The sequence below is a fragment of the Vannielia sp. ABF1_015 genome, assembly GCF_056160745.1.
Map to the genome: position 1 here is coordinate 1,799,386 of NZ_JBSWXT010000001.1, position 663,665 is coordinate 2,463,050.

Annotated in this window: 662 protein-coding genes, 10 tRNA genes and 1 riboswitch; of the genes, 388 read left to right on the forward strand and 284 right to left on the reverse strand. The window is 64.5% G+C overall.

Features of this window, described 5'->3' with window-relative positions; translation table 11 throughout:
* Window positions 1-72 precede the first annotated feature (72 nt).
* Window positions 73-1,353 (reverse strand): O-acetylhomoserine aminocarboxypropyltransferase/cysteine synthase family protein, encoded by a 1,281-nt coding sequence (locus ACXAG6_RS09045; protein ID WP_475337104.1) that lies wholly within the window; start codon window positions 1,351-1,353, stop codon window positions 73-75.
* A 250-nt stretch (window positions 1,354-1,603) separates the two neighbouring features.
* Between ACXAG6_RS09045 and ACXAG6_RS09050 the strand changes: the two genes are divergently transcribed.
* Window positions 1,604-1,942: a hypothetical protein gene (locus ACXAG6_RS09050; protein WP_475337105.1), complete on the forward strand. Its 339-nt coding sequence runs from the start codon at window positions 1,604-1,606 to the stop codon at window positions 1,940-1,942.
* An 11-nt stretch (window positions 1,943-1,953) separates the two neighbouring features.
* On the opposite strand, the gene ACXAG6_RS09055 is transcribed toward ACXAG6_RS09050, so the two are convergent.
* On the reverse strand, window positions 1,954-2,472 hold the full coding sequence (locus ACXAG6_RS09055; protein ID WP_475337106.1) for a DUF2239 family protein: 519 nt from the start codon (window positions 2,470-2,472) through the stop codon (window positions 1,954-1,956).
* A gap of 60 nt (window positions 2,473-2,532) precedes the next feature.
* Here ACXAG6_RS09055 and ACXAG6_RS09060 point away from each other — a divergent pair, with 60 nt between their 5' ends.
* Entirely contained in the window at window positions 2,533-2,850 is a 318-nt protein-coding gene (locus tag ACXAG6_RS09060) for a GIY-YIG nuclease family protein (protein WP_475337108.1), read from the forward strand.
* A gap of 37 nt (window positions 2,851-2,887) precedes the next feature.
* Here the strand turns inward: ACXAG6_RS09060 and ACXAG6_RS09065 are convergent, their stop codons facing one another.
* Window positions 2,888-3,895, reverse strand: coding sequence for a hypothetical protein (locus tag ACXAG6_RS09065; RefSeq protein WP_475337109.1), 1,008 nt, complete (start codon window positions 3,893-3,895; stop codon window positions 2,888-2,890).
* Window positions 3,896-3,982: 87 nt separating this feature from the next.
* On the opposite strand from ACXAG6_RS09065, the gene ACXAG6_RS09070 reads away from it, so the two are divergent.
* The 3 genes from ACXAG6_RS09070 to ACXAG6_RS09080 all read left to right on the forward strand — a co-directional run bounded on the left by ACXAG6_RS09070 (window position 3,983) and on the right by ACXAG6_RS09080 (window position 6,314).
* Window positions 3,983-4,402 (forward strand): hypothetical protein, encoded by a 420-nt coding sequence (locus ACXAG6_RS09070; protein ID WP_140013597.1) that lies wholly within the window; start codon window positions 3,983-3,985, stop codon window positions 4,400-4,402.
* A 66-nt stretch (window positions 4,403-4,468) separates the two neighbouring features.
* A complete protein-coding gene (locus ACXAG6_RS09075; RefSeq protein ID WP_140013598.1) occupies window positions 4,469-4,912 on the forward strand; it encodes a VOC family protein in 444 nt (147 codons plus the stop codon).
* 7 nt (window positions 4,913-4,919) lie between these two features.
* Window positions 4,920-6,314, forward strand: coding sequence for a coniferyl aldehyde dehydrogenase (locus ACXAG6_RS09080; protein ID WP_475337111.1), 1,395 nt, complete (start codon window positions 4,920-4,922; stop codon window positions 6,312-6,314).
* 136 nt (window positions 6,315-6,450) lie between these two features.
* Here ACXAG6_RS09080 and ACXAG6_RS09085 read toward each other — a convergent pair whose 3' ends face one another.
* From ACXAG6_RS09085 to ACXAG6_RS09110, 6 genes are all read right to left on the reverse strand, one after another.
* Window positions 6,451-7,299: a class III extradiol dioxygenase family protein gene (locus tag ACXAG6_RS09085; RefSeq protein WP_475337112.1), complete on the reverse strand. Its 849-nt coding sequence runs from the start codon at window positions 7,297-7,299 to the stop codon at window positions 6,451-6,453.
* Between the two features lie 11 nt (window positions 7,300-7,310).
* Window positions 7,311-7,667, reverse strand: coding sequence for a protocatechuate 4,5-dioxygenase subunit alpha (locus ACXAG6_RS09090; protein ID WP_475337114.1), 357 nt, complete (start codon window positions 7,665-7,667; stop codon window positions 7,311-7,313).
* Between the two features lie 195 nt (window positions 7,668-7,862).
* On the reverse strand, window positions 7,863-8,753 hold the full coding sequence (locus ACXAG6_RS09095) for an amidohydrolase family protein (RefSeq protein ID WP_475337115.1): 891 nt from the start codon (window positions 8,751-8,753) through the stop codon (window positions 7,863-7,865).
* Window positions 8,750-9,790 carry a 4-oxalomesaconate tautomerase gene (locus tag ACXAG6_RS09100; RefSeq protein ID WP_475337117.1) on the reverse strand — a complete coding sequence of 347 codons (1,041 nt, stop codon included), beginning with the start codon at window positions 9,788-9,790 and terminating at the stop codon, window positions 8,750-8,752. Before ACXAG6_RS09100 ends, ACXAG6_RS09095 begins: the two co-directional genes overlap by 4 nt.
* Before the next feature lie 152 nt (window positions 9,791-9,942).
* Complete coding sequence (gene ligK, locus ACXAG6_RS09105; protein WP_475337118.1) at window positions 9,943-10,635, reverse strand: 4-carboxy-4-hydroxy-2-oxoadipate aldolase/oxaloacetate decarboxylase; 693 nt, start codon at window positions 10,633-10,635, stop codon at window positions 9,943-9,945.
* On the reverse strand, window positions 10,632-11,369 hold the full coding sequence (locus ACXAG6_RS09110; protein WP_475337119.1) for a PIG-L deacetylase family protein: 738 nt from the start codon (window positions 11,367-11,369) through the stop codon (window positions 10,632-10,634). The genes ligK and ACXAG6_RS09110 overlap by 4 nt, the downstream gene beginning before the upstream one ends.
* 157 nt (window positions 11,370-11,526) lie before the next feature.
* On the opposite strand from ACXAG6_RS09110, the gene ACXAG6_RS09115 reads away from it, so the two are divergent.
* The 5 genes from ACXAG6_RS09115 to ACXAG6_RS09135 all read left to right on the forward strand — a co-directional run bounded on the left by ACXAG6_RS09115 (window position 11,527) and on the right by ACXAG6_RS09135 (window position 15,996).
* Window positions 11,527-12,762 (forward strand): LysR family transcriptional regulator, encoded by a 1,236-nt coding sequence (locus tag ACXAG6_RS09115; RefSeq protein ID WP_475337120.1) that lies wholly within the window; start codon window positions 11,527-11,529, stop codon window positions 12,760-12,762.
* A 94-nt stretch (window positions 12,763-12,856) separates the two neighbouring features.
* Window positions 12,857-13,771, forward strand: a complete 915-nt coding sequence (locus ACXAG6_RS09120) for an NAD(P)-dependent oxidoreductase (protein WP_475337122.1) — start codon at window positions 12,857-12,859, stop codon at window positions 13,769-13,771.
* Window positions 13,772-13,781: 10 nt separating this feature from the next.
* Complete coding sequence (ligA, locus tag ACXAG6_RS09125) at window positions 13,782-14,177, forward strand: protocatechuate 4,5-dioxygenase subunit alpha (protein WP_140013607.1); 396 nt, start codon at window positions 13,782-13,784, stop codon at window positions 14,175-14,177.
* Window positions 14,177-15,028 (forward strand): class III extradiol dioxygenase subunit beta, encoded by an 852-nt coding sequence (locus tag ACXAG6_RS09130; RefSeq protein ID WP_140013608.1) that lies wholly within the window; start codon window positions 14,177-14,179, stop codon window positions 15,026-15,028. The genes ligA and ACXAG6_RS09130 overlap by 1 nt, the downstream gene beginning before the upstream one ends.
* Before the next feature lie 20 nt (window positions 15,029-15,048).
* Window positions 15,049-15,996, forward strand: a complete 948-nt coding sequence (locus ACXAG6_RS09135) for a Gfo/Idh/MocA family oxidoreductase (protein WP_475337123.1) — start codon at window positions 15,049-15,051, stop codon at window positions 15,994-15,996.
* A 75-nt stretch (window positions 15,997-16,071) separates the two neighbouring features.
* On the opposite strand, the gene ACXAG6_RS09140 is transcribed toward ACXAG6_RS09135, so the two are convergent.
* Window positions 16,072-18,189 carry a polysaccharide biosynthesis tyrosine autokinase gene (locus ACXAG6_RS09140; protein WP_475337125.1) on the reverse strand — a complete coding sequence of 706 codons (2,118 nt, stop codon included), beginning with the start codon at window positions 18,187-18,189 and terminating at the stop codon, window positions 16,072-16,074.
* 294 nt (window positions 18,190-18,483) lie between these two features.
* On the opposite strand from ACXAG6_RS09140, the gene ACXAG6_RS09145 reads away from it, so the two are divergent.
* The 7 genes from ACXAG6_RS09145 to ACXAG6_RS09175 all read left to right on the forward strand — a co-directional run bounded on the left by ACXAG6_RS09145 (window position 18,484) and on the right by ACXAG6_RS09175 (window position 26,333).
* Window positions 18,484-18,759: a hypothetical protein gene (locus ACXAG6_RS09145; RefSeq protein WP_475337126.1), complete on the forward strand. Its 276-nt coding sequence runs from the start codon at window positions 18,484-18,486 to the stop codon at window positions 18,757-18,759.
* 194 nt (window positions 18,760-18,953) lie between these two features.
* Window positions 18,954-19,475: a hypothetical protein gene (locus ACXAG6_RS09150; RefSeq protein ID WP_475337128.1), complete on the forward strand. Its 522-nt coding sequence runs from the start codon at window positions 18,954-18,956 to the stop codon at window positions 19,473-19,475.
* 332 nt (window positions 19,476-19,807) lie between these two features.
* On the forward strand, window positions 19,808-20,488 hold the full coding sequence (locus ACXAG6_RS09155; protein WP_475337129.1) for a sugar transferase: 681 nt from the start codon (window positions 19,808-19,810) through the stop codon (window positions 20,486-20,488).
* Between the two features lie 91 nt (window positions 20,489-20,579).
* Window positions 20,580-22,016 (forward strand): mannose-1-phosphate guanylyltransferase/mannose-6-phosphate isomerase, encoded by a 1,437-nt coding sequence (locus ACXAG6_RS09160; RefSeq protein WP_475337130.1) that lies wholly within the window; start codon window positions 20,580-20,582, stop codon window positions 22,014-22,016.
* A 214-nt stretch (window positions 22,017-22,230) separates the two neighbouring features.
* Window positions 22,231-24,303 (forward strand): YjbH domain-containing protein, encoded by a 2,073-nt coding sequence (locus tag ACXAG6_RS09165; protein ID WP_475337131.1) that lies wholly within the window; start codon window positions 22,231-22,233, stop codon window positions 24,301-24,303.
* Complete coding sequence (locus tag ACXAG6_RS09170) at window positions 24,300-24,941, forward strand: YjbF family lipoprotein (protein WP_475337132.1); 642 nt, start codon at window positions 24,300-24,302, stop codon at window positions 24,939-24,941. The genes ACXAG6_RS09165 and ACXAG6_RS09170 overlap by 4 nt, the downstream gene beginning before the upstream one ends.
* A 30-nt stretch (window positions 24,942-24,971) precedes the next feature.
* Complete coding sequence (locus tag ACXAG6_RS09175) at window positions 24,972-26,333, forward strand: polysaccharide biosynthesis/export family protein (RefSeq protein WP_475337134.1); 1,362 nt, start codon at window positions 24,972-24,974, stop codon at window positions 26,331-26,333.
* Between the two features lie 60 nt (window positions 26,334-26,393).
* On the opposite strand, the gene ACXAG6_RS09180 is transcribed toward ACXAG6_RS09175, so the two are convergent.
* Window positions 26,394-26,477, reverse strand: a tRNA-Tyr gene (locus tag ACXAG6_RS09180).
* 75 nt (window positions 26,478-26,552) lie between these two features.
* Between ACXAG6_RS09180 and rlmB the strand changes: the two genes are divergently transcribed.
* The 6 genes from rlmB (at window position 26,553) to ACXAG6_RS09210 (ending at window position 29,855) form a co-directional block, all read left to right on the forward strand.
* Entirely contained in the window at window positions 26,553-27,377 is an 825-nt protein-coding gene (gene rlmB / locus ACXAG6_RS09185; protein WP_475337945.1) for a 23S rRNA (guanosine(2251)-2'-O)-methyltransferase RlmB, read from the forward strand.
* Window positions 27,378-27,453: 76 nt separating this feature from the next.
* A complete protein-coding gene (locus ACXAG6_RS09190) occupies window positions 27,454-27,897 on the forward strand; it encodes a YHS domain-containing (seleno)protein (protein WP_475337135.1) in 444 nt (147 codons plus the stop codon).
* A 218-nt stretch (window positions 27,898-28,115) separates the two neighbouring features.
* A complete protein-coding gene (locus tag ACXAG6_RS09195; RefSeq protein WP_475337136.1) occupies window positions 28,116-28,583 on the forward strand; it encodes a CoA-binding protein in 468 nt (155 codons plus the stop codon).
* A 52-nt stretch (window positions 28,584-28,635) separates the two neighbouring features.
* Window positions 28,636-29,019, forward strand: coding sequence for an NADH:ubiquinone oxidoreductase subunit NDUFA12 (locus ACXAG6_RS09200; protein ID WP_475337138.1), 384 nt, complete (start codon window positions 28,636-28,638; stop codon window positions 29,017-29,019).
* A gap of 30 nt (window positions 29,020-29,049) precedes the next feature.
* Complete coding sequence (gene mlaD / locus ACXAG6_RS09205; protein WP_140013618.1) at window positions 29,050-29,499, forward strand: outer membrane lipid asymmetry maintenance protein MlaD; 450 nt, start codon at window positions 29,050-29,052, stop codon at window positions 29,497-29,499.
* The gene (locus ACXAG6_RS09210; RefSeq protein ID WP_475337139.1) at window positions 29,496-29,855 is read left to right on the forward strand and encodes a DUF2155 domain-containing protein; all 360 of its coding nucleotides are present in this window, start codon (window positions 29,496-29,498) and stop codon (window positions 29,853-29,855) included. The genes mlaD and ACXAG6_RS09210 overlap by 4 nt, the downstream gene beginning before the upstream one ends.
* Here the strand turns inward: ACXAG6_RS09210 and aat are convergent.
* The 3 genes from aat to accB are packed head-to-tail and all read right to left on the reverse strand — an operon-like array spanning window position 29,819 to window position 32,322.
* On the reverse strand, window positions 29,819-30,430 hold the full coding sequence (aat, locus tag ACXAG6_RS09215) for a leucyl/phenylalanyl-tRNA--protein transferase (protein ID WP_475337946.1): 612 nt from the start codon (window positions 30,428-30,430) through the stop codon (window positions 29,819-29,821). The two genes, ACXAG6_RS09210 and aat, sit on opposite strands and share 37 nt — an antisense overlap.
* 37 nt (window positions 30,431-30,467) lie before the next feature.
* Window positions 30,468-31,817 carry an acetyl-CoA carboxylase biotin carboxylase subunit gene (gene accC, locus ACXAG6_RS09220; RefSeq protein WP_475337141.1) on the reverse strand — a complete coding sequence of 450 codons (1,350 nt, stop codon included), beginning with the start codon at window positions 31,815-31,817 and terminating at the stop codon, window positions 30,468-30,470.
* Between the two features lie 10 nt (window positions 31,818-31,827).
* Complete coding sequence (gene accB / locus ACXAG6_RS09225) at window positions 31,828-32,322, reverse strand: acetyl-CoA carboxylase biotin carboxyl carrier protein (RefSeq protein ID WP_475337142.1); 495 nt, start codon at window positions 32,320-32,322, stop codon at window positions 31,828-31,830.
* A gap of 195 nt (window positions 32,323-32,517) precedes the next feature.
* Here accB and ACXAG6_RS09230 point away from each other — a divergent pair, with 195 nt between their 5' ends.
* The 3 genes from ACXAG6_RS09230 to ACXAG6_RS09240 all read left to right on the forward strand — a co-directional run bounded on the left by ACXAG6_RS09230 (window position 32,518) and on the right by ACXAG6_RS09240 (window position 35,871).
* Entirely contained in the window at window positions 32,518-33,855 is a 1,338-nt protein-coding gene (locus ACXAG6_RS09230) for an NAD(P)-dependent oxidoreductase (protein ID WP_475337143.1), read from the forward strand.
* A 3-nt stretch (window positions 33,856-33,858) separates the two neighbouring features.
* Window positions 33,859-35,163, forward strand: a complete 1,305-nt coding sequence (preA, locus tag ACXAG6_RS09235) for an NAD-dependent dihydropyrimidine dehydrogenase subunit PreA (RefSeq protein WP_475337144.1) — start codon at window positions 33,859-33,861, stop codon at window positions 35,161-35,163.
* A 156-nt stretch (window positions 35,164-35,319) separates the two neighbouring features.
* Window positions 35,320-35,871 (forward strand): hypothetical protein, encoded by a 552-nt coding sequence (locus ACXAG6_RS09240; RefSeq protein ID WP_475337146.1) that lies wholly within the window; start codon window positions 35,320-35,322, stop codon window positions 35,869-35,871.
* 9 nt (window positions 35,872-35,880) lie between these two features.
* On the opposite strand, the gene ACXAG6_RS09245 is transcribed toward ACXAG6_RS09240, so the two are convergent.
* A complete protein-coding gene (locus ACXAG6_RS09245) occupies window positions 35,881-36,504 on the reverse strand; it encodes a TetR family transcriptional regulator C-terminal domain-containing protein (RefSeq protein WP_475337147.1) in 624 nt (207 codons plus the stop codon).
* Between the two features lie 221 nt (window positions 36,505-36,725).
* On the opposite strand from ACXAG6_RS09245, the gene ACXAG6_RS09250 reads away from it, so the two are divergent.
* From ACXAG6_RS09250 to ACXAG6_RS09285, 8 genes are all read left to right on the forward strand, one after another.
* Window positions 36,726-37,976 carry a Zn-dependent hydrolase gene (locus ACXAG6_RS09250; RefSeq protein WP_475337148.1) on the forward strand — a complete coding sequence of 417 codons (1,251 nt, stop codon included), beginning with the start codon at window positions 36,726-36,728 and terminating at the stop codon, window positions 37,974-37,976.
* The gene (locus tag ACXAG6_RS09255) at window positions 37,973-38,230 is read left to right on the forward strand and encodes a hypothetical protein (RefSeq protein WP_475337149.1); all 258 of its coding nucleotides are present in this window, start codon (window positions 37,973-37,975) and stop codon (window positions 38,228-38,230) included. Before ACXAG6_RS09250 ends, ACXAG6_RS09255 begins: the two co-directional genes overlap by 4 nt.
* A gap of 9 nt (window positions 38,231-38,239) precedes the next feature.
* Entirely contained in the window at window positions 38,240-38,986 is a 747-nt protein-coding gene (locus tag ACXAG6_RS09260; RefSeq protein ID WP_475337151.1) for an endo alpha-1,4 polygalactosaminidase, read from the forward strand.
* A gap of 16 nt (window positions 38,987-39,002) precedes the next feature.
* Window positions 39,003-40,457, forward strand: coding sequence for a dihydropyrimidinase (hydA, locus tag ACXAG6_RS09265; RefSeq protein WP_475337152.1), 1,455 nt, complete (start codon window positions 39,003-39,005; stop codon window positions 40,455-40,457).
* A complete protein-coding gene (locus tag ACXAG6_RS09270; RefSeq protein ID WP_475337153.1) occupies window positions 40,457-41,278 on the forward strand; it encodes an ABC transporter ATP-binding protein in 822 nt (273 codons plus the stop codon). The genes hydA and ACXAG6_RS09270 overlap by 1 nt, the downstream gene beginning before the upstream one ends.
* A gap of 84 nt (window positions 41,279-41,362) precedes the next feature.
* Entirely contained in the window at window positions 41,363-42,241 is an 879-nt protein-coding gene (locus ACXAG6_RS09275; RefSeq protein ID WP_140013631.1) for an ABC transporter permease, read from the forward strand.
* On the forward strand, window positions 42,238-43,086 hold the full coding sequence (locus tag ACXAG6_RS09280; RefSeq protein WP_475337154.1) for an ABC transporter permease: 849 nt from the start codon (window positions 42,238-42,240) through the stop codon (window positions 43,084-43,086). The genes ACXAG6_RS09275 and ACXAG6_RS09280 overlap by 4 nt, the downstream gene beginning before the upstream one ends.
* Before the next feature lie 56 nt (window positions 43,087-43,142).
* The gene (locus ACXAG6_RS09285) at window positions 43,143-44,132 is read left to right on the forward strand and encodes an ABC transporter substrate-binding protein (protein WP_140013633.1); all 990 of its coding nucleotides are present in this window, start codon (window positions 43,143-43,145) and stop codon (window positions 44,130-44,132) included.
* A gap of 78 nt (window positions 44,133-44,210) precedes the next feature.
* Here the strand turns inward: ACXAG6_RS09285 and ACXAG6_RS09290 are convergent, their stop codons facing one another.
* Both ACXAG6_RS09290 and ACXAG6_RS09295 read right to left on the reverse strand, forming a co-directional pair.
* Window positions 44,211-44,699: a hypothetical protein gene (locus ACXAG6_RS09290; protein ID WP_475337156.1), complete on the reverse strand. Its 489-nt coding sequence runs from the start codon at window positions 44,697-44,699 to the stop codon at window positions 44,211-44,213.
* A 160-nt stretch (window positions 44,700-44,859) separates the two neighbouring features.
* The gene (locus ACXAG6_RS09295; protein WP_475337157.1) at window positions 44,860-45,393 is read right to left on the reverse strand and encodes a hypothetical protein; all 534 of its coding nucleotides are present in this window, start codon (window positions 45,391-45,393) and stop codon (window positions 44,860-44,862) included.
* 306 nt (window positions 45,394-45,699) lie between these two features.
* Here ACXAG6_RS09295 and ACXAG6_RS09300 point away from each other — a divergent pair, with 306 nt between their 5' ends.
* The 4 genes from ACXAG6_RS09300 to ACXAG6_RS09315 all read left to right on the forward strand — a co-directional run bounded on the left by ACXAG6_RS09300 (window position 45,700) and on the right by ACXAG6_RS09315 (window position 49,097).
* A complete protein-coding gene (locus ACXAG6_RS09300; protein ID WP_475337159.1) occupies window positions 45,700-46,113 on the forward strand; it encodes an NUDIX hydrolase in 414 nt (137 codons plus the stop codon).
* A gap of 77 nt (window positions 46,114-46,190) precedes the next feature.
* Entirely contained in the window at window positions 46,191-47,675 is a 1,485-nt protein-coding gene (locus tag ACXAG6_RS09305; protein ID WP_475337160.1) for an inorganic phosphate transporter, read from the forward strand.
* An 85-nt stretch (window positions 47,676-47,760) separates the two neighbouring features.
* Entirely contained in the window at window positions 47,761-48,552 is a 792-nt protein-coding gene (locus ACXAG6_RS09310; RefSeq protein ID WP_475337161.1) for a sulfotransferase family 2 domain-containing protein, read from the forward strand.
* 95 nt (window positions 48,553-48,647) lie between these two features.
* A complete protein-coding gene (locus tag ACXAG6_RS09315; RefSeq protein WP_475337162.1) occupies window positions 48,648-49,097 on the forward strand; it encodes a YtoQ family protein in 450 nt (149 codons plus the stop codon).
* A gap of 746 nt (window positions 49,098-49,843) precedes the next feature.
* Here ACXAG6_RS09315 and acs read toward each other — a convergent pair.
* The 6 genes from acs to ACXAG6_RS09345 form a co-directional block, all read right to left on the reverse strand.
* Entirely contained in the window at window positions 49,844-51,793 is a 1,950-nt protein-coding gene (acs, locus tag ACXAG6_RS09320) for an acetate--CoA ligase (RefSeq protein ID WP_475337164.1), read from the reverse strand.
* A 109-nt stretch (window positions 51,794-51,902) separates the two neighbouring features.
* Window positions 51,903-52,658: an ABC transporter ATP-binding protein gene (locus tag ACXAG6_RS09325; protein WP_475337165.1), complete on the reverse strand. Its 756-nt coding sequence runs from the start codon at window positions 52,656-52,658 to the stop codon at window positions 51,903-51,905.
* Window positions 52,659-52,675: 17 nt separating this feature from the next.
* The gene (locus ACXAG6_RS09330) at window positions 52,676-53,431 is read right to left on the reverse strand and encodes an ABC transporter ATP-binding protein (protein ID WP_140013644.1); all 756 of its coding nucleotides are present in this window, start codon (window positions 53,429-53,431) and stop codon (window positions 52,676-52,678) included.
* 12 nt (window positions 53,432-53,443) lie between these two features.
* Window positions 53,444-54,655 (reverse strand): branched-chain amino acid ABC transporter permease, encoded by a 1,212-nt coding sequence (locus ACXAG6_RS09335; protein WP_140013645.1) that lies wholly within the window; start codon window positions 54,653-54,655, stop codon window positions 53,444-53,446.
* A gap of 4 nt (window positions 54,656-54,659) precedes the next feature.
* Complete coding sequence (locus ACXAG6_RS09340) at window positions 54,660-55,670, reverse strand: branched-chain amino acid ABC transporter permease (protein WP_475337167.1); 1,011 nt, start codon at window positions 55,668-55,670, stop codon at window positions 54,660-54,662.
* Between the two features lie 196 nt (window positions 55,671-55,866).
* Window positions 55,867-57,255, reverse strand: coding sequence for a substrate-binding protein (locus ACXAG6_RS09345; RefSeq protein WP_475337168.1), 1,389 nt, complete (start codon window positions 57,253-57,255; stop codon window positions 55,867-55,869).
* 225 nt (window positions 57,256-57,480) lie between these two features.
* Here ACXAG6_RS09345 and ACXAG6_RS09350 point away from each other — a divergent pair, with 225 nt between their 5' ends.
* Window positions 57,481-58,830 (forward strand): helix-turn-helix domain-containing protein, encoded by a 1,350-nt coding sequence (locus ACXAG6_RS09350; RefSeq protein WP_475337169.1) that lies wholly within the window; start codon window positions 57,481-57,483, stop codon window positions 58,828-58,830.
* A gap of 81 nt (window positions 58,831-58,911) precedes the next feature.
* Here the strand turns inward: ACXAG6_RS09350 and ACXAG6_RS09355 are convergent, their stop codons facing one another.
* Window positions 58,912-60,810 carry a PhoX family protein gene (locus tag ACXAG6_RS09355; RefSeq protein ID WP_475337171.1) on the reverse strand — a complete coding sequence of 633 codons (1,899 nt, stop codon included), beginning with the start codon at window positions 60,808-60,810 and terminating at the stop codon, window positions 58,912-58,914.
* Between the two features lie 393 nt (window positions 60,811-61,203).
* On the opposite strand from ACXAG6_RS09355, the gene ACXAG6_RS09360 reads away from it, so the two are divergent.
* Window positions 61,204-61,731, forward strand: a complete 528-nt coding sequence (locus ACXAG6_RS09360) for a hypothetical protein (RefSeq protein WP_475337172.1) — start codon at window positions 61,204-61,206, stop codon at window positions 61,729-61,731.
* A gap of 4 nt (window positions 61,732-61,735) precedes the next feature.
* On the opposite strand, the gene lipB is transcribed toward ACXAG6_RS09360, so the two are convergent.
* Window positions 61,736-62,386: a lipoyl(octanoyl) transferase LipB gene (lipB, locus tag ACXAG6_RS09365; protein WP_475337173.1), complete on the reverse strand. Its 651-nt coding sequence runs from the start codon at window positions 62,384-62,386 to the stop codon at window positions 61,736-61,738.
* A gap of 122 nt (window positions 62,387-62,508) precedes the next feature.
* Between lipB and ACXAG6_RS09370 the strand changes: the two genes are divergently transcribed.
* Window positions 62,509-62,595 (forward strand) — tRNA-Leu (locus tag ACXAG6_RS09370).
* 147 nt (window positions 62,596-62,742) lie between these two features.
* Here the strand turns inward: ACXAG6_RS09370 and ACXAG6_RS09375 are convergent.
* Window positions 62,743-63,816, reverse strand: a complete 1,074-nt coding sequence (locus tag ACXAG6_RS09375; RefSeq protein WP_475337174.1) for a DUF475 domain-containing protein — start codon at window positions 63,814-63,816, stop codon at window positions 62,743-62,745.
* 242 nt (window positions 63,817-64,058) lie between these two features.
* Between ACXAG6_RS09375 and ACXAG6_RS09380 the strand changes: the two genes are divergently transcribed.
* Window positions 64,059-64,232 (forward strand): hypothetical protein, encoded by a 174-nt coding sequence (locus ACXAG6_RS09380; protein WP_475337176.1) that lies wholly within the window; start codon window positions 64,059-64,061, stop codon window positions 64,230-64,232.
* A gap of 123 nt (window positions 64,233-64,355) precedes the next feature.
* On the opposite strand, the gene ACXAG6_RS09385 is transcribed toward ACXAG6_RS09380, so the two are convergent.
* From ACXAG6_RS09385 to ACXAG6_RS09400, 4 genes are all read right to left on the reverse strand, one after another.
* A complete protein-coding gene (locus tag ACXAG6_RS09385; protein WP_475337177.1) occupies window positions 64,356-64,787 on the reverse strand; it encodes a universal stress protein in 432 nt (143 codons plus the stop codon).
* Window positions 64,784-67,390 (reverse strand): TRAP transporter permease, encoded by a 2,607-nt coding sequence (locus ACXAG6_RS09390; RefSeq protein ID WP_475337178.1) that lies wholly within the window; start codon window positions 67,388-67,390, stop codon window positions 64,784-64,786. Before ACXAG6_RS09390 ends, ACXAG6_RS09385 begins: the two co-directional genes overlap by 4 nt.
* Window positions 67,391-67,491: 101 nt before the next feature.
* Complete coding sequence (locus tag ACXAG6_RS09395; protein ID WP_475337180.1) at window positions 67,492-68,457, reverse strand: TAXI family TRAP transporter solute-binding subunit; 966 nt, start codon at window positions 68,455-68,457, stop codon at window positions 67,492-67,494.
* A gap of 34 nt (window positions 68,458-68,491) precedes the next feature.
* Window positions 68,492-69,337, reverse strand: a complete 846-nt coding sequence (locus tag ACXAG6_RS09400) for a MurR/RpiR family transcriptional regulator (RefSeq protein WP_475337181.1) — start codon at window positions 69,335-69,337, stop codon at window positions 68,492-68,494.
* 124 nt (window positions 69,338-69,461) lie between these two features.
* Between ACXAG6_RS09400 and ACXAG6_RS09405 the strand changes: the two genes are divergently transcribed.
* Window positions 69,462-70,784: an aspartate aminotransferase family protein gene (locus ACXAG6_RS09405; RefSeq protein ID WP_475337182.1), complete on the forward strand. Its 1,323-nt coding sequence runs from the start codon at window positions 69,462-69,464 to the stop codon at window positions 70,782-70,784.
* A 62-nt stretch (window positions 70,785-70,846) separates the two neighbouring features.
* Here ACXAG6_RS09405 and ACXAG6_RS09410 read toward each other — a convergent pair whose 3' ends face one another.
* Genes ACXAG6_RS09410 through ectA form a run of 4 tightly spaced genes read right to left on the reverse strand, consistent with a single transcriptional unit; the run spans window position 70,847 to window position 74,566 of the window.
* Window positions 70,847-72,280: an aspartate kinase gene (locus ACXAG6_RS09410; protein ID WP_475337184.1), complete on the reverse strand. Its 1,434-nt coding sequence runs from the start codon at window positions 72,278-72,280 to the stop codon at window positions 70,847-70,849.
* A gap of 1 nt (window position 72,281) precedes the next feature.
* Entirely contained in the window at window positions 72,282-72,686 is a 405-nt protein-coding gene (locus ACXAG6_RS09415; RefSeq protein WP_475337185.1) for an ectoine synthase, read from the reverse strand.
* A gap of 4 nt (window positions 72,687-72,690) precedes the next feature.
* Window positions 72,691-73,983 carry a diaminobutyrate--2-oxoglutarate transaminase gene (gene ectB / locus ACXAG6_RS09420; RefSeq protein ID WP_475337186.1) on the reverse strand — a complete coding sequence of 431 codons (1,293 nt, stop codon included), beginning with the start codon at window positions 73,981-73,983 and terminating at the stop codon, window positions 72,691-72,693.
* 49 nt (window positions 73,984-74,032) lie between these two features.
* On the reverse strand, window positions 74,033-74,566 hold the full coding sequence (gene ectA / locus ACXAG6_RS09425) for a diaminobutyrate acetyltransferase (RefSeq protein ID WP_140013660.1): 534 nt from the start codon (window positions 74,564-74,566) through the stop codon (window positions 74,033-74,035).
* Between the two features lie 226 nt (window positions 74,567-74,792).
* Here ectA and ACXAG6_RS09430 point away from each other — a divergent pair, with 226 nt between their 5' ends.
* The 11 genes from ACXAG6_RS09430 to ACXAG6_RS09480 all read left to right on the forward strand — a co-directional run bounded on the left by ACXAG6_RS09430 (window position 74,793) and on the right by ACXAG6_RS09480 (window position 86,833).
* The gene (locus tag ACXAG6_RS09430) at window positions 74,793-75,299 is read left to right on the forward strand and encodes a MarR family winged helix-turn-helix transcriptional regulator (RefSeq protein WP_140013661.1); all 507 of its coding nucleotides are present in this window, start codon (window positions 74,793-74,795) and stop codon (window positions 75,297-75,299) included.
* Window positions 75,300-75,362: 63 nt separating this feature from the next.
* Window positions 75,363-76,721, forward strand: coding sequence for an aminotransferase (locus ACXAG6_RS09435; RefSeq protein WP_475337188.1), 1,359 nt, complete (start codon window positions 75,363-75,365; stop codon window positions 76,719-76,721).
* Entirely contained in the window at window positions 76,718-77,626 is a 909-nt protein-coding gene (locus tag ACXAG6_RS09440; RefSeq protein ID WP_475337189.1) for an AEC family transporter, read from the forward strand. The genes ACXAG6_RS09435 and ACXAG6_RS09440 overlap by 4 nt, the downstream gene beginning before the upstream one ends.
* 63 nt (window positions 77,627-77,689) lie before the next feature.
* Complete coding sequence (gene aptA / locus ACXAG6_RS09445) at window positions 77,690-79,009, forward strand: omega-aminotransferase AptA (RefSeq protein WP_475337190.1); 1,320 nt, start codon at window positions 77,690-77,692, stop codon at window positions 79,007-79,009.
* A 299-nt stretch (window positions 79,010-79,308) separates the two neighbouring features.
* Complete coding sequence (locus ACXAG6_RS09450; RefSeq protein WP_475337192.1) at window positions 79,309-79,980, forward strand: HAD family hydrolase; 672 nt, start codon at window positions 79,309-79,311, stop codon at window positions 79,978-79,980.
* Window positions 79,981-79,992: 12 nt separating this feature from the next.
* Window positions 79,993-80,949 carry a sugar-binding transcriptional regulator gene (locus ACXAG6_RS09455; protein WP_140013666.1) on the forward strand — a complete coding sequence of 319 codons (957 nt, stop codon included), beginning with the start codon at window positions 79,993-79,995 and terminating at the stop codon, window positions 80,947-80,949.
* 162 nt (window positions 80,950-81,111) lie between these two features.
* On the forward strand, window positions 81,112-82,416 hold the full coding sequence (locus tag ACXAG6_RS09460; RefSeq protein WP_475337193.1) for an ABC transporter substrate-binding protein: 1,305 nt from the start codon (window positions 81,112-81,114) through the stop codon (window positions 82,414-82,416).
* Between the two features lie 207 nt (window positions 82,417-82,623).
* Complete coding sequence (locus ACXAG6_RS09465; RefSeq protein ID WP_475337194.1) at window positions 82,624-83,490, forward strand: carbohydrate ABC transporter permease; 867 nt, start codon at window positions 82,624-82,626, stop codon at window positions 83,488-83,490.
* Between the two features lie 15 nt (window positions 83,491-83,505).
* Complete coding sequence (locus ACXAG6_RS09470) at window positions 83,506-84,336, forward strand: carbohydrate ABC transporter permease (RefSeq protein ID WP_475337196.1); 831 nt, start codon at window positions 83,506-83,508, stop codon at window positions 84,334-84,336.
* Window positions 84,337-84,348: 12 nt separating this feature from the next.
* Window positions 84,349-85,362 carry an ABC transporter ATP-binding protein gene (locus ACXAG6_RS09475; protein WP_475337197.1) on the forward strand — a complete coding sequence of 338 codons (1,014 nt, stop codon included), beginning with the start codon at window positions 84,349-84,351 and terminating at the stop codon, window positions 85,360-85,362.
* 1 nt (window position 85,363) lies between these two features.
* A complete protein-coding gene (locus ACXAG6_RS09480; RefSeq protein WP_475337198.1) occupies window positions 85,364-86,833 on the forward strand; it encodes a mannitol dehydrogenase family protein in 1,470 nt (489 codons plus the stop codon).
* 12 nt (window positions 86,834-86,845) lie between these two features.
* Here ACXAG6_RS09480 and ACXAG6_RS09485 read toward each other — a convergent pair whose 3' ends face one another.
* The 6 genes from ACXAG6_RS09485 to ACXAG6_RS09510 all read right to left on the reverse strand — a co-directional run bounded on the left by ACXAG6_RS09485 (window position 86,846) and on the right by ACXAG6_RS09510 (window position 91,408).
* The gene (locus ACXAG6_RS09485) at window positions 86,846-88,540 is read right to left on the reverse strand and encodes a hypothetical protein (protein ID WP_475337199.1); all 1,695 of its coding nucleotides are present in this window, start codon (window positions 88,538-88,540) and stop codon (window positions 86,846-86,848) included.
* On the reverse strand, window positions 88,537-88,953 hold the full coding sequence (locus ACXAG6_RS09490) for a biopolymer transporter ExbD (RefSeq protein ID WP_475337201.1): 417 nt from the start codon (window positions 88,951-88,953) through the stop codon (window positions 88,537-88,539). Before ACXAG6_RS09490 ends, ACXAG6_RS09485 begins: the two co-directional genes overlap by 4 nt.
* Before the next feature lie 49 nt (window positions 88,954-89,002).
* Window positions 89,003-89,545, reverse strand: coding sequence for an ExbD/TolR family protein (locus tag ACXAG6_RS09495; RefSeq protein ID WP_140013674.1), 543 nt, complete (start codon window positions 89,543-89,545; stop codon window positions 89,003-89,005).
* Window positions 89,546-89,561: 16 nt separating this feature from the next.
* A complete protein-coding gene (locus ACXAG6_RS09500; RefSeq protein WP_140013675.1) occupies window positions 89,562-90,212 on the reverse strand; it encodes a MotA/TolQ/ExbB proton channel family protein in 651 nt (216 codons plus the stop codon).
* Between the two features lie 33 nt (window positions 90,213-90,245).
* Complete coding sequence (locus ACXAG6_RS09505) at window positions 90,246-90,689, reverse strand: hypothetical protein (protein WP_475337202.1); 444 nt, start codon at window positions 90,687-90,689, stop codon at window positions 90,246-90,248.
* 194 nt (window positions 90,690-90,883) lie between these two features.
* A complete protein-coding gene (locus ACXAG6_RS09510) occupies window positions 90,884-91,408 on the reverse strand; it encodes a hypothetical protein (RefSeq protein ID WP_475337204.1) in 525 nt (174 codons plus the stop codon).
* Between the two features lie 112 nt (window positions 91,409-91,520).
* On the opposite strand from ACXAG6_RS09510, the gene ACXAG6_RS09515 reads away from it, so the two are divergent.
* The 10 genes from ACXAG6_RS09515 (at window position 91,521) to ACXAG6_RS09560 (ending at window position 104,878) form a co-directional block, all read left to right on the forward strand.
* Window positions 91,521-91,955, forward strand: coding sequence for a DUF1036 domain-containing protein (locus ACXAG6_RS09515; protein WP_475337205.1), 435 nt, complete (start codon window positions 91,521-91,523; stop codon window positions 91,953-91,955).
* A 129-nt stretch (window positions 91,956-92,084) separates the two neighbouring features.
* Complete coding sequence (locus tag ACXAG6_RS09520) at window positions 92,085-94,145, forward strand: caspase family protein (RefSeq protein WP_475337206.1); 2,061 nt, start codon at window positions 92,085-92,087, stop codon at window positions 94,143-94,145.
* Window positions 94,146-94,200: 55 nt separating this feature from the next.
* Entirely contained in the window at window positions 94,201-95,823 is a 1,623-nt protein-coding gene (locus ACXAG6_RS09525; RefSeq protein ID WP_475337208.1) for a caspase family protein, read from the forward strand.
* A 50-nt stretch (window positions 95,824-95,873) separates the two neighbouring features.
* Window positions 95,874-98,297, forward strand: coding sequence for a peptidoglycan DD-metalloendopeptidase family protein (locus ACXAG6_RS09530; RefSeq protein WP_475337209.1), 2,424 nt, complete (start codon window positions 95,874-95,876; stop codon window positions 98,295-98,297).
* Window positions 98,298-98,551: 254 nt separating this feature from the next.
* Window positions 98,552-99,937, forward strand: coding sequence for a bifunctional enoyl-CoA hydratase/phosphate acetyltransferase (locus ACXAG6_RS09535; RefSeq protein ID WP_475337210.1), 1,386 nt, complete (start codon window positions 98,552-98,554; stop codon window positions 99,935-99,937).
* Entirely contained in the window at window positions 99,934-101,079 is a 1,146-nt protein-coding gene (locus ACXAG6_RS09540; RefSeq protein ID WP_475337211.1) for an acetate/propionate family kinase, read from the forward strand. The genes ACXAG6_RS09535 and ACXAG6_RS09540 overlap by 4 nt, the downstream gene beginning before the upstream one ends.
* 192 nt (window positions 101,080-101,271) lie before the next feature.
* Complete coding sequence (locus tag ACXAG6_RS09545) at window positions 101,272-103,356, forward strand: type VI secretion system Vgr family protein (RefSeq protein WP_475337213.1); 2,085 nt, start codon at window positions 101,272-101,274, stop codon at window positions 103,354-103,356.
* Window positions 103,353-103,661 (forward strand): hypothetical protein, encoded by a 309-nt coding sequence (locus ACXAG6_RS09550; protein WP_475337215.1) that lies wholly within the window; start codon window positions 103,353-103,355, stop codon window positions 103,659-103,661. The genes ACXAG6_RS09545 and ACXAG6_RS09550 overlap by 4 nt, the downstream gene beginning before the upstream one ends.
* A 3-nt stretch (window positions 103,662-103,664) precedes the next feature.
* Window positions 103,665-103,940, forward strand: a complete 276-nt coding sequence (locus ACXAG6_RS09555) for a PAAR domain-containing protein (protein ID WP_475337216.1) — start codon at window positions 103,665-103,667, stop codon at window positions 103,938-103,940.
* Window positions 103,937-104,878 carry a DUF4123 domain-containing protein gene (locus tag ACXAG6_RS09560; RefSeq protein WP_475337217.1) on the forward strand — a complete coding sequence of 314 codons (942 nt, stop codon included), beginning with the start codon at window positions 103,937-103,939 and terminating at the stop codon, window positions 104,876-104,878. The genes ACXAG6_RS09555 and ACXAG6_RS09560 overlap by 4 nt, the downstream gene beginning before the upstream one ends.
* Window positions 104,879-104,901: 23 nt before the next feature.
* On the opposite strand, the gene ACXAG6_RS09565 is transcribed toward ACXAG6_RS09560, so the two are convergent.
* On the reverse strand, window positions 104,902-105,555 hold the full coding sequence (locus ACXAG6_RS09565; RefSeq protein ID WP_140013686.1) for a GntR family transcriptional regulator: 654 nt from the start codon (window positions 105,553-105,555) through the stop codon (window positions 104,902-104,904).
* Window positions 105,556-105,693: 138 nt separating this feature from the next.
* Here ACXAG6_RS09565 and dctP point away from each other — a divergent pair, with 138 nt between their 5' ends.
* The 6 genes from dctP to dusA all read left to right on the forward strand — a co-directional run bounded on the left by dctP (window position 105,694) and on the right by dusA (window position 112,541).
* Window positions 105,694-106,677, forward strand: coding sequence for a TRAP transporter substrate-binding protein DctP (dctP, locus tag ACXAG6_RS09570; protein ID WP_475337218.1), 984 nt, complete (start codon window positions 105,694-105,696; stop codon window positions 106,675-106,677).
* A gap of 72 nt (window positions 106,678-106,749) precedes the next feature.
* Entirely contained in the window at window positions 106,750-107,340 is a 591-nt protein-coding gene (locus tag ACXAG6_RS09575; protein ID WP_475337219.1) for a TRAP transporter small permease subunit, read from the forward strand.
* Window positions 107,340-108,656 carry a TRAP transporter large permease gene (locus tag ACXAG6_RS09580; RefSeq protein ID WP_475337221.1) on the forward strand — a complete coding sequence of 439 codons (1,317 nt, stop codon included), beginning with the start codon at window positions 107,340-107,342 and terminating at the stop codon, window positions 108,654-108,656. The genes ACXAG6_RS09575 and ACXAG6_RS09580 overlap by 1 nt, the downstream gene beginning before the upstream one ends.
* The gene (locus ACXAG6_RS09585; protein WP_475337222.1) at window positions 108,653-109,900 is read left to right on the forward strand and encodes a malonyl-CoA decarboxylase; all 1,248 of its coding nucleotides are present in this window, start codon (window positions 108,653-108,655) and stop codon (window positions 109,898-109,900) included. The genes ACXAG6_RS09580 and ACXAG6_RS09585 overlap by 4 nt, the downstream gene beginning before the upstream one ends.
* Before the next feature lie 14 nt (window positions 109,901-109,914).
* Window positions 109,915-111,432 carry a malonate--CoA ligase gene (locus tag ACXAG6_RS09590; RefSeq protein WP_475337223.1) on the forward strand — a complete coding sequence of 506 codons (1,518 nt, stop codon included), beginning with the start codon at window positions 109,915-109,917 and terminating at the stop codon, window positions 111,430-111,432.
* Window positions 111,433-111,518: 86 nt separating this feature from the next.
* A complete protein-coding gene (gene dusA, locus ACXAG6_RS09595) occupies window positions 111,519-112,541 on the forward strand; it encodes a tRNA dihydrouridine(20/20a) synthase DusA (RefSeq protein ID WP_475337225.1) in 1,023 nt (340 codons plus the stop codon).
* A gap of 143 nt (window positions 112,542-112,684) precedes the next feature.
* Here dusA and ACXAG6_RS09600 read toward each other — a convergent pair whose 3' ends face one another.
* From ACXAG6_RS09600 to ccmI, 3 genes are read right to left on the reverse strand one after another with little or no spacing between them, the layout of a single operon-like run.
* Window positions 112,685-112,921: a DUF1289 domain-containing protein gene (locus ACXAG6_RS09600; protein ID WP_140013693.1), complete on the reverse strand. Its 237-nt coding sequence runs from the start codon at window positions 112,919-112,921 to the stop codon at window positions 112,685-112,687.
* Window positions 112,921-113,394, reverse strand: a complete 474-nt coding sequence (gene ruvX, locus ACXAG6_RS09605) for a Holliday junction resolvase RuvX (RefSeq protein WP_475337226.1) — start codon at window positions 113,392-113,394, stop codon at window positions 112,921-112,923. Before ruvX ends, ACXAG6_RS09600 begins: the two co-directional genes overlap by 1 nt.
* A complete protein-coding gene (gene ccmI / locus ACXAG6_RS09610; RefSeq protein ID WP_475337227.1) occupies window positions 113,391-114,683 on the reverse strand; it encodes a c-type cytochrome biogenesis protein CcmI in 1,293 nt (430 codons plus the stop codon). Before ccmI ends, ruvX begins: the two co-directional genes overlap by 4 nt.
* A 142-nt stretch (window positions 114,684-114,825) precedes the next feature.
* On the opposite strand from ccmI, the gene ACXAG6_RS09615 reads away from it, so the two are divergent.
* The 5 genes from ACXAG6_RS09615 to ACXAG6_RS09635 all read left to right on the forward strand — a co-directional run bounded on the left by ACXAG6_RS09615 (window position 114,826) and on the right by ACXAG6_RS09635 (window position 120,751).
* A complete protein-coding gene (locus tag ACXAG6_RS09615; protein WP_475337229.1) occupies window positions 114,826-116,070 on the forward strand; it encodes a sarcosine oxidase subunit beta family protein in 1,245 nt (414 codons plus the stop codon).
* A 130-nt stretch (window positions 116,071-116,200) separates the two neighbouring features.
* Window positions 116,201-116,539: a hypothetical protein gene (locus ACXAG6_RS09620; protein ID WP_475337230.1), complete on the forward strand. Its 339-nt coding sequence runs from the start codon at window positions 116,201-116,203 to the stop codon at window positions 116,537-116,539.
* A 258-nt stretch (window positions 116,540-116,797) separates the two neighbouring features.
* The gene (locus ACXAG6_RS09625; protein WP_140013698.1) at window positions 116,798-117,115 is read left to right on the forward strand and encodes a sarcosine oxidase subunit delta; all 318 of its coding nucleotides are present in this window, start codon (window positions 116,798-116,800) and stop codon (window positions 117,113-117,115) included.
* Window positions 117,112-120,123, forward strand: a complete 3,012-nt coding sequence (locus tag ACXAG6_RS09630) for a sarcosine oxidase subunit alpha family protein (RefSeq protein WP_475337231.1) — start codon at window positions 117,112-117,114, stop codon at window positions 120,121-120,123. The genes ACXAG6_RS09625 and ACXAG6_RS09630 overlap by 4 nt, the downstream gene beginning before the upstream one ends.
* A complete protein-coding gene (locus ACXAG6_RS09635) occupies window positions 120,116-120,751 on the forward strand; it encodes a sarcosine oxidase subunit gamma (RefSeq protein ID WP_475337233.1) in 636 nt (211 codons plus the stop codon). Before ACXAG6_RS09630 ends, ACXAG6_RS09635 begins: the two co-directional genes overlap by 8 nt.
* Here the strand turns inward: ACXAG6_RS09635 and ACXAG6_RS09640 are convergent.
* Genes ACXAG6_RS09640 through ACXAG6_RS09650 form a run of 3 tightly spaced genes read right to left on the reverse strand, consistent with a single transcriptional unit; the run spans window position 120,667 to window position 124,114 of the window.
* Complete coding sequence (locus tag ACXAG6_RS09640) at window positions 120,667-121,497, reverse strand: hypothetical protein (RefSeq protein WP_475337234.1); 831 nt, start codon at window positions 121,495-121,497, stop codon at window positions 120,667-120,669. The genes ACXAG6_RS09635 and ACXAG6_RS09640 overlap by 85 nt on opposite strands.
* Window positions 121,494-122,573 carry a glycosyltransferase family 2 protein gene (locus tag ACXAG6_RS09645; RefSeq protein ID WP_475337235.1) on the reverse strand — a complete coding sequence of 360 codons (1,080 nt, stop codon included), beginning with the start codon at window positions 122,571-122,573 and terminating at the stop codon, window positions 121,494-121,496. Before ACXAG6_RS09645 ends, ACXAG6_RS09640 begins: the two co-directional genes overlap by 4 nt.
* Before the next feature lie 20 nt (window positions 122,574-122,593).
* Window positions 122,594-124,114, reverse strand: a complete 1,521-nt coding sequence (locus tag ACXAG6_RS09650; RefSeq protein ID WP_475337237.1) for a glycosyltransferase family 2 protein — start codon at window positions 124,112-124,114, stop codon at window positions 122,594-122,596.
* A gap of 301 nt (window positions 124,115-124,415) precedes the next feature.
* Between ACXAG6_RS09650 and ACXAG6_RS09655 the strand changes: the two genes are divergently transcribed.
* The 3 genes from ACXAG6_RS09655 to ACXAG6_RS09665 all read left to right on the forward strand — a co-directional run bounded on the left by ACXAG6_RS09655 (window position 124,416) and on the right by ACXAG6_RS09665 (window position 125,811).
* The gene (locus ACXAG6_RS09655) at window positions 124,416-125,015 is read left to right on the forward strand and encodes a superoxide dismutase (protein ID WP_140013703.1); all 600 of its coding nucleotides are present in this window, start codon (window positions 124,416-124,418) and stop codon (window positions 125,013-125,015) included.
* A 137-nt stretch (window positions 125,016-125,152) separates the two neighbouring features.
* Window positions 125,153-125,359, forward strand: a complete 207-nt coding sequence (locus ACXAG6_RS09660) for a hypothetical protein (protein ID WP_475337238.1) — start codon at window positions 125,153-125,155, stop codon at window positions 125,357-125,359.
* Entirely contained in the window at window positions 125,356-125,811 is a 456-nt protein-coding gene (locus tag ACXAG6_RS09665; RefSeq protein ID WP_475337239.1) for a host attachment family protein, read from the forward strand. The genes ACXAG6_RS09660 and ACXAG6_RS09665 overlap by 4 nt, the downstream gene beginning before the upstream one ends.
* Here the strand turns inward: ACXAG6_RS09665 and ACXAG6_RS09670 are convergent.
* Complete coding sequence (locus tag ACXAG6_RS09670) at window positions 125,808-126,356, reverse strand: LOG family protein (protein ID WP_475337241.1); 549 nt, start codon at window positions 126,354-126,356, stop codon at window positions 125,808-125,810. The two genes, ACXAG6_RS09665 and ACXAG6_RS09670, sit on opposite strands and share 4 nt — an antisense overlap.
* A 134-nt stretch (window positions 126,357-126,490) precedes the next feature.
* On the opposite strand from ACXAG6_RS09670, the gene ACXAG6_RS09675 reads away from it, so the two are divergent.
* The gene (locus ACXAG6_RS09675; RefSeq protein WP_475337243.1) at window positions 126,491-128,155 is read left to right on the forward strand and encodes a LysM peptidoglycan-binding domain-containing protein; all 1,665 of its coding nucleotides are present in this window, start codon (window positions 126,491-126,493) and stop codon (window positions 128,153-128,155) included.
* Window positions 128,156-128,247: 92 nt separating this feature from the next.
* The gene (locus ACXAG6_RS09680) at window positions 128,248-130,050 is read left to right on the forward strand and encodes an ABCB family ABC transporter ATP-binding protein/permease (protein WP_475337244.1); all 1,803 of its coding nucleotides are present in this window, start codon (window positions 128,248-128,250) and stop codon (window positions 130,048-130,050) included.
* 95 nt (window positions 130,051-130,145) lie between these two features.
* Here the strand turns inward: ACXAG6_RS09680 and ACXAG6_RS09685 are convergent, their stop codons facing one another.
* Window positions 130,146-133,952, reverse strand: a complete 3,807-nt coding sequence (locus ACXAG6_RS09685) for an efflux RND transporter permease subunit (RefSeq protein WP_475337246.1) — start codon at window positions 133,950-133,952, stop codon at window positions 130,146-130,148.
* Entirely contained in the window at window positions 133,949-135,205 is a 1,257-nt protein-coding gene (locus ACXAG6_RS09690; protein WP_475337247.1) for an efflux RND transporter periplasmic adaptor subunit, read from the reverse strand. The genes ACXAG6_RS09685 and ACXAG6_RS09690 overlap by 4 nt, the downstream gene beginning before the upstream one ends.
* Before the next feature lie 293 nt (window positions 135,206-135,498).
* Here ACXAG6_RS09690 and ACXAG6_RS09695 point away from each other — a divergent pair, with 293 nt between their 5' ends.
* The 10 genes from ACXAG6_RS09695 (at window position 135,499) to ACXAG6_RS09740 (ending at window position 147,835) form a co-directional block, all read left to right on the forward strand.
* The gene (locus tag ACXAG6_RS09695) at window positions 135,499-136,152 is read left to right on the forward strand and encodes a hypothetical protein (protein ID WP_475337248.1); all 654 of its coding nucleotides are present in this window, start codon (window positions 135,499-135,501) and stop codon (window positions 136,150-136,152) included.
* Between the two features lie 70 nt (window positions 136,153-136,222).
* Window positions 136,223-137,554 carry a PQQ-like beta-propeller repeat protein gene (locus ACXAG6_RS09700; RefSeq protein WP_475337249.1) on the forward strand — a complete coding sequence of 444 codons (1,332 nt, stop codon included), beginning with the start codon at window positions 136,223-136,225 and terminating at the stop codon, window positions 137,552-137,554.
* A 51-nt stretch (window positions 137,555-137,605) separates the two neighbouring features.
* A complete protein-coding gene (gene der / locus ACXAG6_RS09705) occupies window positions 137,606-139,063 on the forward strand; it encodes a ribosome biogenesis GTPase Der (RefSeq protein WP_475337250.1) in 1,458 nt (485 codons plus the stop codon).
* Window positions 139,064-139,269: 206 nt separating this feature from the next.
* Window positions 139,270-140,502, forward strand: coding sequence for an N-acetylmuramoyl-L-alanine amidase (locus ACXAG6_RS09710; RefSeq protein WP_475337252.1), 1,233 nt, complete (start codon window positions 139,270-139,272; stop codon window positions 140,500-140,502).
* A gap of 209 nt (window positions 140,503-140,711) precedes the next feature.
* Window positions 140,712-143,231 carry a penicillin-binding protein 1A gene (locus tag ACXAG6_RS09715; protein WP_475337253.1) on the forward strand — a complete coding sequence of 840 codons (2,520 nt, stop codon included), beginning with the start codon at window positions 140,712-140,714 and terminating at the stop codon, window positions 143,229-143,231.
* Between the two features lie 35 nt (window positions 143,232-143,266).
* Window positions 143,267-143,602, forward strand: coding sequence for a glyoxalase superfamily protein (locus tag ACXAG6_RS09720; RefSeq protein WP_475337254.1), 336 nt, complete (start codon window positions 143,267-143,269; stop codon window positions 143,600-143,602).
* Between the two features lie 156 nt (window positions 143,603-143,758).
* Window positions 143,759-144,883, forward strand: a complete 1,125-nt coding sequence (prfB, locus tag ACXAG6_RS09725; RefSeq protein ID WP_475337256.1) for a peptide chain release factor 2 — start codon at window positions 143,759-143,761, stop codon at window positions 144,881-144,883.
* Complete coding sequence (locus ACXAG6_RS09730) at window positions 144,883-146,280, forward strand: amidase (protein WP_475337257.1); 1,398 nt, start codon at window positions 144,883-144,885, stop codon at window positions 146,278-146,280. Before prfB ends, ACXAG6_RS09730 begins: the two co-directional genes overlap by 1 nt.
* Before the next feature lie 56 nt (window positions 146,281-146,336).
* Window positions 146,337-146,930, forward strand: a complete 594-nt coding sequence (locus tag ACXAG6_RS09735) for a hypothetical protein (protein ID WP_475337259.1) — start codon at window positions 146,337-146,339, stop codon at window positions 146,928-146,930.
* 80 nt (window positions 146,931-147,010) lie between these two features.
* Window positions 147,011-147,835 (forward strand): DUF2189 domain-containing protein, encoded by an 825-nt coding sequence (locus ACXAG6_RS09740; RefSeq protein ID WP_475337260.1) that lies wholly within the window; start codon window positions 147,011-147,013, stop codon window positions 147,833-147,835.
* On the opposite strand, the gene ACXAG6_RS09745 is transcribed toward ACXAG6_RS09740, so the two are convergent.
* The 5 genes from ACXAG6_RS09745 to ACXAG6_RS09765 form a co-directional block, all read right to left on the reverse strand.
* On the reverse strand, window positions 147,783-148,754 hold the full coding sequence (locus ACXAG6_RS09745) for an AEC family transporter (RefSeq protein WP_140013718.1): 972 nt from the start codon (window positions 148,752-148,754) through the stop codon (window positions 147,783-147,785). The genes ACXAG6_RS09740 and ACXAG6_RS09745 overlap by 53 nt on opposite strands.
* Window positions 148,755-148,997: 243 nt before the next feature.
* Window positions 148,998-149,543, reverse strand: a complete 546-nt coding sequence (locus ACXAG6_RS09750; RefSeq protein WP_475337261.1) for a bactofilin family protein — start codon at window positions 149,541-149,543, stop codon at window positions 148,998-149,000.
* Window positions 149,533-150,855, reverse strand: a complete 1,323-nt coding sequence (locus tag ACXAG6_RS09755; protein ID WP_475337263.1) for a DUF5930 domain-containing protein — start codon at window positions 150,853-150,855, stop codon at window positions 149,533-149,535. Before ACXAG6_RS09755 ends, ACXAG6_RS09750 begins: the two co-directional genes overlap by 11 nt.
* A 232-nt stretch (window positions 150,856-151,087) precedes the next feature.
* The gene (locus ACXAG6_RS09760; protein ID WP_475337264.1) at window positions 151,088-151,894 is read right to left on the reverse strand and encodes a ferritin-like domain-containing protein; all 807 of its coding nucleotides are present in this window, start codon (window positions 151,892-151,894) and stop codon (window positions 151,088-151,090) included.
* A 186-nt stretch (window positions 151,895-152,080) separates the two neighbouring features.
* Complete coding sequence (locus tag ACXAG6_RS09765) at window positions 152,081-152,542, reverse strand: peroxiredoxin (RefSeq protein ID WP_475337265.1); 462 nt, start codon at window positions 152,540-152,542, stop codon at window positions 152,081-152,083.
* Window positions 152,543-152,651: 109 nt separating this feature from the next.
* Between ACXAG6_RS09765 and ACXAG6_RS09770 the strand changes: the two genes are divergently transcribed.
* From ACXAG6_RS09770 to ACXAG6_RS09820, 11 genes are all read left to right on the forward strand, one after another.
* Window positions 152,652-156,341 carry a hypothetical protein gene (locus ACXAG6_RS09770; RefSeq protein ID WP_475337266.1) on the forward strand — a complete coding sequence of 1,230 codons (3,690 nt, stop codon included), beginning with the start codon at window positions 152,652-152,654 and terminating at the stop codon, window positions 156,339-156,341.
* Window positions 156,342-156,493: 152 nt separating this feature from the next.
* The gene (gene queA, locus ACXAG6_RS09775; protein WP_475337268.1) at window positions 156,494-157,549 is read left to right on the forward strand and encodes a tRNA preQ1(34) S-adenosylmethionine ribosyltransferase-isomerase QueA; all 1,056 of its coding nucleotides are present in this window, start codon (window positions 156,494-156,496) and stop codon (window positions 157,547-157,549) included.
* Window positions 157,550-157,627: 78 nt separating this feature from the next.
* On the forward strand, window positions 157,628-158,917 hold the full coding sequence (locus tag ACXAG6_RS09780; protein ID WP_475337269.1) for an MFS transporter: 1,290 nt from the start codon (window positions 157,628-157,630) through the stop codon (window positions 158,915-158,917).
* A 51-nt stretch (window positions 158,918-158,968) separates the two neighbouring features.
* Window positions 158,969-159,565: a DUF924 family protein gene (locus ACXAG6_RS09785; protein WP_475337270.1), complete on the forward strand. Its 597-nt coding sequence runs from the start codon at window positions 158,969-158,971 to the stop codon at window positions 159,563-159,565.
* A 123-nt stretch (window positions 159,566-159,688) separates the two neighbouring features.
* Window positions 159,689-161,083, forward strand: coding sequence for a dihydrolipoyl dehydrogenase (gene lpdA / locus ACXAG6_RS09790; protein WP_140013727.1), 1,395 nt, complete (start codon window positions 159,689-159,691; stop codon window positions 161,081-161,083).
* Window positions 161,084-161,583: 500 nt separating this feature from the next.
* A complete protein-coding gene (gene pcaF / locus ACXAG6_RS09795) occupies window positions 161,584-162,792 on the forward strand; it encodes a 3-oxoadipyl-CoA thiolase (protein WP_475337271.1) in 1,209 nt (402 codons plus the stop codon).
* A gap of 3 nt (window positions 162,793-162,795) precedes the next feature.
* Entirely contained in the window at window positions 162,796-163,782 is a 987-nt protein-coding gene (paaA, locus tag ACXAG6_RS09800) for a 1,2-phenylacetyl-CoA epoxidase subunit PaaA (RefSeq protein ID WP_475337272.1), read from the forward strand.
* A gap of 84 nt (window positions 163,783-163,866) precedes the next feature.
* Window positions 163,867-164,151 (forward strand): 1,2-phenylacetyl-CoA epoxidase subunit PaaB, encoded by a 285-nt coding sequence (paaB, locus tag ACXAG6_RS09805; RefSeq protein ID WP_475337273.1) that lies wholly within the window; start codon window positions 163,867-163,869, stop codon window positions 164,149-164,151.
* Entirely contained in the window at window positions 164,151-164,912 is a 762-nt protein-coding gene (gene paaC / locus ACXAG6_RS09810) for a 1,2-phenylacetyl-CoA epoxidase subunit PaaC (RefSeq protein ID WP_475337275.1), read from the forward strand. The genes paaB and paaC overlap by 1 nt, the downstream gene beginning before the upstream one ends.
* A 23-nt stretch (window positions 164,913-164,935) precedes the next feature.
* The gene (gene paaD, locus ACXAG6_RS09815) at window positions 164,936-165,466 is read left to right on the forward strand and encodes a 1,2-phenylacetyl-CoA epoxidase subunit PaaD (RefSeq protein ID WP_475337276.1); all 531 of its coding nucleotides are present in this window, start codon (window positions 164,936-164,938) and stop codon (window positions 165,464-165,466) included.
* A gap of 13 nt (window positions 165,467-165,479) precedes the next feature.
* Window positions 165,480-166,538 (forward strand): 2Fe-2S iron-sulfur cluster-binding protein, encoded by a 1,059-nt coding sequence (locus ACXAG6_RS09820; protein WP_475337278.1) that lies wholly within the window; start codon window positions 165,480-165,482, stop codon window positions 166,536-166,538.
* A gap of 51 nt (window positions 166,539-166,589) precedes the next feature.
* On the opposite strand, the gene ACXAG6_RS09825 is transcribed toward ACXAG6_RS09820, so the two are convergent.
* Entirely contained in the window at window positions 166,590-167,903 is a 1,314-nt protein-coding gene (locus ACXAG6_RS09825; protein WP_475337279.1) for a cytochrome-c peroxidase, read from the reverse strand.
* Complete coding sequence (locus tag ACXAG6_RS09830) at window positions 167,896-168,486, reverse strand: DUF6151 family protein (RefSeq protein WP_475337281.1); 591 nt, start codon at window positions 168,484-168,486, stop codon at window positions 167,896-167,898. Before ACXAG6_RS09830 ends, ACXAG6_RS09825 begins: the two co-directional genes overlap by 8 nt.
* A gap of 185 nt (window positions 168,487-168,671) precedes the next feature.
* On the opposite strand from ACXAG6_RS09830, the gene ftsW reads away from it, so the two are divergent.
* The 14 genes from ftsW to recN all read left to right on the forward strand — a co-directional run bounded on the left by ftsW (window position 168,672) and on the right by recN (window position 183,503).
* Window positions 168,672-169,838 carry a putative lipid II flippase FtsW gene (gene ftsW, locus ACXAG6_RS09835; RefSeq protein WP_475337283.1) on the forward strand — a complete coding sequence of 389 codons (1,167 nt, stop codon included), beginning with the start codon at window positions 168,672-168,674 and terminating at the stop codon, window positions 169,836-169,838.
* A gap of 76 nt (window positions 169,839-169,914) precedes the next feature.
* On the forward strand, window positions 169,915-171,045 hold the full coding sequence (locus ACXAG6_RS09840; RefSeq protein ID WP_475337285.1) for a UDP-N-acetylglucosamine--N-acetylmuramyl-(pentapeptide) pyrophosphoryl-undecaprenol N-acetylglucosamine transferase: 1,131 nt from the start codon (window positions 169,915-169,917) through the stop codon (window positions 171,043-171,045).
* Window positions 171,046-171,072: 27 nt separating this feature from the next.
* Window positions 171,073-172,470, forward strand: coding sequence for a UDP-N-acetylmuramate--L-alanine ligase (murC, locus tag ACXAG6_RS09845; protein WP_475337947.1), 1,398 nt, complete (start codon window positions 171,073-171,075; stop codon window positions 172,468-172,470).
* A gap of 159 nt (window positions 172,471-172,629) precedes the next feature.
* Window positions 172,630-172,875, forward strand: a complete 246-nt coding sequence (locus tag ACXAG6_RS09850) for a DUF2484 family protein (protein WP_475337286.1) — start codon at window positions 172,630-172,632, stop codon at window positions 172,873-172,875.
* Window positions 172,872-173,129 carry a DUF2484 family protein gene (locus ACXAG6_RS09855; RefSeq protein ID WP_475337288.1) on the forward strand — a complete coding sequence of 86 codons (258 nt, stop codon included), beginning with the start codon at window positions 172,872-172,874 and terminating at the stop codon, window positions 173,127-173,129. Before ACXAG6_RS09850 ends, ACXAG6_RS09855 begins: the two co-directional genes overlap by 4 nt.
* Window positions 173,130-173,178: 49 nt before the next feature.
* On the forward strand, window positions 173,179-173,448 hold the full coding sequence (locus ACXAG6_RS09860; protein ID WP_475337289.1) for a hypothetical protein: 270 nt from the start codon (window positions 173,179-173,181) through the stop codon (window positions 173,446-173,448).
* A 105-nt stretch (window positions 173,449-173,553) separates the two neighbouring features.
* Complete coding sequence (gene murB / locus ACXAG6_RS09865; RefSeq protein WP_475337291.1) at window positions 173,554-174,492, forward strand: UDP-N-acetylmuramate dehydrogenase; 939 nt, start codon at window positions 173,554-173,556, stop codon at window positions 174,490-174,492.
* A gap of 126 nt (window positions 174,493-174,618) precedes the next feature.
* Window positions 174,619-175,497, forward strand: coding sequence for a D-alanine--D-alanine ligase (locus tag ACXAG6_RS09870; RefSeq protein WP_475337292.1), 879 nt, complete (start codon window positions 174,619-174,621; stop codon window positions 175,495-175,497).
* Entirely contained in the window at window positions 175,485-176,384 is a 900-nt protein-coding gene (locus tag ACXAG6_RS09875; RefSeq protein WP_140013745.1) for a cell division protein FtsQ/DivIB, read from the forward strand. The genes ACXAG6_RS09870 and ACXAG6_RS09875 overlap by 13 nt, the downstream gene beginning before the upstream one ends.
* Window positions 176,384-177,718: a cell division protein FtsA gene (gene ftsA, locus ACXAG6_RS09880; protein ID WP_475337293.1), complete on the forward strand. Its 1,335-nt coding sequence runs from the start codon at window positions 176,384-176,386 to the stop codon at window positions 177,716-177,718. The genes ACXAG6_RS09875 and ftsA overlap by 1 nt, the downstream gene beginning before the upstream one ends.
* A 202-nt stretch (window positions 177,719-177,920) precedes the next feature.
* A complete protein-coding gene (gene ftsZ / locus ACXAG6_RS09885; protein ID WP_475337294.1) occupies window positions 177,921-179,669 on the forward strand; it encodes a cell division protein FtsZ in 1,749 nt (582 codons plus the stop codon).
* Window positions 179,670-179,910: 241 nt separating this feature from the next.
* Complete coding sequence (lpxC, locus tag ACXAG6_RS09890) at window positions 179,911-180,834, forward strand: UDP-3-O-acyl-N-acetylglucosamine deacetylase (protein ID WP_475337296.1); 924 nt, start codon at window positions 179,911-179,913, stop codon at window positions 180,832-180,834.
* Window positions 180,835-180,990: 156 nt separating this feature from the next.
* On the forward strand, window positions 180,991-181,833 hold the full coding sequence (locus tag ACXAG6_RS09895) for an outer membrane protein assembly factor BamD (protein ID WP_475337297.1): 843 nt from the start codon (window positions 180,991-180,993) through the stop codon (window positions 181,831-181,833).
* Between the two features lie 26 nt (window positions 181,834-181,859).
* On the forward strand, window positions 181,860-183,503 hold the full coding sequence (gene recN / locus ACXAG6_RS09900) for a DNA repair protein RecN (protein ID WP_475337298.1): 1,644 nt from the start codon (window positions 181,860-181,862) through the stop codon (window positions 183,501-183,503).
* A 40-nt stretch (window positions 183,504-183,543) separates the two neighbouring features.
* On the opposite strand, the gene ACXAG6_RS09905 is transcribed toward recN, so the two are convergent.
* The 3 genes from ACXAG6_RS09905 to ACXAG6_RS09915 form a co-directional block, all read right to left on the reverse strand.
* A complete protein-coding gene (locus ACXAG6_RS09905; protein WP_475337300.1) occupies window positions 183,544-183,834 on the reverse strand; it encodes a hypothetical protein in 291 nt (96 codons plus the stop codon).
* A gap of 167 nt (window positions 183,835-184,001) precedes the next feature.
* Entirely contained in the window at window positions 184,002-184,298 is a 297-nt protein-coding gene (locus ACXAG6_RS09910; RefSeq protein WP_475337301.1) for a hypothetical protein, read from the reverse strand.
* Window positions 184,299-184,381: 83 nt separating this feature from the next.
* Window positions 184,382-185,785, reverse strand: a complete 1,404-nt coding sequence (locus ACXAG6_RS09915) for an FAD-binding oxidoreductase (RefSeq protein ID WP_475337302.1) — start codon at window positions 185,783-185,785, stop codon at window positions 184,382-184,384.
* Window positions 185,786-185,935: 150 nt separating this feature from the next.
* On the opposite strand from ACXAG6_RS09915, the gene ACXAG6_RS09920 reads away from it, so the two are divergent.
* Complete coding sequence (locus ACXAG6_RS09920; protein ID WP_475337948.1) at window positions 185,936-187,600, forward strand: chloride channel protein; 1,665 nt, start codon at window positions 185,936-185,938, stop codon at window positions 187,598-187,600.
* Window positions 187,601-187,764: 164 nt separating this feature from the next.
* On the opposite strand, the gene ACXAG6_RS09925 is transcribed toward ACXAG6_RS09920, so the two are convergent.
* From ACXAG6_RS09925 to cobT, 3 genes are all read right to left on the reverse strand, one after another.
* Window positions 187,765-188,106 carry a DUF427 domain-containing protein gene (locus ACXAG6_RS09925; protein WP_475337304.1) on the reverse strand — a complete coding sequence of 114 codons (342 nt, stop codon included), beginning with the start codon at window positions 188,104-188,106 and terminating at the stop codon, window positions 187,765-187,767.
* Window positions 188,107-188,188: 82 nt separating this feature from the next.
* Window positions 188,189-189,985, reverse strand: a complete 1,797-nt coding sequence (locus tag ACXAG6_RS09930; RefSeq protein ID WP_475337305.1) for an aminopeptidase P family protein — start codon at window positions 189,983-189,985, stop codon at window positions 188,189-188,191.
* 68 nt (window positions 189,986-190,053) lie between these two features.
* Complete coding sequence (gene cobT, locus ACXAG6_RS09935) at window positions 190,054-191,928, reverse strand: cobaltochelatase subunit CobT (RefSeq protein WP_475337307.1); 1,875 nt, start codon at window positions 191,926-191,928, stop codon at window positions 190,054-190,056.
* A 157-nt stretch (window positions 191,929-192,085) separates the two neighbouring features.
* Between cobT and ACXAG6_RS09940 the strand changes: the two genes are divergently transcribed.
* A complete protein-coding gene (locus ACXAG6_RS09940; protein ID WP_475337308.1) occupies window positions 192,086-192,670 on the forward strand; it encodes an NADPH-dependent FMN reductase in 585 nt (194 codons plus the stop codon).
* Window positions 192,671-192,804: 134 nt separating this feature from the next.
* Here the strand turns inward: ACXAG6_RS09940 and ACXAG6_RS09945 are convergent, their stop codons facing one another.
* From ACXAG6_RS09945 to cobS, 4 genes are all read right to left on the reverse strand, one after another.
* Window positions 192,805-193,173 (reverse strand): hypothetical protein, encoded by a 369-nt coding sequence (locus ACXAG6_RS09945; protein ID WP_475337309.1) that lies wholly within the window; start codon window positions 193,171-193,173, stop codon window positions 192,805-192,807.
* 24 nt (window positions 193,174-193,197) lie between these two features.
* Window positions 193,198-193,572 (reverse strand): hypothetical protein, encoded by a 375-nt coding sequence (locus tag ACXAG6_RS09950; protein WP_475337310.1) that lies wholly within the window; start codon window positions 193,570-193,572, stop codon window positions 193,198-193,200.
* A 119-nt stretch (window positions 193,573-193,691) separates the two neighbouring features.
* Window positions 193,692-193,970, reverse strand: coding sequence for a hypothetical protein (locus ACXAG6_RS09955; protein ID WP_475337311.1), 279 nt, complete (start codon window positions 193,968-193,970; stop codon window positions 193,692-193,694).
* Complete coding sequence (cobS, locus tag ACXAG6_RS09960) at window positions 193,967-194,938, reverse strand: cobaltochelatase subunit CobS (RefSeq protein ID WP_475337312.1); 972 nt, start codon at window positions 194,936-194,938, stop codon at window positions 193,967-193,969. Before cobS ends, ACXAG6_RS09955 begins: the two co-directional genes overlap by 4 nt.
* Before the next feature lie 288 nt (window positions 194,939-195,226).
* Here cobS and ACXAG6_RS09965 point away from each other — a divergent pair, with 288 nt between their 5' ends.
* Window positions 195,227-195,727, forward strand: coding sequence for a hypothetical protein (locus tag ACXAG6_RS09965; protein WP_475337314.1), 501 nt, complete (start codon window positions 195,227-195,229; stop codon window positions 195,725-195,727).
* A gap of 61 nt (window positions 195,728-195,788) precedes the next feature.
* Here ACXAG6_RS09965 and ACXAG6_RS09970 read toward each other — a convergent pair whose 3' ends face one another.
* Complete coding sequence (locus ACXAG6_RS09970) at window positions 195,789-196,418, reverse strand: J domain-containing protein (RefSeq protein WP_475337315.1); 630 nt, start codon at window positions 196,416-196,418, stop codon at window positions 195,789-195,791.
* A 92-nt stretch (window positions 196,419-196,510) separates the two neighbouring features.
* Here ACXAG6_RS09970 and ACXAG6_RS09975 point away from each other — a divergent pair, with 92 nt between their 5' ends.
* Window positions 196,511-196,756, forward strand: coding sequence for a BolA family protein (locus tag ACXAG6_RS09975; RefSeq protein WP_475337316.1), 246 nt, complete (start codon window positions 196,511-196,513; stop codon window positions 196,754-196,756).
* A 97-nt stretch (window positions 196,757-196,853) separates the two neighbouring features.
* Here the strand turns inward: ACXAG6_RS09975 and ACXAG6_RS09980 are convergent, their stop codons facing one another.
* The gene (locus ACXAG6_RS09980) at window positions 196,854-197,351 is read right to left on the reverse strand and encodes a DUF4177 domain-containing protein (RefSeq protein ID WP_475337318.1); all 498 of its coding nucleotides are present in this window, start codon (window positions 197,349-197,351) and stop codon (window positions 196,854-196,856) included.
* A 217-nt stretch (window positions 197,352-197,568) separates the two neighbouring features.
* Window positions 197,569-199,080: an Asp-tRNA(Asn)/Glu-tRNA(Gln) amidotransferase subunit GatB gene (gene gatB / locus ACXAG6_RS09985; RefSeq protein WP_475337319.1), complete on the reverse strand. Its 1,512-nt coding sequence runs from the start codon at window positions 199,078-199,080 to the stop codon at window positions 197,569-197,571.
* Window positions 199,081-199,331: 251 nt separating this feature from the next.
* On the opposite strand from gatB, the gene ACXAG6_RS09990 reads away from it, so the two are divergent.
* Entirely contained in the window at window positions 199,332-200,057 is a 726-nt protein-coding gene (locus ACXAG6_RS09990; RefSeq protein WP_475337320.1) for a transglycosylase SLT domain-containing protein, read from the forward strand.
* 35 nt (window positions 200,058-200,092) lie between these two features.
* Here ACXAG6_RS09990 and pepN read toward each other — a convergent pair whose 3' ends face one another.
* Window positions 200,093-202,633 (reverse strand): aminopeptidase N, encoded by a 2,541-nt coding sequence (gene pepN, locus ACXAG6_RS09995; RefSeq protein ID WP_475337322.1) that lies wholly within the window; start codon window positions 202,631-202,633, stop codon window positions 200,093-200,095.
* A 135-nt stretch (window positions 202,634-202,768) separates the two neighbouring features.
* Between pepN and ACXAG6_RS10000 the strand changes: the two genes are divergently transcribed.
* Together ACXAG6_RS10000 and ACXAG6_RS10005 are read left to right on the forward strand one after the other, a co-directional pair.
* Window positions 202,769-202,957 (forward strand): hypothetical protein, encoded by a 189-nt coding sequence (locus ACXAG6_RS10000; RefSeq protein WP_475337324.1) that lies wholly within the window; start codon window positions 202,769-202,771, stop codon window positions 202,955-202,957.
* Between the two features lie 128 nt (window positions 202,958-203,085).
* On the forward strand, window positions 203,086-205,260 hold the full coding sequence (locus ACXAG6_RS10005) for a malate synthase G (RefSeq protein WP_475337325.1): 2,175 nt from the start codon (window positions 203,086-203,088) through the stop codon (window positions 205,258-205,260).
* 378 nt (window positions 205,261-205,638) lie between these two features.
* Here ACXAG6_RS10005 and ACXAG6_RS10010 read toward each other — a convergent pair whose 3' ends face one another.
* Window positions 205,639-206,199 (reverse strand): hypothetical protein, encoded by a 561-nt coding sequence (locus ACXAG6_RS10010; RefSeq protein WP_475337326.1) that lies wholly within the window; start codon window positions 206,197-206,199, stop codon window positions 205,639-205,641.
* Between the two features lie 593 nt (window positions 206,200-206,792).
* Here ACXAG6_RS10010 and ACXAG6_RS10015 point away from each other — a divergent pair.
* The 4 genes from ACXAG6_RS10015 to ACXAG6_RS10030 all read left to right on the forward strand — a co-directional run bounded on the left by ACXAG6_RS10015 (window position 206,793) and on the right by ACXAG6_RS10030 (window position 211,261).
* Window positions 206,793-207,572, forward strand: a complete 780-nt coding sequence (locus ACXAG6_RS10015) for a gamma-glutamyl-gamma-aminobutyrate hydrolase family protein (protein ID WP_475337328.1) — start codon at window positions 206,793-206,795, stop codon at window positions 207,570-207,572.
* A gap of 71 nt (window positions 207,573-207,643) precedes the next feature.
* Window positions 207,644-208,132, forward strand: coding sequence for a methyltransferase family protein (locus tag ACXAG6_RS10020; RefSeq protein ID WP_475337329.1), 489 nt, complete (start codon window positions 207,644-207,646; stop codon window positions 208,130-208,132).
* A gap of 116 nt (window positions 208,133-208,248) precedes the next feature.
* Window positions 208,249-209,820, forward strand: a complete 1,572-nt coding sequence (locus tag ACXAG6_RS10025) for a Re/Si-specific NAD(P)(+) transhydrogenase subunit alpha (protein WP_475337330.1) — start codon at window positions 208,249-208,251, stop codon at window positions 209,818-209,820.
* Between the two features lie 13 nt (window positions 209,821-209,833).
* Window positions 209,834-211,261 carry an NAD(P)(+) transhydrogenase (Re/Si-specific) subunit beta gene (locus tag ACXAG6_RS10030; RefSeq protein ID WP_475337331.1) on the forward strand — a complete coding sequence of 476 codons (1,428 nt, stop codon included), beginning with the start codon at window positions 209,834-209,836 and terminating at the stop codon, window positions 211,259-211,261.
* Window positions 211,262-211,355: 94 nt separating this feature from the next.
* On the opposite strand, the gene ACXAG6_RS10035 is transcribed toward ACXAG6_RS10030, so the two are convergent.
* The gene (locus tag ACXAG6_RS10035; protein WP_475337332.1) at window positions 211,356-211,865 is read right to left on the reverse strand and encodes a pyridoxamine 5'-phosphate oxidase family protein; all 510 of its coding nucleotides are present in this window, start codon (window positions 211,863-211,865) and stop codon (window positions 211,356-211,358) included.
* Window positions 211,866-211,994: 129 nt separating this feature from the next.
* Here ACXAG6_RS10035 and ACXAG6_RS10040 point away from each other — a divergent pair, with 129 nt between their 5' ends.
* The 3 genes from ACXAG6_RS10040 to ACXAG6_RS10050 all read left to right on the forward strand — a co-directional run bounded on the left by ACXAG6_RS10040 (window position 211,995) and on the right by ACXAG6_RS10050 (window position 214,414).
* Complete coding sequence (locus ACXAG6_RS10040) at window positions 211,995-212,177, forward strand: hypothetical protein (RefSeq protein ID WP_140013776.1); 183 nt, start codon at window positions 211,995-211,997, stop codon at window positions 212,175-212,177.
* A 130-nt stretch (window positions 212,178-212,307) separates the two neighbouring features.
* Window positions 212,308-213,015: a helix-hairpin-helix domain-containing protein gene (locus ACXAG6_RS10045; RefSeq protein ID WP_475337334.1), complete on the forward strand. Its 708-nt coding sequence runs from the start codon at window positions 212,308-212,310 to the stop codon at window positions 213,013-213,015.
* Window positions 213,016-213,244: 229 nt separating this feature from the next.
* Window positions 213,245-214,414 carry a type III PLP-dependent enzyme gene (locus tag ACXAG6_RS10050; RefSeq protein WP_475337336.1) on the forward strand — a complete coding sequence of 390 codons (1,170 nt, stop codon included), beginning with the start codon at window positions 213,245-213,247 and terminating at the stop codon, window positions 214,412-214,414.
* Between the two features lie 5 nt (window positions 214,415-214,419).
* Here ACXAG6_RS10050 and ACXAG6_RS10055 read toward each other — a convergent pair whose 3' ends face one another.
* The 5 genes from ACXAG6_RS10055 to ACXAG6_RS10075 all read right to left on the reverse strand — a co-directional run bounded on the left by ACXAG6_RS10055 (window position 214,420) and on the right by ACXAG6_RS10075 (window position 216,455).
* Entirely contained in the window at window positions 214,420-214,809 is a 390-nt protein-coding gene (locus ACXAG6_RS10055; protein WP_475337337.1) for a periplasmic heavy metal sensor, read from the reverse strand.
* Complete coding sequence (locus ACXAG6_RS10060; protein ID WP_475337339.1) at window positions 214,809-215,084, reverse strand: hypothetical protein; 276 nt, start codon at window positions 215,082-215,084, stop codon at window positions 214,809-214,811. Before ACXAG6_RS10060 ends, ACXAG6_RS10055 begins: the two co-directional genes overlap by 1 nt.
* Window positions 215,077-215,634 (reverse strand): RNA polymerase sigma factor, encoded by a 558-nt coding sequence (locus tag ACXAG6_RS10065; RefSeq protein ID WP_475337341.1) that lies wholly within the window; start codon window positions 215,632-215,634, stop codon window positions 215,077-215,079. Before ACXAG6_RS10065 ends, ACXAG6_RS10060 begins: the two co-directional genes overlap by 8 nt.
* A gap of 83 nt (window positions 215,635-215,717) precedes the next feature.
* Window positions 215,718-216,005, reverse strand: a complete 288-nt coding sequence (locus tag ACXAG6_RS10070) for a hypothetical protein (RefSeq protein ID WP_475337343.1) — start codon at window positions 216,003-216,005, stop codon at window positions 215,718-215,720.
* A gap of 39 nt (window positions 216,006-216,044) precedes the next feature.
* On the reverse strand, window positions 216,045-216,455 hold the full coding sequence (locus ACXAG6_RS10075; RefSeq protein ID WP_475337344.1) for an EF-hand domain-containing protein: 411 nt from the start codon (window positions 216,453-216,455) through the stop codon (window positions 216,045-216,047).
* A 184-nt stretch (window positions 216,456-216,639) separates the two neighbouring features.
* Between ACXAG6_RS10075 and ACXAG6_RS10080 the strand changes: the two genes are divergently transcribed.
* Window positions 216,640-217,926, forward strand: a complete 1,287-nt coding sequence (locus ACXAG6_RS10080) for a DUF3422 family protein (RefSeq protein ID WP_475337346.1) — start codon at window positions 216,640-216,642, stop codon at window positions 217,924-217,926.
* Here ACXAG6_RS10080 and ACXAG6_RS10085 read toward each other — a convergent pair.
* From ACXAG6_RS10085 to ACXAG6_RS10100, 4 genes are all read right to left on the reverse strand, one after another.
* A complete protein-coding gene (locus ACXAG6_RS10085) occupies window positions 217,874-218,950 on the reverse strand; it encodes a YeeE/YedE family protein (protein WP_475337347.1) in 1,077 nt (358 codons plus the stop codon). The genes ACXAG6_RS10080 and ACXAG6_RS10085 overlap by 53 nt on opposite strands.
* A 194-nt stretch (window positions 218,951-219,144) precedes the next feature.
* A complete protein-coding gene (locus tag ACXAG6_RS10090) occupies window positions 219,145-220,146 on the reverse strand; it encodes an ABC transporter permease (protein ID WP_475337348.1) in 1,002 nt (333 codons plus the stop codon).
* Window positions 220,139-221,146 carry an ABC transporter permease gene (locus tag ACXAG6_RS10095; RefSeq protein ID WP_140013787.1) on the reverse strand — a complete coding sequence of 336 codons (1,008 nt, stop codon included), beginning with the start codon at window positions 221,144-221,146 and terminating at the stop codon, window positions 220,139-220,141. The genes ACXAG6_RS10090 and ACXAG6_RS10095 overlap by 8 nt, the downstream gene beginning before the upstream one ends.
* 71 nt (window positions 221,147-221,217) lie before the next feature.
* The gene (locus ACXAG6_RS10100) at window positions 221,218-222,936 is read right to left on the reverse strand and encodes a peptide ABC transporter substrate-binding protein (RefSeq protein ID WP_475337349.1); all 1,719 of its coding nucleotides are present in this window, start codon (window positions 222,934-222,936) and stop codon (window positions 221,218-221,220) included.
* A 406-nt stretch (window positions 222,937-223,342) separates the two neighbouring features.
* On the opposite strand from ACXAG6_RS10100, the gene argE reads away from it, so the two are divergent.
* A complete protein-coding gene (gene argE / locus ACXAG6_RS10105) occupies window positions 223,343-224,506 on the forward strand; it encodes an acetylornithine deacetylase (protein WP_475337350.1) in 1,164 nt (387 codons plus the stop codon).
* Between the two features lie 6 nt (window positions 224,507-224,512).
* Entirely contained in the window at window positions 224,513-225,676 is a 1,164-nt protein-coding gene (locus ACXAG6_RS10110) for a M20 aminoacylase family protein (protein WP_475337351.1), read from the forward strand.
* Between the two features lie 263 nt (window positions 225,677-225,939).
* Here the strand turns inward: ACXAG6_RS10110 and ACXAG6_RS10115 are convergent, their stop codons facing one another.
* The 3 genes from ACXAG6_RS10115 to gap (ACXAG6_RS10125) all read right to left on the reverse strand — a co-directional run bounded on the left by ACXAG6_RS10115 (window position 225,940) and on the right by gap (ACXAG6_RS10125) (window position 228,027).
* A complete protein-coding gene (locus tag ACXAG6_RS10115; RefSeq protein ID WP_168222959.1) occupies window positions 225,940-226,098 on the reverse strand; it encodes a hypothetical protein in 159 nt (52 codons plus the stop codon).
* 179 nt (window positions 226,099-226,277) lie between these two features.
* The gene (locus ACXAG6_RS10120) at window positions 226,278-226,907 is read right to left on the reverse strand and encodes a MarC family protein (protein WP_475337353.1); all 630 of its coding nucleotides are present in this window, start codon (window positions 226,905-226,907) and stop codon (window positions 226,278-226,280) included.
* Window positions 226,908-227,025: 118 nt separating this feature from the next.
* Window positions 227,026-228,027, reverse strand: coding sequence for a type I glyceraldehyde-3-phosphate dehydrogenase (gene gap / locus ACXAG6_RS10125; RefSeq protein ID WP_475337354.1), 1,002 nt, complete (start codon window positions 228,025-228,027; stop codon window positions 227,026-227,028).
* 273 nt (window positions 228,028-228,300) lie between these two features.
* Here gap (ACXAG6_RS10125) and ACXAG6_RS10130 point away from each other — a divergent pair, with 273 nt between their 5' ends.
* On the forward strand, window positions 228,301-228,759 hold the full coding sequence (locus tag ACXAG6_RS10130) for a hypothetical protein (protein ID WP_475337355.1): 459 nt from the start codon (window positions 228,301-228,303) through the stop codon (window positions 228,757-228,759).
* Between the two features lie 70 nt (window positions 228,760-228,829).
* On the opposite strand, the gene ACXAG6_RS10135 is transcribed toward ACXAG6_RS10130, so the two are convergent.
* From ACXAG6_RS10135 to gap (ACXAG6_RS10145), 3 genes are all read right to left on the reverse strand, one after another.
* Entirely contained in the window at window positions 228,830-228,973 is a 144-nt protein-coding gene (locus ACXAG6_RS10135) for a glyceraldehyde-3-phosphate dehydrogenase (RefSeq protein WP_140013794.1), read from the reverse strand.
* Between the two features lie 42 nt (window positions 228,974-229,015).
* A complete protein-coding gene (locus ACXAG6_RS10140) occupies window positions 229,016-229,609 on the reverse strand; it encodes a hypothetical protein (protein ID WP_475337356.1) in 594 nt (197 codons plus the stop codon).
* Window positions 229,610-229,853: 244 nt separating this feature from the next.
* A complete protein-coding gene (gap, locus tag ACXAG6_RS10145) occupies window positions 229,854-230,852 on the reverse strand; it encodes a type I glyceraldehyde-3-phosphate dehydrogenase (protein ID WP_475337358.1) in 999 nt (332 codons plus the stop codon).
* Window positions 230,853-231,049: 197 nt separating this feature from the next.
* On the opposite strand from gap (ACXAG6_RS10145), the gene ACXAG6_RS10150 reads away from it, so the two are divergent.
* Together ACXAG6_RS10150 and ACXAG6_RS10155 are read left to right on the forward strand one after the other, a co-directional pair.
* Window positions 231,050-232,003, forward strand: a complete 954-nt coding sequence (locus ACXAG6_RS10150; protein WP_475337359.1) for a DUF808 domain-containing protein — start codon at window positions 231,050-231,052, stop codon at window positions 232,001-232,003.
* Between the two features lie 64 nt (window positions 232,004-232,067).
* Window positions 232,068-232,430: a DoxX family protein gene (locus ACXAG6_RS10155; protein ID WP_475337360.1), complete on the forward strand. Its 363-nt coding sequence runs from the start codon at window positions 232,068-232,070 to the stop codon at window positions 232,428-232,430.
* 106 nt (window positions 232,431-232,536) lie between these two features.
* Here ACXAG6_RS10155 and tkt read toward each other — a convergent pair whose 3' ends face one another.
* Complete coding sequence (tkt, locus tag ACXAG6_RS10160; RefSeq protein ID WP_475337361.1) at window positions 232,537-234,552, reverse strand: transketolase; 2,016 nt, start codon at window positions 234,550-234,552, stop codon at window positions 232,537-232,539.
* Between the two features lie 231 nt (window positions 234,553-234,783).
* Between tkt and ACXAG6_RS10165 the strand changes: the two genes are divergently transcribed.
* The 7 genes from ACXAG6_RS10165 to ACXAG6_RS10195 all read left to right on the forward strand — a co-directional run bounded on the left by ACXAG6_RS10165 (window position 234,784) and on the right by ACXAG6_RS10195 (window position 237,588).
* Window positions 234,784-235,146, forward strand: a complete 363-nt coding sequence (locus ACXAG6_RS10165; protein WP_140013802.1) for a hypothetical protein — start codon at window positions 234,784-234,786, stop codon at window positions 235,144-235,146.
* Window positions 235,139-235,531 carry a cell division protein ZapA gene (locus tag ACXAG6_RS10170; RefSeq protein ID WP_475337362.1) on the forward strand — a complete coding sequence of 131 codons (393 nt, stop codon included), beginning with the start codon at window positions 235,139-235,141 and terminating at the stop codon, window positions 235,529-235,531. Before ACXAG6_RS10165 ends, ACXAG6_RS10170 begins: the two co-directional genes overlap by 8 nt.
* A 135-nt stretch (window positions 235,532-235,666) precedes the next feature.
* Window positions 235,667-236,278: a holin-associated N-acetylmuramidase gene (locus ACXAG6_RS10175; RefSeq protein ID WP_475337363.1), complete on the forward strand. Its 612-nt coding sequence runs from the start codon at window positions 235,667-235,669 to the stop codon at window positions 236,276-236,278.
* Window positions 236,269-236,835 carry a holin family protein gene (locus ACXAG6_RS10180; RefSeq protein WP_475337364.1) on the forward strand — a complete coding sequence of 189 codons (567 nt, stop codon included), beginning with the start codon at window positions 236,269-236,271 and terminating at the stop codon, window positions 236,833-236,835. Before ACXAG6_RS10175 ends, ACXAG6_RS10180 begins: the two co-directional genes overlap by 10 nt.
* Window positions 236,835-237,044, forward strand: a complete 210-nt coding sequence (locus ACXAG6_RS10185) for a hypothetical protein (protein WP_140013806.1) — start codon at window positions 236,835-236,837, stop codon at window positions 237,042-237,044. The genes ACXAG6_RS10180 and ACXAG6_RS10185 overlap by 1 nt, the downstream gene beginning before the upstream one ends.
* Window positions 237,041-237,166 (forward strand): hypothetical protein, encoded by a 126-nt coding sequence (locus ACXAG6_RS10190; RefSeq protein ID WP_256377578.1) that lies wholly within the window; start codon window positions 237,041-237,043, stop codon window positions 237,164-237,166. Before ACXAG6_RS10185 ends, ACXAG6_RS10190 begins: the two co-directional genes overlap by 4 nt.
* On the forward strand, window positions 237,163-237,588 hold the full coding sequence (locus ACXAG6_RS10195) for a hypothetical protein (protein ID WP_475337365.1): 426 nt from the start codon (window positions 237,163-237,165) through the stop codon (window positions 237,586-237,588). The genes ACXAG6_RS10190 and ACXAG6_RS10195 overlap by 4 nt, the downstream gene beginning before the upstream one ends.
* Window positions 237,589-237,597: 9 nt before the next feature.
* Here ACXAG6_RS10195 and ACXAG6_RS10200 read toward each other — a convergent pair whose 3' ends face one another.
* Window positions 237,598-237,855, reverse strand: a complete 258-nt coding sequence (locus tag ACXAG6_RS10200) for a DUF6525 family protein (protein WP_475337367.1) — start codon at window positions 237,853-237,855, stop codon at window positions 237,598-237,600.
* Window positions 237,852-239,066, reverse strand: a complete 1,215-nt coding sequence (locus ACXAG6_RS10205; protein WP_475337368.1) for a GTP-binding protein — start codon at window positions 239,064-239,066, stop codon at window positions 237,852-237,854. The genes ACXAG6_RS10200 and ACXAG6_RS10205 overlap by 4 nt, the downstream gene beginning before the upstream one ends.
* A 151-nt stretch (window positions 239,067-239,217) precedes the next feature.
* Between ACXAG6_RS10205 and ACXAG6_RS10210 the strand changes: the two genes are divergently transcribed.
* From ACXAG6_RS10210 to ACXAG6_RS10220, 3 genes are all read left to right on the forward strand, one after another.
* Entirely contained in the window at window positions 239,218-241,194 is a 1,977-nt protein-coding gene (locus ACXAG6_RS10210; protein WP_475337370.1) for a heme lyase CcmF/NrfE family subunit, read from the forward strand.
* On the forward strand, window positions 241,191-241,679 hold the full coding sequence (locus ACXAG6_RS10215; protein WP_475337372.1) for a cytochrome c-type biogenesis protein: 489 nt from the start codon (window positions 241,191-241,193) through the stop codon (window positions 241,677-241,679). Before ACXAG6_RS10210 ends, ACXAG6_RS10215 begins: the two co-directional genes overlap by 4 nt.
* Window positions 241,680-241,750: 71 nt before the next feature.
* A complete protein-coding gene (locus tag ACXAG6_RS10220) occupies window positions 241,751-242,527 on the forward strand; it encodes an enoyl-CoA hydratase-related protein (RefSeq protein WP_475337373.1) in 777 nt (258 codons plus the stop codon).
* A 107-nt stretch (window positions 242,528-242,634) separates the two neighbouring features.
* Here ACXAG6_RS10220 and ACXAG6_RS10225 read toward each other — a convergent pair whose 3' ends face one another.
* The 3 genes from ACXAG6_RS10225 to gltX all read right to left on the reverse strand — a co-directional run bounded on the left by ACXAG6_RS10225 (window position 242,635) and on the right by gltX (window position 247,101).
* Window positions 242,635-244,098: a calcium-binding protein gene (locus tag ACXAG6_RS10225; protein WP_475337375.1), complete on the reverse strand. Its 1,464-nt coding sequence runs from the start codon at window positions 244,096-244,098 to the stop codon at window positions 242,635-242,637.
* A gap of 197 nt (window positions 244,099-244,295) precedes the next feature.
* A complete protein-coding gene (gltA, locus tag ACXAG6_RS10230; protein ID WP_475337376.1) occupies window positions 244,296-245,591 on the reverse strand; it encodes a citrate synthase in 1,296 nt (431 codons plus the stop codon).
* 109 nt (window positions 245,592-245,700) lie between these two features.
* Entirely contained in the window at window positions 245,701-247,101 is a 1,401-nt protein-coding gene (gltX, locus tag ACXAG6_RS10235; RefSeq protein WP_475337377.1) for a glutamate--tRNA ligase, read from the reverse strand.
* A 60-nt stretch (window positions 247,102-247,161) separates the two neighbouring features.
* Here gltX and ACXAG6_RS10240 point away from each other — a divergent pair, with 60 nt between their 5' ends.
* Window positions 247,162-249,228 carry a ComEC/Rec2 family competence protein gene (locus ACXAG6_RS10240; RefSeq protein WP_475337379.1) on the forward strand — a complete coding sequence of 689 codons (2,067 nt, stop codon included), beginning with the start codon at window positions 247,162-247,164 and terminating at the stop codon, window positions 249,226-249,228.
* Between the two features lie 62 nt (window positions 249,229-249,290).
* On the opposite strand, the gene lexA is transcribed toward ACXAG6_RS10240, so the two are convergent.
* The 7 genes from lexA to ACXAG6_RS10275 form a co-directional block, all read right to left on the reverse strand.
* A complete protein-coding gene (lexA, locus tag ACXAG6_RS10245) occupies window positions 249,291-249,986 on the reverse strand; it encodes a transcriptional repressor LexA (protein ID WP_475337380.1) in 696 nt (231 codons plus the stop codon).
* A 96-nt stretch (window positions 249,987-250,082) separates the two neighbouring features.
* Window positions 250,083-251,252, reverse strand: coding sequence for a molybdopterin molybdotransferase MoeA (locus tag ACXAG6_RS10250; protein ID WP_475337381.1), 1,170 nt, complete (start codon window positions 251,250-251,252; stop codon window positions 250,083-250,085).
* Window positions 251,249-251,722 carry a cyclic pyranopterin monophosphate synthase MoaC gene (gene moaC, locus ACXAG6_RS10255; protein ID WP_475337383.1) on the reverse strand — a complete coding sequence of 158 codons (474 nt, stop codon included), beginning with the start codon at window positions 251,720-251,722 and terminating at the stop codon, window positions 251,249-251,251. Before moaC ends, ACXAG6_RS10250 begins: the two co-directional genes overlap by 4 nt.
* 3 nt (window positions 251,723-251,725) lie before the next feature.
* On the reverse strand, window positions 251,726-252,529 hold the full coding sequence (gene trpC / locus ACXAG6_RS10260; protein WP_475337385.1) for an indole-3-glycerol phosphate synthase TrpC: 804 nt from the start codon (window positions 252,527-252,529) through the stop codon (window positions 251,726-251,728).
* A gap of 42 nt (window positions 252,530-252,571) precedes the next feature.
* Entirely contained in the window at window positions 252,572-253,273 is a 702-nt protein-coding gene (locus tag ACXAG6_RS10265) for a hypothetical protein (RefSeq protein ID WP_475337386.1), read from the reverse strand.
* A 137-nt stretch (window positions 253,274-253,410) separates the two neighbouring features.
* Window positions 253,411-254,430, reverse strand: coding sequence for an anthranilate phosphoribosyltransferase (gene trpD, locus ACXAG6_RS10270; RefSeq protein WP_475337387.1), 1,020 nt, complete (start codon window positions 254,428-254,430; stop codon window positions 253,411-253,413).
* Window positions 254,427-255,011, reverse strand: a complete 585-nt coding sequence (locus ACXAG6_RS10275) for an anthranilate synthase component II (RefSeq protein ID WP_140013824.1) — start codon at window positions 255,009-255,011, stop codon at window positions 254,427-254,429. Before ACXAG6_RS10275 ends, trpD begins: the two co-directional genes overlap by 4 nt.
* 182 nt (window positions 255,012-255,193) lie before the next feature.
* Here ACXAG6_RS10275 and ACXAG6_RS10280 point away from each other — a divergent pair, with 182 nt between their 5' ends.
* Window positions 255,194-257,488: a divergent polysaccharide deacetylase family protein gene (locus ACXAG6_RS10280; RefSeq protein ID WP_475337389.1), complete on the forward strand. Its 2,295-nt coding sequence runs from the start codon at window positions 255,194-255,196 to the stop codon at window positions 257,486-257,488.
* Between the two features lie 65 nt (window positions 257,489-257,553).
* Here the strand turns inward: ACXAG6_RS10280 and trpE are convergent, their stop codons facing one another.
* The 4 genes from trpE to gpt form a co-directional block, all read right to left on the reverse strand.
* Window positions 257,554-259,068 (reverse strand): anthranilate synthase component I, encoded by a 1,515-nt coding sequence (gene trpE, locus ACXAG6_RS10285; protein WP_475337390.1) that lies wholly within the window; start codon window positions 259,066-259,068, stop codon window positions 257,554-257,556.
* A gap of 5 nt (window positions 259,069-259,073) precedes the next feature.
* Complete coding sequence (locus ACXAG6_RS10290; protein WP_475337391.1) at window positions 259,074-260,933, reverse strand: SurA N-terminal domain-containing protein; 1,860 nt, start codon at window positions 260,931-260,933, stop codon at window positions 259,074-259,076.
* Window positions 260,934-261,008: 75 nt separating this feature from the next.
* A complete protein-coding gene (locus ACXAG6_RS10295) occupies window positions 261,009-262,214 on the reverse strand; it encodes an aminotransferase (RefSeq protein ID WP_475337393.1) in 1,206 nt (401 codons plus the stop codon).
* A complete protein-coding gene (gene gpt, locus ACXAG6_RS10300; protein ID WP_475337394.1) occupies window positions 262,186-262,704 on the reverse strand; it encodes a xanthine phosphoribosyltransferase in 519 nt (172 codons plus the stop codon). The genes ACXAG6_RS10295 and gpt overlap by 29 nt, the downstream gene beginning before the upstream one ends.
* Before the next feature lie 137 nt (window positions 262,705-262,841).
* Between gpt and ACXAG6_RS10305 the strand changes: the two genes are divergently transcribed.
* A complete protein-coding gene (locus ACXAG6_RS10305) occupies window positions 262,842-263,504 on the forward strand; it encodes a potassium channel family protein (protein WP_475337395.1) in 663 nt (220 codons plus the stop codon).
* Window positions 263,501-264,856, forward strand: coding sequence for a TrkH family potassium uptake protein (locus ACXAG6_RS10310; RefSeq protein ID WP_475337397.1), 1,356 nt, complete (start codon window positions 263,501-263,503; stop codon window positions 264,854-264,856). The genes ACXAG6_RS10305 and ACXAG6_RS10310 overlap by 4 nt, the downstream gene beginning before the upstream one ends.
* 21 nt (window positions 264,857-264,877) lie before the next feature.
* Here ACXAG6_RS10310 and ACXAG6_RS10315 read toward each other — a convergent pair whose 3' ends face one another.
* Entirely contained in the window at window positions 264,878-265,294 is a 417-nt protein-coding gene (locus ACXAG6_RS10315; RefSeq protein ID WP_475337398.1) for a hypothetical protein, read from the reverse strand.
* Between the two features lie 9 nt (window positions 265,295-265,303).
* The gene (gene fabI, locus ACXAG6_RS10320; RefSeq protein WP_475337399.1) at window positions 265,304-266,128 is read right to left on the reverse strand and encodes an enoyl-ACP reductase FabI; all 825 of its coding nucleotides are present in this window, start codon (window positions 266,126-266,128) and stop codon (window positions 265,304-265,306) included.
* 205 nt (window positions 266,129-266,333) lie between these two features.
* Here fabI and pdxH point away from each other — a divergent pair, with 205 nt between their 5' ends.
* The 10 genes from pdxH (at window position 266,334) to ACXAG6_RS10370 (ending at window position 274,136) form a co-directional block, all read left to right on the forward strand.
* Window positions 266,334-266,942 carry a pyridoxamine 5'-phosphate oxidase gene (gene pdxH, locus ACXAG6_RS10325; protein ID WP_475337400.1) on the forward strand — a complete coding sequence of 203 codons (609 nt, stop codon included), beginning with the start codon at window positions 266,334-266,336 and terminating at the stop codon, window positions 266,940-266,942.
* Window positions 266,943-267,057: 115 nt separating this feature from the next.
* Window positions 267,058-267,600 carry a cold-shock protein gene (locus ACXAG6_RS10330; RefSeq protein ID WP_475337401.1) on the forward strand — a complete coding sequence of 181 codons (543 nt, stop codon included), beginning with the start codon at window positions 267,058-267,060 and terminating at the stop codon, window positions 267,598-267,600.
* 149 nt (window positions 267,601-267,749) lie between these two features.
* On the forward strand, window positions 267,750-268,208 hold the full coding sequence (locus tag ACXAG6_RS10335; protein WP_475337949.1) for a DUF192 domain-containing protein: 459 nt from the start codon (window positions 267,750-267,752) through the stop codon (window positions 268,206-268,208).
* A gap of 48 nt (window positions 268,209-268,256) precedes the next feature.
* Window positions 268,257-268,333 (forward strand) — tRNA-Pro (locus ACXAG6_RS10340).
* 89 nt (window positions 268,334-268,422) lie between these two features.
* Entirely contained in the window at window positions 268,423-269,988 is a 1,566-nt protein-coding gene (locus tag ACXAG6_RS10345; RefSeq protein ID WP_475337402.1) for a DUF6538 domain-containing protein, read from the forward strand.
* A 121-nt stretch (window positions 269,989-270,109) separates the two neighbouring features.
* On the forward strand, window positions 270,110-271,285 hold the full coding sequence (locus tag ACXAG6_RS10350) for a phage portal protein (RefSeq protein ID WP_475337404.1): 1,176 nt from the start codon (window positions 270,110-270,112) through the stop codon (window positions 271,283-271,285).
* Window positions 271,282-271,605 carry a gene transfer agent family protein gene (locus tag ACXAG6_RS10355; protein ID WP_475337405.1) on the forward strand — a complete coding sequence of 108 codons (324 nt, stop codon included), beginning with the start codon at window positions 271,282-271,284 and terminating at the stop codon, window positions 271,603-271,605. The genes ACXAG6_RS10350 and ACXAG6_RS10355 overlap by 4 nt, the downstream gene beginning before the upstream one ends.
* Entirely contained in the window at window positions 271,602-273,164 is a 1,563-nt protein-coding gene (locus ACXAG6_RS10360) for a phage major capsid protein (RefSeq protein ID WP_475337406.1), read from the forward strand. The genes ACXAG6_RS10355 and ACXAG6_RS10360 overlap by 4 nt, the downstream gene beginning before the upstream one ends.
* 4 nt (window positions 273,165-273,168) lie before the next feature.
* Window positions 273,169-273,792 carry a hypothetical protein gene (locus ACXAG6_RS10365; protein ID WP_475337408.1) on the forward strand — a complete coding sequence of 208 codons (624 nt, stop codon included), beginning with the start codon at window positions 273,169-273,171 and terminating at the stop codon, window positions 273,790-273,792.
* A complete protein-coding gene (locus tag ACXAG6_RS10370; protein WP_475337409.1) occupies window positions 273,789-274,136 on the forward strand; it encodes an HNH endonuclease signature motif containing protein in 348 nt (115 codons plus the stop codon). Before ACXAG6_RS10365 ends, ACXAG6_RS10370 begins: the two co-directional genes overlap by 4 nt.
* 25 nt (window positions 274,137-274,161) lie before the next feature.
* Here the strand turns inward: ACXAG6_RS10370 and ACXAG6_RS10375 are convergent, their stop codons facing one another.
* Complete coding sequence (locus ACXAG6_RS10375) at window positions 274,162-274,671, reverse strand: hypothetical protein (RefSeq protein WP_475337410.1); 510 nt, start codon at window positions 274,669-274,671, stop codon at window positions 274,162-274,164.
* A gap of 71 nt (window positions 274,672-274,742) precedes the next feature.
* Between ACXAG6_RS10375 and ACXAG6_RS10380 the strand changes: the two genes are divergently transcribed.
* From ACXAG6_RS10380 to ACXAG6_RS10455, 16 genes are all read left to right on the forward strand, one after another.
* A complete protein-coding gene (locus ACXAG6_RS10380; protein WP_475337411.1) occupies window positions 274,743-275,129 on the forward strand; it encodes a hypothetical protein in 387 nt (128 codons plus the stop codon).
* Between the two features lie 4 nt (window positions 275,130-275,133).
* Window positions 275,134-275,430 carry a head-tail connector protein gene (locus tag ACXAG6_RS10385; protein ID WP_475337412.1) on the forward strand — a complete coding sequence of 99 codons (297 nt, stop codon included), beginning with the start codon at window positions 275,134-275,136 and terminating at the stop codon, window positions 275,428-275,430.
* Window positions 275,414-275,827, forward strand: a complete 414-nt coding sequence (locus ACXAG6_RS10390) for an HK97-gp10 family putative phage morphogenesis protein (protein WP_475337413.1) — start codon at window positions 275,414-275,416, stop codon at window positions 275,825-275,827. The genes ACXAG6_RS10385 and ACXAG6_RS10390 overlap by 17 nt, the downstream gene beginning before the upstream one ends.
* Window positions 275,827-276,252: a tail completion protein gp17 gene (gene gp17, locus ACXAG6_RS10395; protein ID WP_475337415.1), complete on the forward strand. Its 426-nt coding sequence runs from the start codon at window positions 275,827-275,829 to the stop codon at window positions 276,250-276,252. The genes ACXAG6_RS10390 and gp17 overlap by 1 nt, the downstream gene beginning before the upstream one ends.
* Window position 276,253: 1 nt before the next feature.
* Complete coding sequence (locus ACXAG6_RS10400) at window positions 276,254-276,580, forward strand: head-tail adaptor protein (RefSeq protein ID WP_475337416.1); 327 nt, start codon at window positions 276,254-276,256, stop codon at window positions 276,578-276,580.
* Complete coding sequence (locus tag ACXAG6_RS10405; protein WP_475337417.1) at window positions 276,577-276,966, forward strand: P27 family phage terminase small subunit; 390 nt, start codon at window positions 276,577-276,579, stop codon at window positions 276,964-276,966. The genes ACXAG6_RS10400 and ACXAG6_RS10405 overlap by 4 nt, the downstream gene beginning before the upstream one ends.
* A gap of 5 nt (window positions 276,967-276,971) precedes the next feature.
* Window positions 276,972-278,585, forward strand: coding sequence for a terminase large subunit (locus tag ACXAG6_RS10410; RefSeq protein ID WP_475337419.1), 1,614 nt, complete (start codon window positions 276,972-276,974; stop codon window positions 278,583-278,585).
* A gap of 38 nt (window positions 278,586-278,623) precedes the next feature.
* Window positions 278,624-280,975, forward strand: a complete 2,352-nt coding sequence (locus tag ACXAG6_RS10415; protein WP_475337420.1) for a phage tail tape measure protein — start codon at window positions 278,624-278,626, stop codon at window positions 280,973-280,975.
* A 669-nt stretch (window positions 280,976-281,644) separates the two neighbouring features.
* Window positions 281,645-282,106: a hypothetical protein gene (locus tag ACXAG6_RS10420; protein ID WP_475337421.1), complete on the forward strand. Its 462-nt coding sequence runs from the start codon at window positions 281,645-281,647 to the stop codon at window positions 282,104-282,106.
* A 190-nt stretch (window positions 282,107-282,296) separates the two neighbouring features.
* Complete coding sequence (locus tag ACXAG6_RS10425; RefSeq protein ID WP_475337422.1) at window positions 282,297-282,851, forward strand: hypothetical protein; 555 nt, start codon at window positions 282,297-282,299, stop codon at window positions 282,849-282,851.
* Window positions 282,852-283,063: 212 nt separating this feature from the next.
* Window positions 283,064-283,264, forward strand: coding sequence for a hypothetical protein (locus tag ACXAG6_RS10430; RefSeq protein WP_475337424.1), 201 nt, complete (start codon window positions 283,064-283,066; stop codon window positions 283,262-283,264).
* On the forward strand, window positions 283,261-283,434 hold the full coding sequence (locus ACXAG6_RS10435; RefSeq protein ID WP_475337425.1) for a hypothetical protein: 174 nt from the start codon (window positions 283,261-283,263) through the stop codon (window positions 283,432-283,434). Before ACXAG6_RS10430 ends, ACXAG6_RS10435 begins: the two co-directional genes overlap by 4 nt.
* Before the next feature lie 220 nt (window positions 283,435-283,654).
* Entirely contained in the window at window positions 283,655-284,695 is a 1,041-nt protein-coding gene (locus tag ACXAG6_RS10440; RefSeq protein WP_475337426.1) for an adenine-specific methyltransferase EcoRI family protein, read from the forward strand.
* Window positions 284,692-285,804 carry an HNH endonuclease family protein gene (locus ACXAG6_RS10445; protein ID WP_475337428.1) on the forward strand — a complete coding sequence of 371 codons (1,113 nt, stop codon included), beginning with the start codon at window positions 284,692-284,694 and terminating at the stop codon, window positions 285,802-285,804. Before ACXAG6_RS10440 ends, ACXAG6_RS10445 begins: the two co-directional genes overlap by 4 nt.
* Before the next feature lie 951 nt (window positions 285,805-286,755).
* Entirely contained in the window at window positions 286,756-290,424 is a 3,669-nt protein-coding gene (locus ACXAG6_RS10450) for a vitamin B12-dependent ribonucleotide reductase (protein ID WP_475337429.1), read from the forward strand.
* A gap of 16 nt (window positions 290,425-290,440) precedes the next feature.
* Complete coding sequence (locus ACXAG6_RS10455; protein ID WP_475337431.1) at window positions 290,441-290,722, forward strand: hypothetical protein; 282 nt, start codon at window positions 290,441-290,443, stop codon at window positions 290,720-290,722.
* Between the two features lie 452 nt (window positions 290,723-291,174).
* Here the strand turns inward: ACXAG6_RS10455 and ACXAG6_RS10460 are convergent, their stop codons facing one another.
* Both ACXAG6_RS10460 and ACXAG6_RS10465 read right to left on the reverse strand, forming a co-directional pair.
* Window positions 291,175-293,454: a GmrSD restriction endonuclease domain-containing protein gene (locus ACXAG6_RS10460; protein WP_475337432.1), complete on the reverse strand. Its 2,280-nt coding sequence runs from the start codon at window positions 293,452-293,454 to the stop codon at window positions 291,175-291,177.
* Window positions 293,455-293,801: 347 nt separating this feature from the next.
* Window positions 293,802-294,656 carry an alpha/beta hydrolase fold domain-containing protein gene (locus ACXAG6_RS10465; RefSeq protein ID WP_475337433.1) on the reverse strand — a complete coding sequence of 285 codons (855 nt, stop codon included), beginning with the start codon at window positions 294,654-294,656 and terminating at the stop codon, window positions 293,802-293,804.
* Window positions 294,657-294,790: 134 nt separating this feature from the next.
* Window positions 294,791-294,921, forward strand: a riboswitch (FMN riboswitch).
* Between the two features lie 71 nt (window positions 294,922-294,992).
* Here ACXAG6_RS10465 and ACXAG6_RS10470 point away from each other — a divergent pair.
* Complete coding sequence (locus ACXAG6_RS10470; protein WP_475337435.1) at window positions 294,993-295,463, forward strand: 6,7-dimethyl-8-ribityllumazine synthase; 471 nt, start codon at window positions 294,993-294,995, stop codon at window positions 295,461-295,463.
* Between the two features lie 43 nt (window positions 295,464-295,506).
* Here the strand turns inward: ACXAG6_RS10470 and ACXAG6_RS10475 are convergent, their stop codons facing one another.
* The 4 genes from ACXAG6_RS10475 to ACXAG6_RS10490 form a co-directional block, all read right to left on the reverse strand.
* Window positions 295,507-296,460 (reverse strand): sugar-binding transcriptional regulator, encoded by a 954-nt coding sequence (locus ACXAG6_RS10475; RefSeq protein ID WP_475337436.1) that lies wholly within the window; start codon window positions 296,458-296,460, stop codon window positions 295,507-295,509.
* Window positions 296,461-296,521: 61 nt separating this feature from the next.
* Window positions 296,522-297,985 carry an FGGY family carbohydrate kinase gene (locus ACXAG6_RS10480; protein WP_475337437.1) on the reverse strand — a complete coding sequence of 488 codons (1,464 nt, stop codon included), beginning with the start codon at window positions 297,983-297,985 and terminating at the stop codon, window positions 296,522-296,524.
* Between the two features lie 4 nt (window positions 297,986-297,989).
* A complete protein-coding gene (locus tag ACXAG6_RS10485) occupies window positions 297,990-298,949 on the reverse strand; it encodes a transketolase family protein (RefSeq protein ID WP_475337439.1) in 960 nt (319 codons plus the stop codon).
* Window positions 298,946-299,767 carry a transketolase gene (locus ACXAG6_RS10490; protein WP_140013843.1) on the reverse strand — a complete coding sequence of 274 codons (822 nt, stop codon included), beginning with the start codon at window positions 299,765-299,767 and terminating at the stop codon, window positions 298,946-298,948. Before ACXAG6_RS10490 ends, ACXAG6_RS10485 begins: the two co-directional genes overlap by 4 nt.
* Before the next feature lie 203 nt (window positions 299,768-299,970).
* Here ACXAG6_RS10490 and ACXAG6_RS10495 point away from each other — a divergent pair, with 203 nt between their 5' ends.
* From ACXAG6_RS10495 to tpiA, 6 genes are all read left to right on the forward strand, one after another.
* The gene (locus tag ACXAG6_RS10495; RefSeq protein WP_140013844.1) at window positions 299,971-300,945 is read left to right on the forward strand and encodes an ABC transporter permease; all 975 of its coding nucleotides are present in this window, start codon (window positions 299,971-299,973) and stop codon (window positions 300,943-300,945) included.
* Between the two features lie 111 nt (window positions 300,946-301,056).
* The gene (locus tag ACXAG6_RS10500; RefSeq protein WP_140013845.1) at window positions 301,057-301,989 is read left to right on the forward strand and encodes a substrate-binding domain-containing protein; all 933 of its coding nucleotides are present in this window, start codon (window positions 301,057-301,059) and stop codon (window positions 301,987-301,989) included.
* Between the two features lie 38 nt (window positions 301,990-302,027).
* Window positions 302,028-303,521 (forward strand): sugar ABC transporter ATP-binding protein, encoded by a 1,494-nt coding sequence (locus ACXAG6_RS10505; protein ID WP_475337442.1) that lies wholly within the window; start codon window positions 302,028-302,030, stop codon window positions 303,519-303,521.
* Between the two features lie 31 nt (window positions 303,522-303,552).
* Window positions 303,553-304,335, forward strand: coding sequence for a glucose 1-dehydrogenase (locus ACXAG6_RS10510; protein WP_475337443.1), 783 nt, complete (start codon window positions 303,553-303,555; stop codon window positions 304,333-304,335).
* Window positions 304,336-304,382: 47 nt separating this feature from the next.
* On the forward strand, window positions 304,383-305,174 hold the full coding sequence (locus ACXAG6_RS10515) for an SDR family oxidoreductase (protein WP_475337445.1): 792 nt from the start codon (window positions 304,383-304,385) through the stop codon (window positions 305,172-305,174).
* 10 nt (window positions 305,175-305,184) lie between these two features.
* On the forward strand, window positions 305,185-305,934 hold the full coding sequence (gene tpiA / locus ACXAG6_RS10520; RefSeq protein WP_475337446.1) for a triose-phosphate isomerase: 750 nt from the start codon (window positions 305,185-305,187) through the stop codon (window positions 305,932-305,934).
* A gap of 69 nt (window positions 305,935-306,003) precedes the next feature.
* Here tpiA and ACXAG6_RS10525 read toward each other — a convergent pair whose 3' ends face one another.
* Complete coding sequence (locus tag ACXAG6_RS10525) at window positions 306,004-306,723, reverse strand: L,D-transpeptidase (protein WP_475337447.1); 720 nt, start codon at window positions 306,721-306,723, stop codon at window positions 306,004-306,006.
* Window positions 306,724-306,905: 182 nt separating this feature from the next.
* On the opposite strand from ACXAG6_RS10525, the gene ACXAG6_RS10530 reads away from it, so the two are divergent.
* Together ACXAG6_RS10530 and ACXAG6_RS10535 are read left to right on the forward strand one after the other, a co-directional pair.
* Window positions 306,906-307,721 carry a hypothetical protein gene (locus ACXAG6_RS10530; protein WP_475337448.1) on the forward strand — a complete coding sequence of 272 codons (816 nt, stop codon included), beginning with the start codon at window positions 306,906-306,908 and terminating at the stop codon, window positions 307,719-307,721.
* Complete coding sequence (locus ACXAG6_RS10535; protein ID WP_475337449.1) at window positions 307,718-308,902, forward strand: hypothetical protein; 1,185 nt, start codon at window positions 307,718-307,720, stop codon at window positions 308,900-308,902. Before ACXAG6_RS10530 ends, ACXAG6_RS10535 begins: the two co-directional genes overlap by 4 nt.
* A 54-nt stretch (window positions 308,903-308,956) precedes the next feature.
* Here ACXAG6_RS10535 and ACXAG6_RS10540 read toward each other — a convergent pair whose 3' ends face one another.
* Both ACXAG6_RS10540 and ACXAG6_RS10545 read right to left on the reverse strand, forming a co-directional pair.
* On the reverse strand, window positions 308,957-309,385 hold the full coding sequence (locus ACXAG6_RS10540; protein ID WP_140013853.1) for an FKBP-type peptidyl-prolyl cis-trans isomerase: 429 nt from the start codon (window positions 309,383-309,385) through the stop codon (window positions 308,957-308,959).
* 161 nt (window positions 309,386-309,546) lie between these two features.
* Entirely contained in the window at window positions 309,547-310,122 is a 576-nt protein-coding gene (locus tag ACXAG6_RS10545; RefSeq protein WP_475337450.1) for a TetR/AcrR family transcriptional regulator, read from the reverse strand.
* Between the two features lie 100 nt (window positions 310,123-310,222).
* Between ACXAG6_RS10545 and ACXAG6_RS10550 the strand changes: the two genes are divergently transcribed.
* Window positions 310,223-311,431 carry a multidrug effflux MFS transporter gene (locus ACXAG6_RS10550; protein WP_475337452.1) on the forward strand — a complete coding sequence of 403 codons (1,209 nt, stop codon included), beginning with the start codon at window positions 310,223-310,225 and terminating at the stop codon, window positions 311,429-311,431.
* 123 nt (window positions 311,432-311,554) lie between these two features.
* On the opposite strand, the gene ACXAG6_RS10555 is transcribed toward ACXAG6_RS10550, so the two are convergent.
* The 9 genes from ACXAG6_RS10555 to ACXAG6_RS10595 all read right to left on the reverse strand — a co-directional run bounded on the left by ACXAG6_RS10555 (window position 311,555) and on the right by ACXAG6_RS10595 (window position 318,488).
* Complete coding sequence (locus tag ACXAG6_RS10555) at window positions 311,555-312,550, reverse strand: Fe(3+) ABC transporter substrate-binding protein (RefSeq protein WP_475337453.1); 996 nt, start codon at window positions 312,548-312,550, stop codon at window positions 311,555-311,557.
* 105 nt (window positions 312,551-312,655) lie between these two features.
* Window positions 312,656-313,267, reverse strand: coding sequence for a DedA family protein (locus ACXAG6_RS10560; RefSeq protein ID WP_475337454.1), 612 nt, complete (start codon window positions 313,265-313,267; stop codon window positions 312,656-312,658).
* A gap of 7 nt (window positions 313,268-313,274) precedes the next feature.
* On the reverse strand, window positions 313,275-313,616 hold the full coding sequence (locus tag ACXAG6_RS10565) for a hypothetical protein (protein WP_475337456.1): 342 nt from the start codon (window positions 313,614-313,616) through the stop codon (window positions 313,275-313,277).
* Between the two features lie 100 nt (window positions 313,617-313,716).
* The gene (locus ACXAG6_RS10570; RefSeq protein WP_475337458.1) at window positions 313,717-314,901 is read right to left on the reverse strand and encodes a vWA domain-containing protein; all 1,185 of its coding nucleotides are present in this window, start codon (window positions 314,899-314,901) and stop codon (window positions 313,717-313,719) included.
* Between the two features lie 42 nt (window positions 314,902-314,943).
* Window positions 314,944-315,294 (reverse strand): HesB/IscA family protein, encoded by a 351-nt coding sequence (locus tag ACXAG6_RS10575; RefSeq protein ID WP_475337459.1) that lies wholly within the window; start codon window positions 315,292-315,294, stop codon window positions 314,944-314,946.
* A 95-nt stretch (window positions 315,295-315,389) separates the two neighbouring features.
* Window positions 315,390-316,592, reverse strand: coding sequence for a glycerophosphodiester phosphodiesterase family protein (locus ACXAG6_RS10580; RefSeq protein WP_475337460.1), 1,203 nt, complete (start codon window positions 316,590-316,592; stop codon window positions 315,390-315,392).
* Between the two features lie 93 nt (window positions 316,593-316,685).
* A complete protein-coding gene (locus tag ACXAG6_RS10585) occupies window positions 316,686-317,390 on the reverse strand; it encodes a DUF3307 domain-containing protein (RefSeq protein ID WP_475337462.1) in 705 nt (234 codons plus the stop codon).
* Window positions 317,387-318,040: a MarR family transcriptional regulator gene (locus ACXAG6_RS10590; protein WP_475337463.1), complete on the reverse strand. Its 654-nt coding sequence runs from the start codon at window positions 318,038-318,040 to the stop codon at window positions 317,387-317,389. Before ACXAG6_RS10590 ends, ACXAG6_RS10585 begins: the two co-directional genes overlap by 4 nt.
* 85 nt (window positions 318,041-318,125) lie before the next feature.
* Window positions 318,126-318,488, reverse strand: a complete 363-nt coding sequence (locus ACXAG6_RS10595; protein WP_140013862.1) for an SUF system Fe-S cluster assembly protein — start codon at window positions 318,486-318,488, stop codon at window positions 318,126-318,128.
* A 320-nt stretch (window positions 318,489-318,808) separates the two neighbouring features.
* Here ACXAG6_RS10595 and tgt point away from each other — a divergent pair, with 320 nt between their 5' ends.
* Window positions 318,809-319,939, forward strand: coding sequence for a tRNA guanosine(34) transglycosylase Tgt (gene tgt / locus ACXAG6_RS10600; RefSeq protein WP_475337465.1), 1,131 nt, complete (start codon window positions 318,809-318,811; stop codon window positions 319,937-319,939).
* Between the two features lie 190 nt (window positions 319,940-320,129).
* Here tgt and ACXAG6_RS10605 read toward each other — a convergent pair whose 3' ends face one another.
* Both ACXAG6_RS10605 and mazG read right to left on the reverse strand, forming a co-directional pair.
* Window positions 320,130-320,654 carry a tetratricopeptide repeat protein gene (locus ACXAG6_RS10605; protein ID WP_475337467.1) on the reverse strand — a complete coding sequence of 175 codons (525 nt, stop codon included), beginning with the start codon at window positions 320,652-320,654 and terminating at the stop codon, window positions 320,130-320,132.
* 3 nt (window positions 320,655-320,657) lie between these two features.
* A complete protein-coding gene (gene mazG / locus ACXAG6_RS10610; protein ID WP_475337468.1) occupies window positions 320,658-321,485 on the reverse strand; it encodes a nucleoside triphosphate pyrophosphohydrolase in 828 nt (275 codons plus the stop codon).
* A gap of 60 nt (window positions 321,486-321,545) precedes the next feature.
* Between mazG and ACXAG6_RS10615 the strand changes: the two genes are divergently transcribed.
* From ACXAG6_RS10615 to ACXAG6_RS10625, 3 genes are read left to right on the forward strand one after another with little or no spacing between them, the layout of a single operon-like run.
* Window positions 321,546-322,715, forward strand: coding sequence for a M20 aminoacylase family protein (locus ACXAG6_RS10615; protein ID WP_475337470.1), 1,170 nt, complete (start codon window positions 321,546-321,548; stop codon window positions 322,713-322,715).
* On the forward strand, window positions 322,716-323,693 hold the full coding sequence (gene speB / locus ACXAG6_RS10620; RefSeq protein ID WP_475337471.1) for an agmatinase: 978 nt from the start codon (window positions 322,716-322,718) through the stop codon (window positions 323,691-323,693). It abuts the gene before it with no gap.
* A 34-nt stretch (window positions 323,694-323,727) separates the two neighbouring features.
* A complete protein-coding gene (locus ACXAG6_RS10625; RefSeq protein WP_475337472.1) occupies window positions 323,728-324,147 on the forward strand; it encodes a DUF1499 domain-containing protein in 420 nt (139 codons plus the stop codon).
* On the opposite strand, the gene ACXAG6_RS10630 is transcribed toward ACXAG6_RS10625, so the two are convergent.
* Window positions 324,080-324,367: a hypothetical protein gene (locus ACXAG6_RS10630; RefSeq protein WP_475337473.1), complete on the reverse strand. Its 288-nt coding sequence runs from the start codon at window positions 324,365-324,367 to the stop codon at window positions 324,080-324,082. The genes ACXAG6_RS10625 and ACXAG6_RS10630 overlap by 68 nt on opposite strands.
* A gap of 61 nt (window positions 324,368-324,428) precedes the next feature.
* On the opposite strand from ACXAG6_RS10630, the gene prfA reads away from it, so the two are divergent.
* The 3 genes from prfA to ACXAG6_RS10645 all read left to right on the forward strand — a co-directional run bounded on the left by prfA (window position 324,429) and on the right by ACXAG6_RS10645 (window position 327,194).
* On the forward strand, window positions 324,429-325,484 hold the full coding sequence (gene prfA / locus ACXAG6_RS10635; RefSeq protein WP_475337475.1) for a peptide chain release factor 1: 1,056 nt from the start codon (window positions 324,429-324,431) through the stop codon (window positions 325,482-325,484).
* On the forward strand, window positions 325,481-326,329 hold the full coding sequence (prmC, locus tag ACXAG6_RS10640; RefSeq protein ID WP_475337476.1) for a peptide chain release factor N(5)-glutamine methyltransferase: 849 nt from the start codon (window positions 325,481-325,483) through the stop codon (window positions 326,327-326,329). The genes prfA and prmC overlap by 4 nt, the downstream gene beginning before the upstream one ends.
* Before the next feature lie 226 nt (window positions 326,330-326,555).
* The gene (locus ACXAG6_RS10645) at window positions 326,556-327,194 is read left to right on the forward strand and encodes a DUF4167 domain-containing protein (RefSeq protein WP_475337477.1); all 639 of its coding nucleotides are present in this window, start codon (window positions 326,556-326,558) and stop codon (window positions 327,192-327,194) included.
* A 69-nt stretch (window positions 327,195-327,263) separates the two neighbouring features.
* Here the strand turns inward: ACXAG6_RS10645 and rsmA are convergent, their stop codons facing one another.
* From rsmA to lptF, 7 genes are all read right to left on the reverse strand, one after another.
* Window positions 327,264-328,100, reverse strand: a complete 837-nt coding sequence (gene rsmA / locus ACXAG6_RS10650; protein ID WP_140013872.1) for a 16S rRNA (adenine(1518)-N(6)/adenine(1519)-N(6))-dimethyltransferase RsmA — start codon at window positions 328,098-328,100, stop codon at window positions 327,264-327,266.
* Window positions 328,087-329,100 (reverse strand): 4-hydroxythreonine-4-phosphate dehydrogenase PdxA, encoded by a 1,014-nt coding sequence (pdxA, locus tag ACXAG6_RS10655; RefSeq protein ID WP_475337479.1) that lies wholly within the window; start codon window positions 329,098-329,100, stop codon window positions 328,087-328,089. Before pdxA ends, rsmA begins: the two co-directional genes overlap by 14 nt.
* A complete protein-coding gene (locus ACXAG6_RS10660) occupies window positions 329,078-330,445 on the reverse strand; it encodes a peptidylprolyl isomerase (RefSeq protein ID WP_475337480.1) in 1,368 nt (455 codons plus the stop codon). The genes pdxA and ACXAG6_RS10660 overlap by 23 nt, the downstream gene beginning before the upstream one ends.
* 95 nt (window positions 330,446-330,540) lie before the next feature.
* Window positions 330,541-330,921 carry a DUF6794 domain-containing protein gene (locus ACXAG6_RS10665; RefSeq protein WP_475337482.1) on the reverse strand — a complete coding sequence of 127 codons (381 nt, stop codon included), beginning with the start codon at window positions 330,919-330,921 and terminating at the stop codon, window positions 330,541-330,543.
* A 4-nt stretch (window positions 330,922-330,925) separates the two neighbouring features.
* Complete coding sequence (locus tag ACXAG6_RS10670; RefSeq protein ID WP_475337484.1) at window positions 330,926-333,088, reverse strand: LPS-assembly protein LptD; 2,163 nt, start codon at window positions 333,086-333,088, stop codon at window positions 330,926-330,928.
* Window positions 333,088-334,197: an LPS export ABC transporter permease LptG gene (gene lptG / locus ACXAG6_RS10675; RefSeq protein ID WP_475337485.1), complete on the reverse strand. Its 1,110-nt coding sequence runs from the start codon at window positions 334,195-334,197 to the stop codon at window positions 333,088-333,090. The genes ACXAG6_RS10670 and lptG overlap by 1 nt, the downstream gene beginning before the upstream one ends.
* Window positions 334,198-334,249: 52 nt before the next feature.
* A complete protein-coding gene (gene lptF, locus ACXAG6_RS10680) occupies window positions 334,250-335,380 on the reverse strand; it encodes an LPS export ABC transporter permease LptF (RefSeq protein ID WP_140013878.1) in 1,131 nt (376 codons plus the stop codon).
* Between the two features lie 94 nt (window positions 335,381-335,474).
* On the opposite strand from lptF, the gene ACXAG6_RS10685 reads away from it, so the two are divergent.
* The 4 genes from ACXAG6_RS10685 (at window position 335,475) to ACXAG6_RS10700 (ending at window position 339,193) form a co-directional block, all read left to right on the forward strand.
* A complete protein-coding gene (locus ACXAG6_RS10685; RefSeq protein ID WP_475337487.1) occupies window positions 335,475-336,785 on the forward strand; it encodes an FAD-dependent oxidoreductase in 1,311 nt (436 codons plus the stop codon).
* A 77-nt stretch (window positions 336,786-336,862) separates the two neighbouring features.
* Window positions 336,863-338,323, forward strand: a complete 1,461-nt coding sequence (locus tag ACXAG6_RS10690) for a leucyl aminopeptidase (RefSeq protein ID WP_475337488.1) — start codon at window positions 336,863-336,865, stop codon at window positions 338,321-338,323.
* A 6-nt stretch (window positions 338,324-338,329) separates the two neighbouring features.
* Complete coding sequence (locus ACXAG6_RS10695) at window positions 338,330-338,794, forward strand: DNA polymerase III subunit chi (protein ID WP_475337489.1); 465 nt, start codon at window positions 338,330-338,332, stop codon at window positions 338,792-338,794.
* A gap of 186 nt (window positions 338,795-338,980) precedes the next feature.
* Window positions 338,981-339,193: a hypothetical protein gene (locus tag ACXAG6_RS10700; RefSeq protein ID WP_475337491.1), complete on the forward strand. Its 213-nt coding sequence runs from the start codon at window positions 338,981-338,983 to the stop codon at window positions 339,191-339,193.
* A gap of 191 nt (window positions 339,194-339,384) precedes the next feature.
* Here the strand turns inward: ACXAG6_RS10700 and ACXAG6_RS10705 are convergent, their stop codons facing one another.
* The 9 genes from ACXAG6_RS10705 to cysG form a co-directional block, all read right to left on the reverse strand.
* Window positions 339,385-340,977 carry a tannase/feruloyl esterase family alpha/beta hydrolase gene (locus tag ACXAG6_RS10705; RefSeq protein ID WP_475337492.1) on the reverse strand — a complete coding sequence of 531 codons (1,593 nt, stop codon included), beginning with the start codon at window positions 340,975-340,977 and terminating at the stop codon, window positions 339,385-339,387.
* Window positions 340,978-341,088: 111 nt separating this feature from the next.
* The gene (locus tag ACXAG6_RS10710; RefSeq protein ID WP_140013882.1) at window positions 341,089-341,670 is read right to left on the reverse strand and encodes a retropepsin-like aspartic protease family protein; all 582 of its coding nucleotides are present in this window, start codon (window positions 341,668-341,670) and stop codon (window positions 341,089-341,091) included.
* A gap of 32 nt (window positions 341,671-341,702) precedes the next feature.
* Window positions 341,703-342,317: a MarC family protein gene (locus tag ACXAG6_RS10715; RefSeq protein WP_140013883.1), complete on the reverse strand. Its 615-nt coding sequence runs from the start codon at window positions 342,315-342,317 to the stop codon at window positions 341,703-341,705.
* A gap of 55 nt (window positions 342,318-342,372) precedes the next feature.
* On the reverse strand, window positions 342,373-343,230 hold the full coding sequence (locus tag ACXAG6_RS10720; RefSeq protein WP_140013884.1) for a ferredoxin--NADP reductase: 858 nt from the start codon (window positions 343,228-343,230) through the stop codon (window positions 342,373-342,375).
* An 84-nt stretch (window positions 343,231-343,314) separates the two neighbouring features.
* Complete coding sequence (locus ACXAG6_RS10725; protein WP_475337494.1) at window positions 343,315-343,740, reverse strand: DUF934 domain-containing protein; 426 nt, start codon at window positions 343,738-343,740, stop codon at window positions 343,315-343,317.
* Window position 343,741: 1 nt separating this feature from the next.
* On the reverse strand, window positions 343,742-344,536 hold the full coding sequence (locus tag ACXAG6_RS10730) for a phosphoadenylyl-sulfate reductase (RefSeq protein WP_475337496.1): 795 nt from the start codon (window positions 344,534-344,536) through the stop codon (window positions 343,742-343,744).
* The gene (locus tag ACXAG6_RS10735; RefSeq protein ID WP_475337498.1) at window positions 344,526-346,193 is read right to left on the reverse strand and encodes a nitrite/sulfite reductase; all 1,668 of its coding nucleotides are present in this window, start codon (window positions 346,191-346,193) and stop codon (window positions 344,526-344,528) included. Before ACXAG6_RS10735 ends, ACXAG6_RS10730 begins: the two co-directional genes overlap by 11 nt.
* A complete protein-coding gene (locus ACXAG6_RS10740; RefSeq protein ID WP_140013888.1) occupies window positions 346,193-346,492 on the reverse strand; it encodes a DUF2849 domain-containing protein in 300 nt (99 codons plus the stop codon). The genes ACXAG6_RS10735 and ACXAG6_RS10740 overlap by 1 nt, the downstream gene beginning before the upstream one ends.
* A complete protein-coding gene (cysG, locus tag ACXAG6_RS10745; protein ID WP_475337500.1) occupies window positions 346,492-347,871 on the reverse strand; it encodes a siroheme synthase CysG in 1,380 nt (459 codons plus the stop codon). The genes ACXAG6_RS10740 and cysG overlap by 1 nt, the downstream gene beginning before the upstream one ends.
* A gap of 136 nt (window positions 347,872-348,007) precedes the next feature.
* Here cysG and ACXAG6_RS10750 point away from each other — a divergent pair, with 136 nt between their 5' ends.
* Window positions 348,008-348,478: an Lrp/AsnC family transcriptional regulator gene (locus tag ACXAG6_RS10750; protein WP_140013890.1), complete on the forward strand. Its 471-nt coding sequence runs from the start codon at window positions 348,008-348,010 to the stop codon at window positions 348,476-348,478.
* Between the two features lie 73 nt (window positions 348,479-348,551).
* Here ACXAG6_RS10750 and ACXAG6_RS10755 read toward each other — a convergent pair whose 3' ends face one another.
* Both ACXAG6_RS10755 and ACXAG6_RS10760 read right to left on the reverse strand, forming a co-directional pair.
* Window positions 348,552-349,046: a hypothetical protein gene (locus ACXAG6_RS10755; protein WP_475337502.1), complete on the reverse strand. Its 495-nt coding sequence runs from the start codon at window positions 349,044-349,046 to the stop codon at window positions 348,552-348,554.
* A gap of 29 nt (window positions 349,047-349,075) precedes the next feature.
* On the reverse strand, window positions 349,076-350,257 hold the full coding sequence (locus ACXAG6_RS10760; protein WP_475337504.1) for a cytochrome P450: 1,182 nt from the start codon (window positions 350,255-350,257) through the stop codon (window positions 349,076-349,078).
* 45 nt (window positions 350,258-350,302) lie between these two features.
* Here ACXAG6_RS10760 and ACXAG6_RS10765 point away from each other — a divergent pair, with 45 nt between their 5' ends.
* Both ACXAG6_RS10765 and ACXAG6_RS10770 read left to right on the forward strand, forming a co-directional pair.
* The gene (locus tag ACXAG6_RS10765; RefSeq protein WP_475337506.1) at window positions 350,303-352,078 is read left to right on the forward strand and encodes an ATP-binding protein; all 1,776 of its coding nucleotides are present in this window, start codon (window positions 350,303-350,305) and stop codon (window positions 352,076-352,078) included.
* The gene (locus ACXAG6_RS10770) at window positions 352,075-353,310 is read left to right on the forward strand and encodes a sigma-54-dependent transcriptional regulator (RefSeq protein ID WP_475337507.1); all 1,236 of its coding nucleotides are present in this window, start codon (window positions 352,075-352,077) and stop codon (window positions 353,308-353,310) included. Before ACXAG6_RS10765 ends, ACXAG6_RS10770 begins: the two co-directional genes overlap by 4 nt.
* Window positions 353,311-353,453: 143 nt before the next feature.
* Here ACXAG6_RS10770 and purF read toward each other — a convergent pair whose 3' ends face one another.
* The 3 genes from purF to radA form a co-directional block, all read right to left on the reverse strand.
* Window positions 353,454-354,911 carry an amidophosphoribosyltransferase gene (gene purF / locus ACXAG6_RS10775; RefSeq protein ID WP_254695502.1) on the reverse strand — a complete coding sequence of 486 codons (1,458 nt, stop codon included), beginning with the start codon at window positions 354,909-354,911 and terminating at the stop codon, window positions 353,454-353,456.
* Between the two features lie 194 nt (window positions 354,912-355,105).
* Window positions 355,106-355,726 carry a CvpA family protein gene (locus ACXAG6_RS10780; protein WP_140013896.1) on the reverse strand — a complete coding sequence of 207 codons (621 nt, stop codon included), beginning with the start codon at window positions 355,724-355,726 and terminating at the stop codon, window positions 355,106-355,108.
* 27 nt (window positions 355,727-355,753) lie between these two features.
* On the reverse strand, window positions 355,754-357,118 hold the full coding sequence (gene radA, locus ACXAG6_RS10785; protein ID WP_475337509.1) for a DNA repair protein RadA: 1,365 nt from the start codon (window positions 357,116-357,118) through the stop codon (window positions 355,754-355,756).
* A gap of 279 nt (window positions 357,119-357,397) precedes the next feature.
* Between radA and ACXAG6_RS10790 the strand changes: the two genes are divergently transcribed.
* Window positions 357,398-358,483: a lytic murein transglycosylase gene (locus tag ACXAG6_RS10790; protein WP_475337510.1), complete on the forward strand. Its 1,086-nt coding sequence runs from the start codon at window positions 357,398-357,400 to the stop codon at window positions 358,481-358,483.
* Between the two features lie 157 nt (window positions 358,484-358,640).
* Here ACXAG6_RS10790 and ACXAG6_RS10795 read toward each other — a convergent pair whose 3' ends face one another.
* Window positions 358,641-358,943, reverse strand: coding sequence for a hypothetical protein (locus ACXAG6_RS10795; protein ID WP_475337512.1), 303 nt, complete (start codon window positions 358,941-358,943; stop codon window positions 358,641-358,643).
* Between the two features lie 112 nt (window positions 358,944-359,055).
* Between ACXAG6_RS10795 and ACXAG6_RS10800 the strand changes: the two genes are divergently transcribed.
* The 29 genes from ACXAG6_RS10800 to ACXAG6_RS10940 all read left to right on the forward strand — a co-directional run bounded on the left by ACXAG6_RS10800 (window position 359,056) and on the right by ACXAG6_RS10940 (window position 383,322).
* Complete coding sequence (locus ACXAG6_RS10800) at window positions 359,056-359,946, forward strand: LysR family transcriptional regulator (RefSeq protein ID WP_140013900.1); 891 nt, start codon at window positions 359,056-359,058, stop codon at window positions 359,944-359,946.
* A gap of 141 nt (window positions 359,947-360,087) precedes the next feature.
* Window positions 360,088-360,453, forward strand: coding sequence for an NADH-quinone oxidoreductase subunit A (locus ACXAG6_RS10805; RefSeq protein ID WP_140013901.1), 366 nt, complete (start codon window positions 360,088-360,090; stop codon window positions 360,451-360,453).
* Complete coding sequence (locus ACXAG6_RS10810; RefSeq protein WP_254695464.1) at window positions 360,444-361,037, forward strand: NuoB/complex I 20 kDa subunit family protein; 594 nt, start codon at window positions 360,444-360,446, stop codon at window positions 361,035-361,037. Before ACXAG6_RS10805 ends, ACXAG6_RS10810 begins: the two co-directional genes overlap by 10 nt.
* A gap of 19 nt (window positions 361,038-361,056) precedes the next feature.
* A complete protein-coding gene (locus ACXAG6_RS10815) occupies window positions 361,057-361,668 on the forward strand; it encodes an NADH-quinone oxidoreductase subunit C (RefSeq protein ID WP_140013902.1) in 612 nt (203 codons plus the stop codon).
* A gap of 3 nt (window positions 361,669-361,671) precedes the next feature.
* Complete coding sequence (locus ACXAG6_RS10820) at window positions 361,672-362,568, forward strand: sulfotransferase family protein (protein ID WP_475337514.1); 897 nt, start codon at window positions 361,672-361,674, stop codon at window positions 362,566-362,568.
* A 4-nt stretch (window positions 362,569-362,572) separates the two neighbouring features.
* Window positions 362,573-363,790, forward strand: coding sequence for an NADH-quinone oxidoreductase subunit D (locus ACXAG6_RS10825; RefSeq protein ID WP_475337515.1), 1,218 nt, complete (start codon window positions 362,573-362,575; stop codon window positions 363,788-363,790).
* 4 nt (window positions 363,791-363,794) lie between these two features.
* Window positions 363,795-364,004 (forward strand): hypothetical protein, encoded by a 210-nt coding sequence (locus ACXAG6_RS10830; protein ID WP_475337517.1) that lies wholly within the window; start codon window positions 363,795-363,797, stop codon window positions 364,002-364,004.
* A gap of 3 nt (window positions 364,005-364,007) precedes the next feature.
* Window positions 364,008-365,429: an NADH-quinone oxidoreductase subunit NuoE gene (gene nuoE, locus ACXAG6_RS10835; protein ID WP_475337518.1), complete on the forward strand. Its 1,422-nt coding sequence runs from the start codon at window positions 364,008-364,010 to the stop codon at window positions 365,427-365,429.
* 10 nt (window positions 365,430-365,439) lie between these two features.
* Window positions 365,440-365,652: a DUF5337 family protein gene (locus ACXAG6_RS10840; RefSeq protein ID WP_140013907.1), complete on the forward strand. Its 213-nt coding sequence runs from the start codon at window positions 365,440-365,442 to the stop codon at window positions 365,650-365,652.
* Window positions 365,653-365,778: 126 nt separating this feature from the next.
* Window positions 365,779-367,065, forward strand: coding sequence for an NADH-quinone oxidoreductase subunit NuoF (gene nuoF / locus ACXAG6_RS10845; RefSeq protein WP_475337520.1), 1,287 nt, complete (start codon window positions 365,779-365,781; stop codon window positions 367,063-367,065).
* Window positions 367,062-367,355, forward strand: coding sequence for a hypothetical protein (locus ACXAG6_RS10850; protein ID WP_475337522.1), 294 nt, complete (start codon window positions 367,062-367,064; stop codon window positions 367,353-367,355). Before nuoF ends, ACXAG6_RS10850 begins: the two co-directional genes overlap by 4 nt.
* Before the next feature lie 156 nt (window positions 367,356-367,511).
* Window positions 367,512-367,928 (forward strand): DUF5333 domain-containing protein, encoded by a 417-nt coding sequence (locus tag ACXAG6_RS10855; RefSeq protein WP_475337524.1) that lies wholly within the window; start codon window positions 367,512-367,514, stop codon window positions 367,926-367,928.
* A 185-nt stretch (window positions 367,929-368,113) separates the two neighbouring features.
* Entirely contained in the window at window positions 368,114-370,111 is a 1,998-nt protein-coding gene (gene nuoG / locus ACXAG6_RS10860; RefSeq protein WP_475337526.1) for an NADH-quinone oxidoreductase subunit NuoG, read from the forward strand.
* A gap of 110 nt (window positions 370,112-370,221) precedes the next feature.
* Window positions 370,222-370,566 (forward strand): hypothetical protein, encoded by a 345-nt coding sequence (locus ACXAG6_RS10865; protein ID WP_475337951.1) that lies wholly within the window; start codon window positions 370,222-370,224, stop codon window positions 370,564-370,566.
* Between the two features lie 14 nt (window positions 370,567-370,580).
* Window positions 370,581-371,621 (forward strand): NADH-quinone oxidoreductase subunit NuoH, encoded by a 1,041-nt coding sequence (gene nuoH / locus ACXAG6_RS10870; RefSeq protein ID WP_475337528.1) that lies wholly within the window; start codon window positions 370,581-370,583, stop codon window positions 371,619-371,621.
* 3 nt (window positions 371,622-371,624) lie between these two features.
* A complete protein-coding gene (locus tag ACXAG6_RS10875) occupies window positions 371,625-372,074 on the forward strand; it encodes a hypothetical protein (RefSeq protein WP_475337529.1) in 450 nt (149 codons plus the stop codon).
* A 10-nt stretch (window positions 372,075-372,084) separates the two neighbouring features.
* On the forward strand, window positions 372,085-372,579 hold the full coding sequence (nuoI, locus tag ACXAG6_RS10880) for an NADH-quinone oxidoreductase subunit NuoI (protein ID WP_140013915.1): 495 nt from the start codon (window positions 372,085-372,087) through the stop codon (window positions 372,577-372,579).
* Window positions 372,576-372,986: a carboxymuconolactone decarboxylase family protein gene (locus ACXAG6_RS10885; protein WP_475337531.1), complete on the forward strand. Its 411-nt coding sequence runs from the start codon at window positions 372,576-372,578 to the stop codon at window positions 372,984-372,986. The genes nuoI and ACXAG6_RS10885 overlap by 4 nt, the downstream gene beginning before the upstream one ends.
* Window positions 372,983-373,393 carry a carboxymuconolactone decarboxylase family protein gene (locus ACXAG6_RS10890; protein WP_475337532.1) on the forward strand — a complete coding sequence of 137 codons (411 nt, stop codon included), beginning with the start codon at window positions 372,983-372,985 and terminating at the stop codon, window positions 373,391-373,393. The genes ACXAG6_RS10885 and ACXAG6_RS10890 overlap by 4 nt, the downstream gene beginning before the upstream one ends.
* The gene (locus ACXAG6_RS10895; RefSeq protein ID WP_475337534.1) at window positions 373,390-374,004 is read left to right on the forward strand and encodes an NADH-quinone oxidoreductase subunit J; all 615 of its coding nucleotides are present in this window, start codon (window positions 373,390-373,392) and stop codon (window positions 374,002-374,004) included. The genes ACXAG6_RS10890 and ACXAG6_RS10895 overlap by 4 nt, the downstream gene beginning before the upstream one ends.
* A complete protein-coding gene (locus ACXAG6_RS10900; RefSeq protein ID WP_475337535.1) occupies window positions 374,004-374,156 on the forward strand; it encodes a hypothetical protein in 153 nt (50 codons plus the stop codon). Before ACXAG6_RS10895 ends, ACXAG6_RS10900 begins: the two co-directional genes overlap by 1 nt.
* A 5-nt stretch (window positions 374,157-374,161) precedes the next feature.
* Window positions 374,162-374,653, forward strand: a complete 492-nt coding sequence (locus ACXAG6_RS10905) for a hypothetical protein (RefSeq protein WP_475337536.1) — start codon at window positions 374,162-374,164, stop codon at window positions 374,651-374,653.
* Window positions 374,653-374,958: an NADH-quinone oxidoreductase subunit NuoK gene (nuoK, locus tag ACXAG6_RS10910; RefSeq protein WP_140013919.1), complete on the forward strand. Its 306-nt coding sequence runs from the start codon at window positions 374,653-374,655 to the stop codon at window positions 374,956-374,958. Before ACXAG6_RS10905 ends, nuoK begins: the two co-directional genes overlap by 1 nt.
* Before the next feature lie 6 nt (window positions 374,959-374,964).
* Window positions 374,965-377,142, forward strand: coding sequence for an NADH-quinone oxidoreductase subunit L (gene nuoL, locus ACXAG6_RS10915; protein ID WP_475337538.1), 2,178 nt, complete (start codon window positions 374,965-374,967; stop codon window positions 377,140-377,142).
* Window positions 377,142-378,692 (forward strand): NADH-quinone oxidoreductase subunit M, encoded by a 1,551-nt coding sequence (locus tag ACXAG6_RS10920; RefSeq protein WP_140013921.1) that lies wholly within the window; start codon window positions 377,142-377,144, stop codon window positions 378,690-378,692. The genes nuoL and ACXAG6_RS10920 overlap by 1 nt, the downstream gene beginning before the upstream one ends.
* Window positions 378,692-380,134: an NADH-quinone oxidoreductase subunit NuoN gene (gene nuoN / locus ACXAG6_RS10925; protein ID WP_475337540.1), complete on the forward strand. Its 1,443-nt coding sequence runs from the start codon at window positions 378,692-378,694 to the stop codon at window positions 380,132-380,134. The genes ACXAG6_RS10920 and nuoN overlap by 1 nt, the downstream gene beginning before the upstream one ends.
* Window positions 380,124-380,870, forward strand: a complete 747-nt coding sequence (locus ACXAG6_RS10930) for a biotin--[acetyl-CoA-carboxylase] ligase (protein WP_475337541.1) — start codon at window positions 380,124-380,126, stop codon at window positions 380,868-380,870. The genes nuoN and ACXAG6_RS10930 overlap by 11 nt, the downstream gene beginning before the upstream one ends.
* Window positions 380,871-380,881: 11 nt before the next feature.
* Entirely contained in the window at window positions 380,882-381,658 is a 777-nt protein-coding gene (locus tag ACXAG6_RS10935; protein WP_140013924.1) for a type III pantothenate kinase, read from the forward strand.
* Entirely contained in the window at window positions 381,655-383,322 is a 1,668-nt protein-coding gene (locus tag ACXAG6_RS10940) for a ribonuclease J (protein WP_475337543.1), read from the forward strand. Before ACXAG6_RS10935 ends, ACXAG6_RS10940 begins: the two co-directional genes overlap by 4 nt.
* Before the next feature lie 182 nt (window positions 383,323-383,504).
* Here ACXAG6_RS10940 and ACXAG6_RS10945 read toward each other — a convergent pair whose 3' ends face one another.
* The 4 genes from ACXAG6_RS10945 to ACXAG6_RS10960 all read right to left on the reverse strand — a co-directional run bounded on the left by ACXAG6_RS10945 (window position 383,505) and on the right by ACXAG6_RS10960 (window position 388,683).
* On the reverse strand, window positions 383,505-384,995 hold the full coding sequence (locus ACXAG6_RS10945; protein ID WP_475337545.1) for a DEAD/DEAH box helicase: 1,491 nt from the start codon (window positions 384,993-384,995) through the stop codon (window positions 383,505-383,507).
* A gap of 126 nt (window positions 384,996-385,121) precedes the next feature.
* Entirely contained in the window at window positions 385,122-385,961 is an 840-nt protein-coding gene (locus ACXAG6_RS10950) for an alpha/beta hydrolase (RefSeq protein ID WP_475337546.1), read from the reverse strand.
* 365 nt (window positions 385,962-386,326) lie between these two features.
* The gene (locus tag ACXAG6_RS10955; protein ID WP_475337548.1) at window positions 386,327-386,881 is read right to left on the reverse strand and encodes a hypothetical protein; all 555 of its coding nucleotides are present in this window, start codon (window positions 386,879-386,881) and stop codon (window positions 386,327-386,329) included.
* A gap of 203 nt (window positions 386,882-387,084) precedes the next feature.
* Window positions 387,085-388,683 (reverse strand): peptide chain release factor 3, encoded by a 1,599-nt coding sequence (locus tag ACXAG6_RS10960; RefSeq protein WP_475337549.1) that lies wholly within the window; start codon window positions 388,681-388,683, stop codon window positions 387,085-387,087.
* Window positions 388,684-388,753: 70 nt separating this feature from the next.
* On the opposite strand from ACXAG6_RS10960, the gene ACXAG6_RS10965 reads away from it, so the two are divergent.
* Window positions 388,754-389,020, forward strand: a complete 267-nt coding sequence (locus ACXAG6_RS10965; RefSeq protein WP_475337551.1) for a DUF7218 family protein — start codon at window positions 388,754-388,756, stop codon at window positions 389,018-389,020.
* Here the strand turns inward: ACXAG6_RS10965 and ACXAG6_RS10970 are convergent, their stop codons facing one another.
* The 3 genes from ACXAG6_RS10970 to ACXAG6_RS10980 form a co-directional block, all read right to left on the reverse strand.
* Window positions 389,021-389,536, reverse strand: coding sequence for a hypothetical protein (locus ACXAG6_RS10970; RefSeq protein ID WP_475337552.1), 516 nt, complete (start codon window positions 389,534-389,536; stop codon window positions 389,021-389,023). It lies immediately after the preceding gene.
* A gap of 333 nt (window positions 389,537-389,869) precedes the next feature.
* Entirely contained in the window at window positions 389,870-390,502 is a 633-nt protein-coding gene (locus tag ACXAG6_RS10975) for a TetR/AcrR family transcriptional regulator (protein ID WP_475337553.1), read from the reverse strand.
* Between the two features lie 76 nt (window positions 390,503-390,578).
* The gene (locus tag ACXAG6_RS10980) at window positions 390,579-391,628 is read right to left on the reverse strand and encodes a Hint domain-containing protein (RefSeq protein ID WP_475337555.1); all 1,050 of its coding nucleotides are present in this window, start codon (window positions 391,626-391,628) and stop codon (window positions 390,579-390,581) included.
* Between the two features lie 256 nt (window positions 391,629-391,884).
* On the opposite strand from ACXAG6_RS10980, the gene ACXAG6_RS10985 reads away from it, so the two are divergent.
* The 6 genes from ACXAG6_RS10985 (at window position 391,885) to ACXAG6_RS11010 (ending at window position 396,493) form a co-directional block, all read left to right on the forward strand.
* Window positions 391,885-392,667 (forward strand): SDR family oxidoreductase, encoded by a 783-nt coding sequence (locus ACXAG6_RS10985; protein WP_475337556.1) that lies wholly within the window; start codon window positions 391,885-391,887, stop codon window positions 392,665-392,667.
* A gap of 84 nt (window positions 392,668-392,751) precedes the next feature.
* Window positions 392,752-393,831: an ABC transporter ATP-binding protein gene (locus tag ACXAG6_RS10990; protein ID WP_475337557.1), complete on the forward strand. Its 1,080-nt coding sequence runs from the start codon at window positions 392,752-392,754 to the stop codon at window positions 393,829-393,831.
* 160 nt (window positions 393,832-393,991) lie between these two features.
* Window positions 393,992-394,207, forward strand: coding sequence for a twin-arginine translocase TatA/TatE family subunit (tatA, locus tag ACXAG6_RS10995; protein ID WP_140016062.1), 216 nt, complete (start codon window positions 393,992-393,994; stop codon window positions 394,205-394,207).
* Window positions 394,208-394,228: 21 nt separating this feature from the next.
* Window positions 394,229-394,789 (forward strand): Sec-independent protein translocase protein TatB, encoded by a 561-nt coding sequence (gene tatB, locus ACXAG6_RS11000; protein WP_140013936.1) that lies wholly within the window; start codon window positions 394,229-394,231, stop codon window positions 394,787-394,789.
* Between the two features lie 4 nt (window positions 394,790-394,793).
* Window positions 394,794-395,654, forward strand: coding sequence for a twin-arginine translocase subunit TatC (gene tatC / locus ACXAG6_RS11005; protein ID WP_475337559.1), 861 nt, complete (start codon window positions 394,794-394,796; stop codon window positions 395,652-395,654).
* Between the two features lie 2 nt (window positions 395,655-395,656).
* Window positions 395,657-396,493, forward strand: coding sequence for an ATP-binding protein (locus ACXAG6_RS11010; RefSeq protein WP_475337560.1), 837 nt, complete (start codon window positions 395,657-395,659; stop codon window positions 396,491-396,493).
* 155 nt (window positions 396,494-396,648) lie between these two features.
* Here the strand turns inward: ACXAG6_RS11010 and ACXAG6_RS11015 are convergent, their stop codons facing one another.
* From ACXAG6_RS11015 to ACXAG6_RS11045, 7 genes are all read right to left on the reverse strand, one after another.
* Entirely contained in the window at window positions 396,649-397,824 is a 1,176-nt protein-coding gene (locus ACXAG6_RS11015) for a LysM peptidoglycan-binding domain-containing protein (RefSeq protein ID WP_475337561.1), read from the reverse strand.
* A 52-nt stretch (window positions 397,825-397,876) separates the two neighbouring features.
* Window positions 397,877-398,524 carry a protein-L-isoaspartate(D-aspartate) O-methyltransferase gene (locus tag ACXAG6_RS11020; protein WP_140013939.1) on the reverse strand — a complete coding sequence of 216 codons (648 nt, stop codon included), beginning with the start codon at window positions 398,522-398,524 and terminating at the stop codon, window positions 397,877-397,879.
* A complete protein-coding gene (gene surE, locus ACXAG6_RS11025; protein WP_475337563.1) occupies window positions 398,521-399,306 on the reverse strand; it encodes a 5'/3'-nucleotidase SurE in 786 nt (261 codons plus the stop codon). The genes ACXAG6_RS11020 and surE overlap by 4 nt, the downstream gene beginning before the upstream one ends.
* Before the next feature lie 127 nt (window positions 399,307-399,433).
* Window positions 399,434-400,090 carry an SDR family NAD(P)-dependent oxidoreductase gene (locus ACXAG6_RS11030; protein ID WP_475337564.1) on the reverse strand — a complete coding sequence of 219 codons (657 nt, stop codon included), beginning with the start codon at window positions 400,088-400,090 and terminating at the stop codon, window positions 399,434-399,436.
* Between the two features lie 131 nt (window positions 400,091-400,221).
* Entirely contained in the window at window positions 400,222-400,482 is a 261-nt protein-coding gene (locus ACXAG6_RS11035; RefSeq protein WP_140013942.1) for a hypothetical protein, read from the reverse strand.
* Between the two features lie 139 nt (window positions 400,483-400,621).
* Window positions 400,622-401,284 (reverse strand): DUF2199 domain-containing protein, encoded by a 663-nt coding sequence (locus tag ACXAG6_RS11040; RefSeq protein ID WP_475337566.1) that lies wholly within the window; start codon window positions 401,282-401,284, stop codon window positions 400,622-400,624.
* Window positions 401,285-401,608: 324 nt separating this feature from the next.
* Complete coding sequence (locus tag ACXAG6_RS11045) at window positions 401,609-401,902, reverse strand: DUF6958 family protein (protein ID WP_475337567.1); 294 nt, start codon at window positions 401,900-401,902, stop codon at window positions 401,609-401,611.
* Between the two features lie 130 nt (window positions 401,903-402,032).
* Here ACXAG6_RS11045 and ACXAG6_RS11050 point away from each other — a divergent pair, with 130 nt between their 5' ends.
* Window positions 402,033-402,326: an NINE protein gene (locus tag ACXAG6_RS11050; RefSeq protein WP_475337568.1), complete on the forward strand. Its 294-nt coding sequence runs from the start codon at window positions 402,033-402,035 to the stop codon at window positions 402,324-402,326.
* Between the two features lie 40 nt (window positions 402,327-402,366).
* Here ACXAG6_RS11050 and ACXAG6_RS11055 read toward each other — a convergent pair whose 3' ends face one another.
* Entirely contained in the window at window positions 402,367-403,398 is a 1,032-nt protein-coding gene (locus tag ACXAG6_RS11055; protein WP_475337570.1) for a fatty acid desaturase, read from the reverse strand.
* A gap of 98 nt (window positions 403,399-403,496) precedes the next feature.
* Between ACXAG6_RS11055 and ACXAG6_RS11060 the strand changes: the two genes are divergently transcribed.
* Entirely contained in the window at window positions 403,497-404,744 is a 1,248-nt protein-coding gene (locus tag ACXAG6_RS11060; protein ID WP_475337571.1) for an NAD(P)/FAD-dependent oxidoreductase, read from the forward strand.
* A gap of 78 nt (window positions 404,745-404,822) precedes the next feature.
* Here ACXAG6_RS11060 and acnA read toward each other — a convergent pair whose 3' ends face one another.
* Window positions 404,823-407,597, reverse strand: a complete 2,775-nt coding sequence (gene acnA, locus ACXAG6_RS11065; RefSeq protein WP_475337573.1) for an aconitate hydratase AcnA — start codon at window positions 407,595-407,597, stop codon at window positions 404,823-404,825.
* 245 nt (window positions 407,598-407,842) lie between these two features.
* Between acnA and ACXAG6_RS11070 the strand changes: the two genes are divergently transcribed.
* The 4 genes from ACXAG6_RS11070 to ACXAG6_RS11085 all read left to right on the forward strand — a co-directional run bounded on the left by ACXAG6_RS11070 (window position 407,843) and on the right by ACXAG6_RS11085 (window position 412,092).
* Window positions 407,843-408,535, forward strand: coding sequence for a DUF1223 domain-containing protein (locus tag ACXAG6_RS11070; protein ID WP_475337574.1), 693 nt, complete (start codon window positions 407,843-407,845; stop codon window positions 408,533-408,535).
* 297 nt (window positions 408,536-408,832) lie between these two features.
* A complete protein-coding gene (locus tag ACXAG6_RS11075) occupies window positions 408,833-409,834 on the forward strand; it encodes a TRAP transporter substrate-binding protein (protein WP_475337575.1) in 1,002 nt (333 codons plus the stop codon).
* 102 nt (window positions 409,835-409,936) lie between these two features.
* Window positions 409,937-410,647 carry a TRAP transporter small permease gene (locus ACXAG6_RS11080; RefSeq protein WP_475337576.1) on the forward strand — a complete coding sequence of 237 codons (711 nt, stop codon included), beginning with the start codon at window positions 409,937-409,939 and terminating at the stop codon, window positions 410,645-410,647.
* Window positions 410,647-412,092 (forward strand): TRAP transporter large permease, encoded by a 1,446-nt coding sequence (locus tag ACXAG6_RS11085; protein ID WP_475337578.1) that lies wholly within the window; start codon window positions 410,647-410,649, stop codon window positions 412,090-412,092. The genes ACXAG6_RS11080 and ACXAG6_RS11085 overlap by 1 nt, the downstream gene beginning before the upstream one ends.
* 392 nt (window positions 412,093-412,484) lie before the next feature.
* On the opposite strand, the gene ACXAG6_RS11090 is transcribed toward ACXAG6_RS11085, so the two are convergent.
* From ACXAG6_RS11090 to ACXAG6_RS11100, 3 genes are all read right to left on the reverse strand, one after another.
* Window positions 412,485-413,618 (reverse strand): carboxylate-amine ligase, encoded by a 1,134-nt coding sequence (locus tag ACXAG6_RS11090; protein ID WP_475337579.1) that lies wholly within the window; start codon window positions 413,616-413,618, stop codon window positions 412,485-412,487.
* A 245-nt stretch (window positions 413,619-413,863) separates the two neighbouring features.
* Complete coding sequence (locus ACXAG6_RS11095; protein ID WP_475337580.1) at window positions 413,864-414,181, reverse strand: hypothetical protein; 318 nt, start codon at window positions 414,179-414,181, stop codon at window positions 413,864-413,866.
* Window positions 414,182-414,246: 65 nt separating this feature from the next.
* Entirely contained in the window at window positions 414,247-414,663 is a 417-nt protein-coding gene (locus tag ACXAG6_RS11100; protein ID WP_475337581.1) for a hypothetical protein, read from the reverse strand.
* Window positions 414,664-414,913: 250 nt separating this feature from the next.
* Between ACXAG6_RS11100 and ACXAG6_RS11105 the strand changes: the two genes are divergently transcribed.
* Together ACXAG6_RS11105 and ACXAG6_RS11110 are read left to right on the forward strand one after the other, a co-directional pair.
* Window positions 414,914-415,918, forward strand: coding sequence for a glycosyltransferase family 2 protein (locus ACXAG6_RS11105; RefSeq protein ID WP_475337582.1), 1,005 nt, complete (start codon window positions 414,914-414,916; stop codon window positions 415,916-415,918).
* Between the two features lie 48 nt (window positions 415,919-415,966).
* Window positions 415,967-416,743, forward strand: a complete 777-nt coding sequence (locus ACXAG6_RS11110; protein ID WP_475337583.1) for a glycosyltransferase family 32 protein — start codon at window positions 415,967-415,969, stop codon at window positions 416,741-416,743.
* A 68-nt stretch (window positions 416,744-416,811) separates the two neighbouring features.
* Here ACXAG6_RS11110 and ACXAG6_RS11115 read toward each other — a convergent pair whose 3' ends face one another.
* Window positions 416,812-418,314 carry a CoA-acylating methylmalonate-semialdehyde dehydrogenase gene (locus tag ACXAG6_RS11115; protein WP_475337584.1) on the reverse strand — a complete coding sequence of 501 codons (1,503 nt, stop codon included), beginning with the start codon at window positions 418,312-418,314 and terminating at the stop codon, window positions 416,812-416,814.
* A gap of 109 nt (window positions 418,315-418,423) precedes the next feature.
* Here ACXAG6_RS11115 and ACXAG6_RS11120 point away from each other — a divergent pair, with 109 nt between their 5' ends.
* The 5 genes from ACXAG6_RS11120 to ACXAG6_RS11140 all read left to right on the forward strand — a co-directional run bounded on the left by ACXAG6_RS11120 (window position 418,424) and on the right by ACXAG6_RS11140 (window position 421,845).
* On the forward strand, window positions 418,424-419,317 hold the full coding sequence (locus ACXAG6_RS11120) for a LysR family transcriptional regulator (RefSeq protein WP_140014663.1): 894 nt from the start codon (window positions 418,424-418,426) through the stop codon (window positions 419,315-419,317).
* Window positions 419,318-419,374: 57 nt separating this feature from the next.
* Complete coding sequence (locus ACXAG6_RS11125; RefSeq protein WP_140014662.1) at window positions 419,375-419,809, forward strand: CBS domain-containing protein; 435 nt, start codon at window positions 419,375-419,377, stop codon at window positions 419,807-419,809.
* Between the two features lie 178 nt (window positions 419,810-419,987).
* The gene (gene coaD, locus ACXAG6_RS11130; RefSeq protein ID WP_475337586.1) at window positions 419,988-420,479 is read left to right on the forward strand and encodes a pantetheine-phosphate adenylyltransferase; all 492 of its coding nucleotides are present in this window, start codon (window positions 419,988-419,990) and stop codon (window positions 420,477-420,479) included.
* An 18-nt stretch (window positions 420,480-420,497) separates the two neighbouring features.
* On the forward strand, window positions 420,498-421,295 hold the full coding sequence (locus ACXAG6_RS11135) for a glycosyl transferase (RefSeq protein WP_475337588.1): 798 nt from the start codon (window positions 420,498-420,500) through the stop codon (window positions 421,293-421,295).
* A 205-nt stretch (window positions 421,296-421,500) separates the two neighbouring features.
* Window positions 421,501-421,845, forward strand: coding sequence for a hypothetical protein (locus ACXAG6_RS11140; protein WP_475337590.1), 345 nt, complete (start codon window positions 421,501-421,503; stop codon window positions 421,843-421,845).
* 33 nt (window positions 421,846-421,878) lie between these two features.
* Here the strand turns inward: ACXAG6_RS11140 and moaA are convergent, their stop codons facing one another.
* The gene (gene moaA, locus ACXAG6_RS11145) at window positions 421,879-422,883 is read right to left on the reverse strand and encodes a GTP 3',8-cyclase MoaA (protein ID WP_475337591.1); all 1,005 of its coding nucleotides are present in this window, start codon (window positions 422,881-422,883) and stop codon (window positions 421,879-421,881) included.
* Window positions 422,884-422,981: 98 nt separating this feature from the next.
* Here moaA and ACXAG6_RS11150 point away from each other — a divergent pair, with 98 nt between their 5' ends.
* Window positions 422,982-423,476 (forward strand): hypothetical protein, encoded by a 495-nt coding sequence (locus ACXAG6_RS11150; RefSeq protein WP_475337593.1) that lies wholly within the window; start codon window positions 422,982-422,984, stop codon window positions 423,474-423,476.
* Between the two features lie 51 nt (window positions 423,477-423,527).
* Here the strand turns inward: ACXAG6_RS11150 and ACXAG6_RS11155 are convergent, their stop codons facing one another.
* From ACXAG6_RS11155 to glmU, 3 genes are read right to left on the reverse strand one after another with little or no spacing between them, the layout of a single operon-like run.
* On the reverse strand, window positions 423,528-424,202 hold the full coding sequence (locus ACXAG6_RS11155) for a DNA alkylation repair protein (RefSeq protein ID WP_475337594.1): 675 nt from the start codon (window positions 424,200-424,202) through the stop codon (window positions 423,528-423,530).
* A gap of 12 nt (window positions 424,203-424,214) precedes the next feature.
* Complete coding sequence (gene glmS, locus ACXAG6_RS11160; protein WP_475337596.1) at window positions 424,215-426,029, reverse strand: glutamine--fructose-6-phosphate transaminase (isomerizing); 1,815 nt, start codon at window positions 426,027-426,029, stop codon at window positions 424,215-424,217.
* Window positions 426,030-427,382: a bifunctional UDP-N-acetylglucosamine diphosphorylase/glucosamine-1-phosphate N-acetyltransferase GlmU gene (gene glmU / locus ACXAG6_RS11165; RefSeq protein WP_475337597.1), complete on the reverse strand. Its 1,353-nt coding sequence runs from the start codon at window positions 427,380-427,382 to the stop codon at window positions 426,030-426,032.
* Window positions 427,383-427,514: 132 nt separating this feature from the next.
* Between glmU and ACXAG6_RS11170 the strand changes: the two genes are divergently transcribed.
* The 16 genes from ACXAG6_RS11170 to ACXAG6_RS11245 all read left to right on the forward strand — a co-directional run bounded on the left by ACXAG6_RS11170 (window position 427,515) and on the right by ACXAG6_RS11245 (window position 442,391).
* Window positions 427,515-428,171, forward strand: a complete 657-nt coding sequence (locus ACXAG6_RS11170; RefSeq protein ID WP_475337599.1) for an HAD-IA family hydrolase — start codon at window positions 427,515-427,517, stop codon at window positions 428,169-428,171.
* A 31-nt stretch (window positions 428,172-428,202) separates the two neighbouring features.
* On the forward strand, window positions 428,203-429,396 hold the full coding sequence (locus ACXAG6_RS11175) for a DegT/DnrJ/EryC1/StrS family aminotransferase (protein WP_475337600.1): 1,194 nt from the start codon (window positions 428,203-428,205) through the stop codon (window positions 429,394-429,396).
* A 201-nt stretch (window positions 429,397-429,597) separates the two neighbouring features.
* Window positions 429,598-430,239, forward strand: a complete 642-nt coding sequence (locus ACXAG6_RS11180) for an SH3 domain-containing protein (protein ID WP_475337601.1) — start codon at window positions 429,598-429,600, stop codon at window positions 430,237-430,239.
* 153 nt (window positions 430,240-430,392) lie between these two features.
* The gene (locus ACXAG6_RS11185; protein ID WP_475337602.1) at window positions 430,393-430,989 is read left to right on the forward strand and encodes an SH3 domain-containing protein; all 597 of its coding nucleotides are present in this window, start codon (window positions 430,393-430,395) and stop codon (window positions 430,987-430,989) included.
* A gap of 163 nt (window positions 430,990-431,152) precedes the next feature.
* Complete coding sequence (locus ACXAG6_RS11190) at window positions 431,153-432,313, forward strand: isovaleryl-CoA dehydrogenase (protein ID WP_475337952.1); 1,161 nt, start codon at window positions 431,153-431,155, stop codon at window positions 432,311-432,313.
* Window positions 432,310-432,630 carry a hypothetical protein gene (locus ACXAG6_RS11195; protein ID WP_475337603.1) on the forward strand — a complete coding sequence of 107 codons (321 nt, stop codon included), beginning with the start codon at window positions 432,310-432,312 and terminating at the stop codon, window positions 432,628-432,630. Before ACXAG6_RS11190 ends, ACXAG6_RS11195 begins: the two co-directional genes overlap by 4 nt.
* On the forward strand, window positions 432,627-433,121 hold the full coding sequence (locus ACXAG6_RS11200; RefSeq protein ID WP_475337604.1) for a lysozyme inhibitor LprI family protein: 495 nt from the start codon (window positions 432,627-432,629) through the stop codon (window positions 433,119-433,121). The genes ACXAG6_RS11195 and ACXAG6_RS11200 overlap by 4 nt, the downstream gene beginning before the upstream one ends.
* Complete coding sequence (locus ACXAG6_RS11205) at window positions 433,118-433,936, forward strand: EcsC family protein (RefSeq protein ID WP_475337605.1); 819 nt, start codon at window positions 433,118-433,120, stop codon at window positions 433,934-433,936. Before ACXAG6_RS11200 ends, ACXAG6_RS11205 begins: the two co-directional genes overlap by 4 nt.
* Window positions 433,933-435,537 (forward strand): carboxyl transferase domain-containing protein, encoded by a 1,605-nt coding sequence (locus tag ACXAG6_RS11210; RefSeq protein ID WP_475337607.1) that lies wholly within the window; start codon window positions 433,933-433,935, stop codon window positions 435,535-435,537. Before ACXAG6_RS11205 ends, ACXAG6_RS11210 begins: the two co-directional genes overlap by 4 nt.
* A 10-nt stretch (window positions 435,538-435,547) precedes the next feature.
* A complete protein-coding gene (locus tag ACXAG6_RS11215) occupies window positions 435,548-436,027 on the forward strand; it encodes a hypothetical protein (protein ID WP_140014646.1) in 480 nt (159 codons plus the stop codon).
* The gene (locus tag ACXAG6_RS11220) at window positions 436,020-437,948 is read left to right on the forward strand and encodes an acetyl/propionyl/methylcrotonyl-CoA carboxylase subunit alpha (RefSeq protein ID WP_475337609.1); all 1,929 of its coding nucleotides are present in this window, start codon (window positions 436,020-436,022) and stop codon (window positions 437,946-437,948) included. The genes ACXAG6_RS11215 and ACXAG6_RS11220 overlap by 8 nt, the downstream gene beginning before the upstream one ends.
* Window positions 437,949-437,997: 49 nt before the next feature.
* Window positions 437,998-438,648, forward strand: coding sequence for a glutathione S-transferase family protein (locus ACXAG6_RS11225; protein WP_475337610.1), 651 nt, complete (start codon window positions 437,998-438,000; stop codon window positions 438,646-438,648).
* Window positions 438,642-439,499: a hydroxymethylglutaryl-CoA lyase gene (locus tag ACXAG6_RS11230; RefSeq protein ID WP_475337611.1), complete on the forward strand. Its 858-nt coding sequence runs from the start codon at window positions 438,642-438,644 to the stop codon at window positions 439,497-439,499. Before ACXAG6_RS11225 ends, ACXAG6_RS11230 begins: the two co-directional genes overlap by 7 nt.
* Window positions 439,496-440,275, forward strand: coding sequence for a crotonase/enoyl-CoA hydratase family protein (locus ACXAG6_RS11235; RefSeq protein WP_475337613.1), 780 nt, complete (start codon window positions 439,496-439,498; stop codon window positions 440,273-440,275). Before ACXAG6_RS11230 ends, ACXAG6_RS11235 begins: the two co-directional genes overlap by 4 nt.
* Window positions 440,276-440,415: 140 nt before the next feature.
* Window positions 440,416-441,390, forward strand: coding sequence for an XdhC family protein (locus tag ACXAG6_RS11240; protein ID WP_475337615.1), 975 nt, complete (start codon window positions 440,416-440,418; stop codon window positions 441,388-441,390).
* Window positions 441,387-442,391 carry a molybdopterin-binding protein gene (locus ACXAG6_RS11245; protein WP_475337616.1) on the forward strand — a complete coding sequence of 335 codons (1,005 nt, stop codon included), beginning with the start codon at window positions 441,387-441,389 and terminating at the stop codon, window positions 442,389-442,391. The genes ACXAG6_RS11240 and ACXAG6_RS11245 overlap by 4 nt, the downstream gene beginning before the upstream one ends.
* A gap of 180 nt (window positions 442,392-442,571) precedes the next feature.
* Here the strand turns inward: ACXAG6_RS11245 and infC are convergent, their stop codons facing one another.
* A complete protein-coding gene (gene infC, locus ACXAG6_RS11250) occupies window positions 442,572-443,066 on the reverse strand; it encodes a translation initiation factor IF-3 (protein WP_475337617.1) in 495 nt (164 codons plus the stop codon).
* A 283-nt stretch (window positions 443,067-443,349) separates the two neighbouring features.
* Between infC and ACXAG6_RS11255 the strand changes: the two genes are divergently transcribed.
* Window positions 443,350-444,288: a translation initiation factor 3 gene (locus ACXAG6_RS11255; protein WP_475337619.1), complete on the forward strand. Its 939-nt coding sequence runs from the start codon at window positions 443,350-443,352 to the stop codon at window positions 444,286-444,288.
* Between the two features lie 273 nt (window positions 444,289-444,561).
* The gene (locus tag ACXAG6_RS11260; RefSeq protein WP_475337620.1) at window positions 444,562-444,768 is read left to right on the forward strand and encodes a cold-shock protein; all 207 of its coding nucleotides are present in this window, start codon (window positions 444,562-444,564) and stop codon (window positions 444,766-444,768) included.
* A gap of 122 nt (window positions 444,769-444,890) precedes the next feature.
* Here the strand turns inward: ACXAG6_RS11260 and ACXAG6_RS11265 are convergent, their stop codons facing one another.
* A complete protein-coding gene (locus ACXAG6_RS11265; RefSeq protein ID WP_140014635.1) occupies window positions 444,891-446,741 on the reverse strand; it encodes an ABC-F family ATP-binding cassette domain-containing protein in 1,851 nt (616 codons plus the stop codon).
* Between the two features lie 74 nt (window positions 446,742-446,815).
* Window positions 446,816-447,511, reverse strand: coding sequence for an SDR family oxidoreductase (locus ACXAG6_RS11270; protein WP_475337622.1), 696 nt, complete (start codon window positions 447,509-447,511; stop codon window positions 446,816-446,818).
* 123 nt (window positions 447,512-447,634) lie between these two features.
* Between ACXAG6_RS11270 and ndk the strand changes: the two genes are divergently transcribed.
* Complete coding sequence (gene ndk, locus ACXAG6_RS11275) at window positions 447,635-448,057, forward strand: nucleoside-diphosphate kinase (RefSeq protein ID WP_140014633.1); 423 nt, start codon at window positions 447,635-447,637, stop codon at window positions 448,055-448,057.
* Window positions 448,058-448,136: 79 nt separating this feature from the next.
* Here the strand turns inward: ndk and ACXAG6_RS11280 are convergent, their stop codons facing one another.
* The 4 genes from ACXAG6_RS11280 to ACXAG6_RS11295 all read right to left on the reverse strand — a co-directional run bounded on the left by ACXAG6_RS11280 (window position 448,137) and on the right by ACXAG6_RS11295 (window position 449,783).
* Complete coding sequence (locus ACXAG6_RS11280) at window positions 448,137-448,658, reverse strand: hypothetical protein (protein ID WP_475337623.1); 522 nt, start codon at window positions 448,656-448,658, stop codon at window positions 448,137-448,139.
* Between the two features lie 85 nt (window positions 448,659-448,743).
* The gene (locus tag ACXAG6_RS11285) at window positions 448,744-449,154 is read right to left on the reverse strand and encodes a DUF4112 domain-containing protein (RefSeq protein WP_475337624.1); all 411 of its coding nucleotides are present in this window, start codon (window positions 449,152-449,154) and stop codon (window positions 448,744-448,746) included.
* Between the two features lie 59 nt (window positions 449,155-449,213).
* Window positions 449,214-449,549, reverse strand: a complete 336-nt coding sequence (locus ACXAG6_RS11290) for a TfoX/Sxy family protein (protein ID WP_475337625.1) — start codon at window positions 449,547-449,549, stop codon at window positions 449,214-449,216.
* A gap of 78 nt (window positions 449,550-449,627) precedes the next feature.
* A complete protein-coding gene (locus ACXAG6_RS11295) occupies window positions 449,628-449,783 on the reverse strand; it encodes a hypothetical protein (RefSeq protein WP_168223005.1) in 156 nt (51 codons plus the stop codon).
* A gap of 239 nt (window positions 449,784-450,022) precedes the next feature.
* Between ACXAG6_RS11295 and ACXAG6_RS11300 the strand changes: the two genes are divergently transcribed.
* From ACXAG6_RS11300 to ACXAG6_RS11315, 4 genes are all read left to right on the forward strand, one after another.
* On the forward strand, window positions 450,023-451,675 hold the full coding sequence (locus ACXAG6_RS11300) for a thiamine pyrophosphate-dependent enzyme (protein WP_475337627.1): 1,653 nt from the start codon (window positions 450,023-450,025) through the stop codon (window positions 451,673-451,675).
* Between the two features lie 42 nt (window positions 451,676-451,717).
* Window positions 451,718-452,437, forward strand: coding sequence for a 3-oxoacid CoA-transferase subunit A (locus ACXAG6_RS11305; RefSeq protein WP_475337628.1), 720 nt, complete (start codon window positions 451,718-451,720; stop codon window positions 452,435-452,437).
* On the forward strand, window positions 452,437-453,108 hold the full coding sequence (locus ACXAG6_RS11310) for a 3-oxoacid CoA-transferase subunit B (protein WP_475337629.1): 672 nt from the start codon (window positions 452,437-452,439) through the stop codon (window positions 453,106-453,108). Before ACXAG6_RS11305 ends, ACXAG6_RS11310 begins: the two co-directional genes overlap by 1 nt.
* Window positions 453,109-453,323: 215 nt before the next feature.
* Window positions 453,324-453,710 carry a Rieske (2Fe-2S) protein gene (locus ACXAG6_RS11315; RefSeq protein WP_475337630.1) on the forward strand — a complete coding sequence of 129 codons (387 nt, stop codon included), beginning with the start codon at window positions 453,324-453,326 and terminating at the stop codon, window positions 453,708-453,710.
* A gap of 21 nt (window positions 453,711-453,731) precedes the next feature.
* On the opposite strand, the gene ACXAG6_RS11320 is transcribed toward ACXAG6_RS11315, so the two are convergent.
* The gene (locus tag ACXAG6_RS11320) at window positions 453,732-454,982 is read right to left on the reverse strand and encodes an amidohydrolase/deacetylase family metallohydrolase (protein ID WP_475337631.1); all 1,251 of its coding nucleotides are present in this window, start codon (window positions 454,980-454,982) and stop codon (window positions 453,732-453,734) included.
* Between the two features lie 175 nt (window positions 454,983-455,157).
* Between ACXAG6_RS11320 and ACXAG6_RS11325 the strand changes: the two genes are divergently transcribed.
* From ACXAG6_RS11325 to ACXAG6_RS11335, 3 genes are read left to right on the forward strand one after another with little or no spacing between them, the layout of a single operon-like run.
* On the forward strand, window positions 455,158-456,309 hold the full coding sequence (locus tag ACXAG6_RS11325; protein ID WP_475337632.1) for an amidase: 1,152 nt from the start codon (window positions 455,158-455,160) through the stop codon (window positions 456,307-456,309).
* Window positions 456,309-456,701, forward strand: coding sequence for an oxalurate catabolism protein HpxZ (gene hpxZ / locus ACXAG6_RS11330; RefSeq protein ID WP_475337634.1), 393 nt, complete (start codon window positions 456,309-456,311; stop codon window positions 456,699-456,701). Before ACXAG6_RS11325 ends, hpxZ begins: the two co-directional genes overlap by 1 nt.
* On the forward strand, window positions 456,698-457,780 hold the full coding sequence (locus tag ACXAG6_RS11335) for an oxamate carbamoyltransferase subunit AllG family protein (protein ID WP_475337635.1): 1,083 nt from the start codon (window positions 456,698-456,700) through the stop codon (window positions 457,778-457,780). Before hpxZ ends, ACXAG6_RS11335 begins: the two co-directional genes overlap by 4 nt.
* 2 nt (window positions 457,781-457,782) lie before the next feature.
* Here the strand turns inward: ACXAG6_RS11335 and ACXAG6_RS11340 are convergent, their stop codons facing one another.
* Genes ACXAG6_RS11340 through atzF form a run of 5 tightly spaced genes read right to left on the reverse strand, consistent with a single transcriptional unit; the run spans window position 457,783 to window position 464,816 of the window.
* The gene (locus ACXAG6_RS11340; protein ID WP_475337636.1) at window positions 457,783-459,456 is read right to left on the reverse strand and encodes a dipeptide ABC transporter ATP-binding protein; all 1,674 of its coding nucleotides are present in this window, start codon (window positions 459,454-459,456) and stop codon (window positions 457,783-457,785) included.
* Between the two features lie 8 nt (window positions 459,457-459,464).
* A complete protein-coding gene (locus ACXAG6_RS11345) occupies window positions 459,465-460,334 on the reverse strand; it encodes an ABC transporter permease (RefSeq protein ID WP_475337637.1) in 870 nt (289 codons plus the stop codon).
* Between the two features lies 1 nt (window position 460,335).
* On the reverse strand, window positions 460,336-461,355 hold the full coding sequence (locus ACXAG6_RS11350; protein ID WP_475337639.1) for an ABC transporter permease: 1,020 nt from the start codon (window positions 461,353-461,355) through the stop codon (window positions 460,336-460,338).
* 3 nt (window positions 461,356-461,358) lie between these two features.
* On the reverse strand, window positions 461,359-462,978 hold the full coding sequence (locus ACXAG6_RS11355) for an ABC transporter substrate-binding protein (RefSeq protein ID WP_475337640.1): 1,620 nt from the start codon (window positions 462,976-462,978) through the stop codon (window positions 461,359-461,361).
* A gap of 20 nt (window positions 462,979-462,998) precedes the next feature.
* Complete coding sequence (atzF, locus tag ACXAG6_RS11360) at window positions 462,999-464,816, reverse strand: allophanate hydrolase (protein ID WP_475337641.1); 1,818 nt, start codon at window positions 464,814-464,816, stop codon at window positions 462,999-463,001.
* Between the two features lie 110 nt (window positions 464,817-464,926).
* Here atzF and ACXAG6_RS11365 point away from each other — a divergent pair, with 110 nt between their 5' ends.
* The 5 genes from ACXAG6_RS11365 (at window position 464,927) to ACXAG6_RS11385 (ending at window position 470,790) form a co-directional block, all read left to right on the forward strand.
* Window positions 464,927-465,829: a LysR family transcriptional regulator gene (locus tag ACXAG6_RS11365; protein WP_475337642.1), complete on the forward strand. Its 903-nt coding sequence runs from the start codon at window positions 464,927-464,929 to the stop codon at window positions 465,827-465,829.
* Window positions 465,830-465,958: 129 nt separating this feature from the next.
* Complete coding sequence (locus ACXAG6_RS11370) at window positions 465,959-468,298, forward strand: xanthine dehydrogenase family protein molybdopterin-binding subunit (RefSeq protein ID WP_475337643.1); 2,340 nt, start codon at window positions 465,959-465,961, stop codon at window positions 468,296-468,298.
* A complete protein-coding gene (locus tag ACXAG6_RS11375) occupies window positions 468,295-469,110 on the forward strand; it encodes an FAD binding domain-containing protein (protein WP_475337645.1) in 816 nt (271 codons plus the stop codon). The genes ACXAG6_RS11370 and ACXAG6_RS11375 overlap by 4 nt, the downstream gene beginning before the upstream one ends.
* Window positions 469,107-470,228 carry a 2Fe-2S iron-sulfur cluster-binding protein gene (locus ACXAG6_RS11380; protein ID WP_475337646.1) on the forward strand — a complete coding sequence of 374 codons (1,122 nt, stop codon included), beginning with the start codon at window positions 469,107-469,109 and terminating at the stop codon, window positions 470,226-470,228. Before ACXAG6_RS11375 ends, ACXAG6_RS11380 begins: the two co-directional genes overlap by 4 nt.
* A 16-nt stretch (window positions 470,229-470,244) precedes the next feature.
* Window positions 470,245-470,790 (forward strand): MarR family winged helix-turn-helix transcriptional regulator, encoded by a 546-nt coding sequence (locus ACXAG6_RS11385; protein WP_475337647.1) that lies wholly within the window; start codon window positions 470,245-470,247, stop codon window positions 470,788-470,790.
* Between the two features lie 33 nt (window positions 470,791-470,823).
* Here the strand turns inward: ACXAG6_RS11385 and ACXAG6_RS11390 are convergent, their stop codons facing one another.
* The 5 genes from ACXAG6_RS11390 to ACXAG6_RS11410 form a co-directional block, all read right to left on the reverse strand.
* On the reverse strand, window positions 470,824-471,540 hold the full coding sequence (locus tag ACXAG6_RS11390; RefSeq protein ID WP_475337648.1) for an ABC transporter ATP-binding protein: 717 nt from the start codon (window positions 471,538-471,540) through the stop codon (window positions 470,824-470,826).
* A complete protein-coding gene (locus ACXAG6_RS11395; protein WP_222468384.1) occupies window positions 471,533-472,291 on the reverse strand; it encodes an ABC transporter ATP-binding protein in 759 nt (252 codons plus the stop codon). The genes ACXAG6_RS11390 and ACXAG6_RS11395 overlap by 8 nt, the downstream gene beginning before the upstream one ends.
* Window positions 472,288-473,271 (reverse strand): branched-chain amino acid ABC transporter permease, encoded by a 984-nt coding sequence (locus ACXAG6_RS11400; RefSeq protein WP_475337649.1) that lies wholly within the window; start codon window positions 473,269-473,271, stop codon window positions 472,288-472,290. The genes ACXAG6_RS11395 and ACXAG6_RS11400 overlap by 4 nt, the downstream gene beginning before the upstream one ends.
* A complete protein-coding gene (locus ACXAG6_RS11405; RefSeq protein ID WP_222468386.1) occupies window positions 473,271-474,131 on the reverse strand; it encodes a branched-chain amino acid ABC transporter permease in 861 nt (286 codons plus the stop codon). Before ACXAG6_RS11405 ends, ACXAG6_RS11400 begins: the two co-directional genes overlap by 1 nt.
* A 69-nt stretch (window positions 474,132-474,200) precedes the next feature.
* Window positions 474,201-475,421, reverse strand: a complete 1,221-nt coding sequence (locus tag ACXAG6_RS11410) for an amino acid ABC transporter substrate-binding protein (protein ID WP_475337650.1) — start codon at window positions 475,419-475,421, stop codon at window positions 474,201-474,203.
* A 472-nt stretch (window positions 475,422-475,893) separates the two neighbouring features.
* On the opposite strand from ACXAG6_RS11410, the gene ACXAG6_RS11415 reads away from it, so the two are divergent.
* The 9 genes from ACXAG6_RS11415 to ACXAG6_RS11455 all read left to right on the forward strand — a co-directional run bounded on the left by ACXAG6_RS11415 (window position 475,894) and on the right by ACXAG6_RS11455 (window position 486,158).
* The gene (locus tag ACXAG6_RS11415; RefSeq protein ID WP_475337651.1) at window positions 475,894-477,462 is read left to right on the forward strand and encodes a gamma-glutamyltransferase family protein; all 1,569 of its coding nucleotides are present in this window, start codon (window positions 475,894-475,896) and stop codon (window positions 477,460-477,462) included.
* A complete protein-coding gene (locus ACXAG6_RS11420) occupies window positions 477,459-478,154 on the forward strand; it encodes a phosphoribosyltransferase (RefSeq protein WP_475337652.1) in 696 nt (231 codons plus the stop codon). The genes ACXAG6_RS11415 and ACXAG6_RS11420 overlap by 4 nt, the downstream gene beginning before the upstream one ends.
* Before the next feature lie 966 nt (window positions 478,155-479,120).
* The gene (locus ACXAG6_RS11425; RefSeq protein WP_475337654.1) at window positions 479,121-480,596 is read left to right on the forward strand and encodes a reverse transcriptase domain-containing protein; all 1,476 of its coding nucleotides are present in this window, start codon (window positions 479,121-479,123) and stop codon (window positions 480,594-480,596) included.
* Between the two features lie 308 nt (window positions 480,597-480,904).
* Window positions 480,905-481,720 carry a hypothetical protein gene (locus tag ACXAG6_RS11430; RefSeq protein WP_475337655.1) on the forward strand — a complete coding sequence of 272 codons (816 nt, stop codon included), beginning with the start codon at window positions 480,905-480,907 and terminating at the stop codon, window positions 481,718-481,720.
* A 317-nt stretch (window positions 481,721-482,037) separates the two neighbouring features.
* Complete coding sequence (locus tag ACXAG6_RS11435; protein ID WP_475337656.1) at window positions 482,038-482,628, forward strand: recombinase family protein; 591 nt, start codon at window positions 482,038-482,040, stop codon at window positions 482,626-482,628.
* A gap of 368 nt (window positions 482,629-482,996) precedes the next feature.
* Entirely contained in the window at window positions 482,997-483,320 is a 324-nt protein-coding gene (locus ACXAG6_RS11440) for a hypothetical protein (RefSeq protein WP_475337658.1), read from the forward strand.
* Window positions 483,321-483,893: 573 nt separating this feature from the next.
* Window positions 483,894-484,859, forward strand: coding sequence for a hypothetical protein (locus tag ACXAG6_RS11445; protein WP_475337659.1), 966 nt, complete (start codon window positions 483,894-483,896; stop codon window positions 484,857-484,859).
* Window positions 484,860-485,049: 190 nt separating this feature from the next.
* The gene (locus ACXAG6_RS11450; protein WP_475337660.1) at window positions 485,050-485,328 is read left to right on the forward strand and encodes a hypothetical protein; all 279 of its coding nucleotides are present in this window, start codon (window positions 485,050-485,052) and stop codon (window positions 485,326-485,328) included.
* 248 nt (window positions 485,329-485,576) lie between these two features.
* Window positions 485,577-486,158: a hypothetical protein gene (locus ACXAG6_RS11455; RefSeq protein ID WP_475337662.1), complete on the forward strand. Its 582-nt coding sequence runs from the start codon at window positions 485,577-485,579 to the stop codon at window positions 486,156-486,158.
* 4 nt (window positions 486,159-486,162) lie between these two features.
* Here ACXAG6_RS11455 and ACXAG6_RS11460 read toward each other — a convergent pair whose 3' ends face one another.
* The 3 genes from ACXAG6_RS11460 to ACXAG6_RS11470 all read right to left on the reverse strand — a co-directional run bounded on the left by ACXAG6_RS11460 (window position 486,163) and on the right by ACXAG6_RS11470 (window position 488,699).
* Window positions 486,163-487,551: a tyrosine-type recombinase/integrase gene (locus ACXAG6_RS11460; RefSeq protein ID WP_475337663.1), complete on the reverse strand. Its 1,389-nt coding sequence runs from the start codon at window positions 487,549-487,551 to the stop codon at window positions 486,163-486,165.
* A 98-nt stretch (window positions 487,552-487,649) separates the two neighbouring features.
* Window positions 487,650-487,724, reverse strand: a tRNA-Asn gene (locus ACXAG6_RS11465).
* A 69-nt stretch (window positions 487,725-487,793) separates the two neighbouring features.
* Complete coding sequence (locus ACXAG6_RS11470) at window positions 487,794-488,699, reverse strand: MBL fold metallo-hydrolase (RefSeq protein WP_475337664.1); 906 nt, start codon at window positions 488,697-488,699, stop codon at window positions 487,794-487,796.
* Window positions 488,700-488,735: 36 nt separating this feature from the next.
* On the opposite strand from ACXAG6_RS11470, the gene ACXAG6_RS11475 reads away from it, so the two are divergent.
* The gene (locus ACXAG6_RS11475; protein ID WP_475337665.1) at window positions 488,736-490,061 is read left to right on the forward strand and encodes an ATP-binding protein; all 1,326 of its coding nucleotides are present in this window, start codon (window positions 488,736-488,738) and stop codon (window positions 490,059-490,061) included.
* Between the two features lie 193 nt (window positions 490,062-490,254).
* On the opposite strand, the gene ACXAG6_RS11480 is transcribed toward ACXAG6_RS11475, so the two are convergent.
* From ACXAG6_RS11480 to ACXAG6_RS11500, 5 genes are all read right to left on the reverse strand, one after another.
* Window positions 490,255-491,463 (reverse strand): class I SAM-dependent DNA methyltransferase, encoded by a 1,209-nt coding sequence (locus ACXAG6_RS11480; RefSeq protein ID WP_475337667.1) that lies wholly within the window; start codon window positions 491,461-491,463, stop codon window positions 490,255-490,257.
* A gap of 50 nt (window positions 491,464-491,513) precedes the next feature.
* Window positions 491,514-492,269, reverse strand: coding sequence for a hypothetical protein (locus ACXAG6_RS11485; protein WP_475337668.1), 756 nt, complete (start codon window positions 492,267-492,269; stop codon window positions 491,514-491,516).
* Window positions 492,262-493,704 (reverse strand): hypothetical protein, encoded by a 1,443-nt coding sequence (locus ACXAG6_RS11490; RefSeq protein WP_475337669.1) that lies wholly within the window; start codon window positions 493,702-493,704, stop codon window positions 492,262-492,264. The genes ACXAG6_RS11485 and ACXAG6_RS11490 overlap by 8 nt, the downstream gene beginning before the upstream one ends.
* Complete coding sequence (locus ACXAG6_RS11495) at window positions 493,701-494,801, reverse strand: DUF4123 domain-containing protein (protein ID WP_475337671.1); 1,101 nt, start codon at window positions 494,799-494,801, stop codon at window positions 493,701-493,703. Before ACXAG6_RS11495 ends, ACXAG6_RS11490 begins: the two co-directional genes overlap by 4 nt.
* A 112-nt stretch (window positions 494,802-494,913) precedes the next feature.
* Window positions 494,914-494,990 (reverse strand) — tRNA-Ile (locus tag ACXAG6_RS11500).
* A 103-nt stretch (window positions 494,991-495,093) separates the two neighbouring features.
* On the opposite strand from ACXAG6_RS11500, the gene purM reads away from it, so the two are divergent.
* The 3 genes from purM (at window position 495,094) to rnd (ending at window position 498,002) form a co-directional block, all read left to right on the forward strand.
* A complete protein-coding gene (gene purM / locus ACXAG6_RS11505; protein WP_475337672.1) occupies window positions 495,094-496,140 on the forward strand; it encodes a phosphoribosylformylglycinamidine cyclo-ligase in 1,047 nt (348 codons plus the stop codon).
* The gene (gene purN / locus ACXAG6_RS11510; RefSeq protein ID WP_475337673.1) at window positions 496,140-496,733 is read left to right on the forward strand and encodes a phosphoribosylglycinamide formyltransferase; all 594 of its coding nucleotides are present in this window, start codon (window positions 496,140-496,142) and stop codon (window positions 496,731-496,733) included. The genes purM and purN overlap by 1 nt, the downstream gene beginning before the upstream one ends.
* Before the next feature lie 114 nt (window positions 496,734-496,847).
* A complete protein-coding gene (gene rnd, locus ACXAG6_RS11515; protein WP_475337674.1) occupies window positions 496,848-498,002 on the forward strand; it encodes a ribonuclease D in 1,155 nt (384 codons plus the stop codon).
* Window positions 498,003-498,164: 162 nt separating this feature from the next.
* Here the strand turns inward: rnd and ACXAG6_RS11520 are convergent, their stop codons facing one another.
* Window positions 498,165-498,638 carry a hypothetical protein gene (locus ACXAG6_RS11520; protein ID WP_140014617.1) on the reverse strand — a complete coding sequence of 158 codons (474 nt, stop codon included), beginning with the start codon at window positions 498,636-498,638 and terminating at the stop codon, window positions 498,165-498,167.
* Window positions 498,639-498,761: 123 nt separating this feature from the next.
* Here ACXAG6_RS11520 and ACXAG6_RS11525 point away from each other — a divergent pair, with 123 nt between their 5' ends.
* The 15 genes from ACXAG6_RS11525 to ACXAG6_RS11595 all read left to right on the forward strand — a co-directional run bounded on the left by ACXAG6_RS11525 (window position 498,762) and on the right by ACXAG6_RS11595 (window position 514,626).
* A complete protein-coding gene (locus tag ACXAG6_RS11525) occupies window positions 498,762-499,190 on the forward strand; it encodes a SufE family protein (RefSeq protein ID WP_140014616.1) in 429 nt (142 codons plus the stop codon).
* 14 nt (window positions 499,191-499,204) lie between these two features.
* Entirely contained in the window at window positions 499,205-500,191 is a 987-nt protein-coding gene (gene acuI, locus ACXAG6_RS11530) for an acrylyl-CoA reductase (NADPH) (RefSeq protein ID WP_475337676.1), read from the forward strand.
* Window positions 500,192-500,410: 219 nt separating this feature from the next.
* A complete protein-coding gene (locus ACXAG6_RS11535) occupies window positions 500,411-502,174 on the forward strand; it encodes a BCCT family transporter (protein WP_475337677.1) in 1,764 nt (587 codons plus the stop codon).
* 124 nt (window positions 502,175-502,298) lie between these two features.
* Entirely contained in the window at window positions 502,299-503,432 is a 1,134-nt protein-coding gene (locus ACXAG6_RS11540) for a vWA domain-containing protein (RefSeq protein ID WP_475337679.1), read from the forward strand.
* Between the two features lie 116 nt (window positions 503,433-503,548).
* Entirely contained in the window at window positions 503,549-504,931 is a 1,383-nt protein-coding gene (locus ACXAG6_RS11545; protein ID WP_475337680.1) for a cryptochrome/photolyase family protein, read from the forward strand.
* A gap of 136 nt (window positions 504,932-505,067) precedes the next feature.
* Entirely contained in the window at window positions 505,068-505,574 is a 507-nt protein-coding gene (locus tag ACXAG6_RS11550; protein WP_475337681.1) for a TrgA family protein, read from the forward strand.
* 45 nt (window positions 505,575-505,619) lie between these two features.
* Window positions 505,620-506,753, forward strand: coding sequence for an NUDIX domain-containing protein (locus tag ACXAG6_RS11555; protein ID WP_475337683.1), 1,134 nt, complete (start codon window positions 505,620-505,622; stop codon window positions 506,751-506,753).
* Between the two features lie 216 nt (window positions 506,754-506,969).
* Window positions 506,970-508,007, forward strand: a complete 1,038-nt coding sequence (locus ACXAG6_RS11560) for a cysteine synthase A (RefSeq protein ID WP_475337684.1) — start codon at window positions 506,970-506,972, stop codon at window positions 508,005-508,007.
* 35 nt (window positions 508,008-508,042) lie between these two features.
* Entirely contained in the window at window positions 508,043-510,673 is a 2,631-nt protein-coding gene (locus ACXAG6_RS11565) for a DUF3772 domain-containing protein (RefSeq protein ID WP_475337685.1), read from the forward strand.
* Window positions 510,670-511,386 (forward strand): alanyl-tRNA editing protein, encoded by a 717-nt coding sequence (locus tag ACXAG6_RS11570; RefSeq protein WP_475337686.1) that lies wholly within the window; start codon window positions 510,670-510,672, stop codon window positions 511,384-511,386. The genes ACXAG6_RS11565 and ACXAG6_RS11570 overlap by 4 nt, the downstream gene beginning before the upstream one ends.
* 122 nt (window positions 511,387-511,508) lie before the next feature.
* A complete protein-coding gene (locus tag ACXAG6_RS11575) occupies window positions 511,509-511,982 on the forward strand; it encodes a hypothetical protein (RefSeq protein ID WP_475337688.1) in 474 nt (157 codons plus the stop codon).
* 81 nt (window positions 511,983-512,063) lie between these two features.
* Window positions 512,064-512,402 (forward strand): hypothetical protein, encoded by a 339-nt coding sequence (locus ACXAG6_RS11580; protein WP_475337689.1) that lies wholly within the window; start codon window positions 512,064-512,066, stop codon window positions 512,400-512,402.
* 165 nt (window positions 512,403-512,567) lie between these two features.
* Window positions 512,568-512,999 carry a hypothetical protein gene (locus ACXAG6_RS11585; RefSeq protein ID WP_475337691.1) on the forward strand — a complete coding sequence of 144 codons (432 nt, stop codon included), beginning with the start codon at window positions 512,568-512,570 and terminating at the stop codon, window positions 512,997-512,999.
* A gap of 137 nt (window positions 513,000-513,136) precedes the next feature.
* Window positions 513,137-513,226: transfer RNA gene (locus ACXAG6_RS11590), tRNA-Ser, on the forward strand.
* 350 nt (window positions 513,227-513,576) lie between these two features.
* Window positions 513,577-514,626, forward strand: a complete 1,050-nt coding sequence (locus tag ACXAG6_RS11595; RefSeq protein WP_475337692.1) for a response regulator — start codon at window positions 513,577-513,579, stop codon at window positions 514,624-514,626.
* Here the strand turns inward: ACXAG6_RS11595 and ACXAG6_RS11600 are convergent, their stop codons facing one another.
* Entirely contained in the window at window positions 514,627-514,992 is a 366-nt protein-coding gene (locus tag ACXAG6_RS11600) for a response regulator (protein ID WP_254695299.1), read from the reverse strand. It lies immediately after the preceding gene.
* Window positions 514,993-515,124: 132 nt separating this feature from the next.
* Window positions 515,125-515,718, reverse strand: coding sequence for an acyl-homoserine-lactone synthase (locus tag ACXAG6_RS11605; protein ID WP_475337693.1), 594 nt, complete (start codon window positions 515,716-515,718; stop codon window positions 515,125-515,127).
* A gap of 333 nt (window positions 515,719-516,051) precedes the next feature.
* Between ACXAG6_RS11605 and ACXAG6_RS11610 the strand changes: the two genes are divergently transcribed.
* The 10 genes from ACXAG6_RS11610 to ACXAG6_RS11655 all read left to right on the forward strand — a co-directional run bounded on the left by ACXAG6_RS11610 (window position 516,052) and on the right by ACXAG6_RS11655 (window position 526,225).
* On the forward strand, window positions 516,052-517,503 hold the full coding sequence (locus ACXAG6_RS11610) for a sensor histidine kinase (protein ID WP_475337694.1): 1,452 nt from the start codon (window positions 516,052-516,054) through the stop codon (window positions 517,501-517,503).
* A 133-nt stretch (window positions 517,504-517,636) separates the two neighbouring features.
* Entirely contained in the window at window positions 517,637-518,581 is a 945-nt protein-coding gene (locus ACXAG6_RS11615) for a response regulator (RefSeq protein WP_475337696.1), read from the forward strand.
* Window positions 518,581-518,928 carry an Hpt domain-containing protein gene (locus ACXAG6_RS11620; RefSeq protein WP_475337697.1) on the forward strand — a complete coding sequence of 116 codons (348 nt, stop codon included), beginning with the start codon at window positions 518,581-518,583 and terminating at the stop codon, window positions 518,926-518,928. Before ACXAG6_RS11615 ends, ACXAG6_RS11620 begins: the two co-directional genes overlap by 1 nt.
* 211 nt (window positions 518,929-519,139) lie before the next feature.
* A complete protein-coding gene (locus ACXAG6_RS11625) occupies window positions 519,140-520,738 on the forward strand; it encodes an ATP-binding protein (protein WP_475337698.1) in 1,599 nt (532 codons plus the stop codon).
* Window positions 520,739-520,983: 245 nt separating this feature from the next.
* On the forward strand, window positions 520,984-521,949 hold the full coding sequence (locus ACXAG6_RS11630) for a response regulator (protein WP_475337700.1): 966 nt from the start codon (window positions 520,984-520,986) through the stop codon (window positions 521,947-521,949).
* 298 nt (window positions 521,950-522,247) lie between these two features.
* Window positions 522,248-522,565, forward strand: a complete 318-nt coding sequence (locus ACXAG6_RS11635) for a hypothetical protein (protein WP_475337701.1) — start codon at window positions 522,248-522,250, stop codon at window positions 522,563-522,565.
* A gap of 24 nt (window positions 522,566-522,589) precedes the next feature.
* Window positions 522,590-522,907, forward strand: a complete 318-nt coding sequence (locus ACXAG6_RS11640; protein ID WP_475337702.1) for a 2Fe-2S iron-sulfur cluster-binding protein — start codon at window positions 522,590-522,592, stop codon at window positions 522,905-522,907.
* Between the two features lie 182 nt (window positions 522,908-523,089).
* Entirely contained in the window at window positions 523,090-524,415 is a 1,326-nt protein-coding gene (locus ACXAG6_RS11645) for a Rieske 2Fe-2S domain-containing protein (RefSeq protein WP_475337704.1), read from the forward strand.
* Window positions 524,412-525,869 carry a glutamine synthetase family protein gene (locus ACXAG6_RS11650; RefSeq protein WP_475337705.1) on the forward strand — a complete coding sequence of 486 codons (1,458 nt, stop codon included), beginning with the start codon at window positions 524,412-524,414 and terminating at the stop codon, window positions 525,867-525,869. Before ACXAG6_RS11645 ends, ACXAG6_RS11650 begins: the two co-directional genes overlap by 4 nt.
* Window positions 525,869-526,225, forward strand: a complete 357-nt coding sequence (locus tag ACXAG6_RS11655) for a hypothetical protein (RefSeq protein WP_475337706.1) — start codon at window positions 525,869-525,871, stop codon at window positions 526,223-526,225. The genes ACXAG6_RS11650 and ACXAG6_RS11655 overlap by 1 nt, the downstream gene beginning before the upstream one ends.
* A gap of 86 nt (window positions 526,226-526,311) precedes the next feature.
* Here the strand turns inward: ACXAG6_RS11655 and ACXAG6_RS11660 are convergent, their stop codons facing one another.
* The 7 genes from ACXAG6_RS11660 to ACXAG6_RS11690 all read right to left on the reverse strand — a co-directional run bounded on the left by ACXAG6_RS11660 (window position 526,312) and on the right by ACXAG6_RS11690 (window position 533,431).
* On the reverse strand, window positions 526,312-527,682 hold the full coding sequence (locus ACXAG6_RS11660) for an FGGY-family carbohydrate kinase (protein ID WP_475337708.1): 1,371 nt from the start codon (window positions 527,680-527,682) through the stop codon (window positions 526,312-526,314).
* Entirely contained in the window at window positions 527,679-527,993 is a 315-nt protein-coding gene (gene rhaM, locus ACXAG6_RS11665) for an L-rhamnose mutarotase (RefSeq protein WP_475337709.1), read from the reverse strand. Before rhaM ends, ACXAG6_RS11660 begins: the two co-directional genes overlap by 4 nt.
* The gene (locus ACXAG6_RS11670; protein WP_475337710.1) at window positions 527,993-528,979 is read right to left on the reverse strand and encodes an ABC transporter permease; all 987 of its coding nucleotides are present in this window, start codon (window positions 528,977-528,979) and stop codon (window positions 527,993-527,995) included. Before ACXAG6_RS11670 ends, rhaM begins: the two co-directional genes overlap by 1 nt.
* A complete protein-coding gene (locus tag ACXAG6_RS11675; protein ID WP_210410479.1) occupies window positions 528,976-529,959 on the reverse strand; it encodes an ABC transporter permease in 984 nt (327 codons plus the stop codon). The genes ACXAG6_RS11670 and ACXAG6_RS11675 overlap by 4 nt, the downstream gene beginning before the upstream one ends.
* Before the next feature lie 7 nt (window positions 529,960-529,966).
* Entirely contained in the window at window positions 529,967-531,493 is a 1,527-nt protein-coding gene (locus ACXAG6_RS11680; RefSeq protein ID WP_475337712.1) for a sugar ABC transporter ATP-binding protein, read from the reverse strand.
* A gap of 92 nt (window positions 531,494-531,585) precedes the next feature.
* Entirely contained in the window at window positions 531,586-532,587 is a 1,002-nt protein-coding gene (gene rhaS, locus ACXAG6_RS11685; protein ID WP_475337713.1) for a rhamnose ABC transporter substrate-binding protein, read from the reverse strand.
* Between the two features lie 37 nt (window positions 532,588-532,624).
* On the reverse strand, window positions 532,625-533,431 hold the full coding sequence (locus ACXAG6_RS11690; RefSeq protein ID WP_475337715.1) for a DeoR/GlpR family DNA-binding transcription regulator: 807 nt from the start codon (window positions 533,429-533,431) through the stop codon (window positions 532,625-532,627).
* Window positions 533,432-533,621: 190 nt separating this feature from the next.
* Here ACXAG6_RS11690 and ACXAG6_RS11695 point away from each other — a divergent pair, with 190 nt between their 5' ends.
* Both ACXAG6_RS11695 and ACXAG6_RS11700 read left to right on the forward strand, forming a co-directional pair.
* Window positions 533,622-535,724 (forward strand): bifunctional rhamnulose-1-phosphate aldolase/short-chain dehydrogenase, encoded by a 2,103-nt coding sequence (locus ACXAG6_RS11695; protein ID WP_475337716.1) that lies wholly within the window; start codon window positions 533,622-533,624, stop codon window positions 535,722-535,724.
* Window positions 535,725-535,747: 23 nt separating this feature from the next.
* A complete protein-coding gene (locus ACXAG6_RS11700; protein WP_475337718.1) occupies window positions 535,748-536,986 on the forward strand; it encodes an L-rhamnose isomerase in 1,239 nt (412 codons plus the stop codon).
* Between the two features lie 9 nt (window positions 536,987-536,995).
* On the opposite strand, the gene xylB is transcribed toward ACXAG6_RS11700, so the two are convergent.
* The 8 genes from xylB to ACXAG6_RS11740 all read right to left on the reverse strand — a co-directional run bounded on the left by xylB (window position 536,996) and on the right by ACXAG6_RS11740 (window position 544,828).
* A complete protein-coding gene (gene xylB / locus ACXAG6_RS11705; RefSeq protein ID WP_475337719.1) occupies window positions 536,996-538,447 on the reverse strand; it encodes a xylulokinase in 1,452 nt (483 codons plus the stop codon).
* Between the two features lie 4 nt (window positions 538,448-538,451).
* Window positions 538,452-539,159 carry an HAD family hydrolase gene (locus ACXAG6_RS11710; protein ID WP_475337721.1) on the reverse strand — a complete coding sequence of 236 codons (708 nt, stop codon included), beginning with the start codon at window positions 539,157-539,159 and terminating at the stop codon, window positions 538,452-538,454.
* Window positions 539,156-540,217, reverse strand: a complete 1,062-nt coding sequence (locus ACXAG6_RS11715) for an ABC transporter ATP-binding protein (RefSeq protein ID WP_475337722.1) — start codon at window positions 540,215-540,217, stop codon at window positions 539,156-539,158. Before ACXAG6_RS11715 ends, ACXAG6_RS11710 begins: the two co-directional genes overlap by 4 nt.
* Before the next feature lie 18 nt (window positions 540,218-540,235).
* Entirely contained in the window at window positions 540,236-541,288 is a 1,053-nt protein-coding gene (locus tag ACXAG6_RS11720; RefSeq protein WP_475337724.1) for an NAD(P)-dependent alcohol dehydrogenase, read from the reverse strand.
* 4 nt (window positions 541,289-541,292) lie between these two features.
* Complete coding sequence (locus tag ACXAG6_RS11725; RefSeq protein WP_475337726.1) at window positions 541,293-541,535, reverse strand: DUF2160 family membrane protein; 243 nt, start codon at window positions 541,533-541,535, stop codon at window positions 541,293-541,295.
* A 4-nt stretch (window positions 541,536-541,539) separates the two neighbouring features.
* Window positions 541,540-542,376 carry a carbohydrate ABC transporter permease gene (locus ACXAG6_RS11730; protein ID WP_140014519.1) on the reverse strand — a complete coding sequence of 279 codons (837 nt, stop codon included), beginning with the start codon at window positions 542,374-542,376 and terminating at the stop codon, window positions 541,540-541,542.
* Window positions 542,377-542,386: 10 nt separating this feature from the next.
* Window positions 542,387-543,259 carry a carbohydrate ABC transporter permease gene (locus ACXAG6_RS11735; RefSeq protein WP_140014518.1) on the reverse strand — a complete coding sequence of 291 codons (873 nt, stop codon included), beginning with the start codon at window positions 543,257-543,259 and terminating at the stop codon, window positions 542,387-542,389.
* 117 nt (window positions 543,260-543,376) lie between these two features.
* On the reverse strand, window positions 543,377-544,828 hold the full coding sequence (locus ACXAG6_RS11740; RefSeq protein WP_475337727.1) for an extracellular solute-binding protein: 1,452 nt from the start codon (window positions 544,826-544,828) through the stop codon (window positions 543,377-543,379).
* 218 nt (window positions 544,829-545,046) lie between these two features.
* Between ACXAG6_RS11740 and ACXAG6_RS11745 the strand changes: the two genes are divergently transcribed.
* From ACXAG6_RS11745 to ACXAG6_RS11760, 4 genes are all read left to right on the forward strand, one after another.
* Window positions 545,047-546,015 carry a sugar-binding transcriptional regulator gene (locus tag ACXAG6_RS11745; RefSeq protein WP_475337729.1) on the forward strand — a complete coding sequence of 323 codons (969 nt, stop codon included), beginning with the start codon at window positions 545,047-545,049 and terminating at the stop codon, window positions 546,013-546,015.
* On the forward strand, window positions 546,012-546,743 hold the full coding sequence (locus ACXAG6_RS11750) for an SDR family oxidoreductase (RefSeq protein ID WP_475337730.1): 732 nt from the start codon (window positions 546,012-546,014) through the stop codon (window positions 546,741-546,743). The genes ACXAG6_RS11745 and ACXAG6_RS11750 overlap by 4 nt, the downstream gene beginning before the upstream one ends.
* A 23-nt stretch (window positions 546,744-546,766) precedes the next feature.
* Entirely contained in the window at window positions 546,767-547,495 is a 729-nt protein-coding gene (locus tag ACXAG6_RS11755; protein WP_475337732.1) for an SDR family oxidoreductase, read from the forward strand.
* An 87-nt stretch (window positions 547,496-547,582) separates the two neighbouring features.
* Window positions 547,583-548,350 (forward strand): NHL repeat-containing protein, encoded by a 768-nt coding sequence (locus ACXAG6_RS11760; protein ID WP_475337734.1) that lies wholly within the window; start codon window positions 547,583-547,585, stop codon window positions 548,348-548,350.
* A gap of 39 nt (window positions 548,351-548,389) precedes the next feature.
* Here ACXAG6_RS11760 and ACXAG6_RS11765 read toward each other — a convergent pair whose 3' ends face one another.
* Entirely contained in the window at window positions 548,390-549,406 is a 1,017-nt protein-coding gene (locus tag ACXAG6_RS11765; RefSeq protein ID WP_475337735.1) for a Gfo/Idh/MocA family protein, read from the reverse strand.
* Window positions 549,407-549,510: 104 nt separating this feature from the next.
* On the opposite strand from ACXAG6_RS11765, the gene ACXAG6_RS11770 reads away from it, so the two are divergent.
* Window positions 549,511-550,533: an SIS domain-containing protein gene (locus ACXAG6_RS11770; protein WP_475337737.1), complete on the forward strand. Its 1,023-nt coding sequence runs from the start codon at window positions 549,511-549,513 to the stop codon at window positions 550,531-550,533.
* A gap of 74 nt (window positions 550,534-550,607) precedes the next feature.
* Here the strand turns inward: ACXAG6_RS11770 and ACXAG6_RS11775 are convergent, their stop codons facing one another.
* The 8 genes from ACXAG6_RS11775 to ACXAG6_RS11810 all read right to left on the reverse strand — a co-directional run bounded on the left by ACXAG6_RS11775 (window position 550,608) and on the right by ACXAG6_RS11810 (window position 559,041).
* On the reverse strand, window positions 550,608-551,672 hold the full coding sequence (locus ACXAG6_RS11775) for a Gfo/Idh/MocA family protein (RefSeq protein ID WP_475337739.1): 1,065 nt from the start codon (window positions 551,670-551,672) through the stop codon (window positions 550,608-550,610).
* A 4-nt stretch (window positions 551,673-551,676) separates the two neighbouring features.
* Window positions 551,677-552,624 (reverse strand): ABC transporter permease, encoded by a 948-nt coding sequence (locus ACXAG6_RS11780; protein ID WP_475337740.1) that lies wholly within the window; start codon window positions 552,622-552,624, stop codon window positions 551,677-551,679.
* Window positions 552,624-553,577, reverse strand: coding sequence for an ABC transporter permease (locus ACXAG6_RS11785; RefSeq protein WP_475337741.1), 954 nt, complete (start codon window positions 553,575-553,577; stop codon window positions 552,624-552,626). Before ACXAG6_RS11785 ends, ACXAG6_RS11780 begins: the two co-directional genes overlap by 1 nt.
* Entirely contained in the window at window positions 553,574-555,055 is a 1,482-nt protein-coding gene (locus ACXAG6_RS11790) for a sugar ABC transporter ATP-binding protein (protein ID WP_475337742.1), read from the reverse strand. The genes ACXAG6_RS11785 and ACXAG6_RS11790 overlap by 4 nt, the downstream gene beginning before the upstream one ends.
* 66 nt (window positions 555,056-555,121) lie before the next feature.
* Complete coding sequence (locus tag ACXAG6_RS11795; RefSeq protein WP_475337744.1) at window positions 555,122-556,147, reverse strand: substrate-binding domain-containing protein; 1,026 nt, start codon at window positions 556,145-556,147, stop codon at window positions 555,122-555,124.
* Window positions 556,148-556,193: 46 nt separating this feature from the next.
* Window positions 556,194-557,108, reverse strand: a complete 915-nt coding sequence (locus ACXAG6_RS11800) for a sugar phosphate isomerase/epimerase family protein (RefSeq protein WP_475337745.1) — start codon at window positions 557,106-557,108, stop codon at window positions 556,194-556,196.
* A gap of 16 nt (window positions 557,109-557,124) precedes the next feature.
* Window positions 557,125-558,273: a Gfo/Idh/MocA family protein gene (locus ACXAG6_RS11805; RefSeq protein WP_475337747.1), complete on the reverse strand. Its 1,149-nt coding sequence runs from the start codon at window positions 558,271-558,273 to the stop codon at window positions 557,125-557,127.
* 42 nt (window positions 558,274-558,315) lie between these two features.
* On the reverse strand, window positions 558,316-559,041 hold the full coding sequence (locus ACXAG6_RS11810) for an SDR family NAD(P)-dependent oxidoreductase (RefSeq protein ID WP_475337749.1): 726 nt from the start codon (window positions 559,039-559,041) through the stop codon (window positions 558,316-558,318).
* Between the two features lie 205 nt (window positions 559,042-559,246).
* On the opposite strand from ACXAG6_RS11810, the gene ACXAG6_RS11815 reads away from it, so the two are divergent.
* Complete coding sequence (locus tag ACXAG6_RS11815) at window positions 559,247-560,374, forward strand: zinc-dependent alcohol dehydrogenase family protein (RefSeq protein ID WP_475337750.1); 1,128 nt, start codon at window positions 559,247-559,249, stop codon at window positions 560,372-560,374.
* Between the two features lie 16 nt (window positions 560,375-560,390).
* On the opposite strand, the gene ACXAG6_RS11820 is transcribed toward ACXAG6_RS11815, so the two are convergent.
* Window positions 560,391-561,524 (reverse strand): NAD(P)/FAD-dependent oxidoreductase, encoded by a 1,134-nt coding sequence (locus ACXAG6_RS11820; RefSeq protein WP_475337752.1) that lies wholly within the window; start codon window positions 561,522-561,524, stop codon window positions 560,391-560,393.
* Between the two features lie 61 nt (window positions 561,525-561,585).
* Complete coding sequence (locus tag ACXAG6_RS11825) at window positions 561,586-562,347, reverse strand: DeoR/GlpR family DNA-binding transcription regulator (RefSeq protein WP_475337753.1); 762 nt, start codon at window positions 562,345-562,347, stop codon at window positions 561,586-561,588.
* Between the two features lie 275 nt (window positions 562,348-562,622).
* On the opposite strand from ACXAG6_RS11825, the gene glpD reads away from it, so the two are divergent.
* The 9 genes from glpD (at window position 562,623) to glpK (ending at window position 572,444) form a co-directional block, all read left to right on the forward strand.
* The gene (gene glpD, locus ACXAG6_RS11830; protein WP_475337755.1) at window positions 562,623-564,236 is read left to right on the forward strand and encodes a glycerol-3-phosphate dehydrogenase; all 1,614 of its coding nucleotides are present in this window, start codon (window positions 562,623-562,625) and stop codon (window positions 564,234-564,236) included.
* A 9-nt stretch (window positions 564,237-564,245) separates the two neighbouring features.
* On the forward strand, window positions 564,246-565,334 hold the full coding sequence (locus ACXAG6_RS11835; RefSeq protein ID WP_475337756.1) for an ABC transporter ATP-binding protein: 1,089 nt from the start codon (window positions 564,246-564,248) through the stop codon (window positions 565,332-565,334).
* A gap of 9 nt (window positions 565,335-565,343) precedes the next feature.
* The gene (locus ACXAG6_RS11840; RefSeq protein WP_475337757.1) at window positions 565,344-566,426 is read left to right on the forward strand and encodes an ABC transporter ATP-binding protein; all 1,083 of its coding nucleotides are present in this window, start codon (window positions 565,344-565,346) and stop codon (window positions 566,424-566,426) included.
* A complete protein-coding gene (locus ACXAG6_RS11845) occupies window positions 566,426-567,298 on the forward strand; it encodes a carbohydrate ABC transporter permease (protein ID WP_140014496.1) in 873 nt (290 codons plus the stop codon). Before ACXAG6_RS11840 ends, ACXAG6_RS11845 begins: the two co-directional genes overlap by 1 nt.
* A complete protein-coding gene (locus tag ACXAG6_RS11850; RefSeq protein ID WP_475337759.1) occupies window positions 567,295-568,140 on the forward strand; it encodes a carbohydrate ABC transporter permease in 846 nt (281 codons plus the stop codon). The genes ACXAG6_RS11845 and ACXAG6_RS11850 overlap by 4 nt, the downstream gene beginning before the upstream one ends.
* 12 nt (window positions 568,141-568,152) lie before the next feature.
* Window positions 568,153-568,425: a DUF2160 domain-containing protein gene (locus ACXAG6_RS11855; RefSeq protein ID WP_475337760.1), complete on the forward strand. Its 273-nt coding sequence runs from the start codon at window positions 568,153-568,155 to the stop codon at window positions 568,423-568,425.
* A gap of 59 nt (window positions 568,426-568,484) precedes the next feature.
* Window positions 568,485-570,221: an ABC transporter substrate-binding protein gene (locus ACXAG6_RS11860; RefSeq protein ID WP_475337761.1), complete on the forward strand. Its 1,737-nt coding sequence runs from the start codon at window positions 568,485-568,487 to the stop codon at window positions 570,219-570,221.
* A gap of 120 nt (window positions 570,222-570,341) precedes the next feature.
* Window positions 570,342-570,827, forward strand: coding sequence for a hypothetical protein (locus ACXAG6_RS11865; protein ID WP_475337763.1), 486 nt, complete (start codon window positions 570,342-570,344; stop codon window positions 570,825-570,827).
* 129 nt (window positions 570,828-570,956) lie between these two features.
* Complete coding sequence (gene glpK, locus ACXAG6_RS11870; RefSeq protein ID WP_475337764.1) at window positions 570,957-572,444, forward strand: glycerol kinase GlpK; 1,488 nt, start codon at window positions 570,957-570,959, stop codon at window positions 572,442-572,444.
* A gap of 92 nt (window positions 572,445-572,536) precedes the next feature.
* On the opposite strand, the gene ACXAG6_RS11875 is transcribed toward glpK, so the two are convergent.
* The gene (locus tag ACXAG6_RS11875) at window positions 572,537-572,983 is read right to left on the reverse strand and encodes a MarR family winged helix-turn-helix transcriptional regulator (protein WP_475337765.1); all 447 of its coding nucleotides are present in this window, start codon (window positions 572,981-572,983) and stop codon (window positions 572,537-572,539) included.
* Between the two features lie 319 nt (window positions 572,984-573,302).
* On the opposite strand from ACXAG6_RS11875, the gene ACXAG6_RS11880 reads away from it, so the two are divergent.
* A complete protein-coding gene (locus tag ACXAG6_RS11880) occupies window positions 573,303-573,764 on the forward strand; it encodes a PaaI family thioesterase (RefSeq protein ID WP_475337767.1) in 462 nt (153 codons plus the stop codon).
* Between the two features lie 38 nt (window positions 573,765-573,802).
* Here the strand turns inward: ACXAG6_RS11880 and ACXAG6_RS11885 are convergent, their stop codons facing one another.
* Window positions 573,803-574,618: a response regulator gene (locus ACXAG6_RS11885; RefSeq protein ID WP_140014487.1), complete on the reverse strand. Its 816-nt coding sequence runs from the start codon at window positions 574,616-574,618 to the stop codon at window positions 573,803-573,805.
* Window positions 574,619-574,774: 156 nt separating this feature from the next.
* Between ACXAG6_RS11885 and ACXAG6_RS11890 the strand changes: the two genes are divergently transcribed.
* Genes ACXAG6_RS11890 through ACXAG6_RS11905 form a run of 4 tightly spaced genes read left to right on the forward strand, consistent with a single transcriptional unit; the run spans window position 574,775 to window position 579,096 of the window.
* On the forward strand, window positions 574,775-574,966 hold the full coding sequence (locus ACXAG6_RS11890; RefSeq protein WP_475337768.1) for a NepR family anti-sigma factor: 192 nt from the start codon (window positions 574,775-574,777) through the stop codon (window positions 574,964-574,966).
* Window positions 574,963-575,541 (forward strand): RNA polymerase sigma factor, encoded by a 579-nt coding sequence (locus ACXAG6_RS11895; protein WP_475337770.1) that lies wholly within the window; start codon window positions 574,963-574,965, stop codon window positions 575,539-575,541. Before ACXAG6_RS11890 ends, ACXAG6_RS11895 begins: the two co-directional genes overlap by 4 nt.
* Before the next feature lie 16 nt (window positions 575,542-575,557).
* The gene (locus ACXAG6_RS11900) at window positions 575,558-577,411 is read left to right on the forward strand and encodes a sensor histidine kinase (RefSeq protein ID WP_475337771.1); all 1,854 of its coding nucleotides are present in this window, start codon (window positions 575,558-575,560) and stop codon (window positions 577,409-577,411) included.
* Entirely contained in the window at window positions 577,408-579,096 is a 1,689-nt protein-coding gene (locus ACXAG6_RS11905) for a hypothetical protein (protein WP_475337772.1), read from the forward strand. Before ACXAG6_RS11900 ends, ACXAG6_RS11905 begins: the two co-directional genes overlap by 4 nt.
* Window positions 579,097-579,107: 11 nt before the next feature.
* On the opposite strand, the gene ACXAG6_RS11910 is transcribed toward ACXAG6_RS11905, so the two are convergent.
* The 3 genes from ACXAG6_RS11910 to ACXAG6_RS11920 form a co-directional block, all read right to left on the reverse strand.
* Window positions 579,108-580,220 carry an AI-2E family transporter gene (locus tag ACXAG6_RS11910; RefSeq protein WP_475337774.1) on the reverse strand — a complete coding sequence of 371 codons (1,113 nt, stop codon included), beginning with the start codon at window positions 580,218-580,220 and terminating at the stop codon, window positions 579,108-579,110.
* A gap of 143 nt (window positions 580,221-580,363) precedes the next feature.
* Complete coding sequence (locus tag ACXAG6_RS11915; protein ID WP_475337775.1) at window positions 580,364-581,632, reverse strand: PRC-barrel domain-containing protein; 1,269 nt, start codon at window positions 581,630-581,632, stop codon at window positions 580,364-580,366.
* A gap of 251 nt (window positions 581,633-581,883) precedes the next feature.
* Window positions 581,884-582,054, reverse strand: coding sequence for a DUF1328 domain-containing protein (locus ACXAG6_RS11920; protein WP_140014480.1), 171 nt, complete (start codon window positions 582,052-582,054; stop codon window positions 581,884-581,886).
* 177 nt (window positions 582,055-582,231) lie between these two features.
* Here ACXAG6_RS11920 and ACXAG6_RS11925 point away from each other — a divergent pair, with 177 nt between their 5' ends.
* The 3 genes from ACXAG6_RS11925 to ACXAG6_RS11935 are packed head-to-tail and all read left to right on the forward strand — an operon-like array spanning window position 582,232 to window position 583,627.
* On the forward strand, window positions 582,232-582,564 hold the full coding sequence (locus ACXAG6_RS11925) for an ElaB/YgaM/YqjD family protein (RefSeq protein ID WP_140014479.1): 333 nt from the start codon (window positions 582,232-582,234) through the stop codon (window positions 582,562-582,564).
* A 1-nt stretch (window position 582,565) separates the two neighbouring features.
* On the forward strand, window positions 582,566-582,895 hold the full coding sequence (locus tag ACXAG6_RS11930; RefSeq protein WP_475337777.1) for a hypothetical protein: 330 nt from the start codon (window positions 582,566-582,568) through the stop codon (window positions 582,893-582,895).
* Between the two features lie 3 nt (window positions 582,896-582,898).
* On the forward strand, window positions 582,899-583,627 hold the full coding sequence (locus ACXAG6_RS11935; RefSeq protein ID WP_475337778.1) for a Crp/Fnr family transcriptional regulator: 729 nt from the start codon (window positions 582,899-582,901) through the stop codon (window positions 583,625-583,627).
* A gap of 6 nt (window positions 583,628-583,633) precedes the next feature.
* Here the strand turns inward: ACXAG6_RS11935 and ACXAG6_RS11940 are convergent, their stop codons facing one another.
* Genes ACXAG6_RS11940 through ACXAG6_RS11950 form a run of 3 tightly spaced genes read right to left on the reverse strand, consistent with a single transcriptional unit; the run spans window position 583,634 to window position 586,425 of the window.
* Window positions 583,634-583,825, reverse strand: coding sequence for a DUF2783 domain-containing protein (locus ACXAG6_RS11940; RefSeq protein ID WP_140014476.1), 192 nt, complete (start codon window positions 583,823-583,825; stop codon window positions 583,634-583,636).
* 4 nt (window positions 583,826-583,829) lie between these two features.
* Window positions 583,830-585,452: an FAD-dependent oxidoreductase gene (locus ACXAG6_RS11945; protein ID WP_475337780.1), complete on the reverse strand. Its 1,623-nt coding sequence runs from the start codon at window positions 585,450-585,452 to the stop codon at window positions 583,830-583,832.
* A 22-nt stretch (window positions 585,453-585,474) separates the two neighbouring features.
* Window positions 585,475-586,425: an MBL fold metallo-hydrolase gene (locus tag ACXAG6_RS11950; protein ID WP_475337782.1), complete on the reverse strand. Its 951-nt coding sequence runs from the start codon at window positions 586,423-586,425 to the stop codon at window positions 585,475-585,477.
* 118 nt (window positions 586,426-586,543) lie between these two features.
* Between ACXAG6_RS11950 and ACXAG6_RS11955 the strand changes: the two genes are divergently transcribed.
* Window positions 586,544-587,104: a DUF2585 domain-containing protein gene (locus ACXAG6_RS11955; RefSeq protein WP_475337783.1), complete on the forward strand. Its 561-nt coding sequence runs from the start codon at window positions 586,544-586,546 to the stop codon at window positions 587,102-587,104.
* Here ACXAG6_RS11955 and fahA read toward each other — a convergent pair.
* Window positions 587,101-588,357 (reverse strand): fumarylacetoacetase, encoded by a 1,257-nt coding sequence (gene fahA / locus ACXAG6_RS11960; protein WP_475337784.1) that lies wholly within the window; start codon window positions 588,355-588,357, stop codon window positions 587,101-587,103. The two genes, ACXAG6_RS11955 and fahA, sit on opposite strands and share 4 nt — an antisense overlap.
* 41 nt (window positions 588,358-588,398) lie before the next feature.
* Window positions 588,399-589,787 (reverse strand): homogentisate 1,2-dioxygenase, encoded by a 1,389-nt coding sequence (gene hmgA / locus ACXAG6_RS11965; protein WP_475337785.1) that lies wholly within the window; start codon window positions 589,785-589,787, stop codon window positions 588,399-588,401.
* Between the two features lie 66 nt (window positions 589,788-589,853).
* On the opposite strand from hmgA, the gene ACXAG6_RS11970 reads away from it, so the two are divergent.
* Window positions 589,854-590,276: a MarR family winged helix-turn-helix transcriptional regulator gene (locus tag ACXAG6_RS11970; RefSeq protein WP_140014470.1), complete on the forward strand. Its 423-nt coding sequence runs from the start codon at window positions 589,854-589,856 to the stop codon at window positions 590,274-590,276.
* 18 nt (window positions 590,277-590,294) lie between these two features.
* Here the strand turns inward: ACXAG6_RS11970 and ACXAG6_RS11975 are convergent, their stop codons facing one another.
* The 5 genes from ACXAG6_RS11975 to tyrS all read right to left on the reverse strand — a co-directional run bounded on the left by ACXAG6_RS11975 (window position 590,295) and on the right by tyrS (window position 595,514).
* Window positions 590,295-591,680: a 3-hydroxyacyl-CoA dehydrogenase NAD-binding domain-containing protein gene (locus tag ACXAG6_RS11975; protein ID WP_475337786.1), complete on the reverse strand. Its 1,386-nt coding sequence runs from the start codon at window positions 591,678-591,680 to the stop codon at window positions 590,295-590,297.
* Entirely contained in the window at window positions 591,671-592,018 is a 348-nt protein-coding gene (locus tag ACXAG6_RS11980) for a hypothetical protein (RefSeq protein ID WP_475337787.1), read from the reverse strand. Before ACXAG6_RS11980 ends, ACXAG6_RS11975 begins: the two co-directional genes overlap by 10 nt.
* A gap of 32 nt (window positions 592,019-592,050) precedes the next feature.
* Complete coding sequence (locus ACXAG6_RS11985; RefSeq protein WP_475337789.1) at window positions 592,051-592,959, reverse strand: beta-keto acid cleavage family enzyme; 909 nt, start codon at window positions 592,957-592,959, stop codon at window positions 592,051-592,053.
* 51 nt (window positions 592,960-593,010) lie between these two features.
* Complete coding sequence (locus ACXAG6_RS11990) at window positions 593,011-594,144, reverse strand: zinc ABC transporter substrate-binding protein (protein WP_475337790.1); 1,134 nt, start codon at window positions 594,142-594,144, stop codon at window positions 593,011-593,013.
* A 116-nt stretch (window positions 594,145-594,260) separates the two neighbouring features.
* Window positions 594,261-595,514, reverse strand: a complete 1,254-nt coding sequence (tyrS, locus tag ACXAG6_RS11995; RefSeq protein WP_475337792.1) for a tyrosine--tRNA ligase — start codon at window positions 595,512-595,514, stop codon at window positions 594,261-594,263.
* Between the two features lie 70 nt (window positions 595,515-595,584).
* Here tyrS and ACXAG6_RS12000 point away from each other — a divergent pair, with 70 nt between their 5' ends.
* Both ACXAG6_RS12000 and ACXAG6_RS12005 read left to right on the forward strand, forming a co-directional pair.
* The gene (locus ACXAG6_RS12000; protein ID WP_475337793.1) at window positions 595,585-596,697 is read left to right on the forward strand and encodes an anhydro-N-acetylmuramic acid kinase; all 1,113 of its coding nucleotides are present in this window, start codon (window positions 595,585-595,587) and stop codon (window positions 596,695-596,697) included.
* A 219-nt stretch (window positions 596,698-596,916) separates the two neighbouring features.
* Entirely contained in the window at window positions 596,917-597,288 is a 372-nt protein-coding gene (locus ACXAG6_RS12005) for a hypothetical protein (RefSeq protein WP_475337794.1), read from the forward strand.
* Between the two features lie 4 nt (window positions 597,289-597,292).
* Here the strand turns inward: ACXAG6_RS12005 and ACXAG6_RS12010 are convergent, their stop codons facing one another.
* On the reverse strand, window positions 597,293-598,174 hold the full coding sequence (locus ACXAG6_RS12010; protein ID WP_475337795.1) for a fatty acid desaturase: 882 nt from the start codon (window positions 598,172-598,174) through the stop codon (window positions 597,293-597,295).
* Window positions 598,175-598,183: 9 nt separating this feature from the next.
* Entirely contained in the window at window positions 598,184-598,609 is a 426-nt protein-coding gene (locus ACXAG6_RS12015) for a cupin domain-containing protein (protein WP_475337797.1), read from the reverse strand.
* A gap of 43 nt (window positions 598,610-598,652) precedes the next feature.
* Here ACXAG6_RS12015 and ACXAG6_RS12020 point away from each other — a divergent pair, with 43 nt between their 5' ends.
* Window positions 598,653-599,696: an NAD(P)/FAD-dependent oxidoreductase gene (locus ACXAG6_RS12020; RefSeq protein ID WP_475337798.1), complete on the forward strand. Its 1,044-nt coding sequence runs from the start codon at window positions 598,653-598,655 to the stop codon at window positions 599,694-599,696.
* A gap of 50 nt (window positions 599,697-599,746) precedes the next feature.
* Window positions 599,747-599,962: a hypervirulence associated TUDOR domain-containing protein gene (locus ACXAG6_RS12025; protein ID WP_475337800.1), complete on the forward strand. Its 216-nt coding sequence runs from the start codon at window positions 599,747-599,749 to the stop codon at window positions 599,960-599,962.
* 13 nt (window positions 599,963-599,975) lie between these two features.
* Here ACXAG6_RS12025 and ACXAG6_RS12030 read toward each other — a convergent pair whose 3' ends face one another.
* The 8 genes from ACXAG6_RS12030 to ACXAG6_RS12065 all read right to left on the reverse strand — a co-directional run bounded on the left by ACXAG6_RS12030 (window position 599,976) and on the right by ACXAG6_RS12065 (window position 606,308).
* On the reverse strand, window positions 599,976-600,701 hold the full coding sequence (locus ACXAG6_RS12030) for a hypothetical protein (RefSeq protein ID WP_475337801.1): 726 nt from the start codon (window positions 600,699-600,701) through the stop codon (window positions 599,976-599,978).
* A 416-nt stretch (window positions 600,702-601,117) separates the two neighbouring features.
* Window positions 601,118-601,600 (reverse strand): hypothetical protein, encoded by a 483-nt coding sequence (locus ACXAG6_RS12035; protein WP_475337802.1) that lies wholly within the window; start codon window positions 601,598-601,600, stop codon window positions 601,118-601,120.
* A gap of 69 nt (window positions 601,601-601,669) precedes the next feature.
* Window positions 601,670-601,930: a hypothetical protein gene (locus ACXAG6_RS12040; protein WP_475337804.1), complete on the reverse strand. Its 261-nt coding sequence runs from the start codon at window positions 601,928-601,930 to the stop codon at window positions 601,670-601,672.
* Between the two features lie 332 nt (window positions 601,931-602,262).
* A complete protein-coding gene (locus ACXAG6_RS12045; RefSeq protein WP_475337805.1) occupies window positions 602,263-602,904 on the reverse strand; it encodes a DUF7002 family protein in 642 nt (213 codons plus the stop codon).
* Between the two features lie 121 nt (window positions 602,905-603,025).
* Window positions 603,026-603,667 (reverse strand): SMI1/KNR4 family protein, encoded by a 642-nt coding sequence (locus ACXAG6_RS12050; protein ID WP_475337806.1) that lies wholly within the window; start codon window positions 603,665-603,667, stop codon window positions 603,026-603,028.
* Between the two features lie 88 nt (window positions 603,668-603,755).
* The gene (gene eno, locus ACXAG6_RS12055; RefSeq protein WP_475337808.1) at window positions 603,756-605,033 is read right to left on the reverse strand and encodes a phosphopyruvate hydratase; all 1,278 of its coding nucleotides are present in this window, start codon (window positions 605,031-605,033) and stop codon (window positions 603,756-603,758) included.
* A 69-nt stretch (window positions 605,034-605,102) separates the two neighbouring features.
* Entirely contained in the window at window positions 605,103-605,996 is an 894-nt protein-coding gene (locus ACXAG6_RS12060) for a DMT family transporter (protein ID WP_475337810.1), read from the reverse strand.
* Window positions 605,997-606,059: 63 nt separating this feature from the next.
* Window positions 606,060-606,308: a hypothetical protein gene (locus tag ACXAG6_RS12065; protein WP_475337812.1), complete on the reverse strand. Its 249-nt coding sequence runs from the start codon at window positions 606,306-606,308 to the stop codon at window positions 606,060-606,062.
* Window positions 606,309-606,533: 225 nt separating this feature from the next.
* Here ACXAG6_RS12065 and ACXAG6_RS12070 point away from each other — a divergent pair, with 225 nt between their 5' ends.
* Window positions 606,534-606,917 carry an ANTAR domain-containing protein gene (locus tag ACXAG6_RS12070; RefSeq protein WP_475337814.1) on the forward strand — a complete coding sequence of 128 codons (384 nt, stop codon included), beginning with the start codon at window positions 606,534-606,536 and terminating at the stop codon, window positions 606,915-606,917.
* Here ACXAG6_RS12070 and ACXAG6_RS12075 read toward each other — a convergent pair.
* The 4 genes from ACXAG6_RS12075 to ACXAG6_RS12090 form a co-directional block, all read right to left on the reverse strand.
* A complete protein-coding gene (locus ACXAG6_RS12075) occupies window positions 606,914-607,330 on the reverse strand; it encodes a Fur family transcriptional regulator (protein ID WP_140014450.1) in 417 nt (138 codons plus the stop codon). The two genes, ACXAG6_RS12070 and ACXAG6_RS12075, sit on opposite strands and share 4 nt — an antisense overlap.
* 66 nt (window positions 607,331-607,396) lie before the next feature.
* Complete coding sequence (locus tag ACXAG6_RS12080) at window positions 607,397-608,230, reverse strand: PhzF family phenazine biosynthesis protein (protein ID WP_475337815.1); 834 nt, start codon at window positions 608,228-608,230, stop codon at window positions 607,397-607,399.
* Window positions 608,231-608,356: 126 nt separating this feature from the next.
* The gene (locus ACXAG6_RS12085) at window positions 608,357-609,244 is read right to left on the reverse strand and encodes a PhzF family phenazine biosynthesis protein (protein WP_475337816.1); all 888 of its coding nucleotides are present in this window, start codon (window positions 609,242-609,244) and stop codon (window positions 608,357-608,359) included.
* Window positions 609,245-609,569: 325 nt separating this feature from the next.
* On the reverse strand, window positions 609,570-610,409 hold the full coding sequence (locus ACXAG6_RS12090; RefSeq protein ID WP_475337818.1) for an AAA family ATPase: 840 nt from the start codon (window positions 610,407-610,409) through the stop codon (window positions 609,570-609,572).
* Window positions 610,410-610,586: 177 nt separating this feature from the next.
* Here ACXAG6_RS12090 and dksA point away from each other — a divergent pair, with 177 nt between their 5' ends.
* The gene (dksA, locus tag ACXAG6_RS12095; protein WP_140014446.1) at window positions 610,587-611,009 is read left to right on the forward strand and encodes an RNA polymerase-binding protein DksA; all 423 of its coding nucleotides are present in this window, start codon (window positions 610,587-610,589) and stop codon (window positions 611,007-611,009) included.
* A gap of 63 nt (window positions 611,010-611,072) precedes the next feature.
* Window positions 611,073-612,230, forward strand: coding sequence for an FAD-dependent monooxygenase (locus tag ACXAG6_RS12100; protein ID WP_475337819.1), 1,158 nt, complete (start codon window positions 611,073-611,075; stop codon window positions 612,228-612,230).
* Window positions 612,231-612,288: 58 nt separating this feature from the next.
* Here ACXAG6_RS12100 and ACXAG6_RS12105 read toward each other — a convergent pair whose 3' ends face one another.
* Together ACXAG6_RS12105 and xth are read right to left on the reverse strand one after the other, a co-directional pair.
* The gene (locus tag ACXAG6_RS12105) at window positions 612,289-613,062 is read right to left on the reverse strand and encodes a DUF6630 family protein (protein WP_475337821.1); all 774 of its coding nucleotides are present in this window, start codon (window positions 613,060-613,062) and stop codon (window positions 612,289-612,291) included.
* On the reverse strand, window positions 613,055-613,846 hold the full coding sequence (gene xth, locus ACXAG6_RS12110) for an exodeoxyribonuclease III (RefSeq protein WP_475337822.1): 792 nt from the start codon (window positions 613,844-613,846) through the stop codon (window positions 613,055-613,057). The genes ACXAG6_RS12105 and xth overlap by 8 nt, the downstream gene beginning before the upstream one ends.
* A 138-nt stretch (window positions 613,847-613,984) precedes the next feature.
* Here xth and ACXAG6_RS12115 point away from each other — a divergent pair, with 138 nt between their 5' ends.
* Complete coding sequence (locus ACXAG6_RS12115; protein ID WP_140014442.1) at window positions 613,985-614,191, forward strand: hypothetical protein; 207 nt, start codon at window positions 613,985-613,987, stop codon at window positions 614,189-614,191.
* 67 nt (window positions 614,192-614,258) lie between these two features.
* Here the strand turns inward: ACXAG6_RS12115 and ACXAG6_RS12120 are convergent, their stop codons facing one another.
* On the reverse strand, window positions 614,259-614,576 hold the full coding sequence (locus tag ACXAG6_RS12120; protein ID WP_140016101.1) for a HesB/IscA family protein: 318 nt from the start codon (window positions 614,574-614,576) through the stop codon (window positions 614,259-614,261).
* Window positions 614,577-614,677: 101 nt separating this feature from the next.
* Here ACXAG6_RS12120 and ACXAG6_RS12125 point away from each other — a divergent pair, with 101 nt between their 5' ends.
* Entirely contained in the window at window positions 614,678-615,814 is a 1,137-nt protein-coding gene (locus tag ACXAG6_RS12125) for a deoxyguanosinetriphosphate triphosphohydrolase (RefSeq protein ID WP_475337823.1), read from the forward strand.
* Between the two features lie 3 nt (window positions 615,815-615,817).
* On the opposite strand, the gene ACXAG6_RS12130 is transcribed toward ACXAG6_RS12125, so the two are convergent.
* The gene (locus ACXAG6_RS12130) at window positions 615,818-616,900 is read right to left on the reverse strand and encodes a hypothetical protein (protein WP_475337824.1); all 1,083 of its coding nucleotides are present in this window, start codon (window positions 616,898-616,900) and stop codon (window positions 615,818-615,820) included.
* Window positions 616,897-617,811, reverse strand: coding sequence for a hypothetical protein (locus ACXAG6_RS12135; RefSeq protein ID WP_475337826.1), 915 nt, complete (start codon window positions 617,809-617,811; stop codon window positions 616,897-616,899). Before ACXAG6_RS12135 ends, ACXAG6_RS12130 begins: the two co-directional genes overlap by 4 nt.
* Before the next feature lie 96 nt (window positions 617,812-617,907).
* On the opposite strand from ACXAG6_RS12135, the gene argS reads away from it, so the two are divergent.
* The 8 genes from argS to ACXAG6_RS12175 all read left to right on the forward strand — a co-directional run bounded on the left by argS (window position 617,908) and on the right by ACXAG6_RS12175 (window position 625,473).
* Window positions 617,908-619,650 (forward strand): arginine--tRNA ligase, encoded by a 1,743-nt coding sequence (gene argS, locus ACXAG6_RS12140; protein ID WP_475337827.1) that lies wholly within the window; start codon window positions 617,908-617,910, stop codon window positions 619,648-619,650.
* Window positions 619,651-619,751: 101 nt separating this feature from the next.
* The gene (locus tag ACXAG6_RS12145; RefSeq protein ID WP_475337828.1) at window positions 619,752-620,795 is read left to right on the forward strand and encodes an SPOR domain-containing protein; all 1,044 of its coding nucleotides are present in this window, start codon (window positions 619,752-619,754) and stop codon (window positions 620,793-620,795) included.
* Complete coding sequence (locus ACXAG6_RS12150) at window positions 620,792-621,814, forward strand: glycoside hydrolase family 3 N-terminal domain-containing protein (protein ID WP_475337830.1); 1,023 nt, start codon at window positions 620,792-620,794, stop codon at window positions 621,812-621,814. Before ACXAG6_RS12145 ends, ACXAG6_RS12150 begins: the two co-directional genes overlap by 4 nt.
* Window positions 621,807-622,598, forward strand: a complete 792-nt coding sequence (locus tag ACXAG6_RS12155; protein ID WP_475337831.1) for a segregation and condensation protein A — start codon at window positions 621,807-621,809, stop codon at window positions 622,596-622,598. Before ACXAG6_RS12150 ends, ACXAG6_RS12155 begins: the two co-directional genes overlap by 8 nt.
* A gap of 64 nt (window positions 622,599-622,662) precedes the next feature.
* Entirely contained in the window at window positions 622,663-623,268 is a 606-nt protein-coding gene (gene scpB / locus ACXAG6_RS12160; protein WP_475337954.1) for an SMC-Scp complex subunit ScpB, read from the forward strand.
* A 3-nt stretch (window positions 623,269-623,271) separates the two neighbouring features.
* Window positions 623,272-623,418 (forward strand): hypothetical protein, encoded by a 147-nt coding sequence (locus ACXAG6_RS12165; RefSeq protein ID WP_475337832.1) that lies wholly within the window; start codon window positions 623,272-623,274, stop codon window positions 623,416-623,418.
* The gene (locus ACXAG6_RS12170) at window positions 623,415-623,591 is read left to right on the forward strand and encodes a hypothetical protein (protein ID WP_475337833.1); all 177 of its coding nucleotides are present in this window, start codon (window positions 623,415-623,417) and stop codon (window positions 623,589-623,591) included. The genes ACXAG6_RS12165 and ACXAG6_RS12170 overlap by 4 nt, the downstream gene beginning before the upstream one ends.
* A 67-nt stretch (window positions 623,592-623,658) precedes the next feature.
* Complete coding sequence (locus tag ACXAG6_RS12175; protein WP_475337834.1) at window positions 623,659-625,473, forward strand: ABC-F family ATP-binding cassette domain-containing protein; 1,815 nt, start codon at window positions 623,659-623,661, stop codon at window positions 625,471-625,473.
* A gap of 110 nt (window positions 625,474-625,583) precedes the next feature.
* On the opposite strand, the gene ACXAG6_RS12180 is transcribed toward ACXAG6_RS12175, so the two are convergent.
* From ACXAG6_RS12180 to ACXAG6_RS12210, 7 genes are all read right to left on the reverse strand, one after another.
* Window positions 625,584-626,234: an ATP-binding cassette domain-containing protein gene (locus ACXAG6_RS12180; protein ID WP_475337836.1), complete on the reverse strand. Its 651-nt coding sequence runs from the start codon at window positions 626,232-626,234 to the stop codon at window positions 625,584-625,586.
* The gene (locus ACXAG6_RS12185; RefSeq protein WP_475337837.1) at window positions 626,227-627,921 is read right to left on the reverse strand and encodes an ABC transporter permease; all 1,695 of its coding nucleotides are present in this window, start codon (window positions 627,919-627,921) and stop codon (window positions 626,227-626,229) included. The genes ACXAG6_RS12180 and ACXAG6_RS12185 overlap by 8 nt, the downstream gene beginning before the upstream one ends.
* 64 nt (window positions 627,922-627,985) lie before the next feature.
* The gene (locus ACXAG6_RS12190) at window positions 627,986-629,221 is read right to left on the reverse strand and encodes an ABC transporter substrate-binding protein (protein WP_475337839.1); all 1,236 of its coding nucleotides are present in this window, start codon (window positions 629,219-629,221) and stop codon (window positions 627,986-627,988) included.
* A complete protein-coding gene (locus ACXAG6_RS12195) occupies window positions 629,218-629,838 on the reverse strand; it encodes a CDP-alcohol phosphatidyltransferase family protein (RefSeq protein WP_475337841.1) in 621 nt (206 codons plus the stop codon). The genes ACXAG6_RS12190 and ACXAG6_RS12195 overlap by 4 nt, the downstream gene beginning before the upstream one ends.
* Window positions 629,839-629,947: 109 nt before the next feature.
* The gene (locus tag ACXAG6_RS12200) at window positions 629,948-630,853 is read right to left on the reverse strand and encodes a TPM domain-containing protein (protein ID WP_475337842.1); all 906 of its coding nucleotides are present in this window, start codon (window positions 630,851-630,853) and stop codon (window positions 629,948-629,950) included.
* A 42-nt stretch (window positions 630,854-630,895) separates the two neighbouring features.
* On the reverse strand, window positions 630,896-631,246 hold the full coding sequence (locus ACXAG6_RS12205; RefSeq protein WP_475337843.1) for an MmcQ/YjbR family DNA-binding protein: 351 nt from the start codon (window positions 631,244-631,246) through the stop codon (window positions 630,896-630,898).
* A gap of 73 nt (window positions 631,247-631,319) precedes the next feature.
* Window positions 631,320-632,144, reverse strand: coding sequence for an isocitrate lyase/PEP mutase family protein (locus tag ACXAG6_RS12210; RefSeq protein ID WP_475337845.1), 825 nt, complete (start codon window positions 632,142-632,144; stop codon window positions 631,320-631,322).
* A gap of 211 nt (window positions 632,145-632,355) precedes the next feature.
* On the opposite strand from ACXAG6_RS12210, the gene cysS reads away from it, so the two are divergent.
* The 4 genes from cysS to ACXAG6_RS12230 all read left to right on the forward strand — a co-directional run bounded on the left by cysS (window position 632,356) and on the right by ACXAG6_RS12230 (window position 637,082).
* Window positions 632,356-633,777 (forward strand): cysteine--tRNA ligase, encoded by a 1,422-nt coding sequence (gene cysS / locus ACXAG6_RS12215; protein ID WP_475337846.1) that lies wholly within the window; start codon window positions 632,356-632,358, stop codon window positions 633,775-633,777.
* 184 nt (window positions 633,778-633,961) lie between these two features.
* Window positions 633,962-635,593 (forward strand): citramalate synthase, encoded by a 1,632-nt coding sequence (gene cimA / locus ACXAG6_RS12220; RefSeq protein ID WP_475337847.1) that lies wholly within the window; start codon window positions 633,962-633,964, stop codon window positions 635,591-635,593.
* Entirely contained in the window at window positions 635,590-636,309 is a 720-nt protein-coding gene (locus ACXAG6_RS12225; RefSeq protein WP_475337849.1) for a class I SAM-dependent methyltransferase, read from the forward strand. The genes cimA and ACXAG6_RS12225 overlap by 4 nt, the downstream gene beginning before the upstream one ends.
* On the forward strand, window positions 636,306-637,082 hold the full coding sequence (locus tag ACXAG6_RS12230) for a squalene/phytoene synthase family protein (protein ID WP_475337850.1): 777 nt from the start codon (window positions 636,306-636,308) through the stop codon (window positions 637,080-637,082). The genes ACXAG6_RS12225 and ACXAG6_RS12230 overlap by 4 nt, the downstream gene beginning before the upstream one ends.
* A gap of 35 nt (window positions 637,083-637,117) precedes the next feature.
* On the opposite strand, the gene grxD is transcribed toward ACXAG6_RS12230, so the two are convergent.
* From grxD to ACXAG6_RS12260, 6 genes are all read right to left on the reverse strand, one after another.
* Window positions 637,118-637,477 carry a Grx4 family monothiol glutaredoxin gene (gene grxD / locus ACXAG6_RS12235; protein WP_140014424.1) on the reverse strand — a complete coding sequence of 120 codons (360 nt, stop codon included), beginning with the start codon at window positions 637,475-637,477 and terminating at the stop codon, window positions 637,118-637,120.
* A gap of 87 nt (window positions 637,478-637,564) precedes the next feature.
* Window positions 637,565-637,846: a hypothetical protein gene (locus tag ACXAG6_RS12240; protein WP_475337851.1), complete on the reverse strand. Its 282-nt coding sequence runs from the start codon at window positions 637,844-637,846 to the stop codon at window positions 637,565-637,567.
* A 39-nt stretch (window positions 637,847-637,885) separates the two neighbouring features.
* Entirely contained in the window at window positions 637,886-638,041 is a 156-nt protein-coding gene (locus tag ACXAG6_RS12245) for a hypothetical protein (protein ID WP_475337852.1), read from the reverse strand.
* Window positions 638,042-638,091: 50 nt separating this feature from the next.
* Window positions 638,092-638,325 (reverse strand): BolA/IbaG family iron-sulfur metabolism protein, encoded by a 234-nt coding sequence (locus ACXAG6_RS12250; protein ID WP_140014421.1) that lies wholly within the window; start codon window positions 638,323-638,325, stop codon window positions 638,092-638,094.
* A gap of 61 nt (window positions 638,326-638,386) precedes the next feature.
* Window positions 638,387-639,679 carry a serine--tRNA ligase gene (serS, locus tag ACXAG6_RS12255; RefSeq protein ID WP_140014420.1) on the reverse strand — a complete coding sequence of 431 codons (1,293 nt, stop codon included), beginning with the start codon at window positions 639,677-639,679 and terminating at the stop codon, window positions 638,387-638,389.
* A gap of 445 nt (window positions 639,680-640,124) precedes the next feature.
* Window positions 640,125-640,478 carry a hypothetical protein gene (locus ACXAG6_RS12260; RefSeq protein WP_475337853.1) on the reverse strand — a complete coding sequence of 118 codons (354 nt, stop codon included), beginning with the start codon at window positions 640,476-640,478 and terminating at the stop codon, window positions 640,125-640,127.
* Between the two features lie 435 nt (window positions 640,479-640,913).
* On the opposite strand from ACXAG6_RS12260, the gene yajC reads away from it, so the two are divergent.
* The 11 genes from yajC to ACXAG6_RS12315 all read left to right on the forward strand — a co-directional run bounded on the left by yajC (window position 640,914) and on the right by ACXAG6_RS12315 (window position 648,672).
* Window positions 640,914-641,204: a preprotein translocase subunit YajC gene (gene yajC / locus ACXAG6_RS12265; protein WP_140014419.1), complete on the forward strand. Its 291-nt coding sequence runs from the start codon at window positions 640,914-640,916 to the stop codon at window positions 641,202-641,204.
* Between the two features lie 33 nt (window positions 641,205-641,237).
* On the forward strand, window positions 641,238-642,905 hold the full coding sequence (gene secD, locus ACXAG6_RS12270) for a protein translocase subunit SecD (RefSeq protein ID WP_475337855.1): 1,668 nt from the start codon (window positions 641,238-641,240) through the stop codon (window positions 642,903-642,905).
* 4 nt (window positions 642,906-642,909) lie between these two features.
* Window positions 642,910-643,881 (forward strand): protein translocase subunit SecF, encoded by a 972-nt coding sequence (gene secF, locus ACXAG6_RS12275; protein ID WP_475337856.1) that lies wholly within the window; start codon window positions 642,910-642,912, stop codon window positions 643,879-643,881.
* On the forward strand, window positions 643,874-644,623 hold the full coding sequence (locus ACXAG6_RS12280) for a TSUP family transporter (RefSeq protein ID WP_475337858.1): 750 nt from the start codon (window positions 643,874-643,876) through the stop codon (window positions 644,621-644,623). Before secF ends, ACXAG6_RS12280 begins: the two co-directional genes overlap by 8 nt.
* 48 nt (window positions 644,624-644,671) lie before the next feature.
* Window positions 644,672-645,427, forward strand: coding sequence for a sulfite exporter TauE/SafE family protein (locus ACXAG6_RS12285; protein WP_475337859.1), 756 nt, complete (start codon window positions 644,672-644,674; stop codon window positions 645,425-645,427).
* A gap of 6 nt (window positions 645,428-645,433) precedes the next feature.
* The gene (locus ACXAG6_RS12290) at window positions 645,434-645,796 is read left to right on the forward strand and encodes an Mth938-like domain-containing protein (RefSeq protein WP_475337860.1); all 363 of its coding nucleotides are present in this window, start codon (window positions 645,434-645,436) and stop codon (window positions 645,794-645,796) included.
* Window positions 645,793-646,407 (forward strand): heme ABC exporter ATP-binding protein CcmA, encoded by a 615-nt coding sequence (ccmA, locus tag ACXAG6_RS12295; protein WP_475337862.1) that lies wholly within the window; start codon window positions 645,793-645,795, stop codon window positions 646,405-646,407. The genes ACXAG6_RS12290 and ccmA overlap by 4 nt, the downstream gene beginning before the upstream one ends.
* Before the next feature lie 115 nt (window positions 646,408-646,522).
* Entirely contained in the window at window positions 646,523-647,179 is a 657-nt protein-coding gene (gene ccmB / locus ACXAG6_RS12300; RefSeq protein WP_475337863.1) for a heme exporter protein CcmB, read from the forward strand.
* 56 nt (window positions 647,180-647,235) lie between these two features.
* Window positions 647,236-647,991: a heme ABC transporter permease gene (locus ACXAG6_RS12305; RefSeq protein WP_140014411.1), complete on the forward strand. Its 756-nt coding sequence runs from the start codon at window positions 647,236-647,238 to the stop codon at window positions 647,989-647,991.
* On the forward strand, window positions 647,984-648,130 hold the full coding sequence (ccmD, locus tag ACXAG6_RS12310; RefSeq protein WP_140014410.1) for a heme exporter protein CcmD: 147 nt from the start codon (window positions 647,984-647,986) through the stop codon (window positions 648,128-648,130). Before ACXAG6_RS12305 ends, ccmD begins: the two co-directional genes overlap by 8 nt.
* Window positions 648,127-648,672 (forward strand): DsbE family thiol:disulfide interchange protein, encoded by a 546-nt coding sequence (locus ACXAG6_RS12315; protein WP_475337865.1) that lies wholly within the window; start codon window positions 648,127-648,129, stop codon window positions 648,670-648,672. Before ccmD ends, ACXAG6_RS12315 begins: the two co-directional genes overlap by 4 nt.
* Here the strand turns inward: ACXAG6_RS12315 and ACXAG6_RS12320 are convergent.
* Window positions 648,669-650,069, reverse strand: a complete 1,401-nt coding sequence (locus ACXAG6_RS12320; RefSeq protein ID WP_475337867.1) for an MFS transporter — start codon at window positions 650,067-650,069, stop codon at window positions 648,669-648,671. The genes ACXAG6_RS12315 and ACXAG6_RS12320 overlap by 4 nt on opposite strands.
* A gap of 67 nt (window positions 650,070-650,136) precedes the next feature.
* The gene (locus ACXAG6_RS12325; RefSeq protein WP_475337868.1) at window positions 650,137-650,406 is read right to left on the reverse strand and encodes a hypothetical protein; all 270 of its coding nucleotides are present in this window, start codon (window positions 650,404-650,406) and stop codon (window positions 650,137-650,139) included.
* A 1-nt stretch (window position 650,407) separates the two neighbouring features.
* Here ACXAG6_RS12325 and ACXAG6_RS12330 point away from each other — a divergent pair, with 1 nt between their 5' ends.
* From ACXAG6_RS12330 to ACXAG6_RS12340, 3 genes are all read left to right on the forward strand, one after another.
* Complete coding sequence (locus tag ACXAG6_RS12330) at window positions 650,408-650,662, forward strand: HU family DNA-binding protein (RefSeq protein WP_475337870.1); 255 nt, start codon at window positions 650,408-650,410, stop codon at window positions 650,660-650,662.
* A gap of 12 nt (window positions 650,663-650,674) precedes the next feature.
* Window positions 650,675-650,749 (forward strand) — tRNA-Val (locus ACXAG6_RS12335).
* Between the two features lie 121 nt (window positions 650,750-650,870).
* Window positions 650,871-650,946 (forward strand) — tRNA-Val (locus ACXAG6_RS12340).
* 158 nt (window positions 650,947-651,104) lie between these two features.
* Here the strand turns inward: ACXAG6_RS12340 and ACXAG6_RS12345 are convergent.
* On the reverse strand, window positions 651,105-652,475 hold the full coding sequence (locus ACXAG6_RS12345) for a gamma-glutamyl-gamma-aminobutyrate hydrolase family protein (protein ID WP_475337871.1): 1,371 nt from the start codon (window positions 652,473-652,475) through the stop codon (window positions 651,105-651,107).
* Between the two features lie 283 nt (window positions 652,476-652,758).
* Between ACXAG6_RS12345 and ACXAG6_RS12350 the strand changes: the two genes are divergently transcribed.
* From ACXAG6_RS12350 to ACXAG6_RS12360, 3 genes are all read left to right on the forward strand, one after another.
* Complete coding sequence (locus ACXAG6_RS12350) at window positions 652,759-653,574, forward strand: hypothetical protein (protein ID WP_475337873.1); 816 nt, start codon at window positions 652,759-652,761, stop codon at window positions 653,572-653,574.
* A gap of 64 nt (window positions 653,575-653,638) precedes the next feature.
* Window positions 653,639-653,715 (forward strand) — tRNA-Asp (locus ACXAG6_RS12355).
* 28 nt (window positions 653,716-653,743) lie between these two features.
* Window positions 653,744-653,820 (forward strand) — tRNA-Asp (locus ACXAG6_RS12360).
* A gap of 237 nt (window positions 653,821-654,057) precedes the next feature.
* Here ACXAG6_RS12360 and ACXAG6_RS12365 read toward each other — a convergent pair.
* Together ACXAG6_RS12365 and ACXAG6_RS12370 are read right to left on the reverse strand one after the other, a co-directional pair.
* Entirely contained in the window at window positions 654,058-654,927 is an 870-nt protein-coding gene (locus tag ACXAG6_RS12365; RefSeq protein WP_475337874.1) for an alpha/beta fold hydrolase, read from the reverse strand.
* An 84-nt stretch (window positions 654,928-655,011) separates the two neighbouring features.
* Window positions 655,012-656,391, reverse strand: coding sequence for a dipeptidase (locus ACXAG6_RS12370; RefSeq protein WP_475337876.1), 1,380 nt, complete (start codon window positions 656,389-656,391; stop codon window positions 655,012-655,014).
* Between the two features lie 217 nt (window positions 656,392-656,608).
* On the opposite strand from ACXAG6_RS12370, the gene hemA reads away from it, so the two are divergent.
* From hemA to ispG, 3 genes are all read left to right on the forward strand, one after another.
* On the forward strand, window positions 656,609-657,844 hold the full coding sequence (gene hemA, locus ACXAG6_RS12375; protein ID WP_475337878.1) for a 5-aminolevulinate synthase: 1,236 nt from the start codon (window positions 656,609-656,611) through the stop codon (window positions 657,842-657,844).
* A 197-nt stretch (window positions 657,845-658,041) separates the two neighbouring features.
* Complete coding sequence (locus ACXAG6_RS12380; protein ID WP_475337879.1) at window positions 658,042-659,745, forward strand: helix-turn-helix domain-containing protein; 1,704 nt, start codon at window positions 658,042-658,044, stop codon at window positions 659,743-659,745.
* Window positions 659,746-659,841: 96 nt separating this feature from the next.
* On the forward strand, window positions 659,842-660,963 hold the full coding sequence (gene ispG / locus ACXAG6_RS12385) for a flavodoxin-dependent (E)-4-hydroxy-3-methylbut-2-enyl-diphosphate synthase (RefSeq protein ID WP_475337881.1): 1,122 nt from the start codon (window positions 659,842-659,844) through the stop codon (window positions 660,961-660,963).
* 67 nt (window positions 660,964-661,030) lie between these two features.
* Here ispG and ACXAG6_RS12390 read toward each other — a convergent pair whose 3' ends face one another.
* Window positions 661,031-661,780, reverse strand: a complete 750-nt coding sequence (locus tag ACXAG6_RS12390; protein ID WP_475337882.1) for a DsbA family protein — start codon at window positions 661,778-661,780, stop codon at window positions 661,031-661,033.
* Window positions 661,781-661,905: 125 nt separating this feature from the next.
* On the opposite strand from ACXAG6_RS12390, the gene ACXAG6_RS12395 reads away from it, so the two are divergent.
* Window positions 661,906-663,045, forward strand: a complete 1,140-nt coding sequence (locus tag ACXAG6_RS12395) for a pyridoxal phosphate-dependent aminotransferase (RefSeq protein WP_475337884.1) — start codon at window positions 661,906-661,908, stop codon at window positions 663,043-663,045.
* 23 nt (window positions 663,046-663,068) lie between these two features.
* On the opposite strand, the gene ACXAG6_RS12400 is transcribed toward ACXAG6_RS12395, so the two are convergent.
* Entirely contained in the window at window positions 663,069-663,569 is a 501-nt protein-coding gene (locus tag ACXAG6_RS12400) for a hypothetical protein (protein WP_475337885.1), read from the reverse strand.
* Window positions 663,570-663,665: the final 96 nt, after the last annotated feature.

The following is a 663,665-nucleotide window of genomic DNA, read 5'->3' on the forward strand; positions in this document are numbered from 1 at the left end:
GGCCGGATTTGTGGCAGGGCGGGGCTGACAATGTCGTGAAACTGCAAGCCCGCTCTGCGCGGTTTTCCGCCGTTAGCCGTGGGCCTTTTGCAGCGCCTGCTCCAGATCGGCGATCAGATCGTCGGCATCCTCGATCCCGATCGACAGACGCAGCACATCCGGCGCCGCGCCCGCCGCCACCTGCTGCTCTTCGGTGAGCTGGCGGTGCGTGGTGGAGGCGGAGTGGATCACGAGGCTGCGGGTGTCGCCGAGGTTGGCCACGTGGGAGAACAGTTCAAGGCTGTCCACCGCCTTCACACAGGCCTCGTAGCCGCCCTTCAGCGCAACCGTGAAGAGGCCGCCCGCGCCCTTGGGGCACACGGTTTTCACCCGGTCGGCATAGGGCGAGGAGGGCAGCCCGGCGTAGGTCACTTCCTTGACGTTCGGATTGGTCTCCAGCCAGGCCGCGACCTTCTTGGCGTTTTCGACGTGGCGCTCCATCCGAAGGCTCAGCGTCTCGATCCCCATCAAGGTGTAATGGGCGGCCTGCGGGTTCAGCGTCATCCCGAGGTCACGCAGCCCGATGGCGATGCCGTGGAAGGTGAAGGCAAGCGGGCCGAAGGTTTCGGCAAACTTGAGGCCGTGGTAGGCAGGCTCCGGCTCGCTGAGCGAGGGGAACTTGCCGCTCGCCGCCCAGTCGAACTTGCCGGAATCCACCACCACGCCGCCTGTTACCGTGCCGTTGCCGGTGAGGTATTTGGTCATCGAATGCACAACCAGCGTGGCGCCATGCTCGATCGGGCGGCAGAGGTAGGGGGTGGCCGAGGTGTTATCCACGATCAGCGGCAGGCCCGCCTTGTCGGAGATCTTGGCAATCGCCGGCAGGTCGGTGATGTAGCCGCCCGGGTTGGCGATGGACTCGCAGAAGACGGCGCGGGTGTCGTCGTCAATCGCCGCTTCCACCGCGTCGAGATCGTCGAAGTCCACAAACTTGGCTGACCAGCCGAAGCGCTTGATCGTCTGGCTGAACTGGGTGATCGAGCCGCCGTAAAGCCGGGTCGAGACCACCACGTTCAGCCCCGGTCCCATCAGCGGGAACAGCGCCATAATCTGCGCGGCATGGCCGGAGGAGCAGCACACCGCCCCCGCGCCACCTTCCAGCGTGGCAACACGCTCCTGCAGAACGGCCACCGTCGGGTTGGTCAGCCGCGAGTAGATGTAGCCGACCTCCTGAAGGTTGAAGAGCGCGGCGGCATGGTCGGCATCGCGGAACACGTAGGCGGTGCTCTGGTAGATCGGCGTCTGACGTGCGCCTGTTGCCGGATCTGGCCGTGCACCTGCGTGAATTTGAAGCGTATCGAAGCCGTGGCTCATGGATTGTCCTCCCTTGGGGCTGGTTTTGCGCGTGACCCTAGGCAAAGCGCGTGGCGGGGGCAACGCCAACACGGGGCGGCATGGTGTGAAAACGCTGCATCATCATCATGCGCGCAATCACCAGTGGCGGCCGCCACACCACCCCGGCGCAACCGCCCGCGTTTGACACGACGCCCCGATCCGGGTGACGCTACGTCACTACCATTATTCTTACGCCGTCATCGGCGGCAACGAATGTTTTTCGAAAGGTATGATGATGACAGAGTCTTTAAGGTTTTTAGGGCTACTGGGGGCAGCATCGATCCTAGCCGCCTGCTCCGACGGGACCGGCCTCGGCATTGCGCCCAAATACGGTATCGAGCGCCCGGTGAAGATTGAAAAGCTGCCCGACGGCGAGGTGACGATCGGCGCGCGCTCCTTCAAGACCCGCCGCGAACGGGCGATCTACGAGGGTGGAAAGAGCGAGGAGATCTGGGAACTGAATGCAACCGGCCAGTGGATCAAATGCTTCTCGCCTACGCCGGAAGGCTGCGAAAAGGCCTACAACATATGGCTCCGCGGCTCCGAAAGTGGCGGGGACTACGGCTAGGCCCTCACGATTCAGCCTTCACCGGCCAACCCTAGCGCGTGGGTGCGAATGTCTTCCGGCCAGCTCGCTATCGCCTTGGCAAAACCCTCGTCCGCGTAGAGTGCACGTATCGCCTCTTCAAAGCCCGGCAGGTCGCCCGCGATGGCGGTGCAAAAGCGATAGGCCGCATCGCGCCGTGCGGCCGGGTCCGGCTTGCGCATTTCGCTTTCCACCAGTCGCCGCAGCGTAGCCGAGGCTCCGCCGCGCTGGCTGGCCAGCCAATCCCAATGGCGCGGCAGCAGGGTGACCTCGCGGGGCACCACCCCCAGCTTTGGGCGGCCCCTTCCGCGCGGGGCAGGGGTGTAGCGCGCCGCCACCGCCTCCGGCCCGCCTGACAGATCAAGGTCGGTCTCCCGGCCCGTGAGGTCGGAGAAGATGAGCAGCGCGGCACCCGGCCCGTGGCCCTGCTCGGCGAGCAGGGTGGCAAGCTCTGGGCGCGGGGCGCTGGCGATGCGGGTGTGGCCGTTGAAGGCGGTATATGTCTCTTCCATGTCTCCCTATTTACACCCGGGTAAAAATATGTCAATCCGCCCCGCGAAAGAGGATATCCCATGATCGACAAACGCACCGCCCGCGCCGCCTACAAACAAACCCCGGATCGCTGGGTGATTTACGCCGCCCGCACCGGCGGCCAGTGCTGGGTGGGGGCAACGCCCAACCTGCACGCCGCCGAAAACCGGCTGAGTTTTCAGCTGAAGATGAAGAGCTGCACCGTGCCCGGCATGCAGACGGCCCATGACGGCAGCCTGACAGTGGAGGCGCTGGAAGAGCTGGACGCCACGCTTGGCCCGCTCGCCCGGCAGGACGCGGTGAAGAGCCTGCGCGCGGCTTGGGCCGAACGGCTGGGCGCGACGGCGATGACGCGGTAAGCCGCGCACCCCCGCAGGGCGCGCGCGGCGTCTCCGGCTATCGCATCCAGAGGTTCTCGCGCTTCAGCCGGTTGCGAATTGCCTGTTCCTTTCGGGGCAGGTTCTCGCGGTCAAACAGCGCCCGCGCCTTATCGCCCTTGTTCTGAAAGATCAGCCGCTTGAAGGGCTCATACTCCTTCAGCACCTTCTTGATCTTGTTCGGCGCGGCGACCTCGGCCAACGCCTCCACCGCGTGATCGCTCTCGCGGGCATAAAGCAGCGACAGCACCCGCCAATGGCAGGTCACATCGCCATCCAGCCCGTCCAGCTCCGGCCCGGGCCGCCCGCCGCCAAAGCTGTGGATCACCAGCGGCAGCGCCACCTGATCCAGCCAAGGGTCCAGCTCCTGACACGCCAGCTCGTCGGGCGCATCATCGCTGATCGCCAGCGCAAATTCCTCGAACCGCGCCCCAAAGCTCGGCCCGCAGGGGCCAAAGAACCAACCGGCGTTGAAGTACAGATACCGCTGCCAGTACTCATCCGGCTGGCTGGTATCGAGCGTGCTCTCAAACTCCAGCCCGAACTTGTCATAAAGGCTTTTCCAGATTGCCGCGTAGCCGGGGCCATAAAGCGGCACCTCCGGCCATGTGCCCTCGCGTTTCATCGAGGCGGCAGGGCGGGAGAAATCGAAGGGCAGGGCAGAGAGCGCGCCGGTGATGAGCGTGTCACTGTCAAAAAACATGAACGGCTCGCCCTCTGGCAATTCGCGCAATGCCTCGATCTTGTTGCCATAGGGGTAAGCCTCGCCAAAATGGCGGCTCTCGAAGGGCATGATCTCGGCGCCCAGTTCCTCCTCCAAGAGCCTGCGCACGGCGGCAGAGCCCATCCGCGGGTCATTGCTCCAGCGCGGCCCCGGCTGGGGCTCGGCCACGATGAGCCGGCCTTTGAAGCTCCCGTCGAAATGCCTCAGCGACGCGGCAAACAGCGCCGCCTCATACTGAAGTCTACCGTCCTGGCCTACCACGACGATGTTGAAAGGCTTTGATTTCTTGCGCGTCGCGGCCATACTGCTCCTGACCGTTATTATTGATCGGGCCTCGCATTTTCGGGGCCACTATAGCCAAAGTCCATTTGCCGAAAAGGAAAATCCCCGATGCCTTTGCGCAGCCTTGTCACACTTACGCTGCTGGCCACCGCACCGCTCACCGCGCAGGCCGAAAACTTCACCACCGCCGCCGAGGTTCGCCCGATTCTCGAGTCGATCAAGGATCAATGGATCGCCATCCGGGTGGAGGGCGATGAAGACTATGTTTTCTTCACCCCCATCGTCTCGTGGCGCTGCGGCGTGCAGGCGGTGCAATTCGGCTTCAATGATGAAGATCCGACGCGCGAGCTGGAGATGGCCGCGTGCCACACCGAATTTTCCAACCCCAATGTGATGGTGGACGGAGACCCGATCCCGCTTGTCACCGCGCCCGCCAACTCGGTGCAATCGGTGACGATCCGGATGATGTATGACGATGGCTCGCTGTCGGAATCGGTCATCACCCGCAAGCAGGTGCTCATTCCCTGACCTTTCGCCCTAGTCGCCGGGCCATCGCGCGCTATCCTCTGGTCAAACGCCATAGGAGGAGCACAGATGCGCTACGTACACACAATGATCCGGATCACCGATGTCGACGAGAGTCTCGATTTTTGGTGCACGAAGTTCGGGCTTGAAGAAATCCGCCGGACCGAAAACCCCGACGGCAAGTTCACGCTGATCTTTCTCGCCGCGCCCAAGGACAAGGAGAGCGCTGAAGAAACCCGCGCCCCAGAGCTTGAGCTGACCTACAATTGGGACAGCGACGAAAAATACGAGACCGCCCGCGCCTGGGGCCACCTCGCCTACCGGGTCGATGATATCTACGCCACCTGCCAGCAGTTGATGGACAAGGGCGTCACCATCAACCGCCCGCCGAGGGATGGCCGTATGGCATTTGTCAAATCGCCCGACAATATCTCGATCGAGCTGATTCAGGAGGGCGAGGCCCTGCCGCCGAAAGAGCCTTGGGCCTCGATGGAAAACACCGGAAGCTGGTGAGCAAAGCATGAACGCATCCCCGCCCCCCGCCGCTGCCCTCAAGGCCCTGCTCGATACCCAGCGCAGCGCCTTTCTTGCCGCGCCGGCCCCCGGCCTTGCCACCCGGCGGGCCGACCTTTCGAGGCTGGCCAAGGCGGTGAAGGGGCGGGCCGATGCGCTGGCCGCAGCAGCAGCGGAAGACTTTGGCCGCCGCGCGGTTGAGGAAACAAAGCTGCTCGACCTCGTGCCAAGCCTCAACACCATCAGCTATCTCGACCGCCACTTGCGCCGCTTCATGGCGCCCGAGCGCCGCTCGGTGCATGTGGCGCTCTGGCCCGGCAAGGCGCGGGTGCACTACCAGCCCAAGGGCGTGGTGGGCATCATCTCGCCGTGGAACTACCCGTTTCAACTGGCCCTCGCGCCGCTCGCCACCGCGATTGCGGCGGGCAACCGGGTGATGCTGAAGCCGTCCGAATTTACCCCCGCCTGCAACGCCGCCCTGCTCGCCCTGCTTGAAGATATCTTCCGCCCCGATCAGGTGGCGGTGGTTGAAGGCGGCGCCGAGGTGGGCGCGGACTTTGCCGCGCTGCCTTTCGATCATCTCTTCTTCACCGGCGGCACCGAAGTGGGCCGCAAGGTGATGCAGGCCGCCGCCGCCAATCTGACGCCGGTGACGCTGGAACTCGGCGGCAAGAGCCCCGCCGTGCTGGCCCCCGGGGCCGATCTGGAGAAGGCCACCGGCTCGATCGCCTACGCAAAGCTGGTGAACGGCGGGCAAACCTGCATCGCCCCCGATTACGCCCTCGTGCCCCGCGAGCAGGTTGATGCCTTCTGCGTGGGCATGAAGACGGCTGCAAAAGCGCTCTACCCTGATGGGCTGGCCGACTCCAACTTCACCCTCCCGATCCACAGCCGCCACGCCGACCGCCTTAAGGCACTGGCTGAAAAGGCAGAAGGGCAGGGCGCTCGCCGCCTTCCGCTGCTCGATGGCGAGAATGCGCCCGCGATGCTGCTGGATGTGACGGATGAAATGGAGGTGATGCAGGAAGAAATCTTCGGCCCCCACCTGCCCGTCATCCCCTATGACAGTATCGAAGAGGCGGTGGCCTATATCAACGCCCGCCCGCGTCCGCTCGCGCTTTACCACTTCGGCCCCGATGATGCCGCCCGCGAGGCGGTGCTGACCCGCACCACCTCGGGTGGGGTCACGGTGAACGATACGCTGCTGCACATCGCGGTGGACGACATGCCCTTCGGCGGCATCGGCGCGTCAGGGATCGGCAGCTACCACGGCCCTGAGGGCTTCCGCGCGATGAGCCACGCCAAGTCGGTCTTCACCCAGCGCACCCCCAACGGCGCCCACCTCATCCGCCCGCCCTATGGCAAATGGACAAAGCGGATCATAAAGCACTTCCTCGGCTGAACGTTTGTTCAATTTCGAGGTTGCTCCCAAAAAGATATGAGGCCTCCGGCGGGGATATTTTCCGGACCAATGAGGAGGCAGGACGCTCTGTCCTCATTGGTCCGGAAAATATCCCCGCCGGAGGCCCAAAATCTCTTCAGGCGGCGCATTCCAACAAGAGCGTGCCGGCGGCGGTGTTTGAGATCGGGATGTGGTAGTTCCGGGTGATCTCCGTCACCTCATCCCCCAGCGCCCCGCGCATCATCATCCACATCAAAAACTCGGTGCCCTGCGCCCCCGCCTTTTCCACCAGTTCCATCCGGCTGATCTTCGTCAGCTCCTCCGGGTTGTTGACGATATTCTCAAGGCAATACTGGTCGAACTCCTTGTTGATGAAGCCCGCCCTCTCGCCGTCGAGCTGATGGCTCAACCCGCCGGTGCCGAGGATCACCACCTTGGCCTCTTCGGGGAAGCTCCGCAGCGCCTTGCCCAAAGCCTTGCCGAAATTCAGCGCGCGCTTCAGCGTCGGGATCGGGTGCTGCACCGTGTTGGCGCTGATCGGCACCGCGCGGGGCATGTCGGGGTTGTTCGGCGCGCCCGGCCAGAACAGCTGCATCGGCACCACGAAACCATGGTCCACCGCCAGCTCCTGGCAACTCGTGATGTCGAACTCATCCTCCACCATGCTCTCGATGATGTGCCAGCTCAGCTCCGGCGCGCCGGGGAAGGGCGGCAGCGAGGGCAGGCCCCAGCCTTCATCTTCATTCTGGTATTCATGCGCCGCGCCAATCGCGAAGGTCGGCATCCGGTCGAGGAAGAAGCCGAGGCCGTGGTCGTTGTAGATGTTCACCACGTAGTCCGGCTTATGTTCCTTTATCCAGGCGTGAACCTTGGGATAGCCGTCAAAGAACGGCTTCCAATAGGGGTCATCCTGCATCCCCTTGTCGATCGCGTTGCCCACGGCGGGGATGTGCGAGGTGGTGATGCCTCCGAGAATTTGTGCCATGTCTGCCTCCCTTATGCCTGGCTTGCGAGGAATTGCTGAAATTCCTCCCGCGTGCGCCCCGTCTGCATGCCGCCCACGTCCTGCACGCTCAGCTTGAAGATCCCGGCCAGCTTGGCGAGGTAGTAGATGTTTCCGCCTTCCTCGATCATCGCCAGGATGTCATTGTCGCGGATCGCTTGGCGCTGCTCTTCCCGCAGGCCATACTTCTCCATCCACGTCTCCGGGTCGGCCTTGAAGGCCTCGCGGTTCTCGGCGCGGTTGAAGTCGTAGCACATCTTGTTGAGCGCATAGCCCTTCATGGCCATCCGCCCGTCGAAGACCGTCGTGCCGGGGATGTCTATATGATAGTCGTGGCTGTGCTGCGCCATGCTGTCCTCCATTGTCCTGCTCGGGTATCACATGGCCCGCCCCGGCCCGAATTTGACCTGAATCAAGCCGAGGCCCCGGGCGGCACCCTTCGAATTGTGGAGACAGAAAATGAATGGCCGCCGCATGGCAGTGGCCCGCGCCCAAACGCAAACGGGCGCCGCAATGCGGCGCCCGTTATAGCGGAAATCAAGCGATCAGCGCGCCCAGTAGAGCCGCATCGGATTGTCGACCAAGAGCTTTTGCTGCTGTTCCGGCGTGCGCGCGATTTTGGGGATATAATCCACCAGCGCCCCGTCATCGGGCATGTGGCTCTTCATGTTCGGATGTGGCCAGTCGGTGCCCCATAGCACCCTGTCGGGGAAGCGCTCGACGATAGCCTGATAGAAGGGGATCACATCATCATAGGGCGGGCCTTGGGGGCTCAGCCGCTCGGGGCAGGTGACCTTGCTCCAGATGTTCTCGTTGCGCGCCATCAGGTCGATGAAGCGCCGAAAATCCGGGTGATCGACGCCCTTGCTCACATCGGGCCGCCCCATGTGATCGACCACAAGCACGGTGGGCAGGCGTTCGAGGAAGAGGATAAGCTCTTCCAGATCGGCGGCCTCGAAATACACCACGATATGCCAGCCCAGCTTGGCGATCCGCTCGGCGATGCCGATAAACACCTCCTTGGGCGTCGCATCCACCAGCCGTTTGACGAAGTTGAAGCGCACGCCGCGCACGCCGGCGGCATCCATCTCGGCCAGCTCTTCGTCGGTCACATCGGGGCCGACAGAGGCAATCCCGCGCGCGAGGTCTCCGGCGGCGCGGCAGGCATCCACCATTGCCCGGTTGTCCTTGCCGTGGCAGGTGGCCTGCACGATCACGTTGCGGCTGAACCCCAGATAATCGCGCAATTCAAAAAGCTTGTCCTTGCCCGCGTTGCAGGGCGTATATTTGCGCTCCGGCGCAAAGGGGAACTCGGGGGAGGGGCCGAACACGTGGCAATGCGCATCCACTGCCCCCTCGGGCAGCTTGAAATCGGGTTTCTTCGGGCTGGGGTGAAACTCCAGCCAATCCGCGTCCATCACCTGTGTCTCGCTCATGCGAAAACCTCCCCGTCCATCAATTTGCGCGCCGTCCGCAGGATCGCCGCCTCTGTCACTTCGCCGTTTTCCAGCGTTGCCACCACCGTCATCTCGCCGGTCGGATGCTCCACCGAAAGCGCCCGCTCGTCGCCCTCGCCGCGCTCTGCCAGGTCATAGACGGGCGAGCCCTCCGTCAGGCAGGCGGTTGCTACGCTCACCGCGCCGAGCACGCCGATTGTCTTGTGGCAGCGGTGCGGGATGAAGGTGCGGGTAGCGATCGCCCCCGCCTTCGGGGCGCTCACCATCGTCATCTTGGGCACCGACTTCTCGGCCACATCGCCAAGGTTCATCATCGGCCCCGCCTTCAGCCGGATCGCCTCCAGTTTCTTGCGCAGGCCCTCGTTGGCCTCAAGCTCTTCCGGCGTTTCCTCTCCGGTGATCCCCATGTCGGCGGCCCGCATCACCACGCAGGGCATCCCGTTGTCGATCAGGGTGCAGGCGACGCCCTCGATCTCGTCCATCGCATTGCCGGTTGGCAGCAGCGCCCCACAGCTCGATCCGGCGGTGTCCTTGAAGGCAATCGGCACGGCGGCGGAGCCACCGGGCACGCCGTCAATCTTGGCCTCGCCCACGTAGCTCACCTTGCCGCCCGGCGTGCTCACCCGCGCCACGGCCACTTGCCCGGTGTTCTCCATGAAGATCGTCACCGGTGTCTCGCCCTCCTGCGCCGCCACCAGCCCGCGCTCGATGGCGAAGGGGCCGACCCCGGCGAGGATGTTGCCGCAATTCTGTGCGTCGGTGACGATGGGCTGGTCGACGAAGACCTGAAGAAAGAGATAATCGACATCCACGCCGTCGCGCTCGGATTTGCGAACCACCGCAACCTTGGAGGTCAGCGGATCGGCCCCGCCCATCCCGTCAATCTGGCGAATGTCCGGCGAGCCCATGACCCGGAGCAAGAAGGCATCCCGCGCGTCGGGCAGATCATCGGCGAGGAAGTAGCCCCCCTTGGAGGTGCCGCCGCGCATCCACATGCATTTCACGCCGTCGCTCATCTGGCCTCTTTTCTGCATCCGCACAACGTGCGGTGCGGGTCATCATGTCTTTACGTTTCTGCACCTGCGATATGCACGGGTTGTGCATAGGATGTGCACGGGATGTGGCGGTGGTAAAGCGTTACCACGCGGCGCCGCAGAAAGCGCGGTGCTCAAACATATTTCAATCCGGCCTTCTCCAGCCGTTCGCGCATGTTGTAGATGTCGAGCCCCAGCTCGCCAGCCTCGAACTTCGCCCGCTTGGCCGCTTCGTTGGCCTCCCGTGCGCGCGCCTTTTCGAGCACCTCGGCGGCCTCTTCGCGGCGCACGACGACAACGCCATCATCATCGGCCACCAGCACGTCACCAGCGTTGACCAGCTCGTCGGCACAGACGACGGGCACGTTGACCGAGCCCAGCGTTTCCTTGATCGTGCCCTGCGCAAACACCGCCTTGGACCAGACCGGAAAACCCATTTCCGTCAGGTCTTTGATGTCGCGCACGCCCGCGTCGATCACCAGCCCCCGGCATCCCCGCGCCATAGCGGAGGTGGCCAGCAGGTCGCCGAAATAGCCCGCGTTGGAGGGGGTGATCGTGCCGAGGCACAGGATATCGCCCGGCTTGATCTGCTCGATGGCCACGTGGATCATCCAATTGTCGCAGGGCGGGGCGAGGATGGTCACGGCAGAGCCCGCCACCCGTGCGCCGCCGTAGATCGGCCGCATATGCGCCGCCAGCAGGCCCTTGCGGCCCTGCGCCTCATGCACCGTGGCCACGCCGCATTCGGCCAGCCCGTCGATCACGCTCTGCTCGGCCCTATCGACATTCTGAATGACGAGGCCCGTGGTTCCCGGTTGCACGCTCATTCCAGCTCATCCACGGTGCGCGGGAAGATCGACTGAAAGCCTTCCGCATATTTGCAGTTGCGCCCGCCGGCCATGCCGCCGGAGTTGCGGCGGAAGTGGTTGCCGCGGTTTTCTGCAACGTTTTCATAGAAGTGCCACAGGTGCTCCTGCCCCTGCATGCACTGGATCGCCGCCCATTTCTTGTCCCAGACATCGGTGATGTCGAGAAACACGTTGGGTTTCCACTCCATCTGCTCGGTCTGATGCGGCTCGAAGAGGTAAAGCTGCGGCGCCCCCAGCACCTTCTGCCCCGGGTTGTGCCCCCAGGCCTGCGCCACCATCCGCGCCTCAAGTGCAAAGTCGGTGGTGCGCATGTGGTCGGTGTTATAGGGATCCCATTTCGAGTGGGAAAACATGAAGTTAGGCTGCACTTCGCGGATGATGTCCACCATCTGCTCCAGCGTCTCGCGGCCCAGATCGAGCGGGTAATCGCCCCGATCAAGGAAGCGAATATCGGTCACGCCGAGCGCGGCAGCGGCCTTTTCGGCCTCGTCCTGCCGGGCGGCCTTCACCTTCTCCAGCGTCATGTCTTCCTGCTTCCACAGCTTGGCGCTTTCGCCGCGTTCACCATAACTTAAGCAGACGACGGTAACATCGTAGCCCTTGGACTGGTGCAGGGCGATGGCCCCGCCTGCGCGCCAGACAAAATCTGCCGAATGGGCGCTGATGACGAGGGCGGTTTTCTTGTCGCTCATGGGTCGCTTTCCTCCGCTTGCACGGCAGATCATAGCCGAGCCTTCCGCGCGGTCATACGCATTTGCGCTGTGGTGCGGAAATTCCAACCTTTGCGGCCCCAATTGATTTTTGCTATAGAGTGGCACCCTCACTCTCCGCAATCGGCGGTGCTGCCTTATGGAATTTCCGAACATCCGCCACCTTCAGGCCGTGGTTGAAACCGCCCGCCTGAAGCGCGTTGCCCTCGCCGCAGACGTGGTTCACCTGAGCCAACCTGCGGTGACCCATGCAATTGCGAAGATAGAGAAAAACCTAGGGGTAAAGCTCTTCGACCGGCGCCCGGACGGGATGTATTGCACCCAGGCGGGGCAGCTCTTTCAGGCGCGGGCCAAGCGGATGATCGAACTGCTGCGCGAGGGGGCTTCAGAGGCGGTGCGGCGTGCGAGCCGCGATGAGAAATCCGGCGGAGTCGGGCCGGTGCGCAAGGATTTTCATGGCGCGCTGACGCCGGTGCACCTGCGCACGCTCCTCGCTATGGCCAGTGCGGGCAACTACTCGCAGGCCGCCCGAGCGCTGGGCGTGTCGCAACCCTCCGTGCACCGGGCTGCGAAAGACCTGCAACGTCTCGCGGGCATTCGGCTCTTCGAATCCGATCGCCGCGGCGTGGCCCTGACACTCCCCGGAGAGCTATTGGCCCGGCAGGCCCGTTTGGCCGCGGCCGAATTGCGGCAGGCGGTGTATGAGATTGCCGAGGAGCAGGGCCGGGAGGCCACCACCATCGTGATCGGGGCCTTGCCGCTGGCCCGCTCGTCGATTTTGCCGCAAGTCATTGATGACGTTATAACTTCCGATCAGGGAGCGCCGCAGATACGCAGTGTGGAAGGCCCCTATCCCGAGTTGCTCCGCGCGCTGCGCTTTGGCGAGATCGACTTCATAATCGGCGCCTTGCGCGACCCGGCGCCTGCCGATGACGTCGTGCAGGAGCCGCTGTTTGATGATGCCCTCTCGGTCGTGGCCAGCCAAAACCATCCGCTTGCATCGAAACCGCAGGCCCTGCTCGCGGATGCGTTGGAATACCCGTGGATTGCCCCGCCCAAGGCCACGCCCGCCGGCTCTTATCTGTTTGATACGCTCAAGATCGACAGCCTGCCCGGCACGCCTGTCAAAATCGTGTCGTCCTCGCTTGTGCTGGTGCGCGGGCTGATGATGCGCGGGCCCTACCTCACCATCATGTCGCGCCGTCAGATCGAGATGGAGGAGGAGTTGGGGGTGCTCACCGCGCTGCCAATTCCGCTGGAGCGCAACGAGCGAAGCATTGGCCTGACTTTTCGCAAGGCATGGCATCCGACGCCCGCGCAGGGGAGGCTGCTGGTGCGGCTGCGCGAGGTGTGCTGTGCCCTATCCGATGGTTGAACTATCCAATAATTGAATGGCTTGTCCCGCCTTTCGATTTTTCGTTCCTCTGCAAAATTGGTAATCAGTTGCCCGTCACAGGGAGGTGGCGCAAATGTCTGATAATGAAGATCTTTCAAACCGTGTGGCAGTTGCCTTGCTTGGCTTCGGCGAGGCGGGGCAGGCCTTTGCCAAGGGCTGGGGAGCATCTGGCGCGCCTGCCGATCTCTTCGCTTTCGACATTAAAACAAATTCGCCCGAGACGTCTGAGGCCAAGTGGCAGGACTATCAGCGTTGCGGTGTGACGGGGCTTGAACGACTCACGTCTGCCAGTGCCGTGTTCTCGCTTGTCACCGCCGACCAGGCCGAGCGTGCGGCGCAGGATGCGGCTGAGGCATTGGTGCCGGGCACGATCTACTTTGATTGCAACTCCTGCGCGCCAGGGGCCAAACGCCGAAGCGCGGAAGCGCTGGAGGCGAAGGGCATTCGCTATGTCGATGTGGCCGTCATGGCCCCGGTTCACCCAAAGCTGCACCGCACCCCGCTGCTGATTTCCGGCCCGAACGCGCAGGAGGCCAAGACCCTGCTGGATACGCTGGATATGGCCGCGAAAGTTGCAGGGCCAGAGGTGGGAACGGCGAGCGCAACAAAGATGGTGCGCTCGGTTATGATCAAGGGAATCGAAGCCTTGACGCTGGAGTGCCTGCTTGCCGGTCGTCGCGCCGGGGTGGACGAGGCGGTTTTGGCCTCGCTCGATGCCTCCATGCCGGGCTGGAACTGGCCCGAGCGGGCGGCCTACAACATGGAGCGTGCCACCACGCACGGGCTGCGCCGTGCTGCCGAGATGCGTGAAGTGGTGACCACGGTTGAAGAGCTTGGATTGCCCTCCGACATGGCCCGCGCCATCGTGGAGTGGCAGCAAAGGGCAGGGGATATGCGGCTGGATCTTGCCGCTGGCCCCGAAGATTACGCCGGTCGCGCGGACCGGATCAGCAACGCCATGGCGGGCGCACACCGCGCTGCCGAATAGGGAGGATGCCATGTCTGACGACAAGGAATATGAAGATATCCCGGGGACTTACGTCTTCGACGCGGATCGCTCGCGGGAGGGGTATCACCTCAACCAGTTCTGTATCTCGCTGAGAACGCAGAAGGCGCGAGACGCATTCAAGTCGGACCCGGAAGAGTATCTGAGCCGCTTTCCGATGAGCGAAGATCAGAAGCAGGCCATCCGTGACCGGGCCTGGAACCGGCTGCTCGAACTGGGCGGCAACATCTATTACACCAGCAAGCTCGCGGCCTTCGACGGGATCACCTTTCAGGATCTGGCCGCAATGATGACGGGGGTCAGCCGGGATGAATACCGCGACATGATGCTCCACGGCGGCAGGCCCATCGAGGGCAACCGCAGCAAATCTGAATGGGAGAAGAAATAATGGCGCGGATTACCGCAGGCGTGGGATGCAGCCACGTGCCCGCCATCGGCGTGGCAATGGACACCGGCATCACCGAACAGCCCTATTGGAAGCCGCTCTTCGAAGGGTTCACCAAGAGCCGGGAGTGGATGAAGGAAAACAAGCCTGATGTGATTTTTCTCGTCTACAACGATCACTGCACGGCCTTTGACGCCTCCTGCATCCCGACTTTCGCGCTCGGCTGCGCGGCAGAGTACAAACCCGCCGACGAGGGCTGGGGGCCGCGCCCGGTGCCGGTGGTGAAGGGCCATCAGAAGCTGGCCTCCCATATTGCGCAAAGCGTAATTCTCGACGAGTTCGACCTGACCATCATGAATGAGATGGAGGTGGATCACGGGCTGACGGTGCCGATGTCTGTTATGTTCGGAGAGCATGGTGTGGACGACGAATGGCCCTGCCTCGTGGTGCCGCTGGCGGTGAACGTGGTGCAATATCCGGCCCCGACCGGGCGGCGCTGCTACAACCTCGGCAAGGCCATTCGTCGCGCCATCGACAGCTACCCCGAAGACCTCAACGTGATGATCTTCGGCACAGGCGGCATGAGCCACCAGTTGCAGGCGGAGCGGGCCGGGCTGATCAACCCCGAGTGGGACAACCGCTTTCTCGACTATATGGCGACCGACCCCGAGGCGGCGGCCAATATCACCCACCTCGAATACCTGCGTGAGACGGGCTCGGAAGGCATCGAAATGGTAATGTGGCTGGTCATGCGCGGGGCGCTGGACGAGAAGGTCACAGAGGTGCACCGGCACTATCACGTGCCCGCGTCCAACACGGCCGTTGGCCATATCATCTTGGAAAATCACGCTTAACTTCAGCGGAAGGAAAGACAATGCGCGTATGTGTAGCGGGGGCCTACGGGGCCTTCGGGATCAAACATCTGGACGCTCTGGCGGCCATTGACGATGTCGAGGTGACGTCGGTCATGGGGCCGACCAAGGCCAAGATCGAGGCACTGGCCGCCGAGCGCGGTATCCCCCATGCGGCGGATAATCTGGAAGAGTGCATCGCGCGGGATGACGTGGACGCGGTGATCCTCGCCACGCCGACGCAGGTGCATGTGGAGCAGGGCATCGCCTGCATGGAAGCCGGCAAGCATGTCCTTATCGAAATCCCGATGGCCGATTCCATCGAGGGTGCAGAGGCGCTGGTGGAAAAGCAGAAAGAAACCGGCGTTGTGGCCATGGCCGGGCAGGTGCGGCGCTTCAACCCGAGCCACCAGTGGATTCACAACAAAATCGAAGCGGGTGAGTTGAAGGTCCAGCAGATGGACGTGCAAACCTACTTCTTCCGCCGCTCCAACATGAACGCCAAGGGCGAGCCGAGGAGCTGGACGGATCACCTGCTGTGGCACCACGCCTGCCATACTGTGGACCTGTTCCAGTATCAGACCGGCGAGACCTGCTCAGAGGCCTTTGGCATTCAGGGGCCGCATCACCCGGAGCTTGGCATCGCCATGGATATGTCCATCGGGATGAAGGTGCCTTCCGGTGCGATTTGCACGCTGTCGCTGTCGTTCAACAACGACGGGCCGCTGGGCACCTTCTTCCGCTATATCTGCGACAACGGCACTTACATTGCGCGTTACGACGACCTGTTTGACGGCAAGGAAAACCCGATCGACCTGTCGGATGTGGCCGTGTCGAACAACGGGATCGAGCTGATCGACCGCGAGTTTTTTGCGGCGATCCGCGAGGGGCGCGAGCCCAACGGCTCGGTTGCGCAGACCCTCTCTGCAATGCAAACTCTGGACAAGATCGAAAAGTCTTTCCAGAGCTGATGTGCCAGAAAGATTGCGGGGCAGGGCGCTTGTGGCGCTCTGCCCCGTTTGCTGTCTGGCCTTAGGCGGTTTGCCTTAGTTGTCGTAGTAGCCAGATCCATAGGCGGAATAGGCCCCGTATTTTCCGCCGTAGCCGTAGCGCTTCATGCCCTTGGGGTTGATCTGCGAGAGCACGAGGCCGGTGACCTTTTGGTCCGACTGGCGGAAGAGCCTCAGCCCTTCTTTCACTTGCGCTTGGGATGTGGCGTCCCACTTCACCGTGAAGAGCACCGCATCGGAGTGCATGGCGATGATCCGGGCGTCAGGCACGATCAGCACCGGCGGGGTGTCGAGTATGATCGCATCATATTTTCCACGCAGATCCGCGATCAGGTCACGGAACTTGTCGGAGGTGAACAGGTCTGCCGCATTGGCGCTGGTCTGTTCGCCCGCGAGCAGATCAATGCCTGAGCCTTCGGTCTGGGTGATGACATCATCAAGCGACGCATCGCCGCTCAGTACGGAGACAAGGCCGCGTTTGGGCAGGTCGTCGAAATACTGCGAAAGCGTGCGGCGGCGAATGTCGCCTTCCATCAGCAGCACCTTCTTGCCCATGCCGATGAGGTTTTGGGCAATGGCGATGGAGTTGGTTGTCTTGCCTTCGCCGGGCAGGGCCGAGGTGGAAACAATGACCTTCGGCGGGTTGTCGACGTTGGACAACATCAGCGAGGTGCGCAGGTTTCGATAGGCCTCTGCGGTGTTGGAGGTGGGCTTGTCGCGCAGGTACTGGATTGTCTTGCGGCGGTTGCGGGCCGGGATGCGGGGGATCTGACCAATCACGTTGATGCCGGTTGCGGCTTCCAACTCGTCGGAGGTGCGGAAGCTGCTGTTGCGCGCCTCTTTCAACAGCACCAGCCCGGCGCCGATCATCAGGCCAAGCATCCCGGACATCGCGAGGATGAGCGAGCGCCGGGGTTCGGATGCGTTGATCGGGATGACGGCGTTTGAGAGAACGCGGCTATCGGCTTGCTGGATGCCCTGCTGCGCGGAGGTCTCCTTGAGCCGGCCCAGGAAGTATTCGTAAAGCGCGCGGCTTGCTTCAACCTCACGCTGAAGCTGCTGAAGCTCGACCAGATCGTCGCCCTGCTGGTCGATCCGTGTGCGCAGGTCGCTTTCGGATGTCCGCAGGCCCTCAAGCTGCTGGCTGGTGCGTGCCACGTCGAGCCTTGCGCGCTCTGCCAGCTGTGTGAAGCGGGTGTCGAAGGCCGTGGCCATGGCTGGCTCGTTTTGAGCGCGAGGCAGCATTCTGGTCAGCTGCATGTCATTGGCCGCCGCTGCTTGTTCTTCGCGCGTGCTCGCCGCTTCAAAAACCGCTAGGCGGGCCTTTTGCGTTTCCAGGTTGTCGGCTGTCTGGGTGACCCGATCACGGATCTCTTTCAGCTGCCGCTCCAGCGCCTGCAGCGCCTCAACCGAGACGAGATCATTGTCGGCGCTGAGTTCGGCAAGACGGCTTTCGCCCGATTCCAGTTCAACCCGCAATTCGCCGACCTGTTCGGTCAGCCAACTGGTGGCCTCCTGTGTCGCTTCAAACTTCACTTCAAGCTGGTTGAGAATGTAGAGTTCGGCGATCGTATCGGCGATCAGCGCGGCTTTTTCCGGCTCCAGCGACGTTACACGGATGTTGAAGACGAGGCTGTTGGGAACGGCAGCGACTGTCATGTTCTCGAGAACAGCATCGATAGCGTCGTTCCGTTGGCGCGCTACCGTAATTTCTTCGGGCAAAACTTGCTCGGCGGGCGCACCAAACAAAGCACTCTGAACCGAAGACTTAAGCTCTGACAGTGCGCTAGGATCGCGCAGGGCAGGATTGAACTCGGGATCCCCCGTCAGATCGAGCCGGTCGACGACCTTGCCGACCAAACCGCGGGATTTGAGCACTTCAGCTTCCGAATTCACGATTTGCGAGTCTGACGAGAGGCCCCCCATGACACTTTCGATATCTACGACCGAACGCTCCTGAGTTTCCAGGATCACCACGGAGGTTGCCGTGTACCTCGGCGTGGCGATGCCATAGGCGTAGTAGCCGCCGATAACGGTTGCTAGCACCGCGATAACCGCGATGATCCACTTTCCTCGCCAGAGCGTGCCCAGCAGTGCTCCGAGGTCGATGACATCGTCACCATCGCCGTGAACGGCGGGCTTAGCGTCCTGCACAGCTCCGCTACCAGAAATACTTGTCATTTGTTGCATTCAGTTACCCATACCCAGACGATAATTGGAGCATATGCCAATGCTCTGTGCAATTGCATCGGCGATCCGACGCTGACCCCAAGGATGCGCGCTCCATGCGACAACAGCAGGCTATTGTCGAGGCTTAGGCGGCGACTGCGCCCAAGAAATGCGCATATGCGCAAGCTTCCGCCAATTTTTGCGTGTTGAATGTGAAGTCCCTATTCTGCTTTGCAGCGAGGCATGTTAGGGAGGCCTCAGCAACGGAAGGAACCAGTTATGTCAGTACGCACACTCATCGCCGCTGCGGCTATTGCCGCCGTCACGGCCCCGGCCTTCGCCCAGACCGTTGAAGTCATCGACTGCGACGAACCGGCGAATCGTGAACTCGACGAATGCAAGCCCGAAGAGCTTGGCATTCCGAGCTCTGCGACCAACGCAGGCCCACTCGCTGCTCTACCTCTCGGCCTGCTCCTCCTCGGCGGACTTGGCGGTGGCGGTGGCGGCGGCACTACGGGTACGACCGGCACCACCGGAACGACCGGGACCAACTGATCCAGATCACCGGGCAGCTCAGGCGAGCTGCCCGGTATCGCTAAAAACGCGTTGAGTTTTCATCATTTCTTGGATGATGTTCGACGGACCTAAACCCGAAATTAATCTGCATACGCTCTTGTCCTCCCTGCAAAGGGTGGCCGCTGATCTGCGCATTCGCGTTTGGCTGGCGGCGAGGAAAAGGGTGTATCGCCATGGAATGGTCAATTCTCTCCGGTTTCCGGAGTGCTTTTCGTATGTTTAAACGTCAGTTGCGGGCAGTTGCGCTGACGGTGTGTGTCGGCATATCAACGCTGGCTCCCAGTTTCGCGCAGGCGCAGAGCGCGGGTGCTGTTATCGTCGGGAGTGATAGGGGCGGTTTTATTCGCGTCCGGCTAGCGGAGATTAAGGAACTGAAGGCAGAGAGGCGGCGCGTTGAGATTCGCGGCAAGGTCTGCTTTTCGACCTGCACTATGTACCTTGGCGTCGAGGATGTGTGCGTTTCTCCCATGACGACCTTCGGGTTCCATGGCCCGGCGATGGCTGTTGGGCGCATGTCGCCGGCGCAATTCGACTATGTCTCTCGTGTCATTGCCAGCCATTATCCGGAGCCGATTGCAAACTGGTATCTCGCCGAGGGTCGAACAAGAAAGTCAGGCCTTTACCGAATGAGCGGCCAGAATCTGATTCGGCTCGGTGTTCCGGCCTGCCCAACGCTCGCCTCAGGAAATCGTTGAATACCGGTAAAACGGATCAGGAGTGGCCATCGGAGTGGGTGGCTGCTCCTTTCCGTGTCGCTGCCGTACCTAACTTTGAGTTGGGTGGCAGTCTCTGCGCTGCAGCATTTATCGGCCCATTCCTGCTGATTTTGGCGGGGTTTTTCGCTCAGATTAAAGTCGATCTTTCGCCTGTCGCCTCAAATTTCACCAAAATGTCGTAGATTTTGCCGCATCCTTGGATTATGCCTCCGCTCGATACTGTAGTGCAGCGAAAGTAGAGGCCCTCGTGGCCTGTGGGGACTAGTCTCCAATCAGTCCGACGAGAATGCCACCACCGGGGGAATTAAAAAGTGAAGTACGTCAAGATGACGGGTGCCGAGCCTGTGGGTGTGATGTCGCGCCGAGATGCGGGTGTTGCGTGGTACCGTAAATTTGGCAAGCGGGCTTTCGATGTATCTCTCGCCTTGTTGCTCCTCCCTCTGGTGGCGCCTGTGCTTTTTGTTCTCTGGGCGCTCACACGCCTAGACGGCGGGCCAGGCTTTTATGTGCAGGAGCGGGTCGGCAAGGACGGCAAGCTGTTTGGCTGTCTGAAGATTCGTTCAATGGTCGTGGATGCTGACGAACGGCTTAGTGCGCTGTGCGCGAGCGATCCCGAGATTGCCCGGGAATGGCATGTGAATCAGAAGCTCGATAACGACCCTCGAATCACGGCCATTGGTCGTTTTGTCAGGGCGACGAGCCTGGATGAGTTGCCGCAGCTGCTGAACATCCTGAAGGGTGACATGAGCTTCGTGGGCCCGCGCCCCTTTACAGGGGATCAAGAAGCGCTGTACCGCAACGGGGGGGGCTCTGCCTACTTTCAGCTTCGACCGGGCATAACCGGGCCATGGCAGGTTTTCGGCCGGAGCCAGACGACCTTTCTGGATCGTGTCCGCTACGACGAAGCCTACTTTGGCTCTCTCTCCCTGTGGCGCGATCTGGTGCTGATCGTGCGGACTGCGGGCGTCGTATTTGCTTCGACGGGTAAGTGACGTTCTTCTTGAGAGCCTCTACTAATTGACCCTGCAGGGCTGCCGGCTTGGGTAGAAAAAACAAACCAGAATTTCCTCGCGGAGGTCTGAAGTGAAGATTACCCCGGTCATCCTCTGCGGAGGCTCTGGAACCCGGCTTTGGCCGCTGTCGCGCAAGTCCTATCCCAAGCAGTTCTCTGCGATCATCGACGGGGAGACGCTGTTTCAGCGGTCTGCGCGGCGCTTGAGCGGGCCCGAGTTTGCCGTGCCCATCGTGCTGACCGGGTCTGACTTTCGTTTCATCGTGACGGAGCAGCTCTTTCAGGCCGGGATAGAGCCCGGTGCTGTTATGATTGAGCCAGAGCCGCGCAACACGGCGCCAGCTGTTCTTGCTGCGGCGATCCACGCCATGGCCGACGACCCGGACGCGGTGCTGCTGGTCGCGCCCTCCGACCATCTCATTCCGGATACCGAAAGTTTCGTGGCCACAGTGCAGGCCGGGTTGCCGGCGGTGGCGGAGGGTCGCCTTGTAACGCTCGGCATCAAGCCGACCCATGCCGAAACGGCATATGGGTATCTGGAATTGGCTGCGTCGCCTCAGGCTGAGCCGGCCCCGATTGTGCTGAAGCAGTTCGTTGAAAAGCCCGATGCAGCGCGTGCGGCCGAGCTGTTGGCGGCAGGCAACTTCCTGTGGAATGCCGGTATTTTCCTGTTCCGGGCCGCAGATATGGTGAAGGCCTTCGAGGCGCATGCCCCAACGCTGCTTGCCCCGGTTCGGGCCTCAGTTGAGCGGGCTCAACCTGACCTTGGATTTCTGCGGCTTGATCCGGACTCTTGGGCCGCGGTGGAAGATATCTCTATCGACTACGCCGTTATGGAGCGCGCCGACAACCTTTCGGTTGTTCCTTTCGATGGGGCTTGGTCTGACCTTGGGGGCTGGGATGCTGTCTGGCGTGAAACCGAACCTGACGAGCGCGGTGTGGTTGCGCGCGGCAGCGCGACAGCAATCGACTGTGACGACACCTTGCTCCGCTCTGATAGCGACCGGCTGGAGCTGGTGGGGATCGGCTTGAAGAACGTGATGGCCATCGCCATGAATGATGCCGTGCTGGTGGCAGACACTTCTCGCGCGCAAGACGTGAAGCTGGCCGTGACGGCGCTGAAAAAGAAGCAGGCACCGCAGGCGACAACCTTCCCGAAAGATCACCGCCCGTGGGGGTGGTTTGAGAGCCTCGTTGTTGGGGATCGCTTTCAAGTGAAGCGCATTCTGGTTCACCCGGGTGCATCGCTGTCGCTGCAAAGTCACTTTCATCGCTCTGAGCATTGGATCGTTGTCGAAGGCACCGCGAAGGTGACGATTGATGACGAGGTAAAGCTGGTGACTGAAAACGAGTCTGTCTATATTCCGCTCGGCTCGAAGCACCGGATGGAGAACCCGGGAAAGGTGCCAATGGTGCTGATCGAGGTGCAGACGGGCACCTATGTTGGAGAAGATGACATCGTGCGTTACGAGGACGTTTACGCGCGGGGGCAGGGGGCGAAAGGGTAATTTGCCGCCCTGTCGGCGGGATCACGCCTGTTGGGCTTTCTGCGCAGAGGCATCCGTAAAAGAGGTGGCAGAGCCACGGTATTTGCGGCAAAAGAGACGCGCTCGGACATTGGCCACGCGCCTCGTTCTGCGCAGGCCGCCGTAGAGGTGGCACGGGATGATTGGGGTGAAGTTACCGGAGATGTGGGTGCGAGCTACGACTAGAATTTTAGGCGTGGCCGCTTTGCTTTCTGCCCATTGCGCACCGCAGGCCAAAGCGGAGCAACTCTCGTTCTTTGGCACGCCCGGTCTGGTGGATATGCCAACGGCAGGCGCCCTGGGCGACGGGAACCTTGCCCTGACGACCGCCAACTACGGGCCGATCTGGCGAAATACGGTCGCCTTTCAGGTAACTCCGCGTATCACTGGTGCATTTCGATACTCGGCACAGGGGTACCTGGTAAACCCGAACACTTTGTTCTACGATCGTAGCTTCGATTTGCACTTTCTCTTGCGCGAGGAGAGTGGTGTTTGGCCCGCCATCGCGCTTGGTCTCCGCGATTTTGGCGGAACCGGCATTTATAGTGGCGAGTATATCGTTGCCAGCAAGTATGTAACGCCGAGGCTTCAGTTCACGGGCGGCTTGGGGTGGGGCCGGTTTGCAGGCCGTGGCGGATACGCGAACCCCTTGGGCGTTCTTGATGATCGCTTTGAGACCCGCCCCAATCGGGACACGCGGACCGGGGAGTTTGGCTTTGACCAGTGGTTTCGGGGGGACGCTGCCCTGTTCGGGGGCATCAAATGGCACGCCACCGACAGGCTGACATTTGTTGCCGAGTACTCCAGCGACACTTACCGGCGCGAGAGCCGCATCTCCATTGATCCGCAGTCGTCGCCCTACAACTTCGGCGTCAGCTACAAGTTTCGCAATGGTCTCGATTTTGGTGCCTACTATCTCTACGGAAACGAAGTTGGCTTCCGCTTCTCTTATGTGATCGACCCCGCCAACCCACGCGCGCCGGGGGGGCAGGAGACCGCGCCGCCAGCGCTTTTGCCTCGCTCCAGCGTGGCTGCGAAGAGCTGGAACCTTGCAGATCCGGCCAAGCGGGTCGCCTCGTCGCGTGACACGTTGCAGGCCCGTCTGTCGGAGCAAGGCCTGCGGCTTGTGGGCTATTGGCTGGATGGTGGCGCGGCGAAGGTGCAGATCGAGAACCAACGCTTTGACGCCACTGCGCAGGCCGCCGGGCGCACGGCCCGGGTCATGGCCAACACGCTTGCCCCCGGCATCGAACGCTTTGAGGTGACCTTTGTGGAAGGCGGCATGGCGCAAACCACTGTTGCCGTGAACAGAACCGATTTGGAAGAGCTGGAGAACCACCTTGAAGGCGAATGGCACAGTCTTGCGAGGGCTGATATTTCGGATGCATTCGGCGTCGGAAAGCCGGCAGGGGTGGCGGGAACCTATCCGCGCTTTTCTTGGGGAATTTCGCCCTACACGGCGTTTTCGCTTTTCGATCCTGACGAGCCGCTGCGTTATGAGCTCGGGGTCCAGCTCAACGCCGCGTGGGAGCCGAGCCCGGGGCTGATCTTCTCTGGTCAGCTGCGCAAGCCGTTCACCAGCACCATCGACGATGCAACCCGCAAATCCGACAGTGTGCTTCCGCACGTCCGCTCTGACTCGGTGCTTTATGCACAGCAATCCGACTTCGAGATTTCTCATCTGACCGCGGAGTATTTCTTTCGCCCGCGCGAAGACATGTTTGGACGGCTGACCTTTGGCTACCTCGAGCCGATGTTTGGCGGTGTCTCTGCGGAGTTGCTCTGGTATCCGCTCAACAGCCGCCTCGCCCTTGGGGCCGAGCTGAACTACGCGGTGCAACGCGACTTTGATCAGCTGTTCGGCTTTCAGGATTATGACGTCGTGACAGGCCACGTTTCGGCCTATTACGATTTGGGGCGCGGCTTCCATGGTCAGCTCGATGTCGGCCGTTACCTCGCAGGCGATTGGGGCGCCACGATAACGCTTGATCGCCGTTTCAAGAATGGCTTCAAGATCGGTGCCTTCGCCACCTTTACTGACGTTTCCTACGATGATTTCGGTGAAGGGTCGTTTGACAAGGGCCTGTTCGTCGAGGTGCCGATGTCGTGGATACTGGGCCAGCCCAATCGCAGCAGCATCGGCCAGACAATTCGCCCGATCGTGCGGGATGGCGGCGCGCGGCTTTCGGTCCGCAACCGTCTCTACGGCGTTGTTGAACCCTATCGCGGGCGTGAGATTGCCGACAGTTGGGGGAAGTACCTGCGATGAAGCCTGCGCTTGCCTTGCTTTCAACGCTTGTTCTCGCGGCCTGTGGCGGGCTCGGTGTTGGGAGTGACAGCCCTCCCTCGCCCAACCAGCTTCGCACCGCGTCGGTGGCTCGTTTTGCGCAATTGCTAGAGGCGGGCACCCCGGCGATTCAGGTGGCCGTGGAGAAGGACGAGAGCTCTACGATCGTGCTCCGCGAAGTCAGCCGTGACGGGGTGGAGAGTTATGTTAGTACGGATGGGGTTTCGCTAAAGCTGCGGCGTGGGTTTCTTGTTGGAACGGCGGGCTTTGGCGGCGATATGACCGGCTCCAATGTGGACGATAGCATGGCCGCCGTCTTCGGCAGGCGCGCTGGCGTGACGGAGCGGTTTCATACCTTTTTGAATGGCGAAAACGAGGCGGTGACACGCGGTTATGTCTGCGTTGTATCCAGCCGAGGGGCGCGCCAGATTCAGGTTGGCACGCGCGACAGCCAGCTGCGCAGTGTGAACACCACCCTGTTCGAAGAAGCCTGTAAAAGCCTGGATCAAGAATACACCAATCTCTACTGGCTTGCCGCCGGGTCTGGCCGAATGGTGCAATCGCGCCAATGGGCGGGCGATTTCACCGGTCCGCTGGTGATGCGCGTGGTGATGGAGTAAGCGTTGAGAGAAGTCGAGGGACCAAGAATAATGCAAAAACTGGCACTGATCTGCCTTGTGGCCAGCCTTGCCGCATGTGGTGCAGCCTACCAAAGCCCAAAGGTGCGGAGCGGCGCGAGCGATGGCACGCGTGTGCGGGTTGTGCCGGTCAACGCGGAGACGACGCTTCTCGCCAATCGCGGGGCTTACCGGCCCAAAACCCTGCCCGCCATCTTCTCGGCCAACGCCGGAACGGGCGGTGGGCTGCGTGGCGGTGGAGCCGTGCCGGATGCGGTGGTGGAGCCCACAACGCGGCCCGGAAGCCTGCAAACCCGCCTGCCGCCACCGGCACAACCCGGCCCATACACCATCGGCGTGGGCGATGTGCTGCTTTTGGCAACACCGCAAGGGGGCGGAACGGTTGAAGAGCTCTCTGGCCTTCTGGCGGCGCAGAACTCCCGCCAAGGCTATACGGTGCAAGATGACGGCTCGATCAACGTGCCCAATGTCGGCCGCGTGCGGATTGCAGGGATGACGGTGGAAGAGGCCGAGGCGGCTATGTTCCAACGGTTGGTTGAAACCCAGATCGACCCGACTTTCTCGCTTGAGATCGCCGAATTCAATTCTCAGAAGGTGTCGGTCGGTGGCGCAGTTGCAAACCCGGCTGTCGCTCCGGTGACGCTGACACCGCTCTACCTTGATCAGGTGCTTGCTGCCGCTGGCGGTGTGACGGCCAAGGACGATGACTACGCGTCGATCCGCATTTACCGCGACGGCACGCTTTACCAGATTCCGCTGCGTGAATTTTATGCCCGCTCCGGCCTGAAGCGCATCCGTCTGATCGACGGGGATTCGGTGTTTGTTGATACCGAGTTTGAGCTCGACAGGGCGCAGGCTTACTTTGAGCAGCAGATCACCCTTGCCGGCTTCCGCAGCCAGCAGCGCCGTGACGCGTTGAGCGAGCTTTCCACCGAAATCTCGATCCGCAGGAATGCGCTGAACGAAGCGCGGCAGAACTATCTGACCCGTACCGAGTTGGGCGCGGTTGACCGAGACTATGTGTACATCACCGGCGAAGTCGCCAAACAGGCGCGCTTCGCGCTGCCGTTTGAGCAGCAGGCCAGCTTGGCCGATGCCCTCTTTGAAGGCGGCGGGGGCATCCCAACGGACACCGGCAATGTGAAAGAAATCTACGTGCTGCGGGCATCGGCGGACCCGCGCGAGTTTGGTGCGGTAACAGCTTGGCATCTCGACGCGCGCAATGCAGCCAACTTTACGCTGGCCGCCAAGTTCCAGTTGCGCCCCGATGACGTGATCTTCGTTGCCGAGCAGCCGGTTACGCGTTGGAACCGTGTTGTGCGCCAGATCACGCCGTCTCTTATCACAACGGGTGCGCGGGCCGTGGCCAACTGAGCCACGGGCGCGAGGGCTGCCACCAGCAAACCCCGGCTCATCATTTCCGAAGTAGGGGAGTGGTGGGCGACCCTGGAATCGAACCAGGCATGGGTCTCCCCGGCGGAGTTACAGTCCGCTGCCGCACCTTGCAGCTCGTCGCCCAACGCTGGAGCGGAATACAAAGCCCGCCCCGGGGCGTCAAGGCGAAAAACCTTGCGATTTGCCCACAGCATCCCCATGCAGGGGCGCGACATCAGGAGAGGTGTGGACGTGGCAAAAAAACCGACGTGGGTGGTCGATAAAGAGCGCGCAAAGCGAGCAAGCGCGGCGGAGACCTTGTGGCTCTTCGGGCTGCATGCCGTGCGCGATGCGCTCGCAAATCCGGCACGCGAAAAGCTGCGGCTGGTGCTGACGCGCAATGCCGCCGACCGGCTGGGAGAGGCCTGCTGGCAGGATGCGGGAATTGAGCCCGAACTCGCCGATCCGCGCCGGTTTCCGGTGCCGCTTGATCCGGGCTCGGTGCATCAGGGCGCCGCGCTTGAGGTGAAGCCGCTGGATTGGGGCAGCGTGGAGAGCCGGTGCATTGCCGGGCCGGGCCGCCCACTTGTGGTGCTGCTTGATAGGGTGACCGACCCACATAATGTTGGCGCGATCCTCAGATCTGCCGAGGTGTTCGGGGCGCGTGCGGTGGTGGCAACGGCGCGCCATTCGGCCCCCGAAACCGGGGCTCTCGCCAAGACGGCCTCCGGCGCGCTTGAGCGGCAGCCCTACCTGCGGGTGCGCAATCTTGCCGATACGATGGAAGAGCTGCGTGCTGCTGGCTTCACCATTCTCGGGCTTGCGGGCGAGGCCGACAGTGAACTGGAGCCCGCCCTTGAGGCGCTGCCCGAGGGGCAGGCCGTTGCGTTGGTTTTGGGGGCTGAAGGCCCGGGCCTGCGCGAGCGCACGCGCGATACCTGCGACCAGCTTGTGAAGATCCCCTTTGCAGGTGAGTTCGGCTCGCTCAATGTTTCCAACGCTGCAGCGGTTTCTCTCTATGCCGCGGCGCGAAAGTTTTCATGATATCACCTTTGCGCGAAGGGGCTGGCCAAGGTGGAGGGTGCGGCCCCATCCTCTGAGCACACCAAGGAGGATGCCCATGCTCACCCGCCGCCTGTTGCTCGCCTCGGCTCTTGCCTGCCTCGCCATGCCTGCGCTTGCCGAAGAGCCGCCGATTTTTGCCACCTCATCGCTTGCGATTCAGGGATACGACCCGGTTGCCTACTTCAAAGAGGGCAAACCCGTGGAGGGAACGGCGGCGCATCAGCTCATGTGGATGGGCGCAACCTGGCGCTTTGCGAGCACGGCGAATCGCGATGCTTTTGAGCGGGAGCCGCAGCGCTATGCGCCGCAATATGGAGGCTATTGCGCCTATGCAGCCTCGCAAGGCTATGTTGCCCCAACAGACCCATCGGCCTTTACGGTTCATGAAGGCAAGCTCTACCTGAACTACTCCAAATCCGTGCGCGGCTTATGGGAGCGGGATATCCCGGGCCATGTTTCGGCGGCAGATGCCAACTGGCCCAAGCCGCTGAAAAAATAGTGTTGAACCTGCCCGGCAGCGCGTCAGGATCACCTCGCGGCCGTTAACCTCGCGTTCACAGGTATATTACATGCTCTTGGAAAGATCGTTCTCGTGACTACCTCGATGAACAGGAGCGTTGGTTCGGAACACCAGCGTTTCACTTCACTGTCCCTCGTTCCGCGACTTGCGCTCGGGCCTATTGGTTCGGGCGCTTTTTTCTCTGGCAGGGCCCGCCGATGAGTTACGTTGACAGTCTGCTTCGCCGCATCCTGACCGAAACCAAGGTGATCGCCTGCGTTGGCGTGTCCATGAACGAGGTGCGCCCGAGCTACTACGTGGCCCGCTATCTTTCGCTCAAGGGATACCGGGTGATTCCGGTCAACCCGGGCCACGCGGGCAAGGTGCTGTTCGGCGAAACCATCATGCCCGACCTCAGCTCGATTGATGCGCCTGTCGATATGGTTGATATCTTTCGCCGCTCCGAGCACGTGCCGCCCATCGTGGAAGAGGCCTTGGCGGCCTTCCCTGATCTGAAAACCGTCTGGATGCAGATTGGCGTTGAAAATGCCGAAGCTGCCGCGATGGCCGAGGCACGGGGTGTGACAGTGATTCAGAACCTCTGCCCGAAGATGGAGTATCAGCGGCTCTTTGGCGAGTTGCGCATGGGCGGGTTCAACACCGGGGTGATTTCTTCGAAACTCTAGACCTTTCCGCCGCGCTCAGGCATATCAGGCGAGACCAAAAGGAGCCGAGCCAATGGGTATACTGAACACTCTTCTGCGTGCCGTCACATGGTGGAACGGCTCCACGCTTGGCACTCAGCTGTTTACGTGGCGCAAGGGAACCCGCGTTGGCGAGGATGACGCCGGCAACGTGTTTTACCGCAATGCCGATGACAGCAAGCGCTGGGTGATCTTCAATGGTGAGGTGGAGGCGTCGCGGATCAGCCCCGATTGGCATGGCTGGCTGCACAAGACCTTTAAGGAACCGCCGACAGACCGCCCGCTGCCCCACAAGTCGTGGGAGAAGCCGCACCTCGAGAATATGACCGGCACACCGCTGGCCTATGCGCCATCTGGCTCCATCCGCCGCGCCCAGCCGGCCAAGCGGCAAGATTATGAGGCCTGGAGCCCCGAGTAAGGGCGAAACCGGGCGGCGGCCGGAGGGGCAATGTCGGAAAACACCACCGAAGCGATTGTGGGGGCCTGCGTTTTGGCCGCGGCTGCGGGGTTTCTGTGGTATGCCGCAGGGCTGACGGATGCGGGCGGCCCCTCGGGGGCCAGCTATCCTTTGCAAGCCAGCTTCCGCTCTGCCGAGGGCATTTCGGTAGGCACCGATGTGCGACTCGCGGGGGTGAAGATCGGCTCGGTGCGAGGGCTTGAGCTGAATGCCCAGAGCTTTCGGGCCGAGGCCACCTTCGCAATTTCCGATGGCATCGAACTGCCCGAAGACAGCTCTGCTGCGATCTCGTCGGAAGGGCTGCTCGGCGGGAATTTCATCGAGATCATTCCCGGCGGATCGCCCTTCAACCTCGAAGCTGGCGGCGAAATCCTCGACACCCAAGGCGCGATCAGCCTGATCGGCTTGCTGACCAAGTTTGTTTCAGGATCTGACGAATGAAGATGGCCCTGAAAGCCCTTGGCGCCACGGTGCTTTTTGCCACGTCGGCCTCGGGGCAGGCAGTGCTGGAAGGGCAGGGCGCCGTTCTGCGCGGGTTGGACAAGCTCTCCAGCGTCACCTCTGACTTGGAAGTGGGCAAGGGCGGCACGGTGCGCTATGGGCCGCTTCAGGTAACATTGTCAGATTGTCGCTACCCCGAAGGAACACCGGCGCGGGCCACAGCCTACCTCGTGATCGAGGATGACAGCGCCGAAGCGCCGATTTTTGCCGGCTGGATGCTCGCCGCGGCGCCCGCGCTCAATGCGATGGATCACCAGCGCTATGATATCTGGGTGTTGCGCTGCACCACCGAGTGACCGCTCGGAACCTCGGTCAAGCTCCTGAAATCGCAGTCGAGTTTTCGCGCCCTGGCCAAGCGTTTGCGATAGTCTTCGCGTGATATCTCGATCGCGCCGAGGCTGGCGAGGTGAGGTGTGATGAACTGCGTGTCAAAGAGGGTAAACCCGCAGCGACGCAGGTGATCGACAAGGTAGGCCAGCGCCACTTTGGAGGCGTCCCTGCGACGCGAGAACATGCTCTCTCCGCAAAAGCAGCCCCCCAGCGCCACCCCGTAGACCCCGCCCACCAAGGCCTTACCATCCCACACCTCCAGCGAGTGCGCATGGCCCTCGGCATGGAGCGTGCGGTAGAGCCGGTGGATCTCTGCGTTGATCCATGTGGTCTCCCGGTCTGCGCAGGCATCCATGACGCCGCCAAAATCGGCGTTTGTTGTAATAGTGAAAGCCTCGCGCCGGATCAGCCGCGCGAGGGAGCGTGAAATGTGGAAATTCTCCAAGGGGAAGATGCCCCTCAAGCGCGGTTCGACCCAGTAGATCTCATCTGCCTCGGCATCGTCGGCCATGGGAAACAGGCCCATTCGATAGGCCCGCATCAGAAGATCGGTTGTGAGCGGCTCCACCCGCTAGGCCTCAACCTTGCAGGTTGGTTTCGAGCCAGCCTTCGAGCCAGTGGATATCATAGTTACCGCTCTGCACGTCTGCCTCTTCCAGCAGGGCGCGGAACAGCGGAACGGTGGTATCCACCCCATCCACGATCAGCTCACCCAGTGCCCGGTTGAGCCGCGCCAGCGCCTCGGGGCGATCCCGGCCATGGACGATCAGCTTGCCGATCAGGCTGTCGTAATACGGCGGGATCGAATAGCCGTCATAGAGCGCCGAATCCATCCGCACGCCCAGCCCGCCGGGCGAGTGAAACTGCGTGATCCGACCGGGGCAGGGGGAGAAGTTTGGCAACTTCTCCGCGTTGATCCGCACCTCGATGGCATGGCCGTTGAGCTTGAGGTCTTCCTGGCTGAACGACAGCGGAAGCCCGGCGGCGACGCGGATCTGCTCGCGCACGAGATCCTGACCGAAGACCAGCTCTGTCACCGGATGCTCAACCTGAAGACGGGTGTTCATCTCAATGAAGAAAAACTCGCCGTCCTCATAAAGAAACTCGATGGTCCCGGCACCGGCATAGTTAATCGACGCTACGGCTTCTGCGCAGGTCTTGCCGATTTTTGCCCGAAGTTCCGGGGTGATGGCGGGGCCGGGGGCCTCTTCAAACACCTTCTGGTGCCGCCGCTGCAAAGAGCAGTCGCGCTCACCGAGGTGCACCGCACCGCCCTTGCCATCGCCAAAGACCTGCACCTCGATATGCCGGGGCTTGCCGAGATATTTCTCGATATAAACCTCGTCATTGCCGAAGGCGCTCTTGCCTTCTGAACGTGCGGTGCGGAAGGCGTTTTCAAGCTCTTTGGCGGACTTCGCCAGTTTCATGCCGCGCCCGCCGCCGCCCGCGGTGGCCTTGATGATGACCGGATAGCCGATCTCTTCGGCCACCTTCTGCGCGGTCTCGTAATCGGGCACGCCGCCATCGGAGCCGGGCACGCAGGGCACGCCGAGCTTTTTCATCGTGTCCTTGGCGGTGATCTTGTCACCCATCACCCGGATATGCTCGGCGGTGGGGCCGATGAAGGTGAGGCCGTGGTCTTCGACGATCTGCACGAAGTTGGCGTTTTCCGACAGGAAGCCATAGCCGGGGTGAATCGCGTTGGCGCCGGAAATTTCACAGGCCGAGATGATCGCCGGAAAGCTCAGGTAGCTTTGGGCCGAGGAGGGCGGGCCGATGCAGATTGCCTCATCGGCCATGCGCACATGCATGGCGTCGCTGTCGGCGGTGGAGTGCACGGCAACCGAGGGGATGCCCATTTCGCGGCAGGCACGCACCACACGCAGGGCGATTTCGCCGCGGTTTGCGATGAGGATCTTATCGAACATTGCCAGCGCCTTACTCGACGATCATCAGGGGGGCACCAAACTCAACCGGCGCACCGTCTTCGACGAGGATGCGCTTGACCGTGCCGCCACGGGGGCTTGGGATCTGGTTCATTGTCTTCATCGCCTCGACGATGAGGAGCGTCTGGCCTTCTTCAACCTTGTCGCCAACCTTGACGAAGGCGGGCGAGCCGGGCTCGGCCTGAAGGTAGGCGGTGCCCACCATCGGCGAGGTCACCGCGCCGGGGGCCTGTGCCGGATCGTCGGCCTCACCTGCCGCAGCAGCGGCGGGCGCCGGGGCCGCAGCGGGCGCGGGTGCGGCAACCGCGGGAGCGGCGGAGGGGGCGACTTGCACCACCTGCTGCTCCATCTTGCGGCTTACCCGCACATTCAGGCTGTCGTCCTGCCCGTAATCCCGCTTTACCTGAAGCTCGGTCAGATCATTGGATCGCAACAATTCTGCCAGCGCCTGAATAAAGGCGACGTCTGCATCGTGGGTCTTACTCATGCCGTCCTCTTTCTCGCCTGCCCCGGTTCGTGCCGGGCACAAATTATGGGCAGCGTTATACGCCCAATGCCACGTAAGTGAAAGCGCAAGCGCTTTGAACCCCCTGAATGTCACAAGTAAGAAATTTACCGTTTGATAAAAAATTTACCCTGTGCCAGCCTTCTCTCAACCGATCATTGCAGCAGGGAAGCCACGATGACCGATATACGCTATGCCTCGGGAGTGCGGCCGGGGCGACTTTCGGGTGAAGAAATCGCGCAAAACTTCACAGATATGCACCCGCCGCTAGGGGCGCATGAGGCTGCCGTTGCAGCGGATCGTTGCTACTTTTGCTATGATGCGCCCTGCGTAACGGCCTGCCCCACAACGATTGATATTCCGTTGTTCATCCGCCAGATCCAGGGCGGCAAGCCCGGAGACGCGGGGCGCACGATCTTCGATCAGAACATTCTGGGCGGTATGTGTGCCCGCGTCTGCCCCACGGAGACGCTGTGCGAAGAGGCCTGCGTGCGCAACACGGCGGAGGAAGACCCGGTGGAGATCGGGCGGCTGCAACGCTATGCGACCGACAAGGTGATGGCGGGCAACACACACCCTTACACCCGCGCCGCGCCCACGGGTAAGCGGGTGGCCGTGGTTGGGGCAGGGCCTGCCGGACTGGCTTGCGCACACCGGCTCGCAATGCATGGCCATGAGGTCACCCTCTATGACGCTCGCAAAAAGCCGGGTGGGCTCAACGAATACGGTATTGCCGCCTACAAGACGGTTGATGACTTTGCCGCCCGTGAGGCGGATTGGCTGCTGGGGATCGGCGGCATCAAGCTAGAAACCGGCGTGAAGCTGGGCGAGGCCTTCACCATCCGCGAGCTTCAGGAAGATTTTGACGCCGTGTTCATCGGTGTCGGCCTTGGCGGGGTGAACCGCCCGGGGCTGCCCGGCGAGACGCTCGACAACGTGGAGGACGCGGTGGATTTCATCGCGCGTCTGCGGCAGGCAGATGATGCCACAGCCCTGCCCGTCGGGCGCAAGGTGGTGGTTGTCGGTGGCGGGATGACGGCTGTGGATGCCGCGGTGCAGGCCAAGATGCTGGGGGCCGAGAGCGTTTCGATGGTGTATCGGCGCGGGCGCGATGCGATGGGGGCCAGCGTGATGGAGCAGGACCACGCGGCCAAGCACGGGGTGACGATTGTCACCAATGCCAGTCCTGCTTCGATCACCGGAGAGGGCGCGGTGGAGGCGATCACCTTTGAGCGCACCGAAACGGGGCCCGATGGCAAGCTGGCGAGCACCGGCGAAGCGTTGGTGCTGGAGGCCGATCAGGTGCTTCTGGCCATCGGGCAGCGGCTCGATATTGCTTCGCCCCGGATCGAGATCGAGAGCGGCAAGATCAAGGTCACCGGGCCGGGCCGCACCAATCTGGAGCGGGTCTGGGCGGGCGGCGATTGCACCGCCGGAGAAGACCTGACGGTGGTGGCCGTGGCCGAGGGCCGTGATGCCGCAGAAGATATGCACAAGATGCTGACGGAGGGCTGAGACATGGCTGACCTGACGACCGATTTTCTGGGTATCAAAAGCCCCAACCCCTTCTGGCTCGCCTCCGCGCCGCCGACCGACAAGGAATACAACGTGCGCCGCGCCTTCGAGGCCGGATGGGGCGGGGTTGTCTGGAAGACGCTGGGGGAGGAAGGCCCGCCGGTGGTGAATGTGAACGGGCCGCGTTACGGCGCGATCTACGGCGCCGACCGGCGGCTGTTGGGCCTCAACAACATCGAGCTCATCACCGATCGCGACCTTTACACCAACCTCGAAGAGATCAAGCGGGTGAAGGCCGATTACCCGGACCGCGCGGTGATTGTCTCCATCATGGTGCCCTGCGAGGAGGAGAGCTGGAAGGCGATCCTGCCGCTGGTTGAAGAGACCGGGGCCGACGGTATCGAGCTGAACTTCGGCTGCCCGCATGGGATGAGCGAGCGCGGCATGGGCTCGGCGGTGGGGCAGGTGCCGGAATACATTCAGATGGTCGCGGAGTGGTGCAAAAAGTACTACTCCAAGCCCGTGATCGTGAAGCTGACGCCCAACATCACTGATATCCGCAAGCCGGCGACGGCGGCCAAGCTGGGCGGCGCTGATGCCGTAAGCCTCATCAACACGATCAATTCCATCACCTCGGTCGATCTTGATCAGATGTGCCCCCAGCCGACGATTGACGGCAAGGGCAGCCACGGCGGCTACTGTGGCCCGGCGGTGAAGCCGATTGCGCTGTCGATGGTCAGCGAGATCGCCCGCAACCCCGAAACCCAAGGCCTGCCGATCAGCGGCATTGGCGGGGTCACCACCTGGCGCGATGCGGCCGAGTTCATGGCGCTGGGCTGTGGCAACGTGCAGGTGTGCACTGCTGCGATGACCTATGGCTTCAAGGTGGTGCAGGAGATGTGCTCGGGCCTGTCATCCTGGATGGACGAAAAGGGCTTTGCCTCCACCGCCGATTTCATCGGCATGGCGGTGCCCAATGTCACCGATTGGCAGCACCTCAACCTCAACTACGTCACCAAGGCGCGCATCAGCCAGGACGACTGCATCAAATGCGGGCGCTGCTATGCCGCCTGCGAGGATACCTCGCACCAAGCGATCAGCATGAGCGCGGACCGGACTTTTGAGGTGATCGACGAAGAATGCGTGGCCTGTAATCTTTGCGTCAACGTCTGCCCGGTGGAAGATTGCATCACAATGGAGCAACTGCCCAAGGGCGCGACCGACCCACGTACCGGACGGACGGTTGGAGACTACGCCAACTGGACGACCCATCCGAACAACCCCGGCGCCGTGAAGGCCGCAGAGTAGCTGTCAATCGCGCCGGGCCTATTGATCCGCTCGCGCCGCGCTATTACCTAAGCCGCAGGGCTGCACCACTTTATTTCCGGTCGCGGCCCATTTCCTGACGGGCAGATTTTTCCTGCCCGACGTTTTTTGATAATCAGATCATTGGAGATCGAACAGATGACCGTAAAGAACTCTGTCACCAACGTCCTCGTTACCGTTACCTCCGAAGGTGTTACACGCGCGCTCGGCAGTGGCGTCCGGGGCGGCGTAGCCGGCCTTGTTGTGCAGCCCGCCGTCTGGATTGCCACCGGCTCTGGCCCGGATGCGGGGGATACCGTCATCTACGGCGCTGGCGTTGCCGGTGTTGTGGCCGGGGCCATCCTGGCCGTGCCCGCCATGGTCACCGGCGTGGTCAAGGCCGCCGTTGATGACCACACGGCGACGCTGGTGGACGAGGTGCGCAAGGAAGAGCCGGAGAAGTATCGTCAGGCGATCCTTGGCACGGACGACTATAGCTACTGGGCCTCCAACAACCACATCACCGCGATGACCATCGCCGCCGCCGGCGGGGTGGCGTGGAAGGCGAAGAATGGCGTTTACTGCTTTATCCGCGATGCAAAGGGCCACCTTGTCTGTGACTATCGGCCCAAGTCCTACGAGTCGCTCTACTTCCCGATGCTGCCGCTGAAGAAGGTCGGCAACGGCTTTCAGTGGAGCTATTCCGGCTAGCGGTTTTGGCTACACCGCAAGCAGCTTGCGGAACATCATATCAATATGGCGGGTGGCTTCTTCAAAGGGGTCACCCGCTTCGCTTTCTGGCAGGATTGTGCGGACCTGAACATCGAAGTCGGCGTAATGCTGTGTGAGAGCCCAGATCGAGAAGATCAGGTGATAGGGATGCACCTGCGCCAGTTTGCCCTCCGCGACCCAGCCGGCGATGATCTCGGCCTTCTCATCCACGAGCGGCTTCAACTCGCCTTTCAGCACGGTTTCAAGGTTGGACGCGCCCTGCAAAACCTCATTGGCAAAGAGGCGGCTTTCGCGCGGCATCTCGCGGCTCATCTCCAACTTTCGGCGGGCGTAGGCGAGGATTTCTTCGGTCGGGTTGCCGTGCGGATCGATCGCGCGAAGGGGGGCAAGCCACGTGTCGAGTAGGCCCGCCAAAAGGGTTTGGTGGATCGCCTCCTTGGAGGGGAAGTAGTAGAGCAGATTGGGCTTTGAGAGCCCGGCGGCTGTTGCGATCTGGTCGACCGTGGCGCCGCGAAACCCCTTGGCCGAGAAGACATCGAGCGCGGCTTCGAGGATGGCGATTGTGTTTTTCTGCTGTATCCGCGTGAGCGGCCGCGTGCCGTTTGCTGCCAAATCCGTATCCTCTCTCGCGCCAGTTTTCCGAGCGCTCAAAATGCAGCCGCTTTTGGCAGGCTGCGCCTAAAATCTCATGGGGCCGAAGGGCCGATCAGGCGCATTTTCTTGACCCGTGTTGCGAGAGTGGTAGCGTCTTCCTGACCAATTGGTCAAACAACAACGTCTGGGCGCCGAGCTGAAAGGCCACGCCGTCCGACAGGAAGACCCGAGGAGAGCCCATGGCCGCCCCAGGAGAAAATCTCAGGATCAATGGTGACAGGCTGTGGGACAGCCTGATGGAAATGGCCAAGATCGGCCCCGGCATAGCGGGCGGCAACAACCGCCAGACGCTGACCGATGAGGATGCCGAGGGGCGCGCGCTGTTTCAGAACTGGTGCGAGGCCGCGGGGATGACCATGGGGGTCGACGAGATCGGCAACATGTTCGCCCGCCGGGAGGGCGCCGACCCGGAGGCGCTGCCGGTTTACGTTGGGAGCCACCTCGATACCCAGCCCACGGGCGGCAAGTATGACGGCGTGCTGGGCGTGCTTGGCGGGCTCGAAATTATCCGCTCGCTCAACGACATGGATATCAAGACCAAGCACCCCATCGTGGTGGTCAATTGGACAAACGAGGAGGGCACCCGCTTTGCCCCGGCGATGCTGGCCTCGGGCGTTTTTGCCGGCAAGCATGACCTTGAATGGGCCAATGACCGGGTGGATGCCAAAGGATTGCGTTTTGGCGACGAGTTGGAGCGGATTGGCTGGAAGGGTGAAGAGAAGGTGGGCGACCGCAAGATGCACGCGCTCTTCGAGCTGCACATCGAGCAGGGGCCGATCCTTGAAGCCGAGGGTAAGGATATTGGCGTTGTGACCCATGGGCAGGGGCTGCGCTGGATCGAATGCACGGTGACGGGCAAGGAGAGCCACACTGGCTCCACCCCGATGCACATGCGCAAGAACGCTGGGCGCGGGTTGGCGCTGATCACCGAGCTTGTGCATGAAATCGCGATGAAAAATCAGCCCAACGCTGTGGGCGCGATCGGGCATATCGACATCTACCCCAACTCGCGCAACATCATCCCGGGCAAGGCGGTGTTCACCGTCGATATGCGCACCCATCTGCTCGACAAGCTGAACGCCATGGTCGGCGAGTTGATGGAGAAGGCGCCCAAGCTCTGCGAGGAGATCGGGGTGGAATTCTCTGCCGAGATCGTCGGCCAGTTTGACCCGCCCGCCTTTGACGAGGGCTGCGTGAATGCGGTGCGCAATGCGGCGGAGCGGCTGGGATATTCTCACATGGATATCGTGTCCGGCGCCGGGCATGACGCTTGCTGGATCAATGATCTCTACCCAACGGCGATGGTCATGTGCCCCTGCGTGGACGGCCTCAGCCACAATGAGGCGGAGGAGATCAGCAAGGAATGGGCCACCGCCGGGGCGGATGTGCTGTTTCATGCGGTGGTCGATACGGCGGGGATCGTGGAATGAGGAAGGCGCTGATATTACTGCCGTTTCTCGCGGCCTGCCAACCGACGCCAAGCGCTGTGCCTGCGGGCTACGCGGTGGCGGATGGGCCAATTCCGGAAGAGGTGATGGCGGCGGTGCCTGCAGATGTGCGGCTTGATCAGATCGTGGTGCGGGATGCGTGCTATTACATCTTCTACGAGGGCGCGATCTATCCGGTCACGACGCAAGACATGCGCGACGCGGGCTTTGATAGGCAGCCCTATTGCATCGGCTAGGAGGACGCGATGACACTCACGGCGGGACTGACGGCCCTTGGCATCTTCATCATCGGCGGCGGCGAAACGGCCTATTGGGATTGGCAGCTCACCCACCCCTATGATCTTGATATCAATGTCAAAGTCCTCGCGCTCGACAAGGATGACCACGACCGCGAAACGGTGATGGCCCTGCGTGAGCGCGGCGTGAAGCCGGTGTGCTACGTTTCGATCGGAAGCTGGGAAGAATACCGCGACGACAAGGACAGCTTTCCCCAAGACACGCTGGGCAAGCCGCTCGGGAACTGGCCGGATGAGCGCTATGTCGATATTCGGCAGCCCGCTGTCGGGCAGATCATGAAGGCGCGGATCGAGGATTGTGCGGCGCGGGGGTTCATGGCTGTCGAGATGGACAACATGGATGTCTACGACAATGACTCCGGCTTCGAGCTGACGCGCGAGGATGCGCTTGGTTACATCCGCGACCTGGCCATGTTTGCCAGTGAACAAGGGCTGGAAGTTGCGCAGAAGAACGCGCCAGAGCTGGTGCCTGATCTGGTTGGGCAGATGGATTTCATCATGGTCGAGGAGTGCTTTGCCTACGACTTCTGTGATGAGCTGAAGCCCTACACCGACGCCGGAAAGGACGTTCTGGCGGTTGAATATGACGATGCCGGTTTGGATTGGGATGCGGTTTGTGAAGAGAGCAAGACGCTGGGGATCAAGCTGCTCTTGAAGAGCCACGAAATTACAGCAGGCGGGAAGTCCTGCAATTAAAACGGGGAGTTAGACCATGAGCACAGTTATCAAGGGCGGCACGGTTGTGACCGCCGACCTGAGCTATGAGGCCGATGTTCTGGTCGAAGGCGGGCAGATTGTGGAGATCGGGAAAGACCTCAAGGGCGACGAGGTGCTGGACGCTGCGGGCTGCTATGTGATGCCGGGCGGGATTGATCCACATACGCACCTCGAGATGCCCTTCATGGGCACCTATTCCAGCGATGATTTTGAAAGCGGCACCCGTGCGGCGCTGGCGGGGGGCACCACGATGGTGGTGGATTTTGCCCTGCCGAACCCGGGCGAGAGCCTGCTGGATGCGCTGAAGCGGTGGGACAACAAGAGCACCCGCGCGAACTGTGATTTTTCCTTCCACATGGCGGTGACATGGTGGGGGGAACAGGTGTTCAACGAGATGGAGACGGTTGTAAGAGACCGTGGAATCAACACCTTCAAGCACTTCATGGCCTATAAGGGCGCGCTGATGGTGAACGATGACGAGATGTATTCATCGTTCCAGCGGCTGGCCGAACTGGGGGCCACGGCGATGGTCCATGCCGAGAACGGCGATGTGGTGGCCGAGCTGACAGCCAAGCTGCTGGCCGAGGGCAACACCGGGCCGGAAGGCCATGCCTACTCACGCCCCTCTCAGGTGGAGGGCGAGGCGACCAACCGGGCGATCATGATTGCCGATATGGCGGGCGTGCCGCTCTACGTGGTGCATACCTCTTGTGAGGAGGCGCATGAGGCGATCCGCCGGGCCAAGCAGAACGGCAAACGCGTTTGGGGCGAGCCGCTGATCCAGCATCTGACGCTGGATGAGAGCGAGTATTTCAACGCCGATTGGGACCATGCCGCGCGGCGGGTGATGTCTCCTCCCTTCCGCAACAAGAAGCACCAAGACAGCCTATGGGCGGGCCTGCAAAGTGGCTCGCTCTCGGTCGTGGCGACCGATCACTGTGCCTTCACCACGGAGCAGAAACGCTACGGGGTGGGTGACTTCTCGAAAATCCCGAATGGCACCGGGGGCCTAGAGGACCGGATGCCGATGCTCTGGACCCACGGCGTGGAAACCGGGCGGCTGACGCCGAACGAGTTTGTGGCCGTTACATCAACCAACATCGCCAAGATCCTGAATTGCTACCCGAAAAAGGGTGCGATCCTTGTTGGCGCCGATGCCGACATCGTGGTGTGGGATCCGAAAAAGGAAAAGACGATTACTGCGGGTTCTCAACAATCCTCCATTGATTACAACGTGTTCGAAGGCCAGCACGTGAAGGGCTTGCCCCGGTTTACCCTGACGCGCGGCCATGTGGCGGTGCATGACGGCGAGATCCGCACCAAGGAAGGCCACGGGCAGTTTGTAGCACGAGAGCCTAACGCAACCGTTAACAAGGCGCTTTCGACCTGGAAGGCCCTCACGGCGCCGCGCCCGGTGGAACGTTCCGGCATTCCGGCGACGGGGGTTTGATGCAGGTCGAAGCCGCTGGAAAGCCGGAAGAAAACGACATGAGCGAAACGGTCATCCGCGCCGAAAATCTTGACCTGACCTTCAAGACGAATGACGGGCCGGTGCATGCGCTGAAGGGCGTTTCGCTCGATATCGGCAAGGGCGAGTTCGTCAGCTTTATCGGGCCCTCGGGCTGCGGGAAGACAACCTTTCTGCGTTGTATCGCGGCGCTGGAGACGCCAACGGGCGGCAGCCTGAGCGTGAACGGGATGACCCCCGAGCAGGCTCGCAAATCAAGGGCTTACGGCTATGTCTTTCAGGCCGCCGGGCTCTATCCGTGGCGGACCATCGCGGGCAACATCAAGCTGCCGCTGGAGATCATGGGGTTTGATAAGGCCGAGCAGGAGGAGCGCGTGAGAAACGTGCTGCAACTGGTTGATCTGGAAGGGTTTGGCGGCAAATACCCGTGGCAGCTTTCGGGCGGGATGCAACAGCGGGCCTCGATTGCGCGGGCATTGGCCTTTGATGCCGAGATCCTGCTGATGGATGAACCCTTTGGCGCGCTTGACGAGATTGTCCGCGACCATCTGAACGAGCAATTGCTGGCGCTTTGGGCCCGGACGGGCAAGACGATTGGCTTTGTTACCCATTCCATACCCGAAGCGGTCTATCTCTCAACCAAGATTGTCGTCATGTCGCCGCGCCCGGGGCGGATCTCGGACGTTATCGACAGCCCGCTTCCGGCTGAAAGGCCGTTGGATATCAGGGACTCGCGGGAGTTTATTGAAGTGGCGCACAGGGTGCGTGAGGGGCTGAGAGCGGGGCATTCGGATGAGGATTAACCCTAAAATGCAAAGGGGGCACAACCCATGCACACCCCATGCACAACCCATAGGCATGCGTAGAGCGCATGGCTTGGTAAATTAATGCACCGCGCGCTCCCCGTCCTTGCGGTGCTCGCCGTGCTCACCGCCGTCTGGTACCTCGGCGCATGGCGGATGAACACGCCCTGGGCACTGGCGCAGGCCGAGCGGGCCGGGCAGGAACTTTCTGCCGGCGAGCTCTTTACTGCGACGATGAACCAGGACCGGCCCCGGCTTCCGGCGCCGCATCAGGTGGCCACCGAGCTGTGGAAGACCACGGGCGACATGGCGCTGCGGGGCAAGGCCCTTTCCAAGCGTTCGCTCATCTACCACGGTGCGATCACCCTTGGCTCCACGCTCACCGGCTTTGCACTGGGGGTGGCGCTGGGCATTCTCGGCGCGGTGGCGATCACTTACAGCCGGGTGGCGGAGATGAGCCTGATGCCTTGGGCCATCGTCAGCCAGACCATCCCGATTGTGGCGCTGGCCCCGATGATCGTTGTCCTTTCCAACGCGGTGGGGATCGAGGGGCGGGGGGTGCCCAAGGCGATTATCTCGGCCTACCTGTGCTACTTTCCGGTGATGGTGGGCATGGTGAAGGGGTTGAACTCGCCCTCGCATCAACAGCTCGACCTGCTCAAAACCTACAACGCCAGCGGCGCGGAGAGCTTCTTCAAGCTGCGGCTGCCGGCCTCGATGCCGTATTTCTTTACCTCGATGAAGGTGGCTATCGCTGCTGCATTGGTGGGCACCATCATCGGCGAATTGCCGACCGGGGCGATCAGCGGGCTGGGTGCACGCATCTTGATTGGTGACCAGTTCGGCACGCCGCTGGCGATCTGGGCGGCGCTCTTTGCCGCCGCGATCCTTGCGGGCGTGCTGGTGACGGTGATCGGCGGGGTGCAGGCCGTGGTGCTGAAGCGGATGGGGATGGCGCGATGATGGCGGTGGGCGCAGCTCTGGCCTTCTGGCTGGCGACATGGGCGTTGAACGTGGCTCTGGCCCGCTCGCGCTGGCGCAAGGCCCGCGCGGTGCGGATCGCCGTGCCGGTGATCTTTGGCCTCGCGGTGCTGGTGTTGTGGCAAGGGCTGGTGCGGGGGCTGGAGGTGAGCCCGGTGATCCTGCCCGCCCCAACCGACATTGCCGTGACCTTCGCAAATTCGACCGAGACGCTCTGGGAAGACTTTGTGCAAACAGTGCTGAAGGGTGCGCTTTCGGGCTACCTGATCGGCTGCGGGGTGGCCTTTGTGACCGCCATCCTGATCGACCGGAGCGCCTTTTTGACAGCCGGGCTGCTGCCCATCGGCAATTTCGTTGCCGCCCTGCCGATTGTGGGGATCGCGCCCATTCTCGTCAGCTGGTTTGGCTTTGACTGGCATTCCAAGGCCGCGGTGGTGGTGGCGATGGTGTTCTTTCCGGTGCTGGTGAACGTGGTGCAGGGGCTGAAGGAGACCGAGGCCATGCAGCGCGACCTGATGCGCACCTATGCGGCGAGCTATTGGCAGACGATGCTGAGACTGCGGCTGCCCGCCGCCATGCCTTTTGTGTTCAACGGGCTGAAGATTGCCACCACGCTGGCGTTGATCGGGGCGATTGTGGCCGAGTATTTCGGCTCGCCGGTGAAGGGCATGGGCTTTCGCATCTCCACTGGCGTGGGGCGGCTGGCGATTGATCTGGTCTGGGCCGAGATCGCCGTGGCCGCGCTTGTGGGAACAGCCTTTTATGGCATCGTGGCGATGATCGAGAAGTTCGTCACTTTCTGGCATCCGAGCCAGAGGGTTGGCTGATTGGGAGGAAAACCGCGCCGGGGAGCGCATAACGAAGACCAACAAGGAGAGTGAAGATGAAGAAGTTTGTATTGGGCGCCGGGCTGGCGCTGGCGGCGGGGGCCGCGCAGGCCGCGGATGACGTTACGCTGCAACTCAAGTGGGTTACCCAGGCGCAATTCGCGGGCTACTACGTGGCGCAGGAGAAGGGCTTTTATGAAGAGGAAGACCTGAACGTCACCATCAAGCCCGGCGGGCCGGATATTGCGCCCGAGCAGGTGATTGCGGGCGGCGGCGCCGATGTGATCGTAACGTGGATGGCCGCGGGCCTTGCGGCGCGTGAGCGCGGCGTGCCGCTGGTGAACATCGCCCAGCCTTTCAAGAGCGGTGGCTTGCAGCTGACCTGCCTGAAGGAAACGGGAATCTCCAGCCCCGAGGACTTTGCCGGCAAGACGCTTGGCGTTTGGTTCTTCGGCAATGAGTATCCGTTCTATGCGTGGATGGCCAAGCTGGGCCTGCCGACCGAGGGCGGCGAAGATGGTGTGGAAGTGCTGAAGCAGGCCTTCAACGTGGATCCGCTGTTGCAAAAGCAGGCCGATTGCATCTCGGTGATGACCTACAACGAATACGGCCAGGTGCTGGATGCGGGCATTTCCGAAGATGAGCTGGTGACCTTCAACTACCTTGAGCAAGGCGTCGGCATGATGGAAGACGGCCTTTACGTGATGGAAGAAAACCTGAGCGACGATGCCTTCAAGGAGAAGATGGTGCGCTTTGTGCGGGCCTCGATGAAGGGCTGGAAATACGCTGAGGAAAACCCGGACGAAGCCGCGGAGATCGTGGTGGACAACGACGAGACCGGCGCGCAGACGCTTGATCATCAGAAATACATGATGAGCGAAGTGGCCAAGCTGACGGCGGGCTCGAACGGCGCGCTCGCCCCTGCCGATTATGAGCAGACGGTGGCCACGCTGCTTTCGGCGGTGTCGGAAGACAACCCGGCGATCACCAAGGAGCCGGAAGGCATGGCCTATACGCTGGAGATCACCGACGAGGCGCTGCAGTAAGCTGGCCCGAGTGGTGGGCAGATTGCCCACCCTACAAGACTTGGCCCGCCGGGGAGACCGGGCGGGCCTTTTGCGTGGTCAGATGGTTTCGAGGTCGATGTCTTTCTTCATCTGCCGCTTGTTGTACCAGGCTTGGTAGTACTGCATCAGCCCGGTTTCGACCGCTTGCCTCTGCTTCTTGTCGCTCTCCCAGCCGGACCATCGCAGGTAAATGCGGCTGTCATTGGTCGGTTTGGCGAGATGTGAGATTTTGCCCCAAGGCTCTGTGAGCGCATCCGGCCCGAGGCTGTCTTTGATGCGGTGCCAATGGATCCAGAGCGCGCCGGAGTGGTCTTCTTTGCTTTTGGTCGGGTCAGCCGGAAGGTAGCTGCGCAGGCGTGCGCGCAACCCGCCAGTACGCTCGGTTTCGCCGATGTAGAGCACGCGGCCGATCTGCAGCGGGCCGGGATCGAGGTTGAAGGCGTAGAAACCTTCGAAGGTCGGGATCTTCTTGGGGTCTGCGATAAGTTCGGAGAGCCGGTAGGGGGCGCTCCATTGGATTTTTTGCAGCCAGTCAGGGGCGGACATAGGCGTTCCTTGCGATTGAATCAGGTTTTAGGTGCTCAAATGCAGGACGAGCCTATCAGGAGGCCGGGGCCGGGCAAAGTGAATGTAGCGTAACAGCGGCCCACGCCGCCCCTGTGGGGGGCGTTGGCGGCTGGGTGGGGGCAGGCCGGGCGCGGGAGCGTCAGGCCTGATGGTCCAGCTGGCTGGCGGCGCTGCCGGTGTCGTTCAGCGCGGTGATATCCGCCGCAAAGCTGGTGGCAGGCGTCTGCGCCGATGGTGACGCGGCTGCGCCCGGGGCGCTTGCGCTTTCAACCTGCGCGGCGGAGGCTTCGGCGGCGCGTGCGGCCTCTTCGGCCTTTTCGGCCTGAGCAGCGGCGGCACGCGCGGTTTCGGCCTGGCCTTCAGCCTCGGTGGCCTCCTGCGCCTTTTCCAGCGCCTCCTCCTGCAGCCGGAGGATCTCTGCCGTCATCGCGGTGGGGATGCGGGCATATTCCTTTAGCGGCGGGGGTGGGCGGCGCTCCCCATCCGGGCCAAGGGCCTCTTCGCGCGCGGTGTCGAGCCCCGGCTTTGCGGCGGCTTCGGCCTGTTCGGGTGGCCGGATATCGGTTGATTGTGCAGACACCGTATTTTGCCGGTGCCGTGCCGCCAGCACCTGCGCCGGGAGGGCGAGGGACTGCGACGATTGACCCTGTGTATCGAGCCTCACCATAGTCATTGTTTTCAAGCTCCTGCGTTAACGGACCCCATATCTGACACGATATATTCATAGGGGTGGGCAAGACGTTAACGCCGCCAGCAAAAGTGACGGGATGGTTAATGCACTATGCGCCGGTGCTTAACATGTGACACAAAAGAAGCCGGCTCGCCCCCCTGTCAAGCCAGAGGAGCGGTGGGAACCCGGCGAAACTTTGCAATTTGTTAACGAATGCCCTATTTAAACACCTTAAGGAAAAAGAAGACTATCGGCAGGTTCACGATGATCAGACACGTCCGTCTCGCTTGGGACGAATTTTTGCGCCCTATGCTGCAGCGCCCGCCGCGTTTGCAGGTTGCGGCGCTGTGCTATCGTCGGACCGAGGGCGAGAAAGAGGTTTTGCTCGTCACCAGCCGGGGCACGGGCCGCTGGATCATCCCCAAGGGCTGGCCGATGCGCGGCAAGGACTCTGCCGGGGCGGCGCTTCAGGAAGCCTGGGAAGAGGCCGGGGTGCGCAGCCGGAAGGTGTCCAAGAAGGCGATTGGCAGCTACACCTACGAAAAGACCCATGATGACGGCTGGGGCGTGCCGGTGGAAACGCTGGTTTACCCCGTTGCGGTGGAAGAGCTCGCGGCTGACTTCCCCGAGGCCAGCGAACGCAAGCGCATGTGGGTGAGCCCCGATGAGGCAGCAAACATGGTGCGCGAACCGGAGTTGCAGGAGATTTTGCGCGCCCTTTAAAGCGCTTGTCTGGTTGACAGTGCGCGCGCCTGCGGGGAACTTCACCCCTCACTGCAACTGGGGGAGAGGGGCCGCTTGTGTCTGAATCCGACTATGACGCCAGCCATCTGGACACGTTGGACCGTGACCTAGGCCGCATCTCCAACCTCGAGCTTGCCACGGGCTATGTGGCGCGGCCGATGGTGGGCTATGGCATCGCCTTTGTCTTCGTGGTGCTCGCGGGCCTCGTGGCCGCGCTCATTTTCGGACAGACCACCAGCAGTTTCATCGTGATCATCGCCGCCGTCTTTGGCGCTTACATGGCGTTGAACATCGGTGCCAACGATGTGGCCAACAACATGGGCCCGGCGGTGGGGGCGAATGCGCTGACCATGGGCGGGGCGATTGCCATTGCCGCCGTGTTCGAGAGCGCGGGTGCGCTGATTGCGGGCGGCGATGTGGTGAGCACCATTGCCAAGGGGATCATCGCGCCGCAGAGCATGGGCTCTGCCAACACCTTCGTCTGGGCGATGATGGCGGCGCTGCTCTCTTCCGCGCTCTGGGTGAACCTTGCCACATGGGTCGGCGCGCCGGTTTCGACCACCCACAGCGTTGTGGGCGGGGTGATGGGCGCGGGCATTGCCGCTGCGGGCTTTGCCGCTGTAAGCTGGGGCACCATGGGCGCGATTGCCGCGAGCTGGGTGATTTCGCCGGTTCTGGGCGGCATCATCGCGGCGGGCTTCCTGTGGTTCATCAAATCCAACATCATCTACGTCGATGACAAGATCACCGCCGCGCGGCGGTGGGTGCCGGTGCTGGTGGGCATCATGGGCGGGGCCTTTGCCAGCTATATCGCGCTGAAGGGCATCAAGAAGCTGGTGAAGATCGACATGCTGACCGCGCTGGGCGCGGGCGTTGCCGTGGCGGTGCTGATCTGGCTGGTGATGATCCCGGTGATCCGCCGCCAATCGGAAGGGCTGGAAAACCGCAACCGATCGCTGAAGGTGCTCTTTGGCATTCCACTCATCGTCTCTGCGGCGCTGCTCAGCTTTGCCCACGGGGCCAATGACGTGGCCAATGCGGTGGGCCCGCTGGCGGCGATTGTGCAGGCGCTGGGCACCGGGGATTTCACCCATGCGGTGGCCATTCCCTATTGGGTGATGGTGATCGGCGCGCTGGGCATCAGCTTTGGCCTCTTCCTCTTTGGCCCCAAGCTGATCCGGATGGTGGGCAGCCAGATCACCAAGCTGAACCCGATGCGGGCCTATTGCGTGGCGCTCTCGGCGGCCATCACGGTGATCGTGGCCAGCTGGCTGGGGCTGCCGGTGTCGTCGACCCATATCGCGGTGGGCGGGGTCTTTGGCGTGGGGTTCTTCCGCGAGTGGGATTATGACCGCCGGATGCGGCGAGCCCGGGGCAGCCTGCCCGCGCGGCCCGAGCACGGCGCCGAGGAGCGGCGGCGACGCAAGCTGGTGCGGCGGAGCCATTTCATGACCATCGTGGCCGCATGGATCATCACCGTGCCAGCCGCCGCGCTGCTGTCGGCGGTGCTGTTCTGGGGCATGGTCACGCTGGCAGGCTAGTTTCGGCACTTGGACCTCGCTCAGGGTTGCGCAAGCCCTTCGCTGCGATAGTTTGGGGCTTCTGTCACTGGTTTCAGGGGGGCCAATGCCGCGCTACCGTCCGTCTTTCGATTCCGGGGAATACCGCTGCAGGGGAGCGCACTTTCGCCTCGATACCGAGCGCGGTCCGCTGCTCTATACCTATATCCGGAAGAATGCCTCGACGGCCTTCAAGATGCACCTTTCGAGTGATCCGCCCTTCCTGGTTCGGCTCCGGCGGAGGTTTGTTGCGAAGGACTACTACCGGCTGGCCGATATGAAGCACCGGCGGATTGCCCCCTCTGACAATCGCGAGGGGTTTGCCGGTGGTCTCTTTGTCTACCGCGATCCGATGGAGCGCATCGTATCGTTCTACCTCAACAAGTTCGTCCAGCCCTTGGTGCGGGGCTATCGGCCCGGCAGCGAGGGGCTGATCCGGGGGAAGCGCGCCGCCGATGCCCGGTTTTCCGACCTGTTGACTTACCTGGAAGCCCCCTTCGACGCGCTCGACGTGCATTGCATTCCGCAGAAAGCGCATTTGCTTGAGATGGACTACACCCATCCGGTGCGGATCGACCGGCTCGAACAGGTCATGGCGGAGCTGATCGGTCCGTCCGCCGCCGCAGCCGGTTTCGGCAAGAAGTGGAATGCCTCGGGCCGTGCGGGTGAAACAGTGGAAGACGACCTGTCAGACAGGACGGCGGAAGAGCTGGCAGCCGGCGGGTTAAAGTTGCGACCGGCAAACTTCTTGGGGCCGGATGCGCGGGCTTTTCTGGCGGAGAGATACGCCCACGACATGGCGATGGTGGCTGAAATCGAGGGCACAGAGGCGCGCACCCCGTCCTCGACGACTGCTTGACCGCACAGGTCCGGGGTTTCGCCGCACGGTCCACTCTGGCATTGGCTCGACAGAAAGACGCGGCATGAGTTCGCGCTGCAAAGAAAGGATTGGTCATGACGCTCAAGGTCTATCTCTCGGGTGAGATCCACACCGATTGGCGCGAGGAGATCATCGAGGGCTGCAAGGGGCTTGATGTGGCCTTCAGCGCGCCGGTGACCGACCACGCGGCGAGCGACGATTGCGGTGTGGCCATTCTGGGCGCAGAGCCGGACAAGTTCTGGCACGACCACAAGGGTGCGAAGCTGAACGCGATCCGCACGCGGCGAGGCATCGAGCAGGCCGATGTGGTGGTGGTGCGCTTTGGCGAGAAATACAAGCAGTGGAACGCGGCCTTTGACGCCGGGATGGCCGCCGCCCTGGGCAAGTCGCTGATCGTGTTGCACGGGGCGGAGCATCAGCATGCCTTGAAAGAGGTGGATGCGGCGGCGCTGGCGGTGGCGGAGCGGCCTGAGCAGGTGGCTCAGATGCTGCGCTATGTGCTTGAGGGGCGGCTGCCGGGGTAGGGAGCGCGGTGGGCAGACTACCCATCCTACGCGGTTGCGAAACCACATTTAAAGCAACCATCACTGCTTGGATAAGCAGCCTTATGGGGGATAGCTAATTACATGAAGATACAATTGGGGTCACTGGCAGGAAACGGTAAGTTACATCTCATCGCCCTCGTGCTTTTGGTTGTTTTATCCTTTGGCAGCCTGGGGCTCCTTGTAGGGCCTAGCCTAACGGCCGGGATTTGGAATCCTAGAAGCGGTGATAACAAACATTGCGGATCAGCTGGACCTATTAGCGTTACTGTTTGGAATTGGACACCAAGAAGAGTTGCGCGAATTACCTTCGATATTGAAGTCTGGTTCAATGGTCATTCTAGAAACCTATTGGAAAAGAAAGGATATTGGACCTTTGATCAGGTAGTGCCGCCGTATTCAGTTAGAACTTTGTGCTACACAGACTTACTATTCACGACCATGCGTCCCAATACAATAAACCAATCTTCTGAGAAATTCTCAGACAACATTGATTGGGGAGAAGTGATACGAAGTTCAAATACATTCCTTGAGCGACTGTCCGCCTTCTCATCAGATGCAACAGTTTCAGTGCAGATAATATCTGTAAACTACAGGTAGTTTGAGCGAGCACGCAAAGGCAAAAATTGAAGACAGGTCGGAGAAAATTTCATTGAGAAAAAGGCCGGGCGCTGAGGGCCCGGCCTTTCGATTGGTGGGTTTCACCCACCCTACAGCCCGTTCGACCGTTATTTATTGGCGCGGTTCTCGATGAGGTCGTCGACCACCGAGGGGTCGGCGAGGGTGGAGGTGTCGCCCAGCGCGCCGTAGTCGTTCTCGGCGATCTTGCGCAGGATGCGGCGCATGATCTTGCCGGAGCGGGTTTTCGGCAGGCCGGGGGCCCATTGGATCACGTCGGGAGAGGCGATGGGGCCGATTTCGGTGCGGACCCAGGTGCGCAGTTCCTTCTTGAGCTCCTCGGAAGGCTCCTCGCCGTTCATCAAGGTGACGTAGCAGTAGATGCCCTGACCCTTGATCTCATGCGGGTAGCCCACAACGGCGGCCTCGGCGACCTTGGCGTGGGCCACCAGTGCGCTCTCGACCTCGGCGGTGCCCATCCGGTGACCGGAGACGTTGATGACGTCATCCACCCGCCCGGTGATCCAGTAGTCGCCATCCTCGTCGCGGCGGCAGCCGTCGCCGGAGAAGTAGTAGCCCTTGTAGTCGGAAAAGTAGGTTTTCTCGAAGCGCTCATGGTCGCCCCAGACGGTGCGCATCTGGCCGGGCCAGCTGTCCTTGATCGCCAGTACGCCCTCGGTAGGGGTCTCTTCGATCACCTCGCCGGTGGTGGGTTCGAGCACCACGGGTTGCACCCCGAAGAAGGGCTTCATCGCCGCGCCCGGTTTGGTGGCGTGGGCACCGGGCAGGGGGGTCATCATGTGGCCGCCGGTCTCGGTCTGCCACCATGTGTCGACGATCGGGGTTTTGCCGCCGCCGACCACGTTGTGATACCAGTTCCACGCCTCGGGGTTGATCGGCTCGCCGACGGTGCCGAGCACCTTGAGCGAGGAGAGGTCGGCGCCCTTCACGTAGTCGTCGCCCTGGCCCATCAGCGCGCGCAGGGCGGTGGGGGCGGTGTAGAACTGGGCGACCTTGTGCTTTTCGACCACCTGCCAGAAGCGCGAGGCGTTGGGGTAGGTCGGCACGCCTTCAAACATCAGCGTGGTCGCGCCATTCGCCAGCGGGCCGTATACGATATATGTGTGGCCGGTGACCCAGCCGACATCGGCGGTGCACCAATACACATCGCCCTCGTGGTAGTCGAAGCTCACTTCGTGGGTCAGGGCAGCGTAGGTGAGGTAGCCGCCGGTGGTGTGGACCACGCCCTTGGGTTTGCCGGTGCTCCCCGAGGTGTAGAGGATGAAGAGCGGATCCTCGGCGTTCATCGGGCGGGGCGGGCACTCGGGGGCGGCGGTTTCCATCAGCGCCTTCACGTCCACGTCGCGATCTTCGATCCATGTGGTCTGGTCGCCGGTGTGCTTGACGACGAGGCAGCGGACCTTGTCGGAGCAGTGCAGCAGGGCCGCATCGGTGTTGCTCTTCAGCGCGGTCACCCGGCCACCGCGGGGGGCGGTGTCGGCGGTGATGACGCATTTGGCGCCGCTGTCGTTGATCCGGTTGGCCAGCGCGTCGGGCGAGAAGCCGGCAAAGACGATGGAGTGGATCGCGCCGATGCGGGCACAGGCCAGCATGGCATAGGCGGCCTCGGGGATCATCGGCAGGTAGATCACCACGCGGTCGCCGCGCATGACGCCCTGCGAGAGCAGCACGTTGGCCATGCGGCAGACCTTTTCGTGCAGCTCGCGGTAGGTGATGTGCTGCGCGGGCGTCTCGGAATCGTCGGGCTCGAAGATGATCGCCGTCTGGTCGGCGCGCTTTTCAAGGTGGCGGTCGATGCAGTTGGCGGCGACGTTGAGCACGCCATCCTCATACCACTTGATCGACACGTCATCGGACTTGAAGGAGGTGTTCTTGATGGTTTCGGGGAAGGTGAACCAATCGAGGCGCTTGGCCTGATCGCGCCAGAAGCCCTCCGGGTCATTCACCGATGCGGCGTACATCTCTTCATACTTGGCGGCATCGACATTGGCATTGGCCGCAAACTCGGCGCTGGGCGGATAGGTTTTGGCTTCGGTCATCATGTCCTCCTCTGGACCGGGGCATCTGCTGCGCCGCGCGGTCCGGTCTTCCTCTGTGCAAAGTGGTAGGGGCGGCCCCGGAGAAGGGCCAGCCCCCGAAAGGTCGCACTCAGATGGCGAGATACTCGGCGCGCAGGCTCTCGTTCTCAAGCACTTCTGCGGCGGTGCCGTCAAATACGATTTTGCCGGTGTCGAGGATCACCGCCCGATCGGCCAGTTCAAGCGCACGCACCGCGTTTTGCTCGACGATGATCGTGGTGATGCCCTGCTCCTTGATGATGCGCAGGGTCTTTTCGATCTCGTCAACGATCACCGGGGCGAGGCCCTCGTAGGGTTCGTCGAGCAGGAGCACCTTGATGTCACGCGAGAGGGCCCGGGCGATGGCGAGCATCTGCTGTTCGCCGCCCGAGAGGGTCACGCCCTCTTGGTTCTTGCGCTCGCCGAGGCGCGGGAACAACTCGTAGAGGCGCGAGAGCGACCAGCCGATGGGCGGGGCGATCTGTGCCAGCTTGATGTTCTCTTCCACGGTCAGGCCGGGGATGATGCGGCGATCTTCGGGCACGAGGCCCATGCCGAGTTGGCTGGCCTCATGCGCCTTTTTTAGGTGCAGCGCCTCGTGGTCGAGCCAGATTTCGCCGTGGGTCACCTGCGGATCATCCAGCCGGGCGATGGCGCGCAGCGTGGAGGTTTTGCCCGCGCCGTTGCGGCCCAGCAGCGCAAGGATCTCGCCTTCGTGAACGTTGAAGGAGATGCCCTGCACGATGTAGCTCTCGCCATAATAGGCCTCCAGATCCCAGACCGAAAAGAAGGCCGGGGCGGTGGCGGCGTGGTTGGCGTTTTTGGAAAAGTCGGGTTTGACGTTCATGTCTTTCTCCTCCGGCCTCAGCCGTGGCCTCCGAGATAGGCTTCCTGCACCTTGGGGTGGCCCTTGATGTTTTCGGGCGTGTCCTCGACCAGCGGGGTGCCCTGCGCCAGCACGGTGATGCGCTCGGCCAGCGAGAAGACCACGTGCATGTCATGCTCGATGATGGCGATGGTGATGTCGCGCTTTTCCTTGATTTCGCGCAGCAGGTCGATGGTGTTGTTGGTGTCGGCCCGCGCCATGCCCGCCGTTGGCTCGTCGAGCAGCAGCATCTTGGGCTCCTGCGCGAGACACATCGCCATTTCGAGCCGCCGCTTGTCGCCGCGCGAGAGCGAGGCGGCATGGACATCGGCCTTGTCGGCCATGTTCACGTCTTCAAGCATTGTCATGGCCATGTCGCGCATGTCGCGCTGGCTCAGCACTGATCCGATGGCGTTGAGCCTGAAGGTGCCGTCACGCTTGGCGAAGCAGGGGATCATGGTGTTTTCGAACACCGTCAGATCGCCAAAGATCTCGGGGGTCTGAAACACCCGGGAAATGCCCATCTGGTTGATTTCATGCGGGGAGCGGCCCAGCACCGACTTGCCGTCGAAGCTGACCGAGCCGCTATCGGGGATCAGCTTGCCGACGAGGCAGTTGAGCAGGGTCGATTTGCCCGCGCCGTTGGGGCCGATGATGGCGTGGACGGTGTTTTCTTCCACGCTCAGGTTCACATCGCCCAGCGCCTGGAGACCGCCGAAGCGCTTGTTGACGCCTTTGACTTCGAGAATTCCCATGGGTCTCTCTCCTTATTCGCCGGGTTGCTGTTTTGCGGCTTCGGCCTCGGCACCCGAGGCCTTGGCCCCGCGGCGCCGGAACATCCGGCCAATCCGCTGCCCGCCCTCGACGAGGCCGCCGGGCAGGAAGATCACGACGAGCATGAAGAGGATGCCCAGCGTGAGGTGCCAGCCCTTGCCGACGAACGGGTAGACGATGGAGACGAAGAAATCTTCCATCCCGTCCGGCATGAAGCCGAACCATGTGTGCAGGACGCTTTCGTTGATCTTCGAGAGGATGTTCTCGAAATACTTGATCATGCCGGCGCCCAGCACCGGGCCGATCAGCGTGCCCGCGCCGCCGAGGATGGTCATCAGCACCACCTCGCCCGAGGCGGTCCACTGCATCCGCTCGGCCCCGGCCAGCGGGTCCATCGCTGCCATCAGGCCACCGGCGAGGCCGGCATACATGCCGGAGATCACGAAGGCCGCCAGCGTGTAGGGCTTGGGGTTGAGGCCGGTGTAGTTCATCCGGGTCTGGTTGGACTTGATCGCCCGCAACATCATGCCGAAGGGCGAGCGGAAGATGCGGATGGCGAGGTAGAAGGCCAGCAGCAGCATCACGGCGCAGAAGTAGTAGCCCGCCGAGAAGGTGAAGGTCCACGGGCCGACGGCCAGATCGTAGGCGGCGCGCATTTCCAGCCCGAAGAGGTTGGTCACCGGGATCGAGCCGTCAGCGGCAGCGGAGGAGCCGAGGATGCGCGGATCGCTCAGTGTGAGCTGCAGGCCGGTTTCACCGTTGGTGATGGGGGTGAGCACCGAGTAGGCCAGCGCGAAGGACATCTGCGCGAAGGCCAGCGTGAGGATCGAGAAGTAGATCCCCGAGCGCCGCAGCGAGACGAAGCCGATCACGAGGGCAAAGAGGCCCGCGATGATCACCGACAGGATGATCGCCGGGATGATGTTCATCGACAACAGCTTGAACATCCAGACCGCCGAGTAGCTGCCCACCCCGAGGAAGGCCGCGTGGCCGAAGGAGAGGTAGCCTGTGAGGCCGAAGAGGATGTTGAAGCCGATGGCGAAGATCCCGAAGATCACGAAACGCTGCATCAGGTCGGGGTAGCCCGCGTTGAACTGCGCCATCGCGCTGCCCGTCGGGAAGGGGTTGAGGATGAAGGGGGCCAGCATGGTGAGTGCGAGGACCACCAGCAGCAGGTTGGTATCTTTCTTGTTCAATCCGAGCATGTTCTTAGTCCTCCATCACGCCTTTGCGCCCCATCAGGCCGCGCGGACGCGTCAGCAGGACGATGATGGCAACGAGGTAGATGATGATCTGGTTGATCCCGGGCAGGGTGGTGGTGGCCCAGGTGGTGGAGGCGAAGCTTTCGAGGATGCCGAGCAGGAAGCCGGCGAGAACGGCGCCGGGCAGGCTGCCCATACCGCCGACAACGACCACGACGAAGCTGAGCACAAGGAAATCCATACCCATATGATAATTGGGCGCGTTGATCGGCCCGTACATCACCCCCGCAAGGCCCGCCACGGAGGCGGCGAGGCCGAACATGAAGGTAAAGCGCTTGTCGATGTCGATGCCCAGCAGCCCCACGGTTTCGCGGTCGGCCATGCCGGCGCGGACTACCATGCCGAAGGTGGTGAACTGGAGAAAGGCGAAGACGCCGGTGATGATCAGCGCAGCAAAGCAGAAGTAGACGATCCGCCAGACCGGGTAGACTACGCCGGGCAGCACCTGAGCGACGCCGGAGAGGGCATCTGGCGCGGGGGTCTGGATCGGGTTGGCGCCGTAGTAGAACTTGACGATCTCCTGAAGCACGATGGCGAGGCCGAAGGTCACAAGGATCTGGTCGGCGTGGGGGCGCTTGTAGAAGTGTTTGATGAGGCCGCGTTCCATCACGTAGCCAACGAGGAGCATGACCGGGATCGTCAGCAGGATGGCCAGCGGCACCGACCAGTCGATGATGGCGTTGCCCGTGGCCTCACCGAACCAGTCGGTGACGTAGGGCACATCGGCCATCAGCGGGTTGCCGAGAAAGTCGACCTGCCCGGGCACCTCCACCTCATGGCTGAGCGAGAGCAGGCGTTGCAGGGTGACGGCGCAGAAGGCGCCGATCATGAAGAGGGCACCATGCGCGAAGTTGACCACGCCGAGCGTGCCGAAGATGAGCGTCAGACCGAGGGCGATCAGCGCATAGGCGCTGCCCTTGTCGAGCCCGTTCAGGATTTGAAGTAGGATTGCGTCCATCGTCCCCACCTTGAGAGCGGCTTGTGTTTTAATGCGACCGTTCGCGCGGTGGCGTTGCCCCGCGCGTTTGGCCTCGACTGGTCCCTGTTTGGGAGGTCTCTAAGTTTCTAGGTCTTGCCGGGCTGTGCCCCGGGCCCCGTGGAGCGGGGGAGGTGGGAGGCGGCGCGTGGCCGCCCCCCGGTGGTGCGTGGCGCGATCAGGCGCCGTTGTTGCACTGGCCGAGATCGCCACCGGCGAACATCGGGTGATCGGGCTCGTAGTAGACCTGATCGACGGGCGTGACTTCGACAACTTCCAGCAGGTCGAACTCGGAGGTCGGGTTCTCTTTGCCTTTGGTGACGAGCACGTCCTTGAAGCACTGGTGGTCGGCGGAGCGGTACAGCGTCTTGCCGTTGCCCAGACCGTCGAAGACGAGGCCCGAGTTGCTCTCGCTGTCGATGCCGTCCAGCGAGGAGCCATCGCCCTCGAGCGCGGCCACGACGGCGCAGGGCTCGAAGGTGCCGGCACGCTCCACGGCGTCGGCATAGAGCAGGGTCTGCACGTAGCAGGTGTGCGCAGCCTGGCTCGGCGGGAAGCCGTATTTGGTGCCGAAGCTCTTGACGAAGGCCTTGGTGCCCTCGTCCTGCAGCGACCACTGCCAGTTGCACGAGCCGAGGATGCCCTTGATGTTTTCGCCGGCACCCTTGGCCATCAGCTCGGAGTAGAGCGGCACGACGATCTCGAACTGCTTGCCGTTGACCATCTTGTCGCGCAGGCCGAACTGCACGGCGTTGGTGAGCGAGTTCACCATGTTGCCGCCGTAGTGGTTGAGCACCAGCACATCGGCGCCGGAGTTCAGCACCGGGGCGATGTAGGAGGAGAAGTCGGTGGCCGCCAGCGGGGTCAGCACGTTTTCGACGGTTTCCCAGCCGAGCGCTTCGGTGGAGGCCTGGATCGACTCCTGCTGGGTCCAGCCCCAAGTGTAGTCGGCGGTCAGGTGGTAGGCACGGCGCTCGTTGCCATATTCGTTGGAGAGCACCGGGGCCAGTGCGGCGCCGGACATGTAGGCATCGAAGAAGTGGCGGAAGCCGTTGGCCTTCTTGTCCTTGCCGGTGGTGTCGTTGGAGTGGGTCAGACCGGCCATGAAGATGACGCCTGCCTCTTGGCAGAGGCCCTGAACGGCCACGGCCACACCGGAGGACGAGCCGCCGGAGATCATCACTGCGCCGTCTTTTTCGATCATCGACTTGGCGGAAGCGCGGGCGGCGTCAGACTTGGTCTGGGTGTCGCCGGTGACATAGGCCACTTTCTTGCCGAGGATGCCGTTGCCCTTCAGCGCCTTGGACGAGAAGGTGTTGAGCATGCCGCCGTCGCCTTCACCGTTCAGGTGCTCGACGGCCAGTTCGAAGGCGCGCAGCTCGTCGGCGCCCTCATCGGCGTAGGGGCCGGACTGTGGCACGTTGAAGCCGAGGGTGACGGTGTCGCCGGTGGGCTCGTTGACGTAGGCGTTGGCCCGGCTGGTAAACATGGTGGGCAGGGCGAGGCCCGCACCGGCAACGGCGCCGGTTTTCAGCACGCCACGGCGTGTGAACTTGGATGTCGACATGGAAGTCCTCCCGTTGAGTTTATGTGGGGCAAAGGGGCTCCTCCCCCGATATGCGCCACGGCCCATTTAAGGGCTGCCTCATTATCAGGGGTTTCGGGCAAAGGTGGCAACAAGCGCCTTGCCATAAACGATTTTTCTGTAAAGATTTTGTCAGGCAGTGTAGCCAAGTTGTAAAGTTCTTGTCACGCAGATGCAGAATCGCGTTGAAAACACGGGAGAAATACCTTGGCCAAGAGCGTGCTCACCGGCAGCCGGATACGCGCAAGGCGGGCGGATCTTGGGCTCAAGCAGAGCGAGCTGGCTGAGCGGGTCGGAATTTCGCCCTCATACCTCAACCTGATCGAGCACAACCGGCGCAGAATCGGCGGCAAATTGCTTGTCAGCCTTGCCCGCGCGCTCGACACCGAGCCGGTAGCGCTATCAGAGGGCGCGGAAACGGCGCTGGTGGATGCGCTGCGCGAAGCGGCGGTGGAGGGCCCGCGCGAGGGGCTGGCGGCGCAGCCTGCGATGACGGCGGAAGAGCTGGACCGGGTGGAAGAATTTGCGGGCCGCTTTCCCGGTTGGGCCGCGCTGCTGGCGGAAACCCGCGCAAGGGTGCGGGAGGCCGAGCGCAGCGTGGAGGCGCTCTCGGACCGGCTCAGCCATGACCCGCACCTCAGCGCCAGCCTGCACGAGATGCTCTCGTCGGTCACCGCGATCCGCTCGACGGCCGCGATCCTCGCCGACACGCCCGACCTCGACCGCGACTGGCTGAACCGCTTTCACCGCAACATCAATGACGACAGCGCCCGGCTGGCCGAAAGCGCCGAGGGGCTGGTGCGCTACCTTGATGACGGCGGCAGCGCCGATGCGGGCGCGGGCACGCCGCAGGAGGAGGTGGAAGGGTGGCTGGCGGGGCAGGGCTTTCACATCGAGGCGCTGGAAGCGGGCGGCGCGGGGCGCACCGAGAGGCTGGTGCAAGAGGCGCATGCCGCCGGGCAGCTGAGGGGGGAGGCCTCGCAGGCGATGGCGACAGCGCAGCTGGAGCGCTACCGCGCCGATGCCGAGGCCATGCCGCTGGGCACCTTCGCCGCGGCGGCGCATGAGTTGGGCTATGATCCGGGGCCGCTGGCCGCCCGTTTTCAGCAGCCGGTGGAGGCCGTGCTGCGGCGGCTCGCCAGCCTGCCGCGCGACGGCCTGCCCGGCGAGATCGGGCTGGTGGGCTGCGACGGCTCGGGCACGCTCACCTTTCGCAAGCCGGTGTCGGGCTTTCCGATGCCGCGCTTTGGCGCAGCCTGCGCGCTCTGGCCGCTCTATGCCGCGCTCACCCGCCCCACGCTGCCGGTGCGCGCGGTGGTGGAGATGGCCGGGCGCAGCCCGCGCAGGTTTACCGCCTTCGCAATCTGCCGCCCGGTGGGGGAAACCGCCTTTGACGCCCCGCAGGTGTTTGAGGCGCATATGCTGCTGCTGGATGAGGGCTTTGGCGGCGCGCGGGAGGCGCAGCAGGTGCTGGAGCTGGGCACCTCCTGCCGGATTTGCCCGCGTGAGGCCTGCCCGGCCCGGCGGGAGCCCTCGATCATCGGGCGGCAGGGGTAGGGCTAAAGGAAAGGGGCCGCACAGTTGCGCGGCCCCCCGGGGAGGGGGCGGGACATGTCCCGCCCGGAGTATGCGCCAGCCTCAGCCGATCAGCGCGCCGTCGTCGCGGGTGACCTGGATCACCGAAGAGCGCGGCAGGCCCTCGCCGGTGGGCCAGCTGCCGCCGGGGTGCTGGATGCCGACGAACATTGTGCGGCGGTCCGCCGACCAGCAGACGCCGGTGACTTCGGAGCCGTTCGGGCCGGTCAGGAAGCGGGCGATTTCGCCGGTCACCGGATCACCAACCAGCATCTGGTTGTTGCCGTGGCCCTCGAACTCGCCTTCGTTGCTGTAGTCACCGTCGGTCTGGATCCAGAGCAGGCCGTTGCTGTCAAACGCCATGCCGTCGGGCGAGTTGAACATGTTGCCGGGCGTCACGTTGTCGGACCCGCCATACTCGTTGTTCGGGTAGACCTCGGGGTTGCCCGCCATGACGTAGAGATCCCACTCGAAGGTATCGGCGGCGTGGTCGTCCTCGGAGGGACGCCAGCGGACGATCTGACCAAAGTTGTTGGTTTCGCGCGGGTTGGGGCCGTTGACCGGGGTTTCGTCGCCCCCGGCATTGGCTTTCACGCCGCGGTTCTTGTTGTTGGTCAGGCAGCAGTAGGCCTCGATGGCGTGGGGGTTCACGGCGATCCACTCGGGGCGGTCCATCGTGGTGGCACCTACGGCGGAGGCACCCATGCGGGCGAAGATCAGCACTTCGGCCAGAGTGGCCATGCCGGTGCTCTCGGGCGTCAGCGCCAGCCATTCGCCGGTGCCATCTTCGTTGAACTTGGCGGCGTAGAGCGTGCCGTCATCGAGCAGGCCCTCGGTGGAGGCACCGGGCGCCCAGGTGCCGTTGGAGACGAACTTGTACATGTACTCGCCGCGCTCGTCGTCGCCCATATACACCACCACGCGGCCATCGGGGGCCACGGCGCAGGCGGCGTTCTCGTGCTTGAAGCGGCCAAGGCCGGTGTGCTTGATGGGCGTGCTCTCGGGATCGGTCGGGTCGATCTCTACGATCCAGCCCACGCGATGCGGCTCGTTGGGGTTTTTCGAGTAGTCAAAGCGCGCATCGTGCTTGTGGTAGTCGTAGCCCCAGCCATCGGCGCCAATGCCGTAGCGGTCGTAGCCATCGGGGCGGGGAGCGTCGGCATCGGTGGAGCCGAAGTAGCCGTTGAAGTTTTCTTCGCAGGTCAGGTAGGTGCCCCAAGGCGTGCGACCCGAGCCACAGTTGTTCATGGTGCCGAGGCTCTCGGTGCCGGTCGGGTCGGCCTCGGTTTTCATCAGGTCATGCCCGGCGGCGGGGCCGGCGATGGTCATCGGGGTGTTGTGGGTGATCCGGCGGTTGAAGGGGCTGTCGACCACGACCGAGTAGCCATCGTCGCCCGGGGCCACTTCCATCACTGTCACGCCCTGCAGGTTTTGCAGCTTCAGCACGTCATCGGCATTGGCCGGGGTGCCTTCCTGCTCGGCGGGCAGGTTTTCGTCACGGTTCACGTATTCGGAGTTTACCGCGATGATCTCGTGGCCTTCGAAGGAGAACAGCTCCATGCCGTCGGTGTTTTCGCCAAACACCCGGTCGGAGCCTTCAACGGCGCCGCCACCGGCGTTCACGTCATAGCCCTCGGCGTCGGAAAAGAGCGGATCGCCCCAGCTCACCAGCACCTTGGAGGTGTAGCCCTCGGGCACATGCACCTCGTGGTCGGTGGCAATGTCGATGGGGGTGAAGGGGAAGCGGTTTTTCATCGCGTGGGCTTCGGCCAGCGCGGTGGTGCCTTTGAGTAGGCCGGTGCCCATGACAGCAGCGCCGGAGCCGAAGGCCAGCACGGAGCCGAGGAAGCCGCGGCGGGACACGGCGCGCTCGACCACGCGGTCAAAGTCGTTTTCTTCGGGGCGGGGGAAGTTGACCTCGTCCCAGTCGTCAAAGGAGAGGTTGTGTTTCTGGTCGTTCATCGCGTGGGGGCTCCCTGGCTGTGGTGTGACTTCGAGGCGTGGTTAAGCCGACGCTCTCGCTCCGGGCCGGAGGTAACCGGGGCCGGAATCGGTTTTGTGACAGGGATGTTACGGGCAGATGACAAGCCCCCTGCTGCCGGGTTGTGTGAATACACGTTTTAGGCGAAAAAGCGCCAAGTAAAGCGTGCTATGGGTGAGTGGCGCTATTGCACCGCGCCAAATGAGATGGCCAGCCTTGCCGCCGCGATGGGTTTTGCGGATGCTGCTCGGAGCCGCAGGAGCCCGCTGGCCGCGCGACCGGGGGGCACATAGGGCGGTGTCGGGCCGGATTGTCTGAAGCGCCGCGCCGCCCGACGCGGGGAAAGTTATTTAATTTCTAATGGAGATACCGAAATGATTTATCTGTGTGAACGCGAGATCGGATTTGACGACACCGAAATCGGATTCCCCTCGGTGCTGGGGTGTCGAGCCGTCGTGGCGGTAACGGCGGGTGGCCTGTTTGGTTTTCATCTCAACGGCAGCCTCAACGCGGGCAAGAAGGCGGCCCTTGTCGGGTTTATCAACGGCCACGCCCGAGGGGGCGCTCTGCGTGCGCTCTACGCGGCGTCCACAGGGGCCGGGCTTCCTGCGGATTACGCGGAGCTGCGCGATATTGCCGCCGATCTTAACTACACTGGCCCGATTTATTGGGCGAGCCTGCCACAAGCCGGGTCGTCCTACGTGAACTTCCACAGCATCAACAACACGACCTGCGCGATCACGGCGCGCGCTTGGGATGATGCGGTTGACGCGGATGACGCCAACCGGGTGGCCAATGTCGTAGGGGCCAATCGTGCGATGGCGAACGGGGCCGCGAATGCGCGGGTTTACAACCTCGTGGACCCTGCCGGGCTTACAGCGGTGTATCCCAACGCAATCTAGTCGGTTACGCGCTGAAGGTGGCGGTGAAGGCGCGCTTTAGCGCGAGGTCGAGATCGTCCATCGTGACCGGCAGGCCGAGATCGACGAGGCTGGTGACGCCGTGGCCGGAGATGCCGCAGGGCGTGATGCCGGAGAAGTGCTCGAGCTCGGGTTCGAGGTTGATCGAAATGCCGTGAAAGCTAACCCAGCGGCGCAGGCGGATGCCGATGGCGGCGATCTTGTCTTCGCGGGGCGTGCCGTCGGGCAGTGGGGGCTTGTCGGGGCGCGGGATCCAGATGCCCACGCGCCCCTCTCGGCGCTCGCCGGAAAGGCCGAACTCGGCCAGCGTGGCGATGATCCAGGCCTCCAGCTTGTGGACGAAGGCGCGCACATCACGGCCCCGCTCGGTCAGATCGAGCATGACATAGGCCACGCGCTGCCCCGGCCCGTGATAGGTGTATTGCCCGCCGCGCCCGGTGGCGTGCACAGGAAAGCGGTTGGGGGTGAGCAGATCGGCCTCTTGCGCAGAGGTGCCGGCGGTGTAAAGCGGCGGGTGCTCGACCAGCCAGATCGCCTCGGAGGCCGTGCCAGCACGGATCGCCGCCGCCCGTTCCTCCATTCGGGAAACGGCCTCTTCATAGGGCGTGAGCCCCGGCGATGTGATCCATTCGACCATGGCGTCAGATATGCCGTTGGGGCCGAAAGAATCCAGCCCCCGGCTGCAAAAGACAAAGGTTGAAAAAACCGCTTTTCATCGGCCCGGGCTTTCGCTAGAAGCCCTGCACCAAGCCAAGATGTGCGGTCGTGGCGGAATTGGTAGACGCGCAGCGTTGAGGTCGCTGTGGGGTAACACCCGTGGAAGTTCGAGTCTTCTCGACCGCACCATTCTCACAAGTTCGAACGGCGCAGTCGATTCCTGATTTGAGTTCGAGCTCCGTTCGACCGGGCGCGCCATCCTTCCCGCAGCTCACCTTTTTTTGCACCCTTCGCGCCGATCGCGCTTGCGCCTTGGGCGGGAAATACTATTCGCGCTCAGCGGTTTGCGCGGTTCCAGCGCATGGACGACCAGAGCGATATGCCGATCAGGGCCGCGCCGCCGAGGCCGGTGATGACTTCGGGGATGTGGATGACGGATTGGGCAAACATCACCACCGAGAGCGCGATGATCGCATAGAAGGCCCCGTGTTCGAGAAAGCGGTATTCGTTGAGCGTGCCCTTCTCCACCAGCATGATCGTCATCGAGCGCACATACATCGCGCCGATGCCGAGGCCGATAGCGATGATCAGCAGGTTCTGGGTGAGTGCGAAGGCGCCGATCACCCCGTCGAAGCTGAAGGAGGCGTCCAAAACCTCAAGGTAGAGAAACGCGCCGATGCCGCCCTTTGCGGCGGTGTTCGCCGATTTCTGGTTGCTGTCGAGCAAGCCGCCGACCACCTCGACCAGCAGAAAGGTGAGCAGGCCCCAGATCGCGGCGGAGAAGAACACCTGCACATCCGCACCTTTGAGCAGCCGTGAAAAACCGATGGTAAAGAGCAAAACCACGGCCACCTCGATGCCGCGGATGGTGGCGTAATCGGCCATGCGGCGCTCCAGCCAGCGCACCCAGTGAATGTCTTTCTCCCGGTCGAAGAAGAAGCTGAGGCCGACCATCATCAGGAAAGCGCCGCCGAAGGCCGCGATGGGCAGGTGCGCATCCTGCATGATGGTGGCGTAGTCCTCGGGCCGGGCGGCGGCGAGCACGATGGCCTGCCACGGGCCGATCTTGGCCGCCACGACCACGATCAGCAGCGGAAAGACGATCCGCATGCCGAAGACCGCGATCAGGATGCCCCACGTCAGGAAGCGCCGCTGCCATTCAGGGCGCATGTCCTTGAGCTTGTTGGCGTTGACGATTGCGTTGTCGAAGCTCAGTGAAATTTCCAGCACCGCGAGCACCGAGCAGATGAAGACGATGCCGAGGGTGCCGGCAAGGGTGCCCGTCGTGACCCAGCCGAGCCATGCACCAAGGAGGACGCCAAGGGCCGTTACGATGAAAGCCCATTTGAAATAGGAGAGCAGGCCGCGTGCTGATGCAGCCTTGCCGGGGCGGAGGGTCTCTTGTGCCATGGTCTCGTCTTTGCGGGCGGCTGGAATATCTGGATGCCGACATCACGGAAGCGCCGTCACTTCCGCCAGAGGGGCCCGGTCACCGGTTTATCGCGCAGGGGCGCGTTGGAATGAAGGTAAGGGTGAGCGTTGATCTTTCACAGGGTCATCGAGGTGTCTTTCGCTGTTTTTCCGGCTTGGTCCGGCAGGCGTGTCTTCGGTTAAGCCACGGGGGGGGGGACCGGGCGCAGCTTTATGAGATCATGTCGACCGGCCCCTCCAACTCGCCCTTCATGGGGTTCTGTAAGAACTACGCGGTGGATGGTGTCAGCGACCTTGGCGCCCGCGCCGAGATTGCCGAGGGCCGACCGCAAAACCTCATGGCCGCCGTGGAGGCGGGGATGGGTGATGGCAATGTGCCGGAGATCTTTGATTAGTTCGTCACGTTGAAGGCCTAGCCAATCGGCCCCGTCCTTGGGCGACCGGGCCGGTGGGCGGCGCCGCACTGGCCAAGGTGCAAGCGCCCCTGTTGCAAGGGCGCTGGTTCGTTTTGGTGGCCTCTAGCGGACGACCAGCACCGAGCACTTGGAGTGGCGCACCACGCGGGCGGCATTGGGGCCGAGGAGGTAATCCTTGAAGTCCTCCCCGTGGGCTCCGATCACGATCAGATCGGCACCGGTGACCTGTGCGGCCTTCAGCACCTCTTCATAAACCGTGCCAACAGCAACAACGTGGCGGACGTGCTTGTTGGCCTCATCCCCGATGACGCCCTCTACCATCTTGTTGAGCAAGGTAGCCGCGCCATCCCGGGCGGTTTTGACGTGGTGTGCCTCAAAGTAGGAGCCGACAACCGAGGCGCCGAAATCGGGCACAACGGTGATGACATCGAGCGTGGCACCGTAGAAGGCGGCCAGATTCTGGGCTTCGCGCAGAACAGAGGCCTCTTCTTCGGGGCGGTTGATGTCGACGGCGCAGAGAACGACTTCGGTCATGCCGGGGCTCCTTCCATTTCGGGCTCTTTGCGGCGGTGTTGCAGGAAGGCGATCAGCCCCAGCAGCAGCAGCGCGGGGATAAAGATCAGCTCCTTGGGCAGGCCGTGCACCGGTGCCCGCACTGCGGTGATCTCGACCCGGTCGTCGCCGTAGAAGTCGAAGCTGGAGAGGTCTTCGGCGATCGGCGAGCCAAAGGCGGGCTCGTCAAGATACATCCGGCCCTCCTCGGGCACCATCAGGAAGCCCATCGCCTCGACACGCGCGGCGGCGTCATCGCCCTCGGGCACCTGAAGCACCAGCGTGGTATCCTTCATCTCCAGCGTGTCGAAGTCCGGCCCCGATACCACGACTCGGAGCGTATCGCCTGGCGTTGCCTCGCCCACCGCCTGCTCGAAGCCCGCAGGCTCGATATCGGCAAAGGGTGGCTGGATCTGATCCATGAAGAAGCCGGGGCGGAACAGCGCGAAGGCGATCACCAGCAGGGCCACGGTTTCATAGATCCGGTTTTTGACCAGAAAGAAGTTCATCGTGGCCGCCGTGAACACGAGGATGCCGATGGTGGCGACGATGAAGACGATGATGCCCTGCATCCATGTCACGTCGATCAGCAGCAGGTCGGTGTTGAAGATGAAGACGAAGGGCAAGGCCACCGTGCGCAGGCTGTAGAAGAAGGCGGTGAAGCCAGTGCGGATGGCATCGCCCCCCGAAACAGCCGCCGCCGCAAAGCTCGCAAGCCCCACGGGTGGCGTTACATCTGCCATGATCCCGAAGTAGAAGACGAAGAGGTGCACCGCGATCAGCGGCACCACGAGGCCCGACTGCGCGCCAAGCTCCACCACCACGGCGACCATCAGCGAGCTGACCACGATGTAGTTGGCCGTGGTTGGCAGGCCCATGCCGAGGATCAGCGACAGGATCGCCACGAAGATCAGCATCAGGATCAGGTTGCCGCCGGAGAGGAACTCGACAAAGTCGGCCATCACCTGACCGATGCCGGTGAGCGAGACGGTGCCTACGATGATACCGGCGGTGGCCGTTGCAAGGCCGATGCCGATCATATTGCGGGCGCCGTCGATCATGCCCTCATAGAGGTCCACCAGCCCGTCCTTCAGCTTGTTCATTGCCGCGCTTTCGCCCCGGAACATCGCCTTGAGCGCCTTTTGCGTCAGCAGAATGCCGAAGAGCAGGAAGGTGGCCCAGAAGGCCGAGAGGCCGGGCGACTTGCGCTCGATCATCAGGAAGTAGACCAGCACGATGATCGGCAGCAGGTAGTAGAGGCCCGATTTGTAGATTTTGGGGATGTCCGGCAGTTCCACCACTTCGGCGTTGGGATCGTCTGGCTCAAGGTCCGGCACGGTGGAGGCGAGGTAGATCAGGCCGAGGTAGACGAGGCCGAGCAGCGCCGCGAGGATCAGCCCCGAGCCTTCGGGGAACATCGAGGTGATCGCCTGCACCGGAAACTTGGTGGCGTAGCAGAGGATGGCAAAACCGGCGAAGAAGGCGAACATGCCAAGGATGGTGTTGAAGAGGTTCACCACCTTGTTGCCGATGGTCGGCATCTTGTTCTTCACCGCTTCGAGGTGAACGATGTAGACCAGCGCGATGTAGCTGATGATTGCAGGCAGGAAGGCGTGGGTGATGACCTCGACGTAGGAGATGCCCACGTATTCGACCATCAGGAAGGCCGCCGCGCCCATCACTGGGGGCATGATCTGCCCGTTCACCGAGCTTGCCACCTCGACCGAGCCGGCCTTTTCGGCGGAGAAGCCGACGCGCTTCATCAGCGGGATGGTAAAGGTGCCGGTGGTCACCACGTTGGCGATGGAAGAGCCGGAGATGAGGCCGGTGGCCGCCGAGCCCACAACGGCGGCCTTGGCAGGCCCGCCGCGCAGGTGGCCAAGCGCGCCAAAGGCCATCTTGATGAAGTAGTTGCCCGCGCCCGCCTTATCCAGCAGCGCCCCAAAGAGCACGAAGAGGAAGACGAACTTGGTGGACACGCCGAGCGCGATGCCGAACACGCCCTCTGAGGTGATCCACATATGCGACATGGCCTTGCGCAGCGAGGCACCGGCCCAGCGGATCTGGTCGGGCACCACTTCGGACGAGCCGAAGAAGACATAGAGCAAAAACACAACCGCGAGGGCCACCATGACGGGGCCCAGCGTGCGGTAGGCGGCGATGAAGAGCAGGATCAGGCCGAGCAGCGCCGCGATGGCGTCGGTGTCATCTGCGAGGCCACCGTTGCTGACGATCTTGTCGTAAAAGATATAGCCATACATCGCCAGCGCGGCACCGCCGAGCGCCAGCACCCAATCATACCAGGGCACCGAGGTTTTCGATGCGCCTTTCCAGAGCGGGTAGGCCATGGCGGAGAGGAAAATGGCGAAGGCGAGGTGAATCTGACGGGAATTGTTGATCAGATCGCCGGGCAGGATGTAGGGCGCCCATGGCGAGGCGAGCAGCACCTGAAAGATCGACCAGACAAGGGCGACAACAGCAATCGCCGTGCCCAATGTGCCCGGAACCGAGCGTGCGCCACTGTCGGAGGCGGCAACGAGTTCCTGTAGCTCTTCTTCACTGAGCGCGCGATTTTCCTTGGACATGGTCCACCCCCGTGTCGGCCATTCTGGCCTGTTGTCATTCTTGGTCCCCGTTGTCCGGAGGGCGGCGCGCCGCCCCCCGGGATCGTGTCAGTGCCGGTCGATTACTCGATCAGGCCCTTTTCCTTGTAGTAGGCCTCAGCGCCCGGGTGCAGCGGGGCGGAGAGCGACTGCGTGGCCATCTCTTCCATCGTCAGGTTGGCGAAAGCGGGGTGCAGACCCTTGAAGTCTTCGAAATTGTCGAAGACCGCAGCGGTGAGCGCCTTCACGGCATCTTCCGACACGGCGTCGGAGGTCACCAGCGTGGCACGCACACCGAAGGTGGTCGTGTCGCCGTCATTGCCGCGATACATGCCGCCCGGGATGGTGGCCACGGAGTAGAAGGGGAACTCTTCGACGAGTGCGTTCACCGCGTCGCCGGAGACTTCCACCAGCACCGAGTCACAGGCCGTGGTGGCTTCCTGAATGGAGCCGGAGGGGTGGCCGACGGTGTAAACCATCGCGTCGATCTGGTTGTCGCAGAGCGCGGCGGATTGCTCGGCAGCCTTCAGTTCGGAGGCGAGGGCAAAGTCGCCCGCGGTCCAGCCCATCTTTTCCATCAGCACTTCCATCGTCGCCCGCTGGCCGGAGCCGGGGTTGCCGATGTTCACGCGCTTGCCTTTGAGGTCTTCAAAGGTGGAAATCCCGGAATCGGCGCGGGCCACAACGGTGAAGGGCTCGGGGTGCACGGAGAACACCGCGCGCAGGCCTTCAAAGGCACCGTCCTCGAACTGCACCACGCCGTTGAAGGCGTTGTACTGGATGTCGGACTGGGCAACGCCGAATTCCAGCTCGCCTTCCTTGATGGTGTTCACGTTGTAGACCGAGCCACCGGTGGATTCGACCGAGCAGCGGATGCCGTGGTCGCGGCGACCCTTGTTCACCAGACGGCAGATCGCGCCGCCGGTGGGGTAATACACGCCGGTCACGCCGCCGGTGCCGATGGTGATGAACTCCTCGGCCTGCGCGGCCGGGGCCATCAGCGCGGTAGTGGCCGCGGCAATAGCCGTGAGTTTCAGTTTGTTGAACATTATCATCTCCCTTTGGTTCGATGTTCGATGTTTTTTATAGATCCCAGACTTCTGCCAAGACCCGGTTTGCCCCCTCCACCTCAGCGATTCTTGCGCGGGCTGCTGGCCCGGAACGGCTTACCAATATCCCGATAAGCGTCTCCACAAGGAACATCGTGACGACGTAGGAGGAATAGAAATGCGGACTGTTGGTTGCGACGATGAAGCCTGCGTCGGCATGTTTCAAGGCCGGACATTTGTGGGTGTCGGTGATGAGCACCACATGAACGCCCTTGCTCTGCGCCAGCTCTGCCGCGCGGATCGCCCTGTCGGAGAAGGGCGGCTTGGTGACGACAATGAGCACATCGCGTGCATCCAGCCCGGTGAGCCCGCCCCCGAGGGAGGCGCCCATGCGCCCAGCCATGACCCAGTTGTCGGCACAGAAATTGGCCATGTAAGACAGGTATTCCACCACGCCCGTTGAGCCGAGCGCACCCAGCAGCAGCACCTTGCGGGCCGCCGCGATCTTGTCGACCGCAGCATCCAATGCTGCGCGGTCAACGCTTTCGGCAAACTCCTTGAGGTTGGCCTGACAGGCGGCAAGGTGGGCATCCAGAAAGCTTGCGCGGTTTTCGCTATGGGCCTGCTGAAGCTGTTCGGCGCGGCCTGCAAAATCGTTGACGCGGCGGTTGATCTTGCGGCGCATCTCCTCGCGCAGCTCTTCGAATCCGCCATAATCGAGCGCACGGGCAAGCCGGGAGAAGGAGGCCGGAGATACGCCGCTGTCGCGCGATACGGTGCGCAGGGTGCGGGTGGCCGCATTCACCGGGTTGGCTGAGAGATAGTCGGCCGCCTGCCGCAGGGTGCCGCTCAGCTCCCCGTATTTCTCGCTCAGGCGCATCTCGAATGTTGGCAAAACATTCCCCCGCTGCAGTTGGATTGACCGTCCGCATTGTTTCAGCCGTTGTCAATGTTTGAATCAGCTGTTTCAGTGGGGGCAGGTTCTCTGACAATCTGGAAAGCACATGACTCACGTGTTTGGACGGCAGACCAAGGGCAAGCTGCCCATGGCAGTGCGCGGTGAAGGTATCTACCTGTATGATTCGGAAGGAAAATCCTATCTAGACGGCTCAGGCGGTGCGGCGGTGTCCTGCTTGGGGCATGGCGACAAAGACGTTATCGCGGCGATCCGGGCGCAGCTTGAGTCGCTGGAGTTTGCGCATACGGGTTTCCTTACGTCACCCCCGGCGGAGGCGCTGGCCGATGCGCTAATTGCCCATGCGCCGGAAGGAACCGAGCGGGTTTATCTGGTTTCGGGCGGCTCGGAGGCGGTGGAATCAGCGCTCAAGCTGGCGCGGCAGTACATGCTGGAAATCGGCCAGCCCGAGCGCACCCGCTTCATCGCTCGCCGCCAAAGCTATCACGGCAACACGCTTGGCGCGCTGGGCACCGGGGGCAACCTGTGGCGGCGCGCGCCCTTCGATCCGGTGATGGTTTCGGCCAGCCACATTGCGCCCTGCTACGAATACCGGGGCCGCGAGGCGGGGGAGAGTGCGGAGCAATACGGCCAGCGCGTGGCCGATGAGCTGGAGGCCGAGCTGCTGCGCGTCGACCCGGAAACGGTGATCGGCTTTCTGGCCGAGCCGGTGGTGGGGGCCACGGCGGGGGCGGTGCCGGCGGTGCCGGGCTACTTCCGCCGCATCCGCGAGATTTGCGACAAGTACGGCGTGCTGCTGATCCTTGACGAGGTGATGTGCGGCATGGGGCGCACCGGCAGCTTCTTTGCCTGCGAGCAGGACGGCGTGCGCCCCGATATCATAACCATCGCCAAGGGCTTGGGCGCGGGCTATCAGCCGATTGGCGCAATGCTCTGTTCGGGCGAGATCTACCGCGCCATCGAGGAGGGCAGCGGGTTTTTCCAGCATGGCCACACCTACCTTGGCCATCCGGTGGCCTGCGCTGCGGCACTCGCGGTGGTGACCAAGCTGACAACAGGCGGGATGACCGCGCGGGCCGCCGAGATGGGGCACTATCTGGGCGAGGCGCTGGAGGCGGAGTTTGGCCAGCATCCGCATGTGGGCGACATTCGCGGGCGCGGCATGTTTCGCGGGCTGGAATTTGTGGCCGATCGCGGCACCAAAGCGCCGTTCGACCCAAGCCGCAAACTCGCGGCCCGGCTAAAGGCGACAGCCATGGAGAACGGGCTGATCTGCTATCCGATGAATGGCACGATTGACGGGCAGTCAGGCGACCACGTGCTGCTCGCCCCGCCGTTCATTTGCTCCAAAGCGCAGATAGATGAGTTGGTGGGCAAGCTCTCGGCCAGCGTGAAGGCCGTATTGGCTTGAATCGGTGGGGGTAGGGTAGGGCACCCCGGCGCGAACTGCGGCGCCGGGGTGAAAAAGTGTGCTCAGGCCGCGCGGACCAGCGAGGGGCGGGTTTTGCCCTCTACCAGTGCTGCATGAAGCGCGGCTGTTGCGGGCTTCAGCGCGTCTCGGTCGAGGATGAACTGCACATCCACGTTGCGCGGGCCCTGACTGGCGCCGATGGCCTCAAGCCCGGCAGAGGCGATGGCCTGCAAGCCGCGCGTGAGCACCGAAAGCCCCGAAAGGTCACGCCCGATCACCGAGGCCATGGCTATGGCACGGGCGCTGATCTCGGCGGAGGGGTAGAGCTTGGTCAGGTCATTCTCGACCCGTCGCAGCGCCTTCATCGAGCTATCGACGTAATGGGTGATCGTGTTGGCGTTGGAGACCTTCGACACGATCCGCACGTTATGGCGCTTGAGCACGTCGAGAATGGCCGCGTCATAGCCCTTCACGCCCACCATGTCTTGCTCAAAGACTTCCAGGGCGAAGAGATCGAGCCCGGTGACGATTTCCACCGCCGGGGTGTCGGCAGGGCGGTCGTCGATGAGGGTGCCCGGATCTTCGGGTTCAAAGGCGTTGGTCACCCGCAGCGGCACTTCGGCCTGACGCAGGGTTTTGGCGGCCTTGGGGTGGATCGCCTCCATCCCGAGGTTCGAGAGCTGATCGGCCACGTCGTAGTTGGTGCGGCCGAGCTTGCGCACCGCCCCGTCGCCCACCAGCTTGGGATCGGCGGAAGAGAGGTGAAACTCCTTGTGGATGATCGCTTCGCGCGCGCCGGTGAGGGCTGCAAGCCGCGAGAAGGTGACCTCGGAATAGCCGCGGTCAAATTCACCCATCAGCCCTTCGACGCATTGCGCGTAGCCGGTGACGATGGGCATTTCTGTCATCATATCAATGCCATCCAGCGCGGCGGTGATGCGCTCGCCCAGCGAGAGACCGCCTTCGTCACGCCAGCCTGAAAGATCGACAAAGCGCGCCTTTACGCCCGCCCGCTTCAGCATCAGGGTGGTGACATAGGCCGAATGTGCCTCGCCCATGCCGGCGAGAAGCTCGCGGGTGTGGGCCAGGTTTTCGGACAGGCGGAAGTGGCCGTGGCGGCACAGGCGGCGCAGGTTCAGCAGGCTGGTGCGGGCGCCTTGAATGCGCTCTTCCACGAAGGTCTCGGCCTTTTCGAGATCTTCCGGCGCCTCCAGCACCCGGCTGTTGGCCGCGCGCATGGCCTCGGCCACGCGGTTCAGCCGGGCTTCCCAGCCCTCGCCTTCGGCATCGTCGCCCATGGCATAGGCCGCATAGACCCCGGGTTCGCCGGTTTTCTTGTGCTCCAGCAGCAGGTTGGTGATGCCGCCGAAAGCCGACACCACGAACACCCGGCCGTAAAGCTCCTCCGCGCCGCGCCCACCAAGGATGAGCGTGTCGCGCAGGTCATGAATGCGGTCCATCGAGGTGCCGCCGATCTTTTCAACCGTATGGGTCATCTCAGGCCTCCACGGCCTCGTCGGCGGCGGCATAGGAGCCATCTTCACGGTGCACCTCGGTGCCGGTCACGGGCGGGTTGAAGACGCAGGCCATCACCAGCTCTTCTTCGGCCCGCAGCACGTGGCGGTCATGCTCGTTCAGCGCATACATGACGCCGGGCTTGATTGCATGGGTCTCGCCGGTGGCCAGATCGGTGATCGAGCCCTTGCCTTCCATGCAATAGACGCTCTCGAAGTGGTTCTTGTATTCGAAGGTGTGCTCAGAACCGGCTTCAAGGAAGGTGATGTGGAACGAAAAGCCCATGCCATCCTGCGCCAGCAGCATCCGCACGGAGCTCCACTGGGCATCGCTGACCACACGGTCGCGCTCGTTTTTGACGATCTCGTTGAAATCTCTGACAATCATCGGGTTACTCCGCTGCAATCTTGGCTTGGCTGTCCAGCACGCCACGGGCGGCGGTCAGCAGGATATCGAACCCCTTCGAGAAGGTCTCGACGGGGGTTGTGAGGGGGGCGAGCACCTTGACCACCTGGTCTTCGTTGCCCGAGGTCTCGATGACGAGGCCCAGCTCGTAGGCGCGGGCGCAGATGGCACCGGCCAGCTCGCCAGAGCCGACATCGACGCCTTGCATCAGGCCACGGCCCTTGAGGTGTGCGCCGGGCACGAGGGCGGCAACATCGGCCAGCCGGTCGTGAATGAGCTGCTGCTTCTCGGCCAGTTCCTTCTGGAAGGCATCATCGGCCCAGAACTTCTCGATCGCCACGCGGGCGGTCACGAAGGCATGGGTGTTGCCGCGGAAGGTGCCGTTGTGCTCGGCGGGGCCGAACACGTCATGCTCGGGGCGCACCAGCAGCATGGCGAAGGGCAGGCCAAAGCCCGAAAGGCTCTTGGCCATCGTCACGATATCCGGGGTCACGCCCATCTCCTCGAAGGAGAAGAAGGTGCCGCAGCGCCCGCAACCGGCTTGGATGTCGTCGATGATGAGCAGCGCGCCGTGTTTCTTGGCAATCGCCGCGATGTGGCGCACCCATTCGGGCCGCGCGGCATTGAGGCCGCCTTCGCCCTGCACGGTCTCCAGAATGATCGCGGCAGGGGCATCCACGCCGCCGGAGGCATCCGAGAGCATCTGCTCAAGCTGCGCGGCGGTATCGACATCTTCACTGAAGTAAGCGTCATAGGGCATGCGGGTCACGCCCGAGGTCGCCATTGCGGCGCCGCCCCGGTGGTAGCCGTTGCCGGTGGCCGCCAATGCGCCCATGGTGACGCCGTGAAAGCCGTTGGTGAAGGCGATGATATTGGTGCGGCCAGTGACCTTGCGGGCAATCTTCATCGCCGCTTCAACGGCATTTGCGCCGGTCGGGCCCGTGAACATCAGCCGGTGATCCATGTCGCGGGGCGCGAGGATGTGGCGCTCGAAGGCGTCGATGAAGGCGCCTTTGGCATCGGTATGCAGGTCGAGCCCGTGCGCAATGCCGTCACCCGTGATGTGCTCGACCAATGCGGTCTTCATATCGGGGTCGTTGTGGCCGTAGTTCAGCGAGGAGCAGCCGGCGAGAAAGTCGATCCAGGCGTTGCCATCGGCGTCGATCAGCTCGGAGCCGCGCCCCTTGGAAAACATCGCGGGCATGCCACGGCAATAGGAGCGGGCCTCGCTCTCGCGACGGGTAAAGATATCAGCGGTATCGGTCATGTCCTTGGGCATGAGGAATCCTTTCAGGATTGAATCCGGTCTGTTGGGGGTCAGAGGTCGATCAGGCCGCGCGCGCCAGCGCACCGGGGGAGGGCAGGCTGATCGTCACCATGTGTTCGGTGTCGTGTTGACCGCCAAAATGGGCATCGCTCTCGAAGTGCGGCTCATCGCTCAACTCGCCGCCGATAGAGCGGGCGAAGCTGCGGAAGAGGCCCCAAGAGGCGGCGTTATCCTTGGTGATCGTGGTCTTCAGGTGATCTGCCTCATCACAGGCGTCACGCTCGATGAGTTCGGCCAGCATCAGCTTGCCGAGGCCGAGGCCCCGCGCTTTGGCGCTAACGGCGACCTGCCAGACGAAGAGCTCGTTTTTGGCGGGGATGATGTGGCCAGAGATCCAGCCGACGATTTCGCCATCAAGCTCGGCCACCACGCAGGTATCGCGAAAGTGGTCGGCCTGAATGAGGTTGGCATACATGGAGTTCTCGTCGAGTGGCTTGCAGCTTTTGACAAGCGCCCAGATGTCAGCCCCGTCCGTCGCATCAGGTTTGCGCAGAAGGGGCGTGCGCGATCGGGGTTCGGCGAGATCTCTTGGCATGGTCATCTATCCTCATTTGCTTCGTAAAGCTAACTAATCGGGTTGGGGGAGTAATTCAACACGCGAAGGAAAGTTTCATTGTCATTTCACAAAAATGCTGAAATCTGGCGGAGAAATGCTTAAGAACCGTGTAGGTTCCGCAACAAATGCCCTTTGTTTTGTGAAGTATCCGCCCTGGATGCTTTGGGGATTGAAGAGATTTTCGACCTCGTGCAACAGTTTGAGCATGACAGGAACATCCGCCGATCGTGTTGACGAAAGCCTGATTGCGCTGCGGCGCATTCTTCGGGCAACGGCGCTATATGACCGCGACCTTGCCCACACCGTCGGCGTCACCCCGGTGCAGCTGCGGGTGTTGCAGATCCTGCATGGCAAGCCCGGCGGCACCAGCACACCCAAGGCGCTGGCCAACCAGATGGGCGTTGTTCAGGCCACGGTGACGGCGCTGATCGACAAGTTGCAAGCCACCGGCCACGTGGCCCGCGAGCGCTCCGAAACCGACCGGCGGCAGACCAATGTTGTCATCACCGCCAGTGGCCGGGAGGTGGTGAAGGATGCGCCAGATGCGCTTCAGCAGCGCTTTGTGCGTGCCTTCGATCAGATGGCCGATTGGGAGCAGGCCCAGCTCGTGGCCTCGCTGGAGCGTGTGGCGGCGATGCTGGATGCCGAAGAGATAGACGCGTCTCCGCTGCTGACGGCAGGCGCGATTCATGCGCCGCACAAGCCACGCTAGGGCAGGCGAGGTGGCGGCGAAGGCCTCTGCCCCCCGGCTGCGCGCAGGTCTACACTCCGCCGCATGACTGATTCCCCAAGCACCCGCGACATTCATCAGGCCGACCGTCACTTCCTGCACCCGTGGGAGGATGTGACCGCCATTGGCGAGACGCCCCGCACGGTGCTGACCGACAGCGACGGCATCTATGTGACCGACAGCAACGGCAAGCGGACGATCGACGGCCCCGGTGGCATGTGGTGCGTGAACGTGGGCCACGGGCGCGAGGAGATCGTGGAGGCCTGCGCCGACCAGATGCGCCGCCTATCGTATTTCTCTCCCTGGTCGATGGCCTCAGATGTGGCTGCTGCGCTGGCAAAACGCCTCGCGGCCCTCGCGCCGGGTGACTTGAACAACGTGTTCTTCACCACCGGCGGCTCGACGGCGGTGGATAGTGCCCTGCGCTTTGCCTTCTTCTACAACAACTGCCTCGGGCGGCCTGAGAAAAAGCACATCATATCAAGGGTCAACGCCTATCACGGCTCCACTTATCTTACCGGCTCCTGTTCGGGGAAGATGCGGGAGAAGGCGGAGATGGACATGATCGAGGATCACATCCACTTCCTCTCCTGTCCCAAGCCGAAGGACCGGCCCGCAGGGCAATCGCTGGAGGATTTCACCGCCGAGAAGGTGGCTGAGCTGGAGGCGATGATCCTGCACGTCGGCCCCGATAAGGTCGCCGCCTTCATCGCAGAGCCGGTCATGGCCTCTGGCGGGGTGATCGTGCAGCCGGAGGGCTACCTTGCGGGCTGCGCCGAGGTTTGCCGCAAGCATGACGTGCTTTTCGTCGCCGACGAGGTCGTCACCTCCTTCGGGCGGCTCGGGCATTACTTTGCCTCCGAAAGCGTGTTCGGCGTGCAGCCCGACATGCTGACCACCGCCAAGGGCCTCACCTCGGGCTACCAGCCACTGGGCGCACTCTTCATCTCCGACCGGCTCATTGCCGAGATCACCGCAGCCACCAACGGGGGCAAGGGCTTTACATCGGGCTTCACCTACTCCGGCCACCCGGTCGCCTGTGCCGCCGCGATGGCCAACCTCGACATCTTCGAGCGCGATGGCCTGCTGGAACATGTTCAGCGCATTGCGCCCCACTTCGAGGCTGCACTGCGCTCGCTCTCCGACATCCCGGCGATATCCGACATCCGAGTGAAGGGGCTGATGGCGGGCATCGAATGCGAGCTGGACCCGGCAAACCCGGATGAAGACAGGGACATGGCTTTCGCCACCAAGGTCGACGAAATTTGCCAGCGCCACGGGCTGCTTCTGCGCCCGGTCTACAATGCCTGCGTGATGTCTCCGCCGCTCACCATAACCGAAAGCCAGATTGACGAGATGGTACGCATCCTGCGGCTGGGCTTTGAAGAAGCGCTTGCCGCGTGAGCTTTTTCACCGTTCTCGTCAATCCGATCCTGCCCGTTTTCGCCATCCTCGCGCTGGGCTGGGGGCTGGGCAAGGGCGGGCAGCTAAGCGAAGAGTCGGCCCGCACGATCAACCGCTTCGCCATGACAGTGCTGGTGCCCATCGTGGTGCTGGACCTGCTATGGAACGCCCCCTTCGAGACCTTCCGCCTCACGCCCATCTTGCTCTACTCGGCAGCGCAGATCGTGCTCTTCGCGCTGGGCTATCAACTGGCGCGGCGGCTCTTTGGGGCGGGGCCGGGGGAGTCGGTTGTGCTCGGCTACGCAGGCATTTTTGCCAATAACGTGTTCTACGGGCTGCCCATCGGCGTGCTGCTCTATGGAGAGGGCGGGGTGCTGCCGATCACCATGGTTGTGGTGCTCGACTCCACCATCAGCTTTGGCGGCACGATGTTTGTGTTGCAGGCGATCAAGCTGGGCAAGGTGTCTCCCGGCTCGGTACTGGCCATCTTCGCCCGCACGCCCACGCTGCTGGCGATCTTCGGCGGCACGGCGCTGGGCCTCGCGGGCGTGCCGGTGCCAGCCCCGCTTCAGACCTTTCTGGACTTCAACGGCGTGGCCGCCGCGCCGGTGGCGCTCTTTTCGCTTGGCGTGGTGCTGAGCGCGGTGGCCTTCCGCTTTGATACGGCGGTGGCGGTGGTGAGTGCCATCAAGCTTGTGCTCTTTCCCGCGCTCGTTGCGCTTTTGCTCACCCTGTTCGCAGGCGGGTGGGAGGCCAACCGGCTTTTCGTCTTTGCCGCCGCGCCGCCCACGGGCGCGATGGCGATGAGCCTTGCCCTGCTCTACGACGTGCCCGCCGCGCGGGTGGCGCAGGTGATGGTCTGGACCGCCTTCCTCAGCCTGTTTGCGCTCGCGGTGCTGGCCTAGTCTTGACCTTGCCCGGCACCGGGCGCAGGCTCGCCGCGCAATTCCCATCCTTCGGAGACAGCCATGAACGTCCAGTCCCCCAATGATCTCAGAGCCTTCTGGATGCCCTTCACGGCCAACCGCCAGTTTAAGGACAACCCGCGCATGTTCGTGGGTGCGAAGGACATGCATTACACCACCGCCGATGGGCGCGAGGTGCTTGATGGCACGGCAGGGCTATGGTGCTGCAACGCGGGCCATGCGCGCCCGAACATCGTGGAGGCGGTGCAGGCGCAGGTGGCGGAGATGGACTATGCCCCCGCCTTCCAGATGGGCCACCCCAAGGCCTTTGAGCTGGCCAACCGGCTGGTGGATATGGCGCCCGAGGGGATGGACCATGTGTTTTACACCAACTCCGGATCGGAGAGCGTGGATACCGCTCTGAAGATCGCGCTGGCCTACCACCGGGCGCGGGGCGAGGGGCAGCGCACCCGGCTGATCGGGCGCGAGCGTGGCTATCACGGTGTCGGCTTCGGTGGCATCTCGGTGGGCGGGATCGTCAACAACCGCAAGTTCTTCGGCTCGCTGCTGAACGGGGTCGATCACCTGCCGCACACCCATCTGCCGGAACAGAACAGCTATTCCCGCGGCGTGCCCGAGCACGGCGCAGAGCTGGCGGACGAGCTGGAGCGCATCGTGGCGCTGCATGGGCCGGAGACGATTGCCGCCGTGATCGTGGAGCCGCTTGCAGGCTCTACGGGCGTGATCCTGCCGCCGAAAGGCTACCTTGAGCGGTTGCGGGCGATCACTGAAAAGCACGGCATCCTGCTGATCTTCGACGAGGTCATCACCGGCTTCGGCCGCCTCGGCGCGCCATTCGGGGCCGACTACTTCGGCGTCACGCCCGACCTGATGACAACCGCCAAGGGCATCACCAACGGGGTGATCCCGATGGGCGCGGTGTTCTGCTCCGGCGCGATCCACGATGCCTTCATGCATGGGCCGGAAAACGCCATCGAACTCTTCCACGGCTACACCTACTCGGGCCATCCCATTGCCGCCGCCGCCGGGCTTGCAACGCTGGAGACCTACCGCGAGGAGGGCCTCTTTGAGCGGGCCGCCGAGCTGGCGCCCTACTTCGAAGACATGCTGCACGGGCTCAAGGGCCTGCCCCACGTGATCGACATCCGCAATCTTGGGCTGGTCGGCGCGGTGGAACTGGAGCCCATCGCGGGCGCACCCACCAAACGTGCTTTCGAGGCGTTCCTTGCGGCCTACGAGGAGGGTGTGCTGATCCGCACCACGGGCGACATCATCGCCCTCTCGCCGCCGCTCATCATCGACAAGGACCAGATCGACCGGATTGGTGAGGTGTTGGCCAAGGTGTTGAAAACGCTTGCATAGATTGTGAGGTGCGGCCGGGCATGACGAGGCTCCCGCCCGCCCACCCCGCCTCGCCATGCCCGGCCTGCGCGGGGTGGCTGGCGGGGAGAGACAGCTCCGGGTTCACCAAAGCAGGAGCTGCTTGCGGCACCAGCCATCACCTGACCCCGGACTGGCCGATGCACGTCTCCGCATCAACGAAAATAGCCGTATCCCCAGAGGGGCCCCTCGGCGATTTTCATTGACCCGGAGCCGCGCCTCGTCCTTTGGGGGGACAGGCGAAGGGTGGCTCCGAAGCAGGAACAGGGACCGGAATGGGGATGCAACACATCGAACTGGTGATCTTCGACTGCGACGGGGTGCTGGCCGATAGCGAGGTGATCTCGGCCCGGGTGCTGGTGGAGGCGCTGGCCCATCACGGGCTTTCGGTGACGATGGAGCATGTGTTTCGCAACTTCGTGGGCCAGAGCTTTCCGAAGGTGGCGCAGAAGATCCGGCGCGATTTTGCGCTCGACCTGCCCGATAGCTTCGAGACGGAGTATCGCAGTCGGCTGGTGGAGGAGTTCGCCACAGGGCTGCTCGAGACCGAAGGCGTCAGCGCGATGCTCGAGGCGCTGGGGCGGCGGGCCTGCGTGGCCACCTCCTCCTCTCCGCAAAGGGTGGGGCGCACGCTGGGGCTGCTGAAGATGGAGCGGTTTTTTGAACGGGTGTTCACCGCTTCGGAGGTGGCCCGGGGCAAGCCTGCGCCCGATCTCTTCCTCCATGCGGCCAAGTGCCTGAACGTGCAGCCAAAATCCTGCCTTGTGATCGAAGACAGCAAGGCCGGTCTGCGCGCGGCGCAGGCGGCGGAGATGGAGGTTTGGCGCTACACCGGCGGTGCGCATTTTGCCGGGTTCACGCCGAAAGATATCGACACGCCCCCCGGAATTCCCGCCTTTGACAACTGGTCCGCTTTCTATCAAATGGCCCCCGAGTTTAAAAAAGACGCATAGCGGGGAGAGCGGATGGCGCGGGCTGCGGGCGAGACGGCGAGGCTGGACGATGCGGCCCGAGCGGGCTGGCTCTACTACGTGGCTGGCAATACGCAGGATGAGATCGCCCGCAAGCTGGGGGTGTCGCGCCAGTCGGCGCAGCGGCTTGTCAGCCTTGCGGTGGCCGAGAAGCTGGTGAAGTTTCGGCTCGATCACCCGATAGCCCGCTGCATGGACCTTGCCGCCGCCCTGACCGAGCGGTTCGACCTGCAGTTTTGCGACGTGGTGCCCACCGATCCGGCCGCGCCCGAGCTGGCCACCGGCGTGGCAGCGGCGGGGGCGGCAGAGATGGAGCGCTGGCTGGCCGACCCTGAGCCGCGGGTGATCGGGCTGGGCACCGGGCGGATGCTTCGGGCTTGCGTTGAGCAGCTGCCGCGGATGGATTGCCCGCAGCATCACCTTGTTTCGCTCGTGGGCAACATGAGCCCTGATGGCTCGGCCACCGCCTATAACGTGGTGGTGCGGCTGGCCGAAAAGGTTGGCGCGCCGCATAATCCGATGCCGCTCATTGCCGTGGTGCGCTGCGCCGATGACCTCAAGCTGATGCACGCGCAGGAGCCGGTGGAGAACACGCTGGCGCTGGCGGCGCGGGCCGATGTCACCTTTGTCGGCCTCGGCCATATTGATGAAACCTCGCCGCTGGCTGTTGATGGGTTTATCAGCCCCGAAGAGAGCGCCGAGCTGATCGCGCAGGGCGCGGTGGGCGAGATGGTGGCCTGGGCTTTTGACGGAGAAGGCCGCCCGATCGAGGGGCTGACCAACGCGCGGGTGTCCTCGGCACCGCTCGATCCGGGCACCTCCCGGCGGGTCTGCGGGCTGGCGCTGGGCCATGCAAAGCAGAAGGCGATTCTCGGTGCGTTGCGCGGCAAGCTCATCAACGCGCTCATCACCGATGAGGCCACGGCCGAGGCAGTCCTCTCCATCGCCTGACCGGCAACTCCTTAAACTTTAAGTGAAATCCCCTGCCTCACAGGCGGGGCGGCGCGCATTTGTGCAGCCGCAGGATGAGGGTGTTGACAGACTCCTCTCCTCAGTGTGAGTATTTGCCCACTACGATAGCATTTGCCCGTTAGGGGCATTGGGAGGACATCAATGACTTGCACGCTTCGCGCCCTTCTGGGCGCCTCGGCCCTTTGCGCGGTTGGCTCCGTCGCCGCCGCCGAAACCCTGACCATCGCCACCGTGAACAACGGCGACATGATCCGGATGCAGGGCTACACCGACGATTTTACCGCCAAGACCGGCCACGAAGTTGAGTGGGTGACGCTTGAAGAGAACGTGCTGCGCCAGCGCGTGACCACCGACATCTCCACCAAGGGTGGCCAGTTCGACATCATGACCATCGGCATGTACGAAACGCCGATCTGGGGCAAACAGGGCTGGCTTGTGCCGCTCGACGACCTCAGCGCCGAGTATGACACCGACGATCTGCTGCCTGCCATGGCCGGTGGCCTTTCGGTTGACGGCACGCTCTATGCCGCCCCGTTCTACGGCGAAAGCTCGATGGTGATGTATCGCACCGACCTGATGGAAGCCGCCGGCATGGAAATGCCCGAAGCGCCCACATGGGACGATATCAAGGCCGCCGCCGAAGCGATGACCGACAAGGACGCCGAAGTTTATGGCATCTGCCTGCGCGGCAAGGCCGGCTGGGGCGAGAACATGGCCTTCCTCACCGCCATGTCCAACTCCTTCGGCGCCCGCTGGTTTGACGAAGATTGGAACCCGCAGTTCGACAGCGCAGCGTGGAAAGAGACGCTGACCTTCTACCTCGACCTGATGAACAACTACGGCCCTCCCGGTGCAGCCAACAACGGCTTCAACGAGAACCTCGCGCTGTTCCAGCAGGGCAAGTGCGGCATGTGGATCGACGCCACCGTGGCGGCCTCCTTCGTGACCAACCCCGACGACAGCACCGTTGCTGACAAGGTTGGCTTTGCGCTCGCCCCCGACACCGGCAAAGGCCCGCGCGGCAACTGGCTCTGGGCCTGGGCCCTCGGCATCCCGGCTGGCACCCAGAAAGAGGACGCGGCCAAGCAGTTCATCGAATGGGCCACCTCGAAAGAGTACATCGAGATGGTTGCCGAAAAGGAAGGCTGGGCCAACGTGCCTCCGGGCGCACGCAAGTCGCTCTACGAGAACCCCGAGTACCAAAAGGTGCCCTTTGCCGAGATGACGCTGAAGAGCATCGAAACGGCCAACCCGAACCAGCCGACGGTTGATCCGGTTCCCTACATCGGTGTGCAGTTTGCCGCGATCCCCGAGTTCGCCGGTTTCGCCACCCAGGTTGGGCAGGAGTTCTCTGCCGCTCTGGCGGGCCAGCAGTCGGCTGACGGTGCGCTGGCAAAGGCCCAAGACCTCGTGAACGAGGAAATGGAAGCCGCTGGCTACAAGTAAGCCGCTACGGAATGCGGGCCCTCCCGCAACCGTCGGGCGCCCTTGCCAAGGGGGCGCCCGGAACCCGGCCCCGGCGGCCCGCGCTGCTTTACGCGATCTTGCCGGACGCCAATCTTCGCGGGCGAGTCCGAGCCCACCCGAGACCTTAAGCGCAGAAGAGCCTGCCGCGCCTGACCCCGACCCGCGGCACCAGAGGAGGAGACACCCATGGCGACCCAGCACGCCCGCGCTGCAGCCCGGTTGATGAACGCACCCGCCGTCTTTGTGCTGCTGGTGTGGATGCTCATCCCGCTGTGCATGACGGTCTACTTTTCTTTCACCGATTACCGACCGTTGCGCGGCGTCTTCGATTGCTGCGTCGGCTTTCAGAACTACGAACGCTTCGTCAGCTCATCCTCCTTCCTCAGCTCGGTGGCCACCACGCTCATCATGGTTGGCGGCATCCTTGCCATCACCGTGATCGGAGGCGTGTTGCTGGCGCTGCTGCTCGACCAGCCGATCTGGGGGCAGGGGATTGTGCGCATCCTCGTCATCGCGCCCTTCTTCGTCATGCCCACCGTCTCGGCGCTGGTCTGGAAGAACATGTTCATGAACCCGGTCAACGGGCTCTTCGCCTACCTTTGGAAGTTCTTCGGAGCCACGCCGATAGATTGGCTCTCCGAGCTGCCGCTGTTCTCGATCATCTGGATCGTCAGCTGGCAGTGGCTGCCCTTCGCCACGCTCATCCTGCTTACCGCCGTGCAATCGCTCAGCTCCGAGCAGCTTGAGGCCGCCGAGATGGACGGGGCCAGCGCACTCAGCCGCTTCTATTACATCATCCTGCCGCACCTTGGCCGGGCAATCACCGTGGTGATCCTGATCCAGACGATCTTCCTCCTGTCGATCTTCGCGGAAATCTTCGTCACCACCAACGGCGCCTTCGGCACCCGAACGCTCACCTACCTCGTGTACCAGCGGGTTCTGGAGAGCCAGAACATCGGGCTCGGCTCCGCCGGCGGCATCCTCGCCGTCATACTCGCCAACATCGTCGCGATCTTCTTGATGCGGATCGTCGGCAAGAACCTGGACAACTGAGGGAGGGCTGAACACATGGCACGCGCCGTTACAACACAACGCAAGGTCATCGCCACTGCCGCCGCATGGACCATCGGCATCGCGATTTTCTTCCCGATCCTCTGGACGGTTCTGACCAGCTTCAAGACGGAGGCCCAGGCCATTGCCGATCCGCCGATCTGGCTCGGCTTTGACTGGACGCTGGAAAACTACTCGGTGGTGCAGGAGCGCTCCAACTACTTCCGCTTCCTGATGAACTCGGTGATCATCGCCGTGGGCTCCACCGTGCTGGGCCTCGCCATCGCCATCCCCTCGGCGTGGTCCATGGCCTTCGTGCCCGGCAAGCGCACCAAGGATGTGCTGATGTGGATGCTCTCCACCAAGATGCTGCCTGCGGTCGGCGTGCTCTTCCCGATCGTGCTGATCGCCCGGTTCCTCGACCTCTACGATACCCACATTCTGCTGATCGTGGTGCTGATGCTGATGAACCTGCCGATCATCATCTGGATGCTCTACACCTACTTCAAGGAAATCCCGGTGGATATTCTTGAGGCCGCGCGGATGGACGGCGCTTCGCTGAAATCCGAGATCATCTACGTGCTCACCCCCATGGCGCTGCCCGGCATCGCCTCGACCATGCTGCTTAACATCATTCTGGCGTGGAACGAGGCGTTCTGGACGCTCAACCTCACCACCACCAAGGCCGCGCCACTCACCGCCTTCATCGCCAGCTATTCCAGCCCCGAGGGGCTCTTCTACGCCAAGCTCAGCGCGGCCTCGACCATGGCCATCGCGCCCATCCTCATCATGGGGTGGTTCAGCCAGAAGCAACTGGTGCGTGGCCTCACCTTCGGCGCCGTCAAGTAAAGGAACAGGATTATGGGACGCATTACTCTGGACAAGGTCGCCAAGAGCTTTGGCGAGGTCAACGTGATCCCGCCGCTGGATCTGACCATCGAAGACGGCGAGTTTGTGGTGTTCGTCGGGCCTTCGGGTTGCGGCAAATCCACCCTGCTGCGGCTGATCGCCGGGCTCGAGGACGTGTCGGGCGGGCAGATCCGCATCGACAGCAAGGACGCCACCACCACGCCCCCCGCCAAGCGCGGGCTGGCGATGGTGTTCCAGTCCTATGCGCTCTATCCGCATATGTCGGTGAGGAAGAACATCGCCTTCCCGCTGAAGATGGCGGGGATGGATCAGGCCGAGCAGGAAAAGCGCGTTGATTATGCCGCCAAGGTGCTGAACCTCGCCGATTACATCGACCGCCGCCCCGGCCAGCTTTCGGGCGGTCAGCGCCAGCGGGTTGCCATTGGCCGCGCCATCGTGCGCGAGCCCTCGGCCTTCCTCTTCGACGAACCGCTCTCCAACCTCGATGCGGCGCTCAGGGTGAACATGCGGCTCGAAATCAGCGAGCTGCACAACAACCTGAAAACCACGATGATCTACGTTACCCACGATCAGGTGGAGGCCATGACGATGGCCGACAAGATCGTGGTGCTTCAGGCCGGTGTCATCGAGCAGGTCGGCTCGCCGCTGGAGCTGTATCAGACCCCGCGCAACATGTTCGTCGCCGGGTTCATCGGCTCGCCCAAGATGAACTTCTTCAAGGGTGCCGATGCCGCCGGGCACGATGCCGCCACCATCGGCGTGCGCCCCGAGCACCTGAACGTCTCCACCACCGAGGGCCTATGGAAAGGCACCGTTGGCGTGGCCGAGCACCTGGGTTCCGACACCTTCCTCTATGTCCACCCCGAGACGGCGGACACGGTGGAAGAGGCAATTACCGTGCGGGTGGGTGGCGAGCTGACCCTACGTCACGGTGATACCGTCTGGCTGACGCCGCAGGATGGCAAGACGCACCGCTTTGACGGCGCCGGGCTGCGGATTGGTTGAGATGGCGATCAAACTGGATAACGCGGCCCTGTCGTCGCTGCCCGAGGGCATTGCCGCGCCGGAATATGACCGCGCTGGCCTGACACCCGGCATCCTGCACATCGGTGTGGGCAACTTTCACCGCGCGCATATGGCCTGGTATCTCGACCGGCTGTTCGGGCAGGGCGAGGGGCATGATTGGGCCATTGTCGGCGCCGGGATCAAGCAGTTCGACGCCGCCCGCCGCGAGGCGCTGAAGGCGCAGGATTGGCTGACAACCGTGGTCGAGCTGGACCCGGCGGCCCTGACTGCCCGCGTCACCGGCGCAATGGTAGGCTTCTGCGAGATCGACGGCGCGGCGCTGGTGGCCCGCATGGTCGATCCGGCCATCCGCATCGTCTCGCTGACCATCACCGAGGGCGGCTACTTCGTGGATGCCGAAACGGGCGGCTTTGACAAATCGAACACTGAGATAGCCGCAGACGCGCAAAACCCGGATGACCCTGAAACGGTTTTTGGGCTTCTTGTCAAAGGCTTGAAGGCGCGGCGCGATGCAGGGCTTGAGCCCTTCACCGTGATGTCTTGCGACAATCTGCCGGAAAATGGCCATGTGGCCAAAGCGGCCGTTGTCGGCATGGCCGAGATGATCGAGCCCGAGCTGGCCGCGTGGATCGGGGCCAACGTCGCCTTCCCCTCCGGCATGGTCGATTGCATCACCCCCGCCACCGGCCCGCGCGAGATTGCACTGGTGCAAGACAAGTTCGGCGTGGACGACAAGGCCCCGGTGGTCTGCGAACCGTTCCGCCAATGGGTGCTGGAAGATACCTTCCCCCAAGGCCGCCCGGCGCTGGAAAAGGTGGGCGTGGAGTTCGTGCCCGATGTGGCCCCCTACGAGACCATGAAGCTGCGCATCCTCAATGCGGGCCACGCCGCCATTGCCTACCCCTCGGCGTTGCTCGGGCACCACTTTGTTCATGAGGGCATGCAAGACCCGGATATCACCGCATGGCTCAAGGCGCTGATGCGCTCCGAGGTCATCCCGGTGCTGCCCGAGATCGCGGGCGTCGACTTTGACGCCTACCTCGAAAAATCCGCCGAGCGTTTTGCCAACCCCGAAGTGGGCGACACCATCGCCCGGCTTTGTCTCGATGGCTCCAACCGCCAGCCCAAATTCGTGCTGCCAACGGTGCGCGAAGCGCTGGAGGCGGGCTCTGCGGTGCAGGGGCTTGCGCTGGAGGTCGCGCTCTGGTGCCGCTACTGCGCCGAAACCACCAAGGGCGAGATCACGCTGGAGGACGAGCGGGCCGAAGCCTTGCAGGCCGCCGCGCTGAAGGCGCAAACAGATCCGTCTGCCTTTCTGGCGCTCAGCGATATATTCGGTCGTTTGGGCGAGGCTCCGCGCTTTGTGGAAGCCTTCGCCGCCGCTCTGGCCGACCTCGACGAGAAGGGCCCCCGCGCGGTGTTGCAGGAGTATGTGGCCGCACAGGCCTGAGCCTGCGCCGGGTTACTCCACCGAGAAGGCCACCATCGAAAGGTCTGCGCTGATGCCGCGCGCCTCCAGCTCCGCGGCAAGTGCTGCAAAGAAGCTGGCAGCCTCGGTGTCGTTTTCATCCTTCACCACGTCGAGCCGGGCAGGCGTGCCCACGGCGAGCAGGAGCTGCTGGGTAACGACCGGCCCGGCGGTGAGGTTCATCGGGATCGAAAAGCTGGCCCCGCCCCGGGTAAACTGCAGGAAGCTGTCGAGCGCCTGCACCGTGCCCTCATCGTCGATCAGCAGGAAGTGCACCACTTGCCCGGAGACGTTGAGAATGCGGCCCTCAAGGTAGTCGCCCGAGGCGATCACCCGGTTTTCCATATCGAAGTAGAGGTTGAAGGCGGGGTAGGCCTTGGCCTCGCGGATGAAGGTGAGGGTCGCGCATTGGGCCTCGCTCACCGGCTTGAGAAAGGTGTTGGGGATCTCGCCGGTTTCGGCCTCCATCCCGGCGCGAAAGCCGTCAAGCGAGGCGGAGCTGGGGCCGAAGGCATCAAGCGTGAGCTGGGCGGTCTCTTCCCCCAGCGCGGGCAGCGCGGCAAAGCAGGCACCGCCATCATAGGTTTTGAGGTAGTCGAGAATGGCGGTATAGCGGGTGCGGTCGGCCTCAGAAATATCGCTTTCGGGGGCAGGGGCCGCCGTGCCGCCCTCTGTTGCCGGGCCGGGCAAATCGCTGTCGCGCTCGGGCTTGGGCGCAGGCGCAGGCTCAGCGGGCGTCGGATTGGAGGGGATGGCCGGCATGCCAGCCCCGGCCACGGGTGACACCGGGGTGACGCGTTCGGGCATCATGTCATCGGGGATCTCGGGGCGGGCGGCGATGGTATCAGGGGCGGTGGGCGTGGCGGCAGGCGCGGTGGGGGTGGCAGCGGCCAGCGTATCTGCCGGGGGCTGCGCGCTCAGGTCTGCGCTGGGCTCCGGCGCGGGCTCTGGCGCGGCGGCAGCCTGAGCCTCGCCAGTGTCGCGCACCGCCTCTTGCGCCTCCACCTCGGCCTCGCTGCGCAAACGCTCGCGGCCTTCATCCTGGCCCGCCCTGATGCGGTCATCGGCCACGCGGGCGGTGGCTGTTTCAGGCACCTCCTCGGGCGGGCGCTCGGCGCTGGCAACCTCGGCGCGGCTGGCCTCTTCGGCCACCACCGGCGCGGCGGTGATCCGGGCGGGGGCGGCCTCGCGGGCCTCTCTCACCTCCTCGGCGCGTGCGGTTTGCGCGGCCTCCGCGCGCTCTGCCGGGGCGGCACCGGATTGGGCGGCAACCGGCGCACCGGTGATCCGGGTCGCCCCCTCGCTCACCGGCTCGGTGGCGGGCGGGTTGGGCGCGGTTTCCACCCGTTCGGCGGGCGCGAGTTTTTCAGGGGTCGAGGCGGGCTCGGCGCGGTCTGCCGCCGCCACCGAAGCGGCGGGCTCAGGCGGGGCAGGGGGCGCGGCGGCCTCTACCGCCTCAGCCTCGGCCACGCTTGGCTGGGCCGCCTGCGTGGCCATTTCGATCATCTCGACAGTCACTTCGGTTTCCACTGGGGCCTGATCCGGCGCCGGTTCGGGCATTTGCTCGCGGGCCCAATTCAGCGCCGCAAGATGAGCGGCGACGGCGATGAGCAGAGCGGCGAGCCAGAGCACCACCTCGGCCTGCCCGCGCGGCTCGATGTAGCGAACGGGGCCGGCGGTGTCGCTCATTCGTTGTCCCCGGCCTTCAGCGTCACCAGCTTCACCGTGCGGCCCGCGGGCAGCAGCACCTGCATGGCGCGCAGCAGCCGGTCGGCGGGCATGTCGCGCGGGGCGAGGATATACACCGCGTTGGGCTGGCCCTCGGGCGGCGGCGCGCTCAGGGCCTCAACCACGGCCTCCTCCTCCATCCGTGCCCCATCAAGCGACCATCCCCCTTCGCCGTCGATCAGCAGCAGGGGGCGGGGGAGGCGCTCCAGCGGCAGATCGGTGGTTTCCGAAAGGTCGACGGCGAGTTCGTCATTCTCGACGATGGTGCCGACCACGAGGAAGAACAGCACGAGCAGCAGCACGATGTTCACCTGTGCCAGCCCAAAGTCGGCGCGGCGGCGGTGGCGTTGGGCGGCGAGCTTGGAGGCCAGCATCAGCCGCGCCTCCGGGCAAGGCGGGCGCGCGTGGCGATCAGCGCAGCGCTCATAGCCCCGGCCTTCCGATGAGGCGCAGCTTGGCCACTTCGCCCACGCGGATGGCCTCGATCACGGTGGCCACATCCTGCGTGGTGGCGACAGGGGTGGTGAAGAGCAGGATTTCTTCCAGCCCCTTCTCCTTCAGCGCCGGGATAACCTGCGGCAGCGCCTCCAGCGGCAGGGTGGCCGCCCCGGCGCGCAACTCGCCCCGGCCCACGTGCCAGATGACAATGCTCTGCGCCCCGCCGCCAGGGGCTTCGGGCTCGGCGGTGCTCTGGCCGGTGGGCGCAGCGGGCGCACCAAGGGTGATGAGCGAGTAGGGTGCCAACGTGGTGGAGAGCATGAAAAAGATCAGCAGCTGAAACATGACGTCAGCCAGCGGCGTCAGGGCAAAGGGGGCCTTGCGGTCGCCGCGCGGGTCGGGGAGGTGCACATCGCCGGGCCGGGTGCCGGCGGCGGGCATTGCCGCCCCGATAACCGTGTGGCCCGCGCCGCCCGATAGGCCCGCCGCGTGGGGCATTGGCCCGCTGATGACGGTTTTGCCCGACACCGGCGCGCCCGCCCGATCAAACGATCGTCTTGCCCGGCCGGGTCTCCACCCGCCCGTGCAACACGGTCGAAATCAGCCGCTCCAGCGCCTCGCGCTCACGGGCAATGCGCCCTTCGAGCCAGAGCGAGATGAAATAGAAGAAGATGGCGATGGCGAGGCCCACGGCGGTGGTGATCAGCGCCGTCCAGATGCCGCCCGCAAGAACGCTTGGATCCACTGCGCCCTCGGCCTGGCTGAGCTTGCCGAAGGCTTCGATCATGCCCACCACGGTGCCGAGCAGGCCCAGCATGGGCGCGGCCTGCACCACGGCCTCCAGCGCATTCATCCGGCGGCCCATCAGCGCCAGCTCATCAAGCGCCACCTGCGTGGCGAGCTCGCGGGCAATCTCGCGGTCGCCCCGGTTCTGGCGCAGGGCCGAGAGGGCGGCAAAGAGCACGCGGACGGCGGAAGTGTTGCGCTTGTCGGCCATCGCCAGCGCCCCGTCGCCATCCCCGCGCAGGTATTTTTCAACGATCTGGCCGGGCAGTTTGCGCCGCCCGACCCCAAGCCGCATGAACTGGAAGATCTTGAACAGCGCTACCGTGAGCGCCACCAGTGAGGCACCCGCCAGCACGGCCAAAATCGCCCAGGCGTAGCCGTTCAGCCCTTCGGGCAAATAGGCGTCCATCCGTTACTCCCGTTGCCGGGCCCGAGCCCGCGCTCAGAGCCCGAACTGGATCTCCGCGCGCGAAGAGGTGGTGAGGCCTTCCATGCAGTCGGGCGAGGTGCCCTCAGCGCCCACGCATTCGCTGACCGAGTTGACGAGCAGGCGCGAGATGTTCGAGCAGGCCATGTCGGAAAGGTCGAATTGCACCACCTTGGTCTTATCGGCCTGAAGCTGGCCGAACTCGAGGATCAGCAGCCGCGAAACCACCCCGTCCTGATCGAAAACGGCCACCTCGTAAGAGGCTTTTTCCAGCCCCTCGCCGGTGTTGTTGGTGGCCACATAGGTCAGCCGGCAGCCTTCGCCGACATCGCGGGCGGCGTTGAGCTCGAGGCCAAAGTTGCCCGATTGGGCAAAGGCCGGAAGCGCGAGGCCAGTGGCCATCACACCGGCAGCGGCCGTTGCGATCAGCGTGGAATAAAAGGTTTTCAGAACAGGCACGTCACGCCTCCCCCCGTTACGGTTAATTCTTGTGTGAAAAGTGCTAACACGCCCCTGCGCGGGCGCAAAGCCTTCGCTTGGGAAAATCGTGTGACCCGAAGGAGGAAGGCTGTGGGCCGGGCATGAAAAAGCCCGGCAGGCGTGGAGCCTCCGGGCTGATCCTGTCTGCTATCTGCGGCGCGGTGCCGCCGGGCTCAGCGGAACTGGCCGACGCTCCACATTGCGCCCGAATTGATCTTTGCACCGCCGCGGGGGCTGCTGGCGCGGGTTCTCACGATCACCGGACGCTCGATCTCGGGGCGGCTGACGATCGGAATGTCATTGTGCTCATCGTTGGACGATTCCTGCGCAACGGGCTGCGAAGGCCGCGTAGGCGTCTCTTCGTTGTCGTTGCCGCCGTCAAAGGCCTGAGCCAACTGCTCAAGCGTGCCGGTTCCCTCTTCATCGTCGCGCTCGATCACCTGACCGGTGCCGGCAATGATGCTCTCTGCTGCGCGCATGTCGCCAAGCGAGGCCGATTTTTGCCCGGCCATCTGCCCGGTGGAGCCAACGAAATCCGCCAGCGCGTCATCGCCTGCAGAGATCTTGTCGACCTTCAGCATGCCCGGCACGGTCGGGGTCATTACGTGGAATTTTGCGATTTGGGCGGTTGCGGGGGCGGCAAGACCCATCGACATGGCAGCCACAGCCACAAACGGCTTCACGAACTTCACAGTCATGGTCTTTCTCCAACTTTGGTACGAATATAAGTTCTCACCGGATTGTTTTCAATCTGCGGCACAATAAAGGCGATTTCTTGCCCCTCTGCTCAAAAGCGGCTTAAGTCACGCCATGACAGGCAGATTATCGTTGATTAACACCAGTTTCGCGGCGGCAATATGTGTCGCCGGCGCAACGATTTCGGCGCCCGCAAGGGCTGAATTCGCTGTTTGCAACCAGAGTTTTGACGTCATCAACGTCGCGATCGCCCAATCGGTCGGGGGGCAGTTCCACACCGAGGGCTGGTGGACGATCGGCACCAACCAATGCGCGAACGTCATCAAGAACGAGCTCAGTAACCGCTACATCTATGTCTATGCCACCGATGTTTTTGGCCAGCCGATCCTAGATGGCACCGTGTCGATGTGCATCGGCGCGAAGGCCTTCGAGATCGACGGGATCGAAAACTGCTGGGAGCGCGGCCACAAGGCGGCGATGTTTCATGAGGTCGACACACAGGCCACCGTGCGCTGGACGCTCTTCGTAACGCCCCCGGGTGGGGGGTAAGCAGGGGTTGACGTGGCGGCGATGCAGTCACATCTACTTGAACATAAAGAATTGAACGGCGCGGGGTCGCATTTCTGGCCCCCTTCGGCTAGAGTGCAGCAAAGTTTTTGACCCATAGATGATTGGCGGATGACCATGGCGACAACGCCCACCCCCCAGAGCTTTACCCGCAGGATCGCACGTGCAGGCATGGGGCTGCGCTCGGCCTCTGCACTTGTCGGCGGCGCGGCCCGAAGCGCCGGGCTGGGGCGGGCCGCCCGAACGGCACCGCTGGCGCTGATCTTTGTCACCGCCGCCACGCTGACGGCAGAGGCCAAGCGGGTGGCGCTGGTTGTGGGCAACGCGGCCTATGACAACGTCTATGCCCTGAAGAACGCCACCAATGACGCCACAGATCTCGCCTCCGCGCTGGAGCGGCTCGACTTTGAAGTCACCCTGCTGACCGATGCCACCGAGGCCGATTTCTGGACCCGGCTCGATACATTCGCCGCCGAGGCCGAGGGTGCCGAGAGCGCGATGTTCTTCTTCTCCGGCCATGCCTTCCAGCTTGGCGGCGCAAACTACCTTGTGCCCAAGGACGCCACGCTGGCCTCACGCGAAGCCATCGAGAACGAAACCTGGCGCCTCGACGAGATCGTCAAGCGCCTCTCCGACAAGAACCGCCAGACGCTGATCTTCCTCGACGCCTGCCGCAACAATCCGCTGCCGGAGTCGATGCGCTCCGAGGGCACCCAGGGCCTTGCGCAGATGGAAAAGGGCTCGGGCACCTTCGTGGCCTTCGCCACCCAGCCGAACAATGTCACCAGTGACGGCGCGGGCGACAACTCTCCTTTCACGCAGGCGCTTCTGGGGCACATCGAAGAGCCGGGCATTTCGGTCTCCGACCTGATGATCCGCGTGCGTAATGACGTTGAGAGCGAAACCTTCGGGCGGCAAACCCCGTGGGATCAGTCCTCTCTGCGCGCGCAGTTCTACTTCAACCCGCAGGTCGAAAAGACCGCCGAGCTGACCGATGCCGATTATGAGCTGATCGCCGCGCTCGACCCTGAAACCCGCAAGCGCCTGCTGGCGGCTCTGGGCAACTCCGGCACGAATATCGTGATCGAAGAGGTCGAGGAGGAGGTTGAAGAGATCGTCGTGGCAGTGGCCCGCGTCGATATCATTGACGTGCCAGATGAGGACACGCCGGTTGAAACGCCGGGAACCGCGGGCGGCGAAACAGTTGCTGCCGCCAACGAGGCCGAGAAGGCCACGGGCGGCGAAAGCGCCGTTGTGGTGATCGGTGGCGAACAAGCCCCCGAGCGCGTGACAGCAGGCGAAAGCGGCGAAAAGGCCGGGGCCGCCGGTGCCGAAACGGTGGTGGCCTCCAACGAGGCGCAGCGCACCGAGGGCACCACGGGTGCCGAGCGTGTGACCGGCACCGAGGTTGCGGGCGCTGAGCGCGTGACGGGCTCTGAAGTCACAGGCACAGAGGTGGCAAGCGCCGAGCGTGTTACCGGCACCGAAGTTACGGGCACCGAAGTCACCGGCGCTGAGCCTGCGACCGGCACCGAAGTGGCCGGCGTTGTGCCCGCTGATCCCAACGCGAGCCGCACCAAGGTGATTGGCCCGGATGGTGAAGAGCGTGAAGCCGTGATCCTCGCCGGTCTGGCCCCCACACGTTCGCTGGCCCCCTCTACCGAAGTGCCGCGCAGCCGCGTGGTTGGCCAAGAGATCGACCGCGACAGCGATGAAGCCCGTCAGGCCGGGGTTGCCCCAGCCGCGCCCGAGCTGGAAGGCAAAGAGCTTGCCTCTGCCGTGCAAACCGAGTTGAGCCGCCTTGGCTGCTACCGGATGCGGATTGACGGCGACTGGGGCAAGGGCTCCCGCGTGTCGCTCTTCCGCTACTTCGCCGCCCGCAAGATTGCCACAGACCAGCTGGAGCCCAGCAACTCGCTTCTGCGCCGGTTGAAGTCCGATAACGAAGTGGCCTGTAAGGCGGTGCAGCAGGTGGCCTCCAAGAAGGCCTCCAAGGCGATTTCCAAAGTGCGGACGGCTTCGGCCAAGAAGAAGTCGGTCGCCCCCACCAAGGCTTCGGCGCGCAAATCCAGCAAGCCGCGGATCAAGGGGAACACGACCACCAAGCGCACGTCTTCGGGTGGCACCAAGAAGACCGTGACCAAGAAGCTGCGGGCCGGCGTGTTCCGTTGATCCGCCGCCCCGGCCCATGATGGGCAGGGGCCAGACCATCATGGGGGAGAACGCCATGTTCTCAGCAACCGGCGTGTTTCTCGCTTTCCGCGCACATAGGAGGCGTCGCCTGTCTGGTGCGCTTATCGCCGTGTTCATGGCATGGGCTCCGGGCGGCGCCGCGCTGGCTGAGGGAAAGGTGGCGCTGGTGATTGGCAACGCCGCCTATACCGGGCTGCAACCCCTGGCCAATCCGGTGAACGATGCCGAGGGGATCTCTCAGGCGCTGGAGCGTGTGGGCTTCGAGGTGACCCTGCTCACCGACGCCCCGCAAGATCGCCTCTCCCCGGTGCTCGATGCTTTTATTGCCCGCGCCGAAAGCGCCGATACGGTGTTGTTTTACTATTCCGGCCATGCGTTTCAGCAAGACGGGCAAAACCGGCTGGTGCCTGCCGATGCCGCGCTGAAATCTTCCGCAGCATTGGCCAGCGAAACATGGTCGTTCAGCGATGATATCGTGGCGCGGCTGGCGGGGGAGGGGCGGCAGACGCTCTTTTTCCTCGATGCCTGCCGCAACGCGCCGCTGCCGCTTTCGCTGCGCGGTGAGGCGGGCGACGGGCTGACCAAGCCCGACACGGGCGCCGGCCTCGGATCGGGCAGCTTCGTGGCCTTCGCCACCCAGCCCGGCGCGGTGGCCCGCGATGGGATCGGCGGCAACAGCCCCTTCACGCTGGCCCTGCTCAAACATATGGAAACGCCGGGCATTTCGATCTCCGACCTGATGATTGCCGTGCGCAACGATGTGGTCGAGGCCACCCATGAAACGCAGGTGCCGTGGGATCAGTCGAGCCTGCGTGCGCAGTTCTACTTTGTGCCCGTCGAAGAGGATGGCGCGACCATCACCGACGCCGACCTTGATGCCATCGGCGGGCTCGATGAGGAGAGCATCCGCAATGTCGTGGGTGCGCTGGCCGACAACGGGGTTACGCTGGAGATCCTCGTGGTGGAGGAAGAGGAGCCGGTGGATATCGCCAGCGTCGAAGCCAAGCCGATCGTCGCCATTGAGGATGTCCCCGACGCGGGCGAGCCCGCGGAACCGGTTGAGGAGGGCGAGGAGGTGGCCATGCTGGATGACACCCGCTCGGTCACCGAGGGAGAGGACGGCGAGACCAAGGAGCCGACCCTTGCCGATAAGGTCGCCGCCGCCGAGGCTATCGTTGCCGCCGCCGAAGCCCGCGCCGAAGATGGCCCGGGCGAGCAAGAGCTGGCCGCCGTCGATCTGCCCGAAAACCTTGCGCTCGGCGTGCAGCAGGAGCTGACACGCGTGGGCTGCCACCGCGCCGCCGTGGATGGGCTCTGGGGCCGGGTCAGCCGCATTTCGCTGCTGCGTTATTACACCGCCAAGGGCAAGGTCACCGCCGAAGAGGCCAAGGCCGAGCCCTCCGAGGCCGCCTATCGCCGCCTCGCGCTGGAGCCCGGTGTTGTGTGCGAAGGCGTCGTGGCGCCCCCGGCCCGGGTTGCCGCGAAATCGGCCACCTCCAAGACCCGCGTGATCCGCAAAACCTCGGCCCCCGCACCCCGCACCCAGCCCAAGACACCCACCAAACCCAAAATCTCGACCCAGCCCAAGACCAACAACAATGGTCGCAAGGTGCCCGCCAAGATCAACCGCTTCTCGCCCGGCTCCATTCGTGGATGAGGCGGGCCAGATGTGCTTGATCTGAAACCCGAAGCTGTCATCCTGACCCCGTGCTGAAAGATCAGATCGACCCTCGCTTTACCCAGGCCGCCGGCGCCGCCAAACGGCGAAAGCGGGCGGCGTTTCGCGGGCGTGTGTTGCTGTCTTTGGCAACGCTGGTGCCGGTGGTGCTCCTAGGCCTCGGAGTCTGGCTGACGTGGGACAAGTGGACATTCAACTCCGGCGGTGGCGGGGGCGCTGACGGCGGCGAAGACGTGGCCACCAGCGATGTTGAAGAGCAATTCGCCGTCTCTTCCGATGAAGACACCGCCGCCGCCTCCTCGGCTTTCGTTGCCGCCTTCGTCGACCTTGCAGGCGATCCGCTCATCATCCGCTTTGCCGATAGCGGCGAAGACACCAAGAAAAAGCTCAAGGCTCCCTCGACCATCGGAAACGCCCGTGCGCCGGGGGGCGACCTGCTGCTGGTGAGCGATGTGATGGTCTCGACCGAGGCCCGCTTTGTCACCACGCTGCCCTCCAGCCAAGAAGACTTCGCCTTTTTCCAGCTGCAAAAGAGCGCCCCGCAAAAGGCCGAGGCCGCTACGGCGGAAGAGACCCGCGAAGTGGCCGATGCGCTGGAGGACGAAGGCGCAGAGGCGCTGGCCGAGGAATTGGGCGAAGCCGCCGAGACCGAGGGCTACCAAGAGGCCGCGCTTGATGATGAAACCGGCGGCTGGGGCGAAGCCGTGGGCGAGGAGGGGCAAGAGGCTGGCGTGCCGGGCTTTACCGAGACGGTGATCGAGAACACCACATCGGTCGTCTACACCCGCCCACAGGATCTGCGCGACAAGCTCGACCGCGATATCTTCGTGAAGATCCAGCACGACAGGGCGCTTGATGAGCTGCTCGTCGACAACGGCTTTTATGAGACCGAAGCCAAGAAGGTGGCCGAGGCGGCCAAGGAATACTTCGAGATGGAGGGGCTGAAGGCCGGGCAGGTGGTGGCCATGCGCGGCCAGCCCCAGTTGGGCGGCACCCTGAGCTTTCGGCAGATGTCGATATACGACAACGAGGTCTACTTTGGCACGCTCGCGCTGACCGATGAGGGAGACATCGGGCCGGGCTCTGACCCGTGGGTGTTTGACGAGCTCTTCGATTACGCGGGCGATGACGAAGAAGAGCAGGTAACAGAGCAGCGCTACCGGATGCTCGATGCCTTCTACTCGGCGGCCATCCGCAACGGGATCCCCTCGGTGATCGTGGGCGAGGCCATTGCCCTGCTCTCCAAGGAGCACGATCTTTCTGCCTTCGCCAATCCTGGCGACAAGATGCGCTTTCTCTACGCGCCACCCGCTGAGGGCCATGAGGGCGGCGACGGGGCGGCGCGGATCCTCTACATCTCCATTCAGGGCGCCTCGGTGGATATCGAGTGCTTCGTCTATGCCACCAACCCTGAAGGCGACATGGGCTGCTTTGGCCTCAAGCCCAAGGCTGGCACCGGCGGCGGGCTGGTGGGCGGGATGGTGACGCCAGTGAAGGGCGTGCTTACCTCGCGCTTCGGCCCGCGCCACCACCCCATTCTGAAGACAGTGCGGGTGCATAAGGGCGTCGACTGGGCCGCGCCGACAGGCACCCCGATCTATGCCGCCTTCGATGGCACCATCGCCTATGCCGGCCCGGGCGGCGGCTATGGCAATCTGCTGAAGGTGAGCCATGCGGGCGGGATGGAAACCCGCTACGCCCACCTTTCAAAGTTCGGCTCCGAGCCCGGCCAGCGGGTGCGGGCGGGTGATGTGATTGGCTATGTCGGCACCACGGGCCGCTCCACCGGGCCGCACCTGCACTTTGAGCTCTACCTCAACGGCACCGCGATTGACCCGCTTGGTGCCTCGGTGCCCTCTGGGGGCGGCGGGGCGATTGCGGGCGATGGCTCGGGCGCGGTTGAGCAACTGGTGAACCAGATCATCCGGGTGGAATCGGGGGGCAACGCGACGGCCAAAAACCCGCTCTCCACCGCCACCGGCCTTGGTCAGTTCATCGAGAGCACTTGGATCCGGATGATGAAGACCTATCGCCCCGATCTGGCCTCCACCCTGTCGCGCGCCGAGCTGCTGGCACTGCGCAATGACCCGACGATCAGCCGTGAGATGGTGAAACGCCTCGCGATGGAGGGCGAAAGCTACCTGCGGGCGCGCGGCCACGGCATCACCGCCGGGCGGCTCTACCTTTGCCACTTCCTCGGGGCGCAGGGCGCGGCTGTCGTACTCTCCAACCCGGACGACCGGCTGCTGATTGACGTGCTCGGCGCTGGCGTGATCCGCGCCAACCCCTTCCTCACCGGCAAGACGGTGGGCTACGTGAAGGCCTGGGCAGAGCGCAAGATGTCGGGCCGCAAGGGCGCTGTCGCGGTGGTCAACGCCCCGCCGGTCGTGCGCGAGCCCGGCGGACTGCCCGACTATCGCAAAACCATAAACACCCTGCTCACCCGCATCTGACCGGTGCAAAATTGCGCGGCTTGCGCCGCATTTCCTTTTATTGTCCGCCTGTTGCACGGCCTGCGCCCGGGTTTCGGTAGCTGTGCTTGGGGAGAGGGCGGGGTGAGGTACTTTCAGCAAGAAAATGGGGCAGGGGGCCGATTACCCGGCGCGGGGCACGTCATGGCGGCGTTACCTGTCCATGGCAGGCCGGGAAGGCTGGCCAAGGGGCGCGGCATAGGCCAATCTGATGCGGCATTTCGAGGGAGCCATTGATGATTCAGGAATTTCACAACACGCCCTATGACCAGCTTGAGGTGGGCATGGAGGCCGAGCGCACCCGGTTGGTGCTGGCCGATGATCTTTATGTCTTTGCCAACAGTTCGGGCAATCTCAACCCGATGCATCTGCCCCGCGAGGATGGCGATGGCGACGGGCTGCCGGAGGCGGTGACGCCTTCGATGTGGTTGGCGGCGCAAATTTCGGCGGTGTTTGGCAACCAGTTGCCCGGGCCGGGCACGCTCTATCGCTCGCAAGACTTGGAGTTTGTCGGCCGCGCCTTTGCCGGCGATGAAGTGGTGACAAAGGTGGTGCTGGTGGCCAAGGAGGCCGACCGGGTGGCGCGGTTTCATACCACGGTCACGCGGGTGAGTGACGGCGCGGTGATTGTGCGAGGCGAGGCCACGGTGTTTGCACCCGAGAGCCCGCAGAGCTTCCGCGCCGATGATGTTCCGGGCCTAACGGTGCGCCGCCACAAGCACTTCGATGCGTTGATCGACCGCGCCGGGCCTTTGCCTGCGATCCCCACCGCGGTTGTTGCGCCGGAAGAGGCCAACAGCCTTGGCGGGGCGTTGCTGGGCTTTGATCACACGCTGATCGTGCCGATCCTGATTGGCGATCCGGTGAAGATCATGGCCGCTGCCGAGGAGATCGGGCGCGACATTTCGGGCTTCGAGATCATCGCCGAGCCGGACCATGCCAAGGCGGCGAAGCTGGGCGTGGCACTGGTGCATGAGGGCCGGGCGCAGGCGGTGATGAAGGGGCATTTGCACACCGGGCAGCTTCTTGGCGCGGTCTTTGCCCGCGAGGGCGGGTTGCGCACAGGGCGGCAGATTTCTCATGTGTTCGTGATGGATGTGCCGGGGCTGGAGCACCTGCTGCTGATCACCGATGCGGCGATCAACATCATGCCCGATCTCGAGACCAAGGTGGATATCGTGCAGAACGCCATCGACCTTGCCCATACGCTGGGGATCGCCGAGCCGAAGGTGGGCATCCTGAGCGCGGTCGAGACGGTGAACCCGAAGATCCCGAGCACCATCGACGCCGCCGTGCTGAGCAAGATGGCGGACCGGGGCCAGATCAAGGGCGGGCTGGTGGATGGCCCGCTGGCGATGGACAACGCGATTGATGTGGACGCGGCCAAGACCAAGGGGATCAAGAGCCTCGTCGCGGGGCGGGCCGAGATCCTCGTGGCGCCCAACATGGAGGCGGGCAACATGCTCGCCAAGGAGCTGACCTTCGTGGCCCATGCCGAGGCCGGGGGCATCGTGATCGGGGCGCAGGTGCCGGTGATCCTGACCAGCCGGGCGGACGATGACGCCGCGCGCCTGGCCTCCTGCGCGGTGGCGGCGCTCTATCAGAACGGGCGGCAGGCATGAGTGCAATCCTGACGCTGAACGCGGGGAGCAGCTCGATCAAGTTTGGCCTGTTCGATTCCGAGAGCCTTGAAGAAGAGGCGGGCGGGCAGGTGGAGCGGATCGGCGGCGAGGCCGAGCTCGACCTCGAAATCCCGGGCCGCGCGAAGGTGGAAACCCGACTGCCGGTGGCCAACCACCACGAGGCGGTTACCGCGATTCTGGCCGCCGTAGCGCCTTATCTCGATGGCCGCGCCGTGGTTGGCGTGGGGCACCGGGTTGTGCATGGCGGGCCAGACAATGGCGCGCCGCTGGTGCTGGATGATGCCGCGATTGACGCACTCACCCAGTTGGAGCCGCTCGCGCCCCTGCATCAGCCCCACAACCTCGCCGCTGTCCGCGCCGCGCGCGAGGCCTTTCCGGGCACGGTGCAGGTGGCCTGCTTTGACACCGCCTTTCACCGTGGCCACCCGTTTGTGAATGATACCTACGGGCTGCCGCGCCGGTTTTATGACATGGGCATAAGGCGGTACGGCTTTCATGGCCTGAGTTACGATTACATCTCAAGCAAGCTGGCAGAGGCCTATCCCGCGCTGCACGAGGGCCGCGTGGTGGTGGCGCATCTGGGCAACGGGGCTTCGCTCTGCGCCATGGAGGGCGGCAAATCCATTGCCACGACCATGGGGTTTTCGGCGCTTTCGGGCCTTTGCATGGGCACCCGCCCGGGCCAGTTGGATGCCGGCGTGCTGCTCTGGATGCTGGACGACCAGAACATGAGCGCGGCGGAGATCACCCGCGTGCTCTACAAGGAAAGCGGGCTCAAAGGCCTGTCTGGCCTGACCAATGACATGCGCAGATTGCTGGAGTCTGATGCGCCCGAAGCGGCGGAGGCGGTGGATTATTTCGTGTCCCGCGTGGCGCAGGAGGTGGCGGCCATGGCAGCGGCGATGAAAGGGATCGACGCGCTCGTCTTCACCGGCGGGATCGGAGAAAACGCCGCGCCGATCCGCAGCCGGGTGCTTTCGGCGCTGGCCTTCCTCGGGTTCAGCCTCGATGAAAGCGCCAATGAGGCGGGCAATGAGCGCATCAGCTCGGGCCTTGCGGCACTGGTGCTGCCCACCAACGAAGAGCTGGTGATTGCCCGGGCGGTGAAGGGCGCGCTTTGAGCGGGTTCTTCACCGCTGGGCCGTGGCTGCGCCACGTCGCTGCTTTGACGCAGGGCCCGGATATTCCACGTTTTTCCCTGCTTCCGTCTTGAACCTGCCCAGAAATCATGCATCCTCTCGGTTGCATTGATTAACATGATTTCGGTCACTTTTTTTCGGCAATTTCTGCCGTGAGTATCAAAGGCTTGCAGCATGGACGGCGCTTACACGCAGGACAGAAATCTCGGTTGGGTTGAGACCGATCTCGGGAAAGATCAACTGCTTCTCCGCAAATTCACGGGCACCGACCGGCTGAATGAGCTCTTCGAGTATACCGTCCGCGTGTTCGCGCCGGATGGGCTGGATCCCGATGCGCTGATGGGCACCCATTGCGGCGTTTTCCTCAACTCCAACAACCATGGCGAAATCCCCTTTGACGGGATCGTCACCGAGGTGGAATGGCGCCAGCATCAGGAAGAGGGCGACGAATATGATCTGACCCTGCGGCCCTGGTTCTGGCTGGCCGGGCTGCGGCGTCAGCAGCGGATCTTCCATGAGAAGAGCGTGGATGAGATCCTTGAAGAGGTGTTCTCGGCCTGGTCCGGCACCGGCCCGCAGACCCACCGGATCGACCTGACCCGCAGCTATCCCAAGCTGGAATACACCGTGCAATACGGCGAGTCCGACCTCGCCTTCGCGCGGCGCATGATGGAGCGCTTCGGCATCTCCTTTCACTTCTCGCACGCGCGCGGCAATCACTGCATGGTGCTGACCGACGCCCATGAAAGCATGGATGAGCTGCCCGGCCTCAGCCGCGAGTATCGCCCGGTGGGCGAGGTATATCAGAAGGACGAGGAGCACTTCTGGGAGTGGCGCGAGGCGCGGGGCGTGACCACCGGCAAGGTCAAGCTCACCGATTACAACTTCAAGACCCCGGTCGCCTCGATGCTGACCGAGCAGGTGGGCGAGGCGGCCCATGCCCATGCCGATATCGAGAGCTACGATTACCCCGGCGTCTACCCCGATGCGGGCGAAGGGCGGGACGTGGTCGGGCTGCGCACCACGCAGGAGCGCGCCGGCGATTACCGCACCCATGCCAAGGGCGATGTGCTCAGCCTGAAGGCGGGCATGCGCTGCGTGGCGACCGGCCATTATGCCCAGTTTACGAAGGGCGAGGAGCACCTGTGCCTTGAGGCGCAGCACAGCTTTACCGCCGAGGCCTACCGCTCTGGCAGCGATGGCGGTGCTGACAAGGAGCGCGCCTATGAGGGCCGCTACACGCTGATCCCCATCTCCCGCCCGTTTGCGCCGCAACGGATCACCGCCGCGCCGGTGATCTACGGCCCGCAAACCGCCCGGGTGGTGGGTGAAGGCGAGATCGACTGCGACGAATACGGCCGCATCCTCGTGCGCTTCCACTGGGACCTCGCGGATGCCTACTCCATGCGCTGCCGGGTCAGCCAGAACTGGGCCTCCAAGGGCTGGGGCGGCATGGTGATCCCCCGCATCGGCATGGAAGTGGTGGTGGAGTTCCTCGAGGGCGACCCCGACAAGCCGCTGGTGACGGGGTGCGTGTATAATGGGCGCAACACCGTGCCTTACCCGCTGCCCGCCAACAAGACGGTCTCCACCTTCAAATCCGATACCCATCAGGGCTCTGGTTACAACGAGTTTCGCTTTGAAGACGAGAAGGACCGTGAAGAGGTCTGGATGCATGCGCAGAAAGACCACAACACCGTTATCGAAAACGACGAGAGCCACCGGATCGGGCATGACCGCTCCAAGACCGTTGGCAACAATCAGGTTGAAAACATCGGGGTGAACAAGACGATCGGCGTGGGCAAGGACCACACCGAAAGCATTGGTCAGGACGCACGCCACACCATTGCGCGTGATGTCTATTATTCCGTTGGGCAAAACCAGTTCACCACCTTTGGCAAGGACCACATAGAGAAGGTCGGGAATATCCTCAAGCAGAGCGTGTTTGCCGACCATCTGGAAACCGTGGGGCGCAACTACACCGGCGAGATCGCCGGGAAGATGACGCTGGATGTGGGCCAGTCGATCACCACCAACACCACCAAGCACACGCTGATGGCGGGGCAGAAGTTTGTGATCGCCGGGCCGGGGGGCAAGATCACCATCGACGGGTCGGGGATTACGCTGGAAGCGCCTGTGATCAACCTCAAGGGCGCGGTCAACATGGGCGGGTCCGGCTCGGCTCAGGTGCCCACCTTGCAGTTGGCGGCCAACGAGGCTTTGCCCCTCGCCGAGGAATGCCCAGAGAAGGACAAGTGAGCCAGATGCTTCGGCGCACCCTCACTGGCCCGCGCCTTTGCGCCCTCGCCGTGATGGTAGCAACCGGGCTGGTCTTTGGCGGCGTTGCACTGGTGGCGGCGGCCACGGCACCCGGGCTTGCGAGTGAAATCTGCGAGGCTGGCCAGATGGTGGCCGCCACGCCGCACTGCGAGGTGATCCCATCCGCCGTTTTGACGCTTTTTGCGATGTGGTTTGCACTCGGGGCGCTCTTCGCCGCAGCCATCTGCGGCGTGGTTTGGTCCATGGCCCGCGCGGGCGGCGATGACAGGAAAAGGAGGGCCTGACCCATGATGAAACCCGTAGCCCGGATGGGCGATCAGCACATCTGCGGCAATCCCAACCACCCGCCCAACGTGATCGTTTCAGGCGGGCAAGCCATCGTTGACGGGCGTCCCATCGCCCGGGTGGGAGACGCCTGCGCCTGCGGGGCCGTCATCACCCAAGGCTCCTCGATCTCGAAAGACAATCACATACCCGTCGCCTACCTTGGCTCGGCCACCCAATGCGGCCCCTTCGTGGGCAAGATCGTTTCGGGCTCACCAAAGGCCAAGGTTCAGCCGTGAGCGAAGCGGCGGCACCGGCCCCATGGCTCGGTCATTGCCACTTCGTGACCACATCGGGCGTGCCGGCCCAATGCCTCGTTGCCGTATATTGCACCGATGCCGAGGGCTTCCGCACCGCGCTCGACGCCGCCGCGCCCTTGCAAGGGCTCACCGTGAAGGGCACCGACAAGCTCATTTCCGCCGATCAGCTTCAGCCGGGTGATTTTGGCGAATGGGATCCGGGCAGCCTTGCCGAGTCGGTGGGGGAGGCGCGGCCCGTGGCCTTTGGCGAACTCACCGCCAGCGACGGTGAAGGAACGGGCGATGATGCCCTGCTGGAGTTGCAGGATTTCGGAGAGATCGAGCCTCTCAGCATGATGATGGACGAAGACCCGCCACCCACCGTGCCGAAGGCGCTGAAGGCGGCGCTCTTCGGGCCGATGCACCCGCCCTCGGATGCCGAGGTTGCCCGCCACGGCAGCGCCGCCAAGGTGCCCGCCGCCCGCACCTTTGCCATCCTCGATGCCGCCAAGGTGCCGATGATGCAGCTCTATCTGGAGCAATCCGGGCTGCCGCATCGTTGCCTCTACAAGGGCGAAGCGCTGGAGCGGTTTGGCGATGTCGCGCCTTGGGTGATTGAGCTGGAAGAGGAGGCGACCTTTACCCGCCGCCTGTTCTCGCGCTCCAAGCTGCCGGCCGATCTCTGGGACAAGGCCCCGGGCATGCTGCTGCGCGGGCGCGCCGAGTTGGAGGATGTGTGGAAACACTTTCGCAAGTTCACCAAGGTTGGCACCCATGATGGAAAGTCGCTGTTCCTGCGGTTTTGGGAGCCGAGCGTTCTGCGCGCCCTGCCGCACATCCTCGTGGCCGAAAACGCTGCGCGGTTCTTTCCGGACTGGGCGCAGCTGATCTGGGTTGATCCGGCCGAGGGCCGGGCAGGCGGCATTCGCCGGGTCTGAGGGCGCGGCCCCTGCGGGGCCTGCTACTCAGCCGCCTTCAGGCTCGCCATGAGGTGATGAAACTTCTCGCCCTGCACCGCCACGTGCCGCCGGATCTCATCCGCAGCCGCCGCCGCATCGCCGCGCTCAAGGGCCGCAACCACCGCCTCATGCTCACCCATCGACTGCGCCAGCCGCCCCCGAAGGCGCAGCTGTCGCCGCCGGAACGGCGTGAGCCTGCGGTGCAGGCGCCGGCATTCCTGCTCCAGAAACCCATTGCCCGACTGCCGGTAGAGGATCGCGTGGAAGCGTTCGTTTTCAACGTAGTAGCCGTCGGTATCCTGCGCCTCTACGGCCTGGTGGCACTTCGCATTGGCCGCGCGCATGTCATCCAGCGCGGCATCGCTGATGCGGCTTGCAGCAAGCCGCGCGCAGGCGGCTTCCAGCTCTGCCATCACCTCGAACATCTCCATCAGCTCCACCGGCCCGGGTTGGCGCACAAAGACACCCCGGCGGGGGATCTGCTCGACAAGCCCCGAGAGCGCGAGGCGCTGAAACGCCTCGCGCAGCGGCGTGCGCGACACGGCGAATCGCTCGGCAAGCTGCACCTCGTCCAGCCGGTCGCCATCGGCAAAGGCGCCCTCGAGGATCAACGCCTCAAGCTGTTCTGCAATGCCATCTGCCCGCTTCTGGTTCATAGGCCCAGCCTACAGCCGAAATCGCTGCCAAACAAGAATGAGATTGTTGTATACAAGAATGTTGACCTGCGGGACAAAGACTGCGACCATCCGACTCGGTCGCCCCAAATGTGGTGACCGCTACGGGAGGAGAAAACCATGAAGTTCACCACAACCGTCGCCGCTGCGGCGCTGGCCTCTTGGGCTGGCCTCGCTCAGGCCCAAGATACACTGCGCCTGTCGCACCAATGGTCCGAGGGCGATGTTCGCCATCAGGTCGCGCAGATGGTCGCCGATGAGGTCGCCGCCGCAGATGTGGGCTTCGAAATCCAGATTTTCCCCAGCCAGTCGCTGTTCAAGGCGCGCGAGCAGTATAAGCCGCTCTCGCGTGGGCAGGTCGACATGATCGTCTTTCCGCTTTCCTACGCGGGCGGGCTGCGCAATGCCTATAACCTCACGCTGATGCCGGGGCTGGTGAAAAACCATGACCACGCCGCGCGCCTCAACGACTCTGCGTTCATGGGCGAGATCGAAAAGATCATGGCCGAGGATGACGTGATGGTGCTGGTGCACGGCTACCTCGCAGGTGGCTTTGCGGGCACCGAAAAGTGCATCACCGCGCCGGAGGATGTGCAGGGGCTGCAAACCCGCGCCGCGGGCAAGGCCTTTGAGCAGATGCTGGCCGGGGCAGGGGCCTCGATCGCCTCGATGTCTTCGGCGGAAATCTACAACGCCATGCAAACCGGCGTTCTGGACGCGGCCAACACCTCGTCCTCGTCCTTCGTCAGCTACCGGATCTACGAGCAGGTCGCCTGCTTCACCCCGGCGGGCGAATATGCGCTGTGGTTCATGTATCAGCCGCTGATGATGAACAAATCGGTCTATGACGGTCTCAGCGACGAGCAGCGCGCCGCGCTGGATGCCGCCGCCGAGAAGGCAGAGGCCTTCTACCTCGAAGAAGCCAAAAAGCAGGACGGCGCAGCCCGTGACACCTTCGCCGAGAACGGCGTGGAGATCGCGGAGATGACGCAGGAGCAGTTCGACGCTTGGCGCGCCATCGCGCAGGAAACCTCCTACGCCGCCTTCCTCGAAGGCTCGCCCGAAGGGCAGAAGCTGCTGGATCTCGCCCTCGAGGTCGAGTGACGCCATCGCCACCGGGAGCGTGCCGCGCGCGCTCCCGGTGCCACTTTTGACCCCAAGCCTCATGAGGACACCATGTCCGGTTCGCCCCATGCCGTGGCCTCAGCGCGCCACGGCGGCAATATCTTCCTTCGCGCCGTCGGGATGCTGTCGCAAATCTCAGGCGTCGTCGCTGCCCTTCTGATCCTCGCCTCCATCGGGGTGACCTGTCAGATGATCTTCATCCGCTTCGTGCTCAACGGCAGCACCGTCTGGCAGACCGAGGGCGTCACCTACATGATGGTCGCCGCCACCATGCTGGGCCTGCCCTACGTGCAATTCCTGCGCGGCCACGTAAACGTGGACCTGTTGCCACTCATGCTGCCGCCGGGCGCGCGCAAGCTGCTGGCCCTCGGCGTGCTGGCGCTGACGCTGGCCGTCGTTGGGGTGATGCTCTGGCACGGGTATCACTTCTGGCACGAGGCCTGGGACTGGGGCGAAACCTCGAACAGCCCGTGGAATCCGCGGCTCTGGGTGCCCTACCTCGCACTGCCGCTGGGCTTTGGGCTCTACGCGCTGCAACTCACCGCCGACACCGTCGCAATGTTGACCGGCATCGAGCCGCCCTTTGGCCTTGAGCCTGAGGCGGAGCTGGTGCCCGACCCGATCACCGAAAGGGCCGACTGATGGATCCGCTCACACTTGGCCTGCTGGTCGCCGTCTTCACCATCGGCGTGCTGCTCTCGGGCATCTCCGTGGCCGCCGGTTTGCTCGTCGTCTCCGCTGGCTTCCTCATCGTCTTCGACGGCATGTCAGCGCTCAGCCTCATGCCCGAAATCTTCTTCGGCAAGCTCGACAACTTCGCGCTGCTGTCGATCCCGATGTTCATTATCATGGGCGCCGCCATAGCCTCCACCCGCGCGGGCGCCGATCTTTACGAGGCGCTGGAGCGCTGGCTCACCCGCATGCCGGGCGGGCTGGTTGTGTCCAACCTCGGGGCCTGTGCGCTGTTTTCGGCGATGAGCGGCTCCAGCCCGGCCACCTGCGCCGCCATCGGCAAGATGGGCATCCCCGAGATGCGCAAGCGCGGCTATCCCGATGCGGTGGCAGCAGGCTCTATTGCGGCGGGCGGCACGCTGGGCATTCTCATCCCGCCCTCCGTCACCATGATCGTCTACGGCATCGCCACCGAAACCTCGATCGGGCGGCTGTTCCTCGCAGGGGTGATCCCGGGCTTGCTGCTCGTGCTGCTCTTCATGGGCTGGTCGCTCTATTCCACATGGGCTTCGGGTGATGCGCGGGTGCTGCGGGCCACGTCCTATACATGGCGCCAGAAGCTGGAGATCCTGCCCCGCGTCCTGCCCTTCATCGCCATCATCATCGGCGTGCTCTACGCCATGTACGGCGGCATCGCCACGCCGTCTGAGACCGCAGCCGTTGGCGCGCTGCTCTGCCTCGTGATCGCGATGGTGATCTACAAGCTCTGGGATCCGCGCCAGCTTTGGGTGGTGCTGCGCGACAGCACGCGGGAATCGGTGATGATCCTCTTCATCATCGCGGCGGCAGGGGTGTTCAGCTACATGCTCTCCTCGCTCTTCATCACCCAGTCCATCGCCGCATGGATCGGTGAGCTGGAGGTGAACCGCTGGGTGCTGATGGCGCTGATCAACCTCTTCCTTCTGGTCGCAGGCTTCTTCCTGCCGCCGGTCGCGGTGATCCTGATGGCCGCGCCGATCCTGCTGCCGATCATCACCACCGCCGGGTTCGATCCGATCTGGTTTGCCGTGGTGCTGACGATCAACATGGAAATCGGGCTCATCTCGCCGCCCGTGGGCCTCAACCTCTACGTCATCAACGGCATCGCGCCCGACATCAAGCTGAAGACAATCCTCATGGGCTCGCTGCCCTACGTCGCCTGCATGGTGATCGCAATCGTGCTGCTCTGCCTCTTCCCGGGGCTGGCCGTGTGGCTGCCCGACTTCGTGATGGGGGCCGAGATATGACCCTTCTGGCCGATGTGCTCTCCACCGTCTTCGAGCGCCGCCACGCGCCTTGGCGCGGCACGCGGCCCGATGACCGCCCGCTGCCCGAACAGGCCGCCGAGTTGATCGGCGCGCGCGGCGAGGTCTCGGGCATCGCGCTGGCCCGCACCATCCTCGAGCGCTACGCCGGGCTGGACGACGACGGCAAACTGGCGTTCTTTCAGCATCTCGCGCAAGAAATGGCGGTGGACGCAGATGCCGTGCGCCATGCCCTGGCGGGCTATGACGAGGGACAGACCAAGGCCAGCTACCGCGCCTTCGTGCAGGCAAGCGAGCCCCCCCGGCAAGAACTGATCCGCCGTCTTAACCAAGTGCCAGGCGCCACCCATGCGCTGGTGCAGATGCGCGCCGACTTGCTGCGGCTGGGCCGGGGCGATGACAGCCTGATGGCGCTCGATCTCGATTTCCGCCACCTCTTTGCCTCGTGGTTCAACCGTGGTTTTCTGGTGCTGCGCCCGATCAACTGGAACAGCCCGGCCACGATCCTCGAAAAGATCATCGCCTATGAGGCGGTGCACGCGATCTACAGCTGGGAAGACCTGCGCCGCCGGGTCGAGCCGCCTGACAGGCGCTGCTTCGCCTTCTTCCACCCGGCCATGCCCGAAGAGCCGCTGATTTTCGTCGAAGTCGCCCTCACACGCGGCGCCCCCGGCTCGGTGCAGGCGCTGCTGGCAGAAGACAGGGAAGAGCTCGATGAGGCAGAGGCCGACACGGCGGTGTTCTACTCCATCTCCAACTGCCAGAACGGGCTGGCGGGCATCAGCTTTGGCAATTCGCTGATCAAACAGGTGGCCGCCGATCTCTCTATCGAGCTGCCGGGGGTGAAAACCTTCATCACCCTCTCCCCGATCCCCGGGCTGATGCGCTGGATGCAGCAGGCCGCGCCCGAGCAGGACTTGTCGGACGACGCCCAGATGCGTGCGCTTGCCGCGTGGTATCTGACGCGGGCCAAACGCGACGATGATCAGCCGCTGGACCCTGTGGCCCGCTTCCACCTCGGCAACGGCGCCTCGGTGCACGGGCTGCACGCGGGGGCGGACCTATCTGAAAACGGGCTGGCGCAATCGGGCGGGGTGATGGTCAACTACCTTTACGATCTCTCCCGCGTGTCGCAAAACCACGAACGCTTCGCCGCAACGCAAGAGATCGCCGCCTCATCCGAGATCCGGTCTCTCGCCAGCGCCGGCGAAAAGGCCCTTGGCTGACGGAGGACATGCGCATGACCAACACACTCTACGACGCCCTCTTCGGCCAGCACGCGGGCCGCGACGCGCCCTTTCTGCTGCTGCCCGAGGACGGCACCATCACCTACGCCGGCTTCCTCGCCCGCGCCGCTCAACTGGCCCATGCGCTGACTGGGGCAGGGCTGCAACCGGGCGACCGGCTGGCCGCGCAGGTGGAAAAGTCGCCCGAGGCGCTGATGCTCTATGCCGCCTGCGTGCAGTCCGGCGTGATCTTCCTGCCGCTCAACACCGCCTACACGGCCGACGAGCTGAGCTATTTCATCGAGAACTCCGGTGCCAAGCTGGTGGTCTGCGACCCGGCCAAGGCCGATACCCTGCGCGCGCTGACCGAGGCGCAGGGGGCCGCGATGCACACCCTTGCCGCCGATGGCAGCGGCAGCCTAACCGAGGCCGCCGCAGGCTGCCCCGACAGCTTCCAGACCGTGCCGCGCGGCGCGGATGACCTCGCCGCCTTCCTCTACACCTCCGGCACCACCGGGCGCTCCAAGGGCGCGATGCTGAGCCATGGCAACCTGCTGTCCAACGCCCGTACGCTGGCCGAGCACTGGCGCTTCACCGGCGAGGATGTGCTGCTGCACGCGCTGCCGATCTTCCACACCCACGGGCTCTTCGTGGCCACCAATGTGACGCTGGCAGCGGGCGGGGCGATGATTTTCCTGCCCAAGTTCGACCCGGATGTGATCCTTGCGCGGATGCCGCAGGCCACTACCATGATGGGCGTGCCCACCTTCTACACCCGCCTGCTGGACGATGCCCGCCTCACCCGCGAGGCCACCGCGCATATGCGCCTCTTCGTGTCGGGGTCTGCGCCGCTGCTGGCGGAAACCCACAAGGCCTTCAAAGCCCGCACCGGCCACGTCATCCTTGAGCGCTACGGGATGACCGAAACCAACATGAACACCTCCAACCCCTACGATGGCGAGCGCCGCCCCGGCACCGTGGGCTTCCCGCTGCCCGGCGTCGAGCTGAAGATCACCGACCCGGAGACCGGCGCAACCCTGCCAGACGGCGAGGTTGGCCACATCGAGGTGCGCGGGCCCAACGTGTTTCAAGGCTACTGGCAGATGCCAGAAAAGACCGCCGCCGAACTGCGCGAAGATGGCTTCTTCATTACCGGCGATCTCGGCATGATCGACGCAGACGGCTACGTGCATATCGTCGGGCGCGGCAAAGACCTGATCATCTCGGGGGGCTTCAACATCTACCCCAAGGAGATCGAGCTGATGCTCGATGACCAGCCCGGCGTGCTGGAATCCGCCGTGATCGGCGTGCCCCATGCGGATTTCGGCGAAACCCCCGTGGCCGTGATCGTGCCAGAGCCCGGCGCAACCCCCGACACCGCCGCCATCGACACCGAACTGCGCGAAAAGCTGGCCCGGTTCAAACATCCGCGCGCCATCAAGCTGGTGGAGGCGCTGCCGCGCAATACGATGGGCAAGGTGCAAAAGAACCTGCTTCGCGATCAGTACAAGGGCCTGTTCACCACCGCTTGACCCGGCTCCAGCGCAACAGCCTGTTGCACTCGCACCGGGATCGTGGCGAAAAGGCCGCATACCCCCGTCCGGCCCCCAAGGTGACCATGAGCACAGAGCCAAGAGAAACAGAGGTGCCAAACCCGCTGCCCGCCGCGCGGTTGAGCGTGGCCCCCATGATGGATTGGACAGACCGCCACTGCCGGTTCTTCCACCGCCAGCTCACCGGGCAGGCGCTGCTCTATACAGAAATGGTCACAGCCCCGGCTCTGGTGCGGGGTGGGGCGGTGCACCTGTTGGAGTTTGACGCGGCCGAACATCCGGTGGCGGTGCAGCTTGGCGGCTCGGAGCCGGAGGAACTGGCGCAGGCGGCAAGGCTTGCGCAAGAGGCGGGCTATTGCGAGGTGAACCTGAACATCGGCTGCCCGTCCGACCGGGTGAAATCGGGCTGTTTCGGCGCGGTGCTGATGAAATCCCCCGAGCTGGTCTCCGACTGCCTCGCAGCCATGCGCGAGGCGGTGTCGGTTCCGGTGACGGCCAAGTGCCGGATCGGCGTGGATGAGCAGGAGCCGCGAGAGGTGCTGCCGCAGTTTCTTGAGATGCTTGAGAATACCGGCATCACCCGGGTCACGGTTCACGCCCGGAAGGCTTGGCTCCAAGGCCTCAGCCCCAAGGAAAACCGCGAGGTTCCGCCGCTTGATTATCCGCTGGTCCATGACATGAAACGCGCCTTTCCGGGGCTGCACCTGTCGATCAACGGCGGGGTGACGAGCCTGGCCGAGGCAGAGGCACATCTGGCGGCGGGGATGGACGGGGTGATGATCGGCCGCGCGGCCTACCATGATCCGGGCCTGCTGCTCGCGGCGGATGCGCAGATCTTTCACGCCCCACCATCGGGGCGAACCCGGCGCGATGTTGTCGACGCCATGCGCCCCTATATCGCCGGGCATCTCGACGCGGGCGGCAAGCTGGCCCAAATCACCCGCCACATGCTGGGGCTGTTTCAGGGCCGCCCCGGCGCCCGCGCTTGGCGCCGTATCCTCTCCGAGCATGCCCACCGCGAAGGCGCTGGCCTTGAGGTGTTCGACCAAGCCCTCGCCGCGCTCCCCGAAGCTACCCTCGCCGCCTGAGCGGAAGGGCGCGCCAAAAGAGATTCAGTGGATATTTCCCCGCAAGAAAATGGGCAAATTTGATTCAAATTCGCCGCAGTTTCTGTGGACTTTCTGGCTGCGCGTAGCCCGTATGCAGTGGGGGGCTGGCCCCCGCGCCCGTTCTATCCGCCGCGTCGTGCAACCCGGCCCGCGCGCCCGCCGCGCCGTTTGCGGTGAAGGCCCTCCCGCTCGGGCAGTTCCTCGATTAGCGCGTGGCGTTCTTCGGGGCTCATCCGGCCCCAAGCGGCGATTTCATCAATCGAGCGCAGGCAGCCGGTGCACAGCCGGGTTTCGGGGTGGATGACGCAGATCTTGATGCAGGGGCTTTCGATTTCGTCGCGGCGCCAGAGCTCGTCCATCAGGCCCTCCCGATATAGGCGAGCCGGTCGAGCGCGCCCTGCAGGATGTATCCGGCGGCCACGTGGTCGATCACTTCGGCCCGGCGGGCGCGGGAGGTATCGGCCTCCAGCAACGCACGCTCGGCGGCGACGGTTGAAAGGCGCTCGTCCCAAAAGCCGATCGGCCCTTCCCAGAGGCGCGAGAAGTTGCGGGCAAAGGCGCGGGTGCTTTGGGCGCGGGGGCCTTCGGAGCCGTCCATGTTGCGCGGCAGGCCAAGCACGAGGCCGGTAATTGAACGCGCGTTCAGAATGGCCAGAAGCGCCTCTGCATCCGGGGTGAACTTCTTGCGCTTCACCGTTTCCAGCGGCGTGGCGACAGAGCGCAGCCCATCGGAAACCGCCACGCCGATGGTCTTGGTGCCAAGGTCGAGGCCAGCCAATGCGCCGGCGCGGGGCAGGGCGGCGGCGTAGTCTTCGAAGACGTCAAGGATCATTCGCCCCCTCCGGCCGCGGCTTCGATCATCGCGATGGCTCCCGCATTGCCCGCAAACACCTCGCGCGCCTCGCTCAGGATCTCTTGCTGACGCTCGCGCTGGCCAAGCACGCCAAGCGCGCGCACCAGCTGCGCCCATTTCTCCGGCGGCCCGCCCTCGGTGGCCAGCTCTTCGGCCAGCCCTTCGACCATGCCTTGCACCATGGCGGCGCGATCTTCTTCGCTCATCTCCTGCGCGGCCTCCATATCGGCGGCGCTTGGGCCTCGCACCTCGGCCTTCGGGGTGTAGTCCACCCCCGCCGCCTGCGCCGCTGCCGCCAACTGCCGGGGCAGGTCCTCGGCCCAGAGCGCGCCCTCGGGCACATTCCCCTCTACCGAGCGCCAGACGTTGAAGGCAAGGTCGCCCCGGCCTGTCTGCGCCCGCATCAGGCCCCAGTAATACCGGGCGCTCATGTTTTCGCCGTCGCGCCGCAGAGCCTCGGCCAGCACCGCCTCCGCCTCGGGCGACACATAGCCCCCGGCGTCGCTGATCCAGAGCTCGGCCAGCAACACGAAATCCTGCGATGTTGCCTCTGCCCCCTTGATCCGCAGCACCGCCTCCTGCGCCTCCGCCGCCGCGCCAAGGTTGCCCATCGCGGCCTCGTTGCGCACCAGCAGCACATGGCCTTCAAGATCGTCAGGGCGGCTTGCCACTGCCTCGCGCAGCTTTGCCATCAGCGCCTTGAACTCTTCCGACACCTGCGGATCGGGCGTGTTTGGCAGGCTCTCGGCATAGCGCGCCGCAGCCTCCTCTTGTCGCGGGCGATTGACGCGATAGGCCTCTGCCGCTTCCAGCCGGGCGGCGATGGGGGCATCGGGGTAGCCCGGCGCTCCGAGCACCACGTAGAGCCCAAAGCTGAGCGCAATCACCAGCAGCGCAAGCCCCGCCGCCAGCCCAAGGCTCACCCCGTGCGGCGCTCTTGCCGCATCCGCAGTGCCGGCGGCGGCCCTGTCCGCCTCAAGGATCCGGCGCTTGATCTCCAGCTCCAGCCGCTCGGCCTCGCCCGCGTCGATCCGGCCCGCCTCGGCATCGGCGGCCACGGCGGCCAGTTGCTCGCGATAAAGCCCGATCGCAGGCACCGCGCCAGCCTCTGCCACGGCCCGTCGCGCCAGCAGCGCCCGCGCCAAAAGGCCAACCGCCACCAGCGCCAGCCCGACCGATATCACCCAGAACCCCATGGCCCCTCCAAGCTCGTCAGCCCCTGCCTTACCGCCCCGCGCCGCGCCCTGCCACCCCTCGAAGCGTCGCACCCGGTCACATGGTTGCGGGGCAGGGCGGTAAAGATTGGGCGAGGGTCGCAATCCGGGGGCAGGGCGTCGTTTCGACGCGTTTGCACCGGCCCGCCGAGTTGCATTAACTCAAAGGTGGATTCCACGCCCGAAAGGCCCCCCGATGCGCCGCTACTCCGCCTTTGCCATCGCTCGTGAAGCGCTCCGCCACCACACCGGCTGGGGCCGCGCATGGGGCAAACCGGAGCCAAAGAAAAGCTATGATGTGGTGATCGTTGGCGCAGGGGGCCACGGCCTCGCCACTGCCTATTACCTCGGCAAGAACCACGGGATCACCAATGTCGCGGTGATCGAAAAGGGCTGGCTCGGCGGCGGCAACACCGGGCGCAACACCACCATCATCCGCTCCAACTACCTGCAGGATCCTTCGGCGGCGATCTACGAGAAGGCGCGCAGCCTCTACGAGACCATGAGCCAGGATCTCAACTACAACGTCATGTTCTCCCCCCGCGGCGTGATGATGCTGGCCCAGACCGAGCATGAGAAGCGCGGCTACCTGCGCACCGCCCACGCCAACGCGCTGCAAGGCGTGAGCACCGAGTTCATCGGGCCGGAGCGGGTGAAGCAGATCGCCCCGATCATCAACATCGACGGCCCGCGCTACCCGGTGCTCGGCGCGCTCTGGCAGGCCCGCGCCGGCACCGCGCGGCACGATGCCGTGGCCTGGGGCTACGCCCGCGCCTGCTCCGACATGGGGATGGACATCATCCAGACCTGCGAGGTCACCGGCGTCACCCGCGAGGGCGGCAAGGTGACGGGCGTGGAAACCTCCAAGGGCCACATCGGCTGCAAACAGCTCGGCATCGTCGTTGCGGGCCACTCCGGCCAACTCGCCGAAATGGCGGGCTTCCGCCTGCCCATCGAGGCTGTGGCGCTGCAAGCCTATGTCTCCGAGCCGATCAAGCCCGCGCTCGACTGCGTCATCATGGCCAACACCGTGCATGGCTACCTCAGCCAGTCCGACAAGGGCGAGATGGTCATCGGCGGCGGCGCGGACAACCACAACAACTTTACCCAGCGCGGTAGCTTCTCGCATATCGAAGAAACCACCCGCGCCCTCATCGAAACCTTCCCCATGCTCTCCCGCCTCAAGATGCTGCGCCAATGGGGCGGCATCGTGGATATGACCGGCGATCGTTCCCCGATCCTGTCGAAAACCCCGGTGGATGGCGTCTTCATCAACTGCGGCTGGGGCACCGGCGGCTTCAAGGCCATCCCCGGCTCCGGCTGGGGGTTTGCCGAGCTGATGGCAAAGGGCCACTCGCCCCTCACCTCCGCCTTCGGTCTGGAGCGCTTCCGCGAAGGCCGCTTCATCGACGAAAGCGTTGCTGCCGGGGTGGCACATTGATGACCCTCGGCAATCTCCCGCTCACCCACAACGCCGCCCGGAACAACCGGCCCTCCTGTCACGTTCTCTCCCCAATCACGGCGGGCATTGGTGCCTGCCGCTTGGACAGAGACCGCACAGGAGACATCAAATGGCCCAGTACGAAGATCATTCGACCCACACCTCCGCTCACACCCCGCCGCCGCGCGAAAGCTCCGGCACTGGCACAATGGCCTTCATCATCGGCGGCCTCGTCGTTGCCGTTGCCGTCATCGCGTGGTTCCTCTCGGGCGGCGATGTTGAAAACAGCAACGCGACCGTTCCGGCGGATGGCGGTGACGCAAGCGTCACCATCGAATCCACTCCGGCCCCCGCTGACGATGGCGCAGCAATGGAAAGCGCTCCGGCCAATGATGGCGACGCTGCTGCCCCGGCCACTGAAGCCGCTCCGGCTGAAGAGCCTGCCCCGGCGGACGAACCCGCAAACTGATAGAACCCACCGGCCCACCCTCCAGAGGGTGGATGCCACCACTCATGTCATGGCCGTGCTCCGCTTTCGGAGTGCGGCCATGGCTGTTTTCGGAGGGGCAGCGCACGGCGCGTTTACACCTCCGATTTCGGCCAGATCCGTGAATTTTCGTATGCATAGGTTGTGCATGGGTTGTGCACGGGATGTGGCTGTCCCGATTTTCGCCCTCAAACCGGCGATTAACCTTTCCAACCATCTCCGCAATCAGGGTTAACGCCGATGCTGAAATTCACCTGCCCCTACTGCGGTATCGAGGCCAGCGAAACCGAGCTGACTGCTGGCGGCGAAGCCCATCTCAAGCGCTACGGCCCCGGGGCCTCTGACGAGGATTTCGAGGGCTACCTCTTCCTGCGCAAAAACCCCAAGGGCGTGCACCTTGAGCGCTGGCGTCATGCAATGGGGTGCGGCAAGTGGTTTCTTGCTGCGCGCCATACCGCCACGCTGGAAGTGTTCGGCACCTACCCGGCGCAAACCCAAGAGCCGCCCGCAGAGATCATCGAGAAAATTCGCGCCAAGTTTCCGGAGTGGCAGGCATGAGCACCCGTCTTTCCACCGGCGGTCGCCTGATCGACCGCTCCAAGCCCGTCTCCTTCCGCTTCAATGGGCGAAACATGCAAGGGTTCCAAGGGGATAGCCTTGCCGCAGCCCTGCTGGCCAATGGTCAGGTGGTGATGGGCCGCAGCTTCAAATACCACCGCCCGCGCGGCGTGGTGGCTTCCGGCGCAGAGGAGCCCAACGCGCTCGTCGGGCTGGGCGAGGGCGGGCGGTTTGAGCCCAACCAACGCGCCACCACCACCGAGCTTTTCGACGGGCTCACCGCGATCAGCCAAAACCACTGGCCCTCGCTGGATTACGATGTTGGCGCGGTCAACGCTGCCCTCTCCCGCTTCCTGCCCGCAGGCTTTTACTACAAGACCTTCATTCATCCCCGCGCCGCGTGGAAGCACCTGTTCGAGCCCTTCATTCGCAAGTCCGCAGGCCTCGGCAAACCCTCCAACCCGGGCGATCCGGACCGGTATGAGCACGCCTTCGTCCATACCGATCTGCTGATCGTTGGTGGTGGCATCGCCGGGCTTCAGGCCGCGCTGACAGCGGCCAAGACCGGGGCCAAGGTTCTGCTGCTGGAGCAGGAGGTCCATTGGGGCGGGCGTGCCCCCGTTGATGGGGCAGAGATCGAGGGCGAACCAGCGCAGGCGTGGGTCAACCGCGCGGTCGAAACCCTTGAGGCCGCGCCCAATGTCACCCTGCGCAACCGCTGCATGGGCTCCGGCGTCTACGACCATGGCTATGCGCTCGCCTATGAGCGCTGCACCGATCACACCCCCGGTGCGGCTGGCCCCCGCCACCGCCTCTGGCGCATCCGCGCGGGCCAGATCATCACCGCCACCGGCGCGTTGGAGCGGCCCCTCAGCTTCTCCGGCAATGACCGCCCCGGCGTGATGCTCGCCTCCGCCCTGCGCGACTACATCGTCAACTACGGCGTCTCTCCCGGCGACCGGGTGGTTGTTGTCACCAACAATGACGACGCCTATCGCACCGCTCTGGCGGTTAACGACTCCGGCCTCACCGTGCCCTGCGTCATCGACGCCCGCCCCACCGCAGATGGCCCGCTGCCGCAAGCCTGCCGCGAGGCGGGAATCAGGGTAGAAACCGGCAAGGCCATCGCCGGGGTCGGGATGAAGGGCAAGGCTCTGAAATCCGTAGATATTTGCGCCCAAGCGGGCGAGGGCGCCGTGCTGGAGACCATCCCCTGCGAAGCTGTCGCCATGTCCGGCGGCTGGTCCCCCGTGGTGCACCTCTGGAGCCACTGCGGCGGTAAGCTGTTGTGGTCAGAGGATAATTTTCACTTCTATCCCGATGTGGCCCGCTTCCCGACCAGTGATGACGGCGCGCAATACGTTCGCACCGCCGGCATAGCCTCCGGCATCATGCTCACCGAGCAAGTTCTTGAAGACGCATCGAAAAACGCAGTTTCCGCCCTTGCTGATCTTGGCCATTCGGTAGAGGCCTGGCGCCCGTCTGCCACCGGGGTCGAAGAAGCCAAGATGGCCCCTGTCTGGGTCATGCCGCAGGGCGCGAGCCGGGCAAAAAAATCCAAGATGTGGTTGGACTTCCAGAACGATGTTAAAGTCTCCGATGTCGAGCTTGCGGCGCAAGAGGGCTACCAATCCGTCGAGCACACCAAGCGCTACACCACCCTCGGGATGGCGACGGATCAGGGAAAATTGAGCAACATCAACGGCCTCGCCGTGCTCTCCGGCGCGCTGAACCAGCCGATCCCGCAGACCGGCACCACCACCTTCCGCCCGCCCTACACGCCCATATCCATGGGTGTTATCGCCGGGCCGGGCACCGGTAACACCTTCCAACCGCTCAGAAAAACGCCGATGCACAGCTGGCACGAGGCCAACGGCGCCGATTGGGAGCCGGTCGGCCAATGGCGGCGGCCCTATTGCTACATGAAGCCGGGCGAGAGCCGCGAGGCTGCCGTCTCAAGAGAGATCCGTAACACCCGGGATTCGCTGGGGCTTCTGGACGCCAGCACGCTGGGCAAGATCCTCGTCACCGGCCCTGATGCGGGCAAGTTCCTCGACATGCTCTACACCAACATGATGAGCACGCTGAAGCCCGGCAAATGCCGCTACGGTCTGATGTGCAACGAAAACGGCTTTCTGATGGACGATGGCGTGGTGGCCCGGCTGGATGAAAACAGCTTCCTCGTCCACACCACCTCTGGCGGCGCCGATCACATCCACGCCCATATGGAAGACTGGCTGCAATGCGAGTGGTGGGATTGGAAGGTTTATACCGCCAACCTCACCGAGCAATACGCACAGATTGCGGTGGTCGGCCCCAACGCTCGGAAACTGCTGGAAAAACTCGGCGGCATGGATGTCTCCAAAGAGGCGCTGGCCTTCATGGAGCACGCCGATGGCGAGCTCGCCGGGCTGCCGGTGCGGGTCCATCGCATCAGCTTCTCAGGTGAACTCAGCTATGAGATCGCCGTGCCGGCCAACCGGGGGCTGGAGCTTTGGGAAAAGATCGTCGAGGTCGGGGCGGAGTGGAACATCACGCCCTATGGCACCGAGGCGCTGCATGTGATGCGGGCCGAGAAGGGCTTCATCATGATTGGCGACGAGACGGATGGCACCGTCATTCCACAGGATCTTAACCTTTCGTGGGCAATCTCGAAGAAGAAAGAGGATTTCCTCGGCAAACGGGCACAAGAGCGCGTGCACATGGCAAGCGCCGAGCGGTGGAAGCTCGTGGGGCTTGAAACCATCGACGGCTCGGTGCTGCCCGATGGCGCATATGCGCTGGCTGAGGGCACCAACGACAACGGCCAGCGCAACACGCAGGGCCGCGTCACCTCGACCTACCACTCGCCCACGCTGGGCCGTGGCATCGCCATGGGGCTGGTTCTGCACGGGCCTGACCGGATGGGCGAGGTGCTGAAGTTCAACAAGGTTGATGGCAGCAGCGTGGAGGCGAAAATCGTCGATCCGGTGTTCTACGACAAGGACGGGGAGAAGCAGAATGTCTGACCCGCGAAGCGCCCTCGGCGGCGCTGTTTACCAAGGTTACGTCACCGTTAAGGATGCGGGCGCACATGGCATGCTCACCCTGCGCGGCGACCATGCCGAGCTTGCCGACGGGGTGAAGGCCGCCGTTGGGCAGGGGGTGCCCGCCCAACGTCGCACCGAGGGCGGGCTTGGCGGCGGTGCAGCCTGGGCCTCCCCGGATGAGCTGTTGCTGTTCTGCGAATACCCGCAGAGTGGCGAAGCCCTCCAAGCGGTGCGCAAGGCGTTGGCGGGCAAGCACTTTCTCGCCGCAGACGTCTCCGATGCGCGGGCGGTGTTCACGCTGGAAGGGCCGGGCATCCGCGACCTTCTCGCCAAACTTTGCCCCGCCAACCTCTCGCCCGAGGCTCTCCCCCATGGCGAGTTTCGCCGCAGCCATATCGGGCAGGTCGCCGCGGCCTTCTGGCTGGAAAGCGAAAGCCGCGCCACGGTGGTCTGTTTCCGGTCCGTGGCGGGCTACATGTTTGACCTGTTGAGCAAGGCCGCCGAGCCGGGCAGCGAGCTGGGTTATTTCGCGCCCACGTCTTCCTGGGCTTCGGCCAGCGCCTCATCTTCGGGGCATAGATCAACCCAGCTGTCGTCTTCCGCGTAGCCAAGTTTGGCCAGCGCGTCGCTGTAGCGTTCGGCGTAGATCTTGGCGATCGACCGGGGCAGGGCGTTTTGCCATTGCTTCTTGCTGCCCGTGCCCGAGGTGACATGCAGGGCGACCCTGTCGGTGCGGTCCTCTTCCTTCTTCAGCCCGCCAAAAAGGCTTTTGTCCCAAAAGCTCTTGACGGCCCGGTCAACATCAATGCCCGCCACGCCCATCCGCTCCATCGCGGCGCGGAAGATCACGCAGTCCTCATCGCTGATCAGGTCTTCGTAGCGCAGATCGACCACATTGGGATGATCGTATGGCCAGTCCAGCATCTCCTGCAACGTCCGGTGGTGCCGGTTTTCCATCTCGAAGATCAGCCGCTCGTGGTCACTGTCCAACGAATTCAGCTTATCCTGATAATTCATCCCACCCCACTTGGGCCGGGGGATGCGCAGAAATTTCTCGCGCGCAAGCGGTGCAATCCGATGGTAGCGCATCCCCGAGAGCAGAACGTCGCGCGGGTCGCGGATGATGTGCAAAAACCGCGCTTCCTCCATGTCAAAAAGCTCCTGCGGAAAGCTGGAGTTCCAGTTGACGATAATCTGCGGCCCCTCGGGCACAATGTCTGCCAGCCGCTCGGCGCGGTAGCAAAGCAGAAAGGGGATATTCTGGTCATCGCGGATCGCCTTTGAGACGCCGCGCATCCAGATGGTGCCGGTCTTGTGGTGGCTGCCGAAGCAGAGAATGCGAGGTTGGGTCATTCGGCGGCCTCCGGCGGATTGTCCTTTTTTTCCAGATCGGTAGCCGCTTCAGCCTCGGCCTTTTCGCGGGCCTTACGGGCCTTGCGCTCTTCTCTGGTTTCCTCTTCCGGCTCTTCGGGCATTTCGCCGGTTTCCACGAACTTGGCGAGCCTTTCGTCCTGCATCTGGTAGGCGATGGCGCGGCGACAGGTTTCAAGGCAGGCGCGGTGCAGCGCGGCCAGATCATCGTCGGCCAGCATCTCGTTTACAATCTCGCGGACGCCCTCGGTGACAATCGACTTGTCCTCATGGGCATTCAGATCGAGCCGGGTAAAGTAATCAAGGTCGATCCGGTCCTTGTTCTTGGAATTTGCCGTGCCGCGCAGGCGTTTGAGCAAGAATTCCTGACGGCTCTTCACCGCGTAGTGGTTGATCTGCGCAAGTTGGTAGCCAACGGTGTGCTTGTTGGAGCGCCACCCTTTGTGAAGGATGTCATCGGGCATCCGCTGTCCGTTGCCGTTGGACCAGCAGCGCATGCCGGGCAACACCTCGGTGCGTTTGTCGAACTTGGGGCGGTGGACGCCGAAAAAGTCGAAACGGTCGGGTTTGCACAGTGTCTTGAAGCCCCAAACGAGGCCGCTCTCGGGCTCGTCGATGCTGCACGCCCGGTCAAACCGCTCCGTCACTAGCGCCTCGGGATCCCACTCGGCAAGGCCTGCGGAGCCCATGAACCGCCAGTTGAGGCTGATCGCGTCGGCCCCCGGTGTGCAGGCCTCGATCAGCGCGTCGACGCTGCGGTCGCCGCAGTGAATATTCAAGAATTCATCGGCGTCGATCACCAGCACCCAATCGGCGGTTTTCACCTCTTTCTGCTTGTTCGCGCGGGAGTAGGCGGCGCGTTGCGGGTCCATCCTTGGCCCGAGCGGATTGTCGAAGTGGCGCACCAGCCCCATCTGATCGAGCCGATTGAGCATCAGGTTGGTGCCATCGGTGCAATCGTTGGAGAAAATGGTGAACTCGTTGAAGCCGATCAGCCGGTGATAGGCGATCCACTCCAGCAAGTAGGGGCCTTCGTTCTTCATGGTCGTGAGGACCATTTTGCGTTTGGGCGCGTATCTCATTCGGCGGATGACCTGATCTTCTGCGGCACGTTCCCCGCGATTTTTATCCGAATCTTCTTGCGTTTCTGGCTGGCTGGTGGTGTCGCCCCGGCCTCGGCGCTCTTGGTCGCCGACCCGGGGCGGTGGGGCTTTGGGGGCGCATTTCCTTTCAGCAGGGGCGGGGCGGCTTTTTTGAGCGCGGCCATTTCGGCGTAGCCCTCCGCGATCTTCTGTTCGATCACCGCTGCGATGTCGGCGGGCATCACCTCTTCATCGCCGAGCCGGTCATCAACATCCTCACCAGCATCGGTGGTCTTGCCCTCGGCGGCGGCCATCGCGGCGGCCCGCTCTGTCTTGGCGCGCAGCTTGGCCTGTTTGGAGCCGGCGACGATCTTGGCGATCTCGCGGTCGGGCACGCCGGCCTCCTGCATCTCGCGGACTTTCTGCTGCCAGAGCTTGGGCAGGTGCTGGGTAAAGAGCACCTCGTCGAGCTTGTCGATCGGCTGGGCAGAGGCGCGTTTGAGCTCTTCGAGCCATGCCTCGTATTCGCCGGTTGCGCGAAGTGCCTCAACCCGTTGGGCGTGATATTCCAGCGCCTTCTCCTGCAACGCGCGCAGCGTGTCGTCCTGCAGGAACTCGTTCATCAGCCGCCGGGTGGCGCGGGCGTGGCGGGTGGCGTTGGTGGCCTCTATCTCGTTGCGGTCGAAGATGGAGAAATAGGCGGCGTTATACTTGTCGGCCTTGTTGTTCACATTGCCGCGCATCCGCCGCAGCAGATAGGCCTCGTAGCTCTTGACGCCGTAGTGATTGAGCTCAACCAGATTATAGCCCAGCGTCGGGCCGGAGCTGCGCCAACCGGCAAGGTTGAACTCGCTTGGCACGTATTCGCCAGAGCCGTTAACCCACTTGTATTTCAGCATTTCCTGCGCCCGCTCGGGCAGGCGCTTGGCCCCCTTCATATGCGGGCGATGAATGCCAAACTTCATCTCCTCGAAGGGCTTGAACATGGTTTTCAGGCCCCAGCCCTTGCGGAACCGGTCAGGCGCCGCGCGGGTGTAGCTCTCGGTAACGAGGCCGGGGTTCCAGTCGGTGATGTCGTTGCAGCCGAAGAACCGCCAGGTGATGTTGATGGCGTCGGCGTCCTCGGGAATGTTCTCGATCAGGTCCGAGACCTTGCCTCGTCCGCATTTGATAGAAACGAACTCATCGGCATCCATCACCATGATCCACTCGGAATTGAGGATCTGGGGGTTTTTCTGGGCCAGCGAGAGTGCGTTGGGCTGGGGTTTCTTGCCCTCGGGCACGACGTTTTCGAAGTGATGGCAATAGCCCATCTCTTCCAGCCGCATAAGGATTTCGTCTGTGCCGTCGTTGCAGTTGTTGGTGTAGACGCAGATGTTATCGAAGCCGATATGGTGGTGGTAGGCCACCCATTCGAGCACGCAATGGCCCTCGTCCTTCATCATCGACAGGATGGTGTAGGTTGCCTTTGTCGCTGTCTGGTCCGCCTCACCGGCGGGAGCGCTCTCGTCGTTCATGATCTGCCTTGTATCTGCCTCGCACCCGAAGCCCCTGGCGGGAGCCTAGCGGTGGCGGGTTAACGCCCGTTCAATGGCCGGGTGCTGCTCTGCTCCGGCACGCCCGGCCGGTTCGGTGCCACCATACGCAACCGGGCAATGAAGTCACCCCTCTGGGCCGCTTTGTTGCCTGATCGGCGACAATAATTGCGCAGCCGCCACAGCGTTTTGCCGCCGGTATGCTCTTTGCCACCCTTGACCTCGCCTGCCTGCGCACTCTTTATCCCGGTAACGAAATCAAACAGACAGAGAGGAACCTCCCATGGCTTTCGAACTCCCCGATCTTCCCTATGCCCACGATGCGCTCGCCGATCTTGGCATGTCCAAGGAAACGCTCGAATATCACCACGACATTCACCACAAGGCCTATGTCGACAACGGCAACAAGGCGATTGCCGGCACCGAATGGGAAGGCAAATCGGTCGAAGAGATCATCAAGGGCACCTATGATGCCTCCGCCGTCGCCCAGAACGGCATCTTCAACAACGCCTCGCAGTTTTGGAATCACAACCAGTTCTGGGAGATGATGGGCCCCGGCGAGAGCGCCATGCCCGGCGAACTGGAAAAGGCGATCACCGAGAGCTTCGGCTCGGTCGACAAGTTCAAAGAAGAATTCTCCGCCGCTGGTGCGGGCCAGTTCGGCTCGGGCTGGTGCTGGCTGGTGAAAGACACCGATGGCGGCCTGAAGGTGACCAAAACCGAAAACGGCGTGAACCCGCTCTGCTTCGGCCAGACCGCACTGCTCGGCTGCGACGTCTGGGAGCACAGCTATTACATCGACTTCCGCAACAAGCGCCCGGCCTACCTCAGCAACTTCCTCGACAAGCTGGTGAACTGGGAAAACGTCGCCTCGCGGATGTGATCCCGGCGGGCGGCGCACCCCGCGCCGCCATGTGACAAAGCCAATAGGCGCGATGCTCTAACCGGGTGTCGCGCCTTTCTTTTTGCCGGAACCCGCGCGGCCACCCATCCGTTGATCTTTCAAAGGAGGACCACAGGATGGCAGAACGTAAACGATCCAACGACATGAGCCGCGACACCGACAAGATCATGGGTGCCGAAGGCGAAATTTCTCACGGTGGCCGTGAGGGCGGCAGGCTGGCCCGTCAGGTCGGCAGCGAGGACGAGCTCAAGCGAGCAAACGAGCGCCCAGCCGGTGCAACACGTGTCACCAAATCCATGGAAGAAGAGGAGGCCGACCAATGAGCGGGCTGAGCCAAGGCACATGGGTGATGGTCGCCGACAGCGAGAAGGCACTGTTCTTGCACAATATTACCGACGGGGAAGATCCGTATCTGGTGGTGTCGGGCAAGGAAAGCCAAGATAACCCCTCCGACCGCGAACAGGGGGCAAATCGCCCCGGCCGGATGCCCGACACCGGGCAGGGCCAGCGCTCGGCGCTTGATGATACCGACTGGCACGAGTTGGCGAAGGAGCGCTTTGCCCACGACCTCGCTGAATTGCTCTACCAGAAAGCGCACAAGGGCGAGTTTGATCGCATCGTGCTGGCCTGTGCGCCGCAGGTGCTTGGTGCGCTGCGCAAGGAGTTGCACATGGAGGTGGCCGACAAGGTGATCTTCGAGGTGCCCAAGACCCTTACGAACCACCCGGTCGAAGAGATCGAGCAGATCGTGAAGGGCGAGATGGAAGCGGCTTAGATCGCTTCCAGCGCCTCGGTCAGTTCTTCAACCGTGTCCACCGTCTTGAAGAAGCCCAAAATGTCGTCGCCGGCGAAACCGCTGGCGACGACATGCTCGATCAGATCGGTCAGTTTGGACCAGTAACCATTGGTGTTGAGCAAAAAGATCGGTTTGGCGTGCAGCCCGAGTTGCCGCCATGTCAGCACCTCGAAAAGCTCATCCAGCGAGCCTGCGCCACCGGGTAAAACCGCCACCGCATCGGCGTTCATGAACATCACCTTTTTGCGCTCATGCATGGTTTCGGTGACGATGAAGCTGGTCAGGTCGCGCTTGCCCACCTCGCGCTGCAGCAGGTGGGTGGGGATCACCCCGAAGGTTTCGGCCCCGCCAGCCTGCGCCTTTCGCGCGACGCGCCCCATCAGCCCAACATCGCCCGCGCCGTAGACCAGCCGCCAGCCGTGGTTTGCAATCGCCGTTCCAAGCGCTTCGGCGGCTTCGGCATAGGCCGGGTCTGCGCCATCGCGCGAGCCGCAGTAGACACAGAGGGAGAGGGTGGCTGTCATGGCGGGGCTCCGGAGGTTGATGCTGAAAAGAGCCGTCATCTCGGCGGCTTGCTTTGACCGGTGATAGCGGCATGGCTATGCTTGCTCAACCCGGGCAGAGAGATGGCGCGGTGAGGCATTATCGAGGAAGGGCAATGTCGGCTTGGAATTCCCTCTCCCCCGTGCTGCGGGGCGGCTTGACGGCGAGCGCGCTCGCGCTGGCCGGTGCGGGCCTGTGGCTGTGGCAGGGCGGGCTTGCGCCCGAGGCGGAGCCGGGTGCCGAAGTGTCCTCTGGTGAGGCCGCGAGCGAGGCTGTGGAGGCTGAAGCGGGCAGCACCGAAGAGAAGGGTGGAACCGTTGCTGGCAGCGGAGCGGCAGAGGAGCGGCAAGCCGCATCAGAGCCGCGCGCTGCCGACGAACCGGAGCAAGCAGCAGAGACGCCCGCGCCCGCAAGCGCACCAGACCCGGCAGCCAGCGATGCCACGGACGAGGCCCAAGCGGCGCAGAGCACAACGGCTGGCGACGCGCCACAGCAGGGCGAGGCGCGCCTGCCCAGCTTTGATCTGGTCCGCATCGAACCCGGTGGCGCGGCGGTCATTGCGGGCAATGCCGCGCCGGGCGATGCCGTTTCGCTCCTGCTCGACGGCGCGCCCATCGCAGATGCAACAGCCGACGCCTCGGGGGCCTTCGTAGCACTCACCAACATCCAGCCCGGCGATGTGCCGCGTGTGCTAACGCTTCTCGCCAAGGGCGAGACGGGCGAGCGGCGATCGAAAGCCAGTGTGATCGTTGCGCCTGCCGTCACCGTGGCAAATGCCGACGAACAGCCTAGCGACCCGCCGCTTGAAACTGCCTCTCTCGGAGAAGATAGCGCACCCGCGTCACGGGCCGAAACTACGCCCGCAGAGACCGAGGCCCAGCCATCCTCGCCCGAAACCCCCACGCCGCCGGACATGGACGACGCGCCTGCTACGGCCTCTACCGCGGCCAGCCCGGCAGGTGAGGAAAACGAAGCGGCAGCGCAGTTGTCTTCTGAGCCGGGCGAAGCCGATGCGCCGCAGGCGGCCGAGGCTGCGCCGGAAGGCCTCGCAGAGGGCCCCGCGACATCCGATGCGCCCGCCACCACGGCTGCCAACACAGGCAATGCGCCCGTCACCGGCCCCGGCGAGACCGCGACAGAGCCGCAACTCCCCCCGGCTGAAACTCCGGAAACCGCCGCAGCCGACCCGCTGCCTGCCACAAAAACCGCCCGCGCTGCTGCCCCCGCTGTCTCCGGCGAGGGCGCACAGCTTCTGGTGGCCAGTGGCGAGGGGCTGCGGGTGCTTCAACCCAGCGCCACGGCGGCAGAGGTGCCACTGCGGGTTGAGACCATCGGCTACCGTGAAGGCGCGGTCACCCTTTCGGGCCGTGGCACCGGCGGACCGTCAGACCTGCGGATCTACCTCGATAACGACCCGGTCGCCGTGGCGCCGCTTGATACCGATGGCACATGGACAGCCGAGCTGAGCGGCGTGACCCCGGGCACCTACACGCTGCGGGTCGACCAACTGGCGCAAAACGGCAAGGTAACAGGACGGTTTGAAACGCCCTTCCTGCGGGAAAGCGAGGCGGCACTTGCCCGCAGCGCGCCCGCGCCGACCGATGCAGAGGGGCTCGCCGTTTCGGTCATCACCGTGCAGCCGGGCTATTCGCTCTGGGCCATCGCCTCTGACCGCTACGGCGACGGCATGGACTATCACAAGGTGCTCGAAGCAAACCGGGGCCAGATCCGCGACCCGGACCTGATTTATCCGGGCCAGATCTTCGATCTGCCGGATTGAAAGCTGCCCTGCGGCGTGATCGCACTGGACGCCGCCGCACAGCGCCTTAGGTTCGCCGCAACATTCACGATCCTGAGAGGTGCGCCAGGCCCATGGCCGAGCCAACCCGGAAAGACCCCGGCTCCAACTGGGGCATCATCCAACGCGTTCTGCCCTATCTCTGGCCAGATGGGCATCCGGGCCTGAAGGCACAGGTGGTGCTCTCGCTCGCCGCGCTGCTGGTGTCCAAGCTGATTTCGGTGGCCACGCCCTTCTTTTACAAGGCGGCGGTGGACCAACTGGCGGGCGATACGCCCTCCACCGGCCTGCTGATCGGGCTGACGGCGGTTACGCTGACGGTGGCCTATGGCATGGCCCGGCTGCTCACCGTGGGCTTCCAACAGCTGCGCGATGCGTTCTTTGCCCGCGTCGGCCAGCGGGCGCTGCGGCGGCTGGCGCTGGAAACCTTCAACCACATCCATGCGCTCTCGATGCGCTACCACATCACCCGCCGCACGGGCGGGCTGAGCCGGATCATCGAGCGCGGCGTGAAGGGCGTGGAATTTTTGCTCCGGTTCATGCTGTTTTCCATCGGGCCGCTGATCCTTGAGCTGTTGATGGTCTGCGTGGTGCTGGCCTGGGTGTTTGACATGCGCTACCTCGGCGTGCTGGTCGTCACCATCGCGCTCTACGTCGCCTTCACCTTCAAGGTCACCGAATGGCGCGTGCGGATCCGCAAGCAGATGAACGACAGCGACACCGACGCCAATCAGAAGGCGATCGACAGCCTGCTGAACTTCGAAACCGTCAAATATTTCGGGGCCGAGCGGCGGGAGGCATCGCGCTATGATGCGGCGATGGCGGGCTATGAGGATGCGGCGATCCGCACCAACTATTCGCTCGGCTTCCTCAACTTCGGCCAGTCGGTTCTGATCACCGGCGGTCTGGTGGCGGTGATGGTGATGGCGGCCATGGGCGTGCAGAACGGCAGCCTGACGGTGGGCGATTTCGTCATGGTCAACGCCTATATGATCCAGATCACCGTGCCGCTGAACTTCCTCGGTTCGGTCTACCGCGAGATCCGGCAGGCGCTGACCGATATGGGCGAGATGTTCACCCTGTTGGGCCAGCCCGCCGAGGTGACGGATGCAGAAGGGGCAGGGGCCCTTCAGGTGGCGGGGGCGGAGGTGCGCTTTGATGATGTGCGCTTTGGCTACGATTCCGAGCGGGGTATCCTGAAGGGCGTCAGCTTTGCGGTGCCTGCGGGCGGCAGCCTTGCCATCGTCGGGGCCTCCGGGGCGGGCAAGAGCACCATCGGGCGGCTCCTGTTCCGGTTCTATGATGTGACGGGCGGCGCGATCAGGATCGACGGTCAGGACATTCGGGAGGTGACGCAGGAAAGTCTGCACGATGCCATCGGCGTGGTGCCGCAGGATACCGTGCTGTTTAACGACTCGATCCGCTACAACATCGCCTACGGGCGGCCTGAAGCGAGCTTTGAAGAGGTCGTCGAAGTCGCCAAATCGGCGCGTATCCACGCCTTCATCGAGAGCCTGCCGCAGGGCTATGACACGGCAGTGGGCGAGCGCGGGCTGAAGCTATCGGGCGGTGAGAAGCAGCGGGTCGGGATTGCCCGAACGATGCTGAAGAACCCGCCGATCCTGCTGCTGGACGAGGCGACCTCGGCGCTGGATACCGAGACCGAGCAGCAGATTCAGGGCGCGCTGGCTCGGGCGGCGGAGGGGCGCACGGTGCTGACCATCGCGCATAGGCTCTCGACCGTGGCCGGAGCCGATGAGATCATCGTGCTGGATGCGGGCGAGGTGGTGGAGCGCGGAAGCCACTCCGAGCTTCTGGCGCGGGGCGGAAAATACGCCGCCCTCTGGTCACAACAACAACGCGAAGAGGCCGCCTGAGGGCGGCTCATTCGCCACGCTCGCCTCCGGCTCGGCCCCTCTTCGCAGGGACAGAGCCGAAGGCGACACATTCGAGTGGCAGCCGTGAGTGGGGCCTACTCCGCCGCGCGGATGTGGGATCCGCCGGGCTTGCCCTCATCCTTCTCGGCACCGTCGCCCGTGTCCTCGGCCTTGCCCTCGGCCTTGTCGGCGGCCACCGGATCCGCCTTGTCAGCCTCCGGCGCTCTTTCCTCAGGGACCACTTGAGCCTCCGGCACCGCCTCGGCTTCGACAGCCTCTTCCGGCATTTCCTCTTCCGACCAGATGATCTCGGGGCGTTTCACCTTCTTCGCCGCACGGCTCAGTGCTGCGTCACGCGCTACCCGGCTGGAGCGCCCAAGGGCGACCTTGCCAATGCTGCGCAGGCCCACGTAGGCCCCCTTGGAGGCCCAGATACGCAGGGCCAGCATGGACGGCGTGAAGACCAGCGTCAGCACGGTGGCCGTGCCGAGGCCAAACACAACCGCCGTGGCGAGCTGCTTCCACCAAAGCGCGGTGGGGCTGTCGAGCGAGTAGCCGCCGTTGATGAAATCCAGCGAAAGGCCAAGCATCATCGGGGTCAGGCCCGCCATTGTGGTGATGGTCGTCAGCAGCACCGGGCGCAGCCGCGCCTCGGCGGTGCGGATCACCGCTTCGAGCCGGGGCATGTAGGCGGAATACTCCTGATAGGTGTCGATCAAGACGATGTTGTTGTTCACCACGATCCCCGCCAGCGCGACGATGCCGGTGCCGGTCATGATGATCGAGAACGGCTGGCCAAGCAGCAGCATGCCCCAAAGCACACCGGCGGTTGAAAGAACCACGGCCAGAAGCACCAGCACCGCGTTGTAGAAGCTGTTGAACTGCGCCAGCAGGATGATGAACATCATGCCAAGCGCCATGCCGAAGGCGCTCATCAGAAACTGGCCGCTCTCTTCCTGGTCTTCCTGATCGCCGGTCCATTCCCAGTCGATGCCGGTGGGCAGGGGGCTTTGCTCGCCGGTGAGCCACTCGGTGATCACGCCGATGCGCTCGTTGGCGTTGACGGCCACAACCGATGCACCGCTGAACTCACCGCTGCCTTCTGCGGCGGCGCGGGCCTCTTCGGTGGGCATGATGGCGAGAAGGGCACCATCCTCCCCCACGAGTTTGGACAGGCCCGGGGCTACATCGGCTTTCACGTCGTAGATGCGGCGCTGGTCCACCCGGTCGATCCGCCCGATCTTGGGCACCGGCTTGCGGGTGATGAAATTGGAGAGCGGCACCTGCCCGTCCGAAGTGCGGACCTTCAGCTCGTCCAGCGTGGAAAGCACCCGGTCTTCGTAGGGAAGCCGCACGCGGATTTCGATTTCCTCATCCGAGCTGTCCACGCGCATTGTGTCAAGCAGGATGCCGCGGGTGACAAGCTGCACCATCGCGCCCACTGTGGCCACATCTGCGCCGTAGCGCCCGGCCTTTTCCACGTCCACGTCGATCTGCCAGTCGATGCCGGGCAGGGGAGTGGTGTCTTCAAGGTCGATGACGCCGGGCATGTCGCCAAGATAGCTGCGCACCGTGGCAACAGACTCTTCCAGCGCCGCAAAGTTATCGCCCGAGAGCCGCAGGTGAATCGGCTTGCCCGCGCCCGGGCCCATGGCGAGGTTGAGAATTTCCGGCTGGATGCCGGGAATTTCCAGCACCGCCTCTTCGATCTTCTCAAGGATCACGTCGCCATCCAACTCGGCCAACGGCACATCATGGGTGCGGGCGTATTCAGGCCGGTCTTCCCAGGGGATCAGCTCCAGCTGGATCTGGCCGACGGTATCCAGCGGCGACTGGCTGCCGCCGGTGTTGGAGTTTAACCCACCCTCACCGGCAAAGGCAAAGGCGCTTTCGATGCCGGGGATATGCGCCATGGCCTCTTCGACCTCGCGCACCATCTCGTCCTTCTCTTCTAGCGAGAGGTTGCCGCGCGCTCGGACATAGACAATGGCCTGCTCCGGCTCGCTCTCGACAAAGAAGTCGACGCCGTTGTTGTTGGCTCCGTAGTAGCCGAAGGTGAAGACCACGAAGAAGCCCACCACGCCCACCGTCACCAGAGGCATGATCGGGTTGCCTGCAATCGCGGTGATGACCCAGCCAAAGAGCGAGCGCCGGTGCCCGGCCCGCACACGTTTGGCGCGGCGCTCCAGCCGTGCCGCGTCGAGCGTGATGGTCGACAGGAATGCTGCGGTGATGAAGAGCAAGAGCCCCGGCACCACGGCTGCCGCGCCGGGCAGGGGCGAGGTGCCGCCGAAGAGATAGCCCGGGTTGATGCATTGCAGTGCGGCAATGAAGAGCAGGTAGAGCGATGGCACCACCAGCAGCGCCCGCACCCACCACGGGAAGCGGCGCAGCGCCTCGGAGGCGTTGTGGAACGTCCGGCTCATCCGGCCCGAGACGCCGCCGAGAACCGGCAGGTAGACCAGCGCCACCAGCAGCGAGGCGGACAAAACGAAGATCAGGGTGACGGGCAGCATCCCCATGAACTGCCCGGCCACACCGGGCCAGAAAAGCATGGGCAGGAAAGCGCAGAGCGTGGTCGCGGTGGAGCTGACGATGGGCCAGAACATCCGCTTGGCGGCCTCGACATAGGCGTGCATCGGCCCCACGCCGTCGGATATGCGTTTGTCGGCGTATTCCACCACCACAATCGCCCCGTCCACCAGCATCCCCACCGCGAGGATCAGGCCGAACATCACGATGTTGGACACGGTGATGCCCATGATCGACAGGAAGATGAAGCACAGCAAAAAGCTGATCGGTATCGCGATGCCGACAAGGATGGCTGGGCGGATGCCGAGCGCGGCCAGCACGACAATGGCCACCAGCGCGATTGCCGTCATCACCGAGCCCTCAAGCTGGCTGACCATCGACTTCACCACCCGGCTCTGGTCGTTGGAGGTGCCCACTTGAATCGCATCGCGCAGCTCGGGCGGCCATTTGGCGCGCTCGGCCTCCACCACATCACGGATCGCGGCGGCGGTGTCGATGATGTTGTAGCCCTTCTTCTTGGAAACCTGCAGCGCCACCGTGTTGACCCCGTTGAAGCGGGCGGTGCCGGAGCGGTCTTCGAAGGTCAGGCGAATGTCGGCAAGGTCGCCTAGGGTAACGATGCTGTCGCCGTTCACCTTGACCGGCAGTTGCAGCACGTCCTGGCTGCTCTCGAAGCTGGCCGGAATCTTCACCGAGAAGGTGCCGCCGGGGGTTTCCACCTCGCCCGCAGCGATAAGCTGGTTGTTGTTGACCACCACGTTGATCAGCTCGGCGGCGGTGACGTTGTAGCTTTCAAGCTTCAGCGGGTCGATCACCACTTCGAGCATCTCGTCGCGGTGACCGGCGAGCGTGGCCTCCAGCACCGGCTCCAGCCCTTCGAGGCTGTCCTGCAAGTCTTTCGCCACCTTCACCAGCGTGCGCTCTGGCAGGGCGCCGGTGAGGTTGACGATGATGATCGGGAACTCGGAAAAGTTGATCTCGCCGATGGTGTAATTGTCTGCCCCATCGGGGAAATTCGCCCCGGCCGTGTTCATTGCGGCGCGCACATCCGCCAGCGTGGCAGACTTGTCCCAGCCAAACTCGAACTCCAGCACCACATTGGCATAGCCCTCGGTGGCCACGCCCGTCATGGTCTTCAGCCCGTCGAGGTCTGAAAGCTCGGTTTCCATCGGTTTCACGAGCATCTTTTCGGCATCCGCCGCCGAAATCCCGGGGAAGGGGACGGATACAAAAACAGCCGGAATCTCGATATCCGGCTCACCCTCCTTTGGCAGGCTCAGATAGGTCGCCCAACCCACGAGGATCGACATCGCCACGAAGGCGAGGATCATCCGGGCGCGGGCGGCGGCCCAGTCGACAATGCCTGTCATTGGGTCAGCTCCTCGAGGGTGACCTTCACTGGCACACCGTCAACAACATATTCCTGCCCGCGGGTGATCACCTTTACCTGGTCGGGCAGGCCGGTGACCCAAACCCCGTCCACCGTATCACGCAGCACGATCACGGGGGCAAAACGGGCGGTGCTTTCGTCATCCACCCAACGCACCCCAAGCGCACCGTCGTCATCCAGCGTCAGCGAGGATTGCGGTAGCAGATGCGCCTTGGCCCCATCGGCGGAAACGGCAATCTCCACCGTCTGGCCATCGCGGATTGCAAGGTCGGGATTGGGCACCTGCACTTCGATGCGGAAGGTGCGGGTGGAGGCATCGGCGGAGCGGGACAGGAAAGTGACCTTGCCCGTGACCTCCTCGCCAGTGGCCAGCCGTGCCCCGGCCTGCGCGCCGGTTTCAACCCGATCCACCTCATTTTCGGGGAGGAAGCCGACCAGCTTGATCGGATCGAGCTGCAGGATGGTGGCACAGTCGGACCCGGCCTGAAGCAACATGCCAAGCTCGGCGCTGTCACTTTCCAGCAGGCCGGAGAAGGGGGCGGTGATGGTGAGCCGCTCGATCTCTTTTTCGGCGGCGGCCACTGCGGCTTCGGCGGTTTGCACCTGGCTCTTGGCCCCTTCCACGCCCGATTGCGCGGCCTGCACGGCGGCCTTGGCCGAGGAGACGCCGGCGCGCGTGGCTGCCACGCGGGTGTCAGAAGCATAGCCGCCTTCCGAAAGCTGGCTGGCGGCTCGGTCGTTGATCTCGGCTTCTTCCAGCGCGGCCCGTGCCTCGGCCACGCGGGCTTCGGCTTCCGGAATCCCGGCCCGGGCAGAGGCAAGCTGGGCGCGGGCCTGGGCAAGCTGAGTTTCGCGGGTGCCCGGGTCGATCTCGCAGAGCATCTGCCCGGCTTCGACGAAGGCCCCTTTGCGCAGCGGCTCCGAGATGATCTGGCCCGAAGTTTCGGCCCGCACAACCACCTGCCGCGCCGCTTCGGTGCGGCCCCGGATGACAACGGCGCTGTCGATCTCGCGCGCCTCGCTTTCGATCGCCAAGACAGACACCACCCGCGCTTCGCCCGCGCCGGTGCCATCGGCCTCGACCGAGCGCGGCTCTGCTTCTGCCCCGGTCTGCTCAACCGGGGGCGCGTCATCTCCGCCGCCGGCGAAAGACAGCAGCAGGTCGCGCTGCATGATCACGAGGTAGAGCACCGCTGCAACGCAGAGCGCAATGAGGATCGAAAACAGCCGCATGGCCGAGCTTCCTTGCAACAATGGGGCGCATTGCGCCCCAACCAACACTTCGCTGGTGCAGAACAGTGGTGGCCAATTCGGGGCCGATAAGTCCTGAACCGTTTGGTTTAGTTTAGAGGCAATGCCCCACCCGTGCAAGCCAGAGTTGCTGCCTCCCAAGGCCTTGCTGACAAACCCCGGCCCGCGCCGGAGCGGCGCTGCTGCAATGCCCTTGGCATCTGGCCGCATTTCCGGGTAAGAAGCACCGATCTTGCGGGGCGTGAGACCCCGCTGGCACGACAGAAGGCAGGCAGATGAGCGAGAGCGAGAGCTTCATCGAGGAAGTCACCGAAGAGCTGCGGCGCGACAGGCTGTTTGCGCTGATGCGCCGCTATGGCTGGATCCCGGTTGTGGTCATCGTGGTGCTGGTGGGCGGCGCGGCCTGGTTTGAGTGGCAGCGCTCCTCCGAGCGGGCAGCAGCCGAAGCGCGGGGCGATGCCGTGCTGACGGCGCTGGAGGCCGAAGAGGGCGAAGCGCGTTTGGCCGCGCTGGGCGATGTGGAGGCCACGGGTGAATTTGCCGCCGTTATCGAGCTGCTTCAGGCCGCAGAGGCACAGGCCGGGGAAGACCCGCAGGCCGCTGCCGACATGCTGCTGACCGTTGCCGATGACGCCAGCCTGCCGCAGCCATGGCGTGACCTGGCGGCGCTCAAGGCAGTGATGCTGGGCCCGGATGCAATGGACGCCGAGACCCGCAGCGCACAGCTTGAGCGGCTTGCCGGTTCGGCCTCGCCGCTGGCCCGACTGGCCCGCGAGCAGCAGGTTTATGTGCTGATCGAGGCCGACGACCGGGCAGGGGCACTGGCGGTCGCAGAGGCGCTGGTGGAGGAGGACGGCTTGAGCCGGGGCTTGCAAGAGCGCCTCCTGCAAGTGATTGTGGCATTGGGAGGAAAGCCCGGAGAGGGCTGATCTGCCCCGCGCCAAACGGGCCAGCCCCGCGCGGCGTGAGGAAGGGAAGACCGGGCAAGGAAGGCAGGCCGTGAGAGCAGCAGCAACAAAGTGGATCGCCACGGGTGCCATCGTGGCCATGCTTGCCGCCTGTGGGGGAGGCGACCAACCTCTGCCGGGCAAGCGGATTGGCGTGCGCGAGGCGGTGGGCGTTGATGACCTTGGCGGCACCACGGCCCCGATCTATCGCGGCGCGGCCCCGATCTCGCTGCCCCGCCCGGTGAACCACGGCGCGTGGACCCATCGCAATGGCACCCCGCAACACCGCATTCAGCATCCGGCGCTGGCGCGCAGCGTGCAGGCGATCTGGCGCACCGACATCGGCCAGGGTGACAGCCGCAAGGCCCGGATCACCGCCGACCCGGTGGCCGCAGGCGGGCGCATCTTCACGATGGATAGCAGGGCGCAGGTTTCTGCAGTCTCGACGCAGGGCGAGCTGATCTGGGCAACCGATGTGACCCCGGCGCGCGACCGCACGCAGGATGCCTCGGGTGGCGGCCTCGCGCTTGCTGGAAATACGCTTTACGTGACAACAGGTTACGGCGAGTTGCTGGCCCTCGACACCGCCACGGGCGGGCTGCGCTGGCGGCAAAAGTTTGACGGGCCGGTGCAGGGCACGCCCACTGTTTCGAACGGCACGGTTTATGTTGTCAGCCGCGACAGCCGCGCGGTGGCCGTCGATGCCTCCAACGGGCGGCTCAAGTGGGAAATGCCGGGCACGCCGACGCCCTCGGTGATGGTCGGCGGAGCCGGGCCTGCGCTTTCTGCGCGGCATGTGATCTTCCCCTTCGGCTCGGCCGAGGTGATGGGCGCGCTGAAGCAATCGGGCCTGCGCACATGGTCCGAGAACATCGCCGGCGAGCGGCGCGGGCGGGCCTACACCGGCTATACTGACGTAACTGGTGATCCGGTTGTGGCGGGCGATACGGTGTATATCGGCACGCAGTCCGGGCGCACAGTGGCGCTGGATATCAACAGCGGTGAGCGGCGCTGGACCTCGCTCAACGGGGCCTATTCGCCGGTCTGGCCTGCGGGCGGATCGGTGTTCATGGTGTCGGACGCCAGCCAGTTGCTGCGGCTCGATGCTGCCACCGGCAAAACGATCTGGTCGGTCAAGCTGCCAGCCTACACCAAGAAAAAGTCACGTCGTCGCAAGGCGGTGTTTGCCCATTACGGACCGGTTTTGGCCGGGGGGCTGCTGCGGGTGGCCTCCGATGACGGGCTGCTGCGGAGCTTTGAGCCGACGTCGGGCGCGCTTGTTTCTGCCGTCGAGCTGCCCGGTGGGGCCAGTTCCAACCCGATCGTGGTGGCGGGCACGCTCTATGTGGTCAACTCCCGGGGCCAACTGGTGGCTTTCCGTTGAGCTGAAAGCGGTGTATGAGGCGCTCTTATCGCTTCGGACCGGACCATTAACATGAGCTTCACACTCGCCATCGTTGGACGCCCCAACGTTGGAAAATCCACTCTTTTCAACCGCTTGGTCGGCAAGCGGCTGGCGCTAGTCGATGACCAGCCAGGGGTGACGCGTGACCTGCGCGAGGGCGAGGCACGGTTGGGCGACCTGCGCTTTACCGTCATCGACACCGCCGGGCTGGAAGAAGCGACCGACGAGAGCCTGCAGGGCCGGATGCGCCGCCTCACCGAGCGCGCGGTGGAAATGGCCGACGTTTGCCTGTTTCTGATCGACGCGCGCACCGGGGTGACGCCGACCGACGAAGTCTTTGCCGACATCCTGCGCCGCAAGAACGCCCATGTGCTCCTCGGCTGCAACAAGGCCGAAGGCCGCGCGGGCGAGGGCGGCATGATCGAGGCCTGGGGCCTCGGGCTGGGCGACCCCATCGGGCTGAGTGCCGAACACGGTGAAGGCATGTCAGACCTTCTGGCCGCCTTGATGCCAGTTGTTGATGAAATTTCGCTTAACAAGCCGGATGAGAGCCCCGAAACCGAAGTGTCGGTGGAAGAGGGCGAAGAGGCAGAGGCTTGGGCACCTACCAAGAAAAAGCCGCTTCAGGTTGCCGTTGTCGGTCGCCCGAATGCGGGGAAATCGACGCTGATCAATGCGATCATCGGCGAGGACCGCCTGCTCACCGGCCCCGAAGCCGGGATCACCCGCGACTCGATTTCACTGGCGCTGGATTGGGACGGAACCCCGACCCGGCTGTTTGACACCGCTGGGATGCGCAAACGCGCCAAGGTGCAGGAAAAGCTGGAAAAACTCTCGGTTTCCGATGGGCTCCGAGCGGTGAAATTTGCCGAGGTGGTGGTGGTTCTGCTCGATGCAGCCATCCCCTTCGAACAGCAGGATCTGCGCATTGCCGACCTCGCCGAGCGCGAGGGCCGCGCCGTGGTGGTGGCCGTCAACAAGTGGGACTTGGAGCCGGAAAAACAGGCCAAGCTCAAGGGCTTGCGGGTGGCGTTTGAAAAGCTGCTGCCACAGCTCAAGGGCGCCCCTCTGGTGACGGTTTCGGCCAAGACGGGCCGGGGGCTGGACCGGCTGCAACAGGCGGTGGTGAAGGCCCATAAGGTTTGGAACCGCCGGATCACCACGGCCAAGCTAAATGACTGGCTTATCAATATGTTGGAGCAGCATCCGCCGCCCGCTCCGGGGGGGCGGCGCATTCGGCTGCGCTACATGACACAGGCCAAGACGCGGCCGCCGGGGTTTGTGGTGATGTGCTCGCATCCCGACAAGCTGCCGGAGAGCTACAAACGCTATCTTGTCAACGGGTTGCGGGAAGACTTTGACATGCCGGGCACGCCGATCCGGCTGTATTTCCGCGGTCAGGGCGATGCGAACCCCTATAAGAACAAGACCAAATCCACGCCGTCACGGCTTCGGAAGCACTTGGGCAAGAAATCGTTTGGGGACTGAGGGTTAGAGGGTTAACGCGGCATATGATACCGCGACCCACAACCCATGCACATCCTATGCACAGCCCATACATAGGCTTATTTGCACAGAATGGGCGGTTAACCCGCCGCACTCTCTCATGTTGCGCGGCCTCCCCGAGCCGTGAGCGGGCAGGCCTTGGTTGGCCATGGTGGCTCGTGTAGAACGGGGCAAAACAGGCAGGGCGGATGCGGGCAGCACTCCTTTTCATGATTTTCGCGCTCTGGGGCGCGGTGATGGCTTCTGGCCCGGCGCGGGCGCAGGACTTCTCGGCGCTGGCGCGGATTGATCCTGCGCGCTCGGGCGTGGAGGAAAGCGGGCAGGGGGTGCGGCTGAAGCTGACGATCAGCCAGCCGGTGCCCTACCGCGTGCGGCTGCTGGCCGATCCGCCCCGGCTGGTGGTGGACTTCCGCGAGGTGGATTTTGCGCCGCTGGGCCAGCCAGACCTTTCGTCGCTGGAGCAGGTGGTGGCCCTGCGCAGCGGACGCGTTGGCCCTGGATGGACCCGGCTCGTGGCCGAACTTTCGCGCCCGCTCGGCTTTGGCTCGGTGCATATGGTAACGGGCGCTGACGATGGCTCGGCCCGCGTGGAGGTGGCGCTGGAGCCGGTCAGCGAGGCGCAGTTTGCCGGGCAGGTGAAGCGCGGCGAGCGGCCGAGTGATGTGTTCCCCAGCCCCTCGGCCAGCGCGCCGCCCAAGAGACGCCCAGAGGCAGGCGGCCCCATGGTGGTGGTGCTCGATCCCGGCCACGGCGGGGTGGACCCGGGCGCCACGCGCGGCGGGGTAACAGAGGCCGATCTGATGCTCGTCTTTGCCCGCGATGTACGCGAAAGCCTTTTGCGGTCAGGTGATTACGAGGTGGTATTGACGCGGGAGGACGACAGTTTTGTCTCCCTTGAAACCCGCCTTACCATCGCCCGCCGCGCCGGGGCGCATCTGTTCATCTCGCTCCACGCTGATGCGGTGGAAGAGGGAATCGCGCGGGGTGCGCAGGTCTATACCCTGTCGGATGAGGCAAGCTCGGAGGCGCTGGCCAAGCTGGCGTATCGGCACGACCGGGAGGACATTCTTGGCGGGGCCGACCTGAGCGGTACCGATGATCAGGTGGCACAGGCGCTGATGGAGATCGCCCGCCGCGAAACCGCCCCCCGCACCGAGGCGCTGGCCGAGGCGGTGGTGGCCGGGCTCAGGGCGCAGGGCGTGCGGCTGCACCGGCATGCGCGGGGGCAGGCGGACTTCTCGGTGCTGAAGCTGCCCGACATTCCGGCGGTGCTGCTGGAGGCGGCCTTCCTTTCGACCGAGAGTGAGCTGGAGAAGCTGCAAAGTGCCGCGTGGCGCAAGCAGGCGGCCGACGGGATTGCCGCAGCGGTGGCGAATTGGGCCGCCGAAGACGCGCGGCTGAGGGCACTGATCCGGCAGTAGCGCGGGCGCATTGCCGGGGCTGCGGCCGCTTTGCCGGGGGCGGCCCGCTGATCGTTCGCCACGAAAGCGCCTTGCAGGGCGGAGGCGCAGGCTCGCAAAACCGTGACCGGCTGCGCGGCAAATGGCCGAATTTGTCATGCAATCTCTTTTGCTTCGCTGGCCCCCATGCCCTATACACTTGGCCTCGGAGCAGACATGGAGCAGGGCACGTGCTCAGATTCTTTACCGGCATCATCGGCGGGCTTTTCGCGCTGATCACCACAGGCGCCGCCTTTGGCGCGCTGATGCTTGGCGCGATTTTCTGGATTTATGGGCGTGACCTGCCCAACCATGAGCAGCTTGCGCAATACACACCGCCGACCATCAGCCGCATCTACTCGGGTGAAGGCCGGATCATGGATGAATTTGCCCATGAGCGCCGGCTGTATGCCCCCTCCAGCGAAATCCCCGATCTGGTAAAACAGGCCTTCATCTCGGCGGAAGACAAGAACTTCTATACCCACAAGGGCTATGACCCGATGGGCATGGTCGCTGCCGCCGTCGACGCCGCCAAGGGCGGGCGTTTGCGTGGGGCTTCGACGATCACCCAGCAGGTGATGAAGAACTTTTTGCTGTCGTCCGACCGCTCCGCCGAGCGCAAAATCAAGGAAATCATCCTCGCCTCCCGGGTCGAGACCGCGCTGAGCAAGGAAAAGATCCTAGAGCTCTACATGAACGAGATCTTCCTCGGGCAGAACAGCTTTGGTGTGGCCGCCGCCGCGCAGACCTACTTCAACAAGACGCTGGCCGAGTTGGAGCCCCATGAGGCGGCCTATCTGGCGGTGCTGCCCAAAGCGCCCTCCAACTACCACCCGGTGCGCGACAAGGAGCTGGCGACCAACCGGCGCAACTTCGTGCTCAAGGAGATGTATGAGAACGGCTACATCTCGTACGAGACCTATCAGTCCGAGCGGCTTCTGCCGCTGAAGTCGGTGCAGAACGGCGACTATGACAGCTTCAAGAAGGCGCTTCCGCCGCGCGACTACTTCACCGATGAAATCCGCCGCCAGCTGAGCCGCAACTTTGGTGAGGACGAGTTTTTTGGCGGTGGCCTGACGATCCGTGCCACGGTGGACCCGGAGTTGCAGAAGAAGGCGGCGATGGAGCTTCAGCGGGCGCTGGAACGCTATGACCGTGGCCTTGGCCGCTGGCGTGGCACAGGCCAAACCATCGACACCGCGCTGCTGGAGGATGAGGCCAAGTGGCGCGAGGCGCTGGCTTCGGTTGAAGTTGCGCGTGATGTTGAGCTGGAAAGCGAGTGGCTGCCCGCCGTGGTGCTCAGCGTGGGCGACAATGAGCTTGGCCTCGGGATCGAAGGCGTGGCGATGGACGGGCCGGAGCCGCCGGTTGTTCCGCGTAAGGACATCGCCTGGATGCGGGGCAACTTCCACGAGAACTTCGAGGTCGGCGACGTGGTCCATGTGCGCCGGATGACGCAGGACGGCGCCTTCATCCGCTGGACGCTCCGGCAGGTGCCTGCAGTGCAGGGCGCCTTCATGGCGATGGACGTTGAAAACGGCCGCGTGCTCGCCATGCAGGGCGGGTTCTCCTACCAGCATTCGGTGTTCAACCGCGCCACGCAGGCCACGCGCCAGCCCGGCTCGTCGTTCAAGCCCTTCGTCTATGCTGCTGCGCTGGATTCGGGTTACACCCCGGCCACCATCGTTGTGGACGCGCCGATCGAGATCAACACGCCGCAGGGCGTGTGGCGGCCCAAGAACGCCAGCCACAAGTTTTATGGCCCCACACCGCTGCGCACCGGCATTGAGCAATCGCGCAACCTGATGACCATCCGCCTTGCGCAGGAAGTCGGGATGGAAACCGTGGCGAGCTATGCCGAGAGCTTCGGCGTCTATGACCGGCTCGATCCCTTCCTTGCCAATGCGCTGGGCGCGCAGGAGACGACGCTGTTCAAGATGGTGTCGGCCTATTCGATGTTCGCCAATGGCGGCGAGCGGGTGGAGCCGACGCTGGTGGACCGGGTGCAGGACCGTTGGGGCCGCACCATCTATCGCCACGATCAGCGCATCTGCGATGGCTGCCAAACGGCCTCACTTGCAGCGGGCGAGCTGCCCAAGATCACCGCCAACCGCAAGCAGGCGATTGATGCGATCACCGCCTATCAGCTCACCTCGATGATGCGCGGCGTGGTCGAGCGCGGCACCGCGCGGCGTGCGGTGAGCCTTGGCGTGCCGGTGGCGGGCAAGACCGGCACCACCAACGACGCCAAGGACGTGTGGTTTGTAGGCTTCACCAACACCATCGCGGCGGGCTGCTACATCGGCTACGACCGGCCCCGCACCATGCCGGGTGCTTCGGGTGGCGGCATGTGCGCGCCAGTGTTCAACGCCTTCATGAAGAGTGCCATCGCCAAGTACGGTGCCGGCAAGTTTCAGGTGCCGCCGGGCGGCTATTTTGTGAAGATCGACCGCTTCACCGGCGCCCGCCTGTCTGACGGTGCGTCTGGCCCCAACGTGGTGGCAGAGTACTTCCGCGAGGGCGAAGAGCCGATCTTCGGCATGGCCGCCATGCTCGACGGGGGCTTTGCGATGGGGGCCAACCTGCCGATGTTCGCGCAGGGCGAGGAAGACAGCGGCGAGGCCCGCACGGTGACAACCTCCACCGGCAAGAAGGCCCGGATCGCGCCCAAGGCCAGCTTTGGCTCGCTGAGTTCCGGGGGCCTGTATTGAGGTGCGCCATGAATGCGCACCCTACGGAGTAAGCTGTGGAGCTTGACGCCGCCGTGCCCGCGCTGCCTGTGCGCAACGTGGCGGCGGCGCAGGCGTTTTACGTCGAAAGGCTGGGTTTTACTGCCAATTGGCACCATGAAGAGGGCCGGATCGGGGCGGTGAGCCACGGGCGCTGCTCGATTTTCCTGCGCGAAGTCGATGGCCCCTTCACCCCCGGCGTGGCCTGGATCTTCGCGCAGGACGTGGACGCTGCCCATGCCGCCATGTCCGCCGCTGCGCCGAGCAAGCCGCGCAACATGCCCTATGGCCTTCGCCAGTTCACCGTGGCCGACCCGGATGGCAACCAGCTGCACATCCACCACGATCTTTGACCCCGTCTTGCTCATTTTCTTGCTGTAAATACCTCCGGGGGTGCGGGGGCTGGCCCCCGCTGCGCAACGGTTCATCCCGGCGATGCACGCCACTATTCTTGCCCCTCACCGCGCCACGCGGTATCAGGCAGATCGAACCAGAAGAAAGGACACCCCATGCGGGCCGAGGCGCAAAACGCGGTAGAGGCGGTAAAGAAATCGCTGGAGCTTCTGGGCCAGCGGATGGACCTTGAAACGGCCCAGCACCGGCTGGAAGAGTTCAACGCCCGCACCGAAGACCCGGACCTGTGGAATGACCCGGCCAAGGCGCAAAAGCTGATGCGTGAGCGGCAGATGCTGGTGGACGCGATGGACACCTACAACGGCATCTCTCAGGAGCTGGAAGATAACGTCGAGCTGGTCGAGATGGGCGAGGCCGAAGAGGACGCCGAGGTTGTGACCGAGGCCGAGAATGCCCTGATCGCACTGGAAAAGCGCGCCGCCGCCAAGGAGTTGGAGGCGCTGCTGAACGGCGAGGCCGATGGCAACGATACTTTCCTCGAGATCAACGCGGGCGCGGGCGGCACCGAGGCCTGCGACTGGGCGCAGATGCTCCAACGGATGTATGTGCGCTGGGCCGAGAAGCGCGGCTTCAAGGTGGAGCTGCAATCCGAGGAAGCAGGCAGCGAGGCGGGGATCAAATCGGTCTCCTACAAGATCAGCGGCACCAATGCCTATGGTTGGCTGAAATCGGAGAGCGGTGTGCATCGTCTGGTGCGGATCAGCCCCTTCGGCAAGGGCACGCGGGAGACGAGCTTTGCCTCCGTCTGGGTTTACCCGGTGGTGGATGACAACATCGAGATCGAGGTGAACCCGGCCGACATTCGGATCGACACCTACCGCTCCTCCGGCGCGGGCGGCCAGCACGTGAACACCACCGACTCCGCCGTGCGGATCACCCACGCGCCGACCGGCATCGTCGTCACCAGCTCGGAAAAATCGCAGCACCAGAACCGCGACATCGCCATGAAGGCGCTGAAGAGCCGCCTCTACCAGATGGAGCTCGACAAGCGGAACGAGGCGATCAACGCCGCCCATGAGAGCAAGGGCAGCGCCGGTTGGGGCAACCAGATCCGCAGCTACGTGCTCCAGCCCTACCAGATGGTGAAGGATCTGCGCACCAACCACGAAACCTCCGACACCTCCGGCGTGCTTGATGGCGATCTGGACGAGTTCATGGCTGCGACGCTGGCGATGGATGTGTCCGGCAAGAGCCGGAGCGAGGCGCAGGCCGAGGGCTGATGGCGCTCACCGACCTCTCCGCTGTCGCGCTCGCAGGGGCGCTCGCACGGCGCGAGGTGGGGCCGGTGGAGGTGATGGAGGCCACGCTGGCCCGCGTGGCCGAGGTGAACCCTTCGATCAATGCGATTGTCTCCCTGCGAGACGAGGATGCGCTGCTGGCCGAGGCGCGGGCGGCGGAGGCGGCGGGGCCGGGTGGCGCGCTTTGGGGCCTGCCGATGGCGGTGAAAGACCTCGTGGCAACGAAGGGCCTGCGCACCACATGGGGCAGCCCGGTTTTTGCCGATCACCTGCCCAAGGCCGATGACCTGATCGCCGCGCGGATGCGGGCGGCGGGGGCAATCTTTATCGGCAAAACCAATGTGCCCGAGTTCGGGCTTGGCTCGCACAGCTACAACCCGGTCTTCGGGGTGACCCGCAACCCCTATGATGCCTCGCGCACGGCGGGCGGCTCCTCGGGCGGGGCGGCGGCTGCGCTGGCGTGCCGGATGGTGGCGCTGGCTGATGGCTCCGACATGATGGGAAGCCTGCGCAACCCGGCGGCCTGGTGCAATGTCTATGGCATGCGGCCCAGCCACGGGCTGGTGCCGGGCGATCCGGTGGGGGAGATGCTGCTGCATCCGCTCTCCACCCTCGGCCCGATGGCCCGCACGCCCCAAGACCTCGCCATGCTGCTCGGCGTCATCGCTGGGCCGGACCCATTGCAGCCGGCGGGCGCGGAGTTCACCCCCGGCGGCGAAGGCCCGCGCGGCAAGCGCATCGGCTGGCTGGGCGACTGGGGCGGCGCATGGCCGATGGAGCCGGGGCTGCTGGAGCGCGGGGAGGCGGCGGCAGCGGTGTTTGAGGGCTTGGGGGCTTTGGTGGAGCCGGTGGCCCCGCCGTTCCCCGCCGCGAAGCTCTGGGAGAGCTGGGTGGCGCTGCGGGCCTGGGCAGTAGCGGACAAGCAGGGCGCGCTGCTGGACGATGCGGCGAATGCAGGCAAGCTGAAGCCCGCGCTGATCTGGGAGATCGAGCAGGGCAGGGCGCTCTCTGCGGCGGAGGTGCTGGCGGCCAGCGCCATCCGCTCGGAGTGGTATCGCGCAGCCGCGCGGATGTTTGCCCGCTATGACGCGGTGATCCTGCCCTCCACACAGGTCTGGCCCTTCGACGCCGGGATCGACTGGCCCCGCGAGGTGGCGGGCGTGGCCACAGACACCTACCACCGCTGGATGGAATGCGTGGTGCCCGCCTCGCTCATCGGCCTGCCGGTGGTGAACCTGCCCGCCGGCTTCGGCGCAGCGGGCCTGCCCGCAGGCGTGCAGCTGATGGGGCCGCGCGGAGCCGATGGGGCGCTGCTGGCGCTGGCCGAGGCCTATCACGCCGCTACCGATTGGCCAGCGAAGGCTCCGGGCCAATCTTGACTTAAGGTCAACTGCACCTCACCCTGCCGCAATTGAAATGCCTAGGGGGGACTTCCATGCCATACGCGCGACGGACCTGGACCATCAATGAACTGGTCCGCTTGCTCTCAAACCCGGTGAGCGCGCCAAGCGGCCCTGCGGCTCATTCGGCCAAACATGGGGTTGAGGGCGAGCTGGCTTCGCACCCGCTGTTTCAGAAAGCGCGGGTAGAGGCGCATGTTTACGACGGCAGGAAGAGCGACCTCAACGCCAACTATCATGAGAAAAACCCCGATGGCTCATGGGTCTACAGCAACAATCAGCGCAAGCAGCATCCGCTGCCCTCGCCTGAGGTGGGCCGCCACTCGACGATGTCTGCCCTCGACATGGCAACAGCTCTCATGCGCGCCTTCAACACGGCCCAGATGCAGCCTCATCTCGCCACGCTCGATAGCGGATCGGACATGAAGGTGAACGTCAATTTTAACCTGCCCATCGGTAACGGCCTCGCCCATCGCACCGGCCATGGCACGGCAAACGTTGGGGTGCGGTCGCTCTTTGTCTACTGCAAGCCCAACCCGGGCAACGCCGACCTGCCGATCTTCCAGACGGTCGTGCCGAAGGATCAGCTGGCGGGCCCGGGGGGCAGCACGCCTCTCGTCACCGTCTGAAGCCTGAGCCTGCCCCTTGAACCGGGCCGGGGTTTGGGGCCAAATACCGGCGGAAACGCGCGAGCATGGATGGAGGATACATGCTTGACGCCACATATGCCGAAGCCGCCCCAAAGCCAGAGGTTGCCCGGCTGAGCTTTGCCGACCTGCGCGCCGCCCTCGCCGCCGGCTGGCGGGACTTTACTCGTGCACCGCAGTTTGGCCTGTTCTTCGCGCTGGTCTACGCGCTCGGCGGCTTTGCCATGGTCAAGCTCTCGCTCGGCCATGTCGCCACGGTGCTGATCCTCTCGCTCGGCTTTCCGCTCATCGCGCCCTTTGCCGCTGTCGGGCTCTACGTGGTGTCCCGCCGCCTTGCGCGGGGCGAGCGGCTGGCCTTTGGGGGGCGCAACGGGGTGCTGCTCAGGGTCTGGCGCGAGCGGGCGCGGCAGATTCCGTGGATTGGGGCGATCATCGTGATCTACTTCCTGTTCTACACCTTCTTCGCCCATATGCTCTTTGCGGTCTTCCTTGGCCCGCGGGCCCTGATCAACATCACCGATGGTTTGAGCGCGTTGATGACGCCGGAAGGCTACCGGCTGATCGCGGTGCAGATCCTCTTTGGCGCGGTGGTGGCGCTGCTGCTCTATGCGCTCACCGTCGTCTCCATCCCCTTCGCGCTCGACCGGGAAGTCGATTTTATCACCGCCATGTTGGTGAGCCTTGCCGTGGTGCGCGAAAACAAGCTGGTGATGCTCGCCTGGGCGGCGCTTCTGGCGGGGCTGCTCTTTGCGGCCATGCTGCCGTGGTTCCTTGGCTTACTCATCGCTTTGCCGGTGCTGGGGCACGCCACCTGGCACCTTTACGAGCGGGCGCTCATCCACCCGCCGGGGTCTGTGGCAAGCCCAGGAGCGCCAGAAGGGCCGTAAGCGTGACGAAGCTGACCAGCGTTTGCAGCAGCAGCACAGCGGCGGGAGTTGTGACCTCTCCGTAGCGGCGGGCGAGCACGGGGTAGATCGACATCGCGGGCAGGGCTGTCATCACCAGTAGGGCCGGGCCGAGGGCGGCGGGCTGCGGGGTGAGGCCAAGCGCGGCGAGGGCGGCGAGCAAGGCGTAGGCGAGCGCGGGCATCACCAGCAGCTTGGCGGCGGTGATCGTCCAGGCCAGTGCGCCGAGGTCGCGCAGGGTGAGGGCGGCCAGCCCGCCGCCGATCACCACCAGCGAGACGGCGGCCGAAGAGTTGGCGACGATGTTCACTGGCCCGGTCACCACCTGCGGCAGGGGAAGGCGCAGCGCGGCCACGGCGAGCCCGGCAAAGAGCGCGAGGATCACCGGCGAGGTGGCAAGGCGGCGGGCGATGAGCGGGGCAATCGCGGTGCCGCTGCCCCCGGCGCGGGCCTTCTCGGCCTCGGCCAGCGCCAGCACCAGCGGGATCATCACGAGGTTTTCGAAGCTCATGTTCAGCGCCAGCGCATGCTCGGCCAAATCGGGCAGGGCAAGGCCCAGCATCGGGTAGCCGACGAAGCCGGAATTGGCGCAGCTCATGCCCATCGCCCCGAAGGTCGCCGCAGTGGGCGAGCAGCCAAAGGCCCGCCGCAAGAGCCAGTATCCGCCGCCAAAGAGGCCCAGCGAGGTGAGGAGCAGCACCAGCAGGTAGGCCGCGTCAAAGGTCTCCCCCACGGGGCGGGAGGAGACCGCGCGGAAGATCAGCGCGGGCAGGGCGCAGGTGACCACATAGGCCCCCAGCACATCGAGGGCGGAGGTGTTGAACACGCCGCGCCGCACCAGCAGCCAGCCAAGGGCGATCAGGGCAAAGATGGTGCCGGAGATGGAGAGAACCTGAACCATGTCGCCGAGGTATGAGCGCAGAACCCCGCCGCTGCAAGTCGCTACACATGTTCATTTTCTCGCTGGAAATATCCAAGACCATCGGCACAACGGGCGCTGCAGCCGATCAAGAGGCGCTGCCGTCGCAAGGCTGTGGACTCCCGAGCGCAGCGAGGCCACCGAAGGCCCCGAGCGTGGCGAGGCCCCTGAACGCAAAAAAAAGGGCGCTCGAAGGCGCCCTTTCGATCTTGGGGTTCAAACCACTCAGCCCTGAGTTTTGGCCTCCGGGGTGGGGAGCGGCTTGGGGGCGGCGCTGGTGCCGGAGGCGAGCGGGTCGTCCTGCCGTTGCACCGAGCCCTCGAAGTGGGCGCCGCTCTCTATAGCGATGGTCTTGTGAATGATGTCCCCCTCGACGCGGGCGGTGGAGGTGAGGCGCACCTTCAGGCCGCGCACACGGCCTACGACGCGACCGTTGACCACAACGTCATCGGCGAGGCATTCGCCGCGCACGGTGGCACCTTCGCCGACGGTCAGCAGGTGGGCGCGGATGTCGCCCTCCACGGTGCCCTCGATCTGGATGTCGCCGGTGGTCTTGATATTGCCGACGATGGTGAGATCGGACGACAGGGTCGACGCGGGCGGCTTGGCCTTGGGCGTGCTGGAGCCAGCGCTGCTGCTGCCCGATGCGGACGCGCTGCTGGGCGGCGTGGTGGGCTGCTTGCTGCTGCCCGAGCTATCGGCTGTGGTGGATTTTCCGGGCTCGGCACTTGCGCCGGAGCCAGGCTCGTTGATCCTGGATTTAGAAAACATCTTGTCCTGCCTTGATGTAGGTCATCGGGTTCACCGGCTTGCCGCCGACCCGGACTTCGTAGTGGAGGTGGACGCCGGTGGACCGTCCGGTCGTTCCCATATCACCGATGCGATCCCCGCGCGAGACCCTTTGACCAACTTTCACGCGCGCCTTGCTCAGGTGGGCGTAGCGGGTTTCGATGCCGAACTCGTGCTGGATCTTGACCAGAATGCCATAGCCCGACTGCCGGCCTGCGTGAATCACCACGCCGTCGCCGGTGGCATAGATCGGGGTGCCGTGGGAGGCGGCGAAATCGGTGCCGTTGTGCATCCGGCCCCAGCGCGGCCCGAAGCCGGAGGTGAAGCGGAAGGCCGATTTCACTGGGATCGCGAAGGGCGCCTTTTGCGCGGCGATCCGGTAGTAATCCATCCGCTCCAGCCCCTTGAGGATGTTGTTGGCGCGGTTCTGCCCCATGTCGAGCGGCAGGCCCTTGGTCGAGAAGGTCAGCGGGGTCAGCGGGCCGCCCTGGCCGGAATAGCCGCGCTTGACGGTGTTGATCAGCTGGTCCGGCGGCAGGCCGGCGTCGCGAAACATCTTGTCGAGCGGAGCGACGGAGACGGTGAGCGCTTCTTCGAGCTGAGAGAAGATCTGGTCGTTGCGGTCCAGAATAAGCTCGCGCTCGAAGGCGAGGGCTTGTGCTTCTTCGCGGGCGGCGGCGGCGGTGTCGGCCATCGCGTCGCGCTCGCGTGCGGTGCTTTGCAGGGCCTCGGTGAGGAAGTCGACGGTGCCTTCCACATCAGTCAGGCGACCGTCGGTGGTTTTGGCAGAGCCGGTGGCGCCTTCGAGCGTGGCGATGGCTTCTGCCTGCCCCTCAAGCGCGGCGTCCCGCTCTTTCATGGTGCGGCGCAGGGTGGCCTGCACCACGCCGATGCCGGTTTCCAATTCGCGGCGGCGATCTTCGGAGGCGAGCAGTTGCGACTGCATCACCGAGATCTGCGCCAGCGCGGCGTTGAAACGCTCCTGCGCGGCGGCGGCCTCTTCGGCGCGGGCGTCGCGTTGGGTGGAGAGGGCGTTGAGGCGCATCTCGTAGCTGCGCTGTTCGCGCTTGGCCTGCTCGCGGAACGAGCCGGAGCCGATCGAATCCATCAACAGAACTGCGGTGGCGATGATCGCCCAGCCGACAACCAGCGCGGAGCCGGCGAGCGCAATCAGCTGCGTCTCGGGCTTCAGCCGGATGAACCGGGTTTCGGTGTCCGAGCGCAGAAAGAGCCGCTGCTCGGGCAAGTGGCGCTCAAGGGCGCTGTGCAGGCGATGCAAGACGCGTGCTTTCAATGATCCGTTCCTGTTCCCGTACCCCAAATACGTCCGCCGGGCCCCCAGCCGCCCAAACGAATTGCAGCCCTGTTACCCCACCCGGCTTGCTGATGGCAAGTTTTGCTGCCCCCACAAGAGGGTTAACGCCGGAGAGGAGGGTGTGATTCGGCGAATTCTTGCCGATTAGTTGCCCTGTGAAATATCATCTGCGGCAGACTGAGGCGGAGCGGCGCCGTGCAGGGCGCGCGGGTTACTCGACCAGCGGCCAGTAAAAGTCTGGTGGCATCCCGGCCTCGGCGCGCTTTTCCTCGTTGAAGGGCGGCTTGGGCCCGCCGGGAAAGTAGCGGCGCACAAGGGTGTGAAACGCCTCTTTCGGGTCCAGCCCGTCGCGACCGCAGAGCCAGTTGAACCACTTGGCCCCATAGGCCACGTGGCTGACCTCTTCGGCGTAGATCACCTTCAGCGCCGCGACGGCGGATGTGGCCCCGGCCTTGGAGAAAAGCTCGATCATTCCAGGGGTTACATCAAGCCCACGGGCCTCCAGCACCATCGGCACCACGGCAAGGCGGGCAGGCAGATCATGGGCGGTGTCGGCGGCGGCGCGCCACATGCCAGCGTGGGCATCAAGTTCGCCGTAGCCCATGCCCAGCTCGCGCAAACAATCGTCCATCAGCATGAAATGGCGGCTCTCGTCATCGGCGGCGCGCACCCAGTCGTCGTAAAAGCCGAGCGGCATCGGCGTGTCGGTAAAGCGGGCGACGACATCCCAGTGCAGGTCGATGGCGTTCAGCTCGATATGGGCGACGGCGTGGAGAATGGCCTTGCGGCCCGCCTCGGTGCCGGGGCGGCGGCGGGGCACGTCGCGCGGGTCGAGCAGGGCGGGCTTGGCGGGGCGGGCAGGGGCATCGGGCGGCGTGCCCTTGCCGAGGGGGAGCGGCGCATCGGCGTCGCGGGAGGCCAGCCAGAGGGCGGCGTTGCGGCGCGACAGCTCGGCCTTGCCGCGCCCCTCGGGGCAGGTGAGAACTTCGGTGGCGAGGGCAGCGAGGGTCTGTGTCATGCGGGGGTTCTAGGGGAGGCGGGCGGCGGGGGGAAGCCGTGCCGCGCCGTCCCGCCCCCCGGGGCGGCGCTTAGATGAGGCTGCTTGCTGCCATTGAGGGAAGATGACCACGGCATCATAAAGTGGCACCGACAAAGGGTGCATGCGCCACCCCGCGGGACGGCGCTGCACGGCTTGCGGCGACGCTCAGAGCGCCTTCGCCGCCCCCAGCACCTCTTCGACGTGGCCTTTGACCTTCACCTTGCGCCACTCGCGCACCACCGTGCCTTCGCCGTCGATCAGGAAGGTGGAGCGCTCGATGCCCATGCTTTTCTTGCCATACATGTTTTTCTCGACCCATGTGCCATAGGCCTCGCAAACCGCGCCGTCTTCATCGGCCACCAGCGGAATGCCGAGCCCGTGCTTGGTGATGAACTTTTCGTGCTTGGCCACGGTGTCGCGGCTGACGCCGACGATCTTGGCCCCTGCCGCCTCGAACTCTTCCAGCGCGGCGGTGAACTCGATCGCCTCGGTGGTGCAGCCCGGCGTATCGTCACGCGGGTAGAAATAAAGCACCACGGCAGAGGGCCGCAGCGCAGAAAGGGCAAGCTCGCCGCCGCCGTCGCGGGGCATGGTGAAATCGGGGGCTGTCTGGCCAGTGAGGTCCATTGCGTCTTCTCTCCTGTTCAAGGCGCTTCTCAAACCGCGCCGCTCCTGCGAATATGGGCCATAAGAGCAGACAGGCCAGAGCGCCGGGACACAAGGACAAAGAAGGCCGATGAGCCCGCCGAAGGACATGCCCGAAAAGGCACCGCTCGAAGAGCGCGCGCGGTGGTTTGATGCCGCCGCCGAGGCCGAGCGGCTGGCAGCGGCGCAGCAGGCCGCCATGCGGCTGGGGCCTGCGGCACCCTGCGAGGGCACGCCGTTGCAGCCACTGGGCGCGGCGGACCCGGCGGAGGGCACGCCATGCGGGCCGCTCCTGCTGACGCCGGAGAAGATCGGTCTGGAGGCAGAGCTGCCCGCCGAAAGTGCCGCTCCTGCCCTTGGGGCGGCAGAGGTGCCGGTAACGGGCGGGGCCGAGGTGGTGGCCGCGTTGCGCCGGGACGGGGCGCTAGACCGGCCCGACGACACCGGCGAAGACAGCCACGATGCCCCCATTCGCCCGCGGCGCCGCATCCGCAAACGCCGCCTGCTGGCTAAGCCGCTGATCTGGGCCTTCGACGTAGCCGTGCTCTGCGTGGTTGCCGTGATCCTCGCCATTCTGCTCACCGCTGGCCGGGAACTGCCCGCGCCGGAGTGGCTGGCCGAGCGGGTGGAGGCACGGCTGAACGAGGGGCTCGGCGGGGCCACTGTGGAGATGGGCGGGCTCTACGTGATCTTCCAGCGCACCGCGCTGCCCCGTGTCACCTTCCGCGAGGTGGATATTCGCGCCGCCGATGGCAGCCATATTGCCCATGTTCCCGCGCTGGGCGCGACGCTTGACAAGGGCGCCCTGCTGAAGGGGCAGGTGCAGCCGCGTGCGGTGATCATCAGCGGCGCGGCGATGCAGGCCTCGCGCGACCGGGAGGGCAACTTTGATCTGCGGCTCGGCAGTGCGGAGTTGAACTGGCAGGGCGCGGGCAACCTTGCCGAACTGCTGGACCGGGTGGATGCGATGCTGGCCCTGCCCAGCTTTCAGCCGATTGAGGAAATCCGCGCCGATCAGCTGGTGCTGGAGTTTGCCGATGCCCGCTCGGGGCGGGAGTGGGTGCTTTACAACGGCGAGCTGGTGATTGCGCAGGATGCCGAGAAGGTGTCGGCCCGGCTTGCGCTGCAACTGGCGGGCGAGGAGGTGCCGGAGGGGGCCGAGGAGCGGGCCGAGTTTGAGGTCGCCCCGGCCACGGTTGCGCTCACCTTCAGCTCGCAGAAGGGCTCCACCGCTGCCGAGCTGGGCGCGAACATCGAGGGCGTTGGTGCGCAGGACGTGGGCACGCTGAGCCCCGCCACTGCGTTCCTCGCGCTGCTCGATGCGCCGATCTCGGGGGCGATGCGGGCGAAGGTGGATGAGGCCGGAACGCTGGCCGAGCTGGCCGGGCAGCTTGAGATCGGGGCGGGCAGCATCGAGCCGGGGCAGGGGCAGGCGGCCATCGCGCTGGATGGCGGGCGCAGCTACTTTCGCTACCAGCCAGACGCCGCCCGGCTGGTGTTTGACGAACTGCGCCTCGCGGCACCTGACGGGGCCTTTACCGCCAGCGGGCAGGCCTATCTTGAGGGCATGGAGGCCACCGGTTGGCCGACCGACCTTGTGGGCCAGCTGGCCTTCTCGGAGGTGCGGCTGGACCCGACAGGCGTTTTTGCCGAGGGCCTCAGCTTTCCCTCTGGCGCGCTTGATCTGAAGCTCTCGCTCGACCCGTTCAACCTGCGGATCGGCCAGATGGTGCTGGAGGGCGAGGATGTGACAATCCGCGCTCGGGGCCGTGCCCGCCCGGTGCCAGAAGGCTGGGAGGCGGCGGTGGATGTGGAGGTGGACCGGATCGGCCATGAGCGGCTGCTTTCGCTCTGGCCGCTGGGGCTGGCCACCAAGACCCGCGACTGGATTTCCGAGCGGGTGCAGGCGGGCGAACTCTTCAACGTGAAGGGCGCGCTCAGGGCCAAGCCGGGCGAGGTGCGCCCGGTTGTGAGCCTTGTCTATGAGTTCAAGGGCGGCGAGGTGCTGGTGCTGCCCACGCTGCCGCCGGTGCAGGGCGCGACGGGCTATTCATCGATCTCCGAGGATGCCTATACGATGTCGCTGGACGCGGGCCATATCGACGCGCCGGAGGGCGGGCGGATCGACGTGGCGGGCACGGTGCTGCGGGTGCCGGATGTGCACAAGGAGCCGGCTGATATGGAGGTGCACCTGCTCTCGGAAAGCAGCGCCACGGCGGTGCTCTCGATCCTCGATCAGGAGCCGTGGCGGTTTATTTCCAAGGCCGATCAGCCGGTGGACATGGCCGAGGGCCGCGCCGCGCTGGATGGGGTGATCCGCTTTCCGCTGATCAAGGATGTGCCGCAGCAGCTGATCGACTTTCGCGTTGGCGGCGAGCTGACAGGGGTGCGCTCGACCAAGGTGGTGCCCGGGCGCACGCTCACCGCCGAGCGGCTGGAGGTGCTGGCCCATGGCGAGGAGATCGTGATCGAGGGGCCGGGGCGGATCGAGGGCCTGCCGATCACCGCCGCCTGGGTGCAACCGATCGACAAGCCGGGGCCGCAGCCGAGCCGGGTGGAGGGCACGATCGAGCTCAGCCAGGCCTTTGTGGACAGGTTCAACATCGGGTTGCCCAAGGGGATGGTGTCGGGCGCGGGCACCGGGCAGTTCACCATTGATCTGGAGCGCGGCCGCGCGCCGCGTTTCAGCCTGCGCTCCGATCTCAACCGGATGGGGCTGACGATCCGCGAGCTGGCGTGGAGCAAGGGGCGGGCGACGAAGGGCTCGCTTCAGGTGGCAGGCCAGCTTGGCGAGCCGCCCTCGATTGACAGCCTGTCGATCTCGGCACCCGGCCTCTCAGCAGAGGGGCGGGTGCGGCTGAACCCGGGCGGCGGGCTGCGCACGGCAGAATTTTCGCGGGTGAAGGCGGGCCGCTGGATTGACGCGCCGGTAACTCTGACCGGGCGCGGCAAGGGCGTGACCCCGGCTGTGACGGTGCGCGGCGGCTGGGTCGACATCCGCCGCACCTCCTTTGCCCAGGGCGGCGGCGGGGGCACGGCGGGCGCACCGATGAACCTTTCGCTCGACCGGCTGATCATTTCTGACGGCATCTCGCTGCGCGGCTTTCGCGCCGAGCTGAAGACACGGGGCGGGCTGAACGGCAAGTTCACCGGCACCGTCAACGGCGCGGCGCCGGTTTCGGGCACGCTGGTGCCCTCGCGCGGAAAGACGGCGGTGCGTATCTCTTCGCAGGATGCGGGGCGGGTGTTTCGGGCCGCCGGGCTATTCAGGAAAGGCCGGGGCGGGGCGATGCAGCTGACCTTGGTGCCCCGCGCCGAACCGGGGCAGTACAATGGCGAGCTGAAGGTGCAGAACGTACGGGTGCAGAGCGCCCCCGGCCTCGCGGCGCTGCTCAACGCGATCTCGGTGGTCGGCCTGCTGGAGCAGCTCAACGGCGCGGGCCTGCTTTTGTCGAATACGGTCGTCAACTTCCGGCTCACCCCCAATGCGGTGCAGATCAATCACGGCTCCGCCGTTGGCCCCTCGGTGGGGATTTCGATGGCGGGGGTGTACGACATGAACCGCGATTACATGTCGGTGCAGGGGGTATTTTCGCCGATCTACGTGGTCAACGGGATTGGGCGGATCATCTCGAAGCGGGGCGAAGGGTTCTTTGGCTTCAACTACAAGATGACCGGCCCGGCGGCGGGTCCGAAGGTGAGCGTGAACCCGCTGTCGGTGCTGACCCCGGGGATCTTCCGCGAGATCTTCCGCCAGCCGCCGCCGAGGCTGGCGAATTAGGCGCTTTCGGATGGCGCTGGGATGGGGGCAGCAACATCCCACGGTTTGGGTTGAGCGTTCTAAGCGGAGCGGGGCGCGGTCACCGCACTTTTGCTGATCGGGTGCGGTGTTGGGGCTTGTGTCGGGGGGGCTGGCGCTTGTAGGGCGCGGGCATGAAGCTGGATGATTTTGATTTTGACCTGCCCGAAGAGCTGATCGCCGTGCGCCCCGCCTATCCGCGCGGGGCCTCGCGGCTGTTGGTGGCAGGGGCCAATTGGATTGATGATCGGGGGGTCGGCGATATTTGCGACTACCTGCGGCCCGGCGACCGGCTGGTGCTGAACAACACCAAGGTGATCCCGGCGCGGCTTTCGGGTGTGCGGAGGCGCGACTCGGCGCAAGGCATGGTTGACGCGCGGGTGGAGGTGACGCTGCTGGAGCCGGGCACGGGCGGCGAGTGGCTGGCGCTGGCGCGGCCCGCCCGCAAGGTGAAGCCGGGCGAGGTGGTGGAGTTTGGCGCTGGCTTGAAGGCCGAGGTGCTGAGCCGCGACGGGGGCGAGGTGCAGCTGCGGTTTTCTGCCGAGGGCGAGGCCTTTGACGCGGCGCTGGAGCAGGTCGGCGCGATGCCGCTGCCGCCCTATATCGCCGCTCGGCGGGCCGCCGATGAAGCCGACCGCGAAGATTATCAGACGGTCTTTGCCAAACATACCGGCGCCGTGGCCGCGCCGACCGCCTCGCTGCATTTCGATGCCGCATTGCTGGCGCGGATCAAGGCGATGGGCGTGGGGCTGACGGAGGTGACGCTGCACGTGGGGGCGGGCACCTTTTTGCCAGTGACGGTGGAGGATGTGACAACCCACCGTATGCATGCCGAGCGTGGCGAGGTTACGGCGCAGGCGGCTGATGAGATCAACGCCACCAAGGCGGCGGGCGGGCGGATCATCCCCGTGGGCACCACCGCGCTGCGGCTGATCGAGAGCGCGGCCGCGGGCCCGGGCCGGATTGCGCCGTGGCAGGGGGAGACCGATATCTTCATCTACCCCGGCTTTCAGTTTGCGCTGACAGACGCGCTGATGACCAATTTCCACCTGCCCAAGAGCACGCTGATGATGCTGGTCTCGGCGCTGATGGGGCAGGATCGGATAGGCGAAATTTACCGCCATGCCATAGAAGCGCGATACCGCTTCTTCAGCTATGGTGACAGCTCGCTGCTGTTGCCGGGCGAATAACGACAGGGCGTGTCGCTGTGAAGCGGTTACCCCCGGAGCCGATGGGCGATCTGGGGCGAAGCAAGGAAAGGCCGGATAATGATTAAGGTGATCGCAAGTACCTGGGCGCTGCTGATCGGCGTGATGCTGCTGATGGTGGGCAACGGTGTGCAGGGCACGCTGCTGGGTATCCGCGGCTCGCTGGAGGGGTTTTCGACCCTGCAGATGTCATTCGTGATGTCGGCCTATTTCGTGGGCTTTCTTGGCGGCAGCCGGATGGCACCGGAGATGATCCGCCGGGTTGGGCATGTGCGGGTGTTTGCGGCGCTGGGCAGCTTTATCAGCGCGGTGCTGATCCTTTATCCGACAGTGGCCAACCCCTGGGCCTGGATGGTGGGGCGGGTGATCATCGGTTTTTGCTTCTCGGGCGTTTACGTGACCGCCGAAAGCTGGCTGAACAATTCGGTAACCAACGACATCCGCGGCAAGGCGCTTTCGCTCTACATGATCGTGCAGATGGTGGGGATCGTGGCGGCGCAATTCCTGCTGGTGGCAGGCGACCCGACGGGCTTTGTGCTCTTCGTGATCCCGAGCGTGCTGGTTTCGATCTCCTTCGCACCGATTTTGCTGAGCGTGCAGCCCACGCCTGCCTTTGACACCACCAAGCCGCTCTCGCTGATCGAGCTGTACCACGTGTCGCCGCTGGGCATGGTGGGGGCCTTCCTGCTTGGCGGGGTCTATGCCGCCATGTTCGGCATGTCGGCGGTCTTTGCCACGCAGGCTGGCTTTTCTGTGGTGGAAACTTCCACCTTCGTGGCCTCGATCTACGTTGGCGGGCTGCTCATGCAATATCCCATCGGCTGGGTCAGCGACCGGATGGACAGGCGGTTGCTGATTGCCATGCTCGGCATTGGCGGCGCGCTCGCCGGGGCATTCGGGCTGGTGTTTGGCGGGGCCTTCGTTGCCGTGCTCGTTGCAGGCTTCATGATCGGGGGCATGAGCAACCCGCTCTATGCGCTGCTCATCGCCTATACCAACGACTTTCTGGAGGTTGATGACATGGCCGCCGCCTCGGGCGGGCTGATCTTCATCAACGGGGTGGGGGCGATTGCGGGGCCAATCGTGACCGGTTGGTTCATGGGGCTGATCGGGCCTCTTGGCTTTTTCGTCTACATCGCCCTCCTGATGACGGCGGTGGCGGGCTATGCGTTTTGGCGGATGACCCGGCGTCCGGGTGTTTCGGTGGAAGACACAGGCTCTTACGCGCCGGTCTTGCCCTCGTCCACGGCAGTGGCTGTGGATATGGCGCAGGAATACTTCGTGGAAGGGCTTGAGGAGGACGCCGAGGGGGAGGCATCTGCCGAAGAGGGCGCAGAAGCCCGCCCCTGACAGTTGTGCGACCCGCCGTCGCATGCAAGTCTGGAGGTGGGAGGATTGTGCATGGTCGAGCCGGAAGAGATTTGCCGGTTCTGGGTCGATGAGATTGGCCCGGACGGCTGGTATGTTCAGGATGAGGCGCTGGATGCGGATATCCGCGCGCGCTTTCTGGAAAGCTGGGAAGCAGTGGCCGCCGGTGCGCGGTTGCCTTGGGGCTGGACGGCGCGCGAGGTGCTGGCCCGGCTGATCCTTGTGGATCAGTTCCCGCGCAACATGTTTCGTGGGGACGGGCGCAGCTTTGACACCGATGGGATGGCGCGCGAATGGTCCAAATGGGCCGTGGCCGAACGCAAGGATGCCCGGGTGACGGGCCCGGCGCAGCAGTTTTTCTACCTGCCGCTGATGCACTCGGAGGTGCTGGCCGATCAGGATGCGGCGGTGCGGCTGTTTCTGACCCGGATGCCGGGGACCGACAATCTGCGCCACGCGCGGGCGCATCGGCAGGTGATCCGCGATTTTGGCCGGTTTCCCTATCGCAACGCGGCGCTTGGGCGGCCCTCAAGCGCGCGCGAGTTGGCCTATCTGGAGGCAGGGGGCTATCGGTGGTCGCTCAACCACGTCGATGACGCGGGCGGCGGAAGCTGGGGCTCACACGAGTAAGGTGCTGTTTGCGCTTGTCTTTCGCGTGGCCGCGCAGGTGCGGCATATCTGTGCGGGGCAGGGGCTATCGCCGGGTGGCGAAAATAGTTTAATACCAAACTAGTTTTAGAACGGGAGAGAATCATGGCCTCGCAAAGCTTCGACCTGATCGTCATCGGCGCCGGCCCCGGCGGCTATGTGGCCGCGATCCGCGCCGCCCAGCTCGGGCTGAAGGTGGTGTGTGTGGAGCGCGAGAACCTTGGCGGCATTTGCCTCAACTGGGGCTGCATCCCGACCAAGGCACTGCTGCGCTCTTCCGAAGTGTTTCACCTCATGCACCGGGCCAAGGATTTTGGCCTGAAGGTCGAGAAGGCCGACTATGACCTCGACGCCGTGGTGAAGCGCTCGCGCGGCGTGGCGGCGCAGATGGAAGGCGGCATCAAGCACCTGTTCAAGAAGAACAAGGTGACCTCGATCATGGGTGAGGCCAAGATCACCGGGAAGGGCAAGGTTTCGGTCAAGACCGAGAAGGGCACCGAGGAACTGACCGCCAAGAATATCGTGGTGGCCACCGGCGCGCGCGCCCGCGAGCTGCCCGGGCTGGAGGCCGATGGCGATCTGGTCTGGACCTACCGCCACGCGCTGACCCCCAAGCGGATGCCCAAGAAGCTGCTTGTGATCGGCTCTGGCGCGATCGGCATCGAGTTTGCAAGCTTCTACAACACGCTCGGCTCTGACACGACCGTGGTGGAAGTGATGGACCGGGTGCTGCCGGTGGAAGACAAAGACATTTCTGCCTTCGCCAAGAAGCAGTTTACCAAGCAGGGCATGAAGATCATGGAGAAGGCCATGGTCAAGCAGCTCGACCGCGCCAAGGGCAAGGTCACGGCCCATATCGAGGTGGGCGGCAAGGTGGAGAAGCATGAGTTTGACACCGTGATCTCCGCCGTGGGGATCGTTGGCAATGTCGAAGGCCTCGGGCTGGAAGAGCTGGGCGTGAAGATCGACCGGACTCACGTGGTGACCGATGAATACTGCCAGACCGGGGTGGAGGGTGTGTATGCCATTGGCGACATCGCCGGGGCCCCGTGGCTGGCGCATAAGGCGAGCCATGAGGGCGTGATGGTGGCTGAGAAGATCGCCGGGCAGCACGTGCATCCGATCAAGCCGGGCAGCATCGCGGGCTGCACCTATTGTCACCCGCAAGTGGCGAGCGTCGGCATGACCGAGGAAAAGGCCAAGGAGGCCGGATACGAGCTGAAAGTGGGGCGCTTCCCCTTTATCGGCAACGGCAAGGCTGTGGCGCTGGGCGAGCCGGAGGGCATGGTGAAGACCGTGTTCGACGCCAAGACCGGCGAACTCTTGGGCGCCCACATGGTCGGCGCAGAAGTGACCGAGCTGATCCAGGGCTACGTGGTGGGCCGACAGTTGGAGACCACCGAAGAAGACCTGATGCACACGGTCTTCCCGCATCCGACGCTTAGCGAAATGATGCATGAGTCCGTGCTGGAGGCCTACGGGCGGGCTATTCACATTTAACGCGGAAAGCGCGAGCTTTCTGCGACGGTGGGCGGCAGTGGATCGCGAAGCGATCTGCGAGAGCCCACACCGTGGATAACAGGGCGCCTTCCGGGGCGCCCTTTTTTGTTGAGGTGCGGCCGGGCATGGCACAGCTCCCGCCCGCCCACCCCGCTGCGCCATGCCCGGACTGCTCTGGGTGGATAGGGGGGAGAAAGCTCCGGGTTCACCAAAGCAGGAGCCTGCTTGCGGGGCCTCCCATCACCTGACCCCGGCTTGGCCGACGGTCCAGCTCGCATCAACAGGAATAGCCGTATCCCCGCGAGCGGGGCCCCTCGGCGATTCATGTTGACCCGAGCCATCCCGCCGTCCTTTGGGGGTTCAGGCGATGGGTGGCTCCGAAGCAGGAATTTCGGTTTGGTTACGAAAATCTCGATTGCGTTGATATTTGGTAACGTATTGCTTGCGCCGAATCCTCTCCGGGCGTAGTTTCGGCGCAAGCGAGCAGGGAGGAGCAAGCCATGGCCGGAGAGGCTTTCATTTGTGACGGGGTGCGCACGGCGATTGGCCGCTATGGCGGGGCGCTGTCTTCGGTGCGGGCGGATGACCTTGCCGCAGTTCCGATCAAGGCACTGATGGCGCGCAACACCGGGCTGGACCCTGCGGCGATTGAAGATGTGATCTATGGCTGCGCCAACCAAGCGGGGGAAGACAACCGCAACGTGGCGCGGATGGCGCTGCTGCTGGCGGGCCTGCCCGAGACGGTGCCGGGCGCCACCATCAACCGGCTCTGCGCGAGCGGTATGGATGCGATTGGCACCGTGTCCCGCGCGATCAAGGCGGGCGACTATGACCTCGGGATTGCGGGTGGTGTGGAGAGCATGAGCCGCGCGCCATTTGTCATGGGCAAGGCGACGAGCGCCTTTTCCCGCGCGGCGGAAGTGTATGACACCACCATCGGCTGGCGCTTCGTGAACAAGGCGATGAAAGCGGCTTATGGCGTGGATTCCATGCCCGAGACCGCCGACAACGTGGCCGCTGATTGGGGGGTTTCCCGCGAGGATCAGGATGCCTTTGCGGCGCGGTCTCAGGCCCGTTGGGCCGGGGCGGATGCGGCGGGGGTGTTTGCCGAGGAGATCGTGCCGGTGGAGATCCCGCAGCGAAAGGGTGATCCGGTTGTTTTGACGCAGGACGAGCATCCGCGGCCCGGCACAACGGCAGAGCAGCTGGGGCGCTTGCGCGGCGTGAATGGGCCGGAGCTGACCGTCACGGCGGGGAATGCCTCGGGCGTCAACGATGGGGCGGCGGCCCTGCTGGTGGCGAGTGAGGGGGCGGCGCATGTGCATGGGCTGAAGCCGCTGGCGCGGATCGTGACGATGCAATCGGCAGGCGTGGCACCTCGGGTGATGGGCATCGGCCCGGTGCCTGCGGTCCGCAAGGCTCTGGCGAAGGCCGGGCTGACCATCGAGCAGATGGATGTGATCGAGCTGAACGAGGCATTTGCCGCGCAGGGCATCGCAGTGCTGCGCGATCTGGGCGTCGCGGAGGATGCGGCCCATGTGAACCCCAATGGCGGGGCGATTGCGATTGGCCACCCGCTCGGCATGAGCGGCGCGCGGATCGTGCTGACAGCGGCGTGGGAGCTTCAGCGGCGCGGCGGGAAATATGCACTCTGCACCATGTGCGTGGGCGTGGGGCAGGGGGTTGCACTCATCATCGAAAGGGTCTGAGCCATGTATGCACAGATGATCAAATCCGAGGGCGGGAAGCGCCGCGAAGAGATGTCGCCCGAGGAGGCGGCGTTTCAGGATCGGATCGACGCGGGTGAGACCATCGAGCCGCAGGACTGGATGCCGGAGGGGTATCGCAAAACGCTCATTCGCCAGATCGGGCAGCATGCGCATTCGGAGATCGTGGGGCAGCTGCCGGAGGGCAACTGGATCACCCGGGCGCCGACGCTGGAGCGCAAGGCGATCTTGCTGGCGAAGGTGCAGGATGAGGCGGGGCATGGGCTCTACTTGTATTGCGCGGCGGAGACGCTGGGGATCAGCCGCGATGACATGACGGAGCAGCTGCTCAGCGGGCGGATGAAGTATTCGTCGATCTTCAATTATCCGACGCTGAGCTGGGCCGATATCGGCGCGGTGGGCTGGCTGGTGGATGGTGCGGCGATCATGAACCAGGTGCCTTTGCAACGCACGAGTTATGGCCCCTATTCCCGCGCGATGATCCGGATCTGCAAGGAAGAGTCGTTTCACCAGCGGCAGGGCTTCGACATCATGATGAAGATGGCGAAGGGCACCGAGGCGCAGCGGCGGATGGCGCAGGATGCGCTGGATCGTTTCTGGTATCCCTCGCTGATGATGTTCGGCCCGAGTGACGCAGAGAGCGTGCATTCGGCGCAGAACATGGCCTGGCGGATCAAGATCAACGGCAATGACGAGCTGCGCCAGAAGTTCGTAGACCAGACGGTGCCGCAGGCGGAGTTCCTTGGGCTGAAGGTGCCGGATGAGCATCTGAAGTGGAACGAGGAGAAGGGCGGCTATGACTTTTCCGAACCCGATTGGGAGGAGTTCTTTGCCGTGCTGAAGGGCGCGGGGCCGGAGAGCGCCGAGCGGATGAAGGCACGGCGGGATGCCTGGGATGAGGGGCGATGGGTGCGCGATGCGATGAGCGCCCATGCGGCGAAGAAGGCGGCGCGGCGGGAAGCGGCGGAGTAGTTGCGTCATCCTCGGGCCTGACTCGAGGATCTCTTGGAAGGAGGTTGGGTCAGGCCCGAGGATGACGGTGAAAGGGAGAAAGCGATGAGCAGGGAATGGCCGTTGTGGGAAGTGTTCATCCGGGGGAGCCACGGGATGAGCCATCGGCATGTGGGGAGCCTGCACGCGGCGGATGCCGAGCACGCGCTGCTTTCGGCGCGGGATGTCTACACGCGGCGCAACGAGGGGGTTTCGATCTGGGTCGTGCCCACGGTGCAGATCACCGCGTCGAACCCCGATGACAAGGGGCCGTTCTACGAGCCGTCGCAGAGCAAGGTCTATCGGCATCCCAGCTTCTTCGACATTCCCGATGACGTGGGGGCGATGTGATGCTGGATGGCGGGATGGACCCGGTCGGCGCGCTGGCGCTGCGGATGGGAGACAATGCGCTGATCCTCGGCCATCGCGTCTCCGAGTGGTGCGGCCATGCGCCGGTGCTGGAGGAAGATATCGCGCTGGCCAATATCGCGCTCGACCTGATCGGGCAGGCGCAGCTGTGGCTGGGGCTGGCGGGGGAGGCTGACGGGCGCAGCGCCGATGAGCTGGCGTTTCTGCGCGATGCTTGGGACTTTCGCTGCCTGTTGCTGGTGGAGCAGCCGAACGGGGATTTCGGGCGCACGGTGATGCGGCAGTTTCTGTTTGACGCCTGGCATGTGGAGATGCTGCGGGGGTTGTGCGGGTCATCCGAGCCGCGGGTTTCGGAGATTGCGCAGAAGGCGGTGCGGGAGGTGGAGTATCACCTTGAGCGGTCCTCGGCGCAGGTGATTGCGCTGGGCGATGGCACCGAGGAGAGCCACGCCCGGATGCAGGCGGCGCTTGATTGGCTCTGGCCCTGGGCGGGTGAGGCTTTGGCCGCCGATCCGGTGGATGCGGCGCTGGCGGAGGCCGGCATTGCGCCCGCGCCCGAGGCCCTGCGCCCCGCGTGGGAGGCAACGCTTCGGCGGGTGTTGGGCGAGGCGACGCTTACGCTGCCGGAGAGCGATTTCGCCCATCGCGGCGGCAAGAATGGCAAGCGGCATTCGGAGGCCTTGGGGCATTTGCTGTGCGAGATGCAATGGCTCCAGCGCGCCTATCCGGGGGCGGCGTGGTGAGCGCTGCGAGGAATGGCGAGGCCGTGAGGGCGAGCCTTGACGAGCGGCCCGGCGGGGCGGCTCATCGGGGTCTTGCCTCGCGGCGCGACTCCTCTTCGCCTTTGCCGCTGGCGGCGGTCTGGGAGGTGCTGGACGGCGTGCCGGACCCGGAGATTCCGGTGATTTCGCTGGTCGATCTGGGCGTGATCCGGGGGGTGGGCTATGAGGGCGACAGGCTGGTTGTGACTGTGACGCCAACCTATTCGGGCTGCCCGGCCACCGCCGTTATCAACATGGATATCGAAACCGCACTGCGGGCGGCAGGGGTGGAACACCTCGAACTGCGCCGCCAACTCGCTCCGCCGTGGACGACCGATTGGCTATCAGATGAGGGCCGCGCCAAGCTGGAAACCTACGGCATCGCGCCGCCCCGGCCCGCGGGTGGGCCGGAGCGCTGCCCGCGCTGTGCCTCCAAAAACCTCCACAAGATCAGCCAGTTCGGCTCGACGCCCTGCAAGGCGCAGTGGCGGTGTGGCGACTGCCTCGAACCCTTCGACTACTTCAAGTGCATCTGAAAGGGCATCCGACATGGCCCAGTTTCTCCCCCTCACTGTGACCGACGTGCGCCCCACCACCCGCGAGGCCGTGGTGGTGACGCTCCAGCCCGACGACCCGGAGGCCTTTGCCTTCACCCAAGGGCAATACCTGACCTTCCGCCAAGAGATCGACGGCACCGAGATCCGGCGCAGCTATTCGATCTGCTGCGGCGTGGGCGAGGGGTTGCAGGTGGGGATCAAGCGGGTCGAGGGCGGGGCGTTTTCGAGCTGGGCGAATGACAATCTGAAGCCGGGGATGCGGCTGGAGGCGATGCCGCCCGCGGGGCGGTTCTTTGTGCCGCTCGGGGACGCGCCGAAGCAGTACCTCGCCTTCGCGGGTGGCTCGGGGATCACGCCGGTTCTGTCGCTCATCCGCACCGCGCTGGCTGCCGAGCCTGGGAGCCGCTTCACGCTGGTCTATGCCAACCGGGCGGCGGCGACGGTGATGTTCAGGGAAGAGCTGGAAGACCTGAAGAACCGGCATATGGGGCGCTTTCGGGTGATCCACGTGCTGGAGCACGACGGGCAAGAGGTGCCGCTGTTTTCGGGCCGGGTGGACGGCGAGAAGGTGGCGGCGCTGTTCGGCGGGTTGATCGAGCCGGAGGGGGTCGATGTGGCCTTCATCTGCGGGCCGGAGCCGATGATGCTGGCGATCTCCGAGGCGTTGAGGGCGGCGGGGCTTTCGGGCGATCAGATCAGGTTTGAACTGTTCAAATCTGACCAGCCGGGGCGCCTGCCGCAACGCGCGGCGGCGGCTGTTGCTGCGGGCGCCAGCGGAGCGGAAGCGAAGGTGACGCTGGATGGCGTAACGCGGACGCTGACGGTGGAGCCGGGGCAGACGGTGCTGGAAGCCGGGCTTGCGGCCTCAATGGAGGTGCCGTTCGCCTGCCGCGCGGGGGTGTGTTCCACCTGCCGCTGCCGGGTGCTGGAGGGCGAGGTGGAGATGGCGGCGAATTACGCGCTGGAGGATGACGAGGTGGCAAAGGGCTATGTGCTGAGCTGCCAGAGCCATGTGATCTCGGATCGTGTGGTGGTGAGTTACGACGCCTAGGGCACGGCGCGGCGTGGGGCAGCGCGCCGGGCGGTGGACAGATTGCCCACCCTACTTGTCGACAGGCAAACCGCTGGGAACGGCATCGGGCACGCCGAGGCGGCCATCAATGGCGGGCTGGTCGGTGAGGCTTTCGAGGAAGGCCATGATCGCATCGGTGTCGGCGTCTGAAAGCGGTGCGTCTTTCACCTCAATCGCGGCTTCCAGCGCGGCGCGGTCGGCGGCGTCTTGCAGCGGGGCGAGGGCGTCATGCTCCAGCGCGGCGAGCCTTGCGGGGGTGCCGTCATAAGCCGCCAGCGCGGCGCTTGGGGCGGCGTGGGCCTGCAAAAATTCGCGCAGATCGGCATAGGCACCGGAGTGGCCATAGGGCGCGGTGGCAACCACGTTGCGCAGGGAGGGCGTGCGGAAGGCATAGGCATCTTCGGCATGGCCCGTTACCCCCATGCGGCCCGTGTCGCGGTGGTGGGTTTCAAAAGCCAGCCGCTTGCCGGGGCCGATCTGGGGCACGCCCATGGCGTGAAATCCGTGGTCGGTTTGCAGCGCGCCCGCGTGGCAGGTGGCGCAGCCCGCCTCGCCGTAAAACAGCCGCGCGCCTTCCAACGCCTCTGCCGAGAGTGCGGCTTCGTCGCCGCGCAGGAAGGCATCAAACGGCGCATTGTCGGCCCGCCATTCGAAGGCCATGAAGGCGGCGATGGCGTTAGAGATATCGGTGAAATGCAGCGGGCGGCCTGCGGCAACCTCGGGGTAGACCGCCTCGAACCGCGCCTGGTAGTCACCCGCGCCCTCAACCCGGCGGGCGATGATATCCCACGCGCCACCCGGCCCGGTGATCCGCCCCGAGCGGGTGGCCTTGGCGATGTCATTCTCCTTCACATGGCCCGCCATCTCATCCGCCGAGAGCACCGGGAACATGGTTTGCGCCGAAAGGATGCCCGAAAACCCCACCTCCATGTCTTCGCCCATCGGCGTGCGAAAGCCGGATTTGCGGGCCGGGTCCACTTCGATCCGGCCATCATGGAAGAGCACGGTGAACTGGTGCGCACCGAGGTTGAAGAGGGCCGGGGCGTTGCGGGGGATGAACTCGTCGGGGTAATTCGCCGGGTCCGCCAAGCGATCGGGGCCGAGGCCGGTGCCCCCCTCGCCCATGCCAAGGCTGAGCCCGTCGGAGGTGGCAAAGCGCGGGTGGTGGCATGTGGCGCAGGCGATGTTGCGGTTGCCCGAAAGGATCGGGTCATAAAACAGCAGCTGCCCGAGCCGCGCCTCGGCCTCGTCCACCGCGATGAAATCGGCATCGGTGAGCGGCGCGGGGAAGTCTTGCGCCGTGGCGGCCATCGGCAGCAGGAGGGCGAGCGCAAGGCTACGCATAGGCCTTGGCCTTCTCCTCCAGCGAAATCACCCGTGGTTCCACGAGCGGCTCGCCTCCGGGAAACAGCGGATGGCGCTTGTGTGCGCCCTTCAGCCAGCCGCCAAACATGATGCGCCCGATGGAAAGGAACACGCCAAGCGCACTGCCGCTTGTGGATGGCAAATCGTCGGGCAGTGTGCGTTTCTTGGGGATGTTGACCCGCGCCTTCACCGGCCCGAGCGCCTCCTTGTCGGCGATGCCATGAGTGAGCGCGCCGAAGAACGGGTAGGCCGGGGAGGGGCCGGTGTTGCCCAGCGGGGTGTTGCAGCAGGCGGCATACCAGCGGGCAAGGCCCTTGGGGCTCAGGCGCAGCGCGGCGATATGCTCGCGCCCCTCCACGATCGAGAGCCGGTCACAGCGGATTTGCAGAATGTCCGCGCCGTCGCCCGGCCCCAGCACATCCGCCCGCCCGAGAGCGCGGGGGAAGGCGCGGCAGCTGTCGCAATGGCAGATCACCCGGTTGCCCTGCGGCGGGGCGGGGCGGGCGGCAATGGCGAGCTTCAGCTTGCCGCAGTCGCAACTCAGCAGGATCGGGTTGGGCATGGGGGCAATCTCCTTTGAGCTGGAAGGTAAGACAGGCAGGGTGGCGGGGGAAGGGGCAGGGTGCACGGCTGCAAATTGGCCCGGCGCAAAAGTGATTCGAAAATGCCTTCCCATGCGAATCACCTTGCGTTACTGTGGCGACAGACCCGGAAAACCGGGCGATTTGAGGCAGATCAGGCAGTCTGATGACAGAGATGGTTTTTGGCACGGCCCCCGTTCGTACGGGCGAGCCGGTGCTTCCCCGGTGGTGGCGGACGATCGACAAGTGGTCGATGTCCTGCATCCTGCTGCTCTTCGGCGTGGGGCTGTTGCTTGGCCTTGCGGCCTCGCCGCCGCTCGCGGCGCGCAACGGGCTCGATCCCTTCTATTACGTGCAGCGTCAGGCCTTCTTTGGCGGGCTCTCGCTGGTGGTGATGTTCGCCTTCTCGATGATGAACCCCTCGCTGGTGCGCCGCCTCGCGGTGCTTGGCTTCTTCGTCAGCTTCGTGGCGATCCTGCTGCTGCCGTTCTTCGGAACCGACTTCGGCAAGGGGGCGACCCGCTGGTTCTCGCTTGGCTTTGCCTCGCTTCAGCCGTCGGAATTTCTCAAGCCGGGCTTCGTGGTGCTCGCCGCATGGCTGATGGCCGCCTCCCAGCAGGTGGCGGGGCCTCCGGGCAAGAGCTTCTCCTTCATCCTCGCGGTCACCATCGTGATGCTGCTCGCGCTCCAGCCCGATTTTGGCCAGGCCTGCCTGATCCTCTTTGCATGGGCGGTGATGTATTTCGTGGCCGGTGCGCCGATCACCATCCTCGTGGTCGTGGCCGGGCTCGTCGTGGTGGGCGGCCTCACGGCCTATGAGGGCTCCGAGCACTTTGCCCGCCGGATTGACGGCTTCCTCTCCCCCGATCTCGATCCGCGCACCCAGCTTGGCTATGCCACCAATGCCATCATCGAAGGCGGGTTCTTTGGCGTGGGCGTGGGCGAGGGGCAGGTGAAATGGTCGCTCCCCGATGCGCATACCGACTTCATCATCGCCGTTGCGGCGGAGGAATACGGGCTGGTGCTCGTGCTCTTCATCATCCTGCTCTATTCCACCATCGTCGTGCGCTCGCTGCTGCGGCTGATGCGCGAGCGTGATCCCTTCATCCGCCTTGCCGGCACCGGGCTGGCCTGCATGTTCGGCGTGCAGGCGATGATCAACATGGGCGTTGCGGTGCGGCTCTTGCCCGCAAAGGGCATGACGCTGCCGTTTGTCTCTTACGGCGGCTCCTCGATGATTGCCGGGGGCATTCTCGTTGGCATGCTGCTGGCCTTCACCCGCACCCGCCCGCAAGGGCAGATCGGCGATATCCTGCTGCGGAGGTCGGCGTGACGCGAAACCTGCTTCATTTTCTTGCTGAAAATACTCAATCCCCCGGCTCCACCCAAAGCAACGCCGGAGCAGACAAATGACGCAGCCCCTTCTCATCATCGCCGCCGGAGGCACGGGCGGGCATATGTTTCCGGCACAGGCGCTGGCCGAGGCGATGCTGGCGCGGGGCTGGCGCGTGAAACTTTCGACCGATGCGCGCGGCGCGCGTTACACCGGGGGCTTTCCCGAGGCGGTGGAGATCGAGGTGCTTTCCTCGGCCACCTTCGCGCGCGGCGGGCTGCTGGCCAAGCTGGCCGTGCCCTTCCGCATCGCGGGCGGCACGATTTCGGCGGCGGTGAAGATGATGCGCGACAAGCCCGCCGTGGTTGTGGGCTTTGGCGGCTACCCCTCGATCCCGGCGCTGGCGGCGGCCACGCTGCTGAAGCGCCCGCGGGCGATCCATGAGCAAAACGGTGTGCTGGGCCGGGTGAACGAGCTCTTCGCCAAGCGCGTTCACGCCATCGCCTGCGGCACATGGCCCACCGAACTGCCCGAGGGCACAGAGGGGCATGACATTGGCAACCCAGTGCGTGCCGCCATTCTGGAGCGGGCCGCTGCGCCCTATATCCCGCCGGGCGATTACCCGATGTCGGTGCTGGTCATGGGCGGCAGCCAGGGCGCGCGCATCCTTTCGGATGTGGTGCCCGCCGCCATTGCCGCGCTGCCCGAGGCGCATCGCCAGCACATCCGCGTGAGCCATCAGGCGCGGCCCGAAGATGAGGCGCGTGTCACCGAGTTTTACGCAAACGCCGGAATCGACGCCACGGTGCAGCCGTTCTTTTCGGACGTGCCCGAGCGCATGGCCGAGGCGCAGCTGGTGATCACCCGCGCCGGGGCCTCCAGCGTGGCCGACCTCTCGGTTATCGGGCGCCCGGCCATTCTGATCCCCTTTGCCGCCGCAACCGGCGACCACCAGACGGCCAATGCACGCGGGCTGGTTGACGCGGGGGCGGCCATTCTGATCCCCGAGAAACGGCTTGACCCGGAAGCCCTCGCGGCGCAAATGCGCACAATTCTCGACAGCCCCGAAGGGGCAACGCAGATGTCTGTCGCGGCGCTCTCCACGGGCAAGCCGGATGCGACGGAGCGGCTGGTGGCGCTAGTGGATGCACTGGCGCAGCAAGGAACGGTGAAACCGACCGGAGACAACTCTGGCGAGCAGGTATGAGGCAGTGACATGGACGGAAGCAATATCATGCAGGGTGTAACCAAACTCCCGACACAGCTTGGGGCAATCCATTTTGTCGGCATCGGCGGCATCGGCATGTCGGGCATTGCCGAGGTGCTGCTGAATTTCGGCTATCAGGTGCAGGGCTCTGACCTGAAGAAAAGCAAGATCACCGCGCGGCTGGAAAGCCTTGGCGCGACGGTCTTTGAGGGGCAGGCCGCCGAAAACCTCGAAAGCGCCGAGGTCATCGTGATCTCATCGGCCATCAAGCCGGGCAACCCAGAGCTTGACGCCGCCCGCGCGCGTGGCCTGCCGGTGGTGCGCCGCGCCGAGATGCTGGCCGAGCTGATGCGGCTGAAGTCCAACATCGCCGTCGCCGGAACCCACGGCAAGACGACGACCACAACCATGGTCGCCGCCCTGCTCGACGAGGGCGGGATTGACCCGACCGTCATCAACGGCGGCATCATCCACGCCTATGGCTCCAACGCCCGGATGGGGCAGGGCGAGTGGATGGTGGTAGAGGCCGACGAGAGCGACGGCACCTTCAACCGCCTCCCCGCCACCATTGCCATCGTCACCAACATCGACCCCGAGCACATGGAGCATTGGGGCACCGAGGAGGCGCTGCATCAGGGCTTTCTCGATTTCGTGTCGAACATCCCGTTCTACGGCCTTGCCGTCTGCTGCACCGATGACGCCGATGTGCAGGCGCTGGTGGGTCGCGTCACCGACCGCCGCGTTGTGACCTATGGCTTCAACGCCCAGGCCGACGTGCGCGCGGTGAACCTCACCTACAAGGCGGGCGTGGCGCATTTTGACATCAAGCTGCAAGCCGAGGATGCGGTGATCGAGGGCTGCACCCTGCCGATGCCGGGCGACCATAACGTGTCCAACGCGCTTTCGGCGGTGGCCGTGGCCCGCCACCTCGGCATGAAGGCCGAAGAGATCAAATCCGCCCTGGCCAATTTCGGCGGGGTGAACCGCCGCTTCACCCGCGTGGGCGTGGTCGATGGCGTGACCATCATCGACGATTACGGCCACCACCCCGTAGAGATCGCCGCCGTGCTCAAGGCCGCGCGTCAGGCGACCGAGGGCCGGGTGATCGCCGTGCACCAGCCGCACCGCTACTCGCGCCTGTCGGGCCTGTTCGACGATTTCTGCGCCTGCTTCAACGAGGCCGATGTGGTGGCGATTGCCGAGGTCTATGCCGCTGGCGAAGATCCGATCCCCGGGGCCTCCCGCGATGACCTTGTGAACGGGCTCATCGCCCACGGCCACCGCCACGCCCGCGCGATCCTCTCCGAGGATGACCTTGTGCGCCTCGTGCGCGAGCAGGGCCGCGAGGGCGACATGGTTGTCTGCCTCGGGGCGGGCACGATCTCGGCCTGGGCGAACAACCTGCCTGAGAGGCTCAAGGGCTAAGGGCGGAGCATTGAAGCTGTGCCGCCCTCCCCGGAGCTTTCGCAGCGCCGTTAACACTTTTCGGCGTGCGCCTGTGCTAGGCTGCGCGCTGGGGCGTTTCGGGCGTGGTGCCGGAGGTGGTGCCGCGCTCCCGAGGGGACGGGCCGAAAGGGATGCTCCGTGAGCCTGCTTTTGATCGCTGCGATCCTCTGGGTGTTTGCCGCCAGCGCCACGGCCTTCCTGCCGATGCGCTGGCAACTCGTGCCCGGATTGGCGCTGATCGCCGGGGCCTTCGTGCTGATCGGCCTGCTGTTCGCCGAATACGGCCCGGTTCCGGGCGTCGTCGCGATTGCTGTTTTTGTGTCTTTCTTCCGCCGCCCGTTGGGGCACCTGATCCGCAAATTCACCGGGAAAGCCCGCGCATGACCCCCTCGCTCATCTGCTTCTTCGCCTGGGCCCTGGCCGCCAACCTCGCCGCCATGATCCCCTCGAAGGACAACCACTGGACCCGCGCCTATGTGCTCATCGCCCTCGGCATCCCGCTGCTCGGCTGGGTGACCTATGAGAACGGCCCGTTCATCGGGCTGGCTTGCATGGCGGCAGGCGTCTCGGTGCTGCGCTGGCCAGTGGTGTATCTCTGGCGCTGGCTCAAGGGCGCACGGCGCAAGGCAGACGGCTGAGCGGCACCCCCCTTGCCAGAAGGGCGGTGCGCAGGGAAGAGTGGCGCCCATGTTTCATGAACTCCACGCCGTCGCCGCCGGATCGGCCCTGATTTTCGGCCTGCTCGGCTTCTGGTTGCGCTGGATGAGCCCGCTCGGCGGCGCGATTTACCTTGGCGGCATGCTGGCCATTTGCATCGGATTGAAGCTCTGGCTCGGCCGCGGCCCGGTGGGTTGGGACAACGTAGGCCACGCGTTTCTGCTGCTCTGGGTGCTGTTGCCGGGGCTGGTTGGGGCCGTGGCGGGGGTGGCGATTGCGTGGTGGCGCGTTCGGGGGTAGCGCTTCGGCTCCTCTGGCCCCCCATCGCAGCTGCGAAGAAAGGCCGAACGGCCATGATGCGCCGCCCGGCTTGCGCCCGTCGCGCCGCCCGGCAATAACGCCTCCATGACAGAGCTTCCCCAAGTGCGTGGCACCCTCACGCCCGACCGTCCCCTGAACGATCTCACATGGCTGCGCGTGGGCGGGCCTGCCGATTGGTTGTTTCAGCCTGCCGATCTCGACGACCTCCAAGCCTTCCTCGCGGCGCTCGACCCGGCGATCCCGGTCTTTCCGATGGGCGTTGGCTCCAACCTGATCGTGCGCGATGGCGGCATCCGGGCTGTGGTGATCCGGCTTGGGCGCGGGTTCAACGGGATCGAGGTTGAGGGCCGCCGGGTGACGGCGGGGGCGGCGGCGCTGGATGCGCATGTGGCGCGCAAGGCGGCGGCGGCGGGCGTCGACCTGACCTTTCTGCGCACCATTCCCGGCGCCATCGGCGGGGCCGTGCGGATGAACGCGGGCTGCTATGGCTCTTATGTCGCTGACTACCTGCAATCGGTGGATGTGGTGCTGCGCGACGGCAGCCGCGCCACGCTTTCGCCGGAGGAGCTGAACCTGCGCTATCGCCAGTCTGACCTGCCCGAGGGCGCGGTGATTGTCTCGGCCACTTTCGAGGGGGCAGAGCGCGCGCCCGCCACGCTGGAGGAGCGGATGGAGGAGCAACTGGCCAAGCGCGATGCCTCCCAGCCCACGAAGGACCGCACGGCAGGCTCGACCTTCCGCAACCCCGCCGGATTTTCCTCGACGGGCAAGGCCGATGACACTCACGAGTTGAAGGCCTGGAAGCTCATCGACGACGCCGGGATGCGGGGCGCGCGCGAGGGCGGGGCGGTGATGAGCGAGAAGCATTCCAACTTCCTCACCAACGCCGACAACGCCAGTGCCGCCGACCTTGAAAATCTCGGCGAGCAGATCCGAAAAAAGGTTTACGAAACCAGCGGTGTAACGCTAGAGTGGGAAATCATGAGGGTCGGTGAACCGGCCCCGGAAAAGGCAGGCGGCTGAGCGGTCAACGAACCGGCTCAAGCATCAACAAAACAAGGGCGAAGCGCGAATACCACGCGCAAAAACCATCGCCCGATGGCAGAGGCGGACATGTCGAGCAGGACAGTCCAGAATGTTGCTGTCCTTATGGGCGGCCCATCTGCGGAACGTGAGGTTTCGCTCTCCACCGGCAGGGAATGCGCAAAGGCGCTCCGGTCGGAAGGCTTTGACGTGACCGAAATCGACGCAGGGGATGACGTGGCCGAGCGGCTGAAGGCGCTGGCGCCCGACGTGGTGTTCAACGCGCTGCATGGCCGCTGGGGCGAGGATGGCTGTATTCAGGGCCTGCTCGAATGGCTCGGCATTCCTTACACCCACTCCGGCGTGCTGGCCTCCTCCACCGCCATCGACAAGGAGCGCACCAAGGCGCTCTACCGGGCTCACGGCCTGCCGGTGGTGGCGAGCAAGCTGGCGGGCCGCGACGAGATCGAGGCGGCGCATGTGCTGCCCCCGCCCTATGTGGTGAAGCCCTATAACGAGGGCTCCTCGGTGGGCATCTATATCGTCCATGAGGATGCCAACAGCCCGCCCAAGCTGGCCGACGATGCCGCTGCGGTGCTGATGGTCGAGGCCTTCGCGCCGGGCCGGGAACTGACCTGCACCGTGATGGGCGATGAGGCGCTGGGCGTGACCGAGATCCTCACCGACGGCTGGTATGACTACGAGGCGAAATACGCCGAGGGCGGCTCGCGCCACATCTGCCCCGCCGATGTGCCCGGAGAGATCACCGAGGCCTGTCGCGCCCACGCGCTGACGGCGCATCGGGCGCTGGGCTGCCGGGGCATTTCGCGCACCGATTTTCGTTGGGATGAGGCCAAGGGCGTCGCCGGTCTCGTGCTGCTGGAAACCAACACTCAGCCCGGGATGACGCCCACCTCGCTCAGCCCCGAACATGCCGAGCACGCCGGATACTCCTTTGGCGCCTTCTGTCGCTGGATCGTGGAGGATGCCTCATGCGGTCGCTGAAACGCCCTGCCGATGCCCCCCGGCGTGACCCCGCGCCCTCGCGCGTGGCCTACCGGCTGGAGCGGCTCTGGCTGACGCCCTTCTACCGCCGCCTGCTGCGCGTGGGCCTGCCGCTGGCTGCCGTGGCGCTGGCGGTGACGTGGTATTTCTCCGATGAGGGTCGCCGTACGCAGGTGACAGACCTGATCAGCGATGCCCGCCGCTCGGTGGAGGAACGCCCCGAGTTCATGGTGAAGATGCTCGCCGTCGAAGGTGCCTCCGAAGAGCTTGCGGGCGATATTCGCGCGCTGGTGCCTTATGAATTTCCGCTCTCCAGCTTTGATATGGATCTTGATGCCACCCGCGAGACGGTTGAGGCGCTCGATGCGGTGGCTGGCGTCCATGTGCGCATCCGTCCCGGCGGTGTGCTGCTGGTGGAGGTCGAAGAGCGCATTCCGGCGCTGGTCTGGCGCAAGCGCGATGGTTCGCTGCTGCTGCTCGATGAAACCGGCCACCGTGTTGCGCCGCTGATCTCGCGCGGGCTGCGCCCCGATCTGCCGCTGGTGGTAGGCCGGGGGGCCGATACGCCCGCCGCCGTGGCTGAGGCCCGTGCCATTTATGCCGCAGCCCTGCCGCTGGCGGGCCGGTTGCGCGGGTTGATCCGCCGGGGCGAGCGCCGCTGGGATGTGGTGCTGGACCGGGATCAGGTGATTCAACTGCCCGAGGCTGGCCCCGTTGCCGCGCTGGAGCGGGTGATTGCCCTTGATGAGGCCGAAGACATGCTGGGCCGCGACCTTGCTGTCATCGACATGCGCATTCCTGGCCGTCCGACCCTTCGGATGGCCCCCGGAGCGGTGGAAGAGTTCCGCCGGATCAAATCGCTCGAAATCGGAGGCTCGAACGGCTGATGACCGATCTCTATGACAATCAGCGCGCCATGCGGCGGATGCGCAAACAGGCGATGGACCGTGGGGTCATTGCCATTCTCGACGTGGGCACCAGCAAAATCGCCTGCCTCGTGCTCCGCTTTGACGGGCCGGGCCGTTTTCGCGAAAGCGACGGGGTGGGCAGCCTCGCCGGGCAATCCAGCTTCCGGGTGATCGGCGCGGCCACCACGCGCTCGCGCGGTGTGAGCTTTGGTGAGATCGACGCCATGCAAGAGACCGAACGCGCCATCCGCACGGCGGTGCAGGCGGCGCAGAAAATGGCCGGGGTACGGGTGGATCACGTGATTGCCGCCTTCGCCGGGGCGCGTCCGCGCAGCTATGGGCTGGACGGCGCGATTGAGCTGGCCGATAGCGTGGTGAGCGAGCAGGATGTGGCGCGTGTGCTGGCCTCCTGCGTGGTGCCCGATTTCGGGGCGGGGCGGCAGGCGCTGCATGCCCATCCGGTGAACTTCGCCATCGACCACCGCTCCGGCCTGATCGACCCGCGCGGGCAGATCGGCAACCGGCTGGCCGCTGACATGCATTTGCTGACCATCGAGACGAGCGTTGTGCAGAACCTGCTCTATTGCATCAAACGCTGCGACCTTGAGCTGGCGGGGCTGGCCTCCAGCGCCTATGTCAGCGGCCTTTCGGCGCTGGTGGAAGACGAGCAAGAGCTTGGCTCGGCCTGTATCGACATGGGCGGCGGGGCGACGACGCTCTCGGTTTTCATCAAGAAACACATGATCTACGCCGATAGCGTGCGTCTGGGCGGCGATCACATCACTCGCGACATCAGCCAAGGGCTCCAGGTGAGCCCGCAGAAGGCCGAATGGATCAAAACCCGCCACGGCGGCGTGGTGGCCACCGGTATGGATGACCGCGAGATGATCCCGCTGGGCGGCGATACCGGCGATTGGGACCACGACCAGCGCGCCGTATCCCGCAGCGAGCTGATCGGCATCATGCGGCCCCGGGTGGAGGAAATTCTGGAGGAGGTGCGCGTGCGCCTCGATGCGGCGGGATTTGACCATCTGCCGAGCCAGAACATCGTGCTGACCGGCGGTGGCTCTCAGATCCTCGGCCTCGATGAGCTGGCCTCGCGCATTCTTGGCCAGCAGGTGCGCCTTGGCCGCCCGCTGAGGGTGCAGGGCCTGCCTCAGGCCGCCACCGGCTCGGCCTTCTCGGCGGCGGTAGGGCTTTGCCTCTATTCGGCACACCCGCAAGACGAGTGGTGGGACTTCGACATACCCGCCGAAACCTACCCGGCCCGGTCGCTAAAACGGGCAATGAAATGGTTCCGCGATAACTGGTGACCCCAATATGAAGTGGCATACGCAAAATCCCGCCGAAGGGCCGGAGGAAATCCACTACAAATTGTGGCATTTTTGCGTTTTTCGGGTGACGCATCGCGGCCAAAGCGATAAAGTGCCTTAAATTTCGAGTCATTTTAGGCGGTGGGGCGCCGTCAGTGGCTCGCCCGGGGACTTGAACAAAAAAGAGACAGGCGGAAATCAGATGACTTTGAATCTCACCATGCCGACCGAATTGGACCTCAAGCCGCGGATCACCGTGTTCGGTGTCGGCGGGGCAGGGGGCAACGCGGTCAACAACATGATCGAAAAAGAGCTCGACGGTGTCGAGTTCGTAGTGGCCAACACCGACGCGCAGGCGCTTCAGCAATCTGCCGCGGCGGCCCGTATCCAGATGGGCGTGAAGGCCACCGAAGGCCTCGGCGCGGGCGCACGGCCCACGGTTGGCGCCGCCGCTGCGGAAGAGACCATTGAAGAAATCATCGACCATCTTGCAGGCGCACACATGTGCTTCATCACCGCCGGCATGGGCGGCGGCACCGGCACCGGCGCTGCTCCGATCATCGCACAGGCCGCCCGCGAGCTGGGCGTGCTCACCGTGGGCGTTGTCACCAAGCCGTTCCAGTTTGAAGGCGGCAAGCGGATGCGTCAGGCCGAGGAGGGCGTTGAGGCCCTGCAAAAGGTCGTCGACACGCTGATCATCATCCCCAACCAGAACCTGTTCCGGCTGGCGAACGAGAAAACCACCTTCACCGAAGCCTTCGCGCTGGCCGATGACGTGCTCTACCAGGGCGTCAAAGGCGTGACCGACCTGATGGTGCGCCCCGGCCTGATCAACCTCGACTTCGCCGACGTCCGTGCGGTGATGGACGAGATGGGCAAAGCGATGATGGGCACCGGCGAGGCCGAGGGCGAAGATCGCGCCAAGCAGGCCGCGCAGAAGGCCATCGCCAACCCGCTGCTCGACGAAATCAGCCTGAACGGCGCCAAGGGCGTGCTGATCAACATCACCGGCGGGCATGACCTCACCCTGTTTGAACTCGACGAGGCCGCCAACGAGATCCGCGAGAAGGTGGACAGCGACGCCAACATCATCGTCGGCTCCACGCTCGATACCTCGCTGGAAGGCTTCATGCGTGTGTCGGTCGTTGCCACCGGCATCGACGTGATGGACGAAGAGCGCGAAATTCCGGTGCCGCGCCGCTCATTGGCCGCCCCACTCGCTCAGCCCTCCGCGCAGGAAGAGGCCGAAGCCCCCGCCGCCGCGCCGCGCCCGGTGGAAGAGGCCCCCGTGGCCGCCGCGCCCGCCGCTGCGCCGCAGGTTTCGATCACCGGGGCCCGCCCGGCCTCTGTCGAGCGCCAGCCGCAACCGGCCCCCGCGCCGCAGGCCGAGGCCGAAGAGCCTTCGCTCTTCCCCGCCTTCCGCGCCCCGGCCCGTGAAGAGGCGGAAGCCCCCGCCAGCGACGATCTTCCGCCGCCGGCCTACCGCCCCGCCGCTGAAGCCGAGCCGCTGGAAGCCGCCGAGCCTGCCGCCGACTACGCGCCGCAGCCCGAGGTTGCCCGCGCGCCCGGCACGCCTTCGGCCGAGGCTCTTGCCCGTCTGCATCAGGCCGTGCGCAAGGTGCCCGGTGCCGGTCAGCCCGCCGCCGAGGCCCAGCCCCAGCAGCGCCCTGCCGCCGCCGCACCGGCGCCCGAGCCGCAGGGTCAGCAGCCCGCCGCTGCCGCCGATCACAAGGCCCGCTTCGGCATCGGCTCTCTGATCACCCGGATGGCCGGACATGGCAGTGAAGGCCAGCCCCAGCAGCCCGCACACCGCGAGCCGCCGGTCAGCTCTGCCGCTGCCCAACAGCAGCGCCCGGCCTACCGCCAGCCGCAGCTCGACCACGAGGAAGAGGTTGATCCCGAGCAGGAGCGGATCGAAATTCCGGCCTTCCTGCGGCGTCAGGCCAACTGACCCGGGTCACGATATACAGTCAGAAAAAGGGCCGGGAGACCGGCCCTTTTTTTGTTGTGGGGCAGGAGGTTGTGGGCAGGGCTTCATGCTGTCGGCACAGTCTCGCCACACCCTCCGCCGCCCATGTTACAGACCGTTGCAAAGATTGAGTTGAGGCTCACGGCCCAGCCGCCTATCTCCCTTGCAACCGGGCCGATTGTGCCTGGGGACAGGAATTGAGGCAGTCTCAAAGAGGCATTTGGTGCAAACGACGCTGAACAAGAACGTGACGCTTTCGGGCGTGGGCCTGCATTCAGGCCGCCCCGCGCGGATCACGCTGAAGCCGGCGATGGCTGACCAGGGGATCTGGTTCCGCCGCACCGACGCTGTGAAGGGCGACGCCTTTCTGCCTGCCCGCTGGGACGCGGTGGTGGAAAGCCCGCTCTGCACCCTTCTGACCAATGACGACGGCGTATCTCTCTCGACGGTAGAGCACGTGATGGCCGCCCTCGCGGGCTGCGGCGTGCACAACGCGCTGATCGAGGTTTCCGGCCCCGAAGTGCCGATCCTCGATGGTTCTGCTGCGCCCTTCGTCGGCGCCATTCTAAAGGCTGGCCTGCGCGTGCTGGACGCCCCGATCCGCGCGATCCGCGTACTCAAGCCCGTTGAAGTGCGCCGCGGCGACGCGGTGGCCCGGCTCGAGCCTTCGGACGACAGCCTGCACATCGACTTTGGGATCGACTTTGAAGATGCCGCGATCGGCGCGCAGACCCGCTCGATGAACATGGCCAACGGTGCCTTCGTTCGCGAACTCTGCGATAGCCGCACCTTCTGCCGCGCCGCCGATGTCGAGGCGATGCGCGCGGAGGGCAAGGCGCTTGGCGGCACCTATGAGAACGCGGTTGTGGTCGAAGGCGAAAAGGTCTTGTCGCCCGGTGGCCTGCGCCACAGCGATGAGCCGGTGCGCCACAAGATGCTCGACGCGCTTGGCGATCTGGCCCTTGCCGGCCATCCGCTGCTGGCCCGCTACACCGGCCGCCGCGCGGGCCACGCGCTGACCAATGCCCTGCTTCACGCGCTCTTTGCCGACCCTTCGGCCTATGAGATCGTGACCTGCGACAGCGATATGGCCCGCCAACTGCCCGGCACCGGCCTCAAAAGCCGCGACCTGCGGCTCGTCGCCTGAGCCTCTGCCACGCCGTTGCAACCCGGCCCCTCCGAGGCTTTTGAACATCCGATGTGCGCCAAAGCCATTTTGCACCGCAATTTCTTGTGCTACACCCCTCGTAATCTCCGCAGGCCACGGGCTATGCGGGCAATAAAGTCACGGGGTTAGGCAAGAATGGCGGCGCAGAAAGGGCGAGCAGGGCTGGCAGGGACGGTAGCGCTTGTGCTTCTGCTGTCGAGCTGTGGCGCGTTTCAGGCCAGGACCGAGAAGAGTCTTGAAGACCTGACCCCCGAACAGATTTACAAGCAGGGCGAATACACGCTTGAGACCGGCAAGCCCGAGGATGCCGCCGAGACCTTCTCTGAGGTCGAGCGGCTCTATCCCTATTCGGTCTGGGCCAAGCGTGCGCTGATCATGCAGGCCTTCGCCTTCCACCGTGCCCGCGACTATGAAAACAGTCGCGCCACCGCGCAGCGCTACCTTGATTTTTACCCCGCCGAGGATGATGCCGCCTACGCGCAGTATCTCCTCGCGCTGTCCTACTATGACCAGATCGACGAGGTTGGCCGCGATCAGGGCCTCACCTTCCAAGCGCTTCAGGCGCTGCGCGAAGTGATCGAGAAGTATCCTGACAGCGAATATGCCTCTTCCGCGATCCTCAAGTTCGATCTCGCCTTCGACCACCTTGCGGCGAAGGAAATGGAGATTGGCCGGTACTACCTGCGGCGCGGCCACCATCTTGCGGCCATCAACCGCTTCCGGGTGGTGGTGGAAGAGTTCCAGACCACCACGCAAACCCCCGAGGCGCTGCACCGTCTGGTGGAGGCCTATCTTTCGCTTGGGCTGACTGCCGAGGCGCAGACGGCGGGGGCGATCCTTGCCTATAACTACCGCTCGTCGGAGTGGTATGACGATACCTACACTCTGCTGGCCCGCCGCAACCTTCAGGCCCAGGCCAAGGGCGACAACTGGCTGCGGAAGATCTATCGCCAGATGGTGAAGGGCGAGTGGCTCTAACCGGCCACGGGGGGTAAAAACAGCCCATGTTGCGCGGGCTCGACATACGCGATTTGCTCATTATCGACCGGCTCGAACTCAGCTTCGCGCCCGGCCTCAATGTGCTCACCGGCGAGACCGGGGCGGGCAAGTCCATCCTGCTGGATGCGCTTGGCTTTGTGCTGGGCTGGCGTGGCCGTGCCGAGCTGGTGCGCGCCGGGGCCGAGCAGGGCGAGGTGGTGGCCGAGTTTGCGCTGGAGCCAGGCCACGCCGCCCGTGCCGTGCTGGAGGAGGCGGGCCTGCCGGCGAGCGATGAGCTTATCCTGCGCCGGGTCAACACTGCCGATGGCCGCAAGACCGCTTGGGTGAACGACAGGCGCGTGTCCGGCGAGGTGCTGCGGGCGCTTTCGGATGTGCTGGTTGAGTTGCATGGCCAACAAGATGACCGCGGCCTGCTCAACCCGCGCGGCCACCGGGCGCTGCTCGATGAGTTTGCTGGTGTGGATCTGGCCCCCACCCGCGCCGCATGGCGGGCCCGCCGCGAGGCGGTGCAGGCGCTGGAGCAGGCCCGCGCGGCGCAGGCGGCGCTGGCGGCTGAGGAGGAGTTCTTGCGCCACGCGGCAGGCGAGCTCTCCGCGCTCGATCCGCAGCCCGGCGAAGAGGCCGAGCTGGACACCCGCCGCCGCCAGATGCAGGCCGCCGGGCGCATCCGCGAAGATATCGAGAAAGCGCATCAGGCGCTCGGGCCGTCCGGCGCAGAGGGCATGCTCTCGGACGCCACGCGCTGGCTCGACGGGGCCGCCGAAGCCGCCGAGGGCCATCTGGATGCCGCGCTGGAGGCGCTCTCTCGCGCGGTGGATGCGCTGGGGGAGGCCGAGCAGGGCGTGGGCGAGGCGCTGGATGCGCTCAGCCACGATCCGCGTGAGCTGGAGGCCACCGAGGAGCGGCTCTTTGCCATTCGTGGGTTGGCCCGCAAGCACGGCGTTGCCCCCGACGATCTGGCCGCGCTCACCGCCGATCTGGCCGCCAAGCTGGAAACGCTGGATGCGGGCGAGGGCGGGATTGCCGCGCTGGAGAAAGAGGCGCGCGAGGCCGAGGCCGCCTTCGAGGCCGCCGCCGCCCGGCTGACCGAGGCGCGCTCCAAGGCCGCGGCCAAGCTCGACAAGGCGATGAGCGCAGAGCTTGCGCCGCTGAAAATGGAGCGCGCGGTGTTTTCCACCGTGATCGAGCCCGCCGAGCCCGGCCCGGAGGGCGCCGATGCCGTCACCTTTACCGTGGCCACAAACCCGGGCGCCCCGGCCGGACCGCTGAACAAGATTGCCTCGGGCGGCGAACTCAGCCGGTTCCTACTGGCGCTAAAGGTTTGCCTGACCCGCCACACCACCGGCCTGACGATGATCTTTGACGAGATCGATAGGGGTGTGGGCGGGGCCACCGCAGATGCCGTGGGACGTCGCCTTGCCGGGCTTGCGGCCTCCGGGCAAGTGCTTGTCGTCACCCACAGCCCGCAGGTGGCCGCCATGGGCGCGCATCACTGGCGGGTGGAGAAGCGGGTGGCGAAAGGCCAAACGCTCTCGACCGTTACGCCGCTCGACGCGCCCGCGCGGGTGGATGAACTGGCGCGGATGCTGGCAGGCGAGACCGTAACAGAAGAGGCCCGCGCCGCAGCACGGGCCCTATTGGCCGGGTAACTCGGGTGGGCAGCGCGGGGCGCTTTGCCCCGCAGCACCCTCAGCGGCGGCGGTAGTTGGCCAGCGCGGCGCGGGTCCGGGCGCGCAGAAGCTCGGCATTGCCCACGGCAGCCATATCGGCGCACACGTAAGCCGCAGCAGCCTTCGCCTCTTCGTGGCTCACGGCGTAATTGGCTTCGATGCTCTTGACGAAAATCGGCTTCGGGCCGTTGATCAGCGAGACCTTGGGCAGCGGGCCACGGGCGCAAGAAATCTTCACACCGGCGGCGGAGGCCGAAACGGCGGTGAGGGCAAGCGCGAGGGCGGCGATCGGAAGAGTATGACGTTTCATGACAGGCTCCGGCGGTTGTACGACGACACATGGGAAAATGGGGTGCGAAGCCCGTTCTAGGCTTCACTCTCCACAACCTGTCTTAAAATTTTGCCCAAATTTAGACGAAACCGGGGCGACTTGGCGTTGCCCCGGAGAGGTCTTTTGGCCGGGCCGGGCGCGGCGTGTTAGCGGCGCTCGTAAGGAGCCGTGGCTTCGAAGGTGAGATCGACGAGATAGTCGAGGTCGCCCACGGCGCCCATGTTGCCGCAAACCTGACGGGCGACGCGTTGCGCCTCCTGCTCGGTCATCACGAAGTTCTCCATCAGGCTCTCGACGAAGTTCTCGTAGTGGCCGTTGATCATCGGGTTCGACGGAATCGGACCGCGATTGCAGTGAATAACGAGCCGCGCATCGGCGGATTGAGCGGTGAATATCGCGCTCAGCCCAAGGGCGGCAGCGGTGGTAAGTGATTTGATAGTCATGAGTGAGACATCCCAATTTCAACTAGACACAATTTAGTCTTAATGTCGTTATAATCTAGTGCCTTAGCTACCGCATGGTTAATTCACACTGGAAACGGTGTGTTTCCGGTGGTGTCACGCGGTCGGACGACCTTCCCCGGATTGAGAATATCGAGTGGATCGAGTGCCGCCTTTAACTCGGCCATCAGCCCCCATGCCGCGCCGTGCTCTGCCTCCATCATGTGCAACTTTCCCATGCCCACCCCATGCTCGCCGGTGATCGTTCCGCCAAAGGCGAGGGCGCGTTCGGCCATGGTATCGGCAATGTGTTTGGCCTTCTGCCAGTGCTGCGGATTGTCCTTGTCGATCAACAGGATGGCATGAAAGTTCCCATCCCCTACATGGCCCAAAATCGGCCCCTCCAACCCGGCTGCTTCGATGTCTGTCGCCGTGGCCTCTACCGCATCTGCGAGCCGCGAGATCGGCACGCACATGTCGGTCACAATCGCCGTAGAGCCTTTGCGGCTGGCGAGGATTGCCCAATAGGCGTGGTGGCGCATGTGCCAGAGCGCGGTGCGGTCTTCGGCCCGCTCGGCCCACCGAAAGCTGTGGCCGTTCATGTCATTCACAAGTTCGCCAAAAAACTGCGCGTCGGCGGCAACCGACGTCTCCGAGCCGTGGAACTCTACCAGAAGGTGAGGGCTCGCCGGGAAATCCGCGCCAGAGTAGGCATTTACGGCCTCAACCGTCGGGCCGTCGACAAATTCGATTCGCGCCATCGGTAGCCCGGCCTGAATGGTGGCGATCACGCAATCCACCGCGTCGCCGATCTTTTCGAAGGCGCAGGTGGCCGCCGCCGTAGCCTCGGGCTGGCCCTGCAGCTTGAGCGTCAGCTCGGTGATCAGCCCCAGCGTGCCCTCCGAGCCAACCATTAGCCGGGTCAGGTCATACCCGTTGGAGGCCTTGCGCGCGCCCGAGCCGGTGCGGATTACCTCGCCGCTGGCCAGCACCACCTCCAGCGCCAGCACGTTCTCGGCCATGGTGCCGTAGCGCACGGCGGTGGTGCCGCTGGCCCGCGTGCCGGCCATGCCGCCCAGCGTGGCATTGGCCCCCGGATCGACCGGAAAGAACAGGCCCGTGGCCCGCAGCTCATGGTTCAACTGCTCGCGGGTGACGCCGGGCTGCACCACGGCCACCATGTCTTCGGGGCGCACCTCCAGCACCTTGTCCATGCGGCTGAAGTCCACCGCCACGCCGCCCTGCACCGCCAGCCCGTGCCCCTCCAGCGAGGTGCCCGCGCCCCAGCCCACCACCGGGCAACGGGCCGCGGCGCAGGCCTTCACGATCTGCGCCACCTCTGCGGTGCTCTCCGGATAGGCCACGGCCTCAGGCGGGGTCAGCGGAAAATGCGTCTCACTTCGGCCATGCTGCTCCAGATCACTCTTGGAGCGGCTCAGCCGATCGCCTAGAACGGCCCTAAGGCCGGTCTGCGCCTCGTTGAAAGGCATCACTCCTCCTCGCGCTACACCGGACGCCACCCTAGGCGAAACGGGCCGCCCGGGGAAGAGCGGCACGCGCGCAGGGCCCGGTGCGGCAGAACGGGGGCGTGGGTGAGCGAGAGCGAAGGGCAGGGGAGCGAAGCGAAGGCGGCAGGGCCGCTGCGCCAACGCCTGTCCGAGCTGCGCGAGGTGGCCGATACGCTGATCCGCATCCTGCGCCAACGCGGGCCAAGCCAGGTGCAGTTCTGGTTCATCGCGCTGGCCCTCGGGGTCGCCTCTGGCTATGCCGCCTGCCTCTTCCGCCTCGGGATCGACTGGCTGCAAGGCGCGCTCTACGGCACCGATGACACCCGGCTGATCCACTCTTTCGCCGCCTCTCTGCCGTGGTGGTGGGTGCTGACGCTGCCCATCCTCGGCGGGCTGGCCGTGGGGGTGATCCTCGATCGCTTCGCGCCCGGTGCGCGGGTGCGCTCGGTGGCCGATGTGATCCACGGCGCGGCGCTCAACCGGGGCCGGGTGGAGCAACGCGCTGGCCTCGCCTCGGCGCTGGCCTCTCTCATCACCCTCTCCTCGGGCGGATCGACGGGCCGGGAGGGGCCGGTGGTGCACCTTGCCGCTGTCATTTCCTCTTGGGTCAGCGAGCGGATCAACGCGAACGGGGTGACCGGGCGCGACCTGTTGGGCTGCGCCGTGGCCGCCGCCGTCTCTGCCTCCTTCAACGCACCTATCGCCGGGGCGCTCTTTGCGCTGGAGGTGGTGCTACGGCATTTCGCGGTGCACGCCTTCGCCCCCATCGTCATCGCGAGCGTGGCGGGCACAGTGGTGAGCCGCTCCTTCTTTGGCGACGTGGCCGAGTTCACCCTCGGCGGCGACGGGGTGCTGAGCTTTTACGTCGAGCTGCCGGCCTTCCTGTTGCTCGGCATCACCTGCGGGCTGGTGGCCGTGGTGCTGATGCGGGCGGTGTTTCTGGCCGATTCCATCGGCAACGGCGTAATGCAGGCCACCCGCCTGCCGCGCTTTCTACGCCCGGCGATGGCCGGGGCGCTGCTGGGCGGGCTGGCGATTTTCTATCCGCACATCATCGGCGTCGGCTATGAAACGACCTCCGCCGCGCTCACCGGCGAGTTGGTGTTTCGCGAGGCAATCGTTTTCGTCGTGCTCAAGGTCGCCGCCGTGGCCATCACCATGGCCGGGCGGATGGGCGGCGGCATGTTCTCGCCCTCGCTGATGGTTGGCGCGCTCACCGGGCTGGCCTTCGGGGTGGTGGCCACCGGGGTGTTTCCCGAGGTCTCCGGCACACCAACGCTCTACGCGCTGGCAGGCATGGGGGCGCTGGCGGCTGCCGTGCTGGGCGCGCCGATTTCCACCACCCTCATCGTTTTCGAACTGACGGGCGACTGGCAGACCGGCCTCGCGGTGATGGTCGCCGTCTCGCTCTCCACCGCCATCTCCTCCCGCCTTGTCGACCGCAGTTTCTTTCTCACCCAGCTGGAGCGCCGGGGCATCCGCATGGCCGCCGGGCCACAGGCCTACCTGCTCTCGGTGCACTCCGCCGCAGCGGTGATGCGCGGCGTCGACAGCCCCCGCGCCGCCTCGCGCGATACCTGCGAAGAGATGATCTCGTCGGGCATCATGCTCGCCCCCGACACCACGCTGGAAACAGCCCTGCCGATGTTCGAAACCAGCGGCCACAGCTTTATCCCCGTGGTCGCGCCGGTGGGCGATGGCGGCAAGGGAGAGCTGATGGGGGCGCTTTTCCACCTCGACGCGCTGCGGGCCTACAACCGCGCACTGGCCGAAACGGCGGCCGAGGAACATAGCTGAGACTGCGGGCCAAAAGAGATTTGAGGCCTCCGGCGGGGATATTTTCCGGACCAATGAGGGGAGGGCTGTTCCGCCTCCTCATTGGTCCTGCGAAAATCCCTGGGGTGTGGGGGCAGCGCCCCCACTGGTGTTACGGTTCAGCCCGGCGGCACGGGCCGGGAGGCTCAAACCTGCTCCACGGTCACCTTCTCGGCATAGAAGGCGAGGTAGCCCTCGATCCGCTCCATCCCGGCCTTTGGCGCTTCGTAAGACCACGCGGCATCCTTGATCGTGCCCGACTTGATCTCGATGTCGTAGTGCTGTGCATCGCCCTTATGTGGGCAGTGGGTGACGGTTTCGGACTTGTCGAGGAAGGCCGTGGCGATATCAGCGCGGGGGAAATAGATGACAAAGGGCATGTCACCCTCGGTCAGCTCAAGGGCATTTGTGCTCTCGCCCAGCACGGCGCCGCCGGCCCGCACCACCCAGGTTCCATCCGCATTGCGTATCTTGATATGGTCGGCCATCCCTCACCTCCTGTTATGTTCTTTGGTGGGGTTATATAGGTGGAACGCATGACAGGTAAATGTCATGGGGTGCCCCGCGCTGCTATAGCGCAGCGCAGGCCTGCCGGAGCCAGTCCTTCACCTCGCCGCTCACCCGATCCGAGATCAGCGCCCAGACGGAGCGGTGGTAGCCGTCAACCCATTCGCGTTCCGCGCGCGAGAGCATCTCTACTTCGATCAGGTGCCGGTCAATCGGCACGTAGGTGAGGGTCTGAAAGGCCAGCATGTCGCGGCCATCGCCATCCGGCATGGGCGGGGCCTCCTCGACGGCGATGAGGTTTTCGATGCGGATGCCCCACTCTCCCTCGCGATAATATCCCGGCTCGTTGGACAGGATCATTCCCGGCTCCAGCGGCACCTCGGAGACCCGGCTCAGCCGCTGCGGCCCCTCATGCACGCTGAGGTAGGCGCCCACCCCGTGGCCGGTGCCGTGGTCGAAATCCTTGCCCACCACCCAAAGCGGATAGCGGGCCACCGCCTCCAGATCGCGCCCGGCGCGGCCGCGCGGCCAGACCAGCCGAGACACGGCGATCATGCCTTGCAGCACGCGGGTGAAGGCCTCTGCCGCGCCTTCGGGCGGGGGGCCGACGGTGACGGTGCGGGTGATATCGGTGGTGCCGTCAAGATATTGCCCGCCGGAGTCCACCAGCAGCAGTTCGCCGGGCTTCACCGGGCGGTTGGTCTCATGGGTCACGCGGTAGTGCACGATGGCGCCGTTCGGCCCGGCGCCGCTGATGGTGTCAAAGCTGATCTCTCGCAACTCGTTGGCCTCGCGGCGGAAGCCTTCGAGCTTCTCCACCACCGAGATCTCGGTCAGTCCGCCGCTCTCGGCCTCATCATCCAGCCATGCGAGAAACTTCACCATCGCCACCGCATCGCGCAGATGCGCCGCGCGCATGCCCTCCAGTTCGGCGGCGTTCTTCTTGGCCTTCGGCAGCAGGCAAGGGTCGGGCCCCTCAACCACCTCCGCCTTGCTCCGCAGAAACGCCGCCACCGCCTCGGGCGCGCTCTCCGGGTCAATATGCACCCGCCCGCCCAGTTCGGCCAGCGCGGCGGCGAAGCCCTCGCGCGGCAGCACCGCCACGTCGGGCCCAAGCTCCAGCCCTTCGGCCTGTGCCGGATCGCAGAAAAGATCAACCTTGCCAGAGGCTTCCAGCACGGCGTTCACCCGCGCAATCGGGTTGCGGGCGATATCGGAGCCGCGGATGTTCAGGAGCCAGCAGACCGAGTCCGGCAGCGTTATCACGGCAGCGCCCACCTTCGCCGTGGCCAAGTCCGCCCCAAGCCGCGCACGTTTGTCGGCGCTGCTCTCACCGGCAAATTGCAGCGGATGGGCAATGATCGGCTCGGACGGCTCCGCCGGGCGATCGTCCCAGATGGCATCCACCGGGTTGGTCTCCACCGGCACCAGTGCAAGGCCCTTGGCCGTCAGTGCCTTTTCCAGTGCTGCCACTTCCTTGACGCTATGCAGCCACGGGTCAAACCCGATCTTCGCGCCGTCGGGGGCGTGGTCGATCAGCCAGTCGGCCAGACGCGTTTCGGGCCAAGGGACGGGGGCGAAATGGGCGGTGTCGACCTGCGCCTTCACCTGCACCCGGTAGCGCCCGTCGATGAAGACGCCGGCGATCTCGGGCAGCACGGCGGCAAAGCCTGCGGAGCCGGAAAAGCCGGTGAGCCACGCCAGCCGCTCGTCGCAAGGCGCCACGTATTCGCCCTGATGCCGGTCGGCGCGGGGCACGAGGAAGCCGGTGAGGCCCTCGGCGGCAAGCCGCGCGCGCAGAGCCTTCAGGCGGGGCGGGCCATCGGCGGGATTGGTGGGGGCGTCGAAGGTTTGAAACATGAGAAATCCTCGTAGGGTGGGCAATCTGCCCACCGCGCGGAAGGTGGGCAGATTGCCCACCCTACGGTTCAACTCGCCTTCTTCATCCCCATCACCCGAGCGCGCGCCCTCGGGTCGGAATCGAAGAGCGAGGCCAGTTGCTCGGTCATCGCGCCGGCCAGCTGCTCGACATCGGTGATCGTTACCGCACGGTCGTAGTAGCGGGTCACGTCATGGCCGATGCCGATGGCCAGAAGCTCCACCGCGCGTCGCTTCTCGATCATCGCGATCACGTCGCGCAGGTGCTTTTCGAGGTAGTTCGCCGGGTTCACCGAAAGGGTGGAATCATCCACCGGCGCGCCATCCGAGATCACCATGAGGATCTTCCTCACCTCGCGGCGGTTCACCATGCGGCGGTGCGCCCATTCCAGCGCCTCGCCATCGATGTTCTCCTTCAGCAGGCCCTCTTTCATCATCAGGCCAAGGTTGGCGCGGGCGCGGCGCCATGGCGCGTCAGCGCTCTTGTAGATGATGTGGCGCAGGTCGTTCAGGCGGCCCGGGGTTTGCGGGCGGCCCTCGGCGAGCCACTTTTCGCGGGCCTGCCCGCCCTTCCATGCGCGGGTGGTAAAGCCGAGGATCTCCACCTTCACCTGGCAGCGCTCAAGGGTGCGCGCCAGCACATCGGCGCAGATCGCTGCAATGCTGATCGGGCGGCCGCGCATGGAGCCGGAATTGTCGAGCAGGAGCGTCACGACCGTGTCGCGAAACTCGGTGTCCTTCTCGACCTTGAAGCTGAGCGGCGTGGTCGGGTTGGCGACCACGCGGGCAAGGCGGCCCGCGTCGAGGATGCCCTCTTCACGGTCGAACTCCCACGAGCGGTTCTGCTGGGCCTGAAGACGGCGCTGCAATTTGTTGGCGAGGCGCGAAACCGCGCCCTTCAGCGGCTCGAGCTGCTGGTCGAGATAGTCGCGCAGCCGCTCCAGCTCGGCGGGTTGGGCCAGCTCTTCGGCTGGGATCTCCTCGTCAAAGGTGCCGTCATAGACGGTGTAATTCGGGTCGGCCTCGGAGGCGGGGGCAGGGGGCGGGGGCTCCAGCGGGGCCTCGCCCTCGGGCATCTCGGCCTCTTCGCCCTCTTCGGTCTCGGCCATGTCGTCCATGCTGACGGTGGCCTCGGAGGGATCGTCCGTCTGCTCCTGGTCCTGCTCGGGGTTGGCCTCGGTCTCCTCGTCTTCCTGGCTGTCGTCCTGCCCGGTGCTGTCGGCCTCTTCCTCGTCCTGCTCGGCCTCGTCGCCTTCGGCGTCGTCATCCTCCATGTCCGGATCGTCGCCAAGCTGGTCGCCATAGCCGAGATCTTCGATCACTTGCCGGGTGAAGCGCGCAAAGGCCTGCTGATCGGCCAGCACATCTTGAAGGTCATCCAGCGTGCCCGCGGCGGAGCCCTCAAGGTGGTCGCGCCAGAGGTCGAGCACGTTTTGCGCGCCCTCGGGCAGCTGCCGCCCGGTGGCGAGGTTGCGCACGAGGTAGCCCGCCGCCTCGGCCAGCGGGGCCTCGGACATATTGGTCAGGTTGCCATAGCCGCGCCGGTCGGCCTCGGCGCCGATCTTGGCGTCGATGTTCTTGGCGGTGCCGGGCATGACGCGGGCGCCCACGGCCTCGCAGCGGGCGGTCTCCATCGCGGTGTAGATATCCCGCGCAAGCTGGCCCTGTGGCGCATAGCGGGCGGCCACGCCCGCGTCGTGATACTTGTGGCGCAGGGCGAGCGCATCGGCGGTGCCACGGGCCAGCAGCACCTCGTCGGCGCTCATCCGGCGCGAGACCTGCGGCAAGCGCAGCCCGTCGCCAGTGGTGCCTGGAGGGTCCACCGAATAGGTGACGCCAAGCTCAGGATCGTCGGCCATGACCTTGGTGGCCTCTGCGAGCGCCTTCTTGAACGGGTCTGCCGGGTTATCGGTAGGTTTAGCCATGAGATCGGTAAACCACCGGGCAGCGCCTTGCGCAAGAGCCGCGCGAAGCGGAGGTGCGACTTGTGCAATTTCGCACGGAACTCCCCGTTGATTGCGGTGTTGGTTGGTAAATAGCTATAGACCAGACCCAGACACCGCCCGACCTCAGGAGGCACCCATGACCACCCCCAAGATTGCCATCATCATCGGCTCCACCCGCGACGCCCGCTTTGGCGAGAAGCCCGCCAAATGGCTGCTCGAGCGCGCGCAACAGCGCGACGACTTCGACGTGGAGCTGGTGGACCTCAAAGACTTTGACCTGCCGCTGTTCAACGAGAAAGCCTCCAACCTGTGGATGCCGTCCGAAGACCCGGCGGCGGTTGCCTGGCAGGAGAAGATCGCCGAATTCGACGGCTACATCTTTGTCACCGCCGAGTACAACCACTCCCTCACCGGCGCCCTGAAGAACGCGCTCGACCAGGCCTATAAGGAGTGGGTCCGCAAGCCGATGGGTGCGCTTGGCTACGGCGGCCTTGGCGCGGCCCGCGCGGTGGAGCACCTGCGCGGGATCGGCGTGGAGCTTCAGATGGTGCCGGTGCGCAATGCCGTGCACATCGCCGCGGGCAGCTTCATGAAGGTTTCTCCGATGGGGGAGAATGCCGAGATGGAGGCCATCGAAGACGTGATCGGTGGCTCTGCCGATGCGCTTTTTGACGATATGGCATGGTGGGCCAATGCGACGAAGGTTGCGCGGGAGGCCTGATCGCTGCGGCGTCGGAGTGGTGGGCAGCCCCCTACACCGCGACCTTTAGTGGGGGGCCAGCCCCCCACACCCCCCGGGAATACTTGCAGCAAGAAAATGAACAGGGACGGGGGCTTTGCTGCCCCCGTTTCGCGTTAGTGGAAGCCCCACTTGGCGGGCAGGGCAAGGCCCACGTTCTGGCAAAACTGTTCCTGCTCGCGCAGCAGCCGTTTGGCGCTGGTGATGCTGGCGGCGTCCGTGATCATCTGCCGTGCGCGCGTGGTGGCGGTTTCGGCGATGTAGTCGATGTCACGCGATAGGGCCGGGGCGAGATCCTTGGCGGCGGCGAGGTACATGGCCGAGAGGTCGGCGGCCATCGGGTCGCCAGTGTCGCCCTCGCGAGCGACCCCGCGCCAGTATCCCGCGCAATCGGCAGCGAGATAGGGCAGATCGTCATGTTCTGACAGGTCATGGGCGCTGGCAGGGGCAGCAATCAGGGCGATGATCAGGAGAGCATGGCGCATGGGCGCATCAGGCCCCGCCACGTCTCAGCCCGTCAAGAGCGCGGCGCAGCCTGCAATCGCGGCCTCGGCGCGGGTGGCGGCCCAGCGGGCATCTTCGGGATCGTCGTTGAAGGTGGCGCGGGTGAGCAGCACCGACTGGGCTTGCTTGGCCTCGATCCGGCGGGCCAGCACTTCGCGCCCACGGCCCGACGGCATCACCGCTTCCAGCAGCGAAATCATCGCGGCGCGGCGGCGGGTGGTTTGCTCGACCGCCGGGTCGGGCAGGAGCCATTGATGCTCCATCAGCGCCGAAAAGCGCCCGGTACAGGCGGCAAACTGCATTTCGAGCGGCTCGGCCCTCGCTGGCATGGCGAGGATAAGGAGCAGCCCTGCGCGGGTTGTTGTTTTTAAACTGCCCATGTTGTGACCATTGCGCCTTTGATTGCGCCTGTCAAATGGGCAGCTTGAAAACTTGGAAGGGCCTGCCCTTGCGGGGAGGCTGACCGATAAAGGTTAATTTCGGGTTTGGAGGGTGGGGCTCAGCCCGCGTCGGAGCACTCGTCGAGCCGGGTGGGCAGGCGGGCGACCGGGGGGGCCATTTCGGCGGCGGAGGTGCCAAGGAGGTTGAGCCCCTCAAGCGCCCTGTGCATCAGTTCGAGATCGGCGGCGAGCGCCTCGCGGCGCGCACCGCTCGCGCCCTCGAGCGCGGCTTCGGTCAGGGAGATGCAGGCGGCAACAACCTCTTGCGGGCTGGGAGCCTGGGCCAGCGCGGGGGCCGCGCCGACGGCCAGCAGAACCGCGAGGGCCGCGGCCCTCACATCGCCATCGAAACAGCGCTCTCCGGCAGCTCTTCGTCAAAGCAGCGCTGGTAGAACTCGGCCACGGTCTGGCGCTCCAACTCGTCGCATTTGTTGAGGAAGGTCAGGCGGAAGGCATAGCCAATGTTGCGGAAGATCTCGGCGTTCTGGGCCCAGTTGATAACCGTCCTCGGGCTCATCACGGTGGAGAGATCGCCGTTCATGAAGGCGGTGCGCGTCAGGTCGGCCACGGTCACCATCTGGCTGATCTGCTTGCGACCCTTCTCGGTGTTGTAATGCGGGCTCTTGGCCAGCACGATCGCGCTCTCGGCGTCATGGCTGAGGTAGTTCAGCGTGGCGACGAGGTTCCAGCGGTCCATCTGCGCCTGGTTGATCTGCTGGGTGCCGTGGTAGAGGCCGGTCGTATCGCCCAGGCCCACCGTGTTCGACGTTGCAAACAGGCGGAAATACTTGTTGGGCGTGATGATCTCGTTCTGATCCAGCAGGGTCAGCTTACCGTCATGCTCCAGCACCCGCTGGATGACGAACATCACATCGGCGCGGCCTGCGTCGTATTCATCAAAGACAATCGCCACCGGGTTGCGCAGCGCCCAAGGCAGAATGCCCTCGTGAAACTCGGTCACCTGCTTGCCGTCGCGCAGTTTGATCGCGTCCTTGCCGATCAGGTCGATCCGGCTGATGTGGCTGTCGAGGTTCACACGCACGGCGGGCCAGTTGAGGCGGGCGGCGACCTGTTCGATATGGGTCGATTTGCCTGTGCCGTGGTAGCCTTGGATCATGACGCGGCGGTTGTGAGAAAAGCCGGCGAGAATGGCGAGCGTGGTGTCGGGGTCAAACTTGTAGGTGCTGTCGACCTCGGGCACCCGGTCTGTCGCCTCGGCGAAACCCTTCACCACCATGTTGCTGTCGATCCCGAATACCTCGCGGACCGAGATTTCTTCGGTGGGTTTCATTGCCTCGTCGCTCATCGCACTTGCCTTCGCCGCTGGCGCGCACCCCGGGGCGCGGGGCCGCGCGTTATCTGTCTTTTGCGTGGTGCCTTATATCGCGGGCAGGTGCAAGGGCAGGCGATGCCGCCGCTCCGGCCGCCGAGCAGGCGAAAAAGCACCGGTCCGCCCCTGCAAGAAATCCCACCCGTGACACAGCTTGGCCTTGCGGCTAGGCTGGTTGGGATTTGCTGCCACAGGTCAGAAAACGAAATGCCTTTTTCAGGAATTGTTTTGCGGTTGAAGTCTGCCGCTTGCCTTTTTGTCGTATTGCTTGGTCTGCTGTTGCCGCAGCCCGCACGTGCTGAATTTACCCTTATCGACAGGTTGGGCGCTTGGCTCTTCTACACCCAGCGGGGTGTGGGGGCGAGCTATGCCGCATGTCAGGTTGTCAGCTGCGTCGATGGCACCTGCGGCACGGGCCGGGGCGGGCGCACGCAGTTTTCGCTCTATGATGCGCGTGACGGGCGCGGCATCTTCCCCGAGTTCATCGCCCCGCGCCGGGTGCCGCCGGGTGGCTTGGCCAAGCTCAACATCGCGGGCCGCGAGTTTGTGATGAAAAACACCTTCCCCTCGCCACAGTTCTACCTGCAGGTCGAGGATGTGAGCGATGCCAAGGCGGTGCTCAACAGGCTGGTCGCGCTAGAGCGCGCCGACCGCAACGCCAAGTTCACCGTGGTGGACCCGTTCGGAACCCGCTTCGAGTTCGAAGCTCGGGGGGTGACAGGCAGCCTTGATCGGATGGTCCGCCGCTGCACGCCCCGCAGCTAGGTGGCGGCCTGACTTAACGTTGGCCAATCGGGCCGGCCTCGGCAGGCCAGCCCCTCAGACCTCACTTGAAGCTCCGGCTGTCCTTGATCTGATCCCAGGCCCAGACAACCTCGCCCAGTTGCTCTTCCTGGCTCCGGTCGCCGCCGTTCATATCCGGGTGGAGCACCTTGATCAGCGATTTGTAGCATTTGCGGATCTCGGCCTTGGTCATGTTGTCCTTGGCTTCGAGAATCTCGATCGCCCGGCGCTCGGTGGGGGGCAGTCGACGGCCGCCTCCGTTGCCAGCGCGGCCCGGGTTTTGGGTGGCGTTCTCACCCAGCACCTGATGCGGATCATCCACGCCGAGCCGCGCCCAGGCCTTCTCTTCGGCAGAGCGGCGGAACGGCTTTGTCTCGCGGTCCCACACCCTGTCGCGGTCTAGCTGGGCTTCCATCTCTTCTTCGGTCGCGCCGTTGAAGAAATTCCACTTCAGATTGTATTCGCGCACGTGGTCGCGGCAAAACCAATAATAGTCATCTAGCGTGTCGGGGTTTTTCGGCGCGCGGTACTGGCCCGGTTCCTCGCATCCCTCGTGCTCGCATACGCGCTGGGAGGTTTCGAAAGCGCCAGACATGCCGCGACGGCCGCGCTGGCGCTTCTTCTTGTCCGACGATACGGACATATCGAAACCAAACGGATCGTCTTTGTTCATGCCTGCAGCCCCATTCTTGCTTGGCAACCTGTTCGACTCGGACCATGAAGTTTAGACTTTTCGTGCCGAGTGAGAAGGGGGCAGACGAAAAAATGACGCTTGCATTCGAGATAGAGACGCGCCTGCGCGAGGCCTTTGCGCCGCAAAGCCTAGAGGTGCTGGATGAAAGTGAGCAGCATCGGGGACATGGCGGATATTCGCCGGACGGCAGCCACTTTCGTGTGCGCATGGTGGCCGAGGCGCTGGAGGGCAAGAACCGGGTGGCCAAACACCGCGCGGTGAACGCAGCGGTGGCCGACCTGTTTCCGCGCATCCACGCACTCGCCATAGAAGTGTAGCGCGGGCGGTGCCAACTTACCGGGCGCGCAGCACGGTTCCCACAACATAAAAACCCGCCCCAAGCGGGACGGGCCAGAGCTTGCATCGGTGCGAGGCTTACTCCGCCGCGAAATCCGTCTTGCTGGCGGGCTTTTCCGCGTGGCCCGACGTGGCCGGGCCAAGTGCGGGGGCCTTGCCTTCGCGGGCGCGGGCCGAAAGCGCGGCGGCGGCATCGCGGGCGGCGGCCACGGCATCGCGCTTGGGTTCGGCGAGGGCGGGGTCTTCGGTGGGCTCCTCCGCCTGCACCGCCTCAACCGCAGCACCCTCGGGCTGCGGCGCGGTGAGCAGCCCGGCCACCTCCTCGTCGCTCACAACCTCTGCGGCCATCTCGCGGCGAAACACCAGCATGTGCTGAAAGGTCGTCTGCTTGCCGGTGAGGCCCACGCGCTCCTGGCAGGGCAGGGTGTCGGTGCGCTGATATTCCCAGCCTTCCGCGCCCATCTCGTTCATCACGTCTTGCAGCGCCACGGCAAAGCGGCCCGAGGTGCCCTTGGCCCCCTTCGCCTTCTTGCCGCGCTCCGGCGCGGGCACCACACGATATTCGTAACGCGGCATCTTTGCCCCCTGATTCCAGTCACGCGCACCAGACTAACGCGCACCATGCGATGAGTCCAAACACCGCCCTTTGTGCCCGTCCAATTCAAAATTGCTGTGGCGCTTTTGCCTAACTATCTGTCAACCTTTGGCAGAATCGTAGGTATGGCCTGTGCATAGGATGTGCACGGGTTTTGCATATCAACTTTTGTTATAGGCAGTCGCTGATTGACGCCGGTTATAGCCCCAGCTTGGCAGAAACCAGCTGGTTCACCGCCTTCGGGTTGGCCTTGCCGCCCGTCGCCTTCATCACCTGCCCAACGAACCAGCCCGCCAGCTTGGGGTTGGCCTTGGCCTTCTCCACCTGGCCCGGATTGGCGGCAATCACCTCATCGACGGCGGCCTCGATGGCGCCGGTATCGGTGACCTGCTTCATGCCTTCGGTCTCGACAATCTCCTCCGGCTCGCGGCCCGTGGTGTAGCAGATTTCAAAGACATCCTTGGCGATCTTGCCGCTGATGGCATCCGATTTGATAAGGTCGATGATCTGGCCGATCTGCGCCGGGCTCACCGGGCTGTCGGCAAGCTCCTTCTCGTCTTTCTTGAGGCGGCCATAGAGCTCGTTGATGATCCAGTTGGCGGCCAGCTTGCCGTCACGGCCCTCGGCGGCTTTCTCAAAGAAATCAGCAGCTTCCACCTCGGCGGTCAGAACGCTCGCGTCATAGTCGCTCAGCCCGAAATCCCCGATAAACCGCGCCTTCTTGGCGTCGGGCAGTTCGGGCAAGGAGGCCTCGATATCGTCCACCCAGTCCTGCTCGATCTCCAGCGGCAGCAGGTCGGGATCGGGGAAGTAGCGGTAATCATGCGCCTCTTCCTTGGAGCGCATCGAGCGGGTCTCGTTCTTGTCGGCGTCGTAAAGGCGCGTCTCCTGATCAATACTCCCGCCATCTTCCAGAATCGCGATCTGGCGCTTGGCCTCATGGTCAATCGCAGCCTGGATGAACCGCATGGAGTTCATGTTCTTGATCTCGCAGCGCGTGCCGAGATGCGAGAAATCCTGCGTTTCCATGTACTTCTCATACTGCCCCGGCTTGCAGACAGACACGTTCACATCCGCCCGCAGGTTGCCGTTTTGCATGTTGCCGTCGCAGGTGCCGAGGTAGCGCAGGATCTGGCGCAGCTTGGCGATATAGGCGGCGGCCTCTTCGGGGCCGCGAATGTCGGGGCGGGAGACGATCTCCATCAGCGCCACGCCGGTGCGGTTGAGGTCTACGAAGCTCATGTTCGGGTCCATGTCGTGGATCGACTTGCCCGCATCCTGCTCCAGATGGATGCGCTCGATGCGCACCTTGCGGGCCACGCCTTCGCCCATCTCCACCAGCACTTCGCCCTCACCGACGATCGGGTGATAGAGCTGGCTGATCTGATAACCCTGCGGAAGATCGGGATAAAAGTAGTTCTTCCGGTCAAAGGCAGAGCGCAGGTTGATCTCGGCCTTCAGGCCCAGCCCGGTCTTCACCGCCAGCGCCACGCAGCCTTCGTTGATGACCGGCAGCATCCCGGGCATCCCGGCGTCCACGAAGGCCACATTGCTGTTAGGCTCGGCGCCAAACTGGGTGCTCGCGCCGCTGAAGAGCTTGGCCTTGGTCGAGACCTGCGCATGCACTTCCATCCCGATCACCAACTCCCAGTCGCCGGTCGCGCCGGAGATGATCTTGGGCTTGGGGGCTTCATATGTGAGGTCGAGCATGGGGAACTCCGCGGCTGTTTCAGGCCCTTCTAGGCCCTTGCGCAGAAGGGGGCAAGGCGGTGGGTTTACGCGGATTTAGGGCAAGCGCGGCAAGATGGGTGCGGCGCGGGGCCGGGTGATAGAATTGTGCTATAAGAAGGGCAAAATCCGCCTGTTGGGCGCAAAACTGTTTCCGCATCGGCATCAATCAGCCGGGTATCAACCTTCAGACCCCTTGCTAAGCCCTTGCAAATGCGCACTGATTGCCGGTGATGAGGGGCTCTTTACCAATCCTTGCCGCAGCGCTCGCCGCACTGCTGCCCGGTGCCACGCTGGCCGAAGCGCCCGCGCTGCGGCCCTTGCCGCGCATCTCGGCCATGGGCGGGGTGCTTCCTGAAGGGGTCACGCCCGCGGTGCCGCGTGTCACCCGCCTGCGCCCCCGGGCAAGGCCCGCAACCCTGCCGCGCACCCGCTGGGAGAGCGTGCCCGGCAGCACCATCTGGACCCGCGCGGCCATATCGGCGCTCAAGGCGCATGGCCGCCCGCTGCTGGAGTTCGTGCCCCGCGATATCGAAACATGGTGCCCGAGCTACGCCGCGCATCCTGTTGAGAAGCGGGCGGAATTCTGGGTTGGCTTTCTCTCGGCCCTCGCCAAGCACGAAAGCACCTATCGCGCCCATGCGGTCGGCGGCGGCGGGCGCTGGCACGGGTTGCTGCAAATCACCCCCTCTACCGCCCGGCTCTACGGCTGCCGCGCCCGTAGCGGCGCTGCGCTGCTGCATGGGCCAACCAACCTCAGCTGCGCGATCCGGATCATGACGCGGACGGTGCGGCGCGACGGTGAGGTGGGGGCTTCGGGCAAGGGCGGCGTCGCGGCGGATTGGGGGCCGATGGTCTACCGCAAGAAACGGGCGGACATAGCGGCCTATACCCGCCGCCAAAGCTACTGCCGCCCGCTCTCCTCCATGCGTCCAAAGCCGCGTCCGACGAAGAGCTGAGCCGTCATCCTCGGGTCAGGCCCAAGGATGACATCCTAGCCGAGGATCCGCCCCACCATCTCGCCGGTGTTCTCCGAAAGCCCCTCCAGCGCCGCGATCCGCTCCAATTCGGCACGGATCATCTGCTGGCGGTCCTCGTCGTATCGGGCCCATGCTTCAAAGGCCGTGGTCATCCGCGCGGTTGTTTGCGGGTTCAGCGGATCGAGTCGGATCAGCCAGTCGGCATAAAGCCGGTAGGCCGCGCCGTCAGGCCGGTGAAAGCCCGCAGGGTTGGCCTGCATCGCCCCCAGCACAGAGCGGAAGCGGTTGGGGTTTTTCCAGTCGAAATCCGCGTGCTCCGTCAGGCTCTTGGCAACTTCTGCCATCCGCTCGGGCGGGGCCTGCATGACCTGCAGCATAAACCACTTGTCCATCACCAGCCGGTCGCCCCGCCACTTTTCATAGAAGGCCGCCAGCGCCGCGTCGCCCTTGCCGTGGCGGGTCAGCACCGCCAGCGCGGCAAGCTCTTCGGTCATGTTGTCGGCCGCCTCGAAGAGCGCCATCGCCCGCGTGCAGCCATCCAGCCGTGAGAGCAGCCCAAGGCAGGCGGTGCGCAGCGCGCGCTTGCCCGCATCCGTCGCAGCGGGCGAGTAGGGCGCGGAGGTTTCCATTTCTTCATAAAGCCTAGCGAGGGTAGGCTCCATCTCGGTCGCCATCGCCTCCATCAGCCTTTCACGCGCGGCGTGAATCATCGTCGGGTCGGGCACATGGCCGCTATCGAAAAGCGTTTGAGCAAGGTCATCTTCCGAGGGCAGCCCCAGCATCAGCGCCCGATAGGCCGGATCAAGGCTATCGTCCGAGACAACGCGGTGCAGGCCGCTGAGCAGATCGGGCGAGGGTGAGGCACCTTCGGTGACCATGCGGGTAAGCACTTCCTTGCCCAGCACACGGCCCGCCTCCCAGCGGTTGAACGGGTCGGTATCATGGGCGAGCAGGAAGGCGCGGGTGGCATTATCAAGCTGGCGTTCCAGCACAACGGGCGCGGAGAAGCCACGCAGGACGGAGGCGACGGGTTTGGCGGAAAGCCCGGTGAATTCAAAGCTCTGTCGCGCTCTGTTCATCTCCAGAACGCGGGTTTCCACCACCTCGTCGCCGTTCGGACCGATGAGCCCCACCGCAATCGGGATCACCTGCGGCTTCTTCTCTGGCTGGCCTGGTGTCGGCTTGGTTTCTTGCGCAAAATCAAGGGTTAGCGTGCCGTCCTTGAAGCTTTCGTTCAGCGTGAGCCGGGGCGTGCCCGCCTGCGAATACCAGCGCGAAAACTGCGTCAGGTCGCGCCCGGTGGCATCCTCGAAGACCTTCAGCCAATCCTCGATGGTTGCCGCATCGCCATCGTGCCGCTCAAAATAGAGATCAAGCGCCTTGGCGTAGCCCTCGGGCCCCACCAAGGCCCGCAGCATATGGATCACCTCCGCGCCCTTTTCATAGACGGTCGCGGTGTAGAAGTTGTTGATCTCGATGTATTCCTCCGGCCGAACCGGATGCGCCAGCGGCCCCTGATCCTCGCGGAACTGGCGGGCGCGCAGCTGCATCACCTCGGTGATCCGCTTCACCGCCGCGCCGCGCATGTCGGAGCTGAACTGCTGGTCGCGGAACACCGTCAGCCCCTCCTTCAGGCAAAGCTGAAACCAGTCGCGGCAGGTGATGCGGTTGCCCGTCCAGTTGTGGAAGTACTCGTGGGCGATGATGCCTTCGATAAAGTCGTAATCGGTGTCAGTCGCAGTTTCGGGCGAGGCCAGAACATACTTTGAATTGAAGATGTTGAGGCCCTTGTTCTCCATCGCGCCCATGTTGAAGTCATCCACCGCAACGATGTTGAAGACGTCGAGGTCATACTCGCGGCCATAGACCTCTTCGTCCCATGTCATCGAGCGTTTCAGCGCGTCCATCGCATATTCGGCGCGGGATTCGTCGCCGGGGCGCACCCAGATGTTCAACTCCACATCCCGGCCCGACATGGTTTTGAAATCGCTGGAAAAGGCACGCAGATCGCCCGCCACCAGCGCGAAGAGATAGGCCGGTTTGGGCCACGGGTCGTCCCACACGCCCGGCTCCACCGGGTTGCCGTTGGAAAGCTGAACCGGCGCGTCGCTCTTGATATGCACCCGGAAGGGGGCCATCACATCGGGGCGGTCAGGGTAGAAGGTGATCTTGCGAAACCCCTCCGCCTCGCATTGGGTGCAATACATCCCGCCCGAGGTGTAGAGCCCGTCGAGCGAGGTGTTTGTCGTCGGGTCAATCTGCACCTCCGCTTCCCACAAAAAGGCACCAGAGGGCACCGGGCAGGTCAAGCCTTTCGGCGTGACCACGGGCGCAACCTCGGCCCCGTCGATCCGCGCCGAAATCAGCTCAAGCTCCTTGCCGTGCAAAAAGATCTCGCCCGCCGGGTCCGCCGCCGGGTTGGGCGCAAAGCGGATCTTCGAGCGCACCCGCGTTTCGGCCCCCGCAAGGGTGAACCAGAGCTCAACCTGCTCAACGAGGAAGGGAAAGGGCGTGTATTCGGCAAGGCGAACGGGCTGGGGGGCGGCGTCTTTCATGGGGCTCCTGCGGGGAAATGAACCAAACTCGGTGCCCGGACGTTATGCCCCTGAAGCGGGCTCAGCAACCGGTCTAACCCCGAGCCCTAGGGTGCCTCTATGGCGGCACCAACCTGCAACGAGAGAGGAAACCCCATGTCGGCTCCCGACACCAACATCGAGAAGCAAACCAAAAATCATTCCGCCCCGCTGCTGGGCATCGGCGCTGCCGTGCTGGTGGGCGTTCTGGCCATTGCAGCCTGGCTCACCTGGTCTGCCGAGGAAGGCAACACGCCGCGCAATGCCACCCCCGAAGGCGGCGTCGTCGCACCCGCAGCCGACTGAGCCTGTCCGTCCCGTTCTCGCATCGCGCTGCGAAATGGGCTGGGCCAGATTGCGACACCCTCGCATTTGGCCTAGTCTGACATCCGCGGCAGAGCCGAAGCCGCAGATTTGAGAACAGGGACAATTACATGACCGACCGCATTGAGAAAGCCGGGCTGCAGTGGACTGCAGACTTGGCCGCTTTCGTGGAAAACGAGGCTGTGCCGGGCACTGGCGTAGAGGCCGAGGCGGTCTGGGCCGCGATGGCTGCGCTGGTCAAGGCCTTCGGCCCCAAGAACGCCGCGCTGCTGGCCAAGCGGCAGGAACTTCAGGAGAAAATCGACGCCTTCCACATGGCCAATCGGGGTGCGCCCGATATGGAGGCCTATAAGGCGATGCTCACCGAGATCGGCTACCTCGTGGAAGAGCCCGAGGAGGTTTCGGTGGAGCCCGAAGGGATCGACCCCGAGATCTCTTCGGTCTGCGCCCCGCAACTGGTGGTGCCAATCACCAACGCCCGCTTTGCGCTCAATGCCGCCAACGCCCGCTGGGGTTCGCTCTATGATGCGCTTTACGGCACTAACGCGATGGGCTCGCTGCCGTCTGCTGGCGGCTATGACGAGGCCCGTGGCAAAGAGGTTGTGGCTTGGGCCAAGGCCCATCTCAACAAGGTGCTGCCGCTGAAAAAGGGCAGCTGGGCCGAGGTTTCCACCATGGCACCGGGCGGGCAGGGCAAGCTGATGGTGATTGCCGGCAAAAACTCGACCGAGCTGGCCGACCCCGACCAATACGCGGGCTGCAACCGCGACGAGAAGGGCAAGCTCACGGACATCTACTTCCGCGCCAACGGCCTGCACATCGTCATGTTCATCGACCGCGCCGACCCCATCGGCAAGGCCGACCCTGCGGGCATTGCCGATATCTTCCTTGAGGCCGCCGCCTCGACGATCATGGATATGGAAGATTCCGTGGCCGTGGTGGACGCAGATGACAAGCTGCTGGCCTATCGCAACTGGCTCGGCCTGATGAAGGGCGATCTGACGGCGCCGGTGGGCGAGGGCGAAAACGCCTATATCCGCGAGCTGAACCCCGACATCGGCTTTGAAAGCAAGGCTGGTCGCCCCGCGCTGCTGAAGGGCCGCTCGCTGATGCTGGTGCGCAATGTCGACCTGCTGATGTATACCGATGCAGTGCTGGACCCGGAGGGCAACCGCGTGCCCGAGGGGCTGCTCGATGCGCTCATCACCCCGCTCTGCGCCATGCATGACATCATGGGGGCCGACAAGGAGCGCCCGCGCAATTCGCCCAAGGGCTCTATATATATCGTGAAGCCCAAGATGCACGGACCGGAGGAGGTGGCCTTCGTCTGCCAGACCTTCGAGGCGGTCGAAACCGTGCTGGGCCTGCGCAAGAACACCATCAAGATCGGCATCATGGACGAGGAGCGCCGCACCTCGGCCAACCTCAAGGCCTGTATCGCCGCCGCGGCGGGCCGGATTGCCTTCGTCAACACCGGGTTCCTTGATCGCACTGGCGACGAGATTCACACCTCCATCGAGGCCGGGCCGATGGTGCCGAAAGGCCGGATGAAGTCCGCCACATGGCTTCAGGCCTATGAAGATCGCAACGTCGACATTGCGCTGCAATGCGGGCTGAAGGGGCGGGCGCAGATCGGCAAGGGCATGTGGGCCATGACCGACGATATGGCCGGGATGCTGGAGCAGAAGAAGGGCCACCTGATGCAGGGCGGCACCTGCGCGTGGGTGCCATCGCCCACCGCCGCCGTTCTGCACGCGACGCACTATCACGAGACCGACGTGTTTACCCGGCTTTATGAGATTTCGGAGCAGTCTAAGGGGCAGCTTCGCAATTCGCTCGATGAGCTGCTGACAATTCCGCTGCAAGAGGGCGAGCTGCCGGGAGACGAGATCCGGACCGAGCTGGAGAACAACTGCCAGAGCCTATTGGGATATGTTGTACGCTGGGTCGATCAGGGGGTTGGCTGCTCGAAAGTGCCCGATGTGCATGACGTGCCGCTGATGGAAGACCGCGCCACGCTGCGCATTTCCGCACAGGCGCTGGCCAACTGGATGCTGCATGACGTGGTGAGCCAGGATCAGGTGCTTGAGGCGCTCAAGAAAATGGCCGCCGTGGTCGATCAGCAAAACGCGGGCGATCCGGCCTACCAGCCGATGGCACCGGGGTTTGACGGCGTGGCCTTTCAGGCAGCTTGCGACCTTGTGTTCAAAGGCCGCGACGAGCCCTCGGGCTACACCCAAAACATCCTTCAGGCCCGCCGGATCGAGGCAAAGTCCAAGGGCTGAGGCGCTAAGGCCTAAGGCACGAAAAAGGGCGCGCGGGGGTAAGCCGCGCGCCAGTTGGGAGACAACCGGAGAGGTTGAGTCGGGGGGGCAAGCCTGCCGGATGGCTCGGGATAGAAGGCCGGGCTGCCGCGCCGCGACCATCTCTATTATTAAATTATTTCAAGGCATTAGACTGGCCGGCGCTGCACCCATTGCGGTTGCCAGCTTGTCGGGGCGCAGCTGGGCGTGCTGGCCACGGATGACCTTGCCCCCTGTGGGCTGATGGCTTTCACCCGCGTAGCGCTTGGGCCATCTCCGCCTTAGAGCAGAGAAAAAAGGCGCACGGATCGCGATGATCCGTGCGCCCCCGGGGAGAACCTTCAAGGGCCGGTGGGCCGCTTAGCTGCCGAAGGCCGGGTTGTTCAGGATGTAGGCACGTTGAGCTTGGTCGCCATCATCCAGAGCGGCCAGACCGATCAGCTGATCCACCGAGTAGAGGCCCGGCTCGACGCCAACCGAAGCTGCCAGCTTGCTCGCAGCAGCGCTGCCCTCGACGACCGACTTGGAAGACAGGCCAGCGCTGGCACCCTCGGGGTTTTCGAGGATGTACTGACGCTGGGCGTTGTCGCCTTCATCGAGAGCGGCCAGACCGATCAGCTGGCCCACCGAGTAGAGGCCCGGCTCGACGCCAACGGAAGCCGCCAGCTTGTCTGCACCAGCGCCGCCACCGACGACGGACTTGGAAGACACGCCAGCGCTCGCGCCTTCGGGATTGTCGAGGATGTACTGACGCTGCGCGTTGTCGCCGTCATCAAGGCCTTTCAGCTGGATCAGCTGCTCGATGGAGTAAACACCGGGCTCAACACCGACCGAGCCAGAAAGCGAGGCGTTGTCGGCAAAGGCGGGGGCAGTGATGGCAGCTGCGGCCAGGGCGAGGATGGAAGTTTTGGTAAAGGTCATGATGTGTCTCCTTAGGATATCACGTAGGTGATTGCCCGTTCTCGGGCATTATGGTTGCGGCCCCGTGGGGCGGTTGCGGTGGTGCCGGCGATGCGCCCTCTGTTCGAAAGCGCCGATGCTCGCTGGCGGTGGTTATGAGATGGGTCATCCAAGCCGCTGGAAAAACGGCAAAAGATGCCGCCCTCCCTGTGCACATCTGCGCATCACAAGAGTTTGAGCGGCTCTTGTCTTGGGTGAGAGTCACCGCAGGGGCGCTGCGCCTGAGCAGAATGGCAAATGTCCTGTGACATAGCCGAAGCGATGTTGCCCTTGTGTCAGCCGGTGCACCTTGCGGCAAAACGCGTTCACCACAGTTCACGCGGGCGTGTGTGCGAAGGTTTCAGCCTCGTCGCGCGGGCGTGAGTTTGCGGCGCATTTTGCGTCACAGCGCTGTGGGGAATGTTGCAGGCTTAGCGGGCACCGGGGCCAAAATCTGCCGCGCGCTTATGCAGGTTGGGGCAGGAGGGCTGTGCGCGGCTGAGTCATATACACGGCTTTAAGCTCCGATCGTGCAAAGCTATGATCACGGCAAGGCTTATGGCAGGATCACGCTCATGAAACGTCCCATCGTCGGTATCATCTGCAACTCGCATCTGTTGAACGACCAATACCCGGTTCATGCGGGCGGCACGATGAACTCCGCTGCCGTGGCGCAGGTGACAGGTGCGATGCCCGTGCTCATCCCGGCCGACCCGCGCTTCGTGAGCGTGCCCGAGCTGATGGAGATGTGCGATGGCTTTGTCTTTCCCGGCGGGCGGCCCAATGTGCACCCGGAAGAATATGGCGAGGCGGAGACAGAGGCGCATGGCGCGTTTGACCGGGCCCGCGATGCCATTGCCCTGCCGCTGATCCGCGCCTGCGTGGAAAACGGCCAGCCTTTCCTTGGCATCTGCCGTGGCTTTCAGGAGGTGGCGGTGGCCATGGGCAGCACGCTGCACCCCGAAATTCGTGAGTTGCCGGGCCGGATGAACCATCGGATGCCGCCCGATGGCACGCTGGAAGAGAAGTTTGCCCTCCGCCACAAGGTGACGCTCACCGAGGGCAGCCAGTTTCACGAGGTGTTCGGCGCGACCGAGGTGATGACCAACACGCTGCACGGGCAGGGGATCAAGAACCCCGGCCCGCGCATCCAGATCGAGGGCGTGGCCCCCGATGGCACCCCCGAGGCGATCGTGGTGCGCGATGCGCCGGGTTTCACGCTCTCGGTGCAGTGGCACCCGGAATACAACGCCGCCGAAGACCCGGTGAGCCGCCCGCTCTTCGAGGCCTTCGGCTGCGCGGTGCGCGAGTGGCATGCGCGCGGCGCACGGCCCGGGCTGAAGAGCGTGGGCTGAGCTTTTCGCAGGTCTGCCGGGGGCCGGAGATTGGCCCACCCGGCGAACGGCCACCTACAAGGGCAAACGTGATGCAAGGACCATCAGGAAAGACCGGCTGGCGCGCGGCGCTGAGTTGGCTCGACATGCCGCCCCTTTGGCTGGCGCTCTTCATCGCGCTCGCGTGGGTTCAGGCCAGCCGCTTTCCGGGCCTCACATGGTCGCACCCGGCCACCGACCTGCTGGGCGGGCTGCTTGTGGGCGGCGGGCTTTTGTTGCTGGCGCTGTCCTCCATGGAGTTTCGCCGCGCGAAGACCTCGATCATCCCCCACCGCGAGGCTGAGGCGCTGATCACCAGTGGCGTCTACGGGCGCTCGCGCAACCCTATCTACCTTGGCGACGCAATGATCCTCGCCGGGTTCTGCGCCTTTTGGGGGGCGTGGCTTGCTCTCGTGGTGCTCTTGCCGCTGTTCGTCTGGGTCATCACCGACAGGTTCATTGCCCCGGAGGAAGCCCGGTTGCGCCGCGCGTTTGGCCCGCAATTCGAGGCCTGGGCCGCGCGGGTGAGGCGCTGGGCCTAGACTTTTGTGTGGCCTGTTCCGGTTCTGGTTGTAACAAATTTCCGCAAAGTGATAGGTAGAGGCCGCTGCCAGCCTGCGCAAAACGCGCGCGACATAAACGGAAGGGGGACAATCCGTTGAAAATCGGAACGCCCAAGGAGGTTCTCAAGGGAGAGAACCGCGTGGCCATGACTCCGGAGTCGGCCACACAACTGCAAAAACTGGGCCATGAGTGCCTGATCGAAGCCGGGGCGGGTGCTGCCGCAGGCTTCTCGGATCAAGCCTATGAAGCGGCAGGCGTGACGGTGGTGAAAACCGCCGCTGCGCTGTGGAAAGAGGCCGATGTGATCGCCAAGGTCCGCGTGCCCACCGATGCCGAGGCCAAACGGCTGAAGAAGGGCCAGACGCTCATCAGCTTCTTCGCCCCGGCCGAGAACGAGCTTCAGATGGCTGCGCTCGCCGATAAGGGCGCGACCGTTGTGGCGATGGAGATGGTGCCCCGCATCAGCCGCGCCCAGAAGATGGATGCGCTCAGCTCGATGGCCAATATCGCGGGCTACCGCGCGGTGATTGAAGCGGGCAACAACTTTGGCCGCTTCTTTACCGGGCAGGTCACGGCGGCGGGCAAGGTGCCCCCGGCGAAGGTGCTCGTGGTGGGGGCCGGCGTGGCCGGTCTGGCCGCGATTGGCACCTCCACCAGCCTCGGCGCAATCACCTACGCCTTCGACGTGCGGCCCGAAGTGGCCGAGCAGATCGAATCGATGGGCGCGGAGTTCGTCTTCCTCGATTTCGACGAAGAGGCGCAGGACGGTGCGGCAACAGGCGGCTACGCGGCCCCCTCCAGCCCCGAGTTCCGGGAAAAGCAGCTGGAGAAATTCCGAGAGCTTGCTCCCGAAATGGACATCGTGATCTGCACCGCGCTGATCCCGAACCGGCCCGCCCCGGTGCTCTGGACCAAGGACATGGTCGAGATGATGAAGCCCGGCTCGGTGATCGTGGACCTGGCCGCCGAGCGCGGCGGCAACTGCGAGTTGACCAAGGCCGACGAGAAGATCGTGACCGACAATGGCGTGACCATCGTGGGCTACACCGACTTCCCGAGCCGGATGGCCACCCAATCCTCCACGCTTTATGCCACCAACATCCGCCACATGATGACGGATCTGACGCCCGAGAAGGACGGCGTCGTCAACCACAACATGGAAGACGACGTGATCCGGGGCGCCACGGTAACGCACGGCGGCGAAGTGACCTTCCCGCCGCCACCGCCGAAGGTTCAGGCGATTGCGGCTGTTAAGAAGGAAAAGCCCAAGGAGCTGACGCCCGAGGAGAAGAAGGCGCAGGAGGCCGCGGCCTTCAAGGCGCAGACCAAGCAACAGGTGACGCTGATCACCGTGGGCGCGGTGCTGCTTCTGGCCGTAGGCCTGGTGGCCCCGGCGAGCTTCATGCAGCACTTCATCGTCTTCGTGCTTTCGGTTTTCGTGGGCTTCCAGGTGATCTGGAATGTCTCGCACTCGCTGCACACGCCGCTGATGGCGGTGACCAACGCGATCTCGTCGATCATCATCGTGGGGGCGCTGTTGCAGATGGGCTCCAGCTCGTTCCTCGTGGTTCTGCTCGCCGCGCTCTCGGTCTTCATGGCCGGGATCAACATCTTCGGCGGCTTCCTTGTCACCCGGCGCATGCTCGCCATGTTCCAGAAATCGTAAGGGGGCAGGAGCAATGGATTACGGATTTACCACTGCGGCCTATGTTGTTGCCGCTGTTCTCTTCATCCTCTCGCTGGGCGGCCTCTCGGGGCAGGAAAGTGCCAAGCGGGCGGTCTGGTACGGCATTGTCGGCATGGGGCTGGCTGTGCTGGCCACGCTCATCGGCCCCGGCTCTGGCCTCTGGCTTCTGACGCTGCTGCTCATCGCGGGCGGCGGGGTCATTGGCTACATGGTGGCCACCAAGGTGCAGATGACCGAAATGCCGCAGCTTGTGGCGGCGATGCACTCTCTCGTCGGCCTTGCGGCGGTGTTCGTGGGCTACAACGCGCATTTCACCATCCGCCTCGCCGCCGATGGCGCCCATGGTGAAGAGCTGGGTTATTTTGCCTCCATCGTGGCGCATAAAACTCCGGTCGAGCTGAACATTCTCGCGGTCGAGCTCTTCCTCGGCGTGTTCATCGGGGCGATCACCTTCACCGGCTCTGTCATTGCCTTCGGCAAGCTCTCGGGCAAGGTCACCTCGGCGGCCACCAAGTTGCCGGGCGGGCATATGCTGAACGCGGGCGCGGCGGCGCTCTCGGTGATCTGCCTGATCTGGTACATGAACACCGGCGGGTTCTTTCCGCTCTTCCTGATGACCCTGGCGGCGCTCTTCATCGGCTACCATCTCATCATGGGCATCGGCGGGGCCGACATGCCGGTGGTGGTGTCGATGCTCAACAGCTACTCGGGCTGGGCGGCGGCGGCGATCGGCTTTTCGCTGGGCAACGACCTGCTCATCGTGGTCGGTGCGCTGGTGGGCTCCTCGGGCGCGATCCTCAGCTACATCATGTGCAAGGCGATGAACCGGCACTTCGTGAGCGTGATCCTCGGCGGCTTCGGCGGCGGGGGCGGCGAGCAGATGGCCGTGGAAGGCGAGCAGGTGGCGATCGAGGCCGATGGCGTGGCAACCGCGCTGAACGAGGCGGACTCGGTGGTGATCGTTCCCGGCTACGGCATGGCCGTGGCGCAGGCGCAGGGGGCGGTCAGCGAGTTGACCCGCAAGCTCCGCGCCGCCGGCAAGGAGGTGCGCTTTGCGATCCACCCGGTCGCGGGTCGTCTGCCGGGGCACATGAACGTGCTGCTGGCCGAGGCCAAGGTGCCCTATGACATCGTGCTGGAGATGGACGAGATCAACGATGATTTCCCCGATACCGACGTGGTGATCGTCATCGGCTCCAACGACATCGTGAACCCGGCCGCGCAGGATGACCCCAACTCCCCGATCGCGGGCATGCCCGTGCTGGAGGTGTGGAAGGCCAAGCAGGTGTTTGTTTCCAAGCGGGGGCAGGGCACGGGCTACTCGGGCATCGAGAACCCGCTGTTCTTCAAGGACAACACCCGGATGTTCTACGGCGATGCCAAGGACTCGGTGAACAAGCTGCTGCCGATGATCGACTGATCGCGGCAGACAGTCACGGCACTGGCAAAAGGGCCTCCCAAAGCGGAGGCCCTTTTCATATCAGGCGCCTGTTGCGCCGCCTGCGCCTTCTGCGTCAGGCCGCAAGGTTGATCACCGCGTGATCCCCCAGGTCGGGGGTGTGCTCGCCGAGGTTGGCGCGCAGCATCTCGATGCCGAATTGCAGGGCGTTGGCATCGACCGTCCAGACGGCGGCCTCGTGCGGCGGCATTTCCAGCAGCAGCACCTTCGGGTCGTCGATGCCGCCTTCGAACCACATCGCGGCGGCGGGGGACCAGAGATCTTCCAGCTTCTCGCGGTCGTCCGAGGCCGTGATCGGGCCGGACATGCAGGCATAAACCTCGCGGTCGGCGGTGGTGAGGGTGAAGTGCGCTTGCGCCCCGGTGCCGATGTCACGGGCCAGGCCAGTGTCACTGGCGGTGATGAAGCGCAGCACCCGGGCCTCCTTGTCGAAGTAGTGGGTCATCGGCTGTGCGTGTGAGGCGCGGTCGGTGATGGCGAGCATCCCAGTGCGCTCATCCTTCAGGGCATCAAAGAGCGCGGTGCGCAGGGCTTCGGTGTCTTGGTCGTTCTGGTGGTGGGTCATGTAAACCTCCTTTGATGGTCAACATCGGGAGGGGGCTGGCGGTTCCTGACGGGCCTGCGGAAAAAATGTATATACAAACGAGATGCATTGTAGTAACAATCCACCACTCAAGAGAGGGAGCCAACCCGCGTGGCCAAGAGCAGCAAGCCCAAGAAGGACCGCAAAGACAGCCAACTCATCATTCGGATCAAGAAGGATGAGCGCGATGCCTTTGTGGAACTTTGCGACGAGCTCGATACCAGCGCCGCACGCGAAATCCGCCGGTTTATCCGTGGGTTCGTGAAGGAAAACGGCTCTGACAAAACTGACTGAAAGGACCGAGCATGGCCAAGAAAGCCAAGATCAAAGACCTGAAAAAAGAAGTGAAATCCCGCAAGGCGAAGATCGCCAAGCAGGAGAAAAAGCTGAAAGTCGCCAAAAAGGCGCTGAAGAAGGCCGCCTGATGGCACGCCTGACCGACATTGCGGGCATAGGCCCGGCCATGGCGGCCAAACTGGCGGGGGCGGGTATTTCCGACCCTGCCGCTTTGGCTGCGGCCCCGGTTGCAAAGCTGACGGCCATCCCGGGAATTTCACCGCTGCGGGCGCGAGCGTGGAAGGCAGCGGCGGCTGAACCTGCTGCGCCGGCTTCGCCAGCCAAGCCCGCGACAAAAGCATCAGCGCCACGCCGCGCGGTTGCGGCGCCAGCGGCCAAGGCGGTGCCGATCAAGGAGAAGGCATCTGCCGGAACGGTCGCCCAGGCCGAGGCGGTTGCCGACAAGAAGGAAGAGCTCGCCGAGGCCGAGCCGAAGCCGAAAGAGACGGCCAAGGACGTCGCGGCCAAGAAGAAGGCGGCGGTAAAGAAGCCTGAGAGCAAGGCCAAGCTGAAGAAGGCCGAGGCCAAGAAGGCAGCCGCGCGCAAGGCGAAAGAGAAGGCTGAGGCCAAGAAGGCCGCGAAGAAGGCAGCCGATAAGGCGAAAGCCAGGAAGGCGGCTGCCAAGAAGGCCGAGAAGAAGGCTGCTGAAAAGGCGAAAGCCAAGAAGGCTGAGAAGAAGGCCGCCGAGAAGGCGAAAGCCAAGAAGAAGGCCGAGAAAGCTAAAGCTGCCAAGAAGAAGGCCAGCAAGAAGGCCGCTTCGAAATCCTCCAAATCAGGCAAGAAAAACAAGACGTAGCACTAGGGGACGGGCAGGGCGGTTGATGCCGTTACTGCCCGCCCCCGAAAAACTTTGCCCGGGGCGGAAATTTCGCTTGATCCGAATCCGGAAAAGCCGCAAATGCCCGGCCATAGACGCCAACGCACGCGCCTCTGGCCGGCACATCATCGCCTGTGTTTACGTAGCGACGGTAACGTCTCCCTTGGAAGTGAGCGGTCATGTATGGCCGGGTCTATTGGAGATGACCATGACGATGATGTTCGACGGCGCCTTGGCGTCTGCTCCCGTTTCCGTGCCCTCCCGTGTTGAGGCATTCATCCTCGCCAATGAGTTCGACAAGCCGACGCTGGTGATCGACACCGACGCGGTGACGCGGCAATTTCATGCGCTGAAGGCCGGGCTTGGCGGCGCGGCGATCCACTACGCGGTGAAGGCAAACCCGGCGCGTGAGGTGCTGGCGCGGCTGTTGGAAGAAGGCTCAAACTTTGATGCTGCTTCGCGCGGAGAGATCGAGCTGTGCCTCAGCCTCGGCGCCCGGCCCGAGCAGATCAGCTTTGGCAACACCATCAAGCGTGCTTCCGACATTTCTTTTGCCCATGCTGCCGGCCTCACCCTCTTTGCTGCCGACAGCGAGGAGGAACTGGAGAAGATTGCGGCTCACGCGCTCGGCGCGCAGGTTTATATCCGCCTGCTGGTCGACAACCCCGAGGCCGACTGGCCGCTCTCGCGCAAGTTCGGCTGCGACCGTGACACCGCCCTGCACCTGCTGGGCGTCGCCCGTGATCTGGGCCTCGATCCGGTTGGCTTCTCGTTCCACGTGGGATCGCAAACCCGGCGCACGACCATGTGGCAGGGCGTGCTGGATTTTGTGGGCGGCGTCTGGGCTGAAGCGCAGGCGGCGGGTCATGGGCTGAGCCTGATCAACATTGGTGGTGGCTTTCCGGCGTTCTATGGCGAAGAGATTGAGGCGCCGACGGCCTATGCCGAGGGTGTGCGGCGCATGGTTGAGGCCCGTTTTCCGGGCGCGCGCATCATGGCCGAGCCGGGCCGGGGCATGGTGGCCGAGGCCGGGGCGATTGCCGCCGAGGTGCTGCTGGTGAGCCGGAAGTCGGAGAACGACATGCACCGCTGGGTCTATCTCGACATTGGCCGGTTCTCCGGGCTGGCAGAGACCGAGGGTGAGGCGATCCGCTACCAGATCATGACCCCGCATGATGGCGAGGCAACCGGCCCCTGCATTCTTGCCGGCCCGTCCTGCGACAGCGCCGATGTGCTTTATGAGAAGCGCCCGATGCCGCTGCCGCTCTCGCTGAAGGCGGGTGACAAGGTGGTGATCCGCAGCTGCGGGGCCTACACCTCGTCTTACTCCTCGGTCGGTTTCAACGGCTTCCCGCCGCTGGATGTTGTTGTGATCTGAGGGGGTTAATCGGCGGCCTCGCGTTCGAGGGTATCGAGGAGGATGGGCTGCAGCTCGGTCATGACCGCTGCGGCCTCTGCCCGGAACGCTTGGATGGCTGCCTCTGTCGCCGCCCGGTCGAAAGGCCGGGCGGTGCCTTTTTCAACCATCGCCCTGCGCGCGGCGGCAAGGCGCTGCAGGGCGGGCCGAAGCTGGGCTGCGTTATCACGCAGGGCGGCATTGAGCGTGCGGCGCAGCGGGCGAGGGAAGCGGACAGTTTCTACCCCGGGGCCGGTCAGCGCCTGCCGGTTGGCCCGGATCTTCAGTACCGCGCCCAGTGTGACGGCATTGCCAAAAAGCGAGAGGGCGAGCACGGCGATCAGGGCGATGCGGCCCCAGTTGCGCTTGGTCTTCATCAAAAGCCTCCGGTGAGCCCGCCAAGGGCGAGAATGGTCAGGATGTCGTCGCCCGTGGGCGCGAGGGTGTAGCCAAGCACCACGGCGCAGGCCAGCGCGGCGAGGCTGCCGCCCGCCAGCGGGAGCGGCGCGGTGAAACGGGCCAGCCGCGAGGGCCGGGGCGGCGCGGCGAGCCGGGTGAGCACGCGGGCCGAGAGCGTGGCCGGATCGGTGGGAGTGGCTTGCAGCAGAGACTCTACACGCTGGTCGATCTTATCATCTGTTATCTCAGCCATCCTCGGTCTCCAGCAGCTTGCGCAGCGTGGCCCTTCCCCGGACCAAAAGCTGCTCCGCTGCGCCCGGACTTATGCCCAGCGTGGCGGCAATTTCACCTGTGCTCAACTCTCCGGCGGCCCTGAGCAAGAGCGCCTGCCGCTGCCGCTCGGGCAGGCGGGCGAGCGCGGCGCGGGTGGCGGCCAGGCGTTCACGCCCTTCTAGCACCTGTTCCGGGCCCGGGGCATCTGCGGCCTCTTCCGGCGCGGCCTCCAGCCCCAGAAAGCGGCGCAGGCCTCTGCGGCGGGTGCGGTCGATGCAGAGGTTGGTGGCGATCCTGTAGAGCCATGTCGACACGGCGGCCTTACTTGCATCATATCGCCCTGCATTGCGCCAGGCGCGCAGGAAAACTTCCTGCGCCATATCTTCCGCTTCGGAGGCCTCGGGGAGCATTTGTGCGATGTAGCGTTGCAGCCCGGCCCCATAGAGCGTGATGAGCTGCGCCAGCGCTTGCCGGTCGCCGCTTGCCATGGCCGCCATGAGGCCCTCGGCTTGCGCTGCCCTGTCCTGCATCTGCTCCGCTCTGATGCCTCGCCGTTGAGGATAGGGGCAGGCGGCCCGGCGGGAAAGGCCGGGCCGCTGCGGCGTCTACCGGGTTACCAGCGCACCGTGCGGCTGCGCGTGCGGGCCGTGCCGCGCGGGCCGGTGCGGGTGATGGTGGTGTCAGACGCGCCTGCTTTGGTGGTCCGGCTGCGCAGCTTAGTTGCGGTTGCGCCGCCGGGGCCGGTGCGCGTGGTAGCGACCTCGCAACTGGCCGTGCCGTTGCCGCGCGCGCAGCTGCGATCCTTCTGGATGGTGCCGCCGTTGTGGCCGGTGATGGTGACGCTCTGCGCTATAGCGGCGGCGGGCATCAGGAGGGCTGTCGCGAGAATAACGGGTTTCATTGTCTATTTCCTTTCAGGGGTTTGGGGGAGGGGCTTGAGTTATTGCATGAACCGTCGGATGAGCTTTGACGCGCGCTCGAATTCGGCGCGATTGATGGTGCCGTCGCCGTTTTCGTCCAGCTTGTCGAAGCCGCGCGACTGGGCCAAAAACTCAACCCGTGTCACCGCGCCGTCTCCGTTGGCGTCACTGCGCAACAGCCGCCGGGCACCCTGCTTCATCCGCCCTGCGGCGGCGGCCTGCGCGTCTTCTACCTCGGCGCGGGTGAGGCTGCCGTTGCCGTTTGCATCCATCAGGTCGAACACGGTGCCGCGCAGGGCGTCGATTTCGGCGCGGCTGATCTGGCCATCGCCATTGCTGTCGATCCGCTCGAAGGCGCGGCCATCCTGCGCCAGCACCGGCGCGGCGAGGGTCAGTGCGGTGGCGAGGGAGAGAAGAAAGCGTGGGGTCATCGGGGGCTCCGTTTGGGTTGCGGTTTGTGCAGGGCTTTACGCAGGCCACGGCCCGGCCCTACGCGGCGCGGGCCAAAAAACCCGCCGGTGCACCGCGGTATGCAGATAAGCGGCTGATATTGCGACACTCTTTCTCTTTACAGACGGCGGGGCAGGCCCTAGCAGGGATAAAACGGGGGGCATCATGGCAGAGATCGAAGACCATCCGCTGCGTTATCAACTGGCCAACGAGCTGCACGCGCGGCCCTTTCCGGCGCTCGATGTGCCCTGCCGGGCGGCCTATCTGGCGTTGAAGCCGGCGCAGGGGGCGGCGGGGCGCGACCGGGAGGCCGAGCGGGCGCATCTGATCGACCTGCTGGACCGGCACGGCGCGCCGCATCCCCAGCCGGATGCCACCCATTACTCGGCGCAACTTGGCCGCTACCAGATCAAATGGGAAAGCCACACCGAGTTTTTAACCTACACGCTCTTTGGCCGCGGCGTGGCCGATCGGCCGTTTGATGGCGAGACCTTCAGGATGTTTCCCGCGGATTGGCTGGCCAAGGCGCCCGGCGCGCGGGTGACATCGGCGCTGATCCGGGTGGAGGAAATGCCCACGGATCGCGAGGAGATTTCGGAGCAGATCGACAGTTGGATGGTGGCCGAGAGCATCGCGGTGAGCGACGTGGTGGATGGGGATGTGACCGTGGGCACCGATTACCGGATCGACCCGGCTGGCCATGTGCGCTTTGCCTGTTTCGTGAAGCCTGGCGTGAGCCGCCAGCGGTTGGGGCGTGTGGTGCAGCGGCTGACCGAAATTGAGACCTACAAGGCGATGTCACTCCTCGGGCTGGGTCGTGCGCGGCGCCTTTCAGAGCCGATGGGGCGGTTGGACAACGCGCTTTCGGAGCTGATGGAGGCAATGACGGCGGAGCAGGGGCAGCCTACGGAGGGCGAGTTGAAAAAGCTCCTGCGGATTGCCTCGCAGATCGAAAGTCTGCTGACGCAAGCGAGTTTCCGCTTTGGGGCGACGCAGGCCTATGAGGCGATCGTCTGGCAGCGGATTGAAGTGCTGCGCGAGCAACGGTTTCTTGGGCGCCAGACGATGAAGGAGTTTATGACCCGGCGCTACGATCCGGCGATGCGAACGGTGAAGAGCACCGAGGCGCGGCTGCAAGCGATGGCTGCACGGGCGGCGCGGGCGAGTGACCTGCTGCGCACGCGGGTGGATGTGGAGCGACAGGCGCAGAACCAGGCCTTGCTGGCCTCAATGGACAAGCGGGCAGACCTGCAACTGCGTCTGCAACAGACGGTTGAAGGGCTCTCGGTGGTGGCGATCAGCTATTACGCGGTGAGCCTAGGTGCCTATTTTCTGGCGCCTTTCGCCAAGTCGGTGGGCGTTGACAAGGGCTGGCTCACGGCGGGGCTGACCCCGATTGTCATTCTGCTGGTGTGGCTTGCAGTGCGGCGGATCCGGAAGAAGCTGCATTAGCCTCGCCCAGAAGCCGCACGGTCACCGCCCCGCCGACGGCCATCGCGAAGAGCGCAAGGAAGGCCGAGACCCCGAGTGTGGAGGTGCCAGAGAGGCCAGCCCCGATGGTGCACCCACCTGCCAGCACACCGCCCACCCCCATCAGCACAGCGCCCGCGAGGTAGCGGCCAGTCTGGCGGGGCGTTTCGAAGCTCTGCCATTTGAAGTCACGGAAGGTGAGGGCGGCCAGCAGTGAGCCGCCGATGACGCCGCCCAGAAGGCCGACACCGAAGCCTGCAGGGATCGACGACGAGGCGATGGTCCAGAACAGCGCTTCCGAAGAGGGCAGGGTGAAGGACAGGCTTTCCATCGCGATCGGGTCGAACTCGTCATAGAGTACGTAGCCGGTGCCGACCCACGCCAGTGGCACCAATGCTCCGATCAAGCCGCCCATGAGCAGCGTGAGGGGGCGGGCACCGGAGCGCGCGGCATAAAGGAGGGCAGCGGCGGCAATGAGGCCCGCCCAGACCCATGCGCCCCCCGGCAGGGCGGCCAGCGAGGCACTCTCGCCCAGAGGCGCCGTGACGGAGCCGAGGGTGGTGCGCAGCGGGGCCAGAATGCCCTTGAGGGTGGCATGGGCGACCACGGCGAAGATGGCCAGCACGGTGAGGGCGCGCAGGTTGCCGGTGCCGGTAAGAACGGTGAGGCGCGAGATGCAGCCGCGGGTCAGCACCATTCCGGCCCCGAAGGCCAGCCCGCCGATCACGATGGCGAGCCACGGAAGGTCGGGGGCAAGGTAGCGGTGCTCTGCAAAAGAGATCAGACCGGTGGAGACAAGCGCCTGCGTTCCGAGGATCGCCACGGCGAGGCCGGTGAGCCAGACCCCGGCGGCAGAGCGCCGTTCGCCTGCGTCGCCCGCCACTGCGCGGCGGAAGCAAAAGCGGCTGCGCTGGCCGAGGAAGCCAAAGGCGATGCCGAGGGCGAGAGCAAACCAGACCGCAACTTGACGGGCGGTTGCCTCTTCAAATCCGAGCGTTTCGAACATGGTGCGTCTCCTGTCGCGGTCGAAGCCCGGCAGGTAGCGCAGCTGCCGCGCGGGTGCAAACCGATCTGCGGGGAGGGGATTTTGTTCTCGCGTATGGAGGGGGACAATGTTCTGCCCCGGTGACGTTGCCCCGAAAGGCGTTCGCGCCCCGAAGGAGGGGCGCGATGCATGGTCTTATCTGCATGTGTGCGGAGCTACCGGCCCCGGATGCGCGGATCAAGCGCGTCGCGCAACCCGTCTCCGATGTAATTGACCGAGAGCACCACCAGTGAGATCATCAGCCCCGGCCAGAGCGCACGCTCCGGGAAGTTCTGGATCCGGTCGGTGGCGTCGAACAGCAGCTTGCCCCATGTCGGGAAGTCCGAAGGAAAACCGAGGCCGAGAAAGGAGATCGCGCTTTCGGTGATGATCGCCGTGGCCAGCCCTAGCGTGGCCGAGACCATGATGGGCGAGAGCACGTTGGGCAGCAGGTGCCGCGTGACCATCTTGAGCGGCGGCGTGCCGATGGAGCGGGCGGCGAGGATGAACTCGCGTTCTTTCAGAGCCAGAATGTCGGCCCGCACGATCCGCGCCGTCTGCATCCATGACGTTGCGCCGATGACGCAGACAATCAGGATGAAGATCCCCAGCTCGGTCCCGAAGGCGGCCCGCAGCGTATCGCGGAAGAGCAGCATGATCACCAGCAGCAGCGGCAGGAGGGGCAGGGCGAGCACGAGATCGGTGAAGCGCATCAGCAACCCATCGAGCCACTTCACATAGCCCGAGGCCACCCCGATGGCGGTGCCGATCAGCATGGCCAACACCATGGCCACCCAGCCCACCGCGATAGAGACGCGCCCGCCGTGGATCAGCGTGGACAGGATATCGCGGCCAAGATTGTCGGTGCCGAGCGGGTGAGCCCAGCCGTATTTCATGCTCGCCAGTGCCTCGGGCGGGATGCAGAGGCTTGTCCACGTGCAGGAAAAGAGCGGCATATAGATCGGCCGCCAGTTCTTGTTGCGGATGTCGAGCTTGGTGGGCTCGATATCCCACAGCCACGGCCCGAAGATCACGCCGAAGGTGATGAAGAGCAGCACGAAGGCCCCCATCATCGCACCCTTGTGGCTGCGGAATTGGCGCCAGACATCGGCCCATTGCGACTGTTCCTTGCCGCGCGGCTGGCTCTCGCCCAGCACCTCCTTTGCGGTATCAGTCATAGCGGATCCTCGGGTCGAGCACGCCGTAGAGCACATCGGCGATGAGATTGAAGAGCACGATCAGCACGGCGAAGATGAAGGTGATGGTCTGCACCATGGGAATGTCGTTGGCGTAGATCGCGGTGATCAGAAGCTGGCCGATGCCGTTCACCTTGAAGATCTGCTCGGTGATGATCGCCCCGCCGAAGATGGAGGGGATGCCGAGCGCGATGACGGTGACGACCGGGATCATCGAGTTGCGCAGCACGTGGACCATGACCACCGACCACTCGCCAAGGCCCTTGGCGCGGGCGGTGCGGACGTAGTCCTGGTTGAGGTTGTCGAGCATGGCAGAGCGCATGTAGCGGCTGATCTGGGCGGTGGTTTGCAGGGCCAGAACCATGACCGGCATGATCATCTGCTTGAGCTGCACCTTCATCGAGGCCCAGTCGTTGACGACGTGGGTGGTGTCATAGATCGAGGGCAGCCATTCGAGCTTGACCGAAAAGATCACGATCACGACCACGCCGGAAAAGAACGGTGGCACGGAAAAGCCGATCATCGAGACAAGCGTACCAACCTGATCGAAGGCCGAATACTGGCGATAGGCCGAGATGATGCCGATCGGGATGGCGATGATGACGCCCACTGCATAGGCCAGAGCCACCACCCAGAGGGTTTGGGGCAGGCGCTGCACGATGATGTCGAAGACCGGCGAGCGGAACTGCCAGGACACGACACGCTGGGTGCCTTCCATCATGTTCGTGCCGAAGAGCCAATCGAGGAAATAGCCGGGCTCGACCACGAAGAATTGGTAGAGCCACTTCAAATATCGGATGTGCACCGGTTCACCGAGGCCAAGCGCCTCGCGCATCTTTTGTTTCACCTCGTCGGGGATGGTGAGCGGCATCTGCGCCATCGGATCGCCGGGGGCGAGATCGAGCAGCAGGAAGAGCACCAGTGAGATGAAGAGCAGCGTGGGGACCGCGAGGATCAGCCGTCGGATGATGAAGGTAATCATGCAGGGGAGCCCGAGAAGGAGAGGGGGCCGCGCGGGCGGATGCCGCGCGGCCCTGTTTCAGTTGCGGCGGATCAGTTGGTCTTGATCCGATACCAGTCGGCAGCGTTCCAGATCTCGCTGTCCCAGACGTTCAGCTTGACGCCACCGAGGCTGTTGGCGTGGGCCGAGAGACGGCCGCGGTGCACCAGCGGGATCATCGCGCCGCCCTCAATGACCATGTCATTGAGTTGCTTGGCAATTTCTGCCCGCTCTGCCGCATCGGCGGTTTCGGCCAGCTTGGCGTGAAGCGCGTCATACTCCTCGGAGCACCAGCGCGAGATGTTCTCGCCCTGCCACTGGGTCGCCGGGGAAGGCGCGTGATCGCAAAGCGCGTTGCCGAGGTAGGTCTGCGGGTCGGTGCCGTTGAAGGTGTTGGCATACATTTCAACGTCGGCGTAGAACTTCTGGAAGGTGTCGGGCGAGCCCGGGTCACCGCCGAAGAAGACCGAGCTGTCGGCGTTCTTCAGTTCCACTTCAAAGCCGATCTGCTCCCACCAGTCCTTGATCAGGGCCTGGAAATCCTGACGCACGGCGTTGGTGGAGGTGGCATAGAGCATCTTCAGCTCGACACCGTCCTTCTCGCGGATGCCGTCGCCGTTGCTGTCGACCCAGCCGTTCTCTTCGAGCAGCGCCTTGGCGCCTTCGATGTCCTGCGTGTCGCAGGTGAACTTCTCGGAGACGACCGCAGGAGGGGCCGGCACCCAGTTACAGGTGACCTTGCCGGCCTGACCGTAGCCGACTTCGACGAGGAGCGGACGGTCGATGGCCATCGACATCGCCTTCACCACGTTAAGATCGGAGAGGTAAGGGTGGGGTTTGATGACCGAACGCTCGTCCGGGCCGAGGGCCGGGTCGGGGTTGGTCTGGTTGATCATGATCCGCTCGAGCAGCGGGCCGAAGCCTGCAACGGGTGTGCCTTTGCCTGCGGCTTCCATCTCGGCGATCACGTCGGGGGCGAGCTGGAGGTTCCAGGCGTAATCGAATTCGCCGGTCTCCATCACCGCGCGGCCAGCCGCCGTGGCGTCGCCGCCGCCTTTGAAGGTGATCGAGGCGAAGGCGGGCTTGCCCTCTTCGCGGTAGTTGTCATTGGCCTCGAAGGTGATGACGTCGTTCGGCTTGAACTCCACCACTTTGAAGCCGCCGGTGCCGATCGGGTTGAAGTTTGCCTCGGTGCACTCAGGCGCCTTGGCACCAAGGCAATCGGCGAATTGTGCGGCCTGAAGGACCGGGCTTTCACCGCCCACGAAGGGGCCGTAGGGGAAGGGGGTGGGCTTTTCGAAGGTCACCACCACGGTCATCTCGTCGGGGGTTTCAACCGAGGTCACGCCGTTGAACTTGGTGAGCTGGGCGCAGCCGCCTTCGGGGTGGGTGCAGTATTCGTAGGTGAATTTTGCATCCGCCGAGGTGAAGGGCGTGCCATCGGACCAGGTGATGCCGGGGCTGATCTTCCATGTGATGGTGGTGAGATCTTCGCTTACGCCGCCGTTTTCGACGGTGGGGATCTCTTCAACCAGCCAAGGCACGAGGGTGCCGGTTTCGTCGTAGCGGGCCAGCGGCTCGAGCACGAGGCTGGCGCTCTCGATGTCCTTGGTGCCGCCCGAGAGATAGGGGTTCAGGATCGACGGGGCCTGCCAGTAGATGATACCGACATTGCCGTCGCGGCCGCGCTCGCCCTCATGGGCCTCGGCAAAGGCCATTGGGGCCAATGCACAGCTTGCGGCGGCTCCGAGTAGAGCTGTCTTCAGTTTCATGGAGTTCTCCTTGTTGGATACATGACACCTTTTGCCCGCATGGGCTGGTGTTCTGCTTCTTTTTGGTATGCTGGATGGTGAGAAAGCGAGCAGGGCGCACGGCAAACCGGCACCGAAGATGCGCTTGTCTCTATGAGTAGAGCAGATGCCGTCACGGGCCATCCTCTCTCCCTGTCCAACCTTGCTTTTATGGGTGTTTTTGCGTCACCGCCCCAGCGGCCACGACATCCCCTGATTGTGACGGTAACATGAAACCCGGGCGGCGCAATGGTCTGATCGCTTGACCTTGCGATGCAATTGAGCAAGTGCCCGCCGATTGGGCAGCGGGCCTTGACCTCTGCGCGGCAGGGCACCACCCTTTGAACGCGCCCGGTGTGCGGGCGGCGAGAAAGGCTTTTCCCTAGCTGTGACCCCACGCGATATCCTCGAAAAACTCGTGTCTTTTCCGACGGTTTCCTCGGAGAGCAATCTTGACCTGATCGACTGGGTGGAGGGCTGGCTGGCGGAGCGCGGCATTGCCTCGACCCGGGTGCCGGATGCCACCGGGCAGAAGGCCGCCTTGTTTGCCTCCGTTGGTCCCGATGCGCCGGGCGGCGTGCTGCTTTCGGGGCATACCGATGTGGTGCCGGTGGCGGGGCAGAACTGGGACAGTGACCCTTGGCAGGTAGAGGAGCGCGACGGGCGGCTTTATGGCCGTGGCGTGGCCGATATGAAGGGGTTTGACGCGCTGGCGCTTTGGGCGATGGGGCAGGCGGCGGAGCGGGGCGTGGCGCGGCCTTTGCAGATTGGCTTGAGCTACGATGAAGAGATCGGCTGCTTTGGTGCGCCGCCGATGATCGAGGCGTTGCAGGCCAGCGGATTGCCGCGTGCCGAGGCGGTGATTGTGGGCGAGCCCTCGGTGATGAAGCCGGTGACGGGGCACAAGGGGAACCTTGGCTTTCGGATCGAGGTGAAGGGCTTTCCGGTGCATTCGTCGATGATGCATGAGGGCGTCAGCGCGATCATGGAGGCGGCGCGGCTGATTGACTGGGCCAATGATGTGAACGCGGCGCAGTTTGCGCGCACACCGAGCGCGGAGGAGGCGGTGTTCAACCCGCCGTGCACCACCCTGCACGTGGGCAAGATCAAGGGCGGCGAGGCGCATAACATCACCGCCGAGCATTGCGAATTGATGTTTGATTTCAGGGTGATGCCGACAGACGCCTCAGCAGATTGGCGGGCGCGACTGGAGGAGAGGGTGGCAGAGATCGAAGCGGGCATGAAGGCCACGCATCCGGACGTTGGCTTTACACTTCATGAACTTTTCGATGTGCCGGGCCTTGCTCCGGAAACAGGGGCCGATGCCCGGGCCGAGCCTTTGGTGCGCCGCCTCACAGGCGACAATGCGCCGGGCGGGGTGGTGAGTTTTGCATCGGAGGCAGGGCAATTTCAGAATGCCCGTTATTCTACCGTGATTTGCGGGCCGGGAGACATTGCACAGGCCCACAAGGCAGACGAATATATGACCGTGACACAATTTGACGAAGGCTGCCGGTTCATGGAGCGCCTTCTCGACCACCTCAAGGAGTAACCAGAAGTGCCCATCAAGAACCGTCTTTCCGAGATGCAGGCCGAGATCGCCGAGTGGCGGCAGGACTTTCATATGCATCCGGAAATCCTGTTTGAAACGCATCGGACTTCGAAGATCGTGGCGGAGAAGCTACGCGACTTCGGTTGCGATGAGGTTACCGAGGGGATCGGGCGCACCGGGGTGGTGGCGGTGATCAAGGGCAAGGCCAGCGGTTCGGGCAAGGTGATCGGGCTCAGGGCCGATATGGACGCGTTGCCGATCCATGAGCAGACGGGCCTCGACTATGCCTCGAAAACCGATGGCGCGATGCATGCCTGTGGCCATGACGGGCACACCGCCATGCTGCTGGGCGCGGCGAAATACCTGGCCGAGACCCGCAACTTTGACGGCACCGTGGTGGTGATTTTCCAGCCCGCCGAGGAGGGTGGCGGCGGGGGCCGGGAGATGTGCGAAGACGGGATGATGGAGCGCTGGGGCATTCAGGAAGTCTATGGAATGCACAATTGGCCCGGCGTTCCGACCGGTAAGTTTGCCATCCGCCCCGGGGCGTTCTTTGCCGCGACGGACCAGTTTATCATTGATATTGAAGGAAAAGGTGGCCATGCCGCCAAGCCGCAGGAGACGGTGGACAGCACGGTTGTGGCCTCGCATACGGTGCTTGCGCTGCAGACCATCGTGAGCCGGAGCGCGGACCCGACCAAGGAGGTGGTGGTCTCTGTTACCAGCTTTGAGACAAGCTCAAAGGCGTTCAACGTGATCCCGCAGCGCGTGCAGCTCAAGGGCACGGTGCGGACCCTTTCGGCAGACACCCGTTCGATGGTGGAGCAGCGGCTTCCGGCGATTGCCGAGAAGACGGCGGAAGTCTTCGGGGCGGTGGCGAAGGTGCAGTATCTGAAGGGCTATCCGGTGATGGTGAATTCGGAGGAGCAAACCGAGTTTGCTGCCGAGGTCGCCCGCTCGGTTGCGGGGGAGTGTGCAGAGGCGCCGCTGGTGATGGGGGGCGAGGATTTTGCCTTTATGCTGGAAGAGCGCCCGGGGGCTTATATCCTCGTTGGCAATGGCGACACGGCGGCGGTGCATCACCCGGAGTACAACTTCAATGATGAAGCGATTCCAGCGGGTTGCAGCTGGTGGGCCGAGATCGTGGAGAAGCGGATGCCGGCCGCCTGAGGCCGGGTTAACTGGGCGTGCGCCGGGGCGTTAAGTGGTTTTTAGTTCACAGCCACAAGTGATGCACCGGCCATGCACAACCTATGCACATGTCAAATGACATAGCGCGCGCAGGTTAACAGGGCGGGCGGTGACGCGGTTGTGATCCTGGCATGGCCGGGAAGCGCGCGGTGCCCCCGGGCCTTGGCCCGAGGGTCTGCGACGATACGAGATCCTCGGGTCGTGCCCGAGGATGGCGTTTTTTTGCAGGTGCGGGAAGCGCCTTAGCCGTAGACGGCGGCGCGGGCGATCTTGCTGGCGTCTTCGGGGAAAATGCCGAGATCGAGCGCTACGTCGCGCGGCATAGCGGCGATTTCGTTGCGGGTGCGGGTGTAGACGCGGTGCTTTGCATAGGCGGCGCGCAGGGTGTTCAAGACGGTCATCGGTGCTGTCCTTTGGTTGCGTGTTGTCCTCTTGTGCACCAGAGATAAGCACGCTGCGGCGCAGCACAATTGACAGTTCGGGCTACCCGCCTTGCGCGGCGTGCATGGCTATTAATGGAAAGTTATGCGCTGGGCGGGATGGTGAAGGTGCGGTGGGCAGATTGCCCACCCTACAGCCCTCAGAACGGGGCGAGCGCACCAATCTGGACGAGGCCGCGCAGCACAGCATCCACCGCGACGGCGGCGAGGATCATGCCCATCACGCGGCTGATGATAGAGGCGCCTGCCGGGCCGATCAATTTGAGGATCGGGCTGGCGAGGTAGAGGAAGGCGAGGGTGATGCCGAGGATCAGCAGCAGGATACCCGCTGTTTGGGCCTGATGGGGGATGGAAAACCGGTCGTTGTCGGTGAGCACCACCACGGCGAGCATGGCACCGGGGGAGGCGATGGAGGGGATGGCGACGGGGTGAATGGCGGTTTGTGTAGTGCTCTCTTCTGCCTCGGCGATCTCGGCCTCCGGCTTGCCGGGTCCGAAGATCATGGAAATGGCGAAGAGGAACAGCACAAGGCCGCCCGCGATCTGGAAGGAGGGCAGGCCAAGGCCGAGGGCTTCGAGAATGAGCTGACCTGCGATCATGAAGGCCAGCAAAACGGCACCCGCGACGATCACCGCCTTCAAGGCAACGCTTCGACGGGCGCGGGTGGTGAGCCCGGCTGTGACGGCGAGGAACACCGGCACCGTGCCGATCGGGTCGATGACGACCCAGAGGGTGATGAATTCCTGAAGGAGTTGGTCGAAGGGGAGCATTCGGGGCCGGGCGTGATGGGAGCGGTGGGTTGGCACCCACCCTATTGGCGGTCAGGCAAGACAGGGGGGCTGTCGCTGATGTAGCGACAGCCCCCCTTACGTGCAATGCGGCGCGATGTCAGATGAGCTTGCCCATGGCCACGGCGGTATCGGACATGCGGTTGGAGAAGCCCCACTCATTGTCATACCAGCTGAGGATGCGACACATGCGGCCTTCCATCACCTTGGTCTGGTCGAGCGCGAAGGTGGAACTGTGCGGATCGTGGTTGAAGTCGATCGAGACGTTGGGCTGGTCGGTGACGCCGAGGATGCCCTTGAGCGGGCCGTTGGCGGCGGCTGTCATGGCCTCGTTGATTTCTTCCACGGTGGTATCACGTGCGGCCTCAAAGGTGAGGTCCACCACCGAGACGTTGGGGGTGGGCACGCGGATGGCGACGCCATCGAGCTTGCCGTTCAGCTCGGGGAGCACGAGGCCCACGGCCTTGGCCGCCCCGGTGGAGGTGGGGATCATCGACATAGCGGCGGCGCGGGCGCGGTAGAGATCCTTGTGCATGGTGTCCAGCGTGGGCTGGTCGCCGGTGTAGCTGTGGATCGTCGTCATGAAGCCCTTGGCGATGCCGATGCTGTCATTCAGCACCTTTGCCACCGGCGCGAGGCAGTTGGTGGTGCACGACGCGTTGGAGACGACGATGGCATCTTTGGTGAGGCTGTCGTGGTTGACGCCATACACGATAGTGGCGTCGGCGTTTTTGCCCGGTGCGGAGATGAGCACGCGGGAGGCGCCATTTTCGAGGTGCGCGGCGCAGGCCTCCTTGGAGGTGAAGATGCCGGTGCATTCGAGCACGACATCGACATCGGCCCAGGGCAGCTCGGCGGGGTTGCGGATGGCGGTGACTTCCATCGGGCCGCGGCCCACGTCGATGGTGGTTTCGCTCGTCGTCACCTCGGCGGGGAAGCGCCCGTGGACGGAGTCAAAGCGCAGCAGGTGGGCATTGGTCTCGACCGGGCCCAGATCGTTGATGGCAACAACCTCGATATCGGTGCGGCCCGACTCGATGATGGCGCGGAGCACGTTGCGGCCGATCCGACCGAACCCGTTGATGGCGACTTTGACGGCCATGAGAACCTCCTTGGTGGGTGTTAACGCTAACATTGCGATTGGACGCCGCATGTCAACCCAACGCAGTGCCTTAACCATACACCCGCTGCGCGAAAGCGCGAGGGCCGGATCACGGTGGCGTGACCGAGGGGGAAAAATTTTTTGGAACGATCTGCGGCGGGGCGGTGTTGTGTGGGCAATGACGGCGCAGCGAAAGGCCAATGACGGCCACGCGAGGTGCCGACCTTGCGCGACATGCGTAGGGATGAAGAGACGATAAGGAGTTTGAAGATAATGAAACGCATCATGATGACCGTAGCCGCTGTTGCAATTACTGCTGGTAGCGCCTTTGCCGCGACCTCCGAGCAGCTGCGTGACAACGTGAAGGCCCAGCTGGTGGAATATGCGCCGGAAGTGCAAGTTGAGACCCTGACCGACGACCAGATCGTGCAGATCTACATGGTTGTGGCCGACTCCGGCACCTCGGCTGCTGACAAGAGCGGCTCCATTCAGGAAATCATCGAAGGCACCGACGCTGAGCGTTACGCAGAGCTGGCTGATGGTGAGATCGACCTGAACCTCGAAGTGAACAACATGCGCGAGATCCTTCAAGCCAAGCTTGATGTCCGTGGCTTCGACTACGACGTCTCCGAGCTGAGCGACGAAGAAGTTGCCGCCCTTGCTGGCGCGTTCAACAACGGTGACTCCGCTGCCGAGATCGACGCTTCGGTGAAAGCCGCGTTCGAATCGTAAGACCACTGCGAGCTACCTGATGTAGCGGGGCCGTCCTTCGGGGCGGCCCTTTGCGTGTTCGGGAGGCGGCCTAGCGCCAGATCGCCAGCCATTCCGTAAGGTCGGAGAACTTTTTCAGCATGAAAAGCGTTGCCGCACCGCTGTTCAGCAGCCCGTCGGCCAGAATGGCGACGACGACGAGTACGAAGAGGATGATGGCGAGACGGTTTGTCATGGGGCGGTTTTAGCCGGGGACTGTGGCGGCGAAAAGGCTGGGTCAGGGCTTGGTGTAGATCGGCGGCAAGGCGAGGGCAGCTTTCATTCGGGCATCTTGATCGCCCGGCCCGGCGAGGGCGGCGGCAAGATCTGCGGGCTCTGGCGCGGCCTCGGGAGAGAGGATCCAGAGGGTGAAGATCTTGATATACTTCACACGTTGAATGCCGAGCGGCAGCGCTCTTTCCATCGCGGCATCGACGGCCTCGGCAATCTCGGCGCGGGGCAGGCTGGCGGCGACCCCTGCCTTGAGGTCATCGACGATTTGCCGCTTGTGCATGTCGAGCCGCTGCGCGCGTTCTGCCGCCTGTTCTTCGGCTTTCCTTGCCCGCTCCGCCTCTTGAGCGCGCCGCACTTCGGCGTACTCGTTCGGGGTGAGGAGGAAGGGATGCGCGGAATTGCCCTGCGGCGCGAGTTGCTTGAACTGAGAGCGGCTGGTGAGTGTAACCTCGCTATACAGTGGCACGCCGTCGATTTCGCCGATGTAGACGAAATAGGTCTGTGGGGTGAAGGGCGTGGGGCCGCGGAGCCACCAGATCGAACCGGCGGAGAGGGCCAATGCGGCCCCGGCGGCAAAGAGGAAGCGGCGGAGGTTCATGTGGGCGGGCCTAATTGTGGGAGTGCGGCGACAGGCTCGACCGTTGCCCGGGCCGCGCGGACGACGATTGCCCGGCTGAGGTGGTTCAACTCATTACTCGCAAACAATACCGAGCCCCTCCACTCATCTGTGCACTGATAGCGTGGACAGGGGGGCGGGTGGTGTCAACTCTCGGAAGGCGAACGAAAGCCCCGCGCGGGAGAGGCCTGCGCGGGGCTTTTTGTAACAGCAGCAGGAGCGAGGCTCAGTTCAACCGGCCCATGTGGCCCGCGACATCGGCCATGCGGGCGGAGAACCCCCATTCGTTGTCGTACCAGGCCAGCACGCGCACGGTGCGGCCCACGACCTTGGTTTGGTCGGGGGCGAAGATGGAGCTTTGGGGCGTGTGGTTGAAGTCGATCGAGACCTTGGCCTCGGGGTCGTAGGCCATGACCATGCCCATGTGCCCGGCGCAGGCCTCGGCCACCACCTCGTTGACGTCGGCCACGGTTACATCGCGGCCCGCTTCGAAAGTCAGGTCTACCGCCGAGACGTTGGGGGTGGGCACGCGCATGGCGGTGCCGTCGAGCTTGCCCGCGAGTTCCGGCAGCACCTCGCCGAGCGCCTTGGCGGCGCCGGTGGAGGTGGGAATCATCGCCATGGCGGCGGCGCGGGCGCGGTAGAGATCCTTGTGGCGGCGGTCCAGCGTGGGCTGGTCGCCGGTGTAGCTGTGGATCGTCGTCATGATGCCGCGCTCGATGCCGATGGCGTCGTTCAGCACCTTGGCCAGCGGGGCGAGGCCGTTGGTGGTGCAGGAGCCGTTGGACACCATGCGTTCGGTCGGCTGGAGGGCGCGGTGGTTGACGCCATACACAACCGTGCGGTCGACGTTGGTGGCGGGGGCGGAGATGAGCACTTTGCCTGCGCCACGCTCAAGGTGGATCGCGGACTTCACGCCGTCATTGAACTTGCCGGTGCATTCCAGCACCACGTCACAGCCGTCCCAATCGAGGGTTTCCGGCTCGTAGCTGCTCATCACGTCGATCGGGCCACGCCCCAAGTCGATGGCGTTTTCCTTAACGCGGACTTCGCCGGGAAAACGGCCGTGCACGCTATCGTAGCGCAGGAGGTGAGCGTGGGTTTCGATGTCGCCGGGCGCGTTGATCTTGACGACCTGCACATCATTGCGCGCGCTTTCGGCGATATGGGCCAGCGTGCAGCGCCCGATGCGGCCAAATCCGTTGATCCCGATGGTGACTGTCATCTTGCTACTCCTGCACTTGCCCCTCGGAGAGCGGGTAGCATAGGGATGCATGGGGCGGAAAGTGCAGGAAATCAGCGTGTTAGCGTAAACATCGGCTGTTAGCGTTAGCAGTTTGCGCAAACGGAGCCATGGGCGGGGCGCGGCTTGCCTATGCGGGCCGAATCCCTAGGTTGGGAGGGCGAACAAAGGGAACGGGTATGAGCGGACTTCTGGCACTTCTGGATGACGTTGCGGCGATTGCAAAGCTGGCGGCGGCCTCGGTGGACGACATCGCCAGCCAGGCGGCGAAGGCGAGCGCCAAGGCGGCGGGCGCGGTGATCGACGATGCGGCGGTGACGCCGAAATATGTGCAGGGGTTTGAGCCGAAGCGGGAGCTGCCGATTGTGTGGCGGATCGCGCGGGGCTCGATCTTCAACAAGCTGGTGATCCTGCTGCCCGCCGCGCTGCTTCTCTCGGCCTTTGCGCCCTGGCTCATTTATCCGCTGCTGATGCTGGGCGGGGCCTACTTGTGTTTCGAGGGGGCGGAGAAGATATGGCATCTGATCCACCCCAGCTCGCACCATGTGGACATACATATCGAGGGCGACAAGGCGCACTTGGAGGAGCAGAAGATTCAGGGCGCGATCAAGACGGATTTCATCCTGTCTGCCGAGATCATGACGATCATCCTTTCCAACCTCGATGCGGATGCGAATATCTGGTTTCAGGGCGCGGCGCTGGCGCTGGCTGGGGTGATGATCACCGTCGCCGTCTATGGCAGCGTGGCGATCATCGTGAAGGCCGATGACGTGGGGCTGCACATGGCCGACCGGGGCCGCCTTGGGCTGACCCGGGCGCTGGGGCGCGCGATCGTGGTTGGGATGCCGTGGTTCCTCAAGTTCCTGATGATCGTTGGCACGGCGGCGATGCTCTGGGTCGGCGGGCAGATCATCATCCATTCGCTGGCCGTGATGGGCTGGCATGACCCGGAGCATTGGGTGCATGACCTTGCCGTGGCAGCGGCAGACCGGGTGCCGGAGAATTGGCATGCGGTTGCGGAATGGATCGCCGGGGCCGGGCTGGCCGGGGTGCTGGGGCTGCTGCTCGGCTTCGTGCTGATCCCGCTGGTGCAGTTCGTGATTGCGCCGGTGTGGAAGGCGGTGCGCGGGTGATGGGCGCGGCGCAGGTCGGCGCGGCGGAGGTGGGCAGATTGCCCACCCTACGGGGGGTCTTGTGATGTGGCAGGCGGTGGCCTTGCTCGTGGCGCGGCTGCTGATCGCGGCGCTCTTCATTGGCGGGACGGTGCAGAAGTTTAACCCGACCCCGGTGATGGACCTGCTGGCCGGGAAGGGGATGCCGACCTGGCTGGTCTGGCCTGCGCTGGCCTTCAATGCGGGTGCGGCGGTGTGTTTGGTGCTGGGCGTCTGGGTGACGCCGGTGGCGCTGGCGCTGGCGGCCTATTGCGCCTTCACCAGCATGTTCCACTACATCCCGAGTGACCCGTGGCAGATGACCATTTTCGTGAAGAACTGGGCGATCGCCGGTGGGTGCCTCGCGCTGGCGGTGGCCGGGCCGGGGAAGTTTGCGCTGGGGGGATAGGCGGGGTGCGCGATGAATGCGCACCCTACGAGGAGGCGTGATGTGCAATCAATGCGCGGCACACGCGGTGGTGTAGGGTGCGCATTCATGGCGCACCCGCATAAGGTCAGAGCAGGCTTTTGACCTTCTCGGCCACGCCCTGCGCGGTGATGCCGAACTTCTCGTATAGCTCACCGGCGGGAGCGGAGGCGCCGAAGCTGTCCATTCCGACGAATCCGGCTTTGGCCTCGCGGCCGCGCTCACCGAGCAGCCACTGATCCCAGCCCTGACGGACGGCGGCCTCGACGGCTACGCGGACCGGGCCGCCGGGGAGCACGCGCTTGCGGTACTTCTCGTCTTGCGCGGCGAAGAGCTCCATTGAGGGCATGGAGACCACGCGGGTGCCGATGCCTTCGCCTTCGAGCAGGGCCTTGGCTTCCATCGCGATGGCGACCTCGGAGCCGGTGGCGATGAGGATCGCCTGCCGCTTGCTCTCGGCGTCGGCCAGCACGTAGGCGCCTTGCTCGGTGAGGTTTTTGGATTTGTGCTCGGTGCGCACGGTGGGCAGGCCCTGACGGGAGAGGGCGAGGATGGAGGGCTTGTCGGTCTGGCTCAGAGCGACTTCCCATGCCTCTGCGGTTTCCACCGCATCGGCGGGGCGGAACACCAGCGTGTTGGGCGTGGCGCGCAGCATGGCAAGGTGCTCGACCGGCTGGTGGGTTGGCCCGTCTTCGCCAAGGCCGATGCTGTCATGGGTCATCACGTAGACCGGCGCCACCTTCATCAGCGCGGAGAGGCGCATGGAGGGGCGTGCGTAATCGGTGAAGCACATGAAGGTGCCGCTGTAGGGCTTTGCCCCGCCGTGCAGCGCCATGCCGTTCATCGCGGCGGCCATGCCGTGCTCGCGGATGCCGTAGTGGATGAAGCGGCCCTTGCGGTTTTCGGCGGAGAACACGCCGAGATCGGCGGTTTTGGTGTTGTTGGAGCCGGTCAGGTCGGCCGAGCCACCGATGGTTTCGACCATCACCGGGTTGATCACCTCAAGCGCCATTTCGGAGGCCTTGCGGGTGGCGACCTTGGGCTGCTCGTCGGAGACCTGCTTTTTCAGGGCGCGGACAACGGAGGTGAGCTTTTTGGGCGCTTCGCCTGCCTGCTGCCGGTCCCATTCGGCGCGCTTGCGCTCGGAGAGGGCACCGAGGCGGACTTCCCAATCCTTGCGGTCCTGTTCGCCGCGTCCGCCGATGGCTTCCCATGCCGACTTGAGATCGTCGGGGATGGTGAAATCGGGGTGATCCCAGCCATAGGCCTTTTTCGCCGCCGCCTTCTGGTCGGCATCGGTCAGCGCGCCGTGGCCCTTGGAGGTGTCTTGTGCGGCGTGGCCAAGGGCGATGTGGGTTTTGCAGGCGATCATCGTCGGCTTGTCGGACTTTTTGGCCTCGGTGAGCGCCGCGTCGATCGCCTCGGGGTCGTGGCCGTCACATTGCAGCACGTTCCAGCCGGAGGCTTCAAAGCGGGCGCATTGATCGGTGCTGTCGGAGAGCGACACCTTGCCGTCGATGGTGATGTCGTTGTTGTCCCACATCACGATGAGGCGGGAGAGCTTGAGGTGGCCGGCGAGCGCGATGGCCTCTTGGCTCACGCCTTCCATCAGGCAGCCATCCCCGGCGATGCAGTAGGTGTAGTGATCCACCATCTTGGAGCCCCAATGGGCGCGCTGGCTCTCTTCGGCGATGGCAAAGCCGACCGCGTTGGCGATGCCTTGGCCAAGCGGGCCGGTCGTGGTTTCAATCCCGTCCGCGAGGAAATTCTCGGGGTGGCCGGCGGTGCGGGCCCCGAGCTGGCGGAAATTCCTGATCTCGTCGAGGGTGATCTGTGCGTCGCCGGTGAGGTAGAGCAGCGAGTAGACCAGCATCGAGCCGTGGCCGGCGGAGAGGATGAAGCGGTCGCGGTCCGGCCAGTTGGGGGCGGAGGCGTCAAACTTCATGTGCTTTTCGAAGAGCACGGTGGCGACGTCGGCCATGCCCATCGGGGCGCCGGAGTGACCGGAATTGGCGGCGGCGACCGCGTCCAGCGTGAGCGTGCGGATGCAGGCGGCTTTCATCCAGTGGTCCGGATGTGCGGAGCGAAGCGCGTCGATGTCCACGAAAATTCCCCTCGGTTCGGCAAAGATGCGCTCTGATAGCAGGCTGGGGGCCGAGTTCAAGCCAGCATCAAGGCCGGGGGGTAAGTGCTTGGCGGGAAAGGGGGCGCAATCGGTGCTGCCTTTGGCTACACTCGCACCAGCGGGTGCGCGTGGCTCGATTCGGGCTGCGCTGCGGGCGCTGATGAGGTGAACCACAAAAGAGCAGCAACGCAGGCTGCAGGGGACGTCAGAATGAGTGAGATACCGACGCTGGAACAGCGTTTGACGGCGGCGATGGACAGGATCGGCGCGGCAGTGGCGGCTTACGATACCAAGGCCGGTGGGCCGAGCGAAGAAGATGAGGCTGCGCTGCGGGGCCTTGAAGCACAGGTGCTTCAGCTCAAACAGGCGCTGGAAGCGGAGCAGACTGCGAACACCCAGCTGAGGGAGCGGATTGACGCGATGAAGGCGCTGAAAGAGCGCCAGCAGCAGCGGATCGCCGAGTTGGAGGAGGCTGAAGCCGCGCTGAAGGCCAAGCAGGCCGAGGATCGTGAGGAGCTGGATGCGGTGATTGCCGCGCTGGAACCGCTGGTGGGGGAGGCTGCACATGGCTGAGATTGAGATCAACGTTGGCGGGCGGACCTTTCAGGTGGCCTGTCAGGAGGGTGAGGAGCATTACCTTACCGGCGCCGCGGAGATGCTGGACCGGGAGGCGAGCGCGCTTGTCAGCCAGATCGGGCGGCTGCCGGAAGCGCGGATGCTGCTGATGGCCGGGCTGATGCTGGCCGACCGCACCGCAGCCTTTGAGGAAAAGGCGGCTGCGGCGGAAGCGAAGCTGGCGGAGCAGGAAAAGCTCATCGAGGAGATGAAGGCGATGCCGCGCCCCGAACCGGCCCGCGTGGAGGTGCCGGTGGTGCCGCGCGAGGTGGAAGAGTTCATGGCCGAGCTGGCCGCGCGGGCCGAGAGCCTTGCGGCGCAGGCCGAGGAAAAGGCGGGCTAGGCGCTTGCCGTCATCCTCGGGTTCGACCCGAGGGTGACAGTGCGCCACAGGAGCGTAGCGCACGCCCCGCTTCATAAATCTTAAAGCAAATGCCGGATGCTTCCGGGCGGTTCGAGGAAACGCTTGGAGGCATTCATGCCCACTGTCGATGAGATTGCACGCGAGATCGTGGCCCGCGAGGGCGGCTATGTGAACGACCCCGATGATCCGGGGGGCGCGACGAATTTTGGCGTGACCATCGGCACGCTGAGGCGGCTGGGGGTGGACCTTGATGGCGACGGGCGCACCACGGTGCGGGACGTCAAACGCCTCACCGCCGAGCAGGCGCGCGGGATCTTCATAGAGCATTACTTCAAGCGGCCCCGCATCGACGAATTGCCTGCGGTGCTGCATGCCAGTGTGTTCGACATGTATGTGAACGCAGGCGGTAATGCGGTGAAGATCCTGCAACGCCTGCTTGCCCGGATGGGCCAGCGCTGCGCGGTGGATGGGGCGATTGGGCCGCAGACCGTGGCCGCCGCCCGCGCCGCCTTTGAAGAGGCCCCGGGCCATTTGGAGGATGCCTACGGGATCGCCCGGCGCAACTACTACTACAGCCTTGCCGACCGCCGCCCCTCCAGCCGCAAATACGCGCGCCGCCGTGATGGCGGGAAGGGCGGGTGGATACGGCGGGCCGAGGAGTTCATTGCGCCGAAGTATCACCTGACGGAGGCCGAGCACCGCGCGCGGGTGGCCAAATGGGGCTGATCAACGCGGTTCTTACGGCGCTCTTCGGCGGCGGGCGGAACGGGATCGCCGAGACGGTGGAGGTGTTTCGCGAGAATGCCGAAAACGCCTCGGCCCGCGCCGCCGCCTATCAGGGCGCGGCGCTGGAGCAATTTGGCCGGGAGTTCATGATCGAGCGCCGGGGCTGGTTTGACCGGTTCATGGATGGGCTGAACCGCCTGCCACGGCCTGCGCTGGCGCTGGGCACCATCGGGCTTTTTGTCACCGCGCTGGTGGACCCGCTGTGGTTTTCAGCGCGGATGCAGGGGATCGCGCTGGTGCCCGAGCCGCTGTGGTGGCTGATGGGCGCAATCGTGAGCTTCTACTTCGGGGCGCGCCATCAGGCGAAGGGGCAGGCCTTTCAGCGCTCGATCGCGACGACGGTGGCGCTGGCGCCGCAGGTGCAGGCCAATGTGGCGGCCCTCAGGGCGCTGGAGGCGGGGGCTTCGGGCGCGGGTGGCGAAGGAGCAGGGGACGTCACCGAGGAGGCGGGTGACAACCCGGCGCTGGAGGCCTGGCGTGAGGGGCGCAAGCACTGATGCCCACGAATGTCTGGATCAGCCTGCTCACGGAACATGGGCCATGGGTGCTGCTCGTCTTCTTCCTGCTCTTCAAGGACCACAAGAAAGACGAAACCACCCGCGCAGCCCTGCATCGCAACACCGAAATCATCATCGAGCTGACCACGCTGATCCGCGAACGCCTGCCGGGGCAGGGCCACACGCGCGGCGGGGGGAGCGGCGAATGAACTGGCTGCGCCGGGCCGTGGCGCGGCTTCTGCTGGGCCGTCGGATGCAGCGGGAGACCGACCGGAACCGCGCCGCTGCCGACGCGCTCGATGCGACGCTGAAGGAGATGCTGGGAAGATGATACGTGCATTGGGCCTGTTGGCCGCCATTCTGCTTGTTCTCGGGCTGCTTGCCCGGCCCTTCGGCCTTGTCACCGCGCAGGATCTGGCCCGCGCGGCACTGGCCACGATGGCAGCCACGCTGGCCGGCACCTTCCTGTGGCTTTGGCGCGAGCGGGCAACGCCTCTGGCGCTGGCGATGACCTTTTCTTGGGCGGGGGCCTCGGCGTTGATGGGCTGGCGCGTGGCGCAGGATGTTTTGGGCCGTCCGGCGTGGATGGAGGAAAGCCCGATGCTGCTGGGGGTGCTCGGCGTTTACCTGACCGGCACGCTGCTGCATGTGGAAGCAATCCGCCGCGCCTTCGGGCTGGGTCAGGTTGCGCTCGTCTTTCTGCTGGGCGGCACGCTGGGCACGGTGGTGCTGGTGCTTTCGTTGCTGCGCTAGGCCCAGAACTCAGGCGGAGAGCCTGTCGCGCGCGAGAAGGCGGCTTTCGATGTCATCGAGCCGCGCCAGCGCTGCTTCGGGGTTGCCGCCCGCTGCCGCCAGCGCCTTGCGGAACGCGCGGTGAACGGCGCGGGGGCACCACGGCAGAGCGGCGGAGGCAAGCCAGCGGCGCAGCTCGGCCGGCAGGCCATCATAGACCGACATCGGGCTTGCCCCGCGCCCTCTGCGGGTGCGGGGCAGGCTGCTTCTTGCGTTGCGCCGCCTCATGCGGCCTCCGGAGCCGCCATGCGCCAGCCGGGAAATGGATCGGGCAGGGCGCTCCACTCATCAATGAGGCCGGTGGCCATGGGCATGAGCGCGGCATCCAGTGCGGCGGTGATGCCCGCCTCGTCGAGCCCGGCGCCGATGAAGACCAGCTCTTGCCGCCGGTCGCCGAAGGGCTCCTGCCAGTGGTGGTCGATATAGCGGCGCGCCTCGGGGTGGGCGGGCCAGCGCTCTCGCGGGACCGAGGCCCACCAGCGGCCCATGGGTTTGACCGTGGAAAGCGCACCGGCGAGGGAATATTCGGCCAGCCAATCGGGGCGCGTGGCGATCCAGAAATGGCCCTTGGCGCGGATCACCCCGGGCAGCGGGCCGTTTAGCACGGCGTGGACTTTCTCGGGGTGGAAGGGCGCACGGGCGCGGTAGGTGAAGGAGCTGACGCCGTATTCCTCGGTTTCGGGGACATGGTCGGCAAAGCCGTAGAGCTCCTTTGCCCAGAGCGGGTGCTCATGGGCGGTTTCGAAGTTGAACAGCCCGGTGCCGAGGATCGCGGAGGGGGCGACGAGGCCGTAGTCGGCTTCGATAATCCTCGCATCGGGGTTGAGCGAGGTGACGATGAGGCGGGCGGCGAGGCGGGCATCTTCCCCGGCGGCGGTGACCTTGTTGAGCACGACCACATCGGCAAACTCGATCTGTTCGACCAGCAGATCGACAAGGGTGCGCTCATCTTCGGGGCCGAGGCTTTCGCCCCGGTCGCGGAGGAAATCGTGGCTGGCGTAGTCGCGCAGCAGGTTGGCGGTGTCGACGACGGTGACCATCGTGTCGAGCCGGGCGACATCAGAGAGGCTGGCACCCGCCTCGTCGCGGAACTCGAAGGTGGTGGCGACAGGGAGCGGCTCGGAGATGCCGGAGCTTTCGATCAGCAGGTAATCGAAGCGGTTCATCTCGGCGAGGCGGCGGACCTCGGTGAGCAGGTCGTCGCGCAGGGTGCAGCAGATGCAGCCATTGGTCATTTCGACCAGCGTTTCATCGGTGTGCGAGAGGTTGGCGCCGCCGTCGCGGATCAGGTCGGCGTCGATGTTCACGTCGGACATGTCGTTGACGATCACCGCCACGCGCAGCCCCTCGCGGTTGGAGAGCACCGCATTGAGCAGGGTGGTTTTGCCAGCGCCGAGGAAGCCGGAGAGAACGGTAACGGGGAGGCGGGTGTCGGGCATGGGATCCTCTCGTATGTTATAACATAACACGTTGCTACACCCCCGGGCGGAGGGTTGCAACCGCCTGCGGCGAGGTGGCCTCGGTCAACTCCCTGCGACGGGTGAGCGCAGGGAATTGGCGGCGGCGGGAGGATGGCATACAAGGGCTCTCATGATAGCAGAGCTTGGCCATTTCGCCCTGATCCTCGCCGCCGTTCTGGCGGTTGTGCAAACCGTTGTGCCGCTGGTCGGTGCGCAGAGGCGCTGGGCGGGCTGGATGGCCATGGCAGAGCCAGCGGCGGTGATGCAATTTGTCCTTGTGGGCCTCTCGTTTGCGGCGCTCACATGGGCTTTTGTCACCTCGGATTTCTCGGTGCGGCTCGTCACCCTCAACTCGCACACGCTCAAGCCGATGATTTACAAGATCAGCGGCGTCTGGGGAAACCACGAGGGCTCCATGCTGCTCTGGGTGCTGATCCTTGCGGGCTTTGGCGCTGCCGCCGCCGTCTTTGGCAGCAACCTCTCTGACACCTTCCGCGCGCGGGTTCTGGCGGTGCAGGCAAGCGTGGGCGTGGCCTTTTATGGCTTTATCCTCTTCACCTCCAATCCCTTCACCCGGCTGGGCAATCCGCCGCTGGACGGGCAGGATTTGAACCCGTTGCTGCAAGACCCGGGCCTCGCCTTTCATCCGCCGTTTCTCTACCTCGGCTACGTGGGCCTCTCGATGGCCTTTTCCTTCGCCGTTGCAGCGCTGATCGAGGGCCGGGTGGATGCCGCATGGGCGCGCTGGGTGCGGCCGTGGACACTGGCGGCATGGGTGTTCCTCACCATCGGGATCGCACTGGGCTCGTGGTGGGCCTATTACGAGCTGGGCTGGGGCGGCTTCTGGTTTTGGGATCCGGTGGAGAACGCCAGCTTTATGCCGTGGCTCTTTGCCGCCGCGCTGCTGCATTCTGCCATCGTGGTGGAGAAGCGCGAGGCGCTGAAGGCGTGGACCATCCTGCTGGCGATCACCGCCTTTGGCTTTTCGCTGATCGGCACCTTTATCGTGCGCTCGGGCGTCATCACCTCGGTGCATGCCTTTGCCAATGATCCGGAGCGGGGCGTTTATATCCTTGCCATCCTCGCCTTCTTCGTTGGCGGGGCCTTCCTGCTGTTTGCCGTGCGGGCCGGGGCGATGGAGGCAAAGGGGCTGTTTTCGACCGTGAGCCGCGAGACGGCGCTGGTGCTGAACAATGTACTCCTTTCCGTGGCCTCGCTGCTGGTGTTCGTCGGCACCGTCTGGCCGCTGGTGGCGGAGTTGATCTGGGGCGAGAAGCTGAGCGTTCAGGCGCCCTTCTTCGACACCGCCTTTACCCCCTTCATGGTGGCGCTGGCGGTGATCCTGCCGGTGGGCGCGATGCTGCCGTGGAAGCGGGCGAAGCTGGGGCGGGCGCTGCGCACAGTGTGGCCCGCGGTGGTGCTGGCGCTGGCGGTGCTGGGCCTTGTCTGGACATTGCAGAGCGGGCGGAGCCTGCTTGCGCCGGTTGGCATTGGGCTTGCGGTGTGGATTGTGGCCGGTGGCATCATCGACCTGCTCAGCCGCACCGGGCGCGGGAGCCTCGGCAGCCGCTTGGGGCGGCTTTCCCGGCTGCCGGGCGCCGACTGGGGCAAGTTTGTTGCCCATTCGGGCCTTGGCATAACCATCCTTGGCGTGGCCGCGATCACCGCGTGGCAGGTGGAGGATATTCGCGTGGCCAAGCCCGGCGAGCCCTATGAAGTGGCCGGTTTCACCATTGAGTTGCAGGGCGTCGAGCGGGTGCAGGGGCCGAACTACTTCAGCACCATGGCGGCGGTGGCCGTTTCGCAGGAGGGCCAGCAGATTGCAGTGCTGCGCCCGGAAAAGCGGGTCTATCCGGTGCAGGCGATGCCGACGACGGAAGCGGCCATTCGCAACGGGCTGTGGCGCGACATCTACCTTGCGGTGGGCGATGAGCAGGCGGGCGGGGGATGGGCCCTGCGGACCTATATCAAGCCTTTCGCCAACTGGATCTGGGGCGGCTGCATCCTGATGGCGCTGGGCGGCTTCCTGTCACTCTCCGACCGGCGCTTTCGGCTGGCGGCAGGCGCGGCACGCCGAGCGCCCAAGGCGGCGGTGGCGGCAGAATGAGGCGGCTGGCGCGGCGGATGGTGGGTTTCACCCACCCTACAGCGGTTTTGGCCGTTGTGCTCTGGGCGGGGGTGGCGCTGGCGCTCGATCCTTCGGAAATGCTGGACGACCCGGCGCAGGAGGCGCGCGCCCGTGCGCTGGACCATGAGTTGCGCTGCGTGAAATGCCAGGCTGAATCCATCGCCTCCTCCAATGCCGACTGGGCGAAAGACGCCCGCAGGCAGGTGCGCGAGATGATCGCGGGTGGCGCGACGGATGACGAGGTGAAGGCGGCCTTCCTCGAAAACTACGGCCCCTTCGTGCTGATGAACCCGCCTGCCACCGGCTGGAACCTTGCGCTGTGGCTCGCTGGCCCGGCGCTGTTGCTGGCGGGGATCGGGGTGGCCGTGGCCGCCCAACGCCAGCGCAACGCACGGCGGGGGCCGGATGCCTTGGCACCTGACGAAGAAGCCCGGTTGAAGGAGCTTCTGGGCGAGCAGGAGTGACGTGCCGTTTGGGCTTTTCTGAACCGGGAAGTTCAGTATCTTGTGCCTGACCAAGTCAGGGAGCCCGACAGATGATTTATGAAGCGATCCGCTATTCCGTGCGCGACCACGTGGCGGTGATCACGCTCAACAACCCGAAGAAGATGAACTGCCTCGACACCCAGATGCGGGCCGAGATCCTCCACGCCGTGAAGGCTGCGGAGGCGGAAGCGCGGGTGGTGGTGATGACAGGCGCGGGCCCGGCCTTTTGCTCGGGGCAGGATCTTGGCGAGGGGGCCTCGGTGAGCGAGGCCGACATGGAGCGGATGCTCATCGACGAATACGAGCCGATGCTGAAGGCCATATACGAGTGCCGCGTGCCCACCATCGCGGCGGTGAACGGCCATGCGGCGGGGGCCGGGGCGAACCTTGCGCTGGCCGCCGATGTGGTGATCGCTGCCGAAAGCGCGGTGTTCCTGCAGGCCTTCGCCCGGATCGGCCTCATCCCAGACGCGGGCGGAACGTGGTGGCTGCCGCGTCAGGTTGGCTTCCCGCGTGCGATGGGCGCGGCCCTATTCGCCGAGCCGGTCAGCGCGAAGGATGCGGCAGAGTGGGGCATGATCTGGGAGGCGGTGCCGGATGAGGGCTTTGCCGACCATTGGTGGAACCGCGCCCTGCACCTCGCGCAGGGGCCGACCTACACCTACCGCCGGATCAAGCGGGCGCTGCGCGCGAGCTTCGAGAATACGCTGGACGACCAGCTGGCACTGGAGGCGAAGTTTCAGGGCGACTGCGGCAAGAGCCGGGACTTCCAGGAGGGGGTGATTGCCTTTCTGGAGAAGCGTCCGGCGAAGTACGAGGGGCGGTGACAGGGGCGGCCCAGCGAGCTCGCACAGAATGCAACGGCTGTGCAAAGACATGAAAAAGGCCGCCGGAGGGTTCCGGCGGCCGTTTGTTTTTTTGACTACGCGGCCTATCAGACGGCGACGAGAGACACCGCTGCGTCCAGCTCGGCCTGGGTGAGGCCGGGGGAGGTGACGGTGGCGATCACCGTGCCGTCGAGCGAGACGGTGCCACCGGTTGCCGTGAGCGCCGTGGTCACTGTGGGCGCGGCGGCTGCGTCGGCATCGTAGTGCACCACGATTTCGTCGTCTGACGGGTCGAAATCGGCGATCTCTGCCGCGCCGTCCTGCCAGTCGCCAACCATGAAGCTGTCGTCCCCGGCGCCGCCGGTGGCAACGTCGTTTTCGCCGATGAAGAGCGTGTCATCGCCTTCGCCACCATCCAGCGTGTCGGCCAGACCGTTGCCGCCAGAGGTGATGAGCCCGTCGACCAGACCGTCAACCAGCGCATCGCGGGTGTCGACATTGCTGGCGGAGGGCAGGGTGGTGACCATGCCGGCCTCGGAGAAGAGCACATCGTTGCCGTCGCCGCCCGAGAGGGTGTTGTTGCCCTCGGTGTCGAACAGCAGGTCGGTGTTCTCGCCGCCTTCGAGCATGTCGTTGCCCGCGCCGCCGGTGACGATATCGGCACCGCTGCCGCCGTCGATGGTGTCGGCACCTGTGCCGCCGTCGATCACATCGTTGCCTTCGTCGCCGGTGATGGTATCGGACCCATCGCCACCGGAGATGGTGTCATCCCAGATGCCGCCGGAGATGGTATCATCGCCCAAGCCACCGTCGATCTCATCCTTGCCGAGACCGCCGGTGATGATGTCATTGCCAGCGCCGCCGAGGATGGTGTCAAAGCCCGCGCCACCATCAATGGTGTCGTGCCAGTCGCCGCCGTCGATCATGTCGGGGCCATCGCCGCCTAGCAGGGTATCCTGCCCGCCGCCGCCAATGAGGGTATCCTGCCCCGGGCCGCCGTCGAGGGTGTCGTCCCAAACGCCGCCGTCGAGATAGTCGGCCCCAACGCCGCCTTCGAGCGAGTCCTTGCCCTCGCCGCCATAGAGCTCGTCGTCGCCCTCGCCGCCGAGCAGGGTATCAAAGCCCGCGCCGCCATCGAGGAAGTCGCCGCCGAGGCCGCCGCTCAGGCTGTCGGCCCCTTCGCCGCCCAGCAGCGTGTCGGCCCCGTTGTTGCCTTCGAGGGTGTCGTCACCCTCACCGCCATCGAGCGTGTCGTTCCAGTCGCCGCCCTGCAGGAAGTCGTTTCCGGCATTGCCGTTCAGGGTATCTTGCCCGTTGCCGCCGATCAGGATGTCGTTGCCGTCACCGCCGGAGAGATTGTCAAACCCGTCGCCGCCATCGACCCGGTCGTTGCCGCCGAGGGCGTCAAAGATGTCCGCGCCGTCGGTGAGCGTCACGTCATCGGGGCCGTCCGTTCCCTCGTTGGGGTTCGGCTCAGGCTCGCCCGTATCGTTGCTGTTGTCGTCATTGTCGTCGATCAGCGCTGCAATAAGGCCGAAGCCCAGCAGTGCTGGTAGGATGTAAATCCACATCACCATTTCCCCCAGTAATATCCACCGAATCCGGCGGAACCCATGACCTTAGGTTAACAGGTGAAAGGGGTGAGTCTACGGAGTTGGGAGTTTGGAAATCCATTGTTTCCAGTTGGGTAACAACCGGCTGTGCGCCAAGACCCAATGACAAGGGCCGCACGTGGCGGCCCTTTTCTGTTCGGTAGGCTGCGCTGTTTTCAGCGATTTTCGACCTCGACATAATCGCGGCAGGGCGCGCCGGTGTAGAGCTGGCGCGGGCGACCGATGCGCATGGTCGGATCACCGAGCTGCTCTTTCCACTGGCTGACCCAGCCGACGGTGCGCGAGAGCGCGAAGATCGGCGTGAACATCGAGGTGGGGAAGCCCATCGCCTCGAGGATGATGCCGGAATAGAAGTCGACGTTCGGAAACAGCTTTTTCTCGGCGAAGTAGGGATCGTCGAGCGCCTGCTTTTCCAGCTCCTTGGCGGTGGCCAGGATCGGGTTGTTCTCGACGCCCAGCAGGTCGAGCACCTCGTCGGCGGACTGCTTCATCACCGTCGCGCGCGGATCGAAGTTTTTGTAGACGCGGTGGCCAAAGCCCATGAGGCGGAACGGGTCTTCCTTGTCTTTGGCGCGGGCGATGTACTCGGGGATGTTTTCGGGCGAGCCGATTTCCTTGAGCATCTCCAGGCAAGCCTGGTTTGCGCCGCCGTGGGCCGGGCCCCAAAGGCAGGCGATGCCGGCGGCGATGCAGGCAAAGGGGTTGGCGCCCGAGGACGAGGCCAGCCGCACCGTGGAGGTGGAGGCGTTTTGCTCGTGGTCGGCGTGGAGGGTGAAGATCCGGTCCATCGCGCGCGACAGGATCGGGTCTACCTTATACTCTTCGGCAGGCACCGCGAAGCACATGTGCAGGAAGTTCTCTGCATATGTCAGGTCATTGCGCGGATAGACGAAGGGCTGGCCGACGGAATATTTGTAGGCCCATGCGGCGATGGTGGGCATCTTGGCGATCAGCCGGTGCGAGGCGACCTCGCGCTGGTGCGGATCGGAGATGTCGGTGCTGTCGTGGTAGAAGGCGGCCATTGCGCCAACCACGCCAACCATGATCGCCATCGGGTGCGCATCACGCCGGAAACCACGGAAGAAATACTGCATCTGCTCGTGCAGCATGGTGTGATGGGTGATCGTGGTTTCGAAGGTTTCGAGCTGCTCGGCAGAGGGCAGTTCGCCGTAGAGCAGCAGATAGCAGACCTCAAGGTAATGCGATTTGGAGGCGAGCTGGTCGATCGGATAGCCGCGGTGCAGCAATTCGCCCTTTTCGCCGTCGATGAAGGTGATTGTGCTTTCGCAAGCGGCGGTGGAGGTGAAGCCCGGGTCGTAGGTGAACACATTCCCCTGGCCGTAGAGTTTGCGGATGTCGATCACATCCGGACCGGCGGTAGGCGAGTGGATCGGTAGCTCGATCGACTTGTTGTCGAACGTCAGTGTCGCCGTCTTGGAGGTCTCTGCCATGAACGTCCCTTTCAGTGGTCACGCGCACGTAGGGCCCTTGTTATAAAGGCCGGTGCGGGAGTTTGTTCCTCTCTTACCGGCGACAGAGTTAGGGTTGGGTAAACCGATCTCAAGTCGCCGCGTCTTGCAGCCGTGCCAAAGTTTCGGAACGGCCGATCACCAGCATCATGTCAAACACACTCGGGGTGGCCGCGCGGCCGGAAAGCGCTGCGCGGAGTGGCCCTGCAAGCTGTCCGAACTTGCTGTTCTTACTCTCTGCGAATTCACCCAGAGTAGCCTCCAGCGCTTCGCGGTTCCAGCTAACACTTTGCAGGTGCGGCGTCAATTCGTTCAGCATACCACGGGATACCGTATCGAGGTTCTTCGCTGCCTTTTCATCGGGCACAAAGGGCCTTTCGCCCAGCACGAAAGCCGCTTTTTCGAGTAGTTGCGGAAGCGTTCGGGCTGACCCTTTGAGGCAATACATGGCCCGTAGCAGCCCGTCCTTTTGGGTTTCGGTAAGTTCCTGCGCGTCGATGGCGGTGAGGTAGGCCTCGATCTCGCCCATCAGGCCCATGTCATCCATCGCGGCGATGTGCTGGCCGGAAAGATTGTCGAGCTTCTTGAAGTCGAAACGCGCGGCGGCCTTGTTGATGCCTTCCAGCGAAAACCATTCGCGGGCCTGCGCATCGGAGAAGAACTCGTCATCGCCGTGGCTCCAGCCGAGGCGGGCGAGGTAGTTGCGCATCGCCGGGGCCGGGTAGCCCATCTTCTGATACTCTTCCACGCCGGTCGCCCCGTGCCGCTTGGAGAGCTTCTTGCCGTCAGGCCCGAGGATCAGCGGCAGGTGGGCATAGACCGGCAGAGGCCAGCCCATGGCGGTGTAGATGTGGCACTGGCGCGCCGCGTTGTTGAGGTGGTCGTCGCCCCGGATCACAAGGGTGACGCCCATGTCGTGATCATCCACCACCACGGCGAGCATGTAGGTGGGCGTGCCATCCGAGCGCAGGAGGATCATGTCATCCAGCGTGGAGTTCTTGAAGGTTACGTTGCCCTGCACGACATCTTCGATCACCGTCGCGCCTTCGCGCGGGGCCTTCAGGCGGATGACGAAGGGGGCATCGGGATGGGTTGAGGGATCGGCATCGCGCCAAGGGGAGAGGTAGAGCGTGGAGCGGCCCTCGGCCTTTGCCTCTTCGCGGAAGGCCGCGATCTCTTCCTGCGTGGCGAAGCACTTATAGGCGGTGCCGGCTTCGAGCATCTGCTGGGCCACCTCGGCGTGGCGCGCGACCCGCTCAAACTGGCTGACTGGCTCATCATCCCAGTCGAGCCCGAGCCAGCGCATGCCGCGAAAGATGGCATCGGTCGCCTCGGGGGTGGAGCGGGCGCGGTCTGTATCTTCGATGCGCAACAGGAACTTACCCCCCATCTTGCGGGCGAAGATCCAGTTGAACAGCCCCGTCCGTGCGGTGCCGATATGCATGTAACCGGTGGGCGAGGGAGCGATACGGGTGACGACCTGAGATGGCATGTCCGAGGGCATGGGGCGCGTTAACCTTTTGTAAAGGATAATTTGTCTCTGTTGGGAGACGTGTATGCAATCGGCTCAGGCAGGGCAAGGCCGCCACTTTTGGGGAGGCTGGCCCTGCCGTTCCTCGCCCAAAGGGGGCATCTGCTGCTATGGTCTCCGGTTTGCCTAGGGCTGGGGATTGGCTGCTATTTCTCGCTGCTGAGTGAGCCGACGGGGGGGCAAATCTCTGTTGCAGTGGCGGCAGCTGTGGCTGCGCTGATCCTTGCGCGGTTGGCGGGCGAGCTGGCCGGGCCGCTCTTTCTGGCGCTCGCGCTGGTGCTTTGCGGCGGGGCGCTGGGATGGCTGCGCACGGCGATGGTGGCCGCGCCCGTGCTGGAGTTTCGCTACTATGGGCCGGTGGAGGGGCGGATCATCGACATTGACCGCTCGCAATCCGACGTGGTGCGGCTGACGCTCGACCAGGTGCGGCTGGGCGATATGGCCCCGGCGAGGCTTCCGGCGCGGGTGCGGGTGTCTCTCCACGGGGACCAGCGCTGGGTGGCGCCGGAGCCGGGATTGAAGGTGATGCTGACAGCCAACCTCTCACCCCCACCGGGGCCGGTGGAACCGGGGGGCTACGACTTTCGTCGGCAAGCCTGGTTCGACCGGATCGGTGCGGTGGGCTATACGCGGACGCCGGTGTTTGCGCTGGCCCCGGCTGATGAGGGGCATGCCGGGCTGGCGCTGTTTCGCGCGCGGGTGGCCCTTTCGGCGGCGATCCGCGAGCGCCTTGCGGGCCAGCCGGGGGCCTTTGCGGCGGCGCTGTTGACGGGCGATCGCTCTGCGGTGTCACAGGGCACGCTGGACAATCTGCGCGCTTCGAACCTTGCGCATCTGCTGGCGATATCGGGCCTGCACATGGGGCTACTGACCGGCACGATCTTTGCCGCGATCCGCGCCGTGCTGGCGTTGCTGCCATGGATCGCCCTGAGGTTTGACACGCGCAAGGCCGCGGCGGTGGTGGCGCTGGTGGCAGGGGCGGGCTACCTCGGTCTTTCGGGCGGCAACATCGCCACCGAGCGGGCCTTCATCATGGTGGCGGTGATGCTGGGGGCGGTGCTGATCGGGCGGCGGGCGATATCGCTCAGGGCGGTGGCGTTGGCGGCGATGATCGTGTTGGTGCGACGCCCCGAGGCGCTGCTTTCGCCGGGGTTCCAGATGTCTTTTGCGGCGACGACGGCCCTGGTGGCGGTGTTTGGCGCGGTGCGCGAGGCAGGCGGCTTTGGCGCGCGCTGGCCTGCGGTGCTGAAGGGCGCGGCGGCGTTGGTGATCTCTTCTTCGGTGGCGGGCGCGGCGACGGCACCTTTTGCCGCCGCGCATTTCAACCGGATTGCGGATTACGGGTTGATCGCCAACCTCGCCTCGGTGCCGGTGATGGGGCTTTGGGTGATGCCTTGGGCGCTGGTGGCAGGGGTGCTGGCACCGCTGGGGCTGAGCTGGCTGCCGCTGAACATCATGGGCTGGGGCTGCGCGTGGATTCTCGGGGTTGCGGCATGGGTGGCTGGGCTGGAGGGCGCAGTGACGCATGTGGTGGGACCGGGGCCTTGGGTGCTGCCAGTGCTGGCGCTGGGGGCTCTGTGGCTGGTGCTTTGGCGGGGTGGCGGGCGCTGGCTGGGGCTTGCGGGCGTTGCGGCCTCGCTCTGGCTTTGGACACAGGCAGAACGCCCCGTGTTGCTGGTTTCGGACCGGGGCGGCTTGGTGGGCGTCATGGGGGCAGACGGGCGGGCGCTGTCGAAAGACAGGGGAGAAAGTTTTACCGCCGAGGTCTGGCTGGAGAATGACGGGGACGGTGCAACGCAGGTGCAGGCGGCAGCGCGGATGGGCGCGGCTGATGCGGGGGTGCTGCGATTTGAGGCGGCCGGGCTGCCGGTGACCCATGTGTCGGGCCGTGGCGCGGCGGCGAAGGCCGGGGGGCTCTGCGCGGAGGGGCTGCTGATTGTCAGCGTCGAGCCCAAACCGGCGGCGCAGGGCGCTTGTGACCTGTGGAGCCCCGCCCGGATGCGGCGCACGGGTGCTTTGGCGGTAACGGAAGACGGGCGGCTCGTGACCGCCGCAGAGGTGGCCGGGCGCCGCCCGTGGTCGCCTTAGGCGGAGCGGCGGGTTTCGGTTGCAGGAGATCCTCGGGTCAGGCCCGAGGATGACTGCGCGCCTCAGTAGGTGCGGATCAGACCGACAAGGCGGCCCTGCACCTTCACCTGATCATCGCGGAAAACGCGGGTTTCATAGGCCGGGTTGGCGGCCTCCAGCGCGATAGACTGGCCATTGCGGCGGAAGCGCTTGAGCGTGGCCTCGTGATCCTCGACCAGCGCCACCACGATATCGCCATTGTCGGCGGTGTTCGTCTCGCGGATCACCACCACATCGCCGTTGTTGATGCCGGCGTCGATCATGGAATCGCCTTTGACCTCAAGCGCATAGTGCTTGCCGCGCCCCACCATCGCACCGGGAACGGCAACCGTGTGGCTGACTTGTGAAATTGCCTCGATCGGCACACCGGCGGCGATGCGGCCCATCACCGGCAGCTCCATGGCTGCCGCCTCAACCGGCATGGCACCGGGGGGTGGGGCGGCATCGGGGCGGTTGCCGTCGATGACGCGGGGCTGAAAGCCGGTGCTGCGTTTGCTGTCGAGCGCCTCGGGCAGCTTGACGATTTCGATGGCGCGGGCCTTGTGTGCGAGCCGCCGAATGAAGCCGCGCTCTTCCAGCGCCGTGATCAGGCGGTGGATGCCTGACTTGGAGCGCAGATCGAGTGCATCCTTCATCTCGTCAAAAGAGGGAGGAACACCGTCGCGGCGCATGCGCGCGTCAATGAATTTCAGCAAATCCAACTGCTTCTTGGTCAGCATCGGGCTCTCCATGCTCGGCCTCGGTTGCAGATGTTCTGGCAGTGTTCACGTTTTGTGTCAACCCTCCTGAAACGGGATGACACCGGGTGCCGCGCTTCAGAGGTCGATCACCTCGACCATCTCGCCCGGCGCGCGGGGGCCATCATTCGGCGGACGGAGGAGGAGGGCATTGGCGCTGTCGAGCACGCTGAGCAGGCTGGAGTCCTGCCGCTCGAACGCCGAAACCGCGCCTTCGGAAATCACGCCGCGCATGTAGTGGGCGCGGGGGCCATTGGCAGGCAGGGGCGCATTGAGCGGCAGGCTGCGGCGCGGTGCTGGTGCCTCGCCAAGCCCCAACATCTTGCGGATCATCGGGCGGATGAAGATATGGCCGCAGACGATTGAACTTACGGGGTTTCCGGGCAGGCCGACCATCGCCATGTCGAGCACCCGGCCCGCCATCAGAGGCTTTCCGGGGCGCATGGCAACCTTGTAGAAGGCACGGTCCATCCCCAGTTCTGCGGCGACCTCGCCGACGAGGTCATGGTCGCCCACCGAGGCGCCGCCGGTTGTGACCACCAGATCGGCGCCGCGGGCGAGGTTGAAGGCTGCGGTCAGGCTTTCGCGCGTGTCGCGGGCGATGGGAAGAAGGCGGCATTCGGCGCACTCGGCTTCGAACAGGGCGGCGAGGGCGAAGCTGTTGGAGGCCACGATCTGATCCGGGCCGGGGGCTTCGCCGGGCATCACCAGCTCATCGCCCGTGGCCATCAGCGCGACGATGGGCTTGCGGGTGCAGGTGACGGTGGCGGCCCCCATCGCGGCGGCCAGCGCCAGTGCGTTTGGGGTCAGGAGGCGGCCCGGCTCCAACCTGTCGCCCACCTTGAAGTCGCCGCCTGCAGGGCGGATGTGGGTGGCTTCGTCCAGCTTGTCGGCTAGGGTGATGGTGGAGCGGTCGCGGGTGGTGTCTTCCTGAATGATCACGCGGTCCGCGCCATCCGGCAGGGGCGCCCCGGTGAAGATGCGCACGGCTTGCCCCGGTGCGACCGACAGGCCCGAGGCGCGACCGGCGGCGCTTTCACCGATGACGGTGAAGCTTTGGCCGGGTGAAACCGGGCCCTGCACGGCGTAGCCATCCATCGCGGAGGCAGAGAAAGGCGGCTGGTCGCGCGGGGCAATGACGGGGGCCGCAAGCACGCGGCCTGCGGCGGCGCGCAGGGGCACAGGCTCTGACGGCAGGGGCGTGACGAGCGCGAAGATCCGCGCGAGGGCCTCTTCGACCGAGATCAAGAGGCCTGGTAGCGGCCCGATTTGCCGCCGTCCTTCAGGAGCACCCGAACGCCGCCGATTTCCATCGCCTTATCGACGGCCTTCAGCATGTCATAGACGGTTAGCCCGGCCACCGACGCGGCGGTGAGCGCTTCCATCTCCACACCGGTCTGGCCGGTGGTCTTGACGGTGGCGGCGATGCGGATGCCGGGGAGGGCCGGGTCGGCCTCCAGCTCGACGGCGACCTTGGTGATCGGCAGCGGGTGGCAGAGCGGGATAAGATCGGGCGTGCGCTTGGCGGCCATGATGCCGGCCAGCCGGGCCACGCCCAGAACATCGCCCTTTTTCGCGCTTCCTTGCTGAACGATTTCAAGGGTTTCCGGCGTCATCTTTACCCAGCCCTCGGCCACGGCAACCCGGGATGTCACCGCCTTGTCGGAGACATCGACCATATGGGCCCGGCCTTCGGCGTCGAAATGGGTGAGCGCCATCTGTCAGCCCCTCGTGGTGTCGGCCAGCAATGCGCGGGCGGCGGCGGCCACGTCATCGGCGCGCATCAGGCTCTCGCCGATCAGGAAGCAGCGGGTGCCGTATTGCGCCAGTTCGGCGAGATCGTCGGGCGTGGAAAGGCCGCTTTCGGAGATCAGCAGCCGGTTGGCCTCGGCAAGCCGGGCAAGGCGCTTTGTGGTATCAAGCGTGGTCTCGAAGGTGTGCAGGTTGCGGTTGTTGATGCCAAGGAGGCGACTTTCGAGCTGCATGGCGCGCTCAAGCTCTTCCTCGTTATGGACCTCGACCAGCACATCCATGCCCTGCTCGGTGGCGGCCTGCTCCAGATCATGGGCCAAGGCGTCATCGACGGCGGCCATGATGATGAGGATGCAATCGGCCCCCCAGGCACGGGCTTCGAGCACCTGATAGGTGTCGAACATGAAATCCTTGCGCAGCGCGGGCAGCTCCGTGGCCTCGCGGGCGGCAGTCAGAAACTCGGGCGCGCCCTGAAAGCTGGGGCCATCGGTAAGCACGGAAAGGCAGGCTGCCCCTCCGGCCTCATAGGCCTGTGCCAGCGAAGGCGGATCAAAATCTTCGCGGATCAACCCCTTGGAGGGGCTGGCCTTTTTGACTTCGGCAATAAGGCCGTAGCCATGGCGGCTGTGCTCGATCAGCGCATCGCGGAAGCCGCGGACGGCAGGCGCGGAGGCGGCGGCAGACAGCATGGCCTCTTCGGAGCGCTCGGCCTTGGCGGCGGCGATCTCTTCGAGCTTGTAGTCACGAATGCGGTCTAGAATGGTCTGGCTCATGGCGAACACTTATTGTGCGGGGCAGGGCGGGGCAATGGTGATTTAGCCTGTGGTGGCGGTGAGCAGCGCATGGCCGGGCCGCTCTGGCGCGTAGGTGATGTCGATGTCGTCGCCCGGCTTTGCGCCCATCACCAGTTTGGTGGGAGATGGCGGGATCTCGGCCTGCCGCTCCTGCCCGGTGGCGTCGGTGAAGGCAACGGTAAGGGCCGTGCGGTTGCCAACGGGCTGTAGCGTGAGGATGCGGGCATTGGTGCGGGTGCCGTGGCGGCGCAGGGCACGCGCGGCGGAACCGGTTTTGGCGAAGAGCAGCGCCGCAAGCAGGCCAGCCGCGGTGAAGACGGCGCCCGCGATGCCGGCCCAGAACGCGTTATCCGACACGCCGCCGGGCTCGATTTCAACCTCATCGGGGCGGTCGGGCAGGGTTTTGACGGTGATCGTGTCTCCCTCGCTGACGGAGAAGTAGAACTCTGACGAGACGGTCTCGGTTGCGCGGTGAAACTGCAGATCGGGCGCGGTGCCGGAGGTGTAGGTTACGGTCACCCGGTAATCTGTGGTGGGTGTCTTTGAGCCGCCGATGCGAACGCGCCTGTCGCGCTCGACCACCCGAGCGGAGGTTTCGATGCCGCTGCGGGCAAACTCACGGCCCCGTGCACCTTCGGAGATCCAGACCCAGAGGCCGATCGCCCCCAGCGCGAGGCAGAGCAGCACCAGCCAGCCACCGCCGCGTATGAGCCATTTGAGCATGTGCTGTCTCCCCCTGTCCCCCCTGCGAGGAAAGCGGGTGCGGCGGCAGGGGTCAAGCATGGGGCTGCTCTTCGGGGCCTTCGGCCGCGCATCGCAGCTGCGAAGAGGGCCTGCAAGGGCCGATGAGCTGCCCCGGATCAGGCCTTGGCAGAGGTGATGCGGGCGAGGGTCTGCACCTTTTCCAGCGCCTTGCCGCTGTCGATGCTTTCGGTGGCGGCGGCCACGCCATCGGCCTTGCTCGCAACCTTGCCCGCGACCATGAGGGCGGCGGCGGCGTTGAGCAGCACCGCGTCGCGGTAGGCGCTTTTCTCGCCGTCGAGCAGGGCGCGGAAGGCGGTGGCGTTTTTCTGCGGCGTGCCGCCGAGGATCGCCTCGAAGGGGTGTTGGGGCAGGCCGAACTCTTCGGGGTGCACCTCGAACTCGGTGATTTCGCCATCGGTGAGCGCGGCGACCTTGGAAGCCGCGGCGATGGAAAGCTCATCCGTGCCGTCGCCGCCATGGACGATCCAGGCGGCCTCGCTCCCGAGATCGCGCACCACCTCGGCCATGGGCTTCAGCCAGTCGGGCGAGAAGGTGCCGGTGAGCTGGCGCTTTACCGAGGCCGGGTTGGTGAGCGGGCCGAGGATGTTGAACACCGTGCGCGTTCCCAGCTCGGTGCGGGTGGGGCCAACGTGGGCCATGGCGGGGTGGTGCACGGGGGCCATCATGAAGCCGATGCCCGCCTCTGCGATGGCCTTGGTGACCACCTCCGGCCCGACCATCACCTCAACGCCCATTTGCCCCAACGCATCCGCCGCGCCGGATTTGGACGACAGGTTGCGATTGCCGTGCTTGGCCACCACGACGCCCGCGCCTGCCACCACGAAGGCGGTGGCGGTGGAGATGTTGAGCGTGCCTTTGCCGTCACCGCCGGTGCCGACGATGTCCATTGCGCCTACCGGTGCGGTCACCGGCTTGCAGCGGGCGCGCATGGCTGCGGCGGCGGCGGCGATTTCATCCACTGTCTCGCCGCGCACGCGCAGGGCCATGAGGAAGCCGCCGATTTGGCTGGGGGTGGCCTCACCTTCAAAGAGCGCAGAGAAGGCGGCTTCGGCTTCGGCGCGGGTAAGGGCGCGTTCGGCGGCGGTGCCGATCAGGGGGCGGATGGTATCGCTCATGCGGGCTCTGCTGCCATGTTGAGGAAGTTTTGCAGCATGGCGTGGCCGTGCTCGGAGCGGATGCTCTCGGGGTGAAACTGGACGCCCTCGATGGGCAATTCGCGATGGCGCAGGCCCATAATGGTGCCGTCCTCCAGTTCGGCGGTCACTTCGAGACAATCGGGCAGGCTCTCGCGTTCCACGATCAGCGAGTGGTATCGCGTGGCCTTCAGCTCGCCCTGGGGCAGGCCTGCAAACACGCCCTTGCCGGTGTGGCGGATCGCGCCGAGCTTGCCGTGCACGATCTCGCCCGCGCGCACCACCTTGCCGCCAAAGGCCTGCCCGATGGACTGGTGCCCGAGGCATACGCCCATCAGCGGGATGCGGGCATCGGCAGCCGCGTGCACCAGATCGAGGCAGATGCCCGCCTCGTTGGGCGTGCAGGGGCCGGGGGAGAGCAGGATGGCTGCGGGATTCAGCGCCATCGCTTCTTGGGTGTCGAGCGCGTCGTTCCGCTTCACCTGCACATCGGCACCAAGCTCGCCCAGATAGTGGACGAGGTTGTAGGTGAAGCTGTCGTAGTTGTCGATCAGGAGCAGCATTTGGCCCTCGGGAGAAGAGAGTGCGCAAGGGGGGTGATCCGCCGCGCGGTTGGCGCTATACTTGCCCGTAGCCCGCCGCCGGGGTCAAGCCCATCCCTGGCCAACCGTGCGGTGGGGCGTAACATGCGGGGAGTGTTCGAAAATCGGGCGCTCTTTGCGATAACAGGCGAAAGGTCGGGCATATGGGCAAGGGACTCCTGTCGGGTGTTGCATGGGGCGCTCTGGCGAGCGTTGTGGTTTTGGGTGGGGCGTCGGTGATGACGCCATTGCCGCAGGAAGATGTTGCCGCGGACGTGCCGGAGCGGGCTGGCGGGCTGGAAGCCCCGCAGGCCGATGCAGCCCCCGCAGCGCCGGAGCAGGCGCCTGCAGAGGTTGCAGATGCCGAGGTGGAAAGCGAGCTTTCGCCTCCGCCGGGATCGGAGTTTGCCCGCGCCGGAGAAGACAGCCAGCCCGAAGCGCCGGAGGCGGAGGCGAGCCCGGTTGCGCCCGAGGTGCCCGTGCAGCCCGGTGCGCAGGTGGCTGAGGCACCCGCGCCGGATACAGCGCCGCCTGCCGTTCCCGAGACATCCACCGAAGCCGTCGCCGCCCCTGCCGCGCCCGTCGTCGATGACAGCGCCCCGGTGATCGGAGGCTCGGATAGCACAGTCGCCGGAACAGAGACGCCGGATGTGGCTGGGCAGCCCGCAGCACCGGAGGCCACTGGTGCACCAGAGGTGGCAGAGGCTCCCGTGCAGCCGGACCCCGCGGATGACGCGGCTGAGGTGGCTGAGGTGGCTGTGGCACCGGGGGAGGCAGAGGCGGAAGAGAGCAGCGACGCAGCCGTACGCCCCGGGTCCGATGATGGGCAGACGGATGCGGAAACCGTCGCCGACTTGCCGCGCAGCACGCCAGAGGCGGTTGCTGCCGAAGATGTGGCCGCCCCGGCCAGTGACAGGGAAGCCGTGGTTGCCGCCGAGGGTGACGCGGCGTCTGCCCCCGTGGCCGCAGTTGAGGTGGCGCGCAGCGAGGCTCCCGAGCGCACCGCGCCCGTGCGGGCCACGAGCGGCGGCGATTCTGCCGCTGCACCGGCTTCGGTGGCTGTGGCCCCCGCGACGGGCGGCAGCGATGTGGTGACCGTGACCGGCAACGAGGCTGCGGTGCGGGCAGGCGAGGCCGAAGTGGCTGAGGCGCCTGAGGCAGCAGCGGAGGTTGTGACCGGCACCGCGCCCGTGCCCGCCACCGCCGATGCGGCCCCTGCGGATACGGTGGAACCTGCGCGTGGCGAGCAAGTTGCGGGCACAGAGCCCGGGGCTGACGAGTCGATCGAAGTGGCCCAGGCTGAGCCAGCGCCGGGCACGGTGGAAATCATCGACGTCGAGCCAGAAACAGCGGCCCAGCCGACGCCGGAGGCCGAAGCGCCGGTCTCTGAAGCCCCGGCTGTGCCGGTGGCATCGGAGGCGGCAAGCGACGCGCCGGCACCAACCCAGCCGGAGCGCGAGAGCCCGGCCGTGGCCGTCGAAACCCCCAATGCCCCTGCAGCCGACCGGACGGAGGCGAGCCGGGAAACCGAGCTTCCGGCAGAGCCTTCGGAGCCGCCTGCCACTGTGCCGATCACCGAGCGGGAGCCCCGCACCGGAAAATCGGGCGGATTGCCGCGCCGGATCGTGACGCAGGGCGAGAGCGGCGGCGGGTTTGGCAAGCGGGTCGTGCCGCTGACCGAGCGGAACAAACCCGGCTCGCGGCTGCCGTCGATTGGTGATGAGGCCGCAGCCGAGGCTGACACCGGGGCGGAGCCCGAGGCGGGCGGCGCGGAGGCTGCTGCGGAGCTTTCGGCATTGGCGGCCAATGCCGCGCCGTTTGAAAACCCTGAGGCGAAGCCGCTAGTTTCTGTGATCCTCTTTGACATCGGCGATCAGGGGCTGGACCGGGAGGCGCTGAAAGCGATCGACTTCCCGATCACATTCGCGGTGGACCCGACCGATCCCGGCGCGGCTGAGGCTGCGCAGAGCTACCGGGATGCGGGTTTCGAGGTGCTGATCCTGCCCACGGGGCTGCCGCAGGGCGCCACGCCGCAGGACATGGAAACCACGCTGCAAAGCTATTTCGGGCGCTTCCCCGGCGCGGCGGGTCTGCTCGCAACCGGCGAAGAAGGGGTGACCCGCAACCCGGCGCTGACCCGTCAGTTGCTGGCGATTGCAGGGGACACCGGACACGGGTTGGTCTTTTTCGACAGCGGACTGAACTCGGCGCAACGCGGCGCGGAAAATGCGGGGTTGCCGTCAACGCTGGTTTGGAAGCAGTTGGATGGCGCGGGCGAGAACGCGGGGGCCATTGGCCGGACGCTAGACCGCGCGGCGTTTCGGGCCGGTCAGCAGGGCGAGGTTGTGGTTATGGGCCACAGCTTCAGCCAGACGGTGACAAGCCTGCTGGACTGGGCTGCCGGAACCAAGGGGCAGAGCGTGGCGCTGGCTCCGGTCTCGGCGGTTTTGATGAAATAGGGCTGCGGGGTGGTGGGCAGATAGCCCACCCTCCGGGTTGATCGCAGGGTCGGAGAGCCCCGTGGCTATGCGTTGCCGCGGCGGGTGAACCTTGCAGCGTCGTCGGCGGCGGCCTTGATTGCCTTGCTCTTGTTCACGGTTTCCATGAACTCGGCCTCTGGGTCGCTGTCAAACACCACGCCGCCACCGGCTTGGATGTAGAGGGTTTCGTCCTTCAGGACGGCGGTGCGCAGGGCGATGCACATATCCATGTCGCCATCGGCGGAGAAGTAACCCACGCCGCCGCCATAGACGCCACGCTTTTCGGGCTCCAGCTCGTCGATGATCTCCATCGCCCGCACTTTGGGCGCACCAGAGACGGTGCCCGCAGGCAGGCCGGCGAGGAGGGCGGAGAGGGCATCTTCGCCGTCGTTGATCTCGCCCACCACGTTGGAGACGATGTGCATGACGTGGGAGTAGCGCTCGACGATGAACTCTTCGGTCGGGCGCACGGTGCCGATGCGGGCGACGCGGCCCACGTCGTTGCGGCCCAGATCGAGCAGCATGAGGTGCTCGGCCAGTTCTTTTTCGTCCGAGAGCAGGTCGGCCTCAAGTGCGCGGTCTTCCTCTTCATTTGCGCCGCGCTTGCGGGTGCCCGCGATGGGGCGCACTGTCACCTCGCCCTCGCGCAGCCGCACGAGGATTTCGGGCGAGGCGCCGATGACCTGGAAGCCGCCGAAGTTGAAGAAGAACATGAACGGCGAGGGGTTGGTGCGGCGCAGGCTGCGGTAGAGTGCGAAGGGGGGCAGGGCGAAGCGCTGCGACCAGCGTTGTGAGGGCACGACCTGAAAGATATCTCCCGCGCGGATGTAGTCTTTCGCCTTCTCGACGGCGGCCTTGTAGCCCTCGTGGGTGAAGTTCGAGACCGGCTCGGGTGTTTCATGCGCCGCTTCAAGCTCACGGCTTTCACCCGACAGGCCGCGATCAAGGTCGCGCAGGGCGTCCATCACCCGTTCGGCGGCCTGGGCATAGGCGGCGCGGGCTGAAAGGCCGGAGGCGGTGAAAGCGGGAGAAACCAGTGTGACCTCGCCTTTCACCCCGTCGAGGACGGCCACCACGGTGGGGCGCATCATCACCGCGTCGGGCAGGCCGAGGGTGTCTTCAGGCACATCGGGCAGGTGCTCGACCAGCCGGATCATATCATAGCCGAGGTAGCCGAAGAGGCCCGCCGCCGCGGAAGGCAGGTCGTCAGGCAGGGTGATACGGCATTCGGCCAGCAGGGCGCGGAGGCTATCGAGCGGGGCGGCCTGCTCGGTCTCCCAGCTTTCAGGGTCGAAGCGGGCCTGCCGGTTGATGCGCGCGGTCTCGCCGTGGCACTGCCAGATCAGGTCGGGCTTGAGGCCGATGATGGAGTAGCGCCCGCGCACTTCGCCGCCGGTCACGGACTCCAGCATGAAGCTGTCTTCGCGGGCTCCGGCGAGCTTGAGCATCAGGGATACGGGCGTGTCCAGATCGGCGGCAAGCCGGGTGAAGACCACCTGATTTTCGCCCGCATCGTAGCCGCGTGCGAAATCCTCAAAGCTGGGTTCGATCGTACTCATGGGGCCTACTGCGTGGCAATCTGGGCGTGGACCTGCGCGAGTGCGCTGTTGTCGATCTCAACGCCTGCGTCGCGGGCGAGCGCCTCGGCGAAGAGCGAGTAGAGATCGACCGAGATCGACTGGGTGGCCTGCTGGCCAAGGAGTTGCGACAGAAGGGCGATGCGCTCGTTCTCGGGGTCGGGCGCCGCGATCTTGTTCAGTTGCAGCAGGTAGACATTGCCGAAGCCCTCGATGATCCCGAGCCCGCCCTCATCAAGCTCGAACGCGGTGGTCACGAGCGCGGGGGGCGTGCCGTCGATAAAGCCGTCGCGGGTGAGCGCCTCGGCCTCGTCAACGGGGGCGTCGGAGGAGGTGAGCGGCGCACCGGCCTCGACCTGTGCCTGAAGCTCGGCGGCCTGAACGCGCAGGCGCTTTTCGGTTTCCTGAGCTTCCCAGCCAGCGAGCACCTTGCCGCGCACGGCCTCCAGCTCTTGCAGGCGCGGCTCAAGGGTTTCATCGAGGCGCATGGCGAAGATGCCGCCGTCTTCCAGCCGGATCACCGTGGGAAAGTCGTCTTCGGTCAGGGTGAGGGCGGCGTCGCGGAAGGCGTCGTAGCTGGCGATGGCTTCGCCGGAGGCGTCCCACCAGTCGATGGTGGCGACGACAAGATCGGTCTCGTCGGCGAGCTCTTCAAGGGTGGCGCCTTCGGCAAGGCGGTCTTCGACCTCCACTTCCATATCGGAGATCACCCGGCGGGCGCGTTCTTGTGCCAGCTCAAGGGTGAGGTCAGCGCGGGCCACTTCAAAGGGCACATCGACGGCGGCGAGGATGCCGTTCATGCGGAAGAGCGCGGGGCCGAGATCGGTGGTGAAGGGGCCGGCAACGCCCGGTTCTTCCAACGCAAAGAGCGCCTCTCCGGCTTCTTCGGGCAGCTCGGCGCGGGTCAATTCGCCAAGGTCCACATCTTCCAGCGTCAGGCCGCGGCCCTCGACGAGAGATTGGAACGTGGCCGAACCATCCTCAAGCGCGGCCTTCGCCTCAGCTGCTGCTTCATCGGTCGAGAAGATCAGCCGTTCGATCAGGCGGCGCTCGGGCTGCTGATAGTCCGAGGCCTTGCTCTCGTAGAGCTTGCGGGCGGAGTCTTCATCAATCTCGACACTGTCTACCAGCATCTCGGGCGCAACCCATGCGTAGGTGATGCGCTTCATCTGCGGCAGTGTGAAATCGGGCGTGTTGGCCTGATAGTAGGTTTTCAGCTCCTCCTCGGAGGGCTCGGGCAGCGGCTCGGCCAACTGCTCGGGGCCGAAGGTGGCCCAGCGGAAGCTGCGGCGCTCGCCAAAGTAGGCTAGCAACGTGTCGATCTGCACCTGCGGTGCGGGCACGCCGCCGATCACGGCCCCTTGCAGAATGGTGCGGGCGGTGTCTTTGCGGATGCCGGTTTCAAACTCGTCTACCGAGAGGCCGCGGTTGCGCAGCACGCCTTGGTAGGCGGCCCGGTCAAACTTGCCGTCGATGCCCTGAAAGGCGGGGGCGGCCAGCACCTGTTCGCGCACACGCTCGTCGCCCACCGACAGGCCCATGCGCGCGGCTTCATTGTCCAGCGCGGCACGGTTGGTGAGCCGGGTGCGCACCCGGGCGAGGATGCCCAGTTGCTCGGCGTCGGAGATAGAGATCTGACGGCCCTGATCGCGCTCGGCGGCGGCAATCTCGGAGAGCAGTTCGCGGTAGTAATCGTTGACGGTGATCGGCTCGTCGCCAACCTCGCCGACGGACTGAATGGAACTGCCGAAATTGGTGACGCCAAAGCCGCCAAGGCCGAGGATCAGGAGCGCCATCAGCACCCAGATCACGATGTTGCCTACCTTCTTGCCCGCGCTCTGTGCCATTGCTCCGCCCGTATGCTCATTATGCAGTTGGCGTTTGTTATCCGGGCCGCGCCCGGGGAGCAAGGGCGGGCGCGGTCAGGGGCCTTTGAAATCCACCAGCCGGGCGGCGAGTTGGCCGATTTCCGGGGCGTCGAGGTTGGCGAAGGCAAAGCGCAGCGCCGCGCGGCCCATCGCATCTCCCTCGGGCGAGAAGAAGGTGCCGGGCAGGGCCAGAACGGCGGCCTCGCGGGTGAGCCCGCGGGCAACTGTGGTGGCATCGGTGGCGAAGGGATGCTCGATCCAGGCGAAGAAGCCGCCGAGGCCGCGCAGGTGCCAGCCGGCAGCGGCGAGCGCGGGCGCGGCGTCGCGCATGGCAGACTGGCGGGCCAGCACCTCGTCGCGCTGGGAAGCGACCCATTGGCCGAGGTTCTCCAGCCCCCAGAGCGCAGCGATCTGGCCCAGTGGGGTGGGGCAGATGGTGACGGTGTCGATGAACTTCTCGATCTCGGCCAGCCGTGCGGGCGAGGTTGCCAGCGCCCCGACGCGGTGGCCCATGAGGCGGAAACTCTTGGAGAAGGAGTAGATGTGGATCAGCGTGTCATCCCAATCGGGATCGGCAAAGAGGCCGTGGGGTGCGCCGGGGGTGGCGGTAAAATCACGATAGGTTTCGTCGATGATCAGCGCGATGCCGCTTGCGCGGGCGAGGTCGCGGAAGGCGGCCAGCACCTCGGGCGGATACTCGGCACCGGTAGGGTTGTTGGGGCTCACCAGCACGATGGCACGGGTGCGCTCGGTCAGCAGGGCGGCGGCCTCTTGCGGATCGGGGATGAGGCCGGGGCCGCAGGGCAGGGGGAGGGTGGTGATGTGGGCCATGTCGAGCCACATCTTGTGATTGAAATACCATGGCGTTGGCAGCAGCACCTCATCGCCCGGCCCGGCCAGAGCCGCGAGCGCGGCGCAAAACGCATGGTTGGCCCCGGAGGTGATGGCGACCTGACCGGGCGAGACGGTGCCGCCATAGGTGGCCGAGATATTGGCCGCCAGCGCCTCGCGCAGCGGGCCTTCCCCCAGCACCGCGCCATAGTGATGCGCCGCCGGATCGCCAAGCGCGGCCTGCGCGATGACCTCGCGCAGCGCATCGGGCGGCGGATCGGCGGGGGCGGCCTGCCCGGCGTCGATCAGGGGGCGTTCGGGCGGGAAGGTGAGGCCCTGCAGCCAGCTCTTCGCCTCGACCACGGGGGAGGCGAAGGTGCGGGTGGTTGGTGCGGGCACGTCAGTCCTTGCCGCGATAGGGCTCGACATATTGCAGCGCCATGTCCCATGGGAAGAAGATCCAGGTATCCTGGCTGACGCCGGTGATGAAGGTGTTCACCATCGGCTCGCCCTGCGGCTTGGCGTAGACGGTGGCGAAATGGGCATTGGGGTAGAGCTCGCGCACCAGTTCCAGCGTTTTGCCGGTGTCCACGAGGTCATCGACCACGAGGATGCCGGTGCCGTCGCCCATCATCTCGGCGTCGGGGCTCTTGAGCACCTTCGCCTCGCTGCGCTGGTCGGCCTTGCCCCCGCCCGAATGGTAGCTTTTGACCGAGATCGTATCGACCGTGCGGATATCGAGCTCGCGCGCCACAATCATTGCCGGGGCCATGCCGCCACGGGTGATGGCCACCACGGCCTTCCACGCACCGTCATCGGGGCCTTTGCCGTCGAGCCGCCACGCCAGCGCGCGGCTGTCGCGGTGGATCTGGTCCCAGGACACGTGAAAGCCTTTTTCGTGGGGCAGGCGGTCTGACATGGTTCGTCCTCGTGCAGCGTTTTGCCTCTCATATCCCCGTGAGCGCCCTGCCGTCGAGAGGAACCGGGCTGTTATGCGCGGGTTTTGCGGCGTAAAAGGCCGGAACGTCAGGGCCGGTGGCCCGAAGGGGATGCGATATGGCGAAGGAAAACCGCAGCTTTGCGGTGATCGGGCTGGGCGCTTTCGGGGGCACGGTCGCGACGGAGCTGGCGCGCTTTGGCAATCAGGTGATCGGGGTGGATATCGACGAGCTGCGGGTGGCGCGGCTGGCTGATGAGCTGGCATCGACCGTGATCCTCGACACGACCGACGAGCAGGGGCTGCGGGAGGCGGGAATCGACCGCTACGATGTGGCGCTGGTCTCGATTGGCGAGAACATCGAAGCGAGCATCCTGAGCACGATGAACCTGACGATGCTCGGCGTCGGGACGATCTGGGTGAAGGCGGCGAACCGGACGCATCACCGGATTCTGAGCAAGCTGGGTGCCGACCGGGTGATCCTGCCGGAGCAGGACATGGGCAAGCGGGTGAGCCAGATGCTGAACAACCCGGTGGTCGAGGATTATGCCAGCCTGCGCAACGGCTACTCGGTGGTGAACATTCACCTGCCCGAGCGGCTGGATGGCACCGAGCTGAACGCGCTGCGCCGGATCGCGGGTGAAGACCTGCGGTTTCTGGGGCTGATGCGCGGCACCGCCTTTCACTCCTGCAACGACAATGCGCTCACGGTGCAGGCCGATGACCGGCTGATCGTGCTGGGCAAACGCGCCGATCTGCGCGCCTTTGGCGACGCGCTTTGAGCCGACGGGTCCGCCGCCACGTCAAGAGCCTTGCCCGCAGGCTCGCCGAGCTGCCCGCGCCGCTAATCCTCGCAGGGGGCTATGCGGCATTTATCTTGCTGGGGGCAGTGCTTTTTCGCCTGCCGTTTACTTCCCATGTGCCGGTCGGCTGGAGTGACGCGCTTTTCACTGCCACCTCCGCCGTGACGGTGACGGGGCTGGCGGTGTTTGACGTGGGCGCGGTGCTGACCTTCTGGGGCGAATTGCTGCTTGCCGTGCTGATCCAGGTCGGCGGGCTGGGGCTGATGGTGTTTGCGGTGCTACTGTTCTCGGCGCTGGGGCTGCCGGTGGGGCTGACGCAGACGACCTACCTGCGCGAAGACCTTGGCCAGTCGTCGCTGGCGCGGCTGGGGCTGCTGGTGGCGACGATCTTCAAGGTGGTGCTGGCCTGCGAGGTGGCGGGGGCGCTGTTCTTGTGCCTGACCTTTATCCCCGAGCAGGGCTTCTGGCCGGGGTTGTGGACGGCGATTTTCCATTCGGTCTCGGCCTTCAACAACGCGGGGTTCTCGACCATCGGGGCGGGGCTGGTGCCCTTTGCGACCGATCCGGTGATCAACATCGTGATTCCGGCGCTCTTCATCACCGGGGGCATCGGCTACGTGGTGCTCGATGACATCGGGCGGCGGCCCGGCTGGCGCTACTACACGCTGCACACCAAGATCATGCTGATCGGGACGGCGGTGCTGATCGTCTGGTCGATGGCGAGTTTCGCGGTGCTGGAGTGGACCAACCCGCGCACGCTGGGCGCGCTCGGCTCGGACACCGCGCGGCTGGCGGTGAGCTGGTTTCAGGCGGTGACGCCGCGCACCGCTGGCTTCAACACCACCGATATCGGCGGGCTGCACGACTCGACGGCGCTGATGTTCATCTCGCTCATGCTGATCGGCGGCGGCCCGGCCTCGACGGCGGGGGGCATCAAGGTGACGACCTTCGTGGTGATGCTGCTGGCGACGGTGGCGTTTTTCCGGCGGCAGACGCAGCTCCATGCCTTTGGCCGCTCGATCGGGCTGGAGCAGGTGCTTAAGGTGATGGCGCTGACCGCGATCAGCATTCTGACGATCTTCGTGGCGACCTTTCTGATGGTTGCCAGCCATGACGGGCATTTCCTCGATATCGCCTTCGAGGTGGCCTCGGCCTTTGGCACCGTGGGGCTGAGCCGGGGCTATACCGGTGAGTTGACGGAGTTTGGCCGGGTGGTCTGCGAGGTGGTCATGTTCCTCGGGCGGGTGGGGCCGCTGACGCTGGGGTACTTTCTGGCCACGCGGTCCGTGCCGCGGGTGCGGTATCCGGAAGGGCAGATTCACCTCGGGTGAGGGAGGGCCTGTGCTCTTGAGTCAGGTGGAGACAGAGATGCGGAAGGCGACGCCGTGCTGGACCGCGCGTTGGAAAACGCGCTCGGTCTCGTCGAGCAGCTCTTCGGTGTGCTGAGCCATATCGGGCCATCCGGTGAAGAGCTCGGGTTGGTCGCGCAGGGCGGTGCGGATGGCGGCGCAAAGCGTCAGCATCGCCTCAGGCGGAAACCAAGGGCCATCGCGCTCAGGGTTGTAGGGGCGGCGCATGTGCTCGGGCATGGCCTGATTGATGTCGTTGAACTCGGCCTCTGAGAGCCCGATGTAGGCCTCGAGCGGGGCCTGGCCCGCGTCGATGAAGATATCGGGGAAGGGCGGGGCGTCGAACATCGCGAGATCGACGTAATCCTCGCCCATGACCGCCGGGACATCTGGATCGAAGACGGGCCAATACTCTGGCATGGCGCTGGATCAGCTGTCTTTGCGCTTGGTCACAACGTCGATATCGGGCGCATCCACCGCCTTCATTCCGACAGCGTGGTAGCCGGCGTCGACATGGTGGATCTCACCGGTTACGCCGGAGCCGAGATCAGACAGCAGGTAGAGCGCGCTCTTGCCCACATCTTCGATGGTCACGTTGCGGCGCAGCGGCGAGTTCAGCTCATTCCATTTGAGGATATAGCGGAAATCGCCGATGCCGGAGGCGGCCAGCGTTTTGATCGGGCCGGCGGAGATGCCGTTGACGCGAATACCATCTTTGCCGAGGTCTTCGGCGAGGTAGCGCACGGAGGCCTCCAGCGCGGCCTTGGCGACGCCCATCACGTTGTAATGGGGCATAACCTTTTCGGCGCCGTAATAGGTGAGGGTCAGGCAGGAGCCGCCGTTCTTCATCAGCTTCTCTGCCCGCGCGGTGCAGGCGGTGAAGGAATAGACGGAGATATCCATGCTCATGCGGAAATTTTCGCGGGAGGTATCCACGTAGCGGCCGCGCAGCTCATTCTTGTCGGAAAAGCCGATGGCATGAACGTAGAAGTCGAACTCGCCCCATTCCTTTTCGATCTCGGCGAAGCAGGAATCGACGCTGTCCATGTCGGTGACGTCGCAATCGGCCATGAGCGTACAGCCGAGTTGCTCGGCCAAGGGAGTGACGCGCTTTTTGAAGGCATCGCCCTGATAGGTCAGTGCCAGTTCGGCCCCGGCATCGGCTAGGGCCTTGGCCACGCCCCATGCAATGGACTTGTCATTTGCGAGCCCCATGATCAGCCCGCGCTTGCCCGCCATAAGTTGTGAACTCATCCCGACCCCTCCGTCGCATCTGGTCCGCTCCCTTTAGGGCAAGGCGGGGCGAGGTTGCAAGCGCTCCCGCAACCGGGCAAGAATGTGAGCGATACAAGCAACTGCGCGCAGACACTGTGCAAAAGCGCGGAGCCCCTGTCTTAAGGGACAGGTTGTGCGGCAGGAATCCGGCGCGTAACCCGGGCCGGAACAGGAATGGCAAGCCATGGCGGAACGAAGCGGAATCTTTGCGGGGGTTGATCCTTTTGCCATTGCACGCGCATGGCTTGCGAAGGCTGAGGACACAGAACCCAATGATCCCAATGCCATAGCGCTTGCCACGGTAGATGCGGACGGGCTGCCAAATGCACGCATGGTTCTGTTGAAAGAAGTCGAAGATCACGGTTTTCTCTTTTATACAAACTGGGGTAGCGCTAAAGCGAAAGAGGTTGACGTCAACGGACGGGCTGCTTTCGTGTGGCACGCCAAATCCCTGAGGCGACAGATTCGCGTCAGGGGCGTCACGGAACGGGAAGACGGCGAGAAGGCCGATGAATATTTCGCGTCCCGTTCACTTCAATCCAGGTTGGGTGCCTGGGCCTCGCGGCAAAGCACACCCCTGTCATCCCGCGCGGCGCTCATTTCCGAGGTTGCAAAGGTGACAGCGAAGCACGGGAAGAATCCCGCGCGTCCTCCGTTCTGGGGCGGAATTCGAATCTTGCCACTCGAGATCGAATTCTGGGCGGATGGCGCGTTTCGTCTTCACGACCGGTTCAGGTGGACGCGTTCTGCCGTGACGGATCGTGACTGGCAGGTCCGGCGCCTTCATCCGTAACACTCGCGGATCGGCAGGCACCGTTTAAGCGGTAGGGGAATGCCCTTGTTCGTGGGGCGTAGCGTCTGTTGGGCCTTCGGCTCTGCATGCGCCATGAGGACACTATTGAATCGTAATGGAAGAAGACGACGAAATTAATGAGCACAAGCGTGTCAAGGGCCGGGTCAAGTGGTTTGATCCAGCCAAGGGATTTGGCTTTGTCATAGCTGACGAAGGCGGGCCCGATATCTTGCTGCACGCGAATGTTCTGCGAAACTTCGGGCAAAGCTCCGTGGCGGATGGGGCCGGTATTGATATCAGCATACAGGATACCAACCGGGGCCAGCAGGCGGTGGAGGTCTTTGCGATCGACCCGCCCGAGCCCGGTGATGCGCCGCCGCTGGACGATGTGGCCGCCCTCGATCCCGAGGAGCTTGCCGCGTTGCCGATGGAGCCTGCGCGGGTGAAGTGGTTCGACAAGGGCAAGGGCTTCGGCTTTGCCAATGTCTTCCGCCACCCCGAGGACATCTTCGTTCACATTGAAGTGCTTCGGCGCTCCGGCCTTGCAGATTTGCAGCCGGGCGAGGCAATCTGCCTGAAGGTCGTCGATGGGCGACGCGGCAGAATGGCGACACAGGTGCTCTCATGGGAATCGGCGCTCACGAAAAAGCAGGACTGAGGGCATGGCGCGCGCAGCCTGAGCGGCGGCGCGCCATGCCCGGTTTACTGGTTTCCTTGTTGCTGACGATCTGCCCTGCCGCGCTTGCCGCGCAGGGTGAGCCTTCGCTTGATCTGGAGGGCAGCCGTAAGGCTGCGCCCTTTGCTGCCATGCCGGACGGGGCGGGCGAGGCGCTGGTGGCGCCTGCGCCCGGCTGCGAGATGGATGAGGTGCGGCTTCGGTGGGGCGAGGGGCAGGTCCGATTCTCGGTGGAGATCGCCGATGATGCTGCCGAACGCAGCCAGGGGCTGATGCACCGCAAATCCATGGCCCGCTCGGCGGGGATGCTCTTTATCTACCCAAAGCCGGGGCACGTGAGCTTCTGGATGCGGAACACGCTGATTCCCCTCGACATGATCTTCCTTGATGAACGCGGCGTGGTGCAGCGGGTGCATTCCAATGCAGTTCCGCTGGATGAAACGCCTATCTCTGGCGGGCCGGGTATTTTTGCGGTGCTGGAGGTTAACGGCGGGCTGGCCAGGGCCTTCGGGATCGCGCCGGGTGCGCAGATGCTGCATCCGGCCTTCGGCTCTGCTGCGGCATGGCCCTGCGCCGGTGCAGGTGGCTGACAACAGCCTCTTCCCTTTCTCTGCGGCACGGGATAAGACCCGCTTCGTCGGGGCGTAGCGCAGCCTGGTAGCGCATCTGTTTTGGGAACAGAGGGTCGGGAGTTCGAATCTCTCCGCCCCGACCACCTTGCAGCCATGGAAACAAGATATCCCCTTGCAAATAGGGGCCTATGTCCGATCTATGGTTACAACTTCGGTTACAAAAGGTGCTTCCATGGCGGGCAAAGTTCGTCATCTGATCAACCGCTCCGGCCGTTACCATGCTCGGCTCGTCGTCCCTAAGGATCTTCGCGGAATCATCGGCAAGACCGAGCTGCGCGCTTCTCTAGGTGGTGACTACCGCCAGGCGCTCAAGCTCCTGCCAGGTGCCGTCGCTCAGCTTCAACACCAGATCGCACTTGCCGAGCGCAAAAGCGGGGCAGGGGCGGCACTCCCTGGCCCGGCCCGTTACCCTCTGGCGCCTGATCAGCTCGCCGCCAGCCTCTACGGCCAGCGCATGGCGCTCGATGACCAGCTGCGGAACGATCATCGCTGGCCAATGGTCGGGATCGACGATGGGCTCGTTCAGCGGCTGCGCTATGCAATCGCGGGGCGCGCCAGCGACGACGAGCTGACTGATCTTGTCGGACCTGCCATTGAGCGATTCCGCACTGCAGGAAACCTCGATGCGAAGAAGGGCAGCACCAAGTGGCGCGAGATTGCCCGTGCCCTTTGTCACGCCGAGCTGGAGGCGCTGGCGAGGGTCGCAGAGCGCGATGAGGGCGACTTCACCGGCACCCCTGCTGCCCCCATCATCCGTGACGCTGTGCCGCCCGAGGATGCACCCAAGCCTGTCAGCCTGAAGCGCTTGTGGACTGACTACGTCCGTATGCGCCAGCAGACGGGCAGCATGAAGGACGGCGGCAAAGACCTGGGGGTGGCCGTGGAGCGCCTCCGGAAGTTCGTCCGGCATGACGACGCCGCTCGCCTGACGAAGAAGAACATCATGGAATGGCGCGACCACCTGTTGAAGACGCTGGCCCCTCAGACGGTGAGTAGCAAATACCTCTCGACGATCCGCAGCGTCCTGAACTGGGCCGTCGAGAACGATCGGCTGCCTGAGAACGTTGCCGCCCATGTGAAGCAGTCCAAGGGCAAGAGGGTGCAGAGCCGCCCCAAGGGCTTCACCGATGACGAAGCTCTGACGATCCTGAAGGCCTCCCGTGCGCACGTTCCCAACGCGGACGAATGGGGCTATGTCCGTGAGAAGCCGACCATGACGGCTGCCAAGCGATGGTTGCCTATGCTGGGGGCCTTCACCGGAAGTCGGATCGGCGAGATTGCCCAACTCCGGAAAGAAGATGTTCGGCAGGAGGGTGCCATATGGGTGATCCGCCTTACGCCCGACGCCGGCACGATCAAGACTGGCATGTTCCGCGACGTGCCCTTGCATCCGCAGATCATCGAAGAAGGCTTCATCGACTACGTCGAGAGCGCCGACCCCGGCCCGCTCTTTCACAACGGGAAAAAGCCGGAAAGCTTCAAGGCGAAGGGTGAGCTGACGTCTAACAAAATTGCTGCTTGGCTGCGGACCGAAAACCTGGTGCCGGACGGGCTGCAGCCGACACACGCCTGGCGGCACCGCTTCAAGTCGCAATGCATCGAGTTGAACATCTTGCCGAGGGTGTATGACGCGATCCAAGGCCATGTCGGCACCAGTGCTTCGGACGGTTATGGCGACGTGTCCCTGAAGGCCAAAGCTGAAGCGATCAAGCGTCTACCGGCCTACACCTTCATTTGAGTAGCAGGTGAGGGTTCGCGCAAAAAAGTTGCGCAAAACCTCCCATGTTAGCAGCTTTGTGATTCACGGTGGCGCTTTTCTATGATAAGTTGATATCAACTTATATCCACCAAGCACAGACATGGCCTTCCCGTTCTTCAAGAAACCCGCGCCTAATCCTGAGCGCAAAGCCCTCACGCTAACCGACCCCGACGCGTTCGCGCTCTTCGGCGCTGTGCCGACGAGTGCAGGGATCAGCGTGAGCGCCCAGTCGGCGCTTCGCGTTCCTGCCGTCGCCTGTGCCGTGGGCCTCATTGCTGAGACGGTGGGCGCTGTGCCGCTGAAGCTGTATGACCGCACCACGCGCACCACCATGCAGGATCATCCGGCCTACCGTCTGGTGCATGACGAGGCCAACGAATGGACCTCCGCCAGCGAGCTGCGCACCGAGCTGACGACCGACGCCCTCCTGCATGGTGCCGGCTATGCCCAAGTGGTTCGCCTGGGCAACGACACGCCATTCGAGCTGCACCGCCTGGAGCCTGGCAAGGTTCAGCGCGAGCAGGAGGCGGACGGCGAGCCGTTCTACATGGTCAACACCGACCAGGGCCGGGTGCGCCTCTCCTATCGCGACGTGCTCGATGTGCGCCCCTTTGGCGGCGTTTCCCCGATCATCCTTGGCCGCGAGGCAATCGCCCTGGCCCTCGCCTTCGAGCAGCATATCGGCGGCCTTTTCGCCAACGGTGGCCGGCCCTCTGGTGTGATCAGGTCGCCCAAGGTCATGGACGTGGAAGCGAAGAAGAAGCTCGCTTCGAGCTGGTTCACGACTCATGGCCGCAGCCGGGCAGGGGGCACGGCCATTCTCGACGAAGGCATGGACTACCTGCCGCTTTCGACCACACTGGCCGACGCCCAGTTCGCCGAAAACCGCCTTGAACAGGTCCGTGAGATTGCACGCATCTTCCGTGTGCCTCCGACGATGCTGTTCGAGCTGAGCCGGGGCACCTGGTCAAATACCGAGGAGATGACGCGGCAGTTCTACGCCGTGACGCTGAAGCCCTGGCTGGCGGAGTGGACCTGGGCCTACGCCCGGTGCCTCCTGACTACGGAAGAGCGCAGCAGGCTTTACCTCGAATTTGTGGTCGATGATCTTCTCACGACCGATCACATAAGCCGGGCGACCGCCTACGGCCAGTATCGCAGCATGGGTGTGCTTACCGCCAACGAAGTGCGGGGCGGGTTGAACCTCGCCCCGCGCGCCGGCGGCGACGAGCTGTCGAACCCCTACACTGCGACCTCGAAGGACGCCGCTGCATGAACGTGACCAAGTTCTTCGGCGACGGCGACCACGCCTTCGCCCTGACCGATTCCATGATCGTGGAGCTTGAGCGGATCGCCGATCTTGGCATCGGCGCCCTCTACCTGCGCGCCGTGAACATGCAGTTCCGGCTGGCCGACCTGGTCGAGATCATCCGGCTGGGCCTGATCGGCGCAGGTGCCGATCCGAAGGACGCTATGCACCTGGTGGATACCTATGCCCGGAACCAGCCGCTCGACCGGCTCTACCCCCTTGCCCTCGATATCCTGGATGCCCGCTGGAATGGCGCACCTGAAGCAAAGCAGGACGCCGCGGCATGAGCGATCGCCTCGAAGTCAAAGCAGCCTTTGCCGTCACCGAGACTGGCGAGATCACTGGCCTGGCCTGGCCCTTTGCGACCCCCGACCGGGTGGGCGATGTGATCGGCAAGGGCGCCCTGAGCTTCCCCGCCAACCTGCCGATGCTCTTTGCCCACGACCAGGGCCAGGTGATCGGCGTTTGGCAGGAGATCGGCGAGACGGACGAAGGCCTCAGCGTGAAGGGCAGGCTCCTGATCGAGGACGTCGCCCGTGCCCGTGAGGTGCGCGCCATGATCCGCGCCGGCGCCGTCACCGGCCTCAGCATCGGCTTCGTGACGAAGAACGCCACGCGCCACGCCAAGGGCCGCACCATCACGGCGGCCCAGCTCCACGAAATATCTGTCGTCGCAATCCCGTGTCATCCGGGCGCGCAGATCACCTCCCTCAAGTCCGATGACGCCCCCAGTTCCGCACAGGAGATACCCCACATGGAACCCGAAGAGATCACCGGCGCGCCGGTGGTAACGCCCCCGGTCACCCCGGCCAACGACACGCCGCAGGTGTCCCAGATCGACGTGAAGTCGTTCAACGAGGTAAAGGCTCGCCTCGACAAGCTCGAAGCCAAGGGCAACCGCACCGGCGTCTACATCACCGGCCCCAGCTCGCCGGTCATGAACCCCGACGAGACCAAGGCCTTCGCCAACTACCTCCGCACCGGCGATGCGTCCGAAGTGAAGGCGCTCTCCTACGGCACCGGCACCGGCGGAATCCTTGCCCCCGAGACCGTCGCCAAGACAATCATCGAGAAGGTGGCGGAGTTCTCGCCCGTGCGCGGCGTCGCCTCCTCGATCCAGATGAACGGCCCGCTGATCCAGCTGCCGCGCCTGGTCGATCAGGTAGACCCCGCTGCCGTGGCCGAAGGCGCCGCGAAGGCTTCTGACGAACCCAGCTTCGAGCAGATTCCTCTGCAGCCCTTCGAGATGGGTGTGATCGTCCCCGCGACCAAGGCGCTCCTCGAAGACGCCCATGTGGACCTCTCCGCCTACCTGGCCGGTCATATCGCCCGGCGCTTCGGCCAGGTCGAGGCGACCTGGTTCGTCACCGGCAACGGCACGACCCAGCCGGAAGGTGTGCTGACTTCGACCGAGGTGGCCGACAACGAGGTGGCCAACCTGACTGCCGACGCCCTGATCGACCACTACTACGCGCTGAAGACGGCCTATGCCGCGACCGGCGTGTGGATGATGAACCGGAAGACCATGGCCCTGGTCCGCAAGCTGAAGGACAACGACGGCCAGTATCTCTGGCAGGGTGGCCTGGCCGCTGGCCAGCCGGCGACCCTCCTGGGCCGCCCGGTGCTCGAAGCTGTGGATATGCCTGACCCGACCGCTGGCAATACGCCGGTCGTCTTCGGCGACTTTGCCACCGGTTACACCATCGGCGATCGGATCGGCTTCGAGATCCTGCGCGATGAATACACCGGCAGCGCCAGTGGCATCGTCAAGTTCGTGGCGCGGCGCCGCGTGGGTGGTCGTGTTGTCCTCGGCGAGGCCCTGGCTAAGCTGAGCCTCGAAGCCTAAACCGATGAGCACGCCGCGCGCATATGAGGAAGTGCTGCTGGGGCAGGGCGTCAACGCCCTGCGCCTGCGACCGACCCTGCGTGCGGCGTGTTCACTTGAGCGGCTGCATGATGGCTTCCCGGCCCTCCTGCAGAAGCTCGATCAGCTCGACACCATGACCGTCAGGGCGGTGATCGAGGCGACCGCGACGGACGCCGGCGCGGCTGTTCGTTTTCTGCACCAGGCTGCAGGTGCCCCGCTGCGCGAGATGCTCGCCTGGCGCGCCGCCCTGGTCGCGGTGATCGCCATGCTCCTGCCGGCACCTACGGGCGCCGCTGGCCGTGCGTCTGAAGCGAGCACGGTCATGTCATGGTCGGAGCTGTTCAACGAGCTATTCGGCCTCGCGACCGGATGGCTGGGCTGGGCACCGGCAGAAGCATGGGCCGCCACGCCGCAGGAGATTATCACCAGCTTCGAGGCGCACCTGGGCAAGCTCCGCATTCTCCACGGTGGCGCCGAGGAGGAGCAGGACCACGCCGGTCCTACCGAGGAGCAGCGCCGCCAGAACAGCGAAGAGGGTCTCGACCCCGAGTTTGATCGCGAGGGCCTGCGTGCCCTCAAGGCGCGCCTGGCAGGAAGCTACGCATGAGCAAGCCGCCCCGCCTGTGCTCCTGTGGCGCCGTGGTGCCCCATGGCGTTGCATGTGCCTGCCAGATCGAGACCAGGCGCGCCCGAAACCGCCGCTACGACGCAAGCCGCCCCAGCGCTCGCCAGCGCGGCTATACGAGCACCTGGGAGAAGGCGCGTGCTGCCTACCTGGCCGCGCACCCGATGTGCGCCCATCCCGGCTGCACCGCACCTGCAACCGTGGTCGATCACATCACCCCGCACCGCGGCGACAAGGTGCTGTTCTGGAACAGCGCCAACTGGCAGCCGCTCTGCGCGCACCACCACAACGCCCACAAGCAACGGCAGGAGCGCCCCGGTGTTTGAGCGAACGTCGCACCCTGCTGAGCGATCACTGTTGCGCAGTTATCGTAATCTCTTCCTGCGATTTCTTTCGCCTTGGAATGGCGACACGGTAAGGCCGGTCGCGGCTGGAAGTGTGGACATTAACGACGGTCTTGCCGTCTTCAAATTCGGCGTCGTTACCTTTGGTCTTGAGAAATGCGCCATGCCATTCGGTTCCGGGTTCGAGAAGGTGCGGGATGCCTGGCGGCTGTCCCTCAAGTCCCGGCTTTGGAACAACGAAGGACTGTTCTTTGATCCTCAACAGGCGGCAAAGCATGTTCGGGTATTGATAGATGCTGAGCCCCGTAATTGTCGTGGAAAGTGTCCCTCGATTGCGAGCAATTACAAGGACGTGTCGCTGGTCGATATCGAAGCCACGCCGAGCCACTACCATGTTCGGTTTGACGCGAACTTTGATGCGAGGTCCGCTCTCAAACCATCGTCGAATTTCGAGAGCCAGTGCGCCGGTCGCGACGATCGCAGCATAGACGGCAATCCAGTTGTTTATGTCCGTCATCTCGTTCCTCGTATGATACGCAACAGGCTTCGCACGCTTTCGCTCGTTCGCGCAATGTCAGGGCGACGGAAATGATCGTCCCCGAACGCCAGCTCTGGTGCGAGGTGCTGTTCACCCTCATCGAGGACGCGCTCTTCGGTGCGCCTGCTGTGCTAGGTGGACCCAGCTGCCGGCTCACTGAGACCATGCACGCGCGCGAGTTCTTCCTGCGGCCCAGCCCCAGCCTCGCGGTCATCTGCGAGATGATCGACCTCGACCCTGTCGCCGTCCGCGAGCGCGTTCTGAAGCGCCTCGACACGGCTGCGACGCCAGAAGCCCTCATCGCCGCACCGCGGGACACCGGGCGGAAGAAGCAGCAGACCAGGCGACCGGGGGTGGGTCGAGACTTTGGCCGTCCCGAGGGGACCGGCGGGGGGAGGCGCGCACAAGAGACCATGAAAATAGATTTTACACGGTGACACCATGAGCATCACGCCCCTGACCCTTCTGAAAGCCCACCTTGCGATCGAGCACGACGACGATGACGAGCTGCTGGCGCACAAGCTCGACACTGCCGAGAGCTGGGTTGCGGCCTACATCGGCCTGAGTTTCCGCTCCGGTGAGCCGGCCCTGACCGAGGCAGCGCTGCAGCTCGCTGCCTATTGGTATGGCCAGCGCGAGAGCGCCAGCGTCGTGTCGCTGCGCCTGGTGCCGTTCGGCGTCCATGAACTTCTCGCTTCCTATCGCGAGCAGGTGACCGGCTATGACACTTACCGCTGACAGTAAGCGTCTGGCGGCGCGCCTGAACGCCATTCCCGGTGAGGTGCTGGCGGAGCTGCGGCCGGCTCTGGTGCGGTCTGCCGAGGATGTGGCGGCGAACATGCGCGCCCTGGTGCCCGTCGAAGAGGGCGACCTGAAGGCGTCCATCGCCGTCACCGGCCCCAACGAAACGACGCCGGCCTATGCCGAGGGTGGTGGCCGGCGCACCGCCGGCCCGAACCAGGCGCTTGTCACCGCCGGCAACGAGCAGGTGCGGCATGGTCACTTCAACGAGTTCGGGACCGTCAAGATGGAGGCGCAGCCGTTCATGCGGCCCGGCTTCCGCCTGGCGAAGAACCGGATCGAGAACCGCATCAAACGCGCGATCAGCGCGGCGATCAGGAAAGCTGGAAGTTAATGACGACCGACCCGAGCCTGAGTTTTCAGACCGCACTGCGCGCCACGCTTTTGGCAGCGGCACCTGTCACCGACCTGGTGCCGGCAGATCATATTCGCGCCGGCTCCACGCGGCCCGACAAGCTGCCGGCGATCATCCTCGCCACGCCACAGACCATCCACCTGGGGCGCGCCGCCGGCGGCTTCTACCTCACGCGCGTCGCCCTCGATCTGCATATCTGGGCGCTCGACGATGGCGCTGAAGCGGCGCGGCAGATCGGCATCGCCACGGGCCTGGCGCTATGGGATGCTCCGGCTGGCAGTGCGGCGTTCTCGATCGACGACTACACCCGGCCCAGCTTCACCTACCTGCGCGATCCGGACCCCGAGCTGGCCTACTGCCACGGCGTCGGCGAGGTTGAAGCCGTAGTTCGGTGGAGGGTCTGACATGCTCGCCGCAGGCAAGTTGATCCACCGCATCACCTTCGAGCGCCAGGTCGAAACGGTTGCGGCTTCTGGTGCCGTGTCGAAGGCTTGGTCGCCCCTGGCGGCGGTGCGCGCCGAGCTGATGCAGCACAGCGCCGAGGAGCTGCTGACCGGCTACGGGGAGGCTGAGCGCGCAGCGGTGGTGTTCCGCGTGCGCTGGCAGGCTGCCCTGGCGGACCTCTCTACGGCGGATCGCCTGGTGTTCGATGGTGTGGCCTACGATCTCGACGCGGTCGCAGAGATCGAGCGGCGGCGGGTGCTCGAAATGCGTGTGACGAGGGCGAAATGAGCGTCCACCAGCGCGGCATCAAACCGGCCCTCAGCCCCGACCAGGACGCCCTGACCAAGGCGCCGCCGGCGCCGAAGCACCTGTCGGCCTATGCGAAGGCGGAGTGGAAGCGGATCATGCCGCAGCTGATCGAGCGGCGCGTCATCACGAAAGCCGACCTGGCCGGCGTCGAGAATTACTGCGCCGCCGTAGGCGCCGCGCGCACCATCGCCGACACCATGGCTGCCGGTCAGTTGCCTGACCTGAAGCTGGGCGGGTTGCAGATCCGCTACATGACAATCGCCCGCCAGCTTGCCGCCGAATACGGCCTGACACCAACCAGCCGTGCCAGGATCGGGGCAGGGGCCGCCGACGATGATGACGACGACAACCCGCTGGCTGTTTGACCATCGTGAGCAAGCCCAGCGTCTTCCCCGAGTGGATTTATGACCGCAGTCACATTCCTGACCCGCTTGGGTTCGGGGAGAGGGCGGTGACGTTCTTGCGCCGGCTGCGGCACCCGGCCAGCACTGCGCCGAAGCGCGCGTTTCAGCTCTACGACTGGCAGGAGCGCATCGTGCGCCGCATCTACGGGCCGCGCCGGGAGGACGGCACCAGGATTGTGAAGACGGTCTGGCTGATGCTGCCCAGGGGCAACCGGAAGACCAGCCTCGCCGCGGCCCTGTCGCTGCTCCACGTCATCGGCCCTGAAAAGGTGCCTGCCGGTCAGGTCATCTTCGCGGCGAGTGACCGTGAGCAAGCGGGCATTGGCTTCAAGGAAGCCGCCGAGATCATCCGCCAGGATAAGCGCTTGGTCGCAGCGACGCGCATCCACGACGCTTTCAACAGTGCCAAGCAGGTCACCGACCTGGCAAGCGGCGCACGGCTGCGCGCCGTATCGAGCGACGGGCGCGCCCAGCACGGCACGACCCCGGCGTTTGTTCTGGCCGATGAGATCCACGCGTGGAGCGGGCGCGACCTGTGGGAAGCCCTGAAGTCTGGCCTGGCGAAGACCGACGACAACTTGATGGTGATCGCGACGACCGCCGGGCGTGGCACCGAGGGCCTGGCGGCTGAACAGTATGACTACGCACGCCGTGTCGCATTGGGCGAGATCGACAACCCCGAATTTTTGCCGATCATCTTCGCCGCCGAGCCGGATGACGACTGGCAGGACGAGGAGGTCTGGCACCGCGTGAACCCTGGCCTGCGGCATGGCTTCCCGAGCCTCGCTGGCCTGCGGAGCCTGGCGAAGGAAGCGCAGGATCACCCGGCGGAGCGCTACAGCTTTCAGCAGTTCAACCTGAACATCTGGCACGGCAACAGCCGCGACCCGCTCTTCAGCATGGCGGCCTATGACGCCCGGCGCTTCAAGGACGACGAGGGCGACCTTGAGGCACTGCCGTGCTGGGTGGGCGTGGATATGGCCTTGAACGGCGACACGGCCGCCGTGGTGGCCGCCTGGCGCCATGATGATGACCAGATCAGCATCAAGGCGTGGTTCTTCGTGCCTGGCGAAGACCTGAAGGGCAGGGGCGAGCGCGACGGCGCCCCCTATGAGCGCTGGCAGGCCGATGGGCTCCTGATCGCGACCCCTGGCCCCATCATCGACCCGGTGGTAGTCGAGGATCATCTGCGCGAGCTGGCGGCGCGCCACAACGTGCAGGAGATTGCCTTCGATCCCCACCTTGCGCGGCAGATGATGCAGCACCTCTACGACGAGGGCCTGCCGGTCATCGAGCTGCGCCAGGCGCCTTTGACGATGGGTGTGGCCGCAGGCGACCTGGAAAGGACCGTGAACGGTCAGGCGATCCGCCACTATGGGCACCCTATGCTTCGGCTGCACTTCGACAACGTGGTGGCCAGCCGGAACCCGGTCACGGGCCTGGTCAGGATGCACAAGGCAAAGACGACTGGCCGTATCGACGGCGCCATTGCGGCCGCCATGGCCGTTCATCGCGCGGTCGCGGGTGAGACCACCAAATCGCAATACATCGGCGAAGACGCCGAAATCTTCACGTTCTGAGGTGAACCATGACTGAGACCACTCTACCTGGCCTAGTAGTGCCGCTCGAAGCTCGGATTGACAAGCTCGAGAGGGGCCTGAGGCGTGCCAGCGTTCTTCAGGCGCAGGGCGCGACTGCGATGGAGCGCCGGGCTGCGCAGTCTGCCGATCGGCTGCGCAATACTTATGGTAAGGCAGCAGATGGGATTGCCATCAGCATGGCGCGTGTCAGCGGCAGGCTGGCCGGTGGGCTGGTCGCGGGCCTGACTGCCGGTGCCGCGGCTGCTGTGGCGGACAACGCCCGGCAGATAGTGCGTGGTATCGCCGAGATCGGCGATCAGGCTGAGCGAGCTGGTGTATCTGCCGAGGCATTCCAGCAATGGTCCTATGTAGCGCGACAGAACCGCATCGACGTGGGCGCGCTGACTGATGGTCTGAAAGAATTGAACCTGCGTGCTGATGAGCTAATCGTCACCGGCGCCGGCCCCGCCACCGAGGCGTTTGCCCGCCTTGGCTTCGGTGCCGAGGATCTGAAGGCCAAACTCGAAGACCCTTCAGAGCTGATGCTGGAGATTATCGACCGCGCTAAACGCCTCGACCGCGCCGCACGTATTCGGGTGAGCGATGAGATTTTTGGCGGCACCGCCGGCGAGCGCTTCGTGGAATTGATGGACGGCGGCGCAGATGCGATCCGCGCCCAGATGAGCGAGGCGAAAGAGCTGGGCCTTGTCATGGACGATGACATGATCCGCAAGGCTGCCGACCTTGACGCCAAATTCAATCAACTCACGGAACGGATGCGTGGCCTGTGGCGCGCTGGCGTGGTGGGTGCCGCCGAGTTCTTCGGCCTGATCGAGCGCGAGCGCGCCAAGCTCGAGTTTGACCCCGACACCGCAGCCAAGATCGTAGGGCCGGAGATGGCTGACCAGCTTGCCGACTTGCCGGAAGTCGACCAGGGCGCGCTTGGCGTTATTGAGGGCATGCAGATCGAATACAGCCTCTTAGCCGAAGAGGCGCAGAACCTTGTCGCGCAGCTCAACCTTGCCGCCGTTGCGATGCGGGGTATGGGCAACACCGATGTGGCGCAAGCGTTCACCGACCTCGCCGCGCGCCTCTCTAAAGCATCCAGTGCCTTCGAGGATACCGCGATTACCGGAGAGGAATTTGCTGATAGGCTGCGCGACATCGGGGAGGAAGCTGACGCCGCCGTGGGTGCCCTGGATGAGATCGACCGGGTGCGCATGGGTGGTGTAATCGGCAGCATCTCTTCGCTACTCGACTGGATTGCCAAGATCCCCGCGGCAGCATCTGAGGCTCGTAAGGAAGTTGCGGAGTTGGCGGGCATGGACACCGGCCCGTTTCTCGAGCCCGGTTCGGATGGCTACGACCTCCTGCCGCCGGGTGCCTATGCGCCCACCACGTCGCCGCGTCCCCGTGGTGCCCCTCCGTTGATCGACGAGCGCGGCAGCTCCGGCACTGGTGGCGGTGGAGGCCGTTCTGGTGGTGGCGGCGGTGTTGCGCGTGAAAGCAAATACGCCGCCGAGACTGCCGCGATCCGCGAAGAGACGCGCGCCCTTGAGCTTGAGGCCGCTGCACTGGCGAGCGTGGCCCTTGCCGGTGGTGACTTGGCGCAGGCTGTGGACCTTGCCCGGATGAAAGCGGAGGCGCTTCACGCGGCCATGCGCGACGGCACCACCGTGACGCCGCAGATGCGCGCCGAGATTGACGCCATGGTGGCCGGGTATGGCGCAGCGGCGGCGGCTGCCGATCAGGCGCGCGACCGGATCGAGAGTATCCAGCAGGCGCAGGACGCGCTTCGCTCGACCGCCGAGAGTGCCTTCACCGGCTTGGTCACGGGGGCGCTCACGTTCCGCGAGGCCCTAGGGCAGGTGTTCAATCAGCTCGCCCAGATCGCGGCAAGCCGCGTGTTCGACCAGCTGGTGGGTGGCCTCTTCTCCGGCATGTTCGGCGGGGGCGGCACCGGAAATATCGGCACCTTGTTCGGCTTTAGCGCTGGCGGTTACACCGGTTCCGGCGGCACCTTCGAGCCAGCCGGCGTCGTGCACCGCGGCGAGTTCGTCATGTCGAAGAGGGCGACCGATCGTATCGGCGCCGCGAACCTCGATGCACTGCACCAGAGCGCCCTTCGCGGCTACGCGGGTGGTGGATTCGTTACCGGCAGCAGCACCTCGCCGCTTGCTCGTGACCTCGCAGCGCCAGGTAACCGCAACATCGCGCCGCAGATCGCGATCAATGCACCGGTCACCGTGCACGGCAGCGCCGGAACACCTGAGCAGAACAGCGACCTCGCGAAGAAGATGGCGCGCGAGATGGAGCAGGCTATGCGCGGCGTGGTCGTGGATGAGATAAGGGCTGCCATGCGACCGGGAAACATGATGAACCGTAGGTAGGGTTGCGGCAACTTGCCTGCCGACAGCGTGCGCGCTCGCTGCTCGTCGTAGATATCAGGGCGTATGCAGCACAATCTCCGGATGAGTTTGGCCGCCGTCTTCGGAAAGAACCTGACGTTTTCTTGGTAGTAGTAGGTGTGAGTCTGTAGAACTACTTTACGTCCCAAGAAAACGTCAGGTTCTTTCCAGCACCTGCTCCGGCACTTCGGGGCCTTCGGCCCCTCACCTGCGCGGCCCCTTCGGGGCCTTGCCGCGCCTTCGGCGCGACCACCTTTAGCGCAAAACCGGAAGAGGGCTTTCAGACACCCTCCCGGTTTTCCTCTCAGACACCCTCCGGTTACGTCAACGCATCTCGGCCTGAGCATAGCCTGTTCCGGTTCTCCGTTCTGTAAGCCCTGTGGGTGCCACCTGGGGCGTCACAGCCCGTTCCGGCCACCACCCTAGTCGGGCACCCCGCACCGGCCCTGTAGCACCCCTCCCACGAAGCGCCAGCGTATGCGGCGACCCGGAGGCACGGGTGCTGGCCCGCCCGGGAACCAGGCGAAGCCCGTCCAGCCCCGCGGGTTTCCAAAAACGCATGGCAGGGATTCCACTGGCGCATGGATGTTTTGCTCGCCCACATACTGCCATTGTGGTATGTTTGGATCACCCCCAAGTGGAGACCTCCCGATGACTGCCCCCGCTGCCGCCCAGACCACCCTTCAGCTCGCGCCTGAACGCCGCGACCAGCTCGCCGAGCTGCGCGACACGTTCGGCTACCCCAGCCTGAGCGCGACGCTGCGCGAGCTGATTGTCGCCTTCCGTGAAATGCACAAGCTGCCGCATACCATTCCCGGCCTGGAGCTGCGCCGCGCCGCCGATGGACTGGTGCTGACCTTCGCCGGGCAGAACATCGGCCTGACCTTCGAACGCGCCCGTGCCATTGCCGCTGCCCTGCGTGATTACCTGAGCGACGACGCCAAGCGGAAGACGATCCGCATGAGCGGACCTGAGGCGCACCACTTCATGATCCGGGGCCGTGGCCCTGCCGTCTTGCTGATGGTCGGTGAAGTGGAGAGGCGCCTCGCACCTGATGTTGCCGAAGAACTGGCTGGCCTCCTTGAGGCCGCAGCCGCGCATCCCGGCGCCTGAGCTGCTATAAGAAAAGGCCGGGGCGCGCCAACGCCACCGGCCCAACATTCTGACCCCTGCGAAAAGGTAGAACGACTTGCACTATCATCATAGCACCGAACCGTCTGGGATGCATGAGGAGTTCCCCGGTTTCGACAAGCAATCGACCGCAGCTTGCTCTGCATCACTTCAGGCTGAACTAGACCGGGTTATGGCCGACCTCGGCGACATAGACTGCGTCGGTGCTGACCCTCTCGCAGGTTTGGACAAGACCGAGGCTGCGTTGCTCGAAGAGGAACTTCGTAAGTTCGAGCTGATGACCGAGTGGAATTTGATCGTGGCCGACGCAAATGCGGCCCCAGAGCGGCGCGAGAAGGCCGCGCACATGATGAAGATCGTCTCCTATTGCGCTGAGAAAACAGCCAAGATCAAAGCGGACAACGAACGCCTTCGGGCACAGCGTAATGCTCTTCGGAATAGGGCCGAACGTGACCCGAGCAAATACGCTCAGCAGAAGAAGCGGCAGCGCAAGGAATACTCTGACATGATCATGGAGTCGCAGGGGCGCCAGGTAAACGCATACGTCGCGATCCCGGGTGCCACGCGCTCTGAGTATGAGCTGAACAAGAAGCTTAGGGCGGCGGACCGGCAGTGGAAGAGTGAAAGACGCAAGCTGGGCTGGACCGATGACCAGATCGACGCCGGATTGGCGGCGCTCCATGCGAAGCGCCAGGCTAAGCAGCAGAAAAATCGCGCATCCTTCTGACCTCGACGCTATAGGATACACATCGCCGGCCCTTGCGGTCGACGTATCCCGGCGGGTGGGTCACCGGAGTAAGCTACCATCTCTCGCCCGCCGGGAACCTAAGTCAGAGAATACTGATTTAAAAACAATATCTTAAGTGAGAATTCCTCTTGCCAGAGATTCTCACTAATGGGAGTCTTACGCCACGATGAAACCCATTGGAGCGTCACAAGATGACCACCCCCGTCTACATCCCCACTGACACCTACAACGCCCTGGTGGCGCAGCTCACCACGCCCATCACCGGCCCCGATCTTCTCGGTCCCGTGGACCGCGCGAAGCTCGCCCTGGGCGAGATCGCTAACATCTGGCCGGCCAGTCTTCTCGACGAGGTTGAGGCTGAGCCGGGTGTCATTGCTGAGGCCGCAGCATGACCCCGGTCTCGATTACGCGCAACGGCGTCACCTACACCGGCCACTACCGCGTGTCCGGCGGGATGGTCCACGTGTCCTACGAGGGTGGCACCAAGTCGACCCAGGTCGGCGGCTCGACCCATGAGGCGGTGGCGCAGATGCTCCTGGGTGAGATGATCTCGGTCAGCTAGACCGAGCGAGAAGTGAAAGATGGGAGGCCCGCACGGCTTTTGGGGTGGGGGCCTTTCTGCTTCCAAGCCATTAAGCCTTAGTCCTTAGCAGTAGGCACCACAGCCGGTAGCCTACGTCAGTAGGGGCATCCTACAGTTGCAGAAACGGGTGGAGCTTCGATGATGGGCGCCTATACAGTTATCCTGTGACACGAGGACCAGCAGCAAAACGAGTAGTCGAGTGAGCAACGTCAAGACGACCCAGAACAGCGACCTGAGAACCGCTCAGAAGGCAAAGAGGGACGAGTTCTATACAAGTCTCGAAGATATCGAGCGCGAGATGAAGCACTATCGGAAGCACTTCGAGGGCAAGACTGTCCTCTGTAATTGCGATGATCCGCGCGTCAGCAACTTTTTCCACTTCTTCGCCTACAGTTTCGAGTTTCTTGGTCTGAAGAAGCTCATCACCACATGCTACCAGAGCAAATCCGACGACCTCTTTAGTCGCAATGACTCGAAGTCTGCCGTCTACTTGGAATACGAAGGCGACAAGAACGGTAACCGCGTGCCCGATCCGGAGGAGATCGGGATTCACAGGCTGCGCGGCGATGGTGATTTCCGCAGTGCAGAGTGTGTCGAGCTGCTCAAACAGGCTGATATCGTCGTAACTAACCCGCCATTCTCTCTGTTCCGAGAATACATCGGTCAATTAATCGAGCACAAAAAGAAGTTCGCCATCATCGGAAACGTGAATGCGATCACCTATAAAGAGGTCTTCCCTCTGATTAAGGACAACAAGGTCTGGCTCGGGCCGAGTATCCGAAGCGGTGACAGGAAGTTTGGCGTTCCGGATGACTACCCCTTGGAGGCCGCAGGTTGTGGGGTCGATGAGAATGGCAAAAAATTCATCCGTGTGAAGGGCGTTCGCTGGTATACAAACCTCGACTTCCAAGAACGTCACGAAGACTTGGTGCTCCACCGTAGATACGTTGCGGAAGATTATCCTAAGTATCACAACTTCGACGCAATCGAAGTTGGAAAGACCAACGAGATCCCAGTTGACTATGACGAGCCGATGGGCGTTCCCATCACCTTCCTCGATCGCTTCAACCCGTCCCAGTTTGAAGTCCTAGGTTCAAGTCGAACACTGGGTCAAAAAATGTCCGAAGTCGCGCCGAAGGGAACCTTTTCCCAGGGCGGACCCCGCTTCTATCTACCAAACGGAGACGGCACTTATCGAAGACTCTATGATCGAATCGTAATCAAGAGGCGGAAGAGATGAAGATCGAACTCCATAAAATCACTGTCGAAGAACTAAGTGCTGGCTACCAAGACAACACTGAGGGCGGCGTGATCGGCTACGGTGGCAAACTCGACATTCGGCCGCCCTATCAAAGGGAGTTTGTTTACAAGGACAAGCAGCGCGATGCGGTGATCGACACAGCTTCTAAGGGATACCCCCTTAACGTCATGTATTGGGCTGTTCGAGACGACGGCGGCTTCGAGATTATTGATGGACAGCAACGCACTATCTCTCTCTGCCAGTATATGGATAGCCAATTCTCTGTGCCCATCGGGACCATTCCTCAGAGCAGAGCGTTCCATAACCTTAGAGATGACGAACAGCAGTTACTGCGCAGTTACGAGTTGACCGTCTACCTATGCAGCGGGACCGACAGTGAGAAGCTCGAGTGGTTCAAGACGATCAACATCGCGGGTGAGAAGCTCTTTGACCAAGAACTTCGTAATGCCGTCTATCACGGCCCCTGGGTAACGGACGCAAAGAAATACTTCAGCCGGCCTGGATGTCCCGCGCAAGCGATCGGTTCCAAGTATCTGCAAGGTTATGCGATACGCCAAGACTATCTGCAAACAGCGATCCGCTGGCACGCCCCTGGCAGCGACGTCAAGAAGATCGAGAAGTATATGTCGGCTCACCAGCACGACAGCACGGCACAACCGCTGTGGCACTACTTCGAGAGCGTGATGGATTGGGCGAAAGAGTGCTTCCCGAAGTATCGCGAACCGATGAGCAAGGTTCCATGGGGTGACCTCTACAACAGCTACGGCGATGCTCCCTTCGATGCTGCTGCTGCTGAGGTGCAAGTCGCAGAGTTGATGCAGGACTACGACGTCACGAGCAAGTCGGGCATCTATGAATACATATTCGACGGCAAACAACGGCACCTGAACATCCGTAGCTTCTCCGCTAAGGACAAGAGTGAAGCCTATGAACGGCAAAAGGGACTGTGCGCGATCTGCAAAGAGCACTTCTCTCTTCCCGAGATGGAGGCTGACCACATTACCCCGTGGCACGAAGGCGGAAAGACCTCAGCAGAGAACTGTCAGATGCTCTGCAGGGAAGACAACCGACGGAAGTCCGGCAAGTGATGGTCCATTTTTAGCCGGTTACACGGTTACAATACACCCCGTAAGTCATTGTTTTATAATGCCGCAGGTCGAATTCGAATCTCTCCGCCCCGACCATCCACCACCATCACAAGTCAGCTGATGCCTGTGCCAATGTGGTGCCGGCGTTGCCGGGATTCGTCGGCATTATTGGTCCCTGTGAGGCAAGCGGGGTGTTCGCTGACTTGGGGGCACCACTAGATGTAGTATGCAGGCGCTGCCCGATTATCGGGCAGAGCGGCTGTTTTACGATGCGCGAGCCACCGCCACTGTGACCGGATTGCACAAGTTGTATGCAGCCACCTCCCTCGGCCCAGCCCCCCGCAGCCCTGTGGAGAAGCGCGGGAAAGAGCATTGGGCAGAGCGGAGGGCTGAGGGCGAAAACCACCATATTTCGTATAGGTTGGCGGGCGACCCTACATCTTGTGGTGAACTTTCCCGGGCTGTGAATGAATCACGCCCCTGTGAGGTCGCTCAGCGCAAGGGCGGCGCGTCAACAAAAAAGATTGCCAGATAGGGCGGATTTTAGCGTTGACGGTTGCCCCCCCAATCGGGTTTCTTGTGGGGGCCGACTGAGACGCCACAAGATGTTGGGGTGGCAGCGAAACGGCAGGGGGCATACCCGGGGCAACCCGGGCACCGGGGACACTAAGGGCGTAGCAAGCGCCTGCCGGCCTTCTGTCACTCGTTGCACGCAACACGGCCACCCGGGAACCGGGGGCGGGCGAGCGCGGTCGCAAGAGGGACGGTCAAAAGACCCAAACAGCCGAGAGGTAGGCCGCGCACAGCCTGCCACGCTCGAACACCTGTGTTCGGCGGCGAGCCTCCTGCGTCCCTCGGACGGGAAAACAAGCGCGGCCCACGCCGCGCCGGGACGCAACCAGAAGGTGCCGCCAGCAAAAAAGGCGCCGATCGAAAAAGAGGCATGTGACCATGAAGATTGAACGCACGTTCACCACGGCCAAAGGCGCGGCGTATGGCGGGCTGGAGTTTACCACCACCACGTCGGAAATCCGCAACCCGGACGGCTCTGTTGTCTTCAAACTCGACAATCTGGAAGTGCCCAAGGCCTGGAGCCAGGTCGCCTCTGACGTGATTGCCCAGAAGTACTTCCGTAAAGCTGGCGTTCCGGCCCGGTTGAAGGCGGTGAAGGAAAAGGGCGTTCCGGAATTTCTGTGGCGCAAGGTTGCCGACGAAAAGGCGCTGGCCGAGCTGCCTGAAGATGAGCGCTATGGCGGCGAGACCTCGGCCAAGCAGGTGTTTGACCGGCTCGCCGGTGCTTGGGCCTATTGGGGCTGGAAGGGTGGCTACTTTACCACCGAAGCCGACGCCAAAGCCTATTACGACGAGATGCGCCACATGCTGGCCACCCAGCGCGCCGCACCCAACAGCCCGCAGTGGTTCAACACCGGCCTGCACTGGGCCTATGGCATCGACGGCCCGGCACAGGGCCACCATTACGTGGATTACAAAACAGGCAAGCTGACCAAGTCCAAGAGCAGCTACGAGCATCCGCAGCCCCACGCCTGCTTCATCCAGTCCGTCTCCGACGATCTGGTGAATGACGGCGGCATCATGGACCTCTGGGTGCGTGAAGCCCGCCTCTTCAAGTACGGCTCGGGCACCGGCACGAATTTTTCCTCCCTGCGTGCCGAGGGCGAGGGCCTTTCGGGTGGTGGCAAGTCTTCGGGCCTGATGGGCTTTCTGAAGATCGGCGACCGGGCTGCGGGTGCAATCAAGTCGGGCGGCACCACGCGCCGTGCCGCCAAGATGGTGATCGTGGACGCCGATCACCCCGATATCCAAGAATACGTGAACTGGAAGGTGAAGGAGGAGCAGAAGGTTGCTTCGCTCGTCGCCGGCTCCAAGATGCACGAAGAGAAGCTGAACGCGATCTTCTCCGCCATCAAGGCCCTCGACGGCTCCAAAGAGGGCGCCTATGACCCCAACGCCAACGACACGCTCAAGGGCGCGGTGAAAGACGCCAAGAAGGCGCGCATTCCCGAGACATACATCAAGCGCGTGCTCGACTATGCGCGGCAGGGCTACACCAGCATCGAATTCCCGACCTATGACACCGATTGGGACTCCGAAGCCTACGCGACCGTCTCCGGCCAGAACTCCAACAACTCGGTGCGTGTCACCGATGCCTTCCTCAAGGCTGTCAAAGACGACCTGCCGTGGGAACTGGTGAACCGCACCGATGGCAAGGTTTCCAAGACCATCAGCGCTCGCGAACTCTGGGAAGACATCGGCCATGCCGCATGGGCCTGCGCCGACCCGGGCATTCAGTACCACGATACCGTGAACGCATGGCACACCTGCCCCGAAGACGGGCCGATCCGGGGCTCGAACCCCTGCTCGGAATACATGTTCCTCGACGACACGGCCTGTAACCTCGCCTCGATGAACCTGCTGACCTTCCTCAAGGACGGCAAGTTTCAGGCTGAGGACTACATCCATGCCACGCGTCTCTGGACGATCACGCTGGAAATCTCGGTGATGATGGCGCAGTTCCCATCCAAGGAAATCGCGCAGCGCTCCTACGACTTCCGCACGCTGGGCCTTGGCTATGCCAACATCGGCGGGCTGCTGATGAACATGGGTTACGGCTACGACAGCCGCGAGGGCCGGGCCCTTGGCGGCGCGCTGACCGCGCTGCTGACTGGTGTGTCCTATGCCACCTCCGCCGAGATGGCCGGTGAGCTGGGCGCCTTCCCGGGTTACGCGAAGAACGCCGAGCACATGCTGCGCGTCATCCGCAACCACCGCCGCGCGGCCCATAGCGAAACCGACGGCTACGAGCAGATGAACGTGAACCCCGTTGCGCTGGATCACGCAGGCTGCCCCGACGCCGGACTGGTGGCGCTTGCCAAGCAAGCTTGGGACGAGGCGCTGGAGCTGGGCGAGAAGCACGGCTACCGCAACGCGCAGGTCTCGGTCATCGCGCCGACCGGCACCATTGGTTTGGTGATGGATTGCGACACCACCGGCATCGAGCCCGATTTCGCGCTGGTGAAGTTCAAGAAGTTGGCCGGCGGCGGCTACTTCAAGATCATCAACCGCTCGGTCCCGGCGGCGCTGAAGAAGCTGGGCTACGGTGAGGCGCAGATCGGCGAGATCATCGCCTATGCGGTGGGCCACGGTAGCTTGGGCAACGCGCCCGGCATCAACCACACCGCGCTGGTGGGCCACGGCTTTGGGCAGGCGGAGATCGACAAGGTAGAGGCCGCGCTGGCCTCGGCCTTCGACATCCGCTTCGTCTTCAACCAGTGGACGCTGGGCGAAGAGTTCTGCACCGAGGTGCTGGGCATCCCGGCTGAAAAGCTGAACGACCCGGGCTTTGATCTGCTCTCCTCGCTGGGCTTCACCCGCGCACAGATCGAAGCTGCGAACGACCATGTTTGCGGGACGATGACGCTGGAGGGTGCGCCGCACCTTATAGAAGAGCATCTGAGCATCTTCGATTGCGCCAACCCCTGCGGCAAGAAGGGCAAGCGGTTCCTCTCGGTGAACTCGCACATCGACATGATGGCCGCCGCTCAGAGCTTTATCTCAGGCGCGATTTCGAAAACCATTAACATGCCGAACGACGCCACCATCGAAGATTGCCAAGCCGCCTATGAGCGCAGCTGGCAGATGGGGATCAAGGCGAACGCGCTCTATCGCGACGGCTCCAAGTTGAGCCAGCCGCTGGCCGCCGCGCTGGTGGAAGACGACGAGGACGCGCAGGAGGTGCTGGAAAGCGGGGCACCCGCCGAGAAGGCACAGGTGCTGGCCGAGAAGATCATCGAGAAGGTGATCATCAAGGAAGTGGTGAAGGCCGAGCGCGAGAAGCTGCCGCACCGCCGCAAGGGGTATACCCAGAAGGCCGTGGTGGGCGGGCACAAGGTGTATCTGCGCACCGGTGAGTATGAAGATGGCAAGCTCGGCGAGCTGTTCATCGACATGCACAAGGAAGGTGCCGGGTTCCGGGCGATGATGAACAACTTCGCCATCGCGGTGTCGGTTGGCCTGCAATACGGGGTGCCGCTGGAGGAGTTCGTGGACGCCTTCACCTTCACCAAGTTCGAGCCGGCCGGGATGGTGCAGGGGAACGACAGCATCAAGAATGCGACCTCGATCCTCGACTACATCTTCCGCGAGCTGGCTGTGAGCTACCTCGACCGGACGGATCTGGCCCACGTGAAGCCGGAAGGCGCGGCGTTTGACGATCTGGGCCGGGGCGAGGAAGAGGGGGTTTCTAACGTCTCTTCGGTGAGCGACAGCGCGGCGTCCAAGTCTTTGGAAGTGCTGAAGCAAATCTCCTCCTCGGGCTACCTGCGCAAGCGGCTGCCGAGCGACCTGGTGGTGCTGCAAGGCGGGCTGGGCGGCGAGGTTTCCGGGGCGGTGGCGCTGGATGCCGGGGTGGATCCGGTGGTGGCGCTGGAGACATTGGTGCCGGAAACAACGAGCGTTTCCAACGGGATGGACGCGCGGGCGAAGGCGAAGATGCAGGGCTACGAGGGCGAGGCTTGCGGGGAGTGTGGGAACTATACGCTGGTGCGGAATGGGACCTGCATGAAGTGCAACACCTGCGGCGGGACGAGCGGCTGTAGCTGAGAGAAGGTTAACGACGATGGCGAAGGAACGCATCTCCGGCATCGTCGAAACCCCCTCGGGGCGGGAATTTGAAGCCGAATGCGAGCTTGAACCCTGCTGCAAGGGCGGACGCGAAATTTCCAAGGGCGCGGTGATCGTGCCCAGGGACCACCTGGAGGAATTCGCCATGAATCCCAACGGGTTCCACTTCAAGGCCGAGACCGGCGAAGCGTTTGAAGAACGTGCCGGGCTCTACGCCAAAGCGGGTGGAGAGTGCATCTGGGAAGGGCGGATAAGCCTGGCTCGGGTGGAAGGTTAAGTTTCCGGGGCGGGTGCGCTCGCCCCTGGCGCAGTTCAGGCCGCAGGCAAATAAACCGGGCGGTATCAACGATGAGCCTGAACGGCGAAACTGGGGGGCCTCGGCCCCCCTTTTTCTTTTGTATTTCAAGACGGTAAGGCGGCGCGGCGGGTGTTCTGCAAAAATGCCCGTACGGAGGGTACAGCAGAGGCGTTAACTGACAGATTGTCACGGGCACAAGTGATGCACAGGCCATGCACATCCTATGCATATGCATATTTGCAGGATGGTAGGGGTTAATGGGGGGATCTCGGCCCTTAGCTGTCGTTCACTTCGGCCTAAATTCACCGCAGCGCGCCATGAGGCCGGACATTCGCTGCCACTACTATATCCAGAGAGAAGAAGGCTCCCATTCTGAGGAAGTTTGCCGCTCAAAAAGAAACGCGGATTGAGGTCGAAGGCGACAAACTCCTTTAGAAGTGGTCCTTAGAATATTTTACCATCTCAGCTCCAGTCAAGATGCGTGTCGTGTTCCCTACGCGAACGTAAAATGTTTCTTTGCCCTTGATCGTATCCGCATAGACAGGCGAGGAAGACTTCCTGACATCAACCAAGCACAAAACACTGTCATCCACGGTTTCAAAGCGGATGTTCACACTTTTGGCTACAACAGCTTGACCCATCGCATTCATGAAGAGCGTGGATAGCCAGTTTTGGTAACCATCCAAGTCCTGTTTCTTGAAGTCGAGATCGGGTTGAATGCCCAACAGATCACCGTCGTCGGAAATCCCGATGCCAAGCGTTCCGCCCTCAGTGTTCATGAACGCAGCTACGGTTTTGATGACGCCTTCATTGATGACCTTCTCAGGCACATCCGACGAAAGCGGCACACGTGCTGTGGACTTGAACTCAATCCGCAGTGTTTCCATGTCGGCCAGCAATTCTGCGACTGACGGTTCGACGTTCGCGCCAGTGTTCGGAACCACGTCACCAGTCAGCACCTTGAAACCATCGCGAATAACGTCAGCCATTAACTTACGTCTCTGAGCAATGAAATCTAAGTATTCAAGATTGTACCACTGATCAGGGAGGGCATGCCAGTACGCGGCATTAGCCTTTTCTTGGTCGGTCTGACCGTAGAAGAGGCCGGGGAAGTAGTCTTTAGGCGCGTTGTCTGAGATGGCGATATTGTCAGCCCACTCGACAAAGGCATAGTTGGCAATCTGGTTTAGGCGATAGCTTCCACTGAAGCCGAGGCTGCGTAGGTATGCCTTAGGGAACAGATGGTGCCGTTCAACTGGCGATTTTGTTCCCGACACGGCGGGGTCGAGCAGATCACTGATCCTGACCGATGAGAAGAGTGCGGTTGCCCCAAGCAGGTTCAATGCAGCGTGGTAGCCGAATAGGTAAGGGCTATAAGCACTGGAGCTATCCAGTTGTTCGGGCAACGTCACACGCCAGTAGTCGTCGGTCAGCTGGTTCGAGATAACAGTATCGAGTAGCTGCACGAAGGCATCAGGTGTTTGCTCAACCTGTTGAAAACGCCTCAGATCGGCTTCCAAGACAGTCTCTGGGCTACCAGTGTATCGCCCTGTCAGCGCACTCATGAAGAACCATCGGCTCATCACATTGCGTAAGGTCCGTCGTTCAACGCCGAACTCATGTTTGCCGACCAAGTGTATCAGATAGCCGTAAAGGAAGTTGTTTGCCGATGTCAGCATCGACTTGGACCTGAAGCCAGCAGCTTTGATGCAGGTTATGTATTCATGCCAGTCAGTTAAGTTCAAAACCTTTGCCTGCGCATCTTGAAGGTCGGCAAAGCGGGCTTCGCGTAGGTCTTCCTTGACCTTCTTCTCAACAGGATCACGACCCCGAAGCACTTGATACGCATTCTGCAACACACCACGCTTCAGGCCCAAGCCAACTGCGACGCGAAGCATCTGATCAGGGGCGGGGGCGTGGAAGACGTTGTAAGGCGACGCGCTGTGATCCGCTGAAGGTATCTTGGCCTGACGAGAGAAGTCTTCGAGTTGGTGCCTACCTTCGACCCAATAGACGGACATCAGCGTCAGGATGAAGTCAGCAGAATTGAGCGGGATACCACCAGCATTGATCCGTTGGAAAATCTCAGCGACAGTATCGACATCGAGTTCAGCAGAAAGCACCAGAACAGAAAACTGATAGTTTCGAATATTCTCAAGCTGCTGGATGTTGTTGGCGATCATTGATCGCTGGTCATCATCAAGGTCTTTGGTTTCAGCAAGCTGATTTATGAAATCGTTGATGAAGTTGAACGACCCCTGTCCAGATGCCCAGATGTCGGAGATGTTGGAGATGAACTCAGGGTTTTTATCCGATGACGCATTGGCGACCGAGAACTCTTCAGTCAACGGGTTGAATGCAATCTTGATCAACTGCTCTTCGCTGGCCTCATTGATGATCGGCTTGCCCTTCATCACAGCGTAAAGGCTGGTCAGACGTTGTTGCCCATCAACGATCATTTTTTGGCTTTCACGAGCTTGTGTGCCGCTGCCAATTGAGTGGCTATCAACCTGCTTCTGTGTGTTCCAGAATAGGAAATACCCAGCAGGAAACCCTTTGTAGAGCGAGTCGAAGAGGTCACGGATACGGGACCTCTTCCACACGAACGGACGCTGAAGGTCGGGTAGCCCCAATGTTCCCATATCGATCTCTTGGATCAGGTGGTGGATGGGCGGAGTTTCACTGGAAAATCGTTGGGTCGTTTGGGACATGGGAAATGTATGCCTTTGAAAAGAACTAATCGTGAAGACGGCAGCCCGTCATCCTTATGCCGGATGATTAACATGCTCCAAATTCTTGTCGATGAAAAGGTGATCGCCACGAATCATCAATAGAGGCGAGCCTATCGAGGTCTGCTTGATTGCTATAATTGGATTTAGTTTTGCACTTGCAGCGAACTCCCGCCTCCCGCCCATCAGCCCCACCAGCCAGCCCAAATCCGCCCTCGACACCCACCTCGGATACGTCTCAACAGCACCCCAAAGCTGCCATGCATAGAGCCCCGCCTCGGCCCTGAGGCGAGGCGGGGGCGGTTGGTGTTTCCGAGGTTCCGGACCGCTCAGTCGGTGAAGCGGGTGTGCAGGAAGTCGATGACCTGCGGGACCATCGGGGCGAAGAGGTCTCCGCCGTGGCTGGCGCCTTCGACGCGGGTCAGGCTGACCTCGGCGCCGCGGTCCTTGAGCGTGTCATAGAGGCGGTCGCTTTGCAGGGGGGAGACGATGATGTCTTGCGTGCCATGCATCAGGAGCATCGGGGGCAGCTGCACATCCTCCGGCAGGTGGGAGATGACCGCGACGGGGCTGGCGGCATCGGCCAGATCGGGGCTTTCGGCCACGGGTGCGCCGATCAGCTGGGTCTCCGGCGTGGGGCCGTCGCCCATGTCCCGGTCTGGCACATCGTCATTGGCGCGGTCGGCGGCGATGTCCGTGAGGTTTGACGGCGCATACCAGGACACGACGCCCTGCAGGTTTATGTCTGCCTCTTCGGCGGCGATGATTCCGGCCCAGAGCGCCAGATGTGCGCCGGAGCTTTGGCCCCAGACCGCGATTTCGCCAGCGTCATAGTCGTAGTCCGCCCCGTGGTCTGACAGGAAGCGCAGGGCCTCTGCCACGTCATCCTTTTGCGCGGGCCAGATGGCGCTGGTTGAATAGGTGTAGTTCATCGAGGCGACGGCAATTCCGGCCTCCATCAGCGCATCGGCCCGGTCCAGCACGTTGATCTGGCTCTTGTCGTTGCGAAACCAGCGGCCGCCGTGGATGAAGAGCACCACGGGCGGGTTTTCGACGCCGTCGGGGAGGTAGAGATCCAGCTGGTTGCGGCTTCCCTCGCCATAGGCAACGTCGCGGAGCACTTCGGCATGGGCGGCGCTGGCAGCAAGGCTGGCGGCGAGGGTGAGGGTGAGGGCGATTTTCATGGAGGTGGCCTTTCGTCAGTTGGCGCGATGGCTGCGCTTCTTGGGGGTAACTCAACGCACCGGGGGGGCGGTTCCGTCGGGGTGTGAGGAGAGGCGGTTTCGATTGACATCACGCGGAACGATCCTTAGCAAAACGCCATTCTCAGGGCGGGGTGGAATTCCCCACCGGCGGTGATAGCCCGCGAGCGCCATCCTTTGGGGTGGGTCAGCAGATCCGGTGAAATTCCGGGGCCGACGGTCATAGTCCGGATGGGAGAGAATGGGGTGAACGTGCTGTGCTGGTGCGGTTGCCTCTCTACGCTCTGGGATTCTGTCATGTGGAAAGGATCTGGAGCTATGACAAAATCCCCCAAATTTGCCTTCATCAAGGCGCGCTGGCATGCCGATATCGTGGATCAGGCCTTGGTTGGTTTCGAGCAGCGGCTTGCGGAGCTGGGCCTTGATGCAGCGGTTGATACCTATGATGTGCCGGGCGCGTTCGAGATGCCCTTGCTGGCGCAGAAGCTGGCCGAGAGCGGGCGCTACGCTGCCATTGCCGCGGCGGCGCTGGTGGTGGATGGCGGTATCTATCGCCATGAGTTTGTGGCGCAGGCGGTGGTTTCGGGGCTGATGGAGGCCGGGTTGAAGACGGGTGTGCCGGTGCTCTCTGTATCGCTCACGCCGCACCACTTTCAGCCCTCGGATGACCATCACGGGTTTTTCCACGCGCATTTCGTGAAGAAGGGGCGGGAGGCTGCGGATGCTGCAGCGCAGGTGACCGCGCTGCATGAGGCCCTGCAGCCGGGCAGCGCAGCCGCTGCGGCCTGACCGGGAGGCGCGCCGCACGAGAATGTGCGGCGCCCTTTGCGGGTTACTTCACCGCCGCGCGCTGATCGCCTGACGTAACGAGGCGTTCAGCCGTGAACTTGTCGGTTATCAGCAAGTCGATGATGCCGGTGTTGAGTGCGCCGCGAATGGCCTCTGTCTTGGACTGGCCACCGGCCAGGGCGATGACACGGTCGACCTTGGCGAGCTCTTCGAGGGTGAGGCCGATCACCCGGTCGTCGAGGGGTGTTTTGACGAAAGCGCCCTCGGCGTCGAAGAAGCGCAGGCTCATGTCACCCACGCCGCCGGCCTCTGCCACATCGGCCAATTCGCGGGATGTGAACACGTTGCCGCTGCGGGCCAGCATGCCCGAGGGTTCCACCGCGCCGATCCCGACGATGGCGAGGGTGATGCGGGCGAAGAGGTCCATCGTTTCGCGCACGTAGGGATCGCCCAGCAGCACGAGTTTTGCCTCCCGCGACTGTGCCACGCCCGGCGCGCTCAGCACATGCGCTTCGGCTCCGGTGAGCTTTGCCAGCCGGGTTGTCAGCTGGTTGGCGTGCATCTGCACGGTCGGGTTGCCCATGCCGCCAAGCGTTTGCACGACGTATCGGGCTTTGCCGGACTTCATCGGGTGGATGTTTTCGACCATGCGAAGGATGGTTTCGGACCAGCTCGACACGCCGATGATCTCGTCGGTTTGCAGGGTCGCTTCCACGAAATGCGCCGCCGCCTCGCCAATACGCGCCATGATGGCGGCGTCCCGGTCTTCGGTGCATTCGACGACGATTGCTTCGGCCAGATTGAACTGCTGTCTCAGCCCGGTTTCGAGCTCTGCGTAGGTGCCGGAGGGCGAGACGACCGTGGTGCGGACGATCTCCTCCTCCTGCGCCTTCTTCAGCATCCGCGAGACGGTGGCTTGCGATATCCGCAGATGCTTGGCGATCGCGGCCTGTCTTTGGCCCTCGACGTGATACATCTGGGCGACGCGGGCGATCATGCGGAGTTCGTGGAGACGGGCCAATGTGCCAACCAAATCCCTAGGTATGAATATTTATTCACTACACGTCGCAAAGCACACGTGCAACGGCCTTTCGCCAGCGTTCCAAATCGGCGTGGCGGGGCTCCTCAGCCATTTGGGGCGCGATCTTGGTGCCGCGTTTGACCAGCCCGGACACCGTGTCGAGATCGGGCCAGACCCCGGTGGCCAGACCGGCGAGATATGCCGCGCCAATGGCCGAGGCCTCGGAGTTCTTGTTGGGGGTCACCGGATGGTTGATGTAGTCGGCCACCAGCTGCATCAGGAACGGATTGCCGCTGGGGCCGCCATCGACGGAGAGCCGGCCAATGCCGCCGGCCGCTTGAGACATGATGGCGTAGATATCCTGCACCTGAAACGCCATGCTTTCGGCGGCGGCGCGGGCGATATGTGCCGGACCGGCCCCGAAGGAGAGGCCGCAGATCAGCCCGCGTGCCTCGGAATCCCAATAGGGTGAGCCAAGGCCGACATGCGCTGGTATCAACGACACCTCGCCTGATGTGTCGACGGTTTGTGCGAGGTCGAGCAGTGCTTCGACGCCGTCCAGACCGAGCAGCTTGGCCGTCCAGGGCAGGATGGAGGCGCTGACGAGGATGTTGCCTTCGAAGGCATAGGTGGACTGGCCCTTCAGGGACCAAGCGATGGTTGTGGTGATGCCCTTCGGCGGCTCTATGAAATCCGGTATCGTCGTCATGACGGAGGATCCGGTGCCGAAGGTGATCTTGCCGTCGCCGTGGCCAAAGGCACCGTGCCCGAACAGCGCCGCATGGGAATCTCCGATGGCAGAGGCGATTGGAATGCCGTCCGGCATGACGCCCGTGCCCCGCGTTTGGCCGAAGACATGCGCGGAATCCTTCACCTTGGGCAGCATGGCGGGATCAATCTTGAACAAGGCGCAGAGGTGATCGTCCCAGCGGCTTTCAGACAGATTGAAGAGTTGGGTGCGCGCCGCATTGGACCGGTCGGTGGCGTGGACCGCGCCGCCTGAGAACTTCCAGATCAGCCAGCTGTCGACGGTGCCGATGCAGATGTCGTTGGAGGCTGCGCCGTGGTTTTCGATCAGCCAAGCGGCTTTGGGGGCCGGGAACAGAGGGTCAATCGGCAGGCCGGTTCGTGCGATGACGTCAGCCTCATACCCGGCCTGCTTGAGCGCTTCGCAGGCGGCGGAGGTGCGGCGGCATTGCCACGTGACCACCGGGCCGAGCGGTGCGCCCGTTTCACGATCCCAGATCAGGATGGATTCTCGTTGGTTGGAAATGCCGAGGGCCGCGATTTCGACCTCTGGCCCGCTTGCGAGGCAGGCGGTGATGGCCTTTTGCGTGGCGGCCCAGATTTCGTTTGCGTCCTGTTGCACCCATCCGGATCGGGGGTGCTCGGTTGGCACTGGCGCAGAGCCGCTGGCGAGGATTTCGCCAGCTTCGGAAACCAGCACGGCTTTGGAATTTGTCGTGCCTTCGTCGATTGCCAGAACAACCCTCTGCGCCATTGCCTTATCCTTTTCTCTCCAACAGCTCCGCCGCGCTGTCGGCAATCGCCTCGGGTGCCATGCCGAAATCGTCGAGGAGCGTATTGGCCGACCCGGTATGGGCGAAGACCCCGGGCACGCCGAGCCGTGTCATCGGCACCGGGTGGTGGTCAACAACAACCTCGGCCACGGCGCTGCCGAGCCCGCCGAAGGTGGTGTGCTCTTCGCAGGTGAGGAGGGCGCCGGTATCTTGCGCAGCTTGGATGATGGCGTTTTCGTCGATCGGGCGCACGCAGGCCATGTTGAGCACGCGGGCCGAGATGCCCCGGCCTTCAAGGATGGCGGCGGCGGTGACTGCGCGATGGCTGAGCACGCCATTGGCGATGATCGTCACATCGGAGCCGTCGCGCAATGTGTTGGCCTTGCCCAGCTCAAAGACGTGATTCTCTGGCAGCAGGTCTGGCACGCCGACGCGGCTGAGCCGCAGGAAGCACCCGCCCTCATAGGCCGCTGCCCAGCGGATCACGGCGGCGGTTTCGGCGCGGTCGGCGGGTGCGATGACCGGCACGTTGGGCAGGGCGCGCACCCAGGCGAAATCCTCGATGGAATGGTGGGTTGGGCCAAGATCGCCATAGGCCATGCCCGAGGAGATGCCGACCAGCTTCACGTTGGTTTCGGAATAGGCGACATCGGCCTTGATCTGTTCCAGCGCGCGCCCCGTCAGGAAGGGTGCGGCGGCGCAGACAAAGGGGATCTTGCCGCCATTGGCGAGCCCGGCGCCGACGCCGACCATGTTTTGCTCGGCAATGCCGACATTGATCAGCCGTTCCGGGAACTTGTCTCGAAAGTCGCCCAGCTTGGACGAGCCGACCGAGTCGTTGACCACCGCGACGATGTCGGTGTTGCCTGCGGCGATCTCTTCGAGCACGCCGACGAAGGTGTTGCGGCAATCGTGAAGTTTTGCTGTGTCGAAAGGCATGTTCATTGTGCGGCCTCCTCAAGCTCGGCCATGGCCTGTTTGTATTGATCTTCGGAGGGCACCTTGTGGTGCCATGCGACGTTGTCGGACATGAAGGAAATGCCTTGGCCCTTGTTGGTGTGGGCGACGATGCATTTTGGCTTTCCGGCGGTGATCGTCTCGGGGGAGAGGGCGCGGCAGATCTGCTCCATGTCGTGACCGTCGATCTCTTCAACGGCCCAGCCGAAGGCTTCCAACTTGGGCGCGATGGGCGCGATGTTGTTGGTGTCGGCCAGCCGCGCGCCCTGTTGCAGGCGGTTGTGGTCGATGATCAGGGTCAAGTTATCGAGCTTGAACTGCGCGGCGGCCATGATCGCCTCCCAGTTTGAGCCTTCCTGCATCTCGCCGTCGCCGGTGATGACGAAGGTGCGCCAGCTTGCGCCGTCGAGTTGCGCCGCCTTGGCCATGCCGACGCCAACCGGCAGCCCGTGACCGAGCGGGCCGGTGTTGGTTTCGACCCCCGGCACCTTGACCCGGTTGGGGTGGCCGTTCAGCCGTGACCGGTGCTGAAGGAAGGTTGAGATCTCTTCCTTCGGGATGAAGCCCTTTTCGGAGAGGGTGATATAGAGCGCGAGGGCCGTGTGCCCCTTGCTGAGCACCAGACGGTCGCGCGCGGGATCCTGCGGCGCGTCCGGGTTTACGTTCATGGTGTGGAAGTAGAGCGCCGTCAGCAGATCAGTCACCGACATTTCACCACCGATATGACCGGCGCCGGCTTCGAAGACGGCCTGCAGGTCGCGGCGGCGGATACGATTCGCCATTGCGGCAAGGTCAAACGGGGTCATTTTCTCACCTTTGCATAAATATTCGATATACAGTAAACATACAAATGCAGATTTCGTCAAGTGGACCAAAAACGCGAATGGCAATAGTGCATTGGCGGAAGCTGCGCGAGAATCGATCAGCCATGCTTGACAGCCCCGGGCTTGCTGGCATAGCATTTTACATCAGGCATGAATATTTATGCTAGGCGAGGAGAAAACAGGCGATGTCCCAGGCGACCGCACCCCAGAAACCAAAACTGTCCGAAATGCTGTCGCTCAGCGGAACGACCGGCCCGCTGATCGGGCTTTTGCTACTCTGTGCCTTCCTCGGCGTTGCGACCGATTCCTTCCTGTCGTTTCGCAACTTCCTGAACATCGCCGACCAGATCACCGTGCTGGGAATCATGGCGGTGGGGATGACCTTCGTGATCCTGATCGGCGGTATCGACCTTTCGGTGGGCTCGATCCTCGCGCTGGCGATGATGGTGCTGGGCTATCTCAATGTGGAAGCAGGGGTGCCCATGACCTTTGCCATACTGGGGGCGCTGGCCGCTGCCGCTGTGGCGGGGGCCATTTCGGGACTGCTGATTACCGAATTCAAGGTGCCCGCCTTCATCGCCACCTTGGCGATGATGTCGATTGCGCGGGGCGTGGCGAACATGATCACCAACGGCTCCCAGATCATCGGGTTTCCGGCGTGGTTCAACATGAGCGCCATTATCCGCTACGGCGGCTTCCTGACCCTTACGGTTGCGGTGATGCTCATCGTGTTTTCAGCGGCGTTCTTCTTTCAGCGTTATCGGGAGGGTGGGCGCAAGCTTTATGCCATTGGCGGCAACCCGGAGGTGGCGCGGCTGGCTGGTATCAACGTCAAGCGGATGACGGTGCTTGTTTACACAGCATCGGCGCTGCTGTCGGGCCTTGCCGGGGTGCTGCTTGCCGCACGGCTCGACTCTGTGCAGCCAAGCTCGGGCGTGGCCTACGAACTTGATGCCATCGCCGCAGTAGTGATTGGCGGCACCAGCCTTTCGGGAGGATCGGGGGGTGTCATCGGCACCATCATCGGCGTGCTGATCATTGGCGTGTTGCGCAACGGGCTGAACTTGCTGAGCGTCTCGCCGTTTTTGCAGGCTGTCATCATCGGGCTGGTCATCGTGCTGGCTGTCGCCGCCGAGACCTTCAAACAACGCGGAAAGTGAGAGTTCCGGGGCGCGGCTTTTGTCCGCGCCTCGCCCAAAAAGGCCCGGAGGCTACCGGGACTACAACGGGGCCATCATTGGCGCCCCACCCAACTCAAGGAGGAGAAATCCATGAAATCCAAGCTGAAAGCCGCTCTTGCAGCGACTGCACTTGTCGCGACGGCGGGCTCCGCTGCTGCCGAGATCGAGAAGATCGGCCTTGCTGTGCCGAACCTGCAGGCCGACTTCTTCAACCAGATCAAGCTGGGCGTTGAAGGCTATGCCGCCGAGAAAGGCATCGAGGTTATCGTGGTGGACGCCAAGAACGACACCGCCACTCAGGTTAGCCAGGTGCAGGATTTGATGACCCAAGGCATCGACGCCTTTATCTACATCCCCGCCGGTGCCGCTGCTGCTGCCGTTCCCACCCGTCTGGCCCGCGCCGAGGGTATTCCGGTGATCAACGTTGACCGCACGCCAGAGGGCGCACCGGGCGACACTTTCATTGCCGGTGAAAGCGTGGAATCCGCCTATCAGGTTTGCAATCACATCATCGGTCTGGCCGGTGGCGAGGGCAAGATGGCCATCATCCACGGCCAGAAGGGCACCACGCCGGAAGTTCTGCGCTTTGAAGGCTGCAAGCGTGCCATCGACGAAAACCCGGGCGTTGAGCTGGTGACCCAGCAGTGGTCGCAGATGTGGTCGCCCGATGAAGGCTTCTCGATCGCGCAGAACATGTTGCAGGCGAACCCCGACCTGAAGCTGATCTTTGGTCAGGCTGATGGCCTTGCCATGGGCGCGGCCAAGGCTGTTGATGTGGCCGGGCTTTCGGAGCAAGTGATTATCGGTGGTTATGACGGCGATGTTGCAGCGCTGGAATACCTCGCGAAATGCGAAGGCCCCTTCATCGTTACCGCCACTCAGAGCACCCAGCTGATGGGCCGCCTTGCGGTGGATTCGGCGATTAAGGTTGCAGCTGGAGAAGAGGTGCCGGAGCGCCAGATCCCGAACGCGGTTCTGACCACATGTGAGGATGCCCCGGCCTACGTCGAGAAGCATCCCTGATCCGCGACCACCGGCACCCGATCACGAAAGGCGACGCCATGACCTCTGACAGCAAGTCTCCCATCTTGACCCTGCGCAATATCCACAAGTCCTATGGACCGATTGAGGTGTTGCACGGGATCGACATGGATGTGCACGCGGGTGAGGTTGTGGCGCTGCTGGGTGAGAACGGTGCCGGAAAGTCGACGGTTTCAAACGTCATCTCCGGAACGGTTCTCCCTTCGTCCGGTGACATGATCTGGCAGGGCGCGTCCTACGCGCCCGCCAACCCACGCGAGGCGATCGACGCCGGTGTTGGCATGATCCATCAGGAACTGCTGCTGCTGCCGCAACTCTCGATTGCCGAAAACATCTTTGTCGGGCGCTACCCGATGAAGAACGGCCGACTTGACCGAAAGACCATGGAAGAACGTGCCCAATACGGGTTGCAGCGCCTCGGGCTCGATATTTCGCCCCGGCGCACGGTTGAGGGCCTGTCGACCGCCAGCCAACAGCTGATCGAGATTGCCAAGGCGCTGACGCTGAATGCCAAGCTGCTGATCCTCGATGAGCCAACTGCGGCCTTGGGGGGCGAGGAAACCCAGCTTCTGTTCCGCCAGATTGAGCGGCTGAAGTCTGAAGGTGTTGGCATCATTTACATTTCTCACCGGTTGGAAGAGATCAAGCAGATCGCCGACCGGATCGTCGTTATGCGCGATGGTGACAAGGTTCAGGAATTCGACACGGCAGATCTGCCGGTGCGCACCATCGTGGAGGCCATGGTTGGGCGCAGCATGGAACAGATGTTTCCGCCGTTGGCCGAGCCAACCGAGGAGCCGGTGCTGGAGGTATCTGGCCTGTCGTCGCCGGAAGGCCGGTTTGACGATGTGAATTTCACCGTCCGCAAGGGTGAGATCTTTGGCATTGCCGGGCTGGTTGGTGCGGGGCGCACCGAGCTGGTGCGCGCGATTGCCGGGGCCGATCCGATCAAAGCGGGCAGCATCCGGCTGAACGGCAAGGACGTGACCCCCTCATCGCCGAGGGAGGCTATAGAGAACGGCATTGTGCTCGTTCCTGAAGACCGCAAGTTGCAGGGCGTGGTGCTGAGCCATTCGATTGCCGAGAACATCGCCTATTCCAACCTAGAGACGGTTGGTCGCAAGGGCTGGATCACCACGGCCCGGGTGCGTGACTTTGCCAAGGACAATATCGAGAAGTTCGGCGTGAAGGGGCGGGGCAACCAGAATGCTGGTGAGCTGTCTGGCGGCAATCAGCAGAAGGTGGTTATCGCCAAGTGGCTGGCCCGCAATCCGCGCGTTGTGCTGCTGGACGAGCCCACACGGGGCATCGACGTTGGCGCGCGGTCTTCGATTTATGAAATGATCCGGGGGCTGGCGGATGAGGGCGTGGCGGTGATTGTTGTCAGCTCCGACCTTGAAGAGGTGCTGGGTGTATCCAACCGCATTCTGGTTATGGCGGCGGGGCGGCAGTCCGGCATCCTTGACCACAGCGAGGCGAATGACGTTTCGGTCATGGAGCTGGCCACCGCCTGATCCGAAACAAAGAGAGACACAGGAGATCAAGATGAACCGTTTTGAGGGAAAGACCGTTGTTGTCACCGGCGGCAACAAGGGCATCGGATTTGCCATTGCCCAACGCTTTGCGTCCGAGGGGGCCAACCTGGTGATCGCTTCGGTCGAGGCGCAGGTGGAGGAGGCCGCCGCCGCGCTGCGCGAGGCCGGGGCGAAGGCGGTTGGCGTGATCTGTGACGTTACCGACCGCGAGGCGGTTACCGCGCTGTATGACCGGGCCGAGGAAGAGTTTGGCGCTGTCGATATCTCGGTGCAGAACGCCGGGATCATCACGATCGCCAAGATCGAAGACCTCACCGAGGGCGAATGGGATGCGACGATGGAGGTCAACACCAAGGGCGTGTTCCTTTGCTGTCAGGAGGCGATCCGGCGGATGCGCAAGTCTGGCAACGGTGGGCGGCTGATCAACATGGCCTCGGGGCAGGCGCGTGATGGCTTTATCTATACCCCGCATTATGCGGCGTCGAAATTCGGCGTCATGGGCATGACCCAGAGCCTCGCCAAGGAAGTGGCGCTCGACAACATCACCGTCAATGCGATCTGCCCCGGCATCATCAAGACCGACATGTGGGACTACAATGACCGGGTCTGGGGCGAGATGCTGGGCGATTTCGGCCCCGGTGAGCTGATGGAAAGCTGGGTTCAGAACATCCCGATGAAGCGGGCGGGCGAGGGCAGGCACGTGGCTGCCCTTGCGGCCTTCATCGCGAGCGAAGACGCCGATTACATCACCGGCCAGACCATCAACGTGGATGGCGGGTTGATCATGTCCTGACAGCCGCCAAAGGCGCGGGGCAGCACGGCAGGAGTTGGAGGAGCATTATGGACGGCATCAAACTGAACGCGCCCGCGCTGTTCGATCTTTCGGGGCGCGTGGCGCTTGTGACGGGGGCGGGCAGCGGCATTGGGCAACGCATCGCGATGGGGCTGGCCCAATGCGGCGCGGACGTGGCGCTGCTCGACCGGCGCACGGATGATGGCTTGGCGCAGACAGCCGCATTCATCGCGGAGGCGGGGCGAAAATCCGTTCAGATTGCCGCCGACGTCACGGATACAGATGCCCTGGCCGAGGCGGTGACGCGCACCGAGGCCGAGCTTGGCCCGCTGCGCCTTGCGGTCAACGCCGCCGGGATCGCCAATGCCGCCCCCTGCGAGGAGATGCCGGAGGACCAGTATCAAACCCTGATGGACATCAACATGAAGGGCGTGTGGCTATCTTGCCAGGCCGAGGCGCGGGCGATGCTGGCGCATGGGCAGGGCGGCTCGATCGTCAACATCGCGTCCATGTCGGGCGTGATCGTCAATCGCGGCCTTGATCAGGTGCATTACAACGCCTCCAAGGCTGGGGTGATCCACATGTCGAAGTCGATGGCGATGGAATGGGTGGGGCGCGGTATCCGGGTGAACTCGATCTCGCCCGGTTATACGGCGACGCCGATGAACACCCGGCCCGAGATGGTCCACCAGACCCGCGAATTCGAGAGCCAGACTCCGATGCAGCGCATGGCCGATGTGGATGAAATGGTTGGCCCGGCGGTGTTTTTACTGTCGGACGCGGCCTCTTATTGCACCGGCGTCGATCTTTTGGTCGATGGCGGCTTTTGCTGCTGGTGAGGAGAGAGCCATGAAAGCGAAACTTGCCGCTGGCAATTGGAAGATGAACGGGTTGAGCGGAGACCTGATCGAGATTGAAACGCTGATCGGCGGGCTCAGCGCGCCGGAGTGTGACGTGTTGATCTGCCCACCGGCGACCCTGATCCACCGGATGCACGACATGGCCATCGGCTCCGATCTGCTGATCGGCGCGCAGGACTGTCACTCCGAACTGAAGGGCGCGCATACTGGCGATTTATCAGCGGCGATGCTGGCTGATGCGGGGGCAACGCATGTGATCCTCGGTCACTCGGAGCGCCGGGCCGATCATGGCGAAACCGATGCAATCGTTAGGGCCAAGGCCGTCACGGCGCTGGAGCGCGGCCTCACGGCCATTGTCTGTGTCGGCGAGACCGAGGCGGAACGTGACGCTGGCACGACGCTGGCGGTAATTGGCACGCAGCTGCGCGACTCGCTGCCAGACAGCAGTGTGGCGGCGCATGTTGTCATTGCCTATGAGCCGGTTTGGGCCATTGGCACCGGGCGCACGCCGACGCTGGAGCAGATTGCGGAGGTGCATGCGTTTGTGCGCAGGCAACTGACAGACCGATTTGCTGACGAGGGCAACGCCATGCGCCTGCTCTACGGTGGCTCGGTCAAGCCGGAGAACGCCGAAGCGATCTTTGCATTGGCAAACGTCGATGGTGCCCTTGTTGGCGGTGCGTCGCTGAAGGCGGCGGACTTTGCCCGGATCGTGACAGCGCTCAGCGACGCGGAATAGCGCGCCCAAGCGGGGCAGGGATGCCCAGTTTCATCTCACCGACAAGCTCAGGTGGGCAGAGTGCCCGCCCTACAGGGTTGAGGTGTCTTCAAGCGGGTTTTGCGAGGCGACGGTTTGCGGGGTGCCGTCTTGTGCCGCGCCGGTCCAGCGCCCCGTTGCCGATTCCGGCAGCACGATCACCCGGGTGCCGTTGGGCGTGTTTGCCGCGAGGTGCATGGCATCTTGGTTGAACATGCGGATGCAGCCCGACGAGGCCTGCATGCCGATGGACTTGGGCTCGGAGGTGCCGTGGATGCGGTAAAGCGTGTCGCGGCCATTCCGGTAGAGGTAGAGCGCACGGGCACCGAGGGGGTTGTCGAGGCCGCCGGGTTTGCCGTTGCGGATCGGGCCATAGAGCTCGGGGTCGCGGCGCACCATGTTGGCCGTCGGTGTCCAGTAGGGCCAATCGCGCTGGAAGGCGACATTGGCGGTGCCCGAGAAGCCGCGGCCTGCGCGGGCAACGCCGATCACATATTGCATCGCGCGGCCATCACCCAGGACCTGATACAGCCGCTTTGCGCCCGGATCGACGATGATGGTGCCCGGCGCGTGGGGGGCGAAATAGGCCACCTCTTTGCGGGCGATCTCTTCAGAGAGAAACTCATCTGGCACCGCAGGCACGGTGATGTCGCCATCCTGCACGGCAGCATACTTGGCCCGGGTCGCCTCGGAGAGGCCCGACGGATCGGTGATTTCGGCGCAGGCCGTAAGGGTGAGGGCGGCAGCGAGGGCAAGAAGAGGGCGGAACATCTGGAGCCTTGGGTGTTTTGGAGCAGCGAGTCGGGCTTGTGTGCCCCAGTGCAGGGCAGGGGGCAAGTGGGGCACCGGCAAAAACTCGCGCGGCGTTGCGCTTGAACTCCGGGCAGGAACCTGTCTTTTGCGAAAGAAGGGCGGGTCGGGCACGGGCCTATCATTGCAGGGAGAGGAGAGATATGGCGCGGATCAGCGTTTCGACGGACAGCGGCGTGCTGCTTGGGCATTACGTTACGGGGGTGCTCTGCGATATCTGGAAGGAGCAGGGGCACAGCATTCATGTGGGCCGCGACTTTGCCGCTGATGCCGACCTTTGCATCCTGCACCACGATTGCACCCGGCTGGACCCTGCGGATGTGCCCGAGGCCCCCAAGGGCGTACGGGTGCTGAACGGCAGCGTGCTGGACATTTCGAAGCGGCAGTATTCGGAGTTGCAGGTGGGGCCGGGCGATGGCTGGGAAGGGCCGGTGATTGTGAAGTCAAACCTGAATTCTTTCGGCTCGCCCGAGATGCGCGCGAGCCGCAGCCGCTTGACGCGCGCGCGCCGCCGCCTCGCCGGGGTAAGCTGGAAGCTTGCGCGGGTGCTGCCCAAGCGGACCTATCCGGTGCTGGGCTCGGTGGCGGAGGTGCCGCGCTGGGTGTGGGGCCGCGATGATTTGCTTGTCGAGCGGTTCATGCCTGAACGGGAGGGAGAGCTTTATTGCCAGCGGGGCTGGCTGTTTTTTGGCTCGCGCGGCTATGGCTACAAGATTTATGCGACTGACCCGATGGTGAAGACGGGCACGATGGTGAAATACGACTACCTCGACGAGGTGCCGCCCGAGATCGAGGCGCATCGGGCCAGCATGGGCTTTGACTTCGGGAAGTTTGACTACGTGGTGCATGACGGCCGGGCGATCCTGTTCGATGCGAACAAGACGGCGACCTTTGCCGGGGATCCGCGGTCGGAGAGGATCATGGCGCTGGCCGGAGTGCTTGAGGAGGTGCTGCGGTGAGTGCGCCGCTGAGGCCCGCCGTGCCGCCGGGCGGGCTGATGCCCGAGGGCGCGGCCTATATGGCGCGCAGCGATCTGCGGCAGACCCGAATGCTGGGCTACACGCCGTTCAACCTCGACGCGGTGACAACGCTGTTGCTTGGTGCGCTGGGTCGCAGCCCGACGCTGCGGCACCGGGGCGGTGTCACGGAGGAGGGGCTGGCCTTTCTGGAAGAGGCCGGGCTGCACATTGAAGAAGACATGCGGGTGTTCACCACCACCGAGGAGGCGGTGGCCCATGCGCAGGCGATGGTGGCGGAGGGCTACCGGCTGTTTTGGCCCTACCCGGTGACCGAGGGGCTTTACGGTGACGCAGCCCACCTTGTTGCGCCGGATCTTTGGGCGCGGCTGAACAGCAAGGAGACGCTGCCGCAGCTGGCACCGGCCAATGCGCTGGCGCCGCGTGAGATCCGCCCGCTGGCCGCATTAGACGGGGTGGCGCTGCCTGTCTTTCTCAAGGCGGCGGGTGACGACGCGACGGGCTGGGGCCATGCGGTGCGGTACTGCGCGGATGCAGGGGATCTTGCGGCGGCGCAGAGCCATTTTGAGGCGCTGGGCATCGACCGGGTGATTTGCGAGGCAGCGCTGGACGTGGAGCGCTGCTGGTGTGCCAACCTGACGATCAAGGAGACGGGGGTACACTACCTTGGCGCGGCGGAGCAGACCTTTAGCGCACCAGGCCAGCAGCTTGGCAACGTGATCGACCCGGACCACCCTTTGCCGGAGGCCGGGGTCGCCCTTGCGAAGGAGGTTGCGCAAAAGGCGGCGGAGGAGGGGTTTCTTGGCGTTTGCGGCTTTGACATCGGCCGCACTGTGGACGGCGAGATCATCCTGTTCGACCCGAACTTCCGCTTCAACGCCTGCACGCCGCAGATCCTGCTGCACGCGCCTGCGGTGGCCCGCACCGATGGGCTGCCCTGTAGCCAGACCTTTGCCGGGCAATTCAAGGGGCCGTTGAGCGAGTTGATCGCGCGGCTAAGGGAGCCGGTGCAGGAGGGATGGCTTGTGCCCTACAGGCTGATCGACGCGCTCTACATGGAGACAGCCGATGGCGTGTGCCATTGCACTGCGGTGGTGCTGGGGCGTGACCGCGCCGATGTTGCCAAACGGGCTGAGGCCCTGACGGCGGCGCTGGCCAAATGAGCCGCAGGCCACGGCCCGGGCGCCCCCGGATCGCAGCAGGCCATTGGCTTTAGGTCAGGCGATTTCGACCAGTTCGACGTCGAAGGTCAGGGTTTTGCCGGCAAGAGGGTGGTTGGCGTCGAGCACCACTTGCTCGTCATTTGCCTCCACCACGGTAACGGGCAGGGCCTGTCCGTCGGCGGTTTGCACCTGAAGCTGGGTGCCGGGCTCGGTTGGGATGTTGTCGGGCACGCTGGCGCGATCCACCGCCTGCACGCGGTCGGGCATATGGGCACCGTAGGCCTGCTCGGGCTCGACCTGAACGGTGCGCTTTTCGCCGACTTCCATGCCGGTCACGCCCGCGTCGAGGCCGGGGATGATCTGGCCGGAGCCGAGTTCAAAAGACAGCGGGTCGCGGCCCTCGGAGCTGTCGAAGACGGTGCCGTCTTCCAGCGTGCCCTTGTAGTGAAGTTGAAGCGTATCGCCCGGCTTGGCCTGGGTCATGGGGTATCCTTTCAGGGGGGAGTGTGGGTTTGCCGGGGCCGCGCGCGCGGGGGGCGGGTGCCCGGATGTTTGCGGGCAGGGTGGCAGGCGGGGGCGGGAATGTAAACCGGGGGGCCGAATGGGCTGGGGGCGGGGGGCAGAGCGGGGCTGGGGGCCGAGGCTCAGGGCGCGAAGATCTCGGCGGTGATTGCCTCGGCCAGCTCCGCGCCTATCGGCTGCCCGTTCAGCAGGCGATACCAGAAGGCGCCGTGGATGAAGGTGGAGAGCATCTCGGCATCGCGGCCGGGCGAAAGCTCGCCGCGCCGCTGGGCCTCGCGCAGAAGCTCTGTCACCAGCGCCTCGCGGGGCAGGACGAAGCGCTCGCGGAGGGTGTCGCGGAAGGCCGGATCATCCTGGGCGGCGGCGATGAGGGCGCGGAGCGTGTCACCATCGCGCTCAAGGTGGGTGAGAACGCGGGTGAGGAAGGCGCGAAGCTGGGCCTCCGGGGGCTCGGGGTTGGCAGGGTCGGGCGGGGGTGTGTGGGCGGCGATTTGGTCGAACACCGCATCGAGCACCAGGTCGGCCTTGGTGGGCCAGCGGTTGTAGAGCGTCTGCCGTGCCACGCCCGCCTCGGCGGCGATGCGGGAGATCGAGACCTTGCCGTAGCCCATGGCGCGCACCATGCGCAGCGCGGCGGATTTGATGGCGGTGCCTGCCTCTGCGTCACGTGGCCGTCCGATCTGGGTTTCTCCGCTCATCTGCGGGTTTCCTCCGATAGTCCGCCCCATGGCTTACTTGATTTATGGACTGCCGTCTACTAAATGTGGGTAGACCGCAGTCTAATAAAGGAATCGCGCCGTGCCACCCTCTCTCTCCTCGCCCCGAAAGGCCGCCGCCATCACGGGCGTTCTGGCCCTGCTCTCCGTCTTTCCGCCCTTGGCGACCGATATGTATCTGAGCGCGATGGGGGATGTGGCCGATGCCCTGGGGGCTAGCCACGGGGCGGCGGAGCTTTCGCTTTCTGCCTTTTTCCTTGGGCTTTGCGTGGGGCAGCTCATCATGGGGCCGTTGATTGACGGCTACGGGCGCAAGGCACCGTTGCTGGGCGGGGTGGTGCTGTTTGTGCTGACCTCGCTGGCGCTGCTCACGGTGCAAGGCATCGGCCTTTTCATCGCGCTGCGTTTTCTTCAGGCGCTTGGGGCCTGTGCGGGGATGGTGGTGAGCCGGGCGGTGGTGAGCGACCTCTATGAGGGGCGAAAGGCGGCCAAGGTGATGACGGTGCTGGTCATGCTGCTCTCAATCGGGCCGATCATCTCGCCCACCTTGGGGAGCCTGCTGCTGGAGGGCTTCGGCTGGCACTCGATTTTTGTGGCGATGGCGGGCGTGGGGCTGGTTGCGCTGGCGCTGTCGATGCTGGTGCTGCCCGAGACGCTGCCCGCCGAGGCACGGGTGGCGGCGCCCTTTGCAAGCTCCGGGCGGAGTGCCTTGGCCCTGCTGCGGCATCGGGCCTTCGTGGTGCCGGCCGTGGTGGCCGGTTTGGTGCAGGGCGGCATGTTTGCCTTCATCACCGGCTCCTCGGGGGTGTTTCAGGGCACATACGGGCTCGGCTCGCTGGCCTATGGCCTGCTGTTTGCGCTGATTGCGGCGGCGCTGGTGCTGTTTGGCCAGCTCAACAACTTGCTGCTCAACCGCTTTGGGCCACGGCAGATTTTGCGGGGCGGGTTGCCGCTGTTTGCCCTGGGGGCGCTGGCGGTGGTGGCGGCTTCGGGCAGCGCGGAGCTTTGGGTGCTGGTGGTGCCGCTGTGGCTGACCATCGGCATGGTCGGGCTGCTTTCGGCCAATGCGACGGCGCTGGCGATGGCCGCCACGGAGGGCGGGGCCGGGCTTGGCTCTGCCTTGCTGGGGGCGGTGCAGTTTGCGTTGGCCTTCGCGGTTTCTGCCGGGGTGGCGCTGGGGCGCGGGGAGGCGGCACTGCCGATGGCGCTGGGGTTGCTGGTGCCTGCGGTTCTGGCGCTCGGGCTGTGGTGGCTGGGCCGGGGTGAGGAGGGCGCGGCAGTGAAGGCGTGATGCGCCGGGCGGAGAAGGAAAAGCCCCGCAGGGCGCGGGCCGGGCGGGGCTTTGGTCTGAGTGTGTTGTGGCGCGGTGGGCAGATTGCCCACCCTACGCTGATGGGGGAAACCCCGCCCGTTGTCAGCCGTCGAAGTCGACTTCTTCGATCAGCTTGATCGCGGCGGGGCGGAGCTTGGCGATGTCGACGAGGTTGACGTCATCCGGGGTGAACTCGCCCCAGCCCTTGACCAGCTCGGAGGGTTCGGTGCCGGGGCCAACGGGGTATTCGTGGTTCTTTTCGGCGTAGATTTCCTGCGCGGCGTCGGAGGCGAGGAATTCGATGAACTTCACCGCGTTCTCCTTGTTCGGCGCGGATTTGGTCAGCGCGACGCCGGAGAGGTTAATGTGGGTGCCGCCATCTTCGAAGGTCGGGAACTCGATGCGCACGCTGTCGGCCCAGGCCTGCTGCTCTTCGTCTTCAAGCATCTTGCCCATGTAGTAGGTGTTGCCCAGCGAGATATCGCATTCGCCTGCCCAGATCGCCTTGACCTGTGCCCGGTCATTGCCCTGCGGCTTGCGAGCGAGGTTGGCCTTGACGCCTTCGAGCCAGGTTTTGGTTTCTTCTTCGCCGTGGTGGTGCAGCATCGCGGAAACAAGCGCGACGTTGTAGGCATTGGTCCCCGAGCGGATACAGATGCGGCCCTTCCACTTGGGGTCGGCCAGATCTTCATAGGTGGTTACTTCGCCATCGGCTACGCGCTCCTTGGAGGCATAGACGATGCGGGCGCGGGTGGTGACGCCCCACCATTGGCCATCGGGGCCGTGCAGCGCGGCGGGCACGTTGTCGGTGAGCACCTGAGAGGAAAGCGGCTGGGTCACGCCCGCCTCGACCAGCTCGTTCAGGCGCGAGATGTCGACGGTGAGCACGACATCTGCGGGGGAGCGATCGCCCTCGGCCTGAAGGCGCTCGACCATGCCCTTGTTGAGAAATGCGACGTTGACGTCGATGCCGGTTGCTTCGGTGAAGGCCTCGGTGAGCGGGGCGATCAGCTCGGGCTGGCGGTAGGAGTAGACGTTGATCTCATCAGCCAGCGCCGGGGTGGCGGCGAGGGTGAGGGCGAATGTTGTGCGCAGCATGGAATGTCTCCCTGTGGTTTTCGGGGGCGTTAAACCCGACTCTTTTGGTCGGGTCAATGGCTGACTGTTTTGCTCGGGAGTTTCCGGCCGCCTGCTGCCTGCCGGTTAGTCCGTTTTTCCCTGCTCGCGGCCTCGGCGGATTGAGCGCAGCAGCCAAGCCCCGAGGAAGAGTGTAATTCCCAGGGCTGCGAGGAAGCCAAGGCCCTGGCCCGCCACCTGCGCCCCTAGCGAGATGTTCTCGGCGAAGAGCCGCCCAAGGCTGACATAGATACCGACCCAGACGACCTCTCCGGCGAGGCCCCAGGCGGTGAAGGTGAGCCAACGCATCCCGCTCGCCCCGGCGGCGAGGTTGGCGTATGGCCCCAGCGGTGCGAAGAGCCAACAGGTGAGGAAGATCCCCGGCCCGCCGCGGTGTAGGGTGAAATCGCGGGCGCGGGTGAAGAGATGTTGCCGCTTTGGACGGTCGGTCATCTTGCGATCTATCCAGGCACCGCTGCTGCGGCCAAGCTGATAGCCCGCCTGATCGCCCAGCACCGCGCCCGCAAAAGCCCCGACCGAGACCGCACCGAGGGTGAGGTCGCCCGTAGCGGTGAAAGCTCCGCCGGTGAGCATGAGCAGCGAGGACGGCACCGGCACGCAGAGGCAGGACAGGAAGGTGACAATGGCTAGGATGGGCACGCCATAGGCGGCCAGAAGCTCGAAGAGGAGGTCGGACACCGGCACGCTACTCCTGCGCTTCGCGCTTGGCGTTGGCATCGAGGAAGGCTTGGGCCTCCTCGATGACCTGCGCCAGCGGCACCCCGCGTTTCTTGGCGATGGTTTCGAGCGTGGGGCGCTCCTTTGGCTTTGGCGGGACACCGAGGTGTTGGGCCAATTCCTGCCCGTCAACCAGCCATGAGTGGGCGATGTAGCGCGGGGTCATCCAAGGCTCCAGCGCCTGCGCCTGATGGGCCGGGTCCATCCAGTAGATGGTGCGCTGCACCGTGCGGATGCCGAAGAAGAGCGTGGCGGCGAGGGCGAGGGCAAAGCAGGCGGTGAGGATGGGGTGGCGGCGGAGCAGGGTCATGGCGAGCCGGTGGGGGGCGTCGTGCGGGTGGGCAGAGGGCCGTGGTGAGAGATCCTCGGGTCAGGCCCGAGGATGACGGGAAGAGCAGCGGGCCGCGCGCTCACTTTGTCAGGCCCTTCATGCCTGCGGTGAGGCCTTCGAGCGTCATCGGCACCATCCGCGCCTCGAAGATCTCGTGGATCATGGCGATGGATTGGGTGTAGCCCCAGTGCTGTTCGGGGACCGGGTTGATCCAAAGGTTCTGCGGCCATTGGGCGCGGGCACGGGCAAGCCATGTGGCTCCGCTCTCCTCGTTCCAATGCTCGTTGGCGCCGCCGGGGTAAGCAACCTCATAGGGCGACATGGAGGCGTCACCGACAAAGATGGCGCGATAGTCCGGCCCGTAGGTGTTGAGCACCTCCCATGTGGGCGTTTGCTCGGACCAGCGGCGGCGGTTGTCGCGCCAGACGCCCTCGTAGAGGCAGTTGTGGAAGTAGTAGTATTCGAGGTGCTTGAACTCGGCGCGGGCGGCTGAAAACAGCTCTTCGACCACTTTAATATGCGGGTCCATCGAGCCGCCGACATCGAGAAAGAGCAGCACCTTCACGGCGTTGCGGCGCTCGGGGCGGGTTTTGACATCAAGGTGGCCGTGCTCGGCGGTGGCGCGGATGGTGCCGTCAAGATCAAGCTCTTCATGGGCGCCGTCGCGGGCCCATTGCCGCAGGCGTTTGAGGGCGACCTTGATGTTGCGGGTGCCAAGCTCGACGGAGTCGTCGAGATTGCGGAATTCTCTTTTGTCCCAGACTTTTACGGCGCGGCGATGACGTGATTTGTCTTGCCCGATTCGCACGCCTTCTGGGTTGTAGCCATAAGCGCCGAAGGGAGAGGTGCCGGCGGTGCCGACCCATTTGTTGCCGCCTTGGTGGCGGCCTTCCTGCTCCTTGAGGCGCTCGCGCAGGGTTTCCATCAGCTTCTCGAAGCCGCCCATTGCCTCGATCTCGGCCATTTCTTCGGGCGACAGGTGCTTTTCGGCCTGTTTGCGCAGCCAGTCATCGGGCAGATCGACGGCCTCCAGCACCGCCTCCAGCGGAATGCTCTCGAGCCCCTTGAAGGTGTGCGAAAACGCCTGATCGAAGCGGTCGAGGTGGCGCTCGTCCTTCACCAGACAGGCGCGGGCGAGGTAATAAAAAGCGTTGATATCGTAGGTGGTTAGCCCGGCAGAGACAGCATCAAGAAAGCTCAGGTGCTCACGGAGGGTGACGGGCACACCGGCTTTGCGGAGGGTCTGGAAGAAGGGCAGGAACATGGGGCGAGGGTGGGCCTGCGCGCCGGTAGGGTCAAGCCCGGGTTACATCTCGGCGAACTTGATCGACTCGCCGCAGCCGCAGGCCTCGGTCACGTTCGGGTTGTTGAACTTGAAGCCGGATTCCAGCAGCGAGGTCTCATAGTCGATCTCGGTGCCGAAGAGGAACATCTGGGCCATCGGCGCTATCATGACGCGAGCGCCGTTTTGCTCGACCACCTCATCATGTTCGTCAATGATATCAGCGTATTCCATGGTGTATTCCATCCCTGCACAGCCGCCCTTCTTGACGCCGATGCGCAGGCCCTTGTGGCCATCGCGTGCCATCAGCTTGGCAATCTCGGCCTCGGCGCGGGGGGTGATGGTGACGGCTTGCTTGCCGGGAATACCGAACATTGGAGTGCTCCTTTGGCCCATATGTAGGCCGGGAGGCGGCATGGCTCAAGGGGGGCGCCCCGCGTTGTGCGGAGCGCCCTTGGCTTGTGGGGGCCTCAGAGGCCCATGCAGTTGGCGTAGAAGGTGACGGTGGCGGGCCAGTCGGAGAAGATGCCTTCGACTTCAACGTCTTGCGCCAGCGCGTCGACCAGCTCGTAGATGTCGCCGTCAGTGTCGGTGATCTCGGTGGTCGAGTTGTAGTACCAGCCGCCGCCGGAGGCGAGGGGGCCGGAGCGCTCCAGCGACCATGTGATCAGCTTGAGGCCCGCTTCCTTGGCCGCCTTGGCATAGGCGGAGGCGGCGTAGGTGCCATTTTCAGGCGTCACGAGCATGTTCATCGACGGGGCGAGATACTGCACGCCCTTGGCCTTGAGGTCAGCGAAATCTTCGGCCCATGTCTCGGGGTTTTGGGTGTCGAAACCTTCGGCGGGCTCGACCAGAAAGACGGCTTGCGCGCCGAATTCAGGTTCGTTCTCAACCCAGTAGAGCACGTCATCAAGGTTGAAGGACTGCGGGAATACATCCGAAGCCGGCACGCCGGCGGCTTTGTATTCGTCGATCATCTTCTGCGCGTAGTCGGCCTGGGAGAAGCCGTCGAAGGGCATTTCGACGGAAGGCGACTTCAGCTCGGGAGTCATCTTGACGCCGAGCTCCTTGAACAGCTCGATCGACTCGGCGTGGGTGAGGATTGTGGGCTCTTGCACGTAGAGCGCGGTGCGCCAGCCAGCGATGCCGCCCTGATACTCTTCCGCCGTGGTGGCGGCACTGTCGGCGCTGTCCATCTTGGGCATCAGGCCCTTGAATTCGCTCAGCGAAATCTCCGAGGTGCGGCACTCGGCAGCGGCCTTGGTTTCGCCCTCGGCGGGGCTGAAGGGAGTGGTGCAGGTGGCGGCGAGGTCGCTGACGAGGATGTTGGTGGTGGTGTGCAGGTCGTTTTGCGCGTGACGGCAGACCAGCTCCTTGTCCTTGGTGAAGGTCACGTCGCATTCACCCACGCCCGCGCCCATCGCCGCGCCCGCGCGGTAGCTTTCGGCGGTGTGCTCGGGGAACATCATCGGCGCTCCACGGTGAGCGATGGAGAAGTCCGACTTTGCAATGGGTTGGCCGAGGCAGCTTTGCAGCTTGGTCTTCAGCTCACCCTCGGGCAGCTTGTTGATCAGATAGGCCGGGCGGGGGCCGTAGCCGGAGAGCGGGGCCTCGGCAAGGGCCGGGGCGGCGGTGGCGAGGAGGAGAGTGGCGAGAAGAGGGGTGCGGCGCATTTGTTGCGACTCCTTGGTTTGCGATGGGCGCATACCAACGCGGCAGTTGTGACAAGACGCCAACAAATCGGTGACGCGCCGGTGAAGCTTTGCTCAGAGCGCGGCGAGCAGGCGCTGGGTGGCGGTTGCGATGGCAAGCGCCCAGGCGAAGGAGGCAAGGGTGCCGATGATCACGTATTCGCCTGTCTTCTGGCCCTTGGAGGCGGTGTCGAAGCGCAGGATTGACTTGGCGGCAATCAGGAAGCCGATGCCCGCGGGCTGGTTGATGAGCACCAACAGAAAGATCATCGCGCGTTCAAGTTGGCCGATCAGCCGCCCGGCGTCGGGGAGGCCTTCGGGCAGGGCCTCGGCGGCGTAGCGTTGCATCAGCAGGCCAACCGCATGCCCGCCGGCCCAGACGCACAGCACGATGCCGGCGATGGTGAGGGCAGGGGCGGTGAGTTGGGCCAGCCAAGGCGCCCAGAGGCCCGAGGCGGCGGCACCGGGCCAGATGAAGGCGACGGCGGCGATGCTCACGATATGGGCCGCCTGATCGGCGAGAAAGGTGGCGAGCGTGTTGCGCCAAGCGAGCGGCATTGCCCATGTTTTCAAGGTGTCTATGCCCGCATGGGCGGCGGTGACGGCCAGCGCAGCCTGCCAGCCGTAAAAGCCCAGCGCGGCCCAGCTGAGGGCGCCGGTAATGGCGATATGCAGGGCGAAAACCTCGGCACGGGCCTTGTGGCGGACCATCCAGCCGGTTTGAGCCGTGAAATCGGCGAGCACGTGGGCGAGCAGCAGGGCAACCGCGGTTTCGATCATGGCGATTGGTCCCGTTCCAGGGTGGCGAGGGCGAGGTTGAGGTGATCGAACCCGGCGGCCTTGAGGGCCTTGGTCACCGCTTGGCGGGACTTGCCGAGGCGTTCGGCGATCTGGGCATGGGTGGCCGGGGCATCTGGTGCAAGGGCGGCGGCGACGGTTTGGGCCTGCACGGTTGTCCAGCTTTGCACGAGGTGATCGGCGAGGATCGTGGCGGCGTTGTATGGGCCGGGATCTGCGTGGGCCATGCGGCGTGTGCTGTGTGTCTTGAGGTCTTCCAGAGCGGCACCGGAGCGGGCGAAAACCTCGGATGTTTCGGCGTTCAGGTCGGTGCCGTAGGTGCCGATTGGTCCTGCGGCGATGCCGATGTAGCTATCATATCCCGCGCCAAGGCCGCGCAGGGCTGCGCGGAAGGCAACGGCGGAGCGGAGGGCAAACTGGCTGTGGTTTACGACGACCTGCCAGCCATCGCCCCGGTGCCGTGTGAAGTTGAGGGGGGCATCAAACCATGCCGCCTGAGTGGCTGCGCAGCGCTCAAGGGTTTGAAATATTTTGGTAATTTCAGAGCTGCCGAGCTCGCGTGATCCAACGATGTCGCCCGTCAGGACGGCGGAGCGCTGGAGGGTTGCTTGGTCATTCGGCGTGCTGGACATGGTGTAGCCAGTTTAGTGTGCTACGCCTGTTTGGCAACCTTTTTTGGTGTCATTCGCGAAAAGAAACCTATTTTGGTTGCTTTTCTTACATGAACCCCAGTTCCAGCCGCGCTTCGTCGCTCATCATCTCCATGCCCCAGGGCGGCTCCCAGGTGATTTCGACCTCAACCTGCTTCACGCCGGGGATGGGTTCGATGGCATCTGCGAGCCAGCCGGGCATTTCTCCGGCCACGGGGCAGCCGGGCGCGGTGAGGGACATGATGACATTGACCTCGTTCTCGGGGTTGATTTCGATCGTGTAGATCAGCCCGAGGTCGAAGATATTCACTGGGATTTCAGGGTCATAGACCGTGCGACACGCCTCCACGACCGCTTCGTGAAGCGGGTGCTCAGTGCTGGAAGGCTTGATCAGCGGGGTGCCTTCGAGGGGGGGCGTATCTTCGGGCATGGGGACTCCTGTTCCTGAGTGTTTACATAGGATACCGGGGCGGGCCGGGCAAGGGCAGCTGTTGCGCGTGCGGCGGGGTAACGCGGGGTCGATTTGCGGCGTTAACCGCAAGCGGGACACAGGCACATGTGATGCACAAAGGATGCACAAGTGATGCAGACGAGATTTTGGGCGGGGTGGTTAATGGAGCCACCGCGCGTTGAGCGCGGAGCGCTGATCTGGCACCGCCAGAACCCGGGGCGTGTGGCTATGACGACGGATGAGGGTGGCTTGGCTTTTGGCGGCAATTGCCGGATATGGAGCCGCAAGGAGACCGCCATATGACAACGCGCGTGACATACGAAGTGAAGGCAACCGACGGCAAGGCCCGGCTTGGGGTTTTGACGACTCCGCGCGGCGAGATCCGCACCCCGGCCTTCATGCCGGTGGGCACCGCCGCGACGGTGAAGGCGATGCTGCCCGAGAGCGTGGCGGCGACGGGGGCCGACATCTTGCTGGGCAACACCTATCACCTGATGCTTCGCCCCGGCGCGGAGCGGGTGGCGCGGCTTGGCGGGCTGCACGGGTTCATGAATTGGGACAAGCCGATTTTGACCGACTCGGGGGGCTTTCAGGTGATGAGCCTCGCCGAGCTGCGCAAGCTGACCGAGGATGGGGTGACCTTTCGCTCCCATGTGGATGGCTCGAAGCACTTTCTCAGCCCTGAGACGTCGATGGAGATTCAGCGGCTGTTGGGCAGTGATATTGTGATGTGCTTTGACGAATGCCCGGCGCTGCCCGCCACGGAGGCGGCGGTGGCGGAGAGCATGCGGCTTTCGATGCGCTGGGCGGAACGCTCGAAAGCGGCCTTTGGCGACAGGCCGGGGCATGCGCTGTTTGGCATCCAGCAGGGCGGCGTGACCGAGGAACTGCGCGGCGAGAGCGCCGAGGCGCTGCGGGCCATTGGCTTTGATGGCTACGCGATTGGCGGGCTTGCGGTGGGCGAGGGGCAGGAGGCGATGTTTGGCGTGCTTGATTATGCGCCTGGCATGCTGCCTGAGGAGAAGCCGCGCTATCTGATGGGCGTGGGCAAGCCGGATGACATTGTGGGCGCGGTGAAGCGCGGGGTGGACATGATGGATTGCGTGCTGCCCTCGCGGAGCGGGCGCACCGGGCAGGCGTGGACGCGGCGGGGGCAGGTGAACCTGAAGAACGCGCGCCATGCCGATGACCCGCGCCCTCTGGATGAGGCCTGTAGCTGCCCGGCCTGCCGGGGGTATTCACGCGCCTATCTGCATCATGTGTACCGGGCGGGCGAGATGATTGCCGGGATGCTGCTGACTTGGCACAACCTGCATTACTATCAGGAATTGATGGGGGAGATGCGGGAGGCGATTGCCGAGGGGCGGTTTGCGGCGTTCGAGGCGGCGTTTCATGCGTCGCGGTCGGAGGGGGACATCGAGCGCCTGTGAGCGCTGAGAGGGCGCCCGCGCATGGCAAGGCGCCCGCCCGCCCACCCCGCCTCGCCATGCGCGGGCTTGCGCGCCGGCTCGGGCGTTTGTGAGTGGGGTTGGGGACCGAATGGGGGACCAGTCCCCCACACCCCCTGGGAGTATTTTCTGCAAGAAAATGGGACGAAGCGGTTTTGTCCCGGAGGCCGCGTCAGTGGCAGGCGCGGTTTTCGCCGAGCGTGCAGGCGCGGGTGAGGAGGGCGTCGGCATCGCCTTTGGCCTCGCCGTCGAGCACCATGAGGGCGAGGTTGTAGCACCCCGGGCCGCTGCCTTTGGTGCAGCCTTCCTTGTAGTACCGTGCGGCCTTGGCGGTATTTTGGGCGACGCCGGTGCCGGTGTAGGAGAGGTAGCCGAGGTTGGTGCAGGCGCGGCTGTAGCCATCCGCGCAGCCTTGTGAGACCAGTTTCACGCCGCGCGCCATGTCGGGTTCTGCCGCCATGCCGGTGATGTGCATCATTCCCTCGTCGGAGCAGGAGATGGTGTTGCCCTGCTTGCAGCCGGTGACGGCGAAGGTGAAGAGCAGGGCCGTGTCGCCCTCGGCCTGTGCGGCGCGGGAGCCGGCGTGGCAGGCCTCGGTTTTGCCGGTGGCGCAGGCGGCTACGAAGGACCTGGCGTCTTGCGCGGCGGCGGGCGTGGCGGCGAGCAGAGTGGTGATGGCAAGGAGGGGGTGGCGCATGGGTCAGGCCTTTTCTGACTGTTTGATCCGGGTCCAGAGGGCATCCATCTCTTCGAGCGTGGCGTCGTGAGGCGTGCGGCCCTCGGCTTCAAGCGCGTCTTCTATTGCGTTGAAACGGCGGGTGAACTTGGCGTTGGTGCGGCGCAGGGCGGCTTCCGGATCTATCCCCTTGTGGCGGGCGAGGTTGGTGAGGACGAAGAGGAGATCGCCCATTTCGTCTTCCATCGCGTCGGCATCGCCTTCGGCTTCGGCGAGTTCGGCGGCTTCCTCCTGCAGCTTGGCAAGCACGTCCTTTACCTCGGTCCAGTCGAAGCCGACGCGGGCGGCCCGTTTTTGCAGTTTGAGGGCGCGGGTGAGCGCGGGGAGGCCGAGGGCGACGCCGTCTAGCACTCGGGTCTCGCCCTTGGCGGCGCGTTCGGCTGCTTTTTGCTTTTCCCAGTCGAGGGTTTGCTGCTCGGCCGATTTGTCGCGGGATTCGGTGCCGAAGATATGGGGGTGGCGGCTGACCATCTTGTCGGAGACGTTGCGGGCGATGGAGGCGAAGGTGAAGTGGCCATCCTCCTTGCCCATCTGGGCGAAGTAGACGGCTTGCAGCAGGAGGTCGCCCAACTCGCCCTCCAGCTCGCCCCAGGCCGCGCGGGCGACCGCATCGGCCACCTCATGGGCCTCCTCGATGGTGTAGGGGGCGATGGTGGCGTAGCTCTGCTCGATGTCCCAGGGGCAGCCCTGCTCAGGGTCTCGCAGGCAGGCCATGATGGCGAGAAGCCGCTGCATCTGGCGGGCGTCTTCCGGCGTTTGGTCGAAAATCAGCGGGTCGGACGGGTCGGCCATTGCGGGGGGGCTCCGGATGGGATTTGGTGGCAGCGTCTCAGCAGAGAGGAACCCCAGCCCATGCCCATCGTCAACCGGATTGCCGGATATTCTGAGGAGATGACCGCATGGCGGCGGCATATCCACATGCACCCAGAGCTGGGATTCGACTGCCATGAGACGGCGGCCTTTGTGGCCGAGAAGCTGCGGGCCTTCGGGGTGGATGAGGTGCATGAGGGCATTGCCGAGAGCGGGCTGGTGGCGCTGATCCACGGCAAGGGCGTGAGCAAGCGGCGGCTGGGGCTCAGGGCGGATATGGATGCGCTCCCGATAGAGGAGGCGACCGGGGCAGAGCATGCGAGCACTGTGCCGGGCAAGATGCATGCTTGCGGGCACGATGGGCACACGACGATGCTTCTGGGCGCCGCGAAGTACCTTGCCGAGACGCGCAATTTTGCCGGGACAGTGGCGCTGATCTTCCAGCCTGCGGAAGAGGGCGGCGCGGGCGGCGAGGCCATGGTGAAGGCCGGGATCATGGATAAATTCGGGATCACCGAGGTTTACGGCATTCACAATGCGCCGGGGATGGAGGAAGGCGCGTTTTTGACCACGCCGGGCCCGATCTTGGCGGCGGTGGACAGCTGGGAGGTGCAGGTGAACGGTGTGGGGGGGCATGGGGCGATGCCGCATCAGACGCGCGACCCGATCGTGGCGGCGGTGGGGATTGTGAGCGCGGTGAACACCATCGTCAGCCGCAACCACTACGCGATGGAGGAACTGGTGGTGAGCGTGACGCAGATCCATGCCGGGAGTGCTGACAATATCATCCCCGACTCTGCCTGGATCAACGGGACGGTGCGCACGCTTGACCCGGAGGTGCGGGCGATGGCGCGGCGGCGGCTGGCCGAAATCGTTTCGGGGCAGGCGGCGGCCTATGGGGTGGAGGCGGAACTGATCTACCACGAGGGCTACCCGGCGACGGTGAACCGGCCTGAGAATGCGGGCTTTGCTGCCGATGTGGCCGAGGAGATTGCTGGCGCGGGCCGGGTGGAGCGCGAGGGCACGGCGGAGATGGGGGCGGAGGACTTCTCCTACATGCTTGAGGCGCGACCCGGGGCGTTCTTGTTCCTTGGGCAGGGGGAGGGGCCATCGCTGCACCACCCGAAATATGATTTTAACGACAAGGTCGCGCCGGTGGGGGCGAGCTTTTTTGCCCGGCTGGTAGAGCGGGCGCAGCCGGTGGAGGCTTGAGTGGCACTTGAAGACGCAAAGACACAGGTAGATCAGGCGTTTACGCGGGAAAACCGGCGGGGCGCGAGCTTTGAGAATACCTTTGGCGGGGCGACGAGCTTTTTGCGGCGGCGCTATACCAAGGATTTGGCGGGCTATGATTTGGCCGTGACCGGGGTGCCGTTTGACCAGTCGGTGACGAACCGGACAGGCACGCGGCTGGGGCCGCGGGCGATCCGGGAGGCGAGCACTTTGCAGCCCTATGATCCGCCCTATGGCTGGGATTTTGACCCGCTGGAAGAGCTGGCGATTGCTGACTACGGCGATATGGCCTTCGACTATGCCAAGGTTTGGGAGTTTCCCAAGGCGCTGGAGGCGCATGTGGCGGGGATCCTTGGCGCGGGCTGTGGGTGCATCACGCTGGGGGGCGATCACTCGATCACCCTGCCGATCCTGCGGGCGCATGCGAAGAAGCACGGGCCGCTGGCCTATGTGCAGTTCGACGCGCACACCGACACATGGGTGGATGACGACCCGGAGCGGATTGACCATGGCACCTTTGCCTATAAGGCGGTGAAGGAGGGGCTGATTGATGTGGAGCGCGCCGTGCAGGTGGGCATCCGCACGGTGAACCCCGACACGATGGGGATCAAGATCATCGACGCGCCGGAGGTGCATGATATTGGCCCGCAGGCGGTGGCCGAAATGATCCGCGAGCGGGTGGGCGATGCGCCCTGCTACGTGAGCTTTGACATCGACGGGCTGGACCCGGGTTTTGCGCCGGGCACGGGCACGCCGGTGTGGGGCGGGCTCTCCAGCGCGCAGGCGGCGGCGATTTTGCGGGGCATGTCTGGTGTGAACATGGTGGGCGGGGACGTGGTGGAAGTGTCACCGCCCTTCGACCATGCGGGCATCACGGCTGTGGCCGGGGCGCATGTGGCGATGGAGCTGATTTGCCTTTGGGGCGCGGCGCACCGCTTTAGGCAGTCGGCGGAGTGAGTATTTCCGGCAGGTATATCGAGAGGGGTGCGTGATGTTCTGGTGGTTAGTCGCATTGGGCGCGGTGCTGATGGGCTTGGGCCTGCTGGTGCGGCTCTGGCCGATCCCGGCGGAGCGGCTGGAGGGGCACCCGGGGCCGTATGAGCCGGGGTGGCACCAGATGGAGGGCGGCGTGAAGCTGGTGCTGCCGGCTGCGCCCAAGGATGCGGAGGCGCGGCTAAAGAAGGTGGCGCTGGAGGATTTGCGCACGGTCTCGCCAGCGCCGGGGGCCTATGTGACGCGCTCGGCGGTTTGGCAATTTCCCGATGTCACGCGGGTGTGGCGCGACGAAGCAGGGGCGCTGCATATCCATGCACATCTGGTGATCGGCAAGGGCGACCTTGGCGTTAACCGGAAGCGGCTGGAGCGCTGGCTGGCGGAAGCGGGGATTGAAGCGGACGCAGGGACGAGCTGAGGCAATTGGGCCGGACTTCGCGCCACATGGGCACGTTGAGCGACATCTGGCATTGCGCGGTGAAGCTGCGGCCACCGACGGTGAGGCAGATGTTTTCGCCCAGTTCGACGCGGCTTCCGTGGCTGTCGGTGCAGTAGCAATCCACCGTCTTGCCTCCGAGCGTGCCCTCAGCCGCGACCGGCGTGGCGGCGAGCAGGGCAAGGGCGAGAAGCTGTTTCATCCCCGCATGGTAGCACGGGTGCGGCCTTGACCAAAGCCTGTTGATGGGGGAGAGGGAGCGCATGGTTTCGGATGAGAGATTGGCGGAGATCACCGCGCGGTTCGAATTTATCGAGGCGCGGATGAACGCGGGCGTGAGCGGCGAGGAGATTGCGCGGCTGGGGCGGGAGTATGCCGAGCTGAAGCCGGTGGTGGAGCAGATTGGCGCGTGGCGGCAGGTGCGGGCCGATCTGGAGGAGGCCGAGGCGATGCTGGCCGATCCGGAGATGGCGGAGCTGGCGGAGGAGGAACTTCCGGCGTTGCGCGCGCGCCTGCCGGAGATCGAGGAGGCGTTGCAGCTGGCCCTGCTGCCGCGTGATGCCGCCGATGCGCGCCCGGCGATGATTGAGATCCGTCCCGGCACCGGCGGCGATGAGGCCGCGCTTTTTGCCGGCGATCTGCTGCGGATGTATCAGCGCTACGCGGAGGCGCAGGGCTGGAGTTTTGAAGTGCTGGAGTTTGCCGAGACCGAGCTGGGCGGGGTCAAGGAAGCTGTGGTGCATGTGAAGGGTGAGGGGGTTTTTGCCCGGTTGAAGTTTGAGAGCGGCGTGCATCGGGTGCAGCGGGTGCCGGAGACCGAGAGCGGCGGGCGGATACACACCAGCGCGGCCACGGTTGCGGTGCTGCCGGAGGCCGAGGAGGTGGATATCGACATCCCCGCGGGCGACATACGGATCGACACGATGCGGGCCAGCGGCGCGGGCGGGCAGCATGTGAACACCACCGATTCGGCGGTGCGGATCACTCACCTGCCGACGGGCGTGGTGGTGGTGAGCAGTGAGAAGAGCCAGCACCGCAACCGCGAGATCGCCATGCAGGTGTTGCGCACGCGGCTCTATGACCTGGAGCGGCAGCGGGTGGACAGCGAGCGCAGTGCCGATCGTAAGAGCCAGGTGGGGTCGGGCGACCGGAGCGAGCGGATTCGGACCTATAATTTCCCGCAAGGAAGGATGACCGACCACCGCATCAACCTGACCCTCTACAGCCTTGATCGGGTGATGCAGGGGGAGCTGGGCGAGGTGATCGAGGCGCTGATTGCCGACGATCAGGCCCGCAAGCTGGCGGAGATGGGCGGGTGAGCACGCCCGCCGAGGCGATTGCGCAGATTGGCGCGCGGCTGCGCGAAGGCGGGATCGACGACAGCCGGGAAGCGTGGATCATCCTTGAGGTGGCCTCGGGCGAGTCGCGGACGCGGTTTTTGACCGACCCGGAAAAGGCCTTGGAGCCGGGGGTGGTCGGGCGCGCGATTGAGCTGGCGGAGCGCAGGGCGGCGGGCAGCCCGATGAGCCATATTCGCGGGTGGCGCGACTTCTGGAAGGCGCGCTTTATTGTGACGCCCGATGTGCTGGACCCGCGTCCGGAGACGGAAATTCTGGTGGCGGCCGCGCTGGAAGAGCCCTTTGCCGATGTGTTGGATCTTGGATCAGGGTCGGGCTGTATCTTGTTGTCTTTGCTGGCAGAACGCCCGCAGGCGCGGGGCGTGGGGCTGGAGCTTTCGCCCGCGGCGATCAAGGTGGCGCAGCGCAATGCCGAGGCTCTTGGGCTCGCCGGGCGGGCGGGCTTTGTGGAGAGCGACTGGTTTACGCGGCTGCGCGGGCGGTATGACCTGATCGTGTCGAACCCGCCCTATATTGCCGAGGCGGAGATGGCCGGGCTTGCGCGCGAATTGGCCCATGAGCCGCAGGGCGCGCTGACCGATGGGGGCGATGGGCTGAGCGCTTATCGCGCGATAGCTGCCGGACTGGGCGACCATCTGGCGCCCGGTGGGCGGGTGCTGCTGGAGATTGGGCCGACGCAGGGCGCAGCGGTTTCGGAGATGCTGGCGGGGGCGGGGCTGACCGGCATTGAGATTTTGCCGGATCTCGACGGGCGCGACCGGGTGGTGCGCGCACGGGCCGCAGACGCAGGGGCCGCCGAGGGCTGACTCGGCGCGGTTTTGCCTCCTTTGTGGCCGGGAGAGGGCCAAACGTGACGCATTGGGGTGATTTTTCACTTGTCACGGGCCAATTTGCCCATATAACCAATGTGCAGAGGCGCCGTGCTTGGGCGCACGCCCTCTCGCTGTCACCCAATCGCCGACCCTACATTTTCAAGACCGCTCACCAGCGGCCGGGTCAGGCAAAAACCGCAACAAGGCGGACCGTTAATACATGAGATCTTCCAAGTCACGTTCGCGTTCCAAGGGGAACCGCTCGCGCTCGATGGGCAATATCGTCAACCGGGTTTTCGACAGCTCGGGGCCTGAGGGCAAGGTGCGCGGCACGCCGCAGCAGATTATCGACAAGTATCAGCAGCTTTTCCGCGATGCGCAGCTCGGCAATGACCGTGTGGCCGCCGAGAACTTTCAGCAGCATGCCGAGCATTACATTCGGATGTTGGGCGAGGCGCAGCGCGAGCAGGAAGCGCGGCAGCAGCAGCACAACAACAATAACAACCAGAACAACAACCAGCAGCAGGGCGGCGGCAATGGCCAGCAGGACCGGCAGCAGGGTGAAGATGGTGGCAAGCAGGGCGGTGATGACCGCGGCAATGCCAATCAGAACGAGCCGCAGAACGACCGTCAGAATGAGCGTCCGAAAGACCGCGGCAATGACCGTCAGGCTGGCTCCGGCTCTTCGGATGTGATGGATGTTTTGGACAGCGAGGCCAGCAGCGACAGCGGTTTGGTGGAAACGCCGGAAAGCAAGCCGCAGAAGCCGCGCCGCAAGCGGACCCGCAAGCCTGCCGCGACAGACAGTGGCGGCGGTGACGAGGGTGGCAAGGCTCCGGAGACCAAGGCAGCCGAGTAAGGGCTTTTGCTGGAACGGATGTAAAAACGCGCTCTTCGGGGCGCGTTTTGCGTTTTGGGGGGGCGGCCCTTAGCTCAGCGCGCGGGCGAGGGCGGCGAAACCGCTGATCGGGACGGTTTCTGCCCGGTCGGTGGGCTTGATGCCTGCCTCTTCGAGCTTGGCCTCAATCTGCGGGTGCATCCCCTTGAGCGCGGCACGCAGCATTTTGCGGCGCTGGTTGAAGGCCTTGGCCACCACGCGTTCCATCATCACCGGATCGGCGGGGAAGGCGGGCGCGGGGCGGGGTGTGAGGTGGACCACGGCAGAGGAGACCTTGGGCGGTGGCGTGAAGGCCTCGGGCGGCAACGACAGGGCGATGCGGGCCTCGGCTTTCCATTGCGCAAGCACGGCGAGGCGGCCATAGGCCTTGCCGCCGGGCTGGGCAACGATGCGCTCGGCCACCTCGCGTTGGAACATCAGGGTGAGGCTTTGCCAGTAGGGCGGCCATTGCGGCGGTGTCAGCCACCTAATCAGCAGTTCGGTGCCGACGTTGTAGGGCAGGTTGGCAACCACGTGGATGGGGCCGGTCAGGTGGGCGGTGGCGTCGATTTCGAGCGCGTCGCCTTCCAGAACGGTGAGTTTGCCCGGGTAGGCCTCGGCGATTTCGGCCAGCGCGGGGAGGCAGCGGGCGTCTTTTTCGATGGCCAGCACGCGGCGGGCGCCGTTGGCCAGCAGGCCGCGTGTGAGGCCGCCGGGGCCGGGGCCGACCTCCAGCACATCGGCGCCGGAAAGGTCACCGGGGATGCGGGCGATGCGGGAGGTGAGGTTGAGATCGAGCAAGAAATTCTGGCCAAGCGACTTTTTGGCCGCGAGCCCGTGGGTGGCGATCACATCACGCAGGGGAGGGAGGCCGTCAATCTGGGCCATGTGCGCCTCGGGCGATGGCCATGTCGCGCGCCATTTCGAGCGCGGCGCAGAGGGAGGAGGGCGTGGCGATGCCTTGGCCGGCGATGTCGTAGGCGGTGCCGTGATCGGGGGAGGTGCGGATGAAGGGCAGGCCGAGGGTGACGTTGACCGCGCTGTCAAAGGCCAGCGTCTTCGCCGGGATCAGGGCCTGATCGTGATACATGCAGATCGCCGCGTCATAGCAGGCGCGGGCGGCGGCATGAAACATGGTGTCGGCGGGCAGGGGGCCGGTGAGGGAGAGGCCCTCGGCGCGGAGGGTGTCGAGCGTGGCGGTGATCCAGCGCAGCTCTTCGGTGCCGATCTTGCCGCCTTCACCCGCGTGCGGGTTGAGGCCAGCGATGGCGATGCGGGGCGCGGAGAGGCCGAAATCGCGGGTAAGACCGGCGGCGGTGATGCGGATGGTTTCGCTGAGCAGCTCGGCCGTGAGCGCGGTGGGCACCTCGACCAGCGGAATGTGGATGGTGGCGGGCACCACGCGCAGCGCGGGCGAGGCCAGCATCATCACCGGGGTCGGCCCGCCGCCTGCGAGATGGGCCAGAAACTCGGTATGGCCAGGGTAGGCGAAGGCGGCCCCCTCGATCAGCGCCAGCTTGGAGATGGGGCAGGTGGTGAGGGCGGCGGCGGCTCCGGAGCGCACCTCGGCCACGGCTCGCTCGATGGCGGCGATGGTGCCGGGCGCGTCTGCCGGATCAGGCTGGCCGGGCTGGCTCTCACCGGCGAAGTCGATTTCGATCAGCGGCAGGGCGTCTGCGGCCACGCTGGCGGCTTCGGCGGCGCTTGTGACGGGCGCGACGGGCAGATGGGTCGGCAGGTGGCGACGGCTGCCGATATAGGCGAAGGGCAGGCGTTCGCGATAGCGTTGCCAGGCCTTCACCGCGATTTCGGGGCCGATGCCTGCCGGATCGCCGCAGGACAGAGCGATGGGGCGCGGGGCGCCCTCAGGGATAGGTGATGATGGCATTGGCCTTCAGCTCGGCGAGGTAGCCTGCGGCGTAGCCCGCAACGATCTGGTTGACCAGCCGTTCGCGCACCGCACGGCGATTGACCTCGGAGACGCCGGGCACGGTGCCTTCAGGCTCGCTGGCCTCGGCCGTGGCTGCATCAGGGTCGGGCTCGACCGGGGCGGCGACGTTGCCGGTGCGCAGGGTGGGCGTGGGGCTGTCATCTTCAAGCGTGGCCGCGCTGCGGGCGCAGAGCATGAGGAAAACCAGCGCATTGCCGGATGTCAGCGCGGTGGAACTTTCGCCCGCGTCGAGCTTGGCCAGCTCCAGCGCGATGTCACGGGGCACATCATCGGCGGCGCGGGTTTCACGGGTGAGGCGCTGGGGCGGGAGGCCCTTGGCCACGGCGTAGAGATCATCGCAGGTATCGACGCGGGCGCGAATCCGAGCCGCCTCTGTTAGGGTTTCTTCGGTGCGGCCACCGGGGATGAGGAAGCGGGCATATTCCAGCGCTGTCGTCTCATCGCCCGGTTCGTCGGTGTCGATCAGGCGGCGCAGCTGGAAGATGGCGATGGCGTTGGGGATTGGAAACGGATCGGTGGTTTCGCCCGGTGCCAGCGTGAGGAAGGCCTGCGCGATGGGCCCGGGCAGGTTGCCGATGGGCACCGGCTCGGGGATGCGTCCGCCGCGTGCGCGGGAGGGGGAGGCCGAGAAGCGCCGTGCGGAGGAGGAGAAGGCGGCCTCGGACATGGAGGTGCCGCCAAGCTCGGCAGCGCGGCGCTCGGCCTGCGCCGCCGCCGCGGGGGTGTTGGCGGGCAGGATGATTTCGGCGAAGTCCACCTTCACACCACCGCCACGGCGGGAGGTTGTGGAGATGGCGCGCTGGATATCGCTTTCGGTGACTTGGGCCTGCGCCCGTTGGGCAAAGCGCTGTGCCACGACCTGACGCCAGAGCAGGCCGGCGGCGGCGAAATCGCGGAAACTCTCACGGGCCACGCCAGCACCGGCGAGGGCTTGCAGGAACTCTTCGCGGGTAAGGTTGGCGCGGCTGGCAAATTCGGCTTCGCCCTCGATGATTTCTTCCTCGCTCAGGGCAAGGTCCATCTCTTCGGCGGCGATGAAGCGCAGGCGGTCTTCGATGAGGGCTTCGATGGCCTGCTCTTCGAGGTCTCCGGCGGTGCGGAAGAGCTTGAGCATGATCATCCGTTGCTGGACTTCGAAGTTGGTCACCGCCTTGCCGTTGATCGTGACCACCGGTTTGAACAGCTCGGTCGTGGCGACCTGTGCGGTGGCGGGGAGGCCGATAAGCACCAGCAGAGCGGCCAGAGCGGACCGCAACAGGAGGGTGAAACGCGAAGTGATCATGGGTGCCTGCAAGCTGTTCTGGTCATTGTTGGTGACTTATCGCAAAGGCGCGGGGGTTTGTCATCCCCGGTTGCGCGGGCGTGAAGGGGCCGGGCTCAGGGCTGGAGGCTGAGCCAGAGGGCGCGGATGATGGCCATGGAGGCCTCGTCGGGGTGGGGGAGTGCCGCGCCGGTGCAATCGCGGGCCAGCGCGATGTTGCCCAGCCAGAGGCCGAAGCTGTTGCGGATGTGGGTTCCGTAGCCGTGGTGGAGCAGGGTCAGGTTCTCCTCCGGCATGGCGGCGAGGCGGCGGCGCTCTTCGGCGGGCAGCTCGAAGGTGAGGCGGGCCACGGCCTCGGCGCAGGTTGCGGGCCAGTTGGCTGCCTCGTCCCGCTCGGCCTGCGCGGGGGCGGGCAGGAGCAGGGCCGCGAGGGTGGCCAGCGCAACGCAGACGCGCCGGGCGTGGCGGGGCCCGGTGGGGTGCATGAGGTGGCCCATGGCCTCAGCCCCTGCAACCACGTGCGAGGTGGCGCTGTGACGCGCGGCCTGCGCCGAAGCCGGAGAGCGACACCTGAAGGCCGATGTCGGTGGTCGGGTCGATGGAGGTGGAGGAGGTGAAGCGGCGCGAGACCGTAAGATCGACCTCCACACATTCGTTGCGCCATTCGACGCCGAAGGTGGCCTCGGCGGCGCGGTCCTGCTCGACGTCATAGCGCCAGTCGAGCGAGAGCAGCCAGTTGTCATCCACCTGCCATGCGGTGTCGAGGGTGATCTCGTTCACGTCTAGGGGGCGGTTTTCGAGCGTGTTGGCTTCCATCCAGATGTAGGAGCCCGCCATCGAGAGGCTGTCGGAGGACCAGGCGGCGCGCAGCTCGTTCTTGGAGAAAGAGAAGTTGTCATCAAAGAGGGCGCGGTTGGTGAGGGTCAGCCGGTTGGGCAGCTGGAGTTGCACCGCTGCGAGCCAGTCGGATTTGGTGCCTTCCAGCCCGGGGTAGCCGGTGAACTGGCCAAGGTCTTCGGAGCGGATGATCCGCCCGAGGGTGACGCCAAGGGTCCAGCCGCTGGAATCGAAACGGGTCCAGCGCAGGCCGAGATTGGTGCGCAACCCGCGCTCGTAGACATCGCCGCCGGGGAAGCGGTCGAGCGAGAAGAGGTTGCCTTCGTCGAACTCGAGCAGGGTGCTTTCATCGTTGGGCAGGTCGGTGTCGCTTTCGCCGGTCCAAGCCAGTTGCACGATGGGTTCGAGGATATGGGTGGCCCGGGCGCCGCGGCGGATGAAGGGCCAGCGCAGCTCGACGGCGGCCTGCGGCGTGACTTCGAAGACCGAGTCGGAATAGCCCGCGTCATCGGCCACATCGGTGAAATCGAAATTCAGCGCCCCGAGTGCGCCGATCATGATGCCGTTATCGAGCAGCCAATCGCGCCGCCAGTCGAGCCGGGCGGAGGCGCGGGTGACATCGCGGCCATCGACGATGAGATCGCTATCGGCGCTGTCGATATCCAGATCGGAGCGGCGGTAGTGGTGGTGCAGATCGAAGGTGAAGCCCGCCGAGCCGCCGAGCCAGCCCGGCGTGAAGCGGTTTTCGTAGTGCAGGTCGGCAGTGATGGTGGGCTGGGTTTCGTTGCTTTCGCCGTCGCGCAGCGAGCGGTAGGCGGTGATATTGGCGCGAAAGTTCTGGTCGCGCCGGGTGCGGGCGATCTCGACAGCGCTGTCGAGCCGGTCCTTGTCGGAATAGTCGTAGTCGAGCAGGTAGCCGGTGTCGGAGACGGTTTCGATATCGAAGGTCAGGGTGTAGCCGCGCCCGATGTCGAACTGGCCTTGGGTGAAGAGGTAGCTGCGCAGCTCGCCCTCGCGGATGTCATCCTCGGAGACCGCCCCTTCAAACGAGAGCGTGCCAGCGCGGAAGGCGCGGCGGAAGCGATATTCCAGCGTGCGGGTGGAATTGGTAGAAAGGTAGGGCGTGAGGGTGAGGTCGGCGTGGGGGCCGAGGGTGATGAAGTAGGGGATCTTCACCCCGAAGCCGAGCGCATCGGTGGAGCGGAAGGTAGGCGCCAAAAAGCCTGTGGAGCGCTTCAGCGTGGGGTCGGGCAGGCGCAGGCGGGGCAGATACATCACCGGCACGCCGGCCACCTCGAAGCGCGCGCCATCGAAGTAGAGCTGCTGTTCCTGCTCGTCGTGGATGATCCGCTTGGCGCGGATCTGCCAGAGCGGCACCGGGCGTTTGCCGCAGACCTGACAGGTTGAGGCGACGGTTTTGTAAAGCTGGGTGTAGCGGCCGTTGACCCGGTTGATCTCGACGGCGGCAAGCTGGAGCTGCTGGTTGAGCACCATGCGGGCGGAGCGCAGGAGGCCGTTCTTCAGGTCGGTCGAGAGCGCGGCGTCGGAGGCGAGGATCACCGTGTCCGCGCCGTCGTTGAGGGTGATGGGCCCGTCGATCACCAGCATGTTGGTGCTTTGGTCATAGACGATACGTCCGGCGGTCATCCGGGTGTTGCCCTGGATCACCTCGACGTTGCCGGTGGCGATCAGCCTGTCATTTCCGGCGATCTCCACGCGGTCCGCCAGCAGCACCGCTTCTTCGCCCGATTGCTGGGCGCGCGCCGGGCCGATGAGCAGGGCGAAGAGGCCCAGCGTGGCGAGGAGCGGAGCGAGGAGCCGCAGCATCAGCCGTCCTCCAGGTGCAAGAGCAGGGCCAGCGAGGCGAGGATGCCCGCGACGGGAGGTGTCCATGCGGCCATGGTCACGGGGATCTGGCCGTTCTCGCCGAGGATCTGGGCGAAGTTGCGGATGAAGTAGAGCGCGAGGCCGAGCATCAGCGCCAGCAGCACCATCAGCCCGGTCTTGCCGAAGCGCGTATGCCGCATGGTGAATCCCGCCCCAACAAGCACCATGGCCATCAGGAACAGCGGCAGGGCCAGCTCCATCTGCATCCACACCTTATGCAGCCGGGCCGAGAACCCGGCGCCTTCGAGGTTGGCGATGAAGCCCGGCAGCTCCCAGATCGGGATGGCCGAGGGGGTGCCGAAGCTGTCGCGGATCTGGTCGAGTGTGAGGGCGGAGGGCAGTTCCATCTCCACGGCGCGGGAGGAGGCGGCCTCTGGGTTGGGCACGCCGACGAGCGGCCAGACCTTGGCGTTTTCCAGCACCCAGCGGCCCGGCTCCAGCCGCGCTGCTGCCGCCTCGATGCGCTGAACCGGCCCCTGCACCTCGGCCCCTGCGGGAGCGAAGCTGAGGAAGGTCACGCCTTCGAAGGCGGTGCCGTCGAGATTGGCGCGCGCCGCGCGGATCACCGTTTGGCCCTCTGGCCCGCCCTGACGCAGCCAGAGCCCTTCGCCCGAGATCGAAAGCACCGAGCCGCCGCCAGAGGACAGGTCGGCTGCCTTTTGCTCGTAGCGCACTTGCGTGGCCGCGACGATGGGGTTCATCACCGCGATCCCCAGCCCGCCGAGCAGCAGCGCCACCACCACCGGAGAGACCAGCGCCCGGAGCGCCGAGCGCCCGGCGGCGCGGGTCACCACCAGCTCGGAGCTGCGGGCCAGCCCGAGGAACAGCACCAGCGTGGCCAGCAGCACGATCAGCGGCAGGATGCGGTAGAGCGTTTGCGGCACCGAGAGCAGTGAGAGCTCCAGCGCGCCACCAAAGCTGATGCCGGTATCGGAAAAGCGCCGTAGTTGATCGACGATATCGAGCAGGGTCAGCAGCAAGCCGAAGACCGCGAAGACGCCGATCAGGGCGAGCGCGAATTTGCGGGCGAAGTAGAAGTGGAGCTTCATGGCTGAAGTCTCCGCGCGGCAGGGGCCAGCGCCATGTGGCAGCAGCGGCGGGTCATGCGGGGGCCTCCGCCTTGCGCCGCCGGGTGAACATGAAGGGCCGGTCGGCATACCACAGCAGCGCCGCGGTGATCGCGAGCCCCACTGCCACCGGCAGGTAGACCACTGGCCAGAGCGCGGCATCCTTGCGCGCGGCCCCTGCGGCCACCGTCTCCAGCACCTGCACCACGATCAGAAGCCCCACCGCCACGAGGATCTGTCGCCAGACCCCGAAGCGGGAGAATCCGCCGGTGATCAGCGTGGCAAAGCCGATCAGGGCCGCCACCAGCGCCGTAAACGGCTGCGCGATGCGCAGGTTGCCCTCATAGGTGAACTCGGCCCGGGTGCGCCCGGTGATCTCCAGCGCCTCCTCGGTGGGAGAGAACAGCGCCGCCGTCGGGTAGTGGCGGATATCGGTGCGGGCGTAGGCGGAGGAGGTGATGAGCGCGCCGATGTCGTAGGAAAAGTCGGAGAAGGCTGTGGTGAAGAGCCGCTCTGTCTCGGCGGAGAGGGTTTGCGCGGCGCCGTCGAACATCACCAGTTTCGGCCCGGTCTCTTGGCGCACGAGGAAGGCGCGGGCGGCGGTGTAAGTGGTGCGCTCGTCGGGGTTGCGGGCATCGGAGAGGAAAACATCGCGCAGCTCGCCCTCGGGAGAGATCTCGCGGATGTAGAAGGTGATGCCGGAGGCGGGGTGCAGGAACTGGCCCTCGGTGAGGAAGCGGGCGGTGATGTTATTGGCGATTTCTGATTGCCGCTCGGCCAGTTGGCCGCGCGAGGCGGGCACCAGCACATGCACCAGCACCGCCATCAGCAGGGCCACGAAGAGCCCGAAGAACAGCACCGGCCGCGCCATCCGCCAAGACGAGAAGCCGGTGGCCTGGATGACCACCAGCTCGCTTTCCGAAGCCAGTCGGTTGGTGGCATAGACCGTGGCCACGAAGGCCGCCATCGGTAGCACGAGGCGGATCACGTTGGGCAGCGAGAGCGCGGTGAATTCCACGAACACGCCCGCCGACTGGCCGTCTGCGATGAGCTGGTCAAACAGGATCACAGCGCGGTTGACCCAATAGACCGAGACGAGCACGAGCGAGAAGAAGCCGAACAGCACCAGAAGTTGGGAGAGGATATAGCGGTCGTATCTCGGCACGCGGACTGCCCCGGCGGTGTTGTTCTGGTTGCCGCGAAATCTAGCGGATCGCGCGCGGGGTTGAAACAGGCAATGATGCCGGGGCAGGCTGGCTGTGCGGAAGCAATGCAAGCTGCAGAAGGTGGCCGGGATGGGCGAAGCGCCGGAGTACGACTGCGTCATCGCCGGCGGCGGGCCTGCCGGGATGATCGCGGGCCTGCTGTTTGCCCGCGCCGGCTGCCGGGTGCTCGTGCTGGAGAAGCATGGCGACTTCCTGCGCGACTTTCGCGGCGACACGGTGCACCCCTCCACCCTCGACATCTTCGGAGACCTTGGCCTGCTCGACAGCTTTCTTGCGCTGCCCCACAACCGCCTGCCGCGCCTTGGCGGGGTGTTTGGCGAGGAGCGGGTGGCGGTGGCGGATTTCTCGCGGCTGAAGGCACGCTGCCGGTTCATCGCGATGGTGCCGCAGTGGCACCTGCTGGATTTCATCGCGCGCGTTGCCGCGCAGTTGCCCGGCTTCGAGCTGCGGATGAATGCAGAGGTGACCGGGCTGATCGAGCAAGAACCGGGCGGCCCGGTGACTGGCGTGACAGTGCGGGAGCAGGGCACCGAGCGCCGCGTCACCGCGCGGCTGGTGATTGGGGCGGACGGGCGGCACAGCCGGGTGCGGGAGGCCGCAGGCTTGCCGCTGAAGGAGGTGGGCGCGCCGATTGACGTGCTCTGGTTTTCGCTGCCTCGCCCGGGGGGCAACACGCGCGGGAGCGAACCCGAGCCGCTGTTGCGCAGCCGGGGCGGGCGCATCTTGGTGACAATCGACCGGGGTGATTACTTTCAATGTGCCTATGTGATCCGCAAGGGCGGGGCGGCACAGGTGCGGGCGGAGGGGATTGAGGCCTTTCGCCGCAAGGTGGCGGAGACGGTGCCGGATTTTGCCGGGGTGGTGGACAGGCTGGAGGATATCGAGGCGCTCAAGCTGCTGACCGTGCGGATGGACCGGCTCAAGACATGGTCGCGCCCGGGGTTGGTGATGATCGGTGACGGGGCGCATGCGATGTCACCTGTGGGCGGGGTGGGCATTAACCTTGCGGTGCAGGATGCCGTGGCCGCCGCCAATTTGCTGGCCGGTCCGCTGGCTGAGGGGCGGCTGGAGGAGGTGGACCTTGAGGCCCTGCGCCGCCGCCGCGCCTGGCCTACACGCGCGACCCAGGCTTTGCAGGGGCTGATACAGAACCGGCTTCTTGGCCCGATCCTGGAGCGCGGTGACGGAGCCCGTGCGCGGCGCGACCGCGCTCCGATGGTGCTGCGGTTGGTTTCATCCCTGCCGAGGCTGCAACGCAGGGTGGGCGCGGTGGTGGGCCTTGGGCTGCGCCCGGAGCACCCGCTTTCGCCCGAACGCCACCGGCTGACACCCCCCGGAGGGTGACGCTTCGCCAGCCCCCCTTTTCCTTCGGGGCGGTTTCGCCCTAGCTATGTGCGGCACGCAACCAAAGGAGTCGCCCCATGACCGATCTGCCCCGTTTTACCCTGAAGGAAACAGATATCGACGCCATCGCAGGGGCTGAGGGCCGGGTGGTGGTGCTGGTGCCCGACAATGGCACGCTTGATGTGCCCGCCCGCCGGGTGAACCGGCTGACCCGGGGCGCGCTGAAGCGATTGGTGGAGAGCGAGGCCTGGGGCAAGGTGGAAGAGGGCGAGGCGACCGAGCTGACATGGCCCGCGGGCATGGAAGCCGCGGCGGTGCAGGTGGTGCGTCTGTCGCGCCGCCCGACACTGGAGGCGGCCCGCAGGGCGGGTGCGGCCATTGGCAAGGCCGCCGGGGAGGGCCCGGTGCTGGTGCTTGCGGGCGCGGTCAAGCGCGCGGATGCGCTGCTGCTGGGGGCCCTGCTGGGGGCTTATGACTACGTTGAGATGACCTCGAAAGCGCCCAAGGCCCCGGTTGAGATCACCATGATGATGAACAAGCCCGAAGAGGTGGATGGCACCGAGGTGCAGGCGATGGCCGGGGGCGTGGCCTTTACCCGTGACCTCGTAAACGCGCCTGCCAATGTGCTGACCACCACCAATTTTGCCGACCGGCTGAAGGCGCTGGAGGGCGATGGCCTGACGGTGGAGGTGCTGGAAGAGGACGAGCTGGAGAAGCTCGGCATGGGTTGCCTGCTGGGCGTGGGCGAGGGCTCGGAGAGCCCCTCTAAGGTCGTGGTGATGCAGTGGAATGGCGGCGGAGACGAGCCGCCCTTGGCGCTGGTGGGCAAGGGCGTTGTCTTTGACACCGGCGGCATCAGCCTCAAGCCTGCGGGCGGCATGGAAGACATGACGATGGACATGGGCGGCGCGGGTGTTGTCAGCGGTGTGATGCAGCTGGTGAAAGAGCGCAAGGCCAAGGCCAATGTGGTGGGCCTCGTGGGCCTCGTGGAGAACATGCCCGACGGGCGCGCGCAGCGGCCCGGCGACATTGTGACCAGCATGAAGGGCGACACGGTTGAGGTGATCAACACCGATGCCGAGGGCCGCCTCGTTCTGGCCGATGTGATGTGGTACGCGCAGGAGCGCTTCAAGCCCGCTGCGATGGTGGACTTGGCCACGCTGACGGGGGCAATCATCGTGGCTCTGGGCCATGAGAACGCGGGCGTCTTCTCCAACGACGACCGGTTTGCCGGGGCCTTCCTGAAGGCCGCCGAAGCCGAAGGCGAGGGCGCGTGGCGGATGCCGTTGGGCAAGGCCTATGCCAAGCTGCTGAAGAGCCGGAAGGCGGACGTGAAGAACGTGGGCACCCGCTGGGGCGGGTCGATCACGGCGGCGGAGTTTTTGCGCCGGTTCGTGAAGGAGGAGACCCCGTGGATTCACCTCGACATTGCCGGTGTGGCGCAGCCCGCAGAGGCCCCCGCGCTTGGGCCGAAAGGGGCCTCTGGCTGGGGTGTGCTGGCGCTGAACCGGCTGATTGCGGATAGCTATGAGGGGTAAGCCCTGATGGGCAAGGCCATGTTCTATCACCTGACCCAGCGCCCGCTGGAAGCCACCCTGCCGGTGCTGCTCGAGCGTTCGCTCGCCCAGGGCTGGCGGGTGGCTGTGCGGGGCCGGGACGAGGGGCGGATGGGCTGGCTGGACGAGGCCCTGTGGAAGGGGCCGGATGAGCAGTTTTTGGCCCATGGCCGCGCGGGCGGGCCGCATGACGCGCTGCAGCCGGTGCTGCTGACCACGGGCGAGGAGATGCCCAATGGCGCGACCTGCCTGATGGCGGTGGATGGTGCCGGGGTGGGGCCTGAGGAAGTGGACACGCTGGAACGGGTTTGCGTGCTGTTTGACGGGCATGACCCGGATGCGGTGCAGCACGCGCGGGGCCAGTGGAAGGCGCTCACCGGGGCGGGCGTGGTGGCCGAATACTGGTCGGAAGAGAGCGGGCGCTGGGAGAAGAAGGCCGAGAGCGGCGGGTAGGCGCGGGGCGGCCAAGATTGGGCCTTGCCGGCCTGCCTTCCCTTCGTTGGCGCAGTGCCTGCTATACCTTAGATCAGATCGTCACATCGGAAGCGCGCGCCGATAGCCTTTCCCGTGGGGGCGCGGGGCGAGGGGGCGGCTTAGGGTGAAGTCGAGCGAAGATCGACACACCGGAAGGACCCCGACATGGCAAAAGCCAACATTCTTGCCGATACCGCACGCAACGGCCGCATCGCCGCCCTAAAACGTCTTGAGTTCAACAGCCCGCGTAGCTCGCGCCCCTGCCTCGAAGACAACATTGTCCGCTTGGTGCTGCCGCGCGGATGGATGACGCGCTCGGGTGCCAGCGTACACCTCCGTGCGCGTGGTGCGGATGGTTGGGGACAGTCGCCGGCCTGAGCGTCACCCTAGGCTTCGCCTCGGGCCTACGTGATACGCCGGAGATTTGCCACGGAGCGGAACGCCGAAAGGGCCATGCCGCATGATGGCGGGCGGCGATGTAATGGATCGGGGTGGATCCCGGTGTGCCGAAGGCCCAGAAGAGATTTGGGCCTCCGGCGGGAGATGCTTTCAGCAAGAAAATGCGCGGGTTACTCGGTGACGCAGCTGTAGCTGGTGGCGGCGTTGAGGTCGTTTGCGCCTTCGTTCAGCCGGGCGAAAGCCGGGTATTCGCACATCGGGCGGGTGCGGCCTGCGGTGGCTTCGGCGGCGTCGGTCATCACGAGGCCCTCGGGGGCGGTGCCTTCTTCGACCCAAGCGTCGAGCGCATCGAGGCTGGACCAGCGCATCTGGAACTCGCCGGAGCCGTGGCCGAAGCCGGGCACCAGCCAGAAGCGCATGAAATCACGCGTGGCCTCTTGGCCCATTTCCGCTACCACGCGCTCGTACCAGTCGACGGTGTTGCCGAAGGGGATGGCGAAATCGGTAGTGCCGTGCATCAGCAGGATCTTTGCGCCCTTGTCGGCGAAGGCGGACATGTCGGCTTCGACCGCATCGGTGATTTCCGACAGTTCGGTGAGGCGGGCGGCGTGAGCCTGAGGGTCGAACTCGATGGTGTTGGCGTCGGGGTCGGCCAGCACGCCGTAACGGATCATCGGGTCGGCCAGCACGGCGAGGCCGAAGTTGGCGACCGGGGTTGGCGGGTTGGTGAGCTCGGGCGACGTGCCCATGCCCCAGAGGCCGTATAGATCGCCTGCGAGGTAGATCGGCCAGCCGGAGAAGCCCGTTGCGCCGCCTTGGAGGGGCGGGGTTTCGGTGCGGGTGGCGATGACATCAAGCGCGGTGATCTGTGCTTGGGTGAGGCACTGGCCTTCTTGCGCGGTATCGCCCTCGCAGGCGAGGCTTTGCACGTCGAAGGCGGCCTCACAGGCGGCGATATTGCCGATCAGCCGGTCTTCTGCGCCATCAAGACCATCGCACGCCGCGAAGACCGCGCCGTTGAGCAGTTCGACATCGGCGGGGGACATATAGGCGCCCTCGGCGTAGAAGGCTTGGCCCGCGCGGATGCCGGAGAGCTGCAGCCCGACGAAGGGGTTGGCGGGGTGGGTGACGAGGGCACCGTCATAATCATCGGGCCAGCGCTGGATGGCGATCATCGCCTCGTGGCCGCCTTGGGAGCTGCCTTGGAAGTAGGTGCGGTTTGGCGCCTCGCCGTAGAAGGCGGTGAGGGCGGCCATGGCGGCGTCGCGGGTTTTCTTCAGCTGCTGGCCGCCGAAGTTGCGCAGGGATTCCTCGTTGAGCATGAACTCGCCCGAGAGCGAGGAGCCGGATTGATGGCCGCTGTCGCTGCCCCATGTGGCATAGCCCTTTTCGAGCGGGGTTGGCTCGCTCTCGGGGTTGAACTTGGCCTGGTCGAGGCCCGTAACAAGGCTGCCGTTGTAGCCGCCGCCGCCGTAGTGGAGGGCCTTGCCGTTCCACTCGGCGGGCAGGTTGACCTGAAAGTTGATGTCGGGTGCCGATGGATCGACCGGGTCGATCTCGCCGTTCAGCTGGCAGTAGGGGACTGGGGCCTCGATGAAGGCGGCGGTGTGAATGTCGGCGCCGCTGCTCGGCAGGCCGATGGCCTCGGGCGGCACGGAGAGGCCGCGCAGGGCGGTGCAGCCCTTGGCATCGGGGGCGGCGGTGGCGAGGCCGGGGCTGGTGACAAGCAGCAGCGCGGCCGCGGTGAAGCGGGTGCGTTTCATGGTGGTTCCTCCCTTGGTGCGCCGTGGCGGCGCGTGGCTCAAGGGTCGGGCGTGGCGGTGCGGTGCGCCAATTCAAAAGATGCTGAAAGCATAGAAATCGGCTTGAGCGGATCAGCGCTGGAGGATCATCTCGCCGCGCGAGAAGCTGACCGAGGCGAAGCGCTCAAGGTAGCGCATGCCGAGGAGAGAGCCGTTCATCTGGCCGTCATTGACCAATGCGCTCACGTTTCTGTCGGAGATGCCGCCGAGGCTGACCTCGTCGAGGCGCACCAGCGCGGTGCGCACCTCGCCGTTGGCGGTGTTGGCACGGCCAAGGTAGGCGAGGCTGTCGGGGTCGATCCCGGCGGCGCGGGCATCGGCGCGGGAGAGCACCATGTCGGACGCGCCGGTGTCGACCACGAAGCGGGTGGGCGCGCCGTTGATATCGAGCGTCAGGTAGTAGTGGCCATCGGGGGAGACGGGCACCTCTACGCGGCCATCCTCGGCAAAGACCGATTGCCGGGGCGCCACTTCACGCTTCACGTCATTCCAGAGGCCATAGGCGACGATGACGCCGAGAAAGATGAAGACCCAGAGCGCAGCGTGCCGGGCTGTCTGGCCCCAGTTGGTGCGGCCAGACACGAAGAAGTAGCTGCCGATGAAGACACCGAGCAGGATGAGATAAGTGAGCCGTCCGAGGGTATCGCCGTCCATATCAGGTATTTAGGGGGCGCTGCGGCGATTTGCTAGAGCAGGGAGAGGTCGCGCAGCCCGTCGATGACGAATTGCACCGAGAGCGCGGCAAGCAGCATGCCGAGGAGGCGGGTGGCCACGTTGATGCCGGTTTTGCCCAGAAGCCGCGAGAGCAGGCCGCCGCCGAGAAAGAGGATGAGCACAATGGCCAGCACCGTGGCCATAACGCCGATGACCTGAAGCGTTGTGGACCATGTGGCGTTGGGCGCGCCGGAGAGCAGGATCATCGAGGCAATTGCCCCCGGCCCTGCGATGAGGGGCGTGGCGAGGGGGAAGATGGAGGGATCGGGGCGATCCTCCTCGGCCTGGTCCTCGCGGCGCTTGGTGCGGCGCTCGAAGAGCATTTCGAGCGCGGTGAGAAACAGCAGCAGCCCGCCGGAAATGCGGAAGGCGGGCATGGAGATGCCGACGAATTCGAGCACCGCCTCGCCAGCGAGGCCGAAGACCAGCAGGATGGAAAAGCCGATGGCCACGGCGCGAATTGCGATGGCGCGGCGGCGGGCTTCGGTTTCGTCATGGGTGAGCGCGGCGAAGAGCGGGGCGAGGCCGAGCGGGTCGATCACCACGAAGAGGGTGACGAAGGCGGAGATGAGGAAGGCGGTATCCATCTTCTCCGACTAGGGCGAAAGGCGCGGCGGGGCAAGACCCACCGCGCCCAATGGGTCAGTCGAGGAAGGCCTTTTCGACCACGTAATGCGCGGGCTTGGAGTTGGCGCCTTCTTCCAGCCCGTAGCCTTCGAGCATCTCTTTCAGTTCGAGATTGAAGGCGAGGTTGCCGCAGATCATCGCGCGGTCTGTCTCGGGGTTGAGGGGGGCGCATTCGAGGTCGGTGAAGGCCTCGCCGGTGCGCATCAGGTCGGTGATGCGGCCCATCTTGGCGCTCTCTTCGCGGGTGGTGGTGGGGTAGTAGCGGATCTTCTTCCAGAAGCCCTCGCCGATCACCTCGTTCAGAAGCTCATCATCCTTGAGGCTTTCGATCAGCTCGCGGCCATAGGTCAGCTCGCCAGCTTCGCGGCAGGTGTGGGTGATGACGATTTCATCATAGTCTTCATAGGTTTGCGGCTCGCGCAGCAGCGAAGCAAAGGGCGCAAAACCGGTGCCGGTGGCGAAGAACCAGAGGCGCTTGCCGGGCAGCAGGGCGTCATGCACCAGCGTGCCCACGGGCTTTGGCCGCAGGATCAGTTCGTCGCCGGGCTGGATATGCTGGAGCTTGGAGGTGAGCGGGCCGTCCTGCACCTTGATCGAGTAGAACTCCAGCTCTTCGTCCCATGAGGGCGAGGCGATGGAATAGGCGCGCAGCAGGGGCTTTTGCTTGCCGGTTTTCGGATCCGGGTCGCCCATCAGGCCGATCATCACGAATTCGCCGGAGCGAAACCGGAGCGAGGCCGGACGGGTGCAGCGGAAGCTGAACAGCCGGTCGGTGTAGTGCTTCACCTCTGTCACGGTTTGCGCGTCGGGGAGCGTGGGCTTGGCTTTGACGGGTTGGGCGGCTTGTTCTGTCACGGGGCTCTGTTCGGTCATATGCAACTGTCGCGGGCTTTGTCGGCCGCGCGGCTCCTTGGTGCTTTGATCTGTATCAGGGTTTCTGAATATGTTCGAGGCGGCTCAGGCGCGCATGCGGGACTGGTAGTCATGCGCTTGCCAGTCGGCGCGAAACTTCCATTCGGCCTCCGGCTGGCGGGCGGCGAGATCGGGGGAGATTTCGACCTCATCGAAGCCACAGCGCCGCGCCATGGCGTATTGATCGGAGATCACATGGCCCGCGGCCCGAAGGCGCCCGGCGAACCCCATGCGGCGCAGGGCCTTGGCATGGGTGAAGCCGCGGCCATCGGCAAAGCTCGGGAAGGCGATGCGGATCAGGTCGATGCCGTCGAGGCGGGATTGAAGGGCTGCCGGGTCATCCCCGGGTGCAAGATCCACGGCCAGCGCGGGGGCACCGGCTTCGGTGCTGTCCAGCTCGGCGAGCGGGGTGACGGGGTGGGCCCAGTCATCGGCGGCAAAGCCGGTGTCGGTGACGATCACGTTTGTCATGTCAGGCACTCTTCCTTTCGGGAGCGGTTTCACTCTCGGGCAGGGGGCCGCGCACGACCTTGCCGTCGATGAAGTGGATGCCGCATTCTTCCTTGTCTTCGCCGCGCCAGCGCCCGGCGCGGGCGTCTTCGCCCTCTTTGACGGGCGTGGTGCAGGGCCAGCAGCCGATGGAGGGATAGCCCTTGGCCACGAGCGGGTGGCGGGGCAGATCGTGCTCATCCATGTAGGCCTTGAGCTCGGTGGCCGACCAGCCTGCGAGCGGGTTGATCTTGATCCGGGGGCCTTCGCTCTCGAAGTAATCCAGCGTGGCGCGGGCCTCGGCCTGAAAGCGTTTGCGGCCCGTCACCCAGCCGTCATAGGCCAGCAGGGCATTGGCAAGCGGAACGGTTTTGCGCAGGTCGCAGCAGGCGTCGGTGTCGCGCTGGTGCAGGGTGTTGTCGGGGTCTTGCGCGGAGAGGTCCACATCGGCGGCGCGGATCTGCTCGATGCCGGTCAGCCCGAGTTTTTCGGCAACATCGGTTTGATATTGCAGGGTTTCCTCGAAGAGCATCTGGGTGTCGATGAAGAGGACCGGCGCGGCGCGGTCGATCTCTGAGATCATGTGCAGCAGCACCACCGACTCGGCCCCGAAGGAGCTGACGGTGGCGATGCGGCCCATCGCCGGATCGGTGAGGGCGTGGCGCAGCACCTCCTGCGCGGAGGCCCCGGCAAAGCGCTCGTTGAGCGCCTTGGCCTCGGCGCTCGCGCGGGCTTCGGCCACCTCGTCGGTCACGCCAGTGACGGTATCACGCGGCATTGCGGGCCTCGCTTTCGGGGTAGAGGGCGGCCTTGAAGGGCGCATCCCCCAACCGGCGGAAGGTTTGCAGGAAGGTCTCTTCGGGCGCGTCGCGCAGGTCGAGGTAGGCCAGCATCAGGCGTTCGATGGCGGGCACGATCTCGTCCGCCGAGAAGCCGGGGCCCATGCGGGTGCCGACGGCGGCGGTTTCGGTGTGATCGCCGCCGAGCGTGACCTGGTAGTTCTCCACGCCCGCGCGATCCAGCCCGAGGATGCCGATGTGGCCGACGTGGTGGTGGCCGCAGGCGTTGATGCAGCCGGAGATCTTGATCTTCAGCTCACCGACCTCGTGCTCGATCTTCAGCTCGTCGACCCGGGTGGCGATTTCTTGAGCAATCGGGATCGAGCGGGCGGTGGCCAGCGCGCAGTAATCCATGCCGGGGCAGGCGATGATATCTGACGCAAGCCCGATGTTGGCGGTGCCGAGCCCGGCGGCCTTGAGTGCCGCGTGGATCGCGGGCAAGTCGCCCTTGTGGACGTGGGGCAGGATGACGTTCTGCTCGTGGCTGATGCGCAGCTCTCCGTGGGCATACTCTTCCGCCAGTTCGGCCATCAGGCGCATCTGGTCGGAGGTTGCATCTCCGGGGGTTTTACCGTGGGCCTTTATCGAAATTGTGACAATCGCGTGGTCCGCATCGCGGTGCGCGGTGAGGTTGGTATCGGCCCAGGCGCGGAAGATCGGGTCCATCTGATAGGCGGCGTCATAGGCGGCGGTATCGCCCTCGCGCAGCGGCGGGGTGGCGAACTGGGCCTTGATGCCGGCCAGAAGCTCCTGATCGACGCCGGTGAACTCAGGGCGGATCTCGGTGAAGCGCGCTTCGATGAGGTCGCGCATGGTGTCGATCCCGTTCTCGTGGACGGTGATCTTGATGCGGGCCTTGTACTTGTTATCGCGCCGTCCGAGCGTGTTGTAGACGTGGACGATGGCCTCGCAGTAGGGCAGCAGGTCTTCCTTGGGAAGAAACTCGCGCACCACCTTGCCGATCATCGGGGTGCGGCCAAGTCCGCCGCCGATGATGACCTTGAAGCCGGTTTCGCCGTTTTGCTCGACGATCTGGAGGCCGATGTCGTGGCTGCGGATCACCGCGCGGTCGGCCTCGGCCCCTGTCACCGCGATCTTGAACTTGCGGGGCAGGAACTGGAATTCGGGGTGGTCGGTGGACCATTGGCGCAGCAGCTCGGCGTAGGGGCGCGGGTCTTCGATCTCGTCGCCGGCGGCGCCTGCGAAGTGGTCGGAGGTCACGTTGCGGATGGTGTTGCCGGAGGTCTGGATGGCGTGCATCTGTACGTCGGCCAGGGCCTCGAGCATGTCGGGCACGTCTTTCAGCGCGGGCCAGTTATACTGGATGTTCTGGCGGGTGGTGAAGTGGCCGTAGCCCTTGTCCCACTTGTCGGCAATGAAGGCGAGCTGGCGCATCTGGCGGGCCGAGATGGTGCCATAGGGGATGGCCACGCGGAGCATGTAGGCGTGCAGCTGGAGGTAGAGGCCGTTCATCAGGCGCAGCGGCTTGAACTCGTCTTCGGTGAGGGCCCCGCTGATGCGGCGCTCGACCTGAGCACGGAACTGGCTGACGCGTGTGCGGACGAAGGCTTCGTCGAAGTCGGTATAGCTATACATCAGAGATCCACCTGTTTGCCGTGGGCATAGTTGGAGGGGCCGGTGGCGCGGAAGGCCTCGCGGAAGTGTGTGGGCTCGGGGCCGCGTGCGCCGGAGGTGGCGTCGGCAAGGTAGGCCCCGACGATTTCGGAGGCCTGCAGTTCGGCGGCGGCCAGGGCGGCGTTGGCCGCGGCTTCATCGGTGAAGAGCCGGGCATCCTCATGGCGGCGCGACCATTCGCCGTTATTCGTCAGGTAGATCACATCGCCCTCGATGAGCGCGTTGGCGGTGACGACCTTGGGGGTAAAGGGCTTGGGCATTACTGGGCAACCTTCAATTCGAGAGCATCGGCAGCGTCGCGTGGGGCGAGGCCATAGAGGAGGACCGCCGGGCCGTCGAGGCCCTCGGTTGTGTCTGGCAGGGCGGCGAGGGTGGTGTGCAGCACGCGCATATCGGGGCGCGAGGCATTTTCGACCACGGTCACATCGGTTTCGGGGGCCGCGCCGTGCATCATCAGGCGGCCCTGAAGGAAGCGCGCGCCCTTTTTGGCCATGTAGATGGCGGCGACATTGCCGGGTCGGGCGAGGGCGGACCAATCCTGCTCGGTGAAGCCCTTGGTGTCGTGCCCGGTCAGAAATCGAAGATCGGAATTGCGACCCCGCTTGGTGAGGCTCTGGCCGAGGGCGGCGCTGGCGGCGGAGGCGGCAGTGATGCCGGGCAAGATGCGTGTGGCGATGCCGTGGGGGGCGAGGGCATCCAGCTCTTCATCGAGGCGACCGTAGATGACCGGATCGCCCGCCTTGAGGCGCACGACCTTTTCGCCCTTGAGCGCATGGCCGACGATGAGCGCGTTGATCGCCTCTTGCGGGGTGCTCTTGCCGAAGCCCTTTTTGGAGACGTCGATCATCAGCGCTTCGCGGCGGGCGAGTTCGAGTATTTCGGGGGAGACGAGACCATCGTGAATGATGACCTCGGCCTCATCGAGCGCGCGGCGGGCCGCGAGGGTGAGCATTTCGGGATCGCCCGGGCCAGCACCGACGAAAGCGACCTCGCCCGGTTCGGGGGCTTCGTTGAGGTGGCGGGTGAGCAGCCCATCGAGCGCCGTGCGGGCGTTGTCTTCGCCCTTGGCGAGCGCCTTGGGGCCTTTGTCGAAGTAATACTCGGCCCAGAAGTCGCGGCGCTTCTTGCCCATCGGTAGCGCGTCGGCGGCGGCACGGAAGGCCTTGCCGATGCGGGTGAGCAGGCCCAGCGAGGTGGGCAGGCGCTCTTCAAGGTCGCGCTTGATGGCGCGGGCCAGCACGGGCGCGGCGCCTTCAGTGCCGATCGCCACTGTCACCGGGTCACGATCGACGATGGCGGGGGTGATGAACTGGCTGTTGTGCAGATCGTCGACGATGTTGACCAGCGCGCCTTCGGCCTCGGCCAGTGACTTGATGCGGGTGTCTTCGGCGTGATCCTCATTGGCGCCATAGGCGAGGCGGGCCCCTGCGAAATCACCCGTGCGGGCGGCGCGGCTGTGCAGAGTGATGCGGCCTTCGGCGGCGAGGGTTTGCAGGTCGGCGTGGGGATCGGCGGCGTAGACGTGCAGATCGGCCTCTGTCTTGGTGAGCAGGCGCAGCTTGGCCAGCGCTGCCTCGCCCCCACCCGAAAGCACCACGCGCTCATTGCGGGTGTTGAGGAAGATCGGGAAATGCTGCATGGCGGCGGCTCCTGTTGCTTGGGCAGAATGTAGAATTTTGTTCTGGTAATTGGCAGGGCTTCGCGGCAGTTAGGGAAAAACGTTCCGAGAAACTCCCGTGGTGGGTCGGAATTCTATCAATGCAGGAGAAATGCGAATGTCTGTCCGTTTGGACAAGATCGACCGGAAAATCCTTGCAGAACTGCAAAGTGACGCTGCGCAATCCTTGGACGAAATTGCCAAGAAAGTAGGCAGTTCGAAGACGCCGGTTTGGAACCGTGTGCGCAAGATGCGCGAGGCCGGGGTGATCCGCCAGAACACCGTGCTGCTGAACGCCGAGGCGCTGGGGTTGGAGGCGTGTTTTTTCGTGCTGATCCGCACCAGCGAACATGAGGCGGACTGGCAGCAGAAGTTCCTGAAAGCGCTGCGTGCGCGGCCCGAGGTGCTGGAGGCGCATCGGCTGGCGGGGGATATTGATTATATCCTGAAGGTGCAGGTGACGAATGCGCGGGCCTATGATGAATTTTACCAGGCGCTGATCGGCGAGGTGAAAATTCACAACGTCACGGCGTTGCTCTCGATGGAGGAAATCAAGAGCACCACGGCGCTTCCGGTGGCGATGGAGTGAGAGCGGCGGGGCCTTGTGCGCGGCCGTGGTGGTCGTGATTTTTTGCGTTAAATGAACGACTTGCGCGGAAAGGCTAATTTGCCTCTGCGAGCGCTTCGAGCACGGGCTGGAGCTTGCGGCCTATGCCGGTGGATAGGCCATCGCGGATGACGCTTTCTTCGCCTACGCCGAGGCCGGAATCCTCCCAAAGGACAAGCCGCCCCTCGGGGACTTCGCGGTAGAGCGAGGCCCAAACCATGGCACCGGCGGGGCCGGAGACGCCGCGAATGTAGAAGGTGAGGTTGACCGGGGCGACCATCGGCAGGTCACTCGGCGTGGGGGCATATTCATCTGTGCCGAAGCCCCATTCGACGAGGCCGAGGTGCAGGTGGGCGAGGTCTGCCTTGGCGGCGATACCGGCGACATGGGTGGCCATCGGAGCGCACATATCGTTGGCATAGGCCTCGCGGGTGAGGGTGACGCATTGGGTGATGATGCCGTCATAGCCAGTGGCGCGTTCGGGCGTGAGCACCCGCTCCTGCGCGGTGGCGGGCAAGGAAAGGGCGAGGAAAACAAGGGCGGCGCGCATGGGAAACTCCTGAAGCAATGCCCGGAAGGTTAGGCGGTGACGCTGAGGGATTCCAGCCCGTGGAAGTGATAGACCGAAGCGTAGCGGGGCGGTGCGGCGAGGGTGAGGCCGGGGCAGGCGGAGAAGAGCGCGGGAAGGGCGACTTGCAGTTCCAGCCGGGCCAGCGGCGCGCCGACGCAAAAGTGCAGCCCGGCCCCGAAGGCCATGTTGGAGGGCCCGCGCCGGGTGGGGTTGAAACTGTCAGGGTTGGGGTAGGCATCTGGGTCGCGGTTGGCCCCGGCGAGCAGGCAGGAGATGCGCTGGCCGCGTGTGATGGGGGTGCCGTAGATCTCGAAATCCTCAGAGGCGATCCGCTCGAAAATATGGAGCGGGGGGGCGTAGCGCAGCACTTCTTCGGTGAGCAGCGGGGCGTTCTCGCTGGATGAGGCGTGGTCTGCAAGCCGTTGTTCGCAGATGATTTTTATCGCGTTTCCGAGGCTGTGCACCGTGGCCTCGTGCCCGGCGTTCAGCAGCAGGATGACTGTGGAGGTGAGCTCTGCGGCGGTGAGCTTTTCGCCCGCTTCCTCGGCGGCGATGAGTTGCGAGATGAGATCTTCGGTTGGGGCGGCACGGCGGCGGGCGATCTCCTTGGCGAGGAAGGCGGTGAAGCTGTGGGTGGCGGCGATAGCCGCGTCTTCCATCTCGCGGGTACGGCCGGCCTGATACATGCCGACCATGGCGTTGGACCATGCGAGCAGGTCGGGCGCGCGGGCCACGTCAACGCCCAGAAGCGCGGCGATGGTGATGACAGGCAGGGGGCGGCAGAAGGCGTCGAGCAGGTCGAAGGGGCCGGAGGGGAAGGCGGAGATGAGATCGGCGCAGAGGGCCTTTAGCGCGGGGCGGCGGGCCTCGACGGTGGCGGAGGTGAAGGCATGCAGCACCAGCCCGCGCAGGCGCGTATGGCGGGGTGGGTTGAGTTCGAGCATCGAGTTGGCCTCGACGTCGTAGAAGGGTTGCAGGCGGGGCGGGATTGGGGGCGCGAGATCGGGCGGCATCTCGCGGCCAAGGCGGCGGTCTTTCAGCAGGCGTTTCACCTGCGCGTAGCCCGCTGCGGCCAGTTGCCCGTAGTCCTCCCAGTAAAACAGGTCACCGGCGGCGCGAGCGCGGTGATAGAAGGGGTATGGGTCTTGCACGAAGGCCGGATCGGTGGGGGATTGGGAAAGCGCCTGCATGGCGGCGACGCTTTCAGATGGGCGGCGAATTGTCTAGGAAGAGGAATGACGCGACGCTGGCTTGTTATCTTGCTCTACCTTGTTGCGGCGGCGCTGCTCAGCGTGGCGGCGGGCTGGGGTGGCTTTGCCTCGGCGCTGGACGAGGTGGAGCGGCGGGGGCAGAGCGATTTGCGGCTCACCTCGCAGCGGCTTGCGACCCAGTTGCAGAGCTATGCAGAACTGGCGGTGGCGCTGGCCGACCGGCCCGAGCCGCGCGCGCAGGTTGCGGGGCGCGGCGCGGCGGAGCGGGTTTCGGCGTTGCTGGTGCGCCATGCCGATATGACGGGCAGCGCGGCGATCTATCTCACCGATCTTGGCGGGCGGGTGCTGGCCGCGACGGGCGAGGCGGGGGCCGCGCCTGTGCGGCTGGATGGCCCCGAGATCGCCCGTGCGCGGCAGGGCGCTTTGGGCAGCAGCCATCGGGTGGACCCGGCGAGCGGCAAGCGGCTCTATTCCTACGCCGCGCCGATCTTTGCGCCGGGCGGGCCGGTGATGGGCATTGTCGTGGTGCAGGCCGATTTGCGGCTGATCGAGCTGGATTGGGCGGGCGATCCGGTGCCGGTATTCTACACTGACAGTGACGGCATTGTTTTTGTGGCCAACCGCACCGAGCTGCTGTTCATGCGCCGTGGCGGCGTGGAGGGCGCAGGCGTGCATGAGGGGGCGGAGCTGAAGCCGTTCTTTCCGTTTCGGCCATGGCAGGCAGAGGGGCGCGACCTGTGGTGGGTGGATGGGGGCCCCTATATTCCGGGAGCCGCACTGCATTTGACGCAGGATCTGCCGGTGATCGGGATGCGGGGCGAGGCGCTGATTTCGCTCGCGCCCGCGCTGCGGCTTGGTGCTTTGGCGGCGGCGGCTGTCGCGGCGTTGTGCCTTGGCTTCGGGGCCTTCCTGTTTTTGCTCAGTGAGCGCCGCCGTGCCCTGGCCGAGCGGCTGGGTGTTGAGGCGCGGGCGAATGCGGTGCTGGAGGCGCGGGTGGAGAAGCGGACGGCGGCCCTTCAGGCTGCGAATGTGCGGCTGGAGGGCGAGGTGCGCGAGCGCAAGGAGGCCGAGGCGGCGCTGCGCCGGGCGCAGGCCGAGCTTGTGCAGGCGGGCAAGCTGAGCGCCTTGGGGCAGATGAGCGCCGGGCTCAGCCACGAATTGAACCAGCCGCTGATGGCGATCCGCTCTTTTGCCGAGAACGCGGAGAGCTTTCTGGAGCGCGACAACCCGGAGCGGGCGGCGCAGAACCTTGGCCGGATTGGAGACCTTGCGCGGCGGATGGGGCGGATCATCCGCAACCTGCGGGCCTTCGCCCGGCAGGAGAGCGAGCCGATTGGCCGGGTGGATCTGGGGGCCGTGGTGGAGACGGTGCTGGAGCTGGTCGAGGGCCGGATGGCGCAGGTGGGTGTTGCGCTGGACTGGGCCGCCCCGGGCGCGCCGGTGATGGTGCGGGGCGGTGAGGTGCGCTTGCAGCAGGTGGTGCTCAACCTTGTCAGCAATGGGATTGATGCGATGGCCGGGCGCGAGGGCGCGCGGCTGGGCATTGCCATTGAGCCCGGCGCGTCGGTGCGGCTGAAGGTGCGCGACACCGGCCCGGGCATTGCGGAGCCGGACCGTATTTTTGACCCGTTCTACTCCACCAAGGAGGTTGGCGCGAGCGAGGGCATGGGGCTGGGACTTTCCATCAGCTACGGGCTGGTGCAGAGCTTTGGCGGCAACATCCGGGGTGTGAACCGGGAGGGCGGCGGCGCGGAGTTTACGGTTGAGCTTCAGCCCGCCGATATGGAGGTGGCGGCATGAGCGGAGCGCGGCGTGTGCTGGTGGTGGATGACGATGCGGCGGTGCGCGAGGCTCTGGGGCAGACGCTGGAACTGGCCGAGATCGAAGCGATCCTTGCGGGCAGCTACATTGAGGCGAAGGACCACATCGGGCCGGAGTTTGACGGCGTGGTGGTGAGCGATATCCGGATGCCGGGGCGCGACGGGTTCTTTTTGCTGGCCGAGGCGCGGCGGCGCGACGAGGATTTGCCGGTGATCCTGCTCACCGGCGAGGGTGACGTGCCGATGGCCGTGAAGGGGATTGGCGAGGGGGCCTTTGACTTTCTGGAAAAGCCCTGCGGCCCCAAGGAGTTGGTGGGCGTGGTCGAGAAGGCGCTGAAGGCGCGGGCCTTGGTGCTGGAGAACCGGCGGCTGAAGCGGGAGTTGGAGCGGGGCGATGCGGCCTCGCGGATGATCTTTGGCCATTCGGCAGAGGCGCAGGCGCTGCGCGCGCAGGTGCGGGCGGTGGCAAGGGCCGGGGCCGAGGTGTTGGTGACCGGCGGGCCCGGCTCGCAGACGGCGAAGATTGCCGAGGTGATCCACATCATGTCGCCCGCCGCGCCGCAGCCCTTCGTCAAGCGCCTTGCCGCCTCGCTGGATGAAGCCCGGCTGGATGCGGCTATTGAGGCGGTAGGGGCGGGCACGCTTTTTCTGGATGAAATCAGCGCCTTGCCTGCATCCGCTCAACTTGTTCTGTTGGATCGGCTGGAGGCACCGGGGGAGGCGCGGATCGTTGCCGGAACCACCCGCGACCTTGTGGCTGAGATGGAGGCGGGCCGGTTTGCTGCCGATCTCTACTACAGGCTCGACGTGATGCAGGTGCGGATTCCGACGCTGGAGGAACGACGCGAGGATATCCCGGTGCTGTTTCGCCATTACGTGGCGCAGGCCGCCGAGCAAGCGGGGATCGCGGAGCCAGAGGTGAGCGAGGAGCATCTGGCCGGGTTGATGGCGCAGGACTGGCCGGGCAACGCGCGCTCGCTGATGAGCGCGGCCATGCGCTTTGTGCTGGGCATGCCCGGCGAGGCGCAGGAGGCGGCAGAACTGGGGCTGGCCGAGCAGATGGCGCGGGTGGAGAAGTCACTGATTGCCGCCGCGCTGGGGCGGCAGAACGGGAATGCGACGGCGACGGCGGCGGCGCTGCATCTGCCGCGCAAGACGTTTTACGACAAGCTGGCCAAGCACGGGCTGAAGGCGGAGGATTTTCGGCGGTAGGGAATGGCAGGGCGGCTCATCGGGGCCTTGCCTGCGGCGCGGCCGCTCTTCGCAGCGGTGGGGCTGTCATCCTCGGGCTCGACCCGAGGATCTCGTGGTCGGGAGGACCTCGGGTCAGGCCCGAGGGTGACGGCTGTTCCGGGTTATTCGGCGGCGGTTTTCATCTCGAAACCCTGCTCGATCATGTCGGCGGGCTCGACCGGGTATTCGCCGGAGAAGCAGGCGTCGCAATAGGCTGGGCTTTTCGGGTCGCGGCCCTTGGCCTCGCCCACGGCGCGGTAGAGACCGTCGAGCGAGATGAACTTGAGGCTGTCGACACCGAGGTAGTCGGCCATTTCGTCGGCGCTCATGTTGGCGGCCAGCAGCTTGCTGCGCTCGGGCGTATCGACGCCGTAGAAGCAGGGCCATGCGGTGGGGGGCGAGGCGATGCGGAAGTGCACCTCTTTGGCGCCTGCGTCGAGGATCATTTCCTTGATCTTGCGCGAGGTGGTGCCGCGCACGACCGAGTCATCAACAAGGATCACGCGTTTGCCCTTGATCAGCGCGCGGTTGACGTTGAGCTTGAGGCGCACGCCCATGTTGCGGATTTGCTCGGTGGGCTCGATGAAGGTGCGGCCCATGTATTGGTTGCGGATGATCCCCATCGCGTAGGGGATGCCGCTTTCGAGCGAGAAGCCGATGGCCGCGGGGGTGCCGGAATCGGGCACGGGGCAGACGAGATCGGCGTCGACCGGGGATTCCTTGGCCAGTTCGCGGCCGATGGCTTCGCGGGTTTCGTACACGCTGCGGCCACCGAGGATGGAATCGGGGCGCGAAAAGTAGACGTGCTCGAAGATGCAGAAGCGGCCCTTCTTGGAGCGGAAGGGGCGGCGGCTGTCGACGCCATCCTTGGTGATGACGACCATTTCGCCGGGCTCGATCTCGCGGACGAACTCTGCGCCGATGATGTCGAGCGCGCAGGTTTCGGAGCTCAGGGCCCAGCCGTCGCCGACCTTGCCGAGCACCAGCGGGCGCACGCCGAGCGGATCACGCACGCCGATCAGCTTGGTGCGGGTCATGGCGACGATGGAAAACGCGCCTTCGACGCGGCGCAGCGCATCTTCGAGCCGTGCGGGCACGTCGCGTTGCAGCGAGCGGGCCATCAGGTGGATGATGCACTCGGAATCCGAGGAGCTCTGGAAGATCGAGCCGCGCTCGATCAGCTCGCGGCGCAGGGCTCCGGCATTGGTGATGTTGCCGTTGTGGGCAATCGCGGCGCCGCCCATGGAGAACTCGCCGAAGAAGGGCTGCACATCGCGGATTTGCGTGTTGCCCTTGGAGCCGGCGGTGGAATAGCGCACGTGGCCGATGGAGAGCGGCCCGGGCAGCGTGTCCATCAGTGAGGCTTTGGTGAAGTTGTCGCGCACGTAGCCGAAGCGGCGGGCGGAGTTGAAGCCCTGTTCGGGATCGTGGCTGACGATGCCGCCCGCCTCCTGTCCGCGATGCTGAAGCGCGTGCAGCCCGAGGGCGGTGAAATTGGCAGCCTGTTCTACGCCGATGACACCGAAAACGCCGCATTCCTCGCGGAGCTTGTCGTCATCGAACGGATGGGCGGGTGGCAGGGCGGGTTGACCGCGCTGATGGTCGGGCAAGGGGCAGCTCCGAATCCGGCTTTGTGAGCGATGCCCCCGTTTAACCTTTGCCGCGGGCGCTGTCATCCCTTTGTAACGGGCGTTTGACACGAAGGGCTGACGATGGGGGTGCAGGCTGCGTAAAGAATGCGCAGCCCGCGTGTGTTTGGGGTGTTATCGGGCGATCAGTTGCCGTCGGTCGCAGGCTGATCGGGCAGGGCCGTGGGATCGGCCGGTGCGGCGGCAGGCGCGCCACAGGAGCGATCTGTCAGGCTTTCGAACTTTTCGCGGAACCAGTTCATCACGCCTTCCTGATCGGCGATTTCGCCGTCGATCCGGGTTTTGGCGGAGCCGAAGAGCTTGGAGGTTTGGCTGTCATCGACGAAGGCGAGGCTCTCGGAACCGGCGATGAAATCATAGAGCACCAGCGCGATGGCCACGAGGATCAACCCGCGCAGGGCGCCGAAGACGAAGCCGAGGCCCTGATCGACCGCGTTGAGCGCGGAGCGTTGCACGAGGCTGGCAAAGAGCGGGGTGAAGAGCGCGAAGATCACGAGGCCGATGGCGAAGACCACGACGAAGCCCGCGCCAGTGGCTAGTTCGCAATTGTCGAGGAAGTCCTGCACGACAGGGATTTCCTTGACCAGCGGCACCGCTTGGGGCGCGAAGATATAGGCCAGCACGGCGGCGCCGATCCAGCCTGCGATGGCGAGGATCTCGCGCACGAAGCCGCGGGAGTAGGCGAGAATCGCCGACAGGACGATGACGACGGCAACGCCCGCGTCAAAAATGGTGAAGCCTTCCATGTGCTCTCTTCTTGCCTTTCCGGTCTGTCAGCCTGCGCCGAACATCTCGCCCACGAAACCCGTGAGGTCTGACATTTTGCGCAGGTCCATGCCCCCGCTGGAGGTAGATTTTGACCCCTCTGCCAGCGTTGCGCAGGAGAAACCAAGTTTTTGCGCCTCTTTCAACCTGTTTTCGGTTTGCGAGGAGGGCCGGAGGGCACCGGTGAGGCTGATCTCGCCGAAAACCACCATGCGTGGCGGCAGGGGCACATCCTCGCGGGCCGAGAGCAGGGCGGCGGCAACGGCGAGGTCGGCGGCGGGCTCTGACACCCTGAGGCCGCCCGCGACGTTGAGATAGACATCCATCCCGGCGAAGGGGATGCCGCAGCGGGCTTCCAGCACGGCGAGGATCATGGCCAGTCGCCCCGAGTCCCAGCCCACAACCGAGCGACGCGCCTGGCCTGCGGGGGCGGGGGCGACGAGGGCCTGAAACTCCACCAGCACGGGGCGGGTGCCCTCGATCCCGGCGAAGACGGCGGTGCCGGGGGCGGGTGTTTCATTGTCTGACAGGAAGAGGGCGGAGGGATTGAGCACTTGGGCGAGGCCCTCGCCGGTCATCTCGAACACGCCGATCTCATCGGCCGGGCCGAAGCGGTTTTTCACTGCGCGCAGAATGCGGAACTGGTGGCCGCGCTCGCCTTCGAAGTAGAGCACGGTATCGACCATATGCTCGACGACCCGGGGGCCGGCGATGGCACCTTCCTTGGTGACATGGCCAACGAGGATGACGGCGGTTCCGCGCCGTTTGGCGAATTGGGTCAACTCGTGGCAGGCCGCGCGGACCTGCGAAACCGAGCCGGGGGCCGAGTCGACCGTGTCGGACCACATGGTCTGGATCGAATCAATGATGCAGAGGTCGGGGCGCTCGGCATCCAGCGTTGTGAGGATGTCGCGCAGGGAGGTTTCGGTGGCCAGCTTGACCGGCGCTTCGGCCAGACCAAGGCGGCGGGCGCGCATGCGGACCTGCGCGGAGGCCTCCTCGCCGGAGATGTAGATGGTTTTTTGCCCCGCCATTGCAAAGCGGGCGGCGGCTTGCAGCAGCAGGGTGGATTTGCCGATGCCCGGATCACCGCCGACGAGCGTGGCGGAGGCGGGCACGAGGCCGCCGCCGAGCACCCGGTCAAACTCGTCGAGGCCGGACATGGTGCGCGGCGGCGGGGCCTCGGGTGAGGAGAGGTCGGCCAGCGGGATGGTGGTGCCCTTCTTCGCGCCCAGCCCCTTGCCCTTGGGGCCAGAGGACAGCGGGGCCTCTTCATGAATGGTGTCCCACGCGCCGCAGGCGTCGCATTGGCCCTTCCATTTGGAGTGGGACGCGCCGCAGGCGGTGCAGGTGAAAGCAAGGGATTTGGCCATGCCGCTTTGTGCCCCGAGCGGCGGGGCTTGGAAAGGGGAGATCGCAAGCCGCGGCGCGGGGCCGGGCGGGGTGGGGATATGATGTGGCCGCGCGAGTCGCGCGGTCGGCGGTCGGCGGTCGGCGGCGGAGCGCTGCGGCTGGCTTTGCGGTGCAGATCGCACTTGGGGCGGCGCGGCGCATGGGCTAGGCTCGCGCAAAAGAGGACGTCAGCAACGGGGGGACACCCGATGACATTGAGCGTTACGAGCAGGCGCGGATTTTTGGTATCAACGGCGGCGATGGGGCTTTTGAGCGCCTGTGGCGGGGTGAACGGTTTTGACGCCGTCCCCCAGAGCGCGCCCGATCCGGCGATGAGGCCGGTGGCCAATGCGGCGTTTGACGCATGGGTGGCGCGGTTCAAGGGCCGTGCGGTGGGCGCAGGCATTTCGCAGGGCGTGGTGGACCGGGCCTTTGCGAGCGCGGGCTTCATTCCCGGGGTGATTGAGCGCGACAGGAATCAGGCGGAGTTCAAACGTTCGTTCGAGGATTACCTTTCGCTGGTGGCCAGCGAGAAGAAGGTGGCGATGGGCCGGGCGGCGTTTTCGCGCCAGCGCGGGCGGCTCAATGCGATTGAGGCGAAATACGGGGTTCCGGCGGAGATATGCTGTGCGATCTGGGGTGTGGAAAGCACCTATGGCACGCGGCGCGGCGATATTCCGGTGATCTCGGCCTGTGCGACGCTGGCCTATGAGGGGCGGCGCGGTGCGTTTTTTGAAAAGCAGCTGATCGCGGCGCTGCGCATCCTGCAATCGGGCGACACCACGCCCGAGCGGATGGTGGGCAGCTGGGCCGGGGCGATGGGGCACACCCAGTTTATCCCCACGAGCTACCAGCTGTTTGCGGTGGATTTCACCGGCGACGGGCGGCGGGACATTTGGAGCGACGATCCGAGCGATGCGCTGGCCTCGACGGCGGCCTACCTTGCCAAGAACGGCTGGCGGCGCGGTGAGCGTTGGGGCAGCGAGACCACCAGCGGGGGCTTTCAGCCCGATCCGGGCGGGCCGCGCTTTGCCGTGGGGCACAACTTTAATGTCATCAAGCGCTACAACAACTCTGACAACTATGCCCTCGCGGTGGGCTACCTCAGCGACAGGATCGCCGGGCGGGGCGGGTTGAAGGCCGAGTTTGGCCCCGACCGATATGGGCTGACGCAGAAGGACCGGATGCGGTTGCAGGCCGGTCTGACGCGCGCCGGGTTTGATGCGGGCACCGCCGATGGGGTGTTGGGCAACAAGACGGCGGCGGCGATCCGGGCCTATCAGGCGGCGAACGGGTTGCCGGTGACGGGAGAGCCCTCGCGCGCGTTGTTGCAGCGCTTGGGCTGATCTGGTGAGGGCCGGAGCGAGGGGCCAGCCCCTCGCGCTCCCCGGGAGTACTTGGCGCAAGAAAATGAAACTTGCGGAGGCGCGGACCGGGCGGCGCGCATTTTAATCAAACTGTCAAAGATTGGGGCCGCTCTCGGGGGAGGGCGGCCCGTTTGCTTTAGCGGGCCTTGAGGCGTGGGCGCTCCAGATCGGCGTTGCGGTTGGACAGGGCGCGGCGGCGGAGCGTTTCGTCGGGCGCTTCGGGGTGGGAGAGCGCATAGTTGAGATCATCGCGGGTGAGGCCGATGTCGCGCAGCATTCGGTCATCCAGGCGTTCGACCTTGGAGATCCGGGCGCGGCGGGCGCGGATGGCGGCGCGGGTTTCAAAATTGCTGCGGATGGCGGCCCCGATCCGGGCGAGGAGGGCGCGCAGGTGGGGGAAGCGGGCGGCTTCGGCGGGGTGGTAGGGGATGTGAGCCATTGGCTGGTTCCTTCGGGTGACGTTTCGATTGAGGGAAAGGTGCGCCTTGACGTGAGTTCAATCAAACGAATAGTATTGACGGTATCATTCAGAAAAATTGAAAGCAGATGCCATGCTGGCGCCGCAGATGATCGACACCGACCTGATCCGCACCTTTTTGGCGATCCACGACACCGGCTCGTTCAGCGCGGCGGCCAAGGCGGTGCTGCGCACGCCTTCGGCGGTGTCGATGCAGGTGAAGCGGCTGGAGGAGCAGCTGGGGCGGGTGCTGTTTGAGCGCTTGCCGCGCGAGGTGCGGCTTACCGGCGATGGTGAGGCGTTTTTGGCCTATGCCGAAGAGATCATGCGGGTGAGCGAAGCGGCGATTGCACGGTTTGCGGGCACGCCGATGGCGGGAGAGGTGCGGTTGGGCGCGCCCGGGGACATGGGGGCCAATGCGCTTCCGGTGATCCTGAAGCGCTTTGCTACCTCGCATCCGGGCGTGCATGTGCGGGTGACACTGGACACCTCTGCGCGGCTGGTGGAGGCAGCGCGGGCGGGCGAGCTGGATGTGACGCTGCACACAGTGTGCGCCGATGAGGGCGGGCCGGGCCGGGTGGTGCACGACGAGGTGCTGGCCTGGGCCGGAAAGCGCGGCGGGCGGGCGTGGAAGGCCGACCCGGTGCCGCTGGCGCTGGCGCAGGAGGGCTGCATCTGGCGGCGCAAGTCATTGAAATCGCTTGGTCGCGTGGGAAAACAGTCACGGATTGCCTATGTCTCGGAGAGCGGGCAGGCGCTGTTGGCGGCGGTTGAGGCAGACCTTGCGGTGAGCCCGTTGCCGCTGGGCAATTTCACCCCGGAGCTGGAGCGGCTGGGCCCTGAACAGGGGTTTGAGGAGATCGGGCGCTATCAGCTTCGGATGATCGAGCAGGAGGAGCCGGGCTGCTGTTCGGCGGCTCTGGCGGAGCATGTGGTGGAGAGCTTTCGCGCCCGCTCGGAGGTGCTGCCGGTTGCGGCGGAGTAGCGCAGGGCGAAAAGCCGGGAATTTGAAGGGGGTGCAGGTTGACCCTCTCCCGGGGCGGGAGTAAGACCGGACACAGCCACGATGCGCGTGCCCCGGGGCCGTCACGGACCGCCTGTGAGGCACGCGAGAAAGGAGCCGGCTTTGGACGCTTTGCTCAGGGAATACCTGCCCATTGTCATCTTTCTCGGTATCGCCATTGGCCTTGGGCTGGTGCTGATACTCGCTGCCGCCGTTCTGGCGGTGCGCAACCCCGATGCGGAGAAGGTGAGTGCCTACGAATGCGGCTTTAACGCCTTCGACGATGCGCGGATGAAGTTTGACGTGCGGTTTTACCTCGTCTCCATCCTCTTCATCATCTTCGATCTCGAAATCGCCTTCCTGTTTCCCTGGGCTGTGGCCTTCAAGGATATCAGCATGCTGGGCTTCTGGTCGATGATGGTGTTTCTCGCCGTGCTGACGGTGGGCTTTGCCTATGAATGGAAGAAAGGGGCGCTGGAATGGGAGTGACGGAAAAGACCGGCACGCCGCCGCAGTTTGCCGATCCACAGGTGCAGGGCGAGCTGGCCCCCTATGGCCGCACGACGGCGGGTGCCGACAAGGATGTGGCGGTGCAAAGCCTGAACCGCGACCTTCAGGACAAGGGCTTTTTGCTCACCTCGACGGAAGACCTGATCAACTGGGCGCGCACCGGCTCGCTGCACTGGATGACCTTTGGTCTTGCCTGCTGCGCGGTGGAGATGATGCACACCTCGATGCCGCGCTATGATGCCGAACGCTTCGGGATCGCGCCGCGCGCCTCTCCGCGCCAGAGTGACGTGATGATCGTGGCTGGCACGCTGACCAACAAGATGGCCCCGGCGCTGCGCAAGGTTTATGACCAGATGCCCGAGCCGCGCTATGTGATCTCGATGGGCTCCTGCGCCAATGGCGGCGGATACTATCACTACAGCTACTCGGTGGTGCGTGGCTGCGACCGGATCGTGCCGGTGGACATTTACGTGCCCGGCTGCCCGCCGACTGCAGAGGCGCTGATGTATGGCCTGCTGCAACTCCAGCGCCGCATTCGCCGCACCGGGACGCTGGTGCGCTGACCCAGAAAGGGACGACAAGATGAGCGATGCTCTGAACGAACTCGGCCAGCATCTGGAGGCGCGTCGCCCCGATTGCGTGGCGGGCTGGGATGTGGCCTTTGACGAGCTGAACGTGGATGTGGCGCTGTCGAACCTGACCGGGTTCGTGGAATTTCTGAAGACCGACGCCAACTGCCGCTTCTCGACGCTGGTGGACATCACCGCCGTTGATTACCCCGAGCGGGACAAGCGGTTTGACGTGGTTTACCACTTCCTCAGCATGTACCAGAACCAGCGCATCCGCTTGCGGGTTGCGGTGCGCGAGGATGAGATGGTGCCCTCGATCGTGGGTGAGCATCCCAGCGCCAACTGGTTTGAGCGCGAGGTGTTCGACATGTTCGGGATCATGTTCTCGGGCCATCCGGACCTGCGCCGCCTGCTCACCGATTATGGCTTCCGCGGCCATCCGCTGCGCAAGGACTTCCCCACCACGGGCTACACCGAGGTGCGCTATGACGAGGTGGAGAAGCGGGTTGTCTACGAGCCGGTGAAGCTGACACAGGACTACCGCCAGTTTGACTTCATGTCTCCCTGGGAGGGGGCGGAGTACATTCTGCCCGGCGACGAGAAAACCGAAGAAGCCAAGGGCTGATTGGTGAGCGCGCAGGCGACATTGCTTTTTGCCATCGGGGCGCCGAAGACCGGCACAAGCTGGCTGCACGGCTTTCTCGACGCGCATCCGCAATGTGCCATGCCGGTCGCCAAGGAGCTGCATTACTGGGACACTGTCGAGGGGCTGAAGCCGGATTGGCAGAAGGATCAGGTTGTGGCCCAGATCACCCGGCTGCGCGACAGGATTGCCAGGGTGGAAGCCGGAGAGCAGGAGGGGCGGGTGCCGCGCCTGCGCCGGAGGCTCAAGCAGATGGAGCGTTGGCTGACGGCGCTGGTCATCGGGGAGCGTGACCACCGGACTTATCTGGACCTGCTTTATGAAGGCGCGGGTGAGGCGAAACTGGTGGCCGATATCACGCCGAGCTACTGCCTGCTGCCGCAGAAGCGCTTGCGCGAGATGGCGGAGCTTGTGTCCGACACGCGCTTTATCTTCCTCATGCGCGATCCGGTAGAGCGGTATTGGAGCCAGTGCCGCTTCATGGCTGGCAAGCGTGCCGAGCGGGGCAAGACGGATGACGCGGAGGGTTATGCCCTGCGGTTGCTCGACAAGGCCTTGCGGGGCGAGAACACCGATATTACCCAGCGTGGCGATTATGCCGCCGTGCTGGCCAAGCTGGCTGCATTGCCCCGCGAACGGGTGATGTGCGGCTTTTACGAAGACCTGTTCAAGCCCGGCTCTGTTCGGGCGCTGTGCGACTTTCTCGGGATCGACCGGTTGAAGGCGGAGACGGGTGAGAAGATTAACGCGGGGCCGGAGCTGGAGCTGGATGACAGCCGCCGCGCCGCCCTGCAACGGTTGCTGGCCCCGCAATATGCTGCGGTGGCCGATGAGATGGGGGCGCTGCCCGAAGCGTGGCAGCGCAACATGGAAAGGGTCTGAGACCATGGATGGCAAAGGCTTTGAGGACGCGCTGACAGGCGAGCAGCAGATCCGCAACTTCAACATCAACTTCGGCCCGCAACACCCTGCGGCGCACGGGGTTTTGCGGCTTGTGCTGGAGCTGGACGGCGAGATTGTGGAGCGGTGCGACCCGCATATCGGGCTGCTTCATCGCGGCACCGAAAAGCTGATGGAAAGCCGCACCTACCTGCAGAACCTGCCCTATCTCGACCGGCTCGACTATGTGGCCCCGATGAATCAGGAGCACGCTTGGTGCCTCGCCATCGAAAAGCTGACGGGCACGCCTGTGCCGCGCCGCGCCAGCCTGATCCGCGTGCTGTTTTCCGAAATTGGCCGGGTGCTGAACCACCTGCTCAACGTGACCACGCAGGCGATGGACGTGGGTGCGCTGACCCCGCCGCTCTGGGGCTTCGAGGAACGCGAAGACCTGATGATCTTTTACGAGCGGGCCTGCGGTGCGCGGCTGCACGCGGCCTATTTCCGGCCCGGTGGTGTGCATCAGGATCTGCCGCCCGAGTTGCTGGACGATATCGAGGCCTGGGCGAAGAAGTTCCCCAACCGGCTGGACGATATTGACGGGCTGCTCACCGAGAACCGCATTTTCAAGCAGCGCAACGCTGACATTGGCGTTGTCAGCCAGCAGGACGTGCTGGATTGGGGCTACAGCGGTGTGATGGTGCGCGGCTCGGGCATGGCTTGGGATTTGCGCCGCGCTCAGCCCTATGAGTGCTACGACGAGTTCAAGTTCGAGATTCCGATCGGCAAGAACGGTGACTGCTACGACCGTTACCTCGTGCGGATGGAGGAGATGCGGCAATCGACCAGCATCATCCTGCAGGCCATCGAAAAGCTGCGCGCGCCGGAAGGGCAGGGCGATGTGCTTTCGCGCGGCAAGATCACCCCGCCGAAGCGCGGCGAGATGAAACAGTCGATGGAAGCGCTGATTCACCACTTCAAACTCTACACCGAGGGCTTCCACGTGCCCGAGGGCGAGGTGTATTGCGCGGTTGAAGCGCCGAAGGGGGAGTTTGGCGTTTATCTCAAGGCCGATGGCACCAACAAACCTTACCGTGCCAAGCTGCGTGCGCCGGGCTACCTGCACCTTCAGTCGATGGACCACATCTCGAAGGGCCATCAGCTGGCCGATATTGCCGCCATCATCGGCACGATGGATATCGTGTTCGGCGAGGTGGACCGCTGAGCCGATGACGCCCGCGCTCGTTTCTATCCTGATGCTGATTGCATCGCTGTCGGTCACGATCTTCGTGGCGCGGCGCGTGCCGTCGGCGCTGGCGGCCTATCCGCTGGCTATCGTTGCGGGCGGGGCGACCTTTGTTGCGCTGTTCCTGCTTTTCACCTTCACGCTGTCGTTCGCGATTCTGAACGATATGCCGACATTCCCGATCACGGAGTAAGCCATGCTTCGCCGCCTCTACCACGACCAGCCCGAGAGCTTTGCCTTTACCGAGGCCAACCAGAAGTGGGCGGAAGGACAGATCACCAAGTATCCCGAGGGGCGGCAGGCCAGTGCCGTGATCCCGCTGCTCTGGCGTGCGCAGGAGCAGGAAGGCTGGGTGACGCGGCCCGCCATTGAGCACATCGCCAAGATGCTGGGCATGGCCGATATCCGGGTAATGGAGGTGGCCAGCTTTTACTTCATGTTCCAGCTGCAACCTGTTGGCAGCGTTGCACATATTCAGGTGTGCGGTACAACGAGCTGCATGATCTGCGGCGCTGAAGACCTGATGGCCGTGTGCAAGGAAAAGATTGCAGCGAACCCGCATGAGATTTCGGAAGACGGCAAGCTGAGCTGGGAAGAGGTCGAATGCCTCGGCTCCTGCGCCAATGCGCCGATGGCGCAGATCGGCAAGGATTATTACGAGGACCTCACCGCCGAGCGGTTTGGCGAGATCATCGAAGAGCTGCGCGCGGGCAAGGTTCCGGTGCCGGGGCCGCAGAATGGCCGCTATGCCGCCGAACCGCTGAGCGGGCTGACCAGCCTGACCGAGCATGAGAGCGGCAAGACGAAATACAACGCCAGTGTGCAACTGGCGACCGATATTGGCGATACGGTGAAGCGGATCGACGGCACCGAAGTGCCGCTGCTGACGCCTTGGGCGGGCAAGAATGCCACGCCCACCAGCCGCGCCCGGGCCGAGGCCGCGGGATGGGAAAACACCGATGTGAAAGGGTCGCCCGCGAAGCAGGAGGCGGCTGCCGAGGCTGCGGAGGCCGATCATCAGAAGGTGGGTGGTGCAGGCGATGCCGAGCGCGCCGCCGATGCGGGCAAAAGCTCTGACGATGCGAAAGGGCAGGCGACAGCACCTGCCGGTGCGAGCGGCGCAGACGCAAGCTCGACCGACGGTGACAAGGCCTCCGATGCCGATGCCGCAAAGCCCGGCCCCAAGGCGGGCGCCGAGGCCGAAACGGCGGGCAGCAGCACGGAGCAGCCCACCGAAGACGGCACGGAAGCCGTCAAGGACGGGGCTGCGGGCAAGGGCCCCGAAGTTGAGAAAGACAAGGGCGGCGACGGTGCGCAGCAGCCAACTGTTGGCGAGAAGCCGGGCACGCTGGCCTCGCCGCGCGGCGGCAAGCCCGACAACCTCAAGGCCATCAAGGGCGTGGGACCGAAGCTGGAAAAACTGCTGCACTCCATGGGCTTTTACCATTTCGACCAGATTTCGCGGTGGAGCGAGGCCGAGGTCGACTGGGTTGACGACAATCTGGAAGGTTTCCGGGGCCGCGTGCGCCGCGACGATTGGGTTGGCCAGGCCAAGACACTGGCCAGCGGGGGCGAGACCGAGTTTTCGGGCCGGGTGAAGAAGGGCGACGTCTACTGAGGCGGCGCGCGTGAGCCCGGAGGAAGAGAAGGCCTTTGCCCGTACCGGTCGCCGGATTGCGCTGCTCATCGCAGCCGCTGGGGTGCTGGCGATACTGGCCCCGTGGCTGGTGGTGAAACTGGGGCTGGCGGCGCGGTTTGAGCTGCTGATCTACCTCGTGGCCATGGCCTGCTTCGTCTTTGCCATGGTCAACCTTGCCGCAATGTGGCGGCGCCGAAAGTAACACCGGCCCCGGGGGCGCGACGCCACGGGGCAGGGAAATGTCAATCTGTCGGTGCCAGAACCCTCTGGCATTGGCGCGGGGGTTCAGCTATCTCCCGAATTGCGAAGCCGAATTTGGAGCCAGCCCATGTTGCAGGACAGCGACCGCATTTTTACCAACATCTACGGGATGCATGAGCGCACCTTAAAGGGCGCGCAGGCGCGTGGGCATTGGGACAATACGGCTGACCTGATCAAGAAGGGCCGCGACTGGATCATCGACGAGATGAAGGCCAGTGGCCTGCGGGGCCGGGGCGGCGCGGGCTTTCCGACCGGGCTGAAGTGGAGCTTCATGCCCAAGGAAAGCGACGGGCGGCCTGCCTACCTCGTTGTGAACGCGGACGAATCGGAGCCGGGCACCTGCAAGGACCGCGAGATCATGCGCCACGATCCGCATACGCTTATCGAGGGTTGCCTGATTGCCAGCTTCGCGATGAACGCGCACACCTGCTACATTTACATCCGCGGTGAATACATCCGCGAGCGCGAGGCGCTTCAGGCCGCGATCGACGAGGCCTATGACGCCGGTCTGGTGGGCAAGAATGCCTCTGGCTCTGGCTGGGACTTCGACATTTTCCTCGCCCACGGCGCCGGGGCCTACATCTGCGGCGAAGAAACTGCGCTGCTGGAGAGCCTTGAGGGCAAGAAGGGCATGCCGCGGATGAAGCCGCCGTTCCCTGCCGGGGCCGGCCTTTATGGCTGCCCGACCACGGTGAACAACGTGGAATCGATTGCCGTGGTGCCGACGATCCTGCGGCGGGGCGGGGCGTGGTTTGCCGGGTTTGGACGTCAGAACAATGCCGGGACCAAGCTGTTTGCGGTTTCGGGCCATGTGAACAACCCCTGCGTGGTGGAAGAGGCGATGAGCATCAGCTTCGAGGAGCTGATCGAGAAGCATTGCGGCGGTATTCGCGGCGGGTGGGACAACCTGCTGGCGGTGATTCCGGGCGGCTCTTCGGTGCCCTGCGTGCGCGGCGAGCACATGAAAGACGCCATCATGGACTTTGATTACCTGCGCGGCGAGCTGGGCTCTGGCCTTGGCACGGCGGCTGTGATCGTGATGGACAAGAGCACCGATATCATCAAGGCGATCTGGCGCTTGAGCAAGTTTTACAAGCACGAGTCCTGTGGGCAGTGCACCCCCTGCCGTGAAGGCACGGGCTGGATGATGCGCGTGATGGACCGTCTGGTGAAAGGCGAGGCCAGCGTGGAAGAGATCGACATGCTCTTTGACGTGACCAAGCAGGTTGAAGGCCACACGATTTGTGCCCTCGGCGATGCGGCGGCCTGGCCGATTCAGGGGCTTATCAAGAACTTCCGCGATGTGATCGAAGATCGGATTGCCAGCAAGCGCGGCGCGATTGCCGCCGAATGACCAGCGGCCTCGTCCTTGTGGTTCAGGGCATCAGCGTACTCTCGATGCTGATCCTGTCGGGGGCGATTGCACTGATTGCGCTTCGCTCGGGGCGTGCGGTGGGGGAGGCTGTGGCTTACGGCCTCGGCTTCCTGTTTTTGGCGTGGGGCGCGCCCTACATCCTGCGGGCCTTGAGTAGTTCCTTTGACCTGCCGCACGAGCTCATCTTCTTGGCCTACCCGATCTGCTCGCTTCTGGGCGCGCTTCTGGTGCTGAGCCTCGCGCTGCGGCGCTGGCCTCGCCCGCAATAGCGGCTTTTCGCCAAACTCCAACAGAATCAAGGGTATGTGAGGCTCTGTCAGCGGATGACATGGGCCTTGTTATTGCATAGCCACTGCTCTGGCCCCATCTGGTTTACCGAAGCCGAGGCGCAAATGCGCCCGAAACGGACAGAGAAGGTGAATGTAATGAGACATGCAGGCAAGTTATTGGGCGGCGCGGTTATTGCGGTGATGGTGGCGCTGGGATTCTCCGGCGCGGCGGCGGCAAAATCGCTGGCGGACAGCAAGGCGGTGAACGGCGGGCTGATCTCGGTGGGCATCGCGTTGGAGATTTCGGAGAAATGCCCAGATATCTCTGCCCGCACGCTCCGGGGCTATAGCTTTTTGAATTCCCTTAAAAAGCAGGCGCGGGCCGAAGGGTTCAGCGATGATGAGATCGACGCCTATGTGGATGACAAGGCGCAGAAGGCGCGGCTTGTCGGCAAGGCGCGCGACTACATGCGCTCCAAGGGGGTTGATGGCAGCACGGCGAGCTATTGCAAGCTGGGCCGCGAAGAGATTGCCGCAAAGACCCAGGCCGGGAACCTGATGCGGGCGCGATAAAGCGCATTTGCGCTGCGCCGCGGCGATGCGGATAAGGCGTGGCGAGTGTTAAGGATTTTTCGGGGGCGTGAGGGTTGAAACTCACCCCCCGAGACGCCTACAAGAGCGCAGCATCACCCGGATGCGGCGCGGCGGGGCAGGGGCCCATGGCAGGTGCCGGTTCGGGGCAGCCAAGAGGGCCCCGCATGAGCGACCTGCGCAAGATCATCATTGACGGCAAAGAAGTTGAGGTAGAGGGCGCGATGACGCTCATTCAGGCTTGTGAGCAAGCCGGGATTGAGGTTCCGCGTTTCTGTTACCATGAACGCCTGTCGATTGCCGGAAACTGCCGGATGTGTCTGGTGGAAGTGGTGGGCGGCCCGCCTAAGCCCGCCGCCAGCTGCGCCATGCAGGTGAAAGACCTGCGCCCCGGCAAGGACGGTGAGCCGCCGGTGGTAAAAACCAACTCTCCGATGGTGAAGAAGGCCCGCGAGGGGGTGATGGAGTTTTTGCTCATCAACCACCCGCTGGATTGCCCGATTTGCGATCAGGGCGGCGAGTGCGACCTGCAGGATCAGGCGATGGCCTATGGCGTGGACTTTTCGCGCTATCGCGAGCCAAAGCGTGCGGTGGACGATCTGAACCTCGGCCCGCTGGTCGAAACCCACATGACCCGCTGCATCAGCTGCACCCGCTGCGTGCGCTTCACCACCGAGGTGGCCGGCATCACCCAGATGGGCCAGACCGGCCGGGGTGAGGATGCGGAGATTACCAGCTATCTGGGCGAGACGCTGGACAGCGAGTTGCAGGGCAACATCATCGACCTGTGCCCGGTGGGCGCTCTTGTGAGCAAGCCCTATGCCTTCACCGCCCGCCCGTGGGAGCTGACCAAGACTGAGTCGATCGACGTGATGGATGCGCTTGGCTCCAACATCCGGGTGGATGTGAAGGGCCGCGAAGTGATGCGCATTTTGCCACGCAACCATGACGGGGTGAACGAGGAGTGGCTTTCGGACAAGAGCCGCTTTGTCTGGGACGGGCTGCGCCGCCAGCGACTCGACAAGCCCTACATTCGCGAGAACGGCAAGCTGCGGCCCGCAAGCTGGGGCGAGGCGCTGGCCAAGGTGAGCGAAGCGACCAAGGGCAAGAAGATTGCCGGTTTGGTTGGCGATCTGGCCCCGGTAGAGGCGGCATTTGCGCTGAAACAGCTGGTGGAGAGCCGAGGCGGCACGGTGGAGTGCCGGACCGATGGCGCCAAGCTGCCCGCAGGCAACCGCTCGGGCTATGCTGGCACGGCACGCATTGAAGATATCGATGCTGCCAAGTCCATCATCCTGATCGGCACCAACCCGCGCGCCGAGGCACCGGTGCTGAACGCGCGGATTCGCAAGGCTTGGCTCAATGGGGCGGAGGTTTCGCTCGTCGGTCAGGCTGTGGATCTGACTTATGATTACACGCACCTCGGCACAGACCGGGCCGCGCTCTCCAAATTGGATGAGGCGGCAGAAGGTGCGCTGGTGGTGATCGGGCAGGGCGCGTTGCGCGAGGCCGATGGCGCTGCCGTGCTGGGCGCCGCGATGAAAGCGGTGGGCGCAGGCAAACTGCTGGTGCTGCACACCGCCGCCTCCCGCGTGGGCGCGATGGATGTGGCTGCTGTGACCGAGGGTGGCCTGGACGCCGCGATCGACGGGGCCGAGGTGATCTGGAACCTCGGGGCTGACGAGGTCGACATCGCTGACGGTCCGTTCGTGATTTACCAAGGCAGCCACGGCGACCGGGGCGCACACCGCGCCGATGTGATCCTGCCTGCCGCGGCATGGACCGAAGAAAACGGGCTGTTCGTCAACACCGAGGGCCGCCCGCAGCTGGCCTTCCGCGCGGGCTTCCCGCCGGGTGAGGCGAAGGAAAACTGGGCGATCCTGCGGGCCGCTTCGGCACAGATGGAGGGCGAGGCCCAGCCGTGGGACAGCCTTGCGCAGCTCCGTCAGGCGCTGGTGGCGGAGGTGCCCCATCTGGCAGGCGTCGATGCGGTGCCGGAAAATGAATGGCAGCCGCTCGACGAGGGCACGCTCGGCGAGGCCGAGTTTGTGGCCGCGATCAAGGATCACTATCTGACCAACCCGGTCGCACGGGCCTCCGAAGTGATGGCCGAGCTTTCTGCTGGCACCAAAGCGCGGCGCAATGCCCCGTTGGCTGCGGAGTAAGCCGGGTGCGGGGGCTTTCGGCTCTTTTGGCGGCGGCGCTGCTGGCCGGGTGCGGGGAAAGCCGCCCCGAGGGCCATGGCATTGCCTTTGACAACCCCGAGGGCGATGCGTTGCCCGAGGTGGTTGGCCGCCGGGCGCTGCCGTTTGAGCCGGAGTATCAGGGCATCGAAACCCGCCTTCTGGATGGCGAACTGGTGGGTTTCATCGTTGAGATGAAGGGTGCGCGCGACGAGGTGGATGTGGAGGAATATGCCCTCTGCGCTGCCGCGCAATACACGTTGATCCGGGGCTACGGCTTCGTGCGTCACGTCCGCACAAGAGTGGCCGAAGAGGCTGGCCTTTGGCGGGCGGATGCTGTTTACACCATATCGCCAGCGCTCCCGAGCGGGCCAACCAATATCGACGCGGAAGTGGCGGTTGAGGATTGCAAGGCTCGGGGCATACCCACGGTTTGAGGACGTAAGGCAGAATGGCAGATTTCTTCACCAACACCGGATTTGGCATCGTCCTTCTGACCGTAGGGCAGGTGCTGCTTTTGGTGATCCCGCTGATGGTGGCACTGGCCTTCCTGATGTATGCCGACCGCAAGATCTGGGCGGCTGTCCAGATGCGCAAAGGCCCGAACATTGTGGGCGTTTTCGGTCTGCTGCAGAGTTTTGCGGACTTCGGCAAATACATCGTGAAAGAGATCGTGGTGCCCGCCGGAGCCGACAAGGCGGTGTTCTTCCTCGCCCCCATGGTCAGCCTCGTGATGGCGCTGATTGCCTGGGCGGTGATTCCGTTCAATGACGGGTGGGTGCTGGCCGATATCAACGTGGCCATCCTCTACGTCTTCGCCGTTTCCTCGCTGGAGGTTTACGGCGTGATCATGGGCGGCTGGGCCTCGAACTCGAAGTATCCGTTCCTCGGCTCGCTCCGCTCTGCTGCGCAGATGATCAGCTACGAGGTTTCCATCGGCCTGATCATCATCGGCGTGATCCTGTCGACCGGTTCGATGAACTTCGGCTCCATCGTTGCCGCGCAAGACACCGGCTGGGGGCTGCTGGGCTGGTACTGGCTGCCGCACTTCCCGATGGTGTTCCTGTTCTTCATCTCGGCTCTGGCTGAAACCAACCGCCCACCGTTTGACCTGCCCGAGGCAGAATCGGAGCTGGTGGCGGGCTATCAGGTTGAATATTCCTCCACCCCCTTCCTGCTCTTCATGATTGGCGAGCTTGTGGCGGTGGTGCTTATGTGCGCTCTGGTCACGCTGCTGTTCTTCGGTGGCTGGCTCTCGCCCATTCCGGGGCTGCCTGATGGCATCCTCTGGATGGTGCTGAAGATGTGTTTCTTCTTCTTCATCTTCTCGATGATCAAGGCGATCACCCCGCGCTATCGCTACGACCAACTCATGCGGATCGGCTGGAAAGTGTTTCTGCCGTTCTCGCTGGCCTGGGTGGTGCTCGTTGCCTTCCTCGCCAAGTTCGAAGTCTTCGGTGCCTTCTGGGCGCGGTTTGCGATGGGAGGGTAAACCATGAGCGAAGAGGAACAGACCCCGGCGGAGGCCATTGCCACCTGGATGGAGGAGGCGCCGCATCAGACGATCTATTCCGAGGCGGGTACGTTTCGGACGGTGATGCTGGGCAGCTTTGGCGAGAGCAAACCGAAGTGGGACCAGATCAACCCGGAGACCACCGGGATGGTTGTGAACAACTGGCTGGCGCAGGAGCGGCTTGGCTATGACCTGCCGCAGCTTGAGGGCTCGCAGCTGGCCAAGACGGGCGAGGTGGTGAACCAGTGGTTTGCCCATCTGGCCGAGAAGGTTAAGACGCCGGCGCTGGTGAGCGTGGATGACTTTACCGGCGTGCTGCACGCGCTTCATTGCTCGCTGAGGGGGATCGACCCCTTTGCCGAGATGAAGGAGCAGGCGGAGAAGATGAAGAACGCGCCCAACATGCGCAGCGATTTCAACCTGCGGGGATGACGGAGCCCAAATGACCCAGATCGACTGGAACCGCGCCACAAAGTACTTCCTGCTGTCCGACTGGATTGCGGGCTTTCGGCTTGGGTTGAAGTACTTCTTCGCGCCCAAGGCGACGGTGAACTATCCGCATGAGAAAGGGCCGCTCAGCCCGCGCTTTCGGGGCGAGCACGCGCTGCGCCGCTACCCCAACGGCGAGGAGCGTTGCATCGCCTGCAAACTCTGCGAGGCGATCTGCCCGGCACAGGCGATCACGATTGATGCCGAGCCTCGCGAAGATGGCTCGCGCCGCACCACGCGCTATGACATCGACATGACCAAGTGCATCTACTGCGGCTTCTGCCAGGAAGCCTGCCCGGTGGATGCGATCGTGGAAGGGCCCAACTTCGAATTCGCCACTGAGACCCGTGAAGAGCTGTTCTACGACAAGGACAAGCTGCTGGCGAATGGCGAGCGCTGGGAGGCCGAGATTGCCCGCAATCTGGAGCTGGATGCGCCTTACCGATGAGCCTCGACAACGAGCATAACGGCGAAGACGCCTACGCGCGCGGCAAGCCCATTTCCGAGACCTTCAACCCCGGTCTCGAAGAGGTGCTGCGCGAGCGCTATGATGCGCTGCTTCCGGGCATGTCGCGCAGCATGGTCGAGGTGCCTTGGGGGCATTTCTACAATCGCGGTGTTGTCGATGACAAAACCCGGTTTCTGGCGACTGTCGCAGGGCTGACGGCTCTTGGCGGGCAGACCCGCCCGCAACTCAAGGTGCATGTTGCCTCGGCGCGCAAGGCCGGGGCCAGCCGGGAGGAGATTGCCGAGATCATCTTTCAGATGGCGATGTATGGCGGCTTTCCGGCGGCGATCAACGCGCTGAATGCGGCGATGGAGGTCTTCGAGGCCGAAGAGGAGGCCGCAGGATGACGAGTGATTTCAACAAGCTTTTCCAGCAGCTCATGGAGCAGGGGCAGGAGATGGCGAAGAACGTCAATCCTGATCTTACCTCCTTCAAGATGCCCGGGATGGGGGATTTCATGCCCACCATGCCCAAGGACATGATGGAAATGTGGATGGGCAAGACCTTCAACCCCGAGGGGCTGGACGCGCGCACCCGTCTGCTGGTGACGCTGGCGGCCCTCACGGTGTTGGGGGCGCAGGCGGAAGACCAGATTACGCTGACGGTGCGCCACGCACTTGAGGCTGGCGCAAGCCCGCAAGAGGTGGCCGAGGTCATCGCGATGATGAGCATGTTCGGCGGTGTGCCGGCCATGACCAAGGCGATGGAACTGGCGCAGGCCGAAATTCAGAAAACCAAGGGAGAGGGCGCATGACGGTCGCTGACTTTGCCTTTTACGTGGCTGCGATCATCGTGGTCGTGGCGGGCTTCTTCGTAGTGGTCAGCCGCAACCCGGTGCATTCGGTGCTCTGGCTGATCCTGAGCTTCCTCAGCGCCGCCGCGCTCTTTGTGCTGCTGGGGGCCGAGTTTGTGGCCATGCTGCTGGTGATTGTTTACGTCGGCGCGGTGGCGGTGCTGTTCCTCTTCGTCGTGATGATGCTGGATGTGGACTTTGCCGAGCTGCGCGGCGAGATGGCCAAATACGTGCCGCTTGCCGCCGTGATCGGCGTGGTGCTGTTGATGGAACTGGGCATGGTTTATGGCGCATGGGTCTCTGCCGATGGCGTGGCCGTGGCGGGCAGCCTTGGCGAGATCACCCCGACCAACAACCCCAACACCGGCCTGCTTGGCTTGGTGATCTACGATCAGTATTTTCTGCTGTTCCAGATCGCGGGCCTGATCCTGCTGGTTGCCATGATCGGTGCCATCGTGCTGACCCTGCGCCACCGCACCGACGTGAAGCGGCAGGACGTGCTGGCGCAGATGTATCGCGATCCGGCCGAGGCGATGGAAGTGATCGACGTGAAACCGGGGCAGGGGCTTTGATGCTGGACCTTTGGCACATGATGCTGGCCTCGGTCGGCGTTGGCGGCTTTGTCGCGCTCTGGGCCCTCAAGGCGCTGGCCGGTGTGGCTGTGCTGCGGGCGGTGCGGCGCTGGCGCATGCGCCGGGCCGTGCGTTTGGGGCAGGGGGTTTGAGAGCGATGGTTGCCATGACCCTCACCGCGCTGGCCACTTCGGCTGGCCCCGTTGCGGCGCTAACGCTGGAGCAGTGCAACCGCCAGCTTGGCGCTGTCGGCTCCTATCATGCCAGCCGTCATGCGCTGGTTGGCAAAGGCATCGTGAGCCATGTGGTGGAAACCTGCGTTGGTGGCGACTGCACCCGCGCGGTTGTTGTGACCGCCTGCGCGAGCGGCAAGCAGATCAAAGCATGCTCGGCCTGCGAGGAGGAAACCCGGGGCTTTTGCGACGGCAAGACACGCAAGTTTTCGCAGCGCGACCGGGTGCAGCAGGAGTTGAAGCGGGTTGTTGACGACAAGCGCAGCTACAGCTTTGACGACATGGCCCGGCGGATCGGGCGCAAATCGCTCGGCGCTTCGGTTGGGGCTGCCCGAAAAGAAACCTGCGGCTGTGCGGCGGCCTTCCCCGCCATGCGCAACGGCAAGAAACGCTTCAGGATGGAGACCTTTAACTGATGGTCGGACTGGAACACTACCTGACTGTCGCGGCGGCGCTGTTCGTCATCGGCATCTTCGGCATCTTCCTCAACCGGAAGAATGTGATCATCATTCTGATGTCGATCGAGCTGATGCTGCTGGCAGTGAATATCAACCTCGTCGCCTTCTCCGCCTTTCTCGGCGACCTGACGGGCCAGATCTTCACCCTCTTCGTGCTGACCGTTGCCGCCGCAGAGGCTGCCATCGGCCTCGCCATTCTCGTCTGCTTCTTCCGCAACCGTGGCACGATCGCGGTGGAAGACGTCAACAACATGAAGGGGTAAGGGGCCATGGAAACCATCATCCTCTTCGCGCCACTCGTCGGCGCCATCATCTGCGGCTTCGGCTGGCGGATCGTTGGCGAGAAGGCGGGCATGGTCATTGCCACGGGCTTGCTGTTTTTGTCGGCCATCCTGAGCTGGATCGTCTTTTTCAGCTTTGACGGGCAGACCGAGCAGATCACCATCATGCGGTGGATCGAGAGCGGGAGCCTGAGCACCGATTGGGCGATCCGGCTGGACCGTTTGACGGCGATCATGCTGATCGTTGTCACCACCGTGTCCAGCCTCGTGCACCTTTATTCCTTTGGCTACATGGCCCATGACGAGCACTTCCGCGAGGGAGAGAGCTATCGGCCGCGCTTCTTTGCCTATCTGTCGTTCTTCACCTTCGCGATGCTGGCGCTGGTGACTGCGGACAACCTCGTGCAGATGTTCTTCGGCTGGGAAGGCGTGGGCGTGGCCTCGTACCTGCTGATCGGCTTTTACATCCGCAAGCCGAGCGCGGGAGCGGCCTCGATCAAGGCTTTCGTGGTCAACCGGGTGGGGGACTTTGGCTTTGCCCTTGGCATCTTCGGGCTGTTCTTCCTGACGGACAGCATCGACTTTGACGTGATCTTTGCCTCGGCGCCCGAGCTGGCCGAAACAAACATCACCTTCCTCTGGACGGAGTGGAACGCGGCCAACCTGCTGGGCTTCCTGCTGTTCGTCGGCGCGATGGGCAAATCGGCCCAGCTGTTCCTGCACACATGGCTGCCGGACGCGATGGAAGGCCCGACCCCGGTGTCGGCGCTGATCCACGCGGCAACCATGGTGACGGCGGGGGTCTTCCTCGTGTGCCGGATGTCGCCGCTGTATGAATTCGCCCCCGATGCGGCCACCTTTATTGTTTACATCGGTGCCTTCACCGCCTTCTTCGCAGCGACTGTGGGGCTGGTGCAGAACGACATCAAGCGCGTGATCGCCTATTCGACCTGTTCGCAACTTGGCTACATGTTCGTAGCCGCGGGCGTGGGCATGTATTCGGCGGCGATGTTCCACCTCTTCACCCACGCCTTCTTCAAGGCGATGCTCTTCCTCGGTGCGGGCTCCGTGATCCACGGGATGCACCATGAGCAGGACATGCGGAACTATGGCGGGCTGAAAGACAAGCTGCCGGTGACCTTCTGGGCGATGATGATCGGCACGTTGGCGATTACCGGGGTGGGCATTCCGCTGACCTATATCGGCTTTGCCGGCTTCCTCTCCAAGGATGCGATCATCGAGAGCGCTTTTGCGGCGGGCACGCCTGCCGGGCAGCTCGGCTTCTGGCTGCTGGTGATCGCGGCGGCGATGACGAGCTTCTACTCTTGGCGGCTCATCTTCATGACCTTCTTTGGCAAGCCACGTGGCGACAAGCACACCCACGAGCACGCCCATGAGAGCCCGATGACCATGCTGGTGCCGCTTGGCGTGCTGGCGCTTGGGGCGATCTTTGCGGGTATGATCTGGATGAGCAGCTTCTTTGGGCACACCGATCAGGTGGCGAAGTTCTATGGCATTCCGCTGGCCGGTGAGGCTCATGCCTCGGAAGAAGGCCACGGCGCGGCCGATGAGCACAGCGAAGAGGCTGCCGCTGCCGAGGAGCATAGCGACGAGGCCACCGAGATGGCCACCAGCCCCGAAGACGTGGAAGTGGTTGTGACCGACGATCACGGCGCGGATGCCGAGCACCATGCGGCCTTTGGCGGCAACCCCGGTGACGGCGCGCTCTACTTCGGCCCCGAGAACACCATTTTGGACGATGCGCATAGCGTGCCGAAATGGGTGAAGCTCTCGCCCTTCCTCGCGATGCTCTTTGGCCTCGGCATGGCTTGGGTGTTCTATATCAGCCGCCCCGAGACCCCGAAACAGCTGGCCGAGAACCAGCCGATCCTTTACCGCTTCCTGCTCAACAAGTGGTACTTTGACGAGATCTATGACGTGATCTTCGTGAAGCCCGCGCAGCGGCTCGGCAATTTCCTTTGGAAGAAGGGGGATGCCGGCACCATTGACGGCGGGATCAACGGGCTTGCCCTGGGGATCATCCCCTTCTTCACCCGGCTCGCGGGCCGCGCACAATCCGGCTACATCTTCGCCTATGCGGCGGCGATGGTGCTGGGGATCGTGGTGCTTGTCACCTGGATGTCTATCACCGGAGGGGCCAACTGATGGACAACCTGCTCTCTATCATCACCTTCATCCCGGCCATCGCGGCGGTGATCCTCGCGCTGTTCCTGCGTGGTGACGACGCGGCGGCCCAGAAGAATGCCAAGTGGCTGGCGCTCATTGCCACTGGCGCGACCTTCATCGTTTCGCTCTTCCTGATTGCCCAGTTCGACCCGGCTGACACCGGCTTCCAGTTTGTGGAAGAGCGCGAGTGGCTGATGGGGCTGAAGTACAAGATGGGCGTGGACGGCATTTCGGTGCTCTTCGTCATGCTCACCACCTTCCTGATGCCGCTGACCATCTGGTCGGCGTGGAATGTGAAGGTGCGGGTGAAGGAATACATGATTGCCTTCCTGCTGCTGGAAACGCTGATGCTTGGCGTTTTCTGCGCGCTCGATCTGGTGCTATTCTACCTGTTCTTCGAGGCGGGCCTGATCCCGATGTTCCTGATCATCGGGATCTGGGGCGGGGCGAACCGGATTTATGCGGCGTTCAAGTTCTTCCTCTACACCTTCCTCGGCTCGGTGCTGATGCTGGTGGCGATGATCGCGATGTATGTGGATGCGGGCACGACCGACATTGCCCAGCTGTTGCAGCACAACTTCTCGACCGGAACGATGAGCCTGTTCGGCTTCCAGATCGTCGGGGGCTTGCAGACGCTGCTGTTCCTCGCCTTCTTTGCCAGCTTTGCGGTGAAGATGCCGATGTGGCCGGTGCACACCTGGCTGCCGGATGCGCACGTGCAGGCGCCCACGGCGGGTTCGGTGGTGCTGGCGGCGATCCTGCTGAAGATGGGGGGCTATGGCTTTCTCCGCTTCTCGCTGCCGATGTTCCCCGTGGGCTCGGATGTGCTGGCACCGCTTGTCTTTTGGATGAGCGCCATCGCCATCGTCTACACCTCGCTGGTGGCGCTGGCGCAGGAGGACATGAAGAAGCTGATCGCTTACTCCTCGGTGGCGCACATGGGCTATGTGACCATGGGTATCTTTGCCGCCAACCAGCAGGGGATTGACGGTGCGATCTTCCAGATGATCAGCCACGGCTTCATCTCGGGCGCGCTCTTCCTCATCGTTGGCGTGATCTACGACCGGATGCACACCCGCGAGATTGACGCCTATGGCGGCCTCATTAACCGGATGCCGGCCTATGCGCTGATCTTCTGCTTCTTCACCATGGCTAACGTGGGCCTGCCGGGCACCTCGGGCTTTATCGGCGAGTTCCTCGTGCTGATGGGCATCTTCCAGGTGAACACATGGGTGGCGCTCTTTGCGACCTCGGGCGTGATCCTCAGCGCGGCCTATGCGCTCTGGCTCTACCGCCGGGTGGTGCTGGGCGACCTGATCAAGGAAAGCCTGAAGACCATCACCGACATGTCGCGCCGCGAGCGCGCGATCTTTGCGCCGCTGGTGGTGATGACCCTGTTGCTGGGTGTCTACCCGGCGCTGGTGACAGATATCATCGGCCCTTCGGTTGAGGCGCTGGTGGGTAAATACGAGACGGCCGTGGCGGACTTCAGCCCCACGACCCAAGTGGCGGAAACGGGAGACCACTGATGATTTCGACCGATCTAGCCATTCTCCTGCCGGAGATCTTCCTTTCGCTCTTCGCGATGGCTGCGCTGATTGGCGCCGTCTACACCGAGAAGGACGGCATGGCCGGCACGCTCACATGGGCGGCCAGCGCGGTGATGATTGCCGTGGCCGTCTGGGTGCTGATGTCGGGCGGGAATGACCGCACGGCCTTTGGCGGCCTCTTCATTGACGATGGCTTTGCCCGCTACGCCAAGGTGGTGATCCTCGTCAGCGCGGCCTGCGTGCTGATGATGAGCCAGGAGTTCATGGCGCGCCGTGGCTTGCTCAAGTTTGAATACCCGGTTCTGGTGGTGCTTGCGGTTGTCGGCATGATGCTGATGGTGTCGGCGGGCGACCTGATGGCGCTTTACATGGGGCTGGAGCTGCAATCGCTCGCGCTCTACGTGGTGGCCGCGATCCGGCGCGACGGGGTGAAATCCACCGAAGCTGGCCTGAAATACTTCGTTCTGGGCGCACTGTCTTCGGGCCTGCTGCTCTATGGCGCCTCGCTGACCTACGGCTACGCGGGCACCACGCAGTTTGCCGGGATCATCGCAGCGGCGGGCGAGGGCGAGATGCCGCTTGGCCTGCTCATTGGCCTTGTCTTCATCATCTCGGGTCTCGCCTTCAAGATCAGCGCCGTGCCGTTCCACATGTGGACGCCGGACGTGTACGAGGGCGCGCCGACACCGATAACAGCCTTCTTTGCGACCGCGCCCAAGGTGGCAGCCATGGCGCTGTTTGCCCGCGTGCTGCATGATGCCTTCGGCAATGCCACCGGCGACTGGGCCCAGATCCTTGCGCTGCTGGCTGTTCTGTCGATGTTCCTCGGCTCCATCGCCGCTGTTGGGCAACGCGACATCAAGCGGCTGATGGCCTATTCCTCCATAGCCCATATGGGCTACGCGCTTGTGGGGCTCGCCTCGGGCACCGAGCAGGGCGTGACGGCGATGCTGATTTACATGGCGATCTATGTGACCATGAACATCGGCACCTTCGCCTTCATCCTCAGCATGGAGCGCGACGGGCGGCACATCACCGCGATTGACAGCATGCGCCAGCTTGGCAGCCGGGAGCCTGTGAAGGCGCTGGCGCTGCTGGTGCTGATGTTCTCCCTCGCTGGCGTTCCGCCGCTGCTCGGGTTCTTCGGCAAGTTCGCGGTGCTGCGGGCTGCGGTGGATGCCAACATGGCATGGCTTGCGGTGGCCGGTGCGGTGGCCAGCGTGATTGGCGCGTTCTACTACCTGCGGATCGTTTACTACATGTATTTCGGCGAAGAGAGCGTAGAGCCGGTGGAGGGCCATATGAGCCCGTTGACCTTTGGCTTCCTCGTGGCTGCGGCGGCGATCATGGTGCTCGGTATCGTCAACCTCTTCGGGGTGGACGGCTACGCGGCGGCGGCGGCGGCGACACTTGTCAACTGACGCGGGCCGGATCGTTCTTCCGAGCTGTCCTTCAACTATGATGGTGGCCCGCGATGGTTTTGCGGGCTACGCGGGGCCGGTGTGGGTGCTGGCCCATCGCCAGACCGGCGGGCACGGGCGGCGCGGGCGGCCTTGGGCAAACCCGGAGGGGGCCTTCACTGCAACATTGGCGCTGCCAAACCCCGGCACGGCGCAGGCGGCGGCGCAACGCAGCTTTGTGGCGGCGCTGGCGCTGTTTGATGCCTTTGTCGCCGTCACCGGGCGGCCTGATGGGCTTTCGCTGAAATGGCCGAATGATGTGCTGCTGAATGGCGGCAAGGTGGCGGGTATTCTGTTGGAGAGCCTCGGGCCACGGCCTGATGGCACGCTGGACGGGCTGTTGATTGGCATTGGGGTCAACCTGATTGAACCGCCCGATGTGGGCGAGGTGGAGCCCGGCGCGGTGCGGCCGGTGGCCTTGGCGCAGGAAGCCGGGGGGCGGGTGACGCCGGAGGAGTTTCTGGACGCTCTGGCCCCCGCCTACGCCCGCCATGAGGCCAGCTTTGCCACCCATGGCTTTGCCCCCATCCGCCGCGCATGGCTCGACCGGGCGGCGCGGCTGGGCGAGGTGATCACGGCGCGGCTGCCCGGAGAGGCGCTGACCGGCACCTTCAAAACCATCGACGAAATGGGCTACCTTCAGCTTCAAACCAAGACCGGCCTGCGCGGCATCGCGGCGGGCGAGGTCTTTTTCTGAGAGGGGCGGGAATGCTGCTTTGCATCGACTGCGGCAACACCAACACGGTGTTTTCGATTTGGGACGGGACGCGCTTTGTGGCGACCCTGCGCACCTCATCCGAGCATCAGCGCACGGCGGATCAGTATTGGGTGTGGTTCAGCCAGTTGATGGAGCATCGCAAGGTGGCGGTGGATATCGACGCGGTGATTATCTCATCGACGGTGCCGCGCGTGGTGTTCAACCTGCGGGTCTTCTCGGACCGTTACTTCAATTGCCGCCCGATGGTGGTGGGCAAGCCGGAATGCGCCCTGCCGGTGCCGCCCCGGGTAGATGCAGGCGTGGCCGTGGGGCCGGACAGGCTGGTGAACACGGCGGGTGCCTTTGACCGGCACGGGGGCGACCTGATTGTGGTGGATTTTGGCACTGCGACGACCTTTGACGTGGTGGCCGAGGATGGGGCCTATGTGGGCGGGGTCATTGCGCCGGGCGTCAACCTTTCCCTCGAAGCGTTGCATATGGCCGCCGCCGCCCTGCCGCATGTGGATGTCACCAAGCCCGAGCGGGTGATTGGCACCAATACGGTGGCCTGCATGCAATCTGGCGTGTTCTGGGGCTATGTCGGCCTCGTCAACGGCATTTGCGACCAGATCAAGGGTGAATACGGGCGCGAGATGCGGGTGATCGCCACCGGTGGCCTTGCGCCGCTGTTCCAGATGGGCCATGCCCGCTTTGACGCGTTTGAAGACGATCTGACAATGCATGGGCTGACAGTGATCCATGCGCATAACCAGAGGCTTAGTGAATGAGCAAAGAACGGCTGATCTACCTCCCCCTCGGCGGGGCCGGGGAAGTGGGGATGAATGCCTATGTCTACGGCTACGGCAAGCCGGGGGCGGAGCGGCTGATCCTTGTCGATATCGGCGTGACCTTCCCCGATATGGACGGCACCCCGGGGGTGGATCTGATCTTTCCCGACATGACATGGCTGAAGGAAAACCGCGACCGGCTGGACGCGATCTTTATCACCCATGGCCATGAAGACCATGTGGGCGGCATTGGCCACTTCTGGGCCGATTTGCGCGCGCCGGTCTACTGCCGCCGCTTCACCGCGGCGCTGGCGGTGCGGAAGATGGATGAGCAGGGGCAGGACGTGGAGCATGTGAATGCGGTTGGTCCTTACCCGGAGATGATCGAGGCGGGGCCGTTCAAGGTGTCTTTCCTGCCGGTGAGCCACTCGATCCCCGAAAGCTCGGGGCTGGTGATTGACAGCCCGGCGGGCCGGGTTGTGCACACTGGCGACTTCAAGCTCGATGGCAACCCGGTGGTGGGTGAGGCCTTTGACCCGGAGCTTTGGAACGAGGTTGCCAAGCCCGGCGTGCAGGCGCTGACCTGCGACAGCACAAACATCATGAGCCCGCATCCGGGCCGCTCGGAGGCCACGCTGCCGCCGGCGATCATCGAGTTGGTGGAAAATGCGGAGGGCATGATTGTTTGCACCACCTTTGCCTCCAACGTGGCGCGGGTGAAGACGCTGGCCGAGGCGGGCGCAAAGGCGGGCCGATCGGTTTGCCTGCTGGGCCGCGCGATGAAGCGGATGGTATCGGTGGCGATTGATACCGGCGTGCTGGAGAAGTTTCCGCACACGGTGACGCCCGAGGAGGCTGTGGATATTCCGCGCGAGAACCTCATGCTGATCGTGACCGGCTCGCAGGGCGAGCGGCGGGCAGCATCGGCGCAGCTGGCGCGCGGCAAGTTCTTGGGGCTGACGATGAAGGAGGGTGATACCTTCCTGTTTTCGTCCAAAACCATTCCGGGCAACGAGCGCGGCGTGCTGCGCATCGTCAACTCCTTCTCGGAGATGGGCGTGGATGTGATCGACGACCGGAGCGATCTTTATCACGTGTCCGGCCACGCCAACCGGCCCGACCTAGAGGCGATGCATGACCTGATGCACCCGACGATGCTGATCCCCATGCATGGCGAGCACCGGATGCTGCGCGAGCATGCGAAGGTGGGTGAGGCCAAGGGCATTCCGTCGATTGTGGCGGTGAACGGCTCGATGGTGGACCTGACCGGCCCGAAGCCCGAGATCGTGGAATACATCGAGACCGGGCGGACCTATCTGGATGGCTCGGTGAAGATTGGCGCGCTCGATGGCGTGGTGCGGGACCGGATAAGGGTGGCGCTGAACGGGCAGGTGTTTTTGACGCTGATCCTTGATGAGAACGACGAGCCGCTGGGTGAGCCCTGGGCCGAGCTGGTTGGCCTGCCGGAAACCGGCCGCTCGCGCGCACCGCTTGTGGAGTTGATCGAAGCGGCTGCGGATGGCTTCATGGGCCGGGCCGATGACAAGGTGCTGGCGGACGACGACAAGCTGGAAGAGGGCTTGCGGCGCGTGGTGCGGCAGACGGCTGTGGAAGAGATCGGCAAGAAGCCCGAGGTTGTGATTGTTATCAGCCGGTTGAGCTGAGGGGAGCGGCGGGCGCGGGCTAGTCTCCCGCCCGCTCCGAGCGACCCCGCGCCCGCGACAGGTGGGGAAGATCTGGGCGGCAGAACGCTTTACGCCGAAGGCGGGTTAGGCCTTCGGCGCGGTATTTCTTACAACGATAACTGTTGAGGGCCGTGCCGCCAAAGGGGGCAGGGTGCCCGGCGTCAGCTCGTCGGGTCGGGTGTTTCGGAGCGGTCTTCGAAGCTGCGGGCGATGAAGTCCGGCAGGTGATCACCCAGGCCTTGGGGCGTGTTGCCACCGCCACGCTCAGACCGATCACCGCCACGGTCGCTGCGGCCACGGCCACCGCGGGAGCGGCGGCGCGGTTCGCGGGGTTCTTCGGGCGCAGTCTCGGCAGCGGGCGCTGCTGCGGGCTCTTCAGCCGCAGGGGCTTCAGCCGGGGCCTCTTCAGGCGTTTCTTCTTTTTTGCGGCGCGACCGGGTGCGGGTGCGCTTGGGCTTTTCTTCGGTTGCCTCGGCCTCTGGCTCGGCTTTCGGGGCCGGGGTGCCTGCGGGGGCATCGAGGCGGGGGATCTCGCTTTGCACGAGGCGCTCGATATCGCCCAGATTACGCTCATCGGCGGGCGAGCAGATCATCAGCGCGGTGCCGGAGCGCCCGGCACGGCCGGTGCGGCCAATGCGGTGCACATAGTCTTCGGCGTGGCTGGGCACGTCGTAGTTGAAAACGTGGGACACCGCCGGAATGTCGAGCCCGCGGGCGGCGACGTCGGAGGCCACGAGGAAGCGGATCGTGCCATCTCGGAAGCCCGCGAGGGTTTTCATCCGCTGGGATTGGTCAAGGTCGCCGTGGATCGGCTCGGCGTTATAGCCGTATTTCTTGAGTGACTTGGCGACCACATCCACATCGACCTTGCGGTTGCAGAAGATGATCGCGTTGGTGCAGGCCTCGCCCTCGCCGTCGATCAAGCCGCGCAGAACCTTGCGCTTTTCGGTGGCGGCACGGTCGCGGCGGGAGGGTTTGAACATCAGCACGCCCTGCTTGATGTTCTCGCCGGTTGTTGCGGCGCGTGCCACTTCGACCTTCTCGGGATTGGAGAGGAAGGTGTTGGTGATCCGCTCGATCTCGGGCGCCATGGTGGCGGAGAAGAACAGGGTTTGCCGGGTGAAGGGCGTGAGCTGGAAGATCTTCTCGATATCGGGGATGAAGCCCATGTCGAGCATCCGGTCGGCCTCGTCGACCACCATGATCTGCACGCCGGTCAGCAGCAGCTTGCCGCGCTCGAAATGGTCGAGCAGGCGGCCGGGGGTGGCGATGAGCACGTCGACGCCACGGTCGATCAGCTTGTCTTGCTCGCCAAAGGAGACGCCGCCGATGAGCAGGGCCTTGGTGAGCTTGGTGTGCTGGGCGTAGATGTCGAAGTTCTCGGCCACCTGAGCGGCGAGTTCGCGGGTCGGGGCCAGCACGAGGGAGCGCGGCATCCGCGCACGGGCACGGCCACGCTTGAGCAGCGAGATCATCGGCAGGGTGAAGCTGGCGGTCTTGCCGGTGCCGGTCTGGGCGATGCCGAGCACGTCGCGCCCTTCGAGCGCGGGCGGAATCGCACCGGCCTGAATGGGGGTAGGGGTTTCGTAGCCGGCATCTTCGACGGCTTTAAGGACCTTTGGGTCCAGCTTCAGGTCACTGAATTTTGTCATGTACGTCCGTATCTTGCGAAGGTCATCCTTCGCGGGATTGGGACGCAGTCATCGGGCGCCCCGCGCGTGCCGCCACGCGCATCGTGGGGCTTGGCGCGACCTAGCGCAGATTTTGGCCGAGGTCAATCAGGCGACGCCGTGGCGGGCGAGGAAGGCATCGACGGCTTGCGTATAGGTACCGCCCATGCCGAGGGCGGCGTTGATGGCGGCGTGGGAATAATCCAGCTCAAGCACCTCGGCCTCGACCTTCCGGGCCTTGGCGGCGCGGGCGAAGTTGCGGGCCGCCGAGAGGGCCGCGCGGCGCTTGGTGGAGGCGACGAGCAGGAAGGGCGTGGCGGTGGGGCCGAGGCGGGCATAGGGCGAGGCTTCCTCCCAGAAGGCGCGGCTGGTGCCGAAAGCGCGTGTGTGGAGGCGGCTCGGCCTGCGGGCCATGGTGCGCGCGGTGTCATAAACCGCCGAGTCCAGCGCGACGGTGGCGCGCCAACGCTCTGCCCCCCAGCGGCGGGCAAGGCCCGGGTCGGCGCCGAGCAGCGCCACCAGATGTGCCCCGGCGGAGTGGCCCATGAGCGCAAGGCGGTGCGGGTCGCCCCCCCAGCCGGGGGCACTTTGCTGGATGTGTGAGAGGGCGCGGGCAAGGTCGGCGGCTTGCTGCATCGGGTCGGCCTCGGGCAGGAGGCGGGTGTTGACCGAGACGAAGCCCACACCGCGCCCGTTCCAATGGGCGGATTTGGCTTTCCAGACATTCTCATTGCCCTTGTCGCCGAAGGCCCAGCCGCCGCCGTGCAGAAACACGATAAGCGGCGCGGCAGAGGCGCCCTCGGGCATGTAGACGTCGTAGCGTTGTAGGGCATGCGGGCCATAGGGCACATCGCGCCGGAGGGTGGTGCCCGCGTGGGCGGGCAGGCCCGGGGCGGCGGCGAAGGCGGCGAGGCTGGCAAGCAAGGTGCGGCGTGTGAGTATGGGCATCTGATCTGTCTCCTCATTGCATTCTACGCAACCGGACGCAGATGCCTACGCGCTCACGGAAAGGTTTGTTGGCCTGCGGCGGGGATGCGCCAATCTTACGGTCATGCTGACACGCCGCACCCTGCTCGCCGCCCCCGCCTGCTTGTTTCTGCTGCCGTCCCGGCCCGCGCGTGCGGGTTTGGGGGAGGCGGTTGAACGGGCGCGGGGATTTGAAAACCTGCACAGCCTGATCGTGCAGCGCGGCGGCGTGCGCGAGGTGGAGGAAATGCTGCGGGGGCCGGCAGTTTCGCGTCCCGTCAACGTGAAGTCGGTGTCAAAGGCCCTGCTGATCCGGCGGCAGAGAGCCGCCGGACCGGGGGGTGGCGCTACTTTCTGTAGTTCAGCACGTTCCATGTGCCGTATTGGGCGAAGAGGCTCAGCTCCAGCCCCGGGGTGACGGGGATGCCCACGTTCATGATCGACGGCTTTTTGCCCTTGGCCGGCATGTTGTTGGCGATCTCGCGGGCCTTCTTGGCCACTTCGGCGTAATCATCCAGCTCCATCTTGGACGCCTGTTTAAGGGCGCCTGCCGTGAGGCCTTTGCTGTCTGCCAACTTTTTGATGACCTTGGCCATCTTCTGAGACTTGCCGAGCGCCTTGATGATGCCGCCCCATTTGGCACCGATCGAGATGTTGAAATCCCACCCCGAGGTGGAATGGCCATGCAACTTCCACGGGTCGGGGACGTTGGAGATGACGTAGAAATCAAGACCGATGCCGCCGCCGAGGCCGGGGCCCCATCTGTCGCGGACGCTCTCGATCTCGAAGTAGGATTTGTGGCTGTCGAGGGAGTAAAAGGTGCCGTACATGGTGTTGCGGCCCCAGATTACGGCATGGCCGCCGAAGCTGCCGGCGAGGCCGAACCAGATTCCTGAACTCATGGGAATGTCCTTTCATTTTAAAATTACTTGTTTCCCTTGCCGCCGAAAAATGCGGGGGAAGGGGTGCCGGAGCGGATCCGTCAGGGGCAAATTGGGGGCCTGAAGCAACCGTAATGTTGCTGGGGCCTCCGCCAGAGCGGACCGCGCGATGTCAAATGACGTCGCGTCAATAAATTAAGCATTACTGGCCGCGAATCAAGCCGTCAGACCATCATTTCCTTGGTCGCGGTGAGCTTCACATCGGGGTAGTCGCGTTCGACCCGGTCGATATCCCATTGCAGGCGGGTGAGATAGACGAGATCGCCGTCGTTATCTTCGCCCATGTGCTGCTTGTTGGCGGCAGCGAACTTTTCCACGGCGTCTTTCGGGCCGTTGACCCAGCGGGCCGAGGTGAATTGCGAGGGCTCGAAGCGGACCGGGAGGCCGTATTCCATCTCGATGCGGCTTGCCAGAACCTCGAATTGCAGCTGCCCGACGACGCCGACGATAAAGCCCGAGCCGAAGGTGGGCTTGAACACTTTGGCAGCACCTTCTTCGGCGAATTGCATCAGGGCCTTGTCGAGGTGTTTAGCCTTCATCGGATCGCCCGCGCGGCAGTTTTGCAGCAGTTCGGGCGCGAAGGAGGGGATGCCGGTGACCTTGAGCGCCTCGCCTTCGGTGAGCGTGTCGCCGATGCGCAGCTGGCCGTGGTTGGGGATGCCGATGATGTCACCCGCCCAGGCCTCTTCGGCCAGTTCACGGTCGGAAGCGAGGAACAGCACGGGGCTGCTCACGGCCATTGGCTTCTTGGTGCGCACATGGGTCAGCTTCATGCCGCGCTGGAAGTGGCCGGAGGCGAGGCGGAGGAAGGCCACGCGGTCGCGGTGCTTTGGATCCATGTTCGCCTGAACCTTGAAGACGAAGCCGGAAACCTTTGTTTCCTCAGGCGAAATCTGGCGCGGCTCGGCGCTTTGGGGCTGCGGCTCGGGGCCGTATTCGGCGATGCCGTCCATCAGCTCTTTGACGCCGAAGGAGTTAATCGCGGAGCCGAACCAGATGGGGGTGAGCGTGCCTTCGGCCAGCGCCTGCGGGTCCAGCTTGGGCAGAAGTTCGGAGGCCATTTCGACCTCTTCGAGCAGTTTTTCCAGCAGGTCGCCGGGGATGTGCTCTGCCAGCTTGGGGTCGTCCAGCCCTTCGATCTTGATGCTCTCGGCCACCTTGTTGCGGTCGGCCCTGTCCATCAGTTCCAGCCGGTTGTGGATCATGTCGTAGCAGCCGAGGAAATCGCGGCCAACGCCGATGGGCCAGCTTGCCGGGGTCACGTCGATTGCCAGCATCTCCTGGATCTCGTCGATGATCTCGAAGGTGTCGCGGCTCTCGCGGTCCATCTTGTTACAGAAGGTCAGGATCGGCAGGTCGCGCAGGCGGCAGACCTCGAAGAGCTTTTGCGTCTGGCTCTCGACGCCCTTGGCCCCGTCGATCACCATCACTGCGGCATCCACCGCTGTGAGGGTGCGGTAGGTGTCTTCGGAGAAGTCGCTGTGGCCGGGCGTGTCGACGAGGTTGAAGCGGTAGTTGCCGAAGTCGAAAGACATCGCCGAAGCCGAAACGGAAATGCCCCGGTCTTTCTCCATCTGCATGAAGTCCGAGCGGGTGCGCCGTGCCTCGCCCTTGGCGCGCACTTGGCCGGCCATCTGGATTGCGCCGCCATAGAGCAGGAACTTCTCGGTGAGAGTCGTCTTGCCGGCGTCGGGGTGCGAGATGATCGCAAAGGTCCGGCGGCGGGCGATTTCTGGGGGTAGGGCGGGGCGATTGGTGGACATGGCCGCGCGTATATCAGAGCCGGGGGGAACGGCAAGATGGGCTGGGCGTTGGGCCATGAAGGAGACAGACATGGCACAGAGAGAAGAGACCGGCCCGAGTGTGAAGGACGACGACACCTATGAGGCCCTGCGCGACAAGGGGTACAGCAAGGAGAAGTCGGCGCGGATCGCGAATGCGCAAGCCAATGACGACATGGAGCCCAGCAAGAAGGGCGGGAAGGCACCGCCCTTTGAGGAGTGGACGGCGCAGGAGCTATATGACCGCGCCAAGGAGCTGGATATTTCCGGACGCAGCGAGATGACCAAGGATGAGTTGATCGAGGCGCTGCGGGGGTAGTCAGATCGCCAGAATAAAAAGATCTACGGGATTGCCCTCATAGTTGATGATCTTCTTGTTGAGTTCTTTTAGAACCGGGCCCTTTTCGACTAGGGGCTTCCCGCCGTAGGTCCAGTATTTTTTGCCGTCCTTGTAGATGGCCGAAAGGTTGGCGAGGGTGCCATCCATTGCGTCGGTGATCTTTCCGACGCCAACCATCATGGCGTCATTGGTGATGGATTGGCAGGTCTTCATGGCTTCCTGAAGCGAGACGTCGATGCGCAGGGGCTTTAGGCCGAAGCGCACATCGTTGGCGACTTGCTGCATGGAGCTCTGCCCGACGGTCAGATTGCTGGGGTAGCTTCCGCCAATGCTCCAGGTGATGGCGTCGCGGCGGATGATGCCATGAAGAGCGCAGTGATCCAGTATGGCCCCGATCCTGATGGCGAGGAGAGGGGAGAGCTGGGGCAGGCGGCGGGACAGCTCGGAGGGGAAGTGCTTGTCTTTCTGGCAAAGTGTGATGAAGAAAAAGCTCATGATGCCCAGTGGCGTTGAGGCATTTATGCTCATGTTATCCGTCCCGTGGTTGGAGGTAGCGCAGCGCGGCTGACAGGCCGGTGCGGTAGAGGCGTTGTGCCCATCGCTGCTTTTGAGGGGTGGGCCGAAATTGCCCATCGGGTCATAATCGCGGCGGTTCTTGGTTCTCCACGCCCGGTTTCAATCAATGACGTAAGGGCAGCAGATCGGCAGGCTTCGTGTCAATTGTTTGCAGCGCGGGTTTTCGGATGGAAAAGCGGGCTGTGGGCCTTTGATGCCAAGCCCGCTTTTATGGGCAATGTTGCCGTTGCGGAAACTTTTTCGGTTGGAAAATCAGCTTTTCGGCGCGTTGGACCAGATTTTTGGCCCCGTTTCGGCGGGGCGGGCACGGTGCGACTCGATCAGCTGGTCGATGGCGCGGCGTGTGACGTGCCGGTGCTCGGGCGAAAGGCCCAGCGAGGCGACCATCTTCCAGTGGCCATACATCAGGCAGACGAAGAGGTAGGACAGCTCCTGCGCGCTCTGGGTGCTCAGCTCGGGGTATTCCAGTTCCAGCTCGTGTGAAAGCACTTGCCCGAGCAGGGAATATTGGCTGCGCAGGTTGGTGCGGATGCGGGGGTGGCCCGCCGAGAGCGACATCAGCGCATCGTAAACCTGATCGTCGCGGGGTTTGAGATTGCCCTCGATCATGTCGAAGTAGAAATCGAAGAAGCAGCGCAGGCGGGCTGCGCCCTCGCGCTTCATCACCTCGGAGATCAGGGCCTCGCGGTAGAGCCCGGCGAGATGGTCGCAGAGGTCGATCATCAGGTCTTCGGGGTCGGGGTAGTGGTAGCGGATCAGCTGGCGGGAGAGTGCCCCTCGGCTGGCGATGGTATCATAGGAGAGCATAGGCAGGCCTTCGGCCGTGAGCGCGTCGAAGGCTGCCAAAAGGATCTCACCCTTTCGGTTGGTCGGTTCGGCTTTCATTGCTCCTCCCTTCCCCAAGGTGTCGCGAGGAAAAGAATAGCAACGGCGGGTGCCGGGCACAAAGCTGTATAAATGGCTAACGTCCCGCACTGCCCTTGAAGATTTTGCGGCGCTTCTCGGGGTCTATCAGGTCTCCCGAAAGCTCGGTGCCGAAGGCGGGGGTATGGGCAAGGTCGCCCAGCTCTGCGGCGATGCCGGCGGCGATCTCGCCCGGCAGGCTTTGGCGGGTGTCTGGCGAAAGCTCCAGCGATTCCACGGGGATGCACTCGGCGTAGATGACCTCGTGGTGATCGAACACCAGCGTGTAGTAATCGACGAAACCGCCCTTGCGGATAAAGACCGCATCGTCATCCACCAGCAGCGCGGCCTTCACCAGCATCTCGGCGGTATCTGTCACCCGGTCGGCCCCGCGTTGGTAGACGAAGAGGCGTTGGTGCTGGCTCAGGATCAGATCGGCGGCGTTGCCGAGGGTGTCCTTGGCGATAACCACGGGCGCATAGGCCCCGACCGCCCGCACTGTTTGGTGGCCGATCCAGCGCACGGGTTGTGCGCCGTGGTCGCGGGTCAGCACGCGCTCGCCGGGCGCCAGCTGTTCCACCGGCTTTTGCGCACCGGAGGCGAGGGTGATTGCGGTGCCACGGGCGAAGGCGAAGGAGGTGAGATCGGAAAGCTGCACCTCGCCCGGGTCTTCGGAGACACCGATGAGGGTGTAATCCACCCTTGGCTCCATGGGCTGGAGCGGCAGGATATGGCGCGAGAGGCCGTCTTTGGCGGGCAGTTCAACCACCAGCAGATCCATTCCGCCGCCGTCGCCGCCCATGAAGGTGAGCCGCCCGGCGAGGGTGACGGCATCACCCGCGTTGCCCAGTTCGGAGCCGCTGGCCACCCGGTGCTGGCCGCTCTCGGTGATCAGCGCCAGTTTGGCCACGCTTGCCTCTTCGTCCAGCGCGTAGACATCGCCCTCGCAGAGTTCATCCAGCTCGCCCAGCTCATCGCCGAGGTTGGCACCGGAGGTGACGCGCAGATCGCTGCCGCTAAACAGGTGGCAATCATAGCTTGCACGGCGAGCGGCCCGCGCACGCGGGGGGGTAGGCTTGGAGGAAGGATCGTTTAGCGGCGTGGTCATCTGGTCTCGGAATACCTTCAAAGAACATCGGAGCTATGCCCCGCTACCCATAATGCCACCACCTGCGCAAAGAGATAGTGCCGGGGTGACCTTGTGGTCAACCAAATGGCGGGCTTCATCGCAGGATGTGGCAATTGTGCAGGGTCGCAATTAACAAGGACGTAACGCCGGGGCCGGAAGGCCGCCCGGGCGCGGTGCTGGCGAATCGCCGGGCGGCGCGCGAGGGTGCGGCGCAATGACAGCAGGGAGACATGCGATGGATCTGGGAATTTCAGGCAAACGGGCCTTGGTGGCCGCCTCGTCGAAGGGCCTCGGGCTTGGATGCGCGCGGGCGCTGGCTGAAGCGGGCTGTAGCCTGGTGATGAATGCGCGCGGCGCGGAGGCGCTGGAGGCCAGTGCAGAGGCGATCCGCAAGGATTTTGGCGTGGAGGTCGAAACCGTGGCCTGCGACGTAACCACCCAAGAGGGCCGGGCCAAGCTGCTGGGCGCGGCGGGCACGGTGGAAATTTTGGTTACCAATGCCGGTGGCCCGCCGCCCGGCATGTGGCAGGACTGGGACAGGGATGATTTTATCGCCGCGCTGGATGCCAACATGCTCACCCCCATCGCGCTGATGCAGGCGGCCCTTCCGGGCATGATGGAGCGCAAGTGGGGCAAGGTGGTGAACATCACCAGCCAATCGGTGAAAAGCCCGATTGCGGTGCTGGGCCTCTCCAACTCTGCCCGCGCCGGGCTGACGGGCTTTGTGGCCGGCACCGCGCGGCAGGTGGCGGAATATGGCATTAACATCAACAACCTGCTCCCCGGCATTCATGCAACCGATCGGGCGGAATCGCTCGACAAGGGGGTGTGTGAGAAGGAGGGGATCACCATGGAAGAGGCCCGCGCGCGGCGGTCTGCGACCATACCTGCGGGCCGCTATGGCACGCCGGAAGAGTTTGGCCAGACCTGTGCCTTCCTGTGCTCGAAACATGCAGGCTACATGGTGGGGCAGAACATTCTGCTGGATGGCGGCTCGCTGAACTACACGCTGGCCTGACGTGGCCGACTTGCCCGGCCTGAGACGGGCTGCTACGACCGCCCGCAACCCGATGCTTTTGCTCGGGTAACGGAAGGCGGGGACTTGGGCGAGAGCGACCGGATTGAGGTGCAGAACCTGACGCGCCGCCTTGGCGGGCGGGCTGTGGTGCGTGATCTGTCGCTGCAACTGGCGCCGGGGCAGGTGACCTGCCTGCTCGGCCCCTCCGGCTGCGGCAAGTCCACCACCTTGCGGATGATCGCGGGCGTCGACCGGCCCGATGAAGGGCGTGTGCTTGCAGAAGGCACCGTGCTTTCGGACCAGTCGACCTTCGTGCCGCCGGAAGAGCGCAATATTGGCCTGATGTTTCAGGATTTTGCGTTGTTTCCGCATTTGACGGTGGCCAAGAATGTGGCCTTCGGGCTGAAGCGCGGCGCGGCGCGCGGGCGGGTGAGCGAGTTGCTGGAGCGGGTCGGGTTGGCCAGCCATGCGGAGGCTTATCCACATGAGCTTTCGGGCGGGGAACAACAGCGTGTGGCGCTGGCCCGCGCCTTGGCCCCACGGCCGCGGGTGATGCTGATGGACGAGCCATTCTCGGGGCTCGACATGCGGCTGCGCGATGAGATCCGCGACCAGACGCTGAGCGTGTTGAAGGAAGAGGGCACGGCGGTGCTGCTTGTCACCCATGAGCCCGATGAGGCGATGCGGATGGCTGATGAAATCCTGCTGATGCGCGATGGGGTGATTGTGCAGCGGGGCGCTCCCTATACGATCTACAACAATCCGGGCGACCGGAAGGCCGCTGCTTTTTTCAGTGATATCAATATTCTGAGGGGCAAAGTTGACGGCGCGTTGACGGAAACACCCTTTGGCTCATTCCTCGCGCCGGGTGTGCCGGATGGGCAGGAGGTGGAGATTGTCTTTCGCCCGCAGCACCTGACCATCGACTTTGATCGGGGCGGGCGCGGCCCGAACCCGACGGAGAGCCACGGGATGCCTGCACGGGGCGTGGTGGAGCGGGCGCGCTTTATGGGGCGCGAGAGCCTTGTGGAGTTGAAGATGGACCATGACGGGCAGGTGCTTCGGGCGACGATTCCCTCGGTTTTTTTGCCCAAGCCGGGCACTGTGCTGTGGCTCACCATTCGGCGCGACAGGTGCTTTCTGTTTCCTCTACGCACCGATTGAGGGCACCGCTGCGGCCAAGTGACCGCGAGAATTGCCCAATCGTGATGTAAAGGCCCCTTTCGCCCGGGCCGGAAACTCCATAAATAGGGGCGACTTCACGGGCCTTCCGGGCTCCGTTGCAAGGCTTCAGGGATCAAAGGACGGGCAAATCATGCAAGCGATGTTCATCACCAATATCCCCCCGGTCGGATGGCTTCTTATCGCCGTCGTGGTGCTGGTGCTCTTCGGGCGCGGCAAGATCTCTTCGCTGATGGGCGAAGTGGGCAAGGGGATCACCTCGTTCAAGAAGGGCGTTTCGGAAGGCACGAAAGAGCTGGACGAAGCCGATGCGGCCGCCGCGCGCGACGTGACGCCGGAAGAGAAAGACAAGGCCTGATAGGGCTTTAGGGGTCGCAAAATGGGCTGGAGCGAGCTTCTGCTGATTGGCGTCGTGGCGCTGATCGTGGTGGGTCCGAAGGACTTGCCGGTGATGTTCCAGTCGCTTGGCAAGATGACGGCCAAGGTGAAGCGGATGGCGCGGGAATTTTCGCGCGCCATGGAAGATGCCGCTGACAGCACCGGCATGAAGGACGTGGCCAGCGACCTCAACAAGACGATGAACCCCAAGTCGATGGGGATCGACAAGCTGCGCGACGCCGCCGACCGCTTTGACAAGTGGGAGCCCGGCAAGAAGGACGCGGCGAAGAAAGACCTTGGCCCCGAAACCCAAAAGCTCTCGGAAGAGCGGGCGGAGGCCAAGCGCAAGATTCACGACGCCAGCGCCAAGGCCGCCGAAGAGCGCAAGGCGCGGGAGGCGGCAGCGGCGGCCTCGGAGGCGGCGGAGCTTTCGGACGAGCCGGACTTTGATGAAGAGATGGTTAACGGGGCGGACGCCCCTGCGCCTGCTGAGCCGGACACAAAAGCTGCCATGAAATCAGAGACGAAGCCCGGCGCACCGGGCGATGCGGGTGTGAGCTGAACGGATGAGTCAGGCAGAAGAGAACCTCGACGACAGCTCCGCGCCGCTCATTGAGCATCTGGCCGAGTTGCGCACCCGGCTGATCCGCTCGGCGATTGCCTTCATCATTGCCGTTTTCATCTGCTTCTATTTTGCAGGCCAGATTTTCGATTTCCTTAAACAGCCGGTCTGCGATGCGATGGCGGAGCGGATGCAGAGCTGCAACCTGCAAATGATCCGCCTGCAAGACGGCTTCTTTGTGCAGATCCGCATTGCCATGCTGGCCGGGTTTGCGCTGGCCTTCCCGGTGATCGGCTTCCAGCTCTGGCGGTTTGTGGCCCCCGGGCTCTATCGCAATGAGCGCTCGGCTTTCCTGCCCTTCATGATCGCCTCGCCGGCGATGTTCCTGCTGGGCGCGGCCTTTTGCTATTACATCGTGATCCCGCTGGCCTACGACTTTTTCCTTGGGTTCCAGGACTTTGGCGGGGCCGCCCCGACGGGTGCGGAGACCGCGGATGAGGGGCAGGTTGTGGCGGGATCCGGATCTGTGGTGTTTCAGGGCTCCATCTCGGAATACCTCTCGCTCACCATCACCTTCGTCATGGCCTTTGGCGTCTGCTTCCAACTGCCCGTTTTGCTGACCCTGCTGGGGAAGGCGGGGCTGGTGAGCGCAGCCGGGCTGGCAGCGGTACGCAAATATGCGGTTGTGGCGATCCTCGTGCTGGCCGGCATTGTGACGCCGCCGGATATCTTTACCCAAGTCATTCTGTTTGTTGCGGTTTACGGGCTCTACGAGGTTTCAATCTTCCTCGTGGCGCGGGTGGAGCGCAGGCGGACGGCGCGGCTGCGGGCTGAGGGCATCTTGGATGAGGACGAAGAGTTTTGAGCGTGGACGACCCGATGGACCGGATTGCCGCCGCGCTGGAGCGGATGGCACCGCCCCCGCTGAAAGACCCTGACTTTACAAGCGCTTCGGCCTTTCTGTGGCACGCGGACCCGGATGCGCTGGAGCCGGTGGAGCAGGTGAACCGGGTGGATATCAGCCTGCTGATCGGCATTGACCGTTCGCGCGACACGCTGGTGGAAAACACCCGCCAGTTTGCCGCCGGTCTGCCTGCGAACAACGCCTTGCTCTGGGGCTCGCGGGGCATGGGAAAATCCAGCCTTGTCAAAGCGGTACACGCTGCGGTGCAAGCCAATTTTGCAGACCTCAAGCTGATCGAGGTGCAACGCGAAGACCTGCCCTCTATCGGCCGGTTGCTGGGGCATTTGCGCCGCTCTGAGGCCCGCTTTCTGCTGTTTTGCGATGATCTTTCGTTCAGCCATGATGACGAGCATTATAAATCGCTTAAGGCGGTGCTCGATGGGGGTATCGCCGGGCGGCCTGAGAACGTGGTGTTTTATGCCACCTCCAACCGTCGCCACCTGATGCCGCGCGATATGATCGAGAACGAGCGCAGCACTGCGATCAGCCCAAGCGAGGCGACGGAAGAGAAGGTCTCTCTCAGTGACCGCTTTGGCCTTTGGCTGGGCTTCCACCCCTGCACGCAGGATGAGTATCTGGCCATGATTTCAGGCTATTGCGCCGAATACGGCGTGGAGGTAGAGGCAGATACGCTGCGGGTCGAGGCGATTGAATGGCAGGCCACGCGCGGCGGACGCTCGGGGCGTGTCGCCTGGCAGTTTTTCACCGATCTGGCCGGGCGGAAGGGCGTGAAGCTCTGAGGCCGGGTGGTGGGCAGATTGCCCACCCTACGGTTAACCTTTGCGGCGTTAACCGGTCAAAAGACGTAGGCCACACCCTATGCACAACTGATGCACATCCCATGCAGACGGGATTTCCGCCTGCATGGTTAAGTTAACGCTCCGTGCGCCCCAACTCAGGGCAGGTAGGGGGCCGGGTCGATGGCCTGTGTGCCCTTCAGGACGATGAAGTTGAGGAAGGCCGGGTTGCCGGGGCTGACCTTGGCGATGGACTGCCCTTTGGACACCTTGTCGCCCTTCTTGACGGTCACGCCGTCAACATTGGCGTAAACCGAGGTGAGCCCGCCGTCGTGCTTGATGCCGACATAGGTCACCTGATCGTCGGTCTTGGTCACAACGAAGACGGTGCCCGCATCAGCTGCCTTCACCGGGCTGCCTGCGCTGGCCGAGAAGTTGACCGACTTGTTGCGCGACGAGAAGACCCGGCTGATCTTGCCGTTGACCGGCGAGATGAAGCGCGCCGAGCTGGCGGAGGCCTGGGTGGCCTGTTTGCCAAGATCGGGGCTTTCGGGAGTGCCGGGGGCGGGCTTGGCCTCTGTCGTCTTGGTTTGAGCCGCGGCGGGCTCGTCCTTGGGCAGCGGTTTGGCGGCCGAGGGCGGCGTGGGCGTTTCGCTGCCCGTGCCGGGCTTGGTGACGGTGGTGGGCTTGGGGCGCGAGGGCGCCTCTGGCGGGATCAAGAGGGTTTGGCCGACGCGCAGGGTGAGCTTGTCATCCAGCCCGTTCCACTCGTCCAGCGCCTTGACCGACACGCCATAGAGGCGGGATACGGAATAGGCGGTTTCACCAGCCTTGACCACGTGGCGCACGGGCTCTTGCCCGGTTTGCGGCTTACGGGCTGGGGCGGCGGGGGTGATTGTGCCCTCGGCGCGGGAAATGGCGTTATCGGCCAGCACGGCCACATCAACCTGCTCGGCAGGGCGGATCGGGCCGGTGGTGGGCGCGCCGGTGGAGGGCGAGGGCTCTGCCACGCGGCGGGGCAGCAGCAGCACTTCGCCAGCGTTCAGAGAGGCTCCGGGCGGCACGGCATTGCGCGCGGCCAGCTCATTTTCGGGGATACCGACGCGGGCGGCGACGGAGGTGACCGTATCGCCACGCCGGGCCACGGCAACTTGGTAGCCGGGGTAGGAGAGGATGCCGCGATTGTCTGGTGCGGGCCGGGGCTCGGTGGCTTTGCGCGCGGCCTCGCTGGTGTTGAAACCGCCGCCGAAGCCGCGGAAATCGCTATCAAGACTTTCACAGGCGGTGAGGCCGAAGAGGCTCACGGATGCCACGAGAGTTGCGGTGAGACGCATGACGCTCGTTCCCTCAAACTTTTGGGGGTGCCTTATTGCGGCACCTCCCTGACTACTCTTTGCCCAACCCCTCGAGGAGCGGAACGAAACGCACGTCGCGCAGCTCGTCGTAGCGCAGGCCTTCTTCGGTGCGGCGCACACGGATCAGGCTTTGCACCGCGTCCGACTGGCCAACGGGCACCACCATGATACCCCCTATGCGCAGCTGGGCCAAGAGCGGTCCGGGCGGATCTTCGGCGGCGGCTGTGACGATGATCTTGTCGAAAGGCGCATGCTCGGGCAGCCCGTGAGAGCCATCGGCGGTGAAGGTGGTGACGTTGGTGAGATCCAGCTCGCGGAACAGCGCCTCGGCGGTGCGGGTGAGGCGGCGGAAACGGTCGACGGTATAGACCCGGCGGGCGAGCATGGCGAGGATCGCGGCCTGGTAGCCTGAGCCGGTGCCGACCTCGAGCACCTTGTCGCGCGGGGTCAGCTGCAGCGCCTGGGTCATCAGGCCGACGATGGAGGGCTGCGAGATGGTCTGGCCGCAGGCGATGGGCAGGGGTGTGTCGTCATAGGCGCGTTCGGAGAACAGGCCCTGCACGAATTGACCGCGGTCAACTTTTTCCATGGCGGAGAGCACCGCCTTGTCGGTGACGCCCCGGGAGCGCAGGGCGAAGAGGAACTGCATTTTGCGTTCCGCTTCCGTGCCCTCGCTCATCCCAGTTTCTCCTGCAAGCGCGCCACCGCATCATGGGCGGTCAGGTCGGCGCGCATGGGGGTGATCGAGATGTGATTGGCGAGGTTGGCCGCGACATCGGTGCCCGGCCCGGTGTTCTCGTGCTGGGGGCCACCCTTGATCCAGAGGAACCGGCGGCCGGAGGGGGCGATGTGGGGCTCGACGGAGAAATTCGTGGTTTTCCTGCGGCCTTGCGTGGTGATCTTCAGCTCGCCTGCTTGGGCGGCGGCACAGGGCGGGAAGTTTACGTTGTAGAAAGTGTTGTAGCGCTCGCCCTCCCATTCGCCATGCTCCAGCAGCCAACGCAGAGTGCGGGCACCATGGGCGGCGGCGGCTTCGAAGGGATCGTCCAGCTCCACATTGTCGGGGCCGTAGAACTGCGAAAGCGCCACCGAGCGCACGCCTTGCAGCGCACCCTCCATCGCGCCGCCGATGGTGCCCGAGTAGAGCGTATTTTCGGCGGCGTTGTTGCCCCGGTTGACGCCCGAGAGCACAAGATCTGGGCGCTCGCCGTCGAGCACGTCGTAGAGCCCGGCGAGCACACAGTCGGCGGGGCTGCCCTCGGCGGCGAAGCGGCGCTCGCCGAGTTTGGCGATCATGGTGGGGTGGGTGTAGCTGATGCAATGGCCGACGCCGGATTGTTCGAAGGCGGGCGCCACCACCCAGACTTCGCCGCTTGGCCCGGCGAGATCGGCGGCAATCGCCTCAAGCACCGCCAGCCCTGGCGCGTTGATCCCGTCGTCATTGGTGATGAGAATGCGCATGTTGCCCCGCTTCTTGCCCGTGCCTCCTGCATAGGCGAGCGCCCGCCCGCTCACAAGCGGAAGGCCGCTGCGGCTGGTGCGCGCTGTGGCATTTTCTTGCTGAAAATACTCAAACCGCCGCTTGGCCTCAGGTGATGACCTCGGTGATCAAGCGGGCGGCTTCATCGGCCGGGCTTGTCAGGGGGGCGCGATCTTCGCCGGGGAAGAAGCGGGCACGGGTGGCGGTGGGCATGGGCTGGGGCTCGAGCACCACGACGCGGGGGCCGGTCTTGGCGGTTTCGGCCTGCCAGCCGCGCACCAGTGCCATCTGCGCGGCCTTGGTGGTGCCGTAGTGGCCAAAGAACTTTTGCCCGCCGCGCGCGTCGTCAAAGAAGGCCGCGGTGCCGGAGCGGGCCAGCAGCAGCGGTTCGACCAGCGAGATCAGCCGCCGGGTGGCGGTGAGGTTGGTGTCGAGGCTCTTTTGCCAATCTTTATCGTCCAGATGCGCGGTAGGGCCGAGCGGGGCGGCATGCACAGCGGCGTGGATCCAGAGGTCGACGCCACCCCAGCGGCCTGCGATGGAGCTGACCAACTGTTCCATGGCCGCTTCCACCCCGATGTCCATCGGCGCGAGCGTGGCGGCTCCGCCTTTGGCGCGGATGCGGTCGTCCAGCTCTTCGAGCGCGCCGGTGGTGCGGGCCACGGCGATGATGTGATGGGATGGGGCCAGTGCCTCGGCAAAGGCGGCGCCGAGGCCGCGGGAGGCCCCGGTGATGAGGGCTGTTTTCTCGGCTGTCTGTGTCATGGGGCCGGGTGTGGCGCGGGGCGCGGGTGTCGTCAAGACCGATCCGTGGTTGCCCCGGGGCCGACGTGGTGCCGACGTTGGGCCGAAGAGGGGCCGGACGGGCCCCGATGAGGCCCCGCGTGGCGCGGCGGTCAGCCGGGCAGGCTGAGGCGCAGGGGTTTGCCGTCGAGTTTGAGCGTGAGGCTGCGGCTGCCGATGCCGGTCACGGTGCCGCCTGCGGCTTGGGTGCCGAGGGCCACGGTTTCGACCCGGCCCGAGCGGTGGCGCAGGATGGCGCGGCGGGCGTTGGGCTTGCCGATGATGGCAATGAGCGACAGCGCGCCGAGATCCAGCGCGTTGCGTGTTGTGGCGATCCGGGCGGCCTCTTGCTGGCCTTCTGTCGGTTCGGTCATCTCTCTCGTCTCCAAAATGCGGGCGCCCCGGGAGTGACCCGGGGCGCGCAAGCAGGCGGCCTAGCAGGGCGTGTGAGAGAGGGCCAGAGGGACAGGTCGTCACGGCGGGTGACGGCTGCGTGAGGCGGCGGAAGAGCGCCTAGTCTTCGTGCTTGTGCTCGGATTCGGCCACTGGTTCGGGCCCATCCCCAAGGTGGTCGCGCAGATCGGTGCCGGTGGTGGCGTAGATCTGGAGCAGCGTATCAAAGGTGATGCCGCTCTCTTGCGCCGCCCGCAGCGGCCCGGCGTGGGGAAACAGGGCAGGTCGGTCGGTGGGCCCGGCGGTGGTGAGCATGCAGGGCGTGGGTTGGCGCGGCGCGGTGCCGGGGAGGGCATTGGCCAGCACGGCCTCGCATCCGTCGAAGGGCGGAAAGGGCGGCAGGGTCGCTGCCGCATGGGCCTCGAAATGCTCGCGCGCCACCAACGCCCATGGCCCGAAGCAGAAGTAGCCATCATGCCCCCGGATCGGCACGGGGAGGATGCAGCGGATGAAGTAGGAGTCTCCCAAACGGCAGAGGTCGGTCGTCAGCCGGTCGCGGCCGTGCTGCATCAGGGCTTCGCCGGTCTCGCCGCGATTGCCGTGGGGCCAGACATCGGGGTGATCGAAGCCAAGGTCGATCAGGCCGGGAGAGGCGATGCCGCAGCAGGGGCAGCGATAGTCGGGATCGAGGAAGTTGGCCCAGCGTGGGTCATGGTCCAGCGCCGGGTCGGCGCCAGCGGTTGTGAGCGCGTCGGAGAACCATTGGGGGGCGTTGAAGGCCATGGCAAAGATGTGGCCGCTCGGGCGGGAAGGGTCAAGCCGGGCGGCGCAGGCTGCCGTTGCGTTAATTGCGCGTGAATGCGGGGTGAATGTGCCGGACCTGCGATGGCAAATGCGCGCCGGGCCGGGCAAAGCTGTTGGTGCAGGCCCGATATGGCCCGCGACTTTGTAAGCAAGCACGGCATTTTCAGCCAGTATTTCGAGTTTGATATTTGAAACCAGAAGATCCGGGCCTCCCCGACACCCGGACCCCGGGCCACACTCGCCCGACCCCAGAGAAGACCCCGGCATTCCTCCCCGTGGCCGGGGTCTTTTTCTGCCTGGCGCTCAGCAGCGCCGGAGCCGGACGGGGGGCTTGGGCGCACGGGCGATCAGGCCCTTTGCCTCCAGATCGAGTTGCACGCATTTGAGCCACCATCCGGCGGTGTCGCCGCCGGGAAAGAGCGCTGCGTCGAGCCGGGGCAGGAGGGCGGCCTTGGCCTCGGGCACTTTCATGCCCGGTGCCTCGCTGGGCAGGACGGCGAGGAGGGCTGCGCGCATATCGAGATATTTCGCGCGGTTCACGCGGCTGGTCTTGCCGGGGGTGTTGACGTTTTCGACCTCGATCTTTTCGTCGCTCATGGGGCCTCCTGCGCCGGTTGGGGGCAGGTTAGCCCAAGAGGATGGCCCGGCAAATGGCCCATCGGTGCCCGCAGTTTGCCATGCTTTGATGGTTTTCCTGCAGGGGAGCGAAGAAGAACGCGGCAGGGCTATGGCTTACGTGACAGACCCGGGGATGGACGTGAAAGTGGCGCGCGCGTTGCGGCGGGGGCGCAAGTCGCTCGTGCTGGCCTATCTGTTTTGGCTATTCGGCGGCGGCCTTGGGGTGCATCGGTTTTACCTTGGCGCATGGGTGACAGGTGCGGCGCAGGCGGTGCTGACGCTGCTGGGGCTTGCGCTGGTGCTGGAGGGCGTTGGCCTGCCGATGCTCATGGCTTGGCTGGTCTGGTTGCTTATTGACGCGTTTTACATTCCGGCCTTGGCGCGCAAGCGAGTGTGGGTGTGAGCACTCGGGGCGGGATTTGCGCGGGCTTGCCCGGCCTGCGTTAGACGTTCTGGCGGGCCTGAGCGAAGGAGAGCAGGCGGCGGCGCTGCTCGCACCACAGGTGGAGGCGGGCGTTGCGCAGGCTTTCGCGGATGGTCATGCGATTGGCGATGGCCAGCTCGGCATGGTCGCGCAGCACCTCTGGCAGCCGGTAGAAGGGGATGCGGCTGTGAACGTGATGGACGTGGTGGATGCCGATGTTGGCCGAGAGCCATTGTAGCCAGCCGGGCAGGATGTAGTGCGAGGAGCCGTGCAGGGCGGCGTCATGCAGCTGCCAGTCGGCCTCTTCTTCCCAATGGGTCGTTTCGAACTGGTGCTGGACGTAAAACAGCCAGACCCCGGCGGTGGCGGCCAGCAGGGTGGAGGGCAGGAAGATCAGCAGGATCGGAGCGAGGCCGCCGAAGTGCAGGATCAGGCCCAGCGCGGCAAGGATGGCGGCGTTGGTGGCCATGGCGCTGACCCAGTAGCGCGCCTTGGCGAGCAGGCCGAGGGGCAGGCGGTTTTGCAGGAAAAACAGGTAGCCCGGGCCGAGGCCGAAGAGCACCAGCGGGCTGCGGTAGAGCCGGTAACGCAGGCGGCGCAGCGGCGATGCGGCTTGATACTCGGCCACAGTGAGCGTGTGGATGTCGCCGATGCCGCGCCGCGACAGGTTGCCCGAGGCGCTGTGGTGCATCGAGTGGGTGCGGCGCCAGACATCGTAAGGCGTGAGGGTGAGGACGCCGAGCACGCGGCCGAGCCAGTCTGACAGGGTGCGATTGTCGAAGAAGGCACCGTGGCCGCAGTCGTGCTGGATGGCGAAGAGGCGCAGGAGGAAGGCAGCGTTGCAGAGCGACAGCGAAAGGGTGAGCCAGTAGCTATAGGAGAGCGACCACCATGCGAGCGCCCAGAGCGAGACGAAGGGGCCGATGGTGACGCCCAGCTCGAAGAGCGAGCGGGAGGGGGTGGAGGCACGGTAGCGGGACAGGATCGAAACCCAGTCTTTTGCGGCCCGGGGGGCGGAGTCGTGCTGGGGAGAATGCGCCTGATCTGTCATGTGCCTGCTTCTTGTGGTTGCCTGCGGACATAGAGGATTGCGGGGGCTTTGGAAACGAGTCCTTTCGTGGAAGGTGAGAGAGGGAAGGCGGGGGCGGGATGGCCGAGTTCGACGTTGCGATCGCGGGGGCGGGGATTGTTGGGGTGAGCGCTGCGCTTTGGGCGCGAATGCGGGGCCTCAGCGTGGTGCTCATCGACCCGGCGGCGCCCGGCTCGGGCACCAGCTATGGCAATGCCTGCACGCTGGCGACCTATGGCTGCCTGCCGGTGAACGACCCCGCTGTGCTGCGCGACCTGCCGACGCTGCTTTTTGGACGGGACAGCCCGCTTTCGATCTCGTGGCGTCATGCGCTGCGCCACCCGCGCTGGATGCTGACCTTTTTGGCGAATTGCCGTGCGGGGCCATCGGGGCGGATTGCGGCACAGCTTGCGGCGCTGCTGGCCCATGCGGACGGCGGGCTGAACCCGCTGATCGAGGCGGCGGGTGCGCAGGATTTGGTAGAGGCGCGGGGGCAGATCACGGTTTGGTCGACGGGCAGGGCGGGCGAGGCGGCGGAGGTCGGGCTGGCGCGGCGGCGGGCGCTTGGGGTGAGCTGGCGCGAGGTGAGCGCTGCGGAGGCGTGCGAGATGGAGCCGGGGCTGGCGCTGCCGGTGGCACGGGCGGTGGTGTTCGACGACGCGCGGCATGTGAGCGACCCGGAGGCCTTGGTGCAGCGCTTTCATGCGCGGTTCACGGAACTGGGGGGTGAGACGGTGGTGGCGCGGGTCAGCGAGATGCGGGAGCGCGGCGATGGGGTGGAGGTGGTTGCAGGCAGGCAGGTGATTGGCGCGGGGCGTGCTGTTGTGGCGGCGGGGGCGTTTGCAGGCCGGATCGCGGGCGCAGGGACGGCGCGACTGCCGCTGGGGACGGAGCGGGGCTATCACTTGCAGTTTGGGGGTGACGTGCAGCGTGTGACCCGCCCGGTGGGCTGGGCCGAGGGGGGCTTTTACGCCTCACCGATGGCCCGCGGCACGCGGCTGGCGGGGACGGTAGAGATTGCCGGGCTGGAGGCTGCGGCGAACCGGGGGCGGCTGGCGTATTTGCGACGCAGGGGCGAGGAGATGCTGGGGCCGCTGCCGGAGCCGGAGAGCGAGTGGCTGGGGTTTCGCCCGACGCTGCCGGATTCGCTGCCGGTGATCGGCGTGCGCCCGGGGGCGGAGCGGATCATCCATGCGTTTGGGCACCAGCATCTAGGGCTGACGCTCGGCGGGGTGACCGGGCGGATCGTGGCGGATTTGGCGGAGGGGCGGCAGCCGAACATCGACATCAGCGGGCTGCGCGCGGATCGGCGATTTTGGGGGGCCTAGGGATGGTGGGCAGATTGCCCACCCTAAGTGAAAACGCGGGCCTGGTTGGGCCCGCGTTTTTTGTTTTTTGTCCGGTGTTTAGGCGGATTTGGCGAGGTTGCGCAGCACGTAGTGCAGCACGCCGCCGTTTTCGATGTATTCCACCTCCACGGCGGTATCGATGCGGCACTTGAGGGTGATTTCCTTGGTGCTGCCATCGGCCATGGTGATCTCTGCGGGAACCTCTTGCAGCGGCTTGACGCCGACGAGGCCCTTGATCGAGACGGTTTCTTCACCGGTGAGGCCCAGCGATTTGCGGGTGTCGCCGCCGGTGAACTCGAAGGGGATGACGCCCATGCCGACGAGGTTGCTCCGGTGGATCCGCTCGAAGCTCTCGGCGATCACGGCCTTCACGCCCAGAAGCGCGGTGCCCTTGGCGGCCCAGTCACGCGAGGAGCCCGCGCCATACTGCTCGCCGCCGAAGATCACCAGCGGGGTGCCCTGATCCTGATAGGCCATGGCGGCATCGTAGATCGAGGTTTGCTCGCCATCGGGGCCTTTGGTGTAGCCGCCTTCGACGCCATCCAGCATCTCGTTCTTGATGCGGATGTTGGCGAAGGTGCCGCGCATCATGATCTCGTGGTTGCCGCGGCGCGAGCCGTAGGAGTTGAACTCGCGGACCGGCACCTGACGCTCGGTGAGATACTTACCGGCCGGGGTGGTTTCCTTGAAGGAACCGGCGGGGGAGATGTGGTCGGTGGTGATCATGTCACCGAGCAGGGCCAGAACCTTGGCACCTTCGATGTTCTCGATCTTCTTGGTGTCCATGGTCATACCCTGGAAGTAGGGCGGGTTTTGGACGTAGGTGGAGGTGGCCGGCCAATCGTAGGTTTCCTGCTGGGGCACGGAGACGCCCTGCCACTTCTCGTCACCCTTGAACACATCGGCATATTTGGACTGGAAGGCCTCGCGGGTCACGGTCTGCTCGACCAGTTCCGCCACTTCCTGTTGGGTCGGCCAGATGTCCTTGAGGTAAACGGGGTTGCCGTCCTTGTCGGTGCCGAGTGGCTCGGTGGTGATGTCGACGTTCATGTCGCCCACCAGCGAGTAGGCCACCACGAGGGGCGGAGAGGCGAGGTAGTTGGCGCGCACGTCGGGGCTGATGCGGCCCTCGAAGTTGCGGTTGCCCGAGAGCACCGAGGTGGCAACGAGGTCGTAATCGTTGATGGCCTTGGAGATCGGCTCTTCCAGCGGACCGGAGTTGCCGATGCAGGTGGTGCAGCCGTAGCCGACGAGGTTGAAACCGATGGCGTCCAGATCTTTTTGCAGATCGGCGGCTTCGAGGTAGGCCGACACGACCTGAGAGCCGGGCGCCAGCGAGGTTTTAACCCAAGGCTTCCGAGTCAGGCCCTTTTCGTGCGCCTTGCGGGCCACGAGGCCAGCGCCGATCATCACATAGGGGTTGGAGGTGTTGGTACAGGAGGTGATCGAGGCAATCACGATGGACCCGTCATGCAACTGGTAGCTGCCGTCGTCGGTTTTGTACCAACCCTTCTTGTGGTTGCCGGTATCACCGGGGATATCACGCGGCTCGGGCGCGCCGCCTTCACCTTCCCAGCGGACTTCTTCCTTCGCGGAGGCGTCTTTGGCGCTCCGCAGACCTTCGATGAACTTGGCGAAGGCCGGGGCGGCATTGTCGAGCGAAATGTAATCCTGCGGGCGCTTGGGGCCGGAGATGGCGGGAACGATGGTGCCCATGTCGAGCGACAGGGTGTCGGTGTAGACCGGGGCGTAATCGGCACCGCGCCAGAAGCCGTTTTCCTTGGCGTAGGCTTCGACCAGCGCGATGCGGGCCTCGTCGCGGCCGGTGTTCTTGAGGTAGCGCAGGGTCTCGTTGTCGATCGGGAAGAAGCCACAGGTGGCACCGTATTCGGGGGCCATGTTGGCAATGGTGGCACGGTCGGCCAGCGGCAGGTGATCCAGCCCGGCACCGTAAAACTCCACGAACTTGCCGACGACGCCCTTCTCGCGCAGCATTTCGACCACTTTCAGCACGAGGTCGGTGCCCGTGGTGCCCTCGACCATTTTGCCGGTAAGCTCAAAGCCCACGACCTCGGGGATCAGCATGGAGATCGGCTGGCCGAGCATGGCGGCCTCGGCCTCGATGCCGCCTACGCCCCAGCCCAGCACGGCAGCGCCATTGACCATGGTGGTGTGAGAGTCAGTCCCCACCAGCGTATCGGGGTAGGCCACCTCCTTGCCGTTCTGATCCACGTCGGTCCAGACCGTTTGTGAGAGGTACTCAAGGTTCACCTGATGGCAGATGCCGGTGCCCGGCGGCACGACGCGGAAGTTGTTGAAGGCGTTCTGGCCCCACTTGAGGAAGGTGTAGCGCTCCATGTTGCGCTCATATTCGCGGTCCACGTTCATCTGGAAGGCGCGGGGGTTGCCGAACTCGTCGATCATGACCGAGTGGTCGATCACGAGGTCGACGGGGTTGAGCGGGTTGATCTTTTGCGGGTCGCCGCCGAGAGCCTTGATACCGTCGCGCATGGCGGCGAGATCGACCACGGCGGGGACGCCGGTGAAGTCCTGCATCAGCACGCGGGCCGGGCGGTAGGCGATTTCGCGGGGGTTCTTGCCGCCCTTGGTGGCCCATTCGGCGAAGGCCTTGATGTCATCGACCGAGACGGTCTTGTCATCTTCGAAGCGCAGCATGTTTTCCAGCACCACCTTGAGCGCGGCGGGAAGTTTGGAAAAGTCGCCCAGACCGGCGGCCTCGGCGGCAGGGATCGAATAGTAATCGACCGACTGGCTGCCGACGGTGAGTGTTTTGCGGGTTTTGGAGGTATCGTGGCCGACGGTGATTGGCATGGGGGGCTCCCTTGGCTTTGGGTGGCTGCACTTGGCCTTCCCTTACGCTGCAAGCGCGGGGGCTTGCAAGGATGATTGGGGTGGCCAGCTCGGTTTTTGTATACCATTGCACACAATCGGGGCGCAAGGGGGCGGCGCGCTTTGTCACATCTCTCGCGTTTCGTTGATTGGCGCTTGCGCGGGGGAGGGGATAAACCGGAAGGCAGGGATGACATTGGCAGGTTAATATGGCCTTGAAATCAGGCATGAAAAAGCTCTTTGGGGCAATGGCTCTTTATGTGGGGCTTGCAGGCATCGCGGTTGCGGAGCAGCCGGTTGTGGTGGAACTCTACACCAGCCAAGGCTGTTCGAGCTGCCCGCCGGCTGATGAAATTTTGGCCAAGCTTGCAAAGAAACCGGGCGTGATCGCGCTGGCGCTGCATGTGGACTACTGGGACTACATTGGCTGGAAAGACGCCTTTGCCCGCCCCGAGCACACCAAGCGGCAGAAGGGGTATGCCCATCAGGCCGGGGCGCGCACGATCTATACGCCGCAGATGGTGATTGGCGGGGTGGATCACGTTGTTGGCGCGCGGCCGATGGATGTGGTGGACTTGCTGGGCACCCATAAGGCGCGCCCGGCGGTGATGCAGCTTCGGGCGCAGCGCGTGGGCGAGGAGGTGGCCATTGATGGCACCCCGCCCCAGCCTGCGCAGGGCAAGCTGGTGGTGCAGCTTGTGCGTTACACGCCGGAAGAGACCGTGGCTATCAAGCGCGGTGAAAACGCCGGGCTAACCATGAGCTACCACAACATCGTGCGCGACTGGCAGGTGCTGGGCGAGTGGGACGGTGAAACCGCGCTGGACTTGCAGGTCGCCGCCCCAGGCGAGGCCCCGGCGGTTGTTATTGTGCAAAAGGCCGGGCCGGGCGAGATCATTGCCGCAGCGCGTGTGAAATAGTAGCCACTTTGCCCTGACGATATGGCTGGCGAGCTGTCAGCGCTAGACTCACCCAAGCAGAGACCGTCTGGAACTGTGCGGAAATCCGCACAGGAGCGCGGGTGGCGTGTGTGGGAAAGGGAACGCTGCCGCGGGCGGCGCTTTGCGTGTCTCACAGGAAACGCCTTCAAATCAGGCATTTATGCCGTTCGCCGCGCGCCTTTAAGCAAGGCCTTGCCGGGCGCGCTAGGTTGGCATTTGTCTCTGGCAGGCGCTGGGAGGCGCTGAACCGAACCAAATGTCTGGGAGGACATCCACATGAAATTCGCGACCCTTTCCGCCACCGCTGTGGCGCTGGTCCTGTCTGCCGGTGCGGGCTTTGCTGCCTGTGACGATGGCGAGATTGTCATCAAGTTCAGCCACGTCACCAACACCGACCGCCACCCCAAGGGCATCGCCGCAAACCTGCTCATGGAGCGGGTGAACGAAGAGATGAACGGCAAGGCCTGTGTTGAGGTTTACCCCAACTCCACGCTCTACAACGATGATCAGGTGCTGGAAGCGATGTTGCAGGGCGACGTGCAGCTGGCCGCGCCTTCTTTGTCGAAGTTTGAGACCTTCACCAAGCAATTCCGCATTTTTGACCTTCCGTTCATGTTCAAGAACATCGAAGCGGTTGACGCGTTCCAAACTTCGGAAGCTGGTGAGGCGATGAAAAGCTCGATGCAGCGCCGGGGCCTTCAGGGCCTTGAGTTTTGGCACAACGGGATGAAGCAGTTCTCGGCCAACAAGCCCTTGGTCGAACCGGGCGATGCCGCTGGCCTGAAGTTCCGCGTGCAGCCCTCCGACGTGCTGGTGGCTCAGATGGAGGCGCTGGACGCCAGCCCGCAGCCGATGGCCTTCTCGGAAGTTTACGGCGCGCTGCAGCAGGGCGTTGTGGACGGGCAGGAGAACACCTGGTCGAACATCTATGGTCAGAAGTTCTTTGAGGTTCAGGACGGCACCACCGAAACCAACCACGGTGTGCTCGACTACCTCGTGGTGGCCTCGGTGGACTGGCTCGACAGCCTTGACGCCGATGTGCGTGACCAGCTGCTGACCATTCTTGAGGAAGTGACCCAAGAGCGGAACGCAGCCGTGGGGCAGGTGGACAAGGAAGCCCGTCAGGCGGTGCTGGATGCAGGTGGCGAGATCCGCGAGCTGACTCCAGAGCAGCGCCAGATGTGGGTGGATGCGATGAGCCCGGTGTGGGAGCAGTTTGAAGGCGACGTGGGCGCCGACAACATTGCCGCCGCGCAGGAAATTAACGCCTCTTTCTAAATCTCTGCTGTGGAATGAAAATTTCGGCCTCGCGCGGTCTGCGCGGGGCCGTGCTGCAAGCGATTGCGGCATGTGTTCGGGGAACAACGGGGAGGCTGGGACATGTCATCCTACGCCGGGGAAGGCTCGAAGGTGAGCCGCATCATCAATTCATTCGAAGAAGGCTTCATCGCAGTGCTCCTGGGCCTCATGACCTTGGTCACATTTGCCAATGTCGTGCTGCGCTACGGCTTCAACGACTCGCTGATCTGGGGGCAGGAGGTGGTGCTCATTCTGTTTGCGTGGCTGGTCCTGTTCGGGATTGCCTATGCCTTCAAGATCACCGCGCACCTTGGCGTGGATGCGCTGACGGGGATGCTTCCGAAGAAGGGCCAGCGGGTGCTGGCGCTGCTTTCGGCGGCGGCCTGCCTGATCTACGCCTTCTTGCTGATGAAAGGCGCGTGGGATTACTGGGCCCCCTTTGCCGGGTTGCCACCAACCGAGGGCCGCTGGTTTCCGACCGGGTTTGATACGGGCGCGCGCAACAACAGCTTTTACGTTACCGATCAGGTGCCGATGCTTGAATGGCTGCGCTGGCTGGAGCCGCTGACGCTGAACAAGGGCTACCCCGAGGCCGAGTGGGAGCATTATGACAAGCTGCCCCGCTTTATTGCCTATGCGATGCTGCCCATTGCGGTGGCGCTGATGCTGTTTCGCCTCGTGCAGGCGACCATCCGTATCATCACCGGCAAGCAGGACAGCCTGATCGTGAGCCATGAGGCCGAAGACGAAGTGGCCGCCGTGGCCGCCACCCATGGCGAGGAGCAGAAATAATGGATGTCGTTCTTCTCTTCGTGATGATCATCGGGTTGCTGATGATCGGGGTGCCGATTGCGGTGTCGCTGGGCCTTTCGTCGATGGTCTTTTTGCTGGTGCTCTCCGACACCTCGCTGGCGAGCGTGGCGCAGAGCCTTTATCAGGCGATGGCGGGGCATTACACGCTGCTGGCCATTCCCTTCTTCATCCTCGCCTCCAGCTTCATGAGCACGGGCGGGGTGGCCAAACGGATCATCCGCTTCTCGATTGCCTGCGTGGGGCACCTGCGGGGTGGCCTCGCCATTGCCGGCGTGTTTGCCTGCATGCTCTTTGCGGCGCTCTCGGGCTCGTCGCCCGCCACTGTGGTGGCGATCGGGACGATCGTGATCGCGGCGATGAAGCAGGCGGGTTACACCAAGGAATTCGCCGCCGGGGTCATCTGTAACGCGGGCACGCTGGGCATTCTCATTCCGCCCTCTATCGTGATGGTGGTTTATGCCAGCGCCACGGATGTTTCTGTCGGGCGGATGTTTCTGGCCGGGGTCATCCCGGGCCTGCTGGCGGGCGTGATGCTGATGGTGACCATCTATGTGATGGCCGTTATCAAGAACATGCCTGCGGGTGAGTGGAAGGGCTGGGGCGAGATTGCCCGCAGCTTTGGCGAGGCCTTCTGGGGGCTGATGCTGATCGTCATCATCATGGTGGGGATCTATGGCATTCCGGGGATCACCCCTGCGATCTTCACCCCGACGGAAGCGGCGGCTGTGGCCTCGGTCTATGCCTTTATCGTGGCGGTCTGGGTGTATCGTGACATGGGGCCGCTGGCCGAGCGCGAGGGGGTGGCCAAGTCGAGCCTGCTGAAGAAGCCTTGGGCGCTGCTCACCGCGTTTGTGCACCGCGACACCCGGCACACGCTGTTTGACGCGGGCAAGCTGACGGTGACGCTGATGTTCATCATCGCCAACGCGCTGATCCTCAAGCATGTGCTGACCGATGAGCAGATCCCGCAGCAGATTGCGGGGGCGATGCTGAGTGCGGGCTTCGGGCCGATCATGTTCCTCGTGATCGTCAACATCATCCTGCTGATCGGCGGGCAGTTCATGGAGCCTTCGGGGCTGATCGTGATTGTGGCGCCGCTGGTGTTTCCCATCGCGCTGGAGCTGGGGATCGACCCGATCCACCTTGGCATCATCATGGTGGTGAACATGGAGATCGGGATGATCACGCCACCGGTGGGGCTGAACCTCTTCGTCACCTCCGGCGTGGCGGGGATGCCGATGATGCGGGTGGTGAAGGCGGCGTCGCCCTTCCTCGCCGTGCTCTTCGTCTTCCTGCTGATGATCACCTATATCCCGCCGCTCTCCACGGCGCTGCCCAATGCGTCGTCGCTGGGGCCGCAGATCCGCTGTGATCCGATGCCATCGGACACGCTGGAGCGCGCTTATTGTGAAGCGCGTCAGTAATCAGTGACGGAGTTGAGAGGGGGCTGCCTGCGAGGGTGGCCCCCTTTTTGTTGGCTTTGGGGAGCGATGGCGCCGGGGTGGTGGCGATTATCAGCGGGGGGCTTTGAGGCCATCCCTCTGAGGCTGGCGTGGTGCAGGGATAGCCTTGTTCATGTGAACAGGGCCTAAGGGCCTCCGACTCACCTTGCGGTTCCGGTGCCGCAGTTCCACCGAACAATTGAATGACGATCATCTATATCGATCATAGCGGGGGGCATGGCAAAGCTCGCCGCATCCGTTGCAGCCCTCGCCGGCTCTACACGCCGGGACATCATGGCTCACCCAGAAGCGTTGAAAGGGGCCGGTTTTATTGTCCGCATCCGCGTGGCGCAGTCGCCCCCGCCATTTCTCCCTCAAGTTCCCTCCCCAAACTCGTCCATCAGGCTTTCCACCACCCCTCGCATGGCGGCCTCGTGTGAGGCGCCGGCCTCTATGTTGCCCGCGTAGACGGCCCGTTGGCGGTCTGCTGCGTTTCCGTTCGCCACGATCTCCGGCAGGCGGGCGATTTCGGCTTCGCTGCCTAGGGCGTGGGCGTCCTCGGCTAGGATTTCGACCAGTTCTTCGGCCAGGGCGCGCATGGGGACGATCTCTCGGGCGCCGAAGTCGATCAGGCCTTCTGACACCCCGTAGCGTTGGGCGCGCCAGCGGTTTTCCATGATCAGGAAGCGGTCGTAGCGGCGCCAGCGGAGGTTGCGGGTGCGCAGGCGCCAGAGCATTCGGAGCAGGGCTTGGGTGGTGGCGGCGAGGGTGAGCGTGTCTTCCAGCCGGGGGCTGACGTCGCAGATGCGGGTCTCTAACGTGGGGAAGCGGTGGGAGGGGCGCAGATCCCACCAGATCTTGGTGCTGTCTTCGATCACCCCGAGATCCACCAGCACCTGCACGGTGCGCTCGAATTCGGTGAAGCTCTCGAAGGTGGGCGGCAGGCCGGTGCGGGGGAGGTTGTCGAACACGGTGAGGCGGTATGACGACAGGCCGGTGTCTTGCCCCTGCCAGAAGGGGGAGGAGCCGGAGAGCGCCAGCAGGTGGGGGAGGAAGTAGGAGAGTTGCGGCAGCAGGTCTGCCCGCAGGTCGTCATCCTCGATGCCGATGTGGACGTGCATGCCGCAGATCAGCGCCCGGCGCACCACCCCGCCGAGGTCTTGGTGCAGCGTGTTGTAGCGGCTTTTGTCGGTGTGGCTCTGGTCCTTCCAGTCGGCGAAGGGGTGGCAGCTTACGGCGATGGGGGCGAGGTTATGCGCGGCGGCGCAGCGGGCGACGGTGGCCCGCAGGCGTTTGAGATCTTCGCGGGCCTCGGTGATGTTGCCGCAGACGCGGGTGCCGATCTCGATCTGGCATTGCAGAAATTCGGGTGAGACCTGATCGGCCAGTTCGTCGGCGCAGGCCTCCATCAGCGCTTCGGGCGCGCGGGCGAGGTTGAGGGTGTCTCGGTCGACGAGAAGGTATTCTTCCTCGATGCCGAGCGTGAAGCTGGGGGTGGTTGTGGCCATGCGGGTTCTCCCTCGGTGCCTCGCCAGATTGGCAGAGCGGGCGGCGCAGGGGAAGATGGCGCCGTGAGCGGGGAATATGGCGCGGCGGCCCAGGGGAGGGATGGGCCGCCGCGCGAGCCCGGGGTGAGGGGACCGCCGGGCATGAACTCCGCCGGGGAGGTGGCGGGGAAACTTGGCGCGGCGGCCCCGGGGAGGAGCGGGCCGCCGCGCGGGCCCGGGGTGAGGAGACCACCGGGCGGGGGGGATCAATCGGCGATGACTGTGAAATCTGTGTCGAGGTCGGTGACGAAGGTGCTGTTCTTGCGGATCACCACGCGCTCGCCCGTGCCGCGCGCGCCCTCAGCGTAGGGGCTGTCAGACGTCAGGTCGTAGACCTGCACGCTGTCGTCCTGCTCGATCTGGGGGATGGCGAAGCGTTGGACCACGGTGCCATTGGCCGCGCGGCATTCGTTGCCCACGCGCAGGGAGCCCTCGGGGCATTGCGGGGAAACGAAGGTTTGGGCGGCGAGCGGCGCGGCGGCGAAGGTGGCCAGCAGCGCGGCGGGCAAGGTGCGGTTGATCATCTGTCCTGTCCTTTCGGTTGGAGCTCCAACGCGGGAAAGGGGAGACAGGTTCCGCCGAAGCGGGATCAGGCGGGGCGTTTGGCGAGAGCGTCGAAGGTTTTCTCGGCGAGACCGAGCACTTCGAGTGAGCCCGCCTCGGTATCTTGCACCACGGCGACGATGGCATCGAGCTCGGACCAGCTGCGCATGACGAGGTTGGCCATAGCGCGGGTTTCGGGCGTGGGCGCGTAGTAGCAAATGATGGTTTCGGGGCCGCGCAGGAAGGCCTCGGCCTTTTTGGCCTGAACCTCCAGAAGGGCGGCGTAATCTTTTTCGAAGGAGGTGACGGCGGAGAGATCGACCAGCTGTTTCTGGCCGGGGCGGTAGGCCGGATCGGCCATGTAGCGGCCGAAGGCTTCGAAGGTTTCGGAGATGGCGGCGTGGCCGTGATACTTGACGAAGACGAGGCCGATTTGGGGGTGGATACGGTAACGTAGCGGCATCAGGGCTCCTTGACCTTTAGGTAAGTTTTGACCTTTCGGTCAAGGAGAGTCCAGCGGCTTGGCCGAGGTGCTGGCGCGGCTTGCCAGTGCCTTCGCCGCTGGGTTGAACCCAATTGGCGAAATGCCGCTGTAAAGGGTGCGTCAGGCTCTCGATTAATTGAATATTAACGTCGTGCGCCTTAGGCACGGGCAGGATAATGCGCAGTTTGGCGAAAAAATGAGCCATTCTGAATCGACGGGCGGTTGAGGCATGACAGAGATAGCAGTGCGAATAGCGGTGGGTGTCATCACGCGCCGCAGGCCTGAGGGCCTGAGGCGGCTGTTGGAGAGTTTCGCGCAGATGGACCGCCCGGCGGGTGCGGATATTCAGTTTGTCATTTGCGAGAATGATAGTGAGGCCAGAGCCGGGGGCGTGGTTGAGGCGTTTCGGGCCAAGGTTGGCCTGCCGGTGCACTTGCTGCTGGAAACTCGGAAGGGCATTCCGTTTTCGCGCAGCTGTGTGCTGGCCGAGGCTTTGGAGAGGTCTTTCGACTTCCTGACCTTCATTGATGATGACGAGATCGTTGAGCGGGACTGGCTGGTGAAGATGATGGAGGTCGTCGAGACGCGCGGCCTTGATCTGGCGGCTGGCCCTGTGCGCTTCATCGCGCCGGATGAGCCCTTGACGGAAGTGAACCGCGCGATCCTTCAGCAGCTTCAAGCGCGCTTCAGTAAGGACGAGCGCGCGCAGGCGGCCAAGGTTGCGGCGGGGGACGATGGTGACACTGAGGCCTACACCGGGAATTGGTGCCTCAGGCTTGACACGGCCCGCCGGTTGGGCGTGACGAAGTTTGATGAGTGGACGGCGGAGAGCGGCGGAGAAGACTCGGCCTTTTGCGCCGCAATGCAGGCGGGCGGGGCCCGCATTGGCTGGGTGCCCGACGCCATTGCCCATGAGATACAGCCCGTTCGGCGCCTGACGCTCTCTTATGTTTACCGGCGCAACAGAGACCAAGAACGCACCAAGGTTCGGCTGCGGCCCCGCAGTTTGCGCAACCGCGCGTCTTATGTGGCAAAGCGATCTGCGGAGCTGGTGCTGATCGGCATCGCTGCGCCGGTGCTGCTTGTGCTGCGCCCGAAAGACCGCGGTGAGCTGTTGTTCAAGGTTGCACGGAAGGCCGGGAAAACGGCGGGGATGTTCGGCAGCATGTTTGGCATGAAGAGCCGGCATTATGCGTCATCCCAGGATCTTCTGCACATTGAACGCGGCGCTTAGCGCTCTAGTTACGCCGCTCTCGTTGATATTTTATCGTTGGAGGTAGGTTTGGGGATTCCAGAACGTTTGGGGCATATTTGGATTGGCCCGAAGCCCGTACCCGAGAAGTGGCTCAGAACATGGCGCGAAAAGCATCCGCGTGCCGCCTATACGTTGTATGACAACGATTTTCTTGATCGCTACCCCTTCAAGTGCCGGGCGCAGATTGATGCGATGCTGGAGCGGCGCTCGTATCCCGGTGTTGCTGACCTGATGCGCTACGAAATCCTGGCCGAATTCGGGGGGCTTTTGCCGGGGGCAGACTCGATTTGCCTGAGGTCAACGCATGGCCTCTTCGAGCGGGAGTGCGCCTACACCGTTTATGAGAACGAATTGCTGCGGGGGCGGCTGGTTTCACCCATACTGGCTTGTGAGCCGGGAAATCCGTTTGTTGTGGCACTTGTTGAACGCTTGGCGGAGACCGATCCGGACCAGCTGGGAATGCCTTGGGTTGCCACGGGAAACCTGTTTTGCACCAGAATGATTGAAGAGCTGAACCCGGATATCGAGATATTCCCTTCGTATTTCTTCAATCCTTTGCATTACACCGGCGTGCTCGACCCGGATGCAGAGCAGGCCTATGCGCTTCAAGTCTGGGGGTCGACCGTGGACGCCTACAAGGATGCCTCTCAACGTGGGTTCTCCGGTTGGTGGGCCCGGCGTGTTGAGCGGCGCGCGCGGCGGCGCGGTGCTCAGGTGCTGAACGAGATTGAAAGGCGCAAAATGCGCCAGAAGATGGCGGAAATGGAGAGGCTTTTCCCTGATGCGCTGGAGGGTGGCGCATAACGCGGGTTGCGCAAATAGAATGGGCCCGGCGTTGAACCGGGCCCATGCCAATTAGTTCGGGTCTACCGTCAGTCCATCTGCTTGAAGGCGAATTCGCCGCCGTCCTTGATGCCCGAGAACCACCGTGCGGTGACGGTTTTGGTGCGGGTGTAGAAGCGGAAGGCGTCGGGGCCGTATTGGTTGAGGTCGCCGAAGCCGGATTTCTTCCAGCCGCCGAAGGTGTGGTAGCTCAGCGGCACCGGGATCGGGAAGTTGATGCCGACCATGCCGACATTGACCCGGTGGGCAAAGTCGCGCGCCGTGTCGCCGTCGGCGGTGTAGATCGCCGTGCCGTTGCCGTAGGGGTTGTCCATCACCAGGTTGAGGGCTTCGTCGTAGCTCTCGGTGCGCACTTGGGTGAGCACGGGGCCGAAGATCTCTTCCTTGTAGATGTCCATCTCCGGCGTGACCTTGTCGAAGAGGTGGGGGCCAACGAAGTAGCCCTCTTCGTAGCCTTGCAGCGAGAAGTCGCGGCTGTCGACCACCAGATCGGCACCTTGCTCCACGCCGGAGTCGATCAGGCCAAGGATGCGCTCTTTGGCGGCGGCGGTGATGACGGGGCCGTAATCAACATCGGCGCCTGCGGTGTAGGGGCCGACCTTGAGGGCCTCGATGCGGGGCACCAGCTTTTCGATCAAGGTGTCGGCGGTTTTCTGGCCCACGGGCACGGCAACGGAGATGGCCATGCAGCGCTCGCCGGCCGCACCGTAGGCGGCGCCCACCAGCGCGTCGGCGGCTTTGTCCATGTCGGCGTCGGGCATGACGATCATGTGGTTTTTCGCGCCGCCGAAGCACTGCGAGCGTTTGCCGTTGGCGGTGGCCCGGGCGTAGATATACTGCGCGATCGGGGTGGAGCCGACGAAGGCGACGGCCTGGATGGTTTCGTTATCCAGCAGGGCGTCGACGGCCTCCTTGTCGCCGTTGACGACTTGCAGCACGCCATCGGGCAGGCCGGCTTCCTTCAGCAGTTCAGCGAGGCGCATGGCGGTGGAGGGCACGCGCTCGGAGGGCTTGAGGATCATGGCGTTGCCGCAGGCGAGTGCGCCGGCCATCTTCCAGAGCGGGATCATTGCCGGGAAGTTGAAGGGGGTGATGCCAGCGACCACGCCGAGGGGCTGGCGCATGGAGTAGAGGTCGATGCCGGGGCCGCCGTCGTTGGTGTATTCGCCCTTCAGCATGTGCGGTGCGCCCATGCAGACTTCGACGAACTCGAGGCCGCGCTGCACATCGCCCTTGGCGTCGGGGATGGTTTTGCCGTGCTCGCGGGCGCAAAGCTCGGCCAGCTCGTCCATGTGCTTGTTGATGAGGGCACCGAAGGCCATCATCACCCGGGCGCGGCGCTGCGGGTTGGTGGCGCCCCATTGCTTCTGGGCTTCCGCGGCGCGGGCCACCGCATCATCAACCTCGGCCTTGGTGGCAAGGGCGACGGTGGCCTGCACTTCGCCGGTGGCGGGGTTGAAGATGTCGGCAGCGCGGCCGGATGTGCCTGCGGTTGGCTGGCCGTCGATGAAATGGCCGATCTGGGTGGTCATGGCAAAACTCCTCCTGTTTTCGGTGTCGCGCAGACCATACCCTTGCAATTATCCCGGTAGAAGCGGCAGTTTGGCAAACACGTCTTGCAAAAATGCATGGGAGAGAAGAATGGCCGTGTCGTGGGACGACATGCGGATTTTCATTGCCGTGGCGCGAGAGGGGAGCCTTTCGGGCGCGGGGAATGCGTTGAAACTTGATCCGGCGACGGTGGGGCGGCGGGTGCAGCGGCTGGAAGAAAGCCTTGGCGCACCGCTGTTTTTGAAGTCGCCGCAGGGTTATGCGCCGAGCGAGGCGGGGGAGCGGCTGATGCCCCATGCCGAGGAGCTGGAGCAGGCCATGCTGACCGCCGAGGACGCGGTGCGCGGGCAGGAAGACAGGTTGACCGGAACGATCCGGGTGGGCGCGCCGGATGGCTGCGCGAACTTCCTGTTGCCGCAGGTGATAACGAAGATCTGCGATGCCCATCCCGAGCTTGAAGTGCAGGTGGTTTCGCTGCCGAGGGTCTTCAACCTCAACCGTCGCGAGGCCGATCTGGCGATTGCTGTCTCGCGGCCCACGGCGGGGCGGCTGACGGTGCAGAAGATCACTGACTATCACCTCTATCTCGCCGCCTCCCGGCATTGGTTGCGGCACAACACGGTGGAGAGTCTCGACGATCTGCGCGGCAAGCGGCTGGTGGGCTACGTGCCCGACATGATCTTTGACAAGGAGTTGGACTATCTGGGCGAGCTGGGGCTGGAGCGGGTGCAGATGGCCTCCAACTCGGTGTCAGTGCAGTTCAACTGGGTGCGGCAGGGGGCCGGGATTGGGGTTGTTCATGGGTTTGCCATGGGCACCGCGCCCCGGGTGCAGCGGGTTTTGGCGGATCAGGTGCGGCTTAAACGCACCTTCTGGCTGGTGCGCCACGCCGACGACCGGCGGGTGCGCCGCCTTAGCCGATTTGCGGAATTGCTCTGCGAGGGGCTCCGCGCAGAAGTGGAGCGGTTGGAAGCCGAGACTTGACAGGCCGGGGCGGGAGCGCAACGCTCAACCTGAACGGGCGACGTTGGAGGTTAAGCCATGCTTGTGCAACAGATTCTCAAGGACAAGGGCGGCGACGGCGTGCTGTGTGTGAAACCCGGAAGTTCAGTTTCGGATGCCGCCAAGCTGCTTTCGGAAAAGCGGATCGGCTCGGTCATCGTCTCGTCTGACGGAAAGTCGGCGCAGGGCATTCTCTCGGAGCGCGATATCGTGCGCGAGCTTGGGCGGCGCGGGCCGGGGTGCCTGAGCGATGTGGTGGACGATCTGATGACGTCCAAGCTCATCACCTGCACCAAGGAAGAGACCGCGCTGAGCGTGCTGGAGAAGATGACCACCGGGCGGTTTCGGCACATGCCGGTGCTGGAGGGCGAGGAGATGATTGGCCTGATTTCGATCGGGGATGTCGTCAAGGCGCGGCTCAGCGAGCTGGCGATGGAGAAAGACGCGCTTGAAGGGATGATCATGGGGCATTGAGCCGTCGCAGCGCTGCGCCGGGGCTGACCGGGCAGGGCACGGGGCAGGCAAATGCCCACCGTTTGCGCTAACGGACAGATGCGCAACAATGTTGCGCCACGCCCCGGCTTTCGCCTTGCCCCTCCGGAAGTGCTAGTGTTTTCTGCCAAAGACCTGAGCCGCAAGAGGGGGAGCAGCGATGCGCGTGGGGCTTTATCCGGGCACTTTTGATCCGGTTACGCTGGGCCATATCGACATTATCACCCGCGCCACCGCGCTGGTGGACAGGTTGGTGATTGGGGTGGCCATCAACCGCGACAAGGGCCCGCTTTTTGACTTCGAAGAACGCGAGGCGATGGTGGCGGAGGCTTGTGCGCCGATTGCCGCGAAGACCGATTGCGAGATCGTGGTGCATCCGTTCGAGAACCTGCTGATTGACTGCGCCCGGGACGTGGGCGCCGGGCTGATTGTGCGCGGACTGCGCGCCGTGGCCGACTTTGAGTATGAATATCAGATGGTTGGCATGAACCGGCAGTTGGACGACACGATTGAAACCGTGTTTCTGATGGCCAGCGCCGAGCGGCAGGCGATTGCCTCCAAGCTGGTGAAGGAGATTGCGCGGCTGGGCGGCGACATATCGAAGTTCGTCAGCCCCTCGGTGCGCGACAAGCTTCTGGCCAAATACACCTGAGCCGGGTAGGGCAGCGCCATGGTTGCCAATGTCATCTGTATCAAATGGGGCACGCTCTTTGGGCCCGAATATGTGAACCGGCTTTATAGCGGGGCGCGGCGGCATCTGAGTGATGACGTGCGGTTTTTCTGCATGACGGAGGAGCGGGCGGGGCTGCACCCGGATGTGGAGGTGCTCGATCTGCCGGTGGAGCCGTTTCTGGCCGAGATGGACGCGGCGCTGGCCGTGGCCAACCGGCAGGGGGCAATGCGCAAGGTGTCGCTGTTTCGGCCCGGGTTGATCCCTGATCTCGACGGGCCGTTGCTGGGCTTTGATCTCGACGTGGTGGTGACCGGCTCGCTGGACGGCTTGCTGAACTTCGCGCCCGGCAAGGTGGCGATGCGGGCCGACTGGGTGGAGGCGCGGCGTGGCCGCAAGACCGGGCATGGCTCGGTGTTCCGCTTTGATCCGGCGCTGCACGGCTGGCTCTACGAGGTGCTGGCGGGCGATGCGAAGCGCCAAGTGGAGAAGGCGCGGGGGAGTGAGCAGCGGTATACGAGCACGCTGGCGCAGGAGCGGGGGGAATTTGCCTATTTGCCCGGCGATGAGGTGGTGAGCTTCAAGCATGATTGCCTTGGACTGCCGCCGATGAACTGGCTCAGGCCTGCGAAACTGCCGGAAGCCGCCAAGGTGGTGTGCTTTCACGGAAACCCGAAAATGCACGAGGCGGTTGAGGGCTATTCCGGGTCATGGTTGCGGGCCTGCAAGCCGACGCCGTGGTTGGCCGATCACTGGATTGACCGGGCGCGGGATGATCTTGGGCCCGAGTGGGCTTGAGGGCGCAACCCCTCCCAACGCATAGGAAACTCACGGAACGATCACGTCTCAGGGGTTGTTCTGCGCACCTTCCCGGCTAATCTGGTCGCGTTTGAGAAGGGGATGTTTCATGAGATTTAGTAGGGTGGCGCTTGCGCTTTTTACAGCGGTAAGCCTTGTGGCAGCACCGCTTGCGGCGAGGGAAAAACTGAGCCGACAGATCCCGGTGGATAAGAGGTTCGCCAAAACCGATGAGATCAAGTTTACCGGCACGCCAAAAGGATACAGCTTTCGCTGGGCGGTGATTGCGCCGGCGGGTGTGATTGAATTCTGCGGCGTGGGCTCGGGCGGAGACATCGCCAGGCGGTCTGCCTACGATCAGATCCGGCAGAAGATGCAGCTGGAGATGAACGGCAAGGTGATCCACCGTGGGGTGCAGTTTTTTGCGCGTGTGAACTCGGTGAAGAAGCTCGACAAGGCGGTGGCGAATTGCATTTCGACCGGGGTCAAGGTTCCGGCGAAGCGTCCGGACATTCGGCTGACGCTGGATCGGGGCCGGGTTAAGGGCTGAAGCGAAGAACGCGTGAGCGACTTGCCCGGCGGATTACCCGCCGGTGTGGCTCATGTGGCGCGGCATCTGGCCGGTGATATCTTGCCTTGAATAGTCGAAGTCGTGGCCCTTGGGCTTGCGGGAGATGGCGGCGCGGATGGCGTCTTCAAACTCGGGGCCGGGGCCGTATTGGCGCAGGGGCGCGCGCAGGTCGGCGCGGTCTTCTTGCCCCAAGCACATGTAGAGCTCACCGGTGCAGGTCATCCGGACGCGGTTGCAGCTTTCGCAGAAGTTGTGGGTGAGCGGCGTGATGAAGCCGATTTTCTGGCCCGTCTCTTGCAGTTGGACGTAGCGGGCGGGGCCGCCGGTGCGCTCTGCGAGGTCGATCAGGGTATATTGCTCGGCCAGCTTGGCGCGCAGATCCTTGAGGGACCAGTATTGGCCGATGCGGTCTTCATTGCCGAGGTCGCCCATGGGCATGACCTCGATCCATGTCAGGTCCATGTCGCGGGCGGCGCAGAACTCGGCGAGGGTGAAGAGCTCATCCTCGTTGAAGCCCTTCAGCGCCACGGCGTTGAGCTTGACGCGCAGGCCCGCCGCTTGCGCCGCGTCGATGCCGCGCAGCACTTGGGGCAGGCGGCCCCAGCGGGTGACGCGGGCGAATTTTTCTTCGTCCAGCGTGTCGATCGAGATGTTGATGCGTTTGACGCCCGCCGCCGCGAGTTGGGGGGCGAAACGCTCCAGCTGGGAGCCGTTGGTGGTGAGGGTCAGCTCATCGAGCGCGCCGGACTCGAGGTGGCGGGTCATTCCCTCGAAGAAGGTCATGATGCCCTTGCGCACCAGCGGCTCTCCGCCGGTGATGCGAAGTTTCTTTACGCCAAGGCCGATGAAGCCGGTGCAGGCGGCATCGAGCTCTTCCAGCGTGAGCAGTTCCTTTTTTGGCAGAAAGGTCATGTTTTCGGACATGCAGTAGACGCAGCGAAAATCGCAGCGGTCGGTCACTGACACGCGCAAATAGGTGATCGGGCGCTGGAAGGGGTCGATCAGGGGTGTTTTCATGAGGTATAGGTAGGCCCCAAGGGGCGAAGCGGCAAGGTGAATTGCGGCGCGTCCGACCAAGGTAGCCCAAGGTGGCAAGGAGCGGAATGGTGCAGGCGATGCAGAAATTGATGGGCATGACGACGGCGGCGCTGGTGTTGGCGGGCTGCGCGGAAGGGCCGTTTGCGATGAAGCCGAAGGCGGAAGCGACCGAGGCCGCGGCGGAGACTGAAAGCAAGGCCCCGGTGGCCGCGGCGGCGCCGCCCCCGCCGGAGAATGCGCGCACCGCTGACCAGTTTGACACCACGACGGAAGAGGAAAAGCAGGCCGCTGCCGCCGCGCCGGTGGCGGCCGAGAAAGAGCTGGGCACGACGATTGCCTCGCTGGGCGATCCGACGGACCCGGGCTTCTGGGCGGTGACGCCGCTGGTGACAACAGCCCAATCGGGGCGGCTGGTGTATCCGGGCAATGGCAACTCGGTGCAGGTGGAGCTGCGGCCTTCGGGCGGTGAGCCGGGATCGGGCACGCGGGTGAGCCTGCCGGCGTTTCAGGTGCTGGGCGCGCCGCTGACGGGGCTGCCGGAGCTGGTGGTTTACGCCGGATCTGCGGGGTAGCTCGTTCGCCCTTTGAGGCAGCCTCGCAGGATGGTGGGCAGATTGCCCACCCTACAGGTGTTTTGCGGCTTCCTTTTGGGCGAAGGGTTTGAGGCCTTGGCCGGGGCCTTCAAGGAAGGCGCGGGTGGCCTCGGCATCGTGCTTGGAGAGGTCGCGCAGCCACCAGGCGACGGCTTTCTGGATAAACCATTCTGTGTCTGACACGTAGGTTTCGGCCCATGTGAGCACGCGGGCGCGGGCTTGTGCCTCGGCGGCGTTGGGGTTGTTCTTCTTGGCCAGCGGCAGGGTGACGGTGAGCGCGGCGCGGCGGGTCCAGAGGCTCTCGCTCGTGGTCCAGGCCTCGACCTCATCCATGCGACACAGGTCGGCCATGAGGCGCTTCTGCCCGGCCATCATGGCGTGGTCGGCGATGGCCCATGAATCAAGATCGGGCAGCCAGCTCTTGATCAGCACCCAGGCCTCGGTGTCGGGGCGCAGGCGGGCTTGGGTGAGCAGCTTGGCGGCGGCGATGCGAGCCTCGAAAATGTCGGTTTGCCAGAGGCTTGCGGCGAGGGTGACGCGCTCTGGCACGGGGAGGGTGCGCCGCCACTCTGTGGTCACCTCGTTCAGCGCCGGGTTTGGGATGCCGATGATTTCGCGGGTCTGCTTGTGATAAGCCGCCATGCCCTCGGCCCGGCCGGGCTCGGCGAGGGCGCGGAGGGCGGTGAGGGCATCATCAAGGGTCATCGGGCGGTGAGGCTATTCAACGGTCACCGACTTGGCGAGGTTGCGGGGCTGGTCGACATCGGTGCCTTTGGCGACGGCGGTGTGGTAGGCCAGCAGCTGCGCGGGCAGGGCGTAGAGGATGGGGGCCAGCGCGGGGGAGACCTCGGGGAGGATGATCTGGCGCCATGTGCCTTCTGCGGCGGTTTTCGCGCCGCGGGCATCCGTGACAAGGACGACCTTGCCGGCGCGGGCCATGACCTCTTGCATGTTGGAAATCGTCTTGTCGAAGAGGCCATCGGAGGGGGCCATGAAGACGACTGGCGTGTGCTTGTCGATCAGGGCGATGGGGCCGTGTTTGAGCTCACCGGACGCGTAGCCTTCGGCGTGGATGTAGCTGATTTCCTTGAGTTTCAGCGCGCCTTCCATGGCCAGCGGGTAGAGCGGACCGCGCCCGAGGAAGAGGATGTCGCGGGCTTCGGCCAGTTTTTGGGCGGTGGCTTCGATCTCGGGGGAGGCGGCCAGGGCGGCGTTGAAGAGGCCGGGGAGGGCCTTGAGGTGGGCGAGGTGCTCCTGCGCCGCTTCGGGCGTGAGCGTGCCACGGTCGAGGCCCGCCTTGACGGCCAGCAGGAAGAGCACGGTGAGCTGGCAGGTGAAGGCCTTGGTGGAGGCCACGCCGATCTCGGCGCCTGCGAGGATCGGCAGGGCGATGTCGGAGGCGCGGGCGATGGAGCTTTCGGGGACGTTGACCACGGAGGCGATCATCGCCTTGTCTTCGCAGTAGCGCAGGGCGGCCAGCGTGTCGGCGGTTTCACCGGACTGGCTGACGAAGAGGGCGAGGGTGTTGGCCGGGATCGGCGGCTCGCGGTAGCGGAACTCCGAGGCGATATCCACCTCGACGGGCAGGCGGGCGATTTGCTCGAACCAGTATTTGGCGGTCAGGCAGGCGTAGAAGGCGGTGCCGCAGGCGACCATGGTGAGGCGGTCGAACTTGGTGAAGTCGAGCCCCGGCTCGGGCAGGGCGATGCCGCTTTCAGTGAGGTAGTAGGAGAGCGCCTCGCCCAGAACGGTGGGCTGCTCGGCGATTTCCTTGGCCATGAAGTGCTTGTGGCCGCCCTTGTCGATCTGGGCTGCGTCGATGGTGACGGTTTTGACCGGACGGTTGGCGCGGTTGTTCTGGGCGTCGAAGATTTCGACGCTCTCGCGGGTGAGCACGGCCCAGTCGCCCTCTTCGAGGTAGGTGATCTTGTCGGTCATGGGGGCCAGCGCGATGGCGTCGGAGCCGACGAAGATTTCGCCCTCGCCGTGGCCGATGGCCAGCGGAGAGCCTTTGCGGGCGGCAATGAGCAGGTTGTCTTCGCCCTCAAAGAGGAAGCAGAGCGCGAAGGCACCGGTGAGGCGGGCGATGACCTGCTCGCAGGCGTCGCGGGGGGCGAGGCCTTGGGCAAGGTAATGCTCGGTGAGCAGGGCGACGACCTCGGTGTCGGTGTCGGTCACGGTGTTGAGGCCGTGGGTGGCCAACTCTTCACGCAACTCGCGGAAGTTTTCGACGATGCCGTTGTGCACAACAGCGACGGGGCCGGCGCGGTGGGGGTGGGCGTTGGTTTCATTCGCGGCGCCGTGGGTGGCCCAGCGGGTGTGGCCGATGCCGGCCTTGCCGGGGAGGGGATCGTGCACCAGCAGGTCGGAGAGGTTGACCAGCTTGCCGACCGCGCGACGGCGATCGAGCGCCTCGTCGTTTACGGTGGCGATGCCCGCGCTGTCATAGCCGCGATATTCCAGCCTTTTCAGGGCCTCCACCAGCAGGGGGGCGGCTTCATGGTTGCCGAGAACGCCGACGATTCCACACATTTACTTGGCCTCTTTCTTTGCTGCCTTGGCGGCGCGGAGCCTGTCCATCAGTTTGCGGGCGAGGCCGGGCTTGTTGCTTTGGCGGCCACGGGCGACGGCGAGGGCGCCATCGGGGACGTTTTCGGTGATGACGGAGCCGGAGGCGGTAAGGGCCTCGGCGCCCACGGTGACGGGGGCGACCAGCATGGTGTTGGAGCCGATGAAGGCGCGGGCGCCAACCTCGGTACGGTGCTTGAAGACGCCGTCATAGTTGCAGGTGATGGTGCCTGCGCCGATGTTGGCGGCCTCACCCACGGAGGCATCACCGATGTAGCTGAGGTGGTTGACCTTCGCCCCTTCGCCGATCTCTGCGTTCTTTACCTCGCAGAAATTGCCGACCTTAGCGTTGTTGGCCAGTTCCGCGCCGGGGCGCAGGCGGGCATAGGGGCCGACCTGGGCGCCTTGGCTCACGTGGCAGCCTTCAAGGTGGGAGAAGGCGCGGATTTGCGCGCCGGTCTCGACGGTGACGCCGGGGCCGAAGACGACATAGGGCTCGATGGTGGCGTCGCGGCCTACCCATGTGTCCCATGCGAAGTGGACGGTTTCGGGGGCGGTGAGGGTGACGCCGTTCTCCAGCGCTTCGGTGCGTTTGGCCTGCTGGAAGGCGGCCTCTGCGGCGGCGAGGTCGGCGCGGGAGTTGACGCCCATGGTCTCGGCCTCGGCGCAGCGGACTACGCCGCAGGAGAGGCCACGGCTGCGGGCGATGGCGACGATGTCGGTGAGGTAATATTCGCCTGATGCGTTATCGTTGGTGACATCGTCAAGGAGCGAGAAGAGCGCGGTGGCATCGGCGCAGATGACGCCGGAGTTGCAGAGGGGGATGGCGCGCTGGGCTTCGGTGGCGTCCTTGTATTCGATGATCGCCTCCAAGCTGTCGCCATCCATGAAGAGGCGGCCGTAGCGGGCCGGGTCGGCGGGCTCGAAACCCAGCACCACAACGGCGTGCTGTGCGCGGGCGTCCAGCATGGCTTGCAGGGTGTCGGGGCGGATGAAGGGGGTGTCGCCGTAGAGGATGATGGCATCGCCCTCGGCGCCTGCGAGGGCTTCGCGGGCCTGAAGGACGGCGTGGCCGGTGCCGAGGCGGTCTTCCTGAATGACAACCTGCGCGGTGTCGTCGATCTCGGCCACGGCGGCCTCGACCTCTTCGGCCCCGTGCCCGGCGACAACCACCACGCGCTCGGGCTCCAGCGCGTTGCCCGCGTGCATGGCGTGGGCCAGCAGGGGCGCGTGGGCGACCCGGTGCAAGACCTTCGGCATGTCCGACTGCATGCGGGTGCCTTGCCCCGCGGCGAGGATGATCAGGCTGGTGCCCATGGCCCGCTGCCCCTTTTGTTCTGCTCAACACCGGTTATACCCGGAACTCTTGGCTCCGTTCTACTCGCATGATGCAGGGTGGCAAGGGGCTGGCGGGTCACATGTGGTGACGGATTGTGACAGGGGTTGCGAATGAAAACGGTGGTCTTCGATCTGGACGGCACGCTGGCGGATACCAGCAAAGACCTGATTGCCTCGGCCAATGCCTGCTTTATGGCGCGGGGGCTGGGCACGTTGCTGGACCCGGTGGCCGATGCGTATACGGCCTTTCGCGGTGGGCGGGCGATGCTGCGGCTGGGCTATGAGCGGGCCGGGTTTGGCGAGGAGGAGGTGGAGGCGGATTATCCGCGGCTGCTGGCCTACTATGGAGACAACATAGACACCCACACGGTGCTCTACCCCGGAGCGATGGAGGCGGTGGAGGCGCTGCGCAGTGCGGGGTTTGCGGTGTCGATCTGCACCAACAAGCCCGAGGCGCTGGCCGAGGCGCTGATGGGGCGGCTGGGGGTGCGCACGGCCTTCGGGGCGCTGATCGGGGCCGATACGCTCCCCGTGCGCAAGCCCGACCCGGCGCCCTATTTTGCCGCCGTGGAGCGGGCCGGGGGCACGCGGGGCATTTTGATTGGCGATACCGAGACCGACAGGGAGACGGCGCGGGCGGCGGGGGTACCCTGTGCGCTTGTCACCTTCGGCCCCGATGGGCGGGGGGTAGAGGCGCTGGAGCCGGAGGCGTTGATCGACCATTTCGACGAGCTGCCGGAGCTGGCGGCTCGGCTGCTGGCGGATTGACCGACAGAGGCGTGCAAAGCAGGGTGGCGGCATGAGCGAAGTGTTTGAGGGCAATTTCACCCAGCAGGAGCCGCTGCCTGAGGCGGCGCTGGAGGCGGCGATGGCGGTGCTGCGCCATGGGCGGCTGCATCGCTATAATCTTGCGGGCGAGGAAGCGGGCGAGGTGGCGCTGCTGGAGCAGGAGTTTGCTGCCTTTGTGGGGGCGAAGTTTTGCCTTGCGACGGCGAGCGGCGGCTCGGCCATTGGTGTGGCGCTCCGGGCCGTGGGCGTAAAGCCGGGGGACAGGGTGCTGACCAATGCCTTCACCCTTGCGCCGGTGCCCGGTGCGATTGCCGCTGTTGGTGCGGAGCCGGTGTTCGTGGAGGTCACGGACGGGCTTGTCATTGACCTTGATGATCTGGCCGCGAAGGCAGGCGAGGCGGGGGTGCTGCTGCTCTCTCACATGCGCGGGCATATTGCCGACATGGACCGGCTGATGGAGATTTGCCGCGCGGCGGGTGTGGTGGTGGTTGAGGATTGTGCGCATACCATGGGCGCAAGCTGGGATGGCGTGCCAAGCGGGCGGCACGGCGCGGTGGCCTGCTACTCGACCCAGACCTACAAGCACATGAACTCGGGCGAGGGTGGCTTGCTTGTGAGCGACGATGAGGACATCGCCGCCAAGGCGGTGCTGCTCTCGGGGTCTTACATGCTGTATGAGCGCCACCTTGCCGCGCCGGGGCCGGAGGTGTTTGCCCGCCATCGGATGGAGGTGCCCAACATCTCTGGGCGGATGGACAACCTGCGCGCGGCTATCCTGCGCCCGCAGCTTGCCGAGCTTCCGCGCCAGATCGAGCGGTGGAACGCGCGATACCGGGCGGTGGAAGAGGGGCTGCGCGGCACGCCGGGGCTGACAGTGGTGGAGCGCGGCGCGGCGGAGCGCTTTGTGGGCTCGTCGATCCAGTTTCTGCTCAAGGGTTGGAGCGGTGAGGCGGTGGGCGAGGTGCTTGCGCGCTGCCTTGAGCGGGGCGTGGAGCTGAAGTGGTTTGGTGGGCCGGAGCCGGTGGGCTTTACCTCGGCCTATGGGCATTGGCGCTATGCCGAAACGCCGGAGCTTGCCCGCACCGACGCCGTGCTGGCCGGGCTGGTGGACATGCGCTTGCCACTGACCTTTTCGGTCGAGGATTGCGCCTTGATCGCGCGGATCATCCGGGCCGAGGTGGGCGCGGTGTTTCAGGCGCGCTGAAGGCGGGTTTCATCACCTTTCATGACCGGGTTGAAACGGGCAACGGCGGGATCTCGCTGCAATTTGGCTGGTTCTGGGTGTGCCTCAGATCCGTGATGGAACGGGCCGGCACGCCCCGCTGTTGGTGCCCCACGCCAGCCGGGCGGCGATGTCTGATCGTGGAAGACCCGGCGGATTTGAGACGATGAACGGAGACATACGATGTTCAAGAAACTCACCCTGAGTGCCGCCGCCCTCTGCGTGGCAGCCACCCCGATGCTTGCCGCACAGGCGACCGCAACGACCGACCTCAACCTGCGTTCGGGCCCCGGCCCGGAGTTTGAAGTGATTGGTGTGATCGCTGGCCTGGACCAGGCCGAAGTGGAAGGTTGCCTTGACGGCGGTGCGTGGTGCGAAGTGACCTATGACGGCCAGACCGGCTGGGCGCACCGGCACTATCTGAGCGGCTCGGCCACCGAGGCGACGAAAGTGACCACCACCCGCACCGTGACCTACATGAAGGAAGGCGGCAACGAGGGGGCCGGGGCCGCAGCCGGTGCCGTAACAGGTGGCGCGATTGCCGGTTCGCTGATCGGCGGCCCTGCGGCCATTGCGGCAGGCGTAGTGCTTGGCGCCAATGCGGGCAGCGATGCCGTGCCCGAGCCGGAAACCAGCACCGTGACCTATGTGACCGAAAACCCGGTTGAGCCGGTCTACCTCGATGGCGAGGTGGTGCTGGGTGCAGGCGTTCCTGAGGACGTGGAGATTTATCCGGTGCCGGAGAGCGACTATTCCTACCTCAACGTGAACGGGCAGGATGTGCTGGTGAAGGAAGACCGTACGATTGTTTACGTTTACCGCTAAGCGCGGTGGAGGAGAGATAGATTGGGCGGCCCCGCTGTGGGCCGCCCTTTTTCTGTTTGGGAACCGATTGCCCCTGCGCGGTGTTGTCTCACCAAGCAGCGGGGGCCGCCAAGCCGCCCTTCGCCCCCACGAACGAAGTATGAGGACACGACCATGAAACTCCTTCTGACCGGCGCGGTTGCCGCGCTGAGCCTGACCGCTGTTGCCCCTGCCATTGCAGCCGAGGCGACTGCCACCACCGATCTGAACCTGCGCTCCGGCCCCGGCATCGAATACGCCGTGGTTGGCACCTTGGGGGCCAATGAGACCGCCGAGGTGGAAGGCTGCCTTGAAGCTGCGCCGTGGTGCCGGATCCAGTCTGCCGATGGCACCGCATGGGTGCACAGCCGCTACCTGAGCGGCAGCCCCGAGGCGATGGTGCCCGTTGCGGCCTCGACCATCACCGTGCGCCCGGATGAAGACACCACCCCGGCTGAGCTTGATGCGGCTGTGGTGAACGGCACGCTGGTGGATGCGCCAAGCAATGTGGCACCGCTGATCGAGATCCCTGAGGAGGCGATTGCCGTTTACATGACCGAGCGCGCTGGCCCTGACACGGCTGCCGATGGAAAGACCGTGGCGCTGGGCAACAGCGAGGCTGGCGTCAGCGTGCACAATATGCCCGAGGGCGGGCTGACCTACCTGACGATCGACGGTGAGACCCGCGTGCTGGAGCCGGGCTCCAAGACGACCGTGTATATCAACCGTTAAACCATTGATCCGAACCCGCTGGCCTGTCCCTGTAAGTGGTCAAGTGAGAGAGCGGCCGTTGCCCCGGCCGCTCTCTCTGCGTTTCGTGCAGGGGAATCGTTGACCCGGCCCGCTAGCTCTTCTACTATTTGAACGCTTGTTCAATAAATGGGAGGAGCGGGCGATGTTTGCAGGGCAGTTGAAATTTGACCTTGGCGAGGAGGTTGAGGCGCTGCGCGACATGGTGCACCGCTTCGCGCAGGAGCGGATCAGGCCGATCGCCGCTGAGGTGGATGCCACCAATGAGTTCCCCGCCGCGCTTTGGCAGGAGCTAGGTGAGCTGGGCTTGCTCGGCGTCACGGTGCCGGAGGAGTTTGGCGGGGCGGGGATGGGCTATCTCGCTCATGCGGTGGCGGTTGAGGAGATTGCCCGCGCTTCGGCTTCGATCTCTCTCAGCTATGGGGCCCATTCCAACCTCTGCGTGAACCAGATCCGGCTGAACGGCTCGCCGGAGCAGAAGGCGAAGTATCTGCCGGGGCTGGTGAGCGGTGAGCATGTTGGCGCGCTGGCGATGAGCGAGGCGGGGGCGGGCAGCGACGTGGTGAGCATGAAGCTGCGCGCCGAAAAGCGGAACGACCATTACCGCCTGAATGGCACGAAGTACTGGATCACCAACGGGCCGGATGCCGATACGCTGGTGGTTTATGCCAAGACCGACCCGGACGCGGGCAGCAAGGGGATCACGGCGTTTCTGATCGAGAAGTCGATGGTGGGGTTCTCCACCTCCAAGCATTTCGACAAGCTCGGGATGCGCGGCTCCAACACTGCCGAGCTGGTGTTTGAGGACGTGGAAGTGCCGTTTGAGAACGTGCTCGGCGAGGAGGGCGGGGGCGTGCGTGTGCTGATGTCCGGCCTCGATTATGAGCGTGTGGTGCTGGCGGCGATCGGGCCGGGGATCATTGCTGCCTGTCTGGACGAGGTGATGCCCTATCTTGCGGAGCGAAAGCAGTTCGGGAAGCCGATTGGCTCGTTCCAGCTGATGCAGGGCAAGATTGCCGACATGTATGTGGCGCTGAACTCGTCGCGCGCCTACGTTTACGAGGTCGCCAAGGCCTGCGACCGGGGCGAGGTGACGCGCGCCGATGCGGCGGCCTGCTGCCTTTATGCCTCCGAGCAGGCGATGGTGCAGGCGCATCAAGCGGTGCAGGCGATGGGTGGCGCGGGCTTCATGGCCGATGCGCCGGTGGCGCGGCTGTTTCGCGATGCCAAGCTGATGGAGATCGGCGCTGGCACCAGCGAGATCCGGCGGATGCTGGTGGGGCGTGAGTTGATGGGCGCGGTATGAGGGCGGCGCTGGCGCTCTTGCTGATGGCCACGGGATTGGAGGCGCAGATGATGACCAAGCAGCCCGGCACCTATGACGCGATTATTGCGCGGCTGGACGCCTGCCTAGAGGCGGGCGGCGATGATCGGTCTTGCGTGGAGGCCGCGTTGGGCGAATGCCTGAACGCGGGCAATTACGAGGGCTGCATGGTGCACCTTGCCGAGGCGATGATGGCGCGGGCCGAGGCGGCCTGCTCGGGTGGCTTGCCAGACCCGGCCTGCAAGGCGCGAGCGGCGGGCGAGGCTTTGATCGGGGCACGCAAGGAAGCCGCGAAATGAGGTGGATGGCGATTTTGCTGGTGATGGCTGGCCCGGCGGCGGCGCAGGAGCTGTCTTTCGATCCGTTGATCGCGGAGGAGTGCGAGGATCAGCGGCCCGAGCTTTCGGAGCGCGAGCAGTGCATCGGCTGGGCGGCGAATGCCTGTATGGAGAACTCCGAGGGCGGGCAGAGCACCGTGGGGATGAACGGGTGCCTCGATGCCGAGTGGCAGTATTGGGACGGGCGGCTGAACCAGCATTACAAGGAGGCCATGGCGCGGGCGAAGGCGTTTGACGTGGATATGGCGACGGCGGAGAACGGTTTACTCTCGGCGGAGGAGACGCTGCGGGGGATGCAGCGGGCGTGGATCACCTTTCGGGACGCCAAGTGCGAGTTTGTCCGGTCGCAGTGGAGCGGCGGCACGGGGCAGGGGCCGGCGATGCTGAGCTGCCTGATGCAGGAGACCGGGCGGCAGGCGCTGTGGCTTCAGGTGCAAGCGGGGAACATGTGAGCGAGAAGGGCGATCTTCCAGACCGTGACCGCCGGTTTGAGGCGGCCTTGGCCGCTGCACTGGCGGAGCAGGAGAAATATGAGAAAAAGCGCTACAGCCGTATGGGGCGCGGGGCCGAGAAGGCGACGGCGCCTCTTGGGGGCTTGTTGCGCCGCGTTGTGCCGTCTGGCGTGTTGCGCCGGGCTTTGGTGCTCGCCGACAGGGGCGCTGGGCTGACCTTGCCCGCCGCCAGCCATGATACCGATGATCTGGCCGCCTGCGATGCCACCGCGCTGCGGGTGCAGGGCTGGGCGGCGGGTTCTGGTGCGGCTTCTGGCGGGGCGGCGGGCTGGTTTGGCGGGCTTGGGATGACGCTGGATATTCCGGCGACGATCAGCCTTGCCGCCCGGACGGTGCGAGCCACCGGGCAGGCCTATGGCTTTGAGGGGGAGGGCGAGGAAGAGCTCGTGTTTCGCCTGATGGTGCTGGAGCTCGCCACAGTGCGCGGGCTGGAGGGGCGCAAGGAGAGCCTTGGCAAGGTCAACCAGCTCGCCAAGGAGTTGCAGGCCCCCGAGGTGCGCTATGTGCTGGAGAAGGGCGCGGATTGGGTGGTCGACAAGGTGATCGACCGGGTCGCGCGGGGCCTTGGCACCGATCTGCTCAAGCGCAAGGCGGCACAGGTGGTGCCGCTGGCAGGCGCGGCGATTGGCGCGGGCGTGAACGCGAGTTTTCAGACGGATGTGGCGCGAGCGGCGCGTTATGGTTTCAAGCTGCGGTGGCTAATGCACCGGCGGCTGTTGCCTGCGCCGGAAGCGGAGGCCGGGGAGAAGGCATGAAGTTGCAGTCGAAGATATCGGTGAAATCCGAGGAGTTTGCGGCCAATCGCGCGGCCTCGGAGGCGGCGCTGGCCCGCGCGCGGGAGGCAGCAGAGGCGGCGGCGCTGGGCGGTGGAGAAAAGTCGCGCGCGCGCCATGAGAGCCGGGGCAAGATGCTGCCGCGCGACCGGGTGGCGGGGCTGCTCGACCCGGGCTCGCCCTTTCTGGAGGTGGGCGCGACGGCGGCGCATGGGATGTATGGCGGCGATGCCCCTGCGGCGGGGATGATCGCCGGTGTCGGTCGGGTGAAGGGCCGCGATGTGATGGTGCTGGCCAATGACGCCACGGTGAAGGGCGGCACTTATTATCCGATGTCGGTGAAGAAGCACCTGCGGGCGCAGGAGATTGCAGAACAGTGCCGCTTGCCTTGCGTTTATCTGGTGGACAGCGGCGGGGCGAACCTGCCGAACCAGGATGAGGTGTTTCCGGATCGCGACCATTTTGGCCGGATATTTTACAACCAGGCGCAGATGAGCGCGAAGGGGATCGCGCAGATCGCGGTGGTGATGGGCAGTTGCACGGCGGGCGGGGCCTATGTGCCGGCGATGTCGGATGTGTCGATCATCGTGAAGGAGCAGGGCACGATCTTTCTGGCCGGTCCGCCCTTGGTGAAGGCGGCGACGGGGGAGGTTGTTTCTGCCGAGGAGCTTGGGGGCGGCGATGTGCACACGCGGCTCTCCGGCGTGGCGGATATGCTGGCGGAGGACGATGCCCATGCGCTGGCGCTGGCGCGGGATGCGGTTGCGTCGCTAGGCGGCTCGGGTGGTGGGCAGATTGCCCACCCTACGGGGGAGGCGCCGCTTTATGACCCGGAGGAGATTTTGGGCGTGGTGCCTGCCGACCCGCGCCAGCCGTGGGACATTCGCGAGGTGATCGCGCGGGTGGTGGACGGCTCGCGGTTTGACGAGTTCAAGCCGCGCTTTGGCGAAACATTGGTGTGCGGCTTTGCCCATGTGGAGGGCATGGCCTGCGGGATCATTGCCAACAACGGCGTGCTCTTCAGCGAGAGCGCGGTGAAGGGCGCGCATTTCGTTGAGCTGTGCTCGCAGCGGCGTATCCCTTTGGTTTTCCTGCAGAACATCACCGGCTTCATGGTGGGCAAGAAATATGAGAACGAGGGGATCGCGCGGCACGGGGCCAAGATGGTGACGGCGGTGGCGACGACGAGCGTGCCCAAGATCACCCTGCTGGTGGGCGGCTCCTTTGGGGCGGGCAACTATGGCATGGCCGGGCGGGCCTATTCGCCGCGGTTCCTCTGGACATGGCCGACCAGCCGCATCTCGGTGATGGGCGGGGCGCAGGCGGCGGGGGTGCTGGCCACGGTGAAACGCGATGCCATCGAGCGGGGCGGCGGGAGTTGGAGCGACGATGAGGAGGCGGCCTTCAAGCAGCCGGTGCTTGACCAGTTCGAGGAGCAGTCGGACCCGCTTTATGCCTCTGCGCGGCTTTGGGATGATGGGATCATCGACCCGAGGAAGAGCCGCGATGTGCTTGCGCTCAGCCTGCGGGCGGCGTTGAACGCGCCCATTGAGGAGACGCGCTTTGGCGTCTTCCGGATGTGAGGGGTGCGAGATGAAGGGAATGCCAGAGGAAGGCCGCTTTGTAACAGGCCGCCGCGACCCGGTGAGCGGGCAGCGCTGGGTGCATGTGAGCCGGGCGATGGTGGAGGCGCATCCGCAGGGGCGGCTGAACCTGCCGCTCTACGCGGCGACGCTGTTCTTCATGGGGATGGCCGCATGGCGGCTGGTGCTTTGGACCTTCGTTTTCGGCGGGTTCTGGATGCCGCTGGAGGTGATCGTGCTGCTGCTGGCTGCCGCCGCGATCTTCTTTCGGCTGCCGCCCGGCGGATGGCTCGGGGTGACGGCTTGCGGGATGATCCTTGTTGATTTTGCCACCGGCATGAAAGGCGCGTGGGGCGGCCAGCTTTGGGCCTTGGCAGAGGCCGTGGCGGCTGTGGTGGTGGGATTTTATCTGCTCACCGGCGCGAGGCCGAATTTCATCTATCGCCACCGGTTTCTGAGCGAAGCCGGGGAGGAGGATGCGGATGTTTGACAAGATCCTGATCGCCAACAGGGGCGAGATTGCCTGCAGGGTGATCGACACCTGCCGCAGGCTGGGGGTGAAGGTGGTGGCTGTCTACTCGGAGGCCGATGCTGATGCCCGGCATGTGGCCATGGCGGATGAGGCTGTTTGCATCGGGCCTGCGGCGAGCGGTTTGAGCTATCTCGACATTGGCAAGGTGGTGGGGGCCGCCTTGGAAACCGGCGCGCAGGCGGTGCATCCGGGCTATGGTTTCCTCAGCGAGAACCCGGAGTTCGTGGTCGCGCTGGAAAAGGCAGGCGTCACGTTCATCGGGCCTAGCGCAGAGGCGATCCGCGCGATGGGGCTGAAGGATGCCGCGAAGGCGCGGATGGAGGCGGCGGGGGTGCCAGTGGTGCCCGGCTACCATGGCGCGGAGCAGGATCCGGGGCGGCTGGAGGCCGAGGCGGCGCTGATCGGCTATCCGGTGCTGATCAAGGCCGTGGCAGGCGGTGGCGGGCGCGGCATGCGGCTGGTGGAGCGGGCGGAGGCGTTTGAGGACGCGCTGGAATCGGCCCGGGTGGAGGCGCTGGGGGCCTTTGGCAACGGCGATGTGCTGATCGAGAAGTTCATCGAGCATCCGCGCCATATCGAGGTGCAGGTGTTCGGCGACGGGCAGCGGGCTGTTCATCTGTTTGAGCGGGATTGCTCTCTGCAGCGGCGGCACCAGAAGGTGATTGAGGAGGCGCCCGCGCCGGGGATGACCGAAGATGTGCGCGCGGCGATGGGCGGCGCGGCGGTGCGGGCGGCGGAGGCGATTGGCTACAAGGGCGCGGGGACGGTTGAGTTTATCGTCGACGGTTCAGGCGGGCTGAGGCCCGATGGCTTTTGGTTCATGGAGATGAACACGCGATTGCAGGTGGAGCATCCGGTGAGCGAAGAGATCACCGGGGTCGATCTGGTGGAATGGCAGCTGAGGGTGGCGGCGGGCGAGCCCTTGCCCTGCGCGCAGGAGGATCTGACGATCCGTGGCCATGCGATGGAGGCGCGGCTCTATGCCGAGGATGTGCCCGCGGGCTTCTTGCCCGCCACAGGGCGGCTGAAGCACCTGCGCTTTGGCCCCGGGCGGGTGGACACGGGCGTGCGCGAAGGTGATGTGATCAGCCCGCATTATGACCCGATGATTGCCAAGCTCACCAGCCATGGTGCCACCCGTGCCGAGGCCCGCGCGGCGCTGGCCGAGGGGCTGGCGGCGACGGAGGTGGCCGGGGTTGTTACCAACCTTGGATTTCTCGGGCAGCTGATCGACCACGCGGGCTTTCGCGCCGGGGATGTGGAGACGGGGCTGATCGCCCGTGACCTTGAGGCGCTGACCGCGCCCTGCACAGAGCCGGAGCTTCTGGCGCTGGCCGCGCTGGCGGCACTTGGGCTCAATGAGGGCGGGCCGGGCGAGGGGTTTGCGCTTTGGGCGCCGTTGAGTTGGCCGGTGACACTGCTGCGGGGTGCGGAGCCGGTGGAGGGCCGGATCTCGGCGCTGGGCGGCGGGGCCTATGGCGTGGAGATCGGCGGGGTCGAGATGCGGGCCGAGCGGGCACCGGAGGGATGGCGCATCGACGGGCGCAGCATGAAGGCGCGGGCCGAGGTTATTGGCGGTGAGGTGCAGGTGTTTGGCGCCGAGCCGATGGTGTTTGCGCTGCCCGATCCGCTGGAAGTGGGCGCAGAGGCGGCGGGCGAAGGGGCCATTATCGCGCCGATGCCCGGTGTGGTGCGCAGCCTGCATGTGCGGGCAGGCGAGACGGTGCAGGCGGGAGACCGGCTGGCGGTGATGGAGGCGATGAAGATGGAGCATGTGATGCGCGCGCCCCATGATGGCGTGGTGGCCGAGCTTGCGGTGGCGGCGGGAGACCAGCTTGAGGCGGGCGCGCTGATTGTGCGGATCGAGGCAGAGGCATGAGCGCGCCGCTCATCCGCCCTTTGAGGCGTCTTCGCGGGGAGCGAGCCGCATGATCCGGCTGCATCACTGCCACGAGACACGCTCGATGCGGGTGCTGTGGCTGCTGCATGAGCTGGGGGTGGAGTTTGAGCTTGTTGTTCATCCTTTTGACAAATCGCTGCGCTCGGAAGATTACCTTGCGCTCAACCCGGCGGGGCGGGTGCCGGCGCTGGAGATTGAGGGCGAGGTCTGGTGGGAATCCGGCGCGATCATCGAGTTGCTCTGCGAGCGCTTTGCCAAGGCCGGATTGGGGCGCGCGTCGGGGCAGGCGGAGCGGGCGGATTGGCTGATCTGGCTGCATTTTGCCGAGACCGTCAGCCAGCATCTCGCCGCGCTGACTCAGCAGCACATCATGCTTTACGATGACGAGATGCGCAGCCCGGTGGTGATGAAGCTGGAGGCGGCGCGGCTGGGCAAGTGTTTGGAGGTGCTGGAGGCGCGGCTGCAGGGGCGGGCCTACCTGCTGGACAGCGGATTTTCGGCCGCCGATGTGGCGGTGGGACAGGCGATTTACATGGGCCGGCGCTTTGCCCGGCTGGATGCGTTTCCGGCGCTCAGCGCGTGGTGGGCGCGGATGGAGGAACGCCCGGCCTTTCAGGCGTCCTTGCCGCCGGAGGGGGTGGATTTGCTTTACAAGCAGGAGTTTTATGCGCCGTGGTGAAGGTGGAGATATTCGAGGTTGGCCCGAGGGATGGCTTGCAGAACGAGAAAGCCGTGATCGGGGTGGCCGAGAAGGTGGCTCTGGTGGATTGCCTCAGCCGTGCGGGCTTTGACCGGATCGAGGCGGCGAGCTTCGTCAGCCCGAAATGGGTGCCGCAGATGTCCTCGTCGGGCGAGGTGATGGCGGGCATCGCGCGCGCCGAGCGGGTGAGCTACTGGGCACTGACGCCGAACCTGAAGGGCTATGAGGCCGCGCGCGCGGCGCACTGCGACGGGGTGGCGGTGTTTGCTGCGGCCACCGAGGGCTTTAGCCGTGCCAACCTGAACTGTTCGATCGACGAAAGCCTGGAGCGCTTTGCGCCGGTGATGGCGGCCGCGAAGGCTGACGGGGTGCCGGTGCGGGGCTATGTTTCGGTGGTGACAGACTGCCCGTTTGAGGGCGAGGTTGCGCCCGAAGCGGTGGCCCGGGTGGCCGGGGCGCTGGCTCAGATGGGCTGCGCCGAGGTGAGCCTCGGCGAGACATTGGGGCGCGGCGCGCCAGAGCGGGTGGATGCGATGCTGGCCGCTGTGCTGGGCGAGGTGCCGGAAGAGCGGCTGGCCGGGCACTTTCATGACACCGGGGGGCGGGCGCTGGAGAACATCGAGGTGGCGCTGGCGCGGGGGCTGCGGGTCTTCGATGCTGCCGTCGACGGTTTGGGCGGCTGCCCTTATGCACCCGGCGCTGCAGGCAATGTGGCGACCGAGGCGGTGGCGGCCCGGCTGGCGGCATTGGGCTATGAGACGGGGTTGGATATGGCTGTGATCGCCGAGGCGGCGCAGATGGCGCGGGCGATGCGGGAGGGCGGGGCATGAGCCTGACGCGGATCGAGGTGGATGAGCGGGGCGTGGCCACGTTTTGGCTGGCACGGGCGGAGAAGCACAATGCGCTCTCGGCAGACCTGATCGACGAGGTGCATGCCGGAATCGAGCGGCTGGGGGCCGATGACGCCGTGCGCGTCGTGGTGCTGTCTGGCGAGGGAAAGAGCTTTTGCGCGGGCGGTGATCTGGGCTGGATGCAGGAGCAGATGGCGGCGGATGGCGAGACGAGGGCCTCGGAGGCGTGGCGGCTGGCGGAGATGCTGGGCGCGGTGAATGCCTGCCCCAAGCCGGTGATCGGGCGCATCCACGGCAATGCCTTTGGCGGCGGCGTTGGCATGGCCTGCGTTTGCGATGTGGCGATTGCGGCGGAGGGGGCGAAGTTTGGCTTTACCGAAACCCGCCTTGGGCTGATCCCGGCGACCATCGGGCCCTATGTGCTGGCACGGATGGGCGAGGCGATGGCGCGGCGGGTCTTCATGAGTGCGCGGATCTTCGGTGCGCAAGAGGCAGCTACTTTGGGCGTTGTGGCCGAGGTGGTGGCAGAGGGCGAGCTGGATGCGGCGGTGGAGCGGCATGTTGCGCCCTATCTGGACTGTGCCCCCGGGGCGGTGGCGGAGGCCAAGGCACTGGCGCTGCGTCTGGGCGCTGCGCCCTCGTTCGAGGCGGTGGAGGCCAGTGTGGAGGCCTTGGTGACCCGTTGGGAAAGCGCGGAGGCGCAGGAGGGGATCACGGCGTTTTTCGACAAGCGCAAGGCAAGCTGGATGGGCTGAGCTGGGGCCTGCATTGGCCCGGCATTGGCTATGCTGCGCGTTTGCGGGGCTGACGGGTTTGCCCGCTACGGAATGCGACCAAGGTGGGCGAGACATTTGCGGTGTGCGTGCTAGGTTCTGCCGGCGAGGAGGGCCTTAAGATGGCTGAGATTTCCGACAACATTCCTGCTGTTGCACTCGATTGGCATCGCGCGGGCAAGGGCGCTGTGCTGGCGACCGTGGTGGAGACATGGGGTTCGGCCCCCCGGCCCGTTGGCTCGCATCTGGCGATTTCGGGGGCCGGAGCGCTTGAGGGCTCGGTTTCGGGCGGCTGTGTCGAGGGCGCGGTGGTGGCCGAGGCCTTCGAGGCGCTGGAGCGCGGCGAGAGCCGGTTGCTGACCTATGGGGTGAGCGATGACGAGGCCTTCGGCGTTGGGCTGGCCTGCGGCGGGACGATCCGGATCTTGTTGCAGCCGATCGGTGCTGGCATGAGCGAGGCGGCGCTGGCCGAGGTGGTGGGCGCAATCATGGCCCGCCAGCCGGTGGCCTATGTGGTGGATACCGAAAGCTGGGGCAGCCGGGTGGTGGGGCCGGAGGGCTTTGCCGAGCGGTTCCGCGCCGACCGATCTGGGTTTGAGGAGGATGGCAAGACCTTTGTCAGCATCCACAACCCGCCGCTCAGGATGGCGGTGGTGGGAGCGGTGCATATCGCGCAGTTCCTCGTGCCGATGGCGCAAATGGCGGGGTATGACCCGTTTCTGGTCGATCCGCGCGAGGCCTTTGCCACGCCAGAGCGGTTTTCCGGCACCACGATCAGCCATGACTGGCCAGATGAGGCGCTGGAAGGCTGGGGGCTGGATGCGCGCACGGCGGTGGTGACGCTGACCCATGACCCGAAGATCGACGATCCGGCGATTGCGGCGGCGCTGGCCTCGGACTGCTTTTACCTCGGTTGTCTAGGCTCCACCCGGACCCATGCCAAGAGGGTGGAGCGGCTGAGCGCGGCGGGCGTAAGCGAGGCCGATCTCGCCCGCATCCATGCGCCGGTGGGGCTGAACATTGGCGCCAAGAGCCCGGCGGAGATTGCGGTGGCTGTGCTGGCGCAGGTGACCGAGGTGCTCAGGGGGCGCAAATGAGGTTTGGCCCGGTGCCGCTACGCGAGGCGGAGGGTGCGGTGCTGGCGCATTCGCAGCGCGCGGGGGGCCGAATATTGAAGAAGGGCGCGGTGCTGGACGCCGAGGCCGTGGCGGCGCTTGAGGACGCGGGGCTTTCGGAGGTTGTGGTGGCGCGGCTGGAGCCGGGTGATGTGGCCGAGGACGCGGCGGCGCAGGCGCTGGCCCGCGCGGCGGTGCCCGAGCCGAGCGAGGCGGGGCTGACGGTGACGCCGCCGCATACCGGAAGGGTGAACTTCAAGGCCACGGGCCCCGGCGTGCTGCTGGTGGATGCGGCGAAGGTTCGGGCGATCAACGCGGTGGACCCGGGGCTGACGCTGGCCACGCTCGCGCCCTTCACCCGGGTGACCAAGGGGTTGCTGACAGGCACGGTGAAAGTGATCCCCTATGCGGTGCCGGGCGCGGCGCTGGAGGCGGCGCTGGTGGTGGCGGGGGGCGCGATGCGGGTGGCTCCCGTGGTGCTGGCCCGCGCGGCGGTGGTGCTGACCGAGGTGCCGGGGCAAAAGCCCAGCGTCACGGAAAAAGGCCGCGCTGCGGTGGTTGGGCGGCTGGACGCGCTGGGGATTGCGGTGACGGCGGTTGAGGTGGTGCCCCATGCGCCGGGCGCGGTGGCCGATGCGCTGCAAGGGACCAAAGCCGATCTGGCGCTGATCCTCACCGGCTCGGCCACCTCGGACGCCCATGACGTAGCCCCCGAGGCGCTGCGCCGGGCCGGGGGCCGGGTTGACCGCTTTGGCATGCCGGTGGACCCGGGCAACCTGCTGTTTCTGGGCGCGCTGGGTGACATGCCGGTGATCGGCCTGCCCGGCTGCGCCCGCTCGCCTGCGCTGAACGGTGCGGATTGGGTACTGGAGCGGGTGGCTTGCGGAATGATCCCGGGGCCGGATGAGTTTGCCGCGATGGGCGTGGGCGGATTGCTGAAGGAAATTCCGATCCGGCCGCAACCGCGCGAGCGGCGGGGGTAGCGCGCGCGGCTTACGCGGCGTGGAATACCGGCTGGGCGTTGGGCATGCCCGATAGTCTAGGCAGTCACCGAATTGCATTCCGGCCTGCAGCCGGTTGGCGTGCGATGGCGGGCCGGGCATGAAAAAGGGCGGCCTGCGCCGCCCTGTCGTCATCTTGCTGATGGTCCGGCGGAGCCGGGCTTATTTTGGCAGCGGGTTGATCATCATGACCATCTGGCGGCCTTCCATCTTGGGCATCGACTCGACTTTGCCAATGTCCTTCACGTCTTCGGCCACCCGCTGAAGCAGGCTGCGGCCCACATCCTGGTGCGCCATTTCGCGGCCACGGAAGCGCAGGGTGACCTTCACCTTGTCGCCATTGCCGAGAAACTTGAAGACGTTGCGCATCTTCACGTCATAATCGTGGGTATCGGTGTTGGGGCGGAACTTCACCTCCTTCACCTCAATGACCTTCTGATTCTTGCGCGCCTCGGCCTCTTTCTTCTGGGTTTCGTACTTGAATTTGCCGAAATCCATGATCTTGCAGACGGGCGGGGTGGCGTTGGGGGAAATCTCGACGAGGTCCAGACCGACCTGATCGGCGAGTTCCATCGCGCGCTGGGGCGAAACAACGCCCACGTTCTGTCCTTCGTGTCCAATGAGCCGGATTTCACTGGCCGTGATGCGCTCGTTCACGCGGGGGCCTGTATCACGCACCGGAGGGGCGTTGTGGGGTCTGCGAGCTATGGGATGTCTCCTGTTTCAGCCTTGGGTCGAATGGGCGGCAAAATAGACCCGCGGCCAGCGCGGTTCAAGCGGATTGCGAGGTGGCGGTGGGATAAGACGCCGGGCCGGGCCGATGCGGCGGAGCAGCGCTGGCTTTGCCGCAGTGCCGCAATCGCGCATTCCATTCCCCGATCAGGTGGATTAAGGTGGGGCGGGCCTCTTGCGAGGCGATTGCGGGACAAGGAAAATTGTTATGGACAACAAGATGATCGGCGGCGTTGTTGTAGCCGCGCTGGCCATTGGCGGATACATCTACGCCACGAGCTCCGATGAGGAGGCCGCCCCCGAAACCACCGAAGCGGCTGCGTCTGCCGAGACCGAAGCCGAAGCTGCGGGCGAAGAGATGACCGAGGAGGCTGCCGAGGCCACCGAGGAGAGCACCGAAGAGGCTGCGGAGGCCACGGAAGAGATGGCCGAAGAAACCGAGGAGGCCGCTGAGGCCACCGAGGAGCCGACTGAAGAGGCTGAGGAGGCCGCTGAAGAGGCGGGCAACGCGGTGGAAGAGGCTGTCGAAACCGTTGTGGAAGAGACGGTTGAGGCCGCTGAGGCTGTGACCGAGACTGCCGAAGAAGCTGCCGGTGAGGCGATGGACGCGGCTGAGGGCATGGCTGACGCCGCTGCCGACGCGACTGCTGAGACCGCTGAAGAGATGGTCGAAGACACCGCCACCGCCGTGGAAGCTGCGGGCGACTCCGCCGATGCCGCGATGGAGCAGGCCGCCGATGCGGTTGAGGCTGCCGACGAAGGCGCCACCGAAGCTGCGGGCGAAGCAATGGAAGCGGCCTCCGAGTCGATGGAAGCGGCCTCCGAGGCCATGGACGAAGCTGCGGAAGCGGTTGACGCCACCGAAGAGGCCGCTGCCAGCGCCAGTGCTGAAGGCGCGGAAGCCGCCACCGAGGAAATGGCAGAGACCGCTGGTGAGGCCACCGAAGAGGCTGCTGGCGAGGCGATGGACCTCACCGCGCTCACCGCAGAGGGCTTTGACCTCGAAAAGGTGACCGAGATGATCGAAGGCTCCGATCTTGGCGACTTCCAGAAGACCGCACTGGTCAAGGCCGTGGAAGCGGCCAAGGACAACCCGGAAGCCCTTGCGGGCGCACTGGGCAAGGTGAAAGAGGCGCTCGGCCTCTGAGGCTGATCGACGCTTCGGCGCACACAACAAGGCCCGCGCCGATTGGTGCGGGCCTTTTTCGTTGACTGGGTGCGCGACAAAACGCCTGCTCAACCTGTGGCGATCGAATTTGGCTATATACAGGGGTGTTGCATTCTGTCAGACGGACCGGGCTAAGTTACCCAAGTCGATCCCCCTGCTTTCCCTACCGGACTACAGCGATTTCGATACCGGCCGACCGCGCCACGCTGTTGCACTTCCGCGAACAGGTTGAAAACTAAAGGAGATCTCACGATGGCTAATGGCACCGTGAAATGGTTCAACACCACTAAAGGCTTTGGCTTTATTGCACCCGAATCCGGCGGCAAGGACGTTTTCGTCCACATTTCCGCTGTTGAGCGTGCTGGCCTGACGTCGCTTGCCGACAACCAGAAAGTCACCTTCGACATCGAATCCGGCCGTGACGGCCGCGAATCCGCTTCGAACCTTCAGCTCGCCTGAACGGTCTGACCGGATGAGGGAAAGGGCGCCTTCGGGCGCCCTTTTTCGTTTCGCCTGCTCCGTTGCGGGGCCGGATTTAGAATATTTATCAGGGTGTTGCCGTGAAAACTTCAGGCGGTGCATCAGGCGGGGGTCTGGGCCGTTTCCAGCTTTTCGGAGACTGAAAGCCAGATGGCCTCGGCCCGCTCCAGCGCTTGCATCACCTCGGCGTATTTCGCGTTCCAGGTCGCCAGCTCGTTCTTGCGGGACTCGTCGTAAAGCTCGGTGTCCGCGAGCTTGGAGGCGAGCTTGTCGCGCATGTCTTCGAGCTTTGTGACGCGGGCCTCGGCCTTCTTTAACTCAGATTTCAGCGCCTGAATATCGGCCTGGCTGGTGCGTTTTTGCGCCTTGGGCTTGTCTTTGGCGGGCTTCTCGGGCGCGGCGAGCAGCAGGCGGCGGTAGGCTTCCAGATCCTGCTCGAAGGGTTTGACCGTGCCGCCATCGACCAGCCAGAGTCGGTCTGCCACGTGGGAGAGCAGGTGCATGTCGTGGCTCACCAGAACCACTGCGCCAGTATAGGCGGTCAGCGCCTCCACCAGCGCTTCGCGGCTTTCCATGTCGAGGTGGTTGGTGGGCTCGTCGAGGATGAGGATGTGGGGCGCCTCCAGCGTGGCCACGAGGAGCGATAGACGCGCCTTTTGTCCGCCCGAGAGTTTGCCCACCGGGGTTTCGGCCTGCGCGGCCATCACGCCAAAGCCGGCGAGGCGGGCGCGGTGCTTGCCGGGGAGCTCATCGGGCTTCATACGGCGCAGGTGCTCCAGCGGGGTTTCTTCGGGGCGCAGCTCATCTAGCTGGTGCTGGGCGAAGTAGCCGATGCGCAGCTTGCGGGCCGAGATCATCCGCCCGGAGAGCGCTTCAAGTTTGCCTGCCAAGAGCTTGGAAAGAGTGGACTTTCCCTGCCCATTTCGGCCTAGGAGGGCGATCCGGTCATCCTGGTCGATGCGCAGGGAGAGGCGCTGCAGGACGGGCGTGCCGTCATAGCCCACGGCGGCGCCTTCCATGTTGATGATGGGCGGCGACAGTTCCTCCGGCTCGGGGAAGGAGAAGGCCTTCAGCGCGGCTTCCTGCGGGGTGCTGATCGGCTTCAGGCGGGCCAGCATCTTGATGCGCGACTGGGCCTGCACCGCCTTGGAAGCCTTGGCGCGGAAGCGGTCGACGAAACTTTGCAGATGCGCGCGGCGGGCCTCCTGCTTGCGGTTCTCGGCATCGGCCACGGCGAGGCGCGCCGCGCGGGTTTCGGCGAAGCTGTCGTAGTTGCCTTGGTAGAAGGTCAGCTTGCGGTCTTCGAGGTGGAGGATGCCGCCAACGGCGCGGTTGAGCAGGCCGCGGTCGTGGGAGATGACGATGACGGTGTGCGGGTATTTCGCAAGGTAGGCTTCGAGCCAGAGCGCGCCTTCGAGGTCGAGGTAGTTGGTCGGCTCGTCGAGCAGCAGCAGGTCGGGCTGGGAGAAGAGCACGGCGGCGAGGGCCACACGCATCCGCCAGCCGCCGGAGAAATCGGCGCAGGGGCGCTGCTGGTCGGCGTGGGAAAAGCCGAGGCCGGAGAGGATCGAGGCGGCGCGGGCCTCGGCGGACCATGCGTCGATATCGGCCAGCCGGGTTTGCACCTCGGCAATGCGGTGGGGGTCGGTCGCGGTTTCGGCCTCTTCCATCAGCGCGGCGCGCTCCAGATCGGCGGCGAGCACGGTGGTGATGAGCGAGTCGTCAGTGGCGGGGGCTTCCTGCGCCACGCCGCCGATGCGGGCGCGGCTGGGCAGGGAGATATCGCCGCCCTCAAGCGCCAGCTCGCCCCGGATCAGCCGGAAGAGCGTGGTTTTGCCCGTGCCGTTGCGCCCGACGAGGCCAACCTTGTGGCCTTCGGGGATTGCGGCGGAGGCGTGCTCGAAGAGCGGGCGGCCCTCCATGGCGAAGGATATATCGGAAATGCGCAGCATGGGGGGCGAGGTAGCAGGCTTGGAGGCCGGGGGAAATAGGGGATGCGGTTGGGGTGGTGGGCAGATTGCCCACCCTACGGGGCGATCTCCTGACCATCCCAGGCGAAGAGCTTGCCGGAGTCCTCCGGTGTTGTGGTTTCGACCACGCGCCAGAGGTGGGCGGCGCTTTCGGCGGGGGTGAAGACGCGGGGGGCGTTGGCGCGGTAGGGCGCGGAGAGCGGGGTGGCGACCGTGCCCGGGTGCAGGCCGAGGAGGCGGGCCTCGGGGTGGGTGCGCGCCAGTTCGACAGAGAAGGTGCGGATCACCTGATTCAGGGCGGCCTTTGAGGCGCGGTAGCTGACCCAGCCGCCAAGCGCGTTGTCGGAGATCGAGCCGACGCGAGCGGAGAGGGCGGCGGCGAAGGCGGGGGCCTTGCGGGGCAGGCGGGGGAGGAAGTGCTTGAGGATCGTGGCGGGGAGGATCGTGTTGACGCGGTAGATCTCGGCCATGGCGGCGGAATCGAGCGCTTTGAGGGTTTTCTCGGGGGCATAGCCTGCGGTGTGCAGGGTGCCGGTGGTGATCAGGAGGCCGGAGATTTCGGGGAGGGTCTGGGCGAGTGTTTCGAGGGCGGCCTCGTCGCCGGGGTCGATCTGGTGGGGCGTGCAGCCTTCTGGCGCCGCGCCGCGGGTGACGACATGCACGGGCGGTGCATTGGGGCGGGCGAGGGCGGCGTGGGCCATGGCGGTGCCGATGGCGCCCGCGCCGAAGATCAGCAGGGGGGCGGTGTTCATGCGCCGGAGATAGCGCGCAGTTCGGAGCTTTCAAAAGGAGGCTTTCAAAAGCGGGGCCTCCATGTTACCGCAGCCGCGATTTATCGACCGGGCACGCCCGCCCGGCCAGCAAGGAGACGCCCCATGGCCACCGAACGCACCCTTTCTATCATCAAGCCCGACGCCACCCGCCGGAACCTGACCGGCAAGATCAATGCCAAGTTTGAAGAGGCCGGTCTGCGGATCGTCGCCCAGAAGCGGATCAAGCTCTCGATGGAGCAGGCTGGCAAGTTTTACGAAGTGCACAAGGAGCGCCCGTTTTACGGTGAGCTTTGCGAGTTCATGGCTTCCGAGCCAGTGGTTGTGCAGGTGCTGGAAGGCGAAGGCGCCATCCTGAAGAACCGCGAAGTGATGGGCGCGACCAACCCCGCCGATGCGGCTCCGGGCACCATCCGCGCCGAATTTGCCGAGTCGGTTGGCGAAAACTCCGTGCACGGCTCGGATGCGCCCGAGACTGCGGCGGAAGAGATTGCCTATTTCTTCTCCGGGCTTGAGCTGGTGGGCTAAGCCTTCAAAGGGCATAGGCCGAAACAAAGAGGCCCCGCGCTGAACATAGCGCGGGGCCTTTTTTGTTTGGTTTTTTGTGTCAGGGCAAGAGATTGACCGGCACTGGCATCCAGCCGTTGGTAAAGTCCGGCGGGTGCCCGGACTGGGGCTTGAGGGCCACGTCGAACCCGGCCCCGACAGCGGGCTCAACCTGCACGTCATATCCGCCGTGGGGCGTGTCGACGTAGTAGGTTGGCACAGTCGGGGCGTTCACGAGGCCACGAACGGTAACGGCCTGCGCGGGCCAGTCGTAGCCCGGCTGCGTGTTCCAGCCGCCGAGCGTGTCGCTCATCCGGCCGACGTGGATCACGGCGGTGACGCCTCCGGCGAGATGCGGGCGCACCAGCTCGATCAGACGACCCGCCATTATGAGTGTGTCGGACATGGCCAGATGCAGGCCGGCGAGGTTTCCGGCCCCGTCGCGGAAGGTGATGGTGGTGCAGGAGGAAACGCCGGGATAGACAAGCCGCCCGGCATTCCAGCCACCGCAGGTTTCTCGAATGATTTCATCGCTGCCGCCACCGGCCCGAAACCCATACCTCGGGGAGAATTGAGTGCCCATGATTTGGTCCTGAAAGTTGGAGTGGTGAATAATGAGCTCAACCTATGAGATGGCTTCCGTTGAGTAAACAGGGCGTGTGCATTGGTCAGCCCAAGGGGGGCATGGCGCGGGTTGGGCTAGTGACATCGCGCGCGCGGGCGGCCTGCTTTGCGAGGTTCTTTTCCAGCAGAGCGACGTTGCGGATGTTGGCGTTATAGGCGGCGTCGAAGATATCGCCGACGATCGGGATCGAGCCGATGGACCAGTCGAGCGTTGTGTTGATCGCCATGTAGGCCAGGGCGCCGGGGCTGGCCCCGAGGCGATGGGCCTTGACGATGATGTAGACGCCGGGCGCTGCGGCCAGCGCGTCGCCGACCACGGGGACGAGGCCGAGAAAGGTATCGAGGCCGATATCGACGGAGGTTCCGGGGATGCGAAACAGCGCGTCCATCCGCCGGGCGAGACGGTAGAGCGAGGCGATTTCTGCGTCTATGGCGGGGCCGGTGAGGTGGGTCATACTCTTTATGTGGGGTCACGGGTGCGTGATGTGAAGGGGATTCACATTAATTTTCACGCTCAGCGCGGTCGAACGCCTATTTTGTCGAGAATTTTTTCCAGCTCCGAGAGCCCCGGGTCATGTGCCTCGGCAACGATGGCATCAAAGCGGGCGCGCAGGCGGTCTTTCTCGACGCCTTTGCAATCATTCCACGGGCGGCCCTGTAGGCCCATTTCGATCACATAATAGGCGATGAAGTGGGGGCGTGCGCCGTTTTGCAGGAGGCGGCGATAGGTTTCATCCGCGCCCAGATCGGCCAACTCTTCGGCGGAGTGGATGCCCGCGCGGGCGCAGGAGGCCTCCATGGCGGGGCCGAGATTGCGGATGGAGGAGATAGGAGTGCGTGTTTCGGCCATGGTGGCCGCAGATTAGCGCCTTCGAGGAGCGCGATACAGGGGCGCAGACCGCCCCTGCTGACAGATCGTGTCAGCGGGTCAGATGCTGGCCCAGTCGGTGATGATAAACCGTTCATCGACGTCGGCATCGGGCTTGATATCCCAGATGTCACGCGGGGTTTCGCGCCGGCGGGTATCGACCGCGCTGCGCTCTTCGGTTTTCGTCTCCGGCTTGCCGGATTTCTTCGGTGCCATTGCCTTGTTCCTTTACTCTGTTACCACCCCAACGAGCGTTTCGCCGTGATGGTTCCTGCCTCTCATGTGGGAGTTTTCCTCCTCTGTCTGGATATTGGGTGCCGCAAATGTGACAAAATTGGGGCGCAAATCCTCGATTTGCCGCGATTGTGAGGTGTGTGGCAGGAAGGCCTCGGGGATATTGCGGGGTGCTTGGAAATATGATTAACATGTGAAGTATGTGAGCGGGGGAGGATCAAATGAGCGGCAATGAAGTGGAACAGACCACGGGCGAGGCGCTGGCGGCGGGGCTTGCCGAGGCGGGGACTGAGGTGGTTTTTGGCATTCCTGGCGCGCATATGTATGCCTTCAACGATGCGCTGGCGCGGGAGGCGGGGCGGATCCGGTTTATCCATACGCGCCATGAGCAGGGGGCGGGTTACATGGCTTATGGCTATGCCCGCTCGTCCGGCAAGCCCGGCGTGTTCACGGTGGTGCCGGGGCCGGGGGTGCTGAATGCGGGCGCGGCGATCTCCACCGCCTATGCCGGGGGCACGCCGGTGCTGTGCGTGACCGGCAACATCTTTTCTCACCTGATCGGGCAGGGCCGGGGGCAGCTGCACGAGTTGCCTGACCAGCTGGCCACTCTGGGAAGCATCACCCGTTGGGCGGGCCGGGTGGAGCATGCGAGCGAAACAGGCCGGATGCTGGGCCGCGCCTTTGGCGAGATGGCGCGGGGCCGGGGCGGGCCTGCGGCGATTGAGGCGCCGTGGGATGTGATGGCCGCCAAGGGCACGGTGCGTGGCGCTTTCGAGCGTGAGGAAGTGCTGGCGCCGCCTCTGAGTGAGGGCCAGATTGCGCAGGCGGCCGAGATGATTGCCGAGGCGCAGAACCCGATGATCTTTGTCGGCTTTGGCGCGATGGAGGCCGGAGCAGAGGTGCTTGCCCTTGCCCGCAAGCTGGGCGCGCCGGTGGTGGCGCATCGCAGCGGCAAGGGGGTGATCCCCGAGGATGATCCGCTCGCCGTGAACATGGTGGCGGGGTACGATCTTTACCGTGATTGCGATCTTGCAATCGGCATCGGCTCGCGGCTGGAGCTGCCCTTCATGCGCTGGCAGTGGCGGCCCGAGGGGCTGAAGGTGCTGCGCATCGACATCGACCCGACAGAGGCGGTGCGGCTGAAGCCCGATTGCTTTGTGCTGGGCGATGCTGCTGAGGTCTGCGCGGCGCTGGAGCCGCTTGTGGCGCAGGGGCCGGACCGGGGCGATGCGATTGGCGCGGCGCGTGAGGCGGCTGAGGCGAAAATTGACGAGATCCAGCCGCAGGTGGGCCATTTGAAGGCGATCCGCGCCGCGCTGCCGCGCGATGGGTTCTTCGTGGAAGAGATCAGCCAGGTGGGTTTCACGGCGCGCTTTGCCTACCCCGTCTACGAGCCGCGCACCTATGTGACCTCCGCCTATCAGGAGAACCTCGGCTTTGGCTACAACACTGCGTTGGGGGTGAAGGTGGCCAATCCCGACAAGGCGGTGGTGTGTGTCACCGGGGACGGCGGCTTTTTGTTTGGCGCGCAGGAGATGGCGACGGCGGCGCAGCATGGCATTGGCGTGGTTGTCGTGGTCTTCGACAACGGGGCCTTTGGCAATGTGCTTCGCGATCAGGATACGCAGTTTGAGGGGCGCCGGATTGGGGCGGAGCTGGGCAACCCGGACTTCGTGGCGATGGCCAAGAGCTTTGGCCTACATGCCGAGCGAGCCGATACGCCCGAGGCGCTGGAGGTGGCGGTGAAAGCGGCGATCGAGCGCGATGAGCCGGCGCTGATCTGCGTGAAGCAGGATTGCGGCTCGGATGGCTCGCCATGGCCGCTGCTGATGCCCGCGCCGCATGGGGCGCCGCCCAAGAAGGGGTATTTCTGAGCACGGCTCCGGCGGCTAGGGTGGCCGCGAGGAGGACGGCGGATGGATAAGAGCGTGGCCAGCCTTGAGGCCGCCGTGGCTGACGTAGCCGACGGCGATGTGGTGATGATTGCGGGCTTCGGCGGCTCGGGCATTCCGGTGGAGTTGGTGCATGCGCTGGTGATGCGGTTCCGCAAGACCGGGCAGCCGAGAAATCTGACCGTAGTCAATAATAACGCAGGCACCGGCGCGGTGGGCATTGCCGCGATGCTGGAGGCCGGGATGGTGGCGAAGGTGATCTGCTCCTTCCCGCGTTCCTCGCAGCCGCAGGCCTTTCAGCGCCGCTACGAGGCGGGTGAGGTGGCGCTGGAGCTGGTGCCGCAAGGCACGCTGGCCGAGCGGATCCGGGCCGGTGGCGCGGGGATTCCGGCGTTTTACACCGCAACGGGCGTGGGCACCGAGCTGGCCGAGGGCAAACCCTGCGAAGAGTTCGACGGGCGGATGTATCTGCGCGAGCGCTGGCTGAAGGCCGACGTGGCGCTGGTGAAGGGCGCGCTTGGCGATGCCCACGGCAACCTGACCTATCGGCTGGCGGCCCGAAACTTTGCACCCATCATGGCGATGGCTGCGGCACGCACCATTGCGCAGGTCACGCGGCTGGTGGCGCCAGGCGGGATCGACCCCGAGCAGGTGGTGACGCCGGGGATCTTTGTGGACCGGCTGGTGGAAGTGCCGCAACCCGCGCAGGAAGAGGCGCTGGTGCGCGCCGGGGAGGCGATTTGATGGAGAAGCTCAGCAGCGCGGGCATTGCATGGCGTGCGGCGCAAGACATCGAAGACGGCGCCTATGTGAATCTCGGCATCGGCTTTCCCGAGATGGTGGCGCAGTTTCAGCCCGAGGGGCGGCATGTGACCTACCACAGCGAGAACGGCATCCTCGGGATGGGCCCCGCGCCGGAGGAGGGCGAAGAGGATTGGGACGTGATCAACGCCGGCAAGAAGGCGGTGACGCTGAACCCCGGGGCGAGCCTCTTCCACCACGCCGACAGCTTCGCCATGGTGCGCGGTGGCCATATCGACCTTGCGGTTCTGGGCGCCTACGAGGTGGCCGAGACCGGTGACCTGGCCAACTGGCGGATCGGCAACCGGGGCACACCTGCGGTGGGCGGCGCGATGGACATGGTGAGCGGGGCAAAGCGGGTGGCCGTGGTGACGGAGCATGTGACCAAACACGGCGCGCCCAAACTGGTAGACCGCTGCGCCAACCCGTTGACGGGGGTCGGCTGCGTCTGGCGGGTTTATACCTCGCTGGCCGTGGTGGACGCGTCGGAGGGCCGCTTCGTGCTGCGCGAGAAGTTGGCATCCATGTCGATGGAAGCGCTCCAATCCCTCACCGGAGCAAAGCTGCACGTCGAGGGCACGGTTGAGGCCCTGACGGTGCCCGATGGCCTGTGACCGCGACGGCGGATGCCGGGAGAAAACCGCGGCCTCGGAGTCGTGACGCCCCGGCAACGTAACCAATGGAAAGCGTGAGTATCCAGTGGGGCGACTCCTGCGTCGGAGCGCCAAAAGAGCCGGGCGGGCCGGCTGGGGTTGATCATCGCACTTAAAGTGATCAGGGTGCTGCCTACCTGCGTGCGGCGCACGCGTCACGGCTAGCGGAGCCTTGAATGCCCGACCCCCAATCTGCCTCCTTGCCAGATTACCAGAACGTGGCCCTTTTAAGCGACTTGCCGGAGGGGCGGGTCATGACGGTACGGGTGGCGGGCCACCTGGTCGGGGTGGCGCTGGCAAGAGGTGTGCCGCGGGTGTTTCAGAGCCTCTGCCCCCATGACAAGGCCTCGCTGAAGGACGGGCGGATCGAGGGGTGCGAAGTGCAATGCCCGCGCCATTTTGCCCGGTTTGATCTGGGGAGCGGCAAGGTCTCTGCCGGGTGGCGGGTGGATGACCTGCGGCTCTATCCGGCGCGGGTGCGGGAGGGCTGGGTGCAGGTGGACGCAGACGCCCTCCGACGCGATCCGCCGGAGGGCCAGAAGAAGGTTTGGGATCTGTCCTGAAGAGCCGCGCGGGCTGCCGGATCAGGCGTAGACCGGCGGCGGGATCAGCGGCGAGTCCGAGTCGAAGCGCTCGCCATCCTTGAAGCACATCACCGGGCGCACGAGCTTGTCTGTCACCACCTCGACGCCGGAATTGTCGAACAGCTTGAACTTGCCGTCGATTATTTCGAGCACCGAGATATCGGCCCCGCGCGAGACCTGGAGCGAGCCCAGTTCGTCGGATTTTCCGAGCACGGTGGCGGGGTTCTGGGTGACGGTGCCGACGACCTCGGGGAGGGTCATGCCGAGTGTCATCAGCTCGGTCATCGCCACGGTGAGGTTGAAGGGGGCAGCGCCGAAGAAAGGGTTGGATTCGCGCACGTCCTTGTCGAGCCCTTCGGGCGGGACGGTGACGTTGAAGCCGTGCATGTCGGCCCCGAGGGTGAAGGGCTTGATGCCGGTGTCGAGCACCTTCTTGGCCACTTCGAAGCTGAAATGCGAGCCGTGGCCTACATCAACGCGCACGCCGCGGTCGATCGCTTCGAAGACGATGGGGTGCACCTCGCCTTCTTCCGAGACGAAGCCGCCGGGGTGGCGGGTGAAGGGGTGGGCCAGCATGTCGCCCTCTTCCATGATTGGCACCAGCTCGCGGATCAGCTCGTCAGGGTCGGGCACGGGGCCTTCCTCGAGCGAGGGCCAGAGCTGGCCGAGGTGGATGTAGAGCGGCAGGCCCAGCTCGCGGGATATCTGCTTGCCGACCTTGATCACCTCCATCCCCCAGCGCGACTGGCCGCCGATCTCGGCATGGGCCTTCACGCCGCGCACGATGTCTAGATTTTCCTTGGCCACGCGGATCGTGTGCTCGGGGTTCACACCTTGGGGGCCGTAAAGATCGGGATACATGTGACCTTCAAGGCCGCCGACGAGGTAGGCGGAGATGAAGCAATAGAGCTTGGTCTTGGCGGCCGGGTCGACGAGGTGCTTGAAGCCGCCGAGGGTCATGCAGCTGGGGCCGCCCTGGTCGATGATGGTGGTCACGCCGGAGCGGACGCCGACCATATCGGGGTTGAGGCCGAACTTGCCGGTGACGTGCTGGTAGATGTGGCCGTGGGTGTCGATCATGCCGGCGATGACGATCTTGCCGGAGAGGTCCACCACCTCGGCCCCGTCGGGAGTGATGGTGGGTTCAATCGCGGCGATCTTGCCGCCCTTGATCGCAACATCGAACTGCCCGTCGCGGCCTGTTGCCGGGTCGATCACCCGGCCGCCCTTCAGCACAGTCTCGTAGCCCATGGTCATATGCGTCCCTTTCCTGCGTCGCGTTTCGGTGTCACCGGGTGGCCCGTTGCAGCCCGTTGCGGGCGCGGATTGGCAGGGCGGTGGTGACCTCCCCTTGATTTAATCAGTATCCTGATCAATTCTGCTAATCAAGGCGCTACAGCCATTGAAAGCAGGGGGTTTGCACGAAATGCGGGCGGAAACACAGGTTACTGACGAAATATTCATCACACGGAGCGCCGCAGCCGCGGGCGGCGCGGGGGTGCTCACTGGTCTGCGCTTGGCGGTGAAGGACAATATCGACGCAGCGGGCTGGGTGAACGGCTCGGGCACGCCGGGTTGGGCTGAGGGCCGTGCTGCAGCTGAGGCGGATGCGCCGGTTGTAGCTGCATTGCTTGCGGCGGGGGCGCAGATGGTGGGGCGCACGGTGATGGATGAGCTGGCCTTTAGCCTGATGGGCCGCAACGCCCACTATGGCACGCCGCCCAATGGAGCGGCGCCGGAGCGGTTGCCGGGAGGTTCCTCCTCGGGAAGCGCGGCTGCGGTCTCGTGCGGGGAGGCAGATATTGCGCTTGGCACTGATACCGGTGGCTCGGTGCGGCTTCCGGCGGCGTGGTGCGGGTTGCATGGCTTGCGCACGACGCACGGCGCGGTATCGATGGCGGGCGTTACGCCGCTGGCCCCGAGTTTCGACGTGGTCGGTTGGTTCGCCCGCTCGGCTCCGCACATGGCGGCGGTGGCGCAGGCGTGCGGGTTGGCGCAGCAGGACGGGTTTGCCCGGGTCTGGATGCCGGATTCGCTGTGGGCAGGGGCACCTACTGCGCTGCGAGCGATAGCGGAGCGGATTGCCACGGGGCGGGTGGTGAAAGATGCACCGCTGCCCGACTGCGGAATGGCACGAGGTGAGGTGTTCCGCCGAGTGCAGGCGGTGGAGGCCTGGGCGACGCTGGGCGATTTCGTTACTGCACGCGGTGCGGGGCTGGCACCGGACGTGCGGGCGCGGTTCGAGGCGGGGCGCGACATGGGGCGTGCGGATTACGAGGCGGCTGTGGCGGCGCGGACGCGGTTTATAGAGGCGATGCACGCGGCCTTGGCGGGCAATACGCTCTTGCTGATGCCGACCACGCCCGACCCCGCGCCGATGCGCGATGCCGCGCCCGAGGTGCTGGACGCGACTCGGGGCCGGGCGATTGGGTTTCTCTCGGTCGCGGGGCTGGCGGGCCTGCCACAATATGCGCTGCCGGTGCCAAACCCCGATGGCCCGCCGCTTTCACTCTCGCTCATAGCCGCACCTGGCCGTGACGCTGACCTTATTGCCCTTGCCGAAGAGGTGGAGCCCTAATGACTGACCCTGTGGTGAACGACCCTGAAACGCTGGCCGAGGTGGAGGCCGCCTTTGCCCGCTACGAACGCGCCCTGACGGGCAACCTGATCGAGGAGATGGATGAGTTGTTCTGGCACCACGGGCTGACCGTGCGGCTGGGGGCGGGGGAGAACCTTTATGGGATCGAGGCGATCCGGGCGTTTCGCAGGGCGCGGCCTTCGAAGGGGCTGGAGCGGGCGCTGCGGAATACGGTGATCACCAGCTTCGGCAAGGATTTTGCCACAGCCTGTACTGAGTTTACCCGGGAGGGGAGCAAGAGGATCGGGCGGCAAACGCACAGCTGGGTGCGGTTTGCGGAGGGATGGAAGATCGTGGCGGCGCATGTCTCGTTGATGGAGGGAGAGCAATGAGCCTATGGGACGGGACCAGCCCGGTGCTGACGGGTTGTCTGCCGCTGGGTGAGGCGGTGCCGGGGCTTGGGGCGCGGGTGCTGCTGCATGCGGGGCCTGCCTTTGACGGTCTGGCGGCGATGCCACGCCCGGTGGTGAATGCGGCTGTGGCGGCAGTGCTGGCGGAGGGCTGGGCGGATGCGCCCGAGGAGGCGGAGCGGATGATCCGCTCGGGCGAGGTGGCGCTGCGTCCGGCGCAGGAGGTGGGGGTGGTGACGCCGCTGGCCTGCGTGGCTGCGCCTTCGATGCCAGTGCTGGTGGTCGAGGCCGAGGGCCTCGCTGCGTTTTCGCCGGTAAGCGATGGTTCGCCCGATGGTGCGCTGCGTTTTGGCACGGCCAATGCAGAAGCGCAGGTGGCGCGTATCGGCGAAATGGCGGATATGGCAGAGCCGTTGCGCGCTGCGCTGGGCACGGGGATTCCGCTGCTCGGGCTGATGTCGTGGGCGATCGCGGCGGGGGACGACCTGCATGGCTCGGTCGCCGCGATGAGCGCGGCGCTGGCCGACCGGCTGGCAATGAGCGGCGCGGCAGATGCCTATGCGCGGATGCCGCTATTCGCGCTGAACGCGGTTATGGCGGCGGCGGCGGTGATGCTGAAGGCCGGAGCCGCGCGGGCGCCGGAGCCGATGGTGATGGCGGCCGGGGGCAACGGGGTAGACTTTGGCTGGATGACCTCGGATGCGCCGGGGGTGTGGCAAGTGCGGCCTTCGACTACGCCGGAAGGTCCGAGGATGGATGGCGGGGCGGCCCGCGTGCTGCCCGCGATTGGCGACAGCGCGGTGATCGACGCGCTCGGGCTTGGCGGGCCGGTCCTGCGGCATGCGCCTGCGCTGCGGGAGGCGCTCGCTCCCTTTCATGGCGCTGAGGTCTTTGAAGCCTCGCCCGCCTTTCTGGCGCCGCACCCTGAATTGCCGGAGGATATTCACCTCGGCTGCGCCGTCGCGCGGATGGGTCAGCATCCGGGCGTCATGCTGGCGATGCTTGGCGCGGAGGGTGAGGGGCTTGTGGGACGCGGGCTGGCGGGGTGGCCGGGAGACTAGGCTCAGGACACCCGTAGCTTTTCCGGCTCGAAATGCGGGATCGCGGCCACCAGCTTTTGCGTGTAGGGGTCGCGCGGCGCGTGGAGCACCTGCTCGGCGCTGCCTTCCTCCACGATCTTGCCCCGGTTCATCACGATGGTTCGCTCGCAGAGCAGGCGCACCACGTTGAGGTCGTGGCTGACGAAGATGTAGCTCATGCCCAGTTCGCGGCGCAGCCGGTCGAGCAGTTGCAGCACCACGGCCTGCACCGAGACGTCGAGCGCCGAGGTCGGCTCGTCGAGGATCAGCAGCAGAGGGTCGGTGGCGATGGCGCGGGCGATGTTGACCCGCGCCTTCTGCCCGCCCGAAAGCTGGTGGGGATAGCGCGACAGCAGCTCGCCGGGCAGGCCGACCATCTCGGCCAGCATGGCGGTGCGGCGACTCAGTTCGCCTGCGTCCTTCATGCCCATGATCCGGCGCAGCGGCTGGGCGATCACATCCTCCGCCGACCAGCGCGGATCGAGGCTGTCGTGACTGTCTTGAAACACCATTTGCACCTGTCCGCGCTGGGGCATCCGGGCGAAGCGCTGGGCCGGGTGGTGCAGGATGTCGTGGCCATCAAAGATGACCGAGCCGGCGGTGGCATCTTGCAGGCGGGCGATGATGGAGGAGGTAGTGGACTTGCCGCAGCCGCTCTCGCCCACCAGACCGAGGCTCTCGCCGCGCCGCAGCTCGAAGCTGATGCCGTCGACCGCGCGGAAGGGCGCGGGCTTGCGGCCGAAGAAGCCGGTGCCGCGGCGAGGGAATTCCTTTACGAGGTTCACCACCTCCAGCAGCCGGTCTGGGCCGGGGCGGTTTTGCGGGGTGGGGGTGATCTTGGCGGGGGCTTCGAGCTGCCCGCGGGTCAGATCCTCAAGGCGCGACTCCGGGCCGGGCGAGGCAGCGATAAGCTTTTGGGTGTAGGGGTGTTGCGGCGCGGTGAAGAGCTGGCGCACCGGGGCGCTCTCGACCACGCGGCCCTTTTCCATCACCACGATCCGGTCGCAATATTCGGCGGCCATGCCGAGGTCATGGGTGATCAGCACCACCGACATGCCGCGTGCGCGGGTCAGCTCGCGCATCAGGTCCATCGTGGTCTTCTGGGTGGTCACGTCGAGCCCGGTGGTCGGCTCGTCTGCGATCAGCAGGCGGGGGGAGCAGGCCAGCACGAGGGCGATCATCACCCGCTGACACATGCCGCCCGACAGCTCGAAGGGGTAGGCGTTGTAGCGCTCTTCGGGGTCGTTGATCTGGACCTGCCGGAGCAGGTCGATGGCCTTGGTCTTGGCATCGGTGCGCCCAGCGAGCGCATGGCGTTTGAGCACATCGGAAAGCTGCTGGCCGACGGTCATGATCGGGTTCAGCGCGGCGCGCGGGTTCTGGAAGATCATCGAGATCTCGCGGCCCCGGAGCGGGCGTTGTTGGCCGAGCAGCGGCTTGCCATCGTAGCTGACGCTGCCGCCCGCCACCCGGCCCGCCTGATCGAGCAGGCCGATGGTGGTGTAGGCGGAGACCGACTTTCCCGATCCGCTCTCACCCACCACGCCGACCACCTCGCCCGCGCCGACCTCGAAGCTGACATCGTGGAGCGCCGTGACCTCGCCCTTGCGGGTGCGGAAGGCGATAGAGAGGTTCTCGACCTTGAGAAGCGGATGCATTGGCGGCCTCACGTGCGGCGGGTCGGGTCAACGAGGTCGCGCAGCCCGTCGCCCATGAGGTTGAAGCAGAAGACGGCGAGCATCAGCGCGGTGCCGGGGAAGAGGGCCAGCCACCACTCGCCGGAGATGATGTAGGAGGCGCCTTCGGCGACCATGATGCCCCATTCGGCTGCGGGCGGGCGGACGCCCAGCCCGATGAAGGAGAGGCCCGCCGCGTTGAGGATGGCCCAGCCGAGGTTGAGCGATATCTGCACCATCATCGGCGGCAGCACGTTGGGAAAGAGCTGGGTGGCGAGGATGCGCAGGCTGGAGCTGCCCGAGAGCCGGGCGGCCTGCACGTAGCCCGCGTTGCGGCGCACCGCCACTTCGGCGCGGGCGACGCGGATGTAGAAGGGCAGGTTGATGACGGCGGTGGCGTAGATCACGTTTTCGACCGTGTTGCCCATCGTTGCCACCACGCCCATCGCCAGCACGAAGAGCGGGAAGGCCATGATGGTATCGGACATGCGGCCGATGATGCGGTCGGCCCAGCCGCCGAAGAAGCCCGCGAGGCAGCCGAGCGCGGAGCCGATGACGAAGGAGAGCGCCACGGCGGAAAGGGCGATGCCCAGATCGAGCCGGGTGGCGACGATGACGCGGCTGAACACGTCGCGCCCGAGGTGATCGGTCCCGAAGGGATGCGCCCAAGATGGCGGTTGCAGCGCGTTGACGGCGCGGGTGGCCAGCGGGTCGTAGGGGGCGATCGCTGGGCCGAAGATCGCGAGGAAGATCATCAGCGTGAAGAGCCCGAAGCCGACCGCCGTGAGGGGGTTGCCGGAGAGCGTGTAACGGAGGCGGGCGAGGGGGCCCCCTAGGGCTGAGGCGAGGGTTGCGGCCATGTCAGCTTTCCAGTCCGATGCGCGGGTCGATCAGGGTGAGAACCACGTCGATGAGGAGGTTCACCACCACGAAGAGCAGGGCCATGCAGAGCACGAAACCCTGCACGGCGGCGTAGTCGGAGGCGACCAGCGCACCGATGGCGTAGGAGCCGATGCCGGGCCAGGAGAACACCTTTTCTACCAGCACGTTGGCACCGAGAAGGAAGGAAAACACCATGCCCAGCGTGGTCAGCACCGGCAGGGCGGCGTTGCGGAAGGCATAGACCCAGATCACCCGCGCCCCGCCCAGCCCGTTGGCCCGCGCGGTGCGGACATATTCGCCCGAAAGCGCGGCCAGCATGGCGGCGCGGGTCATCCGGGCGATGGGTGCGAGGGCGAAGAGGCTGAGGGTGATGGCGGGCAGGATCATCTGGCGCAGGCTGGCCCAGAACACCTCCCAATCACCCGCAAGCGCGGCGTCGATGGAGTAGAAGCCGGTCACCTGCGGGGGCGAGAGGTAGAGAAAGTCGAGCCGTCCGAGCGGCGAGGGCGCCCAGCCGAGCAGGTAGTAGAAGATGTAAATCAGGAACAGCCCGGTGAAGAAGGTGGGCAGCGACACGCCTGCGGTGACGAGCACGCGGCAGAGGTGATCGACCCAACTGCCGGGGCGGGTGGCGGCCAGCACGCCGAGCGGGATGGCGATGGCCATCGAGAGCAGCAGGCCCGCGAGGGTCAGCTCCAGAGAGGCGGGCAGGCGGCTCATCAGCTCGGTCAGCACCGGGCGGCCGGTGGAGAGGGAGTTTCCGAGATCTCCATGCAGGAGATCCCGGAGGTAGTAGAGGAACTGGACAGGAAGGGAGTGATCCAGCCCCAGCTCTGCGCGGATCTGGGCGATGGTGTCTTCGTCGGCCATGAGACCGGCGAAGAACACCGCCGGGTCGCCCGGCAAGGCCCGGGTCAGCAGGAAGGTGATCAGGATCACCCCGAAGACCGGGGGGATCGCCTGAACGATCCTGCCGAAGATGCGCGAGAGCTTTTCCACGGTTCAGCCCTTGGCCATGTTGGTAACGGCGAGTTGGCGGTGGAACCACGAGACATAGCCCTCGACCTCGGGCTTCATCGCAGCGTCGAGATAAGGCTGGTAGAGCGGGATGCGCGGAACGTCCTCGAAGGCGATCTCGATCATCCGCTTGATGTTGGGCTCATAGGCGGAATCATCGGTTTCCATCGTCAGGGTCTCATCCACCAACTTGGCAATCTCCGGGTTGGCGTAGTTCGACGAGTTGAAGAGATGGCCCTCGATATAGGCCCAGTAGAAGTAGTAATCCGGGTAGTTGAGCCAGCCGCCGAAATTTTCGAGATGCATCGGCAGGCGCTTCTCGACGAGCGCCGCGGTGCGCCAGTTGGCGCCCGGGATCTTGTCGAGCGTGGCGATGATGCCGATCTTGGCGAGGCTCTCCTGAATGAGCAGCGCGGTCGGCTCCATCCAGTCGGCCAGGCCGAGGTTGTAGGAGAGCGTGGTCTCGAACCCGTCGGCAAACCCGGCCTCCTCCATCAGCGCCTTGGCCTTCTCGAGGTCGGTCGCATAGGGGAACGGTTGGGGCCATTCGGTGGTGGAAGGGCTGGCCTCGGTGCCGCCCCACATCGGTTTGCCACGGCCATAGGCCCCGGCGGCGAGGATATCTTCATATGGCAGAGCGAAGGCGATGGCCTGACGCACCAGCTTGTTGTCGAAGGGGGCCATCGCCACGTTGAGGCCGAGCACGTGCAGGCAGTTGTCGATCGGCGCACCCTCGACCTTGGCAAGACCGCTCTCGGCCATTTCCTTGGCGTCCTTGGAAGGCACATCCATGTAGAAATCGACATCACCGCGCTCGAGCAAGGCCCGGCGGGTGGCCGCGGAGGGCACTTCTCGCACGATCACACGTTTCATCGGTGGCAAAGTGCCGAGCGCCCAGTCTTCGTTGCGCTCGTAGACGAACTGCTGCCCGGCTTCCCAGCGGGCGACCTTGTAGGGGCCGGAGCCGGCGGGGTTTTCGTGTAGATATTCGGTGGCCCAGGGGTCATCTTCGGTGGCGTGTTGCTTTGCCAGTTTGGAGTTGATCACCAGCGGCACTGGAACGGCGAGGTCGGGCAGGGCGAGTTTGGACGGGGCGGGCAGATCGACCCGGAAGGTCATCTCATCGACCACTACGAACTGCTCGGGGGACGACATGGAACCAGCTTTCATCTGGGTCAGCGGGAAGCCTCCGAGGGTCACGGCCCGGTCGAACGACCATTTGACGTCTTCCGCCGTGACCGGGCTGCCATCCCAGAACTTGGCCTTGGGGCTGATCTTGAAGGTGATCGACTTGCCGTCTTCAGCCACTTCCCAGCTTTCGGCGATCTCGGGCTCGATTACGGTGGAGTCATAGGCGATGGTGCCATCGTCCAGCGTCTTTGTGCCGAAGCGCACGAGCCGGTCATAGATGTTGACGGCCACCTGGTAGGAGGGGCGGTTGGTGCCGGTGCGGTGCAGATCGAGACTGTTGATCGTGTCGCCGATCACCACCAGCAGAGTGTCGTCCCCGGCCGCTGCAGAAGCGGGCAGGGCGCGGAGGAAGGGCAGCAAAGCGGCGCCGCCAATGGTGGCCGATCCGGCTCTGAGGAAGTCGCGTCGTTTCATCATGGTCTCCATGTCGGTTATCAGGTGTCCGCTCTTGCGGATTGGGTCTCGAGAAAGGCGCGCCAACCGCCGAACCGGGAAATATCTTCGGCCGAGGCGGTGGCCGCAGACTCGCACAGGAACCCCGTAACTTCGCGGCCATCGGATATCGTCAGTGTGCCGATGGTCATAGGGGCGGGGAGGGTTTTGAGGAAACTGCCCATTTTGGAGGCAGGCATCGCCCAGACTTCAAGCGCGATCCGATGGCCCTGCCCCTTTTCTGTGCAGCGCAGGAGTCCGGGCCGATGCGGCGGGCCGCCGGGGAGGCTGAAGAAGCGGTAGTCGGGGGCGGTCTCGGAGGCGTAGAGAAAGCGCGCGCCTCGACTGGTGAGATCGCCGTTCAGCGGCAGGCCCGACATATGCGCCCCGAGTACTGCCAGCGCGATCTCATCCTCGCCGGGTGCCTCGCTGGCGGACAGGAGGGGCGGCAGAGGCCAGCCCATACAGCCAGGGGCGGGGGCCAGCGCGGCTTGAAGTTCGCGGCCCAGCGTGGCGAGCAGAGCATCTTCGCCTGCGCCCGCAACTAGGGTCACGTTGCCCGGGTGGCCATCGGCGCGGGGCGCGACCGGCACTGCGAGCGCGGACATGTCGAGCAGGTTGACGAAGTTGGTATATGTGCCCAGCCGGGAGTTCGCAGCGACGGGCTCGCGGGAGATGTCCTCCACGGTGCAGAGTGCGGGAATGGAGGGCACGCAGAGCATGTCGAGCCCGGCGATCTGCGCTTCAATCTCGCGCTTGAGGTCGCGGAAGCGATACTGTGCGCGGAAGGTGTCGGTGGCCGAGAACTTCAGCGCCTTGCCTACGATCTCGCGGATCACAGGCAGTACGGCTTCCGGATCATCGCGCATCAAATCTTCGATCACAGTGTGGCGCTCGGCGACCCAGGGGCCATCGTAGAGCATCACCGCGACCTCGTAGAAGGGCGTGAAATCAAGCTCGACGATCCGGTGTCCGGCGGTGGCGAGATGAGCCAGCGTGTCATCGAAGCTCGCCTCCTGCGCGGTATCGCCGAAGAATTCGCGCGTGACCGGGCTTGGCACGCCGATGGCAAGCGGGCGAAGCGCGCCGGGGGCGGGGGTGGCCACAGGGCGCGCATAGCCATCGGCTGCATCGTATCCTGCTGCGGATTGGTAGGCGCGGTAGGCGTCGTCGACATTCAGGGCGAAGATTGAGGGGGTCTCGCAGCTGCGGCAGGCGGGAACCACACCGCTGGCGGATAGCGCGCCCAGCGTGGGCTTGAGGCCGACCACACCGTTCATCGCGGCGGGCACGCGGCCGGAGCCAGCGGTATCGGTGCCGAGCGAGAAGGTGACAAGCCCGCGCCCTACAGCTACGCCCGAGCCGCCCGAAGAACCACCGGGCACGAGCGCCGGGTTGATCGCATTACGTGGCGCGGCACCAGCTGTGCGGGTGCCATTGAGGCCGGTTGCGAACTGGTCGAGGCTGGTCTTGCCTAGGGGGATCGCCCCGGCGGCACGAAGACGCGCGATAAGAAAGGCATCCTTTTCAGGGGTATAGGCGAAGGCGGCGCAGCCCGCGGTGGTGGGCCAGCCGGCCACGTCGATATTATCCTTCACCGCGAAGGGCACGCCGTAGAGCGGGTATTTGACCGGGTCGAAGGGCCCGAGCGCCTCGGCCATCGCCAGCAGTTCGGCGTCGCTGGCGAGATGCAGGAAGATGCCCGGATCGCCCGCCGCATCGACCCGGCGCAGCGCCTCCTGCATCACCTCGGCGGGCGTGGTGCCGCTGGCGTAGGCCGTGTGGAGGGTGGTGATGTAGAAGGGGAGATCTTGCAGCATTAGGCCTGTCCGTTCGGTGAGTCTGATCCGATGGAAACACTCGCAGGCGATGCGCGATACTGCTATTTATGCACCATCGCGCTGCAATTTTTGCACCACACGGAGGGGTCATGCGCTTTCAGACCACGCTGAAATACATCGACGCGGTGGCCCGCACCGGCTCGATCCGGCGGGCGGCGGACACGCTCTCGATCACCTCCTCGGCGCTCAACCGGCGCATTCTGGCCTTCGAGGAGGAGCTGGGCGCGGAGCTGTTTGAGCGGATGTCGACCGGGGTGCGGCTGTCGGCGGCGGGGGAGCTGCTGGTGCAATCGGCGCGGGGGCAGATCGGGGAGATGGAGCGGCTGAAGGCGCAGCTCGCGGACCTGAAGGGGGAGCGGCGCGGGCATGTTTCGATCGCCAGTTCGCAGGCGCTGCTGCCCTATTTCTTTCCAGAGCAGATCGCGGCCTACCGGGCGCAGCATCCGCTTGTGACCTTCAACGTGATGCAGCGGGACAGAGCGGCGGCGGAAGAAGCGCTGGTCGATCACAGCGCCGACCTCGCGCTGGTATTCGAGCCGGCACAGCTTTCGGACTTCGATGTGCTGCTGACGGTTGACCAGCCGGTGCATGCAGTGATGTCGGCCGACCATCCGCTGGCGGGGCAGGAGGTGGTGCGGCTGCGGGAATGCCTTGGCTATCCGCTGATCATGCCAGCACGCAACATTTCTGTGCGCGGTCTGATCGACACCGCCGCCCGACGCAGCTCGGCGCGGATGAAGGTGATGGTGGAATCGGACAACTTCGAGTTCATGCGCAACCTCACTCGATCGGAGGAGATTATCGCCTTCCAGATCCCGGTCGGCCTGCCTTCGGGTGATTGGGACGACGGCACCGTCAGCCGCCCCATCGACCGGCGCGACCTTGCGGTGGGCCGCATCTACCTTGGCCACCTTAAGGGCCGGGTGATGCCGGTGGCGGTGGCGGGGTTTGCACGACAGATCCAGCAAGTGCTTTCAGACCGCTACGAGTAAGCCACCTATAAGTTCTGCCTGATTTTTTACCCGGGAGCTTGCAGATCGAAGAAAGAGTGGTAGGCTGATTATCAGTATACTGGCAATGCGCCCGGCCGTTTGGGCCGGGCCGAATGAAAGGCTCTATCGGTGAAGACTTCCGGGCGCGGCGTGGGCGCTTCGATTCCACGGTTTGAGGATGACAGGTACCTGGAAGGCCGGGGCCGGTTTGTGGGCGACATTCGGATGCCGAACATGCTGGAAGTCGCTTTTCTGCGCAGCCCGGTGGCCCATGCCGAAATTTTAGGCGTATCCAAGCCCGACGGCGCGGCGCATCAGGTGGTCACTGCTGAGGATCTGGAGGGCGTGAAGGGCGTCCGGGCTGATAGCGGTTTGCCGGGTTTTCGCAGTTCGGTGCAGCCGATTCTCGCCGCAGATCGCATTCGCCATGTGAACGAGCCCATTGCAGCCTGCGTTGCCGCCACCCGTGCCGAGGCGGAAGACCTCGCTGAACTTACCCACCTCGATGCAAAAACCCTGCCAGCGGTGCATGACATGCTGAAGGCGCGCGACAAGGATGCGCCGCTGCTGCACCCGGCGTGGGAAGAGAATGTCTTTCTCGAAAGCGGGATCGTGCAGGGGATTGACGCGGCCATCGACAAGGCCGCCGTGACCGTGCGCCGTCAGTACCGCACGGCGCGGCAGTGCATGTCGCCGATGGAGGGGCGCGGGGTGGTGGCCTATGTCGACGATCAGGCCGATCAACTGGTGATCATCACTTCCACCCAGATGCCGCATATCGTGCGCAACGGGCTGGCTGAATGTCTCGGTCTGGATCAGGCCCGCATTCGGGTTATTGCGCCTGATGTGGGTGGCGGCTTCGGCTACAAGGGTATCCTGCTTGCCGAAGAGGTGGTGTTGGGTTGGCTCGCCATGCGCCTGCGCCGCCCGATGCGCTGGATAGAGGATCGGCGGGAGCAGCTGGCGGGCAATGCCAACTGCCGCGAACATTGGTATGACATCACCGGTTACGCCTCGTCCGATGGCAAGCTTCTGGGCGTGGAGTGCGAGGCGATCGTGGATAGCGGCGCCTATTCGGCCTATCCGTTCTCGGCATGCCTCGAGGCCGCGCAGGTCGCCTCGATCCTGCCGGGGCCCTATATGATGGAGGGCTACCGTTGCCGCACGTGGTCGGTGGCGACCAACAAGCCCGCGATCCTGCCCTATCGTGGTGTCGCTCGGACGGGCGTGTGCTTTGCGATGGAAATGGTGATGGACGATCTTGCCCGAGAGCTGGAGATCGAGCCTGCCGAGTTTCGCCGCCGCAACCTCGCGCCCGCCGAGCGGATGCCCTTTGTGAACATCACCGGCAAGATATTTGACTCTGGTGACTACGTGGAGGCGCTGGACCGCGCGGTGAAGGCGCTGGACCTGCCCGCTCTCCGTGAGCGCCAGAAGAGGGGCGAGCCGGATGGGCGGCTCTTGGGTGTTGGCCTGTCGATCTTCTGCGAGCAGGGGGCGCATGGCACCTCGGTCTACAGCGGATGGGGCATTCCGATGGTGCCGGGCTATGAGCAGGCGACTGCGCGGATGACTCCGGATGGCGGGCTGGAGTTGCGGGTGGGCGTGCAAAGCCACGGGCAGAGCTTGGAGACGACCTTGGCGCAGGTGGCCAACGAGGTGCTGGGCGTGGAGCCGGGCAAGGTGCGGCTGGTGCATGGCGACACGGCGCTGACGCCCTATTCGACCGGCACATGGGGCTCACGCTGCATGGTCATGGCGGGCGGCGCGGTGGCGACGGCCTGCGAGGAACTGGCGGAGCGGGTGAAGGCGATTGCGGCCAAGCTGCTTCAGGCCGAGCCGGAGCAGATCACCCTTGCCGATGGCGAGGCGCGGGGGCCTTCGGGTTCGGTCTCGCTGAACAAGATTGGCCAGGTCTGGTATCACGCGCCGCAGGAATTGCCCGATGGCGTGGATGCGGGCGGGCTGGAAGCCACCAAGGGCTACAAGACGGTGCGCGACACTGGCACCTTCTCTTACGCCTGCCACTCGGCGCTGGTGCTGGTGGACCCAGAGACCGGCGAGGTGGAGATCGAGCGCTACGGTATTGTCGAAGATGGCGGCGTGCTGGTGAACCCGATGGTGGTGGATGGGCAGGTTTGGGGTGGTGCGGTGCAGGGCATCGGCACAGCGCTCTATGAAGAGATGCCCTATGACAGCGAGGGCCAGCCACTGGCAACTACGCTGGCCGACTACATGCTGCCCGGCGCGGCAGAGTCCCCCTCGATCCGGATCGACCATATGGAGACCCCTTCGCCGATCAGCAGGTTCGGGCAGAAGGGAATCGGCGAGAGCGGAGCGATTGGTCCGCCCGCCGCGATCGGCAATGCGGTGAATGATGCGCTGCGTGGCTTCGGGGCGCGGATCGGGCAGGTGCCGATCACGCCCGAGCGGGTGCTGGCGGCGCTGGCCGCAGGAGGCTCGCAATGAAGCCTGGGCGGTTTGATCTGGTGCTGGCGGGGTCGTGCGGCGAGGCGATTTCACTGCTCGGCGGGCGCGAGGAGGCAAAGCCGGTGGCAGGGAGCCAGTCTCTCGGGCCGATGCTGAACCTGCGGCTGGCGCGGCCTGCGGTGTTGGTGGACCTGTCGGGTTGCGCGGAATTGCGCGGGGTGACGGAAGAGGCGGACTCTGTGGTTTACGGCGCGGCGCTGACCCATGCGGAATTCGAGGATGGCGGGCTGGTGGATGCCACGCCGGGATGGCTGCCGCAGATCGCCCGGCGGATCGCTTATCGCGCTGTGCGCAACCGGGGGACCGTGGGAGGCTCCCTGGCCCACGCCGACCCTGCAGCGGATTGGGTGGTGACGCTGCGCGCGCTGGGGGCCTCGGTGCTGCTGGCGGGGCCGGAGGGCGAGCGGGAGCTTGCGCTGGACGCGTTCTTTACCGGGGCGCTGGCGACGGCGCTGGGGCCTGGGGAGATCATCCGCGCGGTGCGGGTGCCGCGCCGAGGCGAGGGGGCAAGTTGGGGCTACTGGAAGTTTTGCCGCAAGCTGGGCGAGTTCGCCAAGGCCTCGGCGGCCGTGCTGGCCGACCCGGAGCGCGGCGAGTTTGCCGTGGTGGCCGGGGCCATCGAGCGGGCGCCGGTGGCTCTGCCCGAGGCGCAGGCGCTGATCGAGGGGCGGGCCGACCCGCGTGTGGTGGTAGAAGAGGCGCTGCCCTTTTTGCCACCGGAGCGCCGGGCCTTGCAGGCCACGGCCACGGCCCGCGCCATTGCCGCGCTGCGCGAAGGAGAGAGCGAATGACCGAGTTCACCGTGAACGGCCAGCCTGTGCGCTACAGCGGCGAGGGGCGGACCCATCTGGCGGATTTTCTGCGCGAGGAGATGGGGCTGACGGCGACGCATATCGGCTGCGAGCAAGGGGTCTGCGGCGCCTGCACGCTGGTGAAGGACGGCAAGCCGGTGCGCAGCTGCATCACCTATGCCGCTGCCTGCGAGGGCGCGAAGATCCGGACGCTGGAGGATTACCGCGACGACGTGCTGATGGCGCGCATTCGCGCGGCCTTCAAGGAGCACCACGGGCTGCAATGCGGGTTCTGCACGCCGGGGATGCTTGCGACGGCCTATGACATTGCGACCCGGCTGCCGGAGGCTGATGAGGCGCGAATCCGGGAGGAACTGGCGGGCAATCTCTGCCGTTGCACCGGCTACATGGGGATCGTGGCAGCGATCAAGGCCGTGCTGGCGGAGGGGCCGCATGTAGCGCCCGAGCCGCCCGCGCGGGATGCGGTGATTGCCTCGGCGCGGTTTGGCGCGGCGGAAGCGCCCGAGGTGGTGGCAGAAGCGGCGGCGGCGCCGGTGGTGGCGGAGCGGCCTGCGCCGCTGACCGATGGGCACCGGCTGGAGCGGGTGGCGCGGATTGAGCTGCCGGCGGAAACCGTTTGGGCCGTGCTCAGCGATATTCGCCAGGTGGCCGCCTGCATGCCGGGCGCCTCCGTCGAGACGGTCGAGGGCGAGCGGGTGACGGGGGCAATGGCGGCGAAGATCGGGCCGATCACGGCGCGGTTTGGCGGCACGGCCTTTGTGACTTACGAGCCTGCGGAGATGCGGGGCGCGGTGGCGGGGCAGGGCGGCGATGGAAGCTCGCGCTCGACGGCGCGGGGGGAGGTGCATTTTGCGCTGGCCCCGAGCGGCGACGAGAGCTGCGATTTGACCTGCGAGATCCTTTACAAGCTGAGCGGTCCACTGGCGCAGGTGGGCCGGCCCGCAATCGTGGCGGGGGTGGTCGACAGGCTGCTGGTCGACTTCACCGCCAACGTGGAGGCCGCCGCGCGGGGCGAGGCGCCGACAGCCGCCGCGCCGCCGGGTTTTGCGCGTTTGATCCTTGCGGCCCTGCGCAATATGGTCGGGCGCAGCACATAGGGTGGAGATGAGTGCGATGGATAATCTGGAGCGCGGGGCGCAGGAGGCGGCGCCCGAGCGGGACCATGCAGGCGAGGAGGAAAAGCTCCTTCGGGCGGCCCGCAGCAACGACTGGGCCGAGACCGGGCTGCGCGACCGGCCGGGCTTTCTGATCCGGCGGCTGCACCAGATTCACACCGCGCTGTTCTTGCAAGAGTGCGCCAGCGAGGGGATTACCCCGGTGCAATACTCGGTGCTGACGGCGCTGGGGCAGCTCGGGCCGAGCGAGCAGATCGTGATCTCGCGCGCGGTCGGGCTGGACCGGACCAGCACGGCGGATGTGATGCAGCGGCTGGAGAAGCGTAAGCTGATCCGCCGCCGCCCCTCTCCCACCGACGGGCGCAGCAAGATCGCCACTCTGACGGAGGTGGGGATCAACCTGCTTCAGCGGGTGGATGAGGCAGCCTCAGCAGCGCACAGCCGCACGCTGGAGCCGCTGACGGCGGAGGCCCGGCGCGAGTTGATGCAGGCGATGCGGACGATCGTGGACGCCTACCCGGATCTTGAGCGCAAGGCCAACTGAGCGCCCGCCCCGCGTGGGGCGAGCCGCCCGTTTTTACAGCCCCATGTAGGCCTCGCGGATGCGGGCATCTTCTGCCAGCTCGGCGCTGGGGCCGGTGATGGTGACGCGCCCGGTTTCGATCACGAAGCCCTGGCTGGCGAGGTCGAGCGCGGTCAGCACGTCCTGCTCCACGAGAAGGATGCTGAGGCCGGTGCCGTTGATCTCGGTCAAGGCCTCACTGAGCACCTCGACGAGACGCGGGGCGAGGCCGAGCGAAAGCTCGTCGATCATCAACAGCTTGGGGGCCGACATGATGCCCCGCCCGATGGCGCACATCTGCTGTTCGCCGCCCGAAAGGGTGGTGGCATCCTGCGAGGCGCGTTCGCGAAGGATCGGGAAGGTGTTCATCACGAAGTCGAGGTCTCGGTTCACCTGCACGGTGTCGCGGCGCATGTAGGCGCCGAGCAGCAGGTTGTCGCGCACCGAGAGCCCCTTGAAGAGCCGCCGCCCCTCGGGCACGTGGACCACGCCCGCGCCGAGCACGTCATCGGGGGAGGCCCCGGCGATCTCGGTGCCCGCCATCTTGATGGAGCCAGCCCGCGGCTTGATCAGCCCGGAGATGGTGCGCAGCAGCGTGGTTTTGCCCGCGCCGTTCGAGCCGACGATGCAGGTGATCGCGCCGCGCTTCACGCTGAGGGAGATATCCCAGAGCACCTGCACGTCGCCGTAGCCGGCCTGAAGGCCGGAGATTTCGAGCAGGCCCTCAGCCATCGGCCATCTCCTTCTGGAAGCGTTCTGCGAATTTCGGGCCGAGGTAGGCCTCGATCACCTTGCGGTCGTGGACCATCTCTTGCGGCGGGCCTTCAGCGATCAGCTCGCCGTGGTGTAGCACCAGCACGCGGCTGGAGAGGCTGAGCACCACTTTCATGAGGTGTTCGATGATCAGGATCGACACGCCCCGCGCCGCGATCCGGCGGATCAGGTCGAGCGCCACGTCGATCTCGGTGGCGTTGAGGCCTGCGTTCACCTCGTCGAGCAGCAGCACCTTTGGCCCCATCGCGAGGCTCTTGGCCAACTCCAGCCGCTTGCGGTTGGGCAGAGTGAGCGACGAGGCCGGGGTTTCGGCCACATGGCCGAGGCCGACGAACTCCAGCTCTTCCATCGCCCGGTCGCGGGCTGCCGCGATGCTCTCGGGGTTGCCTCCGAAGAGCGCCGAGGCGGCGACGTTCTCCACCACGGTCATCCGGGGGAAGGGCTGCACGATCTGGAAGGTCCGGGCCAGCCCGCGTCGGGCGGCCTGAAACGGTTTTTGCTTGGTCACGTCCTCGCCCTTGAAGACCACCTTGCCGCTGCTCGGGCTGTGGACGCCGGTGATCGCGTTGACCAGCGTTGTCTTGCCCGCGCCGTTGGGGCCGATGAGGGCGACGATCTCGCCTTCGTGGAGGGAGAAGGACACATCGTTCAGCGCCTTGATGCCGCCGAACTGGCGCGACACGTTCGAGAGTTCGAGAATGGCGCTCATTCCTTGGCGCTCCCCTTGTCAGTGCTGCGGGCTTTGCTGCGGTCGGAGAGGCGGCGCAGGATGCGCTTCCAGTCCAGCCGCAGGATGCCGCCGGGCAGGAAGAAGATGAGCACCACCACGATGGCCCCCATGATTGCCCGGTTCCACTCGAGGAAGTTGGCCCAGAAGATCTCTTCAAGCATGACGAAGCTGAAGGCGCCGACGACCGGGCCGAGCAGGGTGCCTGCGCCGCCGAGCATGGCCATCACCGGCACCTTCACGGTGGTCAGGATGTCAAAGCTGTCGGTCGGGTCGATGTAACCGACCCATGAGGCATAGACGGCTCCCACGGCGCCCGGAAAGATCGCGGAGAGCACGAAGGCGGCGATCTTGTAGCGGGTGGTGTCGATGCCGACCATGTCGGCGGCGTCCTCGTTCTGGTCGATGCAGCGCAGGCCGAAGCCGAGGCGGGTGCGATCGACAATGACGTTGGTGATGAAAGCCAGCGCCATGATGCCGAGCATCACGTAGAGCACCAGCGCAGAGACCTCGGGGGGGCGACCCTGAAGCAGGGGCACGTTGAGGCCGTTGCCGCCGCCGGTGACGCTGCCCCAGGACGAGATCACCAGACGGGAGATATCGACGAGCGCGATGGAACCGATGGCGAAGTAGTGGCCCTTGAGCCGGAGCACGATGGCCCCGAGTGCAAAGGAGACACCGCCGACGAAGGCCGCCGCCGCCACCCAGGCCAGCGCCGCGGGCACGCCGCTGCGCTGCGCCAATGCGCCGACGTAGCAGCCGATGCCGTAGAAGGCGGCGGTGGAGAAGGAGGGGTAGCCGGTGAAGCCGCCGATGATGTTCCAGCTCAGGGCCAGCGCGGTGAACATGGCGATGGAGATCGCGATGCGTACCTCGTAGTTGCCGAGAATGGTGGGTGCGAGCGCCAGTGCCAGAACCCAGAGGCCCATGACGATGAGGGTCAGGTTGGATTTGCGCGACATCACTCGTACCCCTTCACGCCGACGAGACCGGTGGGGCGCACGATCAGCAGGAACAGCATGATCAGGAAGCCGATGGTGATCGCGTTTTGCGGGCCGACGATGACGCCGGCGAAGCTTTCGATGATGCCGAGAGCCAGCCCGCCCACCAGCGCGCCGGACACGCCGCCCAGCCCGCCGATGACGCAGATCACGAAGGCCTTGCCGAGGAACACGCCCGAGAGGTTGGTGGTGACCGGGAAGACCATGGCAAAGACCGCCCCTGCCGCCCCGGCCATCAGCGCGGCGATGGCGAAGGTGGTGGCGTAGATGTGGTTGACCCGGATGCCCATCAGCGCCGCCGCCTCACGGTCCATCCGGACGGCGACGATGGCGCGGCCGATGCGCGAGGTTTTCAGCACCAGAAACAGCAGGCCGGTGAGCACCAGTGCCAGTCCCATGCCGATCAGCCGGTCGACGGGCATCGACACGCCGAGCGCGTCGATCCGCCCGTAGTCGAGCGAGACCCGGCGGGGCGTGGCGGTGAAGAACACGGTCATCAGGTTGTAAAGGATCATGTCGAGGCCGAAGGTCAGCGTGAGCGTTGTCAGCACCGGGGCCGTCACGACCTTGTTGATGAAGAGATATTGCAGGGCATAGCCCAGCACGAAAAGCGCCACCGCCACGACGGGCAGTATGATAACCGGGCTGATGCCGGTGGAGGCCCATGCGAAGTAGGTCAGGTAGCCGCCGAGCACGATAAACGAGCCGTGCAGCATGTTGATGACGTTGAGGACACCCCAGACCAGCGAGAAGCCGATGGCGATGCAGGCGTAGAGCGTGCCCAGCACGACTCCGTTCGCCAGAATCTGCGCGAAACCCATGTATTCTGTTTCCTTGGGAATTATTCCGGGGCCGGCCGGGCTAAAGCGCAACCCGGCCGGCAGGGGGAGTTACTCGATGACCAGCAGCTCGGCGTCGGCGATGCTCTCGGGGTAGAGGATCTTGATTTCACCGCTCTGCACCTGGATGATCGGCATCTCGCGACCCTCGTTCATGCCGTTTTCGCCAAACTTGATCGGGCCGTAGAAGGTTTCGAGGTCGGTGGCGGCCAATGCGTCGCGCACGGCAGTGGGCTCGACGGAGCCTGCGCGGGTGACGGCATCGGCAACGACGTCGAGCGCGGCGGCACAGGAGCCATGAACGTAATCAGGATCTTCGCCGCCGGAGGCTTCGAGGAAGGCTTCATAGAAGGCGTCGGTGGAGTCCCACGCACCCGATACCTCGGTATACCCGGTGGCATGGTGCCACCATGTCGAGCTGCTCACGCCATTGGCCAGCTCGCCAAGCCCCTCGGTAAACTCCTTATAGGCCGGGCCGGTGACCATGGTGATGATCGGGGCTTCGATGCCGAGGTCTTCCATCTGCTTGCGGCCAAGGATCAGGTCTTGGGTATAGCCGGTCATGTAAACCCAGTCGGGCGACATTGACTTGATGGTGGAGAGCGCAGTGGAGTGGTCGATCGCGCCTACCGGGTAGAGCTCTTCATAGACCACTTCGATGCCCGCGCCGGAGGCGGCGGCGGAGATGGCGGTGGCCATCGACTTGGGGAACACGTCATCGCGGCCATAGACGGCGATGGTGCCAAGCTCCGGCATCGTCTCCTTGAACTCGGCGACCATCGCCTCGGTCATGCCGCTGTTGGGCGCGAGGGTGCCGAAGAGATACTTGAAGCCCTGGTTGAAGACCTCGGTGGAGGAGGAGACGCAGGCGACCAGCGGGATCTGGTAGCGCTCGGCCACGGCGGCGACGATCTTGGTGTGGCCCGACCCGAAGGGGGCCATCAGTACATCGACCTCGTCGTCGTTGATCAGCTTCTCGGCCAGCTGGCCAGCGCGCTTGCCGTCGGTCTGGTAATCATACTCGACGATCTCGACCAGCATCTTGGTGCCGCCCACGTCGAGGCCGCCAGAGGCGTTGATCTTGTCGCTCCACATCTTCCAGACAAGTTCTTGCTTATGGCCCTCGTCGGCCAGCCCGCCGGTGAGCGCCAATGGCGCGCCGATCTTCAGCACATCTTGTGCCATGGCCGGGGCGGCCAGTGTGGCGGCTGCGGCACCGATCGCGGCGGCGAGAGTCCTTGCCTTGAAGTGGGGTGTCCCTTGGGTGGTCATTGCTACGTCTCCTGATGGCTTCTTTGGCTGGTCGGGGCGGGCCGCGACCGGAGTTCCTGTCCTCCGACAACAATATTATCAGCATACTGCGCATTCTACCGCTCGGGCGCTGTCGGGGATCGGAAATACGCGGATGAGCCAGAATGAGGCGGGTTACCGGGGGCTTTGGCTAATTTGTGGGCATACTGCGTATCTGGGCGCAATGCAGGGTTGTGCAGCCGGGTGATCCGCACATGATTCCATTGATTTTGTGGGCGGTGGAGTGGTGTCGGGGCTAGGAGGAATACTCAGTAAGCCGATTGTTTTCATCAGGCTTTCGGTGCTTCGCAGGGGGTGCCCGATCTTGTTGTGGGTGGCCAGGCGCTTGCATGATCCGACCAACGCGGCAATATAGGTGGCATGCTGTGCATCTCGCCGCCGACGTGCTGACGGGTGGCGGAGATCAGGATTGGCGCGACCGAGAGGACACAACATGCTCAACCCCGCAATTGGCCTCAAGGGAGCCATAACTGCGCCGCATCAGGCGGCCAGTCAGGCCGGTGCGGGCGTGCTGGCAGAGGGAGGTAGCGCGGTGGAGGCGATGGTTGCCGCCGCTGCGTCGGTTGCGGTGGCCTATCCTCACATGAACGGCATCGGGGGAGACGGGTTCTGGCTCATCAAGCGGGCCGGGCAGCCGCCAATCGCAATTTTCGCCGGCGGCCAGGCGGCTGGGCTGGCCTCGCCGGAGTGGTACGCCCGGCAAGGCCATGCAACAGCAATTCCGGCGCGGGGGCCGCTGGCGGCACTCACGGTGCCGGGCACGGTGGGCGGGTGGGGCGCAGCGCTGGCGCTCTGTGACGCCCGGTTGCCGCTTTCTCGCCTCTTGGCCCCGGCGATCGCGCTAGCCCGCGACGGCATTGCGGTAACAGGCAATCAGGCCGACTGCACAGCGGAAAAAGCGGAAGAGCTTGGGCCGGCGCCCGGGCTTTCTGATATCTACATGCCGGACGGAAAGGCGCCGGAGCGGGGCAGCCGGTTAGTGCAGGCCGCGCTCGGGGCCACTTTGGAGCGGATCGCCGAGGCCGGGGTCATGGATTACTACACTGGCGACCTCGCGGCGACCCACGGGGCTTTTCTGGAAGCGTCGGGCAGCCCGCTGCGCCGATCCGACCTGGAGGCCTACGAGGCCGAGCGGCGCGTGCCGCTGGAGGTGATCACCTCACAGGGGACGCTCTGGAACATGCTGCCCCCGACACAGGGCGTGGCCTCACTCACCATCCTCGCGCTCTTCGACCGGTTGGGGGTAAGCGAAGGCGAAGGGTTCGCTCATATCCACGGCCTGATCGAAGCAACCAAGCAGGCGTTCCTTCGTCGCAACGCCGAGTTGGGCGATGGGGTGGATGCCCAGCCATGGCTGGAGGCGGATGTGCTCGATGAGATGGCTGCCCGGATTGACCGCGCACGGGCCTTGCCCTGGCCCCACCAGCCCCGGCAGGGCGATACGATCTGGATGGGTGCGGCCGATGCCGAGGGCACGGTGGTGAGCTTTATCCAAAGCGTGTTTTGGGAGTTCGGCTCTGGCCTGACCTGCCCTGAGACCGGGGTGGTCTTTCAAAATCGGGGGGCGGCGTTTTCGCTCCGGGGCGGGCCGAATGGGCTGGCGCCGGGCAAGCGTCCCTTCCACACCCTGAACCCGGCGATGGCCGAGCTGTGCGACGGGCGAGTAATGGCCTATGGCACCATGGGCGGTGAGGGCCAGCCACAGACGCAAGCGGCCGTTTTCAGCCGTTATGCGCAGTTCGGCATGGGCTTGCAGGGGGCGGTGACCGCGCCGCGCTGGCTGCTGGGCAAGACATGGGGCGATGACACGACAACCCTGAAGGTGGAAAGCCGGATGGACCCGGCGCTGGTGGCGCAGCTACGGCAGGCGGGCCACGAGGTGGAGATGCTGCCGCCCTTCAGCGACCTTGCGGGCCATGCAGGCGCGGTGGTGCTGCACCCCGGCGGGCTGCGAGAGGCCGCTAGCGACCCGCGCGCCGATGGTGCCGCGCTGGGGTTGTGAGCGGGGTGGCGGGACAAGGGGGCATGGCGCCGGAAGAGTTTTGGCAGCATATCGAGCCCGGCCCGCCACCGCCACCGCCATACGCGGGGCGGTTTCCTGCGGCGTTGCCGGGCGGCGGGGTGATGTGGTTGCCTCTGCGTCCGCTGGAAGGCACGGACAAAGCGCTGGCCTCGCTCATCCTCAATCAAGCGAGTTTTGCGGTGGCGGCGCGGCTGGCCAAGCTGCTGGCCGAGGCGTTGCGCCCGCATCGCGTGACCCGCGTGGTAGGCTTGCCGACGCTGGGGCTCGGACTGGCGGCGGGGGTGGCAGAGGCACTGGGCCACACCCGCTACGTGCCGCTCGGCACTTCACGCAAGTTCTGGTACGAAGAGGCGCTGTCCGAGCCTCTGCACTCGGTGACCAGCCCGGGCGGTGGAAAGCGGCTCTACATCGACCCGCGCATGCTACCTCTGCTGGAAGGCCGGCGTATCGCGGTTATAGACGACGCCATCTCCACCGGTACGTCAATGGTTGCCGCACTCGATCTTCTGCGTCGGGTCGGCACCGAGGCGGTGGTGGCCGGCGCGGCGATGCTCCAGACCGAACGCTGGCAGGCCGCACTGACTGGCCGGGTGGCGGTGGAAGGCGTGTTTCTTTCGCCACTGCTGGAAGAAGCGCCGGGCGGGTACCGACCTGTAGCGCGTCGGGACTGAACCGGGCGCCCGTGCGTGTGGGTGCCAATTATGCTGACGGGGCCTTCCCGGTATCCGAAGCTCACAATCATCACGGCGCTCGCGGAGACGGCCTTGATTGCGACCTCCACGTGTTTGACGGGAGTTCTAGGCGTCAGCAGGCAGCTGGGCTGGTGCCTCCTTACGGTGTGAAGTGCACCGCTCCGTCGGCGCAGAGCGCACCGCTGCCATCGGGGAGGATTCGGCTGGTGGAGGTGAAGTTAGTTGTGTCGGTGGCGCGCAGGGCGGAGCCAACGAGGCCGATGCATATCGCTAAGCCAAACGAGGCCTAATGCCATTTTGTAGATTGGCATGTCCCTCAGTTTCCCTAGGCTGGATCCCGCTGCTCCGATAAAGCAGAAGATCACATAGAAACCTATAAGTTAGACTTTGCTTTATTGGCTCCGGCGGTAGGCGAGGCGGGGTCAAACCCAACTAAGTCTGATTGGCCTCAAACGCCTTTATATCAATGCTTTGCGCGACATGCGCCCCAACCCGATTTCCCGGCGTGTGTGCCGAGAGTGGTGGATTTGTGTGCCTGTGTCTATCTGTATTTTCTTATCATCTCAACCTCCTCGATCTGTATTCGTTCGTATGTGTGGATAGGTTCTTGGGCGCTGGAACAAAAAAAGAACGCGCTAGAGGGTTGAACCAATCAGACCGCCCACCCATATTGAGTTCATGGCGCTCAATTGGGGGCGTTTCAGTTACGTGTTTAAACTGTCAAGGCCAGTTTCGCAGCCGGTGCAGGACGCGAGTTCGATCATTCGGGCTCCTCTCGCCAGCCACGCGGGCGGCTTTGCGGCAATCCGGCAATACCACATTGCCAGGTGCTTCACAGTATACACGACCACGTCGAAGACGAACGCACACCGCAGAACGGCGGGGGCGGAGATGTTAAGGGTCGGTGCGTTGACCCGATGCTCTTGCCCCCTCTCGCGGAGGCCGATGGAAGACGAGTTCGATTTCACCGCGAAGGACCTCAAGCACTATCCGCATTTCGATGCGCCGATCACGCTGAAGGAAATTCGCCGCCTCGTGACAGACCCGCAAAGGGTGGCAGCCAATTCCTTCTACCCCTTTTTCCTCTATGAAGAGTCATGGCAGCCGTACCGCTTCACGGATGCGGCCAAGCCTGACAAGAAGACGCGACCAATCCGATACGGCGCGCGGCGAGACGCCTACATCTTTTCCTTCTACCGCCGGAAACTCTCCCGCCTCTATGAAGCGCGTCTCCGGGAGATGGGCATTGAGGATTGCCCAATAGCCTACCGGCAGGTGTTGAAGCCGGGCCTAGGCGGTGGGAAATGCAACATCGACTTCGCCAAGGACGCCTTCGATGAAATCGACCGGCTCGGGGATTGCGTGGCGGTTGCACTCGATATCAAAGGCTACTTCGAGAACTTGGACCACAAGCGGATCAAGAGCATTTGGTGCGACCTTCTGGGCGTCGATGAACTTCCGCCGGACCACTACGCGGTCTTCAAGAACATCACCAAGTACAGATACGTCGATCAGCGCTCTGTCTATTCGCGGCTTGGCTATTTCGGGATGCGGGAGCGCAACGGGCACATGATTCCGGGCTTTCTGATGCCATTCCGCGACATGCCCAAGCAGCTATGTTCCAACGCGGACTTCCGCGCCAAGATTTGCGGCGGTGATCCGAAGCACGGTCCCTCGCTTGTCCAGAAGAACGTCCTCCCGCATGGTGTTCCGCAAGGTGCGCCAATCTCAGATCTGATCGCAAACTTCTACATGTTGGAGTTTGATGCGGTGATGGCTGAGTACGCAAGGGCGAGGGGCGGGCGCTATATGCGCTACTCTGATGATATTCTACTTATCTTGCCCGGCGCGAGCCCTGAGGCCCGAGCCGCTATCGACTTCGCAACCGTCGAGATGCGCAAGCATGGGCCGGAGTTGCGGATCAAAGACGCAAAGACCTGTGTTGCGCAGTTCGAGCAAACGCCGAGCGGGCTCCGGTTCAACCATTTGAAACAGCGGCCTGATGAGGCAGGGAAGAACGGCTTTGATTACCTGGGCTTCCGATACGATGGACGGCGTGTCTATGTGCGTGATAGCACCATATCCCGGTTCTACGGCAAGGTGGCGGGCGCGGCGAAGCGTGATGGGCGACGGCACGTTGAGAGCAACCCGGCGATGGACGCTGGTACGCTGATTGGCAATTTTGACTATCCGCTGTTCTCCCAGCGATTCAGCAAGGTCAAGAAGTCGAACCTGACCAGTGATTACCGAAGTTGGACGTTCTACTCATATCTCAAGCGTTCTGCCGAGACCTTCGGTGCAAAGGGAGATCGCATCTTGGGACAGGCGCGCGGCTTCGATGAATTTATGAAAGATCGCGTGAGATTGGCCATCGTCTCGGGCGTCGCAAAGCGCAAGCCGTCCGCCCCAGAGGCCACTTGAGCCTATCTGCCGAGCCTTAAGCGGGCCTTCCGTTTCAGCCTTGCGCGAGAAAGTTCGAGGAATGAGGGTTTTCTAAGTCGTTGACCTAGCGGGCGTATCTTGGCTCGGATGGAAGGCGAGGCGGGGTCAAGTCAAACTCGGTCTGCCTCGCCTTAAACGATTCAATATCAATGCTTCGCGCGTCACGCATACTAACCTGACTTCCCGGCATGTGTGCTGAGGGTGGTGGGGTGCGCACAAATCAGAGCGTTAGAGACAAGCACATGCAGTAGCGATAGGGTTCATTCGATTCAGTTTGAGGAGCACAAATGCATCTTTTGTATTGCGATGAATCTAATCTAGAGGAGCGAGCCGGGGACTTCCTGCTCTACGGGGGGCTTATGATTGAGGCTGAACAGGCACTGTCATTGTCTCAGGCGGTGGACGCTGTTCGAGACCGTCATGGGGTTCCAAGAGAATACCGGCTCAAGTTCAATCCGGGGCCGGAAGGCTTCACCCACGAGCAGTTCATTGCGCTGAAGCAGGATGTGATGACGACCGCTATCGAACACGGGGCTAAGCTTCTTTCATACTTGATTTTGCACGACATTGCCTCGTCCTCGGATGAAGCGAGACGCAACGGAATCAACGCCGTCTGCCTACATTTTCAGTACGTTCTGAACCGCGTAGGTGGTGCCGGTCTGGTTCTCATTGATCGCTTCAATGATGAAGGGAATGCTATTGAAGCACATCTACGGGACAAGTTCACAATAGGAATAACCGGACTGCCGTACACCCCGGAAATGCGCCTTTCCAATATTGTGGGTTTCCATTATTCCTCAATAGGTCAATCGCATCTGCCCAGCATAGTCGATGTGGTCTTGGGGTCTCTGCGCTTTGCTGTGAACGCTCAGAGCCGCAATCAAGAGAATTTCCACGAGACAGCCAAGAACCTACTTGGGCTTCTCTCGCCACTTTTCTGGCGCGCTGAGCCGGAGGCGGCGGTTCCCGAGTTGGGGCTTATGTTCAGCCCGAAGGTGATTAGGTCAAATCGCTATAGAGGGCAGTATCAAGCTCTGAAGGATTTTCTGGCCGAAGGCGGCGTTCCGACTTTTCAAGAGATTACCGATCAAAGACCGTACTAAAACAGACCAAAAAATCCGAAGCCCCGAACTCAACAGTTGATGAGCCGCGCGTCCCCCCGGTGGGGGTGGCTCTGCGGGGCTGGACTGGGGTCCTTGCTGCCTTCGCTCTCTTGTCGCCGGTCAATCTGCCGCAATGTCTCCTTCCAAGTTTGCCCGCGCGATTACCTCAAGCGCCTCTCGCTGTCCCACAGGGCAAGCTCTAACGAGACGTCTCAGGTTGCCCCGCAAGGTGTCCCAAAAGAATTGCATTGACCATTTGAGACAATTCGCCTTATAGAGTCTAAGACATTGTGAGACACATGCGGGAGACTTGAGACATGCTGGTAGGATATGCGCGGACCTCGACACTGGACCAGAAGGCTGGACTTGAGGGGCAGGAGCGGGAGTTGAAGGCGGCAGGGTGTGACCGGCTGTTCATTGAGCAAGTGTCATCGGTGGACGTGACAGCCCGTGAGAAGCTCGCTGAGGCCCTGTCCTTCATCCGGGAGGGTGACACCCTAGTCGTGACCAAGCTGGACCGTCTGGCCCGCTCTGTGGCGCACCTGCTTGAAATCCTCGACACCCTGACCGACCGGGGCGCGGCGCTCCGCATTCTCAACATGGGGATCGACACCAGCACCCCGACCGGGAAGCTCATGCTGACGGTGCTGGGCGGTGTCGCTGAGTTTGAACGCGAGATCATGCTTGAGCGGCAGCGCGAGGGTATCGCTAAGGCCAAGGCGGCGGGGAAGTATAAGGGCCGGAAGGCGACCGCTAGGGCCAAGGCTGAGGAGGTCTTGAAGCTGCACCGTGAGGGCGTAGGCGGGACCGAGATTGCCAAGCGGCTGGAGATCGGCAGGGCCAGCGTCTACCGGATACTGGATGAGGCGAAATCTGCCGCCGGTGCTGAGACCGCAGGGGGGGCGTGAGTATGGCCGATGTTGTCTTGCAGGTCATGGGGCTGGGATACTGCGGTATTGCGTCTATCGGGGCGCTCTACGGGGTCTTGAGGCTGTTCAGCGATTGACCGGGAGGGGCTGGCGGCGGGCGTTTCGTGACATTCGCGCCACTCTCTCACCCTATCTGTCTTTGTCCATTACGCCACCTGTGACTAACTTGTGTGCCCACTAGGTTCACCCTGACGACACCCTGAGCAATCCTCACAGGGCTAGCCTACTGTCGTGGCATCGGATTGGGTGGCAGATACTCCCCATGTAGAAACTTCATTCGTGTTGTCAGGTGCTTGCGTGCCGAACATGATGTTGCACGTCAAGTCGATATGAAAGGACGCGCCATGATGAAACCCAACGCAGTGCTCAGCCTGACTGACCACCTTACCGCCCTCACAGACCACCTCTATACCGCCGCCGATGCCAACCGCCTGACCGCCGCTGCTGTGGATACCCTGAGCGCCCTCAAGGACGCCGCAGAACAGCTTGGAATGGCCGCTGAGGGGGTCAGCCTAGGGAAGCCGTTGAGCGCCCCTGACGTGGCCCTGTGCGTCTCTGTGGCGCTGTCCAAGATCAGGGAAGCCCATGCTAACGCGGATGAGTTTAAAGAGGCTGCGCCGCTCGGTTTAGGCGAGGCTGCCGGGCGGCTGAACGCCGTGGCCGTTGAATAACTACACCCCATTGGACGAAAGCCCGAAAGGTTTAATACGTCCCATTGGACCAGACAGGCCCCTCCCGGTGAAATACATGCTGATAGGCAGGTGATTGTGAGGGGCAGGTAAAACCACCTCCCATTGGACCAGAGGGGGTCACTTTAACAGGATAGATACAGGTGGATGACATGGTTCATCAGGTAGCTGTCCATCAGACTGATGACCCGGTGCATCACCTCCCACCCATCCCCCCTCAATCTCCCTGTCTAGGTCTACCAGAGGTGGCCCCTATGGTCCCTCCTGAAAGCCTCTAGGGCTTCCCCATAGCTTCACCTCTGCCAAGATCGTTCACATGGCTCCGCTGGTGCGGAAGCCGTGGGATTACGTGCAGCCCCAAGGCCAGCCTTCCTCAACATCCTCATCATCCTGCCACGTCGCACTTTTCGTCGTCATGTCCAGTCCACCCGCCGGGATGCTGAACATGGGCAGGAAGGCTGCCCTCGGCGCTGTCCTCGCGCTGATGAGACCGCCGACCACCGCGCCCCCGGCGCACCCAATACCCCAAATCAACAACCATGAAAGGAACACCCAATGAGCAATTTCCAATCCGTCGATATGTCGCCCGCTGATTTCTCCGCCGATGACCTCGCCACGCTGCAACAACAGCTTGAGGATCAACAGGCCGGAAAGAAGGCCGGGACGTTCGACAACATCAAGATCACCACCGCCGCCGTCCACACCTCGACCATGAAGGATGGTCAGCTCTCAACAGAGATCGTGAACAAGGGTTTCGGCCCGAACGGTGGCACGGCCTACGCCAACGCGCCGCTCCGCCCCGGCCATGTGGTCATTCCCGGCGTGGGTGAAACCACGATTGATGCCGCCAAGGCCGGTGGCCTCCTGCCGCAGAGCTACCGCGAGGGCGACCCGCTCCCTTTTGACAATGCCCCGAAGGCTGCCCCTGACGGCAACCCGAAGGGCGCTCAGGCGGATGCTAATGCTGCTGACGAAGCGGACACGGACGACAGCCCCGCCGCCCACCGCGCCAAGGTCGCAAGTGATATTCTGCAAGGCGTGGATCAATTCCACGGGGCACATGTGACCGATGGTCTTGTCAGCCATGCCGTTGAGAACGGCGGCGACCCTGAAACGGTGCTGGACATGCTGCCCGAAGGGGTGAGCGAGGTTCAGGCGAAACAGGTCTACGCGGGTTACATGGCTCAGGCAGAGAACACCCTGGCCGAACGTGCGCCCAGCGCCTCCATCGCCATGATGAGCGAGGTTTTGAGCGAGGACCAGCTTCGCGCTGCCCGTATGGCCGTGGTGAACGGTGACACGGATAGTTTCGTGAACATCGCCAACGCTGCCGTGGATCACCTCGCCAACATGCCCAAGCTGGACCCCGAAGGGTTCAAGGAAATGCTGGAGGACATGCCCGCAGAGGAACGCAAGGCCCTCCGCTATGACCGCCTGTCGAACGACTGGCGTGTCACCATTCCCGGCCAGCCTGAAATGTCCTTCGGTGCGGCTGTCCGCATGGGGCTGGTGCGCGTATGACCGACGCCGCAGCCCACACCACACCCCGGCGCAGCGCAGCCATTCCGCCCATCAAGAATTGCCCCATGTGCGGGCTGGACTTCGTGCCGCCCTCTCACACCGCCGCTATCTGCCGGGGGTGCGCGACTGAGCACCGTCACGTCCGCCGCGAACGCCGCCGAGAACGGGCGCGGGCAAGGGCAGGTCGCAAATGACCTACAGCCTGTTCAAGATGCAGCCCATCGTCATCCGCGATAGCCGCACCGCCGAACGGCAACGCTCCCTCCCACCCGGATACATCGCCGCCACCGATCAGGACCGCCGCGAGGTGGTCTTGTGCCCGGATGGTCGCGTGATCTGGTGGAACACTTGGGAAGCGGAACAGCGCCGCAAAGCGACCGCACCCAGCGCCCGCGATGGCATGACAGACCAGACAGACCTTGATGAACATGACGCGGACCATAAGCAGTGGCCTGACGACATGCGGTAGGGGCGACACACAGCCCCGCAGAGGCACCGTCAGACGCCTCTAACAGTCTCCATTGAACTCACCTCCCGGTGCCCCTTGCGGTGCTGGGAGGGCTTTTCCTGCCGTTCTGGTGGGGTGCCCTTGATTGCGCCGTGCGCGGTCGATTTCGTCCTTTCTCCCCGCATGGCGCGTGGGGGTCAGGGGCACTCCTCCTGAGCCGCAGACAGCAAGGCTCTATCCCCCCCCCAAATGAAACGAGAAAGTGACCAATGAAACACGAACTGAACTTCATGCCTGAGATCAACGGATTGTCGGGCTACCGCCCCCTGAGCCTGAGCGAGTTTGCAAGGCTCAAGGCCGCAGACAAACGGGCAACAGCGCACCTGCACCCGAAACGTGCAGAGCAACTGCGAGACAAACGACAAGGCCGCTGGCCGGTCCCCTGTGTCGATGAGGACGGAACAGATTGCTACGCGGTGCCGCTGGACGATAGCCACACCAGCCACGCATTAGTTGAAGCCTCCGATTACTGGAAACTCCGTGACGGCGGTGCTGACGGTCTTTGGACTTCCTTCACCCGCAAGAATGGCCGGGACAAACAGGTGCAGATGAAAATTCCCATGCGCAAAGGGCAGCCCGGCCATTGGGCTTCCCCAGCGCGGCTCATTCTGGACCTGAGCGGCGGTAGGAAAGTTGTCTTTCTTGACGGAGACGGCCTCGATCTGCGGCGGAAGAACCTCGCACAGACTTTCGGATACAGTCGTCGCAACTCTGCCAGCATTGCCCGCCGTGGAGCGGAGCGCCGTGACAAGCTGGTCGCAGAGGGGCGCACGGTAGGCTTTCCCGCCTAAGCCCCTATTGATCCACCGCTAGGGCCTTTTTCATGGCCCTTGTGGCGGCTTTCAACCTCGCCACGTTGCCCCCATACACCCGGTCGCCCACGTCCTCTTGCGCGTGGCCTAGGATAAGGTCTTGATCTTGTTTCGAGACCTCCGCCTCCCGAAGCCAATCCTTCATATTGTGCCGCAGCGAGTGAAGGCTATGCCGGGTGTCCGAGGTGATCGCCCGCAGGTGCTTCATGAGCGCCGCAGAGACCGCCTCTGAACTACGGGCGCGGCCATAGCGGGGGAACAGCATATCGCTGCCGTCAGCGGCTTCTAGGGCCTCCTGAGCGGCTGTCAGGGCGTCCCCCACAAGGGGCACTTGGCGGATAGACGACTGAGTTTTCACCCGCCGTTTCTCATGCCAGGCAATCTTGATGTGGGGCAGGTCGCCTTTGGTGTCCACGTCCTCGACGCGCAGTCCGACGATTTCCGAAAGGCGGCACCCGGTCCCGGCGAGCAATCGCCAAATCAGCGCGAGATCGCTCCGGGCGCTGCCGGTGATCCGCTTCTTTGCAGCTTTCAGGATTTCTGGGGGCAGGGGCAACCGCTTCTCGCCCTCGCCAGAGCTTCCAGCGGCTTTCCTCTGTGGGACCGGGAGCTTGTTGAACGGGCTGTTGAAGGTCGCGGGAATGTCCATCTCGGTCGCAGCGAAGTTGATGACCGCCCGCAGAAGGTTCAGATACTTCTGGACCGACTCGGGACTGATCCGCTGCCCGTCAGACTTCACCTGATCCAGCATGTGATCGCGCACCGCACGGGCTTCTTCGCGGGTCAGTTCCGTCAGCACCGGGTCACGGCCCAGCGCCTCCTGTGTGAGCGCCACAGACCGCTTCACCTGTCCCTCTGCGCGGCGGTAGCTGTCTGGCGGCTCTGTCCCTCTCTTCTCCGCGAGATAGAGCTTCATGGCGTCCTCTAGGGTCGGGTCCGGGCGCTTGGTCGCCTCTGCACCGTTCCGAAGAATGTTGATGACCATGCGGTCCACCTCGGTCGCATTGAGGGGATCAAGGGTTTCCTCATCAAGATCATAGGGGGCAGACAGGGCCTCAATGATGGCCTCTCGCTTCTCTGCGGTGTCAGAATCTTGGGCAAGAGACGCAGCGCGGGCGCGGGCAATCCCGTAGGCTTGGCGCTCGGTCAATTCGTCTCGGTCGGCAGCGGCAATATGACCAGCATCGCGCTTGGCCTTCTCAATCGCCCGCTCAACCTCAGCGTGGAACTGGGGGTAGACCTTTAACGCCTCCCGCTCGGTATCCCCGAGGACGCGCTTGAACTCCCGCTTGTTGATGACCTCAGCGACTTCTTTGGGAACTCTCCGCCGATACTGCCAGCGGCCTGATTTGGTCTTCTCTACGTGTTTCAATATCAGCCCCATGTGTGCTCCGTGTGTGCTCAGATGTGTGCCGAGCGGAGCGACATGTCGCTTAATTTATTGATATTTATCCATTTTCAAAGGGAAAATGGCTCCGGCGGTAGGGATCGAACCTACGACCAATTGATTAACAGTCAACTGCTCTACCGCTGAGCTACGCCGGAACACTGGCGGCGCGTATAGCAATGGCTCTGGGGGGCGTCCAGAGGGTTTTGTGGAAAAATTTTTCTGCGTCACTTGAGGCCGTAGCTGGCGGTGCTTGAGAGGGCCGGGGTGGCGGTGACTTGGCCGGACTCCACGAGGGCGATGAGTTGGGCCAGCATGTTGCGTTCGGCGGCGGGCAGCAGGGCGGGGGGGATGTCTGTATAGACGCGTGCGGTGAGTTCTTGCGGGGTGCCGGGGCCCTTTTCGAGGGCTTGCAGAACCTGGGCTTCGCGGGCGTTTCGGTGCTCGGTCAGCCATGTGAGGCGGGCCGCGGGGTCGGTCACGGGGGCGCCGTGGCCGGGGTAGTAGATGCGGCTATTGCGCCCGGCAAGAACGGCGCAGGAGGCCATGAAGGCGGTGGCATCGCCGTCGGGCGGGCTGATGAGGGAGGAGGCCCAGCCCATGACGTGATCGCCGGTAAACACCGCCTCCCCGGAGGGGCGGGAGAGGGCGAAGCAGAGGTGGTTGGAGATATGGCCGGGGGTGTGCAGGGCCGTCAGTTGCCATCCCGGGCCTTCGAGCACCGCGCCATGGGGCAGCCGGACGTCGGGTGCGAAATCGGGCTGCACCCCTTCGCCGCCCCCCGCCAGACCGGACGCGGCGAGCGCCTCCATCACCGGGCGGCGACCGTCAAGGTGGGTGCCGAAGGCATGCACCTGCGCCCCGGTCTCGGCGGCGAGGCGGGCGGCGAGCGGGGAATGGTCGACATGGGAATGGGTGCAGAGGATGTGGCTGATGTGCTGTCCGGGGCGCAGCGCGGCCAGAAGGGCCTCGGCATGGCCGGGCAGGTCGGGGCCCGGGTCGATCAGCGCCAAGCCGGTCTCGCCGACAAGGTAGCTGTTGGTGCCCCAATGGGTCATCGGCGAGGGGTTGGGCGCGATCAGCCGCACCACCCCGGGCTCAAGCTCTTCCGGTTTGCCTGCCTCGCTTTGCATCTTTCGTTCCCCTGCCGCGGCACGTAACCTTCTGCCATGGATTTCTCGTGGTTGAAACGCTCGATGCCCAAGGGGATTTACGGCCGGGCCGCGCTGATCCTGCTGTTGCCGATCGTGGTGTTGCAGTTGGTGATCTCGATCGTCTTCATCCAACGCCATTTCGAGGATGTGACCCAGCAGATGACCGACTCGCTGCTGTTGGAGCTGCGGCATCTGTCGGCGGAAGTGGAGGCCGCGCCCGATGCCCCCACGGCGCTGGCGGAGGTGGCGCCATTGGCCGAGGCGCTGCGGCTTGAGCTGGCGCTGCCTGCGGAGGAGATGCACGGGTTTCGCCGCCCGTTCTATGACGTTTCGGGGGCCACGGTGATTGCCGAGTTGCGTGGCGGGCTGAGCGGTGTGGAGGCGGTGGACCTTTCGGAAAATTCGCGGCGGGTGATCTTGCAGGTCAGCACCGGGCATGGGCCGCTGACCATCACCTTTGATCGGCGCCGGGTCAGCGCCTCGAACCCACATCAGTTTTTGGTGCTGATGGGGTTTGTTGGCGTGGTCATGGCGCTGGTGGCCTTCATCTACCTGCGCAACCAGTTGAGGCCGATCACCCGGCTTGCAGCAGCGGCGGAGGCCTTCGGGCGTGGGCGGATCGAGCCATACAAGCCTGCGGGCGCGGTGGAAGTACGCTCGGCGGGCCATGCCTTTCTGGATATGCGGGCGCGGATCGAGCGGCAGACTGCGCAGCGGATGATGCTGCTTTCGGGCGTTTCCCACGATTTGAGGACGCCGCTGACGCGGATGAAGCTGGAGCTCTCGCTGGCAGAGGCCGATGGGGCGGATGTGACCGACCTGTCACGCGATGTGGCGGAGATGGAAGCGATGCTGGACGGGTTCCTCGATTTTGTCCGCTCGGAAGCGGGAGAGGCGGCGGAGCCGGTGGATGCGGTGGCGCTGGCCGAGAAGGTGGCTGAGAACGCCCGGCGGGCCGGGGGCGTGGTGACCTTGGAGTGCCGCGGGGAGGGCGGGGAAGAAATCGCGCTACGGGCGCTGTCGGTGGAGCGGGCCTTGGCAAACCTGCTTTCCAATGCGCGGCGCTATGGCAAGGAGGCGCGGCTGACGGTGGATCTGGGCGAGCGGATGGTGCGCTACACGGTTGAGGATGACGGGCCGGGCATTGCTGAGGATCGCCGCGAAGAGGCCGTGCGTGCCTTCACCCGGCTCGATGAGGCCCGCAATCAGGACCGTGGCAGCGGTGTGGGGCTCGGGCTGGCGATTGCGCTGGATGTGGCCCGCAGCCAGGGCGGCACGCTCAGGCTGGGCGAGAGCGAGGCGCTGGGGGGGCTGAAGGCGGAGCTTGTGCTGGCGCGGTGACCGCGGAGGGGCGTTTGGCGTGGCTGGCCTTGGAGCGGGCGCGCTGCCCCCGCACCCCCGGGAGTATTTGCAGCAAGAAAATGGGGCTTGGTCCGCTCTGGCGGCGGCGCGTTAAGGTTAATGCCTGTTAAGGTTAACGCACGGGAGGCGTGGGGCGGTTGGAGCGCCGGTGGCCGGGCGTGGCTGGCGGTGGTCAGGCAAGTGTGGCGGAGATGGCGAGGCCGGGAACGGGGCGGCGGAACTCGTTGCGCAGGATTTCCGGGCTCATCCGGTCGGGCGGGTTGAAGCCGGTTTGCGCCAGTGCCTCGCGGATCAGGTTTTCGCCGTGGCGGTAGCGCCCGGTTGGGGTCAGCTGCCAGCTATCGGGCGTGTCGGGCGCGGCCTCGCAGGTAAAGAGCACCCGGCCCCCGGGCTTTAGCGCCTTGGCCAGCGTGGCCAGCGGCAAGGCGATGTCGCCGGTGTAGATCAGCACGTCGATGGCAGCGATCAGATCGTAGATCCCCGGTTCGGGCGGGTCTTCGCGGGCGAGGTCGAGTGTGAAGAGTTTGGTGTAAGCGCCTGTCTTTGCCGCTTCTTCCAGAATGCCGGGGCTAATGTCCAACCCGTCGAGGCGGGCCGAAACCGGCGCGAGGACCGGGGCGGAGAGGCCCGAGCCGCAGCCTGCATCCAGCACGGTGAGGCCCGCGCCGGGGGCAATGTTGAGCCCGGCGAGGCTGGCCGCCAGCACCTCTGGGCCGCGATACTGCACGCCGGCGAGGCTTTGGTCATAGTGGCTTGCCGTTCTGTCGAAGAAACGGGCGATGTAGCCCGGGTCGGGCAGGGCTGGCGGGGCGTCTCCGGTGATGGCGGCGGCCATGAAGGCAAATTCGGCGGCGTCCCCATGCAGCGGGCGGGCTTGCTCGACGGCACGGCGGGCGGGATCGAGCGCGCCGAAATGGGCAAGCTGGGTGGCGGCGCGCAGACGGATGTCGGCGTCATCCGGGCGGGCGGCGAAGGTGCGGGCCCATGTTGCTTCGGCGGCGTCTGAATCATCCGCTTGCAGATGCAGATCGGCCAGCAGGAAGGCGCTTTGCCGGTCATCCGGGGCCATGCGCAGGGCGCGTTCGAGCGCGCGGATCGCCGGGCCGGGCTTTCCGGCCTCGAAGTGGAGCGCGCCGAGGTGGGCAAAGCCGGCGGCGAGGGGGGCCCTGCCTTCACAGTGTTTCTTGAGGGCGCGGAGCGCGGCGGCGCCGTGGCCTGCCTCGGTGAGATGGGACACGGCCTTGGCGAGCTCCGGCGCAGAAATCTCGCGCACCGTCAGGGCCTTTAGCGCATGCGCCTTTACGGCAGCGGTGTCACCTGCCTTTGCAGATTTCGCGGCCGCAGCCAGAGACAGGCGGGCAGGGGAGAGATCATCAATCATGGCGGGACGCTATGGGAGATGGTCCTTGGTGGCGAGCGAAATCGGGGGGGCTATTGCCCGAGAGGCGGTGTTTGGCGCAGAGCGCGCAGCAGGCGGAGGTTGACGAGAACCCCGGTCAGCGAAGCCCGCAGCAGCCAGCCCGCGCCGAGGATGACCACGCAGAAGATCCAGGCTTCGCTGGCCTTGTCGGTATCGCCCGCTTGGGTGAAGACGATGGGGGCCACCACCATGAGCACCACGGCGAAGACGCAGGCAAAGCCGATGTCGAGCCATTTGGCCCAGCGGAATGGGCGAAAGAAGGGGCCATAAGGGCCTCTCTTGGGGGTGCCGCGCATCCGGAATTCGGTGGTGCCATCTGCCAGCGGGCGCAGGCCGCCGTTGCTTCGCAGTTCCTTCTGGAAGGCGTCGAGGTCGGCCATTTTCGCTTCGGCCCATGAGAGCGCGACCATGAAGACGAGCAGGGCGGCGAAGGCAAGGTGCACCAGCGGCGTGGCGAGATCAAAGCCGACGGCGGCATACCATGCAAGCAGCACAGCCATCGGCCCCATGAAGCCCAGTGCGGGCAGCAGCAGGGCAAGGTGCAGACCGGGACTGCGCAGGGCGAAGGTGTTGGCGGTAAAGAGCAGGAGCCAGAGGCCTGAGGCCGCTGCAATGCTGAGCATATGCGCCCGGCTGGCAAAGCCGAAGCCTGCCACCGTGAGAAAGAGGGCGGTTGTGACGCCTGCCACAAAGACAAGCCCCCAGAAGCGGCTTTGGCGCTGCTCGGCGGGTTCGCGATACAGCAGGCGCGGGGGCTTGCTATTCAAGGCCAAACATTCTGTCCATTATATATTGCCGCTCATCAGGGTCGGCGTTGTTGAAGTAGTCGATCCCCTCGACCAGCCCCATGTTCTGGATCGGGTGTGCGTCGGGGTCGTAAAAGGTTTGGCTCCGCGGCGGGAAGAGTTGTTGGGTGAAGGCGGCGAGGCTGTCGAAGAAGCGACGTGCGGCGGTTTGCAGGCTTTCGCGGATGCCGGTGGCGTCGAGCGCCCATGACACTGCTAGGCCTATGCCGAGTGCGACCGCGCCGATCGCAAGGCCCGTCACCACCACTGGAGCGGCCATGCCCGCAGCAGCCAGGCCGAGCACGACGGCGGCGGTGGCGGCCACGCCCGAAAACACGCCGATGGCGACCATCAGCCCGAGGTTGACGCAGAGATCGGCCAGAAAGCGCTCGCTCTCGGGCAGGGTGAGCCAGTGAACCACCTCGATCACACCGCCGACGATCAGGAAAAAGCCGCCTGCGCCCCTGAAGGTGCCCCCCGCCGCGCTACGGATCGCGGCGGCATTTTGCCCGGCGGCGGTATTGGCATTGAGCACGGTCATCGAATTTGCGGGAAAGGAGGTGCGGCGCAGGAAAACGCGATTGCCTGCCGGGCCACGGAAACTGATGAGCTTCTGTCCACGGTGGGTGTAGACGCGTCCGACACGGGCCGAGAAGATCTCACGCAGGAAGATCCGGCGCATCCGCACCTGATCGGCCATGCTCAGGTTGCGGCCCATCAGGTCGTTGACGTTTCGGAAGGTGGTTTCGAAGTTCTGCGCCTGCGCCGCCATCGCTTGGGCCATAGTGCCACCCATGGAGTTGTAGACGGAATGCAGATCATCCCAGAATACGCCGAAGGCCTCGCCAAGCTCGTCCGTGAGGGCAACAAGCGTGGCGGGATCGAGCGTGTCGGGGTTCACCTCGCCATCACCGATGGGGGTGCGGGTGAGCGCCAGAAGAAAGACGCCCTCGCCGTTGCCGCCTTCCTGCTCCCAGCGGGCGGCGGCGCGCTGGCGATCTTCCTCGTCCATCTGGCGCAGGCGGGTGCGATACTGGATGCGCATGGTTTCGGGCGTGCTTGGGCTTGCGATCATATCTTGCAAGGCCTGCCGGGCCGGATCTTCCAGCGCGCGTTGGCCAATGTCGCGGGCACCCACATACATTTGCAGGTCTTCCGGCGTCAGCGGGGTGCCGTCATCAATCTGCGGATAATAGGTTGTTTGCGAGGTGCCCGAGCCAACCAGATCAATCGCCGCCGTCGTGTTGCCCAGCGTGTTGGGGAAGCGATAGGTTTCGCCCCGGGGCAGCATCTCGGTGGGCTGGCCGTTGACCATGGCGCGCAGCGAGAGCGCATCGTGATACTCGGCAGGAAGATCGCAGCGGAAGAAATTGACGGTTTCGCAGTTGCAGGTCTCTTGCCCGCGTTCGGTCGTCATGGCTGTGTCTCCTTGTTGCGCGTGCGCACATAGGCCTCAGCGGCGCGCCGGGCGAGGCGGGCGCGGTCATTGGGGTGCAGGGTGCGGTCTTTCAGGTAGTGCATCGTTTCGCCGTGGCGGGTTGGGTCGTCGCTGAGCAGATAGGCGCTGTGGGCAAAATCCTCGATCGCCCGCTCCTGCCGCAACTCGGCGTTCTCTGCCCCTGCGATAACGGTGGCCATCCATGCGGTGGCCTGATCGCTGCGCGCCTGTGCCAGCCGGGGATAGGTGGCGCAGAGCGAGGCGAGGAGTTGCCTGTCAAACCGGTGCGCGCGCCAGTGAGACAGCACGCGCCTGTCGTCTTTCGACAGCGCAAAGGGGGCGTTGGCCTGCGGTGCCATCCCGGCAAGAGCAGGGGTGAGGGTGCGAAGCTCCCCGGGGCTCTCGCTGGCGCAGAGGAAGGTGATGGGCATACGTCCGGCCTTGGTGCGCAGGCTCATGAAGGCCGCGGCCTTTTCTGGACACTGCCGCCACGAGGAGAGCAGCACGGCGAGCGCGCCGGATTCCCAGAAGCGCCAGTAGAGCCATTCATCATCGGGGCCGCGCACGCGGGTGAAGTGGCGCAGATGCTTCCAGACCTCCTCAAACCCGGCGCGGGTGCGCAGGATCAGGCCCGGGGCCTTATCCCAGAGCTGCCAGGGCGCATCGCCAGCGGTGAAGAGGTTGCGGCTGAAGCGGTTGCCCTCTTCGACCTGCACCAGCCATGGCGCGACCGTTTTCAGTTCTTCCTCCGCCGCGCCTTTGAAGAGGCAGCGATGGTCCAGCCCGGAGCCTTCCAGCAGATCGGGGAGGTTGGCGACCTTGCCCGCGTCGAGCACGGCATAGGTGGTAAGGGCGGGCAGGGCCGAGGCATCGCCCCCGGCAGCGGCGGTTTCATCGGGCGTGGCGGCGGGTTTGCCGAAGAGTAGCTCTTGCAGCGTATCGGGCACTGTTTTGGGCGCATCCACGCCAAGCTGGGCATCCAGTGGCTGGATGCCCTCGATCTGCGTTTCGCCAAGGAAGGCCGCTGTGCCGGTATCTTGCGGCAAAGACGGGGTCTGGGCCTGCTCGCTCGTCACTCTCGCCTCAAGCTATCAACTTGTTATTGAACAAAGGCTTAGCCTGCCGGGGTGCAAGGTGCAACCGGGCAACGCAGGCCTTAAGGGGCAATCCGGGGCGGGGCGGGGGACGTGGTAGGCCCGGCAGGACTTGAACCCGCAACCAAAGCGTTATGAGCGCTCTGCTCTAACCAATTGAGCTACAGGCCCGCCGGGGGACTGATTAGGCCCGTCGTCGCAAGGGGTCAAGCGCGTCTGGCAATTGGCCCGCGCTTGGGGTACCTCCCCGGCGACGGCACCGAGGAGAGCGCGGATGAGCGACAGTAAGAACGGTTTGACCTATGCCCAGGCGGGTGTGGACATTGACGCGGGCAATGCGCTGGTGGAGGCGATCAAACCGGCGGTGAAATCGACCGACCGGGCAGGTGTGATGGGCTCGATCGGCGGCTTTGGCGGGCTGTTCGATCTGAAGGCGGCGGGCTTCAAAGACCCGGTGCTGGTGGCCGCGACTGACGGGGTTGGCACCAAGCTGCGCATCGCGATTGATACCGGCGTTGTGAACGGCGTGGGCGTGGACCTTGTGGCCATGTGCGTGAACGACCTTGTGTGCCAAGGCGCGGAGCCGCTGTTTTTCCTAGATTATTTTGCCACTGGCAAGCTCGATGTGGCCGCTGGCACGGCTGTGGTGGAGGGCATCGCGGCGGGCTGCAAGGCGGCGGGTGCGGCGCTGATCGGCGGCGAGACGGCGGAAATGCCGGGGATGTATGAGGGCAAAGACTTCGACCTTGCCGGGTTTGCCGTGGGCGCGATGGAGCGCGGCGCGGCGCTGCCCGATGGGGTGGCCGAGGGTGACGTGCTGCTCGGTCTCGCCTCGGATGGCGTGCATTCCAACGGCTATTCCCTTGTGCGCCGGGTGGTGGAGATGGCGGGCCTCGGATGGGAGGCGGAGTCGCCTTTTGGTGGCGGCACGCTGGGCGAGGCGCTGCTGGCGCCCACGCGGATTTACGTGCGTCAGGTGCTGGCGGCGATCCGCTCAGGCGGCGTGCACGGGCTGGCCCATATCACTGGCGGCGGGCTGACCGAGAACCTGCCGCGCGTTCTGCCCGAGGGGCTCGGCGCAGAGGTGGACCTTGGCGCTTGGGAACTGCCGCCGGTCTTCCGCTGGCTGGCCGAGACCGGCGGGCTGGACGAGGCCGAGCTGCTCAAAACCTTCAATGCGGGCGTGGGCATGGTGCTCGTGGTCAGCGCGGAACAGACCGAAAGCCTGAAGGCGCTGCTGGAAGAGACCGGCGAGCAGGTATTCGAGCTGGGCCGCGTTGTGGCGGGTGAGGGGGTTTCCTACAGCGGGAAACTGCTTTGATGCGCAACTGCGCCATTCTGCTCTCGGGCGGCGGCTCGAATATGGTGAAGCTCGTCGAAAGCATGGGCGAGGCCGGGCATCCGGCACGCCCGGTGCTGGTGATGTCGAACGATCCCGAAGCGGGTGGGCTGGCCAAGGCGCAGGCGATGGGCGTGGAGACGGATGCGGTGGATCACCGGCCCTTTGGCAAGGATCGCCCCGCCTTTGAAGCCGAGCTGACGGCGCGGCTGGAGGCGGCGGGCGCCGACCTGATCTGCCTTGCGGGCTTCATGCGGGTGCTCACGGCGGGGTTTGTGCGGCGCTGGGAAGGCCGGATGCTGAACATCCACCCCTCGTTGCTGCCCAAATACCGCGGATTGCACACCCATGCCCGCGCGCTGGAGGCCGGGGACGCCGAGGCGGGCTGCACGGTGCATGAGGTGACGCCGGAGCTGGATGACGGGCCGATCTTGGGGCAGGCCCGGGTGCCGATTTTGCCCGGCGACACCCCTGATGCGCTGGCCGCACGGGTGCTGATCCGCGAACACGCGCTCTACCCGGCCTGCCTGCGACGCTTTGCTGCTGGCGAGCGGCAGCCGCTTTATCTGGCTTGAGCGGACGTCAAGGCAGGGTTTCCTTTCTTTCCTCATGGTCCTAGAAAGCGGTGAGCGGCAAAAACGAGTGGCGCAATCTGCGCCGGGAAAGAAAAAAGAGAGCCACCGCACCTTATGCGCACATTGACGACCACCGAGGAGCTGTCGGCATTCTGCCAGACGGCGGCCAAGGGCCCTTACATCACCGTGGACACTGAATTTCTGCGGGAAAGAACCTACTATTCTAAACTGTGCCTCGTGCAACTGGCCTTGCCCGGCGATGGCGAGGCGGTGCTGGTCGACCCGATTGTGGGCGAGTCCATGTCGCTGGAGCCGCTCTATGAGCTGTTTCGCAACCCTGACGTGGTGAAGGTGTTCCATGCCGCGCGGCAGGATCTGGAAATCTTCTTTGTCGAGGGCGGGGTGATCCCCGATCCGCTGTTCGACACGCAGGTGGCGGCGATGGTTTGCGGCTTTGGCGAGCAGGTGGGCTACGAGACGCTGGTGAAGCGGATCGTGAAGGCGCAGGTGGACAAGTCGAGCCGGTTTACCGACTGGTCGCGCCGCCCGCTGACCGATGCGCAAAAGGAATATGCGCTGGCCGATGTGACCCATCTGCGGGTGGTCTATGAGTTTCTGGCCGCTGAGCTGGCCAAGTCGGGGCGCGCGCCTTGGGTGGAGGAGGAGCTTGCGGTTTTGCTGAGCCCCGACACCTATGTGGTGCAGCCCGATGAGGCTTGGCGGCGGGTGAAGACCCGCACGAATTCTGGCCGTTTTCTTGCAATCGTGCGCGAACTTGCCCGCTTTCGCGAGGGCTATGCAAAGAGCCGCAACGTGCCGCGCAATCGGGTGTTCAAGGATGATGCTCTGCTTGAGCTTGCCTCGACAAAGCCCCGAAATGAAAAGGAATTGTCTCGCTCGCGCCTGCTTTTGCGCGAGGCGCGGCGCGGCGATATTGCCGAGGGTATCCTGACGGCGGTTTCAGCCGGGCTGGAGGCGGACCCGGAAGAGTTTCCCACGGTCGACAGGCGGCGGGAGAAGCTGCAGGTGAACCCGGCGCTGGCCGATTTGCTGCGGGTGCTGCTGAAGGCCAAGAGCGAGCGGTTCAACGTGGCGCAAAGGCTGATTGCCAGCGCGGCGGAGCTTGACGAGATTGCGGCGGGTGAGCGCGACATTCCGGCGATGAAGGGATGGCGGCGCGAGGTGTTTGGCGAGGATGCGCTAAAGCTTTGCGAAGGCCGCGTTGCGCTGGCTCTGAAGGGCGAGAACGTGGAAATCGTCGCGCTCTGAGGCCGGTGATGTGACGGGGGGATGACGACCCTCTGCGGCGGGGCGTTCCCTTTTCATTTGCGAACGCTTGCGGCACCCTGGAGCGGGGGCGCTGCCCCCACACCCCCGGGAGTATTTAGAGCAAGAAAATGAACAGGGCGGCGCGTTAACCTAAATCGCGGTTTAACGTCCCGCGCTGCGCTGGTTTGCCTGCCCCCGCACGACGATGCGGCTGATCCGCGAAAGTTCGAGGTTGGAGAGGTGGAGGGCCACCGTCACTTCGCGCGAACGCTGTGTGCCCTCGATCTGAAACTCGAGCGGCTCTTCGATTCGGAAGTCATAGGCCATCACACCGTTCTGCGGCAGGCCGTCGCGGCTGACGGGTACAAGCGCGGCGTCCCAGTAGCCTTGGCTCGGGGGCAGGCCCACGGCGGTGATGATCGCGCCGTTCGGGGTGCGCTCGATGCGAAGCTCTGTGACCTGCGTGACCAGCTGGCGGCGGTCGACCACGGTGACGGTTTCCACGGATTGTGCGCTGCGGGCCTCGGAGCGTGATCCGCCGAACCAGTTGAACGGATTGATCCGGCTTTCGGCCAGCCGCGAGCATCCGGTGAGCGCTGTCGCCAGCACCATGGTGGCCAGAAGCGGTTTGATCATGCTCGTCCCTCGGCTTTTCGTTCTTTCCGGGTTAGCGCAAAGCTGTGCCGTTGAAAAGACTGTGTGGGGCTGGACCTTGGCCGCGAGTCGCCCTAGCTCTGAGCGGCGAAAGGAGCCCGGCGCATGGCGAGAGACGACTTCGAGGACATCGTTGAGACCTTTGAGTTTCTGGATGACTGGGAAGACAGGTATCGGCACGTGATCGAGTTGGGCAAGGCGATGGAGCCTTTGCCCGAGGCGCAAAAGGTGCCTGCGACCAAGGTTGAGGGCTGCGCCAGTCAGGTTTGGCTGGTGCCCGAGATCGAGGGGGCAGGGCAGGGCGCGGTGCTGACCTTCAATGGCGAAAGCGATGCGATGATCGTGAACGGCCTCATCGCCGTGCTGCGGGCGTTGTATTCAGGCGCCACGGTGGCTGAGGTGCAGGCGGTGGATGCGCCGGCGGAGTTGAAGCGCTTGGGGCTGGATGAACATCTTAGCAGCCAGCGCTCGAACGGATTGAGAGCCATGGTGGCGCGGGTGCGCGCGGTGGCCGAGAAAGCGGCAACAGCCTGAGGGGGAGACCGGCCATGCGTGCATTGATCGTGGAGAAGGACGACGAGGGAAAGACCTCGGCCAGCGTTCAGGAGATTGACGAGAGCCGGTTGCCCGAGGGCGAGGTGACGGTGGCCGTGGAATACTCCACGGTGAACTACAAGGACGGGCTCTGCATCGGCCCCGGTGGCGGGCTGGTGCGCAATTACCCCCATGTGCCGGGGATCGACTTTGCCGGCACGGTAGAAGCCAGTGATGACGATCGCTACAAGCCGGGCGACAAGGTGGTGCTCACCGGATGGCGTGTGGGCGAGGCCCATTGGGGTGGCTATGGCGAGAAGGCGCGGGTGAAGGCCGACTGGCTTGTGCCGTTGCCCGAAGGGTTGAGCACGAGGCAGGCAATGGCCGTGGGCACGGCCGGGTTTACGGCCATGCTTGCCGTGATGGCGCTGGAAAAGCATGGGCTCACGCCCGGGCAGGGGCCGGTTTTGGTGACGGGCGCGTCTGGCGGCGTCGGCTCGGTGGCGACCGCGATTTTGGCCAAGCTGGGCCATGAGGTGGCCGGTGTGACCGGGCGCCCCGAGAGCGCGGATTACCTGAAGGATCTCGGCGCAACCCAGATCGTGCCGCGCGAGGAGATCGCCGAGACGGTGAAGCGCCCGCTGGAAAGCGAAACATGGGCGGGCTGCGTGGATGCCGTGGGCGGGGCGATGCTGGCCCGTGTACTCGGCCAGATGAAATACGGCGGCTCGGTCGCCGCTGTTGGCCTTGCAGGCGGTGCGGGCCTTCCGGCGACGGTGGTGCCCTTCCTGCTCAGGGGCGTGAACCTGCTGGGGATCGACTCGGTGATGCAGCCCTATGACAACCGTCTCGAGGCCTGGACCCGGATCGCAAGTGACCTGCCAATGGAGAAGCTGGAGGCAATGATCCAGCCCGCCACGCTGGAGGATCTGCCGCAGCTCGGGGCCGATATCCTCAAGGGGCAAGTGCGTGGACGGGTTGTTGTTGACATCACCGGTTAAGCGACAACGATATTTCATAAATTGCTCAAGAAATGCCGGGGCAGGGTGTCGTTTGCGGCACTCTGCCGCTACACTCTCCGCACATCTGCTCATTTTTCGGGCGGCACATTTTGAGGCCGACCTCCTGGAGCGCGTCTGCCGGCGGCTCTCGGGAGCGCCTTGTTACACGTGCCGTCTGCCGGGCAGCGGAAGGGAAAACAAGGAAAGTGGGGACACCATATGAGTGATACGACACCCGACGATCAGGGCATACCGGCGCCAGAGGGCGCGGCAGCCGTGATCGATACCGATCATGAAATCGGTGAAAAAAACATCGAGGGCAAGCTCGGGCCCTACGGATTCGACATTCACAACCCGGTGTTCTGGATCTCGGCCTTGGTCTGCGTGGCCTTTGTCATCTTCGCGCTGCTGGCACCGGCACTGGCGGACAAGCTGTTCAATGGGGTCGACTTCTCGGTGCTCGACATCCCCGAGAACGACCGCACGGCGCGCGAGGCGGCCATGGCGGGCTATGCCGCCACCTGCGAAGCGGGCGACTTTTGTGCCACCGGCCTGCGCAAGTTCATGACATCAACATTCGATTGGTTCTTCCTCTGGGGGGCCAACATCTTCGTCATCGTCTGCCTCGTCCTCATCGTCAGCCCCTGGGGCTCGGTGCGTCTGGGCGGATCGGACGCCAAGCCCGACTACGGCTACCCCGGCTGGTTTGCCATGCTCTTCGCCGCCGGAATGGGCATCGGGCTTATGTTCTTCGGCGTGCTCGAGCCTGCCTACTACTTCGGCACGCCCTGGGGCGACGCGCCGCTGGGCGCGGTCAGGCCGTTTGACGCCGATGGCAACCTCATCCCCGAAAACGTCGACGAGGCGCGGCGCATGGCACTTGCGGCCACCAGCTTCCACTGGGCGCTGCACCCCTGGGCGATCTATGCGATCGTGGCACTGGCTCTGGCCCTGTTCAGCTACAACAAGGGCCTACCGCTCAGCATCCGCTCGGCCTTCTACCCGCTCCTCGGTGAGCGGGTCTGGGGCTTCTGGGGCCATGTGATCGACATTCTCGCGGTTTTCGCCACGCTCTTCGGCCTTGCCACCTCTCTGGGGCTTGGCGCGCAGCAGGCAAATGCGGGCCTGAACTTTGTCTACGGGATCCCGGCAAACACCACCGTTCAGATCATCCTGATCTGCCTCATCACGGCGATTGCGCTCGTTTCGGTGCTCCGGGGCCTTGAGGGCGGTGTGAAGCTGCTTTCTGAGATCAACATGCTGATCGCGCTGCTGCTGCTTGGTTTCGTGCTCTTTGCCGCAGGTGCGGGCACGATCCTGAGTGAGTTTGTCGGCGGCATCGGTGCCTACCTGCAAGAGGTGATTCCGCTCTCCAACCCCCATGGCCGTGAAGACACCGGCTACCTGCAAGGCTGGACGGCATTCTACTGGGCCTGGTGGATCAGCTGGTCGCCCTTCGTCGGCATGTTCATCGCCCGTGTCAGCCGGGGGCGGACGGTGCGCGAGTTCGTGATTTGCGTGCTTATCATCCCCAGCCTCGTCTGCGTGTTCTGGATGGCCGTTTTTGGGGGGGCCGCGATCAATGACATGATCGCCAACCCCGAGGCCAGCGCGGTGAAGGCGCAGGTGATCGACGCCTACAGGCCAGAGCTTTCGCTCTTTGCCATGCTCAGCGGACTGCCCTGGGCCTCGGTGACATCGACCATCGGGATCATCCTCGTGATCGTCTTCTTCGTCACCTCCTCGGACTCCGGCTCCCTCGTGATCGACACGATCACGGCGGGCGGCAAGGTGGATGCGCCGGTGCCGCAGCGGGTGTTCTGGTGCACCTTCGAAGGGCTGGTAGCCATTGCGCTGCTTCTCGGCGGTGGGCTCGGGGCCTTGCAGGCGATGGTGATCTCGACAGGCTTGCCCTTCACCATCGTTCTGATCCTGATGTGCTTTGCGATCATCAAGGGCTTGATGGACGAAAAGCGGGTCTGATCTGCCCTTGAGAGACAATGCGCCCGTCCGGAGTGATCCGGGCGGGCGTTTTTTGTCGCTGGGATTGTGATGCTCGGTGAGCCTGTTAGGCTCTTTTGGTCGGGTTAATGTGCTTGGGGGTTTCATGCGACGGATTTCGGCAATGATCGGGGGCCTGCTGCTGGCGGGCGCGGGCGGCGCGATGGCGCAGGACGAGGGCGGCGGCGTGGATTGCGTGGCGCTCTATGCCGAGCTGGCAAACCGCTGGCCGGTTGCGCTGGAGCAATGCGAGCCGCAGCCGGTGAGTTATGCGCTGGAAGAGTGCATGCCGCCGCATGACCTAACCGGGGGCGGTGTGACGACCCATATCGTGCTGGCCATTGATGCCTCAGGCTCGATGGCGGGCAGCGCGGGGAGCATTTCGAAAATGGAGGCCGCCAAGCGCGAGGCGAAGGCCTTTCTGGGCGATGTGCATAAGGATGTCGCCGTTGGGCTGATGGTGTATGGCCACAAGGGCAGCAACAAGCCGGAGGGCAAGGCCGAGAGCTGTGCTGCCGCGGAGATGGTGCACGGGTTCGACGCCCTGCGCCGGACGTTGGGCGAGAGCATCGAGGCGCTGCGCCCGGTGGGCTACACGCCGATTGCCGGAGCGCTGGAGGCGGCCGGGCGCCAGCTTGCCGCCCTGCCGGAGCCAAAGGAGGGAGAAGCCGAGCACCGGGCGGTGGTTTACCTCATCTCCGATGGCGAGGAGACCTGCGAGGGAGACCCGGTGGGCGCTGCGCAAGCGCTGGCAGAGGCCGGGGTGGAGGCCACGGTGAACACCATTGGCTTTGCGGTGGATGCCGAGACCGAGGCACAGCTTGCCGCCATCGCAATGGCGGGCGGGGGCACCTATTACCCCGCCGAGGATGCCAGCGCCCTTCAGCGGCAGTTGAACGCGATTGCAGAGGCCGAGGCCTCGGGGCACCGATACGGCAACTGCGTGAACAGAAACGCCGGGCTGATCGGCGTCGCCACCCATAACGAGATCCTGCGCATTACGGCCTGCTACCAGAAGAACGGCCCGGCGCGGGGGCAGCGCGGAGTGAACAAGTTCTTTCGTGAAGCCAAGCGTAACAACGCGCCCGAAGCGGCTTGCGAGGGTAAGGTGCAACGGATGGCAATTCTGGACAGGCGCGCCGCGTTGAAGTGGTTGCCCCAGCGCAGCAAAGCTCTGAACGACAAGGCTCTTGAAGAGATAAGGGCTTATCGTGAAGGGGCTCAACTCAACGAGGAGTGAGCCACCAATCCGTCACCCAGTTGGGCGGGGGCCCGTTGATCGCCTAAGAGCTCTGCGAAAGTTGATCCGAAAGGCGCTGTGCTGCGTTACCCCGGCAGAGATCGCAAGGAGCCCTCATGACCCGCACCACCATCCTCTGGCACCGCCGCGACCTGCGCCTTTCGGACCTGCCCGCGCTCACCGCCGCCCGTGAGAATGGCCCGGTGATCCCGGTGTTCATCCGCGAGCGCAAGGTGGATGCGCTGGGCGCGGCGGCGGCTTGGCGGATGGGGCTATCGGTTGAGGCGCATGGGCACGAACTGGAGGGCGTGGGCAGCCGTCTCATTTTGCGATCCGGCAACGCGCTGGAGGTGCTGAGGGCGCTGGTGAAGGAGACGGGGGCAGAGGCTGTCTATTGGAGCCGCGAGTATGACCCGGTGAGCCGCGAGCGCGACAGCGAGGTGAAGGCGGCGCTGCGCGATGATGGGGTGGAGGCAAAGAGCTTTCCCGGCAAGTTGCTCTGGGAGCCTTGGGAGGTGAAGACGGGGCAGGGGACGCCTTACAAGGTGTTCTCTCCGATGTGGAAGACGATGAAGGGCGAAGAACCGGGCGACGAATGCCCGCGCCCGCGAGAGCTGGCTGCGCCGGAGGTTTGGCCCAAGAGCGAAACGCTGGAAGACTGGCAGCTTGGCGCGGAGATGCAGCGCGGGGCCGATGTGGTGGCGCGGCATGTGGTTGTTGGGGAGAAGGCGGCACAGGAGCGGCTGCGGGAGTTTGTGAAAGAGCGGATGCACAACTACCCCAAGGGGCGCGACCTGCTGGCCGAACGCTGGACCTCGGGGCTGAGCGAAAACCTGACCTACGGCGAGATCTCCCCGCGCCAGTGTTGGAACGCGGCGGAAGGAGAGGGCAGCGAGACCTTTCGCAAGGAGCTGGCGTGGCGCGAGTTCGGCTGGCAGCTGGGCTTTCACTTCCCTCACATGTTCGAGCGGGAGTGGCGCGAGGAGTGGAGCCGCTTTCCGTGGAAGGATGACGAGCGCGCCGCCGAGGTGAAGGCGTGGAAGCAGGGGCGCACCGGGGTTGAGGTGGTGGATGCGGCGATGCGCGAGCTCTACGTCACCGGCACCATGCACAACCGCGCCCGCATGATCGTGGCCAGCTACCTCACCAAGCATATGATGACCGACTGGAAGGTGGGCCGCGATTGGTTTGCCGATACGCTGGTAGACTGGGACGAGGCCTCCAACGCACTTGGGTGGCAATGGACGGCGGGCTGCGGGCCAGATGCTGCGCCCTACTTCCGGGTGTTCAACCCGGCCAGCCAGGCCGAGAAGTTTGACGCGCGGGGCCAGTATCGCGCGCGCTGGCTGGGCCGCGGCGAGGCGGCCCGAAGCTTTTATGCGGCAGTGCCGGAGCGCTGGGCCCTGACGCCGGGAGAGGACCGGCCCTCAAAGCCGGTGGTCGGGCTGGCCGAGGGCCGGGAGGCGGCGTTAAACGCCTATGCGGAGCGCGATTTCTAGCAACGGGACAATCGCAGCGCAGGGCCGCGATCGTCGCCGCTTTCCCGCGGTTTCGCCTTAATTTTGCCGGTTTCACATGGTGATCTCGCCCCATTCGAGGGGCTGGACTGCGCCCTGTTATCGCCATGGAGTGCCCATGCCTACCGCGACCAAGCTGATGTCTGCCCTGGCCTTCGCCGTGCTGGCCTTCTTCGCGTCGGAGATCTTCAAACCGCTGCTGCCCGAAGGCACGCAGACCGGGATGCTGTCGATCGCCAACGCGATCATCGGCCTTGTCTGCGGCTGGCTGATCATGGGCCGCCTCGCGGGGCGCGGTGTGATCGCCGCAGCCGGGGGCGGTGTGCGAACGGCACTGGCCATGGCCTTTTGGTGCCTCTTGTTCTGGTCGATCTGGGACATGCTGAGAGAATCCACGCGCCCGGGCACCTTTGCCGGGCCGATGGAGGCCATCAACGGGGCCTTCGCTCTGATGTTTGACAACGCACTGATGATCCTGACGGACGCCAGATTGGCCTTTACCCTCGGGGAGGGAACCTATTTTCTGCCCCAGATACCGCTGCTGCTGATTGTCGGCGGTATGCTCTGCGGTTGGTTCGCGGAGTGGACCGAGGAGCGGTCGGCAGACGCGGGCAAGATCGCCTGATTTCCCGCCTGCGCGCTCCTGATACGAGGCGCAGGTGAGGCAGGGATGGCCGAAATTTTCATTTACGGAACGCTGATGCACATGCCGCTGCTGCGGGTGGTGCTTGGCGCGGGATTCGATGCGGTGCAGGTTCAGTCGGCGCGGTTGCCGGGCTGGCGCGTGGAGGCGGTGCCGGGCGAGATCTATCCCATGGTGCGGGCCGATCCCGGTGGCGTGGCCGAGGGCCTGCTGCTGAGCGGCCTCACCGAGGAGGCGCTGGCGCGGGCTGATTTTTACGAGGGGCTCGACAACTACGGCTACATGCGCAAGCCGGTCGAGGTGCAAACCGATGGCGGCCCGGCAGAGGCGACAACCTATGTGCCGGTGGGCGAAGATAGCGCGGCGGCTGGGCCTTGGTCTTTTGAGCGGTGGGAGGCCCGTTGGGGCGCGCTTTCGGTGCTGGCGGCAGAAGAGGTGATGTGGTGGATGGGCCGGGCGACAACGGCAGAGGTCGGCCGCCGCTACGGTGTGATCTGCACCCGGGCGCAGGCCCGCCTCAATGCCCGTAAAATCGCCCCCACCACCCTGCGCCGCGAGGCCACGCCCGGTGATGTGGAAATCTCCGACCTGGACCGGCCCTATGCCGGGTTCTTTGCGGTCGAGGAGTATCAGCTGAACCACGAACGGTTTGACGGCACCCGCAGCGCGCCGCTGGAGCGGGCGTCTTTCATCTCTGCCGATGCCGCCACCGTGCTGCCCTATGATCCGCTGCGCGACCGGGTGATGCTGGTGGAGCAGCTGCGCACTGGCCCACTGGCACGCGGCGATGCCCAACCATGGGTGCTGGAGCCGATTGCCGGGCGGGTGGACCCGGGCGAAACCCCCGAGGATTGCGCCCACCGGGAGGCGCAGGAAGAGGCCGGGCTGACACTTGAGCGGCTGGTGCCGATCGGCGGCTACTATCCCAGCCCGGGCGCGAAGAGCGAGTATCTGCACGGGTTCATCGGACTTGCCGATTTGCCCGACGGCAGCGCCGGTCTTGGCGGCGAGCCGGGAGAGGGCGAAGATATCCGCGCCCATCTGGTGAGTTTTGACGAGGCCATGGCGCTTTTGGAGAGCGGCGAAGTGAACGTGGGCACCACCGTTGTTTCGCTCCTGCACCTTGCCGCCCGGCGCGAGGGCCTTCGGGCGGCGCGCTGAGGAACAATCACGAAAATTTTGCAGTGCCGCGCCTTTCCGGGCGGCTGTCTTGCCAGCTGCCGTATCGGGCGGACCGGATTGTGCTTTGCGCAGCGGAGCCGGTCTGCTGTTCTGCCGACTGGGGCCCTCTGCGGTGCGGGGCCGGTTGACCTCGCGAGCGGCTGGCCTATCAAGTGAAGCAGCGCCCGGAACGGGCCACACGGAAGGACGCTTGCCATGACCATCAAACCAGACCTCGCCGCAGCGGTGGGAAACACCCCGCTTATCCGCCTCAACAAGGTGAGCGACGCCACGGGCTGTGAGATTCTCGGCAAATGCGAATTTCTCAACCCGGGCCAGTCGATCAAGGATCGCGCGGCGCTGTTCATCATCAAGGATGCGGTCGAGAAGGGCACGCTGCGGCCCGGCGGCACCATCGTGGAAGGCACGGCGGGCAACACCGGCATTGGCCTCGCGCTGGTGGGCGCGTCGATGGGCTTCAAGACGGTCATTGTCATTCCGCGCACCCAGAGCGAGGAAAAGAAGCAGATGATCCGCCTCGCCGGTGCCGAGCTGGTGGAGGTGGATGCCAACCCCTATCGCAACCCCAACAACTACGTGCGCTACTCGGGCCGCCTTGCCGAGCGCCTTGCGCAGAGCGAGCCAAACGGGGCGATCTGGGCCAACCAGTTTGACAACACGGCCAACCGGCAGGCCCATGTGGAGGGCACCGGCCCGGAGATCTGGGAACAGACCGAGGGCCGCGTGGATGGCTTTATCTGCGCCGTTGGTTCGGGCGGCACGCTGGCCGGGGTGGCCGAGGCGCTTCAGCCCAAGGGCGTGAAGATTGGCCTTGCCGACCCGATGGGCGCGACGCTGTTCAACTACTACACCCAAGGTGAGCATAAGTCCGAGGGCGGTTCGATCACCGAGGGGATCGGGCAGGGGCGGATCACCGCCAACCTTGAGGGTTTCACGCCGGATATGGCCTATCAGATCCCCGATGCCGAAGCGCTGCCCTATGTGTTCGATCTTCTTGAGGAAGAGGGGCTTTGCCTTGGCGGCTCCTCGGCGATCAACATCGCCGGCGCGGTGCGCATGGCACGCGAGATGGGGCCGGGCCACCGGATCGTGACTGTGCTGTGTGACTATGGCACGCGCTATGCCACCAAGCTCTTCAACCCGGAGTTCCTGCGCGAGAAGGATCTGCCCGTGCCCGGGTTCCTCACCCGCGGCACCCGCCCGGACATGCCCGACGTAACGGTTGAGGCATGAGGGCGGGCACGCCTGTCTTGCGGCTCTGGTTGCTTTTGGCAACGCTGGCTTTCGCCTGCTGCCTCCCTGCGGCGCAGGGGGCGGTGGCGCAATCTCTGGCGGACGATCTTGTCAACGGAACCGGCGCAGCGGGCGGTGACGCGGCAAATGAAGAGCCGGTCAGCGAGGAAGATGGCACCGTGCCGCCCGTGACCGACTCGCTGGAAACCGCCTCGATGATCATCGAAGGCGGGCCGGACTACGAGGCTTGGGAAAAGGTCGCGAAGCAGGCACGGGAGGTGCTGGAAGCCGACCGCGCCTCATCGCTGGCGCTGGAGCAGCTGCGCGAAAGGCTGGCGGAGTGGCGGGCGGAGTTTCAGGATGCGCAATCGACCAACTCCAACCGTATCGACATTCTGCGCCGTCAGATCGACGCGCTTGGCCCGGCCCCCGATACCGATGCGGGCGAGAGCGAAGCCGAGGAACTGGCAGAGCGCCGCTCGGAGCTGAATTCGCAGCTCTCGCGCCTGCTGGTGCCGGTGCGGGCGGCGCAAGAGGCCTATATCCTTGCCGACGGGCTCATTGGTGAGGTCGACGCAGTACTGCGCGACCGGCAGACCCGCGAGTTGCTTGATGTTGGCCCCAGCCCGCTGTTTCCGGCCAATTGGACCGAGCCGCTCAGCCAGCTTGCCGGGGTTGGAGACACTTTGCAGGCCAACCTGCGCTCTAGCTGGCAAAACACCGCGCAACAGGACGCCCTGCGCAAGAACCTCGCGCCCGCGATCCTCGTGGCCCTGATCGGGCTGGTGCTGGTTGTGCGCGGGCGGGCGTGGAGCATGGCGCTTTCGGCGCGGCTCCTGCGCAGCTCGGGGCGGCAACAGCGTAAGATGATCTTTGCCATGCTGGTCTCTGTTGGCCAGCTGGTGCTGCCACAGATCGGGCTGGTGCTGATCGTTCTGGGGATAAGGATCACCGGGATCGGCGGGTTGCTGACCGATCAGATCCTGCAGACCATCCCGATCATGGGCATCATGATTTTTGGCGCGCGATGGCTCGGCTCTCACAGCTTTCCCAAGATCGAAATCCTGCCGCCGCCGCTGGAGCATGATGAGGGCCAGCGTGCCGCTGGCCGCCGCTGGGCAACGCTTGCGGGCGTGTCTGGCGCGCTTTCGGCACTTCTGGTGTCGCTCACGGCCTTCTCGGGGATCACCGAAGAGGCGGCGTCTTTCCTAAACTTCCCGATCCTCATACTCGGCGCGGTTGCCCTTTCGCGGCTTGGCCACCTTCTGGTGGTGCATGCCCGCGCCAGTGAAGAGGATGAGCCCGATGAACTGACGTCCAGCGGCTTCCGCGCGAAGGTTGTTCACCTGATCGGGCGGGCGGCGGTGCTGTTGGCGCTGGCAGGGCCGGTGCTTGCGGTGCTTGGCTACCTGAAGGCGGGGGATTTCCTCGTGTCCGCGCCGCTCTCGACCCTCGCGGTTCTGGCCGTCGTCTCGCTGTTCCAGCGCTTTTTCGCCCACCTCTACGCCCTCTTCTTCGGGCGGCAGGCCGATGGGTCTGACGGGCTGGTGGCGGTGCTCATTTCCTTTGTCATCATGCTGCTGGCCCTGCCATTCCTCGCCCTGATCTGGGGCGCACGGGTGGCCGACCTGAGCGAGCTTTGGCAGAGGTTCATGGCCGGGTTTTCGATTGGCGAAAGCACCATCAGCCCCTCGAACTTTCTGCTCTTCGCGGTGGTCTTCGTGCTGGGCTACATGCTTACCCGGCTGTTGCAGGGCGCCCTGCGCACCTCGGTGCTGCCCAAGACCCGGATCGACACCGGCGGGCAAACGGCGATCCTCTCGGGGGTCAGCTATGTTGGTATCTTTCTGGCCGCTGTGGTTGCCATCACCGCTGCGGGCATCGACCTGTCGAGCCTTGCCATTGTGGCTGGTGCGCTTTCGGTCGGTATCGGCTTTGGCCTGCAAACCATCGTCAGCAACTTCGTGTCGGGGATCATCCTGCTGATCGAGCGGCCCATCAGCGAGGGCGATTGGATCAGCTCGGGCGGGGTTATGGGTATCGTCAAGAAGATCTCAGTGCGCTCGACCCGGATCGAGACCTTTGACAGGACAGACGTGATTGTGCCCAACGCCGATCTGATCAGCGGGCAGGTGACGAACTACACCAAAACCAACATGTCCGGCCGCCTGATCGTGCCGGTGGGGGTGGCCTATGGCTCCGACACCCGCCGCGTGGCCGAACTGTTGCAGGAGGTGGCGGAAGAGCATCCCATCGTCATCCTCAACCCGCCGCCACAGGTGGTGTTTACCGGCTTCGGCGCCGACAGCCTCGACTTTGAGGTGAGGGTGATCCTGCGAGATGTCTTCTCGATCATCGCGGTGCAAACGGAGATACGCCACCGGATCGCGGAGCGCTTTTCCGAAGAGGGGATCGAGATTCCCTTCGCGCAGCGCGACCTTTGGCTGCGCAATCCCGAAGCGCTGGCCGGTGCCATCGCGGGCGGGGCCAGCGTGGAGGCGCCGGGGGCCGACGGCCTCGCGGCAGCGGGGGACGGTGAAGAGCCGACACAGGCCGAGCCCGAAACGCCCTCCCGCGCTGCGGCGCGCGTCGGTCTGACGAAGGACGATGTGGACGGCGCGGATGGAGACGGCGTGAGCGACGGCGACGGAGGAGGAGACAGATGACGCTGCGTCTTTACCGGGATGACCCCTACATGCGCGATGCCAAGGGCACGGTGGTAGAGCATACATCCGAGGGCGGTGTGGTGCTGGATGCCACCATCTTCTACCCCACGGGCGGTGGCCAGCCAGGCGATGCGGGGATGCTGCATTGGGACGGTGGCCAGCTGGAGATTGCGACCGCCGTAAAGGGTGAGGGCGATGCCGTGGTGCTGGTGCCCGCCGGGCCGGGCGCGCTGCCCGAGGTGGGCACCGAGCTGCGCCAGTCGCTCGACTGGGAGCGCCGCTATAGCCACATGCGGATCCACACCGCGCTGCACCTGCTCTCGGTCGTGCTGCCCTTCCCGGTGACGGGCGGCAGCATCGGGGCCGAGAAGGGGCGGCTGGACTTCAAGATGGAAACGCCCATCGAAGACCGCGAAGCGGTGGAGGCGGCGCTGAACGCGCTGGTGGCGCGGGATCTCCCGGTAAGTGAAGAATGGATCACCGATGCCGAGCTGGACGCAAACCCCGGCCTGGTCAAAACCATGTCGGTCGCCCCGCCGCGCGGCGCAGGCAAGGTGCGGCTGGTGCGGATTGGCGCAGGCGAGGACCAGGTGGACCTGCAGCCCTGCGGCGGCACCCACGTGGCCCGGCTGGGCGAGATCGGTGCGCTGAAGCTCGGCAAGCTCGAAAAGAAGGGCCGCGAAAACCGCAGGGTGAACATCACCTTCGCCTGATCGCGGCAGGGTTGTGAGTGGGCCTGCATAACGGCTTTCTTCACGTTGCGACAGGGCGACCGGATGCTAGGCTTATCTCGTTCCTGCGGCAAGTTTGCCGCCTCTAACGAGGACAGCCGCCTATGGTTAAGCCGAGTTATGACGTGATCCGAACCTACCCTGCGGTGGCGAAATGGATGCCGATGGGGATTAACGCAGTCAAATCGGACACGCGGGTTTTCAACGCCTATGTACGCTTCTCGGGCCTGACCCCGGCTTTTGCAGCCAAGTGCCTGTCACCGGGGTCTCTGCCGGAAGTGCGGCGCTATCCTAACGGTGTCTGGCCCGATGACGACGGAAAGGAGGACGGTTGGACCTCGCCGTTCATTCTCAACGCTGTTCACGTCAGCGAGCACGTTTTTCGACGGGCTGAACGCAAGCTTCAGCACAGCGGCGGAAAGAGCGCGACCGAGAAGATAGAGCGGACAATTCTGCATGAAATGGTGCATTGGGCGCATGTTCGCTACGGCACCCCGGCGTGGATGGCGAAAAAGGGAAGACGGTATGAGGCTGGCTGGGCCTTCGAGAAGTGGGCCTTCGGCATTCCCGGGATCTGAGCCACCCCTTGCGCTGTCGTGGCATGTGGGAACAGGCGGCGCGGCTTTCGGGTTCTCTTGGTGCAACCGGAGGATTTGCAGATGTCGCACACCCAAACTCTTGCCCTCGCACATGTCGAGCACCTGCTCGCCCATCCCGACATTTCGCGACACATTGCCGGGCTCAAACGCCTTCGCGTGGCGGTCAACGCCGAAGCAGGCGCTGTGTCCGGCCACGGCAGGGCAGGGGGCACCGTTTTGGTTGTGACCGGTCCGGTAGATGCCGAAACCGCCGAAGAGGCATTTCACATCACCCGCGTTATTCCACGCGACGGCGGGCACCTGCGGCTTGACTTTGCGTATCCGACCGCCGACCTCTCGGGCAGCGCCGAGGTGGACTCGGAGGGCCAGCTCGTGGATGTGGAAACATCAGAAAGCTAACGCGTTCGCCCGGCCTTGCTGTTACCGCCCCGGTGGCAGGAAACAGCCCAGCCGTGGGCCAGCAGCCTGCGCGCGTCATGGGGCAGCCGCAGCTGTGCTACTCTGGTCGCGCCACCGCGTCAGAGTCGAGAGAGGCAGATTGCTATGAGAATCGGGCCGAAGATCATGGCGAAGTTCCAGCGCGTCGCCAGACAGCTTACATACGCCATTCCGCGGCAAGGGCAGCGGCAAAAGGTGATAGAGGTGTTCTGCGAACTCTCCGAGCTGGATGAAATCCGCGCCAAGGCCTGTTTCCGCGATGGCACGCTGCCCATCATCGACTGCAAACCCATGGAGGCTTATGGCGAGACCAACCGCGATGAGCCGGATCGGGTGTGGATTGCCACAGACCTCTGCGAAAAACTGCAGGCGCTTTCACCGATGCATCGCGATACCCTGCATCTCTCTGCCCTGATCGAGCACACCGCGCTGCACGAAATGGTGCATTGGGCCGACCTCAAGAACAACGGCAGCTTCCACGGGCGCTCCGGCCCGGCAGACATTGGCGCGGAGTTTGAATATCGGGTCTTCGGGCGGGTGCTGCACGAGCACCCCTGAGCGCGGCAAACACCACAGCGACGCAAGGTGCCCGGTAAGCGCACCAGCCTGCACCCTTGAGCCTCTGAAGCCACGCGAATTTCCTGAGTCAAAGCCTCTTGCACGCCGCGCCGCAGATGCGCTAAGAGGCGCGGACCGGAGAGGTGGCCGAGTGGTCGAAGGCGCACGCCTGGAAAGTGTGTAGGCGGGAAACCGTCTCCAGGGTTCGAATCCCTGTCTCTCCGCCACTTCCCCTTGATGAACTGTTCTCCCCATCCAGCCACGACCGGATTTTCTCGTTTTTCGTCGGCTTTGCTGAACGGCCGAGCGCCGTTAGTCTTCGGACGTCATGGCCGCACCAATCTGCTGGCCTGATCCTTTACCAACGATATGGGCCTCCTCGGGTGTATCGCTCGGGCTGGCGCCGTTGATATGCGCAACCTCCGCCTTCCCTTAGGCAACCCGCCGAGAATGGGCGCAATCCAGCCAGACTTATGACAGATTCTTTATACAACTTTTGCGTTATCGAACCCCGGCCGTAACGCGCAATGGGGGATTTTTCATTTCAGAGGGCTTGCTGGGGATAAGGATGGATGAGATGAGGGAGCAAGATTTGCGGATACTTGCAGTCGACGATGACGAGACCTTCTTGCAGCTGCTGCGGACTGTCCTCACCGAAGCCGGCTATCAAGATCTGGACACTGCGCTCCACGCGCAAGACGGAATGCAAAAGATCACCGAGGCCAAGCAGCCCTTCGACTGCGTTTTGCTCGATATCGCTATGCCCGGTATCGACGGTATTGAGCTGTGCGGCAAGATCCGGGCTCTGCCGGACTATCGCATCACGCCGATCCTCATGCTCACGGCCAAGCTTGATGACGCTTCGATCGAACGGGCTTTCGATGCGGGCGCTTCGGACTATGTGACGAAGCCGATCCGCGGCCTCGAGCTGGGGGCCCGCATTCGCACAGCCCGTCTATTGGCCGAGCAAATGCGACGGTCGGTCGGCCTCGAGCGATCCGCCGCGCAGCTCGCGTCCCGGCTAGAAACGCTGGCGCGCAGGCCGCTTGACGAGGGGTTCACCATCCAAGGCGTGGCAGCCTGCATGCCGGATCGCGATCTTGAGCAAATGCTTGAGCTTTTGCCCAAGACGACTGTTGCCACCGAGGTCTTCGCCCTGCGCATCGAGGGTATTCAAGACATCTATCGCAATAGCACCGCCGAACAGTTCAACGCGCTGCTGACCGAAGTTGCAGGCAGTATCTCCGCAAAACTGGCCTCCAGTCAGCACTTCATCTCCTACGTCGGAAGCGGTGTGTTCGGCTGCGTGGTGCTGGGCAATGGCCGGCGCAATCTGGAGGTCGATGTGACCAGGCCGGAGTTCTGGAACCTGAAGACCGACGTCTTCGGCAATGGGCCGCAGAACATCCGCGTGACCATGAGCAGAACGCGCCGGCCCAAGGTGGAGCCGGGCAAAGTATGCGTGCAAACCCTGCGCACCGCAATTGCGCGCGCCACCGAAGAGCGCCTGATGCGCCGTCTGCAACTGGAAATCGATCAGACCAAGCGGCGCGATGGCATCATCGTTCCACGCCGACCGCGCCTGGGGGGCACCCGGCGCCCGAGGCCAACGCCGACCGGAGCCTGATCAGGCCTCGTTTGCGCTCTGTTGCCAGATCTCGACCACTTCCGACGCTAGTGTGAGCGGGTCGAAGGGCTTTGCAATGACACGCTGCGTGCCGAGTTGCATCAAGTGCTCCACGTCGTCCGAATGTGCCTTCGCCGTCATGAAGATGACCGGGACATCGGCGAGACCGTCGAGTTGGCGCAACCCGGCGAGAGTTTCTTCTCCCGTGATGTCGGGCATCATGACATCCAGCAGAAGGATATCGGGGGAAAATTCCTGCGCAACTTCCAGAGCCTCTAGCCCACTGGAACATTGAAGAACCTCGAGTTCACCCACCACCGCCAGGGCAATCTGTGTAATTGCGCGAATGTCGTCGTCATCGTCCACATGGAGTACGCGCGGGCGGGCCGTTGCAGGATCAGTCATCCAGTCAATATTTCCGTAGTTTTTGAAGCACCTTCCTAGTCACACACTAAACCTCTGGTGGAACGATAGCATAGATATGACCGAGCGGTAAGCTCAGTTGACCTCGAGTGAATCGGGGGCCGGGGCCATGCTGACGTTAAACATTGCGGCCTGCGAGCGATCACCATCGAGCTCGAAGCGCGGCCCCATGGGCACGGCCTCCATGCCGATCCTCTTAAGCCAGCGCTGGAAGACCGCCGGGACGATTCCGATAACGCTGTGGGCACCTTCCGCACGGGCCGCCTCTGCCATCTTCAACATGAGCAGGCGCTGCACCGCCGCGCGCCGTTGCGCAGGCACCGTATCGAGCAGGAACAGGCGGGTGGCCTCCCAAATCTGGTCTGACACTGGCGCCTCCTCGAAAAGCGGGTCGAGTGGGAGCCCCTTGAGCAGCCCCAGTTGCGCATCGCGGATCATGTAGGAATGTAGCCCGCACTGTGCCGTGGTGGGAGCGATGCGTATGCCGGCCAGTACCTCGCCATCCTCGTGAACGGCGATCCACCGTGCCTCGGGGGTGTCGTATTGATCAAACTCCATGCCCCGGGTTTCGGAGAGTTGCCAACCCTTCGACACGATAAAGACCTGACGCCGTGCCTTGAGGTAGTTCACGATCAGATTGCCATGCAGATGCATCGTTTCGACCGACATGGATGTAGCCTGAAGACCGCCAGCCAAGGGCAACCTCGGCCCGCTCTGCGCTCGCGGCTGCGGCTTTTCTGTGCGCTCTAGCGCGAAATGTTTCACAACTCCCGGTGTCACGAGCTCAGGGAAGACCCTCTGAGCTTTGGTCAGGTCATGACCGTGTGAATGATGCATTTTTTCCCCAGCATTTCGTAGACAGCCCACGAGCCACTATTCGTTTAGTTGTATGCTGGCGCCATATTTTTGCCACGTCACGCTCGTACTCTTCCTATGAGTGTGTCGGAAAGGCACCGTTCAAGCGCAGGTAATGACCCCTGCGCCGAGGTTCGGAGAGGCAGGTTGACGAAAGAAGCCAAGAGAGAAGGGCTGGCACTCGGAGCGCGAAAGAACGTGGTCCGGGCCAAGCAAATGAAGGATTATGCCGAGGTCGGACGAAAGCTCGTTTGGCAGCGGCAGATCATTTTCGCGGCGGCCCTTGGCCTGGCGGGCTACTACTACAGCATCGCGCTCGCTCTGATGACCGGCGCCCTGATCATTTTGTCGGAGATCTACGACTTCACGGTCTTCAAGCGCATCCTCGTGTGGGACGGGCGCGACGCAGCCGTGGCACGACGCCTCCTAAACCAGCTTTATGTTGGAACGGTGCTCAGCGCCTCGGTCATCGTCTTTTACTCTATCGCGATCGCCTTGGCGCAGGGGCCGGGAACGCACTTCATGTCGCTGTTCTTCCTGTTCGCTGCGGCGCTCTTCGCCGCCATGAACAACCACCACATCCTGCCCATCCTCGTTGTCCGGATCGGCATGTACGGGGCGACGTTCCTTTTCATTCCGATCTATGACATCTGGGTCACGGGTGCGACGATTCAGTCGGAGCTTTGGGCGCATCTCTTCACCAGCCTTTTCGTTCTGTATTTCGTGATTGATTGCTCGCGGATCTATCTGTCGTTCTACCAGCGCAGCCTCGAACAGATGGAAGCTTTGACGGTCGAAAATAACAAAGCCCAGCAGGGCTACGAGGCAAAGAGCGAGTTCATCTCGACGATGAGCCACGAACTTCGCACGCCTCTTACCTCGATCAAGGGGTCTATCGACCTCACCCACGCCGGACACTTGGGCCCGATCAGCGAAAAGGCCGAACAAGTGATGGGCATCGCCAAGCGCAACTGCACCCGATTGATTGAGCTGATTGATGAAATTCTCGACCTTCAGAAGATCGAGGCGGGACGCATGCCCTTCAATATGAAACGGTTCGATCTGCGAGATCTGGTGGAGCAGTCGGTTGCTGCCAACGCTCCGTTTGCTGCACGCTTGGGCGTGCGGCTCACCTGCGAGGCGGAAGCCGATCACCTGCCGGTGGTGGGCGACTCCGCGCGTATCGAGCAGGTGCTTACCAATATTGTGTCCAACGCGGCCAAGTTCTCTCCTGAGGGCAGCCAGGTTCGCGTGCGGCTGACTGTCGAGGAGGGGCGGGCGCGGGTCTCGGTGATCGACGTAGGCCCTGGCCTTGCCGACCATGACCGCGAGCGCGTGTTCGACAAATTCAGCCAGGTTGATTCGTCCGACACCCGCAAAATCGGCGGCACGGGTCTCGGCATGAACATTTCAAAGCAGATAATGCAGGCTCACAACGGCTCCATCGACTATCGAAAGAATGAAGGCGCCGGTACGACCTTCTACTTCGAGCTGGACCTCGCCGATAACGACGAGGAGGAGAAGCCTGCAAGGTTGGGCCCTTCGGCAGAAGCGACAGAAGCCGACGACCTCGTTACGAAATGCGTCGCCGCCAGCTGATCAATCCTGCGCTCTTCCGGCAAGCTCCAGACGTCTTGAGCAAAACTTCAAAGAAACTGCTCGCAACTTATGGGCGATCCAAATTTCGCCCCAATCGCCTCCTAGGGTACGCTTGAGTAGAAGGAGAAGTTTTATGAAAATCCTCGCAGTAGACGACGATCCTATCTTCCGGGCGGCGTTCGAGACCGTCCTCCAGCATAATGGAATCGATGATTTTGCGATGGCCGCATCGGGGCCGGAGGCCCTAAGGCTGGTGAGCCAGCAGGCGGCACCCTTCGACTGCATCTTTGTGGACATCCAGATGCCCGAGATGAACGGTATTGAGCTCACCGGGATTCTGCGTGCGATGGACCCGGAAGGCCTTTCCCAGATCGTCATGGTCACCGGCATGTCCGGTCGCCAGTACATCGACGATGCCTTCATGGCGGGCGCGGTGGACTACATTACCAAGCCGCTCGACAACCTCGAATTCAAAACCCGCCTCGCGTCGATCCGGCGCGTGCACGAAAGCCGCCTGCGGGCTTCCGCGATCAAGGATCAGCTGGAAGAGGTGACCTCTCACCAGCACCAACTCGACTTCGAAGACGCCGAAACGCCGCCTGATGTAAAAGGGCTGATCTCCTTCACCGCGTTGCGCAACTACCTGAAGGCCGTCGGTCGTCCGCGTTACTCGATCAGCCAGCGCATCGGCCTGAGTGTCGAGAACGCCGCAAACATTTACGTGCGCACAAATGACGAGGAGTTCCTCGACATCATGGCCGATGTGGCTGAGGTGATTGTGGACACGATGAAGTCCCAGAACCTGCTCGTGGCCTATGCCGGCTCGGGTGAGTTCATGGCGGTAACCTCGGCAATCCACCTTGCCTCGCAAGAGCAATTGGAAAGCCAGATCAACACCGCGCTCGAGGCCTACCAGGAAACCTATCTCATCAGCTGCGCCCCCGTCGTAAGGGTGGGCAAGCCTACGCGCGGTTCGTTCTTTTCTCGGCGGACGATTGATGAGAGCATTGAGGAAACCCTGAGTTCCGCGCGCGCCCGTCCGGCCATGCAGGGATTCGCCAGAAAAAGGTTCGCCTGATGAGCAGCACGTACCGGTCGCACAGACCGTCACAACCGGCCCAGAACGACTTCGCCCAGATGCTCGCGCCCGTCCGGATGGCCTTCTTGTCCTCTCTGCCCGAGCATATCGAAGCCTTCGAAAACTACTGCGCACTCGAAGCCCAAGCGGCGCGGCTCGAGGTTGCCGATGGCTTGGCACGTCGCGCGCACCGGATCTTCGGCGTCGCTGAAACGCTCAGCTTTCCCAAGCTGGGGCAAACAGCGCTGAAGCTTGAGGTCGAGATATCAAATGACAGCACCGGCACAGATCTTTCGCATCTTGCTGGCGAACTCGTGTCGGAGATGTACCAAGCCCTCAATTCCTGATTATCCGAAGACCGTTCAGAGAAAACGGCAGCCCGGGTGGCATTTGTGCGGGTGCATACGCGACTGGCTCTGAAAGCACTGCATTTTGCAGTTCGCCTGTCACGCTGGCACCACTCTGGCTCCGTGATTTCAACCGTAAGATGAAAGAGTTATTGACAGGTTCGCGCCGAATTCCGCAGCTTGTTGCAATGTTACAAGGGGAGGAGGTTTTGTGCTGAACCGAGTTGAGACAATACCCGAAGATCGGGCCTGCGATGTCGAGCGGCACAACCTTGCGCTTCGTCGGCTGTTCTTTCTGTCGCTCGATCCAGATATCGAGTTTGAAACCAAGGTCTTCAAGCTGCTGGAGATCGGCTGCGCGGCATTCGGGCTTCCACTCGGAATCGTCAGCCGTGTCGAGGGCGATACCTATACGATCGACCAAGTGAAAGGCCCCGACTGGGCGCCTACAGCGGGCACCGAATTTCGCCTGGCGGAGACATACTGCACTCACACCTTTTCGTCCGACGGCGTGCGTCACTTCCACCATGCCGGTCAGTCGGAGATCGCGGAACACCCCTGTTACATTTCTTTCGAGCTCGAAAGCTACATTGGAGTGCCGATACGGGTAGGCCATGATCGGGTCGGAACGCTCAACTTCTCTGGACCCGATGCCCGGTCACCCTTTACGCCGCAGGAGGCCGAGTTCGTCGGTCTCCTTGGCCGCTGGCTGGGGCAGGAGGCGTTGAAGGACCGCAGGGCGAGGGAACTTGCCGACAAGACAATGGTGCTCGATGCCATTGTCGATACCGTGCCCGACGCGATCCTGACCGTCGACGAAGAGCGCCGCATCACCCGGGTCAACCGCTCAGCCGTGCGCACCTTTGGCCGTTCACGGGAAGAGATGATCGGCCAAACAACTGCGATGCTCTACACCGACCCGGAATCGTACAGGAAGCAGGGCGAAACCATTTATCGCGAGGCGCGGCGCGCCGGCACTGACCGCCTCGAAATGATAGCCCGGCGCAAGTCGGGTGAGAATTTCAATGCAGAAATCTTCATCGCCCCTCTCAATGAACAGGGTGGGCAGCGGCTTGGTGTGCTGGGTGTCATCCGCGATATAACGCAGCAAAAGGCCGTAGAGGCAGCGCGCGAAGAACTTATTTCCACGGTCTCGCACGAGCTGCGCCAGCCAATCACCTCGGCGCAGGCTGCCGTTCAATTGCTACAGGCCGAAAAGCAAAAACTCTCCCCCGCTCTGCAACCCACGCTCGACATCGCCGCACGGAACCTGAAGCGTGTGGAGCGGCTCGTGCGGGATATTCTGGACTTCGAGCGCCTCAGTACCGGGCGGGGCAAACCAAACCTTCGCCCGGTCGACCTTGCCACGCTCTTGGCACAAGCGCGGGACGATATTCAGCCTTTCGCGGCGCAATATGGCGTGGAGGTGAGCGTGGTTCCCGGCGCGGCCGGGCAGGGCGAAATCCAAGGCGACGAGATACGGTTGGTTCAAGTGCTCAACAATCTGTTGTCGAACGCGATCAAGGCCTCAGAGCACGGGAGCCGTGTCGAGATCGGTCTAACCGAAACGCAGCCCGGGTTCTGGGTGCGCGACCACGGCTCCGGCATACCTGCAGAGCTTCAGTCCCGTCTCTATGAAAGGTTCACCCGAGCGCCGGAAAGTTACGCCAGCGGCCATTCCGGCTCCGGCCTCGGCCTCGGCATTGCAAGGATGATCCTTGAGCACCACGATGCCACCATCGCCTTCGAAACAGCGCCCGGCGTTGGGACGACTTTTACAGTGCACTTTCCTGAAAACCTCGACGCGTAGCTATCGCCGATGCGGTGTGGGTTTCCTCTTAGATGCCCGCGCCCGCAAGCCGCTCTTTGACCGAGGCATGCACCTCGGCTTCGGCGTCTCCGGAGGCCAGCCGTGCTGCTACGGTCCGGCCCTTGGAGTGTTTCCATTTAAGAAAAGGTGAATGCCTAAACTCAGCCACAAGTTGTATTTACTATGGCCTCATTCCCCAAATAGTCTAGCTGCAAAACAGGGGCCGCAATAGGGTAGAGCAGCGCATGAAAATTTTGGCAGTCGATGATGAGCAAGTGGTTCTCGATCTTCTGACGGTCATGGTGCGGAAGGTCGGGTTCTCCGACATCACCACCGTGTCATCCGGCGCGAGCGCGTTGGAGACCATAGCAAACGCGCCTAGCACCTTCGATTGCGTATTGCTCGATATCAGCATGCCCGACTTGGACGGCATCGAACTCTGTGCGCTCATTCGAACCATTCCGACCTATCACAAGATCCCGATCATCATGCTCACGGCCAGGTCCGCCGAGGAGTACATCGACCGTTCATTCAGGGCCAAGGCTACGGACTACTTGAACAAGCCGTTAGACATTGTCCAATTGGCCAATCGGCTCCAGAAGGCGCAAGAAATGATCGAGGGGCTGCCGAAGCGCTCCTTGGCTTTGGCCCCCGACACAAAAGATGATGGCGCGGAAGAGGTCAGTCTCGAGCGGGAAGTTTCCATCGATGGCGTCGAGGACATCGTCACCTTCACTGCGCTGCAGAATTACCTCACCCAGCTGTCTCACGTGGGCATCGCCGGATCGCAGGTGGTGGCCGTCAAGGTTGAGCCGATCGAGAGCATCTTCAGCAGAGCGTCTCGAGAAGAATTTCTCTATGTTCTCTCCGAGGTCGCCGACGCCATCTCAAGAGCCTTCGCGTCTGACCGGCATTTGATGGCCTATACCGGCAACGGAACCTTCGTGGTGGTGTCCAACAAGGTCGAAATGGAATCCTCGATACCGCTGGAAGCCGAGATTCAGGCCATGATTGATGAGAGGCAGATTGAATACGACAACGGCCAGCCGATTGATATAGATGTCTCAATCGGCAACCCAATCCGCCCAAGTTTGCACCGGACCCAGCGCGTGAAGCACACCTTCGAGCGCGCCATTGCCCGCGCTGAGAGCCGGGGGCAGAAAAAACGCGGCTCCGTTCAGCCACAGCGGTTTCGCGTGGTCTACTCCTAGCGGCACTACCGCTGGCGAGGTGCCCAGAGCATTGCGACAGGTCCATCGTTGCAGCCCGGGTTTTCGCGCGGGCCGAGCGGCGCTCGTTGCGGAGCCGCGCCGTTAAGGGCACCGCCTAATCCGCAGGGCACATCGGCAAATTGCGCAAGGCAGTGTTCCAGCACATGGCAACGCACGCGCTCGCTCGTCGCGGCATTTTCGCACCTCCGGGCCGTTCGATGAGGCGCGGCGTCACCGGCTGACCCCTGTTGGCGACGGGCTCTTCGTCAAATCCTACAGCTCCCGGCAAGAGCCCTCGATGGGCAACCCGAACCAGGCCGTGATGATGGAGCTGCAAGAGATTGCACCCGATGCCTCCGTCACCGTGCGCATGTCCGAACCCGTCGAGATGGTGCGCGAATTCAAGCTGGCATATCTCATGGCCAGCTCCGCCGAGGTCCATACCGGGGGCTACCCTTCGGAGAGCTTTCAGATGCACCGGATCGTGCCGCCAGAACTTTCACGCGTCACCGGCAAGCTGGCGGTGCCAATCCCCGAGGGGCCGTCCTTCGCCTATCTCCGAGTCACGCAGAAGAACGGGCAAATGGCTTGGTCCAGCCCAGTCTTCATCAACTGATCGCCCGCCAGAAAGGAGCACATCATGTCAGAGAAAATCACACTGATATTCGAGTTGCCCGATGGGGCACAAAAGCAGGTTGAGGTCACGGTCGGCCATGCGGTCATGCAGGCCGCGGTGCTGGCCAACGTGCCCCATGTCGAGGCCGAATGCTGTGGCTCGCTCTCATGCGCCACCTGCCATGTGCGGGCGGGCGATTTGCCCGGCGGGCCGAGCGACAGCGAAGATGCGATGCAGGACATGACCGAAGCCGAGCGCAGCGATGACAGCCGCCTGTCATGCCAGATCACGGTAAGCCCCGAGATGGATGGCCACGTCTTCCAGGTTCCGCAGCCAATGTAACAGTCGACCGAAAAACGGACCCGTGCACCCAACAAAGGGGGCGCAGATCTTGACCGGGATATCACAGACGCCGCCTACTCGGCGCAAAGCTCCGGCCCGCAACGCGCCGCGATGCGACATCACACGAGAAACGCCCGCGCGGCCCAAGCGCCAGCCGAGGTGAGACAGACAGGAGAGACGCCATGATTAGCCAGCAACTCAACGACCAACTCACCCGCACCGGCCCGGGCACCGATGCCGGGGCGGTGATGCGCCAATACTGGCAGCCCGCCGCGCTGAGCGACGAGTTGGCCAAGAACCGTCCGGTGGTGCCGGTGAAGCTGCTGGGTGAAGACCTTGTGCTGTTTCGTGACAGCGAGGGCGAGCTGGGGCTGATCGCGCGGGGCTGTCCGCACCGCGGCGCCGACCTTTGCTACGGGCGGCTGGAAGACAACGGGCTGCGCTGCCCGTTCCACGGCTGGCACTTCGACCGGACAGGCCAATGCGTTGAGCAACCCGGTGAGCCGGAGACCTCGCGGATGAAGGAAAACATCAAAACCACCTCCTATCCGGTGGTCGAGAAGAACGGGATCATCTTTGCCTACATGGGGCCGGGGGAGCCGCCCGAGTTTCCGAACTTCGACTGTTTCCGCGCGCCCGAGAGCCACGTCTTTGCCTTCAAGGGCCTGTGGGAGTGCAACTGGCTTCAGGCGATGGAAGTCGGAATCGACCCTGTCCACGCCTCCTTTCTCCACCGCTTCCTGCAGGATGAAGACCCGGCAGACGCCTATGGCAAGCAGTTCCGCGACAAGGCCGCCGATACCGACATCCCGATGACCAAGCTGCTGCGCGACTACCCGCGCCCGGAGATCTCGGTGGAAGAAACCGACTATGGCATGCGCATCGTCGCCCTGCGCCACCTCGACAACGGCAAGACCCACGTGCGGATCACCAACCAGATCTTCCCCGAGGCCATCTCGATCCCGATGAGCCGCGAGATGATCATCACCCAATGGCACGTGCCGATCGACGATGAGCATTGCTACTGGTACTCGATGTTTACCAGCTTCGACAAACCCGTCGACAAGGAGCTGATGCGCGAGCAGCGCCTCAAGGAACACCGCCTGCCGGACTATGCGCCGCTCAAGAACAAGCGCAACAACTACGGCTATGACCCCGAAGAGCAGAGCCGCGAGACCTATACCGGCATGGGGCTCGACATCAATGTCCACGACCAATGGGCGGTGGAAAGCCCCGGCCCGATCTTCGACCGCACCAAGGAGCACCTTGGCAAAACCGACGTGGCGATCATCAAGTATCGCCGGATGATGCGGGCGGCCATTGCCGCGATGGCCGAAGGGAAGGTTGAGGAGCTGCCGATGCATGGCGCTGTCGATCCTGCACAAGTCTTCGGCCCGATCTCAAACGACACGATCGGAGACCGCGAGAACTGGAAAGAGGCCTTCACCGCCAGTGATGCCGAGCGCCGCGCGGCTTGCAGTGGCTGGGATGCCAAGGTGGAGCAATGAGCAAGACGCTCGACAAGATCGCCGCCGGGCGACTGGCCCGCGAGGGGCTCCTGTCTCCCGAGGCGGTGCAGGCGGCGGTCGAGTTGGTGACCCGTCTTGAAGGCAGCTCGACAGAAACCGTTCGCGTGCTCTTTGCCGATCAAAACGGCATCCTGCGCGGCAAAACCGTGGTGGCCTCGGCGCTGGAGAGCGTTTTCTGCTCCGGCCTCGCCGCGCCCAGCACCCTGATCCTGAAAGACACCTCCAACCGCACCGCATTTCCGATCTGGGCCGACAACAACGGGATCGAAGGCGAGCTGGCGGGGGGGCGTGACCTGCTGATGGTGCCAGACCCGGCAACCTTCCGTGTTCTGCCATGGTCGCCGCATTCGGCATGGATCTTCTGCGATCCCTACTTGAAATCAGGTGCGCCAATCGCCTTCTCGCCGCGCGGCATCCTGAAGGCGGCCGTGGATCGCCTTGCCGAGCACGGCCTTGCCATGCAGGCGGGGCTGGAGGTGGAATTTCACGTCTTCGAGCTGCTCGACGACAAGATGGCGCACAGCGATGCCACCATGCCCGCCACGGCTGTCACCACCCGCAATCTCTCCCGAGGCTATCAGTTTCTGAGCGGCGCGGATTATGACCGTCTGGAGCCGGTGATGGATGACCTGCGCCGCAACTGTCAGGCCATGGGCCTGCCGGTGCGCTCGACCGAGGTGGAGATGGGGCCAAGCCAGTTCGAGTTCACCTTCGATCCGGCAGACCCGCTCACCCATGCCGACAACATGATGATGTTTCGGGCGATGGTGAAGGAAAGCTGCGCGCGCAAGGGCCTGCATGCAACCTTCATGTGCAAACCCGCCGTGGCCAACTCCGCCGCGAGTGGCTGGCACCTGCACCAGTCGCTTGTGGATACCAAGACCGGCGAAAACCTGATGATCCCGCCCGCTGAGGCAGAGCTGAGCGACACCGCCAGCGCCTGGATTGCCGGCCTGCTGGAGCATGCCGCCGAAACCTGCCTGCTGACCACGCCCACGGTGAACGGCTACAAGCGCTACCGCCCGCACCAGCTTGCCCCCGACCGCATTCAATGGGGGCGCGACAATAGGGGGGCGATGATCCGCGCCATGATGGCCCCGGGAGATCCGGCCTCGCGGGTCGAGAACCGCGTCGCCGAGACAACGGCCAACCCCTATTACTACTTTGCCAGCCAGATCCTCTGCGGGCTGGACGGGATAGAGCGCGGGTTGCGCGCCCCCGAACCGGTGGAAACCCCCTACGACAGCGCCGCCCCCGCTTTGCCGAACAGCCTGCTAAGCGCGATCCAGCACTTCGAGGCCTCAAACTTCTATCGCGCCGCGCTCGGCGATACCTTCGTGGATTTCATAGCAACGCTGCGCCGCTCGGAGTGGGAACGCTATCACCTGACCGTCTCCGAGTGGGAGCAGGCCGAGTATTTCGGGCTGTTCTGATGCCGCATTTCGTCTTCGAGCACGGCAACGCGCTGAACAGCCCCGAGGCCCGTCAGGCTGCGTTGCAGCTTGTAGGTGAGGTCGGGGCTGGCTGTGGCTCAATCGAGCGCGAGGATATCAAGCTGCGCATCTACGAAGCCGTGGAGTTCTTGCATCTCGACGGGACGGGCAGCTTTTTGCACCTGACGGTGAGCACGCTGGCGGAGCGGGAACCAGAGCAGAAAACTGCACTGGCCATAGCACTGAGAGACGCCCTTGCCGAGCGCTTCCCTGAGGTGGAGAGCATCAGCATAGACCTGCGAGATATGGACCCGACCCCCTACAAAAAGCGCTTACTTCCTGCCCGGTCGGGCTGAGAGCCGGAGGGAAAGACTGGGTTAAGGCCTTAGTTGTTTTCAAGGCAAAGCCGCGCACAGGTTGGCCCTCACCGCTGCAGCAAACCTCAGTCGCAGGCGTTAGCCCAAAGCGCGGCATATGCCCCAAATCGTCTGTCACTCGGGATCACAATGGAAGGCTGCGGCGCGGCTGCATTTGGCTTGTTACCTGCGTCTCTGACCAAAAGCGCCGCGCCTTGGCTGGTGCCGGTGGCGCTGCCCATGGGCAAAACCTCGCAGCCCGTAGCGGCACTGAGCATCTGTAGGTAGGGGCGGTTTCTAGCAAAGGGGCCTTCCACGATGATCTTGCCACGGTGGCCGATCAGGTCGAGACAGCGGCGGGTAACCAGAGCGAGATAGAAGGCCACGGCCACCCCGCGCTCGGCACTGCCGGGCTGGGGCTCGGGGCCCGTCCAGCGGTAGGCGCGGCCACGGAAGGGGCCGGTCTCTGGCACTATTGCGGGCAGCAGCATGATGCGCCGGTCGAGCACCTCAGACAGGGCCGCATCGCTCGCCTCGGGGTAGGGGCCGCCAGTGGCCAGATCATGCTCGCGCCCGCCCATGAACCGCGCCGACGGCACCGCCGCGCCAAAGGCGTTGACGTTGATCAGCACATCCTTTTCCGGATCAGGTGCCACAGGCCGCCCGCCGATGGACATTGCGATGGTCCACGTGCCGCTGGACACCACCGAAAACGGCGGCTCCTGCGCGAGAAGATGCGGAAGGAGCGAGGCGTTGCTGTCGTGGATGCCGCAGGTCACCAGTGTGTTTGCGGGAAGCCCGGTTTGCTCGGCAACCGCCGACAGGATCGGCCCGAGGATATCAGCCGAGCGCCGCGCCGGGGCGATCTTGCCCGCGATTTCCAGACGCTCCACTAAGGAAGAAAAGCGCCCCTCCTGCGGGTTCCACAGGTCGGTGTGGCACCCAAGCGAGGTCACGTCTGTTGCGGCGACGCCGGTAAGCCGGTGGCCCCAGTATTGCGGGTAGGTGACGATGGTGTGCGTGCGTGCCTTCAGCCCCGGATCAGTTGCAAACTGCCAATGGAGCTGCGCCCCGATGTTCAGCCCGCCGGACAGCCGTGGTGAGCCGGTTTCATCGAAGGGCGGGCGAATGGTGTCATACTCCGTTGCGCGCTCGTCCGGGCCGTTGAACTCGTAGTCGAGGATTGGGGCGGCAAGGCCCCCCTCGGCATCAAGAAGCGCGGCGCAGGCCCCGTGGGTGGTCACAGAGATTGCGTCGATCCCATGCGCGGCATGAAACCGGGCCAGCCCCTCCAGCAGAAAGCGCCAATGCCCTTCCACATCGAAATGCGGATAGGGCGGGCCGGGGCGCACCGTGTTGGGCCGGGTGATCACGGCGATTTCCGACAGTTCGGCAAGGTCTACCAGCGCCAGCTTGGCATTGGTCTTGCCGATGTCGATCACAGCGACATGGCTCATGGCATGTGAAAGACGGTTTCGAGCGGCACTGCTACGGGCTCGTTATCGGGGTGGGTTTCCATGATGTCGGCCATATGGGCCCACCACTTTTGCATGACCGCAGTTGCAGGCAAGGCCTCCATCCCATGATCGTCGCGCCGCCAGAGCACGCCGAAAAGCACGCCGGTTTCCCGGTCGAGGTGGATCGAGTAATCAGACACCCCGGCCTCTTTCAGCAGTGTCACAAGCTCCGGCCAGATCTCATCATGGCGCTTGCGATACTCTGCTTCGCAGCCCGGGTTGAGCTGCATCTTGAAAGCAAATTTCTCCATCACTTCGCCTGCCACATCTTCCAGAGCCGGGGCAGGGCGATGACCCCGATCAGCAGGCCGCCGATCACGATAGACATCACGATCCCCGGAACGTTGAGAAGCCCCAGCCCGAATGTCACCAACCCCATGACAAAGGCCGCGATGACCACGCCGGGAATGGTGCCCGAGCCACCAAGGATGTTCACGCCGCCCAGCACCACCATCGTCACAACTTCCAGCTCCCAGCCGGTGGCGATGGAGGGGCGGGTGGAGCCGAGCCGCGAGGTCAGGCAGATCGCCGCAACGCCCGACATCAGCCCGGTCAGCAGAAAGAGGATGAACTTCACCCGCGCCACCCGGATGCCAGAAAACAGCGCCCCGGTGGGGTTGTTGCCAATGGCATAAACCGCGCGGCCAAAGTTGGTCATATGCAGCACAACGCCGTAGATCACCGCCAGAATGGCAAAGAGCACCAACTCGAAGGTGATGACCCAAAACACGTAGCCCTGCCCGAAAAAGGCAAAATCCGCCGGGTAGCCGCGAAACGCCTGATCGCCCAGCACGATGTAGCTGATCCCGCGAAACAGGCTCATGGTGCCGATGGTCACCACGATGGAGGGCAACCCCAGCCGCGTCACCAGCACGCCGTTGAACGCCCCACAGAGCAGCCCGGTGCCAAGCCCAACGAGGATCAGCACCGGCGTTCCGGCCCCCATCTGCACCGCCGCGCCCATCGCCGTGGAGGCCAGCGCAATGATGGCGGCCACGCTCAGGTCGATCTCGCCGGAGATGATCAGCAGCGCCATGGCGAAGGCGATCATCGCCTTTTCGGTGAAGTTGAAGGTGGCGTCCGAAAGGTTCCATGCGTTCAGAAAGTAGGGCGAGGCAAAGCTGTTGGCGATGAAGATTGCGATGGCCACGAGCAGCAGCAGCGACTCCCAGCTTTTCAGGCGTTTCTGCAGCGGCGATTGCAGGCGGTCGGGGATGAAACGGGTTGTATCAGTCACGCCGCGTGCTCCGCTGATTTGAGGATGATCCGGCCCTTGGTGCGCGAGGCCCGAGCATTGACGGCCACGGCGATGATGATCGCCCCGCCCGAAATGGCCAGCTGCCAGAAGGGCGATACGTTGATCACCGGCAGGGCGTTCTTGATCACGCCAAGGAACAGCGCCCCCAGCAGCGCCCCGCCGACCGAGCCGATGCCGCCGGCAATCGAGATGCCGCCGATCACGCATGCTGCCACCACGTCCAGCTCGAACCCGCCAGCAATGTCGACATAGGCCACCGCGTAGCGCGACACCCAGAGATAGCCGGTCAGGCCCGCCAACGCGCCGGAGATGGTGAAGGCCCAAAATTGCGTGCGCCCCACGTCGATGCCGGTATAGGTCGCCGCGTGCGGGTTGCCGCCCACAGCATAGGCCGCCCGGCCCAGCGTGGTGCGCGACATGACGATGGTAAAGACCAGCACCGCGAGGATCGCCGTCCAACTCAGCATCGGCAGCCCCAGCAGTTCGAAGCGCGGGAAGGCCTTGAAGGCGGCGCTCATCTCGTGGCTGTTCACCCATTTTCCGTCGGAAATCAGAAAGATGATGCCCCGGTAGATCGTCATCGTGCCCAGCGTCACCACGATGGGCGGAATGTCGAGTTTCCAGACCAATATACCGTTGAACATGCCCATCACCGCGCCAAGCGCCACCGCCACCACGAGGATCACCGCCACCGGCAGGCCGGGGAAGGCGAGGTTGAGCATGGAGACGACCATACCGGTCAGCGCCAGATTGGCGGCCACCGAGAGGTCGATGCACTTGGTCAGGATCACGATCATCTGGCCGATGGCCAAAAGGATCAGCGGCGAGGTGTCGTTGAACACATCGGCAAGGTTGGAGGGCGCAACGAAGCCCGGAAACCGCGTGGCGATCAGCGCCAGCAGCACGGCGATGGCTCCAAGCAGGAGCGCCTCGCGCGAGGTGATCAATCGTTGCAGCATGGTGCCCTCATATCCCCGCCGCGTGGCGGACAAGCGTTTCGGGGGTCAGCTCTTCACCGGCCAGTTCCGCCACCATGCGCCCCTCGCGCATCACAATGACCCGGTCGGACATGCCAAGGATTTCCGGGATCTCAGAGCTGACCATGATCACCGCCAGCCCCTCTGCGGCCAGCTCGGCCATAAACTCGTGGACCGCAGCCTTGGAGCCGATGTCGATGCCCTTGGTCGGCTCGTCGAGGATGATGACCTTGGGCTGCGTTGCCAGCCACTTGGCGATCACCACCTTCTGCTGGTTGCCGCCCGAGAGATTGCCAACATCGGTATCAAGCGAGGCGGCACGCAGATCCAGCCGGTCGGTGTATTCGCGGGCCAGCCGGAACTCTTCGGCAAGCTTCAGGAAACCCCGGCGCGAGGTGCGCCCGAGCGAGGGCAAGGTGACGTTCTGAAAGATCGGCATGGCCGTGATTGCGCCCTGCTTGCCGCGATCCTCAGGCACATAAACAATACCCTGCGCAATGGCTTCGGCGGGGGAGCGGACAACGGCAAGCTTGCCATCAACTTTCGTCACCCCCTTGGAGGGGCGGGTGATGCCAAAGAGGGCCTGCATGAACTCGGAGCGTCCCGCACCGACCAGCCCATAGAAGCCGAGGATTTCGCCGCGCTTAAGGGAAAAGCGGATTTCGTCGAACTCGGTGGGGTGGCTGTACCCCACCACCTGAAGCACCTCTTCGCCCGGCGCACTCTGCCGGTCGGGAAAAACCTGGCTCACGTCGCGGCCCACCATCATCTTCACCAGCGCCGCCTCGTCGATCTCGGAGATCAGCCCATCGCCAATGAACTGCCCATCGCGGAACACGGTGAAGCGGTCGGCGATGCGGAAGATCTCATCGAACTTGTGGCTGATGAAGAGGATCGCCTTGCCCTGCGCCTTCAGTTTTTCAACCAGCTCGTAAAGCTCTTGAATTTCCTTGTGCGAGAGCGCGGCGGTTGGCTCGTCCATGATGACGACGCGGGCGTCGATAGAGAGCGCGCGGGCAATGGCCACTAGGTGCTTGTTGGCAATCCCGAGGTCGTGCAGCTTGTGGGCGGGGTCGATCTCGGCGCCGATCCCACGCAGAATTTCGGCGGAGCGGGCCTCCATCGCGGCCCAGTCAATCAGGCCGAACCGCCCGCGCGGGGCGTGTCCGATAAAGATGTTTTCGGCAACGGAAAGCTCGTCAAACAGCACCGTTTCCTGGTGGATCGCGGTGATCCCGGCCTTTGCGGCGTCCTGCGCCGTGGGGAAGCGGGTGGGCACGCCATCCACAAGGATCTGGCCGCCATCGGGCTGGTAGATTCCGGTGAGCGTTTTGACGACGGTGGACTTGCCTGCGCCGTTCTCGCCCACGAGCGCTGTTACCTGCCCGGGGTAAAGCCGGAGTGACACGCCATCGAGCGCTTTGACGCCCGGAAAGGTCTTGGTGATCCCGTCGAGGGCCAAAGCCGGGCTCGCCGCCGTGGGGGCGGGAGAAACGGGTTCAGTCTGCACCAGCATGTGAACAGCCCCTCTGCGGTTTCAGGAAAGTGTGGTGAAGGGCCGGGAGGGCAGTGCCCCCCGGCGCATCGTCACGCCAAAGTGCGGCGAGATCAGAAGATCGACTTGAACTCGTCGATGTTCGAGCTGTCGTAAACGAACGGATCAGCCATTGCGGCAGAATTGGTGTCGTCCAGCGTGATGGTGCCCATGCGACCGATGGAGATTTCCGCGCCGGGCTCTGCCGTGGCTTCGCCGGAGGCCAGCGCATGCGCGATCATTGCCGCCGAGTATCCAAGGTCGATCGGGTTCCAGATGGCAAAGCTCTTGGAGGCACCGCTCTCGATGGCACCGGCCATTTCTGAGGGCAGGCCAAGGCCAGTCACGTTGACCTCGCCAATCTTGCCAGCGTCTTCCACCGCCTGAGCGGCCGCCACGATGCCAACCGAGGTCGGCGCAATGATCGCATCCAGATCAGGGTAAGACTGCATGAGGCCCTGCGCTTCGCGGTAGGATTTGTCAGCCAGATCGTCGCCATAGACGGTCGAGACCACCTCGATGCCGGGGTAGTTGCCCATCACCTTGGTCATCTCTTCGATCCAGATGTTCTGGTTGGTCGAGGTGGTGGTGGCAGACAGCAGGGCAACCTGCCCACCATCGGGCAGCTCATCGGCGGCGAGCTTGATGATCATGTTGCCGATCAGCGCGTTGGACGAGGGGTTGAGGTGCATCTGGCGGCCCTCTTCGGCTACGCCCGAGTCCCACGAGATAACAGTGATACCGCGCTGCTGCGCCTTCTTCAGCGTGGGCACCAGCGCATCGGTGTCATTGGCCGAAACGGCAATCGCGTCAACGCCTTGGGCGATCAGCGAGTTGATCACCTCGATCTGGCCCTCGGCGGTGGTGTCGGTCGGGCCGGTGTAGATGATTTCCACGTTTTCGAGTTCGCCAGCGGCTTCTTCGGCCCCTTTGTGCGCGGCCTCGAAAAAGCCGATGCCGAGCGCCTTGACCACCAGCGCGATGCGCATGTTGTCCTGCGCCATGGCCGAGGTGCCCATGAGCGATGCGCCAAGGCTGAGGCCGAGGGCGAGTTTGGTAAAGCTGCGTCTTTTCATAATGATATCCTCCCTGGAATCACGTGTTGAGGCGGGTCTAAGAGGCCGCTTCGTCCTCCTCCTGCGCCGCGCCCGATTGCGCGACGATCAGTTTCACATCGACGGCCTCCAACATGGCGGCGGCCTTGTCGGTGATGCCCTCGTCGGTGATCACCGTGTCGATCCGGGCCAGCGGGCAAAGCACGAGGCTGGATCGGTTCTCGAATTTCGTGCTGTCGACCAGAACCACCAGCTCATCGGCCTGGCCAATCAACTTTTGCTCGGCCTGAACCAGCAGCGGGTCGGCCTCCATCAGCCCGATGGGGCCAAGGCCCTGCGCCCCCATGAACATCCGCCGCGCATAGAAATTGCGGGTCACGTCATTGTCGAAGGGGCTGAGGATGATGTTTTGCTCGCGGTAGATCGCGCCGCCCGAAAGCATGATGGTGTTCTTGGAATGCTTCAGCAGGTGCTCGGCAATGGGAAAGCTGTTGGTGAACACTTGGCAGCGGCGCGAGGCAAGCGGGTGCACCATCTGGAACGTGGTCGTGCCGCCGTTGATGATGATCGAGTCGCCATCCTCGCACAGATCAACCGCCGCCCGCGCAATCGCCTGCTTCTGGCGGCCCTGCATCGTCTGGTTGACGGAAAACGGACGCCCGGCAAGCCCCACGAACTGCGGCGGCGTGATCGCCTCGGCCCCGCCACGCACGCGCCGCAGCTTCTTTTGCATATGCAGCGCAGCGATATCGCGGCGGATCGTGGCCTCGGAGGCCTCGGTCAGATTGCACAGGTCCACCACAGTCACCATGGGCCGGTCCTGAACCGCTGACAAAATGATCCTGTGGCGCTCGGTTTCGTGCATCCGGTCCTCCCTTGGCGAGTGAACATTGTCCAGAATCACAATCGCTGTCAATCATGAATGATCATAAGCAATCATGCTGCAGTTCAATATGATTGAAAATGATCGTTTGTGATTGACAACTTGGCGCACCAAGATCAGTCTCCGGCGCAAGTGATCAGGCAGGGCGCGGCGCGCCGCATGGGAGGATGTCATGCTGAAAACCGTTGATAATCAGCTACTTGAAAACCGCTGGGATGAGGGCGAGGCAGCGGGGATGAGCGAGTCGGAACTGCTGCTCTATCGCTCCAATACGCTCGGCGCCGACAAGCGCGTGACCAACTATGGCGGCGGCAATACCTCGGCCAAGGTCATGGAGACCGATCCGCTCACCGGCGAGCAGGTGGAGGTGCTCTGGGTCAAGGGCTCGGGCGGTGATATCGGCTCGATCAAGATGGACGGCTTTGCCACGCTCTACATGGAAAAGCTGGAGGCGCTGAAGGGGCTTTATCGCGGTGTCGAGCATGAAGACGAGATGGTTGGCTACCTGCCGCATTGCACCTTCCGGCTAAACCCGCGGGCCGCCTCCATCGACACGCCGCTGCATGCCTATGTGCCGCGCAAACATGTCGACCACGTGCATGCCGATGCGATCATTGCCATCGCGGCCTCGAAGAACTCCAAGGAACTGACGCAAGAGATCTTTGGCGACAAGATCGGCTGGCTACCGTGGAAGAAGCCGGGCTACGAGCTGGGGCTCTGGCTGGGCAAGTTCTGCGAGGAGAACCCCGAGGCCGAGGGCGTTGTGCTTGAAAGCCACGGGCTGTTCACCTGGAGTGACACCGCAAAATCCTGCTACGACAAGACCATTGAAATCATCAATGTCGCCACAGAATGGCTGGCGAAAAAGACCGAGGGCGTGGCGCCCTTTAGCGGGGCAAAGCACCAGAGCCTGCCCGAAACCGAGCGCCGCGCCACGGCCGCGCGGCTGATGCCCGCGATCCGTGGCTTCGTGTCTGGCAACCAGCACATGGTGGGCCACTTCAACGACAGCGCTGCGGTGCTGGAATTCGTCAACGCGCAAAACATGGAGCCGCTGGCCGCGCTCGGCACATCCTGCCCCGATCACTTCCTGCGCACCAAGATCCGCCCGCTGGTGGTCAACTTCGACCCGGCCAAGGGCAATCTCGACGAGGTGCTTGAAGGGTTGCCCGCCCAGATCGAGGCCTACCGCGAAGACTACAAAGCCTATTACGAGCGCTGCAAACGTGATGACAGCCCCGCGCTGCGCGACCCAAACGCGGTGGTCTACCTCGTGCCCGGTGTCGGCATGATCACCTTTGCCAAGGACAAGGCGACAGCGCGCATTTCCGGTGAGTTCTATGTCAACGCGATCAACGTGATGCGCGGCGCGTCCTCGGTCTCCGAATACGTCGGCCTGCCCGAACAGGAGGCTTTCGATATTGAATACTGGCTGCTGGAAGAGGCCAAGCTGCAACGCATGCCCAAGCCAAAATCGCTGGCCGGGCGCGTGGCGCTGGTGACCGGCGGGGCAGGGGGCATTGGCGCGGCAACCGCCGAACGTTACCTGCGCGAGGGGGCCTGCGTCATGCTGGCGGACATCAACGATGAGGCGCTTGCGGCGACGCAGGAAGGCCTGGCCACGCGTTTTGGCAAAGACGTGGTGCGCACCGTCAACATGAACGTCACCGACGAGAGCGCCGTGGCCGCTGCCTATGCCGAATGCGCGGTGGAGTTCGGCGGCATTGATATTCTCGTCTCCAACGCCGGCATCGCCTCTTCGGCCCCGGTGGAAGAAACCACGCTGGCGCTGTGGAACAAGAACATGGATATACTCAGCACCGGGTATTTCCTCGTTAGCCGTGAGGCCTTCAAGGTGATGCGGGTGCAAGACATGGGCGGCGCGATTGTGTTTGTCGCTTCCAAAAACGGCCTCGCCGCATCGCCCAATGCCTCGGCCTATTGCACCGCCAAGGCGAGCGAAATTCACCTCGCCCGTTGCTTGGCGCTGGAAGGGGCGGAGGCCGGCATTCGGGTCAATGTGGTCAACCCGGATGCCGTGCTGCGCGGCTCAAAAATCTGGGAAGGTGAGTGGCTGGAACAGCGCGCCGGAACCTATGGCACCGACAAGGAAGGGCTGGAAGAGATGTATCGCCAGCGCTCGATGCTGAAGCGTTCGGTTCTGCCTGAGGACATTGCGGAAGCAGCCTATTTTCTGGCGTCGGACCTCTCGGCAAAATCCACCGGCAACATCCTCAACGTGGATGCGGGCAATGTTCAGGCGTTCACGCGCTGAGCGCGGGACAGGGAGGAAAGACAATGAGCATCTATGACAGCGCCAAGGCGCAGTTTTCCGATTGGGGCATCGACACCGAGGCCGCGCTTGAACGGCTCAAGACTATCCCGATCTCGATGCATTGCTGGCAGGGCGATGACGTAGTGGGGTTTGAGAACCGTACCGCTACATCGGGCGGCGGCATTCAGGCCACCGGCAACTACCCCGGCCGCGCCCGCACGCCGGATGAGCTGCGCGCCGATCTCGAGTTTGCCTACTCGATGATCCCCGGATCGCATCGGCTGAACCTGCACGCGATGTATCTCGACAGCGATGAAACGCCCGACCGCGACGAGATCGAATACAAGCATTTCGCGCCTTGGGTTGATTGGGCGAAGGCGCAGGGCATCGGGCTGGACTTCAACCCAACTTTCTTTGCCCACGAAAAGGCCGACGACAACCTGACCCTCGCGCACCCGGACAAGGGCATTCGCGATTTCTGGATCGAGCATGGCAAGCGCACGCGCGAGATTGCCGCGAAGATTGGCGAAGAGTTGGGCTCGGCCTGCATCAACAACATCTGGGTGCCGGATGGCTACAAGGATGTGCCGGTAGACAGGATGGCGGCGCGCAAGCGGCTTGAAGCCTCGCTGGATGAAATGCTGGCCCCCGGGCAGGATCGGGCCAAGATGCTGGATGCGGTGGAGAGCAAGCTTTTCGGCATCGGGGTGGAGGCCTGCACCGTAGGTAGCCACGAGTTCTACATGGGCTATGCGATCCGCAAGGGCACGCTGCTTTGCCTCGACATGGGCCATTTCCACCCGACCGAGAACATCGCCGACAAGCTCTCGGCCTGCGCCTTGTCTCTCGACGAGATCTTGCTGCACGTCAGCCGCCCAATGCGCTGGGACAGCGACCATGTGATCCTGCTGAACGATGACATTCAGGCGATGGCCAACGAGCTGGTGGCGTCTGAATTGCTCGGGCGCACCCACATTGGGCTCGATTTCTTCGATGCCACCATCAGCCGCACCGCAGCCTGGGTTATCGGCACCCGCAACATGCAAAAGGCGCTCCTGCGCGCCCTGCTGATGCCGCTTGGCCCGCTTCGCGCGGCGGAAGATGCGCTGGATTTCTCGTCCCGCTTCATGCTGACGGAGGAGTACAAGGATCTGCCCTTCGGCGCGGTCTGGGCAGAGTTCTGCGCCCGCAACGAGGCCCCAACCGGCACGGCGCTGATCTCTGGCCTCAACGACTACCAATCCTCTGTCGCAGGCCGCTGAGCGGCGTGGCTACTGAATGTCTCGCGTGGCTCTATAGGCTGTTCTGAACCGCCCGAAGGCCTCGTCGAAGCCGTCGCGCATGTCGGCAACCGGATCAATCCGCTGCCCCCGGTCTGGCGGCTGCATGACCGCTTCCATCGCCTCTCCGGTTGCGGCCAGCGTGGCAAGACGCGCCGCGCCGAGTGCAGCCCCAAATTCGCCATCGGCAGGCAAGACGAGAGGAATGCCGAGCGTCGTCGCAATGAGTTTGAGCCAATAGGGCGAACGGGTGCCGCCCCCGATCGCGATCAGCTCTGAAGGGTTGGCACCTGTGGCGCGCAGGGCTTCGAGGTTTTCGCGCAGGGCAAAGGCCACGCCCTCCATTACGGCGCGGGTCAGGCCCTCACGGGTGCAGTCCGCCCCGATCCCGGTAAAACTGGCTCGGATCGCGGCGTCGTTATGGGGTGTTCGTTCGCCCGACAGGTAGGGCAAAAAGCGCACCGGCCCCGGCGGCTGCAACGCCTCGCCAAGGGCTGCAGACAGCTCGGAGGGGCGGGTCTGGGTGATGCTGGAGAGCCAGTTGAGGCTATCGGTGGCCGAAAGCATCACTCCCATCTGATACCAGCGCCCCGGCACCGCGTGGCAAAAGGTGTGCACGGCGGTTTCCGGCGCGGGCGCGTAGCCGTTGCGCGCGGTCAGCAACACCCCAGAGGTGCCAAGAGAGACAAAACCCTGCCCCTCCTGCATCGCGCCAATTCCGCAGGCGGCGGCAGCATTGTCGCCCGCGCCGCCGGTCACGATAACCGGGTGCGCCAGCCCCCATGCGCGGGCCAGATCGGGGCGCAACATGCCCGCAGCCTCGCAGCCCTCCACCAGCCGCGGCATTTGATCCCGCCGCATGTGCCCGGCCTCCAGCAGCGCGTCAGACCAGCCGCGCGCACCGGTGTCGAGCCATGAGGTGCCCGCACTGTCGGACATGTCGGCCACATGTTCGCCAGTGAGATAAAGGTTCAGAAACCCCGCAGGCAGCAAGACCTTCGCCGTGCGGCCGAAAATCTCCGGCTCGTGCGTGCGGACCCAATCCAGCTTGGGCGCGGTGAACCCGGCAAACACGACATTGCCCGAATGGGCCCGCACGCCCGGCACCGCGTCAAGCCGGGCAGCTTCCTCGTGCGAGCGGCTGTCGTTCCACAAAATGCAGCGCCGCAGCACCTTGTCATCCGCGTCGAGCAGTGTGGCCCCGTGCATCTGCCCGGCAACGCCAATGCCGCGCAGGGCGGCAAAGGCCGGGTATTGCGCGCGCAGGGTGCCGATGGCTTTTTCCAATGCCTCGACCCAATCAGCAGGGTCTTGCTCCGACCAGCCGGAGTGCGGGTGGTGCACCGGATAGCTGGCCTCCGTGGCACCAATCGGTGCGCCCGTGTCATCGACAAGCAGGGCGCGCAGTCCGGAGGTGCCAAGGTCGATGCCAAGATAGCTCATCGGCTCAGGCGCTTGCTCTGCGCGTCAGCGCGGGAAAGGCAGCCTCAAGCGTATCAACCACCTGCGCCGCGCCGGCCTCCAGCAGCCGTGCGCGATGGCTTTCGCGGATCGGGTCAAGGTGGCCGCCGCCGACAAAGCCGATCGGGTGCATCCCAGCGGCGCGTGCCCCTTCGATGCCATGTGGCGAGTCTTCCAGCACCGCGCAATGCTCCGGCGCAACGCCAAGCTCACGCGCCGCCAGCAAAAAGAGATCGGGCGCAGGCTTGCCGCGCTCCACCGTCTCGGCGCTGAACGCACGGCCCTCAAAATACGCGGCCAACCCGCCAAGACGCAGGGTTTCGCGCATCCGCCGCACCGAGCCACCAGTTGCAATGGCGGTGGGCAGCCCTGCCTCGCTCAAGCGGTCGAGCAGGCGGGTGGCGCCGTCAATCTGCGTGAGCTTCTCGGCATAGACCGCAAACAGCCCGGTCTCCACGCGGTCAACAAAATCGGCGGGCACATCGCGGCCAATGCGCCGGGTGATGTCGCGGCAAATGTCGGTCATCGACACGCCGAGATAGTCGCGCCGAATGTCCTCGGCCCGCGCATCCTCCACGCCCACGGCGCGCATTTCTGTCGCAATCGCCTCCAGCGAATGCGGCTCGCTATCCACGAGGCATCCGTCGAGGTCAAAAATTATCGCCCTGATGTTATGCACGTCGCTGTCGCTCACAGGTGCTTCTCGGTGTTTCTGTCAAAGAGGTGCACCTTCGCCGGGTCGATGATAAAGCCAATCTCCTCGCCGGGTCGCGCCTGAAGGCGCTCCTTCACCACGGCGTCGATCAAATCCTTGCCCGCGCGGGCAAACACCTGTGTCTCCGAGCCGGTCGGCTCCACCACCACCACCTTCACCGGGGTACCCCCCGGCCCGATCTCGATATCCTCGGGGCGGATGCCATAGGTCACGGGCTGGCCCTCTTCCAGCGGCATATCGGGCACCGGCAACGCCATCCCGTCATCGGAAACAAAGTGGCGGCTGTCGCCAGTGCCAGCAATCTTGCCGTGAACGAAGTTCATCGAAGGCGAACCGATGAACCCGGCGACGAAAACGCTTTCGGGCCGGTCATAAAGCTCAAGCGGCGCGCCAATCTGCTCCACCCGCCCGTCCCGCATGACGACGATCTTATCTGCCATGGTCATTGCCTCGATCTGATCGTGGGTCACGTAGACGATGGTGGTTCCCAGCCGCTGGTGCAACTCCTTGATCTCAACCCGCATCGTCACCCGCAGCTTTGCATCGAGGTTCGAGAGCGGCTCATCGAACAGAAACACCTGCGGATCGCGCACGATGGCGCGGCCCATCGCAACCCGCTGGCGCTGCCCGCCCGAAAGCTCCTTGGGGAAGCGTTTGAGATACTTGGTCAGGTCAAGAATGGCCGCCGCATGCTCAACCTTCTCGCGCACCTCCTCCTTCGGGCGCTTCGCCATCTTGAGCGGAAAGCCGATATTGTCGGCCACGGTCTTGTGCGGGTAGAGCGCGTAGCTCTGGAACACCATGGCGATGTCGCGCTCTTTGGGCGCGATGTCGTTAACAACCCGGCCCCCGATGGAAATCTCGCCGCCCGATATCTCCTCCAGCCCCGCAAGCATGCGCAGCAGGGTGGATTTGCCGCAACCCGAGGGGCCGACGAGCACTACAAACTCGCCGTCTTCGATCTGCGCCGAGACCCCGTGCATCACCTGCACGCTGCCGTATCGCTTGATCACATTGTCGATTTTCACGTCAGCCACGGCTGTTCTCCTCGGGTGTCATTGCGGCAGTTCGATCTGCATCTTCACCTCTTCCGGCGGTGCCTCGGCGGCCCGCTGGAAGGCGGCGACGCTGTCGTCGAAGCCATATGTGCTGGTAATCAGGGGTTTCACGTCGATCGCACCCGAGGAAAGCATTGCCAGGCAGCGCGGAAAGACATGTGCATAGCGAAAGATGTTCTCCACACGGGCCTCGCGCACCATCGCCGCACCAGCGTCATAGCTGATCGGGTCCGGCTGGCCGCCGATGAGCGTCACGCAGCCGCCCGGGGCCAGCGGCTCAAAGACGCGCGCCGCCGCCTTGGGCGAGCCGGTCGCCTCCCAAACCACATCCGCGCCCCAGCCCTCGGTTTCTGCCAGCACGCGGGCCGCAAGGTCTTCGCCCGGGGCCAGCACCGGCACAATGGCCGGGCTGAGAGCGGCGGCGATGGCCAGCTTTGTCTCCGAAAGGTCGGTGACGTAAACCCGGGCGCAGCCCGCTGCCAGCGCCGAAAGCGCGGTGACAAGCCCAATCGGCCCGGCCCCCATCACAACGCCCACATCCCCCGGTTTGACCCGGGCCTTGGTGGCCGCATGCACCCCAACCGCCAGCGGCTCCACCATGGCCGCCTCGGCAAAGCTGACGTTCTCCGGCAGTTTGAAGGTGAAGGCCTCAGGGTGCACGCAGGTTGGCCGCAGGATGCCGTGCACCGGCGGCGTGGCCCAAAAGCGCACCGCCGGGTCGACGTTGTAGATGCCCAGACGCGTTGCGCGGGAGTTCGGATCGGGGATGCCCGGCTCGGCGCAAACCCTGTCTCCCACCGCCAGCGTGCGCACCTCATCGCCCACCTCGATCACCGTGCCCGAGGCCTCATGCCCGAGGATCATCGGCGCTTTCACCACGAAGGGTCCAATCCGCCCGTGGGTGTAGTAATGTACGTCAGAACCGCAGATGCCGACGGTGTGCAGCTTGATGCGCACATCGCGCGGGCCCAGCACCTCCTCCTCCCGGTCGATCTGCGGGAAGTCGCGCAGCGAAAGCTCGTGCTTCTGTTCCAAGACCAGCGATTTCATCCGCCTATCCTTTCCAGATGATGTAGAGGCCCGCCGCCACCGAAATGGCATGGGCGATGTAAAGGTCTGCCCCCAGCGGCTCGATGAAGCGCAGCCAGACGAGGCAGATGGCCACCCAGATCACCAGCGAGATGAACAGCCGGTCAAACCAGTTGGTCTCGATCGGCAGAAAGCCGACGGGTGGCGGGGCAGGGGGCGGCACCTCTTCTTCGAGGATGTCGATGGGTTCGTTGTCGATCTCGGTCATCTCATCACCCTTTCACGGCGCCAAAGGTGAGCCCGGCCACGATATGGCGCTGCACCATGGTGAAGACGATCAGCGCCGGGATCAGGGTGAACACCGAGATCGCCGCCATGATCCCCCATTCTGTGCCGGTGGTGGTGACGTATTCACTGAGCCCCGTCGTGAGCGTGCGGGCGTTGAAGTTGGTGAGCGTGGCGGCCAGCAGATATTCGTTCCACGCAAAGACCCAGGTCAGGATCAGCGTAACGGCAAGGCCCGGGCGGCAGAGCGGAAAGACCACTTCCGAGATCACCTTCCAGCTCGACGCGCCGTCAACATAGGCCGCCTCGTCCAGCTCGCGGGGGATGCCGTCCAGCGTGGGCCGCAGCGTCCAAATGGCGAAGGGCAGGTTGAAGGTGCAATAGACCATGATCATGCCAAACCGGGTGTCCAGCAGGGTGAAATCCCCGATCCGGTAAACCTGCGTCATCAGCAGGAAGAGCGGCAGCAGGAACACCGCGGGCGGGGCCATCCGGTTGGTGATGGTCCAGAAAAAGATGCTCTCCTTGCCACCAAGGTTGAAGCGCGTCAGCGCGTAGCAGGCAAAGAACCCAAGCGTGGTGCAGAGCAGCGCGTTGCCCGAGGAGATGATGAGCGAGTTCAGCATGTAGCCGCGCAGCGTCCGGTCTGTCCAGACATCCACGTAGTTCTGCCAATAGGCCCCGCGCAGAATGATATCGGGGGTCGAAAACAGGTCCACCGCCGGTTTCACCGAAATCACGAAGAGCCAGTAGATCGGGAACAGCGTGAGGAAGCTGATGATGACCCAAAACAGGGTTTGCAGCCATGGATTGCGCTTTTTCATCTCTGCGGCCTCACTTCTTGTTCCGGGGGGCGAGCATGCCGACGTAGAGCAGCCAGCAGACGACGATGGTGAGGTAGAGCACGATCACCGAAATGGCCGAGCCGTAGCCGTAGTTGGTCTTCGGAAAGACCTCCTTGAAGATGTGCACGCCAAGGTAGCGCGTGGCCGAGCCGGGCCCGCCGCCGGTGAGCATCAGCACCTCGTCCACCGTGCGCAGCGCGTCCATCAGCCGGATGAAGACGGTGGCCACCACGGCGGGTGCGATCATCGGCAGGGTGATATGCCAGAAGATCTGGCGCTTGTTCGCCCCGTCGATCTGCGCCTGCTCGAACGGATCGGCTGGCAGCGAGACAAGCGCGGCAATGAGCGTAAGCGTCACCAGCGGCGTCCAGTGCCAGACATCCATGATGACCGTGATGGTAAAGGCCGCAAGCGCCGACTGGCCGATGTTGAGATCATAGCCAAACCACTCGTCGAGCAGGTGCGGGATGATCCCGATCGAGGGGGTGGTCATCAGCTTCCAGATCGAGCCAACGATGATCGGCGCCATGATCAGCGGCAGCGTGTGGATGGTGCGAAAGATCGCCTTGCCGGGAAAGTCGCGCATGAAGGCGCGGGCCAGCATGTAGCCGATCACCAGTTCGGTGAGCACCGCGAAGACAACGAAGGCCACCGTGACGCCGAGTGAATTCAGGAAGGCGGTGTCAAACACCAGGCGGCGGAAGTTTTCGGCGCCGTTGTAGATGATGTCGGGGTTGGTGGCAAAGGGGTTCCACTGATGGAACGCCAGCCACAGCACGTAGAAAAAGGGCACCGCGCCGAAGAGGAAGAGCACGAGCAGGGTGGGCGAAAGCAGCCACCAGCCCAATCTGTTGGAACGCATCTGGCCAACCTTTCCTGTCAGGGAGCGCGGTGAAAATCGCCCCGGGTGGAGCGTCTGTGAAGGCGAGGGCGGGCCGCCCGGGAGCAGGCGGCCCGCCGCGAGAGCTTGGCTGCGGGCTTACTCGCGGTAGCCCAGCGTCTTCAGCTCTGCCTCGGCCTCTGCGGCCATCTTGTCGAGCCCTTCGCTGACAGGCGTGTCACCGGTGAGGATCGAGTAGAAGGTGGGCGCGGTCGCCTCCAGCACCTGCCGGTGGAACGGGTACTCCGGCGCGCCTTTGAACAGGTAGCCCTGATCCTTCATCATGGTGAAGTAGCCGCCAAGCTCCTCGTCGAGCTCCTTGACCATCGGCGTGTCATAGGTGCTGTCGAGCGTGATGCGCGAGGCCATCGCCCATTGCTCCTGCACCTCGGGCAGTGCCATGAATTGCAGGAACAGCAGCGCCGCATCCTGGTTCTTGGAGGTCGCGGGCAGGCCAAAGGCACCGCCGTCGTAATAGCCGATGTAGCCCTCACCAGCTTCGGCGGCACCCATCACACCCTCTTGCAGCGGCGGCAGGGCCACGCCCACATTGCCAACCACACGGCTCTTGGTCTCGTCAGCGGCGATCCAGGCTGCGTTTTCCCCATAGACCAGCCCCTGAGCAACCCGTCCTGCGGCAAAGGTGGTGGCCACTTCCGTCCATGTGGACTGCACCGATTCCGGCGGCGCGATGTCACGCATCGAAAGCCACCATGTCAGCGCTTCCTTGGCCGCGTCCGAGTTCATCTCGCCGCCATTCTCAACGCTGGCACCGTAGTTCTCGCCGGGGTTGATGCCCCAGTCGTACACGCCATAGGTCGGCGCAACACTCTCGAAGAACTCATACCACGAGGCCGGGTGGCCGGTGTGGGCCTGAGCCGTCGTGCCCCAGAGGTCCATATCGTTCTCTTCACCATAGGCGGTAAAGAACTGCGCGATCTCGGCGTATTCCTCGTGGGTCGTGGCCGGGGCAAGGTCTCGGCCCGTCTGCTCCTTGAAGGCGGCCTGAATATCGGCATCGCCAAAGAGGTCGGTCCGGTAAAGGTAGATCTTGATGAAGGCTTCCATCGGAATGCCGTAGAGGTCGCCATCCTCGGCACCGCGGAAGTTGTCGGCAAAGGTGGTGAAGTTGGCCTCGTCGTAGCCCGGCGCTTTCAGCTCGGACTTCTCGGCCAGCGCCTTGGTGGTGTTCACCAAAAAGTCGCGGGCGAGGTAGGCATAAACGATGTCCTGCTCGATATAGACCATGTCATAGATGCCGGTGCCGGCCTCCATATCCTTGATCGCCTTGTCATACATCTGATCCCAAGAGGTAGTTTCCACCTCCACGCGAATGCCGGTGAGCTCCTCGAATTTCGGCGCGAGCACATCGCCCACAAAGTTTGACGGCGGGGTGCTTTCCGTCACGCCGCGCAGGGTGACGCCTTCAAACTTGGCACCGGCCTCCTGCCACCAGTCCTGGTTTTCAATGGTCATGTCCTGTGCGCCCGCAAAGCCGGCAGCAAGGCAAAGTGCCAGCGCTGAGGCGCCGGTTCTAAATGCGATCTTCATGGTGTCCTCCCAAAAGGTCTTATGTGTCGCGGCAATGCGCCAGCAAGGCTCTATCCCCCTCACGCCAACGCCTCCTCGTGGGCTTCGATTTACATATGTAATGAGGGTCGCGCAAGTGAAAAATATCATTTGTATTGCTTGCCTGACATATGCATTTCATGCCATGTGAACCCACCGGCGCATGATCTGCCTGCGCCAAGGGAGGAACGGGAGAAGCAATGCCGCGCGATCCGCAGGACGACAGCGATGCCTTCATTTGCGAGGTATGCTGGCACTATTTCATCAACGAAATGACCCAGGCCGAAGTGGCCCGCATGATGGGAGTCACGCGGTTGCGGGTGAATCAGGCGATACAGAAGGCGCGGGCACAAGGGACGGTGCGCATCGAGATCGACTCGCCCTTCTTGCCCTGCATCGAATTGCAGGAACGGCTGCGCAGCGCGCTCGGGCTGACCAAGGCGCTTGTCGCCCCGGCAAACCGCGAGGCCTATGATTATCACACCCCCGTTGGCGCGGCGCTGTCGAGCTACCTGACCGAAGAGTTGCGCGATGGCGGCTGGAAGCGCCTTGGCGTGTCTTGGGGCCTTACGTTGGAAAGCGCGGTGCGGCGTCTGCCCCGGCTCTCCAACCCGGCGCTGGAGGTTGTCTCCATGCTCGGTGGCACCTCGCGCGGGGCCTCCTTCAATGCCTTTTCCATCGCCTCCGGCCTCGCCGAAAAGCTGGGCGCGCAATACTCCCTGCTCACCGCGCCGGTCTATCTATCCGAAGGGGTCGATAGGGCCGCCTTTCTGGCGCAGGAGCTCTTCGCCGCGCATTTTGCCAAATTCGAAGATCTCGACGCCGCTGTGCTGACGGCAAGCGATGTGTCTGACAAGTCGTTCCTTGTGGCCAATGGCCTGCCCAGCGAGGTCACGGCGGCAGACCTGCGTGCGGTGGGGGCCATCGGCGATGTGCTGGGCCGCTTTCTGGGCACCGACGGCAAGCCGATTGACCATCCGATTGACCGGCGCGCCATCGGCGTTTCGATGGAAACCGTCGCCCAAGTGCCGCTGAAGATCATGGCCGCCGCAGGGGCGCACAAGGCCCCGATCATCCGTGCCGCCACGCGGGCCGGGCTGGTCGATACCCTGGTAACAGATGACGTAACCGCCGAGCTGCTCTTGGCGGCGGAGGAGGAGGGCGCATGAGCGACGATTTCAAAGGCCGGACGGCCATCATCACCGGCGCGGGCAAGGGCATTGGTCGCGCCACGGCGCAGCTTCTGGCCGCGCGAGGGGCGCAGGTGGTGGCCATCGCCCGCACCGCCGCCGATCTCGAGAGCCTTGCCGCCGAAACCGGCGCACGGGCCATTACCGCGGATCTTGCCGATACCGCCGCGGCGCGCGCGGCGATGGACGAGGCCGGGCCAGCCGATTTTCTGGTCAACTGCGCGGGCACCAATGTGCTGGAAAGCGTGCTGGAGATGACCGAAGCAGGCTATGAGACGGTGCTTGGCATCAATCTTCGCGCCGCTCTGGTCTGCGCTCAGGCCTTCGCCCATGCCCGTGTCGCGGCGGGCGGCGGCGGGGCCATCGTCAACGTCACCTCCATTGCCGGGCACCGGGGCTTTGCCGAGCACATGTGCTACGCCGCCTCCAAGGCCGGGCTGGAGGGCGCGAGCCGGGTCATGGCCAAAGAACTCGGCCCCTACGGCATCCGCGTCAACTGCGTTGCCCCGACCATCACCATGACAGAGCTGGCCGCCGAGGCCTGGAGCGATCCGGCAAAATCCGAGCCGATGATGGTGCGCCATCCTGTCGGGCGGTTTGCCGAGGTCGAGCATGTGGCCCGGGCCATCGCCACGCTGCTGGGGGCCGATAGCGACATGGTAACGGGCACGGTGCTGCCCGTTGACGGTGGCTTTCTGGCCGTCTGATCCGCATTTAAGGGAGAGAGAGAATGGCATCACGTTTCGAAGGCAAGGTTGCAACCATCACCGGCGGCGCTTCGGGGATCGGGCTGGCCACCGCAGAGGCGCTGCTGGGGGAGGGCGCCACCGTGGTGCTGGTGGACCGCGACGAGGCCGCTCTGGCGCGTCTGACCGAGCAGCACGGGGCCCGCTGCCTCGCGCAGGTTACCGACTTGCTCAATGCCGAGAGCTGTAACGCGATGGTGCCCGAGATCCTCGCCAAGACCGGGCAGATCGACATCTTGCATTGCAACGCGGGCAGCTACATCGGCGGCGATTTGGCAGACACCGATCCGGCCACCATCGACCGTATGCTGGGCCTCAACATCAACGCGGTGATGAAAAACGTGCACGCCGTCATCCCCCATATGAGCGAGCGCGGCACCGGCGATATCATGGTCACATGCTCCGTTGCCGGCCATGCGGCGATCCCTTGGGAGCCGGTCTATTCCGGCTCGAAATGGGCGATGACGAGCTTTGTGCAAATCATGCGCCGCCAGCTCATGGGCAAGGGCATCCGAGTGGCGCAGGTGTCGCCCGGGCCGGTTCACTCGGCGCTGCTGGCCGACTGGCCCGAAGAGAACCTGCGCAAAGCCAAGGAAAACGGCGCGCTGCTGGAGCCGGGGGAGGTGGCGGATGCGGTGGTGTTTGCCCTTTCCCGCCCGCGCAATGTGACGATCCGCGATATGGTCGTGCTGCCCTCCAGCTTCGACATTTAGGCCGGGGCCAAAACATCCTGAGAGCCACAGCTTGACCGCAGCCCACCTTGTGCCTCACTCTTCACAAGAGCCAGCCCCCGGTGTGCCATGCGTTTCTCGGCCCTTGTCCTAGCCCTCGTCACCCTCGCCGCCACCCCGGCGCGCGCGGAACTCCTGCACCGCCTCACCCTGCCGGGCCTTCGCGGGGTCTCCATCGCCTATGATGCGCAGGTCTGCGGCTTCTGGATCGCCACCGAGGGGCGCGAGGTGATCCTGCTCAACACCACTGGCGAAGAGATCCAGCGGTTTGAAAGCGGCTTGTCTCAGGTGCGCAGCCTCACCGCCGAGCCCGGCGCGCTGCTGCTGGCCGATGGCTGGGGCGGCTTTCGTCGGGTCGACAGGTCTGGCCGCCCGATCGACAGTGATTTCTCCCTTTCCGCCACCCTCTCCGACACCGAAGGCCTGCACGCCGATGCAGACGGCAGCTATCTGGTGGTGGAGGATGACCCCTCCCGCCTGCTGCGCGTGGCCCCGGACGGCGCGGTGCTGATGGAACTCTGGGGCGATGGCTTCAGCCCGCCGATGATCGAGCCGCAGGGGGTGGAGCGTGATCCGTTCTCCGGCAACATCCTCGTGGTGGATGATAACGAAGGCCTCAACGCGCTCTTCGAACTGTCGCCCGAAGGCGAGGTGCTATCCGTCACCCCGCTCTCGGAGTGGGGCTTCGACGCCGAGGGCGTGGCCCTGCAACCCGAAACCAGCACCCTGATGATCGGCTTTGACGGCGGCAACGCGGTGGCAATCTTCGACTGGCTCCCAACCGGGCGCTCCATCGAAACCCCGCTTGCCCGCGGGCCGGATTGCGCGTTCTCCTAGCCAATCTGGCATCGGCCAATGCCGTCGATGGCCCGAGGGCTAAAGCGTAACCACCGCGCCGGTGCGAATGCTCTCATCGGCGGCAAGACAGATCGCAAGGCTTTGCACCGCATCCTCGGCATGGCGCGCAAGGTCGATATCCTCGGCAATGGCGCGTAGCAAAAACGCCTGCTCGGCATCGCAAAGCGTCTGATGGCTCGGCTCATCGGGCAGGTCGATCACCTCATCACCCCCGGGCCGGTGCAGCTTGAGCCCACCCACCCGGGTGTGCCCCTCGATCTCCGAAGAGCCGCCCTTGTCGCCATCCATGATCGAAACGGACCCTGCAGGGCTGACGATATCCTTCACGAAAAACGCGGTCTCCGACATCATCGGCCCCCAACCGGCCTCATACCAGCCCACCGAGCCATCCTCGAACACCACCTGAAACTGGCCGTAGTTATACATATCCGCCGCGATCTCATCGCTCAGCCGCAGCCCCATGCCATGCACCCGCAGGGGCCGCGCATCGGTGATCTGGCACATCACATCAACATAATGCACGCCGCAATCCACGATGGGCGAGGTGGTGCGCATCAGCGCCTTGTGGGCGTCCCATTCCGCACCGCTGGATTGCTGGTTGAGGTTGAGGCGAAACACATAGGGGCCGCCCAGGGTACGCGCCTCGGCGATCAGCCGCTGCCACGAGGGGTGATGGCGCAGAATATAGCCAACGGCGAGCTTGCGGCCCGTGGCACGGGCGGTGTCCGCCACCCGGCGGGCATCTTCCACCGTGGCCGCCAGTGGCTTTTCCACAAACACATGCGCGCCAGCCTCCATTGCCGCAACGGCATATTCGGCGTGGCTGTCGGTATGGGTGGCAATCACCACAAGCTCGGGCTTAAGGGCCAGCCCCTCCTCCAGTGTGGGAAACACCGGATAGCCATCCAGCGCATCCGGCAGGTTGGGCGCAGAACGGTTCACCAGCCCGATGATCTTGGAGGCTGGGTTGGCGTGGTGCGCCAGCGCATGGCTGCACCCCATATTGCCAAGGCCCACGATGAGCGTGCGTGTCATGCGGTGTCTCCCTTCCGCCGCGAGACTGGCCCGGCGCAGCGGAGAGGGCAAGTATTGTGCCCGGGGGGCAGGCCGGGCAGGGTGGCACGAACGGAGGAGAGGCAATGAGCGACAAAAGCCTGATGCGCCGGGAGATCGAGGAGATCCCGGCAGCGGTGGAGCGGTTGCTGACGGCGGGGGCTGTGCCCCGGGTGGCGCGGGCGGTCACGGCACGCTATCCGGCCTATTTCGTCACCGTCGCGCGCGGCTCCTCCGACCATGCCTGCACCTTCTTCAAATACGCTGCCGAGCTTGTGCTGGGGCGCGTGGCGGCCTCTGTCGGGCCCTCTGTCGCCTCTGTCTACGCCGCGCCCCTGCGGTTGGAGGGGGCGGTGGCGCTCTCGGTGTCGCAATCCGGCGGCAGCCCCGACATCGTGGAAATGACCCGTGCGGCCCGGGTCGGTGGCGCGCTGACACTGGCGCTCACCAACACGCCTGCCTCGCCGCTGGCAGAGGCTGCGGCGGAGGTGGTGGATATCTGCGCCGGGCCCGAGCGCTCGGTGGCGGCGACCAAGAGCTTCGTCACCTCCGCACTGGCGGCGCTCTGGCTGGTGGCCGAGGTGGCGCAGGACGCGGCGCTGCTGGCGGCGATCCGGGCGCTCCCCGAGGCGTTGGCGCGCGCAGTAGAGGCCGACTGGAGCGCGGCGGCAGAGGCGATGGACGCGGGCGGCTCGCTCTATGTGCTGGGCCGGGGGCCGGGCTGGGCCATGGCCAGCGAGGCGGCGCTGAAGTTCAAGGAATGCTGCCAGACCCACGCCGAGGCCTATTCTTCCGCCGAGGTGCTGCATGGCCCGGTGAGCATCGTCGGGCGCGGCTTTCCGGTGTTGGCGCTCGCCTGCGGCGATGCGGCAGAGGCAGGCGTCGCTGACATGGCCGACCGGTTGGCCGGGCAGGGGGCTCAGGTCTTTGCCACCACCGCACTGGCACAGGCGGCCCACGTGCTGAAGGCCCCCCGCACTGGCCACGGGCTGACAGACCCGCTGGCGCTGATCGTCGCCTTCTACGCCATGGCCGAAGCCGTGGCCCGCGCCCGAGGGCTGGACCCGGACGCGCCACCCCACCTTCGCAAGGTCACGCAAACCGTCTGAAGCCTGAGATGGCGCGCTCTAACCGCCTTGGCCGATAGGGCGAGGCGATTGGCATCTGTGAACAGGCAGCAAGCTCATGCCAGCAATTTCAGCGTGCGCTTCTCGGCAGCCGATTGCGCTGCAGTGTCAATGATCCGCTGTGCGGTGAGGCAAAGCGCCGGGTCAAGCGGGCCGTCGATGGCCCCGCCGCTCTTCAGGCGCGAGAGCATGAACTCCACAGGGTTGCGCTCGCCCTCCGGCAGCGGCTGCACGGGCACCGCATGCACCTCGGGCCGGGCGCAGGTTTGCAGGGTGACGTGGTCGGCATAGTCGAGGCTGGTGAGCGTGCCGTCAGAGCCGATGAAGGTGAAGCCGCAGGCGGGCTGGGGCTGGGTGATCCACGGCTCAGTGAAGGTGCCCCAGCGGGTTTCCATCTTGCTGAGGCCCTTGGCGTAGCGGCAGATGGTGATCGAGTGCTGATCCACCTCGATGCCCGGCGTTTCGTCGACCACGCAGGTCACCTCAAGCGGGGCCGCGCCGTTCATGAACCACGTGCCCAGCGTTGCGCCATAGCCGAGGTAATCGAGCAGGGAGCCACCGCCAGAGGCGCGTTTGTACCACCAGCTCTCAGGCTTCTGCCGCTCCACCTCCTCGGGCGTCACCTCCACCTTGTCGGCGAGGTGAAACAGCGGCCCCCGGTTGCCGCCATAGCTGCGCACTTCCCGCAGCTCGCCAATCTCCCCGGCGTCTACCAAGGCCTTCGCCGTCACATGGCTCTCCACCCAGCGCAGCGGCCAGTTGATCGCCATGCGCCCGCCGCCCGCCTCCATCGCGGCGATCATCCGGCGGGCCTCGTCGGCAGAGGCCGCGAAGGGCTTTTCAACCATCAAGTTGCAGCCCGTAGGCGCGATGCGCTCGGCCATATCCGCATGGCTGGCGGTGGAAGAGCAGAGAATGGCAAGGTCCGGCGCGGTGGCCAGCGCAGGCTCCAGTTCGGTGAACACCCGGCTCTCCGGCAGGCCAAAGGCCTCCACCGCCGCCTGCATCTTCGCCCTGTCCGGATCAAAGAGCGCGCAGATCTCCGCCTCCGGGTGCGCGTGAACCATCCGCAGCAGATCACCCATATGCATGTGGTCAAAGGAAATTCCGGCGATCTTCATCACGCTACCTCGTATCGGTGAGCCGCAGGTGAATGGCCGCAACGCCAAGGATGATGCCGCCAAACAGAATGCGCCGCGCCCCCTCGGGCATATGCAGCAGCGTCAGCATGGTGCCGAGCACGGTGAGGATGAGCGCGCCCACGATGGTGCCCGCATAGCCGCCCCGCCCCCCAAAAATCGAGGTGCCTCCGATCACCGCCGCCGCCACCGACGGCAGCATCAACGGCACCGCGAGCGACAGCGACGGCGCCTTGATGAGCCCGACATAGAGTAGCCCCGCCACCCCCGCGATCAGCCCCGACAGCGCGTAAAGCGCAAGGTGCACCTGCCAGCCCCGCACCCCTGCCAACCGCGCCGCGCCCTCGTTGTCGCCCATGGCATAGAGCAAGCGGCCAAAGCCCGTGCGCTTTTGGGCAAAGAGGATGAGCGCGGCGAAGGGGAGGAACAGCACCAGCGCATTCGGAAAGCCCCATGTGCGCCCGGTGCCGAGCCACGCAAGGCCATCAGGCACGACAGACCCGGTGGCGATCACCGTGCTTTGGTAAACCTGCAGGCACCCCGTGCCGATCAGCCCGGTGCCCAGCGTGATGATCAGCGGATGCACCCGGAAGAAGCCCACGCCGATGCCGTTCAGCAGCCCGATCATCACCGCAGGCACCAGCGATAGCGCAATCGCCCCGGCGGGGCCGTAAAACGGCACCAGCGTGGCCATGACGAAGCTGGAAATGGTGGCGACGATGGCGGCTGAAAGGTCGATCCCGCCGGTCAGCATGGTCAGCGTCTGGCAGGCGGCCAGCATGGCCAGCGGAATGGCGAATTTCACCGTGTTTGCGATCCACCGCTCGCCCACGATGCCGGGGCGCATGATCTCAAGGATGCCCACCAGCAGCGCCAGCAACACCAGCAGCGGAATGATCGGATGATCGCGCAATAGGGCCTTGAGCCTGTCCATCACAGCTTTCCCTTCGCCGCGAGCAGCCCGCCGATCATGACAACAACCACCATGATCGTGCCCTCGATGATCGCTGAAACATTGGGATCAACGCTCAAGAGCGTCAGGTCCATCCGCACCAGCCGCAGGATGAACACCGCAATCAGCGGCCCCAGCAGCCCCCCCTTGCCGCCACCCAGCACCACGCCGCCCAGCACCACGGCGGCCACGCTGGCCAGTAGGTAAGGACCGGGGATCGGCTCGCCAATGCCGGTGGAGAGCGTCAGCGACAGCCCCCCCATCGCGGCAAACACCCCCGCAAGCGCATAGGCCACGATCCGGGTGCGCCCCACGTTCACGCCCGAGCGAAACGCCGCCAGCGCATTCGAACCCACCGCATAAAGCGAAAGCCCCGTGCGCGAGCGCCGGATCGGCAGCCACACAATGGCCACCAGCACTAGCAAAAACACCAGCGCGCGCGGCACCCCGCCGAGGCCCGGAATCGGCAGGCCGCTAATGATGAACCCGCGCAGCCACTCTGCCGCATCGCCGCCCGGCGCATTGAGGATGAGCAGCGCCACGCCCTCCCAAACAAACAGCATCGCCAGCGTCACCACGATGTCGGGCACGCGGGTGATGTTGATGAGCAAGCCGTTCAGCGCGCCCATCCCGGCCCCCATCGCCAACACCAGCAGCACGATCCCGGCAGAGATCGCCCCGCCATTGCCCTCCATCAGCACCGCCGCCGTCACCGAGCAGACCGCCATCATCGAGGCGATGGAGAGGTCGATGCCCCCTGCAATCACCACCACCGCCTGCGCCACGGTGGCAAAGGCAAAGGGCAGGGCGGCGCGGGCAAGGCTTTCCACCCCGCTCGCGCCGAAGGTCGGCTGTATCAGCTTGGTTGCCGCGAAGAGGGCGGCGAGGATCACCGCAAGCCCGGTGATCCACGCATGCTTGCGCAGCGCCTTCATGCCGCATCCCCCGTCAGCCCGTAGGCGGCGCGCATCAGCCGCGCCTCATCGGCCTCTGCAGCGGGCATAGTATCGACCACGCGGCCATTGAAGATGACGATGCAGCGGTCGCAGGCCAGTTGAATTTCTTCCAGCTCGGAGGAGTAGAACAGCACCGAAGCGCCCCCCTCGGCCAGCTCCCGCACCAGCGGGTAGATCTGGCGCTTGGTGCGCACGTCGATGCCCCGGGTCGGGTCAAACAGCAGCAGGGTGTCGCAGCCGTGGGCGAGCCATCGCCCGATGGTCACTTTCTGCTGGTTCCCGCCAGAGAGGCGGCCCACTTCGCCCTGCGCGCGGGTATCAATCTGAAGCCGCTCGATGGTGCGCGCCACCACCTCGCCCTCCCGCTTCATCGAGATCGGCCCCCAGGCTCGGGCGCGAGCCGAGAAGGGCAGGGCGAGGTTGTCTCTGACGCTCTGTTGCATGGCCAGCGCATCGGCGCGGTTGCCGGGCACGAAAGAGAGGCCGGCGGCAATCGCATCCGCCGGGTGCGCAAACCGCCGCGCAGCGCCCTCCACTTCAATCACACCGCGATCAGGCTTGCGGGCGCCCGCCAGCACCTCAAACAGCTCATCCTGCCCCTGGCCCTCCAGCGCCACCACACCCAGAACCTCGCCGGGGTGGAGCGCAAAGCTCACGTCCCTGAGCTGCCCGCCTGCACCAAGCCCCTTCACCGCCACACGCGGCGTGCCCTGCGGCGCGGTGGCTATCCGCTCGGCGGCGGTCTCACCGGGCTTGATCGCCTCGCCCAGCATCAACTCAACAATCCGCTCCTCCGCGCCCGTCGCAATCGGCACCTCGCCCACGGTCGCCCCATCGCGCAACACCACGGCGCGCTGGCACACCTGCGCGATCTCCGCAAAGCGGTGCGATATGTAAATCACCGAGCGCCCGGCCTCGGCCTGTTGCTGCACCACCTTCAGCACCGCCTCCACCAGATCGGTGGGCAGGGCGGCTGTCATCTCGTCCAGCAGCAGCACATCCGGCTCAGAGGCCAGTGCACGGGCAAGGTCGATGATGCGCAGCGTGGCCAGCGGCAGGCTGTGGATCATCGCGGAAAGGTCAAACCCTGCAAACCCCAGCTCCCCCATCCAAGCGGCAAACCTGGCCGGATCGGTCCCGCCAAGGCGCAGGTTGTCGCCCACATCCAGATCCGGGATCAACGAGGGCTCCTGATACACCGGCACCAGCCCGCTCTTGCGCGCCTCCGCTGGCGAGCCCACGGCCCGCTCGGCTCCGCGAATGCGCACATGCCCGCCATCAGCCTTCAGTGCTCCGGTCAGTATTTTCACAAAGGTCGATTTGCCCGCGCCATTGGCCCCCATCAGGGCCACGATCTCGCCCCGGCGGATCGTCAGAGCGGCGCCCTTCAGGGCCACCACCGCGCCAAACCGCTTCTCTACGCCGCTGGCGTCCAGCAGCGGAGCCTCATCTGCCATATCGCCTCGTTTCACATGCGTTTCAAAGGGTTGGCCGGGCACGTTCATGCGCCCGGCCGAAGCGATTTATTCGCCCGGGCCCTTGCAGGCGATGATGTCTTCCATCGAGTAGTCGGTCCAGCCGGGGATCTGCACCGAAACCGGCCACTCCGGGTCCAGATCGGGGTTTTGCGCCGCCGCAATCTGCTCCTTGCCGGCGTCATCGTTGTTGGCCCAAAGGCTCGGGTCCACCAGCACCACGCGCTCTTCGGGGGCCTCACCTTCGAGGATCTGCAGCGCCAGCGTCACCCCCGCGCCACCGATCGAGCCGGGGTTGGTCACCGCCGCGCCGGTCAGCCCCTCCACGTTGGCCAATTGGCCCACGAACCCGGCATTGTCAGCGCCCACCACGGGCACCAAGTCCACATCGCTCTCCACCAGCGCATCGACGATCACGTTGTCGATCCCAGAGGTCCAAATGCCGTCGAAAGGAATGCCAGTGGCGATGTAATCAAGGATCTGCTGCTTGCCCTTGTCCTGCTGCCAGCCGGTAAAAACCTCCTGCGCGATCTTCACATCGGGAAACTCCTCCAGCGCCCGCTTGAAGCCCTTGTCACGGTCGTCATCCGCCGCAGCGCCCGCCGCTCCGCGCATGTAAACCACCTCGCCCGAGCCGCCGATGGTCTCGAAAAGCCACTTGGCGCCGAGGTAGGCGTATTCTTCCTGATTGTTGCTCAGGATATAGGCACCCTCCGCGTTCACGCCCTGATCGACGGCCACCACAACGATGCCCTTGTCGGTCGCTTCCTTCACCGCATCGGCAATGCCGTCGGGGTTGGCAGGGTTCACCACAATCGCATCCACGCCCGCTTCGATCAGGTTGCGAATGTCCTCCGACTGGCCCGCCGCATCGGTGTTGCGATGGGCGATGTTGAGGCTGTCGACCTTGCCCGACACCAACGCCTGCGCCTTCATCGCGCAAACCATCTCTTCGCGCCATCCGTTGCCCTGCACCGTGTTGGAAATGCCGATGGTGTATTCGGCTGCCGCCATGCCGGTGAGCGCCATCGTCAGCCCCGCCGCGGCGGTTGTGGCTTTCAGTAGTGTCTTCATTGTCTTCCCTCCCTAGAAAAAGTGAATATTCAGACGGTTACACGGGTTACTTGATGTAGGGCTGCAGCACGTCACGGGCGAGCAGAAAGCCCCGTTTCACCGCCTCCTCATCGGTCTCGAACACCTTGTCCTCATGCTCGATGATCACCGGCCCATTATAGCCCGCACGATAAAGCCCGGAGAAAAACCCGGGCCAATCCACATCCCCCAAGCCCGGCATGCGCGGTACCTGCCAGCCCATGCCAACGCTCATCACGCCATTCTCATAAAGCCCGTCCCGGTCGATCATCACGTCCTTCGCATGCACATGGGCCATGCGGGGGCCAAACTCCTTGATAAAGCGGGCCTGGTCGATCATCTGCCAAACAAGGTGCGACGGGTCGAAGTTCATGCCCACCGCATCGCCCCATTCCTCGAAAATCCGCCGCCAGATCTTCGGGCTATAGGCAATGTTGTGCCCGCCGGGCCATTCATCATGGCTGAAGATCATCGGGCAATTCTCGAAGCAGAGCTTCACGCCCGCGTCCTCGGCATGGCCGACGATCGGCGAGAAAATCTGCCTCGCCCTTTGCCAGTTTTCGTCTACATTCAGCGACTTGTCGCCACCAATGAACGTGTTCACCACCGGCACCGAAAGTGTGGCAGCCGCTGTGATCACATGCTTGAGGTGGCCGATCACCTCCTCGCGGTGCGAGGCGTCTGCGTGCAGCGGGTTCGGGTAGTACCCCAGCGCCGAAATCGAAACGCCCAGCTCGGCCAACCCGCCGGTAATCTCCTGCGCCTGTCCCTCCGACAGCCCGTTGCAATCAATATGCGAGGTGCCCGCATAGCGCCGCGCCTCGCCGCCGGAGGCGGGCCAGCAGGCAACCTCCAGCAGCCCCATGTCCACCTCAGCCGCCCATCGCGCCACCTCCATCAAAGGAGCGGTCTCGAAAGGGGCTGTCAAAATGCCAAGTTTCATGTTTGTATTCCTCGTCTTATCCGCCGATCTTCACCCATGCGCCGCTTTGGGCACTGGCAAGGACCGCCTCGCAGAATTCCATCTCAAAATGCCCGTCGGCAAAGCTCGCCCAAGTCGACGCCTCCTGCCGCCCGCCCGCCAGCACATCGCTGTAAACTTGCGAGAACAGGGCAAAAAACGTGTCGGCAAAGCCTTCTACATGCCCGCCGGGCAAATGCGCCGCCGCCGCGCCCGTGGCATTCATCAGCGCCGCATCGCGCTGCAATATCTGGTTCGGGCCGTCGCGGTGCCCGATGAACAGGTGGTCCGGCGTTTCCGAGTTCCACTCCGCACTGGCCGTGCTTCCGGCAATGTCCCAGCGCAGCGAATTCTTCCGCCCCGGAGAGACCTGGCTCACCGTCAGCGAGCCTCGCGCCCCGGAGGGATAGCGTAGCAATATCAGCGCGGTATCTTCCGTAGTTACAGTAACCTTCTCGGTCGCACCGGAAGCGGCGGTAAAGGTCTCCACCGGCCCCGTTGGCTTGTCGCGCTGCTTGAGGAAGGTGCTCAGCTCGGCCAGTACCTCCACCGGCTTTTCGCCCGCCACAAAGCTGGTGAGGTCGGCCCAATGGGTGCCAATATCGCCCACCGCCCGCAGGTCGCCCCCCTTGTCGCCCTCCAGCCGCCAGTTCCAGTCGGTCGGCTTGGCGAGCCAATCCTGCACGTAATGGCCGGTAATCAGGCGCAAATCCCCAAGCTCGCCTGCCGCAACCATGCCCCGCGCCTGCTGGTTCAGCGGGTAGAAACGGATGTTGTAGCACACCGCACAGACCAGCCCCGAGGCCTCGGCCAGCGCCACCAACTCCGCCGATTGCGCCGCCGTCATCGTCAGTGGCTTCTCGCAGACCACATGCTTGCCCGCCTCGATCAGCGCCTTCACCTGCGGGTAATGCAGGTGGTTGGGCGAGGTCACATGCACCGCCTGCACGCTCTCATCGGCGCAAAGCTGCTCCAGCGTGTCAAACGGGGCCAAGCCCAGCCCCTCCGCCGCCTTTGCGCTGCGCTCGGGCGAAGAGCCCAACACGCCGCGCAGATCCACCCCCAAACGCCGCAGCGCCCAAACGTGAACCGTTCCAATAAAGCCGGTGCCGATCACGGCAACGCCGATGCGCGAGAAATCCGTCATCGCGTTTCGCCCCAGAGCGGGGCGCCTCCCTTTGTGAAAGTCTCAAACAACCGAGTAGCCCCCGTCAACCGGAATGCATGCTCCTGTCATGAATCCCGCCGCTTCCGAGGCCAAAAACAGCACCGGCCCGGCGATATCCTCGGGCTGGCCCCAGCGGCCCAGCGGGGTGCGGGCGTTCACATTGGCCACATGGGTCGCGTCTTCGCGGCTCCGTGCCGATTGCGCCGTGACAATGAAGCCAGGCGCCACCGCGTTCACCCGTATCCCGTCCTCTGCCCAGGCGATGGCGAGCGACTTGGTCAACTGCTGCACGGCGGCCTTGGAGGCCCCATAGGCCGGGTTCTTCGGGCTGCCGAACCCGGCATACATCGAGGCGATGTTGATGAGGCAGCCCTTGGCCTCGGCGAGCTGGGGCCGAAAGGCGAGGGCGCAGCGCATGGTGCCGGTCAGGTTGATGTCGAGCACCTTCGAGAAGAACTCCGGCGCCATCTCCTCGCCCCGCGCCGTGATCGCCGCGCCGTTCACCAGCACGTCGAGCCGGGGCATGGACGCAGAAAGCGCCTCCACGGCGGCGCCGTCTGTTACATCAAGCTGGTGGTAGGCAAAGCGGTCGGCATCCTCCGGGGCAGGGGCCGCCTCAACGCCGGTAATCGTCACCTCCGCGCCCGCGTCCTGAAACGCCCGTGCAATGGCCGCGCCAATGCCCGCGCGGCTCGCGCCGATCACCAGAACACGCTGCCCCTCAAAGGCGGCGCTCACCTGATGCATCCTTTCGGCGTGATGCTGTGCATCCCTCCCCCCAAGGCCCTTTTCGGGCCGTGTAATCGTTTACATTGCAGGTCAAACATCCCACGGCGGCAGCACTTGTAAACGATTACAATCTCGCCCCGGCGCGGCGGCCTTGTCAAGCGGGGATGGACAAGCCCGGGGTGCGGCGCAATGGTGCCGGAGCAAAAGTCAGGGAGATTTGCCAATGAAAACGCGGGTGGCGCTTCTGCGCGAAATGGGGGCCGCGCGGCCCTATTCTCAAAGCAAACCGCTGCAAATCGTCGAAGCCGAGCTTGCGCCACCGGGGCCGGGGGAGTTGCTCGTCAAGATGGCCGCCGCCGGGCTCTGCCATTCCGACCTCTCCACCATAAACGCCGACCGCCCGCGCGAGATGCCCGTGGCGCTTGGCCATGAGGCCAGCGGCGTGGTGCAACAGGTTGGCCCCGGCGTCACCCGCTTCGCACCCGGCGATCACGTGGTGCTGGTTTTCGTGCCCACCTGCGGCCAATGCCTGCCCTGCGCCGAGGGGCGCCCTGCGCTCTGTGAGCCGGCGGCAGTTGCGGCGGCGGCTGGCACCCTGATGAGCGATGAAAAGAAGATCTCGGTCGATGGCACGCCGGTAAACCACCACATCGGCGTCTCGGCCTTTTCCGAGCACGCGGTCGTGGCCGAAGGCTCGGCGGTTAAGATCGACAAGGACATCCCCCTCGACAAGGCCGCGCTTCTCGGCTGCGCGGTCCTCACCGGGGTCGGCGCTGTCATCAACGGCGGCCATCTCGAAATGGGCCAAAGCTGCGCCGTTGTCGGTCTCGGCGGGGTCGGCCTCGCCGGGTTGCTCGGGGCGATAGCTGCGGGGGCAGGGCAGGTGGTCGCCTGCGACATCGCCGAAGACAAACGCGCCTTCGCACTGGAGCTCGGCGCACATCTGGCCGTGGATCCGGCCGAGCCGAACGCGGTCGAAAAGCTCAAGGAAGCCACCGGCGGCGGCGTCGATCTAGCCGTTGAGCTTGCCGGCGTGGTGCCCGCGCTCGATTTCGCCTGCAAGATCACCCGGCGCGGCGGCGTCACCGTCACCGCGGGCCTGCCGCACCCGTCAAAGGTGCTCGAGGTTCCGGTGGCCGCGCTCACGGTCAGCGACGCTACGATCCGCGGCAGCTACGTCGGCTCCTGCGTGCCCAAGCGCGACATCCCTCGGTTTGCCCGGATGATGCAGCAGGGCCAGCTCCCAATCGAAAAGCTGATGACCCACAAGATCAAGCTCGATGAGATCAACGAAGGCTTCGAGCGGCTGGCCGCAGGGCAGGCGATCCGTCAGGTCATCGCATTCGACTGAGCCGCACGCCCAGGCCTTAGCCCGTCAGCGCGGGCCGGTCGGGCGCGATGGTTTCGGCGCTGAGGCCGGTATCGCCCACCGCCTCCGCAACCGGGCGGCCCAGCACCAGCGTGGCCGCAAGCCGGGCCATGCCGGGCGAGGTCTGCACGCCGGTGCCGCCCTGGCCGGCCAGCCAGAAAAAGCCCGGCGCCCCCGGCGAAAACCCCACCACCGGCAGGTGATCGGGCGCAAAGCTGCGCAGCCCGGCCCATTTGCTCTCGATCCGGCGCACCTCAACCGCGCAGGTGGTCATCAGCCGGTCCGCGCAAATCGCCACGTCCATCTCCTCGGGCTGGGCATCGCAGGGGGCGGAGGGCGTTTCATCTGCCGGAGAGGCAAGCAGCCGCCCGGCATCGGGCTTCACGTAGAAATCCTCCGCCGCATCCACGATCATCGGCAGCGCCCCCACGTCGATCCCCTCGGGCGCCGCCACGGTGATCGCCGTGCGCCGCTTCGGCTGAAGGCCTACGCGTGCCACACCGGCCATCCCGGCCAATTCGTCGGCCCAGGCCCCCGCCGCATTCACCACCACGCCCACCCGCAGGCTCCCGTCACCCACGCTCACCCGCCAGCAGCCGCCCTCACGCACAAGCGCCGTCACAGGCGCACCCATCCGCACCTGCGCGCCCGCCGCCTTGGCCTGCCGAAAGAACCCTTGAAGCAGCGCATGCACATCGATGTCACTTGCAGCCTCGTCCAGAAAGGCGCGCTTCACATGGCCCGGCCGCAAGATCGGCGCACGCGCCTCAGCCTCTTCGCCACTCATCCAGATCAGCCGCTCCGGGGCGCGCATGTGGCCCGGCAGGGCCTCCAGCGCAGCAAGCTGATCCTCGCTCGCCGTGCGCATCAGCCCACGCGGGGTGAGCAGCGGCACATCGGCAAACCCCTCCGGCGGGGCGTCGAAAAACGGGCGGGAGAGGGCGGTGAGCGCCTGCATCGCGCTGCTGCCATAGCCCGGCGCGAAGAGCGCCGCCGAGCGGCCCGAGCTGTGGTATCCCGGCTGCTGCTCCGCCTCGATCAGCACCACCGAAGCGCCCTTGGCGATTTCTGCCGCAGCCGAAACCCCGGCGATCCCGCCCCCTATCACCGCTACGTCGAAGTCTGTCTGCATGTCCGGGCTCCCTTCGCGCCAAGACCTGCCCGGATCGGCGGCGGCACACAAGGGGCAGCCCTCAGCCGCAGATCTCCACACCCGTGCCCCAGCCGTCGCAAAGTGCGGCCAGTTCGGGCGCAAGCGGCGCATCGGTGAAAAAGCGATCTATCGCGCCCAGCGAGGCAATGCGCGCCGGGGCAGTGCGCTGAAACTTCGAATGATCCGCCACCAAAAAGGTGCGGCGCGACTGGGCCAGGATCGCCTGGCTCACGCCCACCTCCTGAATGTCGAAATCCAGCATGTCGCCTTCCCGATCAATCGCCGAGCAGCCCACCACCGCAAGATCGAATTTGAACTGCTGGATCGTTTCGCTCGCCAGCTTGCCCACAAGCCCGCCGTCCGAGCGGCGCAGGGAGCCGCCCGTCACCACAATTTCGCAGTCCGAGTTGGCAGCAAGAATGTTGGCTACGTTCATGTTGTTGGTGACAACGAGCAGGCTGCGATGGTGCATCAGCTCGCGGGCAACCGCCTCGGTGCTGGTGCCGATGTTCAGAAAGATGCTCGCGTTTTCAGGGATTTGCGCGGCACAGGCCCGGGCAATGGCGGCCTTGCCCTCAAGGTTCAGCGAGCGCCGCTCCTCGTAGCCGATGTTATGGGTGCCCGAGGCTAGGATCGCCCCGCCATGCACCCGTTCGATCTGCCCGGCATCGGCCAATTCGCTCAGATCACGGCGGATGGTTTGCAGCGTGACGCCAAAGTGCTCGGCCAGCCCATCGACCGTGACCTTGCCGTCGCGGCGGATGATGTCGAGCATTTCGGGGTGGCGGAAGGCTTGGCTCACGCGAGGTCTGTCCTGATCTTCAATGTTCGTTTCTTTTCGCATGCGACTTGAGGTTCGGCAAATGGTTTTGCCACAAAAGGGCAGGGGAAAGGCGCGGAAGGGGGCAATTCATGTTTTCCTTCAAAGCGTTCGCTGCAACGCGGCGCTTTCCGCAGCCGCGCGGCAAGCCTATGTTTGCACGCGACAAAGTCAAAAACGAAAAGAAACGAACATTTCTGCTTTCGTTACACGGCGACTCAGTGCATAAATCGGCCCAGCACACTTGGGAGGGATCTGTGCCAGAGGGGACACCCGCACAACCGGTCGATCTGTTCGTCATCGGCGGCGGCATCAACGGATGCGGCGTCGCGCGTGATGCGGCGGGCCGTGGTCTGTCTGTCACCCTGGCCGAGATGAGTGATCTCGCGCAGGCCACCTCGTCGTCCTCCACAAAGCTGTTCCACGGCGGCCTGCGCTACCTCGAGTTCTTCGAGTTCCGCCTTGTGCGCGAAGCCCTCAAAGAGCGTGAAGTGCTGCTGCGGAACATGCCGCACATCTCATGGCCAATGCGATTTGTGCTGCCTTATCATCGGGATATGCGGTTTGAGAAGGCCACGCCAACCTCGCGCCTGCTCTCCTTCGTCATGCCGTGGATGAAGGGCCGCCGCCCCGCATGGCTCATCCGCCTCGGCCTGTTTCTCTACGATCATCTCGGCGGCAGAAAGATCCTTCCCGCCACTCAAACCCTCAGCCTGCCCGACTCGCCCGAGGGCGCGCCGCTGCAAGAGCGGTTCCTGCACGCCTACGAGTATTCCGATTGCTGGGTGGAGGACTCCCGCCTCGTGGTGCTCAACGCCCGCGATGCCGAGGCCCGCGGCGCTCGCATTCTCACCCGCACCAAGGTGCTCTCCGCCGCCGTCGAGAACGGCATTTGGCGGGTCGAAACGCAAAATACCGAAAGCGGCGCAACCACCGCCCATCACGCGCGCATGTTGGTAAACGCCGGCGGGCCGTGGGTGGGCGAGATCCTCAGCCACACCATCCGCTCCAACTCCACCGAGGGCGTGCGGCTGGTGCGCGGGTCGCACATCGTCACGCGCCGCCTTTACGATCACGACAAGGCCTATTTCTTTCAGGGCGAGGACGGGCGGATCATCTTCGCCATTCCCTACGAGCAGGATTTCACCCTGATCGGCACCACCGAATGCGATCACGAAAGCCCCGATGAGCCGCCCCTCTGCACTGATGAAGAGCGCGACTACCTGATCGACTTCGCAGGCCGCTACCTCGCCGCCCCGATCACCGCTGATGATATCGTCTGGAGCTATTCCGGCGTCCGCCCGCTCTACGACGAGGGCACCGCCTCCGCCACGGCGGCCACGCGGGACTACACGCTAAAGGTCGATACCTCCGCGGGCGCCCCCGTGCTCAACATCTTCGGCGGCAAGATCACCACCTACCGCCGCCTCGCCGAATCCGCGCTCGAAAAGATTGCGCCGCATTTTCAAGGCCTTGGCCGCAAGTGGACAGAAGACGCCCCGCTGCCCGGCGGTGATTTCGCCCATGATGGCGCACCCGCCCTTGCCGAGGCGCTCACCGCGGATTACCCCTTTCTCCAGCCCGCACAGGCCGCGCGCCTTGTCCGCGCCTATGGCACCGACGCCCGCAAACTGCTGGGCGTGGCCAAATCCGTCTCCGATCTGGGGCAGGACTTCGGCGCAGGGCTGACGGGGGTGGAGGTTGATTGGCTGATGGCCCATGAATATGCCCGCACCGCCGAGGATATCCTGTGGCGGCGCAGCAAGCTCGGCCTGCGGCTCACGCCCGAGCAGGCCGGGGCGCTGGAGACATACATGAAAAGTCACGCCAAGAAACAAGGGCGCGATGAACGCCCGGCGGCGGCGGAATAGGGGAGAGGCATGGTTCTGGAACTCAAATCCGTGAGCAAGGTGGTGGGACGTGATACGCACATCCACCCCACGGAGCTGACCTTGGAGAACGGCACGATGAACGTGCTGCTCGGCCCTACCTCCTCAGGCAAAACCAGCCTGATGCGCCTCATGGCCGGGCTCGACCAGCCCACAGAGGGCCGGGTGTTCTGGAACGGTGATGACGTGACGGGCATGCGCGTGCAAGACCGGCAGGTGGCCATGGTCTACCAGCAGTTCATCAACTACCCCTCGATGACCGTCTACGACAACATCGCCTCCCCCCTGCGCCTCCAAGGCAAGGACCGCGCCACCATCGACGCCGCCGTTCACAAGACCGCCGAGATGATGAAGCTCACCCCCATGCTGGATCGTAAACCGCTGGAGCTTTCGGGCGGCCAGCAGCAGCGCTGCGCGCTCGCCCGCGCGCTGGTGAAGGGGGCAGGGCTGGTGCTGCTCGACGAGCCGCTGGCCAACCTCGACTACAAGCTGCGCGAAGAACTCCGCGTCGAGATCCCTAAAATCTTCGAAGAATCCGGCGCAATCTTTGTCTACGCCACCACCGAGCCTGAAGAAGCCCTCCTGCTCGGCGGCAATACCGCAACCCTCTGGGAAGGCCGCGTCACCCAGTTCGGTCCCACGCCGGATGTCTACCGCCGCCCGGTCGATGCCACCACCGCGCGGGTCTTCTCCGACCCGCCGATGAACTTCCTGCAAGTCTCGAAAACCGGCTCAAAGCTGATGTTCGGCGAGGGCCAGTCCGCTCCCGCCGCCGGCAAACTCTCCGAGCTGCCCGATGGCCGCTATCTCGCGGGCTTCCGCCCCAACCACCTCGAAATCAGCCAGCACAGCCCCGAGGCCATGCACTTCAACACCCGCCTTTCTGTCACCGAGCTGACGGGGTCGGAAACCTTCGTGCACCTCGACCACGCTGGCGAGCGCTGGGTCGGGCTGGTGCATGGCGTGCATGATCTCGCACCGGGCACCGATCTCGCCGTCTGGCTCGACCCTTCCCACGTTTACATCTTCGACGCAGAGGGGGCGCTGGTTGCACCGGCCTCCTATGCGGCGGCGGCATGAGGTAGAGCCATGGCCCAGATCACGCTAGACAACCTCGCCCATTCCTACCTCGCCAACCCGGCGAGCGAGGATGATTTTGCCCTCAAGGAGCTCAATCACACTTGGGACGACGGCGCCGCCTACGCCCTGCTTGGCGCGTCCGGTTGCGGCAAGTCCACCCTGCTCAACATCATCTCCGGCCTGCTCCAGCCCTCGCGCGGGCGCATCCTTTTTGGCGATCAGGACGTAACCCACGCCGCCACCGCCGAGCGCAACATCGCGCAGGTGTTCCAGTTTCCGGTGGTCTACGACACGATGACCGTGCGCGATAACCTCGCCTTCCCGCTGCGCAACCGCGGCCACGACGAGGCCTATGTCGCCGAGCGCGTGGGCGAAATCGCCCGGATGATCGGCATGGAAGAGGTGCTGGCAAAAAAGGCCCGTGGCCTCACCGCCGACGCCAAGCAAAAGATCAGCCTCGGCCGGGGCATGGTCCGCAAGGACGTGAACGCGCTGCTCTTCGATGAGCCGCTCACCGTGATCGACCCCCACATGAAGTGGGAGCTCCGCACCCAGCTCAAACAGCTCCACCACGACTTCGGCCACACCATGATCTACGTCACCCACGACCAGACAGAGGCACTCACCTTCGCAGACAAGGTTGTGGTCATGCACGATGGCCGGGTGGTCCAGATCGGCACGCCCGAAGAGCTTTTCGAGCGCCCCGAGCACACCTTCGTCGGCTACTTCATCGGCTCCCCGGGGATGAACCTGATCCCTGCCAAGGTCGAGGGCAACCGCGCCTATATCGACGGCGCCGAGCTGGCGCTGGCCCATGGCTACGGCGACCTTCAGGGCCGCGTGGCCCTCGGAGTGCGCCCTGAATACGCCAAGCTCTCCGCCAGCGAGGGCCTGCCGGTCAAGGTGCGCCGCGTGGAAGACGTGGGCCGCCACAAGATCGTCCGCGCCGAGTTTTTCGGCAATGAGATCAACGTGATCGCAGGGGAGGGGGATGAGATCGGCGCCGACATGACCCGCGTCGCCTTCGACCCGGCCCATGTGAACGTCTACGCCGACGACTGGCGCGTTTCACCGAAGGGGGAGGCCGCCTGATGGAAAAGACCCAGAACAACAAGGCCTGGTTCCTCGTCCTCCCGGTCCTGATCCTCGTCGCCTTCTCCGCCGTCATCCCACTTATGACCGTGGTCAATTATTCCGTACAGGACACTTTCGGGAACAACGAGTTCTACTGGGTCGCGCTGGAGTGGTTCGAGGAGATGCTCGAAAGCGACCGGATGTGGAACGCGCTCTGGCGGCAAATGGCATTCTCCGGCATCATCCTCGCCATCGAAGTCCCGCTCGGCATCTTCGTGGCGCTCAATATGCCCAAAAAGGGCGTCTGGGCCTCCGTTTGCCTCGTCCTCATGTCGCTGCCGCTGCTGATCCCGTGGAACGTGGTCGGCACCATCTGGCAAATCTTCGGCCGGGTCGACATCGGCCTGCTCGGCCACACCCTCGCCGCCATCGGGATTGATTACAACTACACCCGCGACGTGCTCGATGCATGGATCACCGTCGTCGTCATGGATGTCTGGCACTGGACCTCGCTCATCGCGCTCCTCGCCTACGCCGGGCTGCAGTCCATACCCGACGCCTTCTACCAAGCCGCCAAGATCGACCAGGCCAGCCGCTGGAAGGTGTTCCGCTACATCGAGCTGCCGAAGATGCAGGGCGTGCTGATGATCGCCATTCTGCTGCGCTTCATGGACAGCTTCATGATCTACACCGAGCCATTCGTGGTCACGGGCGGTGGCCCCGGCAATGCCACCACCTTCCTCTCCATCGACCTCGTGAAAATGGCGATCGGCCAGTTTGATCTCGGGCCAGCCGCCGCCTTCTCGATCATGTATTTCCTCGTGATCCTGCTGGTGAGCTGGGTGTTCTACACGGTCATGACCAACCTCGACAAAAGGGACGCGAAATGACGGACGCCACCCTGACCCCCGCCGCCAAAGCGCCGCGCGTCCGCGTCAAAGGCTCCGCCATCGTGATGGGCCTTTACCTGCTGTTCCTGCTGCTGCCGATCTACTGGCTGCTAAACATGAGCCTGAAAACCAACGCCGAAATCCTCGGCGGCTTCAGCCTCTTCCCGCAGGATCTGACCTTCGCCAACTACATGGTCATCCTGACGGACCCGAGCTGGTACATGGGCTACGTCAACTCGCTGATCTACGTGGTGATGAACACGGTGATCTCGGTCGCCGTGGCCCTTCCGGCGGCCTACGCCTTCAGCCGCTACCACTTCCTCGGCGACAAGCATTTCTTCTTCTGGCTGCTGACCAACCGCATGGCCCCGCCCGCCGTCTTCGCGCTGCCCTTCTTCCAGCTCTACTCCTCGGTCGGCCTGTTCGACACCCACATCGCCGTGGCGCTGGCCCATTGCCTCTTCAACGTGCCGCTCGCGGTGTGGATCCTTGAAGGCTTCATGCGAGGCGTGCCGAAGGAGATCGACGAAACCGCCTATATCGACGGCTACAGCTTCCCCAAGTTCTTCGTAAAGATTTTCATGCCCCTGATCGCCAGCGGCATCGGCGTGGCGGCCTTCTTCTGCTTCATGTTCAGCTGGGTCGAACTGCTGCTGTCGCGCACCCTCACCACGGTCGACGCCAAGCCGATTGCGGCAACCATGACCCGCACCGTCTCCGCCTCCGGCCTCGACTGGGGCGTGCTGGCGGCGGCTGGGGTGCTCACCATCGTCCCGGGCGCGCTCGTGATCTACTTCGTCCGCAACTACATCGCCAAGGGCTTCGCCCTGGGCCGCGTTTAAGGAGGAACAACAATGGATTGGATGGCATGGACGTGGCCCACCGCCATATTCTTCCTCGTGATCGCCAGCCTGCTGGTCACCTTCACCATTCTGGCGATCAAGTTCCCCGAGACGCCCCGCAAGGGCGTGCTCCAGATCGAAACCACACGGGGCGACCGCCTCTTCATCACCCTTCTCGGCTCGGCCTTCATCAACCTGGCCTGGCTCGGATTGACCGGCATCGCCCAACCTTGGGCGCTGGTCCTCTGCCTGATCTATGCCGCAGCGGTCTTCCGCTGGGTATAGCGCAGGAATAACGGCCGCGACCAACGCGGCGCTTCATAACCCAACAGGGAGGAGAAAACATGAAGCTCAATCTCAAATCCACCACCGCCTTTACCGGCGGGCTCGCGGTGGCCCTCAGCCTCGCCGTGCCGGCCTTTGCCGGGATGGACGAGGCGCGGGAGTTCCTCGACGCCGAAATCGGTGATCTTTCGACGCTGAGCCGCGAAGATCAGGAAGCCGAGATGCAGTGGTTCGTCGATGCCGCGCAACCGTTCGCGGGCATGGATATCAAGGTGGTCTCCGAAACCATCACCACCCACGAGTACGAGGCCCAGGTGCTGGCCCCGGCCTTCACCGCCATCACCGGCATCCAGATCACCCACGACCTCATCGGCGAGGGCGACGTGGTCGAAAAGCTGCAAACCCAGATGCAGTCGGGCGAGAACGTCTATGATGCCTACATCAACGACTCCGACCTGATCGGCACTCACTGGCGCTATCAGCAGGCCCACAACCTGACCGACTGGATGGCAGGCGAGGGGGCAGACGTCACCAACCCCGGCCTCGACCTTGAAGACTTCATTGGCCTGTCGTTCACCACCGGCCCCGATGGCAAGGTCTACCAGCTGCCCGACCAACAGTTCGCCAACCTCTACTGGTTCCGCTACGACTGGTTCAACGACGAGAAGACCAAGGCCGATTTCAAGGAAGCCTATGGCTACGACCTCGGCGTGCCGGTCAACTGGTCGGCCTATGAAGACATCGCCGAGTTCTTCACCGGGCGTGATATGTCTTACGCGGGAGGCCCGTCCGAAGGTGTCTATGGCAACATGGACTACGGCAAGAAGGACCCCTCGCTCGGCTGGCGTTACACCGATGCGTGGATGTCGATGGCCGGGATGGGCGACAAGGGTGAGCCGAACGGCCTGCCGGTGGACGAGTGGGGCATTCGTGTGAACGAAAACTCCCAGCCCGTCGGCTCCTGCACCGCCCGTGGCGGCGCAACCAACGGCCCCGCTGCCGTCTACGCCGTGACCAAGGCCATCGAGTGGCTGGAGAAGTATTCTCCCCCCGCCGCTGCCGGCATGACCTTCGGTGAGGCCGGGCCGGTGCCCGCGCAGGGCTCCATCGCCCAGCAGATGTTCTGGTACACTGCCTTCACCGCCGACATGGTGGGTGACGGGGCCGATGCGGTGCTCAACGAGGATGGCACGCCCAAGTGGCGCATGGCCCCCTCGCCGCATGGCGCCTACTGGGAAGAGGGCACCAAGATCGGCTATCAGGACGCCGGCAGCTGGACGCTGCTCAAGTCCACCCCGATCGACCGTGCAAAGGCGGCCTGGCTCTATGCCCAGTTCGTCACCTCCAAGACCGTGGACGTGAAGAAAAGCCACGTTGGCCTCACCTTCATCCGCGAAAGCACGATCCAGGACGAGAGCTTCACTGAGCGCGCCCCCAAGCTGGGCGGTCTGGTCGAGTTCTACCGTTCCCCGGCCCGTGTCCAGTGGTCGCCCACCGGCACCAACGTGCCGGACTACCCCAAGCTGGCACAGCTGTGGTGGCAGAACATCGGTGATGCGATGTCGGGTGCCAAATCCCCGCAAGAGGCCCTCGACAGCCTCTGCGCCGATCAGGAGCGGGTGCTGGAGCGGCTTGAGCGCGCAGGCGTTCAGGGCGATCTCGGCCCGGTCATGAACGAAGAGAAAGACCCTGAGGAGTGGCTGGCCATGCCCGGCGCCCCCAAGGCCAAGCTCGACAATGAGGATCCGACCCCGGAGACCATCAGCTACGATGAGCTGATCGCCTCCTGGAACTGATTTTCCTCCTCAAGCCGGGGCTGCCCTTACCGGGTGGCCCCGGCGACTTATTCTTTGACAGGCTAGCCATGCGTCCGTCACCCTGCGCCAAACCCTTGAGTGCCCTGACGGAGCCGTGCCATGCCGCCAGCCCCACCGCCCAGAAATGTTTTCCTGAAACGCGCCGCCATCGTGGTGGTGGCCGTGGTGTTGCTGATGATCGTCCTCGGCCCCTTCGTAGGGCGCACCCGCCCGCCAAGCGAGGCCATGGCAGCAGAGATGCTTCACGCCTTCGACGGGCAGGCGCTGGCCGCCATGGCCCCGACCGGCGAGATCGTGACGCTTCAGGTCGCGCCGGGGCTGGAGCCCTACACCATGCTCTGCCATCGCTTCGAGCGGCCCTGGCGCGGGCTGATGGGCACGGCGCAGCAGACCAGGCCCGATGCGTTCAACTGCGTGCTGCGCGTGGCCGTGGAGGGCGGGCTGCTGCACCGCATGATCCTTCAGGCCATCGCCCTGCCCGAAAGCCCGCCACCCAAGGCGCTGGAAGAGGCCGGTGCAGCATGGCTCGACGGCTTCGTTCTGGTGCCGCTGGACGCCCGCGCCCTCGGCCGCGCCTTTCCCTGACCGGGCAGGGTGGCTGGCTCTTGCACCCCATATTGCAACTGAACTCAGGCGGCTCCACCGCCAAGGCGCCGCCCCGGTGACGCCGCCTCAATCCCGCGCTAAACCATCCAAACCAAGGGAGGACATGACATGACCTACATTCTCGCCATCGACCAGGGCACCACGTCCTCCCGCGCCATCCTCTTCGACGAGGCGCTGAAGCCCGCCGCCACCGCGCAGGAGGAGTTCACCCAGCACTTCCCGGCATCCGGCTGGGTCGAGCATGAGGCCGCCGACCTCTGGACGACGACAGCGGCCACCTGCCGCGCCGCGATTGAAAAGGCCGGGGCCTCCAGCGGTGACATCGCCGCCATCGGCATCACCAACCAGCGCGAAACCACCGTGGTGTGGGACCGTGCAACCGGCAAGGCGATCCATAACGCCATCGTCTGGCAAGATCGGCGCACCGCCGATTTCTGCCGCGATCTCAAGGAGAAGGGCCATGAAGAGGCGGTCACAGAGGCCACCGGCCTGCTGCTCGATCCCTACTTCTCCGGCACCAAGCTGCGCTGGATTCTCGACAGTGTCGAAGGCGCGCGCGCCAAGGCCGAGGCGGGCGAGCTGGCCTTCGGCACCGTCGATAGCTGGATCATCTGGCACCTCACCGGCGGAACATCCCACGTCACCGACGCCACCAACGCCGCCCGCACCATGCTCTATGATATCCGCCGCGGCGCATGGTCCGAAGACATGTGCACCCTGCTCGATATCCCCATGTCGATGCTCCCCGAGGTAAAAGACAGCGCCGCCGACTTCGGCATGACCCGCCCCGATCTCTTCGGCGGACGCGAGATACCCATTCTTGGCGTTGCGGGTGACCAGCAGGCCGCCACCGTGGGCCAAGCCTGCTTTGAGCCGGGCATGATGAAATCCACCTACGGCACCGGCTGCTTTGCCCTGCTCAACACCGGCAGCGAGCCGGTGAAATCCGAAAACCGCCTGCTTACCACCATCGCCTACCAACTCGACGGCAAGCCGACCTATGCGCTCGAAGGCTCGATCTTCGTCGCCGGTGCGGTGGTGCAATGGCTGCGCGATGGCCTCAAGCTAATCCGCGAAGCGGGCGAAACCCAGCCGCTGGCCGAAACCGCCGACACGGGGCAGGGGGTGGTGATGGTGCCCGCCTTTACCGGCCTCGGTGCGCCCTATTGGGATGCCGACTGTCGCGGTGCCGTCTTCGGCCTCACCCGTAACACCGGCCCCGCCGAGTTTGCCCGCGCCGCGCTCGAAAGCGTTGGCTATCAAACCCGTGATCTGCTGGAGGCCATGAAGGCCGATTGGAGCAGCGGCAGCGAAACGGCGCTCCGCGTAGACGGCGGCATGAGCGCCTCCGATTGGGCGATGCAGTTCCTCTCCGATATTATCGGCGCGCCGGTAGACCGGCCCAAGGTGCTGGAGACCACGGCCATGGGCGCGGCATGGCTCGCTGGCCAGCGCGCCGGAGTCTACCCCGACAAGGCAGGCTTTGCCGAAACCTGGGCACTGGATCGCAGCTTTTCGCCCAAAATGGATGATGCTGCGCGGGAACAGAAATACGCGCGCTGGAAGCGCGCGGTTAACGCCACACTGGGCTTCTGAGCGGTGGGTTAACGCCTCGCCTCTATGTCAAATGACATGTGCATGGGTTGTGCATCACTTGTGCACAGGATGTTGCCCTTTGCTTTTTGGGGTTAACGCCCCGCCAGCTGGTCCAGCCCGTCCCGCATCTCATGGGCCGTGATCCGCTCCAGATCCGCCTCGATCCGGGCATGGGTTTTCCGCCAGATCGGCACCGCCTGTTTAAGCAGCGCGCGGCCGTCGTCCGTAAGCAGTAACCTTTTGGCGCGCTTGTCTTTTTCGTCCTGCGCCTGCCGCATCAACCCGCGCCGCTCCAGCACCTTCACCGAGGCCGTCAGCGTTGTGCGATCCATGCCGAGTTGCCCGGTCAGATCCGTCAGCCGAGGCGGGGCAGGGCGGTTGAGGCTCATCAACAGGCTGAACTGCCCATTGGTCAGGTTAAGTGGCCGAAAAACCTCATCAAATACCCGCGCCAACTGCCGCGCCGCCCGCTGCGCACGCAGGCAAAGGCAAGCAGATCCAACCTCATGGGTCACGTCTAGGGGGAGGTTCGGGTCCATGGTGTCCTTATGTTGATATCAACCAGAAAGCCTGTCAATCGTTCCCCGAAATGCGTCAGGAGCAGGGTGATTGCAATGGCCTAAGTTAAGGCGGTCGCTCGACAAGCCTTAGGAAAACAAGGCGCAATGCACAGAAATGGCCGGGGCGCCGACCAAGTTTTACAGGCGCTACGGCGTGGCTTGGTATGTCGGGGCCTTGCTTTCTCGGCCGATGCTGGTCCCGCGCGGCAGGGCCGACAGGGCGTTAACCAGACCTTTGCATTTGTATGTAAAGGTATCCGCATTGACGCCGGTTGCGGCGCGGGGCAGCGTGTCGGGCATGTCAGACCAATCCCAAAGCCCGCCGCCGCCCGATGGATACGCCCCGCTCACCACGCTCTGTGCGGTGGACGAGGCGATGGGCCCGTGGTTCCTGCGCGAAAACAGTGATGGCTCGCGCACCGTGGGCTTTCGGGTTGAGCCGAAGCACCTCAACGTCAACGGCGTCTGCCATGGCGGCGTAACAGCGACCTTTGCCGATATCCTCGCGCGGGTCTTTAACGAAACCTACAGCGGCAGGCCCGGCGCCGCCCCGCTGGTTGGCAAGATGGCTACGATCACGCTGGATATCGACTATCTCGGCCCCGGCCAGCCCGGCGCTTGGATCGAGGCCACACCAGAGGTGGTGAAACGCACCGGTAAGATGTTGTTTACCCAAGCCCTCATCACCGATGGCGAGGTGCCGGTGGCGCGCTGCAAGGCGATCTACCGTCTGTTCCAACAAAAAGGCGGGACCGACTGAACGCCGGACCCGCCTTCTTCGAGGGAACTAGATTGGCCTCAGGCGACGAGCGTCACCGTGGAGGCAAAGAACATGGCCTGGCTCACCGCAAGGCGCACCTGCTCCTCAGTGTAGGGCTTGGTGATCAGGAACACCGGCTCGGGCTTTTCGCCCGTCAGCAGCCGTTCTGGGAAGGCGGTGATAAAAATCACCGGCATCTCGCCAAACTCGCCCAGAATGTCGTTGACCGCATCAATGCCAGAGCTGTTATCGGCCAGCTGAATGTCGGCAAGGATCATGTCGGGGCGCTCTTGCTGTGCAAGCTGCACAGCGCCCTTGTGGGTGCGGGCGACCCCTGTCACCCGGTGGCCCATCTGGCCAACAACGGTTTCGAGATCCATGGCGATGATCGCCTCGTCCTCGATCACCATCACCTTGCCGCTAATCGACTTGGCCATCTCTTCCTGCGCCGTCGCCACCATCTCTTCGGCTTCTTCCTCGGTGCAATTGGTGATCTCACCGATCTGCGCATAAGAAAACTGCTCGATCGTATAAAGCAGCAGCGCTTCTCGTGTGCCGGGCGTCAGAGGAGACATGTGGCGGTTGGCCTGTGCGGCCAAAAAGCTGTCGCCCTCAGTGGCTTCCACCGGCGCGCCGGAGCTTGTCCAAATCGCGTGGAAGGCGGCAAAGAGCGCCACTCTGGGGCTGCGCGAGCGGTCACCCAGCTCGGGGTCGTCCAGCATGGCCTCAAGGGTGGCCGCTGCATAGGCGTCCCCCGATTTCTGGCTCCCGGTCAGCGCTCTGGAGTAGCGGCGCAGGTATGGAAGTTCCCGCGCGATGCCATCGGCAAAGCTTTCGGAAGGTGCACTATTCATGTTGCCTTACCCGTTTTTTTATTGGCGTTACGGAACCAAACGTAGGGGAGCGGCGTTTGGTTCCAAAATAATGTGCGCTGCAGGGAAAAAACTTTGGAACCATTTGGCGTGCCTAAGGGTTTTGACCGGGATGGCCGATAAATTCGGGTGGGTCAGGTGACGCAGAAAGGCAAGAAGGTAGCGATGAAAGAGCAGCAAAAAGAGGCTGGAGAAGGATTGCGTCGGCAGATCGACGAAAACTTGCGCCGGGTGTTTCAGGCGCAGGTCGAGGAAGATGTGCCAGACAGGTTCACGGATCTTATCAACCGCCTGCGTCAGCAGGATGGAGAAGGCGGTTCCAGCAAATGACAACAGCCGCAGCCGAAGTTCCACCGAGCGATCCGCGCGACGAGATCGTTGAGCATCTTCCTGCAATGCGCGCCTTTGCCATGAGCCTTGCCAGAAATTCTGCTCAGGCTGATGACTTGGTGCAAGACTCCGTGGTCAAGGCATGGAGCAACTTTGACAAGTTCAGACCGGGCACCAATCTTCGGGCCTGGCTCTTCACGATCCTGCGCAACACCTTTTATTCGGCACGCCGCAAGTCTGGCCGGGAAGTGGCTGACGTGGACGGGGTGATGGCGGGTAACCTTGCCTCTAAACCCGATCACGATGGCCGCCTTGCCCTCGCCGATTTTCAAACAGCCTTTGCGACCCTGCCCGATGAACAGCGCGAAACCCTGTGGCTCGTCGGCGCACTTGGTATGTCCTACGATGAGGCCGCCGTCACCTGCGGCTGCGCTGTGGGCACCGTCAAGAGCCGCGCCAACCGTGCCCGCGCCCGACTTGCCGAGATTTTGCACCTCAGCGATGAAGACGAACTGGAACTGACAGATCAGAGCACAATGGCCGTTGTCGCGGCCAGCAACACCCCGCTCGGGTGAGCCTGGGGAGCAGGGTGTGAAAAGCATCACACAATCACTGGTTTTTCGCGTCGTCGTGATGCTCACCGTTGCACTCTTGCCGGTGGGCATCATCGCTTTGATGCAGACGGCCAACGTGTCGCGGCAGGCCAGCGAGTTGAACCGCTCGGCCCTGTACGGGCGCACGGTGGCGGATGTCGAAGACATGCGCGATCTGTTGCACGGGGGCTTTGCGTCGGCCCGGGTGATGGCCACTTCAGTTGTCGGCCTACGCGATGATCCGGCGGCGTGCTCGGACCTTATGCGCCAGCTAGTTGATCGCAGCGTTGTCTATTCTCTGGCCATGTTCGTGGACGCCGATTACCAGAGCAATTGCAACTCCAGAGGTGAAACCTTCGACCTCACCGGTTCAACCTTTTCCGAGCGTATGGTCCGTGACCGGGTGCCAATGGCGGATCTGTTACAGCGGGGCAGAGTGACCGGAAAAGAGGTGATGGTGCTGGGCTATCCGGTCTATCAGGATGGTGTCTTCCTCGGTTTCGTCTCTATTTCGATCATGGAAGGTGATCTGACCCAGCATACCGGTGCCGACACGCTGCCAGCTACGGAAGAGATGGTAGAAGAGCCAATAGATCTCCTAACCTTCACGGATGACGGGCAGGTTCTGCTGGCGCGCAGCGACGCGGACACGCTTAGCCGCGAACTGCCCACCGATGTCTCTCTCCAAGCCCTCGCTGGCGGCGGTGTTACGGCTTTCTCGGCCGAGAACGCGAATGGGGAGACGCGGATTTACACGCTGGTCACGATTATTCCGGGCCTCGTCCACGCCATGGCGATCTGGGAAGATGCCACGCCGAGCGGGCTTAACTGGTATAGCGCCGCAGTGTTTCCGATGCTGATGTGGATCATCTCGCTCGGGGTTGCCTACATTGCCGTTCACCGGCTGGTTCTGGTCCATATCCGCCGCCTGCGGGCACGGATGATCCGCTTCGCGGCCGGCCATCGGAGCCTTGGCGGGCAAACCGGGCTTTCTGATCGAGCACCAACCGAACTGCGGGAGATGAACGAAACATTTTCCAGCATGGCCGAGACCATCTTGCGCGATGAAGCCGAGTTGGAGGACGGGCTACACGAGAAAAACCTGTTGCTGCGCGAGGTGCATCACAGGGTCAAAAACAATCTCCAGCTCATCGCCTCTGTGATGAACATGGAAATCCGCAAGGCTGAGGGCGATGAGGCGCGCACCACGCTGCGGCGTATCCTCGACCGGGTTCTTGGCCTCGCAACCGTGCATTCCAGCCTCTACCAAACCTCCCGGCTCTCCATCGTGCATGCTGATCTGCTCCTCAACGCGATCCTGCGCCAAACCCTGTCTACCGCGCTTCCAAAGGAGGCCGGGGTAAGCCCGAAGATGGATATCGAAGGTTTGACGCTGGCCCCCGATCAGGCCGTGCCGGTGGCACTTCTGACCACGGAAGCAGTGACCAATGCCACCAAGCACATGGGCCATCCCGGCGGGCCCGGCACAGCATGGCTGAAAATCACGCTTGAGGAGCTGGAGCCCGAGGACACGCCCGCCACCGGCGATGAAGACGAAGAGCCATCTGCTCGTGCACGGCTCACTGTCGTCAATTCTGTCGGCGAGCCGCTCAGCAGGGACTACACACCGCCCTCCAGCAACGGGCTCGGAAACCAGCTGATCCGCGCCTTCGCGGCGCAACTTGGCGGCAAGCTGTCGATTGACCCGGGCGAAGAGACCTTTGAGCTGTCGGTGACCTTCCCGATAGACGATCAGCCCGAGGGCACTCCGGTTGCCCCCGTCGCGCCGGGCGAGCGCACCGTGCCACCCAGATCCGGGCTGGCTGAAGGCCCTAAAGGCGGCACGATATGACGCTGGCGGGCGATCACACGCCCGCACGGCAGGAGGAGCGCCGCACGCAGATGCTCATCACCGCGCGCGAGGCCTATCCTGCCTTCGAGCGGGCCGTACTGGCGGCGAGAGAGCGGATCAATCTCAGCTTCCGTATTTTCGATCTGCGCATGCCGCTTCATAGCGAAGAGGGACGCGCTGTTGGCTCCAGCTGGACCGACCTTTTGGCCCATGTGCTGCGGCGCGGGGTGAACATTCGCCTCGTGGTGACCGACTTTGACCCGGTTGGCGCGCCTGACCTTCACCGGGGCTCATGGCGGACCATGCGGCAATGCGCCGGTCTGCGTGAGATTGCGGGCGAAGAGGGCACCGGCACGCTGGAGGCAATCGCCGCCCGTCATCCGGCGCGGATCGGCAAGGTGCCGGGTGCCGCTCTCTGGCCGATTGCGGCATGGAAGTTGCGGCAGGCGGTTCAAATGCTCAACGGCTTGCCTGGCGGTGAGCGTCGACGGTTTATCACCGAGGCGCCACGGCTGCGCCCCCATCTGAAGGAAGAGAGTGATACGGGCGATGTCATCCGGGCAAACTGGTGGCACGGCTTTCGCATGACGCCCGCAACCCATCACCAGAAGCTCGCGGTTATTGATGGCGAAGTTCTCTACATCGGCGGGCTCGATCTGGATGAGCGGCGCTGGGATACGCCCAAGCATGACCGCCCTGCGCGAAAGACCTGGCATGATATCCAGATGCTGCTCCACGATGCGCAGATCGCCGGTGTCGCTGAGCGTCATCTTGACAACTTCATCTCTCAAACAGCAGGCGAGGGGCCTGATCCCGAAGGGCAATATACCGGCGGGCAAGCTACACCCGGCAACCTGCGTTTTCTGACAACCATGTCGACGCCCTCCCGGCTCGCGCCCTTCCGGTTTTCTCCCAAAAAGCTCTCCTCTGGCCTCTACGATGCGCATGTCGCCCACGCTGATGAGGCCACCAATCTAATCTATCTCGAAACCCAGTTCTTTCGCGACCGGAAGCTGGCACGCCACCTTGCGCACCGCGCGCGGGAGAACCCGGATCTGAAGCTATTGCTCGTCCTGCCCGCAGCACCGGAAGAGGTAGCCTTCACAAGCGGCGGCACCGACGCCCGCTATGGCGAGTTTCTGCAATCCCGTTGTCTGCGAATCCTACGCAAGGGCTTCGGCAAACGGTTTTTCGCTCTTTCCCCGGCGCAACGCCGCAAACCGGGCTCCGAGGCGGAAGAAGCAGGTGAAGAGGCTGTTGGCACAGCCGATGGAGCGGGGCGGGAGAACGGCGGTTTGGGGCGGGTCGCCCTGCGCGGTGCGCCGATGATCTATGTGCATGCGAAACTGTCGGTGTTCGACGATACGGCCAGCATCGTTTCTTCCGCCAACCTCAATGGCCGTAGCCTGCGCTGGGATACGGAAGCGGGGCTGGAGTTTTCCGGCAGGGATGAGGTCAGCATGATCCGCGAGCGTGTCTTGGCTCATTGGTTTCCAGAGGCCGATGGCGCGCACAGGGCAGAGATGCTCGATCCGGCGCGCGCCTTTGAGGCCTGGGTCAGCGCGGCAAAGCGCGATGCGGCGCGGCAGCCAGAAGACCGGGAAGGCTACCTTCTGCCGCATGATCTCCGCCCGGCCCTGCGCTTTGGGCGCGCGGTGCCCGGCGTTCCCGAGGAAATGGTGTAAGGGCGGGCGGCTTACTCGTTCGCCGCTACCTTCTGCGCCGCCTCTTCATCGAGCGCCTGTCGCCGCTCTGCGGCCTCCCGCATTTCGTCATCGGGTTTCATCAGGTCGGCGACCAGCAGGAGCCAGAGCAGAACCGGGATTGCCACAAACCCACCCAGTGGCCCCCAGATCCACAGGAAGAAGACGAGCGACAGGAAGATGAGCAGAGGGTTCATTTTTAGCGTCCGCCCCACCAGAGACGGGGTGACAAACTGCCCTTCGGTGACGTTCATGCAGAGGTAAACCCCCATCGGCACGACCGACATGATCCCGTCAAAGGCGACGATGCCACCAAGCAGAAGAACCGTCGCAAAGATCGCTGGGCCGAGGTAGGGCACAAAGTTTACTGCAAAGGCCGCCAGCCCCCAGAGGATAGGCGAGGCCATGCCCAGCATCACCATGGCCGCGGTCACGGCAAGGCCAAGGCAGGCGTTGATCAGCGTAATCGTGATGAAATACCGCGATACCATGTGCTCTGCCGCAACCAGCGATGCTTTATAGCGCTCGCGCGCTTCACGGTTGCGACCGCCAAGTGCCTTCGCGGCCCAAGCGTAGATGCTGTCTCGCGTGAACAGGAAGAAGAACAGAACGCCGGTGAAGATCATCACCTGGGCGGCGATGGTGGGCGCAAGGGCAATTGCGTCCATGGCCGAGGGAAGGGCGACCGAGCCTTCGCCTTCTCCGTTCTCCCCATTCTCGCCCTCAGGGTTGATCGCGTCCTTCACGTCCTCCGTCATCTCGTTGAGGCCGCGCAAAGCATCCTGAAACTGGCGCAGGGTTTCCTGCAACTCGCTCCAGACCATTGGCAGCTTGTCGAGGGCCCGCCAGAGGACGGGTTCGAGCAACAGCGCCAGCGTGGAGAGGGAGACAAGGGCGAAGGCCAGCACGGTGCCGGCAGCAGCGGCGCGTGGAAGGCCCAAACTCAAGAACACGCCAATCGCCGGAGAAAGGATGACCCCGGTGATAAGTGCCAGCACCGTAGGGGCCAGAAAATAGGCACCGGCCTTCAGCGAGGCGGTCGTAAGGATCGCGGCGATGATGAACAGGGGGACGGATATCGAGCGGCTGGCGAGCACTTGGGGCATCTCCTCGGGGGCAAGGGCAGGAGGCGTGGGGCGGTGTTGGCGTGGAAACAAAATTCCCCCGAGACCGGTCGATCCGGCCCCGGGGGGCACTCGTCATTCAGCAGAAGCGCCCCCTGGCAGAAGGCGCTTCCATTGTGTTCAGGTCAACCGTCTTCGTACTCGGGGAAGCTTTTCAGCTGTTCCTCGGAGGTGTTGACGTAGGCGCGCAGATCATCGCCATCCGATTGCTTCTGCAGCGAAATGCCTTTGAAGCTGATCGCAACGGGCTTCTCGCCAATGCCGAGGAAACCGCCCACGTCGATCACCGCATCGGTGACGACACCATCGGACGAAATCAGGATCTCGGAGATCTCGCCAACGCGGTTGTCGTTCGGGTCGTAAACAGCCAGACCGGTCAACTCATCGGAAGACATTTCAGTGACCATCACTTCAGCGTAACCGTCGCGGGTGAAGCCGGTCATGTCGCCGCTCTCGGAAGAATCAGCCAAATTGGCTTCGGCTTCTTCACCAGCTGCTTCCATGGTGTCGCCTGCCTCAGCCATCTCGGCTTCTTCGCCAGCGGCTTCCATGGTGTCGCCCGCTTCAGCCATCTCGGCTTCGGCCTCTTCACCAGCGGCTTCCATGGTTTCGCCTGCTTCAGCCATCTCGGCTTCGGCTTCTTCGCCAGCGGCTTCCATGGTTTCGCCTGCTTCAGCCATCTCGGCTTCGGCTTCTTCGCCAGCGGCTTCCATGGTTTCGCCTGCCTCAGCCATCTCGGCTTCAGCTTCCTCACCGGTTTGCTCCATGGCAGTTTCGGCTTCGGCCAGCTCTTCGGTCATGCCAGTGTCGGCGGCGTTGTCGCCGGCATCGGTCATTTCGACCTCGTCACCGGGGGTCTCTTCGAGCGGTTCAGCCACGGTGCCGTCTTCAGCGGCAGCCTGGTCCGTCTCGGCGGGTTCGCTGAACTCGAAGGCAGGTGCTTGATCAAGCGCTTCACGGCTGGACGACACGGTGACGAAGTAGTCGCCCGGAGAGTCGCTGTCGGCCACAAGGTCGAGCGAGTCCATTGTCAGAGCCACAGGCTTTTCGCCGATGCCGAGGAAGCCGCCCACGTCAACGATAACGCCTTCGACTTCGCCGCTGCGGGCGAGGATCACGTCGCTGACTTCGCCGATGTCTTCCCACTCGGCCTCAGCTTCAGCAACACCTTCTTCGCCGTATTCCATCTCATCGGACATTGCGTAGACGCGCTTGCCGATGAAGTCGCTGGCCATCACGTCCTGCTGGTCTGCGGACTGGATGAAGCCACCGTCGGCCATCACTTCGGCGCCAGCTTCGGGCGCGGTTGTGTCTTCCGTCGTCGTGGCGTCCTGCGCGAAGGCAGGCATGCACAGCGACGCAGTCAGCGCGGTTGTTGCAAGAATGCGTTTCATTTTAGTCTCTCCGGATTTCTGGTTTCAGAAATTGCGGCATTGCGCCGCTTGTGGAGAGAGAACCGGGGAATGTGATGTTTGTTCCTGAGATATATGTTCTGCGGTGAAGGAACTAAATTGCACGTGGCGCGTTAGGGGCGCCCGTTTGGAATTGAATTATTCGGCGGTTATTCGCTGAGAGAGAATATAGGAGCTGAAATAAAAAGGGGCGCCAATCGGGCGCCCCTTCTTTGTTGTCGTGTACTGTGCGGTTACGGTGTGCGTCCGCGCATCGCCCGGGCGACCATGGCCACCACGAAGAGGATCAGGAACACGAAGAACAGCACCTGCGCGATACCAGCGCTGGCGCTGGCGATACCGCCAAAGCCAAACAGTGCTGCGACGAGTGCGATAACGAGGAAGGTAAGAGCCCAACCAAGCATTTTTCTTTCCTTTCATTTGATCAACATTGCCGAAAGATCATTTCCGGCTCTTGCATCGACAACAGCGGTAGCGAGTGTCTGGTTCCGGAAATTGTTTTCACACCTTTCTCGGAACCATTCGCCCTTCGGTCGGTTGAATTGTCGAATGACACATCGGAAATACGAAGGAGACGTCACATGGCACAGGCCAAGACGACTGAAAACAGCAGCGCAACCAAAGCCGAAGACGAAGTGTCGGCACAGATCGCGGCCCTGAAATCCGACATCGCAAGCCTCACCAGCGCGGTGGCTGACCTCGGTCGCGCCAAGGGTTCGGAGTTTCAGGCCTACGCCAAGGGCAAAGCAAATGACGCACGGGCGAAGGCGCAGGAGGGTGCGGATTACATGAAGCACAACGCCGAATTCGCTTACGGTAAGGCCAATGATTTCGTGGTGGAGCGCCCCGCCACGGCGATCGGCATCGCGGCTGCCGTCGGTTTCCTGGTGGGTCACATCTCGGCCCGTAAATAACATGCTGGCGCGTATTCAAATGAGCTTGGCGCATGCTGTGCGCCGGCTGGCTTTCTCGGCGGGCGCGAGCCTTTGCTTTCTGGTTGGCGCTGCCTTCCTGACCGTTGCAGGCTGGATTTATCTGGCCGAAACGACTTCGACGCAGACCGCCGCCCTTATCGTAGGTGCGGTTTGGTTCGCGGTTGGTTTCATTTTGCTTGGCTTGTCCCGCGTCAAGCCTGTGCATGCCGTGGCCCCCCCATCTGCCGCCGCTGCTCCGGGTCCGCTCGGGTTGGCCGAGGCCTTCCTGTTTGGCTTGCAGGCCGGGCGGGGCACCTCGAAGGGCGGGTAAGCCATGGCGACGGACTGCGAACATTGCCCGCTGCGAAAGAAGCCTATCTTCAAACAGCTGTCAGCGCGCGAGCTTAGGTTCATGTCCGATTTCAAGTCGGGCGAGCTCACGGTTGAGCCGGGCACACCGATCCTCATGGAAGGCTCCAACAGCCCCCAGCTCTATACCGCCCTGCGCGGCAAGGGCCTGCGCTACAAGCTGTTGGAGAACGGTGATCGGCAGGTGGTGAACTTTGTCTTCCCCGGTGACTTCCTTGGGCTGCAAGCCGCGATCATGGGGGAAATGGGCCATTCGGTTGAGGCTACCACGGCGATGACGCTTTGCGTGTTTGACCGCAATGCGCTGTGGGACTTTTTCCGCTCGCATCCCGAGCGCGCCTTTGATGTCACCTGGATCGCCGCAGAAGAAGAGCACTTTTTGGGCGAGGCCCTGCTCAGTGTGGGCCAGCGCAATGCCGTAGAAGCGATTGCTTGGGCCTTGGTGAAGCTGCACCAGCGCGGCGAGGCCCTTGGCATCACCCGCAATGGAGAGATGGCGCTGCCCTATCGCCAGCAGGATCTGGCGGATGCGCTTGGCCTGTCGCTCGTGCACACCAACAAGAGCCTTGCCAAGTTGAGAGACAGGCAGCTTGCCACATGGCGCAATGGCCGGCTTGCCCTGCACGATCTGGACAAGCTCCGCGAGATGGCGGGGATGGAAAAAGAAGAAACGCGCGTTCGCCCGCTGATGTAGGCGGTGTTAGCGCCCGGCGGCGAGCGCTGCCGAAATCGCTTCGCTCAGTACAGCGCGCTCGCCGATGTGATTGGACAGAACCAAGATCAGCCGGGCGTTAAGCGCCGCGCTTGCGTCTTCCGACAGCCCTTCATGAGCTTGCAGCAACTCGGCGTAAAAGCCGTCTGGATCGGGGATGTTGGGCTCTGTGTTCAGCATCGGGTCACTCCATGGCCAAGGCGCGGTGAAGGGCAAGCGACACCGCCGCAGGGTCGGGCGAGGCCCAACGGGCGGCGACGTGTTGGTCTGGCCGGATCAGGTACACGGCCTCTTTGGCCCCTCCAAGGTACCGCTCTGCCAAGCACCCCGTCGGGTCATCTTCCGGACGGATGGAAAGGCGCGCCACCTGCGCGGGCAGGTCGCCCGGTAAGTCCGGGCCGGTGCCGTTGATCGCGAGCAGTGAGAAGTCGCCGCCCAGTTGAGGCAGTAGAAACCCGTCGCGGAGGGGCGCATCGGGGCAGGGCGCGCCGGGGCGTGTGCGCTCGGGACCGCCCGGCAGGGCATCTGCACTGTTGAGCGGGCCATCGTCATAGGTGCAGGGCAGCGAAAGGCGGCCCGAGTTAACCAGCGGGCGGGCAAAAGCGTGGTGCTCGGCAAGGTCCAGCACGGCGTTGCGGAACATGTGGCTAACCGGTGATTTCGGCGTGATGAAATCGGTGGAGCGGGTGGAGTTGAGGATGTTTTCATCCGCGCCATACCGGCGTTCGGCGCAGTAGCTGTCGAGCAGGGCTTCGTGTGCTTCACCGCGCAGCACCATGCCCAGCTTCCAGCCGAGGTTATCAACGTCTTGCATGCCGGAATTGGCGCCACGCGCCCCGAAGGGGCTGACTTGGTGAGCGGAGTCCCCGGCAAAGAGCACGCGACCGTGGCGAAACTTCTGCATCCGGCGGCACTGGAAGGTGTAGATCGACGTCCAGACAATGTCATAGGCCACATCCGGGCCGAGCATGGCGTCGAGGCGGCGGCGCACGTTCTCTTCTTTCAACTCTTCCTTGCGGTCCACATCCCAGCCGATCTGGAAGTCCACGCGCCATTCGCCATCGGGCTGTTTGTGCAGCAGGGTGGAAGCACCCGCCCCATGCGAAGGCTCGAAGGAAAACCAGCGCTCGGTGGGCAAGGGGGCCTGCATGGTGATGTCGGCAATGAGGAAACTGTCCTGAAACACCCGGCCCTCAAAGTCGAGCCCCATCATCTTGCGGGTTGGTGAGCTCGCTCCGTCGCAGGCGACCACATAGTCTGCCTCGATCTGATAGAGGCCTTCGGGGGTGGCGATATCCAGCGTGACGTGGCTGGCATGAGGGGTGATCCCCTCCAGCCGGTTGCGGCCCCGCAGGTCGATCTGCGCACCTTCAGCGTTGGCCTCACGCACCCGCTCCACGAGGAAGCGCTCGAAGTAGGGCTGCTGAAGGTTGATGAAGGCCGGAAACTTGTGGCCTTCCTCGGGCAGAAGGTTGAATTCAAACACCTTTCTGTCTTCGTGGAACACCTTGCCGAGATTCCAGACCACGCCCTTTTCCAGCGCCTTCTCCCCCAGCCCGTAACGATCTGCGATTTCAAGCGACCGCTTGGAAAAGCAAATGGCGCGGGAGCCTTGGCCAACGCCCTCATGGTCATCAAGCAGCACCACCGGCAAGCCTTGAAGCCCGAGATCCAGCGCCGTTGCCACGCCAATCGGTCCGCCGCCAATGACGACCACCGGATGACGCACCGGCGCGGGGGCATCCTGATCGGTGGAGCGCGCGTAGGGGTAAAGCTTGAAGGCAAGCTGGTAGCGATCTTGGATCATCGGGTTTCCTCCCCTCGGGATGTCATCCTTGCAGCGCGGCCCACATTTCCTTGTCGCGCTCGGCGGTCCAAATGCGCGGCGTGTCGATGCCTCGGGCCTCATCAAAGGCGCGGGCGACGTTGAAGGGCAGGCAGTGCTCGTAGATCGCGTAATCCGCAAACTTTGGGTCACAAGCCGCGCGGATGGCGTCCCACGCCTCCTTCAACGTGCCGCCTCGCGCGGCGACCTTGGCCGCCGGAGCATAGGTGGAGGCGACGAAATCGCGGGTGTTCTCGATGGCGGCGTTGACCATTTCGGAGCCGATGAGCGCGTCGCCCCGGCCCGGTGCGATGGCGTCAAGGTCGAAGGCCTTGATGGCGTCCAGCGTCTTGCCCCAGTCAGCAAAGTGGCCGTCGCCGCAGTAGCAGGCGGAGTGATATTCAACGATGTCGCCGGTGAACATGACGTTCTGGTCGGGCACGTGGATGACGATATCTCCCGCCGTGTGGGCGCGCCCAAGCTGCATGAGGTCGACGCGGCGGTTGCCGAGGAAAACGCTCATCTTGCCGGTGAAGGTGCTGGTGGGCCATGTCAGGCCGGGAATGCTCTCGTGGCCTTCAAACAGGCGGGGGAAGCGGTCAAACTCGCTATCCCAATCCTCCTGCCCGCGTTCTGCCACCATGGCGCGGGCTGTATCGGACATGATGATTTGCTCGGCCCCGAAGGCAGATGCGCCCAGAACGCGAACGGCGTGGTAATGGGTGAGCACCACGTGGCTGATCGGCTTGTCGGTGACGCTTCGGACGCAGTCGATCACCTTGTTCGCCAGCCGAGGTGTGGCCTGCGCCTCGACGATCATCACGCTCTCGTCGCCGATGATGACGCCCGAGTTCGGGTCGCCCTCGGCGGTGAAGGCATAGAGGCCCTCGCCGACTTCGGTGAAGCTGATCTTCTTTTCGGTCATGTCTCCGGCAGAGGCGAAGGCTTTGGCCATGGTGCGTTTCCTTTGTCGTCTTGCCGGAGATTTCGTGCCTCCGGCGGGGATATTTTCAGCAAGAAAATGAGGTGGTTGGGCGATGGACCGTCGCGGCGAGATGTGCTTTGCTCGGGTCATGAAACGAGTGCATTACGGGTATTGGGTGGCGCTGGCCGTCACGGTGGCCATGGCGGCAGTGCTGCTGTGGTGGGGGCGCGAGCCGATTTGCAAATGCGGCTACGTGAAGTTTTGGCATGGCGCCGTAGTGTCGAGCGAGAATTCGCAGCACATCACCGACTGGTACACGCCGAGCCATATCATTCACGGGCTGCTGTTTTATGGTTTGCTCTGGCTGGTGGCCTGGAAGCTGCCGCTCGGCTGGCGCTTTGCGATTGCCACGGCGATCGAAGCGGGCTGGGAGCTGCTGGAGAACACCGACAAGGTGATCGAGCATTACCGCAGCGTGACGATCTCGCTCGATTACTACGGCGACTCGGTGCTGAACTCGGTCAGCGACATTGCAGCCATGTGGCTTGGCTTTCTGCTGGCCCGCAAACTGCCGGTCTGGGGCAGCGTGCTGCTGGCGCTGGCATTTGAGGCCTTCACCACATGGATGATCCGCGACGGGCTGGCGCTGAACGTGCTCATGCTGCTCTACCCGCTCGAAGCGGTGAAGGCCTGGCAGGGGGCGGGTTAGGGCCACTTGACGGCCCCGAGGATCTTGCCGGTGCAGGTGCCAAACCCGATGCGGTAGCCGTCGCCCTCGGCGTGGCCTTCCAGTGTGAGCGTGTCGCCGTCTTCGATGAAGGTGCGGGTTTCGCCCGTGTCCAGCGTCAAAGGCTCCTTGCCGCCCCACGTGACCTCCAAAAGCGAGCCGTAGCTGGATTTGTCAGCCCCGGAGATGGTGCCGGAACCGAGCAGGTCACCTGCTGTCATGGCGCAGCCAGAAGTACTGTGATGCGCCAGTTGCTGGGCGGCGGAGTAGTACATCTCGTTGTAGTTGGTGTTGGAAAAGGTGGTGGCCTTGGCCGCACCCTCGGGCTGGATCGCCGCCGAGAGCTTGATGTCGAAGAGGCCGGGGCGCGGCTCATCGAGGTAAGGCAGCAGGGGCTTTTCGCGCTCCGGGGTGGAACAGCGGAAAGGCTCCAGCGCGGCGGTTGTCACGATCCAGGGGCTGATCGAGGTGGCGAAGGCCTTGGCCTGAAACGGGCCGAGGGGTTGATATTCCCACGCCTGCACATCGCGGGCGGACCAGTCGTTGAGCAACACGTAGCCGAAGATCATCTGCTCCGCCTCCGCCACGCTCACAGGCTGGCCCATCTCGGAGGAGGTGCCCACGATGGCGCCCATTTCCAGCTCGATGTCGAGCCGCTTGCAGGGGCCGAAGCTTGGCATCTCGGCGTCCGGCGCCTTGGTCTGGCCGTTGGGCCGGTGGATCGGCGTGCCGGAGACGACCACGGTGGAGGCACGGCCGTTGTAGCCGATGGGGATGTGCAACCAATTGGGCGGCAATGCATTTTCGGCCCCGCGGAACATGGTGCCCACGTTGGTGGCGTGCTGCTTGCCGGCGTAGAAATCGGTGTATTCCGAAACGAGGAAAGGCATGTGCAACTCGGCCTCCTCCATCGGCACGAGCAGGGGCTGCACCACGCTGGCCTTGGGGGAGCCATCTGCCAGCAGCTCGGTGAGGGTGCTGCGCAGCTCGCCCCAGGCCTGCGGGCCAAGTTCCATCACCTCGTTCCAGAAGGGCACGTCGAACACGGGCACATCGGCCAGCGTAACCAAACCAGCCTCCTCGGCAGCGGCCATATCGAGGATCATGTCGCCTATGGCTACGCCGCAGCGCGGGTCTTCCTCACCAGTGGAGAAAACTCCGTAGGGCAGGTTGTTGAGGGGGAAGGGGTGGCCTTCGGCGTTGGCCGAAGCGACCCAGGATTTGATCAGGGGCATTGCGTTTCCTTGCTGCACGGTGAGTTGGCACCCACCCTACGTCATTTCTTTCCGGGGGTTCCGTCGAACTTCTTTTCCAGCGTTTCCCAACAGTCGATGTAGTTGTCTTGAAGCGGTGCCTCATTGGCAGCGAAGCTTGTGAGGTGCTGGGGGAATCGGGTTTCGAACATGAAGCTCATGGTGTTGTCGAGCTTGTGGGGCTTCAGATCTGCGTTGGAGGCCCCCTCAAAGGCGTCGCGGTCCGGCCCGTGGGGAAGCATCATGTTGTGCAGGCTCATCCCGCCGGGGACGAAGCCCTGCGGTTTGGCATCATACTGGCCGTAGATGTTGCCCATCAGCTCGGACATGATGTTCTTGTGATACCACGGCGGGCGGAAGGTATTTTCGGCCACCATCCAGCGCTCGCGGAAAAGGACGAAGTCGATATTCGCGGTGCCGGGCACGCCCGAGGGGGCTGTGAGGACGGTGAAGATTGACGGGTCGGGGTGATCGAAGAGGATCGCGCCAACGGGGCAGTAGGTGCTGAGGTCGTATTTGTAGGGCGCGTAGTTGCCGTGCCATGCGACCACGTCGAGCGGGCTTTGACCGATCTTCGTTTCATGAAACTGGCCGCACCATTTGATGGTGAGGGTCGAGGGCACCTCGCGGTCTTCGAAGGCCGCGACGGGGGCCTTGAAGTCGCGGGGGTTGGCGAGGCAGTTGGCACCGATGGGGCCGCGACCGGGCAGCTCGAACTTTTGCCCGTAGTTTTCGCAAACGAAGCCGCGCGCGGGGCCTTCGAGCACTTCGACACGGTAGACGAGGCCGCGCGGGATGATGGCGATCTCTTGCGGTGCAAGGTCGATGATGCCGAGCTCGGTGGCGAAACGCAGCTTTCCCTCTTGCGGCACGACCAGCAACTCACTGTCAGCGCTATAGAAATAGGCGTCCTCCATGGAGGCCGTCACCAAGTAGATGTGGCTCGCCATGCCGACCTGCGTGTTCACATCGCCCGCCGTGGTCATGGTGCGCATTCCGGTGAGCCATGTGAGTGGCTCTGACGCTTCATGTCCTACCGCTTCGCTACTTGAGGACGGGAGCGGCACCGGATCCCAGCGATACTGTCCCAGCGAGGTGACGTTATCCACCACGTTGGGGGCGGAGACCCAATAGGGCAGGTCGATCCGCTCGTAGCGGTGGGAGTGCTTCACCGAGGGCCTGATCCGGTAAGTCCATGTGCGTTCAGGCGGATCTGCGGTGAAGGCGGTGCCGGAAAGCTGCTCGCCGTAGAGGCCGTAGTTACACTTTTGCGGGCTGTTCATGCCTTGGGGGAGCGCGCCGGGGAGGGCCTCGGTTTCGAAGTCATTGGCGAAACCGGGCATGTAGCCGGGGGTGGTGCCGATGTGGCTCGGGGCCTGGGTGAGGCCTGCGGGCTTCGATTGGTCATTCATGGCGCGTCCTCCTGTGGGGGTGTGATAATAGTTGAAAATGTAACTAACAAGGGGCATCACAGGAGAATGAGCTTTGATCTGACAGACTTTCTCCCCTACTTGCTGAACCAGGCCGCCGAGGCCGCGAGCCTTGATTTTCAACGGGAATACAAGGCCCGCTACGGGATGTTGCGCACCGAATGGCGGGTGCTCTTTCACCTGGGGCGCTATGGCGACATGAGCGCGCGCGACATCGTGGAGCGGGCGATGATCCACAAAACGAAGGTGAGTCGCGCCGTGGCGGCGCTGGAGGAGCGGCGGTTTTTGACCCGGCGTGAGGTGGAAGAAGATCGGCGGCGGGAGGTGCTTTCGTTGACGGCTCAGGGGCGCGAGGCGTTTACTGAGTTGACCAGCTTGGCGGAGGCGCATGATGCGGCGCTGTTGGAGGGGGTCTCGGCGGAGGATGCGGCGGTGGTGCGGCGGGTGCTGCGGCAGGTTGCCGGGCTGTAGGGCAGGAACTGGTTCGCTCTACTGTTGGCGGCTGTGAGCCTGGGCGTATTCGGCAATCTTTTCAGCCACTTCCGGCGCGGGCGGGGCGGAGCGGCGGGTAGCCATGTCGATGTGCAGCAGAAGCTGGGTACAGGAGGCAGAGAGCGTTTCGCCTACATACATCTCGTGATGCATGCGCAGCTTCTTGCCCTCCGCCATGAGGATCGTCGTGCGCACCTCGCAGGCCGCGCAAGCATGCACCTCGGCCAGATATTTGATGTGATTGTCGACGGTAAACCAGCTTGCCCCCTGCGACCCGGGGCTGTCGGGGCCCATGCCGATGGCTACGAGGATCGTATCGCCCGCGTCTGACCAGAGCTGGCCATAGCGGCTTTCGTTCATGTGGCCGTTGTAATCCGTCCAGTCCACAGGGATCGTCCGGCGGAGTGTTACCAGAGGCTCGGGGCCGGGAGGCGGGGGCGGGGGCGTCAGGGATTTATCATGGGTGTTCAGCACCTTGCCTGCCGCGCTGCCCTGTTGCTTGAGGGCGCGGAGAAGGGCGACGAGGTTGTTGTCACGCTGGGTGGTGAGCTCTGAGATGGTGAGATGGCCTGATTGCGCATCGGATTGCGTGGCGATCTTTTGCACCAGCGCGTTATCTAGGTCTGGCACGTCGGTCAGATGGCTCCACGGCCATTTCAGCGCCGGGCCGAATTGGGCGAGGAATTGGGCAAAGCCGCCGTCACCGCCAGCGAGGCGGTAGGTCTCAAACAGGCCCATCTGTGCCCAACGCAGACCGAAGCCCATGCGGATGGCTTCGTCGATCTGCTCGGTGGTGGCCACGCCGTCTTTGACCAGCCAAAGCGCCTCGCGCCAGACGGATTCCAGCAGTCGATCAGCGATGTGGCCGTCAATTTCTGATGTAATCTCAAGTGGGTACATGCCAATGCTGCGGAGTATTCCGGCGGCTTTGGCGGTGTTTTGGCCGACGAGTTCGACCAGTGGAAGCAGGTAGACCGGGTTGAAGGGATGAGCCACGATAATGCGCCCCTTCCCGCCATTCAGGGCGGTGGGGGTGAAGCCGGAGGTGGAGGAGGTGAGCACCGCTCCAGGCGCGGCGTGCTCCAGCACTTTGCCCCAGATTTCATGTTTCAGTTCGATGCGTTCCGGGGCGCTCTCCTGTACCCATGCGGCACCTGATACTGCCTCCTCCAGCGTGCCGTAGCTCAGCGCGCCCTCGGGCGGCAGGGCGACTTCGGAGAGCATTGGCAAGCTGTGACGGGCGGCCTGAAGGGTGGTGATCACCTGTTCTTTGGCGTCGGGTGCTGGGTCGTGCACAGCCACGTCCCATCCCGCCAGCAGGAAGCGTGCGGCCCATCCGGCACCGATGACGCCGGCACCGACAATCGCCGCCTTCACTGGCACTTGGTAAAATGGGTCATGAACCCTTCATCCCACCAGAACAGGGTTGTGCCCCCCTCGACCATCAGGATCATATCGTTCTCATACTCCTCGCCTTCGCCCATACAGGACATGTGCACATCCCATGCATCTCCGGCTGCGAGGGGGGAGGCTGAGATGATATCGCAGCCATTCTCGTAGCCGAGAAACTCGGTGTCGGCCAAGTAGATCGGTGCCTGAGGCACCTCGCCGTTCGTGTTTGCGCACCACTCCGGCTCAGCAGCCCAATAGCCGGCCCATGGAGGAATTTCGGCGGCGGCGGGTGTGGCGAGACAGGTAAGGGCGATGCAAAGGCGCTTCATGGGTAATATCTCCGAAACAGTTTAAATTGGGTTTAAATGGGTGATCGCTTCACCAGACCGAGACTATCGCGCATCTGTTGCGCCGTCATCACCCGCGCACCGAGGCTTTCAACAATGGTCACGGCGCGCTCCACAAGCTGGGCGTTTGTGGCGAGTTCTCCACGGGAAATCATAAGGTTATCTTCCAGCCCTACACGGGCATGGCCGCCTGCAAGCACCGCCGCGGCCACATAGGGCATTTGATCGCGGCCCAGTGAGAAGGCCGAGAACGTCCACCCCTCAGGGATGCCCGCGAGCATGGCGTTGAGGGTGGCCAGATCATTTGGGGCGCCCCAAGGCACGCCCATGCAGAGTTGCACCAGCGCGGGGGAGGCTATGACGCCCTCGTCCACCAACTGGCGGGCGAGCCAGAGGTGGCCGGTGTCGAAGGCCTCGATCTCTGGTTTCACGCCGAAGGTCGTCATGGCGCGGGCCATGGAGCGGAGCATGCCGGGCGTGTTGGCCATTACATAATCGTTCTCGGCGAAGTTCATGGTGCCGCAATCCAGCGTACAGATCTCAGGCAGGCAATCGGCCACATGGGCGACTCGCTCTTCGGCGGAGAGGACGACGGATTGTTGTGAAATCGGAAGGGGTTGCGAGGGCGGGCCAAAGAAAAGGTCGCCCCCGAAACCGCAGGTGAGGTTGATCACAAGGTCAGGTTCGAGGTCGCGGATGCGCTCCACGGTTTCGCGGAAGAGGCCGAGGTTGTGGGAGGGCGCGCCGGTTTCGGGGTCGCGCACATGAATGTGGACGCAGGCGGCCCCGGCGAGCGCCGCATCGCGGGCCGCATCGGCGATTTGCTTTGGCGAGCGGGGGACGTGGGGGGAGCGGTCTTGCGTGCCACCCGCGCCGGTGAGGGCGCAGGTGATGAAGACCTCGCGGGACATGGTGAGCGGCATCGGCTAGTCCTCCCTTGGAGGAAGGTTAGGGCCGATGTCGCCGTGGCGCAATCACTTCAGGCAGGCAGCGTAAGTTGCTGCGATCTCTTGCAGAAGCGCGCTGTAGTGGTCCGGGCCGGGGGCAATGTCGCGGCCAAGCGGATCGAGCCCATGGGCAATGAGGGCTGTGCCCTCGGTGAGGGTGGCGACGGTTGCGGAAGAGGTATCCGGCTCGGTGATGAGGCAGGTTATGCCCTCTTCGGCGGCGTGGCGAACCTCTTCCATCGCGCGGGGGCCGGCGGTATTGCCGTCGACGCCCGAGAGGGCGTGGGCGGGGGCGAGGTGAAAGCGGCTTTCGAAGTAGGCGAAGGCGCGGTGGGTGGCGAGGTAGTCGCGGCCCTCATAGGGGGCGAGGGTGGCGGCGATCTCGGTGGTTTGCGCAGCGAGCTGCTCCGCGGCGCGGGTGGCGTTGGCGCTGTAAGTCGCTGCGTTTTCCGGGTCTTTCTCGGAGAGGGCCTTGGCGATCAGCGGCAACCAGGCTTGAGCATTGACCGGGTCGAGCCAGACGTGCGGGTCTTCGGGGCCGTGATCGTGCCCGTCATGCGCGCCTTCGGCGTGGTCCTCGTGGTCGTCATGGGTCTCGTGATCATGCTCGGCGTGGTCTTCGTGATCGTGGTCGTCATGGGCCTCGTGATCGTGCTCGGCGTTGTCTTCATGATCGTGGTCGTCATGGGCCTCGTGATCGTGCTCGGCGTGGTCTTCATGATTGTGGTCGTCATGGGCCTCGTGGTCATGCTCGGCGTGATCTTCGTGATCGTGCTCACCATGCGCCTCATGCTCTTCCTCGCCGTCATGGTGGTGGGCTTCGGCATTGGCGCTGTCGATGATGAGCGTTTCTGGTTGCTCCATCAGAGCGATGATGCGGGCGTTTTCGCCAAGGGTTTCAAAGGGCTTCTCAAGGCCGGGCGACATGGCGGGGCCGACCCAGAAGATCAGGTCGGCCTCTTGGGCGGCACCGGCTTGGGACGGGCGCAGGGAGAGGTCGTGGCCGGAGGTGGCGCGGTCCAGCAGGAGGGTGGGGGTGCCGACGCCGTCCATCACCTGAGCGACGAGGGAGTGGACCGGCGGGAGGTCGACCAGCACCTTGGGTTCGGCAAGGGCGGGGGTGGCGGCGAGGAGGGCGAGGAGGGATGGGGAAAGGCGCATGAAAGTCTCCGATGTGAGTCGGAGAGGGTGTAAAAGTGATGTTATAACATTGCAAGTGCTTGCAGGTGGGTTAACGGCGCGGTCGGGTGAGGGCCGCGCCGTAACCCGTTGTTATTTCACCTTTCCAGCACGACGAGGGCGTGACGTTTCTTGCCGGCGGAGAGCTTAACCGGCGCAGACAGTGCGGCGGCGTCAAGCATCAGGCCCGCGTCGGTGAGCGGTGCATCGTCGATCCGGGCGCCATTGTCGGCGATCAGGCGCTTGGCTTCCTTGCCCGATTTCGCCAGCCCGGCGCGGGTGATCAGCTGCACCACCGAGATACCGTCGGCCACATCCGCCGCCGTGAGGGTGAGGGTGGGCAGATCATCGCCCACGCCGCCCTTCTCGAAAACCTCACGCGCCGTTGCCTCTGCCGCTGCCGCAGCCTCGGCGCCGTGGCAGAGGGTTGTGACCTCATTGGCAAGCCGGATCTTGGCGTCGTTGATCTCGGAGCCTTCTAGCGCACCGAGCCTTTCGCATTCGTCAACGGGAAGCTCCGTGTAGAGCTTGAGGAAGCGGGCCACGTCGGCATCGGTGGTGTTGCGCCAGAACTGCCAGAACTCGTAGGGCGCGAGCATGTCGGCGTTCAGCCACATGGCGCCGCCCTGGCTTTTGCCCATCTTGCGGCCGTCGGAGGTGGTCAGCAGCGGCGACGTGAGGCCGAAGATCTGCTGGTCGATCACCCGGCGGGTGAGGTCGATGCCGTTGACGATGTTGCCCCACTGGTCGCTCCCGCCCATCTGGAGCAGGCAGCCGTAGCGGCGGTTCAGCTCCAGGAAGTCGTAGGCCTGGAGGATCATGTAGTTGAACTCGAGGAAGCTGAGAGATTGCTCCCGGTCCAGCCTCGACTTGACGGATTCGAAGCTGAGCATCCGGTTCACCGAGAAGTGCCGGCCGATATCCCGCAGGAATTCCAGGTAGTTGAGCCCGTCGAGCCACTCGGCGTTGTTCAGCATCAGCGCATCGGTGGGCGCGTCGCCGTAGCTGAGGTACTTGGCGAAAACGCTCTTCATCGAGGCGATGTTGTCGTCGATGGCCTCGGGCGTCAGAAGCGGGCGCTCGTCCGCGCGGAAGCTCGGGTCGCCCACCTTGGTGGTGCCGCCGCCCATCAGCGTGATCGGCTTGTGGCCGGTCTTCTGGAGCCAGCGCAGCATCATGATGTTGAGCAGGTGACCGACGTGCAGCGACTTCGCCGTTGCATCGTAGCCGATATAGGCCGGGACCACGCCTTGGATCAGTGCTTCGTCGAGGCCCTGATAGTCGGTGCAATCCGCCAGGAAGCCTCGCTCTATCATTACGGCCATGAAGTCCGATTTGGGGTGGTAGGTCATCGCTGTTTTCCATGCTTGCGAAGGGTTGTGAGACCCCCTCATACTGGCAGGCAGGCAAGAGGGGAAGGCCATGTTGAAAAAGGCCAAGGGTCAGTCGCGCGTGCGGGCGCTGGGAGCGATGAGCGGCACCTCGCTGGACGGGGTGGATGCGGCGGTGATTGAAACCGACGGTGATCAGATTTTTGGCTTTGGGCCAAGCGCTTACCGGGAGTATTCGGGGCCAGAGCAGGCGGCGATACGTGCCGCCTTGGGGCGCTGGCCGGGCGAGGCCGGCGTGGCTGAGGCGGCGGAGGTGGTGGAAACCGCCCATGGGGTGCTGCTGGAAGAACTGCTGGAGGGGGTTGATATTGTTGGCTTTCATGGCCAGACGCTTGCCCATGATCCGCACGGCCGTGGCACCCATCAGGCGGGTGACGGACGGGTGCTGGCGGAGGCGCTGGGTCGACCATTGGTTTGGGATTTTCGCAGCAGTGATGTTGATATGGGCGGGCAGGGCGCACCTTTGGCCCCGGCCTATCACTACGCTCTGGCCAAATGGATCGGCGCCGAGAAACCGCTTGTTTTTCTGAACCTTGGCGGGGTTGGCAATGTCACGTGGATCGACCCGGGGCGGGGGCCGGAGGCGATGGTGGCTTTCGATACAGGGCCTGCAAACGCGCCGCTCAACGATCTCGTCAGCCGCAGGCTGGGGCAGCCCTTTGACGAGGGCGGCGAATTGGCGGCGCGGGGCGTTGTGGATGAGGGAATTCTGGGCCGGTTCGCGGCGCATCGTTACTTCTACAAGGTGCCGCCCAAGAGCCTCGATCGGGATGATTTTTCTGATGTTTTGCAGGAGGTTGAGGGGTTGTCGGATGCTGATGCGGCGGCCACGCTGACGGCAGTGGCGGCAGCGGGTGTGGCGCGAGGGGCGGAGCATTTTCCGGCCCCGCCGGAGCGCGTGCTTGTGACGGGCGGTGGGCGGAAAAATCCGGTGATGATGGCGATGATCGCGCAGGGCCTTGGCTGCCCTGTTCTGCCGGTGGAAAAGGTTGGCCTCGACGGAGATATGCTGGAAGCTCAAGCCTTTGCCTACCTTGCGGTGCGTGTCGCGAAGGGCCTGCCGACCTCATGGCCGGGCACCACGGGCGTGCGGGCGGCGGTGGGCGGTGGAGTGGTGACAGAGCCGGGCGGAGGCTTTGCATAAATGCCGGTATGGCGGGCTTTTCGGTGGCGTTAACCCGGAAAAGCAACAGGCCACAACCTATGCACAAGTGATGCACATCCCATACCTATGCTTATTTTCCTCTACGCCCGGGGTTAACGCCCCGCGCGGTGGCGCATGACGGCATTCGTCACGTGACCCAAGGCGAAGCTGCGCGGTAGCTCTCTTGGCCAAGGTAACGGGCCTTGGACATGAGAGGATATGACGATGAGAGTTTTGGCAACCATTCTGGCGGTTCTGACCGCCTCGGCGATGCTGGCGAGCATGGGCCACGCCGCCCCGATTGCGAGCGCAAAGAGCCACGGCTATCGCGGGCAGGACGCGGTGAAATACCAGCGTTTGGTCGGCAACTACGCCAAGCGCGATTGCCGGGCGCTGGCGAAGGAATATGGCAAGGCGGCGAAGATTGCGGGCAAGGCGAGCAAGGGCCGGGGCCTGCAAGTGGCCGGTGCCCTGCTTGGGCGCGGCAAGAAGGCCGGGATTGCAGCGGAGATCGGCGGCAATGTGGTGAAGGATGCAGCCCTGCGGCGGGATGCGGCCCGCTCGGTTTACAAGGCAAAGGGATGTCGCTGAGTGGTCACCGGAGGCTGCGAAGGTAGCTCCGTGTGAATGCGGCATAGCCCGGGCTCACTTGCTGGAGGTGAGCCCGGGTTTTTTCATGCAGTTTGGGCAGGGCGTGGAAGGGCACGGCGGGGAAGGCGTGATGCTCGGCATGGTAGGGCATGTTCCACGCGAGGAACCGGATGGCGCGGGTGGTGAGCATGGTGCGGGTATTGGCCAGCATGTTGGCGACGGGCGGGCAGAGGCCGTGCTCGGCCAGCAGGTAGAGCCGGAGTGCGGGCTGGCCGAGCAGCAGCGGCAGCACCCAGAGGCTTAGCAGGTAGCTGGGCGGAACGGTGAGCAGCGCGGTGAGCCAGATCGCGATATGGGCGCGGGCCTCCCAGATGACCGCGCGGCGTTGGCGGGGCGGCACATAGGGCGCGGGGCGCGCGGCGGCGTTGCGCAGGAGCGCCGCGAGGTTGCCAAGCCAGAAGCCCCAGCCGGTGAGGTAGAGCGCGAGGTCCGCGCGGGTGCCCGGGCGGGGGTGGCCTGCGATCTCGGGGTCGCGCGCGGGATCGCCGGTGTGGCGGTGGTGGGCGAGATGGAAGAACCGGAACCAGCGGAAGGGCAGGATCAGCAGCAGCCCGCAGGCGGTGCCCACCGCCTCGTTGAACCAGCCGCCGGTGAAGGGGGTGGCATGGGTGCATTCATGCTCCAGCGTGAAGAGAAAGGTCATCACCACGCCGAGGGGCAGCATCATCAGCCACCAGAGCGGAAGGCCGAGGGCAACATAGCTGCCGGTGGCGAGGATGAGCGCGATATGGGCGGCAAGGCGGGCGAGGCCGGGGCCGGGCCGCCGGCGAGTGAGCTCGGCGCGGGTGTCAGGCGGAAGGCTGGCGAGCAGGGCCCTGTGATCCATCCCGGCGGCTCAGCTCTCGGGGATGTCAAAGCCCGCAGGCGCGAGGGTGAAGCCCTCGAAGGTGAAGCCGGGTGAGACGGTGCAGCCGACGAGCGCCCAGCCATCGGGGCCAGCTTCGGCGGCCTGCCAGTGGTGCTTGGGCACGATGATCTGGGGGCTCTGCGTGGCGAGGTCTGGCCCGAGGCTGTGGCGGGTGGCGGGGCCTGTCTCGGTTGCGGCGAGGCGGAGGGTGATGGGGGCACCGGCGTAGAAGTGCCAGATTTCGGTGGCATCGACGCGGTGCCAGTGGCTGCGCTCACCGGGCTTGAGCAGGAAGTAGATGCAGCTGCCCGAGGGGCGGCCCGAGGCCGGGCTTTCGACCCAGGTTTGGCGGTAGTGGCCGCCTTCGGGGTGGGGCGAAAGGGCGAGGTGGTCGATGATGTCTTGTGCGTCCATCCGGGCAGGCTAGCCTTGGGGGCAGGCAAGGGAAAGGCACGGCATGGGCGAGCGGGTTGTGATTGTGGGCGCGGGGCTGATCGGGGCGAGCTGCGCCTTTCGGCTGGCGCAGGGCGGGGCGGATGTGGTGGTGGTGGAGGCTGCCGGGCCGGGGGGCGAGGCGACTTCGGCCAGTTTTGGCTGGGTCAACGCGAGTTTTTATCATGACGCGCATCACTTCAGGCTGCGCCGGGAGGCGATGGAAGCGTGGCACCGGCTGGAGGGCGAGCTTGGGCGCTTGGTGAATTGGTGCGGCTGCCTGAATTGGGAGGTGGCCGATATTGGCGCGCTGGAGCGGTTTGGCTACCCGGTGGAAGAGTGGTCGGCTGCGGATCTGCGCGAGGAGGTGCCGGGGATGGCGGAGGTGCCGGAGCGGGCGTGGTTCATGCCCACGGAGGGGGTGGTGGAGGCCGCGGCGGTGGCGCGGCGGCTGCTGGAGGCTTCGGGTGCACGGATTTTGAGCGGGTGCAGGGTGCAGCGCATAGCGGTGGCGGGCGGCCGGGTAACGGGCGTGGCGGTGGAGGGCGGCGTGATTGCGGCGGACCGGGTGCTGGTGTGCGCCGGTGTTGGCGCGGCGGCGCTGGTTGAGCCGTTGGGTGTGGCGCTGCCGATGCTGACGCGGCCAGCGGCGGTGTTGCGCACCACGCCTGTGGAAGCGCGGTTTGCGCCGGTGTTGGTGCCCGGGGGCATGGAGATCAGGCAGGATGCGGAGGGCTGCCTGATTGCGCCGACATCGCCGAACCATCAAGCCGACGAGACCGAGGCCTTGGGGCAGACCGCACAGGCGCTGGCCGAGGCCACGCTGGGGCGGCTGGGGCGGATGTTTCCGGACTTGAAGCTGGAGATGGCAGAGGCGCGGCTGGCGTGGCGTCCGGTGCCCGGCGATGGCTTGCCGGTGGTGGGCGCGGCAGGGCCGGAGGGCCTGTGGCTGGCGGTGATGCATTCGGGCGTGACGCTTGGCGCGCTGATGGGCGAATTGGTGGCGGCGGAGATGGGCGGCGCGGCGCAGGAGGTGCTGGCGCCCTATCGGCCCGCGCGATTTGGGTGATCCGATCCGGCCTGCTGTGCGTTGATAGGGGCAACAGACAGGAGGATGCGATGCAAAAGCCGTCAGAAGGTGACCGGGTGGAATGGGATTGGGGCCGTGGCACCGGCGAGGGCCGGGTGCGCGAGGTGCATGAAGAGACCGTGGAGCGCAAGCTGAAGGGCTCGTGGATCAAGCGGAAGGGCACGGCGGAGAACCCGGCGCTGTTTATCGAGACCGACAAGGGTGCCGGGGTGTTGAAGCTGGCGAGCGAAGTGCGGGTGATGTGACCGCGACAGGGGCTCAGGGCAGGCTGACAGTGCCGAGCAGGGCCTCACCGGCCAGCGCCTCGGGGGTGACGCCGCCCCAGTAGCTCTTCCGCAGGGCCTCATAGGCGCGTTGGGCCTCGTCGCGGGAGGGCGCGGCCGCGCGGTTTTCTCCGAAGAGGGCCATGTTGATCTGGGCGGCGAGGAGCCCGTTTTGCGCCGTGACCTCAATGGCGTGGCTCTCGGTCAGGATGAGGCGTTGCGCGATGGTGGGGCGCTCTGTGACGAGATCGCTCCGGAAGCAGGTGAGGATCGGCCCTGCGTGGGTGCCGTGGTGCGGTGGGGGGCAGTAACGGGCTTGCAGGGTGCTGGGCGGCAGGTCGGACCAGTCGCCGGCAAGCTGGGGCGTGAAGCGGGTGGCGAGGCTGGCCTGCCCGAGCGGCGTGGCGAGATCGAAGAGCTCGACGGTGAGCGTTTCGGCCGGTTTGCAGGACCAGTGGTAGGGGAAGGCGGCTTCGGCGGCGCAATCGGGGTTGTCGGTGCCGAAGAAGACGGCATCGGCGCGGGCGATGCGGGAGAGTTCGGCAACGTCGCCCTTGAGCGTGAGGGTTTCCCAGATTGGGCGAGTGGTGAAGGTGAAGCCCTGTTCGGTGGTGCCGGTACGGGTGAAGCCCTCGGGCAGGGTGAGCCGTGCGCGACCGTCGAAGAGGGGCTCGGCGGCGGCCTGGGTGGCGAGGAGGGAGAGGGCGGCGAGAAGGCGCATGGGCGAGCCGAGGGCAAGGGTTGGCCCAGCCTAGGGCGGAGACGCTGGGCGGGAAAGGCCAGAGGTTGCACGTGACCTTACCCTGTCTTCCGGAGCGCTGAACGCGTCCTCGCTGCCTGTGACGCAGTGGCCGACGTCGCACCGGCTGCGCAAGGATCATTCTAGCGGTCGTTCTGGCTCGTGTGCTTCTTGCTTCGACCTGCCACCCAAAACAGCAGGGGACGGAACAGAAGGTATAGTAACGCGGCCAAGACAACGAGCGGATGATAGTCACTCCCGGTGAGCAGGGCGAATAGAATTCCGATTGTAGCCGTGACGCCTATAGAATTGATCGCAAGGATGGCCGCAGAACGGAACTGGCCGAAAGGCATACTCATCTCGTCTCCTCTCAACTCTTGCGCAGCCAATTCGGACTGTTATTTCGAGCCCTCAGGACTGTCCCGACTCTTCCTGCGTTCGCGAAAGGCCGCCCACCTTCGTGCGATGACGGGTTGTATCAATTCAAGGGCAATGAGGAGAACAGTCACAAGTACGATGGAAAGAACGTATTCACCGAGGTTTGCCTGCGTCTCCCGTTCATGATCCAGATCGCTAATTGCTACGGCGATCCCAAGAACAAGGTATGAAGGCAAATACTTGACCACTGTCTTATGAAGCTGGCCCCCACCTGTAACCCGCCTGAGCCAGTGGCTCCGTGACAGCAGGAATTCCATCGGCCAGGACACAAGGACGAACAAGGCCAAGAACGGTCCAAACCCGATCATCCAAGGATGGTTTTCGGATGCAAGCCAATAGAGCCATCCCGCTAACGCCGTCGCCGGAACGACGCCCAGCAAGATCACGGCGACAATGATCAGCTTGGCGTATTTCGCCGGAGTATCCTCCCGATCAACCATCATGTGTCTCGCATAAGGACGACCAGCCTTCGCTCATTGGGCAACCATTATCACAGGAAGGGTTCAATTTTGTTATCTCCCATCCTTGCCGCGTCCAGCTTGTGGCTGGCGGTATTCGATAATCACTCCGGCAATTCCGACCGCCAATATAGGCACAGATACGGCAATCCAGTCTGGCACGGAGACCCGGATCAACGCGAGCATGCCAAGATTTCCGATCAAAACAGCAGCCAGGATCAAACGCCAGAATCCCTGCGGCAATCGCTTCTTGTCGACCCGGCTATCCTGAATGTCGCAGTCATGCATTGTTATTTTCGCGTCGTTGGGGGCCAAGTTTTTATGAATACTACGCGAAAATTGCGACGAGACTAAGGCTTGGGAGCTGCCTGAACCTGTTGTGGTTTGATATCGTGAGTTGAGAGCCGAATGATTGTGTGAAACGCAGCATCAGCGTCGTGGGCTCAAACTGGCCTTCGTCGCCTGTTGCCAGCGCGCCAGCTTTTGCCGTGACGCGAGCCGCACTGTGTTGGGGGCAGACGGTCCCGACACCCGCAGCCCGGGCTGCCTTGTGCCGGGAGTGCCTCTTTGCTGTCGGAAGTTGCCGGTTCGCTCGAGAAGCGTGAGGCGGGCATTTGTTGGATGGGGGCGGGACGCCCGTGCGCGCCTCAGGCTTTGGCGGTTTGGCCGGGGGCGAGCATGAGGGTGCGGAAGATCTCGGGCGGGATGTCGCGTGCGATGGAAACTTCGGCGACGCTGTCGCGGCGCCCTGCGTGCCCGCGCTTGCGGCGGTTTTCGGCGAAGGCGTCCCAGCCCTCGGACACCGGCACAAACAGCCAGTCGCCGCGCACCGAGGCGCGGCGGGTGGCGGAGCCGGAGTTGATGGGGGAGAGGTCGATATCGGGGGCGAAGGCATCGAAGAAGCGGCGGCTGTCGAGCCGGACTTCGACGATCCCGGCCTCGGCCTTCAGGCTGTCGGCAAAGCTGGTGCCGCCGTCGGTGGGCCAGAAAAACAGGCGGGAGTTCAGCACGTCGGACCAGCTTTCGAGCGTGTGGCCGTCGAGAAAGGTTTCGACCTGTTTGGCGCCAGCGATCAGCGGGCGCTGGTGGTTGAGCTTGATGACTCGGTTGTCGAGCTGAATTTCGGTGCGCTCTTTGCGCAGGCGCAGGCTGCGCGGATCAATCCCGGCACGGCGTGCGATCTCGGCGGCGCGGATGAGCCCGCCCGCGTTGATGCCCGGCACGTTGGAGCGCATCGTGAGATGCACCAATTGCGGGCCGACATGCTCGACGAACTCTTCGCGGTCCATTGCTTGCTATCTCACGTCCCATTGATTTTGATTAGGCCTACAAAATGCCTTGCGCTACGTAAACTGCCTGCCCGTGCAGTTTTCGGTGGGTGTGGCAGCAGTGGCGCGGCTGGCCGGTGGCCTACTGCAGGGGCGTGGCCGTGCCGGAAGCCTCGAAGGTATAATCCGGTTCGGGCAAGTACTCTTTGAGCGAACGGAACTCGTCGATCTCTTCGGAGGGGGTAGTAGTGTAATAATCGCGCACCCCCTCCATGAAGGCTGTCAGACCGGGCGCGATGATCGGCCGGCTCGCCTCATCGCTGTAGAAGCTGATAATCTGGCCTTTAGGGCCGCCGTGAAGGCCCGCGCCGTCCACCACCAGGTAGGCGCCACCGCCGTTGTGGAAGATTGGCAGCCATGCCGGGTGCCACCAGTTCTCGAGTGTGAAATCGTGGCCGATCATGCCATCGAATTCTTCCTTAACCTCAAGCGCTTCGGACAGCGAAAGTACGGCCATGTTTTCGGCCAGGGTCTGAAAACTGCCGGGATCCTGGCCATCGTGCCAGCGGTAGATCGCGCGGACCTCCTCGGGGAGGGTGAGCCCATGAGCCTCCTCCAGCGCGCTGATCTCTGCCGCGTCAAGGCCGGGGCGGAGGCTTGCGGCGGCGTCGGGGGATTTTTGGCGTAAGAGGGTTTCGACTTCGGTCAGCAGAGCGGACAGGCCGGGCTCCGCGGCGGCGGGCGCGGCGGCGATGGAGAAGAGCGAAGAAAGGAAACGGCGCATGGAGTCGCTCCTTGAGGCTAAAGGGAAGGGCTTTGACTTTGACGCGGAACCGGTTGCAGTCCTCGTTGCCCCCGTGTGCGCAAGGCGCTTAGCCCTTCAGGACCGAGCGGCCTGCGTAGACGGCCACTTCGCCCAGCTCTTCCTCGATGCGGATGAGTTGGTTGTACTTGGCCAGCCGGTCGGAGCGGGCGAGGCTGCCGGTTTTGATCTGGCCGCAGTTGGTGGCAACGGCGAGGTCGGCAATCGTCGCGTCCTCGGTTTCGCCCGAGCGGTGCGACATGACGTTGGTGTAGCGCGCGCGGTGGGCCATATCGACGGCCTTGAGCGTTTCGGTCAGGGTGCCGATCTGGTTGACCTTCACCAGCATGGAGTTGGCCACGCCTTTTTCGATCCCGTCCGCGAGGCGGGTGGGGTTGGTAACGAAGAGGTCGTCGCCCACCAGCTGCACCTTGTCGCCGATCTTGTCGGTCAGGATCTTCCAGCCTTCCCAGTCATCCTCCGACATGCCGTCTTCGATGGAGATGATCGGGTAGTCAGCGGCGAGTTTGGCGAGGTAGTCGGCGTTTTCTTCGGAGGAGAGCGAGGCGCCTTCGCCCTTCATCTCGTATTTGCCGTCCTTGTAGTACTCGGTCGCGGCGCAATCGAGGGCGAGGTAGATATCTTCGCCCGGTTTGTAGCCGGCTTTCTCGATGGACTTCAGGATGAAATCGAGCGCGTCGCGGGTGGAGGCGAGCTCTGGCGCGAAGCCGCCTTCATCGCCGAGGCCGGTGGACATGCCAGCGGCGGAAAGCTCGCCCTTGAGAGTGTGGAACACCTCCGAGCCCATGCGCACCGCCTCGGCGATGGTGGGGGCCGAGAGCGGCATGATCATGAATTCCTGGATGTCGATCGGGTTATCGGCGTGTTCGCCGCCGTTGATGATGTTCATCATCGGCACCGGCAGGGTGCGGGCCGAGGTGCCGCCCACGTAGCGGTAGAGCGGCTGGCCGGTATATTCGGCTGCGGCCTTAGCCACGGCGAGGGAGACGCCGAGGATGGCATTGGCCCCGAGGCGGCCCTTGTTGTGGGTGCCGTCGAGTTCGATCATCGCGCTGTCGATGCCGACCTGCTCGGTGACTTCAAAGCCGACCAGAGCTTCGGCGATCTCGCCGTTCACCGCCGCAACGGCCTCGCGCACGCCTTTGCCCTTGTAGCGGGACTTGTCGCCATCGCGCTTTTCGACCGCTTCATGCGCCCCGGTCGAGGCGCCGGAGGGCACGGCAGCGCGGCCAAGGGTGCCGTCTTCGAGCGTGACATCGACTTCGACCGTGGGGTTGCCCCGGCTATCGAGAATCTCGCGGGCGTGGATGTCGATGATGATGCTCATTGGCCGGGCTCCCTTGGGACGATTGCTTTTGATTACGTCATAGCAGCGCGGGGGGAGGGCGCAAGGGTGTCAGGGCACGGCAGGTGGAGCAGCGGCGCGGCGGGCGGCAAGCTGGCGCTCACGCAGGAAGGCGTAGAGCCCGGCGGCGATGATGAGGAGCGAGCCGGCAATCGTCCAGCCATCGGGGCGCTCGGCAAAGAAGGTGACGCCGATGAGGGTGGCGAAGAGCAGGCGGGAATAGCGGAAGGGGGCGATGGTGGCCAATTCGCCCGTGCGGGTGGCCGCCGTGAGGGCGAGGTAGCCTGCGAGGGTGAAGAGGATGCCGAGCGGTGCCCAGAACAGGCCATCGGATGTGAGGGGCGAAAAGCCGGGGCCGATCAGCAGGGCGGCGGTGGCGGCGAGCGGCACCAGCGAAAAGCCCCAGGCAGCCAGCGTCAGCGAGGGGATGGCGCGCGGTGCGGCGCGGGTGGTGAGATCGCGCGCCGAGAGGGCCACGGCGGCGGCAACGGCGATGAGGGCGTTTGGGTCGAACCCCTGCAGGCCGGGGCGGACGATCATCAACATTCCGACCAGCCCGGCGACCACTGCCGCCCAGCGACGCCAGCCCACGCGCTCGCCAAAGAACAACGCCGCGCCGAGGGTGACGAGGATGGGGTTCATCTGCATGAGGGCGGAGACGGTGGTGAGGGGCACCAGCGAGATGGCAAAGGTGATGGTGATCGCCGCCACCCCTTCTGAAAGGCTGCGCCCCACGACCGCCGGGTGGAAGAAGGCGCGGGAGAACAGCGGCTCGCGGCGAGCGAGGGCCACGGCGGAAAAGATCAGCGCCGTTGCACCGCCCAGCAGTAGGATGACCTGCGGCGCGGGCATATGCTCGGCCATGAGCTTGACGACGGTATCGGTGCAGGCCAGCCCGAGCATGGCCAGCACCATCAGCGCGATGCCCTTGATATTCTCTGTCACCTGCGCGTCTCCCGGCCCTGTTCGTGGCAGAGCTACAGTGGCGGGCGGGGATTTACGAGGGGGTCAGCTGGCTGTTTTGCCGTCGTCGTCGTGGCGGCGGGGATCGAAGATGCCGAAGTCGCCCGAATGCTCGGAGCCGTTCGCCTGATCGAAGAACCCCTCAGCCGACAAGCCCCGGTGCAAGAGTTCGCGCACGGCGGCGGAGCGGCTCGGCATACGTAGCTTGAAGCGCCAGTCATCGAGGGCGCGCGTTTCCTCTTCGGTCAGCATGATCTGCAACCGTTCGGTCCGCTTGGTGTTGTCTTTCTCCATCAGGATCACCTCCTGCAGCACGCCCAATGGCGGGCGGGGTTTGAGCGGCCAACATGCGCGGGGCGCTGCGGTTCCGTCATTATGTGAGAACACACAATATGAGTAAGTTACTCAATTGCCGTAAAGTGAGCGACATGCGTCGCTTTAGCATAATAAACTACTGTTTTTATTAAGGAAAATTTAAATTCGGCCTCCGATGTGCCATAGTGGGCGCAGGAGGCCGATATGAGCATGCACAACCAGAACGGATCATTCGAAGACGGGCTGCGCCGCGTTGCCGTGTTGTCGGCGGATCCTGTGCTGTTCATGGATCTGCAGATGATGTTGCTGGAAGCGGGCTTCGACGTGGTCGAGGTGGATTCCTTCGAGGGTTTCGCGACATCCGATGCGCCTGTGTCTTCGGCGATCGTTGATGTGGGCGAGGAGCCGGAGGCGGCTTTGAAAGCGCTGATGCGCTTGTCTTCAGAGGAAATTCCGCATGTGGTGCTCAGCTACGAGGCGCAGGATGTGCCGCTGGCCCTTGCTGGCTCGATGCTGCGGGGCACGCTCTACAAGCCGGTTTGCGTGGATGAGTTGTTGCCGCTGCTGGGCCAGAGCCTGCCCGGTTAGCGCGGCTTGCGGCGCACGCCGTAAAGCTCCAGCCGATGGCCCTTGAGCTCGTAGCCGAGCCGGGCGGCGATTCTTTCTTGCAGGGCTTCGATTTCGGGATCGACGAATTCGATCACCTCGCCGGTTTTCATGTCGATCAGGTGATCGTGATGGTCGCGCTCGGCGTCTTCATAACGGGCGCGTCCGTCGCCAAACTCCAGCTTTTCAAGCAGCCCGGCCTCTTCGAAGAGCTTGACGGTGCGATAGACCGTGGCGAGCGAGATCTTCGGGTCGACCGCGGAGGCGCGTGCGTAAAGCTCTTCGACGTCCGGGTGATCGGAGGCGGCATCGAGCACCTCGGCGATCACCCTGCGTTGCCCGGTGATGCGAAGGCCCTTGGCCGCGGAGCGCTTGATCAGGGTTTGGGTCGTCATGAAGGCCTCCGGCTGGTGCCAAGGGTTTAGCCGGGAGAGGCAGGGATTTCCAGCGGCAGTGGCGCTTCAGAACGCGAGGGTGCCCTGCATCACGGGCACGGCAGCGCCGGAGATGGTCACGGCGCTGGCCGTGGTGGAAATGCGGATTCGCGAGGGCCGTCCCATATCGGCCCCCTGATGAATGGTGGCCGAGAGTGGCCCGTGCTGGGCGGTGAGAAATGCGGCAAGGGCAGCGGCGGCGGAGCCGGTGGCCGGGTCTTCGGGGATGTTGTCGAGCGGGGCGAACATGCGGGCGTGGATGGTGTCGCCATCGCGGAGATAGGCATATTGCGCGAAATCGAGGCCGGAAGGGTGGGCGGCGTGGCCTGCGCGGAAGGCTTCGATGTTTGGCGCGGCGCGGGAGAGCGCCTCGCGGGAGGTCAACTCGGTGAGGGTGAAGGGCAGGCCGACAGAGGCCATCACCGGCGGCGCGGCGATGTCACTTTCGGGGAGCGAGAGGGCGGCGGCCACCAGTGCGGGCGCGGGGTGGGCGATGGTTTGCAGCGCGACCTCGGTAGTGAAGCTGGCTTCGGTGGGGGTGGCGTGGGTGCGGATCGGGCCGACGCCGAGCTCCAGCACCATCTCGGGGCCGTGGCCTGCGCGGGCGAGGGCAATGGCGGTGCCGATGGTGGGGTGGCCGGCGAAGGGGATTTCCATCGTGGGGGTGAAGATGCGCACCTTGGCGGTGTGGTCGGGATCTTCGGGCGGGTAGACGAAGGTGGTTTCGGAGTAGTTGAACTCTGCCGCGATCCTCTGGAGGGCCGCTTCGGGGAGGGCCGTCGCATCGGGGATGACGGCGAGCGGGTTACCTGTGAATGGGGTTTTCGTGAAGACGTCTAGGGTGAGGAAATCTGTGGGCATGGACCGGCCTTGTTGGGATGCGGCCAGAGTGGCGAAGCGGGCAACCGCACGCAAGGATGCAAAACCAACGGAGGCAGAGGGCACAAGAGGCGCGCACGAAATGCACGCGCCCTTGTGGAATGTACCTCAGGCCGCCTGCTGGCGTCTGTTGACCACGGGCACGGCAGTGCCGGTGATACTGACCGATTTGGCCGTGGTGCGGACCTGAAGGACAGACGGGCACCGTGTGTAGGTGCCTTGGTACACGTTGAGGCTCTGATTGCCGTCGAGCGCCGTCAGGAAGGCGGCGAGCACAGCTGCTGCAGATCCGGTGGCCGGATCCTCGACAATGCCGTCTTGGAGGCTGAACATACGCGCGTGAATCTCGTTGCCTTTGCGGAAGTAGCAATACTGGGCAAAATCGAAGCTGCTCGGATAGAGCTTGTGGCCCAGTTGAAAGGCTTCGAGATTGGGGGACACGGCCTCTAGCGCACGGCGAGAATTGACCTCGGTCAGTGTGAACGGCAGCCCGACGGAGGCAAGCACGGGGCGGTGATGGCGCAGGTCGATATCGGCCTTTTTAAGCGAGAGCGCGGCAGTCACATCACGGATCTCGGGGCGCGCAAGGATGCGCAGCTTGGTTTCAATGGTGAAGACGGCAGAACTGCCCTTGGCCCAGGCGGCCACAATCCCTTCTGGCAGTTCAAACAACATGTTCGGGGCGCGGCCTTCCCGGCTCAGATACACAGTTGTCCCGATTATTGCCTGCCCGGCAAAGGCGACTTCGCGCGCAGGATTGAAGAAGCGCAACCTGGCGGCATGAGCCCGGTTGCGCGGTGTAAAGAGGAACACGGTCATCGGATGTCCGAGTTCCTGCGCTAGGCTTTGCATTTGGCCTTCTGTCATGCCGTCGGCGTCGGGCACGATCGCGAGGGTTGTGCCGCCATTGGGTTGGGCGGCGAAGATATTCATGATTTTAAAGTTCGACATGTTGCTCTCGCTAATAGGTCTACCAACTACAGCTTTCGGTTGCATTGGGGCGAAGAGGTGGCAGACAAACGCCTAAAAGTTGAATTTTATCTTTGGGAATTCATCCAAAAGTCGTAGGCGGTGTCTCGGCGGCGAGAAAAGCTGAGGATGGGCCACGTTTTGAGCCACTGGTTGATTTGGCGGCCCCAGCGAGTCGTGGCCGTGACGCGAGCGGGCGCCGCAGGCGCGAAATGGCTCTTTGTTTTAAAGGGGTAGATGGCTGTCAGAGCGACGGGTTCATTAACATTGCTCCAGCAGCCGGTTTGCTTGTGTCTTCTCACGGGCCATGCGGCACCTCAGAAAAGTGCGGCTTTCAGCGGAGGCGGTGCCCTTACCTTTCGCGCCGCGCCATGAAGGCCAGTCGTTCAAACAGATGCACGTCCTGCTCGTTCTTCAGCAGGGCGCCGTGGAGTTTTGGGAGGGCGTTGGCACCGTCGCGTTTTAGGTCTTCGGGGGTGAGGTCTTCGGCGAGGAGGAGTTTGAGCCAGTCGAGGACTTCGGAGGTGGAAGGCTTCTTTTTCAGGCCGGGTTGGTCGCGGATTTCGTAGAATTGCGTCAGCGCGGTGGTCAGCAACTCGCTCTTGATGCCGGGGTGGTGGACCTCGACGATCTGTTTCAGCGTCTCCATTTCGGGGAATTTGATGAAGTGGAAGAAGCAGCGGCGCAGGAAGGCGTCGGGCAGCTCTTTCTCGTTGTTGGAGGTGATGATGACGATGGGGCGGTTGACGGCCTTCACGGTTTCGCCGGTTTCGTAGACGTGAAACTCCATCCGGTCGAGCTCTTGCAGTAGGTCGTTGGGGAACTCGATATCGGCCTTGTCGATCTCGTCGATCAGCAGCACCACGCGGCCCTCGGCAGAGAAGGCCTCCCAGAGTTTGCCGGGTTTGATGTAATTCTTCACATCATGCACCCGCTCGTCGCCAAGTTGGCTGTCGCGCAGGCGCGAAACGGCGTCATATTCATAGAGGCCCTGCTGGGCGCGGGTGGTGGATTTGATGTGCCATTCGATCATGGGAAGGCCAAGCGCCGCCGACACCTGCCGGGCCAGTTCGGTCTTGCCGGTTCCGGGCTCGCCTTTGACCAAAAGGGGCCGCTCCAGTGCCACGGCGGCGTTGACGGCGACGGTCAGATCTTCGGTTGCGACGTAGCTTTCAGTGCCTTCAAATCTCATGAATTTCCTCAATCTTCTGCTGTCAGCCCTATTGTGATCACAGCATGTTCAATTCCACCCTGACGGCATTAAAAGACAGTGACAAGGGGGGCTTGCGGGTGTAGATGACCCCCAATGGAGCGCGCGATGCAAACGACTCGTGAGAATGAGAAGAAAGCACAGCCCGAGGGAGCACGGATGAAGCAGGAAGTTTTTCTGGACGATGATTATCGCCCGGCCGAAGATGAACCCTTCATGAATGACCGTCAGGTCGAATACTTCCGGCGCAAGCTGATTAAGTGGCGGGAAGATCTGCTGTCAGACAGCCGCGACACGATCGAAGCGCTGCAGGATGGCACACGGAATATCCCCGACATTGCCGATCGCGCGAGCGAAGAGACCGACCGGGCGCTGGAGCTGCGCACCCGGGACCGGCAGCGCAAGCTGGTGGCCAAGATCGACTCGGCGCTGCGGCGCATTGAGAACGGCGAATACGGCTATTGCGAGGCGACCGGTGAGCCGATCAGCCTCAAGCGGCTGGATGCCCGCCCGATTGCCACGCTGAGCCTTGAGGCACAGGAGCGCCACGAGCGCCGAGAGAAAGTGCATCGGGACGATTGATCCGGTGACGGATGCGAGAAGGAGCGCCCGGGGGCCAACGGCCCGCCCGGGCGTTTTGCTGTTATGAGCCTGATTGGATTGGATGCCTTGGTGCTGGGCGGCGGGATTGCCGGGCTGGCCGCTGCGCGCGCCCTGGCCTTGCGCGGGGCGAAGGTGCGCCTGCTGGAGCAGGCGGCGGCGCTGGAAGAGGTGGGCGCGGGCATTCAGGTGAGCCCGAATGCGGGGCGGGTGATTGAGGCGCTGGGTCTGGCACCCGAGTTTGCCGAGGTCAGCGATGAGAGCCGGGGTGTGCGGATGCGCGAGGCGGCTGGCGGGCGCGAGGTGGCTTTTGTGCCCTACGCAGGCCGGGGGCGGTTTGCCAATGTGCACCGGGCTGACCTGCTGGCGGTGCTGGAGCGGGGCGCGCGGGACGCAGGCGTGGAGATCAGGCTCGGTTGCCGCGTGGCGGAGGTGCGCCCGGGCGGATCTGTGGTGCTGGAGTGCGGCGAGGCGCTGGTGGCCGGGCTGGTGGTGGGTGCGGATGGGCTGCACTCGGTCGCGCGGCGTGCGATTTTGGGGCCGCAAGAGCCTGTTTTCACGCATCAGTTGGCGTGGCGCGCGCTGGTGGAGGCCGAGGCGCCGCTGCCGCCTGAGGCGCAGCTCTTTCTCGCGCCGGGGCGGCATCTGGTGGCCTATCCGCTGCGGGGCGGGCGGCTGGTGAACATCGTGGCCTGCGAGGAGCAGGCGGAGTGGGCCGAAGAGGGCTGGCAGGTGGCGGGCGATCCTGCGGGGGTCCGCGCCGCTTTCGCCGGGTTTGGCGGGCCGGTGCCGGGATGGTTGGACCGGGTGGGGAAAGTGCGGCGCTGGGGGCTGTTCCGGCATGGGGTTGCGGCGCGGTGGCACCGGGAACGGCTGGTGATTATGGGCGATGCGGCGCATCCGACCTTGCCCTACCTGGCGCAGGGCGCGGCGATGGGGCTGGAGGATGCCTGGGTGCTGGCGGCGGAGCTTGCCGGGGCAGAGAGCCTTGAGGCCGGGTTGGCGGCGTTTCAGGCGGCGCGGGCGGCGCGGTGCCGCAGGATCGTGGATGCGGCGACGGCGAATGCGCGGAATTATCACATGCCGCGCGGACCGAAACGCTGGGCGGCGCACCGGGCACTTGGAGCGGCGAGCCGGTTTGCGCCAGGGGTGCTGCCGGGCAAGTTCGACTGGCTTTGGGGGGAGGACGTGACCGCTGATTGATGGCGGGGTGACGTGCGCGCCTTCAGCGCGACACCCCACCCGCCGTCCCTTTGGGTTTTCAGAAGAGATCGGTGAGGGGGAGGCCTGCGAGGAGGGGCGCGGGGTGTGCTGTTTCGTCGGTTGCGGTGACTTCAGCGAGCGCGGCGGTGAGGCCTTCGGGTGTGGAGATGTCGGTGCTGGGGGCAGGGATTGCCCGAATTTCGAGGCCGCCTTCGCCCGGCTCCTCGATCACGGTGCCGGACCATTTGCGCGCCGTGCGTGCCGGGACGACGAAGATGTAATAGGCATCCCAGCCCGGCTGCGGATCAAGGGTGAGCAGTCGCAGCCCGTGAGCATCAAAGACTGGCGCGTAATGGGCCCAGACCACGGGCATGGCGCTCCATTCCTCGGCGTAAATGGCCTCGTCGGCGATGATCTGTGCCCGGTCGGGGCGCTCGGTGACGCCGTGGTGTTCCAGCATGGCGTTGAATTGCGGGCAGACCTGTTCGCAGCCGTCTTTCCAGTCGAAATAGGCGGCGCGAGGATAGTCCCAGCTAAAAGCCTCTATGAGATACCAAGCGAGGGTCACGGAACGGGAGCCGCCATCCTCCAGTGCCACGCCGGTTTTGGCCTCGATGGCCTCCGGCGTGTCGCCGCTCTCGATGGCGCGGGCGACCCGGATGGCTGAGCCATCGTTGCCGGTAATAAGGCGGGTGAGCTTGACGCGGGGCGGGTCAAGCACGCCCTGACGCCACATGTAGAGCGGTGGCGGGGCGAGGAGCGGCAGAGAGGCGGCCAAGGCGATGAGCGAGAGCGCCCCGCTGGCGGCGGCGCGGTCTGGAATGTCAGACATCCAGATCCACCCAGACAGGCACGTGATCGGAGGGTTTTTCGCGGCCGCGCACATCTTTTTCGATCCAGCAGTCGCGCAGGGTGTCGGCGGCTTGTGGGGTGAGCAGGAAATGGTCGATGCGGATGCCGTCGTTCCTGTCCCACGCGCCGCGCTGGTAATCCCAGAAGGAGTAGTGGCCGGGGCCGCGGGTACGGGCGCGGAAGGCTTCGGTGAAGCCGAGGTTGTTCAGGCTGCGCCACTTGGCGAGGCTTTCGGGGTGGAAAAGCGCATCGCCGACCCAGGCCTCGGGGCGGGCGGCGTCTTGCGGGGTGGGGATGATGTTGTAATCGCCGGCCATGAGGGCGGGCTGCTCATCGGCCATCAAGGCGCGGCCGCGCTCGATCAGCCGGTCCATCCACGCCAGCTTGTAGCGGAACTTCTCGCTGTTGCCGTCTTCTACCGGGTTGCCGTTGGGCAGGTAGAGGCCGCAGAGGCGCAGCGCGGTGCGCTCGCCGATGACGGTGGCCTCGATCCAGCGGGCCTGTTCGTCGGCATCGTCGCCGGGCAGGCCGCGGGTGACATCTTCCAGCGGGAGTTTGGACAGAATCGCCACGCCGTTGAAGCCCTTTTGGCCGTGGGTTTCGACCTGATAGCCGAGATCTTCGAAGTGCTCGCGGGGGAAATTTTCATCCACCGATTTGATCTCTTGCAGCAGAGCGACATCGGGGGCGCTTTCGGTCAGCCAATCGGTGACCGCGCCGATGCGGGCTTTTACGCCGTTGATGTTGAAGGTGGCGATTTTCATGGGGCCCTCCGCGCTTGCCGGGCCTTTCTGCCCCAAGGGGCGCGGATGCACAATGCGTGCGGGAACCTCCGGGGGCGCGGAGGGTTGGTTTGGCGAAACGCCCGAGTGGCGGCCCCTGAAATTTAGAAGGCAGGTAGAATGTTCGGCACCATCTTTGGCCAGCGGGCCACATCAACCCCACGCATCGAAACCCGCCGCGAGGCGATTGACCGGCTGCTCACCGACCTGAACACGGCGATCGACTTTTTGCCGGAGAAGCCGGTGGTGAAGGTGCATCCGGGCACCGGGCATATTGAGCTGGAGCTGCCCGAGGTTGAAGAGGACCGGACGCGGCATCTGGCGTGAGGGCGGCGTGACCGGCTTGTAGGAAGGTGGGCAGATTGCCCACCCTACGCGGGTCAGAGGCCCGTGATTACATCGAAAAGCTTGTGCCGCAGCCGCAGGAGCTTGTGGCGTTGGGGTTTTCAATGATGAAACGCGCGCCGATCAGCTCTTCGGAGAAGTCGATGGTGGCGCCTTCTAGGAAGGGCAGGGACACTTCGTCGACCACCACTTTCTGGCCGCCCTCCTCAAGCACGAGGTCGTCGGCGGCCGGTTCATCCAGCGTGATCTCATATTGGAAGCCCGAGCAGCCGCCGCCTTCGACGGCCACGCGCAGGGCCTTTGGGGCCGCGTCGATCTCGGCGAGGCGGGCGTAGGCGCGGGGGGTGACTTTGGGTGGCAAGGTCAGGGTCATCGGGTGCATCGCTTTCCGGTTACGTTTCAAATATATGGGGCGCAGAGGCGGGCGACAAGGCAGGGTCGCTCACGATTGGACGAGAAGGGGCAGGAATGCGCGCCAAATACGCATGTGATCCGGAGGCGAGCCGAGGGCGGCTCTTTCCCGAGGAGGAGAGCCATTTTCGCTCTCCGTTTCAGCGCGACCGCGACAGGATCATCCACGCCAGCGCGTTCCGGCGGCTGAAGCACAAGACGCAGGTGTTCGTGGAACATGAGGGCGATCACTTTCGCACCCGGCTGACGCATACGCTGGAGGTGGCGCAGGTAGGGCGCACGATTGCGGGCACGCTGGGGCTGAACATCGAGCTGACGGAGGCGGTGGCGCTGGCGCATGACCTTGGCCACACGCCCTTTGGCCACACCGGCGAGGATGCGCTGGCCGAGCTGATGGCGCCGCATGGCGGGTTTGACCACAATGCGCAGGCGATCCGCATCGTTACCTCGCTGGAGCGGCATTATGCGGAGTTCGACGGGATCAACCTGACGTGGGAGAGCCTTGAGGGCATTGCCAAGCATAATGGGCCGGTGGAGGGAGATCTGCCCTACGGGCTGGCGGAATATGCCAAGTTGCAGGACTTGGAGCTTCACACCCATGCCAGCGCCGAGGCGCAGGTGGCCGCGCTGTCAGATGACATTGCCTATAACAACCACGACCTGATGGACGGGTTACGCGCGGGGCTGTTCACCGATGCCGATCTGGAGGAGTTGGCGCTGACGGCGGAAAGCTACCGCCAGGTAGACCAGATTTATCCGGGGCTTGAGTTCAAGCGGCGGCGCTATGAGGCGCTGCGGCGGGTGTTTGGCGTGATGGTGGAAGATGTGATTGCCGTCAGCCGAGCGCGGTTGGAAGACGCGCAGCCAAAGTCGGCCCAGGAGGTGCGCGAGTTGGGCTATCCGGTGGTGGATTTCTCCGATGATCTGAAGGGGCGGATTACCGAGGTGCGGGAATTTCTGTTTCACCGGATGTATCGCGCCCCGGCGGTGGTGGAGATGCGCAGCAAGGTGACGAAGGTGGTGGAAGAGCTGTTTCCGCTCTTCATGTCCCGCCCCGAGTTGCTGCCCGATGAGTGGCAGAAGGATGTGGGAGAGGCGCAGGGCAAGACAGCGCTGGCGCGGATCGTGGCCGATTACATCGCCGGGATGACCGACCGCTTTGCCCTTCAGCAGCATGAGAAGCTGCTGGGGTGAGGCTCAAAGCGGCTGACGGGTGCCGCGCAGCCAGAGCCATGCGGTGACCAGCATTGTCAGCGGCACGGCGAGGCTTGCGCCCAGCCAGCCGAGCGAGGCGGCCAGTGCGCCACCAATGGTGATGCCGCCGGTGCGCAGCAGCTCAAGAGCGGTGGTTGGGCTGAACGGCGGATAGCCCATGGCATCGGCCAGCGCGGGCAGCAGGGCCGCGAGGCCGAGCAGGGTGGCGCAGGCTATGTTGATGCGGCTGCGGGGCTGGGCGAAGAGCAGGCAGGCGAGCGCGCCGAGGCAGAGCAGCAGCGGCAGCGGGCCGAGCAGGTGGTTGGCGGGTTCGGAGGAGAACAGCGCATCGGCCAGCGCTGTGAAGCGTTGGGAGGGGTCGGTTATCATCAACGCGGCCCCGGACAGCGGCAGGCGGGCAACCATCCACGGCAGAGCCCAGAGGGCGGCGAGAGCGATGAGCCAGGGGCGGGAGGCCTCGGGCAGCAGGGCTTTGCGGTGCAGGGTAACGGCGAGCAGCAGGAGGAGTGCCAGCAGCGCTGCGCCGGTGGACAGCGGGGAGAGGCCCGCGGTGTGGGCAACATCGGCCAGCACCAGCAGGGCGAGGGCGGCGAGCGCCGCGAGTCGCGCGCCGCGTTGGGGCAGGCGCAGGGCCAGCGCGGCGGTCAGCACCAGCGGGCCGGCGATGCCGATGATCGCGCCGAGGGACATGACGGCGATTTGCAGGGCATAGGCATCGCGGGCGACGAGTTCGAACTCGCTGCGGGTGGATAACCAAATATTGGCCACCGCGATGAGCGCCACGGCTCCCGAGGCCAGATGCGCGCCGATCCGCGCGCCGTTGCCCGAGCCGGGGGCGGGCGCGGCCTGTGGCAGGACGGCGGCGATCAGCATGGAGAGCAGCGAAATGGCCAGCGTTGCGCCCTGCACGATCCGGAAGGGCAGCCCCTCGAACTGGTAGAGCGGCGGCTGCGGCATGACCATCTCGCGTGGGATGGTGAGGAGCAGCAGGCTTAGCCCGGCAGAGGCGAGGGCGAGGGCGAGGCAGAGCCGCAGGGCGATGTGGCTGGGGGCGAAGTCTTTCATGCGGTGGGTCCGGTTTTTCGACGGGCGCGGAGGGCGGCGATGGCGAGCCAGATGAGGCCTGCGAGGATGAGCAGGGCCGCGAGGGTGCCGGTGATCTCGGTGATGGTGTTGACGGTCCGGAAGGTTTCGGGAGCATCAATGTAAAGCCGTGGCGTTATCTGCATCGAGAGCCAGTAGGCGGGCAGCAGTGTGGCGGAGGAGGTGAGGGCCAGAAGCGTGCCATGGGCCCAGCCGAAGCGCTGGCTGGCAGCGCGGCCCACGGCATGGGCGAGGCCGAAGAACAGCAGGAACATTAGGAAGATCCTGTATCCATATACCGCAGTGGACACGACGTAATAGGTGTCATGGAAGGCCCGGTCGACGGGCTGCCTAGGTCTGAGATCTACGAGGAAGGGTGAGAGCTGCACGAGGGCGGCGAGGCAGCCTGTGGCGAGCCAGGGCAGGCCGGGCGCGCGCCAAGGCGCGGCGAAGAGCGCGAGGCCGAGGATGGCCAGCGTGCCGCAGATGAGCGGCGCCAAGGGAGAGAGCGGGGCCGTGAGGCCGGCGGCGAGGGTGAGGCCGGCGATGGCCCATCCCGCCGCCACGCGCCCGGTGGCCCGACCGGCGAGGGCGAAGGCGGCAGCGAGCGGCAGGAGGCCGAAACAGGCGGAGGTGATAGCGATGTACGCGCGGGAGAACGCGTCTAGTGGGGTGCTCTTTGGGGCATAGAGCGTCCAGCCGGTGGCGGGGCTCGGGGAGGTGCGCAGGTATTCGATCAGCGGCGTGGGGAGCCAGACCAATGCGGGCAGGGTGAGCACAAGCAAAGTTGCCCCCCAGCGCACCGGTCCGCGCAGCGCGAGCCCCAGCAGCAGCGCGGTGAGCGCCATCGGCACGCCCCAATGCAGGTAATACTGGCTAAGGTCACTCGTCATGCCTGCCTTCTAGCAAGCGGCACGCCCGGCGCAAGCCGTGCTTGACCCTTGCGGGCGGGGTGGTAGAGACGCGGGCATACGAGAAGGACCGACGAGATGAACCTGTTTGCCGATATTCGTGCGCTGGTGGTGGCCGAGCTTGAGGCCATGATGGCGGAGGGTGCTTTGCCCGAGGGGCTGGAGCTTGCCAATGTGACGGTGGAGCCGCCGCGCGATGCGGCTCATGGCGACATGGCAACCAATGCCGCGATGGTGTTGGCCAAGCCCGCCAAGGCCAACCCGCGCGAGATTGCTGCCAAGCTGGCCGAGCGGCTGGCGAATGATCCGCGCGTGGCGCAGGCGGAGATCGCCGGGCCGGGGTTTATCAACCTTTCGCTTGCGGGGGAGGTCTGGGGCGGTGTGGTGAAGGCTGCGCTGGCCGATCGCTCCTCCTATGGTCGCTCCGATCTGGGCGATGGCAAGCGAGTGAACGTGGAGTTCGTCTCGGCCAACCCGACGGGTCCGATGCATGTGGGGCACACGCGGGGCGCTGTCTTTGGCGACGCGCTGGCGAGCCTGCTGGCCTATGCGGGCTACGAGGTGACGCGGGAGTATTACATCAACGATGGCGGCGCGCAGGTGGATGTGCTCGCCCGCTCGGTTTACCTCCGTTACCTCGAAGCACACGGGCAGGAAGTGGCCTTTGAAGATGGCACCTATCCGGGTGACTACCTGATCCCGGTTGGAAAGGCGCTGAAAGACAAGGTGGGCGATGCCTTTGTGGGTAAGGGCGAGCAGTTCTGGCTGGAAGAGGTGCGCGATTTTGCCACCGAGGCGATGATGGGGCTGATCCGCGAAGACCTGAAGGCGCTTGGCGTCGAGATGGATGTGTTCTTCTCGGAAAAGGGGCTTTATGGCACCGGCAAGATCGAGGCCGCGATTGACGACCTGAAGGGCAAGGGCCTGATCTACGAGGGCAAGCTGAAGCCGCCCAAGGGCAAGCTGCCCGACGATTGGGAAGCGCGGGAGCAGACGCTGTTCAAGAGCTCCGAATACGGCGATGACGAGGACCGCCCGGTGCAGAAGGCCGATGGCAACTGGGCCTATTTTGCCCCCGACATCGCCTATCACTACGACAAGGTGCAGCGCGGCTTTGACGAGCTGATCGACATCTTCGGGGCCGATCATGGTGGCTACGTCAAGCGGATGAAGGCGGCCGTGGCGGCGCTGAGCGAAAACCGCGTGCCGCTGGATGTGAAGCTGATCCAGCTGGTCAAGCTCTTCAAGGATGGGCAGGAGTTCAAGATGAGCAAGCGGGCGGGCACCTTTGTGACCCTGCGCGACGTGGTGGACGAGGTGGGCGCGGATGTGACCCGCTTTGTGATGCTGACCCGCAAGAACGATGCGCCGCTGGATTTCGACTTTGCCAAGGCTCTGGAGCAGAGCAAGGACAACCCGGTGTTTTACGTGCAATACGCCCATGCCCGCGTGCGTTCGGTGATGCGCAAGGCCGAGGCGGAGGGCTGGAAGCTGGACCCGGTGACCATGCTCGACCAAGACCTCGACACGCTGCACGAGGCCGAGCTGCCGGTGGCGCGCAAGCTGGCCGAATGGCCGCGTCTGGTGGAGATTGCCGCGCGGGGCCATGAGCCACATCGGATCGCCTTTTACCTCTACGAATTGGCGCAGGCCTTCCACGCGCTGTGGAACCGGGGCAACGACACGCCGGAGCTTCGGTTCTTCCAGGAGGGCAACGAAAGCGCGTCTTTGCCGAAAATCGCCATGGCGAAGGCCGTTTCCGTTGTCATTTCGTCCGGTCTTGGTATCTTGGGTGTAACCCCGGCGGAAGAGATGCGCTGAGCCTTTCAGGCCCGCGCCACTGATCGGGGAGGCAGGCAAGCGAGCCCAGCCCCGAAAAGAGGGCGGGCCGAGAGAGCGAGGCGAGCATGGATCATCGACCCATGAATCAGGTCGTGTGGGAGCCGGAAGGCCCTGTACAGCAGGCCCATGAGTACTATCAGGACGAGATTGACGCCGGGCCCGGACGGGGCGCGGCAGCCGCGAAGGCGGTGAACGTGGCGGGCGCGGCGATGAGCCTTGCGCTGATCGTCGGGCTGGCTGTTTGGGGCTATCGGATCGTGGTGCGTGACGTCACCGGCGTGCCGGTTGTGGCGGCGATCGACGGGCCGATGCGGATTGCGCCGGAAGACCCGGGCGGCGAGGTGGCTGACCACACCGGGCTTGCGGTGAACGATGTGGCCGCCGAGGGCGAAGCGGCAGATTTGCCCGAAGAGATCACCTTGGCCCCCGGCCCGGCGACGCTCAGCGAGGAAGATCTGCCGCTGGCCGCGATGGTGCAGCGCGAGGTAGAGGCCGCCAAGGTTGCCGTAGAGGAGGCGACCCCCGCCAGCGAGGCCGAGGATGGCGACTTGGTGGAGCCCGAGATTGCGGTGGCTGCCAGCCTGCCTGATGACGTGGACCCGAACGACCCTGTTGCCGTTGCGCTGGCGCTGGCCGGGCAGGTGAGCGAGGGCGCAGAGCCGCTTGCAGCCGCTGCGCCGGAGGCCGAGCCCGAGGCCGTTGATCCGCAAAAGGCCAAGCTGGCCAAGCTGCCCGGCGTGAAACGCTCGCTGCGTCCGCGCCTGCGCCCGGCGGGCCTGAAGGCCCCCGCGCCGGGTGCGGCGGAGCCGGACGCCAGCAGCACCACCGTTGTGCCCGAGAGGGCCGAGGTGGCCCGCGCCGATATCGTCCCCGCTGGCACGCGGCTGGTGCAGCTTGGCGCCTTCGAGAGCCCCGAAGAAGCGGCCCGTCTTTGGGCGCGGCTTGCAGGGCAGTTTGACAGCCTGATGGTGGAAAAGAGCCGCCTGATTATGGAAGCCGAGAGCGGCGGGCAGACCTTTTATCGTCTGCGGGCGCAGGGCTTTGCCGACCTTAGCGATGCCCGCCGGTTCTGCGCGGCACTGGTGGCTGAGAAGGCCGAGTGCATTCCCGTGGTTGCTCGGTGAAGCGTCCTGCACGGCTTTCGCCCTACATCTTCGGTTGTGACGGGCTCGAGGTGACGCCGGATGAGGCGGCGCTGTTTGGTGATGTGCAGCCCTTCGGGTTTATCCTGTTCAAGCGCAATATCGCGCATCCCGAGCAGGTGAAGGCCCTGACGGCGGGCCTGCGCGAAGCGGTTGGCTGGCAGGCGCCGATCTTCATTGATCAGGAGGGCGGCCGGGTGGACCGGATGGGCGCGCCCCATTGGCGTGAGTGGCTGCCGCCGCTGGATGAGGTTGCGCGTGTTGGCCCTGATCGGGCAGCGCGGGCGATGGAGCTGCGTTACAGGCTCATTGCCGACGATCTGCGCGCGGTGGGGATTGATGGCAACTGCGCGCCGATGGGCGATATTGCCCATGCCACGACCCACCCGGTGCTGCGCAATCGCTGTTACGGGGAAAGCCTTGAAACGGTTGTCAAATCCGCCCGCGCCGTGGCCGATGGCCTGTTGGCGGGCGGGGTGCTGCCGGTGCTCAAGCATATCCCTGGCCACGGCCGCGCGACGATGGACAGCCACCTTGAGCTGCCCCGCGTTTCCGCCTCCGCCGAGGAGTTGCGCGTTACCGATTTTGCCGCCTTCGAAGCGCTGAACGATCTGCCGCTCGGGATGAGTGCCCATATCGTCTATGAGGCGCTTTCGGAGCGGGCGGCGACGGTGGACCCGGTGATGATTGAGCTGATCCGCGAGGAGATTGGCTTCAAGGGTCTGCTGATGACCGATGATCTCAGCATGGAGGCGCTGGAGGGCACGCTGCCGCAGCGGGCCGAGGCGGCGCTGGCGGCGGGCTGTGACGTGGTGCTCTATTGCAAGGGGGTCTTCAGCGAGCTTACGGCGCTGGCCGGGATTGCCGAAGATATGAACGAAACAAGCCTTTCGCGGGTGGATGCCGCCTTGGAAGCCCGCCGCACGCCTGATAGCATCGAGCGCAGTGCAGTAGAGGCCGAGTATGAGGCCGTGTTGAAAGGGCAGGCGGCAGATGGCTGAAGATGGGGCCACGGGCTTTGGCGACGTATCCGACCGGCTGGCCGCCGAGGCGCTGATCGTTGACGTCGATGGCTTTGAAGGCCCGCTTGACCTGCTGCTGACGCTTGGCCGCACGCAGAAGGTGGACCTGCGCAAGGTTTCTATCCTGCAACTGGCCGAGCAATATCTGGCCTTCGTGGAGAAGGCCAAGGAGCTGCGCATCGAGCTGGCCGCCGATTATCTGGTGATGGCCGCTTGGCTGGCCTTTCTGAAATCCAAGTTGCTGCTGCCGCCGGACCCTTCGGAAGAAGGCCCGAGTGGCGAAGAACTGGCCGCGCATCTGGCGTTTCAGCTGGAGCGGCTTTCGGCCATGCGCGACGTGGCCGCCAAGCTGATGGGGCGTGACCAGATGGGCCGCGATTTCTTTGCCCGGGGCGTACCCGAGAGCGTGGAGCGGGTGCGGCGTGTGACCTATACCGCCACGCTGATGGACCTGATGAAGGCCTATGCGCGGATCCGGACGAAAGACGAATTTCGCCCCTACATCATGGACCGGGAAAACCTGTTTACGATGGAGCAGGCGCTGGACCGGCTGCGCGGCCTGATCGGCTATGCGGGCGAGTGGACCAACCTGATGACCTACCTGCCGGAGGGCTGGGAGAATGACCCGCAGCGCCGCCGCAGCGCCACGGCGGCCACCTTTGCCGCCTCTCTGGAGCTGGTGAAGCACGGGCACCTGACGATCCGGCAGGAGCAGAGTTTTGCGCCGATCCAGATCAAGCTGAGGGAGGCGCCCCGTGGATAGGCCGGCGGTTGACCTGCCCGATGATCTGGAGCCGGTGGAGGAGAGCCTTTTTGAGGCCCCGCCCATGGGCGAGCAGGAGCGGATGGTGGAGGCGATCCTCTTTGCCAGCGCCGAGCCCGTGACGGTGGCCGAGCTGAATGCGCGGATGCCCCATGGGGCAGAGGCAGCGGTGGCGCTGGAGAACCTCGCCAAGCGCTATGAGGGCCGGGGTGTGGAATTGCGGAAGGTGGGTGAGGCATGGGCCATGCGCACGGCTCCCGATCTTGGCTTTCTGATGCAGAAGGAAACCGTGGAGACGCGCAAGCTCAGCCGCGCCGCTATCGAAACACTGGCCATCGTGGCCTATCACCAGCCCGTCACCCGCGCCGAGATCGAAGAGATCCGGGGCGTGAGCGTGAGCCGTGGCACGGTGGATCAATTGCTGGAGTTGGAGTGGATCCGCTTCGGCCGCCGCCGCATGACACCGGGCCGCCCGGTGACCTATGTGGTGACACAGGATTTTCTGGACCACTTCGGCCTGGAATCTGCCCGCGACCTGCCGGGGCTGAAAGAGCTTCGGGCTGCGGGCCTTCTCGACAGTCGCCCGCCGCCGGGCATGGTCGGGTTGGGAGACAGTGACGACGAGGCGGAAGACGAAGAAAATCAAGATGAACTTTTCAAAGAGGATTGAGACATGGGCGATATTTTCTCGCAAATCTGGCGCACGATCGTGATGCAGTTTTCGAACAAGGCGCGCCACGCGATGAACAGCAAGCTGAGCCAGGGCATGAATTCGGCCCAGGACGGGCTGATGGGCAAAGGCAAAAAGGGCGACGAGTGAACGCTGGTCGACTGATAAACATGGCGCTGCGGATGCTGATGCGCGCGCAGCGCCAAAAGGCCCGTAAGGGCGGTGCCAAGTCCGGCATGAAGCAAGGCCCCGGGCCGAACAAGGGCACAGGGCGCAAGCTGCGCTCTGCCCTGCGCATCGGGCGGATGTTTGGCCGTTTCTAGGCTGGTGGGCAGATTGCCCACCCTACAGCTTGACCGCCCCCCGGTGGCGCGATAGGGCGTGGCCACCATGGCCCGCGCCCCGCTTCTGCAACTCTCCGACATTTCGCTCACCTTCGGCGGAAACCCCGTTTTTGAAGGCGTGGGTCTGACCGTGCAACCCGGCGACCGAGTGGCGCTGGTGGGCCGCAATGGCTCGGGCAAATCGACCTTGATGAAGGTGATGGCCGGCCTCGTGGAGGCCGATGCGGGCGAGGTGGTGGCCAGCCCCGGCGTGCGGGTCGGCTACATGGAGCAGGAGCCCACGATGGAGGGCTTTGCCACGCTTGGCGAATTCGCCGTGAGCGGGTTGGACCCGGGCGAGGCCTGGCGCGTGGAAGCGGTGGCCGAGGGGCTCAAGTTTGGCCTCGATACGGCGGTTGAAGCGGCCTCGGGCGGTGAGCGGCGCCGGGCCGCGCTGGCCAAGCTTCTGGCGGAAGCGCCGGAGCTGATGCTGCTGGACGAGCCCACCAACCATCTGGATATCGAGGCGATTGCGTGGCTGGAGCGGGAGCTGAGCAGCACCCGTGCGGGCTATGTGCTGATCTCCCACGACCGTGCCTTTCTGACCGCGCTGACCCGCGCCACGCTTTGGATCGACCGGGGCGTGGTGCGGCGGCAGGAGCAGGGGTTTGCCAGCTTCGAGGCGTGGCGCGACAAGCTCTGGGAAGAGGAAGACACCGCCCGGCACAAGCTGGACCGGAAGATCAAATCAGAGGCGCGATGGGCGGTGGAAGGCATCTCCGCGCGGCGCAAGCGCAACATGGGCCGGGTGCGTGCGCTGCAGGAGCTGCGGGCCGAGCGGGCCGGACAGATCCGCCGCAAGGGCGTGGCCGCGCTGGAGTTGGAAGAGGGCAACAAGAGCGGCAAGGTGGTGCTGGAAGCGCAAGGGATTGCAAAGCGTTACGGCGAGAAGCTGATCTTGCGGCCCTTCGACATCAAGCTTACCCGTGGCGAGCGCGTGGCCTTCGTTGGCCCCAATGGCGCGGGCAAGACGACGTTGATCAACATGCTGATCGGCAAGACCGCCCCCGATGAGGGGCGCATCAAGATGGGCCATGGCGTTGAGATGGCGGTGTTTGACCAATCTCGCGCCGCGCTCGACCCCGAGGCCAGCCTTTGGGAGAACCTCGCGGGCGATCCGGCGATGCGGGTGAGCGGGCAGGCCGACCAGGTGATGGTGCGGGGCCAGCCCAAGCATGTGGTGGGCTATCTCAAGGAATTCCTGTTTGACGAGGCGCAGGCCCGCGCGCCGGTGCGCTCGCTCTCGGGGGGCGAGAAGGCGCGGCTGCTGCTGGCCCGGCTGATGGCGCGGGAGAGCAACCTGATGGTGCTCGACGAGCCGACCAACGATCTGGATATTGAAACCCTGGATCTGCTTCAGGAGGTGCTCGGCGACTACCCCGGCACGGTGCTGCTGGTGAGCCACGACCGGGACTTCATCGACCGTGTCGCCACCCGCTCGGTGGTGCTGGAGGGCGAGGGCCGCGCCACCACCTACGCAGGGGGCTGGAGCGATCTTGTGGCGCAGGGCGGTGGCACGTGGCAGCGCTCGACAGGCCCGGCCCGGCAGGCCACCCGCGTGGCCGAAAAGCCCGCCCCGGAAAAGCCGCGCGCGAATGGGCTCAGTTTTACCGAGAAGCACCGGTTGGAGGCGCTGCCCGCCGAGATCGAGCGGCTGGAAGCCGAGATTGCCAAGCTGACAGAGCTGATGAGCGACCCGGAGCTTTTCACCCGCGAGCCGGTGAAATTCAAGAAGGCGACCGAGGCGCTTGCCGAGCGGCAGGCAAAGCTCTCCGCCGCCGAGGACGAGTGGCTCGCGCTGGAGGAAAAGGCCTCGGCCTGAGCCCCTTTCGGGTGCAGTCCACGGCCGAGAACCAGAGCGCCAACTCTGTGCATTTTCTTGCTGTAAATACTCCCACGGGGGTGTGGGGGTGTGAAACCCCCACTCCGACACTAGCCGCCCACGATCCGCCCCGGCACGGCTTCCACCACCTGACCGCCAGCGGCGCGGGCGTCTTCCTCGTCATGGGTGACCATCAGCACCGGCAGCCCGCGCGACCGGGCCCTGTCGAAGACCAGCCCGCGCACCTCGGCGCGGCGGGCGGCGTCGAGGCGGGAGAAGGGCTCGTCCAGCAGCAGGGCACCGGGCTCGGCAAGCAGGGTGCGCATCAGCGCCACGCGGGCCTGCTCGCCACCTGAGAGCGTGGCCGGGTCACGGGGGCCGAAGCCAGGCAGGCCGACATCTGCCAGCGCCTCTTCAATCGCGGCGCGGCGGGCCGCGCGGGGGCCGGGGGGCAGGGCGAAGGCGAGGTTGCCGGCAACGGAGAGGTGCGGAAACAGCAGGCTTTCCTGAAACAGGATGCCGAGGCGGCGGTGCTCGGGGTGCAGGGTTGTGATATCCGCGCCGTCGAGCTTGGCCGTTCCAGCGGCGCTGAGCGGCGGAGTCAGGGTGCCGGTGAGGGCGGCGAGCAGGGCGGATTTGCCCACGCCGGAGGGGCCCATGAGGGTGAGCACCTCGCCCGGTGCGATGTGAGCCGTGAGGCCGAGCAGGCAGGTGTCGCCCAGCATCACCTCCAGCTCGTCGAGCGTCAGGCCATTATCCACCGCGCATCCCCCGTCGATTGGCAAACATCAGCCGCGGCAGTGCCAGCGCGAGGGCGAAGGGCAGCAGCGCGGCGGCGGTTTGGGCTAGGGCATAAGCCCCGATCGCCCGCCGGTCGCCGCCCGAGGTCAGCGCGACGGCTTCGGTCGTCAGCGTTGTCACCCGTCCGCCTCCCAGCAGCAGCGTCGGCAGGTATTGCCCGACGGAGACTGCAAAGCCCACCGCAAAGGCGGTGAGCAGCGGGGCCAGAAGCAGGGGCAGGCGGAGGCGCCAGAAGCGGCGGTTTGGCCCCGCGCCAAGGGTGGCGGCGGCGGTGAATGTGCGGGGATCAATGGCATGGAACGGCCCGGCAAGGGCGATGAGCGTGTAGGGCAGCACGAAGGTGAGGTGTGAGAGCACCACCGGCCAGAGCCCTTCGCGCAGGCCGAAGGTGAGCATCAGCACCTGAAGGCCGGGGAGGAAGGCGATTTGCGGGATCAGCAGGGGCAGGTAGAGGATGAGCCGCCCGGCGGGGCCCATGCGAAAGCCATGCCGCGCCTCGGCTTCGAGGCAGCCGGTGACCAGCACCAGCGCAAGCAGTGCGGCGAGGCTGGCGATGAGCAGGGTGGTGAGCGCGATGGGGGCGAGCATGGGGCCGTGGCGCTGCCATGTGCGCAGCGAGAGCGCATCGGGCAGCGCGTCGGGAAAGCCCCAGAAGCCCGCGAAAGACCAGATCGCCTGCGACGCGAGGCCCGCGAGCACCGAGAGGGCAACCGCGAGGCCAAGGGCGAGGCCGAGCGCCCGCAGCGCGGCGTTGGGGCCGGGCAGGCGGTAGCCCGACATGGCAAGCGCGGTGCCAGCGCGGGCGGCCAGCGCCTCCGCCCCGCGCCAAAGCGCGAGGGCACCAAGCACGAGGGCCAGTTGCCAGAGCGCCCCGGCAGCCGCGACGGCGCGTAGCGAGAGGTCCGGGTCTGACATCCAGCGGGTGATCTGCACCGAGAGGGTGGGCGGGGTATTTGGCCCAAGGATCATGGCCACATCGACGACCGACATGGAGTAGGCCAGCACCACATAGACCGGCAGCCGCACCTGCGCGTAGTGCGCCGGAAAGGCGACCAGAAGCCAGCCGATGGCGCGGGGGTAGCCGAGGGTGGTGGCCACGCGGGCGTGGGCGTCTGATCGGGTCTGGCTGCGGGCGGCGAGGAGCATGAGCAGCAGAAAGGGCACCTCTTTGGCCGTTAGCCCGGCGATGAGGGCCAGCCCGGCGCTGTCTTGCACGATCAGCCAGTCGGGCGGGCGGTCCCAGCCGGTGAGCCAGGGCGAAAGGGCGCGGGCGATCCAGCCTGACGGCGCGATCAGGAAGGCCAGCCCGAAGGCGGCGGCGGCATGCGGGACGGAGAGCAGCGGCGAGAGCAGGCGATGCAACAGCGCGAAGGCGCGGGTGCCCTGCCAGCCCGCCGCGATGAGCGCGGTGATGGCCAGCGAGAGCGCGGTGGCGGCAAAGCCGGTGGTGAGAGAGAGGCGGGTGGCGGAGCCGATCCCGGGCCAGTCCATGAGCCGGGAGAAGGGCGCGGGGCCACCGGACGCGGCCATGTATCCCAGCGCGGGCGCGATGGTAAAGAAAAGCCCCAGCCCCACCGGCAGGGTCAGCAGCGCCACGGTGAGCGCGGGCAGGGTATAGCGGGGCAGGGGCATGGCGAGGGCGCTCATCCGCCATTCGAGGCGTCTTCGCGGGGGCGAAGAGGGCCCGAAGGGTGCGACGAGCCGCTTGGTCTCACTCTTTCACGCCGTGCTTGGCGATCCAGTCTTCGGTGAGCTTGGTCATCCACGAGGGGTGCGGCTCGGGCAGGGCCTTGCCAAGCTCGGCGGGCGAGAGGGTGGCTGGCCCCAGATCGAGCGCGTCAAAGGTGGCGCGGCTTTCTTCGGGCAGCTTGTCCATAGACAGAACCGTGCCATAGCCCAGCACCGCCGGGTCTTGCGCCCGCGCCTGCGCCTCTGGCGACATCAGGAAATCGGCCACCACCATCGCCCCGGATTTGGCCGAAGAGTTGTAGGGGATCGCCACGAAGCTCGCATTGCCGAGGGTGCCGCCGTCGAGCACATAGGTGCGCGCCGTGGGCGGCAGCTCGTTGTTGGCGATGGCGGTAGAGGCCTCGCCCGGCGAGAAGGAAATGGCGATATCCACCTCGCCATCCGCGATCAGTTGCAGCTGGCGCGGGCCGGTCTGCGGGTAGGCGCGGCCTTGGCGCCAAAGGTTGGGGGTGAGCTCTTCGATGAAGGTCCAGAGCGCCGCCGTCGCCGCCTCGTAATCGGCCTCCTCGACGGGCTTGGAGAGCGCCGGGTCATCGCCGTTCAGGTCGATCAGCGCTTGCTTGAGGAAGGTGGAGCCGAGAAAATCGGGCGGCTGTGGAAAGGTGAAGCGCCCGGGGTTGGCCTTGGCCCAATCCAGCAGCGCCGGCATGGATTTGGGCGCTTCGGGCACGCGGGCCTCGTCATAGATGAAGACAACCTGCGCCATCGCCCAGGGCGCCTCGTAGCCTTCGACGGGCAGGGTGAAATCTGTTTGCACGTCCTTGTTTTCAACATCGACATATTGCCAGTTCGGCAAGGCTTCCGCGAAGGGGCCAAAGAGCAGATCCTGCCCCTTCATCGAGGCGAAGTTGGGCCCGTTGATCCATATCATATCAACCGCGCCGCCCTCGTTCTGGCCCGCCTGCTGCTCGGAGAGGACGCGGGAGACGGCATCGGCGGTGTCCGAGAGCTTCACATGTTCGAGCGTGACGCCGTAGTCTTCCTTCACCCGGCTTGCGACCCAGTCGATGAAGGCGTTGGTGGTGGTCGAGCCGCCCCATGCGTTCCAATAAACCGTCTGCCCCTCGGCAGCCTCCAGCACGGCCTGCCACTCGTCCGTCTGGAGCCCGTCAGCAAGGCTTTCCGGGTCAGGCCCGGCGAGGGCGGGCGTGGTCAGCGCGAGGGTGAGCGCGAGGCTGAGGGTGGTGGCTTTGGTCATTTGGTCTCCTCCCCGGAGAAGGTGTGGTGGGCGAGTAGCACCCGGCTGATGGCAGTGACGAGGCAGAGGCCGCCAAAGGCCCATGCCAGCGGGTTGAACAAGTGCGGCAGCGCGCAGAGGGCACAGAAGAACACGATGGTTTCGGTGCCCTCCAGCAGGCCGCCGGTGAAATAGAGCGTTTTGGCGCCGCGCGATGTGGTTTGCATCTTCGCGCGCTCGGCCAGCACGGCATAGCCGAGGAAGGTGGAGCCGTTGATGTAGAAGCTCGCCAGCAAAAAGGCCCCCGCCGCGCCATTGGTTTCCGGGTCGGCGAGGACGAAGGCCAGCGGCACGGCGGCGTAGAAGGCGAAATCGGCGCAGATGTCGAGGTAGCCGCCGAAGTCTGTCTTGGTGGTGGCGCGCGCCACCGCGCCATCAAGACCGTCCGCGAGGCGGGAGGCGAGGAGCGGCACGAGGGCGAGGAGGGGCCAGCCCGCCCAGATCAGCGCGGCGGCAAGCAGACCGAGCGCGAGCCCGGCCAGCGTGACGTGATCGGCCTTCCAGCCGCGCGCGGCCAGTGCTGCCCCCGCCCGGTTCAGCGGCGGGTCGATCAGTTTGCGCGCGACGCCGTCGAGCATAATGCAAGCCATCCCCATGGTTTCAGGGGGTTATGGCGTGAGCCGCGTCTGCCTGGCAACCGGCTATAACAGCGCGTGACGTGTTTGTGAGAGCGGGTGCGTGCGGCGCCTACCACTTGCCCGAGGCACCGCCCCCTTCAGACTTGCCGCCGCCGGTCTTGGCCGTGGAGGAGGATTTGCTCTTTTTCGAGATCGTGTAGCGCTCGGTTGAGCTGTGGCCGCAGGCGCCGCAGGTGGTGATCTTCTCGCCCACGCCGGTGGAGGTTTCGGTAGAGTCCTGCACCGTGCGGCGGGTGATTTCGACCTGCCCCTTGGCGCCGCAGCTTTCGCAAACCCGGTTGGCCTTGGCCTGCTTTGACTTGAACACGACAAAGCCGATCAGCGCGACGATGGCCGCGCCGATGCCACCCATGATCGCACCGCCACTGCCGCCGCCTTCGCCCTCAGCTTCGCCGCTCGCCGCCGCCGTCTCACCGCCCGAGGCGGAGGCTGGGGTGGCGTAGGGGGTAGCGATGCGGGCGATGACGGCCTGCGTGCCCGCCACCACGCCATCGCCATAGCGATCTTCGCGGAAGGCGGGCAGCATCACCTCGTCGATGATCCGTGCGCTTTCCTTGCCGTAATCGGCCTGCAACCCGCTGCCCAGCTCGATGCGCACTTCACGGTCGGCGCGGGCGAGGAAGATGAGGATGCCATCGCCCTTTTCCTCATCGCCCAGTCCCCATTCATTGAAGAGCCCCGTGGTGAAGGCCTCCAGCCCATCGAAGCCGCCGTAATCGGCGGTGGACATGACGGTGACAACGGCCAGCTCGACGCCGGTGTTGGTTTTCACCTTGGCGATGGCCTCCGCCAGTTCGGTTTCCTGCACGTCCGAAAGCACGCCGGCTTCATCGAGCACATAGCTTGCGGGCAACTCTGGGTAGCTTTGGGCCATTGCGGCGGCGGGCAAGAGAATGAGGGCCAGAACGGCCAGAAGGAAATGGGCGGGGCGGAAAACGCGGAGCTGAAAAGTCATGGCGCGGATTTGGCCATGATCCTCAGCATCTGGCAAGAATTTTCAGGGCGTGAAGGGGGCGAGCGCGGCCTGGGCTTTCTTGGTTAGCCCGGCGCGGATGAGCGCGTAGCTGCTGCGCAGGCGCTCCTCCACCTCGGCGTCATCGACGAGGCCCCAGGGCAGCCGCACCCAGCTGCGGTGAAAATACGGAGCCTTGACGCCGTGCCCGGCCTCGATCACCAGCTGGGCCGTCTCGATGCTGTTAGTCTTCACGCTGACGCCGTCGCCCATCGCGCCGATGCAGGCAAACATCTTGCCGCCCACTTTCCAAGCGTCATGCCCGCCACCCCATGGGTCGGAGACCTCCGCGCCGGGGAAGGCCTTGCAGATCTTGTTCACCCGATCTCTGTCCATGCTCCACCTTGTTCATTTTCTTGCTGTAAATACTCCCACGGGGGTGTGGGGGTGTGAAACCCCCACTCCGAGCTCAGCCGCCGGTGGCACCCTTTTCGATCAACTCCTGCACCTGCCCGCCCGCGATAGTTCGGGCCAGCGGGGTGAAATCGCCCTCTGCCAGCATCGCCTCTGCGGCGTCGAAGATCACCCGATGGGTGGCGCGGGCGAGGGCGGACCCAAGCGAAACGCGCGCTACCCCGGCGGTGGCGAAATCGCTGAGGCTTGAACCGGTGAAGGGCCCCGCGGCCAGCGCGTTCACCGGCTTCTTTGTGGCGGCGCAGATGCGGGCGAGGTCTGCCATCGTGGGGGGAAGAGGCACATAGATGCCGTCGGCCCCGGCCTCGTCGAAGGCGATCACGCGGGCCAGCGCCTCTTCCATGTCGTAGACGCCGTTTATTACCCCGTCGGCGCGGGCGACGAAGAAGAAATCGCGCCCAAGAGATTGCGCCGCGCTGGCCCCGGCACGCATGCGTTCGGTGGCAAGTTCTGCGGGGTAGGGCAGGGTGTCGGGGTAGCTCATGTCTTCCACGCAGATGCCCGCCAGCCCCGCCTCGGCGGCGAGGCGCACGGTTTCGGCCACGGTCTCTGGGTCATCGCCAAAGCCGTTCTCGAAGTCGCCCTGCACCGGCAGATCGGTGGCGGCGACGATCTCTTCGGCATGGGCCAGCGAGGCATCGCGGGTGAGTGCGCCCATGTCACGGCTGCCCTGCACGAAGGCCAGCGCGGCCGAGGAGGTGGCCAGCGCCTTTGCCCCCATGCCCGCCAGCATCCGGGCCGAGCCGACATCCCAGACATTGGCGATTATGAACGGATCACCCGGCACATGCAGGGCGCGGTAGCTTTCGAATTTGTCCATCGTGATCTCCCTCTTTGGCCGCAGGCTGAACCGCCGCCCGGGGGTGGCACAAGAGGCTTGGCAGGGGGCGGGTGGGCTGCTACTGACATCTCATGACCCGCGCCGCGATCATCATCTGCTGCATTATCCGCTGACATCGTCACGCGGGCCCGGTCTCTTTTCTCGATAGGATGAAGTTGCTAAGGCCCGCGGGGACACCCGAGGACCGACCATGAACATCTATCTGCATAATACGAAAACCCGGAAGAAAGAGCTTCTGGAGCCGGTCACGCCGGGACGGGTGGGCATGTATGTTTGCGGGCCGACGGTTTATGACCGGGCGCATATCGGCAATGCCCGGCCTGTGATCGTGTTCGACGTGCTGTTCCGGCTGCTGCGGCACGTCTACGGGGCGGAAAACGTGCGCTATGTGCGCAACTTTACCGACGTGGATGACAAGATTATCGCGCGGGCCGAGGAATCTGGCCGCGAGATCGGGCAGATCACCGAGGAGACGAGTCGGTGGTATCTGGAGGATATGGCCGCCGTCGGGGCGCTGGAGCCCACCGACATGCCGCGCGCGACCGAGTGGATTGGCGCGATGGTGGAGATGATCGAGGGGCTCATTTCGGGCGGCCATGCCTATGCGGCGGAGGGGCATGTGCTGTTTCGCGTGCGCTCGTATGAGGCTTATGGCGCTTTGTCGGGCCGCTCGGTGGATGACATGATCGCCGGGGCGCGGGTGGAAGTGGCGCCCTATAAGGAAGACCCGATGGACTTCGTGCTGTGGAAGCCCGCGAAGGAGGGCGAGCCGGGGTGGGATTCGCCCTGGGGCAAGGGCCGGCCCGGCTGGCACATCGAATGCTCGGCCATGGCGGATGCGCTGCTGGGCAAGAGTTTTGACATTCATGGTGGGGGGAACGACCTAATGTTTCCGCATCATGAGAACGAGATTGCGCAGAGTTGCTGCGCCCACCCAGAGGGCGAGTTTGCCCGGATCTGGATGCACAACGAAATGCTTCAGGTGGAGGGCAAGAAGATGTCCAAGAGCCTGGGGAACTTCTTTACGGTCAGGGACTTGCTGGATCAGGGCGTGCCGGGGGAGGTGATCCGGTTTGTGTTCCTGGGGACGCATTACCGGAAGCCGATGGACTGGACGGAGAAGAAGCGGGGGGAGGCTGTTAAGATTCTGGCCAAATGGACGGGTGCCTTGACAAATGGCCTGATAAATAAACGGCTTCCAGAGGGAGAGCCTGACCCTGAGATCCTTGAAGCGCTTGCGGATGACCTGAACACACCGCTTGCTTTGGCTCGTATGCACGAATTGTTCAAAGGCGCTCGGAGCGATGATGGCAAATTAGCGAGTTTCGCAGCCAACCTGCGGCTCTTGGGTTTCATGGAGGACTACAACCTCGGCGCTTCCAAAGTTTGGTCAGAGAAAATGGCTAAAGCGATGCATCCCGCCCTTCAGACTTTGGAAGCTCGTCTGACGGAGCTTAGAAGTACAGCCATGCAAACCAAAGACTTCTCTGCGGTCGATGAACTGAAGGCGGCGCTGATCGAGGCCGGGGTCGAGGTGAAGATGAGCAAGCTAGGCGTTGATCTGGTAATGAAGCCGGAGTTTGACCCGGCGAAGCTGGAGAGTTTGGCATGAACTTCCAGGTTCAGAGCGAGGCCAGCGCCCGGCCCGCGCGGGGCGGGGTAGATCTGAGCGTGGCATCGCCGTTGTGGGCTCCGTCATCGTTGCGCGTGACGTCAAAGAAGCGCCCGCCCCGTGGGGGGGCGGGTCGGGCGCTGGCCGCCGGTGGCGGCCGGGTGCTCTGCGGGGGTGTTGCGCCATGACCGAACGGCTTTATCTCTACGACACTACCTTGCGGGACGGGCAGCAGACGCAGGGGGTTCAGTTTTCGCTGGACGAGAAACAGGAGATTGCGGCGCTTCTGGATGGGCTGGGCGTGGACCATATCGAGGGCGGCTGGCCGGGGGCGAACCCGACGGACTCGGCGTTTTTTGAGGCCAAGCCGCAGCTTAGGGCCACCTTCACCGCCTTCGGGATGACCAAGCGGGCCGGACGGTCGGCGGAGAATGACGAGGTGCTGGCTTCGGTGCTCAATGCGGGCACGCCTTCGGTTTGTCTGGTGGGCAAGACCCATGATTTCCACGTCACCGATGCGCTGGAGATCACGCTGGAGGAGAACGTGGAGAACATCCGCGCCTCGGTGGCGCACATCGTGGCGCAGGGGCGCGAGGCGCTGTTTGACGCGGAGCACTTCTTTGACGGCTACAAGGCCAACCCGGCCTACGCGCTGGAGTGCCTGAAAGCCGCGCTGGAAGCCGGGGCCCGCTGGGTGGTGCTTTGTGACACCAATGGGGGCACTCTACCCGGAGAGATTTACCAGATCGTAAAGGATGTAATCGAGGCCGGGGTTCCGGGAGATCATCTGGGGATCCATACCCATAACGACACCGGCAATGCAGTGGCGGGCAGCCTTGCGGCGGTGGATGCGGGGGCGCGGCAGATTCAGGGCACGCTTAACGGCCTTGGCGAGCGCTGCGGCAATGCGAGCCTGACGACGCTGATCCCGATCCTGCTGCTGAAAGAGCCCTATCGCAGCGCCTATACGACGGTTGTGACGGAGGAGAGCCTTGCACGGATGACGCTGATTTCGCGCAAGCTGGATGACATCCTCAACCGCGTGCCGATGCGCGCCGCGCCCTTTGTTGGGGCCTCGGCCTTTGCCCATAAGGCGGGGCTGCATGCGAGCGCGATTTTGAAGAACCCGACGACGTATGAGCACATCGAGCCGGAGCTGGTGGGTAATGCGCGGGTGATCCCGATGAGCAACCAGGCGGGCACCTCCAACCTGAAGCGGCGGCTGGCAGAGGCCGGGCTGGAGGCGGAGAAGGACCAGCTTGCGGCGATTTTGAACACCATCAAGGCACGGGAATCGCAGGGGTTTTCTTACGACACCGCGCAGGCGAGCTTTGAGCTTCTTGCCCGCCGCGAGCTTGGGCTGCTGCCCGAGTTCTTCGACGTGGAACGCTACCGGGTGATCTCGGAGCGCCGCCGCAATGCCAAGGGGCAGATCGTGGTGGAAAGCGAGGCGGTGGTGGCGGTGAGCCTGCCGGGCGGCGGGCTGACGACCAATTACTTCAAGAACGAGCACCCCGAAGAGATGCAGGATGCCGGGCCGGTGCACGCGCTGTGGAACGCGCTGATCGCCGATCTGGGGCCCTATGCGGGGCGGCTGGAGGGGATGCGGCTGGTGGACTTCAAGGTGCGCATCACCAATGGTGGCACCGAGGCGGTGACGCGAGTGATCATCGACAGCGAGGATGCATCCGGGCGGCGCTGGAGCACGGTGGGGGTGAGCGCCAACATCGTGGATGCCAGCTTTGGCGCGCTGATTGATGCGGTGACATGGAAGCTGGTGCAGACCGGCGCGGAGTTGCGAAAGGTGGGAGAGTGAGCGCTTTTCTGGAGCTCTTCGCCTCGGTGCCACGGCAGGGCCCGGGACTGGCCAAGGACGTGGCCTGGGCCGTGGCTGAGGCGGGGTCCGGGGAGGCCGCGAAGGTGTGCGACGCGGGCTGCGGCACGGGCGGCGATACCGAGGCTTTGCTGGCGGCCATGCCGGGCGCAAACATCGTGGCCTGCGACAAGGAAAACACGCTGCTGGAGGCCGCGAAGGCGCGGCTGGCCGGGGAGGCGCGGGTGCGTGTAGGGCCGGGTGACCTTGCCGCGCTGGAGACACTGCCGGAAGCGCCGTTTGACTTTATTTGGTGCGCCGGGGCGATCTATTTCTTGGGCACGGTCAATGGGTTGCGCGGGTTTCGCAAGGCGCTGCGTGCGGGCGGGGCGGTTGCGTTTTCGGCGCCGGTCTACTTTCGCTCTGATGCGTCGGTAGATGCGCGGGCCTTCTGGATGGATGTTCCGGTTCCGACGGAAGCGGAGTTGCGGGCAGAGGTAGCCGAGGCGGGCTATGAGTTGATCGCCGACCGCCCGCTGAGCAACGCGGCATGGGCGGCGCTCTATTCGCCGCTGAAGGCCGAGATCGCCCGGCGGCGGGACGCGGGGGCAACGCCGGAAATGGAAAGCGTTTTGGCGGCGATGGAGCAGGAAATGGCGCTGTGGAGCCGGGTGAAGCGGGAGACCGGCTATCAACTGGTCGTGGCGCGCCGTCCATGAGCTTGCAGGCCTGTGCAGATTTGGTGGCCCGCTCCGGGCGTGAGGGCTTTGCCGCCATAATGGCTGCGCCGGTCGAGGCGCGGAAGATTCTTTTTCCTGTTCAGGCCTTTGCACTGGAGGTGGCACGTGCGCCATGGGCCAGCGAAGAGCCGATGATTGCGCAGATGCGGCTGCAATTCTGGCGCGACGTGCTGGAGGAGGCAGAGGCCGGGAAGGCACGGGCGCATGAGGTGGCTGCCCCGCTTGCAGAGGCGGTGAAGGCCGGGGTGCCGGTTGCGCCGCTGATGGCCTGCGTGGATGCGCGGGAGTGGGATGTGGGGCGTGAGCCCTTTACCGATGAGGCGGCCTTCTGGGGCTACCTTGATGCCACGGGCGGCGGGCTTGTCTGGGCGGCTGCGGCGGCTCTTGGCGCGGGGGCGGAGGCCGAAGAGGGCCTGCGCCACTGGGGCCGGGGCGCGGCACTGGCGCGGTATTTTCAGGCGGTGCCGGAGCTGGAAAGCCGGGGCCGCTACCCACTGGTGGATGGTCGGCCCGAGGCGGTGAAAGCGCTTGCAAAACAGGGGCTTGTTGAGATGACTTCAGGTGCGGAGTGGCGCGGGAAACTCGGCAGTGAAGCCTCTGCGACGATGCTGACCGGGGCCATGGCACCGGTGCTGCTGCGCAAAGCAATCAGCGCGCCCGGCCGGGTGGCTGCGGGCGCGCTGGGGATGAGCGAGTTTCGCCGCCGGTTCCGCCTGATGCGGATGGCGGCGACGCCGGAATGGCGGATGTAAGCTTCGGCCTTTAACGCCTTGGCTTTAGGCGAAAATCAGGCGTTGGCTTCGCGGATCTTGTCGGCGGCGGCCTTGTCGTAGGTGACGCCGTTTTGCTCCAGCAGCGCATCAAGCTCGCCCGAGAGGGTCATTTCGGTGATGATGTCGCAGCCGCCGACGAACTCGCCCTTCACGTAGAGCTGGGGGATGGTGGGCCAGTCGGAGTAGTCCTTGATGCCTTGGCGGATGTTCTCGTCGGCCAGCACGTTCACATCGGTGAACTCGACGCCCATAAAGTTGAGCACCCCGGCCACGCGGGAGGAAAACCCGCATTGCGGCATCTCCTTTGTGCCCTTCATGTAGAGCACGACATCGTTGGCTTTGACGGTTTCGGCGATCTGGTCTTGTGCGGACATTGCTGTCTCCTTCGGCCTGCGCGGCCTTTCGGGCGGTGTGTTTCGGGCTAAGAGATAGAGCCGTTGAGGCGGGATTTCCAGCGGGTATCAGTGATGGTCCCATGGGCGGAGCCGACGGGCGCGCTCGGCCTTTGCGTCGGCTGCCTCTCGGGTCTTGGCGTTGCGCCGGTGGCGCGCGTCTTCGGCGTCTGCCTGCTCGGCTGCGCGCGCAAGGTGGGCGCTGTCGATGCGTGTCGTGGTGTTGTTCGGGCGGGGGGCCAGCATATTGACGGTGCGGGCATCGGGGCGGTGGCTCGAAAGCGAGCGGCGGCCCTTGCGGGATTTCCAGATAATCTCGGCCACACCGGCGATGGCGATGAGGGCGATCACGATCCATATGATGGTGCCGAAGCTGATGAAATTACCCTGCTATTTCAGTTTGTTGCGGGTTCTGGAGCGGGCGGCGCCATAGGACGCACGGCGCTTTCGGGCGGGCTTCTCCGGGGTGTCTGGCGCGCCTAGCTCCGGGTCGGGGTTGATCTGGTGTTTCTTGCGGGCGTTGTAGATTGCGCGAAGGATGACCATGCAGAGCAGAAATCCAACGGTTAGGATCAAGCCCGGGTCCATCGCGGCACCTAGGGCGCCCGGGTGGTGAGCGCCAGCGCGTGCAACTCGCCGGCCGGACCGTCCATCTTGCCCTTGAGGGCGGCGTAGACGGCGCGTTGCTGTTGCACGCGGTTCTGGCCGCGAAAGCTTTCGTCCACCACCTCGGCGGCGAAATGCTGGCCGTCATCGCCCTGAACGGTGATCTTGGCCTCGGGAAAGGCCTCGCGGATGAGGTTTTCGATGTCCTGCGCGTCGATGGCCATTTGGCCTCCTTCGTATTGCTCCCCCAAGATGTAGGCTGCGGGCCTCGGGGGAGCAAGGGGATCAGACGAGGGTGCCTTCGGGGGTGAGGGTTTCGAGGCCGCCAGTATAGGGCAGGAGGGCTTCGGGAAGGGTTACCGAGCCGTCCTCCTGCTGGCCGTTCTCCAGAACCGCGATCAGCGCCCGGCCCACGGCGAGGCCGGAGCCGTTGAGGGTGTGGAGGAACTCGGGCTTGCCGCCACCTTCGGGGCGGAAGCGGGCGTTCATCCGGCGGGCCTGAAAATCACCGCAGTTGGAGATGGAGGAAATCTCGCGGTAGGTGTTCTGCCCCGGCAGCCAGACCTCGATGTCATGGGTGCGGCGCGCGCCGAAGCCGGTGTCGCCCGAGCAGAGCACCACGGTGCGGTAGGGCAGATCGAGCGCCTCAAGCACAGCCTCGGCGCATTTGGTCATACGCTGCTGTTCTTCAACGCTTTTGTCAGGATGCACGACCGAAACCATTTCGACCTTTTCAAACTGGTGCTGGCGCAGCATGCCCGCGGTATCCCGGCCTGCGCTGCCCGCCTCAGAGCGGAAGCAGAGCGAGTGGGCGGTGTAGCGGCGGGGCAGGTAGCTTTCGCTGACGATACAGTCGTTGACGATGTTGGTCAGCGTCACCTCGGAGGTGGGGATGAGCCACCAGCCTTCGCGGGTTTGGTAGCTGTCTTCGCCGAACTTGGGGAGCTGGCCGGTGCCGAGCATCATCTCTTCGCGCACCAGCACCGGGGCGTTCACTTCGGTCAAACCGTGCTTGGTGGTGTGCAGATCAAGCATAAACTGGGCGAGCGCACGGTGGATGCGGGCAATGCCGCCCGACATCAGCACGAAGCGAGAGCCTGCGAGCTTGGCGGCGGTTTCGAAATCCATCGCCTCCTTGGCCCCGGGCAGCTCGTAATGCTCCAGCGGGGTGAAGCTGAACTTGCGGGGGGCGCCCCAGCGGTTGATCTCGACGTTGTCATTTTCATCGGCGCCGTCAGGCACATCGTCTTGCATGACGTTGGGCAGGCCCATCAGCATATCACGCAGCTCGGCGTCGCGGGCCTTGGACTCTTCCTCCAGCCGGGCGATTTCTTCTTTTTTTTCAGCAACAAGCGCACGGAGGCGCTCAAACTCGGCCTCATCGCCGGAGGCCTTGGCAGCACCAACCTGCTTGGAGGCGGCGTTGCGCTCGGCCAGCGCAGCCTCGGCGGCGGTGATGGCGGCGCGGCGGGCTTCGTCCAGCGCGAGGATGGGAGCGGAGGCAGAGGAGATCCCGCGCCGCGCCATGGCGGCATCGAAGCCGGCGGGGTTGTCACGGATGGTGCGGATATCGTGCATCTCTCTCGTCCTTTGTTGCCGTTGGTGGGGGTAACAGACCCACCGTACAGAGGGGTTAACGCGGCAGGGATATGGCGGAAAGAGTTAAGATGCACAATCCATGCACAGGCGATGCACAAGTGATGCATGCGCGATGGGCGCACAGAAGGGGCGGGTTAACCGGGCGGGCTGTGCGGGGGTGTGGATGCTGGCGCGCTTATGAGACGGGCTGGGCACCCGCTTCGGCGTTGGCTTTCGGCACGCGAGAATGACTGAAGATTCCGCAGGCGGTTGGTGCGAGACGGTCTTTTTGAGTGCAGGGAGGGACGGTGCCAGAGAGGCGGCGCTTTGCGGGCTTCTCAGGCTGTCTTGCACATCAGGTCCGCTTAAGCCGTCAAGGACAACGGGGCCTGGTCATACCCAGAGCATTGCTCGGCAGCATGCGTGTGAGAGCTCTTCTCGAACCTCAGCTTTTGGGTGTTTTCCAATCCTCGCAGAAGCCGATGATTTCACGGGTTGAGTGCGATTGGGGCCAGTGGAGGCTGGCGCGCGCGTAGCCGACTTCGAGAAGCTCGATGCTGACGTTTATGAGGCCTGTCCGATCTTCGCCGCTTAGCGAGAACTCGGTAAGTGCCTCTCCATCCTTTACGCCGGAGCTTTGCCAGTTGCGTTTTAGTGGAATAGTGGCGCCCTCCACTTGCAGGCGGTCAGCTGAGGCGGAGTCTAGTACTACTACGAAACTTACATCTGAAGCCGCGTAGACCCCGTCGATCCCCTCTTCTTCGGCTTCGAAAGCCAACTGAATCCGTTGTGCGTCCATCGCCCGCGCCTCCTGGCGGTTGGGTCGCTTCGCTGTGCGGGGCGACTGTGTGGCAGGGCTTTCGTCGTTAGCAGGATGGCATCATAGGGCCGAAACGACATTCACGCTAACACCCTTGGCGGAGGGATGAAACGATCAGGAACCGCGATGCGCGATTCAGATCGACCTGCGGGGTGAAGGATTCTTGCCTGCTGCAACTTCACCTGCTTGGAACGCCCGGTCGGCATTTACCGTGGTGCACGCAACTGTCGGCCTGTCGGTGGAACCGGCGAGGTGCGAGGCCGCGACAGTTTCACCGCCGCCTCTGGCGTTCCGGGCAAATCGTCCTTATCTGCCACCGCACGCGCTTGCATCGCCCCAGACCGGGCCATAGGGTGCGCGCCGAAACGCTCGCCGCGGCTGCGGGGGCCGGGACAAGAACAACAAGGAGCCTCCATGCAGGGCATTCAATCGCTCGTGCCGCTGATCCTGATCTTCGGGATCATGTACTTTTTGCTCATCCGTCCGCAGCAGAAGAAGCTGAAGGACCATCAGGCGATGGTGTCGGCGCTGCGCCGGGGCGATCAGGTGATCACCCAGGGCGGGATCGTCGGCAAGGTGACCAAGGTGCGCGACGACAACGAGGTTGAAGTCGAGATCGCCGAGGGCGTGAAGGTGCGCGTCGTCAAGGCGACCGTGGCACAGGTGCTCAACAAGACCGAACCGGCTGCCGACGCGAAATCGTAAGGCAGGCCGCAGACAACTCTCGGCGGGGGCGCAATGCTTCAGATAACCTTTTTCAACCGGCTTGTGATCTGGCTGCTGGTGGCCGCAGGGCTGCTGGCGGCAATGCCCAACGCCTTTTACTCGCGTGTGGAGAGCCACAATGACGCGGTGGCGGCCATCGAGGCCACGGGCGCCACGCCCGAGCTGGAGGCGGATGCCGCCAAATGGCCGGGATTGCTGCCCAACAACCTCGTCAACCTCGGGCTCGACCTGCGGGGCGGCGCGCATTTGCTGGGCCGGGTGCGGGTGGAAGAGGTTTATGCCGAGCGGATGACGGCGATGTGGCCGGAGGTGCGCGATGCGCTGCGCGATGAGCGTGCCACGATTGGCACCATCCGGCGCGTCGAGGGGCCGGAAGACCAGTTGCAGGTTCGCATTCAGAACGCCGACCAGATGGCCTCTGCCATGGAGACGGTGCGCGGGCTGGCGCGGCAGGTTGTGTCGCTCTCCTATCCGGGGGCGACCGATATTGAGGTGAGCGCCAATGGCGACGTGCTGGTGGTGCAGCTCAGCGAGGCCGAGCGCGAGCTGAGCGATCAGCGGACGGTGCAGCAGAGCCTTGAGATCATCCGCCGCCGGGTGGACGAAGTGGGCACCCGTGAGCCGACCATTCAGCGCCAGGGCAGCGACCGGATCATCATTCAGGTGCCGGGGATCGGCTCGGCGCAGGAGTTGAAAGACCTGATCGGCACCACCGCGAAGCTGACCTTCCATCCGGTGGTGCAGCGTGTTTCCAGCCCCGATGCCGATGCCTCGGGCCGCACCATCACCCTGCCGAGTGCCGACCCCTCAGAAGAGGGCGTTTACTACGTGCTGGAAGAAAGCCCGGTGGTGAGTGGCGAGGAGTTGGTGGACGCGCAGCCGGACTTTGACCAGAACGGCCAGCCTGCGGTGAACTTCCGCTTCAACGCCAGTGGGGCGCGCAAGTTTGGCGATTACACCGCCGAGAACGTGGGCAGCCCCTTTGCCATTGTGCTGGACGGCGAGGTGATCAGCGCCCCCGTCATCCGCCAGCATATTCCGGGTGGCACCGGCATTATCTCGGGCAACTTCTCGGTGCAGGAGAGCAGTGACCTTGCGGTGCTGCTCCGCGCGGGGGCTCTGCCGGCGGGCATGGACTTTTTGCAGGAGCGCACGATTGGTCCCGAGCTTGGGGCGGACAGCATCCGCGCGGGTGCGATTGCCTGTCTGGTGGCTTTCGCCGCAGTGCTCGTGTTCATGGCGCTCAGCTATGGGCTGTTCGGGATTTTCGCCAATATCGCGCTGCTCATCAACGTGGGCCTGATCTTTGGCCTGCTCAGCACCATCGGCGCGACGCTGACCTTGCCCGGTATTGCCGGGATCGTGCTGACCATCGGGATGGCGGTGGACGCCAATGTGCTGGTGTTCGAGCGTATCCGCGAGGAGTTGAAAACGGCCAAGGGGCCGAGCCGGGCGATTTCGCTGGGCTATGAGAAGGCGCTGAGTGCGATTATCGACGCCAATATCACCACCTTCATCACGGCGGCGATCCTCTTTGTGCTCGGCTCCGGCCCGGTGCGGGGCTTTTCGGTTACGCTGGCGCTGGGGATCATCACCTCGGTGTTCACGGCGATCTATGTGACCCGTCTACTCATTGTGACGTGGTTTGAACGGGCGCGGCCCAAGACGATCGAGGTGTGAACCGATGCGCTTGAGACTTGTACCGCAGGAAACCAACATCAACTTCTTCCGCGCCCGGAAGGTCACCTTTGGGGCCTCGATGGTGCTGATGGTGCTTTCGCTGGTGGCGTGGTTTGCCATGGGGCTGAACTTTGGCATCGACTTCCGGGGCGGCACCACGATCCGCACCGAGAGCACGCAGGAGGTGGATGTGGCCGCCTACCGCGATGCGCTGGCCCCGCTGGAGCTGGGGGATGTGGCGATCAGCGAGGTGTTTGACCCGACTTTCGACGCCGATCAGCACGTGGCCATGCTGCGCATTCAGGCCCAAGAGGGCGAAGAGAGCGCGGGCAATGAGATGGTGGCCAATGTCGAGGCGGCGCTGAAGGGGCTGGACGAGAGCATCAAGTTCACTTCGGTGGAGAGCGTTGGCCCCAAGGTGAGTGGCGAGTTGGTGCAGAGTGCGGTGCTGGCGGTGCTGGCCGCGCTTGGGGCGATCATGGTGTACATCTGGCTGCGGTTCGAGTGGCAGTTCAGCCTTGGCGCGGTGGTGGCGCTGTTCCATGACGTGCTGCTGACCATTGGCCTCTTTGCGGTGCTGCAGATCCGGTTTGATCTGGCCACGATCGCGGCGCTGCTGACGATTGTGGGCTATTCGATCAACGACACCGTGGTGATCTTCGACCGGGTTCGGGAGAATCTGATCAAGTACAAGAAGATGGCTTTGCAGGACGTGATGAACCTATCTGTCAACGAGACGCTGAGCCGGACGGTGATGACCTCTGGCACCACGCTGATTGCGCTGATTGCGCTGCTGGTGCTGGGTGGAGACGTGATCCGGGGCTTTGTTTTTGCCATCACTTGGGGCGTGGTCGTGGGCACCTATTCTTCGGTCTACGTGGCCAAGAACGTGGTGCTGATGCTGGGCACCAAGCGCGATTGGAGCAAGCCGAGCGACGGGCCGGGGGGCACGCAGTTTTCTACATCGGATGCCTGAGGCGCTTGCCGCTGCTTTGGCGGTGCCCGGGCTTGTCTGGGTGCTGGCGGCAGCGGGGGCGGCGGGTCTGGCCTATGGATTTGCGGGCTTTGGCGCGGCGCTGATCTTCATGCCGGTGGCCGCCGCACGGGTTGGCCCGGTAGAGGCGGTGACGCTGGAGGCCTGCATGGGGCTGGCCAGCGTGGTGACGGTTTTGCCGCGCGCGCTGAAGCTGGCCGACACGCGGGACACCGGGCTGCTGCTGGTCGCATCGCTGATTGGCTTGCCGCTCGGCGTGTGGCTGCTGAAGGTGGCGGACCCGGATGTGATGCGTTGGGGCATCTGCGGGGTGGCGGCGCTGACACTGGCTGCGCTGGTGGCGGGTTGGCGGCGCAAGACATCCGACACGCCGCGCGCGTTGATCGGCGTGGGCGCGGCCTCGGGGGCGCTTGGCGGGGCGACGGGGCTGACCGGGCCGGTGATGATCTTGTTCAAGCTTTCCGGGCAGGGCAGCGCGGTGGAGGTGCGGGCCTCGACGATCTCTTTCCTGACGCTGCTCTCGATGTTGCTGCTACCGATGCTTTGGCTGCAGGGGTTAATCCGGGGGGAAGCGCTGTGGCTCGCTCTGCTGGTGGTGCCGGTCTATGCACTGGGCGCGTTGTGCGGGCAGGCGCTGTTTCGGCCCGAGATGGAGCGGCTTTATCGGCGGGTGGCCTATGGGCTGATTGGCTTGGCAGTGGCGATGAGTCTGCCGGTATGGTGAGAGAGATGGAAGCGGATTGGGTGGTGGGCAGATTGCCCACCCTACGGGATGATTGAGGCGTTTCAGCAGGCTTGGGCCACCGAGGGCTTCTGGTGGCTGATGGCGATCATCGGGCTGGCCGGGCTGGTGCGCGGCTTTGCGGGGTTTGGCACGGGGATGGTCTTTATTCCGCTGGCCTCGCTCTTTCTGCCGCCGCTCTGGGTGCTGGCGGCTGTTATCTCGGTGGATGTGGCGGGCTCCGCCCCGGTGTTGCCGCGGGCGATCCGCGATGTGCGGGGGCGTGATCTGGGGTGGATGCTGCTGGGCTGCGCGGTGACGCTGCCCTTGGGCACCTTTGCGCTGACGGCCTCGGACCCTGCGGTATTTCGCTGGGGCGTTTCGGGCCTGTCACTGGCGCTGGTGGCGCTGCTCATTTCAGGCTGGCGGCACCATATTGAGCTTGGCCCGAAGGGGTTGGCGGGCGTTGGCGCGGCCTCGGGCTTTTTGGGTGGCTTTGTCGGCATGCCGGGGCCTCCGGTGGTGCTGGCCTATCTGGGCGGGCAATACCGGCCCGAGCGGGTGCGGGCGACGACGCTGCTGTTCATGCTGCTTTTCGTGGCGATGCTGGGGGTGGTCTTTGCCATCCGGGGCGTGCTGGAGGGCGGCGGGCTTGCGCTTGGGATATTTCTGATCCCGGCCTATGTGGTGGGCAATCTTGCGGGGCAGGCGCTGTTTGATCCGGAGAAGGCGCGGCTTTATCGCGCGGTGGCCTTTGCCGTCTTCATCGCCTCTGCCCTTGCGGGGCTGCCGATCTTTGGAGATTAAGGGCACATGCGGATACATGAAGTTGAGTTCAGAGGCGAGATGCCGGTGGAGGGCTACGGGCCCGGATTTTGGCGTGTTGGCGGGCAGGTGGTGCAGGGGCCGGTGCTGATTGGCCCGGGCGGGTTGCACGACTGGGCCGGGCTGGACGATGCGGCGGCGCTGGTGGAGATGGCCGGGCGCGTGGATGTGCTGTTTCTGGGCATGGGCGGCGAGATTGCCCCGGTGCCGCGCGCGCTGCGCGAGGCGGTGGAACTGACCGGGCAGGGGCTGGATGTGATGGCCTCGCCCACGGCGGCACGCAGCTACAACGTGCTGCTGAGCGAAGGCCGCCGGGTGGCGGCGGCGCTGATTCCGGTGGGCGGCGTTTGAGCCTATTGGCCGCAGAGGGCTTGGCCGTGTCACGCGGCGGGGTGCCGGTGCTGGAGGGGCTGACGTTTGAAGTGTCACCCGGCGAGGTGCTGGTGCTGCGCGGGCCGAACGGGGTGGGCAAGACGAGCCTGCTGCGGGTGCTGGCCGGGCTGGCGGAGCCGCTGGAGGGCCGGGTGGAGAGCGAGGGCGCGGGCTATGCCGCCCATGCGGACGGGCTGAAGGCAACGCTGAGCGTGCGCGAGAACCTGAGCTTTTGGGCGGAGTTGCACGGACAGGGGCTGGGCGATGCGCTTGAGCGGATGAACCTTGCGGGCCTTGCGGAGCGGATGGCCGGGAGCCTGAGCGCCGGGCAGAAGCGGCGGCTGGGGCTGGCGCGGCTCTTGGTGACCCGGCGCAGCCTGTGGCTGCTGGACGAGCCGACGGTTTCGCTCGATACGGCCTCCGTAGAGCTGTTCGCGGGCGTGGTGCGGGACCATGTGGCGGCGGGCGGCGCGGCGGTGATTGCGACGCATATTTCGCTGGGGCTGGAGGAGGCGCGGGTGTTGGAGCTGGGCGCGTTCAAGGCTGTGGAGCGGGCCGCCCCGGGCGGGTTTGACGAGGCATTCCTGTGAGCGGGGCGGGCTCATCCGCCCTTCGAGGCGTCTTCGCGGGGGCAGGCACCGCAGCCGTAGTGGACGGGGCCGGGCGCGGGATTGAGTATTTTCAGCAAGAAAATGGAGCGGGGCGGTGAGAGCTTTGCTGGTCAGGGATTTGCGGCTGGCGGTGCGGGCCGGGGGCGGCTTTGGGCTGGCCTTGGCCTTCTTCCTGATCGTCGTCACGCTGGTGCCCTTTGCCGTGGGGCCTCAGCCGGAGGTGCTGGGGGAGATCGCGGCGGGGGTGCTGTGGATCGGGGCCTTGCTGGCCTGTTTGCTCTCGCTCGACCGGATCTTTGCGCTGGATTACGAGGATGGCTCGCTGGAACTGCTGGCGACTGCGCCGGTGCCGATGGAAGGTGCGGTGTCGGTGAAAGCGCTGGCGCATTGGCTGACCACGGGGCTGCCGCTGGTGCTGGCCGCGCCGGTGCTGGGGGTGCTGCTGCACCTGCCGGGGCCGGGGTTTTTGTGGCTGACGGTGTCGCTGGCGGTGGGGACGCCCGCGCTTTCTGTCATCGGCTGCTTTGGTGCGGCACTGACCGTGGGGCTGAAGCGGGGCGGTTTGCTGTTGAGCCTGATTGTGCTGCCGCTTTACGTGCCGGTGCTGATCTTTGGGGCCGAGGTGGCGCGGCGGGGCGTTGACGGGCTGGCCGTGGGCACGCCGCTGGCGCTGCTGGGCGGGCTGACGGCGGCCGCAGTGGCGCTGCTGCCTTTTGCGGCGGCTGCGGCAATACGTATCAACCTGCGCTGAGGGGCTCCGGGGTATGTGTATTGAGCCTGACCAAGGCGGAGCCTAGGGTGCGCGGCATGTCGATTTGGGAATATGCAAATCCGGTGAAATTCATGGCGACGAGCGGGCGGATTCTGCCCGCCTGCGCCGTGTTGGCTGCAGTGGTCACGCTGGTTGGGCTTGGCTGGGGGTTCTTTGCGACCCCGGAGGACTACAAGCAGGGCGCGACGGTGAAGATCATCTTCATCCATGTGCCTGCCGCGATGATGGCGATCAACGCATGGGCGATGATGCTGGTGGCCTCGCTGATCTGGGTCGTCCGCCGCCATCATGTGAGCGCGCTGGCGGCGAAGGCGGCGGCCCCGGTGGGCGTGGCGATGACGTTGATTGCGCTGTTCACAGGTGCGGTTTGGGGCCAGCCGATGTGGGGGACATGGTGGGCGTGGGATCCGCGGCTGACGTCCTTTTTGATCCTGTTCTTGTTCTACCTCGGTTACATGGCGCTTTGGGCGGCGATTGACGACCCTGATACGGCGGCCGACCTCACCTCGGTGCTTTGCCTTGTTGGCTCGGTCTTTGCGATCCTGAGCCGCTATGCGGTGAACTTCTGGAATCAGGGCCTGCATCAGGGCGCTTCGGTGCTGCGGGCGGGCGCGGTGACGGGCAGCGACACGGAGGAGAAGGTGAGCAACGTCTATGCGCTGCCGCTCTTCGTTTCGATGGCGGGGTTTTTCCTGCTGTTTCTGGCGCTGGTGCTGATGGGCACCCGCACCGAAATTCGCGCCCGGCGGATCAAGGCGCTGGAGGCGCGGGCGCGGATGGCAGATGCCTGAGTTGGGGAAATATGCGGCTGAGGTGCTGATCGCCTATGCTGGCTCGATCGCCATTTTGGTGGGGTTGCTCGTTGTTACCATCAGGCGGGGGGCGAAGGTGCGTGCGCGGCTGCGGCAGATGGAAGAGAGCCGGAAATGAAACCGCTTTATTTTGTGCCCTTCGGGGTGATCCTTCTGATCGGGCTGGCCTTTTGGTGGGGCAACGGGCGCGAGGGGCAGAATGAGCTGCCCTCGACCTTCATTGGCCGCACCGCGCCGGAGCTGAAGCTGGAGCCCTTGGGAGGCGAGCCGGTGTTTACCCGCGAGATGCTTGAGAGCGAGGGGGTGAAGCTGGTGAACTTTTGGGCCAGCTGGTGCGCGCCGTGCCGGGTGGAGCACCCGAACCTTGTGAAGCTCGCCGAGGCGGGCGTGCCGATTTACGGGATCAACTTCAAGGATGACCCGGAGAAGGCCGCTGATTTTCTGGCCGAGCTGGGCAACCCCTATGCCGCCATCGGTGCGGATGTTGAGGGGCGCAGCGGCTTTGCATGGGGCGCCTATGGTGTGCCGGAGACCTTTTTGATCGACGGGGAGGGCAAGATCCTCGCGCGGGTGGCGGGGCCGGTGACAAGCTCGACCTATGCGCGCGATCTCGGCCCGGCACTGGCGGCGGCGGGGATAGAGGTGGATCTGGCCGACTAGGCGGGTAGTGGGCTGCGGGCATAGAGCCTGCGGGCGGCCATCAGCGCTGCGAGGGCCAGCAGCACGGCGGTGCCCCAGAGCGCGGTGAGGGGCGTGGTGGTTGCGCCGCTTTCGAGTGCCGGGACAAGGCCGCTGACAGCCGCGATCCATCCGAAGAGACCTGCGCCGGTGGCATAGCCGAGGGTTTGCACCGTGGGCATGAAAGAGGCGGTGCGGGCGCGCTCGGCCTCGGGGGCGGCCTCCATGATGAGCTGGTTGGCGGGGCCCCATGAAAAGCCGAAAGCGGCGCCCGAGAGCGATTGGCCGAGCAGGACCAGCGGCAGGGTGGCGGTGACGAAGCCCGCACCAACGCAGGCCGCACCCGCCACCTGCAGCGCAGGGGCAAAGCGCAGGGCGGCTTGGCGGTGGTGGGCGGGCAGGCGGCCTGCGACCATGGCCCAGAGGCTCCAGTTGAGCGCCATTGTTACAACCACCCAGCCGGTCAGAACGGTGGAGAGGCCGAAGATGGCGCGGGTGCAGAGGGCGGTGAAGATCGACGAGACGCTTTGCGCCACCGGCATCAGGAACACCAGCCAGGTGCCTGCGCCAATGGGCGAGAGGGTGAAGGCCTCGGACGGGAAGAAGCGCGTTCCGGCCCGGCGCCGCGGGCGACGGTCGATGACGAGGGCGGCGGCGATGAGCGCGAGGCCGGCGGGCAGGCCAAGCGCGGCAGCGGGCGAGGCGGGCAGGGCAGAGGGGAGCGCGAGCACGGCGGCCCCGGCAAGGCAGAGGGCGACGGGACGCAAGGGTGAGCGGCGCTTGATGACGAAGCTATCGGCGGCCCGGTCCGGCAAGATCAGGGAGGCCGCCGCAAGAAAGGTGAGCGCCAGTGGCAGGCCGGTGAGCATGGCGATGGGCCAGCCGAGGTGCTCGGTGGCATAGCCGCCCGTCAGCGGGCCGAGCGCTGCCGCGAGCGCCCAGACTGTGGCCTCTACTGCGAAGACGCGGGCAACGATGGTAGCAGCGAAGAGTTGGGGGATCAGTGAATAGCAGAGGGCGGCGATCACCCCATCGGAGACCCCCTGCAAGGCCCGCCCAAGCACGAAGGCCGGCCCGCTCCAGGCAAGGGCGGTGAGCGCCGTTCCGGCCAGAAAGCAGGCCGCCGCGCCGAGCGCCGTAGCCCGCGCGCCGAGCCGTGCCCGGATCTCGGCCGAGGTGACGCCGCCTGCGACCACGCCGATGAAGAACATCGCGTAGACCAGCGGCAGCATCGGCAGCGCGGAGAGCGCCTCCATCGCCACGGGGACGGAGGCGGTGATGGCCATGTCGTTGAAGGCGTGCATGCCGATTCCGGCGGAGATGGCCAACACCGGGCCACGGGTGCCGGCGGCGAGGAGGGAGGGGGTTTGCGTGCTCATGTGGGGCAATCTGCGCTCTCAACTATGGTTGAGGTCAAGAGGGCGATTGCACGACATCGACAGCCTGTTAGGTTGGGCGCAAGAGCAGCAGCATAACAAGAGAGGCGAAGATGGCCGGAACCCGCAAGACCACCGGAAGCAGCAAGAGCACATCGACCAGAAAATCCACCGCGACCAGCCGGAGCCGCAGCAAGAGCAGCAGCGCCAGCAAATCGACTGCGGCGGCCAGCAAGGCCGCAGCCAAGGCCACGCCGCCCGCGGTGAAACTGGTGGAGCCCGCCCCGAAGCCGGAAATCACCGTTGTTACCCCCGCCGAGCCGGTTGTGGCGGAAGGCATCGTGAAGAAGGTGGAGCTGGTTGCGCGGGTCGTCGAGGCGACGGGCCTGAAGCGCAAGGATGTGAAGCCCGTGGTGGAGGCCACGCTGCAAGAGGTGAACCGGATCATCGGGGAAGGCTCCAACCTGCAGCTTCCGGAGCTGGGCAAGCTGATGATTCACAAGCGCAAGGACGTGCCCAACGGCGAGATGGTGATGCTGAAGCTGCGCCGAAAAACTGCCCAGAAGCCTCTTGCGGAGAGCGACGACAACGGCTAAATCGCCCCCCACGGGTGATTAGCTCAGTGGTAGAGCGCTTCGTTCACATCGAAGATGTCAGGAGTTCAAATCTCTTATCACCCACCAGTTTGAGGGCCTCGGGCGTGAAGAATGCCCGGGGCTTTTCTCTGCCACAGGGCCCAATTTGGGGCCGGGCTCATCTAGGGCTTGCGGGGCAGGGCCGTGGCGGTGTAATCCGCTGCGCAATGGGTCGTTAGCTCAGTTGGTAGAGCGCTTCGTTTACACCGAAGATGTCGGGAGTTCGAGCCTCTCACGACCCACCACCTCCCTCCGAAGAGTTCAGGCTGGACCGGCGTGCGCGGCACGTCGCCCGACCGACGCATGCCGCTTAGGCGGCACACTGGGTCGGGAGATCAAGCTCGTCATGCCTCGCCAATCTCTCCATTAAAAGCTCAGGTAAAGGCCACGCGGTGCACTTGGGTTACTCCCCGGGGGGCTGGGTGGGCCATTTGGTCAGCACTGTTTCTTTGTCTTGGGCCTTCAGATATTTGCCCGCCCAGGCGTTTGTGGCGAGGAATGTGGCGATTGGGGCGCCGTAGCGCTCGGTTTTGGGGCGGAAGGCGGGGAGCGGGGCGCCGAGGGAGAGGTTGAGCATTTCGTCGGGGGTGAGGAAGAGGTTTTCCTTTCGACCGAGGTTGTACAGGTAGGCTCTGACGAGGCGTTCGGAGCGTGACTTCCACGCCGGGTTTTCGGTGTCTTCCTTGTGCCTCGGGATGCTGGCGGGGCGTGCGGGACGGCCAGGGGTGGCGCTGGTGTGAACGGGCGCACCGCGCCAGCGGACGGCGGAAGCGTTGCCGTTTGGCGTCTTGCGCTTGTGGCGCTTGATCAGAAGCTCGACGGTTTCGCGGTGGACCTTATAGGCGGCTGCCGCCTCGATCATATACTGGATCAGCCGGAGGTTGGCGGCGCGGGAGGTTGGGTGCTCTTCATCATCCGCGCCGGTGGGCAGTTGATATTCCGGGTGCCATTGGGCGCCGATGACCGGCGCGCCGTGGACGCTTTCGACGGCTTCGCTGGTTTGAAGCGCGCTCGGATCGCGGGCGCTCATCTGGAGCATGTTGTTGGGGACAACCTCATAGGGCTGCTCGGCCATGCCCGGGCGGGTGCCCATCGTTCGGGTGCGCACGGCGGCCCAATGCACCGAATTGGCGTGCATCGTGGGCATCCGATCTCCCTCCTCCAGCGCGGCGCGGGCCTTGGTGCGGCCTGTGGCATCTTCGAGCAGGCTGCCCGGGCGGGTGTCCAGCGGGTGTTTGAACTCGGTATCCACCCGGTTCATCGGCCCTGCGTGGCGGGTGCGGTTGGCGTTGGTGCTGCCTTCCCGCATGATCTTGCCGTCGCGCCCGAGGGCGGCCAGCTCGATGGTGGTGCCGCCGTAGTTTTCGACCAGCCGCCAAGAGCCCCCGCAGAGCGCGAGGATGGGCATGCCGAGGACGCGGGCCTGCTCGATCAGGTCGAGTTCGGACTGTGCGCGCTGGCTTGCATAGGCCGCGGCGTTGCCCTTGGCCACATTGTCTTTTGCCTGGACGACGGGGCGGCCCCTTCCGTTGGTTTTGACGGTGGGGATTTGGGTGTCATTGGCGTGGGGGCCGCCGGGCACCACCAGCAGGTGCATGTTGGCCAACTCGCCGAGGCGCACGTCATCGGCGGTGTCGGCCTCGTCCCAGGCAAGGGTGAAGGTTTCGATGTCGCGCCGCAGGGCGATATGGTCGAAAACCGCGAGATCGCCGCGGTGGGCCATGTTGCGGCCGTCGCGGCGCCATGTGACGCCGATGTTGATGTTGCCCGGCATGGTGGTGCCCTCCCTGTGGCTGCGGTGCTGGCGGACCGTCTCGGCGCGGGCAGGTGGTGGGACAGGCAAAATTGGGCCAGCGGAGAGGGTGCGGGTGTAGTTAACCCTACGGAAGGCGGCTTTGTCAAAGCCTCAGATTGTGGGGCGGCCCTCGCTCGCAACCCCTGCGATTGCCCGCTGCTGGCTAGACAGCTTGCCCCTGCGTCGCTTAGCCTTCTGCCCCAATAGTTGAGTGATTTCAGCGAGGGACAGGATGGTCAGACCGTTTGTATTGGTCTGTGGCATGGCGCTTTTGGCCGGGCCGGTGGCTGCTCAGGAGAGCCCGCCCTGTGATGCGCCGATTTACCTCGAGGGCGCGGCGGAGGGGGCCGCGGCGGATGTGGTGCATCGGCTGGAGGCCTGGCCCGGTGCCTTTGGCGGTGAGGTGCAATGCGTGCGCGGCCTGCGGGACGGGAAGGTGGCGCAATACTGGGCCGAGTTTTTGCCGGGTGGGAGCGAGACGCAGGAACATGTGACCTATACCGAGGGGCGCATTACCTATTTTTTGAAGTTCAAGAGCGAGGAGGGCGCGGCCCGCCCGGTGGCCGATTGCGCGCGGCGGAGCGGTGGCGGCTATGTGTGCCGGGTCGATCTGGCGGCGGGCAAGGGGCTGTTTCTGGTGCGCTTTTTTGACGACGCGCTGCAATTTACCGGGATTCGGGTGATGGCCTTTCCCGCCGATGGTGTGGTGAATGCCGCGCTTTGGGAGATGGTGGGTGCTGATGTGGAGGCCGGGCGCATGCAGATGGAGATGGAGCTGCTGCTGCCGGAGACGGGGCAGCGCTGGCCGCTGAGGCCAGAGGCAGAATCGGCTCCCGGTGCGCCGGTGCTGGGCTTTTCGGGCGATGCGGCATGGGATGTGATGAAGGTGATTTACACCAAGGCACAGCTGCTGGTGCTGGAAACTCGGGTGCGCAACGAAGTGGAAGGGCAGGAGGTGACGACCACGGCCACCCATGATGTGAGCGCGGGCAATCTGACCTATCTGATCGACAAGCTCGCGAAGGTGGAGGAACTGATGGTTTCGGACCTCGAAGAGACCAGAACGTTCAAATACTAATTGGGCGCGATTGGCCGCTTGACGAGGCTTTGCCGCCCGCTTAGAAGGCCCCCTACAGCGCTGCGCGGTTGTAGCTCAGTTGGTTAGAGTGCCGGCCTGTCACGCCGGAGGTCGCGGGTTCGAGCCCCGTCAACCGCGCCACGCTGTATTTGCCTTTTCAGGCCCATGCGCGGTTGTAGCTCAGCTGGTTAGAGTGCCGGCCTGTCACGCCGGAGGTCGCGGGTTCGAGCCCCGTCAACCGCGCCACTTTCCTATCTCGATTTTCTGCAGTGTCTCGCTTTATGGCGGGCGTTCGGCTGTTCGGGCATCGGTTTGAGCCCGCAGTCTTCTGTTTGAGGGGCAGCCCCCCGTCACTGCGCGGTCCTGTGGGGGGCCAGCCCCCCACACCCCCCGGAGATATCTAGAGCAAGAAAATGAGCAGGGTGTGCTAGCGGGCGCGCGTTAACCTTAATGGCGATTAGGGTTAATGGCGCGGGCGGGTGTTCAGAGGGTTTCGAGGAAGGTCTTGATGGCGCTGGTGGTTTCTTCGGGGGCGGTGTCGGGGAAGAAGTGGCCGCCGGGGAGGGCGGCGTGGGTCATGGTGGTGGTTTTGGGGGCCCATGTTTCGGGGACGTCGTAGAGCTTGGCCATGGCACCCGAGGCACCGTAGAGGATTTGCGCGGGGCATTGGATGCGGGCGCCGAGATCGGCGTCGTCGTCGGCGAGGTCGAGGGTGAGGGTGCTGCGGTAGTCGTTGCACATGGCGCGGCGGGTTTCGGGATTGGCCCATGCGGCGCGGTAGGCGGCGAGTTGGCTTTCGTGGAAATCGGTGAGTTTGGCGGCGCCCCAGCCGAGGAGGCAGGATTCGTAATAGGCGTTCGGGTCGGGGGCAATGAGGGATTCGGGGAAGGGCTCCGGCTGGGCGAGGAAGAACCAGTGGTAGTAGCTTTGGGCCACCTTGAGCTGGAGGTCGGTGAGGAGGGTGTGGGTTGGGACGATGTCCATCAGGGTGACGGCGGCGAGGCGGTCGGGGTGGTCTAGCGCCATGCGGTGGGTGACGCGTGCGCCGCGATCATGGGAGATGACGGCGAACCGTGCGTGGCCGAGGTGGGACATGAGGTCGGTGAGGCGGCGCGCCATTTCGCGGAAGGAATAGGGGGCGAGGTCTTGCGGCTTGGCGGAGGCGCCGTAGCCGGGGAGGTCGGCCAGCACGATGGGGTGGTTGTCGGCGAAGGCGGGCGCGATGGGGTGCCACATGGCGCGGGTTTGCGGGAAGCCGTGCAGGAAGAGGAGGGGGAGGCCTGTGGGGGCACCGCCGGTTTCGTAGGCGATGGAGAGGCCGTCGATATCGGCTGCGTGGGCGGTGAAGGTCATGGTGCTGTCATCCTCGGGCTTGACCCGAGGATCTCTTGCGGAGGGAGACCCTCGGGTCAAGCCCGAGGGTGACGGTGGGTGGGATCAGCCGTTGGTAAGAGCCGCGAGGATGCGGGCCCAGCTTCGGGTGCCTTTGTGGAAACTCTCCACGTCGTATTTTTCGTTGGGGGAGTGGATCGCATCGTCGTCTTTGCCGAAACCGATGAGCATGGCGTCCATGTCGAGGATGCTCTTGAAGTAACCCGCGATAGGGATCGAGCCGCCGCAGCCAACATAGGCGGCTTCGCGGCCATTTTCTTCGGTGAGGGCTTGGCGGGCGGGCTCGAAGGCGGCGTGGCTGGTGTTCATGTGGCCAGCGGGGCCGGCGCCGTGGGGGTGAAACTCGACCTCGCAATCGGGCGGCAGCATATCCTGGACCATCTTGCGGAAGTTCTCGCGGATGGCCAGTGGGTCTTGCTCGCCGACGAGGCGGAAGCTGACCTTGGCGGAGGCTTTGGAGGGCAGGACGGTTTTGAAGCCGTCGCCGGTGTAGCCACCGGTGATTCCGTTGATCTCGCAGGTGGGGCGGGACCAGAGCTGCTCCAGCGCCATGCGGCCCTTTTCGCCTGCGAGTTCGGAGAGGCCTACGTCTCCAAGGAAAGATTTTTCATCGAAACCGAGGGCTTCCCAGCTTTTCTTCAGGTTGTCGCCGATCTCGGGGACGCCATCGTAGAAGCCGGGCACGGTGATGCGGCCTTCGTCGTCGTGCAGCGAGGCGAGGATTTTTGTGAGCACGCGGATCGGGTTCATCGCGGCGCCGCCATACATGCCGGAATGCAGGTCTTTGCTGGGGCCGGTGATGGTGAGTTCTTCGCCCAGAAGGCCGCGCAGCTGGGTGATGATGGCGGGCACGGTATCGGCAAACAGGCCTGTGTCGCAGATCAGGGCGATGTCGGCCCGCAGCTCTTCGGCGTGCTCCTTCATGAAGGGGATGAGGGAGGGGGAGCCGGACTCCTCCTCGCCTTCAAAGAAAATGGTGAGCTTGCAGGGGAGTGCCCCGTGCTCGGCGACCCAGGCGCGGAGAGCTTCGACGAAGGTCATCAGCTGGCCTTTGTCATCGGAGGCGCCGCGGGCACGGATGACGCGGCCCTTGGGCGTGTCTTGCACTTCTGGGTCGAAGGGGTCGCGGTGCCAGAGGTCGAGCGGGTCGACGGGCTGCACATCATAGTGGCCGTAGAATAGGAGGTGGGGGCCTTCATCCGGGCCGCCGTGGGCGACGACCATGGGGTGGCCCGGTGTTTCACGGGCGGAGGCCTCGAAGCCGAGCGATTTGAGGTCTTCCACCAGCCAGTCGGCGGCGCGGGCGCAGTCGGCCTTATAGGCGGGATCGGTAGAGATGGAGGGGATGCGGAGCAGCTCCATCAGGCGCTCGAGCGCGTCGGGCAGGGACGAATCGATACGGGCGAGGACGGGATCGACAGACATTGGGCCTCCTTGGTTTCGGCGGAGGGTAGCACTGGCTGGGCGGGTGTCCAGCGGGGGCAATTCACGCAGAAGCGTGCATGGGCCGTGAAATTCACGTGATCTGGATCAAAGTGCCAAAATACCGCAGGAGGTATGTGTTCCCGTAGGAACATCGCTCTGTTAATAACTTCAGACACGCAGAGCGGACAAGAAGAGGACGCGCCCCGTGACATGCCCTATGAGCTCCAAGGCGGATAGCCTGCAAAGCATTGATACCGCGCTGGAAAAGCTGCACGAAGAAGGCCGTTACCGGACCTTTATCGACATCGAGCGCCGCAAGGGGCACTTTCCGCATGCGGTCTGGATGAAGCCGGATGGCTCCGAGCAGGAGATCACGGTGTGGTGCGGCAACGACTACTTGGGCATGGGCCAGCACCCGGTGGTGCTTGAGGCGATGCATGAGGCGCTGGAGGCCACGGGCGCAGGCTCGGGCGGGACGCGCAACATTTCTGGCACTACGGTTTATCACAAGCGGCTCGAGGCGGAGCTGGCCGACCTGCACGGCAAGGAAGCGGCGCTGCTGTTTACCTCGGCCTATATTGCCAATGACGCCACGCTGAGCACGCTGCCCAAGCTGCTGCCGGGGCTCATCATCTATTCCGACGAGTTGAACCACGCGAGCATGATCGAGGGCATTCGCCGCAACGGTGGGGCCAAGCGGATTTTCCGGCACAATGATGTGGAGCATCTGCGGGAGCTGCTGGCGGCGGACGATCCGGCGACGCCGAAGCTGATTGCCTTTGAGTCGATCTATTCGATGGACGGCGACTTTGGCCCGATCAAGGAGATCTGCGATCTGGCCGACGAGTTTGGCGCGCTGACCTATCTCGATGAGGTGCACGCGGTGGGCATGTATGGCCCGCGCGGCGGTGGCGTGGCGGAGCGGGACGGGCTGATGGACCGGCTCGACATGATCAACGGCACGCTGGGCAAGGCCTTTGGCGTGCATGGTGGCTACATCGCCGCCAGCGAGAAAATCTGTGATGCGGTAAGGTCTTACGCGCCGGGATTCATCTTTACCACCAGCTTGCCGCCGGTGGTAGCTGCGGGGGCTGCGGCCTCGGTGGCGCATTTGAAGAGCGACAGCACGATCCGCGAGCAGCACCAGACCAATGCGCGCATTCTGAAGACCCGCCTAAAGGCGCTTGGCCTGCCGATCATCGATCACGGCAGCCATATTGTGCCGGTGATCGTGGGCGACCCGAAGCATACCAAGATGATCTCGGATATGCTGCTGGAGGACTACGGGGTTTACGTGCAGCCGATCAACTATCCGACCGTGCCGCGCGGCACGGAGCGGCTGCGGTTTACTCCCTCGCCGGTGCATGGGCCCAAGATGATCGACGGGCTGGTGAAGGCGATGGACGGGCTCTGGAACCACTGTGAGCTGAACCGGCAGGAGCTCTCCGCCTGAGTGACGCTTAAGTTTTAAGACATTTGCAGAGTTTCTGGCCGGTGGGCCTTTACTCATCGGCAAGAAGCCTCCTGTAGGCGCATCTGCAAGTGCATCACTGTTAGCATCATGGTAATCTGTACGTGATCTTGGCGTGTAGCGCACGAATCGCCATAGGTCTTGGGGATACATATGGAAATGCGCACGGGGCAGGCCACATGATTAGGCGCAGGACGCCAAAGCCGGATGCGGAGGAAGCGCCGCCGAAGGGTTTTGATGATTTCGATCTGAGGCTCGGCGATATCATGCGCGGCGAGCGAGCGACCATGGGCAAGAGCCTGTTGGACGTGCAGCGTGAGCTGAAGATCAAGGCCACATACATTGCCGCAATCGAGAACTCCGACCCGAGTGCCTTTGAGACCCCCGGTTTCATTGCCGGTTATGTGCGCTCTTACGCCCGCTATCTGGCGCTGGACCCGGAGTGGGCCTTTGAAACCTTCTGCCGCGAAGCCGATTTTGCCACCCTGTCCGGGTTGGAGCAGAACGGGCGCAAGGGCGAGGTAAGCAAGGTTTCCAAGGAGGCAACCGCCGCCGCCGAGGGCGCGCTTGGCGGGATGCTGACGCGGCTCAAGGGGGGCGGCCCCAATGGGGCTGGCAAGCCCAAAGCACGCCCGCTGACCCGGGTGGCCGGTGCGAGAGACCCGTTTGCCGAGCCGAATGTAACCTTCACCCCGCGTGGCGACAGCCTGCTTTCGCGCATAGAGCCCGGTGCGATTGGCTCGTCGCTGGTGCTGCTCGCGCTGATTGGTGCGGTGGGCTATGGCGGCTGGGCCGTGTTGCAGCAGGTGCAGCGCGTGTCGGTGGCCCCGGTAGATGAGGCGCCCGGTGTTGTGGCCGATCTGGACCCGCTGGCTGCGCCCTCCATGCCTGAAAGCGCTGCGCCCGAATATGCTGGCGTGGATGCCGCGACCCCGGATGCGCTGGACCGGCTCTATCGCCCGCAGGCGCTTGATACGCCGGTGATGACCCCGCGCGATGGCCCGATTGCCGCGCTGGACCCAGCCACGCAGGGGGCCTTGGCGCCCGGTGCAGGGCTAGGAGCCGGGCGGGGCGCAGAGCTTGTGGCTGGCACCAGCGAGGTGCGCCGCGATGACGGCACCGTGGTGGAGAGCGCCGATGTGCTGGAACTGGTTGCCACCGCTCCGGCCTGGGTGAGGGTGCAGGACGCTGAGGGCAACATCCTGTTCGAGAAGACCCTGAACGCTGGCGAACGCTGGATTGTGCCTGAGGGCGATGATGTGGCGGTGCTGCGCACGGGCGCGGCGGGGGCCGTCTACTTTGCGATGGACGGCAAAACATATGGCCCGGCTGGTGCGCGGGGCAATGTGGTTTCGGGGCTGGAACTGCGCCGCGACGCGTTGCGTGACAGCTTTACCGTGGCTGACGCCGGATCGGATGGGGCGCTGGCTCGTGTGCTGGCAGAAGCGCCGCAGAAGCCTTTGAATGCGCCGGAAAATTACGAAGAGCTGCGCGCCGCCGCCGAGGCGATCGTGGCTGGCGCGCCGAAGGTGACGGCTGATGGCCAGCCGCTGGTGGAGCTTGTGGCCGTGCGCCCGAGCTGGGTGCGGGTGCGGGCCGCTGACGGCAGCACCATCTATGAGCGCATCATGCAGCCGGGCGACCGCTACAGCCTGCCGCAAGCCGAGGTTGCGGCAACGCTGCGCACGGGGGATGCGGGCTCGATCTATGTGGTTGCCGGGGGCCAGGCCTATGGGCCGATTGGCAGCCGGGGTGAGGTGGTTTCGAACTTCGCGCTCAGCGCAGAGGGTGCGACCGAAAGCCTTGCCGTGGCCGACCTCAGCCGCGATCCGGCGCTGCAAAGCGTGATGGTTGCCGAGAACGGGCTGCTGGTTTCGGAATAACCGCGCCAGCAGAGCCCCCGCGCTGAAATCTCGCATTGTCGGCAGGGCAGGCGCGGCCTATCTCTCGGCGTGACGCGAGCAGTTGCCGGAGGTTTCATGTCGATCAACGAAGTGCGCCCGTGGCGGAGCATCTACCGGCGAGAGAGCCGGCAGGTGATGGTGGGCAACGTGCCGGTGGGCGGCGGTGCGCCGATTTCGGTGCAGACCATGACCAACACCGCCACGACGGACGCTAAGGCGACCATCGAACAGGTGTTGCGATGCGCCGAGGCCGGGGCCGACATTGTGCGGGTTTCGGTGCCTGACGAGGCCAGCTCGACGGCGCTGAAGGAGATCGTGCGCGAAAGCCCGGTGCCGATCGTCGCGGACATCCACTTTCACTACAAGCGGGCGCTGGAGAGCGCCGAGGCGGGCGCGGCTTGCCTGCGGATCAACCCCGGCAACATCGGGGATTCGGCGCGGGTGAAGGAGGTTGTGCGGGCGGCCAAGGACCACGGCTGCTCGATCCGGATCGGGGTGAATGCCGGGAGCCTCGAAAAGCACCTGCTGGAGAAGTATCGCGAGCCCTGCCCGGAAGCGATGGTTGAGAGTGGGCTCGACCATATCAAGCTGTTGCAGGACAACGACTTTCATGAGTTCAAGATCAGTTGCAAGGCCTCGGACGTGTTCCTCAGCGCGGCGGCCTACCAGCAGTTGGCTGATGCCACGGATGCGCCGATTCACCTTGGCATCACCGAGGCCGGTGGGCTGACCAGCGGCACGATCAAGAGCGCGATTGGCCTCGGCAACCTGCTGTGGATGGGGATTGGCGACACGATCCGCGTGAGCCTCTCGGCCGATCCGGTGGAGGAGGTGAAGGTGGGCTATGAGATTTTGAAATCGCTGGGTCTGCGGCATCGGGGTGTCAACATCATCAGCTGCCCGAGCTGCGCGCGGCAGGGGTTTGACGTGATCAAGACGGTGGAGGCGCTGGAGAAACGGCTTGAGCACATCAAGACGCCGATGAGCCTGAGCATCATCGGCTGCGTGGTGAATGGCCCCGGCGAGGCGCTGTTGACCGATGTGGGGTTTACCGGCGGCGGTGCGGGGCACGGGATGGTGTATCTGGCCGGGAAGCAGGACCACAAGATCAGCAACGACGAGATGGTTGAGAAGATCGTGGAGCAAGTTGAGGCCAAGGCTGCGGAGATCGAGGCGAAGGCGGAGGCTGCAGAGTAGCGCGGCAGGGCGGGCGGGGTGCCCGCCGCTGCGATAGCTTCAGCGCATGGTGGGCAGATTGCCCACCCTACTTGGCGCCGCGTGCCTCTGCCACGAGGCCCATCATGGCTTGTAGCGGGACGTAGCCGCGCAGCATTTGGTCTTGCAGCACGAAGGTGGGCGTGCCGGTGATTTGCATGGCTTGGGCGAGGGCGTGGTTTTCGGCGATGACGGCGCTGACCTCGTCGCTCTCCATCGCGGCCAGCACGGGGGCAGGATCGAAGCCAGCGTCTTTGGCAAGCGCGCTCAGAGTGGTTTCGGTGTAGTCGCCGCGCAGTTCCATCATCCCGTCATGTACAGCCTTGTAGGCCTCGGGGCCGATCTGCTGGAGCGTGGCGATGGCAAAGCGGGAGGCGACAACGGATTGCTCGCCGAGAATGGGGAATTCCTTGACGATGAAGCGGATGTTGCCATCGGCCTCGATCAGGCTTTCGACCTCGGGGAAGGCCTTTTTGCAGTAGCCGCAGCGATAATCCATGAATTCGACGATGGTGATATCGCCCTCGGGATTGCCGCCGACATAGGAGTTGGCGTCGTTGAACAGGGCGTCGGCGTGGTTTGCCACGAGGGCGACATCGCCCTGCGCCTGCTCGGCGGCCTGCCGCTCTTCGAGCACGCCGATGGCCTCCATCAGCACCTCGGGGTTGTCGAGCAGGTAGGCGCGGATCTCGGCGCGGAAGGCCTCGCGCTCGGCGTCTGTCATGGCGGAGGCGTCGAAGGCGGCGGCGGGAAGTGCCGCGAGGGCGAGGGTTGCGGCGAGAAGGGGGGCGCGGAACATGGGCGTCGTCCTTTGGATAGCGGTCGTGCGCGGGTGTGGCACGGTTAGGGCTGTGCCGCAAGCTGGCGCGGCATTGACGGCAGGGCGCCGCTTGATAGTGGTGGCAGCAGGTTAAGGAGAGGCGCATGCGGGTTTCAAGACGAAGCGAGGTTGATCCCTTCATCGTGATGGACGTGATGGAGGCGGCGCGGGCGGCAGAGGCGGCCGGGCGCTCGGTGATCCACATGGAGGTGGGCCAGCCGGGCACGCCAGCGCCCGCGGGCGCGCGGGCGGCGGTGGCCGCAGCGCTGGAGGCCGGGCCGATGGGCTACACGGTGGCGCTGGGGCTGCCGGAGCTGCGGGCCGGGATCGCGGCGCTTTACAAGCGTTGGTATGGCGTGGAGCTGAACCCGGAGCGGGTGATCGTGACGACGGGCTCTTCGGGGGCGTTTCTGCTGGCGTTTACGGCGCTGTTCGATGCGGGCGAGAAGGTGGGGCTGGGGACGCCGGGGTATCCGAGTTACCGGCAGATTTTGAGGGCGTTGAGCTTGCAGCCGGTGGAGATTGAGGCGCGGTTGGCGACGCGGATGCAGCCTGCGCCGGAAGATGTGCCGGAGGGGCTTGCGGGGTTCATCCTGGCCTCGCCGGGGAACCCGACGGGGACCATTCTGGACCGTGCGGCGCTTGGGGCGTTGCTGGAGCGGGCCGGGGAGGTTGGGGCCTCGGTCGTGAGCGACGAGATTTACCACGGGCTGCATTATGGCGACCGGGCGGTGAGCGCGCTGGAGATCACCGATGATGTCGTGGTGATCAACTCGTTCAGCAAATACTTCTCGATGACCGGCTGGCGGGTGGGCTGGATGGTGGTGCCGGAGGCCGACATCCGCACCTATGAGCGGCTGGCGCAGAACATGTTTATCTGCCCGCCGCATGTGGCGCAGGTGGCGGCCTTGGCGGCGCTGGATTGCGAGGAGGAGCTGGAGGGAAACCGGGCGGTTTATGCCCGCAACCGGGCGGCGATGCTGGAGGGGTTGCCGAAGGCCGGCTTTACCCGTTTCGCGCCGCCGGATGGGGCGTTTTACGTTTATGCGGATGTGTCGGAGATGACCGACGACAGCTTGAAGTTTTCGCAGCAGATCCTTGAAAAGACAGGGGTTGCCGTGACCCCGGGGCTGGATTTTGACTCCGGGCGCGGGGCGAAGTGGCTGCGGTTTTCTTATGCGCGGGGCGAGGCGGATATTGCCGAGGGGTTGCGGCGGTTGGTTGAGGGTGTGCCCGGGATGTAGGGGTGGTGGTGGGCAGATTGCCCTTAGATGTAGTCGCGCAGGGTGGCGAGGAAGGCGGGCACGCGTTTTAGGGTGTCGCCAGTGGCGGCGAGGGTTTCGGGGGTGAAGCCCTCTTCTGGTGTGAGCGCAGTGAGAAGGGCCTCGCGGACCTCTTCGTCATCATCTTCCAGCCCGAGATTTTCGGCCATGGCGAGCAGTTCCAGCGCCTCATGCACCGACTTCATTTGCCGCAGGGCCTCGGACATGGGGGTTGCGAGCTCCGGCTCATCGTGCCAGCTCTTTCCGGCGAAGACCTCTTGCGTCACCCGCTGGCCCGCGCCGTTGCAGGTGTAGCGGGCGCAGCCGGAAAAGCCCTCTTCTTCAAGGTCTTCGTAGATGGAGCAGAGGTGGCGCTCCAGCTTGGGGCAGGGCAGGCCTGCGGGTTTGTCGATGGCGAAGTCCTCCCCGGCATCGAAGGCAAGCGCCATGCAGCAGAGCGCGGCGCAGCGGGAGCAGTCGGGGGTGAGGTCTGGGAGCCCTGTCATGCGTCGGAGGGGGGGGGGGGGGGGGGGGGGGGGGGGGGGGGGGGGGGGGGGGGGGGGGGGGGGGGGGGGGGGGGGGGGGGGGGGGGGGGGGGGGGG

Bases quoted from the DNA above. Each gene is read 5' to 3' on its own strand.
- ACXAG6_RS09045 (WP_475337104.1), bottom strand. From the start codon at position 1,353: ATGAGCCACGGCTTCGATACGCTTCAAATTCACGCAGGTGCACGGCCA.
- ACXAG6_RS09050 (WP_475337105.1), top strand. From the start codon at position 1,604: ATGATGATGACAGAGTCTTTAAGGTTTTTAGGGCTACTGGGGGCAGCA.
- ACXAG6_RS09055 (WP_475337106.1), bottom strand. From the start codon at position 2,472: ATGGAAGAGACATATACCGCCTTCAACGGCCACACCCGCATCGCCAGC.
- ACXAG6_RS09060 (WP_475337108.1), top strand. From the start codon at position 2,533: ATGATCGACAAACGCACCGCCCGCGCCGCCTACAAACAAACCCCGGAT.
- ACXAG6_RS09065 (WP_475337109.1), bottom strand. From the start codon at position 3,895: ATGGCCGCGACGCGCAAGAAATCAAAGCCTTTCAACATCGTCGTGGTA.
- ACXAG6_RS09070 (WP_140013597.1), top strand. From the start codon at position 3,983: ATGCCTTTGCGCAGCCTTGTCACACTTACGCTGCTGGCCACCGCACCG.
- ACXAG6_RS09075 (WP_140013598.1), top strand. From the start codon at position 4,469: ATGCGCTACGTACACACAATGATCCGGATCACCGATGTCGACGAGAGT.
- ACXAG6_RS09080 (WP_475337111.1), top strand. From the start codon at position 4,920: ATGAACGCATCCCCGCCCCCCGCCGCTGCCCTCAAGGCCCTGCTCGAT.
- ACXAG6_RS09085 (WP_475337112.1), bottom strand. From the start codon at position 7,299: ATGGCACAAATTCTCGGAGGCATCACCACCTCGCACATCCCCGCCGTG.
- ACXAG6_RS09090 (WP_475337114.1), bottom strand. From the start codon at position 7,667: ATGGCGCAGCACAGCCACGACTATCATATAGACATCCCCGGCACGACG.
- ACXAG6_RS09095 (WP_475337115.1), bottom strand. From the start codon at position 8,753: ATGAGCGAGACACAGGTGATGGACGCGGATTGGCTGGAGTTTCACCCC.
- ACXAG6_RS09100 (WP_475337117.1), bottom strand. From the start codon at position 9,790: ATGAGCGACGGCGTGAAATGCATGTGGATGCGCGGCGGCACCTCCAAG.
- ligK (WP_475337118.1), bottom strand. From the start codon at position 10,635: ATGAGCGTGCAACCGGGAACCACGGGCCTCGTCATTCAGAATGTCGAT.
- ACXAG6_RS09110 (WP_475337119.1), bottom strand. From the start codon at position 11,369: ATGAGCGACAAGAAAACCGCCCTCGTCATCAGCGCCCATTCGGCAGAT.
- ACXAG6_RS09115 (WP_475337120.1), top strand. From the start codon at position 11,527: ATGGAATTTCCGAACATCCGCCACCTTCAGGCCGTGGTTGAAACCGCC.
- ACXAG6_RS09120 (WP_475337122.1), top strand. From the start codon at position 12,857: ATGTCTGATAATGAAGATCTTTCAAACCGTGTGGCAGTTGCCTTGCTT.
- ligA (WP_140013607.1), top strand. From the start codon at position 13,782: ATGTCTGACGACAAGGAATATGAAGATATCCCGGGGACTTACGTCTTC.
- ACXAG6_RS09130 (WP_140013608.1), top strand. From the start codon at position 14,177: ATGGCGCGGATTACCGCAGGCGTGGGATGCAGCCACGTGCCCGCCATC.
- ACXAG6_RS09135 (WP_475337123.1), top strand. From the start codon at position 15,049: ATGCGCGTATGTGTAGCGGGGGCCTACGGGGCCTTCGGGATCAAACAT.
- ACXAG6_RS09145 (WP_475337126.1), top strand. From the start codon at position 18,484: ATGTCAGTACGCACACTCATCGCCGCTGCGGCTATTGCCGCCGTCACG.
- ACXAG6_RS09150 (WP_475337128.1), top strand. From the start codon at position 18,954: ATGGAATGGTCAATTCTCTCCGGTTTCCGGAGTGCTTTTCGTATGTTT.
- ACXAG6_RS09170 (WP_475337132.1), top strand. From the start codon at position 24,300: ATGAAGCCTGCGCTTGCCTTGCTTTCAACGCTTGTTCTCGCGGCCTGT.
- ACXAG6_RS09175 (WP_475337134.1), top strand. From the start codon at position 24,972: ATGCAAAAACTGGCACTGATCTGCCTTGTGGCCAGCCTTGCCGCATGT.
- rlmB (WP_475337945.1), top strand. From the start codon at position 26,553: ATGCAGGGGCGCGACATCAGGAGAGGTGTGGACGTGGCAAAAAAACCG.
- ACXAG6_RS09190 (WP_475337135.1), top strand. From the start codon at position 27,454: ATGCTCACCCGCCGCCTGTTGCTCGCCTCGGCTCTTGCCTGCCTCGCC.
- ACXAG6_RS09195 (WP_475337136.1), top strand. From the start codon at position 28,116: ATGAGTTACGTTGACAGTCTGCTTCGCCGCATCCTGACCGAAACCAAG.
- ACXAG6_RS09200 (WP_475337138.1), top strand. From the start codon at position 28,636: ATGGGTATACTGAACACTCTTCTGCGTGCCGTCACATGGTGGAACGGC.
- mlaD (WP_140013618.1), top strand. From the start codon at position 29,050: ATGTCGGAAAACACCACCGAAGCGATTGTGGGGGCCTGCGTTTTGGCC.
- ACXAG6_RS09210 (WP_475337139.1), top strand. From the start codon at position 29,496: ATGAAGATGGCCCTGAAAGCCCTTGGCGCCACGGTGCTTTTTGCCACG.
- aat (WP_475337946.1), bottom strand. From the start codon at position 30,430: ATGCGGGCCTATCGAATGGGCCTGTTTCCCATGGCCGACGATGCCGAG.
- accC (WP_475337141.1), bottom strand. From the start codon at position 31,817: ATGTTCGATAAGATCCTCATCGCAAACCGCGGCGAAATCGCCCTGCGT.
- accB (WP_475337142.1), bottom strand. From the start codon at position 32,322: ATGAGTAAGACCCACGATGCAGACGTCGCCTTTATTCAGGCGCTGGCA.
- ACXAG6_RS09230 (WP_475337143.1), top strand. From the start codon at position 32,518: ATGACCGATATACGCTATGCCTCGGGAGTGCGGCCGGGGCGACTTTCG.
- preA (WP_475337144.1), top strand. From the start codon at position 33,859: ATGGCTGACCTGACGACCGATTTTCTGGGTATCAAAAGCCCCAACCCC.
- ACXAG6_RS09240 (WP_475337146.1), top strand. From the start codon at position 35,320: ATGACCGTAAAGAACTCTGTCACCAACGTCCTCGTTACCGTTACCTCC.
- ACXAG6_RS09250 (WP_475337148.1), top strand. From the start codon at position 36,726: ATGGCCGCCCCAGGAGAAAATCTCAGGATCAATGGTGACAGGCTGTGG.
- ACXAG6_RS09255 (WP_475337149.1), top strand. From the start codon at position 37,973: ATGAGGAAGGCGCTGATATTACTGCCGTTTCTCGCGGCCTGCCAACCG.
- ACXAG6_RS09260 (WP_475337151.1), top strand. From the start codon at position 38,240: ATGACACTCACGGCGGGACTGACGGCCCTTGGCATCTTCATCATCGGC.
- hydA (WP_475337152.1), top strand. From the start codon at position 39,003: ATGAGCACAGTTATCAAGGGCGGCACGGTTGTGACCGCCGACCTGAGC.
- ACXAG6_RS09270 (WP_475337153.1), top strand. From the start codon at position 40,457: ATGCAGGTCGAAGCCGCTGGAAAGCCGGAAGAAAACGACATGAGCGAA.
- ACXAG6_RS09275 (WP_140013631.1), top strand. From the start codon at position 41,363: ATGCACCGCGCGCTCCCCGTCCTTGCGGTGCTCGCCGTGCTCACCGCC.
- ACXAG6_RS09280 (WP_475337154.1), top strand. From the start codon at position 42,238: ATGATGGCGGTGGGCGCAGCTCTGGCCTTCTGGCTGGCGACATGGGCG.
- ACXAG6_RS09285 (WP_140013633.1), top strand. From the start codon at position 43,143: ATGAAGAAGTTTGTATTGGGCGCCGGGCTGGCGCTGGCGGCGGGGGCC.
- ACXAG6_RS09290 (WP_475337156.1), bottom strand. From the start codon at position 44,699: ATGTCCGCCCCTGACTGGCTGCAAAAAATCCAATGGAGCGCCCCCTAC.
- ACXAG6_RS09295 (WP_475337157.1), bottom strand. From the start codon at position 45,393: ATGACTATGGTGAGGCTCGATACACAGGGTCAATCGTCGCAGTCCCTC.
- ACXAG6_RS09300 (WP_475337159.1), top strand. From the start codon at position 45,700: ATGCTGCAGCGCCCGCCGCGTTTGCAGGTTGCGGCGCTGTGCTATCGT.
- ACXAG6_RS09310 (WP_475337161.1), top strand. From the start codon at position 47,761: ATGCCGCGCTACCGTCCGTCTTTCGATTCCGGGGAATACCGCTGCAGG.
- ACXAG6_RS09315 (WP_475337162.1), top strand. From the start codon at position 48,648: ATGACGCTCAAGGTCTATCTCTCGGGTGAGATCCACACCGATTGGCGC.
- acs (WP_475337164.1), bottom strand. From the start codon at position 51,793: ATGACCGAAGCCAAAACCTATCCGCCCAGCGCCGAGTTTGCGGCCAAT.
- ACXAG6_RS09325 (WP_475337165.1), bottom strand. From the start codon at position 52,658: ATGAACGTCAAACCCGACTTTTCCAAAAACGCCAACCACGCCGCCACC.
- ACXAG6_RS09330 (WP_140013644.1), bottom strand. From the start codon at position 53,431: ATGGGAATTCTCGAAGTCAAAGGCGTCAACAAGCGCTTCGGCGGTCTC.
- ACXAG6_RS09335 (WP_140013645.1), bottom strand. From the start codon at position 54,655: ATGCTCGGATTGAACAAGAAAGATACCAACCTGCTGCTGGTGGTCCTC.
- ACXAG6_RS09340 (WP_475337167.1), bottom strand. From the start codon at position 55,670: ATGGACGCAATCCTACTTCAAATCCTGAACGGGCTCGACAAGGGCAGC.
- ACXAG6_RS09345 (WP_475337168.1), bottom strand. From the start codon at position 57,255: ATGTCGACATCCAAGTTCACACGCCGTGGCGTGCTGAAAACCGGCGCC.
- ACXAG6_RS09355 (WP_475337171.1), bottom strand. From the start codon at position 60,810: ATGAACGACCAGAAACACAACCTCTCCTTTGACGACTGGGACGAGGTC.
- ACXAG6_RS09360 (WP_475337172.1), top strand. From the start codon at position 61,204: ATGATTTATCTGTGTGAACGCGAGATCGGATTTGACGACACCGAAATC.
- lipB (WP_475337173.1), bottom strand. From the start codon at position 62,386: ATGGTCGAATGGATCACATCGCCGGGGCTCACGCCCTATGAAGAGGCC.
- ACXAG6_RS09375 (WP_475337174.1), bottom strand. From the start codon at position 63,816: ATGGCACAAGAGACCCTCCGCCCCGGCAAGGCTGCATCAGCACGCGGC.
- ACXAG6_RS09380 (WP_475337176.1), top strand. From the start codon at position 64,059: ATGTCGACCGGCCCCTCCAACTCGCCCTTCATGGGGTTCTGTAAGAAC.
- ACXAG6_RS09385 (WP_475337177.1), bottom strand. From the start codon at position 64,787: ATGACCGAAGTCGTTCTCTGCGCCGTCGACATCAACCGCCCCGAAGAA.
- ACXAG6_RS09390 (WP_475337178.1), bottom strand. From the start codon at position 67,390: ATGTCCAAGGAAAATCGCGCGCTCAGTGAAGAAGAGCTACAGGAACTC.
- ACXAG6_RS09395 (WP_475337180.1), bottom strand. From the start codon at position 68,457: ATGTTCAACAAACTGAAACTCACGGCTATTGCCGCGGCCACTACCGCG.
- ACXAG6_RS09400 (WP_475337181.1), bottom strand. From the start codon at position 69,337: ATGCGCCTGAGCGAGAAATACGGGGAGCTGAGCGGCACCCTGCGGCAG.
- ACXAG6_RS09405 (WP_475337182.1), top strand. From the start codon at position 69,462: ATGACTCACGTGTTTGGACGGCAGACCAAGGGCAAGCTGCCCATGGCA.
- ACXAG6_RS09410 (WP_475337184.1), bottom strand. From the start codon at position 72,280: ATGACCCATACGGTTGAAAAGATCGGCGGCACCTCGATGGACCGCATT.
- ACXAG6_RS09415 (WP_475337185.1), bottom strand. From the start codon at position 72,686: ATGATTGTCAGAGATTTCAACGAGATCGTCAAAAACGAGCGCGACCGT.
- ectB (WP_475337186.1), bottom strand. From the start codon at position 73,983: ATGCCCAAGGACATGACCGATACCGCTGATATCTTTACCCGTCGCGAG.
- ectA (WP_140013660.1), bottom strand. From the start codon at position 74,566: ATGCCAAGAGATCTCGCCGAACCCCGATCGCGCACGCCCCTTCTGCGC.
- ACXAG6_RS09430 (WP_140013661.1), top strand. From the start codon at position 74,793: ATGACAGGAACATCCGCCGATCGTGTTGACGAAAGCCTGATTGCGCTG.
- ACXAG6_RS09435 (WP_475337188.1), top strand. From the start codon at position 75,363: ATGACTGATTCCCCAAGCACCCGCGACATTCATCAGGCCGACCGTCAC.
- aptA (WP_475337190.1), top strand. From the start codon at position 77,690: ATGAACGTCCAGTCCCCCAATGATCTCAGAGCCTTCTGGATGCCCTTC.
- ACXAG6_RS09450 (WP_475337192.1), top strand. From the start codon at position 79,309: ATGCAACACATCGAACTGGTGATCTTCGACTGCGACGGGGTGCTGGCC.
- ACXAG6_RS09455 (WP_140013666.1), top strand. From the start codon at position 79,993: ATGGCGCGGGCTGCGGGCGAGACGGCGAGGCTGGACGATGCGGCCCGA.
- ACXAG6_RS09460 (WP_475337193.1), top strand. From the start codon at position 81,112: ATGACTTGCACGCTTCGCGCCCTTCTGGGCGCCTCGGCCCTTTGCGCG.
- ACXAG6_RS09465 (WP_475337194.1), top strand. From the start codon at position 82,624: ATGGCGACCCAGCACGCCCGCGCTGCAGCCCGGTTGATGAACGCACCC.
- ACXAG6_RS09470 (WP_475337196.1), top strand. From the start codon at position 83,506: ATGGCACGCGCCGTTACAACACAACGCAAGGTCATCGCCACTGCCGCC.
- ACXAG6_RS09475 (WP_475337197.1), top strand. From the start codon at position 84,349: ATGGGACGCATTACTCTGGACAAGGTCGCCAAGAGCTTTGGCGAGGTC.
- ACXAG6_RS09480 (WP_475337198.1), top strand. From the start codon at position 85,364: ATGGCGATCAAACTGGATAACGCGGCCCTGTCGTCGCTGCCCGAGGGC.
- ACXAG6_RS09485 (WP_475337199.1), bottom strand. From the start codon at position 88,540: ATGAGCGACACCGCCGGCCCCGTTCGCTACATCGAGCCGCGCGGGCAG.
- ACXAG6_RS09490 (WP_475337201.1), bottom strand. From the start codon at position 88,953: ATGCTGGCCTCCAAGCTCGCCGCCCAACGCCACCGCCGCCGCGCCGAC.
- ACXAG6_RS09500 (WP_140013675.1), bottom strand. From the start codon at position 90,212: ATGGACGCCTATTTGCCCGAAGGGCTGAACGGCTACGCCTGGGCGATT.
- ACXAG6_RS09510 (WP_475337204.1), bottom strand. From the start codon at position 91,408: ATGACTGTGAAGTTCGTGAAGCCGTTTGTGGCTGTGGCTGCCATGTCG.
- ACXAG6_RS09515 (WP_475337205.1), top strand. From the start codon at position 91,521: ATGACAGGCAGATTATCGTTGATTAACACCAGTTTCGCGGCGGCAATA.
- ACXAG6_RS09520 (WP_475337206.1), top strand. From the start codon at position 92,085: ATGACCATGGCGACAACGCCCACCCCCCAGAGCTTTACCCGCAGGATC.
- ACXAG6_RS09525 (WP_475337208.1), top strand. From the start codon at position 94,201: ATGTTCTCAGCAACCGGCGTGTTTCTCGCTTTCCGCGCACATAGGAGG.
- ACXAG6_RS09535 (WP_475337210.1), top strand. From the start codon at position 98,552: ATGATTCAGGAATTTCACAACACGCCCTATGACCAGCTTGAGGTGGGC.
- ACXAG6_RS09540 (WP_475337211.1), top strand. From the start codon at position 99,934: ATGAGTGCAATCCTGACGCTGAACGCGGGGAGCAGCTCGATCAAGTTT.
- ACXAG6_RS09545 (WP_475337213.1), top strand. From the start codon at position 101,272: ATGGACGGCGCTTACACGCAGGACAGAAATCTCGGTTGGGTTGAGACC.
- ACXAG6_RS09555 (WP_475337216.1), top strand. From the start codon at position 103,665: ATGATGAAACCCGTAGCCCGGATGGGCGATCAGCACATCTGCGGCAAT.
- ACXAG6_RS09565 (WP_140013686.1), bottom strand. From the start codon at position 105,555: ATGAACCAGAAGCGGGCAGATGGCATTGCAGAACAGCTTGAGGCGTTG.
- dctP (WP_475337218.1), top strand. From the start codon at position 105,694: ATGAAGTTCACCACAACCGTCGCCGCTGCGGCGCTGGCCTCTTGGGCT.
- ACXAG6_RS09575 (WP_475337219.1), top strand. From the start codon at position 106,750: ATGTCCGGTTCGCCCCATGCCGTGGCCTCAGCGCGCCACGGCGGCAAT.
- ACXAG6_RS09580 (WP_475337221.1), top strand. From the start codon at position 107,340: ATGGATCCGCTCACACTTGGCCTGCTGGTCGCCGTCTTCACCATCGGC.
- ACXAG6_RS09585 (WP_475337222.1), top strand. From the start codon at position 108,653: ATGACCCTTCTGGCCGATGTGCTCTCCACCGTCTTCGAGCGCCGCCAC.
- ACXAG6_RS09590 (WP_475337223.1), top strand. From the start codon at position 109,915: ATGACCAACACACTCTACGACGCCCTCTTCGGCCAGCACGCGGGCCGC.
- dusA (WP_475337225.1), top strand. From the start codon at position 111,519: ATGAGCACAGAGCCAAGAGAAACAGAGGTGCCAAACCCGCTGCCCGCC.
- ACXAG6_RS09600 (WP_140013693.1), bottom strand. From the start codon at position 112,921: ATGGACGAGCTCTGGCGCCGCGACGAAATCGAAAGCCCCTGCATCAAG.
- ruvX (WP_475337226.1), bottom strand. From the start codon at position 113,394: ATGATCCTTGACGTCTTCGAAGACTACGCCGCCGCCCTGCCCCGCGCC.
- ACXAG6_RS09615 (WP_475337229.1), top strand. From the start codon at position 114,826: ATGCGCCGCTACTCCGCCTTTGCCATCGCTCGTGAAGCGCTCCGCCAC.
- ACXAG6_RS09620 (WP_475337230.1), top strand. From the start codon at position 116,201: ATGGCCCAGTACGAAGATCATTCGACCCACACCTCCGCTCACACCCCG.
- ACXAG6_RS09625 (WP_140013698.1), top strand. From the start codon at position 116,798: ATGCTGAAATTCACCTGCCCCTACTGCGGTATCGAGGCCAGCGAAACC.
- ACXAG6_RS09630 (WP_475337231.1), top strand. From the start codon at position 117,112: ATGAGCACCCGTCTTTCCACCGGCGGTCGCCTGATCGACCGCTCCAAG.
- ACXAG6_RS09635 (WP_475337233.1), top strand. From the start codon at position 120,116: ATGTCTGACCCGCGAAGCGCCCTCGGCGGCGCTGTTTACCAAGGTTAC.
- ACXAG6_RS09640 (WP_475337234.1), bottom strand. From the start codon at position 121,497: ATGACCCAACCTCGCATTCTCTGCTTCGGCAGCCACCACAAGACCGGC.
- ACXAG6_RS09645 (WP_475337235.1), bottom strand. From the start codon at position 122,573: ATGGTCCTCACGACCATGAAGAACGAAGGCCCCTACTTGCTGGAGTGG.
- ACXAG6_RS09650 (WP_475337237.1), bottom strand. From the start codon at position 124,114: ATGAACGACGAGAGCGCTCCCGCCGGTGAGGCGGACCAGACAGCGACA.
- ACXAG6_RS09655 (WP_140013703.1), top strand. From the start codon at position 124,416: ATGGCTTTCGAACTCCCCGATCTTCCCTATGCCCACGATGCGCTCGCC.
- ACXAG6_RS09660 (WP_475337238.1), top strand. From the start codon at position 125,153: ATGGCAGAACGTAAACGATCCAACGACATGAGCCGCGACACCGACAAG.
- ACXAG6_RS09665 (WP_475337239.1), top strand. From the start codon at position 125,356: ATGAGCGGGCTGAGCCAAGGCACATGGGTGATGGTCGCCGACAGCGAG.
- ACXAG6_RS09670 (WP_475337241.1), bottom strand. From the start codon at position 126,356: ATGACAGCCACCCTCTCCCTCTGTGTCTACTGCGGCTCGCGCGATGGC.
- ACXAG6_RS09675 (WP_475337243.1), top strand. From the start codon at position 126,491: ATGTCGGCTTGGAATTCCCTCTCCCCCGTGCTGCGGGGCGGCTTGACG.
- ACXAG6_RS09680 (WP_475337244.1), top strand. From the start codon at position 128,248: ATGGCCGAGCCAACCCGGAAAGACCCCGGCTCCAACTGGGGCATCATC.
- ACXAG6_RS09685 (WP_475337246.1), bottom strand. From the start codon at position 133,952: ATGACAGGCATTGTCGACTGGGCCGCCGCCCGCGCCCGGATGATCCTC.
- ACXAG6_RS09690 (WP_475337247.1), bottom strand. From the start codon at position 135,205: ATGCGGCTGTTTTCGATCCTCATTGCGCTCTGCGTTGCAGCGGTGCTC.
- ACXAG6_RS09695 (WP_475337248.1), top strand. From the start codon at position 135,499: ATGAGCGAGAGCGAGAGCTTCATCGAGGAAGTCACCGAAGAGCTGCGG.
- der (WP_475337250.1), top strand. From the start codon at position 137,606: ATGAGCTTCACACTCGCCATCGTTGGACGCCCCAACGTTGGAAAATCC.
- ACXAG6_RS09710 (WP_475337252.1), top strand. From the start codon at position 139,270: ATGCGGGCAGCACTCCTTTTCATGATTTTCGCGCTCTGGGGCGCGGTG.
- prfB (WP_475337256.1), top strand. From the start codon at position 143,759: ATGCGGGCCGAGGCGCAAAACGCGGTAGAGGCGGTAAAGAAATCGCTG.
- ACXAG6_RS09730 (WP_475337257.1), top strand. From the start codon at position 144,883: ATGGCGCTCACCGACCTCTCCGCTGTCGCGCTCGCAGGGGCGCTCGCA.
- ACXAG6_RS09735 (WP_475337259.1), top strand. From the start codon at position 146,337: ATGCCATACGCGCGACGGACCTGGACCATCAATGAACTGGTCCGCTTG.
- ACXAG6_RS09740 (WP_475337260.1), top strand. From the start codon at position 147,011: ATGCTTGACGCCACATATGCCGAAGCCGCCCCAAAGCCAGAGGTTGCC.
- ACXAG6_RS09745 (WP_140013718.1), bottom strand. From the start codon at position 148,754: ATGGTTCAGGTTCTCTCCATCTCCGGCACCATCTTTGCCCTGATCGCC.
- ACXAG6_RS09750 (WP_475337261.1), bottom strand. From the start codon at position 149,543: ATGTTTTCTAAATCCAGGATCAACGAGCCTGGCTCCGGCGCAAGTGCC.
- ACXAG6_RS09760 (WP_475337264.1), bottom strand. From the start codon at position 151,894: ATGACACAGACCCTCGCTGCCCTCGCCACCGAAGTTCTCACCTGCCCC.
- ACXAG6_RS09765 (WP_475337265.1), bottom strand. From the start codon at position 152,542: ATGGACCTCACTGGCCAGACAGCCCCCGATTTCACCATGCCCCGCGAC.
- ACXAG6_RS09770 (WP_475337266.1), top strand. From the start codon at position 152,652: ATGAGCCCGCCGAAGGACATGCCCGAAAAGGCACCGCTCGAAGAGCGC.
- queA (WP_475337268.1), top strand. From the start codon at position 156,494: ATGAAGCTGGATGATTTTGATTTTGACCTGCCCGAAGAGCTGATCGCC.
- ACXAG6_RS09780 (WP_475337269.1), top strand. From the start codon at position 157,628: ATGATTAAGGTGATCGCAAGTACCTGGGCGCTGCTGATCGGCGTGATG.
- ACXAG6_RS09785 (WP_475337270.1), top strand. From the start codon at position 158,969: ATGGTCGAGCCGGAAGAGATTTGCCGGTTCTGGGTCGATGAGATTGGC.
- lpdA (WP_140013727.1), top strand. From the start codon at position 159,689: ATGGCCTCGCAAAGCTTCGACCTGATCGTCATCGGCGCCGGCCCCGGC.
- pcaF (WP_475337271.1), top strand. From the start codon at position 161,584: ATGGCCGGAGAGGCTTTCATTTGTGACGGGGTGCGCACGGCGATTGGC.
- paaA (WP_475337272.1), top strand. From the start codon at position 162,796: ATGTATGCACAGATGATCAAATCCGAGGGCGGGAAGCGCCGCGAAGAG.
- paaB (WP_475337273.1), top strand. From the start codon at position 163,867: ATGAGCAGGGAATGGCCGTTGTGGGAAGTGTTCATCCGGGGGAGCCAC.
- paaC (WP_475337275.1), top strand. From the start codon at position 164,151: ATGCTGGATGGCGGGATGGACCCGGTCGGCGCGCTGGCGCTGCGGATG.
- ACXAG6_RS09820 (WP_475337278.1), top strand. From the start codon at position 165,480: ATGGCCCAGTTTCTCCCCCTCACTGTGACCGACGTGCGCCCCACCACC.
- ACXAG6_RS09825 (WP_475337279.1), bottom strand. From the start codon at position 167,903: ATGCGTAGCCTTGCGCTCGCCCTCCTGCTGCCGATGGCCGCCACGGCG.
- ACXAG6_RS09830 (WP_475337281.1), bottom strand. From the start codon at position 168,486: ATGCCCAACCCGATCCTGCTGAGTTGCGACTGCGGCAAGCTGAAGCTC.
- ftsW (WP_475337283.1), top strand. From the start codon at position 168,672: ATGACAGAGATGGTTTTTGGCACGGCCCCCGTTCGTACGGGCGAGCCG.
- ACXAG6_RS09840 (WP_475337285.1), top strand. From the start codon at position 169,915: ATGACGCAGCCCCTTCTCATCATCGCCGCCGGAGGCACGGGCGGGCAT.
- murC (WP_475337947.1), top strand. From the start codon at position 171,073: ATGCAGGGTGTAACCAAACTCCCGACACAGCTTGGGGCAATCCATTTT.
- ACXAG6_RS09855 (WP_475337288.1), top strand. From the start codon at position 172,872: ATGACCCCCTCGCTCATCTGCTTCTTCGCCTGGGCCCTGGCCGCCAAC.
- ACXAG6_RS09860 (WP_475337289.1), top strand. From the start codon at position 173,179: ATGTTTCATGAACTCCACGCCGTCGCCGCCGGATCGGCCCTGATTTTC.
- murB (WP_475337291.1), top strand. From the start codon at position 173,554: ATGACAGAGCTTCCCCAAGTGCGTGGCACCCTCACGCCCGACCGTCCC.
- ACXAG6_RS09870 (WP_475337292.1), top strand. From the start codon at position 174,619: ATGGGCGGCCCATCTGCGGAACGTGAGGTTTCGCTCTCCACCGGCAGG.
- ACXAG6_RS09875 (WP_140013745.1), top strand. From the start codon at position 175,485: ATGCGGTCGCTGAAACGCCCTGCCGATGCCCCCCGGCGTGACCCCGCG.
- ftsA (WP_475337293.1), top strand. From the start codon at position 176,384: ATGACCGATCTCTATGACAATCAGCGCGCCATGCGGCGGATGCGCAAA.
- ftsZ (WP_475337294.1), top strand. From the start codon at position 177,921: ATGACTTTGAATCTCACCATGCCGACCGAATTGGACCTCAAGCCGCGG.
- ACXAG6_RS09895 (WP_475337297.1), top strand. From the start codon at position 180,991: ATGGCGGCGCAGAAAGGGCGAGCAGGGCTGGCAGGGACGGTAGCGCTT.
- recN (WP_475337298.1), top strand. From the start codon at position 181,860: ATGTTGCGCGGGCTCGACATACGCGATTTGCTCATTATCGACCGGCTC.
- ACXAG6_RS09905 (WP_475337300.1), bottom strand. From the start codon at position 183,834: ATGAAACGTCATACTCTTCCGATCGCCGCCCTCGCGCTTGCCCTCACC.
- ACXAG6_RS09910 (WP_475337301.1), bottom strand. From the start codon at position 184,298: ATGACTATCAAATCACTTACCACCGCTGCCGCCCTTGGGCTGAGCGCG.
- ACXAG6_RS09915 (WP_475337302.1), bottom strand. From the start codon at position 185,785: ATGCCTTTCAACGAGGCGCAGACCGGCCTTAGGGCCGTTCTAGGCGAT.
- ACXAG6_RS09925 (WP_475337304.1), bottom strand. From the start codon at position 188,106: ATGGCCGACCATATCAAGATACGCAATGCGGATGGAACCTGGGTGGTG.
- ACXAG6_RS09930 (WP_475337305.1), bottom strand. From the start codon at position 189,985: ATGTTTCAAACCTTCGACGCCCCCACCAATCCCGCCGATGGCCCGCCC.
- cobT (WP_475337307.1), bottom strand. From the start codon at position 191,928: ATGGCTAAACCTACCGATAACCCGGCAGACCCGTTCAAGAAGGCGCTC.
- ACXAG6_RS09940 (WP_475337308.1), top strand. From the start codon at position 192,086: ATGACCACCCCCAAGATTGCCATCATCATCGGCTCCACCCGCGACGCC.
- ACXAG6_RS09945 (WP_475337309.1), bottom strand. From the start codon at position 193,173: ATGCGCCATGCTCTCCTGATCATCGCCCTGATTGCTGCCCCTGCCAGC.
- ACXAG6_RS09950 (WP_475337310.1), bottom strand. From the start codon at position 193,572: ATGGGCAGTTTAAAAACAACAACCCGCGCAGGGCTGCTCCTTATCCTC.
- cobS (WP_475337312.1), bottom strand. From the start codon at position 194,938: ATGAGCGACGAGGCAATGAAACCCACCGAAGAAATCTCGGTCCGCGAG.
- ACXAG6_RS09970 (WP_475337315.1), bottom strand. From the start codon at position 196,418: ATGAACAAAGACGATCCGTTTGGTTTCGATATGTCCGTATCGTCGGAC.
- ACXAG6_RS09975 (WP_475337316.1), top strand. From the start codon at position 196,511: ATGACGCTTGCATTCGAGATAGAGACGCGCCTGCGCGAGGCCTTTGCG.
- ACXAG6_RS09980 (WP_475337318.1), bottom strand. From the start codon at position 197,351: ATGCCGCGTTACGAATATCGTGTGGTGCCCGCGCCGGAGCGCGGCAAG.
- gatB (WP_475337319.1), bottom strand. From the start codon at position 199,080: ATGCTCGACCTCACATATGAAGCCCCCAAGCCCAAGATCATCTCCGGC.
- ACXAG6_RS09990 (WP_475337320.1), top strand. From the start codon at position 199,332: ATGAGGGGCTCTTTACCAATCCTTGCCGCAGCGCTCGCCGCACTGCTG.
- pepN (WP_475337322.1), bottom strand. From the start codon at position 202,633: ATGAAAGACGCCGCCCCCCAGCCCGTTCGCCTTGCCGAATACACGCCC.
- ACXAG6_RS10000 (WP_475337324.1), top strand. From the start codon at position 202,769: ATGTCGGCTCCCGACACCAACATCGAGAAGCAAACCAAAAATCATTCC.
- ACXAG6_RS10005 (WP_475337325.1), top strand. From the start codon at position 203,086: ATGACCGACCGCATTGAGAAAGCCGGGCTGCAGTGGACTGCAGACTTG.
- ACXAG6_RS10010 (WP_475337326.1), bottom strand. From the start codon at position 206,199: ATGACCTTTACCAAAACTTCCATCCTCGCCCTGGCCGCAGCTGCCATC.
- ACXAG6_RS10015 (WP_475337328.1), top strand. From the start codon at position 206,793: ATGAAACGTCCCATCGTCGGTATCATCTGCAACTCGCATCTGTTGAAC.
- ACXAG6_RS10020 (WP_475337329.1), top strand. From the start codon at position 207,644: ATGCAAGGACCATCAGGAAAGACCGGCTGGCGCGCGGCGCTGAGTTGG.
- ACXAG6_RS10030 (WP_475337331.1), top strand. From the start codon at position 209,834: ATGGATTACGGATTTACCACTGCGGCCTATGTTGTTGCCGCTGTTCTC.
- ACXAG6_RS10035 (WP_475337332.1), bottom strand. From the start codon at position 211,865: ATGACCCACCACCAGAACGACCAAGACACCGAAGCCCTGCGCACCGCG.
- ACXAG6_RS10045 (WP_475337334.1), top strand. From the start codon at position 212,308: ATGGCACGCCTGACCGACATTGCGGGCATAGGCCCGGCCATGGCGGCC.
- ACXAG6_RS10050 (WP_475337336.1), top strand. From the start codon at position 213,245: ATGACGATGATGTTCGACGGCGCCTTGGCGTCTGCTCCCGTTTCCGTG.
- ACXAG6_RS10055 (WP_475337337.1), bottom strand. From the start codon at position 214,809: ATGAAGACCAAGCGCAACTGGGGCCGCATCGCCCTGATCGCCGTGCTC.
- ACXAG6_RS10060 (WP_475337339.1), bottom strand. From the start codon at position 215,084: ATGGCTGAGATAACAGATGATAAGATCGACCAGCGTGTAGAGTCTCTG.
- ACXAG6_RS10065 (WP_475337341.1), bottom strand. From the start codon at position 215,634: ATGCAGGACAGGGCAGCGCAAGCCGAGGGCCTCATGGCGGCCATGGCA.
- ACXAG6_RS10070 (WP_475337343.1), bottom strand. From the start codon at position 216,005: ATGAAACCCGTTATTCTCGCGACAGCCCTCCTGATGCCCGCCGCCGCT.
- ACXAG6_RS10075 (WP_475337344.1), bottom strand. From the start codon at position 216,455: ATGACCCCACGCTTTCTTCTCTCCCTCGCCACCGCACTGACCCTCGCC.
- ACXAG6_RS10080 (WP_475337346.1), top strand. From the start codon at position 216,640: ATGGCAGAGATCGAAGACCATCCGCTGCGTTATCAACTGGCCAACGAG.
- ACXAG6_RS10085 (WP_475337347.1), bottom strand. From the start codon at position 218,950: ATGTTCGAAACGCTCGGATTTGAAGAGGCAACCGCCCGTCAAGTTGCG.
- ACXAG6_RS10090 (WP_475337348.1), bottom strand. From the start codon at position 220,146: ATGACTGATACCGCAAAGGAGGTGCTGGGCGAGAGCCAGCCGCGCGGC.
- ACXAG6_RS10095 (WP_140013787.1), bottom strand. From the start codon at position 221,146: ATGATTACCTTCATCATCCGACGGCTGATCCTCGCGGTCCCCACGCTG.
- ACXAG6_RS10100 (WP_475337349.1), bottom strand. From the start codon at position 222,936: ATGAAACTGAAGACAGCTCTACTCGGAGCCGCCGCAAGCTGTGCATTG.
- ACXAG6_RS10115 (WP_168222959.1), bottom strand. From the start codon at position 226,098: ATGACCGTCTTGAACACCCTGCGCGCCGCCTATGCAAAGCACCGCGTC.
- ACXAG6_RS10120 (WP_475337353.1), bottom strand. From the start codon at position 226,907: ATGCTCCCCTTCGACCAACTCCTTCAGGAATTCATCACCCTCTGGGTC.
- gap (WP_475337354.1), bottom strand. From the start codon at position 228,027: ATGGCCGTCAAAGTCGCCATCAACGGGTTCGGTCGGATCGGCCGCAAC.
- ACXAG6_RS10130 (WP_475337355.1), top strand. From the start codon at position 228,301: ATGAAACGCATCATGATGACCGTAGCCGCTGTTGCAATTACTGCTGGT.
- ACXAG6_RS10135 (WP_140013794.1), bottom strand. From the start codon at position 228,973: ATGACAAACCGTCTCGCCATCATCCTCTTCGTACTCGTCGTCGTCGCC.
- ACXAG6_RS10140 (WP_475337356.1), bottom strand. From the start codon at position 229,609: ATGAACCTCCGCCGCTTCCTCTTTGCCGCCGGGGCCGCATTGGCCCTC.
- gap (WP_475337358.1), bottom strand. From the start codon at position 230,852: ATGACAGTCACCATCGGGATCAACGGATTTGGCCGCATCGGGCGCTGC.
- ACXAG6_RS10150 (WP_475337359.1), top strand. From the start codon at position 231,050: ATGAGCGGACTTCTGGCACTTCTGGATGACGTTGCGGCGATTGCAAAG.
- ACXAG6_RS10155 (WP_475337360.1), top strand. From the start codon at position 232,068: ATGTGGCAGGCGGTGGCCTTGCTCGTGGCGCGGCTGCTGATCGCGGCG.
- ACXAG6_RS10165 (WP_140013802.1), top strand. From the start codon at position 234,784: ATGAGTGAGATACCGACGCTGGAACAGCGTTTGACGGCGGCGATGGAC.
- ACXAG6_RS10170 (WP_475337362.1), top strand. From the start codon at position 235,139: ATGGCTGAGATTGAGATCAACGTTGGCGGGCGGACCTTTCAGGTGGCC.
- ACXAG6_RS10175 (WP_475337363.1), top strand. From the start codon at position 235,667: ATGCCCACTGTCGATGAGATTGCACGCGAGATCGTGGCCCGCGAGGGC.
- ACXAG6_RS10180 (WP_475337364.1), top strand. From the start codon at position 236,269: ATGGGGCTGATCAACGCGGTTCTTACGGCGCTCTTCGGCGGCGGGCGG.
- ACXAG6_RS10185 (WP_140013806.1), top strand. From the start codon at position 236,835: ATGCCCACGAATGTCTGGATCAGCCTGCTCACGGAACATGGGCCATGG.
- ACXAG6_RS10190 (WP_256377578.1), top strand. From the start codon at position 237,041: ATGAACTGGCTGCGCCGGGCCGTGGCGCGGCTTCTGCTGGGCCGTCGG.
- ACXAG6_RS10195 (WP_475337365.1), top strand. From the start codon at position 237,163: ATGATACGTGCATTGGGCCTGTTGGCCGCCATTCTGCTTGTTCTCGGG.
- ACXAG6_RS10200 (WP_475337367.1), bottom strand. From the start codon at position 237,855: ATGAGGCGGCGCAACGCAAGAAGCAGCCTGCCCCGCACCCGCAGAGGG.
- ACXAG6_RS10205 (WP_475337368.1), bottom strand. From the start codon at position 239,066: ATGCCCGACACCCGCCTCCCCGTTACCGTTCTCTCCGGCTTCCTCGGC.
- ACXAG6_RS10210 (WP_475337370.1), top strand. From the start codon at position 239,218: ATGATAGCAGAGCTTGGCCATTTCGCCCTGATCCTCGCCGCCGTTCTG.
- ACXAG6_RS10215 (WP_475337372.1), top strand. From the start codon at position 241,191: ATGAGGCGGCTGGCGCGGCGGATGGTGGGTTTCACCCACCCTACAGCG.
- ACXAG6_RS10220 (WP_475337373.1), top strand. From the start codon at position 241,751: ATGATTTATGAAGCGATCCGCTATTCCGTGCGCGACCACGTGGCGGTG.
- ACXAG6_RS10225 (WP_475337375.1), bottom strand. From the start codon at position 244,098: ATGTGGATTTACATCCTACCAGCACTGCTGGGCTTCGGCCTTATTGCA.
- gltA (WP_475337376.1), bottom strand. From the start codon at position 245,591: ATGGCAGAGACCTCCAAGACGGCGACACTGACGTTCGACAACAAGTCG.
- gltX (WP_475337377.1), bottom strand. From the start codon at position 247,101: ATGCCATCTCAGGTCGTCACCCGTATCGCTCCCTCGCCCACCGGTTAC.
- lexA (WP_475337380.1), bottom strand. From the start codon at position 249,986: ATGCTGACCAAGAAGCAGTTGGATTTGCTGAAATTCATTGACGCGCGC.
- moaC (WP_475337383.1), bottom strand. From the start codon at position 251,722: ATGGCGCTCACCCATTTCGACGCCGAAGGCCGGGCCCATATGGTCGAT.
- trpC (WP_475337385.1), bottom strand. From the start codon at position 252,529: ATGAGCCAGACCATTCTAGACCGCATTCGTGACTACAAGCTCGAAGAG.
- ACXAG6_RS10265 (WP_475337386.1), bottom strand. From the start codon at position 253,273: ATGCTCAAATGGCTCATACGCGGCGGTGGCTGGCTGGTGCTGCTCTGC.
- trpD (WP_475337387.1), bottom strand. From the start codon at position 254,430: ATGAGCGATACCATCCGCCCCCTGATCGGCACCGCCGCCGAACGCGCC.
- ACXAG6_RS10275 (WP_140013824.1), bottom strand. From the start codon at position 255,011: ATGCTGCTCCTGATCGACAACTACGACAGCTTCACCTACAACCTCGTC.
- ACXAG6_RS10280 (WP_475337389.1), top strand. From the start codon at position 255,194: ATGGGCAAGGGACTCCTGTCGGGTGTTGCATGGGGCGCTCTGGCGAGC.
- trpE (WP_475337390.1), bottom strand. From the start codon at position 259,068: ATGAGTACGATCGAACCCAGCTTTGAGGATTTCGCACGCGGCTACGAT.
- ACXAG6_RS10290 (WP_475337391.1), bottom strand. From the start codon at position 260,933: ATGGCACAGAGCGCGGGCAAGAAGGTAGGCAACATCGTGATCTGGGTG.
- ACXAG6_RS10295 (WP_475337393.1), bottom strand. From the start codon at position 262,214: ATGTCGAGCCCTATCGCGGCAAGGACTGACGTGCCCGCACCAACCACC.
- gpt (WP_475337394.1), bottom strand. From the start codon at position 262,704: ATGTCAGACCGCCTGCCCCACGAAAAAGGCTTTCACGTGTCCTGGGAC.
- ACXAG6_RS10305 (WP_475337395.1), top strand. From the start codon at position 262,842: ATGGCGAAGGAAAACCGCAGCTTTGCGGTGATCGGGCTGGGCGCTTTC.
- ACXAG6_RS10315 (WP_475337398.1), bottom strand. From the start codon at position 265,294: ATGCCAGAGTATTGGCCCGTCTTCGATCCAGATGTCCCGGCGGTCATG.
- fabI (WP_475337399.1), bottom strand. From the start codon at position 266,128: ATGAGTTCACAACTTATGGCGGGCAAGCGCGGGCTGATCATGGGGCTC.
- pdxH (WP_475337400.1), top strand. From the start codon at position 266,334: ATGGCGGAACGAAGCGGAATCTTTGCGGGGGTTGATCCTTTTGCCATT.
- ACXAG6_RS10330 (WP_475337401.1), top strand. From the start codon at position 267,058: ATGGAAGAAGACGACGAAATTAATGAGCACAAGCGTGTCAAGGGCCGG.
- ACXAG6_RS10335 (WP_475337949.1), top strand. From the start codon at position 267,750: ATGCCGGACGGGGCGGGCGAGGCGCTGGTGGCGCCTGCGCCCGGCTGC.
- ACXAG6_RS10345 (WP_475337402.1), top strand. From the start codon at position 268,423: ATGGCGGGCAAAGTTCGTCATCTGATCAACCGCTCCGGCCGTTACCAT.
- ACXAG6_RS10350 (WP_475337404.1), top strand. From the start codon at position 270,110: ATGGCCTTCCCGTTCTTCAAGAAACCCGCGCCTAATCCTGAGCGCAAA.
- ACXAG6_RS10355 (WP_475337405.1), top strand. From the start codon at position 271,282: ATGAACGTGACCAAGTTCTTCGGCGACGGCGACCACGCCTTCGCCCTG.
- ACXAG6_RS10360 (WP_475337406.1), top strand. From the start codon at position 271,602: ATGAGCGATCGCCTCGAAGTCAAAGCAGCCTTTGCCGTCACCGAGACT.
- ACXAG6_RS10365 (WP_475337408.1), top strand. From the start codon at position 273,169: ATGAGCACGCCGCGCGCATATGAGGAAGTGCTGCTGGGGCAGGGCGTC.
- ACXAG6_RS10370 (WP_475337409.1), top strand. From the start codon at position 273,789: ATGAGCAAGCCGCCCCGCCTGTGCTCCTGTGGCGCCGTGGTGCCCCAT.
- ACXAG6_RS10375 (WP_475337410.1), bottom strand. From the start codon at position 274,671: ATGACGGACATAAACAACTGGATTGCCGTCTATGCTGCGATCGTCGCG.
- ACXAG6_RS10380 (WP_475337411.1), top strand. From the start codon at position 274,743: ATGATCGTCCCCGAACGCCAGCTCTGGTGCGAGGTGCTGTTCACCCTC.
- ACXAG6_RS10385 (WP_475337412.1), top strand. From the start codon at position 275,134: ATGAGCATCACGCCCCTGACCCTTCTGAAAGCCCACCTTGCGATCGAG.
- ACXAG6_RS10390 (WP_475337413.1), top strand. From the start codon at position 275,414: ATGACACTTACCGCTGACAGTAAGCGTCTGGCGGCGCGCCTGAACGCC.
- gp17 (WP_475337415.1), top strand. From the start codon at position 275,827: ATGACGACCGACCCGAGCCTGAGTTTTCAGACCGCACTGCGCGCCACG.
- ACXAG6_RS10400 (WP_475337416.1), top strand. From the start codon at position 276,254: ATGCTCGCCGCAGGCAAGTTGATCCACCGCATCACCTTCGAGCGCCAG.
- ACXAG6_RS10405 (WP_475337417.1), top strand. From the start codon at position 276,577: ATGAGCGTCCACCAGCGCGGCATCAAACCGGCCCTCAGCCCCGACCAG.
- ACXAG6_RS10420 (WP_475337421.1), top strand. From the start codon at position 281,645: ATGACTGCCCCCGCTGCCGCCCAGACCACCCTTCAGCTCGCGCCTGAA.
- ACXAG6_RS10425 (WP_475337422.1), top strand. From the start codon at position 282,297: ATGGCCGACCTCGGCGACATAGACTGCGTCGGTGCTGACCCTCTCGCA.
- ACXAG6_RS10430 (WP_475337424.1), top strand. From the start codon at position 283,064: ATGACCACCCCCGTCTACATCCCCACTGACACCTACAACGCCCTGGTG.
- ACXAG6_RS10435 (WP_475337425.1), top strand. From the start codon at position 283,261: ATGACCCCGGTCTCGATTACGCGCAACGGCGTCACCTACACCGGCCAC.
- ACXAG6_RS10445 (WP_475337428.1), top strand. From the start codon at position 284,692: ATGAAGATCGAACTCCATAAAATCACTGTCGAAGAACTAAGTGCTGGC.
- ACXAG6_RS10450 (WP_475337429.1), top strand. From the start codon at position 286,756: ATGAAGATTGAACGCACGTTCACCACGGCCAAAGGCGCGGCGTATGGC.
- ACXAG6_RS10455 (WP_475337431.1), top strand. From the start codon at position 290,441: ATGGCGAAGGAACGCATCTCCGGCATCGTCGAAACCCCCTCGGGGCGG.
- ACXAG6_RS10460 (WP_475337432.1), bottom strand. From the start codon at position 293,454: ATGTCCCAAACGACCCAACGATTTTCCAGTGAAACTCCGCCCATCCAC.
- ACXAG6_RS10465 (WP_475337433.1), bottom strand. From the start codon at position 294,656: ATGAAAATCGCCCTCACCCTCACCCTCGCCGCCAGCCTTGCTGCCAGC.
- ACXAG6_RS10470 (WP_475337435.1), top strand. From the start codon at position 294,993: ATGACAAAATCCCCCAAATTTGCCTTCATCAAGGCGCGCTGGCATGCC.
- ACXAG6_RS10475 (WP_475337436.1), bottom strand. From the start codon at position 296,460: ATGATCGCCCGCGTCGCCCAGATGTATCACGTCGAGGGCCAAAGACAG.
- ACXAG6_RS10480 (WP_475337437.1), bottom strand. From the start codon at position 297,985: ATGGCGCAGAGGGTTGTTCTGGCAATCGACGAAGGCACGACAAATTCC.
- ACXAG6_RS10485 (WP_475337439.1), bottom strand. From the start codon at position 298,949: ATGAACATGCCTTTCGACACAGCAAAACTTCACGATTGCCGCAACACC.
- ACXAG6_RS10490 (WP_140013843.1), bottom strand. From the start codon at position 299,767: ATGACCCCGTTTGACCTTGCCGCAATGGCGAATCGTATCCGCCGCCGC.
- ACXAG6_RS10495 (WP_140013844.1), top strand. From the start codon at position 299,971: ATGTCCCAGGCGACCGCACCCCAGAAACCAAAACTGTCCGAAATGCTG.
- ACXAG6_RS10500 (WP_140013845.1), top strand. From the start codon at position 301,057: ATGAAATCCAAGCTGAAAGCCGCTCTTGCAGCGACTGCACTTGTCGCG.
- ACXAG6_RS10505 (WP_475337442.1), top strand. From the start codon at position 302,028: ATGACCTCTGACAGCAAGTCTCCCATCTTGACCCTGCGCAATATCCAC.
- ACXAG6_RS10510 (WP_475337443.1), top strand. From the start codon at position 303,553: ATGAACCGTTTTGAGGGAAAGACCGTTGTTGTCACCGGCGGCAACAAG.
- ACXAG6_RS10515 (WP_475337445.1), top strand. From the start codon at position 304,383: ATGGACGGCATCAAACTGAACGCGCCCGCGCTGTTCGATCTTTCGGGG.
- tpiA (WP_475337446.1), top strand. From the start codon at position 305,185: ATGAAAGCGAAACTTGCCGCTGGCAATTGGAAGATGAACGGGTTGAGC.
- ACXAG6_RS10525 (WP_475337447.1), bottom strand. From the start codon at position 306,723: ATGTTCCGCCCTCTTCTTGCCCTCGCTGCCGCCCTCACCCTTACGGCC.
- ACXAG6_RS10530 (WP_475337448.1), top strand. From the start codon at position 306,906: ATGGCGCGGATCAGCGTTTCGACGGACAGCGGCGTGCTGCTTGGGCAT.
- ACXAG6_RS10540 (WP_140013853.1), bottom strand. From the start codon at position 309,385: ATGACCCAGGCCAAGCCGGGCGATACGCTTCAACTTCACTACAAGGGC.
- ACXAG6_RS10545 (WP_475337450.1), bottom strand. From the start codon at position 310,122: ATGAGCGGAGAAACCCAGATCGGACGGCCACGTGACGCAGAGGCAGGC.
- ACXAG6_RS10555 (WP_475337453.1), bottom strand. From the start codon at position 312,550: ATGCTGCGCACAACATTCGCCCTCACCCTCGCCGCCACCCCGGCGCTG.
- ACXAG6_RS10565 (WP_475337456.1), bottom strand. From the start codon at position 313,616: ATGACCCTGCTCCGCCGCCACCCCATCCTCACCGCCTGCTTTGCCCTC.
- ACXAG6_RS10570 (WP_475337458.1), bottom strand. From the start codon at position 314,901: ATGTTCCTGCCCTTCTTCCAGACCCTCCGCAAAGCCGGTGTGCCCGTC.
- ACXAG6_RS10575 (WP_475337459.1), bottom strand. From the start codon at position 315,294: ATGTTCGGTATTCCCGGCAAGCAAGCCGTCACCATCACCCCCCGCGCC.
- ACXAG6_RS10580 (WP_475337460.1), bottom strand. From the start codon at position 316,592: ATGCGCCGCACCCCTCTTCTCGCCACTCTCCTCCTCGCCACCGCCGCC.
- ACXAG6_RS10585 (WP_475337462.1), bottom strand. From the start codon at position 317,390: ATGATCGAAACCGCGGTTGCCCTGCTGCTCGCCCACGTGCTCGCCGAT.
- ACXAG6_RS10590 (WP_475337463.1), bottom strand. From the start codon at position 318,040: ATGTCCAGCACGCCGAATGACCAAGCAACCCTCCAGCGCTCCGCCGTC.
- ACXAG6_RS10595 (WP_140013862.1), bottom strand. From the start codon at position 318,488: ATGCCCGAAGATACGCCCCCCCTCGAAGGCACCCCGCTGATCAAGCCT.
- tgt (WP_475337465.1), top strand. From the start codon at position 318,809: ATGACAACGCGCGTGACATACGAAGTGAAGGCAACCGACGGCAAGGCC.
- ACXAG6_RS10605 (WP_475337467.1), bottom strand. From the start codon at position 320,654: ATGCGCCACCCCCTCCTTGCCATCACCACTCTGCTCGCCGCCACGCCC.
- mazG (WP_475337468.1), bottom strand. From the start codon at position 321,485: ATGGCCGACCCGTCCGACCCGCTGATTTTCGACCAAACGCCGGAAGAC.
- ACXAG6_RS10615 (WP_475337470.1), top strand. From the start codon at position 321,546: ATGCCCATCGTCAACCGGATTGCCGGATATTCTGAGGAGATGACCGCA.
- ACXAG6_RS10625 (WP_475337472.1), top strand. From the start codon at position 323,728: ATGTTCTGGTGGTTAGTCGCATTGGGCGCGGTGCTGATGGGCTTGGGC.
- ACXAG6_RS10630 (WP_475337473.1), bottom strand. From the start codon at position 324,367: ATGAAACAGCTTCTCGCCCTTGCCCTGCTCGCCGCCACGCCGGTCGCG.
- prfA (WP_475337475.1), top strand. From the start codon at position 324,429: ATGGTTTCGGATGAGAGATTGGCGGAGATCACCGCGCGGTTCGAATTT.
- ACXAG6_RS10645 (WP_475337477.1), top strand. From the start codon at position 326,556: ATGAGATCTTCCAAGTCACGTTCGCGTTCCAAGGGGAACCGCTCGCGC.
- rsmA (WP_140013872.1), bottom strand. From the start codon at position 328,100: ATGGCCCAGATTGACGGCCTCCCTCCCCTGCGTGATGTGATCGCCACC.
- pdxA (WP_475337479.1), bottom strand. From the start codon at position 329,100: ATGCCATCATCACCTATCCCTGAGGGCGCCCCGCGCCCCATCGCTCTG.
- ACXAG6_RS10660 (WP_475337480.1), bottom strand. From the start codon at position 330,445: ATGATCACTTCGCGTTTCACCCTCCTGTTGCGGTCCGCTCTGGCCGCT.
- ACXAG6_RS10665 (WP_475337482.1), bottom strand. From the start codon at position 330,921: ATGGGCCACCTCATGCACCCCACCGGGCCCCGCCACGCCCGGCGCGTC.
- ACXAG6_RS10670 (WP_475337484.1), bottom strand. From the start codon at position 333,088: ATGCTGCGGCTCCTCGCTCCGCTCCTCGCCACGCTGGGCCTCTTCGCC.
- lptG (WP_475337485.1), bottom strand. From the start codon at position 334,197: ATGAAGCTCCACTTCTACTTCGCCCGCAAATTCGCGCTCGCCCTGATC.
- ACXAG6_RS10690 (WP_475337488.1), top strand. From the start codon at position 336,863: ATGACCGATCTGCCCCGTTTTACCCTGAAGGAAACAGATATCGACGCC.
- ACXAG6_RS10695 (WP_475337489.1), top strand. From the start codon at position 338,330: ATGGGCAAGGCCATGTTCTATCACCTGACCCAGCGCCCGCTGGAAGCC.
- ACXAG6_RS10700 (WP_475337491.1), top strand. From the start codon at position 338,981: ATGGCAAAAGCCAACATTCTTGCCGATACCGCACGCAACGGCCGCATC.
- ACXAG6_RS10705 (WP_475337492.1), bottom strand. From the start codon at position 340,977: ATGAAACGCACCCGCTTCACCGCGGCCGCGCTGCTGCTTGTCACCAGC.
- ACXAG6_RS10710 (WP_140013882.1), bottom strand. From the start codon at position 341,670: ATGGACGGCGATACCCTCGGACGGCTCACTTATCTCATCCTGCTCGGT.
- ACXAG6_RS10715 (WP_140013883.1), bottom strand. From the start codon at position 342,317: ATGGATACCGCCTTCCTCATCTCCGCCTTCGTCACCCTCTTCGTGGTG.
- ACXAG6_RS10720 (WP_140013884.1), bottom strand. From the start codon at position 343,230: ATGACCGAACAGAGCCCCGTGACAGAACAAGCCGCCCAACCCGTCAAA.
- ACXAG6_RS10725 (WP_475337494.1), bottom strand. From the start codon at position 343,740: ATGACAAACGTGATCGTCACCGACACCGGCTTTGCCGCCGATGACTGG.
- ACXAG6_RS10730 (WP_475337496.1), bottom strand. From the start codon at position 344,536: ATGCCGCGTGATACCGTCACTGGCGTGACCGACGAGGTGGCCGAAGCC.
- ACXAG6_RS10735 (WP_475337498.1), bottom strand. From the start codon at position 346,193: ATGTATAGCTATACCGACTTCGACGAAGCCTTCGTCCGCACACGCGTC.
- ACXAG6_RS10740 (WP_140013888.1), bottom strand. From the start codon at position 346,492: ATGCCCAAGCCCTTTACCCCCAAGGTCGTCACCGCCAACGCGCTCATC.
- cysG (WP_475337500.1), bottom strand. From the start codon at position 347,871: ATGCAGCATTTCCCGATCTTCCTCAACACCCGCAATGAGCGCGTGGTG.
- ACXAG6_RS10750 (WP_140013890.1), top strand. From the start codon at position 348,008: ATGTCTGTCCGTTTGGACAAGATCGACCGGAAAATCCTTGCAGAACTG.
- ACXAG6_RS10755 (WP_475337502.1), bottom strand. From the start codon at position 349,046: ATGCGCGCCGCCCTTGTTTTCCTCGCCCTTTCCTTGCCCGCCACCGCG.
- ACXAG6_RS10760 (WP_475337504.1), bottom strand. From the start codon at position 350,257: ATGCAGGCGCTTTCCCAATCCCCCACCGATCCGGCCTTCGTGCAAGAC.
- ACXAG6_RS10765 (WP_475337506.1), top strand. From the start codon at position 350,303: ATGACGCGACGCTGGCTTGTTATCTTGCTCTACCTTGTTGCGGCGGCG.
- ACXAG6_RS10770 (WP_475337507.1), top strand. From the start codon at position 352,075: ATGAGCGGAGCGCGGCGTGTGCTGGTGGTGGATGACGATGCGGCGGTG.
- ACXAG6_RS10780 (WP_140013896.1), bottom strand. From the start codon at position 355,726: ATGGAAGGCTTCACCATTTTTGACGCGGGCGTTGCCGTCGTCATCGTC.
- radA (WP_475337509.1), bottom strand. From the start codon at position 357,118: ATGGCCAAATCCCTTGCTTTCACCTGCACCGCCTGCGGCGCGTCCCAC.
- ACXAG6_RS10790 (WP_475337510.1), top strand. From the start codon at position 357,398: ATGGGGCTTTTGAGCGCCTGTGGCGGGGTGAACGGTTTTGACGCCGTC.
- ACXAG6_RS10795 (WP_475337512.1), bottom strand. From the start codon at position 358,943: ATGGCTCACATCCCCTACCACCCCGCCGAAGCCGCCCGCTTCCCCCAC.
- ACXAG6_RS10800 (WP_140013900.1), top strand. From the start codon at position 359,056: ATGCTGGCGCCGCAGATGATCGACACCGACCTGATCCGCACCTTTTTG.
- ACXAG6_RS10810 (WP_254695464.1), top strand. From the start codon at position 360,444: ATGGGAGTGACGGAAAAGACCGGCACGCCGCCGCAGTTTGCCGATCCA.
- ACXAG6_RS10815 (WP_140013902.1), top strand. From the start codon at position 361,057: ATGAGCGATGCTCTGAACGAACTCGGCCAGCATCTGGAGGCGCGTCGC.
- ACXAG6_RS10825 (WP_475337515.1), top strand. From the start codon at position 362,573: ATGGATGGCAAAGGCTTTGAGGACGCGCTGACAGGCGAGCAGCAGATC.
- ACXAG6_RS10830 (WP_475337517.1), top strand. From the start codon at position 363,795: ATGACGCCCGCGCTCGTTTCTATCCTGATGCTGATTGCATCGCTGTCG.
- nuoE (WP_475337518.1), top strand. From the start codon at position 364,008: ATGCTTCGCCGCCTCTACCACGACCAGCCCGAGAGCTTTGCCTTTACC.
- nuoF (WP_475337520.1), top strand. From the start codon at position 365,779: ATGTTGCAGGACAGCGACCGCATTTTTACCAACATCTACGGGATGCAT.
- ACXAG6_RS10850 (WP_475337522.1), top strand. From the start codon at position 367,062: ATGACCAGCGGCCTCGTCCTTGTGGTTCAGGGCATCAGCGTACTCTCG.
- ACXAG6_RS10855 (WP_475337524.1), top strand. From the start codon at position 367,512: ATGAGACATGCAGGCAAGTTATTGGGCGGCGCGGTTATTGCGGTGATG.
- nuoG (WP_475337526.1), top strand. From the start codon at position 368,114: ATGAGCGACCTGCGCAAGATCATCATTGACGGCAAAGAAGTTGAGGTA.
- nuoH (WP_475337528.1), top strand. From the start codon at position 370,581: ATGGCAGATTTCTTCACCAACACCGGATTTGGCATCGTCCTTCTGACC.
- ACXAG6_RS10875 (WP_475337529.1), top strand. From the start codon at position 371,625: ATGAGCGAAGAGGAACAGACCCCGGCGGAGGCCATTGCCACCTGGATG.
- nuoI (WP_140013915.1), top strand. From the start codon at position 372,085: ATGACCCAGATCGACTGGAACCGCGCCACAAAGTACTTCCTGCTGTCC.
- ACXAG6_RS10885 (WP_475337531.1), top strand. From the start codon at position 372,576: ATGAGCCTCGACAACGAGCATAACGGCGAAGACGCCTACGCGCGCGGC.
- ACXAG6_RS10890 (WP_475337532.1), top strand. From the start codon at position 372,983: ATGACGAGTGATTTCAACAAGCTTTTCCAGCAGCTCATGGAGCAGGGG.
- ACXAG6_RS10895 (WP_475337534.1), top strand. From the start codon at position 373,390: ATGACGGTCGCTGACTTTGCCTTTTACGTGGCTGCGATCATCGTGGTC.
- ACXAG6_RS10900 (WP_475337535.1), top strand. From the start codon at position 374,004: ATGCTGGACCTTTGGCACATGATGCTGGCCTCGGTCGGCGTTGGCGGC.
- ACXAG6_RS10905 (WP_475337536.1), top strand. From the start codon at position 374,162: ATGGTTGCCATGACCCTCACCGCGCTGGCCACTTCGGCTGGCCCCGTT.
- nuoK (WP_140013919.1), top strand. From the start codon at position 374,653: ATGGTCGGACTGGAACACTACCTGACTGTCGCGGCGGCGCTGTTCGTC.
- nuoL (WP_475337538.1), top strand. From the start codon at position 374,965: ATGGAAACCATCATCCTCTTCGCGCCACTCGTCGGCGCCATCATCTGC.
- ACXAG6_RS10920 (WP_140013921.1), top strand. From the start codon at position 377,142: ATGGACAACCTGCTCTCTATCATCACCTTCATCCCGGCCATCGCGGCG.
- nuoN (WP_475337540.1), top strand. From the start codon at position 378,692: ATGATTTCGACCGATCTAGCCATTCTCCTGCCGGAGATCTTCCTTTCG.
- ACXAG6_RS10935 (WP_140013924.1), top strand. From the start codon at position 380,882: ATGCTGCTTTGCATCGACTGCGGCAACACCAACACGGTGTTTTCGATT.
- ACXAG6_RS10940 (WP_475337543.1), top strand. From the start codon at position 381,655: ATGAGCAAAGAACGGCTGATCTACCTCCCCCTCGGCGGGGCCGGGGAA.
- ACXAG6_RS10945 (WP_475337545.1), bottom strand. From the start codon at position 384,995: ATGACAAAATTCAGTGACCTGAAGCTGGACCCAAAGGTCCTTAAAGCC.
- ACXAG6_RS10950 (WP_475337546.1), bottom strand. From the start codon at position 385,961: ATGCCCATACTCACACGCCGCACCTTGCTTGCCAGCCTCGCCGCCTTC.
- ACXAG6_RS10955 (WP_475337548.1), bottom strand. From the start codon at position 386,881: ATGAGTTCAGGAATCTGGTTCGGCCTCGCCGGCAGCTTCGGCGGCCAT.
- ACXAG6_RS10960 (WP_475337549.1), bottom strand. From the start codon at position 388,683: ATGTCCACCAATCGCCCCGCCCTACCCCCAGAAATCGCCCGCCGCCGG.
- ACXAG6_RS10965 (WP_475337551.1), top strand. From the start codon at position 388,754: ATGGCACAGAGAGAAGAGACCGGCCCGAGTGTGAAGGACGACGACACC.
- ACXAG6_RS10970 (WP_475337552.1), bottom strand. From the start codon at position 389,536: ATGAGCTTTTTCTTCATCACACTTTGCCAGAAAGACAAGCACTTCCCC.
- ACXAG6_RS10975 (WP_475337553.1), bottom strand. From the start codon at position 390,502: ATGAAAGCCGAACCGACCAACCGAAAGGGTGAGATCCTTTTGGCAGCC.
- ACXAG6_RS10980 (WP_475337555.1), bottom strand. From the start codon at position 391,628: ATGACCACGCCGCTAAACGATCCTTCCTCCAAGCCTACCCCCCCGCGT.
- ACXAG6_RS10985 (WP_475337556.1), top strand. From the start codon at position 391,885: ATGGATCTGGGAATTTCAGGCAAACGGGCCTTGGTGGCCGCCTCGTCG.
- tatA (WP_140016062.1), top strand. From the start codon at position 393,992: ATGTTCATCACCAATATCCCCCCGGTCGGATGGCTTCTTATCGCCGTC.
- tatB (WP_140013936.1), top strand. From the start codon at position 394,229: ATGGGCTGGAGCGAGCTTCTGCTGATTGGCGTCGTGGCGCTGATCGTG.
- tatC (WP_475337559.1), top strand. From the start codon at position 394,794: ATGAGTCAGGCAGAAGAGAACCTCGACGACAGCTCCGCGCCGCTCATT.
- ACXAG6_RS11015 (WP_475337561.1), bottom strand. From the start codon at position 397,824: ATGCGTCTCACCGCAACTCTCGTGGCATCCGTGAGCCTCTTCGGCCTC.
- ACXAG6_RS11020 (WP_140013939.1), bottom strand. From the start codon at position 398,524: ATGAGCGAGGGCACGGAAGCGGAACGCAAAATGCAGTTCCTCTTCGCC.
- surE (WP_475337563.1), bottom strand. From the start codon at position 399,306: ATGCGCATTCTCATCACCAATGACGACGGGATCAACGCGCCAGGGCTG.
- ACXAG6_RS11030 (WP_475337564.1), bottom strand. From the start codon at position 400,090: ATGACACAGACAGCCGAGAAAACAGCCCTCATCACCGGGGCCTCCCGC.
- ACXAG6_RS11035 (WP_140013942.1), bottom strand. From the start codon at position 400,482: ATGACCGAACCGACAGAAGGCCAGCAAGAGGCCGCCCGGATCGCCACA.
- ACXAG6_RS11040 (WP_475337566.1), bottom strand. From the start codon at position 401,284: ATGGCCTTCAACGCCCCCCAATGGTTCTCCGACGCGCTCACAACCGCT.
- ACXAG6_RS11045 (WP_475337567.1), bottom strand. From the start codon at position 401,902: ATGAGCGACGAAAAGATCGAGGTCGAAAACGTCAACACCCCCGGCAAG.
- ACXAG6_RS11050 (WP_475337568.1), top strand. From the start codon at position 402,033: ATGGCTTACGTGACAGACCCGGGGATGGACGTGAAAGTGGCGCGCGCG.
- ACXAG6_RS11055 (WP_475337570.1), bottom strand. From the start codon at position 403,398: ATGACAGATCAGGCGCATTCTCCCCAGCACGACTCCGCCCCCCGGGCC.
- ACXAG6_RS11060 (WP_475337571.1), top strand. From the start codon at position 403,497: ATGGCCGAGTTCGACGTTGCGATCGCGGGGGCGGGGATTGTTGGGGTG.
- acnA (WP_475337573.1), bottom strand. From the start codon at position 407,597: ATGCCAATCACCGTCGGCCACGATACCTCCAAAACCCGCAAAACACTC.
- ACXAG6_RS11070 (WP_475337574.1), top strand. From the start codon at position 407,843: ATGAAAAAGCTCTTTGGGGCAATGGCTCTTTATGTGGGGCTTGCAGGC.
- ACXAG6_RS11075 (WP_475337575.1), top strand. From the start codon at position 408,833: ATGAAATTCGCGACCCTTTCCGCCACCGCTGTGGCGCTGGTCCTGTCT.
- ACXAG6_RS11080 (WP_475337576.1), top strand. From the start codon at position 409,937: ATGTCATCCTACGCCGGGGAAGGCTCGAAGGTGAGCCGCATCATCAAT.
- ACXAG6_RS11085 (WP_475337578.1), top strand. From the start codon at position 410,647: ATGGATGTCGTTCTTCTCTTCGTGATGATCATCGGGTTGCTGATGATC.
- ACXAG6_RS11090 (WP_475337579.1), bottom strand. From the start codon at position 413,618: ATGGCCACAACCACCCCCAGCTTCACGCTCGGCATCGAGGAAGAATAC.
- ACXAG6_RS11095 (WP_475337580.1), bottom strand. From the start codon at position 414,181: ATGATCAACCGCACCTTGCCCGCCGCGCTGCTGGCCACCTTCGCCGCC.
- ACXAG6_RS11100 (WP_475337581.1), bottom strand. From the start codon at position 414,663: ATGCCGCTACGTTACCGTATCCACCCCCAAATCGGCCTCGTCTTCGTC.
- ACXAG6_RS11105 (WP_475337582.1), top strand. From the start codon at position 414,914: ATGACAGAGATAGCAGTGCGAATAGCGGTGGGTGTCATCACGCGCCGC.
- ACXAG6_RS11115 (WP_475337584.1), bottom strand. From the start codon at position 418,314: ATGACCACCCAGATCGGCCATTTCATCGACGGCCAGCCAACCGCAGGC.
- ACXAG6_RS11120 (WP_140014663.1), top strand. From the start codon at position 418,424: ATGGCCGTGTCGTGGGACGACATGCGGATTTTCATTGCCGTGGCGCGA.
- ACXAG6_RS11125 (WP_140014662.1), top strand. From the start codon at position 419,375: ATGCTTGTGCAACAGATTCTCAAGGACAAGGGCGGCGACGGCGTGCTG.
- coaD (WP_475337586.1), top strand. From the start codon at position 419,988: ATGCGCGTGGGGCTTTATCCGGGCACTTTTGATCCGGTTACGCTGGGC.
- ACXAG6_RS11135 (WP_475337588.1), top strand. From the start codon at position 420,498: ATGGTTGCCAATGTCATCTGTATCAAATGGGGCACGCTCTTTGGGCCC.
- moaA (WP_475337591.1), bottom strand. From the start codon at position 422,883: ATGAAAACACCCCTGATCGACCCCTTCCAGCGCCCGATCACCTATTTG.
- ACXAG6_RS11150 (WP_475337593.1), top strand. From the start codon at position 422,982: ATGCAGAAATTGATGGGCATGACGACGGCGGCGCTGGTGTTGGCGGGC.
- ACXAG6_RS11155 (WP_475337594.1), bottom strand. From the start codon at position 424,202: ATGACCCTTGATGATGCCCTCACCGCCCTCCGCGCCCTCGCCGAGCCC.
- glmS (WP_475337596.1), bottom strand. From the start codon at position 426,029: ATGTGTGGAATCGTCGGCGTTCTCGGCAACCATGAAGCCGCCCCCCTG.
- glmU (WP_475337597.1), bottom strand. From the start codon at position 427,382: ATGGGCACCAGCCTGATCATCCTCGCCGCGGGGCAAGGCACCCGCATG.
- ACXAG6_RS11170 (WP_475337599.1), top strand. From the start codon at position 427,515: ATGAAAACGGTGGTCTTCGATCTGGACGGCACGCTGGCGGATACCAGC.
- ACXAG6_RS11175 (WP_475337600.1), top strand. From the start codon at position 428,203: ATGAGCGAAGTGTTTGAGGGCAATTTCACCCAGCAGGAGCCGCTGCCT.
- ACXAG6_RS11180 (WP_475337601.1), top strand. From the start codon at position 429,598: ATGTTCAAGAAACTCACCCTGAGTGCCGCCGCCCTCTGCGTGGCAGCC.
- ACXAG6_RS11185 (WP_475337602.1), top strand. From the start codon at position 430,393: ATGAAACTCCTTCTGACCGGCGCGGTTGCCGCGCTGAGCCTGACCGCT.
- ACXAG6_RS11190 (WP_475337952.1), top strand. From the start codon at position 431,153: ATGTTTGCAGGGCAGTTGAAATTTGACCTTGGCGAGGAGGTTGAGGCG.
- ACXAG6_RS11195 (WP_475337603.1), top strand. From the start codon at position 432,310: ATGAGGGCGGCGCTGGCGCTCTTGCTGATGGCCACGGGATTGGAGGCG.
- ACXAG6_RS11200 (WP_475337604.1), top strand. From the start codon at position 432,627: ATGAGGTGGATGGCGATTTTGCTGGTGATGGCTGGCCCGGCGGCGGCG.
- ACXAG6_RS11210 (WP_475337607.1), top strand. From the start codon at position 433,933: ATGAAGTTGCAGTCGAAGATATCGGTGAAATCCGAGGAGTTTGCGGCC.
- ACXAG6_RS11215 (WP_140014646.1), top strand. From the start codon at position 435,548: ATGAAGGGAATGCCAGAGGAAGGCCGCTTTGTAACAGGCCGCCGCGAC.
- ACXAG6_RS11220 (WP_475337609.1), top strand. From the start codon at position 436,020: ATGTTTGACAAGATCCTGATCGCCAACAGGGGCGAGATTGCCTGCAGG.
- ACXAG6_RS11225 (WP_475337610.1), top strand. From the start codon at position 437,998: ATGATCCGGCTGCATCACTGCCACGAGACACGCTCGATGCGGGTGCTG.
- ACXAG6_RS11235 (WP_475337613.1), top strand. From the start codon at position 439,496: ATGAGCCTGACGCGGATCGAGGTGGATGAGCGGGGCGTGGCCACGTTT.
- ACXAG6_RS11240 (WP_475337615.1), top strand. From the start codon at position 440,416: ATGGCTGAGATTTCCGACAACATTCCTGCTGTTGCACTCGATTGGCAT.
- ACXAG6_RS11245 (WP_475337616.1), top strand. From the start codon at position 441,387: ATGAGGTTTGGCCCGGTGCCGCTACGCGAGGCGGAGGGTGCGGTGCTG.
- ACXAG6_RS11255 (WP_475337619.1), top strand. From the start codon at position 443,350: ATGGACAACAAGATGATCGGCGGCGTTGTTGTAGCCGCGCTGGCCATT.
- ACXAG6_RS11260 (WP_475337620.1), top strand. From the start codon at position 444,562: ATGGCTAATGGCACCGTGAAATGGTTCAACACCACTAAAGGCTTTGGC.
- ACXAG6_RS11265 (WP_140014635.1), bottom strand. From the start codon at position 446,741: ATGCTGCGCATTTCCGATATATCCTTCGCCATGGAGGGCCGCCCGCTC.
- ACXAG6_RS11270 (WP_475337622.1), bottom strand. From the start codon at position 447,511: ATGAACACCGCCCCCCTGCTGATCTTCGGCGCGGGCGCCATCGGCACC.
- ndk (WP_140014633.1), top strand. From the start codon at position 447,635: ATGGCCACCGAACGCACCCTTTCTATCATCAAGCCCGACGCCACCCGC.
- ACXAG6_RS11280 (WP_475337623.1), bottom strand. From the start codon at position 448,658: ATGGGCACTCAATTCTCCCCGAGGTATGGGTTTCGGGCCGGTGGCGGC.
- ACXAG6_RS11285 (WP_475337624.1), bottom strand. From the start codon at position 449,154: ATGACCCACCTCACCGGCCCCGCCATAGACGCAGAAATCGCCTCGCTC.
- ACXAG6_RS11290 (WP_475337625.1), bottom strand. From the start codon at position 449,549: ATGGCCGAAACACGCACTCCTATCTCCTCCATCCGCAATCTCGGCCCC.
- ACXAG6_RS11295 (WP_168223005.1), bottom strand. From the start codon at position 449,783: ATGGCACCGAAGAAATCCGGCAAGCCGGAGACGAAAACCGAAGAGCGC.
- ACXAG6_RS11300 (WP_475337627.1), top strand. From the start codon at position 450,023: ATGAGCGGCAATGAAGTGGAACAGACCACGGGCGAGGCGCTGGCGGCG.
- ACXAG6_RS11305 (WP_475337628.1), top strand. From the start codon at position 451,718: ATGGATAAGAGCGTGGCCAGCCTTGAGGCCGCCGTGGCTGACGTAGCC.
- ACXAG6_RS11310 (WP_475337629.1), top strand. From the start codon at position 452,437: ATGGAGAAGCTCAGCAGCGCGGGCATTGCATGGCGTGCGGCGCAAGAC.
- ACXAG6_RS11315 (WP_475337630.1), top strand. From the start codon at position 453,324: ATGCCCGACCCCCAATCTGCCTCCTTGCCAGATTACCAGAACGTGGCC.
- ACXAG6_RS11320 (WP_475337631.1), bottom strand. From the start codon at position 454,982: ATGGGCTACGAGACTGTGCTGAAGGGCGGCCGGGTGATCGACCCGGCA.
- ACXAG6_RS11325 (WP_475337632.1), top strand. From the start codon at position 455,158: ATGCGGGCGGAAACACAGGTTACTGACGAAATATTCATCACACGGAGC.
- hpxZ (WP_475337634.1), top strand. From the start codon at position 456,309: ATGACTGACCCTGTGGTGAACGACCCTGAAACGCTGGCCGAGGTGGAG.
- ACXAG6_RS11335 (WP_475337635.1), top strand. From the start codon at position 456,698: ATGAGCCTATGGGACGGGACCAGCCCGGTGCTGACGGGTTGTCTGCCG.
- ACXAG6_RS11340 (WP_475337636.1), bottom strand. From the start codon at position 459,456: ATGCATCCGCTTCTCAAGGTCGAGAACCTCTCTATCGCCTTCCGCACC.
- ACXAG6_RS11345 (WP_475337637.1), bottom strand. From the start codon at position 460,334: ATGGCCGCAACCCTCGCCTCAGCCCTAGGGGGCCCCCTCGCCCGCCTC.
- ACXAG6_RS11355 (WP_475337640.1), bottom strand. From the start codon at position 462,978: ATGAAACGACGCGACTTCCTCAGAGCCGGATCGGCCACCATTGGCGGC.
- atzF (WP_475337641.1), bottom strand. From the start codon at position 464,816: ATGCTGCAAGATCTCCCCTTCTACATCACCACCCTCCACACGGCCTAC.
- ACXAG6_RS11365 (WP_475337642.1), top strand. From the start codon at position 464,927: ATGCGCTTTCAGACCACGCTGAAATACATCGACGCGGTGGCCCGCACC.
- ACXAG6_RS11375 (WP_475337645.1), top strand. From the start codon at position 468,295: ATGAAGCCTGGGCGGTTTGATCTGGTGCTGGCGGGGTCGTGCGGCGAG.
- ACXAG6_RS11380 (WP_475337646.1), top strand. From the start codon at position 469,107: ATGACCGAGTTCACCGTGAACGGCCAGCCTGTGCGCTACAGCGGCGAG.
- ACXAG6_RS11385 (WP_475337647.1), top strand. From the start codon at position 470,245: ATGGATAATCTGGAGCGCGGGGCGCAGGAGGCGGCGCCCGAGCGGGAC.
- ACXAG6_RS11390 (WP_475337648.1), bottom strand. From the start codon at position 471,540: ATGGCTGAGGGCCTGCTCGAAATCTCCGGCCTTCAGGCCGGCTACGGC.
- ACXAG6_RS11395 (WP_222468384.1), bottom strand. From the start codon at position 472,291: ATGAGCGCCATTCTCGAACTCTCGAACGTGTCGCGCCAGTTCGGCGGC.
- ACXAG6_RS11400 (WP_475337649.1), bottom strand. From the start codon at position 473,271: ATGTCGCGCAAATCCAACCTGACCCTCATCGTCATGGGCCTCTGGGTT.
- ACXAG6_RS11405 (WP_222468386.1), bottom strand. From the start codon at position 474,131: ATGGGTTTCGCGCAGATTCTGGCGAACGGAGTCGTGCTGGGCACGCTC.
- ACXAG6_RS11410 (WP_475337650.1), bottom strand. From the start codon at position 475,421: ATGACCACCCAAGGGACACCCCACTTCAAGGCAAGGACTCTCGCCGCC.
- ACXAG6_RS11415 (WP_475337651.1), top strand. From the start codon at position 475,894: ATGCTCAACCCCGCAATTGGCCTCAAGGGAGCCATAACTGCGCCGCAT.
- ACXAG6_RS11425 (WP_475337654.1), top strand. From the start codon at position 479,121: ATGGAAGACGAGTTCGATTTCACCGCGAAGGACCTCAAGCACTATCCG.
- ACXAG6_RS11430 (WP_475337655.1), top strand. From the start codon at position 480,905: ATGCATCTTTTGTATTGCGATGAATCTAATCTAGAGGAGCGAGCCGGG.
- ACXAG6_RS11435 (WP_475337656.1), top strand. From the start codon at position 482,038: ATGCTGGTAGGATATGCGCGGACCTCGACACTGGACCAGAAGGCTGGA.
- ACXAG6_RS11440 (WP_475337658.1), top strand. From the start codon at position 482,997: ATGAAACCCAACGCAGTGCTCAGCCTGACTGACCACCTTACCGCCCTC.
- ACXAG6_RS11445 (WP_475337659.1), top strand. From the start codon at position 483,894: ATGAGCAATTTCCAATCCGTCGATATGTCGCCCGCTGATTTCTCCGCC.
- ACXAG6_RS11450 (WP_475337660.1), top strand. From the start codon at position 485,050: ATGACCTACAGCCTGTTCAAGATGCAGCCCATCGTCATCCGCGATAGC.
- ACXAG6_RS11455 (WP_475337662.1), top strand. From the start codon at position 485,577: ATGAAACACGAACTGAACTTCATGCCTGAGATCAACGGATTGTCGGGC.
- ACXAG6_RS11470 (WP_475337664.1), bottom strand. From the start codon at position 488,699: ATGCAAAGCGAGGCAGGCAAACCGGAAGAGCTTGAGCCCGGGGTGGTG.
- ACXAG6_RS11475 (WP_475337665.1), top strand. From the start codon at position 488,736: ATGGATTTCTCGTGGTTGAAACGCTCGATGCCCAAGGGGATTTACGGC.
- ACXAG6_RS11480 (WP_475337667.1), bottom strand. From the start codon at position 491,463: ATGATTGATGATCTCTCCCCTGCCCGCCTGTCTCTGGCTGCGGCCGCG.
- ACXAG6_RS11490 (WP_475337669.1), bottom strand. From the start codon at position 493,704: ATGACGACCGAACGCGGGCAAGAGACCTGCAACTGCGAAACCGTCAAT.
- purM (WP_475337672.1), top strand. From the start codon at position 495,094: ATGAGCGACAGTAAGAACGGTTTGACCTATGCCCAGGCGGGTGTGGAC.
- purN (WP_475337673.1), top strand. From the start codon at position 496,140: ATGCGCAACTGCGCCATTCTGCTCTCGGGCGGCGGCTCGAATATGGTG.
- rnd (WP_475337674.1), top strand. From the start codon at position 496,848: ATGCGCACATTGACGACCACCGAGGAGCTGTCGGCATTCTGCCAGACG.
- ACXAG6_RS11520 (WP_140014617.1), bottom strand. From the start codon at position 498,638: ATGATCAAACCGCTTCTGGCCACCATGGTGCTGGCGACAGCGCTCACC.
- ACXAG6_RS11525 (WP_140014616.1), top strand. From the start codon at position 498,762: ATGGCGAGAGACGACTTCGAGGACATCGTTGAGACCTTTGAGTTTCTG.
- acuI (WP_475337676.1), top strand. From the start codon at position 499,205: ATGCGTGCATTGATCGTGGAGAAGGACGACGAGGGAAAGACCTCGGCC.
- ACXAG6_RS11535 (WP_475337677.1), top strand. From the start codon at position 500,411: ATGAGTGATACGACACCCGACGATCAGGGCATACCGGCGCCAGAGGGC.
- ACXAG6_RS11540 (WP_475337679.1), top strand. From the start codon at position 502,299: ATGCGACGGATTTCGGCAATGATCGGGGGCCTGCTGCTGGCGGGCGCG.
- ACXAG6_RS11545 (WP_475337680.1), top strand. From the start codon at position 503,549: ATGACCCGCACCACCATCCTCTGGCACCGCCGCGACCTGCGCCTTTCG.
- ACXAG6_RS11550 (WP_475337681.1), top strand. From the start codon at position 505,068: ATGCCTACCGCGACCAAGCTGATGTCTGCCCTGGCCTTCGCCGTGCTG.
- ACXAG6_RS11555 (WP_475337683.1), top strand. From the start codon at position 505,620: ATGGCCGAAATTTTCATTTACGGAACGCTGATGCACATGCCGCTGCTG.
- ACXAG6_RS11560 (WP_475337684.1), top strand. From the start codon at position 506,970: ATGACCATCAAACCAGACCTCGCCGCAGCGGTGGGAAACACCCCGCTT.
- ACXAG6_RS11570 (WP_475337686.1), top strand. From the start codon at position 510,670: ATGACGCTGCGTCTTTACCGGGATGACCCCTACATGCGCGATGCCAAG.
- ACXAG6_RS11575 (WP_475337688.1), top strand. From the start codon at position 511,509: ATGGTTAAGCCGAGTTATGACGTGATCCGAACCTACCCTGCGGTGGCG.
- ACXAG6_RS11580 (WP_475337689.1), top strand. From the start codon at position 512,064: ATGTCGCACACCCAAACTCTTGCCCTCGCACATGTCGAGCACCTGCTC.
- ACXAG6_RS11585 (WP_475337691.1), top strand. From the start codon at position 512,568: ATGGCGAAGTTCCAGCGCGTCGCCAGACAGCTTACATACGCCATTCCG.
- ACXAG6_RS11595 (WP_475337692.1), top strand. From the start codon at position 513,577: ATGAGGGAGCAAGATTTGCGGATACTTGCAGTCGACGATGACGAGACC.
- ACXAG6_RS11605 (WP_475337693.1), bottom strand. From the start codon at position 515,718: ATGTCGGTCGAAACGATGCATCTGCATGGCAATCTGATCGTGAACTAC.
- ACXAG6_RS11615 (WP_475337696.1), top strand. From the start codon at position 517,637: ATGAAAATCCTCGCAGTAGACGACGATCCTATCTTCCGGGCGGCGTTC.
- ACXAG6_RS11620 (WP_475337697.1), top strand. From the start codon at position 518,581: ATGAGCAGCACGTACCGGTCGCACAGACCGTCACAACCGGCCCAGAAC.
- ACXAG6_RS11630 (WP_475337700.1), top strand. From the start codon at position 520,984: ATGAAAATTTTGGCAGTCGATGATGAGCAAGTGGTTCTCGATCTTCTG.
- ACXAG6_RS11635 (WP_475337701.1), top strand. From the start codon at position 522,248: ATGGGCAACCCGAACCAGGCCGTGATGATGGAGCTGCAAGAGATTGCA.
- ACXAG6_RS11640 (WP_475337702.1), top strand. From the start codon at position 522,590: ATGTCAGAGAAAATCACACTGATATTCGAGTTGCCCGATGGGGCACAA.
- ACXAG6_RS11645 (WP_475337704.1), top strand. From the start codon at position 523,090: ATGATTAGCCAGCAACTCAACGACCAACTCACCCGCACCGGCCCGGGC.
- ACXAG6_RS11650 (WP_475337705.1), top strand. From the start codon at position 524,412: ATGAGCAAGACGCTCGACAAGATCGCCGCCGGGCGACTGGCCCGCGAG.
- ACXAG6_RS11655 (WP_475337706.1), top strand. From the start codon at position 525,869: ATGCCGCATTTCGTCTTCGAGCACGGCAACGCGCTGAACAGCCCCGAG.
- ACXAG6_RS11660 (WP_475337708.1), bottom strand. From the start codon at position 527,682: ATGAGCCATGTCGCTGTGATCGACATCGGCAAGACCAATGCCAAGCTG.
- rhaM (WP_475337709.1), bottom strand. From the start codon at position 527,993: ATGGAGAAATTTGCTTTCAAGATGCAGCTCAACCCGGGCTGCGAAGCA.
- ACXAG6_RS11675 (WP_210410479.1), bottom strand. From the start codon at position 529,959: ATGCTGCAACGATTGATCACCTCGCGCGAGGCGCTCCTGCTTGGAGCC.
- ACXAG6_RS11680 (WP_475337712.1), bottom strand. From the start codon at position 531,493: ATGCTGGTGCAGACTGAACCCGTTTCTCCCGCCCCCACGGCGGCGAGC.
- rhaS (WP_475337713.1), bottom strand. From the start codon at position 532,587: ATGAAAAGACGCAGCTTTACCAAACTCGCCCTCGGCCTCAGCCTTGGC.
- ACXAG6_RS11690 (WP_475337715.1), bottom strand. From the start codon at position 533,431: ATGCACGAAACCGAGCGCCACAGGATCATTTTGTCAGCGGTTCAGGAC.
- ACXAG6_RS11695 (WP_475337716.1), top strand. From the start codon at position 533,622: ATGCTGAAAACCGTTGATAATCAGCTACTTGAAAACCGCTGGGATGAG.
- ACXAG6_RS11700 (WP_475337718.1), top strand. From the start codon at position 535,748: ATGAGCATCTATGACAGCGCCAAGGCGCAGTTTTCCGATTGGGGCATC.
- xylB (WP_475337719.1), bottom strand. From the start codon at position 538,447: ATGAGCTATCTTGGCATCGACCTTGGCACCTCCGGACTGCGCGCCCTG.
- ACXAG6_RS11720 (WP_475337724.1), bottom strand. From the start codon at position 541,288: ATGAAATCGCTGGTCTTGGAACAGAAGCACGAGCTTTCGCTGCGCGAC.
- ACXAG6_RS11725 (WP_475337726.1), bottom strand. From the start codon at position 541,535: ATGACCGAGATCGACAACGAACCCATCGACATCCTCGAAGAAGAGGTG.
- ACXAG6_RS11730 (WP_140014519.1), bottom strand. From the start codon at position 542,376: ATGAAAAAGCGCAATCCATGGCTGCAAACCCTGTTTTGGGTCATCATC.
- ACXAG6_RS11735 (WP_140014518.1), bottom strand. From the start codon at position 543,259: ATGCGTTCCAACAGATTGGGCTGGTGGCTGCTTTCGCCCACCCTGCTC.
- ACXAG6_RS11740 (WP_475337727.1), bottom strand. From the start codon at position 544,828: ATGAAGATCGCATTTAGAACCGGCGCCTCAGCGCTGGCACTTTGCCTT.
- ACXAG6_RS11745 (WP_475337729.1), top strand. From the start codon at position 545,047: ATGCCGCGCGATCCGCAGGACGACAGCGATGCCTTCATTTGCGAGGTA.
- ACXAG6_RS11750 (WP_475337730.1), top strand. From the start codon at position 546,012: ATGAGCGACGATTTCAAAGGCCGGACGGCCATCATCACCGGCGCGGGC.
- ACXAG6_RS11755 (WP_475337732.1), top strand. From the start codon at position 546,767: ATGGCATCACGTTTCGAAGGCAAGGTTGCAACCATCACCGGCGGCGCT.
- ACXAG6_RS11760 (WP_475337734.1), top strand. From the start codon at position 547,583: ATGCGTTTCTCGGCCCTTGTCCTAGCCCTCGTCACCCTCGCCGCCACC.
- ACXAG6_RS11765 (WP_475337735.1), bottom strand. From the start codon at position 549,406: ATGACACGCACGCTCATCGTGGGCCTTGGCAATATGGGGTGCAGCCAT.
- ACXAG6_RS11770 (WP_475337737.1), top strand. From the start codon at position 549,511: ATGAGCGACAAAAGCCTGATGCGCCGGGAGATCGAGGAGATCCCGGCA.
- ACXAG6_RS11775 (WP_475337739.1), bottom strand. From the start codon at position 551,672: ATGAAGATCGCCGGAATTTCCTTTGACCACATGCATATGGGTGATCTG.
- ACXAG6_RS11780 (WP_475337740.1), bottom strand. From the start codon at position 552,624: ATGGACAGGCTCAAGGCCCTATTGCGCGATCATCCGATCATTCCGCTG.
- ACXAG6_RS11785 (WP_475337741.1), bottom strand. From the start codon at position 553,577: ATGAAGGCGCTGCGCAAGCATGCGTGGATCACCGGGCTTGCGGTGATC.
- ACXAG6_RS11790 (WP_475337742.1), bottom strand. From the start codon at position 555,055: ATGGCAGATGAGGCTCCGCTGCTGGACGCCAGCGGCGTAGAGAAGCGG.
- ACXAG6_RS11795 (WP_475337744.1), bottom strand. From the start codon at position 556,147: ATGAAGACACTACTGAAAGCCACAACCGCCGCGGCGGGGCTGACGATG.
- ACXAG6_RS11800 (WP_475337745.1), bottom strand. From the start codon at position 557,108: ATGAAACTTGGCATTTTGACAGCCCCTTTCGAGACCGCTCCTTTGATG.
- ACXAG6_RS11805 (WP_475337747.1), bottom strand. From the start codon at position 558,273: ATGACGGATTTCTCGCGCATCGGCGTTGCCGTGATCGGCACCGGCTTT.
- ACXAG6_RS11810 (WP_475337749.1), bottom strand. From the start codon at position 559,041: ATGCATCAGGTGAGCGCCGCCTTTGAGGGGCAGCGTGTTCTGGTGATC.
- ACXAG6_RS11815 (WP_475337750.1), top strand. From the start codon at position 559,247: ATGAAAACGCGGGTGGCGCTTCTGCGCGAAATGGGGGCCGCGCGGCCC.
- ACXAG6_RS11820 (WP_475337752.1), bottom strand. From the start codon at position 561,524: ATGCAGACAGACTTCGACGTAGCGGTGATAGGGGGCGGGATCGCCGGG.
- ACXAG6_RS11835 (WP_475337756.1), top strand. From the start codon at position 564,246: ATGGTTCTGGAACTCAAATCCGTGAGCAAGGTGGTGGGACGTGATACG.
- ACXAG6_RS11840 (WP_475337757.1), top strand. From the start codon at position 565,344: ATGGCCCAGATCACGCTAGACAACCTCGCCCATTCCTACCTCGCCAAC.
- ACXAG6_RS11845 (WP_140014496.1), top strand. From the start codon at position 566,426: ATGGAAAAGACCCAGAACAACAAGGCCTGGTTCCTCGTCCTCCCGGTC.
- ACXAG6_RS11850 (WP_475337759.1), top strand. From the start codon at position 567,295: ATGACGGACGCCACCCTGACCCCCGCCGCCAAAGCGCCGCGCGTCCGC.
- ACXAG6_RS11855 (WP_475337760.1), top strand. From the start codon at position 568,153: ATGGATTGGATGGCATGGACGTGGCCCACCGCCATATTCTTCCTCGTG.
- ACXAG6_RS11860 (WP_475337761.1), top strand. From the start codon at position 568,485: ATGAAGCTCAATCTCAAATCCACCACCGCCTTTACCGGCGGGCTCGCG.
- ACXAG6_RS11865 (WP_475337763.1), top strand. From the start codon at position 570,342: ATGCCGCCAGCCCCACCGCCCAGAAATGTTTTCCTGAAACGCGCCGCC.
- glpK (WP_475337764.1), top strand. From the start codon at position 570,957: ATGACCTACATTCTCGCCATCGACCAGGGCACCACGTCCTCCCGCGCC.
- ACXAG6_RS11875 (WP_475337765.1), bottom strand. From the start codon at position 572,983: ATGGACCCGAACCTCCCCCTAGACGTGACCCATGAGGTTGGATCTGCT.
- ACXAG6_RS11880 (WP_475337767.1), top strand. From the start codon at position 573,303: ATGTCAGACCAATCCCAAAGCCCGCCGCCGCCCGATGGATACGCCCCG.
- ACXAG6_RS11885 (WP_140014487.1), bottom strand. From the start codon at position 574,618: ATGAATAGTGCACCTTCCGAAAGCTTTGCCGATGGCATCGCGCGGGAA.
- ACXAG6_RS11895 (WP_475337770.1), top strand. From the start codon at position 574,963: ATGACAACAGCCGCAGCCGAAGTTCCACCGAGCGATCCGCGCGACGAG.
- ACXAG6_RS11905 (WP_475337772.1), top strand. From the start codon at position 577,408: ATGACGCTGGCGGGCGATCACACGCCCGCACGGCAGGAGGAGCGCCGC.
- ACXAG6_RS11910 (WP_475337774.1), bottom strand. From the start codon at position 580,220: ATGCCCCAAGTGCTCGCCAGCCGCTCGATATCCGTCCCCCTGTTCATC.
- ACXAG6_RS11915 (WP_475337775.1), bottom strand. From the start codon at position 581,632: ATGAAACGCATTCTTGCAACAACCGCGCTGACTGCGTCGCTGTGCATG.
- ACXAG6_RS11920 (WP_140014480.1), bottom strand. From the start codon at position 582,054: ATGCTTGGTTGGGCTCTTACCTTCCTCGTTATCGCACTCGTCGCAGCA.
- ACXAG6_RS11925 (WP_140014479.1), top strand. From the start codon at position 582,232: ATGGCACAGGCCAAGACGACTGAAAACAGCAGCGCAACCAAAGCCGAA.
- ACXAG6_RS11930 (WP_475337777.1), top strand. From the start codon at position 582,566: ATGCTGGCGCGTATTCAAATGAGCTTGGCGCATGCTGTGCGCCGGCTG.
- ACXAG6_RS11935 (WP_475337778.1), top strand. From the start codon at position 582,899: ATGGCGACGGACTGCGAACATTGCCCGCTGCGAAAGAAGCCTATCTTC.
- ACXAG6_RS11940 (WP_140014476.1), bottom strand. From the start codon at position 583,825: ATGCTGAACACAGAGCCCAACATCCCCGATCCAGACGGCTTTTACGCC.
- ACXAG6_RS11945 (WP_475337780.1), bottom strand. From the start codon at position 585,452: ATGATCCAAGATCGCTACCAGCTTGCCTTCAAGCTTTACCCCTACGCG.
- ACXAG6_RS11950 (WP_475337782.1), bottom strand. From the start codon at position 586,425: ATGGCCAAAGCCTTCGCCTCTGCCGGAGACATGACCGAAAAGAAGATC.
- ACXAG6_RS11955 (WP_475337783.1), top strand. From the start codon at position 586,544: ATGAAACGAGTGCATTACGGGTATTGGGTGGCGCTGGCCGTCACGGTG.
- fahA (WP_475337784.1), bottom strand. From the start codon at position 588,357: ATGCCCCTGATCAAATCCTGGGTCGCTTCGGCCAACGCCGAAGGCCAC.
- hmgA (WP_475337785.1), bottom strand. From the start codon at position 589,787: ATGAATGACCAATCGAAGCCCGCAGGCCTCACCCAGGCCCCGAGCCAC.
- ACXAG6_RS11970 (WP_140014470.1), top strand. From the start codon at position 589,854: ATGAGCTTTGATCTGACAGACTTTCTCCCCTACTTGCTGAACCAGGCC.
- ACXAG6_RS11980 (WP_475337787.1), bottom strand. From the start codon at position 592,018: ATGAAGCGCCTTTGCATCGCCCTTACCTGTCTCGCCACACCCGCCGCC.
- ACXAG6_RS11985 (WP_475337789.1), bottom strand. From the start codon at position 592,959: ATGCCGCTCACCATGTCCCGCGAGGTCTTCATCACCTGCGCCCTCACC.
- ACXAG6_RS11990 (WP_475337790.1), bottom strand. From the start codon at position 594,144: ATGCGCCTTTCCCCATCCCTCCTCGCCCTCCTCGCCGCCACCCCCGCC.
- tyrS (WP_475337792.1), bottom strand. From the start codon at position 595,514: ATGACCTACCACCCCAAATCGGACTTCATGGCCGTAATGATAGAGCGA.
- ACXAG6_RS12000 (WP_475337793.1), top strand. From the start codon at position 595,585: ATGTTGAAAAAGGCCAAGGGTCAGTCGCGCGTGCGGGCGCTGGGAGCG.
- ACXAG6_RS12005 (WP_475337794.1), top strand. From the start codon at position 596,917: ATGACGATGAGAGTTTTGGCAACCATTCTGGCGGTTCTGACCGCCTCG.
- ACXAG6_RS12010 (WP_475337795.1), bottom strand. From the start codon at position 598,174: ATGGATCACAGGGCCCTGCTCGCCAGCCTTCCGCCTGACACCCGCGCC.
- ACXAG6_RS12015 (WP_475337797.1), bottom strand. From the start codon at position 598,609: ATGGACGCACAAGACATCATCGACCACCTCGCCCTTTCGCCCCACCCC.
- ACXAG6_RS12020 (WP_475337798.1), top strand. From the start codon at position 598,653: ATGGGCGAGCGGGTTGTGATTGTGGGCGCGGGGCTGATCGGGGCGAGC.
- ACXAG6_RS12025 (WP_475337800.1), top strand. From the start codon at position 599,747: ATGCAAAAGCCGTCAGAAGGTGACCGGGTGGAATGGGATTGGGGCCGT.
- ACXAG6_RS12030 (WP_475337801.1), bottom strand. From the start codon at position 600,701: ATGCGCCTTCTCGCCGCCCTCTCCCTCCTCGCCACCCAGGCCGCCGCC.
- ACXAG6_RS12035 (WP_475337802.1), bottom strand. From the start codon at position 601,600: ATGATGGTTGATCGGGAGGATACTCCGGCGAAATACGCCAAGCTGATC.
- ACXAG6_RS12045 (WP_475337805.1), bottom strand. From the start codon at position 602,904: ATGGACCGCGAAGAGTTCGTCGAGCATGTCGGCCCGCAATTGGTGCAT.
- ACXAG6_RS12050 (WP_475337806.1), bottom strand. From the start codon at position 603,667: ATGCGCCGTTTCCTTTCTTCGCTCTTCTCCATCGCCGCCGCGCCCGCC.
- eno (WP_475337808.1), bottom strand. From the start codon at position 605,033: ATGAGCATCATCATCGACATCCACGCCCGCGAGATTCTCGATAGCCGG.
- ACXAG6_RS12065 (WP_475337812.1), bottom strand. From the start codon at position 606,308: ATGGAGAAAGACAACACCAAGCGGACCGAACGGTTGCAGATCATGCTG.
- ACXAG6_RS12070 (WP_475337814.1), top strand. From the start codon at position 606,534: ATGAGCATGCACAACCAGAACGGATCATTCGAAGACGGGCTGCGCCGC.
- ACXAG6_RS12075 (WP_140014450.1), bottom strand. From the start codon at position 607,330: ATGACGACCCAAACCCTGATCAAGCGCTCCGCGGCCAAGGGCCTTCGC.
- ACXAG6_RS12080 (WP_475337815.1), bottom strand. From the start codon at position 608,230: ATGCCCACAGATTTCCTCACCCTAGACGTCTTCACGAAAACCCCATTC.
- ACXAG6_RS12085 (WP_475337816.1), bottom strand. From the start codon at position 609,244: ATGCAACCGAAAGCTGTAGTTGGTAGACCTATTAGCGAGAGCAACATG.
- ACXAG6_RS12090 (WP_475337818.1), bottom strand. From the start codon at position 610,409: ATGAGATTTGAAGGCACTGAAAGCTACGTCGCAACCGAAGATCTGACC.
- dksA (WP_140014446.1), top strand. From the start codon at position 610,587: ATGAAGCAGGAAGTTTTTCTGGACGATGATTATCGCCCGGCCGAAGAT.
- ACXAG6_RS12100 (WP_475337819.1), top strand. From the start codon at position 611,073: ATGAGCCTGATTGGATTGGATGCCTTGGTGCTGGGCGGCGGGATTGCC.
- ACXAG6_RS12105 (WP_475337821.1), bottom strand. From the start codon at position 613,062: ATGTCTGACATTCCAGACCGCGCCGCCGCCAGCGGGGCGCTCTCGCTC.
- xth (WP_475337822.1), bottom strand. From the start codon at position 613,846: ATGAAAATCGCCACCTTCAACATCAACGGCGTAAAAGCCCGCATCGGC.
- ACXAG6_RS12115 (WP_140014442.1), top strand. From the start codon at position 613,985: ATGTTCGGCACCATCTTTGGCCAGCGGGCCACATCAACCCCACGCATC.
- ACXAG6_RS12125 (WP_475337823.1), top strand. From the start codon at position 614,678: ATGCGCGCCAAATACGCATGTGATCCGGAGGCGAGCCGAGGGCGGCTC.
- ACXAG6_RS12130 (WP_475337824.1), bottom strand. From the start codon at position 616,900: ATGAAAGACTTCGCCCCCAGCCACATCGCCCTGCGGCTCTGCCTCGCC.
- ACXAG6_RS12135 (WP_475337826.1), bottom strand. From the start codon at position 617,811: ATGACGAGTGACCTTAGCCAGTATTACCTGCATTGGGGCGTGCCGATG.
- argS (WP_475337827.1), top strand. From the start codon at position 617,908: ATGAACCTGTTTGCCGATATTCGTGCGCTGGTGGTGGCCGAGCTTGAG.
- ACXAG6_RS12145 (WP_475337828.1), top strand. From the start codon at position 619,752: ATGAATCAGGTCGTGTGGGAGCCGGAAGGCCCTGTACAGCAGGCCCAT.
- ACXAG6_RS12155 (WP_475337831.1), top strand. From the start codon at position 621,807: ATGGCTGAAGATGGGGCCACGGGCTTTGGCGACGTATCCGACCGGCTG.
- scpB (WP_475337954.1), top strand. From the start codon at position 622,663: ATGGGCGAGCAGGAGCGGATGGTGGAGGCGATCCTCTTTGCCAGCGCC.
- ACXAG6_RS12165 (WP_475337832.1), top strand. From the start codon at position 623,272: ATGGGCGATATTTTCTCGCAAATCTGGCGCACGATCGTGATGCAGTTT.
- ACXAG6_RS12175 (WP_475337834.1), top strand. From the start codon at position 623,659: ATGGCCCGCGCCCCGCTTCTGCAACTCTCCGACATTTCGCTCACCTTC.
- ACXAG6_RS12185 (WP_475337837.1), bottom strand. From the start codon at position 627,921: ATGAGCGCCCTCGCCATGCCCCTGCCCCGCTATACCCTGCCCGCGCTC.
- ACXAG6_RS12190 (WP_475337839.1), bottom strand. From the start codon at position 629,221: ATGACCAAAGCCACCACCCTCAGCCTCGCGCTCACCCTCGCGCTGACC.
- ACXAG6_RS12195 (WP_475337841.1), bottom strand. From the start codon at position 629,838: ATGCTCGACGGCGTCGCGCGCAAACTGATCGACCCGCCGCTGAACCGG.
- ACXAG6_RS12200 (WP_475337842.1), bottom strand. From the start codon at position 630,853: ATGACTTTTCAGCTCCGCGTTTTCCGCCCCGCCCATTTCCTTCTGGCC.
- ACXAG6_RS12205 (WP_475337843.1), bottom strand. From the start codon at position 631,246: ATGGACAGAGATCGGGTGAACAAGATCTGCAAGGCCTTCCCCGGCGCG.
- ACXAG6_RS12210 (WP_475337845.1), bottom strand. From the start codon at position 632,144: ATGGACAAATTCGAAAGCTACCGCGCCCTGCATGTGCCGGGTGATCCG.
- cysS (WP_475337846.1), top strand. From the start codon at position 632,356: ATGAACATCTATCTGCATAATACGAAAACCCGGAAGAAAGAGCTTCTG.
- cimA (WP_475337847.1), top strand. From the start codon at position 633,962: ATGACCGAACGGCTTTATCTCTACGACACTACCTTGCGGGACGGGCAG.
- ACXAG6_RS12230 (WP_475337850.1), top strand. From the start codon at position 636,306: ATGAGCTTGCAGGCCTGTGCAGATTTGGTGGCCCGCTCCGGGCGTGAG.
- grxD (WP_140014424.1), bottom strand. From the start codon at position 637,477: ATGTCCGCACAAGACCAGATCGCCGAAACCGTCAAAGCCAACGATGTC.
- ACXAG6_RS12245 (WP_475337852.1), bottom strand. From the start codon at position 638,041: ATGGTCATCCTTCGCGCAATCTACAACGCCCGCAAGAAACACCAGATC.
- ACXAG6_RS12250 (WP_140014421.1), bottom strand. From the start codon at position 638,325: ATGGCCATCGACGCGCAGGACATCGAAAACCTCATCCGCGAGGCCTTT.
- serS (WP_140014420.1), bottom strand. From the start codon at position 639,679: ATGCACGATATCCGCACCATCCGTGACAACCCCGCCGGCTTCGATGCC.
- ACXAG6_RS12260 (WP_475337853.1), bottom strand. From the start codon at position 640,478: ATGGACGCACAACGGATTCAGTTGGCTTTCGAAGCCGAAGAAGAGGGG.
- yajC (WP_140014419.1), top strand. From the start codon at position 640,914: ATGCAGGGCATTCAATCGCTCGTGCCGCTGATCCTGATCTTCGGGATC.
- secD (WP_475337855.1), top strand. From the start codon at position 641,238: ATGCTTCAGATAACCTTTTTCAACCGGCTTGTGATCTGGCTGCTGGTG.
- secF (WP_475337856.1), top strand. From the start codon at position 642,910: ATGCGCTTGAGACTTGTACCGCAGGAAACCAACATCAACTTCTTCCGC.
- ACXAG6_RS12280 (WP_475337858.1), top strand. From the start codon at position 643,874: ATGCCTGAGGCGCTTGCCGCTGCTTTGGCGGTGCCCGGGCTTGTCTGG.
- ACXAG6_RS12285 (WP_475337859.1), top strand. From the start codon at position 644,672: ATGATTGAGGCGTTTCAGCAGGCTTGGGCCACCGAGGGCTTCTGGTGG.
- ACXAG6_RS12290 (WP_475337860.1), top strand. From the start codon at position 645,434: ATGCGGATACATGAAGTTGAGTTCAGAGGCGAGATGCCGGTGGAGGGC.
- ACXAG6_RS12305 (WP_140014411.1), top strand. From the start codon at position 647,236: ATGTCGATTTGGGAATATGCAAATCCGGTGAAATTCATGGCGACGAGC.
- ccmD (WP_140014410.1), top strand. From the start codon at position 647,984: ATGCCTGAGTTGGGGAAATATGCGGCTGAGGTGCTGATCGCCTATGCT.
- ACXAG6_RS12315 (WP_475337865.1), top strand. From the start codon at position 648,127: ATGAAACCGCTTTATTTTGTGCCCTTCGGGGTGATCCTTCTGATCGGG.
- ACXAG6_RS12320 (WP_475337867.1), bottom strand. From the start codon at position 650,069: ATGAGCACGCAAACCCCCTCCCTCCTCGCCGCCGGCACCCGTGGCCCG.
- ACXAG6_RS12325 (WP_475337868.1), bottom strand. From the start codon at position 650,406: ATGCCTTCCGCCACAACCGGCTCGGCGGGGGTAACAACGGTGATTTCC.
- ACXAG6_RS12345 (WP_475337871.1), bottom strand. From the start codon at position 652,475: ATGCCGGGCAACATCAACATCGGCGTCACATGGCGCCGCGACGGCCGC.
- ACXAG6_RS12350 (WP_475337873.1), top strand. From the start codon at position 652,759: ATGGCGCTTTTGGCCGGGCCGGTGGCTGCTCAGGAGAGCCCGCCCTGT.
- ACXAG6_RS12365 (WP_475337874.1), bottom strand. From the start codon at position 654,927: ATGACCTTCACCGCCCACGCAGCCGATATCGACGGCCTCTCCATCGCC.
- ACXAG6_RS12370 (WP_475337876.1), bottom strand. From the start codon at position 656,391: ATGTCTGTCGATCCCGTCCTCGCCCGTATCGATTCGTCCCTGCCCGAC.
- hemA (WP_475337878.1), top strand. From the start codon at position 656,609: ATGAGCTCCAAGGCGGATAGCCTGCAAAGCATTGATACCGCGCTGGAA.
- ACXAG6_RS12380 (WP_475337879.1), top strand. From the start codon at position 658,042: ATGATTAGGCGCAGGACGCCAAAGCCGGATGCGGAGGAAGCGCCGCCG.
- ispG (WP_475337881.1), top strand. From the start codon at position 659,842: ATGTCGATCAACGAAGTGCGCCCGTGGCGGAGCATCTACCGGCGAGAG.
- ACXAG6_RS12390 (WP_475337882.1), bottom strand. From the start codon at position 661,780: ATGTTCCGCGCCCCCCTTCTCGCCGCAACCCTCGCCCTCGCGGCACTT.
- ACXAG6_RS12395 (WP_475337884.1), top strand. From the start codon at position 661,906: ATGCGGGTTTCAAGACGAAGCGAGGTTGATCCCTTCATCGTGATGGAC.
- ACXAG6_RS12400 (WP_475337885.1), bottom strand. From the start codon at position 663,569: ATGACAGGGCTCCCAGACCTCACCCCCGACTGCTCCCGCTGCGCCGCG.